At 74.5% G+C, this 922,746-nt stretch carries 734 protein-coding genes, 2 tRNA genes, 12 pseudogenes, 3 CRISPR repeat arrays and 5 riboswitches (2 of these 756 only partly in view); of the genes and pseudogenes, 378 read left to right on the forward strand and 370 right to left on the reverse strand.

Going from position 1 to position 922,746, the window contains the following annotated elements:
- From ACFCLZ_RS33890 to ACFCLZ_RS33945, 12 genes and pseudogenes are all read right to left on the reverse strand, one after another.
- On the reverse strand, positions 1-1,018 hold the 5' portion of the coding sequence (locus ACFCLZ_RS33890; RefSeq protein ID WP_380281716.1) for an amidohydrolase. The gene continues 605 nt to the left of window position 1, outside the view; only the first 1,018 of its 1,623 coding nucleotides appear in the window; the start codon lies at positions 1,016-1,018; its stop codon lies off the left edge, out of view.
- A complete protein-coding gene (locus tag ACFCLZ_RS33895) occupies positions 1,015-1,869 on the reverse strand; it encodes a PaaX family transcriptional regulator C-terminal domain-containing protein (protein WP_380281717.1) in 855 nt (284 codons plus the stop codon). The genes ACFCLZ_RS33890 and ACFCLZ_RS33895 overlap by 4 nt, the downstream gene beginning before the upstream one ends.
- An 87-nt stretch (positions 1,870-1,956) precedes the next feature.
- Positions 1,957-2,718, reverse strand: a complete 762-nt coding sequence (locus tag ACFCLZ_RS33900) for an Asp/Glu racemase (RefSeq protein WP_380281718.1) — start codon at positions 2,716-2,718, stop codon at positions 1,957-1,959.
- A gap of 109 nt (positions 2,719-2,827) precedes the next feature.
- On the reverse strand, positions 2,828-3,751 hold the full coding sequence (locus ACFCLZ_RS33905; protein ID WP_380281719.1) for a fumarylacetoacetate hydrolase family protein: 924 nt from the start codon (positions 3,749-3,751) through the stop codon (positions 2,828-2,830).
- A gap of 16 nt (positions 3,752-3,767) precedes the next feature.
- Positions 3,768-4,892, reverse strand: coding sequence for a cupin domain-containing protein (locus tag ACFCLZ_RS33910; protein WP_380281720.1), 1,125 nt, complete (start codon positions 4,890-4,892; stop codon positions 3,768-3,770).
- Positions 4,889-5,893, reverse strand: coding sequence for a carbon-nitrogen hydrolase family protein (locus ACFCLZ_RS33915; RefSeq protein ID WP_380281721.1), 1,005 nt, complete (start codon positions 5,891-5,893; stop codon positions 4,889-4,891). Before ACFCLZ_RS33915 ends, ACFCLZ_RS33910 begins: the two co-directional genes overlap by 4 nt.
- Positions 5,893-8,274: an FAD-dependent monooxygenase gene (locus ACFCLZ_RS33920; RefSeq protein ID WP_380281722.1), complete on the reverse strand. Its 2,382-nt coding sequence runs from the start codon at positions 8,272-8,274 to the stop codon at positions 5,893-5,895. Before ACFCLZ_RS33920 ends, ACFCLZ_RS33915 begins: the two co-directional genes overlap by 1 nt.
- Positions 8,271-8,672, reverse strand: a complete 402-nt coding sequence (locus tag ACFCLZ_RS33925) for an acyl-CoA thioesterase (protein ID WP_380286369.1) — start codon at positions 8,670-8,672, stop codon at positions 8,271-8,273. Before ACFCLZ_RS33925 ends, ACFCLZ_RS33920 begins: the two co-directional genes overlap by 4 nt.
- 33 nt (positions 8,673-8,705) lie before the next feature.
- Positions 8,706-10,301, reverse strand: a pseudogene (locus tag ACFCLZ_RS33930) (AMP-binding protein); the annotation flags it as partial.
- 113 nt (positions 10,302-10,414) lie between these two features.
- Positions 10,415-10,720: a hypothetical protein gene (locus tag ACFCLZ_RS33935; protein ID WP_380281723.1), complete on the reverse strand. Its 306-nt coding sequence runs from the start codon at positions 10,718-10,720 to the stop codon at positions 10,415-10,417.
- Positions 10,721-10,867: 147 nt separating this feature from the next.
- Entirely contained in the window at positions 10,868-12,298 is a 1,431-nt protein-coding gene (locus ACFCLZ_RS33940) for a phytoene desaturase family protein (RefSeq protein ID WP_380281724.1), read from the reverse strand.
- A 596-nt stretch (positions 12,299-12,894) separates the two neighbouring features.
- Entirely contained in the window at positions 12,895-13,392 is a 498-nt protein-coding gene (locus ACFCLZ_RS33945) for a hypothetical protein (protein ID WP_380281725.1), read from the reverse strand.
- A 206-nt stretch (positions 13,393-13,598) separates the two neighbouring features.
- Here ACFCLZ_RS33945 and ACFCLZ_RS33950 point away from each other — a divergent pair, with 206 nt between their 5' ends.
- Positions 13,599-14,270: a TNT domain-containing protein gene (locus ACFCLZ_RS33950; RefSeq protein ID WP_380281726.1), complete on the forward strand. Its 672-nt coding sequence runs from the start codon at positions 13,599-13,601 to the stop codon at positions 14,268-14,270.
- Between the two features lie 33 nt (positions 14,271-14,303).
- Here ACFCLZ_RS33950 and ACFCLZ_RS33955 read toward each other — a convergent pair whose 3' ends face one another.
- The 6 genes from ACFCLZ_RS33955 to ACFCLZ_RS33980 form a co-directional block, all read right to left on the reverse strand.
- On the reverse strand, positions 14,304-19,097 hold the full coding sequence (locus ACFCLZ_RS33955) for an SAV_2336 N-terminal domain-related protein (protein ID WP_380281727.1): 4,794 nt from the start codon (positions 19,095-19,097) through the stop codon (positions 14,304-14,306).
- 5 nt (positions 19,098-19,102) lie between these two features.
- Complete coding sequence (locus ACFCLZ_RS33960) at positions 19,103-20,245, reverse strand: AAA family ATPase (protein ID WP_380281728.1); 1,143 nt, start codon at positions 20,243-20,245, stop codon at positions 19,103-19,105.
- The gene (locus ACFCLZ_RS33965) at positions 20,242-21,774 is read right to left on the reverse strand and encodes a hypothetical protein (protein WP_380281729.1); all 1,533 of its coding nucleotides are present in this window, start codon (positions 21,772-21,774) and stop codon (positions 20,242-20,244) included. The genes ACFCLZ_RS33960 and ACFCLZ_RS33965 overlap by 4 nt, the downstream gene beginning before the upstream one ends.
- The gene (locus ACFCLZ_RS33970; RefSeq protein WP_380281730.1) at positions 21,771-22,724 is read right to left on the reverse strand and encodes a trypsin-like peptidase domain-containing protein; all 954 of its coding nucleotides are present in this window, start codon (positions 22,722-22,724) and stop codon (positions 21,771-21,773) included. The genes ACFCLZ_RS33965 and ACFCLZ_RS33970 overlap by 4 nt, the downstream gene beginning before the upstream one ends.
- On the reverse strand, positions 22,721-23,158 hold the full coding sequence (locus ACFCLZ_RS33975; RefSeq protein WP_380281731.1) for a CU044_2847 family protein: 438 nt from the start codon (positions 23,156-23,158) through the stop codon (positions 22,721-22,723). Before ACFCLZ_RS33975 ends, ACFCLZ_RS33970 begins: the two co-directional genes overlap by 4 nt.
- Positions 23,159-23,317: 159 nt before the next feature.
- Positions 23,318-24,091 carry a serine aminopeptidase domain-containing protein gene (locus ACFCLZ_RS33980; protein ID WP_380281732.1) on the reverse strand — a complete coding sequence of 258 codons (774 nt, stop codon included), beginning with the start codon at positions 24,089-24,091 and terminating at the stop codon, positions 23,318-23,320.
- Positions 24,092-24,296: 205 nt separating this feature from the next.
- Here ACFCLZ_RS33980 and ACFCLZ_RS33985 point away from each other — a divergent pair, with 205 nt between their 5' ends.
- Positions 24,297-25,109 (forward strand): hypothetical protein, encoded by an 813-nt coding sequence (locus tag ACFCLZ_RS33985; RefSeq protein WP_380281733.1) that lies wholly within the window; start codon positions 24,297-24,299, stop codon positions 25,107-25,109.
- Between the two features lie 23 nt (positions 25,110-25,132).
- Here the strand turns inward: ACFCLZ_RS33985 and ACFCLZ_RS33990 are convergent, their stop codons facing one another.
- Positions 25,133-25,510: a DUF6401 family natural product biosynthesis protein gene (locus tag ACFCLZ_RS33990; protein ID WP_380281734.1), complete on the reverse strand. Its 378-nt coding sequence runs from the start codon at positions 25,508-25,510 to the stop codon at positions 25,133-25,135.
- A gap of 154 nt (positions 25,511-25,664) precedes the next feature.
- On the opposite strand from ACFCLZ_RS33990, the gene ACFCLZ_RS33995 reads away from it, so the two are divergent.
- The 5 genes from ACFCLZ_RS33995 (at position 25,665) to ACFCLZ_RS34015 (ending at position 30,340) form a co-directional block, all read left to right on the forward strand.
- Positions 25,665-26,591 carry an LLM class F420-dependent oxidoreductase gene (locus ACFCLZ_RS33995; RefSeq protein WP_380281735.1) on the forward strand — a complete coding sequence of 309 codons (927 nt, stop codon included), beginning with the start codon at positions 25,665-25,667 and terminating at the stop codon, positions 26,589-26,591.
- A gap of 178 nt (positions 26,592-26,769) precedes the next feature.
- Positions 26,770-27,480, forward strand: coding sequence for an AAA family ATPase (locus tag ACFCLZ_RS34000; RefSeq protein WP_380281736.1), 711 nt, complete (start codon positions 26,770-26,772; stop codon positions 27,478-27,480).
- Between the two features lie 306 nt (positions 27,481-27,786).
- Positions 27,787-28,797, forward strand: coding sequence for a zinc metalloprotease (locus ACFCLZ_RS34005; protein ID WP_380281737.1), 1,011 nt, complete (start codon positions 27,787-27,789; stop codon positions 28,795-28,797).
- Positions 28,798-28,978: 181 nt separating this feature from the next.
- Complete coding sequence (locus ACFCLZ_RS34010; protein WP_380281738.1) at positions 28,979-29,455, forward strand: universal stress protein; 477 nt, start codon at positions 28,979-28,981, stop codon at positions 29,453-29,455.
- 45 nt (positions 29,456-29,500) lie between these two features.
- A complete protein-coding gene (locus ACFCLZ_RS34015; protein WP_380281739.1) occupies positions 29,501-30,340 on the forward strand; it encodes a DNA-formamidopyrimidine glycosylase family protein in 840 nt (279 codons plus the stop codon).
- A gap of 73 nt (positions 30,341-30,413) precedes the next feature.
- Here ACFCLZ_RS34015 and ACFCLZ_RS34020 read toward each other — a convergent pair whose 3' ends face one another.
- The 3 genes from ACFCLZ_RS34020 to ACFCLZ_RS34030 form a co-directional block, all read right to left on the reverse strand.
- Positions 30,414-31,049: a uridine kinase gene (locus ACFCLZ_RS34020; protein ID WP_380286370.1), complete on the reverse strand. Its 636-nt coding sequence runs from the start codon at positions 31,047-31,049 to the stop codon at positions 30,414-30,416.
- Between the two features lie 67 nt (positions 31,050-31,116).
- Positions 31,117-32,418, reverse strand: coding sequence for a PQQ-binding-like beta-propeller repeat protein (locus ACFCLZ_RS34025; protein WP_380281740.1), 1,302 nt, complete (start codon positions 32,416-32,418; stop codon positions 31,117-31,119).
- 128 nt (positions 32,419-32,546) lie between these two features.
- Complete coding sequence (locus tag ACFCLZ_RS34030; protein WP_380281741.1) at positions 32,547-32,885, reverse strand: DUF4326 domain-containing protein; 339 nt, start codon at positions 32,883-32,885, stop codon at positions 32,547-32,549.
- 93 nt (positions 32,886-32,978) lie between these two features.
- Between ACFCLZ_RS34030 and ACFCLZ_RS34035 the strand changes: the two genes are divergently transcribed.
- The 6 genes from ACFCLZ_RS34035 to ACFCLZ_RS34060 all read left to right on the forward strand — a co-directional run bounded on the left by ACFCLZ_RS34035 (position 32,979) and on the right by ACFCLZ_RS34060 (position 41,342).
- The gene (locus ACFCLZ_RS34035; protein WP_380281742.1) at positions 32,979-35,513 is read left to right on the forward strand and encodes a SpoIIE family protein phosphatase; all 2,535 of its coding nucleotides are present in this window, start codon (positions 32,979-32,981) and stop codon (positions 35,511-35,513) included.
- A 159-nt stretch (positions 35,514-35,672) separates the two neighbouring features.
- Positions 35,673-37,409 (forward strand): histidine kinase, encoded by a 1,737-nt coding sequence (locus ACFCLZ_RS34040; RefSeq protein WP_380281743.1) that lies wholly within the window; start codon positions 35,673-35,675, stop codon positions 37,407-37,409.
- Positions 37,410-37,494: 85 nt separating this feature from the next.
- Positions 37,495-38,163 (forward strand): response regulator, encoded by a 669-nt coding sequence (locus tag ACFCLZ_RS34045; protein WP_380281744.1) that lies wholly within the window; start codon positions 37,495-37,497, stop codon positions 38,161-38,163.
- Positions 38,164-38,780: 617 nt separating this feature from the next.
- Positions 38,781-39,563, forward strand: a complete 783-nt coding sequence (locus ACFCLZ_RS34050) for a transglycosylase family protein (RefSeq protein ID WP_380281745.1) — start codon at positions 38,781-38,783, stop codon at positions 39,561-39,563.
- 246 nt (positions 39,564-39,809) lie between these two features.
- Complete coding sequence (locus tag ACFCLZ_RS34055) at positions 39,810-40,565, forward strand: SDR family NAD(P)-dependent oxidoreductase (RefSeq protein WP_380281746.1); 756 nt, start codon at positions 39,810-39,812, stop codon at positions 40,563-40,565.
- 180 nt (positions 40,566-40,745) lie between these two features.
- A complete protein-coding gene (locus ACFCLZ_RS34060) occupies positions 40,746-41,342 on the forward strand; it encodes a TIGR03086 family metal-binding protein (RefSeq protein ID WP_380281747.1) in 597 nt (198 codons plus the stop codon).
- Between the two features lie 16 nt (positions 41,343-41,358).
- Here ACFCLZ_RS34060 and ACFCLZ_RS34065 read toward each other — a convergent pair whose 3' ends face one another.
- Both ACFCLZ_RS34065 and ACFCLZ_RS34070 read right to left on the reverse strand, forming a co-directional pair.
- A complete protein-coding gene (locus tag ACFCLZ_RS34065; RefSeq protein WP_380281748.1) occupies positions 41,359-42,564 on the reverse strand; it encodes an alpha/beta hydrolase in 1,206 nt (401 codons plus the stop codon).
- Between the two features lie 145 nt (positions 42,565-42,709).
- Complete coding sequence (locus ACFCLZ_RS34070) at positions 42,710-43,378, reverse strand: TetR family transcriptional regulator (RefSeq protein ID WP_380281749.1); 669 nt, start codon at positions 43,376-43,378, stop codon at positions 42,710-42,712.
- 93 nt (positions 43,379-43,471) lie between these two features.
- Between ACFCLZ_RS34070 and ACFCLZ_RS34075 the strand changes: the two genes are divergently transcribed.
- Together ACFCLZ_RS34075 and ACFCLZ_RS34080 are read left to right on the forward strand one after the other, a co-directional pair.
- Positions 43,472-44,485, forward strand: coding sequence for a zinc-binding dehydrogenase (locus ACFCLZ_RS34075; RefSeq protein WP_380281750.1), 1,014 nt, complete (start codon positions 43,472-43,474; stop codon positions 44,483-44,485).
- Between the two features lie 58 nt (positions 44,486-44,543).
- Positions 44,544-44,867 carry a hypothetical protein gene (locus ACFCLZ_RS34080; RefSeq protein WP_380281751.1) on the forward strand — a complete coding sequence of 108 codons (324 nt, stop codon included), beginning with the start codon at positions 44,544-44,546 and terminating at the stop codon, positions 44,865-44,867.
- A gap of 46 nt (positions 44,868-44,913) precedes the next feature.
- On the opposite strand, the gene ACFCLZ_RS34085 is transcribed toward ACFCLZ_RS34080, so the two are convergent.
- Positions 44,914-45,396, reverse strand: a complete 483-nt coding sequence (locus ACFCLZ_RS34085) for a (2Fe-2S)-binding protein (RefSeq protein ID WP_380281752.1) — start codon at positions 45,394-45,396, stop codon at positions 44,914-44,916.
- A 99-nt stretch (positions 45,397-45,495) separates the two neighbouring features.
- Positions 45,496-47,787 carry a molybdopterin cofactor-binding domain-containing protein gene (locus ACFCLZ_RS34090; RefSeq protein ID WP_380286371.1) on the reverse strand — a complete coding sequence of 764 codons (2,292 nt, stop codon included), beginning with the start codon at positions 47,785-47,787 and terminating at the stop codon, positions 45,496-45,498.
- 492 nt (positions 47,788-48,279) lie between these two features.
- Here ACFCLZ_RS34090 and ACFCLZ_RS34095 point away from each other — a divergent pair, with 492 nt between their 5' ends.
- Together ACFCLZ_RS34095 and ACFCLZ_RS34100 are read left to right on the forward strand one after the other, a co-directional pair.
- Positions 48,280-49,536: an MFS transporter gene (locus ACFCLZ_RS34095; RefSeq protein WP_380281753.1), complete on the forward strand. Its 1,257-nt coding sequence runs from the start codon at positions 48,280-48,282 to the stop codon at positions 49,534-49,536.
- A gap of 246 nt (positions 49,537-49,782) precedes the next feature.
- A complete protein-coding gene (locus ACFCLZ_RS34100; RefSeq protein ID WP_380281754.1) occupies positions 49,783-51,408 on the forward strand; it encodes an alpha/beta fold hydrolase in 1,626 nt (541 codons plus the stop codon).
- A gap of 141 nt (positions 51,409-51,549) precedes the next feature.
- Here ACFCLZ_RS34100 and ACFCLZ_RS34105 read toward each other — a convergent pair whose 3' ends face one another.
- The 4 genes from ACFCLZ_RS34105 to ACFCLZ_RS34120 all read right to left on the reverse strand — a co-directional run bounded on the left by ACFCLZ_RS34105 (position 51,550) and on the right by ACFCLZ_RS34120 (position 55,560).
- Positions 51,550-52,806: an NAD(P)/FAD-dependent oxidoreductase gene (locus ACFCLZ_RS34105; RefSeq protein ID WP_380281755.1), complete on the reverse strand. Its 1,257-nt coding sequence runs from the start codon at positions 52,804-52,806 to the stop codon at positions 51,550-51,552.
- Between the two features lie 130 nt (positions 52,807-52,936).
- Positions 52,937-53,368 carry a nuclear transport factor 2 family protein gene (locus ACFCLZ_RS34110; RefSeq protein ID WP_380281756.1) on the reverse strand — a complete coding sequence of 144 codons (432 nt, stop codon included), beginning with the start codon at positions 53,366-53,368 and terminating at the stop codon, positions 52,937-52,939.
- 5 nt (positions 53,369-53,373) lie between these two features.
- On the reverse strand, positions 53,374-54,177 hold the full coding sequence (locus tag ACFCLZ_RS34115; protein WP_380281757.1) for an MBL fold metallo-hydrolase: 804 nt from the start codon (positions 54,175-54,177) through the stop codon (positions 53,374-53,376).
- A gap of 120 nt (positions 54,178-54,297) precedes the next feature.
- Complete coding sequence (locus ACFCLZ_RS34120) at positions 54,298-55,560, reverse strand: MFS transporter (RefSeq protein ID WP_380281758.1); 1,263 nt, start codon at positions 55,558-55,560, stop codon at positions 54,298-54,300.
- A gap of 101 nt (positions 55,561-55,661) precedes the next feature.
- On the opposite strand from ACFCLZ_RS34120, the gene ACFCLZ_RS34125 reads away from it, so the two are divergent.
- Entirely contained in the window at positions 55,662-56,759 is a 1,098-nt protein-coding gene (locus ACFCLZ_RS34125) for a DUF5937 family protein (RefSeq protein WP_380281759.1), read from the forward strand.
- 38 nt (positions 56,760-56,797) lie between these two features.
- On the forward strand, positions 56,798-57,664 hold the full coding sequence (locus ACFCLZ_RS34130) for a PhzF family phenazine biosynthesis protein (RefSeq protein ID WP_380281760.1): 867 nt from the start codon (positions 56,798-56,800) through the stop codon (positions 57,662-57,664).
- A gap of 610 nt (positions 57,665-58,274) precedes the next feature.
- Here the strand turns inward: ACFCLZ_RS34130 and ACFCLZ_RS34135 are convergent.
- Positions 58,275-58,436 (reverse strand): hypothetical protein, encoded by a 162-nt coding sequence (locus ACFCLZ_RS34135; protein WP_380281761.1) that lies wholly within the window; start codon positions 58,434-58,436, stop codon positions 58,275-58,277.
- Positions 58,437-58,549: 113 nt separating this feature from the next.
- Between ACFCLZ_RS34135 and ACFCLZ_RS34140 the strand changes: the two genes are divergently transcribed.
- The gene (locus ACFCLZ_RS34140; protein WP_380281762.1) at positions 58,550-59,782 is read left to right on the forward strand and encodes a phosphotransferase; all 1,233 of its coding nucleotides are present in this window, start codon (positions 58,550-58,552) and stop codon (positions 59,780-59,782) included.
- Positions 59,783-59,833: 51 nt separating this feature from the next.
- Here ACFCLZ_RS34140 and ACFCLZ_RS34145 read toward each other — a convergent pair whose 3' ends face one another.
- Positions 59,834-60,106, reverse strand: a complete 273-nt coding sequence (locus ACFCLZ_RS34145; protein ID WP_380281763.1) for a ferredoxin — start codon at positions 60,104-60,106, stop codon at positions 59,834-59,836.
- On the reverse strand, positions 60,103-61,344 hold the full coding sequence (locus ACFCLZ_RS34150; protein ID WP_380281764.1) for a cytochrome P450: 1,242 nt from the start codon (positions 61,342-61,344) through the stop codon (positions 60,103-60,105). The genes ACFCLZ_RS34145 and ACFCLZ_RS34150 overlap by 4 nt, the downstream gene beginning before the upstream one ends.
- Before the next feature lie 441 nt (positions 61,345-61,785).
- Between ACFCLZ_RS34150 and ACFCLZ_RS34155 the strand changes: the two genes are divergently transcribed.
- The 4 genes from ACFCLZ_RS34155 to ACFCLZ_RS34170 all read left to right on the forward strand — a co-directional run bounded on the left by ACFCLZ_RS34155 (position 61,786) and on the right by ACFCLZ_RS34170 (position 64,246).
- Positions 61,786-62,871: an S-(hydroxymethyl)mycothiol dehydrogenase gene (locus tag ACFCLZ_RS34155; protein ID WP_380281765.1), complete on the forward strand. Its 1,086-nt coding sequence runs from the start codon at positions 61,786-61,788 to the stop codon at positions 62,869-62,871.
- Positions 62,868-63,506: an MBL fold metallo-hydrolase gene (locus ACFCLZ_RS34160; RefSeq protein ID WP_380281766.1), complete on the forward strand. Its 639-nt coding sequence runs from the start codon at positions 62,868-62,870 to the stop codon at positions 63,504-63,506. The genes ACFCLZ_RS34155 and ACFCLZ_RS34160 overlap by 4 nt, the downstream gene beginning before the upstream one ends.
- A 121-nt stretch (positions 63,507-63,627) precedes the next feature.
- Complete coding sequence (locus tag ACFCLZ_RS34165; RefSeq protein WP_380281767.1) at positions 63,628-64,029, forward strand: pyridoxamine 5'-phosphate oxidase family protein; 402 nt, start codon at positions 63,628-63,630, stop codon at positions 64,027-64,029.
- A 55-nt stretch (positions 64,030-64,084) separates the two neighbouring features.
- Entirely contained in the window at positions 64,085-64,246 is a 162-nt protein-coding gene (locus tag ACFCLZ_RS34170) for a hypothetical protein (protein WP_380281768.1), read from the forward strand.
- A gap of 91 nt (positions 64,247-64,337) precedes the next feature.
- Here ACFCLZ_RS34170 and ACFCLZ_RS34175 read toward each other — a convergent pair whose 3' ends face one another.
- Positions 64,338-65,525 (reverse strand): alpha/beta hydrolase family protein, encoded by a 1,188-nt coding sequence (locus ACFCLZ_RS34175; RefSeq protein WP_380281769.1) that lies wholly within the window; start codon positions 65,523-65,525, stop codon positions 64,338-64,340.
- Positions 65,526-65,669: 144 nt separating this feature from the next.
- The gene (locus tag ACFCLZ_RS34180; protein ID WP_380281770.1) at positions 65,670-66,935 is read right to left on the reverse strand and encodes a DUF5685 family protein; all 1,266 of its coding nucleotides are present in this window, start codon (positions 66,933-66,935) and stop codon (positions 65,670-65,672) included.
- Between the two features lie 270 nt (positions 66,936-67,205).
- Between ACFCLZ_RS34180 and ACFCLZ_RS34185 the strand changes: the two genes are divergently transcribed.
- The 3 genes from ACFCLZ_RS34185 to ACFCLZ_RS34195 are packed head-to-tail and all read left to right on the forward strand — an operon-like array spanning position 67,206 to position 70,835.
- The gene (locus tag ACFCLZ_RS34185) at positions 67,206-68,702 is read left to right on the forward strand and encodes a hypothetical protein (RefSeq protein ID WP_380281771.1); all 1,497 of its coding nucleotides are present in this window, start codon (positions 67,206-67,208) and stop codon (positions 68,700-68,702) included.
- A 52-nt stretch (positions 68,703-68,754) separates the two neighbouring features.
- A complete protein-coding gene (locus ACFCLZ_RS34190) occupies positions 68,755-69,318 on the forward strand; it encodes a helix-turn-helix domain-containing protein (RefSeq protein ID WP_380281772.1) in 564 nt (187 codons plus the stop codon).
- Complete coding sequence (locus ACFCLZ_RS34195; protein ID WP_380281773.1) at positions 69,315-70,835, forward strand: MFS transporter; 1,521 nt, start codon at positions 69,315-69,317, stop codon at positions 70,833-70,835. Before ACFCLZ_RS34190 ends, ACFCLZ_RS34195 begins: the two co-directional genes overlap by 4 nt.
- Before the next feature lie 49 nt (positions 70,836-70,884).
- Here the strand turns inward: ACFCLZ_RS34195 and ACFCLZ_RS34200 are convergent, their stop codons facing one another.
- Positions 70,885-72,339, reverse strand: a complete 1,455-nt coding sequence (locus ACFCLZ_RS34200; protein ID WP_380281774.1) for a DUF2252 domain-containing protein — start codon at positions 72,337-72,339, stop codon at positions 70,885-70,887.
- Between the two features lie 164 nt (positions 72,340-72,503).
- Here ACFCLZ_RS34200 and ACFCLZ_RS34205 point away from each other — a divergent pair, with 164 nt between their 5' ends.
- Entirely contained in the window at positions 72,504-72,890 is a 387-nt protein-coding gene (locus ACFCLZ_RS34205) for a DUF2809 domain-containing protein (protein ID WP_380281775.1), read from the forward strand.
- 24 nt (positions 72,891-72,914) lie between these two features.
- Here ACFCLZ_RS34205 and ACFCLZ_RS34210 read toward each other — a convergent pair whose 3' ends face one another.
- Positions 72,915-73,697, reverse strand: a complete 783-nt coding sequence (locus ACFCLZ_RS34210) for an SGNH/GDSL hydrolase family protein (protein ID WP_380281776.1) — start codon at positions 73,695-73,697, stop codon at positions 72,915-72,917.
- Positions 73,698-73,948: 251 nt separating this feature from the next.
- Here ACFCLZ_RS34210 and ddaH point away from each other — a divergent pair, with 251 nt between their 5' ends.
- Both ddaH and ACFCLZ_RS34220 read left to right on the forward strand, forming a co-directional pair.
- Positions 73,949-74,776 carry a dimethylargininase gene (gene ddaH, locus ACFCLZ_RS34215; protein ID WP_380281777.1) on the forward strand — a complete coding sequence of 276 codons (828 nt, stop codon included), beginning with the start codon at positions 73,949-73,951 and terminating at the stop codon, positions 74,774-74,776.
- Positions 74,777-74,844: 68 nt separating this feature from the next.
- A complete protein-coding gene (locus ACFCLZ_RS34220) occupies positions 74,845-75,225 on the forward strand; it encodes a hypothetical protein (RefSeq protein ID WP_380281778.1) in 381 nt (126 codons plus the stop codon).
- Positions 75,226-75,250: 25 nt separating this feature from the next.
- Here the strand turns inward: ACFCLZ_RS34220 and ACFCLZ_RS34225 are convergent, their stop codons facing one another.
- The 3 genes from ACFCLZ_RS34225 to ACFCLZ_RS34235 are packed head-to-tail and all read right to left on the reverse strand — an operon-like array spanning position 75,251 to position 78,134.
- Positions 75,251-75,934 (reverse strand): lactate utilization protein C, encoded by a 684-nt coding sequence (locus ACFCLZ_RS34225; RefSeq protein WP_380281779.1) that lies wholly within the window; start codon positions 75,932-75,934, stop codon positions 75,251-75,253.
- Positions 75,931-77,388, reverse strand: coding sequence for a lactate utilization protein B (locus tag ACFCLZ_RS34230; protein WP_380281780.1), 1,458 nt, complete (start codon positions 77,386-77,388; stop codon positions 75,931-75,933). Before ACFCLZ_RS34230 ends, ACFCLZ_RS34225 begins: the two co-directional genes overlap by 4 nt.
- Positions 77,385-78,134, reverse strand: coding sequence for a (Fe-S)-binding protein (locus ACFCLZ_RS34235; RefSeq protein ID WP_380281781.1), 750 nt, complete (start codon positions 78,132-78,134; stop codon positions 77,385-77,387). Before ACFCLZ_RS34235 ends, ACFCLZ_RS34230 begins: the two co-directional genes overlap by 4 nt.
- 173 nt (positions 78,135-78,307) lie before the next feature.
- Here ACFCLZ_RS34235 and ACFCLZ_RS34240 point away from each other — a divergent pair, with 173 nt between their 5' ends.
- On the forward strand, positions 78,308-79,153 hold the full coding sequence (locus ACFCLZ_RS34240) for a hypothetical protein (RefSeq protein ID WP_380281782.1): 846 nt from the start codon (positions 78,308-78,310) through the stop codon (positions 79,151-79,153).
- A gap of 52 nt (positions 79,154-79,205) precedes the next feature.
- Here ACFCLZ_RS34240 and ACFCLZ_RS34245 read toward each other — a convergent pair whose 3' ends face one another.
- Entirely contained in the window at positions 79,206-80,420 is a 1,215-nt protein-coding gene (locus ACFCLZ_RS34245; RefSeq protein WP_380281783.1) for a globin domain-containing protein, read from the reverse strand.
- Between the two features lie 143 nt (positions 80,421-80,563).
- Positions 80,564-81,043 (reverse strand): RrF2 family transcriptional regulator, encoded by a 480-nt coding sequence (locus ACFCLZ_RS34250; protein WP_380281784.1) that lies wholly within the window; start codon positions 81,041-81,043, stop codon positions 80,564-80,566.
- A gap of 399 nt (positions 81,044-81,442) precedes the next feature.
- On the opposite strand from ACFCLZ_RS34250, the gene ACFCLZ_RS34255 reads away from it, so the two are divergent.
- The 3 genes from ACFCLZ_RS34255 (at position 81,443) to ACFCLZ_RS34265 (ending at position 84,638) form a co-directional block, all read left to right on the forward strand.
- Positions 81,443-83,239: a hypothetical protein gene (locus tag ACFCLZ_RS34255; RefSeq protein ID WP_380281785.1), complete on the forward strand. Its 1,797-nt coding sequence runs from the start codon at positions 81,443-81,445 to the stop codon at positions 83,237-83,239.
- Positions 83,236-83,661 (forward strand): hypothetical protein, encoded by a 426-nt coding sequence (locus ACFCLZ_RS34260; protein ID WP_380281786.1) that lies wholly within the window; start codon positions 83,236-83,238, stop codon positions 83,659-83,661. The genes ACFCLZ_RS34255 and ACFCLZ_RS34260 overlap by 4 nt, the downstream gene beginning before the upstream one ends.
- 134 nt (positions 83,662-83,795) lie before the next feature.
- Positions 83,796-84,638 (forward strand): SAM-dependent methyltransferase, encoded by an 843-nt coding sequence (locus ACFCLZ_RS34265; protein WP_380281787.1) that lies wholly within the window; start codon positions 83,796-83,798, stop codon positions 84,636-84,638.
- Here the strand turns inward: ACFCLZ_RS34265 and ACFCLZ_RS34270 are convergent.
- Positions 84,628-85,359 (reverse strand): hypothetical protein, encoded by a 732-nt coding sequence (locus ACFCLZ_RS34270; RefSeq protein WP_380281788.1) that lies wholly within the window; start codon positions 85,357-85,359, stop codon positions 84,628-84,630. The genes ACFCLZ_RS34265 and ACFCLZ_RS34270 overlap by 11 nt on opposite strands.
- Before the next feature lie 130 nt (positions 85,360-85,489).
- The gene (locus ACFCLZ_RS34275) at positions 85,490-86,389 is read right to left on the reverse strand and encodes a PaaX family transcriptional regulator C-terminal domain-containing protein (RefSeq protein WP_380281789.1); all 900 of its coding nucleotides are present in this window, start codon (positions 86,387-86,389) and stop codon (positions 85,490-85,492) included.
- Positions 86,390-86,526: 137 nt separating this feature from the next.
- Here ACFCLZ_RS34275 and ACFCLZ_RS34280 point away from each other — a divergent pair, with 137 nt between their 5' ends.
- Positions 86,527-87,579: an alpha/beta hydrolase family protein gene (locus ACFCLZ_RS34280; protein WP_380281790.1), complete on the forward strand. Its 1,053-nt coding sequence runs from the start codon at positions 86,527-86,529 to the stop codon at positions 87,577-87,579.
- 161 nt (positions 87,580-87,740) lie between these two features.
- Positions 87,741-89,408 carry a cytochrome D1 domain-containing protein gene (locus ACFCLZ_RS34285; RefSeq protein WP_380281791.1) on the forward strand — a complete coding sequence of 556 codons (1,668 nt, stop codon included), beginning with the start codon at positions 87,741-87,743 and terminating at the stop codon, positions 89,406-89,408.
- Positions 89,409-89,570: 162 nt separating this feature from the next.
- On the opposite strand, the gene ACFCLZ_RS34290 is transcribed toward ACFCLZ_RS34285, so the two are convergent.
- The 3 genes from ACFCLZ_RS34290 to ACFCLZ_RS34300 form a co-directional block, all read right to left on the reverse strand.
- The gene (locus ACFCLZ_RS34290) at positions 89,571-90,728 is read right to left on the reverse strand and encodes a GNAT family N-acetyltransferase (RefSeq protein ID WP_380281792.1); all 1,158 of its coding nucleotides are present in this window, start codon (positions 90,726-90,728) and stop codon (positions 89,571-89,573) included.
- 244 nt (positions 90,729-90,972) lie between these two features.
- On the reverse strand, positions 90,973-92,055 hold the full coding sequence (locus tag ACFCLZ_RS34295) for a polysaccharide deacetylase family protein (protein WP_380281793.1): 1,083 nt from the start codon (positions 92,053-92,055) through the stop codon (positions 90,973-90,975).
- Positions 92,056-92,434: 379 nt separating this feature from the next.
- Positions 92,435-92,854 carry a hypothetical protein gene (locus ACFCLZ_RS34300; protein WP_380281794.1) on the reverse strand — a complete coding sequence of 140 codons (420 nt, stop codon included), beginning with the start codon at positions 92,852-92,854 and terminating at the stop codon, positions 92,435-92,437.
- Between the two features lie 314 nt (positions 92,855-93,168).
- Here ACFCLZ_RS34300 and ACFCLZ_RS34305 point away from each other — a divergent pair, with 314 nt between their 5' ends.
- The 7 genes from ACFCLZ_RS34305 to ACFCLZ_RS34335 all read left to right on the forward strand — a co-directional run bounded on the left by ACFCLZ_RS34305 (position 93,169) and on the right by ACFCLZ_RS34335 (position 102,984).
- The gene (locus ACFCLZ_RS34305; RefSeq protein ID WP_380281795.1) at positions 93,169-93,966 is read left to right on the forward strand and encodes a serine/threonine protein kinase; all 798 of its coding nucleotides are present in this window, start codon (positions 93,169-93,171) and stop codon (positions 93,964-93,966) included.
- A gap of 7 nt (positions 93,967-93,973) precedes the next feature.
- Positions 93,974-95,584, forward strand: a complete 1,611-nt coding sequence (locus ACFCLZ_RS34310) for a serine/threonine-protein kinase (RefSeq protein ID WP_380281796.1) — start codon at positions 93,974-93,976, stop codon at positions 95,582-95,584.
- A 73-nt stretch (positions 95,585-95,657) separates the two neighbouring features.
- A complete protein-coding gene (locus ACFCLZ_RS34315; protein WP_380281797.1) occupies positions 95,658-96,758 on the forward strand; it encodes a calcium:proton antiporter in 1,101 nt (366 codons plus the stop codon).
- A 188-nt stretch (positions 96,759-96,946) separates the two neighbouring features.
- Complete coding sequence (locus ACFCLZ_RS34320; RefSeq protein WP_380281798.1) at positions 96,947-98,326, forward strand: geranylgeranyl reductase family protein; 1,380 nt, start codon at positions 96,947-96,949, stop codon at positions 98,324-98,326.
- Positions 98,327-98,485: 159 nt separating this feature from the next.
- Positions 98,486-101,584 (forward strand): CHAT domain-containing protein, encoded by a 3,099-nt coding sequence (locus tag ACFCLZ_RS34325; protein ID WP_380281799.1) that lies wholly within the window; start codon positions 98,486-98,488, stop codon positions 101,582-101,584.
- 19 nt (positions 101,585-101,603) lie between these two features.
- On the forward strand, positions 101,604-101,978 hold the full coding sequence (locus tag ACFCLZ_RS34330; RefSeq protein WP_380281800.1) for a hypothetical protein: 375 nt from the start codon (positions 101,604-101,606) through the stop codon (positions 101,976-101,978).
- 4 nt (positions 101,979-101,982) lie between these two features.
- Positions 101,983-102,984 carry a hypothetical protein gene (locus tag ACFCLZ_RS34335; RefSeq protein WP_380281801.1) on the forward strand — a complete coding sequence of 334 codons (1,002 nt, stop codon included), beginning with the start codon at positions 101,983-101,985 and terminating at the stop codon, positions 102,982-102,984.
- 42 nt (positions 102,985-103,026) lie between these two features.
- On the opposite strand, the gene ACFCLZ_RS34340 is transcribed toward ACFCLZ_RS34335, so the two are convergent.
- Positions 103,027-103,416 (reverse strand): hypothetical protein, encoded by a 390-nt coding sequence (locus ACFCLZ_RS34340; protein WP_380281802.1) that lies wholly within the window; start codon positions 103,414-103,416, stop codon positions 103,027-103,029.
- Positions 103,417-103,830: 414 nt separating this feature from the next.
- On the opposite strand from ACFCLZ_RS34340, the gene ACFCLZ_RS34345 reads away from it, so the two are divergent.
- On the forward strand, positions 103,831-104,484 hold the full coding sequence (locus tag ACFCLZ_RS34345) for a TNT domain-containing protein (protein WP_380281803.1): 654 nt from the start codon (positions 103,831-103,833) through the stop codon (positions 104,482-104,484).
- A gap of 57 nt (positions 104,485-104,541) precedes the next feature.
- Here ACFCLZ_RS34345 and ACFCLZ_RS34350 read toward each other — a convergent pair whose 3' ends face one another.
- A complete protein-coding gene (locus ACFCLZ_RS34350) occupies positions 104,542-105,084 on the reverse strand; it encodes a GNAT family N-acetyltransferase (RefSeq protein ID WP_380281804.1) in 543 nt (180 codons plus the stop codon).
- A gap of 133 nt (positions 105,085-105,217) precedes the next feature.
- Here ACFCLZ_RS34350 and ACFCLZ_RS34355 point away from each other — a divergent pair, with 133 nt between their 5' ends.
- From ACFCLZ_RS34355 to ACFCLZ_RS34375, 5 genes and pseudogenes are all read left to right on the forward strand, one after another.
- Positions 105,218-105,928 carry a GNAT family N-acetyltransferase gene (locus tag ACFCLZ_RS34355; protein WP_380281805.1) on the forward strand — a complete coding sequence of 237 codons (711 nt, stop codon included), beginning with the start codon at positions 105,218-105,220 and terminating at the stop codon, positions 105,926-105,928.
- Positions 105,929-105,974: 46 nt separating this feature from the next.
- On the forward strand, positions 105,975-106,436 hold the full coding sequence (locus tag ACFCLZ_RS34360) for a hypothetical protein (protein ID WP_380281806.1): 462 nt from the start codon (positions 105,975-105,977) through the stop codon (positions 106,434-106,436).
- Between the two features lie 68 nt (positions 106,437-106,504).
- The gene (locus ACFCLZ_RS34365) at positions 106,505-106,987 is read left to right on the forward strand and encodes a hypothetical protein (protein ID WP_380281807.1); all 483 of its coding nucleotides are present in this window, start codon (positions 106,505-106,507) and stop codon (positions 106,985-106,987) included.
- The gene (locus ACFCLZ_RS34370; RefSeq protein WP_380281808.1) at positions 106,987-107,310 is read left to right on the forward strand and encodes a PRC-barrel domain containing protein; all 324 of its coding nucleotides are present in this window, start codon (positions 106,987-106,989) and stop codon (positions 107,308-107,310) included. The genes ACFCLZ_RS34365 and ACFCLZ_RS34370 overlap by 1 nt, the downstream gene beginning before the upstream one ends.
- A gap of 36 nt (positions 107,311-107,346) precedes the next feature.
- Positions 107,347-107,904: pseudogene (locus tag ACFCLZ_RS34375) on the forward strand (type 1 glutamine amidotransferase domain-containing protein); the annotation flags it as partial.
- Positions 107,905-108,031: 127 nt separating this feature from the next.
- On the opposite strand, the gene ACFCLZ_RS34380 reads toward ACFCLZ_RS34375, so the two are convergent.
- The 7 genes from ACFCLZ_RS34380 to ACFCLZ_RS34410 all read right to left on the reverse strand — a co-directional run bounded on the left by ACFCLZ_RS34380 (position 108,032) and on the right by ACFCLZ_RS34410 (position 114,761).
- Positions 108,032-109,060, reverse strand: a complete 1,029-nt coding sequence (locus ACFCLZ_RS34380) for a hypothetical protein (RefSeq protein ID WP_380281809.1) — start codon at positions 109,058-109,060, stop codon at positions 108,032-108,034.
- A 33-nt stretch (positions 109,061-109,093) separates the two neighbouring features.
- Complete coding sequence (gene ligD / locus ACFCLZ_RS34385) at positions 109,094-111,061, reverse strand: non-homologous end-joining DNA ligase (protein WP_380281810.1); 1,968 nt, start codon at positions 111,059-111,061, stop codon at positions 109,094-109,096.
- Complete coding sequence (locus tag ACFCLZ_RS34390) at positions 111,058-111,738, reverse strand: TetR/AcrR family transcriptional regulator (RefSeq protein WP_380281811.1); 681 nt, start codon at positions 111,736-111,738, stop codon at positions 111,058-111,060. Before ACFCLZ_RS34390 ends, ligD begins: the two co-directional genes overlap by 4 nt.
- Positions 111,735-112,874 (reverse strand): saccharopine dehydrogenase, encoded by a 1,140-nt coding sequence (locus ACFCLZ_RS34395; protein ID WP_380281812.1) that lies wholly within the window; start codon positions 112,872-112,874, stop codon positions 111,735-111,737. The genes ACFCLZ_RS34390 and ACFCLZ_RS34395 overlap by 4 nt, the downstream gene beginning before the upstream one ends.
- 35 nt (positions 112,875-112,909) lie before the next feature.
- Positions 112,910-113,248, reverse strand: coding sequence for an MmcQ/YjbR family DNA-binding protein (locus ACFCLZ_RS34400; RefSeq protein WP_380281813.1), 339 nt, complete (start codon positions 113,246-113,248; stop codon positions 112,910-112,912).
- A gap of 66 nt (positions 113,249-113,314) precedes the next feature.
- Complete coding sequence (locus ACFCLZ_RS34405; RefSeq protein ID WP_380281814.1) at positions 113,315-113,782, reverse strand: VOC family protein; 468 nt, start codon at positions 113,780-113,782, stop codon at positions 113,315-113,317.
- A 61-nt stretch (positions 113,783-113,843) separates the two neighbouring features.
- On the reverse strand, positions 113,844-114,761 hold the full coding sequence (locus ACFCLZ_RS34410; protein ID WP_380281815.1) for a helix-turn-helix domain-containing protein: 918 nt from the start codon (positions 114,759-114,761) through the stop codon (positions 113,844-113,846).
- Between the two features lie 191 nt (positions 114,762-114,952).
- Between ACFCLZ_RS34410 and ACFCLZ_RS34415 the strand changes: the two genes are divergently transcribed.
- Together ACFCLZ_RS34415 and ACFCLZ_RS34420 are read left to right on the forward strand one after the other, a co-directional pair.
- Positions 114,953-115,387 (forward strand): CBS domain-containing protein, encoded by a 435-nt coding sequence (locus ACFCLZ_RS34415; RefSeq protein WP_380281816.1) that lies wholly within the window; start codon positions 114,953-114,955, stop codon positions 115,385-115,387.
- A gap of 284 nt (positions 115,388-115,671) precedes the next feature.
- Positions 115,672-116,883 (forward strand): sensor histidine kinase, encoded by a 1,212-nt coding sequence (locus ACFCLZ_RS34420; protein ID WP_380281817.1) that lies wholly within the window; start codon positions 115,672-115,674, stop codon positions 116,881-116,883.
- A gap of 169 nt (positions 116,884-117,052) precedes the next feature.
- Here ACFCLZ_RS34420 and ACFCLZ_RS34425 read toward each other — a convergent pair whose 3' ends face one another.
- The gene (locus tag ACFCLZ_RS34425; protein WP_380286372.1) at positions 117,053-119,116 is read right to left on the reverse strand and encodes an NPCBM/NEW2 domain-containing protein; all 2,064 of its coding nucleotides are present in this window, start codon (positions 119,114-119,116) and stop codon (positions 117,053-117,055) included.
- 146 nt (positions 119,117-119,262) lie between these two features.
- Complete coding sequence (locus ACFCLZ_RS34430; protein ID WP_380281818.1) at positions 119,263-121,365, reverse strand: alpha-galactosidase; 2,103 nt, start codon at positions 121,363-121,365, stop codon at positions 119,263-119,265.
- A gap of 238 nt (positions 121,366-121,603) precedes the next feature.
- Here ACFCLZ_RS34430 and ACFCLZ_RS34435 point away from each other — a divergent pair, with 238 nt between their 5' ends.
- Genes ACFCLZ_RS34435 through ACFCLZ_RS34445 form a run of 3 tightly spaced genes read left to right on the forward strand, consistent with a single transcriptional unit; the run spans position 121,604 to position 125,365 of the window.
- Complete coding sequence (locus ACFCLZ_RS34435) at positions 121,604-122,644, forward strand: substrate-binding domain-containing protein (protein ID WP_380281819.1); 1,041 nt, start codon at positions 121,604-121,606, stop codon at positions 122,642-122,644.
- A complete protein-coding gene (locus tag ACFCLZ_RS34440; RefSeq protein ID WP_380281820.1) occupies positions 122,637-124,256 on the forward strand; it encodes a sugar ABC transporter ATP-binding protein in 1,620 nt (539 codons plus the stop codon). The genes ACFCLZ_RS34435 and ACFCLZ_RS34440 overlap by 8 nt, the downstream gene beginning before the upstream one ends.
- The gene (locus tag ACFCLZ_RS34445) at positions 124,253-125,365 is read left to right on the forward strand and encodes an ABC transporter permease (RefSeq protein ID WP_380281821.1); all 1,113 of its coding nucleotides are present in this window, start codon (positions 124,253-124,255) and stop codon (positions 125,363-125,365) included. Before ACFCLZ_RS34440 ends, ACFCLZ_RS34445 begins: the two co-directional genes overlap by 4 nt.
- Before the next feature lie 54 nt (positions 125,366-125,419).
- Here the strand turns inward: ACFCLZ_RS34445 and ACFCLZ_RS34450 are convergent, their stop codons facing one another.
- Positions 125,420-126,229, reverse strand: a complete 810-nt coding sequence (locus tag ACFCLZ_RS34450) for a DeoR/GlpR family DNA-binding transcription regulator (protein WP_380281822.1) — start codon at positions 126,227-126,229, stop codon at positions 125,420-125,422.
- A gap of 176 nt (positions 126,230-126,405) precedes the next feature.
- On the opposite strand from ACFCLZ_RS34450, the gene ACFCLZ_RS34455 reads away from it, so the two are divergent.
- The gene (locus ACFCLZ_RS34455; protein WP_380281823.1) at positions 126,406-126,999 is read left to right on the forward strand and encodes a pyridoxamine 5'-phosphate oxidase family protein; all 594 of its coding nucleotides are present in this window, start codon (positions 126,406-126,408) and stop codon (positions 126,997-126,999) included.
- Between the two features lie 111 nt (positions 127,000-127,110).
- Here ACFCLZ_RS34455 and ACFCLZ_RS34460 read toward each other — a convergent pair whose 3' ends face one another.
- Positions 127,111-127,506 carry a transglycosylase family protein gene (locus ACFCLZ_RS34460; protein ID WP_380281824.1) on the reverse strand — a complete coding sequence of 132 codons (396 nt, stop codon included), beginning with the start codon at positions 127,504-127,506 and terminating at the stop codon, positions 127,111-127,113.
- 591 nt (positions 127,507-128,097) lie between these two features.
- On the opposite strand from ACFCLZ_RS34460, the gene ACFCLZ_RS34465 reads away from it, so the two are divergent.
- The gene (locus tag ACFCLZ_RS34465) at positions 128,098-128,511 is read left to right on the forward strand and encodes a universal stress protein (protein ID WP_380286373.1); all 414 of its coding nucleotides are present in this window, start codon (positions 128,098-128,100) and stop codon (positions 128,509-128,511) included.
- Between the two features lie 138 nt (positions 128,512-128,649).
- Here the strand turns inward: ACFCLZ_RS34465 and ACFCLZ_RS34470 are convergent, their stop codons facing one another.
- A complete protein-coding gene (locus tag ACFCLZ_RS34470; RefSeq protein WP_380281825.1) occupies positions 128,650-129,072 on the reverse strand; it encodes a chaplin family protein in 423 nt (140 codons plus the stop codon).
- 198 nt (positions 129,073-129,270) lie between these two features.
- Between ACFCLZ_RS34470 and ACFCLZ_RS34475 the strand changes: the two genes are divergently transcribed.
- The 9 genes from ACFCLZ_RS34475 (at position 129,271) to yidD (ending at position 139,148) form a co-directional block, all read left to right on the forward strand.
- Positions 129,271-130,833 (forward strand): PLP-dependent aminotransferase family protein, encoded by a 1,563-nt coding sequence (locus tag ACFCLZ_RS34475; RefSeq protein ID WP_380281826.1) that lies wholly within the window; start codon positions 129,271-129,273, stop codon positions 130,831-130,833.
- 191 nt (positions 130,834-131,024) lie between these two features.
- Complete coding sequence (locus ACFCLZ_RS34480) at positions 131,025-131,534, forward strand: hypothetical protein (RefSeq protein WP_380281827.1); 510 nt, start codon at positions 131,025-131,027, stop codon at positions 131,532-131,534.
- A gap of 146 nt (positions 131,535-131,680) precedes the next feature.
- Positions 131,681-132,541 carry a DUF1963 domain-containing protein gene (locus ACFCLZ_RS34485; protein WP_380281828.1) on the forward strand — a complete coding sequence of 287 codons (861 nt, stop codon included), beginning with the start codon at positions 131,681-131,683 and terminating at the stop codon, positions 132,539-132,541.
- A 152-nt stretch (positions 132,542-132,693) separates the two neighbouring features.
- The gene (locus tag ACFCLZ_RS34490) at positions 132,694-133,773 is read left to right on the forward strand and encodes a hypothetical protein (protein WP_380281829.1); all 1,080 of its coding nucleotides are present in this window, start codon (positions 132,694-132,696) and stop codon (positions 133,771-133,773) included.
- 186 nt (positions 133,774-133,959) lie between these two features.
- A complete protein-coding gene (locus ACFCLZ_RS34495; RefSeq protein WP_380281830.1) occupies positions 133,960-134,475 on the forward strand; it encodes a hypothetical protein in 516 nt (171 codons plus the stop codon).
- 441 nt (positions 134,476-134,916) lie between these two features.
- Positions 134,917-136,329 (forward strand): family 2B encapsulin nanocompartment shell protein, encoded by a 1,413-nt coding sequence (locus tag ACFCLZ_RS34500; RefSeq protein ID WP_380281831.1) that lies wholly within the window; start codon positions 134,917-134,919, stop codon positions 136,327-136,329.
- A gap of 220 nt (positions 136,330-136,549) precedes the next feature.
- Positions 136,550-137,530, forward strand: coding sequence for a hypothetical protein (locus tag ACFCLZ_RS34505; RefSeq protein ID WP_380281832.1), 981 nt, complete (start codon positions 136,550-136,552; stop codon positions 137,528-137,530).
- 114 nt (positions 137,531-137,644) lie between these two features.
- Positions 137,645-138,418 carry a hypothetical protein gene (locus tag ACFCLZ_RS34510; RefSeq protein WP_380281833.1) on the forward strand — a complete coding sequence of 258 codons (774 nt, stop codon included), beginning with the start codon at positions 137,645-137,647 and terminating at the stop codon, positions 138,416-138,418.
- A 112-nt stretch (positions 138,419-138,530) separates the two neighbouring features.
- Entirely contained in the window at positions 138,531-139,148 is a 618-nt protein-coding gene (gene yidD / locus ACFCLZ_RS34515; RefSeq protein ID WP_380281834.1) for a membrane protein insertion efficiency factor YidD, read from the forward strand.
- A 159-nt stretch (positions 139,149-139,307) separates the two neighbouring features.
- On the opposite strand, the gene ACFCLZ_RS34520 is transcribed toward yidD, so the two are convergent.
- The gene (locus ACFCLZ_RS34520) at positions 139,308-141,653 is read right to left on the reverse strand and encodes a glycosyl hydrolase family 18 protein (protein WP_380281835.1); all 2,346 of its coding nucleotides are present in this window, start codon (positions 141,651-141,653) and stop codon (positions 139,308-139,310) included.
- 318 nt (positions 141,654-141,971) lie between these two features.
- Between ACFCLZ_RS34520 and ACFCLZ_RS34525 the strand changes: the two genes are divergently transcribed.
- The 4 genes from ACFCLZ_RS34525 to ACFCLZ_RS34540 all read left to right on the forward strand — a co-directional run bounded on the left by ACFCLZ_RS34525 (position 141,972) and on the right by ACFCLZ_RS34540 (position 145,373).
- Positions 141,972-142,580, forward strand: a complete 609-nt coding sequence (locus tag ACFCLZ_RS34525; protein ID WP_380281836.1) for a class I SAM-dependent methyltransferase — start codon at positions 141,972-141,974, stop codon at positions 142,578-142,580.
- A gap of 215 nt (positions 142,581-142,795) precedes the next feature.
- Positions 142,796-143,371 carry an RICIN domain-containing protein gene (locus ACFCLZ_RS34530; protein ID WP_380281837.1) on the forward strand — a complete coding sequence of 192 codons (576 nt, stop codon included), beginning with the start codon at positions 142,796-142,798 and terminating at the stop codon, positions 143,369-143,371.
- 173 nt (positions 143,372-143,544) lie between these two features.
- Positions 143,545-144,129: a TerD family protein gene (locus ACFCLZ_RS34535; RefSeq protein WP_380281838.1), complete on the forward strand. Its 585-nt coding sequence runs from the start codon at positions 143,545-143,547 to the stop codon at positions 144,127-144,129.
- Positions 144,130-144,308: 179 nt separating this feature from the next.
- Positions 144,309-145,373, forward strand: a complete 1,065-nt coding sequence (locus tag ACFCLZ_RS34540; RefSeq protein ID WP_380281839.1) for a DUF5954 family protein — start codon at positions 144,309-144,311, stop codon at positions 145,371-145,373.
- Positions 145,374-145,457: 84 nt separating this feature from the next.
- On the opposite strand, the gene ACFCLZ_RS34545 is transcribed toward ACFCLZ_RS34540, so the two are convergent.
- From ACFCLZ_RS34545 to ACFCLZ_RS34575, 7 genes are all read right to left on the reverse strand, one after another.
- Positions 145,458-147,005 carry a lytic transglycosylase domain-containing protein gene (locus ACFCLZ_RS34545; RefSeq protein ID WP_380281840.1) on the reverse strand — a complete coding sequence of 516 codons (1,548 nt, stop codon included), beginning with the start codon at positions 147,003-147,005 and terminating at the stop codon, positions 145,458-145,460.
- A gap of 223 nt (positions 147,006-147,228) precedes the next feature.
- Positions 147,229-148,149 (reverse strand): pyrroloquinoline quinone biosynthesis protein PqqB, encoded by a 921-nt coding sequence (gene pqqB, locus ACFCLZ_RS34550; protein ID WP_380286374.1) that lies wholly within the window; start codon positions 148,147-148,149, stop codon positions 147,229-147,231.
- A gap of 10 nt (positions 148,150-148,159) precedes the next feature.
- Positions 148,160-149,608 (reverse strand): pyrroloquinoline quinone biosynthesis protein PqqE, encoded by a 1,449-nt coding sequence (pqqE, locus tag ACFCLZ_RS34555; RefSeq protein WP_380281841.1) that lies wholly within the window; start codon positions 149,606-149,608, stop codon positions 148,160-148,162.
- Positions 149,605-150,357, reverse strand: a complete 753-nt coding sequence (gene pqqC, locus ACFCLZ_RS34560; protein ID WP_380281842.1) for a pyrroloquinoline-quinone synthase PqqC — start codon at positions 150,355-150,357, stop codon at positions 149,605-149,607. Before pqqC ends, pqqE begins: the two co-directional genes overlap by 4 nt.
- The gene (pqqA, locus tag ACFCLZ_RS34565; protein WP_380281843.1) at positions 150,354-150,512 is read right to left on the reverse strand and encodes a pyrroloquinoline quinone precursor peptide PqqA; all 159 of its coding nucleotides are present in this window, start codon (positions 150,510-150,512) and stop codon (positions 150,354-150,356) included. The genes pqqC and pqqA overlap by 4 nt, the downstream gene beginning before the upstream one ends.
- Positions 150,513-150,733: 221 nt before the next feature.
- Positions 150,734-152,404, reverse strand: coding sequence for a PQQ-binding-like beta-propeller repeat protein (locus ACFCLZ_RS34570; protein WP_380281844.1), 1,671 nt, complete (start codon positions 152,402-152,404; stop codon positions 150,734-150,736).
- Between the two features lie 167 nt (positions 152,405-152,571).
- Positions 152,572-153,261 carry a hypothetical protein gene (locus tag ACFCLZ_RS34575; protein ID WP_380281845.1) on the reverse strand — a complete coding sequence of 230 codons (690 nt, stop codon included), beginning with the start codon at positions 153,259-153,261 and terminating at the stop codon, positions 152,572-152,574.
- 446 nt (positions 153,262-153,707) lie between these two features.
- Here ACFCLZ_RS34575 and ACFCLZ_RS34580 point away from each other — a divergent pair, with 446 nt between their 5' ends.
- Together ACFCLZ_RS34580 and ACFCLZ_RS34585 are read left to right on the forward strand one after the other, a co-directional pair.
- Complete coding sequence (locus ACFCLZ_RS34580; RefSeq protein ID WP_380281846.1) at positions 153,708-154,091, forward strand: hypothetical protein; 384 nt, start codon at positions 153,708-153,710, stop codon at positions 154,089-154,091.
- 66 nt (positions 154,092-154,157) lie between these two features.
- Positions 154,158-154,424 (forward strand): hypothetical protein, encoded by a 267-nt coding sequence (locus ACFCLZ_RS34585; protein ID WP_380281847.1) that lies wholly within the window; start codon positions 154,158-154,160, stop codon positions 154,422-154,424.
- 14 nt (positions 154,425-154,438) lie between these two features.
- On the opposite strand, the gene ACFCLZ_RS34590 is transcribed toward ACFCLZ_RS34585, so the two are convergent.
- Positions 154,439-155,143, reverse strand: coding sequence for a ribonuclease H (locus ACFCLZ_RS34590; RefSeq protein WP_380281848.1), 705 nt, complete (start codon positions 155,141-155,143; stop codon positions 154,439-154,441).
- Positions 155,144-155,188: 45 nt separating this feature from the next.
- Entirely contained in the window at positions 155,189-156,127 is a 939-nt protein-coding gene (locus ACFCLZ_RS34595; RefSeq protein WP_380281849.1) for an NADP-dependent oxidoreductase, read from the reverse strand.
- Between the two features lie 137 nt (positions 156,128-156,264).
- Here ACFCLZ_RS34595 and ACFCLZ_RS34600 point away from each other — a divergent pair, with 137 nt between their 5' ends.
- Entirely contained in the window at positions 156,265-156,666 is a 402-nt protein-coding gene (locus ACFCLZ_RS34600; protein WP_380281850.1) for a winged helix-turn-helix transcriptional regulator, read from the forward strand.
- A 19-nt stretch (positions 156,667-156,685) separates the two neighbouring features.
- Positions 156,686-156,955: pseudogene (merB, locus tag ACFCLZ_RS34605) on the forward strand (organomercurial lyase); the annotation flags it as partial.
- Positions 156,956-157,150: 195 nt separating this feature from the next.
- Here merB and ACFCLZ_RS34610 read toward each other — a convergent pair.
- Positions 157,151-161,098 (reverse strand): phosphodiester glycosidase family protein, encoded by a 3,948-nt coding sequence (locus ACFCLZ_RS34610; protein ID WP_380281851.1) that lies wholly within the window; start codon positions 161,096-161,098, stop codon positions 157,151-157,153.
- Between the two features lie 366 nt (positions 161,099-161,464).
- On the opposite strand from ACFCLZ_RS34610, the gene ACFCLZ_RS34615 reads away from it, so the two are divergent.
- Positions 161,465-161,758 carry a hypothetical protein gene (locus ACFCLZ_RS34615; protein WP_380281852.1) on the forward strand — a complete coding sequence of 98 codons (294 nt, stop codon included), beginning with the start codon at positions 161,465-161,467 and terminating at the stop codon, positions 161,756-161,758.
- Here ACFCLZ_RS34615 and ACFCLZ_RS34620 read toward each other — a convergent pair.
- Both ACFCLZ_RS34620 and ACFCLZ_RS34625 read right to left on the reverse strand, forming a co-directional pair.
- Entirely contained in the window at positions 161,743-162,366 is a 624-nt protein-coding gene (locus ACFCLZ_RS34620) for an AAA family ATPase (RefSeq protein ID WP_380281853.1), read from the reverse strand. The two genes, ACFCLZ_RS34615 and ACFCLZ_RS34620, sit on opposite strands and share 16 nt — an antisense overlap.
- Positions 162,367-162,398: 32 nt before the next feature.
- On the reverse strand, positions 162,399-162,959 hold the full coding sequence (locus tag ACFCLZ_RS34625; RefSeq protein WP_380281854.1) for a MarR family winged helix-turn-helix transcriptional regulator: 561 nt from the start codon (positions 162,957-162,959) through the stop codon (positions 162,399-162,401).
- A 47-nt stretch (positions 162,960-163,006) separates the two neighbouring features.
- Here ACFCLZ_RS34625 and ACFCLZ_RS34630 point away from each other — a divergent pair, with 47 nt between their 5' ends.
- Entirely contained in the window at positions 163,007-163,987 is a 981-nt protein-coding gene (locus tag ACFCLZ_RS34630) for a DMT family transporter (protein ID WP_380281855.1), read from the forward strand.
- 16 nt (positions 163,988-164,003) lie between these two features.
- Here ACFCLZ_RS34630 and ACFCLZ_RS34635 read toward each other — a convergent pair whose 3' ends face one another.
- Positions 164,004-165,593 carry an alpha/beta hydrolase gene (locus tag ACFCLZ_RS34635; RefSeq protein ID WP_380281856.1) on the reverse strand — a complete coding sequence of 530 codons (1,590 nt, stop codon included), beginning with the start codon at positions 165,591-165,593 and terminating at the stop codon, positions 164,004-164,006.
- Between the two features lie 268 nt (positions 165,594-165,861).
- Here ACFCLZ_RS34635 and ACFCLZ_RS34640 point away from each other — a divergent pair, with 268 nt between their 5' ends.
- Together ACFCLZ_RS34640 and fusA are read left to right on the forward strand one after the other, a co-directional pair.
- Entirely contained in the window at positions 165,862-165,987 is a 126-nt protein-coding gene (locus tag ACFCLZ_RS34640; protein WP_380281857.1) for a hypothetical protein, read from the forward strand.
- A gap of 112 nt (positions 165,988-166,099) precedes the next feature.
- Positions 166,100-168,181 carry an elongation factor G gene (fusA, locus tag ACFCLZ_RS34645; RefSeq protein ID WP_380281858.1) on the forward strand — a complete coding sequence of 694 codons (2,082 nt, stop codon included), beginning with the start codon at positions 166,100-166,102 and terminating at the stop codon, positions 168,179-168,181.
- A gap of 108 nt (positions 168,182-168,289) precedes the next feature.
- Here fusA and ACFCLZ_RS34650 read toward each other — a convergent pair whose 3' ends face one another.
- Positions 168,290-168,868, reverse strand: a complete 579-nt coding sequence (locus ACFCLZ_RS34650; protein ID WP_380281859.1) for a putative glycolipid-binding domain-containing protein — start codon at positions 168,866-168,868, stop codon at positions 168,290-168,292.
- Between the two features lie 36 nt (positions 168,869-168,904).
- The gene (locus ACFCLZ_RS34655; RefSeq protein ID WP_380281860.1) at positions 168,905-169,783 is read right to left on the reverse strand and encodes an NAD-dependent epimerase/dehydratase family protein; all 879 of its coding nucleotides are present in this window, start codon (positions 169,781-169,783) and stop codon (positions 168,905-168,907) included.
- Between the two features lie 186 nt (positions 169,784-169,969).
- Between ACFCLZ_RS34655 and ACFCLZ_RS34660 the strand changes: the two genes are divergently transcribed.
- From ACFCLZ_RS34660 to ACFCLZ_RS34675, 4 genes are all read left to right on the forward strand, one after another.
- A complete protein-coding gene (locus ACFCLZ_RS34660; protein WP_380286375.1) occupies positions 169,970-170,836 on the forward strand; it encodes a helix-turn-helix transcriptional regulator in 867 nt (288 codons plus the stop codon).
- Between the two features lie 111 nt (positions 170,837-170,947).
- Positions 170,948-171,262, forward strand: a complete 315-nt coding sequence (locus tag ACFCLZ_RS34665; RefSeq protein ID WP_380286376.1) for a contact-dependent growth inhibition system immunity protein — start codon at positions 170,948-170,950, stop codon at positions 171,260-171,262.
- 111 nt (positions 171,263-171,373) lie between these two features.
- A complete protein-coding gene (locus ACFCLZ_RS34670) occupies positions 171,374-172,276 on the forward strand; it encodes a neutral zinc metallopeptidase (RefSeq protein ID WP_380281861.1) in 903 nt (300 codons plus the stop codon).
- A 165-nt stretch (positions 172,277-172,441) separates the two neighbouring features.
- A complete protein-coding gene (locus ACFCLZ_RS34675) occupies positions 172,442-172,813 on the forward strand; it encodes a hypothetical protein (RefSeq protein WP_380281862.1) in 372 nt (123 codons plus the stop codon).
- 176 nt (positions 172,814-172,989) lie between these two features.
- Here ACFCLZ_RS34675 and ACFCLZ_RS34680 read toward each other — a convergent pair whose 3' ends face one another.
- From ACFCLZ_RS34680 to ACFCLZ_RS34690, 3 genes are all read right to left on the reverse strand, one after another.
- Entirely contained in the window at positions 172,990-174,567 is a 1,578-nt protein-coding gene (locus tag ACFCLZ_RS34680; RefSeq protein WP_380281863.1) for an alpha/beta hydrolase, read from the reverse strand.
- Between the two features lie 426 nt (positions 174,568-174,993).
- Positions 174,994-175,632 carry an NAD(P)-dependent oxidoreductase gene (locus tag ACFCLZ_RS34685; protein WP_380281864.1) on the reverse strand — a complete coding sequence of 213 codons (639 nt, stop codon included), beginning with the start codon at positions 175,630-175,632 and terminating at the stop codon, positions 174,994-174,996.
- A gap of 55 nt (positions 175,633-175,687) precedes the next feature.
- Positions 175,688-176,638: an EamA family transporter gene (locus ACFCLZ_RS34690; protein WP_380281865.1), complete on the reverse strand. Its 951-nt coding sequence runs from the start codon at positions 176,636-176,638 to the stop codon at positions 175,688-175,690.
- Positions 176,639-176,737: 99 nt separating this feature from the next.
- Here ACFCLZ_RS34690 and ACFCLZ_RS34695 point away from each other — a divergent pair, with 99 nt between their 5' ends.
- A complete protein-coding gene (locus ACFCLZ_RS34695; protein WP_380281866.1) occupies positions 176,738-177,244 on the forward strand; it encodes a MarR family winged helix-turn-helix transcriptional regulator in 507 nt (168 codons plus the stop codon).
- Positions 177,245-177,297: 53 nt separating this feature from the next.
- On the opposite strand, the gene ACFCLZ_RS34700 is transcribed toward ACFCLZ_RS34695, so the two are convergent.
- A complete protein-coding gene (locus ACFCLZ_RS34700) occupies positions 177,298-178,161 on the reverse strand; it encodes a methyltransferase domain-containing protein (RefSeq protein WP_380281867.1) in 864 nt (287 codons plus the stop codon).
- A gap of 28 nt (positions 178,162-178,189) precedes the next feature.
- Between ACFCLZ_RS34700 and ACFCLZ_RS34705 the strand changes: the two genes are divergently transcribed.
- From ACFCLZ_RS34705 to ACFCLZ_RS34715, 3 genes are all read left to right on the forward strand, one after another.
- On the forward strand, positions 178,190-179,761 hold the full coding sequence (locus ACFCLZ_RS34705) for a PLP-dependent aminotransferase family protein (protein ID WP_380281868.1): 1,572 nt from the start codon (positions 178,190-178,192) through the stop codon (positions 179,759-179,761).
- A 151-nt stretch (positions 179,762-179,912) separates the two neighbouring features.
- Entirely contained in the window at positions 179,913-181,142 is a 1,230-nt protein-coding gene (locus ACFCLZ_RS34710; RefSeq protein ID WP_380281869.1) for a glycoside hydrolase family 3 N-terminal domain-containing protein, read from the forward strand.
- Between the two features lie 114 nt (positions 181,143-181,256).
- Entirely contained in the window at positions 181,257-181,502 is a 246-nt protein-coding gene (locus tag ACFCLZ_RS34715; RefSeq protein WP_380281870.1) for a hypothetical protein, read from the forward strand.
- A 38-nt stretch (positions 181,503-181,540) separates the two neighbouring features.
- On the opposite strand, the gene ACFCLZ_RS34720 is transcribed toward ACFCLZ_RS34715, so the two are convergent.
- Positions 181,541-181,918 carry a nuclear transport factor 2 family protein gene (locus ACFCLZ_RS34720; RefSeq protein WP_189922913.1) on the reverse strand — a complete coding sequence of 126 codons (378 nt, stop codon included), beginning with the start codon at positions 181,916-181,918 and terminating at the stop codon, positions 181,541-181,543.
- Between the two features lie 179 nt (positions 181,919-182,097).
- Here ACFCLZ_RS34720 and ACFCLZ_RS34725 point away from each other — a divergent pair, with 179 nt between their 5' ends.
- The 5 genes from ACFCLZ_RS34725 to ACFCLZ_RS34745 all read left to right on the forward strand — a co-directional run bounded on the left by ACFCLZ_RS34725 (position 182,098) and on the right by ACFCLZ_RS34745 (position 188,473).
- Positions 182,098-186,063, forward strand: coding sequence for an ATP-binding protein (locus ACFCLZ_RS34725; protein ID WP_380281871.1), 3,966 nt, complete (start codon positions 182,098-182,100; stop codon positions 186,061-186,063).
- Positions 186,064-186,219: 156 nt separating this feature from the next.
- Positions 186,220-187,047 carry a nucleotidyltransferase domain-containing protein gene (locus tag ACFCLZ_RS34730; RefSeq protein WP_380281872.1) on the forward strand — a complete coding sequence of 276 codons (828 nt, stop codon included), beginning with the start codon at positions 186,220-186,222 and terminating at the stop codon, positions 187,045-187,047.
- A 199-nt stretch (positions 187,048-187,246) separates the two neighbouring features.
- Positions 187,247-187,708, forward strand: coding sequence for a hypothetical protein (locus ACFCLZ_RS34735; RefSeq protein WP_380281873.1), 462 nt, complete (start codon positions 187,247-187,249; stop codon positions 187,706-187,708).
- Between the two features lie 213 nt (positions 187,709-187,921).
- Entirely contained in the window at positions 187,922-188,278 is a 357-nt protein-coding gene (locus ACFCLZ_RS34740) for an ArsR/SmtB family transcription factor (protein WP_380281874.1), read from the forward strand.
- Between the two features lie 33 nt (positions 188,279-188,311).
- Complete coding sequence (locus ACFCLZ_RS34745) at positions 188,312-188,473, forward strand: DUF6126 family protein (protein ID WP_380281875.1); 162 nt, start codon at positions 188,312-188,314, stop codon at positions 188,471-188,473.
- Positions 188,474-188,646: 173 nt separating this feature from the next.
- On the opposite strand, the gene ACFCLZ_RS34750 is transcribed toward ACFCLZ_RS34745, so the two are convergent.
- Positions 188,647-191,727: a cytochrome P450 gene (locus ACFCLZ_RS34750; protein WP_380281876.1), complete on the reverse strand. Its 3,081-nt coding sequence runs from the start codon at positions 191,725-191,727 to the stop codon at positions 188,647-188,649.
- A gap of 449 nt (positions 191,728-192,176) precedes the next feature.
- On the opposite strand from ACFCLZ_RS34750, the gene ACFCLZ_RS34755 reads away from it, so the two are divergent.
- The 3 genes from ACFCLZ_RS34755 (at position 192,177) to galE (ending at position 195,415) form a co-directional block, all read left to right on the forward strand.
- Positions 192,177-192,956 carry a sigma 54 modulation/S30EA ribosomal C-terminal domain-containing protein gene (locus tag ACFCLZ_RS34755; RefSeq protein WP_380281877.1) on the forward strand — a complete coding sequence of 260 codons (780 nt, stop codon included), beginning with the start codon at positions 192,177-192,179 and terminating at the stop codon, positions 192,954-192,956.
- A gap of 105 nt (positions 192,957-193,061) precedes the next feature.
- Positions 193,062-193,574, forward strand: a complete 513-nt coding sequence (locus ACFCLZ_RS34760) for a hypothetical protein (RefSeq protein WP_380281878.1) — start codon at positions 193,062-193,064, stop codon at positions 193,572-193,574.
- Positions 193,575-194,395: 821 nt separating this feature from the next.
- Complete coding sequence (galE, locus tag ACFCLZ_RS34765) at positions 194,396-195,415, forward strand: UDP-glucose 4-epimerase GalE (RefSeq protein WP_380281879.1); 1,020 nt, start codon at positions 194,396-194,398, stop codon at positions 195,413-195,415.
- A 64-nt stretch (positions 195,416-195,479) separates the two neighbouring features.
- Here the strand turns inward: galE and ACFCLZ_RS34770 are convergent, their stop codons facing one another.
- The gene (locus ACFCLZ_RS34770) at positions 195,480-195,674 is read right to left on the reverse strand and encodes an antitoxin (RefSeq protein WP_380281880.1); all 195 of its coding nucleotides are present in this window, start codon (positions 195,672-195,674) and stop codon (positions 195,480-195,482) included.
- A gap of 176 nt (positions 195,675-195,850) precedes the next feature.
- On the opposite strand from ACFCLZ_RS34770, the gene ACFCLZ_RS34775 reads away from it, so the two are divergent.
- From ACFCLZ_RS34775 to ACFCLZ_RS34785, 3 genes are all read left to right on the forward strand, one after another.
- Positions 195,851-196,603, forward strand: coding sequence for a DUF6542 domain-containing protein (locus ACFCLZ_RS34775; protein WP_380281881.1), 753 nt, complete (start codon positions 195,851-195,853; stop codon positions 196,601-196,603).
- Positions 196,596-198,140: an LCP family protein gene (locus tag ACFCLZ_RS34780; protein WP_380281882.1), complete on the forward strand. Its 1,545-nt coding sequence runs from the start codon at positions 196,596-196,598 to the stop codon at positions 198,138-198,140. The genes ACFCLZ_RS34775 and ACFCLZ_RS34780 overlap by 8 nt, the downstream gene beginning before the upstream one ends.
- Positions 198,141-198,273: 133 nt before the next feature.
- Positions 198,274-199,215: an endonuclease/exonuclease/phosphatase family protein gene (locus ACFCLZ_RS34785; protein ID WP_380281883.1), complete on the forward strand. Its 942-nt coding sequence runs from the start codon at positions 198,274-198,276 to the stop codon at positions 199,213-199,215.
- Here the strand turns inward: ACFCLZ_RS34785 and ACFCLZ_RS34790 are convergent.
- Positions 199,205-200,479 carry an MFS transporter gene (locus ACFCLZ_RS34790; protein ID WP_380281884.1) on the reverse strand — a complete coding sequence of 425 codons (1,275 nt, stop codon included), beginning with the start codon at positions 200,477-200,479 and terminating at the stop codon, positions 199,205-199,207. The genes ACFCLZ_RS34785 and ACFCLZ_RS34790 overlap by 11 nt on opposite strands.
- A gap of 170 nt (positions 200,480-200,649) precedes the next feature.
- On the opposite strand from ACFCLZ_RS34790, the gene ACFCLZ_RS34795 reads away from it, so the two are divergent.
- The gene (locus ACFCLZ_RS34795; RefSeq protein WP_380281885.1) at positions 200,650-201,093 is read left to right on the forward strand and encodes a winged helix-turn-helix transcriptional regulator; all 444 of its coding nucleotides are present in this window, start codon (positions 200,650-200,652) and stop codon (positions 201,091-201,093) included.
- 76 nt (positions 201,094-201,169) lie between these two features.
- Here ACFCLZ_RS34795 and ACFCLZ_RS34800 read toward each other — a convergent pair whose 3' ends face one another.
- Positions 201,170-201,661 carry a hypothetical protein gene (locus ACFCLZ_RS34800; RefSeq protein WP_380281886.1) on the reverse strand — a complete coding sequence of 164 codons (492 nt, stop codon included), beginning with the start codon at positions 201,659-201,661 and terminating at the stop codon, positions 201,170-201,172.
- A gap of 26 nt (positions 201,662-201,687) precedes the next feature.
- A complete protein-coding gene (locus ACFCLZ_RS34805; RefSeq protein ID WP_380281887.1) occupies positions 201,688-203,217 on the reverse strand; it encodes a DUF6777 domain-containing protein in 1,530 nt (509 codons plus the stop codon).
- A gap of 263 nt (positions 203,218-203,480) precedes the next feature.
- On the opposite strand from ACFCLZ_RS34805, the gene ACFCLZ_RS34810 reads away from it, so the two are divergent.
- Positions 203,481-204,851 carry a streptophobe family protein gene (locus tag ACFCLZ_RS34810; protein WP_380281888.1) on the forward strand — a complete coding sequence of 457 codons (1,371 nt, stop codon included), beginning with the start codon at positions 203,481-203,483 and terminating at the stop codon, positions 204,849-204,851.
- Between the two features lie 895 nt (positions 204,852-205,746).
- Here ACFCLZ_RS34810 and ACFCLZ_RS34815 read toward each other — a convergent pair.
- The 4 genes from ACFCLZ_RS34815 to ACFCLZ_RS34830 all read right to left on the reverse strand — a co-directional run bounded on the left by ACFCLZ_RS34815 (position 205,747) and on the right by ACFCLZ_RS34830 (position 210,284).
- Complete coding sequence (locus tag ACFCLZ_RS34815; RefSeq protein ID WP_380281889.1) at positions 205,747-206,124, reverse strand: DUF1304 domain-containing protein; 378 nt, start codon at positions 206,122-206,124, stop codon at positions 205,747-205,749.
- Entirely contained in the window at positions 206,121-207,185 is a 1,065-nt protein-coding gene (locus tag ACFCLZ_RS34820) for a serine/threonine-protein kinase (RefSeq protein ID WP_380281890.1), read from the reverse strand. The genes ACFCLZ_RS34815 and ACFCLZ_RS34820 overlap by 4 nt, the downstream gene beginning before the upstream one ends.
- Positions 207,186-207,265: 80 nt before the next feature.
- On the reverse strand, positions 207,266-207,808 hold the full coding sequence (locus tag ACFCLZ_RS34825) for a hypothetical protein (RefSeq protein ID WP_380281891.1): 543 nt from the start codon (positions 207,806-207,808) through the stop codon (positions 207,266-207,268).
- A 91-nt stretch (positions 207,809-207,899) separates the two neighbouring features.
- Positions 207,900-210,284 carry an FHA domain-containing protein gene (locus ACFCLZ_RS34830; protein WP_380281892.1) on the reverse strand — a complete coding sequence of 795 codons (2,385 nt, stop codon included), beginning with the start codon at positions 210,282-210,284 and terminating at the stop codon, positions 207,900-207,902.
- Positions 210,285-210,474: 190 nt separating this feature from the next.
- Here ACFCLZ_RS34830 and ACFCLZ_RS34835 point away from each other — a divergent pair, with 190 nt between their 5' ends.
- Positions 210,475-211,824 carry an acyltransferase gene (locus ACFCLZ_RS34835; RefSeq protein ID WP_380281893.1) on the forward strand — a complete coding sequence of 450 codons (1,350 nt, stop codon included), beginning with the start codon at positions 210,475-210,477 and terminating at the stop codon, positions 211,822-211,824.
- 66 nt (positions 211,825-211,890) lie between these two features.
- Here ACFCLZ_RS34835 and ACFCLZ_RS34840 read toward each other — a convergent pair whose 3' ends face one another.
- From ACFCLZ_RS34840 to ACFCLZ_RS34890, 11 genes are all read right to left on the reverse strand, one after another.
- On the reverse strand, positions 211,891-212,850 hold the full coding sequence (locus ACFCLZ_RS34840) for an alpha-ketoacid dehydrogenase subunit beta (protein ID WP_380281894.1): 960 nt from the start codon (positions 212,848-212,850) through the stop codon (positions 211,891-211,893).
- Positions 212,847-213,845, reverse strand: coding sequence for a thiamine pyrophosphate-dependent dehydrogenase E1 component subunit alpha (locus ACFCLZ_RS34845; RefSeq protein ID WP_380281895.1), 999 nt, complete (start codon positions 213,843-213,845; stop codon positions 212,847-212,849). The genes ACFCLZ_RS34840 and ACFCLZ_RS34845 overlap by 4 nt, the downstream gene beginning before the upstream one ends.
- Positions 213,842-214,765: a phytanoyl-CoA dioxygenase family protein gene (locus tag ACFCLZ_RS34850; protein ID WP_380281896.1), complete on the reverse strand. Its 924-nt coding sequence runs from the start codon at positions 214,763-214,765 to the stop codon at positions 213,842-213,844. The genes ACFCLZ_RS34845 and ACFCLZ_RS34850 overlap by 4 nt, the downstream gene beginning before the upstream one ends.
- Positions 214,766-214,821: 56 nt before the next feature.
- Positions 214,822-215,838, reverse strand: coding sequence for a 4-hydroxyphenylpyruvate dioxygenase (gene hppD, locus ACFCLZ_RS34855; RefSeq protein ID WP_380281897.1), 1,017 nt, complete (start codon positions 215,836-215,838; stop codon positions 214,822-214,824).
- Positions 215,839-215,898: 60 nt separating this feature from the next.
- Entirely contained in the window at positions 215,899-217,161 is a 1,263-nt protein-coding gene (locus ACFCLZ_RS34860; protein WP_380281898.1) for a beta-ketoacyl-[acyl-carrier-protein] synthase family protein, read from the reverse strand.
- Positions 217,158-218,783 carry a class I adenylate-forming enzyme family protein gene (locus tag ACFCLZ_RS34865; protein ID WP_380281899.1) on the reverse strand — a complete coding sequence of 542 codons (1,626 nt, stop codon included), beginning with the start codon at positions 218,781-218,783 and terminating at the stop codon, positions 217,158-217,160. The genes ACFCLZ_RS34860 and ACFCLZ_RS34865 overlap by 4 nt, the downstream gene beginning before the upstream one ends.
- 140 nt (positions 218,784-218,923) lie before the next feature.
- On the reverse strand, positions 218,924-219,463 hold the full coding sequence (locus ACFCLZ_RS34870; RefSeq protein ID WP_380281900.1) for a hypothetical protein: 540 nt from the start codon (positions 219,461-219,463) through the stop codon (positions 218,924-218,926).
- The gene (locus tag ACFCLZ_RS34875) at positions 219,460-220,353 is read right to left on the reverse strand and encodes a beta-ketoacyl synthase N-terminal-like domain-containing protein (RefSeq protein WP_380286377.1); all 894 of its coding nucleotides are present in this window, start codon (positions 220,351-220,353) and stop codon (positions 219,460-219,462) included. Before ACFCLZ_RS34875 ends, ACFCLZ_RS34870 begins: the two co-directional genes overlap by 4 nt.
- Positions 220,354-220,576: 223 nt before the next feature.
- Positions 220,577-220,882 (reverse strand): acyl carrier protein, encoded by a 306-nt coding sequence (locus ACFCLZ_RS34880; protein WP_380281901.1) that lies wholly within the window; start codon positions 220,880-220,882, stop codon positions 220,577-220,579.
- Entirely contained in the window at positions 220,879-221,160 is a 282-nt protein-coding gene (locus ACFCLZ_RS34885) for a phosphopantetheine-binding protein (protein ID WP_380281902.1), read from the reverse strand. Before ACFCLZ_RS34885 ends, ACFCLZ_RS34880 begins: the two co-directional genes overlap by 4 nt.
- A 254-nt stretch (positions 221,161-221,414) precedes the next feature.
- Positions 221,415-222,845 carry a class I adenylate-forming enzyme family protein gene (locus tag ACFCLZ_RS34890; RefSeq protein ID WP_380281903.1) on the reverse strand — a complete coding sequence of 477 codons (1,431 nt, stop codon included), beginning with the start codon at positions 222,843-222,845 and terminating at the stop codon, positions 221,415-221,417.
- Between the two features lie 191 nt (positions 222,846-223,036).
- Here ACFCLZ_RS34890 and ACFCLZ_RS34895 point away from each other — a divergent pair, with 191 nt between their 5' ends.
- The 4 genes from ACFCLZ_RS34895 to ACFCLZ_RS34910 are packed head-to-tail and all read left to right on the forward strand — an operon-like array spanning position 223,037 to position 227,285.
- On the forward strand, positions 223,037-224,128 hold the full coding sequence (locus ACFCLZ_RS34895; protein WP_380281904.1) for an alpha-hydroxy acid oxidase: 1,092 nt from the start codon (positions 223,037-223,039) through the stop codon (positions 224,126-224,128).
- 51 nt (positions 224,129-224,179) lie between these two features.
- Positions 224,180-224,953, forward strand: a complete 774-nt coding sequence (locus ACFCLZ_RS34900; protein ID WP_380281905.1) for a methyltransferase domain-containing protein — start codon at positions 224,180-224,182, stop codon at positions 224,951-224,953.
- Between the two features lie 26 nt (positions 224,954-224,979).
- Positions 224,980-225,921 (forward strand): alpha/beta hydrolase, encoded by a 942-nt coding sequence (locus ACFCLZ_RS34905; RefSeq protein ID WP_380281906.1) that lies wholly within the window; start codon positions 224,980-224,982, stop codon positions 225,919-225,921.
- Positions 225,918-227,285, forward strand: a complete 1,368-nt coding sequence (locus ACFCLZ_RS34910; protein WP_380281907.1) for a PLP-dependent aminotransferase family protein — start codon at positions 225,918-225,920, stop codon at positions 227,283-227,285. Before ACFCLZ_RS34905 ends, ACFCLZ_RS34910 begins: the two co-directional genes overlap by 4 nt.
- Before the next feature lie 69 nt (positions 227,286-227,354).
- Here ACFCLZ_RS34910 and ACFCLZ_RS34915 read toward each other — a convergent pair whose 3' ends face one another.
- The 5 genes from ACFCLZ_RS34915 to ACFCLZ_RS34935 all read right to left on the reverse strand — a co-directional run bounded on the left by ACFCLZ_RS34915 (position 227,355) and on the right by ACFCLZ_RS34935 (position 231,342).
- On the reverse strand, positions 227,355-227,738 hold the full coding sequence (locus ACFCLZ_RS34915; RefSeq protein WP_380281908.1) for a hypothetical protein: 384 nt from the start codon (positions 227,736-227,738) through the stop codon (positions 227,355-227,357).
- Between the two features lie 208 nt (positions 227,739-227,946).
- Positions 227,947-228,711 (reverse strand): ABC transporter permease, encoded by a 765-nt coding sequence (locus ACFCLZ_RS34920; RefSeq protein ID WP_380281909.1) that lies wholly within the window; start codon positions 228,709-228,711, stop codon positions 227,947-227,949.
- Positions 228,712-228,741: 30 nt separating this feature from the next.
- A complete protein-coding gene (locus ACFCLZ_RS34925; RefSeq protein WP_380281910.1) occupies positions 228,742-229,647 on the reverse strand; it encodes an ATP-binding cassette domain-containing protein in 906 nt (301 codons plus the stop codon).
- Between the two features lie 175 nt (positions 229,648-229,822).
- A complete protein-coding gene (locus ACFCLZ_RS34930) occupies positions 229,823-231,046 on the reverse strand; it encodes a glycosyltransferase (protein ID WP_380281911.1) in 1,224 nt (407 codons plus the stop codon).
- Positions 231,043-231,342, reverse strand: coding sequence for a hypothetical protein (locus ACFCLZ_RS34935; RefSeq protein WP_380281912.1), 300 nt, complete (start codon positions 231,340-231,342; stop codon positions 231,043-231,045). The genes ACFCLZ_RS34930 and ACFCLZ_RS34935 overlap by 4 nt, the downstream gene beginning before the upstream one ends.
- A 146-nt stretch (positions 231,343-231,488) precedes the next feature.
- Here ACFCLZ_RS34935 and ACFCLZ_RS34940 point away from each other — a divergent pair, with 146 nt between their 5' ends.
- The 9 genes from ACFCLZ_RS34940 (at position 231,489) to ACFCLZ_RS34980 (ending at position 239,258) form a co-directional block, all read left to right on the forward strand.
- Complete coding sequence (locus ACFCLZ_RS34940; RefSeq protein ID WP_380281913.1) at positions 231,489-232,421, forward strand: 3-oxoacyl-[acyl-carrier-protein] synthase III C-terminal domain-containing protein; 933 nt, start codon at positions 231,489-231,491, stop codon at positions 232,419-232,421.
- 84 nt (positions 232,422-232,505) lie between these two features.
- Positions 232,506-232,796, forward strand: coding sequence for an acyl carrier protein (locus ACFCLZ_RS34945; protein WP_380281914.1), 291 nt, complete (start codon positions 232,506-232,508; stop codon positions 232,794-232,796).
- Positions 232,797-232,799: 3 nt separating this feature from the next.
- Positions 232,800-233,612, forward strand: coding sequence for a hypothetical protein (locus ACFCLZ_RS34950; protein ID WP_380281915.1), 813 nt, complete (start codon positions 232,800-232,802; stop codon positions 233,610-233,612).
- Positions 233,591-234,346: a 4'-phosphopantetheinyl transferase family protein gene (locus tag ACFCLZ_RS34955; protein ID WP_380281916.1), complete on the forward strand. Its 756-nt coding sequence runs from the start codon at positions 233,591-233,593 to the stop codon at positions 234,344-234,346. Before ACFCLZ_RS34950 ends, ACFCLZ_RS34955 begins: the two co-directional genes overlap by 22 nt.
- A gap of 119 nt (positions 234,347-234,465) precedes the next feature.
- Positions 234,466-236,187, forward strand: coding sequence for a condensation domain-containing protein (locus ACFCLZ_RS34960; RefSeq protein ID WP_380281917.1), 1,722 nt, complete (start codon positions 234,466-234,468; stop codon positions 236,185-236,187).
- Between the two features lie 118 nt (positions 236,188-236,305).
- The gene (locus ACFCLZ_RS34965; RefSeq protein ID WP_380281918.1) at positions 236,306-236,668 is read left to right on the forward strand and encodes a hypothetical protein; all 363 of its coding nucleotides are present in this window, start codon (positions 236,306-236,308) and stop codon (positions 236,666-236,668) included.
- 87 nt (positions 236,669-236,755) lie between these two features.
- Entirely contained in the window at positions 236,756-237,724 is a 969-nt protein-coding gene (locus ACFCLZ_RS34970) for a DMT family transporter (RefSeq protein ID WP_380281919.1), read from the forward strand.
- Positions 237,721-238,521 carry an SDR family NAD(P)-dependent oxidoreductase gene (locus ACFCLZ_RS34975; protein ID WP_380281920.1) on the forward strand — a complete coding sequence of 267 codons (801 nt, stop codon included), beginning with the start codon at positions 237,721-237,723 and terminating at the stop codon, positions 238,519-238,521. Before ACFCLZ_RS34970 ends, ACFCLZ_RS34975 begins: the two co-directional genes overlap by 4 nt.
- A complete protein-coding gene (locus ACFCLZ_RS34980) occupies positions 238,518-239,258 on the forward strand; it encodes a polysaccharide deacetylase family protein (protein ID WP_380281921.1) in 741 nt (246 codons plus the stop codon). Before ACFCLZ_RS34975 ends, ACFCLZ_RS34980 begins: the two co-directional genes overlap by 4 nt.
- 357 nt (positions 239,259-239,615) lie before the next feature.
- Here ACFCLZ_RS34980 and ACFCLZ_RS34985 read toward each other — a convergent pair.
- Positions 239,616-239,900: pseudogene (locus tag ACFCLZ_RS34985) on the reverse strand (CTP synthase); the annotation flags it as partial.
- Between the two features lie 183 nt (positions 239,901-240,083).
- Here ACFCLZ_RS34985 and ACFCLZ_RS34990 point away from each other — a divergent pair.
- The 4 genes from ACFCLZ_RS34990 (at position 240,084) to ACFCLZ_RS35005 (ending at position 243,408) form a co-directional block, all read left to right on the forward strand.
- Positions 240,084-240,248, forward strand: coding sequence for a hypothetical protein (locus ACFCLZ_RS34990; protein WP_380281922.1), 165 nt, complete (start codon positions 240,084-240,086; stop codon positions 240,246-240,248).
- Positions 240,249-240,827: 579 nt separating this feature from the next.
- The gene (locus tag ACFCLZ_RS34995) at positions 240,828-241,310 is read left to right on the forward strand and encodes a hypothetical protein (RefSeq protein ID WP_380281923.1); all 483 of its coding nucleotides are present in this window, start codon (positions 240,828-240,830) and stop codon (positions 241,308-241,310) included.
- 518 nt (positions 241,311-241,828) lie between these two features.
- Positions 241,829-242,464 carry an SMI1/KNR4 family protein gene (locus ACFCLZ_RS35000; protein WP_380281924.1) on the forward strand — a complete coding sequence of 212 codons (636 nt, stop codon included), beginning with the start codon at positions 241,829-241,831 and terminating at the stop codon, positions 242,462-242,464.
- A 494-nt stretch (positions 242,465-242,958) separates the two neighbouring features.
- Complete coding sequence (locus ACFCLZ_RS35005) at positions 242,959-243,408, forward strand: hypothetical protein (RefSeq protein WP_380281925.1); 450 nt, start codon at positions 242,959-242,961, stop codon at positions 243,406-243,408.
- A gap of 294 nt (positions 243,409-243,702) precedes the next feature.
- Here ACFCLZ_RS35005 and secD read toward each other — a convergent pair whose 3' ends face one another.
- On the reverse strand, positions 243,703-246,036 hold the full coding sequence (secD, locus tag ACFCLZ_RS35010) for a protein translocase subunit SecD (protein ID WP_380281926.1): 2,334 nt from the start codon (positions 246,034-246,036) through the stop codon (positions 243,703-243,705).
- A gap of 177 nt (positions 246,037-246,213) precedes the next feature.
- A complete protein-coding gene (locus ACFCLZ_RS35015; RefSeq protein WP_380281927.1) occupies positions 246,214-246,636 on the reverse strand; it encodes a hypothetical protein in 423 nt (140 codons plus the stop codon).
- A 609-nt stretch (positions 246,637-247,245) separates the two neighbouring features.
- Here ACFCLZ_RS35015 and ACFCLZ_RS35020 point away from each other — a divergent pair.
- Both ACFCLZ_RS35020 and ACFCLZ_RS35025 read left to right on the forward strand, forming a co-directional pair.
- The gene (locus ACFCLZ_RS35020) at positions 247,246-247,911 is read left to right on the forward strand and encodes a helix-turn-helix domain-containing protein (RefSeq protein ID WP_380286378.1); all 666 of its coding nucleotides are present in this window, start codon (positions 247,246-247,248) and stop codon (positions 247,909-247,911) included.
- Positions 247,912-248,360: 449 nt separating this feature from the next.
- Complete coding sequence (locus tag ACFCLZ_RS35025; protein ID WP_380281928.1) at positions 248,361-249,161, forward strand: hypothetical protein; 801 nt, start codon at positions 248,361-248,363, stop codon at positions 249,159-249,161.
- A 68-nt stretch (positions 249,162-249,229) separates the two neighbouring features.
- Here the strand turns inward: ACFCLZ_RS35025 and ACFCLZ_RS35030 are convergent, their stop codons facing one another.
- Positions 249,230-249,892, reverse strand: coding sequence for a restriction endonuclease (locus ACFCLZ_RS35030; protein WP_380281929.1), 663 nt, complete (start codon positions 249,890-249,892; stop codon positions 249,230-249,232).
- A gap of 189 nt (positions 249,893-250,081) precedes the next feature.
- On the opposite strand from ACFCLZ_RS35030, the gene ACFCLZ_RS35035 reads away from it, so the two are divergent.
- From ACFCLZ_RS35035 to ACFCLZ_RS35050, 4 genes are all read left to right on the forward strand, one after another.
- Positions 250,082-250,282: a hypothetical protein gene (locus ACFCLZ_RS35035; protein ID WP_380281930.1), complete on the forward strand. Its 201-nt coding sequence runs from the start codon at positions 250,082-250,084 to the stop codon at positions 250,280-250,282.
- Positions 250,283-250,363: 81 nt separating this feature from the next.
- Positions 250,364-250,522, forward strand: coding sequence for a hypothetical protein (locus ACFCLZ_RS35040; protein ID WP_380281931.1), 159 nt, complete (start codon positions 250,364-250,366; stop codon positions 250,520-250,522).
- 36 nt (positions 250,523-250,558) lie between these two features.
- On the forward strand, positions 250,559-251,227 hold the full coding sequence (locus tag ACFCLZ_RS35045; RefSeq protein ID WP_380281932.1) for an ABC transporter ATP-binding protein: 669 nt from the start codon (positions 250,559-250,561) through the stop codon (positions 251,225-251,227).
- A complete protein-coding gene (locus tag ACFCLZ_RS35050) occupies positions 251,224-253,509 on the forward strand; it encodes a hypothetical protein (protein WP_380281933.1) in 2,286 nt (761 codons plus the stop codon). The genes ACFCLZ_RS35045 and ACFCLZ_RS35050 overlap by 4 nt, the downstream gene beginning before the upstream one ends.
- A gap of 187 nt (positions 253,510-253,696) precedes the next feature.
- On the opposite strand, the gene ACFCLZ_RS35055 is transcribed toward ACFCLZ_RS35050, so the two are convergent.
- From ACFCLZ_RS35055 to ACFCLZ_RS35070, 4 genes are all read right to left on the reverse strand, one after another.
- The gene (locus ACFCLZ_RS35055; RefSeq protein WP_380281934.1) at positions 253,697-255,028 is read right to left on the reverse strand and encodes a hypothetical protein; all 1,332 of its coding nucleotides are present in this window, start codon (positions 255,026-255,028) and stop codon (positions 253,697-253,699) included.
- A gap of 331 nt (positions 255,029-255,359) precedes the next feature.
- Positions 255,360-256,445 carry a hypothetical protein gene (locus ACFCLZ_RS35060; protein ID WP_380281935.1) on the reverse strand — a complete coding sequence of 362 codons (1,086 nt, stop codon included), beginning with the start codon at positions 256,443-256,445 and terminating at the stop codon, positions 255,360-255,362.
- Between the two features lie 20 nt (positions 256,446-256,465).
- A complete protein-coding gene (locus tag ACFCLZ_RS35065; protein ID WP_380281936.1) occupies positions 256,466-257,410 on the reverse strand; it encodes an NAD-dependent epimerase/dehydratase family protein in 945 nt (314 codons plus the stop codon).
- A gap of 73 nt (positions 257,411-257,483) precedes the next feature.
- Positions 257,484-258,608 carry a DegT/DnrJ/EryC1/StrS family aminotransferase gene (locus ACFCLZ_RS35070; protein ID WP_380281937.1) on the reverse strand — a complete coding sequence of 375 codons (1,125 nt, stop codon included), beginning with the start codon at positions 258,606-258,608 and terminating at the stop codon, positions 257,484-257,486.
- A gap of 468 nt (positions 258,609-259,076) precedes the next feature.
- On the opposite strand from ACFCLZ_RS35070, the gene ACFCLZ_RS35075 reads away from it, so the two are divergent.
- The 9 genes from ACFCLZ_RS35075 to ACFCLZ_RS35115 all read left to right on the forward strand — a co-directional run bounded on the left by ACFCLZ_RS35075 (position 259,077) and on the right by ACFCLZ_RS35115 (position 272,269).
- Positions 259,077-261,299, forward strand: coding sequence for an MMPL family transporter (locus ACFCLZ_RS35075; protein WP_380281938.1), 2,223 nt, complete (start codon positions 259,077-259,079; stop codon positions 261,297-261,299).
- Between the two features lie 258 nt (positions 261,300-261,557).
- Positions 261,558-262,751, forward strand: coding sequence for a sensor histidine kinase (locus ACFCLZ_RS35080; protein ID WP_380281939.1), 1,194 nt, complete (start codon positions 261,558-261,560; stop codon positions 262,749-262,751).
- On the forward strand, positions 262,748-263,431 hold the full coding sequence (locus ACFCLZ_RS35085; RefSeq protein WP_380281940.1) for a response regulator: 684 nt from the start codon (positions 262,748-262,750) through the stop codon (positions 263,429-263,431). Before ACFCLZ_RS35080 ends, ACFCLZ_RS35085 begins: the two co-directional genes overlap by 4 nt.
- A gap of 1,143 nt (positions 263,432-264,574) precedes the next feature.
- Positions 264,575-267,022 (forward strand): penicillin acylase family protein, encoded by a 2,448-nt coding sequence (locus tag ACFCLZ_RS35090; RefSeq protein ID WP_380281941.1) that lies wholly within the window; start codon positions 264,575-264,577, stop codon positions 267,020-267,022.
- A gap of 443 nt (positions 267,023-267,465) precedes the next feature.
- Complete coding sequence (locus ACFCLZ_RS35095; RefSeq protein WP_380281942.1) at positions 267,466-268,068, forward strand: carbonic anhydrase; 603 nt, start codon at positions 267,466-267,468, stop codon at positions 268,066-268,068.
- A 127-nt stretch (positions 268,069-268,195) separates the two neighbouring features.
- On the forward strand, positions 268,196-269,683 hold the full coding sequence (locus ACFCLZ_RS35100; RefSeq protein WP_380281943.1) for a SulP family inorganic anion transporter: 1,488 nt from the start codon (positions 268,196-268,198) through the stop codon (positions 269,681-269,683).
- Between the two features lie 217 nt (positions 269,684-269,900).
- Positions 269,901-270,464 carry a hypothetical protein gene (locus tag ACFCLZ_RS35105; RefSeq protein ID WP_380281944.1) on the forward strand — a complete coding sequence of 188 codons (564 nt, stop codon included), beginning with the start codon at positions 269,901-269,903 and terminating at the stop codon, positions 270,462-270,464.
- An 84-nt stretch (positions 270,465-270,548) separates the two neighbouring features.
- On the forward strand, positions 270,549-271,115 hold the full coding sequence (locus tag ACFCLZ_RS35110) for a hypothetical protein (protein WP_380281945.1): 567 nt from the start codon (positions 270,549-270,551) through the stop codon (positions 271,113-271,115).
- A gap of 143 nt (positions 271,116-271,258) precedes the next feature.
- Complete coding sequence (locus ACFCLZ_RS35115) at positions 271,259-272,269, forward strand: BadF/BadG/BcrA/BcrD ATPase family protein (protein WP_380281946.1); 1,011 nt, start codon at positions 271,259-271,261, stop codon at positions 272,267-272,269.
- A 3-nt stretch (positions 272,270-272,272) separates the two neighbouring features.
- Here ACFCLZ_RS35115 and ACFCLZ_RS35120 read toward each other — a convergent pair whose 3' ends face one another.
- Positions 272,273-273,172, reverse strand: coding sequence for a phosphotransferase (locus ACFCLZ_RS35120; protein WP_380281947.1), 900 nt, complete (start codon positions 273,170-273,172; stop codon positions 272,273-272,275).
- A gap of 160 nt (positions 273,173-273,332) precedes the next feature.
- On the opposite strand from ACFCLZ_RS35120, the gene ACFCLZ_RS35125 reads away from it, so the two are divergent.
- Complete coding sequence (locus ACFCLZ_RS35125) at positions 273,333-273,944, forward strand: hypothetical protein (protein ID WP_380281948.1); 612 nt, start codon at positions 273,333-273,335, stop codon at positions 273,942-273,944.
- 47 nt (positions 273,945-273,991) lie between these two features.
- Here ACFCLZ_RS35125 and ACFCLZ_RS35130 read toward each other — a convergent pair whose 3' ends face one another.
- The 3 genes from ACFCLZ_RS35130 to ACFCLZ_RS35140 all read right to left on the reverse strand — a co-directional run bounded on the left by ACFCLZ_RS35130 (position 273,992) and on the right by ACFCLZ_RS35140 (position 275,905).
- Positions 273,992-274,699, reverse strand: a complete 708-nt coding sequence (locus ACFCLZ_RS35130) for a hypothetical protein (protein WP_380281949.1) — start codon at positions 274,697-274,699, stop codon at positions 273,992-273,994.
- 237 nt (positions 274,700-274,936) lie between these two features.
- Positions 274,937-275,341 (reverse strand): hypothetical protein, encoded by a 405-nt coding sequence (locus ACFCLZ_RS35135; RefSeq protein ID WP_380281950.1) that lies wholly within the window; start codon positions 275,339-275,341, stop codon positions 274,937-274,939.
- A 168-nt stretch (positions 275,342-275,509) separates the two neighbouring features.
- Positions 275,510-275,905 (reverse strand): hypothetical protein, encoded by a 396-nt coding sequence (locus ACFCLZ_RS35140; protein WP_380281951.1) that lies wholly within the window; start codon positions 275,903-275,905, stop codon positions 275,510-275,512.
- A gap of 182 nt (positions 275,906-276,087) precedes the next feature.
- Here ACFCLZ_RS35140 and ACFCLZ_RS35145 point away from each other — a divergent pair, with 182 nt between their 5' ends.
- The gene (locus tag ACFCLZ_RS35145) at positions 276,088-276,906 is read left to right on the forward strand and encodes a class I SAM-dependent methyltransferase (RefSeq protein ID WP_380281952.1); all 819 of its coding nucleotides are present in this window, start codon (positions 276,088-276,090) and stop codon (positions 276,904-276,906) included.
- Between the two features lie 83 nt (positions 276,907-276,989).
- On the opposite strand, the gene ACFCLZ_RS35150 is transcribed toward ACFCLZ_RS35145, so the two are convergent.
- Positions 276,990-277,823 (reverse strand): SAM-dependent methyltransferase, encoded by an 834-nt coding sequence (locus tag ACFCLZ_RS35150; protein ID WP_380281953.1) that lies wholly within the window; start codon positions 277,821-277,823, stop codon positions 276,990-276,992.
- A 302-nt stretch (positions 277,824-278,125) separates the two neighbouring features.
- Between ACFCLZ_RS35150 and ACFCLZ_RS35155 the strand changes: the two genes are divergently transcribed.
- From ACFCLZ_RS35155 to ACFCLZ_RS35185, 7 genes are all read left to right on the forward strand, one after another.
- Positions 278,126-278,512 carry a PRC-barrel domain-containing protein gene (locus tag ACFCLZ_RS35155; protein ID WP_380281954.1) on the forward strand — a complete coding sequence of 129 codons (387 nt, stop codon included), beginning with the start codon at positions 278,126-278,128 and terminating at the stop codon, positions 278,510-278,512.
- A gap of 108 nt (positions 278,513-278,620) precedes the next feature.
- Entirely contained in the window at positions 278,621-278,887 is a 267-nt protein-coding gene (locus ACFCLZ_RS35160; RefSeq protein WP_355376282.1) for a metal-sensitive transcriptional regulator, read from the forward strand.
- Between the two features lie 125 nt (positions 278,888-279,012).
- Complete coding sequence (locus tag ACFCLZ_RS35165) at positions 279,013-280,344, forward strand: cryptochrome/photolyase family protein (RefSeq protein ID WP_380281955.1); 1,332 nt, start codon at positions 279,013-279,015, stop codon at positions 280,342-280,344.
- Between the two features lie 246 nt (positions 280,345-280,590).
- Positions 280,591-282,042 (forward strand): endonuclease/exonuclease/phosphatase family protein, encoded by a 1,452-nt coding sequence (locus ACFCLZ_RS35170; protein WP_380281956.1) that lies wholly within the window; start codon positions 280,591-280,593, stop codon positions 282,040-282,042.
- 14 nt (positions 282,043-282,056) lie between these two features.
- The gene (locus ACFCLZ_RS35175; RefSeq protein WP_380281957.1) at positions 282,057-284,051 is read left to right on the forward strand and encodes a phosphocholine-specific phospholipase C; all 1,995 of its coding nucleotides are present in this window, start codon (positions 282,057-282,059) and stop codon (positions 284,049-284,051) included.
- A gap of 86 nt (positions 284,052-284,137) precedes the next feature.
- Complete coding sequence (locus tag ACFCLZ_RS35180) at positions 284,138-284,611, forward strand: VOC family protein (protein ID WP_380281958.1); 474 nt, start codon at positions 284,138-284,140, stop codon at positions 284,609-284,611.
- A gap of 4 nt (positions 284,612-284,615) precedes the next feature.
- Positions 284,616-285,065: an SRPBCC domain-containing protein gene (locus ACFCLZ_RS35185; RefSeq protein ID WP_380281959.1), complete on the forward strand. Its 450-nt coding sequence runs from the start codon at positions 284,616-284,618 to the stop codon at positions 285,063-285,065.
- Between the two features lie 16 nt (positions 285,066-285,081).
- Here the strand turns inward: ACFCLZ_RS35185 and ACFCLZ_RS35190 are convergent, their stop codons facing one another.
- The 8 genes from ACFCLZ_RS35190 to ACFCLZ_RS35225 form a co-directional block, all read right to left on the reverse strand.
- A complete protein-coding gene (locus ACFCLZ_RS35190; RefSeq protein WP_380281960.1) occupies positions 285,082-286,338 on the reverse strand; it encodes an aromatic acid exporter family protein in 1,257 nt (418 codons plus the stop codon).
- A 17-nt stretch (positions 286,339-286,355) separates the two neighbouring features.
- Positions 286,356-287,099, reverse strand: a complete 744-nt coding sequence (locus tag ACFCLZ_RS35195) for a polyprenol monophosphomannose synthase (protein WP_380281961.1) — start codon at positions 287,097-287,099, stop codon at positions 286,356-286,358.
- Between the two features lie 199 nt (positions 287,100-287,298).
- Positions 287,299-287,565, reverse strand: coding sequence for a GlsB/YeaQ/YmgE family stress response membrane protein (locus ACFCLZ_RS35200; protein WP_380281962.1), 267 nt, complete (start codon positions 287,563-287,565; stop codon positions 287,299-287,301).
- Between the two features lie 112 nt (positions 287,566-287,677).
- Entirely contained in the window at positions 287,678-288,868 is a 1,191-nt protein-coding gene (locus tag ACFCLZ_RS35205; protein ID WP_380281963.1) for an ABC transporter ATP-binding protein, read from the reverse strand.
- A gap of 9 nt (positions 288,869-288,877) precedes the next feature.
- A complete protein-coding gene (locus ACFCLZ_RS35210) occupies positions 288,878-289,711 on the reverse strand; it encodes a carbohydrate ABC transporter permease (protein ID WP_380281964.1) in 834 nt (277 codons plus the stop codon).
- On the reverse strand, positions 289,708-290,634 hold the full coding sequence (locus tag ACFCLZ_RS35215) for a carbohydrate ABC transporter permease (protein WP_380281965.1): 927 nt from the start codon (positions 290,632-290,634) through the stop codon (positions 289,708-289,710). Before ACFCLZ_RS35215 ends, ACFCLZ_RS35210 begins: the two co-directional genes overlap by 4 nt.
- Positions 290,631-291,902, reverse strand: a complete 1,272-nt coding sequence (locus ACFCLZ_RS35220) for an ABC transporter substrate-binding protein (protein WP_380281966.1) — start codon at positions 291,900-291,902, stop codon at positions 290,631-290,633. The genes ACFCLZ_RS35215 and ACFCLZ_RS35220 overlap by 4 nt, the downstream gene beginning before the upstream one ends.
- 225 nt (positions 291,903-292,127) lie before the next feature.
- Positions 292,128-293,303, reverse strand: a complete 1,176-nt coding sequence (locus tag ACFCLZ_RS35225; RefSeq protein ID WP_380281967.1) for an alpha/beta hydrolase family protein — start codon at positions 293,301-293,303, stop codon at positions 292,128-292,130.
- A gap of 355 nt (positions 293,304-293,658) precedes the next feature.
- On the opposite strand from ACFCLZ_RS35225, the gene ACFCLZ_RS35230 reads away from it, so the two are divergent.
- Positions 293,659-296,697, forward strand: coding sequence for an AMP-binding protein (locus tag ACFCLZ_RS35230; RefSeq protein WP_380286379.1), 3,039 nt, complete (start codon positions 293,659-293,661; stop codon positions 296,695-296,697).
- Positions 296,698-296,780: 83 nt separating this feature from the next.
- Positions 296,781-297,206, forward strand: coding sequence for a DUF4259 domain-containing protein (locus ACFCLZ_RS35235; protein WP_380281968.1), 426 nt, complete (start codon positions 296,781-296,783; stop codon positions 297,204-297,206).
- 31 nt (positions 297,207-297,237) lie between these two features.
- Here the strand turns inward: ACFCLZ_RS35235 and ACFCLZ_RS35240 are convergent, their stop codons facing one another.
- On the reverse strand, positions 297,238-298,824 hold the full coding sequence (locus ACFCLZ_RS35240; protein ID WP_380281969.1) for an FG-GAP-like repeat-containing protein: 1,587 nt from the start codon (positions 298,822-298,824) through the stop codon (positions 297,238-297,240).
- Positions 298,825-298,917: 93 nt separating this feature from the next.
- Positions 298,918-300,915 (reverse strand): FG-GAP-like repeat-containing protein, encoded by a 1,998-nt coding sequence (locus ACFCLZ_RS35245; RefSeq protein WP_380281970.1) that lies wholly within the window; start codon positions 300,913-300,915, stop codon positions 298,918-298,920.
- A 385-nt stretch (positions 300,916-301,300) separates the two neighbouring features.
- Between ACFCLZ_RS35245 and ACFCLZ_RS35250 the strand changes: the two genes are divergently transcribed.
- From ACFCLZ_RS35250 to ACFCLZ_RS35265, 4 genes are all read left to right on the forward strand, one after another.
- Positions 301,301-301,495 (forward strand): hypothetical protein, encoded by a 195-nt coding sequence (locus tag ACFCLZ_RS35250; RefSeq protein ID WP_380281971.1) that lies wholly within the window; start codon positions 301,301-301,303, stop codon positions 301,493-301,495.
- Between the two features lie 459 nt (positions 301,496-301,954).
- Complete coding sequence (locus ACFCLZ_RS35255) at positions 301,955-305,269, forward strand: chemotaxis protein (protein ID WP_380281972.1); 3,315 nt, start codon at positions 301,955-301,957, stop codon at positions 305,267-305,269.
- Entirely contained in the window at positions 305,269-305,550 is a 282-nt protein-coding gene (locus ACFCLZ_RS35260) for a ferrous iron transport protein A (RefSeq protein ID WP_380281973.1), read from the forward strand. The genes ACFCLZ_RS35255 and ACFCLZ_RS35260 overlap by 1 nt, the downstream gene beginning before the upstream one ends.
- A 163-nt stretch (positions 305,551-305,713) precedes the next feature.
- Positions 305,714-306,484, forward strand: a complete 771-nt coding sequence (locus ACFCLZ_RS35265) for a hypothetical protein (RefSeq protein WP_380281974.1) — start codon at positions 305,714-305,716, stop codon at positions 306,482-306,484.
- A 10-nt stretch (positions 306,485-306,494) separates the two neighbouring features.
- On the opposite strand, the gene ACFCLZ_RS35270 is transcribed toward ACFCLZ_RS35265, so the two are convergent.
- The gene (locus ACFCLZ_RS35270; RefSeq protein ID WP_380281975.1) at positions 306,495-306,860 is read right to left on the reverse strand and encodes a hypothetical protein; all 366 of its coding nucleotides are present in this window, start codon (positions 306,858-306,860) and stop codon (positions 306,495-306,497) included.
- Positions 306,861-307,036: 176 nt separating this feature from the next.
- On the opposite strand from ACFCLZ_RS35270, the gene ACFCLZ_RS35275 reads away from it, so the two are divergent.
- A complete protein-coding gene (locus ACFCLZ_RS35275) occupies positions 307,037-308,008 on the forward strand; it encodes a zinc-binding dehydrogenase (protein ID WP_380281976.1) in 972 nt (323 codons plus the stop codon).
- Positions 308,009-308,094: 86 nt separating this feature from the next.
- Here ACFCLZ_RS35275 and ACFCLZ_RS35280 read toward each other — a convergent pair whose 3' ends face one another.
- From ACFCLZ_RS35280 to ACFCLZ_RS35290, 3 genes are all read right to left on the reverse strand, one after another.
- Positions 308,095-308,745, reverse strand: a complete 651-nt coding sequence (locus ACFCLZ_RS35280) for a response regulator (protein WP_380281977.1) — start codon at positions 308,743-308,745, stop codon at positions 308,095-308,097.
- Positions 308,733-309,980: a histidine kinase gene (locus tag ACFCLZ_RS35285; protein WP_380281978.1), complete on the reverse strand. Its 1,248-nt coding sequence runs from the start codon at positions 309,978-309,980 to the stop codon at positions 308,733-308,735. The genes ACFCLZ_RS35280 and ACFCLZ_RS35285 overlap by 13 nt, the downstream gene beginning before the upstream one ends.
- A 214-nt stretch (positions 309,981-310,194) precedes the next feature.
- On the reverse strand, positions 310,195-310,848 hold the full coding sequence (locus ACFCLZ_RS35290; RefSeq protein WP_380281979.1) for a TetR/AcrR family transcriptional regulator: 654 nt from the start codon (positions 310,846-310,848) through the stop codon (positions 310,195-310,197).
- A gap of 92 nt (positions 310,849-310,940) precedes the next feature.
- Here ACFCLZ_RS35290 and ACFCLZ_RS35295 point away from each other — a divergent pair, with 92 nt between their 5' ends.
- On the forward strand, positions 310,941-311,564 hold the full coding sequence (locus ACFCLZ_RS35295; protein WP_380281980.1) for an SRPBCC family protein: 624 nt from the start codon (positions 310,941-310,943) through the stop codon (positions 311,562-311,564).
- On the opposite strand, the gene ACFCLZ_RS35300 is transcribed toward ACFCLZ_RS35295, so the two are convergent.
- The 3 genes from ACFCLZ_RS35300 to ACFCLZ_RS35310 all read right to left on the reverse strand — a co-directional run bounded on the left by ACFCLZ_RS35300 (position 311,565) and on the right by ACFCLZ_RS35310 (position 323,651).
- Positions 311,565-314,738, reverse strand: a complete 3,174-nt coding sequence (locus ACFCLZ_RS35300) for an amino acid adenylation domain-containing protein (RefSeq protein WP_380281981.1) — start codon at positions 314,736-314,738, stop codon at positions 311,565-311,567.
- Complete coding sequence (locus tag ACFCLZ_RS35305) at positions 314,735-320,362, reverse strand: amino acid adenylation domain-containing protein (protein ID WP_380281982.1); 5,628 nt, start codon at positions 320,360-320,362, stop codon at positions 314,735-314,737. The genes ACFCLZ_RS35300 and ACFCLZ_RS35305 overlap by 4 nt, the downstream gene beginning before the upstream one ends.
- A 154-nt stretch (positions 320,363-320,516) precedes the next feature.
- Entirely contained in the window at positions 320,517-323,651 is a 3,135-nt protein-coding gene (locus ACFCLZ_RS35310; RefSeq protein WP_380281983.1) for an amino acid adenylation domain-containing protein, read from the reverse strand.
- Positions 323,652-324,204: 553 nt separating this feature from the next.
- On the opposite strand from ACFCLZ_RS35310, the gene ACFCLZ_RS35315 reads away from it, so the two are divergent.
- The 5 genes from ACFCLZ_RS35315 to ACFCLZ_RS35335 all read left to right on the forward strand — a co-directional run bounded on the left by ACFCLZ_RS35315 (position 324,205) and on the right by ACFCLZ_RS35335 (position 331,339).
- Positions 324,205-327,327, forward strand: coding sequence for a phosphocholine-specific phospholipase C (locus ACFCLZ_RS35315; protein WP_380281984.1), 3,123 nt, complete (start codon positions 324,205-324,207; stop codon positions 327,325-327,327).
- A gap of 300 nt (positions 327,328-327,627) precedes the next feature.
- On the forward strand, positions 327,628-327,993 hold the full coding sequence (locus ACFCLZ_RS35320) for a hypothetical protein (protein ID WP_380281985.1): 366 nt from the start codon (positions 327,628-327,630) through the stop codon (positions 327,991-327,993).
- Positions 327,994-328,114: 121 nt separating this feature from the next.
- Complete coding sequence (locus ACFCLZ_RS35325) at positions 328,115-328,507, forward strand: hypothetical protein (RefSeq protein ID WP_380281986.1); 393 nt, start codon at positions 328,115-328,117, stop codon at positions 328,505-328,507.
- A 60-nt stretch (positions 328,508-328,567) separates the two neighbouring features.
- The gene (locus ACFCLZ_RS35330; protein ID WP_380281987.1) at positions 328,568-330,736 is read left to right on the forward strand and encodes an MMPL family transporter; all 2,169 of its coding nucleotides are present in this window, start codon (positions 328,568-328,570) and stop codon (positions 330,734-330,736) included.
- A 78-nt stretch (positions 330,737-330,814) separates the two neighbouring features.
- The gene (locus tag ACFCLZ_RS35335) at positions 330,815-331,339 is read left to right on the forward strand and encodes a MarR family winged helix-turn-helix transcriptional regulator (protein WP_380281988.1); all 525 of its coding nucleotides are present in this window, start codon (positions 330,815-330,817) and stop codon (positions 331,337-331,339) included.
- On the opposite strand, the gene ACFCLZ_RS35340 is transcribed toward ACFCLZ_RS35335, so the two are convergent.
- Positions 331,331-332,872: an SDR family oxidoreductase gene (locus ACFCLZ_RS35340; RefSeq protein ID WP_380281989.1), complete on the reverse strand. Its 1,542-nt coding sequence runs from the start codon at positions 332,870-332,872 to the stop codon at positions 331,331-331,333. The genes ACFCLZ_RS35335 and ACFCLZ_RS35340 overlap by 9 nt on opposite strands.
- 386 nt (positions 332,873-333,258) lie before the next feature.
- On the opposite strand from ACFCLZ_RS35340, the gene ACFCLZ_RS35345 reads away from it, so the two are divergent.
- Both ACFCLZ_RS35345 and ACFCLZ_RS35350 read left to right on the forward strand, forming a co-directional pair.
- The gene (locus tag ACFCLZ_RS35345; RefSeq protein ID WP_380281990.1) at positions 333,259-334,020 is read left to right on the forward strand and encodes a CBS domain-containing protein; all 762 of its coding nucleotides are present in this window, start codon (positions 333,259-333,261) and stop codon (positions 334,018-334,020) included.
- A gap of 194 nt (positions 334,021-334,214) precedes the next feature.
- On the forward strand, positions 334,215-334,898 hold the full coding sequence (locus ACFCLZ_RS35350) for a beta-glucanase (RefSeq protein ID WP_380281991.1): 684 nt from the start codon (positions 334,215-334,217) through the stop codon (positions 334,896-334,898).
- On the opposite strand, the gene ACFCLZ_RS35355 is transcribed toward ACFCLZ_RS35350, so the two are convergent.
- A complete protein-coding gene (locus ACFCLZ_RS35355) occupies positions 334,899-335,270 on the reverse strand; it encodes a hypothetical protein (RefSeq protein WP_380281992.1) in 372 nt (123 codons plus the stop codon).
- Positions 335,271-335,541: 271 nt separating this feature from the next.
- On the opposite strand from ACFCLZ_RS35355, the gene ACFCLZ_RS35360 reads away from it, so the two are divergent.
- Complete coding sequence (locus ACFCLZ_RS35360; protein WP_380281993.1) at positions 335,542-335,952, forward strand: SHOCT domain-containing protein; 411 nt, start codon at positions 335,542-335,544, stop codon at positions 335,950-335,952.
- A gap of 78 nt (positions 335,953-336,030) precedes the next feature.
- Here ACFCLZ_RS35360 and ACFCLZ_RS35365 read toward each other — a convergent pair whose 3' ends face one another.
- Positions 336,031-336,441, reverse strand: coding sequence for an organic hydroperoxide resistance protein (locus tag ACFCLZ_RS35365; RefSeq protein WP_380281994.1), 411 nt, complete (start codon positions 336,439-336,441; stop codon positions 336,031-336,033).
- Positions 336,442-336,574: 133 nt separating this feature from the next.
- Between ACFCLZ_RS35365 and ACFCLZ_RS35370 the strand changes: the two genes are divergently transcribed.
- Positions 336,575-337,066 carry a MarR family winged helix-turn-helix transcriptional regulator gene (locus ACFCLZ_RS35370; protein ID WP_380281995.1) on the forward strand — a complete coding sequence of 164 codons (492 nt, stop codon included), beginning with the start codon at positions 336,575-336,577 and terminating at the stop codon, positions 337,064-337,066.
- Between the two features lie 59 nt (positions 337,067-337,125).
- Here the strand turns inward: ACFCLZ_RS35370 and ACFCLZ_RS35375 are convergent, their stop codons facing one another.
- From ACFCLZ_RS35375 to ACFCLZ_RS35415, 9 genes are all read right to left on the reverse strand, one after another.
- Positions 337,126-339,165: a PIG-L family deacetylase gene (locus ACFCLZ_RS35375; protein WP_380281996.1), complete on the reverse strand. Its 2,040-nt coding sequence runs from the start codon at positions 339,163-339,165 to the stop codon at positions 337,126-337,128.
- Positions 339,166-339,552: 387 nt separating this feature from the next.
- On the reverse strand, positions 339,553-339,936 hold the full coding sequence (locus tag ACFCLZ_RS35380) for a VOC family protein (protein WP_380281997.1): 384 nt from the start codon (positions 339,934-339,936) through the stop codon (positions 339,553-339,555).
- A gap of 122 nt (positions 339,937-340,058) precedes the next feature.
- Positions 340,059-341,300, reverse strand: a complete 1,242-nt coding sequence (locus ACFCLZ_RS35385; protein ID WP_380281998.1) for a methyltransferase — start codon at positions 341,298-341,300, stop codon at positions 340,059-340,061.
- 247 nt (positions 341,301-341,547) lie between these two features.
- Positions 341,548-342,480: an STM4011 family radical SAM protein gene (locus ACFCLZ_RS35390; RefSeq protein ID WP_380281999.1), complete on the reverse strand. Its 933-nt coding sequence runs from the start codon at positions 342,478-342,480 to the stop codon at positions 341,548-341,550.
- Entirely contained in the window at positions 342,477-343,865 is a 1,389-nt protein-coding gene (locus ACFCLZ_RS35395) for an STM4012 family radical SAM protein (protein WP_380282000.1), read from the reverse strand. The genes ACFCLZ_RS35390 and ACFCLZ_RS35395 overlap by 4 nt, the downstream gene beginning before the upstream one ends.
- Positions 343,862-344,704: an STM4013/SEN3800 family hydrolase gene (locus ACFCLZ_RS35400; protein ID WP_380286380.1), complete on the reverse strand. Its 843-nt coding sequence runs from the start codon at positions 344,702-344,704 to the stop codon at positions 343,862-343,864. The genes ACFCLZ_RS35395 and ACFCLZ_RS35400 overlap by 4 nt, the downstream gene beginning before the upstream one ends.
- A gap of 53 nt (positions 344,705-344,757) precedes the next feature.
- A complete protein-coding gene (locus tag ACFCLZ_RS35405) occupies positions 344,758-346,008 on the reverse strand; it encodes an STM4014 family protein (protein ID WP_380282001.1) in 1,251 nt (416 codons plus the stop codon).
- Positions 346,009-346,017: 9 nt separating this feature from the next.
- On the reverse strand, positions 346,018-346,995 hold the full coding sequence (locus ACFCLZ_RS35410) for an STM4015 family protein (protein ID WP_380282002.1): 978 nt from the start codon (positions 346,993-346,995) through the stop codon (positions 346,018-346,020).
- A 69-nt stretch (positions 346,996-347,064) separates the two neighbouring features.
- A complete protein-coding gene (locus tag ACFCLZ_RS35415) occupies positions 347,065-348,018 on the reverse strand; it encodes an STM4015 family protein (protein ID WP_380282003.1) in 954 nt (317 codons plus the stop codon).
- Between the two features lie 229 nt (positions 348,019-348,247).
- On the opposite strand from ACFCLZ_RS35415, the gene ACFCLZ_RS35420 reads away from it, so the two are divergent.
- Together ACFCLZ_RS35420 and ACFCLZ_RS35425 are read left to right on the forward strand one after the other, a co-directional pair.
- The gene (locus tag ACFCLZ_RS35420; RefSeq protein WP_380282004.1) at positions 348,248-348,574 is read left to right on the forward strand and encodes a hypothetical protein; all 327 of its coding nucleotides are present in this window, start codon (positions 348,248-348,250) and stop codon (positions 348,572-348,574) included.
- Positions 348,575-348,683: 109 nt separating this feature from the next.
- The gene (locus ACFCLZ_RS35425; protein ID WP_380282005.1) at positions 348,684-349,817 is read left to right on the forward strand and encodes a DUF6745 domain-containing protein; all 1,134 of its coding nucleotides are present in this window, start codon (positions 348,684-348,686) and stop codon (positions 349,815-349,817) included.
- A 67-nt stretch (positions 349,818-349,884) separates the two neighbouring features.
- Here ACFCLZ_RS35425 and ACFCLZ_RS35430 read toward each other — a convergent pair whose 3' ends face one another.
- Positions 349,885-350,760: an SDR family oxidoreductase gene (locus tag ACFCLZ_RS35430; RefSeq protein ID WP_380282006.1), complete on the reverse strand. Its 876-nt coding sequence runs from the start codon at positions 350,758-350,760 to the stop codon at positions 349,885-349,887.
- A 183-nt stretch (positions 350,761-350,943) separates the two neighbouring features.
- Between ACFCLZ_RS35430 and ACFCLZ_RS35435 the strand changes: the two genes are divergently transcribed.
- Both ACFCLZ_RS35435 and ACFCLZ_RS35440 read left to right on the forward strand, forming a co-directional pair.
- Complete coding sequence (locus tag ACFCLZ_RS35435; protein ID WP_380286381.1) at positions 350,944-351,339, forward strand: winged helix-turn-helix transcriptional regulator; 396 nt, start codon at positions 350,944-350,946, stop codon at positions 351,337-351,339.
- 175 nt (positions 351,340-351,514) lie between these two features.
- A complete protein-coding gene (locus ACFCLZ_RS35440; RefSeq protein WP_380282007.1) occupies positions 351,515-352,069 on the forward strand; it encodes a YciI family protein in 555 nt (184 codons plus the stop codon).
- Positions 352,070-352,179: 110 nt separating this feature from the next.
- Here the strand turns inward: ACFCLZ_RS35440 and ACFCLZ_RS35445 are convergent, their stop codons facing one another.
- Positions 352,180-352,386 (reverse strand): hypothetical protein, encoded by a 207-nt coding sequence (locus ACFCLZ_RS35445; RefSeq protein WP_350562979.1) that lies wholly within the window; start codon positions 352,384-352,386, stop codon positions 352,180-352,182.
- Positions 352,387-352,649: 263 nt separating this feature from the next.
- Between ACFCLZ_RS35445 and ACFCLZ_RS35450 the strand changes: the two genes are divergently transcribed.
- Positions 352,650-353,546 (forward strand): hypothetical protein, encoded by an 897-nt coding sequence (locus tag ACFCLZ_RS35450; protein WP_380282008.1) that lies wholly within the window; start codon positions 352,650-352,652, stop codon positions 353,544-353,546.
- A 193-nt stretch (positions 353,547-353,739) separates the two neighbouring features.
- Here the strand turns inward: ACFCLZ_RS35450 and ACFCLZ_RS35455 are convergent, their stop codons facing one another.
- Positions 353,740-354,612: a class I SAM-dependent methyltransferase gene (locus tag ACFCLZ_RS35455; protein ID WP_380282009.1), complete on the reverse strand. Its 873-nt coding sequence runs from the start codon at positions 354,610-354,612 to the stop codon at positions 353,740-353,742.
- A gap of 58 nt (positions 354,613-354,670) precedes the next feature.
- Positions 354,671-356,167 (reverse strand): bifunctional phosphatase PAP2/diacylglycerol kinase family protein, encoded by a 1,497-nt coding sequence (locus ACFCLZ_RS35460; protein ID WP_380282010.1) that lies wholly within the window; start codon positions 356,165-356,167, stop codon positions 354,671-354,673.
- A gap of 170 nt (positions 356,168-356,337) precedes the next feature.
- On the opposite strand from ACFCLZ_RS35460, the gene ACFCLZ_RS35465 reads away from it, so the two are divergent.
- The 3 genes from ACFCLZ_RS35465 (at position 356,338) to ACFCLZ_RS35475 (ending at position 358,885) form a co-directional block, all read left to right on the forward strand.
- Complete coding sequence (locus ACFCLZ_RS35465) at positions 356,338-357,012, forward strand: lysophospholipid acyltransferase family protein (RefSeq protein ID WP_380282011.1); 675 nt, start codon at positions 356,338-356,340, stop codon at positions 357,010-357,012.
- Between the two features lie 211 nt (positions 357,013-357,223).
- The gene (locus tag ACFCLZ_RS35470) at positions 357,224-357,943 is read left to right on the forward strand and encodes a hypothetical protein (protein ID WP_380282012.1); all 720 of its coding nucleotides are present in this window, start codon (positions 357,224-357,226) and stop codon (positions 357,941-357,943) included.
- Positions 357,944-358,063: 120 nt separating this feature from the next.
- Complete coding sequence (locus tag ACFCLZ_RS35475) at positions 358,064-358,885, forward strand: class I SAM-dependent methyltransferase (protein WP_380282013.1); 822 nt, start codon at positions 358,064-358,066, stop codon at positions 358,883-358,885.
- Here the strand turns inward: ACFCLZ_RS35475 and ACFCLZ_RS35480 are convergent.
- The gene (locus tag ACFCLZ_RS35480; RefSeq protein WP_380282014.1) at positions 358,858-360,459 is read right to left on the reverse strand and encodes an ABC-F family ATP-binding cassette domain-containing protein; all 1,602 of its coding nucleotides are present in this window, start codon (positions 360,457-360,459) and stop codon (positions 358,858-358,860) included. The genes ACFCLZ_RS35475 and ACFCLZ_RS35480 overlap by 28 nt on opposite strands.
- A gap of 192 nt (positions 360,460-360,651) precedes the next feature.
- Between ACFCLZ_RS35480 and ACFCLZ_RS35485 the strand changes: the two genes are divergently transcribed.
- Positions 360,652-361,602 (forward strand): RimK family alpha-L-glutamate ligase, encoded by a 951-nt coding sequence (locus ACFCLZ_RS35485; protein WP_380282015.1) that lies wholly within the window; start codon positions 360,652-360,654, stop codon positions 361,600-361,602.
- Positions 361,603-361,745: 143 nt separating this feature from the next.
- Positions 361,746-361,928: riboswitch (M-box (ykoK) riboswitch) on the forward strand.
- Positions 361,929-362,296: 368 nt separating this feature from the next.
- Complete coding sequence (locus ACFCLZ_RS35490; protein WP_380282016.1) at positions 362,297-363,463, forward strand: magnesium and cobalt transport protein CorA; 1,167 nt, start codon at positions 362,297-362,299, stop codon at positions 363,461-363,463.
- A 187-nt stretch (positions 363,464-363,650) separates the two neighbouring features.
- On the opposite strand, the gene ACFCLZ_RS35495 is transcribed toward ACFCLZ_RS35490, so the two are convergent.
- From ACFCLZ_RS35495 to ACFCLZ_RS35520, 6 genes are all read right to left on the reverse strand, one after another.
- Entirely contained in the window at positions 363,651-364,784 is a 1,134-nt protein-coding gene (locus tag ACFCLZ_RS35495) for a hypothetical protein (RefSeq protein WP_380282017.1), read from the reverse strand.
- Entirely contained in the window at positions 364,781-365,089 is a 309-nt protein-coding gene (locus tag ACFCLZ_RS35500; RefSeq protein WP_380282018.1) for a helix-turn-helix domain-containing protein, read from the reverse strand. The genes ACFCLZ_RS35495 and ACFCLZ_RS35500 overlap by 4 nt, the downstream gene beginning before the upstream one ends.
- Positions 365,086-365,841, reverse strand: coding sequence for a hypothetical protein (locus tag ACFCLZ_RS35505; protein WP_380282019.1), 756 nt, complete (start codon positions 365,839-365,841; stop codon positions 365,086-365,088). The genes ACFCLZ_RS35500 and ACFCLZ_RS35505 overlap by 4 nt, the downstream gene beginning before the upstream one ends.
- On the reverse strand, positions 365,828-366,070 hold the full coding sequence (locus ACFCLZ_RS35510) for a hypothetical protein (protein ID WP_380282020.1): 243 nt from the start codon (positions 366,068-366,070) through the stop codon (positions 365,828-365,830). The genes ACFCLZ_RS35505 and ACFCLZ_RS35510 overlap by 14 nt, the downstream gene beginning before the upstream one ends.
- Positions 366,071-366,105: 35 nt before the next feature.
- Positions 366,106-366,897 carry a hypothetical protein gene (locus ACFCLZ_RS35515; protein WP_380282021.1) on the reverse strand — a complete coding sequence of 264 codons (792 nt, stop codon included), beginning with the start codon at positions 366,895-366,897 and terminating at the stop codon, positions 366,106-366,108.
- Positions 366,898-367,004: 107 nt separating this feature from the next.
- Positions 367,005-367,706 carry a Crp/Fnr family transcriptional regulator gene (locus ACFCLZ_RS35520; RefSeq protein ID WP_380282022.1) on the reverse strand — a complete coding sequence of 234 codons (702 nt, stop codon included), beginning with the start codon at positions 367,704-367,706 and terminating at the stop codon, positions 367,005-367,007.
- Between the two features lie 271 nt (positions 367,707-367,977).
- Between ACFCLZ_RS35520 and ACFCLZ_RS35525 the strand changes: the two genes are divergently transcribed.
- The 4 genes from ACFCLZ_RS35525 to ACFCLZ_RS35540 all read left to right on the forward strand — a co-directional run bounded on the left by ACFCLZ_RS35525 (position 367,978) and on the right by ACFCLZ_RS35540 (position 373,148).
- A protein-coding gene (locus tag ACFCLZ_RS35525; RefSeq protein WP_380286382.1) for an IS5 family transposase occupies positions 367,978-368,783 on the forward strand; the annotation gives its coding sequence in 2 pieces (ribosomal slippage) (positions 367,978-368,314 and positions 368,314-368,783; 807 coding nt in all).
- 793 nt (positions 368,784-369,576) lie between these two features.
- Positions 369,577-370,659 carry a helix-turn-helix transcriptional regulator gene (locus tag ACFCLZ_RS35530; RefSeq protein WP_380282023.1) on the forward strand — a complete coding sequence of 361 codons (1,083 nt, stop codon included), beginning with the start codon at positions 369,577-369,579 and terminating at the stop codon, positions 370,657-370,659.
- A gap of 159 nt (positions 370,660-370,818) precedes the next feature.
- Positions 370,819-371,886: a signal peptidase I gene (gene lepB / locus ACFCLZ_RS35535; protein WP_380282024.1), complete on the forward strand. Its 1,068-nt coding sequence runs from the start codon at positions 370,819-370,821 to the stop codon at positions 371,884-371,886.
- A 68-nt stretch (positions 371,887-371,954) separates the two neighbouring features.
- Positions 371,955-373,148, forward strand: a complete 1,194-nt coding sequence (locus ACFCLZ_RS35540) for a trans-sulfuration enzyme family protein (protein ID WP_380282025.1) — start codon at positions 371,955-371,957, stop codon at positions 373,146-373,148.
- A 46-nt stretch (positions 373,149-373,194) separates the two neighbouring features.
- Here ACFCLZ_RS35540 and ACFCLZ_RS35545 read toward each other — a convergent pair whose 3' ends face one another.
- Positions 373,195-374,976, reverse strand: coding sequence for a SpoIIE family protein phosphatase (locus tag ACFCLZ_RS35545; RefSeq protein ID WP_380282026.1), 1,782 nt, complete (start codon positions 374,974-374,976; stop codon positions 373,195-373,197).
- Between the two features lie 97 nt (positions 374,977-375,073).
- On the reverse strand, positions 375,074-375,538 hold the full coding sequence (locus ACFCLZ_RS35550; protein ID WP_380282027.1) for a MarR family winged helix-turn-helix transcriptional regulator: 465 nt from the start codon (positions 375,536-375,538) through the stop codon (positions 375,074-375,076).
- 89 nt (positions 375,539-375,627) lie between these two features.
- On the opposite strand from ACFCLZ_RS35550, the gene ACFCLZ_RS35555 reads away from it, so the two are divergent.
- Together ACFCLZ_RS35555 and ACFCLZ_RS35560 are read left to right on the forward strand one after the other, a co-directional pair.
- Complete coding sequence (locus ACFCLZ_RS35555; RefSeq protein WP_380282028.1) at positions 375,628-376,473, forward strand: SDR family NAD(P)-dependent oxidoreductase; 846 nt, start codon at positions 375,628-375,630, stop codon at positions 376,471-376,473.
- A 191-nt stretch (positions 376,474-376,664) separates the two neighbouring features.
- Entirely contained in the window at positions 376,665-377,819 is a 1,155-nt protein-coding gene (locus tag ACFCLZ_RS35560) for a C40 family peptidase (protein ID WP_380282029.1), read from the forward strand.
- 58 nt (positions 377,820-377,877) lie between these two features.
- Here ACFCLZ_RS35560 and helR read toward each other — a convergent pair whose 3' ends face one another.
- The gene (helR, locus tag ACFCLZ_RS35565) at positions 377,878-380,061 is read right to left on the reverse strand and encodes an RNA polymerase recycling motor ATPase HelR (protein WP_380282030.1); all 2,184 of its coding nucleotides are present in this window, start codon (positions 380,059-380,061) and stop codon (positions 377,878-377,880) included.
- 334 nt (positions 380,062-380,395) lie between these two features.
- Here helR and ACFCLZ_RS35570 point away from each other — a divergent pair, with 334 nt between their 5' ends.
- Complete coding sequence (locus ACFCLZ_RS35570; protein WP_380282031.1) at positions 380,396-381,613, forward strand: ROK family transcriptional regulator; 1,218 nt, start codon at positions 380,396-380,398, stop codon at positions 381,611-381,613.
- Between the two features lie 21 nt (positions 381,614-381,634).
- On the opposite strand, the gene ACFCLZ_RS35575 is transcribed toward ACFCLZ_RS35570, so the two are convergent.
- The 3 genes from ACFCLZ_RS35575 to ACFCLZ_RS35585 all read right to left on the reverse strand — a co-directional run bounded on the left by ACFCLZ_RS35575 (position 381,635) and on the right by ACFCLZ_RS35585 (position 383,337).
- A complete protein-coding gene (locus tag ACFCLZ_RS35575; protein ID WP_380282032.1) occupies positions 381,635-382,102 on the reverse strand; it encodes a DUF6623 family protein in 468 nt (155 codons plus the stop codon).
- 174 nt (positions 382,103-382,276) lie between these two features.
- Positions 382,277-382,495: a DUF397 domain-containing protein gene (locus ACFCLZ_RS35580; RefSeq protein ID WP_380282033.1), complete on the reverse strand. Its 219-nt coding sequence runs from the start codon at positions 382,493-382,495 to the stop codon at positions 382,277-382,279.
- Complete coding sequence (locus tag ACFCLZ_RS35585; RefSeq protein WP_380282034.1) at positions 382,492-383,337, reverse strand: helix-turn-helix transcriptional regulator; 846 nt, start codon at positions 383,335-383,337, stop codon at positions 382,492-382,494. Before ACFCLZ_RS35585 ends, ACFCLZ_RS35580 begins: the two co-directional genes overlap by 4 nt.
- Positions 383,338-383,640: 303 nt before the next feature.
- On the opposite strand from ACFCLZ_RS35585, the gene ACFCLZ_RS35590 reads away from it, so the two are divergent.
- Complete coding sequence (locus ACFCLZ_RS35590) at positions 383,641-384,075, forward strand: ATP-binding protein (protein WP_380282035.1); 435 nt, start codon at positions 383,641-383,643, stop codon at positions 384,073-384,075.
- Between the two features lie 15 nt (positions 384,076-384,090).
- Here ACFCLZ_RS35590 and ACFCLZ_RS35595 read toward each other — a convergent pair whose 3' ends face one another.
- Both ACFCLZ_RS35595 and ACFCLZ_RS35600 read right to left on the reverse strand, forming a co-directional pair.
- On the reverse strand, positions 384,091-384,924 hold the full coding sequence (locus tag ACFCLZ_RS35595) for a class I SAM-dependent methyltransferase (protein WP_380282036.1): 834 nt from the start codon (positions 384,922-384,924) through the stop codon (positions 384,091-384,093).
- 192 nt (positions 384,925-385,116) lie between these two features.
- The gene (locus ACFCLZ_RS35600) at positions 385,117-385,659 is read right to left on the reverse strand and encodes a HEAT repeat domain-containing protein (protein ID WP_380282037.1); all 543 of its coding nucleotides are present in this window, start codon (positions 385,657-385,659) and stop codon (positions 385,117-385,119) included.
- A gap of 174 nt (positions 385,660-385,833) precedes the next feature.
- Here ACFCLZ_RS35600 and ACFCLZ_RS35605 point away from each other — a divergent pair, with 174 nt between their 5' ends.
- The 3 genes from ACFCLZ_RS35605 to ACFCLZ_RS35615 all read left to right on the forward strand — a co-directional run bounded on the left by ACFCLZ_RS35605 (position 385,834) and on the right by ACFCLZ_RS35615 (position 387,941).
- Positions 385,834-386,583, forward strand: coding sequence for a class I SAM-dependent methyltransferase (locus tag ACFCLZ_RS35605; RefSeq protein WP_380282038.1), 750 nt, complete (start codon positions 385,834-385,836; stop codon positions 386,581-386,583).
- Positions 386,580-387,173 carry a DedA family protein gene (locus ACFCLZ_RS35610; protein WP_380282039.1) on the forward strand — a complete coding sequence of 198 codons (594 nt, stop codon included), beginning with the start codon at positions 386,580-386,582 and terminating at the stop codon, positions 387,171-387,173. Before ACFCLZ_RS35605 ends, ACFCLZ_RS35610 begins: the two co-directional genes overlap by 4 nt.
- 174 nt (positions 387,174-387,347) lie before the next feature.
- Positions 387,348-387,941: a hypothetical protein gene (locus tag ACFCLZ_RS35615; RefSeq protein ID WP_380282040.1), complete on the forward strand. Its 594-nt coding sequence runs from the start codon at positions 387,348-387,350 to the stop codon at positions 387,939-387,941.
- A 32-nt stretch (positions 387,942-387,973) separates the two neighbouring features.
- Here ACFCLZ_RS35615 and ACFCLZ_RS35620 read toward each other — a convergent pair whose 3' ends face one another.
- The gene (locus tag ACFCLZ_RS35620) at positions 387,974-388,669 is read right to left on the reverse strand and encodes a transcriptional regulator (RefSeq protein ID WP_380282041.1); all 696 of its coding nucleotides are present in this window, start codon (positions 388,667-388,669) and stop codon (positions 387,974-387,976) included.
- A gap of 39 nt (positions 388,670-388,708) precedes the next feature.
- A pseudogene (locus ACFCLZ_RS35625) lies at positions 388,709-388,927 on the reverse strand (alpha/beta fold hydrolase); the annotation flags it as partial.
- A 203-nt stretch (positions 388,928-389,130) separates the two neighbouring features.
- Here ACFCLZ_RS35625 and ACFCLZ_RS35630 point away from each other — a divergent pair.
- Together ACFCLZ_RS35630 and ACFCLZ_RS35635 are read left to right on the forward strand one after the other, a co-directional pair.
- A complete protein-coding gene (locus tag ACFCLZ_RS35630) occupies positions 389,131-389,874 on the forward strand; it encodes a class I SAM-dependent methyltransferase (RefSeq protein ID WP_380282042.1) in 744 nt (247 codons plus the stop codon).
- A 200-nt stretch (positions 389,875-390,074) separates the two neighbouring features.
- On the forward strand, positions 390,075-390,614 hold the full coding sequence (locus ACFCLZ_RS35635; protein WP_380282043.1) for a hypothetical protein: 540 nt from the start codon (positions 390,075-390,077) through the stop codon (positions 390,612-390,614).
- A 90-nt stretch (positions 390,615-390,704) separates the two neighbouring features.
- On the opposite strand, the gene ACFCLZ_RS35640 is transcribed toward ACFCLZ_RS35635, so the two are convergent.
- The 4 genes from ACFCLZ_RS35640 to ACFCLZ_RS35655 form a co-directional block, all read right to left on the reverse strand.
- Positions 390,705-391,817, reverse strand: a complete 1,113-nt coding sequence (locus ACFCLZ_RS35640) for a helix-turn-helix transcriptional regulator (protein ID WP_380282044.1) — start codon at positions 391,815-391,817, stop codon at positions 390,705-390,707.
- 180 nt (positions 391,818-391,997) lie between these two features.
- Positions 391,998-393,368, reverse strand: a complete 1,371-nt coding sequence (locus ACFCLZ_RS35645; protein WP_380286383.1) for an MFS transporter — start codon at positions 393,366-393,368, stop codon at positions 391,998-392,000.
- Between the two features lie 148 nt (positions 393,369-393,516).
- Positions 393,517-394,686: an acyl-CoA dehydrogenase family protein gene (locus ACFCLZ_RS35650; RefSeq protein ID WP_380282045.1), complete on the reverse strand. Its 1,170-nt coding sequence runs from the start codon at positions 394,684-394,686 to the stop codon at positions 393,517-393,519.
- Between the two features lie 48 nt (positions 394,687-394,734).
- Entirely contained in the window at positions 394,735-396,291 is a 1,557-nt protein-coding gene (locus ACFCLZ_RS35655) for a long-chain fatty acid--CoA ligase (RefSeq protein WP_380282046.1), read from the reverse strand.
- Between the two features lie 111 nt (positions 396,292-396,402).
- On the opposite strand from ACFCLZ_RS35655, the gene ACFCLZ_RS35660 reads away from it, so the two are divergent.
- Both ACFCLZ_RS35660 and ACFCLZ_RS35665 read left to right on the forward strand, forming a co-directional pair.
- A complete protein-coding gene (locus ACFCLZ_RS35660; protein ID WP_380282047.1) occupies positions 396,403-397,035 on the forward strand; it encodes a TetR/AcrR family transcriptional regulator in 633 nt (210 codons plus the stop codon).
- A 125-nt stretch (positions 397,036-397,160) separates the two neighbouring features.
- Complete coding sequence (locus ACFCLZ_RS35665; protein ID WP_380282048.1) at positions 397,161-398,348, forward strand: serine hydrolase domain-containing protein; 1,188 nt, start codon at positions 397,161-397,163, stop codon at positions 398,346-398,348.
- Positions 398,349-398,578: 230 nt separating this feature from the next.
- On the opposite strand, the gene ACFCLZ_RS35670 is transcribed toward ACFCLZ_RS35665, so the two are convergent.
- Both ACFCLZ_RS35670 and ACFCLZ_RS35675 read right to left on the reverse strand, forming a co-directional pair.
- A complete protein-coding gene (locus ACFCLZ_RS35670) occupies positions 398,579-399,244 on the reverse strand; it encodes a response regulator (protein ID WP_380282049.1) in 666 nt (221 codons plus the stop codon).
- Positions 399,241-400,476 (reverse strand): sensor histidine kinase, encoded by a 1,236-nt coding sequence (locus ACFCLZ_RS35675; protein ID WP_380282050.1) that lies wholly within the window; start codon positions 400,474-400,476, stop codon positions 399,241-399,243. The genes ACFCLZ_RS35670 and ACFCLZ_RS35675 overlap by 4 nt, the downstream gene beginning before the upstream one ends.
- Before the next feature lie 135 nt (positions 400,477-400,611).
- Between ACFCLZ_RS35675 and ACFCLZ_RS35680 the strand changes: the two genes are divergently transcribed.
- Together ACFCLZ_RS35680 and ACFCLZ_RS35685 are read left to right on the forward strand one after the other, a co-directional pair.
- A complete protein-coding gene (locus ACFCLZ_RS35680; protein ID WP_380282051.1) occupies positions 400,612-401,541 on the forward strand; it encodes an ABC transporter ATP-binding protein in 930 nt (309 codons plus the stop codon).
- A complete protein-coding gene (locus ACFCLZ_RS35685) occupies positions 401,538-402,392 on the forward strand; it encodes an ABC transporter permease (RefSeq protein WP_380282052.1) in 855 nt (284 codons plus the stop codon). Before ACFCLZ_RS35680 ends, ACFCLZ_RS35685 begins: the two co-directional genes overlap by 4 nt.
- An 80-nt stretch (positions 402,393-402,472) precedes the next feature.
- On the opposite strand, the gene ACFCLZ_RS35690 is transcribed toward ACFCLZ_RS35685, so the two are convergent.
- Complete coding sequence (locus ACFCLZ_RS35690; RefSeq protein WP_380282053.1) at positions 402,473-403,468, reverse strand: tellurite resistance/C4-dicarboxylate transporter family protein; 996 nt, start codon at positions 403,466-403,468, stop codon at positions 402,473-402,475.
- Between the two features lie 244 nt (positions 403,469-403,712).
- Here ACFCLZ_RS35690 and ACFCLZ_RS35695 point away from each other — a divergent pair, with 244 nt between their 5' ends.
- The 10 genes from ACFCLZ_RS35695 to ACFCLZ_RS35740 all read left to right on the forward strand — a co-directional run bounded on the left by ACFCLZ_RS35695 (position 403,713) and on the right by ACFCLZ_RS35740 (position 417,826).
- Positions 403,713-407,369, forward strand: a complete 3,657-nt coding sequence (locus ACFCLZ_RS35695) for a nitrate reductase subunit alpha (protein WP_380286384.1) — start codon at positions 403,713-403,715, stop codon at positions 407,367-407,369.
- Positions 407,369-409,000, forward strand: coding sequence for a nitrate reductase subunit beta (gene narH, locus ACFCLZ_RS35700; RefSeq protein WP_380282054.1), 1,632 nt, complete (start codon positions 407,369-407,371; stop codon positions 408,998-409,000). Before ACFCLZ_RS35695 ends, narH begins: the two co-directional genes overlap by 1 nt.
- Positions 408,997-409,617, forward strand: a complete 621-nt coding sequence (gene narJ / locus ACFCLZ_RS35705) for a nitrate reductase molybdenum cofactor assembly chaperone (RefSeq protein WP_380282055.1) — start codon at positions 408,997-408,999, stop codon at positions 409,615-409,617. Before narH ends, narJ begins: the two co-directional genes overlap by 4 nt.
- 17 nt (positions 409,618-409,634) lie before the next feature.
- Positions 409,635-410,360 (forward strand): respiratory nitrate reductase subunit gamma, encoded by a 726-nt coding sequence (gene narI / locus ACFCLZ_RS35710; RefSeq protein WP_380282056.1) that lies wholly within the window; start codon positions 409,635-409,637, stop codon positions 410,358-410,360.
- Between the two features lie 71 nt (positions 410,361-410,431).
- On the forward strand, positions 410,432-410,947 hold the full coding sequence (locus ACFCLZ_RS35715) for a DUF4240 domain-containing protein (protein WP_380282057.1): 516 nt from the start codon (positions 410,432-410,434) through the stop codon (positions 410,945-410,947).
- Positions 410,948-411,009: 62 nt separating this feature from the next.
- Positions 411,010-412,176: an AAA family ATPase gene (locus ACFCLZ_RS35720; RefSeq protein ID WP_380282058.1), complete on the forward strand. Its 1,167-nt coding sequence runs from the start codon at positions 411,010-411,012 to the stop codon at positions 412,174-412,176.
- Positions 412,173-412,616 carry a hypothetical protein gene (locus ACFCLZ_RS35725; RefSeq protein ID WP_380282059.1) on the forward strand — a complete coding sequence of 148 codons (444 nt, stop codon included), beginning with the start codon at positions 412,173-412,175 and terminating at the stop codon, positions 412,614-412,616. The genes ACFCLZ_RS35720 and ACFCLZ_RS35725 overlap by 4 nt, the downstream gene beginning before the upstream one ends.
- On the forward strand, positions 412,613-414,313 hold the full coding sequence (locus tag ACFCLZ_RS35730) for a hypothetical protein (RefSeq protein ID WP_380282060.1): 1,701 nt from the start codon (positions 412,613-412,615) through the stop codon (positions 414,311-414,313). Before ACFCLZ_RS35725 ends, ACFCLZ_RS35730 begins: the two co-directional genes overlap by 4 nt.
- Complete coding sequence (locus ACFCLZ_RS35735) at positions 414,310-417,171, forward strand: bpX6 domain-containing protein (RefSeq protein WP_380282061.1); 2,862 nt, start codon at positions 414,310-414,312, stop codon at positions 417,169-417,171. Before ACFCLZ_RS35730 ends, ACFCLZ_RS35735 begins: the two co-directional genes overlap by 4 nt.
- Positions 417,172-417,286: 115 nt before the next feature.
- Positions 417,287-417,826, forward strand: coding sequence for a hypothetical protein (locus tag ACFCLZ_RS35740; RefSeq protein ID WP_380282062.1), 540 nt, complete (start codon positions 417,287-417,289; stop codon positions 417,824-417,826).
- A 149-nt stretch (positions 417,827-417,975) separates the two neighbouring features.
- On the opposite strand, the gene ACFCLZ_RS35745 is transcribed toward ACFCLZ_RS35740, so the two are convergent.
- Positions 417,976-419,769, reverse strand: coding sequence for a trypsin-like serine protease (locus ACFCLZ_RS35745; protein WP_380282063.1), 1,794 nt, complete (start codon positions 419,767-419,769; stop codon positions 417,976-417,978).
- A gap of 434 nt (positions 419,770-420,203) precedes the next feature.
- Between ACFCLZ_RS35745 and ACFCLZ_RS35750 the strand changes: the two genes are divergently transcribed.
- The 3 genes from ACFCLZ_RS35750 to ACFCLZ_RS35760 are packed head-to-tail and all read left to right on the forward strand — an operon-like array spanning position 420,204 to position 422,607.
- Positions 420,204-420,677, forward strand: coding sequence for an RrF2 family transcriptional regulator (locus ACFCLZ_RS35750; protein ID WP_380282064.1), 474 nt, complete (start codon positions 420,204-420,206; stop codon positions 420,675-420,677).
- Between the two features lie 59 nt (positions 420,678-420,736).
- Complete coding sequence (locus tag ACFCLZ_RS35755; RefSeq protein WP_380282065.1) at positions 420,737-421,957, forward strand: MFS transporter; 1,221 nt, start codon at positions 420,737-420,739, stop codon at positions 421,955-421,957.
- Positions 421,954-422,607: an HD domain-containing protein gene (locus tag ACFCLZ_RS35760; RefSeq protein WP_380282066.1), complete on the forward strand. Its 654-nt coding sequence runs from the start codon at positions 421,954-421,956 to the stop codon at positions 422,605-422,607. Before ACFCLZ_RS35755 ends, ACFCLZ_RS35760 begins: the two co-directional genes overlap by 4 nt.
- 8 nt (positions 422,608-422,615) lie before the next feature.
- On the opposite strand, the gene ACFCLZ_RS35765 is transcribed toward ACFCLZ_RS35760, so the two are convergent.
- A complete protein-coding gene (locus ACFCLZ_RS35765; protein ID WP_380282067.1) occupies positions 422,616-422,942 on the reverse strand; it encodes a hypothetical protein in 327 nt (108 codons plus the stop codon).
- A 188-nt stretch (positions 422,943-423,130) separates the two neighbouring features.
- On the opposite strand from ACFCLZ_RS35765, the gene ACFCLZ_RS35770 reads away from it, so the two are divergent.
- The 3 genes from ACFCLZ_RS35770 to ACFCLZ_RS35780 all read left to right on the forward strand — a co-directional run bounded on the left by ACFCLZ_RS35770 (position 423,131) and on the right by ACFCLZ_RS35780 (position 424,464).
- Positions 423,131-423,982 (forward strand): helix-turn-helix domain-containing protein, encoded by an 852-nt coding sequence (locus tag ACFCLZ_RS35770; protein WP_380282068.1) that lies wholly within the window; start codon positions 423,131-423,133, stop codon positions 423,980-423,982.
- Between the two features lie 13 nt (positions 423,983-423,995).
- Positions 423,996-424,193 carry a DUF397 domain-containing protein gene (locus ACFCLZ_RS35775; protein WP_380282069.1) on the forward strand — a complete coding sequence of 66 codons (198 nt, stop codon included), beginning with the start codon at positions 423,996-423,998 and terminating at the stop codon, positions 424,191-424,193.
- Positions 424,194-424,266: 73 nt separating this feature from the next.
- Positions 424,267-424,464, forward strand: a complete 198-nt coding sequence (locus ACFCLZ_RS35780) for a DUF397 domain-containing protein (protein WP_380282070.1) — start codon at positions 424,267-424,269, stop codon at positions 424,462-424,464.
- Between the two features lie 381 nt (positions 424,465-424,845).
- Here the strand turns inward: ACFCLZ_RS35780 and ACFCLZ_RS35785 are convergent, their stop codons facing one another.
- From ACFCLZ_RS35785 to ACFCLZ_RS35800, 4 genes are all read right to left on the reverse strand, one after another.
- Positions 424,846-425,859, reverse strand: coding sequence for an NAD(P)H-dependent glycerol-3-phosphate dehydrogenase (locus ACFCLZ_RS35785; protein WP_380282071.1), 1,014 nt, complete (start codon positions 425,857-425,859; stop codon positions 424,846-424,848).
- Positions 425,860-425,941: 82 nt separating this feature from the next.
- Complete coding sequence (locus tag ACFCLZ_RS35790) at positions 425,942-426,727, reverse strand: class I SAM-dependent methyltransferase (protein WP_380282072.1); 786 nt, start codon at positions 426,725-426,727, stop codon at positions 425,942-425,944.
- Between the two features lie 29 nt (positions 426,728-426,756).
- A complete protein-coding gene (locus ACFCLZ_RS35795) occupies positions 426,757-427,893 on the reverse strand; it encodes a YcaO-like family protein (protein WP_380282073.1) in 1,137 nt (378 codons plus the stop codon).
- Positions 427,883-429,109 (reverse strand): TfuA-like protein, encoded by a 1,227-nt coding sequence (locus ACFCLZ_RS35800; protein ID WP_380282074.1) that lies wholly within the window; start codon positions 429,107-429,109, stop codon positions 427,883-427,885. The genes ACFCLZ_RS35795 and ACFCLZ_RS35800 overlap by 11 nt, the downstream gene beginning before the upstream one ends.
- 560 nt (positions 429,110-429,669) lie before the next feature.
- Here ACFCLZ_RS35800 and ACFCLZ_RS35805 point away from each other — a divergent pair.
- A complete protein-coding gene (locus tag ACFCLZ_RS35805; protein ID WP_380282075.1) occupies positions 429,670-431,016 on the forward strand; it encodes a hypothetical protein in 1,347 nt (448 codons plus the stop codon).
- 295 nt (positions 431,017-431,311) lie between these two features.
- Positions 431,312-432,778, forward strand: a complete 1,467-nt coding sequence (locus tag ACFCLZ_RS35810) for an MFS transporter (RefSeq protein WP_380282076.1) — start codon at positions 431,312-431,314, stop codon at positions 432,776-432,778.
- Between the two features lie 85 nt (positions 432,779-432,863).
- Here the strand turns inward: ACFCLZ_RS35810 and ACFCLZ_RS35815 are convergent, their stop codons facing one another.
- Positions 432,864-433,748 carry a peptidase S1 gene (locus ACFCLZ_RS35815; protein WP_380282077.1) on the reverse strand — a complete coding sequence of 295 codons (885 nt, stop codon included), beginning with the start codon at positions 433,746-433,748 and terminating at the stop codon, positions 432,864-432,866.
- 386 nt (positions 433,749-434,134) lie between these two features.
- Here ACFCLZ_RS35815 and ACFCLZ_RS35820 point away from each other — a divergent pair, with 386 nt between their 5' ends.
- Complete coding sequence (locus ACFCLZ_RS35820) at positions 434,135-436,663, forward strand: collagenase (protein ID WP_380282078.1); 2,529 nt, start codon at positions 434,135-434,137, stop codon at positions 436,661-436,663.
- Positions 436,664-436,723: 60 nt separating this feature from the next.
- On the opposite strand, the gene ACFCLZ_RS35825 is transcribed toward ACFCLZ_RS35820, so the two are convergent.
- Positions 436,724-437,059, reverse strand: a complete 336-nt coding sequence (locus ACFCLZ_RS35825) for an ArsR/SmtB family transcription factor (protein ID WP_380282079.1) — start codon at positions 437,057-437,059, stop codon at positions 436,724-436,726.
- A gap of 322 nt (positions 437,060-437,381) precedes the next feature.
- Positions 437,382-438,893 (reverse strand): FAD-binding protein, encoded by a 1,512-nt coding sequence (locus ACFCLZ_RS35830; protein ID WP_380282080.1) that lies wholly within the window; start codon positions 438,891-438,893, stop codon positions 437,382-437,384.
- A gap of 249 nt (positions 438,894-439,142) precedes the next feature.
- On the opposite strand from ACFCLZ_RS35830, the gene ACFCLZ_RS35835 reads away from it, so the two are divergent.
- Together ACFCLZ_RS35835 and pgm are read left to right on the forward strand one after the other, a co-directional pair.
- A tRNA-Tyr gene (locus ACFCLZ_RS35835) sits at positions 439,143-439,222 on the forward strand.
- Between the two features lie 207 nt (positions 439,223-439,429).
- The gene (gene pgm / locus ACFCLZ_RS35840; protein WP_380282081.1) at positions 439,430-441,082 is read left to right on the forward strand and encodes a phosphoglucomutase (alpha-D-glucose-1,6-bisphosphate-dependent); all 1,653 of its coding nucleotides are present in this window, start codon (positions 439,430-439,432) and stop codon (positions 441,080-441,082) included.
- A 94-nt stretch (positions 441,083-441,176) separates the two neighbouring features.
- On the opposite strand, the gene ACFCLZ_RS35845 is transcribed toward pgm, so the two are convergent.
- The gene (locus tag ACFCLZ_RS35845; RefSeq protein WP_380282082.1) at positions 441,177-442,709 is read right to left on the reverse strand and encodes an oxidoreductase; all 1,533 of its coding nucleotides are present in this window, start codon (positions 442,707-442,709) and stop codon (positions 441,177-441,179) included.
- Between the two features lie 364 nt (positions 442,710-443,073).
- The gene (locus ACFCLZ_RS35850) at positions 443,074-443,811 is read right to left on the reverse strand and encodes a dienelactone hydrolase family protein (protein ID WP_380282083.1); all 738 of its coding nucleotides are present in this window, start codon (positions 443,809-443,811) and stop codon (positions 443,074-443,076) included.
- Positions 443,812-444,104: 293 nt separating this feature from the next.
- Here ACFCLZ_RS35850 and ACFCLZ_RS35855 point away from each other — a divergent pair, with 293 nt between their 5' ends.
- Positions 444,105-444,695 carry a hypothetical protein gene (locus ACFCLZ_RS35855; protein WP_380282084.1) on the forward strand — a complete coding sequence of 197 codons (591 nt, stop codon included), beginning with the start codon at positions 444,105-444,107 and terminating at the stop codon, positions 444,693-444,695.
- 68 nt (positions 444,696-444,763) lie between these two features.
- On the opposite strand, the gene ACFCLZ_RS35860 is transcribed toward ACFCLZ_RS35855, so the two are convergent.
- From ACFCLZ_RS35860 to ACFCLZ_RS35875, 4 genes are all read right to left on the reverse strand, one after another.
- Positions 444,764-447,505 carry a hypothetical protein gene (locus tag ACFCLZ_RS35860; RefSeq protein WP_380282085.1) on the reverse strand — a complete coding sequence of 914 codons (2,742 nt, stop codon included), beginning with the start codon at positions 447,503-447,505 and terminating at the stop codon, positions 444,764-444,766.
- Between the two features lie 65 nt (positions 447,506-447,570).
- Complete coding sequence (locus ACFCLZ_RS35865) at positions 447,571-448,395, reverse strand: hypothetical protein (protein WP_380282086.1); 825 nt, start codon at positions 448,393-448,395, stop codon at positions 447,571-447,573.
- Positions 448,396-448,539: 144 nt separating this feature from the next.
- Complete coding sequence (locus ACFCLZ_RS35870) at positions 448,540-449,391, reverse strand: hypothetical protein (protein ID WP_380282087.1); 852 nt, start codon at positions 449,389-449,391, stop codon at positions 448,540-448,542.
- Positions 449,392-449,478: 87 nt separating this feature from the next.
- A complete protein-coding gene (locus ACFCLZ_RS35875; RefSeq protein WP_380282088.1) occupies positions 449,479-449,808 on the reverse strand; it encodes a hypothetical protein in 330 nt (109 codons plus the stop codon).
- Between the two features lie 143 nt (positions 449,809-449,951).
- Here ACFCLZ_RS35875 and ACFCLZ_RS35880 point away from each other — a divergent pair, with 143 nt between their 5' ends.
- Positions 449,952-451,082 (forward strand): hypothetical protein, encoded by a 1,131-nt coding sequence (locus tag ACFCLZ_RS35880; RefSeq protein WP_380282089.1) that lies wholly within the window; start codon positions 449,952-449,954, stop codon positions 451,080-451,082.
- Positions 451,083-451,587: 505 nt separating this feature from the next.
- Here ACFCLZ_RS35880 and ACFCLZ_RS35885 read toward each other — a convergent pair.
- From ACFCLZ_RS35885 to ACFCLZ_RS35895, 3 genes are read right to left on the reverse strand one after another with little or no spacing between them, the layout of a single operon-like run.
- On the reverse strand, positions 451,588-452,145 hold the full coding sequence (locus ACFCLZ_RS35885; protein ID WP_380282090.1) for an NUDIX hydrolase: 558 nt from the start codon (positions 452,143-452,145) through the stop codon (positions 451,588-451,590).
- Positions 452,146-452,155: 10 nt separating this feature from the next.
- Positions 452,156-452,974, reverse strand: a complete 819-nt coding sequence (locus ACFCLZ_RS35890; RefSeq protein WP_380282091.1) for a hypothetical protein — start codon at positions 452,972-452,974, stop codon at positions 452,156-452,158.
- A gap of 18 nt (positions 452,975-452,992) precedes the next feature.
- The gene (locus ACFCLZ_RS35895; RefSeq protein ID WP_380282092.1) at positions 452,993-453,223 is read right to left on the reverse strand and encodes a hypothetical protein; all 231 of its coding nucleotides are present in this window, start codon (positions 453,221-453,223) and stop codon (positions 452,993-452,995) included.
- Positions 453,224-453,716: 493 nt separating this feature from the next.
- Between ACFCLZ_RS35895 and ACFCLZ_RS35900 the strand changes: the two genes are divergently transcribed.
- Positions 453,717-453,896, forward strand: a complete 180-nt coding sequence (locus ACFCLZ_RS35900) for a hypothetical protein (protein WP_380282093.1) — start codon at positions 453,717-453,719, stop codon at positions 453,894-453,896.
- 124 nt (positions 453,897-454,020) lie between these two features.
- Here ACFCLZ_RS35900 and ACFCLZ_RS35905 read toward each other — a convergent pair.
- Positions 454,021-454,441, reverse strand: a pseudogene (locus tag ACFCLZ_RS35905) (transposase); the annotation flags it as partial.
- A gap of 101 nt (positions 454,442-454,542) precedes the next feature.
- Positions 454,543-455,094 (reverse strand): hypothetical protein, encoded by a 552-nt coding sequence (locus ACFCLZ_RS35910; RefSeq protein WP_380282094.1) that lies wholly within the window; start codon positions 455,092-455,094, stop codon positions 454,543-454,545.
- Positions 455,095-455,255: 161 nt separating this feature from the next.
- Between ACFCLZ_RS35910 and ACFCLZ_RS35915 the strand changes: the two genes are divergently transcribed.
- Positions 455,256-455,663, forward strand: a complete 408-nt coding sequence (locus ACFCLZ_RS35915) for a hypothetical protein (protein ID WP_380282095.1) — start codon at positions 455,256-455,258, stop codon at positions 455,661-455,663.
- The gene (locus ACFCLZ_RS35920) at positions 455,663-455,965 is read left to right on the forward strand and encodes a hypothetical protein (protein ID WP_380286430.1); all 303 of its coding nucleotides are present in this window, start codon (positions 455,663-455,665) and stop codon (positions 455,963-455,965) included. Before ACFCLZ_RS35915 ends, ACFCLZ_RS35920 begins: the two co-directional genes overlap by 1 nt.
- Here ACFCLZ_RS35920 and ACFCLZ_RS35925 read toward each other — a convergent pair.
- The 12 genes and pseudogenes from ACFCLZ_RS35925 to ACFCLZ_RS35980 form a co-directional block, all read right to left on the reverse strand.
- A pseudogene (locus ACFCLZ_RS35925) lies at positions 455,860-456,663 on the reverse strand (transposase); the annotation flags it as partial. The gene ACFCLZ_RS35920 and the pseudogene ACFCLZ_RS35925 overlap by 106 nt on opposite strands.
- Positions 456,664-456,737: 74 nt before the next feature.
- On the reverse strand, positions 456,738-457,598 hold the full coding sequence (locus ACFCLZ_RS35930) for a transporter substrate-binding domain-containing protein (protein ID WP_380282096.1): 861 nt from the start codon (positions 457,596-457,598) through the stop codon (positions 456,738-456,740).
- Between the two features lie 9 nt (positions 457,599-457,607).
- A complete protein-coding gene (locus tag ACFCLZ_RS35935) occupies positions 457,608-458,300 on the reverse strand; it encodes a hypothetical protein (protein WP_380282097.1) in 693 nt (230 codons plus the stop codon).
- A 47-nt stretch (positions 458,301-458,347) separates the two neighbouring features.
- On the reverse strand, positions 458,348-458,809 hold the full coding sequence (locus ACFCLZ_RS35940) for a hypothetical protein (protein ID WP_380282098.1): 462 nt from the start codon (positions 458,807-458,809) through the stop codon (positions 458,348-458,350).
- A gap of 498 nt (positions 458,810-459,307) precedes the next feature.
- Positions 459,308-460,112, reverse strand: a protein-coding gene (locus ACFCLZ_RS35945) for an IS5 family transposase (protein ID WP_380282099.1) whose coding sequence is annotated in 2 segments (ribosomal slippage) — positions 459,308-459,824 and positions 459,823-460,112 — 807 coding nt in all. Because the reading frame shifts where the segments join, the coding sequence is not laid out codon by codon here.
- Between the two features lie 205 nt (positions 460,113-460,317).
- A CRISPR array of direct repeats spans positions 460,318-461,200; the repeat unit is 29 nt; unit sequence GGGACCATCCCCGCACGCGCGGGGAGCAG.
- 890 nt (positions 461,201-462,090) lie between these two features.
- Positions 462,091-462,354 carry a hypothetical protein gene (locus ACFCLZ_RS35950; protein ID WP_380282100.1) on the reverse strand — a complete coding sequence of 88 codons (264 nt, stop codon included), beginning with the start codon at positions 462,352-462,354 and terminating at the stop codon, positions 462,091-462,093.
- A gap of 423 nt (positions 462,355-462,777) precedes the next feature.
- Positions 462,778-463,860: a CRISPR direct-repeat array (repeat unit 29 nt; unit sequence CTGCTCCCCGCGCGTGCGGGGATGGTCCC).
- 4 nt (positions 463,861-463,864) lie between these two features.
- Positions 463,865-465,121 (reverse strand): MFS transporter, encoded by a 1,257-nt coding sequence (locus ACFCLZ_RS35955; protein ID WP_380282101.1) that lies wholly within the window; start codon positions 465,119-465,121, stop codon positions 463,865-463,867.
- Complete coding sequence (locus ACFCLZ_RS35960) at positions 465,114-466,313, reverse strand: cytochrome P450 (protein WP_380282102.1); 1,200 nt, start codon at positions 466,311-466,313, stop codon at positions 465,114-465,116. Before ACFCLZ_RS35960 ends, ACFCLZ_RS35955 begins: the two co-directional genes overlap by 8 nt.
- Positions 466,314-466,397: 84 nt before the next feature.
- The gene (locus tag ACFCLZ_RS35965) at positions 466,398-467,072 is read right to left on the reverse strand and encodes a DUF5825 family protein (protein ID WP_380282103.1); all 675 of its coding nucleotides are present in this window, start codon (positions 467,070-467,072) and stop codon (positions 466,398-466,400) included.
- A complete protein-coding gene (locus ACFCLZ_RS35970) occupies positions 467,053-469,035 on the reverse strand; it encodes a RiPP maturation radical SAM C-methyltransferase (RefSeq protein WP_380282104.1) in 1,983 nt (660 codons plus the stop codon). The genes ACFCLZ_RS35965 and ACFCLZ_RS35970 overlap by 20 nt, the downstream gene beginning before the upstream one ends.
- A gap of 78 nt (positions 469,036-469,113) precedes the next feature.
- Positions 469,114-469,275, reverse strand: coding sequence for a hypothetical protein (locus ACFCLZ_RS35975; protein WP_355361235.1), 162 nt, complete (start codon positions 469,273-469,275; stop codon positions 469,114-469,116).
- Positions 469,272-471,131 carry an alpha/beta hydrolase family protein gene (locus ACFCLZ_RS35980; RefSeq protein ID WP_380282105.1) on the reverse strand — a complete coding sequence of 620 codons (1,860 nt, stop codon included), beginning with the start codon at positions 471,129-471,131 and terminating at the stop codon, positions 469,272-469,274. Before ACFCLZ_RS35980 ends, ACFCLZ_RS35975 begins: the two co-directional genes overlap by 4 nt.
- 295 nt (positions 471,132-471,426) lie before the next feature.
- Between ACFCLZ_RS35980 and ACFCLZ_RS35985 the strand changes: the two genes are divergently transcribed.
- From ACFCLZ_RS35985 to ACFCLZ_RS36030, 10 genes are all read left to right on the forward strand, one after another.
- On the forward strand, positions 471,427-472,332 hold the full coding sequence (locus ACFCLZ_RS35985) for a trypsin-like serine peptidase (RefSeq protein ID WP_380282106.1): 906 nt from the start codon (positions 471,427-471,429) through the stop codon (positions 472,330-472,332).
- Positions 472,333-472,436: 104 nt separating this feature from the next.
- Positions 472,437-473,519, forward strand: coding sequence for a polyprenyl synthetase family protein (locus tag ACFCLZ_RS35990; protein WP_380282107.1), 1,083 nt, complete (start codon positions 472,437-472,439; stop codon positions 473,517-473,519).
- A 70-nt stretch (positions 473,520-473,589) separates the two neighbouring features.
- Positions 473,590-474,844: direct repeats of the CRISPR family, unit length 29 nt; unit sequence GGGACCATCCCCGCACGCGCGGGGAGCAG.
- Positions 474,845-475,639: 795 nt separating this feature from the next.
- A complete protein-coding gene (locus ACFCLZ_RS35995) occupies positions 475,640-476,821 on the forward strand; it encodes an Hsp70 family protein (RefSeq protein WP_380282108.1) in 1,182 nt (393 codons plus the stop codon).
- Positions 476,822-476,959: 138 nt separating this feature from the next.
- The gene (locus ACFCLZ_RS36000; protein WP_380282109.1) at positions 476,960-477,856 is read left to right on the forward strand and encodes a hypothetical protein; all 897 of its coding nucleotides are present in this window, start codon (positions 476,960-476,962) and stop codon (positions 477,854-477,856) included.
- 84 nt (positions 477,857-477,940) lie between these two features.
- A complete protein-coding gene (locus tag ACFCLZ_RS36005; RefSeq protein WP_380282110.1) occupies positions 477,941-478,996 on the forward strand; it encodes a hypothetical protein in 1,056 nt (351 codons plus the stop codon).
- Between the two features lie 65 nt (positions 478,997-479,061).
- The gene (locus ACFCLZ_RS36010; RefSeq protein ID WP_380282111.1) at positions 479,062-480,459 is read left to right on the forward strand and encodes a hypothetical protein; all 1,398 of its coding nucleotides are present in this window, start codon (positions 479,062-479,064) and stop codon (positions 480,457-480,459) included.
- Entirely contained in the window at positions 480,456-482,519 is a 2,064-nt protein-coding gene (locus ACFCLZ_RS36015) for a dynamin family protein (RefSeq protein WP_380282112.1), read from the forward strand. The genes ACFCLZ_RS36010 and ACFCLZ_RS36015 overlap by 4 nt, the downstream gene beginning before the upstream one ends.
- Before the next feature lie 4 nt (positions 482,520-482,523).
- Positions 482,524-483,126 carry a hypothetical protein gene (locus ACFCLZ_RS36020; protein ID WP_380282113.1) on the forward strand — a complete coding sequence of 201 codons (603 nt, stop codon included), beginning with the start codon at positions 482,524-482,526 and terminating at the stop codon, positions 483,124-483,126.
- The gene (locus ACFCLZ_RS36025) at positions 483,123-484,598 is read left to right on the forward strand and encodes a dynamin family protein (RefSeq protein ID WP_380282114.1); all 1,476 of its coding nucleotides are present in this window, start codon (positions 483,123-483,125) and stop codon (positions 484,596-484,598) included. Before ACFCLZ_RS36020 ends, ACFCLZ_RS36025 begins: the two co-directional genes overlap by 4 nt.
- Positions 484,599-484,853: 255 nt before the next feature.
- Complete coding sequence (locus ACFCLZ_RS36030) at positions 484,854-485,978, forward strand: hypothetical protein (RefSeq protein WP_380282115.1); 1,125 nt, start codon at positions 484,854-484,856, stop codon at positions 485,976-485,978.
- A 247-nt stretch (positions 485,979-486,225) separates the two neighbouring features.
- Here ACFCLZ_RS36030 and ACFCLZ_RS36035 read toward each other — a convergent pair whose 3' ends face one another.
- Positions 486,226-486,624, reverse strand: a complete 399-nt coding sequence (locus tag ACFCLZ_RS36035) for an FtsX-like permease family protein (RefSeq protein WP_380282116.1) — start codon at positions 486,622-486,624, stop codon at positions 486,226-486,228.
- 84 nt (positions 486,625-486,708) lie between these two features.
- On the opposite strand from ACFCLZ_RS36035, the gene ACFCLZ_RS36040 reads away from it, so the two are divergent.
- From ACFCLZ_RS36040 to ACFCLZ_RS36055, 4 genes are all read left to right on the forward strand, one after another.
- A complete protein-coding gene (locus tag ACFCLZ_RS36040; protein WP_380282117.1) occupies positions 486,709-487,062 on the forward strand; it encodes a sensor histidine kinase in 354 nt (117 codons plus the stop codon).
- Positions 487,044-487,697 (forward strand): response regulator transcription factor, encoded by a 654-nt coding sequence (locus ACFCLZ_RS36045; RefSeq protein ID WP_380282118.1) that lies wholly within the window; start codon positions 487,044-487,046, stop codon positions 487,695-487,697. Before ACFCLZ_RS36040 ends, ACFCLZ_RS36045 begins: the two co-directional genes overlap by 19 nt.
- A 200-nt stretch (positions 487,698-487,897) precedes the next feature.
- Positions 487,898-488,473: a hypothetical protein gene (locus ACFCLZ_RS36050; RefSeq protein ID WP_380282119.1), complete on the forward strand. Its 576-nt coding sequence runs from the start codon at positions 487,898-487,900 to the stop codon at positions 488,471-488,473.
- Positions 488,474-488,543: 70 nt separating this feature from the next.
- The gene (locus ACFCLZ_RS36055; protein ID WP_380282120.1) at positions 488,544-491,180 is read left to right on the forward strand and encodes an NACHT domain-containing protein; all 2,637 of its coding nucleotides are present in this window, start codon (positions 488,544-488,546) and stop codon (positions 491,178-491,180) included.
- Between the two features lie 69 nt (positions 491,181-491,249).
- On the opposite strand, the gene ACFCLZ_RS36060 is transcribed toward ACFCLZ_RS36055, so the two are convergent.
- The 9 genes from ACFCLZ_RS36060 to ACFCLZ_RS36100 form a co-directional block, all read right to left on the reverse strand.
- Positions 491,250-491,597, reverse strand: coding sequence for a hypothetical protein (locus ACFCLZ_RS36060; protein WP_380282121.1), 348 nt, complete (start codon positions 491,595-491,597; stop codon positions 491,250-491,252).
- Positions 491,598-492,041: 444 nt separating this feature from the next.
- On the reverse strand, positions 492,042-492,266 hold the full coding sequence (locus tag ACFCLZ_RS36065; protein ID WP_380282122.1) for a holin: 225 nt from the start codon (positions 492,264-492,266) through the stop codon (positions 492,042-492,044).
- 225 nt (positions 492,267-492,491) lie between these two features.
- A complete protein-coding gene (locus ACFCLZ_RS36070) occupies positions 492,492-494,996 on the reverse strand; it encodes a hypothetical protein (RefSeq protein WP_380282123.1) in 2,505 nt (834 codons plus the stop codon).
- Complete coding sequence (locus tag ACFCLZ_RS36075; RefSeq protein WP_380282124.1) at positions 494,993-496,045, reverse strand: hypothetical protein; 1,053 nt, start codon at positions 496,043-496,045, stop codon at positions 494,993-494,995. The genes ACFCLZ_RS36070 and ACFCLZ_RS36075 overlap by 4 nt, the downstream gene beginning before the upstream one ends.
- Positions 496,042-498,765, reverse strand: a complete 2,724-nt coding sequence (locus ACFCLZ_RS36080) for a hypothetical protein (RefSeq protein WP_380282125.1) — start codon at positions 498,763-498,765, stop codon at positions 496,042-496,044. The genes ACFCLZ_RS36075 and ACFCLZ_RS36080 overlap by 4 nt, the downstream gene beginning before the upstream one ends.
- Before the next feature lie 22 nt (positions 498,766-498,787).
- Positions 498,788-500,362: an Hsp70 family protein gene (locus ACFCLZ_RS36085; RefSeq protein WP_380282126.1), complete on the reverse strand. Its 1,575-nt coding sequence runs from the start codon at positions 500,360-500,362 to the stop codon at positions 498,788-498,790.
- A gap of 52 nt (positions 500,363-500,414) precedes the next feature.
- Positions 500,415-500,930: a nucleotide exchange factor GrpE gene (locus ACFCLZ_RS36090; RefSeq protein WP_380282127.1), complete on the reverse strand. Its 516-nt coding sequence runs from the start codon at positions 500,928-500,930 to the stop codon at positions 500,415-500,417.
- Between the two features lie 101 nt (positions 500,931-501,031).
- Positions 501,032-502,069 carry a hypothetical protein gene (locus ACFCLZ_RS36095; RefSeq protein WP_380282128.1) on the reverse strand — a complete coding sequence of 346 codons (1,038 nt, stop codon included), beginning with the start codon at positions 502,067-502,069 and terminating at the stop codon, positions 501,032-501,034.
- Positions 502,066-502,830 (reverse strand): Crp/Fnr family transcriptional regulator, encoded by a 765-nt coding sequence (locus ACFCLZ_RS36100; RefSeq protein ID WP_380282129.1) that lies wholly within the window; start codon positions 502,828-502,830, stop codon positions 502,066-502,068. The genes ACFCLZ_RS36095 and ACFCLZ_RS36100 overlap by 4 nt, the downstream gene beginning before the upstream one ends.
- A 257-nt stretch (positions 502,831-503,087) precedes the next feature.
- Between ACFCLZ_RS36100 and ACFCLZ_RS36105 the strand changes: the two genes are divergently transcribed.
- Entirely contained in the window at positions 503,088-504,626 is a 1,539-nt protein-coding gene (locus ACFCLZ_RS36105) for a S8 family serine peptidase (protein ID WP_380282130.1), read from the forward strand.
- Between the two features lie 61 nt (positions 504,627-504,687).
- On the opposite strand, the gene ACFCLZ_RS36110 is transcribed toward ACFCLZ_RS36105, so the two are convergent.
- On the reverse strand, positions 504,688-505,590 hold the full coding sequence (locus ACFCLZ_RS36110; protein WP_380282131.1) for a LysR substrate-binding domain-containing protein: 903 nt from the start codon (positions 505,588-505,590) through the stop codon (positions 504,688-504,690).
- A gap of 115 nt (positions 505,591-505,705) precedes the next feature.
- Between ACFCLZ_RS36110 and ACFCLZ_RS36115 the strand changes: the two genes are divergently transcribed.
- The 3 genes from ACFCLZ_RS36115 (at position 505,706) to ACFCLZ_RS36125 (ending at position 507,966) form a co-directional block, all read left to right on the forward strand.
- Entirely contained in the window at positions 505,706-506,632 is a 927-nt protein-coding gene (locus tag ACFCLZ_RS36115; RefSeq protein WP_380282132.1) for a pseudouridine-5'-phosphate glycosidase, read from the forward strand.
- A 3-nt stretch (positions 506,633-506,635) separates the two neighbouring features.
- Positions 506,636-507,541, forward strand: coding sequence for a carbohydrate kinase family protein (locus ACFCLZ_RS36120; RefSeq protein ID WP_380282133.1), 906 nt, complete (start codon positions 506,636-506,638; stop codon positions 507,539-507,541).
- Between the two features lie 191 nt (positions 507,542-507,732).
- Positions 507,733-507,966 carry a hypothetical protein gene (locus ACFCLZ_RS36125; RefSeq protein ID WP_380282134.1) on the forward strand — a complete coding sequence of 78 codons (234 nt, stop codon included), beginning with the start codon at positions 507,733-507,735 and terminating at the stop codon, positions 507,964-507,966.
- A gap of 50 nt (positions 507,967-508,016) precedes the next feature.
- On the opposite strand, the gene ACFCLZ_RS36130 is transcribed toward ACFCLZ_RS36125, so the two are convergent.
- Entirely contained in the window at positions 508,017-508,919 is a 903-nt protein-coding gene (locus tag ACFCLZ_RS36130) for an endonuclease/exonuclease/phosphatase family protein (protein ID WP_380282135.1), read from the reverse strand.
- A gap of 164 nt (positions 508,920-509,083) precedes the next feature.
- Positions 509,084-509,758 carry a M15 family metallopeptidase gene (locus ACFCLZ_RS36135; protein ID WP_380282136.1) on the reverse strand — a complete coding sequence of 225 codons (675 nt, stop codon included), beginning with the start codon at positions 509,756-509,758 and terminating at the stop codon, positions 509,084-509,086.
- A gap of 142 nt (positions 509,759-509,900) precedes the next feature.
- Here ACFCLZ_RS36135 and ACFCLZ_RS36140 point away from each other — a divergent pair, with 142 nt between their 5' ends.
- The 6 genes from ACFCLZ_RS36140 to ACFCLZ_RS36165 all read left to right on the forward strand — a co-directional run bounded on the left by ACFCLZ_RS36140 (position 509,901) and on the right by ACFCLZ_RS36165 (position 516,184).
- Complete coding sequence (locus tag ACFCLZ_RS36140) at positions 509,901-510,575, forward strand: response regulator transcription factor (RefSeq protein WP_380282137.1); 675 nt, start codon at positions 509,901-509,903, stop codon at positions 510,573-510,575.
- Positions 510,572-511,735: a sensor histidine kinase gene (locus ACFCLZ_RS36145; protein ID WP_380282138.1), complete on the forward strand. Its 1,164-nt coding sequence runs from the start codon at positions 510,572-510,574 to the stop codon at positions 511,733-511,735. Before ACFCLZ_RS36140 ends, ACFCLZ_RS36145 begins: the two co-directional genes overlap by 4 nt.
- A gap of 704 nt (positions 511,736-512,439) precedes the next feature.
- On the forward strand, positions 512,440-513,246 hold the full coding sequence (locus ACFCLZ_RS36150; protein WP_380282139.1) for a putative protein N(5)-glutamine methyltransferase: 807 nt from the start codon (positions 512,440-512,442) through the stop codon (positions 513,244-513,246).
- Positions 513,247-513,343: 97 nt separating this feature from the next.
- Positions 513,344-514,204, forward strand: coding sequence for an NmrA family transcriptional regulator (locus tag ACFCLZ_RS36155; RefSeq protein ID WP_380282140.1), 861 nt, complete (start codon positions 513,344-513,346; stop codon positions 514,202-514,204).
- 97 nt (positions 514,205-514,301) lie between these two features.
- Positions 514,302-514,886, forward strand: coding sequence for a DUF1772 domain-containing protein (locus ACFCLZ_RS36160; protein WP_380282141.1), 585 nt, complete (start codon positions 514,302-514,304; stop codon positions 514,884-514,886).
- A gap of 245 nt (positions 514,887-515,131) precedes the next feature.
- On the forward strand, positions 515,132-516,184 hold the full coding sequence (locus ACFCLZ_RS36165) for an AraC family transcriptional regulator (RefSeq protein WP_380282142.1): 1,053 nt from the start codon (positions 515,132-515,134) through the stop codon (positions 516,182-516,184).
- 103 nt (positions 516,185-516,287) lie between these two features.
- Here ACFCLZ_RS36165 and ACFCLZ_RS36170 read toward each other — a convergent pair whose 3' ends face one another.
- From ACFCLZ_RS36170 to ACFCLZ_RS36180, 3 genes are all read right to left on the reverse strand, one after another.
- Positions 516,288-516,794, reverse strand: coding sequence for a DUF1772 domain-containing protein (locus ACFCLZ_RS36170; protein WP_380282143.1), 507 nt, complete (start codon positions 516,792-516,794; stop codon positions 516,288-516,290).
- A 160-nt stretch (positions 516,795-516,954) separates the two neighbouring features.
- Positions 516,955-517,635, reverse strand: a complete 681-nt coding sequence (locus ACFCLZ_RS36175) for a histone deacetylase (protein ID WP_380282144.1) — start codon at positions 517,633-517,635, stop codon at positions 516,955-516,957.
- A gap of 40 nt (positions 517,636-517,675) precedes the next feature.
- Positions 517,676-518,581: an NUDIX hydrolase gene (locus ACFCLZ_RS36180; protein WP_380282145.1), complete on the reverse strand. Its 906-nt coding sequence runs from the start codon at positions 518,579-518,581 to the stop codon at positions 517,676-517,678.
- An 879-nt stretch (positions 518,582-519,460) separates the two neighbouring features.
- Between ACFCLZ_RS36180 and ACFCLZ_RS36185 the strand changes: the two genes are divergently transcribed.
- Positions 519,461-520,393, forward strand: a complete 933-nt coding sequence (locus tag ACFCLZ_RS36185) for an LLM class flavin-dependent oxidoreductase (protein ID WP_380286385.1) — start codon at positions 519,461-519,463, stop codon at positions 520,391-520,393.
- A 422-nt stretch (positions 520,394-520,815) separates the two neighbouring features.
- The gene (gene ligA, locus ACFCLZ_RS36190; RefSeq protein WP_380282146.1) at positions 520,816-522,885 is read left to right on the forward strand and encodes an NAD-dependent DNA ligase LigA; all 2,070 of its coding nucleotides are present in this window, start codon (positions 520,816-520,818) and stop codon (positions 522,883-522,885) included.
- Between the two features lie 144 nt (positions 522,886-523,029).
- Here ligA and ACFCLZ_RS36195 read toward each other — a convergent pair whose 3' ends face one another.
- Complete coding sequence (locus ACFCLZ_RS36195; RefSeq protein WP_380282147.1) at positions 523,030-523,683, reverse strand: ankyrin repeat domain-containing protein; 654 nt, start codon at positions 523,681-523,683, stop codon at positions 523,030-523,032.
- A 502-nt stretch (positions 523,684-524,185) separates the two neighbouring features.
- Here ACFCLZ_RS36195 and ACFCLZ_RS36200 point away from each other — a divergent pair.
- The 6 genes from ACFCLZ_RS36200 to pepN all read left to right on the forward strand — a co-directional run bounded on the left by ACFCLZ_RS36200 (position 524,186) and on the right by pepN (position 537,055).
- Positions 524,186-526,207, forward strand: coding sequence for a trypsin-like serine protease (locus tag ACFCLZ_RS36200; protein ID WP_380282148.1), 2,022 nt, complete (start codon positions 524,186-524,188; stop codon positions 526,205-526,207).
- A 179-nt stretch (positions 526,208-526,386) separates the two neighbouring features.
- The gene (locus tag ACFCLZ_RS36205; protein WP_380282149.1) at positions 526,387-530,949 is read left to right on the forward strand and encodes a polymorphic toxin-type HINT domain-containing protein; all 4,563 of its coding nucleotides are present in this window, start codon (positions 526,387-526,389) and stop codon (positions 530,947-530,949) included.
- Between the two features lie 14 nt (positions 530,950-530,963).
- A complete protein-coding gene (locus ACFCLZ_RS36210; RefSeq protein ID WP_380282150.1) occupies positions 530,964-531,632 on the forward strand; it encodes a contact-dependent growth inhibition system immunity protein in 669 nt (222 codons plus the stop codon).
- 347 nt (positions 531,633-531,979) lie between these two features.
- A complete protein-coding gene (locus ACFCLZ_RS36215) occupies positions 531,980-533,722 on the forward strand; it encodes a serine/threonine-protein kinase (RefSeq protein WP_380282151.1) in 1,743 nt (580 codons plus the stop codon).
- A gap of 174 nt (positions 533,723-533,896) precedes the next feature.
- Complete coding sequence (locus ACFCLZ_RS36220; protein WP_380282152.1) at positions 533,897-534,382, forward strand: histidine kinase; 486 nt, start codon at positions 533,897-533,899, stop codon at positions 534,380-534,382.
- 183 nt (positions 534,383-534,565) lie between these two features.
- Entirely contained in the window at positions 534,566-537,055 is a 2,490-nt protein-coding gene (pepN, locus tag ACFCLZ_RS36225) for an aminopeptidase N (RefSeq protein ID WP_380282153.1), read from the forward strand.
- Positions 537,056-537,145: 90 nt separating this feature from the next.
- Here the strand turns inward: pepN and ACFCLZ_RS36230 are convergent, their stop codons facing one another.
- Entirely contained in the window at positions 537,146-538,198 is a 1,053-nt protein-coding gene (locus ACFCLZ_RS36230; RefSeq protein WP_380282154.1) for an ArsR/SmtB family transcription factor, read from the reverse strand.
- 85 nt (positions 538,199-538,283) lie between these two features.
- On the opposite strand from ACFCLZ_RS36230, the gene ACFCLZ_RS36235 reads away from it, so the two are divergent.
- Entirely contained in the window at positions 538,284-539,477 is a 1,194-nt protein-coding gene (locus ACFCLZ_RS36235; protein WP_380282155.1) for an MFS transporter, read from the forward strand.
- A 51-nt stretch (positions 539,478-539,528) separates the two neighbouring features.
- On the opposite strand, the gene ACFCLZ_RS36240 is transcribed toward ACFCLZ_RS36235, so the two are convergent.
- Both ACFCLZ_RS36240 and ACFCLZ_RS36245 read right to left on the reverse strand, forming a co-directional pair.
- On the reverse strand, positions 539,529-539,996 hold the full coding sequence (locus ACFCLZ_RS36240; RefSeq protein ID WP_380282156.1) for a hypothetical protein: 468 nt from the start codon (positions 539,994-539,996) through the stop codon (positions 539,529-539,531).
- Positions 539,997-540,070: 74 nt separating this feature from the next.
- Positions 540,071-540,535: a hypothetical protein gene (locus ACFCLZ_RS36245; protein WP_380282157.1), complete on the reverse strand. Its 465-nt coding sequence runs from the start codon at positions 540,533-540,535 to the stop codon at positions 540,071-540,073.
- Between the two features lie 347 nt (positions 540,536-540,882).
- Between ACFCLZ_RS36245 and ACFCLZ_RS36250 the strand changes: the two genes are divergently transcribed.
- From ACFCLZ_RS36250 to ACFCLZ_RS36290, 9 genes are all read left to right on the forward strand, one after another.
- A complete protein-coding gene (locus ACFCLZ_RS36250) occupies positions 540,883-541,611 on the forward strand; it encodes a hypothetical protein (RefSeq protein WP_380282158.1) in 729 nt (242 codons plus the stop codon).
- A gap of 101 nt (positions 541,612-541,712) precedes the next feature.
- Positions 541,713-542,021 (forward strand): GNAT family N-acetyltransferase, encoded by a 309-nt coding sequence (locus ACFCLZ_RS36255; RefSeq protein WP_380282159.1) that lies wholly within the window; start codon positions 541,713-541,715, stop codon positions 542,019-542,021.
- Positions 542,018-542,524: an OsmC family protein gene (locus ACFCLZ_RS36260; RefSeq protein ID WP_380282160.1), complete on the forward strand. Its 507-nt coding sequence runs from the start codon at positions 542,018-542,020 to the stop codon at positions 542,522-542,524. Before ACFCLZ_RS36255 ends, ACFCLZ_RS36260 begins: the two co-directional genes overlap by 4 nt.
- On the forward strand, positions 542,517-543,485 hold the full coding sequence (locus ACFCLZ_RS36265) for a pirin family protein (RefSeq protein WP_380282161.1): 969 nt from the start codon (positions 542,517-542,519) through the stop codon (positions 543,483-543,485). The genes ACFCLZ_RS36260 and ACFCLZ_RS36265 overlap by 8 nt, the downstream gene beginning before the upstream one ends.
- Before the next feature lie 726 nt (positions 543,486-544,211).
- The gene (locus ACFCLZ_RS36270; protein WP_380282162.1) at positions 544,212-544,808 is read left to right on the forward strand and encodes a hypothetical protein; all 597 of its coding nucleotides are present in this window, start codon (positions 544,212-544,214) and stop codon (positions 544,806-544,808) included.
- Positions 544,805-545,671: a chorismate--pyruvate lyase family protein gene (locus tag ACFCLZ_RS36275; RefSeq protein WP_380282163.1), complete on the forward strand. Its 867-nt coding sequence runs from the start codon at positions 544,805-544,807 to the stop codon at positions 545,669-545,671. Before ACFCLZ_RS36270 ends, ACFCLZ_RS36275 begins: the two co-directional genes overlap by 4 nt.
- Positions 545,641-547,632 carry an ABC transporter ATP-binding protein gene (locus ACFCLZ_RS36280; RefSeq protein ID WP_380282164.1) on the forward strand — a complete coding sequence of 664 codons (1,992 nt, stop codon included), beginning with the start codon at positions 545,641-545,643 and terminating at the stop codon, positions 547,630-547,632. Before ACFCLZ_RS36275 ends, ACFCLZ_RS36280 begins: the two co-directional genes overlap by 31 nt.
- On the forward strand, positions 547,629-549,443 hold the full coding sequence (locus tag ACFCLZ_RS36285) for an ATP-binding cassette domain-containing protein (protein WP_380282165.1): 1,815 nt from the start codon (positions 547,629-547,631) through the stop codon (positions 549,441-549,443). The genes ACFCLZ_RS36280 and ACFCLZ_RS36285 overlap by 4 nt, the downstream gene beginning before the upstream one ends.
- A gap of 770 nt (positions 549,444-550,213) precedes the next feature.
- The gene (locus ACFCLZ_RS36290; protein ID WP_380282166.1) at positions 550,214-550,759 is read left to right on the forward strand and encodes a hypothetical protein; all 546 of its coding nucleotides are present in this window, start codon (positions 550,214-550,216) and stop codon (positions 550,757-550,759) included.
- A 482-nt stretch (positions 550,760-551,241) separates the two neighbouring features.
- Here the strand turns inward: ACFCLZ_RS36290 and ACFCLZ_RS36295 are convergent, their stop codons facing one another.
- Both ACFCLZ_RS36295 and ACFCLZ_RS36300 read right to left on the reverse strand, forming a co-directional pair.
- Positions 551,242-552,348 (reverse strand): sensor histidine kinase, encoded by a 1,107-nt coding sequence (locus tag ACFCLZ_RS36295; RefSeq protein WP_380282167.1) that lies wholly within the window; start codon positions 552,346-552,348, stop codon positions 551,242-551,244.
- Between the two features lie 80 nt (positions 552,349-552,428).
- Positions 552,429-553,079: a response regulator transcription factor gene (locus ACFCLZ_RS36300; protein WP_380282168.1), complete on the reverse strand. Its 651-nt coding sequence runs from the start codon at positions 553,077-553,079 to the stop codon at positions 552,429-552,431.
- Between the two features lie 86 nt (positions 553,080-553,165).
- Here ACFCLZ_RS36300 and ACFCLZ_RS36305 point away from each other — a divergent pair, with 86 nt between their 5' ends.
- Positions 553,166-554,644, forward strand: coding sequence for a S41 family peptidase (locus ACFCLZ_RS36305; protein WP_380282169.1), 1,479 nt, complete (start codon positions 553,166-553,168; stop codon positions 554,642-554,644).
- A gap of 425 nt (positions 554,645-555,069) precedes the next feature.
- On the opposite strand, the gene ACFCLZ_RS36310 is transcribed toward ACFCLZ_RS36305, so the two are convergent.
- Together ACFCLZ_RS36310 and ACFCLZ_RS36315 are read right to left on the reverse strand one after the other, a co-directional pair.
- Positions 555,070-559,974 carry an FG-GAP-like repeat-containing protein gene (locus ACFCLZ_RS36310; RefSeq protein WP_380282170.1) on the reverse strand — a complete coding sequence of 1,635 codons (4,905 nt, stop codon included), beginning with the start codon at positions 559,972-559,974 and terminating at the stop codon, positions 555,070-555,072.
- A 489-nt stretch (positions 559,975-560,463) separates the two neighbouring features.
- Complete coding sequence (locus ACFCLZ_RS36315) at positions 560,464-560,727, reverse strand: hypothetical protein (RefSeq protein WP_380282171.1); 264 nt, start codon at positions 560,725-560,727, stop codon at positions 560,464-560,466.
- Between ACFCLZ_RS36315 and ACFCLZ_RS36320 the strand changes: the two genes are divergently transcribed.
- Positions 560,717-566,767: an RHS repeat-associated core domain-containing protein gene (locus tag ACFCLZ_RS36320; RefSeq protein ID WP_380282172.1), complete on the forward strand. Its 6,051-nt coding sequence runs from the start codon at positions 560,717-560,719 to the stop codon at positions 566,765-566,767. The two genes, ACFCLZ_RS36315 and ACFCLZ_RS36320, sit on opposite strands and share 11 nt — an antisense overlap.
- 190 nt (positions 566,768-566,957) lie before the next feature.
- Here the strand turns inward: ACFCLZ_RS36320 and ACFCLZ_RS36325 are convergent, their stop codons facing one another.
- Positions 566,958-568,238: a zinc-binding dehydrogenase gene (locus ACFCLZ_RS36325; protein WP_380286386.1), complete on the reverse strand. Its 1,281-nt coding sequence runs from the start codon at positions 568,236-568,238 to the stop codon at positions 566,958-566,960.
- A gap of 622 nt (positions 568,239-568,860) precedes the next feature.
- Between ACFCLZ_RS36325 and ACFCLZ_RS36330 the strand changes: the two genes are divergently transcribed.
- A complete protein-coding gene (locus ACFCLZ_RS36330; RefSeq protein ID WP_380282173.1) occupies positions 568,861-569,190 on the forward strand; it encodes a hypothetical protein in 330 nt (109 codons plus the stop codon).
- 113 nt (positions 569,191-569,303) lie between these two features.
- Here ACFCLZ_RS36330 and ACFCLZ_RS36335 read toward each other — a convergent pair whose 3' ends face one another.
- On the reverse strand, positions 569,304-570,473 hold the full coding sequence (locus ACFCLZ_RS36335; RefSeq protein ID WP_380282174.1) for a cytochrome P450: 1,170 nt from the start codon (positions 570,471-570,473) through the stop codon (positions 569,304-569,306).
- Between the two features lie 714 nt (positions 570,474-571,187).
- Here ACFCLZ_RS36335 and ACFCLZ_RS36340 point away from each other — a divergent pair.
- From ACFCLZ_RS36340 to ACFCLZ_RS36360, 5 genes and pseudogenes are all read left to right on the forward strand, one after another.
- Positions 571,188-594,023 (forward strand): SDR family NAD(P)-dependent oxidoreductase, encoded by a 22,836-nt coding sequence (locus ACFCLZ_RS36340; protein WP_380282175.1) that lies wholly within the window; start codon positions 571,188-571,190, stop codon positions 594,021-594,023.
- 14 nt (positions 594,024-594,037) lie between these two features.
- Positions 594,038-601,315, forward strand: a pseudogene (locus ACFCLZ_RS36345) (SDR family NAD(P)-dependent oxidoreductase); the annotation flags it as partial.
- Positions 601,316-601,575: 260 nt separating this feature from the next.
- Entirely contained in the window at positions 601,576-611,394 is a 9,819-nt protein-coding gene (locus ACFCLZ_RS36350; protein WP_380286387.1) for an SDR family NAD(P)-dependent oxidoreductase, read from the forward strand.
- Positions 611,391-613,643: a cytochrome P450 gene (locus ACFCLZ_RS36355; protein ID WP_380282176.1), complete on the forward strand. Its 2,253-nt coding sequence runs from the start codon at positions 611,391-611,393 to the stop codon at positions 613,641-613,643. The genes ACFCLZ_RS36350 and ACFCLZ_RS36355 overlap by 4 nt, the downstream gene beginning before the upstream one ends.
- A complete protein-coding gene (locus ACFCLZ_RS36360) occupies positions 613,643-614,806 on the forward strand; it encodes a macrolide family glycosyltransferase (protein WP_380282177.1) in 1,164 nt (387 codons plus the stop codon). Before ACFCLZ_RS36355 ends, ACFCLZ_RS36360 begins: the two co-directional genes overlap by 1 nt.
- Before the next feature lie 92 nt (positions 614,807-614,898).
- Here the strand turns inward: ACFCLZ_RS36360 and ACFCLZ_RS36365 are convergent, their stop codons facing one another.
- The 5 genes from ACFCLZ_RS36365 to ACFCLZ_RS36385 form a co-directional block, all read right to left on the reverse strand.
- Positions 614,899-615,639 carry a ferredoxin gene (locus ACFCLZ_RS36365; protein WP_380282178.1) on the reverse strand — a complete coding sequence of 247 codons (741 nt, stop codon included), beginning with the start codon at positions 615,637-615,639 and terminating at the stop codon, positions 614,899-614,901.
- Positions 615,636-616,454 carry an ABC transporter ATP-binding protein gene (locus tag ACFCLZ_RS36370; RefSeq protein WP_380282179.1) on the reverse strand — a complete coding sequence of 273 codons (819 nt, stop codon included), beginning with the start codon at positions 616,452-616,454 and terminating at the stop codon, positions 615,636-615,638. Before ACFCLZ_RS36370 ends, ACFCLZ_RS36365 begins: the two co-directional genes overlap by 4 nt.
- Positions 616,451-617,530, reverse strand: a complete 1,080-nt coding sequence (locus ACFCLZ_RS36375; RefSeq protein WP_380282180.1) for a FecCD family ABC transporter permease — start codon at positions 617,528-617,530, stop codon at positions 616,451-616,453. The genes ACFCLZ_RS36370 and ACFCLZ_RS36375 overlap by 4 nt, the downstream gene beginning before the upstream one ends.
- Complete coding sequence (locus tag ACFCLZ_RS36380) at positions 617,527-618,471, reverse strand: ABC transporter substrate-binding protein (protein ID WP_380282181.1); 945 nt, start codon at positions 618,469-618,471, stop codon at positions 617,527-617,529. The genes ACFCLZ_RS36375 and ACFCLZ_RS36380 overlap by 4 nt, the downstream gene beginning before the upstream one ends.
- 121 nt (positions 618,472-618,592) lie before the next feature.
- Positions 618,593-618,798: riboswitch (cobalamin riboswitch) on the reverse strand.
- Positions 618,799-619,082: 284 nt separating this feature from the next.
- Positions 619,083-619,871, reverse strand: a complete 789-nt coding sequence (locus ACFCLZ_RS36385; RefSeq protein ID WP_380282182.1) for a trypsin-like peptidase domain-containing protein — start codon at positions 619,869-619,871, stop codon at positions 619,083-619,085.
- Between the two features lie 318 nt (positions 619,872-620,189).
- Here ACFCLZ_RS36385 and ACFCLZ_RS36390 point away from each other — a divergent pair, with 318 nt between their 5' ends.
- Together ACFCLZ_RS36390 and ACFCLZ_RS36395 are read left to right on the forward strand one after the other, a co-directional pair.
- Positions 620,190-620,627 (forward strand): hypothetical protein, encoded by a 438-nt coding sequence (locus ACFCLZ_RS36390; RefSeq protein WP_380282183.1) that lies wholly within the window; start codon positions 620,190-620,192, stop codon positions 620,625-620,627.
- 284 nt (positions 620,628-620,911) lie between these two features.
- Positions 620,912-622,096, forward strand: a complete 1,185-nt coding sequence (locus ACFCLZ_RS36395; RefSeq protein WP_380282184.1) for a cytochrome P450 — start codon at positions 620,912-620,914, stop codon at positions 622,094-622,096.
- A gap of 429 nt (positions 622,097-622,525) precedes the next feature.
- Here ACFCLZ_RS36395 and ACFCLZ_RS36400 read toward each other — a convergent pair whose 3' ends face one another.
- The 3 genes from ACFCLZ_RS36400 to ACFCLZ_RS36410 form a co-directional block, all read right to left on the reverse strand.
- Positions 622,526-622,753 carry a hypothetical protein gene (locus ACFCLZ_RS36400; RefSeq protein WP_380282185.1) on the reverse strand — a complete coding sequence of 76 codons (228 nt, stop codon included), beginning with the start codon at positions 622,751-622,753 and terminating at the stop codon, positions 622,526-622,528.
- Between the two features lie 36 nt (positions 622,754-622,789).
- Entirely contained in the window at positions 622,790-623,740 is a 951-nt protein-coding gene (locus ACFCLZ_RS36405) for a Gfo/Idh/MocA family protein (protein ID WP_380282186.1), read from the reverse strand.
- 86 nt (positions 623,741-623,826) lie between these two features.
- Positions 623,827-625,026, reverse strand: a complete 1,200-nt coding sequence (locus tag ACFCLZ_RS36410) for a zinc-binding dehydrogenase (protein ID WP_380282187.1) — start codon at positions 625,024-625,026, stop codon at positions 623,827-623,829.
- A gap of 518 nt (positions 625,027-625,544) precedes the next feature.
- On the opposite strand from ACFCLZ_RS36410, the gene deoC reads away from it, so the two are divergent.
- Together deoC and ACFCLZ_RS36420 are read left to right on the forward strand one after the other, a co-directional pair.
- Entirely contained in the window at positions 625,545-626,243 is a 699-nt protein-coding gene (deoC, locus tag ACFCLZ_RS36415) for a deoxyribose-phosphate aldolase (protein ID WP_380282188.1), read from the forward strand.
- A gap of 59 nt (positions 626,244-626,302) precedes the next feature.
- Positions 626,303-626,932 (forward strand): hypothetical protein, encoded by a 630-nt coding sequence (locus ACFCLZ_RS36420; protein WP_380282189.1) that lies wholly within the window; start codon positions 626,303-626,305, stop codon positions 626,930-626,932.
- A gap of 147 nt (positions 626,933-627,079) precedes the next feature.
- Here ACFCLZ_RS36420 and ACFCLZ_RS36425 read toward each other — a convergent pair whose 3' ends face one another.
- From ACFCLZ_RS36425 to ACFCLZ_RS36440, 4 genes are all read right to left on the reverse strand, one after another.
- A complete protein-coding gene (locus ACFCLZ_RS36425) occupies positions 627,080-628,300 on the reverse strand; it encodes a phosphatidylserine decarboxylase (RefSeq protein WP_380282190.1) in 1,221 nt (406 codons plus the stop codon).
- A 60-nt stretch (positions 628,301-628,360) separates the two neighbouring features.
- Positions 628,361-629,638, reverse strand: a complete 1,278-nt coding sequence (locus ACFCLZ_RS36430; RefSeq protein ID WP_380282191.1) for a phophatidylserine decarboxylase associated domain-containing protein — start codon at positions 629,636-629,638, stop codon at positions 628,361-628,363.
- Between the two features lie 270 nt (positions 629,639-629,908).
- Positions 629,909-630,187 carry a hypothetical protein gene (locus ACFCLZ_RS36435; protein ID WP_380282192.1) on the reverse strand — a complete coding sequence of 93 codons (279 nt, stop codon included), beginning with the start codon at positions 630,185-630,187 and terminating at the stop codon, positions 629,909-629,911.
- A gap of 217 nt (positions 630,188-630,404) precedes the next feature.
- The gene (locus ACFCLZ_RS36440; RefSeq protein WP_380282193.1) at positions 630,405-632,369 is read right to left on the reverse strand and encodes a ricin-type beta-trefoil lectin domain protein; all 1,965 of its coding nucleotides are present in this window, start codon (positions 632,367-632,369) and stop codon (positions 630,405-630,407) included.
- Positions 632,370-632,773: 404 nt separating this feature from the next.
- Here ACFCLZ_RS36440 and ACFCLZ_RS36445 point away from each other — a divergent pair, with 404 nt between their 5' ends.
- Both ACFCLZ_RS36445 and ACFCLZ_RS36450 read left to right on the forward strand, forming a co-directional pair.
- Positions 632,774-633,040 carry a hypothetical protein gene (locus tag ACFCLZ_RS36445; protein ID WP_380282194.1) on the forward strand — a complete coding sequence of 89 codons (267 nt, stop codon included), beginning with the start codon at positions 632,774-632,776 and terminating at the stop codon, positions 633,038-633,040.
- Between the two features lie 150 nt (positions 633,041-633,190).
- On the forward strand, positions 633,191-635,608 hold the full coding sequence (locus ACFCLZ_RS36450) for a DUF4118 domain-containing protein (protein ID WP_380282195.1): 2,418 nt from the start codon (positions 633,191-633,193) through the stop codon (positions 635,606-635,608).
- Here the strand turns inward: ACFCLZ_RS36450 and ACFCLZ_RS36455 are convergent, their stop codons facing one another.
- Positions 635,609-636,172, reverse strand: coding sequence for a universal stress protein (locus ACFCLZ_RS36455; protein ID WP_380282196.1), 564 nt, complete (start codon positions 636,170-636,172; stop codon positions 635,609-635,611).
- Positions 636,173-636,829: 657 nt separating this feature from the next.
- On the opposite strand from ACFCLZ_RS36455, the gene ACFCLZ_RS36460 reads away from it, so the two are divergent.
- The 7 genes from ACFCLZ_RS36460 to ACFCLZ_RS36490 all read left to right on the forward strand — a co-directional run bounded on the left by ACFCLZ_RS36460 (position 636,830) and on the right by ACFCLZ_RS36490 (position 643,591).
- Positions 636,830-637,678, forward strand: a complete 849-nt coding sequence (locus ACFCLZ_RS36460; protein ID WP_380282197.1) for an SDR family NAD(P)-dependent oxidoreductase — start codon at positions 636,830-636,832, stop codon at positions 637,676-637,678.
- Between the two features lie 476 nt (positions 637,679-638,154).
- Positions 638,155-638,244 (forward strand): K(+)-transporting ATPase subunit F, encoded by a 90-nt coding sequence (gene kdpF / locus ACFCLZ_RS36465; RefSeq protein ID WP_344342429.1) that lies wholly within the window; start codon positions 638,155-638,157, stop codon positions 638,242-638,244.
- Position 638,245: 1 nt separating this feature from the next.
- Positions 638,246-639,907: a potassium-transporting ATPase subunit KdpA gene (gene kdpA, locus ACFCLZ_RS36470; protein ID WP_380282198.1), complete on the forward strand. Its 1,662-nt coding sequence runs from the start codon at positions 638,246-638,248 to the stop codon at positions 639,905-639,907.
- A complete protein-coding gene (gene kdpB / locus ACFCLZ_RS36475) occupies positions 639,907-642,021 on the forward strand; it encodes a potassium-transporting ATPase subunit KdpB (protein ID WP_380282199.1) in 2,115 nt (704 codons plus the stop codon). The genes kdpA and kdpB overlap by 1 nt, the downstream gene beginning before the upstream one ends.
- A 19-nt stretch (positions 642,022-642,040) precedes the next feature.
- Entirely contained in the window at positions 642,041-642,664 is a 624-nt protein-coding gene (kdpC, locus tag ACFCLZ_RS36480) for a potassium-transporting ATPase subunit KdpC (protein WP_380282200.1), read from the forward strand.
- A 124-nt stretch (positions 642,665-642,788) separates the two neighbouring features.
- The gene (locus tag ACFCLZ_RS36485) at positions 642,789-642,920 is read left to right on the forward strand and encodes a hypothetical protein (protein ID WP_380282201.1); all 132 of its coding nucleotides are present in this window, start codon (positions 642,789-642,791) and stop codon (positions 642,918-642,920) included.
- Positions 642,917-643,591 carry a response regulator gene (locus ACFCLZ_RS36490; protein WP_380282202.1) on the forward strand — a complete coding sequence of 225 codons (675 nt, stop codon included), beginning with the start codon at positions 642,917-642,919 and terminating at the stop codon, positions 643,589-643,591. Before ACFCLZ_RS36485 ends, ACFCLZ_RS36490 begins: the two co-directional genes overlap by 4 nt.
- 407 nt (positions 643,592-643,998) lie before the next feature.
- On the opposite strand, the gene ACFCLZ_RS36495 is transcribed toward ACFCLZ_RS36490, so the two are convergent.
- The 5 genes from ACFCLZ_RS36495 to ACFCLZ_RS36515 form a co-directional block, all read right to left on the reverse strand.
- On the reverse strand, positions 643,999-644,859 hold the full coding sequence (locus tag ACFCLZ_RS36495) for a thermonuclease family protein (RefSeq protein ID WP_380282203.1): 861 nt from the start codon (positions 644,857-644,859) through the stop codon (positions 643,999-644,001).
- Between the two features lie 259 nt (positions 644,860-645,118).
- Positions 645,119-645,793, reverse strand: a complete 675-nt coding sequence (locus ACFCLZ_RS36500; RefSeq protein WP_380282204.1) for a phosphatase PAP2 family protein — start codon at positions 645,791-645,793, stop codon at positions 645,119-645,121.
- A 26-nt stretch (positions 645,794-645,819) separates the two neighbouring features.
- Entirely contained in the window at positions 645,820-646,467 is a 648-nt protein-coding gene (locus ACFCLZ_RS36505; RefSeq protein WP_380282205.1) for a DedA family protein, read from the reverse strand.
- A 183-nt stretch (positions 646,468-646,650) separates the two neighbouring features.
- Complete coding sequence (locus tag ACFCLZ_RS36510; protein WP_380282206.1) at positions 646,651-647,448, reverse strand: hypothetical protein; 798 nt, start codon at positions 647,446-647,448, stop codon at positions 646,651-646,653.
- 54 nt (positions 647,449-647,502) lie between these two features.
- Positions 647,503-648,033 carry a hypothetical protein gene (locus ACFCLZ_RS36515; RefSeq protein WP_380282207.1) on the reverse strand — a complete coding sequence of 177 codons (531 nt, stop codon included), beginning with the start codon at positions 648,031-648,033 and terminating at the stop codon, positions 647,503-647,505.
- Between the two features lie 140 nt (positions 648,034-648,173).
- Here ACFCLZ_RS36515 and ACFCLZ_RS36520 point away from each other — a divergent pair, with 140 nt between their 5' ends.
- Both ACFCLZ_RS36520 and ACFCLZ_RS36525 read left to right on the forward strand, forming a co-directional pair.
- On the forward strand, positions 648,174-648,851 hold the full coding sequence (locus ACFCLZ_RS36520) for a response regulator transcription factor (protein ID WP_380282208.1): 678 nt from the start codon (positions 648,174-648,176) through the stop codon (positions 648,849-648,851).
- Positions 648,844-650,337 carry an ATP-binding protein gene (locus ACFCLZ_RS36525; RefSeq protein WP_380282209.1) on the forward strand — a complete coding sequence of 498 codons (1,494 nt, stop codon included), beginning with the start codon at positions 648,844-648,846 and terminating at the stop codon, positions 650,335-650,337. The genes ACFCLZ_RS36520 and ACFCLZ_RS36525 overlap by 8 nt, the downstream gene beginning before the upstream one ends.
- A gap of 51 nt (positions 650,338-650,388) precedes the next feature.
- On the opposite strand, the gene ACFCLZ_RS36530 is transcribed toward ACFCLZ_RS36525, so the two are convergent.
- From ACFCLZ_RS36530 to ACFCLZ_RS36550, 5 genes are read right to left on the reverse strand one after another with little or no spacing between them, the layout of a single operon-like run.
- Positions 650,389-651,816 carry an MATE family efflux transporter gene (locus ACFCLZ_RS36530; protein WP_380282210.1) on the reverse strand — a complete coding sequence of 476 codons (1,428 nt, stop codon included), beginning with the start codon at positions 651,814-651,816 and terminating at the stop codon, positions 650,389-650,391.
- A 33-nt stretch (positions 651,817-651,849) separates the two neighbouring features.
- Positions 651,850-652,887, reverse strand: coding sequence for a cysteine synthase family protein (locus ACFCLZ_RS36535; protein ID WP_380282211.1), 1,038 nt, complete (start codon positions 652,885-652,887; stop codon positions 651,850-651,852).
- 51 nt (positions 652,888-652,938) lie between these two features.
- On the reverse strand, positions 652,939-654,270 hold the full coding sequence (locus ACFCLZ_RS36540; RefSeq protein ID WP_380282212.1) for a Y4yA family PLP-dependent enzyme: 1,332 nt from the start codon (positions 654,268-654,270) through the stop codon (positions 652,939-652,941).
- Positions 654,261-655,250: an ornithine cyclodeaminase family protein gene (locus ACFCLZ_RS36545; RefSeq protein ID WP_380282213.1), complete on the reverse strand. Its 990-nt coding sequence runs from the start codon at positions 655,248-655,250 to the stop codon at positions 654,261-654,263. Before ACFCLZ_RS36545 ends, ACFCLZ_RS36540 begins: the two co-directional genes overlap by 10 nt.
- Before the next feature lie 45 nt (positions 655,251-655,295).
- Entirely contained in the window at positions 655,296-656,285 is a 990-nt protein-coding gene (locus ACFCLZ_RS36550; protein WP_380282214.1) for a TauD/TfdA family dioxygenase, read from the reverse strand.
- A gap of 374 nt (positions 656,286-656,659) precedes the next feature.
- Between ACFCLZ_RS36550 and ACFCLZ_RS36555 the strand changes: the two genes are divergently transcribed.
- Genes ACFCLZ_RS36555 through ACFCLZ_RS36570 form a run of 4 tightly spaced genes read left to right on the forward strand, consistent with a single transcriptional unit; the run spans position 656,660 to position 661,546 of the window.
- Positions 656,660-658,219 (forward strand): ABC transporter substrate-binding protein, encoded by a 1,560-nt coding sequence (locus ACFCLZ_RS36555; RefSeq protein WP_380282215.1) that lies wholly within the window; start codon positions 656,660-656,662, stop codon positions 658,217-658,219.
- A gap of 14 nt (positions 658,220-658,233) precedes the next feature.
- Complete coding sequence (locus ACFCLZ_RS36560; RefSeq protein WP_380282216.1) at positions 658,234-659,214, forward strand: ABC transporter permease; 981 nt, start codon at positions 658,234-658,236, stop codon at positions 659,212-659,214.
- Positions 659,211-660,059: an ABC transporter permease gene (locus ACFCLZ_RS36565; protein ID WP_380282217.1), complete on the forward strand. Its 849-nt coding sequence runs from the start codon at positions 659,211-659,213 to the stop codon at positions 660,057-660,059. Before ACFCLZ_RS36560 ends, ACFCLZ_RS36565 begins: the two co-directional genes overlap by 4 nt.
- Complete coding sequence (locus tag ACFCLZ_RS36570) at positions 660,056-661,546, forward strand: ABC transporter ATP-binding protein (protein WP_380282218.1); 1,491 nt, start codon at positions 660,056-660,058, stop codon at positions 661,544-661,546. The genes ACFCLZ_RS36565 and ACFCLZ_RS36570 overlap by 4 nt, the downstream gene beginning before the upstream one ends.
- Before the next feature lie 20 nt (positions 661,547-661,566).
- On the opposite strand, the gene ACFCLZ_RS36575 is transcribed toward ACFCLZ_RS36570, so the two are convergent.
- The 11 genes from ACFCLZ_RS36575 to ACFCLZ_RS36625 form a co-directional block, all read right to left on the reverse strand.
- Positions 661,567-662,142, reverse strand: a complete 576-nt coding sequence (locus ACFCLZ_RS36575) for a MarR family winged helix-turn-helix transcriptional regulator (protein ID WP_380282219.1) — start codon at positions 662,140-662,142, stop codon at positions 661,567-661,569.
- A gap of 103 nt (positions 662,143-662,245) precedes the next feature.
- Entirely contained in the window at positions 662,246-663,196 is a 951-nt protein-coding gene (locus ACFCLZ_RS36580; protein ID WP_380282220.1) for a M48 family metalloprotease, read from the reverse strand.
- Positions 663,193-663,612, reverse strand: coding sequence for a BlaI/MecI/CopY family transcriptional regulator (locus ACFCLZ_RS36585; RefSeq protein ID WP_380282221.1), 420 nt, complete (start codon positions 663,610-663,612; stop codon positions 663,193-663,195). The genes ACFCLZ_RS36580 and ACFCLZ_RS36585 overlap by 4 nt, the downstream gene beginning before the upstream one ends.
- A gap of 211 nt (positions 663,613-663,823) precedes the next feature.
- Positions 663,824-665,425 (reverse strand): amino acid adenylation domain-containing protein, encoded by a 1,602-nt coding sequence (locus tag ACFCLZ_RS36590; protein WP_380282222.1) that lies wholly within the window; start codon positions 665,423-665,425, stop codon positions 663,824-663,826.
- On the reverse strand, positions 665,422-668,301 hold the full coding sequence (locus tag ACFCLZ_RS36595) for a type I polyketide synthase (RefSeq protein ID WP_380282223.1): 2,880 nt from the start codon (positions 668,299-668,301) through the stop codon (positions 665,422-665,424). The genes ACFCLZ_RS36590 and ACFCLZ_RS36595 overlap by 4 nt, the downstream gene beginning before the upstream one ends.
- Positions 668,298-671,693, reverse strand: coding sequence for an amino acid adenylation domain-containing protein (locus ACFCLZ_RS36600; protein ID WP_380282224.1), 3,396 nt, complete (start codon positions 671,691-671,693; stop codon positions 668,298-668,300). Before ACFCLZ_RS36600 ends, ACFCLZ_RS36595 begins: the two co-directional genes overlap by 4 nt.
- Positions 671,690-671,959 (reverse strand): phosphopantetheine-binding protein, encoded by a 270-nt coding sequence (locus ACFCLZ_RS36605; protein ID WP_380282225.1) that lies wholly within the window; start codon positions 671,957-671,959, stop codon positions 671,690-671,692. The genes ACFCLZ_RS36600 and ACFCLZ_RS36605 overlap by 4 nt, the downstream gene beginning before the upstream one ends.
- Complete coding sequence (locus tag ACFCLZ_RS36610) at positions 671,959-674,253, reverse strand: beta-ketoacyl synthase N-terminal-like domain-containing protein (RefSeq protein WP_380282226.1); 2,295 nt, start codon at positions 674,251-674,253, stop codon at positions 671,959-671,961. Before ACFCLZ_RS36610 ends, ACFCLZ_RS36605 begins: the two co-directional genes overlap by 1 nt.
- On the reverse strand, positions 674,246-677,431 hold the full coding sequence (locus ACFCLZ_RS36615) for an amino acid adenylation domain-containing protein (protein ID WP_380282227.1): 3,186 nt from the start codon (positions 677,429-677,431) through the stop codon (positions 674,246-674,248). Before ACFCLZ_RS36615 ends, ACFCLZ_RS36610 begins: the two co-directional genes overlap by 8 nt.
- Positions 677,428-678,702, reverse strand: a complete 1,275-nt coding sequence (locus ACFCLZ_RS36620; protein ID WP_380282228.1) for an MFS transporter — start codon at positions 678,700-678,702, stop codon at positions 677,428-677,430. Before ACFCLZ_RS36620 ends, ACFCLZ_RS36615 begins: the two co-directional genes overlap by 4 nt.
- A 1-nt stretch (position 678,703) precedes the next feature.
- Positions 678,704-679,567, reverse strand: coding sequence for an aminoglycoside phosphotransferase family protein (locus tag ACFCLZ_RS36625; protein WP_380282229.1), 864 nt, complete (start codon positions 679,565-679,567; stop codon positions 678,704-678,706).
- A gap of 266 nt (positions 679,568-679,833) precedes the next feature.
- Here ACFCLZ_RS36625 and ACFCLZ_RS36630 point away from each other — a divergent pair, with 266 nt between their 5' ends.
- Together ACFCLZ_RS36630 and ACFCLZ_RS36635 are read left to right on the forward strand one after the other, a co-directional pair.
- Positions 679,834-681,666: a BTAD domain-containing putative transcriptional regulator gene (locus ACFCLZ_RS36630; RefSeq protein WP_380282230.1), complete on the forward strand. Its 1,833-nt coding sequence runs from the start codon at positions 679,834-679,836 to the stop codon at positions 681,664-681,666.
- A gap of 197 nt (positions 681,667-681,863) precedes the next feature.
- Positions 681,864-684,593, forward strand: a complete 2,730-nt coding sequence (locus tag ACFCLZ_RS36635; RefSeq protein ID WP_380282231.1) for an SdrD B-like domain-containing protein — start codon at positions 681,864-681,866, stop codon at positions 684,591-684,593.
- Between the two features lie 179 nt (positions 684,594-684,772).
- On the opposite strand, the gene ACFCLZ_RS36640 is transcribed toward ACFCLZ_RS36635, so the two are convergent.
- The 3 genes from ACFCLZ_RS36640 to ACFCLZ_RS36650 all read right to left on the reverse strand — a co-directional run bounded on the left by ACFCLZ_RS36640 (position 684,773) and on the right by ACFCLZ_RS36650 (position 688,399).
- Positions 684,773-685,402 (reverse strand): hypothetical protein, encoded by a 630-nt coding sequence (locus ACFCLZ_RS36640; protein WP_380282232.1) that lies wholly within the window; start codon positions 685,400-685,402, stop codon positions 684,773-684,775.
- A 216-nt stretch (positions 685,403-685,618) separates the two neighbouring features.
- Positions 685,619-686,530: a glycoside hydrolase family 19 protein gene (locus tag ACFCLZ_RS36645; protein WP_380282233.1), complete on the reverse strand. Its 912-nt coding sequence runs from the start codon at positions 686,528-686,530 to the stop codon at positions 685,619-685,621.
- Between the two features lie 492 nt (positions 686,531-687,022).
- Entirely contained in the window at positions 687,023-688,399 is a 1,377-nt protein-coding gene (locus tag ACFCLZ_RS36650; protein ID WP_380282234.1) for an NAD(P)-binding domain-containing protein, read from the reverse strand.
- A 191-nt stretch (positions 688,400-688,590) separates the two neighbouring features.
- Between ACFCLZ_RS36650 and ACFCLZ_RS36655 the strand changes: the two genes are divergently transcribed.
- Positions 688,591-688,953, forward strand: a complete 363-nt coding sequence (locus ACFCLZ_RS36655) for an ArsR/SmtB family transcription factor (RefSeq protein WP_380282235.1) — start codon at positions 688,591-688,593, stop codon at positions 688,951-688,953.
- A gap of 76 nt (positions 688,954-689,029) precedes the next feature.
- Here ACFCLZ_RS36655 and arsB read toward each other — a convergent pair whose 3' ends face one another.
- The 3 genes from arsB to ACFCLZ_RS36670 form a co-directional block, all read right to left on the reverse strand.
- Positions 689,030-690,133, reverse strand: coding sequence for an ACR3 family arsenite efflux transporter (gene arsB, locus ACFCLZ_RS36660; RefSeq protein ID WP_380286388.1), 1,104 nt, complete (start codon positions 690,131-690,133; stop codon positions 689,030-689,032).
- 2 nt (positions 690,134-690,135) lie between these two features.
- On the reverse strand, positions 690,136-690,462 hold the full coding sequence (locus ACFCLZ_RS36665; RefSeq protein WP_380286389.1) for an ArsR/SmtB family transcription factor: 327 nt from the start codon (positions 690,460-690,462) through the stop codon (positions 690,136-690,138).
- A 73-nt stretch (positions 690,463-690,535) separates the two neighbouring features.
- Positions 690,536-691,135, reverse strand: a complete 600-nt coding sequence (locus ACFCLZ_RS36670) for a class I SAM-dependent methyltransferase (RefSeq protein ID WP_380282236.1) — start codon at positions 691,133-691,135, stop codon at positions 690,536-690,538.
- Between the two features lie 397 nt (positions 691,136-691,532).
- Here ACFCLZ_RS36670 and ACFCLZ_RS36675 point away from each other — a divergent pair, with 397 nt between their 5' ends.
- The 6 genes from ACFCLZ_RS36675 to ACFCLZ_RS36700 all read left to right on the forward strand — a co-directional run bounded on the left by ACFCLZ_RS36675 (position 691,533) and on the right by ACFCLZ_RS36700 (position 694,783).
- Positions 691,533-691,955, forward strand: coding sequence for an arsenate reductase ArsC (locus ACFCLZ_RS36675; protein ID WP_380282237.1), 423 nt, complete (start codon positions 691,533-691,535; stop codon positions 691,953-691,955).
- Between the two features lie 384 nt (positions 691,956-692,339).
- Positions 692,340-692,516, forward strand: a complete 177-nt coding sequence (locus ACFCLZ_RS36680) for a hypothetical protein (RefSeq protein ID WP_380282238.1) — start codon at positions 692,340-692,342, stop codon at positions 692,514-692,516.
- Complete coding sequence (locus tag ACFCLZ_RS36685; protein ID WP_380282239.1) at positions 692,513-693,121, forward strand: RNA polymerase sigma factor; 609 nt, start codon at positions 692,513-692,515, stop codon at positions 693,119-693,121. Before ACFCLZ_RS36680 ends, ACFCLZ_RS36685 begins: the two co-directional genes overlap by 4 nt.
- Positions 693,122-693,125: 4 nt before the next feature.
- The gene (locus ACFCLZ_RS36690) at positions 693,126-693,980 is read left to right on the forward strand and encodes a hypothetical protein (RefSeq protein ID WP_380282240.1); all 855 of its coding nucleotides are present in this window, start codon (positions 693,126-693,128) and stop codon (positions 693,978-693,980) included.
- A gap of 95 nt (positions 693,981-694,075) precedes the next feature.
- Positions 694,076-694,276, forward strand: a complete 201-nt coding sequence (locus tag ACFCLZ_RS36695) for a hypothetical protein (RefSeq protein ID WP_380282241.1) — start codon at positions 694,076-694,078, stop codon at positions 694,274-694,276.
- Positions 694,277-694,456: 180 nt separating this feature from the next.
- Positions 694,457-694,783, forward strand: a complete 327-nt coding sequence (locus ACFCLZ_RS36700) for a putative quinol monooxygenase (protein WP_380282242.1) — start codon at positions 694,457-694,459, stop codon at positions 694,781-694,783.
- A gap of 106 nt (positions 694,784-694,889) precedes the next feature.
- Here ACFCLZ_RS36700 and ACFCLZ_RS36705 read toward each other — a convergent pair whose 3' ends face one another.
- On the reverse strand, positions 694,890-695,738 hold the full coding sequence (locus tag ACFCLZ_RS36705) for an LLM class F420-dependent oxidoreductase (protein ID WP_380282243.1): 849 nt from the start codon (positions 695,736-695,738) through the stop codon (positions 694,890-694,892).
- A gap of 342 nt (positions 695,739-696,080) precedes the next feature.
- Here ACFCLZ_RS36705 and ACFCLZ_RS36710 point away from each other — a divergent pair, with 342 nt between their 5' ends.
- The 3 genes from ACFCLZ_RS36710 (at position 696,081) to ACFCLZ_RS36720 (ending at position 697,611) form a co-directional block, all read left to right on the forward strand.
- Positions 696,081-696,452 carry an Ada metal-binding domain-containing protein gene (locus ACFCLZ_RS36710; RefSeq protein WP_380282244.1) on the forward strand — a complete coding sequence of 124 codons (372 nt, stop codon included), beginning with the start codon at positions 696,081-696,083 and terminating at the stop codon, positions 696,450-696,452.
- A complete protein-coding gene (locus tag ACFCLZ_RS36715) occupies positions 696,449-697,015 on the forward strand; it encodes a hypothetical protein (RefSeq protein ID WP_380282245.1) in 567 nt (188 codons plus the stop codon). The genes ACFCLZ_RS36710 and ACFCLZ_RS36715 overlap by 4 nt, the downstream gene beginning before the upstream one ends.
- 452 nt (positions 697,016-697,467) lie before the next feature.
- Positions 697,468-697,611, forward strand: coding sequence for a hypothetical protein (locus ACFCLZ_RS36720; protein WP_380282246.1), 144 nt, complete (start codon positions 697,468-697,470; stop codon positions 697,609-697,611).
- A 410-nt stretch (positions 697,612-698,021) separates the two neighbouring features.
- On the opposite strand, the gene ACFCLZ_RS36725 is transcribed toward ACFCLZ_RS36720, so the two are convergent.
- From ACFCLZ_RS36725 to ACFCLZ_RS36745, 5 genes are all read right to left on the reverse strand, one after another.
- Positions 698,022-698,882, reverse strand: coding sequence for an alpha/beta fold hydrolase (locus ACFCLZ_RS36725; RefSeq protein WP_380282247.1), 861 nt, complete (start codon positions 698,880-698,882; stop codon positions 698,022-698,024).
- Positions 698,883-698,900: 18 nt separating this feature from the next.
- Positions 698,901-700,055 carry a glycosyltransferase family 4 protein gene (locus tag ACFCLZ_RS36730; RefSeq protein ID WP_380286390.1) on the reverse strand — a complete coding sequence of 385 codons (1,155 nt, stop codon included), beginning with the start codon at positions 700,053-700,055 and terminating at the stop codon, positions 698,901-698,903.
- Between the two features lie 62 nt (positions 700,056-700,117).
- Entirely contained in the window at positions 700,118-701,182 is a 1,065-nt protein-coding gene (locus ACFCLZ_RS36735) for a fatty acid desaturase family protein (RefSeq protein WP_380282248.1), read from the reverse strand.
- Positions 701,183-701,405: 223 nt separating this feature from the next.
- A complete protein-coding gene (locus tag ACFCLZ_RS36740; protein WP_380282249.1) occupies positions 701,406-702,152 on the reverse strand; it encodes an MBL fold metallo-hydrolase in 747 nt (248 codons plus the stop codon).
- Between the two features lie 118 nt (positions 702,153-702,270).
- Positions 702,271-703,245, reverse strand: coding sequence for a GlxA family transcriptional regulator (locus ACFCLZ_RS36745; protein WP_380282250.1), 975 nt, complete (start codon positions 703,243-703,245; stop codon positions 702,271-702,273).
- Positions 703,246-703,595: 350 nt separating this feature from the next.
- Between ACFCLZ_RS36745 and ACFCLZ_RS36750 the strand changes: the two genes are divergently transcribed.
- Positions 703,596-704,945, forward strand: coding sequence for a glutamate-cysteine ligase family protein (locus tag ACFCLZ_RS36750; RefSeq protein WP_380282251.1), 1,350 nt, complete (start codon positions 703,596-703,598; stop codon positions 704,943-704,945).
- 55 nt (positions 704,946-705,000) lie between these two features.
- On the opposite strand, the gene ACFCLZ_RS36755 is transcribed toward ACFCLZ_RS36750, so the two are convergent.
- Positions 705,001-705,088: transfer RNA gene (locus ACFCLZ_RS36755), tRNA-Trp, on the reverse strand.
- Positions 705,089-705,380: 292 nt separating this feature from the next.
- On the opposite strand from ACFCLZ_RS36755, the gene ACFCLZ_RS36760 reads away from it, so the two are divergent.
- Entirely contained in the window at positions 705,381-707,198 is a 1,818-nt protein-coding gene (locus ACFCLZ_RS36760) for a B12-binding domain-containing radical SAM protein (protein WP_380282252.1), read from the forward strand.
- Positions 707,199-707,303: 105 nt separating this feature from the next.
- Here ACFCLZ_RS36760 and ACFCLZ_RS36765 read toward each other — a convergent pair whose 3' ends face one another.
- Positions 707,304-707,558, reverse strand: a complete 255-nt coding sequence (locus ACFCLZ_RS36765; RefSeq protein WP_380282253.1) for a hypothetical protein — start codon at positions 707,556-707,558, stop codon at positions 707,304-707,306.
- A 160-nt stretch (positions 707,559-707,718) separates the two neighbouring features.
- Positions 707,719-709,395, reverse strand: a complete 1,677-nt coding sequence (locus tag ACFCLZ_RS36770; RefSeq protein WP_380282254.1) for a hypothetical protein — start codon at positions 709,393-709,395, stop codon at positions 707,719-707,721.
- Positions 709,396-709,673: 278 nt separating this feature from the next.
- On the opposite strand from ACFCLZ_RS36770, the gene ACFCLZ_RS36775 reads away from it, so the two are divergent.
- Genes ACFCLZ_RS36775 through ACFCLZ_RS36785 form a run of 3 tightly spaced genes read left to right on the forward strand, consistent with a single transcriptional unit; the run spans position 709,674 to position 712,305 of the window.
- Positions 709,674-710,756, forward strand: coding sequence for an NAD-dependent epimerase/dehydratase family protein (locus tag ACFCLZ_RS36775; protein WP_380282255.1), 1,083 nt, complete (start codon positions 709,674-709,676; stop codon positions 710,754-710,756).
- 59 nt (positions 710,757-710,815) lie between these two features.
- A complete protein-coding gene (locus tag ACFCLZ_RS36780) occupies positions 710,816-711,310 on the forward strand; it encodes an NUDIX domain-containing protein (protein WP_380282256.1) in 495 nt (164 codons plus the stop codon).
- Entirely contained in the window at positions 711,307-712,305 is a 999-nt protein-coding gene (locus ACFCLZ_RS36785) for a galactokinase (RefSeq protein WP_380282257.1), read from the forward strand. Before ACFCLZ_RS36780 ends, ACFCLZ_RS36785 begins: the two co-directional genes overlap by 4 nt.
- A gap of 3 nt (positions 712,306-712,308) precedes the next feature.
- On the opposite strand, the gene ACFCLZ_RS36790 is transcribed toward ACFCLZ_RS36785, so the two are convergent.
- The 4 genes from ACFCLZ_RS36790 to ACFCLZ_RS36805 all read right to left on the reverse strand — a co-directional run bounded on the left by ACFCLZ_RS36790 (position 712,309) and on the right by ACFCLZ_RS36805 (position 716,357).
- Positions 712,309-713,406, reverse strand: coding sequence for a radical SAM protein (locus ACFCLZ_RS36790; RefSeq protein ID WP_380282258.1), 1,098 nt, complete (start codon positions 713,404-713,406; stop codon positions 712,309-712,311).
- 62 nt (positions 713,407-713,468) lie between these two features.
- Complete coding sequence (locus tag ACFCLZ_RS36795) at positions 713,469-714,293, reverse strand: carbohydrate ABC transporter permease (protein ID WP_380282259.1); 825 nt, start codon at positions 714,291-714,293, stop codon at positions 713,469-713,471.
- Entirely contained in the window at positions 714,290-715,204 is a 915-nt protein-coding gene (locus ACFCLZ_RS36800) for a carbohydrate ABC transporter permease (protein ID WP_380282260.1), read from the reverse strand. Before ACFCLZ_RS36800 ends, ACFCLZ_RS36795 begins: the two co-directional genes overlap by 4 nt.
- Positions 715,194-716,357: an extracellular solute-binding protein gene (locus ACFCLZ_RS36805; RefSeq protein WP_380282261.1), complete on the reverse strand. Its 1,164-nt coding sequence runs from the start codon at positions 716,355-716,357 to the stop codon at positions 715,194-715,196. The genes ACFCLZ_RS36800 and ACFCLZ_RS36805 overlap by 11 nt, the downstream gene beginning before the upstream one ends.
- Before the next feature lie 318 nt (positions 716,358-716,675).
- Here ACFCLZ_RS36805 and ACFCLZ_RS36810 point away from each other — a divergent pair, with 318 nt between their 5' ends.
- Positions 716,676-717,851: a serine/threonine protein kinase gene (locus tag ACFCLZ_RS36810; RefSeq protein ID WP_380282262.1), complete on the forward strand. Its 1,176-nt coding sequence runs from the start codon at positions 716,676-716,678 to the stop codon at positions 717,849-717,851.
- A 10-nt stretch (positions 717,852-717,861) separates the two neighbouring features.
- Entirely contained in the window at positions 717,862-718,659 is a 798-nt protein-coding gene (locus ACFCLZ_RS36815; RefSeq protein WP_380282263.1) for an HAD family hydrolase, read from the forward strand.
- Here ACFCLZ_RS36815 and ACFCLZ_RS36820 read toward each other — a convergent pair.
- Positions 718,610-720,058 carry a N,N-dimethylformamidase beta subunit family domain-containing protein gene (locus ACFCLZ_RS36820; protein WP_380282264.1) on the reverse strand — a complete coding sequence of 483 codons (1,449 nt, stop codon included), beginning with the start codon at positions 720,056-720,058 and terminating at the stop codon, positions 718,610-718,612. The two genes, ACFCLZ_RS36815 and ACFCLZ_RS36820, sit on opposite strands and share 50 nt — an antisense overlap.
- Before the next feature lie 229 nt (positions 720,059-720,287).
- Between ACFCLZ_RS36820 and ACFCLZ_RS36825 the strand changes: the two genes are divergently transcribed.
- Positions 720,288-721,133: a class I SAM-dependent methyltransferase gene (locus tag ACFCLZ_RS36825; protein WP_380282265.1), complete on the forward strand. Its 846-nt coding sequence runs from the start codon at positions 720,288-720,290 to the stop codon at positions 721,131-721,133.
- Between the two features lie 27 nt (positions 721,134-721,160).
- Positions 721,161-721,931: an N-acetyltransferase gene (locus ACFCLZ_RS36830; protein WP_380282266.1), complete on the forward strand. Its 771-nt coding sequence runs from the start codon at positions 721,161-721,163 to the stop codon at positions 721,929-721,931.
- Here ACFCLZ_RS36830 and ACFCLZ_RS36835 read toward each other — a convergent pair.
- Complete coding sequence (locus ACFCLZ_RS36835) at positions 721,900-722,988, reverse strand: hypothetical protein (RefSeq protein WP_380282267.1); 1,089 nt, start codon at positions 722,986-722,988, stop codon at positions 721,900-721,902. The genes ACFCLZ_RS36830 and ACFCLZ_RS36835 overlap by 32 nt on opposite strands.
- A 645-nt stretch (positions 722,989-723,633) precedes the next feature.
- A complete protein-coding gene (locus tag ACFCLZ_RS36840) occupies positions 723,634-723,969 on the reverse strand; it encodes a hypothetical protein (protein WP_380282268.1) in 336 nt (111 codons plus the stop codon).
- Positions 723,970-724,344: 375 nt separating this feature from the next.
- Between ACFCLZ_RS36840 and ACFCLZ_RS36845 the strand changes: the two genes are divergently transcribed.
- The 3 genes from ACFCLZ_RS36845 to ACFCLZ_RS36855 all read left to right on the forward strand — a co-directional run bounded on the left by ACFCLZ_RS36845 (position 724,345) and on the right by ACFCLZ_RS36855 (position 728,335).
- Entirely contained in the window at positions 724,345-725,343 is a 999-nt protein-coding gene (locus ACFCLZ_RS36845) for a hypothetical protein (protein ID WP_380282269.1), read from the forward strand.
- A gap of 40 nt (positions 725,344-725,383) precedes the next feature.
- Positions 725,384-726,376, forward strand: a complete 993-nt coding sequence (locus tag ACFCLZ_RS36850; protein WP_380282270.1) for a TauD/TfdA family dioxygenase — start codon at positions 725,384-725,386, stop codon at positions 726,374-726,376.
- A 264-nt stretch (positions 726,377-726,640) separates the two neighbouring features.
- A complete protein-coding gene (locus ACFCLZ_RS36855; RefSeq protein ID WP_380282271.1) occupies positions 726,641-728,335 on the forward strand; it encodes a CocE/NonD family hydrolase in 1,695 nt (564 codons plus the stop codon).
- A gap of 198 nt (positions 728,336-728,533) precedes the next feature.
- Here the strand turns inward: ACFCLZ_RS36855 and ACFCLZ_RS36860 are convergent, their stop codons facing one another.
- The 3 genes from ACFCLZ_RS36860 to ACFCLZ_RS36870 form a co-directional block, all read right to left on the reverse strand.
- Positions 728,534-730,993 carry a glycoside hydrolase family 3 C-terminal domain-containing protein gene (locus ACFCLZ_RS36860; protein WP_380282272.1) on the reverse strand — a complete coding sequence of 820 codons (2,460 nt, stop codon included), beginning with the start codon at positions 730,991-730,993 and terminating at the stop codon, positions 728,534-728,536.
- 67 nt (positions 730,994-731,060) lie between these two features.
- Positions 731,061-732,386, reverse strand: coding sequence for an MFS transporter (locus ACFCLZ_RS36865; RefSeq protein ID WP_380282273.1), 1,326 nt, complete (start codon positions 732,384-732,386; stop codon positions 731,061-731,063).
- 25 nt (positions 732,387-732,411) lie between these two features.
- Entirely contained in the window at positions 732,412-733,653 is a 1,242-nt protein-coding gene (locus tag ACFCLZ_RS36870; protein WP_380282274.1) for a glycoside hydrolase family 1 protein, read from the reverse strand.
- 96 nt (positions 733,654-733,749) lie between these two features.
- Here ACFCLZ_RS36870 and ACFCLZ_RS36875 point away from each other — a divergent pair, with 96 nt between their 5' ends.
- The 3 genes from ACFCLZ_RS36875 (at position 733,750) to ACFCLZ_RS36885 (ending at position 737,436) form a co-directional block, all read left to right on the forward strand.
- Complete coding sequence (locus ACFCLZ_RS36875; RefSeq protein ID WP_380282275.1) at positions 733,750-734,946, forward strand: TetR/AcrR family transcriptional regulator; 1,197 nt, start codon at positions 733,750-733,752, stop codon at positions 734,944-734,946.
- Positions 734,947-735,112: 166 nt separating this feature from the next.
- On the forward strand, positions 735,113-736,396 hold the full coding sequence (locus ACFCLZ_RS36880; protein ID WP_380282276.1) for an esterase/lipase family protein: 1,284 nt from the start codon (positions 735,113-735,115) through the stop codon (positions 736,394-736,396).
- 11 nt (positions 736,397-736,407) lie between these two features.
- The gene (locus ACFCLZ_RS36885) at positions 736,408-737,436 is read left to right on the forward strand and encodes an alpha/beta fold hydrolase (RefSeq protein ID WP_380282277.1); all 1,029 of its coding nucleotides are present in this window, start codon (positions 736,408-736,410) and stop codon (positions 737,434-737,436) included.
- Between the two features lie 115 nt (positions 737,437-737,551).
- Here the strand turns inward: ACFCLZ_RS36885 and ACFCLZ_RS36890 are convergent, their stop codons facing one another.
- A complete protein-coding gene (locus ACFCLZ_RS36890; protein ID WP_380282278.1) occupies positions 737,552-738,133 on the reverse strand; it encodes a transglutaminase family protein in 582 nt (193 codons plus the stop codon).
- A gap of 207 nt (positions 738,134-738,340) precedes the next feature.
- Between ACFCLZ_RS36890 and ACFCLZ_RS36895 the strand changes: the two genes are divergently transcribed.
- Positions 738,341-740,152 carry a CocE/NonD family hydrolase C-terminal non-catalytic domain-containing protein gene (locus ACFCLZ_RS36895; RefSeq protein WP_380282279.1) on the forward strand — a complete coding sequence of 604 codons (1,812 nt, stop codon included), beginning with the start codon at positions 738,341-738,343 and terminating at the stop codon, positions 740,150-740,152.
- A 138-nt stretch (positions 740,153-740,290) separates the two neighbouring features.
- Here ACFCLZ_RS36895 and dnaE read toward each other — a convergent pair whose 3' ends face one another.
- The 6 genes from dnaE to ACFCLZ_RS36925 all read right to left on the reverse strand — a co-directional run bounded on the left by dnaE (position 740,291) and on the right by ACFCLZ_RS36925 (position 749,802).
- The gene (gene dnaE, locus ACFCLZ_RS36900; protein WP_380282280.1) at positions 740,291-743,857 is read right to left on the reverse strand and encodes a DNA polymerase III subunit alpha; all 3,567 of its coding nucleotides are present in this window, start codon (positions 743,855-743,857) and stop codon (positions 740,291-740,293) included.
- A 178-nt stretch (positions 743,858-744,035) separates the two neighbouring features.
- Entirely contained in the window at positions 744,036-745,763 is a 1,728-nt protein-coding gene (locus tag ACFCLZ_RS36905) for an ABC transporter ATP-binding protein (protein ID WP_380282281.1), read from the reverse strand.
- Positions 745,760-746,749, reverse strand: coding sequence for an ABC transporter permease (locus tag ACFCLZ_RS36910; protein ID WP_380282282.1), 990 nt, complete (start codon positions 746,747-746,749; stop codon positions 745,760-745,762). The genes ACFCLZ_RS36905 and ACFCLZ_RS36910 overlap by 4 nt, the downstream gene beginning before the upstream one ends.
- Complete coding sequence (locus ACFCLZ_RS36915) at positions 746,746-747,810, reverse strand: ABC transporter permease (protein WP_380282283.1); 1,065 nt, start codon at positions 747,808-747,810, stop codon at positions 746,746-746,748. The genes ACFCLZ_RS36910 and ACFCLZ_RS36915 overlap by 4 nt, the downstream gene beginning before the upstream one ends.
- A 32-nt stretch (positions 747,811-747,842) precedes the next feature.
- Positions 747,843-749,561, reverse strand: coding sequence for an ABC transporter substrate-binding protein (locus tag ACFCLZ_RS36920; protein ID WP_380282284.1), 1,719 nt, complete (start codon positions 749,559-749,561; stop codon positions 747,843-747,845).
- Between the two features lie 148 nt (positions 749,562-749,709).
- Positions 749,710-749,802, reverse strand: a complete 93-nt coding sequence (locus ACFCLZ_RS36925) for an Ms4533A family Cys-rich leader peptide (RefSeq protein ID WP_317620150.1) — start codon at positions 749,800-749,802, stop codon at positions 749,710-749,712.
- A gap of 377 nt (positions 749,803-750,179) precedes the next feature.
- Between ACFCLZ_RS36925 and ACFCLZ_RS36930 the strand changes: the two genes are divergently transcribed.
- From ACFCLZ_RS36930 to ACFCLZ_RS36945, 4 genes are all read left to right on the forward strand, one after another.
- Positions 750,180-751,409 (forward strand): FAD-dependent oxidoreductase, encoded by a 1,230-nt coding sequence (locus tag ACFCLZ_RS36930; RefSeq protein WP_380282285.1) that lies wholly within the window; start codon positions 750,180-750,182, stop codon positions 751,407-751,409.
- Between the two features lie 128 nt (positions 751,410-751,537).
- Positions 751,538-752,962 (forward strand): rhodanese-like domain-containing protein, encoded by a 1,425-nt coding sequence (locus tag ACFCLZ_RS36935; protein WP_380282286.1) that lies wholly within the window; start codon positions 751,538-751,540, stop codon positions 752,960-752,962.
- Entirely contained in the window at positions 752,959-753,756 is a 798-nt protein-coding gene (locus ACFCLZ_RS36940) for a sulfite exporter TauE/SafE family protein (protein WP_380282287.1), read from the forward strand. Before ACFCLZ_RS36935 ends, ACFCLZ_RS36940 begins: the two co-directional genes overlap by 4 nt.
- Positions 753,757-753,886: 130 nt before the next feature.
- Positions 753,887-754,666 (forward strand): GntR family transcriptional regulator, encoded by a 780-nt coding sequence (locus tag ACFCLZ_RS36945; protein WP_380282288.1) that lies wholly within the window; start codon positions 753,887-753,889, stop codon positions 754,664-754,666.
- 63 nt (positions 754,667-754,729) lie between these two features.
- Here ACFCLZ_RS36945 and ACFCLZ_RS36950 read toward each other — a convergent pair whose 3' ends face one another.
- Positions 754,730-755,263: a hypothetical protein gene (locus ACFCLZ_RS36950; protein ID WP_380282289.1), complete on the reverse strand. Its 534-nt coding sequence runs from the start codon at positions 755,261-755,263 to the stop codon at positions 754,730-754,732.
- A 527-nt stretch (positions 755,264-755,790) separates the two neighbouring features.
- Between ACFCLZ_RS36950 and ACFCLZ_RS36955 the strand changes: the two genes are divergently transcribed.
- Positions 755,791-756,171, forward strand: coding sequence for an alpha/beta hydrolase fold domain-containing protein (locus ACFCLZ_RS36955; RefSeq protein WP_380282290.1), 381 nt, complete (start codon positions 755,791-755,793; stop codon positions 756,169-756,171).
- Between the two features lie 433 nt (positions 756,172-756,604).
- Here the strand turns inward: ACFCLZ_RS36955 and ACFCLZ_RS36960 are convergent.
- The 3 genes and pseudogenes from ACFCLZ_RS36960 to ACFCLZ_RS36970 all read right to left on the reverse strand — a co-directional run.
- Positions 756,605-756,859: pseudogene (locus ACFCLZ_RS36960) on the reverse strand (NUDIX domain-containing protein); the annotation flags it as partial.
- Positions 756,860-756,932: 73 nt separating this feature from the next.
- Entirely contained in the window at positions 756,933-758,324 is a 1,392-nt protein-coding gene (locus tag ACFCLZ_RS36965; RefSeq protein WP_380282291.1) for an NUDIX domain-containing protein, read from the reverse strand.
- Entirely contained in the window at positions 758,321-760,306 is a 1,986-nt protein-coding gene (locus ACFCLZ_RS36970) for an ABC transporter ATP-binding protein (RefSeq protein WP_380282292.1), read from the reverse strand. Before ACFCLZ_RS36970 ends, ACFCLZ_RS36965 begins: the two co-directional genes overlap by 4 nt.
- 794 nt (positions 760,307-761,100) lie before the next feature.
- Here ACFCLZ_RS36970 and ACFCLZ_RS36975 point away from each other — a divergent pair.
- From ACFCLZ_RS36975 to ACFCLZ_RS36985, 3 genes are all read left to right on the forward strand, one after another.
- Entirely contained in the window at positions 761,101-761,529 is a 429-nt protein-coding gene (locus tag ACFCLZ_RS36975) for a hypothetical protein (protein ID WP_380282293.1), read from the forward strand.
- A gap of 59 nt (positions 761,530-761,588) precedes the next feature.
- Positions 761,589-761,729, forward strand: a riboswitch (cobalamin riboswitch).
- Positions 761,730-761,830: 101 nt separating this feature from the next.
- Complete coding sequence (locus ACFCLZ_RS36980) at positions 761,831-762,967, forward strand: prenyltransferase/squalene oxidase repeat-containing protein (protein WP_380282294.1); 1,137 nt, start codon at positions 761,831-761,833, stop codon at positions 762,965-762,967.
- 29 nt (positions 762,968-762,996) lie between these two features.
- Positions 762,997-763,461, forward strand: coding sequence for a flagellar hook-length control protein FliK (locus ACFCLZ_RS36985; RefSeq protein ID WP_380282295.1), 465 nt, complete (start codon positions 762,997-762,999; stop codon positions 763,459-763,461).
- A 94-nt stretch (positions 763,462-763,555) separates the two neighbouring features.
- Here ACFCLZ_RS36985 and ACFCLZ_RS36990 read toward each other — a convergent pair whose 3' ends face one another.
- Complete coding sequence (locus tag ACFCLZ_RS36990) at positions 763,556-764,983, reverse strand: hypothetical protein (protein WP_380282296.1); 1,428 nt, start codon at positions 764,981-764,983, stop codon at positions 763,556-763,558.
- Positions 764,984-765,111: 128 nt separating this feature from the next.
- Positions 765,112-765,189: riboswitch (cobalamin riboswitch) on the reverse strand.
- An 80-nt stretch (positions 765,190-765,269) separates the two neighbouring features.
- Positions 765,270-765,414, forward strand: a riboswitch (cobalamin riboswitch).
- A gap of 101 nt (positions 765,415-765,515) precedes the next feature.
- Between ACFCLZ_RS36990 and ACFCLZ_RS36995 the strand changes: the two genes are divergently transcribed.
- From ACFCLZ_RS36995 to ACFCLZ_RS37020, 6 genes are read left to right on the forward strand one after another with little or no spacing between them, the layout of a single operon-like run.
- Positions 765,516-768,368 carry a prenyltransferase/squalene oxidase repeat-containing protein gene (locus ACFCLZ_RS36995; RefSeq protein WP_380282297.1) on the forward strand — a complete coding sequence of 951 codons (2,853 nt, stop codon included), beginning with the start codon at positions 765,516-765,518 and terminating at the stop codon, positions 768,366-768,368.
- Complete coding sequence (locus ACFCLZ_RS37000) at positions 768,365-769,597, forward strand: hypothetical protein (RefSeq protein ID WP_380282298.1); 1,233 nt, start codon at positions 768,365-768,367, stop codon at positions 769,595-769,597. Before ACFCLZ_RS36995 ends, ACFCLZ_RS37000 begins: the two co-directional genes overlap by 4 nt.
- 4 nt (positions 769,598-769,601) lie before the next feature.
- A complete protein-coding gene (locus tag ACFCLZ_RS37005; RefSeq protein WP_380282299.1) occupies positions 769,602-770,837 on the forward strand; it encodes a CbiQ family ECF transporter T component in 1,236 nt (411 codons plus the stop codon).
- Positions 770,834-772,477 carry an ABC transporter ATP-binding protein gene (locus tag ACFCLZ_RS37010; RefSeq protein ID WP_380282300.1) on the forward strand — a complete coding sequence of 548 codons (1,644 nt, stop codon included), beginning with the start codon at positions 770,834-770,836 and terminating at the stop codon, positions 772,475-772,477. The genes ACFCLZ_RS37005 and ACFCLZ_RS37010 overlap by 4 nt, the downstream gene beginning before the upstream one ends.
- 35 nt (positions 772,478-772,512) lie before the next feature.
- Positions 772,513-773,334 carry an ECF transporter S component gene (locus tag ACFCLZ_RS37015; protein WP_380286391.1) on the forward strand — a complete coding sequence of 274 codons (822 nt, stop codon included), beginning with the start codon at positions 772,513-772,515 and terminating at the stop codon, positions 773,332-773,334.
- A gap of 35 nt (positions 773,335-773,369) precedes the next feature.
- Complete coding sequence (locus ACFCLZ_RS37020) at positions 773,370-774,173, forward strand: adenosylcobinamide amidohydrolase (RefSeq protein WP_380282301.1); 804 nt, start codon at positions 773,370-773,372, stop codon at positions 774,171-774,173.
- Positions 774,174-774,246: 73 nt separating this feature from the next.
- Here ACFCLZ_RS37020 and ACFCLZ_RS37025 read toward each other — a convergent pair whose 3' ends face one another.
- The 3 genes from ACFCLZ_RS37025 to ACFCLZ_RS37035 are packed head-to-tail and all read right to left on the reverse strand — an operon-like array spanning position 774,247 to position 776,731.
- The gene (locus ACFCLZ_RS37025; RefSeq protein ID WP_380282302.1) at positions 774,247-775,134 is read right to left on the reverse strand and encodes a glycosyltransferase family 2 protein; all 888 of its coding nucleotides are present in this window, start codon (positions 775,132-775,134) and stop codon (positions 774,247-774,249) included.
- Positions 775,131-775,844, reverse strand: a complete 714-nt coding sequence (locus tag ACFCLZ_RS37030) for an HAD family hydrolase (RefSeq protein WP_380282303.1) — start codon at positions 775,842-775,844, stop codon at positions 775,131-775,133. Before ACFCLZ_RS37030 ends, ACFCLZ_RS37025 begins: the two co-directional genes overlap by 4 nt.
- Positions 775,841-776,731, reverse strand: a complete 891-nt coding sequence (locus ACFCLZ_RS37035; RefSeq protein ID WP_380282304.1) for a PfkB family carbohydrate kinase — start codon at positions 776,729-776,731, stop codon at positions 775,841-775,843. Before ACFCLZ_RS37035 ends, ACFCLZ_RS37030 begins: the two co-directional genes overlap by 4 nt.
- 255 nt (positions 776,732-776,986) lie before the next feature.
- Here ACFCLZ_RS37035 and ACFCLZ_RS37040 point away from each other — a divergent pair, with 255 nt between their 5' ends.
- The 4 genes from ACFCLZ_RS37040 (at position 776,987) to ACFCLZ_RS37055 (ending at position 781,855) form a co-directional block, all read left to right on the forward strand.
- Positions 776,987-778,978, forward strand: a complete 1,992-nt coding sequence (locus ACFCLZ_RS37040; RefSeq protein ID WP_380282305.1) for an aminotransferase class III-fold pyridoxal phosphate-dependent enzyme — start codon at positions 776,987-776,989, stop codon at positions 778,976-778,978.
- Positions 778,975-779,883 (forward strand): inositol monophosphatase family protein, encoded by a 909-nt coding sequence (locus ACFCLZ_RS37045; protein WP_380282306.1) that lies wholly within the window; start codon positions 778,975-778,977, stop codon positions 779,881-779,883. Before ACFCLZ_RS37040 ends, ACFCLZ_RS37045 begins: the two co-directional genes overlap by 4 nt.
- A gap of 12 nt (positions 779,884-779,895) precedes the next feature.
- Entirely contained in the window at positions 779,896-781,134 is a 1,239-nt protein-coding gene (locus ACFCLZ_RS37050) for a hypothetical protein (RefSeq protein WP_380282307.1), read from the forward strand.
- A gap of 379 nt (positions 781,135-781,513) precedes the next feature.
- On the forward strand, positions 781,514-781,855 hold the full coding sequence (locus ACFCLZ_RS37055) for an Ig-like domain-containing protein (protein ID WP_380282308.1): 342 nt from the start codon (positions 781,514-781,516) through the stop codon (positions 781,853-781,855).
- 142 nt (positions 781,856-781,997) lie between these two features.
- On the opposite strand, the gene ACFCLZ_RS37060 is transcribed toward ACFCLZ_RS37055, so the two are convergent.
- On the reverse strand, positions 781,998-782,873 hold the full coding sequence (locus ACFCLZ_RS37060) for an SDR family oxidoreductase (RefSeq protein WP_380282309.1): 876 nt from the start codon (positions 782,871-782,873) through the stop codon (positions 781,998-782,000).
- A gap of 49 nt (positions 782,874-782,922) precedes the next feature.
- Between ACFCLZ_RS37060 and ACFCLZ_RS37065 the strand changes: the two genes are divergently transcribed.
- The 3 genes from ACFCLZ_RS37065 to ACFCLZ_RS37075 are packed head-to-tail and all read left to right on the forward strand — an operon-like array spanning position 782,923 to position 787,093.
- Positions 782,923-783,960 carry a zinc-binding dehydrogenase gene (locus tag ACFCLZ_RS37065; protein ID WP_380282310.1) on the forward strand — a complete coding sequence of 346 codons (1,038 nt, stop codon included), beginning with the start codon at positions 782,923-782,925 and terminating at the stop codon, positions 783,958-783,960.
- Positions 783,957-786,146, forward strand: a complete 2,190-nt coding sequence (locus ACFCLZ_RS37070) for a beta-galactosidase (protein ID WP_380282311.1) — start codon at positions 783,957-783,959, stop codon at positions 786,144-786,146. The genes ACFCLZ_RS37065 and ACFCLZ_RS37070 overlap by 4 nt, the downstream gene beginning before the upstream one ends.
- Complete coding sequence (locus ACFCLZ_RS37075) at positions 786,143-787,093, forward strand: ROK family protein (protein ID WP_380282312.1); 951 nt, start codon at positions 786,143-786,145, stop codon at positions 787,091-787,093. Before ACFCLZ_RS37070 ends, ACFCLZ_RS37075 begins: the two co-directional genes overlap by 4 nt.
- A 24-nt stretch (positions 787,094-787,117) precedes the next feature.
- On the opposite strand, the gene ACFCLZ_RS37080 is transcribed toward ACFCLZ_RS37075, so the two are convergent.
- Both ACFCLZ_RS37080 and ACFCLZ_RS37085 read right to left on the reverse strand, forming a co-directional pair.
- Positions 787,118-788,179 (reverse strand): polysaccharide pyruvyl transferase family protein, encoded by a 1,062-nt coding sequence (locus ACFCLZ_RS37080; RefSeq protein ID WP_380282313.1) that lies wholly within the window; start codon positions 788,177-788,179, stop codon positions 787,118-787,120.
- On the reverse strand, positions 788,176-789,288 hold the full coding sequence (locus ACFCLZ_RS37085) for a hypothetical protein (protein ID WP_380282314.1): 1,113 nt from the start codon (positions 789,286-789,288) through the stop codon (positions 788,176-788,178). The genes ACFCLZ_RS37080 and ACFCLZ_RS37085 overlap by 4 nt, the downstream gene beginning before the upstream one ends.
- A 260-nt stretch (positions 789,289-789,548) precedes the next feature.
- Between ACFCLZ_RS37085 and ACFCLZ_RS37090 the strand changes: the two genes are divergently transcribed.
- On the forward strand, positions 789,549-790,508 hold the full coding sequence (locus ACFCLZ_RS37090) for an ABC transporter ATP-binding protein (protein ID WP_380282315.1): 960 nt from the start codon (positions 789,549-789,551) through the stop codon (positions 790,506-790,508).
- Positions 790,505-791,338, forward strand: coding sequence for an ABC transporter permease subunit (locus ACFCLZ_RS37095; protein ID WP_380282316.1), 834 nt, complete (start codon positions 790,505-790,507; stop codon positions 791,336-791,338). The genes ACFCLZ_RS37090 and ACFCLZ_RS37095 overlap by 4 nt, the downstream gene beginning before the upstream one ends.
- 78 nt (positions 791,339-791,416) lie before the next feature.
- Here ACFCLZ_RS37095 and ACFCLZ_RS37100 read toward each other — a convergent pair whose 3' ends face one another.
- The 5 genes from ACFCLZ_RS37100 to ACFCLZ_RS37120 form a co-directional block, all read right to left on the reverse strand.
- On the reverse strand, positions 791,417-792,055 hold the full coding sequence (locus ACFCLZ_RS37100) for a hypothetical protein (protein WP_380282317.1): 639 nt from the start codon (positions 792,053-792,055) through the stop codon (positions 791,417-791,419).
- Entirely contained in the window at positions 792,052-796,551 is a 4,500-nt protein-coding gene (locus tag ACFCLZ_RS37105) for a polymorphic toxin-type HINT domain-containing protein (protein ID WP_380282318.1), read from the reverse strand. The genes ACFCLZ_RS37100 and ACFCLZ_RS37105 overlap by 4 nt, the downstream gene beginning before the upstream one ends.
- Positions 796,552-796,767: 216 nt before the next feature.
- A complete protein-coding gene (locus ACFCLZ_RS37110) occupies positions 796,768-798,519 on the reverse strand; it encodes a trypsin-like serine protease (RefSeq protein WP_380282319.1) in 1,752 nt (583 codons plus the stop codon).
- A gap of 273 nt (positions 798,520-798,792) precedes the next feature.
- A complete protein-coding gene (locus tag ACFCLZ_RS37115; RefSeq protein WP_380282320.1) occupies positions 798,793-801,843 on the reverse strand; it encodes an amino acid adenylation domain-containing protein in 3,051 nt (1,016 codons plus the stop codon).
- 189 nt (positions 801,844-802,032) lie between these two features.
- Positions 802,033-802,344, reverse strand: coding sequence for a hypothetical protein (locus tag ACFCLZ_RS37120; RefSeq protein WP_380282321.1), 312 nt, complete (start codon positions 802,342-802,344; stop codon positions 802,033-802,035).
- Between the two features lie 372 nt (positions 802,345-802,716).
- Between ACFCLZ_RS37120 and ACFCLZ_RS37125 the strand changes: the two genes are divergently transcribed.
- The 7 genes from ACFCLZ_RS37125 to ACFCLZ_RS37155 all read left to right on the forward strand — a co-directional run bounded on the left by ACFCLZ_RS37125 (position 802,717) and on the right by ACFCLZ_RS37155 (position 811,567).
- Positions 802,717-803,949, forward strand: a complete 1,233-nt coding sequence (locus ACFCLZ_RS37125; RefSeq protein ID WP_380282322.1) for a GNAT family N-acetyltransferase — start codon at positions 802,717-802,719, stop codon at positions 803,947-803,949.
- Between the two features lie 138 nt (positions 803,950-804,087).
- Positions 804,088-805,323 (forward strand): DegT/DnrJ/EryC1/StrS family aminotransferase, encoded by a 1,236-nt coding sequence (locus tag ACFCLZ_RS37130; RefSeq protein WP_380282323.1) that lies wholly within the window; start codon positions 804,088-804,090, stop codon positions 805,321-805,323.
- Positions 805,320-806,750: an NAD(P)/FAD-dependent oxidoreductase gene (locus ACFCLZ_RS37135; RefSeq protein WP_380282324.1), complete on the forward strand. Its 1,431-nt coding sequence runs from the start codon at positions 805,320-805,322 to the stop codon at positions 806,748-806,750. Before ACFCLZ_RS37130 ends, ACFCLZ_RS37135 begins: the two co-directional genes overlap by 4 nt.
- The gene (locus ACFCLZ_RS37140; RefSeq protein ID WP_380282325.1) at positions 806,747-808,177 is read left to right on the forward strand and encodes an aspartate aminotransferase family protein; all 1,431 of its coding nucleotides are present in this window, start codon (positions 806,747-806,749) and stop codon (positions 808,175-808,177) included. The genes ACFCLZ_RS37135 and ACFCLZ_RS37140 overlap by 4 nt, the downstream gene beginning before the upstream one ends.
- A complete protein-coding gene (locus tag ACFCLZ_RS37145) occupies positions 808,174-808,563 on the forward strand; it encodes a hypothetical protein (RefSeq protein WP_380282326.1) in 390 nt (129 codons plus the stop codon). The genes ACFCLZ_RS37140 and ACFCLZ_RS37145 overlap by 4 nt, the downstream gene beginning before the upstream one ends.
- Complete coding sequence (locus tag ACFCLZ_RS37150) at positions 808,560-810,023, forward strand: FAD-dependent oxidoreductase (protein ID WP_380282327.1); 1,464 nt, start codon at positions 808,560-808,562, stop codon at positions 810,021-810,023. Before ACFCLZ_RS37145 ends, ACFCLZ_RS37150 begins: the two co-directional genes overlap by 4 nt.
- Before the next feature lie 14 nt (positions 810,024-810,037).
- Positions 810,038-811,567: a GMC oxidoreductase gene (locus ACFCLZ_RS37155; RefSeq protein ID WP_380282328.1), complete on the forward strand. Its 1,530-nt coding sequence runs from the start codon at positions 810,038-810,040 to the stop codon at positions 811,565-811,567.
- A gap of 3 nt (positions 811,568-811,570) precedes the next feature.
- Here ACFCLZ_RS37155 and ACFCLZ_RS37160 read toward each other — a convergent pair whose 3' ends face one another.
- The 4 genes from ACFCLZ_RS37160 to ACFCLZ_RS37175 form a co-directional block, all read right to left on the reverse strand.
- Positions 811,571-812,533: an ROK family protein gene (locus ACFCLZ_RS37160; protein WP_380282329.1), complete on the reverse strand. Its 963-nt coding sequence runs from the start codon at positions 812,531-812,533 to the stop codon at positions 811,571-811,573.
- Positions 812,530-813,051, reverse strand: a complete 522-nt coding sequence (locus ACFCLZ_RS37165; protein WP_380282330.1) for a pyridoxamine 5'-phosphate oxidase family protein — start codon at positions 813,049-813,051, stop codon at positions 812,530-812,532. The genes ACFCLZ_RS37160 and ACFCLZ_RS37165 overlap by 4 nt, the downstream gene beginning before the upstream one ends.
- A 104-nt stretch (positions 813,052-813,155) precedes the next feature.
- A complete protein-coding gene (locus ACFCLZ_RS37170) occupies positions 813,156-814,475 on the reverse strand; it encodes a hypothetical protein (protein WP_380282331.1) in 1,320 nt (439 codons plus the stop codon).
- A gap of 10 nt (positions 814,476-814,485) precedes the next feature.
- The gene (locus tag ACFCLZ_RS37175; protein ID WP_380282332.1) at positions 814,486-815,790 is read right to left on the reverse strand and encodes a hypothetical protein; all 1,305 of its coding nucleotides are present in this window, start codon (positions 815,788-815,790) and stop codon (positions 814,486-814,488) included.
- Between the two features lie 274 nt (positions 815,791-816,064).
- On the opposite strand from ACFCLZ_RS37175, the gene ACFCLZ_RS37180 reads away from it, so the two are divergent.
- The 3 genes from ACFCLZ_RS37180 (at position 816,065) to ACFCLZ_RS37190 (ending at position 819,339) form a co-directional block, all read left to right on the forward strand.
- Positions 816,065-817,714 carry a carbohydrate binding domain-containing protein gene (locus tag ACFCLZ_RS37180; protein WP_380282333.1) on the forward strand — a complete coding sequence of 550 codons (1,650 nt, stop codon included), beginning with the start codon at positions 816,065-816,067 and terminating at the stop codon, positions 817,712-817,714.
- A gap of 122 nt (positions 817,715-817,836) precedes the next feature.
- Positions 817,837-818,664, forward strand: a complete 828-nt coding sequence (locus ACFCLZ_RS37185; protein WP_380282334.1) for a poly-gamma-glutamate hydrolase family protein — start codon at positions 817,837-817,839, stop codon at positions 818,662-818,664.
- 291 nt (positions 818,665-818,955) lie between these two features.
- On the forward strand, positions 818,956-819,339 hold the full coding sequence (locus ACFCLZ_RS37190; RefSeq protein WP_380282335.1) for a hypothetical protein: 384 nt from the start codon (positions 818,956-818,958) through the stop codon (positions 819,337-819,339).
- A gap of 86 nt (positions 819,340-819,425) precedes the next feature.
- Here ACFCLZ_RS37190 and ACFCLZ_RS37195 read toward each other — a convergent pair whose 3' ends face one another.
- From ACFCLZ_RS37195 to ACFCLZ_RS37205, 3 genes are all read right to left on the reverse strand, one after another.
- The gene (locus ACFCLZ_RS37195) at positions 819,426-819,815 is read right to left on the reverse strand and encodes a hypothetical protein (RefSeq protein ID WP_380282336.1); all 390 of its coding nucleotides are present in this window, start codon (positions 819,813-819,815) and stop codon (positions 819,426-819,428) included.
- Between the two features lie 192 nt (positions 819,816-820,007).
- Positions 820,008-820,583: a cysteine hydrolase gene (locus tag ACFCLZ_RS37200; protein ID WP_380282337.1), complete on the reverse strand. Its 576-nt coding sequence runs from the start codon at positions 820,581-820,583 to the stop codon at positions 820,008-820,010.
- A gap of 77 nt (positions 820,584-820,660) precedes the next feature.
- The gene (locus ACFCLZ_RS37205) at positions 820,661-821,905 is read right to left on the reverse strand and encodes an MFS transporter (protein ID WP_380282338.1); all 1,245 of its coding nucleotides are present in this window, start codon (positions 821,903-821,905) and stop codon (positions 820,661-820,663) included.
- A 127-nt stretch (positions 821,906-822,032) separates the two neighbouring features.
- Here ACFCLZ_RS37205 and ACFCLZ_RS37210 point away from each other — a divergent pair, with 127 nt between their 5' ends.
- Together ACFCLZ_RS37210 and ACFCLZ_RS37215 are read left to right on the forward strand one after the other, a co-directional pair.
- The gene (locus ACFCLZ_RS37210; protein ID WP_380282339.1) at positions 822,033-822,968 is read left to right on the forward strand and encodes a LysR family transcriptional regulator; all 936 of its coding nucleotides are present in this window, start codon (positions 822,033-822,035) and stop codon (positions 822,966-822,968) included.
- A 177-nt stretch (positions 822,969-823,145) separates the two neighbouring features.
- Positions 823,146-824,492, forward strand: a complete 1,347-nt coding sequence (locus ACFCLZ_RS37215; protein ID WP_380282340.1) for a hypothetical protein — start codon at positions 823,146-823,148, stop codon at positions 824,490-824,492.
- Positions 824,493-824,544: 52 nt separating this feature from the next.
- Here the strand turns inward: ACFCLZ_RS37215 and pflA are convergent, their stop codons facing one another.
- The 5 genes from pflA to ACFCLZ_RS37240 all read right to left on the reverse strand — a co-directional run bounded on the left by pflA (position 824,545) and on the right by ACFCLZ_RS37240 (position 831,805).
- Positions 824,545-825,300: a pyruvate formate-lyase-activating protein gene (gene pflA, locus ACFCLZ_RS37220; protein ID WP_380282341.1), complete on the reverse strand. Its 756-nt coding sequence runs from the start codon at positions 825,298-825,300 to the stop codon at positions 824,545-824,547.
- 89 nt (positions 825,301-825,389) lie between these two features.
- Positions 825,390-827,666 carry a formate C-acetyltransferase gene (pflB, locus tag ACFCLZ_RS37225; RefSeq protein WP_380282342.1) on the reverse strand — a complete coding sequence of 759 codons (2,277 nt, stop codon included), beginning with the start codon at positions 827,664-827,666 and terminating at the stop codon, positions 825,390-825,392.
- 25 nt (positions 827,667-827,691) lie between these two features.
- Complete coding sequence (gene adhE / locus ACFCLZ_RS37230) at positions 827,692-830,340, reverse strand: bifunctional acetaldehyde-CoA/alcohol dehydrogenase (protein ID WP_380282343.1); 2,649 nt, start codon at positions 830,338-830,340, stop codon at positions 827,692-827,694.
- A gap of 158 nt (positions 830,341-830,498) precedes the next feature.
- Positions 830,499-831,371 (reverse strand): universal stress protein, encoded by an 873-nt coding sequence (locus tag ACFCLZ_RS37235; RefSeq protein ID WP_380282344.1) that lies wholly within the window; start codon positions 831,369-831,371, stop codon positions 830,499-830,501.
- Positions 831,372-831,433: 62 nt separating this feature from the next.
- Entirely contained in the window at positions 831,434-831,805 is a 372-nt protein-coding gene (locus ACFCLZ_RS37240; protein ID WP_380282345.1) for a hypothetical protein, read from the reverse strand.
- 216 nt (positions 831,806-832,021) lie between these two features.
- Here ACFCLZ_RS37240 and ACFCLZ_RS37245 point away from each other — a divergent pair, with 216 nt between their 5' ends.
- Both ACFCLZ_RS37245 and ftsH read left to right on the forward strand, forming a co-directional pair.
- Entirely contained in the window at positions 832,022-832,786 is a 765-nt protein-coding gene (locus ACFCLZ_RS37245; protein WP_380282346.1) for an HPF/RaiA family ribosome-associated protein, read from the forward strand.
- Between the two features lie 132 nt (positions 832,787-832,918).
- Positions 832,919-834,850, forward strand: a complete 1,932-nt coding sequence (gene ftsH / locus ACFCLZ_RS37250; protein ID WP_380282347.1) for an ATP-dependent zinc metalloprotease FtsH — start codon at positions 832,919-832,921, stop codon at positions 834,848-834,850.
- Between the two features lie 330 nt (positions 834,851-835,180).
- Here ftsH and ACFCLZ_RS37255 read toward each other — a convergent pair whose 3' ends face one another.
- The 5 genes and pseudogenes from ACFCLZ_RS37255 to ACFCLZ_RS37275 form a co-directional block, all read right to left on the reverse strand.
- On the reverse strand, positions 835,181-835,714 hold the full coding sequence (locus ACFCLZ_RS37255; RefSeq protein WP_380282348.1) for a flavodoxin family protein: 534 nt from the start codon (positions 835,712-835,714) through the stop codon (positions 835,181-835,183).
- A gap of 33 nt (positions 835,715-835,747) precedes the next feature.
- Positions 835,748-836,074 carry a hypothetical protein gene (locus ACFCLZ_RS37260; RefSeq protein ID WP_380282349.1) on the reverse strand — a complete coding sequence of 109 codons (327 nt, stop codon included), beginning with the start codon at positions 836,072-836,074 and terminating at the stop codon, positions 835,748-835,750.
- Between the two features lie 93 nt (positions 836,075-836,167).
- Positions 836,168-837,055, reverse strand: coding sequence for a universal stress protein (locus ACFCLZ_RS37265; RefSeq protein ID WP_380282350.1), 888 nt, complete (start codon positions 837,053-837,055; stop codon positions 836,168-836,170).
- Positions 837,056-837,162: 107 nt separating this feature from the next.
- Positions 837,163-837,627, reverse strand: a pseudogene (locus ACFCLZ_RS37270) (nicotinate phosphoribosyltransferase); the annotation flags it as partial.
- A 62-nt stretch (positions 837,628-837,689) separates the two neighbouring features.
- Positions 837,690-837,941 (reverse strand): DUF1918 domain-containing protein, encoded by a 252-nt coding sequence (locus ACFCLZ_RS37275; RefSeq protein WP_380282351.1) that lies wholly within the window; start codon positions 837,939-837,941, stop codon positions 837,690-837,692.
- A gap of 126 nt (positions 837,942-838,067) precedes the next feature.
- Here ACFCLZ_RS37275 and ACFCLZ_RS37280 point away from each other — a divergent pair.
- The 3 genes and pseudogenes from ACFCLZ_RS37280 to ACFCLZ_RS37290 form a co-directional block, all read left to right on the forward strand.
- A pseudogene (locus tag ACFCLZ_RS37280) lies at positions 838,068-838,316 on the forward strand (phosphoketolase); the annotation flags it as partial.
- A gap of 413 nt (positions 838,317-838,729) precedes the next feature.
- Complete coding sequence (locus tag ACFCLZ_RS37285) at positions 838,730-840,721, forward strand: hypothetical protein (protein WP_380282352.1); 1,992 nt, start codon at positions 838,730-838,732, stop codon at positions 840,719-840,721.
- Positions 840,722-840,848: 127 nt separating this feature from the next.
- Complete coding sequence (locus tag ACFCLZ_RS37290) at positions 840,849-841,532, forward strand: pyridoxamine 5'-phosphate oxidase family protein (protein WP_380282353.1); 684 nt, start codon at positions 840,849-840,851, stop codon at positions 841,530-841,532.
- Positions 841,533-841,561: 29 nt separating this feature from the next.
- On the opposite strand, the gene ACFCLZ_RS37295 is transcribed toward ACFCLZ_RS37290, so the two are convergent.
- The 3 genes from ACFCLZ_RS37295 to ACFCLZ_RS37305 form a co-directional block, all read right to left on the reverse strand.
- Positions 841,562-842,599, reverse strand: coding sequence for a substrate-binding domain-containing protein (locus ACFCLZ_RS37295; protein WP_380282354.1), 1,038 nt, complete (start codon positions 842,597-842,599; stop codon positions 841,562-841,564).
- Positions 842,600-842,853: 254 nt separating this feature from the next.
- Positions 842,854-843,246, reverse strand: coding sequence for a hypothetical protein (locus tag ACFCLZ_RS37300; RefSeq protein ID WP_380282355.1), 393 nt, complete (start codon positions 843,244-843,246; stop codon positions 842,854-842,856).
- Between the two features lie 31 nt (positions 843,247-843,277).
- Positions 843,278-844,237, reverse strand: a complete 960-nt coding sequence (locus tag ACFCLZ_RS37305) for an FHA domain-containing protein (protein ID WP_380282356.1) — start codon at positions 844,235-844,237, stop codon at positions 843,278-843,280.
- A gap of 214 nt (positions 844,238-844,451) precedes the next feature.
- Here ACFCLZ_RS37305 and ACFCLZ_RS37310 point away from each other — a divergent pair, with 214 nt between their 5' ends.
- Both ACFCLZ_RS37310 and ACFCLZ_RS37315 read left to right on the forward strand, forming a co-directional pair.
- Positions 844,452-845,189 carry a class I SAM-dependent methyltransferase gene (locus ACFCLZ_RS37310; RefSeq protein WP_380282357.1) on the forward strand — a complete coding sequence of 246 codons (738 nt, stop codon included), beginning with the start codon at positions 844,452-844,454 and terminating at the stop codon, positions 845,187-845,189.
- 156 nt (positions 845,190-845,345) lie between these two features.
- The gene (locus ACFCLZ_RS37315) at positions 845,346-846,047 is read left to right on the forward strand and encodes a DUF3152 domain-containing protein (protein ID WP_380282358.1); all 702 of its coding nucleotides are present in this window, start codon (positions 845,346-845,348) and stop codon (positions 846,045-846,047) included.
- 135 nt (positions 846,048-846,182) lie between these two features.
- Here ACFCLZ_RS37315 and pntB read toward each other — a convergent pair whose 3' ends face one another.
- From pntB to ACFCLZ_RS37330, 3 genes are all read right to left on the reverse strand, one after another.
- Complete coding sequence (gene pntB / locus ACFCLZ_RS37320) at positions 846,183-847,643, reverse strand: Re/Si-specific NAD(P)(+) transhydrogenase subunit beta (RefSeq protein ID WP_380282359.1); 1,461 nt, start codon at positions 847,641-847,643, stop codon at positions 846,183-846,185.
- Positions 847,644-847,649: 6 nt separating this feature from the next.
- A complete protein-coding gene (locus ACFCLZ_RS37325) occupies positions 847,650-849,233 on the reverse strand; it encodes a Re/Si-specific NAD(P)(+) transhydrogenase subunit alpha (RefSeq protein ID WP_380282360.1) in 1,584 nt (527 codons plus the stop codon).
- A 216-nt stretch (positions 849,234-849,449) separates the two neighbouring features.
- Positions 849,450-850,085 carry a TetR family transcriptional regulator gene (locus ACFCLZ_RS37330; protein ID WP_380282361.1) on the reverse strand — a complete coding sequence of 212 codons (636 nt, stop codon included), beginning with the start codon at positions 850,083-850,085 and terminating at the stop codon, positions 849,450-849,452.
- A gap of 97 nt (positions 850,086-850,182) precedes the next feature.
- Here ACFCLZ_RS37330 and ACFCLZ_RS37335 point away from each other — a divergent pair, with 97 nt between their 5' ends.
- Positions 850,183-851,667, forward strand: coding sequence for an FAD-dependent monooxygenase (locus ACFCLZ_RS37335; RefSeq protein ID WP_380282362.1), 1,485 nt, complete (start codon positions 850,183-850,185; stop codon positions 851,665-851,667).
- 38 nt (positions 851,668-851,705) lie between these two features.
- Here the strand turns inward: ACFCLZ_RS37335 and ACFCLZ_RS37340 are convergent, their stop codons facing one another.
- Positions 851,706-852,074: a cupin domain-containing protein gene (locus tag ACFCLZ_RS37340; protein ID WP_380282363.1), complete on the reverse strand. Its 369-nt coding sequence runs from the start codon at positions 852,072-852,074 to the stop codon at positions 851,706-851,708.
- 378 nt (positions 852,075-852,452) lie between these two features.
- Here ACFCLZ_RS37340 and ACFCLZ_RS37345 point away from each other — a divergent pair, with 378 nt between their 5' ends.
- Both ACFCLZ_RS37345 and ACFCLZ_RS37350 read left to right on the forward strand, forming a co-directional pair.
- Positions 852,453-853,751, forward strand: coding sequence for a hypothetical protein (locus tag ACFCLZ_RS37345; RefSeq protein WP_380282364.1), 1,299 nt, complete (start codon positions 852,453-852,455; stop codon positions 853,749-853,751).
- Positions 853,752-853,850: 99 nt separating this feature from the next.
- Positions 853,851-855,131 carry a hypothetical protein gene (locus ACFCLZ_RS37350; RefSeq protein ID WP_380282365.1) on the forward strand — a complete coding sequence of 427 codons (1,281 nt, stop codon included), beginning with the start codon at positions 853,851-853,853 and terminating at the stop codon, positions 855,129-855,131.
- Positions 855,132-855,166: 35 nt separating this feature from the next.
- On the opposite strand, the gene ACFCLZ_RS37355 is transcribed toward ACFCLZ_RS37350, so the two are convergent.
- The 4 genes from ACFCLZ_RS37355 to ACFCLZ_RS37370 all read right to left on the reverse strand — a co-directional run bounded on the left by ACFCLZ_RS37355 (position 855,167) and on the right by ACFCLZ_RS37370 (position 858,254).
- The gene (locus ACFCLZ_RS37355) at positions 855,167-856,360 is read right to left on the reverse strand and encodes an MAB_1171c family putative transporter (RefSeq protein ID WP_380282366.1); all 1,194 of its coding nucleotides are present in this window, start codon (positions 856,358-856,360) and stop codon (positions 855,167-855,169) included.
- Positions 856,347-856,916 carry a hypothetical protein gene (locus ACFCLZ_RS37360; protein ID WP_380282367.1) on the reverse strand — a complete coding sequence of 190 codons (570 nt, stop codon included), beginning with the start codon at positions 856,914-856,916 and terminating at the stop codon, positions 856,347-856,349. Before ACFCLZ_RS37360 ends, ACFCLZ_RS37355 begins: the two co-directional genes overlap by 14 nt.
- Positions 856,917-856,995: 79 nt before the next feature.
- On the reverse strand, positions 856,996-857,526 hold the full coding sequence (locus ACFCLZ_RS37365) for a hypothetical protein (RefSeq protein ID WP_380282368.1): 531 nt from the start codon (positions 857,524-857,526) through the stop codon (positions 856,996-856,998).
- 80 nt (positions 857,527-857,606) lie between these two features.
- On the reverse strand, positions 857,607-858,254 hold the full coding sequence (locus ACFCLZ_RS37370; protein WP_380282369.1) for a hypothetical protein: 648 nt from the start codon (positions 858,252-858,254) through the stop codon (positions 857,607-857,609).
- 230 nt (positions 858,255-858,484) lie between these two features.
- On the opposite strand from ACFCLZ_RS37370, the gene ACFCLZ_RS37375 reads away from it, so the two are divergent.
- Positions 858,485-861,328: a hypothetical protein gene (locus ACFCLZ_RS37375; RefSeq protein ID WP_380282370.1), complete on the forward strand. Its 2,844-nt coding sequence runs from the start codon at positions 858,485-858,487 to the stop codon at positions 861,326-861,328.
- A 29-nt stretch (positions 861,329-861,357) separates the two neighbouring features.
- On the opposite strand, the gene ACFCLZ_RS37380 is transcribed toward ACFCLZ_RS37375, so the two are convergent.
- Positions 861,358-862,137 (reverse strand): VOC family protein, encoded by a 780-nt coding sequence (locus tag ACFCLZ_RS37380; RefSeq protein ID WP_380282371.1) that lies wholly within the window; start codon positions 862,135-862,137, stop codon positions 861,358-861,360.
- Between the two features lie 193 nt (positions 862,138-862,330).
- Between ACFCLZ_RS37380 and ACFCLZ_RS37385 the strand changes: the two genes are divergently transcribed.
- Positions 862,331-862,867, forward strand: coding sequence for an AAA family ATPase (locus ACFCLZ_RS37385; protein WP_380282372.1), 537 nt, complete (start codon positions 862,331-862,333; stop codon positions 862,865-862,867).
- A 98-nt stretch (positions 862,868-862,965) separates the two neighbouring features.
- Here the strand turns inward: ACFCLZ_RS37385 and ACFCLZ_RS37390 are convergent, their stop codons facing one another.
- Positions 862,966-863,274, reverse strand: a complete 309-nt coding sequence (locus ACFCLZ_RS37390) for a DUF1232 domain-containing protein (protein WP_380282373.1) — start codon at positions 863,272-863,274, stop codon at positions 862,966-862,968.
- A 150-nt stretch (positions 863,275-863,424) separates the two neighbouring features.
- Here ACFCLZ_RS37390 and ACFCLZ_RS37395 point away from each other — a divergent pair, with 150 nt between their 5' ends.
- From ACFCLZ_RS37395 to ACFCLZ_RS37405, 3 genes are all read left to right on the forward strand, one after another.
- Positions 863,425-863,904, forward strand: coding sequence for a flavin reductase family protein (locus ACFCLZ_RS37395; protein ID WP_380282374.1), 480 nt, complete (start codon positions 863,425-863,427; stop codon positions 863,902-863,904).
- A gap of 116 nt (positions 863,905-864,020) precedes the next feature.
- On the forward strand, positions 864,021-864,521 hold the full coding sequence (locus tag ACFCLZ_RS37400; protein WP_380282375.1) for a YfbM family protein: 501 nt from the start codon (positions 864,021-864,023) through the stop codon (positions 864,519-864,521).
- 148 nt (positions 864,522-864,669) lie between these two features.
- Positions 864,670-865,767, forward strand: a complete 1,098-nt coding sequence (locus tag ACFCLZ_RS37405; protein ID WP_380282376.1) for a chemotaxis protein — start codon at positions 864,670-864,672, stop codon at positions 865,765-865,767.
- 229 nt (positions 865,768-865,996) lie between these two features.
- Here ACFCLZ_RS37405 and ACFCLZ_RS37410 read toward each other — a convergent pair whose 3' ends face one another.
- Together ACFCLZ_RS37410 and ACFCLZ_RS37415 are read right to left on the reverse strand one after the other, a co-directional pair.
- Positions 865,997-868,462: a SpoIIE family protein phosphatase gene (locus tag ACFCLZ_RS37410; protein WP_380282377.1), complete on the reverse strand. Its 2,466-nt coding sequence runs from the start codon at positions 868,460-868,462 to the stop codon at positions 865,997-865,999.
- A 47-nt stretch (positions 868,463-868,509) separates the two neighbouring features.
- Entirely contained in the window at positions 868,510-871,965 is a 3,456-nt protein-coding gene (locus tag ACFCLZ_RS37415) for a HAMP domain-containing protein (protein WP_380282378.1), read from the reverse strand.
- A 260-nt stretch (positions 871,966-872,225) separates the two neighbouring features.
- On the opposite strand from ACFCLZ_RS37415, the gene ACFCLZ_RS37420 reads away from it, so the two are divergent.
- The 3 genes from ACFCLZ_RS37420 to ACFCLZ_RS37430 all read left to right on the forward strand — a co-directional run bounded on the left by ACFCLZ_RS37420 (position 872,226) and on the right by ACFCLZ_RS37430 (position 874,227).
- Entirely contained in the window at positions 872,226-873,098 is an 873-nt protein-coding gene (locus tag ACFCLZ_RS37420) for a SigB/SigF/SigG family RNA polymerase sigma factor (RefSeq protein ID WP_380282379.1), read from the forward strand.
- Between the two features lie 116 nt (positions 873,099-873,214).
- On the forward strand, positions 873,215-873,610 hold the full coding sequence (locus ACFCLZ_RS37425; protein WP_380282380.1) for an STAS domain-containing protein: 396 nt from the start codon (positions 873,215-873,217) through the stop codon (positions 873,608-873,610).
- 146 nt (positions 873,611-873,756) lie between these two features.
- Positions 873,757-874,227 carry an ATP-binding protein gene (locus ACFCLZ_RS37430; protein ID WP_380282381.1) on the forward strand — a complete coding sequence of 157 codons (471 nt, stop codon included), beginning with the start codon at positions 873,757-873,759 and terminating at the stop codon, positions 874,225-874,227.
- A gap of 48 nt (positions 874,228-874,275) precedes the next feature.
- On the opposite strand, the gene ACFCLZ_RS37435 is transcribed toward ACFCLZ_RS37430, so the two are convergent.
- Positions 874,276-875,058, reverse strand: coding sequence for a hypothetical protein (locus ACFCLZ_RS37435; protein WP_380282382.1), 783 nt, complete (start codon positions 875,056-875,058; stop codon positions 874,276-874,278).
- A gap of 190 nt (positions 875,059-875,248) precedes the next feature.
- Here ACFCLZ_RS37435 and ACFCLZ_RS37440 point away from each other — a divergent pair, with 190 nt between their 5' ends.
- Complete coding sequence (locus ACFCLZ_RS37440; RefSeq protein WP_380282383.1) at positions 875,249-875,647, forward strand: SsgA family sporulation/cell division regulator; 399 nt, start codon at positions 875,249-875,251, stop codon at positions 875,645-875,647.
- Between the two features lie 96 nt (positions 875,648-875,743).
- On the opposite strand, the gene ACFCLZ_RS37445 is transcribed toward ACFCLZ_RS37440, so the two are convergent.
- Positions 875,744-877,513 (reverse strand): oleate hydratase, encoded by a 1,770-nt coding sequence (locus ACFCLZ_RS37445; RefSeq protein ID WP_380282384.1) that lies wholly within the window; start codon positions 877,511-877,513, stop codon positions 875,744-875,746.
- Between the two features lie 340 nt (positions 877,514-877,853).
- Between ACFCLZ_RS37445 and ACFCLZ_RS37450 the strand changes: the two genes are divergently transcribed.
- From ACFCLZ_RS37450 to ACFCLZ_RS37460, 3 genes are all read left to right on the forward strand, one after another.
- The gene (locus tag ACFCLZ_RS37450; protein WP_380282385.1) at positions 877,854-878,117 is read left to right on the forward strand and encodes a hypothetical protein; all 264 of its coding nucleotides are present in this window, start codon (positions 877,854-877,856) and stop codon (positions 878,115-878,117) included.
- A 173-nt stretch (positions 878,118-878,290) separates the two neighbouring features.
- A complete protein-coding gene (locus tag ACFCLZ_RS37455) occupies positions 878,291-879,655 on the forward strand; it encodes an erythromycin esterase family protein (RefSeq protein WP_380282386.1) in 1,365 nt (454 codons plus the stop codon).
- A gap of 187 nt (positions 879,656-879,842) precedes the next feature.
- Positions 879,843-880,445 (forward strand): GNAT family N-acetyltransferase, encoded by a 603-nt coding sequence (locus ACFCLZ_RS37460; RefSeq protein ID WP_380282387.1) that lies wholly within the window; start codon positions 879,843-879,845, stop codon positions 880,443-880,445.
- Positions 880,446-880,624: 179 nt separating this feature from the next.
- Here ACFCLZ_RS37460 and ACFCLZ_RS37465 read toward each other — a convergent pair whose 3' ends face one another.
- From ACFCLZ_RS37465 to ACFCLZ_RS37500, 8 genes are all read right to left on the reverse strand, one after another.
- The gene (locus ACFCLZ_RS37465; RefSeq protein ID WP_380282388.1) at positions 880,625-881,788 is read right to left on the reverse strand and encodes a hypothetical protein; all 1,164 of its coding nucleotides are present in this window, start codon (positions 881,786-881,788) and stop codon (positions 880,625-880,627) included.
- On the reverse strand, positions 881,785-882,753 hold the full coding sequence (locus ACFCLZ_RS37470; protein ID WP_380282389.1) for a hypothetical protein: 969 nt from the start codon (positions 882,751-882,753) through the stop codon (positions 881,785-881,787). The genes ACFCLZ_RS37465 and ACFCLZ_RS37470 overlap by 4 nt, the downstream gene beginning before the upstream one ends.
- 1 nt (position 882,754) lies before the next feature.
- The gene (locus ACFCLZ_RS37475; RefSeq protein WP_380282390.1) at positions 882,755-884,326 is read right to left on the reverse strand and encodes a hypothetical protein; all 1,572 of its coding nucleotides are present in this window, start codon (positions 884,324-884,326) and stop codon (positions 882,755-882,757) included.
- 60 nt (positions 884,327-884,386) lie between these two features.
- Positions 884,387-887,788, reverse strand: a complete 3,402-nt coding sequence (locus ACFCLZ_RS37480) for a hypothetical protein (RefSeq protein ID WP_380282391.1) — start codon at positions 887,786-887,788, stop codon at positions 884,387-884,389.
- Positions 887,785-890,427, reverse strand: a complete 2,643-nt coding sequence (locus ACFCLZ_RS37485; protein WP_380282392.1) for a dynamin family protein — start codon at positions 890,425-890,427, stop codon at positions 887,785-887,787. Before ACFCLZ_RS37485 ends, ACFCLZ_RS37480 begins: the two co-directional genes overlap by 4 nt.
- Before the next feature lie 86 nt (positions 890,428-890,513).
- On the reverse strand, positions 890,514-891,092 hold the full coding sequence (locus tag ACFCLZ_RS37490; protein WP_380282393.1) for a hypothetical protein: 579 nt from the start codon (positions 891,090-891,092) through the stop codon (positions 890,514-890,516).
- The gene (locus ACFCLZ_RS37495) at positions 891,089-893,068 is read right to left on the reverse strand and encodes a hypothetical protein (protein WP_380282394.1); all 1,980 of its coding nucleotides are present in this window, start codon (positions 893,066-893,068) and stop codon (positions 891,089-891,091) included. The genes ACFCLZ_RS37490 and ACFCLZ_RS37495 overlap by 4 nt, the downstream gene beginning before the upstream one ends.
- Positions 893,069-893,245: 177 nt before the next feature.
- Positions 893,246-894,226: an NAD-dependent protein deacetylase gene (locus ACFCLZ_RS37500; RefSeq protein WP_380282395.1), complete on the reverse strand. Its 981-nt coding sequence runs from the start codon at positions 894,224-894,226 to the stop codon at positions 893,246-893,248.
- A gap of 338 nt (positions 894,227-894,564) precedes the next feature.
- Here ACFCLZ_RS37500 and ACFCLZ_RS37505 point away from each other — a divergent pair, with 338 nt between their 5' ends.
- The 4 genes from ACFCLZ_RS37505 to ACFCLZ_RS37520 all read left to right on the forward strand — a co-directional run bounded on the left by ACFCLZ_RS37505 (position 894,565) and on the right by ACFCLZ_RS37520 (position 898,920).
- Positions 894,565-895,062, forward strand: coding sequence for a phosphoribosyltransferase (locus ACFCLZ_RS37505; protein WP_350542252.1), 498 nt, complete (start codon positions 894,565-894,567; stop codon positions 895,060-895,062).
- Positions 895,063-895,641: 579 nt separating this feature from the next.
- The gene (locus ACFCLZ_RS37510; protein ID WP_380282396.1) at positions 895,642-896,652 is read left to right on the forward strand and encodes a hypothetical protein; all 1,011 of its coding nucleotides are present in this window, start codon (positions 895,642-895,644) and stop codon (positions 896,650-896,652) included.
- Positions 896,653-896,872: 220 nt separating this feature from the next.
- Positions 896,873-898,210, forward strand: a complete 1,338-nt coding sequence (locus ACFCLZ_RS37515; RefSeq protein ID WP_380282397.1) for a sensor domain-containing protein — start codon at positions 896,873-896,875, stop codon at positions 898,208-898,210.
- Between the two features lie 14 nt (positions 898,211-898,224).
- Positions 898,225-898,920 (forward strand): response regulator, encoded by a 696-nt coding sequence (locus ACFCLZ_RS37520; protein ID WP_380282398.1) that lies wholly within the window; start codon positions 898,225-898,227, stop codon positions 898,918-898,920.
- Positions 898,921-898,926: 6 nt separating this feature from the next.
- On the opposite strand, the gene ACFCLZ_RS37525 is transcribed toward ACFCLZ_RS37520, so the two are convergent.
- Positions 898,927-899,700, reverse strand: coding sequence for a hypothetical protein (locus ACFCLZ_RS37525; RefSeq protein ID WP_380282399.1), 774 nt, complete (start codon positions 899,698-899,700; stop codon positions 898,927-898,929).
- A gap of 341 nt (positions 899,701-900,041) precedes the next feature.
- Here ACFCLZ_RS37525 and ACFCLZ_RS37530 point away from each other — a divergent pair, with 341 nt between their 5' ends.
- The 6 genes and pseudogenes from ACFCLZ_RS37530 to ACFCLZ_RS37555 all read left to right on the forward strand — a co-directional run bounded on the left by ACFCLZ_RS37530 (position 900,042) and on the right by ACFCLZ_RS37555 (position 906,336).
- Positions 900,042-901,478, forward strand: coding sequence for an aminopeptidase P family protein (locus ACFCLZ_RS37530; protein ID WP_380282400.1), 1,437 nt, complete (start codon positions 900,042-900,044; stop codon positions 901,476-901,478).
- Between the two features lie 282 nt (positions 901,479-901,760).
- Positions 901,761-902,714, forward strand: coding sequence for a hypothetical protein (locus ACFCLZ_RS37535; RefSeq protein ID WP_380282401.1), 954 nt, complete (start codon positions 901,761-901,763; stop codon positions 902,712-902,714).
- A gap of 179 nt (positions 902,715-902,893) precedes the next feature.
- A complete protein-coding gene (locus tag ACFCLZ_RS37540) occupies positions 902,894-903,304 on the forward strand; it encodes a hypothetical protein (protein WP_380282402.1) in 411 nt (136 codons plus the stop codon).
- Between the two features lie 512 nt (positions 903,305-903,816).
- Positions 903,817-904,953: a hypothetical protein gene (locus ACFCLZ_RS37545; RefSeq protein ID WP_380282403.1), complete on the forward strand. Its 1,137-nt coding sequence runs from the start codon at positions 903,817-903,819 to the stop codon at positions 904,951-904,953.
- An 89-nt stretch (positions 904,954-905,042) separates the two neighbouring features.
- Positions 905,043-905,644, forward strand: a pseudogene (locus ACFCLZ_RS37550) (IS630 family transposase); the annotation flags it as partial.
- Positions 905,645-905,745: 101 nt separating this feature from the next.
- Entirely contained in the window at positions 905,746-906,336 is a 591-nt protein-coding gene (locus ACFCLZ_RS37555) for a hypothetical protein (RefSeq protein WP_380286431.1), read from the forward strand.
- A gap of 542 nt (positions 906,337-906,878) precedes the next feature.
- On the opposite strand, the gene ACFCLZ_RS37560 is transcribed toward ACFCLZ_RS37555, so the two are convergent.
- Both ACFCLZ_RS37560 and abc-f read right to left on the reverse strand, forming a co-directional pair.
- A complete protein-coding gene (locus ACFCLZ_RS37560) occupies positions 906,879-909,149 on the reverse strand; it encodes an MMPL family transporter (RefSeq protein ID WP_380282404.1) in 2,271 nt (756 codons plus the stop codon).
- A 186-nt stretch (positions 909,150-909,335) separates the two neighbouring features.
- Positions 909,336-910,970, reverse strand: coding sequence for a ribosomal protection-like ABC-F family protein (gene abc-f / locus ACFCLZ_RS37565; protein WP_380282405.1), 1,635 nt, complete (start codon positions 910,968-910,970; stop codon positions 909,336-909,338).
- Positions 910,971-911,512: 542 nt separating this feature from the next.
- Between abc-f and ACFCLZ_RS37570 the strand changes: the two genes are divergently transcribed.
- Positions 911,513-912,778 (forward strand): cytochrome P450, encoded by a 1,266-nt coding sequence (locus ACFCLZ_RS37570; protein ID WP_380282406.1) that lies wholly within the window; start codon positions 911,513-911,515, stop codon positions 912,776-912,778.
- Between the two features lie 61 nt (positions 912,779-912,839).
- Here ACFCLZ_RS37570 and ACFCLZ_RS37575 read toward each other — a convergent pair whose 3' ends face one another.
- The 3 genes from ACFCLZ_RS37575 to ACFCLZ_RS37585 form a co-directional block, all read right to left on the reverse strand.
- Positions 912,840-913,604, reverse strand: a complete 765-nt coding sequence (locus tag ACFCLZ_RS37575) for a glucose 1-dehydrogenase (RefSeq protein WP_380282407.1) — start codon at positions 913,602-913,604, stop codon at positions 912,840-912,842.
- Positions 913,601-914,242 carry a TetR family transcriptional regulator gene (locus ACFCLZ_RS37580; RefSeq protein WP_380282408.1) on the reverse strand — a complete coding sequence of 214 codons (642 nt, stop codon included), beginning with the start codon at positions 914,240-914,242 and terminating at the stop codon, positions 913,601-913,603. The genes ACFCLZ_RS37575 and ACFCLZ_RS37580 overlap by 4 nt, the downstream gene beginning before the upstream one ends.
- A 96-nt stretch (positions 914,243-914,338) precedes the next feature.
- The gene (locus ACFCLZ_RS37585) at positions 914,339-914,530 is read right to left on the reverse strand and encodes a hypothetical protein (protein WP_380282409.1); all 192 of its coding nucleotides are present in this window, start codon (positions 914,528-914,530) and stop codon (positions 914,339-914,341) included.
- A 282-nt stretch (positions 914,531-914,812) separates the two neighbouring features.
- On the opposite strand from ACFCLZ_RS37585, the gene ACFCLZ_RS37590 reads away from it, so the two are divergent.
- Positions 914,813-915,700, forward strand: coding sequence for a helix-turn-helix domain-containing protein (locus tag ACFCLZ_RS37590; RefSeq protein WP_380282410.1), 888 nt, complete (start codon positions 914,813-914,815; stop codon positions 915,698-915,700).
- A 73-nt stretch (positions 915,701-915,773) separates the two neighbouring features.
- On the opposite strand, the gene ACFCLZ_RS37595 is transcribed toward ACFCLZ_RS37590, so the two are convergent.
- The 5 genes from ACFCLZ_RS37595 to ACFCLZ_RS37615 form a co-directional block, all read right to left on the reverse strand.
- Positions 915,774-916,775, reverse strand: a complete 1,002-nt coding sequence (locus ACFCLZ_RS37595) for a hypothetical protein (RefSeq protein WP_380282411.1) — start codon at positions 916,773-916,775, stop codon at positions 915,774-915,776.
- 67 nt (positions 916,776-916,842) lie between these two features.
- Entirely contained in the window at positions 916,843-917,229 is a 387-nt protein-coding gene (locus tag ACFCLZ_RS37600) for a hypothetical protein (protein ID WP_380282412.1), read from the reverse strand.
- A 515-nt stretch (positions 917,230-917,744) separates the two neighbouring features.
- Positions 917,745-918,284, reverse strand: coding sequence for a hypothetical protein (locus ACFCLZ_RS37605; protein WP_380282413.1), 540 nt, complete (start codon positions 918,282-918,284; stop codon positions 917,745-917,747).
- 195 nt (positions 918,285-918,479) lie between these two features.
- Positions 918,480-919,625: a hypothetical protein gene (locus tag ACFCLZ_RS37610; RefSeq protein WP_380282414.1), complete on the reverse strand. Its 1,146-nt coding sequence runs from the start codon at positions 919,623-919,625 to the stop codon at positions 918,480-918,482.
- A 236-nt stretch (positions 919,626-919,861) separates the two neighbouring features.
- A complete protein-coding gene (locus tag ACFCLZ_RS37615) occupies positions 919,862-920,353 on the reverse strand; it encodes an HPP family protein (RefSeq protein ID WP_380282415.1) in 492 nt (163 codons plus the stop codon).
- A gap of 177 nt (positions 920,354-920,530) precedes the next feature.
- On the opposite strand from ACFCLZ_RS37615, the gene ACFCLZ_RS37620 reads away from it, so the two are divergent.
- Together ACFCLZ_RS37620 and ACFCLZ_RS37625 are read left to right on the forward strand one after the other, a co-directional pair.
- The gene (locus ACFCLZ_RS37620) at positions 920,531-921,736 is read left to right on the forward strand and encodes an amidohydrolase (protein ID WP_380282416.1); all 1,206 of its coding nucleotides are present in this window, start codon (positions 920,531-920,533) and stop codon (positions 921,734-921,736) included.
- A gap of 189 nt (positions 921,737-921,925) precedes the next feature.
- Positions 921,926-922,746: the 5' portion of a threonine/serine exporter ThrE family protein gene (locus ACFCLZ_RS37625; RefSeq protein ID WP_380282417.1), read on the forward strand. 754 nt of this gene lie beyond the right edge of the window; the window shows 821 of its 1,575 coding nt (coding positions 1-821); the start codon lies at positions 921,926-921,928; its stop codon lies beyond the right edge, outside the window.

A 922,746-nucleotide genomic window follows, 5' to 3' on the forward strand; every position in this document is an offset into this window, starting at 1 on the left:
CGCGCCCGACGACCCGGTCGACGGCGTCGGCCAGCTCCTTCGGCTCCCAGAGCAGCCGCCCGTGGTAGCAGGGCTGCCCCTGGTAGGGCTCCTCCAGCGCGCCCGCCTCGAAGCCGCCGTCGATGCCGAACTTGACGCCCCAGACGGAGAGCCGGTCGTCCTCGTGGCCGGCGGCGCGCCAGGCGTCGACGCGGTCCAGCAGCGCGTCCACCTCCTCCGGGGTGCGGACGGCGAAGCCGGAGACCAGGGCCCGCACCCGGACGGCGAGCGCGCCCCGGTCGCGGGCGGCGCGCAGCACGTCGAGGTCCTCGACCGGGACCAGGCAGTCGCGGACGGTGCCGATCCCGGTGGCCGCGTAGTCGGCCGAGGCGGCGCGCAGGCCCGCGATCCGCTCGTCGAGCCCGGGCCGCGGCAGGACGCGCTCGGCGAGTTCGGTCGCCTTGTTGATCAGCCGCCCGGTGAGCCGGCCGTCCGCGTCGCGCTCGATCACCCCGCCGGGCGGGTCGGGGGTGGCGGCGGTGATCCCGGCGAGCCGCAGGGCCGCCGAGTTGAGCACCATGTTGTAGGCGCCGCGGCGGACCAGCACCGGGTGGTCGGCGGTGGCGCCGTCCAACTCCCCGGTGGTGGGCATCCGCTGCTCGGCGAGGTTCACCTCCTGCCAGTTGACGGTGGTGCGGATCCATGCGCCGGCGGGGGTGCGGGCGGCGCGCTCGCGGATCAGGGCGAGGAATCCGGGCAGGTCGGCGGCCCGGTGGACGGGGACGCCGGCCACGCTGTGGCCGGCCAGGATCAGATGGGTGTGGGTGTCGTCGAAGGTGGGCAGCACGGTGGCGTGCGGCGCGTCGACGACCTCGGTGGCCGGTCGGAGGAGCGCGTCCAGGCCGTGCGGGTCGGGGGAGAGCGCGGTGATCCGGCCGCCGGTGACGGCGATCGCGCGCCGCGGCGGCTCGCCGGGGACGAGGGTGTGCACGGCGGCGGCGCGCACCAGCAGGTCGGCGGGCGGGCGGGGCGTCGTCAACACGGCTCCTGGTGAGGGTGGGCGGCGGCCGTCCCGGTGAGCTTCTCGACGTACCCCAGGCTCGGGCCGGCGAGCCGGGCGTGCAGCTCGGTGAAGACGGCCCGCGCCGCGACGGCGTTCCAGTCGGCGGGCAGCAGCGGCTCGGGCAGGCCCGGGTCCAGGTAGGGCAGCCGGCGCCACTGGTCGAGCATCGGGACGTAGGCGCGGAAGGCTCCCGCGGGGTCGGGTTCCGCGGGGGCGAGCGCGGTGGCGGCCGGTCGCCAGGCGTCGGTGAAGGCCGCGTACTGGGCCTCGATGGCGGGGAAGTCCCACCAGTCGGCGACGGCCGTGCGCAGGTCGGTGAAGCCCGCGTACTCGGTGGACAGGAAGAGGTGCACATAGCCGTCCAGGCCGAGCCGGGCGAGCAGCCGCCGGGCGTCGGGCAGCAGCCGGGCGGGGGCCAGCCAGACGCCCGGGGCGGCGTTGCCGAAGCCGAGCCAGCTGAGCCGGGAGCGCAGGGTGTGACGGTGGGCGCGTGCGGACTCGGGTACCGAGAAGACCGCCACCACCCAGCCGTCGGCGAGGGCGGCGGGCTCCAGGCTGTGGAAGATCCGGCGGTCGCCCTCCTCGAACACCGGGTCCATCGCGGGGGAGAGCCGGTAGCCGGTGGCGGCGCCCTCGCGGCGCTCCTGGAGGAGGGTGCCGGCCTTCTTGAGGCGCGAGATGGCCGAGCGGACGGCGGGGGCGTCGACGTCCAGCTCGGCCATCAGGGCGATCAGGTCGGCGATCGATATCCAGCCGCCGAGGCGGCGGACGAACTCGCCGTAGACGGTGTGGATCAGCGAGCTGGGCCGGGGCGTGCTCTCCGTCATGGTGGGCCTCCTCCCCGGCAGCTGGTGGTGATCATAGCGGCGGCGTCCGTCCGCGGCCTCCCTTTCGTGCGGGCGGTGTTCGCCGGGTCAGGCCTCGGCGAAGGCGCCGGAGAGCAGGTGGCCGGCGCCGGGGGCGTGGGCCGGCAGGCCGAGGGCACGCAGCAGCTGGTGGGTGGTGCAGATCGCGGCGGAGACCACCGGCTTGCCGAGCCGCTGCTCGGCCTCCTCGACCGCCGACAGCGAGGGCAGTTGCACGCACGCCGACAGCACCACCGCGTCGGCGCCCTCGTGGGCGAGCCCGGCGGCGATCGCCGGGAGCTTGGCCGGGTCGTGGGCGGCGACGTCGAGGTTGTCGGCGATCTCCAGCGCCGCGTGGTCGAGCACCTCGATGCCCTCGTGGCCCAGGTAGTCGACGACCGTGCGGGCCAGCGGCCGCAGGTAGGGCGTGACCATGGCGACCCGGCGCGCGCCGAGCGTGTGCAGCCCGGCGACCAGGGCACCGGCGCTGGTGACGACCGGCGCGGGCGCGCCGTTCTCCGCGGTGCGCCGGTGCAGCCGCTCCTCGGCCTCCCGGTGGTAGCCGGGGCCGGTGGCCATCACGGCGACCAGGCAGGCGTAGCCGAGCACGTCCACCCGGGCGTCGGCGAGTTCGGCGGCGCACCGGTCGGACTCGGCGTCCATGGCGCGCAGTTGCTCGGGGGTGACCCGGGTCATCCGCATCCGGCTGGAGTGGAAGGTGAACCGCTCCGGCGCGACCCGTTCGCGGGCCCGCAGCAGGGCCGGCACCTCGGTTTCCATGGTGACGTTGGAGCTCGGGACGATCTGGCCGATCCGGTAGGTGGTGGCCATGGCGGGGACGGTCCTTCCGTGGTCGGGTCAGCGGGTCGGTCGGTCAGCGGGTCGGTCGGTCAGCGGGGGTCGATCGGCGGGCGGGTCGGCCGGTCAGTGGGTCGGCCGGTCAGTGGGCGTCGGTCGGTCGGCGGGCGTCGACCACCGGGTTGGCGAGGGTGCCGATGCCCTCGATGGTCGCCTCGACGAGGTCGCCGGGCCGGAGGAACTGCGGGGGCACCATCCCGGCGCCGACGCCGGACGGCGAGCCGGTGGCGATGACGTCCCCGGGCTCCAGGGTGACGCCGGAGGAGATGTCGGCGATCAGCCGGGCGATGCCGAACAGCATGTGGCGGGTGTTGGACCGCTGCCGCAGTTCGCCGTTGACCCGCAGCGAGAGGTCGAGCCGCTGCGGGTCGGGGATCTCGTCGGCGGTCACCACGACCGGGCCGAACGGCGCGAAGGTGTCCTGGCCCTTGGAGAAGAACCACTGGCCGGAGCGGCGCTGGTCGCGGGCGCTGATGTCGTTGACGATGCTGTAGCCGAAGACGTGCCGCCAGGCGTCGGCCTCGGCCACCCGGTAGGCCGGTGCGCCGATGACGACGGCGAGTTCGCACTCCCAGTCGAGCTGCTCGGTGAGGTCGGCGTTGTGCCGGATCGGCTGTCCGGGACCGGTGACGGCGGTGGAGGGCTTGCTGAACAGCACGGGGCGGTCGGGCAGTTCGCGCGCGGTCTCCAGGGTGCGGTGCGACTCGGCGACGTGCTCGACGTAGTTGAGGCCGACGCCGACGATCTTGCCGGGGCGCAGCGGCGCGGCCGGCGTCACCTCGGCGAGCGTGGGGAGGGGCGCCGGGTCCCCGGCCGCTTTGGCGGCCAGCGCGCGGGCGGTCGCGAGGGCCCGGTCCCCGGCGCGGACGAGGCCCAGCAGGTCGCCGGGCAGCTCCACGCCGGCGGCCGCGGCGAGCGCGGACAGGTCGGCGACGCGGTCCCCGTCGAGCAGGGCGCCGAGGCGCGGGTCGTCGGTGCCGGGGGTGCGGTAGGTCAACAGGCGCATGGGTGCGGGCTCCTGGTCACGGGGTGGCGGTGGGCTGGTGCCCGTCGTGCTCCGGGTAGGCCTCCTCGCGGTACAGGCCGAGCGAGTGCATCACCGGGAAGTCGTTGAAGGAGAACAGGCAGGCGTCCTCGCCGGGGTCGAGGTTCGCGTGCTCGTGCCAGGCCCAGGAGGGCACCACGAAGATGTCGCCCTGCTCCCAGGCGAAGCGCCGTCCGGCGATCACCGAGACGCCGCGCCCCTTGGCCGCCGTGTAGACCACGGAGCCGGTGTGCCGGTGGGCGCGGGTGGCCTGACCGGGGCGCAGCAGCTGGAGGTGGGCGCCCATGGTGGGCATCACCGAACCGCCGGTGACCGGGTTGGTGTACTCCATGACCACCCCGTCGTAGGGCGATCCCTCGGCGGCGCGGGCGAGTCGGGTGAGCGCGTGGTAGCTGGGCTCCCAGGGCCAGCCGAGCAGCGGGGAGTAGGGGCGGGCCCACTTCTCGACGCCGTAGGGCAGCAGGTTGCCGCCGTAGGTCAGCAGCGAGGAGTTCACCACCTCGCCGGGCCGCTGGTACAGCTCCGGGTGCACCTCGTAGAAGTTGGCGTCGAGCATGTTCACCAGCGGGATGTCCAGGCCGTCCTGCCAGATCACCGGGGCCTCGTCGGACTCGTTGCCGTGCTCGTGCCAGGTGCTGTTGGGCGTGATGGCGAAGTCGCGCGGACCGACCTTCAGCTTCTGGCCGTCGACGATCGTCCAGGCGCCGGTGCCCTCGTGGACGAAGCGCAGCGCGGAGGCCTGGTGGCGGTGCGCGGTCATCGCCTCGCCAGGGCCCATGATCTGCAGGCCGGTGTACAGCAGGCCGACGGCGGCGCTGAGTTCGCGCCGGCCGGGGTTGACCAGCATGACCACGCGGCGCCCGGCGTCGTCCGCCCTGACCAGCGGGAGGGCCTTGCGGACCAGCGGGCGCAGGTCGGCGTAGCGCCAGAGCACCGGCACCGACTTCGGCTGGGGGAACCAGGGTTCGATCTCATTGGCCACGGTCCACAGCGCGCCCGCGTCGACCTTGGCCAACTCTTCGTAGTAGGCCGCGAGTTCCGGGTTGTCGCCGACCCGTGCCCGGCCGATCCGGTCGTCGTCGTAGTCGTTGCTGCCGGTCATTCCTCCTCCTTCGGGGGTTCGTCGGCGCGGGTGAGCGGCCGCAGCGGGCGGTCGTCCACGTGCAGCCGGAAGACGTCGAAGCGGTTGTAGTGGCCGACGATGTCGTGCATCTGCTTGGGCTGCACGCAGCGGCCGAGGTCGATCTCGGCGTAGACGATGCCCTCCTCGTCCACCAGCGGCTCGGTCACCGGGCGGCCGTCGGGGCCGAAGATCCCGGACAACGCGGCGCGCGGGCGGGCGAGTTGCTTGCGCAGGTGCCGGTCCTCACCGGCGATCTCCGCCACGATATCCGGCGAGACGGTGGAGCAGGAGACCACCGTGAACACCTTGCCCTCGAAGCAGTGCGCGGCGGCGCGCAGCGCGATCGCCTCCGCCATGTCGTAGTCCTCGGGGGCGACGGGCAGGGCGATGTAGCTGGCGGTATGGACGAGTTCGCCCTGCGCGAGGAGCGTGAAGCGGGCGAGCGGGTTGGTGTTCTCGCCGCAGGCGAGCGCGCCGAGCGGGCCGACGGCCGTGCGGTGGACGCGCAGGGTGCTGCCGTCGCCGGGCGTCCAGGTCAGCTTCTCGGCCCAGGTCGGCACCAGCTTGCGGTGCACGCCGAGCAGTTCGCCGTCGGCGTCGATGACCAGCACGGTGTTGTGGAGCACCCCGAGGCTGTGCGGGCCGCGCTCGTTGACGCCGATCACCAGCACCACGCCGGCCCGGCGGGCGGCGGCGCGCAGCGTGTCGACGTGCGGGCCGGGCACGTCCACCGAGGCGCGGTAGAGCCGCTCGTACCAGGGCGAGCCCTGCACCGGGTTCATCGTCCAGTTCCAGTAAGGGTAACCGGGGACGAACACCTCGGGGAAGACGACGAGGGAGGCGCCGTGGCCGGCCGCCTCGTGGATCAGCGCGACCGCCTTGTCGACGGTGGCGGCGGTGTCCAGGTAGACGGGCGCGGCCTGGACGGCGGCCGCGGTGAAGCGGGGCAGCCGCAGCGCGGCGGCCACGGGCTCGGTCATCACTGCTCCTCTTCGGGGCGTGCGGTGGGGACGCCCCAGGGGTGTGCGGTGGGGCCGGGCCGCCAGCGGCGGTGCACCGGCGGGGCCGGCTCGCGCACCAGCCGCAGCCGCGGCGCCACCCGGTCGGCCCCCGGGGACGGCGGCCGGCGGCTGCCCGGCGCCCACGGCTCGGGCCAGCGGGCACCGGGGCCCGCGTAGCCCTGCTCGGCGGCGGCGTGCAGCGTCCACAGCGGGTCGTACAGCTGGGCCCGGCCGACCGCCACCAGGTCCGCCCGGCCCGCCAGCAGGACCGAGTTGACGTCGTCGTGGTGGGAGATCGCGCCGACCGCGACGGTCGGCAGGCCGGTGGCCAGGCGCACCAGCTCGGCGAACGGCGTCTGGTAGCCGCGCCCGAACGGCGGCCGCTCGTCCGCCACCACCTCGCCGGTGGAGACGTCCACCGCGTCCGCGCCGCCGTCCGCGAGCGCGCGGCAGATGGCGACGGCCTCCGTCTCGCTGGTGCCGCCCGGCGCCCAGTCGCCCGCCGAGATCCGCACCAGCAGCGGCCGCCCGGCCGGCCACACCGCGCGGACCGCCGCCAGCACCTCCAGCGGCAGCCGCAGCCGGTGGGCGAGCGGGCCGCCGTAACGGTCGGTGCGCCGGTTGGTGAGCGGGGACAGGAAGCCGGAGAGCAGCTGGCCATGGCCGAACTGCAGCTCCAGCGCGTCGAACCCGGCCCGCGCCGCGCGCTCCGCCGAGGCCGCGAAGTCCGCTGTGACAGCGGCGAGTTGGATGGCGTTCGCCTCGTGCGGCAGCGGGCCGCCCGCCGTCCACGGCAGCGGTGAGGCGGCCAGCAGCGGCAGGCCGCTCTCGGCCGGCCCGGCGGTCGCGGCCCGGCGTCCGGCGTGGGTCAGCTGGATCCCGAGCGGGGTTTCGCTCACCGCCCGCACGGCGCCGACGAGTTCGCGCCACGCCGCCTCCTGCCGGTCGTTCCACAGGCCCGGGCAGTCGGCGGCCCGGCCCTCCGGGGTGACGGCCGTCATCCCGGCGAGCACCAGCCCGGCGCCGCCGAGCGCGTGCGCGGTCAGCTGCGCCCGGTCGAAGGCGCTCGGCAGCGCGTCGACGGCCGTGAAGGTGGCCAGTGGCGGCACCACCACCCGGTTGCGCAGCTCCAGCGCGCCCAGCTTCAGCGGCCGGAACATCGGCGGCGGGTGCGGCGTGCCGTCCGCCCCGGCGAAGGCGGCGTCGACCGCCGCGACGAACCCGGGGTCGCGGGCCCGCAGGTTCCCGTAGGTGACCCGGCGGCTGCGGGTGAGCAGGTTGAAGGCGAACTGGTCCGGGCCCTGTCCGGTGCGCCGGCCGATCGTCTCGAACCACTCCAGACTCGCCTGCGCGGCCCGCTGGGTGGACTCCACCACCGGCCGCCGCTCGGCCTCGTACGCCGCCAACGCGCCCTCCAGCGTGGGCTGTTCGTTGAGGCTCGCGGTGAGCGCCAGGGCGTCCTCCAGGGCCAGCTTGGTCCCCGAGCCGATCGAGAAGTGGGCGGAGTGCGCCGCGTCGCCGAGCAGGACCACGTTCCGGTGCCGCCAGGTGGCGTTGCGCACCGTGGTGAACCGGATCCAGCGGGAGGCGTTGGGGATCAGCCGGTGCCCGTCCAGGTGCCCGGCGAGCAGCTCCGCGCAGCGCCGCACGCTCGCCGTGTCGCTCTCGCCGCGCGCGAACTCCCGTGCGGCCAGGGCCTCGAAGCCCGCCCGCCGCCAGGGCTCCTCGGCCAGCTCCACGATGAACGTCGACCGCTCGGCGCTGTACGGGTAGGCGTGCACCTGCAGCACGCCGAAGTCGAAGCGCTCGACGACGAAGGTGAAGGCGCCGAAGACCTTGTCGGTGGCGAGCCACATGTAGCGGCTGCGCCGCTCGTCCAGCTCCGGCCGGAAGGCGTCCGGGTACGCCGCCCTGGTACCCGAGTTGACGCCGTCCGCCGCGACCACCAGGTCGTACTCCTCGGCGAGCCGGGCGACCGGCGGGGCGGGCGTGCGGTAGCGCACGTCCACCGCCAGCTCCGCGCAGCGGCGTTGCAGGATCGCGCGCAGCCGGTTGCGGTCCAGCGCCGCGAAGCCGTGCCCGCCGCAGGTGCGCACCTGGCCGGCGTAGCGGACGTCGATGTCGCTCCAGCGGGCGAACTCCGCGCTCAGCGCGGCGAACACCCGGGGGTCGGCCTGGGCGATGCCGTCCAGCGTCTCGTCGGAGAAGACCACCCCGAAGCCGAACTCGTCGTCCCGGCCGTCGCGTTCGAAGACGGTGATCTCCCGCTCGGGCGCCGACTGCCGGGCCAGCGCGGCGAAGTAGAGCCCGCCCGGTCCGGCGCCGACCACCGCGATGCGGCGGGCGCCGCCGCCCGTCACCGGATCACCTCCGGCTCCTGCCGTCCGGCCCCGGCCAGCGCGTGGCGCACCTGTTCGGGCCACGGCTCGGCGCCCTTGGCGTGCGGTGCGGCGTGCACCACCGACATCCGGCCGCTGGCGGCCAGGCCGTGCGGCCCGTGCACCTCGAAGGCGTAGTGCAGCGAGGAGCCGCCGACCCGCTCCACCCGCAGCTCGGTGCGGACCACGTCGCCGAACCAGAGCCGCTCGCGGTAGTCCGCCTCGAAGTGCACCCGGGGGATCCGCCCGAACAGCCCGTCCAGGCCGAGGCGGCGCAGCAGTGTGGCCTCGGCGGCCTCGGCCCAGCGCTGGACGGCCGAGAAGTGGTAGTGACCGGCCGCGTCGGTGTCCGACCACTCGACGCGCCGCTCGGTGGTCACGCTGGCCGGGGCCGGGGCCGGGGCCGGGACCGGTGCCGCGCGCCGCCGGAGCTCGGCGCGTGCCAGCTTCCCGGTCGCGGTGCGCGGCAGCGCGTCGACGAACTCGACCTCGCGCGGGTACTTGTACGGTGCGATGGTGCGCTTGACGTGCTCCTGGAGCGCCCGGACCGTCCCCGGCCCGGCGGCCGCACCCGCGCGCAGCACCACGTACGCCTTGACCACGGTGCCGCGCCGCTCGTCCGGCGCCCCGACCACCGCGCAGTCGGCGACGTCCGGGTGCTCGGCGAGCACCTGCTCGACCTCCGGTCCGGCGATGTTGTAGCCGGCCGAGACGATCATGTCGTCGTTGCGCGCCTGGTACCAGAAGTAGCCGTCGGCGTCGCGCACATAGGTGTCGCCGGTGAGGTTCCAGCCGCCCCGGACGTAGTCGTGCTGGCGGTCGTCGTGCAGGTAGCGGCAGCCGGTCGGGCCCTTGACGGCGAGCCGCCCGGGCTGCCCGTCGGGCACCGGCCGGCCCTGTTCGTCCAGTATCGCGGCCCGGTAGCCGGGGACGGGCCGCCCGGTCGCGCCGGGGCGGATGTCGTCGTCGGCGGCGGAGATGAACACGTGCAGCAGCTCGGTGGCCCCGATGCCGTCGATCAGCCGCTGCCCGGTGGCCGCCCGGAACGCCTCCCAGACGCTCGCCGGCAGGTGCTCGCCCGCCGACACGCACCGCCGCACGCCCGCCAGCCGGTCGGCCAGCCCGGCGGCGAGGACCGCCCGGTAGGCCGTCGGCGCGGTGAACAGCACGCTCACCCCGTGCCGGTGCACCTGCTCGGCGAGCTGCTCGGGGGTGGCCTGCTCCAGCAGCAGGGTGGCGGCGCCGGCTCGCAGCGGGAAGACCACCAGGCCGCCGAGCCCGAAGGTGAAGGCGAGCGGCGGGGTGCCGCCGAACAGGTCGTCGGGGGTGGGGCGCAGCAGGTGGCGGGAGAAGGTGTCGGCGTTGGCCAGCACGTCCCGGTGGAAGTGCATGGTCGCCTTGGGGCGGCCGGTGGTGCCGGAGGTGAAGGCGATCAGCGCGACGTCGTCCGCGGCGGTCGCCACGGCGGCGAAGGCGCCGCTCCCGCTCAGGCCCTCGGGCCCGGCCGGGCCGTAGGGCAGCACGGTCAGCCCGGGTGTGGCGGCCCGCTCCAGCTCGGTGAGGAACCGTTCGTCGCACAGCGCCACCACCGGCCGGGCGATCGCGTGCATCGCCGTCAGCTCGCCCGCCCGCAGCAGCGGCATGGTGGTCACGGCTACCCCGCCCGCCTTCAGCACCCCGAGCCAACAGGCCACCAGCCAGGGCGCGTTGGGCCCGCGTAACAGCACCCGGTTCCCGGGCGCCAGCCCGAGCCGCCCGACCAGCAGCCGGGCCACCGCGTCCGCGCGCTCACGCAGCTCGCCGTACGTCCACTGCCCGCCCGGCGTGACCAGGCACCGCCGGTCGGGCCCGTGGCGCTCGATCGTCGCGTCGAGCAGCTCGTGCGCGCAGTTCAGTCGATCCGGATACGCCAACTCCGGGAGGTCGAAGAGGAATTCGGGCCACTCGTCGAGCGGCGGAAGGTTGTCGCGACAGAACGTGTCCACGTGCGCAGAGGGAGAGAGCTCCATGGGCGGGCCACCTCATCGGGCGAGCGGGAGTGAGGCAAGTATCGCGCTTCGGTGACGCCAGTCAAGAGAGCGATACAAACATCCGAGTGGCCCCGGCCCCGGTCCCGGGGGTGCTACTGCTGCGTGAAGTAGGCGCTCCGGCCGAATTCGAAGACCTGGGTCTGCCCGGGCGGCACGACGCCGACCGCGCTCCCGGTGCAGTTGGGCTCGTCGAAGACCACGACCGGCGCCGCGGTGGCGTTGGTGACGACGAAGGGGGCCCGGTCGGCGTCGACGCAACCCTTCGTGAGGGCCGGCGCGGTCGCCGTGGGTGCCCGGTCGAGCTGCCGGAGGGTGTCGGCCGAGGCCGAGGCCGTGGTGCCCGCGGCCAGCACGGCCGCGCCGAGGGTCGTCGCGATCAGCAGGCTGATGCGTCGCATGGAGAACCGCCTTGGGAAGGGGGGATGGGCAGGCACCGTCCCCCCGCGCGGCCGAACGCATGCTCCAGACGTACCGATGTCATCCCCATGCCGCACGATCGGATCCGAACGGCCCCTGGAAACCGCCGGGTGCCGGGGGCCGTGCTGTCACGACCGCGTCCGGTTCCGCAGGGAAGCCAGCGCCGCCTCGGCGGCGTGGGCGCCGCACATGCCGTGGGCGCCGGGGCCCGGTGGGGTGGCGGCGGAGCAGAGGTAGTGGCCGGGGAGGCCGGTGGCGTAGGGGTGGAGGGTGGGGCGGGGGCCGAGGAGGAGCCGGGGGACGTCCTTGGCGCCGGTCATGATGTCGCCGCCGACGAAGTTGGGGTTGTCGGCGGCGAAGTCGGCGGGGCGGCGGACGGCCAGGCCGATGATCCGCTCGCGGAAACCGGGGGCGAAGCGTTCGATCCGGGCGGTGATCGCCTCGGTGGCGTCGCCCGGATAGCCGTTCGGCACGTGGGCGTAGGTCCAGAGCGGGTGGATGTCGCCGACGGAGCGCTGCGGGTCGGCGAGGTACTGCTGGCCGACCAGGACGAACGGGCGCCGCGGCATCCGTCCGGCGGCGACGGCGCGCTCGGCGGCGGCGAGTTCCGCGAAGGTGCCGCCGAGGTGGACGGTGCCGGCGCGGCGGGCCGGCTCGGCCGTCCACGGGACGCCGCCCTCGACGGCGAAGTCGACCTTGAAGGCGCCGGGCCCGTGGCGGAACCGGCGGTAGGCGCGGGCGGCGCGGGGCGGGAGGCGGTCCCCGAGGATGTCGGCGACGGCGCCGGGCGCGAGGTCGTACAGGACGAGGTCGGCGGCGGGGAGCTGGGCGGCGTCGCGGACCCGGACGCCGGTCTCGACAGTCCCGCCCAGCTCGGTGAGCAGCGCGACCAGCGCCCGGGTGATCGCCCCCGACCCGCCGGCGGCCACCGCCCAGCCGTACCGGTGCCCCGAGGTGAGCAGTCCCAGCCCGATCGCCGCGCTGAGCGGCCGGTGCAGCGGCCGGAACGCGTGCGCCGCCGCCCCGCCGAACAGCGCCCGCGCCCGCTCGCCGGAGAACGCCCGGGCCAGGACGGAAGCCGGGAGCAGGGCGGGCAGCCCGAACCGGGCGAGCCGCAGCGGGTGGCGGGGCAGGCGCAGCAGCGGGCCCATGATGTCGGCGGCGAGCCGGTCGTAACCGGCGACCGGCCCCTCGAACAGCTGCCGCCACCGCCGCCCGTCGGCGCCGCCCAGCGCGGTGGCGGTGGCGGCGACCGAGCGGTACAGGACGCCGGCCGTGCCGTCGTCCAGCGGGTGCGCGCAGTCGACCTCCGGCAGCCGGAACTCCAGCCCGAACCGCTCCAGCCCGAGGCCGCGCAGGAACGGCGAGCCGATGGTCATCGGGTGGACGGCGGAGCAGTGGTCGTGCAGCAGCCCGGGCACGATCGCCTCGCCGCTGCGCGCCCCGCCGCCCACCTCCTCGGCGGCCTCCAGCACGGTCACCCGCACCCCGGCCCGCGCCAGCCGGACGGCGGCGGCGAGCCCGTTGGGGCCGCCGCCCACCACCACCGCGGTACTCATGGGGTCAGCATCCCCCATCCGCGCACCCTCAGCGCTGCGGCCCCGCGCACCCGTCCGGGCCGCAGGCCTCCCCGCCGGCGGGCAGAGCCACGACGGTCCGGCCGCCGTCACCGATGCGCAGGCGGGAAGACCAGGACCGTGTGAGGATCCGGGTCCGCACCCAATACTGCTTTCAGCCGGTGCGCCACCGTTCGAGCAGCCGGGTGGTCCGGTCGACCGCCGGGCTGTCGAGTCCGAGGACGGCGATCTGGTCGGGCACCAAGGCCTGCAGATCGGTCACGGCTCCCGCGAGGTCCCCGGCCTCGGCCGGGCCGAGGAGCTTCAGCTCGTCGGCCAGGACGGTGGGGGCGGGAAGTGGATGGTCATGATGTTCCCGGTGCCGACCGCCATGGCCGTGGGTCCGTGGAAGGTGGTGTCCCGGACAGTGATGCCGTCGCCGACCGGGGGCGTCCGACTCGGCCGGTCGAACGGTCATCACATCAGCGAAGTCGACGACACCGAAGTGGGCCGCGGCCACGCCGGATCGTTGAGCTCGCGTGGCGACGCCGACAGGGCCGCTTCGCTCTCGCTCACGCGTCCGTCCTGACGCGGCGGCGCTAGAGGCAGGTCCAGCAGTAGAGGTCCTCGTCCGCCTCCCGTGCGCGGCGTGCCAGTGCGGCCAGGTCCTCGACCAGTGGCCGCAGCTCCTCGCCGTCGGCGGCGTCGAGTTCCTCCGCCTCCGCCGCCCACCGGGCGCTGACGGCCGGGACCTCGGCGTCGGCGAGGTCCGCCAAGGTGTCCCGTACGGCGCGGGCCAGCCGCATGACCCACGGTCCGGTGGCCCAGGGGTCGTCCTCGTCGACGGGGCCCTCCCGGCCGGGCGGGGGCGTGGTGGGCCACACCGGGGTCTCGCCGACCAGGTCGACCGCCCACTCCAGGCCTCGGACGACGGCTATCAGCTGCCCCAGGACGACGTCCGGGTCCACGCCCTTGGCCTCGAACCCGTCGAACACCGGCCGCGGGCCGCCGGTCAGCGGCCCGCCCTCGGCGTGCTCGATCGCGGCGAGGACGGCGCCGTCGTCGGCCGCGCGGAAGTAGTCGGTCAGCACGCCCATGGCCGGTGGTTCCTGTCTGCTCGGTGGTTCCGGTGCAGGGACAGTGGATCAGATGCCACTGACATCGCACCTCCCGCGCTGAACGGGTGAACGGTCGCCGAGCGGGCGTTTCGTCCGCGAAGCGGCGGTGCCGGGGCGTGTAACTTCCGGTTCCGATCGATCCGTTGTGTGCCCTGCTTCGCCCACCCCCGGAGGACACGCCCCCCATGCGCTCCCGCAACCTCGCCGCCCTCGCCCTGGCGGCCGCCCTGCTGTCGACCGGTACGGTCGCCGTCCAGAGCGCCGCCGCCGACGCCCTCGAATGTCCGCGCGAGCAGTACCGGCCGACCGCCGAGGACCTGCTGAAGTACTACTGCGGCTTCAAGGAGTTGGGCCCCAAGGAGCTGAAGACGCTGCCGGCGGCCAAGCTGCTCACCGACTACAACCGCACCGGCGGCCTGAGGCCGGGACAGTTCCTCTCCTGGTACCGCGACGGCCTCAACTGGAAGTACCCGGAGGAGAACGGCTTCCTCGACGACAACGGCACCATCGACAAGGCGCCCTTCGAACTGAAGGAGGGCACCTTGCTCGACCGCTTCGGCGACACCGACGGCCGCTACCTCTCCGACGCGGGCACCTCCTACCCCAAGCGCGCCATTCCGCCGGACAGCCTCAACCCCATCGTCAAGAACGGCGCGGAGGAGGACAGCTACCACTGCTACGTCGTGAAGACGTCGTTCAAGGTCCAGCAGGGCCGGATCGCCTCCGGCTTCGGCCAGCCCGGCGGCGGCATTCAGCAGATGCTGGACAAGACCCTGGAGCCGAAGGCGTCCAACGTGCAAAGCCTCCTGGACGCCCACCTCCTGGCTATTGAGCCTATCTCCAGCTGCCTCGTCTGACGCCTCCCGGTCATGCCTCGCCCACCCCGCCGGTCAGGATTCGATGATCCGCTGCCCGGTGGGGTCGGAGAGCATCACGCCCAGGAGTTGGGGGTCGCCGCTGTACAGGTAGGTCGGCTCGTCGTCGGGGCGGACCGTCCCGACGGGGATGATCAGATCGAAGTCGAGGGCCACGGCCGTGCCGAACCGGGCGGTGAGCATGCCGAACACCGCTTCCGAGACGGCGACGGCCGCGATGGGCGTTCCCGGACGGTCCGGCGCCCGCGTCAGCCGGTTCCTCAGCTGGGCCGCCCTGGGCTGGTGGGAGGGGGGCGGCCCGTAGTGGACGGCGAGGGTGATCCGCGAGGCCGACCGGTCGGGGAGAGCGGCCGAGTTGAGCCTGTCCCAGAGCTCCAGGACGACCTTCCCGGCGCTCACCAGCGGGTCGGCGGGGTCGGTGACGGTGATCAGGCGGTCGGTGCCGAACGAGGCCGGTGGCTCGATCACCGCGCCGTCGAGGCCCGTGGCGAACAGGACGGCGGTCAGGGCCGCCGCGGTGGCGATCCCCATCATCGCGGCACCGTCCGGCACTTGGACGGCGAGGTGCAGCTGGTGCGCCGTCAGCGTGCCGTCGACGAGCTGGAGCAGGCGCGCGCGGGCGAGCCGGCGGTCGGATTCGACGGGTGAGGAGTACGGGCCCGGCGGCACGGCGGTATCGGCACCGCGCAGCAGCGTCGTCGCGCCGTCGCGGTTCCCCCGTCGGCCGTCGACGGCGACCACGGTTCTCGCCACGGTGGTGACATCGTCGACGTGGCCCCCGTCGACGAGGAAGGGCATCAGCCGGGCGGCGAGGACGAGGGCGTCGTCGGCGAGGTCGTGCCGGGCCGCGAAGACGATCAGCGCGACCAGGATCGACCGCTCCGTCCGCAGCCAGTCGGCCGCCTCGGCGGGATCCTGGAAACGCCCGGCGGACGGGTCGGCGGAGTCGCGACGGGCGGCTTCGGTGGCGGCCTCCGTCAGGGTCCGGTAGTGCACCAGCAGCCGGGTGCGCTCGGCGGGGAAGCCGGAGCGGTGGACGATCTGGTTGGAGGCGTAGAGCCTGACCATGGGGTGGAGGCGCCAGTGGCCCCCGGACGGTGCGGGCTCGAGGAGCCGTGCGCGGGCCAGCCCCGCCATGAGCCGGTCCGCCTGCGGGAAGTCGAGGCGCGCGAGACCGGCGGCGATGTCCGTGGACAGTTCGGGGTGGGGGTACACGGTGAGCGACTGGAGGAGTTTGTTCTCCTCGAGGGACAGCTCCGCGTACGACTCGCGGAACGCCGCGTCCACGTGCCGCGAGCCGTGGTGGAGCTGGTCGATGTGGAAGTTGGGGGCGGTCACCTGCTCGACCAGCGAGCCCACCGGAAGGCTCGGGTCGTCGGCCAGCAGACCGGCGCAGACGGTCAGCGCGATCGGCAGGCCGCCGCACAGTTCGGCGAGGGCCAGTGCCTGGTTGGGCGCCCGGCCGACGCGGGTGTCGTCGGGCCGGAGCGCTTGCAGGGCGTTCTGGAGGAGCTGGACGGACCGCTCGGCGGGCAGCACGTCCACGTCCCATCGGGTGGCTTCGATCGGCAGGACCCGGCGGGAGGTGACGACCGTGGTGACGCGGCCGTCGTCCGGCAGGAGTGCGAGGACCTGCGCCTCGCTCGTCGCGTTGTCCAGCATCACCAGGACCGGCCCGTCCCGCCGGCCGATCGCGGCGAGCGTGCTGCGGTAGAGGGCGGCCCGGTCGTGCAGGGTCGCCGGGAGGTCGCCGGTGATGCCGAGGGCCTTGAGCATGGCGTTCAGGCTCTCCCCGGGCGTGAGCCGGAGCCCGGTGTCCCGGTGCGCCAGGTCGAGGTAGAAGGCTCCGCCGGGGTACCACCGCCGCTCGACCGCCCGGCCGACGGCCTGGACGACCAGTTCGGACTTCCCCACCCCGGGCAGGCCGGTGACCAGAGCAGTCCGGGGGACGGCGGACGCACGGGGCGCGAGGAACCGGAGCAGGTCGTCGAGTTCCTTCTCCCGGCCGGTGAATTGGCGGGACACCCGTACGGCGGGGTGCCAGGGCCGGGGGGTGGGTGACGGGCCGTTCGGGCCGCGCTCGCCCAGCGCCTCCCCGGCCCCCGCGGCCGTCGGCGGTTGCGGGCTGTCGGAGGCCGGTTGCCGGATGTCCGGGGAGCGCGGTGGCCGAAGGGCCGCCCATGTGAGCGGCGGCTCGCCGGTAGGCACCACCGGGACCGCGGGGCGCGCCCGGTCGTCGGCGGCGTCCGCCCCGGACGCCGGGGCGCCGGACCCCCGGCCCGTGGTGCGCCCGGGCGGGCGCCGGCGCGCCGCCTCCGCCCGGATCGGCGCGAGCTCGGAGTCGAGGAGGTACCCGGCCAGGAACTCCGGGGAGCGCGGCAGCCGACCGGCCACCTCCCGCAACCGCTCCTGCTGCGCGCGGTCCGCCGGGTCGTGGGCCTCGCCCAGGCGGGCCCGCAGCGCCTCCAGGATCTCCTCGTCGGTGAGCGGGCCGAGGGTGACGACCGTGGCGGTCACGGCGGACCAGCCGTCGGCGCGGTCGGTCGTGACGATGACACAGCCCTCGCCCTGATCGGGAGCGATGAGGGGGCGCAGGCTCCGGTCGAGGTCGTCGAGCGGGGCGACCCCGTCGACGACCAGGAGCCAGTCCCGGTACCGGGCGAGCCGCTGCCACAGCGCGGTGGGCAACGGCTCGTCGAGGGGCTCGCCCTCCGGGGTGAGCGCGCGGCGGAGCCAGCTGTGTCCGGTCGCGAGGGACGTGACGGTGCCGGCGTTGATCCAGTGACTGAACGTGTGGCGCCCGCCGTGGCGCCCGACGTACTCCTGGACGAGCCGGCGGCGGCCCGAGCCCGGTTCGCCGGCGATCACCACCAGCCGGGGGCGCCCGGGCGCGAGCGGCGGCCGGGCCGGGTCGAAGGCGTCCGCGAGCGCGGCCAGTTCGGCCCGCCGCCCGATCATGTCCGGCAACTCGGGCGGGCTCCGCACCGGCAGGACGGGGTCCAGCAGCTCCGGCCTGGGGACCGGAGCGCCGGTGCCGTCCGCGTGCCGTCGGACCGCCCGCGCCAGCCGGGTGGCGAGGGCGGCGTGCTGGCCGCCCGCGCCGGCCAGCACGGCCACCGCGACCTCGGCGAAGGGCAGGCTGCGGTCCGGGAGGAGGACGCCGTCGCCGTCGGCGCCGATCGTGGCCAGGGCGCGGAAGTCGAGGGTGCCGCCGAAGGTCGAGGCGACCCGGCCGGAGACCTTGGCGAGGACGTGCTGCAGGACGTGGACCGACTCGGTGCGGGTCAGTTCGGCGAGCAGTTCGTCCCGGACGCCCGTCCGGAAGTCGTAGACCTGCTCGTCCGGGTCGTCGGCCGTGCCCCGGGTCTCGATCAGGCCGGAGACGAACAGCTCGGCGAGGTCGGTCTGGCCGGACTCGGGCACCGTCGCCCGCTGGACCAGCCGCATCACCGGCAGGCTCAGCGGGGCCGCCGCCAGGTGGCAGGCGAGCCGGTAGGCGGTCGGCGAGCTGCCCGCCCGGAACCGGTCGACCCGGCCGCCCGGCGAGACGGTGTCCTCGGCGGTGACCGCCGGCCGCCGCGGGCGCGGCACGCCCCCGATCGGCGCGGCGAGCATCGGCGTCCACCCGGCGGCGCGCCCGGCGGTGAGCTCGGCCCACGGGGAGAGCCAGTCGGCGTCGACCTCCAGCACCGGCAGCCACCGGACGCCGGCCCGCTCGGCGGCTCCGCGGGCGCCGCGCGGCACGCCGGGCAGGGCCGCGTTCGAGCGGAACTCCGGGACCGCCCGGCCCGCCACGGCGGCCCGCGCCTCGACGGGGGCGGTGCGCAGGGCCGTCCGGTGCCACAGCCGCCGGGGCAGCACCTGGAGCGCGGCCGTGGGCCGGGCGACGGCGGCCTGCGCCAGGAAGCCCGGCAGCTCCGCGCCGTACCAGGCCGGGCCGACGCCGTCGGTGAGGACGAGCAGGATGCGCCGGCCGGTCGGGTCCGTGAGCGGCCGGGACCAGTGCGCCCGCTGCGCCGTCCCCTCGGCCGGCCGGGCCGGGCGGCGGCGGTGGAACGGTGCGAGCGTCGGCACCGGCCCGTCCGTCCCGAGCGCCCAGCAGCGTACGTCGGCGAACGCGCCGTGCCGCTCCAGCAGGGTGCTCAGCTCGCCGGCGAGCCGGTGCCAGACCGCCATGGTGGCGCCGGTGTCCACCAGCAGGTCGACGGCGAAGTGCGGCTGCTGGGCGGGGCGCCAGGCCGGGAGCAGGATGCCCGTCTCGGCGGTGGCCTCGACGGTCGCCTCCTCGTCGAGGGTCGCCCGCCCCGGTGCGTCGACCGGGCGGCGCAGCGGGCGCAGCACCCGGGCGAGGCCGAGGCCGCCGGCGAGTGCGGCGGGCTGGACGACCTGGACGACGTGGCCGCCGCGCGCCCCCGGGGTGTCCGGGGTGGCGGTGCCCTCGCGGGCGTGCAGCGCGGCCGTGGGCCCGGCGGCCGGTCGGGCGGCCGGTCGGGGGTCCGTCGCGGCGGCGCGCCGCGGGCCGGGACGGTGGCCGGGCGGGGGTGTCGGCGGCGGGAGCGATGGCGGGAGCGACGGCGGCAGGGAGGGGCGCGGCGGCGCCGTGGACGCCGCAGGCGAAGGCGCCGGAGACGGAGGCAGCGGCCGGTCCGCCGCGGGCGGCGGCTCCTCGGCCGTCGGCGCCGCGGGCGGCCCGGTCAGCCGGGCGATCCACAGCACGTCCGCGACGTCCTCGGCCGTCGGCCCGCCGCCGGCCGGGTCGAGCAGACCGGCGAGCGCGTCCCTCAGCCCCTCCTCCACCGGCCGCTGCACCGGTGTCAGCTCTCGTTGAGCGGGCGCAGCAGCACGTCGTGCAGGACGTCGTGCCCCCGTCCGCCGTCCCACAGTCCGCGCCCGGCCATCAGCAGGGCGTTGAGCAACTGGTCGTTGGCCAGTTCCGCGCCCTCCTCCCGCTGCCGGCGCAGGAACTCGCCTATCAGCGAGGACGTCGACGGGGAGGCCCCCGCCTCCTCGCCCAGGTGGGCGGCGACCATGGCGGCGAGCCGCTCCTCGTCCGGCGGCTGGATCTCCAAGCGGACGCAGCGCCGCAACAGGGCGCTCGGGAAGTCCCGTTCGCCGTTGCTGGTGAGCACGACCAGCGGGAACTCCGCGCAGCGCACCACGCCGCCGCGCACCACCGCCGTCCGGCCCTGGTCGGCGGTGCCGATCTCCTGCGCCCCGGGGCCCAGCCGTGACAGCTCGGGGATCTCGAACTCGCCCTCCTCGAAGACGTTCAGCAGGTCGTTGGGCAGGTCGATGTCGCTCTTGTCGAGCTCGTCGATCAGCAGCACCCGGGGGGTCCGCCAGGGCAGCAGCGCCGTGCCGAGCGGGCCGAGCCGCAGGAACCGGCCGACGGCGGGGGGTTCACGGTCGGCACGGTCGCGGTGGACACCGTAGCGCCGTCGCTCCTCGGGCCGCTCGGCGCGCCGGTCCTTCTCCCGCCAGAGTCCGGCCTCGTGCAGCCGCCCGATCGCGTCGTAGGCGTACTGCCCGTCGCGCAGGGCGGAGCGGCTGCTGATCGACCAGCGCAGGACCGGGCCGAGGCGCAGCTCGCGGGCGACCGCGTAGGGGAGGGTCGACTTGCCGACGCCGGGCTTGCCGGTGATGAGCAGCGGGCGGCGCAGGTGCAGGGCGAGGTTGACCGCCTGCACCTCCCGTTCGTCAGCCCGGTAGGCGGCGGCCTGGCGGGCCTTGCCGAGCCGGCGGGCGGTCAGCCCGGCCGCCGCGTCCTGCGGGGGCGGCGCGGGGAGCGTCGAGGGGTCGGTGCCCGGGGCGCCGAAGGCGCGCCAGGGGGGTGCCGGGGGGAGCCCGGCGATCCCGTCGTGGGGACCGCCGGTGCCCCGGTAGACCCACCAGTCCTCGGCCATGGCCGCTCCTTCCTCGCTGTGGGTGGTCTCGGGCGCGCGGAGGTGGCCGGTCATCCGGCCATCCCCGGGAAGAGGTAGTCCTGGTCCGGATCCACGCAGTCCGGGTCGTCCCAGAGCAGCGTGACGGTGTGCTCCGGGTCCGCGACCTGCCCCTGGATCTTCCTGCGGTACCGGTGGACGGTGTCGGGCAGTTCGGCGAGCCGGGTCGGGCGGTGCTCGCGCAGGGCCTCGACGAGGGGGCCCGCGTCACCGGCGACCCGCCGCCAGATCAGGACGGGCATTCCGCTGAAGTACATCGCGTTGTCCACCGCGTACTGCACCTCGGGGGCGAGCTGGTCGTACGGGATGTCCAGGCCCATGCAGGCGACGTTCCGGTCGGCGTCCAGCCACCGGGGCAGGTCGGCGACGTGCGCGGGGTCGAGGGAGGGCCAGCCGATCCGGCCGAGGACCTCGGCCGGATCGGTGCCGCGGACACCGATGTGCTCCCAGCGGTCCCGCCAGACCTGGAGGTCCGGGAACAGGTCGGTGTACCGCTCCAGTTGCCGCACCACCACCGGGTGGTGCTGGCCCAGCGGGCGGCCGGTGGGGCCGGCGGACCAGAGCTCGGCGGCGTACCCGAGGATGGAGCGCGGCAGCAGGAACTCGATCCGGACCGGGCCCGCCGAGCGGAAGATCGCCTGCTTCAGCTCCTTCCAGACGTACAGCCGCGCGCTGCCCGTGGTGAGCAGCTCGCTCTTGGTGAACGACCGGGTGTCGCTGTGGCTGCCGGCCCGCCGGAAGGGTCCGCCCGCCAGCGGCTGGCGGTAGTAGGAGACGTGCAGGCGGTAGCGGCTGTCACCGGTGTGCTCCGGGCTCTCCTCGTCCAGCCGGATCTGGACGATCAGCCGCTCCGGGGGCCCGTTGGCGGCGGTGACCGGCGCGGGGACGCCGAAGGTGTCGAGGAAGCGCCGCAGGACGGGGAGGGCGGCGTCCGGATCGGCGCCGAGCTCGGGGAGGGTGGCGCAGCGGATGACGTCCGGATCGGCGCCGAGCGCGTGGAGGAAGGCGGTGAGGGGCCCGAGGATGTCGGAGGAGCGCCGGTCGAGGAGGCGGCGCAGGATGGCGGGCAGGGTCTCCTCGGGCGCCGGGGTCCGGAGCGCACCGGTGTTCTCGGGGACGTGGCGGCCCAGCCCGGGCAGCATCGGAAGGGTGCGCAACTCGGCGATCAGGGGGATCAGTTCACCGGCGGGCGGGTCGTCGCCGCGCCCCACGGCCAGCCCGGTCAGCTCCAGCCAGGGCAGGGCCCCGTCGTTCGGGGCCAGGGTGCGCAGGGCCTCCTGGAGGGCGTCCAGCGCGCCCCAGGGGTCGGCGCACGCCACGACGGCGTCGACCAGCTCCCAGACGTGGGCGCGCGGTTGGCCGTTCTCGACGATGTCCGCCCCGATGCCCGGTGCCGCCGCCGACTGCCCGACGAGGGCCACCACCCGCTTCCGGAAGGGCTGTTCGGACATCTGCCGGAAGCCGAGGAGGACGTTGACCAGCAGCCGGTCCGCCTCCGGGGCCCACGGTCTCGGGGCCGGTGCGACGTCCCCCGCTCCGCTCATGCGCCCTCCGGGCCGTCGACCGCCCGCCCGACGAGCGTGCGCAGGCCGTCGAGCGCCCCGTCGTCCGGGGCGAGCTCCTCCAGTGCGGCGACCAGCGCCCGCAGCGCGACCCGCCCGTCGCGGAAGCTCCGGCAGCCGTCCACGATGCCGTGCAGGTGGAGCCGCTGGTCGGGGAGTTCGTCCGCCTCGAAGGCGTACGGCAGGCCGAGCCGGCGGCCCATGGCGTCCAGCAGCAGGAACCGCCCGTCGGAGCGCCGCAGCAGCCGGAAGGCCATCAGGGCGGCGACGAGTTCGCCGTCGCTCGGCGGCGCGGCGGGGGCGTCCGGCGGTCCGAGGGTGACTCCCGCCTCGGCGAGCAGCGCGGCCAGGGCGCCGACCGGGGTGAACCAGCCGCCCTCGTCGCGCTGGTAGGAACGGCTGCCCTTGAGGACGCCGCGCACCAGGCCGTCCGCCCCGACCAGCATGCTGCCGCTGTGGCCGTCGCGGATGCCGTCGCCGCGCACGCCGACGAAGTCCGCCGCGCGGCCGACGACCCGCAGCGCCAGGGTGTCGGGCTGGGCGCCGGGGCCGGGGGTGTAGGTGGAGTACCCGAGGGCGGTGAGGACGGTGTCCGGCTCGGCCTCCTCGGCGGCGAGCCGGGCCACGGGGTGGTCGGTCCAGCCGGGCACGGAGAGCAGGGCGAGGTCGGGGAACGGGTGGAACCTGCTGCGGTCGCCCTGCGCCGGTGCCAGCCGGATGCGGTCGGCCGCGACGTCGTGGTCGCCGCAGGCGTGCCGGATCCGCACCCGGTCCGTCGGCGCCGCCGCGACGAGGACGTGCGCGGCGGTGACGGCGAGGCCCGGGGCGACCAGGAAGCCGCTGCCGCGGAAGGAGCCCGCGAAGTCGATCGTGACGGTGCAGTGGCGCAGGGCCTCGGCCTCGGCGAGACCGAGCAGGGCTCTGCCGGTCACTCGGCGTCGGCCGGGGTGCTCTGCGCGGCGGCCTGCCGGCGGCGTTCCGCGAGGTCCCAGGAGAGCCGGACGGTCAGCCCGGCCTCGCTGCCGGCCTCGGCGATGACGCCGAGCAGCCGGCCCGACTTGACCGCCAGTTTGAGCCCGAACTCGACCTCGAAGGCGTCGGGTGCGCCGGCCGCGTCCTGCGCGATGCTGTTCGCCGCCCAACGGCCCAGGCCCTGAACGGTGTTGCGCACCTCGTCGAGGGTGAGCAGCACGGCCGAACCCAGCTGCGCGCCGGCTCGCGGGCCCGCGCGGAAGGCGGCGTCCCCCGACCCGTCCCCGTCCACCTCGCCCGAAGCCGCTTCCGGCTGCTGGAAGTTCACCTCGCCGACCACCTCGGCCCGGACGGTCGTGCCGTCCCCGAGATCGATCGTCACCGTTTCGGTCACCGGGCCCCGCCCCTTTGAAGATCCGTTCCGACGATCCCTCAGGATACCGGTCCCCGCAGGCCGTTGGGCCGGTACGCCCGAGTCGGCCGGGGTGCGGGGAGCCCGGGCAGGTCCGGGGCCGTACGGTGCCCCGGTTCCTGCACCGCCCGGGCCGTCCGCTCAGGCGTCGGTGGGCAGGGCGCGGGCGGGGTGGAGGGCCGGGGCGGTGCGGGGGTGGCCGGGGAGGGGGAGGGCGAGGGAGGCGTCGGAGGCGGCGGGCAGGGCGAGCGCGGCGGCGGCCTCCGGGGGGAGGTCGCGCAGGCCCAGCAGGCCGGCGGAGAGCCGGGCGGCGGCGCGGTGCCAGTCGCCGATCCGCCGCATCAGGGTGTGGCCGGTGCCCGCGACGGTGTAGCCGCAGACCCGGGCCCCCGCGGCGCGGCCGCGGGCGGCGAAGGCCCGGGTGGCGGCGGGGGAGGTGACCCGGTCGAGGTCGCCGTGCAGCATCAGGACGTCGCGGCCGGCCAACTGCTCGCACGGGTCCTCGGCCGGGCACCACGGGGCGAGCGCCACGACGCCGGTGACCGTGGGGTGGCCCGCCGCGTGCAGGGCGGCCCGGCCGCCCATCGAGTGGCCGACCAGGACGGTCGGCACCGGCCCCAGCGCCTCGGCGAGGTCGTCCAGCGCGGCGACGGCGTCCCGGGCGGCGTCGGCCCGCTCGCCGTTCCAGCCCCGGTGGCGGTAGCGGACGGTGCCGACCGCCACGCCCGCGCCCGCCGTCTCGCGGCGCAGCGCGTGCACGAAGCCGGCCATCCGCAGTCCGGCCAGGTTGAGCGGGCCGGGCCGGGAGAGGCTGTGCTCCTGGCCGCCGTGCAGGACCAGCACCGCGGCGCCCGGCCGCTCCGGCAGTCCGTGCCAGACCAGCGCCCGGTGGCCGCCCGTGCCGTTGTCGCCCAACGTCGCCCCGCTCCCGTCCGTTGCCGTGGACCGCCACTGTACGCGCCGGGCGCACGCGGCGAACCCCCCCGGCGGCCGGAGCGGGTTCACCCGGGGAGGCCAGCGCGGGCCGCCGGGGCATGCGGGCCCCCGGGGAGCCTGCTATCCACGAAGAGTGGGGGGCCCGCGCCGTTCCCGGCGCGGAGTCGCCGAGTGGAGGACTCCCGTGGCCCAGCAGCTCGCCCTGTCCGTCGACTTCGGCTCCGGCTTCACCGAGGCCTGGTCGAAGGTCGCCAAGTTCATTCCCCAGTTCATCGCCTTCCTGGCGATCCTGGTCATCGGCTGGTTCGTCGCCAAGGCCATCGCCCGGGTGCTCGACCGGGTGCTGCGCCGGGTCGGCTCCGAGCGGGTGGCCGAGCGGGCCGGGATCGCCCGGCACCTGGAGGGCTCGAAGTACGACCTGACCGGGATCGTCAGCAAGATCGTCTACTACGCGATCCTGCTGATGGCCCTGCAGCTGGCGTTCGGCGTCTTCGGCCCGAACCCGATCAGCGTGATGATCAACGGCATCGTCGCCTGGCTGCCGAAGGGCATCGTCGCGGTCGTCATCGTGGTCGTCGCCATGGCCATCGCCAACGCCGTGCGCGACATCGTGCAGGGCGCCTTGTCCGGCGCGGCGTACGGGCGGACGGTGGCCACCGTCGCCTGGGCGTTCATCGTCCTGCTGGGTGTGGTCGCGGCGCTCGGACAGGCCGGGATCGCCACCGCGATCACCGGACCGGTGCTGGTCGCGGTGCTCGCCTCGATCGCCGGTGTCCTGATCGTCGGCGTCGGCGGCGGTCTGATCATCCCGATGCGGCAGCGCTGGGAGCGCTGGCTCTCCAGTGCCGAGCAGGAGACCGCCAAGCTGCGCGGCAGCGCCTACCAGGCCGGCCGCTCGGACGCGCTGGCCAACCAGCCGGCCCGGCCGACCACCCAGGCCGCGCCGCCGCAGGCCCCGGGGATCGACCCCGGCCGGCCGGGCGAGCAGCCGGGCTGACCGGCGGGCGGAGGCCGCACCGCTCAGACACGCCCCAACAGGGGGTCCTGCCGGACCAGCCAGCAGATCGCGGTCAGCCGGTGCACCGCGTAGTCGTACCCGACCGGTTCGCGCCAGCCGATCTCGGCGAGCGCGTCGAGGAAGCCCAGCGCGTAGTCGGACAACTCCTCACGGTCCAGGGGCCGGGGCAGCAGCTCCGGCCCCTGCGCGTACAGCAGCTCGCGCAGCTCGGCGGCGTGCTGGTCGACCGCCGCGGTGAAGCCGGGTTCGAAGGCGAACTCGGCGAGCCGGGGCGTGAAGGCGGCGACGATCCCGGGCAGCGGACAGCCGGCCGGGCGGTTGCGCGGGTCGGGGGAGTCGTCGGGGGAGCCCCGGTGCGACTCGTCGGGCGTGGCGAACATCCGTCCACCGTAGGCGAGCCCGGGAGGGGCTTTCGCCGTGCGGGGAGGTTCCGGGCTGAGACCTTGGCCACGCGGGCGGTCCGCCGCCGAGCCGTGGGCACGGGTTCGGCGGATCCGTCCTGAGCGCGGTGCGGTCGGTACCACAATGGCCGGTATGGATCTGCGCATCTTCACCGAACCCCAGCAGGGCGCGAGCTACGACATGCTCCTCCGGGTGGCCCGCACCGCCGAGGAACTGGGGGCCTTCAGCGCCTTCTTCCGCTCCGACCACTACCTCAGGATGGGCGGGGTCAGCGGCCTGCCCGGCCCGACCGACGCCTGGATCACCCTGGCCGGCCTCGCCCGCGAGACCAGCACGATCCGCCTCGGCACCCTGATGACCGCCGCCACCTTCCGGCTGCCCGGCGTGCTCGCCATCCAGGTCGCCCAGGTCGACGCGATGAGCGGCGGCCGGGTGGAGTTCGGCCTCGGCGCGGGCTGGTACGAGGCGGAGCACACCGCCTACGGCATCCCCTTCCCGAAGGAGAAGTTCGGGCGGCTGGAGGAGCAGTTGGAGATCGTCACCGGTCTCTGGAGCACCGGGCTGGGCGAGACCTTCGACTTCGCCGGGAAGTACTACCGGCTGAGCGAGTCGCCGGCGCTGCCCAAGCCGGCCCAGGCGAAGATCCCGGTCCTGGTCGGCGGCAGCGGCCCGACCCGCACCCCGGCGCTGGCCGCCCGGTTCGCCGACGAGTTCAACCTGCCGTTCGCCTCCGCGCAGGACACCGCCGCCCAGTTCGGCCGGGTCCGCGAGGCGGCCGAGCGGACCGGCCGCAGGGCCGACGACCTGGTCTACTCCAACGCGCTGGTGGTCTGCGTCGGCCGGGACGACGCCGAGGTGGCCCGCCGGGCCGCCGTGATCGGGCGCGAGGTCGACGAGCTGAAGGCCAACGGCCTGGCGGGCACCCCGGACGAGGTGGTGGAGAAGATCGGCCGGTACGCCGCCGTCGGCTCCCAGCGGATCTACCTGCAGGTCCTGGACCTGGACGACCTCGACCACCTGGAGCTGATCGCCTCCCGGATCGCCCCGCAGCTCGGCTGAGCGGTCCGTTCACCGGCCGCCTGTAACGGTCCCGGTGCGCTTCTGTGACGCACCTGGGGCGGTAAAGGGCTCGGCCCGGACCCGCTCTGACCATTAGTCTTTACTCTCTCTTGAAGGGGAAGGCTCTTCGGGAGGCGGGTCCGGGAGAGCCCGGGCCGGCGGGGAGCAGGGGGTTTCGATGGCGGACGCACAGGTCTCCAGGACGGTTCTCGACCGGGTGGCCCCCGACCGGCCGGCGGTCCCGGCGCCCCGGGCCGGCTGCCCGGAGGTCGCGGCCGAGCCGGCCGCGGGGGTGCTGCGCCCGCGCGGTCTGCAGGACCTGCGGCACACCCGGCCCGGCCGGGGCCGGCCCACCGCGCTGCACTACCCGGCGGGCGACCTGCTGGTGGTCTCCGGGCTGCCGGGCAGCGGCAAGAGCACGCTGATGCGCCGCTGCGTGCGCGCCCCGCTGGTCGACTCGCAGCTGGTCCGCGAGGAGTACGCGGCCCGGCTGCCGTCCTGGCTGCCGTACGCGGTGTACCGCCCGCTGGTGCGGATCGCGCACTACCGGCGGCTGCGGCGCGCGGTGCGGGCGGGCGGTCCGCTCACCGTGCACGACTGCGGGGCGGTGCCGTACGTGCGGCAGTGGCTGGTCCGGGAGGCCGAGCGGCAGGGGCGGCGGGTGCACCTGGTCCTGCTGGACGCCACCGCCGAGGAGGCCCGCGACGGCCAGCGCGCCCGCGGGCAGTCCGTCTCCGTGTACGCCTTCGCCCGGCACCGGGAGGCCGCCCGGCGGCTGCGCTCCAGGCTGGCCGGGACGGGGCGTCCGCCCGCCGGTTGTGCGTCGGCCGTGGTACTCGACCGGGCCGGTGCGCGTGCCCTGCGGGAGATCGTCTTCGTGGCGTCGTAGTCTCGGCGAGGCGGTTCGGGTGCCCGGTTCATCCCGTTCGTCCTGTCCCGCCGGCCGCCGCACCGCTGCGCGGAGCAGACGGGGTGTCACGTTTCGGACAGGCCGGGGCCGGTACTGTGCGCATGCGCGCGACGGGAAATGCTCATGTGCGGTGACGTCGGGCCGCTCAAACTTCCGGATTATGTCTGATTTGTCGTCAGAAGTTCCAGGCCGGAACGGACCTGACGCGTACACGCGACTCTGCGTAGCCTGTGGCACGGCGGCCCCCCTCAACCGCCGTCCCCCACCACCTCCCCAGGAGCGCAGATGCGTCGTTCCGCCCGTGTCCCCTCGCGTGCCACCAGCCGCTTCCTCGGCGCGGCGGCCGTCGTCGCCGCCCTCGGCCTCACCCAGTTCGCGGCCCCCACCGCGCCCGCCGCCGCCGGCGCGGCCGCCCAGGGTCCGTCCGCCACCGCCTGCACCGGCGACGGCTCCCAGGACGCCGCGGCCCGCAAGCCCGCCGGCGGCCCCACCGGCCAGGAGCCCAACGCCGTCACCGAGACCCAGGCCAAGGCGATGGACGCGGACCTCCAGGCCCGGCTCGCCCAGCTGGCGCACTCCCCCCAGAGCGGGGCCCTGGTCGCCCCCGGCGCGCCGGCCGCCGCCACGACCATCCCGGTCTACGTGCACGTCGTGCACTCCGGCACCACCGGCAAGCTGTCGGCCGCCACCATCGCCAAGCAGATCGACGTCCTCAACGCCGCGTACGGCGGCCAGGGCAGCGGCAACACCGCGAGCCAGTTCCGCTTCCAGCTGGCCGCCACCGACTACACCGACAACGCCACCTGGTACAACGGCGTCGCCCCGGGCTCCAGCGCCGAGAAGGCGATGAAGACCGCGCTGCGCAAGGGCGGGGCGAGTGCCCTCAACCTCTACAGCGCCAAGCTCGGCCAGTCGCTGCTCGGCTGGGCGACCTTCCCCAGCTCCTACAAGTCCAACCCGACCGACGACGGCGTGGTCATCCTCGACTCCTCGTTCCCCGGCGGCTCGGCCGCCAACTACAACGAGGGCGACACCGCCACCCACGAGGTCGGCCACTGGCTCGGGCTCTACCACACCTTCCAGGGCGGCTGCAGCGGCCAGGGCGACTACGTCGCCGACACCCCGGCCGAGGCCAGCGCCGCCTACCAGTGCCCGGCCGGCCGGGACACCTGCACCTCCACGGGCGTCGACCCGATCCACAACTTCATGGACTACACCTACGACTCCTGCATGACGCAGTTCACCGCCGGCCAGGTCACCCGGATGTCCAACTCCTGGGCCGCCTACCGGGCCTGACGGCCCCCGGTCGTCATTCGGAGCCCTGGCGGGTGCGCGGCGACGGTGCCGCGCACCCGCCGGTACCGGTTTCGGAGGTGTACGAACCGATCGGCGCGGCAATTGGCGGGCAAATGTCCCTGTTGATCTATGTTTGGAGCGCAAGAGAGGCAAGACAGCACGTCGAGCAAGGAGCAGCGGCATGGCCAACAGCGCGAACCCCAGGATCGTCGTCGGTGTCGACGGCTCGCCCGCCTCGGAGCAGGCGCTGCGCTGGGCGGTCGACTACGCCCGGCTGACCGGCGGCACCGTCCACGCCATCGCCGCCTGGGAGTACCCGGCGTTCTACGGATGGGCCGGGGCGAGCGTGCCCGCCCCCGAGTTCAACCCCGAGGAACTGGCCGGCAAGACCCTCTCCGACACCGTCGCCAAGACCGTCGGCGCCCAGCCCGAGGTACGGATTGCCGAGTCGGTGGTCCCCGGCAACGCCGCCCAGGCGCTGCTGGAGGCGGCCCGCGGCGCCGCGCTGGTCGTGGTCGGCAGCCGCGGCCTCGGCGGATTCACCGGCGCCCTGCTCGGCTCGGTCGGCCGGCACCTCACGGAGCACGCCCCCTGCCCGGTGGTCGTGGTCCGCCACGGCGTGGGCGGCGAGGAGGCGGCCGGGGACGGCGCGGCGTAGGGCGAGCGGCTGCGGCGGGCCGCCGCGCGGAGGCAGGATGGAGACATGCCAGAAGGTGACTCCGTCTTCCGCGCGGCGGCCCGCCTGCACGCGGCCCTCGCCGGGCAGGTGCTGACCACCGGCGAGCTGCGGGTGCCCGCCCACGCCACCGCCGACCTCGCCGGACGCCGGGTGCTGGAGGTGGTCCCGCGCGGCAAGCACCTGCTCACCCGCATCGAGGGCGGCCTCACCTTGCACACACATTTGCGGATGGACGGCCGCTGGGTGGTCTTCCGCCCCGGCGAGCGCTGGACCGGCGCGCCCCTGCACCAGGTCCGCGCCGTCCTCGGCACCGAGCGGGGCACCGCCGTCGGCTACCGGCTGCCCGTCGTCGAACTGCTGCGCACCACCGACGAGCACCGCGCCGTCGGCCACCTCGGACCGGACCTGCTCGGGCCCGACTGGGACCAGGGCGAGGCCGTCCGCCGACTGCTCGCCCACCCCGGCCGGCCGGTCGCCGAGGCCCTCCTCGACCAGCGCAACCTGGCCGGCATCGGCAACGTGTACGCCAACGAGCTGTGCTACCTGGCCGCCGTCACCCCGTGGACGCCGGTCGGCGAACTCCCGAGCGCCGACCGCCTGGTGGCCCGCGCCCACCAGCTCCTGGACGCCAACCGGATGCGCTCCGGCCACGTCACCACCGGCGACACCCGGCGCGGCCACCAGCAGTGGGTCTACGACCGGGCCGGGCGGCCCTGCGCGCGCTGCGGCGCCACGGTGCTGACGGCGGAGCACGGCACGGCCCCGCAGCAGCGGCCCGCCTACTGGTGCCCGTCCTGCCAGCGCGGCCCGGCCCCGGCGGTCCGGTCCGGACGGTCGGGGCCGCCCGGACGGCGCGGGCGCTGAGGACCGTTCGGGCAGCTGCGGCGGGGGCCGGCGGTCGGGCAGCGGCGGTCGGACGGGCGGGCGGGGCCGGGGGTCAGGCGGGTTCCACCAGCGCCGGGTGACGCGGGTCGTCGAAGCGGACGGTGAGGTCGGCCGCCTCCGCCGGTACGGTCTCGGCCTCGTAGCGGGCGAACGCGGGCAGCGTCCACCGCTCCTCCGGCGCCGTCCGCCGGGCCAGCGCCGCCGGGGAGAGCGCCAGGTGGACCGTCAGCTCCAGCGGCAGCCACCGGCCCAGCAGCAGCGCGCCGTCCAGCAGCAGCACCCCGCCGGGCGCCAGCTCGGTGTAGGGCGCGCGGGTGGAGCGGTCCGTCACCGGATCCCGCAGCGAGGGCAGCACCCGGCCGCTGCCGCCCGGCTCCAGCGGGTCCAGCACCTCGCGCAGCAGCGCGCCGTCGTCGAGCCAGAGGTCGTGGAAGGCGTCCGCGTCCTGCCGGCCGTACTCCAACCGGACCGAGGCCGGGCGCAGGAACCCCGCCGCCGGGACCCGCAGCGTCGGGAGGCCGCGCAGCCGCAGCGGCTCGACCAGGGCGTCCGCGAGCACCCCCGGCGCGGCGGCCGGGGCACCGTCCACGGCCACCCGCAGCCGGCGCCCGCCGGCCCCGGGCAGCGCGGCGATCCGGTCGGCGAGCAGCTCGACGAGCCGCTCGGGCGAGATCGGGATCGGGCGAATCGGCACGGCATCATCCTGCGTCGGGGGAACGGGAGGGGCGGCGCTCGTCGTCGAAGGGCACGGACGTTCAGGGCACGGGCAGGACACCGAGACAGTAGAGGGTGTTGTCGTGGCCCGCGAACAGCCGGGTGCCGTCACTGGCCACCGACCAGACGTCGATCCCGGGGCCGGAGTCCGCGAAGGTCGTGAACACCCGGCCGGACTCCGTCGCGACGAAGTGGACGCCCCGGTCGGCCGGGCCCGGCACCGCCAGGATCGTGCTGGTCAGCAGCGGGCGGCAGCGCCGGTCGAGCCGGAACGGCAGCTGGAGCTGCCAGACCTGCGCGCCGTCGTCCGCCGCGTGCGCGGTGACCAGCCCGTTGTCGCGCAGCACGTACACCCGGAAGTCGTCGCTCACCGGCGGCAGGGCGCGCCACTGTTCGCCGGGCCGGGGGAGCACCGACCAGTGCGGCGTGCCGTCCTCCATCCGGAGCGCCTGGACGCCGCCCGACCCGGCCGGGAGGTAGACGTGCCGCTGGTCGACGGCGGACCAGGAGGTACCGGTGTTCGCCGTGGACCAGAGCCGGCGGCCGGTGGCGCCGTCCAGCAGCGCGAGGCCGGCGGTCGGGTCGGCGTCCCAGGCGAGCAGCCGGCCGGCGCCGGTGTCGAGCACGGAGACCACCAGCTCGCCGCGCTCGGCGGCCGGGCGCGACCAGAGCAGGTCCTTGCCGGTGGCGTCCATCGCGAACAGGTTGCCGCGCACCGCGGACCTGCCGGCGACGCGGCCGTACACCTGGCCGCCGTCGCAGCCGAGCAGGGTGATCCAGTCACCCAGCTCCGGGGGCAGCGGCAGGCTCCAGTTCGCGGCGGGGCCCACCAGCGTCCGGGCGTCGACGTGGCCGGTCGAGGTGGTGAACAGTCGGCCCGCCCCGACGATCAGCGGGCTGTCGTCCGGAACGCCCTTCGGTGCGGCGGCCTCGACGGTGTCGGTCACGGAGCCGGTCGCCTCGTCGAGCAGGCGGATACGGTCGCGGGTGATGTAGGAGGGCGCGAGCAGTCGGCCGTTCAGCCGGCCCGGCGCCATCGGCTCGGGGCCCTGGTAGACCCACGTCGGCTCCGGGCCGGCCACCCGGGTCGGCACCGGCCGCGGCTTCGGCGGCTCGGGCTTCGACCCGCCCACCGCCCGGGACACCCCCCAGAGCGCGGCACCCGCCGCCAGGACCCCGGCCCCGGTCAGCAGCCGGCGCCGGGTCGGCCACGAGCCGCCACCGTCGCCGTCCGCGCCCCCGCTCACCACATCACCGGGCGCACCGGTGGCGCGTCCCTCGTCGTCCCCGTCCCACTGCCAGGACGCCTCTCCCGCCGGACGATCGGACGGTGTGGACCCCATGCTTCGCTACTCGTCTCCCCCGGGGCAGCCGTTCTGCGCTGCGCTGTCCACGGAGAATACCCAAACCGCCTCCACCGCCGACCCCGCCGGACGGCACCCCGCCCGCCCGGTCACCCGGCCGCCGCCGGTCAGGAAGGGAGGCCGTGGTCGGCGAGGCCGGCGAGGACGTCGGCGTGGCAGGGGAGGGGGGCGCACCAGCAGCCGAGGCGGTGGCCGCGCAGGCCGGGGACGAGCGCGAGGAGGTCGGGGCGGGCCAGGAGGTGGGCGCGGTACTTCACCAGCATCTCCTCGCGCGAGAGGTCCGGGCCGGGGCGGTACGGGCAGTGCAGCGCGGACTCGGCGAGGTGCCAGCCGCCGCGGTGCATCGCCCGGCCGACGTAGACCACGTCGGCGAACGCGGGGTCGTCGCGGTGGCCCTTCAGGTTGACCACGGTGGTCGGACCGGGGCCGGGGGTGCGGAGCGTCATGGGGTCGATGGTGGCGCGGCCGGGGCGGCCGGGCACCTCGGGACGGGTGGGGCTCGCCTTGACAGCCCCCGGGGCCCGGCGTAGCAAGAGAGCATGCGCGAGGGTGAGCCGGCGGACCCGCCCGGTCCGCGACCGAGCGGCGGCGGTGCCCGGGTGGCGCGACCCGAGCCGCACCGCCTCCGCGAGCACATCGCGCTGCCCCCGGAGGAGTGGGCGGCCCGCGACCGGGACGCCCTGCTGACCTCCGCCGTGCGCACGGTGCTCGGCGGTACGGACGCGCACGGCGCGACCCTCTACCTGCGCTCCCGCGACCGCCGCTCGCTGGTGCTGTGCGCCGTCGCGGGCGTGCCGCTGTCCGTCCTCGGCCCGTTCCGGCGGATCGCCGCCGCCGGGCCGCTGCCGGTCGCGGTCGGCTACCGCACCGGTCGCACGGTGCTGCTCGCCGACACCGAGGACACCATGCGCCGCTTCCCGCAGCTGGCCCTCGGCCTGCCGTACGACTTCGCCTCCGCCTGGGTCCCGGTCCGGGTGGGCGAGGAGACCTACGGGGTGCTGGGCGTGCTGTGGCCGGCCTCGGGCGAGGGCGTGCCCGAGGGCGCACGCCGCCACCTGCGCGCGGTGGCCGACCGGCTGGCCGGCGGCCTGGCCGGACTGGAGGCCGACGGCCACGCGGTGGAGCCGAACGGCGAGACCACGGTCGTCGAACTCACCCCGCCGTCCGCGCCGACCACCCGGGTGGGCCTGTTCGACTGGGACGTGCTGGCCGGCGCGGTCACCGCCGACGACCAGTTCTGCGAGATCTTCGGTCTCGCCCCCGGCGACTTCGACGGCCGCGCCGACACCCTGTCCGCCCGGATCGCCCCCGGCGACCTGCCCGAGTTCCGGGCCGCCGTGCGCGGCGCCCTCGACGGGGACCGGGTGCTCGCCGCCCGGCTGCGGGTGCTGGACCGCGACGGCCACCCCTACCCCGTCGAACTCTGGGCCCGGGTGCCGCACAACGCCCCCGAGCAGTGGGGCCGGCTGGTCGGCGCCGTCCTCGACACCCGGACCGGCACCGCCGCGGCCGCCGCCGTCGAACGGCTGCGCGAGGGCGTGTTCTCGATGGACCCGGACGGCCGGATCACCTACGCCAACCACAGTGTCGAGCTGCTGCTGCAGGCCCGCCGCGAGGACCTGCTCGGCCACCACCCGTGGCAGGTGCTGCCCTGGCTCTCCGACCCGGTGTACGAGAACCGCTACCGGGCCGCGCTGCTCTCCCAGCAGCCGACCGCGTTCCTCGCCCTGCGCCCGCCGGACAGCTGGCTGGCCGTCTCGCTCTACCCCGACGCGCACGGCGTCACCGGCCGGGTGGTCGCCGCCGAGCCGCCGCCGGACGCCGCCGAGCCGCCCGCCGAACCCGCCCCGCCCGGCGCCTGGACCGGCCTCGGCGCCATGTACCACCTGCTCCAGCTGGCCAGCGCGCTGAGCGAGGCGGTCACCGCCAGCGAGGTGTTCCGGGCGGTGGCCGACGAGATCCTCCCGGCGCTCGGCGGACAGGAGCTCGCCGTCTACGCCGTGCGGGACAAGCGGCTGCACCTGGTCTCGCAGAGCGGCTACCCCGACGGCTTCCTCGACCGCTTCGAGGGCATCCCGGTCGACACCCGGGTACCCGGCGCGGAGACGCTCACCAGCGGCACCCCGATCTTCTTCGAGTCCGTCGACGAGCTGGCCGCCGCCTACCCCGACCTCACCCTGGACGACATGGGGGCGTGGGCGTTCCTGCCGCTGATCGCCTCCGGCCACCCGGTCGGCAGCTGCATCCTCGGCTTCGACCGGCCCCGCGTCTTCACCCTGGAGGAGCGCGCCCTGCTCACCGCGCTGGCCGGCTTCATCGCCCAGGCGCTGGAGCGCGCCCGGCTGTACGACGCCGAGTTCACCCTGGCCAGGGGCCTCCAGCAGGCCCTGCTGCCGCACCGGCTGCCGTACCTGGAGCAGGTCCGGATCGCGGCCCGCTACCTGCCCGGCACCCAGGGCATGGAGATCGGCGGCGACTGGTACGACGCCGTCGTCACCGGCCGGGACCTGTGCCTGGTCATCGGCGACGTCGAGGGCCACAGCGTCGGCGCGGCCGCCACCATGGGCCAGCTGCGCAGCGCCGTGCGCGCCTTCGCCACCAGCGGCCACCCGCCCGACGAGGTGCTGGCCCGCACCAACCAGCTGCTGCTCGACCTCGACCCGGGGCTGCTCGCCAGCTGCTGCCTGGTGCGGCTCACCCCCGGGGATGGCACCGCCCTGGTCGCGCGGGCCGGCCACGTGCCGCCGGTGCTGCGGTACCCGGACGGGCGGGCGGAGGCGCTGGACGTGCCGGGCGGGCCGCTGCTCGGTGTGGACCGGGCGGCCGCGTACCCGGTCAGCCCGCTGGTGCTGGAGCCCGGCTCGGTGCTCGCGCTGTACACGGACGGCCTGGTCGAGGACCCGGCGGTGGGGATCGACGAGGGCGTGGAGCGGCTGTGCGCCGCCCTGGCGGGTCCGGATGCCGGGTGGTCGGCGGCGGAGGGGCCGGACGGGCTGGCCGAGCGGGTGCTGCACGAGCTCGGCTCCACGCACCGGGTGGACGACATCGCGCTGCTGCTCATCGCGTACCGGTGAGGCGGCGCGGTGCCGGTGGGGCGGCGGGGTGCCGGTGGGGCGGCGGGGTGCCGGTGGGGCGGCGGGGTGCCGGTGGGGCGGCGCGGAGCGACTTTCGTCGGTCCCCGCAGCGACGAACGGCGGCGGTGACCGGCGCGGGCGCTTCGTTAGCCTCGACGGGTGGACGTCATAGCAAGAGCCTGGTCGAAGGCGGTACGGACGGCGCTGCCCGGCCCCTGGCGGTTCGGGACCGTGGTCCGTGAGGTGGTGGGCGCGATCCTGCTCGGCGGGGTCGCCACGCTGATCGAGGTGGCCAGCCGCTCCGGGCTGGCGCTGTCGATGGGGCCGGCGGTCGCCGTCCTCTTCCTGCTGCGCCGCGGCCTGCCCGCGACCGTGCTGGTGCTCACCGCGGCGGCGAGCGGCTTCGGCGGCGGGTCGCTGCCGCTGACGGTCTGCGCCGGCTGGTCGGCCGGTTCCCGGGTGCGCCGGGTCGGTGTGCTGGTCGGGTCCTTCGTCGTCGGCTGGGTGCTGATGACGGTCCTGGGCGTGGCGAAGGACGCCGGGGAGCTGCCGGTCAAGGTCATCGTCGGGTTCTCGCTGGGCGGCTACCTGCTGTTCGCGGTGCTGCCCGCGCTCTGGGGCCGCTACCGGGCGCAGCGCCGGGAGCTGATGGACGCGCTGCGCGAGCGCAACGAGCAGCTGCTGCGCGAGCGCGCGATGGTGGCGCACCAGGCGCGGTTGCGCGAGCGGCATCGGATCGCCCAGGACATGCACGACAGCCTGGGCCACCAGCTGGCCCTGATCTCGGTGCACACGGGGGCGCTGGAGGTCGACCGGACCCTCACCGACCGGCAGCGGGAGGCGGTCGGCGTGCTGCGGCTGGCGGCGGTCGCGGCGATGCGCGAGCTGCGCGAGGTGGTCGGGGTGCTGCACGACGAGTCGAGCGCGGCGCCGTCCGCGCCGGGTGCCGCGGTGGCCGGCGCCGAGTCTCCGGCCGTCGGGGCCGGGGCCGGGGGCGCCGGGACGGGCGGGGTGGACGGGATCGACGGGCTGGTCGTCTCCTCCCGGGCGGCCGGCACCGTGGTCGCCCTGGTCCGGGACGGCGAGCGCCGTCCGCTGACCGCGTCCGCCGGTCACGCGGCGTACCGGGTCGTTCAGGAAGCGCTCACCAACGCGCACAAGCACGCCCCCGGCGCGCCGATCACGGTCGCACTCCGGTACGAGCCGGACGCGCTGGTGGTGGAGGTGGTGAACCCGGCGGCGCCCGAGCCGGTGGGAGTGCGCTCCGGCGGCGCCCCGGCGGTCAGCGGTGGCCAGGGGCTCACCGGTCTGCGCGAGCGGGCCCGGCTGGTCGGCGGCATGGTGCACGCCGGGCCGACGGCCGAGGCGGGGTTCCGGCTGGCGGCCGTGCTGCCCTACGCGGGCGCGGAGCCGAACGCGGGCGCCGGGAGTGCGGCGACGGGCGCCGGCGCGGGCGGCGCGCCGGGCGTGGAGGAGGCGCCGGCCTGGGCGCTCGACGGCGTGCCGCCGGTCGCGGCCGCGCAGACGAAGCGGCGGAGCCCGGCGATCGGCTGTGCGGCCGGGGGCGTGGCGGTGCTGGTGGCCGTCCTCGGACTGCTGGTCTGGGGCATCGTCGAGTTCGTCCGGTCCGCCGAGGACTCCACGGTCGAGCGGTCGGTGTTCGAGGCGGTGCAGGTCGGCGACCCGGAGGAGGAGGTGAGGCGCCAACTGCCGCCCGGCAGCGATTTCTTCACCCAGAACCTGCGGGGCACCGGACCCACACCGCCGGTCGGGTCGGTCTGCCACTACTTCCTGTCCGACGAGTCGACGGGCGGCTGGGACGACCAGAACGCCGTTCGGTTCTGCTTCAAGGACGGCGTGCTGGTCGACAAGCAGCACTACCGGGTGAACCAGTGAACCGGGCGGGTGTGAGGATGGTCCCCGGCGCCCCCGGCCGGTCGGGCGGCGCACCGTCAGGACCAGTGCAAGGGGATGACCAGCCGTGATCCGAGTCCTCGTCGCCGACGACGAGCCGCTCATCCGGGCCGGGATCAGGATGATCCTGTCCTCCGCCGACGACATCGACGTGGTGGCGGAGGCAGCCGACGGCCGGCAGGCGCTGGACCTGGCCCGCGCGCACCGGGTGGACGTCGTCCTGCTGGACATCCAGATGCCGGTGATGGACGGTCTGACGGCGCTCGCCGAGCTGCCGAGGGCCGCCCCCGGCGCGCGGGCGCTGATCCTCACCACCTTCGGGGAGCGCGAGAACGTGTTGCGCGCCGTGAGCGACGGGGGCGCGGGCTTCCTCCTGAAGGACACCGCCCCGGGCGAGCTGATCCAGGCCGTGCGGGCCGCCGCCACCGGGGACGCCTTCCTGTCGCCGGCCGCGACCCGGCACATCCTCGACTCGCTGGCGGGCGGGCGCTCCGGACCGGCCGCGGCGCGCGGTGCGCGGGCCCGGCAGCGGCTGGAGGTGCTGACCGAGCGGGAGCTGGAGGTCCTGGCGCTGCTCGGGGAGGGTCTGTCCAACGCGGACGCCGGCGCCCGGATCCACATGAGCGAGGCGACGGTGAAGACGTACGTCAGCCGGATCCTGGCCAAGCTGGAGTGCGACAACCGGGTGCAGGCGGCGCTGCTGGCCCGGGACGCGGGGCTGGACGGCGCCGGCTGAGGCCCGCCGCCCGCCCGCTGACGGCCCGTTCGCTCTGTGCGCGGACGGATCGTGTGCCATGCGCTGAGCGATTTTTTGGTCACGCTCGGTAGTGGGAGTGGCGAAGGCCACATCGACGGCGGGGGGAATCGGGAACTCCGATTCGCATGGTGACGGCGCGTCAGGTGAACGTAGCGATTTGTCGATGATCCGGGTGGGGCGACGGTCGACCGGGTGTGAGTGACGGCACGGAAAACGACCGTTTGGGCCGGGAAATGCGGTCAAAGCCGGTCGTTTCCCGGTCGATTACATGATCAATACCGCCGGTAACAGTCAACTGAGCTGCGACGTACAAGAATTGCTTGATGCGGCCGGGTGGCCGCCCGTAGCTTCTTTGGCGGTGCAGCGAGCACCACCCGGGATCACCCCCGACGCACGGCCCGCCGACTGACCACCGGCGCGAGGGCGGTGCCCGTCGACGCGATCGGCTCGAACAGGCCGTCGGCGAGCGGAGGGTGGCTGGGGCGGTACGGCACGTCGGACACGTGCCCGTCCGCCCGTCGAGCGAGGGAGCGACAGCCGGCCCCGGCAGGGGTCTGGTTCCGCATGCCCGCCCGGGGCTTGTCGAGAGGAATTCCATGAATCCCCGTCGCGAGACCGCCGCTTCCACCACCACCGACAGCTCCACCACCGGCACCACCGGCACCGCCAGGCGCAACCGGGTTCGGATGGCTGTCGTGGCGGGCGCCGCCCTGGCGGCGCTGCCGGTGGCCGGCCTCGTCACGGCCACCTCGGCCGCCGCCGCCCCCGCCTCCTCCTGGGACGCCGTCGCCAAGTGCGAGAGCGGCGGCAACTGGGGCATCAGCACCGGCAACGGCTACTACGGCGGGCTCCAGTTCAACCCGTCCACCTGGAGGGCGTACGGCGGCACCGCGTACGCCCCGCAGGCCCACCAGGCCAGCCGGGAGCAGCAGATCTCGGTCGCCGAGAAGGTCCTCGCCAAGCAGGGCCCGGGCGCCTGGCCGGTCTGCTCGGGGAAGGCGGGCCTGCGCAAGGGCGGCGCGCCGGTCGACGTCGCCGACACCGCCGACGCGCCCGCCCCGGCGCCCAAGGCGCAGCAGCCGGCCAAGCAGGCCCCGGCCCAGGGCCAGAAGCCGGCCCCCCGCAAGGCTCCGGCGGCCCCCTCCCAGGCCCCGTCCCAGGGCGCCGTCAAGCCTGCCGCGCCCGCCGCGAAGCCTGCCGCGCCCGCCACGCCCGACCGGAGCGCCTCGGGCGGGGGCTACACCGTCAAGAGCGGTGACACGCTGAGCGGCATCGCGGCCAAGTTCGGCCTCGACACGGCCGGACTGCACGCCAGGAACCTCAAGGCGATCGGCACCAACCCGAACCTGATCTTCCCGGGCCAGACCCTGTCGGTCTGACACCGTCCGGTGAGCCGGTCCCGCTGACGCGCACGCCCCGGCACCCCCTGCCCGGGGTCCGTACGGCCACCCCTGTCCCCGGGGGTGGCCGTACGGCGTGTCGCAGGGGCGAGCGGGGGCGTGCGGAGGTGCGCCGATCGGCGGTAGTTGAACGTTGAACGCGACGTCCGAATACCGCCGGACCCAAGGGCCGCGCGGGCCGAGGATCGAGTCATGTCCGCGAACGACCCGAGGAGTTCTGACGATATGACGACGACCATGCTCGCGAAGCTCGACGGCAGGGTGGCCCTGGTGACCGGCGGCAGCCGGGGCATCGGGGAGGCCGTGGCGCTGCGGCTCGCCGAGGAGGGGGCGGACGTGGCGGTGACCTACCTGGGCAGCGCCGAACGGGCCGAGGCGGTCGCGGCCAAGATCACCGCGATGGGCCGGCGCGGCTGGGCGGTCCGGGCCGACAGCGCGGACCCGCAGGAGGTGCGCGCCGCCGTCGCGGCGGTGGCCGAGCGGTTCGGGCGGCTCGACATCCTGGTCAACAACGCCGGGGCGGGCTTCGTCGCACCGATCGAGGAGACCGGCCTGGCCGACGTCGACCGGGTGTTGGACGTCAACGTCCGGGCGCCGTACCTGTACGCCCAGGCCGCCGTCGCCCACCTGGCCGACGACGGCCGGATCGTGACCATCGGCAGCTGCATGGCCAAGCGGGCCGCCTTCCCCGGCGGCAGCCTCTACGCCACCAGCAAGGCCGCCGTGATCGGGCTCACCAAGTCGCTGGCCCGCGAGTTGGGCCCGCGCGGGATCACCGTCAACCTGGTCCACCCCGGCCCGATCGACACCGACATGAACCCGGCGGACGGCCCGTCGGCCGGCTTCCAGTCCGGCTTCACCGCGCTCGGCGGCTTCGGGCGGGCGGCCGACGTCGCCGCGACCGTCGCCCACCTGGTCGGCGCCGAGGGCCGCTACATCACCGGCGCCGAGATCGCCGTGGACGGCGGCTTCGCCGTCTGACCGCTCGCGCCGTCCGACCACCGGCGGCCGGCCCGGGGTGTTGCGCCGGGCCGGTTGTCGGTGCTCCCGCTTACGATCGGCCGGTCCGACCACGTGTGCCGGCGCGCGTCCGCGGCGCGCGCCGGGCGCGCGGGTCCCGAGTGAGGGGCCGGTGCGGCCCCGGCGACGGAGAGGTGCGTCATGACCGCAATGGAAGACCCGATCGAGCTGCTCGCCCGTGCCCTCGCGCAGACCGCCGGCCTGGTCGACGGCGTCGGCGCCGAGCAGGCCGGCCACCCGACCGCCTGCCGCTCCTGGGACGTCGGCCGGCTGATCAGCCATCTGCTGCACGACCTGCGGCAGTTCACCGTCCGGGCGGAGGGCGGCGCGCCCGACTGGTCGGAGCCCTTCGAGCGGGTCGAGGACGACTGGCTGCACCGCTTCGAGGCCGGCGCCGAACGGCTGGTGGCCGCCTGGCGCAAGGCCGGGGACCTCGACGGCGTCATCGCGGTCCCCGGCGTCGGCGAGCTGCCGGCCCGCTTCCCCGTGGACCAGCAGACCGCCGAGTTCGCCGTGCACGCCTGGGACCTCGCCCGTGCCACCGGCCAGTCCACCGCCGGCCTGGACCACGAGGTGGCCGAGGCCTCGCTCGCCTGGGGGCGCGGCGCGCTGCGGCCGGAATACCGGGGGAGCGAGGAGGAGCGGCACGCCTTCGGCCCGGAGGTCGCGGTCGCCGAGGGCGCGCCGGTGTACGACCGGCTCGCCGCCTTCTTCGGCCGCGACCCCGGAGCCGAGTAGTGCCGGGCGGCCCGGCTCAGCCGCGGCTCCAGACGAAGGAGATCTCCGGGTAGCGCGGCGAGGGCGCGTCCAGCAGTGGCGACGGGCGGCCGCGCAGGAAGCGGTCGAAGTGCGCGCGGACGTAGGCGCGGGTCAGCTCGGCGGCCCGCGCCGGGGCGGTGGTGCCGAGGAGTTGGGTGGCGATCTCCGGTGAGGTGTGGTCGGCGAGGCGGCCCGGGCCGGCGACGAAGGCCAGGTCGGTGCAGCTCAGGTGGCCGGCGTCGCGCTGCAGCAACTGCCGCCCCCAGCCGCGCTGGTGGGCGCGCCAGCGCTGCCAGGTCTCGTGGTCGGCCAGCGTGGTGAGCAGCAGGAACGGCCGGTCCAGCCCCTCGTCCGGCACCGGCGAGCCGAAGAAGCCGCCGTCCAGGTTGAGCCCGGCCGCGAACCGCCGGTCCTGCCGGACCGCCTCGGCGGCGGCCGAACCGCCCATCGAGTGGCCGAGCACGCCGATCCGCTCCGGGTCGGCGCACGGCAGCCCGGAGTGCCGGCGCAGTGTCCGGCCGGTGGTCAACTCCGTGGCGACGAAACGCAGATCGGCCGCCCGGGTGCTGATCTCCGTGCGCTCGGTGGCGCCCCAGTCGGCCGGATCGTCCTCCAGGACGCTGCGCACCAGCCGGCCGTCCGGGAACTCGACGACGGCGGCGTCGTAGGGGTGGTCGAGCGCCGCGACCAGATAGCCGTGCGCCGCCAACTCCTCGGCCAGTGCGGTGCAGTTGCTGCGCCCGCCCTTGCGGCCGTGGCCGAGCAGCAGCAGCGGCAGCGCGCCGGGGGCGGCCGGCGCGCCGAGCCGCGCCGTCGGCCGCAGGCGGGCGATGGTGCCCGGGTCCAGGAAGGCGATGCGGTCCAGCTCGGCCGCCACGCGCGCCGTGGCGTACGGCGCGCGCGGGCGTCCGGCGGCGCCGAGCGCGGGGTACCAGAGCTGCACCATCAGCTCGCGGGGCGCGGGCGCGGGGGCGAACGGGTCCTGCCGGTCCTCGTCGACGAGGTGCAGCGACACCGTGCCGACGATCCGCCGCGCGGTCGGCACCGGGAGGTCGATCGGCGTGGCGGGTCGTGCGGGGGCGGGCGGCGGGGCGGGCGGCGCCGGGGCGGGTGCGGCGTACGCCGTCGTGCCCGGCAGCGCGAGCGCCGCGCCGCCCAACCCCGCGAACGTCAGCAGTGAACGGCGCCCGATCATGGTCATCCACCCTCCGGATCAACGGCCTTGACGAGTCCTCACCCTAGGCGGGGCAGGCGCGCGGGGGATAGGGGGGTGCCCGATCGGGTCGTGCGGGGCGCGCGGGGTGGTGCGTGGGGGGTGCGTGGGGGGTGGAGCCGGGGCGGCCGGGTCAGCCGGTGGTGAGGGCGAGGCGGATCCAGCGCTGGGCCTCGGCGGTGGCGCGGTCGAGGGCGAGGGCTCCGGGCGCGGTGGCGGCCTGGATGATCAGGCCCTTGAGCAGGCCGACCACCGCCGCCGCGGCCGCGTCCGGGTCCACTTCCGGACGGACCTCGCCGACGGCCGCGCCCTGGCGGACCACCTCGGCCACCCAACCGCGCATCCGGGCGTCCAGACGGGCGACGGCGTCGGTGAGTTCGGAGGAGCCGGCGAGCGCCTCGGCGCCCAGCACGACGAACGCCCGGCCGAGGTCGGTCGGGTGCCGCACCCCGTCGAGGCAGGCGGCCCGGGTGAAGGCGCACAGTTCCTCGACGGCGCCCGCGCCGCTGCGCTCCGGTGCGGCGGCGGCCATCGCCTCGGCGAGCGCCTCCTCCTGGAGGCGGGCCAGCAGGGCGCCCTTGGAGCCGAAGTAGTGCGAGGCCAGGCCGCGGCTGAAGCCGGCCTCCTCGCCCACCCGGGCGAGCGTCACTCCGGCGCTGCCGTGCTCGGCGACCAGGCGCGCGGCGGCGGCGAGCAGCGCGTGCTCGGCCCTTGCGCGCCGTTCGGCCTGGGTGCGGCGCGCCGGCTCGGGCTGTCCGGCCGGTGCGGGGGAGGGGTCCGTCGGGGACACGTGCGTGGGCATACCACCATGCTAGGGTGGAACTTGCTTGTTGAACAACAAGTAAGTTTGGTGGTGCGGCCGCCGATCGCGCCACCGCTGTGGAAGGGAACCGGGATGACCGCCACGATGCTCGCCGGCCGGCTCGATGTCGCGAAGGGCGCCTTCGCCGTCGAGGAGGTGCCCGTGCCCACGCCGGGGCCGGGACAGGTCCTCGTCGAGGTGGGCGCCGCCGGCGTCTGCCTCTCGGACGTCCACCTGATCCAGGGCATGCTCAAGCCGCTGCACCTGCGGGGCGACAAGGTCACCCTCGGCCACGAGGTCGCGGGCACCGTGCACACCCTGGGCGAGGGCGTCACCACGGCCGCGGTCGGCGACCGCGTGCTGCTCCAGGCCGGCGAGACCCGTGGCGGCGTCGTCCTCACCCGGGGCGTCGACTACGACGGCGGCTGGGCCGAGTACGCGCTGGCCACCGTGGAGACCCTGGTGCCGATCCCCGACGAGCTGCCCTTCGAGCAGGCCTGCTTCATCCCGGACGCGGTCTCCACGCCCTGGGCCGCGATCACCGGCACCGGCGCCGTCCGTCCCGCCGAGGCCGTCGGCGTCTGGGGGGTGGGCGGTCTCGGGGCCCACGGCGTCCAGCTGCTGCGCGCCGTCGGGGCCCACCCGATCGTGGCGGTCGACCCGCTGCCCGCCGCCCGCGAGCGGGCGCTGGCCTTCGGCGCCGACGCCGCGCTGGACCCGGGCGACCCGGAGTTCGCCGAGCTGCTGCGCGCCGCGACCCGGGGCCGCCCGCTGGCCGCCGCGTTCGACTTCGCCGGGGTGGCCCCGGTCCGCGAGCAGGCGATGGCCACGCTCGGTGAGCACGGCCGCCTGGTGCTGGTCGGCCTGACCAACCAGCCGCTGACCGTCACCAACGGCACCCTGGTCAGCTACCTGCGCCAGCAGATCCGCGGCCACTACGGCTCGGAGGGCAAGGACGTCGTCGACCTGGTCGACCTGGTGCGCGGCGGCCGCCTGGAGTTCTCCCGCTCGGTGAGCGGAAGCTTCCCGCTGGCCCGGGCCGCCGAGGCGGTCGAGGCCCTCGAGCAGAAGAAGGGCAACCCGATCCGGCTGGTGCTCACCCCCTGACGGGCCGGGTGGCGTAGCCTCGCGGTGTCGCGTCGCGTACCGAGGGGGAGGGCGTCGGATGCTCGGATGGTGGTTCGTGGTCACGGCTCCGGCCGTGGGGGACGGCGAGGGCGAGCTCCTCGCCAAGTGGGAGACCGGCATCGGCGGCCTCGACTGGATCGCCGCCCTGGCCGCGGCCGGCCGGGCCGAACAGCTGCGGTTCGACGGCTACCCCCTGCGCTACACGGTCCGGGCGGGCGACGTCCTGCCGCTGCTCGCCGACGGCTCGGTGTTCGGCCCCGGGCCCGGCGACGACCACCGGCCGCGCGAGCTGCACCCCGGGCGGATGGCCGCCTGCCCGCCGGACGCGCTGCTGACCGTCGACGCCTGGGACCAGTCCTGACGCCTTCCGCTCAGCCGCCTGCTCAGCCGCCTGCCCGGCCGTCCGCTCAGCCGCCCGTGGTGGCGGTGCGGGCGGCCGAGCGGGCGGCGGCGCGCTTGATCGCCTCGCGGATCCGGGGGTAGCTGCCGCAGCGGCAGACGTTCTGGATCCGGTCGATGTCGGCGTCGGTGGGCGTCGGGGTGCTGCGCAGCAGGGCGACCGCCGTCATGATCTGGCCGGGCTGGCAGAAGCCGCACTGGGCGACGTCGCACTCCAGCCAGGCCTCCTGGACGGGGTGCAGGGTGTCGCCGTCGGCGAGGCCCTCGATCGTGGTGACCCGGCGGTCCGCGCAGTCCTTGACCGGCACGATGCAGGGCTGCATCTCCTCGCCGTCCAGGTGGCTGGTGCAGGCACGGCAGACGCCGACCCCGCAGCCGTACTTGGGACCGGTGACGCCGAGCTTGTCGCGCAGCACCCAGAGCAGCGGCATGTCGTCCGGTGCCTCGACGGTGACCGGCCGGCCGTTGAGGACGAAGGTGTGACTGGGCATGGAGGGCGCGTTTCCTCGGGGTCGTCGGACGGGTGCGTGGGGCTGGTACGTGGGGCAGGTTCGTGGAGCAGGGGCGTGGGGCAGGGGCGTGACGCGGGGTCAGAAGCTGATCGGGAAGGAGCGCGGGCTGGTGCCGGTCGCCCGGGCGTAGGCGTTGGCCACCGCGGCGGAGGCCGCCGGGACGCCCAGTTCGCCCGCGCCGCCCGGCGGTCCGCTCGGCGGCAGCAGGTGGATCTCGACCTCCGGCGGGCTGTGCTTCTGCCGTGCGTAGTGGAAGTCGCCGTAACTGCCCTCGCGGACCGCGCCGTGGTCGATGTGGTTGCCGGCCTGGAGGATCACCGAGAGGCCGTCGATCAGCGCGCCGGTCAGCTGGGCCTCCAGGCCGGTCGGGTTGATCACCGTGCCGAGGTCGGCGGCGATCACGGCCTTCGTCACCCGGGGCTGATTGGGCTCGGAGGCGTCGAGTTCGACCAGGTAGGCGGTGCGGCCGCCGTTCTCCGCGTGGTAGCCGATGCCCTGGGCCCGGCCGGGCGGCATGGCGCGGCCCCAGCGGCCGGCCCGGGCGACGGTGTCGAGGACGGCCCGCCCGGCCGTCTCGCGCAGCCGGGCGCGGCGGAAGGCCACCGGGTCCTGGCCGAGGCGCCGGGCCAGCTCGTCCGTCATGATCTCGTCGGCCACCCGCACGGTGCCGGAGTAGACGGAGCGCCAGCTGCCGGTCGGGATCTGCAGCGGCACCTCGGAGAGCACCTGGGTGGGGACGCCGACGTCGTACGGGTTGTTCTGGCTGAGCAGGAAGAACGCCTGGGCGACCGAGAGCCCGGCGACCTGGAGCTGGAAGCCGGCGGCGGTGAGCGCCTCGCCGAGGCCGTGGCCGAAGTCGGTCATCACGGTGGCGGCGCGGTGCTCGTAGCTGAGCACCTGGCCGAGCCCGTAGGTGGCGCGGATCCGGTGGTGGGTGGCGGGGCGCATCCGGCCGTGCCGCATGTCGTCGTTGCGGGTCCACATCAGCTTGACCGGGCGCCCGGCCGCGCGGGAGATCCGCGCGGCCTCCAGCGCGGCGTCGTAGAACAGCCGCCGGCCGAACGATCCGCCGCCGCGCACCACGTGGACGGTCACCGCGTCCTGCGGCAGGCCGAGGTCGGCGGCGATGGTCTGCTGCGCGACGATCGGGGTCTGCGCGGCGAACCACAGCTCGGCGCGGTTCGGGCGGACGTCGGCGATCGCCGTCAGGACCTCCATCGGCGCGTGGTTGACGAAGGCGAAGTCGAACTCGCCGTCCACGTACTGGGTGAGCAGCGGGGGCACCAGGAACGGCGCGTGCGCGGTGCGCAGCCGCTGCCGGATGTCGCTGTCGGAGAGCCCGGCGACCGGGCCGGGGTGCCAGCTGGTGCGCAGCGCGTCGCGGGCCCTGAGTGCCTGGTCGAACGTTTCGGCGAGGACGGCGACCCCGCTCGGGATCGTCACCACGGCGAGCACGCCGGGCATGGCCCGGGCGGCGGAGGCGTCCAGGGTGGCGAGGGTGCCGTTGATGGTGGTGGGGCGGGCGACGACGGTCGGCACCGCGCCGGGCACGGCGAGGTCGCCGGCGTACTTGGCGCGGCCGGTGACGATGTCGCGGGCGTCGATCCGGCCGGTGGGGCGGCCGATCACGCGGCGCTGCTCGGCCTGCTTGGGGGTGGCGGGCACGGCGGGCACCGCGATGCCGGCGGCCGCGGCGGCGAGTTCGCCGTAGCCGGCCCGGCGGCCGTCGGGGGCGAGCACGGCGGAGTCGGCGGTGCGCAGGGTGGCGGCCGGCAGTGACCAGCGCCGGGCGGCCGCGGTGACCAGCCGGGCGCGGGCGGCGGCGGCCACGGCGCGCACCGGGTCGTACAGCGTGCGGACCGAGTTGGAGGCGCCGGTGAGCTGGTTGAACAGCAGATCGGGGCGGCTGTCGGAGAGCGGGACGTCGACGTCGCCGAGCCGGGCGTCGAGTTCCTCGGCGACCATCATGGCGACCGTGGTGGTGAGGCCCTGGCCGACTTCCAGGCGGGGCAGGTGGAGGACGGCGCGCCCGGCGGCGGTGATCTCCAGGACGAGCAGGTGCGCGGTGGGCAGGCCGGCGATCTGGAGCGCCTGGCCGAGGTCGACGATGTCGGGGATGCCGGGCAGGCCGAGCAGTGGGCCGGGGGCGGCGGCCTGGCCCGCGGGGGCCGCGGCCCCGGCGGCCTCGGCGGCGCGGGCGGCGGCGGGCGCGGCGGCGTCCAGGCCGGCCCGGGCGGCGACGGTGAGGGTCGGCGCGGCGATCAGGTAGGTCAGGAAGCGGCGGCGGGCGGTGGCGGCGGTCCGCTGCTCGGTGGGCCGCTGCTCGGCGGCGGGTTCCGTGCCGCCCGGGGGCGCGGTGGAGGTGCTGATGGGGAGAGCCCTTCTCGCCGGGTGACGGCTCCCGCCGGGCGGGGGCCGCTAGGGTCCCGTCCCGGTGCCGGACGGCGCTCGCGCGGCGTGCACGTCTCTGGTCGTGTCCACGATCGCGAACGAGAACGCGAATGAGCATAGGAGGGCCCTACTGGCCGGTCAACACGGCTTTCCGGGTCGGGATCGGACAGCTGAGCGGATGTCGGACGGGACGGACACGGAGAGCGCGGGGGGCGCCGGGCGTCGCGCGAGGTACCGCCGTCCGGGTGACAGGGGGCCCGGGGGCGCGCGCCCGGACCAGGGGGCGGACGGGGGCACAGCCCGGCGCCGGGCGGGTTCCGGGCGCCCCGGCCGGCCGAAGTGGCCCAAGATCACGGGATGGTAGTGGCCCTGTCGAGCGGTCCGCCGATGATCCAGACTGGGGGTCGGTGATCACGGAACGCGCCGATCGCCGACCCGTCGTCCCGCGCCGCCCGCCCTCCAGGGAGTACCGTGCCGTTCCGCCGCCGCCCCGCCTCCTCGGCCCAACGCACCCTCGCCATAGCCCAGTTGGTGAGCGCGATCGGCGACGGCGCGTACTACACCAGCTCGGCGCTGTACTTCACCCGGATCGTCGGCCTCTCGCCCGCCCGGCTCGGCCTCGGCCTCGCGGTGGCCTGGGCGATCGGCTCGCTCGCCGGGGTGCCGCTCGGCCACCTCGCCGACCGGCGCGGAGCACGCGGCACCGCGGCGGCGCTCGCCCTCGGCACGGCGGTGGTGGTGGCCTCCTTCCTGGCGGTCCGCTCCTTCCTGCCGTTCCTGGCCGCCGCCTGCCTCTACGCGACCGCCCAGTCCGGGCTGGGCGCGGCCCGGCAGGCCCTGGTCGGCGGACTCGTCCCGGAGAGGGAGCGGACGGCGGCGCTCGCCCGGCTGCAGGCCACCCTCAACGCCGGGCTGGCGGTGGGCGCCGCGCTCGGCGGCGTCGCGCTCACGGTCGGGACCAGGGCGGCCTTCCTCGCCGCGTTCGCGCTGACCGCCGCCGGCTTCCTGGCGACCGGCCTGCTGCTGCTCCGGCTGCCGGTGGTGGCGGCCGGCGGCGGACCGGCGGGCCGTCCGGCCCGGGACGGCGGGTTCGCGGTGCTGACGGACCGCCGCTACGTGGTCGTGGCCCTGGTCAACACCGTCCTGCTGCTGCGGATGCCGCTGCTCAGCCTGGTGATCCCGCTGTGGATCGCCGACCGGACCCCGCAGCTCGGCTGGCTCGGCTCGGCGCTGTTCGTCCTCAACACCCTCGGTGTGACGCTCTTCCAGGTCCGGACCGCCCGCGCCGTCACCGGCCTGCGGTCGGCCGCCCGGACCGTCCGGCAGGCCGGGGCGGTGCTGCTCGCCTCCTGCGCGGTCTTCGCGCTCTCGGCCGCGGCCGTCCCGCTCTGGGCGACGGGCGCGCTGCTGGTCGGCGGCGCGGTGCTCCAGGTGATCGGCGAGATGAAGCAGTCCGCCGGATCCTGGCAGATCGCCTTCGACCTCGCCCCGGCCGACCGGCTCGGCCAGTACCAGGGCTTCTTCGGCACCGGCGTGGCGGTGGCCCGCACCGCCGGGCCGCTGCTGCTGACCACGCTGCTGCTGGACGGCGGCGGGCCGGGCTGGCTGCTGCTCGGCGGGCTCTTCCTGACCGCCGGCTGCGCGATGGGCCCGGCCGTGCGCCGGGCCGAGCGGGACCGCCCGTGGCGCACCCCGGTCACCACCGGGACGCTCACCGAGGCCTGCTAGCGGCGGACCTGACGCGGCGTCCACCGGCCCGGGGCCGGTGGACGGAGCCGCCGAGGGGCCTGCCAGACCATACGGTGAATGATGATCTTCAGCCACGGACCGCACTGTTTCCCGTCATTCCGGCCCTGTGGAGGGGGATTGACGCCCCTACAGGCGGTCCCCGCAAGAATCTCCTGTCGCACACGTCTTCCCCTGTTGATCGCGGCCTGACAGGCTGTCCGGGTTTGCACAACCGGAGGAGGTTTCGTGTCCCGTATCACCAGCGCGGCACTGGCGGTCACCAGTGCCCTCGCCCTCGTCGCCGGCTCGGCCGCGGCGGCCGTCGCCGCACCGGCCCCCGGCCCGGCCGCCGAGGCCAAGGTGGCACCGGTCGACTGGAAGCCGTGCAACCCCGATCCGACCCAGCCGGACCCGAAGATCTACGACTGCGCCGTCTACCAGGTGCCGCTCGACTACGACCACCCCAACGGTGAGACGGTCGGCATCGCGATGATGCGCCGCCGCGCGAGCGACCCGTCCAAGCGGATCGGCTCGCTGTTCCTCAACCCCGGCGGCCCGGGCGGCAGCGGCTACATGTGGGCGACCACCGCCCGCTTCGGCAAGGACGTCCAGGACCGCTTCGACCAGGTCGGCTTCGACCCGCGCGGCGTGGGCCTCAGCAACCCGCTCAAGTGCTTCACCACCGACGAGGAGGCCGCCGGCGTCAACGACCGGATGGTCGGCGTCCCGGTGACCAAGGCCGAGATAGCCCAGACCATCGACGCCACCGAGGACTACACCGACGCCTGCTCGCGCAACGCCGGCCCGCTCATCGAGCACATGTCGACCATCAACGTGGTCCGCGACCTCGACCGGATGCGCCGCGCCGTCGGCGACGCCAAGCTGAACTTCGCGGGCTTCTCCTACGGCACCCTCATCGGCGCCACCTACGCCGGGATGTACCCGGACAAGGTCCGCGCGCTGATCGTCGACGGCAACGTCGACCCCAACCTGCGGATGCACAACGGCGTCGAGTACGACCGCCAGCGCGCCACCGGCTTCGAGGTCGCGCTCGCCGAGTACCTCAAGCGCTGCCAGACCGCCGGCGCCCCGCGCTGCGCCTTCGGCGACGGCGACACCCGCGCCAAGTTCGACGCCCTCCGCGACCGCCTGCGCACCAGCCCGGTCACCCTGCCGGACGGCACCCAGGTCACCCTCTCCAGCTTCACCGGCCAGGTCGCCAACGCCCTGTACGCGCAGAGCCGCCAGGCGCCGCTCGCCAAGTCCCTCCAGGCGCTGCACTCGGTGGTCCAGGCCCCGGCCGCCGCCGCCCAGGGCCTGGCCCCCGCCGCCCCGGTCGACCCGGCCGCCGTCGAGGACGCCAAGGTGCTCGCCACCGAGGTGCCGAACGCGCTGCGCGAGGCCCTGCCGGAGACCCCGTACTCCGCCGACGACTCCTACTACGGCGTCAACTGCCAGGACAAGCCGTACCCGTCCAACCCGCGGACCTTCGTCAACCTGGCCAAGGCCTGGGAGAAGGAGTCGCCGACCTTCGGCCGCTACCAGGCCTTCGACGGCCCGACCTGCTCCACCTGGCCGGCCCCGGCCCGCGACGCCGAGCGCTTCACCGGCCCGTGGGGCAAGAAGACCGCCACCCCGGTGATGGTCATCGGCAACCTCTACGACCCGGCCACCAACTACACCTTCTCGCAGCGCATGCAGCGCCAGCTGGGCAACGCGGTGCTGGTCTCCGTCGACGTGGTCGAGCACTGCGCCGTCGGCCGCAGCAAGGAGCTGGGCAAGCTGGTCACCGACTACCTGGTGAACCAGAAGGCCCCCGCCGCCGGCCAGCTCCTGAAGCCGGACGCCGACGCCTTCCCGCCCGTCGCCTGACACCCCGGACCACCTGAAGAACCGAACGGCCCGCTCCCGGAAACAGCCTTCCGGGACCGGGCCGTTCGGCCTTCACCCCGCCGCTCGAAGCTCCGCCGAGCGGGACGACGGTGCCCAGTACCGCCTCACCCTTGGCCCGGATCAGAGGTCGGTGAGCGGGATGTCGGGGTCGGCGAGGGCTTTGAGGTCGACCGTGCGGCCGGAGCGGACCAGTTCGCGGATGGGGTCGGTGACGTCCCAGACGTTGACGTTCATGCCGGCCAGGACGCGGGCGTCGGCGAGCCAGAAGGCGATGAACTCGCGGGTGGCGGGGTCGCCGCGGAAGACCACGCGGTCGTAGCCGCCCGGCTCCACCCAGCCGACGTACTCCGCTCCGAGGTCGTACTGATCCGTGAAGAAGTAGGGGACGCGGTCGTACACCGCGTCCTCGCCGAGCATCGCCCGGGCCGCGGTCTGGGGCTGGTTGAGCGCGTTGGCCCAGTGCTCGACCCGCAGGTGGCGGCCGAACAGCGGGTGGTAGGCGTTGGCGACGTCGCCCGCCGCGTGGATGTCCGGGTCCGAGGTGCGCAGGTGCTCGTCGGTCTTGATGCCGTTGTCGATCTCCAGGCCGGCGGACTCGGCGAGCGCGGTGTCCGGGGCGATGCCGATGCCCACCACCACCGCGTCCGCGGGCACCGTCGTCCCGTCCGCCAGCCGTACGCCGGTCACCCGGCCGTCCTCGGCGGTCAACTCCGTGACCTGGACGCCGAACCGCAGGTCCACGCCGTGGTCGCGGTGCAGGTCGGCGAAGACCTGCGCCACCTCGCGGCCCAGCACCCGGAGCAGTGGCAGCTCGGCCGCCTCCAGCACCGTCACCGCCGCGCCCGCGGTCCGCGCCGCGGCCGCCGTCTCCAGCCCGATCCAGCCCGCGCCGATCACCACCACCCGGGCGTCCGGGCGGAACGCCTCGCGGATCCGCTCGCTGTCCTCCACCCGCCGCAGGTAGTGCACGCCCTGCTGGTCCGCCCCGGGCACCGGCAGCCGGCGCGGCACCGAGCCGGTGGTCAGCAGCAGCTTCGCGTACTCCACCTGCCCGTCGTCGGCCAGCGTCACCGTGTGCGCGGCCGGGTCGACCGCGACCACCGGCGTGCCCAGCCGCAGCGTCACGTCGTGGTCGGCGTACCACTGCGGCGGGTGGACGTAGATCTTCTCCCGGGCCGTCTTGCCGAGCAGGTAGCCCTTGGAGAGCGGCGGACGCTCGTACGGGCGCTCGTGCTCGTCGCCGATCAGCACGATGCCGCCGGTGTACCCGGCCTCGCGCAGCGCCTGCGCGGCCTTCGCGCCGCCGAGGGAGGCGCCGACGATCACGAAGGGGCGCTCCCGCCCGCCGCTGTCGCTGCCGCTGCTGTCCGTGCTCATGGTGAACTCCTCGCTCTCCGGCGGAAATCACGGACAGCCTGCCGCCGGGCGGGGGAGCTGTCGAGAGCGCGTCCGGCGCGCCGCGTGGGCTCCCCCGAACGGGTGACGCGCGCGTCAGGACGTCAGAGCGTCAGGGCGTCATCGCGTCCCGGACCAGCGCGGTGTCGGTGAACTGCTCGAACCGCACGATCCGCCCGCCGCGCACCGTGAAGTGGTGCACCACCCGCACCTCCAGCGGACGCCGGGTGGCCTTGTGCACCGCCGTGTACCGGCCCAGCACCACGACCTCCTCACCGGCCGCCACGTACCGGTCGTCGTGTGCCGTCCAGTCCTCCCACTCGGCGGCCAGCCGCTCCATCACCCCGCCGGTGACGCCCTTCGGCGTGCGGTAGGTGCCGGCCAGCGGGAAGCCCGCCATCTCCGTCCACTCCACGTCCTCGGCGAGCGTCGCCCGCAGCGCCCCCAGGTCGCCGCGCGCCGAGGCCAGGTACTGGCGGCGGACCACGTCGGCCGGGGCGTCGGACTCCGCGAACGCGGCCTCGGACCTCGGGATCTCGATCATCGCGCTCAGCCCCAGCTCTGCTCGCCCTTGGCGACCTTCGTCCCGAGGTCGACCGCCAGCTTCATGCCCAGCCCGGGGAATCGGTGCTCCAGGGCCTCGCGCGCCGCCGCCGCGTCCGGTGCCCGGCCGACCTCCGTCTCGAAGGCCCGCAGGTAGTCCCGGGTGTGGCCGATCGACGAGGTGTCGGTCGGCGCGTCCGCCGTCCGGTGACCGGCCACCACGAAGGCCGGCTCCAGCGCCGCCATGCCGTCCAGCAGGTCGATCCAGGCCGCCCGCTGCTCCGGCGCCGGTGTGTCCGCCGTCCACACGTGCAGCCCCTGGAACAGCAGGACCCCACCGAGCACCGTGCGGTGGTGGTGCTGCCACAGGTAGTGCCGGTCCGGCAGGTGGAAGTCCGCGCCGCGCAGCTCGAAGCGGTGCCCCTCGAAGACCAGCTCGTCGCCGGGCAGCACCTCCGGGCGCACCAGCCGGGTGGGCAGCTCCGGCCCCAGATGCGCCCAGGCCCGCTTCTTGGCCTCGTAGGTCTCCTGGATGTGCTCGACGGTCGACGCGGTGGCCAGGAACCGGGCCTGCGGGAAGACGTCCTGCACCTCCTGGGCGCCGAAGTAGAAGTCCGGGTCCCCGTGGCTGACGAACACCGTGGTCAGCCGCTTGCCGCTGGCCTTGACCCGCTCCGCCAGCCGCCGCCCGTCGGAGCGGGTGAACCCGGCGTCCACCAGCAGCGCGTCCTGCGGCCCGGTGACCAGGACGGAGGTCTTGTTGAGCGAGCTGTCCGGGCTGTCGATGACCTCGAAGTCGAGGGCGCTCATGAAGGTGTCCTTCCTCGGGCGAGGGAGCCGGGCGGCGTACGCGTGCCCCGTCGCCAGCATCGGCGACCCGGCGTCCCCCCGCACCCCGGGACCGGACCTGACCCGACCGGCCCGGCCCGGTCAGGGGGCCGGGCGGAGGCGGGTGACGGCGGCTGCGGCGAGGAGGGTGGCGCCGGCCAGCACCGGCCACAGGACCTCCGGGCCGACGGCGAGGAGCGCGGTCAGGGCGGCCGGGGCGAGCGCGCGGCCGACGCCCGTCGACAGCTCCCAGCGGGCCAGGGCGCGGCCGAGCAGCCGGGGCGGGGCGCTCGCGGCGACCAGCGCGGTGCCCGAGCCGGAGTAGAGGATCTCGCCGAGCGTGAAGAGGACCGACACCGCCGCCACGCCGGCCGCCCCGGCGGTGCCGCCGAGCGTGCCGGCCGCCCAGAAGCCCAGGTAGGAGAGGGCGAGCGCGGCGCCGCCGACGGCCAGTACGGTGTGCCGGGAGCGGTCGGCGAGACGGAGCACCACGGCCAGCTGGAGCGTGATCACCAGCACCGTGTTGCCCACGAACACCCCCGAGGACCAGGCCGCGGAGGCGTGCAGGTGCAGCACCAGCAGCGCGGGCAGGGCCACCTCCAGGACGTCGAAGGAGAAGGCGAAGGGCAGATTGGCCATGCTGAGCAGGGTGATCCGGCGCAGCGCCGGGCCCTCGGCACGCTCGGACCCGGCGGGGGCCGGCGGCGCCTCGGGGGCGGTCACCCGCAGCGAGTGCACCAGCGCCGCGGACAGCAGGCAGGCCACGCCGGTCACCCCGGCGAGCAGCCGCAGCGCCCCCGTGCCGCCCGCCACCGCGAGTGTCGCCAGCAGCGCGCCCGCGCCCAGCCCGGCGTTGCGCAGCGTCCGCCCGGCGGCCAGCGCGGCGTCCCGGGTGCGGCCCTCGGTCAGCGTCGAGACGACCGCCGCGTGGGTGGCGGGCCAGGACTGGCCGCCCACTCCGAGCAGCACGGCCGCCGCCGCGAACCCCGGCACGCCGTCGGCCAGCAGCAGCACCACCGACCCGGCCGCCCGCACCAGCAGGGTCGCCGCCGCCGGCAGGCTGCGCGCGCCCCGGTCGATCCACCGGCCGGTCAGCGGGAGGACGAGCAGGCCCGCGAGCATCCCGGCGGACATCGCGAGGCCCGCCGTGCCCGCGTCCAGCCCGAGCACGCCGATGCCGTAGAGCAGCAGGAACGGCCGCAGCAGGCCGGTGCCGAGGGCGTCCACCACCAGCGCGGCCGCGTAGCGCGGGCCGCCCGCGGCGGTGAGCAGTCCGAGCAGGGCGGCCGGGCCGCTGCGGGGTGCCGGGTCGCCGTGAGGTGCCGGATCGTCGGGGTGCGGGCGTGAACGCTGGATCAGACTCATGAGCGGTACCGTCCGCCCGGGCCCGCCCCGTGGGCACGCCGATTGACGACCAGCGTCAATCCGCGACGGGCCGGGTCGCCGCGGGTGACAGGATCGGGACCGTGAGCCTGACCATCGACATCACCGGCCTGCCCGACGAGCGCCTGCTGTTCACCCCCTCCCCGCTGGCCGAACTCAGCGCGATGCTGCACGTGCTCGCCGAACCGGCGCACCACCCCGAGCTGCACGGCTGGGCGGCGAGCACCACGGCCGTCGTCCCGCCCGCGCTCGCCGAACGGCTCTTTGAGGCCGACTTCCTCTGGCGCTCCTCGCGCGCCGACTTCCTCGTCCCCGGCCTGCCCGGCGCCACCCTCGCCGAGGAACTGGACGCCGTCGACCGGATCGGCGACGAGCAGTACGTCCGCGCCGCGCTCGTGACGACCTGCGGCGTCACCCGGCTCGCGCACCGCTTCGCCTCGCCGCTCACCGACCCGGTCGCGCAGGAGCGGGCCCGTGAACTGGCGCTGGCCCGCGGCCCGCGGCAGGCCGACTTCGCCGACCGGCTGCTCACCGACCCGTCCGCCGTCCGGGCGCTGGTCCGCCGGATGCTGGAGGACTGCGCGGACGCGTTCTTCGCCGACGCCTGGCGGCGGGTGCTGCCCGAACTGGCCGCCGACGCCCGCCGCAAGACCGACCTGCTGGTGCGGCACGGCGCGGCCGAGGCACTGGCCGCCGTCTCCTCCTCGGTGCTGCTGGAGGACACCGGCGAGGGGCGGCGCCGGATCGTCGTCGACAAGCTCCAGGACAACACCACCGGCGCGGGCGCCGCCGGCGGTGTCACCTTCGTCCCGACCGCGTTCGGCCGCCCGCACCTGCTGGTGGTCTCCGCGCCCGGCTGGCGCCCGGTGGTGCAGTACCCCGTCGCCGAGGAGGGCGTGCCCGAGCCGGTGTCGCTCGCGGTGGTCCAGCAGCGGCTGGAGGCGCTCGCCCACCCCGTCCGCCTCCGGCTCGCCCGCACCATCGCCCGGGGCCCGCACACCACCGGCGAGCTCGCCGCCGCCTGGCAGCTCAGCGCGCCCGAGGTCTCCCGGCACCTGGCGGTGCTCCGCAGGGCCGGACTGCTGACCACCCACCGGCGCGGGCGGTACATGCTCTACCAGCTGGACCTGGCCGGCAGCGCCCGGCTCGGCACCGACCTGCTGGAGGCGGTGCTGCGGTGAGGGGGAACACGGGCGTGGCCGGGCACGTTCGAGCGGTCATGACCAGTGACGACGCCGCTCCCGGCGCACCCGGGATCCTCCGCTACGCCGCCTTCGCCACCGACCCCGAGGGCGGGAACCCGGCGGGCGTGGTGCTCGACGCCGCCGGCCTGTCCGCCGAGCGGATGCTCGCGATCGCCGCCGAGGTCGGCTACTCGGAGACCGCCTTCCTGACCCCCGATCCGGCGGGCGGCTACGCGGTGCGCTACTTCAGCCCGCTGACCGAGGTGCCGTTCTGCGGCCACGCCACCGTCGCCTCCGCCGTGGCGCTCGCCGAGCGGACCGGCCCGGGGCGCTACCTCTACCGCACGGCGGCGGGCGAGGTGCCGGTCGAGGTCACCGAGGGCGCGGACGGCGCTCTGCGCGCCACCCTCACCAGCGTCGAGCCGCGGGTCACGGAGGCCGATGCGGCGGACGTCGCCGAGGCGCTCGCCCTGCTCGGCTGGGCACCCGGGGACCTCGACCCCGCGCTGCCGCCCCGCTACGCCTACGCGGGCGCCCGGCACCTCGTGCTGGCCGCCGCGACCCGCGAGCGGCTGGCCCGGCTCGCCTACGACTTCGACGGCCTCGCCGCCTTCATGACCGCCCGTGACCTGGTCACCGTCCAACTGGTCTGGCGCGCCGCCCCCGAGGTCTTCCACGTCCGCGACCCGTTCCCGGTCGGCGGCGTCGTCGAGGACCCGGCCACCGGCGCGGCCGCCGCCGCCTTCGGCGCCTACCTGCGCGCCCTCGACCCCGCCGGCGCCCCGGACACCCTCACCCTCCACCAGGGCGAGGACCTCGGCCGCCCCGGCCTGCTCCACGTCGACCTCCGCACGGCGGCCCCGCGCATCCGGGTCTCCGGGGCGGCGGTGGCCATCCCGTAGGCCCTGCGGGCGGGCGTCGACCGGCAGCCGGAGCCGCGGCTGCGCCCGGCATCCGGGCGGCGTCCGGCTCCCGGGGCCGGCGGTGGTCCCGGTCGGGCCGGACCGGCTGGAGCACCGGGCCGGGACGCGGCGGTAGCAGCCGACGGGGGCGCCGAGCAGCGGCCGGTGCCGGCTCGGATCGACGGGCTCGACGAGCAGTCGACGGGCTCGACCAGCAGGGCACAGCCGTCGATCACCCCGGTGAGCCGCCCGTCCGGCTCGGCCGTCGCGCCCTCGCGGAGCCGGGCCACGGCCTCGTCGAGCCAGTTCGTCCGGCTGTGGGCGTCCAGGGCCGAACAGGGCCGGCTCCGGGTGGCGGTCGGTGTGCCGCACGGTGAAGGCCCGGTCCGGGACGGACCCGCCGCCACACCACGTGGTGGCCGTGGGCCCGGACGTTGTCCGCCTCGCGCCGCCGGTGCGGGGAGAGGCGGGCCGTACCGCCCCGGTGGCCGGGCAGGCGGAGCGCCGACCGGATCCTGCGGGGGCGGGGCGGGGCGGGTCGTCGGCGGCGCAGATCACGCGGGGGTAGACGCGGTGGCCGCGGGGGCGGGGGGAGTGGACCTGCGGGCTGTCAGAACTCGCAGGTCAGGGTGGTGATCCGGTGGGCCCGGACGTTGTCCGCCTCGCGCCGCCGGTGCGGGGAGACGCGGGCCGTACCGCCCCGGTGGCCCGGCAGGCGGAGCGCCGACCGGATCCTGCGGGAGCGGGGCGGGTCGTCGGCGGCGCAGATCACGCGGGGGCAGACCGCGGTGGCCGCGGGGGCGGGGGCGCCGCCGTGGCCGCACCGCCCCGGGCCGCCCCGGAAAACGGGTCGCGCGGGTGGGGCCGGTGCGGGAACCTGCCACGGTGACTCAAGCGAACGATCGGACGGTCAGCGTCCATCTCACCCACGGCGGCGACTACCTGGGGCCGGTGGGCCCCTTCGACGTGGGGGAGCCGTGGTGGTCGTCGGCCGGGGCGGTGGTGGAGCGGGTCTCGGCGGAGGCCGGGGTGCCGGTGGCGGTGGTCCGGCTGGTCGGGGTGACGGGCGGGGAGGGCGGTCGCGGCGGGCACACGGTGTATCACGTCGAGGCGCTGGAGCGTCCGGACGGCTGGGCGCAGCGGCCGCTGGACGCCGGGACCGGGGCGCTGCTGGGCCCGGCCGAGCGGCGGGCCGGCTGGGCCACGCCGGAGGGGCTGCGGGCGGCGCTCGACTGGGCGGAGCGGGCGCTGGCGGCGGCCGGACGGCCGGTCACCGGGCGCGCCGAGCAGGTCCGCACCTGGAACCTGTCCGGGCTGTTCCGGCTGCCGACGGCCGCCGGTCCGGCCTGGCTGAAGGTGATCAACCCGGCGTTCAACGCCCGCGAGGCGGAGGCGATCGCGCTGTTCGGCGCCGCCGACCCGGCGTTGGTGCCGGTGGTGCTCGCCGCCGATCCGGCGCACGGTCGGGTGCTGCTCGACGAGGTGCCCGGGAAGGACTGCTGGGGCCCGTCACAGGCGCAGGTGGCGGACGTCGTGCCGCGGCTGGTCGCCGCCCAGGCAGCGCTCGCGGCCGACGGCCGGGCCGCCGCGGCCGGGCTGCGCGACCGCACCCCGCGCGCGCTGGCCGCCGCCGTCCCCGCGCTGCTCGACCGGCTCGCCGCCGGGTCGGAGCTGACGGCCGCCGAGCTCGCCGCCGCCCGGGCGCTGGCCGCGCGGCTGCCCGCCCTGGTCGAGGAGCTGGCCGCGTGCGGGCTGCCGGAGACCGCGGTGCACGGCGACTTCCACCCCGGCAACTGGCGCTCCGACGGCGGCCGACCGGTCGTCATCGACTTCGCGGACGCCTGCCTGGGCCACCCGGCGGCGGACGGGCTGCGGCCCCGCGCGTTCGTGGACGAGGAGCGGTGGGCCCAGGTCGCCGGGGCGTGGGCGCGGGCCTGGCGCGAGCGGGTGCCGGGCTGCGCGCCGGAGCGGGCGCTGGAGCTGGCCGGTCCGCTGTTCCACCTCGGCTACGCGCTGCGCTACCAGGAGTTCCTGGACCACATCGAGGACAGCGAGCGCCCGTACCACGAGGGCGACCCGGCGGCCGAGGTGCGGCGCGCCCTGGAAGCGGCCGGCTGACCCACCGCCGTGCGGCGCCGCGCCGGACGGGGCGCGGCGCCGCACGGCGGGTCAGCCGGCCGGGCTGATCCGGCGCCCGTCGCGGGTGCCGTACAGGGTGAGCGCCTCGACCGGGCAGTAGTCGACGGCGTCGGCCAGCTCCGGGGTGAGCGGTTCCCCGGCGGCGCCGGTCGGCTGTTCGCGCAGCGGACGGGCGAGCCCGTCGGCGCCGAGGGCCAGCGAGCCGGGTGCGGTCAGGGCGCACATGCCCGAGCCGATGCACCGGTCGCGGTCGACCTGGACGATCACCTCCGGCCCCGGCCCGGCCGTGCGGCGGCCCGTCACCAGGCGACCTGAAGGCGCTGCGGGCTGCGGGTCAGCAGGCCGCGCCGCCACTCCACGGCGTCCTGCGGCGCGGCGAGCCGCAGCGCGGGCAGGCGCCGGGCCAGCCGGTGCAGGGCGAGTTCCAGCTCCATCCGGGCCAGCCAGGCGCCCAGGCAGTGGTGCGGTCCGGCGCCGAAGGTGTACGACGGCGCGGCGAGCGGGGAGAACAGCTCGGTCAGCAGGTCCCCGGTGAACACCCCGGGGTCGGCGTTGGCGGCGGCGACGTCGGCGGCGACGACGCTTCCGGCGGGGATCCGCACCCCGCCGATCTCGACGTCCTCGATCGCCCGCCGCAGCAGGCCGGGCATCACATCGGCGTCACCCAGCGGGACGGCGCGCAGCAGCTGTTCGGTGGCGGCGGCCGCGCTCTGCTCGTCGGAGGCGAGCCGGTACCAGGCGTCCCGGCCGTCGCCGAGGAGGTAGACCAGGGCGTTGCCGAGCGAGGTCATGGTGGTCTCGTGCCCGGCCACCACCAGCCCGATGACGAGCGTGACGAGCTGCTTCTCGGTGATCCCGGGGGTGCCGGCGGCAGCCGCGAGCAGGCTGCTGACCAGGTCGTCGCCGGGGGCGGCGCGGCGCTCGGCGACGACCTCGGCGCCGAAGGCGGCGAACTCGTCGATCGCGGTGCGGATGGCCTGCGCCGAGTACGCCGTGGTGGCCAGGGCGTGGTCGCTCCAGTGCTCCAGGCGCTTGGTGTCGAGGTGGTCCAGGCCCATCAGCCGGCTGATCACGGCGACCGGCAGCGGGCGGGTGTAGCCGGCGACAATGTCGGCGGGCGAGCCCCGGTCGATCAGCTCGTCGAGCAGGCCCTCGACGACGGAGGCCACCCAGGGGCGCCAGCGGGCGATCGCGCGCGGCGTGAAGGCGCGCTGCACGGTGCGGCGCAGCCGCTGGTGCTCGACCCCGTCGATGTTGAGCAGCGCGGTCGGGTCGTCGAGCAGGTTGGGGACGTGGGTGACGGGCGGGGCGTCCGGCGCGTGGAGGGTGGCGCGGCCCAGGCGCGGATCGGTGAGCACCTGCCGGACGTCGGCGTGCCGGCTGACGAGCCAGACCGGGGTGCCGGTGGGCAGGGCGGCCGGCCGGGGCGGGCCGGGTTCGAGCAGGCGCAGGCAGTGCAGCGGCGGCAGCGCGGCCCGGGCGTCGCCGGGGCTCGGGGCGGTACCGGTGCCGGCACCGGTGGCACTGTTCTCGGCGGACATCCGTACTCCAGACTCCAGGGCGGTGGCCGCGCGGACGGCGGCCGGCGGGGGGTGGATCCGGGCGGTGCGCGGGGGACGGGCGGCGGTGGTCGACGGGTGTGCCGGGTGGGCCGGGTTTCGTTCCGACCGTACGTGGGCGACGGGTCGCCGTCAGCGAGGATTCCAGCCAACGCCCGGGCGTGGCGGGCGCGGTGAGGGCGCGCCGGCGGCCTGGGGCGCTCGGCGGTGACCGCACGCCCCTCGACGCGCCCCGTAGCGTGCCCCGCGGCTCGCCGCAGGGCGGGCGGCCCCGGTGAGCCGGATCACCCGGGACGCTCCCCGGCACCCCGCCGGGGCGGGCGCTACGCTTCGTGGGCGAGTCATCGGACTCGTGTCGACCGACCGCGTCGACGCAGGTCACGCCGGTGCAGAGCGGCACCGGCCGACGGAGGTGGAACCGGAATGGCCCAGCAGGTCAAGGCAGTGATCGCACGCGCCAAGGGCGCGCCCGTGGAGGTGACGACCATCGTCGTGCCCGACCCCGGGCCGGGCGAGGCGGTGGTGCGGATCCAGGCCTGCGGCGTGTGCCACACCGATCTGCACTACCGTGAGGGCGGGATCAACGACGAGTTCCCGTTCCTGCTCGGCCACGAGGCCGCGGGCATCGTGGAGACGGTCGGCGAGGGCGTCACCGAGGTCGCGCCCGGCGACTTCGTCGTCCTCAACTGGCGCGCCGTCTGCGGCCAGTGCCGCGCCTGCAAGCGGGGGCGCGCCCAGTACTGCTTCAACACCCACAACGCCAAGCAGAAGATGACGCTGCTGGACGGCACCGAGCTGTCCCCGGCCCTGGGCATCGGCGCGTTCGCCGAGAAGACCCTGGTCGCCGCCGGCCAGTGCACCAAGGTGGACCCGGCCGCCGACCCGGCCGTCGCCGGGCTGCTCGGCTGCGGCGTGATGGCGGGCATCGGCGCCGCGATCAACACCGGCAACGTCGGCCGCGGCGACACGGTCGCGGTGATCGGCTGCGGCGGCGTCGGCGGCGCGGCCGTGCTGGGCTCCCGGCTGGCCGGCGCGTCGAAGGTCATCGCGGTGGACATCGACGACCGCAAGCTGGCCACTGCCGAGAAGCTCGGCGCCACCCACACCGTCAACTCGAAGGCCACCGACGCCGTCGAGGCGATCCGCGAGCTGACCGGCGGCCACGGCGCGGACGTGGTCGTCGAGGCGGTCGGCCGCCCGGAGACGTACCAGCAGGCCTTCTACGCCCGCGACCTGGCCGGCACCGTCGTCCTGGTCGGCGTGCCGACGCCCGAGATGAAGCTGGAGCTCCCGCTGCTCGACGTGTTCGGGCGCGGCGGTGCGCTGAAGTCCTCCTGGTACGGCGACTGCCTGCCCTCGCGGGACTTCCCGATGCTGATCGACCTCTACCTCCAGGGCCGCCTGGACCTCGGCGCCTTCGTCAGCGAGACCATCGGGCTGGACGAGGTGGAGCAGGCGTTCGAGCGCATGCACCACGGCGACGTGCTCCGTTCGGTGGTGGTCCTGTGAGCGGCGGAACCGCCCGCGTCGACCGGCTCGTCACCGCCGGCACCTTCGACCTCGACGGCGGCAGCTGGGAGGTCGAGAACAACGTCTGGATCGTCGGCGACGACACCGAGGCCGTGGTGATCGACGCGGCCCACGACGCCGCCGCGATCGAGCAGGCGCTCGCCGGGCGCCGGCTGCTCGCCATCGTCTCCACCCACGCGCACAACGACCACATCGACGCCGCCCCGGAGCTCGCCGCGCGCACCGGTGCGCCGATCCTGCTCCACCCGGACGACCTGCCGCTGTGGAAGCTCACCCACCCGGACCGCCTCCCCGACGGCGAACTCGCCGACGGCCAGCGGATCGAGGTCGCCGGCACCGCGCTGACCGTGCTGCACACGCCCGGCCACGCCCCGGGCGCGGTCTGCCTGTACGGCCCGGACCTCGGCACGGTGTTCACCGGCGACACCCTCTTCCACGGCGGCCCGGGCGCCACCGGCCGCTCGTTCTCGCACTTCCCGACCATCATCGACTCGATCCGCGAGCGGCTGCTCACGCTGCCCGCCGACACGGTGGTCCGCACCGGCCACGGCGACCCGACCACCATCGGCGCCGAGGCCCCGGCCCTCCCGGAGTGGATCGCCCGCGGCCACTGAGCGCGCGGCCACCGAGCCCGTGGCGGCCGAGCCGGCGGCCACTGGGCGCGCGGGAGCGCCGACGCCGCACGACCCGGGCCCGGCGGCCGTCCGCCGGGCCCGGGCACGTACGATCGCGGGCATGGCCCATGATCCGCGCGCGCTCGACGACGCCTTCCTCGCCTTCTGGCGGGAGCGGCACATCTCCACCCTGACCACCCGGCGCCCGGACGGCTCGCCGCACGTGGTGCCGGTGGGGGTGACCTTCGAGCCGGAGACCGGCCTCGCGCGGGTGATCAGCAGCCGCACCAGCCGGAAGGTGCGGAACGTGCTGGCGGCCGGGGCCGAGGGCCAGCGGGTGGCCCTCTGCCAGGTGGACCGGGCGCGCTGGTCGACGCTGGAGGGCGTGGCCGTGGTCCGTGACGCGCCGGAGGCGGTGGCCGACGCGGAGCGGCGGTACGCCGAGCGCTACCGCGAGCCCCGGGTGAACCCGGACCGCGTGGTCATCGAGATCGCGGTGGACCGGGTCCTCGGCAGGCCTTGAGGGTGGGCGGCGTTCCGTTTATCCGGCGTTGATCGTCAGCCCGTACCGTCGGGGCATGAACGAGGGAACGACGGGGGACCGGGGCGTGCGGGCCCCGGCCGAGGTTGGCCGGATGACGGCCGAGGACGCGGATCGGTTCCGGGTGCTGCTGGCCCGGCTGGAGGACTCACTGGCGGCCGACCGCCGCACCGGGGCGGTGCCGGGCCGTGAGGGATGAGCACCGCCCGGCCGCGCGGGTCGCGGTGCTGCCGCTGTGGCAGCGCGGCGCGCGGCCGGACGACTCCGGCCGGACGGCCGTGCCCGGCGGGCTACTTGGCGAAGCGGACCTCGGGGAACCGCGGCGAGGGCCGGTCGAGCAGCGGGGCCGGACGGCCGAGCAGGTGCCGGTCGAAGAACGCGCCCAGGTACGCGCGGGTGGCGGCCAGCGCGCGGTTGCCGTCGACGGTGCCGAAGTTCTCCCGGTAGGCCTCCGGCGGCAGTTGGTCACGCAGACCGAGGTTGTCGACCAGCCAGTGATTGTCGGAGAACGACAGGTGCCCGGCGGTGGGCAGGTCCACCCAGTAGCGGGGGCCGGTGAACCGCTTCCAGTTGTCCTCCCAGTTCTGGGTGGCCTCCGGTGAGGCGCCGACTCCGGCGCTGAACAGCAGCGCCGGGCGCCCGGTGTCGTCCCCGGCCGGGATCCAGATGGTGCCGTCCAGGTTGGCCGCGGCCTTGATCCGCGGGTCCTCGCGCATCGCCTCCAGGGCGGCCGCCCCGCCGAGCGAGTGCCCGGCGGCGCCGACCCGCGAGGCGTCCACGCTCAGGCCGCGGACCGGGCCGCCGCGCTCGCGCCCGGGGGCGGTGAGCCGGTCGAGCACGAAGCGCAGGTCGGCGGCCCGGGCGCGGGAGGACTTCGCACCGAACTGCGGGTCCGTCGCCTCCTGTCCGCAGGCCAGGCAGGACTCGATGCGGCCGCCGGGGAACTCCACCGAGGTCTCGTAGGTGTGGTCGACGGCGGCCACCGCGTAGCCCCGGGAGGCGAACTCCTCGCCGAGGGCGGTGAGCGTGGTGCGGCTCATGCCGAAACCGGGGGAGAGCAGGATCAGCGGATGCCGTCCGGCGGCCGGCCGGGCGTCGGCCAGCGCGTTGGTCCGCACCGTGGCGGGCTGCTCCAGGCCGTACAGGGCCCGGGACAACTCCGGTGACACATAAGGCGGGTGGGTGCCCCGGGTGGAGTCCGCGGGGTACCAGAAGGTGACCATCAGCTCGCGGGTCGGGGTGTCGGCGCGCCAGGGGTCGGGGCGGCTGGGGTCGACCAGGCGGGCGGACGCCGTCCCGACCGGCCGGTGCGCGGTCGGCGCGGGGACGTGCGCTCCGGTGGAGTGGGCCGCGACGGCGGCCGGGGCCGTGGCCGGGGACGTACCGGCCAGGGCGGAGGCCGGGCCGGCCAGGGTCAGGACCAGGGCGGTGGACATGATCGTCAGGGCGGCGGAACGCCACCGTCGGTTCTTCGACATGACGCCACGTTAGGTTCGGGGCGGGCCCCGGCACGTCGCTCCGCCGGTGGAGCGGCGGTACGCCGCGAGGGGGAGAAGGCCCGGCCTCTGGCACGCCGTCGGGCCGGGCCCCGCTCCACCTGTGGGAGTGCCCCCGAGGGGCGCTCAGCAGCCGCAGTCGCAGCAGTCGCAGCCGTCGCAGCAGCCCGCGTCCTCCCCGCAGCACTGGCACCCGTCGCAGCCGCACTCGCAGCAGTCGCCGCAGTCGTGCCGGGCGCAGAAGCCCTCGCGGGGCTCGCCGGAGAACGGGTCGTCGTGGTTGCAGCAGAGCAACTGGCAGGTGCAGGCCATCAGTGCCCACATGGCGCAACCCGCCAGCAGGTTGCGGCGGTTGGGCGGCGGCGCGCCGGGCGGGGTGAAGCCGGGGCCCTGCGGCACCCAGGGCGGGACCGGTGCGCCGGGGTCCTGCGGCGGGGCCTGGTGGGGATCGTGCTGCGGCGGCGCCTGGTACGGGTTGGCGGCGAGCGGGCTGCCGGCGCCGTCCTCGGCCCTGGTCCGGCAGGCGGTGTGACCGGCCCGGCCGAAGACCCGCTCGACGGCGCGCTCGGTCTCGTGCGCGAGCAGCACGTGCACCAGGGCGCGGTCCGCCAGTTCGACGTCCCGCAGGGCGAGCCGGATGCCGTGCACGGCGTCCCGGCAGAGCCGCTCGGCCTCGGCGCGGTCGGTGCCGGTCGCGGTCAGCGGGTTCCAGGCACCGCTCGCGGCGTCGGCCTCCTGGTCCTCGGCGGCGTCCAGCAGGTGCGCGAGCCGCCCGAACAGCCGCCCGGCCTCGGCCAGCGGCGCGGCGTTCGCGGGCCGGCCGGTCAGCGCGGCGGTGTGCGCGAACGCGGCGGCGGTGGCGGTCTCGGTGGGCTCGGTGGCGAGCAGCACCGACCCGCCGGCCGGCAGCGCGCGTTCCACCTCGCCCTGCCGGGCGGCCGCGTCGAGCAGCACGGCGGTGTCGAAGCCGACCACCGAGGCGCTGCCCGCGCTCCTGCGGTCCCAGCGCCGGGTGACCGCCCGGGCGCCCGCGGCCACGGACCGCCGGGCGAAGACGCCGTCCCGGTCCTCGACGTGGTCGCGGATCTTCACCGAGGCGAGCGCCAGCGAGACGGCGGCGGCCAGCCGGGCGCCCTCGCCCTGCGCGACGGACGCGGTCCGCATGCCGCGCAGCGGGCACGGCCCGGCGGTCCGCCGCCCGGCGCCGTCCCCGGCGGCGGCCTGCGCCTCGACCAGGACCGAGATGATCAGCCCGTCGTAGTTGGTGGCGGTCCGCGCCAACTGCCCGTGGTCGTCCCGCAGGGCGAGGCAGAGTCCGCAGAGGTGGGCCATCCAGCTCGCCTGCAACTTCTCGGAGAGGCGGTGACGGCACGGTCTGATGATGCCGAACATATGGTTCCCCCGTGTCTCGCATGGGCCACCCGGGCCCGTGATCGCGCACATCATATGATCGCCGGCCTGCCCGCCCTGAACCCCCGACGGACGGTTCGCCCCTCCCGGCGGTGGCCGGTGGTCGGTGGCCGGTGGCCGGTGGCCGGCGGGAGCGGGAGGTCGCGCGTTTATTCGTTGTCCATCGCCGCCCGACAGCATTTCGCCCGGACAACCCCGCGCGAACCGCCCCCCTCGGGAAGGCCGGTTCGCGCACCGGACGCGGAGGAACACGTGAGCAGAGCCCTGAACGCCGCCGAGCAGGAGGTACTGGAAGCGCTGATCGGCCGGGTCGAGCGGATCGTCTCCCTCGGCACCGCCGTGGAGCTGGCCGGGACCACCGTGCTCGGCGGCCCCGGCCCGGCCCCCGACTACACGCTGTTCCACCAGCGCTTCGCCCTGCTGGGCCGCCGGATGCGCGAGGTGCGGTTCGTGGTGCGGGAGGACCTGCCCGACACGACGGGGGCGAGCACGGTCATCAGCGACGGGCCGTTCCCCTCGGTGCGGGAGATCCAGCTTTGCCCGAGCATGGTCGGCCCGGGCACCCGCACGCTCACCGCCCGGGCGCTCACCCTGGTGCACGAGCTCTCCCACGGCCTGAAGGAGGGGCTGACGCACCCGGTCAAGGACTACGCGTACCGCACCGGCTGGGCGTGGGGCCACCTGCCCGCCGTGCTCGCCCAGGACAACGCCGACACCTATGCCGAGGCCGCCGCGCTGCTCGCCGAGCGCGACGAGGGCGCGTGGGGCCAGTACCAGGTGCTGGGCCGGGTGGCGGCGCAGCGCGGGCGGCTGCTGCGGCGGGCGGGGAGCACCACCCTCGGTTCGGCGCTGGCCTGGCTGGACGTCGCGGTCAACCGGGCCTGGGTCCGCGCCGACGACTGCGCGGGGTTCGCCCGGGTCGGCTTCGGCGAGGCCGTGTGGGACACACCCGAGTGGTCCGTCCGGCAGCACCACGCCCCGCTGCTCGCGCTGGAGCAGTGGCTGGAGCTCTGGGGGTTCATCGGCGAGCGGCGCCCGCAGGCCGGGGTCGTCGGCCTGAGTGCCGAGGACCGCGGGGCGGTGGCAGAACTCTTCGGCTATCTGAGCGAGTTGAAGCATGCGGTGGACCGGATCGACCCGGTCCTGACCGAGCACGGTGACCGGGTCGACTACGACCTGGCCACCGGGGCCCTGCGGATCCCGCGCACCGTGGCGGACCACGGGCCGCTGGCGCTGGCCAACCTCCTGCTCGGCGCCCTGGTCGAGGCGACGGCCGCCCGGCCGGCGGCGCGGCGGTTCGGCGGGAGGGGGCGGGAGGTCGTCCACGCGCTGGTGAGCGAGGACCGGTGGGAGGAGCGGGAGGCCGTCGCCACGCTCCGGACCGCCTTCGCCGCCGTCCCGGCCGTCCGGCCGAGCGCCGACCAGTGGGCCACCCTGGCCATCGAGCTGCAGGCGGCCGTCCTGGAGGACGTGCGGACCCGGTGGGAGGGCCTGGCCACGTACATCCCCCTGGTGGCCGGGATGCCGGAGGAGGTGGACCGGAAGGTCCTGGGGGACCTCGCGGTGTCGTTCGGGGAGGACGTCGACCTGCTGCACACCTGCAACAGGCGCATCCCGGTCCCGCGGCCGCTGGTCGCCGCCCTGGCCGGCATCCTGGGCGCGGTGACGCCGTACCTCGTGAAGGCCGACGCACGTCAGCAGGCGGAGCTGGTGGGCCTGGACGCGCGGCTGGGGAAGCTGCTCCGGTAGGCCGGCCAATCCGGCGGAAGGATGATCCCATATTCGGGATAGCATCACGGATATGGGAATCGACACGGCCGCCGACGAGCGGCTGGCGGAGCGGCTCGCCGAGTTGCGGGTCGAACGCGGGTGGACGCTGGAGGAGTTGGCGCGGCGGGCCGAGGTCAGCCGGTCGACGCTGTCACGGGTCGAGCGGGCGGAGGTGAGCCCGACGGCGGCGCTGCTCGGGCGGCTCTGCACCGTGTACGGGCGGAGCATGTCCCGGCTGCTCGCCGAGGTGGAGGCGGCCGCCACGCCGCTGGTGCGAGCGGCCGACCAGCGGGTCTGGCGGGACGAGGCGACCGGGTTCGTCCGGCGCTCGGTCTCCCCGCCGCACGGCTCGCTGCGGGCCGAGGTGGTCGAGGGCCGGCTGCCGGCCGGCGGCGACATCGCCTACGACAAGCCCTGCGACAGCGGCCGGGAGCACCACCTCTGGCTGCTGGAGGGCCGGCTGGCGCTCACCGTCAACGGCGACGAGCAGCTGCTGGAGGCCGGTGACTGCCTGCGGTTCGTCCCCGGGACCTCCCGCTTCCACTGCCCCGGCCCGGCCCCGGCCCGGTACGCCCTGGTGGTGGTCGAGCCGTGAGCGGGACCGGCGCGATACCCGGGGCACCGGTCAAGGAGCGCTTCGACGCGGCCGGGCGGCGGGTGCTGCTGGTCTGCGTCGCGGGCGGGTTCACCACCCTCATCGACCAGTCGGTGCTCAACACCTCGATCCCCGCGCTGCGCGAGTCGCTGCACGCCCAGCCCGCGCACCTGCAGTGGATCGTGGCGGGCTACTCGCTCGCCTTCGGCCTCGCCCTGATCCCCGGCGGACGGCTCGGCGACGTCCGGGGCCGCAAGTGGTTCTTCGTCGGCGGCCTCGCCCTGTTCACCGTCGTCAGCCTGCTCTCCGCGACCGCCACCGAGCCCTGGGTGCTGATCGCCTCCCGGCTGCTCCAGGGCGCGGGCGCCGGACTGGTGAACTCCCAGATGATCGGCACCCTCCAGGACGTCTTCCGCGGCCAGCTGCGGGCCCGGGCGCTCGGGATGTACGCGGTCACCGGCGGCCTCGCCTTCACGCTCGGCCCACCGGTCGGCGGGGCGGTGCTCGCCGCCGTCGGGCCGGAGCACGGGTGGCGGCTGACCTTCCTGCTGAACGTCCCCTTCGGGCTCGCGACCCTGGTGCTGGCGGCCCGCCACCTGCCGCGCCCGCGCCCCAGCACCCGCGACGCCGACCTCGACCTGGTCGGGCTGCTGCTGGTCGGCGCGCTGACCCTGGCGCTGATGCTGCCGTTCGTCCAGCCGCCCGGCTGGGCGGGCGGGCTCGGCTTCGCGGCCGCCGCGGTCCTGCTGCTGGGCGCGCTGGCGTGGTGGCAGCGCCGCTACGCCCGGGCCGGCGGCCACCCGCTGATCCACCCGGCGCTGACCCGCTCGGCGCCGTACGCGCTGGGGACGGCGGTGGCGATGGCCCAGTTCGGCTCCTCGCTGGCCGCCGGGCTGGTGCTGACCATGTTCCTGCAGGACGGGCTCGGCCTGTCGCCGATCGGCGCGGCCCTGGTCGCGCTGCCCTCGGCGGTCGCGATGGGCTTCGCCTCGGCGGTCGCCTGGCGGGTGGTGCGGCGCTTCGGGCGGCGGACCGTCACCGCGGGCATGACCGGCTCGGCGCTGACGATGCTGACCGGCGGCCTGGTCGCCCTGTGGGCACCGGCCGGCTCACTGCCCTGGCTGCTCGCGCTGCTGCAACTGCTGGGCGGCGCCTCGATCGGGCTGATGGGGGCGTCCAACCAGGCCTTCGTGCTGCGGCACGCGCCGGCCGAGGCGGCCGGGGTGAGCGGGGCGATCCTGCAGATGGCGCAGCGGATCGCGGCGGCGGTCGGCGTCTCGGCGCTCTCCGGGGTCTACCTGCGGGCGACCGGCGGGGGCGGCGGGCACCGGTCGGCGTACGCGTGGGCGAGCGTCGTCTGTGCGGCGGTGGCCGCGCTCGCGGTGGTGGCCTCGGTCCTGGCGGGCCGGGCGACGGCGCGCGAGGAGGCGGCACCCGAGGCCGCGGCGGGGGCGGCCGGGCGGGCGGCGGAGCCCGCCCGGGAGGGGACGCGGGCGGCGGGCCGGGCGTCGGGCTGAGCGGCGGGCGACGGCCGGGCCCGGTGCGTCCGGGCCCGGCCGGTCCGGTTCAGATGCCGTGCTCGGCCGGGAGTCGGCCCGCGCGGATCGCCGTCACCAGGTCGGCGTGGTCGGCCTCGGTGCGGTCCGCGTACGCCACCGCGAACGCCGCCACCGCCTCGTCCAGCGCCTCGTTCTTGCCGCAGTAGCCGGTGATCACCCCCGGGTCGGCGGTGTGCGCGTGGGCGCGGGCGAGCAGCGCCCCGGTGATCCGGGCGTAGTCGTCCAGCTGGGCGGGCAGCAGCGCCGCCGGGTCCACACTGCCCTTGCGGTTGCGGAACTGCCGCACCTGGTAGGGGAGTCCGTCCACCGTCGTCCAGCCCAGCAGGGTGTCGCTGACCACCTGCATCCGCTTCTGGCCGAGCACCACCCGGCGGCCCTCGTGGCTGTCCGGCGCCGTCACCGGGTACCCCGCCCGGGCCAGGTGCGGCAGCAGCACCGACGGCCGGGCCTCCTTCACCTGGAGCACCAGCGGCTGCTCGCGGTGGTCGGTCAGCAGCACGACGTACGAGCGGGTGCCGACACTGCCGGTGCCCACCACGCGGAACGCCACGTCCTGCACCCGGTGGCGGGCCAGCAGCGGGTGCAGCTCGGCGGGCACCGTGCGCACGTACGGGCCGAGCGCGGTGGCGACCGCCGTGGCCGTGGCGTCCGCCACCTCGCTGAGCACCGGAGGCGCGGCGGTGAACCGCCAACCGCCCTCCTCGGAGCGGACGGTGGACTTGGCGGCGAAGCGCGCGCCGGTGTTGCCGAGCGCCTTGGCGCCCACCTTCTCCAGCACCTCGGCCAGGTCGTGCGCCTGGGCGAAGGACACCAGCTGGTCGTCCGCGACGGCGTTCCAGGCGTCCAGCGCCGGCAGCTTGGCCAGCGTGCGCATGGTGCGGCGGTACGCCCCGACCGCGTCGAAGGCGGCCTGGCGGGCGGTGGCCTCGTCCGCGCCGACCTCCCGGCCGGCCAGCACCAGGCTCGCGGCGAGGCGCTTGACGTCCCACTCCCACGGGCCGGGCACGGTCTCGTCGAAGTCGTTGATGTCCATCACCAGCCGGCCGCGGGCGTCGCCGTACAGGCCGAAGTTGGCGGCGTGCGCGTCACCGCACAGCTGGGCGACGGTGCCGCTGGTCGGCGTGGCGGCGAGGTCGGCGGCCATCAGGCCGGCCGAGCCGCGCAGGAAGGCGAACGGCGTCGCGGCCATCCGGCCCAGCCGGATCGGCACCAGCTCGGTGAGGCGGCCCGCGTTGGAGGCCTCGATCGCCTCGACGGCGGTCGGCCGGTCGGCGGCCGGGGCGAACTCGGCGTGCCGCTCGCGCGGGCTGCGGTCGCGCAGGGCCTTGCCGCGCGCGCGGGCGCCGCCGTCCCGGCCCGGCGCGAACCCCTCGACGGTGAACCGCCGCCCGGGCCCGGGCCCGGTCCACGCCACGTCCGCCGGTATCCCGGACCCGATCACCGTCTCGGTCAGCTGCGTCACTGCGCCCCGCCCTGTTCTGAAGTCGTTCCCGCCCGCGACCTGCGCGGACCAGGCCCCGTACGGGCCGGCCAGCAGGCTACCGGGCCGCCCGCGCGGCCCTTCGGCAGGGAGGGACGCGGGAGGGGCGGGGGGCGGTTCCGGGACGCGCCGGTTAGGGTGCGCGGATGGACGATCTTCGGGGGCGGTGGGCGGTCCGGGGCCTGGCCGCGGCGGCGGCCGCGCTGAGTGTGGCGGCGGGGCTCGGGGTGCGGGCGGTGCTCGGCGGCGAGGCCGCCAAGTACGCGGGCGACGCCCTCTACACGGTGCTGCTGTACACGCTGGTGGTGCTGCTCGCACCGCGCCTGCGGCCGTGGACGGCGGCGGCCTGGGCGGCCGGGCTGAGCTGGGCCGTCGAACTGTTCCAGCTCACCGGCGTCCCCGACGACCTGGCCCGGCACAGCACGCTCGCGCGGCTGGTGCTCGGCAGCACCTTCAACCCGCCGGACCTGCTCTGGTACCTCGCCGGCGCCGCGTCGGCCGCCCTCGCGCACCGGGGCGCGCGGGCGGCCTGACGCTTCGTCAGGGCAGTGCCGTCGTCACAGCGGCAGCAGCTCGGGCCGCTTGGCCTCGACGTGGTCGCCGGAGGACTCGCCGCGCAGCCGGCGGCCGACCCACGGCAGCAGGAACCCGCGCGCCCACTGGAGGTTCTCCCGGCGCTGCTCGGCGGGGGAGAGCTCCGGGACGGACGGCCACGGCGCCTCCGGGTCCTGCTCGGTGCGCAGGCCCAGCGACCGGGCGGCCAGCAGGGCGACCCGCTGGTGGCCCTCGGGGGAGAGGTGCAGCCGGTCCTCGCTCCAGGCGCGGCGGTCCTGGACGGCCCGCAGCGACCACAGGTCGGCCACCTGGCAGCCGTGCCGGTCGGCGATGGCCCGCAGGTGGCCGTTGTAGGTGGCGATCTTGCCGCGCAGGTGCTTGAGCAGCGGCACGCCGCGGGTGTCGAAGCCGGTGCAGATCAGCACCGTGCCCGCCGAGTCCGCGAGTTCGGCGACGGCGGCCTCGAACCGCCCGGCGACCTCGTCGGGGTCGCTGCCGGGCCGCAGGATGTCGTTGCCGCCGGCGCAGAAGGTCACCAGGTCCGGCCGGATGCGGCGCACCTGCGGCACCTGCTCGGCCACGATCTGGTCCAGCAGCCGCCCGCGCACCGCGAGGTTCGCGTACCGGAACCCGCCCGGCGGCCGGTCCGCGGCGAGCAGCACCGCCAGCCGGTCGGCCCAGCCGGCGAAGGCGCCGTCGGCCGCGGGGTCGTTCAGCCCTTCGGTGAAGCTGTCCCCGAGGGCGACGTACGCAGTGAGGTCAAGAGTCTCCTGGAGGTTCGGCATGAAAGAGATAGTTCACCTTCTGAAGTGACCTACGCCAGCGTAGGTGGCCGGTGGCGGTACGTGAGATCGGCCACGTGTCCTGATGCGCGCCCTCGTGCGCCCGCGACGCGCGGGTGGGCGCGCCGGGTGCGCGGGGGAACTGCGCCGCCCGCTCCGCCGGCCCGGGTGTGCGAACGGCCCCGCCGGGGCAGCGGCTCTCTGGGCCGCGAGACGCCCGTAGCGCAGCCCTTCCCGATGACGGAGGTCGCCGCATGCCCCACCGTTTCCCGGAGCGCACCGCGAGGCCGCGGCGCTACCTCATGTGCCGTCCGACGTACTTCACCGTGGAATACGCGATCAACCCGTGGATGGACCCCTCGCGGCCGACCGACACCACGCTCGCCGTCCGCCAGTGGGAGCGGCTGTGCGCGCTGTACGAGGAACTCGGCCACACCGTCGAGCTGATCGACCCGGTGCCCGGCCTGCCGGACATGGTCTACACGGCCAACGGTGCCACCGTGCTCGACGGCCGGGTGCTCGTCGCGACCTTCCGGCACGCCGAGCGGGCCGCCGAGTCCGAGGCCCACGAGTCCTGGTTCCGGTCCGGCGGCTACCGGGAGGTGCGGCGGGCCGCGCACGTCAACGAGGGCGAGGGGGACCACCTGCTGGTCGGCCGCCGGGTGCTGGCCGGCTCCGGCTTCCGCACCTCCCCGGCCGCGCACACCGAGACGCGGGACGTCTTCGGCCTCCAGGTGCTCGGCCTGGACCTGGTGGACCCGCGCTTCTACCACCTGGACACCGCGCTGGCCGTGCTCGCCGACGACCAGATCATGTACTACCCGGCGGCGTTCACCCCGGACAGCCAGGCGCTGCTGCGCAGCCTCTACCCGGACGCCATCCTCGCCGAGCGGGAGGACGCCGAGGTGTTCGGCCTGAACGCGGTCTCCGACGGCCGCCGGGTGCTGCTCCCGGAGGCCGCGAAGTCCCTGGCCGCCCGGCTGGCCGACGCGGGCTACGAGCCGATACCGGTCGACCTCTCCGAACTCTTCAAGGGCGGCGGCGGCCCGAAGTGCTGCACCCTGGAGCTCCGTCCGGCCTGACACCGCCCGCCCCGGGCGTCTATGGTGGCCGGTCGGGCACGAACGGCGTACGGGAACGGGGGCGGTTCATGGACGGGCGGCAGGGCGGCGGCGGGTCGCTGGAGGCGGCGTGGGACGAGCGGGAGCACTCGGCGGGGATCCGGGACCGTGGGCGACCGGGCTCCCGGCCGGCCGGGGAGCGGCCCGCCGTGCTGCCCCTCGTCCGAGCGGCGCGCAGCAGCACGCTGTACCGGTTCCATCCGTTCCAGAGCCACGGCATGCTGCGCTTCGCCACCGGTCCGGGGCCCCGGCCGGGGGAGGGGCGGATCGTGCCGGTCCGGATCGGCGTGGTCTCGCCGGGCCGTTACGAGGTGGCCCGGTTGACCGACCGCCACTACGAGGTCCTGCTGGAGACGACCGACCCCGTCGAGGCGGTCGCGGAGGCGGAACGGGTGCTGAGCGCGTACTGAGCGCGCACCGGGCGGGTTCTGACGCTCAGCCGCCGTCGGTCACCAGGACGACCTCCAGGGTGCGGGGGCCGTGCACGCCCTCGACGCGGTCGAGTTCGATGTCGCTGGTGGCCGAGGGCCCGGAGATCCAGGTCTGCGGGCGGGTGGGGTCCAGGCGGGGGAGGGCGAGCGGGACGGAGGCGACCACCTGCCCGGGGGCCAGGACCACGCAGACGTGGTGGTCGGGGACGAGCGTGAGCAGGCGGCGGCCCTGGGCCGGGCCGCCGTCCAGCACGAGGGTGCCGGTCTCGGCGATCGCCAGCGCGCAGCCGGTGAGCACGCTGTCGACGGTGTCCAGGCGGGCGGCGGTGAGCGGGCCGTCCGGGCCGTCGTCGGGGAGGACCCGGGCGTGGGTGACGCCGAGCCAGTCGGGCGGCAGGCCGGGCGGGACGGCCACCGTGCGGGCGTCGCGGGCCTCGAACAGGGCGGCGAGCAGCAGCGGCAGCCGGTCGGCGGTGCAGCGGTGGACCAGGGCGCGGTAGTCGGCGAGGTGGTGCTGCAGCAGGTCGAGCAGCGCGCCGGGATCGTCGGCCGGGACGTGGCTGCGCAGGTAGTCGCGCGGCACCGGCTCCTCCTCCTCCTCCGGCGGGCCGGTGTGCAGCGCGGCCCGGATCCGGGCGAGCACCAGGTCGCGCGAGCCGCCGGCGGCGGACCCCAGCGGGCTGCTCATGTGCGGTTCCTCCGCCACCAGTCGCGGAACGGTTCGGGCGGGACGGCCGGCAGCTCGCGGGTGTCGGTCCAGGCCCGGCCGGGGCCGGGGAGCCGGCGCGGGTGGAGCCGGCGGGTGCGGGCGGCGGCCCGTTCGGCGGCCCGCAGCAGGGCGGGGCGGTCGAGCACGTAGCCGGCGGCGGCCATCGCGGCACGCTCCAGCCGGTGGCCGCGCTGCCCGGCCACCCGCTCGCGCAGGTGGACCAGCACCTCGGGGATGTCGATGGCCACCGGGCAGACCTCGTAGCAGGCCCCGCAGAGTGACGAGGCGTACGGCAGTGAGGCGTCCAAGGGGGTGGTGGTGCCGCGCAGTTGGGGTGTGAGGACGGCGCCGATCGGCCCCGGGTAGACCGAGCCGTAGGCGTGTCCGCCGGCCCGCTCGTACACCGGGCAGACGTTCAGGCAGGCCGAGCAGCGGATGCAGCGCAGCGTCTGGCGGCCGACCCGGTCGGCGAGCGCGTCGGTGCGGCCGTTGTCGAGCAGGACGAGGTGGAACTCCTTGGGCCCGTCGCCGCCCGGCCCGTCGGCATGGGTGCCGGTCCAGAGGGAGGTGTAGGGGTTCATCCGCTCGGCGGTGGCGGAGCGGGGCAGCAGTTGCAGGAAGATCTCCAGATCCCGCCAGGTGGGCAGGACCTTCTCGATGCCGACCACCGAGATCAGGGTGCGCGGGAGGGTCAGGCACATCCGCCCGTTGCCCTCCGATTCGACGACCACCAGGGTGCCGGTCTCGGCGATCATGAAGTTGGCGCCGGAGACGGCGACCTCGGCCCGCAGGAACTTCTCCCGCAGGTGCAGCCGGGCCGCCTCGGCGAGTTCGGCGGGCGCGTCGGTGAGCCCCTCGGGGGCCGGGCGGCCCCAGTCGGCCATCCGCCGGGCGAAGATCTCCCGGATCTCGCCGCGGTTGCGGTGGATCGCCGGGACGAGCAGGTGCGAGGGCCGGTCGTCGCCCAACTGGACGATGAGCTCGGCGAGATCGGTCTCGTAGGCGCGGATGCCGGCCTCGGCCAGCGCCTCGTTGAGCCCGATCTCCTGGGTGGCCATGGACTTGACCTTGACCACCTCCCGCTCACCGGTGGCCCGGACCAGGGCGGTGACGATCCGGTTGGCCTCGGCGGCGTCGGCGGCCCAGTGCACGGTGCCGCCGGCGGCGGTCACCTTCTCCTCCAACCGGAGGAGGTGGCGGTCGAGTTCGCGCAGGGTGCGGTCCTTGACGGCCTTGGCGGCGGCGCGCAGCTCGGCCCAGTCGGCGAGTTCGGCGACGGCGCGGGCCCGCTTCTCCCGGATGGTGCGGGTGGCGTGCCGCAGGTTGGCGCGCAGCCGTTCGTCCCGCACGGCGTCGGCGGCGGCCTGCGGGAAGGGGATCTGCGGGGAGACGCCCGGCGGGAAGCCGGGCATGCCGAGGAAGGTTCCGCTCATGCCTGCGCCCGCCAGGGTTCGGCCTCGGTGCTGGCGAGGATCTCGGCGAGGTGCAGCGGCCGCAGCGCCGCGCCCTGCCGGCGCAGCGTGCCGCCGAGGTGCAGCAGGCAGGAGTTGTCGCCGCCGCACAGCACCTCGGCGCCGGTGGCCAGGGCGTTGGCGGTCTTGTCGGCGGCCATCGCGGCCGAGACCGCCGGGTTCTTCAGGGCGAAGGTGCCGCCGAAGCCGCAGCACTCCTCGGCCTCGGGCAGGTCGACCAGCTCCAGTCCGCGTACGGCGCGCAGCAGCCGCAGCGGGCGGTCGCCGAGGCCGAGCAGCCGCAGCCCGTGGCAGGAGGGGTGGTACGTCACCCGGTGCGGGAACCACGCGCCGACGTCCTCGACGCCCAGCACGTCCGTGAGGAACTCGCTCAACTCGTGCGTCCGGGGCGTCAACTCGGCGACGTCCGAGGCGAGTGCGCCGCCCGCGCGGGCGGCGATCCGGGGGTGGGCGTCGCGCACCATGGCCACGCAGGAGCCGGAGGGCGCCACCACGTGGTCGTACCCGGCGAAGGCCCGGACCGTGCGGCGGACCAGCGGTTCGCAGGCCTCGCCGTAGCCGCTGTTGTACTGCGGCTGGCCGCAACAGCTCTGCGCGTCCGGGAAGTCGACCTCGACGCCGAGCCGTTCCAGCAGCCGGACGGTGGCGATCGCGGTGGACGGCAGCAGCGCGTCGTTGACGCAGGTGGCGAACAACGCGACGCGCAACGGTCCTCCCGTGCCCTCGGTCCGGTTCCGAGCCGGATGCTACTGGAAATCACCGTGTGATGCGCGCACGCTGGGAACAGGGAATTTCACGTCGCCACGCGGTCCGGGCGGCGACGGAACGGAACAGGACCGTCACTCCCCGAACCGTGGGCGGGCATTTCAGAGGTGACACCATGACCAGGGCAATAGCCCGAGAGGTCGCCCGGCCGATCAGCCGGGTCACCCCGGACGACTTAAGCCAGGAATCCGCGGCCAAGGAATTCGAGCAGTACCTCACGGAATTCGGTGCGGCCCAGCTGACCGAGTTGCGCGGCCGCCGCCGGTACCCCGAGGACCTCGTGGCCCCGGCGCCGCAGGACGGCGGGGAACTGGTCGAGGATCTCAAGCGCGATCTGCTGGAGGGCTCCCTCAACCGGGTCCGACCGGAACTCGCCCGGCTCACGATCGACGTCCAACCCGGCAGCCAGGTGGTGGCCGCGCCCTACGACAACAGCTGGCAGACCGGCCTCGGGCTCCCGCTGTCCCGCCTCGACGGGCACATGACGCTGCTCGGGGGCGACACCTTCTCGGGCGCCGGCTTCAGCTTCTTCGTCCGCGCCAGCACGAACGCGGCGATCGTCGTCACCCCGCAGGGGACGTACGAGCACTCCTTCGTCGACCTCCAGGCCGATCCCAATCTGCAGACCCGGGGCGGCGCCGGGGCGATCGTCTACCGGAACACGGTGCAGGCCGCCAAGACCGAGATCACACTGTGGAACCGCTTCGGTATGACCCCCGCCTCGGGGGAATCGGTGAATCTGGCGATCGCCGACCTCACCGGAATCTCGGGTGGGCCCTTCCCCGGAAGCCGGCTCTTCCCGGTCGTCTTCGACATCAGCCAGGGGGACGTCTGCGAAGTGTGGATCTATCTGTGGAACGCCTGCTCCGGCACCCAGGGCAAGCCGTTCCTCTGCAGCCAGTCCGGCAAGGTGCCGCTGGTGACCGTCAACGCCGAGCCGCCGTTCGTCCCGCCGCACTGAGCGGCGCGCCGCGCGGGCGGGGGACGAACGGCGGCTCGGGGGCCTCCTCGGGTCAGGCGTCCTGGCCGAGCCAGAGGTCCGGGCCGAACACCTCGTAGTGGATGTCGGCGGCCGGGACGCCCGCGCTGAGGAGCTGGCCGCGGACGGCGCGCAGGAAGGGCAGCGGGCCGCAGAGGTAGGCGGTGGTGCCCGCCGGGACGTCGACCGTGGACAGGTCGACCAGGCCGGTGCGGTCGGCCGGCCAGTCGCCGAGCGGCCGCTCGTAGAAGACGTGGGCGGTGGCGTTCGCCAGCTTGCCGGTCAGCTGGGTGAGGTCGGCGCGGAAGGCGTGCGAGAGCTGGTCGCGGTCGCCGTGCACGGTGACGACCCGGCGGGTCGAGCCGGTGGCGGCGAGCTTCGCCAGCATCGCGGTCATCGGGGTGTTGCCGATGCCGGCCGAGGCGAGCAGCACCGGACCGTCGCCCTCGGCGAGCGCGACGTCGCCGAACGGCGGGGCGAGGTCGAGGACGTCGCCGGCGCGCACGGTCTCGTGCAGGTGGTTGGAGACCTCGCCCTCGGGGCCGCCCGCGACCTCGGCGGTGGCGCGCTTCACGCTGAACTGGAGCGCGCCGTCCGGGGCGCCGGAGAGGCTGTACTGGCGGATCTGGTGGGCGCCGTCCGGGAGTTCGGCGCGCACCGAGACGTACTGGCCGGGCTCGGCCGTCGGCAGCGGCCTGCCGTCGGCCGGGCGGACCAGGTAGGTGGTGACGTCGTCGGTCTCCTGGTGGCGGGCGACCACCGTGTAGGGGCGCCACAGGTCGGCCGGGTCGAGGCTCTGGGCGGCGGCGGCCTGCTCGCGCAGCCGGTCCTCGATGGCGATCAGCGCGTTGGCCATCAGCCAGTAGACCTCGTCCCAGGCGGCGGCGACCTCGGGGGTGACGGCCTCGCCGAGCACCTCGACGATGGCGGCGAACAGGTGCTCGTGGACGATCCGGTACTGGTCGTCGGTGATGCCGACCGAGACGTGCTTGTGGGCGATGCGGGCGAGCAGCGCGTCCGGACGGCTGTCCGGGGTGGCGAGCAGCGCGGTCGCGAAGGCGGCTATCGAGCCCGCGAGCGCCTGCCGCTGGCTGCCGTTGGCCTGGTTGCCGCGGTTGAACAGGTCGCGCAGCAGCTCCGGGTGGGCGGCGAACATCTTGTCGTAGAAGAGCGGCGTGATGTCGCCGATCGCACCGCCCACGACGGGCAGGGTGGCTTCGACGACCTCGGCGGACTTGGCGGACAGCATCGAATGCGCTCCAAACTGGAATCTGAGAGTCGTATTTTCGGCCGTGCGGATGCGCGGACCGGCGTGGGGAGGTGTGGTACTGCGGGCCGTGCGGTACTGCGGGTGGTGCGTCGGGGTGGTGCGTCGGGGTGTGCCGGAGCGGGTCAGCCGGTGGGGCCGGCGACGGGTTCGGGCCTCGGGGCGAGGCCCGGCCCGAGGGTGAGGTCGAGCAGGACGGGCCCGGTCGGCCCGGCCACCAGATCGCCGATCGAGAGCGGGTCGAGGGTGGCGAAGAACGCCTCCTGCGCGGTGCGCAGTGCCCCGCGCAGCCGACAGGCCGACCGCAGGGGGCACGGTGGTTCGTCCTCGCAGCCGACCACGTCACCCACCCCTTCCAGCTCGCGCAGCAGCGGTCCGAGCGAGCCGGTGCGGCCGGCCGTGGTGAGGGCCAGGCCCCCGCCGTGACCGCGCCGTGCCGTCACCACGCCCAGGTGCTGCAGCCGGCTGACCACCTTGGCGGCGTGGGTGTACGGCACGCCGACCGCCTCGGCCACCTCGCGGGTGGTCGGGTTGGCGCCCTCGTCGAGGACGGCCAGCCGCATGGCGATGCGGAGGGCGATGTCGGTGCTCTTGGTCAGCCTCACGTTCGAAAAGCTATCGAATACGACTCCAGAACTCCAATTTCGTGCACGCGCCACGCGGCGGAGTCGAACCGTTACCCGTGGGGGTGGCCGGAAGGCTGTCCGCTGGACAGGTCAACTGCTTTACTGGCCAAGCTCGTTCGCCGGAAGGCGACCCGGGACATTGGGGGAATCATGGACAGTGGCACCTCGCCGCCGCCTCCGCCACAGGGGCCACAGCCCTTTCCGCCGCCGCGACCCTCCACCCCGCCACCGGGGTATCCACCGCCGATCCCGCTCGGTCCGGTCCGGCCCCTGCCGCGGGACGTGTCGGTCCACCCGACCCCGCCGCCGACGTCGCCGCCCGGAGCGACCCCGCCGCCGACCCCGCCCGCCGTCGCGCCGCCGCCCGTCGGGTCCGCCGTGCCGGCGACGCCCGAGAACCTGCGCCACCAGGCCGGCCCCGTCCCCGGCGACGCCACCCGCTACCTGTGCGCCGCCGCCTGGCTGGACCGGCGCTTCCGCGCGCAGCTGATCGAGGAACTCGTCGAGCACAACTTCCGCATCCCCGCCCCCTCGCCCGGCACCGACCTGGTCCGGGTGCTGCACGAGGCCCTCACCGCCCGCCGCTGGGAGGCCTGGACCGGCGCGCTCTGCCTGCTCGTCCTCGTCCTCGGCTCCCCGTTCTTCGGGGTGCCCACCGTCGTGCTGGCCCTCGCGGCGGTCGCCCTGCTGGGAATCTTCCGCGGCGCCGGCACGGACCGGCTCGACCACCGCCTCGGCCTGGAGGTCGAGCGCCTGGAGGTCGAGCGCCTGGACGCCACCCGGCGCGTCCCCCGCGGCCGGCAGCGGAGCACGACCGGCGCCGGCCTGGTGCGGCGGCTCCTGGCGGCGGTCGCCGTGCTGGTGGCCGCGCGCCTCGTCCTCGTGGGCTACTACGAGTTCCGGTCCTGGCGCGAGTACGACTACGTCCCCGGGCTGTCGGAGCTCACCGAGGACTGGACCGGGTACCTCGACCCGCGCTACTCCTGGTACCTGCTGCGCGACCAGGGGATCTCCGCCGTCCTGGTGATCGTGCTGCCGTGGCTGGTCGCCGCCGCGCTGCGCTACCGGATCCGGCGGCGCCTGGCGGCCTTCACCGACCCGGACCCGGGCGGCGTCCCGCCGCCCGAGCCCAAGGGGCCCCGGGCGGCCTGGCTGTACGGGCGGCTGCGCGAGCAGCAGAGCGGACCGGAGCTGCTCTACCGCAAGGAGGCGCCGCTGGTCGGCCTCGGCGCGGCCGGGCGCAGCTGGCGGATGACCTTCGAGCTGCGCCCCTCCGCCGACCGGGCGGCCGGCGGCCGGGCCCCCGACCCGATCGACGCCGCCGCCCTCTACCGCGCCGTCGCCGCCCGGGTCCGCGCGCTCGCACACGACCCGGCCTACCCGGAGGACCCCCTGCGCGGGCTGACCGTCACCGACCGGGTGTTCCGGCCCAGCCTGCGCCACGACGACCCGGGCACCTGGCTCGGCGCGATGTCCGGCCGGGCCGGCGGTCAGGTCCTGCTCGAACCCGCCTGGGCGGACCTGCTGAGCCGCACCGGCCACGAGCGGCTGCGCCACTACCTGGCGATCCGGGTCGGCTCCTGGAACGAGGAGGTGGTGGTCACCGTGCTGGTCCGCGCCACGACCCGCGGCGGGCTGCTCTACCTGGAGTGGCTGCCGTACGCGCTGGGACCGGTGGCGCAGGCCTACCACGTGATCGACCTGCTCGGCCACCGCTCCGACCTCGAACACGCGCTGAACGCGCTGGGCTGGTCCGCGCGCTCCCTGGTCGGCGACGTCGGGATCGCGGTGGGCCAGCTCCGGCAGGTCCGGGCGTCGCGTCGGCGCACGGCCCGGCTCCGCGCCCGCTACCGGCACCTGGTCCGGTCCGGGTACGCGGTCGACTACGCGCCCCGGCTGAGCGTGCGCGAGCTCGGGGCGTCGGACGACTTCCAGAACATCTTCCAGGCGCACGACGTCCAGCGCTTCCTCAACACCGTCACCCAGCGGGTGTTCAGCGCGGTCGGCGACGAACTGCGGGCGCGCGGCTACGACAGCGGCGCCTTCGAGAAGCAGGCGCAGAGCATCACCAACGTGAACAACGGCGGTGTCCAGGTGGTCGGTTCCAACGTGCACGGACCGGTCGCCGGGGGCTCCGGATCCAACGTCAACCTCAACGAGGGGCCAGGGACATGACGCGACAGCCGGACGCTGAGCCGGGCGGCCACCACAACGACGGCGGTGTCCAGGTGGTCGGCTCCACCGTGCACGGCCACGTGGCCGGCGGCCGGGGCGCGACCGTCTCGATCGGCGCGGACGCCGCCGGGCCCGCGGCCCCGGGCGGCCCCGAGGGGCTGCGGACGGCGGCCGAGGCGCTGCGCACCGCGCTCGCCCGGCTGCGCGCCGAACAGCCGGGCGCCGTACCGGAGGCGGACGCCGAGGACGCCGACGCCGCGCTCGCCGGGATCCTCGACGAGGCGGGCCTCGACGAGCCCCGCGAGGGGCCGCTGCGCCGCCGGGTCCGCACGGTGGCCGACGCGTTGCGCGCGGTCGCGGTGCTGGCCGCGGCGGTGAGCGGCCTGGAGGCAGCCTTCGTGGCGCTGTTCGGGCAGAGCTGAGGCCCCGACCGGCCGCCGTCCCCCGGGTTACGGTTACCATGCGCACCAAGGCCTTCCGCCAGCGGAGTTGACGCGGGCGGATGGCCGACGGGGCAGGTACGGTACGTCAACGGGGAAGATCGGGAGGGGCGGCGATGACGCGCGCTGACGGGGTGTCGGGAGAGCGGGGCGGCGACAGCTGGACGGGGGTCGACCTCCGGATGGACGTCCCGCACTCGGCGCGGGTGTACGACTACCTGATCGGCGGCAAGACCAACTTCGAGCCGGACCGGGCCGCCGCGCACGCCGCCGTGAAGGCCTGGCCCGCCCTGCCGACCTCGATGCGGAGCACCCGCGGCTTCATGGAGCGGGTGGTCCGGCAGCTCGCCGAACAGCACGGCGTGCGGCAGTTCCTGGACATCGGCGCGGGTATTCCGGCCTCGCCGAACGTGCACGAGATCGCCCAGGAGGTGGCGCCGGAGTCGCGCGTGGTGTACGTCGACAACGATCCGATCGTGCTGACCCACGCCCGCGCGCTGATGTCCAGCCGGCCCGAGGGCCGCACCGCCTACCTGGACGCCGACCTGCGGGACGTCGACGCGATCCTGGACTCGCCGCGGCTGCGCGAGGTCCTGGACCTCTCGCGGCCGGTGGCGCTCTCGCTGATCGCGATCGTGCACTTCGTCCTCGACGAGGATGACCCGCAGGGCATCGTCCGCCGGCTGATGGACCGTCTGGCGCCGGGCAGCTTCCTGGCGCTGACCGTCTTCACCGGTGACACCGACCCGGTCGGCGTCGGCGGTGTGGGCCGCGAGTACAACGCCCGGGGCATCCCGCTGCAGATCCGGGACCGGGCCGAGACGCTCGCCTTCTTCGACGGCTACGACCTGCTGGACCCGGGCGTCACCCTGGTCCACCACTGGCACCCGGAGCCCGGCGCCGCACCGGTCCGCGACCGGAACATCGCGATGTACGGCGGTGTGGCCGTCAAGCGCTGACCGCGCCGGGCGCGGTGCCCGGCAGCGGGCCCGCCGGAGCGCCGGCCGACGGCGTTCGCCGTTTCTTCCAGCGGGCCCGGTGGAAGATCGGTTCGACGGCGACGACGCAGAGCGCGTGCATCGGGTGGTCCGTGTGCTCGGGGTCGAAGAAGCCGGCCAGGTCCTCGACGAGGCTCTCACCGTGCCGGTGGATGCGGGGGTCCCGGGCGACGGTGTCACCGGCGGCGGTGAGCGAGTCCCCCATCCAGAACAGGAGTTCGGCGCGGGCGGTGATGACGGTCGTCCCGCCGTGCTCGGCGAAGCGGGCGGGGCGGCGGTCGGCCCGGCGGCGGACGTCGTCGGGACGGTCGGCGGCGCGTGGCGCGGGGGCGGTCACCGTCAGGGGCGAGGAGGCGTGGCGCATCCCGCGCCGCAGCGCAGGCCAGTCGGACGGCCGCAGTCCGGTGTCCTCACGGGCCAGGAGCAGGGGTGTCGGCCAGGTGTCGACACAGCCGTAGGACATCGGCCGGGCCCCCGGCGGGACCGGGATGTGCACGGCACTGTGCGCGCTCGTCGCGGCGATGCGGAACAGGGCGCCGAGGCGCAGGAGGTCGGCGCGGCCCGCGTAGAGGTACCCGACCTGCTGCTCGGGCGGGTGGAGGAAGGTGTTGCGCAGCATCGGACCCGTGTGCAGGATCCGGCCGAGCCGTGATCCGGTGCCGGCCACCGGGTGGCTCGTCACCCGCAACCGCATCCGACCGCCGCCGTCCCCCATGCGCCCAGTACAGCACGCGCACCGCCGACGGCCCACAGCTTTTGCGGGCCCCGCCCGGGTGGGGGCGCCTCGGACCCGCCGGCGGGCGGCACGACGGTCAGGGCGTCCGCGCCTCGCCGGTGATCTCGGCCATGACCTCGTCGTAGCGCCGGAAGAACCGGGGGCCGGGCTCGGGGGCGTCCTGCTCGGCGCGGCGCAGCAGCCGCCAGCAGTCGGCGGTGAGCGCCCGGGCCTCGGCGCCGGGCCAGGGGCGGGGGAGGAGCTCGGGCGGCAGCAGCGGGTCCGGCGCGGTGGCGCGGGTGAACTCGGCGGCCAGTTCGACCGCGATCGCGAGGTGCTCGATCCGGGTGGGCGCGGCGCCCGGGGCGGTGGCGGTCAGCCGGGCGAGGCGGTCCGCGGCGAGGGCGGCCAGCCGGCGGTGGCCCTCGGCGAGGCCGTCGAGCGGCCAGAGGCGCCGGGCCACGGCGAGCGGGTCGTCGGCGCCGGCGATGCGCAGGTCGGTGCTGGTGAGCAGGGTGACGCAGTCCCGGACGCCGAGGCGGTCGACCTCGGCCTCGACGTAGGGCTCCCAGACGTTGGCGCTGACGTAGACCCCGCCCTGGAGGGCCGCGCCGCCGAGCCGGACCAGGGCCTCCCGCAGGGCGTCGCGGGCGGCGCGGGCGGATTCGGGCACCGCGAAGGCGACGAGATGCCAGCGGCCGTCCCACGGGGCGAGCCCGGCGTCCTGGGCGTACATGTGGCGGACGAACTCGACCTCGGGCTCCGCCGCCCGCCGGGCGTGGTCGGTCTCGCGCAGCACCGCGCGCCGGCCGCGGCCCTCCTGGACGAGCAGGCCGTCGGCGGCCATCCGCTTGACGCACAGGCGCACCTGCTGGTCGGTCATGCCGAGCTCGCCCGCGACCCCGTACAGCTCGCCGGCGTCGACGGTGCCGTCCGCCCGGACCATGCCCTCGACCAGTGTCCGGGTGGACACCTCGGCCCGTGCTTCCTCGGCCATCGCCGCCGCTCCTCTCGCCCCGTGCGTGCCACCCGCCGTGTCACGGATCTCCTTCCGATGAGTGTAGTACGCTCAAAACTATCGATAACTGAACGATCGTTTTGAGAGTGATAGAAATGTTGAAGTCGGATGATCGGGTGGCGCGCGCGCCACGCCGTTGGCTCCGCCGGCTGCTCGGCGCGGGGCTCGTCCTGGCGCTGCTGGCCGGCGGGGCGGGCGGCTGGGTGGCGTACCAGAACAGCTACGACCTGCGGGAGGAGCGGGTCGTCATCACCGGCGGCGCCCAGCCGCTGGAGGGGGTGCTGGCCCGGCCCGAGGGCGGGCGCGGGCCGTACGGGCTGGTGGTCTTCGTGCACGGCGACAGCGAGCAGGACGCCACCCATGACACCTTCTACCGGCCGATCTGGGAGTCCCTGGCCCGGGCCGGCTACGCCTCGCTCTCCTGGAACAAGCCGGGGGTCGGTGGCGCGCCGGGCAACTGGCTCGACCAGAGCATGGAGGACCGCGCCGCCGAGACGGCCGCCGCGATCGCCTGGGCGAAGGGGCGGCCCGGTGTCGACCCGGAGCGGATCGGCCTGTGGGGCGCCAGTCAGGCCGGCTGGGTGTTGCCCAAGGTGGCCAACCGGGTGCCCGGGGTCCGTTTCGTCATCGCCGTCGGCACCGCGGTCAACTGGCTCCAGCAGGGGCGCTACGACCTGCTGACCGACCTGGAGGACGAGCACGCGCCGCAGGACCGGGTGGACGCCGCGCTCGCCCGCCGCGAGCGGGTCGAGGTGCAGCTGCGGAAGGGGGCGACGTACCAGCAGGCGCGCGCCGCGCTGGGCGCCGACCTCGACGGGATCGGCGCCGACCGCTGGGGCTTCATCCAGCGGAACTTCACCTCCGACGCCACCGCGGACCTGTCCGCGCTCACGGTGCCGGTGCTGCTGGCGCTCGGCGAACGGGACCGCAACGTCGACATCGACGACACCGAGGCCGGGTACCGCCGACTGCTCGCCCGGCCCGGCCAGTTGACCGTTCACCGCTACCCGGGCGCCACTCACGGCATCGCGCACTCCTGGGCCGAGGACGGCTCGCTGCGCGGCCTGCTGGTCGCGGTGGCCGCACCGCGCTCGGTCTACGCGGACGGCTACCTCGGCGATCTACGGCGCTTCGCGGCGACTGTGGCGCCGGTGCCGGGGTGGCACTGAAGGTTCGAACAGGGACCAACTGACCGGAACTGAACGGTTGGCAACAATCCCGGTCATCTCCTGACGCTTCGTCAGTCCGGCTTCTACGCTTCGGGCGGTCCCCCCGGGTCGCCCGAAGCGACCGCGCACCGTTCGCCCCATCGACGAGTCTGGAGACCCCGTTGACCACACGCCCTTCCCCGCGCCGCTCCTGGACGGCGGTGGCCGCCGTCGGCGCGGCCACGGCCGCCCTGCTCGCGCAGCCCGCCACCGCGAGCGCCGACGCCGCGGGCGCGGCCCTCGCACCGCCGCCCGTGGTGGCGGCCACCGTCGCCGTCGCGCCGTACCCGGCGGGCGTCGCGCTCGCGCCGGACGGCGGGCGGGCCTATGTGACCAGCCAGCGCGACGGCACGGTGACGGTGCTGTCCGCCGCCACCGGCGCGGTCACCGGCACCTTCACCGCGGGCACCGGCTCGTACGCGGTCGCCCTCGCCCCGGACGGCGCCCACGCCTACCTCACCCACCACCTCACCGGCACGGTCAGCGTGGTGGACACCGCGAGCAACACCGTCACCGCCACCGTCCAGGTCGGCGCCGGCGCCTTCGGCGTGGCGGTCGCCCCCGACGGCGCCCACGCGTACGTGACCAACGCGGGCGCCGGCACGGTCAGCGTGCTCGACACCGCGACCAACGCCGTGACCGCCACCGTCCCGGTCGGCGCCGAGCCGCACGGGGTGGCCGTCGCCCCGGGCGGCGGGCAGGTGTACGTGGCCGCCTCCGGCAAGCAGCGGGTCGACGTGATCGACACCGCCACCGCCACCGTCAGCGCCTCGATACCGGTCGGCCACGGTGTCTTCGGCCTCGCCCTGGCCCCCGACGGCTCCCGGCTGTGGACCGGCAACGGCGGCGACTCCACCGTCAGCGTGGTGGACACCGCGACCCGGGCCGTGACCGCCACCGTCCAGGTCGGCGCCAACCCGTACGCGGTTGCCGCCGCCCCCGACGGCCGCTCCGTCTACGCGAGCAACTACGCGGACAACACGCTCAGCGTGCTCGACGTCGCGAGCGGCGCGGTCGCCGCCACCGTCCCGGTCGGGGCGAGCCCGTACACCCTGGCGCTCGCGCCCGACAGTCGGCGCGGCTACCTGGCCGACTTCGACGGCAGTGCGGTGAGCGTCCTCGACTTCCCGCTGCCGGTGCCGGCCGTCACCGGGATCAGCCCGGCGAGCGGCCCGCAGGCCGGCGGCACGGTCGTCACGATCACCGGTACCGACCTGGCCGGAGCGAGTGCCGTGAGCTTCGGCGCGGCCGGGAACGCCACGTCCTTCTCCTGCGCCGCGGCCTCGTGCACCGCGACCGCACCGGCCGCGGCCGCCGCCGGGACGGTCGACGTCCGGGTCACCACGCCCGGCGGCACCAGCGCCGTCTCGGCGGCCGACCGGTTCGACTACCGGGCGCCCGCCGCCGACCTCGCCGTCGCGCTCGCCGCCTCGCCGGTGTCCGGCCTGCTCGGCGGACGGGTCGACTACACGCTCACCGTCACCAACCAGGGCCCCGGCGTGGCCACCGCCGTCACCGTCGCGGCCGCCCTGCCGACCGGGCTCGCCGCGACCAGCACGGACTGCACCGTCGCCGCCGGGCAGCTGACCTGCGCGCTCACCGCCCCGCTGGCCGCCGGCGCGAGCGCGACCCGCCACCTCACCGTGCAGGTGAGCCAGCTCCTCAACCTCGGCCGGACCTTCACCGTCACCACCGCCCGTACGGCCGGAACCCCGGCCGACCCGGTGAGCGCCAACGACGCGGCGAGCCGCACCTGCCGGGTCGCGCTGCTGGCGATCACCTGCGACTGAGCCGCTACGGCGGGAACAGCGGGAACAGCGGTAACGGCCGGAACGCGTCGGAGCCGTAGGGCCCGTCCCCGGGGTGAGCGGTCCCCGGGGGCGGGCCCGCCCCCGCGAGCCGTCCTGAACGGGGCGGCCACTCCGCGGACCGGGTCGGCCGCGGCCGGTGGATCAGTCCCCGGCCGGGGCCCGGCGGGCCGCCTTGGCCCGGTACTTGAGCCCGAGCAGCGCCCCCGGCACACCGCGCGGCACCAGCCAGGAGACGTCCTCGCGGTCCACCGCGTCGAAGCGGTACTTGTACGGCTCCGTGCCGCGCAGGAAGTCGAAGGTGGTGAGCCCCCGCCCGGCGGCCGCCCGGATCGTCTCGGCGATCACCGCCGTGCCGAGCCGCAGCGGCGCCCAGGCCACGTCCCAGCCGATCTGGTAGTAGGCGAAGGTGTCGCGCCACTGGAACCCGTAGAGCACGCCGACCACCTCGCCCGCCCGCTCCGCGACCAGGAACGCCGGGCCCTCGCCGCGGCCGGTGTCGGCGGCCCGCTCGATCACCCGCAGGTGCAGCGGCGCGCGGGCCTCGTCGAAGGTGGTGGGCCTGCCGAGCGCGGCCCGGCGCAGCCGGTGCAGCCGGACGGCGGTGCGCAGCAGCTCGTAGCGCTCCGGGAGTTCGGACAGTGCCAGGGCGGGCGGCACCCAGCGGAAGGTGATCCCCTCGGCGGCCAGCTTGCGGCCGTAGCGGCGCAGGTCGGCCCGGAACTGCCGCGAGCCCAGCGCGTCCGGCCCGGCCGTCAGATCGGCGCGCGGGCAGGGGGTGCGGGCGATCTCCACCGCGCCGGGCGGCAGCAGGCCGGCCTGGTCCGGATCGAGGTCGGCGAGCAGCAGGGTGGCCCGCCGTCCGCGCCGGGCCAGCCAGTCGGCGACCTCGGCGCGGCGGTGCGGGGCGACGGCGAAGCCGCAGTGGTCGGCGGCGCCCGGACCGGAGCCCAGCACGGTCAGGCAGGGGACGGGCAGCGGCGCGCGCGGGTGGAGGCGCTGGACGGTGCGCAGCAGCGGGACGACGGCGTCGACCCGCCCGTCCCCGTCCCGCCACACCACGACCTCGCCGTCGGAGGCGGAGGCGTCCTCGGCGGCCCCCAGCGTCTCCCACCAGGCGAGCGCCCACTCGGGCGTGGTGAACCAGGAGCCGCCCGGCTCGCCCGCCGCCAGTTCGCGCCAGCCGTCGACCACGTCGGCCGGCAGGGCGGCCGTGCGGTAGCGGACCGGTAGCGCGCGGGCGCCGGCCGGTGCCGGAACGGCCGGCGTCGAACCCGCGGACTTCGGATGCGCCGTTCCCACGTCTGCTGCCCCCCAAGGCCTCTCCCGCCCCGGTGCGCCGCCGGTCGGCGGCCGGTCGCGGGCCGGTCCGTATTCTCCCGGACTCCGACCCGCCGGTGGCGGGGTTCGGGGCAACCGGTCCCGCTGCGGCAGCGGACGGCCGAGGTCGTCGACCCTGCGTGCGGGTGTGCGTGTGTGCGTGCGTGCATGTGTGCGGATGTGCGTGCGGGTGGCTCCGGCGCGGCCGCGCCGGAGCCACCCGCCGTCAGGCGCCGCCGCGCAGGCGGTGCACGGCCGGGTGGAGCCCGGAGAGGATGGTGTCGAACCGGTCCCGGCCGGTGGTCGAGTTGACCCGCAGCCGGCTGATCCGCAGCGGGTGCGGCGGCAGCAGTCGGTCGTGGCGGTGGTCGAAGAGGTAGCCGACCCGGTAGCCGAGGCGGCGCAGTTCGGCCTCGGCGCGCGGGTCGAGGTTGCCGTTGGGGTAGGCGAAGGCGGTGGGCGCCGCGCCGAGCCAGCCGGTGAGCGCCTCGTGCGCGCCGGCGATCTCGGCCCGGACGGTGTCGTCCTCGCACCGGTCGAGGCACGGGTGGCCGGCCGTGTGGTTGCCGATCGCGACGCCGCCGCGGGCGAGCGCCGGCAGGTCGTCCGGGGTGAGCTGCTCCTGGCGCGGTGCGTGGATCCCGGCGCTCTCCCGCAGTTCGGCCAGGGCGGTGCGGCGGTCCCGGTCGGCCAGCGTCTTCATCCGGCGGACCACGCCGCCCGGCGGGCAGTCGGCGAGGTCGCGGGCGGTGCCGCCGTGCGCGGCGAGGAAGGCCGCCTCGCGCCACCAGAACGGCTGGTCGCCGCCGATGAGGTCGGTGACCACGAAGGCGGCGGCCGGAATGCCGAGCCGGGTCAGCACGGGCAGGCCCTCGGTGAGCACCGTGCGGTCGCCGTCGTCGAAGGTGACCAGCACGCTGCGCGGCGGCAGCGGCCGGCCGCTGTGCACCGCCTGTTCGACGTCGGCCGGCGAGACCGGGTGGGCGTGGCGGACCAGGCGTTCCATCTGGAGCGCGAACACCCGGGGATCGTCCACCCCGTGGTAGGCGAGGACGGCCAGCCGCCGGTGGGCCGCGAGCCGGAAGAGCGGCTGGAGCGGCGAGTTGCGCAGTACGGCGTCGACGGTGGCCCGTCGTCCGGCGAGCCGCGCGCGCGGCGGGCGGCCGCCCGGTGCGTCGGTCGTGGTGGCGGTCGTGGTGACGGTGGTCTTGATCGCGGCGCTCGTGGCCGTGGCCGTGGTGGCTCCGGTGGCCGTGGCCGTGTTCGGGCCGTCGGCGGCCCCGGTCGAATGCGCGGTTCCTTCGGGCATGGACGCGCTCCCCCCTTCCTCCCCGTGCGATGGTGCGCTGGCGGGGGTGGAGCACGCTGCACCGGCAGGCCCGGCCGGTCGGCGCACGCCTGCTGGGTGGGCGGCCCGCCCCGCCCCACGAATTCCCAAGATAGTGCAAAAACCCATGCTCCGAACCGGGTTGGGAGCCTTGAACGGGTTTCGACGGGAGGTTGGCGCATTTGCCGACGGGCCGGTGACCTGAGCGACGGCTGTGAGCATCCTGAGTGATGGCTGGTGGGAGCGGTGACGGGTGCGGCGCGAGGGGGCGGCGCCGGCCACCGGTTGCGGACCCGGTGGCCGGCCCGGGCCGGGGCGCGCGAGGCTCCGGCCCGTCAATGTGCCACTGTCGGCCGGTGCGTCAGAAGGGGTTGGTACAGGTGGTCACCTGCTGCGCCACATCCAGTGCGGGGCCCGCGGTGGCGCAGACTATCTTCAGGTCCTCGGTGACCACGCGGGGCGTGACGGCCTTGGCGAAGCCCTGGGCGTAGGTGGTCGCCGAGGCGGCCGTCACCCACGGGCTGCCCCAGGCGCGCTGGGTGCGCACCTCGACCTTGACGATCGTCAACTGACCCGGGTCGGCGGTGACCTGGGCGACGCCGACGACGCCCGCACCGTCGGTCTCGTGCCAGACGCACGGCTGGTTCAGCACCGTCGTGCACACGGTGGTGCCGGTCTCGGCCGTGGTGCCGGCCCCGGTCGTCACGGCCGCGGCCGGAAGGGCCATGGTCGCCGTGATCCCTGCCGCCGCCACCATCAGAGCTGCGATCCGAGCGCGCATGATGTCAACCTCCTTGGAATGAAAGGCAATTTGCCTTTCGGGACGAGTCTTGCACAGAAATTTAAGGTTCCCCATGTGTGCCGCATCACACTAATGGTGACCGTTCAACTACGGACAGCAATCTCGCCAGTGACATCGCGGTTACGGTGAGGTGTCGACCCGCCGACGCCCCGGTGCGGGCGTCCGCGGCCCGAGTGACGACACGTCAGGCCGCAACTGGTCGGCACCGGCGCGTCGTTCACTCGTCCGGGTGGCCTGCGGCCGCCGGATGGTTCGGACGGCTACGATCGGGCCGACCCACGGAGGTGACCTGGATGACCACGGTCATCGTGCAGTTGCCCGACCCCCGCCCGCCGGCCCCGTCCGACCGCCGCTTCGCCCGCCTGTCGCGGCCGCCCCGCAGTGCCCCGCCCACCCGTCCGGCCCTGCTGCACCTCGGGCCGGGCGACACGGCCGCGTTCGGGCGCGGCGAGCCCGGCCGCCCGCCCGCCGTGCCGATCCCCGACCCGGGCGTGTCGCGCCGCGCCGGCGAGATCACCGCCGCCGAGGACTACTGGCGGCTCTCCAACTTCAGCGCCACCGCCACCTACGTCGTCGAGAACCTCGAAGGTGCCGGCGAGCACGTCAAGGTCGCGCCCGGGCGGCTCGGCGCGCCCGTCCCGTTCGAGATCTCCCGGGTGCTGCTGCCCGCCCACGGGGAGCCGGTGGCGTTCAAGGTCTTCGCGCCCCAACACGCCTATCTGACCGGGGAATCCGCCGCGGCGGACGGTGAGCACACGGTCAGCCCGTTCGCCCTGGACCCGACCGCCAAGTACTTCCTCGTGCTGCTCGCGCTCTGCGAGCCGCGGCTGCGTTCGCCCTCCGCGGCGGCCGTGCCCGGCGCCACCGAGGTGGTGGAACGGCTGCGCGACCTGCCGGCCTGCCGGGACCTCAGCCGCTCGGCGGTCAACTACCACATCGACTACCTGGTCGGCAGCAAGCTCCGGCTGCGCGACCCGGTGGAGCGGGCCGACCCGGGCGGCAAGCGGGAGGAACTCGTCGCGCTGGCCCTGCGGTTCGACCTCGTGCGGGAGGAGCACCTGGCGCTGCTCCCGCCCCGGCGCGGCGGGTGATCCGGCGGTGGCACCACGCGCGGCCCGGCCGCACCGGGCCGGACCGCCGGACGGCGAGCCGCGGTTCGAGGTGCCGCCCGGCCACCGCGTCGCGGGGTACCGGGTGGGCGAGCGGATCGGGGCGGGCGCCTGGGGCGCCGTCTACGCCGCCCGCCGCGACCCGCCCGGGTCCGGACCTCCCGGCGCCGGCCCGGTCGAGGTGGCCGTCAAGGTCCTCCACCCCGGCCGGCTCAGCCCCGGCCAGCGGGACACCATGCTCCAGCTCGCCCGCCGCGAGCTGCGGTTCAGCCGCCGCGCCGACCACCCCCACCTGATCCGCACCCTCGCCGTGGCCACCCTCGACGACCCGGCCCACCCCGGACTGGCCGGCGCGCTCGCCCTGGTGATGGAGCGCGCCGCGCGCAGCCTCCAGGACGTCCTGGCCGACGCCCGGGCGCCGCGCCCCGTCCCGGACGCCGGACGGATCCTCGCCGAGGTCGCCGCCGGGCTGCGCCACATGCACACCGCCGGCTGGGTGCACGGCGACCTCAAACCCGCCAACGTCCTGCTGATGCCCGACGGCACCGCCAAGCTCGCCGACTTCGGCCTGACCGCCGAACTCGACGGCACCCACGCCTACGCCCCGCCGCTCGGCTCGCCCGACCACGTGCCGCCCGAGTGGTGGTCCCAGCGGACCGGCACGCACGGCGTGGCGCTGCGCCCGAGCGCCGACCTGTGGGCCTTCGGCGTCCTCGCCCACCAACTGCTGACCGGCGGCCTGCACCCGTTCCTCGGCGCCACCGCCCGTGCCCGCTCGCTCGCCGCCCTGGCGTACGCGCGCGGCAGCGCCCCGCTGCGGCTGGACGCCGCGCTGCCCGAGCGGTGGCGGCCCCTGGTCACCGCCTGCCTGGCGGCCGACCGGCGGCAGCGCGCGGAGGTGGACCTCGCGGCGCTGCTCGCGGACGCGCTCGGGGCGGGCGCGGCGACGACCGTCCCCGCCCGCACCGCCGGACGGCGGCGGCGGGGCCGTCGCGCCGCCGTCGGCGCGGCGCTGCTCGCCGGGACGGCCGCTCTGCTCACGCTCACCGGCGCGCCGGAGCCGGCGGCGCCGACCGCGCCGGTCGGGGCGCCGCCGCCGGTGCGCGACGCGGTGCGGCCCGGCGCGATCCCGCGCGACGCCGACGTCCCCGCCGCACTGCGCGGGCCGATCGACGACGCGGCCCGCCGCTGCCCCGAGACCGAGGTCACCCCGGTGCTGCTGGCCGCGATGATCAAGGCGGAGTCCGGCTTCGACCCGGCTGCCGCCCGCCCCGCCACCGGGGAGTACGGCGTGGCGATGTGGACGCCCTCCGTCTTCAACGCCTGGGCGCAGGACGCCGACCACGACGGCGTCAAGAGCTACCTGGACCCGGACGACGCGATCGCCGCGATGGGCGGCTACGTCTGCTGGCTCGCCCAGCGCTTCAAGCAGCGCGGCTACTCCGCCGCCGAGCTGCCCGCCCTGGTGACGGCCGGCTACCGGACGAGCGACAAGACCGTCGCCGACGCCGGCGGTGTACCCGATCGGGTGAAACCGCACGTCACCATGGTCCTCGGCTACCTCGCGGAGTACGGCGGGAGTACGGCGGCCGGGTCATGAGGTCGGCCACATCCGCGGCCTCCCCGGTGGCGTCGCCGCGGAACCTGTGCTTCCGGATGGGATGCTCGGCGACATGTTCACCAAGCTCCGACCGGCCGTCACGCAGTGGACCATCGTCGTGCCCCTGCTGGCCTTCGCCGTCCTCGCCCTGACCTGGCACCGCGACCTCCCCGGGTGGGTGGTGGGCGTGGTGTCGCTGTTCCTGGCGGGCGCCGTGCTCGCCGCCGTGCACCACGCGGAGGTGATCGCCCACAAGGTGGGCGAGCCGTTCGGTTCCCTGGTGCTCGCGGTCGCGGTGACGGTGATCGAGGTCGCGCTGATCGTGACCCTGATGATCGACGGCGGCGACAAGTCGGCGACCCTCGCCCGGGACACCGTGTTCGCCGCGGTGATGATCACCTGCAACGGCATCCTCGGCCTGTCCATCGTGGTGGCGGCCAGCAAGTACCGGGTGGCGGTCTTCAACGCCGAGGGGACGGGGGCCGCGCTGGCCTGCATCGGCACCCTCGCCACGCTGAGCCTGGTCCTGCCGACCTTCACCACCAGCTCGCCCGGCCCGCAGTTCTCGCCCGCCCAGCTGGCCTTCGCGGCCGCCGCCTCGCTGGTGCTCTACGGCCTGTTCGTGGCCACCCTGGCCGTCCGCCACCGGGAGTACTTCCTGCCGGTCACCCCGGACGGCAAGGTGGTCGAGGAGGACGACCACGCCGAGCCGCCGACCTCCCGGGCCGCCGTCGTCAGCCTGGTCATGCTCGGTGTGGCGCTGGTCTCGGTGGTCGGTCTGGCCAAGGGCGTGTCGCCGACCATCGAGTCGGCGGTCCAGTCGGCCGGGCTGCCGAACTCGGTGGTCGGCGTCGTGATCGCCCTGCTCGTCCTGCTGCCGGAGACCATCGCCGCCCTGCGCGCGGCCAAGCGCAACCGGGTGCAGACCAGCCTCAACCTGGCGCTCGGCTCGGCGCTGGCGAGCATCGGCCTGACCATCCCGGCCGTGGCCGTCGCCTCCTACTGGCTCTCCGGGCCGCTGGTGCTCGGCCTGGACTCCTCCCATCTGGTGCTGCTCACCCTGACCATCGTGGTCGGCACGCTGACGGTCATCCCGCGTCGGGCGACCCCGCTCCAGGGCGCGGTGCACCTGGCGATCCTGGCCGCCTACGTGGAACTGGCGATCACCCCCTGAGCCACCGCCCTCCGACGGCGCAGGAGCGCGCGGGGCGGGCGAACGGGCCGGCGACCTCACGAGGTCGCCGGCCCGTTCGCGGCGCGATGCCCGCGTGTCGGGTTCGGTGCGGCGTTCGCGGTCCATATCGTCTGTGTCCGCCGAATCCGCTGAGTCCGCCGCAGGACCGACACCCGTGGGAGCGCCGCATGCCCGGCCCAGCAGAGCAGTCGTCCACCCGTCCCGACCAGCCGGACCCCGCCGACGAGCCCGGCGCCGCGGAGCCGTCCGCCGACGCCGACGAGCCCGGGAACGGCGTGGACACGGCCGATGTCATCGTGGTCGGCGCCGGTCCGGCCGGCTCCACCGCCGCCTACCACCTGGCCCGCACCGGCCTGGACGTGCTCCTGCTGGAGAAGTCCGCCTTCCCCCGCGAGAAGGTCTGCGGCGACGGCCTGACCCCCCGCGCCGTGAAGCAGCTGGTGGACCTCGGCATCGACGTCTCGGAATCCGCCGGCTGGCTGCACAACCGCGGCCTGCGGATCGTCGCGGGCGGACGCCGGGTGGAACTCGACTGGCCGGAACTGTCCGCCTTCCCGGGCTTCGGACTGGTCCGCCGCCGCGCCGACTTCGACGAACTGCTCGCCCGCCGGGCCGCCGCGGCCGGGGCCCGCCTGGTCGAACGGGCCAACGTGGCGGGCCCGGTGCTGGACGAGCGGACCGGCCGGATCACCGGGGTCACCGCCCGCCTCGGCGAGGAGCGCCGGCCCGTCACCTACCGCGCACCCCTGGTGGTCGCCGCCGACGGCAACTCCACCCGGCTCTCCCTGGCGATGCAGCGCTACCGCCGCACCGACCGCGCGATGGGGGTCGCCTACCGCACCTACTTCACCACCCCGCGCCACGAGGACCGCTACCTGGAGGCCTGGCTCGACCTGCGCGACCCCGCCGACCCGGCCCGCCGCCTGCTGCCCGGCTACGCCTGGGTGTTCGGCATGGGCGACGGCACGGCCAACGTCGGCCTCGGCGTCGTCGACACCGACGCGGTGCCCCGCGAGGTGGATTGGCGCCAGCTGCTCCGCCGCTGGTGCGACGACCTGCCCGCCGACTACGGCTACCACCCCGAGGCCGTCACCGAGCCCATCCGCGGCTCCGCCCTCCCGATGGGCCTCAACCGCCAACCCCACTACGCCGACGGCCTGTTGCTGGTCGGCGACGCCGGAGGCACGGTCAGCCCGGCCACCGGCGAGGGCATCGCCTACGCGATGGAGTCCGGCCGCTACGCCGCCGAGGCGATCGTCCAGGCCCTCGCCCGGCGCACCGACCGCGGCCGCGACCTGGCCCTGCGCGCCTATCCGCAGGCGCTGCGCGCCGCCTACGACGGCTATTTCGCGCTCGGCCGGCTCGCCGCCGCGGCGCTGAGCCGCCCGCGCCTGGTGGGCGCCGCCGGGGCGGCCGGGCTGGGCAGCCCGGCCCTGCTGCGGGCGGCGTTCCGGCTGATGGTCAACCTGACCGAGCCCAACTCCCGCGACGCCCTGGACCGCCTGCTCCACGTCCTCGGCCGGCTGGCCCCCAGCAGCCGGGGCTGAGCCCCGCCGCGCGCCGGTGACGGCCGGTACCACCCGGTGCCGGCCGTCGCTGTGTCCCGGCCGTCCGGGAGGGCTCCGTGATCCCACCCGAGGACGGCGTCCCGCGCGGTAGGGTCTGCGCCAGCCGGTTCGCGGCGGGAACAGTGGGGGGAACCGCTGATGCCTCAGTTGGACGAGAAGTTCCGTGCTCCGATCAGACGGATGATGGCGGCGCCGGACGAAGGGGTGCCCTACGCTTCGGACCCGCCGGAGGCGGTGCTGGGCGCCGATCATCACCGCACCATGGCCTCGCTGATCCTTGACGCGCAGGATCGGCTGACCCCTGATCAGGCCGGTGGGCCCGGAGGCGTCGACCTCGAACTGGTCTTCCTGGCCGGCTGCTACCACGCCGCCCGGATGCCGCACCTGCCCGCGGAGGAGCGGCGGTGGGCGTCCCACGCGTTCGAGTTCCTCCTGGCGGTGGTTCGCGAACTGCGCCCCGCAGCGGTGCCCACCCACTGGCAGCGGATGTTCGAGGAGGTGCCGCCGCGGCTGGTCCCGGCCCACGAGATCCTGCACACGGTCAGCACCGCGCTGTTCCTGCCCAGCCTGGAGGCCGGGGACCCGGACGGACTCCTGTGCGCCGCGGCACTCGCGGTCAGCGCCGCGGAGCGGTCGCACGGGACGGAGTCGGAGCCGTATCTCGTCTTCAACCAGGGGACGGTCCTGGCCGCGCTGGCAGACCTGGAGGACGACCCGGACAGTGCGGGGGAGGAGCGGGCCGCCGCCCTGCGGCTGATGCGAGGGGCGCTCGGCGCGGTCCCGTCGGACAAGGCGCCCGAGCGCGAGACGATGCTGGCCGAGATCGCCCGGGTCCAGGCGAAGGTACCGGCCGCGGTCGGACCGGACGACGGTCTGCACGCCGAGATGGGCCGCTACCACCGGGACGGCGACCCGGCGCGACTCGACCGGGTCATCGCCGGGCTGCGCGGCGCCGTCGCCGCCGCCGCGGACGAGCCGGACCGCAGTCGCCGCCGCTTCGAACTCGGCCAGATCCTGCGGGTGCGGTTCGAGGTCAAGGGCGACCTCGACGACCTGAACGAGTCGATCGACCAGCTCGGCACGGCCCTGACCGGCCCGCTCGACCGGGAGATGCGCGCGAGCGTCCGCTCCTTCCTCGCCCTGTCCCACCTCGACAGGTACGTCGAGAGCGAGGACCCGGCCGACCTGGACGAGGCCACCGGCCTCGCCCGCCGGGCGTGCACCGCCGCCACCGCCGCCTCGCCGCAGCACGGGCGACGGCTCACCAACCTGGCAGCGGTGCTGACCGCGCGGGCACGGGCGGGTGACGACCCGGCCGTGCTCGACGAGGCGATCGAGCACCTCAGGCAGGCGGTGGCCGTCACCCCGCCGACCCAGCACGACCACCCGGTCATGCTGATCAAGCTGGCGGTCGCCCTGCGCGAGCGGGCCGGCCGTCCCGGACGGGAGCCGGACCTCGCCACGGCGGAGGCGCTCCTGCGGCAGGTGGCGGGCCCGGCCGCCGACCCCGGGCCGCACGCGCAGGCCGCCCGGCTGGAACTGGGCGAGCTGCTCGCGGAGCGGGGACTGCGCCTGCGGGCCGCCCCCGACCTCTCGGAGGCGGCCGCGCACTGCCGGGCCCTGGCGCTCGCCCCGACCTGGGACATCCGCTCCCGTCTCTACGGCGCCGTGAGCTGGGCGGCGATGGCCGCCCTCCTGGGAGACCTGGACCAGTCCCGCACCGCCTACGGCGTGGCACTGGACGACCTGCTGCCCAAGCTCACCACCCGGGCGCTGGGCCGCGACTCCCAGGAGGCCCGGCTGCGCCTGGTCTACACCCTGGCCAACACCGCCGCGGCCGTGGAGATCCAGGCCGGCCGCCCCCGGCAGGCGCTGGTCCGGCTCGAACAGGGCCGGGGCGTGCTGCTCGCGCAGGCCCTCCAACTGCGCGGCCGCCAGGACGCGCTGCGCGCCGCCTCGCCCCGGCTCGCGGACACCTTCGAGGAGTTGTGCCGGGAGCTGGTCGCACCCCGGCTCGACCCCGAACGGCGCAGGACCGCGGCGGAGGCCTTCGACGCCGTGGTCGACGAGATCCGCGGCCTGCCCGGCATGAGCGGCTTCCACCGCCCGCCGAACTGGAGCAGCCTGAGCGAGGCCGCCGCGGAGGGGCCCGTCGCCGTCGTCAACATCTCGGCCCTGCGCTGCGACGTCCTCCTGCTGCGGCCCCAGCGGGGCCGCACCGTGGTCGAGGTCCTGCCCCTGCGGGACGTCACGGCCGAGGAGGTCGACCGCAGGGCGGAGGCCTTCCGGGCCGCCGTCGCCGGGATCACCGCCCCGGGCGCCACCGTCGCCGACAAGCTCCGGTGCGACCGCGACCTGAAGGACACCCTCCACTGGCTGGGCGCCGCCGTCGTGGGGCCGGTCCTCACGAAGCTGGGCACCGACCGCCCGCACGGGGGCCGGCCGCTGCCGCGGTTGTGGTGGTGCCCGACCGGCTCGCTCGCCCGGCTGCCGCTGCACGCGGCCGTCCTGCCCCGGACCGGGGACGCCGCCGGGGAGGGGCGCGGTCGTCCCGGCCGTCCGGTGTACGCGCAGGACCTGGTCGTCTCCTCCTACGTGCCGACGCTGGGTTCGCTGCTCCACGCCCGTTCCCGGCCGGTGCCGCCCGCCGGCCGCAGGTCGCTGGCCGCCGTCGCCGTGGACGCGGGCAGCGGTGACCGGCCGCTGGTCGGCCTCGACGACGAACTGGCCGCGACGGAGCAGCTGCCCGGGCGCCGCCGCGAACTGCGCGCGGCCGAGGCCACCCCCAGGAACGTCCTGGCGGCGCTGCGCACCCACACCCACGTCCACCTGGCCTGCCACGGAGCCTGGGACGGCGCCGACCCGTCGAACAGCAGACTCCTGCTGCACGGGGGCGACCTGGCGCTGAGCCGGCTCGCGGGGGAGCGGCTGACCGGCGCGGAGTTCGCCTACCTCTCCGCCTGCCACAGCGCGGCACCCGGGGCGCAGCTCGTCAACGAGGCCCTCTCGGTGGCCTCGGCCTTCCAGCTGTGCGGCTACCGGCAGGTGGTCGGGAGCCTGTGGACCGTGGACGACGCGGTGGCGCCCCTGCTCGCCCGCGAGGTGTACCGGCTCCTCGCCGAGCCCGGTGCCCCCGACCCCGCGACGGTCCTGCACCGGGCGGTGGACGCGCTGCGCGCGCACCGCGACTTCGGCGAGCCCCTGTACTGGGCCTCGATGATTCACAGCGGGCCCTGAGGGCCCGGAACGGAGAACGATGAACCGGGACCGGAACCGACGGGCGGCCTTCTGCGCGGCCCTGCCGTTCCTGACGGAGTACCTGACCGCCCAGGGGCGGGCGGAGGAGTTGCGGGCGGCCGTGACGGCGGTCCTGGCCGACACGCCCGTCGACGAGGCGGTGGCCGGACTGGACCTCCCCCGCTACGTGCTGGAGGACACCGGGACGGTGCGCGACGCGGACCCGGGGCCGGCCGACATGGTCATCGACGCGGTGCCCCGCGCCGAGGGGGAGCGGTACTCCTGCCCCGACGGCTGGTGCGGACTGCACGAGGTGCGCGAGCCGGGCGGGCCGATCCCCGCCCAAGGGCGCTGCTGGCTGCGCGACCGCGCCCTCGTGCCGACCAGGGCGTGAGCCGGTGTCCTCCGTGCTCGACGGCCTGGGCGAGAAGCTGGCCGACAAGTGGATCTCCGCCCTGGCCGTCCCGGGGCTCCTGCTGATGGCGGCCTCGGCCGCGGCTGCCGTGCTCGGCCAGACCGACGCGCTGGACCTCGCCGCGCTGCGCGCGCGGGCCGAGCAGGAGGCGGCGCGGGCCGGTGGGTGGTCGACCGTCGCGCAGCTCGCCGTGCTCGGGGCCGCCGTGCTGGGTTCGGTCGCCGTGGGCGCCTTCGTCCGGGCCTGCGCCACGGCGGCCGAACGGGTCTGGACGGGCACCTGGCCCGCTCCGGCCGACCGGGCGGCCACCTGGCTGACCGACCGGCGCAGGACACGGTGGACCGACCTCCAGGACCGGATCACCGCGTTGCGGGAGGAGATGCCGGTACCCGCACCGGGTCACCCGGCGTACGAGGCGAACCGGGCGGAGATCGACCGGCTCACCGCGCTCCGCGACCGGATCGCCCTCGCGCAGCCGCAGCGGCCGACCATGACCGGCGACCGCTTCGCCGGAGCCGGCACCCGGCTGCGCAACCAGTACGGCATCGACCTCGCCGCCGCCTGGACCCGCCTGTGGCTGGTCCTGCCGGACGCCGTCCAGGCGGAGCTGCGCACCTCACGGGCCGGGTTCGGCACGGCCGTCGACGGGACGACCTGGGCGGCCTGCTACCTCGCCCTGGGGCTGTTCTGGTGGCCCGCCGCGCTGATCGGGCTCGTGGTCGGCCTGCTCGCGTGGAGCCGGGGCCGCCGCGCCGCGGTGCTCCACGCCGAGCTCGTCGAATCGGCCGCCGACCTGCACCTGAAGACGCTGGCGGCGGAGTTCGGCCTCGGCGACCCGGCGTCCGCGCGGGACTCCGCGGTGGGCTCCACACCGGACCCGGTACCGGACCCGGCGTCCGCCCCGGTACCGGGCCCCGCGCCGGACTCCACGGTGGATCCCGAGGTCGGCCGGGCGCTCAACCGGATCTTCCGCAAGGGCGCCTGACCCCTTGTCCGGCGCCGGCGGGCGGTAATCGTCGGCCACGCCCTAGTCGCTGAACCAGGCGCGCCCGTCGGCGGAGAGGAACGCCCGCAGGACGAACGCGCCGAGGGCGATGCCGGTCAGGGCGGCGAACGAGCCGGTCGCCACCAGGAGCACGGCGACGGCGACGGACAGCGCCTCGATGACGGCCACCGTGGTCCTGGTCCAGCCCGCCCGGCGCGAGGCGAGGCCGGCGCAGGTGCCGAGCAGCAGGCCGACCAGGACGGAGGTCATCGCGACGAAGCGCACCAGCGCGACCTCGTCGCCCTGGTTGCGGCCGAGGGCCCCGAGCAGCAGCAGGCCCGAGCAGCCGCTGAGCGCGGCGTGGATCCACACGCACACGACCGCCCGCCGGACCGACGTCGGCATCCGCCGCGCGGCGCACTGGTCCGTCATCGCTGACCACCCCCGGTCGTCGAGCGGCCGAGGCAGGTGGCCGGGCCGTACCGGCGAGGATCGGGCCCTGTCCGACGGGCTGTCAATGGAACTGGTGCGTTCCCCGGCGGCTCCGCCGTGGTCCGCCGCTGGTTGCGGCCGCTGTTCCGGGCCCGGGGTTGGGGGCGCGACCCTCCAGTTTGCGCGCCCCCGGCGCCCGGCGTGCGCGGTTGGCCGAAACCGGGGGATCCGGCTCCGTTGTGGCCTCGAACAGTTGACGCGGGGTCAGCTGATCCGCTTGCCTGGTGCCGGCCCGGACACGGAGGGTGACCGATCGCGTTTCGGCCCTTCGCCTCGCCGTGCCGCCGCTCCTGTGCCACCACTGCCACCACCTCACCACTGCTACCACCACACCACTTTCACGACGGAGACAACGTGCGCCTTCGCCTGCTCGCCATACCGCTCGCCGCGGTCGTCGCCCTTCTCGCCCCGAGCGCCCCGGCCCTCGCCGCCGCCGGGGCGGCCGCCACCCCGTCCGACGAGTGCTCCGTGACGGACTACCGGAGCGATCCGCGCCTCGGCCCCGCCGACCTGCCGACCACCGGCCCGGTCGGCCGCGAGCTGATCGGCTACCGGCGCACCGGCGGCCTCCCGGAGGACAAGTTCCTCGCCACCTACTACAGCCCCACCGCCAACAACGGCGGCCCGGGCTGGATCTACCCGCCCGCCAACGGCTACGTCACCCTGCCCGACGGTACCCCGGTCGAGTTCGAGATCACCCTCTACCCGAACCAGCGGATCGACCGCTACGGCAGCGAGTACGGCGCGTTCCTCGCCCCCGAGGGCCTGCCCTATGCCAGCCGCTCGATCCCGCCGCAGAGCCTCGACAGCAACCCCGCCGCGGTCTGCAACTACCACGACTACAGGGTGGTGAAGCCGTTCAAGGTGCACGCCGGCCCGATCGCGCCCTGGTTCGGCCAGCCCGGCTACGGACTGCAGTACCAGCTCGACGCCGCGCTCGTCCCGAACGGCCCGACCCGGCTGAACGTGCTCTGGCTCGTCGACAACGGCTACCTCGCCCGGATCTGACGCCTCCGGCGCGACGGCGGTACGTCTGGGGCCGGGGCGGGCCACCCGGCCACCCGGCTACCAGAGGTCGCCGTCGCGCCAGTCGCACACCAGTGGCCCGTCCGGGTCCAGGGCCACCGTTCCCGGCGGCGGGCCCGGCAGCACGAACACCTCGCCCTCGTCGTCCGGTGTCGGCACCGGGCCGCGCGGTGTCAGCGCGGCGAGCGGCCCGCGCCACCGCTGCCAGCCGCGCGCCGCGTAGAACGCCGCCGCGTCGTCCGCCGCACACAGCGCCCCCAGCTCGTACCCGCCCCGGACCACCGCCTCCAAGGCCCCCATCAGCGCCGCACCGTGGCCGCGCCCGCGCCGGTCCGCGCGCACCACGACGTTCTCCACGTACCCCGTGCGCAGCGCCCGCCCGGCGTGCAGCAGCCGCCGCTGGACCACCGAGGCGTGGCCGACGATCACCCCGCCCTCGCGGACCATCGCGTGCACGCCGCCGAGGCCGTGCTCCCAGTCCTCCTCGGTCATGTCGTCGAACTCCTCGAACAGCAGGGCCCGGACCGCCTGACGGGTCCCGTGGTCCAGGGCGGAGGTGTGCGCGGTGAGGAGTTCGACCATGGCCGGATCGTGGCACGCCCGGGCGGTCGTGGCCACCGGTTTTCGCCGGGTCCGCGACAGTCCGCCGGGCCCGGCGAACGGCCGGGCCGGTAAATCCGTTGCACGGGAGGAGGGCAGGGGATAGGAAGGCCGGATGAGCACCGAAGCGTCCACCGCCCCCGCAGTCCCGCCCACGTTCCCGCAGGCCACGCCCGCCGGACCGGAGGCCGCCGACGGACGCGCGTTCGTCCCGGCCACGCTCGACCTGGGCGACGTCGTCCTGCGTCCGTGGAATCCGGGGCTCGCGGTCCGGGGCGGTGCGGCGGCGAGCCTGACGGCGGCCGCCGTCGACCCGGAGATCGCCCTCTGGAACCCGCTGCGCGCCGCCGACCTGGTGCAGGCCGAGGCCTGCCTCGGCCGCTGGGCCACCGGCTGGGAGAACGGGAGTCTCGCCTACTTCGCGATCCTGGACACCGCCGCCGGGGCGGCCGCTGACGCCGCCGAACTGCTCGGCACCATCGCCCTGCGCTGGACCGACCGGGCCGACGGGCTCGCCATGGTCGGCTACTGGCTGTTGCCGGCCGCCCGCGGCCGGGGCGTCGCCACCCGGGCCACCCGCGCGATCACCCGCTGGGGCTTCGACACCGCCGGCGCCCGGCGGATCGAACTCGCGCACGCGGTCGACAACCCCGCCTCCTGCCGGGTCGCCGAACGCTGCGACTTCCCGCTCGAAGGCACCCTGCGCGCGTCCTTCCGCTTCGGCGACGGCCGCTACCACGACGAGCACCTCCACGCCCGGCTGGCCACCGACGCCGGGCCCGACGGCGGCGGCGACGCTGATGCCGGGTGCGGGGTGCGGGCCTAACCTGGAAGGGCGCGCCATTGCTGGTGCGGAACGGGAACGGTGGGCCATGACGGTCGTCTCGGCGGCACTCTTCGGCGCCGATTGGCGTGGGACGCCACGCGGTGACGTCGAGCTGCCGCGCGAGTGCGCCGCCCGCGGCTGGACCGTGCTGCTGACCGCCCCCGGGCCGGCCGGCGCCCCCGCGCTCACCGTGACCGACCCCGGCCGCGACCCGGTCGGGACCGCGCTCGACCTGGTGGACGGCGAGCCCGCGCACGCGGTGTTCGTCGCCGGGAGCGTGCCCGAGGTACGGGCGGCGCGCCGGGCCGGGGTGACCTGCGTCGCCGTGCTCGGAGTCGGCGCCACCGCGCCCGAACTGCGGGCGGCGGGCGCCGTCGAGGTGCACCGCGACGCCGCGGCCCTGCTGCGCGTGCTGGACGACAGCCTGCTCGCCCGCCCCCGGGCGTTCGGCGACCGCCGTCCGACCGCTTCGACGGCTTCGACGGCTTCCGCCGGCCGGAGCGGTTAGCCCGCACCCCGCCGGGCATTCGCCCGGACGGGAGGACGCCGTCACCGGAAGTGCCGGAGGTGACCGAGATGGACGGACCCGCGTTGAGCGGACGGGAGCGGCGGCTCCTGGACGAGATCGAGGGTGAACTGCGCAGGGACACCCGCCTCGACCGGCGGTTGAGCACCATGGGTGCCAAACGGTCGAGCCGGTGCGGGAGCACGTTGCGCGGCCTCGGCCGCCGGGTGCCGGTCGGTGTGCTGATGACGGCCCTGGTGATGTCGGCGATCTGCCTCAGCGTCGCGGTGCGCAAGCCCACCGCGACCGTGGCGATCGCCTCGGCCGTGGTCTGGATCGGCAGCGTCGCGCTGGCGGCCGGCCTCTCGGCCCTGCTGCGCCACCATCGGCGCGGCCGCGCGGAGACGGCGGACGACCTGCTGGACGACGGGTTCCGCGAGCCGGGGCCCCGCATCCGGCCGGGGGAGCCCCCAAACGGCGGCGGTCGCCGGGAGGAGCGCCGCGACCGTCAGGACCGCCGTGATCGCCGGCCCTGGGACTATCCGGAGATGTGATGACCACCGAACTGTGGGAGTACCGCCCGGGCTCCCACCACGCCGCCGACCTGACGCTCGTCGGCTATGAGGTCGAGGCGACCGACGGCCCGCTGGGCCACGTCGACCAGGACGCCGGGGACCACCTGCTGGTGGACACCCGGCCGTGGGTGCCGGGCGCCCCGGTCCTGGTGCCGGTCGGACTGGTCACCCGGATCGACCACCTGGAGCTCGTCGTCCACCTCGGCTGCCCGCGCGCCCGGGTGTGCGCGGCGCCGCCGCCCGCCGCCGTCGACCGGGCGGCGCTGGACGCGCACGGCGCGGGCTCGACCGATGGGGGCTGAACCGGTGCGGGCCGGGCGCCGGACGGGGTGATCCGGATGCAGTTCGTCGTCCTCACCGGCCGCACGGTGGCCTTCCTGGTGGCGCCCGAGGGCGCCGAACAGAGGGAGCTGACGTCCTGCTGGCAGGCGGTCGCCGAGGCGGGCGGCACACCCCGGCTGGTGTCCACCCGGCCCGGCCGCGTGCAGGCGTTCCGGCACCTGGACCGGGCGGACACCTTTCCCGTCGACGACGTGGTCGGCGTGGTGGAGCCGGGCGACTACGACGCGCTGGTCCTGCCGGGCGGGGTCGCCAACCCCGACGCCCTGCGGCTGCACCGGGCCGCCGTGGCCTTCGTCCACGAGCTGGCCGCCGCCGGCCGGCCGGTCGCGGTGATCTGTCACGGCGCGTGGACGCTCATCGAGGCGGACGCGGTGCGCGGCCGCACCCTCACCTCGTGGCCGAGCATCCGCACCGACCTGGTCAACGCCGGCGCCTACTGGGTCGACGAGCCGGTCCACGTCTGCCGGGACGGGCCCGGCGTGCTGGTCTCCGGCCGGCGGCCGGCCGACCTGCCGGCCTTCAACGAGGCGTTGGTGACGGAGTTCGCGCACGCCCGCCCGGCCAAGGGTCCGCACCCGCCGTGGCCCGTCGCCCACGAGGCGGCCCCTTCCCGGCACACGGCGGCGGGACCGGCACCGGGACCGGCACCGGGACCGGGATCGGCGTCGGCAGCGGAGGGGGTCAGCCGAGGAAGCGGTGGACCGGTGCCAGGCTGACCGGCAGTTCGTCGCTCACGTCGATGGTGTGGACGTAGGTGACCTTGGTGCGCCGTTCGTCGGTCGGATCGAAGAACCGCACCATCACGTCCTGGCAGTCGGAGCCGCTCCGGCAGTACGGGCTCCTGGCCACGGTGATCGTGTCCAGCGCGTAGAGGTCGGCGGCGTCGGGGGCGGGTGCGCCGGGTACCCGTCCGGCGGAGAGCAGACCCTCGCCGAGCAGGCCGCCGGTCAGGACGGCCTCCGTCACGGCGTGGTTCAGCGCCCGCTCGGCGGCGCTCCGGCCGCGGTTGCGAAGGTGGCGGTACACCTGGTCGAGCAGTGCGCGGACGTGCTCGGCCACCCGGTCGCGGTCGCGGGCGGGCCGGGGCTGCCAGGCGTCCTCGGCGACGGCGTCCACGGCGCTCGCGATCAGCGGGGTCTCCGTCCAGCGGGCCAGTCCGACGGCGCTCACCCGGACGACCGGCACGACCTGTCCGGAGAACAGCCGCGCGGAGCGGTCGGTGAGCCGGCCGGGCACGGTGAGCCGGGCGATGCGGCCCGGGTCCCCGGCCGGGAGCGACTGGCCGAGCAGCGTGTCGCGCAGCGCCCGGTGGACGGGGTGCACCGGAGGCGCGGCGGTGATCCGGCGCAGCAGCGCGAGCCGTTCCTCGTCGCTCCCGTCCGGCTCGGTGCCGGGGAGCGGGCCGGACCAGTCCATCGCGACGGCGGGTTCGGCCTCCAGGGCGTAGACCGCGGTGCTGTCGACGGTGAGCGTCCAGGTCAGTCCGGCCGAGGCCCAGGGGCTGCGGACGAGGTGGTCGTGCAGCTGCCGGACGTCCCCGAGGTCCGGGAGCGGTCCGCCGGCGGTTCCGCCCAGCTGACGGCGGAAGCCGTCGCGGCGGGCCGGCGAGCGGAAGTCGACGCCGATCCGGCCGACCGCGTAGACGGTGTCGGTGTCGGTGGTGGTGTCGGTGTCGGTGTCGGTGTCGGCGGGGGTGGAGGTGCGGTCCATGGTGCGGGGCTCCCTTGGCGTGCGGATCCGGGCTCAGTCGCCGCGCAGCCGGACGAAGAGCGCCGTCGGGGGCCGTCCGGTCACGGCCACCTCGGCGCGCAGCGGGGCGGCGAGCGGCCGGACGGAGCCGTACTGGGGATCGTGGACAGGTGCACCGAGCCGCCCGGCCGCCGCCTCCGCCACCTGCCGGGACTGCGGTGGTGAGAGCGGCGGCGAGGAGAGCAGGACCCGGCCGTCGTCCAGTTCCAGGACCACCGCCCGCGGCCGGGCGGGCGGCCCGGTGACGGCGCGCACGGTCGCGTCCACGGTGTCGCCGCGCCGGTACTTCACCCAGACCCGCCCGGCGCCGCGGGCCCGGTACGGCGAGCCGGCCGCCTTGCAGACCAGCCCCTCCACCCCGGTGTCGGCGAGCCGTTCCATCCAGGTCAGCGCCTCGGCCCGGTCGGTGGTCGCCAGGACCGCCTGGACCGGCGGCGGGACGTCGGCCAGCGCGGCCAGCAGCAACCGCCGCCGGTCGGCCAGCGCCAGCCCCCGGACGTCCCGGCCGGGCAGGGCCAGCACGTCGAAGGCGACCAGCCCGAGCGCCACGTCCTCGGCGGCCCGGGCCCGGCGGGTCCGCAGCAGCTCCTCGAAGGCGAACCGGCCGCCGTGCCAGGCGACCAGCTCCGCGTCCAGCACCAGCCCGGCCGGCAGCCGGGCGACGGCGGCGGCGATCGGCGGGAACTCGGCGGAGAGGTCCCGCCCCGAGCGGGACTGCAGGAACGGCGGGCGCGCCGGCCCGCGGGCGAAGGCCACGCAGCGGAAGCCGTCCAGCTTCAGCTCGTACACCACCCCGGACCCGCCGAGGCCGTCCGCCGGTGGGACGGCGGGTACGGCGGCCGGGCGCATCACCTCCACCGGCGGTTCCAGGACCACCGGTCCGCGGGCGGCGGGGCGCGCTGCCGGAGGCGCCTTGCCCGCCTTGCCCACCTGGCCTGCCTTGCCCGAGGCAGCGGCCGGGGGTGCCGTGCGGGGCGGGCGAGTCGTGGTGGCGGCGGGCAGGGGGCGGGCGCGCGCCGGGTCGAGGAGGGGCGCGAGCAGGTCACCGTGCGCCGCCAGCCGATCGGGGACGTCGGCGATCGTGAACACCAGCTCCTCCGCCGACCCGGCCCCGTCCAGCTCCGCCCAGGACAGCGGCGCCGACACCGTCGGCCGCTGCTGCGCCCGCACGGTGTACGGCGCGGCCGTGGTCTTCTTCGCCGCGTTCTGCGACCAGTCGACCAGCACCCGGCCGGTGCGGCGGGCCTTCGCCATGGTGTGCACGACCAGCTCCGGGCGGGCCGTCTCCAGTTCGGCGGCCAGGTCCTTGGCGTAGGCGGAGACCCGGGCGCTCGGCGTCGGCTCCAGCGGCACCAGCAGATGCAGGCCCTTGCCGCCGGAGGTCTTCACCCAGGCCTCCAGGCCGTCCGCGGCGAGCCGTGCGCGCAGCAGGGCGGCCACCGTGCGGCAGGTGAGCACGGTCGCCCCCGCGCCCGGGTCGAGGTCCAGCACCAGGCGGTCCGCCAGCCCGGGCGCGGCGGTGTGCCACTGCGGCACGTGCAGCTCCAGACAGCCCAGGTTCACGAGCGCCAGCAGCGCGGCGCCGCTCTCCAGCACCACCTGCCGCAGCTCGCCGCTGCTGCTCGGGACTTCGGCCGTCCGCACCCAGCCGGGGGTCCCGGGGGGCGGGTTCTTGGCGATGAAGACCTCCGCCGCCACGCCGTCCGGAGTGCGCAGGAAGGACACCGGACGGTCGTGCAGGTGGGGCAGCAGCGCGGCGTGGACGGCGGCGTAGTAGCGCAGCACCTCGCCCTTGAGGGTGCCGGTCTGCGGGTAGTACACCTTGTCCAGATGCGAGAGCGCGAGCGTGCGCCCGTCGACCACCATCTGCGGCATCGCCGCCTCCGAGGCTGCGCGTCCCGTCGCGGCCAGTCTGCCCTCGGTGCGGGTGCGGCGCGAGCCGTCCCGGGCCGAGGGGGTCACGGCCCGAGCAGGTCCAGGGCGGTGCGGATCAGCGTGTCGTCGGTCTCCGGTGCACGCGTGCCCGCCAGTCCGGAGCGGAACAGCGAGGCGCCCTCGATCAGCATCACGAACACCCCGGCCCGGGCCCGTCGCTCGGCCTCCGACAGCTCGGGCCGGCGCAGGGCGAGGAACCCGGCCAGCTGCTCCCGGTAGTCGTCGTAGAACCCCCGGACGGCACCCGCCACGGCCGCGTCCCGGGCGGCGAGCGCCCACACCTCGGCGAACAGCCGCACCAGCCGGGCGTCCTCCTGCTCGGCCAGCAGCGCCGCCACCACGGCCGCCTCGGTGGTGCCGGTGGCGTCGAGGGCGGGGACGTCGGGGGCGAGCAGCGGGGCCAACCGCTCCGCCGACCGCCGCAGCACCCGCTCCAGCACGGCCGCCACCAGGTCGGCGTGCGTGGGGAAGTAGTACTGGAGGTGGCCGAGCCGGACCCCGGCCGTCGCCGCCACGGCCCGCATCGTCAACTCCGGCCCGCCCTCGGCGACCAGCACCCCCTCCGCCGCGTCCAACAGGGTCTCCCGCCGCTCCGCCCCCTTCCGCCCGCGCGCCCGCCCCGGTGGCGTCCGCGCGGGGTCGCCGGCCGGGTCGTTCGGGACGGCGGGGTTGTTCGTGGCGGGGCCCTCGGGTGCGGTGCTCATGCGGCAGCATTCAAGCCCGTGGCGGGGCGGATGTCGACCGTGACGCCGAGGGCGGCCAGGGCGGGCAGGACCTCGCAGGGGCGGGGCGACTGTTCCGGGAAGGAGACCCCGGCCGGGGCCGGGGCCGATCCGTCCGTGCCGAGGGCGCGGCGGAGGGCGAGCAGGCCGCCGACGGCGGTCAGGTGGGCCTGGCCGGCGCGGTCCTCGACGACGGCGGCGAGGCTGCGGCCGCCGTGCGTGACGTCGATCCGCAGGAGCGCGGTGCCACCGTCGCCGGGGGAGTACAGCAGGGCGCGACGGGCGGACTCCCAGCGCTCGCCCCGGCCCCAGCGGAAGAAGCCGGTGTGCTTGGCGGCCAGCAGGGCCCGGGTGCTGAGGCCGGAGCTGAAGCCGATCCGGGTGGTGGCGGTGCCGGTGCCGAGGGTGAGCGGCAGGGTGAACTGCTCGGGCGTGTCGATCCGGGCCACCCGGGTGGGGTGGCCGCCGATCCTGACGGTGCCCGCGTCGCTCAGCGGGGCGACCGTGCGGCGGCGGCCCTCGCGGACGACCTCGTAGTCCAGCCCCAGCCGGTCCATGAACTCGACGGAGTCCGCGCCGGCCCGGTCGGCGAGGTCCCAGCGGATCGCGGTCTCGACCCGGTCCGCCCCGCCGAGCCGCTCCGCCAGCGCGGCGGTGACCAGGCTGACGACACCGCCCATCCAGGCGGAGGAGAGCAGCACCGGGGCGGTGGGGCGCAGCAGGGCGGCCACGGTGGCGGCCCGCTGGAGCCGGGCGGTCCAGCGGGTGATGTCGGCGTACGGCACCCCGCCGGTGGCCGCCGCCCGCAGCACCCGGTCGTCCGGGTCGTTGACCACGCCCACGACGGCGCTCACCGCCGCCTCGAACGGTGCCGGGTCGGCGAGGTCCCAGCGGCGGACCGCCGCGTGCGGGGCTCCGCCGAGGTCGCGGACGAGTGCCGCTCCCCGTTCCGCGGAGCGGCCGGTGAGCAGGACGGGGTGGTCGGCCGCCACCAGGCGGGCGAGTTCGGTGCCGACCGTCCCGTAGCCGCCGACCAGCAGGACGGGGCCCTGCGGGTCGTGGGTGAGCGTGTCGACGGCGGAGAGGGCTGGGGCGGGGATGTTCGGTGAGGTGGTCATGCGTAGAAAATAGGTCACCTGACCTAAAAATCTTGTCAAGGTGCCGGGCCGGTCACCAGGGCGTGGGCGTCCGCGACCAGGTCCTCGATCCGCTCCCAGTCGAGCGGCGCCACGTCGAGGCGGACGCCGACCCAGCCCCGGTGGCCGACGTAGGGCGGGCGGAAGAACCGCTCCGGCTCCTCGGCGACCAGGAACTCCTGCGCACCGGCCGCCGCCGGGCACCAGAACGCGAGGTGGTCGTCGTGGTGGTGGTCGGCGAGCATCACGAAGACCCGCGCCCGGCGCCCGGCGCCGGCGAACCAGGTCGGCTCACCGTGGCTGACCCGCTCGTCCGCCCCGGGCAGTGCCAGGCAGATGCCCCGCAGCCGCTCCACGGTCGCCGGTCCGTCGCACGGTGCCTCGTCGGACGCGGAACCGTCCGTCCCGGCGGGCCGCACGGCTCAGTCCGTCGAGGGGCGCGGCGCGCCCGGGTAGGTGCCGAAGTACCAGTGGTTGCCCTCCGGATCGGCGGCGGCGAAGTCGCGCGAGCCGTAGTCCGTGTCGAACGGCGCGGTGGTGATCCGAGCCCCGGCGGCGAGCGCCCGCGCGTGCAGGGCGTCCGGGTCCGCCGTGACCACGTACGCGCTGAACGTCCCGGGCCCGCCCGGCCAGGGTTCGCCGCCCTCGGGCGTCGGCCGGTCGGAGCCCAGCATCACGCCGCCGCCCTCCGGCCAGGCCAGCTCCGCGTGGGCCACGAACTCGCCCTCGCCGTAGGCGACGACCTCCTCGAAGCCGAACGCCTCCGACAGGAAGCGGATCAGCGCGCGGGCGTCGCGGGCCCGCAGACTCGGCCAGACCTGCGGTGGGGGCGTCGTGCCTCCGGGCGCTCCGGTGCTCGTGCCGTCGGTGCCCGTGTCGTCGGTGTCCATGGCGGGTGCCTCCTTCTTCTCGTGGCGACCGACCCCGGAAGGGCGCCGGGTCGGACCGCCGTCATGCCTCCCACTCTGGCGCGGGCCCGGTGGCCCCGCCTTGGACGTTTCGGAACTTCGCCGCGTCCGGCCCCTCCTCGGCGAGCCAGGTGCTCGGCGCGCACCCGGCCAACGCGCGGAACTCACGGGCCAGGTGGGCCTGGTCGGCGTAGCCGCCGCGCGCCGCGAGCTCCGCCAGCCGGGGTGGCGGGCCGGGCGCGGCCAGCAGCCGGCGGGCCCGGTCGAAGCGGACCACCCGGGCGGCGGCCTTCGGGCTGAGGCCGGTCTCCCGGCGGAACCGGTTCAGCAGGTGCCGTTCGCTCCATCCGGTCTCCCGGGCGAGCGCGGCCACCGGCAGGGCCCCGCCGCTGCGCCGCAGCGCGGACCAGGCCTGGACGACCTCCGGCGGCACCTGGCCGGAGGGGCGCGCGAGCCGCAGCAGTGCGCCGTCCAGCACCGCGAACCGCTCCGGCCAGTCGCGGGCCTCCAGGACCGCCTCCCGCAGGTGGGCGACCGCCGCCCCGAGCACCGCCTCGGCCGGGACGTCCAGCCCGGACAGCTCCCCGGCGGGCAGTCCGAACAGTGCCCGCGCCGCGAGCGGGTGGACGGCGAGCTGGATGCCGGACTGCCGGCCGTCGTGGCTGATCAGGGCCGGCGCGGTGTGCAGGCCGCCGAGCAGCGTGGCGTACCGGCCGGGCGGCTGACCCGGGTCCGGGTGGGCGGCCATGGTGAGCGGTTCGTCCAGGGTCAGGATGAAGGTCAGGTACGGGGACGGCAGGCCGCGGTGCAGGGCGGGTGGCAGGCCGCGCAGGCGGTAGCCCGAGTACCAGGCCACATACGGACGCAGCGCCGTCACGGGCCGCACCCGGACCGCCTCGTCGACCAGGTCGTGGCCGGCCGTCGCCGTGCCGGGCGGTGCCCCGGCGAACTCGTCCGTCACGCCCCCAGTATCGGTCCGTCGCATCGCCCGCCGCAGCGGCCGGGCCCGTTCCCGGCCGTGTTCCCGTACGGCGCGGCGGTGACCGCGGGTAGCCCCGGGCCCGATGCGCTCGCGGACCGTCGGCGGCGTGCATAGCGTGGGAACACCGGACCCACCGGTGCTCGGGGGGACGACCCTGAGGAGGAGTTCCCGTGACCACTGCCCGAGACATCATGCACTCCGGCGCCCAGTGCGTCGGCGCCGAACAGAGCCTCGCCGACGCCGCCCGGATGATGCGCGACATGAACGTCGGCGCACTCCCGATCTGCGGTGACGACCAGAAGCTGAAGGGCATCATCACCGACCGCGACATCATCGTCCGCTGTATCGCGGAGGGGATGGACCCGGCCGCCACGAAGGCCATGGAACTGGCCGGCCACCTGCACTGCGTCCGTGCCGAGGACGGCATCGACACCGTGCTCGGGAAGATGGAGCAGCACCAGATCCGCCGCATCCCGGTGATCGACGGCGACCGGCTGGTCGGCATGATCAGCGAGGCCGACCTGGCGATGGGCCACCGTGAGGGCCAGCGCCTGACGGACCAGCAGATCGTCGACTTCATGGACAGCGTCTACATGAAGCGCTGACGCCTTTCCTCCCGGATCTCCCGGGCCTCCCGGACCTGCCGGACCTCCCGGGGCGGGGTGAGCAGGCCCCGCCCCGGGAGGCCGCCCGCCCGGGGTCGCGCCGGGTGCGGGCGACCCGGTCTGATGAACTGACTCAACGTCAAAACACTTTTCCGTACTGGTGTTCACTCCTCGGTGAACCGGACACCGATGAGTCTTTCGGTCGGGGAGGGGAGGCGGCCGGGAATCCGGGTACAGTCCCCGGCGGTGGTCGGGACCGGCCCGGTCGACACTGGGGAGGACGGATGGAACAGCGCGTCGTGCGGTGGATCCCGCCCGTGCTCTACACGGTGGTCCTGGCCGCCGGCTTCTACCACGCGGCCGTCGCCGCCGAGGAGTTCGGCGGTGCCCGGCTCGCCGTCTTCGCGGCGGGCCTGCTGGCGCTGTTCGCCCTGGAGGCGCCCGGGCCGGGCCGGGCGCCGGCCGCGCGGTTGCCCGCGGAACTGCTGCTGGCGGCGCGGGTGGTGCTGTTCACGGCGGTCGCGGTGGTGGACGGCTCCGGCGTGTCGCGGGCGCTGTTCGTGCTGCTGCCGTTCACCGCGTACCTGGCCTTCGGGCGGCGGGCCGCGCTGGCCTGGGCCGCCGGGTGCGTCGGGCTGCTGCTGACCGGCCTGAGCGTCCTGGTGCCGGGCTGGTGGGTGCGGCCGGCCTACGTGTCGGACGTGCTGATGTTCGGCCTCGCGCTGGCCCTGGCGCTGGCGATGGCCGGGGCGGCGGTCCGCGAGCGGCAGGCGCGGGCGTGGCTCGAGGAGTCGTACGAGCGGCTGGCCCGCTACGCGGAGCGGGTCGCCGAGTTGGCCACGGCGGAGGAGCGCGCCCGGGCCGCCGGGGAGATCCACGACAGCCTCGGCCGCCATCTGACGGCCGTCGGCGTGCACTTGGAGCAGGCCGAGGTGTTCCGCGGGCTGGAGCCGGAGGCCTCGGCGCGGGCCCTCGCGACCGCGCGCCGGTCGGTGGGCCGGGCGCTCGCGGAGGTCCGCGAGTCGGTGAGCGTGCTGCGCGAGGTCCGTCCGTTCCCGCTGGTGCGCTCGCTCACCGAGCTCGTCCGGTACCTCGGCGACGACCGGTTGGCGGTGGAGCTGACCGTCACCGGCGACGAGTCGGGACACGACGCCGGGACGCTCACCACCCTCTACCGTGCCGCCCAGGAGGCGCTCGCCGGCGCCCGTCGGCACGGCCGGGTGACGCGGGTGGAGGTCCGGCTCGCCCTGGACGGTCCGGCCGCCCGGTTGACCGTCACCGACAACGGGAGGGGGACCGCCCGGGGCGCCGAACCGGGCCGCGGCGTACGCGGGATGCGCGAGCGGGTGGCGCTGCTCGGCGGCCGGGTGGACATCCTGGGCGGGGCCGGAAGCTCCGGGGGCGTGGCCGTCACCGTGACGGTGCCCCGCCGTCCGCCCGCGGGAGTCTCGGGCGCGGCAGCCGCGACGGCCGTGACCGGGTGGGTGACCGGCTGAGCCCCGGCGCCCGCGTGCTCGACGGCAGTCCGCGCATCGGCCAGTCCGCGCATCGGCCAACCCGCGCAACGGCCAGTCCGCCCGACGGTGAGCGGGCGCGGTGCCGAGGGCCACTCGGCACCGCGCCCGCCCCGATCAGCATCCGATCAGTACCCGATCGGAACCCCGATCAGCAGGTGAGCACCGGCGCGGCCCAGTCGGCGTGGTCGCTGTTGGTGCCGTCGCCGCCGTCCGTGACCACGAGCCGCAGCTCGTTGGCCCCGGCCAGCGCCGCCGTGAGGTGCTTGACCCCGGAGGCGGCCGTCATCCGGCCGCTGTCGGCGACCTTGGTGCCGTCGGCGTAGATCTCGAAGGAGACCGAGCCGCGGCCCTGCGCCTCGGCGTCCACGCCCACATCGGTGCTGAGCGCGGAGCAGGAGCCGCCGAGGTAGTAGACGATCTCGCTGAACGCGTTGACGCCCAGGCCCTTCGGGTACGTGGCGTTCCCGATGGTGATCGTGGAGCCGTCATGCGCCTGGTTGTCGCCGTTGCTCATGTCCCGCTCCACCGGGCCCCAGCTGTTGCCGGCGGAGGACCAGGCGACGTCGGAGAGCTGGTGGGTGCCGGCGGCCGGGCCGTCGCCGCAGGCGATCCGGACGTTCGCCCAGTCGGCGTGGTCCCAACTGGTGCCGTCACCGCCGTCGGTGACCACCAGTCGCAGCTCCTGGGCCCCGGTGAGGTCGGCGGTGAGCCGCTTCGCCGCGTCCCGGCCGGTGACCGGACCGCTGTCCGCGGCCTTCACGCCGTCCTTGAAGACCTGGAACACCACCGAGCCGTTGCCGTACGCGTCGTCGTCGATCCCCACGTCGGTGACCAGGTTGCGGCAGGTGCCGCCCAGGTGGAAGCCGATGTCGCTGGGGGCGTGCACCCCCAGGCCGTAGCTGTACGGGACGCCGCGGACGGTGATGGTCTGCCCGTCACCGGCCAGGTGGTCGCCGTTGGTGCGGTCGCGCTCCACCGGGCCCCAGAAGTTGGACACGGAGGTGAACGGCAGATCGCTCAGCCGGGTCATCCCGGTCGGCGGGGAGACCGGCGAGCTCGGGGTGACCCGGAACATGGCCGTGCCGTGCCCCGGCACGACCGCGCTGATCGTCCCGCTGCTGGTGGAGGTCTGCTTGGACCACAGGTCCCTGACCGCGTACGACGCGGCACCGCCGATGCCGACGGCCTGCGCGCTGGTGCTGATGGTGGTGTCGTAGGAGCCCTCGTTGGTGAGGGTCACCGAACGGCTGCCGTCCGCCAGCGGCTTGCTCATCACCACGAGCCCGTTCTCCCGGGAGACCACGGTGCCCTGCCGGCCGAGCGGGTCCTGGTCCACCGCGATGACGTCCCGGTTGGTGAGGATCTCCAGGGTCTCCGGCTCGGCGGTGCGCAGGTCGGTGCCGATCATCAGCGGGGCGGCCATCTGCGCCCAGAGGCTGAAGTGGGTCCGGTACTCGGTGCCGGTCATGCCGCCGTTGCCGACCTCCAGCATGTCCGGGTCGTTGAAGGCGCCGGGCTTGGCGTAGTTGGCCAGGCCCTGGTTGGCCTGCGCGATGGAGATCATGCTCTGCCAGGTGTCGCTGATGTCACCGGTGGTGCGCCAGGAGTTGCCCACCGGCTGCGCCCAGTTCCACGGCCCGGTGCTGCCCCACTCGCAGATGCTGTAGAGGATCGGCCGGCCGGTCCGCTTGAGCGCCTCGCCCATGGTCCGGTACCGGGTCTGCGCGTCGGCGCCCTGGTTGTGGCAGTTGTCGTACTTGAGGTAGTCGACGCCCCAGGCGGCCCACTGGTCCGCGTCCTGCTGCTCGTGGCCGAGACCGCCGGGGAAGCCCTTGACGTCGCAGGTGTGGCTGCCGGCGCTGGAGTAGATGCCGAACTTCAGCCCCTTGCCGTGCACGTAGTCGGCCAGCGCCTTGATGCCGTGCGGGAAGCGGACCGGGTCGGGCACGAGGTTGCCGGCGCCGTCGCGCTCGGGCAGCGCCCAGCAGTCGTCGAGGTTGACGTACCGGTAGCCGGCCTCCTTGAGGCCCTTGCTGACGAAGATGTCGGCGATGCTCTTGATCATCGCCTCGTTGAACTGGTCCCCGCAGTAGGTGGAGTTCCAGTTGTTGAAGCCCATCTGCGGGGTCAGGTTGAGGCCGTTGTCGAGGGCCGCGGCCGGTGGCGCGGTGGCGAGCTGGAGCCCGACGGTGAGGGCGCCGCCGCCGGCCATCAGGGTGAGCGCGGTCAGCGCGGCCGCGAAGCGGCGGCGTGGTCGGGCATCGGGGGTGCGCACGTGTCCTCCAGATGAGAGAGCCGAAAGGGCGGGCGGGCCAGGGGAGTTGGCCGAAGTCATGGGGCGGGGAGGGATGCGGCCGCTCAGTTGAGCAGCGTCCAGGCCTGGCCGGGGGCGGCCGGGTTCGGTGCGCCGAGGACGACCGAGGAGGTCGGCGCCGCCTGCGGCGCGTCCAGGGCCAGCCCGGTGGCGACGTTGGTGATGGTCAGCGCGCCGGTGGCGCTGTTCTGCAGGACCCGCCACTTCTGGTGCGGGCTGTTGGGGTCCCAGCGGTTGAGCACCCAGGCGGCCGAGCCGGCCCCGTTGCCGCCGGTCAGCGTGCCGTGCACCTGGGTGGGCGTGTCGCAGTTGTCGGTGATGCGCACGGTGCCGTCGGGGTTCGGGGTGAACTTCCACTGCTCCGAGGTGTGCCAGTCCCACCAGGTGTTGATGTCGGTGGTCGAGCCGTCCGGCGCGGAGCACGTGCCCCGGACCTCCAGGGCCTGGCCGCCGGTCCCGCCCGCGCTGATGCCGTGGTAGCGGCCGTCGCCGACGACGGCGGCCGGCCCGGTGACGGGCAGCGGCTTGAGGCGGTACAGCGCGACGCCGTGCGGGGCCACCCAGGACCCGACGGTGTTGGTGAAGGTGCCGGTGGCGCCGCTCCAGAGGTCCTTGGCCGTGTAGCCGGGGCCGGTGAGCCCGAGGTCGGTGAGCGTGGTGGTGATGTTCTGCCGGCCGGACGGGTCCTGGTTGACCAGCAGCACGGCCGTGTCGCCGTCGGCCAGTTGGCGCTTGAGCACGATCGGCGCGGTGGGGCTGTTGGGCGGGGCGCCGACCAGGGTGGCCGGCTTGCCGAGGCGGTCCTGGTCCACCGCGATGACGTCGGTGTTCTTGTAGATCGCCAGGGCGGAGTCGCCGATGCCGGTGGTCCAGGTGACGCCCTGGTCGGTGTGGCGGGAGTCGGCCGCGGTGCGCAGGTCGGCCCCGCTGATCAGCGGGGCGGCCATCATCGCGAGGATCGACATCTCGCTGCGCGACTCGTCGTCGGTCATCGGCTTGTGGCAGAGGCAGCTGTCGGTGGTGCCGTAGACGCCGTAGGGGTACAGCCAGCCGGCGAACATCATGTCCATGTCATTCCAGCTGCCCGGCCGCACGTTGCCCGGGTAGTCCAGGGCGGTCCGCAGCTGACCGTTGTAGAGCACGCCGTCCAGGTCGGGCCCGCGGTCGCCGCCGATCCGGCACAGGTTGGCGACCTGGCCGCACCACTTCCCGGTCGGCGCGTAACCGGGCGCCTCGCGCGCCGGGGTGCCGGCCGCGACGACGACCGGGTCGGTGCGGGCCGGGTCGTCCGCGGCCAGCAGGTGCGGGATGCCGGTGTGCACGGGCTGGGCGGAGACGCTCAGGGTGACCCGGGGCCGGTTCTGCGCGGCCGAGGCGGTGTCCAGCGCCCGGCGGAAGTCCTGGGCGCGGGCGTAGAGCGAGCGGGTGAGCTCCCGGCCGATGCCCTGGGTGTAGTAGTTGTGGCCGTCCGGTCCGACGATCTGCGGACCGTAGGGGCAGTCGTCGTACTTCACGTAGTCGACGCCCCAGGCCACGAAGTCGGCGGCGTCGGTGCTCTCGTGGCCCAGGCTGCCGGGGTGGCCCTGGCAGGTGGTGTAGGTGGTGGTGGCGTAGACGCCGAACTTCATCCCCTTGCCGTGCGCGTACCAGGAGAGGTACTCGATGCCGTTGACGGTGCGGCCGGCGACGGTGCGGGAGGGGAAGCGCGCCGGGTCGGGCACCAGGTGCCCGCTGGTGACGTCGGTGCCGGTGCCGTCGGTGCCGCTGACGGGGTTGCGGTTGGCGTCGTAGAGCTGCATGGCGCCCTCGGGCGTCTTGGCGAAGTCGGCGCTCTGGCCGTCGCGGTGGCCCAGCGACCACCCGTCGTCGATCGTGACGGTGTTGTAGCCGGCCGCGACCAGGCCGCGGGCGACCATGAAGTCGATGGTCTGGACGACCTGTTCCTGGGTGACGGCGGTGCCGAGGGTGTTCCAGGAGTTCCAGCCCATCGGCGGGGTGAGGGCCTGTCCGTTCTCGACGGTCACGGCTGTGGGCGCGGCCGCGGCGGGGGGCGTCGCGGGGCCGAGGGCGAGCGTGCCGAGGCAGGCCGGGGCGAGGGCCAGCGCCAGCAGGGTGCGGGGGACGGGGCGGGGCGCGGTTCTGCGCATGGGCGCTCCAGGGGTGCGCGCGGGTGGGGGCGCATGAGGTTCGCTGGTGAAGGGGAGTCGCGCTGATGTTTTCTGTCTGTTTTTCAAACAGAAAGCAACGCAGCATAGGCATGACAGAAGTCGACACTCAAGAGTGCCTTTCCGCTGCAAGGGGCTTGACGGCCCGTCAGGGCGGGGTGTGATATTTCACATCGCGTTGAAATCTGTTTGGTTCTGCTGATGAGGAGCGGTCCCCTCCATGACCAGAAGCACCCGCCGCCGCGCTGCGGCCGGCTCCCTCCTGCTGGCCCTCGGCCTGACCGCCGCCTGCTCCGACGGGCAGGAGACGACCACCGGCAACGCCTCGGTGGCGCCGGTCAGCGGGAAGATCTCGATCACCTATCTGCAGAAGCAGGGCGACCAGGAGTACTTCATCGGCGAGGCCGCCGGAGCGAAGGCCAAGGCCGCCGAACTCGGCGTCGACCTCAAGGTGGTCAACCTCGGCAGCGACGCCAACAAGACGGTCAGCGAGGTCCAGGCGGCCGTCGCCCGGAAGACCAACGGCGTGATCGTCGTCGTCCCCGACCCGGCCGTCGGGCCGCAGGTCGTGCGGACCGTCCGGGACGCCGGGATCGCGCTGCTCACCTCCGACGACCAGGTCTGCGCCACCGGCCCCGACCCGGCGGCCTGCGCCAAGGCCGACCTGGTGCCGCGGATCGGCTTCAGCGGCGCCCAGATGGGCGCCGAGGTCGGCCGGCGCGCCGCCGAGGAGTACACCAAGGCCGGTTGGGCGGCGGCCGACACCCGGGTCGTCGCGGCCTGGAAGCAGGACGTCACCGTCTGCGGGGACCGGGTCAAGGCGGCCAAGGAGGCCTTCGACGCGGCCGCCCCCGGCGTCCGGACCATCGACGTCGCCACCGACAACACCCCCACCGGCGCGCAGGACAAGGTCGCCGCGACCGTCACCGCCAACACGGGCGTCAAGCACTGGGTGGTGTGGGGCTGCAACGACGAGAACGTGCACGGCGGCGTCACCGCGCTGCAGAACGCCGGCGTCGGCGCGGACGACGTGATCGGCGTCGGCCTCGGCGCCTACCTCGCCTGCAAGGACTGGGGCGCGGGCAAGCCGACCGGGATGAAGGCCGCGCTGTTCATCAACGGCAAGGAGGTCGGCGCGCTCGCCGTCCAGACGATGTACGACAAGCTCAAGAACGGAAAGGACCTGCCGGCCGAGCTGTTCGCGCGCACCACCATGGTCGACGCCGCCAGCTGGCAGGGCGCGGGAGTCACCTGTGGCTGAGCGGGCCACGGAGAAGTCGGCGCCTGCGGGTTCGGCCACCGTGGATCCGGCCGCCGTGGCCGCCGCAGGGCCGCCCGGCACCACCGGCGTGGTGGCCGTCAGCAAGGCCTTCGGACCGGTCCGGGCCCTGAGCGGCGTCACCCTCGACTTCCCCCGGGGCGCGGTCACCGCGCTGATGGGCGAGAACGGCGCCGGCAAGTCCACCCTGCTGAAGATCCTCACCGGTGACCACCGGCCCACCGAGGGCCGCGTCCTGCTCGACGGCCGCCCCGTCGACCTGCGCTCCCCGGCCCAGGCCCGCGCCCTCGGCATCCGCATCGTCCCGCAGGAACCCGAGATCGTCCCGCACGTCTCGGTCGCCGAGAACGTCTACGCCGGCGCCCTCCCCACCGGCCGCGGCCGCCGGCTGGACCGCGCCGCCCTGCGCCGCCGGATCACCGCCGACCTGGAGCGGCTCGGCTTCACCGGCGTCCTCGACCCCGACCTCCCCGGCTCCCGGCTCACCGCCGCCCAGCGCCAACTGGTCGAGATCATGCGCGCGCTGACCGGCGAGGCCAAGCTGATCGCCTTCGACGAGCCCACCTCCTCGCTCTCCGAGCAGGAGGCCGACACCCTCTTCGCCCTCATCGGCCGGCTGCGCGCCCAGGGCGTCGCGATCATCTACGTCTCGCACCGGATGCGCGAGATCTTCCGGCTCGCCGACCGGATCGCCGTCCTGCGCGACGGCGAACTGGCCGGCGTCCAGGACGCGCGCGACACCACCGAGGGCGACCTGGTGCGGCAGATGGTCGGCCGTGACCTGTCCGCCCTGTTCGTGCGCGGCGACGTCGCCACCGACCGCGTGGTGCTGCGGGCCCGCGGCCTGACCACCGACCACGTTCGCGACGTCGACCTCACCGTCCGGGCCGGGGAGGTGGTGGGCCTCGCCGGGCTGATCGGCGCCGGCCGCTCGGAACTCGCCCTCGCGCTCGCCGGGGACCTGCCGGTGCGCTCCGGCACCGTCACCCTGGACGGACAGCCGCTGCCCACCGGCAGCCCCGGCCGGGTGATCCGCGCCGGCCTCGGCCTCGCCCCCGAGGAGCGCAAGGCCCAGGCGCTCTTCCTGCACCGCTCGATCCGTGACAACACCTCGATCGCCGTCCTGGAACGGCTGCGCCGCTGGCGCTTCGTCAAACGCCCGGCCGAACGCGACCTGGCCCGCGCGTACACGGACCGGCTGCGGGTGCGCGCCCCGTCGATCGAGCACGAGGTGCGCAAGCTCTCCGGCGGCAATCAGCAGAAGGTCGTGCTCGCCCGCTGGCTGGCCCGCCGGCCCAAGCTGCTGATCCTCGACGAGCCGACCCGCGGCATCGACGTCGGCGCCAAGGCCGAGATCCACCGGATCGTCGCCGACCTGGCGGAGGAGGGCGTCGCCCTGCTGGTCATCTCCTCCGAACTGCCCGAGCTCCTGGGCCTGGCCGACCGGATCGTCGTCCTGCAGAACGGACGGGTCACCGGCGAACTCGACCGCGCCGACGCCACCGAGGAGGCCGTCCTGCAACTCGCCATGGCCGACGACATCACCGCGGCCGGTGCCACCGCCCGCCCGACCTCCCCGGGAGCACCCTCATGACCGGCGCCACCACCCCGTCCGCCGTCGACCGGCCCGGTCCCGGCGAACGCAGCCCCGGCGAGCCCGGCCCCGGCGAACCCGACCCCGGGTCCGGACCGGGATCCGGCCCCGGCCGGCCGCGGCGCCGGGGCGGACGCCCGCTCGCCCTCCTCGCCGGCATCGGCGGCCAGAACCTCAGCCTGCTCGGCGCCCTCGCCCTGGTCCTCACCGTCTTCGGCCTGCTCGACGACAACTACCTCGGCTGGACCAACCTCCAGGTGATCGCCGAGGCCGCGACCATCACCGGGCTGCTCGCCGTCGTCCAGACCGTCGTGATCATCTGCGGCGGCCTGGACATCTCGGTCGGCTCGCAGGCCGGCCTGGCCTCCGTGGTCAGCGCCATGGCGTTCACCTCGGCCGGGTCCAACGCCCTCGCCGGGACGGCCGCCGCGGTGGCGGTCGGTGTCCTGGTCGGCACCGTCAACGGCCTCGTCATCGTCCGCGGCCGGGTCAACGCGACCATCGCCACCCTGGCCGGCCTCGCCGCCTACAAGGGCATCGCCCAACTCGTCTCGGACGGGCGGGCGCAGGGCTATGTGCTCGGCGACCCGGTGTTCGTCTTCCTCGGCCGCGGCCGGATCGCCGGACTGCCGGTGATGGTCTGGATCCTGATCCTCGTCGCGCTCGCGGTGCACGTCCTGCTCACCTACACCGACCTCGGCCGCAACCTCTACGCGATCGGCGGCAACGACACCGCCGCCCGGCTGGCCGGCATCGCGATCAACAAGTACCTGATCGCCGTCTACGCCCTCATCGGCGCGGTCGCCGCGCTCGCCGGCATCCTGCTCACCGCCCGCACCGGCTCCGGCCAGCCGGTCTCCGGCAGCGAGGGCCTGGAACTCAAGGCGATCACCGCCGCCGCCCTCGGCGGCTGCGCGCTCAAGGGCGGCCGGGGCGGCATCGGCGGCACCCTGCTGGCCGTCGCCCTGCTCGGCGCCCTGGAGAACGGGCTCACCGTCGAAGGCATCAACTCCTTCTGGCAGAACGTCGCCCAGGGCTCCCTCCTGGTGGTGGCGGTGGTCGTCCAGCAGTCCCGCTCCGGCGACCGCGCGGTCGGCCTGCCCGGTTGAGGCGTGTTTGGCCATGCCGGCCGGACCGGCCGGCACCGTCGTGCCCGCCCGGCGTCAGTCCGAGGGGACCGGGGCGACGACCAGTTCCCCGACGCTCTCCGCCAGGGCGGTGCGGGCCTGGGCGTGGAGACCGGAGTCGGTGACGAACACGTCGATCTCGTCGAGCGCGGCGAACCCGCTGAGCGCGACGACGCCCCACTTGGTGTGGTCCGCCACCACGGCGACCCGCCGCGCGGAGGCGATCAGCGCGCGGTTGGTCTGCGCCTCGGCGAGGTTGGGCGTGGTCAGACCGGCCTTCTCGCAGACCCCGTGGGCCCCGAGGATCAGCAGGTCGACGTGGAGCGAGCGGACCGCCTGGTCGGCCAGCGGGCCGACCAGCGCCGCCGAAGGGGTGGGCGAGCCGCCGGTCAGCAGCAGCGAGGGCGTGCCCGCCGCCGGCTCCTCGTCCGTCGAGCGGATCAGCTCCGCGACCGGCAGCGAGTTGGTGACGACGGTGAGCCGCGGTACGTGCAGCAGCCGGGCGGCGACCGCGTACGCCGTGGTGCCCGCCGCGACGGCGACCACGCTGCCCGGCTCGACCAGGGTGGCCGCGGCCTCCGCCACGGCGGCCTTCGCGGCCGACTCCAGAGCCGACTTCGCCTCGAACCCCGGCTCGTCGATGGCGGTGCCGGAGGCCGCGACGGCCCCGCCGTGCACCTTCTTCACCACGCCCGAGCGCTCCAGGGCGTCGAGGTCGCGGCGCACCGTCATGTCGGAGACGCCCAGCTGCTCGACCAGATCGGCGACCCGCACGGCCCCGCTGCGGCGCACCAGCTCGGCGATCATCGCCTGCCGCTGGTGGGCCAGCAGTCCGTTGTCGGCCAAGGCCCGCTCCCCTCACACACCGGTACGCCCCGGGCCGGGACGGTCCGCGAGTCCGTCAAGAATACTGTCCGGCCGCCGACGGCCGTCCGCCGAGGCGCGGCCCGTGATCGGCCGGGGCGGCGTCCCGAATCCCGGAACCGATCTCCCGTGGGGCTTTCCGGCGGCAGAATCCTTCCATGGGAAAGACCTACGAGAAGATCGACGACCGCTTGCGCGCGTTCATCGAGGCCCAGCCCGTCTTCTTCGTGGCGACCGCGCCGCTCGCCGCCGACGGGCACGTCAACCTCTCGCCCAAGGGCCGCTCCGGGACGCTCGCCGTGCTGGACGAACGCACCCTCGCCTACCTGGACTTCGGCGGTTCGGGGGCGGAGACGGTGGCCCATGTGCGGGAGAACGGGCGGATCACCCTGATGTGGTGCGCCTTCGAGGGGCCGCCGAAGATCCTGCGGGTGCACGGCCGGGGCGAGGCGGTGTTCCGCGACGACCCGCGCTTCGCCGCGCTGCTCGCACGCTTCGACCCGGCCGCCGACGGGCCCTCGCTGCGCGCGATCGTCCTGGTGGCGGCGGAGCGGGTCGGCGACTCCTGCGGCTACGCCGTTCCGCTGATGGACTACCGGGAGGACCGGGACCTGCACGCGCAGTACTTCGGTCGCAAGACGGAGGAGGAGTTCAGCGACTACTGCGAACGGAAGCCGCACGTGGCGACCAGCCTCGACGGACTGCCGGCGATCCCGCTGCCGCTCCCCGTCCGCCCCGGACCGGCCGGGTGACGGGGGTCCGCGCACAGCACGACGCCGCTGGACGCCGACCGGCCCTTCGTGGGCCCGGCCGGGTGCAGCGGCGTTGTCGTGCGTGCTCCCCGGGGGAGGGGGAAGCGGGTCCTACTTGGTCAGACCGGCCTTGACGGAGCAGACCGGCCAGGCGCCGGGGCCCTGGGCGGCGAGGACCTTCTCGCCGATGGCGATCTGCTGCGCCTTGGTGGCCTGGTGCGCCTGCGGGGCGTACGCGGTGCCACCGAAGGCGGCCCAGGTGCTGGAGGTGAACTGCAGGCCGCCGTAGAAGCCGTTGCCGGAGTTGATGGCCCAGTTGCCGGTCGCCTCGCACGCGGCGACCTTGTCCCAGACGGAGGCCGGAGCGGCGGAAGCGCTGTTGGCCGCGACGAGGCCGGCCACCGGGAGGGCGGTGAGCGCCCCGGCCATCAGAGCCATCCGGACGCGGTTGCGGCGCTTGGTGGCGGTGGTGGTGGTGGCAGCGGTGGTCTCGTTACGGAAGGTCATGGGTTTCCTTTCGGAGAGGGTCTGCGAGCGCGCGGAACCAGGCCCTCGGAAGGCCGTCGGTTTCGGGGACACGTCGCTCGCGTGGTTCGGCACCGGGTGCGCTCCGGGGCGGTGAGGCCCTCGTGAGCGGCTTGCTCGGTGCAACGACTTCGAAGTTACGGGGGCTGGAGGGGCGTTTCAAGGAATCGCAGGTTTAGCCACGTCAGAGCAGGGTTACCACGCGTAAGGATCAAGAAAATGGGTGGATTTGAAGGCAAATGTCCCGATTTTCAAGATCAAATCCCTGGGGAAAGTGGTCCGGGCCACAGTGGGGGCCCTGTGAGGCCGCGCACACGGTCGACGGCGAGTGACGGGCCCTCGTCGCGCCGTGCCCGAATCCGGCCGTCCGGCGGTCCGGCGCCGGTGGTCCGGGTGGCCCGCACCACAGCCCTCACCCGTCGAGCCCCGTGCGGTCACCCGCCGTGTCCGGCATAGCCTCGGGCCATGACCAACGAGAGCGATGCGGAGCGGGACGAGGCGGCCTTCGAGGGCGGGGAACCGGGCGCGGCGGCCGCCCCGGCCGGGTTCGAGCTGGGTACCGACGGGCCCAGGATGATCCTGGCGGGCCTGGACGGCTCGGACTCCTCCTGGCGCGCCACCGCCTACGCGGCCGGCCTGGCCCGGCGGCAGAACGCCACCCTGGCGATCGCCTACATCCAGCCCGTCCTGGGCGCGGCCACCGCCCTGGCCGGCGCGGCCGTCGAGGAGACCACCCGGGAGATCGCCGAGGAACTGCTCACCGCGATCCGTGAGACCGAGCACCGGATGCGCGACGTCTGGCAGCTGGAGTGGCGGTTCCTGACCGTGCGCGGCGACCCGTACACGGGGCTGGCGCGGCTGGCGGACGAGCTGCGGGCCGACGGCGTGGTGGTCGGCGCGTCCGAGCAGGCCGGGCACCGGGTGATCGGGTCGGTGGCGGTGCGGCTGGTCAAGGCCGGCCGCTGGCCGGTCACGGTGGTCCCGTAGGTGCTGGTCCCGTAGGCGCTGGTTCGCGGGCGCTCGTCGCGGGGCGGAAGGAGAGCGGGCTGCGGCCCCGGGGTTCCGGGACCGCAGCCCTCGGCGTGCGGTGGGGGCGCCGGCACCGGGCCGGCGCGCGGGCTTCGGTCAGAGGACGGAGAGGCTGTTGCCGCAGACGTTGATCGGGATGCTGATCGGGATCTGGATCTGGTTGCCGGACAGCACGCCCGGCGACCCGGTCACCACACCGGTGGCCGAGGCCCCGCCCTCGTTGATACAGGTGGTGCCGCCGCCGCCTCCTCCGTGGAAGCCGGGGTGGGAGGGGGTGGTGGGGGCGTGGTGCTCGTGCTCCTGCCCCTTCCCGTGCTCCTTCCCGTGCTCCTTGCCGTGCTCCTTGCCGTGTTCCTTCCCGTGCTCCTTGCCGTGTTCCTTCCCGTGCTCGTGCTCCTGCCCGTGCGCCTGCCCGTGCTCGTGCTCGTCGCAGTCGCCCGCGAAGGCGGGGCCGGCGGACAGGACCGCCAGCGCGGCGCTGAGGCCGAAGGCGATCAGGTACTTCCTGGTGTTGGTCATGCCGAAGGAATAGCCAGCCGACACGCTGAGGACGACACAATCCGACCATCCGATCACCCGATCGCAGTCGGAAGCGCACACCGATGCAGGAACGCCGCCACCCGCCCGGCGCATCCTCCCCGGACCCCGCCTCCCGGCGTTCCGGGGCGGCGGGCCCGGCCCCGGGGGCGTACGGGCCCGGCGCTAGGGTGCATGGCCATGACGGACACCTCGGTCGATCCGCCCCGGACACCCCACCGCCCCGCCGGAACGGGCGAGGCCGCGCGCCCCGCCGTACGGCCGTCCCGCCGCCCCGGCCGCCGGACGGACGACGTGAACGCCACCGCCGCGACCCGCTCCGACGCCGGCCCGTCCGGCACCGATCTGCACCTCGACCTGCCCGCCGCCGGCAGCCGCCGGTCCGCCCTGATGGCCGCCCTGCGCGAGGGGATCCGCAGCGGCCGACTCGCCCCCGGCACCCGGCTGCCGCCCTACCGCACGCTCGCCGCCGACCTCGGCATCGCCCGCAACACCGCCGCCGACGCCTACGCCGAACTGGTCGCCGAGGGCTGGCTCACCGCCCGCCAGGGCTCGGGCACCGCCGTCGCCGAACGGGCCGAGCCCGCCGCCGCGAACCGCGCCCGCCGTTCCTCGCGCCCACCGCGCCCCGCCCACGACCTGCGGCAGGGCCAGCCCGACGCCGCCGCCTTCCCGCGCACCGCCTGGCTCGCCGCCGGGCGCCGGGCGCTCGGCGCCGCGCCCAACGAGGCCTTCGGCCCCGGTGACCCGCAGGGCAGGCGCGAACTGCGCGAGGTCCTCGCCGACTACCTCGCCCGGGCCCGCGGGGTGCGGACCGACCCGGACCGGATCGTGATCTGCTCCGGCTTCGCCCACGCCCTGCGCCTGCTGTTCGACGGCCCGCGCGCCGTGCTCCCCGCCCGGAGCGCCGGCCCGCTCGCCGTGGAGGGCTACGGCCTGGCCTTCCACCGCGCTCTGCTGGCCGCCGCCGGGGTCACCGCCGTTCCGCTCCCGCTCGACGAGCGCGGCGCGCGGGTCGGCGCCCTGGCACACCACCGCGAGGTCCGGACGGCGCTGCTCACCCCCGCCCACCAGTTCCCGACCGGGGGACCGCTGCACGCCGGCCGCCGGGCGGCCGTGGTCGACTGGGCGCGCGCCCGGGGCGGGCTGGTCCTGGAGGACGACTACGACGGCGAGTTCCGCTACGACCGGCAGCCGGTCGGCGCGGTGCAGGGCCTGGACCCGGAACGGGTGGTCTACCTCGGGACGGCCAGCAAGAGCCTCAGCCCGGCGCTGCGGCTGGGCTGGATGGTGCTGCCCGACCACCTGGTGGACCGGGTGCTCGCCGCGAAGGGGGAGCGGGAGGGCTGGGTCAGCACGCTGGACCAGCTGACCCTGGCCGAGTTCATCGACGCGGGCGGCTACGACCGGCACGTGCGGCGGATGCGCCGCCGCTACCGCGACCGCCGCGACCGGCTGGTCGACGCGCTGGCCGAGCGGGCCCCGCACATCGAGGTCACCGGGATCGCGGCCGGACTGCACGCGGTGCTCCGGCTCGCAACCGGTACCGAGCGCTCGGTGCTCAAGGCGGCCGCCTACCGGGGCCTGGCTCTGGACGGCCTGGCCGACTTCCGGCACCCGCTGCTCGCCCCCGAGGAGATGCCGGCGGTGGACGGCCTGGTGGTCGGCTACGCGACCCCGCCCGACCACGCCTACCCGGCGGCACTGGAGGCGCTCTGCGCGATCCTGCCGCCGCCGCTCTGACCGCCGCCGCTGTGACCGCCGGCCGCGCGGGCGGGCGGGCGCGGCGGGCGCGGAGGGTAGGGCTGCGGCCGCCCGGCTGCGAGGGGAACCGGAAGGTAATGGCCCAGGTGTCCGCTCGCCCGTCATATGCCGGTACGGACCGGTGCGGAGGCGGCCACCGGCGCCCGGGCGGCCGCTTACGCTCCTTGGTCATGCGCACTTCATTCCTGAGCCGCTTCGGCCTCCCCGCGATCCTCGCCTTCGTCGTCGCCCTGCTGCTGTCGGCGACCCCCGCCCACGCCGGCACCCCGGTACTGGCCGTCGCCGTCGACAAGACGACCGCCACCCCCGGCTCCGCCGTCACGGTGACGCTCACCCTGACCAACCCGCACGACACGGCCGCCCAGTTCGTCTACGAGTCCGTCCAGCCGACCTACGCCACCACCCTGAACACCGGCCTGAAGTACGCCTTCTCCGCCTGCGGCGGCAACGTCACCAGCTGTGACACCGGGGCCACCAGCGGCCTGGTCCACCACTCCGTCCCGGTCGCGGCCGGCGCCACCACCACGGTCACGCTGACCTACACCATCGGCGCCGACTCGGTCTGCGGCAACGGCGCGCGGATCGACTTCTACACCTACCTCTACTACGAGTACGCGAACGGCACCGCCAGCGACTCCGGCATCTTCCAGGTCCCCGGCAACGAGGTCGTCTGTTCCTGACGGTCGCGCCCTTTTCCCCGATGACTCCCCGTCAGGTGCCGGTCGCCCCCGTAGCGGCACCTGACGGGGCCTTCGCCGCTCCCGGCGCCGCCCCCCGCGGCCGCTGCCGCCCCGGCGTTGTCGGACCCCCGTGGCAGGCTTGGCGCATGGCCGAACCCGTGACCACCGACACCCGCGTGACCGTCCCCGGAGAGGGCGTGCCGCCGATACCCGGCGAGGTCGCGGAGCTGATCCGCGCCCGGGCCGGCGAGCGGCTGGCGCCCCTGGTCCACGGGCTGTTCCGCTCCTCCCTCGTCCTCGACCCCGTGGCGGACGCGGAGGACGGTGCAGGCTCCGAGGACGCCGAGGACGCCGAGGGCGCCGAGGGCGCGGTGTGCTCCGGCGTCGTCGGACGGCTCGGCGGGCTGCCCGCGCTGCCGGCGGGCACCGACTGGCCGGCGTTCGCCGACCGCCCGATGCAGCTGCTCGCCCAGCTCGACTGCGCGGCGCTCGCCGCGGCCTTCGGGGCCGGCGGGCCGGACGCCGGCGGCTGGCCGCTGCCCGCCGACGGGCTGCTGCTCTTCTTCCAGGACGAGTGGCTCTCCGACTTCACCGGTCGCGGCTGCCGCGTCCTGCACGTGCCCGCCGGTGCGCCGCCGCGACGCGCGCCGGTCGCCGAGCGGGGCACGCCCGCCGTCCCGGCGGTCCCGGTCCGGGCGGTCCGGGCCCTGTCCGCGCCGTCCTACCAGGACCGCGAGCTGGAGCGGCTGTTCCCCGACGACTTCCTGATCGCCCTCGACCTGGCCCAGGACCTCGCCGAGCAGCTGCCGCGCCCCGCGGTCCGGGTGCTCGGCTGGTGCGACACCGACACCGGCCGCCCCGAGGGCCACCGCCCGCTGCTCCAGATCGAGAGCGGTGTGCTGGCCGCCGACTGGGGCGAGTGCGTCAACGTCTCCTTCTGGATCACCCACGAGGACCTCGCGGCCGGGCGCTTCGACCGGGTCCGGCACGGCTTCGAGATCGCCTGACGGGCGGGAGCCGGGCCGCGGACCCGGGAGCGTGTCCGAGGATTCCCGCCGGGCGCGAATCCTCGGACACGCCCTAGGCTGGAGGAGGCCCGGGAGGATTCGGCCGCCGGCCCGGGCACGGCCGGAGCGCGCGGCGGAGCGGTGGGACGGACGTGGCCCCAACGACAGAACCGGACCCCGGGCACCCGGATCCCGGACACCCTGAGCAGCCCGGGCCCCCCGGGGCCGACGAGGGCGCCCCCGTCGTCGAGCTGATGCGCTCGATGCGCGCCCACCCGGCCCGGATGCCGGAGCTGCTCGCGGTCTTCGCCGTCCGCCACCGCGGGCCGCGCGCCGCCCGCCGGGTCGCGGAGCTCCGGGCGGCCCACCCGGACGCCTCGGAGCGCGACCTGGCCGAGCGGGCCGTCGACCGCGCCAGGCGGGTCAGCCAGAGCGAGGGCGCGTTCGTCGCCGGCCCGTTCCTCTGGATGGCCCCGTTCGCCTTCTGCACCGCGCTGCTGGCCCAGGGGCAGCTGCTGCTGGAACTCGCCGCCCTGGCCGGCAAGGACCCCACGGCCAGGGCCCGCGCCCCCGAGCTGCTCGTCCTCCAGGCGGCCCACCCGGACCTCGCCGCCGCCGAACGGGCCCTCGCGGCCGGCCCGCCGCCCGGGGCCGAGCGGAGCGGTCCCACCGGCCGCTTCCGGGGGTTCGGCTCACTGCTGTGGCGGATGGCCCGCCTGCTCGGGCTGACCAGCGAGGGCGTCGTCCCGCCGCCGTCCCGGTGGCGGACCGCGGGGGAGTGGGCGCTGCTCGCCCTGGTGCTCCTGGTGGGTGTCGTCGCCCCGCTGATCTGGCTCCCCTACATGGCGTTCTCCTACAACCGGGCCACCGACCGGCTGGCCGCCCGCGCGCTCGCCTTCCACTTCGGCGGGGGGCCGGCCGACCGGCCCGGGCCCCGTCCGGCCCGGACCGATCCCGGGGTGGTGGCGGCCGCCGGCCGGGCCGTGCTCGCGCTGTTCGTACCGATCGCCGCGGTGGGCGTCCTCCTGGTCGCCGACATCCGGCTCGCCGACAGCCGCTGGCCGGTTCTGGCCCTGGTGCTGATCGGCCTCTCGGTCCTGGTGAGCGGGCTCTGGTGGATGGCGCACTGGCGCTCCCTGCACCCGCCCCGGAGCCGGCCACCGCGCGCCCGGGCGAATCCAACGTCCGTAGCTCCCCGTCCCCCTGACGAGCGGTCACGGCGCGAAGGTTAGGCTGCCCGCGGGGCCGCGGGGAGCGGCCGGGAGAAGGGTGACACGGGTGCGAACCGTACGAGACCAGGGCGTGAACGACGACCCCGCGGGCGGCCCGGGCCGAAGCTGCGCGCGATCGCCGGCCACCGGCTGTCCGGGCTGCCCCAGCTCGCCGGGGCGGACGGGCGGCTGCGGCACGAGATCGCGGTGGTCGCGGCGGTCCTGCCGTTCAAGGTGAACAACCACGTCCTGGACGAGCTGATCGACTGGGACCGGGTGCCCGACGATCCGATGTACCGGCTGACCTTCCCGCACCGGGACATGCTCCCGCCGGAGCTCTTCGACCGGATCTCCGCGCTGCTCACCGAGGACGCCCCGCGCGAGCGGCTGGCGGAGGCGGTCGCCGCCGCCCGGCGGGCGCTCAACCCGCACCCGGGCGGGCAGCTGGAGGAGAACATCCCCCAGCTCCACGGCCGCCCGGTGCCGGGGCTCCAGCACAAGTACCGGGAGACGGTGCTGCTGTTCCCCGCGCAGGGGCAGAACTGCCACGCCTACTGCGGCTACTGCTTCCGCTGGGCGCGGTTCGTCGGCGAGCCGGACCTGCGGCAGAGCCTGCCGCGCCCGGCGACCGCGCTGGACCACCTGCGCGCCCACCGCGAGGTCTCCCGACGCCTCTGGTTCACCGCCGAGCCGCAGTTCGCGGAGGAGCCGGCGCTGGTGTGATCCGGGCCCCGGGGAGGCCCCGCCGCCGCCCGCGATCGCACTGTGTTCGAAGCTCGAACACGCGTTTGATGAGCCCGGGCCCCGCCGCTCGAGGTGCGGGCTCTCCCGCTCCCCCGTTCGGGTGGAGTGAATCGTTCCTACGTCTGGGTGATTCGCATGCGCAGCAACGATCGGCCCCGGCGGCGCGCGCTCCTCGGATTCAAACCTTCCGATCGGAGAGATTCACCCTATCGGGGGGCAGTCGGCTGCGGTGCGGGGTTGCCGAGCCCTTGGTGATCTAGGGTTCCGATGGATTGCCCGAGCGGGTGCAACCGCATCGCGAAGGCCGCCAACACTCCCACCGATACGCGTATCTGATGATCCGTCGCCATCGAGGCACCGGCTGTCGCCGGCCGCACGACGGGTCGGCGTGACCTGATCACACGAAGGAGATCCCTGCCGATGTCCGTGGAGACGACCAGCCCGGAGACACCGCAGGTGGCCCAGCAGTCCAGCCTGACGACGGCCGCTGCGCGCAATCTTGCGACGACCACCAAGTCCGCACCGCAGATGCAGGAGATCACCTCCCGCTGGCTGCTGAAGGTGCTGCCCTGGGTGCAGGCGGCCGGTGGCGCCTACCGGGTCAACCGCCGACTGACCTACACCGTCGGTGATGGCCGGATCGAGTTCATCAAGACCGGTTCCGAGGTCCGGGTGATCCCGCAGGAGCTCGGCGAACTCGCCCTGCTGCGCGGTTTCGAGGACGACGAGGCGCTCGCCGCGCTGGCCGACCGCTGCGAGCAGCGCGACTTCGGCCCGGGCGAGGTGCTCGCCGAGCGCGGTGCCCCGGCGGACCGGATCTACCTGATCGCGCACGGCAAGATCAACCAGATCGGCACCGGCAAGTACGGTGACGAGACGGTGGTCAGCGTGCTCGGCGACGGCGACCGCTTCGGTGAGCACGCGGTGCTCGACCCGGACGCGGTCTGGGAGTTCACCGCCAAGACGGTGACCGGCGGCACCGTGCTCTCGCTGCCCCGCCGGGACTTCGAGCGGATCCGTGACAACTCGCCCGCGCTGCAGCAGCACCTGGAGGCGTTCCTGGCCCTGCCGCTCCAGGCCCAGAACGAGCGCGGCGAGGCCGAGATCGCCATGTCGGCGGGCCACCACGGCGAGTACCAGCTCCCCGGTGCCTTCGTGGACTACGAGCTCAAGCCGCGCGAGTACGAGCTGAGCGTCGCCCAGACGATCCTCAAGGTGCACACCCGGGTCGCCGACCTCTACAACCAGCCGATGAACCAGGTCGAGCACCAGCTGCGGCTGACCATCGAGGCCCTGCGCGAGCGCCAGGAGCACGAGCTGGTCAACAACCCGGAGTTCGGCCTGCTCAACAACGCCGACTTCGACCAGCGCATCCAGACCCACTCCGGGCCGCCCACCCCGGACGACCTGGACGAGCTGCTCAACCGCCGCCGCGACCCCGACTACCTGCTCGCCCACCCGCGGACCATCGCCGCGATCGGCCGCGAGCTGAACGCGCGCGGGCTCTACCCGCACCACGTCGACCTCGGCGGGCAGCAGGTGCCGGCGTGGCGCGGCGTTCCGATCCTGCCGTGCAACAAGATCCCGATCAGCAAGGAGAACACCAGCTCGATCCTGGTGATCCGTACCGGAGAGGACAACCAGGGCGTCATCGGCCTGCACCAGACCGGCATTCCGGACGAGTACCAGCCGAGCCTGTCGGTCCGGTTCATGGGCATCGACGAGAAGGCGATCATCTCCTACCTTGTGAGTGCCTACTACTCCGCCGCGATCCTGGTGCCGGACGCGGTCGGTGTGCTGGAGAACGTCGAGATCGCGCACGGGCGCCGCTGAGGCGCAGTTCGGGCGGGCCGTCCCCGCAGGGCCCGCCCCGGGCCGGGCGTAACCGGTCCACCGCATGATCGTTTCACCGGATGCCGGACGGCCCGCCCCTGCGGCGGGCCGTCCGGTGTCGGCCCCCGCCCGGCGCGGCCGACCTCCTGACGACACGAGAGGTGCACGGAGCCATGCCGCAGCCCCAGCCGTCCCGTCGGATACCGATGGACGGGTCGTCGTGACCGCGGAACGGCGTCCGGCGCCCGTCGCCGCCGGGCGCGCTGCCTCCGGCGGCCCCCGTGCGCGGCGGATCAAAGTGGCCGGCGCGGCGGCCGGGATGGCCGCGCTCTGCGCGCTGGTGAGCGGCTCGGCCGCCGCCCGCTCCACGACGGTCCAGCACGGCGGGGGGTGGCCGCACGGGCCGGTGGAGACCTGCGTCACCACGAGGACGGATGTCGCGGTCGGCCTCGGCCGGGGCGGCGTGGACGTCGGCGTGGACGTGGACGTGGCGGTCGGCGTGGAGGTCGACCTGTCGGGGATCCTGCACCACCCGCATCCGCCGAAGCCGACGCACCACCACCACCCCTGTCCGTCGCCGTCGCCCAGCCCGTCGCCGACCCCGAGCCCGAGCCCGACCCGGACCCCGTCTCCGACGCCGACGCCCCGGCCCACCCCGACGCCGACCCCCACCGCGACACCGACGCCGACACCGGCACCGACGCCGGTCGTCACGCCCTCGCCCACCCCGGTGTCGACCCCGCCGACGCCGCCGCCGAGCCCGGCTCCGGTGCAGCCCGCCCCGCCGGCCCCGCCCGCTCCGACGCCGAGGCCCACCCCGCCACCCGCCTCGCCCCGGCCGCCGGCCCCCGCTCCCACCTCCGCACCGAGACCGGTGACCCCGCCGCCCGCGCCGGTGGTCCCGCCCCCGCCGCCCGCGCCCTCGCCCACCCCGGTGCCGACGCCGCCGCCCGGCCCGGCCCCGACGCCCCCGGCTCCCAGCCCGGTGCGGTCGGCCGTGACGCTGCGGCCCGTCCCGCCGGCCCTGCCCGTCGAGGCGCCCGAGCGGCACCACGGCGCCTCGCCGACCCGGACCATGCTGGTCGTCACCGTGCCGGCCGTGCTCGCGGCGGCGGCCCTGCGCCCCCGTGGGCGCGCCGGTCGCGGTGGCGGTGGCTCCCGCGGCTCCTCCGGTGGTGCCGGCGGTTCCAGCGGCTCCTGACGCGGCCTCGCCGTCCCCCTTCGCTTCCCGTTCGTCGGACCGTACCCGGCCGGACGAACGGTCCCGACTGTTTCCGATCGACCCTGTCGATCCCCGACCGAGAAAGGAGTTCCCATGTCCGAGTGGTTGGCGCTGGCCATCGCCATGCTGGCGGCCGGCGCCGTCGTGGTGGCGGTGGTGCTGCTGAGGCACCGCCGCGCCGGTGCGGACGAGGACACCGACGAGACGCCCGACGTCATCGAGTACATGACGATGATGATCGGCGTGGTCTACGCGATCGTGCTCGGCCTCGCCATCGCCGGCGTCTGGGAGGCGCGCGGCGTGGCGCAGGACGACGTCTTCCGCGAGGCGCAGTCGCTGCACGAGGTGAGCGAGCGGGCACAGATCTACCCGGTGGAGTTCCGCGACCAGGTCCGCGCCGACGTCGACGCCTACGTCTCCTACGTGGTGGACGTGGAGTGGACGTACATGCGCGAGAACGGCGAGATCTCCGACCGGGGCACCGAGTTGCTGGAGAAGCTGCGCACCGACGTCGCGACCCGCCCCCCGGCCTCCGACCTGGAGGCCCAGGCCTACCAGCCGATCATGGACCGGATCAGCATCGCCGACGACGCCCGCAACGCGCGAGGGCAGAACGCCGGCCCGACCATGCCCGGCGTGGTCTGGTTCGGCCTGATCGTGGGCGCGGTGGTGACCGTCGGCATGGTGTTCGCCCTGCAGATCCGGCGCTCCACCCGGGAGTTGCTGCTGGCCGGTGCGTTCAGCGCGCTGATCGCCTTCCTGCTGTTCCTCATCTGGGACTTCGACGACCCGTTCGGCCGCAGCGTCTCGGTCACCACCCAGACGTTCACCGACCTGTTCCCGCACCTGGGCGGCGGGAGCGGCTGAGCACCGCCCCCGGTCCTTCTGCCGGCCGACCCCCGCGCCGCGGCCTTCGATAGTCTGAGCGAGCCGTTGGGGGTCGGCCCCGGCGTGCGCGCGCCGAGAGGAACCGTCAGCGTTGTCCCACCAGCAGCCCGCGCAGGGCGACCCGTTCCCGACGACCCAACGCCCCGGACGCGCCTGGTGGTGGCTGCCGACCGAGGAACGCCGCCGGCGCAAGCGCCAACAGCAGGAGTGGAAGGCGTACCTGCGCAGGCACGGGGAGCGGAAGAAGGACAACGACCTGGACGACTGCCTCCCCTCCGGCTGCGGCGGCGGAGGCGGCACCGGCGGCGGTTGCGGCGGTGGCAACGGCGGCTGCGGGGGCGGTGGCGGCGGGTGCGACGGCCCCTGCCTGCTCGCCCTGTTCTCGGTGATGACGGCCGCCGGCGTCCGGTTCGTCCTCACCGGTGGCCGGAGGCGGCGGACGGCGCACCGCACGGATCCCGCCGCGCCCCCGCCGCGGGGCCTGGCCGCCGGGGTGCTGTACGGCGCGGTGCGCCACTACCGCGCCGAGATCAGCCCGAAGCGCCCGGCCTGCTGCCCGTACACCCCGACCTGCTCGACCTACGCCGTCCAGGCGCTGCACCGGCACGGCGCGCTGCGCGGTGCCCGGCTGACGGCGGGCCGGCTGCTGCGCTGCCGCCCGGGCGTGGCCCGGCGCGGCGGCGGTGTCGACCCGGTGCCGGAGCGCTGAGTCCGGCGCACCGGGGCCCGTACCGGGGCCGCCGTACCGGGGCCGGCGCACCGATACCGGCGCACCGGGTCCGGAGCGCCGAGCGGGCGCCGCGAAGCCCTGGGGGCCGGCCGGTGCACCACCACCGGCCGGCCCCGCAGGGACCGTTGACGCGGAGCGTCAGTTCAGGCTGCCGCTCATCGCGTTGAGCATGGTGGCGGAGGCGTCGTCGTTCTCCAGCGAGAAGGCGAACATCCCGGCCAGGCCCTTGCTCTTGGCGTACGCGCCGCGGGCCTGGACGGCCTGCGGGGTGTCACCGGTCCAGAAGTTGGTGCCGTCGTAGACCCAGGAGGACTCGGTCACCGGGTCCCAGTGGGTGTTGGCGGCGGTCGGGTTGAGCTCCTTCCAGGCGGCCAGGCCGGCCTCCGCGCTCAGCGGCTTGGCCGGGGTCGGGCCGGTCGCGCTCTGGTAGAGGCCGAAGTTGTTGCCGGCCGGCACGCCGGTCCAGCCGCGCCAGTAGAACGGCACGCCCAGCACGATCTTGTTCGCCGGGAAGCCGCCCGCGATGCCGTACTCCGACAGGCCGGTGGTGTACGCGGTCAGCGTGGTGTCGACGTTGTACTTGCGGGTGCCCGGGGTGATCGGCGTGGTCGGGTCGGCCGGGCTGTCGTGCAGCGGGTCCTGGTGGTTGGTCGGGCCCTTGGCGTCCCACGAGCCGTGCATGTCGTAGGTCATGATGTCGGCGTAGTCCAGGTACGCGCCGATCTTGTCGGTCTCCAGCTGCGCGATCTTGTCCTGACCGCTGGGCAGTGCCGCCGTCAGCAGGAACCGCTTGCCCTGGGCGTTGCCGAGGGTGTCCAGCTGGGTGCGGAACTCCTTGAGCAGCAGGGTGAAGTTCTGCTTGTCGGCGGGGGAGTAGTGGTTGCCGGTGTGGCCGCCGGCCGAGCCCGGGTACTCCCAGTCGATGTCGACGCCGTCGAAGAGGCCGGCCGCCGTGGCCGCGCCGCCCGCCGGGTCACCGGCGACGTTGGCCGGCAGGTTCCCCTTGAGGAACATGTCGAGGCAGGAGGAGACGAACTTCTTGCGCGAGGCGTCGCTGGCGGCCGCGTCGGAGAAGTACTTGGAGTACGTCCAGCCGCCGAGCGAGATGGTGAAGCGCAGGTTCGGGTACTTGGCCTTCAGCTGGCGCAGCTGGTTGAAGTTGCCCTTGAGCGGCTGCTCCCAGCTGTCGGCGCTGCCGTCCACGCTGGCGGCGCCGTTGTAGTCGGCCTGGTAGTCGGCGTAGGCGTCACCGGCGCCGTCACCGGCGTTCGGGTTGTTCTCGTTGGCCGAGTCCGAGGCCTTGACCGCCTGGAAGCAGGTCAGGTTGGTCGGGTGGATGTTGGCGAACGCGTAGTTGATGACGTCCAGCTTGCCGGCCGCGCCGCTGGTGTCGACGTTCTTCGCGTGGTACGCGTTCTCGTAGACGCCCCACTGGTCGAAGTAGGCCGCGCGGTACGGGCTGTTGGCGGGCGCCGCGGCGGTGGTGGTGCTCACCGGGGCGGACTGGGCGGAGGCGTGGCTGCCGGAGTAGCCCTGGACGGTGAAGGTGTAGCCGCGGGTCGGCAGCAGCGAGCTGACCGCCACCGAGGTGCCCATCGAGGTGGCCACCAACTGGTCGCCCGCGTACACCTTGTAGGCGACCGGGAGGTCGCCGGCGGTCGCGGTGGACGGCTGCCAGGTGAGGACCACGGCGTTGTGGGTGACCTTGGAGACGGTGACGCCGCTCGGGGTGGTGACCTTGCCGTCCCCGGTGGGGCCGGTGCCGGTCGAGGTGGCGGTGGGCGTCACGGTCGGGCTGTTGGTGGCCGTGGGGCTGTTGGTGGCGGTCGGACTGTTCGTCGCCGTGGGGCTGTTCGTCGCGGTCGGGCTGTTGGTCGCGGTCGGGCTGCTCGTGGCGGTGGGGCTGTTGGTCGCCGTCGGGCTGGCCGTGCCGGTCGGGCCCGCCGGGCCGGTCAGGCTGAGGTCGTCGGCCTGGTAGGCGCCGGTGCCGTACCAGCCGTGGGTGAAGACCGTCACCGAGGTGGTGGTCGCGCCCGTGGTGAAGGTGGAGCTCAGCTGCGTCCAGCCGCCGGCATTGGGCACCCAGCTCTGGGAGTTGACGCCGGTTCCGGTCGCACCCAGGTAGACGTAGCTGCCGCGCACCCAGCCGGCCAGCGTGTAGGTGGTGTTCGGCAGGACGGTGACGGTCTGCTGGCACTGCGCGGTGTCGGACGCCGAGGCGGCGCCGTTGAGGGCGTAACTGCCGCCGTGCACCGGGGTGGTGACCACCGATCCGTTGGCGCAGGTCCAGCCGGCCAGGGTGCCGGTCTCGAGGTCGGCGTTGGTGAGCAGGTTGACGGGGGCGGCCGAGGCGGTGTTCAGGGAGAGCGCGACGGCGGCGCCGCCGGTGCTGAGGGTGGCGGCCAGGGCGAGCGCGAGCGCCCGGCGACGCGGGGCGGCGGCCCGGCGCTCAGCGGGGCGCGCGGACATGACACGGTCATGCATGCGGTGGTCCTCCGGAGGAGTGGGGGTTCCGGCGGTGCGGCGGCCCGGGGTGGGCCGAGGGAGCCGAACCGGGCGCTGTGGGGGCGCGCGGTCGGGTGAACACGTGCGGCAGGGCAGGATGCGGCAGGGCGTGCGGGATCGTGGCGCGGACCGGCCCGGGGGCCGTCGCGGTCACGACATCACAGATTGGACTGGACCAATATTCGCCGTCAAGGGTGTCCGGTGGGCGGACCGTCGGCGGCCGTACGAACGGTGGGACGGGCGCGGGCCCGGTACGGTGGCCTCCCGAGAGGTCCCGCGTCGAACGGAGGACGGGTCATGGACAGCCGCGCCTGGGACGACCGCTACGCCGCGAGCGAGCTGGTCTGGGGTACCGAACCCAACCGCTGGGTGGTCCGCGAGCTGGCCGGGCTCGCCCCCGGACGGGCCCTGGACCTGGCGGCCGGGGAGGGCCGCAACAGCATGTGGCTGGCCGGCCTCGGCTGGGAGGTCACCGGCCTGGACTTCTCCACCGTCGCCCTCGGCCGGGCCGAACGGCTCACCGCCGCGCTGCCCGACGAGGTGGCCGACCGCCTCACCTGGCGGCACGGCGACGCCCGCACCGTCGAGGCCCCGCCCGAGGGTTATGACCTGGTCCTGGTCGCCTACCTCCAACTCCCCGCCGAGGACCGCCGGGCCGCGCTGCGCCGGGGCGCCGGGGCCCTCGCCCCCGGCGGCACCCTGCTGGTGGTCGGCCACGACGCCACCAACCTGACCGAGGGGGCCGGCGGCCCCCGGGACCCGGCAGTGCTCTTCACCCCCGAGGACGTTCTCGCCGATCTGGCCGGCACCGGGCTGCGCACCGTCCGCGCCGAGCGGGTCCGCCGTCCGGTGGGCGACGGAGCGGAGGCGGTCGACGCCCTGGTCCGCCTGGAGCGGGCCGCCTGAGCGGGCTGCGGGTTCCACAGGTCTGGACCAATACCCCCATTCGGGAAGATCCCCGAATACCGGTCCATTCGTAGGCGATGTTCCCTCGGCCGTCATTTCCGACACCCGTTGAAGGCGAATTCCCGAACGGTTAGTGTTCGATCCGGCGGGCGCGCCGAGTGTCCGTCATCGGTCGGAATTCCGACATCCGGAGGGGATTGCTCATGCAGGGAACCATGCGCAGGTCGGTTCGTTTCGTCGCCGGCTCCGTCGCCGCGGCCGCGCTGGCGGCCTCGGCCCTCGTCGGCGTCGCGGGGAACGCCGTGGCCGCCGGTGCCGCCCCAAAGGGCGCTCCTGTCGCGCAGGCCGACGCGCAGGCCTCGCCCGACGGGGTGCTCCTCGACCCCGGTCAGGGGTCGAGGCTCCAGAACGTGAACAGCGGAAAGTGTCTGGTGGTCCAGGGCTACAACAACAACAGCCAGGCCTTCCAGTTCGACTGTGCCGGATTCGACGACCAGTACTGGGTCTTCGACAAGGTCTACGGGAAGAACAACGCCTTCCGGATCAGGAATTTCCACAGCGGGAAGTGTCTGGTCGCGCGGGGCGTCGACGGCGAGTCGCCGGTGGTCACCACCGACTGCGCGGACTACGACGACCAGCTCTGGTGGGCGGTCTCGCTGCAGATGGGCGGGTACCAGCTGAAGAGCTTCTACAGCCTGCGCTGCATGATCGTCCGGGGCGGCCAGCCCGGGAACGGCGCGGTGGTGGGCGGTTGCGACAAGAACTTCGCCGACCAGCGCTGGACCTGGTAGCCGCTCGGGCGGCCGGTGGTGCCGGACCGTCCGCGGGCGTTCCGGCGCCACCGGCTTCCGCCGCGCGTCCGCGGGGTATGCAGCTGTCCCGGGACGAGGGCGTACGCGGGGCGCGGAAAAGATCTACAGTGTTGTAGATTCGAGGCGCGCAGGCGAGCAACGAGGAGGGCGCGATGAGCGTTTCGCTGGCGAAGGGTCAGAAGCTGAGCCTGGAGAAGCCGGGTGGAGGCCGACTGGGCGTGGTGCGGATGGGCCTCGGCTGGCGGGCCGCGCAGAAGAAGGGTTTCCTCGCGAAGCTGTTCGCCGCCCAGGAGATCGACCTGGACGCCTCGGCCGTGCTGTTCGCCGCGGGCAAGCCGGTCGACGTGGTCTTCTTCCAGCACCTCACCAGCAACGACGGCTCGGTGCGGCACAGCGGTGACAACCTGACGGGCGGCGCCGGGGACGCGACCGACGACGAGACCATCACCGTCGACCTCACCGCCGTGCCGGCCGAGGTGGACCAGATCCTCTTCACCGTCAACTCGTTCACCGGCCAGACCTTCCAGGAGGTCGAGAACGCCTTCTGTCGGCTGGTCGACACCCAGACCGGCACCGAGCTGGCCCGCTACACGCTCACCGGCGGCGGTGCCTACACCGCCCAGATCATGGCCAAGGTGCAGCGCGCCGCGGGCGGCTGGCAGATGACCGCGATCGGCCAGCCGGCCAGCGGACGCACCTTCCAGGACCTCATGCCGGAGCTGGTCAAGCACCTCTGACCGGCGGACCGGCCGGCCGACCGCCACACCGGCCGGCCGGTCCGCTCGGCCCGCCCCGGGGCTCCGGGACGGGCCCGCCGGTGCGCCCCGCGACCGCGCCGGGAGCCGGGCGTGCCCGGTCGGGTGGAGTTCGGTGATAACCCTGCGGCGCTCTCCGCGCGTCCGCTAACACTGGCCGCATGGACGATGACGCTGTGCAGCTACCCGAGCACCTCACGATCCGGGTCACCCACACCGACGACCCGGTCGCCGCGGTGGCCGGCCTGGAGGCCTGGGCATCCCGCGAGAAGTACCCGAACCTGATGATGATGCCGCCCGTCTTCGGCAGCCTGGAGCGCACCGGGACGGGCGCCTGGAGGATCCTCCACTTCCACGCCACCACCCCGCAGGGAGCCCGGGACGACCTGGGCCACTCCTTCCGGGCCTGGGCCCTGGCCGAACCCGGCACCAGGCTGGCCGCCCCCTGGAACCTCACCGACGAGGAGCGCGCCTCCTACACCGAGGCCTACGAGCGGATGGAGTGGGAGGCGCTCGACGAGATCTCGGTGGCCGGCCGGGACTACCGCGTCTTCCGCGCGGAGCAGGTGCTGCGCTCGGGCCCGGACGGCATCGAGCCGCCCCGGCCCACCGACCCGGACCCGGCGGCCGTCGGCGAGGGGTACCGGCTGCCCTCCCGGGTGGACGGCTTCCTGATCGACCCGGCGGCCGGCGTCACCCTGGTCGACGGGATCCTTCGGCTGGACATGATGGCGCTGGTGCCGACCGGCCGGTTCATCCCGGAGGACGTCCGGGCCGAGGCACGGCTCGCCTCGCACCTCTACCCCAATGTGATGGTCCTGCCGGCCCACTGCGCGGTCGCGGAGTACCGGGACGGCCGCTGGGGGCCGATGACCGGTGCCTGCGAGACCCCGCAGGGCGCCCGGGACAGCCTGGCCGCCTATCTGCGCGAGTTCGCCCCCCGGCTGGACCCGGGCCTCGGCGAGGAGGAGCTGGCCCGGTACGCGGAGGCCGCCGACCGGCTGGACGCCGAGCGGGCCGATGAGGTGCAGGCGGCGGGGCGCCGGTTCCGGCTGGTCCGGGTCGAACCGGTGGTCCGCCTCGGGCCGGACGGGCCGGAGCTGCCCCGCACCTCGGACTGGGACCCGGACGTGCCGCTGCGGGTGCAGGAGCAGCGCGACCGCGCGGCCGGGATCGTCTACGCCGAGGACGAGGACGAGGAGGACGAGGAGTCGGAGGGCGACTGACGGACGGTCGCCCGTGCGCGTCGGCCCGCCTCCCGGATGTCCGGGAGACGGGCCGATGTCGTCGTGCGGGCCGGCTGCCGCGGGTCAGTGCGCCGAGGGGGCGGCGGCCGAGGGGGAGAGCGCGGCGCTCGGACTGGCGCTGCCGGACGGGGTGGTCGACGGCGTGGTCGACGGGGCGGTCGGCGTGGGGCAGCCGGGGCCGGTCGGGGTGGCCGTCGCGCTCGGCGTGGCCGACGGGGTGGCGCTCGCGGAGGGGCTGGCGCCCGCCGTCGGGGTGCCGGTGGGGGTGCCCGTCGGTGTGGCGCAGCCGGTGGGCGTGTCCGTGGGCGTCGCCGTCGGAGTCGCGGACGGGGTGCCGGTGGGCGTCGTCGACGGGGTCCCCGACGGGGTTCCGGTCGGGGTGCCGGTCGGCGTGGTGCTCGGCGTCGTGCTGGGCGTGCCGGTCGGGGTGGCGGTCGCGGTGGGGCTCGTGCTGCCGGACGGCGTGCTGCCGGGCGTCGTCGGCGGGGTGGTGCTCGGCCCGTCCGAGGGAGAGGCGCTCGCGGACGGCGAGGGCGAGGACGAACCGGACGGCGCGGCGCTCGGCGACGCGGTGCCGGTGGGCGTCGTCGACGGGGTCCCGGTCGGCGTCGTGGTGGCCGGGCCCGGCGTCACCGGCGCGAGCGGGCTCGGCGGCGCGACGGGGAGCAGCGGGGCGAGCGGGCTCGGCGTACCCGGGCGGTTCGGGGTGGTGACCGGGCTGCCGCTGCCGAAGTGGGCCATCCAGTTCCGGACGGTGCGCAGGTACTCGTCGGAGTGGTTGTAGCTGAGGATCGCCCGGTCCAGCTGGGCCTGGTCGGACAGGTCGCGGCCGCCCGCGCAGAGGTACCGGCCGGTCGCCTCGGCGGCGTCGAAGATGTTGTTCGGGTCGGCCTTGCCGTCCCCGCTGGCGTCCACGCCCCAGGACGCCCAGGTGGAGGGGATGAACTGCATCGGCCCGACCGCGCGGTCCCAGCTCGCGTCGCCGTCGTAGCGGCCGCCGTCGGTGTCGGCGATCGCCGCGAAGCCGGCGCCGTTCAGCACCGGGCCGAGGATCGGGCGGAACGTCGTCCCGGCGGCGTCGACCGCGCCCCGGCCGGCCTGGCCGGACTCGACCTCGCCGATCGCCGCGAGCAGCTGCCAGGGGAGGTGGCAGCCGGGCGAGCGCAGCGCGAGCGCCGCCTCGGCCTTGCGGTAGGCGGCGAAGACCGTCTCCGGCAGGGCCGGTCCGGTGCGCAGCGGGTCGGCGAAGGGGGAGGTGAGCGGGGCGAGCGGCGGCTGGGCCAGCGGCAGGGTGCCGCCGCCGTCGGCCGGCGGGGTGCCGGGGACGCCGGTGGGGGCGAAGGGCGAGGCGGTGGCGCCGTAGGCCGGGCCGCCCGCGATCACGCCGGTCGCGTCGGACGGGTTCTCCACCGGGCCCGCCGCGGCGACCGGGGAGAAGCCGAGGCCGGAATGGGAACCGGTCAGCGCCGCCAGCGCGGTGAACACCGCCAGCATCCCGGTCACCCGCTTGCCGAGCCGCAGCCGCCGGCCGGCCGTGCGGCCCAGCCGCTGTCCCCCGGTGTCGGCGGGTTTCCCCTCGTTCCGCGTGGCCTCGCTGTTCCTGCTCACCATGCCGTGCCCCTCCCGTCACCGTCCGGTCCCCCGAGGAACGGACGGGCTGTCACCATCGTGCCTGCCGGTGCATGACAGTTTCTCGTTACCGGAATGATTAGTATCACGACGATCTGACAGGCCCTTGGTGGCCAGGGGCGATACCGGGCGCCATCGTTGGGTGAACGGACGGTGGAGCGGCTCGACCGGACACGGTCAGACGGTCGACCGGGCCGGGAGGGCGTCAGAGGTCGAGCAGGGTCCCGTCCTCGGCGACGGCCGCGCCCGCCGCCGCGAGGGCCGGTGCCAGGGCGGCGGCCTCCGGTGAACCCCGGTGGGCCAGCGGGTTGGTGTTGTTGAGATGGGTGTAGAGGTAGCGCGGTCCTGGCCGGTGGCGCAGGTGGGGGAGCGAGTCGGCGACCGCCAGGTGACCCATGCCGCGCGAGGTGCGGGCGCCGCCGGTGCGTTCGGCGAGTTCGTCGTCGGTGGCGAAGGTGCCGTCCAGGACGACCACGTCGGCGTCGGCCACCGCCCGGTCGAGGGCGGGCGTCCAGACGGCGAGGCCGGGCGCGTAGACGGCGCGGGCCCGGCCGCCCGCCTCGGTGAAGCGGTAGCCGACCACCCAGTCCGCCCGCTCGCCGGCCGGGTCGCCCGCAGGGAGGCCGGCCGGGTCGGCGGCGTACCGGGGGCGCTTGCCGCCGAGCGCCAGCGGCTCGGCGACCAGGCCCCCGGCCAGTTCGACCGGCTGCCCCGCGGTGACGGTGTGCCAGCGCGCCTTGGTGTAGGGGGCCAGCAGCGGGCCGACCGGGAACGCCTCGTGGAGCGCGGCGCGGACCGGCGCGGTGGCGTGCACCGACAGCTCGGCGGCCTCCCGCAGGGTCACCAGGCCCAGGGTGTGGTCGAGTTCGCCGCTGGTGAGCAGGACGCCGCGCAGCGGGGTGGCCCGGGTGCCCGGCGGGGGCGCCAGCTCGGGGGCGGCGAGCAGCTGGGAGCGCAGGTCGGGGGAGGCGTTGACCAGGTACCAGGCGGCGCCGTCGGCGCTGATCGCCAGGCAGTCCTGGCTGCGGACGGCGCCGGTGCGCCGGGCGGTGGCGCAGCCCTCGCAGCCGCAGTTCCACTGGGGCAGGCCGCCGCCGGCGGCGGTACCGAGGATCCTGATCTTCAGCTGGTGCTCCTCACGCCGGGTCGGGGGCGGGCGGCACGGCCGCGGTGAACCGGCGCGGCACCGGTGCCGGTGTCGGTGCCGGCGTCGTCTGCGCCCGCACCAGGTGGTGGTGCGGGGAGAACCGGCAGGCCGGGTCGGTGACGCCCGGGTCACCGGTGAACTGGAAGGCCTGGCAGCGGCAGCCGCCGTGGTCCTGCTCGCGCAGCTCGCAGCTGCGGCACGGCTCCGGCATCCAGTCGGTGCCGCGGTAGCGGTTGAAGGCGGGTGAGTCGTACCAGCTGGCCGCCAGGCCGTCGGTGACCGCGTTCGGCAGTGCCGGGCCCGGCAGTTGGGCGGCGGCCAGACAGGGCAGCACGGTGCCGTCCGGGGCGACGACGAGCTGTTCGCTGCCCCAGCCGTTCATGCACGGCTTCGCGGTGCCGCCGTGGTGGTCGGCGGCCACGTGGGTGATCTCGATCCGGTCGCCGTGCCGGGCCCGGGCCTCGGCGACGTCGCGCCCGGCCTGTCGGACCTGCTCCTCGCCGGGCGCGAGGTGGGCCCGGTTGACCCAGGCCCAGCCGTAGAACTGGGTGTGCGCGAGCTCGACCCGGTCGGCGCCCAGTTCGACGGCGAGGTCGGCGATGGCGCCGAGGCGGGCGAGGTTGCCGCGGTGCAGCACCGCGTTGACGGTGAGCGGCAGCCCGGCGCCGGTGAGCAGGGCGGCCGCGGCGAGCTTGCGCGCGTGGCCGGTGGGGCCGGTCAGCCGGGTCAGCCCGGCGACGGCGTCGGCCCGCAGCGGATCGGCGTCCTGGACGGAGAGCTGGACGTGGTCCAGGCCCGCCGCCGCGAGTTCGGCGGCGCGCGCGGCGTCCAGCGGCAGGCCGCTGGTGATCAGGTTGGTGTAGAGGCCGAGCCCGCGGGCGTGCGCGACGATGGCCGCCAGGTCGTGGCGGAGCAGCGGTTCACCCCCGGTGAGGTGGACCTGCAGCACGCCCAGCCCGCGCGCCCGGTCGAGGATGCGCTGCCACTGCTCGGTGTCCAACTCGTCCCGTTGCCGGGTGAGTTCGACCGGGTTCGCGCAGTAGGTGCACTGCAGCGGGCAGCGGTGGGTGAGTTCGGCGACCAGCCCGAGCGGGGCGGGTGCCCGCCGCCCGGCGGCGGCGCCGGGCAGCCCGGCCGCCGGGGACGGGCGGGCCGGCGCGCCGGTGCCGTCGAGGGTGAGCAGCCGGCGTTCGGCGAGGTCGGCCAGCAGCGCCAGCACCTGGCCGGCGTCCACGCCCTCGTACTCCTCGGCGAGCCGGGCGGTGATCCGGGCGGCGTCGCGCCGTCCGTCGCAGTGCCGCAGGACGGCGGCGGCGGTCGTGTTGAGCAGCAGCACGCCCTCCGGGTAGAGCAGGGCGGCCTGTTGGCGGACCGGGTCGTCGACCAGCCGCACCCCGCGCCGCAGCCCGGGGGCCGCGGCGGCGGGTGCGGCGTTCACCGGGCGGTCCCTGCGGCGCCTGCGGGCGCCGTGCGGCCCGCCGTGGCGGCGCTCTGCGGCCCGTAGTCGACGGCGTCGAGCATCGCGCGCAGCACCTCGCACTTGAAGGCGAGCGCCGCCACGGCGGCCTGCTGCTGCGCGGCCGTCACGCAGTGGTCCAGTACCAGGTCCAGGGTCTGCGCGCTGTCCCGGCGGGCGTCGGGGATCCGGTGCTCGAAGTAGGCGTAGCCGGACGGGTCGATCCAGTCGTAGTGCTTCTGCCAGGCGATCACCCGCTCGGCCATGTGGTCGGGCGAGAACATCTCGGTCAGCGCCGCCGCCACGCCCTCGGTCCACGGCCGGGTCTGGCAGAAGTGCAGGTAGGCGTCGACGGCGAAGCGCACGCCGCGCGCCACGTGCCGCTCGTCCAGCACCTCGGCCCGGTCCAGGCCGACGGCCTCGGCGAGCACCAGCCAGTCGGCCAGGCCGCCCTCGCCCTCGTGCGGGCCGTCCTGGTGGCCGAGCCGCCGGGTCCACTCCCGACGGACCTCCGGCAGCGGGCAGTTGGCGATGATCGCGGCGTTCTTCCGGGTCAGGACCAGCTGGTAGTACCAGCGGTTGGCGACCCAGCGCCGCAGCTCCGGCGGCGTGCAGCCGCCGGAGTGCAGGCGCAGATGGAACGGATGGGTGTCCCAGTACCGTCCCCGCAGGCCGTACAGCCTGGCCGCGAACTCCTCGCGGCTCGACGCGGTGGTGGGGGCGTGGGTCACCGAGTGGTCCGCGCGGCGTACGCGGTGACCTCGGCGCCGGTGCGGTGGCACTCCACCGCGGGGGCGGACCAGACGGGCTTGGCCGGGGCCGCCGGAGCGGTCGGCGCGGCGCCGGCGGTGGTGGCGGGGAGTCGGGGAGCGAGCTTGGACTTCATGGGAGTTGCCCTCCTCGGTGGAGCGGGGGTGCGGGAGTTCGGGGCCGGTGGCCCCTGGGGCAGGACGCTACGAGCCGCCGGGCCCGCCCGCCGGTCCAACCCGCGCGATCGCGCGACAATCGCGCTCGAAAGGGTGACGCGACGGGCTTCGCGGCCGGGCCGGTCCCCGGGCGGGAGACCGGTGTCAGGTGGGTCCCCGGGGAGCCGGGGGCCCCTCGGGGTCAGCCGGAGCGGCCGAACGCCAGCAGATGGCCGTCCTTGGTGCCGACGAACACCCGCCCGCCGTCCGTCGCGGGCACCGAGAACCTGGTGACCGTGCCGAGTGCGAAGCTGCGCCGCAGCTTGAGCGTGCCGTTGGCCGGAAGCGCGTCGTAGACCCGCAGTTCGCCGTTCTGGCCGCCCGGGCCGGTGCCCGAGTAGATCACCCAGACCAGGGCCGAGCCGGTCGCCGTCCCGTTGGAGGTGACGACGGGGGAGCCGGAGGCGTAGCCGAAGCCCTCGGTGCTCGTCGCGGCGCTCGTCAACTGCGGGTTCCCGGCACTGTTCACCGCGTACTTGAGGGCGCGCAGCGCGCCGTAGTTCTCGACCAGGTAGACGTAGCCGCCGTCGCCGCCCCAGACGCCCGGGTGGCCCCAGACCCCTTTGAACGGGCCGGTGGTGCCGACGACGCCGTCGGTGCCGTTCGGGCCCTGGCCCATGCCGCCCAGGCGGTCCCGGTCGAGCAGGAAGATCCGGCCGTCCTTGCCGACCTGCACCATGAGGTGGGGGTGCGCGGCGGTGCCGAAGCCGGACGGCAGGGCGGTCGGGGCGCCGGAGCCGAGGTCCACGTCGCCGTGGTCCATCTCCCGGTTGTTGGTGGGACTGAAGAAGTCCCGGGGGGCGAGGCTGCCGTCGGCGGCGACGCCCAGCCGGACGACGGACTCGGCGAAGTGGCCGCCGGGCCTGTCACCGGGGCCCTTCAGCGGGGAGGAGCCCTCGCCGGCGCCGTTCCCGGTCGCCACGAAGATCCGCCCGGAGCCGTCCGACACCAGGCCGCCGCCGCTCATCCAGACGCCCGCGTTCTGCGAGGCGGAGCCGGACTCGGTGGACCAGAGGGTGAGTTTGCGGGTGCCGGTGTTGACGCCCGCCACCGTGCCGACGTACGTGCCGATCCCGCAGTCCGAGGCGAATCCGAAGTAGACCGCGCCGTCCAGCAGCAGCAGTCCGGCCCGCTGGGCGGAGGTGGCCGGGTTGAACGGCACGCCCGGGCTGTTCACCGGCGCGCCCTGGACGGTGACCGGCCAGCCGCTGCGCTCGGCGCCCGAGCCGGCGTCGAGGGCGTGCACGGAGAAGTGCGCGCCCCCCTCGCTCTCCTTGGCCACCAGGTAGACCGTCCTGCTCGCCTTGTCGTAGACCGGGGTGGAGACGATGCCGGTGCCGGGGGAGAGGCAGGCCGAGGAGGAGGCCACCGGGGTGCCGAGCGCGCGCTGCCACAGGATCCGGCCGTCGGCCGCGTTGACGCCGTAGACGTGGTTGGTCGCGGTGGCGACGATCACGGTCGAACCGGCCACCAGTGGTTGGGCGTAGACCGCGCCGTCCACGGCGGTCGACCAGCGGCGGCCGAAATCGGCCGCGGACACCTTGGCCGGGGCGAGATCGGCCTCGGCGGCGTCCCAGGCGGTGCGCAGGCCGTTGAGGGAGACGGTCGGATTGTCGGCCCGGGCGGGGGCCGCGCCGCCGAGCGCGCCGGCGGCGAGCGCCGGGGCGAGCAGCGCCAGCCCGGAGAGCAGGGCCGCCGCGGACCGCGAGGTCCGGGCCCGCCGGGCGGAGCGGGGAGCGGCCGGGTGTCGTCGTGGGGAGGCCGGGGTCGGGGCCGGTCCGGTGGGGCGCGCGGGTGGGTGAGATCGGCTCATGCGATCCGCCTTGGCTGTCGGGGGAGTACGGGGAACGGCGCCGTGGCGTCATTGTGCGAACGACCGGGCCGCACCCGCATCCGCCCGGCACCACCGTGCCCCTCCCGTTCACGCCCCGGGGGGAACCGGCTGCGCCGGGCGGCGGCGCTCGCCGGCTCCCCCGGTTCCTAGACGGACTTGGAGAGCAGCAGGGCCAGCCCGGTGGCGGCGGCCGCCTCGGCGTCGGCGTTGACGTCGTCGCCCGGGCCGCGGTCCTTGACCACCTCGACCGAGTACGCGTGGCCGTCGGGGGCGAGGAAGTTCACCTCGGGCATGCGGCCGTCCTTGCGCCGCAGCAGGTAGGCGTCCTGGCCCGCACCGGGGACCGGGGTCGCCGTGAAGTCGGGGTTGGTCTTCAACGAGGCGAACAGCGCGGGGTCCATCTCCTGGATGTGGGCGAAGGACTGCCGGGAGCCCCAGGTGCAGCCCCAGACCGGCTTGCCGTCCTTCGGGTCGGGGTGGGTGCCCCTGAACGGGCCGCCGGTGCCGACGGCGGCGACGACCTGGGGGGAGGTCAGCAGGGTGCAGGCGTCGGCGGGGCGCTTGTCGGCGCCGGCGGGCGAACCGGCTGCCGTGGTGGCGGTCGGGGTCGGGGCGGCTGCCGTGGTGGCCGGTGCCGTGGTGGCGGGCGCCGGGGCGGGGCTGCTCGCGCCGCTCGTCGTCGTGCCCGTCGGCGTGGCGGCGGCCGTCGTGGAGCCGCCGCCCGAGGAGGAGCAGCCGGCCACCGCGACGGCCGCGACGGCCGCGACGGCCGCGAGGGCCAGCGCGGGCAGCCGGCCGTACCGGCGGACGGACGTGATCGGTGACCTGCGGTCCAAGGAAACCCCCTCCGATGGCGCCCACCGGTGCGGCGGACGGCGACGTGGCAGGAGCCTACGGCCTCGGGTGAGGCGTTAGTTCCCGTTTGCGCTACGGGAGTTGGACAGCTTGGTCACGGGTGGGAGCGGGTCGCGGGACGGGCGCGTCCGGGAGGCCGGGACGGCGGTCCGGGGCACGGGGGTGGTACGCGCACGTGCGGCCGGGCTCCCGGCGGCGCCGGGGCCGCGCCGGGCTGACCTGCTCGGATGCGAAGGAGCCCGCAATACCAGTGCGGTGGGGCCGGTGTCGAGCGCGGGGCGGCGTCTTCCCCGGATGGGTGACGTTCTGGTGAAAGTGGTCATGCCAGGAACGGCGGCCCGGCATCCTGGGCCCGTGATCATGCGGATCCCGGGACGGGGCGGGGCGCGCGACCAAGGGGATGCCCGAGGGACGGAGGCCCTGAGAGATGAGCACCAACCTGCCGGAGACCGTGGCGGAGGCCCCGGCCGTCCTGCCCGCGCCGCCCCGGGTGGTGGACGACCTCGCCCGCGACCTGAGCCGGGCGGCCGCCGCCGTCCGGTCCGCCTCCAGAGACGGCCGGAGCGGCGGTGACCTCGCGGTGGCCGCGTACACCGCCGTGGTCTGCACGGGGCGGTCGGCGGCCCGCGCGCTGGAGGAGGCCGCCGCCTGGTGCCGGCAGGCACCCGAGGCCGAAGTGCACTCCCTGGCCTGGGCGCGGGTCCCCGGCCACCGCGACGACGTCTTCGAGTACCGGGTCACCCTCGCCGTCAGCTTCCCCGACCACGAGACCGGCGAACACGTCGGCGACACCCACCACTCCCGGCGCTGAACCCGGGGACGGCAGCCGCCGATCGGCGGGGCGCGCTCCGGCCGGGGCCGGGCGTAGAGTCGCGCCATGGACACTCGGGGGACGAACGATCCGGCCGCGACGGAGCGCGAACTGCCCATCGGCGCGGCCGTGGTGGTCACGGTACTGGCCGGGCTCTGCGGCGGCGTGCTGCTGCTGGTGGTGCTCCACGGACTGGGCTGGACGGCCCCCGGCCTCGGCTGGCTGGTCGCCAAGGGCGCCGTGAAGCTCGGGGTCGGCGGCGCGGTCGGCCTGACGGCCGCCCTCGCCTGGCTCCGGGCCCGCCGCGCGGGCCGGGGACCGGAAGCGTCCTGAGGGGGCGGGCCGGCTCAGGAGTGCGCGGCCGCGCACTCCAGGTGGCCCCAGCTGCCGCCCACCTTGGTGATCTTGTCGCCCTTGGCGTACGGGCGCGAGCACGGGCAGGTACCGGGGAAGCGGGCGGAGAGCGTCGGCGCTCCGCCCGACCCGCCCGACCCGCCGGAGGTCCGGCGCTTGGCGGCGGACGCGGCCGGGGTGCGGCGGCTCCGAGCCGGGGCGCTCGCGGCCGGATCCGGGACGGGCAGGTCGGCGGCGGTCCCGCCGGCCGCCTCCTGGGTGCGGGCGGCGTCGCTGGCGGCCTTGTCGGCGATCGCGTTCAGCGGATCGCCGTCCACCTGGTGGGCGGGCACGTAGACGAAGTCGACGTCCCGTCCCTCCAGGAGCCCGTCGATCCGCTGGATCAGCTCCTGGTTGGCCACCGGCTTGCCCGCGGCGGTCTTCCAGCCGTTGCGCTTCCAGCCCTTCAGCCACTTGGTCACCGCGTCGCGGGTGTAGGTGCTGTCCAGCCGGACCTCCAGCGGCACGGCGGGATCCGTGGCGGCCAGCAGCCGCTCCAGGGCGGTGAGCTCGCCCACGTTGTTGGTGCTGTGCCCGAGCGGGCCGGCCTGCCAGCGCTGCGGCGCCCCCGCGCCGTCGGCCACCACGTAGGCCCAGGCCGCCGGGCCCGGGTTCCCCTTGGCCGCCCCGTCGCAGGCGGCGATGATTCGGTCGTTCATCCTGCGATCATGCCAGGACCGGCGGACGCCCCTCGAACCGCCGGTTCAGGGCACCAGCACGAGCCGCCCGCGCAGACCGCCCCGCGCCAGCCGGCGGTGCGCCTCCTCGGCCCGCTCCAGCGGCAGGGTGTCCGCCACCGGGAGGGCCAGCTCCCGGCGCGCGGCCAGCGCCGCGAGCCCGGCGAGCGCGGCGCCGTCCGCCGCCACCCAGACGTGGGCGACCCGGATCCCGCGCAGCCCGGGCGGCGCCGCGCCCGCCGACACCGCCACGAAGGAACCCCGGTTGCGTACGGCGCCGAGCGCCGTCACCCCGAGCAGCGCCGCGTCCAGTGCGCCGTCCACCCCGCCGGGCACCAGCGCGCGCACCTCGGCGGCCAGGTCGGCGGCGTCGCGCGGTACGTGCCACTCGGCGCCCAGCTCCCGCAGCCGTGCGGCGTCCCGCTCGCCCGCCTGCGCGACCACCCGCAGCCCGCGCCGCGCCGCCAGCTGCACCGCGAAGCCGCCGACCGCGCCCGCCGCGCCGGTGACCAGCAGCGTCGCCCCGGCCGGCAGGTCCAGCAGGTCCAGGGACTGGAGGGCGGTGAGGCCGTTCAGCGGCAGGGTCGCCGCCTCGACGGCCGGCACGCCCGGCGGTGCGGGGGCGAGCGCCGCGGCGTCCAGCACCAGGGCGTCGGCGTAGCCGCCGAGCGGGACGTCCAGCCGGTCGCGCAGCCCGATCACCGCGTCCCCGACCGCGAACCCGGCCACCCCGGGGCCGAGGCGCTCCACCGTGCCGGCCACGTCCCAGCCGATCCCGACGGTCTCCCGCGGCGCCATCAGCCCGGCCTCCGCGAGCACCCCGGCCCGGGTCACCGCGTCCACCGGGTTGACGCCGGCGGCCGCCACCCGCACCCGCGCCTGGCCCGGACCGGGCTCGGGGACGGGCACCTCGACCAGCTCCAGGACCTCCGGACCGCCGAACCGGCGGACGACCACGGCGCGCATCGCGCTCTCCTTCCGACAGGGGAACCGCCGCCGCGCTGGGAGCGGCGGGGCTTGCCAACGGTCCCCAACCTAGGGAGAGTTGCTCTCCGGAAGGAAGTACGCACCCGCGCGTGCGTACCGCACCGACAGGAGAGCCGATGGCGACCACGACCGCCGCCCAGCGCCGCTCGGCCGCCCGGGCCGACTACGACGCCTACCTCGCCGAGTGCCCCGCCCGGCAGCTGCTGGAGCGGATCGGCGACAAGTGGGTGAGCCTGATCGTCAACGCCCTGGCCGACGGCCCGCAGCGCTACAGCGACCTGCGCCGCCGCCTCGCCGGGGTCAGCGAGAAGATGCTCACCCAGACCCTGCGCGGCCTGGAGCGCGACGGCCTGCTGACCCGGACGGTCACCGCCTCCGTGCCGGCCCGGGTGGACTACGCGCTCACCCCGCTGGGCGCCGGACTGCTCCCGCTGCTGCGGGCGATCAAGGACTGGGCGGAGGAGAACATGCCCGAGGTGCTGGCCCACCGGGAGGCCCACGACGGGCGGGCGGGCTGACGCGGCGGAGACGGAACAGCTGGGACTCGCGCTCCACCGCGCCTTCGCCGCCACCGGCCGCGCCTGTGCGCGCCCGCACGCCCGGACGGTCACCCGGCAGGGCCCGCCGGAGGGCGGGCAGGTGGCGCACTTCCTGGTGCCCGCCGCCCGGATGTGGGACGACGTCGTCCACACCTGCGCCCACCGGCGGCTGTTCTGCTCCACCGACTGCGTCGAGGCCTGGCTCCCCGCCACCGGCAACCCGCGCGGCGCCGTGCTCGACCTGGCCACCCTGTGGCGGCTCGCCGCGCACTGGTACGAGGGCCGGCTCGACAGCCCGTACGCCGGGCGCGCGCCGGCCGGGGCCGCCGCGTACCTGCGGTCGGTGGGGCCGGGCGGCGGGTTCCGGGGGCTGTGGGACGCCGGGACGGCGAAGGCCCGTGCGGCCACCGCCGTTGACGCGGTGGCGGCCGCACGGGCCGGGGTCAGGGACGGGCCGGCAGCGTCACAGGGCGCCGCACTGGCCGCCCTTCGGGCCGTTCACGGTGTTGCCGTGGCCGCCGTTGCCGGGGGCCGGGGTGTTGCCCGCGCAGTCCAGCGGACCGCGCACGGTGCTGCCGGCGACGGCGGTGCCGCCGGTGTTGAGCGCCAGGTGGGCCGGGCCGTCGACGGTCGACCAGAGCAGGGCGACCTGCCCGGTGGAGCCGCTCACCGAGACCGGGCCGGACACCTGGGTGTCGGTCAGCACGAAGGCCGCCGCGCCGCGGGCCGAGACCGGGCCCTTGAAGACCGAGCCGTTGGCGACCAGCGCCGCGCCCGGCTGCACCAGCACCGGGCCGGTGACCGTCGCGCCGTCCAGGCAGGTGACGCCGGAGGTGACCGCGAGCTTCTTCTGGGCGCCGCGCAGCGTGGTGGTGCACGCCGGGACGGAGCCGACGGTGAGCTTGCGCTCCGCCGTCACGCCGCCGACGGTGACGGTCAGCGTCGCGCCGCCCGGCCGCAGGCCGGTGAGGGTGCGGGTGGCCGGGTCGTAGGCGGCGACGCTGCCGCGCGCGGCCCCGGCGGCGGGGCCGATGTGCACGCCCTGGCCGCCCCACTGGGCGGTGACCGGCCAGGCGACCGGCACCGTCCGCTCGCCGTCCTGGGTGAAGGTCGCGCTGACCGGCACGGAGTCCAGCAGGCCGAGCGACTCGGGGGCGCTCAGCTGCACCGCGTCGGCGCGGGCCCGCACCTCGGCGCGCAGCCAGGCCGAGGCGTCGTCCGGCACCGCGTACGGGTCGGTGACCTTGCCGGCGGCCGGGTTGATGCCGAGCATCGTCCAGCCGGTGAAGCCGCCGCGGTCGGGCTCGGCGGCCGGGCCCTTGCCCGAGTTGCCGTTGACCAGGTACGGGACGCCGTCGACGCTGCTCGCGTGGAAGGCGCCGACGTGGCCGCTGACCATCGCGGCGGACTTGCCGCCCGCGCGGAAGCCGGCCAGCCACTGCTCGACCAGGGCGGCCTCCTTGCGGTCGCCGAGCTGGCTGCCCTGGTCGGGCAGCGGGTCGCGGGTCGGGTGGTGGTCGAACAGCAGCAGACCGGTGACGGACGGGTCCGCGGCGGCCGCGTCCAGGGTGGTGCGCAGCTTGGCGATCTGGTCGAAGCCGCTCGCCCGGAAGGAGCCGAGCGCGCTGTTCAGGGTGATGAACCGGGTGCCCTTGACGTCGAACACCTCGCTGGTCTCGCCGAAGGCGGCCTTGAAGTTGTCGATGGTGCCGGGGCCCATCACCTCGTGGTTGCCGGGCACGTAGTGCCAGGGGATGCCGTGGCCGGTGAGCCGGTCGAACTCGTCCAGCACCTTGCGGGCGAGGGCGAAGTCGGCCGGGCTCGCCTCGTCGACCAGGTCGCCGGCGATGACCAGCAGGTCGGGCTTGGCGGCGGCGATGTCGCGCAGCGTGCGGCGGGCGGCCTGCACGATGTCGCTCTCCGGGGCGCGGGCGATGAACTGGGCGTCCGACATCACCGCGACCCGCAGCGGCTTGCCGTCCACGGTGCCGTTGGTGAGCACCACCGGGTCGGTGACGCGCGGGCGCACCGGCAGTTCGACGTCCGGTGCCACCTCGACCCGCAGGTCGGCCAGGGTGAGCGCGCCGGTGTAGGAGCGGGCGGCGCCGGTCTCCATCAGCCGGAACCGCTGGAAGGTCAGCGGGTACTGCACGCCGGCCGGGATCGGGAACTCCACCTTCCGCCAGCCGGTCCAGGTGACCATCGGCGCGTCCAGGTTGGCGGTGACGCCGGCGGCGGTCCGGTACTGGATGCGCGGCCAGGCGCCGTTGCCGTCGCCCTCGATCCACAGGGTGATCGAGCGCGGCTGGCCGGGCAGCACGATGCCCTCGGGGGCGATGGCGTACTGGCCGCGGGTGCCGGTCGACTGGGTGAAGTCGTACGTCAGGCGCAGGCCCTTGCCGCCGTCGTGGCCCGCGGCCGGGGCGACGCCGCCGCCGGGCGCGCGGTCGTTGCCGGACTTCCAGGCGGCCGCGTCGGAGAAGTCGGCGAACGGCTTCTCGGTCATGCCGACGGTGACGGCGACGGCGGCCTCCAGGCCGCCCACGGTCAGCTTGAGGGTGGCGGAGGTGCCGTCCGTGAGCGCCTTGAGGGCGATCGAGCCGTCCTCGGCGGCGGAGGTCTCGACCACGCCGGCGCCGCCGGTGACGGTGAGGTCGGCGGCCTCGACCGGGGCGCCGTGGCCCTGGGCGTCGTAGCCGGTCACGGCGATCTTCGCGGTGGCGCCGGCGGCCTCCAGGCCGATCGGGTCGGTGCCGGCGGTGATCCGCACCGGCGCGCCGAGCACGGTCAGCGGCAGGGTGCCGGTCTCGGCGCCGTCGGCCGCGGCGGTGACGGCGGCCGGCCCGGAGGTGCGGCCGGTGACGACGGCCTCGGTGCCCTTGCCGGACACCTCGACGGCGCCGGGCTTGGCGTCCTTGCTGTCCTTGGCGTCCTTGACGTTCTTGACGTCCTTGGCCACCGACCAGCGGACCGGCGGGGTGGTGCCGGTCACCGGGCCGAAGGTCTCGTCGTGCGGCAGCGCGCGGACGGTGCGGTGCAGGCCGGGGAAGACCCGGGTGGCGGTGTCCACGGCCTCCGCCGGGCGGACCCGGAAGCCCTTGACCAGGCCGGAACCCGGCGCGGAGAACAGGCCGAGCCCGTTGGCGACGGCCCGCTCCCCGCCGTTGTCGGACGGGCTGCTGACGGTGCCGGCCCGAGCGGTGCCGGGCAGCCGGGCGGCCATCGCGGCCGAGCCGCCGCCGTCCATGTTGAGCGCGTTGCGCGCCCCCAGGTCCCGCATCAGCACCGCGAGGTCGGGCAGGCTGATGCCGGGGCTGTCGGCCTGCCGGCCGTCGATCGTGACCAGGTACATCCGCTTGTTGTCGGCGGAGAAGCCCACGGCGGTACGGGCGTTGAGCTCGTTGCCGTCGTTCTCGCCGGGCTGCCCCGCGACGCCGTCGCGGACCAGCACCTGGTAGCCGCCGACCGCCACCGCGACCTCGCCGAAGGAGGCGCGCGGCCGGTAGCCGGTGGTGACCTGGTCGCCGGGCTTGAGCTCGCGCAGCGCGCGGGCGCCGGCCTCCCGGCCGACCAGCACGGTGGCGCCCTCGGGCACCGCACCGCCCAGCTGGTCGCGGACGGCGGTGACCCGGCCCTCGCGCAGTTCCACCTCGACGACCTCCGAGGAGCCGTCGGCGACCTTGGCGCGGGAGGCCTTGCCCCAGGCAGGGGTGAACAGGCCGACGCCGTCGGCGGGCAGGCCGTAGGTGTTGACGCCGTTGAGGGTCAGCTCGCGGCCGCCGGGCAGGGCGGCGTGGCCCTCCAGGAACACCTCGGCCATCCGGGCCAGGCCGTCGGCGCCGACGGTCACGGCCTGGTTCCAGCCCTCGACCGGGGCGTGGACGAGGCCGCCCTCGCGGGAGACGCCGACGCCGAGCGGCGCCTCGGAGGCGTTCATGTCGAAGTAGTCGCCGTTGATGGCGGCGACCGCGCCGGCGCCCCGGGCCATGTCGGTGACGGTCTGGCGGGTCGTCACCTGGCCGGACGACAGGTAGTCGACGCTCAGGCCCTCGGTGGCGAGGTCGGCGACCAGGACCTTGCCGCGGATCCAGCCGGTCCTGCCGAGCCGGTCGAAGGCGGTCATGGTCAGCCCCGGGGCGATCGGGGTGACCTCGCGCCGGGTGACCACCGACTCGCCGGGGCGGTCGAGCACCAGGCCGGGGTCGGCGGTGGTGCCGTTCGCGCCGGGGGCGGCCGGCCCGCCGGGCGCGGCCCAGGCGGAGGCGGGGGCGAGGGCGGGCAGGCCGGCGGCGACGAGCGCGCAGAGCGCGAGCGCCGCGGCCGGGCGTCGGCGACGGCGGGCCGCGGGTGCGGTGACGGCGGTGGTAACGGCCGCGGGGGCGGTCGTGGTGGGGGTGACGGGCGGTGACATCGGTGGTTCAGCTCCTCGTACTGCGACGGGACGTGCGTGCCGCCGGTGCGAGCGCAGGACGCGGTCGGCGGCGTGGAGCGCCGCGAACGGCGCGGCCCGGGCACAAGATCACCAGGCCGACGGCAGCCAATCGTCCACGAAAGACCGTCACGCCACGCGATGGTGAACCGGTCTGTTCGGCCGTGCGAACAAAAGCCCCATTCATCGCGGGAACATGACACAACAGGCCGTCCGGGTCCGGGGTGAGAATCCCGGGACGAGGGCCCGGATTCCCGTCCTGCTGCGGATTTCGGAGCGCGCCGGGGGCGCACAGTGGAGCCCGCACGACCTCGTCCTCGTCAACGAGCTCCACCGGAGGGGAACACCATGAGCATCCGCACCGCGGCCGCGGCCGTCGCCGCCACCGCCGCCCTCGCCGTCCCGGTCCTCGCCGCCGCCCCGGCCTCGGCCGCGCCCGCCCGGGTGGCGACCTGTTCGACGTACAGCAACTACGTCAGCTACGGCGTGGCCTGCGACGGCGCCCGCAGCTACTACGCGTGGGCCGTCTGCGCCAACAACAAGGTGGTCTACGGGACCACCCGGTCGGGCGGCGCCTGGTCCTACGCCTACTGCAGCAACGTCGGTTCGACCTTCCGCAGTGGCGGTTACACGCTGATCTGACCGCCGCCGCCCGCGTCCAGGGCGCCGTCCACGCGGTCGGCGAGCGTCGACCACGGGCGGCAGTCGAGCACCGGGAGCGCGTGCCGGCGGGCCTCGGCGGCGAGCCAGTGCGAGTACCGGGCACTGACCTCGGCGCGCTCCGCCTGCACGCCGCTCCCGGGCTCGCGGGCCGCGTAGTTGGCGGTGATCCGGTCCGCGTCGCCCTCGTGCAGGAAGACCGCCCGCACCTCCCGCCCGTTCGCCCGCCCCAGCGCGACCGCGCGGGCGCAGCCGGCCGGGGTGAGGTAGTCGCCCTCGACGACGGCGGGGACCGGGACGGTCAGCCGGTTGCGCACCACGCCGAGCAGGGCGGGCTCCAACGCCTCGGCGGTGGCGATCTGGAGCTCCAGCACGCGCCCGGGCGGCAGCTCCTGCGCCGCCGTGCCGTCGCCGAAGTGGTGCAGGCCCGGGTGCTGGGCGGGGGTGGTGAGCTCCTGGACGGCGGCGACCACGTCGTCGAACTCGACGACGAAGGCGCCCGCCGTGGCCGCGATCCGGGCGGCCGCCAGGCTCTTGCCGACCCCGGAGGCGCCGCCGAGCAGAATGAGGTCCCAGGTCTGTTTCGTCACCCGGCGACGCTATCGCGCGGGATCCGGCCGGATCATCCGGTTTTCCCCGCCTCGCTTCCGCCGGGCTCGATGTGGTCGAGGCGCTGCTGCCACGTCGTCAGCAGGCCCTCCAGCGCGGCGGCCTCCTCGGCCGAGAGCAGGCCCAGCAGCCGGTGCTCGTTGCGCATGTGGGCGGTGAACGCCTCGTCGATCAGCCGGCGGCCCGCCTCGGTGAGCGCGACCACCCGGCCGCGCCCGTCCGCCTCGCTGCGGCGGCGGGTGACCAGGCCCGCCCGCTCCAGCCGGTCGATCCGCTTGGTCATGGCGCCGGTGGTGACCATGGTGCGGGCGGCCAGTTCCCCGGGTGCCCGCTCGAACGGCGCGCCCGCCCGGCGCAGCGCGGCCAGTACGTCGAACTCGCCCTCGGCCAGCCCGTAGCGGCCGTAGACCAGGCAGAGCTCCTCGGTGAGCCGGCCGGCCAGCCGGTGCAGCCGGCCGATCACCGCCTGCGGGGAGACGTCGAGGTCGGGCCGCTCGCGGCGCCAGTCGGCCTGGATGAGGGCGACGTGGTCCGGGGTCGGATCCGTCGCACGGCTGTCTCGGCTGCGCTCCATGCCCCCATCGTAGCCGGATGGCTTCCCTGGAAGTTATATTGTCTTCCATGGAAGCCAGTTTCCGGTGGGTCCTGCTGACCGCCGTCGCACCGGTGGCCTGGGGCGCCAACTACTACGTCACCCGCGAGTTCCTCCCGCCCGACCGTCCGCTGTGGGGCGCCGCCCTGCGGGCCCTGCCGGCCGGACTGCTCCTGCTGGCGCTGCGCCCGCGCCGGCCGCGCGGAGCCTGGTGGTGGCGCTCGGCGCTGCTCGGGCTGCTCAACACCGCGGGGTTCTTCGTCCTGCTCTACATCGCCTCGCAGTCGCTGGCCACCAGCGTCGCCGCCACGGTGATGGCGGCCTCGCCGCTCGCGATGCTGCTGCTCGCCTGGGCGCTGACCGCCGCCCGCCCCGCCCGGGCCCACCTGCTCGGCGCGCTGGTGGGCCTGGGCGGGGTCGGGCTGATGCTGCTGACCCGGGCCGAACCGGTCGGCCTGCCCGGCCTGGCCGCCTCGGCGGCGGCGATGCTCGCCTCCTCGCTCGGCTATGTGCTCGCCGGCCGCTGGCGGGACGGCGCGGACGTGCTCGCCACCACCGCCTGGCAACTGGTGGCCGGCGGGCTGGTCCTGCTGCCCCTGGCCGCGGCGTTCGAGGGTGCGCCCGCGGTGCCCACCGGGCGGGAGCTGCTCGCCTTCGGCTACGTCACGGTGGTGGCGACCGCGCTGGCCTTCACGGCCTGGTTCACCGGCCTGCGCCGCCTCCCGGCCGGGACGGTCGGCCTGGTGGGCCTGCTCAACCCGCTGACCGGCGTGCTGCTCGGCACGGCGGTGGCGGGCGAGGGCCTCGGCCCGCTCCAGATCGCCGGCCTGGTCCTGGTCCTGGCCGGGGTCGCCCTCGGCCGCCCGCGCCGGGAGCGCGCCGAGCGGACGGAGGCGGCGGCGTCCGCCCCGAGCCCGGCTCCCGGGCTTTCGGGCGGTGGATCCCCCCGTGCCGCCCAGCCTCCGCCGGGCGACGCACGCGCCCCGGCGCCGCTCACCGATCCCGGGTGAACCGTTCAGGCACGGCCTACCGGAGGGTGCAGAGCGGGTCGGTGCGCGGCAGGCGTCCGCCGGCCAGGTAGGCGTTGACCGCGTCGTCCACGCACGCGTTGCCGTACGTCCCGTACAGTCCGTGCCGGTTGGCGCCCCGCAGGGTCAGCAGCCGCGAGCCGGGCAGCAGCCCGTGCAGCGCGACGCCGTCCCGGTAGGGGGTGCGCGGGTCCCCGGTGGCGGCGAGGATCAGCACCTCGGCGTCGCGGCGCACCTCGGTGGGCGCCTCCCGTGGGTCGTCCCAGAAGGCGCAGGGGGTGATGTTGTCGAGCAACGGGCCGAACAGCGGGCTCGTCGCGCGGCTGCGCTCGATCTCGCGCCAGTAGTGCTCGGGGTCGCGCGGTGCGGCGCCGTCCGCGCACACGACGGCCTGCAGGGCGCTGCCGGCCCACGACCCCTGCGCGCCGAACAGGAAGTGCAGCAGGGCGGAGGTCTGCGGGGGAAGGATGACCTGCCGGCCCGCCGCGGCCTCGGCGAGCAGCACCGCCAGCTCGGCGAGGGCGGTCCGGTCGCGGTCGGAGTCGCTCGACAGCTTCATGAAGAGCAGCGACGGCACCCGGGAGTCGTCGAGTTCGACGGCGGCGGCGCCGGTGCCGACGACGAGCGGGCGCGCCGCGGCCGTCTCGACGGTCCGCAGAATCCCGGCGGTCACCTCCTCGCGGGTACGGCCGAGGCCGTAGGTGTCGTGGCGGGCCGCGGCCCAGTCCGCCCAGTCGGCGAAGGCCCGGTCGTTCTCCGCCACCGCGACCGACATGACCGCGGGTCCGGTGTGGCGCGGATCCAGCGCGCTGTCGAGGACCACCCGGTCGTAGCGGCCGGGGAACATCTGGGTGTACACCGTGCCGAGGTAGGTGCCGTAGGACAGGCCGAGGTAGGAGATCCTCCGTTCGCCGAGCGCGCCGCGGACCACGTCCAGGTCCCGCGCCGCGTTGCGGGTGCTCGCGTACGGCAGCAGGTCGCCGGCCGCCGAGCGGCACCGGGCCGCGAGGTCGCGTTGGAAGGAGACCTGGCGCTCGAAGCCCGCGCGGCCGGGCCCGGACGACAGGAGGCTGAAGCCGACCGGCCAGCCGCAGTCGATCGGCGCGCTCCGGCCGACGAAGCGCGGGTCCATCCCGACGATGTCGTAGCGTCCGGCGGTGTCCTTGAGCGCGGCGTGCACCCGGGGCGGCGCGCCGATCGTCGGGCCGCCGGGGCCGCCGTCGTTGAGCAGGAGCGCGCCGATCCGGTGGCGGGTGTCGGTGGCCTTGATCCGGGAGACCGCCAGTGTGACGGTGCGTCCGCCGGGATCGTCGTAGTCGAGCGGCACGGTGACGTCCGCGCAGCGGGCGCCGGCCCGCTCCAGGTCGGCGCCCTCCTGGTCGGCCGGGCCCAGGACGCAGCCGTGCCAGTCGAGGCGCTGCCGGTAGTAGCGGTCGAGCCCCTGGGGGGTGCCGGCGGTGGCGGTGGTGGCGGTGGCGGTGGTGACGGCCAGGCAGGCCGCGACGGCGAGGCCGGTCGCGAGGGTGCGCCGGAGGACGCCTAGCCGCCGGGTGGCGGGCGCGGTGCGGCTGTGGTGGGGGTCGGTCATGGTGCCTCCTCGGCGCGGTGCGGGTTCCTCCGGTGTCAACGTCCAACTCCCGGGGGATGGTGCCGAGTTCGTCGAAGCCCGCCGATGCGCGGCCGATCGAGGGGAGCCCGGGCCGGCCGACCTCCGGGCCCGCCAACGCTGCTGACGGGTGGTGGGAAAAACCGGATGACCCAGGGGCGGGACGGTTCCTACACTCGGCATCCAGAGGCGCGCCGCCCGGGGTTTCCGGCGGCGGCGCGCGCCGTGACGAGTCGAGGGAGGACCGGTCGTGCGCCACCGCACCGCTGCCGTCGTCCCCTCGTCCCGGTTCGAGGTGATCCTGGTGTCCTCGTCCCTCCGGTGCCCGCTGCGCGGCCGGCACCGGGTGCGTGCGACGACCGTCCGGCACAGCTGACACAGCCGGTACAGGAGCAAGGACACCGTTCCCGGCGGGCTCCCGCCGGTCTCCGTCGTCGCCGCGATCGCGCTGCCCTCTTCTTCCCGAGAGCTTCGAAAGGCACCGGGCCATGCGCACCGACGTCCGAACCACCATCGCCGCCGTCCGCAATCTGGGCATCCTCGCCCACGTGGACGCGGGCAAGACCACGGTCACCGAGCGGATCCTCTACCTGACCGGCGAGACCCACAGGCGCGGCGAGGTCCACGACGGCACCACCGTCACCGACTGCCACCCGCAGGAACGCGAGCGGGGCATCACCATCTTCGCGGCGGCGGTCAGCTGCGTCTGGGACGGCCACCGGATCAACCTCATCGACACCCCCGGCCACGTCGACTTCGCCGACGAGGTCGAGCGCTCGCTGCGGGTGCTGGACGGCGCGGTCGCGGTGTTCGATGCCGTCGCGGGCGTGGAGCCGCAGAGCGAGAGCGTCTGGCGCCAGGCCGACCGGCACGGCGTGCCGCGGATCGCCTTCGTCAACAAACTGGACCGCGCCGGCGCCGACCTGGACGCGGCCGTCGCCTCCATCCGGGAGCGGCTGCACCCGGCCCCGCTCGCCGTTCAGCTGCCGATCGGACGGGAGGCCGGCTTCACCGGCGTGGTCGACCTGCTGACGCTGCGTGCCCTGACCTGGGACGACGGCCCCGACGGGGACGGCTTCCGGGAGGGGCCGGTGCCCGACGGGCTCCGGGCCGAGGCCGAGCGGCGGCGCGGGCTGCTGGACGAGGCGGTGGCCGGGCTCCACCCGGCCGCCCTGGAGGAGTACGTCGAGCACGCGGCGCTCTCCACCGCGACCCTGGCCGCCGCCCTGCGGGACCTCACCCGCAGCGGCGAGGCCGTGGTGGTGCTGTGCGGCTCGGCCTACCGCAACCGTGGGATCGAACCGCTGCTGGACGCCGTCACCGCCTACCTGCCCTCACCGCTGGACGTCCCGGCGGTGCGCGGCGCGGCGGACACCGGGGAGGTGGAGCGGGCCGCCGATCCCGACGGGCCGCTCACCGCGCTGGTGTTCAAGGTGAACGTCACCGCCTCCGGCCGGCTCACTTATCTGCGCCTGTACGCGGGCACGCTGCGCAAGGGGGACACCGTGCTGGACGCCGGCGGCGGCCGTACCGAACGGATCGCCCGGATCCTGCGGGTGCAGGCCGACCAGCACATCGAGACGGAGACGGCCGTCGCGGGCGACATCGTCGCGGTGGTCGGCGTCAAGGCCGCGCGCACCGGCGCGACGCTCTGCGCGCCCGGCGCTCCGCTGGTCCTGGAGCCCGCCGCGGTCGCGGTGCCGGTGGTGACGGTGGCCGTCGAGGCGCGGCGCACGGTCGACGCCGACCGGCTGGCCGTCGCGCTCGCCCGGCTCGCCGAGGAGGACCCGTCGCTGGTGGTCCGCACCGACCCGGACACCGGACAGCGGGTGCTGTCCGGACAGGGCGAACTGCACCTGGAGGTCGCGGTGGAGAAGATCCGCCGCGGGCACGGACTGGAGGTGGCCGTCGGCCGTCCGCAGGTCGCCCACCGGGAGACCGTGGAGCGCGGGGTCACCGGCCATGTCCACCGGCACGTCAAACAGGACGGCGGCGCCGGCCAGTTCGCCCAGGTGGTGCTCGACGTGGCGCCGCTGGACGGCCCGGCCGGGGAGGAGGAAGGAGGATTCGCGTTCGCGTCCACCGTCACCGGCGGGCGGGTGCCGAAGGAGTACGTCCAGGCGGTCGAGGCGGGCTGCCGGGACGCGCTCGCCGAGGGCCCGCTGGGCGGCCACCCGGTCACCGGCCTGCGGGTCGTGCTGACCGACGGGGCCACCCACCCGAAGGACTCCTCGGAGCTCGCGTTCCGCACCGCGGGGCGGCTGGCGCTGCGCGAGGCGCTGCGGGCCTGCCGGATGGTGCTCCTGGAGCCGGTCGCCGAGGTGACGGTGACCGTGCCGCAGGAGGCGGTGGGCGGCGTCCTCGGCGACCTCGCCGCCCGCCGGGGCCGCGTCCAGGGTTCGGCCCCGCGCGGCGGGACGGCGGTGGTGACGGCGGTGGTGACGGCGGTCGTGCCGCTCGCCGAGCTGTTCGGCTACGCGACCGCCCTGCGCAGCCGCACCCAGGGCCGGGGCACGTTCACCACCCGCCCCGCCGGGTACGCCCCGGCACCGGCCGCCGCCGCCCGCTAGGCGACGGCGGGGCCGTCGGCCGGCGGGTCCACCACGGGGTGGCCCGCCGGGCGGCGGCTCAGCGGTGGTGGCTCAGTGGCGGGTCGGCGGCGGCGGTGGGTCGGTGGCTCAGTGGTGGCGGCGGGCCAGGCCCGGGTAGTCGAGGACCAGGCCGTGCCCGTCGAGGAGCAGATCGCTGCGGAAGTCCCCGGACTCGTAGCGGACGGTCGCCGCCGCACCGGTCCCGTCGTCGTCCGCGGCCGGCCCCAGGTGGGTGTACGTCTGGCGCGACGGGTGCACGGTCAGGTCGGGCACCCGGACCCAGGCCATCAGGAAGTCGTGCCGCCCCGGCTCCCGGTGGAGCCGGTGGCGGAGCACCGGCATGGCGTTGGTCAGCGGGGAGAGACCGAGGTCGTAGTCGAGCGCCCCGTCCAGCTCCGGCCGGCGGTGGCCGTCGACGGTCCACCGCCCGTCGTCGTTCAGCAGCTCCAGCACCCGGGTGCCCTCCGCCGACGCGGCGCGGACCGCGAGCCGCCGGGTGGTCCAGCCGGGCCCGGTGTCGAGCTCGTAGTCGAGCCAGTAGGGCGCGGGCACCAGGCCGGCTACGCGACCGTGGGCGCGCAGGGTGCCGTCGCCGAGCTCGACCCAGGCGGTCTCGACGCCCCCGCTCTCCGAGACCTCCCAGGTGGGGACCAGATGAGTGATCATGCGCGCCACCGTAGCCGGGGGCCCGCCCGTGCCCCCTCACAGCGCGCCCGCGTCACGGGCCGTCCACACCGACGGGTACAGCGGGCGCCAGCCCAGTTCGCGGCGGATCGCGGCGGTCGAGACCTGGCCCTCCCACGGGTCGGCGGAGTCGGCCGGCCCCGCTGCGCCGCCGTCCGCGCCGGTCCAGGACGCCGGGCGGGGCGCGCCGTTGATGTCGTGCAGGTCCCAGGCGGTCACCGGGGCGTCGTCCGCCACGTTGTAGCTGCGCCCCTCCACCCCCGGGGTCACCGCCGCGCTCCACAGCGCCCGCGCCACATCGGCGTGGTGGACCACGGGCAGGCGCTGGTGCGAGGGCCAGCGGCCGGCCCAGTGCAGCGCGTCCGCGAGGTGCGGGTCGCCCTCGCCGTACACGAAGGCGGGCCGGACCACGACCAGCGGCAGCCGGTCGCCGAGCGCGCGCAGCCCCTCCTCCGCCGCGGCCTTGGAGGCGGCGTACGCGCCCCAGGCCGGATCCGGGTCCAGGGGGTCGCTCTCCACGGCCGGCCGGGCCGGCCGCCGCCCGTAGACCAGATTGGTGCTGGTGTGCACGAACCGCCGGACCCCGGCCTCGGCGGCGTCCCGCCCGAGGGCGACGGCCGCGTCCCGGTTCACCGCGAAGGCCTCCTCGTCCGGCACCCCGCGCAGCGCGGCGGCCACGTGCACCACCACGTCCACGCCCTCCAGCGCCCGCCTTCGGTCGGCCGGATCCCGCAGGTCGCCGACGGCCGCTCGGAGCCCCGCGGCGGTGGCCGCCTCCGCCTGCGCCGCCCGGCGCACCAGCACCCGGACCGCGCCCGGGCCGGCCCACTGGGCCAGCCGCGGCACGAACCGGCGGCCGACCTGACCGGTGGCACCCGTCACCAGAAACGTCGTCATCGCTGCCTCACTCCCTGAAAGGTGGTCGCTCGTGGACGGGGGCGGCGGCCGTCCGCCGACGCGCCCGGCGCCGCCCTCCCGGCCACCACGATGGCGGCGCACCGGCGGCCGTGGCAGAGACCTCCTCAACCAGGGACCGGCGATCCCTGGTTGAGCGGCCCGCGCGGGGCGGAGGATGGGAGGGTGATCGACCGACCGGCCCTCGCCGACTTCCTGACCCGCCGCCGCGCCGGGCTCGCCCCCGCCGACGTCGGCCTGCCGCCCGGCGCCCGCCGCCGCACGCCGGGCCTGCGCCGCGAGGAGGTGGCGCAGCTCGCCGGGCTCTCGGTGGACTACTACGCGCGCCTGGAGCAGCGCCGCGGGCCGCAGCCCTCGCCGCAGTTGGTCGCGGCCCTCGCCCGGGCCCTGCGGCTGACCGAGGACGAGCGGGACCACCTGTTCCACCTCGCCGGCCACCTGCCGCCGCGCCGGCACACCCCGCTCACCCACGTCCGGCCCGGCCTGCTGCTGATCCTGGACCGGCTGCACGACACCCCGGCCCAGGTGGTCTCGGACGTGGGGGACGTCCTGGCCCAGAACCCGATGGCCGCCGCCCTGTTCGGCGAGGCCGCGCAGGGACAGCCGGAGCAGCGCAACGTGGTCCTGCGCTGGTTCGCCGAACCGGCCGTGCGCGCGCTGTTCCCCGCCGAGCAGCACGAGGAGATGGCCCGCGCGCACGTCGCCCACCTGCGCGCCGCCCACGCGGCCCGCCCCGGGGACGCGCACCTGGGCCGACTGGTGGCGCGCCTGCTCGCCACCGGCGAGGAGTTCGCCGCCCACTGGGCGCGGCACGACGTCGCCGTGCGGCGCAGCGGGCGCAAGACGGTCCTGCACCCGGTGGTCGGCCGGCTCGACCTCGACTGCGAGGTGCTGGCCGCGGCGGGCCAGGACCAGCTGCTCCTCGTCCACACCGCGCCGCCCGGCACCGTGAGCGCCGAACGCCTGGAACTGCTCCGGGTGGTCGGGCGGCAGCAGTTGGACGCCGGGCCGGTCGAGGGCGCGGCGCTCCGGTGAGCCGCACCCGCTCCTCCGGATCCGGGGGCCGGGGTCGGGGCCGGGGCTTCGGGGCTCCGGGCCGGTCGGCCGGAGCCGGGCGCGACCCGGCCGGTCGCGACCGCCCACGCGCTGCGCCGCCGTCCGGTCGCCGGCCAGGGCGCCGGACGGCCGCACCTGCTCCCGCGCGCGGTCGACCTGCTCCGCCGCGACCCGTCGGCGGAGGGCGACCTCCACCCGGGCGACCTGCTGTCCGCGGTGCTCCACTGCGCGCCGCACGTCCGCGCGGCCCGGCGCGGCCCGGCCACGCCGCCCGGCCCGCCGCCGGGCCGAAGCGTTCCCGACAACCGGGCACGCGGCTGCGCGCACCCCGGCGCCCGGCACGGAGTGACGACCCCGCCACGACGCGTCACCGACCCTGTCGTGCCCTCGGGGGACCGCCTCTGACCTGCGCGCCCTTGTTCGGCGGCGGCGCGCGGAGCGGCTACCGTGGCCGGGCGGCCGAGTCTGGCCGCCCGGCGCCGCGGGCGCCGCCAGCACCACAAGGGACGGACCGGCATGCAGTTCGACGACCAGGGCGACCTCGACGCCTCGCAGGTGGAGGACCGACGCGGCATCCCCGGCGGGAAGGTCGCGATCGGGGGTGGTGCGGCCGGTCTGATCGCCGTGCTGATCGCGGTGCTCTTCGGCGTCGACCCGAGCATCCTCGGGCTCTCCGACGGCGGGGACGGGTCGAGCGGCGGGTCCGGCCGGACCACCACGGCGGGGGAGGTCCAGCAGGCCTGCAAGACCGGTGCGGACGCCAACCGCCGCCAGGACTGCCGCATCGTCGCCGTCACCAACAGCCTGCAGGAGTTCTGGAGCGGCCGGCTGCCGCAGACGGGTGTCGCCTACCGGCCCGCCGAGACGGTCCTGTTCACCGGCCGGGTCCCCACCGCCTGCGGCGCGGCGAGCTCCGCCGTCGGCCCGTTCTACTGCTCGGGCGACCGGCGCGCCTACTTCGACCTCGGCTTCTTCGACGAGCTGTCGAGCCGCTTCGGCGCGCGCGGCGGCCCGTTCGCCGAGGCCTACGTCGTCGCCCACGAGTACGGCCACCACATCCAGAACCTGACCGGCGCCATGCAGAAGGTCGGGAAGGACCGGCAGGGCCAGGACAGCGCCTCGGTGAAGCTGGAGCTCCAGGCCGACTGCTACGCCGGCGTCTGGGCCCACCACGCCACCACCACCCCGCAGGCCTCCACCGGGCGGCCGCTGATCAGCACCCTCACCGACCAGGACATCGCCCAGGGGCTGGACGCCGCGGCGGCCGTCGGCGACGACCGGATCCAGAAGCAGGCCACCGGCCGGGTCGATCCGGACACCTGGACCCACGGCTCCTCCGACCAGCGCAAGGCCTGGTTCACCACCGGCTACCGCAGCGGCGACCCGGCCCGCTGCGACACCTTCGCCGCGCAGCGCTGACCCGCGGCCGAGCCCTCCCCGGTACCGCGCTGCCCGGCGCGGAGCTACCGGCGCCACGGCCCCCGGCACCCTGTCATCCGTCAGGGACCGCCGGGGGCGACCGCTTCCTACGCTGCTGAGCACCGGCCGGACACGGACCGGACCAGCACCTGAGGGAGAACCACCATGCGCAAGATCCCGAACGCCGCCGCCGCGCTCGCCCTCGCGGCCGCGGCCGTGGCCGCCACCACGATGGGGACCACCGGTGCCCAGGCCGCCGACGGCCCCTGGGACGGGTGCCCGTACGGGGCGGTCTGCCTCTACCCCCGGGACTCCGACACCAGCAAGCCGCCGACCGACGTCTTCTGGAGCTACGGCGCCCACAACCTGCGCAACCAGGTCGGCTGGCACTGGGTGCTCAACAACCAGTCCGGCGGCGCGCACGCCCACCTGTGCACCGGCTCCAACGGCACCGGCTGCGGCGAGGACCTCGCCGCCCAGACGGGCGTCTACGCCGACCTGACGCCGATCAACTCCATCACGCTCGACCGCCCCTGACCGGCCGAGGGCCGGCCGGCCCTCGGCCGACGCCGTCTGCGGCGGGTCCTTCGGGGGGAGGATCCCGCCGCGGACGGCCGCGTCCGGGGACGGGGCGCGGCCGACGGCGTCGACGCAACCCGGCCGGACCGGCCGGCGGCGAGAGGTGTGAGCCGCTCCGCGGCCCGGCGTACGGGTCATGCGACCTCCGGTGACGGGCAGGTGAGGTCGCCGGGCGGTACCGCCGCGGCGAGCAGGTAGGACTCCACGGTGGAGCGCACGCACGGGTTCGGCCCGGGGTACTGGCCGTGGTCGCCGTTCCCGGTGACCGTCACCAGGCGCGAGCCGCGCAGCGCCCGGTGCGCGGCGAGCGCGGCCTCGATCGGCGTCGCGGGGTCGTGCACCGAGTTGAGCATCAGCGTGGGCGGCAGGCCCGCACCCGTGACCCGCACCGGGGGCGCCGTGGGCGCCGGCCAGGAGGCGCAGACCGCGGAGAAGGCGAGCGTGCGGGCCCCGGCCAGCGGAAGGCGCGCGGTGTTCTCGGCGCCGCGGTCCGCCCAGACGGACAGGTCGCGGGTCCACGGGGTGTCGTTGCAGATGACCGCGAAGTACTCGGCGAGGAACTCCGGATCGAGGTACTCGCCGAAGATCCGCCGGGCGGTGGCGCGGGCGGCCGGCCCGGCGTTGGGCCAGTCGTCGAGCGCGGCCAGTGCGGTGGCCAGCCGGGGGAAGTTGTCGGCGCGGTAGAGGACCTGGATCGCGCCGCTGTCCAACTGGTTGGGCCCGATGGTGAGCGGCCCGTCGACGACCGGGTGCTCGCGCAGCGCCGCCCGGCGCGCCTCCCAGCGGGCCTTCGCCCCGGCGGCGGTCGTGCCGTAGTGGTAGGTGGTGTCCCGGGCGGCCAGCCAGGGCAGGAAGTCCTCCTCGAACCGGCGCTGGAAGCTCATCGGCAGCCGCTGCTGGAACCGCTCCCAGGTGCCGTCGAAGCCGGTGACGCTGTCCAGCACCATCCGCTCGACCCGCTGCGGGAAGAGCGTCGCGTAGTACGCGCCGATCCTGGTGGCGTAGGACGGCCCGTAGTAGCTCACCCGGCGCTCGCCGAGCAGGGCGCGCAGCAGGTCGAGGTCCCGGGCGGTCTGTTCGGTCGTCAGATGGGGCAGCAGGCCGTCGCTGCGCCGCTCGCAGTCGGCGGCGAACCCGCGCGAGGCGGCGATCACCCGGGCCCGGTCGGCCGGCGTGTCGTCGCGGAAGTCCCCGGCGAAGAACGCCCGGAACTCCTCGGGCGTCTGGCAGACGGCCCGGGTGCTCCGGCCGACACCGCGCTGGTCGAAGCCCACGACGTCGTAGGCGGCACCGAGCGCGGGCGCGTCCCGGACGAGGCTCGCCGGGCGCTCCAGGCCCTTGCCGCCCGGGCCGCCGACGGCCGTCAGCAGGGTGCCGATCCGCCGGCCCGGGTCGCTCGCGCGGTGCCGCGAGACCGCGATGGCGAGGTCCGGCCCCCGCCCGGGGCGGTGCCAGTCCCGGGGCACGGTCATGGTGGCGCACTCCAGCACGGCCGCCTCCGTGCAGGGCCGCCAGTCGAGGCGCTGCTGGGCGTAACGGGCGGGCACGGCGGGGGCGGCCGGTCCGGCGGGCGCCGCGACGGCGCCCGCCGCGCCCGTGGCCTGGGCCAGGGCGACGAGGGCGAGCAGGGCCGCGGTGCGCCGGCGGAAGGCGCCGAGCCGGGGGCGTCGCCCGGTGCGGTGGGTGGTCCCTGTGCTGGTCCTTGTGGTCATGGCGTCGATCCTGGCCGGTGGACCGGTCGTGGTCGATCCAGTAGGCCACCGTCTTTCCCCGGGTCCCTGAACCACCTCTGACGTGGTGCCAGATGGAGGCGTTCCCCCGCCGGGGTGAGATCGGGGACGGCTGGTTGACGATGGCCCACCTTTCGCCGGGTGGGATCCGTCGATGGGGGTGAGTGGCTGTCGCGGTGGTGCGGCGGCGGGGCCGAGGGCGGCCGCCCGGACCTGATGGACCACGAGGAGGGAGTGCGGAGATGCGCAACGACAGGGCGAGGACGGGGACCTGGACGAGGGCGGGAGCGGGCGGCGGGTGGAGGGCCGGCGCCGGCGGTCGGACGCCGCGGACGCCCGGGGCGGTGGGGGTGCCCAGGGCGTCGGAGGGCCGGAGGCCGCGGGTGCCGTGCCGACCGGGGAGGGGGGTCAGTAGGCGACGGTGAAGCGGACGCGGCGGTGGGCGGGGTGCTCGGCCTCGTCGAGGAGGGCGACGGCGAAGTCCTCCATGGAGATGGCCGAGGCGCCGTCCGGGTCGACGACGAGTTCGTCGCGGCCCAGCCGGTAGCGGCCGGTCCGCTCACCCGGTTCGAGCAGGGCGGCCGGGCTGAGGTAGGTCCAGTCGACCTCGGCGTCGGCGCGGCAGAGGTCGAGCTGCTCGCCGCAGGCGTCGGCGATCGGGCGCAGGGCGGCGGGGAAGTCCGGGGCGTCCACGAGGGTGACGCCGTTCCCGCCGGGCAGGGTGAGGCTGCCGGCGCCGCCGACGACCAGCAGCCGCACGCCGGTTCCGGCCAGGCCGGCCAGCAGGCCCTTGGTCGCGGTGGCCAGTTCGCCCTCGTGGCCGGGGGCCGGGCGGGTGGCCGTGACCAGCAGGTCCTGTCCGGCGGCGAGGCGGCGGACGTCGGCGGGGTCACGGGCGTCACCGGTGGCGACCGCGACCGTCGGCGGGAGCCGGTGCGGGCGGGAGGGGTCGCGCAGGACGGCGGTGACCTGGTGGCCGCGGGCGGTCGCCTCGGCGACGACCCGGCTGCCGACGCTGCCGTTCGCGCCGAACACGGTGATGCGCATGGGGAGTTCTCCTGGGGCTGGATCGGGAAGGGAGGAGGTGTCCGGGGCCGGACGGTCAGGCGGACTGGTGGGCGCGGGGGTCGGCGCGGTCGGCGGCGGCACCGCCGGAGGCAGTGGCCGGGGGTGCCCCGGCGACGACCTTCGACGGGGTGCGCGGGCGCTGGGTCTGCGCGGCGACGAGCGAGCCGAGCACGATCAGCGCACCGACCGCCTGGACGGGCGCGAGGTCCTGGCCGAGGACGAGCCAGCCGAGGGCGGTGGCGACCACGGGGCTGAGCAGGCCGAGGAAGGTGACGGAGGTGGGCGGCAGGGCGCGGATGCCGCGGAACCAGAGCGCGTAGGCGACGGCCGCGCCGATCAGGCTCAGATAGCCGTAGCCGAGCAGGTTGGCGCCGGTGAGGTGGGACGGCGGAGGCCCTTCGACCAGCAGGGCGACCGGGAGGAGCAGCAGACCGCCCGCGGTGAGCTGCCAGCCGGTGGTGGCGAGCAGCGGGGCCGGCGAGGTCCAGCGCTTGGAGAGGACGACGCCGGTGGCCATCACGACGGCGCCGCCGAGCGCGGCCACGATGCCGAGGACGTCCAGCTGGGCGTTGGCGCGCAGGACCAGCAGGCTGACCCCGGCCACGCCGGCGATGCCGGAGAGGAGGGTGCGCAGGGAGACGCGGTCGCCCAGGAGAGCGGCCGAGAGGCCGGCGGCGATCAGCGGCTGGACGGCGCCGACGGTGGCGGCGACCCCGCCGGGCAGGCGGTAGGCGGCGACGAAGAGGAGGGCGAAGAAGGCGCCGATGTTCAGCGCGCCGAGGACGAGTGAGCGCCACCACCAACTGCCCTTCGGCAGGCGGCGGGTGAGGGCGACGAGCAGCAGTCCGGCGGGCAGGGCGCGGAGCACCCCGGCGAGCAGCGGGCGCCCGGGCGGCAGCAGCTCGGTGGTGACGAGGTAGGTGGAGCCCCAGATGGCGGGGGCGAGGGCGGTGATCAGCACGATGGCGAGTCGATTCCTTAGCACTAAGCCAATGTATCTCAGCGCTAAGGAATCTGGACAGGGGGTGGAGGGGCGGCTGCTGTGAGGTACCTCACCGCTAAGGCATCGTTTAGGGTGGAGGTCATGGCAGAGCACACAGATCATGTGGACCGGGTGGTGCGGCAGTGGGGCGCGGAGCGTCCCGACCTCGATGTCTCTCCGATGGAGGTGATCGGCCGCCTCAAGCGGCTGAGCCGCCTGGTCGACGCCGAGCTGAAGGAGACCTTCGCCCGGCACGACCTCGACTTCGCCTCCTTCGACGTGCTCGCCACCCTGCGGCGCAGCGGCCCGCCCTACCGGCTCACCCCGACCGGCCTGATGCGCTCGGCGATGGTCACCTCCGGGGCGATCAGTCAGCGCCTCGACCGGCTGGAGGCCCGCGGCCTGGTCACCCGCACCCCCAGCGGCTCCGACGGCCGCAGCCGCGACGTCGAGCTCACCGAGGAGGGGTACGCCCTGATGGACCGCGCCCTGCCCGACCACCTCGCCACCGAGCGCCGCATCCTGGCCGACCTGGGCGAGACGCAGACCGCCGCGTTCATCGACGCCCTGCGCGTCGTGCTCGCCACCCTCGGCGACAACCCCGAGTGACCACGCGTCACATCTCGCCTCACCTCACCTCGCCTCGCCTCACCGCCGATCCGTCAGGGGTTGACCGCCACCGCCTTGGAGAAGCTGTAGTGGAGCGTTCCGCCCGGTTCCGCCGTGCGGCGCAACTCGGCGACGCCCCGGTCGAACGCCTCGGCCGTGGTGAGACCGGCGGCGATCGCCTCGGTCCGCACCGCCTCGACCATCGCGACGAAGGTGCGCCGGGTGAACCCCTCGGCCAGCGCGGGCCGGGCGCCGTCGGCGGACACCGTGCGCAGGTCCACCGCGATGTCCCGGAAGCCGGCCTCGGTGAGCAGCGGGCGCAGCCGCCGCCCGATCAGGGCGTCCCCGCCGCCGTCCGCCTGGAGCCGGACCAGGTGGTCGACGACCCGCTGAGCGGCGTCACCGTGCGGGTGGAAGCGCGCGGTGCCGTGGTCGCCCTCGATCACGGTGATGCTGCCGCCGGGGCGCAGCACCCGGCGCAGCGCGGCCAGCGCCGCCGGCGGGTCGGCGAGGTGCTCCAGGACGAAGCAGACGAAGAGGTGGTCGAAGGAGTCGTCGGGGAAGGGCAGCCGGTGCAGATCGCCGTGGTGCCAGCGGACCCGTGCGTCGGGCACCTGCGCGGCGACCCGGGCCCGGGCCTGCGCGAGCGAGTCGGCCGAGAGGTCGGCGGCGGTCAGCAGCACACCGGGGCTGGCGGCCAGCAGGTGCACCGTCTGCGCGCCGACGCCGCACCCGGCCTCCAGGACCCGGCTGCCCGGCGGGTAGGCGGTGCCGGAGTGGAGGAGATCGGCCAGGGTGTCGGCCTGGTCACCGAGGCGGCGGGCCTCGGTGGCGGAGTAGCCGTGGACGTACCCGGGGCCCGTTGCGGCGGCGGGCTCGGAGTGGTGGACGGCGGACTGCGGGGTGCTCGTGGTCATGCCCCCACCCTCTCGGCACAATGGACCGGTGCACAGGTCCAATGACGGCCCGGGCGACAGGTCCACAAGTGCCGGCGCCGACTTCCTCCAGCTCGATCCCCGCGAGGCGCCCGCCGGCGGACTCGCGGACTGGCTGGCCCGGCGGCTCCGGCAGGCCATCGCCGACGGGCGGCTGCCGGTCGGCAGCCGCCTGCCCGCCACCCGCCTGCTCGCCGCCGACCTGCGGGTCTCCCGCGGCGTGGTCACCGACGCCTACCGCCGGCTCGCCGAGGAGGGCCGGATCGCGGGCCGGGGCAGGGGCGGAACCGTCGTGGTCGACCCGTTCGCCCAGCCCCCGGCACACCCGGCACACCACCATTCGGCGCCCCACCACCCGGCCCGCCCGGCCCCCGCCCGGCCGCGGACGCCCCCACCGGCCCCCGCCCCACCGCGCCCGCCCGTCTCGCCGTTCGGCGAGGCGCCCGTCCCCGCCAGCTTCGACGCCCTGCGCACCGCCGCCGCCCGGATCGACCTCTCACCCGGGGTCCCCGACCTCGCCGCCTTCCCCCGCACCGCCTGGCTGCGCGCCGAACGCGCCGTCCTCCGCGACCTCTCCGCCCAGGACTTCGGCTACGGAGACCCGCGCGGCACCCCCGCGCTGCGCCGCGCCGTCGCCGACTGGCTCGGCCGCAACCGGGGCATCCGCGCCGACCCCGAGGACGTCCTCGTCGTGGCCGGGGCGGCCCAGGCACTCGCCCTGGTCGGCGAGGTGCTCCGCGCGACCGGCCTCGACGTGGTCGCCGTCGAGGACCCGGGCTCGCTCGGCACCCGCCAGCACCTCGGCCACCGGATCACCGCCACCCCGCCCGTCCCCGTCGACGCCGAGGGCATCCGGGTCGACGCGCTGCGCGCCACCGGCGCCCGCGCCGTCCTGCTCACGCCCGCCCACCAGTTCCCGACCGGCGTGGTGCTCGGCGGCGCCCGGCGGCGCGAACTGCTCCGGTGGGCGGCCGACGGCGGGCTCGTCATCGAGGACGACTACGACGCCGAACACCGTTACGACCGCCCGCCGGTGCCCGCCCTGCGCGGCGTCCTCCCCGAGCAGGTCCTCCACCTCGGCAGTGTCTCCAAGCTCCTCGCCCCGGCCCTGCGCACCGGCTGGATCCTCGCCCCCGCCCGCTACCGGGACCTCCTGGTCGACGCCAAACGGCTCAACGACCTCGGCAACGCCGCGCTGCCGCAACTGGTCCTCGCCCGGCTGATGGACTCCGGCGCGCTCGAACGCCACCTGCGGCTGCTGCGCCCGCGCCACCGGCGCCGACGCGACGCGATGACCGCGGCCATCGGCACCCACCTGCCCGGCGCCGTCGTGCACGGCGCGGCGGCCGGGCTGCACCTCATGGTCACCTTCCCCGGCGGCCTGACCTGCACGGACACCGAGCTCGCCGCGGCGGCGCTCGCCCACGGCGTCAAGGTGCAACCGCTGTCCTGGCACGCCCGGCTGCCGCACCCGCCCGGGCTGGTCCTCGGCTACGCGGCCGGCGCGCCCGGCGAGATCGAGGAGGGCGTCGCCGTCCTCGGACGGCTGCTCCGGGAGGCGGGAGTGCCGCTCCCGGGGTGAGGCTGCTGGTGTCACCCCGCGCACCGCGCGGGGCACCCGTCGACCCCACCGCGCCCGCCCCGCCGTCCAGGCCCGGGCGCCGCGGGCGAACCCGGGCGCGGGCCCTCCCCGGACCGCCCGGACCCGACCGACCTACGGAGGCCGGATGCCGATGCCCCGCCGAACGATCCGCGTCGCGCTCCTCGCCCTGCTGCTGTCCGCGCTCGCCCCGTCCGCCCTGTCCGTCCCCTCCGCCCCGTCCGCCCTGCCCGGGCTGCCCGGCCCGGGCGGCGCCGCCTCGCCCCCGCAGCCCGCCGACCGGCGGACCGAACCCGCGGCGACGGCCCCGACCCACCCCACTCCCACGGAGAGGACGACCCCCGTGCCCGTCACCGATTCGCTCCAGCTCGCCGGCCGCCGGGTCGTCTACTCCTACCCCGGGCCCACCCCGCCGCCCGAACTGCTCGCCACCATCCGCGCGGGCCGCGCCGCCGGCGTCATCTTCTTCAAGGAGAACGTCCCCTCCGTACCCCAGCTCCAGGCGGCCGTGGCCCAGTTGCAGCAGGCCGCGGCCGAGGCCCCGCCGGGTGCGCCGCTCCTGCTGATGACCGACCAGGAGGGCGGCAGGATCCGTCGGCTGCCCGGCGCCCCGGAGCTCTCCGCCCGGCAGATCGGCCTGGCCCCCGACCCGGCCGGTGAGGCCGCCCGCGCCGGCGTGGGCGCGGCCGGCACCCTGAGCGGGGCGGGTCTGAACGTCAACCTCGCGCCGGTGCTCGACGTCTACGACACGCCCGACAACTTCATCGACCACTTCGAGCGCTCGTTCAGCCAGAAGCCCGAGGTGGTCGCCGAGTTGGGCTCCGCCTTCCTCGCCGCGCAGCAGAAGCTCGGCGTGGCCGCGACGGCCAAGCACTTCCCCGGCCTCGGCGCCGCCGCCCACGGGCAGAACACCGACGAGGGCGTCGTCGTCCTCCCGGTCCCGCTCGCCGACCTCCGGGCCCGCGGCGAGGAGCCGTACCGCGCCGCCATCGCCGCCGGGGTCCGGCTGGTGATGGCCTCCTGGGCCGTCTACCCGGCCCTCGACGCCTACCACCCGGCCGGCCTCTCGCGCGCCGTCGTCCACGGCGAGCTGCGCGAGCGCCTCGGCTTCCGCGGCGTGACCATCACCGATGCCCTCGAAGCCACCGCCCTGGCCGCCTTCGGCGACGCCGGCGACCGGGCCGTGGCCGCCGCCGAGGCCGGGATGGACCTCGTGCTCTGCTCCGCCCGCGACATCCACCAGGGTGATGCCGCCGTCGCGGCCCTCGCGAGCGCCCTCGACAGCGGCCGCCTCGACACCGCCGGGTTCACCGAGGCCGTCCACCGCGTCGACGCCCTCCGCACCTCCCTGGCGACCCCCTGACGATCTCCGGACAACCCCCGCCCAACCGGGGTGCGGCCCCCGGCGCGCGCCGGCCCCGCGAGGACGATCATCTTTCTCGACCCCGCAGAACCGCCGAGTCGAGGAGCGACCGCCGTGCCGTCCACCGCCCTTCCCGCCACCGTTCCCACCACCCGGCGCAGCACCCCGCCCGCCATTCGCCGGACCTCGCGCACCTGGCGCCTGGGCCGCCCCGCCCGCCCCGGCCGGGACCGCCGCTCCGCCTCCCTCCTCGCCCACCTCCGCCGGGCCGGCGTCCTGCGCACCCTGAGCGCCTACCGCCAGTGCTGTGACGACGTAGGTTCGCCGGGTTGGTGGTCGTGGCGGTCGGATGTGCGGTGACGTCCCTTCGGCCGCTGGAGGCGCGGTGGTCGAGCGGCTCAGGAGGCGGACGGCTCGATCTCCCCCGCGAAGACGATGACCTGGTCGATGAGGTTCCGCCGCAGATGGACGACGTCCGTTCCCGCCAGGCGGGGGCCTCCATCCGGCGTGGTGAAGACCCACCGGTACCGGGCCCATTCGTCAGGCATGTCCACCGCTGAGCAGCGCGCCATCGTGCCGGTCCCCGCCGGGTGGCGCCGGATGTCCAGCACGAACCGCTCGACCGCAGCGATTCCTTCGCTGCGACCCAACGGGCCCCAGAAGACCACGTCCGAGGTCAGGGCCTGCGAGAGCAGGGCAGTCACATAACTGTCGTCCGAGGCGTTGAACGCCGAGATGAATGTGTCGATCGCGGAGCGTGCCGTCTCTTCCTGCATGCTCCAGTCATACCAGCCGTCGCGCGCGCGCTCGTCCCGCGAGCCGCATTCCGATCACGGTGGATCATCCCGGTCACGGCACTGGCCCCGCGCCAGGGACGGCGCACCGCGCCAGGGTCACGGGCGGGGCCGGGTCAGTAGGCTGGCGCCCTTGGTGACGGCGAGGATCAGGGCGGGGCATGGGGACGGACACCGGCGCGGACGCGGCCGGCAGCACCTGGAACAGCGTGGCAGGGGACGCCAGGGTCGGCCTGGTGATCCAGGGAGGCCAGGTCACCGTCCACAGCTACGGAGACCGAAGGGACTCCGGTGCCGTCCCCACCCCGCCCGCCGATCCGTGGGTGCGGGCGGTGCGGGAGTCGAGGGTGTGGGACCACGTCCCCGACGACCGCGCCCCGCACCGGAGCCGGCCCGAGGTCGCCGAGGTGGCCGAGGCCGCGCGGCGGCTGGCGGTCCTGCGGGACGAGGCGGCGGCGGCCCTGGCCGATGATCCCTGGTACGACCCGGGATTCGCGGAGCGCTTCCTGGAACGCGTCGAATGGCTCCTCGGCGACGAGCCGCTGGACCTCCACCCGGCGGAGGCGGGCCTCTTCCTCCTCCTGCCGTTGATCGACCAGGTCCACCGCCTGCGCCTGTCCGCCCGGCTGGCCGCCGTCGGCCCCGACCGCTTCGCGCCCCGGCACGGCGGGGGCGGCCCCGAACGCGCCGACTACGAGCGGCACCTGGCCGAGCAGGACATCCTGGCCGGCCGGGCCCGCCGTCGCCCCGAGGCCGAACGCCCCATCGGCTGGTGGCTGTTCCACCGCTGGACCGCCGGCCGCAGCGAGCTCGTCGAGCCCGCCCTGGTCACGCACCTCGCCGAGAGCGGCGAGGCACTCGCCGACGCGCTGCGCCACGAGCGCGTCGCCCGGCTGGTGCACGGACTGCGGCGCGGCCCCGGCGTCTGCAACCGCGAGTACCTCGACACCCTCGCCGTCGACGACGCGCTGCGCGGCCCGGGCCGCCAACGCGTCCGGGAGCAGCGGCTGGCCCTGCTGCTCGCCCTCGCCCACGGGCTCGCGATCGACCCCGCGGGCCTGCCCGACATCGTCGTCGACCACGTCGGCATCCCGGACCCGGTCGACCCCGCCGAGCTGCGCGCCACCGTCGCCGGGGCGGTCTGGGGCGACCTGCGCCACCTGCCCGTCCTGCGCGCCGACTGCCGGCACGAGGCGGTGGTCGAGGCCCTGCGCGAGTACACGGACCGGGTCGACGACCTCCTGCACGCCGTCCGCCGCACCACCGCCCGCAGCATCACCGTCCCCATGCCGGGCCTGCCCGAACGGCTCTCCGCCGACGGCCTGCGGCTGGCCGACACGGCCGTGGTCGGCTCCGCCCGCTTCCGGCTGGGGGAGCGCAGGGTGCGCGAGCTGCTGATGGGCGACCAGCTGTACAAGGACCGCGACCTGGCCGTCCGCGAGCTGTACCAGAACGCCCTCGACGCCTGCCGCTACCGCCGCGCCCGCACCGAGTACCTGGAGCGGACGGGCGTCCCCGTGCATCCCTTCGAGGGCGCGATCGTCCTCGACCAGGGCGTCGACGAGGACGGCCGGGCCTACCTGGAGTGCCGCGACGACGGCATCGGCATGGGCGAGGCCGAACTGGCCGGCGTCTTCTCGCACGCCGGGGAGCGCTTCGCCGAACAGCCCGAGTTCCTGCTGGAGCGCACCGCGTGGGAGCAGCTCGACCCGCCGGTGAAGCTGTACCCCAACAGCCGTTTCGGGATCGGCGTGTTCAGCTACTTCATGCTGGCCGACGAGATCCGCGTCACCAGCTGCCGGATGGACCGCGGCGGCCTGCCGGGCCCCGTCGTCGAGGCGGCGATCTGCGGCCCAGGCCACCTCTTCCGGATCGTGGAGACGGCGAAGCGGGGGACGGCGCCGGGAACGACCGTCCGGCTGTACCTGCGCGAGGGCCTGGGGGAGGGCCGCGTCTGGTCGAGCGTCGACGTGCTGCAACGCCTGCTCGGCATCGCGGAGTTCGAGACGACGGCCGTGCACGGGGAGCGGAGCATCGTCTGGGAGCCCGGGGTGCTGCGGGCGAGGGTGCACACGGACGGGGCGCGCGCGGGCCTTCACGCCGCCGGGTGGTTCCGGGACTGGCCGGGCGCTCCGGAGGGCGCCAGGGTGATCTGGTGCGGGAGCGGTGGCGGCGTCCTGGTGGACGGCCTCGTCGTACGACCGGGCGTACGGCGCGGTGTGCTGAGCAGCGAGGGCAGCGGTCTGCTCGGCGCGGTCGTGAACCTCAGCGGACCCTACGCGCCGGCGCAGCTCTCCATCGACCGGTCGGAGATCCTCAGCGACGTCTCCGCGGACGTGGAGCGGCTCCTGACGGCGGCGGTGGCGAGCCTCGGATGGGATCGTGAGGAGCCCGCATGGAAGCACGGGGGAAGGGACGGCTGGGACTGGGTGCGCGACGTGGCCGAGGACGCCCCGTGTGTGGCGGACGTCGTCGTGGCGCGGGCCGCCGCTCTCGGCTGGTCCTTCGAGATCCTGGGCTTCCCGTACGACGTGGCGCGGACCGGATTCTTCCCCGCGGACGACTACGTGGTGGGCCGTCACTTCGGCGTCAGGATTCTGCACGGAGACTACCGGGACTGGTGGGACCGCCGCTTCGGTGAACCGAGCGAAGTCCCCGACCACATCCTGATCTGGCGTGTCCTGGCGCTCGGCCCGAGCCGGCTCAGGGAGCAGTTGACGTCCCTGGTGCCGGAGTTGGCCGCCGCCGCCCCGGGAGCACCGGCGCTGCCCACGGACTACCTTCTGCTGTCCCGCAAGCACCGGGACAACTACTTCTGGCGCAGCCCCCGCGAGTGGCCGGCCTTCCTCGTCGAGGTGGCCGATCTGACCGGCCGGCCGCCTCGTGAGATCGCGGATCGGGCGGTGCGGCTGGGGTGCGTCTCGGTGGATCCCCGGGGTCTGGAGGAGTCCGACCACGGCTCCGGTGCCATCAGGGCTCTGCTGACGGACCGGGCCGTGTGGCGGCGGCATCATCCCGTCGTTCGGCTCGACGACCTGCTGGTCCTGCGTGACCGGACGGGTATTGATCCCCGGCAAGCCGTGGACAGCCTCCGAGGCCTGGGCCTGGAGGTCGCGGTCCCCGAACTGCCGCCGGGCTTCCCCACCCCGGACGACCTCGAGCTGCTGTGGACGTTCGACGACGACTACCTCGACGCCACGGAGGCCGTCAGGCTCGGTCATCTGCTCGCGGCGGCGGAGGCCTCGGGGCTGCCGCCGGCGGAGGTGCGGGATCGCCTGGAGGCCTGGGGGCTGACGGTCGAGAGCCGGGAGGTCCCCGCCTCCGTCGAAGCCGGGAGCAGCGATCTTCTCCGCGACCGGAGCACGGTCCTCCAGGTCTCGCTCAGCATGCGTACGCCGGTCCCGTTCCTCCACCTCGTCGCCGTGTGCGAGGAACGCGGCTGGACCTACGGGCAGGCCGCCGACTGGTACGGCGGCCTGGGATTCACCGTGGCGCCGATCCCTTCCCGGATGACGCTGGAGGAACTGTCCGTCCTGGCGGGGGAGCCCGCTGCCGATGTGCTCACCGCGGGAACCTCCCCGAGCTTCGATCTGCTGCTCGACCGGGAGTTCACGGAGGACGACTTCCTCTCGGTACTCGTGGAGAGGCTGGAGGAGCTGGGGATTCCGATCGGCCTGCGGTTCCCGCGGCGCTTCGACGCGCTGGACCGGGCGCTGCTCGTGTCGGGGTGGGAGGCGGAATCCGAGACGAGCTGGTGGCGGGGCCGGACCGTGGGCGAGGTCGTGCCGTTCACCGCGGTCGTGCTGGTGGCGCGGGACCTGGGACGCGAGCCGAAGGAGGTCGCGGAGCGGCTGGCCTCGTACGGGGTCCGGTTGAGCGCGCCCGATCTGCCCGAGGGGCTCGGCTTCCCCGACGCGGTGCGCCTGCTGGTGGCGGACGGCCTCGAGGAGAACCTGCCGACGGCCCCGGGTGAGTCGATGGGCCTCTACCAGCTCATCCGCATCGCCCGCCGCACCGGCTTCCCGCTCGCGCAGGTCGCCGACTGGCTCCGTGCGATGGGTGCCGGCGCGCCCGATCCGGCCACCGCGATCAGGGCCGCGCTGGCGCGGGTGCCCAGGGACGGATGAGGCCGGTGGGGTGGCGGAGGGCGGCGAGGGTGGCGCGGGGGTGGCGCACGGGGGAGTGAGGGTGGCGCGAAGAGGGTGCACGGGGCGCCAACACGCGCCGATCCTTAGCGGAAACGAGCGGACACGGAGGGTCATCCGGATGGCAGGCTTTCCGCCGTGACTGTGCACCCTCTCGTACACGAGATCGCCGACGCCTACCTGGCCCTGGTCGACGCCGCCGCGCCCGGGCTGGTCGAGGGCCTGTACGTGGTCGGCTCGACGGCCCTGGACGACTTCCACCCGGCGCGGAGCGACATCGACTTCGTGGCCGTGACCGCGGACCCGGTGACGGCGGAGCAGCTCGTCGCGCTGGAACGCGCGCACGCCCGGCTCGCGGTCCGCCATCCGCGCCCCGCGTTCGACGGCCCCTACCTCACCTGGCACGAACTGGCGGGCTCGCCGGCGCAGGCGCCGCCGGGGCCGCACGTGTTCGGGGGGACGGTCCGGCACCGGGTGAGGTCCGACCGTACGCCGGCGCTCTGGCACACCTTGGCGCGGCACGGCGTCACGCTCTGCGGGCCCCGGGCCCAGGAACTGATGATCGACACCGATCCGGAGGAGTTGGCCGGCTGGACGGTCGGCAATCTGGAGGAGTACTGGCGCCCGTGGTGGCGGCGCTCCTCGCGGTTGGCGTCGCGGCCGGGGCTGGCCTGTCTGAACGGTTCGGGGCCGGTCTGGGGCGTGCTCGGGGTGAGCCGGCTGCACTACACGCTGGCCACCGGGCGGATCGCCTCCAAGCGCGGGGCCGGCGAGTACGCCCGGGCGGTGTTCGACGAGCGGTGGCACCGGATCGTGGACGAGTGCCTGCGGATCCGGGACGGCGGGCGGCGGCGCTCGTTCTACCCGAACCCGTTCGTCCGGCGGGCGGACGCGCTCGCGTTCATGGACATGGCGATCGACAGTGCGCGGTTGCTGGGGGCGGAGCGGCTGTCCCTCGGCGAATAGCGGGGGGCGGAGACGCTGATCGCGGTCGCGATCGCGCTATCCAAGGCCAGTTTCCAATCCGATCATCAACTGTTCGGATTCTCGTCCTTCTCGGCATTCGATTCGACTGTCAGGGTTACGTCATGCCACATGTGACATGTCACATGTGGTGCTGAAGATGCCCGTGGGAACGAAGAGAAGAAAGAGGAGGATCGGAATCATGCGGATGAACCGACTCACCCTGACCGCTGCCGGGATCGCCGGAGCGGCGGCTCTCCTGGCCGTGCCGGCCCAGGCGAACGCGGCGCAGACCACCACCACCGGCACCACCGTGACCTGCGGCGCCTCCGGCCTGCAGGCCGGCCTGTCCCCCAAGGTGTGCGCCGAGGTGACCGGCGACAGCGTCCAGCTGTACGGCCGGATCAGCCTGGCCGGTCCGCCGAGCCCGGGCACCCCGTGGCCGCAGACCGTCGAGCTGCTCACCGGCCTGTCCGGCAACGTCGTCGGCGGCGCGTCGCTCGGCTCGGTCAGCGGCCGGACCCTGTTCACCGCCAGCACCGTGCAGGTGCCCGGCGTCGGCGGGACCGTGCCGTGCGGCTCCACCGTGCACGGCAGCTTCAGCGTCGCCACCTACCCGTGGTCCCCGGCTCCGGTGACCGTCGACGTCGTGGTGCCGTGTTGATGACGGCGCGGTCCCGGTAGACCGACGGGGGAGGGCGGGCCCGGGGCGCGAGTCGCCCCGGGCCCGTCCCGTTCCCCCGTCCGGCGGTGGCCCCGCGCAGGCCGGGCCGGCCGTGACGACTTGAAGAAATCTTCATCTGCAAGGGATGATGCTTCCCGCCGACGAACAGGCCGATCCACAGCCCATCCAGCGACGCGCAGGGAGAGACGGACGATGCCGGTCCCGCTGTACCAGGCGAAGGCGGAGTTCTTCCGCACGCTCGGGCACCCGGTGCGCATCCGCGTACTGGAGCTGCTCCAGGACGGGCCGCGGCCGGTGCGCGAGCTGCTGGCCGCGATCGAGATCGAACCCTCGAACCTCTCCCAGCAGCTCGCGGTGCTGCGCCGCACCCAGCTGGTCACGGCGACCCGCGAGGGCAACACCGTCGTCTACGCCCTGAGCACGCCGGACGTCGCCGAGTTGCTGCGGGCCGCGCGGCGGATCCTGACCGAGCTGATCGCCGACCAGGGCGCGCTGCTCACCGAGCTGCGGGCACCGGAGGCCGGTGCCGCGCCCACGGGCAACCGATGACCGGCCCGTCGACCGAAGGAGCAGGACCCGGCCATGAGTGAGAACGGCGGCGAGCGCGCGCGGGAGGCCGATGCCACGCGGGAGGAGACGGCGCGGCGCAAGGCCATGCTGATCCGGGCGGGCATCTACATCTTCGCCACGCACCTGTTCGCGGGGTTCGTCCTGCTGCTGTTCGCCCTCGGCGACCGCAAGTGATCCGAGTGCTCTGAGTGCTCCGAGTGATCCGAGTGGCCCAGGTGGTCGGAGCGGGAGAAGAGGCCGGGACCGGGTCCCGGTGACCTCCTCGCGAGCGGTCCCGGCCGGGGAACGGCCGGGACCGGTTCGCTGCGGCGCGCAGGGCGCGGCCGCAGCACGGGATCAGCACGGGATCAGTGCGGGGCGTCCTCCCCGGTGTAGCGGCGGCTGGTGCTGGTCCAGGCGTAGACGCCCTCGACCAGTTCCCGGGTGCCGTCGAGGTACCAGCGGCCCGCCGGGTGCCGGAGCAGCAGGCTGTGGCGCAGCGTCTCGCTCTCCGCCGTCAGCCGGGCGATCCGGGCCCCGACCGAGCGGGCGGCCCGGCTGCGGGTGCAGCCGCGGATCCGTTGCAGGGTGAGCACGGTGTTGAACGCCGCGACGTTCTGGCGCTCCTCGCGGTCCGCCGAGTAGAGGTCGTTGATCAGCGTCGCCGCGTCGGCGGTGTTCGCGCGCAGGCGGTGCAGGGCGGGGTCGGCGTGCAGGCCGGCCGGTGCCTCGCCGCCGTGGACGTGCTCCAGTATGTCCATGAACGGGTAGAGGCAGCTGGCATGGCGCCGCAGCCGCACGGTCTCGGCGAGGTCGGGCTGGGTGCGGGCGGCCCGGTGGGCGGTCTCCGCGAGGAAGGTCTCCAGACAGGAGTGCCACTCGGCGGCGGCGCGCCGGCGCCAGCCCGGCGGCATCGGGGCGGTCTGGCGGTGCCACAGTTCCCGCCAGGCGTCCAGCAGGTGGGGTTGGGAGGTGCCCGCGGGGACGGGCCGGCCGGCCAGGACGGCGAGCAGCGGTCCGACGATGGCGCGGGCCTCGGCGGGGTCGCGGCCGGGCGGGCCGTCGAAGCGGTCGTCGAGAATGGTGAACCAGCCGAGGATGTCGATCAGCAGGTCCAGCTCGGTGCCGCGGGCGCGCGGGTACGAGTGGCCGATCAGCTCGGGCAGTGCGTAGGTGTGGTAGCGGGCGAGGTCGTCCGGGGCGAGCAGGCCGTGGGCGAGCGCCCAGTCGCCGTGCCGGGCCGCGGCGGTGAGCAGCTCGCCGGGCGCGCGCGGTTCGTTCTGCGGGCGCAGGACGCCGGGCGCGCGCCGGGGGGCCGGGGGAGCGGCCGCGGAGGGCAGTGCTTCGGGTCGGGCCGGCGGCGCGGGGCGGGGGAGAACCGTGACCAGCCGCACGGTGGTGAGCGGTTCGAGGGTGGTGACCGGAACGACCGTGGTGAGCGGCCCCAGCCAGGTGGCCGGGCGGACGGCGCGGTCCGGGTCGAGGGTGATGCCCCGGGTGGTGGTGCCGGTCCGGGGAGCGCCGGTGGGTGAGGCGGTGCGCGTGGCCGTGCGGGTGGCGGTGCGCAGCGCGGTCGGGTGCGGGTGTTCGGTGGTGGCGGACCGCCGGTTGGTGAGGGAGGCCTGGGCGGGGAGCACGGCCGACCGGCGTGGTCCAGCCGGGCCGCCGGGGGCGGTTGCTGCGGCGGGACCGGCGGGGTGGGGGGAGCCGGTGGCACCTGCGGGCCCGGCGGCGCCCGCCGGACACACCTCGCCCGGCTGCGGGCCGTGGGGGCCGCGCGGAGCGCGTTGATCGCGTGGATCGGCGTCGGGCGACCGGCGCGGGCCGATGACCGGAAGGCGCTGGGCGGGCGTGTCGTCGTGTCCCGCCGACGGCGCGCGGCGCGGGCCGGCGGCGTGCGGGGCGCGGCCGCCGCGCGGTGTGAGCCGCACGCGCAGCCCGTGCGCCTGGACGGTCGTCCACACCACCTCGCGGGCCCGGGCGCCGGGGACGGCCGTCGGGCGCCAGCGGCGCAGGATGGCGGCGGCGGCCACGGTCAGCTCGGCCCAGGCGAAGGCCTCGCCGATGCACTTGTGCTTGCCCGCGCCGAACGGCAGGAACGCCTGCCGGGCGACGCCCCCGCCCGCCGGGCCCCGCGCCCGGTCGGCGCCCAGCCAGCGGCCGGGGTGGAAGCGGAGCGGCTCGGGGTACAGCGCGGGGTCGCGGTGGAGCGCGGTGAGGCTGTAGAGCAGCTCGGTGCCGGCCGGGATGCGGTACGGGCCCAGTTCGACCGGGACCTGTGCGGTGCGCATCAGGAAGGCGTTCGGCGCGTGCAGCCGGACGACCTCCTGGGTGACCGCGCGGGTGTAGCCGAGGCGGGCGAGGACCTCCGGGGTGGGGACGCTGCCGGCCGGGAGGTGCTCGTCCAGCTCGGCCAGGACGCGCGCCTCGACCCCGGGGTTCCGGACCAGTTCGTCGATCAGCCAGGTGAGCGTGGTGGAGACGGTCTCGGTGCCGGCGCCGAACATGGTGATCGCCTCGGAGCGGACGTCCGCCTCGGTGAGCGGCCGTCCGGTGGCGGGGTCCACGGCGCCGCGCAGCAGCGCGGGCAGGGTGGTGCCGCGCCGGCCGCCGGCGCCGGTCATCGGGCATCCGCCGCCCGGCGCGGTGCCGGACGGACCGGCGAGGGTGGCGCCGAAGCCGTCCTCGAACGCACCGGCGAACACACTGTCGAACGGGTCGTCGAACGCGCTGCCGGGCGCGGTGCCGTTGACCGCCTGGTCGACGACCTGGTTGAGCACCCGGACCGCCGCGTCGAAGCGGCGGTTGACCGGCAGCGGCAGCCGGGCGAAGGCCCGGTGCGGGTAGAGCGACTGGACGATCTGGCCCTTCACCATGTCGGGCAGGGCCCGGTGGAAGGCGAGCGTGGCGTCCTCGCTCAGCCGGGCGTCGAACAGGGCGCGGGTGACGATCTCCAGGGCGAGGTGGTTCATCTCCTTGGCCACGTCGAGGACCTGGCCGGGGCGCCAGCGCCGGGTCCGTTCCTCGGTGACCCGGTGCATGACGGCGATGTACTCGGCCATCCGGTCCGCGCCGAAGGCGGGCTGGATGATCCGGCGGCGGTCGCGGTGGGCACGGCCCTCGGACATCAGCAGACCGTCCCCGAACGCGGTCTTGAGGGTGTCCTGGACGGCGCCGCGCGGGCAGTCGTGGGCGAGGGCCACCAGCAGGGTGTGGACCAGTCCGGCGTCGGTGACCACGCAGACCGTGCGCGGTCCGAGCCGGATCCGGACCACCGCGCCGTGCTGGGCGAGCGAGCCGAGGAAGCCGAGCGGGTCGCGCAGCAGGGCGGGGGCGTGGCCGAGGCCGGGGACGGCGCCGGGGGCGAGCGGGGGGACGGCCGGGCGGCTCTCCGCCGAGGGGGTTCTGGGCGGCGCGGACGGTCTGTGGGTCTCGTTCGTCAGGATCATGACATCACCTCTCACCAGATGGACCGGGGGGACGGACCGGTGGGACGGTCCGGGGTGACCGGCCGGGTGTCGGACCGGTCGACCGGCCCGGCGCTGCGGTACCACCGGAGCCGCCGCCGCGACAGCCGGGATCCGGAGGTCTGTCGACGCAGACCCCCGCGCGCGCCACGGACAGAGGGCGCACGCCATGGGAAACGCGCCGGTCCCGCGAGCGTTGCGCCGTACCCGGATGGATCACTCCATCGGTGGAGTGTCCTCAAGGTCTGCACGGCGTGTCCCGATGAGGGCGCTCCGGCGGACGCGCTCCGCGGAGCCGGTCGAGCCGCCGCGCGGGAGTGCCGGCGCGGGTGTCCGGCGGGGCCGTCCTGCCTGGCAGGCAGGGCCTTTCGGCCCTCGGCGGGACGGTGCGCGCAGGTCCAGCATGGTGCAGAACCAAGGAGGACCCTCTGATGACCAGTCTGCGCCACCGGCCCGCTCTCGACGTCCGCGTGGAGATCCGGGGCGAACTGCCCCGGGAGGACGCCGAGTACGCCCGGACCCGGTCGCTGGCGCTGATCACGGACCTCGGGTCGGACGCCCACGCGGCCCGGCTGCGGCTCACCCGGCCGCGCGACCGGTCGCTCACCAGGTCCGCCGTCGCCCAGGCCTCGGTGGACCTGGAGGGTGCCGGCCGGGTGCGGGTGGAGGTGGCCGGCGTGACGGTGCGCGAGGCGGTCGACCTGGCGCTCGGCACGCTCGGCGGGCGCGCCGCGCGACTGCGCGAGCTGGGCGACATAGGGCTCGCCTCGGCGTTCGAGAGCTCCTACCGGCCCCAGTACGCGGCGCGCCCGCTCGCCGAACGGCGGATCGTCCGCCGCAAGTGCGTTCGGCCGGCCCACCGCACGCCCGAGCAGGCGGTCCGCGAGATGCTGGCGCTGGACTACCGGTTCCACTTCTTCTCCGACGTGCTGACCGGCCAGGACAGCCTGGTCCACCGCAGGCCCGGCAACGGCGGGTTCCGGCTGGTCCGGGCGCACTGCGCGGTCCGGCTCGGCGGCGCGGGGCTGCCGCTCGCCGAGAGCCCGCACCCGGCGCCCCGGCTGGAGTTGACCGAGGCGGCCCGACAACTCTGGCTCACCTGCTGGCCGTTCGTCTTCCACACCGATCCCGGCGACGGGCGCGGCCGGGTGCTCTACCGCCGCTACGACGGTCACTATGGCTTGATCACGCCGATAGCGGGGGCCCACTGACGGGCAGGTAGTGATCGGCACGGGCTGACCGGTACACGACCGACAACGGACGAGCACACTCTCACGCTCTGGACGGGAACTGGGACCATGGACTGCGAAGAAGTCATGCTGACCGTCAGAATCGCGGCTGCCGAGCGGGCCCTGCTGCGCGAACTCGCGCGCGGCCACGGCACCGACGTGTCGGACGTGGTCGTGGACGGTCTCCTCGACGTCATCCCCGGCCTGCACGTCCTGCCCGCACGGCACGCCCTGCCCGCCGTGCCCGCACTGCCCGTCGGGGCGGTGCTGCCCGCCGGCCGGGTGCTGCCGGTGGAGACCGTGCCGGCCGCCGTCCCCGGGGACCCGGGGGTGTCGCGGCTGCTGCGCGTGCTGGCCCGGCCCGCCCCGTGCGCGGTGACCCTCTGGCTGCCCGCGCCGGTCGCCGACCTGCTGCCGCTGGTCGGCGAGCGGATCGCCGCCGTCAGCGGGCTGCGGATCGGTCCGGCGAGCGCGGCCCTGGCCGCCGCCCTGCGGTTCTGGCTGACCGGGGACCCGCAGCGGCTCGCCGCGGGCCTCGCCGGCCTGCACCAGCACGGCGCCTCCCGCCTCGCCGTCCAGCGGCTCGACGTCGCGGCCTGAGCGCACCCGCGAGTGAGCGGGGGACGGTCGCGCCGCGGACGGCGCTTGCGCGGGCCGCCCGGATCCGGCCGCCCGGCGTGCGCCGGGCCCGGGAGGCGGTTGGGTGCGCGAGGGCGCTCGGGGAGGCGTGCCGAGGGTGGTCGGGCGCCCGTGACGCTTCGTCGGTCCGCCGTCCGGCGCGGGCCGGACGGACACCCGCCCGGTGGTCGACGGACCGTCGGGCCGGGCGGGGCCGGAGCGGTTCCTGGGGGTCAAGTGGCATGTCCTGGACGGGAAATTAGCTGGTCAGAGCTCTGGTCACGACCTGCGCGCAGGTCTAGCATTCCGGTCACGGCCATCGGTGTCCGGCCCCCCGGACGACCGATGCGGTGGCCGCCACCACCCCCTGCCGGGGAGCGTACACCCCCCGAGTACGCTCCCCGGCGCCGCTTTGTGCGCGGTGCCCGCCTTCCCGCGCCCGTTCCCGGCGCTGCCGCGGTTCGTCCGCCCCGCGCTCGGTAGCTGCATCGCCCGGCGCGCGCCCCCGCCACTGTGAACGCGCGCCCCCACCAAGGCCCGCGCGCCCGCTGCGCGCCACCGGTTCCGCCGTCGAGCTGCCGCGCGAACGTCGAAAGAAGGTTTCTGCGGCCCCTCCGTCCGGTCCGGTCTCCGGGCCCTCGGAAGGCCGGGACACCACCCCGACCGGCACTTTTACCGTCGGGCGAGGGAGCGGGGCTCGGGCGGCGGGTTCGCCCGCCGGGGAACCGCCGGGTGCGAACCGGCCGTCCCCCACCCCGACGGGCGCCACCGGGCGCCCGCCCGAGGGAAAGGAGCGTCCGACCGTGCGAAAGGTATTGATCACCGGCGGAGCGGGCTACATCGGAAGCACCGTGGCGTCGGCCCTGCTGGATGCGGGCATCACTCCGGTCGTCCTCGACGACCTGTCCAAGGGCCGGCCCGAGTTCGTCGAGGGCCGGGTGTTCTACCGGGGCGACATCGCGGACCCGGAGCTGGTCGACCGGATCTTCGCCGAGCATCCCGACATCGACGCGACCCTGCACTGCGCCGCCCGGATCGTCGTCCCCGAGTCGGTGTCCCGGCCGCTGTTCTACTACCGCGAGAACGTCGGCAAGACGGTCGACCTGCTGGAGTCGCTCCAGCGCAACGGCTGCACCCGGGTGGTCTTCAGCAGCTCCGCCTCGATCTACCTGCCCACCCCGACCGGCCGTGTCGACGAGTCCTGCCCGGTCGAGGCGAACAGCCCGTACGCGCGCACCAAGCAGATGATGGAGCAGGTGCTCCAGGACTGGACCTCCGGCGAGGGGGCGGACGGGACGCGGGTCATCACGCTGCGGTACTTCAATCCGATCGGCGCCGACCCGCAGCTGCGCACCGGGCTGCAGGACCTCGAACCGACCCACGCGCTGGGCAAGTTGATCGAGGCGCATGCGAACGGCACGCCGTTCACCATCACCGGGGTCGACTGGGGGACCCGGGACGGCTCGGGCATCCGCGACTACATCCACGTCCAGGACGTGGCCGAGGCCCATGTCGCCGCGCTGGTCCGGTTCGACGAGGTGATCGGCTCCGAGGCCGCGCAGCGCTACCGCGTCGTCAACATCGGTACGGGTGACGGCACCACCGTCCGCGAGCTGGTCACCGCCTTCGAGCGGGTGGTCGGCGTGCCGCTGGACGTCCGGGAGGCCGCGCCGCGCCCCGGCGACGTCCTCGGCTGCTACAGCGATGTGACGGCCGCGCGCGAGCTGCTCGGCTGGACCCCGCGCCGGACCCTCGCCGAGGGGGTCGGGGACGCGCTCGCCTGGCGGTCGCGCTGGGCGGCCCGGCTGGCCGCCACCGTCTGACCTCGGCGGAGCGCGGGTGCCCCGGCCCGGCGTCCGGCCGGGCCGGGGCACCGCCGCGCCGGTGCTACTTGGACTCGTCGAGGCCGTTGATGAAGTCCTTGGCCTTGTCGGCGGCGGTGTCGATCTGGCCGCTGTACTTGCCGTCCGTCTTGTCGTCGACGACGTCGGCGACCTTGTCCAGGCCCTGGGTGATGGCGCCGCTGTGCTCGCGGGCGAGGTCGGTGGCCTTGTCGGCGAGGTTCTTGAGGTTCTCGAACATGATGGTCCTTCTGTTCGTCCGGCGCGGTTCGCGGCCATCCTAGCCGCCGCTGACCTGGCGCTTTTTGCGAGCGGGGGTTCGGCGGGATGACTTTGCGGGGGTGGGTTTGTATGCTCCTGGCTTGTTCTACAGCATTGTAGAAGTTAGCTGGCGGGTACCCGGAAGGGGTGTGGGGCATGGCCGGGCGACGAGCGAGAACCTCGGACCGGGAGGCGGGGCCGCGTTCCGGCGCGGCGCCCGTGCCGTCCCCGCGCCGTGCCGCGGACCGCGGTCCCGTCGACCGTCGTGCCGCCGGGCACCGCGGGACCGAGCGCCGGGGTACCGAGCGCCGCTCGGCCGATCGCCGCGCCGGGGCCCGGCGGCCCGGTGGCCCGCTGCCGGCGCTGCTGGCCGCGGTGGGACTGCCGCCGGCCGGAGCGGTGGCCGGTGAACTGGCCGGGCACGGCGGCGGACCGCTGTTCGCGGTCGGCGCCGTCCTCGGCACCGGCGCCGCGGCGGCGCTCTGCGGCCGCGCCGGGCGCTGGTGGGTCGCCATCGCCGCGCCGCCCGTCGTCCTGGCCGCCCGGGCCGGCACCGCCTACCTCGCCGACCGCGAGGGTCTCCAGGGCAAGGCGCTTGCCTCGGCGGCGGTGCGCTGGGTGGTCGGCGCGTTCCCGGTGATGGCGGCGGCGGTGGCGGCCGCGCTGCTGGTCGTCCTCGTGCGGGTGCTGCTCGACCGGCGCGCCCGCCCCGCCCGGCGGGCGGCCGACCGGCGCCGGATGGCCCGCGCCGAGACCCAGGGGGCGCCGACCTCGCCGACCCGCGAGACGCCGACCCCGCCGACCAGCGGGACCTCGCCGACCCGCGGGACCCCGACGCGTGGGACCCCGACGCCCGGCGCCCCGGCGCTTCGCACCCCGACCCCCGACCGGAGGAGCCACCGTGGCTGAGCCCCGCACCAGGCCGCTGACCGTCGCCGGCCGCGCCCTCGCCGGCACCGTCTCGGTGGCCGTCCTCGGCGCCAGCGGCTTCACCTGGTACGAGTACCGGCAGCTCGACAGCGGCATGGTCAAGTCGGCCGCGCTCACCGAGGCCCGGAAGAACGCGCCGCCGCACCTCGACAAGTCCGTCAACCTGCTGCTCATCGGCCTCGACAGCCGCAAGGACATGGACGGCAACGACCTCCCCAAGGAGTTCGTCGAGGACGAGCTGCACGCCGGCTCCAGCGAGATCGGCGGCTACAACACCAACGCGCTGATCGTCCTGCACATACCGGCCAACGGCGGCAAGGTGACGGCGCTGTCGGTCCCGCGCGACGACTACGTGCAGACCGTCGGCGCGGACGGGAAGATGCACAAGATCAAGGAGGCGTACGGGATCGCCAAGGAGGCCGCCGAGCAGAAGCTGGGCGGCAAGGGGCTGTCCAAGGCCGAGCTGGAACGGCAGAGCCGCGAGGCCGGCCGGGCCGCGACCCTGCAGACCGTGCAGGCGTTCCTCGACATCCCCATCGACCACTTCGCCGAGGTGAACCTGATCGGCTTCTACGACATCGCCAAGGCCGTCGAGCCGATCCAGGTCTGCCTCAACAACCCGGTCGACGACCCGATCGTGGCCCGGACGGCGACCCACGAGGGCGGTGGCACCGGGCTGAAGCTCCCGGCGGGGGTCAGTTCGCTCGACGCCCGGCAGGCGCTGTCGTTCGTCCGCCAGCGCCACCACCTGAAGAACGGCGACCTGGACCGGACCCACCGGCAGCAGGCCTTCATCTCCTCGGTGGTGTACAAGCTCAAGCAGCAGGGCGTGGTCAACGACCTGGGCCGGCTCCAGCGGCTGTTCGACGTGGTGAAGAAGGACGTGGTCATCGACGACCGCTGGAACGTACTGGACTTCGCCCAGCAGGCACCCAACCTGACCGGCGGCAACGTCGAGTTCAACACGCTGCCGATCACCGGGTTCAAGACGATCGGCGGCCAGGAGGTCAACACGGTCGACCCGGAGCAGATCAAGCGCATCGTCAAGCAGCTGTTCGGGCACGAGCCCCCGCCCCCGGCGGCGTCCGACGCACCCGCGCCGACCGAGACCCCCTCCGCCGTGCCGGCCGCCACCCCGGCCAAGGCGCGCTCCGTCGTGGACGTCCGCGGCGCGAGCGCGGAGGCCGCGGCCGCGGAGTCGAAGGCGCTCGCCGAACTCGGTTTCCCGGCGGGCAAGGTGACCGAGGCGGCGGCCGCCGGGCGGGCCAAGGCGGCGACGGTCGTCTACGGTACGGGCGCGAAGGCCGACGCGGAGCAGCTCGCGGCCCGCTACGGCGTCACGGCCACCGCCGCCACCGCGGCCCCGTCCGGCCACGTCGTGGTCACCCTCGCCGCCGTTCCCACGTCCACCGCGTCCGCCCCCGCCACCACGGCCCCGCCGACCGCCGACCCGACCCCCGAGCTGCCCATGCAGGGCCCGGCGGTCAAGGCCGGTGGCATCCCCTGCGTGGACTGAGGCCACCCCACGCGCCGCCCGTGCGGGCAGAACCGTTTCTGCCCGCACGGCGTCTCTGGGGGGAAGTGCGGGGCCGGAGCGACGGAGGGGAGAGCGGGTGCGCCGGGCGGGCTTGCGGGTGTGGGGGCGACGGGTGAGCGTCGGGGCCTGCTGGGCGGTGCTGGCCGGGGCGGCGGGGCTCGTGGCCGTCCGCCTCGGCGGGTGGGACGACGGGACGTGGCTGGCCCTCGCCGTGGTCGGGCTGCCGTACACGGCGGTGGCCGGCGTGGTCGTGCTCGGTGTGCTGCTGGCGCTGCGGTCGTGGTGGCCGGCGGCGCTGGCCGGCGTCCTGGTGGCGGTCCAACTCGTCTGGCTGGTACCGAGGCTGGTGCCGGAGGGCGGCGGTGCTCCGACGGCCGACGCGCCGCGGCTGCGGCTCGCGACGAGCAACGCCTTCAAGGGCCGGGCCGACGCGGCCGAACTCGTCCGGCTGGTGCGCGAGCAGCGGGTCGACGTGCTGGCGATGGAGGAGTTCGGTCCGGGGGCCGCCGAACGGCTGGAGCGGGCGGGGATCGCCGAGGTGCTGCCCCACCGGGAGCTGCGGCCGGGCCGGGACACCGCGCTCTACTCCCGGCTGCCGCTGACCCCGCTGGACGGCGCGGCCCCGGAGGCGGCCCGGAACCAGGTGGCCGCCGAGGTGACGGTCGGCGGACGTACGGTCCGGGTGACGGCCGTGCACACCTACTATCCGATGGGCGACGCCGACCGCTGGTCGAAGGACTTCGCGGGGTTGCGGGCGGCGGTCTCCGGAGCCACCCGCAACGCCGTCCTGCTGGGGGACTTCAACGCGACGCTCGACCACACCCCGATGCGTGCGCTGCTGGACACCGGGCTGACGGACACCCATGCCGAGCTCGGGCGGGGCGTCGCGCCGACCTGGCCGGAGGCCGACACCTACTACGCCGGCCTGTGGCCGGTGATCCAGATCGACCACGTGCTGCACGGGGAGGCGCTGCGCGCGGTGTCGGTGGCGGAGCACACGGTGCGCGGCACCGACCACCGCGCGGTGGTCGCGGAGCTGGCGGTCACCGACTGACGCCGCGTCCGGCGCCGTCCCCTCCGGTGCCGTCCCCTTCGGCGGGCCGGCGATCGGTGGCCCACCAGAAGGCGAGCGCGAGCAGGCTGACGCCGCCGCCCAGCGCGCAGACCGCCGTCCAGCCGCCGTGCTCGTACGCCAGGGTGGAGAGGATCGCGCCGAGCGCGCTGCCGACCGAGTAGAACAGCATGTACCCGGCGGTCAGCCGGCTGCGTGCCTCGGGCCGGACCAGGTACAGCAGGTGCTGGTTGACCACGTGCACGGACTGCAGGCCGTAGTCGATCACCACCATCGCGAGCACCAGCCACCACACCGAGTGCGGCAGCAGCGCGGCGAGCGGCCAGGAGACGAGCATCGCGGTCAGCCCGACCGCCAGGGTGCGCCGCGCCCGCCCCCGGTCGGCCTGCCGGCCGGCGTGTCCGGCGCCGAGCGCGCCGGCGGCGCCCGCCAGGCCGAAGAGCCCGATCTCGGTGTGGCTGAGGTTGAACGGCGGGGCGGCGAGCGGCAGCACCATCGGGGTGAGCAGCACGGTGACGGCGGTGAAGACGAGCAGCGCGAGGCCGGCGCGGATCCGCAGCACGGGCTCCTCGGCGAACAGGGTGAACACCGAGCCGACGAGGCGCGGGTAGCGGAGGCGTTGCGGTCGGCGGCGGGCCTCGGCCGGGACGACGGCGGCGAGGAGGACGGCCAGGGCGCCGGTGGCGACGGCGGAGACCACGTAGACGGCGCGCCAGCCGGCGAGGTCGCCGATGGTGCCGGCGACGGTGCGGGCGAGCAGGATGCCGATCACGATGCCGCTGGTGACGGTGCCGACGACGCGGCCCCGGTCGGCGGGCTCGGCGAGCGAGGCCGCGTGGGCCACCATCACCTGGGCCACCACGGCGAGCACCCCGACCGCCGCCATGGCGAGCAGCATCAGCAACGCCGAGGGGGCGACGGCCACGGCGGCGAGCGCCGCGACGGAGAGCCCGAGCTGGGCGGTGATCAGCATCCGGCGGTCGAGGTGGTCGCCGAGCGGGACCAGCAGCACGAGGCCGACGCCGTACCCGACCTGGGTGAGGGTGCCGACCAGGCCGACCGTGGCGCGGCCGATGCCGAGGTCGTCGGCGATGAGGTCGAGCAGGGGCTGGGCGTAGTAGACGTTGGCGACGGCCAGACCGCTCGCGACGGAGAACAGCCAGGCGACGGCGGGGGAGAGCCGACGGACGGTGGCGGTGGCGGCGGTGGGGGCGAGCGGATCGGACGGGACCACGGGGGAGGGCACGGCGAAGGGCTCCTTCGGGGCAGCGTGGTTGCAAAGTGATACCGCGCTACCCTCCCACGGCGAGGTTTCATTAAGCAACCACAGATCGGTCCCGGCCCGGCGCGATAGGGTTGCAAGGTGAAACCCGCTCCCGTCGGAGCGCGGGACCGCAGGTGAGAGGAGAGGGGCGCGTGCCGAAACGCACCTCGCACGAGGAATCGGCCTGCCCGGTCGCCCGCCCGCTGGACGTCCTCGGCGACGGCTGGACGCTGCTGATCGTCCGTGACGCCTTCGACGGGCTGCGCCGCTTCGGGCAGTTCCAGAAGAACCTCGGCCTGGCGAAGAACATCCTCTCCGCCCGCCTCGCCAACCTGGTCGCCAACGGCGTCTTCGAACTGGCCCCGGCCGCCGACGGCAGCCCGTACCAGGAGTACGTACTCACCGAGAAGGGGCGGGCGCTCTTCCCCGTCGTCACCGCGCTGCGCCAGTGGGGCGAGCGGTACTCCTTCGCGGACGACGAGCCGCGGGCCCGCCTGGTGGACCGCGCCGACGGTGCGCCGGTCGCCCGGATGGAGGTCCGGGCGGCCGACGGCCGGGTGCTCGGGCCGGACGACGCCGAGGTGCTGCTGCCCTGACGGCGCGCCGGCGCCCCGCCGCACCGGAGCGGTGGACGGGGCGCGTCGGGGGTGCGCGGTCGGGGGAGGTGCCGGGTCAGCAGTTCCGGATGGACCAGACGGGCGTCCAGTCCTGGGTGTGGTTGGCGCCCCCGTCGGGTGTGAAGGACTTCAGCACGCCGCCGTTCGCGTCGTAGAAGTACGACCTCGTGCCGCCGGTCTGGTTGTCGGCGTAGAACCCCTGGCCGTTCCAGCCGCCGAGGCTGTACCGGGCGCAGGAGTAGAGGTAGAAGATCTTGTAGTCGCCGGCCGAGGGGTCCCAGACCAGGGCGCAGAGGTTGCCGGGGGCGCACTGGTAGTCGCTGTTGGCCGGCACGTGCCCGAAGGGGGCCGCCGGTGAGACGGTCGGCGAGCCGGCGGCGGGCGCGGCGGGCGGGGCCTGGAGCGCCGGCGCCGGCGGGGCGACCAGGAGCTGTCCGGCCGGGGCGGGGGCCGCGGCCTGGACCGGACCGGTACCGGCGAACGCCGTCAGGGCGGTGAGCGCGCCGGCCGCGGCCAGGGCCGAGCGCTGGGGACGGAAGCGGAGCATGGGTCCTCCCAGGGTTGCGGTACGGCTCAGCCGGGGTTTCCGGTGGCCGTCGCGGGCTGTTGGACGGAGGTGGTGGTCGCGGTGGTTCCGGTGGCCGAGCCGGCGGTGGTCGTGCCGGGGGCCGTCCGGGCGGTCGTCGTGGTGACGGCCGGGGTGCTCGTCACGGTCGCCGTCGGCGCGGCCGTGGTGGGGGGCGCGGTGGTCGGCGTCGTGGTGGTGGGAGGCGCGGTGGTGGGAGGCGCGGTCGTCGTGGGAGGCGCCGTGGTGGTGGGCCCGGTGGTGGTCGGCCCGGTGGGGGCGCCGGTCGTGGCTCCCGGTGAGGTCGTCCCCGGTGAGGTCGTCGTCGGCCCGCCGGACGTACTCGTGGTGCCGGAGGTCGGGCCGGACGGCGACCCCGAGGTCGACGTGCCGCCCGAGGTGGGGGCCGAGGACGAGGCCGAGCCGGACACCGACGCCGGCGCCGAGGACACCTGCCAGACGGCGGCGGGCGGGACGCCGGGCGCCAGCGGGCCGCTGGGCGCGGGGGCCGGCTGGTCGACGACCTGGATCTGCCCCGCCGACCGGGTGAACCAGCCGCCGCTCGTGACGTCCACGAGCACGATCTCGGTCACCGGCTGCGGCGCGGCGACCAGGACGACCAGCGTGCTCGGCTGGAAGCCCGTCCACGCCTTGCCGGTGTACTTGGCGTCGCTGATCAGCGCCGGCGGCTTCAGCGGATTGCCGCAGCTGCACCGCACCCGTGGCACGCCCTGCGCGTCCACCAGCACGGCGGTGCCCGCCGCCAGCACGGCCTGGTAGGCGATGGCCGTGCCGCCCTTGTAGGCGTGGCTGGTGACCCGGGTGTCCACCCGCAGGTACGCCGAGGTCAGCGTGCGCAGGTAGCCCGGGAGGGCGGACTGCTGGATGCCCTGCGCCGATGCCCAGGCCCGGCCGGTGTCACCGGTGGAGGCCATCGAGACCAGCCGCTCGACGTCGCAGCTCGGCTTGTGCATCGTCCCGCCGTACACGCCCGCCGACGTTCCCTCGACGGTGTGGATGCCGGCGCCCGCCCCGGTGCCCGTGCCCGCGGTTCCGGTGCCCGTACCCGCGGTGCCCGTGCCCGTGCCCGCGGTCCCGGTGGCCGTGGCACCACCCGTCCGGGTGGCGGTGGGCCCGGCGGGGGCCGGCGCCTTCACCGTCTGAGTCTCCACCGACGGGGTGAACGGGGCCGGGCCCGGGTCCTGCGGACTCTGCAGCGCGACCTCGTTGGCGGTGGGCACGGTCTCCTCGTGCCCGCCGCCGGTGCTGTTGGTGACGATCAGCACCGTGGCCAGCACCGCCAGTCCGGTCGCGAAGATCACCAGCGCGGCCTTCCGGCGCGAGCGCCACCACGGCGTCCGCTGCTCCCCGGAGGGCCCGCCCGGACCCGTCGGCCCGCCGCCGCCCGGGGGCGGGCCGAACGGCGGTCCGGGCGGGCCGGGGTGGCCGCCGCCCGAAGGCGGACCCGTGAGCGGTCCGGACGGCGGCCCGGAGGGCGGGCCGAGCGGCGGTCCGGAGGAAGGCGGTTGGGAACTCATCGAGGGCTCCGATCGAGGGCTCCGCTTCGCGGACGGCCGGTCCGTCCGGCCGGCGCAGGAGGCGGCTCCTGCCCCTGGCCTCCATTTCTGCCCCCGCTCCCCGTCCCCCGCAACAGCAGCGCGCATCCGTCGCACCAGCGGAGCGCGTGACGGAGCACGCTGCCCGGGCGGGCCGGCCCGTCCTGGGCCACCCTGGTGCCAGGCGCGGGGCGGGGGCCGGACCGGACGCGCGGGGGACACCGACCCCGATGCAGGAGGCCCGCATGCAGCAGCAGGCCCGTCCGAGCCGCCCGGCCGGCACCCCGGCGGCCGGACCGCCCGGCGCCCTGCGCGGCTGGCTGGACGCGGTGGCGGTGGTCCTGGCCGGCCTCGCCGCGATGGCGGCCGTGGCCGCGCTCGGCCTGTGGGCGGCCGGCACCGACGACCTGCCCGGCGGCGGCTTCCCGTCCGTGCTCGCCGCCACGCTCGCCCTCGCCGTCGGCGGATCGGTCGAGCTCGACGGCGGCGCGGGCTTCTTCGCCTCGGTCGACGCCGGGATCACCGCGATGCCGCTCTCCGTCGGCCTGGTCGGCGCGCTGACGGTGGCCGAGGTGTTCCTGCGCCAACTGCGGTACCGCGCGGTGGCCGGCGGCCGCGAACTGCTCGGCCGCGCCACCCGGACGGCGGTGGTCTGGCTGGCCGCGCTCGCCCTGCTCTGCGCCGCCGCCCGGCACACCTTCACGGTGACGCTCGGCGAGGGCCTCGCCGAACAGCTCGGCGGCGCCCTCGGACTCCAGCCCGAGGTGGGGTTCCGCGCGGATCCCGCCACCACCCTCGGACTCGGGCTGCTCTGGCTGCTGGTCGTGCTGGCCGCAACCTTCGCGGTCTCCCGCCGGGCGCCGCTGCCGCGCTCCCTGGTGCCCTTCCAACAGGCGGTCCGCCCGGCCGCGTTCGCGATGCTGCTGGTGCTGCTCGGCTACGTCGTGCTGGGGGTGGCGGCCGCGATCGGCACGGCCGCCGCGCACGGCGAGGCCCGGCAGGTCGCCGCCGTCGCCCTGCTCGCGCTGCCCAACCTGGTCTGGCTCGCCTTCGGCGTCGGCCTCGGCGGCGAGTGGCACGGCCACCTGGTCGGGGCGATCGGCCTGCCGGTGCCCGAGTCGCTGGCCGCCGTGCTGCGCACCGGCCCGGGGCAGGACGGCACGGTGAGCCTCGGCACGCTCGCCGACCAGGACGCCCGGGCCTGGTGGCTGCTCCCGCTCGCCGCCGTCCTGATGCTCGCGGCCGGGGTGCTGGCCGCCCACCGCTCGCCGCGCGGGGTCCGCCCCTGGCAGCACGCCGTACGGCTGGCGGCGGCCGCCGCCGTCACCGTGCTGCTGGTCGGCGTCTGGACCAGGGTCTCCGCCGACTACGGCCTCTCCGTGCTCGGCGTCGGCCTCGGCCAGGGCGGCCTGGGCGACCTGCTGGCCTCCGTCCTCGGCCCGGCCGCCGGCCCGGCCGGCCCCGCCGCCGCCCTCGCCGGCGGCACCCTCACCCTCGACCCGCAGCTGTGGACCCTGGTCCCCCTCGCCGCCGGCTGGGGCCTGCTGGCAGGCGTCCTCGGCGCCCTCGCCGCAGCCCGGCTGCCTCGCCGCGGCGAGACGCGGCCGGTGTCCTGACCACGGAGGTCGCCGGCAGGGCTTTGCCCGCCCCGCGCGCCTCGTCCGCGCTGCACCGGGCGGGCTCGTTCACGTCGACATCAGGAGGCTCGGCGACCTCTCCGACGACGGCGGCCGCCATGCCCTGAGCCGCGAGGTCGGCCGCCGGAACCGCGCGGAGCCGGGTGCGGCCATCTGGACGGTGCCGTCGGCCGGCACTCCCGCCCGGGCAGGGATCTGCGTCCAGCGCGTGCCGGCCGCAGATCACGCCTGGCGCGATGCCCTCGCCGCAGCCCGCCTGCCCCGCCGCGGCGAGACGCGGCCGGTGCCCTGACCACGGAGGTCGCCGGCAGGGCTCCGCCCGCCCTGCGCGCCTCGTCCGCGCTGCACCGGGCGGCTGCTTCCCGTCGATATCAGGCGGCTCGGCGACCTCCCCGACGACGGCGGCCGCCACGCCCTGAGCCGCGAGGCCAGCCGCCAGTACCGCGCGGAGCCGGGCACGGCCATCTGGGCGGTGCGGTCGGCCGGCACTCCCGCCCGGGGAGGGATCTGCGTTCAACGCCTGCCGGTCGACAACGGAGTCTGCCGCAGATCACGCCGGGCGCGATGCCCTCGCCGCCGAGGGCATCGCGCACGGGCACACCCGGCTCCACCGGCCGCAGGCCGACGGCAAGTCGAGTGCTCCAACCGCACCCGGCCCGACGGAGCGCCGCCGCAGGTCGGCGCATGGCCTTCGTCGGCGGAGGCGGATCGTTTCGGTCGGCCCGGGGAGGGTCGGGTGGGGCCCGCACGCGTCACCGGCCGACCTCCGGAGGGCTGTGCGGCGGGCCGGGCCGGCCGGGCGGGGCCGCCCCGCCGACCCGCCGGACCGCCGGACCGGCGGGCAGGGCGGCGACCACTCCGGCCATCGCGGCGGTCAGCTCGCGGCCTCGGCCAGGAGGACGACGGCCGGGGGGAGGGCCTGGCCGAGGGCGCCGCGCCAGAGGCGGGGGTCGGAGGCGAAGAGGGTGGCGCCGGCGGCGATCATGAAGGCGCTGAGGTAGATGATCAGGGTGCGGCCGACGACGGGCTGGTGGATGTGCAGCGCGACCAGGCCGGCCACCAGGCCGAGGGCGAGGAAGAGGTTGTAGAAGCCGACGTTGACCCGCCACAGGCGCACCTGCGGCGCGTCGGCGGTGGAGGCGGTGAGCAGCCGGCGGACCCGGGGGTGGCCGTAGAGGAAGCTCTCCAGCGGCCACGCCACGAGGTGGGTCGCGGCGGCGATCAGCGCGAAGACCTGGCTGACGGCGTTCATCCGGAACTCCTCCGCGCGGGCGGGCGGACGGCGGGGAGGGCCCAGTCGGGCGGTTCGGGGACACCGGGGGCACCGGACAGCGGGCCACCGGGCACGGGGACCACCTCGGTGGGCGGGCCGGCGCTCGCCCACGGGCCGCCGTCCGGGGGAGTGGCGCCGGGCCGGGCGGTGGCGGCGGCGCGCAGTTCGGCGACGAAGCGCAGGCAGCTCTCGTAGCGTTCCTCGGGCGCCTTGGCGAGGGCGCGGGCGACCACCGCGTCGACGGCGGGCGACAGGTCGGGCCGGTGCTCGCGCAGGGTGGGCGGGGGCTCGTTGAGGTGGGCCCAGAGCAGGGCGAGGTCGCTCTCGCGGCGGAACGGGGGCGCGCCGGCGAGCATCTCGAAGACCACGCACCCGAGGCCGTACTGGTCGCAGCGGCCGTCGAGCGGGCGCCCGGAGATCTGCTCGGGCGCCGCGTAGTCGAGGGTGCCGACGATCTGGCCGACACCGCTCAGGCCGCTGAGCGACAGGGACTTCTTGGTGAGGCCGAAGTCGGCGAGGTAGAGGTGTTCGGGGTGCTCGCTGTCGGTGCCGGCGGCGACCAGCACATTGCCGGGCTTGACGTCCCGGTGGACCAGGTCGTGGTCGTGCGCGGCGTCCAGTGCGGAGGCGATCTGCAGGGCGAGCCCGGCGGCCCGGCCGAGCGGGAGGGCGCCGCTGCGGGTGATCAGCTCGCGCAGGTCGCCGCCCTCGACGAAGCGCATCGCGATGAACAGGATGCCGTCGGCCTCGCCGGCCTCGAAGACCGGGATGATGTGCGGGTGGTCGATCGCGGCGGCGACCTGCGACTCGTGGATGAAGCGTTGGCGGAAGACCTCGTTGCGGGACAGCTCGGGGGCGAGCAGCTTCACGGCGACGGTGCGGCCGAGCCGGAGGTCCTTGGCCCGGTAGACGACGGCCATGCCGCCGCGGCCGATCTCCGCCTCCAGGCGGTAGCCCGCGACCCGGCGCCCGACCAGCCCCGCGGGCAGGCTGGGCGGCTCCACGACGTCGGCGGGTTCCCCGGCACCGGCGGGGCTCACCGCATCGGCGGGTTCCCCGGCCGCGGGTTCGGTGGGGGGCCGGTGCGGGGGCGGGTCGCCGCCGGCGGCGGGAGGCGGGATCACGGCTCCGCCACCCGGGTCGGCTCGTCGGCGCCCGGCACCCGGCCGGCCGGCGGGCTCGGGCGGCCGCCGACGGCGTAGGTGCGCAGTTGCAGGCCGTCGCAGTAGCACCAGCGGTCGTGCACCGGGTCGAACACCCAGAGCCGCTCGCCGTCGACCACCAGGCCGATCCGCAGGCCGTGCGCCCGCTCCCGGAAGGTCTCCAGGTCGGCGCCACCCGCCGCGAGGTCCTCCAGCAGCGAGCGGTAGCGGGCCAGCGCGCCCTCCGCCTCGGCCAGCGCGGGGCGGGGGTCGGCGGTGCGGGCCGGCGGGGCGGTCGCCGAGGGCGGCACGCCGGGCAGCGAGACCAGCAGGCGGCCGTCCACCCACGTCGTCCAGCCGTTGGAGCAGAGCACCTGCGCCCAGTCACCGGTCCGGCCGACCAGTTGGAGCGGCAGCAGCGCGTCCAGCGGGGCGGCGGGCTGTGCCGGGTCCGGGGCGGCCCAGCTGGCCAGGCCGTCCGGCGGGGCGACGTGGGTGGGGCGGAACGCGGAGTCGTCCATCGGCCCGGTCACTTCCCCACCACTTCGCCAGCCATGTCCGCCGTCACTTCCCCGGTCGCTTCCCCGGTCAGGTGCCCGGTCACTCGCCCGGTCACTTCCGCATGATCGCCGGCTCCTGCCGGCGCAGCAGGGCCAGCACGAGGACGGCCAGCGCCACCGACAGCCCGACCAGCACGGCCAGCGCGAGCAGCCACCCGGCCCGCTCCTGCCGGAACAGCGGGTCGTCGGTGATGTCGTTCGGCAGCACGGTGTGCAGGTCGACGGTGCGGGCCATCGCGGACAGGCCCCAGCGCGAGGGCACCAACCAGGCGAACTGCTCCAGGCCGGGGACCTTGTGCAGCTTCAGCATGGCGCCGCTGAACACGATCTGCACCACGGAGAGCAGCACCAGCAGCGGCATGGTGGCCTCCTCCTTGCGGACCAGCGCGGAGACCAGCAGGCCGAGCATCATGGCGGAGAAGGAGAGCAGCGCGACCGCGACGATCAGCTCGGCCAGCGGCGGCATCAGCACCCCGCTGTGCACCGTGACGCCGCCCGGCAGGGTGGGGTCGAGGTCGACGCCGGCCAGCCCCACCAGGGTGAGCACGGCGGCCTGGGCCACCGTGATGGTGCCGAGCACCACCACCTTGGAGACCAGATAGGCCGAGCGGGACAGGCCGACCACGCGTTCCCGCTGGTAGATCGGCCGTTCCTTGACGATCTCGCGCACCGCGTTGGCGGAGCCGGTGAGCAGGCCGCCGATGCAGAGCGTGAGCAGGATGTTGAGCGCGTTCTCCGAGGAGAGCCGGCTGCCCGCCATCGCCCGGCACATCACGCCGATCAGGAACGGCAGGGCGATCATCACGGTCAGGAACAGCCGGTCGGCGGCGAGCACCGCCGTGTAGCGGCGGATCAGGGTGCCGAGCTGGGAGAACCAGCCCTGCGGCTGCTCGGGGCCGATCGTGTCCGCCGCCGCCCCGGGCCATGCCGCCGGGACGGGCCGGGCGGGCGGCTGCGCCTCGGCGGCGACGTACCGCTCGTACTGCGGGGACTCCCGGAACCGGCGCTGCCAGGCCTGGTGGTCCTCGTTCGCGAAGGCCTCGAAGGCCTGCGGCCATTCGGTGAAGCCGAAGAACGGCAGCGCCTCGGCGGGCGGCCCGTAGTAGGCGGTGCGGCCGCCGGGGGCGAGCACCAGCAGCCGGTCGCAGACGTCCAGGCTGAGCACGCTGTGGGTGACCACGACGACGGTGCGCCCGTCGTCGGCCAGGCCGCGCAGCATCTGCATCACCGAGCGCTCCATGCCGGGGTCGAGGCCGGAGGTGGGCTCGTCGAGGAAGAGCAGCGAGGGTTTGGTGAGCAGTTCGAGGGCGACGCTGACGCGCTTGCGCTGGCCGCCGGAGAGGCTGGAGATGACCAGGTCGGCCCGGCTGTCCAGGCCCAGTTCGTGGATCACCTCGCAGACCCGGGCCTCCCGCTCCTCCGCGGCGGTGTCACCGGGGAAGCGTAATTCGGCGGCGTACGACAGGGCGCGGCGGACGGTCAGCTGGGTGTGCAGGATGTCGTCCTGCGGGACGAGGCCGATCCGGCGGCGCAGCTCGGCGTAGTCGCGGTAGAGGTCGCGCCCGTCGTAGAGGACGGTGCCCTCGTCGGCGGGGCGCAGTCCGGTGAGCGCGTTGAGCAGGGTGGACTTGCCGGCGCCGCTGGGGCCGGCGACGGCGAGCAGGGCCTTCTCGGCGAGTGGGAAGGAGACGTCGTCGAGCAGCACCCGCCGGTCGGCGCCGACCCGTACCACCAGGCCCTGCACATTGAGCGAGATCTCGCCGGTGTCGGTGTACTCGACGAGTTCGTCCCCGGCGAGGCAGAGCGCGAAGTGGCCGATGCCCACGATGTCGGCCGGGCCCACCGGCGCCCGCTCGACGGGGCTGCCGTTGAGGTAGGTGCCGTTGTGGCTGCCGAGGTCGGCGATCTCGTGGCCGCCGTCCGGCAGGGTGCGCAGCTCGGCGTGGTGGCGGGAGACCACGAGGTCGTCGAGGACGAGGTCGTTGTCGGGGGCGCGGCCGATCCGCACCGTCCGGCCGGGCAGCCGCAGGACGGCGCTGGGGCGGCGGAAGGTGCCGGAGAGGAGCGGGGCGACCAGCGAGGGGCGCTCGACGGGCGCCGGGGCCGGCGCGGGGTCGGGCAGTGCGGTGAAGGTGGCGGCCGGGCCGTCGGCCGGGTTGCCGAACCGCAGCCGGGTGCCGGGGCCGATGTCCTCGGAGCGGATCCGGCGGCCGTCGGCGAAGGTGCCGTTGGTGCTGCCCACGTCGTCCAGGTGCCAGTGGCCGTCGGTGGTGCGCAGCACGGCGTGGTGCCAGGAGACCCGGGGGTCGTCGAGGACGATCTCGCTGGTCGGGTCGCGGCCGAGCCGGTACGCCCGGCGCGGGTCGATCAGCTGCGAATCCGTGTCGGTGACGAGGACCAGGGGCGGCGCGGTGGGCGCGCCCGGGCGCTCTCCCATGGTTCGGATTCTAGTCCGGCGGCGCTCCGGGGGCGTGCGGGAGCCGTTCCGTACCGTCCGTCCGGTCCGCGGGCGTGAAATTGGACTGGACCACTGGATCGTCGCCGGGAGCCTGCCCTATCGTTCGGAGAGATCTGCACGGTCGTCCGGGGCACTCCGCACGACTCACTCGAGCCCCCGGGACGAATCGATGAGCGTCTGGCCGCAGTTGCGCGACACCCGCACGGTCAGAGCGGGCACCGCCACCGCAACGGTGGTCCGCTGCGGCCTGGCCGACACCATGCTCGCTGACCTCGCCGTCTCGGTCGTCCTCTTCTTCGAGCGCGCGCTGGACGAGGACCGCCTCGCCGCCGGCCTGGCCCGGGCACTGGAGCGCGTCCCGGTCTTCGCCGGCCGACTGCGCACCGTGGACGGGGTGTTGGAGGCGGTCTGCGACGACTCCGGTGTCCCGATGGCGAGTTACCACGTCGACGGCACGCTCGCCGAGTCCATGGGGCGGGTCACCGCGCCCGGCGCCCTGCACACCGACCCGCTGGACGCCGCGGCCGCCCGCACCGGCGGCGGACCGCTGCTCGCCGTCCGGGTGACCCGCACCGGCGACGGCGGCACCGTGCTCGGCTGCTCCTGGCACCACGCGGTCGGCGACCTGCACAGCTTCGCGCTGCTGCTGCGCGCCTGGTCGGCGGCGGTCGAGGGGGAGGAGCTTCCGGAGGCCGAACTCGTCGAGGACCAGGATGCGTTGCTCGACCGGGTGCTGCCCGCCGAGGACTGCGGCCGGCCCGGCTTCCGGGTGCCGGGGCCGGGCGAGCGCGCCCTGCTGGACCGCGAGGTGGCGGCCGGACCGCGCGCCAACCGGACCGTCCAGCTGTACTTCGGTGACGCCGAGATCGCCCGGATGCGCGAGGAGTTCGGCGCGGCGGCCGGCCGGTGGGTCTCCTCCGGCGACGCGGTCTGCGCCCATGTCGCCCACACCCTTTGGGAGTTGGACGGCGACCGGGAGAACCGCTGGCTCACCGTCCCGGTCAACGCCCGCCGCCCGCTCGGCCTGCCGGACGCCCTGGTCGGCAACCTGCTCGGCGACATCCACCTGCCGTACTCGCCCGAGGACGGCCCGGGCGCCCTCGCCGGGGCGCTGCGCACCGCCGTGCTGGGCTACGCCGAGGACCACCTCAACCTGCGCGCCAACCTGCGCTTCCTGGCCGAGCTCGGCCGCCCCGGGCTGGGCGCCTGCGTGCCGATCGGCTTCGACCCGCAGCACCGCCGGATCAGCTTCTCCAACTGGAGCCGCTTCGGCCTCTACGACGCGACCTTCCAGGGGCAGCGGCCGGTGTTCTTCAGCCCGACGGCCAACTACCCACTGCCGTGGGTCTGCTGGGCCGTCGAGGGCTTCGGCGGCACCGGGCTGCTCACCACGGCGGTGGTCCCGGCCCGGCTGGCCGCGCGGCTGCGCGGGACGGAGGGGCGGGCCGCGCTGCACCGCTACCGGGACCCGTCGGACGAGCTGCCGGCCCTGCTCGCGGCCGTGCCCAAGGTGCTCTGACGGCGCCCCGAAGCGAAACCGGGGGCGGCCTCAAGGGCCGCCCCCGGATCGGGTATTGACTGGTCGTCACTTCATGACGGCGCGCAGCGCGTGCCGCAGCTGCTCCCGGTCCGGCTGCAGGGCCCGGTCCAGAGCGGGGGCGAACGGCAGCACCGTGCCGTCCGGCCGGGTGACCCGGCGCGGCGGGGCGGTGAGCCGGAACTCCTCGGCGGCGGTGGCCAGCACCTCCGCGCCGATCCCGCAGCTGCGGTTGGAGTCGTCGATCACCACGAGCCGCCCGGTGCGCTCCAGCGAGGCGCCGAGCGCGGCCCAGTCGAACGGGTACAGCGTGCGCGGGTCGAACACCTCGACCGAGATCTCCCCGGCGAGTTCCTCGGCCACCGCCAGCGCGTCGTGCACCAGGTGTCCGACGGCGACCAGGGTGACGTCCGTGCCGCCGCGGTGCACCCGGGCGGTGCCGAGCGGGATCGGGGCCAGCTCCCAGGTGACGGTCTCGCGGACCGGCAGTGCGGCGGCCGGGGCGAAGACGATCACCGGGTCCGGGTCCTGGATCGCCGAGCGGAGCAGCCCGTAGGCGTCGGTCGGCGTGGCCGGCACGACGGTCTTCATCCCGGCGTGCGCGAACAGGCTGTACGGGTGGTCGGAGTGCTGGCCCGCCCAGCCGTCCCGGGAGCCCGAGCCGGGGACCAGGCAGGTGAGCGGGACGCCCGCCTGGCCGCCGGTCATCAGCGAGAACTTGTGGGCCTGGTTGACGAGTTGCTCGAAGACCAGGAACAGCAGCGAGGGGATCTGGAACTCCAGCACCGGCCGCCGCCCGGCCAGTGCCGCGCCGAGCGCCATCGCGGTGAACGCCTGCTCGGAGAGCGGGGTGTCGACGATCCGCTCCGGCCCGAACCGGTCCAGCAGGTTGAGGGTGGGCCCGGCCATCCCGGCGCCGATGTCCTCGCCGAACACGCAGACGGCGGGATCGTCGGCCAACTCGTCGGCCAGCGCCCGGTTGAGCGCCTTGGTGTAGGACAGCCTCATGACACCGCCCCCGCCCGGGGCCGCAGTCCGGAGGCGTACAGGTGGTCGGCGGCGCCGGCCGGGTCCGGGTGCGGCGAGGCGAGCGCGAACTCCTCGGCCGCCGCGAGTTCGGCGGCCACCTCGGCGTCCAGGGCGGCGGCGCGGTCGGCGCCGATCGCGGCGGCGGCCCGGGGGAGCGGGTCGCGCTCGCGCCAGGAGGCCACCTCCTCGGGGGTGCGGTAGTTCAGCTTCATCCGCCGCTCCATGGTGTGGTGGCCCTCGAACCGGTAGGTGCGGCACTCCAGGAAGCCGGGGCCGCCGCCGGACCTCGCCCGGGCGACGGCCTGCTCGGCGGCGGCCCGGACCGCCTCGGTGTCCATGCCGTCGACCTCCTCGGCCGGGATGCCGAAGGCGGCCGCCCGGCCGGTCGCGCTGCCCGCGACCGCCGTGCCGGCCGGCAGGGTGGTGGCGTAGCCGTTGTTCTCGCAGACGAAGAGCACCGGCAGCCGCCACATCGCGGCCAGGTTGAGCGACTCCAGCAGCACGCCCTGGTTGAGCGCGCCGTCGCCGAAGAAGGCGACCGCGACGGCGTCCGAGCCCGCCTGCCGGTCGGCCCAGGCGGCGCCGACCGCGATGGGCGCGCCGGCGCCGACGATGCCGTTGGCGCCGAGGATGCCGAGGCGCAGGTCGGCGGCGTGCATCGAGCCGCCCCGGCCGCGGTTGGACCCGCCGACCCGCCCGGCCAGTTCGGCCAGCAGCCGGGCCGGCTCCAGGCCGCGGGCCAGCACATGGCCGTGCCCGCGGTGGGTGGAGGCGAGCCGGTCGCCCGCTCCCAGCGCGGCGCACACGCCGACCGCGACGGCCTCCTGCCCGATGTACGGGTGGATGCCGCCGGTGATCACCCCGGACTTCACCAGGTCGAGCGCCCGCTCCTCGAAGGAGCGGATCAGCCGCAGCATCCGGTACCGCCGCTCGGGCGTGTCGAGCGCGGCGACGGCGGGTGCCGTGGTCGTCACCGGGCGCCCCGCCAGACGGTCGGGCAGAACTCCGGGTCGGCGTAGTCGGGGCGGCCGTCGGCGGTGCGGCGCACCAGCACGTCGTGGTTGTACACGACGGTGTCGCCGTCCGGGCGGGCGGCGCGCCGGTAGGTGTTGGCGCCGTCCTGGAGGTGCAGCGAGACCGCCCGGCGCGGGTAGGTGGCCAGGTTGGGGCCGCTGCCGTGGTAGGTGCGGCAGTGGTGGAAGCTGACGTGGCCGCGCGGGATGATCACCGGGACCTTGCGGACCTCGGTCCCGTTGTACGCCGCGTTGGCGTCCAGGATCGCGTCCAGCTCGGAGTTGTCGCGGTCGGCGAAGTGCCGGGTGGAGTCCTCCCGGGAGGGCAGCTCCTTCCAGCGGTGGCTGCCGTCCACCATGGTGATGGTGCCGTTCTCCTCGCCGCAGTCGTGGAACGGCAGGAAGGCGGTGAGCATCCGCTCCGAGGACGAGGTCTGCCAGTAGTGCTTGTCGAAGTGCCACGGCACCTGGTTGCTGGGCTCGCCCGGCACCGGGGGCTTGTAGATGAGGGTGGCCTGGAAGACCCGGACCTCCTCGGCCTCGGCGAGCAGCGCGGCGACGGCGCCCAGCAGCGGCTTGCGCAGGATCGCGGCGATCGCGTCGCTCTCGTAGTGCACGTAGTCGTTGTGGCGCTGCACCGGTCCGTGCGCGGGCTCCCAGGAGGCCAGCCGCGGCGGGCGGACCGGCAGGGTGCGGTCGCGGTGGCCCGCGTAGTAGCGCTCGGTGGCGGCCTGCAGGGTGTCCAGCTCCTCGTCGCTGAACAGCTTGCGGGACAGGTACCAGCCGTGCTCCAGGTAGCCGGCCACCTCCTCGGGGGTGGGCAGCAGGGCGCGTTCGGCCTCGGTGAGGTGGAACGCGGGTGCGGCGGGTGCGGTGGTCATGGGGGACGGGCCTCCTGTGGTGGTGAGGGCTCGGGCGGACGTCGGAGGGCGGCGGCTCACACCGAGGCGGCGGCGCGCTGGCGCTCGACGGCCTCGTAGAGGGCCTTGATGTTGGCCGTGCCGAAGGTGCCGGCGCCCTGGCGCTCGATCAGCTCCACGAAGTACGTCCGCCGGGGGTGGGTGGAGCGGGCGAAGATCTGGAACAGCTGCCCGCCGTGGTCCTGGTCGACCAGCACGTCCAGCTCGCGCAGCGTCTCCACCGGGATGGCGGTGCCACCGAGCCGCTCGGTGAGCGCGTCGTAGTAGGTGCCGGGGGTGGTCAGGAAGGCCACGCCGCGGTCGCGGATGGTGCGCACGGCGGTGGCGATGTCGCCGGTGCGGAACGCCAGGTGCTGGACGCCGGCGCCCTCGTGGTCGGCGAGGAAGGTGTCGATCTGGCCGGGGCGGCGGGTGGTGTCGGGCTCGATGAGGGTGAAGGTGACCTCGCCGGAGGCGCTCTGCACCACGCTGGAGTCCATCGCCTGCTCGCCGACCTCGATGTACTCGCCGAAGATGCGGTGCATGCCGAGCGCGGCCTCGCAGAACCTCACCGCGTCCGCCAGTTCGCCGGCCGGCAGGCAGATCGCGGCGTGGTCGAGGGCGTCCAGCAGCCGCGGCGAGTCGCCGTCGGCGGGTTCGGGCGCGGCCGGCGCCTCCGGGACGAACCGCAGGGCGGTGTCGCCGAAGCCGGCCACCAGCCCGCCGGCCCGGTCCAGCACCCGGGCCCCGTGCCGCTCGGCACGGTCCAGGGCGGCCTGCGGGTCGGGGCAGGAGAGGGCGAGGGCCGCGACGCCCTCGCCGTGCCGGGCGGCGTAGCGGGCCACCGGGTGCGCCGGGTCGGTGGCGGAGCGCAGCAGGAACCGGATGGTGCCCTGCTGCACCAGGGCGGTGCGCGCGTGCGCGGACTCGGCCGCGGCGAGCTGGTCCGGCTCGGGGGGCACGGCGGTGAAGCCGTAGTCGGCGCAGAGCTCCGCCGCGGTGGCGTCGGCGTCGGCGCAGTGGTACTCGACGTGGGCGATGGACTGGATGGACAACGGGATCTCCCCGGGGGATCGCGAGTTGACGAGTGGCCTGGCACGGGTGTCCGCGCCGCGTCAGCGGACGGACGGGGTGGAGGCGGGCTCGAAGATGAGGCTGAGGTTGTGCCCGCCGAAGGCGAAGGCGTTGCTCAGGGCGGCGGTGAGCGGGACGGTGCGGGCCGCGCCCCGGACGTGGTCCAGGTCGCAGGCCGGGTCCGGCTCGACCAGGTTGACGGTCGGCGGCAGCGTCCCCCGGGCCACCGCGAGTGCGGTGACCGCGGCCTCCAACGCGCCCGCCGCGCCCAGGAGATGGCCGGTGGCGCCCTTGGTGGAGCTGACCGCCGGGCGGTGCTCGCCGAAGACGGCGGTCAGCGCGGCGCTCTCGGCGACGTCGCCGAGCTTGGTGCCGGTGCCGTGGGCGTTGACGTAGCCGATGTCGCAGGGGGCGAGGCCCGCGTTGGCGAGCGCGGCGCGCATCGCGTCGGCGGCGCCCGCGCCGTCGGGCCGCGGCATGGTCGGGTGGTGGGCGTCGGTGGAGGCGCCCCAGCCGGTGAGGTCGGCGTACCCGGCGGCGCCGCGGGCGGCGGCGTGCTCGGGGCTCTCCAGCACCAGGACGGCGCTGCCCTCGCCCAGCACGAAGCCGTTGCGCCGGCGGTCGAAGGGCCGGCTGGCCTGCGCCGGGTCGTCCCAACCGGAGGACAGCGCACGGGCGTTGGTGAAGGCGGCGGCGATCGTCGGGTGCAGTGAGGACTCGGTGCCGCCGCACACCACCACGTCCGCGTCGCCGGAGCGGATCAGCCGCAGCCCTTCGGCGACGGCCTGGGCGCCGGCCGCGCAGGCCGTCACGATGGCCGTGCTGAAGCCGCGGATGCCGTGCTTGATGGCGATCCGGGCGGTGGCCATGTTGGAGAGCATGCCGGGCAGCAGGTAGGGGCTGACGCCGGGGCGGCCGCGTTCGAGGCGCCGGTGGGACTGCTGCTCGAAGGTCTCCAGGCCGCCGCCGCCGGTGGCGAGCACCACGGCGGTGCGGTGCGGGTCGGCGTCCTGGCCGACGACCAGGCCGGCGTCGGCGAGCGCGTCGTCGGCGGCGGCCAGGGCGAGCAGCACGAAGCGGTCCACGCAGCGGGTCTCGGTGGGCGGCAGCACCTCGCGGCCGTCCACCGCCGGGGCGAGGCCGGCTGCGGTCAGCCAGCCGTGGGCGGCGTGGCCCTCGGGCAGGGCGCGGATGCCGGAGCGGCCGGCGGTGAGCGCCTCGAAGACCTCGGCGGGCTTGCGGCCGAGCGGGGTGACCAGGCCGATGCCGGTGACCACGGCGCCCGGGCGGCGGGCGGCGCTCATGCGCCCGCCCCGGCGACCGAGTCCAGGTAGCGCTGGCGCAGCAGGACCTTGCGCACCTTGCCGGTGGGGCCGAGCGGGATGTCGTCCCCGGCCACCACGACGACCTGGCGGACGGTGGCCGCGGCGGCCTCGTCCAGGGCGGCGGTGACGGCCTTGGTGCGGTCGGCGGTCGGGTCGGCCCCGGCGGCCAGGATCAGCAGCACATCGGTGACCACCCGCTCGCCGTCGCGCACCGCGACCACCGTGCAGTCCAGCACGTCGGGGCAGGCGGCCAGCACCCGCTCCTCCGACATCGCGGTGAACAGCCGCTTGCCGTCGCCGAGTTCGACCGAGTCGACGGCCCGGTCGACGTGGTAGTAGTAGCCCTCCTCGTCCCGGTACATCAGATCGCCGGTGAGGAACCGCCCGCGGATCCGGGTGCGGTAGGTGGTGGCGGAGTCGTTCCAGTAGCCGAGGGCCAGGGTCGGGGAGGCGGTGGCGAGTTCGCCGACCTCGCCCGGGCCGAGCGGCTCGCCGTCGTGGCCGACCAGTTCGCAGTCGACGAAGGCGTGCGGGCGCCCGACGCAGCGGCCGTAGCGGTCGGTGTCCGGGCCGTGGGTGATGAAGAAGTGCGAGTGGCCCATCTCGGTGGAGCCCAGGCCGTCCACGAACAGTGAGCCGGGCACCCGGACCCGGCCCTCGCGGGTCACCGACTCGCGGCTGCCGGCGGCGACCAGGCGGCGGATGTGCACCTCGTGCGCGCAGTCGCCGGTGTTCCACCAGAGGGCGACCGATGCCAGGTCCCGCGCGGGCAGGTCGTGGTGGGCGAGGTCGGCCCAGGTGGCGGCGAAGCCGACCACACCGCTGGGGCGCCACTGCTCGATCGCGTCCAGCACGCCGGCGCCGGACTGGCTGGAGAGCACGGCGAGTTGTGTGTGCGAGGCGAGGGCGAGGTTGACCGCGATCAGGGTGGCGGCGTGCGGGGCGGGCAGCGCGCTGAGCATCCGCTCCTGGCCCTGCGGGCGGGGCAGCCGGGCGCGGTGGCGGATCGCCGCGTACAGGCTCGTGTGCGAGTGCACCACGGCCTTGGGCATGCCGGTGGTGCCGGAGGAGTGGGTGATCGCCACCGGGTCGCCGGCCCAGTGCCGGTAGGGCTCGGGGGCGGCCTCGGGGTCGCCGGAGCCGAGGGTGGCGATCTCGGGCAGCGCGGGGGCGCCGGGCTCGTGGCCGGCCAGCGCGGCCAGGTGCGGCGGGTCGGCGAGGATGCCGACCGGGCCGAGCTTGGCGATGTAGCGGGCGGCCCGCTCGCCGTCCAGGTGGGGGTTGAGCAGCGCGGGGATCGCACCGAGCCGGGTCAGGGCGAGGAAGGCCAGCACGTGGTCGGCGGCGTCGCTCGCGTACACCACCACCGGGTCGCGCCGGCCGACGCCGAGGGCGTGCAGGGCGGCGGCCCGGGCGCGGACGGCGCGGTCCAGCTCGGCGAGCGTGAAGGGCTGCCAGGCGGCGTGGTCGTCGACCGGGGTGTCGAAGGTCAGCAGCGGCTCGTCGAGGCCGAGGCCGAGCGCGAGGCGGCTGGTGAGGACGTTTCCGGCGCCGACGGCCGGATCGTCCGCCAGTCGGGTGCGGATACTGCGGATGCTCACGGGGTGGATCCCTCCCGAGGTACGGGCGTGCGGGGCGTGCTGCGGCGGGACGCGGCGGGTGGGGGACCGCTCGCGCCGGTGGTGCGCAGGGGGACGGGTGCGGGTGTTCGGCGGGTCGGGGTCGGTCGGGTGGGCGGGGGTCAGACGGTGGTGACCAGCAGGGCCACGGCCCGGTCGGTGCCGTCCGGGCCCTCGGCGTCGTCGGCGTCGTCGGCCTGCTCGGCGGCGATGACGAGGACCTGGTCGGCGTCGCCGTCGGCGAGCAGCAGCTCCGCCAGGTCGAGCGCGTCCTGCGGGACCCGCCCGGGTGGCGGGGGCTGCGCCGGGGTGATCGCCACCACGGGGCCGGTCAGCCCCCAGCGGGCGGCGATGTGGCCGAGGACGGCGTTCGGGTTGGACTGGAAGAACAGCAGCGGGGGCATCCGCCGGGCGGTGTCGGCGGCGGCCTCGTCGATGGCGCGGGCGGTGGCGCGGTCGCCGCCCGCGCTGGCCAGCAGCAGCGCGGTCCGGCCGGGGGCCGGGGCCGCGCCGTGGCGGGCGCGCAGGCAGCGTTCGGCGGTCTCGGCCACCAGGGGGTTGAAGGAGGAGGCGGCGAAGCCGGGCAGCGGGGGGAGCGGCTCGGGCTCGCGGGCGTCGGGGTCGGGCCAGGCGGCCTCGGCGAGGATGCGCAGCGCGGTCATCGGGCGGCCACCAGGAGTGCGGTGTTGGCGCCGCCGAAGGCGGAGTTGAGGGTGAGCGCGTAGCGCGGCCGGGCGGCGCGAGGGCCGTCCAGCACGAGGTCCAGGCCGATGTCCGGGTCCGGGCCCAGCCAGCCGGCGTTGACCGGCAGCAGGCCGTCGGTCAACGCGCCGATGGTGACGACGAGTTCGAGCAGCGCCGAGGCCTCCAGGGCGTGGCCGTGGACGGCCTTGCTGGAGCTGACGGGCAGCCGCGCGGTGTGCGCGCCGAAGACCCGGTGCAGCGCCTTGGCCTCGGCGTGGTCCGACAGGGTCGAGCCGGTGCCGTTGGCGTTGACGTAGCCGACCTCCTCCGGGGCGATCCCGGCCCGCTCCAGCGCGGCCCCGACGGCCCGCGCCACGCCGTCGCCCTCGGGTTCGGGGCGGCAGACGTGGTGGGCGTCCCCGGCCCGGCCCCAGCCGGCCAGCCGGGCCAGCACGGGCGCGCCGCGCCGCTCGGCCTCCGGTTCGGCCTCCACCAGGACGGCGGCGGCCGCGTCGCCGAGCAGGGTGCCGCTGCGGCCGGTGCTGAACGGGCGCAGCTCGCCGTCGCGGGCCAGCGCCCGGCCGGCGTCGAAGGCGGCGAAGACGCCCGGCTCGACCAGGTGCCCGGCGGCGACCAGCACCCGGGGGTGGCGGCCGGCGGCGACCAGCGCGGCGGCGTCGGCGACGGCGCTCGCCGCCGCGACGCAGGCGCCGGTGTAGGCGCGGGTGACCCCGGGGTGCCCCAGGCGGCGGCGGTTGCGGCGGCGACCGCGGCGACGGTCGCCCGGGTGCGCAGGTCGCTGTGCAGCGCGAGCAGCACGGGCGGGCCGGTGTCGGGCGCGCCCGGGGCCAGGCCGGCCCGGCGGCAGGCCTGGCCGACCGCGGCGAGCACGGCGTCGGCGAGCGGGCGCGGCTCGGGCAGCAGCGCGGCGCGCACGGTGCGGCGCGCCGAGACGTCGAACCGGGTGACCGCGGCGAACGCGGCCTTTCCGTGGACGACGGCCTCGGCGAGCGCGGCGGGCCCGTCGCCGGCCGCGCTGAGCACGCCGACGCCGGTCACCACGGGCCGGACGGCGGGCGGGGCGTGGCGGTTCATGGCCGCGCGGCCCCCGCGCCGGTGTCGGTGACGGCGCCGGTGTCGGTGACGGCGTCGGCGGGGCCGCCGGCCGCGAGCACGGCGGCGCGGAACACGGCGACGGCGTCGTCGACCGTCCGCACGGCCTCGAAGGCGTCGTCGTCGAGGTCCGGTTCGATGCCGTAGCGCTGCTCGAACTCGGCTATCAGCCAGGTGAGTTCGAGCGAGCCGAGTTCCTCGGGGACATCCTCGGCGGCGCGCTGCCCGAACGCCGCGAGCATGGCCAGCACCTCGGCCCGGTCGGGGCGGGCGAGGTCGGTCACGCCGGGCTGCCCGAGGCGGCGGTGGCGGCGCCGGCGGCGATCCGCGCGGCGACGTCGGCGGTGAACTGGTCGAGCGTCATCAGCGCGGTGGTCTCCATCTCGTCGAGGTCGAACTTGACCCCGTACTCGTCCTCGACCTGGACCGAGAGGTCGGCGAGCGCGAGCGACTCCAGGTCCAGGCCGGCCGGACCGAGGTCGGTGTCGCCGGTGACCTCGGAGACGTCGTACTGCATCTCGGCCAGTGCGGCGAGGACGAACGCGCGGATGCGGTCCTGCATGGTGGGCTCCTTGTGTCCGGGTGCGCGCGGCGCCCGGGGTCGTCGGGGAAGGGAACGCGGTCCACCGGGGCGCCCGGTGGCGGTCCCGACGGGCAGGCGGAACCTGCCTGTTGGGGAAGACTCCGGTGTCCCGGTCGGGACGGGCGGGACGGGCGGGACGGTCCGGTGGTCCGGCGGTCCTCGGGCCGAGGGTGGCCGAGGGCGCCGGAGGCGGGTGGTGCGCAGCCGGGCGCGCCGGGTCGCGGCGCGCCGGGTCAGCCGGCGGCGGCGCGCAGGGCGGCCGGGTCGCGCAGCAGCTTCCCGGTGGCGGTGCGGGGGAGCTGTGGCAGGAAGGCCAGCCGGCGCGGCCGCTTGTAGGCGGCGAGCTGCTGGGCGAGGCCGTCCTGGACGAGGGTCCGGTCGGCGCCGTCCTCGGCCGAGAGGTAGGCCTCGATGGCGCCGTCGTCGAAGACCACGACGGCCTCCCGGACCTGCGGGAGCGCGGCGAGGGTCTGCTCGACCTCGGTGAGGTCGACCTTGAGCCCGCCGATCGAGACCTGCGAGTCCCGGCGGCCCAGGACGGTGACCCGGCCGGTGTCCGGGTCGAGGACGGCGGCGTCGCGGGTGTGCAGCCAGCCGTCCGCCCAGCGGGTCGGGTCGTCGAGTCCGGGGTAGGGCGAGGCGGGGGTGCCCAGTTGGAGTTCGCCGTCCACGAGCCGCAGCTCCATGCCGTGCACGGGCTGCTTGGCCGGGTACAGGGTGCCGTCCAGGTCGGTGGCGATCACCCCGGTCTCGGTCATCCCGTACATGGTGCCGAGCGGGACGCCGTACCGCGCGGTGAACGCGGCGGGCAGGCCCGGGCGGACGAGCTCGCCGGCCACCACCATCCGCCGCAGCTGCGGCAGTTCGGGCGGATCCGTCGCGCCGGCCAGCAGCTCGGCGTGGAACGGCACCCCGATCACGGTGGTCGGGCGGCCGTCGGCGGCGACCGCGCCGAGGATGCCCGCCGCCGTCATCCGGTCCGGGACGGTGAGCGGCGCGCGTGCGTGCAGGCTGTTGAGCAGCCCGCCGACCAGGCCGAGCACGTGCACCACCGAGGAGAGCAGGACGACCCGCTCGCCCTCGCCGGGGAACGCCGCCAGTCTGCGGTAGCAGTCGAGTTCGCGGATCAGGTCGCCCGCGGTGCGGGCGATCACCTTGGCCGGCCCGGTCGAGCCCGAGCTGAGCTGGACCAGCGCGTGGCCGGTTCCGGCGGGCCGGCCGGCGGGCAGCCGGACGGCGACCGGGTCGACCAGCGAGTAGCCGCGCAGCGCCGCGGCCGCGGGCCGCGAGGCCGAGCCGACGAGCACCTGCGGGGCCAGCCGGTCGACCGCCAGCTCGACCTCGTGGTCGGTCAGTCGGTGGTCCAACAGGGCCACCTGGGCCCGTAGTTGCCACGCCGCCAGGAGCACCGCGACGAAGCCCAGCGAGGGCGGCAGCCGCAGGGCGGCGGTGCCGCCCGGGCCGAGGCCGGCCGCGGCCAGCCGCTCGGCCTGCTCGGCGACCAGCGCGCGCAGGGCGCCGCGGTCGACGGGCGTGCCGAAGCGGAGGCACTCCTCACCCCCGGGACCGGCCAGCAGCACCCGGTCGACCCAGTCGGCGGGAGCGTCGGCGTGCGGGGGTGAGGCGGGCGGCGGTGAAGAAGGGGAAAAGCCGGTCAACGCCACTCCACGGAGTGAGGAGATTTGTCATGGACACTTGGACGATGTTCACATGCCATCACAAGCAATACGTCCAATTCCGTTGCCAGACCTTCGCACAGACGATTGGTCAAATCAAGGTCTATACCAATGAGGTGCAGACCTCCTACGCTGCCGATCCGTGGACCGGTCCGAGCGCGGCCGGTCCGGGAACGAGGATGCCCGTGGCACCACTCACGCTGGCCGGGATCGAACGCGCCGCGCGCGAGCAACTCCCCCCGGAAATATGGGACTTCGTCGAAGGTGGCAGCGGCGCGGAACGCACCCTGGCGGCCAACCGGGAAATGTTCGGACGCTATGCGTTCCGCCCGCGCACGCTTGTTGACGTCTCCGTCTGCACGCCCGCCGTCGACCTGCTCGGCACCACCCTGCAACTGCCGGTCGGAATTGCCCCGATGGCCTACCACCGACTGGTCCATCCGGACGGCGAAACGGCGACCGCCCGGGCGTCCGGAAAGGCAGGCGCCCTCCTGGTCGCCGGAATCTTCGCCAGCCGCACCCTGGAGGAGATCGCCGCCGCGGCCACCGGCCCGCTCTGGCTCCAGCTCTACTGGCTGCGCCGCCGCGACGCCCTCGCCGCCCTGGTGGAGCGCGCCGAGGCGGCCGGCTTCGGCGCCCTGCTGCTCACCGTCGACGCCCCCCGGATCGGCCGCCGGCTGCGCGACCTGCGCAACGGCTTCGCCGTCCCCCCGGAGATCCGCGCGGTCAACCTCGACCCCGCCCTGATGGCCGCCAGCCACCGCGCCGGCCACGGCAGTTCGGGCATCGCCGAGCACGCCCGCGAACAGTTCGACCCCACCCTGACCTGGACCGACCTCGCCTGGCTGCGCGAACGCACCCGGCTGCCGCTGGTCCTCAAGGGCGTGCTGACCGCCGAGGACGCCCGGCGCGCCGCCGAGCACGGCGTCGACGCGGTCGTCGTCTCCAACCACGGCGGCCGCCAGCTCGACGGCGCGCTGCCCGCCCTGGCCGCCCTCCCCGAGGTCGTCGACGCCCTGCCGCCGCACCTGCCGGCGCTGCTCGACGGCGGCGTGCGCGGCGGCGCGGACATCGCCGTCGCCCTCGCCCTCGGCGCCCGCGCCGTCCTGGTCGGCCGCCCGGCGTTCTGGGGCCTGGCCACCGGCGGCGAGGCGGGCGTGACCCGCGTCCTCGACCTGCTGCGCGACGAACTGGAGCACACCATGGCCCTGTTGGGCCGCCCCACCGCCGCCGACCTGGACCGCACCGCCCTCGCGCCCTGGCCCGCCTGAGCGCTTCGCGCGCGGACCATCCCCCCGACCGAACGACCGAAAGACGACATCATGAGCAGACAAGACGCCTTCCCGGGCTGGGACTGGGACGACCCCGACGGCCTCGCCGAGCAGCTCGACCGGTTCAGCGCCGACGTCGCCACCTGCCAGAAGCTGGAGCCCGCCGCCGGCGGACTCCCGTACGACCACGCCGACTTCACCGGGCTCGGCATCACCGGCCTGGAGTTCGCCGCCTTCCGCACCGCCCACCCGGACGGCCTCGGCACCGACCTCACCGCCCTGCGCGGCCCCGACACCACCACCGAACCCGGCACCCTCTACCGGGTCGACGGCGACCGCTGGTTCACCCAGCTCGACATCTCCGAGCCGCTGCCCTTCGCCGACGCCAGCGTCGACTGGGTCTACGCCGAGCACCTCATCGAGCACGTCACCATGCCCGTCGCGGTCGGCTGGCTGCGCGAGGCCCGGCGGGTGCTGCGCCCCGGCGGCGTCCTGCGCCTCACCACCCCCGACCTGGCCCGCTACCTGGCCGGCTACGCCACCGGGGACGGCTTCCTCACCAAGCACCGCCGGCGCCTGACCACCATGGGCTTCGGCCCGCCGATGCCGCAGCGCCCCGCCTTCCTGGTCAACCAGATCTTCCGCTACTACGGTCACCAGTGGATCTACGACCTCGACGAGCTGCGGCACGTCCTGACCCGGGCCGGCTTCGAGGACGGCCGGATCCGGCACTGCGCCTACCGCGAGGGCGCCCGCGCCGACGTCGCCGACCTGGACACCGCCTTCCGTACCGACGAGACCATCTACGTCGAGGCCGACCGCTGACCCGGTCCCGTCCCGAGGAAACCCCGATGCCCCTGCACCCCCAGGCCCAGGCGCTGCGCGACCGCCGCGCGAGCGCCGGCACGGCCCCGCTCTACCGCCTCACCGTGGCCGAGGCCCGCGCCGCCGACCTCGCCGACATCCGCGCCGCCGCGGGCACCCCCGAGCCGGTCGCCGCCGTCGAGGAGCACCGCCTCCCCGGCCCCGGCGGCGAGCTGGCGCTGCGCCTCTACCGGCCCGAGCCGCCCGCCGACGGCCGCCCGCTGCCCGTCCTGCTCTACCTGTTCGGCGGCGGCTGGACCCTCGGCTCGCCCGACACCAGCGACGCGATCTGCCGCGCGCTGACCAACGCCGTCGGCTGCGCCACCGCCTCCGTCGGCTACCGTCTCGCCCCCGAGCACCCGTTCCCGGCCGCCGTCCGGGACTGCGCCGCCGCCGCCCGCTGGCTCGCCGCGCACGCGGACGGGCTCGGCCTGGACGCCGGGCGCCTCGCCGTCGCCGGCGACAGCGCCGGCGGCAACCTGGCCGCCGTGCTCGCCCTGCTCGCCCGCGACGAGGGCGGCCCGGCGATCCGGCACCAACTGCTCGTCTACCCCAACACCGACGCCCGCGCCGACACCGCCTCGCTGCGCGAGCACGACGACCCGGCGCTGTTCAACCGCCGCTCGGTCGCCTGGTACTGGGGCCACTACCTGGCCGACCCGGCCGACGGCGCCCACCCGCACGCCTCCCCGCTGCGCGCCCCGAGCCTGGCCGGGCTGCCGCCCGCCACCGTCGTCACCGCCGAGTACGACCCGCTGCGCGACGAGGGCGAGCAGTACGCCGAGGCGCTGCGCGCGGCGGGCGTCCCCGTGGAGCTGCGGCGCTGGGCGGGCATGCCGCACGGGTTCTTCGCGATGACCGGCACCCTGGACGGCGCGGCCGAGGCCCAGGCGTACGCGGCCGCGCGGCTGCGCGAGGCCCTCGCGTGAGCGCCCCCGCCGCCGCCCCGCCGCCCGCGGACACGGTCGAGGCCGCCGCGCCCGTCACGCTCCCGCTCGCCGAGCTGCACGGCTCCCTCGCGGACCCGCTGCTGGACGCGATGACCTTCCTCAACGAGGTGACCACCCGCTACCCGCAGGCGGTCTCCTTCGCCCCCGGCCGCCCCTACGAGGGCTTCTTCGAGCCCGAGGACGTCCCCGCCTACCTGGACGCCTACCTCGACCACCTGGCCGCCGCCGGCCTGGACCGCGACGCGATCCGCACCACCCTGTTCCAGTACGGGCCGACCAAGGGCGTCATCAACGACCTGGTGGCCCGCACCCTGGCCCACGACGAGAACCTCGCCGTGGCCCCCGAGGCGCTGGTCCTGACCGTCGGCGCCCAGGAGGGCATGCTGCTGACGCTGCGCGCGCTCTGCGCCGGCCCGGACGACGTGCTGCTGGTCAGCTCGCCCTGCTACGTCGGCGTCACCGGCGCCGCCCGGCTGCTCGACCTGACCACCGTTCCCGTCCCCGAGGGCCCGGACGGCGGGCCCGACCCGGCGGCCGTGCGCGCCGCCGCCCGCGAGGTCCGCGCCGCCGGCCGGCGCCCGCGCGCCCTGTACGTGGTGCCGGACTTCGCCAACCCCTCCGGCACCTCGATGCCCGTCCCGGCCCGGGCCCGGCTGCTGGCGACGGCCGCCGAGGAGGACCTGCTGGTCATCGAGGACAACCCGTACGGGTTCTTCGCCCGGGACGCGGGCGAGCGGCCCACCCTCAAAGCGCTGGACCGCCACCGCCGGGTCGTCTACCTGGGCTCCTTCGCCAAGACCTGCTTCCCCGGCGCCCGGCTCGGCTACGTGGTCGCCGACCAGGAGGTGACCGGGCCCGGCGGACGGCGCACCCTGCTGGCCGACGAGCTGGCCAAGCTGAAGAGCATGACGACGGTCAACACGCCGGCCCTCAGCCAGGCGGTGATCGGCGGAATGCTGCTCACCCACGACTGCCGGCTGCGGGCCGCCAACGCCCCCGCCACGGCCCACTACGCGGCCGGCATGGACGTCCTGCTGACCGAGCTGGAGCGGTGCTTCCCGGCGGCCGAGCGGGAGCGCCTGGGCCTGTCCTGGAACGTGCCGCAGGGCGGCTTCTTCGCGGTGCTCACGGTGGCCTTCGCGGCCGACGACGCGGCGATGGAGCGCTGCGCGCGCGAGTTCGGCGTGCTCTGGACGCCGATGACGTCGTTCTACCCGGCCGGCGGCGGGGAGCACCGGCTGCGGCTGTCCATCAGCTCCCTGACGCCCGGGCGGATCGTGGCCGGTGTCGCCCGGCTCGCGGACTTCGTACGGGCCGAGAGCGCCCGGGCGGCCGCGCCCTGACCCCGCCCACCCCGTGACGCACGACGGCGGCGCCTCCCGGGAACGGGGGGCGCCGCCGTCGTCGGACGGTCAGCGGGTGCCGGCCGCCTTCGGGCCGGCCTCGGCGGCCTTGATGGGCGGCTTGGCCGCGATGGCCTTGACGGGCGGCTTCGCCGCGACCGCCTTGGCCGGCGGCTTGGCGGCGGCGGCCTTGACGGGGGGCTTCGCCGCGACCGCCTTGGCCGGAGGCTTGGCCGCGACCGCCTTGACGGGCGGCTTGGCGGCGACGGCGGCCGCCGGCCGGGCCTCGGCGGCCTTGACCGGGGGCTTGGCGGCGGCCGGGGTGGCGGCGAGCAGGCCCACCACGGGCAGTGCGGCGATCGCGCCGCCCGCGAGGGCCAGACGGGCGCCCCGGCGCCGCGAGGGCAGGCCGGCGCGGTCGGCGGCCGGGGTGTTCTCGGACCGGAGGCTCATGGGGTTCCTCTCGACGAGCTGACGAAGTGGCGAACTGACGGAGTGGCGAACTGACGGTCGACCGACTCGACGATAGGGCCGCGGAAGCCGCCCGGACAACCAACCCGCCCGGGCCCCACCTTCGGTGACGGAACGCCAGTGGACCGGGCCTCCCGCCGGCCCGGTCCGCCACCGCGCGAAGGCGCAGCCGCGCCACCCGCGCCCGGGTTCAGCGCACCCGGGTCGAGAACAGCCGCGCCGACCAGTACACCGCCGCCACCGTCATCACCGCGACCACCAGCAGGCCCTGCCAGACCACGCTGTCCCCGAGGTGGCCCGAGAACAGCGCGCGCATGCCCTCCACCGCCCAGTAGAAGGGGTTCCACTTGGCCATCGACTGGAGCCACATCGGCGCCAGCGCCAGCGGCAGCAGCACCCCGGAGAGCAGCGCGATCGGCTGCGCGATGGTGTTCACCACCGGCGCCATCGCCTCGTCGGCGGGCAGCACCAGGGCGATCCCGTAGGAGATCGCCGAGGTCATCAGCGCGAGCAGGCCCATCAGCAGGAAGGCCAGCACCAGGTCCAGCGGACCGACCCGCAGGCCGAACGGCAGCGCGATCAGCGTGATGATCACCGCCTGGACGAGCAGCGCCACCGTCTCGCGCAGCGCCCGGCCGAGCAGCAGGGCGAGCCGGCTGACCGGGGTGACCCGGGCCCGCTCGATGATCCCGGCCCGCAGTTCGCCGAGCAGGCTGAAGCCGGTGTACAGGCCGCCGAAGATGCACAGTACCGCCAACAGGCCGGGCACGTAGATCTGGTAGGCCTCGGCGTAGCTGTGCGCGCCCATCGGCTCCAGCACCTTCTTGAGCAGCGGCGCGAAGAGCAGCAGGTAGAAGATCGGCTGGATCACCCCGACGGCGATCCAGATCGGGGTTCGCCACATCAGCAGCAACTGGCGCTGGAAGACCAGCCAGGTGTCGCGGGCGAGCTTCATGGGCCCCTCCTCGGGGATCCGGAGGTGCGGTCAGGACTGCGCGATGGAGCGGCCGGTGCGGGCCAGGAAGACGTCGTCCAGGCTGGGCCGTTGCAGCTGCACGGTGCCGGTGACGACGCCGGCCGCGTCCAGGGCGCGCAGCAGGCGCGGGACGGCGGCGGCGCCGTCGTCCAGGTAGAGCCGCACGCCGTCCTCGCCGTTGAGCTCCAGGCGGTGCAGGACCGGCAGGCCGGGCTGCTCGCGCAGGGCCTTGGCGGCCCGCTCGGCCTCGCCGGCGCCGAGGCCGATGAGCACGACGTCGCCGGATATCTCGCGTTTGAGCGTCTCGGGCGTGCCCTCGGCGACGATGCCGCCGTGGTCGACGATGGAGACGCGGTCGCAGAGCGCGTCGGCCTCGTCGAGGTAGTGGGTGGTGACGACGACGGTCATGCCCTCGTCGCGCAGCCGCCGGATCTCGGACCAGACGTGGCCGCGGCTGGCCGGGTCGAGGCCGACCGTGGGCTCGTCGAGGAACAGCACCTTCGGCGCGTGGATGACGCCGAGCGCGATGTCGAGCCGGCGGCGCTGGCCGCCGGAGTAGGTGCGGCACGGCCGGTCGCCGAACTCGGTGAGCTCGAAGGCCTTGAGCGCGTCCTCGGCGCGGCTGAGCGCCTCGGCCTTGCCCTTGCCGTGCAGCCGCGCCTGCATCACGAGTTCCTCGCGCGCGGTGACGGCGTCGGTGGTGCCGCCGCCCTGGGCGACGTAGCCGATGCGGCGGCGCACCTCGGCGGGGTCGGCGAACAGGTCGGCGCCGGCGATCCGGGCCTCGCCGCCGTCGGGGCGGATCAGTGTGGCGAGCATCCGCAGGGTGGTCGTCTTGCCTGCGCCGTTGGGGCCGAGGAAGCCGAAGATCTCACCGGGCTCGACGTCCAGATCGATGCCTCGGACGGCGTCCACGGGGGGCTGGCCGCGTTTCTTGGAAGGGTAGGACTTACTCAGCCCCTTGGTCTCGATCAACCAGAACTCCCGTGCGGGGATGGGTTGCCGGGGCGCCGGGAAGGCGGCGCGCGGGGCACCTGGGAAGCGGTGCTGCGGGCCACCCTAGAGTCTGCGGCGCCCCGGAAACAATGGCCTAGACCAATGGATTGACCAATGGTTTGGCCCGAAGGGCACCCGTCGCGACCAGTGCCTCCACCCGGTCGGCGGCCGTCACGGCCCCGCCGCCGGCGAGCAGTGCGGACCCGACCCTGGCCGCCGCCGCCCGGTACCCGGGCTCCTCCAGCACGCTGCGCAGCGCCGCGCCGAGCCGATCCGGCGTCACCCGGGCGAACGGCACCCGCACCCCGGCCCCGGCGGCCGCCACCTGCGCGGCCACGAACGGCTGGTCGTGCCGGATCGGCGCGGTCACCAGCGGCAGCCCGTGCACCAGCGCCTCGCCGACGGTGTTCATCCCGCCGTGGCACAGCACCGCGTCCAGCGCGCCGCGCCGCATCAGCTCCAGCACCGGCGCCCGGTCCACCGCCACCGCCTCGGCGGGCAGTTCGGGCAGCAGCTCGCCCGGCGCCGCGAACACCGGCTGCACGTCGGGCCCGGCCAGCTCCACCGCCCGCGCCGCGCGGGCCAGGAAGTCCGCGCCCAGCTCTCCGGCGAGGGTGCCCATGGTGACCAGCACCCGCCTGCGGTCCGGCAGCAGCCGCTCCCAGGGGAACGCCGGGTCGGCCGGCCGGTCCGCCAGCACCGGCCCCACCAGGGCGTACCGGTCGGGCAGCGCCTCGGCGCCGGTCGGCTCCGCCCCGGCCGGCAGCGGGCCGGTGAGCGCCGGGCCGGTGAAGGCGAGCACCAGGTCGGGGGAGAACCGCGGGTCGGTGTACTCCTCCTCGGGCAGCCCGGCCCGCCGCCACAGGCCCCGGAGCAGGTCCGTCATCCACTGCTCCACCAGCGGCAGCGCCCGGAACGGCCGCCCCAGCTCCATCGCGCCCGGCGCCAGGGTGCCCCAGGGCAGCCGGTGCCGGTGCGCCACCAGCGCCCCGGCCGGCGTGTGCTGGTCCACCAGCAGCGCGTCCGGCCGGTACTCGCGCACCGCCGCGTCCAGCGCCTTCACGGTGAACCGCGCGTACGGGACGATGAAGCCCTCCCACAGCGAGCGGACGGCGGCCAGCCCGTGCCCGCCCTGCGCCCGGAAGGCCCGGGTGCCGGTGCCGAACACCGGCGCGTCGGGCCCCAGCAGCGGCCGCAGCACCGCCTCGGTGCCCGTCCAGGCCACCTCGTGGCCGCGCGCGACCAGCTCCCGGGCCAGGCCCGTGGTCGGGTTGACGTGCCCGGTCAGCGGCGGGACCACCAGCAGGAAGCGGCTCATCGGGCGTCCTTCGCGGGCAGCAGCCGCTCCACGTCGGCGACGGTCAGCGCCTCCAGCCCGGCCAGGTCGAGCCCGGCCCGCAGCGCGGCGAGGTCCACGGAGGGGCCGAAGCTCCGGCGCAGGCCCTCGTGCAGCGCCGCGAGGTCGGTCTCGTCGAGCAGCAGGTCCCCGTCCAGCCGGGCCTGCGGGATCACCCGCGCGGCCCAGTCGGGCGGCGCCTGCGCGACGTCGGCCAGCAGGGACACCAGCGCCGGACGGACCGGCGGTACGGCGACAGGAGGTTCACGATCGGTCATCCGGGGACTCCACCGGCTCGTCGAAGCGGGGGCGGGGACGGCGGGCGCGACATGCGCGCGCTGCCTGGGTGAGGTGTGCGGGCTGTGTGCCGCAACCGCCCGAGATCACTTGTGCGGACCCGTCGGGCGTGGGAATACTAGCCCGCGTGACCGCACTGGAGGCAGTGGCCGTTCACCTCCCCCACCACACCGTGCCCATCGAGGCAGTGGGCGAGCTCATCGGCCTGACCCCACGTCAACTTCGACTCTTCCGCCGCTTCCACGGCCTGGACCAGCTGCGACTGGACCCGGACGGGAAGCTGCCCGACCTGCTCGGCGCCGCCGTCGACGCCCTGCCGGAGCTGCGCGGACGCGAACGGCACGTCCGTTTCGTGATCCACGCGCGCAGCATGCCGGTGGCGGTGCCCTACCCGCTCAACCCGCTGCACGACCTGCTCCACCGCTACGGCCTCGGCCACGCCCAGGCCTTCACCGTCACCCACCATGCCTGCGCCGTCGGCCTGCTGGCCGTCGACCTGGCCGGGCGCCTGCTCGCCGGAGAACCCGACCGGGAGGCGCTGGCCCTGGTGCTCACCGGGGAGAAGACCTTCACCAAGGACGCCCAGGTGGTGCCCGAGACCGGCATCTTCGCCGAGGGCGCGGCCGCCTGCCTGGTCAGCGCCGGCGGTGAACGGGACCGCGTGCTGTCCTACGCGGTGCGCCAGCGCCCCGAGTTCGACGGCCGGCTGGCCGAGGACCCGGAGCTGCTCGCCCGCTACCAGCGCGAGTACCCGGCCGTGATGGTCGAGGCGATCGAGGCCGCCCTCGACCAGGCCGGTCTGGACCTCTCCGACCTCGCGCTGATCCTTCCGCACAACGTCAACCAGGCCTCCTGGCGGATGATCGCGCGCCGGATCGGCTTCCCGATCGGGAAGGTGGTGCTGGACAACGTGCCCGCCGTGGGGCACAGTTTCGCTGCGGACGGCCTCATCAACCTGCACACCGCCACCACGCGGGGGCTGCTCGGCCGCGGCGAGCGCTACCTCATCGCCGCCGCAGGCATCGGAGCGACCTTCTCCGCCATGGTCGTCGAGCACTGACGCATCGTCAGCCGCTCGCCCCCGGGCGCCGGTTCCCCGGCGGCCCCGCCCCAACCCACCACGTACGACGGGACGGTCCCACCCATGTCCGACCAAGTGGTCCAGACCATCGACACCGAGCTGCGCGACCGGATCCTGCACGGCCTCGGCGAACTGCTGCCGCGCGTCCTCAAGCGCGACCTGCCCGAGATCCCCGAGAACGCCTGCCTGTTCGACGACCTCGGCCTCACCTCGGCCGGCACCATCGAGCTGATCCTGGAGGTCGAGGAGGCGCTCGACCTCCAGGTCGACGTCGAGCAGATCACCGAGGACGACCTGCGCTCGGTCACCAGCCTGGCCGACTACATCGCCTCGCACCTCATCGCCGAGGACTGACCGGTGCCCGCCGCCCCGGGCCTCACCCGGGTGCTGACGCGGTACGCCGACGGCCGCTCCGAACTCTCCCTCGACCCCGACCTGCGGGTCTTCGTCTCCGACCTGGTCCGCCCCTACGGCCTGCCGCTGCGCGAGGACCTGCTGGCCGAGGGCGTCGGGCACGCCTACGAGGAGCTGGCCGCCGGGCTGCTCACCGAGGCGCTCGGCCCGAACGAGCCGGCGGACGTGCTCGTCCAGGCCTTCGACTCACCCGACGTCCGGCCCGGTGCGCCCACCTCGCTCGCGCTCAGCCGCTCCTGCGCGGGCACCCCGCTCGCCCTCGCGCTCTGCGACCAGGGCACCGCCGGGGCGTTCGGCGCGCTGCGCGCCGCCACCGCGTACCAGCGGACCGGCGTCGCCGACCGCGCGGTCGTCGTCCTCGCCGAGCAGACCGCCCTGCACCACGAGCCGGCCGCGCCGGTGAACCTGCCCGAACGGCACTGCGCGGTCGTGCTGGTCTGCGAGACGGCGCCGGGTGAGGAACTGGACGTCCGCCAGGACGCCGGGGCCGACGCCGGATCCGCCGCCGAGGAGGTGCGCCGCCAGGCGAAGGCGCTGGGGGAGGGGGCCGCCGTCCTGCTCTCCGCCGCATTGGAGGTGCCCGGCCTGGACGCCGTCCGCACCCCCGGCGGCCAGCCGTTCACCGGGCTCTGGACCGAGCTCGCCGAGCGGTTGCCGGCCTGGCGGGCCGAGCGGCGGCCGGTGCTGCTCGCCGACCTCGACCCGCGGCTCGGCGTGCTCTCCACCCTGACCCTGTGCGCCGGCCCGCAGCCGTGACCCCCGGTCCCGGGGCCGGGACCGGCGAGGGGGTCGGAGCCGGTGCGGAGGCCGACCGCATCGACGTCTGGCTGATCCCCACCGACCAGCCCGAGCCGGTGGTCCGCGCCCTGCGTGCACTGCTCGACCCGGCCGAACGGGCCCGCGCCGACGGGCCGGACCCGCGCTTCGGGCGGCGGTTCACCGTCGCCCACGGCGCCGTCCGCCTGCTCGCCGGCGCCCGGCTCGGCCGCGACCCCGCCCGGCTCGCCTGGCGGCGCGGGCCGCACGGCAAACCCGGGATCGACGGGCTCGCCGTCAACCAGTCCGCCTCCGGCGCCCTCGCGGCGGTCGCCCTCACCGAGGAGCGCGCCGTCGGCGTCGACGTGGAGGAGGTCCGCGACGCCCGGAGCGCCCTGCGCCTGGCCCGGCGCTACTTCCCCGCGGCCGAGGCGGCCCTGGTCGCGGCCGACCCGGCGCCCGCCGAGCGCTTCACCGAGCTGTGGTGCCGCCGCGAGGCCTGCGTCAAGGCCTACGGCGGCCGGCTCGTCCAGGGCTTCGGCCTGCCGCTGGCCGGCCCGGCCCCGGTGCTGCTCGCCGACCCCGGCGCGCTCGGAGCGGGCCCGTGCCGGGTCGACGACCTGCCCGCCCCCGGAGCGTTCCGCGCCGCCCTCGCGGCCGTCGGCGCCCGCCCGTTCGAGGTTCGCGTCCGCACCTGGACCATGCCCGGTGGCGCTGTCATGTCAGATAGCTGACGAAGAGTCAAATCTCTTGCAGGATCCCAGAGTTCTGGTGTGGAACAGTCGATCGGCGGGATGATAGCGTCCCGACCGCATCCCCGCCGGGACCAGCCGAACCGAAGGGCGCGGACGACGTGACGTACGACGTGGCAGAGCAGAGCGGGCGGATCCTGGTCCGGTACGGCGGTGCGAGCAGCGGCTCCGGCCCGCTCACCCTCGGCCAGGACAACATGATCCGCTGCATCCGGCGCGACCGGCCCGAGCAGATCAACCAGACGGGGGCCTGGCCGGTCCCCGACGGCACCACCGTGACCGCCGCCCTCGACGCGCTGCGCACCCTGGTCGAGCGCCACGAGTCGCTGCGCACCGCCTTCCCGCCCGGCCCCGCCGACGACGCCTTCCCCGAACGCCAGGAGGTGTGCCCCGAGGGCGAGTTCACCGTCGCCACGCTCCCCGCCGACGGCCGGACGGACGCCGAGCTCGACGCGCTGGCCGAGGAGACCGCGCGCGCCGACGCCGCCCTCCCGGTCGACCTGCACCGCGCCCCGCGCATGCGCTTCACCCTCCTCGCCGACGGCGCGCTGGTGCGCCGGCTGGTCGTGACGGCCTGCCACGCGGGCGTCGACGGCGCCGCCGTCACGCTGCTCATCCAGGACTGGCTCGCCCTCGCCACCGGCAAGGAGCTGCCGCCCGCCACCTCCCGCACCCCGCTCCAGGTGGCCGCCCAGGAACAGAGCACCCAGGGCCGGCGCAAGACCGCGGCCGCGCTCAAGCACTGGGAGGCGATCCTCACCACCGGCCCGTCGACCGTCTTCGCCGCCGACGGCATCACCGGCCCGCCGGACGGACTCGCCGCCGTGCTGGTGCGCTCCCGCACCGGCGCCGCCGACCTCGAAGCGGTCTGCCGCCGCACCGCCGCCAGCCCCTCGGTCGTCCTGCTCGCCGTCTTCGCCGCCCTCACCGCCCACCGCGCCGACCGCGCCGACCTGGTGCTCTCCGCCCTGTCCGCCAACCGCCAGCGCGCCGCGCTCGCCGACCACATCGGCACCCTCGCCCAGGACGCGCTGATCGCCCTGGACACCGCGGCCGGCGACCTCGACGAACTCATCGGCCGGACCAAGTCCGCCTCCTTCGCCGGCTACTGGCACAGCACCCTCAACGCCGACAAGGTCTGGCGGCTCATCGAGGACGTCGCCGAGCGGCGCGGCGCCCGCTTCGCCCGCCAGGTGGTCGTCAACGACCTCAGCCTCGCCATCCCCGAGGCGATGTCCGACGCCCGCCCCGCGCCCGCCGCCGACCCCGAGCTGCAGTGGCTGCCCGACCAGCCGATGCCGGTCCGGCTCATGCTCAACCTCCTGCGCACCACCGGCACCCTGGAGTTCGCGCTGCTCGCCTGCCCCCAGGTGCTCGACCGGGCCGACACCGAGCGCTTCGCCCGCGCCGTGCCCGCCGTCCTCGCGGCCGCCGCCGACCGGCCCCTGCCGCTCGCCGAGCTGGCCGCCCTCAGCGGCCTGCGCCCCGTCACCCGGACGGGCGACTGGCACCGCGTCGGCGCCGACTGGATCGACCTGGACGCCGTCCGCACCCTGCTCTCCGACGCCCTCGGCCCCGCCGCCACGGCCGTCGAGCTGAGCCTTGCCGAGCACGGCCTCGCCGCCCGCGTCACCACCCCCGACCCGGCCCTCACCCCCGCCGCCGTCCACCGGGCGGTGATCGCCGCCCTGCGCGGCCGCGAGACCGTGATGGCCCCGCACCACTACAGCGTCCACCTCGGCCCGCCGACCGGCGCCCCGTCCGCTCCGTCCGCCCGGTCCGTCCTCCCCGTCCTCGCCGAGGGCTCCGGCCGCACGGGCTGACCGGCGCGCGGCGCCCCGCCGGCCGGCGAACGGGGCTCGTGCCCGCCCGCGGCCGGCGCCCGGGGTATACGCTCCTTGCGGGGAGAGCCGAGGGGGGCTGGAGATGCACGTCCGGGGCATGGTGAAGGCGACGATCGTGGCCGAGATCGGCACAGCGGTGCTCATGGGCCTGGTCGCCCTGGTGGCGTGGCTGGTGCTGGGGGACGAATGGGTCCGGGACATCCCCTGGGGGGCCTGTGCCTTCGGCGCCAGCGGCGTTGCCGCCGACTACTTCCGCAAGGGCCCGCCGAACCGCCGCCGCGGGGTGCAGGCAGGCCTGGCCGTGGTCGTCGTGCTGACCGCCGCCGTCGGGGTGGCGGTGGAACAGTGGCTACCGGGCGAATTCGGGGACAGCATGGACGTCGCGCTCGCGCTGACGATCGCGCTCCCCGTGGCCAACGGCGTCTTCGCCGCCGTCGCCGGCCCCCCGCCCGCACGCTGACGCCGCCCCGCTGCGGTACGGCCCCGCCCGGCCGACACTGGGAGTGACCCCCGGCCCCCGGGGGGCGCCCCCGATGCCGGGAGGGCCATGCTGCTCGGACTCACCACCGCCCTGGTCGCCACCGTCTGCTTCGGCTTCGGCTCGGTGTTCCAGGCGGGCGGCGCGCGCGAGGCCCCGCACGCCGACCGGGTGCGGGTCGGCCTGCTGGCGGCGCTGCTCCGCTCCTGGCGGTTCCTGCTCGGCACCGGCCTGGACATCGTCGGCTTCGCGCTGAGCATCGTCGCCCTGCGGACCCTGCCCCTCTTCCTGGTCCAGGCCGTCACCAACGCCAGCCTCGCCGTCACCGCGCTCGCCGCCGCCCGCCTGCTCGGCGCCCGGCTGCACCGCGCCGACCTGCTCGGCATCGCCGCCGTGGTGGTCGGGCTCACCCTGCTGGCGCTCGGCTCCGGCGAGGCGGGCCGCGACCGGGCACCGCCCTCGTTCCACTGGGCGCTGCTGGCCACGACCGTGCTGATGCTGCTGCTCACCCTCCTGCTCGCCCGCCGCAACGGCACCGCGGCGGCCGTCGGCCTCGGCCTGCTGGCGGGCGTCGGCTTCGGCGTCACCAGCCTCGCCGTCCGGGTCTTCGACTTCTCCGGCCCGCTCGACGTGTTCACCGATCCGGCGGCGTACGGGCTGGCCCTCGGCGGGCTCGGCGGGTACCTCGCGTACGCGCTCGCCCTGCAGCGCGGCACGGTGACGGCCGCGACCGCCGCCGGCACCGTCTCGGAGACCTTCGGCCCGGCGCTGGTCGGGGTGGTCGTGCTCGGCGACGCGGCCCGCCCCGGTTACGCCTGGTGCGCGCTGGCCGGCTTCGCGGTGGCGGTCGGCGGCACGTTCGTGCTCTCCCGCTTCGGCGAGGTGGAGGCCGAGCTGGGCCCCGCGCCCGGCGCCGCCGGGAAGCACCCGCGGCCCCGGTCGGGCCCCACCCCGCTCGCTCGGCCAGCTCCGCCGTGCGAAGGTGACTTGCCGGACAAATCGGACGGCGAGGCGCATACAGAGCGGCAGGTGCCATGACCACGGACGACGACCATCCGCCCTCCCGCCGGGCCCGGCGGCGCTCCGCCGAGGACCCGCCGATCGCCCTGGTGACCGGCGCCTCGTCCGGCATCGGCGCGGCCACCGCGGACCGGCTCGCCGGCGCCGGCTGGCGGCTGCTGCTCTCCGGCACCGACCAGCCCAGGCTCGACGCGGTCGCCGCCCGCACCGGCGGCCGACCGCTGCCCGCCGACCTCGCCAAGCCCGACGGCGCCCAGCGGCTCGCCGAAGCCGCCCTCGCGGCGGCCGGCCGGGTGGACGCGCTGATCGCCAGCGCGGGCCTCGGCTGGCGCGGCCCCTTCGTCCAGACCCCCGGCGACACCCTGGACCGGATGCTGGAGGTCAACCTCGCCGCCCCGCTGCGGCTCACCCGCCTGCTCCTGCCGGCCATGCTGGAGCGCGGCCGGGGCCGGATCGTCCTGCTCGGCTCGATGGCCGGCCAGGTCGGCGTCCGCGACGAGGCCGCCTACGCGGCGACCAAGGCCGGACTGACGATGTTCGCCGAGAGCCTCTGGTACGAGCTGCGCGGCACCGGGGTCGGCGTCCGGCTGATCCTGCCGGGCGCGGTCGAGACCCCGTTCTTCGCCACCCGCGGCACCGGCTACCAGCGCGAACGCCCCCGCCCCGTCCCCGCGGCGCAGGTCGCCGCCATCGTCCACGGCGCGCTCACCACCGACCGCGACCGGGTCTTCGTCCCGCACTGGCTGGACTACCCGGCCCGTCTCCACGGCGCCGCCCCCGGCCTGTTCCGGCGGATGGCGTCCCGCTTCGGGTGAGGACCGGCGCGCTGCTCGGCACCGCCGCCGCCGTGGAACTGCTCCACCTCGCCCCGGCCGTCGTCCGCCTGCCGCCCGTGCGCCGCCACCTCGCCCGCCGCACCGCCGGCCACGGCGACCCGGGCCACATCGCGCTCACCTTCGACGACGGCCCCGACCCGCGCGGCACCCCGCCCATCCTGGACGCCCTCGACGCGCTCGGCGTCCACGCGACCTTCTTCCTGCTCGGCGCGATGCTCGAACGCGCCCCGGACCTCGGCCGCGAGCTGGTCGCCCGCGGCCACGAGGTCGCCGTCCACGGCTGGCACCACCGCCGCCAGTACCGCCCGGCCCCCACCCGCGACGTGCGCGAACTCCGCCGCACCACCGAAGCCGTCACCACCCTCACCGGCACCCGCCCACTTTGGTACCGCCCCCCGTACGGCGTCCTCACCACCGGCCTCGCCCTGGCCGCCCACCGCCTCGGCCTGCGCCCCGTCCTGTGGACCGCCTGGGGCCGCGACTGGGAACCCGGCGCCACCGGCCCCTCCGTCTACACCACCGCCCGCCCCACCCTCACCGGCGGCGCCACCCTCCTCCTCCACGACTCCGACTGCACCTCCACCCCCCACTCCTGGCGCGCCACCCTCGCCGCCCTCCCCCTGATAGCCACCCACTGCCGAGCCCACAACCTCACCCTCGGCCCCCTGCGCGACCACGGCCTCCCCGCACCCGCGGGGCCGAACCGCCGAGAATGACCAGCCACTCCCTCTTCTGAGAACCATCCCCGCCACCGCAGGGCCGAGCGCCGGACCGCCCTCTCCAGAACCATCCGCCCGGGACCATCCGACGAGATCGACGGCCGCCGCCCACACCCGCGTCGATCCGCTCACCCTTGTGAACGCCGCGCCGGGGGCCATCCCCGCGCGTGCGGGACCGGTAATGATCTTGGCGCCTTTCCCCATCCCGAAGCTCTGCGGGTGGATGGTCAATCGCCGTGCCGATGGGTCGCAAGTCCGTCACCACCGTCCAACGCCAGCAGGGCCCAGGCACCGAAGACGACGGACGGTCGGCGGTCGGAAGCGGAGGGGCTTGAGCCTCCCGCAGGGGGAGACGCGTTTGATGGCCTGCGGGACCTCGCGGTCGGCGCGCAGCACGATGGCGTCGGGCTGGATGCCGATGTTGCGCAGCGCGGCGACGGAGTGCTGGGTGGGCTTGGTCTTCAGCTCGCCCGAGGGGCCGATGCAGGGGAGCAGGGAGACGTGCACGAAGAACACGTTGTCCCGGCCGACCTCGGTGAGCACCACGTCGACGTCCTCGGTCGCCATCCGGCGGATCCGGGACTTGATCTCGTTGGTGATCTGCGGGGTGACCTGGACGGTGTCGCCCAGGTACTCGCCGCCTTGCCGGAACAGGACTGTGGCCGGTTTGTGGCGTTCGCTCCCACCGTCCGATCCCCATCTGCTGCTGCCCATCGGCTAGGGCCGGCTGACAGGCCATAAGCTAGCCGCGAGCACTGCTCCTCTCGGGCGACCTACGGGCCGTCAACCCGACGGCCAACCGTCGAGAAGGAGGAGGGCGCAATGCCGACAGAGGACACGGAAGGCCCGGAAGCCACCGAGCAGCCGGCCGACCTGGTGCCGACGAAGGCGGAGCGCCGTCTGGACAGGAGGATCGCCGTCACCATGCTGTTCCTGGAGACGGCGGTGCTCGTCACTGAGCTGTTGCGGGCTCTGGGTGCGTCCTAGCCCTTGACCGTACAGCAGAACGGCCCGGCTGCCACCGGGCCGCTGTCCTGCGGTGTCGGGGTCGTCCGTCGTGGCTCGCAACCATCCGGGCGACCCCTCTTCTTCCGTCGCCCGTATATTGGCCGACAGCCAACGTACGCGCAGACAGGACTACCGTAACGGCTTCCGGGCCCCAGTTCCCAGAGCCGTCGTGCAAACCAGAGATGTCGAGCTGTCTCGACACCGGACTCCGGGCTGTTTCGCCGGGGTCACCTGGGGGCCGCCGCCCGCCGGCATCATGGCCCTGCGCACCGGGTCCGCTGCGGCGAAGGCGGTCAATTCCGGTGTCACCAAGAGCACCGAACCGGCGCTGCTCGGCCGAGAGCCCGGTCCTGCCCGGCCCTGGAGGTCACCGCCGCAGGGCAGTGACCTCCGCGCGGGTGATCGTGAGGTGCACCCCGTGAAGCTTTTCGACGCGCTGAGGGTACGACCCCTTCGCCCGGGCCGGTTCCGTAGGCCCGGCGCCGGACTTCCCGCCCTTCCGTCGAGGTGCGGCAGGGGATGGGGGTCGAGTTGGAGGCACACCGTTCCCACCGGGAGATGCAGATGAAGCCACGCACCGCAGCCACCGTCGTCGCCCTGGCCGTGGTCGGCCTCGCCGTCTCGGCGCCCACGGCGGGCGCCGGCGGTACCAAGCTGTCGCAGTCGGCGGCCGCCAGTCAGTTCAGCGGCGCCGGCATCACGTGGAGCTCCGGTGGGGGCTGCGCCACCAGGTCCAACTCCACCTGCACCTCGTTCGAGCAGATCAACTCGGGCACCGTGAGCGCGATCATCACCCTCAAGCGCGCCAGCGGCTGTGCCATCAACATCACGGGCGGGACCGAGGTGGGCCACGCCTCCGGCACCTACAGCCACTACAACGGCTACAAGGTCGACATCTCCCGCAACTCCTGCATCGACGGCTACATCCAGAACAGCTTCACCTACATCGGCTACCGGGGCGACGGCTACCCGCAGTGGAAGGCCGCCTCGGGCAACCCGTACTGCAACGAGGGCAGCCACTGGGACATCCTCATCTACTGAGGCCGCCTCGGGCGCCGGCTCCCCAAGGGGAGGAGGCGCCCTGGGCGCGTGCCCCAGCGTCGCGCACCCTGCAAAGATCCACCACGAAGCCCTCGCCGGCACCGCCGCCCCACGCCGTCCTCCCGCCCTCGACGCTTCGTCAACTGGTTCCCGACGTCCACCCCGAGATCGACGCGTGTGGCTCGGTGGCGAGCGCCATGACGTCCTCCTGCCCTGAAGGCCGCAGCGGCCCCGGGCGCCGGGGCCGGGAAGTCACGCCGGCAGTCGGCGATCCGGGCTGGCCTGTCGACGTGTCAAGGAGCGGCGCCCATCGTGGCAGACGCCGCCGACGCCGTGCTCAGGCCGACCATGCCTGTGGAGCCGGGCTCGGCCGCAGGCTGGTCACGGGCCCCCTGACCTCGCAAGTGCGGGAAGGACTCGGCCTGCTCCAGGCGCTCGCGGGGGCGGGTGGCTGATCACGCCGGTGACACCCGTGCCAGTGAGCGGGTAGCTTACGGAGGACAGAGAGAAGAGTTCGCATGGACTCCCGGATCGCCCGCATCCGACGCAAGCTGGCCAACGTGCCCTACGCCGCACTACGCAGCTACTCCTTCGGTGAGGAGAAGCACGGGTTCAGCCTCGAACCCCCGTTGCCGGCCAGGAACGTCGCCGAGTTCGAGGCCGAGCAACACATCGAACTGCCCGCTCCCTACCACAGCTTCCTGACCACACTGGGCGGGTCCGGAGCAGCGCCCTTCTACGGCCTGCTGCCGCTGCCGTCATGTCGGCTGTTCACGATGAACCCCCGAGAGGAACCCGGCCGCCCTCGGGGGTTCACGTTCACCGACAGCCGGTCTCACCGGGGCGACCTGTTCCTGCACATCATCGAGGCAGGGTGCACCGACTTGGTGCTTCTTGGTGTCACCGGTCCCCTGGCGGGCCGCGTCGTCACCGGAAACGGTGACGGTTTCTGGGGCCCCAACGTCTCGTCCGCCACCGATTTCCTGGCCTGGTACGAACGCTGGCTCAACCACATGCTCGACGGCCGCGACAACCGTGGCCTGGGACTGACCTCGCCCGCCCTGCATGCACCTGTCGACCGTTTGTGGAGGATGCACCGCTGCCAACAGGATCTGTCACGTGACCGTCAATCCGAAGTCATGTCATCCAGCTGAGAACGAGCCGAAGGCGCTGCTCCTTGCAGTCAGTCTCATACCGCATTGAAGCCGAGAGCCCACACACTGCCCGGCAGGCATGGGAAGTAGCGATGGAAGTCTCTCTGACACCCTGAGTCAGTCCGGCGGGTGGCTGGTCGCCGGGAGCCAACTGTGGTCGGAGGACATCCCGGTGGCCATGCCGTGGTCGACCATCGCCGTCACCGCACTCGGCGTGGCCATGGCGTCGTCAGCCCTCGCGGCCGCGTTGCGCCCCCGGACCGACTCTCGGCTGCGCGAACGCTGACGGTCGTCGACGAGAACTCCCTCACGGCCCGCCACCAGCACCCGGTGGCGGGCCGTTCTCGTCCCCGGACGGGCGTCGGGGGGGTGTGCGGTCGGGACGGTCATCGCCGCCCCTTGGTGGCGCGGCCGCGGGTCATATGCTGTGCACGGGTGGTGGCGGCGTCCTGGACCCCGGACGGTGCCGCGGGCTGCAGGAAGGGGGCACGGACATGCGGAAGCGGAAGAGGCGCACGGCCTGGTCGCTCACCTACTTCCTGCTGGGCGGTGTGTGCCTGCTGATCGCCGTGGTGATGGCGACGGGCCTGGCGACGACGACGCTCGCGCGCGGGGTGGAAGTCCTGATCCCGGTCCTGATCCTGGGCGTCCCGGGTGCGGTGCTGACGTTCCGTGCGCCGGTGTTCGGGGTCTCCTACGGGCCGGCCGGGGTGAGGTACTCCGGGCTGCTCAGGGCGCGCTCCTACGTGTGGGCGGACATCCGGGAGGTGCGGGTGGCCGTCCTGGAGGGCACGGTCTACTCGTCAGACGTCCCGGAGCTGGTGCTGGCCTCCGGCGGGACGGACCAGCTGTTGATGCTGGCGGGCCACGGCTCGGGTCTGACCAACAGGCGGGTCAAGCGGCTGGTGGCCGAGTTGGAGGCGGCGCGCGCGGCCGCGTCCTGACGCCGGTCCCGCCGACCGGGTCCGCGTGGTGATGGGCCGGACCGCATGACGGCCGCCCGGCTCCCCGCATCCGACCGGCCCGAGCACGGTCCGGGACGGCCCCCAGCCGCCACCGACCCGAGCAGGACCAGCACCTCCAGGAGGCCTCGTTGACCACGCAACCCCGCGCCGGGCACCCACCCCGCCGGGTGGGTCACGCAGGCTGTCCCCATCCCGCCAAGAGCGGCCCTCGCCCACCGCGGAGGCCTCCCCCGCAGGGTGGAGGAGGCCGTCCGGGAGCGGATCGGGCGCCGCTCAGACCACCGCCCCGTTGTGGTCGCGCGCCCGCGCCGCGCCCGCCGCGTGCGGCGTCCGCGCCTCCCGGGCCTCCCGCGGCCGGTCCGGGAACCGCCGCTGGAGCAGCACGACCACCGGCATCGCGGTGAACACCGTCGACGCCGTGCCCACCAGGACCCCGGCCAGCAGCGCCACCGAGAAGTCGGCGAGCGAGTCGCCGCCGAGGACCGCCAGGGCCACCAGGACGAACAGCGCCCCCATGCCGGTGTTCACCGTCCGGGGGAGGGTCTGCGCCACGGCGCGGTCCGCGAGGTCCGCCCAGCTCGCCTTCGTCCCGGTCCGGCGCAGCTCGCGCAGCCGGTCCAGGACCACCACCGTGTCGTTGACCGAGTACCCGACGATGGTGAGCAGCGCGGCGAGGAAGACGCTGTCCACCGGCTTGCCCAGCCAGGCGAAGAGGCCGAGGACGAGCAGCAGGTCCTGCGCCATCGCGATCACCGCGGCGGTCGCGAAGGTCCACCGGAAGCGGATCGTGAGGTAGAGCAGCTGGGCGGCGACCGCGAGCCCGAGCGCGGCCAGCGCGTAGCCGCGCAGCTCGCTGCCGAGGCTCGGCCCGATCAGCTCGTCGCGCTCCACGGACAGCTCGCCGGTGACGCCGGTGAGCGCCTCCCGGATGCGCTGCTGCTGGTCGTCGCCGGTCTCCTTGGTGCGGACGGACACGCCGGTGTCGCCGGTGGTCTGCACCACGGCCTGCGGGAACCCGGCGTCGACCACCGCCGCGCGCGCGGCGTCCGCGTCGACCCGCTGCGCGGCGGTGTACTGCGCCACCCGGCCGCCGGTGAACTCGACGCCGAAGTCCAGGCCGCGCCCGCCGATCCCGGCCAGGGCGAGCAGCAGCAGGCCGGCGCAGGCGCCCAGCCAGCGCCGCCGGTGGCGCATCAGCCGGGGCGGCCGCCGGGTCAGCCGGGTCCGGAGCCGGCCGACGGTGGCCATGCCGGTCAGGGTGGGCCGCCGGGCGACCGCGGGCCGTCGCACCGCCCACTCGGCGAGCAGCCGGGTGATCAGCATGGCCGAGAACATCGAGACCAGCACGCCGATCGAGAGCGTCACCCCGAAGCCCTTGACCGGGCCGGTGGCGAACACGAAGAGCAGCCCGGCGGCGAGCAGCGTCGTCACGTTGGAGTCGGCCACCGCGCTCCACGCCTTCGCGAACCCGACGCGGAGCGGGCGCCGCAGGTCGCGCTCCTTGCCGGGGCCGCCCGCCCGGGGCGCGGTGTACTCCTCCCTGGCCCGTTCGAAGACCAGCACGTTGGCGTCCACCGCCATGCCGATGGCGAGCACGAAGCCGGCCAGCCCGGGCAGGGTGAGCGTCGCGCCGAGCGCGACCACGGCGGCGTACGAGATCAGTCCGTAGAGGGCGAGCGCGACGGTGGCCAGCACCCCGAGCAGGCGGTACACCGCGATGATGAAGGCCCCGGTGCAGAGCAGGCCGACGACCGCGGCCAGGGCGCTGGCCCGGATCGCCTCGGCGCCGAGGGTGGGGCCGACGGTGCTCTGCTCGATCACCGTCACCGGGACGGGCAGGGCGCCGCCCTTCACCAGGGCCGCGAGGTCGCGGGCCTCGTCGGCCGAGAAGCCGCCGGTGATCTGCGTCGAACCGCCGGTGATCCCCTGCCCGCAGGGCACGCTGTCCTGGACGCCGGGGGCGGACAGGACGCGGTCGTCGAGCACGATGGCGACCCGCCGGGCGGGGTCGGCCGGAGCGGCGCACGCCGCCTGCCCGGTGAGCCGGGCCCAGGCGTCGCCGGCCGATCCGCGGAAGGAGAGGTCGATGCTCCAGCCGAGGCCCGTCCGGGTGTCGAGGACGGCCGAGGCGTCCTTGACGCCGTCGCCGGTCAGCATCGGCGGGCCCAGCCGCAGGTGGCCGCCGGGGAGGCCGGGGTCGGCGAGGACCCGGGAGCCGTCCGCCGCGGGGGGCCCGGCCGGGCCGTCGGCGGTCGCGGTGACGGGGTGGAAGGTGAGCTGGGCGGTGCGGCCGATGACCCCGGCGGCCTCGCGGGGGTCCTGGACGCCGGGGAGTTCGACGACGATGCGCCGCTCCCCGGCGCGGGCGAGCGAGGGTTCGGCGACGCCGAGGCCGTCGACCCGGCGGCGCAGCACCTCCAGCGCCCGGTCGGTGGCGTCCGCGTCGGCGCGGACGGTGGGCGAGTCCTGGGTCTCCAGGACGATCCGGGTGCCGCCGCGCAGGTCGAGGCCGAGGCGGGGCGGGGTGGTCAGGGCGACGTAGAGCGAGACACCGACGACGGCGAGCGCGACGAGCGCGCGCCAGAACGTGGCACGGCGAGTAGGCATGGGTACTCCACGGGCGGTCCGCGGGAGCCGGGCGTCCGCAGGGGGACGCCGCACCCGGGACGGGCGGACGCGAGGGGACGGCGCGCCGCCGGGAACGCTCCGGGCACGATGGCCGGAGTCCTCCCGTCCGGGCCGCGGGCAGGCCGCGGCACCCGGGTCGGCGGGCGCGGTGGAACGTCAGCTGGACCGGGTGGAGGGGGGACCGCGGGTGTGGCGGGGGTCGTAGCGGTCGGACGGCGGCGCCCGCTCCTGGCGCGGCCCCGGGGCGTACACCCCGGGCCGGGGCCTGGGGGCGTCCGTCCGGGCGCCCGGGAGCACGGCCGGCGGGAGCGCGGGCAGCCGGACGCCGGGCTCGGCGGCGGCCGTCCGCCGCTGGACGACGTCGGAGCCGGGGCGGTCCGCGGTGCGCCGGACCTCCGCGCCCGCCGGGCCGAGCCGCACGGCGGCGGGGGCGGCCGGGGCGGCGACGGCGGGCGGCGCGCCGGGGGCCGGCTGCGCCGCGCCCGTCGCCGTGCCGAGGAGGACCTGGCAGACGGCCCAGGCCGCGAGGAACGCACAGGACAGCGCGGCCGCCGCGGTCCGACGTACGCGTCGCTCCACTCCGGCCACCTCCCCGCTCGTGCCGTCACCCGGTCCCGTCCGCAAGAAGCTCTCACTGTAGGCGACGGCGCCGCCGCGCGGGGACGTTCGGGCGGCGGAGCCGACCGGCCTGAGCCGGGGTCACGGTCCGGCGGGGACCGGCGCAGGTCGCACGGCGGGCCGGACGGTGCTCAGCGGGCCGTCCCCTCGAACGCCCGTAGCTTTGCCTCGCCGGGAAGACGAAACGGTCCGCCGGTCGAACCGGCGGACCGTCAGGAATGCCTGGGTCAGTACCCGACGTAAAGATCCCAGTCCCAGAGGGACGGCTGGCAGCTGTAGATCTTCCACATCCTCCTTGGACAAAGGCGCACCCACTTCCCGAACATGACCGCACGGGCATGGATCGTGGACGGAGGCTGAGGATCCGTGGAGGCGAAGCACGGGGGAGGGCTCGTGGAGCGCCGCGCTCCCGAGCGGTTACGGGCTCAGGTGGTGATGTACAGAGGTCACCGCACCGCGGGGCCGGGGCAGCTCGGACTGACCCTTCCCGCGGCCACGGTGACCTTGATCATCGGATGGGGCGACCGCCTCCGTCTGTTCCACGGGGCACGGAGCGCTTCGGACGTGCAGATGACCTCGTGGCACGCGATGGTCGCCGGCCTCCAGACTTCATCGGTGAAGGGGGGCTTCGAGGGCGCGGCCGAGGCGGTCGAGATCGAGTTCACGCCGCTGGGCGCGTACATGTGTCTCGGGCTGCCGCTGCACCACCTGGCCAACTGCCACGTGCACCCGGACGATGTCCTGGGTGCCGGCTGGTCGGCCAGGCTCAGCGAGCAACTCGCGGCGGTTCGGGAGTGGGACGGGCGCTGGGCTGTCATCGATGACTTCCTGGCGCGGCGGATGGTGGACGCTCCGCTTCCGTCGCCCGTCGTCGCCGAGGCATGGCGTCGACTGCGTGCGCGTGACGGGCGATTGTCCGCCAAGGAACTGGCTGACGCCACGGGGCGAGGCAGGCGGCGGCTGCAGGCGCTGTTCCGCGAGCAGATCGGGCTGCCTCCGCAATCGGTAGGCCGGGTCCTGAGATTTCAACGGGCCCTGACCCTGTCGCCCGGTGCCTGCCGATCGCTTGCTGAACGGGCGACGCTGTGCGGGTACTACGACCAGGCACACATGAACCGGGACTTCCGGGAGCTGGCCGGGCTCACGCCGGCCCAACTCCGTCCGCTCGCCGATCGGGCTGCGATGCGAGCCGATGCTCCGGTTGAAGGATGGCTCTCCAACGTCTTCGAGCGCTGAGAGGGGGCGGCGTCGTGTGTCGGTGATGGCCGTCCGAGCTGTTCAAGAGGCCTCGCCTGACGGAGTGCCGGGGGCGAGCCGCGGGGAGAGCTCGATCCATGTGTATGGGGCCGGCCACACCGCCAGCCGGCCAGACGGCCTTGTCCGCGCCTTGGTCTTGCACGCGGTCTCGTTGTACGGCTGCGGTTCTGCGCCCTGCTCGGCGTCGTGGTTGACGGGCGTGGCGAGCAGGAGAGGCGGTTCTAGGACGACCTCCACGCCCAGGGCGCCGCAGCCCTCGCCCTCACCCGGGTCACCGCCGGCTCCGCTCTCGGGGGAGACAAGCCGACCTTCTCCTGACCAACCCAGCAGGGCCGGGCGCCGGCCGCCCGGCCCTCCCCTCTATTACGGGCGCACGGTAGCGTCTGCGTCACACCACGCGACGGAGCTGGTGCGGGGAGGGGAACGGCATGAACGAGACCGACCGGACCGACGACCAGGCCGTCGCCATCGATGTCGAGGGGGATGTCCCGGAGCCGCCGTTCACCTGGCATGCCGCCCGCGTCGCCGCCTTCACCATTCAGAGAGATCTGGCCGACGCGGCGAAGGCCGACCCGGGCAGCGACGAGTGGAACGACGGCCTGCTCAACGCCTCGATGTACTGCCGGGTCCCCGCCCGTACCGCCGAGGAGCTGCGCCGGCTTGCCGACCTCGCCGACGGCCTCGCCAAGCGCTTGGAAGAGCTGGCCGCGGCCTCGGATGACTACGAGGCCTGGGACGGCTTCGATCCGGCGACCGTCGACCTGCCGGCCATGACCGACGCGGTCATACAGTTCGGCATCTTCACCGACGCCGTGCTCGTCGGCGCGGCCGACCAGGAACGCGAACGGATTTCAGATCTGGCCAACGCGGCGTTCGACAGCGCTTTCCGCGCCTGGAACGCAGACAAGCACGACCTCGCCGAAACCCTCCTGGGCCACCTGCTGGTACTGCTCGGCAAGGACCTGGGCACCGGCCGGGACTACCTGCACCGCTGGTTGCTGCTGACCGAGTTCACCGCCCGGACCATCGCCGGGGACCTTGCTGCGAAGGGCGTCCTCAACGCAGTCGGCCTCGGTGCGGACCTCGTGAACCGTGCCAAGGCGCTCGGGCTGACCGACCCGACCGACACCACCCGGCGACAGGCCATCGCGCAGGCCGAGCACGATCAAGCCACCCGTCGCTCCGAGTTCGTCACGTGGGCCGGCGGAATCCTCGCCGGCACGAGCTGAACCGGCGGACAGAACAGACCGGGACCGGCTGGAGTACTGCCCAAAGTCGGCCCGCCGCCGTCGGTGTTTCAGTGCCAGGGGGGTCGGCCGGTGCCTTCGGCCCACAGGGCCAGTGCGCGGTGGTCGGTCATGCGGAGGCCGACCCGGGTGCAGAACGCGGCGGCGGCCTTGGTGAACGTGCTGGTGGTGACGACGGCGGCGAGGTCGCAGCCGTGGATGTCGCGGTAGGTGCCGTTGACCTTCTGGACGTCCTGCGAGCCGACGAGGGTCCCGGGGCTGTAGCGCTTGGCCTGGATGAGGATGCGCTGTCCGCTGGGGGTGGTGGCCAGCACGTCGGCGGCCAGGTCGCCGGCCCCGCCGACGACGGTCACCCGCGTGCAGCCGTCGCGCCGGCAGAGGTCCGCGAGCGCGTGCTCGAAGGCCTTCGGGCTCATCTTCATGAAAGCGCCGATGTGGCGCAGCTGCGCGGTGCGTACCTGGTGGGCGCGGCGGTCTGCGGCGCCGCGGGCGCGTACCACTATGACTGCCGCGGTGAGGGCGACGGCGAGGACGGCGACGAGGACGAGCAGGTGGTGGGCCAGCCACTGGACGGCGACGGTGGCCAGGGAGAAGGCGACGAGGGCCCCCACGCCGAGCAGGACGGCCTGGTCTCGCGCCTGGCGGGCGCGGCGGGCGGTGGTGGTGCGTCGGCGTGCGGGCCTGCGGGCCACGGCGTTCCCCTTCTCGTCCACGGTGTGGCGGGCAGCCTAGGGGCGGACGGCGTCGTACCGCCGGGGATCTGCGGGGACTTGACCGGATCCGGATGGTGGGAGGCCGAACAGCCTGTACCGGTCCGGCCGGTTTCCCCGATCCGGGCCCACCGCCGGTGGACTTCTGGCATCCTCACCCAGAGTTTCCGATGTGTGACACAGGGTGGGCTGTTGCCGTACACGATCAGCGCGAGCGCGTTCCTCGCGATCATCATCATCGTCCGCCTGCGCCGGCGGACCCAGTCCCGTTCCCGGAATGACGAACTGGTGACCGTGCTGAGCGCTGTCACCCTCGGGGTCCTGATCGCCGCCACCCCGCTGGGCCGGAGCATCCACCAGCTCGTCGAAGCGGTCGTCAGGGCGCTTCAATGACGCCGCTGGGCTGGCGGCACCCGCTCCCCGGCCCGCAACCCGCTCGCGGGCCACATCGCCTACCAGGAACTGCGCCGCCAGATGCGCGAAGCCGCCCTTGCCCGCCAGACCGCGCTCGACGAAACCGGCGCCCAACGCGAGGCCATCCTGACTGCGCCCACCGTCGGCCAGTTAAGGGCGAGCTCGTCGCGCCAGAACGGCCCGGACATCTGCTCCGGGTGGGTCACCGCCACCACCTGATCCACCGGTTCATCGACCGTCGCGAGGAGTGAACGCGTGCCACCAGTCCTGCAAGCCCGGGCCCTGCATCTGAGTTACGGCCCGGCGGCCGCGGTGGCGGGCGTCGATCTGAGCGTCGATCCCGGGGAGGTGGTGGGAGTGGTGGGGTCCTCCGGCTCGGGGAAGACCACCCTGCTGCACTGCCTCTCCGGGCTCCTGCTCGCCGACACCGGCAGCGTCCTCTTCCGTGATCGGCCGGTCGAGGAGATGACGGCACGCCAGCGTGACGATCTGCGCCGCTCGCACTTCGGCTTCGTCTTCCAGTTCGGCGATCTGGTACCGGAGTTGAGCCTGCTGGAGAACGTCTCCCTGCCGCTGCGCCTGCAGGGTCTGCGGGGCAAGGAGGCCCGGCGGCGGGCCGGGGAGCAGTTGGAGGCACTGGGGATCGGGGGACTGGGGCGCCGGACGGTCGGGGAGGTGTCCGGAGGCGAGCTGCAGCGGGCGGCGATCGCGCGGGCGCTGGTGCACCGTCCGGACGTGGTGTTCGCGGACGAGCCGACGGGAGCCCTGGACGACCGCAACTCCGAGGTGGTGTTCGGCCTGCTGCTGGAACAGGCGCGGGAGCACGGGGCGGCGGTGGTGCTGGTCACCCACGACCGGCACCTGGCAGCGCGCACCGACCGCACCGTGGTGCTGGCCGCAGGACGGGTGGTGGAGGCGGCGTGAGCCCGACAGCCACAGTTCCGGCGGCGTTGGCGGTCGCGTGGCGGGCGGTGCTGGCACGCCAGGCGCGGCGCCGGGTCGTCCTGCTCGCCCTGGTCGGGACGATCGCGGCCCTCGGGATCCTCGCCGCCGTCGGTGCGGCGGCGGTGAAGGAGCGCGAGAGTGCCCGCTCCGCCGCGACGGTGCCGGTGTTCGGCCCGCAGGCCGGCTTCGGCGGGGTGCCGGTGTTCGGCCGGCCCGGCGTGGCCGAGACCGGTTGGAGCGAGTTGGAGCACGACTACCGCGGCCACACCGTCAAGATCGTGCGGGTCGCCGACCCGCACGCCCGAGGCCCCTTTCCGCCGGGTGTCGCCGCCTGGCCGGGCCCCGGTCGAGCCCTGGTCAGCCCCGCGCTCGACCGGCTGATCCGCAGTGCCCCCGCCTCCGTCGGGCAGTGGTTCGCCGGGACGGACACCGAGGTCCTTCCGGCCCGTGCCGTCGGCAGCGCGGGCCAACTGCTCGCCTACGTCGGCGTCGCGCCCGAGGAACTGGGAACCCAGCAGGGCCCGCTGACGGGCTTCGGCGGTGAAGGCGGCGGCGGATTCGGCTGGTACCCGACGCTCGGTTCCATGCTCTTCCTGGTCATGCCCGCCTTCGCGCTCGTCCTGACCGCGAGCCGCTTCGGCCGCCAGGTCCGCACCACCCGCTACCAGGCACTGCGGCTGCTCGGCCTGCCCGCCGCCCACGCCCGGCCGGCCGGTGCGCTGGAGACGGCGGCGCCGGTCGCGGCGGGCGCGCTGGCCGCCGCGCTCGCCTGGCCGTTCCTGCTGCCGGACATGTTCGCCCTCCCGGTCACCGGCCGTTGGCTGTTCGGTGCCGATCTGCGGGTACCGGTCGGGCAGTCGGCTCTCGTCGTCCTGGGCGTCGCCGTCCTCGCCGGAGTGCTGGGCGCGGCCACTGTCTCCGGTGCTGACCGCGCCGCGCGCGAGGTGCGGTTCCTGCGGCCGGTGCGGCTCACCAGCCCCTGGGTGGCGCTGCTGTTCGGCGTCGGCCTGCTGTTGCTGGCGGTGGCCTACTCCCGGCACAAGCCGCGTGACCCGCTACTGTGGGCGGCGATCGTGCTGCTCGGCGTGGGCCTGCCCAGCGCCGCCGCGTGGGCGGGCCAGCGACTGGCCCGGCTCCTCGGGCGGGTCGAGGCGGGCGTGGTGTGGCTGCTGGCGATGCGACGGCTGGCAGCGGACCCGCAGTCCCGCTTCCGGGTCGCCGGGATGGTCGGGATCGCCGTCTTCGCCGTCGGTGCCGCCCAACCGGTCTCCCAGGTCATGGCCCAGCCCAACCTGCCCTGGGTCGCGCAGGCACGCGCCGCCGGCCACACCGACCTGCTCGCAAAGGCCGAGACCCTGGAGGCCGTCCCCCTGCGGTTGGCGGAGCCCCCGGCGGCCGTGCACGGCCTGGTTCCCGCCGTCGCCCTGTGGTCTCCCGGCCAGGACCCGGCCACCCGGCCCGCGCACACCGCGCTCGTCGCCGGCTGCGGCCAGCTGCAGGAACTCTTCGCCCGGCCGCTTCCCGACTGTGCCGGCGGCCGGATGACGCTACGGGCCGGCGGCCTGCCGGGAGCGGACGGGGGACCGGCGCAGCAAGGGCCGGCGGGTGTGGGTGGGGGCCTGCTCCTGCGCTCCACCGACCGGATGCGGCAGGTGAGCGTTCCGCCCGCCGCGACGACGCTCGACCTGCCGGCCGGCCTGGACACGCCGGTCGGCGCCGTCATGGTGCTGCCGCCCGACGACCCGGCCCTCGCCGAACTCGGCGACCCGTTCCGGATCGCCGCCTACCTGCGGGTCGCCGTGGACGTGCCGGCCTGGGAGGAGGCCAGGACCTGGGTGGTGTCCTCCTCGCCCGCCTACCGGCTGGAGAACTCCTACGAGTTGTCCGAGGTCGCCGACAGCACCGGCAGCTGGGTCCTGCTGGGGCTGACCGTCGCTGCCGGGGTGACCGTCCTCGGTGCCCTGCTGGCTGTCGCCGAGGACGGCGGGCGCCGCCGGGAGTGGTTCGCCCTGCGGGCGCTCGGCATGGCCCGTGGCCGGCTGACCGCCGTCCAACTCACCGAAGCCCTCGTCACCGGCGTTCTCACCGCGGCCCTGGCCACCCTCGCCTCCACGACCGTCGGCGTCACCTATCTGCGGATCAACGAGGACCACCTCGACACCAGCCTTCCCTACCTCCTCGCGGCGGGGGCCTGCATCACCGTCGTCGTCCTCGCCGCCGCTGCTGGCAGCTGGGTCACCCTGCGCACCCCTCGTCGTTAGGTGTCGGTTCATCACCGGCGGCTGGGGCCGGGAAGTCCCGGCCGCTCTGTCCGGGACGCGGAGTCGCCCGGGGCGGCGTGCTCCCGGGGGCGGCGGGGCGCGATTGGACCCGCGCGGAGCGTTTCCTCCGGCGCGGGGGCGGTCCCGCCGTCGGCCGGGTGCACCGGCCGGGGCCCGTCGGGCAGGTCTAGCCGAGCACGTGCACGATCCCGCCCAGCAGGTGTTCGAGGGCCGACCGTAGGGGCAGGACGAGTGGTCCCGCAACGACGGCCACGGTCAGGGCGAGGGCCAGCCGCGGGGTCTCCCGCCGGTGCGGGAGGACGCCGAGGAGGAGCACCAGCGAGGCGATCACCAGTGGCGGCCCCAGCGCCACCACCCAGGCCGGCAGCGGACCGAGGGTCACCGGGGAGCTCCAGACACCGGACAGGCCCAACCAGCCGACCGAGAGCAGCAGGCTGAGGTCGATCAGCCGGGGGACCGCCGGGGACACCCGGATCCGACCGTCGAGGTTGCGCCGGAACGAGAACACCATCAGCAGCACCATGACGGACAGGACGGCCAGTTCGACGCGCAGGACGCCCGGGAGGTCGGGCGGGGGGAAGCGTCCGGTGCTGAAGATCCAGGTGACGGCCGCGGCGGGCACACCGAGCAGCACGGCCCAGAGCAGGCACAGCCGCAGGACCAGGGTCGGAGCGGGTCGCCAGATGCTGCCCGCCGACGGCGCGGGCGGGTTCTGCCCCCGGGTGAGCAGCGCGGCGATCAACGCGTCCTCGGGCCGGTTCTCCCCGCCGTGCCGCGGCGCCTCGCCGCGCCTGCGGAAGCTGTGCTCCAGGGCCTCGCGGCGCCGTCGCACGACGTGCGGCCGCAGCTCGTGTCCGCGACTGACGGCGCTGAGGTAGCCGAACACGGCGAGGACGGCGCCGACCGCGACCGCCGCGGGCAGTCGGCCGGTGGGTCCCTCGCCGCTGGGCGGCGCCATCCATGCGGCGGTGAACGCCACGACGAAGACCGCGATCAGGGCCATGCCGCGGACGGCGTCGAACGGGGCGGTCAGATCCGAGCGGCCGACTCCGGCGGACGCGCCCACCACCAGCCAGAGCGCGGAGAGCAGCAACCACTGGGTCGCGACGGCCATCGGCAGCAGGTCCGGCAGTTGCCCGGAGAGGATGTCCCCGACGGCGGCGCCGAACGAGCGGGACTGCCCTCCCGCCCCGAACGCGTAGGCCAGCACGAGCAGCAGCAACTGCGCCACGCCGAGCAGGCGGCCGGTGTCGTCCCAGAAGTCCCGGGAGGTGACGGCGCGCGCGATGGCTCCGGCCTGGACGCCCAGGAGGACGAGCGCCAGCAGGACCGGCATGGCGATCACACCGAAGGCGGTGTCCGGGTCCATGGTGGTCAGCTGGGCGGGGATGCCGAGCGCGTCGGCGACGTGCTGCCCGCCCCGGATCACCGCCCCCATCCACGCGGGTCGGGCTTCGTCCGGCACCGTGGCGGCGCCGATGACCGTGGCCGATCTCACCTGTTCCCCCTACGCTCGCGCCTGGACGGCTCCGTCCCACGGGCCCGGGGCCGGTGTTCCGCCTTCGTCCGGACGGGTCGTGACGCCCGGGCGCCAGCCCAAGAATGGCGCTGCGAACCGTAGTTGGGAACGGCGATCGGGTTCCGTTCACCGAGCGGGGACCGTCCTGTGACAGTGCGGCCGCGCCGGGGCGCGCTCCGGTGCCGACGGTGCGGGTGGAGTGGGTGGTGCGGGTGGAGCGGGTGGAGCGGTTGTCAGAAGCCGAGGTGGTCAGGCTTCTCGTCAGCGGTGAGGTCTCCGACGGACGCTCCGAGGCCCGCCCTCTCCCGGGTCAGGCCAGGCCGACCCGCTCCAGCGCCGCCGCGAAGCCCGTGCGCCAGCCCTCCGGGGTGGCTCCGGGCGACGGGGGCGGGGCGGGGCGGGTGAGGGCGGCGAGGGTGGAGCGGACGACGTCCGGCGGGCGGGCGGAGACGACGTCGGCGTGGCCGAGTTCCAGCTCGTGCTGGAGGTTGTCGCGGCCGTGGCCCTGGACGATGTCGAGCAGGAGGAGGCGGCGGCCGAGGGCGCGGGCCTCGCTGCAGGTGTCGCCGGAACTGGTCACCACCAGGTCGGCGGCGGCCATCAGGGCGGGCACCCGGTCGGTCCAGCCGAAGGGGTGCAGCCGCGGTTGGTGCGCGGCGGCGCGGCGCAGGCGGCGTTCCAGTTCGCTGTTGCTCCCGGCGACGGCGAGGACGTGCGGACCGGCGTCGGCGAGGGCGGTGGCCGTCCGGGCCAGCGGGCCGAGGCCCCACGCGCCGGACATCATCAGCACGCACCGCGCCTCCGCCGGCACGCCCAGCTCCGCCCGCGCCTCGGCGCGCGAGGGCGGGCGGTAGAAGGGCGCGCGCAGTGGTGCGGGCAGCACGGCCACCGGCGCGTCGGGGCGGTAGCGCCGCACGCCGCAGGCGGCGACCTCGGAGGTGACCAGGAAGAGGTCGCTCTCCTCCTGCACCCAGAGCCGGTGCGGCGTGACGTCCGTGCACAGCACCAGGTGCCGGAAGGGCCGGGGCCCGCCGCGCAGCCGGTTGACCGCCGAGGTGGCGGTGGCGAACACCGACACCACCAACTCCGGCCGCTGCTCCCCGAGCAGCGCCCGCAGCGTCGGCACCAGCCGCCGCCGCGCCGCCGCGTCCGCGAGCAGGGCGATCCGGGCGCCGGGGCGCAGCGCCGAGAAGTGGAACGCGTCGTAGACGCCGGGCAGGCCGAGCAGCCGCCGGAACACCGCCTCCCCGGCGGTGCCGGCGCGCTGTCCGAGCAGGGCCATCGCGTCGACCGTGCCGGTCGTCCAGCCGCGGGCCTCCAGCGAGTCCGCGCAGGCCCGGGCCATCACGTCGTGGCCCTGGCCGAGCGAGCCGGAGACCAGCAGCGCGTGCGGCACGGCTTTGCCCCCTCCCCGCCTCAGGCGCCCGGCCGCGGGGCGGTCTCCGCCCGGTACCAGTCCGCGTACCGCCGCACGCCGTCGGCGAAGTTGGTCCGGGGCGACCAGCCCAGCAGCCGCTTGGCCTGGGCGGCGGAGATCCGGCGTCCGGCGTAGTCGGCGGTCCGCGCCTCGATGTGCTCGATGGTGACCGGTCCGAGCAGTTCGTCGACGGTGTCGGCGATGTCCCGGACGGAGACGGCGGTGGAGCCCTCCAGGGCGAAGGTCTGGTCCTCGGCGGCGGGGGAGAGGGCGCGCACGTGGGCGTCGGCGAGGTCCTCGACGTAGACGAAGTTGCGGCTCTGCCGGCCGTCGCCCGCGATGGTGATCGGGCGTCCGGCGAGCGCGGCCTGCACGAACCGGGCGACCACCAGCTCGTCGCGCATCCGCGGCCCGTACGGGATGCCGTACCGCAGGATGGTGAAGTGCCGCCCGTACAGCTGGCGGTAGCTGTGTACGAGCATCTCCGCGGCCAGCTTGGTGGCGACGTACAGGTGCCCGCTGCGCTCCAGCTCGATCGCCACGTGCTCGTCCAGCTCCTGCTCCTCGCCGTCCAGCGCGGCCTCGGTGAGCGCGGCGCCGTACACCCAGACCGTGCTGGCCAGGACGGTGCGGCTGAGGTCGTTGCGGCGGGCCGCCTCCAGGACGGCCTCGGTGCCGTCGATGTTCGCCCGCACGGCGCCGACCGGGTCGGCGGCGACCCGCTCGACGTCGGCCTGCGCGGCCAGGTGGAAGACCACCTCGCAGCCGTCCAGGGCGGCGGTGAGCGCGGGCAGGTCGAGGACGTCGATCCGGGCGTGGTCGGCGCCGGGGTTGAGGTACTTGTCGGTGGTGTCCACCGCGAGCACCTCGTGCCCGGCGGCGAGCAGCCGGTCGACGACGTGTGAGCCGATGAATCCGCATCCCCCGGTGACCGCTGTCCGCACGGCTTCCTCTCCTTCGTCTACGTGCCTCGTCTACGTCGGGTCCTGCCGGTCGGCAGGGCCCGCCGGTACCGCGTCATCCCGCGAAGCGGCGGTGGACGGCGCTCACCGCCTCGATCACCCGGTCGGTCTCGTCCTCCGTCATGTCGGAGTGGACCGGCAGGCAGATCTGCCGCGCGCAGACGTCCTCGGCGACCGGGAGGTCCGTGCGCCGGTAGGGGGCGAGCACCGGCTGGAGGTGCAGCGGCAGGTCGTAGACCTCGCCGGAGAGCCGCACGTCGTACTCCTCGGAGACCGCCCGCTTGAAGGCGGCCCGGTCCGCCCCGCGCGGCAGCAGCGCGACGTACTTGTAGTAGTTGCTGCGGCAGCCGGTCGGCTCGGTGACCGGCTCCAGGCCGTCGAGCGCGCCGAGCGCGGCGTCGTAGCGCTGGGCGACCCGGCGCCTGGTCTCCACGAACTCCTTGAGCCGGCGCAGGTGGACGGTGCCGATCGCGGCGTTCGGCTCGCTCATCCGCCAGGAGGCGCCGAGCCGGACGTGGTGGTTGGTGGTGAACGAGCCCTTGCCCTGGTCGCGGTGGATGCGGGCGTCGTCGCGCAGCTCGGCGGACTCGGTGAGGATCATGCCGCCCTCGCCGCTGGTGGTGACCTTGGTCGGGTAGAAGGAGAACGCGCCGGCCACGCCGAAGCCGCCGGCCGCCCGCCCCCGGTAGCTGCTGCCGTGGGCGTGCGCGGCGTCCTCGACCAGCGGGATGCCCCGGGCGTCGCAGATCGCGCGCAGGGCGTCCACCTCGGGGGTGACCAGCCCGCCGATGTGGACCAGCACGACGGCGGCGGTTTCGGGGGTGAGCGCGGCCTCCAGGGTCTGCGGGCCGAGCGCGAGGGTGGTCGGGTCGACGTCGGCGATCACCGGCCGGGCGCCGGCGTGCAGCACGGCTCCGGCGGTCGCGTAGAAGGTGACGGCGGGGACGACCACGTCGCGACCGCGGACGTCGAGGCCGCGCAGGATGATCTCCAGCGCGGCGGTGCCGCTGGCGACGGCGACCGCGTGCGAGGCGCCGTGCTCGGCGGCGAAGGCCTGCTCGAACCGCTCGGTCCAGGGGCCGAGGGTGAGTGCACCGGTGGCGAGCATCTCGCTCACCGCCTCCGCGACGGCCGCGCGGTCGTTCTCGTCGAACACGATGCGGGCGGCGGGAACGCCCATGGGCCACCTCCGGCTGGGGGACGCGCTGTGGACGGGCTGCGCCCCTCGGTCCCGTCGGGAACCGTGGGGACGCATCGGTACGGACCGGGACGAATCGCCCGGGCCAGGCACATCACGCTACTTCGCCCGCCGGGACGCGGCCCGTCCGCGCCACCGCCCGGGTGACGCCGGGGCACCCGGTCACCCGCGCCCGTCACCGCGCCCGCCACCGGGCCGGCCCCGGGCCCGCCACCGGGATCGCCCCTCGGCCGCAGGTCGGAGCCCGGCGCCCGGCCTCCGCCTCGGGGACTACTCCGTCCGGTGCCGCGCTGCTGCGTCCGCATTACCCCGGAATGCCTGCACAGAGCCGACGCCGAGGAGACCCCCGCCGACGCAGGATGGCCATGCTCGGACGCCCCCGGCCCACCGGCCGGACGCGCCGCCCGACCGCACCCTTCTGCCCGCCATCCCTAAGGAGTCCGCTCTCCCGTGGCCACTTTCCTCTACCGCCTGGGCCGATGGTCCTTCCTCAGGCGCCGGCTGGTGACCCTGCTCTGGGTCGCCCTGCTGGCCGCCGTCGGGGTGCTGGCCGCCAAGGCGCCGGCCGCTCCCGACGACGGCTTCGCCATGCCCGGCACCGAGGCGCAGAAGGCCTTCGACCTCATGGACGAGCGCTTCCCCGGCGCCACGTCCGACGGTGCGTCGGCCCGGCTGGTCTTCGTCGCGCCGTCCGGCCAGAAGATCACCGCCACCGAGAACCAGCAGACGGTCGAGAAGACGGTCGCCGAGCTCGCGCACGGCGAGCAGGTCGTCAGCGCCGCCAGCCCCTTCAAGGCCGGCGCGGTCTCCCAGGACGGCACCACCGCCTACGCGACGGTCAGCTACAGCGCCAAGGCCGGCAAGGTCAGCGAGGGCGCGACCGACGCCCTGAAGCAGTCCGCCCAGCACGCCCGCGACGCCGGCCTCACCGTGGACATCGGCGGCACCGCGCTGATGGAGACCGGTGAGGCGGGCGGCTCCGCCGAGGCGATCGGCATGGCGATCTCGGCGGTCGTGCTGGTGATCACCTTCGGCTCGCTGCTGGCCGCCGGACTCCCGCTGCTCACCGCGGTGATCGGCGTCGGCCTCGGCATCGCCCTGATCACCGCGCTCGGCAGCACCCTCGGCCTGTCCACCACCACCAGCACGCTGGCGATGATGCTCGGCCTCGCCGTCGGCATCGACTACGCGGTCTTCATCGTCTCCCGCTACCGCGCCGAGCTCCTCGACGGCCACGAGCCCAAGGAGGCCGCCGGGCGGGCCGTCGGCACCGCCGGCTCGGCCGTGGTGTTCGCCGGCCTCACCGTGATCATCGCGCTGGCGGGCCTCTCCGTGGTGGGCATCCCGATCCTCGCCAAGATGGGCATGGCCGCGGCCGGCACCGTGGTGATCGCCGTCCTGGTCGCGCTCACCCTCGTCCCCGCCCTGCTCGGCTTCCTCGGCCGCCGCGTCCTGCCCCGCAAGGCCCGCAAGGGCGGGCACGCCGCGACCGGGGGCGAGCGCCCCAACGGCGGGACCCGCTGGGCCCGGTTCGTGCTGCGCCGCCCGGTCGCGGTGCTGGTCCTCGGCGTGGTCGGCCTCGGCGTCCTCGCCCTGCCGGCCCTGGACCTGCGGCTCGGCCTGCCCGGCGACGAGGCCAAGCCCACCTCCACCACCCAGCGCCGCGCCTACGACCACCTCTCCGAGGGCTTCGGTCCCGGCTTCAACGGTCCGCTGACCGTGCTGGTCGACGCCAAGGGCACGGCCGACCCCAAGGCCGCGGCCAAGCAGGTCGGCGACGCCGTCAAGGGCCTGCCCGGTGTGGTCACCGTCATGCCCGCGGTCTTCAACCAGGCCGGTGACACCGCCCTGGTGACCGCCGTCCCGGCCACCGGCCCGAGCGACGCCGCGACCACCGACCTGGTCCACGCCATCCGCGACAAGGCCCCCGGCCTGAAGTCCGCCACCGGGGCGACCGTCCTGGTCAGCGGCCCGACGGCGATGAACATCGACGTCTCGCAGAAGCTCAACGACGCCCTGGTGCCCTACCTCGCGGTCGTCGTCGGCCTCGCGGTGCTGCTGCTCCTGGTGGTCTTCCGCTCGATCCTCGTCCCGCTCAAGGCCGCCCTCGGCTTCCTGCTCTCGGTGGTGGCCGCGCTCGGCGTCGTCGTCGCGGTCTTCCAGTGGGGCTGGCTCGCCAATCTGATCGGTGTCGAGCAGACCGGCCCGGTGATGAGCATGATGCCGATCTTCATGATCGGCGTGGTGTTCGGCCTGGCCATGGACTACGAGGTGTTCCTGGTCACCCGGATCCGGGAGGCGTACGTGCACGGCGAGGAGCCCGGCGAGGCCGTGGTCACCGGCTTCCGGCACAACGCCCGGGTGGTCACCGCCGCCGCGCTCATCATGATCAGCGTCTTCGCCGGCTTCATCGGCATGGCCGAGCCGATGATCAAGATGATGGGCCTCGGCCTGGCCGCCGCCGTCGCCCTCGACGCCTTCGTGGTCCGGATGGCGATCGTCCCGGCCGTCCTCGCCCTTCTCGGCCGCCGCGCCTGGTGGCTGCCGGCCAAGCTGGAGCGGGTCCTGCCCGACGTCGACGTCGAGGGCGCCCGCCTGCAGACCGCGGCGCCGCTCCCGGCCCCGGCCGACGGCCCCGACGCCGACCCGGCGCGCCACTCCGTGGGCGTCTGACCCACCCGGCCCTGCCGCGGCTCCCACCCCCACGGGGAGCCGCGGCAGGGCCGTCCGTGCCCGGTCGGTCCGCCGACCGGTCAAAATGGTATGAACCGCATCCATCCGACGACCCCACCGACCGCGCGTACTGCATCTGCAGTACGTCCACATCCGCAGTACGTCCACCAGACCCACCCGCACCCCCACCCCCTCGCCGGATCGTCCGGGCCCGGCCGAGGGACCCGCCAGGGCAGCCCCGGACGGGGAGAAGCGAGCATGACCGACACCTGGCTGCGCCGCGTACGCCGCCGCCACCCCCGCCTGCTCGACGGGCTGCTCGTGCTCGCCGTGTTCGTCGTCACCGCCGGGACGACCACCATCGACCGCCTCGGCAACCGCATCGACCCGAACCCGGCCGCGCTGGCCCTGGCCGTCGTCTCCAGCACGGTGCTCCTGGCCCACCGCAGCCGGCCCTACGTCGTCTTCGGGGTCACCCTCGCCTGCAGCCTGGCACTGTGCTTCGTCGCGACCCAGCTCAACGTGGGGCTGGTCGCGCCGCTCCTCGCCGCCCTCTACTTCCTCGCGGTGCGCACCGACCGCACCACCGCGCGCGTCGCCACCGCCGTCGCGGCCGTGCTGGTGACCGTCGCCACGATCATCAACGAGCCCCACACCTCCATCAGCGTCAAGATCGGCGTCGTCGCCTGGGTCCTGCTGCCCGGCGCCATCGGCGACTCCGTCCGCAGCCGCCGCGCCCACCTCGCCGCCATCGAGGAACGCGCCGAACGGGCGGAGCGGACCCGCGAGGAGGAGGCCCGCCGCCGGGTCGCCGACGAACGCATCCGGATCGCCCGCGACCTGCACGACGTCGTCGCCCACCACATCGCCCTCGCCAACGCCCAGGCCGGCATCGCCGTCCACCTCCTCGACCGCCACCCCGCCCAGGCCCGCGAGATGCTCAGCCACCTCACCGACGCCACCGGCTCCGCGCTGCGCGAGCTCAAGGCCACCGTCGGCCTGCTGCGCCGCGCCGACGACCCGCACGCCCCGCTCGAACCGGCCCCCGGCCTGGACCGGCTGCCCGACCTCATCGGCGCCTTCGAACGGGCCGGCCTGCCCGTCCGGCTCGCCGTCGAGGGGGAGCCGCAGCAGCTCTCCCCGGGCGTGGACCTCACGGCGTACCGGATCCTCCAGGAATCCCTCACCAACGTCGCCAAGCACGCCGCCGGAACCGCTGCCGACGTCACGCTCACCTACTCCGGCAGCCGCGTGCTGCTCACCGTCGCCAACGACCGCCCGGCGTCCGCCCGCCCCACCGCCCCCGCCCCCGGAGGCTTCGGCCTGATCGGCATGCGCGAGCGCGCCTCCGCCGTCGGCGGGCGGCTCACCGCCGACCGCCGGCCCGGCGGCGGCTTCCTGGTCTCCGCCGAACTGCCCCTGCGCACCGCCGCCCGAGAGGAACACCCGTGACCATCCGAGTACTGCTCGCCGACGACCAGGCGCTGCTGCGCGGGGCCTTCCGCGTCCTGATCGACGCCGAGGACGACATGGAGGTGGTCGGCGAGGCCGCCGACGGCCGCGAGGCTGTCGAGCTGGCGAAGGCCACCCGGCCCGACGTGGTGCTCATGGACATCCGGATGCCCGGCGTCGACGGGCTCTCCGCCACCGCCGCCATCTGCGGCGACCCCGACCTCGCGGGCACCCGGGTGCTCATCCTCACCACCTTCGAGATCGACGAGTACGTCGCCCAGGCCCTGCGCGCCGGCGCCGGCGGCTTCCTCGGCAAGGACGCCGAACCGACCGAACTGCTCGCCGCCCTGCGCCGCGTCGCCGCCGGCGACCCCCTGCTGTCGGCCGCCGCCACCCGCGCCGTCATCGAGCAGCTCCTCGCCCACCCCGAACCGGACCGCGGCCCCGCCGCCGCCCCCGAACGCCTCGCCGCCCTGACCGCCCGCGAGCGCGAGGTGATGGCCATGGCCGCCACCGGCCTCAGCAACGAGGAGATCGCCGCCCGGATGTTCGTCAGCCCCTTCACCATCCGCACCCACGTCCACCGCGCCATGGCCAAACTCGACGCCCGCGACCGCGCCCAACTCGTCGCCCTCGCCTACCAGACCGGCCTCGTCCCGACACCGCGCCCCACGAAGTAGCCGGGCGCGCCCGGGGAACGCCCCCGCCAACCGATGCGCTGCACTGCTTCCGCCCGATAACATCGCAGCTCAGCAAGCCTCGGCCCCGCACGCGCGGGGATGGTCCCGGCCGGCCCCAGCCGCCCGGCGAGCGCACCGTCTCGGCCCCGCACGCGCGGGGATGGCCCCGGTGCCCTGTGAGCACCCTCGGCCCGGTCGCCTCTCGGCCCCGCATACGCGGGGATGGTCCGGCGGGGTGGTAGGGCAGCCCGGTGACGCGGCTCTCGGCCCCCGCCTGCGCGGGGATGGTCCCCTCGGCCGCTCCGACCTCGACGGCATCGAGAACTCGGCCCGCACGCGCGGGGATGGTCCCCGCGAGCCCGGCGCGTAACCCTCCAGGCAGATCCCGGCCCCGCACGCGCGGAGATGGTCCCCGAGCCGACGCCCGAGATGCTCTCCGCGATCCCTCGGCCCCGCCTGCGCGGGGATGGTCCCCACCTGAGGCGCGTGGTGGGTGTGGAGTGGTGCTCGGCCCCGCACGCGCGGGGCTTCTTCGGCCCCCGGCTGTCGGACGGGGAAGCGGCCGACCGGCTGTCAAGGGTGGAGGCGCGATGACCGGTGAACGGACCTGGACGCTGACGGCGGAACGGCTCCCCGGCGGGCAGGTGGCGGTGGCCATCCATGCGCGCGGCGCCCGGGGCCGGGTGGGTGGGAGCTTCCGGGTCGGCGGTGGGCCGTCGGCGCTCATCGGACGCGGGAAGCGCGAGCCGGTGGTCGTGGCGTGCGCGGGCGGCCCGATGGGGCGGTGGGTGGTCACCGACCGCTCAGGCCGGGCCCATTCCCTGGAGACGGTGGGCGTCGCCGTACTACCCGCCCGCGCCCGCCGGGTGGCCGTCCGCCGGCTGACGGCCGCCGCCACACCCGACTTCGAACTGCGCGAGAGCCCCTCCCCTGGTCGGCGGGCCGGGCGCTCCGGTGCGGCGCCGGAGCCGGATGATCCACAAGGGCCCACCCTCCGTCGGAAGGGGTGGTTCGGACAAGGAACACCCCCTCCCCGAGGTGTACGCGCGTAGGTCCGGAGGGCGATGGGCGGGTCGTTCCACGGGGCGATGACCGGTGGGCGCCTGCGACGGCAGCGTGGGGGACGTGACGGAGACAAGAAAAATGAATGATCGTCAACAGCGTTCACCCATCCGCCGATTGGCGTCCGGCGTGCTCGCCCTCGGGCTGGCCGCGGGCCTGCTCACGGCGCTGGCGCCCGCCTCGGCGCAGGCTGCCGACACCGACCTCGCGGCCGGCCCGGGGGCCGACCGCGGCGGCTGGACCACCAAGATCCGCAGGACCGAGTTCGGCGTCCCGCACATCCTCGCCCGGGACTTCGGCGGCCTGGGCTACGGCTACGGGTACGCCTTCGCCCAGGACAACCTCTGCCAGCTCGCCGACCAGGTGGTCACCGTGCGCGGCGAGCGCTCGCGCTGGTTCGGGCCGGACGGCCGGTCCGTGGGCCGGCCCGTCAACCTGGCGAGCGACACCTATCAGCAGAGCGTGCGGCGCTCCGGGACGGTGCAGCGGCTGCTGGCCCAGCCGGCGCCGCTCGGCCCGACCGGCGAGGTGCGGCAGCTGGTCGACGGGTACGTCGCGGGGTACAACCGCTATCTGCGCGACACCGGCGCCGACCACCTCCCGGACCCGTCCTGCCGGGGGAAGGGCTGGGTCGGACCGATCACCGCCGATGACATCTGGAACATCCTGTACGGCGCCAACACCGAGGCGGGCACCGGCAAGAAGTCCGCCGCCACCGCCGTTCCGGGAGCAGGTGCCGCGCCCGTCTCCGAAGCCGCCACCTCCGACACATCGGCCGCCTCCGACACGTCCGCCGACGCGCCGGCCCGGCCCTCCTGGGTGCGCCGGGCGGCCGACGGCCCCGACACCGGCAGCAACGCCTGGGCGATCGGACGGGACGCCGGCCGTGACGGCAACGGCCTGCTGCTGGCCAACCCGCACCTCCAGTGGGTCGGCTGGCAGCGGTTCTACCAGGCCCAGTTGACCATCCCGGGCGTCCTGGACGTCGCCGGCGCCGGCCTCTACGGCATCCCGTTCCTGCAGATCGGCCACACCAAGGGCCTCGCCTGGACCCACACCACCAGCTACGCCGACCACGTGACCGCCTACCGCCTCGCGCTGGTGCCGGGCGACCCGACCGCGTACCTGGTGGACGGCAAGGTCGAGCGGATGACCACGGAGACCGTCCCGGTCACCGTCCGGGCCGCCGACGGCGCGCTCTCCACCGTCGACCGGAAGCTCTACCACTCCCGCCACGGCTACGTCATGGCCGACGGCTGGACCGGCGAGTACGCCTACACCCTGCGCGACGCCAACGCCGAGAACCTCCGCTCCCTCAACGAGTGGGTGGCGATGGGCCGGTCGCAGAACCTCGACCAGCTGCGACAGGCCCAGCGCACCTACCAGGGCGACCCGTGGATGTACACGACGGCCGTCGACTCCAGCGGGACCACCTACTTCGCCGACTCCTCCGCCGTCCCGCACATCACCGACGCGCTGCGGGCGCGCTGCCTGGTGCCGGATCCGATCGTGGACGGCGTGCTGGACGGGTCGACCACCGCCTGCGACCCGGGCCGCGACCCCGACGCGCTGCTCCCCGGTGTGTTCGGCCCCGCCAACCACCCGGAGCTGACCCGCACCGACTACGTGGCCAACGCCAACAACGGTCCCTACCTGACGAACGCGGACGCGCCGATCGCCGGCCTGCCCGCCGTCTACAACGGCGGCCCGGAGCTCGCGGCGCGGCCGCAGCTGAGCCTGCGGATGATCGCCGACCGTCGGGCCGGTACCGACGGCCTCGGCGCGCCCGGCTTCACCCTGGACTCCCTCCAGGCGACCATGTTCGGCAATCGCGTGCAGAGCGCCGAACTGGACCGCGACGACGCCGTCGCGCTCTGCCGCACCCACCCGGTGATCGCGGCCACCGACGGCACCCGGGTCGACGTGCGCGCGGCCTGCGACGTGCTCGCGGCCTGGAACACCCGGGCCGACGCCGACAGCCGGGGCACCGTGCTCTGGCAGGAGTACCGCAACGCGCTGGCGCGCACCCGTACGACGGCCTGGCAGACGGTCCCGTACGACCCGGCCCGGCCGCTCACCACCCCGCGCGGCATCGCCGCCGACAACCCGGACGCCCAGCGCGCGCTCGCCGACGCGGTGCGCGCCCTGACCGCCGCCGGGTTGCCGGTGGACGCCCCGATCGGCGGCGTCCAGCGCTGGGCGGGCATCCCGCTGCACGGCTGCTCGGGTGAGACCGGCTGCTTCAACGTGCTCACGGCCGGGCCGGATTCGGGCGCGGGCGGCGGTACCTACCCGGCCGACGGCACGAGGGTCCCGCACGGCTCCAGTTTCCTGATGGCCACCGAACTGACCGACGGCGGCCCGCGCACCCGGACCCTGCTCGCCTACGGCCAGTCGGCCGACCCGACCTCGGCCCACTTCACCGACCAGACCCGCCGCTACGCCCGCAAGCAGTGGGTGACCGAGCGCTTCACCGAGGCCGAGATCCGCTCCGCCCCCGGCCTCACCGTCACCACCCTGCGCCGCTGACCCACCGTCAACCCGTCCGCCCGGGCCGCCGCCGTTCCCCCGAACGGCGGCGGCTCGCAGGCGTGTAAGGGGGCGCGCCGCCCTCGCGAGGGGCGTGCGGAAAGCGCGATGCATCAACGCCTCGCTGTCCCGCCGGGCCCCCGGGGAGCGGACGCCGAGGCGGAAGGCCCTGTGCCGTTCACGGCAACAGGATGTTAACCAGATCGGCACACTCTGCGCCCTGGACGAGCTTTTGCCGACCCCATACCCGTGTTTTACTTCCCCTTGACGCGTCATCAGGTCACCGGGGGGACACCGAGGGTCACCGACGCGGCCCTGCGGCATGCCGTCCGCCCGCCGCGGCCGCACCCGCCCGCCCGGGATGTCAGGTTCCGACGCGCCTGCCCGTCCACCGCCCCTCCCGGCCGGCGCCGCGAGGGTCACCGAAGGAGGCATCCACCCTCATGGAACCGCTCATCGACCGGGCCCGGGCCTTCCCGCAGCGCGCGGGTGACACCGGCCGGGAACTCACCGGCCTCGCCGCCGGCCAGGCCCCGCAGGCCCTGTTCATCACCTGCTCCGACTCCCGGGTGGTGCCCGCCCTGATCACCGGCGCCGACCCCGGCGACCTCTTCGAACTCCGCACCGCGGGCAACATCGTCCCCGCCTACCGGGCCGACGCCGCCTCCGGCGAGACCGCCACCATCGAGTACGCGGTCGAGGTGCTCGGCGTCCGCGACCTGGTGGTGTGCGGACACTCGCACTGCGGTGCCGTCGGCGCCGTCGTCCGCGGCGAGGACCTCAGCGCCGCGCCCGCCGTCCGCTCCTGGCTGCGCCACGCCGACCGGGCCGCGCTCCGTGCGGACGGCGCCGATGTCTTCGACCCGACGGTGGCCGGCCCGGTGCAGCGCCACGTGCTCGCCCAGCTCGACCGGCTGCGCGGCTACCCGGCCGTCGCCCGCCGGCTGAGCGAGGGGCGGATCCGGCTGCACGGCTGGTTCTACGAGATCCACACCGGACTGGTGCTCTCCCACCGGGCCGACACCGGCCTCTTCCTCCCGCTGTGACCTCGCCGCACCGCGCTCCGTCGCACCGCCTTTCGTCGCACCGCCTCCCGTCGCACCGGCACTCCGCCGTTCCGCCGCACCGCCGTTCCGCCGTCCACCGCACCGTCCGCACTCTCCCGAGGACCCGATGACTCGTCGTCCCGCCCTTCGGCTGAGCACTCTGCGCTCCGACCTCCCCGCCTCCCTCGTCGTCTTCCTGGTCGCCCTCCCGCTCTGCGTGGGCGTCGCCGTCGCCTCCGGCGTCCCGGCCGAACTCGGCCTGGTCACCGGCATCGTCGGCGGCCTGGTGACCGGGCTGCTGCCCGGCAGCAGCCTCCAGGTGTCCGGCCCCGCCGCCGGCCTGACCGTCCTGGTCCTCGCCGCCGTCCAGGAACACGGCCTCGCCACCCTCGGCGTCATCACCGCCGCCGCCGGCCTGCTCCAGCTCGCCCTGGGCGCCGCCCGGCTCGGCCGGCTGTTCCGGGCGATCTCCGTCTCGGTGGTCCAGGGCATGCTGGCCGGGATCGGCCTGGTGCTGATCGCCGGTCAGCTCTACGCGCTCGCCGACGCCAGGGGCCCGGCCGGCGGCCCCGCCAAGCTCGCCGGACTCCCCGGCCTGGCCGCCGACACCGCCGGGGATCCGCACGCGCTCGCCGCGGCGGCCGTCGGGGCCGGGACGGTGGCGGTCCTGCTGCTCTGGCCGCGCCTGCCCGCACGGCTCCGGGCAGTTCCCGCACCGCTCGCCGCCGTCGCGGGCGCGACGGCCGTCACCGCCCTGTTCGACCTGCCCGTCGCCCGGGTCGAGGTGGCCGGACTCACCGGTGTCCTCCACCTGCCCGGAGCCTCCGACCTCGCGGCGCTCGGCAGCCTCGGCGTGCTCGGCACGGCCGTCGCCTTCGCGCTGATCGCCTCGGCCGAGAGCCTGTTCAGCGCGGCCGCCGTCGACCGCCTGCACGACGGTCCGCGCACCGACTACGACCGCGAACTGCTCGCCCAGGGCGTCGGCAACACCCTCTGCGGTCTGCTCGGCGCCCTGCCGATGACCGCCGTCATCGTCCGCAGCGCCGCCAACGTCCAGGCCGGCGCCCGCACCAAGGCCTCCCGCGTCCTGCACGGCCTCTGGCTGCTGCTCTTCGCGGCCCTGCTCCCCGGCTTCCTCTCCGCCATCCCGCTCGCCGCCCTGGCCGGCGTCCTGGTCCACGCCGGGGCCAAGCTGGTCCCGGTCCGCACCCTGCGGCCGCTCTGGCGCGCCGACCGCGGCGAGGCGGCGATCCTGGCCGCCACGGCGATCGCCATCGTGGTGACCAACCTCCTCGAAGGGGTGCTGCTCGGCCTGCTCCTCGCGGTGCTCAAGAGCGCCTGGGACACCTCCCACCTCCAGGTCGCGGTCGCCGAACTCCCGGGCGGCGCCGTCCGGGTGACCCTGCACGGCAACGCCACCTTCCTCCGCCTGCCCCGCCTCCTCGAAACCCTCGAATCCCTGGAGCAACTGCCGGCCGACCGCCCCGTGCGCCTCGACCTCGCCGGCGTGCGCCACCTCGACCACGCCTGCCGCAGCGCCCTCGAACTCTGGCAGGAACGCCACAACCGCAACGGCTGCGCCGAACTCCTCGGCCTGCCCGCCGCCTCCGCCTGACCCGGGCGGGCCGTGGCCGCCGGAAAACCGCCGGCCACGGCCCGCCCGGGACGGTGATACCCGCGTACCCGCCGTCCTGGCCCCGGCCGCACCGACGGCTCCTGCTGCGGGCTCGACGGCCGCGACGGGCCCGACCTCGCCTGCACGGGGTGCGGACGGCTGGTCGCCACCCGCGTCGACGACTGCTCCCTCCGGCAGGTCGTCCGGCTGGATCCGGGTGCCGTCCACCGGGGCCCCGACCGGCGAGGCCCGTCCGGTCACACCCCGGCGGTCCCTGATCGACGAAGCCCGCCGTACGGCGCGGGCCGAGCCGGAAGGCAACGGGGACCCGCACTGGACGATGGCGGTCACCGTGGCCCTGGCCCACCTGGTCGCGGCCTCGGACGGTGCGGCCGTCGCCCTCCCCGACGGCCCGTTGGCGGACACCTTCCGCCGCCTCCTCGACGACGGGCCCGCCCGGCACGCGGCCCTCGCCGTCGTCCCGCAGCACCCGCAGAGCGGCGAACCCTGGCCGGCGCCTCCCGGTGTCACCGCCGTACCGCTCGCCGTGGAGGTGCGGGCCCACCTCGCGTTCCGCCCCGGACGCCCGCTCGTCCCCGCCACCGGCCGCCTCCCCGACGGCGTGGAGCGCGACGACGTCCTCCCGCCCCGTCTCCGGCACCGGCACCTGCGGCCCGCCCACACCCTCCTCCACGGCACCCCGGCCACCCTGCCCGCGATCCGCCATCCCTGGCTGCGGGCCATCCACGATCGCGGGACGGGCCGGACCCCGGCAGGCTGAGGACGGCCCCCTCCGCCGTTCTCGGGCGGCCGGCGACCAGGAACAAGACTGCCGTTTCCGCGCCGCGCCCCGACCATGGAGGCCATGACGTCCACACCCCCGGACCGCCTCACCGACCCCTCCCTCGCCGAACGGCTGGCCCACGTGCGCTGGATCGCCGGCGGAACGGCGGCCGGCAACAGCACGCTGGCCCGCCTGCTCGCCGAGCGCCACGGCATCGCCGTCCTCGACGGCGACCGCGCCGAGCACCGCCGGCTCGACCGGTGCAGCGCCGAGCGTCACCCCCACCTCGCCGCCCTGCGGGACCGGCCGCCGGGCGCCCCGTGGCACGGCCGGAGCGCGCGGCAGGTGTTCCGGGCCATGCCGAGCCTGCACGGCGAGATGACCGGGTTCCTGGTCGAGGACCTCCTCGCCCTCCCCGCCGACCGCCCCGTCCTGGTCGACTACTTCGGGATCCTCCCGCGCGACCTCGCGCCCCTGCTCCGGCACCCCGGGCAGGCCGTCTTCCTGCTGCCTGCGCCCGCCTTCCGGAAGGCCGCCCTCGCCGCCCGGTACGCGGACCCCGCCCGGGCCCGGGCCACCTGGGGGCGACGCGGACCCGCGGAGCGCACTCGCCGAGCGCCTCGCCCGCGACGACCTCTGGGACGATGAGGTCCGCCGTCAGGCCCCGCTCCACGGCGCCGCCGTCGTCACGGCCGACGGTGCGGTGCCCGCCGCCGACCTGGCGGATCGCCTCGCCGCGCGGTTCGGCCTGCTCGGGCCGTAGCCGGGCCGACACACCCTGGAGGGACACCGTGGAGCCGACCGCGGGGGAGTGCTGGGTCGCCGGGGCCGACGTCGGCGGGTCCGGGATCCGGGTCGCACTGGCGCCCGGCAGGTGGCCGGAGGCACTCGCGGGGGCGCGGACGGCCGAGCTGGCCGCGCCCGCGCGGGTGTCGGCCCCGGCCGGCGGGCTGGACGCCCGGGCGCTGCTCGACCGGCTGCTCCCCGCCCTCCGGGGCCTGGCCGCCGGACTGCCGGACGGCGCGCGGATCGGGGCCGTCGCGGTCGGCGCCACCGGGATGGCCCTGCTCGGCCGTGACCTCGCCGCCCGCCTGCCCGGCCCGCTCGCCCGCGCCACCGGGGCCCGGCACCTGGTGCTCGCCGGGGACGCGATCACCGCCCATGTGGGCGCGCTCGGCACGGACGCCGGGGTGACCGTGGCCGGCGGGACGGGGCTGGTCGCGATCGGCTACCGACCGGGCGCCGGCTGGCGGCGGGCCGACGGCTGGGGCCAACTGCTGGGCGACTGCGGCAGCGGCGGCTGGCTCGGCCGGTCCGGACTGGAGGCCGCCCTGCGGGCGTACGACGGTCGCCCCGGCGGCTCGCCCCTGCTGCTGGCCGCCGCCGAACGCCGCTACGGACCGGTGACCGGCCTCCCGGCGGCCCTCCAACCGCGCCCCGACCGGGCCGCCCTGCTCGCCGCCTTCGCCCCCGACGTCGCCGCGGCGGCCGAGGAGGGCTGCCCGGTCGCCGCCGGACTGCTCCACCGCGCGGGCGAGGAGATCGCCGCCACCGCGACCGCCGCCGCCGGCTCGGCCGGCCTCCCCGCCCCCGACCTCGCCCTGGCCGGCGGCCTCTTCCGCCTCACCCCCCTGCGCCGCGCCACCCTCGCCGCCCTGGCCACCCACCTCCCCGCCGCCCGCCTCCGCACCCCCGACGGCCCGCCCCTCCTCGGCGCCCTCCGCCTCGCCGCCACCGCCCCGGACCTCCCCTGGCCCCCGCACCCGCCCCTCCTCACCGTCCTCACCGCTACGCGCCCCTGACGCTCAGAGCCCGGCGAGCGCGGACAGCCTGATCGCCTCGTCCTCAGTCAGCGACCGGATCGGCTCGCCGGTGACCACCTGCCGCTTGGACTTCCACCCCCGCAGCCAGAGGCCGGTCGCCCAGCTCGCTTCCAGCTCGTCGCGCCCGAACCGCCGGCCGGCCAGCTCCTGGTACGCCGCGAGGAACGCCGCCGACTCCTCCACGGACGGGGCCACATAGGCGGCGGCGATCCCCACGACCACCGCCTCCGTCCCGGTGATCGCGCTGTCCCAGTCGTGCGCGACGTGGAGTTCCTCGCCGCGCCAGCGGAAGTTGTTCCGGTGCCAGTCGCCGTGGCCGACGACCGCCGGGGCCCGCCAGTCGGCGATCCGCTCACGGGCGCCCCGGCCGGCCCGTTCGAGCCAGTCCGGCCCCGCCACCGAGTGGAACGGCCGCTCGACGTCCTCGGCGGTCGCCCACACCCCGGGCCCGGGGTGGTCCCACCGGTTCCACGACGGCTTCGGTTCGAGGTCCACCCCGGCGGCCAACGGACGGGCGGTGCGCACCAGCGCTTCGAGCGCCGACGCGAACGGACGCGGATCCCGCCCCGAGGACGGGAGTTCGTCCCCGCCCTCGACCATCGCCTCGACGCCGGCCGTCCACCGCCCGAACGCCGTCGGCCCGAGGATCGGCTCGGGAGCCGGATACCCGGACGCGTGCAGCAGCCGCTGCACGGCGAAGCACCCTTCGAGCCGCGCGGCCGGCTCCCGGACCTTGACGACGACCTCCCGGCCGTCGGCGAGCACAGCACCGATCACGGCCGAAAGCCGTCCGCTCCGAAAGCGCTCCGCCACGATCCCCGACCCGAGGTGGCGCGCACACCACCGGTCGAGCGGACCGGCGTCGACACGAGGGAAGTCCATACGACGAACCCTACTGATCGACTCCGAACGGGCTGATCCCGGTGCCTGGCCGGTCGTCAGACGGGCCGCGTGCGACCAGAGTTCAGCCGGTTTCCGTCAGCCTCCCTCCGCCCGGAGGGGCGCCTGGCCGTCGCGTCGGCCGGTAGGGCAGGGTGGGGCCATGGCAAGTGTGGCGAATCCCGCGGCGTGGTGCTCGGTGCGCAAGGCGGCGTTGCCGCAGGTGTCCCCGGAGAGCGAAGGCGTCGTGCTCTCGGTCCTGGGGACCCGTGCCCTTCTGCTGTACCGGCTCGACGGGGCCGAGCACCGCAGGCGGCAGGCGGCCGGTGCCGGGCGGTTGGACAGCATCCCCGCCCTGGAGTGCCTGCTCGGCCTTCCGGTCGGCTGTCGCGTCCCGGTGGGTTCCCTTCCGGAGCAGGCGCAGGTCCGTTGCCTTCCGCGCGGGGCGGTCGAGTGGGACGCGGATCTGGTGACGCGGCGGGCGGTCCGGCCGCTCGCCGTCGACCTCGCGGTCGTGCGGGCCGCGGAGCGGCGCACGGGCCTGGAGCGTGCGGGCCGGTTCGCGCCGTTCTGCCGCCGCGCCGTCCTGCTCGACGAGGTCCCGCGGGCAGGGCTGGACGAGACCGTGGTGGAGGCCGCCTTCTACGGCATCGGCGTGCTCGTCCACGGGCCGGACGGAATCCGGGTCGCCCTGGAACCCGAGGCGTACCGGCCGCAGCGGCACACCGCCGCGGCCTGGGAGTTCGTCGAGGAGGTGTACGGACGGCTGTGCTGAGCCGCCCGCTCGCCCCTGCGCCCCGTCGTCAGTCGGCTCCCGCGTCGTCAGTCGGCTCCCGCGCCGGCCGGCGCCGAGGGCGCCGCATCGAGCAGGGACCAGCGCAGCAGCTGAGGCTGGACCTTGAAGCCGTTCGGCTGCCGAATGGCGGCGTTGACCAGCGGGTACCGGTCCACCGCAGTACGGCAGCGCTCCTGCCACCACCGTCGGCGGTCGGGCCCGGCGGCCAGGTTCTGCAGCGTCCGCTGCCAGGACATCAGCACGGCCGTGTTGTGCTGCGCCGCCGGCCGACCGTCACGGTTGCTCGGGAAGCTGTCCAGCGGGCGCTGTCCGCACGCCGCGCACTCGCACACGGGTGCGTGTGTCGCGGCGAAGCGGCGCGCGAGGGTCTTGCCGAGGAACAGGGCCATCAACTCGGGGAAGAGGACGGCGGGGGAGGTGGCGAATCCGGAGCTCCTCGCGGGCTCGCCGGGCGGGACGGTGTGGCGCAGACGCCCCGACAGGCCGAAGCCGGCGAACGCCGCCCCCCGTGCGAGCGCGCCGAACGCCGCGAGATCGGCGCGCAGCAGCGCGGTACCCGGTACCTGGGCCAGGACCCGCGCCAGTCCGGTGAGCGCCTCGGGGAAGCTCGCCAGCGGGTCCAGTTGGCCGCCGAGCATCACGGCCTTCGGACCCGGCGCCCCGCCCAGTTCCTCGATCAGGTGGCCGACCGAGTCGCCGCGCAGCCACCCGACGTCGATCGGGAGGGCGAGCACGATCCGGGGATCCTCGCGCGCCGCCGCTTGACGTACCGCGGCCCGCAGCGCGGCCGTGTCCCCCGCCCGGAGGTATCCGGTTGGGGTCGGGGCGTGTCTGACAATTCCCGCCGGGCGTGTGGCGTCAGGGCACGCACCTCGCCGCGTTGTCGTCGGTCGCCGATGCGACGCATGGACTCCCTCCTCCGCCTTGCGATGCACGCACCCTGACGCCACACGCTGATCCGACGCGAATTGTCAGACACGCCCCAGCGCCGCCGTCGCGCCGGCCGCGAACTGCTCCTGAACCGCCTGGCCGAGCGGATCGCTGGCGGGCAGTTCGCCGGTCCGTTGCAGGTAGGGGGCCTCCGCCGTCGCGATGCCGTCCTCGTAGAACGCCGGGTCGGCGAGGAGCACGTGCTCGAAGCCCTCGCCGCGCAGCTCGAACGCCTTCCCGAGGGCCTTCGGTCCACTGATCACGAGCCCGCCGCGGAGGGGATCGAGGTGGTCGCGTACGAACCCCACCCGGGAGGTGTCGACGTGGACAAGCAGCCGGTCGGTGAGCAACTCCGGCCGGGTGAAGCGGCCTTGGTCGACGACCCGGGCCCTCGGGCGGCGCGAGGACCTGCGGGGACGGGGGAGCGGGACGGAGGAGTCGGACATGGCCTCGCCTTCGAATCGGCGGAAACACCTGACGACGTACTCGTGTCTCCAGTGTACGGAGCGGACCGACACTCCAGGGCGGGACCAAGCCCGTTCGAGGCGGCGAGAGTTGGCCGGTCGTCAGGTGATCGCGGGCCGGGGGCGCGCGGCTGTTCGGCGGGTCGGTGCTCAGCGCCAGTGGTCGATGGCGGTGTTGAGGTGTTTGACGCCCGCGTAGTGCAGGCCGCTGGCGAGGAAGAACACGGCGCCCAGGAGCCAGGTGCGCCGGTCGTCACCGAGCACGCTCTCGCTACGGGCGATGGACATGACGACGCCGACGACGAGCAGGCCCTGCGCCGCGATGTTCCACGCCAGGGAGAGCAGCAGGTTGAGGAAGACGGCGAGGCTGCCGAGCGGGGTGCCGGGGCCGGTGGCGAAGGCGGCCGTCACCAGGAGGGCGAGGCCCGCGGAGACTCCGGTCAGGACACTGATCAGCGTGGTGTGCGGGCCGCCGTTCTGCAGGGTCCAGAAGGTGGTGGCACCGAGAAGGGCCGTCAGCAGGCCGTACGAGACGAGGGCACCCACGTGACCCGGGACCATCACACCACCCCCGATGCTGCGTACCGCGATGTCCGTTCAACGTAGCGAACCGCCGGGGAGTGCGGCAGACGGGCGGCACGAAGCCGTGGACGTAGATTCACTACGCTTGACGGCGCCCGCCGAAAACGGTTTGAGCGGGGCGACGGGGCGTGCCTAACGTGGTGGGTATGACGAAGAATCCGATGCCCGCCGACTGGCTCGCGGCCAACCGCGCCAACTGGGACGGGCGCGTTCCGGTGCATGTGGCCAGCGACTTCTACGACGTGGCCGGGTTCGTCGCGGGCAAGGAGTCCCTGCGGGACTTCGAGCTCGCCGAGGTCGGCGAGGTGGGCGGGAAGTCCCTGCTCCACCTCCAGTGCCACTTCGGGCAGGACACGCTGTCCTGGGCCCGGCACGGGGCGACCGTCACCGGGCTGGACTTCTCCCGGCCGGCGGTGGAGGCCGCCACCGCGCTGGCCGAGCGGATCGGCGCGGACACCGCCCGGTTCGTCGTCTCCGACGTGTACGGCGCCGTGGACGCGCTCGACGGGCGGACCTTCGACGTCGTCTACACCGGGCTGGGCGCGCTGTGCTGGCTCCCGGACATCGCGCGCTGGGCGCGGACGGTGGCGGCGTTGGTCGCCCCGGGGGGCTTCCTCTACCTGGCGGAGTTCCATCCCTTCGCCGACACCCTGGCCGAGGACGGCCGGACGGTCGAGTACGACTACTTCCACCGCGAGGCCACGGTCTGGGACGAGGCCGGCACCTACACCGACGGCGAGCTGTCGCCCACGGCCGCCACCGTGACCGTCGAGTGGCAGCACGGGATCGGCGAGGTCGTCAGCGCCCTGGCGGCCGAGGGCCTGCGGATCGATTTCCTCCACGAGCACGACTTCACCGTGTTCGCCCGCTTCCCGGTCCTGAAGCACGACCGGGTCTTCCGCTACCCGGAGGGACAGCCGGGTGTCCCGCTGATGTACTCGATCCGTGCGGGCAAGCCGGCGTAGCCCCGGCCGGACCGTCCGGTCCCGCCCCGGTCCGCCCCGGTCCGCCCCGGCCCGCACCGCCCGGGCCGGGGTCAGGGCCGGGGTCAGGGCTTGCGGGCCACCGCGCCGTACATGCTGACGCGGTCGGCGCCCGCGGGCAGGGCGCCGTCGGGTCGCCAGAGGGGGACGGTGACGACCCCGGGGTCGAGGACCTCCAAGCCGTCGAGGAGGGCGCGCACCTGGTCCCGGGTGCGGCCGACCAGGGGAGCGGTGGCCTTGCTGTAGACGCCCGTCACCCGGTCGCGGACCTCGGCGGGGAGGAAGTCCGCGGTGCCGTGCGACAGGATCAGGTGGCTGCCGGGGGCGAGAACGTCCAGCAGCGTGCGCACCAACTCGTAGGGGTCCTCCTCGTCCCGCACGAAGTGCAGGACGGCGGCGAGCACGAGGGCCGTCGGGCGGTCGAAGTCGAGCAGCTTCTCGGCCCGGGCGTCGGCGAGGAGCTCGGCGGGCCGGCGCAGGTCGGCCTGGATGACGGTGGTGCGGCCGACGGCGGTGCCGCCCATCAGGGCGCGGGCATGGGCGAGCACGATCGGGTCGTTGTCCACGTAGAGGACCCGGGCGCCGGGGTCGACCGCCTGGGCGATCTCATGGGTATTGCCGGCCGTGGGGATGCCGGTTCCGATGTCAAGGAACTGGTCGATGCCGAGGTCCGCCACGCACCGCACCGCCCGGGTGAGGAAGCCCCGGTTGGCGCGCGCGGTGGACCGGAATTCGGGGTTGGCCGCCAGGGCCCGCTCGGCGGCCTCGCGGTCGGCCGGGAAGTTGTCCTTTCCTCCCAGGTAGTAGTCGTACATCCGGGCGGGGTGCGGGATCTCCGGGCGGAGGTCGGCGGGGATGCCCGGCTCGCCCTGCTCCCACATGTCTTCGTAACTCACCATCGCTGCCGCGCCTCCGCCCAGGTGATCTGATGATCCGTCGGCGGACAGCGTAGGTGTTCGAGTGGGCTCCTGTGCGCTGTTGGTCGGTTCACCCCCGGTTGTGCGAAATGGGCCCCTTGCCACCTGTCACTGTGACGACGGAGCCCGGCCCCGTCCCGGCCGACCGCGCGCCCGCATGTTCACCCGATCGGGGGAGGGGCGGGCCCAGCGGGCGGTCTTCGCGCTCCCGGCGCAGGATGGGAGGGTCCGGGGCACTGCCCAACCGGGGCGCCGCCGCCGTGGGGCGGTTACGGGAGGTTGCCATGGCCGTCGCCGAGATCGTTCCGGCCGACATCAGGGAGTGGCGGGGTCAGGCCGTCGTGGACCAGAAGGGGCACAAGATCGGCAAGCTGGAGTCCGTCTACGTCGAGACCGCCAGCGACGAGCCGTACTTCGCGACCGTCACGATCGGGCCGGCCGTCTCGGTCGGGCTGAAGGTCAACAGCAAGCTGGTCTTCGTCCCGCTCGACGGAGCCGTGCTGGGCCCGGGGTACCTCAAGGTGGCGTTCGCGAGGGCGCTGGTCAAGCAGGCGCCGTCGATCGGCGTCGACGACGTGCTGCCCGCCGAGGCCGAGCCGGAGGTGTTCGCGCACTACGGCCTGGAGTACGCCACCGGCGCGGGCGGCGAACGCAGGCTCGCCCGGCGCTGACCGCGCCCCCGTCCGCCCGGCCGCGCCCCCGCCGTCGACCACCGGGCCAGTGATACCCCACGGGGTACACTGGACAGCCGGTAGTCGACAGCGGAAGGCGGTCCTGAGATGCAGGTGGACGAGGAGGCCGTCGGCGCGGTCCTGAACCGGCTCCGGCGTGCCCAGGGGCAGCTGGCGGGCGTGATCGCCATGATCGAGGCCGGCCGGGACTGCAAGGACGTGGTGACCCAGCTGGCCGCCGTCTCCCGGGCGCTCGACCGGGCCGGATTCAAGATCGTGGCGAGCGGCATGCGCCAGTGCATGGCCGGCGCCGACGCCGACGCGCCGCCGATGAGCGAGGCGGAGCTGGAGAAGCTCTTCCTGGCCCTGGCCTGAGTCCGACTCCCCGGGCCGGGACGCCTACGGACCCCCGGCGGGGGCGCGCGCCACTACGGCGCGCGCCCCCGCCGTCCGCGTGCCGCATCCCGCGCCACCCCCGGCCGTGCAAGGCTCGTCCCCCCATGAGTCTTGCCATCGCCCTGCTCACCCAGGACCTCCGCGTCCACGACAACCCCGTGCTGCACGCCGCCCACGCCGCCGCCGACCAGGTCGTCCCGCTCTTCGTCCTGGACCCCGACATCGCCGCCGCCGGCTTCGCCGCGCCCAACCGCGCCGCCTTCCTCGCCGACTGCCTCACCGACCTGGACGCCTCCCTGCGCCCGCTCGGCGGCCGCCTCGTGCTGCGCCGCGGCCCCGCCGCCCCCGCCACCGCCCGGCTGGCCGCCGAACTGGACGCCGCCTCGGTGCACGTCGCCGCCGGTGTGAGCGCCTTCGCCCACCGCCGCGAACAGGCGCTGCGCGCCGCGCTCGGCGAGCGCCTGCACGTCCACGACGGCTCGCTGACCGTCGTCGTCCCCGGCGCGGTGACCCCGGCGGGCAAGGACCACTACGCCGTCTTCACCCCGTACCACCGGGCCTGGTCGCAGGCGCCCCGCCGGACCGTCCACCGCCCGCCGAAGGCCCTGCGCACCCCGGAGGGCATCGCGAGCGAGCCCGTCCCCACCGCGCGACCGGAGTCGCCCGCACTCCCGCCGGGTGGCGAGCGGGCCGGCCGGCGGCGCTGGCGGCGCTACGACCTGGACCGCTACGCCGGGCTGCACGACGACCTCGCGGCCGACGGCACCTCGCGCCTCTCGCCGTACCTGCACTTCGGCTGCCTGTCCGCCGCCGAACTGGCGGCCGACGCGCACCGGCACGGCGGCGACGGCGCCGAGGCGTTCGTCCGCCAGCTGGCCTGGCGCGACTTCCACCACCAGGTGCTCGCCGCCCGCCCGCGGGCCGCCCACCACGCCTACCGCGACCGGGGCGACCACTGGCTGCCGGAGGACGACGAGGAGTGCGCGGCCTGGCGCGCCGGGCGCACCGGCTTCCCGCTGGTCGACGCGGGCATGCGCCAGCTCGCCCACGAGGGCTGGATGCACAACCGGGCCCGGCTGGTCACCGCCTCCTTCCTCGCCAAGACCCTCTATCGGGACTGGCGGATCGGCGCGCGCCACTTCCTGCGGCTCCTGGTCGACGGCGACCTCGCGAACAACCAGCTCAACTGGCAGTGGGTGGCGGGCACCGGGACGGACACCCGGCCGAACCGGGTGCTCAATCCGTTGGCGCAGGCCGACCGGCTCGACCCGGACGGGGCCTACGTCCGCCGCTGGGTCCCGGAGCTGGCCCACATCCCCGGCCGGGCGGTGCACCGCCCGTGGCTGCTGGCCGAGCGCCCGGCCGGCTACCCGGACCCGCTCGTCGACCCGGCGGCGCTCTCCGACCGCCTGCGCGGCGCCCGCGGCCTGGACTGATCCGCGAGCCCCGCCCCCGCCCGCACCGCCCCGCCCCCGCCCGCCCCACAGTTCCCGAACCGCCCGACGTTGCGTCACGCCTCGTTCACGCCCTGGTCGCTGACCTTCGGATGAATGGGCCCGGCCCCACAGTTGTACAGCCAACTGTCGACGGGGCCGCCCCTCCCAGCCTCCGTCAGCAGCCGCGGACGGCCCCGGTCCGGTACCCCCCGACGGCCCGGTGCCCGAGCGGCGGACAGGACCTCCGTGGCCACCGGCAGCACCCTGACCCTCACCTCGTCGACCAGCCCCTTCGAGGGCGACCGCCTCACCTTCCACTGGACCACCGACGCCCCCGACCCGAAGAACTGGGTCGGCATCTACGACGGCGACCGCCGACCGGGCACCGGCAGCTCGCTGCTCTGGAAGTACACGCCGGGCACCGCGGGCGACGTCCAGCTCGACACCTCCGCGCTCACCGGCGGCCCGTACACGGCGTACCTGCTCGCCAAGGACGGCTACGGCATCCTCGCCAGGACCGAGCCCTTCACCTTCCGCCCCAAGCCCGCCGTGGTCCGCCCGCACGCCGTGGTGGACGCCTTCACCGCTACCCCAGCGGCCCCCGGCGCGCCCGTCACCGTCAAGCTCGGCGGCCTCTGGGCCCGCCCCGCCGGGAACCCGGCCGGCAGCGCGGCCTTCCGCAAGGTCTCCGGCCCGGACTGGCTCGCGGTCGCCGCCGACGGCACCGTCACCGGCACCGCGCCGGCCGGCAAGGCGCCGCGCAACCCGGAGGTGCTGGTCGTCGGGGTCAAGGACAGCGCCGGCGCCGCCGACACCGTCACCGTGCTGCTCCCGGTCGCCGACCCGGCCGCCGCCCCGCGCCTGAAGGTGGCGAGCTGGAACCTCGCCGACGCGGGCGCCGCCTTCACCGACGCGGTCGAGAAGCAGCTGCGCGTCGTCCTGGCCCAGGGCCTGGACGTGCTGGCGCTCCAGGAGACGGCCGGCACGGCCGCCCGGACCCTCGCCGATGCCCTCGGCTGGTACGCCCACCAGAGCGCCGGCAGCGTCGGCGTCCTCAGCCGGTACCCGCTGACCGCCGTCACCGCGCCGACGGCCGAGCTGCCCGCCGCCGGGGCGACCGTCCAGCTGCCGGGCGGCCGCGCCGTCCGGGTCTGGAGCGCGCACCTCGACGAGGCGGACTACGGTCCGTACGCCGCCCAGGACGGGCGCAGCGCGGCGCAGATCACCGCGGCCGAGAACGCCTCGGTCCGCGTCCGGCAGGCCAGGGCGCTGGCCGCCGCCGTCCGGGCCGACGCCGCCGCGGGCGTCCCGGTGGTGCTGGCCGGCGGGCTGTCCTCGCCGTCCCACCTCGACTGGACGGCCGCCACCGCCGCCGCGCACAGCGGCGTCGGCGCGCTCGACTGGCCGGTCACCGCGGTGCTCCAGGCCGCCGGGCTCACCGACACCTTCCGCGAGGAGAACCGGGACCCGGTGAAGGCGCCGGGCACCACCTGGTCGCCGGTCCGCAAGCAGCGCGCCGACGGCAGGGCAGAGCCGCAGGACCGGGTCGACTACGTGCTCTACCGCGGCCGGCTGAAGCTGGTCGAGGCGCACACCCTGGTCGCCGACTGGCCGGCCACCGGCGCCGACCCGGCCGCCCTCGCCGCCAACCAGTGGCCGTCCGACACCGCCGCCGCGGTCGCCACCTTCCAGCTCTGAAAGGCCAGTTCGCGATGTCCGACCTTTCCCGCCGTACCTTCGTCGGCGCCACCGCGGCCGCCGGCGCCGCCGCCCTGACCGGCCTCCCCGGCACCCCGGCGCAGGCCGCCCCCGCACCGGGCCGGCTCACCGGCACCATCAAGGACGTCAAGCACGTCGTGGTGCTGATGCAGGAGAACCGCAGCTTCGACCACTACTTCGGCGCCCTGGGCGGCGTGCGCGGCTTCGGCGACAAGCAGGCGCTGCGCTTCCCCGACGGCACCGACGTGTTCCGCCAGCCCGACCCGCGCCGCAGCGACGGCAACGTGATGCTGCCGTACCGGATGGACACCTCCAAGTACAACGCGCAGAACGCCGGCGGCCTGCCGCACGACTGGGCCACCGGCCACCAGGCGATCAACAACGGCGCGATGAACAAGTGGATCGCCGCCAAGGGCGAGCGCACCATGGGCTACTTCACCCGCGAGGACATCCCCTACCAGTACGCGCTGGCCGACGCCTTCACCCTCTGCGACGCCTACTTCACCTCGCTCGCCGGCCCGACCGACCCCAACCGGCTCTACCTGTGGACCGGAACCGCCGGCCCCGGCCGCGACGGCACCACCGGCCCGTGGATCGACAACACGCCGGTCACCGACAACCCCGTCGCCGACTGGACCACCTACGCGGAGCGCCTCCAGCAGGCCGGCGTGAGCTGGCGGGTCTACCACAACCCCAGCAAGGACGACCGCACCGGCGACTACGACGACAACGCGCTGTCCTACTTCCAGCAGTTCCACGACTTCCCGAAGGACGACCCGCGGTACGTCAACGCGATGACCGCGTTCGACCCGGCGGCCTTCGACGCGCACTGCAAGGACGGCACCCTGCCGACCATCTCCTGGCTGGTCGCCCCCTACCTGTTCTCCGAGCATCCGGAGGCCGGCCCGGCGTACGGCGCGCACTGGGTGAACCAGGCCCTGCAGTCGCTGATGTCCAACCCGGACGTCTGGCGGCACACCGTCTTCCTGGTGATGTACGACGAGAACGACGGCTACTTCGACCACATGGTGCCGCCGACCCCCGAGCCGGGCACGCCCGAGGAGTTCACCCAGGGCCGGGCCATCGGCCTCGGCAACCGCGTCCCGCTCTGGGTTGTCTCGCCCTGGTCGCGCGGTGGCTGGGTCGACTCCCAGGTCTTCGACCACACCTCGGTGCTGCGCTTCATGGAGCGGGTGACCGGCGTCGCCGAGCCCAACATCTCCGCCTGGCGCCGCGCCGTCTGCGGCGACCTCACCAGCTGCTTCGACTTCGCGGCGCCCGACTACTCGATCCCGCACCTCCCGGACACCAACGCCCTGATGGCCGCGGCGGACGCGGGAACACAGCTGCCGGGCGTCCAACTCCCGGCCGTCGGCACCCAGTCGATGCCCGTCCAGGAGCGCGGCGACCGCCCGCACCGCCGGCTGCCCTACCAGCCCTGGGCCGAGGCCGAGGTGGACCGGCGCACCGGCCGGGTCACCTGCACGATGAGCAACGACGGAAGCGTCGCCTTCCCGTACACGGTCTACCCGAACATCGTGCAGCCCTTCGCCGGCACGCCGTTCACGGTGGCGCCCGGCGCCTCGGCGACGTACGTCTGGGAGGCCGCGGCGACCAACGGCCGCTACGACTTCACCGTGCACGGGCCCGACGGCTTCGTCCGCCGCTTCGCCGGCACCGTGATCCGTGACGGCGCCGCGAGCGCGGACCTCCCCGAGGGCCAGAACGACATCGGCATCCCGATCGTCACCGCCGACCTCTCCAACTCCGGCCGGCTCACCCTCCAACTGGTCAACGACGGCATGACCGACGTCTGCTTCTCGGTCGCGCCGAACGACTTCGCGGGCACCGCGCAGACCGTCTGGGTGAAGCCCGGCAAGCAGACCAACCTCGCCTGGCCGCTGGACAAGCAGGGCCGCTACGACGTGGTGGTCACCACCGCCACCGGCCAGCGCTTCACCCGCCGCTACGCGGGCTGGGTGCACTGAGCCGGGCCGCGGCCGGGGGCGCCGAACCGGTGACCCCCGGCCGTGGCGCGGCCGTCCGGCCGGGGCCCGCCGCTACCGTCGGCTCCATGCAGCAGATCACCCCATGCCTCTGGTACGACGACCAGGCCGAGGAGGCCGCCCGCCACTACACCTCGGTCGTCCCGAACTCGCGGATCACCGGCGTCACCCACTACACCGAGGCCGGCCCCGGCACCCCCGGCGCCGTGCTGACCGTCGCCTTCGAGCTCGACGGCCGCCCCTTCGTCGCCCTCAACGGCGGCCCGATCTTCCCGTTCACCGAGGCCGTCTCGCTCCAGGTGCAGTGCGACGACCAGGCGGAGGTGGACCGGCTCTGGGCGGCGCTGCTGGAGGGCGGCGGCCAGGAGAGCCAGTGCGGCTGGCTCAAGGACCGCTGGGGCCTGTCCTGGCAGATCACCCCGCGCATCCTGATCGACCTGGTCTCCGACCCGGACCGCGACAAGGCCGCCCGGGTGACCAGGGCCATGCTGTCCATGCGCAGGATCGACATCCGGCAGCTGCTCGACGCGGCCGAGGGGTGAGCGCATGGCCGTCCCCGCCTACCGCCACATCTCCTATCTGCACGCCACCCCGCAGCGGGTCTGGCACGCGCTCACCAACCCGGACGAGTCCGGCCTCTACTGGGGCCACCGCAACGTCTCCACCTGGCAGCCGGGCGCCCGCTGGGAGCACCAGCGCGCGGACGGCTCCGGCGTGGCGGACGCGTTCGGCACGGTGGAGGCGGCCGACCGGCCGAACCGCCTGGTCACCACCTGGTCCGGCCCCGGGCAGGAGCGGTCCGCGGGCCCGTCCGTGGTGACCTTCGAGCTGCGCGCCCACCGGGACCTCACCCGGCTGACCGTCACCCACGACAACCTGGCCGACGAGGCGGAGCGCGCGGACGCCGAGGCGGGTTGGTCGGCGGTGCTGTCCAATCTGAAGACCTACCTGGAGACCGGCCACCCGCTCCCGCAGGACCCCTGGTCGATGCCCTGAGGCCCGGGCGCCGGGCTCAGGGCTGCCGGGCCCGCTTGCGCCGGCGCCGCGCCCGGCCGAACCCCGGCCGGTCGCCGCGCACCCACCGGCGCAGGCGGCCGAGCCGGGAGAACCGCTCCCGGCTCGCCACCGACGCCCGGTCCAGCTCCTCCATCAGCCGCCGGGAGCGGTGTTCCAGGTCCAGCTCGTCGAGGATCCGGTCGACCTCGGTCAGCAGCGAGCCGAGCAGGTGCCAGGCGTCCGGGTCCGCCCGCACCTGCTCCAGCAGCAGCCGGGCGACGTTCTCCCGGCTCGCCCAGGCGGCGGCCAGCTCGGCGGTGAGCCGCTCCTCGGCCTCCTCGGCGTTCAGGCTGACCTGGGTGGTCACCAGCACGGCGAAGCTCACCAGCGCGCCGCCGACGTGCGCGAGCAGTTCCTCCATCGCCACCGCCAGCGCCGGGGCGACCAGCGGCTCGCCGGGCGCGCGCCGCTTGGCGAGGTCGGTCAGCGAGCGCGAGATCACCCGGATCACCACCACGCAGATCTCCAGGGTGTCCAGCCCGGTGCGCAGCACCAGCCGGGAGAGCAGCCCCTCGCTGATCCGCGGGTTGAACCGGAGGCTGTCCTCGGCCTGGCGCAGCGCCGCGTCGACGTCGGCGATCGCCTGGTCGAGCCGGCGGGCCTCGTGCAGGCGCTCGGCGGCGTCCGCGACCGGGGTCGGGCGGCCCAGCTGGTCGGAGAGGTCGAGGAGCAGGTGCCGGGCCCGGCGGGAGAGGTCCCCGATCGACTCGCCCGCGGTGTCCACCCAGACGGGTGGTGCGAAGAGCAGGTTGAACAGCAGGCCGACGGTCGCGCCGATCAGGGTCTCCAGCACCCGGTCCCAGGCCCGGGAGGTCACCTGGGTGACGCCGAGGATCAGCATCGCGCTGATCGCGACCTCCTGGACGAACTCGTCCACCCGGACGAACCGGCCGATCACCAGCGAGGCCAGGATGATCAGTGCGAGGCTCCACCAGGAGAGCCCGACGACCGTGCTGAAGCCGATCGCGATCAGCACGCCGACCACCACCGAGTTGACCCGGCGGATGCTGGTGGTGAGCGTCGAGTAGACGGTGACCTGGACGACCAGCAGCGCGGTGAGCGGCGCGGTCAGCGGGGCGGGCTCGCTGCTGAGCCAGGTCGCCACCACGTAGGAGAGCGTGGCGGCGACGGTCGCCCGGGCGGTCTGCACGGCGAAGGGTTCACGGGCGGCGCGCCGCACCAGTGCGACGGCCCGGTCGGGCGCCAGGGCCACGCAGACCTCCTTCCTCGCTACGGCTTGCCGCGGCGCCCCTCGCGCAGCAGCTTCCACGGCGCGAGCGCCGACTCCACCTGCACCCCGAGGCTCATCTTCGACGCGCCCTCGACCCGCTCCTCGAAGCGGATCGGCACCTCCTTGATGGTGAGTCCGCGCCGCACCACCCGGTGGTTCAGCTCGACCTGGAAGGAGTACCCGTTGCTGTGCACCGACGGCAGGTCGATGGCCCGCAGGGTCTCCGCGCGCCAGGCCTTGTAGCCGGCGGTGGCGTCCCGCACGCCCAGGCCGAGGATGGTGTTCACATAGAGGTTGGCCCAGGCGGAGAGCGCCTTGCGGTGCCACGGCCACTTTGCGGCGGTCGACCCGCCCGGCACGTACCGGGAGCCGAGCACCACGGCCGTGTCGTCGGCCAGCAGGGTCGTCACCATGAGCGGCAGGACGGCGGCCGGGTGGGAGAGATCGGCGTCCATCTGCACGACCACGTCCGCACCGTCCTCCAGGGCCCGGGTCATGCCGGCGACGTAGGCCCGGCCGAGGCCGTCCTTCTCGGTGCGGTGCAGCACCCGCGTGCGGCCCCCGGACTCGGCGGCCAGCTTGTCGGCGACCTCCCCGGTGCCGTCGGGCGAGTTGTCGTCGACCACCAGCAGGTGCAGGTTCGGCAGGTCGAGGCCGGCCAGCAGTTCGGCGAGGACCGGCAGGTTCTCCCGTTCGTTGTAGGTGGGTACGACCACAACGACCTTCGGGGAGGCCTCGACCATCTTCTGTTCCCTCGCGAGTTCGGCGCCCGTTGGCCGACGCGGTCATCGGCGGCCGCGCCGGGTCGGACGGTCGTCCGGTGCTCCGGCCGTCGTCGGTACCACGGCCGGTCCGCACCGGGGCCGGTGCGTGGTGGGACCGGTCCGTAGTACGGCCGTGCGAGTCTAGCCGCGCCGTCGCGGACGCCGTCGCGCCGGACCGTCATCTGGTCCTGCGGTTGCTCCAGGCGGGGGCGACGACGGCGATCAGGGCCACGGCGAAGCCGAGTTGGAGCAGATGGCGGATCCAGTCGATCCCGGAGGTGTTCCGGACGCCGATCCAGCCGGAGACCGCGTTCCCCAGCCAGGCCCCGGCGGCGCCGAGCAGCATGGTCAGCCACCAGGGGATCGCCTGCGGGCCGCGCAGGATCAGTTTGGCGATCACGCCGAGCACGAAGCCGATGAGCAGAATCCACAGGAGCTGGAACATCGCATTCCACCTTTCGAGGCGCGTTCCCCCATGATCGCCCGAACCGTCCGGCACGGCACGTCCAGCGGGGGCGAAGGGGCGTCCGGGCCCCGCCTGCCCCGTCCGGCGCGTCCTAACCGTCCGTTCTTCCCGCCTCGCCGCTCAGCGCCGCCCCGGTGTCCGGGTCGAAGACGTGCAACCGCTCGGTGTCGATCCACAGCTCCAGCGGCGCGCCCTCGGCCGCCCGGGTGGCGGTGCCGATCCGGGCCACCACCTCCCGGCCGGGCGCCCCGGCGCCCGCCTCCGTCTGCCGGGCGCCGAGCTCCTCCAGGCCGCCGCCGGAGACCGCGTCGCCCTCCACGGTGAAGTGCGCGAACACGTCCGAGCCCACCGACTCGAGCACCTCGACCCCGACCGTGACCCTCGCCCCGCCCGTCGGGTGCTCCAGCAGCGCGGCGTCCTCGAAGTGCTCCGGGCGGATGCCGACCACCACCTCGCGCGGCGCGTTTGCCGCCGTGAGCCGCCGGCGCAGCCGGTCGCCCAGCGGCAGGTCGCCGAGCGCGGTGCGCAGCGCGCCGTCCTCCAGCCGGCCGTGCAGCAGGTTCATGCCGGGCGAGCCGATGAACCCGGCGACGAACAGGTTGGCCGGCTGGTCGTACAGCCGCTGCGGCGGGCCGACCTGCTGGACCAGGCCCGCGCGCAGCACCACCACCCGGTCGCCCAGCGTCATCGCCTCGACCTGGTCGTGGGTGACGTAGACGGTGGTGGTGCCCAGGCGCCGCTGCAGCCGGGAGATCTGGGTGCGCATCTGGACCCGCAGTTTGGCGTCCAGGTTGGACAGCGGCTCGTCCATCAGGAACGCCTTCGGGTCGCGGACGATCGCCCGGCCCATCGCCACGCGCTGGCGCTGCCCGCCGGAGAGGTTGGCGGGCCGGCGGTCCAGGTGCTCGGTGAGGTCGAGGATCCGGGCGGCCTCCTCCACCTTGGCGGCGATCACCGCCTTGTCGGTCCTGGCCAGGCGCAGCGCGAAGCCCATGTTCTGGCGGACCGTCATGTGCGGGTAGAGCGCGTAGCTCTGGAACACCATGGCGATGTCGCGGTCCTTGGGCGCCCGGTCGTTGACCACCTGCCCGCCGATCCGCAGGGTGCCGCCGGTGATGTCCTCCAGGCCCGCGATCATGTTCAGGGTGGTGGACTTCCCGCAGCCCGAGGGGCCGACCAGGATGACGAACTCGCCGTCGGCGACCGTCAGATCGAGGTCGTGGACGGCCACCGAGCCGTCGGGGTAGCGCTTGGTGATGCCGTCGAGCACGATCTCCGCCATCGGTCCGCGTCATCCCTTCACTGCGCCGGCGGTCAGGCCGGCCACGATGCGGCGTTGGAAGAACAGCACGAACAGCACGATCGGCACCGTGATCACCACGGCCGCGGCGGCGATCGAGCCGGTCGGCTGCTGGAACTGGGAGCTGCCGGTGAAGAAGGCGATCGCGGCGGGCACGGTGCGCGCGGCGTCCGTGGAGGTCAGCGAGATCGCGAAGAGGAAGTCGTTCCAGCAGAAGATGAAGACCAGGATGGCGGTGGTGAACACGCCCGGCGCCGCCAGTGGGGCGATCACCAGCCGGAACGCCTGGGCGGGGGTGGCGCCGTCCACCTTGGCGGCCTTCTCCAGCTCCCACGGGATCTCCCGGAAGAACGCCGAGAGGGTGTAGATCGCCAGCGGCAGCGAGAAGGTCATGTAGGGGATGATCAGCCCCGCCCAGGTGTCGAAGATCCCCAGCACCCGCTCGATCTCGAACAGCGGCGAGACCAGCGAGATCGGCGGGAACATCGCGATCAGCAGCGACATCCCGATCAGCAGCCGCTTGCCGGGGAAGCGCAGCCGGGCCACCGCGTACGCCGCCATGGTGGCGAGCAGCACCGCGATCGTGGTGGCGATCACCGCGATGCCGATCGAGTTGACCAGGGCCCGGGTGAACTCCGAGGTGTGGAAGATGCCGCGGTAGTTCTCCAGCGTCCAGCTGCGCGGCACGAAGTTGCCGTCGGTCAGGGTGGCCGGGTCCTTGAAGGACAGCGCGGCGATCCACCAGACCGGGAACAGCGCGTACAGCACCACCACCAGGTTGACCACGCCCCAGCCCGCCCCGGCGCGGGCCTGCCGGGCGGTCACCGGTGCTCGGCCGAAGCGCCGGGCGCGGCCGCGCCGAAGAGCTTGACGAAGACCAGGGCGATCGCCGCCACGCAGAGGAACACCAGCACCGAGATCGCCGAGCCGATGCCCAGGTTGAGCGCGGTGAAGAGGTTGTCGTAGCCGAGGATCGACACCGAGCCGGTGTCGTTGGCACCGCCGGTCAGCACGTAGATGTTGTCGAAGATCCGGAACGCGTCCAGGGTCCGGAACAGCAGCGCCACCAGGATGGCCGGCTTCATCAGCGGCAGGATCACCAGCCGCAGCCGTTGCCCGAAGCCGGCGCCGTCGACCATCGCGGCCCGCACCGTCTCGGCCGGCACCAGCGCCAGGCCCGCCAGCAGCAGCAGGGCCATGAACGGCGTGGTCTTCCAGACCTCGGCCAGCACGATCAGGCCGATCGCCGGCCAGTGCTCGGTGAGCGGCGCGCTGCCCTCCGGCAGCAGCGCCGCCAGGTAGCCGGTGCCGGGCGTCCAGGCGTACTGCCAGGAGTAGGCGGCCACCACGGTGACGATGCCGTACGGCACGAGCACCGCCGTGCGCACCAGGCCCCGCCCGACGACCGCCCGGTGCATCACCAGCGCCAGCGCCAGTCCCAGCACCAGCTCGACCGCCACCGAGACGACGGTGATCAGCACCGTCACCCAGAGCGCCTGCCACCAGTACGGGGAGGACAGCACGGCGCCGTAGTTGGCGAAGCCGACGAACGCGGAACGGTCCGGGAAGCGCAGGTCGTAGCGCTGGAAGGAGAGGTAGACGGCGTAGCCGACCGGATAGGCCGTCACCAGGAGCATCACCAGCACGGCGGGGGCGCACAGCAGCCAGCCGAGCCGGCGCTCCTGCCGGGAGCCCGCGGAGAGGCGGCCGGTCGGCGACGCCGGGGTCCTCGTCCCGGTCGCGGTCATGGAATCAGCCCCTTCGAGCCGAGCGCGTCCCTGATCTGCCCGGCCAGGTCGGCCACCGTGCGCTCCGGGTCCACCGAGGACGGCGGGGAGAGGGCGTGCGCGACGGCGATCGAGACGTTCTGGTAGGCGGGCGTCTGCGGCCGCACCGAGGCCGAGTCGAGGGCCCGCAGCACGTCCGCCGCGAACGGGTAGCTCGTGGTGAGTTCGGCGGCGGTGTACAGGCTGCGCAGCGACGGCGGCAGGCCGCCCTTGAGCGCGTTGGTCAGCTGGTTGTCGCGGTTGCGCAGGCACAGGACGGCCTCCTGGGCGGCGTCCGGGTGGCGGGAGTAGGCGCCGACGGCGAGGTCGATGCCGCCGATGGTCACCGTCGCGGGGCGTCCGGGGACGACCGAGGGGTAGGGCGCCCAGCGGAAGTGCGGGAACAGCTCGGGCTTGTTCTCCTTCATCGACGGATAGACGAAGGGGTAGTTGAGCTCGAAGGCGGCGGTGCCGGACTCCATCGCCAGCCGGTTCTCGTCCTCCGTCTGGTTGGACAGCGAGGGGTCGGCGGCGGGGGAGGTGGCGAGGTCCCGGATCGCCCGGGCGGCGGTGACGGCCGGCTCGCCCAGCGAGGGCGCCGTCGCGTCGGGGGTGAGGATCGAGCCGCCCGCGCTGGTGACCAGGGTGTTGAACCAGACCGTCAGGCCCTCGTACTGGGCGCCCTGCACCTCGATGAAGTGCGGCTTGTGCTGCTCGGCGAGCCGCCGCGCCGCCTGCAGCATCTCGTCCCAGGTGGCGGGCGCGGTGGGCACCAGGTCGTCGCGGTACCAGAGCAGCTGGGTGTTGGAGTTGTACGGGACGGCGTACAGCCGGTCCTTCCAGGTGGCGGTCCGCAGCGCGGCGGCCAGGGTGTCCTCGCTCGCCTTCTCGCGCAGCGGACCGGTCCACTCGCGCACCCAGCCGGCCTCGGCGAACTCGGGCGTCCAGGTGACGTCCAGGCCCATGATGTCGACGCCGGTGTCGTGCGCGGCCAGCCGGCGCACCAGCTGCTGGCGCTGGCCGTCGGAGGTGCGGGGCAGCTTGTTGTAGCGGATGGAGAAGCGCTCGCCGGAGTCGCGGCCGCAGTTGTCCGCGGCCTGCTGGAGCGCGCCCGAGTCGTCGGGGAAGTTGTACCAGTCGAGGACGACCGGCCCGCCGCCCCCGGAGCCCCCGCCGCTCCCGCACCCGGCCGGCGTCCACGCGAGCAGGAGCGCCAGGGCGACGGCGACCCGGTGGTTCGGTCTGGGCATCGCTACTCCCTCCGGTGGACCGGCCCGTGGCGGGCCCACGGTAGGCCGGGCGGCCGCCGTCCGCGGCGACCCGCCGGTGTGACACCCCCGGGACCGCCCGGGCGGGCTACGCGACCCACCGGCGCACCGGTGGGTCGGCGGGCGCGGGCCGGCGACCGTCCGACGGGCCCCGCCCGGCCGTAAGCCGGGCGGGGCCGCCGGTTGCCCCGGGTGGTGCGGGGCCGGTCAGCGCAGTTCGCCGAACCAGCGGGCGACGGCCGCCGTGGCGGCGACGTTGGAGCCGAGGTGCCGCGAGCCGGCGAAGTCCGGGGTGCCGAGGCCGACGACCGTCGGCTCCGCGCCGTGCGATCGCAGCCCGGCGGCGCAGTGGTCGGTGTTGGCGTCGGCCGCCTGCTCGTCGGCGTCGGCCGCGTACAGGCGGACCGGGACGGCCGGCGCCCAGTCGCAGGTGCTGTCGGCCACCCGCAGCGCCCGGGCCAGCGGGCCGGTCGGGTGGCGCAGCATCGCGAGGGCGTGCGGGGTGAGCAGGGCGTCGACGGTCGCGGGTGTGCCGGCGAAGAGCTGCGGGCCGGTGTGCGCGCCGTCGAAGAGGGCCTCGACCGTGCGGTCGTACGGTGCCCGGAAGACCTCGGCCGGGGAGTCGTACAGCCGGTGCAGCCGGTTCCACGCGACGAGGAGGTACGCCGAGTACAGCACGCTCGACTTGGGTTCGAGGGCGCCGTCGAGCAGGGCCGGCAGCTCGGCGTGCTCGAAGTCGTAGGCGCCGCCGACCGGGGCCACGGCCCGCAGCCGGAACCACCGGTCGTCGCCGGCCTGGAGGGACCGCGCGAGCCCCATCGCCGCCGAGGCGCCCTGGGAGAACCCGGTGACCAGGACGTCGTGGCCCAGCGCCCGGCCCGTGCGCGGGACGAAGGCGCGGGCCGCCCGCAGCATGTCCAGGGCGGCCGTCGTCTCCGACGGCACGTCCATCCAGGGGTGGGGTCCCGGGCCGGCGCCCAGACCGAGGTAGTCCGGGGCGACGGCCGCGAATCCGGCGGACGCGTAGGTGAGCGCGGGCGAGGACACGAACCCCGCCCCGACCATGGCGGACGGGGCGTCGGACCGGTGGCTGACCGTGCCGTGGGTGAAGGACACCGTCCGCAGCGCGGGCGCGCCGCCGCGCGGCAGCACCAGCAGCCCGCTGGCGGTGACCGGCCGGCCGCCGGGGTCCACGGTGCGGTACACCAGCCGGTAGGCGTCCACGCCGAACCGGGCCGCGGCCGCGTCGAACCCGGCGGCGGTCAGCGCCGCGGCGACGTCCTGCTTCGTGGTCAGGGTGGTCGTCCGCTCGGCGGAGACGAGGCGTCCGCGATCGCCCGGACGCACCGGGTCCGCCGACGCGGCCCCGGTCGTGAGGGTCACGGCGGCCAGGGCGGCGAGCGCCGCACCGGCGCCCAGTCGACGGAGTGCGGACCGTAACCCGCCTGCGGGGTATGTGGAGTTCATGGCTCCGACGCTACGGACCGCCGCCCTCGCACCGCAGTCCGGCCAGCGGGCCTGTCCGGCCTGGGGCTGGCCCCACCACGGCGCCGGGCGGCGGGGGGACCGGTTCCGGTTCGCAGCGGGCGGCTCTGGCGGGGGAGCGCGCTGAGCCGCTACGGTCTGGACCAGCCATCCGTCCTGGCCTCTTCCGGGAGTCGTCATCAGCACCCGAACCACCGTCAGCACCGTTCCCGCCCCCGCCGGTTCGACGCCCGACGCGCTCACCCTGACCGATCTGCTCGACGACCGCGCCCAGCGGCACCCCGACCGGCCCGCGCTGCTCGTGCCCGGCCGCCCCGCGCTCGACTACCGGGCGTGGCGCGAACGGGCCGTGCGCGCCGCCCACGGGCTCGCCCGGGCCGGCCTACGGCCGGGGGAGCGGGTACTGCTGCTCTTCCCCAACCGGGCCTGGGACGACTACGCGGTGGCCTTCCTGGCCGCGCACTACGCGGGCGCCGCGGGCGTCGTCGCGCGCGAGGACCTCGGCGCCGAGGACACCGCGCGGCTGGCGGGCGACAGCGGAGCCGCCCTCGCCGTCGCCCTCGCGGCCGAGGACGAGCGCGCGTCCGCCGCCGGCCTGCGCACCCTGCGGCTCGCCGACCTGGAGGCGGACGGCGCCGGCGACGGGCCACCGCCGCCCCGCCCCGCCCCCGGCGACCTCGCCCAGGTCATCGGCACCTCCGGGACCACCGGCGCGCCCAAGGGCGTGCACGCCGCCCACGCCAGCCTGACCGCCGGCCAGCGGCTCGACCCGCGCCCGCGCCCCTACGCGCACTCCGCGCACGCGGTGCACGCCTTCCCGATCGGCACCAATGCCGCCCAGGTGGTCCTGGTCAATGCGCTGGTCGCCGCGCCCGCCACGATCTGCCTGCCCCGCTTCGACGCCGAGGAGTTCGGCCGGACCGTCGCCGAGCACCGCGTGGGCACCGTCTTCCTGGTGCCGTCGATGGCCGTCGAACTGCTCAACTCGGGCGTCGCCGCCCGGTACGACCTCGGCAGCGTCCTGCTGATCAGCTCCTCCGCCGCCGCGCTTCCGGCCCCCGTCGCCACCGCCCTGCGCGCGGCCCTGCCGACCGCGACCCTCGTCAACACCTACACCTCCGCCGAGGCGTCCCCCGCCCAGATATCCGCCGTCGTCGACGCGAGCCGCCCCGGCTCGGTCGGCCGCCCCGCCAACCCGGGCGACCTGCGGCTGCTCGGCGAGGACGGCCGCCCCGTCGAGCCGGGCACCGTCGGCGAGGTCTGGCTGCGCCAGCCCGGCCCGCCGCGCGGCTACACCGCCGGCGCCGACGCCTCGGCGGCCGTGTTCCGGGACGGCTGGGTGCGGATGGGCGACCTCGGCCGGCTCGACGCCGAGGGCTACCTGTACCTCGTCGACCGGGAGAGCGACGTCATCAAGTCCGGCGCCCTCAAGGTCTCCACCCTGCGCATCGAGGACGTCCTGCACGCCCACCCGCAGGTCGCCGACGCCGCCGCGCTCGGCCTGCCGCACCCCGTCATGGGCGCCGTGCCGGTGGCCGCCGTCGTGCCCGCCGCGGACGGCCTGGACCTCGACGAACTGCGGCTCTTCCTCGCCGAACGGCTGGGCCGCGCCGAACTGCCGGTCCGCATCCTGGTCACCGACCGGCTGCCCCGCAACCCCAGCGGCAAGGTCGTCAAGCACCACCTGCGCGCCCGCTTCGAGGAACCGGCCCCGGCGGCCGGCGGCACCCCGCCCGCCACCGCGCACGAACGCGCCCTCGCCGCCGTCTGGCGCAGGATCCTCGGCCGGCCCGTCGAGGCCGTGGAGGAGGAGTTCTTCGCCCTCGGCGGCGACTCCTTCCGCGCCGTCCAGCTCGCCGCCGCCGTCTCCGCCGAGTTCGGCGTCACCGCCACCACCGCCCTCGTCTTCGAACGCCCCTCGCTGCGCGCCCAGGCCGCCTGGCTCGCCGCCGCCCCGAAGAACGCCGGCGCCCCGCTGCCGCTCGACGGCGCCGACCTCTCCCCGTTCCTGCGCGAACTGCGCGCCCAGCCGCACGACATCCCGCTCACCTCCCAGCAGGAGAACTTCCTGCGCTGGATGGCCGAGGCCGAGGGCCGCAACGTCGGCTCGGTCGCCGTCATGTTCCGCGTCACCGAGGCGCTGCGCCCCGACCTGCTGACCGAGGCGCTGTACGAGGCGGTGCGCCGCCACCCGGCGCTGCGCACCCGCTTCGTGCCGGTGCCCGGCGCCGTACCGGGCGTGCGGCGCGCCGTGGTCGACGCGGAGCCGCAGGTCGAGGCCATCCTGGTCGACGCCCCGGGCGAGAGCGACGACGAGGTGTCGGCCCGGCTGATCGCCGTCCGGGACCGGCTCACCGACGTCGGCGAGGGCCCGATGACCGGCCTGGCGGTGGTCAGCCGCGCCCCCGACGACCACGCCGTCCTGCTCGCCGTCCACCACATCGTCGGCGACGGCTGGTCGGTCGGCGTGCTGCTGCGCGACCTCGGCGTCATCTACTCGGCGCTGCGCCGCGGACGCCCCGCGCCCCCGCCGCGCCCCATGCCGACGCTCGGCGAACTGGTCACCCGCGCCAACGCCCACTGGCCGGTCTCCCGCGCCCACTTCGCCCGCACCCTCGCCGGCGCACCCGAGGCCGTGCACCCGTTCCCCGGCCGCGCCGACACCGAGACGGTGCTCAGCGCCGCCCACCGCCTCACCGTCCCCGCCGCCCGGGCCACCGCCCTGCGCGAACGGGCCGCCGAGGCCGGGGCCACCCCCTTCCAGGCGCTCGCCACGGTCTGGCTCGGCCTGCTGGCGGAGCGCAGCGGCCAGGACGACCTCGTCCTGATGACCCCCGTCCCCGGCCGCACCTCGCCCGAGGCCGAACAGGCCGTCGGCTGCTTCGTCCAGTCCCTGCTGCTGCGGGTCGACGCCTCGGGCGCCCCCGGCTTCGCCGAGCTCCTCGCCCGCGTCCGCGACACCGCCACCGCGGCCCTGGACCACCAGCTGTACCCCTTCGCGGAGTTCAGCCCGCTGGTGCCGTTCGCCGCCTGGCTCCGCTACGAGAGCTGGAACGCCCCTGCCCAACTCCCCGGCCTCGCCTGCACGGCCTGGGAGGTCCCGCGCAGCGCCACCGTCCCCTACCCCCTGCCCGGCGGCGACCGCCACGTCCCCGAACTCGCCGCCACCGAACAGCCCGACGGCTCCTTGGTCTGCTGGCTCCGCTACAACGAGCACGCCTTCGGCCCGGCGGCCGTCGAGTCCCTGGCCGCCGCGCTGGAGGCCCGCATCACCGAGGCCGCCGGCGGCTGACGGCTGGCAGCTGGCGGCGGCCGGTGGCCGATTGTCAGTGGCCGATGCGAGGCTTCCCATGAACTGATCCGAAGGAGAGCACCATGGGTACCTGGGACATCGGCCACTTCGACAACGACACCGCCGCGGACTTCTCCGGCACGTTGGACGACGCGGCCCCGGTCGAGCGCGAGGCCGTGGTCCGCCGCGTCCTGACCTTCGTGGCCGCAACCGCGGCCGAGGACTACCTCGATTCCCACGAGGCGGCCCAGGCCGTGGCTGCGGCCGCCCTCATCGCCGCCCAGTGCCCCGGGGGCGAGCCGGTCACCACCAGCTACGGCCCCAAGCAGCCCCTCCCCGCCTTCCCCGCCGACCTCCGGCCGCTCGCCGCCGACGCCCTCGACCGGGTCCTCGCCGACGAGTCCGAACTCGCCGAGCTCTGGGACGAATCGGGGGAGGCCGCCGACTGGCGCCGCACCGTCACGGACCTGCGCGCCGTCCTCGTCCCGGACCCGGCGGCGGCGCCGTAGCGGGGCTCGGCCGGGCCGGCCTCGGACCCTTCTAGGCGCCGCCGGCGATCTGTCCGAGGTTGGCCCAGCCGCCGCCGCTGTCGCCCCCGCGGTAGGCGTAGCCGCTGACGGCTCCGCCGGTGTCCGTCCGGAGGTAGTCGGCATGGGCGTCGCCGTCGAAGTCCGCGAAGGCGACCTGCTCCTGCCGGTCGGTGACGCCGGTGGCGACCTGTCCGAGGGGGAGCCAGCCGCCGTGGCGGTCGCCGCCGCGGTTGAGCCAGACGTGCACGGAGCCGTCGGCGTTGATCAGGAGGTAGTCGGCGCGGCCGTCACCGTCGAGGTCGGCGAGGCGGACGCGGCTGCGGTCGGTGGTGACGCCGGTGGCGACCTGGCCGATGCCGTACCAGCCGGCGCTGCCTGCGGGGTCGCCGCCGCGGTTCAGCCAGACCTTGACGGCGCCGTTGTCCTCGATGACCAGGTAGTCGGCGCGGCCGTCGCCGTCGAAGTCGGCGAAGCGGACCTGGTCCTGGCGGTTGGTGACGCCGGTGGCGATACGCCCGACGGATTCCCAGGGCGCGACCTGGTCGCCGCCGTGGTTGAGCCAGGCGTTCACGGAGCCGTCGGGGTTGACGACGATGTAGTCGGCCTTGCCGTCGCCGTTGAAGTCGGCGAGGCGCACGCGGCTGCGGTCGGTGGTGACGCCGGTGGCGACCTGGCCGAGGCCCTGCCAGCCGTTCGCGCCTGCGGGGTCGCCGCCGCGGTTCAGCCAGACCTTGACGGCGCCGTTGTCCTCGACCGTCAGGTAGTCGGGCCTGCCGTCACCGTCGAAGTCCGCCCACCGCACGCGCCCGCTGCCGCCGACCTCGTTCCCGGCCCGGGGAGTCGCGGGGCGGGAGACCCAGCCGTCGGCGACGGCCCGGTCCAGGGCCTGGTGGAAGACCTCGGCCATCTTGCGGTAGCCGCCGTCGTTGGGGTGCAGCTGGTCCGGGAGGTCGGCCGCGGGGTCGAGGTTCGCGGGATCCACGTACCGGAAGTGCCGGCCCGCGGTCCCGTCGGCCGGGTTCTGGTTCCGGTCCTGGAGCGCGGTGAACTCGCGGTTGAACACCGTGGTCTTCTGCTCCAGGCCGGGGGTGGCGGTCAGCAGGCCCTGCACGACGACGGTCACGCCCGGCTTGTCGGCGAAGATGCGGTCGACCAGCTCGGACAGCCGCTGGGCGGCCTGCACCGGGTCGGCGTTCGGGTCCCACTTCAGGTCGTTGATCCCGAGGTGCAGGAGGACGACGTCGGGGTCGGCGGCGGAGAGCCAGCGGTCGATGTCCGCGCGGACCTGGGCGATCCGGTAGCCGCTGTGCCCCTCGTGGTCCGGGTCTCCGGCGGCGCCGGAGGAGGAGGTGCCGACCAGGTCGACGGTGTAGGGGGACTGCTGGGCGGTCAGGTCCCACAGGGGTGCGCGGTAGCCCGCCCCGGTGGAGCTTCCCGCACCGTCGGTGATCGAGTCGCCGAGCGGCATGACCTTGATCGGGCGCGGCGCCGGCGCCGGCACCGAGGTGGGGAGCGGGGCCGACGCCGCCGCGGGAACGGCGCCGGAGGCCAGGACGGCGGCGAGGGAGGCCAGGGCGATCAGGGAGCTGCGCTTCATGGGGTGTCCAGTCCGGAGGAGGGAGGGGAGGGGAGTGCGGGCCGGGCCCGGGCGGCCGCCGTGAGCAGCGGCCGCCCGGGCCCGGGGCCGGGGTCAGGCGCCGGAGGCGATCCGGCCGAGGAAGTCCCAGCCGCCGTGGCCGTCGCCGCCCTTGTTGGCGTACGCGCTGGTGCTGCCGTCGCCGGGGTTCCAGAGGTAGTCGGCACGGCCGTCACCGGTGAAGTCCGTCAGGAAGACGCCGTTGTTGTCCGTCGTCAGACCGGCGGCGACGCGACCGACGGACTCCCAGGGGGTGACCTGGTCGCCGCCGTGGTTCAGCCAGACGTTCACCGAGCCGTCGTAGGCGACGACGATGTAGTCGGCCTTGCCGTCGCCGTTGAAGTCGGCGAGGCGCACGCGGCTGCGGTCGGTGGTGACGCCGGTGGCGACCTGGCCGAGGCCCTGCCAGCCGGCGCCGCCGGCGGGGTCGCCGCCGCGGTTCAGCCAGACCTTGACGGCGCCGTTGTCCTCGATGACGAGGTAGTCGGCGCGGCCGTCGCCGTCGAAGTCGGCGAAGCGGACCTGGTCCTGGCGGTTGGTGACGCCGGTGGCGATACGCCCGACGGGCTCCCAGGGGGTGACCTGGTCGCCGCCGTGGTTGAGCCAGGCGTCCACGGAGCCGTCGGGGTTGACGACGATGTAGTCGGCCTTGCCGTCGCCGTTGAAGTCGGCGAGCCGGACGCGGCTGCGGTCGGTGGTGACGCCGGTGGCGACCTGGCCGAGGCCCTGCCAGCCGGCGCCGCCGGCGGGGTCGCCGCCGCGGTTCAGCCAGACCTTGACGGCGCCGTTGTCCTCGACCGTCAGGTAGTCGGGCTTGCCGTCGGCGTCGAAGTCCGTGAAGCGCAGTCGGCCGGTGCCGGCCTCGTTGACGGCGGCGGAGCGCCGGTCCCGCAGCGCCGTGATCCACGGACCGAGGTCGTCCACCCGCGTCTCGTGGGCGCCGGTGCGGGTCTCGGTGGCGGGGGTGCCGAGGCAGCCGCCCTGCCAGGAGCGGGAGATGACGCCGGTGAGGACGGGCTTGGCGTTCTCGGTGCGCCAGACGGGCCCGCCCGCGTCGCCCTTGCAGATCAGGCCGGGCGTGGTGGGGGTGACGTCCAGACCGGTGGCGGTGACGGTGCCCGCGGTGACGGCGGAGGTGTGGAGCGTGCCGGGGGTCCAGGCGGTGGCGGTGCGCCCGAAGCCGGCCGTGGTCAGCGCGCCGCCCTCGGCGGGCGCCGTGCCGGAGAGCGCGACGGGCGCGATGTCGAAGACCGGGGTGTCCAGCCGGGCCATGACCAGGTCGCGGTCCTGATGGGGGACCAGCTCGGCGATCCTGACCTGCTGTCCGCCGGTGGCGGCGAGGTCGCTACGGCCGATGGTGGCGGTGGCGGCCTGCTTGGGCGCGCCCGCGGTGACGGTGCCGGGGTTCGCGGGGTCGTCGGCGAAGCAGGACTTCGCGGTGAGGACCCAGCGCGGGTCGACCAGCGCACCGGTGCAGGTGCGGCCCTGGTCGCCGACGGCGAGGTGGGCGGTGAACGCGGTGGCGGGGTCGGCGGGCTGTCCCGTCGCGGGGGCCGCGCTGGAGCCGGTGACCCGGAGTTCGAGGAGCGTGGACAGCCCGGAGGTCGGGGACGCCTCGCCGAACCCCTTGGCGGTGTTGCGGGGGACGTCGATGCTCTGGGCCTGGCCGTTGGTGGACAGGCTGGCCTTCACATCGCGCTCCACGGTCTGGACGCGATAGGCCTCGGGGATGTTCACGGCGAGGTAGCCCGTGGGGCCGGTCGCGGCGAAGCAGAGCCAGTTGTCGTGCAGGGTGACAGTACGGGCCCACACCTTGATCTGGTAGGGGTTCGCGCAGTCCGTGACCGTGATGCGTCCGTCGCCGCGGACCACGGTGGCGCCGGTCTCCGCCAGGATCCGGTCGGCACCGGGATAGGCGCCGTCCTCGGCGGCGCTCGGCGCCCCGGTGTTCGCGGCGGTCGCCGCCGCGGCGGCGGTGGTGACGCCCTGCATGACGGCGACGGTCGCGCCGACCGCCGCCACCAGGCCGATGAGTTGTCGTCGGTGGAACATGTGCGAGAAATCCCCTGTCTCCGTCGGTGGATGTAATCGAGGTCGTGGCGCCGGCCGCGCATGCCCGAACGGACTGCCGCCCTTTCGAGCCGGGACGCGGAAACGGCTGAAGGCGCGCCGAGGAGCGAATTGTGCCCGGCACTCCGCGCGCGGACGCATGCCGTTCGGGCGTGGCGGACTCGCCGTTGTACGCCCGGATGTGCCCCCCCTGATACCGGGCGGGAAAAAATGCGGCCCGAAAGCTCAGGCCGAAGGCTGCGGAGATCCTGATGCGCGCGCGCCCCGGCCGGTGCGACGGCCCTGCGCTGCGGCGCCGACGATGTCGTCGGCCGTACGACCTGCTGCGGCCCTGCTGATCACAGCAGACCTCTCGAACACCTTCAGCATGCTGCTCCCCCTGCGGCTGTGCTGTGTGCGGGCCGCCACCAGTGCTGGTTCGGGCGTGCCCCGGCTGATCATTTCAGTGTCATGGATCCGGCACAAGAAGCTAAATGGATCGTTTGCTCGACAATTGGCTGAATTGTCCGATGAATTCCGGATCGGCCGGCTGTGCCACAAAATGGCCGGGGTGGGTCGCTAGGCGCAAATCCTCATACTTGCTCCAAGAATTCAGAGCATTGGGCGGGTGGTTGGGGAACCATCCATTTCGAGCCGGATTTCTCCCGCCGGAACCGGCCGCCGGGCATGCCGGATGCGCCAATCCGTCATCCGGTTGTCCGAAATCCGTGGAGTATTGGGATCGGAAATTCCGGCATTGGCGGACTATGCTCTGACGGCCCGCGTGCGAGTGGCGGATCGACCCGGAACCCCGAGAAGGATCCGTCCGACGAGAAGTGATTTCCGCCGGACGGCTGTCGGCGGATGTCCGCGGGCTCGAAGCGAATGAATCGATGTGATGGGGGGACCAGTGGGTTCGGAACGGAGACATCCACAACGTCGGGACCGACGTTTCCTGTACCGGGGACTGCTGCCGCTGGTGATGCTCGGTCCACTGGTCACGGCCGTGCCCAGCACGGCGGACGAGGCACCGGCTCCGCCGTTGTCGGATCGCGGGAAGGTCGTGGCGGCCTGGTCGGCGGGCGGCCCCGCCGTGCAGGCCGCGGCCGAGGGGGCCCTGACCGGTGACGACAGCCGGATCCAGGCCTTCCTGACCGCCGATCGCGCGGCCGCCGCGGGCAAGGACGCGCAGCAGACGGCGCTGCAGCTCGTCGCGGTCGGCGGCCGGGGTCTGCGCCAGGCGGCGGAGCGCGCGCTCGCGGGCACGCCGCAGGAGCTGGACGCCTTCCTGGCGACCGGCTGGAAGGCACCCCTGGAGCAGGACCTCCGGGTGCTGGCGGCGAAGTCCGTGGAGGCCGGCGGGCGGGGAGTCCAGGGCGCCGGCAACGCCGCCCTGAACGGGACCATCGACGACGTGCGCCGGTTCCTGACGAAGGACCAGTTCGTCCAGCGGGACGCGGACGACCGCGTACGCGTCGCACAGCTGGAGGCGGTCGGGGGTCCGGCCACCCAGCGGGCCGCGTCGCTCGCGCTCAACGGCTCCATCGAGGACATCCGGGAGTTCCTGTCCGTCGGCCAGTTCATCGCCCGGGCCCGGGACGAGGAACACGCCGGCATCGAGCAGCTCGCGAAGCAGGCCAAGGAGGCCGGCGCGCAGGCGTCCCGCGAGACCGAAGCCGCCAAGGACGCCTCCGAACGGGCCGTTTCGGCCGCCCGGCTGGCGAAGGAAGCGGCCGAGACCGCCGCCGCCGAGACCGCCGCGGCCCAGGGCGACTCGGCCAGGGCCGCTGCCGCGGCGGCCCGCGCGGCCGACGCGAGCCGCCGGGCGGCAGACGCCGCGAAGGCCGCGATCTCCGCCTCCCGAGCGGCGAACAACGCCGCCCGGCTCGCGGCGAACGCCGCCTCCCAGGCCGCGAACGCCGCCTCCGGTGCCGCGCGGGCGGCGACCAACGCCCGCAACGCGGCCGCGCTCGCCGCCACCGATGCCCAGCAGGGCGCGGCCGCCCGCAAGGCGGCCGAGGACGCCCGGCTCGCGGCGAAGCTGGCCTGTGACGTCGCGGACGCCGCCGCCCAGGCCGGCACGGCCGCCGCGGCCGCCGGTCAGGCCGCCAAGGCCGCCCAGAGCGCGAGCAGCAACATGGAGGCGGCGGCCACCGCCGCCGAGCAGGCGGGCTCGCTCGCCGGCCAGTCGTCCGCCTCGTCGGCGGAGGCCAAGCAGGCCGCCGACACCGCCCGCCGCAACGCCCGCGAGGCGACCCGCTCCGCGAACGCCGCCTCGGCGCTCGCCAACGAGTCGGCCACCGCCGCTACCCAGGCCCACGACGCGGCCTACGCGGCGGCCGGCCACGCGAACAACGCCGCGACCGCCGCCGACAACGCGGCCGCCCACGCCGGCGAGGCCGGCCAGGCCGCCCAGCAGTCCACGGCCCACGCCGCCGCCGCCCAGCAGGCCGCCGACGCCGCCTCGGCCGCGGTCGCCCAGGCGAAGACGGTGGAAGCCCTGGCCCGCCGCAGCGAGCAGGAGGAGGTCACCGCCCGCACCGCCGCGGCCATCGAACAGGCCCGGGACCTGCGCGCCACCGACGACCTCGTCAAGGCCGGCACCGCCCGGGCCGCCGACGAGGCCAAGAAGCTGGAGACGGAGGCCACCCGCCTCGCCGCCGAAGCGTCCCGGCCCGGCACCGACCCCGCCGTGGTGGTCGCCGACGGCCGCCGGATGGCCATCACCGCGATGAAGATCCGGGGCCCCTGGAGCCGCAACGCCGCACAGGCGGCACTCGCCGGCGCCCCGCAGGACGTGATCGACTACGTCCGCACCGGCTGGCAGGCCTCCGCCGCCCGGGACGAACGGTCCCACCTGGTCCACCTCGCCTACGACACGCGGGTCACCGCGCTGCGGACGGCCGCGCTGACCGCCCTGAACGGCGACAGCGCCGGGATCCACGCGTTCCTGGAGACCGGGAAGGACCAGGCGGCCGCGGCCGACTACCGGGTCCAGATCGCGAGGATCGCCGAAACCGGCGGCCGCGGCGTCAAGGACGCGGCGAACGCCGCCCTCAACGCGGGCACGGTCAGCGCCCTGGTCACCTTCCTGACCACCACCCAGTACACCGCGCAGGAGGCCGACGACCGCGTCCGCGCCGCCCAGCTCGCGGAGGCCGGCGGCCCCGAGATGAAGCTCGCCTCCGAGGTGGCCCTGGCCGGACCGGCCGCCGACCTGCGCGCCTTCGTCCGGATCGGCCAGTACCGGGCCCAGCGCCGCGACGACCTGACCACCGCCCACGTCGCCCAGATCCAGAACCTGATCGCCGGGGCCGAACGGGTCGCCGCCCTCGCCCAGCAGAACGCCAAACTCGCGGGCCAGACCGCGGCGCTCGCCCGGCAGGCCGCCGCGGAGGCGGCCAACTACGCCGACCAGGCCCGGAAGTCCGCCGACGCCGCCGAGGTGTTCGCGAAGCAGGCGGCCGGCTCCGCCAAGGCGGCCGACGACTCGGCCGCCCGCGCGGCGCAGTCGGCCCTCGCCGCCCGCCAGGCGAGCGCCGACGCCAACCGCGCCGCCACCCGGGCGGTCGTCTCCGCCACGCGCGCGCAGCTCTCCGCGAACGCCGCCCAGGGCTCGGCCTCCCAGGCCCGGACGGCCTCGGACCAGGCGAAGGCCTCCGCCCTCGCCGCCGGGCAGGACTCGGCCGCCGCGGATGTCGCGGCCAAGGACGCCTTCGCCGCGGCCGTGGCCAAGCAGCAGGCGAAGGAAGCCCAGTGGCAGAAGATCGTCGAGCAGTGGCGCAAGGACAACGCCAACCAGGACCAGGGCTCCGACGACTCCTGGCTGCCCGACTGGCTCGCGGACCCGCTGCGGACCGCGGCCACCTACACCGTGTCCGTCGTGACCAATCCCGACGTCTGGATCGGAGCCGGTGAGACCGCGCTCGGCTTCGTCATGGTGCAGGCCGGCGCCGCAGGTGACTTCGCCGGAGGCGCGGTGTGCCTCACCGGCGTGGGCTGCCTCGCGGGGGCGCCCGCCATCGCGGTGAGCACCGCCGCGATCGTGGGCGGCGCCTACACGGCGACCGACGGCATGCGGCGCTTCGGCGAGGGCATGGAGACCGCCCTCAGCGACGCCAGCGCGTCCACCGGCCGGACCTCGGCCGGCGGGAGCAACGAGCAGCGGGCGATGGACCTGGTGAAGGAGTACCCCCAGTACGGGAACCAGCTCCCGACCGTCATGAAGGACCCGCGCTGGCCCGCCGAGGACGGCTGGGTGAAGATGGAGCAGACCGTCGACGGCGTGGAGGTCCACTACGTGTACAACAAGCGGACCTTCGAGGCCCAGGACTACAAGTTCAAGGACCGTTCCTGATGAGCCAGGCGATTCTTCCCGAAGGCACCCGGGTCAGGGTGGTCCAGGACCCGGAGTGGGACGGCCCGTGGCAGGGGGAGTTCGACGGGACGGTCCGGTACGTCCCGAGCCCCCCGGAACCGGTGCGCCATGCGTCGGCCCGCCCCGGGGAGATGGCCTACTGGGTCCGGTTCGACGAGCCGCAGCGTGACGCGGACGGCGACGGCCCGTACGACAGGGCGCACATCTGGGACCGCTACCTGAGGCCTGCCGCCGAGTCGGGCCAGGGCCCGTCCGTCTAGGGTCCGACCGCGTTCGCACCGGACCGCCACCGCATCCATCGGTGGCGGTCCGTACGCGTTGCACCGCAGGAACCGCTCGCCCCGCCCGCCCGTCATCTCCACGGGGCTCGCCGCAGGCTCGGCGCCCTGTTCAGCCCTTCACCACCGAGGTCCGAGGAGATCCATGGCCGACACCGTCAACTCACTGGCCGCCCGCCTTCACGAGGTGCTGGTGGAGTTCCTGACCAAGGGCGCCCCCGCGGTCGGTACCAGGGGCTTCCACGACCTCGTCGCGCGCGCCACGGCGCTCGGCCCCGACGGCATGTGGCTCGCCGCCGCGGGCCGGGCGAGCCTCGGCGGGCTGGCGTGCGCGCAGGGGGACGCGGAACTGACCCTGCTCCACCTGGAGGCCGCGGTGTCGGGCGGCTACAACGACTGCGTGGCGCTCCACATGCCGCTCATGCGCCCGCTGCACCAGGACCCCAGGTTCCAGGCCCTGTACCGGCGGATCCGCGTCACCCAGGCCGACCTAGACGAGTTCTTCTGGCTGCACCGGGAGATCCACATCGCGATGCGGGACGCCCAGCAGGCGAGCGTCGACAACATAGGCCGCTACGACACCGGGGTCTCCCTGCTCCCGCAGGCCCCCATGCCGACCCGTGAACCGAACACCCTCGGCGTCCTGATCACCCGCATCGAACTCGCCGCGACCCAGACCGCGCTCCAGCAGGCGGCCGTCAAGGCGGAGTTCCAGCGCAGCGCCGGCAACACCAGCCTCAGCCTGATCGACGACAGCTGGGACTACACCCACGCCAGGCGCGACGCCTGGCACGCCGACGTGCTGGACACCCAGCGCCTGCGGGCCGCCGAGGCCCGGGCCTTCGTCGAACGGCCCGGCGCCGACACCACGCTCGCCCCCTGCCCGCCGCTGGGCTCGATCGCCTACCCGGGCTGAGGGCCGGCCCTCAGATCGCGGTCAGACAGTCCTCGTCGAGGCCGTCGAGGACGAACCCGTTCTCGAAGCGCACCCTGTACCGGGGCCGAGCGCCGGCTTTGGTGTCGTACGCCCCCTGCCGGATGATCTGCTGACGGAGGCCGTCGACCAGGTGGGCCGTGAAGCCCGTGAAGTGGTTGCCGCGGACCTGCTGATCGAAGTCCGCGAGTGCGGCCTGGGCCGCACCGGGGGCTTCGATCGCGACGCCCGTGACGATGCCGAGCAGGCCCTCGGCCAGGAACAGCGCACCCGGGGAGCCGGCGCCGGCCGCCGCGCCGCCCGCGGTGACCTGCACTTCCCTGGTCAACCTCACGTTCGCGCCGGCGCTGTACGGCATGGCGGCCCCCTCTTCGCTCGATCTTGGCGGTGACGAGCGTAACCGAGATGCACGGCGAGGTCATGGGGTCCGGGCGGCGGCCGCGCTGTTCGAGATGCGGGGCGCTTGACCTCAAGCGGGGTTGATCCCGCACGCTCGGAGTGTTCGAACTGACGCACCGACAGGGGGCAGGCACCATGCGCGCCGTACAGGTACACCGCTTCGGAGGGCCGGAGGAGCTCGTGCTGGGGGAGGTCCCGGATCCGGCGGCCGGGCCGGGGGAGGTCGTGGTGGCCGTGGAGGTGGCCGGGCTGACCTTCGTCGAGACCCAGATCAGGCGCGGCACCGATCCCTGGCACGAGCCGCCGGCGCTGCCGTACGTGCCGGGCGGCCGGGTCGCCGGCCGGGTGGACGCGGTCGGTGCCGGGGTGGACCCGGCCTGGCTGGGGCGGCGGGTCCTCGCGAGCACCGGGGAGACCGGCGGCTTCGCCGAACGGGCGGTCGCGTCGGCCGGGGCGCTCGTCCCGGCACCGGAGGGCCTCGGCCTGCCGGAGGCCGTGGCGCTGCACAGCGACGGCAGCACGGCGAGGGGGCTGGTCGAGCACGCCCGGATCCGCCCCGGGGAGTGGGTCCTGGTGGAGGCCGCGGCCGGCGGGGTGGGCAGCCTGCTCGTCCAACTCGCCCGCGCCGCAGGGGCCAGGGTGATCGGCGCCGCCGGGGGCGCACGGAAGCTCGACGCCGTGCGCGAGCTGGGCGCGGAGGCCGCCGTCGACTACCGCGAGCCCGGCTGGACGGAGGAGGTGCGCGCGCTCACCGGCGGCGCCGGCGCGGACGTGGTGTTCGACGGGGTCGGCGGCGACATCGGCCGGGCGGCGTTCGGGGCGACGGCCCGCGGCGGCCGCTTCTCCGTCCACGGCGCCGCGAGCGGAGCGGCCACCTCCGTCGACCCCGCGGACGCGCGCCGCGCGGACGTGGAGGTCATCGGCATCGACCAGCTCTTCGGCTTCGGCCCCCACCTCGCCCGTTGGGCCCGCGAGATCACGGCCGAGGCGGCGGCCGGCCGGGTGCGGCCGCTCATCGGCCAGACCTTCCCGCTGAGTCGCGCCGCCGACGCCCACGCCGCCGTCGAGAACCGCACCGCCCTCGGCAAGACCCTGCTGCTGGTGTGAGCCACCACCGGCATGATGCCTGGCCGGAGGGGAGGGTCGGCGCGTGGTCCGGCCAGTCGTCGGCCTGGTGGCGGGTGAGGTGCCGGTCACGTTCCTGACGCCGCCAGGAACCTCAGCACCGCGAGGACGCGGCGGTGGTCCGCGTCGGCGGTGGGGAGGTCGAGTTTGGCGAAGATGTTGTTGATGTGCTTGGCCACCGCGCTCTCGCCGACCACCAGTGCCTGCGCGATGCCGGCGTTGGAGCGGCCCTCGGCCATGACGCCGAGGACGTCGCGTTCACGCGGGGTGAGCCGTTTCAGTGGGTCGAGGTCGCGGCGCAGCAGGAGCTGTGAGACGACCTGCGGATCCAGTGCCGTGCCGCCTTCCGCCACCCGCCGCACCGCCGCCACGAACTCCGCTACATCGGCGACGCGCTGCTTGAGCAGGTAGCCGACGCCGCCGGTGTTGGTGGAGAGCAGCTCGGCCGCGTACCGCTCCTCCACGTACTGCGACAGCAGCACCACCGCCGTCCCCGGCCAGCGCCGACGGATCTCCACCGCGGCGCGCACCCCCTCGTCGGTGAAGCCCGGCGGCATCCGGACGTCGACCAGCGCGAGTTCGGGCCGGTGCTCCGCCACCGCCGCCAACAGCGCCTCGCCGTCCCCGACTTCGGTGGCGACCTGGAACCCGCCCATCTCCAGCACCTTGACCAGGCCGACCCGCAACAGCACCGAGTCCTCGGCGATCACCGCTCGCACGGCAACTCCGCCGTCACTGTGGTCGGTCCGCCGATGGGACTGCTGACCTGCAGGGTGCCGTCGATGGAGCCGACCCGCTTGGCCAGCCCGCTCAGTCCCGTGCCGGCGCGGGCGTCGGCCCCGCCCAGCCCGTCGTCGGTGATGTTCACCCGCAGCACCTTACCGACCCGCCGGACGGTCACTTCGGTACGCGTCGCGCGGGCGTGCTTGGTCACGTTGGTCAGCGCCTCCGAGACCACGAAGTACGCGACCGACTCCACGGCGGGCGCCGCCCGCTCCGCCAGATCGACCCGCAGGCGCACCGGCAGGGGCGCTCGGGCGGCCAGTCCGGACAGCGCCGCGTCCAGGCCCCGGTCTTCGAGCACGGCCGGATGCAAGCCCCGTACCAGGTCGTTGAGTTCCTCGATCGCCTGCTTGGCCTCCAGGTGTGCCCCGGCGAGCGCTTCGCGGGCTCCGGCCGGCAGGTCGGGCTGGGTGGCCATCGCCAGGCCCAGGTTGACCGCGAGCGAGACCAACCGCTGCTGGGTGCCGTCGTGCAGATCGCGCTCGATGCGGCGACGCTCGGCGTCGACGGCTTCGATCAGGCCGGTGCGGCTCTGGTCCAACTCGTCTACCCGCTCGCGGAGTTGCTGGGCCGGGCTGGGCCCGAGCAGAGCCATCGCCGCACGCGACTCGCCGCGGGCCGCCGCCCCCGCCGCCCACGGTACGGCGCAGAGCAGGACGAGTCCGCCCAGCGTGTAGCACGGCAGTTGCGTCGTGGCGTCGAACCACTCCTTGCGCACCTCCACCGGCAGCTCCCACACCCAGGCGGAGCAGGTGGCGCCCGCCAGGCCCACGGGCAGCGCCGTGAGCACCAGCAGTTCCGACACCGCCAGGACCGGGCCCAGCAGGAGGTGGTAGCCGAGCTGCCCCCAGATGCGCGGCGCGCGGAGCCAACGGGCGGCCGCCGCCCACGACCACTGCTGCTCCCGCGCGGGCGTCGGCCGGGGGAGGAACACGCCGAGCAGCGCCCGGTGCCGGGCCCGCTGAACAGCCGTCAGAACCGGTACACCGAGCAGGATCACGGCGACCGAGATGGGCAGCGCGAGCGGCCAGTTCCCGGCCTCGGCAGTGTTCGCCACGCCCCAGCTCCACACCGGCACCAGCCCCAGGTGCGGCAGGACACCGGCAGCCAGGAAACCGGCGTCCCGCCGCGTCCGAAGGACCGAGCGCCACAGCCCGGGAGGAATCATCACAGCTCGAACCTAGAGCACCACGACCAGTGCGTGCCATGCGCCCAGGACCCGGTCCGATGGTGAAACCAGTACCACCAAGGAGCTGACTCACCGCCACTTCAGGTCATGTGACGGCTGCGGCCGTTCCTGCCGGTCGGTAACAGGCGTTGTGGCAGGTGGCGGGACCATCGGCAGGTGATCGACGGGATTCTGCTGCCAGGGCGGGCGGGTTGAATCAGCCGAGCAGGGCGGTGAGTTCGGCGTCGAAGAGGACCTCGGGGTCGAACCGCATGCCGGTGAAGTGGCCGGCGAGTTCGAGGGAGAGGACGCCGTGGAGGCGGGTCCAGAAGGTGAGGAAGAGGGCGAGGGCCTCGGGTGGGGCGGGGTGGTCGGCGGCCCAGGTGCGGTGGTCGGCGAGGTGGGTGCCGAGGGGGGTGGGGGCGGTCGGGGCGGCCGGGTGGAGGGTGGCGGTGCAGGCGTTCAGCAGGGTGGTGGCGATCTCCCGGGAGATGGCGGTGGTGTCCTCGGGGGCCTGGTAGCCGGGGATCGGGGTGCCGTAGAGCAGCAGGTAGCGCTGGGGGTCGGCGAGGGCCCAGGTGCGCAGGGCGTGGGCGAGGCCGGTCAGGTCGGCGCCGGTGGAGGCGGCCGCGGCGAGGGTGTCGGCGAGGCTGCGGTAGGCCTCGCGGACGAGTTCGGTGATCAGCTCGTCGCGGTTGGCGAAGTAGCGGTAGAGGGCGGGTCCGCTCAGGCCCATCTGCTTGGCGATCGCGTTGAGGGAGAGTGCGGAGGAACCGGCGGTGGCGATCTGCTCCCAGGCGCGTTCCATGACCTCGGCGCGGACCTGGGTGCGGTAGCGCTCGCGGGGGGTGGTGGACTCCGTCTTCGCCATGGTTAGAAGGTATCACGGAAGCTATTGACTGTCGGAGTCGCGAGGAGTTAGAACTTCTAACGGGAGAGATGGTCTCTAGGGAAGGAAACGCCATGTCTGGAATCCGGGCCGCCGTGATCACCGTTCCGCTGGTCGTCGGGCTGTTGGGCGGTGCCGCCGCGCCCGCCGGGGCACACCCGGCGAAGGGGCTCACCTGCCGGGGTGCGGGCGTCGACCCCGCCGCGCAGGTGCGGTACCGCACGGAGGCGGTGATCGACGCGCCACTGAAGGTGATCTGGAAGCTGCAGACGGACGTGTACCGCTGGCCGTCCTGGCAGCGGCCCGTCACCAGCGCGGAGCGGATGGACCACGGCCGTTTCCGGGCCGGGTCGGCCTTCCACTGGACGACCCCCGTGCCGCCCGGGACCGGGATTCCGGCGACCGGCCTGGACATCACCTCGACCGTGCGGCAGGTCGAGGAGGGCTCCTGCATCCGCTGGACCGGTCCGGCGGTCGGGGAGGGGGTGCACATCGACGGGGTGCACGTCTGGAGCTTCACCAAGGTGAAGGGCGGCGTGAAGGTGAGCACCGAGGAGACCCACACCGGGCCGCAGGTCGATGCCAACGTGCCGATGGCGACCGCGATCCTCCGGGCCGGCCTGGAGGGGTGGCTGGCCGACCTCAAGGCCGCCGCCGGGGCGCAGGCGTCCGGGTGGACGCCTGCGCCCCGGTCCTGATCAGTCGGACAGGCGCTCCGCCGCCTCGTCGTCGCTCAGGGCCTCGATCTCCGCGATCAGCAGCTCCTCGACGCGCGCGGCGAGCGCGGCGGCCGTGGACAGCTCGAAGGCGTCGCGGATCGGGACGTCCAGGCCGACGCCCGCGCGGATCCGGGCGACCACCCGGGTGACCAGCAGCGAGTCCCCGCCGAGTTCGAAGAAGTCGTCGAGGGCGCCGACCCGGGGCACGCCCAGCACCTCCTGCCACAGCTGGGTGACCAACTGCTCGGCGTCGGTGCGCGGTGCCACGTAGCGGCTGGTGGCGGCCGGGGCCGGTTCGGGGAGGGCGGCGGTGTCGAGCTTGCCGTTGAGGGTCAGCGGGAGGGCGTCGAGGAGGACGACCGTGTCCGGGACCAGGTAGGCGGGCAGGCGCACGGCGAGGTGTTCGCGCAGGGCGCCGGGGTCGGGCTCGGTACCGGGCGCGGGGACGGCGTAGGCGACCAGCCGGCGCCCGCCGAGCACGACGGCGGCGGCGCGCAGGACGTCCGGACGGCCGGTCAGGGCGGACTCGATCTCGGCCGGTTCGATCCGGTAGCCGCGCAGCTTGATCTGCTCGTCGCTGCGGCCGAGGTAGTCGAGGGTCCCGTCGGTGCGCCAGCGGGCGCGGTCGCCGGTGCGGTACATCCGGGCGGACGGCCCTTCGGCGAACGGGTCGTCGACGAAGGCCGCGGCGGTGAGGTCCGGGCGGCCCAGGTAGCCGCGGGCCAGGCCGGTGCCGCCGATGTACAGCTCGCCCTCGGAGCCGCGCGGCAGCAGGGCGCCGCGCTCGTCGAGCACGTACAGCCGCACGCCGGGCAGCGGGCGGCCGAGCGGCGGGCGGCGCCCGGCGTCCGGGGCGCCGAGGTCGGCGGCGGTGACGATGACGGTGGCCTCGGTCGGGCCGTAGGTGTTGACCAGCCGCACCGTGTCGCCGTGCCGCTCCCGCCAGCGGGCGACGGCGTCGGCGCGGGCCTCGGAGCCGCCGAGCACCACCAGCCGCAGGGCGGCCGGCCACGGGGTGCGCCCGCCGTGCGAGACCAGCTCCTCCCAGTAGGCGGTCGGCAGGTCGAGCACGGTGACCGACGGGCCGTGCGGGTCGCGCAGCAGCTCGGGCAGGGTCCGGCCGCCGCCCGGGAGCAGGACGACGCACGCACCGGAGGCGAGGGCGGGCCACAGCTCCTCGGCGTGGGTGTCGAAGCCGATCGAGGCGAACTGGACGATCCGGTCCTCGGGCGTGAGGCGGTAGCCGTCCGGCCCGGCCATCCAGTCGACGCGGGCGGCCAGGGCGGCGTGGTCGACGGCCACGGCCTTGGGGGTGCCGGTGGAGCCGGAGGTGTAGAGGACGTAGGCGAGGCCGGCCCGGTCGTCGGACGCCACCGGGTCGGGGCCGGGCAGGACGCGCAGGCCCTCGCCGTCCTCGTCCGTCAGCAGCAGGACGGCGCCGGACTCGCGGACCATCAGCCGCCGCCGCTCCTCCGGGTGGGCCGGGTCGAGCGGCAGGTAGCCCGCGCCGGCCTTCCAGATCGCCAGCAGCGCCGTCACCAGGTCGAAGGACGGGGCCAGCCGGACGGCGACCAGCTGTCCGGCGACCTGGCCGAGCCGTTCGGCCAGTTCGGTCGAGCGGCGGTCGAGTTCGGCGTAGGAGAGGGTGCGGCCGTCGCACTCCAGCGCCGGGGCGTGCGGGGTGGCGGCGGCCCGTTCGGCGAAGCGGGCGAGGACGGGGCGGACCGCGGCGGGAGCGGCGGGACCGGCGCCCAGGGCGAGCAGCTCGGCGCGCTCCTTGGCCCCGATCAGCCAGTCGCCGTGCAGCGGCACCGTCGCGTCCTCGACGGCGGCGGTCAGCAGCGCGCGGCAGCGGGTGCCGAGCGCGGCCACCGTCGCCGGGTCGAGGACCTCCCGGTCGAAGGAGAAGGAGAGCGTCAGTCCGCCGTCCGGGGTGCGCCAGCTGTCCAGCAGCAGATCGGTCTTGGCGCGCTCGAAGCCGGAGTCCATCGAGGCGGTGCGCACCCCGGGGGGCAGCGGGGCGCCGCCCTCCTCCCCGGTCAGGTCGTACTGGCTCTGGTGGACGAACACCGCCTGGTAGAGCGGCGCCGCACCGGCCTCGGCGGGCAGGTCCAGGTGGGCGGCGAGCCGCTCCAGCGGGACGTCCTGGTGGCTGAGCGCGCCCAGGGTGGCGGTGCGGACGCGGTGCAGCACGGTGCGGAAGCCGGGCTCGCCGGTCAGGTCGGCGCGGAGCACGCCGGTGCGGGCGAAGTAGCCGACCAGCTCCTCCTGCGCGGCCTCGGTGCGGCCGGCGAGCGGGGTGCCGACCACGAAGTCGGTGCTGCCGGTCCACCGGGCCAGCACGCACTGGTAGGCGGCCAACAGCACCATGAACGGGGTGCAGCGCTCGCGCCGGGCCAGCGCGTCCAGGGCCGCCGTCAGCTCCGGGTCCAGCGCCACCGCGGCGAAGCCCGCCGGGTGCTGCGGCTCGGCCGGGCGGGGGTGGTCCAGCGGCAGCCGCAGCCGGCCGGTGCCGGCCAGCTTCTCCGCCCAGTAGCGGAACGCCGCCTCGTCGCCGCCCCCCGCCGCGCGCTCCTGCTCGGCGCGCGCGACGTCGCCGTACCGCAGCGCGAGCGGCGCGAGCTCGGCCGGCGCCTCGCCGAGCGCCTCCCGGTACAGCGCGAGCAGCTCGCGCCAGACGATCTTGAACGACCAGCCGTCCGCGACGATGTGGTGGACGACCAGCATGAGCGCGTGCTCGTCCGGGCCGGCGGAGACCAGCACGGCGCGCAGCGGCGGTCGTCCGGCGAGGTCGAAGGGCGCGTTGACGCAGGGGCGGCAGGCCTCGGTGAAGGCCTGCTCGCCGGCGCCGGGGGCGAGCGCGACCAGGTCGAGCGGGACGGGCGCCGGCGCTTCGACCAGCTGGACGGGCGCCTCGCCGTCCAGGGCGAAGCGGGTGCGCAGCGGCTCGTGCCGGGCCGTCAGCCCGTTCAGCGCGGTGCGCAGCGCGGCGACGTCCAGCGGTCCGCTCCACCGGCGGGACAGGTACATGTTGAAGCCGGCGTCGGCGGGGTGGAGCTGCTGCAGGAACCAGAGCCGGCGCTGTTCCTCGGTGAGCGGGTGGACGGCCTCGGCGGGGCGGGCGGCGCCGGTGGTCCGGTCGGTGGTGGTCATCGGGCGGCGACCTCGGTTCCGGTACGGCGCGCGGACGCGGCGGGTTCAGCAGACGTGGCGGGTTCAGCAGGCACGGAAGGCGCGGCAGACGCGGCGGGGCGGGCCTCGGACGGGGCCACGGCCCCGGTGCGGGCCGAGAGGGTGGCCAGGCCCACCAGGTCGTCGGGCTCGGCGTCGGGAACGTCACGGTCGAAGTGGCGCAGCGCCGGGACGGCCAGGCAGACGGCCACGAGCAGCGCCATGGCGAGGCCGAACAGCAGGTAGAGCAGGCCGATGCCGCGGCCCTCGCCGGTGCCGATCAGCCGGCCGACGGTGTCGGCCAGCGCGCCGTTCTCGTCGACCCACGGCTGGACCAGGCGCGGCCCGAGCGGTGCGACGACGGCGAAACCCACCGGAAGGGTGGACCAGGCCACCATGGTGTTGACCGCGATCACCCGGCCGTGGAAGCGCAGCGGCACCTTGGTCTGCACGATCGTCGCGTACACGCCGTTGACCAGCCCGAGCCCGTACGCCATGCCGAACGCGCCGAGCGCCACCGGCCAGATGCTGGGGCGCAGGCCGGTCACCAGGCAGGCGGCGGCCAGGCCGAGGGTGGCGAACAGGACGCCGCGCAGCCGCAGCCGGCGCGGCCCGCCCCAGACCAGCAGGGTCAGACCGCCGAGCACGGCGCCGAGCCCGGCCGCGACCGAGACCCAGCCCGCGGCCGCGAGCGGGGCGAAGGAGAGCACCAGCGGGGTGGTGAGCAGGAACAGCGGCGACAGGAAGATGTTGAGCACCGCGAAGAACAGCAGCATCGCCCGGAAGTGCCGGCTGCCGAGCGCCCGCCGGAACCCGGCCCGGATCTCGGCGGTGACGCTCTCGCGCCGACGCGAGGCCATCACGTCGGGGAAGCGCACGGCCAGCGTGACACCGGTGGCGACCACGTAGCTGGCGACGTCCATCACGAGGATGCCGCCGAGGCCGAGCGCCGAGAGCAGACCGACCGCGAACAGCGGGACCAGGAACTGGGCGAGGCCGAAGGCCATCTGGACGACGCCGTTGGCGCGGCCGAGGAAACGCTTCGGGACGAGCTGGGGCACGGCCGAGTTCCAGGCCAGCCGTTGGAAGGTGAGCGCCGTCGACAGCATCGCGATCAGCACGTACGCGTGCCAGACCTGCAACGAGTCGGCGAGGTAGAGCAGCAGCATCACCGCCTGGGTGAGGCCCGCCGCGACGTCGCCGTACAGCATGATCCGGCGCCGGTCGCCGCGGTCCACCAGGGCGCCCGCGAGCGGCGCGGTGAGGATGCCGGGGACCAGGCCGCAGGCGGCCAGCAGGCCGAACTGGGCGAGCGAGCCGGTGGTCAGGTAGATCCACACCGGCAGGGCGAACTCGGTGAGCGCCGAGCCGATCATCGAGATCTGCTGGCCGGCGGCGACGCCGAGGAAGCGGCGCATGGTCGGGCGCACGGCGGTGGACGCGGCGGCGGGGGCCTGCGCGGCGTCGCGGGACACCCCGGCCAGCCACCAGGTGGCGCCCTCGGTGCGCCGGTGCCGCTCCTCCGCGCCGTCCGCCACCGAGCGGTGCACGGTGGTGAGGATCTCGGCCAGCTCGGCGGCCCGGTACTTGAGGTAGAAGTGGCCCGCCTCGTCGAGCACCACCACGCCGGTGGTGCCGCTGAGCCGGTGCCACTCGCGGTACCGCTCCTCGTAGAACTCGGTGGCCGGGTCCCGGTCGCCGCAGACCGCGTACACCGGGGCGGCGATCCGGCCGTCCTCGCTCTCGAACAGCCGGGTGAAGTACTGCTCGGCCTCCCGGGTGCCGATCCGCCGGTTGGCGACCATCAGGCGCAGCTGCTCGGTGCCGACCTCGTCGGTGTCCAGGCCCGCCGCCGCCAGGGCGTTGATCATGCCCTGGTCGCTGCGCATCCGGTCGGCGGTGCGGGACCACCACTCGCCGACGGCGGCGCCGCGTCCGCGCGGCCGGGCGAACGGGAAGATGCCGCCGAGGTGGACGGCCTCGACCTCGCGTCCGGCGGCCTCCACCCGCCGGGCGATCTCGACGGCCAGCCGGACGCCGACGCCGCAGTGGCCGTACAGCACGATGCGGCCCTCGACGGTGTCGAGGATCTCCTGGGCGCAGCCCGCCGCGACCTCGTCGATGTCCATCGCCTCCTCGCCCAGCTCGTGGCCGGGGACGGCGAGCGAGTGCAGGGCCCAGTCGGCGGGCAGGACGTCGGCGAGCGGCTTGTAGATGAGCGCGCTGCCGCCGCCGTACGGTGTGCAGACCAGGCTCGCGGTGACCTTGCGGCCGGCCGGGGTGAGCAGGTGCAGCAGGCTGCGCGGGCCGCGGTCGGCGTGCGGGTCGCTGACCAGGGCGGCCAGCCGGCGCACGGTGGGGTACTTGAAGAGGTCCATCACCCCGACGGGGGTGGGGAGTTCGGGGTAGGCGCGGCGCAGCTTGGCGACCACCTGGGTGGCCAGCAGGGAGTGCCCGCCGAGTTCGAAGAAGTCGTCCAGGGCGCCGACCCGGGGAACACCCAGCAGCTCCGACCAGAGGGCGGCGAGGAACTCCTCGGCCTCGCCCTCGGGTTCGACGAACTCGCCGCTGGCGGCGGGCTCCTCGGGCTCGGGCAGGTTGCGCCGGTCGACCTTGCCGTGGGCCAGCAGCGGCAGCCGCTCCAGCACCACGAAGCGGGCCGGAACCATGTAGTCCGGCAGCACCTCGGAGAGGGTGTCGCGCAGGTCGGCCGCGGCCGGGGCCGGGCCCTCGCCCGGGTGCTCCAGGTAGGCGACCAGGGTCTGCCGCAGCCCCTCGCCGCGGGCCAGCACGACGGCCTGGGTGATGCCGGGCAGGGCGGTGAGGGCGGCCTCGACCTCGCCGGGCTCGACCCGGTAGCCGCGCACCTTGATCTGGTCGTCGGCCCGGCCCAGGTAGTCGAGCGTGCCGTCGGCGTGCCAGCGGGCCAGGTCGCCGGTGCGGTAGAGCCGGTCGCCGGGGGCGCCGAAGGGGTCGTCGACGAAGCGCTCGGCGGTCAGGTCGGGCCGGCCCAGGTAGCCGCGGGCCAGCCGGTCGCCGCCCAGGTACAGCTCGCCCGTGACGCCCGGCGGCACCGGCTGCATCGCCTCGTCGAGGACGTGGCAGCGGGCGCCGGCGAGCGGGGTGCCGATCGGGGTGCTGCCGGGGCCGGCGGCCTCGGCGGTGACCTCGTGGACGGTCACGCCGACGGTGGCCTCGGTCGGGCCGTAGTGGTTGAAGACCGCGCACCGGCCGAGGGCGGCGAGTTCGGCCGCCCAGGGCCAGGCCGAGGCCTCGCCGCCGAGCACCAGCGCCCGCTGTGGCAGCAGCCGCTCCATCGGGGCGTCGGCGCCGAGCGCGGCCAGGTGGGAGGGCGTCATCTTGAGGTAGTCGAGCTCCAGGCGCTCGATCTGCTCGGCGAGTTCGGCGCCCGCGATGCGGCGCGGCAGCAGGTGGACCCGGCCGCCGGTGCTCAGCGCGAGGTAGAGCATGGTGATGCTGAAGTCGAAGGAGAGCGACTGCAGCAGCCCGTAGCCGGCGCCCGGTTCGATCCGCAGCCGCTCCCGCACCCCGGCCAGGTAGTTGAGGATCTGGCGGTGCTGGACGGCGACGCCCTTGGGGGTGCCGGTGGAGCCGGAGGTGTAGATCACATAGGCCAGCCGGTCCGGCCCGGAGATCTCCTCCAGCGGCTGCGGGTCGCGCTGCGCGGGGTCGGTGTCCAGCAGCAGCACGGCGCCTTCGTGGCCGGGGAAGCGCTCGCGCAGCGCCGAGTCGGTGACCAGCACCCGCACGTCGGCGTCGGCGACCAGGTGGGCGAGGCGGGCGGGCGGCTGCTCCGGGTCCAGCGGCAGGTAGGCGCCGCCGGCCTTCAGCACGGCGACCAGGGCGACGGCCAGTTCGGGCGACTGCTCCAGGCAGACCGCGACCCGGTCGTCCGGTCCGACGCCGAGCGCCCGCAGCCGGCGGGCGAGGCCGGTGGCGCGCTCGTCCAGCTCCCGGTAGTCGACGGTGCGGCCCTCGAACTCCAGGGCCGGGCGGTCCGGGTGGGCGCGCGCGGTGTCGGCGAGCAGGGCGGTGAGGGTGCGCGGGCCGTCGGCCGGGTCGGGCAGTGCCGGGCCGGCGGCCCACCGCTCCAGGACGTCCTGCCGCTCGCCGGGGGTGAGCAGCGGCAGCCGGGAGATCGGCCGCTGCGGGTCGGCCACCGCGGCCGCGACCAGCAGCTCGAAGCGCTCGACCAGCTGTCGCACGGTGGCGGCGTCGAACAGGTCGGTGCGGTAGGTGAGCAGCCCGTACAGGCCGCCGTCGGACTTCTCCCGCAGGTAGAAGGCGAGGTCGGTGCGGGTGGTGGCGGCCTCGTGGCCGAAGCCCTCGGAGGCCGGGGCGCCGGGGGAGTCGGCGGCGGCGGCGCTGCGGTCGCCGTAGTTCTGGAAGGCGAAGCTGACCTGGAAGACGGCGGAGCGGCTGACGTCGCGCTCGATGTCGAGGTCGGCCACCATCTGCTCGAACGGCACCTCCTGGTGGGTGTACGCGTCGAGGGTCGTCCCGCGCACCCGGCCGAGCAGTTCGGTGAAGGCGGGATCGCCCTCCAGTCGGGCCCGGATCGGCAGCATGTTGACGAACAGGCCGACCACGCCTTCGAGTTCGCGGTGGAGGCGGCCGGCGACCGCCGATCCGATCGCGAAGTCCCGCTGTCCGGCGTGCCGGCCGAGCAGGGTCTGCAGCGCGGCCATCAGCACCATGTACCCGGAGGCGTTCGAGGCGCGCGCCAGGGCGGCGACGCCCCGGCCGAGTTCGGGGCTCCAGTGGAACTCGGTGGCGGCGCCCTCGAAGGTCAGCACCGGCGGCCGGGGCCGGTCGGTGGGCAGCTCCAGGGCGGGGACGTCGCGCAGTTCCTCGCGCCAGTACGCGCGGGAGCCGGCCACCGCCTCGCCGGCCAGCCGCTCCCGCTGCCAGCGGGCGTAGTCGCCGAACTGCACGGTCAGCTCCGGCAGTCGGTCCGGGGTGCCGTGCGCGTGCCGGGCGTAGAGCGCGTCGAGCTCGCGGTGCAGCAGGTCGAGCGACCAGCCGTCGCTGACGATGTGGTGCATCACCAGGGCGAGCACGTGCTCGTCCGGGGCGGTGCGCACCAGCAGGGCGCGCAGCAGCGGGCCGGCGGCGAGGTCGAACGGCTGCGCGACCCGCGCCTCGAGCTCCCGGGCGGCGCGGGCGGCCGGGTCCGGGTCGTCGGTGACGTCGACGAACTCGGCCTCGTACGGGGCGGGTTCGGCGATCCGGACCTGTGCGGTGCCCTCGGGGGTGGCGGGGAAGGCCATCCGCAGCGCCTCGTGCCGGGCGAGCAGCCCGGTGAGGGCGGCGTCCAGCGCGGCGCGGTCGAGCGGGCCGCGCAGCCGGCGGGCCGGGGCGAGGGTCCAGGCGGTGGAGCCGGGGGCGAACTGGTCCATGAACCAGAGCCGTTCCTGGCCGCTGGAGAGCGGCACCTCGGCGCCCGGGGGCCGGGCGGGGACGGTGCTCGCGGGGGTGGGTCCGGTGGCGTCCGCGGAGCCGGCCGCGGCGGCGCGCAGCCGCTGGGCCAGCAGGGCGCGCTTGGTCGCGGACAACCCGGCAGCGGGGTCCTGGAGGTCGGTCATCGGGTGTTCCATTCGGCGCACGTCGGAGCGGTGGGCGTCGTGCCGTCGGGCGGGGTCGCCGCGAGGCCGGGCCGCCGCAGGGGAGGAGAGGCGAGGGCGCAGGGAGGGAGACGCGGGAGCGGGGTGTGGGAGGCCCGGCCGGGCCTCCCACGGGTCAGCGCAGCTCGCGGACGGCCGCGGCGATGCCGAGCGGGGTCGGGGTGGCGAAGAAGACGTCGAAGTCCAGCTCGACGCCGAGCAGGTCGCGGATCCTGGCGGTGATCTGGATGATCGTCAGGGAGTGCCCGCCGAGTTCGAAGAGGTCCTCCTCGGGGCCGAGGTCGGGCAGCCGCAGCACCTCGGACCAGATCCCGAGGACGGCGGTGAGCACCTCGTCCCGGTCCTGCGCGTCGTCGGGCGCGGCGGCGGCCGTGTCGACCGGCACCGGCGGGACGGGCAGCGCGCGCCGGTCCAGCTTGCCGTTGGGCGTCAGCGGCAGCCGGTCGAGGACCAGGAAGCGCTGCGGGACGGCGGCGCCGGGCAGCGTCCGCTGGAGGAAGGCGCGCAGTTCGGCGGGGGAGGGCGCGGTGCCCCCGGCGGCCGGGACGAGGTACCCGGCGACGAACGGCTCCTCGCCGTCCTCCTCGCGGTGCACCGCGGCGGCGGCCTCGGCGAGGCCCGGGTGGGCGAGCAGCGCGGACTCGATCTCGCCCAGCTCGATCCGGTGGCCGCGGATCTTGACCTGGTCGTCGAGCCGGCCGAGGAACTCCAGTTCGCCCTCGGGGCTCCAGGCGACCAGGTCGCCGGTGCGGTAGAGCCGGTCGCCGGGGGCGCCGAAGGGGTCGTCGACGAAGCGCTCGGCGGTCAGCTCGGGCCGCCCCAGGTAGCCCTCGGCGAGGCCGTCGCCGCCCAGGTACAGCTCGCCCGGCACCCCGATCGGCAGCGGCCGGCGCCGGGCGTCCAGCACATAGGCGCGGGTGTTGGCGATCGGCCGGCCGATCCGGACCGCCTCGGGGGCGGCCGGGAGTTCGGCGCAGGTGGACCAGATGGTGGTCTCGGTCGGCCCGTAGACATTGAGCAGCCGGTCGGTGCCGGCCCGCAGCTGCCGGGCCAGCGGCAGGGGCAGGGCCTCGCCGCCGACCAGGCCGGTCAGCCCGGACGGCAGCGGCCCGGCGCCGAGCAGGACCCGCCAGCCGGAGGGGGTGGCCTGGACGTGGGTGACGCCCTCGCGCTCGACCAGGTCGCGCAGCCCGGGCCCGTCGACGGCCAGGCCGTCCGGGGCCAGTACCAGCCGCCCGCCGGTGGTCAGCGGCAGCAGCAGTTCGAGGGCGGAGATGTCGAAGGACAGCGAGGTGAGGCCGAGCCAGACGTCCCGGGGGCCGGAGCCGAGCCGGTCGGCGAAGGCGGTGAGCAGGTTGACCAGCGCCCGGTGGCCGATCTCCACGCCCTTGGGGCGGCCGGTGGAGCCGGAGGTGTAGAGCACGTAGGCGAGCCGGCCGGGGGCGGCCCCGGTCGGCGCGGGCGCGTCCCCCGCCGCCGGGAGGCGGAGCACCGCCGGGGCGGCGGCGGCCACCTCGGGCGCCGGCTCGCGGTCGGCCAGCAGCAGGGCGGCGCCGGAGTCGGCGAGCACGAAGGCCAGCCGCTCGGCCGGGTAGCCCGGGTCCAGCGGCAGGTAGCCCGCGCCGACGGTGTGCACGGCGAGCAGCGCGGCCGGCAGGTCGGCGGTGCGGGCGAGGTGCAGGCCGACCAGGTCGTCCCGGCCGATGCCGGCCGCGGTCAGCGCGCCGGCCAGCCGCTCGGCGCGCCGCAGCAGCTCGCGGTAGGTCAGCCGCTGCTCGCCGGCCACCACGGCGAGCGCGTCCGGGGCGGCGGCGGCCTGCTCCCGGACCAGGTCGAGCACGGTCCGCTCGCCCGGGTAGGCGTGGGCGGTGGCGTTCCAGGCGGTGGTGACCAGGCGCTGCTCGGCGGCGTCCAGCAGCGGCAGCTCGCCCAGCGCCGTGCCGGGGTCGGCCGCGGCGGCGGCGAGCAGGGTGGCGAGGTGGCCGGCGATCCGCCGGGCGGCGGGCGCGGCGAGCACGGCCGGGTCGTACTGGAGGGAGAAGTCGATCGCCTCGGCGTCCTCGACGGCCTGGAGGTGCAGGGTGTTGCGGGCCGCGTGGTGGAAGACCGTCCAGTCGACCCGGGTCGCGCTGCCCGGGAAGAGCGGCTCGGCGGTGGTGCGGCGGCGGTAGCCGAAGGAGACCGGCGCGAGCCCGGCCCGGGGGGTGAGCCCGGGCACGGCGGCGCCGAACGGGACGGCGCGGTGGGCCGAGGTCAGCCGGACCTCGGCGCGCACGGCTTGGGCGTAGCGCGCGAAGGTGCTCCGCTCGTCGGCGTCGGCCGGGGCGTACACGGGCAGCTCGTTGACGAACAGGCCGATCGCCTCGTGCTGCCCGGGGCGCCGGGTGCCGAACGGGACGGCGACCGGCACGGCCTCGCCGCCGTAGCGGCGCAGCAGGCCGTGCAGGGCGGCGAGCAGGAACTCGAAGACGGTGACCCCGGCCTCCCGGGCGGCCTGCGCGAGGGCCTCCCGGCCGGCGCCGTCGAGGCGCCAGGTGACGGCCTCGCCGGGGCCGGCGTCGGTGGTGGCCCGGGCGCCGCCGGGCAGCACCGGGTCGGTGGCGGCGGCCCAGCGGGGGCCGTGGAACGCGGCGGCCCGCTCGACGTCGGCGGGGGCGGGGGCGGGGGCGGGGGCGGCGGGGGCGGCCTCGGCGGCCGACGGGGCCGCGGCGGGCGCCTCGCCCGCGAGGGCGGCGGCGTACCCGGCGGCCAGGTCGGCGGCGAGCACGTCCTTGGAGTTCCCGTCGAACACCGCGTGGTGGGCGACCACCAGCAGCTCGGCGCTGCCGTCCGGCCGCCGGTGCAGGGCGAACCGGGCGAGCGGTCCGGTGGCCAGGTCGAAGGGGAGGGCGAGCTCCTCGGCGAGCCGCTTGGCGATCGCCTCGCCGTTGTCGGCGGCGGTGTCGAGGACGGTGAGCGCGGGTGCCCGGCCGGCGGGTATCCGGTGGACCACGCCGTCCCGCTCCACCAGGGCCGCCCCGAGCGCGGGGTGCCGGGCGGCGGTCGCGGCGACGGCGCGGGCCAGGGCCCCGGTGTCGATCCGGTCGAAGGTGAGGCGCAGCGCGAGGTGGAAGACCTCGGGCACGTGGGTGAGTCTGCTGGTCAGCCAGATCCCGTGCTGGGCGGGGGAGGCGGGCCCGGTTGCGTCCGTCGCTCTCGCGGGTTCCCCCGCGGCGGGGGCGGGGTCGGGCCGGTTGGGGGAGTCGGACATGCTGTGCTCGATTCGGGAGTCGGAGACGGAGCTGCGGGGCACCCGTCCGAGCGGTGTCCGTAACGGCACGGCGCGGTCGGACGACGCGACTGCCGAAGGGCGGCCGGCCCGCCCCGCGGACCGGTCGGCAGGACGCCGAGGAACGGCCGGGCCCGACTCCCAGGATTCCCCCCTGAAGCGTCAGACGATCCGATCCTCTCCCCCGTTCGAAGATCATTGGCCTGGACCTGCCGAGAGATTTCCACAGACCACATGCCTCGTCAAGGGTTGTCCACGACCTGGCCGGTGCCTGCCGACGGTTCGTCAACTACCTTCCTTTTCCCGGATTCCGGGGAATTTGAAGGGCTGCCGTCAAAATTGCCGCGGCGACCGGGGTGGCCGGCGCCGTCGAGGGCGGCCGACGCGGGCCAAGTTGTCTGTACAGCTCGGGGTTCACTGTCCGTCACCGACGCGCCATCGAACCCCCCGTTCCCGTCCATCTGGGGCCCGTACACATAACGGGTCTGGACCAAAGCGTCCGACCGCCCCCGCTTTGTACAAGGAGCCACCCCCGATGAGTCCGAAGCCCGAACTGTCGCGCCGCACCCTGCTCGGCGGCGCGGCGGCGGCCGCCGCGCTGTCCGCCCTTCCGCTCAGCGTGCGCGAGGCGCTCGCCGCGCCGGCCCGCCCCGGCCGGCTGGCGGACATCCAGCACGTCGTGGTGTTCATGCAGGAGAACCGCGCCTTCGACCACTACTTCGGCACCCAGGCCGGCGTCCGCGGCTTCGGCGACCGCACGGCGGTGCGCGGCGTCAACGGCCGCTCGGTCTTCCACCAGCCCGACCCCAGCCGCAAGGAGGGCTACCTGCTGCCCTTCGCGATGAACGCCGCCCACACCAACGCCTACCAGCAGGGCGCCCCCGCGTTCGGCTTCGTCGACTCGATGAAGGCCTGGAACGACGGCCTCGCTGACGGCTCGGTCACCCGCCGCTCGAGCGGCTGGCTCGGCCAGGGCTACTACGAGAGCGCCGACATGCCCTTCTACCACGCGCTCTCCTCGGTGTTCACCACCTGTGACGCCTACTACGCGTCGGTGCAGTGCAACACCAACACCAACCGCGACCACGTCATGACGGGTACCAGCGGCGGCACCGTCCGGGACACCCCGGTCACCGACAACACCGAGATCCCCGGCGGCTACGAGTGGACCACCTACGCCGAGCGCCTGGAGAAGGCCGGCGTCAGCTGGAAGACCTACCAGGCGCTGGACAACTTCGACGACAACGCGCTCGCCTGGTTCACCCCCTTCGTCAAGGCCAAGCCCGGTGAGCCGCTCTACGAGCGCGGCATGCGCGCCGTCGGCGACCCGGCCAAGAAGGGCGACCCCTTCGCGATGGGCGACGCCCTGGTCGAGGCCTTCGCCGCCGACGTCCAGGCCGACGCCCTCCCGCAGGTCTCCTGGATCGTCGCCCCCGCCGCGCTCTCCGAGCACGCCAACTACGCGCCGCCGAACGGCGAGCACCTCACCGCCCGGCTGCTGGCGGCCCTCGCGGCCACGCCCGAGGTGTGGCAGAAGACCGTCTTCATCCTCAACTACGACGAGCACGGCGGATTCATGGACCACCACCTGCCGCCCGTCCCGCCGCTGGCCGCCGGCCGCGGCAAGTCCACCGTGCCGGTCGACGGCGAGGTCGTCGTCCGGGTGGGCAAGGGCGGCTCCACCTACCACCGGGTGGTCGGCCAGGACGGCAGGTACCGGGTCAAGGCCGCCGACGGCTCGCTCGCCTGGTCCGACACCCTGCCCGCCGGCGAGAGCCTGGTCTCCGGCCCCTACCCGATGGGCCTGGGCGTGCGGGTGCCGATGATCGTCGTCTCGCCGTGGACCCGCGGCGGCGTCGTCGACTCCACCGTCTACGACCACACCTCGGTGCTGCGCTTCCTGGAGCAGCGGTTCGGCATCCAGGAGCCCAACATCAGCCCCTGGCGGCGCTCGGTCTGCGGCGACCTCACCAACGTCTTCGACTTCTCCGGCCGTGACCCGCGCCGGCCCGAGCTGCCGGACACCAGCGGCAACCGCCAGAAGGTCACCGACACCGGCAGGCTGCCCGCGCCCACCGTGCCCGACCCGCAGGTCTTCCCGCAGCAGGAGCGCGGCACCCGGCCCGCCCGCCCGGCCCCGTACGACCTGATCGTCAAGCCGCGCCTCAAGGGCGACCAGCTGACCGTCGACTTCATCAACCAGGGCAAGCAGGGCGCCGTCCTCGCGGTCTACCCGGAGCCCGGCACCCCGCCGCGCCACTACACCGTCGGCGCCAAGTCCCGGCTCTCCGACGTCTGGACGGTCGGCCGGGACGGCTACGACCTGCGCGTGCACGGCCCCAACGGTGCGCTGTGGCACCTGCGCGGCACCGTCGAGGCGCCCTACGAGATCTCGCTCTCCGAGGAGAAGGACGGCAAGGTGCTGGAGGTGGACGTGATCAACCGCTCGCGCACCGCCCAGACCTTCCTGGTCGGCGACCTCGCCTACGGTGACGGTCTGCGCGAGGTCCGGGTCGCCGCCGGGGACGACCGGACCGTCAACGTCAAGGTCGGCCCCGAGGGCTGGTACGACGTCGCCGTCGGCGTCCGCGGCGAGCTGGGCTTCCGCCGCCGGATCGCCGGCCGCTTCCCCTGGGACGGCGAGCACCTGCTCACCGACCCGGCGATGGGCCTGGCCGACCCGCTGGCCGTGGACGTCGCGCTCAAGGCCGCCTCGACCACCATCGACGAGGCGATCCTGCTGCCCGGCCGCCCGGCCCGGGTCACCGCCCGCTTCACCGCCACCACCGCGCTGACCGCGCTGGAGGCCCAGCCGGTCGTCCCGGCCGGCTGGACGGTCGCCGCCGTCACCGCCGCGCCCGCCTCGCTCGCCGCGGGGGCCACCGCCACCGCCGAGTGGGACGTCACCCCGCCCGCCCAGCTGCCGGACGGTGCCGCCCACCGCGTCCTGGTCACCGCCCGGGCGCAGGCCGGCGACCGCTTCGCCGTCGCCGACGGCGAGCTCGCCGCCCGCACCGCGCCGGTGATGGCCGGCCATCTGCTCGGCGAGGACTTCGAGTCGCTGGCCGGCGCGCTCCAGCCGGTCGGCGGAGTCCTCGGCTGGACGCCGCAGGCGCCGCAGGGCTGGTCGGTGGTCAACGCACCGGGCATGCCGCAGGGCACCACCCGCCTCCAGGGCTGGACCTTCCACACCAAGCGCGAGTGGTCCAACCCGGCCGGCCAGGACCGCGGCAACTTCACCCGCGGCCTGGGCATCCTGGCCGTCGCCGACCCGGACGACTGGGACGACACCGGCTCGCCGTCCAAGAAGGGCGTCTTCGACTCGACCCTGGTCTCGCCCGCGGTGCCCGTCCCCGCCGGCGCCACCACCCTGTACCTGGGCTTCGACTCGCACTACCGGCAGGAGGCCCCGCAGAAGGCCGCGGTCACCGCGGTGTTCGACAACGGCACCGAGACCCGCCTGGTGTTCTACAGCTCCGACGCCACCGGCAACGACAACGCCGGCAAGGACGTCCAGAACACCTTCGTCGCCAAGCAGTTCGCCGTCCCGGCGGGCGCCCGCGGCGTGACGCTGAAGTTCCGGATGTACGACGCCGGGAACAACTGGTTCTGGGCCGTCGACCACATCCGCCTGGACGTCAAGCCGATCACGGGCTGACGCCCCCCGCCCCGCCCGGCCCGTCCGCGCCCCGCCCGGCCCGTCCGCGCCCCGCCCGGCCCGTCCGCGCCCCGCCCGGCCCGTCCGCGCCCCGCCCGGCCCGTCCGCGCCCCGCCCGGCCCGTCCGCGCCCCGCCCACCGGGGGAGCGGACGGGCCCTCGGCGGCGGGCTGTCAACAGGCGCGAACGCGTCGCGCACCTCCGCGCACCGGACCGGAAAGCCTCTGGCCGTGTACATGATCGCACCGGTAGGAATGGGTGGCCGGTGCGGACCGCCCGCACCGTCGAGAGGAGCCGCACCGTGTCCCGTCTTCGTGCCGCCGCCCTGGCCCTCGGCTGTACCGCCGCCGCGCTCACCCTGACCGCGACCACCGCGCACGCCGCCCCCGGCGACACCCAGAACGTCTGCGCCAGCCAGCTCACCCCCGCCGGCTGGGTCGACGTCCAGTGGTGGAACGACATCAGCTGCTCCTCGACCTTCAGCCCCAACAAGAAGCAGATCAAGCAGATCGCCGGTCTGCCGATCGGCACCACGCTCACCGTGTGCGCCTCGACCTACCAGCCGGCCGGCTGGGTGCAGCTCTCCTCGTTCTACAACAGCAGCTGCAACTACTCGGCCGTGCCGAGCTTCAACAACAACGCCTGGCAGATCAAGCGCGTCTCCTGACGCCCCACGGGCAGCGTGCCGACGGCCCACCGGTCCCGCGCCGGTGGGCCGTCGGCGTGCCCGGGCCCGACGGCGCCAGACTGGGCGCACCCGTCCGCCACCCACCCGGGAGACCACCGCCATGCACCAGCGCCTGCTGCGCCTCACCGGCGCCGCCACCGCCGTCTACGGACTCGCCGTCGCCCGCCGACCGGCGCTGCTCGCCCGCCCCTCCGGCCTCACCGCGCCCGACGGCTCGGTGCCCGCCCCGGTCGCCGCCTGCCTGCGCCCGCTCGCGCTCCGCGACGCCGCCTGCGGCCTCGCCATGGCCCTCGCCCCGAACGACGCCGCGCTGCGCACCGCCACCGCCGTCCGGATCGCCTCCGACCTCGGCGACGCCGCCCTGCTCGCCACCGCCCTCCCGGCCCGGCGGCACCGGGTGATGGCGGTCGCCGTCTCGGTCGGCTGGGGCGCGCTCTCGGTGGCCGGACTCCTGGCGCGGCCGCGAGGTCTCTCCACCCGTCAAGTCTCTTGACCATCGAGAGATATGATCCGGGCTGTCCGCACCCCGCCCCAGTCCGGAGGGCGCCCCGCCATGCCCGCTGACCGTCCCGCCCCCGCCGCCGCACCGCCGGCCCCGTCCGCCCGGCGGCGCCGCGCCCGGTTGCTCGTCCCGCTCGCCCTGCTGGTCGTCTGGCTCGGCCTCGGCGGCGCCTTCGGCTCCTACGCGGGCCGGCTCGGCGAGGTCGCCACCAACGACCGGGCCGCCTTCCTGCCCCGCAGCGCCGAGTCCACCGAGGCCGCCCGGCTCGGCGCCGGCTTCCGGGCCGGCGACTCCCTGCCGGTCATCGTCGTCTGGGAGAGCCGCACCGGCCCCCTCGACGACACCCGCCGCTCCGCCGCCGAGCAGGCCCTGCACGCCGCCGCCGCGCTGCCCGGCGCCACCGGACGCGTCTCGCCCGCCGTCCCCGCCGCCGACGGCCGCGCCCTCCAGGGCGTCGTCCAGCTGCGCGCCGACCTCGGCCGCGAGACCGGCGACACCGTGCGCGCCGTCCGCGCACTCGCCGAAGGCGTCCCCGACACCACCGTCGGCCTGGCCGGACCCGCCGCCATCCTCGCCGACCTCGGCGGCGCCTTCGCCGGCATCGACGGCCTGCTGCTCGGCGTCGCGCTCGGCGTCGTCCTGCTGATCCTGCTCGCCGTCTACCGCGCCGTGCTGCTGCCGCTGCTGGTCATCCTCGGTGCCGTCTTCGCCCTCGGCATCGCCTGCGCCCTGGTCTACCTGCTCGCCGACCACGGCCTGGTCACCGTCGACGGCCAGATCCAGGGCCTGCTGTCGATCCTCGTCATCGGCGCCGCCACCGACTACGGCCTGCTGCTCTCCGCCCGCTTCCGCGAGGAACTGCACCTGCACGGCGACCGGTTCGCCGCGCTGCGCACCGCCTGGCGGCAGTCCGTCGAGCCGATCACCGCCTCCGGTGCCACCGTCGCGCTCGGCCTGCTGGTGCTGCTGCTCTCCGACCTGACCAACAACCGGGCGCTCGGCCCGGTCGGCGCCATCGGCATCGGCTGCGCCGTGCTCTCCGCGCTCACCTTTCTGCCGGCCGCCCTGGTGCTGGCCGGGCGCGCCGCCTACTGGCCGTCCCGGCCCGCCGCCGACGGCCGGGCCCCGGTGCACGCCGTCTGGGCCCGGGTCGCGGCCCTGGTCGCCCGCCGCCCGCGCGCCCTGTGGGCGGCGAGCCTGGCCGTGCTCGCGGCACTGGCCGCCCTCGCCCCCACCCTGGACGCCGGCGGCGTGCCGCAGAGCGAACTGTTCGTCAAGGCCCAGCCCTCGGCGGCCGGCCAGCGGCTGCTCTCCGCGCACTTCCCGGGCGGCAGCGGCAACCCCGCCGTGGTGATCGCCGCCGCCGACCGCTCGGAGGCCGTCACCGCGGCGGCCGCCGCCGTCCCCGGCGTGGCCGCCGTGCGCGCCACCACCGCCGGGGCGCCGGGCGGCGCGCCGCTGGTCGTCGACGGCCGGGTCCGGCTGGAGGCGACGCTCACCGACCCGGCCGACAGCGACGCGGCGATCGCCACCGTCCACCGGCTGCGGCAGGCCGTGCACGCCGTCCCGGGCGCGGACACGCTGGTCGGCGGCTACACCGCCCAGCAGGACGACACCCGGACCACCGCCGCCCGCGACCGCACCCTCATCACCCCGGTGGTGCTGCTGTGCGTGCTCGCCGTCCTCGTCCTGCTGCTGCGTTCGCTGGTCGCCCCGGTACTGCTGGCCGCCACCGTCGGGCTCTCCTACCTGGCGACGCTCGGCGTGAGCGCGGTGGTCTTCCCGCACGTGTTCGGGTTCTCCGCCGTGGACCCCTCGGTCCCGCTCTACGGGTACGTGTTCCTGGTCGCGCTCGGGGTCGACTACAACATCTTCCTGATGACCCGGGTGCGCGAGGAGGCGCTGCGCTCCGGCACCCGGGAGGGGGTGCTGCGCGGGCTCACCGCCACCGGCGGGGTGATCACCTCGGCGGGGGTGGTGCTGGCCGCGACCTTCGCCGCGCTCGGCGTGATCCCGCTGGCCTTCCTGGCCCAGATCGCCTTCATCGTGGCGTTCGGCGTGCTGCTGGACACCCTGCTGGTGCGCTCGCTGCTGGTGCCCGCCCTGGTCCGGGACCTCGGCGACCGGGTCTGGTGGCCGGCCCGCACCGGGCGCGCGGTGCCGGGAGCGGCCCCGGCGGTGCCGGAGCCGGCGGGTGAGCGCGTGGGCCCGGGGATCTGAGCGCGGGCGGCGGGCGGCGGGCGGCACCGTTAGGCTGAACGGGTTAGCCCGACCTCGCACGCAACCGGAGAACACGCCTTGGCGGAACAGGGGGAGCCGCAGGGCTCCGGTACGCCGGAGCTCGGCCGTCTGCTGCAGGACCTCGCCTCCGAGATGAACCTGCTCGGCCACGGCTTCGCCGCCGCGAGCGGCCTGCACACCACCGACGTCCAGGCCCTGCTCGCGATCATGCGCGCCGGCCCGACGCCCCACGGCGCCCAGGCCCGGGGCGGCCGCGTCGCCGAGGAGCCCGCCGCGTCCCCGGGCATCACCCCCGGGCGGCTCGGCGAGGAACTCGGCCTCTCCTCGGGCGCGGTCACCGCCGTACTGGACCGCCTGGAGCGGGCCGGGCACATCCGCCGCACCCGGGACGCGGCGGACCGGCGGCTGGTCCTGGTGCACTACCTCCCGGGCGCCGGCCGGATGGCGGCCGAGTGGTTCGCGCCGGTCGCCCGCCGCACCGAGACGGTGCGCGCCGAGTTCACCCCCGGCGAACTCGCCGCCGTGGCCCGCTTCCTCGATCGGATGACCGGCGAGCTGGAGGACCTGCGCCACTCACGCTGAGCCGCCCGCCGGTCCGCCCCGGCGGCCCAGGGGTCCACGCGCCGCCTGCTCGGTGATCCGCCGGGCCATCCCGCCGAAGACCACGGCGTGGAACGGCGCCACCGCCCACCAGTACGCGTGCCCGGCCAGCCCGCGCGGGTGGAACAGCGCCCGCTGCCGGTACCGGCTCCCGCCCGCGCCGTCCGGCGCGACCGTGAGCTCCAGCCAGGCCGGCCCGGGCAGCCGCATCTCCGCGCGCAGCCGCAGCAGCCGCCCCGGTTCGATCTCCTCCACCCGCCAGAAGTCGAGCGACTCGCCGACCCGCAGCCGCGCCGGGTCCCGCCGCCCCCGGCGCAGCCCCACACCGCCGACCAGTCGGTCGACCCAGCCGCGCACGGCCCAGCCGAGCGGGAAGGAGTACCAGCCGTTCTCCCCGCCGATCCCCTCCACGACCCGCCACAGCGCCGCCGGGTCGGCGTCCACCCGCAGCTCCCGGACGTCCTGGTAGAGGCTTCCGCCGGCCCAGTCCGGGTCGGTCGGCAGCGGGTCGCTCGGGGCGCCGGGCAGCGAGGCGGAGGACCACCGGGTGGCGACGTCCGCGTCCCGGATCCTCCGCAGCGCGAGCCCGACCGCCGCGTCGAAGCCGATGGCGCCGCCCGGGGGCTCCGGCAGGTACCGGTCGAGGTCGTGCTCGCCGCGGACCACCTCGTACCGCAGCGACTCCACCAGCGGCCGGGCGATCGACCCCGGCACCGGCGTCACCAGGCCGACCCAGAGACTGGAGAGCCGCGGGGTGAGGACGGGGACGGCGAGGATCAGCCGGCGGGGCAGCCCGGCCACCGCCGCGTAGCGCTCCATCATGCGCCGGTACGTCAGCACCTCCGGCCCGCCGATGTCGAAGGCGCGGTTCACCCCGGGCGGCAGGCCGGCGGCCCCGACCAGCAGCCGCAGCACGTCCCGTACGGCGATCGGCTGGATCCGGGTCTCCACCCAGCGCGGGGTCACCATCACCGGCAGGCGCTCGGTGAGGTACCGGAGCATCTCGAAGGAGGCCGACCCCGAGCCGATGATCACCGCGGCCCGCAGTTCGGCGGTCGGCACGCCGCTGTCGCGCAGCACCCGTCCGACCTCGACCCGCGAGCGCAGGTGCGGGGAGAGCCGCCCGGCCGCAACCCCGGCGGGCGCGAGCCCGCCCAGGTAGACGATCCGGCGCACCCCGGCCAGGGCCGCCGCCCGCCCGAAGGCCGCGGCGGCGGCCCGGTCGGTGGCCTCGAACCCGGGGCCGGTGCCGAGCGCGTGCACCAGGTAGTAGGCGACGTCGATCCCGGTGAAGGCGCCGTCCAGGCTCTCCGGCCGGGTGACGTCCCCGGCGACGGCCTCGACCCGTTCGCGCCAGGGGTGGTCGCGCAGCCGGTCCGGATCCCGGACCAGACACCGGACGGCGTGCCCGGCGTCCAGCAGCTCCGGCACCAGCCGGCCGCCGATGTACCCGGTGGCCCCGGTGACCAGGCAGCGCGGCGGGCCGGGAGGAACGCGGTCGGCGGCATCGGTCACGGTGGCTCCCGGGGGGCGGTCGGCGGCATCGGTCACGGTGGCTCCCGGGGGGCGGTCGGCGGTCGCCACGATGATCTCCGCAGCGGACCGCACCCGCACGGGGGGCGGCCGGGCTGCCGCCCGTCCGGCGCAACGCGGCGGCCCCGGCCGGCGGGCCGGGCCTCGTGGCGCCCGGTGCCGTGCGGTGCCGTCCGGTGCCGTCCGTGTCGGAGCGGCGTCGGGCCGGACGGGCCCTTGGTCCCGCCGATTCAGCCCCTTGGCCCCTGGCGGATCGCCCGGTCGGGGGAGATGCTCCTGGTACAGCCGATCGGACGAGCAGAGGTCCGGTCGGACCGCGCCTTCGGACGAGGTGAACCGGCGTGCGGCATGCCACCGTCGAATCAGTGATGACCAGTCCCGTGGTCCGGGTCGCTCCCGAGACCGGCTTCCGGGAGATCGTCGCGCTGTTGGCCGAGTACGACATCACCGGTGTGCCGGTGGTGGACGGCGAGGGCCGGCCGCTCGGCATCGTCTCGGAGGCCGACCTGCTGCTCACCCTGGCCGCCCAGGAGGACGCGGGCAGTCACATGCCGCCGCCGGACCTCCCCCGGACCGGCCCGGACGGCGCGGTCACGGCCGCCGACCTGATGACCGGACCGGCGGTCTGCGTCACCCCGAACGCCAGTGTGGTCGTGGCGGCCCGGCTGATGAGCCGGCACGGTGTGAAGCGGCTGCCGGTGCTGGACGAGGAGGGCCGGGTGTTCGCCATGGTCAGCCGGGGCGACCTGCTGCGGGTCTTCCTGCGCGAGGACCGGGTGATCCGCCGCGAGATCGTGGAGGAGGTGCTCGGCCGGATCGAGGGCGTGAGCCCCGCCGAGGTGGGCGTCGAGGTGGACCAGGGGCGGGTGGTGCTGAGCGGTACCGTGCCCGAGCCGCACCTCGTCCCGATCGTGCTGAAGCTCTGCCGCTCGGTCGACGGCGTCGTGTCGGTGACCGACCGGCTGAGCGCCGACACCTTCGGCGGCATGGGGCCCGCGGGCCCCGCAGGCCCCGCTGGTTCCGCTGGTCCCGCGGGCCCCGAGGACGGCTCCGGTGGTCTCCCGGCCGGGCCGGGGGGCGCGCACGACGGCGGCACACAGGGGAGCGACACGCCCGCGCCCATCGGCTGACCCCGCACGCCCGCGCACCGGGCCTGCTCGCGCGCCGATCACGCGCCGATCGCGCGCGGCGCCCGCGCTGTGCACGCGGACTCCCCGCTGGACCCGGAGCGTCCGGTTCGAATATCGCGTTGCGTACCGGGTATCTCACCCAGCGTGTGCGGCGGTAGCGGGCCGCCGCGACGCCGGGTACCGGGGAGGCAGCCGTGGCCGTCGTGTTCGACGCGGACTTCACATCGACCAGCCAGTGGGTCGCGGGGCGCAGCAGCTCCTATCCCCGGATGGGGCCGACCAACCGGGGCGACCACAAACTCGACTTCCTCAGCCGCGACTACTGCCCCGACGGCCTGTTCGCCGCGACCCGGCGGCCCGGCGGGGAGCTGTGGACGTGCAATCTTCTCACCACCGAGGGCAGCCCGGAGAGCTTCCAGGTGCGCACCGGCGACACCCTGAGCGCCCGGGTCACGCTGCCCGTCGAACTGGGCGCCTGGCCGGCGATCTGGACGTGGCGGGACGGCGGCAACGAGATCGACGTGTTCGAGTACCACCCCGACAACCCGGACCTGCTGGAGGTCTCCAACCACGTCCGGGGCGGCTACCGGTACTGGCACGGGGCCGGGGCCGGCATAGCCCCCGGCGCCACCTTCGGCCTGCGGACCGTCTTCGGTGCGTACTCGGTGGACTGGTTCGTCGACGACACCCTCATCCACGCCGACCGCCGGGGCGTGGGCGCCGACTGGCACGCCTACCTGATCGTCAACCTCTCGGTCGCGGACGGCACCTACCACGCCCGTCCGCCGGCCTACGGGCCGGACCGGCTCGGCTGGACCTGCCACGGCCTGCGGGTCGAACGCGGTGCCCCGGACGGCGGATCGCCGCGGCGCAGCTGATCAGCGCTCGGGGGCGAACATCGCCGTGATCAGGCCGCGTGGCCCGGAGCGCTGGAACCAGACCACCCGGCGGTACGGGCCGATGTGCGCGGGGTGCGTCACGTAGAGGTCGTCGCGCGGCGCGGACTCGTTGCCGGGTGCGAGCGCGGCGTCCACCGCGTTGGCGGCGATGGACCGCAGCAGCGCGTGCGCGGTCGCCGCTGCGGCGTTGGGGGAGATGGCCAGCGCGGAGAGCTCGAACCAGAGCGCCGTTGAGACGTAGCCGATAGGGGAGAGGCCGAGGGCGGGGTGGGGGCGGTGGTCCTGGTAGCGGAGCAGCACCCCGGCCGCGACGAGGCGCTCGCGGTCGTCGGCCGGCGGGTGGTGGTTCATGGGGCGAACGCTACCCGGCCGTCCACGGGCGGCCCCGGGCCCGGGGGTTTCCGGGGCGGGAGGGCGCGTGCCGGCCGGTGCCCCGGCCCCTCGCGCCTGCTTTCCGCACGCCTGGTCCCTCACCTGATCCCTCCCGCCTGCTTCCTCCCATCTGCTTCCTCACGCCGCTCCGACAGGCGCGGGCGCACGATGGTGGTGAGGCGCCGATCGCCCCGGTACGGGTCGGCCGTCACGGCCGCCGCCCGTGCACCGGGGTGGTGAGGAGGTCGTGATGACGCACTGGAACGGCCATGGCTACGGCCATGGGTTCGGGGGCTGGGGCCTGGGGCTGATGGCGTTGGGGCTGCTGCTGGTCCTGCTGGCGCTGGCGGCCGTCGTGGTGGTCCTGGTCCGGCAGTCGAGGGCGGCCGGGCCGCCGCCCAAGGGGGCGTGGGCCGCGCATCCGCCGGGTCCGGTGGGCGGGGCGCCGCCGGTGCCGTTGCCCGAGCAGGTGCTCGCGGAGCGGTTCGCGCGCGGTGAGATCGACGCCGAGGAGTACCGGCACCGCCTGGACGTCCTGCGCTCCACGGGCGGCGGACCGGCGGCCGGTGCGCCGCCGCCCTCACCCCCGACTCCGCCTTCGCCCGAGCCGCCGCCTTCGCCGAAGCCGCCGCCGTATCCGCCCGAGGGGCCCGGCGGGTGACGGTCGGCGGGTGACGGGTGACGCGCCGGGGCCCGCCGCGCGATCTGCGCGACGGGCCCCGGCGATGACCGGCCTGCGTCACTCGACGACGAGCTCGACCGGGATGTTGCCGCGGGTGGCGCGGGAGTAGGGGCACACCTCGTGCGCCTTCTTGACCAGCAGCTCGCCGGTCTCGCCCGCCAGCGCCTCGGGCAGCTCCACCCGCAGCACCACCGAGAGGCCGAAGGCCTCGCCGTCGCGGCCGATGGACACCTCGGCGGTCACCGAGATGTCGCCGGTGTCCACCTTCGACTGCCGGCCGACCAGGCTCAGCGCGCTGGCGAAACAGGCGGAGTAGCCGGCCGCGAACAGCTGCTCCGGGTTGGTGCCCCGGCCGCTGCCGCCGAGGCCGGGCGGCATCGCCAGGGCGAGGTCGAGCTGCCCGTCGGAGCTGACCGCGCGGCCCTCCCGGCCGTTGGCGGTGGCGACCGCGGTGTAGAGCGCGTCCATGTCCGTTCCCTTCCGTCCTGCGTACGAAGTGCCGGTCGGACGGCCCGGGCGGGCCGCCTGCCGGAAACAAGTAGAGCACGCAATTCAATTGTGCACAACTGAATCGCGTGTGCGGCGTCGCTACCATGGATCCATGACCGAGCCGACCGAGCTGCCAGACCTGCCCGACGACGCCGATCCGCTCCTCCTGGACCGGCAGATCTGCTTCTCGCTGAACGCCGCCTCCCGCGCTTTCGGGGGCGTCTACCGGGTGCTGCTCAAGGACCTCGGCCTGACCTACCCGCAGTACCTGGTGATGCTCGTCCTCTGGGAGCACGGCGAGCTGCCGGTCAAGCGGATCGGCGCGTACCTGCGGCTCGACTCCGGCACCCTCTCCCCGCTGCTCAAGCGGCTGGAGGCGGCCGGTCTGGTGCGCCGCGAGCGCAGCGCCGAGGACGAGCGCTCGGTCACCGTCGGTCTCACCGACGAGGGCTCGGCCCTGCGCGAGCGGGCCGGCCGGGTGCCGCGCCGCCTGCTCGCCGCCACCGGCCTGCCCGTCGAGGAGCTCACCGCCCTGCGCGCGCTGCTCGACCAGCTCACCCTTGCGCTCGACTCCGCCGTCCCGGGGCTCGCCGCGGAGGAGTGAGGCGGCTCGCCGGTGCGGGCGTCGGTCCCGGGGAGTCGGCCCCGGGGCCGGGGCCGGGGTCAGCCCCCGGCCGGCTGCCAGCCGCCGAAGGGGCTGTCGGGTCCCGGGTCGGTCTGCCGCGCCGTGCGCAGGACGGCGTCCGGCCCGAGCGCCAGGACGACGCGGCGGCCGGCGGCGTCGAGCGCCACGGTCGGCGCGCCGACGATCAGTCGGCCGAGGTCGGACCACTGCGCGGTGAAGCCCCGTCCGGACGCCGACAGCGACGCCACGCTGATCCCGCCGGCGCCGTTGCGGATGGCCACGGTCGTCCGGCCGTCGCTCCCGGTCACCGCGGCGACGCCCTCCAGGCCGCTCGGGCCGCCCAGCGGCTCGGGCGTGGTGGTCCAGGAACCGTTCGGCCGCACGTAGCGGGTGACGACCTGGCCGGTGCCGGCCTGGTGGAAGAAGAGCTCCAGCCGGCCGTCGGCGGCGCGGCCCGCGGTGACCGGTCCGGCCGGGGCCGGGCCGAGGAAGGCGGTGTCCCGGGCGAAGGGGCCGCCGGGCGCCGACTGGCGCCAGTGCCCGATGCCCTCCCTGGTCGGTGCGAACAGCTCGATCCGGCCGTCGGTGGTGAGGGCGGCGGCCAGGCCGTCCCGCACCCGGGTGCCGCCGAGGTCGGCCCAGGTGGTCGGCCAGCCGCCGCCCGGCGACTGGCCCAGCGCGCTGACACCGCCGCCGGCGTTGCGGACGAAGACGGTCAGCCGCCCGTCGCCGCCGAGGACCGGGACGGGGCTGCCGATGAACCCCGGGGTGGCGGGGTCGGGGTTGCCGAGCACCGTCCACTCGCCCCAGCTGTCCGGCGAGCTCTGGGCGGCGGTGACGACCTGGTCGTCGCTCAGCCGGATGCCGAACAGGTGGATCAGCCCGGCGGCGTCCCGCACCACGCCGAGCGCGGCGGCGAGGCCCTCGCCGCCGGGGACGGGCACCGGGCCGCCCCAGTCGCCGCCCGGCTCGGACTCGCGCCAGGTCTGCACCCGGTTGTCGAGCACCGCGAAGGCGTTCAGTGCGCCGGTGGCGTCCTGGGCCGCCCAGGCGGTGCCGTTCGACCAGCGCGGATACTGCCGGGACGGGAAGTCCGCGTAGAAATTCGCCTCGTCCGGATTCGGCTGGGGGTCGTACTTGCCGGAATATCCGCCGCCGGCCGTCGGCCGCTTCGGCCCGAGATAGGCGAGAAAGGTCTTCTTCTTCTCCTTCGCGGTACTGGCGGGCAGATTCGGCGGGTCCATGCGGACGTTGTAGTCGCGGTAGTTCCGGAGTATCACCCGACCGCTGCCGTCCGGTCCGTGATAACCGAGCGCGGCCTTTCCGGCGAATCGCGCGGCGGCGATGTGGTCGGTGTGATCGGCGGGATTGAGCGGATTGCGGTCGTAGCCCCTCGGTACCCGCGGGTCCTGGGTGAGCAGCACGGTCGGGCGGAACCGCTCCATCAGTTCGGCCAGCGTGGCCACGAGCTCGTCGTGGGTGTAGGTCTGGTGCGCGTACGCGAGGTCGCACACCCCGTCCGCGGGCAGGCTGCCGAGGGTCGCCTGGTGGGACCGCCCGCCCGGGCCCTCGGCGAACAGGGTGTCCAGGGTGGCCCGGCCGCCGCCGGCGGGGTAGTTGGTGTCGCCGCCGTCGTGCAGTCTGAGGAACACCAGCTGGATCTGCGGGGCCTGGTCCAAGGTGTCCACCTGGACGCTCTTTCCGCTGGTCAGCCGTAGTGCGGCGGTGTTCCAGGTGGGTTCGGCCACCCCGGCCAGGCGGGCGTGCGCGGCCCGGGCGCCGGCGTCCCGGCTCTCCGAATAGGCGCACGGGCTGGGGAACCGGGGGTCCGTCGTCTCGCCGCCGGTCAGGTAGACGGTCACGGACGGCGCCGCGTACTGCCGGTTCAGGTCCGGGTTCATGAAAAGGATGTCGTCGTCCTGGTGCGCGACGATCTGGAGGAACGATTCGTCCCCCGCCATGGCGCGTGCGACGGCCGCAGCCGGCTCCACGAGTTCCGTCGGGGTGGCGCCGACCGGTGCCTGGGGTGTGCTCAGAGCGGCCGCCAGCACGGTCCCGATGGCCTTCGGAAATTGCATGGCGCCCCCGGTCTCCTCGCCCCCGAGCAGGAGATCGGTGGTATCGCCCGGTCGGCCCGGAATGGACTATCCCCGGGGTGATCGGCCGACGTCAAATCCCGGTCGGCGAACCCCGCCGATCGTCGGGGGTACGGGTCGGGCGTCGGCTCATGAATCACCCTTTGCCGATGAAGTGATGAATAGCGGGCATCGAGGGTTATATACGGGCAAGTCGGACGACTGGCGGGTGGATCGTGCGGTCGGGAAATCCGCATGCGGACCATTTCGGTCGCGAATCCGTGATGTCCGGCGGCCGGATCCGGCGCGCCCCGCCGGACGGCGACGGGCACGCCGACGCCCGGCCGGATCGGTCCCGGCCGGGCGCCCAGGTGTCGGAGCCGGCGGCCGTCAGCCGGTGCTCCGCTCGTTCAGGCAGAGGATGTTGCCCTCGCTGTCCTTGAACCAGGCGGCGCGCATGCCCTCCGCCTCCACCACGCCGTCGACGGTCTTCAGCCCGGGCAGGTCGTACTCCTCGAACACGACGCCCTTCCCGCGCAGTGCGGCCATCTCCGTGTCCAGGTCGGGGACCTTGAAACTGGCCAGGGTGTGGGCGGCCTGGCCGCCGCTGGGTGTCTCGTAGATGCCGAACTCGGTGCCTCCGCACTCGAAGGTCAGGTCGCCCTCCGGACCGGCGTCGGTGAGTTTGAGGCCCAGGGTGTCGGTGTAGAAGGTCCTCGCCCGGGCCAGGTCGGCGGCAGGGATGATCGCCACCAGGGGTGCGTCTCCAAGCATGCTGATCGCCTCCTCGTCCTTCCAGCGTAGGTACGCCGGACCGCCGTCGGCCACGGCAGACGCCTGCCGGACGCTCGCGGGGCGGCCGGTATCGCCCGGTGTGTCCGGCGGGCGACGGGGCGTCACACCGGGGCGAGCCGCCAGAGCGATGTCACCTCGGCGGCCCGGGCGGCGCCGAGCGGATCGCCGCCCCGGACACCGGTGCGCCGGGTCGCCCCGGTCGCGCGGGGGTGCCGGGGGCGGGCGTCGAGGCGGCCGACGACGCGCAGGCCGGCGGCGGCGAAGGCGCTGTGCAGATCGGCGCGCGAGCGCAGACCCAGGTGCTCGGCGAGGTCGGAGAGGACCAGCCAGCCCTCGCCGCCGGGTGCGAGCCGCTCCGCCAGCCCGTCGAGGAAGCCGTGCAGCATCCGGCCGCCGGAGTCGTACACGCCCTGTTCGAGCGCGGAGGTGGGTTCGGCCGGCAGCCACGGCGGATTGCAGACCACCAGGCCGGCCCGCCTGCCGCCCGGCGGGTAGAGGCCGGTGCCGGCCGGTCGGATGCGGTCGGCCAGGCCCAGGCGGCGGGCGTTGTCACGGGCGCAGACCAGGGCACCCGGGTTGACGTCGGTGACCAGCACCCGTCCGACCCCGCGTCGGGCCAGTACGGCGGCCAGCACTCCGGTGCCGGTGCCGAGGTCGAACGCCGTGCCGGGGCCGGGCGCGGTGCCGGGGCCGAGCGCGGCGGGCAGCGGCGCCCGGGCCACCAGGTCGACGTACTCGCCGCGGACCGGGGAGAACACGCCGTAGTGCGGGTGGACGCGTGCGCCGAGCGCGGGCACGTGCACGCCGCGTTCGCGCCACTGCCGCGCGCCGAGGACGCCGAGCAGTTCCCGCAGCGCGACCACCCGGGGGCCATCGGGCGGGCCGTACGCCTCCCGGCAGGCCTGCCGGACGTCGGGTGCGCGGCGCAGCAGGAGGGCGTGGTCGGCCTCCAGCCGCACCACGAGGCGGCCGAGCAGGCCCGCGGCCCGGGCCTGATGGCGCCGCTGCTCCCGGAAGGCCTCGCCCGGGGTGGCCGGGCGGGCGGTTCGCCTTCCGCTTCCGCGCGCCTCGCGGTCCGCCCGGCGGGCGAGGGCGGAGAGCAGTTGACGGGCGCCGTGGTAGTCGCCCTGCCAGAGCAGGGCGGTGTCCTCGGAGACCAGGTGGTGGGCGGTGTCGGCCCGCAGCCGGTCGTCGGCGAGGACGACGCGGCCGGGCGGCGGTGTGCCGTTCTCACTGTGCCAGCGGGCGGTGAGGGCAGCGGCAGGGGTGAGCGTGGTGACGGTGGTGAACGTGGTGACGGCGGTGACGGTCGTGCTGGCGTCGGTGCGGATGGTCGCGGACACCGGGACTCCTCGTGGTCGAACGTGCGGATGGGCACGAAGAACACGCCGACGAGGAGGGGAACAACGGTGGGTCAGACGAGACGTGGCTCCCCGGTCGACGTGCGGACCGACAAGTCGCCGAGCACCAGGCCCGGTTCGGCGCAGCCTGCCATGAGCAGCCCTTTCCCTGGGATCGTGGATCGCCTTCGCGATCACCGTGTCACGCGGTGTGGCCGCCCCGCAACCGGTTTTCCCGTGTGGCGGGGCGTCACCGGGTGTGCGGTATGCGCTCCAGGACGCCGCCCGCGAAGACGTCGTACAGCGGCAGGGTCTCCAGGTGCACGTAGCCGATGTGGCAGTCGCAGACCGGCAGCGGGCAGGCGCGCGGGGCGAGTCGGGCGCGGTAGGAGCCGTCGTAGAGGTTGCCGAGCTCCTCGCGGACGAAGTGGCAGCGGCGGACGGTGCCGTCGCCGTCGACCGACACCACCGACTCGCCGGTCCGGCAGGGGCGGCCGGCGCTGGGGTGGGCGTGCCGGCTGAAGCCGAAGTGCGGGTCGAGGGCGGTCCAGTCGGCCGCCTCCTCGTCGGTGTAGGTGTACCCCTCGGCGGCGTTGATCCAGAGGTAGACCGCCGGGGGCAGCTCGGCGCGCAGTCGCCGGGCGGCCGCCAGGTGCTCGGGCTGCCCCACCACCCCGATGCTGTAGCGCGCGCCCAGGGCGTCGAGTTCGCGGCACTTGGCGAGGAAGCGGTCGTGGTCGACCTGGCCGGGGTGGTAGGTGACCCAGAACGCGAGGGTGTCGAGGTCCGCCTCGGCCAGCCAGCCGGTGCGGCAGCTCAGGTTGGTCTGGATGGCGACCCGCCGGACGTGCGGCAGCCGGCTCAGCTCGACCAGGGCCCGGCGGTACCAGGACCGCACCAGCCCCTCGCCCCAGGGGGTGAACAGCACCGACACGGTGTCGCCGGTGCCGGCGCGCTCGGCCACCCAGCCGGTGAACCGCTCCAGCGCGGCACGGTCGGCGCGCAGCTGCCCCGGCGTGTCGCGCCGCTTGGCGAACGGGCAGTACGGGCAGTCGTAGTCGCAGGAGGCCAGCGGGCCCCGGTAGAGGATGCTGAGGTCGAGGGGCTGTCCGGCCGGGCCGTCGGCGGAGGCCGGGAGAGCGGTGACGGCCGGGCCGGTGGCGGGCATGCCGAGGAAGGTCATTTCGCCTCGTACTCGGCCATCAGCGCGCGCACCTCGGGCGAGAACAGCATCGGGCCGACCGCGTCCGAGTGCGCGAGGCCTTCCGGGGACAGCCGAAGGGCGGCGTCCGTGCCGTCCACGAGCCAGCCGCGGGCCGCGAACGCCGCCAGCTCGGCCGGGAAGTCCTCGGCCGGCGTGCTGCCGAAACGCGCCCGGTAGTCGGAGAGCGCCAGTCCCTCGGCCTGGAGCAGCGACTGCACGAGGTGCCGCCGCCGCGCCTCGGCCGGCGTCATCGCCCGGCCGACCACCGCGCGGTCGAACGTCTCGGTGGCCACGTAGTCGTCGATGATCCGGCGCACCTCGGTGGCGTCCACCGCGTAGTCGAAGGAGTAGTGCAGCCGGGACGTGTAGGAGCGGGCGCCGCAGCCGAGGCCGACCATGCCGTCGGTCTGGCAGGCGTACTCGCTCATCCCGGCCTGCGGGGCGGCCGCCCGGCGGAACATCCGCATCGACACCTGCTGGTAGCCGTGGGCGAGCAGGTGGTCGCAGCCGGCCCGGTAGAGCGCGAGCCGGCGGGCGTCCCACTGGAGCGGGCTCTCCGCCTCCCCGCGCCGGGCGAGGCCGGTCAGCGGGCGCACGTAGAGCGGGTAGAGGTACAGCTCCTCGGGCTGCCAGGCCAGCGCGGCGTCCAGCGAGTGGAGCCAACTGGCCTCGGTCTGGCCGTCGATGCCGTAGATGAGGTCGATGTTGAGGACCGGGAACCCGGCGTCGCGGATCCGGCCCAGCGCGGCCTCGACCTCGGCGCGCTTCTGCGGGCGGACCGCCGAGCGGGCCTCCGCGTCCACGAAGGACTGCACGCCCAGGCTCAGCCGGGTGGTGCCCCGCTCGGCCAGCACCGCGAGGCGGTCGGCCGTGGCCGTGGCGGGGGAGGCCTCGACCGACAGCGGGACCGCCCGCAGGTCGGCGCCCATCCGGTGCTCGGCGATGTCGCAGAGCCGCTCCAGCTCGGCGGCGCTCAGATAGGTGGGGGTGCCGCCGCCGAACGCGGCGAGCGCGAACCGGGCACCCTCGTCCAGCGCCGCGCGCACGGCGCCCGCCTGCCGGTCGAGGGCGTCCAGGTAGGCGGTGGTCAGGCCGTCCGGACCGCCGATCCGGGTGAACAGGTTGCAGAAGCCGCAGCGCACCTCGCAGAACGGGATGTGCAGGTAGAGGGAGAGCGCGTGCTGCGCCTCGCCCTCCCACAGCTCGCGCAGCGGCGGGCGGTCGGGCAGCTCGCGGTAGGCGGTCTTGTGGGGGTAGGCGTAGACGTACGACCGGTACGGGGGCGTGTACGGCGGCCCGGCCGCCGGTGCGGGCCCGGGGGCGGGGGTCGTGTCGTGCGCCGGCCGGGCGGGGGCGGTGGTCATGCGGTCTCCTCGGCGGGCGTGGCGGACGGCGGGGTGCTCGCGGGGAGCGTGAAGTGGGCGTACGGCACCGTCCAGACCACCTCGTGGCCGATCCGGTGGCCGGTGTAGCCGTCCTCGCCGTAGGCGGTGCCGTGGTCCGAGCAGACGATCGCGAAGCACGGCCGGCGGGCGCTCATCGCCGCGAACAGCCGGCCGATGTGGGCGTCCACGTACTCCAGGGCGGCGGCGTGGCTCGCCCGGCTGTCGCCGTGCTCGCGCGTCGCGCCGGGCAGGTGGAACCAGTTCGGCTGGTGCAGCGCCGGGACGTTGACGAAGAGGAAGAGCGGCTGTCCGGCGGGCTGTTCGGCGGTGACCCGCTCGGCGCGGGCGACCTGCTCCTCGAAGGAGGTCGGCGAGGGCACGCCCATCTCCGGTGACCAGTGGCTCTCCTGGAAGAGCCCGGGCAGCACCGAGCCCAGCGGGCCCTGCTTGTTGAAGAAGCCGACGCCGCCGATGCAGACCGTCCGGTAGCCGGCGGCGGCGAGCGCGCCCGGCAGGTCCGGGGCGTCGAACACCCAGGTGCGCGGCGCGGTGCTCTCCGAACCGGCGAACCGGGCGGCGAACAGGCGGGGGTGCGGCCCGCCGGGCGAGGCCGGGGTCGGCAGGAAGCCGGCCAGGATCGCCTGGTGGGCGGCGTAGGTGAAGCTGCCGGGGGAGTGCCGCCGCTCCCAGCGCCCGCCGGGCAGGTGCGCCGCCAGGTGGGGGATCCGTCCGGCGGCGGCCAGCTCCTCGGCGACGTCGAAGCGCAGGGTGTCGAGCGTGACGAGCAGCAGGTCGTGGCTGCCCACCACGGCGTTCATGTCGGGGGACTCGGCCGGGTGGGCCGCGGCGGTGTGGGCGCTGGGGTGGTGGTTCATCGGGGCTGTTCCGTACGTGGGTGGATCGGCGGGTTCGGCTGTGTCTGTGTCTGTGTCTGTGTCTGTGTCTGTGGTGGCGGAGGGGGCGGGGGTGCCGGCGCGCCGAGCGCGGCGAGTTGGGCGGCATAGGTGTCGAGGCCCTCGGCGGGGCCGCCGGGCAGGCCGGTGAGGCCGGGCAGCAGGTCGCCGAAGGCGTTGACCTCGCCGACCACCGCCCGCCGCCACGCCGCGGTCGGCAGCACGTCGACGCCGACCATCGGGGAGTGCGGGAAGCAGGCGGCCGCCCGCTCCGCCGTCTCCAGCACGTCCGGCCAGGCCGGTCCGGCGGCCTCCCGGGCCAGCTCCAGGCTGCCCCGGGCACCGCCGAGGTGGAGGTTGGTCATCGGCTGGGCGCTGGTGCGGACCACCGCGTGGGTGGCTCGCCCGGCGACCACGACGACCCGCAGATCGGCCGACCGGCCCGCCTGGGAGGCCTTCGGCACCCACTGCTCGACGTGCAGGCCGTCCGGGGCGAGCCGGTCGACCAGCTCCGCGACCAGCCGCTCCTCCTGGTAGCGGCGGACCCGCAGCGAATTGTGCAGCCGTCCGTCGGCGAGCTCCACCGAGGTGGTGGCCCGCAGCTGGCCGCGCGGACCGAACTCCAGCGCCACCACGCCCGACGCGGAGGAGCCGTGGGACGGTTTGACGAAGACCCGGCGCAGCCCGGCGGCGTCCAGTCGGGTGCGGAGGTCCTCCCAGCCCGTGACGGCCGCCCCGTCGAGGGCGCGCGGCACCGGCACGCCGGCGCGCGACAGCAGCGCGTGCGCCCGCCGCTTGTCGAACATCACGGCGATCTCCTCCGGGTCCCCGAGCAGCCGCACCCCGGGGGCGCCGGCCAGCGCGCGCAGCGCGGCCGTCATCCCGGCGTACCAGGCGGCGCCGCCCTCGACCCGGGTCGGCGCGTACTGCGCGCCGAGCGCCGGTCCGCGCAGCAGCGCGTCCACGGCCTCCTCCTCGCCCGGCGACTCGATCCGCAGCACGGTGCCCTCGGGCAGCCAGTGCGCACCGCCGCGCAGCAGGTCGAGCCAGGGCAGGACGGCGGGCTCGGGCAGCCCGGCGGCCCGGGCGGCGGCCGCGAACAGCGTCACCCGGCGATGGCCGGGGTTGCCGAGCACGGTCAGCCGCCCGTCCGGCGGGAGCCGGTGCTCCGGCCGGGCCGGGTGCGGTGCCCGGGCCCGGCCGGCGCTCTGGGGGTTCGTCGTCAGCATCGGCGCCGCCTACTCGGCCACCGCGACGTAGCGCCACTCGTCCTCGTCGTCCTCCTCGGCCTCCGAGAGGTCGACGTCCACGCCCGGCAGGGCCTGGTGCACCCGCTCCTGCATGGCGTCGGTGACGTAGTGGTGGTGCAGGTCGAGGGCCTTGAGGTGGGTGAGCGGCTGGCCGTCGAGCAGCGCGGCCGCGCCCTCGTCGCTCAGCACGCCCATCGCCAGGCTCAGCGACTCCAGCTGCGGCACCACCGGGGCGTGCGCGACGGCGGCGGCGATCTCGTCCTGGAACTCGCTGTTCTCCAGGCCGAGGTGGCGCAGTGACGGCAGCCGGGTGCCGGCCAGGATCGGCGCGATGTCGTCGATCGTCGCGTCGCCGCCGTACTCGTCGACGCCGAACCACAGCTCCAGACGCTCCAGCGCGGGCAGTTCGCTCGCCGCGACCGCCCGCACCACGTCGTCGGGCAGCCCGCCGCTCTCGAACCGCAGGGCGGTCAGCCGGTCGTGCCGCACCGGGTCGAGCCGCAGGCCGTTGCCGCCGCGCACCACCAGTTCGGTGAGCTGCGGGAACGCCTTCAGGACCGGGGTGACGTCCGACATCTCCAGCCAGGAGATCTCGCAGTCCTCGGAGGTCACATCGGCGATGTAGAGCGCCTCCAGGGCGGGGAACCGCTCGGCGTCGGCGACGATCCGGTCGAGCGTCTCGCGCACCGGCAGATAGTCCCGCACCCACCAGGGGCCGATGAGCAGGGCGCGGACGGCGGCCGGGTCGACCGCGGCGAGGAAGGCCGACCAGAGCTCGTCGAAGCCCTGCTTCGAACCGTAGCCGACGGACAGCCGCCAGGCGGCGGCGTCCGCCGCCGGCAGCTCGTCGGTCAGCGCGCGCCGTTGGTGCCGGCCGGGCTCGTTGAGCGAGAGGTTGACGACCGGCAGGTGGAGGAAGCGGTCGGCGAGGTCGGTGATGAACACGGGTGCCCCCCTGGGCGGCATGGCTGGTGCTGGTACTGGAGCGGGTACGGGAAGCGGACGGACGGCGTGGCGACCGGCCGGGCGCGCGGGCTACTCGGCGACGGCGACGTAGCGCCACTGGTCGTCGGGCTTGCCGGCCCCGGAGAGGTCGATCGCCACCCCGGGCAGGGACTCGCGCAGCCGCTGCTGCATGGCGTCGGTGAGGTAGTGGTGGTGCAGGTCGAGGGCCTTGAGGTGGGTGAGCGGCTGGCCCTCCAGCAGCGCCGTCGCGCCCTGGTCGGTGAACACGCCCATCGACAGGTTCAGCGACTCCAGCCGGGGCACCACCGGGGCGTGCGCGAGAGCGGCGGCGATCTCGTCCTGGAACTCGCTGTTCTGCAGGCCGAGGTGGCGCAGCGCGGGGAAGCGCGCGCCGTCCAGGAAGGGCTCCAGGTCGGCCGGCCGGGTGGAGCCGCCGTAGCCCGGCACCCCGAGCCAGAACTCCAGGCGCTCCAGCGCGGGCAGCTCGCTCGCCGCGACCGCCCGCGGCACCTTGCCGGGCAGGCCGCCGGACTCGAACCGCAGCGCCCGCAGGTGCTCGTGCCGCACCGGTTGGAGCGCCATGCCGTCGCCCTCGACCGATTCGTCGGCGGCGCCGCGCACCACCAGTTCGGTGAGCAGCGGGAAGGTCGTCAGCACCGGCGTCACGTCGACCATGTCGATCCAGGAGATCTCGCTCTCCTCGTACGTGATGTCGCCGATGAACAGGCCGCGCAGGGCGGGCAGCCGCCCGGCGGCGCCGAGGATCGCGGCCAGCGGACCGGCGAAGCTCTCCGGGCCGTCCTGCGACCACTCGCCGACCACCACGGCGGTCACCCGGGCGGTGTCCACCCGGTCCAGGAACTGCTGCCAGCGCGCGGACCAGTCCTGGTCCGCCTCGAACTCGACGGCGATCTTCCAGGCCACGGCGGCGGGCTCGGGAAGGGCTGCGCCCTCGTCGACGGCCGCGACGAAGTCGAAGACGGGAAGGTCGTGGAACTCCTCGATGTGGTTGTTGACCGTCATGCGCTGCTCCTCGGGGGGTCGGTGCGGGCCGAACAAGTGTCTACCAGCCCGGACCGACAATTCGGTGCCCGGGGCGTCGCCCCGGCGCGTTGCACGCCTCTCCCCGCACACCTCGCCGGCCCCGTCCGGCACGGCCGCCACCCGGGCACCGGGCGCCGTTGTCAGACCCCTGCCCTATGGTCCGGGACGTGGGATTGGGATGCGTCGTCGAGTCGGCGAGGGAGAGCTGATGTTTCGCCAGGGAGATGTGCTGATGGTGCCGGTGGAGGAGCCGGCGGTGCCGGTCCGGGTGGGGGCGCTGGCCGCGCAGCCCCGGGACGCGCGGGGCCGGCTGGTGCTGGCGCTGGGCGAGGTCACAGGGCACGCGCACGCCGTGGTCGGCCCGGGGGAGCTGCGGCGCGAGGCGGGGCCGTTCGGCGCGGCGTGGCTGCACCTGCCGGAGGGCGGCCGGGTGGTGCACGAGGAGCACGCGGCGATCCCGCTGCCCAAGGGCTGGTACCGGGTGGTCCGCCAGCGCGAGTACGTGCCGGGCGCGGTGCGCGTGGTCGCGGACTGACGGACGGCGGCGCGCGCCGGGGCGCGCGGACGAGGGAAACGGACGAGGGCGGGCGCGCGGCGCCCGCGGCGCGGCCGGGCGGGGTGCCCGGGCGGGAACGGAGAGTGTGATGGTGACTGGACAGACGGCACCGGCCCCCGTGGCGGGCGGGCCCGCCGAGGTGACGGCCCGCTGGCGGGCGGCGGCCGCCGCCACCGGCCCGGCCGACCGGGCCGACGTCGAGCGGGCGGTGCGGGCCGCCTACCGGGCCGTGGGCCTGGCCGAGCCCGCCGCCGTCCGGTGGTTCGGCTCGCCGCTGGTGGCTGCCGAGGCGGCACTGGAGCTGCGCGCGGCGGGCGCGGTGACGGTGCGCGAGGCGGTCCGGACCCTGCCCTGGGACGCGGTGCGCGGACAGGCCGTCGAGCGGACCGGCGCGCTCGGCTGGGCGCCGCTGTGGGCGCTGACCGGCGGCGAACTCGGCCCGGTGACCAACGTGCTCGCCGACCGGATCCGCGGCGCCGTCCTCGACCGGCTCGCGCCCGAGCCGGACACCGAGAACGACGAGGACGACGTGGTCGAGGCCGCCCGCGAGCGCCGGATCGCCGCCCGCATCGCGCTGCTCGACGCCGTCCGCGGCCAGCACGACGCCCCCTGGTTCGCCGCCTTCGAGGCGGCCGGGGTGCTCGGGCCGTCGCCGGACGCGCCGGGCGGCCCCGCGGGCGAGGCGATCACCGCGCTGGCGGAGGTCGCGCGCGGCGTCGGCTGGTGGTGGCCGTACGCGGACGTGGTGCTGGTCAGCGAGCGTCCGGTGGCGCTGCACCGCGACGAGGCGGGCCGGCTCGACCGCGCCGACGGCCCGGCCCTGGCGTACTCCGACGGCTTCGCCCTGCACGCCTGGCGGGGCATGCCGGTGCCCGCCGAGTTCCTCGCCGGGCTCGGTGCCGTCACCGTCGAGCGGATCCGCACCGAGGAGAACGCCGAGCTGCGCCGCGTCCTGCTGGAGCACTACGGCTACGAGCGGTACCTGGCCGACTCCGGCGCCGTCCCGGTGCACCAGGACGAGACCGGTGTGCTCTGGCGGATCGAGCTGCCCGACGACGAGCCGGTGGTGATGGTCGAGGTGGTCAACTCGACCGCCGAGCCGGACGGCACCTTCCGCACCTACTGGCTGCGGGTGCCGCCCGGCACGCGCACCGCCCGCGCCGCGGTGGCCTGGACGTTCGGCATAACCGAGGCGGAGTACCACCCGCAGCGCGAGACCTGAGCGGGTGGTGCTCCGCCGGACAGCCGGCCCGGGGCGGCGGCGCGGTCCGGGCGGCCGTAGGGCCCGGTCACCGGAAGGCGGCGGCGTTCCGGCGGGCCCACGCGGCGAAGGGGGTGGCCGGGCGGCCGAGCAGCCGTTCGACGTCGGGGCTGACCTGCCGTTCGGCGGCGGTCGGTTCGCCCAGGATGTCGAGCGTGCCGTCCGCGACGCCCTCCGGCATGACCGCCAGCAGGTGGCCGCGGGCCGCCTCACGGCTCAGCTCGACGAACGCCACCGGTTCGCCGAGCGCGTCCCCGAGCGCGGCGGCCTGCTCGCGCGGCGACACCGGCGCCGGCCCGGTCAGCACGTACGTCCGGCCGGCGTGGGCGGAGGCCTCCGGCAAGGTGGCGGCGTCGCCGCGCAGGACGGCCGCGGCCACCTCGGCGAGGTCCTGCGGGTCCACCGTCGGCAGGGCGACGTCGCCGAACGGCGCGGCCACCGTGCGCCGCGCCCGGACCGGCTCCGCCCAGGCGAAGGCGTTCGAGTGGAAGCCGCTGGGCCGCAGGATCGTCCAGTCGAGCCCGGACCGGCGGACGGCCTCCTCGAACGCGCGCAGCCGGGCGTGCGAGGCGGCCTGCGGCCGGGTGCCGGTCGCCTGGGAGGAGAGCAGGACCACCCGGCGCACCCCGCCGGCCACGGCGGCGCCGAGCAGCGCGTCCGGCGCGGCGCCGGCGTCGTCCAGCAGCAGTTCACCGGAGAGGAGGAGGAAGAGCGCGTCGGCCCCGTCCAGTGCGGGCGCGAGGCCGCCGGCCTCGGCGAGGTCGGCCCGGTGATGTCGCACGCCCGCCGGGAGCGTGCCGTCCCCGGGACGGCGGGACACCGCCGTCACCCGCTCGCCCGCCGCCGCCAGCGCACCCACCAACGGCCGCCCGATGGTGCCCGTCGCACCCGTCACCACGATCACGATGTCTTCCTCGTTCCTTGACAACAGCATGAGAGAGAACGGCCGGACGGCCGCTCGGAGAAGGGGAGTTGACGTCGCCCGGGACGCTGTCCCCGGGCTCGCGGAACGACGCTAACAGGGTGCGTACAGTAGGTACCTAGAGGAAAGTGACCCGGTGTCGAAGGGGCGGGACGGGTGAGCGGCATGGAATGGCAGGCCGGCGGGTCGGCGGACGGGCGCCCGGCGGACCCGGCGCTGGCGTGCCCGATCGGCCCGGTCGTCGACCTGGTCTTCAGCCGCTGGACCACCCCGATCCTCTGGACGCTCAACGAGTACGGCCGCCAGCGGTACGTCGAACTGCAGCGCAGGGTCGCCGCCATCACTCCCAAGGTGCTGACCCAGCGGCTGCGGCAGCTGGAGCGCGACGGCCTGGTCCGGCGCACCTACCACGCGGAGGTGCCGCCGCGGGTCGAGTACGAGATCACCGATCTCGGGCGCAGCCTCGCCCCGCTGTTCGCCGGCCTGGCGGAGTGGTCCGCCGCCAACCTGGACCGCGTCGAACGGGCCCGCCGGGCGTACGACGGCGTGACCGCCCCTTGACCCTCACCCCACGTCAGGCCCCTCGCCGACCTCACCGCCGACGCCTGGCCGCAGCGATCCGCGGGGCGCTGCGCGAACCGTCCTGCCGGGCCCGCGCCCGCGCCGCGGGCCGGGTCGTCGAGGCCGTCGCGGAAATCGGGTCGACGCGCTGACCCCGAGGCGGCACCCTGCCCGCATGGAGTTCTTCGTCCACCACCGGGACCGGCCGCACTCGTCGGCGCTGCGCCACGACCTGCGCGAGGAGCACTGGTCCTACATGGACGGGTTCGCCGCGGAGATGATCGCCCGCGGCCCCACCCTCGCCGACGGCGAGGCCGAGGGCGCCCCCACCGGCAGCGTCCACATCCTCGACCTGCCGGACCCCGCCGCCGCCCGCGCCTTCGCCTTCGACGAGCCCTGCTACCAGGCGGGCGTCTACCGGGACGTCCTGCTGCGGCGGTGGCGCAACCTCCTGGGGCGCACCATGGCGGACTTTCCCGGCGGACGCACCGGCGGCAACCGCTACCTGGTGCTCGGCCTCGGCACCGGTGCGGCCGCCGACCTCACCCCGCCGCCCGAACGCGACGAGCTGATCGCCTACGGTCCGCTCCTCTCCGACGACGGCAGCGCCTGGCTGGGTACCGCCGCCCTCCTGCGCGCCCCCGACCCGCACGCCGCCCGCACCGTCCTCACCGCGCACCGCTACGCCGCCGTCGAGGTCCACCGCTGGCAGTTCGGCGGCCGGGCCTGACGCGGGGCGACGCCGGCCGCCCGCGCCCGACCACGCCGACCGGCCGGGCGCGCGGCACCGCCCGCGCCTGGGACGGGCGCGGGCGGTGCGGGTTCGATGGAACGGTGGGATCAGTGGACGTCGATGCCGTCGAACGAGCCGATGATGGCGTCGCCGCCCACGTTGGTGATCTCGCCGCCGGCGAGCTGGTTGCCGGTGCCGATGACGGTGATGGTCGTGGTGTTGACCGTCACCTCGTCGGCGAAGGCCTGGGTGGGCAGGGAAACGGCGCCGACGGCGGCGATGAGGACGGCGAAGGTACGGACGGTGCGGTACATGATGCATATCCCTTCGTGGACCAACGGTGCTTCGAACCCTAGATAGTGGGGTGGCGTCAGGGATAGGAATGTCACCCGAACGGGTTGGGGTGCGTGTTGCCGGTCTGGCTCCGTCGTTAGGCATTTCGGGGATTTCGCCCCGGCGGACAAATGATCATCCGACTGGTTCGCGGAGCCGGTAAACCGGATTGCGCGGCCACGGGTGCGCTGCCACAGTGCTCCTACGGTCAGGCTCCGGCCGGACCGGGGGAGGGGAAGGGCCTGTGACGGTGTCGCCATCGCCCGCCGAACTGGCGGCGGCCTACGACCGGCCGCCCTACCGCACGCCACCGCCGCCGCCGCGGGAGCGGCACGAACTGGTCCTGGACGTGCTGCTGCCCTGGCGGCTGGCCAGGCTGGTCTACGGGCCGTACCGGATGATGCGGCTGACCGCCTCCGGGGTCACCGCCGCCGTCGGCGCCGAGTACCTCGGCCCCGCCGTCCAGCCGGTCGTGACCAGGATCGCCGCGGAGGCGCTCGACCCGGTCGTCGAACGCCTGTTGACGCTGCGGGCCCTCCTCGGCCTCGGCATCGTCCTGTACCTCGTCCGCACGGTCACCGGCACCTGGACCTCCGGTGACCTGCTCACCGAAGTGCTCGGCGTGGACAGCGTCGTCATGCTGCTCACCGGCCCGATCGCGTTGCTGCTGGGCTGCGTGCCGCTGGTCGTGCTGGCCTATCCGGGCACCCGGCGGCAGGTGGGGCGGCTGATCGTACGGCCGTTGCTGGTGGGGGTGTTCACCGCCGTCGTGTTCGTCGTCATGATGCGATCGGCCTTCCTCCCCCTGGCCGGCCTGCTGCTGCTGTGGCTGGCACCGTTCAACGTGTGCGTGCTCTACCTCGTGCACCGCAACTCCTTCGCCGTGCGCGCGCACCCCCTGGTCAGGCCCCTGGTCGCGGTGCCGCTGGTCTGGCTCACCGCGCTCGGGCACGTCCTGCTCGTCGACACGAAGGGCACCTCCACCCACGGCCCGGCGCTGGTCGCGCTGTTGGCGGGCCCGGTCGGGGTCACCGCGACCGCGGTGATCGAGATCGTGCTGCTGCGGCGCCGGCAAGGGGTGGGATTCCGCGGACCGCTCGGGGCGGCCGGAACCCCACCCGACGCCGGAGGTGATCATTGAGGACGGCCGCCGGTTCCCCGATCCGCGGGCTCAGCCGATCGGTCCCGCCATCGGGTGCGGCCCTACCGCCGGTTCGAGCAGTGACAGCGCCCGCAGGCCGTTGGGCTCCCCGGCGATCTCCGCCGGGGTGGTCGCGATCCACCAATGGCGGCGTCCTGCTGCGGGCAGCGGGGTCGGCTGGTCCCGGCGGCGATCAGTCCGCCGACCTGCCCGTGCCGCCGGGCCCGGCGGCACGGGCGAGCAGGACCGGCTGGAAGAAGCCGGTCGCGGCGGGCGGCTGCCACTCCACCGCGGTGAACCCCGCCTCGGCGGCGAACCCGCTGAGCTGATCGTGGGTGAGCGCCCAGTACGAGGTGCGGTGCACGCTCACCGCTCCCCAGTCCTCGCGGTCCTCGCCTCCCGCACCCTCCCCGCCGTCCCGGTGCGCGAGCCGGAAGTGCTCCAGGTCGTACCGTTCGCCGTCCTCGTGCCAGTGCCACAGCTGGAAGGTGACGGTCCGCCGGCCGGCGTCCGTCGACACCTGGGGCGCCGTGGACGTCGGCCGGCCGCGCCGCAGTTCGTCGTACGGGCGGGTGGAGAGCAGCAGCAGGCCGCCGGGGCGCAGCACCCGGTGCAGTTCGGCGAAAGCGGCGCGCACGTCCGCCGCGGCGAGCAGGTGCGGCAGTGCGTTGTCCGCGCAGACGACGGCGTCGAACCGACCGTCGCCGCACGGGAGTCGGCGCATGTCGGCGGCCGCGGTCGGCAGCCGCAGCCCGCGTGCCGCAGCCTCGCGCGCGGCCCGGGCGGCGGCCGCCGCACTGAGGTCGGTGCCGGTCACCCGGTGGCCGCGCGCGGCGAGCCCGATCGCCTGGGTGCCGATGCCGCACGCGCAGTCGAGGACGTCCGCCGGGGCGTCGCCGAGCCGGGCGCGCAGGAGTGCGTCGAGGCTCGCGCCCTGCCGGGTCACGCTCGCCTCCCAGTCGGCGTACACCAGGTGGTAGTCGGCGGCCAGGCGGTCGTAGAAGCGGGCGACGGACCGGTCCGGCCCGGCGGTCGGTGCGGCGCTCGGGCCGGTCGGCTCGTCCATGCGGCCACGCTACCGAAGCCCCGGCCGGCCCGTCCCGGGAGTTTCCGAAGGGGTGTGCTCAGCGCGCCTCGGGCCGGTAGACGGTCAGCGCCCGGGGGGCCTTGGCCAGCCGGAGCGCGCCGGCCGCGGGCACGGACTCGCCGTCGACGGCGATCCGCTCGGCGTCGCCCAGGGCGTCCAGGTCGAGGGCCCGGATCCGGGCGGCGTGGTAGACCCGGGAGCGGGCGAGCGTGCCGGACAGGAAGGCGGCGGCGAGCCGGGTCCGGGCGAACGGCCGTCCGCCGTCGACCACCCGGACGTCCAGCAGGCCGTCGGCGAGCCCGCTGCGGTGGGTCGGCGCGAAGCCCGGCGGGTCGTAGACGCCGTTGCCCGCGAACAGCAGCCAGAGCCGGCGCTCGCGCCCGCCCGCCCGGACGGTGACCGGCTCGGCGGTGGTCAGCACCCGTGCGGTCGCCAGCGCGAGGGCCGGCCACTTGCCCAGCCGGTCCTCGAACTCCTCGCGCAGCCGGACCAGTTCGGGGTAGACGCCCAGGCTGAAGGTGTTCAGGAAGTGCCGGCGCTCGGTGTCGTCGGCGGCCAGGCCGAGGTCCACCCCGCACGCGTGGCCGGCGGTCACGGCGGCCGCCGTCGCCTCGATGCCGTGGATGCCGAGGTCCAGCGCGAAGTGGTTGAGGGTGCCACCGGGGAAGACCGCGAGCGGCAGGTTGCGTTCGACGGCCAGTCCGGCGGCCAGGTTGACGCTGCCGTCCCCGCCGCAGACCCCGAGCGCCCCGCCCGCCGCCGCGGCCCGGTCGGCGGCCTCGGTGAGCAGGGCGGGCAGGTCGTCGTCGGGCCCGCAGAGCCCGACCTCGGCCCGGGGCAGCAGGGCGCGCAGCGCGGCGGCCGTCTCCTCGGGGTCGTCGGCGGACAACGCGCCGCTTCCGGAACCGGAGTTGACCACCACGCACAGGCCCGCCCCGCCGGGGAGCGCCGGGGCCGGGCGGCGCGGCGGCCCGGCGGCCGGCCGCAGATGGGAGGCCCGGGGCCACCATCGGAGCGTGAGCACCGCGAGGGCGGAGCCCAGGGCGAACCCCGCCAGCACATCGCCCGGATGGTGCGCGCCGGTGTACACCCGGGAGGCGCCGACGGCCAGTGCGGCCGGTGCGACCAGGGCGGCGGCCGCCGGGGACTCGATCGCGACGGCCGTGGCGAAGGCGGCGGCCGAGGCGGAGTGGCCGGAGGGAAAGGAGGTGGTGACCGGCTGACGCAGCAGCCGCCGGGGCACCGGAACCGGGCCCAGCGGGGGGCGCGGGCGGCGGGTCAGTTGTTTGGCCGCGATGTTGGCGGCGGTGGAGGCGAGGACCAGCGAACTCACCCCGCGCAGCGCCGCCCGCCGTCCGGCCCGCCCGCCGACGGCCCCGAGCACGGCGGCCGTGCCGAACCAGAGCATCCCGTGGTCGGCGGCCCGGCTCAGCCGGCGCAGCCAGACACCGGCCGGCGACCCGGTTCCGAACGGACGGTGGGCCGCGGCGACCCGGTGGAACAGGGCCCGGTCGATGACGTCCAGTCGCCTCATTCGTTCGAGCCTAGGCCCGGTCGGCCGTCCGCGCGCGGCGAGCGGCTGCGCGCGGCCCGGAGCGGTACCCGGACCCTGCTGAGTACGGGTACTCAGGCGTTGCCCGGCGGTCCCGCGCAGACTGGCCCGCAGGACCCGTACCGCCGTCACCGAGGACCCACGCCACCGCCATGCTGAGCCGCGCCTCCGCCCTCCTGCTGCCCGCCTTCGGCCGCCTGCACATCACCGCCGACACCGCCGGTGCCTGCCGCCCCGCGCCGGGCAGCATCGTGGCGGCCAACCACACCTCGCTCGCCGACCCCGCCGTCGTCCTCGCCGCCCTGCACCGGCTGGGCGCGCGGCCGGTCGTCCTGGCCACCGCCGGGCTCTGGCGGGTCCCGCTGCTCGGGCCGGCGCTGCGCCGGGAGGGGCACATCGCCGTCCACCGGGGCACCGCGCGGGCGGCGGAGTCGCTCGACGCGGCGGCCGAGGCCCTGGCGGCCGGGCGGGTCGTGCTGATCTACGGCGAGGGCGGGCTGCCGCGCCGCCGCGACTCCGGTGAGCTGCCGCCCGGCCCGTTCCGCAGCGGCCTGGCCCGCCTGGCGCGGGCCACCGGCGCGCCGGTCGTCCCGCTCGGCCAGGCCGGGTCCCGCCGGCTGACCTCCGGCGGCCCGCTCAAACAGCTCGCCGGCGTGGCCACCGCCCCGCTCCGCCGACCCGCCCTGCACGTCCACCTCGGCGCCCCGCTGCACCTGCCGGCCGACACCGCGGAAGCCACCGCCGAGGCCCACCGCGCCGTCACCGCCGCCTGGACGGTCGCCGCCCGCCGGGCGGGGCGGGGGGAGCCGTCTTCTCCGCACGGGTGAATGAGCGGGTGCATCCGGGCGATCACCGCCCTCCCCGGTCATACGGCGGGGAACGCCTGCCCTCCGACCGGATCACGAGGAGGTCGCAATGATGGGAACGCGACGTTTCCGAACCACCGCACTGGCGACCAGTGTGTGTCTTGCCGCAGTGCTTCCCGTCTTGGCCCCGTCCGCCTGGGCCGACGGGACCGAGAGATCGACGACCCGCGGTGTGACCCAGGAGCCGGGCCACCCGATCATCCTCTACCCCGGGAGGGAGGGGACGGCGGCGGCGTACTGCCCGCAGGGAACGACGCCCACAGGGGGAGGCGCGACGGTCGAGAGCGACCCCCTGGCCCCGGTCTTCTTCAGGCAATCGGCTCCCGACCCGGCGCGGAACAGATGGGTGGTGCAGGCCTACAACGGCAGCGACCAGGTGCAGACGGTGCACCCCCGGGTGATCTGCACGACGGACAACACCATCACGTACGACGTCGGACCGGACAGTTCCATCCAGCCGGGGGACTTCAACTCGGCGCCCGGGGCCGGCTGCGGCAACTCCCGGTACGTGGTGGGCGGTGGGGTCCAGGCCGGCCCCAGAACGTACGTCATGTGGTCGGACTGGGCGAATATCAGGGCATGGTCGGTGGGGGCGAAGTACACGGACTACGACCCGGACGCCCCTCTGTCGTACGTCCGGGGGCTTGCCGTCTGCTCCGACACACAGCCCACCCTCGAGGTGGGCAGCACCACGGTGGAGGCCGGAGCGGTGGGAACGGCCCATGCGGAATGCCCCGCCGGGCAGGTGCCGACCGGCGGCGGCGGATCCATCGGCCTCGACGCCTTGTTGAACGGATCGGCCCCGACGGCGACGGGCTGGACGGTCCAGGGGACGAACGGGTCGGACGGACCTCGCACCCTCTCGGCCTCGGTGTTCTGCACGACACCCTGACCGGCGGGCACAACCGGCCCGGGCAAGGAGGCCGCTGCACTTCCGGGACCTCTGCGGCAACGAGCTGATCGCCGCCCAGCTGTAGGGCGCGTCGGAGGCGGACGGGGCAGGATGGGCGGCATGGAGCGTTCGTTCGAGGAGCTGGTGGACGAGGCGGCCGGGGCCCCGGTCGACGGATGGGACTTCTCCTGGCTGGACGGCCGGGCCACCGAGGAGCGCCCGTCCTGGGGCTACCAGCGGCTGCTGGGGGAGCGGCTGGCGCTCGCCTCGGCGGCACTGGACGTGCAGACCGGCGGCGGGGAGGTGCTCGCCGGGGTGGCGGACCGCTTCCCGCGGACGATGGCCGCCACCGAGGGGTGGCCGCCGAACGCCGCCCGGGCGACCGCGGTGCTCCACCCGCTCGGCGCGGTCGTGGTGGCGGACCCGGACGAGCCGCCGCTGCCCTTCGCCGACGACGCCTTCGACCTGGTGACCAGCCGTCACCCGGTGACGGTGTGGTGGGCGGAGATCGCCCGCGTGCTGCGCCCCGGCGGCAGCTACCTGGCCCAGCACGTGGGGCCGGCCTCGGTGTTCGAGCTGGTCGAGTTCTTCCTCGGGCCGCAGCCGGAGGCACGCCGGGCCCGGCGGCCGGAGGACGCCGCGGACGCCGCGCGGGCCGCCGGGCTGGAGGTGGTCGACCTGCGCTCCGCGCGGCTGCGGGTGGAGTTCCTGGACATCGGCGCGGTGGTCTGGTTCCTGCGCAAGGTGATCTGGATGGTGCCGGGCTTCACCGTCGAGGCGCACTGGGCGCGGCTGCGCGAGCTGGACGCCCTGATCCGGGCGGAGGGGCCGTTCGTCGCCCACTCCGCCCGGTTCCTCATCGAGGCCCGCAAGCCGTGGCCCGCAAGCCGCGACGCCTCCCGGGGGCGGGGACGTCAGCCCACGGTGACCAGGTCGAGGTAGTCCTCGCTCCACAGGTCCTCGTCCCCGCCGGGCAGCAGCAGGACCCGGTCCGGCCGCAGCGCCCCGACCGCCCCCGGGTCGTGGGTGACCAGCACGATCGCGCCCGGGTAGCCGCCCACCGCCGCCAGCACCTCGGCCCGCGAGGCCGGGTCGAGGTTGTTGGTCGGCTCGTCGAGCAGCAGCACATTGGCTCCCGAGTGGACCAGCCCGGCCAGGGCGAGCCTGGTTTTCTCGCCGCCGGACAGCACCCCGGCGGGCTTGTCGGCGTCGTCGCCCCGGAACAGGAACGCGCCGAGCACCTGCCGCACCTCACCGTCGGTGAGCCCCGGCGCGGCTGCGGCGAGGTTCTCCCGGACGGTGCGCTGCGGATCGAGGGTGTCGTGCTCCTGGGCGAAGTAGCCCAGCCGCAGTCCGGGCCCGGGGACGACGCGCCCGCCGTCCGCGGCCTCCCGGCCGGCCAGGATCCGCAGCAGCGTGGTCTTGCCCGCCCCGTTGGGACCGAGCACGACGAGCCGGCTGCCCCGGTCGACGGCGAGGTCGAGCCCGTCGAGCACGGCGCGCCCGCCGTACGACTTGGCGAGGCCGACCGCGCCGAGCGGCATCCGGCCGCAGGGCGCCGGCTCGGGCAGCCGGATGCGGGCGGTGCGCTCGGCCTGGCGGACGGGTTCGAGGGCGGCGATCATCCGGTCGGCCCGGCGGGCCATCGAGCGGGCGGAGACGGCGGTCGCCACGTTGGCCCGCATCCGGTCGGCCTGGGCGTGCAGGGCGGCGGCCTTGCGCTCGGCGTTGGCCCGCTCGCGGGCGCGGCGGCGTTCGTCGGCCGCGCGCTGCGCCAGGTAGGCGGCCCAGCCGGTGTTGTGGACGTCGACCGTGGCGCGTTGCGGGTCCAGGTGGAACACCCGGTTGACGGTGCCGGCGAGCAGCGGCACGTCGTGGCTGATCAGCACCAGTCCGCCCGGGTACCCGGCCAGGTAGCCGCGCAGCCAGCCGACGGCGTCCGCGTCGAGGTGGTTGGTGGGCTCGTCGAGCAGCAGGGTGCCGTGGTCGGCGAAGAGGATCCGGGCCAGCTCGACCCGGCGCCGCCGGCCTCCGGAGAGGGTGCCGAGCGGGCTGTCCAGCACCCGCTCGGGCAGGCCGAGGCCGGCCGCGACCCGGGCGGCCTGGGCCTGCGCCGGGTAGCCCCCACGGGCCTGGAACTCGGCCTCGGCCCGGGTGTAGGCGGCCATGGCGCGGCGCTGCGCGCGCTCGTCGCCGGCGGCGGCCATGGCGCTCTCGGCGGCGCGCAGGTCCTGGACGGCGGTGTCCAGGCCGCGCGCGGACAGGATCCGCCCGGTGACGGTCATGGTCGGGTCGGCGGCGCGGGAGTCCTGCGCGAGGAAGCCGACCGGGCCGGTGCGGGTGACGGTGCCGGCGGCCGGGCGCAGCCGCCCGGCGAGCGTGGCGAGCAGGGTGGTCTTGCCGGCGCCGTTGCGGCCCACGAGGCCGATGCGGTCGCCGGGGGCGATGTGGAGGGTGACGTCGGACAGCAGCAGGCGGGCGGCGACGCGCACGTCGACACCACGGGTGGTGATCAAGGGGATGACGCTCCGTAACAGCGAACGGACACACGGGTGGCGTGGAGGCGGGTCCGTCAGCTAGGAGATGCGGGGCGTCGACATGGCGCCGAGGTTAACCCGCGGTGCCCGGCGGGCGCATTCGTATTTCCCGGGGGACGGAATTCCCGGAAGGCCTTGCCCGGGCATGTCCGCGACATGTTCCATGGCTCCATGGGGCGCAGCGAGCTCGTTCTGATGACCGATCACAGCTCGAACGAAGGCAGCCGGGAGGCGCTGGCCGCCGCCGTGCGCCGGCTCACCGGACGGGCGCCGGTGCTGCTCGACGCGCGGCACTTCATGAGCGGCGGTCCGGCCGGACCGGCCGGCGGCGGCCGGGTGCGCGGCGCCGATGGCGGGGTCACCCTGGAGGTCCCCGCCGAGGGCCTCGCACCGACCGCCGGGGCGGTGATCCTCTACGAGATACCGCCGCACCGGCGCCTGGAGCTCGCCGACCTCCAACGGGGCTTGCGCGAGCACGGCGTCCGCTCGCTCGGCACCGCCGTCGACGGCTGGCGCACGGCCAGCGACAAGCGGCTCACCGTCGAGCGCTTCGCCCGCGACGGCGTCCGCCAGATGCCCACCGTCACGCTCTCCCGGCCCACCGCCGCCGAGGCCGCCGAGGTGTTCGACCGGCTCGGCGGCGACGTCTGGGCCCGCCCGGCCGTCGGGATGAGCGGGCAGGACGTCTTCCACCTCACCACCTACGCCCAGCTCGCCGAGGCGGCCGACCGCTACGCGCGGACCGGCACCGACTGGCTGCTCGCCCGGGATGCCCGCAACTTCACCGCGGACGGCCGCCGCCACCAGTACCGGGTGACCGTGCTCGACGGGCGGGCGCTGCGCGCCGTCGAGCACGTGCAGGACGACCCGGACGAGCCCTGCAACCTCGCCCGGGGCGCCGTCTCCACCCCGCTGCCGCTCGCGGAGCTGCCCGCCGGGCTGGCGGAACTGGCGGTGGCGGCCACCGGGGCCGTCGGCCTGCCGTTCGCCGCCGTCGACCTCGCGGCGGAGAGCGGCGGTGTGGTCTTCGAGGTCAACGTCCACCCCGCGTTCGGCTCGCCCGGCGCGCTGGAGGCGGTCGCCGTGCCGTACGTGGCGGCCCACCTGGCACCCGCCGACTGACTGCCTTCCGCGCCGCGGAGTTGACGTGGCGTCAGCCACGTGCGCGCCGGGCGCCCGTCACCGGCGCGCGCCCCCGGGCGGCTCACTGCCGGACCCCCGGTCGAAGGAACCCTCCGGCGGGTACTAGACTCGTGGAGGTTGTGAAGGCACCTCGTTCGGTGAGGCGTCGCCATGGACACAGGCCACTGACCCCACGACGTCGAGAGACGCCCAGGGTCAGGACAGGTCTCCCCGGCCTAAGGGGTGACCCCAAGTGGCTGCACCCCGGAATCCCGGGGCGCTACGCCGTGGCGTGCCAAAGCTCTGACGAGATTCAGGGGTGCCCACCCGTCGTCGCGGCGCCCGTGCGTGCCCGCTCGACGGTGTGGAGCCTCCTGGCTGCCCGGTCACGGCGACCCCGCGCGGGCGCCCCGACGGCGAGGAGGTGGGAGCAATGGAGTGCAGTGGTAGTCCGGGTCGAAGTCGGCCCCGCCCCAGGACGTCGTCCCCCACCCTTCCCGGCACCCGGCACCCCTCCTCCCGTACGGCTCCCGACCCCCGCCGCCGCACCGCCCGCCGCTGACCCGGCGCGGCCGTGCGCGGCCCGGGCGCCGTGCGCGGTGGAGGACGGCCGGGCGCCTCCCGCCCGCCCCGCACCCCGCGACCTGCCCTGTTCCCGGGTGCGGCGGCCACCGAACCGCGGAGGTACCCCGTCATGTCCGACTGGCGTGTGCGCGCTGTGCGCGCGAGCAAGCGTCCCTTCACCCGTCCCGTCCCCCCGGCCGGCACGGCCGTCCAGCCAGCCCCCGAGCACTCGATGGACCCGCGCCCGGACCAGCCGGTCGAGCCGGTGAGCCTGGAGCGCTCCGTCGTCGACGCGGCCGTCTACCGCGACGGCCACCGCGTGCAGTCGGCCACCAACCTGGCCGACGTCTACCGCGAGCTGCCGGGCAAGCCCGGCACCATGGCCTGGATCGGCCTCTACCGCCCCGCCGAGTCCCAGCTGCTGGAGGCCGCCGAGCGGTTCAACCTGCACGAACTGGCCGTCGAGGACGCCATCGTCGCCCACCAGCGCCCCAAGCTGGAGCGCTACGGCGACACCCTGTTCGTGGTGCTGCGCGCCGCCCGCTACCTGGACGACGTGGAGGAGGTCGACTTCGGCGAGATCCACCTCTTCGTGGGCCCCGACTTCGTCCTCACCGTGCGCCACTCCCAGGCCCCCGACCTCTCCGCCGTCCGCCGCCGCCTGGAGGCCGACCCGGAGCTGCTGGCGCTCGGCCCCGAGGCCGTGCTCTACGCGGTGCTCGACGCCGTCGTCGACGGCTACGCCCCGGTCATCGCGGGCCTCCAGCACGACATCGACGAGATCGAGACCGAGGTGTTCGGCGGCGACCCGCAGGTGTCCCGGCGCATCTACGAACTCTCCCGCGAGGTCATCGAGTTCCAGCGCGCCACCCGGCCGCTGCTGGAGATCATGCGCAGCCTGGAGGCCGGCTTCGGCAAGTACGGCACCGACGAGGAGCTCCAGCGCTACCTGCGCGACGTCGCCGACCACGCCACCTACGCCGCCGAGCGGGTCGACGGCTTCCGCCAGATGCTGCAGAACATCCTCACCGTCAACGCCACCCTGGTCTCGCAGCGGCAGAACGAGGAGATGAAGCAGCTCGCCGAGGCCGGCCACGCCCAGAACGACGAGATCAAGAAGATCTCCTCCTGGGCGGCCATCCTCTTCGCCCCGACCCTGATCGGCACCGTCTACGGCATGAACTTCGACACGATGCCCGAGCTGCACTGGGCCTTCGGCTACCCCTTCGCCATCGCCCTGATGGCGCTGGTCTGCACCAGCCTCTACCTGATCTTCAAGCGCCGCGACTGGCTGTAGCCGATGAGTCCGTCTCGCCGATCAACAGCGCAACGGCAAACGACGTGCGCGGTCGAGTCCAGATCGTGGGGAGAGCGAGCGGCGGTGATTGGGCACCCGACCGGGGCACCTGCAGTGTCGGCCACTGCTTGAGCAGCCATGGCGTAGGGACCCGGACCGCAGAGGCCCGGGTCCCGGTCGGGCAGTTTCACTCAGTGGTGCCGTGCAGATCCCGGGCCTTGCCCGCCCATTCCCCCATACAGACGACGGCAGAGGTCATCTGCTTCACCGCGGCGGAAATGTCCCTCACTGGCTTGCGGAGGTGCCGGCTCAAACGAACCAGGTCCTCCGCAGACGTGCCGAGAGAACCGATCTGTGACAGTCCTGTCTGAGCGGACTCGTCCAGTGCGATGAGCTGATCCAAGAATTCGTTCGTTCCGGCGTCCCGTTCGCTGGGCGGCGTCACCTCGATGAGGCCCAGCGCAGCTCTCATACCGCTGTCCATGGTGGCCATCTGCTCCGCGAAGGCCGCCGCGATGGTGTTCATTTCCCCGGCCGGTGCGCTGAGCAACTCCGCGTAGCGGATCACAGCGGCAAGCCGTGCGCTCGCCGGGGCGTTCGCCTGGGTGAGATCGGTGATCTCGACGTTGCTCTGTTCGGTCAGCGTCCCGATGGTCTCGATCGTCTTTGTAATCGCACCCAGCTGAGCGGCCATCGCCTCCAGCCCGTCTTCGATTGCGACGAAGTCGTCAAGCAGGCCCGGCAGGTTCTCGTCGTCTTCGTCCTCCGGGCCCGGGTTCTGCTGGGATGGCAACTGCCCATCGGAGGTCTCGAGTGCTCGCACTACCCGTGCCGGGGTGAGGAGTTCGAAGCCGTCCCGAATCCCTACTTCGAGGGCGCTCTCGATCTCGCGCCGCGCACCGGCCAAGTGGCTGCGCGCCCGTTGATACCGGATCGTCCTGATCGAGGCGATGTCGAAGGGCAACTGCCCTGCCTCGCCGATGTGGATCGTCGGCTTGCCGATGATGTGACGTAGGCCCAGCTCGTACATCACGTTGGGATTGCCGCCGCTGACGTCGGCGATGACAAGGTCGGAATCGATGACATGCCGACAGATCTGCTCGTTGATGTCACCCGCATGTGCGATGCCATCCGCACGCACAGCGGTGATGTCGTACTTCTCGCAGGCAGGGGCGATTACCTGTTCGAATACTCCGAGATGGTGCTCGTATGCCTCACGCTCGGGGGTGCCATGCGGGGCGTAGCGATCACCGATGGGCCCGACGACGAAGCACATACGGGGCCGGTCGGACTCGCGCCGGGGAGCTTGCGACGTGTTCATGTGAGGTCCTCCGTTGTCTGAGGGTGGGTGCCATCGAGCAGGGCGGCGTGTCCTGCGCCGGCTTCAAGATCGACGGCGTACACCGGCCGCTCCTCGATGCCGAGGGAGCGCAGCAGGTGCGCGGTCGGGATGCGATAGTGCCTGCCGACACGCAATACGGGGCAAGGGAAGCCACCGATGCGGATCAGTTTGTACGCCGTACCGGGACAGATTCCGAAGGCCCGGGCAGCGGTACGCAGGTCCACGCTCAGGGGTAGGTCGAAGGCCTCTGCGAAGCCCAGGGGCGGGCCGGACCGGGCGCTCATCGTCGGGCTCCTGCGGGGTGCAGTACCAGGGTGCCGATGAGTTCCGCTTCCTCGTGACGGCGGGCCCGGAAAACGATGTCGGGCAAGCCCGCGCAGTACGCGAGTGCTCCGACCCGCTCCCCTTCGCGTCGAGTGGGTGATTCCGTGAAGCGCAGGGTCGCGGCCAACCCGTCATGCCGTGGCAGGGGAGTGAGATGCAGTTGCCACTCTTCGGCCGGATGCCGTGGTTCATCCTGGAACGCCGTGGCGTTGCGGGATTCGGCAAAGCGGGCGACGTCGATGACGGGTACCTCCCTCCTAGTGCGGTTGGCGTAGGCCCACATCTGATTGACCGCCTCCTTGATCATGTGACCGCCCGTGTCCGGGCCGTCCGGCTCCCCGGTGTCAATGGCTGTGAGCAGGGCAAGTACGGCCTCGGCCTCGAGGTCGGCGCGTTCGACTCTTGACTGGCGTAGGATTCGGTAGAGATTGCGGTACAGGCCGGGGACCGCCAGCCAGACGACGAGCAGGCGTCCGGTGCCGGCCCCGTTGCGAGGCTCTCGCCGGGCCTCCGAGACTGCCTGGCGCCAGATTGCCGTCCGAAGACTTTCGTTGCGTCCCGGCCCGTACAGGGCGTTCCGGCACTCGTCCAGGGACAGCCGTACCGGTCGGTTGTCCACACGGATAGTGAGTGGCCGCCGTAGACCTTCAGGTGCCTCGACGAGGGCTTGCCCGATCTGGGCGAACGCACCGCCCGGGTCAGTCCAGGTCATCGCTTCTCCTCTCCGACCCCAAGAGGTCGACGTACGACAACACTGCGGCGGCTCGCTGGCAGGCGACCCAAAGGGCAGTCATCGCCGACCGCACGGCCGCGTGGCTCTTCATCGAGATCGGGCTCACCGCCTTGGACCGGAACTGGGGTGGTCCGGCTGCAGCGGCAGGGGAGTGAAGGTGGATGTCGCCGTACATGTTGTGGCCGACGTTCACCCCGATGTCGGCCAACTGAGTGCTGTCCGCTTCGGGGCGGAGCGGGGCGGTCACCTGGGTTGCCAGGGGCTGGCCGACGAGGGCATCGTGGGCAGACTGACACTCAGACCACCGCTGACGTCCCGGCCAACGGCGACGCCGTGGTGAACGTACTGGGAGAGCTTCCTTCGATACGTGGCGGGGGCGGCCGCTGACGGCAGTGGCGTAGCCATTCCTTCCAGGACCGGGCGCACGCGGTCCGGCCCGTGGCCCGGCACATGGATCCAGCCGTAGCCCTCGAATTCCTTGACCTGTACGTGTACGCGAACGTACTGTGCCGGGTCGAGACCGGGATGCCCATACCGCACGACGTCCTGGTACAGCCGATCCGACACGATGAGGGCGAGATCAGCCGAGGTGAGGGCTGCCAGTACGGCCTTCACCTGTGGAGCGTTCACGTAGCGTGCCACGGCCACCGGCGCGGGTCCGGCGTAGCCGAGGGCGGCGTCTGCCGCGATCCCGGTGTCGACGGCCAACCGGAGCCTGATGCGTGGGACGGTCGGACAGGTGTTGAGTTCGCTGAGGCCGGCCGTCAGGTGGTTCACAAAGGGACCGAGTACCTCGGCTTCCGATGTGGAATCGGGGAGGACGGCGAGCTCCATGTCGCCTTGCGGCTGGCGGGCCCAAGCCGCGCGGTCCAGGCCGGTCAGCAGCGCCGCCTCGTCCAACAACCGGGCCAGGTCGGCCTGAGCGGCCGACTGTGCCCGAGTGTCGAGACGGCTGTACTGGGCCATGTCCGCCGCCAGGCACAGCCGACGGTGCGGGATGTTGTGCAGGGCATGAGGGGAGGAGATGTCGTTCATGACAGTTGCTACCTTCCAGCGTTTGTTGGTGCGGTGCACGCCAACTGTGCGGGAGGGCCCAGCGTCGTTGAAGAAATCCGTATTAATGCGGAGTTGTAGCCGTGCCTTCAGAAAGCCGGCATGCTCAGCCGGGCCACCTGGCACAGTCGGGGCAGGTCCCGCACGTAGGTCTGCCTCTCGCCGGTGTTGATGAGCCCGTCCCTGCGCAGTTGGGCCAGCATCTTGTGCACAGTGTGGGTCGTGGACCCAGTGAGGGCGGCGAACTCGGACTGGGAGAGGTTCACGTCGATGCGCACCGCGTTCCATTCCCGTCGGCCGTACGACATCGCCAGTTCGACGAGCACGCGGGCCAGCCGCACCAGGACCGGGTACCCGGCGAACTCCAGACGCCAGCGGTCAGACCGGCGCAGCCGGCTGCAGAACACCTTCATGAGGAGGGCCAGCGCCTCAGGGTCGGAGTGGAGGAACGGCCACAGTTCGTGTCTCGGCACGACGGTGGCGACTACGTCACCACAGGCAGTGACCGTTGCCGATCTCGGTCCGTGGTCAATCGTCGCAATCTCGCCTACCACATCTCCGGCGATTTTGATGTCCAAGAGAGACGCCCGGTCGCCGTCGAGTCGGGCGGTTACCTTCACCATTCCCTCATGGATCACCAGGAGCTCGTGGGCGTGGTCGCCCTCGTTGATCAGTACGTCCCCCGCCGCAAAGGTGCGCCGAGTTCCGAGCCGAGCGAAGGCTGCGCGAGCCCCAGGCGTCAGGGTGCCGAGGGGCGGTACGTGTCCATTCGTGTTCGAAGCGTGGATCATATGTACAGCACATCAGGCCTTCGGTGTGGCGGTCCGCATTGCCGCTCGGACCGCAGGTGCACGGAACGCACCCTGGGGCGCACGGCGGCGCACAGCCGGAATCCCGCCACGCTCCATTTGGTAGGGGACGCCGCGGTCCGATCTGCCGATCGCTTCGGCTACACCGTGGGCTCCTCTGAGCAGCAGTTCAGCCAGTAAAAGGTCCTAACAGAAACCGCTGCGAGCGTGACTGCTGGTCGTGCTGCTCGTTAGTCGGTGCGTGGGGAAGAGGATCTCTCGTCCGTGGATCGTGTCGGACGAACTGTGGGGACTGATCGAGCCGTTGCTTCCATCGGAGCCGCCGAAGCTCAAGCCGGGGCGCCCTCGGGTGCCGGACCGGCAGGCCTTGTGCGGGATCCTGTTCGTGCTGCACACGGGCATCCAGTGGGAGTACCTGCCGCAGGAGCTCGGCTTCGGCTCTGGCATGACCTGCTGGCGGCGACTCGCGGCCTGGAACGAGGCTGGCGTGTGGGACCGGCTCCACCTGGTCCTGCTGCGAAAGCTGAGGGCGGCCGGACAGCTCGACTGGTCCAGGGCGGTGATCGACTCCAGCCACGTCCGGGCCGCCCGACGGCGCCCAAAAGTGGACCGAGCCCGGTCGACCGCGCGCGACCGGGCAGCAAGCACCACGTCCTCGTCGACGGGCAGGGCATCCCGCTCGCGGTGTCGCTGACCGGCGGCAACCGCAACGACGTCACCCAGCTGCTTCCTCTGCTCGCGAAGGTCCCCGCCGTGGCCGGCCTCGTCGGCCGGCCACGGCGCAGACCGGACCTCCTGCTCGCCGACCGGGGCTACGACCACGACAAGTACCGGCGCCTGGTGTGGAAGCAGGGCATCAAGCCGGTGATCGCCCGACGCGGAGTGCCCCACGGATCAGGACTTGGCGTCCACCGCTGGGTCGTCGAGCGCACTATCGCCTGGCTCCACGGCTTCCGTCGCCTGCGGATCCGCTGGGAACGGCGCGACGACATCCACGAAGGCTTCCTCGGCCTCGCCACCTGCCTGATCACTCACAGGCATGTCCAACGCCTTTGTTAGGACCTTTAAGTCGAGAATCGCGGACCGGCACACCGATGAGGCGGCCTGGGTGTGGGCGCGGACCAGTAGGTCCCCGATGTGGTGAGCATGCGCCGCCGCACTGGTGGTCCTATCGGCTGAGGTGGCACCGAACGGTGTTCACGAGGCGATGAGCACTCGCGTCGGCGGCACCATGCCGTCGCTCTCCATCGCCGCCAGCGCAACGACCTGTCCACCGACCCGGCGCACTGCTAGCACCAGAGATTTGGAGCGTCCGTTGCATCACCGGTCTGCCCGCTTCCGGGTCCCCATGGCGCGGGGGACGAACAGGCGAGGCGCGGGCGGCGAAGCCGGAGGTCGGTCGGGGGCCTGGATGAGTGCAGTTAAGGCAGCAGCCACTGCAGGACGCCAGCCTCTATCTGATCTTCAAGCGCCGCGACTGGCTTTGAGGGCCGGTCGGGGCGGTGCGTGCGGGGCGGCCCGTCCAGAGCAGGGCCGCCGCGGCGAGGGCGGTGGCGCCGAGGACCCAGCGGGGCGGGCCGGGTGGCAGGAGGGCGAGGGCCAGGCCGGCCAGGGCGCCGGTGAGTTGGAGGGCGAGCGACTCCGATCCGGAGCCGACTTGAGGTGGGACGGCGGACGCCGGTGTCAAGGCCCGCGGCGGCGCTGTCGCGGGTGGGTCGGACCTTCATGAGGATGAGGCGGTGTGGACGGGACCCGTCTGGAGACGGAGGACGGATCCGCCTGTCGGCGCATGGGCCGGTGGTCGGTGTGCCTGCTAATTTCCCGAACCATGGGATCACGTGGAGCACGTGGGGTGGCGGCGCAACAGGCGATCGAGGGGCTCCGGGAACTGGCCGGAGCGGGGCTGACGGCCGAGAAGGTGTTCCGCAGAGCCGACGAACTGCTGCGCACGGTCCTGGAGTACGACGCGGTCTGCTGGCACTCGGCGGACCCGGCGACCGGGTTGGTGACCTCGGTGCTGAGCGACGACCTCAGCCTCGCGGGCTTCGAGGCGGCCGTGCACCTGGAGGTGTGGGCGGACGACCTGACGACCTTCCCCGCGATCCGGCGCAGCGGCGTCCGCGCGGAGACGCTCAGCCGGGCGACCGGTGGCCGGCCGGCGGACAGCGTGCGGTTCCGGGAGCTGATCGGCCCGGCCGGGTTCGGCGACGAACTGCGGGCGGTGTTCGACGCGCACGGCGGGATGTGGGGCTGCGCGGCGTTCATGCGGGCGGCCGACCGGGGGCCGTTCCTGGCCCAGCAGCGGGAGTTCGCGGACCTGGCCGCGCGCCACCTGGGCAACGCGCTGCGGGCCTGCCACGTGCCGCCGGTCGCCGGGGACGGCCGTTGGGAGGCGGAGCCGGGCGGTGGGCCGGGGGACGAGGGCCCGGCCGTGGTGGTGCTCGGCCCGGGGAACCGGCCGCTCGCGCTCTCCGGCCCGGCGGAGGAACTGCTGGGCCGGCTGGCCGACCCGAGCCGGACCTCGCTGGGCGTGCCGACGGCGTTCGCGGTGGCCGCCGAACAGGCCCGCCGGGCGGCGCGCTGCCTGGCCGTGCCGCAGTCGAAGATCCGGGTGCAGGACGGCGACGGCCGCTGGTACGTGCTGCACGGCTCGGCGCTGAAGGGCGGCAGCGAGGGCGAGGTGACGGTCGTGGCGGCCCCGGCCACGCCCGCCGACGCGATGCCGCTCTACCTTTGCGCGTACGGGCTGACGGCGCGTGAGCAGGAGGTGGCGCTGCTGCTGGTGCGCGGGTGCGACACCCGGGACGTGTCGCGGCTGCTGGCGATGAAGCCCTACACGGTGCAGGACCACCTGAAGTCGGTGTTCGCCAAGGCGGGGGTGGCCAGCCGCCGTGAGCTGGTCGCGCGGATCATGCTCGGCGGCGGGACGGCGTAGGCGCGTCGGCGTGGGGCGGGACGGACGGCGGGAGGGACGCCGTAGGACAGGAGGGGCCGCGGGTGTACGTTCTGACGGGTCGGCGGGAACCACCGTTCGTTAGCTGACAACGGGGGGCCCCGCCGCGGGGCCCGCCGGGCCGTCCGGAGGGGGCCAGGGATGAGCATCGAGGAGAGCGCGGGTTCGACGGGCAGCGGTGAGGCCGGTGCGGGCACCGGCCCGGCGGGCGGTCCAGGAGCGCCGGGCGGTGCGGTGGGCCCGGTCGGCCTCGCGGCGCCGGACGCGCTCGGGAAGGCCGACGAGGCCGGCGCGGGTGGCGCGGGCGGCACGGACGGTGAGGACACCGCCGGTGCGGCGGACGGCACCGGTGAGGGTGACGGCGGGAGCCGGAAGGCGGCGAAGAAGAAGCGGCCGCTCTGGCAGGAGCTGCCGATCCTGATCGGCATCGCCCTGGTGCTCTCACTGGGCATCAAGACCTTCTTCGTCCAGGCGTTCTCCATCCCCTCCGGCTCGATGCAGCACACGCTGGAGAAGAACGACCGCGTCCTGGTCGACAAGCTCACCCCGTGGTTCGGCGCCGAGCCGGAGCGCGGCGAGGTGGTCGTCTTCAAGGACCCCGGCGGCTGGCTGGACGTGCTGCCGCGGCAGAAGGGCAACGGCCTCGTCGAGGGCGTCCGCACGGTGCTCGGCGCCGTGGGCCTGCTGCCGTCCGACAACGAGAAGGACCTGATCAAGCGGGTGATCGCGGTCGGCGGAGACACGGTCGAGTGCCGGCAGGGCAGTCCGGTCAAGGTCAACGGGGTGGCGCTGGACGAGCCGTACCTGTTCCCGGGTGCGACGCCGTGCGACGACGCGCCGGTCGGGGTGGTGACCGTCCCCGAGGACCACCTGTGGGTGATGGGCGACCACCGCAACGACTCGCGCGACTCGCGCTTCCACGTCAACGAGCCGGGCGGCGGGTTCGTCCCGGTGAAGAACGTGATCGGCCGGGCCTTCGTGATCGCCTGGCCGCTGTCGCGCTGGGACACCCTGCCGGTGCCGGACACCTTCGACCAGAAGGGCCTGGCGTCCGGCGCAGCGCTCCCGGGCGGGGACCGGCCGGTCGAGCCCGCCGGGCCGGCCGCGCCGGAGGCCGCCGCGCTGGCCGCGGCCGTGCCGTTCGTGCTCTGGCGGCGGCGCCGGGCCGAGCGGGCCGGGGACGACCGGGCCGGGGACGACCGCAGCTGACGGACACCAGGGCCACCCGAGTGGGATTGGCCCTGTTCCGGCCTCGGCGGCCGGGCCACCATGGCGGTATGAGCGACCACCGCCGCGAGCTGCGCCCCGAGAGCCGGATCGTCCACCCGCCCGTCGAGGAGGTGACCGGCAGCCGCCCGCTGGGCACGCCGCTGCACCAGGGCCACGTCTTCGCCTTCCCCGACAGCGACACGCTCGCGGAGGCCTTCGGCAGCCCCGACCGGGCGTTCCTCTACAGCCGGCACGGCAATCCGACGGTCCGCTCGCTGGAGCGCGCGGTGGCCGACCTGGAGGGCGGCAGCGGTGCGCTGGCCGCCTCCTCCGGCATGGGCGCGATCACCACCGTGCTGCTCGCGCTGCTCCGCTCCGGCGACCACGTGATCGCCCAGCGGCGCCTGTACGGCGGCACGTTCGCGGCGCTCGCCGATCTGGCGGCGCGCTGGGGCGTGACGGTCACCCAGGTGAGCGGCGACGACCCGAAGGAGGTGCGGGCCGCCCTGCGGCCGACCACCAGGCTGCTGCACCTGGAGACCGTCTCCAACCCCACCGCCCGCGTCACCGACCTGCCGGCGCTGATCGGCGTGGCCCGCGAGGCCGGTGTCCTGAGCGTGGTGGACAACACCTTCACCACGCCGCTGCTCTGCCGCCCGATCGAGCACGGCGCCGACATCGTGATCCACTCGGCCACCAAGTACCTCGGCGGCCACTCCGACGTGCTGGCCGGGCTCGCGGTCTTCGCCGACCCGGAACTGCACCGCCGGGTCTGGCACCACGCGGTGGAACAGGGCGCGGCGCTCGACCCGTTCGCCGCCTGGCTGACCCTGCGCGGGATGCAGACGCTGGGCCTGCGGATGCGCCGGCACAACGAGGTCGCGCTCGACCTGGCCGGGCGGCTCGCCGCCCACCCGGCGGTCGCGGTCGTGCACCACCCGGGGCTGCCCGGCCACCCCGACCACGATCTGGCCCGCCGGCTGCTTCCGGACGGCCAGGGCGGGGTGTTCGCCTTCGACCTGACCGGCGGGCGGGAGGCCGCCCGGGCCTTCGTGGGCGCGGTCCGCCTCGCCTCGCTCGCCCCCTCGCTGGGCGGCGTGCACACCCTGGTGCTGCACCCGGCCAGCACCTCCCACCGCCAGCTGTCCGACGCCGAGCTGACCGCCGCCGGCATCGGCCCGGGCACGGTACGGCTCTCCGTCGGCATCGAGCACCCCGAGGACCTCTGGGCCGATCTGGAGCAGGCCCTGGCCGTGCTCTGACCCGCCGCGGGCCCGGCCCGGACACGCGTGATCGAGGTGACCGGCCCTACGCCTGGGGTCGGGGCCGGGGCCGGGCCGCCAGGACGGCGATGTCGTCCTCGGCCGGGCGTCCGGGCGCCGGGCCGACGCCGCGCAGCGCCGCGTCCAGCAGCTCGTCCAGCGGCCCGGCGGTCGGCAGCCGCAGGGCGGCGAGGCGGGCGAGCGAGGCGTCGATGTCCTCGCCGCGCCGTTCCACCAGGCCGTCCGTGTACAGCAGCAGGGTCTCGCCCGGCAGCAGGTCGCGGACGGCCTGCTGGTAGCCGCCGAGCCCGGTGCCGAGCGGCGGCCCGGTGGGGATCCGCAGCAGTTCGGTGGGCCGGCCGGGCGCGATCAGGGCCGGCGGGAGGTGGCCCGCGCTGGAGAACGTCCACCGGCCCCGGCCCGGGTCGGCGAGGGCGAGCAGGCAGGTGGCCGGGCGGGCGGACTCGTTGGCGGCGATGACGGCGTCCAGTTGGCGCAGGATCCGGTGCGGCGGCAGGTCCGTCCCGGCGACGTCGCGCAGGGTGGCGCGGTAGCTGCTCATGTCGACGGCCGCCTCGACGCCGTGGCCCATCACGTCGCCCATGACCAGCAGCGTCCGCCCGAACGGCAGCCGGACGGTCTCGTACCAGTCGCCGCCGACCACCGAGCTGCTGCCGGAGGGCCGGTAGCGGGAGGCGAGTTCGAGGTTCTGGTGCGGATGGCCCGGTTCGCTGAGCAGGGCGCGCTGGAGGTCGAGCGCGATGCCCTGCGAGCGGCTGTAGCGGCGCGCGTTGTCGATGCCGGTGGCGGCCCGTGCGGCGAGGTCGCCGACCAGCACGGCGTCGTCGGGCCCGTAGCCGGGGGAGCCGGCGGTGCGGGCCAGGGTCAGCAGTCCGACCAGCCTGCCGCGTGCGGTCAGCGGCACCACGAGCAGGGAGACCACCCCGGCGGCCCGGTACACGGCCGCCGAGGCCTGGTCGGGCGCCGCCTCGGCCAGCTCCTCGGCGGTGCGCGGCGCGACCAGCACGGCGACCCCGGCGGCCAGGGCGCGGGCGGCCACCGAACCCTCCCGGTGGCGCACCGACTCGCCGGGGCGGGGCAGCCGGTCCACGGCCGTCCGCAGTGCGTCCGCGCAGTCGAGCGCGGCCCGGTGGAAGCGCCGCCCCGGTGTGCGGCCGCTGCGGGCGTCGGCGTCCGGCGGCAGGACGTCGACGGTGGCCAGCTCGGCCAGCCGGGGAACGGCGAACGCGGCCAGCTCGGCGCAGGTGGTGTCGACGTCCAGGGTGGTGCCGATCCGCTCGGCGGCGGCCTCCAGGAGGGCCAGGCGGGTCCGGGCGCGGGCGAGTTCGCGCCGCAGCTCCTGGGCCGGGTCGGGGTCGTCCAGCACCACGACCACCACCCCGGTGACGCGTCCGTCGGCGGTCAGCGGCCGGTAGCGCACCCGCAGGCCGGGCGGCACGGGCGCGCCCGGACCGTCCGGTCCGCCGGTGGTGTGCTCGCGGTCCCGCCCGTCGGCCAGGACGCGGCGCAGCGTGCCGAGGGCGCCCGCGAACGCCGTCGCCTCCGCCGGCCGGCCGAGCAGGTCGGCCCGGCGCAGGCCGGTGACCGTGGTGAACGCCGCGTTCAGGTACAGCCAGCGCAGCTCGGCGTCCAGCAGCGCCACTCCGGTCGGCAGGACGGCGAGCAGCTCACCCGGCAGGTCCGGGCCATCACTGTCCGTAGTTCCGGTGCCCCTCCCGGCGAGCGCCGCGGCCGCCGCCGCGAGCGCGGAATCGTCCGCGCCCGCCGGGGTGCCGCCCTCTCCTGTGCCGCCGTGCCGGAACTGCATAGGTCCATGATCACGCCCTGGGGCGCGGCGCGCCCACGGAGTGGTCGATGCTTGACCATCCGAGAGCTTTCCGATAATGCGACCGTACGCCCGGCGCTCAGGCCTCGGAGGGGCGCTTGAGCTTGGCCCAGACGGCCTCCAGCGCGGCGATGTCCGCGTCGTCGAGGCGGTCGTCGAAGACCTCGGCGAGCGCCGCGCGGCGGGTCGCGTCGGCGGCCGCGAACAGCTGCCGGCCCTCCGGCGTCAGCGCGATCCGCACCGAGCGGGCGTCGGTGGGGGAGGGGGCGCGCTCGACCAGGCCGCGTGACTGGAGGGAGTCTGCGACCCGGGAGACCTGGCTGCGGCTGAGCAGCGTCTTGGCGCCCAGGTCGGAGGCGGCCACCGGCCGGTCCTGGGCGTGCAGCCAGAGCATCACCTCGAACCAGGAGAGCGGCAGGTCATGGGCCCGGGTGAGGGCCTGGTCGACCCGGGTGCTCAGGGTGGTGCCGGCCCAGACCAGGCCGTAGAAGGCGTGGTCGCGGGCGGTGAGGTCTCCCAGGGTGAGGTCGGTGCGCTGCGCCATGCCGATCAGCCTACCTTTGTGCGTGTGCGCGCACGCATCTTGCTATGGTGTGTGCGCACGCACACAAAAAACGGCTTGAAGGAGCCCTCATGGCCAGCGACCGGATCGTCCTCATCACCGGCACCTCCAGCGGCATCGGCCTGGCCGCCGCGGTGGCCGCCGCCCGCGCCGGGTTCCGTGTCGTCGCCACCATGCGCGACACCGGGCGCTCCGGCGCGCTGCTCAAGGCCGCCGAGGCGGCCGGCGTCGCCGGCCGGGTCGAAGTCGCCCGGCTCGACGTCACCGACGCCCCCTCCGTCGCCGACTGCCTGGCGGGCCTGCTCGACCGGCACGGCCGGCTCGACGCCGTGGTCAACAACGCGGGCGCCGGACGGGTCGGCACCGTCGAGCAGGACGGGCTCGGCCCCGTGCGCGAGGCGATGGAGGTCAACTACTTCGGGGTGGTCGAGGTGACCCGCGCCGCCCTGCCGCACCTGCGGGCCACCGGCGGCCGGGTGGTCACCGTGACCAGCGTCGGCGGTGTGGTCGGCCAGCCCTTCAACGAGGCCTACTGCGCCGCCAAGTTCGCCGTCGAGGGGTTCATGGAGTCGCTCGCCCCGGTCGCCGCCACCGTCGGCGTCGCCGTCTCGGTCGTCGAACCCGGCGCCGTGGCCAGCGAGTTCGTCGCCAGCCAGGGCATCGACCTGCCCGCCCTGCTGGCCGCCGCCGGCCCGTACGCCCCCGCCCTGGACGCCTACGCGGCCCGCACCCGGGCCGCCTTCGGCCAGGCGCAGACCCCGGAGCAGGCCGCCGAGGCCGTGATCACCGCGCTCAGCGCCGACCGGCCGCCGTTCCGGCTCCAGACCTCCGACCGGGCCCGCGCCTTCGTCGCCACCAAGCTCGCCGACCTCGACGGCTCGGCCGTCCAGCACCTCACGGCCGGCTGGGTGGCCTGAGCCCGCGCCGGTCGGGTCGCGGCCAACGGCTCGGGTGGGAGGTGTGAAGCAGGTGTCGTCATGTTCACCTAATGATCATTGACCTGCCGTCGGCGCCGCTGGAACGATGCGGGGCTATGACTACGCGCGTAAACCTCCTGTCCCCTCGGCTGACCGCCCCGTTACGGTGGGCAGCCCTGCTGTCTTTGCTGGTGTCGGTCGGGGTGTTCTTCGCCGGCGCCGGAGCGGCCCAGGCGGCGCCCGCCTGCGGTGCGCTCTCCACCGGAGCCGCGCCGCAGGCCACCGCCGCCGTCCGCGCCGCCTGCGGGCTGATCGGCACCCCGTACTCGTGGGGCGGCGGCCACGGCAGCAAGCCCGGCCCGACCTACGGGCTCTGCGACCCCGCCAACGGCGCGCCCGACGACTGCAACGTCCGCGGCCTGGACTGCTCCGGCATGGTCCGCTACGCCTACGACCTCGCGGTCGGCGAGGACGTCATCAACGGCACCACCCGCACCCAGTGGCCGACCTCCAGAGCCGTCGCCCGCTACTACCGGGCGGACGGGACCGGGCCGCTGCTCCCCGGCGACCTGGTGTACTTCGGCAACACCGCCTCCACCATCCACCACGTCGCGATGTACCTCGGGCAGGGCTGGATCGTCGAGGCCCCCTACTCCGGCGGCTACGTCCAGGTGGCGGCGCTCTCCTCGCACGGCGACTACTACGGCGCCATCCGGCTCTACGGGTCCGGCGGCTCCTCCACCACGCCGCCGACCACGCCGCCGCCCGCCACCGGCAAGTACTGGGTGGACACCTTCGCCAACGCGCCGGTGTTCGGTTCCCCGACGTCGACGGCCACCACGGGGACGCTGTACCAGGGGACGAGCTACGTGTACTGCAAGGCGTGGGGCCGTGAGGTGTCGAGCGGCGGCAGCGTCAACCACTGGTGGCTGAAGACCGACCCGGACGTCGGCTCCAGCGGCCAGTGGGTGTCGGCCTTCTACCTCTCGCGGTGGGGCAACGACACCGCCAAGGACAACAACGGCGCGACCGTTCCCGACTGCCCGGGCGGCGGTGGCGGCGCGCCCGCCACTGGCAAGTACTGGGTGGACACCTTCGCGAACGCGCCGGTGTTCGGTTCCCCGACGTCGACGGCCGGCACGGGGACGCTGTACCAGGGGACGAGCTACGTGTACTGCAAGGCGTGGGGCCGTGAGGTGTCCAGTGGCGGCAGCGTCAACCACTGGTGGTTGAAGACCGATCCGGACGTCGGCTCCAGCGGCCAGTGGGTGTCGGCCTTCTACCTCTCGCGGTGGGGCAACGACACCGCCAAGGACAACAACGGCACGACCGTTCCCGACTGCTAGGACGTGCTCCGACGGTGCTGGTCGCAGCCCCCGCGGACGGGCTGCGACCAGCACACGGTCACCGGTCGGGGCCGGTGAGGACGACGAGCTGCCGGGTCGCCCGGGTCATCGCGACATAGCGGTCGACCGCGCCCGCGACGCCCTCGCCGAAGGACGCCGGATCGACGAGCACGACCAGGTCGAACTCCAGCCCCTTGGCCAGCTGCGGCGTGAGCGAGCGGATCCGGTCCGTCCCGCGGAGCCTCTCCGCGAACCTCGCGGTGGACGCCGCGTCGCCGATCACGCACGCCGTGCCCTCGGCGTGCGCCGCCAGCCAGCCGCCGAGCACATCGTCCAGCTCCGCGACGCTCCCGTGGACGACCGGCACCCCGCTGCGGCGCACCGAGACGGGCACGTTGGCGTCCGGCAGGGCGGCGCGGACGACCGGCTCGGCCTCCGCCATGACCTCCTCGGGGGTGCGGTAGTTGACGCTCAGCGAGGCGACCTCGGTGCGGTCCAGGCCGATCCGCGCCAGGCGCTCCTGCCAGGACTCCGCGAAGCCCGCCCGGGCCTGGGCGCGGTCCCCGACGATGGTGAAGCTCCGCGACGGGCAGCGCAGCAGCAGCATCTGCCACTCGGCGTCGGTCAGCTCCTGGGCCTCGTCCACCACGATGTGGGCGAACGGGCCGGCCAGCCGGTCCGGGGCGGCGGCGGGCAGCGAGCTCCCGTCGACCAGGGTGTCCCTCAGATCCTGGCCGCGCAGCATGGCGACCGCCCCCTCGCCGTCGTCGTCGGCCGCCAGGATGTCCGTGATGACCTCGGCCATCCGGTCCCGCTCGGCGGCGAGCGCGGCCTCCTGGCGGCGCCTGCGCCGGGCCGCCTCCGGATCGCCGAGCCGCCGGCGCGCCGCGTCCAGGACCGGCAGGTCGGACACCGTCCAGGCCTGCGCCTCGGCGCGCTGCAGCCGGCGCACCTCCTCGGGGGCGAGCCACGGGGCGCACAGCCGCAGGTAGGCGGGCACCGTCCACAGGTCGCCGACCACGTCGGCGGCCTCCAGCAGTGGCCAGGCGCGGTGCAGGGCGGCGACCAACTCCTCGTCCCGCCGCAGCGAGCGCAGGAACGTCTCGACCGGGATCTCGTCGCCGCCGTCCAGCTTGGCCAGCAGCAGCTCGGCCAGCTCCGCCCAGATCTGCTCGCGCGCCTCGTTGTGCGGGGTGCCCGGATCGGGCGCCGCGAAGGCCTCGGCCCAGTCCTCGGCGCTGAGCCAGAGGTCCGCCCAGTCCGTCGAGACGGCCATCCCCTCGGTGGGCGGCTCCTCGTAGATCCGCACCGCCTGCTCCACCGCCCGCACCAGGTCCGCCGAGGATTTCAGCCGCGCCACCTCCGGATCGCGCTCGACCGCCGCGCCCGCGCCCTCGGCGACCAGGTCCCGTACGGTGCAAGTCCGCACGCCCTCCTCGCCCAGGCTGGGCAGCACGTCGCCGACGTAGTCCAGGTAGGGCTGGTGCGGGCCGACGAACAGCAGGCCGCCGCGCCGGTGGCCGAGCCGGGGGTCGGAGTAGAGCAGGTAGGCCGCGCGGTGCAGCGCGACCACCGTCTTCCCGGTGCCCGGGCCGCCGTCGACGACCAGCGCGCCGCGCGAGCCGGCCCGCACGATGGCGTCCTGGTCCGCCTGGATGGTGGCCAGCACGTCCCGCATCCGGGCCGAACGGCTGCCGCCCAGGGTGGCGATGAACGCCGACTGGTCGTCCAGCGCGGCATGTCCCTCCAGCCCCTCGGCGGCGAACACCTCGTCCCAGAAGTCGGTGATCCGCCCGCCCGTCCAGCGGTAGCGGCGGCGGCTGGCCAGGCCCGTCGGGTCGGCGTGGGTGGCGGCGAAGAACGGCGCGGCGGCGGGCGAGCGCCAGTCCAGCAGCAGCCGGCGGCCCTCGCTGTCGGTGAGACCGAGGCGGCCGATGTACACCGGCGCGCCGCCGTCCGCCGGGACGATCCGGCCCAGGCACAGGTCCAGGCCGAAGCGGCGCAGCGCGCGCAGGCGGCCGGTCAGGCGGTGGACCTCCAGGTCCCGGTCCATCGCGGCCCGGCCGGCGCCGCCGGGGGCCCGCCGGGCGGCGTCGAGCCGGTCGCAGACCTCGGTGACCGCCTGCTCCAGGCTCGCCGCGACGGCCGCGAAGTGCCGCTCGTCCTGGGCGACCAGCGCCGGGTCGGCCTTGGCGCAGAGGCGGTCGGGGAGGTCGAACACGCTGGTGGCGAGGGGGGTCATGGCGGCGGCTCCGATCCGCGATTCCGACAGAGGGGAAGGCACTCGTGAAACTCCCAAGGGGTCCGGTTCCGGCTTCGGTCGACGATTGTGCGCCAGGACCGGGGCCTTGCGGCAAGGCCCCCCGTGCGCTATACGTTGAGAGTGGCAAGAGGAGCGTGACGTCTACCGCCCCCGCCGCCCCCACTCCCTTCCCCCCTCCGGGTTCGTCCGCGCGCGCGAAATCCCGCCGATGAGCGGCGTGACAACCGGTCATACTGGCTGGTGCCCAGGCCCGGGCGCCGACCTGCGCGCCCCGGGACCGCGCCCGAGACCGCGCCCGACACCGGAGGACCCGATGAGCCGCGACCTGCCGACCACCGTTCCGCCGGGCCCCGCGCCGGCGCAGCCGTGGAACCGGCAGCGGCTGCGCAGCAACAACGAGTGGCTGCTGCTCGAACGGCTGCGCCTCGGCGGCCCGTCCTCGCGCGCCCAGCTCGCCCGGGACACCGGCCTGTCCAAGCCCACCGTCTCCACCGCCCTGGCCGCCCTCGAACACGCGGGGCTGGCCCGCGAGGCGGGGCGGTTCATCCCCGAGCGCGGACGTACGGCCGTCCTGTACGAGCCCGACCCGCTCGCCGGGCACGTCCTCGGCGTCGACATCGGCCGGGCCCGGCTGCGGGTCGCCGTCGCCGACCTGGCCGGGCACATCGTGGCCCGCCGGGACGTCCCCAACAAGGGGCGGACGGCGAACGCGGTGGCCGACGCGGTCGTGGCCGCGGCCCGCGAGGCCACCACCGAGGCCGGCCTGGCGGCGGCGGACATCGTGCACGCGGTGATCGGCACGCCCGGCGTCTGGGACGAGCAACGGCGCGGCGTGCGGTACGCCACCAGCCTGCCGGGTTGGGGCAGACCCGGGCTGTTCGACCGGATAGCGGACGGACTGGCGACCGCGATCACCGTCGGCAACGACGCCAATCTCGCCGCGCTCGGCGAGTACACGCTCGGCGCGGGCCGGGGGAGCGGCAGCCGGATGTTCGCCTACGTGCTCGTCGGCACCGGCCTCGGCGTCGGCGTGGTCAAGGACGGCGAACCGCTGGTCGGCGCGCACGGCGCGCTGGGCGAGGTGGGCCTGGTGCCGCTCCCGCCGCACACCGACGGGACGCCGGGCGGCACCGTCGAGCAGGCCGCGGCGGCCGACGCAGTCGTCCGCACGGCCCTCGACCTCGGCTTGGCCGGTCCGCTGACGGCCAAGGACGTCTTCGACGCGGCCCGCACCGGCGACCCGCTGGCCGCCACCGCCGTGCACCGCGCGGCCGGCCAACTCGCCTACGCCGTCGCGGTGCTGTCGGCGGTGCTCGACCCGGACCTGATCGTCCTCGGCGGCGGCATCGGCGCGAGCGCCGACCTGCTGCTCGACCCCCTCGGGCAGGCCCTGGACCGCCTCAGCCCGATGCGGCCCACCCTCGCCCCGAGCCGCCTCGGCGAGGAGGCCGTCCTGCTGGGCGCGGTCGCCACGGCCCTCGACCGCGCGCGCCCGGAGGTCTTCGAGCGTCGCTCGGCGCTGGTTTACTGAGCGGCCGGGATTGACTGCTGGTCAGGTCGTGAAATCACCGCCCGCCGTTCCGAGGATCAGACGCGAGGGGCCGATCGGGCTGTCGAACCCGATCGCCGCGACGACGAAGAAGGAGATTCCGATCCCGAAGGCCACCGAGTGGGGCTGGTCGAGGGTGAACGTGTTCTGACCGTCCAGCCCGGTGCGGTGTTCGCCCTCGAAGGCGAGGTTCTCGAACTGCTGGAGAGGTCCTCCGGAGCCGTCCCAGACGTGGAGCCGGGTGACCCGGCCGAATCCGACGTCGGTCCTGAACAGGATGAAGACCCTGACCAGGTTCGTCCGGACGTCGTTGACGATCACCGGCGTCGGCACGGCGATGTGGAACCAGCTGGTCTTCCCGGGAGTGATGTCCACATCGGCACCCCACCCGAAGTGCCCGTTGCGGCTGAGGTTCTCGGGATTCTCCACCACCATGGCGTTCCCGTGGACCCAACTCGCTTGCAGCGCCACAATGCCCACCTCCTCGGCAGGTTATTTCTTTCTTGCAGTCTCACACTCCGGAGATACGGCTTCAAGAGTCGGGCCCTGCATACTTTCTGCTATCGCGGGCCTATTACCGATTCGTACGGTAACGGTGAATGAAAAGGCCCCGCACCGGCTCGGTGCGGGGCCGCGGAGTGTGGGTCAGCGGTGGGCGGCGAAGTCGCCGGCACGGATGCCGGCCATGAAGGCGAGCCACGCATCGCCGGAGAAGGCGAGTGCGGGGCCGTGGGGATCCTTGCTGTCACGGACCATGGTGGCGTCGTTCAGTTCCCCGCACTCGACACAATTGTCGTTCGGGTCGCTGGCGCGCGCCTTCTTCCACTGCACAGGGAGGGCGGATGCGACGGGGAAATGGGTCACTTGAGCTTGTCTCTCTTCTCTGCGATGAGGCTGAGCGATTGGTCGAGGTCAAGCGCGGTCGCCATGATCTCGTCGAAGGCGGTCCGGTAAATGTCCACGTGGCCAGGGTCCTCGACCCAGTTGCCGCCGAACAGGCCGCTCAGGAGAACGAGGTCGAGGTCGCGCTGCCGAAACTCAAGTAGCGAGTACGGGCCGGTCATCCCGGGGTGCGGGGGTGCCATGGCCGACATGACCTGGACGGTGACGTTCGGGAGCCTGCTGAACTGAACCAGCTTGTCGAGCTGATCGGCCATCACGCCCGCCGGAGCGCCCATGGTCAGGGCGGACTCGTGGATCACCGCCCAGAGTTTGAGCGGATTCTCGGCTCTCGTCAGGACGGACTGCCGATTGATCCTTACGTCGACCCGCTCTTCGACGCTGGGGCTCTCGATGACACCACTTGAGATGATGGCGTGGGCATACTGACGGGTCTGCAACAGTCCAGGGATGTAAGCGGACTCGTAGGATTTGACGCCCGCTGCCGTCTCTTCGAGGCGGATCAGATCCGTGTAGAGCGGGTTCAGTTGCTCGAAGCCTGCCACCCAGCCAGGTCGACGCTTGTCCCGAAGGATCTCGACAAGAACTTCCTTGAGATCGGGATCGCACTCGTAGAAGTCGAGGAGTGCACGGACGACGTCGGGCTTCAGCTGGACCCGGGCGTTCTCGTATCTGCTCAGCTTCACCAGGTTGACGCCGTCGACCTGATCGGCGACTTCCTCCGCCGACAGGTTCCTCAGCTCGCGAAGCCTCCGCAGTTCTGCCGCGATGCGCCGGTAGCGCACGGCCGGCACGGCAATTGCCATGTCTGTAGCCCCTCCTGAGTGGTGCGTAGACCAGTGTGCACGGTCGCGGCGGTGCTTCGCCACCGCCAACTCGACTCCAGAGAAGGCACCTTGCACTAAAGAGTGAAAGTTTTCAGATGTGCCCGAAATGACTTGCGGTGAGGCCCTCGCCTGCCTCATGCTCACCGTGACGAGTGTATGACTCATTGTGACCGACTCGTCCGATGTCCTGCCTTGCTTGCGCTTCACGGCTGACCGACGGACGCCTTCGGGCCCCGTCTCGGTCGCCACGGTTGGAACTCCTGTGCGGAAGGTGGCTCCTCCATGTCCGGATTTCCCGAAAATGCCCGAAGCGTCAGCTGCTGGCTGCCGCGCAGTCGGAGGTCGCCGGCGGAGGCGCGCCGATGCCTCGAACGGCTGCTCGGTGGCGTCGTCGGCGGCGAACGCTTCATCGACGCCGGCCTGTTGCTCGTCAGCGAGCTGGTGACCAACGCGGTGGTGCACGGGTCCCCGTATGACAATCGTGTGCTGCTGGAGCTCTCCGCCGATCCGGTCCGGTTGCGCATCGAGGTGCACGACGCGCGCGGTGACCGTGCGCCGCTCCTCCGGGGCGCCGATCGGGACGACGAGTCCGGGCGCGGCCTGCTCCTCGTCAAGTCACTGTCGGAGAAGTGGGGTTGCTGTCCTCGGGACGGCATCGGGAAGATCGTCTGGTGCGAGATCGGCCCGGCCTTCGACCCTTCGGAGGGCGTGGCGTGAGGGTGGACCGGCTGGTCACCGCTGCCAGATGAAGGCCTCGGTGCTCGGTTGGCGCTCCGCGAACAGGCCGGTGGGTGAGGTGTCGTGCAGCAGCCGGCGGAGGTCGGCCTCGAAGGCCGGGAGATGCGGGCCGAACAGGTGGGGCGCGGAGGAGGACAGCGAGAGGACTCCGGCGACGACCTGGTCGGTCGTCCGGGTGAGGGCCTGGCCGCCGGGGACGACGAGGCGTCGGGGGTCGCCGAAGCCTGCGGCGGTGAGGACCGCCGCCTCGCCGGCCGGGGTGCCGTGGGGGAGGAAGCCCTGGCCGGCGCGGCGTACCGGGCCGAGGTGGCTGCGCACCAGCTCGGCGATGGCGGCGTGCGGGACCGGCGGGTGGGGGAGCCCTTCGGTGGGGCGCGACTCGGACTTGAGGTCGGAGAGGTGGACGAGTGCTCCGCCGGGGCGCAGCAGCGTGTGCACGCGGGCCGCCACGCGTGCGCGGTCCATCCAGTGGAAGGACTGGCCGAACGTGGCGACGGTGAACTCGCCGAGGCCGTCGGGCAGTTGTTCGGCGCGTGCCTGGATCCAGTGCGAATTCCCCTTCAACTCCAGCTCGACAGCGGTTCGTTCGGCCTCGGCGATCATCCCGCCGTCCGGGTCGACGCCGACCACCTCCGCGAAGTGGCCGGCGAGGTCCAGGGCGAGCGTGCCGGGCCCGCAGCCGACGTCGAGGAGGCGGCCCCGGCCGTCCAGCCGCAGGGCCTCGGCGAGTGCGGCCACCAGGCCCGGGGCGTACGGCAGTCGGCCCTGCCGGTAGTACGTGGCGGTGCCCGCGAACAGGGTGTCGTCCCACTGCCAATCGGCGGTCATGGGTGGCCACCACCTTTCGTCATCGGTGTCAGGATCATGGTGCCGGACGCGTCGAGGGCGCGACCGTGACCGTGTGTCGGTGTATGGACGTTCCAAGCGCCATCGGGACGGCGCCGAACCGCGCTTGGTGCACACCGAGGACAAGCGCGGCCCGTCGGATCCGGCGAGCCTCCTGCCGGAAGGGCTGTCCCGCTACCTGGGTGCGCGTGGGACGGTCCGTTCGTAGATGGTGCCGCCTGGGACGAACCAGCCTGCCTTCTTCCGGACGGCCGGGCTCGGGTCCTGTGCACAGGACGTCTGCAAGGCGGCGACGGCTCGGGCATGGGTGTGGGCGAACTTGCCGACGAGCTCGGCGGCCATGGCCCGGACCCGGGGGTCGGGGTCGGTGGCCAGGTGCTGCAGCGCGGGTTCGAGGACCTGGTCCGCGCCGGGTGCGCACGTGTCGCCCTTGCACCGGTCGCAGGCCAGAGCGTGGAACGCGGCGGTCCTGACCTGGGCATCGGGGTCGTCGGCCATGGCGATGAGTCGGCCCATCGAGTCGGTGTCGACCAGGTGGTCCAGGAGTCGGCAGCAGCCCTCTCGTACGGCTGCGGCTTCGTGGGACAGTCCGGCGCGGATGGCGCCGAGCGCGTCCTCCTTGCGCCGCAGCAGCTCGCGGTAGGCCGCTACGGCGCGTTGCGGGTCGCCCAGGCACGAGACGAGGGCTTCGTTGTCGGTCCTGATGAATCCGAGCACGGCCTCAGTGTCGAACCACGTGGGACGGCCGGGCAAAGGGATTTCGCTTCGCCGCCGCCTCGGCGGTGCTGTCGTTGACGCCGCGACGATGGGCGTTCCCCCCTACTTTCGTCGGGGGAACGCGTCGCACAACGGCCGTACCGGGGCGATCCGCCGGTTCCTACCGTCGAATCCATGAACCACACCGACCGGACCGACCGGGCCGACCGGCAGGCCGCGGACCGAGGCCCCTTCACGACACTCAGCCGTACGGACGGTTGGGCGTTCCTGCGGGAGGCCGTGCGCGATCTGCGGACCACCGGCGCCGTCGCCCCCAGCGGCAAGGCCCTGGCCCGTACCGTGACCGACCCGATCCGCGTCCGGGCCCCGCGCCCGCTGTCCGTCCTGGAGGCCGGCGCCGGCACCGGTGCGGTCACCCGTGCCGTGCTGCCCCAGCTGCCGCACGGCAGCCGCCTCGACCTCGTCGAGGCCAACCCCCGCTTCGCCGCCCGGCTCCACGACCTCGTCGACGCCCGTCCGGCCACGGCCGCCCGGCACGCCCTGGTCACCGTGCGCCAGGCCTGCCTGGAGGACCTGGACACCGACCGGCGCTACGACGTCATCATCTCCGGCCTGCCGCTGACCAACTTCACCCCCGACCGGGTCGAACGGATCATGGCCCGCTACCTGGAGCTGCTCCACCCCGGCGGCACCCTCTCCTACTTCGCCTACCTCGGTACCCGCCGGGCCCGCGCCCTGTTCGCCTCCCGTGCCGAAGCCCGCCGGCACGCCGCCGTCGACGAGATCACGACCGCCTACCGGCGCCGCTACGCCACCGGCCGCTGGACGATCCTCGCCAATGTGCCTCCGGCGCACGTCTGGGAACTGCGGCGCCCCGAGGCCACCGGTGAGCAGGCCGGTGAGCAGACCGGTGCCCGGCGGTGAACTTCCTGACCGACACCCTCGGCCGCCTGCCACCGATCGCCGTGTACACGGTGCTGGCCCTGGCCGTCTGCGCCGAGTCGGTCCTGCTGCTGGGCGCGTTCACCCCCACCCTCGCCCTGCTGCTGACCTCCGGCGCCCTGGCCCGCGCGGGCACCATCAGCCTGCCCGTCGTGATCGCGGCCGCCGCCACGGCGGCGTTCGCGGGCGACTACCTCGCCCACCGCACCGGCGGCATCCTGGGCGAACGCCTGCGCGCGGGCCGCCTCGGCCGCCGCATCCCCGCCACCGCCTGGCAGCATGCCGAGAGCCTCATGACCCGCCACGGCGGCCGGGCGGTCTTCCTCGGCCGCTTCCTGCCGATGGTCCGCACCCTCACCCCCCACCTCGCCGGCGCCACCGGCCTTCCCTACCGGAGCATCGCCTCCTACAGTGCCTGCGCCGCCGGGCTGTGGGCCGCCGCCGAAGCCGGCACCGGATACGCCGCGGCGACCTCCCTCCAGCGGCTCGTCACCGTCGGCGGCCCCGTCCTCGCCGCTGTCGCCGCCTCGGTGGTCGCGGTCGTGGTCCTGTGGCTGAGGAAGCGGCGCTGAGGGGGCCAGAGCTGTCGGCCTTCCCGGTGGCATGTGATCACAAAAGTCCGTTGATCGACGTTCCGTGATCATCAGATCTCGATCTGCTTACAAGTGTTTGAAGTATGGACGGATCGTATGGCAGGCCTGGTTGAATCACGAACCTCTTCCAATCGGAACGGAGTGTTCACGTCCATGCCTTCACGGATGCGCGGCGGTCGTCGCGGCCTGGCCGCCGTCGCCGGACTCGTCTTCACCGTCGGCCTCGCGCTGACCGGCTGTGACCCCACCACGGGCGACACCGCCACCGCCGCGGTCTCCTCGCCCGCCGTCACGACCGAGGCCACCACCCCGGCCGCGCCCGCACCGGCGCCGCCGGCGCCGGTGGCCACCACGCCGCCCGCCGAGCCCGTCCAGACGCCGCCGCCGGCGCCCCCGGCACCGGAGCCGACCGCCGCCGCGCCCGCGCCGACCGCCCCGGCGGCGGCCTCGCCGAAGACGCAGCCGACCAAGGCCGCCACCACCCCTAAGCCGCAGCCGACGCCCACCAAGGCCGAGCCGCAGCCCAAGGTGACCACCGCCCAGCCGCCGACCGACCCCGACCCGGCACCCGCCGAGACCAAGGCCGCGGCGGCCACCGGTGACTGCGAGATCAAGTCGAACGCCGGCAACTGCTACAAGGCCGGCCAGTTCTGCCGCGACGACGACCTCGGCAAGAGCACCCACGAGGCCGGCGGCCGGGTGATCACCTGCCGGATGGTCAGCGGCAAGCCGCACTGGCAGGCGTGAGCCCGGCTCCCGTTCCCGCGCCCGGACGCGGCTCAGGGCAACTCGGCGAGCGTGCTCCAGAACAGCCGCTCGTACGCCTGTAGCAGCCGGCCGTACTCGCGGGCGGCGTCGAGCTCCGGACCGGCGGTCAGCCCCGCCGGTCCGAGGGCCTCGGCCGCCGCCCGCTCCAGCGCGGTCGCGGGCCGCGCGAAGAAGTCGAAGAACGCGCACGCCTCCTCGCCGAACCCGTGGAACCGCCGCAGCGCCCCGGCCAGCGTCGCGCAGTACCCGCCCCAGGCCGCGAAGTTGGCCACCAGCGCCGCCGCGACGGCGGCCGGCCGCCCGTTCAGCGCCAGCCAGGCCAGGTACGCCGGATAGGCCTGGCACCCCGGCAGCGGCGCACCGGCGGGGGCCGGCCCGGTGTAGGTCGGTCCGGCGGGGGCCGGACCGCAGGCGGCCGCCAGCGCGGGCAGCGTGCGCAGCGCGGCGCTCTCGCCCTCGGCCAGCCCGGCGAACCACGCGCCCAGCGGCCCGTCGGCGCACCGGGTGGCGAGCAGCAGCAGACTGCGCCGGTCGGAGGCGATGACCCGCTCCTGCTGCGCCGCCAGCTCGGCGAGCACCGCGAGCCGCCCCCGCCCCGCCGCGAACCCGGTCACGACGGCGGGATCCGCCTCGTCCGCCGGGGTCAACTCGGCGCGCAGGTCACGGAGCCGCCGCTCGGCCGCGAACTCCGGTTGGTCGATCGGCATGGCCGCCCTCCGTTAGACCGTGAACGTCGAGTCCTTGACGATCGGCTCGGCCGGGTCGTCCGCGTAGGTGTCGAGGTCGTTGCCATGCCACGGCTGCGAGGAGCGGCCGTGCCCGCGCCGGTCGTGGGCGACGGCCCGGAAGCCGTGGTCGGCCACCAACGCGGCCTGCGGATCCCCGGCGCCACCGTTCGGCGGCCGGCCGCTGCCCCGGTCCTTGTGGAAGATCGACGGGCCGTCCTCGGTGGTCACGAAAGCCATCTGCGGAGGATCCTCTCGCTGCACGGGTCCGGCCGCGGCGGGCGCGGGAATCCGGCCGCCGAGTCGGCTGCGTCCTCACGCTAACCGCGCGGGCGGAGGCGGGCACTTCGTGGCATCCGCCTTCGGCCGTACGTCGCGCAGCGCCCCGGGGCGGAGCGGATAATGCGTGGCGGCCCGGACGACGGTCCGTCTACGATCCGGTCATGCTCCACGCCGAGTTCCGTGATCCCTTGCTGGTGGCCGTGTACGACGCCGAGTTTCCCTGGTCGTACCGGGACGACTTCTTCCTCTCGATCGTCGAGGAACCGGCCGGGGCCGCGCGATTGCGTGTCCTTGACCTGGGTTGCGGCACGGGCCGCCTCGCCCTCGGCATCGCGGCCGCCGGGCACACGGTGACGGGAGTGGACCCCGCCGCGGCGTCGCTCGACGCCGCCCGCGCCAAACCCGGCGCCGAGAAGGTGACCTGGACGGAGGGCACGTCGCGCGACCTTCCCGCCGAGGCCTTCGACGTGGCCGTCATGAGCAGCCATGTCGCACAGTTCTTCGTGACGGACGAAGCGTGGGCGGAGGTGCTCGCCGACCTGCGGCGAAGCCTCGTACCGGGCGGCCGGATCGTCTTCGACGCCCGCGACCCACGGCCCCGGGAATGGGAGGAGTGGACCCCGGCCGAGTCGCTGCGCCACGTCACCCTGCCGGACGGCCGCGAGGTCGCGCTGTGGAACGACGTGACCGAGGACCGGCCCGGCGTGGTGAGCTTCTCCCAGTACTACCGCTTCGCCGACGGCGGGGAACTGCTGAGCACGGGCACGCTCGCCTTCCGCGGCGAGCACGACCTCCGGGCCTCGCTGCGGGACGCGGGCTTCACCGTCGAGCGGATCTACGGTGGATGGCACCGCGAACCCGTCGGCTCCGGCGACGGAGAGTTCCTGGTGGTCGCGCACACCTGAGTTCCACGGTCCTTCCTCGAACCGGCCCGCCGCGTGGTCGCCCACCGACGTGTCCGAGCCTCGTGTCAGCCCCTCCGCGCTCCGGAGGCTTCCCACCAGACTTCTGGGATGTTCGCCGCCGCGGCGCGCGACCAGTGTGGGGTGCACCGGCCCGGGGCTCTCCCGGGCCCGGTGTCCACAACACGAGGAAGGATCAACTCATGTTCCTCAGGAAGCACTTCGGTTCTCTGGCGCGCGCCTCGGCCGTCTCGGCCCTGCTGGTGGGGGCTGTCGTCGCACCGTCCGTCTCCGCGGTCGCGGCGCCCGCGTCCGCCGACGGGCAGACCTCCGTCGCCGGGCTCCAGCGCAAGGCCGTCATCAGTGGGACGTTCACGATCCGCGACGACGAGGGGTGGTCGGCGGGCACGTACTGCCGCGGTGACATCGAGGCCGTGAACTGGACGGAGACCTCGACGGGCCCCTACGAGTGGTGGCGCACGTACTGCGGCGGCGAGATCCGCGTCGAGCTGCACGCCTTCGCGACCGTGATCGACGCTGCGGGCACCCTGGAGTTCGGTCTCGACGCCCTGTTCTTCGAGGGCACCAACGACCGGACCACCGACCTGGACGACGAGGTCACCGGCCTGCGCTTCCAGGTCCCGGCCGGCCAGTCGCTGCCCTACACCGTGTACCTGAAGAACGGGGAGAACGGTGGCAAGGACTGGGCCACCCTCAACCTGAACTTCACGAACACCGTCTGATCCCGGTTCCGGTGCGGGCGCCCGCCTTCGGGGACGCCCGCACCGGTGGCCGCCCTGCCCGTGCGACGGGCGCCGACGGCCCGGGGCGGGTCACCGAGGTCCGTCGGTGAGGGAGAGCTCCGGGAGGTAGTGCCGGAAGAAGATCTGACCCGCGAGCTCCTTGCGCGAGCGCACCCCGGTCTTGTCGAAGACCGCTTTGAGGTGGTCCTGCACGGTGTAGGGGGACAACGCGAGGTGGTGGGCGATCTCGGCGGTCGGGCTGCCCCGCAGTACGTGGGCGAGGATGTCGCACTCGCGCGGGGTCAGTCCGTAGGCCTGGATCAAGGAGGAGATCCGGTCCGACGGCATGGCCGGGCCGATGTTCAGGGCCACCCGGGTGCCGTCGGCGGTGTCGAGCCGCCAGCCCTCGATGGCGGCCAGGCCGCCGCCGCGGGTCGGCACGCACACCCGGCTGCCCCCGGTTTCGCTCCGCAGGGTGGCGGCGGCCACGCCGTAGGCCGAGGCCGGCAGGCCCGTCCCGTGCGCGCCGGCCTCGGTGAGCTCGCCGTACCGGGCTTCGGCGCCCGGGCTCTGGGACACGACCGAGTACTCCTCCGACAGCAGGGTCAGTGTGTTCGGCCCGGTGGCGGCCGGGTTGACGGTGGGCCCGCCGGCCGGGGCCGCGAGCGAGCGTCGCAGTGCGCGCCCCAGGGGATCGGTCAGGGCGCCGCCGAGATCCAGCTCGGCCTGGGAGAAGGGCGGACGGTCCGCGGCGCGGACCAGGACCAGCGCGCCCCACACCCGGCCCGCGTCCCGCAGCAGGACCCGCATCTCGTCCGCCAGCCCCAGCGGGCGGTAGATGTCCCGGTAGCGCACGCTGCGGTCGAGGCGCCCGTCCAGTGCGGACATCAGACTGCCCACGGGAGTGCTCATCCGTGACAGGTGCGGCATCTGGTTGGCGTCGCCCACCCGGTACTCGATGTCCAGCATCCGGGGCATCCACTCGGCGCTGACGCCGTGCCGGAAGCTGCCGCCGATGTTGAGCAGGGTGACCGGATCCAGCAGCACGCCGGCCCACAGGTCGAACGGCAGGGCCCGGGCCAGTGCGGGGACGGCATCCTCGAAAACCGCCACCGAGTCGGCGGCCCGGCGGGCGGCGTACACCGCCCGCCGCAGGGCTGCCGGCAGGCTCCGGCGCGCTACCGAGGGGGAAGTGCGGTCCATGCGATCCTCTCTCCGCCGTGGCCGCCGATGGTGCACCCGGCCGCTGGACATCGGATAAACGGCCAGCTGGCATACCGGGGACCTGCCGCCGGCGGGGAATCCGGGCGCCGGTCCGTTCGAGGACCCACCGCACGGCTCCGAGGCCCGAGTCGCGCGGCCCACCCCGGCGGGCCGCGGCCGTCAGGGGCGTCCGGGGCGTCCGGGTGTGCTCGGGCCCGGTGCCTGTTCCGGTCCCAGGCCCAGGCGTCGGGCGTCGTGCTCGGGGCGGATGGTGACGAGCGCGATCGCTCCCGCCACCGTCATCACGAGAGCGGCGATGAGGAAGGCGGTGCGGTAGCCCGTGCCGGGATCGCCCGCGGTGTCGAGGAGGCGGCCGGTGAGGAAGGGGGCGAGGAGCCCGGGAAGGGTCCCGGTGGCGGCGACGATGCCGAAGAGGGCGCCTCGCTGGGCGGTCGGGACGACCTCGGCGGCGGTCATGTAGTGCAGGGGGATGGCGACGGCGACGGTGCCGAAGGCGAGCGCGATCAGGAGCAGGCGGGGTACGGCGGCGTCGGCGAAGGGGAAGGCGGCCATCGCACAGCCGGCCACGCAGACCGCCGTTCCCTGGGCGGCTCCGGTTGACCAACGGCTGGAGACACGACGGGACTTGAGCGCGTCCATGAGCGGGGAGACGGTCAGCAGCAGGACGAGGCTGAAGGCGGAGACGGCGCTGATGGTGGTGGCGGCGGCGCTCGGGCTCATGCCGAGTTCGGTGCGCAGGTAGGAGGGGAGCCAGGCCTGGCTGAGGGAGAGCGCCCAGGCGGCGCCGAAGGCGCTGGAGATGCTGCCGAGCACGGTGCCGGTGGTGAGCAGCCGGCGGTAGGGCAGGTGGTGCGGGCCGGTTGCCGGTGTGCCGTCGGCGGCGGGGGCGGCCCGGGCGTGGTCGAAGGGGCCGTCGTGGCCGACGCGCCACCAGAGCAGGCCCCAGAGCGCGCTGACGACGGCGAGGGCGGCGAAGGCCGAGCGCCAGCCGTACCCGGTGATGAGCCAGGTGAGGACGGGTGCCGCGATGAGGGTGCCGAGGGCCGCGCCGCCGATCTGCAGGGCCGACGGGAGGCCGCGGCGGTGCGGGGGGAACCACTTGTACAGCGCGTGCATGGACATCGAGGCGGCGGGCCCCTCGGCGGCGCCGAGGAGGGCGCGCCCGGCGATCAGCGCGGGCACCGTGGCGGCGAGCAGGACGGGCAGCTGGGCGACGGCCCACAGCAGGGTCATGCCGAACAGGAGCGTCCGGCTGGACATCCGGGTGGAGAGGAAGCCGACGAGCAGGCCGGAGAGGCTGAAGAGCAGGGAGAAGGCGCTGGAGACCAGACCGTAGGTGCTGTTGTCGATGTCCAGCTCGTCCATGATCGGGACGGCGGCGAGGCCCAGGACGGACTTGTCGGCGAAGTTGATGACCATGAAGGCGACGATCATGGCGGTGATCAGCCAGGCACGGCGGCGGTCGTACGGGGGGTCGGTGGCCGGGGCGCCGGTGCGGTCGAGCGGGGGCGCGAGGGGGCGAGGTGCCATGGGGCGGGGTGCCATGGGTGACTCCTGCGGGTGGGGGTGGAGCAGGGGGTCGTGACGTCGGCGGGCGCGGTCGCACCGGTGGGGAGCGCGGGGGCGCGGGGAGTGCGGGGCGCGTGGTCGGCGGCCCCGCACTCCGTGAGGGCGTCGGTCAGACGAGCGCCTTGACGATGGCGTTCTTGTGGATCTCGGTGGTCCCGGTGACGATCCGGAACATCCGCAGGGTTCGGAAGATCTGCTCGACCTCGTGACCTCGGGTCAGGCCGGCCTTGCCGTGGATCTGGACGGCCTGGTCCGCCACGCGGAAGCACGCCTCGGAGGTGAACAGCTTGCACATGTTGGCCTCCACCGCGATGTTCGCACCGCTGTCGGCGCGGCCGGCGGTGGCCATGACCATGGAGCGGGCCGCGTAGATGTCGGTGGCCATCTCGGCGAGCTTGTGCTGGATGGCCTGGAGCGCCAGCAGCGGCCGGCCGAACGCGATCCGGTCCTTGGAGTGGGCCACGGAGAGGTCCCAGGCGCGCCGGGCGGCGCCGATCAGCGAGGGGCAGTGCAGCAGCCGGTTGAGGGTGACGCGGCCGATGCCGATGCGCAGGCCCTCGCCGATCGCGCCGAGCAGGTTGGCCGCCGGGACGCGGCAGTCCTCCAGGAGCAGGTCTCCCTCCATCTGCTGGCCGGACATCGGGACCTCGCCGTCGAGGACTCGGCAGCCGGGGGTGTCGAGGTCGACCAGGAAGGCGCTGTAGGCCTCGTCCGTGCCGGCCATCCGGGCGACGACGATCGCGAAGTCGGCGAAGGGCGCGGCGGAGCTGAAGACCTTGTGCCCGTTGAGGACGTAGCCGTCGCCGTCGGGGGTGGCGGTGGTGGTCATGCGCCGGACGTCGGAGCCGGCGTCCTGCTCGGTGAGGGAGAAGCAGCAGGCGCGTTCGCCGCGGATCACCGGCAGGAGGTAGCGCTCCAGCTGGTACTCGGTGGCGTACTTGACGATGGCGCCCACCCGCAGCGGCCCGCCCATGTCGCCGAGGACGGAATGCGAGAGGGCGGCCCCCGAGGCGGTCAGCTCCTCCTTCAGGGCGCACAGTTCGGTGAGGGTCAGGCCCTGTCCGCCGAGTTCCGGCGGCAGGCTGATGCCGTAGAAGCCGAGTTCGGTGCTGCGCTTCCAGACGCGTTCGAGGGTGGCGCGGTCGAGCTTGCTCTCGGGGGTGATGCCGTGCTCGCGTTCGTAGGGGATCAGCTCGTCCGCGAGGTAGCCGCGCAGCCGGACGACCAGGTCCTGGAGGCGGGGGTTGTCGTCGTAGGAGGGGGTGAGGGTGTAGGGCACGGGGCGGTTCCTGTTCCTGGTGGTGTTGCTGCTGCTGCGGCAGGCGGGTCAGTGGACGCGGCGCTCGGCGTTCGCCCAGTACGGCTCGCGGATCGCGCGGCGGTCGATCTTGCCGTTGGGGTTGTGGGGCAGGGCGGTGACGAAGTCGACGGAGCGGGGCTTCTTCATGCGGGCGAGGCGCTCGGAGCAGAACTCGGCGAGCTGCGCCTCGGTGAGCTCGGCCCCGTTCCGAAGGACGACCACGGCCTTGACGGCCTCGCCCCACTGCTCGTCGGGGACGCCGACGACGGCGGCCTCGTAGACGTCCGGGTGCTGGTGGAGGACGGATTCCACCTCGACGGCGTAGATGTTGAACCCACCGGAGATGATCATGTCCTTCCTGCGGTCGACGATGAAGACGTAACCGTCGGAGCGGCGGCGGGCGAGGTCTCCGGTGAGGAACCAGCCGTCGCGGAAGGACTCGGCGGTCAGCGCGGGCTCGTTGTGGTAGCCGGGGACGACGTCGGGGCCGCGGACGGTGATCTCGCCGATCGCGCCGTCGGGCACCCGGGCGCCGGTGTCGTCGACGATCCGGACGTCGGCCTCGGCGACCGGGCGCCCGCAGGACAGGAGCAGTTCCTCGTCCTCGCCGTCGATCGCCCGACGGTGGTCCTCGGTGGAGAGGAACAGGACGCCGGAGGTGGTCTCCCCGCACCCGTACCCCTGGGAGAGCACGGGCCCGAACAGGTCCCAGGCGGCGCGGATGCGGGCCGGGGACATGGGCGCGGCGCCGTAGACCAGCCGGCGCAGGCTGGAGAGGTCGTAGTCGCGGGCGTTCGGGAGCGCGAGCACCGTGTTGACCATGGTGGGTACGACGAAGGCGTGGGTGGCGCGCTCGCGCTGGACGGTGGCGAGGAACTCCTCGGCGTCCCAGCGCGGCAGCACGATCGCGCAGCCGCCGGCGAAGAACACGCCCATCAGGGGCATGCCGGAGGCGTGGGTCACGGGGCCGGCGAGGATCTGGCGCTCTCCCGGGCCGACCCGGGTGTCCGCGTTCATCACCGACTTGCGCATCAGGGCCAGCCGGTTGCCGTAGGTCTGGACCGCCGCCTTGAGCCGGCCCGTGGAGCCGGAGGTGAAGTGGAGGACGGCGGTGTCCCGCTCGTCGCACTCGACGTCGACCGCGTCGGGGGCGGTGTCGGCCAGCGTCCGCGCGTAGCCCGGGCCCAGCTCCCCGGGGCCGTCGTAGCAGAGCACCGTCTCCACGCTCGACCCGGGGACCGCCGCGCGGGCCGATTCCAGATGGCCGGCGTCGGTGAGCAGGACGCGGGCCCCGGACTCGCGGAGCAGGTGCGCCACCTCGCCGTCGCCCAGGCGGGCGTTGACGGGGGCGCGGGCCAGTCCGGCCTTGTACAGCGCCACCTCGGTGACGACCAGTTCGGCGCGGTTGGCCGAGAGCGTCGCGACGCGGTCGCCCTTGTCCAGCCCCATCCCGCGCAGCGCGGTCGCCAGACGGTCGCTCTGGTCGTCGAGTTCCGCGTAGGTCAGCCGGACCGAGCCGCAGACCACGGCCTCGGCGTCCGGGTGATGGCCGGCCGTCCGGCGTACGTACCGCCCGAGATTCATGGGCACCTCCACAGGGATTCCGAACTCTTTGTTCGGAAAGTAGTTTGGTGTCCGGCAACCTAAGGGCAGCGTTAGGGTCAGGTCAACGGTCCGGAGCAGAAGGAAGACAACGTGGACACGAAGCCCGCAGGAGACCGCCGCGTCCGCCGCACGCGCGCCGCGCTGCGCCGCGCCCTGGTCGAACTCACCCTGGAGAAGGGGTTCCAGGCGATCACGGTCGAGGACATCACCGAGCGGGCGGACGTCGGCCGCGCCACCTTCTACGCGCACTGCCGCGACAAGGAGGACCTGCTCGTCGGCATCGTCCGCGACCTCGCCGAGGACCGCGAGCGCCTCCTGCCGGCGGTGCGGCAGGCGCACGCCCAGGGGTTCACGGGGCTGCCGGTGAAGTACATCTTCGAGCACGCCGAGCAGGAGCGCCCGGTCTACCAGGTGATCCTGCGGGGGGAGGGCGACGGGCGGGCGCTGCGGGAGTTCACCGAGCTCATCCGCAGGCGCGCCGAGGCCGCGTTCCGCGACCGGGCCGCGCAGCTCGGGGCGACGCCGCGGATCCCGCTCGACCTCGTCGCGCGGGCGTGGACCGGCGAACTCGTCGGCCTGCTGTCCTGGTGGGTGGAGGGCGGTACCGGCTACAGCGCCGCCGAGATCACCGCCCACCTGCGCGACCTGTCCGTCTACGGGCGGGTGTGGGCCACCGGACTGGCCCCCTCGGACGCCCCGGGGGCCCTGGACCTGGTGCCGTAGGCCTCGTCCGCGCACCGGCGGGCCCGCCTCCGCCTCCGCGCCCCGGGGCGGCCCTGGTCGATTTACTGAACACGATGTACGGTAACGACCCTTGGAAGGCACGCCTGAGAGAGCGGAGCTGCCGTATGACTGCCATGCCGCCCCTGTCCGACCTGGCCTGGGCCCGCGGATTCACGGATCCGACCTGGGCCCGCCGCCACACGACCTCGGGGCGGGAGACCGTTCCGAGCCGCGCCGTCTGGCGGGGCCGCGGCGGCCCCCGGGACCTTCCCACCGCACCGCCCGGGGCCCTCGACGGCCTCGCCTTCACCGGACCGGGAGGCCGCACGCTCGGACTCGGGCAACTGCTCGCCGCCGCCGAGACCGACGCCCTGCTCGTCCTGCACCGGGGCAGGATCGTCCACGAGCAGTACCTGCACGGCTACGAACCCCACGTGCCCCACTTCAACGCCTCGGCCGCGAAGTCCTACCTCGGTCTGCTCGCGGCCGTCCTCATCCACCAGGGGCGGCTCGACCGCGGCACCGAGGTGGTGAAGTACGTCCCCGAACTCGCGGGCACCGCCTTCGGCGAGGCCACCGTCGACCACCTCCTGCACATGGGCACCCGGGTGAGCTACGCCGGCCGCCGCTACGACAAGGCACTGGAGGCCCAGCGCTACTTCGCCGTCCTGGCACCCCAGTTGCGGCCCTACGGCTACAGCGGGCCGGCCAGTATCCGCGAGCACCTCGCGACGGCCCGGGCGACCGGTGCGCCCGGCGCCGAGTTCCGCTACGAGAACGGCAACGTCGAGGCGCTCGCCGAAGTCCTGCGCCGCGTCACCGGCACCACCACCTCGGCGCACCTGTCCGACACGATCTGGACCCGGCTCGGCGCGGAGGAGGACGCCTACTACATCGTCGACGCCGAGGGAACCGAGGCGGCCTGCGGCGGGTTCAGCGCCACCGCGCGCGACGTGGCCAGGCTCGGCGAGATGATCCGCTGCGGCGGCGCCGTCGGCGACCGGCAGGTCATCCCCGAGGCCGTCGCCTCGACCATCGTCTCGGGCGTCCCGGACGGCTATCCCCGGCGCGTCCGCTTCCCCGCCGCGCCCGCCGACGCGCCGGCCACCCTCTCGTACCACGACCTGTGGTGGATCCCCAACGACCCGTACGGCTCGTTCATGGCGAGCGGCATCCACGGCCAGCGGCTCTTCATCTGCCCCGCGCTGGACCTGGTCGTCGTCCACTACGCCTCCCAGATCGTCTCCCCGGCCGTCCCCCAGGTCCCCCTCGTCCAGGCCTTCCTGGCGATCGGGAGCCACCTGAACAGCTAGCAGGAGCTTCGGGGCGGCTCCGGGCCGGGGGCACGAGGCGGTGGGCGGCGGTGGTGTGGCGGTGCCGGCCGGTCCCCGGAGCGGCCTTCGAGGTGGGTCCGGGCCCAGGACGGTCTTCGGCTCGCGCCGGCCGTGCTCGGGCCGCCGGCCGACGGGGAACGGGCGGCCGATGGCGGCCGGTCATGCGGCGGGCGTGATCCTCTCGGCCGGCGGGCCGAGGGATCCGGCCCTCACCGGGGGGCGCCGACCAGGCCGGATTCGTAGGCGAGGATCACCAGGTGGACGCGGTCGCGGGCGGCGAGCTTGGTGAGGAGGCGGGTCATGTAGGTCTTGACGGTGGCGGTGCTGAGGACGAGTTCGGTGGCGATCTCGGTGTTGGACAGGCCGCGGCCGACGAGGGTGAGGATCTCGCGTTCGCGGTCGGTGATGCCGGTGAGGCGGCGGTCGGCCGGGGGCGCGGCGGCGGGGCGGGCGGCGAACTCGGCGATCAGGCGGCGGGTGACGCTCGGGGCGATGAGGGCGTCGCCGGCGGCCACCACCCGGATCGCGGCGAGGATGTCGTCCAGGGCCATGTCCTTGACGAGGAATCCGGAGGCCCCGGCGCGCAGGGCGGCATGGACGTTCTCGTCCTCGTCGAAGGTGGTGAGCACGACGACCCGGGTCGCGTCCGGTCCGGCGGCCACCCGGCGGGTGGCCTCGATGCCGTCGAGGACGGGCATCCGCAGGTCCATCACCACCACGTCGGGCCGCAGTTCCGCGGCGAGCCGGACGGCCTCGGCGCCGGTGGCGGCCTCGCCGACCACCTCCAGATCGGGCGCCTCGGTGATCACCATCTCCAGGGCGGCGCGGACAAGCGGCTGGTCGTCGGCGAGCAGGACGCGGACGGGGGGAGTCATCGGGCCTCCTGCGCGATCGGCAGCCGGGCGGCGACGCGGAAGCCGCCGCCGGGGCGCGGCGCGGCGTCGAACTCTCCGTGCAGCAGGGCGACCCGCTCGCGCAGGCCCGCCAGGCCGTAGCCGGCGCCGGGGGCGGTGCCGTGGCCGCGGCCGCGGTCGGTGACCTCGATGGCGATTTCCGCCGGGTGCCGGTGGTCGACGGTGACCCGGCAGGACGGGGCGGCGGCGTGGCGGACCACGTTGGCGACCGACTCCTGGACGATCCGGAACGCCGCCAGGTCGATCTCCGGCGGCAGCGGCCGCCGTTCGCCGTGCCACCGGAGGTCGACCCGCACGCCGGCGGCGGTGGTGGCGGCCGTCAGCCCGTCGAGGTCGGCCAGGCCGGGCGGGCGCAGGAGGGCGGCCGCGGGCTCGGCGGAGTCGTCGGCCCGGCGCAGCGCGCCGAGCATCCGGCGCAGGCCGGCCAGTGTCTCCCGGCCGGCGGTCTCGATCTCGCCGAGGGCCTCGCGCGCCCGGTCCGGCCGGGTGTCGATGACCCGCCGGGCCGCGCCCGCCTGGAGGGCGACGATGCCGATGCTGTGCGCCACGGTGTCGTGCATCTCGCGGGCGATCCGCAGGCGTTCGGCGGTGACCGCCTCCGTCGCCGCCCGGGCGCTCAACGCCTCGGCGTGCTCCCGGGACTGGTGCACCGAGCGGCCCACCAGCCAGGCGATGACGGCGACCAGCACGCCGGCGTCGTTGGCGCCGATCCGGGTGCCGGTGAGCAGCAGGCCGCCGCCGAGGGCGGGGGAGAGGATCAGATGCAGGGTCAGTACGCCGAGCACCATGGTCAGCGCGGCGCGCGAGGTCCGGCGCGGTTCGGCGGCCGTGACCAGGCAGAGGGCGGTGGCGACCGCGAACAGTGCGGTCGGCGGCAGTTCGAGCTCCCAGCGCCAGGCCTTGCTCTGCGCCACGGTGGCGGCGAGCAGGAGGGCGACGGCCGTGCGTGGCCGGCGGCGCAGCAGGGCGGCGGCGAGGAACGCGACGGGGGTGGTGACCGCGGCGACCGCCCAGTCCTGGTGGACGGTCGGGGTGTGGTCGCCGCCCGGAGCGGTCCCGTGGGCGGGGCGGTCGCCGGGGACCAGGGACGGGTAGAGCAGCGAGACGCACCACGCGAGCGCCGTCCAGGCGGCGGGCGGGACCCGCCGGAGTCTGGGCGGGAGGAGTGGTGGGGACAGCGGTGTCGCGGACATGCGGTGATCGTAACGAGGCGGCGTGCGGCGCGGCATCGGACCACGGGTGTACGACCGGGGGTGACAGCGGGGGCCTCCAGGATGTCGGCCCAGGTCCGATGTGCCGCCCGGCCGGGTGGCGGCACTGTGGTGGGCATGATCGAAGTGCACCGACTGACGAAGCGTTACGGCCGCACCACCGCCGTCGACGACCTCACCTTCACCGTCCACCCGGGCCAGGTCACCGGGTTCCTGGGGCCGAACGGCGCCGGGAAGAGCACCGCGCTGCGGATGATCCTGGGCCTGAGCGCGCCCACCGGCGGGACCGCGACCGTCGGCGGCCGCCCGTTCCGGGAGCGGCCGCGCGGCCTGCGGCACGTCGGCGCGCTGCTGGACGCGGGCGACGTGCACGGCGGTCGCAGCGGGCGCGCCCATCTGCGGGCGCTGGCCCGGGGCAACGCCGTGCCGCGGGCCCGGGTGGACGCGGTGCTGGAGGAGGTCGGGCTCGCCGGGGCGGCCGGGCGGCGGATCGCCGGGTACTCGCTCGGCATGAAGCAGCGGCTCGGGATCGCGGCGGCGCTGCTCGGCGATCCGCCGGTGCTGCTGTTCGACGAGCCGTTGAACGGGCTGGACCCGGAGGGGGTGCGCTGGGTGCGCGGCCTGTTCCGGAATCTGGCGGCGGAGGGGCGGACGGTGTTCGTCTCCAGCCACTTGATGAGCGAGATGGAGCACACGGCGGACCGTTTGGTGGTCATCGGGCGCGGCCGGCTGATCGCCGCCGAGACCGTGGCCGAGTTCGCCGCCCGCGGCACGGGGCCGGACGGCGCCCGTTCGAGGGTGATCGTCCGGACGGCCGAACCCGAGGGGCTGGCGGGCGTCCTGACGGCGGCCGGCGGCGCGGTGTCGCGCGACGAGGGTGACGGTGCCCTCGCCGTGACCGGCCTGGACGCGGCCCGGGTCGGCGTGCTCGCCCTCGACCACCGCATCCCGCTGCTCGAACTGACCACCCGCACGGCCTCCCTGGAGGAGGCGTTCATGGCGCTCACCGCCGACCGCGTCGACCACTCCGCCGGAGGATCACGATGACCAGCACGACGACCGGCGCGACGTCGGCCACGACGGCCGGCACCGAACCCCGGCCGCGCTTCGCGGACCTCCTCGCCGCCGAGTGGATCAGGTTCTGGTCCCTGCGCTCGATGCCCTGGGTGCTGGGCGTCGGAGCGCTCGTCCTGGTCGGCGTCAACCTCAACGCCGCGCGCTACGCCTACATGTACACCGAGCCCGGCGGCCCGGCGCCCGGCTCCGGGCACGTCGCCGCGGCGGTGTACGCCTCGTTCACCGGGATGTCCGCCAACCTGCTGATGCTCCTGGCGGGCGGCGTCGGCACCGCGGTGATCGTCGGCGAGTACGCGACCGGCATGATCCGCACCACCTTCGCCGCCGTCCCGGACCGCCGGGCGGTGCTGCTGGCCAAGGCGGGCGTGCTGGCGGCGGTGATGCTCGGCTTCGGCGCGCTCGTCTCCGGGGTCTCCTTCGCCCTCGCCCAGGCGCTGCTGGGCCGGCGGCACGCCGGGGTGTCGCTCGCCGAGCCCGGTGTGCTGCACGCGGTCGCCGGGGCCGCCGCCCTCGCCCCGGTCTGCGCGCTGATCGGGCTGGGGTTCGGGACGCTGGTCCGGCACGCCGCGGCGAGCGTGGTCACCACGGTGCTGGTGCTGTTCCTGCTGCCCGCCTCGTTCAACCAGGACCACCGCTGGTCGGCGGCGATCGCGCACGCCATGCCGTTCACCGCGTGGCGGCGGCTGGCCACGCCCGACCTGACGCACGTCCTGCTGCCGCCGTACCCGGCGACGGTGACCGGGTCGTGGCTGGCCTTCGCGGGCTGGGTGGTGGGCTCCGTACTGGTCGCGGCGGCCGTCGTCCACCGCCGGGACGTCTGAGCGCCGGACCGTACGGACGGCGGCCGGTCGGGCGGCGTGCCGCGGCGGCGCCGCCACCGCCACCGCCGGCGTACGGGACGTCAGTCGTCCGGTACGGAGACGGCCCTCTCGGCTCCGCCGCCGGCGGCCGTGGCGCCCGCCGCGCCCGGCCCGCGCCGCAGCCGGCGCAGCGCGCCGACGGCGACGACCAGCCAGACCGCCGCCGCCACCCACAGCAGCGCCCGGCCGAGCGGGTCCAGCCGGTCCACCCGGGCGGCCGCCGAGGTGGACAGCGAGGCCACCGCCGTCATGCCCAGCGGGAAGACCGTCGACCAGCGGCGCAGGTCGTAGCGGAGCCGGGGCCGCAGCAGCTCGGCGACGGCCAGCACCGCGTACCAGGCCAGCGCCACGCCGAGCAGCACCAGCGTCACCACCCGCAGCGCGGTGTGCGCGCCGCCGTTCCACACCCCGCAGGCGAGCAGCTTGGAGGCGGCCAGCGCGGAGATCGCCATCGCGCCGCCGGCCACCCAGTGGTCGCCCGCACCCGCCGTCAGCTGGCCCGGGTCGAAGCGGCGCAGCGCGTCCCCGTACAGCACCAGGCCGAGGGCGAACACCGGCAGCGCCGCCCAGGCGAGCCAGTCGGCGGTGTGCGGGGCGAGGGTGGCGGCGAGCACGGCCAGGCCCTGGGTGGCGACGCAGATCAGGAACGCCGAGCCCGGCAGCCGCCGGCCGAGGTGGCGCAGCACGGAGGTCAGCAGCACCGGCCAGGCGACGGCGGCGACGGCGAGCAGGGCCTCGGCGGCGGTCGTCCAGCCGAGTTGGTCGAGCCGGACCCCGAGCACCGTGGTGGCGGCCACCGCGGTGAGCGCGGGCGGGGTCTGCGCCCGGGCCGTCCAGCCGCGCCGGTCGCCGACCAGCAGGGCGGTGAAGGCGAGGGCCAGCAGCAGCCAGAGCAGCCCGGCGATCCAGAGGTCCGCGACCGACAGGGCGTCGAAGCCGGCGAGGTGGAAGCCGACCGAGATGATGCCGGTCGCCATCACCGCCGCGCCGGTCGCCGGCGGGACCGCGTCCCACCGCAGGCGGCTCCGTACGTTCATGGGTCCATGGCAGCGCCCGGACGGCGACCCGGCCACCGGGCGCCGCCGGACCGGGGCGCCGCGGACACCCGGGTCACCCGGCGGCACCCCTTCCGGGTGCGGCGGCGCACCGGTGCGGTTTCGATGGGCACACGGTCCGGCCCGAAGCGGAGGGTGCCACGTGCGCGAGGCGACGAGCGAGCCCGGCGGCGCGTCCACGAGCGAGCCCGGCGGCGCCTCCACGAGCGAGCCCGGTGCCGCGTTCCTGAAGGCGGGCCGGTTCTTCCGCCCCGGGACGCCCGCGCCCGACCTGCACAGCGTGCGGCTCACCGGCGGCCGGGCGGCCGACGCCTTCTACCGGGACCGCTGGAGCCACGACAAGGTGGTGTACTCCACCCACGGCGTCAACTGCACCGGCTCCTGCCGCTGGAAGGTCTTCGTCAAGGACGGCGTCATCACCTGGGAGACCCAGGCCACCGACTACCCCTCCGTCGGCCCCGACCGCCCCGAGTACGAGCCGCGCGGCTGCCCGCGCGGCGCCGCGTTCTCCTGGTACACCTACTCGCCCACCCGGGTGCGTTACCCGTACGTGCGCGGCGTGCTGCTGGAGCTGTACCGGGAGGCGCGGGCCCGGCTGGGCGACCCGGTGGCGGCCTGGGCGGAGCTGACCGGCGATCCGGAGCGCCGCCGCGCCTACCAGCAGGCCCGCGGCAAGGGCGGCCTGGTGCGGACGAGTTGGGACGAGGCGGTGGAGATCGTCGCCGCCGCGCACGTGCACACCGTCCAGCGGTACGGGCCGGACCGGATCGCCGGGTTCTCGCCGATCCCGGCGATGTCGATGGTCTCGCACGCGGCCGGCGCCCGCTTCCACTCGCTCATCGGCGCCACCATGCTCTCCTTCTACGACTGGTACGCGGACCTGCCGGTGGCCTCCCCGCAGGTGTTCGGCGACCAGACCGACGTGCCCGAGTCGGGGGACTGGTGGGACGCCGCCTACCTGGTGATGTGGGGCTCCAACGTGCCCGTCACCCGCACCCCCGACGCGCACTGGATGGCCGAGGCCCGCTACCGGGGCCAGAAGGTGGTGGCGGTCTCCCCGGACTACGCGGACAGCACCAAGTTCGCCGACGAGTGGATGCACCCGCACCCGGGCACCGACGGCGCCCTCGCCCTCGCCATGGGCCACGTGATCCTGCGGGAGTTCTTCGTCGACCGCACCACCGCGTTCTTCGACGACTACGTCCGCCGCTTCACCGACCTGCCGTTCCTGGTCACCCTGACCGAACGGGACGGCGCCTTCACCCCCGCCAAGTTCCTGCGCGCGAGCGACCTCGGGGACACGGGCGAGGGCGCCGCCTGGAAGCTCGCCGTCCTGGACGAGGCGACCGGGCGCCCCGCCGTGCCCAACGGCTCGCTGGGCTTTCGCTGGACCGCCTCCGGCGAGGGCCGCTGGAACCTCGACCTGGCGGGACTGCGCCCGCGCCTGACCCTGCACGGCGAGGCGGCCGCCACCCCCGTCGAGGTGCTGCTGCCGCGCTTCGACACCGACGGCGGCGCCCACGGCCAGGGCCGCGGCGACACCGTCCGCCGGGGCGTGCCCGCGCTGCGCCTGGACGGCGGCGCGCTGGTCACCACCGTCTACGACCTGCTGCTCGCCCAGTACGGCGTCGGCCGCGAAGGGCTGCCCGGCCACTGGCCCGCCTCGTACGAGGACCCGGACACCCCCGGCACCCCCGCCTGGCAGGAGCGGCACACCTCGGTGCCCGCCGCCCAGGCCGTCCGGGTGGCACGGGAGTTCGCGCGCACCGCCGAGGAGTCCCGGGGCCGCTGCATGATCCTGATGGGCGCCGGGACCAACCACTGGTTCCACTCCGAGACCATCTACCGGACCTTCCTCGCCCTGCTCACCCTGACCGGCTGCCAGGGGCGCAACGGCGGCGGCTGGGCGCACTACGTCGGCCAGGAGAAGTGCCGGCCGATCACCGGCTGGGCCACCCTCGCCGGCGCCTCCGACTGGTCCCGCCCGCCCCGCCAGGCGATCGGCACCGGCTGGTTCTTCCTGCACACCGACCAGTGGCGCTACGACACTTACCCCGCCGACGTACTGGCCTCGCCGCTCGGCACCGGCCGCTTCCGGGGCCTGGCCACCGTCGACCTGCTGGCCCGCTCCGCCCGCCTCGGCTGGATGCCCTCCTACCCGACCTTCGACCGCAACCCGCTCGACCTCGCGGACGAGGCCCGCGCCGCCGGCCGCGACCCCGGGGAGCACGTCGTCGCCGAACTGCGGGCCGGGCGCCTGAAGTTCGCCTGCGAGGACCCGGACGACCCGGCCAACTGGCCCCGGGTGCTCACCCTGTGGCGGGCCAACCTGCTCGGCTCCTCCGCCAAGGGCGCCGAGTACTTCACCAGGCACCTGCTCGGCACCCACTCCTCGCTGCGCGCCCGGGAGGCCGGCGAGGAGGTGCGCCCGCGCGACGTCCGCTGGCACGCCGAGGCCCCCGAGGGCAAGCTCGACCTGCTGCTCTCGCTGGACTTCCGGATGACCTCCTCCACCCTGCTGTCCGACGTCGTGCTGCCCGCCGCCACCTGGTACGAGAAGCACGACCTCTCCTCCACCGACATGCACCCCTACGTGCACTCCTTCGCGCCAGCCGTCGACCCGCCCTGGCAGGCCCGCACCGACTTCGACGCCTTCCACGCGATCGCCGCCCGGTTCAGCGAACTCGCCCGCGACCACCTGGGTACCCGGCGCGACCTGGTCGCCACCGCGCTGCAGCACGACACCCCCGGTGAGACCGCCCAGCCCGGCGGCACCGACCTGGACTGGCGCGACGGCGCCTGCGAGCCCGTCCCCGGCGCCACCATGCCCAACCTCGCCGTCGTCGAACGCGACTACACCGCGGTGGCGGCCAAGATGGCCTCGCTCGGCCCGCTCGTCGAGCAACTCGGCCTGCCCGCCAAGGGCGTGGTGCTGCACCCGGGGGAGGAGGTCGAGCAGCTCAGGGCCCGCAACGGCGTGGTCCGCGGCGGCCCCGCCGACGGCCGCCCGGCCCTGGACACCGCCGTCAAGGCCTGCGACACCGTCCTCGCCCTCTCCGGCACCACCAACGGCCGGCTCGCCACCCAGGGCTTCCGCACCCTGGAACGCCGCACCGGACGGGAGTTGGCCCACCTGGCCGCCGAGCACGAGGGCCGCCGGATCACCTACGCCGACACCCAGGCCGCCCCCGCCCCGGTCATCACCTCGCCCGAGTGGTCCGGCAGCGAGTCCGGCGGCCGCCGCTACAGCCCGTTCACCCTCAACACCGAGCACCTCAAGCCCTGGCACACGCTCAGCGGCCGCCAGCACTTCTTCGTCGACCACGACTGGATGCACGAACTCGGCGAGGCCCTGCCGGTCTACCGGCCGCCGCTGGACATCAGCCGGCTGTTCGGCGAACCCGCCCTCGGGCCCGATGGGCAACGGGAGGTGACGGTCCGTTACCTCACCCCGCACAACAAGTGGTCGATCCACTCCGAGTACCAGGACAACCTGTTCATGCTCGCGCTCTCCCGGGGCGGGCAGGTGATCTGGATGTCGGTCGAGGACGCCGCCGCCATCGGCGTCGCCGACAACGACTGGATCGAGGCGGTCAACCGCAACGGCGTCGTCGTCGCCCGCGCCGTCGTCTCGCACCGCATGCCGCCCGGCACCGTCTACATGCACCACGCCCAGGAGCGCACCGTCAACGTGCCCCGCGCCGAGACCGGCGGCCGGCGCGGCGGCATCCACAACTCGCTGACCAGGGTGCTGCTCAAGCCCACCCACCTGATCGGCGGCTACGCCCAGCTCTCCTGGGCGTTCAACTACCTCGGCCCGACCGGCAACCAGCGCGACGAGGTGACGGTCGTCCGCCGGCGCCGCCAGGAGGTGCGGTACTGATGCGCGTGATGGCCCAGCTCGCCATGGTGATGAACCTCGACAAGTGCATCGGCTGCCACACCTGCTCGGTCACCTGCAAACAGACCTGGACCAACCGCCGGGGCACCGAGTACGTCTGGTTCAACAACGTCGAGACCCGCCCCGGCCTCGGCTACCCGCGCCGCTACGAGGACCAGGACAAGTGGCGCGGCGGCTGGCGGCTCGACCGGCGCGGACGGCTCAAGCTGCGCCAGGGCGGGCGGATCCACAAGCTCGCCTCGATCTTCGCCAACCCCGTCCTGCCCACCCTCCAGGACTACTACGAGCCCTGGACGTACGACTACCGCGCCCTCACCGACGCCCCGCTCGGCGAGGACTACCCCGTCGCCCGGCCGCACTCGCTGATCACCGGCCGCCCGATGGCCGTCGAGTGGTCGCCCAACTGGGACGACGACCTCGGCGGCGCCCCCGAGCACGCCGCCGCCGACCCCAACGTCGAGCGGATGCGCCGGGAGGTCGGCGAGCGGATCCGCTTCCAGTACGAGCAGAGCTTCATGTTCTACCTGCCCCGGATCTGCGAGCACTGCCTCAACCCGGCCTGCGCCGCCGCCTGCCCCTCCGGCGCGATCTACAAGCGGGCCGAGGACGGCATCGTCCTCGTCGACCAGGACGGCTGCCGGGGCTGGCGCCAGTGCGTCACCGGCTGCCCGTACAAGAAGATCTACTTCAACCACCGCACCGGCAAGGCCGAGAAGTGCACCTTCTGCTACCCGCGCACCGAGGTCGGCCTGCCCACCGTCTGCTCCGAGACCTGCGTCGGGCGGCTGCGCTATCTCGGCGTGCTGCTCTACGACGCCGACCGGGTCACCGCCGCCGCCTCCGTCGAGGACGAACACGAACTCTACGAGGCGCAGTTGGGCGTCTTCCTGGACCCCGAGGACCCCGAGGTGCGGCGCGCCGCCGAGCACGACGGCGTCCCGCACGACTGGATCGAGGCCGCCCGGCGCTCGCCCGTGCGCGCGCTGATCAGCACCTACCGGGTCGCCCTGCCGCTGCACCCCGAGTACCGCACCCTGCCGATGGTCTGGTACATCCCGCCGCTCTCCCCGGTCGTCGAGGAGGTCGCGGCCGCCGGCCACGACGGCGAGGACGCCGGGAACCTCTTCGGCGCGATCGACGCCCTGCGCATCCCCGTCGAGTACCTCGCCGGACTCTTCACCGCCGGCGACCCCGGCCCGGTGCGCGCCGCCCTCGACCGGCTCGCCGCGATGCGCGCCCACATGCGCTCCGTCAACCTCGGCCGCGACCCCGACCACGCCGCCGCCGAGGCCGTCGGACTCGACGCCACCTCGATCGAGGACCTCTTCCGGCTGCTCGCGATCGCCAAGTACGAGGACCGCTACGTCATCCCGACCGCCGCCCGCGCCGACGCCGAACGGCTGGAGGAGTCCGCGCTGCCCGCCGGCTGCGGCCTCGACCACACGGACGGCGCACCCGACGGCGCCGACGGCCCGTTCGGCGCCGGCTCGGGACGGCGCTCGCTGCCGCTGGTCACCGTCGAGAGCTTCCACGGGCTGCGCCGGCGCCAGAGCGCCGACCGCCCGGCGCCGCCCGAGGACGCGGGCTCCTCGCGCGAGGAGCCCGCGCCGTGACGGCCGACCCGCGGGCGCTGGTGCGCCGGGCCGCCGCCGAGTGCCTCTGCTACCCGCACGCCCCGCCGGGGCCGCTCGCCGAGCTGCTCCGGCCGGTCCGCCACCCCGCCGCCGCACCGCTGCGCGCCTTCCTGCGCTGGGCCGGGGCCCGCCCCGCCGGAGAACTCGCCCGCCACTACGTCGAGGTCTTCGACTTCACCCAGCGGCACAGCCTGCACCTCAGCTGGTGGACCGACGGCGACACCCGCCGGCGCGGCGAGGCCCTGCTGCGCTTCAAGGCCGCCTACCGCGCGCACGGCCTGGAGTTCACCGGCGAGGACCTGCCCGACTTCCTGCCCGCCGTCCTGGAGTTCACCGCCGCCACCGGCGAGGAGACGCTGCTGCGGGAGCACCGGCCCGCCCTGGAACTCCTGCGGCTCGCCCTCGCCGAGCACGGCACGCCGTACGCGGACGTGCTCGCCGCCGTCTGCGCCACCCTGCCCGGGCCGTCCCCCAGGGACCGCGCCGCCGCGCTGGCGCTCGCGAGGAGCGGGCCGCCGCGCGAACAGGTCGGCCTGGACACCCCGCCGTACGGGCACCTCGGCCTGCTGCCCGTCCTGCCCGTCCTGCCGACCTGACCGGAGAGCCTGCTGCCATGGACACCTTCCTCTGGGGCGCGCTGCCGTACATCGCCGTGGCGCTGCTGGTCTCCGGCCTCGTCTGGCGCTACCGCTACGACAAGTTCGGCTGGACCACCCGCTCCTCCGAGATCTACGAGTCCCGCCTGCTGAACATCGCCTCCCCGGTGTTCCACTACGGCATCCTCTTCGTGCTGGCCGGCCACCTCATGGGCCTGTTCGTGCCCGCCTCCTGGACGGACGCCGTCGGCCTGGACGAGCACGCCTACCACCTGCTCTCGCTGTTCGCCGGCTGCGCGGCGGGCTTCCTGGCGGTCGTCGGCATCCTCGTGCTGCTCTACCGCCGGCGCCGCAACCCCGCCGTGCTGCGCGCCACCACCCGCAACGACAAGCTGATGTACGTCGTGCTGCTCGCGGCGATCGTGCTCGGCCTGGTCGCCAAGCTCCTGCACTCCTCGCTCGACTCCGGCTACGACTACCGCTCCACCATCGCCCCGTGGGCCCGCAGCCTGTTCACCCTGAGCCCGGACGTGAGCCGGATGGCGGACGTGCCGGTCGCGTTCAAGGTGCACGCCGTGGTCGGCCTGCTGCTGTTCGCGCTGCTGCCCTTCACCCGCCTGGTGCACATGTTCAGCGCGCCCGTGCAGTACCTCTTCCGCCCGTACATCGTCTACCGCAGTCGCGACCCCCGGCAGCCCGCCGGCAGCCCGCCCCCGCGCGGCTGGGAGCGGATCGACGACTGAGCGCGGCCGGTCTGTCGGTGGCGTGTGCCAGGATCCGATCCGACACACCTCCGGAGCGGAACGGAACCACCATGAGCACCATCGACCGGGCACCGGGAACCGAGCTGTCCTGGGAGCGGTTCTGGCAGCTGATCGACCTGATCGGCGGCGAGTCCGCGGTCGCCGTCTGCGCCACCTTCGACGCCGGCTGCGAACGGCTCACCGAGGAACTCGCCGCCGGAGCGGTGGAGGAGATCACCGGTTTCGGCGAACGCCTCGCCGAGGCGCTGTACCGCCTCGACCGCGAGGAGTACGGCACCCAGCGGGCGGCGGACCCGGACGACCCCGCCGCCCGGCCCCTGCCGCTGAGCGACGACGGATTCCTCTACGCCCGCGCCGCCGTGGTCGCCGCCGGCCGCACCGCGTACGAGCGGGTGCTCGCCGACCCCGCGCTGTTCGCCCGCCACTCGTTCCGCAGCGGAGAGTCCCTGCTCCACGCCCACGTGGACGCCTACGAGACGGCGCGGGGCGAGGAGTGGGACCACGACACCCGCTACGACCCCGAGTCCTGCGCCAACCACGACGGCTGGCCGAACCTCCGGGGCTGAGCGGGCGGCCGGCGGAAACCCGCTGGTGGCGGCGGATCCGGCGCCCGTAGACTCCGGTGCTCGTGACCGACATCCGCACCTCGTCCGAGACCCCGCCCGCCGCGCTCCGCCAGGACGCCGAACTGATCGGCGCCGCCGTCGCCGCCGCCGGGCGCGGGACGGTCGACCGCGAGACGGTCGCCGAGGTGGTCGCGCTCTGCGCCGTCGCCGGTGAGCACCTGCTGGTCGTCGGCCCGCCCGGCACCGCCAAGTCGCAGGCCGTGCGCCGGGTGGCCGGTCAGCTCGGCGGCCGGTACTTCGAGTACCTGCTCGGCCGGTTCACCGAACCCAACGAGCTGTTCGGCCCCGTCGACCTGCGCGGCCTGCGCGAGGGCCGGGTCGAGTTCGAGACGGCGGGCATGCTGCCCGAGGCCGAGATCGCCTTCCTCGACGAGGTCTTCCTCGGCTCCACCGCCGTCCTCAACACCCTGCTCGGCCTGCTCAACGAGCGGGTCTTCCGGCGCGGCGGCACCGTCCTCGCCAGCCCGCTGCGGGTCTGCGTCGGTGCGGCCAACCACCTGCCCGAGGATCCGGCACTGGCCGCCTTCGCCGACCGCTTCCTCGCCCGGGTCTTCGTCGAGCCGGTCGCCGACGCCCGGCTGGAGGAGCTCCTGGAGGCCGGACGGCAGCCCGCCGCCCCCGTTCCCACCGGCGGCGCGGACCTGCTCGGCGCGCTCGACCGGCTCGCCGCCGCCGCCCGCGCCTGCGACCTCGACGCCGTCACCCCGCTGCTCGCCACCGCGCTGCGCCGACTGCGCGCCGCCGGCGTCCCCGTCGGCGACCGGCGGGCCGTCCGCTCCCAACGGCTGGTCGCGGCCGCCGCCGTCCTGGACGGGCGGGGCGCCGCCACCGCCCGGGACCTGTGGGTGCTGCCGCTGATCGCCCCCACCGCCGACACCCAGGCACTGGCCCGCGACACCCTCGGCGACCTCATCGAGAAGGCCGCCAACGAATCCCTCGCGCACGCCGCCGAGGAGCTCTCCCGCAGCACGGCCGCCCGCGCCGAACGGCTCGCCCGCACCGGCGCCGCCCTGCTCGCCGAGCACCGCGACCTCCCCGAGGGGCGTGACTCCCGGCTCCGCCTGGAGGCCGCGCTGCGCGAGATCGACGCCGGGTTCGCCCCCGCCGACCTGCCCGCCGCGCTCGCCGGCATACGGGCCGAGCTCGTCGCGGCGGTCACCCCCTCGTGACCACCGGCCCCGTCCCGCCCGCGCCGCCCGCGCCGCCCGCCGTGGCCCTGCGCTGGGAGCGCCGCGAGCCGCCGCTCACCGCCGCCGCCGTCCTCGCCGTCGGTGACGCCGTCCCGGCCCTGGCCGCCGCCACCCGCGCCCGGCTCGCCGACGGCGCCCGGCTCGGCGTCCTCGCCGACGACACCGCGCTGCTCGTCCTCGGCGCGGAGGCCGACCTCCCGTGGTCGGACGGCGCCCGCTACCTGGGCCGGGACGGCGACCTGCTCGTCCCGACCACCGCCCGCCCCTGGCCCGCCGCCGCGCTGTGGCGCACCGCGCTCGGCGCCGAACCCGGCGAGCTCTGCGTGCTCACCCCCGGCCACGCCCTCGTCGCCGCCCCGCCCGCCCCCGCCGGCGACCCGGACGCGCTCACGCCCCACACCCGGCAGGCCGGGCGATGAGCGCCGCCCGGCTGCCGGCCGCACTGGCGCCCTGGGCGGGCGCGCTGTCCGCGATCAGCCCCGAACTGGCCACCGCCCTCGGACCGTTGCTGCGCCGCCTCGACACGCTCGCCGCCGAGCGCGAGCCGGTGACCGACGGGCCGGGGGAGCCGGACGGCGTGGGCGGGCTCGGCCGCAGCGGACGGCCCGACCAACTGCTGCCCGCCGAGTGGCTGCTCGCCGAGGACCACCCCGAGGAGTTCCTGCGGCGCTACGTCGACCGCGAACTCCTCTACCTCGCCCCCGAGTTCCGCACCACCGCGCCCCGGGGCCGAACGGTCGCGATGGTGGACGCCGGGCCCGCGCAGGCCGGGGCCGGGCGCCTCGTCCAGCTGGCCGCGCTGCTCGTCCTGCACCGCCGGGCTACCGCCCGGGGCGGCGAACTGCTGGTGGGCGTCCTCGGCGACGAGCCCGTGCAGTGGTTCGGGGGCGAGCCCGCCGACCTGCTGCCCGCCTGGCTCGCGGCCCGCCGAAGCGCCGAACCGACGCCCGAGGACGTCGAGTTCGCAGCCGCCACCCTGGACGCCGCCGACCGGGCCTGGCTGCTCACCTCGCCCCGGCTCGCCGACCGGATCCCCGGCCGGGTCGCGGGCCTGCCCCGGATCCTCGCGAGCGAGCCGACCCGCTGGGGCCCGGCGGGCACCACCCACGTCACCGTCCGCCTCGACCGCACGGCGTTCGAACTGCCGCTGCCCGCCGCCGACCTCGCCGTCCGGGCGCTGCGCGGCGCGGAGTTCCGGCGCGCCGCCCCGACGGCCGTGGCCCCGCCGCCCGCCGCCGCCCCGCACGGGCAGGGGCTGCCCGCGTTCACCACCGAGGCCCCGTTCCTGCTCGTCCGGGGCCGGGACGCGGGAACGCTCCTCGCCGTGGACGTGCGCGACGTCGAACGGCGGCACACCGTCGTCGTGCGGCCCAAGGCGCACCGCCTGAACGGCCGGGTGATCGCCGCCGGACGGGACGGCCGCCGGCTGATCGTCCTGCACCTCGTCCGGGGCCGGGTGCAGCGGTACGTCAGCGGCCGCCCCCTCGCCGGCCCGGCGGAACTCTCCGTCGACCCGGCCGAACTCGGCCTGACGGAAGGCGTGGTGGAGCGCCTCGCGGGGCGTCCCGTGCTGCCGCTGCTGCGCACCGGGGACGACCTGCTCGTCCCGGTCGCCGGACGCTGGCGGCGGATCGCCCCCGACGGCACGGTCACCGACGACGGGCCGGTCGGCCGCGGCACGGAACGCGAACGCGGCTTCGACCGGTTCCGCGAGCCGCGCCTGTTCGCCCGCGCCCTGCCGCCGGGCGCGACGCGGGCGCCGCACCTGCTGCACGCGGACGGCACGGCCGCCTGGTCGGAGGACGGCAAGCACTGGACGGCACGGACCAGGACCGGTGACGAACGGCGGCTCTCCTTCCGGGAGAACGCCGAGGTGCTCGGCCTGGTCCACGACGGCCGCGAGCCCGCCCTGATCACCTGGTCGCCCGGCGGCCGCCTGGTCCGGGCGGTCCGCGCCGACGGCGTCCGCACCCTGAGCCGGTTCTCCGGCGGCGCCGTCGCGCCGGCCGTGCACCCCACCCTGCCGCTGATCGCGGCCGAGGCCCCGTCCGGGCGGATCGTCGTCGGCGACGCCACGACCGGCCGGATCCACCACCTGTTCGGGAGCGACGAGTGAACGCCGCGGGCTTCGTCTTCGACGTGCCGCTGATCGGAGCGGCGGAGGCCGCCGACCGGGTCCTCGGGCTGTGGTGCGACGGCGCACGGCTGCGGGAACTTCCGGACGGCCGCTGGCTGTTGACGCTTCCCGAACCGGTCCGGATGCGCGCCGACCGGGCCCCCGGCCTGCCGCTGGAGCGCACCGGGCACGGCGCGCTGGCGGCTTGCGGGGCTTCGGGCGGTGCCGCCGGTCCGGGACAACTCCTGCTTGTGGACGCAGATCTGACGATCACTCATGTCATGGACGAGCTGCCGGAGGTGGACCCGTCCGACTGGCTCCAGCTCACCGGCCTCACCCTGCACCGGCCGAGCCCGCTCGGTGTCGCCCCCGCGCCCGAGGCGGTGCCCGTCGAGGAGTCCGTGCCCACCGCCCCCCGGCCCGACCTGAGAGCGGCGGCCGGCATCCGGCCGACGTCCGACCGAGCCCGTCGGCTGACCGCCGAGGAACCGCCCGCCCCCGGCGACACCGCCACCGGCGCCCGGTCCCGGCGGCGCGGCGGCCCGCAGATCGCCGTCGACCCCCGCACCGCAAAGGTCATCATCGCCCTGATGATCGTGCTGCCGCTGGTGCTCGTGGTCCTCTACGGCCTCGGACTGATCGCGGACCGCGGCTTCGACCCGGGCGGCGTGGTGGTCGCGGCGGCCGTCGCGGGCGCCGTCTACGGGCTGCTCTTCGGCAGGCGCGCCGGCGAGGACGGGAGCGGCGGTACCGCGGGCACCTCCGCCGGTGGCGCGGTCACCCCGCGCGGGAGGGCCGGTCGTTCCTGGCTCGGCGACCGGCTGGCCCGGCTCACGCTGCGCACCCCCGCCGCCCACCTGCTCCACCAGCGGCACGTCCGCTACCTGCGCGAACTCACCCGCGCCTTCGAACAGCACCGCTGGGACGACGCCCTGCGCGACGCCCTCCCGCTCGCCTCCCGGCAGTCCGGCGCCGCCCCCGCCCGCGCCTGGCTCACCCTCTCCCTGCCCAAGCGCTTCACCGGCCCGCTCCGCGCCACCCCGGCCACCGGCGGCCCGACGGTGACGACACCCTTCCACGGCCCCACCGCCCACGCCCACCTCACCGAGCTCTACCGGGGCGCCGCCGAGCGGCTGGAGCGGCAGGGGCGGATCGACGAGGCCGCCTTCGTCCTCGCCGACCTGCTGGACGCGCCCGCCGAAGCCGTCGCCCTGCTGGAGCGGCACGACCGCCTCGCCCCGGCCGCCGAACTCGCTGAGGGCCGCGAGCTGCCCGCCGACCAGGTGGTCCGCCTCTGGTGGCGGGCCGGCGAGCACGAGCGCGCCGTCCGCACCGCCCACCGCCGAGGCGCGTTCGCCGCGGCCGTCGACCGCCTGGCCGCCACCGATCCCCGGGCCGCCCGCGCCCTGCGCGCGGCCTGGGCCGAGCACTGCCGCGCGGCCGGTGACCGGCTCGGCGCCGTCGAGGCGGCCTGGCCGGACGCGGAGCTGCGTCCGTCGATCGCCGCCGACCTGCGGGACGCCGTCGCCCTCGGCGGCCCCGTCCGAGGCCGGGCCCTGCCGTACCTGCTGGCCCTGGGCGCCGGTGAGGCCACCCGCGCGCTCGCCCGCGCCGTCCTCGACGGCGACGGCGATCCGCACACCACCGGGCGCTCCGCCCTGGCGGCCGCGCTCGCCGACCTGCCGGCCGCCGACGAGGCCACCGACCGCGAACTCACCACCGCCGCCGCCCGGGCCGCCGTCCGCGACGGCGGCTTCGGCGGCGCCCACGGCGGCGGCCCGGGCGACGCGGCCGAGAAGGCGCTGTTCGACCGACTGCTGCGCCGCGCCGACCCGTTGACGGCCGCCGACCTGGCCCGCCCGCGTCCGCTGCCCCGCCTCCGCACGACCGCCCCCGCGTACACCGCCGCCGACCGGCCGGGCACGCTCCCGGTGCTGGACGCCGCCTTGCTCGCCTCCGGCTCCCTGCTGGTCGCCTGCGGCCAGGCGGGCGTCCGGCTGCTCGCGCCCGACGGCCGCACCCGCGCCCGCTGGGACACCCCCGCCGACCGGCTCGTCCTCGCCGACCACGGCGGCAGCGCGCTGCTGGTCGCCGACCACGGCCCGGAGCTGCGCGGGTTCGCCCACCTCGACCTGGCCACCCGCGCCGTCCGCCCGTGGACCACCCTGCGGGCCCGGACGGTGGCGGCGTCCTTCGACGGCCGGCACCTGCTCGCCGAGGACGGGGGAGGCATCGTCGTCCTCGACACCCTGACCCCGCGCCCGACCGTGGTGTGGCGCGAACTCGGCGGCGACGAGCGGCTGTTGTTCGGCATCACCCGGACCCCGGACGGCTGCGCGGCCGTCGTCCGCTCGCAACTGCCGGACCGTTCGTTCTTCCTGGAGGTGTGGCGCTGGGACCTCCCGGGCTGGGAGCTGCGCGGGCGCCTGCGGATGGACGAGCTGCTCGCCGACCTGATGTCCCGGGCGCTTCCGGAGGAACTGCTCGACTTCGCCGCCCTCGCCGACGGCAGCCTGCTCAGCGCCGAACCGGAGACCGACCGGACCGTTCTGCGCTGGTCCTGCGACCGCCCGACCGCCGAACTGCGCGTCGACGGCCACGCCCTGTCCGCGCCCGCCACCGACGGCGACCACTGGGCGCTCACCGTCCCCGAGGGCACCGGCCTGCGCGTCCACGCCGGCACCGGCCGGCCCTCCGCCCCCGCGCTCTCCCTGCTCTTCCCCGACGCCTCCGGCCCCCGGATCGGCGTGCGCCGTCACGCCGACGCCGTCACCTACTGGCACCGCTCCGGCCGCGTCCTCGCCACCTCCGCCGACGGCACCGCCCTCCTCGCCAACCTCCGGGTGACCACCGGCTGATCGGCCACCGCCCACCCCGCCGGCGAGCAGAGGGATTCGGCGGATTCGCGCCCCGGAGGGGACTACCCTACGAACATGCGCCGCTACCCAGTGCGGCCGGTTGAGGAGGACTCCTGTGTCGTCGCCCTGTGACCCCGCCTACGCGCGCGCCGGCGATGTGGCCACCGCCGTCATGGTGATGGACTCGCGGCTGAAGGCCATCTACGACGGCAAGGCCGGCACCGACCCCGAGCAGCAGCGGCTGGCCGAGGAGTTCGTCGCCTCGATGGGCCCGGCGGACGCGGACGCGCTGCTGGACGGCGTCTGCACGCTGATCTACATGTACATGGACTGGCTGCGGACGGTCTGCGAGCGGCACGACAAGGACGTCCTCGAACACGTGGTGCCTACCCTGGTGGCCACGATGCGCATGATGCCCAACACCTTCCGCCCCGAGGTCATCCCCACCATGGCCGGCCTGCTGATCGCCTCCGGCACCGGCCTGAGCCCCAACCTGTGGCGCGCCCAGTACGGCGACTGGACCCGTGCCGAGATGAACCCCCTGGAGGCCACCGCCGTCCTCCTCGCGGAGCAGATCAACCGCATGGTCGGCGACGACCAGGAGTTCGCCACCCGCCTGATCACCGACGCCCTGGCCGTCACGGACGACAACTGACCCCCGCGCCCGCGCTCGCGCCCGGCGCTCCACGGTCGGAAGTCACCACCCCGCCCTCATGGGCGGGGGCCCGTCCTCCTCCGCAGGAAGACGGGCCCTCGTCGCGGTGTGCCGGGGTGACGGCCCGGTAGTCGCGTGTCAGTCGCGTGTCAGGGGGTGGAGGGGCCGCCTTCGTACGGGGTCCAGCCCTCGGCCGCCGGGTCGACGGCCCACAGCATGCTGTTGGTGTCGCGGATGAACGTGACCGGGTGGTTGTCGACCAGGTCGACGGCCGTGTACGGGACGGCGTCGGGGGCCATCCTGGTGCCCGTGCCGGTGTGGTCGAACCTGGTCCAGCCGTTGTGCTGGCCGCCGCCCTGCGGGTCGAAGGAGTAGAGCTCGTTCTCGGGCCCGTTCACGTACACGTTGACGTGGTTGGTGAGCGGGTTGACGACCGCGACGGGGTCGGTGGCGGCCATCGCGTCGTCGGCGTTCCAGCCCAGGTGGGTCCAGCCGGGGCCGAGCGGGTCGACCGACCAGAGGTGGTGGGCGGTGTCGCGCACGAAGGTGACGAAGTGCTGGCTGACGGGGTCGACGACCGTGCTGGGCACGGCGTCGGGGGCCAGCGCGGTGCCGGCGGGGGTCAGCTGGAACACGGTGCGGGTGCCGTCGGGCAGGGAGAGCGAGTTCAGCCGGTTGTTCGGCCCGTTGAAGTAGAGCGTGATGTGCTGGTCGTTGGGGTTGACGATCGCCACGGGGTCGGTGGCGGCGATCGGCTCGGCGGGGAAGACCTCGCTCCAGCCCGCGCTGCTCCGCGACCAGAGGCGGTTGTCGGTGTCGCGCACGAAGGTGACCAGGTGGTTGTCGGCCGGGTCGACGATCGTGTGCGGCACGGCGTCGGGCGCCAGGGCGGTGCCGCGCGGAGTCGGGCCGAGGTCGGTCCAGGTCTTGCCCGCGCGCTCGTCGAAGGACCAGAGCTTGTGGTCGGGGCCGTTGACGTAGACCACCACATGGTTGGTGACGGGGTCGACAGCGGCGGTCGGCGGGGCGGCGGCGTAGGCGCCGTGGTCGACCCAGCGCTCGCCCTGCGGGTCGTTGGACCACAGGTGGTTGGCACTGTCCTGGAGGTAGGTCACCAGGTGGTTGTCGACCGGGTCGGTGATCGTGAACGGCGTGCCGGTGAAGCGGGTGCCGGACGAGGTGGTGTGCCGGGTCTGGTTGATCCAGCCGAAGACGTCGTCGGTGCGGGTGCCGGTGGCACCGGTGCGGGTCTCGGTCACGCCGAAGCAGCCGCCCTGCCAGGAGCGGGAGGCGACGGCGACCAACTCGGCGCCCGTGCCGGTCTCACGGATCACGGGCGCTCCGGTGTCGCCCTTGCAGATCGCCGCGCCGCCGGTGCCGGTGAGGTCGACGGCGGCCGGGCGCACCGCGCCGAGGGTGAAGGCGCCGGAGTGCAGCCTGGTGGGCGCCCATTCGGTCTTGGTGCGGCCGTAGCCGGGCACCCGGAGCGTCTCGGCCGTGGTGGGCGCCGACTCCGCGACCCGGAGCGGGGTGATGCCGTCCACCGGGGTGGCCAGCTTGGCCATCACCAGGTCACGGCCCGCGCCGGCCACCAGCTTCTCGACGGTCCGGACCGTGCCCGTGCCGGTCGCGGTGAGGTCGGTGCGGCCCACGGTGACGGTGGTGTTCCAGCTCGGAGTCTCGCCGATGACGGTGGGCTGGGCGGGGTCGGCGGCGAAGCAGGACGCCGCCGTGATCACCCAGTACCGGTCCACCAGCGCACCGGTGCAGGCACGGACGTTGTCACCGATCGCGATGCGCGCGGTGTAGGCGTACGAGCCGTCGGCCGCAGGGGCGCCCGTCACGGCGCCGGCGGTGGGGGCGGAGAGCGCGGTCAGGGCGCCGGCGGCAAGAGTCGTCGCGAGTAAGCCGGCTTTGATGGTCCGTATGGACGTGCTGGACAAGGGTTGGATCTCCGATGGTTCGGGCCCGGATCGGGCCGTATGAGTGCGATGACGGAAGGCCGAAGTTCGTGGCCTTCCCCCTGTTCGGTGTCTCGGTCGGTGACGCGCGGCTCGACGAGGACGGAGCGCTTTCCGCCGGACAGACCCTCACCGACGCTTTCGTGGTGCGAGTAAAGCATGCGTAAGAGGTCAGCATCCGTCATCCCCGGGAAATTCCCAGATCGCACAAGGAACGCCTGGCCGACGGTGAGTGACGCATCGTCGTATCCCATTGCTGACCGGTCGGTACAGCTCCTGTATTTCGCATTTCGGCATCCTTGCGTGAATGCCGGTCAATTTGTTCACGTACTCACACATGTCCCATTTGAAAGGATTAATCGTGAACCACCCCTTTGCGGCCGGGTATCGGGACATGTAGTATCCCGATTGTGCTGATGGGTGAAGGTGTGGAGTGGGGACTGCACTGCTGTCTGGCGTTGGCGTGGCTCGACGAGCAGGCGCCGATCCCCGCCGGGCGGTTGGCGGAGATCTTCGAGCTCCCCCCGGTGTATCTCAAGAAGCGGCTGCAGCCGCTGGTGCGGGCCGGCGTGCTCGTGTCGGTGGCGGGCGCGCGCGGCGGGTACCGGCTGGGCCGGGCGCCCGAGCGGATCACCCTGATGGACGTCGTCGCGGCCGTCGAGGGGACGACCGAGGCGTTCCGCTGCACCGAGATCCGGCAGCGCGGCGCGGGGGTGGAGGCGCGGGAGGGCGAGTTCGCGAAGCCCTGCGGCGTCGCGGGGGCGATGCGGCGCGCCGAACTCGCCTGGCGGCGGGAGCTGTCCGCGCAGACGATCGCCGACCTGCTCGCCGCTAGCCCGCCCGGCGCCCCGGACCGGATCCGCCGCTACCACGAGCGCCTCGGATCCTGATAGCGCGTCGATGACCGGCCCGGCCGACCGGCCGGGCCTTCTCACGGAGGGGAATCGGGATGTCCAATGTCTCGTTAAGCACATCGGGGGAGGCCGCGGCGACGGGGGAGGTGCCCGGGCGGGACGTGCTCGGCGCCGTCCCGGCGCTGGCGCTCGGCACCTTCGCGGTCGGCACCGACGCCTTCGTGGTGGCCGGCTTCCTGCCCGAACTCGCCGCCGACCTCGGCGTCTCCACGGCCACCGCCGGGCAGGCCGTCACCGTCTTCGCGGCCGCGTACGCGCTGCTCTCGCCGGTGCTGGCCACGCTGACCGCCCGACTGCCGCGCCGCCGCCTGCTGGTCGGCGCGCTCCTCGGGCTGGGGGCGGCCAACCTCGCCTCCGCGCTGGCGCCCACCTTCGGTGTGCTGCTCGTGTCGCGGGTGGCGGCCGCGGCCGCCGCGGCGGCGTTCACGCCCAACGCGGGCGCCGTCGCGGCCTTCCTGGTCCGCCCGGAACGGCGGGCCCGGGCGCTGGCCGTGGTGGTGGGCGGGCTGACCGTGGCCACCGCTCTGGGCGTGCCGCTGGGCGGGTTGGCCGGGCAGTGGACGGGGTGGCGCTGGGCGCTCGGCGCGGTCGCGGGGCTGGCGCTGCTGGTTGCGGGGGCGGTCTCGGTGCTGCTGCCCCACCTGTCGGGGAACCCCCGGGTCCCACTGCGCGAACGCCTCGCCGTGCTGCGCCGCCCGGCGGTGCGGGCGATCCTGCCGCTGACGGTGCTCGGGATGGCGGCGGCGTACACCGTGTACGCGTACAGCGTGCCGGCCCTCGCGGCGGTCGGCCTGACGGCCGGCGACACGGCGTGGGCGCTCGGCCTCTACGGCGTCGGCGCGGTGCTGGGGAACCTCGCGGCCGGGCTCGTCACCGATCGGCTGGGCGGCGTGCGGGTGCTGGCGGTCGGGTACGTGGTGATGGCCGCCGGCCTGGCCGGCCTCGGCGCCCTGGCCGCGAGCGGAGCGCGGGTACCTGTGCTGGTCGGAGTGCTCATGGTGGCCTGGGGAGCGGGCAGTTGGTGCCAGACGCCCCCGCAGCAGCACCGGTTGATCGCCGCCGCACCGGGGGAGGCGCCGCTGGTGGTGGCGCTGAACTCCTCCGCGATCTACACCGGTATCGGCGCGGGGACTTTGGTCGGAGGCCTGACCGCCCGCCCGGGAGCGACCATGATGTACGCGACGGCGGCCGGTCTGGCCGTCGCCGCTCTTGTCTACCTGCTGGTGACAGCCGGAGAACGGACTGCGTCTTCATGAACGACGAACTGCGCCTGCCCGCCACCGAACTCGCGCGGCGCACCCTGGTCCATGCGCAGAGTCTGCTGCCGGCCGCGCTCTTCCACCACAGCGTGCGGACGTACCTCTACGGGCGTCTCCTCGGCGAGCAGCGCGGTCTGCGGCCGGACCACGACTATGACGACGAACTCCTGTTCCTGGGCTGCGTTCTGCATGACTGTGGGCTCAGTGCGGAGGGAAATGGGGACCAGCGGTTCGAGCTGGACGGTGCCGACCTGGCCGTCCGCTTCCTGGAGGAGGAGGGGGTGGCGTCGGACCGCGCGGAGGTGGTGTGGGACGCGATCGCGCTGCACATGGACCGCGAGATCGCCGCGCGCAAGCGCCCGGAGATCGCCCTTGTCGCCCTCGGCGCGGGCTTCGACCTGGGCGGCGGTCCGGAGAAGCTCCCGCCCGGCTACGCGGACCGCGTCCACCGGGACCATCCCCGGCTTCATACGGCGGCGGTGCTGCACGACAGCATCGTGAACCAGGCGCTGGCGAACCCCCGGAAGGCCCCGCTGTTCACCATGCAGGGCGAACTCCTCCGTCAGGTCGGCGGGGAGAGCTGGCCGACCTGGGAGCAACTCGCCCGGTCTGCGGGATGGAACGACTACGAGGGCTATCGGCCCTGAGGCGAGTTTCAGGCGGCTTCGAGCCGGTCCAGCGCGGCGGCGCCGGGCTGCGCGAGCCAGACGAGTCTGGCGGAGAGGCCTGGCCGCCCCGCGAACAGGCGAAGAGCCCGCTCGGGCGACGCGAGCGTCATCCGCGTCTGCCCGTCGACGACGAGGAGATGAGCCGCCCCGTCGCCATGGGCGAGCCCCCAAGCCACCACCCACCCGTCGGCGGGCAGTTCGCCGGTGTCGTACACCTGGACCACGGCGAACTGCCTGGGAGCGGTGTCGAGCACGAGCCCGCACAGCTCCTGGTCGAAGGAGGGGAGGGAGTTTTGCGAGGGCGCAGCGGACATGGAAGTCTCCTGCCAGGGGGGAGTTGGACGCCGCGCTGCCACCGCAAGCGGCAGTTCGCGGCCCTGATGCACCATCAAAAATAGCCAGTCGGTAGTATGTAGTCCACCGCCTTTGGGGAATTCATGGCACTGCCACTCCAAAGGATGAACGGCGCTCGGCCATGGCGAGCGAAGGAAGGGAGCAGCGGATGCCGCCCAGCAAGGTTCCGCCGAGCATCCGGCAGCGGCGACTCGGTGCGGAGCTACGTCGGTTGCGTGAGCAGGCGGGCCTGTCGGTCACGCGCGCCGGGGAGCTGCACGGCACCCAGCAATCCCGCATCAGCAACATCGAATCCGGGGGATACCCGGTGAGCGCGGACCGGGTCCGGGCGCTGGCCCGGCTCTACGGCTGCGCGGACGACGCCCTGATCGAGGCGCTCACCGGCATGACCGGCGGCCGCACGCGGGGATGGTGGGAGGAGTACCGCGAGATCCTCCCGGCCGGGGCGCTCGACCTGGCGGAACTCGAACACCACGCGAACTCGATGCGGATCGCGTCCGCCATCCACATTCCAGGCCTGTTGCAGACCCCCGAACATGCCCGGGCGCTGTTTCGGGATGTCGTCCCACCCTTGTCGCCGCCCGAAGTTGAGCATCTGGTCTCGCATCGCATCAAGCGACAGGCAGTGCTCTACCGCGAGCAGCCGATCCCGCTCCAGGCTGTCGTTCACGAGGCGGCCCTGCGGATCGGCTTCGGCGGACCCGAGGTCGCTCGCGGTCAGCTGGAACACCTGTTGACCGCGAGCGAGTACCCTCACGTCGAGCTGAGGGTGATCCCGTTCGGAACCGGTAGCTACCCCAGTTCGGGCGCTGGGATCGTGTACTTCGTCGCGGAGGTCGCGCGATTGGACTGTGTTCAGGTCGACGGGGATCGATCCGAGTTCATCGACACCGAGCCGCAGCTCGTCAAGTACCGAGCTGTGATGGATCGGTTGGAGGCGAGCGCGCTCAAGCCGGACCCGTCCCGCGACCTCATTCGCCGTATCGCCCAGAGCATCTGAGACAGGAAGAACCATGGCCGCTCACACCTGGCAGAAGTCTTCGTTCAGTGGCGACGCTGCCAACTGCATCTACCTCGCGGCGGCGCCCGACGGTGCGATCAAGATCCGTGAGAGCGACGAGCCTGACGTCGTCGTCACTACGACACCGGACAGCCTCCGTGCCTTCATAGGCGGCGTCAAGGCGGGGGACTTCGACCACCTCGCGCAGTAGAGTCGGCGGGAGGTGGCGTTGTCGCGTAGGCGGTCATGACTCAAAGCGGACAAGACACCTGAGAGGAAAGCCGATGTCAGACCTCAAGTGGCAGAAGTCCAGTTACAGCACGCAGGCCGCAAATTGCATCTACCTCGCGGCGGCGCCCGACGGTGCGATCAAGCTCCGTGAGAGCGACGAGCCCGACACCGTCCTCACCACCACGTCGGGGCGGCTGCGGGCCCTCCTGGCCGGCGTCAAGGCGGGGGAGTTCGACGACATTGCGAAGTAGAGTCGGCCGGAGGGGCCGTCATCGCGGAGGCGGTGAGGGCGGAGGTCCTCGAAGGTGCCGGCGCTGGAGAGGAATTCGAGGATCAGCGCGAGCTGGGCGGGCGGGACGAAGAAGCTGCCCGGGGGGATGACGTCCTGCGTCCGTCCGGCCCGGGTGCCGCGCAGGGAGACGATCGTGAACGTCGCGTAGCAGAAGATCGTCCAGCTCAGCAGTTGGCCGGCGGGCCGGCGCCAGAATCCGGCGACGGCCATCCAGGCGATCAGGCCGGTGGTGACGGCGGTCTCGGCGGCGGGGATCAGCGCTCCGAAGTGCATGAGTGCCCCTTTGGAGTGTCAGTGTTCGCCCCGGCACCCGCGCCGCCTGCCCGCTAGGGGCGCGGGGTCAGCGCGTGCAGGAGTGACGTTCCGGCTTGGTGGGCCGCTCCATCAGCAGGGCGGTCGCCTTGTCCAGGTCGACTTCGCCGCGCAGGAACTGGACGACGGCCTCGGTGATGGGCATCTCCACGCCGTGGCGGTGGGCGAGGCCGAGGATCGCCTCTGAGGTCTTCACGCCTTCGGAGGTCTGGCTGATCGCGGCGGCCGCCTCGGTGACGGACTGTCCGCGGCCGAGGTGTTCGCCGAAGGAGCGGTTGCGCGAGAGCGGGGAGGAGCAGGTGGCGACCAGGTCGCCCATGCCGGCCAGGCCGGAGAAGGTGTGCGGGTCGGCGCCGAGGGCGTCACCGAGCCGGGAGGTCTCCGCCAGGCCCCGGGTGATGAGCAGGGACTGCGCGTTGTCGCCCAGCCCCATGCCGACGCCGATGCCCACCGCGAGGGCGATGACGTTCTTCGCCGCGCCGCCGAGCTCGCAGCCAACGACGTCGCGGTTGGTGTAGGGGCGGAAGTACGGGGTGTGGCAGGCCGCCTGCAGGCGCTGGGCGACCTGCTCGTCGGTGCAGGCGACCACGCTCGCGGCGGGCTGCCGGCCTGCGATCTCTCGGGCCAGGTTGGGTCCGCTGACCACCGCGACGCGTTCCGGGCCGACGCCGGCGACATCGGCGATGACCTCGCTCATTCGCAGCCCGGAGTCGAGTTCGATGCCCTTCATGAGGCTGACCAGCACCGTTTGCGGGCCGAGAAGCGGCGCCCAGGCGGTGAGGCTGGCGCGCATGGCCTGCGCCGGGACCGACACCACCACAAAGTCCGTGCCGGGCAGGGCCTGCTCGACGTCGAGGGTAGCCTTCAGTTGCTTGGGCAGGTCGATGCCCGGCAGGTAGACGGGGTTCTGGTGGCGCTCGTTGATCGCGTCGGCGATCTCGGCGCGCCGGGCGTGGAGGGTGACGTCGGTCCCGGCGTCGGCGAGCACGGACGCGAACACGGTGCCCCAGGAGCCCGCCGAGAGCACCGCCGCCGTCGTCATCCTCGGTCCCCTCGCAGGTGGTTGGTTCTTCTCCCGGCTGAGCGGGTGGGGGCAGCCTACCGGCTGTGGGCCGCCCGCCGGGTCAGGTCGGCGGCCGTCTCAGGGTGAGGGCGACGGCCCGGCGGCCGTCCAGCGTGGGCAGGGTCCTGGCCGCCTCGGCGAGCATGTTCTCGGCCTGGGCGTCGCCGAGCGCCCGGCGGATCTCGTCCTCGTGGTCCTGCCACAGCCGGTAGAGGCACGCCCACATCCGCGGTTCGTGGCGCCGCTCCTCGACGTGGTCGACGAGGAGTCCGGCGCGCTGGACCTGCTCGGTCCAGCCGGGTTCGGCCTCACGTCGCAGCGCGCGCGTGAGGACGGCGCGCCCGCCCGAGTGCAGGATGCGGTGGAGCTCGGAGAGCGCGCCAGCGCGGTCGGTGGCGCGGCTGAAGGCGTCGATGCAGATCACCGCGTGGGCGTGGGCGTCGGGCAGACCGGTGGCTTCCAGGGTGGCGACGGTGAAGCGGGCGCGGTCGGGCAGGGCGAAGGCCTCGCGGCGGGCGGTGGCGAGGGCGATCGCCGTGTCGGAGATGTCGACGCCGACCAGGCGGAGGGTCAGCGCGCGGGCCAGCCACAGGCCGGCGCCGCCGGTTCCGCACGCGAGATCGACCAGGTGCTGCCCCGGTTGCAGACGCAACCGGTTGACCATGGTCGCCACCAGCGGCCAGTCGCAGGAACTGGCCGGGGCGATCTCGGCGGGGTAGGCGTCGCCCATCGCGAGCGCGTAGAGCCGCGCCACCAGGTCGGTGCCCGTCCGGGCGGCGTACAGGGCGTTGTAGCCGCGTTGGAGCGCAGCCTCGTCGGGCGAGAGGACGGGCGGGGGTGCGGGCACAGCGGTGGCTCCTCGGGGTCTGGTGGATGTCAGCGGGGGACGGAGCGGCGGATGCGCGAGCGGGTGCCCGGGGCGAGGACCTTGACCGCAGCGAACGGCTCGCCGGGCGCCGAGAGGTCGACGCGCACCGGATGGTGGCCGGTGACGCGGGTGATGCGCTCGGCGAGCAGGTCGACCTGGTCGGCGAAGGTGCCGGCCACTGGCTCGTAGGAGGCGGTCAGGGCGGTCCAGTCGGACAGCTCACCCGTGAGGGCGGGGCGGGGAGGTTCGGTGTCGAAGGCCGGTTGGTGGCCGGGCAGGTCGTCGCGGGTGCCGGCGATGCAGGTCAACCTGGACTGGGCGGCCTCGGTCAGGGCCCGCGAGAGCGCGATGCGCGGATCGGTGTGGCAGCCGGCTCCGGCGAACGTGAGCGGGTAGTCCTCCGTCCACAGGTAGGCCAGGCACACCGGAACGTCGTAGGCGTTGGCGACGAGCACCAGTTCCAGGACCGCGTGCGCCGCGCACATCCGGTTGATCAGCGCCCGGCAGTACGAGTCCTCGACGGAGGCCGGGTCGACGAGCGTGCGCCGCCCGCAGGCCTCGATCTCGTCGGTGAACAGGGCGTCGCGCTCCACCACCTCGAACAGCGCGTGCAGTGTGGCCTCGTGGCGGGTGTTGCCGCAGGCGAGCCCGTTGCTGGTCGCCCGGAACAGATCGGGCTCCCAGTCCGGCCGGCGCGCTCTCCTGCGGATCAGGTCGAGCGGCACCGGCACGGCGCTTCCCGGGCCCAGGGCGGTTCCCGTCGTCCAGTCCAGCGGCACCCGGTCCAGCCCCGGGTGCCGCAGTCGGGGTGCCAGCTGCGCCAGGTCGTACGGCGGGTCGACCTCACGGGCCGTGCCGTGCAGTACGACGGGCATCGGCTGCTCGACGTGCCACAGCTCGATCGCCTCCATCACGGCGGAGATCCGGGCCAGCGTGTCGGTGGCGCCCTTGCCCTGCGACGCGGACAACGTCTGCGCGGCCGGCCGGATCGCCGTCCACACGGGCAGTTGCAGGTAGTCCAGGCCGGTCAGCCGCGCCACCCGGGTGATCCCGAACCGGGGCAGCCGCTCGGCCAGCAGGGCCCACGTCTCCTGCGGCGCCCGGGCCCGCACGGTGCCTTCCAGCTCGATCCGGTCAGCGGGCATCGGCCACCTCCACCAGGCGGGCCGCTCGCGCGTCGACGAGGAACCCCATCAGGAACGTCTTCAGCGCCTCGACGGCGTGCTGGCCGCTGCCAAGGCCCCGGGACAACGCCTCGCCGTCCAGGCTCTCGGGCCCGGTCTGCCACAGCTGAAGCAGCACCCCGCGTGCCGCGGCGTCCACCACGGCCTCCGGGCGGAAGCCCGGGTGGGCGCGGGCCGCCTCGGCGTTGCGGGCCGCGTAGCGGGCGATTGTCGCCCGGTCGGCGGCCGTTTCACCGGCCAGCAGCAGCCCCACCGTCTGTCGGTCGGTCAGGTCGAGCACCGGGCGGAACACCGCGTACACCGGCGGTACCCCGTCGTCGTCGCCCGCCAGGCGGGCCAGCCGCTCGGCCAGCGGCCTCCCCGGCCCCTCGGCGCCGCCGGGGTGGCGCGAGCGGTGCTCCAGGAAGGCCGTCCACCTTCCGGGGAAGCCGGGGTCGAACAGCTGCTGGTAGGCGAGACGGTCCGCGGCGGCCAGGGTGAGAGCGTCGATGTCCTCGGTCACGGTCTCGTTCACCCACCGGCGGTGGTAGCCCGTGTCCCACACCCCCGCCGGCACCCGACCGAGAGCCGGCGGGAAAGCGCCGGAGACGGCCGCGCTGATCGCCTGCAGCGCGTCCAGCCGCTTCAGGTCACCGAAGTACGGGTCACCCACCCGCCGCTCGCGCAGCCACTCGCCGAGGTGCGCGGCGCCCTCGCGCCGCAGCACCGCCAGTACCGCCGCCGTCGACCGCTGCGGGTAGTACACCGCCCGCAGCGACTCCAGCAGCCCTGTGCAGGTCCGCGCGTCGGCAACACCCTCGGCCCGGGCGATCCGCAGGACGTGACGCAGGTTCACCAGCGGCCAGGTCAGCGCCCGCTGCCGGCCGCCCGGCTCCTGGCCGACGGCGACCTCGTCGTCCCCGTCGATCTCGCCGTCCATGTAGGCGCGGAAGACCGCTCCGACTCCGGCCATCCCGAACGGCTGCAACTCCGCCGCCCGCAGGGCGCCGATGCTGGCAGCGCCCACCACCGACACACCGCGGCCCATCGCGGCCAGGATCTCCTTGTGTCGCAGGGCCGGCGTCTGGTGGTACAGCCCGTCGATGATCACCACCGTGTCCCCGTCCCCGATGGCCAGATCGCGCAGATCCCCGTGCCGGACGGGGGGATGAACGCAGACCGATGGCGCTTCCGTCATGAGGTCGGCCTGATCAAGAGTCGGCCCGACAAATGCGTGAATCAATTTCCGAAACCTTCCATTCCGGAAAGGGCGGAAGTGCTCTTTCGCCGGTGATTTCAGGGGGTGAGTTCCCTCAACCGCGAGCACGGCGAACTCCCGCCCGATCGGCCCCGGGGGCAACGGACGCCCCAGCGCCCGTTGCCTCCGGGCCGCGCCGAAGCGCGGACGCGGACGCGAGGACTACTCCTCGTTCTCGACGTCCTCGATGCGCACGACGCCCGACGCGTCGATGACCTGCTCGTCCTCCACGCCGGACACCGCTGCGGCGGCGATCTGGGACTTCGACTGACCCATGATCAGCTCCCTCTCAGGTGAGACTCCGGCGGCCGTCTGGCCGCCAACGGGAAAACTACGCGCCGCCCGATCGGCCCGGGAAGTGCACGCCGCTATGCAACCGGCTATGCACGCACAAAGGCGCTGGCCGGCCTTAGCGCGACCAGGGGAAAACTCTTCAAATCACCGGCGCGGGTGGCACGGTCTGTGCAAGGGTCATTCCCACGCACGGGGAAGGGAGATCCGTGGTCACAGCCGACGCATTCGAATTCGGTCAGATCATCTGGAACCGCCGCCTGGAACTCGGCTGGAGCAGACCGAAGCTCGCCTCGAAGCTGAACACCCGAGCTGGCCTGACCACCTGCGACGGCGCGCTGATCTACAAGTGGGAGACCGGCCGGCACGCGCCCAGGGCGTGGCTCCCGCACATCCTGCACGTCCTGGACATCCCCACCGACGCGGCAGCGCTCCTCCACCCGGCCACCGCCAGGACCGTCCCGGCACACACTTGCGAGAACCCGCTGATCGGCCTGCCGGCGGCTGTCTTCGATCGGCCCCAGGCGGATACGCTGCTGGCCATGCTGGACGCCTCAGGCCCGGTGGAACCCGACACCGTCAGGCAGCTCGCGCACGCCTGGCTGATCAGCGAACCCCCGCAGATCCTGCACCAGCGCGCCGGAAGCCGCGTCGGCGACTCCCTCATCACCGAAGTCCGCACCCGCACCAACACCCTGCGCAGAATGGACGACTTCCTCGGCGGTCTCGACCTGATCGCCCAGGTCACCAAGGAGCTCCGCGCGACCATCAACGTGCTCCGCGAGGCCTCCTACACCGAGGAGACCGGACGCCGGCTCCTCGAACTCGCCGCCGAGCAAGCCCAGCTGGTCGGCTGGGTCGCCGGCGACGCCGGACTGAACCAGCAGGCCCAGCGCGCCTACGTGGCCGGTGTTTACGCCGCCGAGGCCGCCGGCCACCACGGCCTCGGCGGCCTGAACCTCGGCGGACTCGGCTACCTGCTGGCCGCCACCGGCAACCCCGAGCACGGCGTGATCCTCACCCGCTCGGCGGCCGTCGGCGCCGCGCCGTACGCGAGCGCCCGCGAACGCGCGATGATCTGGGACCGGGCCGCCTGGGCGGCCTCCCTGGCCGGCCGCGAACGCGAGGCCGCCGCCGCCCTCGGCCGCGTCGAGGACGCCCACGACGCCCACCATCCGCACGCGCGGGAGGAAGAGGAACCGGACTGGCTGTACTGGGTGTCCAGGGCGGAATCCCTGGTGATGCAGGGCCAGGTCTGGACCGAACTCCACCGCCCCCTGCGCGCGGTCCCGATCCTTCGGGCGGTCATTGGTACCTACGACCATGAACACGCCCGGGAGACCGCGCTCTACCGCTCCTGGCTTGCCGCCGCGCTCCTCGATGCCGGCGAGGTCGAGGAAGCCTCCGCCGAGACCACTCGGGTGATCGACCTGTCCGCAGGGCTGACCTCCGACCGGGTCGCCAAGCGGATCACCATGCTCGCCGGACGCCTGACCCCGTACGCGCACGTACCCGCAGCCCGGGAGGTTCTGGACAGGGTGCGAGAACAACGGTGACAGGGCCGGTCACCGCGACCCGCTTGATGCCCATGGTTGGTGCCCAGGGCGAACAGCACCAGCAGCAGCTGGCGCGGCAGCACCTCCTTGGACGTGGTCTCACGGCTTCTCCGTAGCCATGCGAGCGCAGGGCCGACGCAGCGGCGTCAGCTCGTCCGGTCTTGATCCGGAGTCACGCACCCCCCTCCCGGGCATCCGCCCAGATGGGCGGACCGGTGTTGCCTGATTGTTTGATTGTACGTGAATATACGTACCATCAGATCGGGACCTCACCGACACCGAGGAGCACCTCCGCATGCCCGTGACACCCCTCAGTCCCGCCCGCCTGGGCTGGACGCTGGTTCTGCTGGCCCTGGGGCAGGCCGTGTTCGCCCTGGACCTCAACATCGTCTTCGTCGCCTTACCCGAGATCGGCACCGACCTCGGCTTCCCCGGCCAGACCCAGCAACTCGTGGTCAGTGCCTACGTCGTGTTCGCCGGGGGCTTCCTGCTGCTCGGCGGCCGGGCCTGCGACCTGCTCGGGCGGCGGCGGGTGTTCGTCGGCGCGCTCGTGCTCTACGCGCTGTCCTCGCTGGCCGGCGGGCTGGCCCGCTCGCCCGAGGTCATCGTGGGCGCCCGGATCGTGCAGGGTGTCGGCGGGGCGCTGCTGCTCCCGGCGATCCTCTCGCTCGTCAACACCCTGTTCGAGGAGGGGCCGCGGCGCAACCGCGCCCTCGCCGTCTGGGGCGGCGCGGGCGCGAGCGGGCTGACCCTGGGCGCGCTGCTCGGCGGGGTGCTCACCGAGAGCTTCGGCTGGCCCGCCGTCTTCTTCGTCAACGTGCCGCTGGCCGGCGCGATCGCGGTTGCCGCGGTATTCGTCGTCCCGCCCGACCCGGCCCGGACGGAGCGCCGCCGCTTCGACCTGCCGGGCGCGCTGACCGTCACCGCCGGCGCGACCCTGCTGGTCTTCGCGCTGGTGGAGGCCCCCGAGCGCGGCTGGGCCGACCCGTGGATCCTCGGCGCCCTCGCGGCCGCGCTCGTCCTGCTCGCCGCCTTCGCCCTCGTCGAGACCCGCAGTGCCGACCCGTTGATGCCGTTCCGGCTGTTCCGCAACCGCAGCCTGAGCGCCGGCGCGGCGATCACCTTCCTCTACATGGCCACCTTCGGCGTCCTGCCGTACTTCCTCACCGTCCTGCTCCAGAGCGTGCACGGCTACAGCGCCCTGCAGACCGGCCTCGCCTTCCTCGTCCCCTCGCTGGCGATCGCCGCCGGCACCCAGTTCGGCGAGCGGCTCACCACCCGGGCCGGCCTGCGACCCACCCTGCTCGGCGGGTTCGCGGTCGGCGCGGTCGGCACCGCCGCGCTGGCGGTGGGCTTCGACGCCGACGCCGGCTACCTCGCGCTGCTGCCCGGGCTGGTGGTCTCCGGCGTCGGCCAGGGCGTGGTCTGGACGGCCATGTGGATCGCCGCCGCCACGGGCACCGCCGCCGAGGAGCAGGGCATCGCGAGCGGCGCCGCCTCGACCACCATGAACCTCGGCAATGCCATCGGTCTCGCGCTGTTCACCGCCGTCGCCGACGCGGGCACCGACGGGCTGGGCGGTGGGGAACTGGCCCGCGCCACGGCGGACGGCGGGTTCCTGGTGGTCCTGCTCACGGCGGCGGGGATGCTGCTGGGCCTGCTGCTCGCCCTCACCCTGCGACCGGCGCGCGCGGACGCCCGTTCCGCCCCGGCGGCGGACGCCGCCGTCGTCCCCGACTGCCCCACCGCCGTGTCGGGTTGAGCTGCCCCTGGTGGACGGGCCGGGGCCGGGCGGTGCTTCCACCGCCCGGCCCCGGCCCTCGGCCGCCCCCGGGCCGGAGGCCGGGTCAGGAGAGGGCGAGCTCCGTGACGTTGTCGGCCTCGACGGTCCACGGGGCGTAGAGGGGGCCTTCCTTGACGTAGGCGGCGCCGGTGTCCTTGACGATGCCGATGCGGTTGCCGGACAGTGCGATCTGGATGATGCTGTCGCCCTCGACGGTCCACTGCGCGCCCAGCGCGCCCTCCTTGACCAGGGCGGTGCCGTCGTCCTTCAGGACGCCGATGCGGTCGCGGGAGAGCTCCAGCTGGATGGCGTCTTCGGCCTCGACGGTCCACTGCGCGCCCAGCGCGCCCTCCTTGACCAGGGCGGTGCCGTTGCCCCTGAGTACGCCGATGCGGTTGCCGGACAGTGCGAGGTGGGTGGTGCGGTCGGCCTCGACGGTCCACGCGGAGTAGAGGGGGCCTTCCTTGACCAGGGCGGTGCCGTTGCCCTTGAGGATGCCGATGCGGTCGCCGGAGAGCTGGAGTTCCTTGACGCTCTCGCCCTCGAGGGTCCACGCGGAGTAGAGGGGGCCTTCCTTGACCAGGGCGGTGCCGTCGCCCTTGACGATGCCGACGCGGTCGCCGGACAGCGCGATCTGCTTGACGTTGTCGGCCGCGACGGTCCACGGGGCGGAGAGGTCGCCCTCCTTCACGAGCACCGACCCGTTGTCCTTGAGGAGGCCGATGCGGTTGCCCGCGACCACTATCTGCTTCACGCCGTCGCCCTCGACGGCCCACGCGGAGTAGAGGGGGCCTTCCTTGACCAGGGCGGTGCCGTCGCCCTTGACGACGGCGATGCGGTCGCCGCCGTCGCCGGAGACGGTTCCGGGAACGGCCGCGGCGGTCGCGGCGGTCGCGAGGGCCGTCGCGGTGACCGCGACGAGCGCGGCAGCGGTCAACGACTTCTTCATGGGGGCCTCCGTACGGAAAAAAGGGATGACCCGGGCATGTCATGCCGCGGGCTGCTCGGTGTCGAGGAACAGGAGATCACCGGAATCCGGGGCGCGGGGCGGCGCACCACAAGCGCACAGGAGCACTTCTTCACAAGGAGAAACATCCGTCGACGTGTACGGAATCAGCCCGGGGAGCGCTCGTGATCACCTGTCAGGATCGGGCGCCGTCGCCGGACGGTTCGGCTGCATAACAATGCACATGTGACATGTCACAGACTATTGATATGCAGTCGGTCTTGTGGGACTGTTCGTCACGCGCTTCGACGGCCTCCCTCCCCCCACGCCCGAGGTGCATCCATACGCCCTTCCCCCACGAAGGAATGACGATGCGTCCGCTCTCACGCATGCCCCGACTGCTGACCGCAGTCGCCGCGGCAGGCGCCGCTCTGCTCGGCATAGCCGCCGGACCGAGCCAAGCCGCCACTCCCACCCCCGCCACCCCCGCACCGGCCACCGCGAGTCCGCACCAGACGTCCGGCGGCGCGTCGGGGGTGAGCGGCAGTCCGTTCAGCGATCCCGAGCGCCCCGGCGCGCCGCAGGCCCGCCGGCTGACGGCCGGACAGTTGCCGCTGCTCACCGCGCCGAGCATGGCCGGGGCCGACGCGCCGCTGTCCTCGGCGCGGACCCTGGCGGCTCCGGCCGCCGCCGCGTCGTGCACCCCGGCCGACTTCGCCGCCCGGACCGGGCCCGCCCTGGTCTCCTACGTCAAGGCCTCGACGCCCGAGTGCATCGGCTCGCTGTTCCTGCTCGGCGGCAGCCCGTACGCCTCGGGCGTGTTCCGCCAGAGCCAGATGACGACGATGGCCGACGCCTTCCAGAGCGCCGCCGCCTCCTACGCGGGCGACAACTCCACCGGTACCTGGCAGCTCGTCCTGTTCCTGCGCGCGGGCTACTACGTGCACGAGAAGGACGCCGCCCACGTCGGTACCTACGACGCCTCGCTCACCGCCGCCGTGACGCGCGGCCTCGACACGTTCGTCGCCGGCCCGCACTTCGCGGACGCCACCGACGCGAACGGCCAGGTCGCGAACGATGTCATCATCCTCACCGACAGCGCCGAGCTGCAGGGCCGCTACCTGAACACCTACCGGCAGGTGCTGAGCGCCTACAACCGTTCGTACGACGCCTCCCGGAACCTGCTCACCTTCGTCAACAGCGTCCTGGGCGCGCTGGACCGGGGCCACCAGAACAAGGCCTACGCCGACGCCGTCACCGCGGACCCGGGGATCATCGACACCCTCGACGCGTTCACCCGCGACCACCGCGACCTGGTCGGCACCGACTCCTACTTCCTGGAGTCCAACGCCGGCATCGAGCTCGCCCGCTACCTCAAGTACCCGGCCTTCCAGGCCAAGGTCCGGCCGCTGGTCAAGGGCCTGCTCGACAGCTCGTCGATGACCGGCCCCACCGCCCCGCTGTGGGTCGGCACCGCCAGTACGGCCGCCTTCTTCGACGAGGGCCGGTGCGCCTCCTACGGTGCCTGCGACCTCGCCAAGCGTCTGACCGAGGCCGTCCTGCCGGTCAAGCAGACCTGCAACGCCACCCTCACCGTCCTGGCCCAGGACCTCACCGCGGCCGAACTCGCCGCCGTCTGCGCCGACCTCAAGGGCGAGGACGCGTTCTTCCACAACCTGGTCCGTGACAACGGTCCCGTCCCCGGCCAGTACGAGTCGTCCGTGCAGGTCGTGGTCTTCGCGAGCCAGTCCGACTACCGGACGTACGCCGGCCCGATCTACGGCGCGAACACCGCCAACGGCGGCATCACCCTCACCGGCATCCCGAGCGACCCCGCCAACCAGCCCGTCTCGCTCATGTACCGGCACCCGAAGGAGAACGGCTTCACCGCCCGGATCTGGAACCTCAACCACGAGTACGCCCACGCCCTGGACGCCCGCTACGACTTCAAGGGCGACTTCTACGACCAGACCAGCGTGCCCGACCTCTGGTGGCTGGAGGGCATGGCCGAGTACGTCTCCTACACCTACCGGGGCGTCACCGACATCAACGCGGTGACCCAGGCCCCCAAGCACGCCTACGCGCTCAGCACCCTGTTCCAGAGCACCTACCTCAACAGCGACGCCGTCCGCACCTACCACTGGGGCTACCTCGCCGCCCGCTTCATGATCGATCGCTACCCGAGCGTCGTCCAGACCATGCTCTACCACTTCCGCAACGGCAACTACGCGCAGGGCTACGCCTACTACAACTCCATCGGCACCCGCTACGACGCCGGTTTCACCAGCTGGCTCGACTCCTGCGCCGCCGACCTCTGCCTGACCGCGGGCACCCCGAAGGCCGCCTTCGACGCCACGGTGCGCGACCTCGGCGTCCAGCTGACCGACCGCTCCGCCGTGACCGACGGCAAGGGCGCCATCACCACCCGCTCCTGGAACTTCGGCGACGGCACCACCTCCACGACGGCCTCCCCGTCCAAGTCGTACCGCGCGCCCGGCACCTACACGGTCACGCTCACCGTCACCGACAGCAACGGCAAGACCGCCACCGCGAGCAGGTCCGTCACCGTCACCGCACCCGCCGCCCCCGGCCCGTGCACCGGCTCGGACGCCCGGCGGATGGACTACAACTGCTACCGCACCGGCCGCTCCGCCGCCGCCGGCAGCCTCGACCAGCTCTACATCTACCTCCCGGCGGGCACCACCACCCTCACCGTCTCCACCACCGGCGGGACCGGCACGGCGTACCTCTACTACAACGCCGACAGCTGGGCCTCCAACACCTCCTACACCGCCGCCTCGACCAACAGCGGGACCACCCAGACGCTGACCGTCACCAGCGCCACCGAGGGCTACCGCTACATCACCCTCTACGGCAGGACCGCCTTCAGCGGCGTCACCGTCACCACCCAGTACTGACACGTGTGAAACGGGTCCGGGTGGACGGTGGCAGCACCGTCCGCCCGGGCCCGTTCGCGCTCACTCCGCCGGGGCGTGCCGCTCGTCCTCGCGGGCGCCCGACAGGACGGCGTCGAGCAGGCCGGGGTAGCGGGCGTCGAGGTCCTCGCGGCGCAGGTGGAGGAGGTTCTCCCGGCCGGAGGGCTGCTGGTGGATGACGCCGCTGTCGCGCAGTACCCGCCAGTGGTGGGTCATCGTCGACTTGGCGGTGACGCCGATCGCGGTGAGCACGGTTCCGCAGTTGTGCGTCCCGCCGCCGTCCAGGACGCGGACGGCGGAGAGGCGGACGGGATTGCCGAGGGCGGTCAGGACGTGCTCGATCCGGATCTGCTCGCGGGCGGGGTGGCGGTAGCTCATGGCCCCACCGTAACGCGACGGTTGACGGGAGCCGTCCGCCCCGGGCGCCCGAGCGGACGGCCGACATTCTGTCATTCATGAAAAGCGATAATGACCCTTACGGGATGCGGGTGGGCGTGCCCGGCGTCGCGACCTTCCGGCAGCTGAGGAGCGCGCCCCCGAGGGCGCCTACGTCCCGCTGATCGCCGACGGCGAGGCGCACCGCCGCTACGCCGGGTACGGCCTCGTCGGGACCGCGCCGGCGTCGGTCGGCATGCACCGGCCGGTGTGACGCCCGCCCGTCGCGCCCCCCGGTCGGGGAGCGCGACGGGCGGTGGCGGCGTCAGGAGTGGATGCCCTGGCCCGGGGTCAGGATCCCGGCCGGGTCGAAGCGGTGCTTGGCGGCGACCGCGCGCCCCCACTGGGCGCCGTAGTGGCGCCGCCACTCGGACGGCGTCACGTCCGGGATCGCGCCGATCAGGTACCGCTTGCCGCCGAGCCGCACCGCCAGGTCGTGCAGCCGCCGGTTGCGCCGCAGCGCGGCGGCGTGGTCGGCGCCCGGGAACGGGAAGGAGAGCAGGTCGAAGTGGAAGCCGACCGGCTCCTTCGGCATCACGGTCATCGGGCGGGTGAACACACTGGTGCGGAACGGGTAGAACAGCAGCAGGCCGGCGCCCAGGTCCTCCGGCGTCAGCAGCGCGGTGGCCTCGCGCATGAACGTTTCGGTGGTCGAGGCGGGCAGGAACAGGCTCAGCCACGGCTTGGGCTGCGACCAGAGCCCGGCCCCCTTCAGGTACCCGGCGAAGCCGTCCACCCGGAACGCGTACTCGCGCGCCGTCTGGTCCGCGAACGTCGTGTCGGCCGCCACGCAGCGCAGGCCGCGCACCAGCTTCGCCCGGTCCGGCGCGGCGGCGCCGTCGTAGTGGACGACGCCCTCCACCTTGTAGCGCCAGCCGGTGCCCGCGGCGTTCCGCGAGACGTCGCCGACGTGCAGGTCGAAGCGCCGCTCGCGCATCAGCTTCTCCTGGTCCGCCAGGTACGCGGCCAGGTCGTCGTAGAACAGGTTGAGCACCAGTGCCCGCTCGCGGGCCCGCACCAGGCGCAGGGTGGCCCGCACGATGATGCCGTACTGGCCGCCGCCGCCCAGCACGGCCTCGAACAGTTCGCGGTTGGCGCTCGCCGAGGCGGTCACCAGCTCGCCGGTGCCGGTGACCACGTCCACCGACTCGACGGTGTCCACCTGGAAGCCGTGGCGCTGCACACCGCCGCCGATGCCGCCGACGCTCAGCGTGCCGCCGACCGACAGGTGCAGGTAGTCCGTCAGGCTCGGCGGCATCCAGCCCTGGGCGAGCGCCGCGTCGGTCAGCTGCGCCCAGGTGACGCCCGCCTCGACCACGGCGCGGCCGGGGGAGATCCGCACGATCCGGTCCAGGCCGCGGGCGTCGATCGCGACGCCGCCCCGCGCGGCGGCCTGGCCGTAGCTGGAGTGCGACTCCAGCTCGGCCGCGCTGCCGGTGCCGCTCTGGCCGTTCATCGCGACCGGGATGCGGTGCCGGTGGGCGAAGCCGACCAGGGTGGCGACGTCGCGCACCGAACCCGGGCGCAGGACGGCGCGCGGCGCTGCCGTCACCAGGTGGCCGAAGTCCCCGCCGAAGCGGGCCAGCGTCCCGGCGTCGGCGACCAGGGTCCCCTCCAGCCGGGGCAGCGCGGCGAGGGCGGCGTCGGCGGGGGCCGCGCCGGGTGCGGCCTCGGTGGGAGCCTCCACGGCCCAGGAGCGGCCGACGGTGTTCCACCCGATGACGGTGGCCGCGGCGCCGACGATCACACTGCGGCGGGGCAGGGCTGACTTGCTCATTACAGATATCTCCGATCAATCGTCATATGAGCAGTGTTGTATCGCAGTCGACACGTACATGCGCAATAGCCCCGACCTGAACAGTTCGGTGACGGTCGGCAGGGGGGTCGGGCCGGGGTCGGCCCGGGGTCGGCCCGCCCTGCCCGCCCCTTGGCGAGGAGTGGTCTACACCAATGGCCGGAAACCCTGTTGTCGGGGCGTGGTGACCGGGAGAGAGTGGAGCTGTCGGGATCAAGGAACGAAAACCGAGGGCGAGCTGGGCCTGGGAGAGCCCAAGGGCCTGTAAAGCCCCCGCTTCGGCTGTGGTGGTTCGAATCCATCCTCGCCCACCTCGGACCGCCCCGGGCCGCACCACGGCCCGGGGCGGCTTGCGTTCGGCTCCCGGCCTGACCACCCGACGGATTCGCCCCCCGGCGCCCGGCCGGGGCGCCCCGGTTCGGTGACGGGTCGCGCACTGGCTACGATCGGTGAGCACGGGGCAAGGACGCGCCGGCCCGCGGGCCGGCGCACGGCGAGAAATCCAGTGGGAGAAGACGATGGCACACGCACGGGCCGGACAGCCGGCGCAGCCGGGCGACCTGGTGGACGTGGCGCGGCTGGTGACGGCGTACTACACGCTGCACCCGGATCCGGAGGAGCCGGCCCAGCGGGTCGCGTTCGGCACCTCGGGCCACCGCGGCTCCTCGCTGGACGCGGCGTTCAACGAGGACCACATCGCCGCCACCACCCAGGCGATCTGCGAGTACCGGGCGGCCCAGGGCATCACCGGCCCGCTGTTCCTGGGGGCCGACACCCACGCGCTGTCCGAGCCCGCCCGGGCCACCGCCGTCGAGGTGCTGGCGGCGAACGGCGTGACCGTCCTGCTGGACAGCGCCGACGGCTACACCCCGACCCCCGCCGTCTCGCACGCGATCCTGACCCACAACCGGCGCAGCCCGCAGTCGCTCGCGGACGGCATCGTCGTCACCCCGTCGCACAACCCGCCCCGCGACGGCGGCTTCAAGTACAACCCGCCGAGCGGCGGCCCGGCCGGCTCGGAGGCCACCGGCTGGATCCAGGACCGCGCCAACGCCCTGATCCGCGAGGGCCTGCGCGGCGTCAGGAGGGTCCCGTACGCGCGCGCCCTGGCCGCGGCCACCACCGGCCGCCACGACTACCTCACCGCCTACACCGAGGACCTGGTCTCCGTCCTCGACCTGGACGCCGTGCGCGCGGCCGGCCTGCGGATCGGCGCCGACCCGCTGGGCGGCGCGTCCGTCGCCTACTGGGGCCGGATCGCCGAGACCCACCGCCTGGACCTGACCGTGGTCAACCCGGTCACCGACCCGACCTGGCGCTTCATGACGCTGGACTGGGACGGCAAGATCCGGATGGACTGCTCCTCGCCCGCCGCGATGGCCTCGCTGATCGCCCGCCGCGACGAGTACGCCATCGCCACCGGCAACGACGCCGACGCCGACCGGCACGGCATCGTCACCCCGGACGGCGGCCTGATGAACCCCAACCACTACCTCGCGGTGGCCGTCGACTACCTCTACCGCCACCGCTCCGAGTGGCCGGTCGACGCGGCCGTCGGCAAGACGCTGGTCTCCTCCTCGATGCTGGACCGGGTCGCCGCCGACCTCAAGCGCCGGCTGGTCGAGGTGCCGGTCGGCTTCAAGTGGTTCGTCGACGGCCTGCTGGAGGGCTCGATCGCGTTCGGTGGCGAGGAGTCGGCCGGTGCGTCGTTCCTGCGCCGCGACGGCGGGGTGTGGACCACGGACAAGGACGGCATCCTGCTCGCCCTGCTGGCCGCCGAGATCACCGCCGTGACCGGCCGCACCCCCAGCGAGTACTACGGCGACCTCACCGCCCGCTTCGGCGCTCCCGCCTACGCCCGCGTCGACGCCCCGGCGGACCGCGAGCAGAAGGCGCTGCTGTCCCGCCTGTCGGCCGAGCAGGTCACGGCCGGCGACCTGGCCGGCGAGCCGGTCACCGCCGTGCTCACCGAGGCCCCCGGCAACGGCGCGGCCATCGGCGGCATCAAGGTGTGCACCGAGAACGCCTGGTTCGCGGCCCGCCCGTCCGGCACCGAGGACGTCTACAAGATCTACGCCGAGTCCTTCCACGGCCCCGAGCACCTCGCCCGGGTCCAGGAGGAGGCGCGCGGCCTGGTCAACGGGGTGCTCGCCGGCCCGGCGAACGCCTGACCCGTGCACCGCGGCGGCGGCCGCGGACCGGTGGAAGAGTGGATCACCCACCGGTCCGCGGCCGTCGGCGGTCGAGGCCCCGTTCCGCGCCGGGTCAGGCCCGGTTCAGGGTCCGGCTGATGCCCGCCAGGACGGCCGTCGTGAGCAGCCAGCCGAGGGCGGTCAGGGAGTAGCCGAACCACTGCTGGGCGCCGGTCCAGTACCAGGCGGTGCGCTGGCCGAGCCCGCCGATCGGGATGAGCAGGTCCAGGGTGTAGACGAGCGGGCTGAACGGGACGCTCTCGCCGGGCTTGACCTCGTGGGGCGCGCCGTGGCGGAAGACCAGGGTGCCGAGCAGCGCGAGGCCGCCCAGCCACAGGACGGCCTGCCAGGGGCGGTAGCCGTAGCCGACGGCGGCGTCCAGGAGCCGGCCCCAGAGCCGGCCGGGCGCGCCCAGGGTGCGCCGGCGCCGGCGCTGCTTCGCCAGGAGCACCCGCCGGGCGTCGTCGTCATGGCCGATCTTCCGGTACCAGGCCGCGAGTTGCTCGTAGGGCTGGGGGGAGTAGCCGGGGAGCGCGGCCAGCCAGGCCAGGCGGTGGGCGACGGGTTCGGGGGCGGCGGTGGAGGCCTGGAGGGAGGTGTAGGTGAAGCCGTCGAGGCGGGTGTCGGCCGGCCAGCTGCGGGCGTTGTCGTGCAGGACGACGGTCTGCGCGTCCTGGAGGTCGACCGCGCCGTTCGGGACGGCGGCCGGGGTGAGCCGGAGGTCGCCGGCGGTCAGCCGGTTGCCGTCCAGGGCCACCGCGCCGCAGCCGTCCAGCACGGCGGCGTCGAGCGAGAGCCTGCTGCGGATCGCCGCCCCGGGGAGGCGGATCGAGCCGGTGGCCGTGAAGCCGTCGGCGAGGACGAGGGTGGAGGCGGTGAGGTCGTCGCCGGTGAACGCGTCGCCGCCGGGGTTGTCGATGCGGGCCCGCTCCATGAACAGCCCGCCGTTGAACCGGGCGCCGACCAGCCGCAGGCCGCCGCGGGCGTGGAACCCCTTGCGGGCGAAGCAGCCGCCCTCCATCACCAGGCCGCCGGCCCACAGCGCCCAGACGTGCGGGGCGCGCGCCGGGTCCGGGACCGGGTCCGGACCGTCGGCGCCGAGCAGCTCGGTGGCGGTGAGCCGGGCCCCGCTGAGCCGCAGTTCGCCGGTGATGTGCGCGCGGGTGAGGGTGAGGCGCCCGTCGAAGACCGAGTTCTCGAAGAAGAGGTTGCCGTCGACCTTCAGCAGCCACCCGTCGAGCCCGGGTATCCGGCAGCCGCTCAGGCTGGTGGACCGCAGGGTCGCGTCCCGCAGCACCACCTTCTCCTCGAAGTGGCAGCCTTCGAGGCGCAGTTCACCGGCCGCGGTCAGCCCGCGCAGGTCGAGGGGGCCGGTGATGCGGGCGCCGATCAGGTACAGCACGCGGACCGGGCCGCCCGGTCCGTCGCCGCCGAGCAGCGCGGTGGCGATCGCCTCGGCGCGCACCGCGCGTGCCTCGCCCCAGTCCGCCCCGCCGGCCGGATCGTCCGCGGCCGGGTCGCCGCTGCGCAGGTCCACCGCCGCGCCCGTGGCGCAGGCGTCCCACACCCGCTGTTCCGGCCCGGTCAGGTCCTGGTACGTCAGCATCCCGCCCCCTCGGTGGTGATCACCTGCGGACGGCAGCCTAGTGCGTGTCTGACAATTCCCGCCGGGCGTGCGACGCCAGGGCACGCACGCCCCCAGCCTTCGGCCGGGAGGTACCCCCACGCCGCGTTGTCGTCGGTCGCCGATGGCCCCCAGCCTGGCGGCCGGGAGGTGCCCCCACCGCATGGACTCCCTCCTCCGCCTTGCGATGCACGCACCCATGGGGGCACCTCCCGGCCGGAGGCTGGGGGAGCCGCCCGCTGATCCGACGCGAATCGTCAGACACGCACTACTGCCGCGACCGGCGGTTGCCGTAGGCCGGGGAGAGCCGGGATCCTGTCCTCGGCGGACAGGATCCCGGCCGGGATCACCTTCCGTCCGCCGGCCTCAGGTGCCGGTCGTAGAACCGGCCCCCGTCCTCCACCTCGAACCACGGGGTGCCGACGTGCCCGCCCAGGTTGGCGTGCAGCGTCTTCTCCTCGCTGCCGAAGGCGTCGAACAGGTCCAGGGCCCGCTGCCGGGGGTTCCCCTCGTCGTCCCACTGGAGCAGGAACAGCAGCGGGACGGTGAGCTGCCGGGCCTCCTCGCGCTGGGCGCGGGGCACGTAGCCCCCGGCGAAGAATCCGGCGGCCGCGATGCGCGGTTCGACCGCGGCCAGCCGGATGCCGACGGCGGTCCACCCCGAGTACCCGACCGGCCCGCCGATCCCGGGCAGCGCGAGGAGGGCGTCCAGGGCGGTCCGCCACTCCGGGACCGCCGCTTCGACCAGGGGGCCGACGAGGGACTCGAAGATCTCGTCGACCGGCTCGCCGGCCCGCATCGCCCGGCGGAGGTCGGCGCGGGCCTGCTCGGCGGCGGCGGAACGGGGCCGGTCACCGCACCCGGCGGCGTCGATGGTGGCCACCGCGTAGCCGTACGCCGCGCAGTACCGGGCCCGGGCCACCAGCCGGGGCTCGGCCTTGGGCAGGCCGTTGTTGTGGGCCATCAGGATCAGCGGAGCCGGTGCGGATCCGGGCGGCGTCCACAGGGTGCCGGGGATCTCGCCGAGGATGAACTCGCGCTCGAGGACGCCGTCGTCGAGGCGCTGTTGGGAAGTGAATCGCATGGTCGTGCCTTTCGGGAGGGCTCTTGAACGGCGCTCCCGGACGACCTATCGCCCGACCGTGACCCCGGAGGAGAGCACCCATGTCGTTGTGTTCACGGGTACCACCTCCTCGTTCTCTCGCACGGTCACGGGAAACCTAGCAGTGGTCGCCGTGGTCCGCCAACCGGATTGTTCGTCGGGGCCGTCGGGGCGGCCGTCAGGGTCGTCGGGGCCGGGGGCTGACCTGCCGTCACCGCCGTTGATAGGTTGGCTCGCCGACCCGATCCCGGACGTCCTCACCAGGGGGGAACCCGTTGAGCCAGCCGCAGCCGTACCCGTACGGGCAGTACCACCCGCACCAGCAGCAGCCGCCGGCCCACGGCGCTCCGCCGCCGTTCCCGGGGCAGCCGTACGGGGCCCAGGCGGCGCCGTACGGGCCGCCGCCGGGCACCGGGAGTCCGGTGGGCGCCTTCGTCCTCGGGTTCCTCGCCTCGGTGGTCATCGCGGCGATCTACAGTGCGATCATCGTGTTCACGTACAAGGACCACTACCGGTCCACGAACGCCGTGCACGCGCTCTATCTGGGGCACGCCCTCGTCAACGGGGTGGTGGTCGGCCTCCTGGTGGGCCTGGTCGGCCGCCGCAGCCAGGGTGCGTGGATCGCGGGCGCGGTGGTGGCCGCGCTGGGTGCGTTCTTCGGCTACGCCGACGCCGTCCCGTTCGTCGTGCTCCGGGAGGCCGGGATCGACGGTCTTCGGCAGATGCTGGAGACCAAGCCCTACGGCCCGGTCGAGGTGTGGTGGGGCAGCTGGGCCGGGACCGAGGTGATCTCCGTGCTGGGCCTGGTGGTCGCCGCGGCGGCGGCCTGGACCGCGGCCTCCCTGACGGGCCGCAACCGCCGCTGACCCGGGCGGGTCGGTGCCGCCCGCGCCCCGGGTGCGGCCGTACCCGGGACGCGGACGGTCGGTTGCCGCTACGGCGCCCCGGCCGGTTCGGTGTCGGGCGTGGCGCCGGGCGCGGTCTCGGGTTCGGTGTCGGCGAGGGCGCGCAGCTCGTCGGCGTCGCACGGCAGACCGTTGACGGCCAGCACCTCGTGCAGGTTGACGTTGAACTGCCAGGCCCTGGTGCTGTCGGCGATCGCGCGGAGCACGGTGCGCCGGGCGTCCGTGAGCGGCTCGCCGTCGTCGTACGCCTCGGTCGGGAAGACGATGTCGAGCAGGGCCCTGGCGACGGCGACGGCGTCGATGGCGTCGACCTCGTCCAGGACGGCGCACAGCTCCGCCAGCAGGGGTTCGGCCTGCTCGGACGGCAGGAGCGCCAGGGCGGTGGCCGCGTCGGTGGTCGGGTCGCCGGCGCCGAGGTACAGGCCCGCGAAGCCGGGGGCGTCCAGGTCGCCGCGGAGGACCTCGATCAGAGGCCGGGCGCCCCGGTGGGCGGGGGAGTGCCGGGCGCGCACCCAGGTCAGGGCGGCACAGCAGCGGAGCAGCGGATCGTCGTCGGCGAGGTGCCGCTCCAGCGTGCGGAGGGTGTCGGGGCCGGCCTCGTGCAGGCCCAGGCCGAGCAGGATCTCCGCACGGATCCGGGGTTCGGGTTCGAGGGCGAGGCGGTCGTGCAGGGCCCTGGCCGCCGCCTCTCCGGGCGCCGCGGCGAGCAGGACGACGGCCCGGCGCCGGATCCGGGCGTCCTGGTGGGCGGCCTGCCCCGTCCAGGTCGGTACCGCGTCGGCGAGGACCGTGTAGACCTCGTGGTAGGCGGGCTCGACGCCGCTGTCGCCGAAGTGCTCGTCCGGTTCGGTGCCGTCGGCGGGAAGGCCGGCCAGGATGCTCTTGAGGTCGTGGGCGGCTTCGAGGCTGCCGTCGCGCGTCGCGATGTCGGCCAGGAACTCCAGCAGCGCGGCCCGGGCGTCGGCGTCCTCGACGCGCTCGACCAGCGCGGCCATGTACCGGAACGCCGGCCCGGTGGCCTCCTCGATGGTGTGCTGGTGCAGCAGCAGGTCCGACAGCTGTCCCAGGGCCAGGTCGAACGCCTCCGGGTCGCCGACCGCCAGTCCCTTGAGCAGGAACGGCACGTCCTGCGGATCGCCGAAGAACGTTTCGAGCTCGTCCCACGGCACCGCGTCGGCACCGTGCAGCTCGCTCGGCACGGGCGCCGCACGCCAGGTGTACAGGGTGCGGGCGGCTCCGCCGAGATCCTCGTCGCGGGCGAGGTCGAGACCCTCGAACGTCACGGTCCCCGGCTCGGCGCCGCCGGTGCCGAACACACGCCAGTCCCCGACCGGGCCGCCGCGGATGCCGGGCTCGACGTACCCCTCGGCGAGGACCGTCCCGCCGGCGTCCACGGCGCGCCACCGTTCGACCGCCGCCCCGTCGACCGTGACCTCGGTGGGCGTGACCTCCGCGGTGCGGGTGCCGTCGGCGCCGTACCAGTGCTCGGCGACGAGGACGCCGTCCCGCTCGGTGCGCTCGGCACGCAGGGCGCCGTCACCGTGGAACCGCCGCTGGACGGTGCTGCCGTCGGCGGGCCACTCGCGCTCCTGCCGGGGCACTCCGTCCTCGTACTTGCGCTCCAGCAGCGGTGTGCCGTCCGGCCGGAACCGCTCCAGCCGGTAGGGGGTGCGGGACCGCAGGTACGTCCTGCGCTCCACCCGCCTGCCGTCGGCGAAGTCGGCCTCCTCGTACCCGTGGTAGACGCTGTCGGGGTTGTAGTACCTCGGCCCCTTCGTGTCGGAGGTGCTCTCCCAGGCCTGCTTCCACAGCCGCCACGTCCCGACCGCCGCCCCGGTCGTCCCGTCGACGGCGCCGACGACGAACGCGAGCAGGCCCGCCACCCACACCGCGCCCTCGGGTACGCCGGTGGACGGCACCGCGGGCGCGGTCCGCAGCTCGGCCAGTCCCACCGCCTCGCCCGGCTCCGACCGGAGCAGCCGCGACGCCAGCTCCGGCAGGCCTTCGAAGGCGGCGTGCCAGGCCGCGCCCGGGGAGGCGCCGAGGCCGGCCGCCAGGCACAGTTCGACCGAGGCGGCGTCACCGTCGCGGGCCGCCTCGATCAGCGGGGAGGCCTTGGCCTCGCCCTGCGGGAAGCGGGCGATCTCCCGGCCGGCGCGGTTGTAGGCGAGCCGGTCGGCGGTGCCGTCCGCCGTCCAGTGCCGGGCGACGCCCTGGAGGACGCCGTCCTGCCGCCAGCGGGGAGCCGACCACTCGCCGTCCGGCCAGTAGGTGGCGGGCTCCGGCACACCGGCCGGACGCTCCGGCACGGGCCCGCCCTCGGCGGTCACCTCGGTGCCGTCGGCGGCGTAGCAGGCCTGACGGATCCGGGTGCCCTGCTCGTCGTAGTCGTGGACCACGGTACGGAGGGCCGGGGGCAGGCCGTCGAAGGAGAACGGGTCGCGGCTCGGGTGGTCGCAGCGGTGGCCGGTGACCGTGACCGGTGTGCCGTCGCGGTGCTCGGCACGGATCGCCAGGGTGCCGTCGTCGTGGTAGCGCAGCAGCGTCCCGTGGCGCCTGCCGTCCCGCCACTCGCCCTCCTCCAGCGGCGTCCCGTCGGGGTGCCACAGCCGCCACCGGCCGGTCGGCGCCCCGCCGTTCCGCTCGCCGACCGCCCACGCCGGCCACTTCGGGCCGCCCTCGAAGAGCTCCCACTCCTCGAGGTACTCCGCTTCCGCGGGTATGCGGGCGGGCCGGTCGCCCGCGGATTCCGAATGCAGATCGTCAGACATGACCCGTATGCAAGCACCTCCCGCCGACACGCCGCATACGGGGGTCGGTCGGAGCTGACGTCGCGTCAAGGTGCCGGCGGGAGCGGATGCCCGTCGGCTGTCCAGGGCCCCCGGACGGGTGCGGTGGGCCACGGGTCGGCCGGGGCGCCGGCCGGAGGGGGCGACGCCGCGCCCGGGCCCGCTCCGAGGAGTGCGAGGACGGCGACGAGTACCGCGACGACGGCCGCCAGTACGGCCAGCGCCAGGGGCCCGCAGCCGCCACCGGTCCGCCCGTTCGGCCGCTGCGGCCGCTGCGGGCGGGTCGGGCGGGTCGGCGGCGTGGGCCGCTCGTCGCCGGGACGGTCGCCGGCCGGGCCGGTGCCGGCCGGGGCGACGCCGGTTCGCTCGCGCACGTCCACCGCGAACGCCGCGCAGGCCGCGCCCCGGCGGGCCGGGACCGCGGCCACCCGCAGGGCCACCCCGACCCGCGTGTGCGGCGCGCCCTGCACCTGCCCCGCCGCGCCGGCCCCGGGGACGCCGAACCGGGAGGCGATGTCCGGGCCCAGCCCGACGAGGTCGAGCGGCACCGTGTACCGCAGCTCGATCCGGCGGGTCGCGCCGCAGGGCAGCTCCGCCTCGACGGCCCGCCGGTCGAAGTCCAGCCGCCCCTGGACGGGTTCGACGGGGTCGATCCGGAAGCCGGTCGGCTGCGGCCCGGCGTTGTGGACGAGCAGGTCCAGGGTGACCGTGCCGCCGGCGGTCCCGAACCGGCGCGGCGGTTCGCACCAGGCCCGCACGCCCGCGTCCGGCCCGGCCCGCAGATCGGTGCCGCAGTACTCGCCCGGGCAGTAGCGGCCGAGCCGTTCGGCGCCGTCCGTGCGGCTGCCGCACAGTTCGCAGTGGAGCGCCATCGTCGTCCCCTTTGTCCCGGCGGGCCCCGCCCCGCCCCGGAGTTACCCGGCCGCCCGCCGGAACAACCGCCGCCGCCGGAACAACCGCCGCCGCCTGGACCGGGGCCGCCCCGAGACCGGCGCGGCCCGTCCGCCGGGGCACGGTCAGGGCGCCGCCCCGGCGGTGGCGGGCTGTTCGGCGTCCCCGAAGCGGGCCAGGGTGAGCGCCCCGAACACCGCCGCCGCGAAGCCCACGACGGCGAGCGGTTCGAGGTTGTGGCGGGTGTGGTCGCCGAGCAGCAGCACGCCGACGACGGCCGGGCCCAGCGTCTCGCCGAGCACCATGGCCGCCGTCGCCGCCGTGACCGACCCGCTCTGCATGGCCCAGGTCAGCGCGGCGAAGCCGCCCAGCCCGGCGAACGCGACGGCGTAGGCGGCCGGTTCGCTCAGCAGGTCCGGAAACCGCGGGTCCGGCAGCACCCGCACGGCGACGCCGACCACGCCGAACTGCAGGCCGGCGACCAACCCCAGCAGCGGCGCCCGCCGGCTCCCGCCGAGCCGCACCGCCGCCCAGCCCGCGCCGATCAGCAGCACCGCGGCGAGCAGCACGCCGAGCCGCAGCGCCGGGCCGCCGTGCCCGGGCCCGTCGCGCCCGGCACTGACCGCGAGCACGCAGAGCCCCACGCACACCGCCGCCACCCCGGCCCACTCACGGCGCCGCAGCCGCACGTTCAGCACCCGGGACGCGCCGACGGCGGTCACGGCGAGCGCCGAGGCGAGCACCGCCTCCACCTCGTACAGCGGCAGCCGCTCCAGCGCGAGGAGTTCGGCGCCGAACCCGAGCATGTCCATCCCGACCCCCGCGAGGAACGGCCACTGCAGGAACGCCCCCGCCAGCGCGGCCGCCCCGCCCGGCCGCTGCCCGGCGGCGGCACGACGGGCCCCGAGCGCCTGCAGCACGGTGGCGGACCCGGTGAGCAGGGCGGCGGCCAGCGCCGCGAGCAGGCCGAAGGACATGCGCCGACCGTACGGTCCCGTGCCGCTCCCACCCCGCTCCGGCACGCCGGGCGCCCGGGGCGGGCGCTGTGGGCCCTCGATCGCCGGTCAGGGGCGCCGGCGCGGCGCCTCGTCATCGGGGGAGTCCGGGGCGGCGAAGTGGAAGGGCACCGAGAGGTGGACGGCGAGGGCGCGACCGGCCCGCTCGGCGGCCACCGCCGCCGGGTGGCGCGGGTGGTGGCCCTCGTCCGTACCGAGATACCGCGCGGCCGTGGACCGGTAGACGGTGGCCATCCGCACGAACCAGTCGCGGACGGTGTCACCGTCCCAGACCGCCTCGATCGCCACGATGCGGCCGGCACACCCGGCCGCCCGGCAGGCCGGCGAACTCCAGGTCGAGCGGGCTCTCCGGCTCGCGGGCGACCCGGTCTCCGTCATGGAGGTAACGGTCGTTGGCGATCAGTTGGGCGGTGCCGACTCCGGTCACCGGACCGGCGCTGTCGGTGGTGGCGTCTAGGGTGCGGTTGACGCACGGTGCGTCCGGCCCTTCCCGGCGTCGCGAGCAAGAACTGGAGCACGGTGTGCAGTTGTTCGATGTGACGGACGTTCCGGAGACCGGGGAGACGGCCGACTGGCTCGCGTACGCGGAGCGACTGACGGCGGTGGGGGACCCGCGGGGCGAGGCGATCCGACTGGAGTGCGGCGGCGGTGCGGATCGCGGCCGGGTGGCCGAGGCGTACCAGGAGGTGGAGCGGCAGCTGGGGCTGGACGCGCTGCGGGCGGACGGCTCGTGGCGGTTCGGCTGGTCGCGCGGCTTCCTCGACGAGGCGTCCTTCCGACCGGCGCCGGCCGAACAGGCGGGGCGTCGGGAGCTGGTGGAACGGCTCCTGACGCGGCATCCGGTGGAGGTCGAGGTGGACGTGGCGGTGGACGACCCCGAGCAGTGGGAGGGCGTGCTGATCGCCGCCCTGCTCGCCCACCCAGCGAGCGCCCGGCTGCGCACCCTCGACCTGCGGCTCACCGACTACCACCACTCCGCCGAGCGGGCCGCGGCCGCGCTCGCCGGGCAGCCGCGGCCCCGACTGGAGCGGCTCTCCTTCGGCTACGGCTTCGCGTACCTCTTCGAGGACGGCCAGGGGTCGGCGGGCAGCCGGATCGACCCGATGGAATACCACGGCGAAGGGCTGGTGCGGACGGACATCTGGGCCGCGCTGCCCGCGCTGCGCACCCTGGAGCTGGAAGGCGCCTTCCTGTTCGCCTCCGTCGACCACGACGGCCTGACCCGGCTGCGGACCCGGGGAGCCGTGATCGCCGACGGCTCGGTCTTCCTCCCGGGCCGGCTCCCCGCGCTGGTGTCCCTGGAAGCGGAGCTGGAGAGCGACGTCTTCGGGGTCGCCTGCTCGGCGGACCAACTGGACGAACTCGCGGTCGCGGCGCAGTGGTACCCGAACCTCAGGAGGCTCGACCTCGGGAAGGTGGAGTTCGACGCCGCGCCGTCCGACGCCCTCGCGGCCCTCGCGGACTCCCCGCTGCTGCCGCAGCTCGAAGCGCTGACGGTCCGGGGCCCGGGGACACCCGAGGAGGGCGCCGCCGAACTGCCGGCCGCCCTCGCGCCGAGGTTCGCCCACCTGACGCTGAGGGTGGCGGGCCCGGCGGCCGTCGCGGGCGCCGAGAAGGCGGAGCCGCGCCGGGTGCCGCCGACGCCCGTCTGACCGGCCGCTCGCTGCGGATCCGAACCTCTACCCCGCTTGGCTCCAGGACTACGGCCACACGGTTGAGGACCCCACCATCACCGGCCGCCTGACCCGCGACCTGCTGACCCCCGAGTGGCAGTACTCGCGCGCCACGGCCACCGTCGACTGGTCGACGGGGGTTTGCCAGGCCTGACCCGCGCCCACCCCTGGCCGGCACCGAACGGCGCGCTGCTGTGCTCAGCGGGCTACCCGGCAGCCTCCGAGGGCGGGGAGCGGCCTGCTGGCTGATAGGCGTGACGAAGGCCCGCAGCATCAACCCCGCACGCGCGGGGAGCAGGAGACGCAGGTCAGCACCATGGCCACCACCTCGGGACCATCCCCGCAGGCGCGGGGAGCAGCCGTTGCACGGCGCGCGCGGCCCGATCGTCCCGGGACCATCCCCGCACGCGCGGGGAGCAGCGGACCTGCTCGCGGTGACCGCCGCGTGTAGGCGGGCCCTACGCGGCGGCACCGACAGAGCAGGTCAGCGGCCGCTGGCGGCGAGGCGGTGCGGTCCGAGGTAGAAGGAGAGGGCGGCGTGTGAGGGGCCATCGGACACCTCTCCGCCGACCAGGAGCTTCACCACCTCGGCCTCGGGTACCCACTCCACCCGCGCGGCCTCAGCAATGTCCTGCGGCTCGCCGATCCGGGTGCATCCGGTGGCGTGGTAGGCGCGGAAGTGCGCGTCGCTGATACCGGCCATGGCGTCGTACTCGGTCATCAGCTCTACGCGTCCGGGCCGCCAGCCAGTCTCCTCCTCGACCTCGCGGGCGATGGCGTCGGCCGGCTCCTCGCCCGGGTCGGCCCAGCCGGCCGGGACCTCCCAGCCCCACCGGCCGGTGATGAAGCGGTGCCGGTAGATGAGGAGGACGAGGCCCTGCTCGTCGGTGACGACGGCGGTGGTGGAGGCCCGGGGCATGCGGATGACGTGGTGCTCGATCCTGCCGGTGCCGGGGATGCTGACGTCGTCCAGCCAGAGCTCGACCCACGGCGATCCGTAGACCTTCCGCCTGCCGTAGACCTGCCACTCTGCTGACGTCACCAGGTACTCCTCACACGCGCACGAGCTGCCGGCTCGACTCTCTCATGCGCTCGGCGAGCTCCAGCACGGCCCTCTCAGTGGCCCAGGGAGAGAGGGCCCGCTGAAGGGCCCGGGCCCGGAGGACCATCGGCTGGACTACGGTGGCGGCGGCGATGTCGAGGGCGGCGTGCGCGGTGGCGCAGGCTGCTTCGAGGTCGCCCTGGCCCAGCCGCACCTCGGCGATGTCCAGTGTGAGTACCGCGCGCCCTTTGACGTCGTCGTTGGCGCGGTGCCTGATGGCGGTCTCCAGGAGGAGCCCTGCTTCCTCGTGCTCGCCGAGGTGGACGTAGGTCTCGCCGGCCAGGCCGTCGAGGCGGCCGGCGGTGAAGAAGTCCAGGCCGCCGCCGGGGTCGTCGGCGAGGTCGAGGTGGTGGGCGGCCTGGTCGAGGGCCACCAGCGCGGTGGCGCGGTCGCCTCGCGCGGCGGCGACGGCGCGGGCGCGGTTGGCAGCGACCCATGCGCGCCGCCGCGGTGCTGCGACGGCGGCGACAGCGTCGGCCTGGTCCAGGAGCACGGCGGCTGTGTCGCGCCGCCCGGCCGTGTACTGGACGATCGACTGCATGGTGAGGAGCCACGCGGTGAGGTCTCCGGCCTCGCCCTCGCTGGCGGCTGCCGCTCCGAGGTGGAAGTGCGCCTCGGAGCGGGTGCGGTCGCCCAGATCGTGGTGCGCGAGGCCGAGCAGACCGGCGACGACGGCCAGTATCCGCACGCCGCGGCGCCGGGCGGCCAGGGCCTGCGGCCGGGCGAGCATCTCGTGTACGCCGGCGAGCTGGCGCATCGGGACGGACACGGTGGGCGGCGTGACCGGTCAGCGGGCGGCTACGTCGGCGACGGCTGCCTCCAGGTGTGTGAGGGCGGCGTCAGATGCGGTGGAGCGGGACAGCATGTCGAGGACTTCCCAGGTCTCAGGTACAGCGACGGGCCGGTAGGAGGCCGGTCCGGGGGCCTGCTCCCATGGCCGGTCGGCGAGGCCGAGCATGCGCCCGGGGATGCGGAGGCCGTCGGCGATCCGCTCGATGACGTCCATGCTGGAGACCACCCGACCACCGGACATGATCTCGGTGACCGACTCGTGGCGAGGCCAGTACGGCGGGCGAGCTGAGCGGGCCCGATCCCAGCACGGCGAGCGAGCTGGAAGACGGTGCCGATCTCTCGCTGTGCGCATGCGCTGACGAACGCGGGGTCTGCGAGCACGCGTTCGGGGAGTGGTTCCGGCGTGGGCACGGTGGGGCCTCCCGGGGGTGATGGTGGCACGAGCGTATCCGCGCGCGACGCTCCACCGTGGGTACTCACCATGGCTCTGGCGGCCGCCTGCGGAGATTTCGATGCTGGGCCTGTGACGACCAGCCACCGTCCAGCGCCGGCGCCGTTCACCCGGGCCCAGAAGGACGGTCATGCGTGCATGCACTGCGGAAGTGGCGAGGGCGAGCTCGTCGCCGCCGGGCCACGTCTGCGTCCCCGACTCGCCCAGCCTGGGCTGGGCCGTCGTCGCACACCCTACCCGCTGCCCTGACGCCTCCCAAGGAGCATCTGTGACCACCTCCACCCCGCCGCCGGAGACATCCGAGAAAGCGGAGGAGACCGGCGGCTACTGCCGGGACTGCGGCGACTACGGCCTCGGCACCTACCCCGGCATGCGGACCGCCATCACCGACTGGATCACCGGCCACAGGGGCTGCACCTCACCCCGCCAGGGCGTCGTGCAGGAGTGACCCCCGACCGTGATCCGCCGCGCCCAGCTGCGGCCTACGCGGTGTCGATCGCCGCCCTAAGGGCTGTCCCGTAATTGATCGTTGAGGGCGGTGGACGGTGGGCCGTCGCCCGGCCGCTTCCGCTCTACGCGGCTTGGATGAGGTTGTGCAAGCGTGCGATGCCGAGCATCGCGTGGTGGACGCCATCGCCCTTGAGCCGGCAGTCGCGCAGGATCTTCCAGCTCTTCATCCGGGCGAAAACGTGCTCGACACGAGCCCGGACCTGCTTGTGCTCGCGGTTGTGCTCGACCTGCCAATCGGTGAGCTCGCCACCCCTGGGGCGGCGGTGCGGGATGACCAAGCCGGTGCCAGGGTAACCGCCGTCGGCGATCGTGGTCGTCCTCCCGACGGCGGCCGCCGCGCCGGACTCGGCCCATGCCATGCAGTCGTTGCGGTTGCCCGGGAGCGGCCTGCCGACCACGACGACCATGCGGGTGTGGGCGTCGATGACGACCTGATGGCTGGTGGAGTACCTGTAGTTTCTTCGACTTCTCGGCGATCGCGTGGGCTCAGGCCGGTGAACGGGGCTATCCAGGACGGCTCCGATGCCGTGATCACACCAGCCACCGCGAGATCATCTCACCCTCCTTTGCAAAGAGCCGGGCGATCACGGCCACTGTGCTGCGGCTCGGGCAGGTCGGCGCCGCCGGTAGTAGGCCCAGGCCAGGGCCAGCACGATCGGCCCCCACAGCATCGCCGGGCTGATGCACACCCGGGCCAGGGCCATCCACCATCCGTTGCTGTAACCCGCCTCGGGCAGGACGCCTGCCCATGCGAGTGGGTAGAGGTCGAACATCGCCACCAGGGCGAGGCCGCCCAGGACCGCCGGGATCACGGCGGCGAGCGGGGGCACCCGACGGCCGCCGATGAACGGGATCCAGCGCGGGAACACCTCGCCCCAGCCGGCCACCAGCCCAGTGGTCAGCAGACACAGCGCCTCGGTGAGCACACTGAGCCCGACGACGTAGACCGGCGTCCACCAGGGCATGGGCGGACGGTTCGGATCGATCATGCCCATCGTGAAGCCGACGGCGAACGGCAGTCGCCACAGGCAGTGCGGCAGCACGATGAACGGGAGGGCGTTGGCGAGCCGGAGGGCCCAGACCGGGACGGGGCGCTCGGTGTCGCCGAGCGGAAGGGCGAGACGTGTGATCGGCATGACCCCACCATCGCTGCACCTCAACGACCAGCGCGTCGGCCGTACAAACGATCAGGATCCCCCGCTGGAGCGACCCCTCGCTCGTCCTGACGGCTGACGGCCGGCAAAACCCTGGTGGCCATCTCGGAGGTCAGTTACGGGACAGCCCTTAGGCTCAGATCATGACCCCCACCACCTCTTCCGAGCTGCGGCATGTCCGCATCCAGGCGGCCGGCCCGACCACCCGCCTGGAGATCGACGGCCACGACATCGCCGAGCATGTTGCCCCCTACCAACTCCAGCACACCGCCGGGTTCGCCCCGGAACTGCAGCTGGTGCTTCGCCCGGCCGCCGACCCCGCGTTCGAAGGCGAGGCCTGCGTTGTCGTCGGATCGGCGCCCGACTCGGGGCCGGCTGCCGCCGCGTTTCTCGCCGCCCTCGATCCCGCCGAGACGGAGCGGGCGGTCCTTGCCCGGCACGACCTCTTCGACGGCGAGCCGCACGAGCTGACGCGCGCCCTGCTCCTCCAGCTCACCGAGTGGGCTCTTGGGAAGCGGCAGCCCGGCGAGCACGAGCCGGTGGCCGGCTGATGGCCACCGTGACGAGCAACGCCGGGGCGCTCGCCGCGCAGTTGGAAGCGTGCGCTGCCGCCGCTGGCCCGGCCGCGGCGGCGGTGGTGCGCCACCACGCGATGATCCTGGAGACCGCGATCAAGCTGGAGACCGCGATCAAGGCCGCCGCGTCCGGCCGCCCCGGACCGGGCGTGCAGACCGGCGACTACCGCAGGTCGTGGACCACCGACCGGCCACCCCTGCAGCCCTTGCGCTTCCGGCTCGCGGCCCGGTCCCTCTTCTCCGGGATGACAGCCTTGATGCCGCGTTTGCGCAAGTAGGCGCGGTTGGCCCGGGAAGAGTAGGCCCAATGGGAGGCGAAGGTCGGCGGGCCGGGTGCGGGGCCGGCTGACGGGCAGTCGCACGCGCACCTTGGTGAGGATGGGGACGAACTGCGGGCTGTCACCGGCCTGCCCTGCGGTCAGGACGAGCGCCAGAGGGCGGCACCGGCGGTCGGCAGCGAGATGGACCTTGCTGGTCAGCCCGCCCCGGGACCGGCCGAGCAGGGCCTGTGTCAGGCGGAGCTTGCGTCGAAGCCGCACCCGTCTGTGCTCGTCCTGTCCGTTCTGTTCCTGCGCACCACTCCTCTTGCCGGGCTTCCTCCTGCTCGCGCGCGGCCTCCCTCCAAGGCCTGCATGAGCTCCTCGTTCACGAGCATCTCGGCGGCGTCGTGGTGGGCGCGGACGGTCGTGGAGTCCACGCTGACCAGCGACAGGTCCGTCCTTCCCTCGCCGGCGGCCTCGGCGATCAGGCCTTCGAGCAGGCGCTGAACACGCTGGCGTCCCGCCAGGCCCGAAACCGGCCGAAGACCGTCGACCAGGGGCCGAACTCGTCAGGCATCTCCCGCCACTTGGCGCTGAGCGGAACCGCCAGATCACCCCTTCGAACTGGTCTCGAAGCCGTTCGGGACAGGGTCTGTAATGATCGGAACGTACTCGATTAAACCCCGCTGCTCGTCGGTGAGTTGCTTGCGCGTCACAGCCAACATTCCTACCGGGTTCTGCCCCAGGATGGGGGTAGAACCTGAAGATTGATTACGACATCCCACAGGCCCTATTTCGACGGCTTGTCGTGGCACTTGATCTGCTGTGGCATCGGCTGGAACTGCTTCCACTGGTCCCCCTTTTGCAACTCGGGGAACGCCGCGATGAGATCGTTCTGCCAGTCGCTGCTGGTGACGTATTCGGCGATCTTGGCCGCGATCTCCTTGCAGTCTCCGGGGTAGTCCTTGGAGATTCCGACGCCGTAATTGTTGGGCGACCCGATCGTGACCGTGGACACCGTGACCTCCTCATCCAGCTGGGCGAATCCGTAGAGGATGATCTGATCGGTGGAGACTGCGACGACTTTACCCGATTTGAGCTTGTTGATGCAGTCCTGGGCGTCGTTCCCGGAGACGTTGATGATATCGGAGTACTGGCTCCTCAGAACCACCTCCGAGGTGGTGCCGGGCCAGGTGCAGACCGGCCGCCCGTTGAATTCCTCGGGGGTCTTGAATGAGGGCCCGTCCTTGCGGAGCAGGAACCCCTGCTTGGTGACGAGGTACGAACCGGCGAAGTTGATGTCGGACAGGCGTTCGTCGTTGATGGAGAAGGTGGCGATCATCAGGTCAACGCGATTATCCTTAACTGCTAAAACGCGGTCCTCGGAGGGCGTGTCGTTGAAGGCGAGCTGCTTGGGGACGAAACCCTCCGCCCTGGTGAGGTGATAGGCGACCTGCACCTCGAATCCGCTGCGCTTGTAGTGATCCACAACGCTGGTGCCGGGCTGGTCGTTCTTCATCCCGAGGATCAACCGGTTCTGCTTGAAGAGCGAAGGCTTCGACCGTTCGTGATCACTGGTGCAGGCGCTCGCCAGCAGAACCGATGCGACGGAGAGCGCCGCGATCTTGTGGCTTCGGTGGAGAATGGACATCGGACCTCATCAACTGTTTCGTAGGACGGCATTGCTGACGTCGACGTCGATCTTGCAGCCGTCGTCGGCGCTGATCGTGAGTGTCAGACCGAGCGATTTCACACCGGGGTTCAGTCGGATCCTCGCCGTCCGCGCCTTCAGCTCTTCGACCGTCCCGCCGGCGGCAATGACCCCGAGCTTCGCCCCGGGCACACACAACTGGCTTGAGTAGTGCTCCCTGAAGTGGAAATCGATCACCAGGGACGGCCGTTGGGCGGGGATGAGGACGGTGACTTCCTTCCGGTCCTCCTTGCCGATCGGCTGGGAGGCGACCTGGCGGAACTGCTCGGTGACGGAGAGGTCGCCGTGGTGCCGCACCCAGGAGAACCCCCACCAGCTCACGGCGACCAACAGAGCGGTCACGCCCGCGAAGATCGCGGGAGCCTTCTTGACGGTGCTGCCGATGCTCTCATCGGGCGCACCGGGCGACGCGGCCAGGCCGACGGCCAGGCCGGTGGCGAGCGCCACGACGGCAGGGGCCAGGTAGTAGGCCCGCTGCCAGTCGCTGCCATCCGGATGGCTGACGATCGCTGCTAACAGGCTCGCGAGGGCGATGAGGATCCACAACCAGCGGCCGTGGCCCGTGAGGCTGACGCGGATCATCCGGTAGTCGCCGCCAACGGCGGTCCCGCCGTCACGGGCCGACACGTTCAGCGATGTCACGGCACCGCGTCTCCCGGGGGATCTCCTGCGCCACATCCACGGTCGGGTCACGGTGTGCGCCCCGTGGGGTCGACGCCGTCGATCCTGCCCCCGCTGCTCACGGAGCCCTCTCCCCTGGCGGTCACCTCGATCGCCTCGTGCCGAGGCCGCTCACGACCGGCTCGGCCGCGACCGCGCCGCCGACCGGTTCCGCCAGCACCGGCATCGATGCCCTCCGCGGCCGCCATGCCGCCGTCCTCCGCGAGGACTCGCACCTCCCGGCTGCTGCCCCCGCTGATGGAGGGGGCTGGCGAGGCCTGTCCTCTTCCATGGCTCGGCGCTACGTTGCCCTGGCCCCGTAGCAGCCCGCGGGCCATGACCGCGAAGCCGAACAGCGCGATCAGCCCACCGCCGATGCTCGCGAACTTCTCCGCCGTGTCGAGGTCCACCAGAACCGCCACCGCGACTAGCCCGATCCCGGCTGCCGCGCACAGCGCGGCCGCTACCCACCAAGCCCAGCGATTCGCCATCGGCTGCACCCCGCTTGTCGTTTCGTCAACTAGTCTATTTTTCAACGTGATTGATGCCCTCGTCGATGGGACTCCGATAGTAGGTCACTCGGATCCGTCCGGGATGCCAAATCCTTCCGCGTCTAGCTGTTGCCCAGTTCGTCGACCGGCCCGGCGGCGGAGGAGGCGCTGGCGGTCCGGTGGAGCAGTACCAGCCAGGGCTGCCGCGAGTGCGATCGCGCCCGATCCGCGATCACCCGATCGCCAAGGGGGTCCGCAGCTCCCACAGGGGCTGCGTCCGCCGGAGCCGACCCGGAGCGCCGCCCCGGGGCTCCGGGTCGGCTCCGGGTGGAGTCCCTGTGGTGGGTGGTGGCGTGGCGCCCGGTAGAAAGGGCGAGTTGACCTTCAGGTCGGATGAACCCCGACAATTGAATCCGCTGGCCGATTCGATGCCGGACGGCGGGTGGACGGAGATCGTCGAGGCCAGCTTCCACGTCCCGCTAAGGCCTGTCTCTTTGGCTATCTGCGGGACCAGATGAGGATGGCGGCAAGGTGGAGTGCGGCCTGGTAGGCGATGGCGAGTTTGTCGGTGCGCATGGCCAGGCCGCGCCACTGTTTCAAGCGGCCGATGCACCGCTCAACGGCGTTCCGTTCCTTGTAGGCCTCGGTGTCGAAGCCGGGCGGACGGCCTCCGCGTGAGCCACGTCGTAACCGGTTGCGGATCTGGTCCACCGGTTGCGGGATGACCGCGCGGATGTGGCGTTCGCGCAGGTGGGAGCGGATCGCGCGGGCGGAGTACGCGCGATCCGCGATCACCGTGTCCGGCCGGGTCCGCGGTCGCCCGGGGCCCGTGCGGGGAACGCGGATCGCGGCCATGGCGGTTGTGAAGGCGGGTGCGTCGCCGGCCTGCCCGGCGGTCACGACGAGGGCGAGCGGGCGGGCCCGGGCGTCACTGGCCAGGTGGATCTTGGTGCTCAGGCCCCTGTGTGAGCGCCCGATGGCGTGGTCGGCGGGTTCGCCCCGGCCGCCGTCACCCTCTGCGGGCGCCGGCGGCGTGCTGGTGGGCCCGGCACACGGTGGAGTCCACCGAGGCGGTCCAGCCGATGTCGTCCTCGGCGTCCGCCGCGGTGAGCAGGGCGGCGAAGATCCGCTGCCATGTGCCGTCGACGGCCCACCGCAGCAGCCGCTTGTGTGCGGTCTGGAACGGCCCGAGCTCGTCCGGCAGGTCACGCCAGGGCGAGCACGTTCGGTACTTCCACGCGATCGCCTCAAGCATGCGGCGGTGGTCCGCCCACCGCCGCCCACGGACCGGATCGGCCGGCATCAACGGCTCGATCCGGTCCTACATCGCATCACTGATCACCAACCGGACAGACGCATCCGATCAACTGCTCAGCGCATCAAAGAAACACGCCTTAGGTCGTCCTCCCCAGTCGGCCACGTACGCGAAGGGGGCGTATCCGGCTGTGCGCGTACCCGGCCGCCCCTACAGGTACGGCTGTACGCGACGGGTCTTACGGCTCCGCAAGGGGACCATCCCCGCACGCGCGGGGAGCAGGAGGACCTGGTCACCAAGGCCGACGACGTCCGGGGACCATCCCCGCACGCGCGGGGAGCAGCCGGAAAGAAATAGGAGAAAGCCGTGTCCACCGGGACCATCCCCGCACGCGCGGGGAGCAGAAGTGCAACCGCGGTGCCTTGCCCGCAAGGTAGGGACCATCCCCGCACGCGCGGGGAGCAGTCGATCATCGGCTGATCCCGATGGAGAAGCTGAGGACCATCCCCGCACGCGCGGGGAGCAGTTGCGCAGGATCAGGTCGGCCACGATGGACGGGGGACCATCCCCGCACGCGCGGGGAGCAGACCCCTTCGACGTGGAAGTTATTCGCGCTGGCGGGACCATCCCCGCACGCGCGGGGAGCAGATCAGGACGGGGATGCGCCCGGCCCGGATGGCGGGACCATCCCCGCACGCGCGGGGAGCAGGGGTGTAGTCCATGGGGGTCTCCTGTCGTGGTGGGACCATCCCCGCACGCGCGGGGAGCAGGAGACGGCCGGCGGCGTCATCATCGTCGGCTCGGGACCATCCCCGCACGCGCGGGGAGCAGACCGGGACCAGGCTGTCCAAGTCGCCGTGGGTGGGACCATCCCCGCACGCGCGGGGAGCAGCGGAGGATGCGGTGAGGGGGGTTTCAGTCACCGGGACCATCCCCGCACGCGCGGGGAGCAGACCGTTCTCGCCCCGATCACCGGCTACGACATGGGACCATCCCCGCACGCGCGGGGAGCAGCGGCCGACGATGACGGCGTCCTCCCCGTCGATGGGACCATCCCCGCACGCGCGGGGAGCAGACCACCTCGTCGCCGTCGCGGTGGATGTCGTTGGGACCATCCCCGCACGCGCGGGGAGCAGAGTTCGTGAGCTGCGGGTCTATCGGGCGGCGAGGCTCGATTCTGCAACTTGTTGAGAATCGGTCATATTGGGCATGTCGGGCTTTCGGGGTGCGTGGTGGTGGATGTGAGAGAACTCTATCCACGGATGGGCTATCGCGACCGAAGGTTGAACGGGGCTTACGTGGTGATGCAACCCCACAGAGCGCGGCGAAAGCTAACCGGGTTGTTCCCGGCGCTGACTGGCAACTGTCCGGTGACGTCCGCGCCGGTGCCGTTCAGGGCGAGCAGGACGGGGCGGTCGCGGCGGCGCCGCCGCGACCGCCTGTTCGGGGTCCGGGTACGCGGTGGCGCAAGCGGTGATCAGCTGCCGGTCGCACAGGTCCCGCAGCAGCGTGCGGGGCTCTCCGGTGCGGTGACCGCCAGCGTCGTCATCTGCCGTATTGCGCGTGGCCGTGTTGGCGCACCGGGCCAAGGGTCGGCGGACAGGGCGGTCCTGGCGGCGTCGGCGTCGACCCGGGTCGGACTTGCCCCTGTCGGCGGAAGGCCTTGCGGGGTCGGGCGGTCGATCTTCACCACTGTCGCGTCCCGCTCACGCAGATGCCGGTGCATTCCACACAGGTCGGCGCCTGGGTGCCGAAAGGGCGAAGCCGGGTCCAGTGGGGCAGCGTAGTCCTTGGCGGTGGCCGCCAATTGCTCCGACCCGAACAGGTGCCCGGCAGCGGCAGTGCGGGGTGCCCTTGTGGGTGTCGATGCCACCGGTGATCTAGCGGGATGGTCGGCATCGCCGTCCTCGCCATTGATCCGGGTAGGGCGGAAGCGTCCGGTCCTGGAGGCGGGCAGGACGGTGAAGGGGCAGTCAGATGTTGGGTCGGACCTGACCGGGGGACCGCTCAAGAATCGTCCTCACTGTCAGTCGTCGAGCGGCGAGGGGCTGGTGGCCGCCGATTGGTCCCGGGTGCGTTCGCGGGCGGTGCGGCAGGGGAGGTGACGGGTGAGGGCGTCGCTGCAGTTGGCGGCGGCCATCCGTTGCAGCAGGGCGGCCAGGCGGGTGGCGAGCGGGCGCAGTCGGGACCGCAGGGCGGTGTCGACGCGGGCGTCGAGGCGTTCGACGGCGGAGCAGATACGGGTGACGAGGAGCGCGGTACCGCGAACGGTGCGGCGGAGGTGGTTCACGCGAGTGCAACCGGTCGGTCACCCGCCCGGTTTCGGCCCCCGGCCGGGTGGCCGATGGCAGACGCCCCGCCGCGCGCCCGGCGCGCCCGGTCCGCGCCCGCGCGGGCCCTCCCGGCGGGCGCGCATGGGGGCTTCATGGCGGCGGAGCCGACCGCCTCTGTCGCGAAAACTCCCACCCGGTCGAGCGGATCGCCGATCGGTCGCCGCCTCCGCCGACCACCGCATCCTCACACCCGCTCGGGGCGCCCTCGGTGCCCGGGGGTATGGCGTTGGCCTGGTTCGGCAATCGGCCGGGTCCGTCGATTCGAACCCGGATAGAGTTCTCTCGGCCTTACAGGAGGCGCCCCGAAAGCCCGATATGCCCGACTCTCAACAAGTTGCAGGATCCGGTCCCACCGCCGCATAAACCCGCAGCTCACGAACCTGCTCCCCGCGCGTGCGGGGATGGTCCCGAGCGCACCGGCCGCTGGAACAAGACCTACGTCTGCTCCCCGCGCGTGCGGGGATGGTCCCTACCGCGTCGAGGTGACCGGCACCATCGACCTCTGCTCCCCGCGCGTGCGGGGATGGTCCCGACCCGGCCGCTGGCCGCCAGGTACAGCCGGGCTGCTCCCCGCGCGTGCGGGGATGGTCCCTGCGACCTACCGCTTAGAAGGTAGTGGCGCTTGCTGCTCCCCGCGCGTGCGGGGATGGTCCCTTCTGCGTCCCCCCCGTCATGACCTTGGTGACCTGCTCCCCGCGCGTGCGGGGATGGTCCCCCGGACCACCTCTGGATCGGGGAGGCCACCGACTGCTCCCCGCGCGTGCGGGGATGGTCCCCTGGTCCTGTCCGCCGTGGGCGTGAGCCTGTTCTGCTCCCCGCGCGTGCGGGGATGGTCCCAGACCGCCACGGCGCAGCGCACGGCTCCACCGCTGCTCCCCGCGCGTGCGGGGATGGTCCCCGGCTCGGCGGGGACGAGTTCGCCGCCGTCGTCTGCTCCCCGCGCGTGCGGGGATGGTCCCCACTTCGCGGACGTGTCCTTCGCGGTCACCACCTGCTCCCCGCGCGTGCGGGGATGGTCCCCACGCCTGCCAGGACGTCATGATCCCGTCCTCGCCGCGCCACTGGCCGCTGCTCCCCGCGCGTGCGGGGATGGTCCCATCCTCAAGGCCATCGCCCACGGTGCCATCGCCTGCTCCCCGCGCGTGCGGGGATGGTCCCCACGCCCGCGGAGAGATCGCGGGAACGCGGAGCTGCTCCCCGCGCGTGCGGGGATGGTCCCATCTCCACCGCGGCCTGACCCTCCATTCGGTGCTGCTCCCCGCGCGTGCGGGGATGGTCCCCGGCCCCGTCTCGGCCGACGGGCGCCCGATGCCTGCTCCCCGCGCGTGCGGGGATGGTCCCCGGGCGCGCTTCAGTTCCTCGACCTCAACGTGCTGCTCCCCGCGCGTGCGGGGATGGTCCCAGGTGGTCCATGTCGATGACGCGCACGCCGAACTGCTCCCCGCGCGTGCGGGGATGGCGGCGGCCTCACAGGTCGCGGATCTCGCGTCTGGTCAGTGCGTAGCCGAACGCCGCCAGCAGGCAGAGGCCGGTTGTTGCGAAGACGGCCCGGCTGCCGAAGGCGTCCACTGCCGCTCCGGCGGCGATCACCGAGAGGGGGAAGACGCCCAGGCCGCAGAAGGTGATGGCGGCCATGACTCTGGCCAGCAGGGCGGGTGGGGTGCTCTTCTGGATGCCGGTGACGACCAGGACGTTCGTGACCGTGCTGGCGCCGCCGGCCAGGCAGAGGAGCAGCACGGCGCCGATGATGCCGGTGAACGGGACCAGGCCGATGGCCGCTCCCATCGCCAGGCCGGAGAGCATCGCCGTGCGGCCCCGGGAGCGCAGGTCGGTGAGGCCGGCCGCGAAGAGGCCGCCGACCAGGGCGCCGCCGGTGAACGCGGCGAGCAGTAGGCCCAGGCCGACGGCGCCGGCGGCGAAGCCGTCGGTGGCGAGGGTCGGCAGGGCGACCCGGGTGGCGCCGCCTACGGTGAGGTTGGCGATCACTGTCACCGTCAACACCGCACGCAGCAGTGGTGATTCCCGTAGCAGGGTGCGGAAGTTCCGTGGCATGGAGGCCCGTTCGGAGATCGGGCGGGGCGGTGCGACGAGGCTGCCGCGACCGATCAGCAGCAGTGTGGCCGCCGACACGGCGAAGGTCGCCGCGTCGATTCCCAGCGCGGCGGCCGGGTCCAGCCAGGCGACCAGTGGGCCGGCCGCCGCCGGGCCGACCAGGCCGGCGCCGAAGGTGACCGTGCTGTTCAGGGCGTTGCCCGCGTGCAGGTCCTCGGCGGGCAGCAGGGTGGGGGTGATCGCCCAGGCGGCCGGCAGGAAGACCCCTGCTCCGAGTCCGACCAGCAGCGCGAGCGTGCTGATCAGCCAGAAGTGGGCCGTCCCGCCGGCGGCGACCGCGCACAGCCCGGCGGTGGCGAGCAGGCGGCCGAGGTCGGCGGTGAGCATCACCCGCCAGGCGCCGAAACGGTCGGCGAGGATCCCGCCGAGCGGGGTGGCGGCCAGCCGTCCCGCGCCGTAGGCGGCGACCACCAGGCTCAACTGGCGGGCGCCTCCGCCCAGGGAGTAGACCAGCAGCGGCAGGGCGACCACCTGGAACGCGTTGCCGAACTCCGAGGTGGCCTGTCCGATCACCAGCAGCCGGTAGCCGCGTGAGCGCAGCGGTGCGACGCCGATCCGGGGGCGGAACCGCAGCAGCCCCGTCGCGCCGCCGGTCCCCGTGCTGCTAGCCATCGAGTGAGACCGGCAGCGACTCCAGGCCGCGCAGCATGATGGTGTTGCGCCAGGGCAGGGTCTCCTCCGCGGCGGCCAGCTCGATCCGTGTGAAGCGCTCCAGCAGGCCGGTCAGGGCGACCTCGCTCTCCAGTTTTCCGAGGAAGGAGCCGAGGCACCGGTGCAGGCCCTGCCCGAAGGCCAGGTGGCCCGGGTCGCCCCGGTCCAGGATCAGCCGGTCGGGATCGGTGAAGCGGGCCGGGTCCCGGTTGGCCGCGCCGAGCGAGAGCAGCACCAGTTCGTCCGCCGGGATCTCCACGTCGTCGACCATCACGTCGGCGTTCGTGAACCGCAGGGTGGCCATGCTCACCGGAGACTCGTAGCGCAGGAACTCGTCGATCGCGACCGGCATCGCCGCCGGGTTCTCCCGCAGCCAGGCGAGCTGGTCGGGGTGGTGGAGCAGGGCGAGGGTGGCGGTGCCGAGCAGGTTGACGGTGGTCTCGTGGCCGCCGATCAGCAGCAGGAAGACCATCGAGAACACCTCCTGCTCGGTGAGTTCGCCGGCGTCACTGGCCCGGACCAGGTCGGTCAGGATGTCCTCGCGCGGCGCGGCCCGCCGGGCCTTCATCAACTCCCGCAGGTAGGCGTTCAGTTCGGTGGTGGCCTGCTGGAACGTCATGTCGCCGCCCTGGGTGAGGATCGCCGTCGACCAGGTGCGGAAGGCCTGCATGTCCTCCGGGGGGAAGCCCAGCAGCTCGCAGATGATCATGATCGGCAGCGGGAAGGCGAAGTCCGTCACCAGGTCGGCGGTCTCCCGCCCGCGCAGTCCGTCCAGCAGGCCGCCGGCGATGCGCTCGACCAGCGGTCGCATCCGATCGACCCGCCGGCGGGTGAAGACACCCTGGATCTGGCGGCGCAGCCGGGTGTGGTCCGGCGGGTCGCTGTTGAGCATGTGGACGACCTCCGAGCCGAGCGTCAGACCGGAGCCCCGCCCGCTCGCGATGGCCTGGCTGCGGCGGACGTCCTGCCCGAACCGCGGGTCCATCAACGCGGCCCGGACATCCTGGTAGCGCGTCACCAGGTAGACCGGCAGGCCCTCGCCGAACTCCACGACGGAGACCGCGCCCGCCTCGCGGATCCGGGCGAGCGTGGGGTAGGGGTCGCGGATGAAGGCGGACATCCGGGCGGCGGCGTCGTCGACCGCGGTGGTCATGGATCTCTCCTGGGACTCGGACTCGGGCACGGACTCGGACTCGGGCACGGACTCGGGTTTGCAGTCGGACGCGGACTCGCGCACCTACACGGTCAGCGACGGGAAGGGCCAGCGGCGCACCCGCATCGGCAGGAACCAGGCGCGGCCGGCCTGTTCGGCGATCAGGCCGGCCTCGGCGAAGTCCCGGTGGACGGCCTCCGGCAGCAGGCCGGTCTCGACGCCCTCGGCCAGTGCGTCCAGCTGCGCGAGGTGGCCGGGCTCGTCGATGGTGAACAGCTCCAGCGTCCCGAACCGGCGGTCGCGCACCTCGACGAAGCCGGGGCCGCGCCGGAATACGCACTTGCTCGGGAAGTACGTGGCGCGCCAGTCGGCGACGACGTCCGGGGGGAGGCCGGTCGACTCCTCGGGCGGGTACAGGTGGTGGAACCGGCGCTGCGCCGCGCAGCCGTCCGTGCAGACCGCCTGCCAGAGGACGGCGAGCCCCTGCCCGGTCGCCTCGCGCAGCAGCATCAGCGCCCGTGCGGAGGCCGCCGGTGCGTCCGCGCAGAGCCGCACCGGCTCGGTCAGCCGCAGGCAGCGGACCCCGGCGCGGTGCAGCCCGGTGACCTCCTCCTGCGCCGGGCCGGGCAGGGTGCGGCGACCGAGCGCGAAGCCCGGCAACTCCCGTGCGGCGGGGTCGTAGTCGAGCCAGAGCTCGACCTGCGGGCCGGCCGCGCGCCAGGCGTCGGCGTCGGTCTGCTCAGCCGATCGTGACGGCATCGAGCACCTCCTCGGCTTCCTCGGCTTCCTCGGTACGAGGGCGGACGGCGCCCTCGTCGGCGCCGGGGCGGGCGGAAACGGGACGGGTGGCGCCGGGACCGTGCCGGTGCTGCATCCGCATGAGCACCTGGTTGTCGGACTCGACGGCGACCTGGAGGAAGCTGTCCCCGTCGTGGAACAGCAGACCCAGCGCGGTGAAACGCTCCAGTACCGGCTCGACCGCCGCCGCGCCGCCGGGGAGCTTGGCGGCCAGTGCGGCGGCCGACCGGGGCTGGGCCAGCAGCCGGAAGGCCGCGACCTCCACCGGATCGGTCAGCTCGACCACCCGCCAGTCGTACCCGGGCCGGGTGTTGACGAGTACGATCCGCCCGCCCGCGTCCCGGTAGCTGAGCCGGCTGTCGGGGAACCGCGCGAGCCAGGTGTCCACCGCCGCGCCCAGCCGCTCCGCGACCGCGCCGCCGATTCCGCGCGGCGGAGCGGTGAACACATAGGCCATGTCGTTCAGTTCGCTCTCCGGCAGGCGGTAGGTCGCGCGGTACTGGAAGGCCGGCCGGGTGATGGCGAAGCCCAGTTCGGGACGGTCGAAGTAGGGGCTGAACCGCTCGATCGCGATCCGTCCCGCTCCGGTCGGCGGGTCCAGGTGGTGCAGCACGGGCAGTTGGTCGATCACCGACTCGTAGTCGGCCGGCTGCTCGCCCGGAAAGCCGTAGAGGTAGTTCCAGGTCACCGAGACCCCGGCGCTCTGCGCGTCCCGCAGCGCGCGGACGTTCTGGCAGCCCGTCACGCCCTTGTCCATGATCCGCAGGACCCGGGTGCTCAGGTTCTCGATGCCGGGCTGCACCTGGGCCGCGCCCGAGTCGCCGAGCAGCTGGAACTGGTGGCGGCGCAGGTTCGCCTTGATCTCGAAGTGCAGCCGCAGATCGACCGGGAGTTCGGCCAGCGACTTCAGGACGGTGTCGAAGTAGCCCATGTCCAGGATGTTGTCGACCACGTAGACGTCCAACAGCTGGTGGCGTTCGGCGAGGGTGAGCACCTCGGCGAGGAAGTCGGCCGGCGGTTTGGAGCGGAACTCCATCGAGGAGCCGTTGAGCCCGCAGAAGGTGCAGTGGTGCTTCTCCCCCCACCAGCAGCCCCGGGAGCCTTCGAGGACCAGCTTGGGGTCCACCCAGGTGGCCGCGACGGAGGCGTCCAGCCGTTCGAAGAAGCCGTCGTAGCGGGGCGCCAGGATCGCCGCGGGCGGCAGCGGGCGGTTGGTCATCGCGTTGGCCGTCGGCTTCCCGGAGCCGTCGCGCCAGCACAGCCCGGGGACGGTGGAGAGGTCGCCGCCCTCCGGGAGGCCTTCCAGGAGCGCCGGGAAGGCGGCCTCGCCCTCGCCGCGCACCACGTAGTCCAGGAAGGGGAAGTTGCGGTGCAGCGCGGCGCCCTGCGGGCCGTCGCAGTTCGCGCCGCCGAACACCGTGCGCACCTGCGGGCACCGCTGCTTGAGCAGCCGCGCGGCGGCCAGGCTCGCCGTGTTCTGCTGGAAGGTGGTGGTGAAGCCGACCAGGTCCGGCGGGTCGGCGGCGAGCTCGTCGACCAGCCGGGCGATGAAGGCGGGGGCGATCGCGCGGGTGGCCCGGGTGAGGGCGATCTCCTGCTCGCTCGCGCCGTTGGCGGCCAGGTACTCGAAGTAGCCCGCGACGTCGGCGTCGGCATCGGCGTCATCGATGTCGCCGTCGTCGCCGTACAGCGCACCGGCGAAGGCCCAGTCTCCCGCGCCCTGGAAGTAGGACTTCTCGGAGAAGTACTGGTAGTCGTCCACGCCGAAGCCCGCGGTCTCGGCCGCCCAGTCCACGAAGTCGAGGTTGGCGTAGCGCACGTCGACCTGGTGGCCGGCGCGCGCGGCGGCGGTGTGCAGGATCCCCAGCGCCAGCGACGGCACGTCGATCGCACCCCAGGGCATGTGCAGCAGGACGATACGCATGATGGCCACTTCTGTCGTTCGCCGGCGGTCGGTGAGGTGTCGCTCCGGGGCGGACCAGTGCCCCGGAGCGACGGAGGGTCACTTGCCCTCGGGTGCCTTCTTCGGCTTCGGCTGCCCCTTGAGGGCAGGCGCGACCGCTGCGGCCTTGGTGATGTCGAGCGCGAAGTTCTGGACCACCACGGCGCCCCGGTCACGCTCCGGGGTGCTGATCGGGTCGTTCTGAATGCTGCGTCGCTTCATGGCTGTTCACCTCCTTCCACCAGCTCGGTGGGTACCCCCGGGCGATCGCCCCGGGGTGTCCGGGGGAGCGGTGCGGGCCAGGCGTGCCCGGCGAACCGGACCATCGCGGCCAGCACCGATCGGTGGTCGGCGGTGCGGCGGCTGTAGTGGCCGCCGTCCACCCAGAGCAGTTCGTGCGGCACCGCCAGCCGGCGCAGGTCCGCGGCGTACCGGGCCACCTGGTCGGGCGGGCACCGTTCGTCGGTCCGCGAGGCGACCAGCAGGACGGGCGAGCGGACCTGGTGCACGTACGAGCGCGGGTCGGCCGCGCGGTAGCGCTCGGGGACCTCGTCCGGGGTCCCGCCGAACAGCTGCCGGTCGAGCTCGCGCAGCGCGGGGGTGGTGGTGCGGTAGGCGGCGGGGTAGTCCGCGATCGGCTGCGCGGCCAGGCCGAGTGACCACAAGTCCGGTTGCGCGCCCATCGCCAGCAGGGCCAGGTAGCCGCCCCAGGAGAACCCGCACAGGCCGGTGCGCTCCGTGAGCGCCGTGCCGTCGGCGACCAGTTCCGCGCGGACGGCGGCCAGGTCCTCGATCTGCGCCAGCCCGACCCGGTGGCCGTACTCGTGCTGCCAGCGGGCGCCGTAGCCGGTGGAGCCGCGGTAGTTGGTGCGCACCACCGCGTAGCCGTGGTCCACCAGGGCGTTCACCCGCGGGTCGTAGGAGTCCCGGTCGTGGGTGGCGGGGCCGCCGTGCACCAGGAAGAGGGTCGGCCACGGGCCGGGGCCGACCGGGGTGCTGACGAAGCTGTGGATCCGCCCGTACGGCCGGGGCGTCCAGCGCCGGCTGCGGGAGGTGTGGCCGTTTTCCGGATCGGGGTCGTCCGCCGCACCCTCCGCGCCGGGGCGCAGGACCAGGGGGCGGGGCGGGGTCGACTCGCGGCTCCAGACGCAGTGCAGGGTGCCGTCCGGGGCGCAGGACAGGTCGTGGATCGTGCCGCCGGGTGTGTTGATCTCCCGGGCGGGCGGGGCTTGTCCTGCTGGGTCCGGGGTCGGGCCCGCTGCTGTGGGCGGGGCGAGGTCGGCGAGGAGCAGCCGACTCCGCCCGGCCCGTTCGTGCTGGATCAGTACACCGCGCGGCCCCCGGTACCAGCCGGCCGATATCTGCGAGTCGAACGACAGGCTCGGGTGCCTGCGCAGTCCCGTGCTCGCCCGCCAGGTCGCGACGGTGTACCGCTCGTCCTCCTCGACCACCAGCAGCAGTTCCGGTTCCAGTGCCGCGAGCGGGTTGAACTCGATCGGCCAGAGCCGTGATCGGCGGTCCCCGGCGAGCCGCAGCGGACTGTCCGGCCGGGGGTCCGTCGACCACAGCACCACGGCGTCGTCCCCGTCGGGCTGTCCGCCGAGGGCGAGCAGCCGACCGTCCGGCGACAGGTCGGCCAGGTTCAGGTACCCCGGCGCCGAACCGATCAGCCGCGCCTCGCCCGAGGGCGGTCCGAGGTAGCAGTGCGAGGCGCCGTCGACGCCGACGGCCACCGCCGCGAGCGCACCCGTCCGGTCGAAGGCGACGCCGTACGCCCGCCCGCGCGGCACGCCGTGCAGCGCCTCGCCGTGCAGTGCCTCGCCGTCCGTGCCGCCGGCGAACGGCTCGCGCCGCCACCGCCCCTCCCCGGCGCTGTCGGCGTCGAACCACCAGATGGCGTCGCCGTCCGGCTCGATCTCGCTCAGGTGGACGCCCCCCGGCCGGTCGGTGACCACCCGGCGCAGGCCCGTTGCGAGGTCCCAGGCCACCGCCTGCCAGCGCTCCTCGACGAGCCGCGTCTCGACCGCGCGGTCGGCCGCCAGCGCGGCGAAGCCGGGGGACTGGAACGCCTGCGACAAGGACCCGGCCCTTCTGGCTCGACGGTGGGAACAGGCTGCGCTGAACGTCCCGGGGCCAGCGGGCTGGCGTGAAGGAAAGGTCATTTGTGGAGGAGTCGCGGACACTCTAGGGGGGTGCCGTGGCCGCGTACAGACATCTCGCACGGTTGGCCGAAAGGTGGCCGGAGTGACGGGCGACTGACGGACGTGCGGAAGCGCTGGGGGCGTGCTCGTTGGCACGTCGTCGACACGTTGTCGACATGCCGCTTCGAAGCTGGTGGGACAGCACACCCGACAACGAAGGGTAAGGACACCCATGCGTATACGCAGTCTCCTCGCGGTGGTCGTGGCCTCGGTGGCGGCCCTCGGCCTCGCCGTACCGGCCTCGTCCGCCGCACCGGCCCGGGGCGCCGAGCCGATCGAGAGGGTCAGCGGCGGGACCCACGTCCTGATCAACCCGGCGAACGCCGCCGACACGGGCTGGGCGCCCGAGAAGCAGAGCTCCCTCGACGGGCAGCCGCTGACGATCCCCGCGATCTCACCGACCGGCGGCCCGAAGGCCGCCGCCGGCGCGACGGTCAGCGCCGGTGCGACGGCCGGCGCCAGCGTCTGGGGCACCACCGGGCGGCTGCTCACCGGGAGCGGCGTCTGCACGGCCAACGTCGTCTCCAGCGCCAACCGCGATGTCATCGCCACCGCCCGGCACTGCGTGGAGGGCGGGCACGACTTCAAGTTCGCCCCCAACTACGACGCCGGGAACACCCCCTACGGCTGGTGGACCTGGCGGTCGGCCGGCTGGGTCGATGCTCCCGCTCCGCAGGGCGACATCGCGTTCATCGTGCTGAACACGCAGAACGGCCGGCACATCGCCGACGTCGTCGGGGCCACCGGCATCGGGTTCAACCAGCCCATCAACAACTACGCGCACATCATCGGCATCCCCGGGAAGAAGGACGCCAAGGACGAGCACATGCTCTGGTGCGGCGGCCAGCCGGTGGCCGGACCCGAGCAGCCGTCCACCGCGCTGATCGACAACTGCATCGGACTCGACGGAGGCGCCAGCGGCGGACCGTACTTCGTGAACTACAACCAGAACGACGGCTCGGCCGTGCAGACCGGTGACTTCGTCACGGGCTACAGCTGGCAGGGCAAGTGGTGGGCGGTGAGCGCCTACTACCGTGACGACGCCTACAACGTCTTCAACGGGGCGCAGCACGCCTGATCGCGCGCACGGCACCGAGCCCCCTCGGGCTCGAAGCCCCCGCCGGCCGAGGCCGGCGGGGGCCGGGGCGTCGGCGTGCTCGTGCGGATGCGAGGGTAGGCCTCGTGAACGAGACGATCACGGCAGCCGCCCGCCAACGAGTCGCCGAACACCGGCGCCGGTTCGACCGCCGCTTCGAGGCCTACTTCGCCGCCCTGCCCGAGCGCCTCGACACACCGCCGCTCAGCCGCTTCACCCCGCGCTGCCTGGAACTGCTGCGGGACCTCTCGCTGCGCGGCGGCAAGCGGCTGCGGGTCGCCCTGCTGTACGAGGCCGCCCGACTGGTGACCACCGACCCGGTGCCCGGCCTGGCGGAGGCCGCGCTGAGCATCGAACTGCTCCAGACGCACGGGCTCGTCCACGACGACATCATCGACGACGCGCCCGTACGCCGCGGCGGCCCCTCCACCTACTACGCCTACCGCCGGGAGTTCCCGGAGGCCGACCGCACCGCACTCGGCCTGGCCGTCCTGGCCGGAGACCTCGCCGCCTTCCTCTCGATGCGGGTCCTGCTGGAGGCGGACGTCCCCGCGGAGCTGCGGCAGGCGATGCTGGAGGTGCAGCTGAACGCCGGAGCCGAGACGGTCGCCGGGCAGATCGTCGACCTCGAACGGGATTTCCGGGCACTCCCGGACGAGGAGTTCCTGCACACCGTCTGCGAGTACAAGTCCACCCGGTACTCCGTGCTCGCCCCGCTGCGGCTGGGGCTGCTGGCCGCCGGCGAGGACGTGGCCCGCCACGATGCGCCGCTGCGCCGGTACGCGACGCTGGTCGGCATCGGCGGGCAACTGCGCGACGACTACCTCAACCTGTTCGGCGAGGAGGGCGCCACCGGCAAGTCCGTCGGCGCCGACCTCCGCGCGGGGCGCCGCAGTTACGCCGTGAGCGCGCTGCTGGCCGGCGCCGACGAGGCGCAGCGGGCCGTGGTGGAGGCGGCGCTGGGCGACCCGCAGTGCACGGTTGAAACGGTCGAGCGCATCCGCGAGTTGGCCCGGGGGCTGGGTGTGGACGCGAAGCTCCGCGCCGACATGCGCCGCTACGCCGACGCGGCCCGCGCCGAGGCGGCGGGCTGGCGCCCGCACTGGCGCGGGGAGGCGGTGGCGTTCTTCGAGGGCCTGCCACTGTCGAACGTGATCCCAGGAGCGTGAGCGGGTACCTCGGCCTCCGGTGGGCACTTGGTCGCCGGGGGCGAGTACTACGACGGAGCCAGAGCTGCCCGGGGCCATCCCCGCATGCGCGGGGAGCAGGCGGTCAGCACAGTGGAAATGCCGCAAGCGATGGACCATCCTCGCGTGCGCGGGGAGCAGGCATTCCAGCTCGGGCTGACCCCCCTGCAGACGGGACCATCCCCGCGTGCGCGGGGAGCAGAGCGACGGCTCCAGGATGTCCGTCGTGCCGAGGGGACCATCCCCGCACGCGCGGGGAGCAGCGCAGACGTCGCCGTACGCGCCGCACTGGCCAGGGGACCATCCCCGCACGCGCGGGGAGCAGAACCGCTCGCACTCGACCGCGTACGCCTTCCAGGGACCATCCCCGCACGCGCGGGGAGCAGTCTGCGGCCGTACCGGCCGGATCGTCGGCCGCGCCGAGGGACCATCCCCGCACGCGCGGGGAGCAGTTCTTCAAATTCATCCTGCACATCCCGATTCAGGGACCATCCCCGCACGCGCGGGGAGCAGGGCGGCGCCTTCGAGCACGTCCTCCTCGAGGCGGGACCATCCCCGCACGCGCGGGGAGCAGGCCGAGCTGGAACGCCGACTGAAGGCCGGCGAGGGACCATCCCCGCACGCGCGGGGAGCAGCGAGCGTGAAGCGGTCGAACTCGGGCATGCTGGGGACCATCCCCGCACGCGCGGGGAGCAGGATCCGCTGATGGCGGCCACGATGGCAGGCGGAGGACCATCCCCGCACGCGCGGGGAGCAGCGACGCCGACGTCTACAGCCACGCCGACAACGGGGGACCATCCCCGCACGCGCGGGGAGCAGAAGCTGCGGGACGAACAGATCAGGGAGCACCCGGGACCATCCCCGCACGCGCGGGGAGCAGACCACGAAGGTCACCGGCGACACCCAGGCCCGGGGACCATCCCCGCACGCGCGGGGAGCAGGGTCCGGGGGTGGTGCCGGTGGGCGCGGGACGGGGACCATCCCCGCACGCGCGGGGAGCAGCCAGCCGGGGCTGACACGGCCTCACCGGCCTTGGGACCATCCCCGCACGCGCGGGGAGCAGCGACGCTGACGCTTCCCAGCTCGGCAACCACAGGGACCATCCTCGCGTGCGCGGGGAGCAGGCATTCCAGCTCGGGCTGACCCCCCTGCAGACGGGACCATCCCCGCACGCGCGGGGAGCAGTCCACCGCTCGAAGCCGTACCTCCCGGCCTGGGGGACCATCCCCGCACGCGCGGGGAGCAGGAGCGCGCCGCCCTCAAGCGCTCCGCCCTGACGGGACCATCCCCGCACGCGCGGGGAGCAGAGTTCGTGAGCTGCGGGTTTATGCGTGGGTGGGGCGGGATTCTGCAACTTGTTGGGAATCGGGCATATCGGGCCTTGGGTGCTTTGCTGCTGCGGTGAGGGAAGTTTAGCCGGGTGGGGCGTGCTATGGGGTGGCCGCTGTCGTGCCTTGGGTGGGCGCCAATTCGACCCGGCGGTCCTCGATGTCCCGGAGGGCGTTCTGCAGTGCGCGGGCGAGGGTCCAGGCTGAGGGTGTCAGTGAGCGGGTCGAAGCGGCGAGGTCGGGGGTCCACCGTTGGTCGAGCGCGGGAAGTTCATCGATCTAGCGGCGCTCGGCGGGGCCGTTCGCGCCGAACGGGGTGGCGAGCGCCTCGGGGATGTCGATCGAGCCGGGCGTGCTCATCGGAACCTCCCTCGGCGGGGTTGAGGGGGCGCCCCGGCGCTGTCCGGTTCCGACTCCTGCGCGGGCCGTCCGGCAGGGCGAATCCGTAGAAAGGCCAGCGGATTCAGTCACCTGACGGTGTCTCGGTCGAACGCCGAGCCGAGACTGGTCGTGGCACCCCGGCCCGGGGGAGCGGGGTGCCGTCCGGGGCAGTTCCCGGGCCGGGGCTCATCCCGCAATGGCCATGCCATTGTTACAAGATGTGCTGAATTTCTCCACAGTTGCCCCCGGGGCCCTAGCATCCTGCGCGGGGGTGCCGGAGGTCCTTCCTCCGGCTCCGCCCGTGCGCCCTGAGTCACCGCAACTCACCTGCGAGGACACGTGTCTGACTGGTCGTTGGCAATCGACTTCGGTACCTGCTTCACCACCGCGGCCGTGCGCGTCGAACCGGCCGGAGCGGTGGCGGCGGTCGAGATCGAGAACAGCCGGTACCTGCCGTCCCTGGTCTGCCTGGACGACGACGGCCGGCTGCTCACCGGCCGGGCCGCCGTCCAGCTCGCCGCCCAGCGGCCGGAGCGCGCCGAGCAGCACCCCAAGCGGGCGCTGCTCCGGCAGTCGGCGGTGCTGCTGGACGATCGCGAGGTGGCCACCGCCGACCTGGCCGCCGCCGTGCTGGCCCGTGCGGCGGAGGAGGCGCGGGCGCGGTGCGGCGGGACGGATCCGGGACGCGTCGTGCTCACGCACCCGGCCGACTGGTCGCCGGGCGATCTGGACCGGCTGGTCGAGGTCGCCGGACGGGCCGGGCTGGACGCGCCGGAGCTGCTGCCCGAGCCGGTGGCCGCCGCCCGCTTCCACGCGGCGAACATCTCGGCGAACGCTTCGGCGAACATCTCGGCAGACGCTTCGGCGAACGCCCCGGCGGACGGCGACGGGCCGATCGCCGTCTACGACCTCGGCGGCGGGACCGTGGACACCGCCGTGCTCCGCCGGGAGGGCGGCGGCTACCGGGCCGTCGCGGTCGCCGGGGATCCGGACTTCGGCGGCCGAGACCTCGACCAGGCCCTGTTCGAACTGCTCCGAGACCGGGCGCTGGACCTCGACCCCGGGCCCTGGCAGCAGCTCTGGGCCGACCCCGCTCCCGCCGCCGCCCACCAACGGGCGCAGCTCGCCCGCGAGTTGACCCTGGCCAAGGAATCGCTGTCGAGCACCGGCACGGTGTACCTCGCCGTGCCGGGCTACCCGGAGCCGTTCGTCGTCCAGGGCGGCGAGTACCGGGCGGCCGTCACCCCCGCGCTCACCGCCTCGGTGGGGCTGCTGGAGCGGACCGTCGCCCGGGCCGGGCTGACGCCGGCCGAGCTGGGGGCCGTCGTGCTCTGCGGGGCGGCCAGCCGGACGCCGCCGGTGGCCGACCTGGTCGCCGCCCGGCTGGGCCGGATCCCCGACCTGGCCGCCGACCCGAAGGCCGCCGTCGCCCTCGGGGCGCTCACCGACCCGCCCGCCCCGGCCGACGCCGGGACCGCCACCGGCATCCACGCGGAGGGCGCACCGGAGGCCGGTTCCGGCCGCTGGACCGTCGCCCACTACCCGGACGAGGTCGATCCCGAGCTCTGGCTCTGAGCCCGGCGGCCACCGGGCCACCCCACACCGCGGGACCGCAGCGCCCGCCGCTTCGTGCCCCACCCTGCCCGAAAACGGATCGCCCTGCCAGAAGACGGACCGCCCGCCCGAGGACCCGCGAGAACCGCGAGGAACCGCATGGACATCGTGATGCTCGGCCACAGCGCGGCCGGGAAGACCAGCTACCTCTCCCTCATGTACGCCGCCATGTGCGACGGCGTCGAAGGCATGACCCTGAGCACCGCCGACCGCGGCGCCCACCACGCGCTGCTCGCCGACGCCCGTGCCATCCGGCGCGGCCGCTACCCCCGGGCCAGCGACCGGCCGCGCCGCTACGAGTTCGTGCTCTGCCACGACGGCGACGGAATCTTCCCGTTCCGCTGGACCGACCACCGCGGCGGCGCGCTCACCGAGCACCGCGGCTCCAGCCCACAGGCCGCCCGCCTGCACGACGACCTGGTCGCGGCGGACGGCATCGTGCTCTTCGTCGACGCCCTCCGCCTGGACACCGACCCCGACGCCGCCGAGGACATCCGCCGGCTCGTCGTCCGCGTCCACCAGGCCGTCGCCGACCGGGAGGAGAGCGTGACCCCGCTGGTGATCGCCCTCACCAAGACCGACCTGGTCGACCTCGACGCCCCCGACGCGCAGGAGCGCTTCGTCGGCCCGTTCCTGCCGCTGATCGAGGCCGTCCAGGAGACCCGGCACATCCAGGGGGCGTTCATCCCGCTGGTCTGCGGGCCGGAGCCGGAGGGCGTGGCGCTGCCGGTGCTGTGGACGCTCCGCTTCGGCATCATCGGCCGGGCCATGGAGCTGTCCGCCTCGATCGACAGCCTGATGGCCGCCGCCCGCCTCGCCGACCAGCGCGACACCCTGTGGGACCGGATCAGCAGCTGGTGGGAGGACGAACCGTCCTGGGCCTCCATCCGCGACCGGGACCGCGCCCGGGCCGCCGCCGAACTGGCGCGCCTGGAACCGCTGGTGGCGCCCGCCGACCGGCTCGGCGAACTGCTGGAGGACGTCCTCTCGTTCTGACGCCGACCCGCCCGCACAGCGCCCCCCGAGAACCACCGGCGAGAACCGACACCCACGACCCCGCGAGACGAAGGACACCGCATCATGACGGTCCCCACCCTCACCCTCACCCTGCTCGGAGCCAGCGGCTCCGGCAAGACCGCCTACCTGCACGGCATGTACAACCGGCTCTCCTCGGGCGTGCAGGGCTACTACCTCTACACCACCGACCCCGACCTCGATCTCGACCTCGCCGAGGACTGGGCCCGGCTGCGCCGCACCGGCACGATGCCCAAGGCCACCTCGGACCAGCCGATCTCCTACGAGTTCGTGTTCCGCCGGGGCATGCGCGACCTCATGACGATCGACTGCGTCGACTTCCGCGGCAACGCCGCCCTGGACCGGCGCGGCGCCGCCGAGGACGTCGCCCAGCTGGAGGAGCGGCTGATGCGCTCCGACAGCATCGTCCTGGCGCTCGACTCCGAGCACGTGGCCGAGTGGATCAAGCACGGCGCGCCCGGCAACCTCGACCGGGACGACGACCCGATGGAGATCTCCCGGTTCAGCCGCGCGATCTCCCGGGTCTTCAGCAGCCGCCTGGCGAAGGGCGAGCCGGTGCCCGGTGTGACCGTCCTGCTCACCAAGGCGGACCTGCTGGCCGAGCGCACCGGCCTGCGGGCGGCCGAGGCGCTGCAGCTGGCGGGACGCAACTTCCCCAACCTCGTGCCGGTGCTGGCCGGTGACGACGCCGAGGGCGTCACGGTGGCGCTGTGCGCCGTCCAGCTCGGCAACTTCGGCGCGGCGGCCCAGGCCACCGTGGACGCCAGCCGGATCGCCCCGAAGAACCTCCACCTGCCGATCATCTTCAGCCTCCGCCACTACCTCAGCGAGGGCATCGTGCGGAACCGGCGGGAGATGGACCGGCTCGCCGACGGCCTGGACGCCTCGCGCGGCGAACTGGCCGCGCTCAGCCAGGGGTTGTTCGGCGGGGTGTTCAGGGGGGCGCAGAAGAACAGCGCCCGGCAGGAGATCGACCGGTTGGTCGCCAGCAGCTCGGCGACCTCGGCCGACCTGGAGCGGGCCCAGGAGCGCTGCCAGGAGCTGGACGCGGAGCTGCGGGGAGTCGCCATCTACCGCGACGGCCGGCTGCTGACGGACTGACGGACTGACGGACTGACTGACGGGCGCTGGGCCGGGTCTGAGGGACTGACGGACGGACGAATGCCATGACGAGTACGACGAACCACGGGCCGGAGCCCGAGAACACGGCCGACGGGGCGGACGGTGCCGCCCCCGGCGGCTGGTCGGCGGTCGTCTACGGCCGGACCCTGCGGGTCGACCAGTGGTGGCGCGCGCTGCCCGCCGGGGTCGAGCGGCAGGGGCCGGTGGGGGAGGCCGTGCGCGCCGCCGTCGCCGGCGGGAGCCGGCTGGAGTACGGCCCGCGCTTCCTGCTGCACCGCGACGGCGGGGGCGTCCTGGTCGGAGCCGCGTGCGAGCTGGGCCTGATCGGCCAGGAGATGGTGCAGGACCGGTTCGGCCGCCCGCTGTACGGCTTCGTGGGCTGGTACCGGCCGGTGCCGGCGGGCGACGGCGGGCGGCTCCCCGGGCTCGTCGAGCTGGCCGACCACCTGGCCGACTGGGCCGGACCGGTCTACGCCGAGTGGACCGCGCCGACCTGGGAGGCCATCGGGCGGGAGGACGCCGAGCCGTGGACCACCCGGCCGGTGCCCGCCCCGTGGCCGGACGCGGCGCCGGGTCCGGCGCCGACGCGGCCGGTCTGGCGGCCCGCCCTTCCGGCGGGCAGCCACCTGCTGCCCGAGGCGGACGCGCCCGGCCTCTGGGCGGCGGCCGCGGCAGGAACGGGCCGGTGCGTGCTGGTCACCGGCTGGCGGCGGCGCTCGGACGCCGAAGCGGGTCGGCTCACCCATCTGACCAGCGCGGACTGCCACGGGTACGCGTTGCTGCCCCCGCCCCCTCCGCCGCCCCCGCAGCAGCGGCCCAGGCCCGTGCCCGAGCCGTCGCCCGGCCGGGAGACCGGCGCACCGGGCGGCGCGACGGGCGGCCCGAAGACGGAACCGGAACCGGTACCGGAGTCGGAGCCCGGCCCGAGCCGCGGCCCGTCCGGGTGGAAGAGGACCGTGCGGGGCCTGGGGAAGCTCAGGAACGTGGTGGTCGACGCCGTCTGGCCGGACGACCCCGAGGAGCGGACGTCCGGGCAGCGCCCCGGCGGCGAGCCCCAGTACGGCCAGTACCGGGCCGCCGGGCGCGACCCCTACGCCGCCGCCCGTGACCATGACGGCGCCCGGGACCCGTACGACGGCCTGGGCGCTCCGCTGCCCGCCTCGGACGCGTTCCGCTCCGCCGCGCCCGGCGGCACCGCGCCCGGCGTCGGCGTTCCGCGTCCCGCCACCGGCGAGCCGCCGCGTCGGCGGACCCGGGCGGTCGACCCGCAGGAGGCCAACCTGACCGGCATGTTCGGCGAGTTCGACGAAGCCCCCGAACCGCTGCCGCCGTCGCCGCCCGCAGCGCCGCCCGCCGCACCACCGGCCCCCACGCACCCGCCGAAGGGCCCCACCACCGACCCCGGTGACCGCACCGACCCCGCCAAGGGAGCACCCTCATGACCCGGCCCCGCCCCGAAACCCCCTCCCACGCCCGCGTCCTGGACTTCGCGACCCGCACCGCCGACCTCCTCGAACGCGCCGCCCGCACCGCCGCCGCGGAAGCCCCGACGACCCCCGACAACGACCGGGACCCCGGCGTCGCCGACGGCGCCCGGCGGCTGCGCGCGGAGGCCGCCCGGGCCGCCGGGGGCGCCGCCTCGCTGGTCGTCGTCGGCGAGAAGAAGCGCGGCAAGAGCTCCACCATCAACAGCCTGGTGGGCGTCTGGGACCTCCTCCCGGTCGACGCCGATGTCGCCACCGGCGTGCACGTCGTCGTCCGGTACGGCGATCGCCCGCGCGCCGAGGCCTTCCTGCTGCCCGCCGCCACCGACGCGGACGTTCCCGCCGCCACCGACGCGGACGTCTCCGCCGCCACCGGCACCGTGCCACGCCCGGAGCCGATCCCGTTGGAGCGGATCGCCGAGTACGCGGCCGTCGACCCGGCCACCGGGCGCCCGCACCGCCTCGACGTGCACCACGTCGAGGTCGAACTGCCCGTCCCGCTGCTGGCGGCCGGCCTGGAACTCGTCGACACCCCCGGCGTCGGCGGCCTGGTCAGCGGCCACGCCCAACTCGCCCTGGCCGCCCTGGAGAACGCCGACGCGCTGGTCTTCGTCGTCGACGGCTCCAGTGAACTCACCCGCTCCGAACTGGACTTCCTCTCCCGCGCGACCGAGCGCACCGCCGAGACGGTGTTCGTGCTCACCAAGACCGACAGCCACGACGCCTGGCCCATCGTGCTGGAACGCAACCGCGAACTGCTCGCCCGGCACGCCCCCCGGCACGCCGCGGCCCCCTGGTTCCCGGTCAGCAACCGGGCCCGCCGGGACGCCGCCGACGCCGCCGACGCGGGCGAACTCGGCGAGGCGGCCGAGCTCCTGGAGGAGAGCGGCTTCGAACCGCTGGACGCGCTGCTGCGCCGCCGGATCGCCGCCCGCGCCGCCGAGCTGCGGCTGGCCAACGTGGTGCAGGTCGCCCTCACCGCGCTCGCCGCCCCGCTCGCCGAGCAGGAGCTGCGGCTGCGCTCGCTCCGGCAGGACCCGACCCTGGCCGCCGAGGTCGAGGGCACCGAGGAGGCGCTGCGCCTGCTCCAGTCGGAGAGCGCCCAGTGGCGGCGCGCCCTGACCACCGGTGCGCGCGACCTCAAGAACACCCTCCAGCTCGGCTTCCGGCGCAGTCTCAACGACGTCCGCCAGGCCGCCGAGGCGAAGATCGCCACCTCCGAACCGGCCGCCCTGTCCGAGGAGTTCCCGGCCGAGCTGGAGGCCCAGGTGGAGGCGGTCTGGCTGCAGCTGGACAACGCCGCCCGGCGCGGGCTGGCCGTCCTGGAGGAGCGGGTGCGGCGGGAGTGCGCCGCCGTGCTGGACGCCGGGCGCCCCGGCACGGCGCTCGCCGTGGCCGGTGACGGCGCCGCCGGCGGTGACGGCGGTGACGGCGAGGGCGGCGAGGGCGGCGAGGGCGCCGTCATCCGCGCCGAACGCGACGCCCCGCTGCCGGCGATGGTGCTCTCCACGCACCGGGACGGCGGCACCCTGGGCATGATCGAGAGCGTCATCCCGTCGATCAGCACGGCGGCCACCTTCGGCACCGTGGTCGCCCTGGTCACCAGCAGCGTGCTGCTGCCGGCCGTCGCCAGCTACGCGATGCTCGCCGTGCTCACCCGCCGCCGCCGTCGGCGCGCCCAGCTCGGCCGGGTGCGCGGCGACGCCACCCGCCACCTCAACCGGGTGCTGACCGAGCTGAGCACCGAGATCCCCGCCCAGATCACCGGCCACGTCGACGAACTGACCGACCGGCTCGCCCTCGCGCTCGACCGGGCGATCGCCGACGAGCGGCTCCGGCTGGAGCGGCAACTCGCCGACCACCGGCGCAACCTGGCCGCCTCCGCCGCCGACCTCACCGCCGCCCGGGACCGCGCCAAGCGCCGGATCGGCTCGCTCACCGCGCTGCGCGACGAGGGCCGCGCCCTCGCCCACGCCCTCGGCGCCACCCCCGGCGCACCGGGCCCGGAGCGGAGCTGACCGGGTGGACCCGATGAACCCGCGGGTGGTCGCCCTCGGCCACAGCAGCGCCGGCAGGAGCAGCTACCTCGCCGCGATGTACACCCACCTCGCGGCCGACCGCAGGGGCTTCCGGCTGGTCACCGCCGACCGCCGGACCGCCGACGAACTGACCAGCACCGGACGCCGGTTGCGCAAGGGCCTCCACCCGCCGCCGTCCTCGCGGCGCACCGAGCCGGCGGCCGTGCTGCGGTACGGGCGCGGCGAGGTGCTCGGCTTCCACCGGACCGACGACCGGGGCGGGGCGCTCACCGGCTCGGCCGCCGACGCCCATCGCCTCGCCGCCGACCCCGACTCCCACGAAGAGGTGCGCCGCACCGTGGCGCTGCCGCACCGCGCCGTCACCGAGCAGCGGACGCCGCTGCCGGTCGTCCTCGCCCACACCAAGGCCGACCTGGTGACCGGCCCGGCCGACTGGAGGCGCGCCCGGGCGGCGATGGCCCCGCTGGGGGAACCGGCCGCCGGTGGCGGGCGGGTGCGGGGGAGGACGGTCGCGGTCTCCTGCGGGCCCGGGCCGCGCGGCACCGCCCCGCCGGCCGGTGCGCCCGCTCGGGCGGTCGCGCGGTGACCGTCCCGGCGCACGGCGCCGAACTCGCGCCGGTGGTGGCCGCGTTCTGCGCCGAGCTGGCCGGCCGGCTGCCGCCCGGCCCGGCCGCCGACGCGGTGCGGGCCGTCCACGAGCGGCTGGCCGAGCGGACCCTGCGGATCGCCGTCGGGGGCCGGATGAACGCGGGCAAGTCCACCCTGGTGAACGCCCTGCTCGGCCGCAGGCTCGCCGCCTCGGCGGCCACCGAGTGCACCACGGTGGTCGCCTGGTTCCGGCCCGGCCGGCTCAACCGGCTCCAGGTCCGGCGCCGCGACGGCACCTCCCACTGGCAGGCGGGCGGCCTGCCCCGCGACCCCCAGGACCTCGGCGTGAGCGCCGACGAGATCGCCGAGGTCGTCGTCGAGGCCGCCGGACTGCGGCCCGCCGGTGACTGCGTGCTCGTCGACACCCCCGGCCTGGACTCGCTCAGCGGCCTCGACGGGCCCGCGCTGGACGCCCTCGCCCGCGCCGACGCGATGATCTACGTCATGCCGCACCCCGGCGCGGGCGACGCCGAGGCGCTGGGCGCCCTGCGCGCCCAGGCCGACGGCCGGATGACCGCGCTCAACGCCGTCGGCGTGCTCAGCCGGATCGACCTGCTCGGCGAGGGCCACGGCGACCCCTGGCCGCGCGCCCGGCAGGTCGCGGCGACCAACGCGGGCCGGCTCGCCGGTCTGGTGGACGAGGTGCTCCCGGTGGTCGGCCTGCTCGCCCAGACCGCCCTCGGCGACGACTTCACCGAACCGGACGCCGCCCTGGTGCGCCGGCTCGCCGACGCCCCGGCCGCCGAACTGCGCCGCGCCCTCTACTCCGGGCGGCGCTTCCTCGACTGGGACGGCGCACCCCTCACCCGCCCCGAACGGCAGCGGCTGTTCGGCCTGCTCGGCGTCTACGGCGTCGACACCGCCCTGACGGCCGTCCGCCGGGCCCGCACCGAGGGCCGCACCATCGGGGCCGCCGCCCTGCTCGCCGAGTTCCGGGCCGCCTCCGGCATCGCCGCCGTGGTCGAGCACCTGCGGCTGCGCTTCGTCGACGCCGCCGATGCGCTGCGCTCCGCCGCCGCCCTCGGCGCCGTCGAGGCGGCCCTCGGCACCGGCGACGGCCTGCCCGCCGACGTCCTGCGGCAGGCCCGCACCCGGATCGGCGACCTGCGCCGGCATCCGGAGCTGCGCCGCCACGAACTCGCCCGGGCCCTGGCCGCGGTGGCCGGGCAGCGGCTCGAACTCGACGAGGACGCCGCCGCCGCCCTGATCGCCCTCGCCACCGGCCGCACCCCCGCCGCCCGCCTGCGCCTGCCCCCCGACACCACCCCCGCCGACCTGCGCCGCGCGGCGGCCCGCGCCGCCCGCGACTGGCGCCGCCTGGAGGACGGCCCCCTGCGCGACGTCGGCCGCTACGCACGGATCGCCCGCGAACTGTGCGAGGGCCTCTACTTCGCCACCCCGCCCGCCTGACTGCCCCTCACACGGGTGCGGTGGCCTGTTCCGGGCCACCGCATACCGGGCAATCGATGAGAAACGCGGCGGCCGTCGCGAAGGGATCGTCAATGTCGCGAGGAATTCCGGGAATGCGTCGTGGGATTCAGGACAACCGTCCGGAGGTTCTCGGAATTCGGAGGCATTCGGGGACGTGCGCGCGTTGGCATCACAGCTGCGGTCCCTTTTGCGCCCGAGCCTACCTCCGGTGGGCGAGGGCAGAGAAGAGATGCCATGGACGATTTCGACGGCGAGGCCTCGCCGCGCAACCCCGTCTTCTGCACGCTCGTCAACGCCACCCTCGACCTCGACCGCGACGACCTCGGGCACCCCGGCCACCCCGGTCTGTGGTCGCGCCTGCTCGCCGACCGGCGCCCGGTCCACCGGCGCGGCCTCTACTGCCCCGACTGCCTCGCCACCCGCGGAGTCTCCGCGTGGATGTACGTCTTCGAGCGCCGGGGCGTGCGCATCGCCGCCCACCACAACCCGCGCCACCGCCGGTACCACGGCGAGAGCGACGAGCAGAAGGCCTACAAGGAGCGCTACCTCCGGGTGGCCGAGAGCGCCGGCCACCCGGCCGAGGCGGAGGCGGTCGGGGCCGACGGGCGACGGCGCACCGACGTGCTGGTCACCGGTGCCGACGGCAGGCGGTACGGCTTCGAGCCGCAGCTGGCCTACATCACGGCGGCGACGGCGCGGCACCGTGACGCCGCCGCTCGCGCCGACGGCATCACGTCGGTCTGGCACACGGTCGACCCGAAGGCCCCGCTGATCGACGCCGTCCACTGGACCCGCACGGACGACCTGCCCGCGGCCGCCATCCGCGACGACCGCCACCTCCTCGTCCGCGGCGGCGTCAGGACCCTGGCGCTGGAGCAGTGCGAGCGGATGCCGACGCCCTGCCCCTCGCGCCGGCGGGGCAGCTGTGGCGGACGCCATCCGCGCTGGGACCCCAGGCCCCGGCAGTTCGACGACCTCGTGCGCGACATCGTCGCCGGCTCCTGTCTGCCGCTCACCCTGCGATCGGGCCGCGGCCTGCGCCGCTTCTGGGCCCGCGCCGACGACCTCGACGCCTTCCTGGAGAACGGCGGCACCCTGGCCGCCGGCCACCGCACCGCGGACCGCGGCACACCCCCGCGCCGGGGCACTACCGTCCCGCGCCCGCGCCGCGACGTCCACCGCCACCGACCCGGGCCACCGGCCGTCGAGGTCCCGCGCCCGTTCACCAGGCCGCCCATCGCACCGCTCGTGCGCGACCTCTGCACCGCGGGCCGCGGCGCCCGCTGCGGAGCAGCCGCCCGCCTCTACCCGGGCGGCTGGTTCTGCGACGACCACCGGCCCGGCGCCCGTCCTCAGTAGCGCGCCGGCCGAACGAGCGGCTCGGGGCGGCGGTCGGTCGAGGCAGTGCGGAACCGCTCATGGCGATCGGTGTCGCCGGGACGGGCAGAGGCGCGCGACTTTCGCCCGCCGTGCGGTCCGCGAGCGGACCGGTGCGAGCCCGTCCGCGCCGGGGCCCGGGAACGGTCCTGGGACCCGGCGCGGACGAGGTGCTGCGCCAGGTCCCAGGGTCGAATTCGTCACTCCGGTGGTCCACCACCGCACTCCGCTATCCGGACAGCGGCCTTCCGCCGGGGCGGCGGAGGGCGGCCCGGGCCGGCAGCACGCCGGCGAGCACGGCGAGGAGCAGGCAGACCCCGACGGTGAGTGCCATGGTCCCCCAGGGGAGGGCGAGTTCGACCCGGGTGCCGAGCTGGGCGGAGAGGCCGGAGCGGACGCCGAGCAGGGTGGTCACGGCGACGGCCAGGCCGAGGGCGGTGCCGAGGCCGACCGCCAGGACCGCTTCGGCGGCGGCGATCCGCAGCACCTGGCGCCGGGTCGCGCCGGACAGGCGCAGCACCCGGAAGTCGGCGGCCCGCTCGGCGGTGGCCATCAGCAGGGTGTTGGCGACGGCGAGACAGGTGTAGCCGAGCGACATGCCGATGAGGATCAGCAGGAAGATCCCCACCAGGCGGTCGTCCTCGGAGTCGGTGCGCGAGGCGTACTCGGCGCTGCCGAGGACCTGTCCGCCGAGCGGGGCCTGGAGCCGGCGGTGCGCGATGTCGCGGGCCGCTCCGCCGTGCCGGTGGACGTCGACATCGACCTCCCCGGACGCCCGCCGGCCCAGGTCGAGGCCGCCGCCTACTTCGTGGTCTGCGAGGCGCTGGCCAACGTGGTCAGGCACAGCGGTGCCGGGCGGGCCGCCGTCCACGGGCGTGCGGTGCCCGGCGGGCTGGTGCTGGAGATCCGGGACGACGGGGCCGGCGGCGCCGACCCGGCCGCCGGGACCGGCCTGCTGGGCATCACCGACCGCCTCGCCGTGATCGACGGCACCCTGTCCCTGCGGTCCCCGGCCGGTGGGCCGACCGTCCTGCGAGTGGAGATCCCGTGCCCGCACTTCGCGTAGTCGTCGCCGAGGACTCGGTGCTCCTGCGGGAGGGTCTGGTCTCGCTGCTGGAACGGTTCGGCCACACCGTGGCGGCCGCCGTCGGCGACGCGCCGTCCCTGGTCGCGGCCGTCCGCGAGCACCGGCCGGACGTGGTGGTCGTCGACGTCCGGATGCCGCCGGACAACACCGACGACGGTCTGCGCGCCGCCCGCCGGCTGCGCGCCGAGGACCCGCGGCTGCCCGTCCTGGTGCTCAGCCAGTACGTCTCGCAGGGCTACACCGCCGAGCTGATGGCGGCCGGGGAGGCTGGCGCGGGCACCGGCTACCTGCTGAAGGACCGGATCGGCGAGGTCCGGGAGTTCGCCTCCGCCGTCACGGACGTGGCCCGGGGCGCAACCGTGGTCGACCCGGAGGTGGTCCGCCAGTTGCTGACCCGCCGTCACGACCCGCTGCTGCGGCTCAGCCCCAAGGAGCGCGAGGTGCTGGCGCTGATCGCCGAGGGCCGCTCGAACGCGGCGATCGCCCGCCGCTTGGTGGTCACCGAGGCCACGGTGTCCAAGCGGATCGCGAGCATCTTCACCAAGCTCGACCTGCCGCAGGCCCCCGACGACCACCGCCGGGTGCTGGCCGTGCTCACCTACCTGGGCTCCTGACCGGCCACGTCGGCGGTGCGGATCGTGACCGGGGGCTCCCGCCGACGGCCCGACGAGGGCGTCCGGCATGATGGGCGCCGTACGAAGCGCCCTTGCGGGGTGCGGGTCGGACCGGGGAGGGCGGGCTGATGAGGCGTCTGGCGGTGGTGGCGGCAGCGGGAGTGCTGGCGGGGGCGGTGGCGGTGACTGGGTGCGGAAGCGTGCGCAGCACCGGTGCCGGCGGCGGCGGGACGGCGGTGTCCACCGCGCCCACGGCGTCCACGGTGTCCACGGCGTCCACCGCGCCCGCCTCCGCCCCGCCCGACTACGCCGAGGTGGTCCGGAAGGGCGTCGCCGAGCACGACCGGCTCTTCCCCCAGGTGGCGGCGCTGGGCTGCGCGTCCGCCCGGCCGAGCCCCACCACCGGCGCCACGGCCACCGAGTCGCCCGACTGGTGGGCGGCCAAGCACGCCGAGAACTCGATGTACAAGCAGATGGCGGTCCTCAGCGCGGTGGACCGCTGCCGGGGCGAGGCGCACAGCAAGCGCATCGCGGACGCGGTCAGGGCCCGCGCCGGGGCACCGCTCACCGAGGAGGACGTGCGCGGCCTCCTGGCGTCCCTCGGCTACCCGGCCGGCAGCGTACAGCTCCAAGTCGCGGGCGGCGAGGTGTCGTTCGAGGTCAGCGTCCCGGGCGCCGGCCCGTGCGTCGCCGGCCGCCTCGGCAAGCCCGTCACGGTGGAGGCCCACGGGTACTACCTGGACGGCGGCTGCACCGAGCCGAAGGGCGGCCACTGACCCCGCGGACCGGGCCGGTGCTGGTACAAAGGACGGGCGCGGCAGGGGTCGACAGAGGCGGGACGGGGGAGTGACAGAATCCGAACGCGGCCAGGGGCCCACGGACATCCGCAACATCGTCACCGACAGCACGGTGCACTACCTGGTCCAGATCGGCGTGCTCAACGGCGAGCTGCACCTCACCGTGCCGCCCCCGCCCGTACCGCCGGCGACGCCCCTCGGCCTCGCCGAGGAGCGGCTGGCCCGCAGCCTGCTGTACCAGTGGCGGGCCGAGGCCGACGCCTGGGACATGGCCGACCCCGAACCGCTGGCCGTCCGCTGGGTGCACAGCCGCACCGCCCTCGGGCCGGGGACCGAACTCGGCGGGCGCGGCGACCGGGTCGGCACGATGGCCGAGGCCCTGCTCGGGCTCGACCACCGCCGTCTGCTGATCCTCGGCGGGGCCGGCGCGGGCAAGACGACCCTCGCTGTGCTGCTCACCCTGGAACTGCTCGCCCGCCGGCTCACCCGCGGCGAGGACGTCCCGGTGCCCGTCGTGCTGTCGCTGGAGTCCTGGGACGCGGAGCGGGTCAACTTCCACGACTGGCTGATCGGCCGGATCGAGGAGGAGCACCCCGGTCTGCCGCGGGTGGACGGACTCCACCCCGCCGGCCGGCTGGTGAGCGAGCGGCGCCTGCTGCCCGTCCTGGACAGCCTCGACGAGCTGCCGGAGCACCGGCGGATCGCCGTGCTCGCCGCCCTCGGGCGCCAACTGGGCCAGGAGGGCGGGGTAGTGCTGATCTGCCGGAGCGAGGCCTACCGCGCGCTGGTGGCGGCGCAGCGGGACGTGCTCCGGGTGGACTCGGCGATCGAGGCGCTGCCGCTCGACCCCGCCGACGTGGCGGCCTACCTGCGCCAGGCCCGGCAGCCGTCGCGCGCCGGGCAGTGGGCGCCGCTGCTGGCCGAGCTCCGCTCGGAGCCCAACAGCCCGGTGAGCCGGGCGCTGTCGACGCCGCTGATGGTGTGGCTGGTGCGACGGGGGTACGAGCGGGCGCCGACGGACCCGGGCGAGCTGGTGGACCGCACGCGCTTCGCGACCGCCGCGCAGGTCGAACGGCACCTGCTCGACCGGATCGTGCCCGCGTCGTTCCCGCAGCTGCCGCCGGGCCCCGACCGCCTGCATCCGCCCCGGCAGTGGGAGGCGGAGCGGGCGCGGGTCTGGCTGTCCCACCTCGCCCGGCTGATGAGCCGCCAGGGGACCGCCGAACTGGCCTGGTGGCGCCTGTTCGGCGCGCCCCTGCCGCGGGCGCTGGCGGTCCCGGTGCTGATCGCGGTGGGGATCGCCCTGTCGGTGCTGATCGACCTGGCGCTGGGGCTCGTCCAGGACTCCACCGACCGGATCTTCGGCTTCGGCAGCACGCTGGGCCTGAGCGTCACCATGGCGGGGGCGGTCCGGATGGCCGGGCGGGCCTGGTTCGGGGACGACAGCACGACGCCCCGGCGGCGCGCCGATCCGCTGCGGTTCGCCGGCGCCCTCCGCTCGGCCGGCCGCAACGGGAGGCTGGGCCGGGCCTGGCGGCTCACGGTGGTGATCGGCGGGCCGCCGGTGATCCTCGCCCTGGGCGTGTTCCAGTTCCTGGCGCCCTCGGCGGCGGGGCTGATGCTGGTGGTGGGCCTGCTGCTGCCCGGTTACCTGATGATCGTGCTGGCGGCGCCCTCGGACACCGTGGACGCCGCGACCCCCGACGCGCTGCTGCGGTCGGAGCGGACCGCGGTCCTGCTGACGATGGTCGTCCTCGCGCCGCTGATCGCCGCCGGGATCGAACTGCTGGGCTGGTCGCGGCCCCATCCGCAGGGGAGCTGGGCCGGCGCCCTGGCGGCCTGGTGCGGGGCGAGCGCGATGTTCCTGCTGCTCAGCCCGTGGAGCCGGTGGCTGCTGGCCCGCTGCTCGCTGGCGCTGGCGGACCGGGTGCCCTGGGCGCTGATGACGTTCCTGCGGGACGCCCACCGGGCCGGCCTGCTCCAGCGGACCGCCGGGACGTACCGCTTCCGCAACCTGCGCCTCCAGCAGCACCTGGCCGCCACGGCGGGCCCGGGACACCCCGGAGCCTCCGGCGGTCCGGGGACGGCGGGGATCCCCGCACCCCGCCGGACGACCGGTGTGACCGGCCCCCGCACGGGAACGTCCCCGCCCCCGGCCTCGACCTGGCGCGGCCTCACCGTACGGCGCGAGCCGACCTCGTACCTGCTCACCGGCCGGACGCGGGAGGTGATGCTCGCGCACTGGGGCCCGCTCGGCGCCCTGATGGCCCTCCACCTGGTGCGGACCACGGTGAGCGGCACCTGGGACCGGCTGGAGTCCTGGGCGCCGCTGGTGGGGCTGCCGGCGATCGGCCTGCTGCTGATGCTGATCCGCTTCCTGCCCCGGCGGCGGTTCGAACTGCACATCACCGACACCTTCATCGCCGCCCGATGGGGCCGGCACGCCTGCCACTACGAGTGGCGCGACGTGGACGAGGTGGCGGTCCGCCGGGTCCACAGCCGCGGCCGTGACGCCCGCGTCCACGGCATCCACGTCCGGCCGGGCCCGGGCGCGCCCGTCCCCCCGGCGCGCTTCCGGGGCCGGGACGGGTGGTACCTGGTCCAGCCGATGGGCGTCGGCCCGTCCGTTCCCCCGGACATCGAGGAGGCGCTGGCCGACCTCTCCGGCGGCCGCTGGCGGCCGTGAGTCGTGCGTGATCTCCCGGACCGGTACGGGCCGTGGCAGACCGTCCACGAGCGGTTCGCCCGCTGGGTGTCACTCCTCGGCGACGGCGCCCTGGCGCTCCGTCCCGCTGTCGAAGTAGTGGTCCAGATAGTCCTCCCGGCCGAGTTGGCTCTCGCGCAGCAGTGAGAAGACCTCGTCCCCGTCACCGGGGCGTCCGTCCGTGGCCAGGGTGTAGCACTGGGCCAGTTCCAGGTACCGGAGGCCGTTGTCGTCGGCGTATGTGCCGGCCTCGTCCTCCGCCCTCTCGATGGCCTCGTCCGCCGAGCCGGCCTGCCAGAGGGTCAGCCGCTCCTCGTAGAGGGGAGCGCCGGGGGTGTCCCACTGGAATACGCACCGGACCGCGTACCAGGACTCCGTTCCCGCCGTGTCCGCTGTCATGGTGATCTCCTCGTCAGTGGAAGCGGCCCGCCGGATGACCGGCGGGCCGCCATGGATTTCTAGGGAAGCCCCGATATCAGAAGGGGTTGGCCGCCAGCGCGAAGCGCCAGGATCACCTGGAGAGGAATCGGCCGGTGGCCGGATTGTAGAGGCGTGTGCCCATGAGGACGATGCCGTCCTGGGCCTCGGCGGAGCGTTGCTTGCCGCCGAGCCGGCCGTAGCGAGTGGTGGCCCGGCTGCCGACCGGCAGCCGGGGTCGGTGATCCGGTCGGCGCTGTCGTACGTCGACGTGGTGGTGGTGGCCGCACTGCCGGCAGCGCTGACGCCTCGTCGGGAGCCTCCGTGGTGGCGGTGGCGGTGGCGGTGGCGGTGGCCGTGATCGCGTCCACCGCGACGCCCGCGGACGCCAGCGCGTGGTTCGCGGGCCGGGCCGGGCCGGGTCGGTCAGTCGCGGCCGCGGGCCAGCAGGGCGGCCGAGTGCGGGTCGCCGATACGGCTCGCCGCCGCGCCCTTGAGGACGCTCAGCGCGGCCGGCAGCGCGGCCACCGCCGCCGCCTTGAGCGCGCCGATCGAGGTCAGGTCGAAGGTGTCGGCCAGCAGGAGGCCGAGGAAGGCCGTGGCGTAGGTGGCGACGGTGCGCTCGGTCAGGTCGATGATGAACTTCCACATGGTCAGGACTCCCTGCACGATGGAGGTGACCGGGTGCGTGGTCGCGGAGCACCCGGGTGGGCCGGTTCGTCGGGGACGGGGACGGGGACGGGGACGGGTCGGTGGCCGGAGGACCTGCGGGGACGGGGAGTTGCCGCCCCTGGTGTACACGTTCGGACCCCCGCGTTCCGAGGACGGCCCCGGTACGCACCCGAAGAAATCCGAAGGCCCCGGGCGGACCGGAGGTCAGGCCGGGTCGCAGGTGAGGGGCTCGGCGCGGGGCCCCGCCGGTGTCGGCCGGAGCAGGGCGAAGCAGATGGCGGTCGCGGTGCGGCCGTCCTCGGTGACGCGGACCGCGTAGGCGATCGGGCCGGGCCGGGCGCCGGGGTCGGCGGTCAGGTGCCGGCCGACGGTGGCGGTGGCGCCGGCCGCCAGCCGCCGTGGGGGCGCGGCGCCGGGCTCGGCCCGCCAGCCCGGCGGCAGCGCCGGTGGGAGCACCTCGATCGACACGTCCCGGTGCGCGGTGTTGGTCAGCCGCAGGTCGGTTCCGGCGAGGCGGGGCCGGACCAGCGTGGTCGAGGGCGACCAGATCCGCAGCCGGGTGACCCGCGCCCCCTCCTGCCCGGGCAGGACGAGCGGGACGATCCTGATCGCCGACGTGGTGCGGCCGATCGCGAACCGCCGGTTCCGTCCCGTCAGGATGTTGTCGCTGGACACCTGCTCCTTTCCCCCGTCCACCCAGGTGCCCTCGGCGGTCAGCGCCCGGACCGTGGCCATCGCGAGGCCGCCGGGCTCCATGTCCAGCTCGATCCGGGAGACCGGGACCGGGTTCCCGAAGTCGATCTGCAACCACTCCTCCCGCTGCAGCCAGTTCGCCATCTCCTCGGTGCTCGCCGCGCCGGGCATGGCCGCGTTCGGGCTGCCGTACGTCGACCAGTGGCCGCCCTGCCCGTCGCGCGGACCGTCCGGGCTGCTCCCGGCGGCCGAGTAGCTGGCCGAGAAGGCCGGCCAGGAACCGTCCGCCCGGTAGGCGGCCAGGTCGACCTCGTGGGCGAAGTCCGGCAGCGGACGGAGCCACCGGTCGACGGCAGCGGGCAGCCCGAACGCCGCCGTGGGCGGCAGCGAGCCGGTGAACAGCAGGGCGAGCGCCACCGGGACTACCGCGAGGCCCGCGAGATGGGAGAGCAGCAGCGCCCGCCGTGCGCGGCCCGCCCGGCCGGAGCGTCGGACGCGGGGGCCGCCGTCGGGGCGCAGGCGGCGCGGGGCCGGGAGGCGCCGGGGCGCGGCGGGGACCCCGGCGGTCCAGAGCAGCAGCTCGCCCAGGGCCGGGCCCGCCGCCGCCCCCGGGCCGTCGGCGCGGAACCGCGCCCGCCCGCCGGCCCGGTCGAGCAGCCGGACCAGGTTCCCCGCCCCCGCCTCCTCCAGCCACCGCCGCACGGCCCGGTCGCCGTCGTCCCCGGGCCCCGGACCGGCCGGGGTGCCGCCCAGCGCGGCGGCACGCGTGAGGACCACGGCGATCCGCCGCGGTCGGCGGCGCCGGGGCAGGGCGCCGACGGCACGGAGCACCCGCTCGGCGGCCGGGACGGACCCGGGCGCGGACGGCGGCGTGGGGCCGGCACCGGCCAGCGCCCGCCGCACCGACGGGAGCGTCAGCGCGTCGAGGACCAGCACCAGGCCGTGTGCGCGGCGCAGGCCGTCCAGGGCGTCGAGGCCGCCCTGCTCCTCGAACACCGGGCCCGGCGGATCGAGCAGTACGAGCGTGCGCCGCCCGCCGCGCAGCCCGGACAGCTCCGCCGCGGCCGTCCCCGGCAGCGCGCTGCCGACCCGCCCCCCGAGCGGCCCGACGACCCCGGCCAGGTGCGCGAACCCACCCCGGACGACGGTGCTGCGCCCCGAGCGGCGCGCCCCCGCGACCAGCACCACCCGCGCCGGCGAGCCGCCCGGCGGCACCGGTCGGGAGCAGTGCGGGCAGCGGGCCTCCAGCCGCCAGGCGCCGAACAGCGTGCCGGCGGGCAGCCGGACCCCGCAGCGGCAGGTGCGGCGCAGGCCGCCGTGCCGGTCGGGGGCGATCCCCGGGTGCCGCGTGCCGCACCCGGGGCAGAGCCGGTCCGGCAGCTCGATCGCGCGGCCGCAGGCCGGATGCGGGCAGACCGCGGCGGCGCCGGTCCGCCGGCGGCCGAGGCGGTCGACCGCCCGGCAGGCCGTCCACCAGAGCCGGAAGGCGGCCAGCAGTACGGTCCGGACGAGCAGTTGGCCGGCCAGGGCGGGCAGCGCGAGGAGCGCCGACACCAGGACGGCCGTGCCCGCGCTGAAGCCCCGGAGGAGGCACAGCAGCCCGCCGAGGCAGCGGCTCGCGAGCCGTTCGGTGCGCCCCCAGGACCGGCCCTCGGGCGGCAGCAGCCCGGGACCGAACCTGAGCACGGCCCGGAACTCCTCCGCGTAGGCCTCCCGCAGGCCGCGCCACACCGCCCGCAGCGCCTGCCGGCCGGCCCGGTGCAGATACGGCTCCCGGGCGGGGCCGCTGCTCGTAGGCGCGGGCGCGCCCGCGCCGAACGCCCCCCGGAGGGCCCGGAGATGGCACCGGAGCAGACGCGGCAGGACGATCACGAGGCAGTGCAGCGCGACGCCGGCGGCTGCGAACAGGAGCCCGAACCAGAGCAGCACCGGGAGCAGCAGCAGGCCGAGGACGAGGTTGCCCCACTCCTGCGCCGTCGGGCGCCGACGGCCGGTCTCGCCGCGCCCCGGGGTCACGCCCGCCCCGTCCTTCCGAGGAAGCCGGAGCGGTGCAGCAACCAGAGCAGGGGGTCCTCGACCCGGTGCGGACGCGGGCCGCCGGGCGGCGTCGCGCCGGACCGGGGCGCGGCGCCGAGCGCGGAGAACGCGAAGAGCCGGTGGTCGGCCCGGGCCTCGCGCAGCCGGTGCGCGCTCCCGCCGCCCTGCCAGAGCTCCAGCAGCGCCCGCAGCTCGGCGTCCACGGCCGAGCCGTCCACCGGGTCGTACCCGGCACCGGGGGAGCGGCGGCGGTGCAGCGGCGAGTGGGGCGCCAGTACCGGGGCCAGCAGGTCGAGCTTGGTCAGCCCGACCGCGACCGGGGTCCGGATCCGGCCGTCGGCGGCCCGGGGCAGCCCGTCGAGTTCCCGGTCCAGGACCTCCGCCGACCGGGTGCCCCCGCCCGGGCGCAGCCCGGTGCCGGGCAGCTCCCGCGGGTCGAGCAGCAGCACCACCGCGTCCGCCGCCGCCAGGTCCGGCCCGGCGGCGCCGGCCGGGGTGTCCAGCAGGACCAGCGTCAGCGAGCGTTCGCGCCGGCCGTGTCGGCGGCTCAGCCGGTGGACGAGCGGTCGGGAGCCCGAGTGGGGCTCGCGGGCGGGCAGCTCACGCCCCTCCTCGTAGAGCGGGCGCTCGTAGTGCTGCCGGACCTCGGTCTCCGTCCGGTCGTCGCCGGGCAGCAGGGCCACGCCCAGCTCCGCGCCGAGGCCGTGCCGCAGTTCGTGCAGCAGCACGGCGAGGAAGGTGCTCTTGCCGCTGCCGGCCGCTCCCGCGACCGCGACGATCAGAGCGGGCTCCCCGAGGCGTCCCTCGGGCAGCCGCTCGCCGCACCGGCGGCAGTGGCGGCGCGAGGTCGTCCGCCCGCAGCCGCCGCAGACGGCGGACGGCGCGCGCGGATCGGCGAGGGCGAGCCGGCCGTCGCCGGTGCACGGGTGCGGCCGGGAGGCGCACCGGAAGACGATGTCCGCGCGGCCGACCCGCCGGAGGCAGGACGGGCAGATCCGGACGGCGCCGCGACGGCCGGGGCGGATCACGACCGGTCCTCCGCCCGTCGGGCGCCGGTCCGCAGCCGGCGCACCGGCGGATCGACCAGCACGACCTCCTCGCCGAGGGTGAAGCAGCGCACCCACGAGAAACGGCCCCGGGGCAGCCGGGCGGTGAGCACGGCGGGGCGGCCGGGGCCGATCCGCACGGCGCCGAGCTCGGCGAGGGTCGCGCCGTCACCGGCGGCGAGCGGCCAGGTCGGCCCGGTCGAGCCGACCAGCACCAGCCCCGGCACCAGGACCTCGGTGGCGCACCGGAAGACCGCCCGCACCGAACGCCGGCCCGGCAGCCCCCGGCGGGTGAGCGTGTACGGGACCTCGATCCGGGCCGGCAGGACCAGCCGGACCGGCGGGCCGGACGCCCGCAGGCCGTCCGCCCGGCCGACCGGGCACACGTCGACCTCGGCGGCCGCGCCGTGCGGCACGGGGAGCCGGACCCCGTCGCGGTGCAGGTAGCCGAGGCGGGTGACGGTACGCCGCTGGAGCGGGCCGTCGGCGACGCGCCAGCGCACCTCGGCCTCGCCGGGCCCGTCCGGCGGCCAGTCGAAGGTGACCACGGCCTCGCCCGCGCTCCGGGTCACCGCCGCGTTCCGCAGCTCCGGGACGGCCACCACCGGCGCGCTCGCCCCGATCGCGGCGCGCTCGCCGGCGACCGTGACCGCGACGACCACGGCGCCGCGCCGCGGGGGCCGGAACCGCAGGCCGCCGGCGACCGGCCGGGCCGTCAGCCGGGTGCCCCGGGCGGTGAGCGCGGCCGGGCGCAGGAGCTGCCCGACCGGCCACGGGGGCCGGGCGTCGAAGGCGTAGAGACGGACCTCGCCCCGCGCGGGCTCCGGGCCGGCCTCTTCGAAGCGGGCCTCGAACAGACCGGGGTCGTCCGCGGCGGGCGCCACGACCAGGGCGGTGACCGGCTGCGGGGGCGCGAGCGGGACGGCGCTGAGCACCAGGCCCCCGGTGGCCGTCACGCTGCCGTCGTCCTCCCGGTAGAGCGCCTGGACGCGGTAGCCGTGGGGGCGGCCGTTGGGCAGGCCCCGGTCGGTGAACCCGTCCGCCCGGGCGGCGACCGGCACGCCCTGCGGGTCCGGGGTGCCCGGACGGTCCGCGTCCTCCGAACGGTCCGGGTCGTCCGGGCCGGCGAGGCGGGTGACCCGCACGGCCTCCGCGCCCGCCGGGAGCCGCCAACTGCCGCTCACCACACCGTCGTCCGCCTCCAGCCGGGCCGACCCGACCTCCGGCCGGTGGCACACCGGTCCGCAGACGGCGAGCGGCGAGTAGAGCCCGTGCGGCTCGGCGGAGCGCCGGACCGCGACCCCGTAGTGGACCGCCGCGTTCACCGGCGCCCCGGTGTCCAGCAGCGAGGTCGCGCCGGGAGCGGGCGGTTCCAGGACCGTCCCGTCGGCCACCGAGCGCGGCGCCCGGTCGACGCGGCGCACCACCACGTACTCCGGCCATCCGGCCGTCGAGGGGGTCGGCTCCCACTGCACCAGCACGCCCGTCCGGTCCGCCGCCGCGCTCACCCGGGGGACCGGACGGACCGGCAGCGAGCGGCGCACCTCGTCGATCCGGGGCAGGTCCCGGACCAGCGCCTCGGCCCGGTCGAGCAGCGCCCAGGCTTCGTCGGGGTCGGTGACCCGGCGCCCGGAGGCGAGGTCGCCGAGCCGCCGCGCCTCGGCCAGCGTCGCGCGGACGTGCGCGGCCGGCGCCGCGGCCTGCGGCGGGAGCGCCTGCTCCGGGAGCCGGTCGAGCACCGCCGCCGCCTCGGCCAGCAGCCCGTCGGCGACCAGCGCGCGGAGCCGGGCGGTGACCGGGTCCGGCTCCGGCTCGTCCAGGACGGCCAGGACCAGCCGCCGGGCATCGGGCGCGGCGAGCGACAGGCCCTGCTCGGCGTGGACGAGCAGGGTCCCCGCCCCGGCGTGGGCGGCCCGCCGGGCCCGGAGCGGCTCGGCCAGCTCGTGCAGCAGGACGGCCCGCAGCCCCTCCGGGCCCCGGTCGCCGAGGACCTTGCGCGCGGCGGCGGCCACCGCCTGCGCCGCCGTGTGGGCGGCGCCGTGCGGCTGCCGGCCCCAGCGCAGCGCGGCCGCCTCCAGGGCGCGCTCGGTCGGTGCGGGGCCCGTGAACGGCCGCACCGGGGCGTCGGCGCGCTCGCCGGGGGCGCCGGCCGTCAGGAAGTCGGCGAGGTGACGCAGGCGCAGGACCGCCAGCTGTCGCGCGCAGCGGGCGTAGGCCGGGTGCGGCAGGTCGCGGGGGAGCGGGTCCGCGGCGGCGACGGTGACGGACAGGGCGGTCAGGGCCTCGTCGAGCAGGGCGGGCGCCACCCGGTGGACGGCGCCGGCCCGTGCCAGCGTGGCGGGGGTGATCAGGCCGAGGCCGCCGGCGGCCTCGCGCAGGGTGGCGAGCAGTTCGTCCCGCGCGGCCGCGGCGCGGCGGCCCTGCTCGGCGACGGCCGCGCGCAGCGGGGCGAGGTCGCCGCCCCGCGCCGCCTCGAAGACGGCCTGGTGCGGCAGGTGGCCGGCCTCCAGTTCCTCGATCACCGCGAGGTACTTGAGCCGGGTGCGGTGGCGCCGCCAGCAGGCCCGGGCGGCCCGTACCGCCTCGTCGACCCCGGCCGCCGTGAGCTCGGCCGGGAGCTGGTAGCGGTGCCGCAGGTCCTCGTCCACCGGCAGGCCCGGGTCGAGCACCTCGCGCAGGTAGCGTGCCTCGTCGAACGCCATCTCGGCCGGTGTCCCGCCGCCGTCAGGTGATCTGCTCGCGGCCGAGCGCGACCCTGGCCTCGTCCACGGCCGCCGCGGTCATGCCGCCGATCTGCACGGACAGTTCGAGGCGCCGGCCCGTCTCGCGCTCGGTGGCGACGACCTCCAGCAGCCCCGAGGCGCCGAGCGAGAACTCGCAGGCGAACGGCCAGCGCGCGGGCTTCCCCGGGGGGATGTCCAGATCGCCCTCGGCGACCACGGTGTTGTGGTCGAGCTGTTCGGACTCGACGGCGCCGGCCTGTTCCATCACCTGGATCCGCACCCGGCGCTGGCCCTCGCGGACGGTGTAGAAGTCCTGGGTCACCGCGGCGGGGAGGGCGTCGTTCGCGTGGACGAGATGGGTGACGTACTCGCGGTCGGTCCCGACGTCCAGCACGCGGATGCCGTAGCCGCGCGCGGCCACCGTCGCGACCTGGTAGGCCTGCCGGGTGATCCGGCCGGTGTCGGGGACGTCGGGGGCCTCGGCGGCGGGCAGTTCACCGCTCCTGACGATGGTCAGGGCCCGGTCGAGGGCGTAGAGCGCGGCGCCGCGCGCGACCGTCAGATCCGGGTTGTGCAGCCGGGGTTCGAAGCCGAACTCCTCGCGCAGCCGCTGCGCCACGGCGGGCATCTTGGTGGAGCCGCCGACCAGCAGGACCTCGTCGAAGTGCCCGACCCCGCGCTCGCGGGCCAGGGCCAGGGTGCGCCGGGTGATCTCGACCGTGCGGTCGAGCAGGTCACGGGTGAGCTCCTCCACCAGCTCGCGGGTCAGTTCGACCTCGGCGACCCGGCCCTGGTGCATCACGCGGACGGTGTAGCGCTCGCGGAAGGAGAGCGCCCGCTTGGCGTCCTCCGCGTCCCGCCGCAGCTGGGTCTCCGAGTGCTGGTCCGCCAACGGGTCGTCGACCTCGGGGAACCGGGCGCGGAACGCGTCGACCAGGTGCATCACGATGCGGTCGTCGAAGTCGGTCCCGCCGAGCTCCTTGGCCCCGTCGGTGCACAGCACCTTCAGGTCGGTGCCGCGCAGCGTCAGCACGGTGGTGTCGAAGGTGCCGCCGCCCAGGTCGTAGACGAGCACGGAGCGGTCGCGCCCGGCGTCGGTGTCGAGCACCCCGTAGTCGAGCGCGGCGGCGACCGGCTCGGCGACGACGTCCAGCACCCGCAGGCCGGCGATCTCCCCGGCCTTGCGGGTCGCGTCGCGCTCCGCGAGCCCGAAGTACGCGGGCACGGTGATCACCACGTCCCGCACCTCCGCCCCGCCGCTGACGCGCGCGTCGTCCGCGAGCTTGCGCAGGATGCGGGCCGAGACCTCCTCGGGCGTGAACTCGCGCCCGTGGAACGCGCGGAGCACCGACTCGCCCATGTCCCGCTTGATCAGCCGGACCACCCGCTCCGGGTCCAGCACGGCCGCGTCCTTGGCGCTCTGGCCGACGACGGTGCTGTCCGCGCTCTCGAAGTACACCACCGAGGGGGTGGTGTCGGAGCCCTCCAGGTTCCGCAGCACCGTGGGTCTGCCGACGTCGTCGACGCAGGCGACGCAGGAGTAGGTGGTGCCGAGGTCGATGCCGTAGACGGCCATGCGGTCCCTTCCCAGGGGGTTCGCCGAACAGGAACGAAGGAGCGCGGGGCCGTCAGGGCTCCCAACGGGCCACGAACACCTCGGACTTGCGCACCACCCGGTCGCTGGCCGCGAAACCGGCGGAGACGACGCGGCTGACCGTGCGGTCCTCCTCCGGCGCCGAAGCGGTGTCCCGCCCGACCGGGCGGTGCCGGGCCGGGTCGTAGGGCTCGCCCGCGCGGGCCGTGTAGCGCTCGACGCCGGTGCCCGCCAGGGCGTCCGCCGTCTCGTCCGCGAGCGCGCGCAGGAGCACACCCAGCTCGTCCACGGTCAGCGGGGAGTCGAGCAGTTCCGCCTGCCGCAGGATCTGGTCGTGCAGGCGGATCAAGGGGTGGCGGACCACATCCAGTGCCCGCTCCACCTCGCCGCGCCGCAGCTGCTCCAGCTCCGTGTGCAACCGGGCGATCAGTGCTTCCCGCCGCTCCGCGAGCTCCTGCTCGCGGGCGATCGCCCTGGTGAACTCCCGTGCCAGCGCGGCGAGATCGTCGACCGGCTCGGCTTCCTCCGCTTCGGACTGCGCCTCGGGCACCCGAGACCCCCGTTCCCCGTTCCCCGTGACAGTGCCGACCACCTTAGCGCGCCGGTGCGGGCCGGCGCGGTGCTTCGTTCGTCATCGACCCGGGGAGCACCTCAGTGGTGCGGCCCGTGCCACCAGTGGTCCGACGAGCCGTCGTGCGGGTCGTGGCCGTGGTGGCCGCCGTGGCCGTCGTCGGTGTGCTGGTCGTCGTCGTAGGTGTCGGTGTCCTCGTGGCGCGGGTCGTCGGTGGTCCAGGCGTCGGTGTCCCAGCCGTCGTGGTGCTGCCCGTGGTGGTGGTCGTCGTCGTGGTGGTCCGGCCGGTGGTCCGCCTGCTGCCCGGCGTCGCGCCCGTGGTGGCGGTCGTGGACGTGGTGCCCGTCGTGCCAGGCGTCCCCGCCGCCGTCCTCGTGGTGCTGCGGCGGGTCGTCGTGGGGGACGTGCGGCGGGGTGGCGCCCAGGGCGGCGCCGAGCAGGCCGTCGCCGAGGCCGTGCAGGAGCGCCGAGCCCGCCGCCCGGCGGCGGGAGCCCGGCGGGGCGGGCGAGGGCAGGGCCACCAGGGCGCCCGAGCGGGGCGTGCCCACCCAGGCGCCCGCCTTGAAGCGTTTGTCCGGGATCGCCACGGTGATCTCGGTGAACTCCTCGACGGGCACTCCGCCCGCACCCGTCGCGAAGGCGTCGGTGAACAGGTCGTCGGCGACCACCAGCACCAGGTCGGTGTCCGGTGTGTCCTTGAGCGCGGCCCGGGCCTGCGCGCAGTCCAGCAGCCGGCAGGCCGTCTCCACCGAACGGGCCACGTAGCCCAGCGGCGCCCGCTGCACCCCGCCCTGGGCGAGGGCCGCCCGGATCCGCAGCCGACCGGACGCCCCGGGCGCCCGGTTGAGCGTGTGCAGCGCGTCGCGCAGGCCGAGGACCAGGCCCGGCAGCGCCTTCGCCTCGTCGACGTCGGGCGGCAGCAGGAGCAGTTGGCCGTCGCCCCGGTCCTGGGACTCGCAGCGCGACCGGTGGACGCCGGCCCGGTCGCAGGCGTGGTCCAGCGCGCGGTCCAGCCGCTCCTGGACCTTCTGCTGGACCCGGTACGGCCGGCCGCCGTAGGCCTCGATGTCGACGACCAGGCAGATCCGCCGCAGCCGGGGGGCCGTCGCGCCGCTCATGACCGGCCACCGCCGTCCGGCGGGAGCGGCACGCCGGCCGCCCGGGCGAGCAGGTCCCGGTCGAGGACGACGAGTTCGCGGTAGCTGGTGCGCACGGCGCCCTGGTCGCGCAGGGTGCGCAGCGAGCGTTCGACGCTGGCGGGGGAGAGCCGGGCGAGCGTGGCCAGGTCGGCGTGGCTGAGCGGGACGTCGATCCGCAGGCCGTCCTCGACGGGGGTGCCGTAGGAGCCGAGCAGGGTGTGCAGGGTGCGGGCGAGCCGGGCCAGGCCGGTGCCGTGGCCGGCGTCGACCCGGTGGCGGGTGGCCGAGCGCAGCTTGCGGGTGACCGAGCGCTGGACGGCGAGGGCGGCGGCGGGCCGGTCGGCGAGGAAGTCCAGGAAGGCCGGGCCGCCGATCTCCCGGGTGGTGCTGGTGCGCACCGCGAGGACGCTGGCCGAGCGCGGCTCGCCGTCCAGCACGGCCAGTTCGCCGAGGAGTTCGCCGGGGAGCCGGACGGCGAGCAGGGCCTCGCCGCCGTCCTCGGTGGCGGCGACCACCTTGACGCACCCGGTCAGCAACAGGGCGGCCCGGTCGCCCGGTTCGCCCTCGATCATCAGGGCCTCGCCCGGCGCGTAGACCCGCCGGGTGCCGAGCCGCCCGAGTTCCCGCAGGTCGACGGCGTCGAGGCCGGTGAACGGCCCGCGCACGAAGGGGGTGGTCCGGGCGGCGCCGGGTCTGCCCGGTTCCCCGTCCGGTCCCGTCACGTCGCGTGCGCTGTGCATGGTGCCTGCCCCCACCCGGTCGGCAACCCCGCCCCAACAGGGCGATTCCGTACGGAAGATAGCGCACCGCCCGGTGCGGTGTCAGTCTCGGCGCACCGCGCACCGCCCGTCCCGCGCGGATCCCCGACCGGTCGTCGGCGAAGCACAACGGCCGCCGGTTGCCAGGAATCTGACGGTCAGTCAGTCTTTGCGGACAGGTCGATACCGGAGGGGGTCGGATGATGGGTCCAGGGCGACGTCTGCGCAGGGTCTGCGCGGTGCTCGGCACGGCCGCGGTCCTGACGATCGGCGCCGGCGGGGTGTTCCCCGCCTCGGCGGCGGTCCCGGAGGGGGTGGTGCAGGGCGAGGGCTCGCCGGCCGCCGTCCCCGGAAGCTATCTGGTCGTACTCGAACCCACCGCTTCGGCGGCGGGTTCGGTCGCGGACGGTGCGGCGGCGCTGGCCCGCTCCTACGGCGGCACGGTGCGCCGCAGCTACGACGCCGCACTGCGCGGCTTCTCCGCCGACCTCACCGCGAAACAGGCCCGCCGGCTGGCCGCCGACCCGTCGGTGGCGCTCGTCTCGCAGAACCGCCGGGTGCGGGCCGACGGCGTGCAGACGGCGCCGGACTCCTGGGGCCTGGACCGGATCGACCAGCGCCGCATCCCGTACGACGACCGCTACACCTACCCGGACACGGCGGGCGCCGGGGTGACGGCGTACATCGTGGACACCGGGGTGCGGATCACCGCGGAGGAGTTCGGCGGGCGGGCCTCGTACGGCTACGACGCGATCGACAACGACAACGTCGCGGAGGACGGCCACGGCCACGGCACGCACGTCGCGGGGACGGTGGCCAGCGCGTCCTTCGGGGTCGCCAAGGCCGCGAGGATCGTCGCCGTGCGGGTGATGAACGACGACGGCGAGGGCACCACGGAGCAGGTGGTCGCCGGCATCGACTGGGTCACCAAGCACGCCGTCCGCCCGGCCGTGGTCAACATGAGCCTGGGCAGCGACCCGGACCCGGCGATGGACGCGGCGGTCGCGGGGTCCATCGCGACGGGCCTGACCTACACGGTGGCCGCGGGCAACCAGAGCGTGGACGCGAGCGAGCACTCCCCGGCCCGGGTGCCGAGCGCCATCACCGTCGGCGCGACCGACCGGGACGACGTCCAGGCCTCGTTCTCCAACTACGGCCCCCTGGTGGACCTCTACGCGCCCGGGGTGGACATCACCTCGGTGTGGCACGTGGTCGACATGGGCGGTCTGGGCATCGGCATGTCGGGCACCTCGATGGCCGCCCCGCACGCGGCGGGCGCCGTCGCGCTGTACCTGGCGTCGCACCCGAGCGCCACCCCCGCCCAGGTGTCCGCGGCGCTGACCTCGGCGGCGACCGTCGGCGCGCTGCACGGCCTCGGCACGGGCTCCCCGGACCGCCTGCTGTACACCGGAACGGTGCCCAACCGGACGCGCGGCCCGCGGTTCGCCGCCCCGGGCCCGGTGCCGTTCGAGGGGGTCGGCACGGTCGAGTCGCCCGTCACCGTCACCGGGGTCCCCGGCAAGGCGCCCCGTGACCTCGATGTCTCCGTGGACATCGACTACTGGTGGCGCGGCGACCTCAAGGTCGAGCTGGTGGCCCCGGACGGCGCGGTGTTCCTTCTGCACGACACCAACATTGGGGAGGCCTACTCGAACCTGGTCGGCGTGTACGGGGTGGACGCCTCCGCGCACACCGCGGCCGGGGTCTGGCGGCTGCGGGTGACCGACGTCGGCGGCTACTTCCCCGGCACCGTCAACAGCTGGTCGCTGCTGTTCTGACGGCGCTGCGGCGGCCGCCCGGCAGGCGTCGGCCGCCCGGCACGCGTCGGCCGTCCGGTGCTCAGCACGCCTCCAGGGCGGCCGCCTCCTCGCGGATCAGCTCGCGCAGCGCCGCGAGGGCGGGGCGGCGGTCGTCCAGGCGCCACTGGAGCTCCAGCGGCAGGGTGGCCCGGCCGGCCGCCCGCAGGGTCACCACGTCCCCGGTGAGGTGGCCGGTCATCGAGGCGGGGACGAGCGAGAACGCCCGGCTCTGCGCCAGCAGGTAGAGCCGGGAGCCGACGATCCGGGCCGGGCCGACCAGCACCGGCGGCTCCACCCCGTGCTCGGCGCACAGCGCCAGCACATGGTCGTAGTAGCGCGGGCTCTGCTCGCGCGGCCACAGCAGCAGCGGCAGGTCGCCCAGCTCGTCCAGCCGGACGGCCTCCCGCCCGGCCAGCGGATGGTCCCGGCTGAGCGCGACCCGCACCGGCTCGTCGGCGATCCGCTCCCGCCGGTAGCCGGGCACGTCGTCGAGGAAGCGGCCGAGGCCGATGTCGGCGAGCTCGGCGGCCAGCGTCGGCGAGACCCGGCCGGTGTCCACCGACAGCTCGGCCAGTACCAGCTCCGGCAGCTCGCGCTCGGCGCGGCTGACCACGGCCGGCAGCAGCCGGTTGACCACGGTGGGGGAGGCGACGATCCGCGCCGTGCCCAGCCGCGCCTCCTCGTGCAGCCGCACCCGCGCCAGCAGCGCGTCGGCCCGGTCGAGCAGAGCGGCGGACTCGGCGGCCATCACCTCCCCGGCCGAGGTCAGCCGCACCGCCCGGCGGCTGCGGTCGAACAGCTCCACCCCGACGGCCCGCTCCAGCCGGGCGACCTCCTGGCTGACCGTCGGCTGGGAGATGTGCAGCCGCTCGGCGGCCCGGCCGAAGTGCAGGGTGTCGGCCACCGCGAGGAAGACCTCCAGCTGGCGCAGGGTGAGACTCATAGCCGAAAGCCTATGAGAAGGGCCGGTATTCATTCTGGATCCCGATCTGATCGCTCCCTACGCTGAAGCCACCCCTGCCACACCGTGGTGGCAGCCTCACAGGGAGCACACCGCCATGACCGGACTGCCCATCCGCATCTCCGAGGAAGTCGCCGGGGCCGTCGCCGCCGGCGCCCCCGTCGTCGCCCTGGAGTCGACGATCTTCACGCACGGGCTGCCCCGGCCGCGCAATCTGGAGGTCGCGCTGGAGGCGGAGGAGCGGCTGCGGTCCGCCGGCGTCGTCCCGGCGACCATCGGCGTCTTCGCGGGCGTGCCCACGGTGGGCCTGTCCACCGAGCAGATCAAGGAGCTGTCCGAGTCCGACGACCTGGACAAGTCCAGCCTGCGCGACCTCCCGGTGGTCTCCGCGCTCGGCCGCCACGGCGGCACCACCGTCGCCGCCACCGCCTTCCTCGCGCACCGCGCCGGGATCCGGGTCTTCTCCACCGGCGGTCTCGGCGGCGTCCACCTCGGCGCCTCCGAGAGCTTCGACGAGTCCGCCGACCTGGTCACCCTGGCCACCACCCCGGTCACCGTGATCAGCGCCGGCGTGAAGTCGATCCTCGACATCCGGGCCACCCTGGAGCGCTTCGAGACCCTCAACATCCCGGTCATCGGCTACCGCACCCGCCGCTACCCCGGCTTCTACGTCACCGATTCCGGCCACGCGATCGCCTACCGGGTCGACACCCCCGAGGAGGCCGCCCGGGTGATCGAGGCCCGCGACGGCCTGCGGCTGCCGCAGGCCGTCCTCATCGCCAACCCGGTCGACCCCGACAAGCAGCTCCCGCCGCAGGAACTGGAGGCGCTGCTCACCCGCGCCTGGGCCGAGGCCGAGCGCCGGGGCATCACCGGCAACGCCTCCACTCCGTTCCTGCTCGACTTCATCCAGCGCGACACCCAGGGCCGCAGCCTGGAGGTGAACGTCGAGGTCTACCGGGGCAACGTCCGGCTGGGCGGGGAGATCGCCACCGCGCTGGCCGCCGCCCGAAGCGAGGGCTGACCGGTGCTCGGCGTGCTCGGCGACCTCGTCGAGGACATCGTCGTCTGGGTGGCCGGCCCGCTGCGGCACGGCACCGACTCCGCCGCCCGGGTCTTCCGGCAGCGCGGCGGCAGCGCCGCCAACGTCGCCGCCTTCGCCGCCGACCAGTGCCCCACGAGGTTCCTCGGCTGCGTCGGCGACGACCCGGCCGGGCACGGCCTGACCGACGAACTGGCGGCCCACGGCGTGGAGGTGCGGGTCGCGCGGCGCGGGAGGACCGGCAGCGTCGTCGTCCTCATCGACGACGCCGGCGAGCGCACCATGCTCCCCGACCGGGGCGCGGCCACCCTGCTGGAGACCGTCCCGGACACCTGGCTGGACGGACTCACCCACCTGCACGTGCCCGCCTACTCCTTCGACGGGGAACCGGTCGGCACGGCCGCCGTCGACGCGCTGCGCCGGGTCCGGGCGGCCGGCGGCACCACCTCGCTGGACGCCTCGTCGACCGGCATGCTGGAGGGCTTCGGCCGCGAGCGCTTCCTGGCCCTCGCCGCCGGACTCGCGCCCGCCCTGCTGTTCGCCAACCGCGAGGAGTCCGCGTACCTGGGGCTGCTCGTCGACGGCCGCCCGGGGCCGCAGCGGGCCCGGCTGGCGGCCACCACGGTGGTCACCAAGGCGGGCGCGGAGGCGACCACGATCGACGTGCCGGGGCGGCGGCCGTTCACCGTGCCGGTGCCGCCGGTCGGCGAGGTCCGCGACCTGACCGGCGCGGGCGACGCCTTCGCGGCGGGCTTCCTCGCCGCCTTCCTGGACGTGCGGCCGGCGGGCACCGGGCCCGGCGAGGCCGGGCTGCGGGAGGCCGCCGCACGCGGGCACCGCTGCGCCGCGCGGGTGCTGGCCTCGCCCGGCGCGTCCTGTCCGCGGGACTGAGCCGGGCCGGGCGGGGCCCGGTCGGGTGGGGCCGGGTGGGGCTGGGGCCGGGTCGGCCGGGTGGGTCCGGGGTCGGGTCGGCCGGTTGTCCGGGACACGCTCACCAACGGCGCAGCGTCCGGGCGGCGGGGAGGCGCGTGCGGTAGGAGATGGCTCGTCCCATCGCCCACCCGACAAGGGGTTCCCTCGCCATGACACTCGCCAGATCCGCCGCCCGCGCGATCGGGTCCGCTCTGCTGCTCGCCGCCGCGCTGCTGGCCGTGCCGCTCAGCGCCGCCCAGCCGGCCGCCGCCCAGGGGCCGCGCAACGAGAAGGAGGCGGCGGTGTGCCGCCACGTCCTCGGCAGTCTCTTCGCCTTCGCCGGCCACCACGTGACCGAGGCCTGCGCCGTCCGGCCGCAGGACGCCGCGCCCGCGACCGGTTGAGGCCCTCCGCCCGTCCCGTCCCTCCGGGGGCGGGACGGGCGCTGCCGCCGTCACGCCGTGAGCCTCGCCGCCACCGGGCGGTGGTCACTGGGCGTCGCGGGCAGGGTCCAGGTGTCGGTGGCGGTGAGCTCCCGGGTGAGGATGTGGTCGATGCGGACCAGCGGGAGGGCCGCGGGCCAGCTGAAGCCGAAGCCGGTGGCGGCGGGGGTGAGGCGGTCGGTGAGCGGGGCGAGGGCGCGGTCGTGGGAGGCCGTGTTGAGATCACCCAGCAACAGGACCCGGCGCAGCGGTTCGCCGTCCAGGGCCGCGGCGAGGGCGGCGATGTCGCGGTCGCGGTGGGCGGTGGCGAACCCGCTGACGGTCGTCCGCACCGAGGCGAGGTGGGCCACGTAGACGGCCACCGGCCCACCGGGAGCGCGGACCTCGGCCCGCAGGGAGCGGTTCCAGCCGGGGTCGATGACCAGCCGCCGCGACTCCGTCACCGGGTAGCGGCTCCACAGGGCCACCGTGCCGGTGCGGGCGAGGTGGGGCAGCGCCCCGTCGAGCACGCTCCGGTAGGCGGGCAGCGCGGCGTCGGTGACCTCCTCCAGGGCGACCAGGTCCGGGCCTGCGGCGAGCAGCGCGCGGGCCGTGGCGGCCGGGTCGCGGTTGGCGGCGTTGACGTTGTGGGTGACCACCGTCAGGCCCGGCCCGCCCGCCGCCGCGCCCGGCGGCGCCCCGCCGGACAGCAGCCCCGGCCCGAACACCACCGCCCACACCAGGGCCGGCACCACGGCCGCGCAGGCCGCCGCCGGTGCCCGGCGCAGCGCCGCGCACAGCAGCACCGCCGGCGCCACCAGACCGCTCCAGGGCAGGGCGCTCTCCCACAGGCGGCCGAGGCCGAGGCCCAGGTCCGGCACCAGCCGGTGGCCGCCGAGGGCGAGGGCGGTGAGCAGTCCGGCCACGGCGGGCACGAGCCCGCGCCGCCACCGGGGGACGAGCCGCCACCGGGCGGCGGGCCTCCGCCCGGGCGCGGCCCGTCGCCGCCGGGGCGGCCGGCCGGGGTCCGCGGGCGGCCGGTCGGGGTCCGCGGGAGGCCCGGGAAGGACCGCGGTCGTCGTGCGCCCCCTCATCCTGCTCATCCTGCGGCGTCCTGGAGCAGCGCCGGGCAGGTCCCGCCGGGCCGGGTGAGCAGTTCGAAGTGCCAGATCTCGTTGGCGTACACCTGGCACAGCCCGTACCGGGCGCCGTGCTGGATGAGCCAGTAGTCGGCGTCGGTCGGGCCGACGTCGACCGCCTTGCCGGTGACGTGCGCGGACTTGTCCGGCGTGTTGACGAACTGCCGGGCCTGCTCCAGGCTCCCGTACCTGGTCACCGCCCGGTCCAGCAGCCGCTGCTGGTAGGCCTTGCTGCGCCAGCCGGAGGTGACGGTCATCTCGATGCGCTGGGCCCGGGCGTCGGTGGCCGCCCGCTGAAGAGCCTCGCGCAGCGGGCCGTCCAGGTTGCCCACCGCCGGGGTGGCGGTGTCGAAGGGGCTCGGTGCGCGGCCGTCGGGTATCTCCCCGTCCGCCTCCGGCCCGGTCGCCGTCGGGGTCGGCGTCGGGGTCGCCGTGGCCGTGCCCGTCGCTGCTCCCGCTGTGACGGACAGAGCGGCCCGGGCGGCCCGGGTTTGCGGCGGGTCGGCGGCGCACGCCCCGACCAGGGCCAGCAGGGCCACCGCCGAGGTCCCCGCAGCCAGCCGTCGCCCGGCCCGTGCCGAGGTCGCCGCGGGCGTGCCCGCCTCCGTGCCCGTCCTCGTCCGGCGTGTGTCCATCGTTGCCTCCCGATGTGTTCGTGCGTTCCCGGACCATTGGAGGAGGCGCCGTGTTGCGAGGACGTCTGCGCGGGCCGATACGTTTTCGATAGGCCCCATCGGGTCCAATGGGATGTGAACGGCGAAGACGGGAGAACGGCACGTGCGGGTCCTGGTGGTGGAGGACGAGATCTACCTCGCGGAGGCGGTCCAGGCCGGACTGCGGCTGGAGGCGATCGCCTGCGACATCGTCACCGACGGTGACGCGGCGCTGGAGCGCCTCGCCGTCCACGCCTACGACGTCGTCGTCCTCGACCGCGACATTCCCGGCACCCACGGTGACGACGTCTGCCGCAGCATCGTGGCGAGCGGCCTGGGCTGCCGGGTCCTGATGCTCACCGCCGCCGCCCGCCTCAACGAGAAGGTCGCCGGCTTCGAACTCGGCGCCGACGACTACCTCACCAAGCCCTTCGACCTCGCCGAACTCGTCGTACGACTGCGCTCGCTGGCCCGCCGCCCGGCCCAGGCGGCCCCGCCCGTCCTGGAGTACGCCGGACTGCGCCTGGACCCCTTCCGCCGCGAGGTCTACCGCGACGGCCGCTACGTGGGCCTGTCCCGCAAGCAGTTCGCCGTCCTGGAGGTCCTGATGACGGCACGCGGCGGCGTCATCAGCGCCGAGGAACTGCTGGAACGCGCCTGGGACGAGAACGCCGACCCCTTCACCAACGCGGTCCGCATCACCATCTCCGGCCTGCGCAAACGCCTCGGCGACCCGTGGGTGATCCAGACCGTGCCGGGCGTCGGCTACCGCCTCGGCGAGGAGGACCCCCGACGGTGAACAAGCCCCCTCGGGCCGGGCGCCCGCCCGGCCGCAGCCCGCACGGCACGCGCCCGCGCCGGCTGACCGCGCGGATGCGGCTGACCCTCAGCTACACCCTCTTCGCCGTCACCGCGGGCACCCTCTCGCTCGCCGTGGTCTACGTCGGCATGCGCTACATCCCCAACTACCCCCTGACCTCCTCCAACCCGCGCTACCGCTCCGACGCCCCCTCGCGCCAGGAGATCCTGCGCTCGCTGCTCACCACCAGCGGCTACGCCCTCGCCCTGCTGACCGCCGTCGGCCTGGCCGGCGGCTGGCTGATCGCCGGCCGGGTGCTGCGCCCGCTCAAGGACATCACCGGCGCCGCGCACCGCGCCGCGAGCGGGGCACTGGAGCACCGCATCGCCCTCACCGGGCCGCGCGACGAGTTCACCGAGCTCTCCGACGCCTTCGACGAGATGCTGGCACGCCTCCAGCGCTCCTTCGAGGCCCAGCAGCGCTTCGCCGCCAACGCCTCCCACGAACTGCGCACCCCGCTGGCGATCACCCGCACCATGCTCCAGGTCGCCGCCGCCGACCCGGCCGGCCAGGACTGGGGCAAGCTGGTCACCCGCCTCCAGGACACCAACCAGCGCGGCATCGAGATCAGCGAGGCCCTGCTCCAGCTCGCCGACCTCGGCCACACCGCGCCCGACCTCGCCCCCACCGACCTCGCCGCCGCCGTCGAGGAGGCGCTGGCCGCCGTCCGCGACGAGGCCGCGGCCCTCGGCGTCCGGCTCACCGCCGACCTGCGCCCCGCCCCGACCACCGGCAACCCCGTCCTGCTGCGCCAGGCGGCCGTCAACCTGCTCCACAACGCGCTGCGGCACAACCTGCCCGAGGGCGGCCGGGTCACCGTGGTCACCGGGGCCGACCCGCGGCGGCCCGGACGGGTGCGCCTCGGCGTCTCCAACACCGGCCCGCAGCTGACGGCCGAGGCCGTGGCCACCTTCACCGAGCCCTTCCTGCGCGGGCGCGGGCGCACCGCCGGGAGCGATCCGGCCCGCCGCGGCCACGGCCTGGGCCTGGCGATCGTGGCGGCCGTCGCCGAGGCCCACCACGGGGAGCTCCAGCTGGCCCCCGAACCGGCCGGCGGCCTGCGGGTGACCCTCGACCTGCCCGGCCCGCCCGAGGACTGACGACGCACGGTCCCGGCGCGGGGCGTCGGCCCAGCAGCGGGGCGGGCGCCCCCGCCAGGTCCGCCGGCACCCGGACGCGCACGGCCGCCTGCCCGGCCGGCACCTCGGCGCCCGGGCCGCCCGCGACCTCCGCCGTCCACGGCGCCCGGGTCGGCCCGCCGAGCACCGGCCGCCGTCCGGGTCACACCGTCGAGGTCGCACAGCACCGCCCCCGTGCCGGGGGGTCGTCATCGCTCCCTGTCCGCCGGCGGCCGTCCGGGACGGATACGCCGCCGAACGGGCCGGTGGACGTCGGCGGCGACGGGCGCTCTCCGCCGCGCACGCGCCACCCTTCCGGTGCCCGGACCGGCGCGGGCGCCGCCGTACCACGGCCACCCGAGCGCGCGCCGCCCGGGCGATCCACGGCGGATGACGCGCTCACTCGTGTTCCGCCCCGAAAAAGGGGCTCTCGGGCGCGCGGCGGGTGCGGTATGGTGACGGGCGCCGCAGTAGTACGCGTAGAGACGGGGAGGTGAGAACCCATGACCGCTGTGCCGGAACGGGTGCTCCCCGGCCGCGACCGCGACACCCTCGCGCAGGACCACGCCAGGCCGTAGCGCCGGCCGCCGTCCGGAGCGCGCGGGACCGTCCGCCGTCCGGCGACGCATCGTGCGGGGAGCCCCGGGTCGGACGACGTCCTCCCACCTGTGCTCCGAGGGGTTCCCTTGCCTGTCCACCCGTCCGCCAACCTCCGCTCCGCCGTCACCGCCCGGCTGCGCGCCGCCGGCTGCGTCTTCGCCGAGGACGAGGCGCGCATCCTGCTCGCCGCCGCCGCGACGCCCGCCGAACTCGCCGCCATGGTCCGCGGCCGCGCCGCCGGCCGACCGCTCGAACACGTCGCCGGCTGGGCCGAGTTCGCCGGCCTGCGGATCGCCGTCGACCCCGGCGTCTTCGTGCCCCGCCGGCGCAGCGAGTTCCTGGCCCGCTCCGCCGCCGCGCTCGCCCGCGAGGACGCGCTGGTGGTCGACCTGTGCTGCGGCACCGGCGCCCTCGGCGCGGCGCTCGCCGCCACCGTCGGCCACCCCGTCCGGCTGTACGCCGCCGACCTCGACCCCGCCGCCGTCCGCTGCGCCCGGCGCAACCTCGCCGCGACCGGCGCCGAGGTGTTCGAGGGCGACCTCTTCGAGGCCCTGCCGCCCGGACTGCGCGGCCGGGTGGACGTGCTGCTCGCCAACGTCCCGTACGTGCCCACCGCCGACATCGCGCTGCTGCCGGCCGAGGCCCGGCTGCACGAGGCCCGGCCGGCGCTGGACGGCGGCGCCGACGGCCTCGACGTGCTGCGCCGGGTGGCCGCCGACGCCCCGCGGTGGCTCGCCCCGGGCGGCGCCCTGCTCTTCGAGACCAGCGACCAGCAGGCCGCCGCCGCCCTCGGCGTGGTCACCGCCGCCGGCCTCGCCGCCGCCCTCGGCTACGACGAGGACCTCGACGCCACCGTGGTCACCGCCACCCGGCCGCCGGCCGCCGCGTCGTAGCCCGCGTGGCCGTGGCCGCGCGGCCGTAGACGCGCAGACATGCGGCTGAGCGCGACGGCCATGTCCGGGCGGCGGCGCGCGGAGTTGACTGATGCCCATGAACGAGAAGACGAACAGCACCCAGCAGCCCACCACCTCCGCCACCGCCGCCGCCCGGACCGTCCTGGTCACCGGAGGCACCGGCAAGACCGGCCGGCGCGTCGCCGAGCGCCTCACCGCGCTCGGCCACACCGCCCGGATCGGCTCGCGCACCGCGCCGGTCCCGTTCGATTGGAACGACGACACGACCTGGGACGCCGCCCTCGACGGCGTCAGCGCCGCCTACCTCGCCTACTACCCCGACCTCGCCTTCCCCGGCGCCGTGGAGAGCGTCGGCGCCTTCGCCCGGCACGCCGCCAAGGCCGGGATCGAGCGCCTGGTGCTGCTCTCCGGGCGCGGCGAGGAGGCCGCGCAGGCCGCCGAGGCGGCGGTCGCCGAGGCCGGCACCGGCTGGACGGTGGTCCGCTGCGCGTGGTTCTCCCAGAACTTCTCCGAGAGCTTCTTCCGGGACGCGGTGCTCGCGGGCGAGCTGGCGCTGCCGACCGGCACCGCCGTCGAGCCGTTCATCGACGCGGACGACATCGCCGACGTCGCCGTGGCGGCGCTCACCGAGGACGGCCACGACGGCGAGGTCTACGAGTTGACCGGCCCGCGCCTGCTCTCCTTCGCGGACGCCGCGGCCGAGCTGTCCGCGGCGACCGGGCGGGACATCCGCTTCACGCCGATCGCCGTCGAGGAGTGCCGCGAGATGCTGGCGGCCATCGGCCTGCCCGGCGACTTCGCCGACCTGTTCACGCTGATCCTGGACGGCCGCAACGCCTGCCTGGCGGACGGTGTGCGGCGGGCGCTCGGCCGCGAGCCGCGCGACTTCGCCGACTTCGCCCGGGACGCTGCCGCGTCGGGCCTCTGGAACGTCTGAACACCCCCGCCGAACCCTCGCTGTTCCGCCCCCGGCCCGGGGATCCGCGCGTGATCCCCGGGCCGGCGCCCGCCCCGACACCTCCTGGAGCCCGCTCATGTCCGCCCCTGCCGCCACCGTCCCCGCCACCGCTGTCACCGCTGTCACGGCTGTCACCGCCGCCGCCTCGGCCGCCGCCTCCTCCCGCGCCACCGGCCCGGTGCTCGCCACCGCCGCCACCGCGATGGGCCTGATGTCCGGCCTCTTCTTCGCCTTCGACGTCTCCGTCATGCCCGGCCTCGCCGCCGGCGACGACCGCACCTACGTGACCGCCATGCAGCACATCAACACCGCCATCACCAACCCGGTCTTCGGCGCGGTCTTCGTCGGCGCCCTCGCGGTGCCCGCCGTCGGCACCTGGCTGCTGCACCGCTCCGGCCAGCGCGCCGCCACCCTGTGGACGGCGGTGGCGACCCTGCTCTACCTGGCCGCGCTCGTCCTCACCGGCGCCGTCAACGTCCCGCTCAACGACCGGCTCGCCGCGGCCGGCGACCCCGCCGCCATCACCGACTTCGCCGCCGTCCGGGCCGCCTTCGCGCCGACCTGGACGACCGCCAACATCGCCCGCACCGTGCTCTGCACCGCCGCGCTGGCGGCCCTCACCCGCGCCCTCCTGGTCCACCGCCGCCCCGCTGCCCGCTGATGGTCCACCCGGCGGGCAGCCCACCCGCTGATGGTTCACCCGCTGATCACCCGCCCGATCCCCGGCCGCGTCGACCGGGGCCGGGGAGCAGGGAGCGGTCCTTGGAGGTTCTCGGTCGATGTGCCGCCACCGGTCGCGCGGGGCACCCGGTGCGCGCGACGACCGGGGGAGGCCGAAGTACGCGGGGTCGTCGGCGTCTGCCACGATGGACGCCGATACTTGACGCCTCGCCAGGAAGACCCGCCATGGACACCCTGACCGGGCTGCTCGACGGCCCCAAGGCCCGCGGCGCGTTCGTGCTGCGCTCGATCCTCAGCACGCCGTGGGCGCTGCGGATCGAGGACCGCGCGCCGCTGTCGCTGGCCACCATGCTGGACGGCGAGGCGTGGATCCTGCCCGATGGCGGGCAGCCGGTGCTGGTGCGGCCGGGGGATCTGGCACTGCTGCGCGGGCCGAACGCGTACACCGTCGCGGACGACCCGCGGACCGAGGCGGAGATCACCATCGGCCCCGGCCAGATCTGCTCGAAGGACGGCGTCAGCGTCGCCACCTCGATGGCCCTCGGGGTGCGGACCTGGGGCGAGACCCGGCCGGGGGACGAGCGGCCGTCGGTGATGCTGTCCGGCAGCTACCTGGCCGAGCACGAGATCGGCCGCCGGCTGCTGGCCCACCTGCCGACCCTGCTGGTGCGGCCCGCCGGGGTGAACACCACCGAGGACACCCTGGTCCGGCTGCTCGCCACCGAGGTGGGCCGGGCCGAGCCCGGCCAGGAGGTGGTGCTGGACCGGCTGTTGGACCTGCTGGTGGTCGGGGTGCTGCGCGGCTGGCTGGCCGCCCCGGACACCGATGCCCCGGGCTGGCTGCGGGCCCAGGCCGACGACGCGGTCGGCCCGGCGCTGCGGCTGTTGCACGACGATCCGGCCCGGCCGTGGACGGTGGCGGCGCTCGCCGCCGAGGTCGGGCTCTCCCGGGCCGGGCTGGCCCGGCGGTTCACCGCCCTGGTCGGCGAGCCGCCGATGTCCTACCTGGCGAACTGGCGGCTGGCGGTGGCGGCGGACCTGCTGCGCGACCCGGAGCTCACCATCGCGGCGGTGGCCCGGCGGGTGGGCTACGGCGACGCGTTCGCGCTCAGCACCGCGTTCAAGCGGGTGCGCGGGCTCACCCCGCAGGAACACCGCCGCCTGGCCGCCTCGGCCGGCGGCCCGGAGGCGGGCGAAGCGGTGGCGGGTGGACCGGCGGGCGCGACGGCACAGCCCTCCTCTCCCGGGCCGACCACGGTGGTGCTGGCGGCCGGCTGAACGCGACGGGACGGCCCCGGGGCCGCTCCCAACCGTCCACGCGCGGGCCGCAGTTCAGGCCTCTCGGGCCTCGGTTCGAGCCTCGGAGCGGGCCTTTCGGGCCTCAGCTCGGGCCGATGTCGCAGTGCATCACCAGCGCCCAGCAGAGGAAGCCGAGCGCCGCCGTGGACAGCAGCGCCCGCGCCGCGCTCCACCGCACCCGCCGCGCTCCGTGCGGGTCCCGCGGGTCGCACGGCTCCGCGTACCCCGCCCGGTCCGGCTCGCCGGCCTCCGCCAACGCCTGGCTCAGCGGGAGGTTGACCACCCTGGTCGCCACCAGCGAGCCGGTGTAGCAGACCAGTGCGCCGACCGTCGCGGGCAGCGCCCGGTGCCCGTCGCTCGGCAGGTGCAGCACGACGGCCGCGGCCGTGGACACCAGCGCCCCGGCGAAGCCCAACAGGTACCACCCGTTGAGGACCGCCACGTTGAGCCGCTGCATCACCTGGACGACGGCGAGGTTGTCGGCGGTGCGCAGCCCCGGTGTGACCGAGGCGTAGGTGTAGAAGAGTCCGGACGTCACTCCGGTGGTGACGGTCGCCGCCACCAGCGCGAAGACCCGCATCGCCTCCATGTCGCCCTGCCCCCGTCCTGTCGGCCGGCACCGCTCGATCGAAGCGGCCCGCCTGCCGATCATCCGTCATCGAACGGCCGTCTGCCCACCGAATTGACCGATAGGGCAATGATGATGACGGATGGTCATGGATCGGCGGCCGGAACCCGACCGTGGAGGATCAGCCTCCGGTGCGCCCGGCGAGCGCGGCCAGCAGGGCGTCCGCGGTCCAGTGCCCGGCGGCGCCCGGGCGGGTGCTCAGGTAGGCGGCGGTGCGGCGCGGCGACCAGCCGTGCGCGTCGGCCAGTCCGGCGGCGAGGTTGCGCAGGTAGCGGGCGCGCGGGGCGTTCAGCTCGGCCTCGGCCAGCGTCCACGGGGCGGTGAAGCTCAGCACGGGGACGCCGTCCAGTGTGCCGGGGCAGACCAGGGTCTGGTACCGGCCCGGCCCCTGCGGGTCGCGTCCGGTCCGCAGCACGGTGGCCAGGTCGAGGTCGGTGCCCGCCACGCCGCCCATCTCCTGGGCCGCGATGTCGCTGAACTGCCCGGCGGTCAGCAGGTACGCGCGGGCGGGCGCGGTGCCGCGCCGGCGGGGGTCGTAGAAGGCCATGCCGCCGCCCCAGGTCCGCGACTCCAGGGCGAAGTAGAGCAGCCCGGGCAGGCGCACCGGCACCGAACGCTCCGGCGGCCGGGTGTCGCGGCAGCCGGGGTAGTCCCGTTCGCCCTCGGGGGGCCGCCCGCCGCGCAGGTAGCAGGCGAGCCGGTCGGCGTGCATGTTCGAGCCGTAGGCCGCGTACCAGACCAGGGGCGGCGCGGCCGGCCCGCGGTCCGGCGGTGGGCTGACCAGCGGTCGGATCTCCTCCACGGCCGGTGACGCTACCCGACCGGCCCGTCCGTCGCCGCCCCTACGGCCCCGGCGGGTAGGCGCCGGTCGCGGTCCGGCCGGACGCGCGGGCCGCGAGCGCCTGCCGCGCCGCGTACCCCCGGGCCGGACCGGCCGCGGCGTCCAGCTCCTCGCCCGGCCGGAGCCAGGCCCAGTCGGTGATCTCCCCGTCCGGGCAGCCGAGCCGGACCACGGCCGGGTCGGCGGTGCCGAAGTCGTGGAAGAACTGCACGATCGGGTGGTCCGCGCCGGGCGCCGGATGCTGCCAGACCACCGCGAGCAGCGGCCCTGGCGGCCGGTCGAGCCCGGTCTCCTCCCGCAGCTCGCGGGCCGCCCCGGTCGGCGAGTCCTCGTGGGTGTCGAGCACACCGCCCGGGAAGTTCCACCGCCCGGCGTCCGGCCGCCGGTCCGGCTCCCGGACCCGCGACTTCACCATCAGCAGCCGCCCGTCCGGCGCGGTCACCACGGCGGCCGTGCACAGCCACGCGCGCGGTGTGGTGGCCAGCCACTGGGGGCGCGGCAGGTGCGGGCGGGCCGGGGCGTGCGTCCGCAGGAAGCGGACGGTGGCGGGGGAGACGCCGGGCAGGTTGTCCGTGAAGAACCAGGCGTGTGTGGTGTGCCGGGGGAGGACAAGCCGGTCCAGCGCGCCGGGGGCGTGCGCCGACAGCGCGAACACGTGCCACCGCGCCGGCTCCGCTCCGTCCTCCGCTCCTTCCTCGAACACCCCGGCCGGTCGCATCGTGTCGGCGGCCACCCCGCACACCTCGGCCAGCGCGCGGACGGCCGCCGCCTCCGGGACCTCGGCCGGGCGGACGGCGGCGGACGGCAGCTCCCAGCGGCCGTCCGGACGGCGCAGCAGCAGCACCCGGCCGAGCACATCGGTGACGAGCACGGCGGCGAGCGGCGAGGGGCGGGACGAACGGTCCACCTGGGGGCCTCCTTCGACGAGGGGAACGACGGGGCACAGGCACGGGCACGGGCACGTGCGGATCGCGGCCGAGCCGGGCCCGCATGTCGTCGCGGAAGGTGGCGCGCCACTCCTCGTCCAGCGGTCCGCCGTCCAGCACCGCGACCCGCAGCCGCACCAGCTCGTCCGCGTCCCCCGGCCCGGCCGACCGCACCCCGCCACCCGCCGCGTCCTCACCCACCCAGCGCCACCTCCGCCCGTCCCGCACCGCCTCGCCGCGCTGCGGGCCCCTACCCGCCCCCACCCCCTCCGCAACCCCCACCCCCGCTCCGCGCTCCCCGCCGACCACCCCGAACCAAGGCCGCCGCCACCGCAAGGAGGGATCCGGCTTCGTCGCCGACCTGCTGGCCACCGGACCTGACCATCAGCTACCGGGCTGACCCACCCGCACTCAAGCCTGAAGGCAGCCCCAGCCTCAGCGTTCGACCCTGGAGGAATCCCGGTCGGACCCCACAACCTCTTCGCCAAACCGCACCACCGATTCACCAAGATCATCCCACTGCCCCTTGTGGGCTCACTCTGGCTGGACCCCATCAGCGAACGGGGAGAGCAGCGCAGGGTCGGCTTCGGGCCGATTCTCCGTGAACACCCGATGCCGTCCCACCCGCGCCCCTAGGCTGCCGGGCAACTGCTCCCGAAACTCCACCACCGCGTGACCCCTCCGGCGACGGGCCCGAGGAGGACGCCGTCCGCGGCCGTTTCCAGCGGCTCACCGAGGCTCTGCTCACCGATGTCCGGGAAGGCCGGCTGCGGCCCGGCGGCGACACCGGGCAGCCCCGGCCGTTGCCCGCTCACACCCAGGAGGACACTGTGCACGGAGCCGACCTCGCACTGGGCGTCATGCTCACCCGCGACCTCCCCACCCACCAGGTCCTGCCGTTCGCCCGACAGGCAGAAGACCTCGGCTTCGACGAACTGTGGGTCGTGGAAGACCTCGCCTTCCGCGGCGGCGTCGCCCAGGCAGCGGCCGTTCTCGCCGCGACCTCCCGCATCCGCGTCGGCATCGGCATCCTTCCCGCGGGGGCCCGCAACCCGGTCTTCGCGGCGATGGAGATCGCCACCCTCGCTCAGCTCTTCCCCGGCCGCATCGACGTCGGAATCGGACACGGCATGCCCCCATGGATGCGCGCCGCAGGCGCGTGGCCATCCAGCCCCCTGACCCTGCTCGGGGAGTACATCGCCGCCCTGCGCGCCCTGCTCCGCGGCGAGCGACTCGAAACCGAGGGCCGCTATATATCTCTGAGCGGCGTGCAACTCGATCCCAGCGCCCTGCCAGAGGTGGTTCCCGACATCCTCGCCGGTGTACGGGGCCCCCGCTCCCTGGCCGTGTCCGGGGCTGTCGCGGACGGAACCATCCTCGCCGAACCCGCCACCCCGCCCTACATCCGCACAGCCCTCGACCACATCGCCGCCACCCGGCCCCACCGTGTCGTCGCCTACAACCCCGCCTCAATCCACGCCGACCCCGCCACAGCCCTGGATGCAGTCCGCCCCCGACTGGAGTGGGTCGGCGAACCCGACGCCCACGCTCACACTGCGCCCCTGCCCTTCGCCGCCGACCTCGCCGCCCTGCGCGCCCGGTGCACCGACCGTCAGGAGTTCACCCGCCGGATCCCTGACACCTGGGTGTCCCAACTCGCCATCGCCGGCACCCCCGAACAAGCACGCGCCCGCCTCGGTGAACTCCACACCGCAGGCGCCACCAGCGCCATCCTGGTCCCCGACCCCGGCAACCCGCCCACGGCCCTGGCCCACCTCGCCCAGCTGATCTGACACGACCCGCAACTGGTCGCCCCGGCCGTCCAGCCGACGCCATGCCACACAGACCAGCGGCCCGGAACTGCCGGCTGACCGTCCGTTCCCCGTGAACAGCAGACCGCCGCCCCGCTGCAGTGCCGCAGTCGGTGGTTTCCGGGGGTCGTTGCAACACGTGGTTGGTTGTTCGGGCCGCGATGAGTCCATGCAGGCGCTCGGCTGGGGTTTCCCGGCCGAGCGTTTTGCGTGGGCGGCCGTTGGGTTCGGTGGCGACGGCGGCGAGGTGCTCCGGGCCCTGGACGGACAGGTCGGTGCCGCCCCTGGCAGCGCGGCTCCAACGAGAACACCAACGGCCTGCTGCGGCAGTACTTCCCCGAGGATCCGGGCGGACCAGTCCCTTTGAGGACGGCGCTGTCGGTGCCGCCCGGCATGATGCCCGCATGATCGACGACACCGCCGCCGCCCTGTCCTCCCCGGCCGACTACGCCGACGCCGTCGAACGGGCGGTGCGGGCCGCTGCCGCCTACTACGGCGACGGATCGACCCCGTTGGGGGACGACGAGTACGACGCCCTGCTGCGGGCCATCACCGCCTACGAGGACGCCCACCCCGACCAGGTGCGGAGCGACTCCCCGTCCGGCAAGGTCGCCGGCGGCGCGGTCCGGGGGGACGTTCCCCACAGCGTGCCGATGCTGTCGCTGGACAACGTCTTCTCCGCCGAGGAACTCGCGAAGTGGTTCGGCGGGCTGGAGCGGAACCTGGGCCGCGAGGTGAGCGCCTGGTGCGTGGAGCCCAAGCTCGACGGCATGGCGGTGGCCGCCCGCTACCGCGCCGGACGCCTGCACCAGGTCCTCACCCGCGGCGACGGCCTGGCCGGCGAGGACATCAGCCACGCCGCCGACGCCGTCCGGGGCCTGCCCGCCGCGCTCACCGAACCCGTCGACGTCGAACTGCGCGGCGAGGTCCTGCTCACCCACGACCAGTTCGAGCAGGCCAACCGCCTGCGCGCCGAGCACGGCGCGACACCGTTCGCCCACCCCCGCAGCGGCGCGGCGGGCACCCTGCGCGCCAAGGACCGCCCCTACCGCGTCGAACTGACGTTCTTCGCCTACGGCGCCCTCGGCCTGGACGACGACCTCGACCACAGCGCCCTGCTGGAACGGCTCGCCGCCCTCGGGGCGAACACCGCCGCCACCACCCCCGCCCACCCGCGGCGCTGCGCCACCCCGGACGAGGTCCAGCGGCGCGTCGAGGAGATCGCCGCGCTGCGCGCCGTCCTGCCGTTCGGGATCGACGGCGTGGTCGTCAAGGCCGACTCCGCCGCCGACCGGCGGGACGCCGGGTCCGGGTCGCGTGCCCCGCGGTGGGCCGTCGCCCGCAAGCTCGCCGCCGAACACAAGGTCACCCGGCTGGTCGACGTCGAGTGGAACGTCGGCCGCACCGGCATCATCGCCCCGCGCGCCGTCCTCGAGCCCGTCGAGATCGACGGCGTCACCATCACCTACGCCACCCTCCACAACCCCGCCGACATCACCCGGCGCGACCTGCGGATCGGCGACCAGGTCTTCGTCTACCGGGCCGGCGACGTCATCCCCCGGGTCGAGGCGCCGCTCGCCGACCGGCGCACCGGCGACGAGCGGCCCATCGCCTTCCCCGAGGTCTGCCCCCGCTGCGGCGACGCCATCGACACCGGCGAGCAGCGCTGGCGCTGCACCCGTGGCCGCAACTGCCAGGCCGTCGCCTCCGTCGTCTACGCGGCCGGCCGCGACCAGCTCGACATCGAGGGGCTGGGCCGCACCCGCGCCGTCCAGCTCGTCGAATCGGGACTGGTCGCCGACATCGCCGACCTGTTCACCCTCACCCGCGACCAGCTCCTCGCCCTGGAGCGGATGGGCGCCACCAGCAGCGACAACCTCCTCGCCGCGATCGGGGCCGCCCGCAGCCGGCCCCTGGGCCGGGTGTTCTGCGCGCTCGGCGTGCGCGGCACCGGGCGCACCATGTCCCGCCGCATCGCCGCGCACTTCGGCTCCATGGCCGCCGTGCGCGCCGCCGACGCCGAGACGCTGGCCGCCGTGGACGGCATCGGCACGGAGAAGGCCCGCGTCATCGTCGCCGAACTCGCCGGACTCGCGTCCCTCCTCGACAAGCTCGCCGCCCAGGACGTCGGCACCGCCGTCACCGAACCCCTGGCGCCGGCCGCCGCGGAGAACGCCGTCGCCGACGCGGACGCCCAGGACACGCAGCAGCCGACCGCGGGCGCGCCGCTCGCGGGCGAGGCCGTCGTCGTCACCGGCGCCATGACCGGCCCGCTCGCCGCCCTCTCCCGCAACGAGATGAACGAGCTCATCGAGCGGGCGGGCGGCAAGGCCTCCTCCTCGGTGTCCACCCGCACCACCCTGCTGGTGGCCGGGGAGAAGGCCGGCTCGAAGCGGGCGAAGGCCGAGACGCTCGGAATCCCGATCCTCACTCCGGACCAGTTCGCCGACCGCGTCGCCGCCCACCTGCCGTAGCGCCACGGTGTGCTTCCCGGGTCGCGGCCGGGCGGGACGGCCGGCCGCAACCCGGGACGACGACGACCGGCTGACCACCTCGCACGAGCCGCGCACTGTGCTGTTCCGCTACGAGCACGCGGCCCGCGGCCCTGCCCGGTGCCACTACCAGCCGGACTCGACCAGCGCGCAGCCGTCCGGGGTGATGTGGTGGGTGCGGCCGGAGTAACCGACGATCCGGCAGTGGCTCTGGACCGCCAGATGCCACCCGCTCTGCCCCTCCTCCAACCGGATGGTGAAGCCTCCGTACATGCCGGGCACCGTGAACCCAAGGGCGGGGTCGGACAGTTCGGTCAGGACGCTGACCTGCGGAAGCACCAGGGCCGCCGTGACGCCGAAGCTCTCGGTCCGGACCCGGATCAGGGCGTGCAGGAAGTGCTGCATCGCCCGCAGGTCCACCTCCCGCACCGGGTGCAGCGGTGCCGGCTCCAGCAGCGGCAGCAGCGTCTCGCGTCCGAGGCGGGTGGCGAGGTCGACGGGGCGCTCACCGTCCGCGGAGCGCAGAGTGCGCCAGGCGCCGGCTTCCAGCAGTCGTTCGACCACCTCGATCGGGGCGTCGTGCCAGGCGGCCTGGTGCAGCGGCGCCCAGCCGCTGCGGCCTCCCACGCGCCGGGCGTTGACCAGGCTCGCCCACTTCTCCACGGCGGCCAGCACACCGGTCCAGTCGCCCCGGTGCGCGGCATCGGACAGCCGGTCACGCTCCGCCTGGTGTTCTTCGTGGTAGAGGCCGCGTTCCCCCGCACCGTCCCACTCGGCCATGCCTTTCCCCCTTCGTTGCGCTGCCGCGCATCGTAGTCGCCGCGCCTCCGGCGGGCGCGGGCGAGGGGGCCTGGGTCCGGCCGGGGCGGCTCCACCGTGCGGGGCGCGAGGCCGCGGGGGCCGCCGCCATCGGTCTCGGGGGCCGCGAGAACACGTCGATGTTCGCGCAGGTGTTCAGCCGGATGGGGCCGGTGGCGGCCGTCGTCGTCTTCGGGGGCGGGTGGGGCGGGAGGGGTGTGTGGTGCTCCGTCGCCGACGGCGTTCGGCGCGCCGTCGTCCCGTATTCATGGGTGGTTTCCGTAGGCGTCGGGATCTCCTTCCGATACGCGCGTCGTTCTCCCCTTCCCGGGGTCGAATTCCCCTCGAAACTATGACCGCATGACAGTCATCCTGTTTGACGGCGAAACATCGCGGCTCCTACCGTCCGCCCAGGTTCCTCTTCATCAGTCGGCGGCTCGGGGGCGGCTCGACGTCTCCCGGGAGGCCCCTTTCGGGAGTTCTGATGCATACCGTCCGAAGACTCTCGCCGCTCATCGGCGCGGCCCTCGCGATACCCCTACTGGCCACCGGCCTCGTCACCGCGGCGGCACCGGCCTCCGCCGCGGGCACCGGTGCCCCGGCCCTCGTGGAGAACTACGTCCACCCGGGCGCCGCGAGCATCCTCGCGGACCGGCACATCACCGTCAGATCGGGTGACGGGCACATCCAGCTCGTCGACTGCGCGTCCGGTTCGAACCTGCTGCGCCTGTACAGCCGGGCCGCGGAGCCGAGTGAGACGTGTTTCAGGATCACCGGACCGACCGGAAACCTCCAACTCGAGATCCCCAAGGTCTACTCCATCAAGGGCGACGCCGACCACTCGGTCTCCGCCACCTTCACCACCGATGGCAACCCGGTGTACGTCGGGGTGCCCAAGAACACCTGGACGCCGGTCGGCGAGGGGAACCCCGGCGGCAGCAGCACCACCCTGCTGGAGCTCAACGCCTGGGCCGGACCGGCCGCCCCCGCCGAACCGGAGTGGGCCGCCGCCGCCAGGATCACGGTCGGTCAGCCCGGCTTCGGCGCGCGGTCGTGCAGCGGCAGCCTCGTCGACCCGTCCTGGGTCCTCACCTCCGCCAGCTGCTTCGCCGGGGCGACCGCACCGGTGAGCCGGACCCGCGTCAGCACGTACCGGTACAACGTCGCCGTGGACCAGCTCGTCCCGCACGGCGAGCGCGACCTCATGATGGTCCGGCTCGCAACCCCGATCACGGGCGCCGGCCTCCTCCAGGTGGGGACGGCCGCGCCGACGGCCGGCCAGCTCGTGGACTACGTCGGGATGGGGCGCACCGCGACCGAGTGGGTCCCGTTCAAGTCCCACGAGAGCGTGCACAGGATCGGCACCATCGGCGGTACCACCGTCGACACCGTCCCCGCGGTCGGCGCCGCCCCCGTCTGCCTGGGCGACACGGGCGCCCCGGTCGTGCGCGACAACGACGACTCCTACGAGCTCTTCGCCGTCGCGACCGGCTCGTGGCAGGCCGGCTGCGTCGGCGTCCCCGCGAGCGAGACCCGCACCGGTGCGACCGCCACCCGCGTCGACGACGTGGCCGGCTGGGTGCAGCAGGTCCGGGCGACCACACCGGGCTGGAAGCTCCATACCCTGCTCAGGGCCGGCAACGGCCTGTTCCACGCCACCCGGCTGAGCAACGAATCCTGGACACCGTACGAGGACGTCCAGGCCCAGGCCGGCGACATCGGCGGCATCCGGACCATGGGCACTGCCGAGGTCCACGGCGACACCCACATCGTCGCTCTCGGCGGGGACGGCCGCCTCCACCACGCCATCCACCGCCTCGACGGCAGCTGGAGCGCCTTCAGCGACGTCAACCGGGACGCCGGGAACCTCACCGGAGTCACCCAGATCGCCGTCGCCGCCCTCGGTGACGACCTCCAGGTCGTCGTCCTGGCCGGGGGAGTCCTGCATCAGAGTCTCCGCTACACCGAGGGGGGCGGATGGTGGGCCGGCTTCGACGCCGTCTTCCCCCGTACGGGTGCCCTCAGCGGCGTCACCGCCGTCGCTGTCGCCGTCGCCGGAACCACCACCTACGTCGCCGTCAGCGCCGGTGGCCACGTCTACCAGACCAGCCTCGCCCAGAACGGCACCTGGGGAACGTGGATCCCGGTCGAGGCCCAGGCCGGGAGCCCCGGCCGTGTCACCGCCCTCGCCGTGGCGCCGCAGGACGACGGCCTGAACCTCGCCGTCGTCACCGACACGGGCGCCCCGTTCACCACCATCCGTTCCCCCAACGGCACCTGGCAGCCGTTCCGGCCCCTGGACGGCGGGTTCGGCCAGGCCCGCGCCACCTCGATCAGCGCCGCCACCGTCAAAGGCCAGACCTACGTGGCCATCACCACCACCGACAACCGGGTCCTGTTCACCGTCCGCTATGCCGGCGGCACCTGGCGGAGCTACGCCGAGCCCGTGGACCTGACCGGCCTTCCCGGTGACCACACGGGCACCGCCATCGCGGGCAGCCTGTAGCACCTGGCCCGGCCGGACTCCCCGGATCACCGCAGTTTCGCACCACACCTGTCCACACCCGCACACACCAGTGCACACCCGCACCACATCAGTGCACACCCGCGCCCACCGCCACCGGCCCGCCGGTGGCGGTGGGGCGGCACCTCGGTGCCCGACAACAGAACAGGACGGCGAATGCGATGAGGGTGTCATCGATCCCCCGGGCCCGGAGGCCGCGCTCGGCGGCCGGCCTGGTCATCGGCGGCCTGCTGACCGGGCTGCTCGCGGTCCCGGCCGCGGCGGCGGACGCCACGCCCGCGACCGGGCCGGACCCGGACCGGGTGCGGACGGTCGCCGCCTGGCTGTCCGGCGGACCGGCCGTACGGCAGGCGGCCGAGAGCGCGCTGACCGGCGCCGCCGCCGACCCGGCGAGATTCCTGGCCACCGGTCAGGCCGCCGCCTCCGAGCAGGACCTGCGGGCGAAGATCGAGGAACTCGTCGCGACCGCCGGCCCGGGCGTGCGCGAAGCGGGCACGGTCGCGCTGAAGGGCTCTGCGGCCGACCTGCAGAAGTTCCTCACCACGGCTGCCCAGAAGGCCTTCGAGGACGACCAGCGGGTGGAGCTGGTGAACCTCCTGGCGGACGGCGGGCCCGCCGTCCGGGAAGCCGCCGGCAAGGCGCTCGACGGCACGATCGAGGACGTCAACACCTTCCTGTCCGAGGGGCAGTTCAAGGCGCGGGACGACGACGACCGGATCCGTCTCGCGCAGCTGATGGCCACCGGCGGCCCCGAGGTGAAGCGGGCCGCGGGAGCCGCGCTCGACGGCGGCATGGAGGACGTCCAGCAGTTCCTCCAGTACGGCTACCAGACGGCCGCCGCCCACGACCAGGAGACCCTGACGGTCGCCCAGCTCGCGGACCTCACCAGGAACGCCTCCGCCCAGGCGGGACAGCGGGCCCGCACCGCCAGGGAAGCCGCAGGACGCGCCCTCGACGCCACCGCCCTCGCCAAGGCCGCCGCCGAACGGGCCGCGGCCGAGACCAGGCAGGCCCAGGGCCAGGCCGGTGCCGCCTCCAACGCGGCCGCGCGCGCCGCCGACGCCGCCGGCCGGGCCGCCACCGCCGCCCGGACCGCGGCCTCCGCCGCCAAGGCCGCCAACGAGGCCGCCCGCCAGGCCGTGGCCGCCGCGGCCGCCGCCGCCTCGGCCGCGACGAAGGCCGGCGACGCCGCCTCCCGCGCCCGGGCCGCGGCCGCCGCGGCGGCGGGGGACGCGGACAAGGCCGACCTCGCCCGCGCCGCGGCCGCCACCGCCCGCGACGCCGCCGTCAACGCCCGCACCGCCGCCGAGGCGAGCCAGTGGGCCGGCCTCGCCGCCTCGCAGGCCGGAGCCGCCGCCCAGTCCGCCGCTTCGGCGGGCACCAACGCGGCCGTCGCCGCCTCGGCGGCCGCCGAGGCGGCCGGCTACTCGGGCGTGGCGGACGCCGCTGCCTACCGGGCTCGGCAGGCCGCGGCCCGCGCCAGGAGCGCCGCCGCGGAGGCCCAGCGCGCCGCCAACGCGGCCGTCAGGATCGCCGGAGAGGCCGCCTCGGCCGCCGCCGAGGCGCAGCGCGCCGCCAACGCCGCCGCCGCCCACGCCGAAGCGGCGGCAGCGGCGGCCGAGGAAGCGGCGGCGCACGCGGGCGACGCGTCCAGGTGGGCGACCACCGCCCAGACCGCGGCCACGGCGGCGGGGGCCGCCGCCGACTCCGCGGCGAACTCCGCCGCGCAGGCCCACAGGATCGCCGACATCGCCCGCGCCGCCGACCAGGAGCGCCTCGACGCCCAGCAGGCCACCGAGACGGCCGCCGCCGAGGAGGCCGCCCGCGCGGCCGACCTCACGGCCAGGACCGCCGCGTGGGAGGCGGGCAAGGCCACCCGGCTCGCCGCCGACACCGAACAGCTCGTCAAGGACGCCACCGCGCCCGGCGTCGACCCCGAGGTCGCCGTCCGCAAGGGCCGCCAGGCCGCCCTGCGCCTCCTCGACGCCGGCGGCCCGTGGACCAGGGCCGCCGCCCAGGGCGCCCTGGAAGGCGACGCCGCCGCCGTCCGCGGCTTCCTCGGCACCGGTCTGACGGTCGCCCGTGACCGCGACGACCGCACCAGCGTGATGGCCATCGCCCAGAGCCCCGGCAAGCCGGAGAAGCGTCTCGCGGCGCAGACCGCCTCCGTCGGCACGCCGGAGGAGGTGCGTTCCTTCCTCGCCACCGGCCAGTACCCCGGCAAGGACGACGACGACCGGGTGCTGCTGTCGCAGATCATGGCGACGGGCGGCCCGGGTGTGAAGGAGGCCGCCGGGAAGGCCCTGGACGGCACCGTCGCCGACGTCCGGGCGTTCCTGGCGGTCGGTCAGTACCGGGCGCGGGAGGACGACAACCGCGTCCTGGTCACCCAGGCCCTGACCACCGGCGGGCCCGAGGTCAGGGCAGCCGCCCAGGCCGTGCTGTCCGGTCCGGCCGACCGGCTCGAACCCTTCCTGCAGAGCGGCCGGCTCAAGGCGCAGGAGCGCGACGCGGCGACCGCCACCCATGTGGCCACCGTCCAGTCGTACCTCGCCACCATCGACGGCCAGGTCGCCGTCGCCCGCCGGTACGCGCTGGAGGCGTCCCAGTCCTACGCCACCGCACGCGGCGCCGCCGACGAGGCGGCGAACTACGCCAGCCAGGCGCGCACCAGCGCCGACCAGGCCGCCGACTGGGCCGCGAAGGCCGCCCAGTCCGCCCAGGCGGCCCAGACCTCCGCCGCCCAGGCCGCCGCCTACGCCCGGCAGGCCCAGGCCTCGGCGGCCGCCGCCACCGAGGCGGCCGGCCGCGCCGGCGCCTCCGCGGCCATCGCCACCGACCACGCCGCCCAGGCCCACCAGTACGCGGCGGACGCCAAGGGCGCCGCCGACCGGGCGCACGCCTCGGCCGTCGCCGCGCAGAAGAGTGCGGACGAGGCGCAGCAGGCCGCGGCCGAGGCCCAGGTGGCCGTCTGGCGCAAACAACAGGAGGAGGCCACCGCTGCCCAGGTCGCGGCCGAGACGACCGGGAACGAGGGCAGCGACGGCACCGGCGCCGACGGCGACGGCCGGGCGTACTACGTCGAGCGGGTGCCGCGGGACGACCTGAGACCGAGCAATGTCAAACAGGACATGGGCAAGTGCATCACCGACGACCCGGCGGAGCTGTACGGCGCACTCAAGTCCCTCTTCGGCGGCAACCACACCTGGTACGAGAACGCCGCCGGAAAGACGGTCTGCAAGGTCAAGGTGACCGCCAAGGTCTCCGGGACGGTCGACTACTTCCTGCGCACCTGCCCCGAACCCGGCCTCACCACCGAGGCCTGCAAGGGCACGTACCCGGTCTGGGAATCCGTGCTGCTCGGCACCGAGCAGCTGAACGGGGTCCCGTACGAGACCTCGGTCGAGATGACGTACACGGACTACAAGCGCGACCACGACCCCCGGGTGCTCGCGGGCCGGCTCCTGTGGAACATGCTCACCGGCGACTTCGTCAAGTGCTTCAACAACCCCGGCTTCAACAGGGCCTGCGGCTTCGCGCTGGCGACCGTCCTGCCCGTCGGCACCCTCGCCAAGGCCGCCAAGGGCGCCGTCGCCTACCGGTTCGCCATGATCTCGGGCATCGGTGTCGACGAGGCCAAACTCGCCCTCCGGGCGACCCTCGACGGCTACAGCCAGACGATCCTCAACGGTCTCAACGCCGTGGCCGACAACGTCGCCAGGTTCCGGCTCACCCTGTCGAGCGGCGTGGGCACCGAGGAAGCACTGATCGTTCTCCGCAACAGCCCCGGCGTCGACCGCGCCCTGGTGGCCGAGCTCGAGACCGAAGCGCTGGTGACCCAGCGTGCCCGCACGTCCTGCCGGAACAACAGTTTCCCTGCCACGGCCCAGGTGCTCCTCGCCGACGGATCGCACCGGGCGATCAGCGAAGTCCGGGTCGGAGACCGGGTCCTCGCGACCGACCCCGCGACCGGGAACGCGCAGTCGCAGGCCGTCACCGCCACCTTCGCCCATGACACCGAACAGCTCGTGGACGTCCGCCTCACCGACGGCAGCACCATCTCCACCACGCCCGGGCACAACCTCTACGTCGACGGAGTCGGCTGGACCCTCGCCGCACGGATCACGGCCGGGGACCGCCTGCGTTCGGCCGACGGATCCCCGCAGACCGTCACCGGCGTCGAGAACCGCGGCGGCCTCGCCCCCCGGCCCGTCCACGACCTCACCGTCGACGGGATCCACACCTTCTACGTCCGCACCGACGGCGGCGCGGGCCGGGACGTCCTCGTCCACAACTGCCTCGACATCATCGCCGACGAAGGCACCGACGGAGCCCACACCCTCAAGGACCACGTGGGTCTGTCCCCCCAGGACATCGAGGCGAAGATTGGGAGGGACGGGATCGCCACCGTGTGGAAGGACGAAGCGACGGCCGCGACGTCCGTGGCGGCCGCGTACAAGGGATGGATCGAACGGAGTCCGCAGAATGGAAGGACCCTGTCGAACTGGATCGCGAAGCAGTCGAAGAAGACCAGCTTCGACCCGAGGTTCGACCTCTTCACCATCAAGTGGGAGCTCAGGGACCAGGGATCCCTCGGAACCGCCTACACCAGAGTCGGCGAAACGATCCAAGGTGTCCCCCTCGGCAATACGGTGACGATTCAGCTGAGGTTCTCTCGCAGGCATCCGGAGAAGTTCGTCGTCTACACGTCCCACCCGCTCTAGGAACGGCCGTCACCGTGATTCCACGCCAGGACTTCGACGAGGACTTCGGGCTCACCGGCCTGACCAAGTACCTCGCGATGCACCTCGACCTCCGTGACGAGCCCGGATGCCTGGAGCTGGCCACGGCACTCCTCGAACACCAGGGCAACCCCGCGTACGCGGAAGAGGTTCTCGACGACGTCGAGCGTCTCACCCGGTCCCCGTTGACGGATGACGCGCTCTCCGCGCTCTGGCTGGCCGCCTGCAACGCACGCTTCGACCCGGCACGCTCAGGACTCCGCATGCGCGTCTGGCTGGACCGGCTCGCGGAGACCTGCACCGCCCACCTCCGCCGGAACGACCCGTCGTTCGAACCCGCCCGCTCCCGGCCGGCCGACCACCCGGACCTCCGGGAAGCGGTACTGGCGGAACTGCGGGGCGTGGCACCCGCGCTGGCCGAGAAGGCCGTCGGCAGCCTCTGCGTACCGCCCCTGCCGCAGCTGGTGCCGTCGCTGGAGGCCGCGGTGACCGCGCTGGGACCCGACCTCGGGTTCCGGCTCGTCCTGCGCGCCATGAAGGTCTACTTCGTCCGGATCGGACCGGCCCGGCTGGCCCGGCTCGAGGGGATCGGCCGTCTCCTCGGCTACCACGACCGGGTGGTCGAGGACGGCAACCTCAACATCCGGTCGGACCTCGAGGACTGACCGGCACGCGCCATCAGCGGGGCCGGTGTGCACGCACCGGCCCCGCTGATGTCGCCCGGACAAGGGACGGCACGGCCTTCACTCCCCGAGCCGCCCCGCCACGAGCACGGGCCGTTCCGCGAGGGCGGCGTCGAGGGCGACGGCGAGGTTCGGGACCGGGCTGCTCGCCGAGCCCGGGAGGGTGGCACCCGCCCCCGCATGTCGCAGGGCGTGTCTGACGATTCCCGCCGCGACCCCAACTCCCGTGCGGACGGGGCGCCGATGGGTCGTCGACGGGGAGCCCGCGGAGCACCCGGCGGCCCGGGCGGCCGCCGCGGTTGTCCATGGCGGCCCCTACGATGTGCGGCATGAACACTGGGGGGCCGGAGACACGGCTCATCGACAACCGCTTCGAACTGCTGGAACGCCTCGGCGGCGGAGGCATGGGCCTGGTCTGGCGTGCCCGCGACACCATGCTGCACCGCGAGGTCGCCCTCAAGGAGGTCCGCCCACCGGACCCGGCGATGGCCGCGGCCGACCCCACCGCCGCCGACGAGCTGCGCGAGCGCGTGCTGCGCGAGGCCCGCGCGCTCGCCCGTCTCCAGCACCCGAACGTCGCGGTGATCCACCACATCGTCGACACCCCCGACCACCCCCACCCGTGGCTGGTCATGGAGCTGGTCACCGGCGGCAGCCTCGCGGACCGGATCGCCCGCGGCCCGCTCACCGTCCCCGAGGCCGCCCGGATCGGCCGCGGCGTGCTCGCCGCGCTGCTCGCGGCGCACGCGGCCGGCATCCAGCACCGCGACGTCAAGCCCGGCAACGTGCTGCTGCGCGCCGACGGCACCCCCGTCCTCACCGACTTCGGCATCGCCGCGATGCAGGACGCCACCGCGCTCACCGCCACCGGCGCGCTGATCGGCTCGCCCGAGTACATCGCGCCGGAGCGGATCCGCGGCGAGGAGGGCAACCCGTCCTCCGACCTGTGGTCGCTCGGCATGCTGCTGTACGTCGCCGTCGAGGGCCACCACCCGCTGCGCCGCGCCACCTCGCTGGCCACGCTCGCGGCCGTGCTCGACGAGCCCCTGCCGCCGCCGACCCGCTGCGGGCCGCTGGGGCCGGTGCTGACCGCGCTGCTGGCCCGTGACCCGGCTGTGCGGCCGCCCGCCGCGCAGCTCGACCAGGCGCTCGCGGCGGCCGAGGCGGGCGGTGCGGCAGGGGGCGCGGGGTACCCGCCCGCCGGGCCGTACCCGGGCGCGTACGCCGAGGCCTCCTCGGGCTCCTTCGCCGGCGCGTCGGGCACGACGGACCTCCCCGGGCCCGGGGGCGGGCCCGTCGACGACACCGGGACCCGGTACCTCGGTCCGACCGGTCCCGCCGCGACGGCCCCGCCGCCTCCGGCCCGCCGCCGCACCGGCGCCACGGTCACCCTCGCCGTCGCCGGGGTCGCCCTGGCGAGCGTGCTCGCCTGGACGCTGCGCCCGGACGGGACCGGCGAAGCGGCCGAGCCGGGCGCCGCCCCGAGCGGATCGTCGGCCTCCGCCGGCTCGACCGGCTCCCCGGCGACCCCGGGCACGGCCGCGTCCACCGGCCCGCCCGCCGCGCCGACCACCGCACCGCCCGCCGCCGGCACCGCCTCCGCCACGCCGACCGCCAAGCCGCCGGTGAGCACCTCCAAGGACCTGCTGACCCCGGACGGCGTGCGCACCGTCGTCGCGGCGATCACCGCGCAGAGCGGCGGCACGAAGGTCAAGGAGCTCAACGTCTACCCGACCCACGCGAGCGCCCAGGTGCCCACCGCCGACGGCCGCAACTACGACTGGTACGACTACCGGGACGGCAAGGTCGTCAAGCGCACCGGCTCGTCCATGGGCAAGGCCAAGCCGGTGGACCTCGCGCAGTACGACTGGGACGCCATCCCCGCCCTGCTGAAGAAGGCCGACGACACCCTCAACGTGAAGGACCCGACCAGCCGGTACCTCATCATCGACACCTTCCCGGGCGGCGACGTGGCGACCATCCGGGTCTACCTCTCCGACGACTACCACAACGGCGGCTACCTGGTGGCGGACACCAAGGGGAACCTGCGCAAGACCAACCCCGCCGACTGAGCCGGTCGGCGGCGGGCCCGGCCACGGACGGGGCACCAGCGCAGGGCGGGCGGCCCGTTCCGGGCCCAAGCTGGACTGGTCCCGTGGCGCGCCGCCGCGCCACGGGGCCGACCGAACGAACGCCGACCGGCCGAACACCGACCGAGCGAACGCCGAGTGAGGAGCCGTCGCGAGATGAGCGAGAACCACCACGTCCTGCTGCTCGACTTCACCGACCGCGCCGCCTGCCGGGCCGCCTTCGACGAGGCCGTGCACCTGCCCGGCCTGCACCAGTCCGCGATCGTCGAGCGCCTGACCGACGGCACCCTGGACTTCCCGGCCAGCCAGGTGCGCGGAGCGGGCGCGCCGACCGTGGGCGGGGGCGTGGTCGGCGGCCTCGCCGGGCTGCTCGGCGGCCCGATCGGCGCCCTGCTGGGCTGGGCGGCCGGGACGGTGATCGGCAACGCCGCCGAGTCCTGGCGCGACCACGAGGGCGGCGCCGCGCTGATCGTGCTGAGCGAGGAGGTGGACGAGGGCCACTGCGTGCTGGTGCTCGACCTCGCCGAGGCCTCGCCGGAACCCGCCGACGACCTGGCCGCCCGCCACGGCGTCACCCTCCGCCGCCTCCCGGCCGCCGAGCTGGCCGAGCGCGTCAAGGCGGCCCGCCGCGCGGCCGAGTAGCGGAGGTCCGACCCGGGCCGCAGGCCCCTGCGGCCCAGCGGCGCGGTCGCGGAGGCCGGGAACATCGGCAGCGCCGCCGGTCCGGTCAGGACGCCGTGCGCGCCCTGGTCGCCGCTACCCGCCGGCGCGCCCGGAGCCGAAAAGCGGGTGCCGCCCGCCGTCGGATGGAGCAGCATGACCCGCATGGCCGACACCTCCGTACTCACCCGCGCCGAGGCCGTCGAGCGCCACCGGCTGCTCGACGTCCGCACCGTCCACCTCGACCTCGACCTGACCCGCGGCGGGGAGGTGTTCGGCTCCACCACGGTGATCCGCTTCGGCTGCACCGCCCCGGGCGCCGGGACGTACGTGGACGTCAAACCGTCCGGGCTCCACCGGGTGGTGCTGAACGGCCGCGAACTGGACGTCGCCGCGCTGCGGGCCGGACGCTTCCCGCTGACCGGCCTGGCGGCCGACAACGAACTCACCGTCGAGGCCGAGATGGCCTACTCGCACACCGGTGAGGGCATGCACCGCTTCACCGACCCCGCCGACGGCGAGGACTACGTCTACACCCAGTCCTTCCTCGACGACGGCCCGCGGGTGTTCGCCTCCTTCGACCAGCCCGACCTCAAGGCGCGCTACACGGTGTCCGTCACCGCGCCGCAGCGGTGGACCGTGGTCGGCAACGGCGTGGGCCGCCAGGTCTCGCCCGGCCGCTGGGAGTTCGCGCCCACCCCGGCGATCAGCAGCTACCTGGTCGCGGTGGTGGCCGGTCCGCTGCACTCGGTGCGCGCCGAGCACGACGGCATCCCGCTCGGCCTGCACTGCCGCCGCTCGCTCGCCGCCCACCTGGACGCCGACGCCGCCGAACTGCTGGAGATCACCCGGCAGGCCTTCGACCACTACCACCGGATCTTCCGGCACCGCTACGCCTTCGACAGCTACGACCAGTGCTTCGTGCCGGAGTTCAACGCCGGCGCGATGGAGAACCCGGGCTGCGTCACACTGCGCGACGACTTCGTCTTCCGTTCCGCCGTGACCGACACCGAACGCGAGGAGCGCGCGATGGTGGTGGTGCACGAGATGGCGCACATGTGGTTCGGCGACCTGGTCACCATGAAGTGGTGGGACGACCTGTGGCTCAACGAGTCCTTCGCCGAGTACATGGCCTACAGCGTCACTGCCGCCTCCACCCGGTTCACCGGCGCCTGGACCGGCTTCGCCGCCGACCGCAAGACCTGGGGCTACGACGCCGACCAACGCCCCTCCACCCACCCGGTGGCACCCGCCACGGTGGAGGACACCGCCCAGGCGCTGCAGAACTTCGACGGCATCTCCTACGCCAAGGGCGCCGCCGCGCTGCGCCAGCTGGTCGCCTGGCTCGGTGAGGAGGCCTTCCTGGCCGGAGTCAACGACCACTTCGACGCGTACGCCTTCGGCAACGCCACCCTCGACGACCTGCTCCGGGCGCTGGCGGCGGCCGGCGGCCGCGACGTGCACGGCTGGGCCGACCGCTGGCTGCGCACCACCGGCGTGGACACCCTGCGGGTGACCGACGGCCGGATCGAGCACACCTCGGCCGACGGCGTCCTGCGCCCGCACCGGCTGACCGCGGGCCACTACCGGCGCACCGCCGGGGGTGGCCTGGAGCTGGCCGAGCGGGTGCCGCTCGACCTGCCGGCCGACCGCACCGCGGCGCGGCCGGCCGGTGCCGAGCTGACGCTGCCCAACGACACCGACCTCGGCTTCGTCAAGATCCGGCTCGACCCCGGCTCCTGGCGGACCGTGCGGTCCTCGCTCGGCGCCGTGCCCGAGGAACTGGCCCGGGCGGTGCTCTGGACCGCCGCCCGGGACCAGGTGCTGGACGGGGAGCTGGCGCCGGGCGAGTACCTGGAGCTGGTCGCCGCCCATCTGCCCGGCGAGAGCTCGGTGCACCTGGTGGACGCGGTGCTCTCCTTCGCCCGCGGGTTCGTGGTGGACCGCGCCGTGCCGCCGGCCGGGCGTCCGGCGGCGCTGGCCGTACTGGCGCGGGTCTGCCGGACCCTGCTGCGGCGCACCGAGGGCGGGCCGGACCGCACCGGCCTGCGCCTGGTGGCCGTGCGCGGCGTGATCGGCGCCGCCGCCGACGCGTCCCAGACCGCCGAGCTGCGCGAGTGGCTGGCGGCCGGTACGGTGCCCGGCGGGCCGGTGCTCGACCCGGCCCTGCGCTGGCAGTCGCTGCTGCGGCTGTGCGTGCTCGGCGCGGCGGGTGAGCCGGAGATCGCCGCCGAGCTCGCCGCCGACCCCAGCGACACCAGCGAGGAGGGCGCCGCCCGCTGCCGCGCCGCGCTGCCCGACCCGGCGGCCAAGGAGGCCGCCTGGCAGGCGCTGTTCCACGGCGACCTCTCCAACTACCTGGCCGCCGCCACCGCCGACGGCCTGTGGCAGCCCGAGCAGGCCGAGCTGCTCGACGGGCTGACCGTGCGCTACTTCGAGGAGCTGGGCCCGGCCGCCGGCCGCCGCGGCCCCGCACTGGCCCGGGTGCTCACCAGGGCGGGCTTCCCCGCCTTCGCCGCCACCGAACGGACGGTGCGGGCGGCCGAGGCCGCTCTGGGCGACCCGGACCTCACCGCGGCGACCCGGCGCGGACTGGTGGACCAGCTGGACACGCTGCGCCGGGCGGTCCGGGCGCGGGCGCTGGCCGAGCGGTAGCGCCCTGCGGGCGATGGGCGATGGGCGATGGGCGATGGGCGGCGGGTGGCGGGTGGCGGGCAGCGGGCGATGGGCGGCGGGGCGACCGGTTCAGTGTCGCCCGGCCGCCTCCGTCCCCGCGTCCAGCAGGACCTGGCCCGCCGGGGTGCGGTGGTACAGCACCGAGCGGCCCGCCCGGCGGCGCAGCGCGAGCCCGGACTCGCGCAGGATCCGCAGATGGCGGCCCACCGAGCCGAGCGGCAGCCCGGTCAGGGCCACCAGCTGACTGGTGGTCTTCGGCGAGTCCAGCAGGGAGAGCAGCGCGGCCCGGCCCGGCCCCAGCAGAGCGGCCAGCGCCTGCGGCACCGGACGCCGCCCCTCCTCGGCGAGCACGCCCGAGCAGGGGTAGACCACCGCGTAGCGGCGGCCCGGCGCCGCGCGCCGCCGCCCGTCGACCGGCGGAACGTCCCAGCACAGCCAGCTCTGCTGCGGGGTCACCGGCACGAACAGCAGCTGCACACCGGTGAGGTCCATCGGCTCCGGCCCGCCGTCCCGGTGCCCGGTCCCCAGACGGTCGCCGCCCAGCCAGCGCATCCCGGGGCGTAGGTCGCTCAGCGCGTCCGCCCAGCCGCCCGCGCCGAGCCGCGCGGTGCGCGCCAGCACGTCCGCCTCGATGATCCGCCGGCGCCGCGGCCAGTCCGGCTCGACGGTCTCCGTCCACACCCGGGCCAGCAGGTCGGCGGCGCGCTCCGCCAGGTCGTCGCGGTCCAGCGGTGGCGGCAGCGCGGTGCCCAGGGTCTCGGCCAGATCGGCCCGGGCGACGGCGGGCGGCGTCGCCCGGACCTCCGCCAGCTCCCGGGCGAACAGCTCCCCGTCCGCCACCCGCCGGCCGTCCGCGCGGTGCTCCTCGGCGCCCGGCGTCGGGGTGAGGAAGGTCGCGTTCCACCGCGGGCCCAGCGCGGCGCGGACCAGCGCGGCGGTGAGCGGGTCGGCGGCCAGCCGCGCCCGGTAGCGGGGGAGTGCGGCCTCCAGCCACCGCCGCTCGCCCGGGTGGGCGCCGCCGCCCCGGTGCAGGGTCTTCAGCGCGGCGACCGTCTCGGCCAGCGGGGAGAGCGCGAACCGGCTCCCCGCGAGGGTGTCCGCGTCCAGCCGCCACCAGCCCATCGTCCTCGGCCCTCGCTCCCGTTCAGGTTTCGCCGCCCGGCGAAAACCTAACGCCGTGCCGATCGCGCCGGAAAGACTCCGCCGCATGCGCACCCACCGCACCTACCGGGAGCTGTTCCGCGACCGCGAGTTCACCGCCCTGTTCCTGTACTCCGCCACGCAGACGGCCGCCCAGACGGTGGCCGGGTTGGCGCTGGGCGTGCTGGTGTTCCGGCGGACCGACTCGCCGCTGCTCGCCTCGCTCGCCATGTTCGGCCCGGCGCTCGCCCAGCTGGTCGGGGCGGTCACCGTGCTCTCGGCCGCCGACCGGCTCCCGCCGCGCGCCGCCCTGACCGGGCTCGGCCTGCTGCTCGCCCTCGGCACCGGCGTCCAGGCGCTGCCCGGACTCCCGGTGGTGACGCTGATCCCGGTCCTGCTCGTGCTCGGGGTGGCCGGCGCGGCGGGCGGCGGCGCGCGCTACGGGCTGCTCCACGACCTGCTCCGCCGGGACGGCTACCTGCTGGGGCGCTCCGCCCTCAACCTGGCGGCGGGCCCGGTCCAGATCGGCGGGTTCGCCGTCGGCGGCGCGCTGGTCGCCGCCCTCGCGCCGTCCGGTGCGCTGCTCACGGCCGCCGCCCTGCACCTGCTGTCCGCCGGCACGGCCCGCGCCGGGCTGCGACGCCGCCCGGCCAGGTCCGGCGGACGGCCCTCCGTCACCGGCACCTGGCGGGCCGACGCGCGCCTCTGGTCGTCCGCGCCGCGCCGGTACGTGTACCTGGCGCTGTGGGTGCCCAACGGCCTGATCGTGGGCGTCGAGGCGCTCTACGTCCCCTACCGCCCGGACGCCGCCGGCCTGTTGTTCGCCGTCGGGGCGCTCGGCATGCTGGTCGGGGACGTGCTCGCCGGGCGGCTGCTGCCGGCCCGGTGGCGGGAACGGCTGGCCGTCCCGCTCTGCGCGCTGCTCGCCGCGCCGTACCTGGGCTTCGCGCTGGAGCCCGCGCTGCCCCTCGCGGCGGCGCTGGTGGCGCCGGCCACCGTCGGGTACGGGGCGGGCCTGCTGCTGCAGGAACGGTTGGTGGCGCTGACCCCGCCCGAGCTGAGCGGGCAGGCGCTCGGCCTGCACGGCTCCGGCATGCTCGCCTGCCAGGGCGTCGGCGCGGCGGCGGCGGGCGCGCTCGCCGAGGCCACCTCGGCCGCCACCGCCATGGCGGGGACCGCCGCCGCCTCGCTGGCCGTCACCGCGCTGCTCACGCCGGGCCTGCTGCGCGGCGACGGGCGGGCACCGCGCGCGGGGGAGTGACGGTGCCTGCTGCCGGGGCGGGTCCGGCGGTCTCCCGCGAGCGACACCCGGTCAGGGGCGGAACCAATCGCCCCAATGACCGTCCTCGTAGCGGGTCCGGTACCAGGTCGCGCCGTCCGTCCCCCGCGCCTTCAACTGGAGGAAGCCGCCGTGGTGGTCGGCGATCTCGACATCGCCCGTGACCACGCCGCCGAGCGAGACCCGGCCGCCGAACTGCCCGTTCGGCTTGGTCCAGCGCGTCCACACGTCGCGGTACCGCCCGACGTGGAAGATCTGCCGGGTGCCGTCGTCGAAGGTGTAGACGGCGATCTGCTTCCCGAACCCTCCGCCGCAGAGGATCTCGTCGTCCTGGTGGAACGGGTCCTCGACCGTGGCCGTCGCCTTCAGGCACTGCTGCAACGTGATCGAGTCCGACCAGGCCGCCTCGGCGGTGCCCGCGGTTGCGACGACCACGCCCGCCAGCGTGGCCGCGACCACGGCCGTCGACCCGGCGGCCTTTCCGAGCCTGTTGATTCCCACCGCTGGTCTCCGGTTCACAAGAAGGGCCCGTCGGCCGGGTGGCCGACGGTGGAAAGGGGGTGCCGTGCTGTCGGCTACCGGAACCAGCCGCTCCAGCGGCCGCTCACGTCACGGTTGTTGAACCAGTGGAGGTAGTCCGTGCCGGTCACGTCCAGCTGCACGAAGCCGCCGTTGTGGGCGTTGATCCGGACGTCGCTCGTGGCGCGGCCGCCGAGCGAGACCAGCGGGCTCCGGGTCTCGTTGGGGTTGGTCCAGTACGTCCACACCGCGTAGTCCGTGCCGATGAAGAAGGTCTGCACCGTGCCGTCGTCGAAGGTGTAGATCGGCATCTGCTTCCCGAACCCGCCCCCGCAGAGGAACTGGCCGTTGCGGCCGGTGAGGTTCTCGACCGAGACCGTCGGCTTGTCGCAGTACCACAGCTTGATCACCTCCACCGAGGCCGCGTCGGCGGTGCCCGCCGTTCCGAGCGCGGTCCCCGCCAGGGCGGCGGTGACGGCGAGCGCCGAGGCGGCGGTCCTGCCGAAGTTCTTCATCCTCATCACTGACCTACCTCCGGATCGCCGGCCGGCCCTCCTCCCGGGCGGGCGGCAGGCGGCGTACGGGGTCCGGCTGCCGGACCCTCACCGCAAGCGTCACAGCGATCTTGACGGTCCGTCATCTCCTACCCGCAGGTAACGGCCGGGCGTCCCGGTCCCGCTGCCCCGGCGGGCGGCCAGGTCTGCCCGAGTCTGCGCCAACCCGCGGGCCGGTCCGAAGTGTCCCGGTGCCGCCCGCGCCGCAGGCACGGCGCCCGACCGGCGGGCTTCGCGGCCGGGCGGCGCGAGCTGTCGGAGGGGCCCTGTAGCGTCCGCGCAGTCCGAACGAAGATCGAACAGGGTGGGACGCGGTGCAGGAAGACCGGCTGCGGAAGCAGGAACGGCCGAACGGGCAGGGGTCGGACGGGAGAGCCGCCGCGGAGGGCGGTGCGGGGACGGGCGGCGCGGGGACGGGCGGCGCGGCCCGGCGCCGCCGCATCGCCATCGGCGTCGCGGCGGGCGTGTGCACCCTGGCGCTGGTGGGCGCGGGCGGCTGGGCGATGAGCGGGCCGGACGCCGCGGCGCCGGCGCCGACGGGTACGCCGTCCGCCTCGCCGAGTGACTCGCCGTCCGCCTCGCCGTCCACCTCGCCGTCCCCGACGGTTCCCGTTGCGGAGACACCGGCGCCGAGCGCGCCGGAGAACCCGCCGACCGACGTCCCCGCCGCTCCGGCGGACCCGGCGGCCGTCGAGCCGACGCCCGTCCGCCCCGCCTCGCGCCCGCCGGCCCCGTCCGCCCCGCGCCCGACCACACCTCCGAAGCTGGCCCAGCCCACCCCGCCCCCGGCCCCTCCGGCTCAGCCGGCGCCCCCGCCCGCCGCCCCCATGCCCCCTGCGCCCGAGCCCCCGGCCCCCAAGCCGCCTGCTCCCAAGCCGACCGTCGACCCGCCCGAGGGTCCCGGCCCGGACCAGTGGACCGTCCCGCCGCGCCCGGTTCCCACCCTGCCGCCGCCGCGCCCCACCTCCGCCCCCTGCCCGCCGGGCCAGATCGGGGCCTGGGACGGCTGCCACCCGCTGCCCCCGCCGATCACGCTCTCCTGAGGTCCCCGGACCGCCCGGCTCACGCGCCGGGCGGTCTTGATCCGCCATTAGTTGAATGCTAAATTACTTCCGACGCCAGGGCCGACCCCCAGGAGGACGAGATGACCATGACGACCGTCGCCGACAACCCCGAGAAGTCCCGCTACGAGATCACCTCCGAGGGCGAACTCGCCGGCTTCGCCGAGTATCACCGGTACGAGAACGAGATCGCGTTCATCCACACCGAGATCGACCCGCACTTCGGCGGCCGGGGCCTCGGCGGCGTCCTCGCCCGCGCCGCGCTCGACGACGCCCGCGCCAACGAACTGGCCGTGCTCCCGTACTGCCCGTTCATCCGTGGCTGGCTGACCAAGCACCCCGAGTACCACGACCTCGTCCCGGCCGCCAAGCGCGAGCGGTTCGGCCTGTGACCGCCGCCGGAGCCGCCATCGGAGCCACCGCCGAAACCACCGGGGGAGTCCCGGTCGCCGAGACCGGGTTCGTCCGCGCCGCGGCCGCCGTCGCCACCAGCACCGCCGACGACTACCACGTCGACATCCGGTCCGGCCGCCACAAGCTGGCCGCCGACGAGCCCGAGTCGGCCGGCGGCGCCGACACCGCCACCACCCCGGTCGGCCTGCTGCTCTCCGCGCTCGGCTCCTGCACCGCGATCACGCTGCGGATGTACGCCCAGCGCAAGCAGTGGCCGCTGACCACCGTGCGCGTCCACCTCGGCTACGAGAAGGGCCCGGAGAAGGCCGTCCGCATCACCCGGCGGATCGACCTCGTCGGCGACCTCGACGACGCCCAGCGCGCCCGCCTCCTCGACATCGCCGACCGGACCCCGGTCACCCGCGCCGTCTCCGCCGGCACCCCCATCGTCCCGGCCGCCCCGCGCGCCTCGACCTCCGGAAACGGGGCCCACCATGGCTGAACCCGACCTCGTCACCGCCGCTCCGACCGTGCGCGGCGGCCGCGCCGACACCCCGGGCGGCGCGGTCCACGAACTCCTCGCCCCACGCGAGACCGCCCTCGGCGGCAGCACCGTCGTCCGCCGCCTCCTCCCGAACATGGGCCGGCGGATGGTGGGGGCGTGGTGCTTCGTCGACCACTACGGTCCGGACGACATCGCGGACGAGCCGGGCATGCAGGTCCCCCCGCACCCGCACATGGGCCTGCAGACGGTCAGCTGGCTGCACGCCGGCGAGGTGCTGCACCGCGACAGCCTCGGCAGCCTGCGGACCGTGCGCCCGCGCGAGCTGGGCCTGATGACCTCCGGCCGGGCGATCTCCCACAGCGAGGAGTCCCCCCGCCCGCACGCCCCCCTCCTGCACGGCGCCCAGCTCTGGGTCGCCCTGCCCGACGCCCACCGCCACCGCGAACCCGCCTTCGAACACCACCCCGACCTGCCCACCGTCACCGCCCCGGGCCTGACCGCCACCGTCATCCTCGGCACCCTCGTCGGCGCCACCTCCCCGGGCACCACCCACACCCCCCTCGTCGGCGCCGACCTCACCCTCACCGCCGGCGCGAACCTCCGCCTCCCCCTCGACCCCGACTTCGAGTACGCCGTCCTCACCATGTCCGGCACCCTCACCGTCGACACCGTCCCCCTCGACCCCGGCGCCATGCTCTACCTCGGCACCGGCCGCCACCACCTCCCCCTCCACGCCGACACCGACGCCACCTTCCTCCTCCTCGGCGGCGAACCCTTCGCCGAGAAACTCGTCATGTGGTGGAACTTCATCGGCCGCACCGGCGAGGAGATCGCCCAGGCACGAAACGACTGGGAGACCGGCACCCGCTTCGGCGAGGTCCACGGCTACGACGGCGCCCGCCTCGACGCACCGGCCCTCCCCGCCACACCGCTGAAGGCGCGCGGAAGGGTGCGCTGACCTGCGACAATCACTCGCTGGCGGTCCCTGTCTCCGCCGCTACCGACAGGGCTGTGTAGACAGCTGGAGGTTCCTGGCGAGCGAGTTCCGCTCCCCGTTCCTGTCTCCTCAGAAAGGCGAGTTGCAAGGCCGGCCGATTCGCAGGTGTGGGCACCTGCCGCAAGGTCTGCCCGTATCGATGCTGACCCATGCTGACTTTCCTGACTTTACATCAGCTTGGGTTCGACGGCTTCGGGGAGGCGGTGCCAGCTGGGGCGAACACTGGCCCGGTGTGCGCGACATGAGGCGAAGACATCGCGAGTTCGAACTGGCTCAGCGCGCAGCAGGCGCTGGAGGTGCAGGAAGCGGCAGCCACCGTCCTCGTCGGTTTGCTGCACGGGGTTGTCGCTCTCGGCCGTCACTGAGGCCGACCGTCGTCGATCGGGCCGACTCGGTGCCATCGGGGACGTCGGGTTGGTCACCCCAGCCGGCTGAAGACCTCCAACGTGATGCCGGGGCTGATGCCGGCCTCGACATCGCGCCGCGCCGACGTTCCACGCCTACGGCTTCAACTATGGCCTCCTCGGACCGCTCGTGTCGGGTGCCCCCGTGCGCCTGCTGCCGAGCAGGTGCCTGCCCTCGACCTGCGCCGCAGCGGTGCGGGCGGTCGACGCCCGGACCCTGATCGCACTGCCGGCCCACTACCGCCTGCTGGCCCAGGGGGCCGTTCGGCAACGCGAAGGCGGCATGGCAGAGTTGCCCCTCTACAACTGCTACGGATCCTCCGAATCCGGCGCGATGACCCTCACCCGGGTCGAGCCCGGTCAGGAAGCCGGTGACCTCGGGGAGCCGCTGCCCGGCGTGCGGGTCCGGCTCACGGAAGGGGAGCTCCAGGTGCAGAGCTCCTCACTCGCGCTCGGGCGGTTCGGACCCGGGACCGGTGGCCGGCTGGTGCCCGTCGCCGGACCCGACGGGTGGTACCGCACCGGCGACCTGGCCCGCCGGTCGGTCACCTCACCGGACCGGCTGCTGCTGTACGGCCGAGCGGCCGTCGTCATCAACGTCGCCGGGGAGAAGGTCTCGCCGGCCGAGGTGGAACAGGTGATCGCCCGGCACCCCGGCGTCCTCGACGTCTCCGTCGCCGCCGCAGCCGACGAGGTGCGCGGCGAGGTCCCGGTCGCCCGGGTCGTGTTGCGCCTCGGTGCGGTACTGAGCGGTCTCGTCGACTGGTGCCGCGCCGAACTGGCCCCCCAGCAGATGCCGCGCGCCTTCGAACCCGTCGACCGGATCCCGCGGTCGGCCACCGGGAAGGCGCTGCGCAAGCCGCCGCAGGACGACCGGTGAGCCCCGCCGGGCCTGCGGCGGGACAGCTCCCGGTCGACCGGTTGAGCGCGTTCGGCCGGCTGCTCGTGACCACCGACGGAACCGTCACCATGCTGCTGGAGGAGCTGCTCGGCGGGCCGATCCGGCTCGCCGAGCTGCGGCACGGCGGTCCGGCGCCCGCCGGGGCGCCGGCCGCCCTGGCGGACGGCCCCGGCCCCGGCACCGGCCCCATGCTGACCCGCTCCACGCAGCTGGTCGCCGCCGGCTCCGGCACCACCCTGGTCCGCGCCCGGTCCGTGCTGTCGACCGACGCGCTGCCCGGACCGGTGCACCGCGACCTCACCACGACCAGCGAGCCGATCGGCCGGGTGCTGCGCCGTCGGCGGGTCGAGACCTTCCGTGAACTCCTCTGCATCCGCGTGCTGTTCGGTGGTGAGGGCGCCGACCCGCTGGACCAGGCGCATGCGTGGGCGCGGGCCTCGGGGTCGGACCGCGGGCCGGACTGTGGGCCGAACCGTGGACCGGACCGGACGGTGACCGGTGCTCAGCGCGTCTACCGGGTGTTCATCGGCGGGCGCCCCGCGATGGTCGTGGGCGAGTCTTCACCGCCGCCTGCCTGCGACTGGGCGACGCCCCGGCGCCGGATCGGCACCAGCCCGCCGCAAAGGAAGCCGTCTGACGTGCCGCCACCTGACGTGCCGCCACCTGACGTGTCACCACATGACGTGTCACCACTTGACGTGCCGCCGGCCGACGTGCCGACCGGCGCACGCGCTGCCACCCGGGCGGCCCCCGGCGCCGTCCGGGAACCGTACCGACCGCCTCCTCCCCAGACAGGACGGACGAACCGCATGTGCACCCCCTTCAGCGCGAGGCAGCGGTGATCGCCGCGATCCGGCGTCGGCAGGAGCCCGTCCTCTTCGCCTTCCTCACCCGGACCCACCTACGCCTGGGCATTGCCTGGTGGTGCCTGATCGCGAGCCGCGGCGCACTGCCGGCGGTCCTCGCCGTCCTGACCGGCCGACTGGTCGGGGCGCTCGACGTCGGCCGGTCCTACCTCGGCCCATTGGCGGCCGTCGGCGTCGCGTTCGTGCTCGTCCAACTGCTCGCGCCGGTGCACGCCCAAGTCAGCAGCAGCCTGGGCGAGCGGATGTCCGACCGGCTGCAGGACGTGCTGGCCGGCGCCTCGACCGAACCGCCCGCGCTCGCCCACCTGGAGTCCCGGGAGCTCACCGAACGCCTCACCCTCGCCAAGGACTTCGACCAGGGCATGTCCGGCCCGCCGATGGTCATCGCGATCGGGCTGATCGCCGGCGGCCTGGTCGAGGCGGCCGCCGGGCTGGCCCAGGCGGTGGTCCTGCTCGACTACAGCTGGTGGGCCGCCCTGCTGCTCACCGGCGCCTGGCTGTCCACGCACTGGCTGCTGCGCGAGAGCGGCTCCTGGGACCGGACCGATGAGGAGGTGCTCGCGGCCCAACGCGAGGCCGACTACTCCTACCGCCTGGCGGTGGCCGCGCCGGCGGCCAAGGAGCTGCGGATCTTCGGGCTGAGCGAGTGGACCGTCGCCCGGTTCACCGCGCACCGCCGCAAGCTGGGCGACCTGCGCGGGCAGGCGACCCGGCTGCGGCGCAGGCCGGTGCGCTGGGCGGTGCTCGTCCTGCTGGCCGCCAACGGCCTGCTGTTCTGGTCGCTGGCCCAGCGTGCGACCGCCGGCGATCTGTCGGTCGGCCGGGCGGCGATGTTCGCCCAGGCCGCCCTCGGGGTCTCGGCCGTGGCCTTCGGCGGGATCAACTGGGCACTGCCGCCGACCGCCGAATCGGTCGCGACCGCGCTGGCCCTGCGGGAGTCCATGGCCGAGGTCGGCCGGCTGCCGTCGGGCACGAAGGCGGCGGCCGGCCTGCCCGCCGCCCGGATCCGGCTGCGCGGGGTCGAGTTCCGCTACCCCGGAAGCACCGGACCGGTCCTCGACGGGGTCGACCTGACGATCGAGGCGGGCACCTCGCTCGCCGTCGTCGGCGTCAACGGGGCAGGCAAGACCACGCTGGCGAAGCTGCTCTGCCGGCTGCACGACCCGACCGGCGGGGCCATCGAGGTGGACGGCACCGACCTGCGCGAGTTCGACCTGGAGGCCTGGCGCGGGCAGGTCGCGGCGGTGTTCCAGGACTTCCTCCGCTACCACCTGCCGCTGCGCGACAACGTCGCCCCGCTCGGAGCGGACGACGACGTGGTCGAGGACGTGCTGCGGGAGGCCGGCGGGCTCGGGCTCGCGCCGCTCGACACCGTCCTCGCCCGCGAGTACGAGGGCGGCACCGAGCTGTCCGGCGGCCAGTGGCAGCGGGTGGCCATCGCCCGAGCGCTGGCCGCGGTGCGCTCCGGGGCGGGCCTGGTGATCCTGGACGAGCCCACCGCGCAGCTCGACGTGCGCGGTGAGGCCGAGATCTTCGGACGCCTGCTGCGCGCCACCCGTGGCGTCACCACCCTGCTGATCTCGCACCGGTTCTCCACCGTGCGCCAGGCCGACCGGATCTGCGTGCTCGAACAGGGCCGGATCGTCGAACTCGGCAGCCACGCCGAGCTGATGGCCGCCCACGGCCGCTACCACGACCTCTACACCCTGCAAGCCTCCCGCTTCGACGAGCCGGCCGCCGACGGCATCGACTCGGTGGACGGCATCGAATCGGCGGACGGCACGGAGCCGGTGGACAGGACCGAGCTGGTGGACGCCTCTGAGCCGGCGGACAGGACAGAGTCGTCGGACGGCACCGAGCCGGCAGACGGCCTGGTGCCGGCCACGCGCTCGGCCGGGAGCACCCAGGACGGCCACGGACAGGAGGTCTGGCCGTGACCGCCGACGAACTCGACCCGCTGCCCGGAGCCTGGCGCTCCCTGGGCCGCTCGCTGCGCATGGGCTGGCGCTCCAGCCCCGCGATGATCGCCACGGCCTTCTGCACCGAGGTGCTCAGCGCCGTGCCGGACGCGATGTTCGCCTGGGGGCTCACCGCCTTCGCCACCGCGGTGATCGCCCACAGCGGTACTCAGATCGCCGCCGGCTGCGGGCTCCTCGCCGCCATGGCGGCGGGCAACTGGCTGCTTGAGACGGTCAGTTCGCGGGTGAACCAGCGCTTCGCCGACCGGGCCGCCGTCGTCGTCGAGTCGCACATCGCCGAGCTGCAGGCCGGCGTGGCCACCATCGAGCACCACGAGCGGCCCGCCCAGCTCGACCGCATTTCGGTACTGCGCGACCACGCCTCGGCGCTCAGCGACCTGTACCGGCACCTGTTCACCCTCATCGGAGTGCTGCTCCGGGCGGCGATCACCCTGGGCCTGCTGGCCTCGGTGAACCCGCTCCTGGTGCTGCTCGGGCTCCTCCCGCTGCCCACGCTCCTCGTCTCGGGCCGGCGGGCCGCCGCAGAGAAGCGGGTGGAGGAGGCCGGCGCCCGGCACAACCGGCTCGCCCGCCACCTGTTCCTGCTGGCCACCTCCGCGCCGGCGGGCAAGGAACTGCGCGTCGCCCGCACCGGCCCGCTGGTCCGGCGCCTGCGGCACCGGGCCTGGGAGCAGGGCCACCGCCCGCTCGCCCGCGCCCGCTGGGTCAGCACCGCCTGGCAGGCCGGCGCGCAGGCCCTGTTCGCGGCGGCCTTCATCGCGGCCTTGGCCTACACGGCAGCGCACGCCGCGAACCGCACGGCCGCCGTGCTGCTCGTCCTCGCGGCGGGCAGCCGGCTCTCCGGGTACATCGGTCAGACCATGACCCAGCTGCACTTCTTCCGGACCATCTGGCTCGACTGCTCCCGTAGGCTGGCCTGGCTGGAGGACTACGCCGCGAAGCACCGGGCGGAAGCCGAGTGGTCCGCACCGGAGCGCCTAGCCGAGGGCATCCGGCTCGACGCGGTCACCTTCGCCTACCCCGGGACGGACCGCCCGGTCCTCGACGGGATCGACCTGCTGCTGCCGGCCGGAGCCGTGGTCGCGGTCGTGGGCGAGAACGGCGCCGGCAAGTCGAGCCTGGTGAAATTGCTGTGCGGTCTGTATCCGCCGACCTCCGGGCGGATCACCCTGGACGGCCAGGACCTCGCGCGCACCGACCCGGTCTCCTGGCGCCGCCGGGTGACCGGCACCTTCCAGGACTTCTTCGCCTTCGAGTTCCGGCTGCGGACCTCGGTCGGCATCGGCGACCTGCCGCGCGCGGACGACCCGGAGGCCGTCGGCACGGCGCTGGAGCGGGCCGGGGCGGACGACATCGCGCGGGCCCTGCCTGACGGAGCGGAGACCCGGCTGGGCGCCGGCTGGCCGCAGGGAGTGGACCTCTCGCACGGCCAGTGGCAGCGGGTCGCCCTCGCCCGGGGCTTCATGCGGGAACAACCGCTGCTCACCGTCCTGGACGAGCCGACCTCCGCGGTCGACGCCGAGACCGAGCACGCGCTCTTCGACCGCTACGCCGTGCTCGCCCGCAGCGGCACCCGGTCCGGCACGGGCGGGGTGACCCTGCTGGTGTCGCACCGCTTCTCCACCGTCCGGGCGGCCGATCTCATCCTGGTGCTGAACGGCGCCCGCGTCACCGAGTTCGGCACCCACGACCAATTGATCGCACTCGGAGGGCACTACGCACAGCTGTACGGGATCCAGGCGGAGGCCTACCGAACCGGTCTGCGTTAGGGCGAGTCCGGCGACCCCGCCGGACTCGCCCCGGCGCCGGACCGGAACCAACGAGAACGGGAATCCCTGATGACCGCCACACCCGGGCAGGCGACGAGGGCGGACGGCCGCCCACCGGTCCTGCTGCTGTGCGGAGGCCTCGGCCTGCGCCGGCGCACCCATGACGACCGAAGGCGCTCCGGTGCCGGTAGCCGGCGTGGTAGGTGGGGAGGTAGGGCGCTGTCCCGGTGCCGAGCGGCCGATGCTCGTCGGCGTTCACCGGGCCGGTCCACCCGGCGGGGTGCACATGGGTCCGGGCCGTGCGTACCGCCCAGTCGAACATCGCGACCAGCCGCGCACAGTCCGACGTGATCCGCAGGGTCCCGGTCATGAGGCGGTTGAGGGCCGGTGGATCCGCCCGGACCCGACGGTGATGACCCGGTCGGCGCTCAGGGGGTGGGCCATCACCACAGGGGTGCGGCCGGAGCCCGTGAGGCCGGCGAGCACCTCCGGCGAGCCGGCGATCCGGCGACCCGCGCGGCCGTCCGAGGCCCAACGCCTGGCCTCGATCGTTCGCGACACGGTGTGCTGCCCTGTGGTACTTAAGAGTCCGTCGATCATGGCCCCGTGCGGGCCGCAGAACGAGGGGGAACTCTGTGACCGCGCCGACCACGCCCAGCCGTCCGTCCACACCCCCGCCCGCCCCCGGGATTCCCCCGCAGCCGTCCGCGCCGCCGCGAACCACGGCGGCGCCGGGACGCCGTCGGGTCGACCTTCAGGGCTGGAGCGCGGTGGTCACCGCCGTCGTGGCCGTCGTCACTCTCGGGGCCGGGTTCGCGGGCGGCTTCCTCACCCAGGCCCGGGTCGGCAACGACCCCGGGCCGCAGCCGGCCGTCACGGTCACCGTGCCGGGCCCGACCGTCACGGTCGCGGGCCCTACGGTCATCGCGGCCCCGGCCGGCGGCGCCGACGCAAGGCCGTCCGTCAACCCGCTGCCCAGCGCGGCGGCCGGCAGCAGTGCGACCCCGACCGCCGTTCGCGTCCTCACCGCCGTCCCCGACAGCGGGCGGGGCGGCACCAAGACGGTGCTCACGGGCGAGAACTACCCTCCCGACGTGATCGTCCGGGTCGCCTTCGTCGTCAAGGACCCCTTCGGTTCGGACCACAAGGTGCGCGACCTGCGGGACACGAAGACGGACGCCCGGGGCTCGTTCTCCGTGGAGGTCCTCATCCCGTCCGACCTGGGCACCTATGAGGCGAACTCCATGAACTCCTACCTCCGCGCCGGTGTCAGCCCCGCCCTGAAGAGCGAGACGGTCTTCGACCTCATCGCCTGACCTGCCGGCGGAGAACGCTCCGCGCGGGCTGCCCGCCGACGGACACTGCCGCCGGAGCGGCGGCCAGGACCTGGTCTCACAACCTGGTGAGCACGATGGCCGGCCCAAGCAGTGCCGTTACGTGGAGCGTCGGTACGGCGGGGACCCACCTTTGCGCGCAGTCCGGCCCCTGCGGGCGGGTCGCCCACCGGCCCGCGCCTGCGTGGCCCGGGCCTGCGCGGGTGGGCGATCGGGTTGTCCGCCCCCCGTGGATCGGTCCCCCTGGTACGCGCACCGACAGGGGCCAGGCGACGGTTGCCGCGCGGCTCTCGGGCGCGGCTGGCGGCCGACGACGCGAATGGACGGCGGAGGGCCAGGCCGGACGCGTGGATGCCGCCGGGACCGGGATGAGCGGCCGGTCCCGCCGGCGCCGCGCGCGCTGGCGCGGCAGCGTCGCACAGTGGCAGACCCGACGGCGGACAGCTTCCCCGAGTGCCCCGACCTCAACTGCTCCCAGGGCCGTGAGCGATCGTCCGACGCGGCAGCGTGACGCTGACGGTCAGTCCACCCTCGGCGTTCGGTGTGGCATGGACCTCCGCACCATGGCTCTGCGCGATGGCGGCGACGATGGACAGGCCCAGCCCTGCACCCTGGGCGGAGCCCGTGCGGGGCGAGTGCAGGCGCCGGAACGGTTCGAAGAGCTCGGGAACCCGGTCGGCAGGGACGTGGGGCCCCGTGTTGGTCACGGTCAGCACCGAGTCGGGCGACGTGCGGATCAGGACGCTCCCCTCGGGGTGGTTGTGGCGGATCGCATTGTCGATCAGGTTGGCGGCGAGCCGGGTCAGCAGGACCGGATCGCCGGTGCTGGGAGCGGGGTGCAGATCGAGGGCGAGGGTGACGCCGGCGTCCGTGGCGCCACGATGATGCTGGTCCGCCGCGTCGCGGGCGATGTCGGCGAGGTCGACCGGATCCGACTGCTCCGGACCGCGCTCGCCCTGGGCCAGGATCATCAGGCCGTCGATGAGCCGTTCGGTGCGCGCCGTGGCCTGGAGGAGTTCGACGCGCATCCGGGCCACCTGTTCGGGCGAGGGATCCTGCAGGCCGATCTCGATCGCGGCCCGCTGGATGGCCAGCGGGGTCCGCAGCTCGTGGGAGGCGTTCGCGGCGAAGCGGCGCTGGCCGTCCGCCGCGCGTTCGAGGCGCCCCAGCATCTCGTCGAACGTGTCCGCCAGCTCCCTGAGTTCATCCTGGGGCCCGTCCAGGGCGATCCGTTCGTGAAGGTTCGACAGCGACAGGCGCCGTGCTGTGGCGGTGATGCGGTGCACCGGGCGCAGGACACGGCCGGACAGCCACCAGCCGACCGCCGAGCCGGTGACCGCGAGCAGTGCTATCGCGATCCACGTGACGGTCCACTGGTGCCGCAGGACACTGTCCCCGAGGTCCTTGGCGAGCTTCAGGTCGGTGCCGCCGCGAAGGTCCGGCAGCGGGGTGCGGGGGGCCTGAACTCCACCGGGAGGGCTCGGCGACGGTGTGGCGACGATGACGACCTGCTCGCCCATGGCGGCGACGTTCTCCCGCAGAACACGCTGGAGCAGCACGTTGACGGTCACGATGAGCGCGGTCGACGTGGCGAAGAACAGACCCGCGTAGAGCAGGGTGAGGCGCGCCCTGACGGTCGAGAACCGTCGTCTCACAGCCGGTACCCGCCGGCGACCGTGACGATGACCTGCGGCTCGCCCAGCTTGGCCCGCACCTTGCTCACCGTCGCCTTCACGACGGTCGTGAAGGGATCGGTCCGCTCGTCCCAGGCCCGCTCCAGCAACTCCTCCGTCGTGACGACCGCGCCCTGGGCTCGCATGAGCACCTCCAGCACGCTGTACTCCTTGCGCGACAGCGGCAGATAGCGGCCGTCGCGGAAGGCCTGCCGACGAGGCGCGTCCAGCGTGATGCCGGCACGGTGCAGGACCGGCTGCAGCGGCGGAACCCGACGTCGTGCCAGGGCTTGGATTCTCGCGACCAGTTCGGCGTACGCGAACGGCTTGGGCAGGTAGTCGTCGGCGCCGAGCCCGAGGCCCGCGACGCGGTCTCCGACGGTGACGGCCGCGGTCAGCATCAGGATGCGCACCGGAGCGCCCTGGGCGACGAGTTCCCGACAGACGTCGTCACCGTGGACCTCGGGGAGGTCGCGGTCGAGCACCAGCACGTCGTAGTCGTTGACGGCCAGGCGTTCCAGCGCCGCCGCCCCGTCATGGACGACATCGACCGCCATGGCATGCCTGCGCAGGCCGTCGGCCACGAGTTCCGCGAGCATGTGTTCGTCTTCGGCCACGAGTATCCGCACAGCTCGTTCTAACACGCCCGTGGTCACCGCGCGGTCAACGTTTCCGGTCACCGTCGCGTGACCGGGTGGCTGTCAACGTGGGCGGCATGAACCAACTCCCTTACCTCCGGCGGGCCGTCCGGCGATCGCGTGTGCTGACCGCAGGGCTCGCGCTCCTGGCCACCAGCGGCTTGGCCGTGCCCGGGACGACGGCTTCGGCCGGCCCGCTCTCCGGCGCCGCGGTCGCCGCGAGGGCGACCTCAGGCACCGGTCAGGCGTGCACGCCGGCCGTCGACGGGCCGCCCAGGCCGCAGAAGCCCACCACGGTCGCGACCCTGCGGCAGGCCTACCGCTGCATCCTCGACCACACCTACAGAGGGCCCGTCATCGACGACCGGGTGCTGCTCCAGGCGGCGTTCAAGAAGATCACCCAGGAACTGCAGAGCCGGCACCAGGACCTTCCGATCGCGACACTGCCGAAGCTCACCGGGCGCCGGGACGCCGACTGGAACGCGTTCGCGGGGAAGTACCAGGCCGTGCTCGACGCGCTGCCGAACGATCCCGCGCTGCGCCAGGCTCTCGCCTCGGCCGCGATCGAGGGCATGGTCTCGGCCGTCGGCGACAACCACAATTCCTGGACCGGAGCGTTCCACGGCAGTCCGGGCGGCTACACCCTGGGGATTCTCCCCGGCTCCTCGGGCCGGGCGACTCCGGACATCCGCGACGCGCAGCCGCCGTTCTACGTGCGGACGGCCGTCCCCGGATCGCCGGCCGACGAGGCGGGGCTCAAGCCCGGTGACATCATCGAGGCCGTTGACGGCTTGCCGCTGACGGTCAACGGCATGCTCAGCCCGGGCGTGCTGTCCCGGCTCCGTCCCTCGACGGCCGATCCGGTCCACATCACGCTGCACCGGCCCGCGACGGACCGGACCTGGACGGCCGATCTGCAGCCCGTGGCCATGACCGCCTCGGGTCCGCCGGCCCCGCCGACGGTCAGCGTCACCCTGGTCGACGGTGACACAGCCGACGTCGTACTGCCCGACTTCCAGCCGGGCCGGGCGGACGAGGCCCTCCAGAAGCTCGACGCCCTGCGTAAGGCCGGCCCTGTGCGCGGCGTCATCCTCGACCTGCGCGGCAACGGCGGCGGCCGTGGCGAGGAGGTGGCCAAGCTGCTCGGAGCCTTCGCCCACGGCCGGATCACGGGATGGAACTGCCCCCTGCACGGCGCCTGCACCCCGGACCGCACGGACGACACGACCCCGTTGGTGAACCTGCCACTCGTGGAACTCACCGACAGCTACTGCGCCTCCGCCTGCGACGCCTTCAGCAGCGCGGTGAAGGACCTGAACCTCGGCAAGCTGGTGGGCGAGCGGACGGCCGGCATCGTCGCCGGCAAGCCCCAGGCCTTCGCCCTCGACGACGACTCGATGTTGGTCCTGGTCGGCGAGCACCAGACCGCCGCGAACGGCGAGATCATCGACGGCATCGGCGTCGCGGTGGACTACGAGGTGCCGCTCACCGCGGCGGATCTGTCGAAGGGCCTGGATCCCGCTGTGAACCGGGCGGTGACCCTGCTGAGGTCGTAGCAGGTCAGACGCTGTCCGATGACGGGTACCGAATGCGGGAGATGTTCCCGGCTGATCCCGGTGTGCAGGACGAACAGGATGCCCTGGAACACCGGTCGGTCCGGATGCCGCTTCCGTCCTGGATGCCGCACCCGCCGCTCGACCCCTGGGCCCCGGCGCGGGCCGCAGGCAACGCGCCTGTGACGACGCCGGTGTCCGCTCGTCGGACCGGTACCTGTCGGCGCAAGACGGCGGTGCGTGGACCGGTCCCCCCGGCCCGCGCACCGACCGGGGGCCGGCGACGGCCCGCCAGGCGCCGCCGAGCGGTGGCGCCCTCGGTTGCGGCTGGCAGCCGGCGGCACGGAGGGGACCCGGACGTTCGGCCCGCCGGAACGGGCGGTGCCCCACCGCCGGAAGGCGACGGGGCACCGCGGTTCCGGGAGGTATCAGACCGCGGGAAGGATCTGCCCCCAGTCGATCCAGCCCGGGGTGGCGAAGTCGTCGCCGCCGTTGGAGAGCCGGGCCGTGGTGGGACCGTTGGTGACCAGGTAGTCCACCCGGTTGTCGCCGTTGACGTCGGCGAAGTTCACCAGGTTCTGGTCGGTGGTCGTACCGGTGATGATCCTCGGGCGGAGGTACCAGCCGCCGTGGCCGTCGCCGCCCTTGTTGATGTAGGTGGTGACAGCACCGTCCAGGTTGATGATGTTGTAGTCGGCCTTCCCGTCGCCGTCCACGTCGGCCCAGCGGATCCGGCTGCGGTCATCGGTCACGCCGCCGGCGACCTGACCGAGGTCGGACCAGCCACCGTGGCCGTCACCGCCGTTGTTCTGGAAGACGCCCACGTTGCCGCCGGCCTGGGTGATGATGTAGTCGGCCTTCCCGTCGCCGGTGAAGTCGGCGAAGCGGACCTGGTCGGGGTCGCTGGTGGCGCCGGTGGTGACCTGGCCGTAGTGGATCCAGCCGCCATGGCCGTCGCCGCCGTTGTTCAGCCAGACGTTGACCGCTCCGCCGTTGAAGACGATGTAGTCGGCCCGGCCGTCGCCGTCGAAGTCCGCGAAGCGGACCTTCGTCCGGTCGGTGGTGACACCGCCGGTGACCTGCCCGAGCGAGATCCAGCCGCCGTGGCCGTCGCCGCCGTTGTTCAGCTTGACGCTGATCGCACCGTTGTCGGCGATGGTGATCGCGTCCGCCCGGTGGTCACCGTCGAAGTCGGCGTAGCGGAGTTTGCCGGTGCCGCCGGACTCGTCGGCGGCGTTGTTGTGCAGGCCCCTGGACCAGGAGCCGGACTCCCAGATCGCGAGTCCGTCGGCCCGGTAGATGACCAGGTTGCCGTCGGGCTGGAAGAACATGACGTCACCGGGCTGGGAGTAGGTGCCGCTGGACCAGAGGGCGGTGCCCGCGGAGTGGGCCGGCTGCGGATAGGCGACCAGGTTGCCGTCGCTCTGCAGGGTGAGGACGGCGTTGGGCTGGTCGGCGCTGCCCATGCTCCAGGTCCCGTAGCCCGGGTTGGTGATGGCGAGCTGGCCGGCGTCGAACCGCATCCGGGCGTTGCCGGCGGCCCAGGTGCTGCCGCTGGGGTGGTCGGTGCCGTCGCTCGGGAAGAGGACGTAGCCGGGCGTGCCGGACAGCAGCGCCACCTGGGTGGGGTTCAGCGCGGTGCCGGCCCAGGCCTGCACGTTGGAGACGGCGCCCTTGTAGGGGTTGAAGAAGGACTGGGAGATGCCGTTCGCCAGGTAGTCACCGATGCGCAGGCTCTTGGTGAAGCCGGTGACCGCGGTGTGGCTGTTGGCATTGGCGACGATGCCGTTGACGTACAGCGCGAGGGTCTTGGTGCCCTGGTTGTAGGTCGCGGTCAGGTGCGTCCAGACGCCGAGCTGGACGGCGCCGCCGGCGGTCGCGCAGTCCCACCCCGGCGTGGCGTTGTCGGCCGTGGCCAGGCAGAACGACCACTGCCCCGTGGTGGCGTCGGGGAACAGCTTGAACCCGGAACTGACGGTGCCGTCCTGCGAGAGCACCACGCCGCCGAGCTTGTCGGGCTTGGTCCACACCGACACCGTGAAGCTGTTCGCCACGTCGACCGCCGGTCCGGCGCTGCTCAGCACGCCACCCTTCGAGCTGCCGCCGAGGTGCACGTCGGGCTTGAACAGGTCCTTGTTGCTCCAGGTCGCGCCGGGCCCCGAACCGGTGAGGTTCAGTCCGCCGACCCGGTCCGCGGCGGTGGCGACCACCGCCCCCTCGGTGGCGTTGTCGTCGAGCGGCCAGGTGTGGGTGGAGGTCACCAGCAACTGGGCGCCCTGGGAGGAGAGCGCCGTGCCGTTGAAGAGGTGGGCCGTCACGGCGCCGTTGGTGTCGACGGACCACAGGTCCGCGGTGCCGTCGCGGTTGATGTCGGCGGCCTGCAGAGCGGGCAGCGCGCTGCCGCTCCAGCCGCTGCCGGCGACCTTGACCGGCGCGGTGGGGCCCTTGTCGATGCCGAGGAGCGCGGCGACGGCGAGGTTGGTGAGCGCCGTCGGGCTGTAGTACCAGAGCTGGCCGGTCACCGTGTCGCGGGCGTACAGCGCCGGCAGGTTGCCGACCAGCGCGCTGTGGATCGTCCAGCCCGCCCAGTTGCCGGTGCCGGTGGGGTTGGTGGCGCTCAGCGGCACGCTGCTGTTGGCGGGCTCGAACGCGCCGGGGATCCCGGCCGGGCCGGAGAGCGTGAGCCGGTTGTCGAGCAGGAGCAGCAGGCCGGGCCGGACACCCGGCAGCTGGTTCGCGGCCTGGTACAGGGCCCCCGCGTTGGCGACCTGCGCGGCCTTCGCGCCGGTGGTGCTGTCGGTGAAGATCCGCGTGCTGACGTTGACCTGGCTGCCGGAGTTCGGCGAGAGGGCGGAGCCGTCGCCGCTGCCGAACAGGATGCTGCCGGCACCGGTCGAGGGGTTGTAGGAGAGGACGTCGTTGAAGCCGCCACCGGTCGCGTAGCGGCCGGTCACCGCCTGGGTGCCGGTCCAGTCGGCGGCGGAGCCGGGCGCGTTGGCGCCGGTCCCGCGCGCACCGATGTTGTCGGCCGCGGTGTTGATGGACTTGTCGGACGCCCCGGACGCCAGCCAGTAGCCGGCCGGCAGCCCGGCCTGGCCGCCGACCACGGCGAGGTCGGCGCGGCCGTTGCCGGTCAGGTCGTTCTCGGCCGCGGTCGCGGGTGCGGCGGCATTGAAGATCAGGATCGCGGTGTCGCCGATGTTGCCGCCGGGCGAGACCGAAGTGACGGTCAGGGTGTTGACCGCCCGGGTCGGCTTGATCGCGGCGGTCGCGGTCGCGGCGCCGGTGACCTTGACCGACACCGGACTCGCGCCGTTGAGCTGGTAGAGGAAGCCGGAGGGCGCCGCGCCGGTGCCGTTGGGGCTGAAGGTGAAGGCGGCCGCAGTGCCGACCTGGTAGGCGGGGTTGGCGGGCGGGGTGATGACCGGCGCACCGGGGACGGTGGGGTCGAAGGCGAACCGGCAGGTGGTGCTGGTGGGGCTGGTGGCGCTGCCGTCGGTGGCCTGGACGTTCCAGGCGAACGTGGTGGCCGCGCCGCCGGCCGCGTTCACCAGGGTGCTGCGCGGAACGAGGAAGCCGCTGGTGGTTCCGGCCGTCGCCCCGGGGTTGCCGGAGGCGACGACGGTCCCAGTGCCCTCCTTGACCACGGTGAAGTTCGCGTTCAGGCCGCCGCCGTCCGCGTCGTTGACGTTCGCGTACAGGGTGACGTCACCGTTGCCCACCACGCTGGGCGGGTTGGCCGTGCACGAGGTGGCGGGCGAGGTGCTCAGACCGTCCGGCGTGGACGGGGCGTGGTTGTAGGTGGTGGTCATGCCCATGGACGAGGGCTGGAACTTCTTCCAGCCCTTCATGTCCGACTCGTTGGACGCGCGCAGGCCGAGCGTGACGTCCGAGGCGCCGTTGGCGACGGCGCTCTGCACGGCGCCGAGGGCGTTGAAGCCCACGCCGGCGGCCGGGCAGCTGCTGCTGTAGCCGTGGGCCTCGTTCTTGGTGTCGAGCTTGCCGAGCCAGCCCGGCTGGTTGTTCCAGGTGGTGCCGGACCCGATGCCGCCGGTCCACCACAGTTCGACGTCACGGCTGTCGCACGACGGAGCGTAGGTCTCGACGAGGGTGAACACGGAGCCGGTGATCTGTGCGCCGGAGAGCTGCGGCGGAACGCTGAGCTGGGCGAACGCGCGGCCGACGTAGTTTGGGGACTCCCAGCCGTTGTAGCCCACCCGCAGACCGTTGGCGTCGCTGGTGCGCCAGTAGCTCTGGTTGGGGAACGCGGAACTGACGTAGGTCCAGTTCTGGATCGTCCCGCCCGCCGAGTAGGAGGGGTCGATGTAGAGCGGCCAGACGGTGTCCCTGCCGTTCAGGATGGACTGATCGGGCGTCAGGACGATCGCGCCGTCGTGGTACTCGCTCGCGAGTCGGGCGGTGTGGGCGTGCGCGCCGGGGTCGGTGTGGGAGGACTCGGCGGGCGAGCCGCTCTTCGCGTCCAGCGCGATGCCCGTGCGGGCGTCGGGGACGGTGGCCGCGTTCGGGTCGGCGGCGGAGTCCCAGATGCCCTGGGCGGGTGCGGGGGCGGAGAAGAGCGTCCTGCCGCTCCCGTCCTTGGCGGTGATGTTGCCGGCCTGGTCGGTGGCGAGGTCGACGCCCTTGGTGCGGGTCTTGAACGCGAGCTTCCTGAGCGCGGGATTGGCGGCGGCCTTGGCGTCCTTGACGACGAAGACCTCGCTGAAGCCGCCGAGCGTGTCGACGGTGACCTTGAGGTCGATGCCGGGCTGGATGGCGTAGGTCGCGGTCGCGCCGTCCAGGGTCGGGGCGGGGAGCTTCGCGGCGAGGTCGCCCGGGAGCTCCAGCGACATGGAGGCGGGGCCGGACCGCATCGTGGCGAGCGGGCCCGGGCCGCCGCCGGAGAGCGAGAGGTCGGTGGCGGCGAGGGCCGGGCCGACGGTGCCGTCCTCGTGCCTGACCAGGGTGGCGTCGAGGCTGCGCCACGCCCCCTCCCGGTAGCGGCGGACCGGCGCCACGTTCTGGGTCAGCGTGAACGAGCCGTCGGCGTTGGCCACCAGTTCGTCGGTGGCGGTGGTCGCGGCGTCGGCCTTCACCGCCTTGCCGGTCTTCCGGGCCGACGCAGAGGCCTGATCGGCCGTCAGCGGCTCCGCCTTCCCCGCCGTGGCCGGGGCCGGCCGCGCGGGATCGGCCTGGGCGTCGGCGGCCCGGTCGGGCTTCGCGGGCTCGGCCTGGGCGGTGGCGGTGAGCGCGGTGAGCGTCGCGGCCGTCAGGGCGACGGCGACCGCCCCCGCCAGTAGCCGTCTCGGTGGCGCGGCCGACTTCGGTCGACTCATGGCAAGTACCCCCATCTTCTGCAGAATTGCCTGAGCAGATGCCCGTTCGAGTTCGGGCGGGGAGCAGCCTGCCACGACAGTCGGACGGCTGCGTATCTTTTCGAAGGAAAGTCTGACGGGTTGTCCGATTGTCGGCCATTTGCCTGACCGGCCGCGCACGCGCTCCGCAGAGGTTCAGACAACTCGACGCGCAAATTGCGTGCCGTCACTGGCTTGTTCGGGTGTGCACTGTCATAGTCTCTGCGAGCCGGTTCGGTCCGGGGGGTTGAGGGCTGCCCTTAAGGCGGCCCGAGCAAAGGGGGGGTCCATTCGCATGCCCGTTTTCAGGCGAAGAGAAACAAGAAGGGGTCACTCGGCGGAGTTGTTCGGGCTGCCGGGGTTCAAATCGCTGGGGGCGGTCTGCACGGCGGCGTTGATCGCCTCGCTGGCCACCGCGCCGGCGTTCGCGGCACCGGTGGAGCCGAGTCGTCCCGAGGCCTCGGGTGCGGCTCAGGTGAGGGAGGTGAAGTCCCTCGACGTGAAGAGGACCGAGGTCTCGGGGGACGCCCAGCGGGTGTTCTCGCCGAAGGCGACGGCGTGGCCGGGTGCGGCGTCGGGTCGGGCCGAGCTGCCCGGGCCGGGTGCGAGGGCGAGTGCCGCGGGCACCCCGGTGTGGGTGGAGTCGGGCACGGGCTCGTCGGCGTCCGGTGTGGACGTGAAGGTGCTGGACCACGCGGGGAGCACCCGGCTGGGAGTGTCCGGCGTGGTGTTCACGGTGGAAGGCGGCGGCGCGCTCGGGAAGGCCCGGGTCGGTGTCGACTACTCGGCGTTCGCGGAGGCGCTGGGCGGCAACTACGCCTCGCGGTTGCGCCTCGTGTCGCTGCCGGCCTGTGCGTCGACGACGCCCGAGGTGGCGGCCTGCCAGGTGCAGACTCCACTGGTCACCGACCGTGACGCGGCAGGGAAGGCCGTCTCCGCCGAGGTGGACCTGGGCGCCGCGATCGCGGCCTCCGCTCCGCTGGTGCTCGCCGCCACCGGCACGGACGGCGGGGACGGCGGGGACGCCGGTTCGTACTCCGCGAGCACGCTGAGTCCGAGCGGCAGTTGGACCGCCGGCGGCTCGTCCGGCTCGTTCACCTACGCCTATCCCCTGGCGGCGCCGGGCGCCACGACGACCGTGGTCCCGCAGCTGAACCTGGTCTACAACTCGGCCGTGGTGGACGGGAAGACCGCGAGCACGCAGGCGCAGGCCTCGTGGGTGGGCGACGGCTGGTCGACCCCGGACTCGTTCGTCGAACAGACCTTCGTCAGCTGCTCGGACGACCCGGAGGGCTCGGCCTCGCCGAAGTCCACCGGCGACCAGTGCTACGCGGGTCCGGTCCTCACCCTGTCCCTGGGCGGATCCTCGACGTCCCTGGTGTGGGACGCGGACAAGAAGACGTTCACTCCGGGGAACGACGACGGCTCGAAGGTCGAGTACGTCACCGGTTCCAACAACGGGACAGGGACGTACAACACGGACTACTGGACGGTGACGGACCGTTCGGGCACCGTGTACTACTTCGGGCGCAACCAGCTGCCGGGATGGTCGGCGGGCAAGCCGGTCACGAACTCGGTGGACTCGATGCCGGTGTACTCCGCGCATCCGGGCGACCCGTGCCACAACGCCTCGGGCTTCGACGCCTCGGTGTGCACGATGGCGTACAAGTGGCACCTGGACTACGTGAAGGACGTCCGCGGTGACGCGATGTCCTATTACTACACCCAGGACACGAATTACTACGGGCAGAACAAGGGGGGGTCGAACACCAAGTACGTGCGCGACTCCTACCTGTCACGGATCGACTACGGCTTCAAGGACGGCGGGGCGTTCGGCACCGTTCCCGACCAGGTGTCGTTCACGACGGGCTCGCGCTGCGTGGCGGCGACGTGCGACCCGATCTCGGCGGCGAACAACGCGACGATGTACCCGGACGTGCCGTTCGACCTGATCTGCGACCAGGGCGCGACCTGTACGCCGAAGTCGCCGTCGATGTTCTCCACCGTGCGGCTGAAGCAGATCACCACCAAGCAGTACGACACGGCGTCCTCGCAGTACCGGACGATCGACACCTACGACCTCGCGCAGACCGAGCCGCCCACGGGTGACGGTACCTCGCCGACGCTCTGGCTGTCGTCCATCACGCGGACGGCGAGCGACACTTCGGCCGGCGGTTCGGGGACGGTCCCGATGCCGCCGGTGAAGTTCGCGGGCACCACGATGAAGAACCGCGTCGACACCGCCGACTACCCGGGCATGTACCGCTACCGGCTGACGTCGATCACCACCGAGTTGGGCGCGGTCACGGGTATCACCTACGGCCTGCCCAACCCCTGCACTGCGGCCTACGTGGCCTCGGCCGACCCCTCCTCGAACACCAACTCGTGCTACCCGGTGCGGTGGACGCCGAAGTTCTACACGGCGCCGATCACCGACTGGTTCCAGAAGTACGCGGTGACCCAGGTGCTGGAGGCGGACGCGACGGGTGGTGCGCTGCAGAAGGCGACGACGTACGAGTACGGCGGCGGTGCGGCGTGGCACTACGACGACAACGAGGTGGTGAAGGCCAAGGACCGGACCTGGGGCCAGTTCCGCGGTTACGCGACCGCCACGGTGCGCACCGGTGACGGGGCGAACAACCCGAGGACGAAGAGGACCACCGCCTACTACCGGGGCATGGACGGGGACTACCTGACCGCGACCAGCACCCGCAGCGTCACGGTGACGGACTCGCAGGGCGGCCTCCACACCGACAGCGACCGGCTGTCCGGCAGCGAGCTGGAGGCCACCTCGTTCAAGGGCGACGGCGGCAACGTCGACGGCTCGGCCATCACCTCCTACTGGGTCTCGCCCGCGACCGCGACGCGCTCGCGCACCGGCCTTCCGGCGCTGACCGCGAACCTGGTCCGGCCGGTGGAGGTCCTCGCCCGGCAGGCCGTCGGTTCCGGCTGGCGCTACACCGAGACCGACAGCAGCTACAACGCGACCGTCGGCGACCCGGACTTCGGTCTCGCGACGGCCACGTACACGCACACCGTGCCGGTCGACCCGGCCTATGACTCCTGCGCCACCACGACCTACGCGCCGGCGAACACGGCGAAGAACCTGGTCGGCCTGGTGGCCTCGCGGGAGACGGACTCGGTCGCCTGCTCCGGCTACATCGCGGGTGCGCCGGCGTCCGTCCCGGGCTCGGTCAACACGCTGGGGGCGCCGTCCTCGGTGAACCGTCCGGCGCAGGTGGTCTCCGCCACCCGCACCTTCTACGACGACAGCACCTACGCGACCACGTTCCCGCAGACCACCGCGCCCACCACCGGCAACGCGACCATGGGGCAGCAGGCGAGCGACCACACCGGCGGCTCGTTCACCTGGCAGACCGTTGAGCGGCAGACCTACGACGGCTACGGCCGCCCCCTGGTCGCCTATGACGCCAACGGCAACGCCACGACGACGGCCTACACGACGAACTCGGTCGGTCTGACGACCGGCCGGTCCGTCACCAACGCCAAGAACCAGAAGAGCAGCAGCACCCTGGCGCCGGCGCGCGGGCTCAAGCTCACCGCGACCGACGCCAACGGTGTCCTCACCACCGCACGCTACGACGCGCTGGGGCGGCCGGTGGCGCTGTGGAGGAACTCAAGGCCCACCAGCGGGCCGGCCGACACGCTCTACGCGTACACGCTCTCGCAGAGCGGGGTGTCCGGGACGACCGCGCAGTCGCTGAACGACTCGCTCGGGTACGTGACCTCGTACACGATGTACGACTCGCTCGGCCGCCAGCGGCAGACCCAGGCGCCGACGCCCAGGGACGGACGCCTGATCACCGAGTCGTTCTACGACTCGCACGGCTGGGTGTGGAAGACCAACAACACCTACTGGGACCCGGACCACGCCCCGTCGCTGTCGGTCGCCTCGGTGCCGCAGGACTCGAAGATCCCCGACCAGGTCGTGACCACCTTCGACGGGCTGGGCCGGACCTTGATCACCACGTCGTACCAGTACGCACAGGCCAAGGAGGTCACCACCACGGTCCACGGCGGTGACCGCACCACGGTCGTCCCACCGGCCGGAGGCACCGTCAAGACCACGGTGGTCGACCCGCTGGGCCGCACCGTGGAGGTGGACGACTACAGCGTCCGGCCGACCGTGAACGCCCCCGCGAACACCTTCACCGGCGACTTCACGATCAGCGGTGGCACCAGCCAGGCCATCACCTACGGCTTCGACGGCCACCGCAGGCAGAACACCGTCACCGCCGACGGCTCGACCTGGACCACCACGTACAACCTGCTCGGCCAGGTGACGTCGAGGAACGACCCGGACGCCGGCACGACCACCAACCAGTACGACGCGGTCGGCAACCTGGTCCAGACGACGGACGCGCGCGGAAAGAGCGTCAGCACCACCTACGACGCGCTGAACCGCAGGACCGGTACGTACGCGGCGACGCTCGCGGCCAAGAGCACCGCGAACCGGCTTGCCTCCTGGGTCTACGACAACGACAACAACGTCGCGGGCGTCACCAACGCGATCGGGCACCCCACCACCATCACCTCGTACGACGGCGGTCAGCCCTACGTCACCCAGGCGTCCGGATTCACCGTCATGGGCAAGTCCCTGGGCGAGACCATCACCATCCCCTCGGCCACGGAGGGCACTCAGCTCGGCAAGTCGTACATATTCACGCACGACTACACGGCGGTCAAGGGCCTTCCGTACAGTGACACTTCACCGGCCGGTGGCGGTCTGCCGCTGGAGAAGGTGACGCGCACCTATGCCACCGCGTTCGACCTGCCCAACGGTCTCGGCGCGGTGGGTGACATCGGGTACGCGCAGGGCACCAGCTACGACGCGTACGGGCGGGTCGAGCAGAGCACGCTCGGCGCGGGCGGCAACCTCGCCTACATCACCAACACCTACGACCCGCACACCGGCAGGCTGACCGACCAGTTGGTCTCGCGGTCGAACACGGGGACGCCGAGCGACGTCGACAAGCAGCACTACGACTACGACCCGGCCGGGAACATCACCCGCCAGACGTCCACCCGGATGGGGACCACGACCGAGACGCAGTGCTACCGCTACGACCAGCTCGACCGCCTCACCCAGGCGTGGACGGCGACCGACTCCTGCGCCGCCGCCCCGACCCCGCTCAGCCGCTCCCAGGTCGGCGACGCGATAGCCGGCGGCGCCTACTGGACGGAGTGGAGCTTCGACCTGCTGGGCAACCGCACGAGTCAGACCGAGCACTCCACCACCGGCGGCGCCGACACCACCACCGCCTACACCTACAACGGCAACGGGTCGAACCAGGCCCACACCCTGACGTCCGCCGGCAACGGATCGACCTTCGCCTACGACACCACGGGCAACACCGTCCAGCGCACCACCCCGGCCACCGGCGCACAGACCCTCACCTGGGACGACGCCCGCCGCCTCACGAAGGTCGCGGGCCCGACAGGCGAGACGAAGTACGTCTACGACGCCGACGGCCAGGTCCTGCTCCAGAAGAACCCCGGCTCGACCACGCTGTACCTGCCGGGCGAGCAGATCACCCTGACCGGATCGACCACCAGCGGCGTCCGCTACCTCCCGCTGCCGGGAGGCGGCACCGCGGTGCGCACCGGGGCCGGCGTCGACTACAAGTTCGAGATCACCGACCCGCACGGGACGGCCACCCTCGGACTCGACAGCACGGCGCAGACCCCGACCTGGCGGCAGTTCACCCCCTACGGCGCCGCCCGGGGTACCGCGGCCACCTGGTTCGACAACCGCGGCTTCCTCAACAAGCCCCACGACACCAGCACCGGACTCACCACGCTGGGCGTCCGCCAGTACGACCCGCTGACCGGGCGCTTCATCAGCCTGGACCCGCTCTTCGAAGGCGCCGAGTCCCAGCAGATCGGCGGGTACAGCTACGCGGCGAGCAACCCGCTCAGCCGTTCCGACCCCAGCGGGCTCTACGGATCGTGGTGCACGACCCTGAGCTGCGTGGAGCAGACCGGTGGTACGAACACCCCGGCCACCTCGACGCCGACGCCGGCCCCGTCGGGCAACGGGACGCAGGCGCCCACGTCCTCGACGAGCCGGTCCCAGTCCGGATCGGGCTCGGGCTCCGGCTCGACCACGAAGCAGGCCTCGTATCCGCACGGGAAGACCGACACCTCGCGCCCGGACACCGCTCACTGCGTCACATACGAGTGCGTCGGCCTGGAGGAGGGCACCACGCAGCCGACCACGTTCTACGACCTGTCGCCCGCGCAGATCAAGGAGCTCTGCAAGAAGATCCAGGCGTTCTGCGGTGAAGGTGTCCCGATCATGAGCACGACGAAGGTCGGCGACGCCACTGCGGACATGAGCCAGGGGTCCTTGGTCGGCCAGAGCATCGCCGGTGAGACGTTCAGCATCGAGGTCACCTTCGACAAGGAGAACTCGTTCGAGCACAACTACGAGATCGGGACATCGTTCGGCGCGGACATCAGGATGATCCAAGCCGAGATCTCGGGGACCGGCAGCTTCGGCTGGGGAAGCAGCAACTCGAGGGGACAGACCAGGACCCTCGCCGTGAAGGCGGGTGAGGACCAGAACGACCAGCAGGTCGTCATGGTGCAGATGAAGCAGACAACGACCAGGACCGAGTCGATCACGTACGGCGCTTACACGGTCGTGAACACCTACAGGACTACCGAGGTGGTCGGCGAGAAGCTCGCCATCCTGCCCTCGACCGCCGGAATGAAGTTGGAGCCGGCACCGAGCTACAAGCTCCTTCGATAACCGAGTGCACCCACCGCAGGCCCGGCCCCGCCCTTTTGCGGGGTCGGGCCTGCGCCGGTCGTCCTGCACCTGCTACGACAGCACGCGGCACGGCGGCCTCCACGACGGCTACGACGACCACATCCGGACCGGCCTCGCCGGAGGTCGGCGACGAGTGGACCGGTCTACTTATGTCCGACTTTTACGCCAATCATGAAGTGAGTCCCTTGTGCGGTAGATCAGTGCGGCGGACTGTCCCTCGGCTCGTAGCGAGTGGCACCCGGTCACGACACCGAGAAAGGACGGCATATGAGATCACGTCGGCCCGGTCGCCCGCGTCGGGCGAAGCCCGGCGGTCACCACGGCGGGCGGGACGAGCGCCGGGCCAGGGCTCGGGCACGGTGACGTTCTTTGCCGTCCGCGCGGTCGGGCGACCCGGGCAGTTCGGCTCGACGGCGGTCACGGCGGGCTCCAGCGGCGCGCTCACCGTACGTCGCCGGACCGCGCCGTACCGGCAAGAAGTGATCCGGCCGGCGAGGTGCGCCGGCCGGATCACCCGGGTGGGAAGCCGATCAGAGGACGAGCTTCCAGCCGTCGATGCGGCCCGAGTCGCCGCGGTACATGTCCTGCACCCGGAGCCGGTGCCGTCGGCGAGCTGGGCGGAGGCGTCCACCGTGTAGGTCTCGATGACGTTGTCGGCCGAGTCGCCGAGGTTGCTCTTCTTCAGCGGGTGCACGTTCAGCATGCGGGGCAAGGAGTACCTGACCGCGCTCAGCTCCGTCGCCGGGATGCTGCAGCTGCACACCATGCACTGGAGCGACGAAGGCCGCGACCCACACACGGAGAGCCCCGAACTCCCCGACAGCAAGACAGCGTTCAAGGGCCAGGAGCCGACCACGGCCGAGCAGCTGATCGACATGCTGGCCATCGACTGGAAGCCCGAGGAGTACCGGGACACCTTCGAGCAGCAGGTCCGCCCGTCGGGCGCGGGTGCGCGAGAGGTGTGGGTGAGTGGCCGGTCAGCGGGTGGCGTCAAGGACGACCTTGTCGGCGGCGAGACGGGCCGCGAGGTCGTGGTGGGCCTGACGGGCCCGGCCGAGCTTGTAGACCGGGCCGTTGAGCGGTTTGAGCCAGCCCTCGGCGACCGCCGCGAACAGCGCGGCCATCGAGTCCTTGAGGTGTGTGCGGGTGAGGTAGAGGCGCTGGGGAGCCAGAAGCCGCTGACGGCCTTCGAGGCGGCGAGCAGGCTGGTGATGGGCACCAGGCCCTCCGACCCGGTGACGGCCCCGAAGACGGACATCCGGCCGCGCGGGCTGAGCGCGGCGAGCGTGGCGTGGAAGACATCGCCGCCGGTCATCTCCAGGGCGGCGCTGACCGGGCCGCCCGCAGCGTCGAGGATCCGCTCGGTGAGGGCGTCGGTGGTGGAGGAGTCGACGGTGGCGTCCGCGCCCAGCCCGACGGCGGTGCGGCGCTTCTCCTCGCTGGAGGCCATGGCGACGACCTTCGCGCCGGCGTGCTTTGCGAGCTGGACGGCGAGCGAGCCGACACCGCCGGCCGCGGCCGGGACCAGGAGCTTGTCCTCGGCCGTCACGCGCAGGTCGGTGAAGAGTAGGTGCCAGGCGGTGTTGCCCTGGAGGGTCAGGGTGACGGCATCGTGGTCGGCGACGTCGTCCGGTACGTCGAAGGCGAGTCTGCGGTGGACGACGGTCGTCTCGGCGTAGCCGCCGCCGCGGCCGAGGGCGACGTAGCGCCGTCCGTCCTCGGCCACGCCGGAGCAGATCCACGAACAGCAGGACTCGCAACTGGCACTGGGCCCGGAGTATCAGCAGGGTGCTCAGCAGCACACCTGTTAGGCCTCGCTGAAGCTCTTGATCGCCCTTCGGCCGATCCCGCGGTGTCGCCCGCTGCGCTGCGTCTGCCGGACGGAGGTGTAATGGCCCTTCCACTCGGCACGTGGGGCTTCCAGCCGCGCGGGAGCCCTGGTGGGAGCTCCGGAGCCCCACCGGATTCGGGCTGGTCGGCTAGCGCGGGCCTCACCGAGTCGTACTCCAGACAATCCAGGTCAAGTCCGGCGACCCCGGCGGGGCGTCGGCCAGTGTCTCGCAGGATCACATGTGCCCGGCACCACCCCGGAAGCCGCACGCCGTCAGGCCCGGGCCGCCCTGTGGCTGCTGCGCAACGGCATCCCCACCGCCAGGGCCCTGGGCTTCCCGGTGTTCGACAAGTTCACCTCCCTCTCCCGCAGGATCGCCGCCCTGCCACCCACCGTGCTCACCCGCCAGCAGCAGCTTCGCCTGCGTGAGCTGCTCGACACCGCGCGCACCCGAGGGAACACGGTGCCGTGGCCGACCCGGCCCTGCGTCATCCACGGCTACGACGGCGACCGACCGCTCGCTCCGGCGTTGCCCACCACGCCCCTGAAGGCGCGAGGGCGGGTGCGCTGAAATGCGGAAACGTGTGATGGGGTGGCGGCGCCCGTTGGTCCGCATCGGTCGTGTCGTGCCCCGGCCGGTCGATGCCGTCCGGTTCCCGTGGCTGCGGTAGGAGAGACGACGGCTCACCAGGTGACCGGCAGCGCCTGCAGGCCGCGGAAGACCAGTTCCGGCACGTAGGTGAGCTCGGACTCGTCAACGGCGAGGCGCAGTCCCGGATACCGTTTCACCACGGAACCGATCGCCACCCGCATCTCCCGGCGGGCCAGTATCGCGCCGAGGCAGAAATGCGGCCCGTGTCCGAAGGCGAGGTGGGCTGCCGGTCCTTCGCGTGTGATGTCGAAGCGGCCGGGGTCCGGGTACACGGCGGGGTCGCGGTTGGCCGCGACGATGACCGGTAGCACCGGTTCGCCCGCCCCCAGTTCGACGCCCTCCAGATCGACGGGCTCGGTCGTGACCCGGACCTCGGCCGAGGTGAAGAGCCTGCTGTAGCGCAGTAGTTCGTCGACCGCCGGTCCGATCAGGTCCGGTGACGACCGCAGCAGTGCGAGTTGGTCCGGGTGGCGCAGCAGGGTCAGCAGCGAGTTGCCCAGCTGGTTGACAGTCGTCTCGTGGCCGGCGATCAGCAGGCCTTCGAGGTTGGCCAGCAGCTCGGGTTCGGTGAGGTGGTCGCCCTCGTCGTTGGCGGCGACCATCGCCGAGATCAACCCGTCGTCCGGCTGCGCCCGCTTCTGACGCACCAGATCGGCGAGCCAGTCCTGCATCTCGCCCTGTGCGGCCCGCAGTTCGTCCGGAGTGATGTTGGTGACGAACAGCCGCCTGGTCCACCTGCGGATGGCCTCCGCCTCGGAGTAGGGCACGCCGAGCAGCTCGCAGATGACCATCAACGGCAGTGGAGCGCAGAGGCCTGCCACAAGATCCGCGGTTGGATCGAGGGAGTCGAGCAGGGAGTCCGCAATGGACTGCACGCGTGGCTCGAGCTGATCGACCATGCGTGGGCTGAACGCCTGCGACATCAGCTTGCGCAGCCGGGCGTGGCGCTCGCCGTCCAGGCTGGAGATCAGCAACGGGTCGGCGGCGACGGACAGTTTCAGCTGGCCGCCCGGAAGTGTGGCAGCCTCCCGGCTGAAGCGGCTGTCGCTCAGAACCTGGCGCACCGCCTTGTAGGAGAGGGCGAGCCAGACGTCGGCCGTACCCATCGTCGCGAGGACGACCGGAGCCTGCGCGAGCAGAGCCTCGGCTTCGGGCTCGTTGTCGAGGTGGTGCGGTGTGGTGAGGGGGAACGTGGCTCGCATCGCTGCCTCCTGACTGGATGTCATCAAACTCGGGCGCCGGGTGCCGGGCGCGAACGGCCGGGACCGGTGCACGGATCGGTGACAGCTGGGGTGTGTGCCCGCCGGGGGCGGTGGCGCTTCGCGATCGTCTCGAAGTCGGTGGGGGCAAACGGTTCGGCCGGAGCTGTCGGCGGCGCCGGTGGTCGGTTCGCTCGATCCGGGTGGTGATCGCCGTACGGAGGTCTTCCCGGGTGGCTGGATGACGGTCGAGGACGTTCTTCTGCGCGAGTGCGAATGGGATTCTAGGACGTTGTCACCGGCGGCGTCGACGGTGCCCATGAACCCGGCCCGGTCGTGGCGGTGCAGGGCGTGGGACGCGGGCATATGACGTTGTGATGTGCTTCGTTTGAGACAGCCTTCGCCTGGCCTATGGCGATGGCGTGATGTTGCTGCCATGCTCGTTTGCGCGGCGGGACGATCATCGCCTCGGCCCCTAAGCTCAGCTCACCAGTGCATCTTCCTCGAAGAGCGTCGCCAACGCTGTCGCTTTCGAGGACCGCTCCACTGATCCAGGCGCCCGGAGCGCGGTCGAGTCCGGGTTCGGATACCACCGGGTCGCCGGGCTGCCCGCGCGCTCGACGATCCGGCCGCTTGCGCGGCCGGAGCCGCACCATCGGGACTGCTACGGAAACACCCCGCCTTCCTTCACTCCCCGGCTCACGAGGTGTCGATGTGATGCGCTTCCCCTTGGATTCGGACGCTGATCGTGTCGCCGTCATCGGAATGGCGGGCAGGTTGCCGAAAGCCCCGGATCCGGCGGCGTTCTGGCGGCTGCTGTGCGACGGGGCCGACGCGATCACCGCGCCGCCCGTGGGCCGGCAGGGCGTACGGCACGGCGGCTACCTGGACCGGGTGGACGGCTTCGACGCGGCGTTCTTCGGTGTGTCCCCCCGTGAGGCCGCCGGCATGGACCCGCAGCAGCGGCTCATGCTCGAACTCGCCTGGGAGGCCCTGGAGGACGCCCGGATCGTGCCGAGCACGCTGACGGACGGCCCGACGGGGGTGTTCGTCGGCTCGATGTGGGAGGACTACACGTCCCTGGCCTACCCCGGTCACATCACGCCGCACACGCTGACCGGCACCAACCGGGGCGTCATCGCCAACCGCGTCTCGCACTTCCTCGGTGTGCGCGGACCGAGCATGACGGTCGACACGGCCCAGTCGTCGGCGCTGGTCGCGGTGCACCTGGCGGTCGAGAGCCTGCGCCGCGGCGAGTCGGCGCTCGCCCTGGCCGGCGGGGTGAACCTCAACCTGACCGCCGCCCGCGAGGAGGGAGCGGCGGAGTTCGGCGGCCTGTCCCCGGACGACCGCTGCTTCACCTTCGACGCCCGGGCCAACGGCTTCGTCCGCGGCGAGGGCGGCGCCTTCCTCGTCCTGAAACCGCTGGACCGGGCCCTGGCCGACGGGGACCGCGTCTACGGTGTCATCCGGGGCAGCGCGGTCAACAACGACGGCGCCACACGGAGCCTGACCGTGCCCAGCGCGCAGGCCCAGGAACAGGTCATCCGCGAAGCACTGGCCCGCGCCGGCGTGCGTCCCGCGGATGTGCAGTACGTGGAGCTGCACGGCACCGGCACCGCTGTCGGCGACCCCGTCGAGGCCGCCGCCCTCGCGGCGGCCTACCGCGACCCGGTCGAGTCCGGCGACGCCGACAGCGCCCTGCGGGTCGGATCCGCCAAGACGAACGTCGGCCACCTGGAAGGCGCCGCGGGCATCGTCGGTCTGCTCAAGGCCGTCCTCAGCGTGTACCACCGCGCACTGCCGCCGAGCCTGAATTATGCAACCCCCAACCCCGGCATCCCTCTCGACGCACTGGCGCTGCGGGTCCAGACCGCTCTGACCCCCTGGCCGCGGCCGGACGCGCCCCTGCTCGCCGGCGTGTCGTCGTTCGGCATGGGCGGCACCAACGCGCACGTGATCGTCGAGCAGGCGCCCGGTGCGGCCGCGCCGCCGGCCCGGCGGCCCGCCCCCGAGGCCCGGCCGGCGCCGTGGATCGTCACGGCGCGGACCAAGCAGGCGCTACGAGCGCAGATCGAGCGCCTGCGCGAACACGTGCGCAGCCACCCGGACCTGACCGGCGCCGAGGTCGCGCACGCGCTGGCCACCACCAGAACCCGCTTCGCGCACCGCGCCGTCCTGCTCGACTCCGCCCAGGTCGCCGCCGACCGGGCCGGCACCCCGGGCCGTACCGTCTTCGTGTTCCCCGGCCAGGGCGCGCAGTGGGTCGGCATGGGCCGGGAGCTGTACGCCACCTACCCCGTCTTCCGGGCCGCCATGGACGAGTGCGCCCAGGCCCTGGCCCCGTACACCGACTGGTCCCTCGCCGATGTCCTGGACGGCGCCCCGCTCGACCGCGTGGACGTCGTGCAGCCCGCCCTGTTCGCGGTGATGGTGTCCCTGGCGGCACTGTGGCGCTCCTTCGGTGTCGAGCCCGACGCGGTGGTCGGGCACTCGCAGGGCGAGATCGCCGCAGCGTACGTCGCGGGCGCGCTGTCGCTGTCCGACGCGGCCCGGATCGTGGCCCTGCGCAGCCGCGCGCTGGTGGCGCTGACCGGCCGGGGCGGCATGGTGTCCGTGGCGCTGTCCGCCGAGCGGGCCGAGGACTACGTGTCGCGCCGGGGCGGCGCGCTGACGGTCGCCGTGGTCAACGCCACCGGCTCGGTCGTGGTGTCCGGCGACACGCAGGCCCTGTCCGAACTGGTCGAGTCCTGCGCGGCGGACGGTGTCCGGGCACGCGTCGTCCCGGTGGACTACGCCTCCCATTCCGCGCACGTCGAGGTGATCCGCGAGCGGCTGCACACCGAACTGGACGGTGTGCGGCCGCGGCAGGGCACCATCCCGTACTACTCCGCGGTCACCGGCGGCCTCCTCGACGACACCACGGAGCTCGACGCCGGCTACTGGTACCGCAACGTGCGCGAGCCGGTCCGCTTCGACCTGGCCGCCGCCGCACTGCTGGCGGACGGGCACGGCGTCGTGGTCGAGGTCAGCCCGCACCCGGTGCTGCTGCCCGCCCTCGAACAGACCCTGGAACAGGCCCGCGAGCGGACCGGCGTGTCCGGCGTCGCCACCGGCACGCTGGGCCGTGACCGGGGCGGGCCGGACGTCTTCCTGACCGCGCTGTCCCGGCTGTTCGTGGCCGGCGTGCCGGTCGACTGGTCCCCGGCCGTCGCCGAGGCCGCGCCGGTCGACCTGCCCACGTACGCCTTCCAACGTCGTTCGTACTGGCTGCCCGAAGCGACAGCCGGGCAGAGCGGACGGACCCCGGCCGGCCCGGGGACGCACGCGGCGCAGACCGCCGCGCCCGGCCGGCCGGACGGCGGCCCGCAGACCTGCGACACCGGGGCGGGCGGCACGGACACGGGCGAGCCCGAGTCGGGCGAGACGGTCGACGCGGCCGCCGTGGTCATCGCGCAGATCGCGCTCGTGCTGGGCCACGAGAACCCCGCGGACATCGATCCCGCGCTCACCTTCAAGGACCTCGGCTTCGACTCGGTCACCGGGCTCGAACTGCGCAACCGCCTGGCCGGCGCCCTGGATCGGCAACTCCCCTCCGGTCTCGTCTTCGACCACCCGACGCCCGCGGAGCTGATCGACTGGCTGCGCACCGGCCCCGGCGACCGGTCGGCCCCCGCCGCCCAGGCCGCCCACGACGACCCGGTCGTCATCGTGGGGATGGGCTGCCGCTTCCCCGGCGGCGTGGCCTCGCCGGACGACCTGTGGCGGCTCGTCGCGCAGGGCGTGGACGCGATCGGCGACTTCCCGGACGACCGCGGCTGGGACCTGGGCGGCCTGTACGACCCGGAACTGCGCGGCGCGGGTACCACGTACATCGCCCGGGGCGGGTTCCTGGAGGCGGTGGCCGGCTTCGACGCTCCGTTCTTCGGCATCTCGCCCCGTGAGGCGCTCGCCATGGACCCGCAGCAGCGGCTCGTGCTGGAGACGGCCTGGGAGACCTTCGAGCACGCCGGGATCGACCCGGCCTCGCTGCGCGGCAGCCACACCGGCGTGTTCACCGGCGTCTGGTCGTCCGGCTACGCGACCGGGCCGGGCCTGCCGGAGGACCTGGAGGGCTACCTGTTCACCGGCGTCGCGACCAGCGTCACGTCCGGCCGGGTCTCCTACCACCTCGGGCTGCGCGGTCCGGCGCTGTCCGTGGACACCGCCTGCTCGTCGTCCCTGGTCGCCGTCCACCTGGCCGCCCAGGCCCTGCGCGCGGGCGAGTGCTCGCTGGCGCTCGCCGGCGGTGTCACGATCATGGCCACACCGCTGGGCTTCACCGAGTTCTCCCGCCAGCACGGCCTCGCGGCGGACGGCCGCAGCAAGCCCTTCGCCGCCGCGGCCGACGGCACCAGCTGGGCCGAGGGCGCCGGCCTGCTGCTGCTGGAACGTCTGTCGGACGCCCGCCGCAACGGTCACCGGGTGCTGGCGGTCGTCGCGGGAAGCGCGGTCAACCAGGACGGCGCGTCCAACGGCCTGACCGCGCCCAACGGCCCCTCCCAGGAGCGGGTGATCCGTCAGGCCCTCGCCATTGCCGGGTTGGAGCCGTCCGAGGTGGACGCGGTGGAGGCCCACGGCACCGGCACCACCCTCGGCGACCCCATCGAGGCCCACGCCCTGCTGGCCGCCTACGGTCAGGACCGGGTGGAGCCGTTGTGGCTGGGGTCGGTGAAGTCCAACATCGGCCACACCCAGGCCGCCGCCGGCGTCGCGGGCCTGATCAAGATGGTCATGGCGATGCGGCACGGCGAACTGCCGCGAACCCTGCACATAGACGCCCCCTCCCCGCACGTCGACTGGGCCTGCGGCGGCGTCCGGCTGCTGACCGAGGCCCGGCCGTGGCCCGAGCACGAGCACCCGCGCCGCGCCGGCATCTCGGCCTTCGGCATCAGCGGCACCAACGCCCACCTGATCATCGAGCAGTCCTTTGACCCGGACCCCGGCCACCTCCCCGAACCCGCCGGCCCGGCTGCCCCCACCGCCTGGCTGCTGTCCGCGAAGACCGACGCCGCGCTGCGCGCCCAGGCCGAGCGGCTGCACGCGTACGCGACCGCCCACCCCGACGTCCCGGCCGCCGCGATCAGCCGCGCACTGGCCGCCCGCACCCGGTTCGAGCACCGGGCCGCGGTGGTCGGCGCCGACCGGGACGACCTGCTGTCCGGCCTGGCCGCGCTCCCGCCGGGCCTGCGGGGACTGCCGGGACTGCCGGCCCGGACCGGCGGGACCGTGTTCGTCTTCCCCGGACAGGGGGCGCAGTGGGCGGGCATGGGCCATGACCTGTACGAGCAGTCCGAGGTCTTCCGCGCCGGCATCGACGCCTGCGCCGCCGCCCTGGCCCCGTACACCGACTGGTCGTTGGTCGACGAACTGCGCCACGGCTCGCTGGACCGCGTCGACGTGGTGCAGCCGGCCCTGTTCGCCGTCATGGTGGCGCTGGCCGACCTGTGGCGGTCCTACGGCGTGCAGCCGGATGCCGTGGTCGGCCACTCCCAGGCGGAGATCGCCGCCGCGTACGTCGCCGGGGGGCTGTCGCTGCGGGACGCCGCCAAGGTCGTGGCGCTACGGTCCAGGGCACTGACCGTCATCGCCGACCGGGGCGGCATGGTGTCCCTCGCGCTGTCCGTCGAACAGGCTGCCGGCTACCTGGCCCGCTGGGGCGAGCGGCTGACCACCGCCGTGGTGAACGGACCCGCGGCGGTCGTGGTGTCCGGCGGCCTCGACGTGCTGGACGAACTGCTGGCCGCCTGCGAGGCCGACGGCATCCGCGCCCGCCGCCTGCCCGTCGACTACGCCGCCCACTCCGCGCAGGTCGAGGCGATCCGCGAGCAACTGCTCACCGAACTGGCCGACATCACGCCCCACTCGGCGGCGATCCCGTTCTACTCCACGGTCACCGGCGAGCCGGTCGACACCTCCGCCCTCGACGCCGACTACTGGTACCGCAACCTCCGCGAACCCGTACGGTTCGACCTGGCCACCGCCCGGCTCACCGCCGACGGCCATGACCTGTTCCTGGAGGTCAGCCCGCACCCGGTGCTGGTGCCCGCGCTGGATGTCGCCGCCACCGGAACACTGCGCCGCGATCACGGCGGCCTCACCGAGTTCCTCGCCGCGGCGGGACGCCTCTACGCCGCCGGAGCCGACGTCGACTGGATGCCGGTCCTGCCCCGCACCGCACCCGGGGCGGACCTGCCCACGTACGCCTTCCAGCGCGAGCCCTACTGGGTGACCGCGACCCCGCCGGTGCCCCGTGACGACCGGCGGTACGAGGTGGCCTGGGCGCCGACGAGCGGTACCGCGGCCCCGGTGGACCCGGCTCGCTGGCTCGTCCTGGCCACGACCGGGCACCCGTGGGCCGAGGCCCTGCGCGAACGGGGCTTCACGGTGGCCGACACCTGGGACGCGGCCGACACCGGGGACGCCCGGCCCGGGCCGGACGGTGTGCTGTCGCTGCTGGCGCTGGACGAGGAGCCGCACCCCGACCACCCGGTGCTCCCGGCGGGCCTGGTCCGCACCCTGGATCTGGTCCGCACCCTGGACCCGGTGCGCACCTTGAACCCGGTGAGGACGGCGGCCGTCCCGCTGTGGTGCGCGACCAGCGGCGCCGTGAGCACCTCGGCCACCGACCCGGTCACCAGCCCGGCCCAGGCCCTGGCGTGGGGCACCGGCGCGTCCGCGGCGCTGGAGTTCCCGCACGGCTGGGGCGGCCTGGTCGACCTTCCCGCCGTGCCCGACGAGGAGAGCGTGAACGCGCTGCTCGTCGCGCTCGCCGGCACGGGCGAGGACCAGGTGGCGATCCGCGGCACCCGGCGCTTCGCCAAGCGGCTGCGCCGCAAGGCCTCATCGGGCCCGGCCGCGCAGGCCTGGCGGCCGCGGGGCACGGTGCTGGTCACCGGCGGCACCGGCGCGCTCGGCGGACATGTGGCCCGCCGCCTCGCGCGGCAGGGTGCGGAGCACATCGTGCTGGCCGCCCGCCGCGGCCCGGACGCACCCGGCGCGGCCGGCCTGCGCGACGAACTGGAGGCAGCCGGGGCGCGGGTGACCGTGGCGGCGTGCGACGTGGCCGACCGGGACGCCCTGCGGGACCTCGTCGAGCGCGTCGGCGACATCCGCGCGATCTTCCACACCGCCGGTGTGATCAGGGAGACCAGGCTGGCCGACACGACACCGGCGGAGTTCGCCGAGGTCGTCATGGCCAAGGTCGCCGGGGCGGCGAACCTGGCGGAACTCCTGCCGGACCTCGACGCCTTCGTCCTGTTCTCCTCCACCGCGGGCGTGTGGGGCGACGGCCACGGCGCGGCCTACGCCGCCGGCAACGCCTTCCTCGACGCCCTGGCCGCACAGCACCGCGCCCAGGGCCGCGCCACGACCTCCGTCGCGTGGGGCATCTGGGCCGGAGGCGGCATGGCGGCCCTGGAGCCCGTGCAGCGCCGGCGCACCCTGCTCGGCCTCGGCGAACTGGACCCGGGCCGGGCACTCGACGCGCTGCAGGACGTCCTCGACCACGACGAGGCCCTCGCGGTCGTCACCGAGGCCGACTGGGCACAGTTCGCCCGCGCCTACACCCACGCGCGCCCGAGCCGGCTGCTGCGGGACCTGCCCGAGGCGCACAGCCGGCCGCCGGCCCCCCGACCCGCGCCCCCCGCCGGCGGCACCGACCTGCTGGAGCTGATCACCACCCACGTCGCCGGGGTGCTGGGACACGCCACCCCCGAGCGGCTCGACCCCCGGCAGGCGTTCAAGGACCTGGGCTTCGACTCACTGACCGCGGTGGAACTGCGCAACCGCCTGACCGCCGCGCTCGGGGTGGAACTGCCCGCCACCCTCGTCTTCGACCACCCCACCCCGGCCCGGCTGGCCGCCCACCTGTCCGGCGGGTCCGGCGAGCAGGACGCGCCGCAGGCCCCGGCCGCGGCCGCGACGGACGAGCCGATCGCGGTCATCGGCATGGGCTGCCGCTTCCCCGGAGGCATCGGCACCCCCGAGGACCTGTGGCGGCTGGTCGCGGACGGCGTGGACGCGGTCGGCGACTTCCCGGCCGACCGGGGATGGGACATCGACCGCCTGTACGACCCGACGGGAAGCCGCCCCCGTACGTCGAGCACGTCCCGGGGCGGGTTCCTCGACGCCGCCGGCGACTTCGACGCGGCGTTCTTCGGGATATCGCCCCGCGAGGCGCTCGCCATGGACCCGCAGCAGCGCATCCTGCTGGAGACCGCGTGGGAGACCATCGAGTACGCCGGTATCGACCCGACCACGCTGGAGGGCACACCCACCGGCGTGTTCACCGGCATCTGGTCCACCGGCTACGCCGCCGGTCCGGTCCCCGACGACCTGGAGGGCTACCAGGTCACCGGCACCGCGTCGAGCGTGGGGTCCGGCCGGCTGGCGTACCAGCTGGGCCTGCTCGGCCCGGCACTGTCCCTGGACACCGGCTGCTCGTCGTCCCTGGTGGCCCTGCACCTGGCCGCTCAGGCGCTGCGCTCGGGAGAATGCTCCTTCGCCCTGGTCGGCGGCGTCACCGTCAACGCGGCACCCACGCTGTTCACCGAGATGTCCCGGCAGGGGGCGAGCGCGCCAGACGGCCGCAGCAAGTCCTTCGCCGCCGCGGCCGACGGGGCGGGCTGGGCCGAGGGCGCCGGCCTGCTGCTGCTGGAACGCCTGTCCGACGCCCGCCGCAACGGCCACGAGGTGCTGGCGGTCGTCCGAGGCTCTGCCACCAACCAGGACGGCGCGTCCAACGGCCTGACCGCGCCCAACGGCCCCTCCCAGGAGCGGGTGATCCGTCAGGCCCTCGCCAATGCCGGGTTGGAGCCGTCCGAGGTGGACGCGGTGGAGGCCCACGGCACCGGCACCACTCTCGGCGATCCCATCGAGGCCCAGGCACTCCTGGCGACCTACGGCCGGGACCGGGCGGAGCCGTTGTGGCTGGGGTCGGTGAAGTCCAACATCGGCCACACCCAGGCGGCGGCCGGCGCGGCCGGCCTGATCAAGATGGTCATGGCGATGCGGCACGGCGAACTGCCGCGAACCCTCCACGTGGACGCGCCCACCCCGCACGTCGACTGGGCCTCCGGCGCGGTCCGGCTGCTCACCGAACCGGTCGCCTGGCCCCGGACCGGGCGGCCACGGCGGGCCGCCGTCTCCGCCTTCGGCATCAGCGGCACCAACGCCCACGTCATTATCGAGCAGAGCATCCTCGAACAGCCCGCCGAGGCCGACTCCGCCGCACCCTCTTCCCGGGGCCGCGCGGACGAGCAGGTCCTCTGGCCGCTGTCGGCCAGGTCCGAGGCGGCGTTGCGGGAGCAGGCGCGTCGGTTGGGCGCCTTCACCGCCGTCCATCCCGAGGTGGGCCCGGCGGCGGTCGGGGGCGCTCTGGCTGCCCGCACCGTGTTCGAGCACCGGGCCGTGGTGGTGGGCACCGCCGCGGCCCTGGATGCCCTGGCGGAGGGCCGGTCGGCGCCGGGTCTGGTCACCGGGACCGCCCGCCCGTTGGGTCGGTCGGTGTTCGTGTTTCCGGGGCAGGGTGCGCAGTGGGTGGGTATGGGTGGGGGGTTGTACGGCTCGGAGCGGGTGTTCCGGGAGGCGGTCGATGCGTGTGAGGCGGCGTTGGCGCCGTACACGGACTGGTCGTTGGTGGAGGTGCTGGTCGGCGGTGGCTCGCTGGAGCGGGTGGATGTGGTGCAGCCCGCGCTGTTCGGGGTGATGGTGGCGCTGGCGGAGTTGTGGCGGGCCCATGGTGTAGGACCTGATGCCGTCGTCGGGCATTCGCAGGGGGAGATCGCGGCGGCGGTTGTGGCGGGGGCGTTGTCGTTGGAGGACGCCGCCAAGGTGGTGGCCCTGCGCAGCAAGGCCCTGGTCGCCCTGGCCGGACACGGCGGCATGGTCTCGGTCGCGCTGTCCGCGGACGCCGCCGCCGGCTACCTGAGCCCCTGGGGCGACCGGGTCACCGTCGCGGTGGTCAACTCCGCCTCGACCGTCGTCGTCTCCGGCGAACCCGGGGCCCTGGACGAACTGCTGGCAGCCTGCGCCAGGGACGGCATCCGCGCCCGCGCCATCCCCGTCGACTACGCGGCGCACTCGGCGCAGGTCGAGGCGATCCGCGAGCAACTGCTCACCGAACTGGCCGACATCACGCCGCACCCGGCGGCGATCCCGTTCTACTCCACGGTGACCGGCGAGCCGGTCGACACCTCCGCCCTCGACGCCGGCTACTGGTACCGCAACCTCCGCGAACCCGTACGCTTCGACCTCGCCACCGCCCGGCTCACCGCCGACGGCCACGAGGTGTTCGTGGAAGTCAGCCCGCACCCGGTGCTGGTGCAGGACCTGGACGGCGTGGCGACCGGCACGCTGCGCCGCGACCACGGCGCCATCGGGGAGTTCCACACCGCCCTGGCCCGCCTCCACGTCCAGGGCGTCGCGGTGACCTGGCCGCACGACCGCCCGCACGGCGTCAGGCTGCCGCGCTACGCCTTCCAGCGCAGCACCTACTGGCTCACCCCCGCGGCCGGCGACCACGGCACCGGGCACCCGCTGGCGGGCACCACGGTCGAACTGCCCGACGGGAGCACCGTGCACAGTGGTCGCGTCTCCACCCGCACCCACCCCTGGCTGGCCGACCACGCCGTCGACGGCACGGTCCTGCTGCCGGGCACCGCCTTCCTCGAACTCGCCACCCTGGCCGGCGGGACCCTCGACGACCTCGTCCTGCACCTGCCCCTCGCGCTCTCGGACACACCCACGGACATCCAGGTCTCGGTCGGCGCCCCGGACGACGCCGGCCGCAGCCCGGTCACCGTGCACTCCAGGGGCGGCGACGGCTGGGTCCGCCACGCGTCCGGAACCCTCGGCGGCCAGGTGACGGCCGGACGCCTCGACTGGCCTGCGAGGAACGCCGAACCCGTGGACCCCGAAGGGTTCTACGCCTTCCTCGCCGGACTCGGATACCAGTACGGACCCGCGTTCCGGGGCGTGCGGGAGCTGTGGCAGGGCGAGGACGAACTGTACGCCGAGGTGACCGTCCCCGACGGAGCCCGCTTCGGCATCCACCCCGCGCTCCTGGACGCCGCACTCCAGCCGCTGATCCTGCTCAGCCCCGACACCCGGGTCCGGCTGCCGTTCTCCTTCTCCGGCGTCGCCGTGCACACCACCGGTGTGTCGTCCGCCCGGGTCCACCTGGCCCGCACGGGCACCGACACCTACCGCGCGACACTGACCGACCTGTCCGGCAACCCGGTCGCGGACATCACCGCGCTGACCGTCCGTCCGGCCGCCGAGGCCCGGGCCGCGGTGCTGCACACCCGGTGGGTGCCCCTCACCGCGAGCACACCGACCGAGGTGGTGCCGAGCCCGGTACTCGCCGCGGGAGCCGACGCAGACTCCGTGCACGCCCTCGTCCAGCGGGCCCGCGCGCTCGTCCAGGACTTCCTGGCCGAGCAGCCGGAGCGGGCGGCCGCACGCCTGGCCGTCCTGACCCGCGGCGTGGCCGGCGCGGCTGTAAGCGGCCTGGTCCGCAGCGCCGCCGCCGAGCACCCCGGCCGGTTCGTCCTGGTCGACATGGGCGACGCGTCCGAGGAGGACGCGGTCCGGGCCGCCATGACGGCCGGCGACGAACCCGAACTGGCCCTGCGCCGGGAGGGCGTCCTCGTGCCGCGGCAGGCCAGGTACGCGCCGGAACTGACCGCCCCCGACGGCGCGTACCGGCTGAGCGAGTCCGGCACCGGGCAACTGGACGACCTGGCCCTGCTGCCCTGGCAGGAGGCCGCGCTGGAACCCGGACAGGTACGGGTCGCCGTACGCGCGGCCGGCCTGAACTTCCGCGACGTGCTCATCGCCCTCGGCATGTACCCGGACCGGCCCCCGTTGGGCGGCGAAGGGGCCGGCACCGTCGTCGAGGTCGGCCCCGGCGTCACGGCCTGGCGGCCCGGCGACCGGGTCATGGGAATGATGCCCGGCGCCTTCGGGCCGCGCGCGGTCGCCGACCACCGGCTCCTGACGGCGATCCCCGACGGCTGGAGCTTCACCGAGGCGGCGGCGGTGCCCATCGCGTTCACCACCGCCTGGTACGGGCTGTTCGACCTCGGCGAACTGCGCCCCGGCGAGCGGGTCCTGGTCCACTCCGGTGCGGGCGGTGTGGGCATGGCCGCCGTCCGGTTGGCCCTGAACAGCGGCGCGGAGGTCTTCGCCACCGCGAGCCCCGCCAAGTGGGACACCCTGCGGCGCCTCGGACTGGCGGACGACCACATCGGGTCGTCCCGCGACACCCGGTTCGCCGACCGGTTCCCGGCCATGGACGTCGTCCTCAACTCGCTCGCGGGAGAACTCACCGACGCCTCCCTGCGGCTGCTCGCCGACGGCGGACGGTTCGTCGAGCTGGGCAGGACGGACGTCCGCTCACCCGAGGGCCTGATCTACCGGGCCTTCGACCTCAACGACGTCGACCCCGCGCGGCAGGGCGACATCCTCTCCAGGGTCGTGGCGATGGCCGCCGACGGGACGGTGGAGCCGCTGCCGGTCACCGCCGCGGACCTCCGCCAGGCCGTCGCCTCCTTCCGGCTGATGAGCCAGGCCCGCCACACCGGCAAGATCGTCCTCACCGTCCCCCGGCCGATCGACCCCGACGGCACCGTGCTGATCACCGGCGGCACCGGCACCCTCGGCCAGGCCGTCGCCCGGCACCTGGTGTCCCGCTACGGCGTACGGCACCTGCTGCTCGTCAGCCGCGGCGGCGGCGCGGTGCCGCAGCTGGAGCCGCAAGGGGACGTCGACGTGCGGGTCGTGGCCTGTGACGTCGCGGACCGGGAGGCGCTGGCGGCCGTACTGGACTCGATCCCGGCCGAGCATCCGCTCACCGCCGTCGTCCACGCGGCCGGCGTGCTCGACGACACCGTTGTGGAACGGCTGACCGCGGAGCAGCTCGACCGGGTGCTGCGTCCCAAGGTCGACGGCGTCTGGCACCTGCACGAGCTGACCCGCGAGCACCACCTCGCCGCCTTCGTGCTGTTCTCCGCGGCCGCGGGCGTACTCGGCAACGCCGGCCAGGCCGGCTACGCAGCCGCGAACTCCTACCTCGACGCGTTCGCCGCACACCGGCAGACCCTCGGCCTGCCCGCCGTGTCGATGGCCTGGGGCCACTGGGAGCAGGAGAGCGGCATGACCGCCCACCTCACCGCGGCCGACCGCCAACGCCTCGCCCGCCAGGGCATCCGCCCCATCGGCACCGAACGCGCCCTGGCCATGTTCGACACCGCGCTGGCTGCCGGACGTCCCGCGCTGACCACGGCCGACCTCTCGATGCCGCAGACCCTGCCGACGCCGAAGGCCCCCGCGTCGGACCTGCTGTCCCTGGTCGCCGCCCACACCGCCACCGTCCTCGGCCACTGCGACGCCGCCGCGATCACCCCCGGACTCGCCTTCCGCGACCTCGGCTTCGATTCGCTGACCTCCGTCGAGCTGCGCAACCGCCTCGCCGGCGCCACCGGCCTGCGGCTGCCCGCGACCCTCGTCTTCGACCACCCCACCCCCGCCGACCTCGCCGACCACCTCACCGCCGAACTCTCCGGTGCGGGTGCGGGTGGGGGTGTGGTGCCGGTGGTTTCGGTGGGTGGGGTGGGTGGTGGGGCTGATCCGGTGGTGATCGTGGGTATGGGGTGCCGGTTGCCGGGTGGGGTGGGGTCGCCGGAGGAGTTGTGGCGCCTGGTGTCGGGTGGGGTGGATGCGATCGGGGGGTTTCCGGGTGATCGGGGGTGGGACGTGGAGGGGTTGTTCCATCCGGATGCGGATCATCCGGGGACGTCGTACACGCGGGCGGGTGGTTTTCTCGTGGACGCGGCGGGGTTCGATGCCGACTTCTTCGGGATCTCGCCGCGTGAGGCGTTGGCGATGGATCCGCAGCAGCGGGTGTTGCTGGAGACCGCGTGGGAGACGTTGGAGGATGCGGGGATCGATCCGACGTCGTTGCGGGGCAGTCGGACGGGCGTGTTCACCGGCTGCTGGTCCTCCGGCTACGTCGGCAGCCCCGACCAGGCACCGCCCGACACCGAGGGCTACCTGGCCACCGGCATCTCGCCGAGCATCACCTCCGGCCGGGTCTCCTACCTGCTGGGCCTCCAGGGCCAGGCCGTGTCCGTCGACTCCGCCTGCTCGTCGTCACTGATGGCGATCCACCTCGCCGCGCAGGCAGTGCGCTCGGGGGAGTGCACACTCGCCCTGGCCGGCGGGGTGACCGTGAGCGTGACCCCCCTGCAGTTCACGGAGTTCTCCCGCCAGCGTGCCCTGGCCCCCGACGGCCGGTGCAAGCCCTTCTCGTCGACGGCCGATGGTACGGCGTGGGGTGAGGGCGCGGGGTTGGTGCTGCTGGAGCGGTTGTCGGATGCCCGTCGCAACGGTCACCGGGTGCTGGCGGTGGTGCGGGGTTCGGCGGTCAATCAGGACGGGGCGTCCAATGGGTTGACCGCGCCCAACGGCCCCTCCCAGGAACGCGTCATCCGCCAGGCATTGGCGAACGCCGGGTTGGAGCCGTCCGAGGTGGACGCGGTGGAAGCGCACGGCACGGGGACGACGCTCGGCGATCCCATCGAGGCGCAGGCGCTGTTGGCGACGTACGGCCGGGACCGGGTGGAGCCGTTGTGGCTGGGGTCGGTGAAGTCGAACATCGGCCACACCCAGGCGGCGGCGGGTGTGGCCGGTGTGATCAAGATGGTCATGGCGATGCGGCACGCCGAACTGCCGCCGACGCTGCACGTCCAGGAGCCCACGCCGCATGTCGAGTGGGACACCGGTGACATCCGGCTGCTGACCGAGGCCCGGCCGTGGCCGGAGACGGGGCGTCCCCGCCGCGCGGGCATCTCCGCCTTCGGGGCCAGCGGCACCAACGCCCACGTCGTCATCGAACAGTTCCCGGAGGAAACCCCCGAGCAGCCCGCCGCGGACGACTCCGCGGAGCCCACCGTGTGGCTGCTGTCCGGCAAGACGGACGACGCCCTCCGCGCCCAGGCCCGACGGCTCGCGGACCACATCACCGCCCGCCCCGGACTCCGGTCGGCCGCGATCGGCCGGGCCCTCGCCACCACCCGCACCATGCTCGCCCACCGGGCGGCCCTGGTGGGCAGCACCCGGACCGACCTCATGGCGGAACTGGCCGCCCTCGCCGACGGAGACCCCCGCGTCATCACGGGTGTGGCCGGTTCGCCGGGTCGGTCGGTGTTCGTGTTTCCGGGGCAGGGTGCGCAGTGGGTGGGTATGGGTGGGGAGTTGTACGGCTCGGAGCGGGTGTTCCGGGAGGCGATCGATGCGTGTGGGGCGGCATTGGCGCCGTACACGGACTGGTCGTTGGTGGAGGTGCTGGTCGGCGGGGGTTCGTTGGAGCGGGTGGATGTGGTGCAGCCCGCGCTGTTCGGGGTGATGGTGGCGCTGGCGGAGTTGTGGCGGGCCCATGGTGTGGAGCCTGATGCTGTCGTCGGGCATTCGCAGGGGGAGATCGCGGCGGCGGTTGTGGCGGGGGCGTTGTCGTTGGAGGACGCCGCCAAGGTGGTGGCCCTGCGCAGCAAGGCCCTGGTCGCCCTGGCGGGTCAGGGCGGGATGGTGTCGGTCGGTCTCGGGTATGAGCAGGCCGCCGAGTTCGTGGCGCGCTGGGGCGGCCGGTTGACGGTGGCGGTGGTCAATGCCCCCGGTTCGGTCGTCGTGTCGGGGGACCTGGACGCGTTGGAGGAACTGCTGGCGGCCTGTGAGGCCGACGGCATCCGGGCCCGCCGCCTGCCCGTCGACTACGCCGCCCACTCCGTCCAGGTCGAGGCGATCCGCGAGCAACTGCTCACCGACCTCGCCGACGTCACACCGCGCCCGGCGACGATCCCGTTCTGCTCAACGGTGACCGGCGAGGAGATCGACACCTCCGCCCTCGACGCCGATTACTGGTACCGCAACCTCCGCGAACCCGTACGCTTCGACCTCGCCGTCGAGGCCCTCACGCAGGATGGGCACGGCGTGTTCGTGGAGGTCAGCCCGCACCCCGTACTGGTGCCGGTGATGGACGGCGTCGTGACCGGCACGCTGCGCCGCGGCAGCGGCAGGCAGGAATTCCGCCTCGCCCTGGCGCGCCTGCACACGCAAGGCGTGGCCGTCGACTGGACGCCGGTCTTCCCCGGCGAGCCCCACCATGTCCCGCTGCCGACGTACGCCTTCCAGCACCGGCCGTACTGGTTGAACCCCGCCGCCGCGAAGGGCGACGTGTCGGCGGCGGGACTGGAGTCGGCCGGGCACCCGCTGCTCGGGGCCGTCGTCGAACTGGCCGGGGAGCAGGGCGTCCTGCTCACGGGGCGGCTCTCGACGGCTACCCGGCCATGGCTGGCCGACCACGTCGTCCTGGGCTCCGTGCTGCTGCCCGGCACCGTGTTCGTCGAACTCGCCATGCACGCCGGACGGCAGGCCGGCTGCGACGTCCTGGACGAACTGGTGCTGGAAGCTCCCATGATCCTGCCGGACGACGGTTCCGTGCCGGTCCAGGTCGTCGTAGGCGCACCGGACGGGACGGGCCGACGCCCCGTCACCGTGCACTCCCGGACGGGCGGCACCTGGCTGCGGCACGCCACCGGCATGCTGGCGACCGGCGGCCGCCCCGACCCGTACGACACCGGCGAGCCCTGGCAGCCGGCCGGTGAGCCCGTCGACCTGACCGACTTCTACGACACCCTCGCCGCCCAGGGCTACGAGTACGGGCCGGTGTTCGCGGGCGTGCGCGAGATCCGGCGGCAGGGCGACGAGCTCTATGCCGAGGTGGCGCTGCCCGCCGACACCCGCGACCGCTTCGGTCTCCACCCCGCGCTGCTCGACGCCGCACTCCAGCCGCTGACCCTGCTGGCGGCCGGCCGCCTGCCGTTCTCCTTCGCCGGGGTGTCGATGCGGAAAGCCGGCTCCACGGCCCGGGTCCGCCTCACCCCCACCGGCCCCGACACCTTCCGGGTCGCGCTCGCCGACGAATCCGGGCCGCTGGCGGTGATCGACGCGCTGACCGTGCGCCACCGGCCGCCGGGCCTGCCGGTCGCCGGGACCAACCAGCTCTTCCGCCTCGACTGGGTGCCCGTCGAGAGCACCGGCGAACCCCCGGCCGTCCACCACGTCACGCCCCCGGCGGGAGACCCCGTGGCGGCCGCGCACACCGTCGCCGCCGAGACGCTGGGCGTGCTCCAGGACTTCCTGCGCGACGGGGACGGCCGGCTGGCCGTCGTGACCCGCGGGGCGGTCGGGCCGGACCCCGTCGACCTGCCGTCCAGCGTCGTCTGGGGCCTGGTCCGCGCGGCCCAGGCGGAACACCCCGACCGGTTCGTGCTCGTCGACACCGACGACCGCGTCCTCGTCGCGGGGGACGAACCGCAGCTTGTCGTCCGCGACGGCGCCGCCCACGCCGCCCGCCTGGTACGGGCCGAAACGGCCCTGGCACCCGGCCCGCTCGACCCGAACGGTACCGTGCTGATCACCGGAGGCACCGGAACACTGGGCCGCCTCGTCGCCCGGCACCTGCGCGACCGGCACGGCATCCGGCACCTGCTCCTGCTCAGCAGGACCGCGGCGGAGGTGGACTTCGACGCCGAGGTGATGGCCTGCGACGTGGCCGACCGGGACGCGCTGGCGGCCGTACTGGACTCGATCCCGGCCGCGCACCCGCTGACCGCGGTCGTCCACGCGGCCGGCGTGCTCGACGACGGCGTCGTCGAATCCCTCACGCCCGGCCGGATCGACCAGGTGCTGCGGCCCAAGGCCGACGCCGCCTGGCACCTGCACGAGCTGACGAAGGACCTCGGCCTGAGCGCGTTCGTGCTCTTCTCGTCCGCCGCCGGTGTGCTGGGCGGCCCGGGCCAGGCGAACTATGCCGCCGCGAACGCCTTCCTGGACGCCCTCGCCGTGCACCGGCGCGCCCTGGGTCTGCCGGGCGTGTCGCTGGCCTGGGGACAATGGGCCGAGGCCAGCGGGCTGACCGAACACCTCACCGACACCGACCGCAAGCGCCTCGCCCGCGCCGGTGTGCTGCCGATGCCCACGAACCAGGCGCTGGCACTGTTCGACCTGGCCCTGGGCGCCGCCGATCCCGCGTTGGTCCCCGCACACCTCGACCTGTCGGCGGCGTCCACCCGCCCCCTGCTCAGCCGCCTCATCCGTACCAGGCCGGCCCGGCGCACGGACCGGCCGGGCCTGGGCAGGGAACTGGCGGCCCTGCCCGAGACCGAGCAGCACAGCCGCGTCCTGCAACTGGTCACCGGCCAGACGGCCGCGGTCCTCGGCCACACCGACACCGCGGCCGTCAGCGCCGAGCGGGCCTTCAAGGACCTGGGCTTCGATTCGCTCACCGCAGTGGAGCTGCGCAACCGCCTGTCCGCGGTCGCCGGGGTACGGCTGCCCGCGACGCTGACCTTCGACTACCCGACCCCCGACGCGCTGGCCGGCCACCTGCGGGACCTCCTGGTCGGCGTCCGGCGCCAGGCCCCTGCCTCAGCCGTGCCGGTGGGGGTTGCGGTGTCGGGTGATCCGGTGGTGGTGGTGGGGTTGGGGGCCCGGTATCCGGGTGGGGTGGGGTCGGCGCGGGAGTTGTGGGGTCTGGTGGCGGGTGGGGTGGATGCGGTGGGGGAGTTCCCGTCGGATCGTGGGTGGGATGTGGGTCGTCTTTATGATCCGGCGGGTGGTCCGGGGAGGTCGTATACGCGGTCGGGTGGTTTTCTGGGGGATGCGGGTGGCTTCGACGCGGCGTTTTTCGGGATCTCGCCGCGTGAGGCGTTGGCGATGGATCCGCAGCAGCGGGTGTTGCTGGAGACGGTGTGGGAGACGTTCGAGGATGCGGGGATCGATCCGACGTCGTTGCGGGGCAGCCGGACGGGCGTCTTCACCGGCATCTGGTCCTCGGGCTACGGCGCCGGGGCACAGCCGCCCGACCTTGAGGGCTACCTCTCGACGGGCACGGCGACGAGTGTGACCTCCGGGCGGGTGTCGTATCTGCTGGGGCTGGAGGGTCCGGCGGTGTCGGTGGACACGGCGTGCTCGTCGTCGCTGGTGGCGATCCATCTGGCGGCGCAGGCCTTGCGGGCGGGGGAGTGCTCGCTGGCGTTGGCCGGTGGTGTGACGGTGATGGCGACGCCGGCTGGGTTTGTCGAGTTCTCGCGGCAGCGGGGGCTTGCGGCCGATGGGCGGGTGAAGGCGTTTGCCGAGGCTGCTGATGGTACGGCGTGGGGTGAGGGTGCGGGGTTGGTGCTGCTGGAGCGGTTGTCGGACGCCCGCCGTAACGGTCACCGGGTGCTGGCGGTGGTGCGGGGTTCGGCGGTGAACCAGGACGGGGCGTCCAATGGGTTGACCGCGCCGAACGGTCCGTCGCAGGAACGCGTCATCCGCCAGGCGTTGGCGAACGCCGGGTTGGAGCCGTCCGAGGTGGACGCGGTGGAGGCGCACGGTACGGGGACGACGCTCGGCGATCCCATCGAGGCGCAGGCGCTGCTGGCGACGTACGGCCGGGACCGGGTGGAGCCGTTGTGGCTGGGGTCGGTGAAGTCGAACATCGGCCACACGCAGGCGGCGGCCGGTGTGGCGGGTGTGATCAAGATGGTCATGGCGATGCGGCACGGGCAACTGCCGCGGACCCTCCACGTGGACGCACCGACCTCGCACGTCGACTGGGAGTCCGGGAGCGTCAGGCTGCTCACCGAGGCCCGGCCCTGGCCCGACAACGGCCACCTGCGTCGCGCGGGCATCTCGGCGTTCGGCATCAGCGGTACCAACGCGCACGTGATCCTGGAGGCACCGGCCGCGGATCCGGCCCCGGACCCGGCCGAGGAGACGTCGCCCGAGTCCCCTGCCGTCGTGCCGGTGCCGTGGCTGCTGTCGGCGAAGTCGGACGCGGCCCTGCGCGACCAGGCCCGCAGGCTGCGCGGGTTCCTCGCCGAGCACCCCGAGGTCACACCGGCCGAGGTGGCCGCGGACCTGGCCGCGCGGGCTCGGTTTCCGCACCGTGCTGTGCTGACGGACCCGGTCGGCCTGGACGCGCTGATCGGCGGAAAGCCCGGAATTGTCACGGGCACTGCCTCCCCGGGCAGGTCGGCGTTCGTGTTCTCCGGTCAGGGTGGTCAGTGGGTGGGGATGGGGCGGGGTTTGTACCGGGTGTTTCCGGTGTTCGCGCGGGTGTTGGACGAGGTGTGCGGGTTGTTGGGGTTGCCGGTGGAGGTGTTGTTCGAGGACGGGGAGGGGGTGCTGGGGGAGACGAAGTTCACGCAGGGTGGCGTGTTCGCGTTGGAGGTGGCGCTGTTCCGGCTGGTGGAGTGGCTGGGTGTGCGGCCGGACTTCGTGGTGGGGCATTCGGTCGGTGAGGTGGCGGCGGCCCATGTGGCGGGGGTGCTGGGGCTGGAGGACGCGTGTGTGCTGGTGGGGGCGCGGGGCCGGTTGATGCAGGAGTTGCCCGGTGGTGGGGCGATGGTGTCGCTCCAGGCGTCGGTGGAGGAGGTGGCGGGGTCGCTGGTGCCGGGTGTCGAGGTGGCGGCGGTGAACGGGGTGGATGCGGTGGTGGTGTCGGGGGACGAGGCGGCGGTGGCGGCGGTCGCCGAGGTGTGGCGGGGCCGTGGGCGCCGGGTGAAACGGCTGGAGGTCAGCCACGCGTTTCATTCGGCGCGGATGGATCCGGTGCTGGAGGAACTGGGCGAGGTGGCGGCGGGTTTGTCGTTCGGTGAGCCGGTGATCCCGGTGGTTTCCACGGTGGCCGGGCATCCGGTGGACATGGGGGAGCCCGGGTACTGGGTGCGGCAGGTGCGGGAGCCGGTCCGGTTCGCCGATGCCGTGGACTGGTTGTCGGGTCAGGGTGTGACGGGGTTCGTGGAGGTGGGTCCGCATCCGTTGCTGGTGGGGAACGGGTTGATGCGGCGCGGTAAGGACTCTCCGGAGCGGTTGTTCGCAGGGCTCGGGCGGCTCTGGGCTGACGGCGCCGTGCGCTGGACGCCACCCGCGACCGCAACAGCGGGGACGTCGGGCGCGCGCGTGCCTTCGTACGCCTTCCAGCACCAGCACTACTGGCTCCGGCCCACCACCCCGGCACCGACCGGTGACGGCCGGATCGACCACCCGCTGCTGCGGGACGCCATGGAACTCCCCGACGACAACGGCGTGGTGCTGACGGGACAACTCGCCACCGCCGCGCAGCCGTGGCTCACCGAACACGTCATCTCGGGCTCGCCCCTGCTGCCCGCCGCGGCGTTCGTGGACCTGGCGCTCCGGGCCGGCGAACACGTCGGCTGCCCGGCGGTCGAGGACCTGACGCTGGAGACACCGCTGGTGGTCGCGGACGGCGTGCAGGTGTCCGTGACCGTCGGCCCCGACCGGGCGGGCCGGCGAGGCGTCTCGATCCACTCGCGCGCGGAGGGCGAGTGGGTACGGCACGCCACCGGGACCCTGGGCGCCGTACCCGTCGCACCACGGGAGCCCTGGGCACGGCAGTGGCCGCCGCACGCCGAAGCCGTCGACCTCGACGCCTTCTACGACAACCTGGCCGACGCCGGATTTGCCTACGGCACGGCCTTCCGAGGTCTGCGAGCGGCCTGGCGCGACGGCGACACCCTCTACGCGGAGGTGGCCGTACCCCCCGGCGACACCCGGTTCGCCCTGCACCCCGCCCTGCTCGACGCCGCGATCCAGCTCGTGACCGTCGCCGACGACCGGGCGAAGATGCCGTTCTCCTTCGCCGGGATCTCCTGGTGGCGCGGCGCCGAGCACGCCAGGGTCCGGCTGACCGTGACCGGCCAGGACACCTGCGCGATCGGCCTCGCCGACCAGTCGGGCGCGCCGGTCGCCGAGATCGCCTCGTTGACCCTGCGCCGGCCGACCGGGGCCACCACGCAGGACGTGCCGTACCAGGTGGCGTGGCCGGTCCTGGAAGCGGCGACCACCGAACCGGACATCCCGGTCCACCACGCCATATCGCCCGTCGAGACCCTGCGGGTGATCCAGGACTTCCTCACCACGGACACCCCGCGCATGGTGGTCGCCACGCGCAACGCCGTGCCGGTTCGGCCGGGCGAGGACGTCGACCCGCAGGCCGCCGCCGTCTGGGGTCTGGTCCGGTCGGCTACCACCGAGCACCCCGGCCGGTTCGTGCTGGTCGACGGTGACGACGGCGACGAGGTCCGGCTGGCCGGCGACGAACCCCAGCTCGCGATCCGCGTCGGCGCCGTTCACGTCCCCCGCCTCGAACGGGTGCGGACCGAACCGCTGCCCTCGCCGCTCGGCCCCGAGGGCACGGTGCTCGTCACCGGCGGCACCGGCACCCTGGGCGGCACGATCGCCCGCCACCTCGCCGTGCGGCACGGCGTGCGGCACCTGCTGCTGGTCAGCCGGAGCGGCCCGGACGCCCCCGGCGCGGCCGCGCTGACCGCCGACCTGGCCGCGCTGGGCGCGACCGCCGCCATCGTGGCGTGCGACGTGTCCGACCGCGAGGCGGTGGCGCGGCTGCTCGCCGAACACCCGGTCACCTCGGTGATCCACGCCGCGGGCACGCTGGCCGACACCGTCGTGGAATCCCTCACCCCGCAGCAGTTCGCGCGCGTGTGGGAGCCGAAGGCCCTCGCGGCGCGGCACCTCCACGAACTGACCTCGGACCTGGAGGCGTTCGTGCTGTTCTCGTCGGCGGCCGGTGTGCTGGGCGGCGCGGGCCAGGCGAACTACGCGGCGGCGAACGCGTACCTCGACGGCCTCGCCGCACACCGGCACGCCCAGGGACAGCCGGCCGTGTCGCTCGCCTGGGGCTACTGGGCGCAGGCGAGCGGCATGACCGGAGGTCTGACCGCCACCGACCGGCACCGCCTGGCCAGGGCCGGCGTACGGCCGCTGCCGACGACGGACGCGCTGGCCCTGTTCGACGCCGCGCTGACCGCGGGCACCCCCACCCTCGCCCCCGTCAGGTTCGACCTGCCGGCGCTGCGCCGCGCCGGCGACCCGCCCGCCCTGCTGCGGGAGCTGGTACGGCCCCGGCGCAGGCAGGCCGCCGACCGCGTGTGGACGCAGGCCGACGTGCTGCAACTCGTCGTGGGCCAGGTCGCCCTCGTCCTGGGGCACGCGTCACCGGAGGCGGTCAACCCCGACCGGGCGTTCACCGACATCGGGTTCGACTCGCTCACCGCCGTGGAACTGCGCAACCAGCTCGACGCGGACACCGGCCTGCGCCTGCCCGCCACGCTCGTCTTCGACCACCCGACACCGGCCCGCCTCGCCGCCTTCGTGCACACACGGCTGCACGGCACCGAACCCGACCCCCTGCTCGCCGAACTCGACCAGCTCAAGTCCACCCTGGACGCGGCGGCCGCCGACGCCGACTACGAGACCGTCGCGGCCCGCCTCGAAGCACTTCTCGCGGCCTGGACCGCCAAACGTACCGGCTCCGCGGCCGGTGTCGACGAGGCCAGCGACGACGAACTGTTCAGCCTTTTGGACGATGCGCACCGCAGGACCGAGGTCATCCGCTCGGGCGAGTCCCGCAACGCTGAGGAGTAGCGATGTCCGACGAAGAGAAGCTCCGCACTTACCTCAAGCGCGCCACGGCCGACCTGGGAGTGCTCAGTAAGCGCCTCGCCGACATGGAGGAGGCCGCGCGCGAGCCGATCGCGATCATCGGCATGGGCTGCCGCTACCCGGGCGGAGTGGAGTCCCCGGACGGCCTGTGGCGGCTTGTCTCGGACGGTGCCGACGCGATCACCGAGTTCCCGCCGGACCGTGGATGGGACGTCGTCTACGACCCTGACCCGGACCGGCCGGGCACGACCTACAGCCGATCGGGCGGCTTCCTCGCCGACGGCGCCGGCTTCGACGCCGGGTTCTTCGGTATCTCGCCGCGCGAGGCACTGGCGATGGACCCGCAGCAGCGGGTGTTGCTGGAAACCGCCTGGGAGACCTTCGAGTACGCCGGCATCGACCCGACCACACTCGGCGGCAGCCGCACAGCCGTGTTCACCGGCCTGTGGTCCTCCGGCTACGGCAACCAGCCGCCGCCGGACCTCGAAGGCTTCCTCGCCACCGGAACAGCCACCAGCGCCACGTCCGGGCGGGTGTCGTATCTGCTGGGGCTGGAGGGTCCGGCGGTGTCGGTGGACACGGCGTGCTCGTCGTCGCTGGTGGCGATCCATCTGGCGGCGCAGGCCTTGCGGGCGGGGGAGTGCTCGCTGGCGTTGGCCGGTGGTGTGACGGTGATGGCGACGCCGGCGGGGTTTGTCGAGTTCTCGCGGCAGCGGGGGCTTGCCGTCGATGGCCGGGTGAAGGCGTTTGCCGAGGCTGCTGATGGTACGGCCTGGGGTGAGGGCGCCGGTTTGGTGCTGCTGGAACGCCTGTCCGACGCCCGCCGTAACGGCCACCGGGTGCTGGCGGTCGTCCGGGGCTCGGCGGTGAACCAGGACGGCGCGTCGAACGGGCTTGCGGCGCCGAACGGTCCGTCCCAGGAACGCGTCATCCGGCAGGCGTTGGCGAATGCCGGACTGTCGACGGCGGACGTGGACGCGGCGGAGGCCCACGGCACCGGGACCACTCTCGGCGATCCCATCGAGGCTCAGGCACTCCTGGCGACCTACGGTCAGGGGCGGGTGGAGCCGTTGTGGCTGGGGTCGGTGAAGTCGAACATCGGGCACACGCAAGCCGCCGCCGGCGTGGCGGGTGTGATCAAGATGGTCATGGCGATGCGGCACGGTGAACTGCCGCGGACCCTCCACGTGGACGCGCCGACCTCCCACGTCGACTGGTCGGCGGGCCAGGTCTCACTGCTCACCGAGGCCCGGCCGTGGCCGGAGACGGGGCGTCCCCGCCGTGCCGGCGTGTCGGCGTTCGGTATCAGCGGCACCAACGCGCATGTGGTGATCGAGGCGGCTGCCGAGGAGCCGGTCCGGGTTTCGACGGGGTCCGCGGGCGGGGTGGTGCCGTGGGTGTTGTCGGGGAAGTCGGAGGTGGCGTTGCGGGAGCAGGCGCGTCGGCTGGGGGCGTTCCTGGCCGGGCATCCGGGGGTTGGCGCGGTTGCGGTGGGTCGGGCGTTGGCGGGGCGGTCGCGTTTCGACCACCGTGCGGTGCTGAGCGGTGTGGAGGCGTTGGAGGCCCTGGCGGAGGGCCGGTCGGCGCCGGGTCTGGTCACCGGGACCGTTCATCCGGTGGGTCGGTCGGTGTTCGTGTTTCCGGGGCAGGGTGCGCAGTGGGTGGGTATGGGTGGGGAGTTGTACGGCTCGGAGCGGGTGTTCCGGGAGGCGATCGATGCGTGTGGCGCGGCGTTGGCGCCGTACACGGACTGGTCGTTGGTGGAGGTGCTGGTCGGCGGTGGCTCGCTGGAGCGGGTGGATGTGGTGCAGCCCGCCCTGTTCGCGGTGATGGTGGCGCTTGCCGAACTGTGGCGGGCCCATGGTGTGGAGCCTGATGCCGTCGTCGGGCATTCGCAGGGGGAGATCGCGGCGGCGTACGTGGCCGGCGCGTTGTCCCTGGACGACGCCGCCAAGGTGGTGGCGTTACGGAGCAGGGCGCTGGCGGTGTTGGCGAATCAGGGCGGGATGGTGTCGGTCGGCCTCGGGCATGAGCAGGCCGCCGAGTTCGTGGCCCACTGGGACGGCCGGCTGACGGTGGCGGTGGTCAACTCGGCGGACAGCGCGGTGGTATCGGGTGATCCGGACGCGCTGGACGAGCTGCTGGCGGCCTGTGAGGCCGACGGCATCCGCGCCCGCCGTCTGCCCGTCGACTACGCCGCCCACTCCGTCCAGGTCGAGGCGATCCGCGACCAACTGCTCACCGACCTGGCCGACGTCACACCGCGCCCGGCGACGATCCCGTTCTACTCCACCGTCACCGCGGAACCCGTCGACACCTCCGTCCTCGACGCCGGCTACTGGTACCGCAACCTCCGCGAACCCGTGCTGTTCGACCGGACCACCCGTGCGCTGCTCGACCACGGCCACACCGTCTTCGTCGAGGTCAGCCCGCACCCGGTCCTGGTCTCCGCCGTCGAGGAGACCGGTCACCACCACGGCTTTGACCTCCTCGTCACCGGCACGCTCCGGCGTGACCAGGACGACTTCCTCACCTCGCTCGGCCGCCTGCACGTCCGTGGTGTCCCGGTCGACTGGCGGTTCCCGGACGACACCGAGCCCGTCAGCCTGCCGACGTACGCCTTCCAGCGCCGGCCGTACTGGCTGCGGCCCGTCCCGACGGCGTCGGGCGACCACCCCCTGCTCAGCACGTTCGTGGAACTGCCCGACGGCGCGGTGCTCAGCGGGCGGATCTCGCTCGCCACCCACCCGTGGCTGGCCGACCACGCCGTGCGGGGCTCCGTCCTCCTGCCCGGCACCGCGTTCGCGGAAATGGCGGCCTACGCGGCCGGCCGGCTCGGCCAAGCGGTCGAGGAGCTGGTGCTCGAAACGCCGCTCGTCCTCGACGACACCCCGGTGCACCTCCAGGTCGTCGTGGGCCCCGAGGACGACGGCCGCAACCCGCTCACGGTGTACTCGCATGACGGCGACGAGTGGGTGCGGCACGCCACCGGGACCCTGGGCGAGGAGCCGGTGCTGAGCGCCTGGGACTGGCCGCCGGCCGGTGAGCCCCTCGACGTCGACGGGCTCTACGACTCGCTGTCCGCGCTCGGCTACGAGTACGGGCCGGCGTTCCAGGGCGTCACGGCGGCCCGGCGGGTCGGCGACACCGTCTACGCCGAGGTGGAGCTTCCCGCCGAGGAACCGTTTGCCCTGCACCCCGCGCTGCTCGACGCCGCACTGCACCCCATGGCGTTCCTCACCGACCGCACCGGCCTGCCGTTCGCGTTCACCGGAGTGGCGATACGGGCCGCGGGCCGCCGGACGCTGCGCGTACGCCTGTCCGCCACCGGGCCGGACACGTACACCGTGGCCGTGGCCGATCCGGACGGCACCCCGGTCGCGGTCATCACGTCGCTGACCGTCCGGGACGCCACCGCCGTCCCGGACAGCCTGTACGCACTCGACTGGGTCCCCTTCGAACCGGCATCGACGGGCGGCGACCTGGCGGACCTGGTCGTCCACGAGGTGCCCGGGCCGGAGCCCGAGGCGGACACCGTCGAGGCGGCGTACGAGAGCGCGCGGAGCGTACTCGCCGTGATCCGGGACCACTTGGCGGGCGAGCGGCGGCGGCTGGCGGTCGTCACCCGCAACGCCGTCGCCGCCGCGCCCGGTGACGTGGTCGGCCTCCACCACTCGATGGTCTGGGGCCTGGTCCGCGGCGCGCGGGCCGAGCACCCCGGCCGGTTCGTCCTGGTCGACGCCGACCCGACCTGGGACCCCGCGCTGATCGCCGGCACGGACGAGCCGGAACTGGCGGTACGCCGAGGGGCGCTGCGCGTCCCCCGGCTGGTCCGCGTCGGCGCGGGCCTCACCCCGCCGGACGGGACCTGGCGGCTGGAGGACACGGGCACCGGCAGCATCGACGACCTGGCGCTGGTGCCCCGCCCGGAGCTCATGGAGCCGCTGGGGCCCGGGCAGGTCCGGATCGCCATGCGGGCGGCCGGACTCAACTTCCGGGACGTGCTGATCGCCCTCGGCGTCTACCCCGGCGAGGCCCTGATGGGCGGCGAGGGCGCGGGCGTCGTCCTCGAAACCGGCCCGGACACCCGGTTCCGGCCCGGCGACCGCGTCATGGGCCTGGTCCCCGGCGCCTTCGGCCCGGCCACCGTCGCCGACCAGCGGCTGCTGGTCCGGATGCCCGACGACTGGTCTTTCGCCCGGGCCGCGTCAGTGCCCGTGGCGTTCCTGACCGCCTGGTACGGCCTGCGCGACCTGGGCGGGCTGAAGGCCGGTGACCGGGTCCTGATCCACGCCGGCACCGGCGGCGTCGGCATGGCGGCGATCCAACTGGCCCGGCGGCTCGGGGCGGAGGTGTTCGCCACCGCCGGCCCGGCCAAATGGCACACCCTGCGCGCCCTGGGACTGGACGAGGACCACATCGCCTCGTCGCGCACCCTGGAGTTCGAGCAGAAGTTCCCGCCCATGGACGTGGTGCTGGACTCGCTGTCCGGCGAGTTCGTCGACGCCTCCCTGCGGCTGCTCGGGCCCGGCGGCCGGTTCGTGGAGATGGGCAAGACCGACATCCGCGACGCAGCCGACCATCCCGACATCGTCTACCGGGCGTTCGACATCGCCGACGCGGGGCCGGAACGGCTCGGCGAGATCCTGGACGCCGTCGTACGGGCCTTCACGGACGGCGGGTTCGCACCGCTGCCGTTGGACGTACGCGAGGTCCGGGACGCGGTCGACGTGTTCCGGTTCATGAGCCGGGCCGCTCATATCGGGAAGATCGTGCTCACTGTTCCGGCGGGTCTCGATGTGGCCGGTACGGTGCTGATCACCGGTGGTACGGGGACGCTGGGGGGCCTTGTGGCCCGGCATCTGGTGGCCGAGCGGGGTGTGCGGCATGTGGTGCTGGTCAGCCGCGGTGGTGGTGGGGCGGCGTTGTGCGAGGAGCTGGCCGGGCTCGGCGCGGAGGTGACGGTGGCCGCGTGCGATGTGGCCGACCGGGAGGCGTTGGCGGCCGTACTGGACTCGATTCCGGCCGCGCACCCGCTGACCGCGGTCGTCCACGCGGCCGGCGTGCTCGACGACGCGGTGGTCGAGTCACTGACTCCCGAACGTCTCGCCGCGGTCTGGGAGCCCAAGGCCCGGGCGGCGTGGCACCTGCACGAACTCACCCGGGGGCGGGACCTGACGGCGTTCGTCCTCTTCTCCTCGGCCGCCGGGACGCTCGGCAGCCCCGGGCAGGCCAACTACGCCGCGGCCAACACCTTCCTCGACGCCCTCGCCGTGCACCGGCGCGCCCTCGGACTGCCGGCGACCTCGCTGGCCTGGGGCTACTGGGCCGAGCCGAGCGGCATGACCGGGCACCTGACCGGTACCGACCAGGACCGGCTGATGCGGGCCGGGGTCGTGCCGCTGGCCACCGACCACGCCCTGTCGCTGTTCGACGCGGCCCTGGCCACGGGCCGGGCCGCGCTGGTGCCGGTACGCCTCGACCTGTCCGTGCTGGCGGGCGCCCCGGCGGCCCCGGCGGCCCTCAAGGGTCTCGTCTCCCGCAAGGCGACCCGGCGCCCGGCGCGGCCCGGCGCGATCGTCGACCGCCTGCGGTCACTGCCGGAGGCCGAACGGCTGCGAGCCGCACTCGACCTGGTCACCGCCAACACCGCCGCCGTGCTCGGTCACCGCGAACCGGGGGCCGGATGGGACCGGCAGCCGTTCAAGGACCTCGGCTTCGATTCCCTGACCTCCGTCGAACTGCGCAACCGGCTCAACACTGCCACCGGCCTGCGCCTGCCCGCCACCGTCACCTTCGACCACCCCACCCCGCGGCAACTCGCCGAGCACCTGCTGAGCGGGATCCTCGGTGCGGGTGGGGGTGTGGTGCCGGTGGTGCCGGTGGTTTCAGTGGGTGGGGTGGGTGGTGGGGCTGATCCGGTGGTGATCGTGGGTATGGGGTGCCGGTTGCCGGGTGGGGTGGGGTCGCCGGAGGAGTTGTGGCGCCTGGTGTCGGGTGGGGTGGACGCGATCGGGGGGTTTCCGGGTGATCGGGGGTGGGACGTCGAGGGGTTGTTCCATCCGGATGCGGATCATCCGGGGACGTCGTACACGCGGGCGGGTGGTTTTCTCGCGGACGCGGCGGGGTTCGATGCCGGTTTCTTCGGCATCTCGCCGCGTGAGGCACTGGCGATGGATCCGCAGCAGCGGGTGCTGCTGGAGACCACGTGGGAGACGTTCGAGGATGCGGGGATCGATCCGACGTCGTTGCGGGGCAGTCGGACGGGTGTGTTCACCGGCATCTGGTCCTCCGGCTACGGCGGCCAGGCACCCGCCGACGCCGAGGGCTATCTCGGTACGGGCGCCGCGACCAGCGTGACCTCCGGCCGGATCGCCTACCTGCTGGGGCTGGAGGGCGCGGCGGTCTCGCTGGACACCGCCTGCTCGTCCTCGCTGGTGGCGATCCACCTGGCGGCGCAGGCGCTCCGCTCGGGGGAGTGCACACTCGCCCTGGCCGGCGGGGTGACCGTGATGGCGACCCCGCTGGGGTTCACGGAGTTCTCCCGCCAGCGCGGCCTGGCTCCCGACGGCAGGGTGAAGGCGTTTGCCGAGGCTGCTGACGGTACGGCCTGGGGTGAGGGTGCGGGGCTGGTGCTGCTGGAGCGGTTGTCGGACGCCCGTCGCAACGGTCACCGGGTGCTGGCGGTGGTGCGGGGTTCGGCGGTGAACCAGGACGGCACCTCCAACGGCCTCGGGGCGCCGAACGGTCCGTCGCAGGAGCGGGTGATCCGGCAGGCGTTGGCGAATGCGGGACTCTCGACGGCGGACGTGGATGCGGTGGAGGCGCACGGTACGGGGACGACGCTCGGCGATCCCATCGAGGCCCAGGCACTCCTGGCGACGTACGGCCGGGACCGGGTGGAGCCGTTGTGGCTGGGGTCGGTGAAGTCGAACATCGGCCACACCCAGGCGGCGGCCGGTGTGGCGGGTGTGATCAAGATGGTGATGGCGATGCGGCACGGGCAACTGCCGCCGACGCTGCATGTCGACGCGCCGACCTCGCACGTCGACTGGGAGTCCGGAAACATCCGCCTGCTCACCGAGGCCCGGCCCTGGCCCGACAACGGCCACCTGCGTCGCGCGGGCATCTCGGCGTTCGGCATCAGCGGAACGAACGCGCATGTGGTGATCGAGGCGGCTGCCGAGGAGCCGGTCGGGGCTCCGGCGGGGTCCGTGGGCGGGGTGGTGCCGTGGGTGTTGTCGGCGAAGTCGGAGGCGGCGTTGCGGGAGCAGGCGCGCCGGCTGGGCGCCTTCATCGCTGTCCATCCCGAGGTGGGCCCGGCGGCGGTCGGGGGCGCTCTGGCTGCCCGCACCGTGTTCGAGCACCGTGCGGTGCTGAGCGGTGTGGAGGCGTTGGAGGCACTGGCGGAGGGCCGGTCGGCGCCGGGTCTGGTGACCGGGACCGCCCGCCCGCTGGGTCGGTCGGTGTTCGTGTTTCCGGGGCAGGGTGCGCAGTGGGTGGGTATGGGTGGGGGTTGTACGGCTCGGAGCGGGTGTTCCGGGAGGCGATCGATGCGTGTGGGGCGGCGTTGGCGCCGTACACGGACTGGTCGTTGGTGGAGGTGCTGGTCGGCGGTGGTTCGCTGGAGCGGGTGGATGTGGTGCAGCCGGCGCTGTTCGGGGTGATGGTGGCGCTGGCGGAGTTGTGGCGGGCCCATGGTGTGGAGCCTGATGCCGTCGTCGGGCATTCGCAGGGGGAGATCGCGGCGGCGGTTGTGGCGGGGGCGTTGTCGTTGGAGGACGCGGCCAAGGTGGTGGCCCTGCGCAGCAAGGCCCTGGTGGCTCTGGCGGGTCAGGGCGGGATGGTGTCGGTCGGTCTCGGGGATGACCAGGCCGCCGAGTTCGTGGCGTGCTGGGACGGCCGGTTGACGGTGGCGGTGGTCAATGCCCCCGGTTCGGTCGTCGTGTCGGGCGACCTGGACGCGCTGGACGAACTGCTGGCGGCCTGTGAGGCCGACGGCATCCGGGCCCGCCGCCTGCCCGTCGACTACGCCGCCCACTCCGTCCAGGTCGAGGCGATCCGCGAGCAACTGCTCACCGACCTCGCCGGCATCACGCCGCACCCGGCGACGATCCCGTTCTATTCAACGGTGACCGGCGAGGAGATCGACACCTCCGCCCTCGACGCCGATTACTGGTACCGCAACCTCCGCGAACCCGTGCTGTTCGACCGGATCACCCGGCTGCTGCTCGCCTCGGGCAGCGACCCCGTCTTCGTAGAGATCAGCCCGCACCCGGTGCTCACGCCTGCGCTGGAGGAGCACGAGGCGGGTGTGGTGACCGGGACACTGCGCCGCGACCACGGCACCCCGGCCGAGTTCCTGGCCGCCGCGGCGCGGCTGTTCGTCGCGGGTGTGCCGGTGCGGTGGCCGTTCCCCGAAGGGGAGCCGGTGGCGCTGCCCACCTACCCCTTCCAGCGGACGCGGTTCTGGCTCGCCGGAGGCGCGGGAGACGTGTCCGCGGCCGGGCTCGACGCGGTGGACCACCCGCTGCTCGGCGCCGCTGTCGAGGTGGGCGAGCAGCGGGTCCTGACGGGTCGGCTCTCCCTGGCCACCCACCCCTGGCTCGCGGACCACTCCGTCCTGGGGACGGTGCTGCTGCCCGCGACGGCCTTCGTGGAACTGGTGGTGCACGCGGCGGGGGCGGCAGTCGAGGAACTGGTCCTGGAGGCGCCGCTGACGGTGCCCGCGGACGGCGCGGTGGACGTGCAGGTCGTCGTGGGCGAGCCGGACGAGACCGGCCGCCGCACGGTCGACGTCCGGTCCCGTACGGACGGTTGGGTGCGGCACGCCACCGGCACGGTGAGCGGGAAACCCGTGGTCGGGCAGGAGCTGACGCAATGGCCGCCGGCCGGCGCGGAACCGGTCACCGGGCTCTACGACACGCTCGCCGCGGCGGGCTACGAGTACGGGCCGGCCTTCCAGGCCGTGCAGGCGGTGTGGCGCCGCGGCAATGAGGTGTTCGCCGAGGTCACCGTGCCGGACGCGGCCCGGTTCTCCGTCCATCCGGCCCTGCTGGACGCCGCCCTGCAACCGCTGGCGCTGCTGTCCGGCACGGAAGGAGACGTGCGGCTGCCGTTCTCGCTGGGCGGGATCGCGGTCCACCGCACCGGCGTGACCTCCGCGCGCGTGCGGCTGAGGGTGGTGCGCCCCGGCACGTACGCCGTCCACCTGGCGGACCGGTCCGGCGAGCCCGTGGCGACCATCGAGGCGCTGACCACCCGTCCGATGGCCGAACGCGGTCCGCTGTACGCCCTCGAGTGGATTCCGCTGACCCCCGGCGAAGGCGCGCTCGGCGACGCCGTCGTCTCGCCCGGCTCGGTCGCCGAGGCGCTGACGGCCGTCCAGGACTTCCTGGCCGGGCCCGGCGAACGGCTCGTGGTGCGCACGCGGGGCGCGGTCGCCGTCGTCCCCGGTGACGGGGTGAGCGACCCGGAAGCCTCGGCCGTATGGGGCCTGGTCCGGTCCGCGCAGTCCGAGCACCCCGGCCGATTCGTGCTCGTGGACGCCGACGAGCTGCCCGACGGCCTGTCGGTCGGCGACGAGGACCAGCTGGCGGTGCGCCGGGGGGCCGTCTACGTGCCCCGGCTCGTGCGCTCCGCACCGGAGGCGTTCGACGGACGGCTGACGCAGGCGGGCACGGGCAGCCTGGACGACCTCGCCTTCCTGCCGTACGAGCAGGCCCCGCCCGGGCCCCGGGAGGTGCGCGTCGCCGTGCGGGCGGCCGGCCTGAACCTCCGGGACGTGCTGATCGCCCTCGGCGTCTACCCGGACCCGGCGCTGCTCGGCAGCGAGGGCGCGGGCGTCGTCACCGAGGTCGGCGCCGAGGTCACCGGGCTGCGGCCGGGTGACCGGGTCGCCGGGCTGCTGCCCGGCGCGTTCGGCCGGGTGGCCGTCGCCGACCACAGGGTGCTGGTGCGCATCCCCGACGAGTGGACGTTCACCCAGGCCGCCACTGTGCCGATCGCCTTCATGACCGCGTGGTACGGCCTGCGCGACCTGGGCGGGCTGAAGGCCGGTGACCGGGTCCTGATCCACGCCGGGGCCGGCGGCGTCGGCATGGCGGCGGTCCAGCTCGCGCGGCTCTGGGGCGCGGACGTCCACGCGACCGCCGGCCCGGGCAAGTGGGACGCGCTGCGCGCCCTGGGGCTGGACGAGGACCACATCGCCTCGTCCCGGACCCTGGAGTTCGCCGACCGGTTCGGACCCTTCGACGTGGTGCTGAACTCGCTGTCCGGTGAGTTCCTGGACGCCTCCCTGCGGCTGCTCGCGCCCGGCGGGCGGTTCGTGGAGATGGGCAAGGCCGACATCCGGCCCGGCGTGCTGGCCTTCGACCTGGCCGACGCGGGACCTGAGCGGCTGGGGGAGATCCTGGCCGAGGCGGTCCGGCTGCTCGGCGCAGGCGAGCTGCGTCTGCCACCACTCACCACCTGGGACGTCCGCCGCGCGCGGGACGCCTTCCGGTTCATGAGCCGGGCCGCTCACATCGGGAAGATCGTGCTCACTGTTCCGGCGGGTCTCGATGTGGCCGGTACGGTGCTGATCACCGGTGGTACGGGGACGCTGGGGGGCCTTGTGGCCCGGCATCTGGTGGTCGAGCGGGGTGTGCGGCATGTGGTGTTGGTCAGCCGCAGTGGTGGCGGGGCGGCATTGCGCGAGGAGCTGGCCGGGCTCGGCGCGGAGGTAACCGTGGCCGCGTGCGACGTGGCCGACCGGGAGGCGTTGGCGGCCGTACTGGACTCGATCCCGGCCGCGCACCCGCTGACCGCGGTCGTCCACGCCGCCGGTGTGCTCGACGACGCCGTGGTCGAGTCCCTGACCCCCGAACGTCTCGCCGCGGTCTGGGAGCCCAAGGCACAGGCGGCGTGGCACCTGCACGAACTCACCCGGGGGCGGGACCTGACGGCGTTCGTCCTCTTCTCCTCGGCGGCCGGGACGCTCGGCAGCCCCGGGCAGGCCAACTACGCCGCGGCGAACGCCTACCTCGACGGCCTGGCCGCGTACCGGCGTGCCCAGGGCCTGCCGGGGGTGTCGCTGGCCTGGGGCCGGTGGGCCGAGGCGAGCGGGCTGACCGGGCAGATGTCCGAGGCCGACGGTGAACGCCTCGCCCGCGCGGGGCTGCTGCCGATGGCGACCGACCACGGACTCGGGCTGTTCGACGGGGGCTTGGACACCGCGGAACCGGCAGTGGTCGCGGCCCGACTCAAGGTGTCCGCACTGGGCGACCGGCCGGTGCTGCGCGCGCTGGCACGCGCCCGCAAACCGGTGCGGACCACCGGGCTGGCGGGCGAGCTGGGATCGCTCCCCGAGGCCCGGCAACGCGAGATTCTGCTCGACCTGGTCCGCACCCACGCCTCGGCCGTGCTGGGCCGCAGCGACGAGATCCGTGGCGACCTGGCCTTCAAGGACCTGGGCTTCGACTCGCTGACCGGCGTGGAACTGCGCAACCGGCTGTCCACGGCGGTCGGGACCCGGCTGCCGGCGACGATGGTCTTCGACCACCCGACCCCGGCCCGGCTGGCCGAATACCTGCGTGAGGTGGTCCTGGGCAAGGAGCGCGGGACGGTCGCACCCGTGCCGGTGGGGGTTGCGGTGTCGGGTGATCCGGTGGTGGTGGTGGGGTTGGGGGCCCGGTATCCGGGTGGGGTGGGGTCGGCGCGGGAGTTGTGGGGTCTGGTGGCGGGTGGGGTGGATGCGGTGGGGGAGTTCCCGTCGGATCGTGGGTGGGATGTGGGTCGTCTTTATGATCCGGCGGGTGGTCCGGGGACGTCGTATACGCGGTGGGGTGGTTTTCTCGCGGACGCGGCGGGGTTCGATGCCGGTTTCTTCGGGATTTCGCCGCGTGAGGCGTTGGCGATGGATCCGCAGCAGCGGGTGTTGTTGGAGACGGTGTGGGAGACGTTCGAGGACGCGGGGATCGATCCGACGTCGTTGCGAGGCAGCCAGACGGGCGTCTTCACCGGCATCTGGGCGTCCGGTTACGCGGGCGGAGTGGACCAGATCTCGCGCGACGCGGACGGCTATGTGGCCACCGGCACGGCGACGAGTGTGACCTCCGGGCGGGTGTCGTATCTGCTGGGGCTGGAGGGTCCGGCGGTGTCGGTGGACACGGCGTGCTCGTCGTCGCTGGTGGCGATTCACCTGGCGGCGCAGGCGCTGCGCTCGGGGGAGTGCTCACTGGCCCTGGCCGGCGGCGTGACGGTCATGGCGACACCCGCCGCCTTCATCGACTTCTCCCGCCAGCGGGGGCTTGCGGTCGATGGGCGGGTGAAGGCGTTTGCCGAGGCTGCCGATGGTACGGCGTGGGGTGAGGGCGCCGGTTTGGTGCTGCTGGAACGCCTGTCGGACGCCCGCCGTAACGGTCACCGGGTGTTGGCGGTGGTGCGGGGTTCGGCGGTGAACCAGGACGGGGCGTCCAATGGGTTGACCGCGCCCAACGGTCCGTCCCAGGAACGCGTCATCCGCCAGGCGTTGGCGAACGCCGGGTTGGAGCCGTCCGAGGTGGACGCGGTGGAAGCGCACGGCACCGGCACCACTCTCGGTGACCCTATTGAGGCCCAGGCGCTGCTGGCGACATACGGCCGGGACCGGGTGGAGCCGTTGTGGCTGGGGTCGGTGAAGTCGAACATCGGGCACACGCAGGCGGCGGCGGGTGTGGCCGGTGTGATCAAGATGGTGATGGCGATGGGGCACGGGCAACTGCCGCCGACGCTGCATGTCGACGCGCCGACCTCCCACGTCGACTGGTCGGCGGGCCAGGTCTCACTGCTCACCGAGGCCCGGCCGTGGCCGGAGACGGGGCGTCCCCGCCGTGCCGGCGTGTCGGCGTTCGGTATCAGCGGTACCAACGCGCACGTGATCCTGGAGGCACCGGCCGCGGATCCGGCCCCGGACCCGGCCGAGGAGACGTCGCCCGAGCCCCCCGCCGTCGTGCCGGTGCCGTGGCTGCTGTCGGCGAAGTCGGACGCGGCGCTGCGCGACCAGGCCCGCAGGCTGCAGGCGTACGCGGCCAAGGCCCCCGACGCGGACGGAATCGGCGCCGCGCTCGCCACGCGGACCCGGTTCGCCCACCGGGCCGTGGTGACCGGACCGGAGGCACTGGCGGCCCTGGTGCGCGGGGAGGCGCATCCCGGGTTGGTGACCGGCGAGGCCCGCGACTCGGGTGGGTCGGCGTTTGTGTTCTCCGGTCAGGGTGGTCAGTGGGTGGGGATGGGGCGGGGTCTGTATCGGGTGTTTCCGGTGTTCGCGCGGGTGTTGGACGAGGTGTGCGGGTTGTTGGGGTTGCCGGTGGAGGTGTTGTTCGAGGACGGGGAGGGGGTGCTGGGGGAGACGAGGTTTACGCAGGGCGGGGTGTTCGCGCTGGAGGTGGCGTTGTTCCGGTTGGTGGAGTGGTTGGGTGTGCGGCCGGACTTCGTGGTGGGGCATTCGGTGGGTGAGGTGGCGGCGGCTCATGTGGCGGGGGTTCTGGGTTTGGAGGACGCGTGTGTGCTGGTGGGGGCGCGGGGCCGGTTGATGCAGGGGTTGCCCGGTGGTGGGGCGATGGTGTCGGTTCAGGCGTCGGTGGAGGAGGTGGAGGGGTCGTTGCTGCCGGGTGTCGAGGTGGCGGCGGTGAACGGGGTGGATGCGGTGGTGGTGTCGGGGGACGAGGCGGCGGTGGCGGCGGTCGCCGAGGTGTGGCGGGGCCGTGGGCGCCGGGTGAAACGGCTGGAGGTCGGTCACGCGTTTCATTCGGCGCGGATGGATCCGGTGCTGGAGGAACTGGGCGAGGTGGCGGCGGGTTTGTCGTTCGGTGAGCCGGTGATCCCGGTGGTTTCCACGGTGGCCGGGCATCCGGTGGACATGGGGGAGTCCGGGTACTGGGTGCGGCAGGTGCGGGAGCCGGTTCGGTTCGCCGATGCGCTGGAGTGGCTGTCGGGTCAGGGCGTCACTGGGTTCGTGGAGGTGGGTCCGCATCCGTTGCTGATGGGGAACGGGTTGATGCGGCGCGGTAAGGATTCTCCGGAGCGGTTGTTCGCGGGGCTCGGGCGGCTCTGGGCGGACGGCGCGGTGGGCTGGACGCCGCCCGCGACCACGACGGCGGGGGCGTCGGGTGGGCGCGTGCCGTCGTACGCCTTCCAGCACCAGCACTACTGGCTCCGGCCCACCACCCCGTCGGAGGGCCTCGACACGCCCGACCACCCGCTGCTGCGGTCCCTGGTGAAGCTCCCCGACGGGCAGGGCGTGGTGCTGACCGGGAAGCTCTCCGCGTCCGTCCACCCGTGGCTGGCCGAGCACACCGTGCTCGGTTCGACGCTGCTGCCCGCGATGGCGTTCGTGGACATGGCCGTCCACGCCGGCGAGCACACGGCCAGCCCCGTACTGTCCGAGCTGGTCCTGGAGGCGCCCCTGGTGCTGTCCGAGCGCGACGGTGTGCACGTGCAGGTCACCGTCGGCGCGCCCGACGACACCGGACGCCGGCCCGTCACCGTCCACTCCCGCACCTCCGCCGAGCCCGACGAGTGGACCCGCCACGCGACCGGCGTGCTCGGTCCGTCGGCGGACCGGGCGACACGGGCCGAGTGGACGGCCGTGCCCGGGGCGGACGACAGTGAGGCCGTGCCGATCGACATCGGCTCGCTCTACGACCGGCTCGCCGAAGCCGGCTACGACTACGGGCCGACCTTCCAGGGGCTCATCGGCATCCGGCGGCACGGCGAGGACCTGCACGCCGAGGTGAGCTTCCCGGCGGACCCCGCGCAGCTCACCGGCTACCGCGTCCACCCCGCGCTCCTGGACGCCGCCGTACAGCCGCTGACCCTGCTCGCCGGCCTCGCGGCCGAGGACGGCGGCGCCGGTGGCAGCCCGGCGCGGCTGCCCTTCTCGTTCTCCGGTGTGTCGGTCACCGCGTCGGCCGCGACGGTCCGCGTGGTGCTGCACCCGACCGGGCCGGACACCTTCGCGGTGCGGATCACCGACACCGCCGGGATGCCGGTCATGAGCATCGACGAGATCGTCCTGCGGCCCGTCGAAGCGGCGGGTCACGGGGCCGGGCGCCGGTCGAACACGCTGTTCGCCGTCGACTGGACCCCGATGGCGGCACCGGACGGCCCGGACACCGAGACGGTCCTCCACGAGGTCGTCGGCGAGGGCGAACCGGTCGCGGCCGCCCACGCGGTGACCCGGGAACTGCTCGGCAGGGTCCGGGAGTTCCTGGCCACCGACACGCCGGCCCGGCTCGTGGTCCTCACCGGCGACGACCTGGCCTCGGCCGCCGCCCGCGGCTTCCTGCGCAGCGCGCACAGCGAGAACCCCGGGCGGATCCTGACCGTCCGGCACGACGGCACGGCCGCCTCACGACGGGCGATCCCCGCCGCGGTGCGCGCCGCCGTGAGCGACGGCGAGCCCGAGATCCGGTTGCGCGACGGAACCGCCCTCGTGCCGAGGCTGGTGAGGGCCGCCCCGGCCGGGCCCCTGGACGGCGCGCCCCTGGACGGCACCGTGCTGATCACCGGCGGCACCGGCACCCTCGGCGTCCTGGTCGCCCGGCACCTGGTCGCGCGGCACGGCGCCCCGCACGTGGTGCTCGCCGGCCGCCGCGGCGTCGAGCCGCCCGGGCTGCGGCAGGAGCTGGGCGCCGCCCTCACCGTGGTCGCCTGCGACGCCGGTGACCGCGGGGCACTGAGGGATCTCGTCGCCTCGATCCCCGACCTGCGGGTCGTCGTGCACGCCGCCGGGGTCGTCGACGACGCCGTGGTGGGATCGATGACACCGGAGCAGATCGACACGGTGCTGCGCTCGAAGGCCGATGCCGCGTGGCACCTGCACGAGGCCACCGAGCACCTGGACCTGCGGGCGTTCGTGCTGTTCTCCTCGGCGTCCGGGGTGTTCGGCGCCCCCGGGCAGGCCAACTACGCCGCCGCGAACGCGTTCCTCGACGCGCTCGCCGAGCACCGGCACGCGCGCGGTCTGCCGGCCACCTCCCTGGCCTGGGGCCAGTGGGCCGAGTCCAGCGGCATCACCGGGAACCTGACCGGGGCCGACCACCGCCGGCTGGCGAGGGCCGGGATGCTGCCGCTGGCCACCGAGCAGGCCCTCGACCTGTTCGACACCGCCCTGTTCGACACCGCCCTGGCCGGCGAACGCCCGGCGCTGGTGCCGGTCCGCCTCGACCTCGCGGCGATCGACACCCCGCCCGCGCTGCTGCGCGGACTCGCCCGGCCGCGGCGCGCGCCGGCCCCGGCGGCCGGCCCCGGCGACCTGCGGGCCGGGCTCGAAGCCCTGCCCGAGCCCGAGCAGCGCGCCCTGCTGCTCGACCTGGTCGTCACGCACAGCGCGAGCATCCTCGGGATGGCCCCCGGCGGGATCGACGACCCGCGTCAGCTGTTCCGCGACCACGGCGTCGACTCGCTGACCGCCATCGAGCTGCGCAACCGGCTCAACGCGGCCACCGGGCTCAAGCTCCCGGCGACCCTCGTCTTCGACTTCCCGACGCCCGAACAGCTCGTCAACCACCTCTACGGGCAGCTGTGCTCGCCGGAGAACCGGGTCGCCGGGCCGATGGAGCGCCTGCTGCGCAAGGCCGTCGACGTCGGCCGCGCGCAGGACGGCCTCGACCTGCTGGCCACGGCGTCCCGGCTGAGCCCGGCCACCGACGCGCCCAAGGCCGAGGCGGTCGCCCTCGCGGCCGGCTTCCTCCAGCCGTCGCTGGTCTGCCTGCCGTCCGCGCTGGCGTCCAGCGGCATCGAGGAGTACGGGCGGTTCGCCGCGGCGCTGGAGGCCGCCCGCGACGTCACGGCGCTCACCCTGCCGGGCTTCGCCGGCGACCCGCTGCCCGCGGACGCCGACGTCCTGGTCCAGGCACTCGCCGAGGCCGCGTCGGCCGTCACCGCGCCGGTGCTGGTCGGCCGTTCGGTGGGCGCGTGGCTGGCGCTGGCGACCGCCGGGGAACTGGAACGGCGGGGGGCCCGGCCCAGCGCCGTGGTGCTCATCGACGGCTACCCCGACGACCTGCCGGGTGTGCTCACCGGCATGCTCGACGCCGGCCACCAGGTCCAGCCGGTCGACGACGACCGGCTGATGGCCATGGGCCGCTACCTCGATCTGGCCGGCGCCCCGGAGCCCGTCACCGCGCCGGTGCTGCTGGTGGGCACCGGGAAGCGCTCGTGGCCCCGGCTGTCCACCACCGCCCAGGAGGTGCTCACCGTCTCGGGCGACCACTTCACCGTACTGGAGGAGCACTCCGCGGCCACGGCGCTGGCCATCAGCACATGGCTCCTCGACTTCAGCGGATACGGGGCCGGGTTGTCCGCACTCAGGGGAAAGGACTACGCATGATCTGGGACAACGTCTACATCGGCGGAACGGGGCGCTATCTGCCGCCCCGCACGCCCGCGACACAGGCCGTGCCGGACACCGACACCATGCGGCGGCTGCTCGCGCTGTCGGACTTCGTGTCGTTCACCCGCTCCGACGACGTCACCGAGCACGCGATGGCCGTGCACGCGGCGATCGGAGCCCTGCGCGAGTCCGGCCTCAGTGGCGCCGACATCTCCATGGCCGCCTACGCCCAGATGGACCACCAGGACCACATGGCGTCCTCCTGCCACCTGCAGCGCGTCCTCGGCCTCGGCCACGCCCTCGTCTACGAGGTCGAGGCGACCAGCAACGGCGGCTCGGCCGCGCTGCAGTCCGCCGCCGCGCACCTGGTGGCCGACCCGGCCGCGACCGCGACCCTGGTCACGGCCACCGCCCGGTTCCTGCCGCCGCGGTGGGAACGCTGGCAGCCCACCATCGGGATCTTCCTGGCCGACGGTGCGGTCGCGGCCGTGCTCAACCGTGAGGGCGGCCGGGCGCGGCTGGTCGCCACCGCCAACAGCTCCGCGACCCAGATGGAGGTCCTCGCCACCCCGACGATCCCGGACCCCGAGGGCCACCGCAACCGTACGCCGATCGAGGTCACCGGCCTGGCCCCGTATCTGACGCTGATGAGCGGGGCACTGGTCACCGCGGTCGAGCAGGCCGCCAAGGAGGCCGGCGTCAGCATCGCCGACATCACCAGGTTCGTCGTCACCGGTCTGGGCCTGGCCCAACTGGAGGTCGTCGTGCTGGAGCCGCTCGGCATCGACCTGGGCCGCACCACCTGGCCGATGCTGCGCGAGCTCGGCCACGTCGGGCCGTGCGACCAACTGCTCGGCATGGACCACCTGCTGCACGACGAGACCCTCAAGCCCGGCGACACCATCATGTCGATCGGCCTCGGCATGGGCTCGCGGTTCACCGCGTCCCTGCTGGAGGTCACCGAGCAGCCCAAGCCCCGTACGACCACCACCTTCACCGAGCCGGTGCGCGCGCAGGCCCCGCCCGCCGACGCGTACGTCATCGACCCCTCGGGCGGCGACATCTTCGGCGAGGCCGCTGCCCTGCGCGAGCGCGGCCCGGCCACGCCCGTCGAACTGCCCGGTGGCGTGTCGGCCTGGGCCGTCACCGGGCACGACCTGACGAAGAAGCTGCTGCTCGACCCGAAGGTCTCCAAGGACGCGAACAAGCACTGGCCCATGTGGCGCGACGGCGACATCCCGCCGGACTGGCCGCTGATCATGTGGGTCGCGATGCAGAACATGTTCACCGCCTACGGGGCCGACCACACCAGGCTGCGCAGCCTGGTGGCCAAGGCGTTCACCCCGCGCCGTATCGAAGCGACTCGGCCGCGCGTCGAGGAGATCACGGCCGGCCTGATCGCCGACCTGGCCGCGGTGCCGCCGGGGCAGACGGTCGACCTGCGCGCACGGTTCGCGTTCCCGCTGCCGATCCAGGTCATCACCGGATTGTTCGGGGTGAGCGCGCAGACGGGCGCGGACCTGCGGCGGCTGGTGGACGCGGTGTTCAGCCTCGACGCGGACCCGGCGGGCGTGCAGGCCGCCTCCGGCGAGCTGTACATGCTGCTCAAGGAACTCGTGGCCGCCAAACGGCGCGACCCCGGCGACGACATGACCAGCGACCTGATCGCCGCGCAGGAGGCGGACGGCACACGACTGTCCGAGCGGGAACTGCTGGACACCCTGCTGCTGACCATCTCCGCCGGCTTCGAGACGACGGTCAACCTGCTCGACCACGCCGTCCACGCGCTGGCCACGCACCCGTCCCAGCTCGCCCTGGTCCGGTCCGGGACCAGCACGTGGGAGGACGTGGTGGACGAGACCCTGCGCTGGCAGGCGCCGGTGCCCAACCTGCCGCTGCGGTACGCCGTGGAGGACATCTCCGCGGACGGCGTGCGGATCCGCAAGGGCGAGGCGATCCTGCTGTCCTACGGCGCGGCCGGCCGCGACCCGGCGCGGCACGGGGCCGACGCGGAGGACTTCTCCGTCACCCGACCGTCGCGGGCCGACCACCTCACCTTCGGGCACGGCGTGCACTACTGCCTCGGCACCCCCCTGGCGAAGCTGGAGGCGACGACGGCGCTGTCCGCGCTGTTCTCCCGGTTCCCCCGGCTGCGGCTGGCCGTCCCGTCGTCCGAACTCGAGCCGCTGGGTTCCTTCTTCACCAACGGACACAAGACTCTCCCGGTCATCCTGGAGGAGGGCTGATGGCCCATTTCGCCTTCGTGAGCGCGCCCGCGTCCGGGCATGTGAACCCGACCCTGCCGCTGGTCGAAGAGCTGGTCCGGCGCGGTCACCGGGTCAGCTACGCCACGGGACCGGCCACCATGGGCGCCGCCTTCGCCGCCGGGGCGTCGCCGGTGACCCTGCCCTCGCAGCTGCCGCCCGACATGGCGGCGCGGGGCGAGTTCACGGCGGAACAGCTCGCCGTGACGATGGAGTACTACCTCGACGACGCGCGTTCCTCCTTCCCCGTCCTGGCCGAGCACTTCTCGGCCGACCCGCCGGACGCGGTGTGCTACGACTCGGTGACCTTCACCGGGAGGATGCTGGCGAACCTGCTCGAGGTGCGGGAGGTCTCCCTGGTGCCGACCTTCGCGGAGAACGAGTCCTTCTCGGCGGCGCAGGTGTACCTACCGGCCGACTTCGACCACACCGACCCCCGGCTGGTGGCCGCGGTTCAGGACATGGGGAAGTTCGCGCAGGGCCACGCCTTCCTCGAGGACCCGAACCTGATGTTCGGCTACGTGGCCCCGACGAGCCTGGTGTTCATCCCCCGCGAGTTCCAGCTGTCGGGGGACACCTTCGACGAGCGCTTCCACTTCGTCGGGCCGTCGCTGAGCAGCCGGCAGACCGCTGGGGAGTGGAGCCCCCGGTCGCAGGCCCCGGTGCTGCTGATATCGCTGGGAACCGTCTTCAACGACCGGCCCGAGTTCTACCGGACCTGCATCGAGGCGTTCGGGGACAGCGACTGGCAGGTCGTCATGGCGGTGGGCGGGCTGGACCGGGAGTCGCTGGGCCCGATCCCGGCGAACGTCGAAGTGCACGCGCACGTACCGCAGGTGGCGGTGCTGCGACACACCGAGGTGTTCCTGAGCCACGCCGGGATGAACTCGGCGATGGAGTCCCTCTACCACGGGGTGCCCTTCGTGGCGGTGCCGCAGATCCCGGAACAGCGGGCGATCGCCCGGCGGGCGGAGGAGCTGCAGGTCGGCAGGACGCTCGCCGAGCCGACCGTGCAGGGCCTCCGCGACGCCGTCCAGGACGTCCGGTCCTGCCGCCCCCGGGCGGCGGCCCTGAGCCGGACCGTGCGCGGGGCGGGCGGCGCGTCAAAGGGGGCGGACGTCCTGGAGGAGCTGCTGACGCGGTAGCGGCCGGACTCCACCGGGCAGTCCGCACCCGCACCCCGCCGAGTCGTTCGTCCAACTCGAAACATTGGTGAACGAGTACCGGTCCCGAGGGATCAGCCGTGGTGGTCCGCGGGCTCCTTCCTGTGGCGGGGGAGCCGGTGGGACTCCACCGGTCGTCCGCCGGCGAGGTGCTCGGCGACGATGCGGTCTGCGGCAGCCGGGTCGACGTTCCCGTACCAGACGTCGTCCGGTTGCACGCTGACGACGGGGGCCTGATTGCAGGGGAACTGGCATCCGGTCTGGGTCACGAGCACGTCGTCGTCGCCGAGGCCGTGCTCGGTCAGCTTCTGCACCAGGGCGCGCAGTGCCTCCTCGGCACCCTTGGCCGCGCAACGCGGGCCGCGGCACACCAGGACCTGGTGCCGATGGCCGGGGACGTCCTCCCAGGCCGCGGAGGTGAGGCCGGGCTCATTGCCGGTGACGGCCTTCGTCACCGCGGCCACTGCGGCGACCGCGTCCGGCGAGTCGGCGAGGCGGGTCGCGACGAGGAGTTCGGGGCGGTGGCCCGCGCGTTCGCGCCACCAGTACGCGGCGATCCGCCGCAGCCAGGAGTGGGCCGGGCCGGAAGCCGCGAGTCGGACGCCGATCACGACCACGGTCTCGGTGCCCGCGTCGGCCAGCCTGGTCAGCTCGGCCGACAGCGAGGGATCCGACTGTTGCAGGAAGGCGATCGAGGCCCCGTGCGAGGCGGCCGTCCGGAGGAGTTCGTCACGGCGGACGGCCTCCCCGGCCGACATGCCGACCAGAAGCACGGCACTGCGGCGGGCGGGGGCGCCCGGGACCGGGGAGGTCATGGTGTTGTCCTTTCGCGGAGCAGTCCGTTCCACCGGATGTGCGGTCGGTCGTGCCGGGGGTGCCGTTCCACGGTGGCGTCGACGCCGTAGACGTGCGCGATCATGGGCGAGGTGAGCACGTCGGAGCTGGGCCCGTGGGCGACCAGTCGGCCGTTGAGCAGGACGGCGACCTCGTCGCAGTAGGCGGCGGCGAGTTCGAGGTCGTGCAGCGCGGCCACCGTGGTGATGCCCAGCCCGCGGACGGTACCGAGGAAGCCGAGTTGGTGGCGCAGGTCGAGGTGGTTGGTGGGCTCGTCGAGCAGCAGCACGCCGGGCTCCTGCACCAGCGCCCGCGCGAGCTGGACCCGCTGCCGCTCGCCGCCCGACAGCGTCGGCCAGGACCGGTCGAGCAGGTGGCCGACGTCGGCCGCCGCGACGGCACCGGCGAACACCGCCCGCTCGTGGGCGTCGGCGGCGGCGGTGTTCGCCGGCACGGGCCAGCGGCCGCGGTGCGGGGTGCGTCCGAGGTCGACGACCTGACGGGCCGACAGCGACAGCCGGGTGTCCGCCTGCTGCTCCATGAAGGCCACCTGGCGTGCTCGCCGGCGGGCCGTGAGCGCGTGGAGATCCTCGCCGTCCAGGAGGACCCGCCCAGCGCTCGGCCGGGTCAGTCCGGCGACCGCGCGCAGCAGGGTGGTCTTCCCGGCGCCGTTGGGTCCGAGCAGGCCGGTGACCCGGCCGGGGGCGAACGCGAGCGAGACCTCGTCCAGCAGCGTGGCTGGGCCGATGCGCACACGAAGGCCCTCCGCGCGCAGCCCGGCGGGCGTCGCCGTCACAGCCCGCTCCCGTCGGCCCGCCCCTGGCGCCACAGCAGCCAGGCGAAGAAGGGCGCTCCGAGCCCGGCGGTGATGACGCCGACGGGGATCTCCCGGTCGGGGAGGAGCGAGCGCGCCACGATGTCGCTGCCCACCAGGAGGGACGCGCCCACCAGGGCCGACACGGGCAGCAGGAGGGCGTGGCGCGGGCCGCAGAGGAGCCGGACCACATGCGGTACGACCAGGCCGAGGAAGCCGATGACGCCGGTGTGGGCGACCAGGCACGCGGTCACCAGCGCAGCGGTGGCGACGAGGACCCAGCGGGTGCGCTCGACGTGGACGCCCAGGGAGCGGGCGGCGGTCTCGCCGAAGGCGAAGGCGTCCAGGTCGCGGGCCGAGGAGGCCAGGACCGTGACCCCGGCCAGCGCGACCGCGGTCAGGAAGACGGCGGTGGGCCACCGCACGCCGGCGACCGAGCCCAGCGTCCACTCCATGACGCCGCGCGCCGCGTCGCGGTCCCCGAGGACCAGCACGACGAACGAGGTGTAGGCCCCGCACATCTGTCCCACCGCGATGCCGGCGAGCACGGTCCGGGTGGTCGGCAGCGACCGGGTGCGCGCGCCGGCCAGCGCCAGCACGACGACGGCCGCGAGCAGGGCACCGGCGAAGGCCGCCGTCGCCACCGCACCGGTGCCCACGGCGCCGGACACGCCGACCCCGAGGACGATCACGGTGACGGCGCCGGCGGCGGCTCCGTCCGAGATCCCGAGCAGGAAGGGATCGGCCAGGTCGTTCCCGGTCAGTGTCTGCAACACGGCACCGCAGACCGCGAGACCGGCGCCGGTGGCAGCCGCTCCCAGAACCCGGGGCAGCCGCAACTGCCAGACGATCTGGTCGTCCAGCAACGTCACGTGCGGGTCGCCCAGCCCGAGACGGCGCGCCACGACATCGATCACCGTCCGGACCGGCTCGTGGTGCGAGCCCACGGCCAGGCCGAGGAGCACGGTGGTCAGGAGCAGGGCCGCAGCGACAGCCAGGACCGCCGCCGTGCGACCCGGACCGGAGGGTCGCACGGCGGGGTGGGGTGCGGTGGTCATGAACCCTGGCGCAGCTTGCCCAGGCCCTCGGACACCCGGGCGGCGCCGTCGGCGAGCAGCACACCGGGAGTCGACTCGGAGAACGGCACCACCACGAAGGCCTTGCGCTGCACGGCGGTGAGCCTGCTCAGCACCGGGTCGCCCTGCAGGTAGTCGATCTTGGACTGGGCGGTGTCCCAGTCGGCGTCCGCGAGCACGATGGCGTCCGGGTCCGCGGCGACGACCTTCTCCCAGCTCACGTTCTGCCAGGCACCGGGCAGGTCTGCGAAGACGTTGCGGGCGCCGACGGCGTCGAGCACGAGCTGAGGTCCGCCGTGGCCGGAACCGACGTACGGCGTCTTGGTGTCCGAGTCGAACCACAGGACCTTCAGGTCCTTGCCCGCGGCCGCCGCCGTGAACCGGGCCAGCTGCTGCTCCTGCTGCCGCTGGATCGCGGCGGCCCGCTCGGGGACGCCGAAGACCTTGGCGACGTCGTTCAGTTCGCCCCACATCGACTGCCAGGTCGGCGGCGGCACCTGGCTCTTGTCCGAGCAGCCGAAGGGGGACAGGTACGACGGGATGCCCTGGCCGCGCAGCTCCTCCCGGCTGCCCGCGACCTTGTCGGTGAACGCGCTGGAGTAGGAGGCGTACAGGAAGTCGGGACGGGCCGCGAGGAGCTTCTCCTTGGTCGGGTACTCCTTGGAGAGCACCGGAACGGAGTCGTAGGCCGCCTTCCACTTCTCCGGGACGGAATCGTCGAGGTAGGCGGTACCGGCCATGCGGGACTGCAGGCCGAGGGCCAGGGCCACCTCGGTGGCACCCTGGTTGAGCGTCACCAGCCGGTCGGGCGGCGCGCCGACCGTCACGGTGGTCCCGCAGTTGTCCACACTGACCGGCTCGGCACTTCCGGTCGTCCCGCCGGACGCGACGGGCGCGGGGGCGCCCGCGCAGGCGCCGAGCACGCCGATGAACAGGAAGGCCGCGACCGCCCGGCCGACACGCGTCGGACCTGTGGGACGTGCGGAACGTATGGATGGGAACGGGTACGGCAGACCGCTGGGCACGTGTTCTCCAAAACCCTCGTGGAACATGTCGCGCCGTGGCCGGTCTCCTGGCTTCCGCATCGACACACCGAGGCCGACCTTCCCGGGCGGCTCTTCCAGCCCGCCCAGTGGCCCTGACCGCTGGGAAAGCCGGTCAGCGAGGGCCGCGGTACTCCGCGGCAACAGTGGCGAGGGCCGCACCGGACTCAGACCGGTTTCCCGAACACCACGGCGATTGCAAGGTATCAGGCGTGGTCAGGTCGGTGCTGGCCGGCACCTGGGGTGATCGCTTGGATCGTTCGGGATCCGATAGCCCCTACAGCCCCTAACGCGCGCGGTGCGCCGGCGGCGAGCCTCGGATCGGTCCTCGGAATGCGCCGGAGGGACGACCGCTGCTGATCCATCTCGCCGGGTTCGGGTGTGCCGGGAAGCTGCTCGTGCGAGGGCCTCGTGCAGTGCGAGGCGAAGAAATGCCGCAGCGGTCGGCACCGGCACGAAGTCGCGGGCCGGCCGGTGGGCCCCGGAGTGGTTCAGGTCGCGAGGTGGAAGCCGGCGCCGACTCCGCCGATGGCGTTCATCTCGTCGATGATGCTCAGGATCGGCGAACTGTGCTGGGCGCCGAACGCGTTGCCGACCAGCGTCTGCCCGTCCACGACAGGGGAACCGGAGTCACCGGAGTTGGTGAAGACGAGGTGGGTGAACCAGATTCCGTTGGTGCCCAGCTTGATGCCGCAGGTGAGGCCGGTCCGGTGGCCCTGCTTGCACATCCGGGTCCCGTTGGCCGGCGGCGCCCCGATCGATGTGATGGTCACCGAACCCACGGTGTCGGTGGGGGCGACCCGGCTCTCGTCGAGCTTGATCACCGCGTAGTCCAGGCCCTTGGGCCCGGTGCTGAGCAGGTTGTTGGGCGTGCTGACGTACGTCACCGTGCCGATGGCCCCCGTCTCCAGGTCGGGGCGGCTGGCGTTGACGTCGGCCGGGGCGAGGGCCGTCCCCGCCGGCGAGGTGTCCCGGTAGATCTGCTCGCCGACCAGCTTGTTGCCCTGCGCGTCGATGAGGCAGTGAGCGTTGGTCAGGCCCACCAGGTTGCCCGCCGCGTCGCGGCCGACCGCGGTGAGGGTGCAGAGGTACCAGCTCGTGGCGGCCTCGGGCGTCGGCTTCAGCCGGAAGATGATCCCCGTGCCGCCCCCGATGGGCGTGAGCGACCGCGTGCCCGCGGCGGGGGCCTGAGCGGGGACAGCGCCTGCGGATGGAGCCGCGGTGAGGGACATGACCGTGAGGAGGACGGCCAGGCCGAGGGCGCGTAACGGACGTATCATGTGATCGCTTCCTTTGCGGGGATGGGCAGTTGAGCGGAGTACGGCTACGGCTCCAGTCGACCGCCACGGCGATGAGAACTGTTTGAGTTTCTATCACTCGGGTGCCAGGAAGCACCGGCGAAAACAGGTCGGTCCATGTCGTTCGAACGGTCCTGTCCCAAGGCCGCGGAGCGGGGACCAGGTGCCGCCGCTTCCAGGGATTGAGCGAGAGCGACGAGCATGCTGAGCGTGAGGTCTACCGATGGCCGCGACGTACACTCGCAGTGAAGGCGAAGCGCCAGGCCGAGACTCCGGCACCGGTGCGAGGGAGGGGACAGGATGTTCGGTTCGCGGAAGAAGCTCAACGATCTGATGGCGCAGCTCAGGCCCGACCTGAGTCGGGAATCGCTCGGCGTCGGGCCCGACTTCCCGGGCGTCGCCCCGAACCCGCTCCTGAGCAGTGACGCACGGAAGCGCAATGCGGAACTGCGTACGGGGGCGCTTGCGCTCGGCGTTCTCGTCGACTGGCGGGAGGTCAACGGCAATCCACGCGTGGTCCTGATGCTCGACGTGGAGACCGCCGACGGCATCTCGTTCCGCGGTATCGCAGACGAAAACCTCACGATCACCGAGCTCACCCGACTCGCCCCAGGACAGACGTTGCCCGTGCGCTACCGGCCGGCCGTCATGGACCACTACGTCGCCCTTGCCCGGGACGCGGACCCCGCCCACGTGCAGCAGCTCGCTGACGAGATCGCCAGCCGCAAGCGGACCTGACCCGAAGCCATCGGCCGGATCCCTGGGGCGTGTCCGGCAAAGAGACACCGCCACCGTGCAGGCCCCAGGTGAGCCCGTGCTTGTGGGTTCCTGGGATTCCATGGCTCGGACCTGCTCTCCAAGGAGTACCGCCGGCGGGGCAGGGGGCGGCTCCGGCTCGGTGAAGGGGCGTGCGGTCGGGGCTTCCGCGCCCCTGCGCGCCGCACGGGACCGGCGCCGGAGCGCGCAGCGGCGCGATCACCTGGGTATCAGGAAGTCGATACCGGGTGGTCATGGGAGGGCCGATGAGTGCGCAGGAAGTACCGCCGATCTCGATCTTCTACCGTCGCGACGGGCTCGACCCGGGCGCGGCGCTGGGGGAGGCCCAGCGGGGGGATCCGGTGCGGCGGGTGCGGGACTTCTGGCTGCACCAGGTCGGCGAGTACTGGCTCGTCACCCGGCACGCCGATGTGCGGAGGGTGCTGGCCGACCAGGAGACGTTCGCGATGTACGACCCGGAACGTGCTCCGGTCCTGCCGAACGAGCTCCTCAACATGGATCCGCCGGAGCACACGCGGCTGCGCCACGTCCTGACGCCCGAGTTCACCGGGAAGCGGATCCGCTCACTCGACCCGATGATCCGCACCAGGGTCGGCGAGCTGATCGACGCCATGGAGGCGCGGGGTTCGGCGGCGGACCTGATGGACGCCTTCGCCCTTCCGCTGCCGCTCGGGGTGATCTGCGCGCTGCTCGGTGTGCCCGACCCCGACCAGGCGGAGTTCCACCGCTGGTCCCGCACCACGCTGGATCTCGGACTCCCGATGGAGGAGCGGCTCGCGGCCGGCCAGGAGTCGCGTGCGTACACGGCCTCGCTGGTGGCGGAGAAGCGGCGCAGCCCGGACGACGGGATGATCGGCATGCTCGTCCGGGAGCACGGCGGCGCGGTGTCGGACGCCGAACTGGTCGGTGTCTGCGAGTTGTTGCTGCTCGCCGGCCACGTCACGGTGTCCAACACGATCGGCCTGGGCGTGCTCGCCCTGCTGTCGCACCCGGAACAGGCCGACCGTTTGCGCGACGCCGCCGAGGGCGATCCGGTGATCGACACCGCGGTCGAGGAGCTGCTGCGGTACCTGTCCGTGTCCAGCACCGCGCTGGCCCGGACCGCGCGGTGCGACACCGAGGTGGGCGGCGTGCCGATCAAGGCCGGTGACCAGGTCGTCTGCCAACTGCCGGTGGCCAACCGCGACCCGGTGCTCGGCGCCGGGATGGACCGCCTCGACATCGGACGCAAACCCGTGTCGCACGTGGCCTTCGGACACGGCCCGCACCACTGCCTGGGCGCACCCCTGGCCCGCGCCGAACTGCGGATCGCGTTGCCCGCGCTCCTGCGACGGCTGCCCGGTCTCGCGCTCGCGTGTCCCGCCGAAGAGGTGCCCTACCGCGCCAACAACGAGGTCTACGGTCTCCACGCACTGCCCGTCACCTGGTGACCGGCGACGTCGCCCCGACCGCTCCTGCCAGGCCGGCCCGGGGCCGTCGCGCCTTGCCCCCGGATCGGGCAGCCCGGAGAACGACCTCACTGACCGCAACGCCGCCCGCTGTTCTGCATCCACCCCGGCGGCGGCATCAGCTGGTCGTACAGCGGGCTCATCGCCCACGCGGTCGCCTGCGAGCCGCAGTCGCGCGGCGAGCGGACCGCGCTGCCGGCGATTCCAAGACCGCGCCTGCGCCCGCCGAGGCCGCCCGCCGGGCTCTGCCCCCTCGGGCGGCAGGGCCGACGACGGCAGGGCCGGTTGTCGGGGAGTGCAGCCCCGCCCTCGGCAGCCGACGGCCCCTGGGAACCACCTTTCGACGGGTGCCTGGTGCGGTGGGGGCGGTCCCGGCGTCGGAGTGCCGGGGCCGCCCCCACCGGAGGGGTGTCAGGTGAACATCTGCTGGTAGGCCCAGATGCCGTTGTCGGAGCCGCGGTGGGGAACCAGGAGGCGGTTGTCGTGGTACCTGGCGGGGACGGGCAGTCCCGCCAGGTGTCCGCCCAGCGGAGCGGCGTCGGAGAAGACGCCGGCGAGGGCCGCGGCCGGGGCGAGCACGTTGTTCGCCAGCGTGTCGCCGCCCAGGCTCTCGGCCGGGTCCCACGAGGCGTAGTCCACCGCGGTCTGGTGGACGGCTGCCGGCCGTTCGGCTGTCTACCCTGCGAGGCAGCTGCTCCTGACCGCGTCGATGGTGGAGGCGATGAGCCGGGACTGGGCGAGGGGGACGAGGTAGCAGGGGCGCCCCGCGACGGCCTCCTCGACGGCGCGGACCATCACCCGGTACGGATCGATGGCCGGGTAGGTGCGGGGTGTCCGGTCGGTACCCGTCAGGTGAGCGGGGGCGGTGGCGGCGCAGAAGGCCGGTGCCGACAACCGGAGGGTGCCGTCGGTGCCGGTGGCCGTGAACTCCTCGGCGCGGGATCCGTTGAGCGAGCAGCGGATCTCGGCGACGCCGTATCCGGGGAACTCCAGCAGGAACGCCGACTCGCAGTCGGCCGAGTCGGTGTCCCACCGGGCCTGCTTCGCCCACACCACCCGGGGGGCGCGCCAGCCGAAGGCGGCCAGGGTGGCCGACACGGCGTAGTAGCCGACGTCGAGGAGGGCGCCGCCGCCGAGGGCCGGGTCCCGGCGGTAGTTCCCGGGAGGGGGCGCCAGGCCGTCGAACCGCGCGGTGACGCTGGTGACGGTGCCGATCGCCCCGTTCGCGATCATGGCTTCCAGGTCGCGGGTCCGGGGGTGCCAGCGGTTCCAGGCCGCTTCGACGAGCAGGCGGCCCGTGTCGGCGGCCGCGCGGACCATGGTGTCGACCTCGGTGCGGGACAGCCCCAGGGGCTTCTCGCAGACGACGTGCTTGCCCGCGCGCAGGGCGGCCTCGGTCCAGCGGCAGTGGGCGCTGTTGTGGAGCGCGATGTAGACCACGTCCAGGTCGGAGTCCTGGAGCAGCGCGTCGTAGGAGGAGTACGTCCGGAGCGGGGCGAGCGCGCGGGCCCGTTCGGGATCGCTGGACGCCACGGAGTGCAGGGTGGCGCTGTGGTCCGCGTGCACCGCCGGCGCGAGGCTCGACCTGGCGATCGAACCCGCCCCGAGGAAACCCCAGTTCGTCATGTCGGATCCATCCTTCTCGGCCGGGCGACAGCTCGGCGGGACAAGAGGCTGCGTCGGATCGGTGCGGGGCCGGCCGCGCACGCACGTCATCCGCGGCCGTTGACGGAGGCTCGCAAGCCGGCCTCCTTGTCGGGCCGGCCGTTCCCGACCGTCACGGGGGCAGGGGCCGTCGTGGGCAGGTTCGTCGCTTCGAGGAGCCGCTTCTGGCACTGCCGCAGGATCTCGGGGGCGAGCATGGACGTCTTCATCGACGGCCCGGATCCGTAGTCCAGGAACACCCGCTGCACATTGCCGGCGTCGCTCAGGGCGACCCGGTCGGTGACCAGCGGCCGGGCGTCCACGAGACCGCTCCTGATCAGGCGCAACGCCACGTTCATGACGTTGGCGGACCGGGACATCGGGAACAGGCGCACGTCGAACGGGGTGGAACGCAGTTGCAGACCCTTGGCGAGGATCAGCCAGGTGTTGATGCGCTGCGGTACGGAGGTCGCGCCGTAGATGACGTACGTGCCGCCCGGCCGCAGCAGTCCCATGGCCAGCTCGCGGATGTCCTTGCCGGTCGTTGTCTCGGGGGCGTCGATGTGGGGCAGGGCGTCGAACACGAAGTCCGCGTACTGGTCGTGGTGCTCGTGGACGAATGCCCCGAGCTCGGCCGCCTGGGTGTCGGTGTTGAAGGCGGCCGACGCGCCGTGGCCGAGGGCGGTGGCCAGCCGGGGGTCACTGCGGTCCAGCACCGTCACCGAACCGGCCCCCATGTGCGCGTTCAGGACCTGGACCGCGAGCAGGGCGCTCGGGCCGCAACCGAGGACCACGCAGACGTCACCGGGCCGGCACGGATTGAGCAGCAGGGACCGGAGCACCGAGGTGAGCGGCTCGACCATCGAGGCGAGGTCCGGGGGAACGTCGGCTGGCAGGACGACGGCGGCCGCCTGGTCGGAGTCGTAGAAGTTGCGCCGGGTGTACCAGCTGGTCTCGACGTTCAGCCGCCCCGCGAAGAGCGGCCGCAGCAGGCGGTACTCGGCCATGCCGTCGAAGTCCGTCTGCCCCCAGTAGGCGATCCGGTCGCCGGTCGCCACGTCGCCCGCGAGCCGCTGCCCCACCTCGACGACCCGGCCGACGTACTCGTGGCCCGGAACGATGGGCCACGCCTCAGGGGTCAGGTGGCCGCGGAAGTACGAGACGTCCGTGGAGCAGATCGAGACGGCCTCGGTACGCAGCACGATCTCGTCCGGCCCGCACACCGGGTCGGGTACGGCGGTGTGGGTGAGTTCGCCGGGTGCGGTCATCAGATAGGCGTACACGGGAGCCCTCCAAGCATTCTCGAGGCCGGACTGCCGACGGTTTCGAACCGCGCCGACGTCGACCGGGGGCCGAGGCCCGTTGTCACTCGCGGGCTGGTGTTCGGTGCGGGTGGATTCGTGAACCGTGACTCCGAAGGGCGGGATGTGTCCCGGCAGGAACCGGCATCCCGGCTGCCCGGCCTCAATACCCTCCGATGCTGTCAAGGGGACCTGCGATCAGCGCGCCAGATCGTCCGACCGGGTGAATTCCACGCGAGAAGGATTCGGTCGGCGGCGGGCGTCATCGCAGGTGAGCGATGCCCGGGCGGCGGCGCGCCCGGGGCGGGACCGCTCTCGCTGGTACAAGGTGTGGGCGCTTGTTACCTTGGAGAAAAGGCGTCCTCGAGGCACGCGGGCCCTTCGCCGAAGGCCGTTCGCCCCCTCGGAGCGCTCCACGGCGTGACTCGCCCGAGCTGCGCCGATGTCCGACGAACATCCGCTGCGCACACCTCCGGGACCATCCCGTGGACCACACCGATATCGATGTACCCGACGTCGCGAAGATGATCGATCACTCGCTGTTGCGGCCCGAACTGACCACACGGGACGTTCTCGAAGGCTGCGCACTCGCCGCCCGCTACAACGTGGCCTCGGTCTGCGCGAGGCCGGTCGACGTGGCCAGGGCCGCGAAGGAGCTCTCCGGCACCGGAGTGCTCGTCGGCACGGTCGTCGGCTTTCCGCACGGCTCCTCGCTCACCGCCGTCAAGGTGGCCGAGGCCCGCGCGGCGCTGGCGGACGGTGCCCACGAACTGGACATGGTGCTCAGCATCGGACGCCTGCGCGACGGAGACGACCGCGCGGTGGCCGACGACATCCACGGCGTCGTCCGGGCCGCCCGGGAGGGCGGGGCCCTCGTGAAGGTGATCTTCGAGAACGCCTATCTCACGACGGACGAGAAGATCCGGGCATGCCGACTGAGCGACGAGGCGGGGGCCGACTACGTGAAGACCTCCACCGGCTTCGCACCGTCCGGCGCCACGGTGGAGGACATCCGGCTCATGCGGGCCAACGTGCCGCCCCGGATGAAGGTCAAGGCCGCCGGCGGCGTGCGCACCCTCGACCTCCTGCTGGAGATGGTCGAGGCCGGAGCCGCGCGCTTCGGTGCCACCGCCACCGCCAAGATCCTGGACGATCTGGCCGCCCGCCGCGCCACCGCGTCCTGACCGGCCATGGTGGCCGTCGCGGGCACCGCTGTCGGAGCGGTCGCCTAGGCTTCACGGCCATGGGACTTTCGATATCGGTGGGAATGCTCCACGACCAGGCGCGCAACGACCCGGAGGGGTACGAGTACCACCGGCGCGCCTTCGACCGGCTCGGCGCGGCACTCGGGACGGAGGGGATCGACTGGCAGGAGCCGCCGCTCGACGGGCCTGCGCAGGACCCCGCCTTCTCCGGCGGCTTCCCCTACCACCACCTGACCCGGCTGCGCCGCGTGCTGGCGCTCATCAGTCGCGGCGAGCAGGTCACGCCGACCGAGGAGGACGGGGCCGGCTGGGCGCGTGACTGCGAGCTGATCCAGGACGAGGCGTCGAGGTTCGCCTCGCACCTGATCTGCCATGCCGACAGCGCCGGTTACTACGTGCCGGTGGACTTCGAGGACCCGCTGTTCCTGCCCGCCGACGCGGGCGTCGCGGGCGCCGGCATGGTCGGCTCCACCCAGCGCCTGTTGGACGAACTCGCCACCGTCGCAACGGCCCTGGGCATCACCCCGGCCGAGCCCGGCGCCGCTTCCGCCCCCGCCGAAGGCCCTGTCGCCGACGGGCCGTTCGAGCCCGAGCAGTACGCCTGGCACCAGCTCCACCGCGCCTGCCTGGCCAGCCTCGCCGGCGGCCACGCGATCGTCTTCCACTGACCTCGGACCGCGCGCGCTGTCGGCGGGGCGCGCGGGACCGGCAGGTCGTCGAGGTCGTCCCGCCCCGGCCGAAAGGGCTGTGCGGGCACACGACGACGCGTGACGAACGCCCCGACCCGGCAACCGGGCCGAGACGTTCGGTCGCGGTCAGAAATCTGTCGAGGGCGGGGAGGCGGCGATCGAGGTGCCGTAGAGGCGGTACCCGTCCTTGTCGTCGATGGCCGGTGCGTGGCCCTGCTGGAACAGGAGGATGATGTCGGAGCCGCCGAAGAGGAAGTAGCCGAACTCCTCACCCTTCGGCGCCTGGGCACCGACGGTCATCGTCATCTTGACCGAATCGATCTGCGCCATGCCCACCGGGACGATCGCGACCAGCCCGATGTCGCCGTAGGGGGACTTGGCGGTGTCGATCACGATGACGCCGCGTCCCTGGGTGAACTCGTAGCCGTCGGTGCTGTTGTCCGGGGCGTCGAACTGTCCGTTGCCGTCGATCGTGACGTCCAGGTAGACGTCTTCGTGGACGGGGAAGCACTCCTTGACCTGCCCGGCCACCGGGGTGTGGAAGCGGTGGTACGAGTACGGGGCGAGGAAGTAGTGCACGAACGTGCCGTTGGCGAACCTTTTGCCGTAGTCGCTTTTCTCGCTGAGGAGTTGCGGGATCGTGATGACTTCGTGGGTGAGCTTGAGCCGTAGCGGATCGCCGTCCGGGTGGATCCCGGAGTTGGCGTCGATGTCGTACGTGTTCTTGTAGATGCAGTCGGCGGGCATGGTCACCGTGGTGTTGTGCTCCGGGTCGGTGATCGGCCGCAGGCCGGGGTTGAGCTCGCGGGCGAAGAACTGGTTGAAGGTGCGCCAGCCGCTCGGCTCGTTGGGCTTGCCGTCGACCAACGAGTCCTGGACGCGGTAGCGCGGCGAGTTGTCTTCGAACGACTTCAGTTGCTCGTCACTGAACGACTCCGGCGTGTCGAGGAAGGACCCCCACGCGTTGGTGAATTCGACCAGCCAGTCCTTGAACCACGGATCGTTCTGCACGATCCGGTTGCCGTCGTCGGTGACCTTCTGGTCGATGAGGTAGTAGAAGTGGCACAGTCGGTCGTAGACCTCCTGCTGCCCGCCCTTGTCGTCGGACCAGGCTTCGCCGGGGTCCTGCCTCGGTGCCCACTTGGAGAACGTGGTCAGGTAGTCGAGGTAGTCGGAGATGGCCGTGGGCCAGTACAACGCGTCGAACAGCGCTTTTCTGAGCTTCTTCTCCGCGGTCGTACGTGCCTGCTGGAGCGAGTCCTCCAGCAGTTTGGCCAAATCCTTGTCGTCGTCCAGATGCTTCCTGAGTTTCTCGATCACCTCTGACGAGGTGAAGGTGATGGGCATCGTCAATCCCCTGTCGTCGGTGGCGTTCCCGCCCTGCCGGCCCCGGTGGACGGGCTTGCGTCAGTGGGTGTGGGCGATCTGTGAGTCGACCGCGCACCACTGGCCGTTCTCCATGTTCCCGGTCGTGTTGTCCGGTACGTCGAAGGCGGCTACGGCACCCGGCTGGAAGACCAGGACCATGCTGGAGCCGCCGTAGCTGAAATATCCCAGCTCGTCGCCCTTGCCGACCTGCTGCCCCGGCGTGACCCCGATGGTGAGCGAGGAGATCTCGGTGATGCCGATGGGCATCACGCAGACGACGCCGATGGGGTCGGAACTCCTGACGAAGATCAGGGCGCGGGCGTTGACCGAGGCCTCGTAGATCTGCGACTGAACTCCGGCATCCTCGTCGTGGCCCGCCGATTCGAGCTCGGTGAACGTCAGTCCCTCGACCACCCGGGCGCTGATGACCGTGCCGCTGACCGGGGTGTGCCAGCGGTGGTAGTCACTGCCGGCGAGGAACGACTGGTAGACATCCCCTCCGACGAAGCCGGCCGTCAGATCGCTGCCGTCCAGCATGTCGTAGAGGGAGTAGCGCTGGCCCTTGACCCAGAACTCGTCGGTACGCTGCACGTTCCGCTGGATCTTGACCACCCTGCCGTCGTTGGGGGCGACGATGATCTCGGGATCCGTGCCGCCCGCGATCGGGCGCCGGTCGGGCCTGACCTCCCGGTGGAAGAAGTCGTTGAACGAGGCCAGCCCACCGTAGGGCTGCGCGAAATCGACCTCGAAGTCGTCGAGCTTCAGCTGCTGCCGGGCATCCGGTGACAGCCACTGGTCGGCGGTCAACACGTCACGGCTGGCGGGGCTGTCCAGGTACGCGCACCACTCCCGCAGGATCCCCACGAGCGCCCTGTTGAGGTCCCTGTTGCGGAAGGCCGCCTCCCCGGCGGGCGTGTACATCATGTCGACGAACAGGGCGGACATCGGGAAGTGGACCTTGTCGGTGTAGCGCGGGGCCCAGGTGACGACGGTGTCGAGATGATCGAGCAGGTCGGGGATGCTGCGCACCCCCTCCTTCCGGTACTCCAGGGCCTGTTCGATCATCAGACTCACGTACATCCGCACCACGGGGTCCCGGTCGATCAGCCTCGCCAGGCCGGCCACCGAGTCGTGCCGGACGACGGCGTTCCGCGCCTGCTGCCGCTCGACGTACGTGCCGACTTCGTCCAGCCAGGCGTGGACGGCGGCGCGGTCCGCCGGCAGGTACCCGGCGGCCCGCCCGAACGAGTTCTGGTAGCGGGCCTCGACGGCCTGCTCGGTGTACTGGCTACCCTGGTTTCCGTTGATGTGCGTCACGGAGTTCCCTCCGGCCCTGGCTGGTGAACTGAACGCATGGGGGAGGGCCTGACCTCGCGTGCACATTCGGCAGCACGGCCTCGATCTGTGGCACGCGGTACTGCACTTTCGGAACGACCTCGAATCCGCCACTCCCCGATAACATTATCTGCACACGATCTATCTGATGTCCATCTGGACCGTTACGCAAAGTCACATCGGGCAGGCTCCATGGCGGGGTGTTACGCCCCGGCCCGGCGCGGGCTTCCGCGCAGGGCCGGGGCGTTCGCGCTACTTCGTCGCCTTGCGGCAGGAGTCCGCCGCGACGACGGCGGGGACGTAGTCGTCCCTCAGGAGGTGGTAACAGGACTTGAACGCTTCCTCGCCGCCGTCCGCGCCGATCTTGCAGGCATCCTCCACGAGCTCGGTGGTGGCGTTCGGCGCCTTCTCCAGGACGTGGTGGGAACACCCCTGCACGGTGGCGCTCGCGGTCGGGGCGGCGGCGACGAGACCGCCCAGGGCGAGGGAAAGGGTGCCGCCGGTGGCAGCGATGCGTCGTGCCAGCCTCATAATGATCAAATCTTTCCGGGAGAAGGTGACTTGACGGGCCGAAGAGAGCGTGATCCGCCCACGGGCGCCGACCCGGGACATGTCTACCGAACCGCGTGTCACACCCGTCCGGATGCCGCGCCGACACCCGACGAAGATCACTCGAAGTCGTGGGCCGAGCGGTAGCGGGGTTGACGGCGCGCCCTGGGGCCGGCCGGTCCGGGGCGGGTGCCGCCCGTCAGCGGAGCTGGAGGGACCACTCCTGCTTCCAGCCGCCCTCGCAGGTCCACACGCCGAGCTGCTTGTGGTCCGAGTCGAGGGTGAGGCAGTCGTCGTCGGAGATCTGGATCCGGTACTTGCCGTTGCCGACGCCGACGAACTGCCACTTCTGGTTGGAGGTGTTGCCCCACGCCTGCTGCTCGGCGACGTAGGTCTCGGGGTTCTCGGTGAGGTTGTACCCGAGGTCGTTGACGATGCGGTAGCGGTCCCCGCCCAGGGGTTTGATCGTCCAGGTGGACCCCTTGTAGCCCAGGATGCCGCCCAGGACCGGTGCGCCCCAGCTCGCGGTCTCGTTGGGGGCCGTCGCGCCCAAGCCGTTGTCGAGCTTCAGGAACAGCGGCCGCTCGGTCGGGACGGCGCTGCCGCCGCCGCCCGTCGGGGGCTTGGTGGGGTTGGTCGGGGTGCCCGGTTCGCCGGGGACGACGACGCCGCCGGAGGCGGATTCGAGCACCCACTCCTGCTGCCAGCCCCGCTTGCACGTCCACACGCCGAGCTGCTTGAAGTCGGAGTCGTGGGCGAGGCAGTCGTCGTCGGAGATCCGGATCTGGTACCTGCCGTTGCCGACCCCGAAGAGCTCCCACTTCTGCTTGGAGGAGTTGCTCCACGGCTGGAGTTCGGCCATGTAACCGCCGCTCTCGGTGAGGTCCAGCCCGTAGGAACTGGTGATCCGGTAGCGGCCGCCGCCGACCGGGGTGAGCTTCCACTTGGACTCGTTGCCGCCCCGGAGCCCGGGGACGACGGACGCGCCGGCCGAGCCGCTGACCGGGACGGCGCCCAGGCCGTTGTCGAGCTTCAGGGTCACGTCGGCGCCGTTGCCGGGCGTGGTCGGGTTGGTGGTCGGCGGGGTGCCGCCCCAGGCCCAGTTCTGGTTGGGCGCGTCCCGGTTGTCCTCCGAGCCGCAGGCCCAGGCCGCCACCGTGCTGCCGTTGGCGGTCCGGCCGTACAGGGCGTCGACGCAGACGTCCTGGGAGCGGTCGTCCAGGTTCGTCAGGTGCCGCAGGCCGCCGCTGGGCGACATGTGCCAGCGCTGGCCGGGGATGTCCAGGCAGTCCCAGATCTGGAGCTTGTTCCCGTTCGCGGCCTTGTTGTCCGCCAGGTCGAGGCACTTGCCGTTGGCCGCGCGGAGCTTGTAGCCGTTGTACGTCCACTTCTGGGCGTCGCCGCCGTTGCACTCCCACATCTGCACGGGGGTGCCGTTCGCGGTGCCGTTCCCGCTGACGTCCAGGCAGGCGTGGTAGCCGGGGGCACTGGAGTCGGGGGTCAGGCTGCCGGTCCTGGCGCCGTAGCCGGACCGGGCGGGGAAGTGGATGGTGCGCACGTCGCCGTCGCACTTGTAGGGCCGCGCGGTGCCCGCCCGGCAGGTCCACGGCTCCTTCTTGACGCTGTCGCCGTCGTTGCCGACGAACGCCCAGTTCATGTAGCCGCCGTCGCCCCGGTTGCGGAACGTCGAATCGCCCTGGAACACCCAGATGCGGAACTTGTCGTAACCGGAGGGCTCCTTCTTCTCCTTGTCCAGGAAATGGTTGAGCTTGTAGGTGGTGTCGATCAGCACCCCCTTCATGTCGGCCTTGTGCTCGTTCGTGAACCATTCGGTGTCGTACAGGTCGGTGCCGACCGTCTTGAACACCATGACGTTGAATCCCGGGAACTTCTCGCTCAGCTTCGACGCGGTGTTCTGGGTGAACTGCGCGTTGTCCAGCTTGTTCTGGTTGGCGGCGTTGCGCATGAGCTTGATCGTGTCGAAGACGGAGGTGATCAACGAGGTCATGCAGTTGCCGCCGCCCGGCACGGCCGGGGTTCCGCAGGTCTTGTCCACGGGCGCGGCCGGCGCGGCCTGGGCGGCCTGCACGGTCGGGCCGGACAGCACGGCGACCGCGGCGAGCCCGCAGGCGAATGCGCGTTTCAGGCGGGAGAGGGATTTCATGTCGGAATCGTTTTCCTTCTCGAATCGGAGACCGGTTTCGTCTCGACGAAGAGGGACTTTAGGTCCGGGAATCCGCCGTCCCGTGACTCCTGACGGCATCCATACGGCGGGGCCGGGGGTTCTGCCCTTTCGCGCACCGGCCCGGCTCGGACGGCTTCGCGGGCCGGCCTCGAACGACGGTGCCTCGGCGACGGCGTCAGCGTGCCGTCAGCAACGGCCCCGGCGGAATCAAGGAAGTGTCAGGGACAGGTCGGATGCCGCCCGGCCCGGACTAGCCTCGGCGTGTTCGAGCTGTCGAGACCCGCAGCGGTCCGGACCGGGGCGGTAGCTCCGGGAAGCCGGGAGCCGTCGCGGGTCGGTCGTCCTGCCGCATCGAAGGATGCCCTACCGGAGGTGAGGTCCGCGTGACCGTTCTCAGTGCGTTCCAGCGCCGGCCGTTCCCCTCCGGTACCCATGCCGGGGAGTGCGCGGGGTCGGCCCTGGCGGCGATCGTCCGCAGGCTCGCCGCCAGCCCGCTCGACAGCAGCGTCCTCCAGGCCGTGGGCGGGGCGACGGCCTCGGGCGCGGTCGCCGCCGCTCGTCGTGGCGGCGGGCTGAGTGCCACCTGGCGGCCCGTCGTGGGTCCGGACGGCACCCGGCGGCTCGAAGCCCGGTGGGACGCCGAGCACTGAGCGCGCCGCGCCCGGCCGGGACGATCCCGCCGGAGTGATGACCTCGGCGTCGGTCCCGGCGGCGCGGGGCCGGCCCCGCGCGGGCCGGCGTTGCGCGACAGCACACCCGAGCAGGGGCAGCATGGTCCTGACGGAGGTGGTGAGCGGGACGTGACGGGCAGGCTGCGGGTGTTCCTGGGGGCGGCGCCGGGGGTCGGGAAGACGTACGCCATGCTCGCCGAGGGGCGGCGGCTGCGGGGCGAGGGACTGGACGTCGTGGTGGGCCTCGCCGAGACGTACGGCCGGCGCGGCACCGAGGAGCAGTTGGGGGACCTGCCGGTGCAGCCGCGCCGGCCGGTCCGCTACCGGGACGTCGAGCTGGCCGAGCTGGACCTGGACGGTCTGCTGGAGCGCCGGCCCGAGCTCGCCCTGGTGGACGAGCTGGCGCACACCAACGTGCCCGGCAGCCGGAACACCAAGCGCTGGCAGGACGTGCGGGAGCTGCTGGCGGCCGGGATCGACGTGGCGACGACGCTCAACATCCAGCATCTGGAGAGCCTCAACGACGTCGTCGAGCAGATCACCGGTGTCGCCCAGCGGGAGACCGTCCCGGACGAGGTGGTCCGCGCCGCCGACCGGATCGAGCTGGTGGACCTGAGCCCGCAGGCGCTGCGCACCCGGATGGCCCAGGGCCGGATCTACGCGCCGGACCGGATCGACGTCGCGCTCGACCACTACTTCCGGGCCGGCAACCTGGGCGCGTTGCGGGAGCTGGCCCTCCTCTGGCTGGCCGACCGGGTGGAGGAGGAACTGGCCGACTACCGGGCCCGGCACGGCATCCGGGCGCCGTGGGAGACCAAGGAACGGATCGTGGTCGCGCTGGACGGCGCCCCGCAGGGCGAGCACCTGATCCGGCGGGGCGCCCGCATCGCGACGCGGGTGCACGGGGACCTGATCGGCGTGCACGTCCGGCCGGACGACGGCACCGCACGGGCGGCGCCACCGGGCCTGGCGGCCCAGCGCGAGCTGCTGCGCGAGCTGCGCGGGACCTATGTCGAGGTCGGCGGCGCGGACGTGGCCCGGGCGCTGGTGGACTTCGCGCGGACGGAGAGCGCGACCCAGCTCCTGCTCGGGCCGACGAGCCGCTCACGGCTGCGCGAGCTGGTGTCGGGGTCCGTGATCAACCGGGTGATCCGGCTGGCCGGCCCGATCGACGTGCACGTCCTGCCACCGCCCGAACCGGGGCTGCTGGCCGTGCCGTCGGGGCCCCGGCGCCGTCGGCCGGCGGCGGTGCCCGCGCGCCGGCGCCGGACGGCGTGGCTGCTGGGGCCGGCCGGGACGGTCGCGCTGGCCTGGGCGCTCTCGCCGCTGCGGGACTCGCTCGGCCTGTCGGGGGCGCTGCTCTGCCTGTTGCTGGCCGTGGCCGGGACGGCCCGACTGGGCGGTCTGCTGCCCGCGGCCGGCAGCACCGCGGCGGGGGCGCTCGCCGCCGACTTCTTCTTCACCACGCCCTGGCACAGCCTGGCGGTGGAGCGAGGGGCGGACCTCGCCGCGCTGGTGGTGTTCCTGGCCGTGGCCGGGATCATCGCCCATCTGATCGACGGACTGGCCCGGCGCTCCCAGCAGGCCGACCGGGCGCGGGCGGAGGCGGCGGTGCTGGCCCGGCTGGCGGGCGAGACGGTGGACTCCGGGGCCTGGACGCTGCCCGAGCTGGTGTCGGAGCTGCGGCAGGTGTTCGGGCAGGACGGCGTGGCGGTGCTGCGGGACGGGGAGGTCCGGCAGCCGCTCGCCTCGTCCGGGGCGGCCGTCCCGGGGCCCGACGAGGCGTCGTACTCCGTGGAGCTGGGCGGGGGCGCGGTGCTGGTCCTGCGCGGTCGACCGCTGAGCGGGGAGGACACCCGGCTGCTGGGCCCCTACGTCACCCAGCTGCGGCTGGCCCGGGAGCGGGAGCAACTGGTGGCCCACGCGTCGGCGACCGATGTGCTGGCGGATGCCGACGCCCTGCACACCGCGCTCCTGGAGGCCGTCGGCCACGACCTGCGGGCGCCGCTGGCGGCCGTCCGCCGTTCGGCCGCCGAGCTGTCGGCGGGGGACGGTCCGGCCGGTGCGGCCGCCGACCGGATCGGGGCCGAGGCGGCGCGGATGGAGCGACTGGTGGCGAACCTGCTGGACCTGGGCCGGCTGCGGGCCGGGGCGGCGCCGGTGGTCCTGCGGCCGACCCCGGTCGGTGACGTGGTCCGGGCGGCCGTCGCCGGGCTGCCCGAGGAGCCGGCCGTGCCGCCGGTCCGGGTCGGAGCGGTGGACGGGCTGCCGCGGGCGCTGGCCGATCCCGGGCTGCTCGAACGCGCGCTCGCCGACGTCCTGGCCGCGGCCCGGGCGGCGGAGGGCCCGGGCCCGGTGACGGTCGACGCCGGAGAGGTGGCCGGGCGGATCGACGTCAGGGTGGTCGGACGCGTCGCCGCCGGAGGACCGGGACTGGCGGTCGCGGAGGGCTTCGTGGAGGCGATGAACGGCGAGCTGACCGTGGAGGAGTCCTCCGGGGGCGGGACCTCCTTCGTGATCAGCCTCAGCCGTGCGCTCGGCCGGTGATCAGCGCACGCCGACGGCCCGGGCGTCGCGGTTCTGGGCGTCGCGGTTCCCGGCGCGGTGGTGTCCGGCGGCAAGGGGGAGCGGCGCGCCGCTGCGGGCGCTGAGCTCCAGCCGGTCCAGCAGTTCGGACGGGGGGACGGCGACGACCGGGCAGGGCGCGTGCGCCCGGCAGTACCGCAGGACGGAGCCGTGCAGCAGGCGGTCGAGCCGGCCGCGCGGGCCGGTGCCGATCACCAGCCGGTCGGCCGGGCCGGTGACGGCGGAGACCAGGGCGGCGCCGGCGCCGCCCCGGACCGTCAGCGGGTGGATGACCAGGTCGGCGGGATAGCCGCCGAAGGCCTGCTCGAAGGCGGTGTCGATGCGGCGGCGGGCGGCGTGTTCCAGCTCGGACAGCGGGCGCGGGCCGCGCTGGTCGCCGTCCGAGGGCGACCAGGCGGCCACCGGGACGAGGACGGCCTCGCGCCGGGCCGCCTCGGCCACCGCGCGGTACAGCGCCGCGAGGCTGCCCAGGGATCCGCTGAGCCCGACGATCACTCTGGTGGTGCCGGTCATGGTGCCGGTCATGGCTGTTCGCCTCCGCCTCGGTCAGGTGACACCCGGTGGTTCACTGCCTCCATGGAACGCCCCGCCGGGGGTGGCCTGACCGGCTGCTGACGGCACCATGACGGCGGCAGCCGTGTTCTTGACGGTTCCATGACGGGGCCGCGCCGGCTTCGGTCCGGGGCCTCGGCCGAGGCGCCGCGCAGGGCGGGCGGGATCAGCGCGACGACGATCAGGGCGTTGAAGATGCTCGCCGAGGTCCGCGGCCGGCAGGGCCTCCCGGAGCCGGCGGGCGCTGATCAGCCGGCGGCGCCCGGTCCGCGGCGGACGGGGGCGGTGGCCGACGTCAAAGGCCCGTCAGGGATCCGTCAGGGGGGCGTCAGGGGGTCGTCAGGGCCGGCGGGCACTCCTTGCCGGGCTCCGACGAGTGGGCTTGGATGAGGGAAGTGAACCGTTCGACACGCCACCACGACCGCCCGCCGCATACGCGGCCGCAGGTCGTCGCTGTCGCGGTCGCCACCGTCCGGTAGGTCCTCGCCTCCCCGCTCGGCCACCGGCGTGTGCCGCTCAATGCCGTCCGCCTCCCCGCCGCAGAGTGCGGGGAGGCGGACGCGTTTCCACCGTTCCACCTTCTCCGCACCGCCAGTACCCCGGCGGTGCCCGCCACCCTTTGGATGGGTCATGTCCGACGCTGTTCTGTCCGCCCGCCCCCAGCCCTCGGCCGGGGGCGCCCCCGTCGCCCTGGTCACCGGAGCCTCCTCGGGCATCGGTTGGGAGACCGCCCGGCTGCTGGCCGGTCACGGAGCCACCGTGCTGGTGCACGCCCGCACCACCGCCGAGGCCGAGGACGCCGTCGAGCGCCTGGTCGCGGCCGGCGCGCGTCGGGACCGACTGATCGAGCTGGCAGCCGACTTCACCCGCCTCTCGGAGGTCGCCGTGCTGGCCGGCACGGTGGCCGAGCACTACCCGGCGCTGGACCTGCTGGTCAACAACGCCGCCGTGATGGCCCCCGAGCGCTGCACCCTCACCGGCGACGGCAACGAGGTCTCGCTCCAGGTCAACTTCCTCGCCGCCCACCTGCTCGCCAAGCTGCTGCGCGCCCCGCTCTCCGCGGCCGGCGGCGCCCGGATCGTCAACGTCTCCTCCTCGCTGCACCGCACCGCCTCGATGAACTGGACCGATCCGCACCGGGTGAAGAAGTACTCGCGGGTCGCGGCCTACGCGCAGTCGCAGCTGGCCCTGACCATGGCGACCGCCGACATGGCCCCCGAGGGATCCGGCATCACCGCCGTCAGCCTCAACCCGGGCCTGTGCGACACCGCGCTGCTCCCGCTCTACGGAAGGGTCGGCGCACCGGCGGCCGAGGGCGCGGCGGCCGTGGTCCGGCTCTGCCTGCCGGAGACGCCGCTGACCAACGGCGAGTACTACGAGGGCGGCGAGCTCGCCCCGACCGCCGCGGCCGTCCAGGAGGCGCGCTCGCAGAAGCGCCTCGTCAAGCTCGCCGACCAGCTGGTCGGCCGGGCGGTCTGAAGCCTCCACCCGACGTTCTCAGAAGAGCGTCATGTCCAAGCGCGCCCCGCAGAACCGCTTCTGCGGCGCCGTCATCGACCGGGCGCTGCGCCGGCACACCGACGCGGTGGTCCGCCGGCTCGGGACGCGGATGTATGCAGGACGAAGGGGCACCGGGCCCCGGACGGCGCCACCGCTGTCCGGGGCCCGAAACGTTCAGGACAACCTGTGGTCTCGGGTGAATGACGCGGGCATCAAGGCTGCGTCAACGATTTCGAACCACCCGTATGGACGGCATCAGGAAGCCGTCGTGCGCCCCCGATCGCTGGTTTGCTGCTCCCGCCGGTCTTCCCCCGGTGTCGCGGCAAGTCCCTTCGGGTCAGGCCCCGGCATCCTCGTAGCCGCTCTGGTGGAGCCATGTCCGATCTCATCTACGTCGCCGTCACGCTTGCCGTGTTCGGCGTCATCGCCCTGATCGCGCGGGGGGTGGAGAAGCTGTGAGCGCGGAGAACGTCGTGGGTCTCATCGTGGCCGTCGCGCTCGTCGGCTACCTCGTCGTGGCGCTGATCTACCCGGAGAAGTTCTGACATGGGCTCGACTCTCGCGGGCTGGTTGCAGGTCCTCGCCCTGGTGGGCGCACTGGCCCTGTGCTACCGGCCCCTGGGCGACTACATCGCCCGCATCCTCACCACCTCCAGGCACCTGAGAGCGGAGAAGGCGCTCTACAAGGTGATCGGCGTGGACGCGGACGCCGACCAGCGCTGGTCGGTGTACCTGCGTTCGGTGCTGGCGTTCTCGGCGGTCTCCGTCCTCTTCCTCTACGGTCTGATCCGTCTCCAGCAGTGGCTGCCGCTGGGCCTGGGCGTGGAGCAGATGCCGGGCCACCAGGCCTGGAACACCGCGATCTCCTTCGTGGCGAACACCAACTGGCAGTCCTACAGCGGCGAGGCCGCGATGGGGCACCTGGCCCAGATGGCGGGCCTGGCGGTGCAGAACTTCGTGTCCGCGGCCGTCGGCATCGCCGTCGTCGCGACGCTGATCCGCGGTTTCACGCGCAACCGGACCGACCGGGTCGGCAACTTCTGGGTCGACCTGACGCGGGTCAGTGTGCGGCTGCTGCTGCCGGTGGCGGTCGTGTTCGCGCTGGTCCTGGTGGCGAGCGGCGTGGTGCAGAACTTCCACGGCTTCCACGAGGTCACCACCCTGGTGGGCGAGCCGCAGGCGGTCCCGGGCGGGCCGGTGGCCTCGCAGGAGGTCATCAAGCTGCTGGGCACCAACGGCGGCGGCTTCTACAACGCCAACTCGGCGCACCCGTTCGAGAACCCGAGCGGCTTCTCGAACCTGGTCGAGGTCTTCCTGATCCTGCTGATCCCGTTCGCGCTGCCGCGCGCCTTCGGCCGGATGGTCGGCGACCACCGCCAGGGCTACGCGATCGTCTCGGTGATGGCGCTGTTCTGGATCGCCTCGACGGCGCTGGTCACCTTCTTCGAGTCGCAGCACGCGGGCAGTGCCCTGCAGGCGGCCGGCGGGGCGATGGAGGGCAAGGAGCAGCGGTTCGGTATCGCGGCGTCCAGCATGTTCGCGGCGTCGACGACGCTGACGTCGACGGGGGCGGTGAACTCGTTCCACGACTCGTACACGCCGTTCGGCGGGGGTCTGACGATGTTCGACATGATGCTGGGCGAGATCGCGCCCGGCGGTGTGGGCTCGGGCCTGTACGGGATGCTGGTGCTGGCGGTGGTCGCGGTGTTCGTGGCCGGTCTGATGGTCGGGCGCACTCCGGAGTACCTGGGCAAGAAGCTGGGCGGGCGGGAGATGAAGTTCGCCTCCCTGTACATCCTGACGACGCCGACGATCGTGCTGGTCGGTACGGGTGTGGCGATGTCGCTGCCGGGTGAGCGGGCCGGGATGCTGAACTCCGGTGCCCACGGCTTCTCCGAGGTGCTGTACGCGTTCACCTCGGGCGCGAACAACAACGGTTCGGCGTTCGGCGGTATCACCGTGAACACGGACTGGTACGACACGGCGATCGGTCTGGCGATGGTGTTCGGCCGGTTCGTGCCGATGGTCTTCGTCCTGGCGCTGGCGGGCGCGCTCGCGCGGCAGCAGCCGGTCCCCGCCACCCCGGGCACCCTGCCCACCCACAAGCCGCTGTTCGTGGGCCTGCTGTCGGGCGTCGTCCTGATCGTCGTCGGCCTCACCTACTTCCCGGCCCTGGCTCTCGGGCCGATCGCGGAAGGTCTCTCCTGATGTCCAGCCCCACGTCCACTCCCGCACCGGTCGGCAAGACCGGGGATGCGACCTCTCATAGGGTTTCCGGCGGTCTGCTGGATCCGAAGCTGATCGCTGCCTCGTTGCCGGATGCGGTGAGGAAGCTCGACCCCCGGGTGATGGTCAAGAACCCGGTGATGTTCGTGGTCGAGGTCGGCTCGGTCGTCACCACCGTCTCCGCGATAGCCGACCCGTCGGTGTTCGCCTGGTCGATCACGGTGTGGCTGTGGCTGACCGTGGTGTTCGCCAATCTGGCCGAGGCCGTCGCCGAGGGCCGGGGCAAGGCGCAGGCGGACACCCTGCGCCGTAGCAGGACGGACACCACGGCCCGCCGCCTGACGGATTGGCCGGCGTCGCGGGCCGAGCAGGAGGTGCCCGGGACCGCGCTGCGGCTCGGCGACCACGTGGTGGTCGAGGCCGGGCAGATCATCCCGGGCGACGGTGACGTCGTCGAGGGTGTCGCCTCCGTCGACGAGTCGGCGATCACGGGCGAGTCCGCGCCGGTGATCCGCGAGTCGGGCGGTGACCGCTCCGCGGTGACCGGCGGCACCAAGGTGCTGTCCGACCGGATCGTCGTGAAGATCTCCTCCGAGCCGGGCAAGACCTTCATCGACCGGATGATCGCCCTGGTCGAGGGCGCCGCCCGGCAGAAGACGCCCAACGAGATCGCGCTCAACATCCTGCTGGCCTCGCTGACCATCGTGTTCCTGGTGGCGGTGGTCACCCTGCAGCCGATGGCGACGTACGCGGGCGCCCCGCAGTCGATGATCGTGCTGGTCGCGCTGATCGTGGCGCTGATCCCGACCACCATCGGCGCGCTGCTCTCGGCGATCGGCATCGCGGGCATGGACCGGCTGGTCCAGCGCAACGTGCTGGCGATGTCGGGGCGCGCCGTCGAGGCCGCCGGCGACGTCAACACCCTGCTGCTCGACAAGACCGGCACCATCACCCTCGGCAACCGCCAGGCCGCCGAGTTCCAGCCGGCCGAGGGCGTGACGGTCGACGAGCTCGCGGACGCCGCGCAGTTGTCGTCCCTGGCGGACGAGACGCCGGAGGGCCGCTCGATCGTGGTCCTGGCGAAGACGGCGTACGGCCTGCGGGCCCGCGCCCAGGGCGAGTTGGCCCACGCCACCTGGGTGCCGTTCACCGCGCAGACCCGGATGTCCGGCGTCGACCTCGACGAGCCGGACGGGGTCCACCAGGTCCGCAAGGGCGCGGCGGGATCGGTCAGCAGCTGGGTCACCGAGAACGGTGGCACGGTCGGCCGGGACGTCGCGGAGCTGGTCGACGGCATCTCGGCCGCGGGCGGCACCCCGCTGGTCGTCGCGTTCCGCATCGGCACCGCAGCCCCGAAGGCGCTCGGCGTGATCCACCTCAAGGACGTGGTGAAGGAGGGCATGCGGGAGCGGTTCGACGAACTGCGCCGGATGGGCATCCGCACCGTCATGATCACCGGCGACAACCCGCTGACCGCCCGGGCCATCGCGCAGGAGGCGGGCGTGGACGACTTCCTCGCCGAGGCCACCCCCGAGGACAAGATGGCCCTGATCAAGAAGGAACAGGCCGGCGGCAAGCTGGTCGCGATGACCGGCGACGGCACCAACGACGCCCCCGCCCTCGCCCAGGCCGACGTCGGCGTCGCCATGAACACCGGCACCATGGCGGCCAAGGAGGCCGGCAACATGGTCGACCTGGACTCCAACCCCACCAAGCTGATCGAGATCGTCGAGATCGGCAAGCAACTCCTCATCACCCGCGGCGCCCTGACCACCTTCTCCATCGCCAACGACGTCGCGAAGTACTTCGCGATCATCCCGGCCATGTTCGCGGCCGTCTACCCGGGCCTGGACAAGCTCAATGTCATGCACCTGCACAGCCCGCAGTCCGCGATCACCTCGGCCATCGTCTTCAACGCCCTGGTCATCATCGGCCTCATCCCCCTCGCCCTGCGCGGCGTGAAATACCGCCCCACCGACGCCGGCTCCCTGCTGCGCCGCAACATCGGCCTCTACGGCTTCGGCGGCCTGGTCGTCCCGTTCATCGGCATCAAACTGATCGACCTGGTCGTCCAGTTCATCCCCGGCCTCAACTAGCAAGAGAGGAGAACGCATCATGTCCAAGCCCCTGCCCACCGCCGTACGCACCCACCTCACCGCGCTGCGCGCCCTGCTGGTCCTGACGGTGCTCCTCGGCATCGCCTACCCGCTGCTGGTCACCGGCGTCGCCCAGGCCGTCTTCACCGACAAGGCCAACGGCTCGATCGTCGAGGCCGACGGCAAGGAGGCCGGCTCCAGCCTGCTCGGCCAGAACTTCAACCTGCCCAAGCAGAACCCGGACGACCCGGACGAGGCCCCCCGCCCCGACCCGCGGTGGTTCCAGCCGCGGCCCGGCGCCTACGACCCGAAGGCCTCCGGCGCTTCCAACCTGGGCCCCAACAGCGAGGACCTCACCACGGCGGTCGAGGAACGCCGCCAGGCCGTCGCCGCGTTCGACGGCGTCGACCCGGCGAGCGTCCCGCCGGACGCGGTCACCGCCTCCGGCTCCGGCCTCGACCCGCACATCTCCACCGCCTACGCCGAGCAGCAGGTCCAACGGGTCGCCAAGGCCCGCGACCTGCCCGCCGACACCGTCCGCAAGCTGGTCGACACCCACACCGACGGCCGCCCCCTCGGCTTCCTCGGACAGCCGGGCGTCAACATCGTCCTGCTCAACAAGGCTCTCAGTGAGCACAAATGACATCGCATCAGCTCCATAGGTGACCGGACCGGCCCGGGCGTGGGAGATGCCTCTCCCGCGCCCGGGCCGGTCGCCCGTGTACGTGTACCTCCGATCGGCTCCTCGGACGAAAAGAGCAGCGCCCATGGCCCGCGACCTCACCCCCGGCGGCGGCACCACCATGCTGCTCACCCTGTCCGCCGCGAAGCCGCCGTCCGACCGTCCGGGGCGGGTCGCAAAGGCCGCCGGCCGGCCGGAGAGGAGCACCGGCCGATGAGTCACATCCTGATCGTGGACGACGAGCCGGCCCTGCTGCGCACCCTGCGGATCAACCTCCAGGCGAGGCACTACGCGGTCCTCACCGCGGCCACCGGCCAGGAGGCGCTGGACTCGGTGGGCCGGACCCCGCCCGGGGCGATCCTGCTCGACCTCGGCCTGCCCGACCTGGACGGGGTCGACGTCATCAAGGGCGTCCGCTCCACGCTGAGTACGCCGATCGTGGTGCTCTCCGGACGGGCCGACACCGAGGAGAAGATCCGGGCACTGGACGCCGGCGCGGACGACTACGTCACCAAACCGTTCAACCTGGACGAACTGATGGCCCGGTTACGGGCGGTTCTGCGTCGGCCGGCCGCCGCGGCCCGTGAGCCGCTCGTGCGTCTCGGCGCGTTCGAGGTCGACCTCGAGGCCACCCTCGTCACCGGACCCGACGGCCCGGTCCGGCTGACCCCCATCGAGTGGAGGATCCTCGCCCTGCTGCTGGCCAACCCCGGCCGGCTGGTCCACGGACAGCGGATCCTGACCGAGGTCTGGGGACCCGATTCCGTGGAGCGCCGCAACTACCTGCGGGTCTACCTCGCCACGTTGCGCCGCAAGCTCGAAGCGGACCCGGCCCGGCCGCGCCATCTGATCACCGAGCCGGGGATCGGCTACCGCTACCAGCCGTAGCGGCCTGCCCGCTCGCCGCCAAGAGAGCGTCAAGACCGGTGCCCGGCGCGTCAAGGAAGCATCAGAGCCGCCGGGGCACCGCCCTTCCCCGCCGTAGCGTCTGTCGTGCAGGAACGGTTCGCCTCTCGGTCGTGGGGGCCAAAGGGACGGACCGCGCCGAATCCGGGCCCCGGAGGGTTCCTCCGGGGCCACGTTCGGCGGCCAGTGAAAACAGGGGAGGGGAGCGCGCGGCGTGCCAACGGGTGCGTCGGGGGGCGTGTCCGCCTCGACGGCCGGTCCGGCACCCGGCCCGCGCGCTCCCCGAAATCGGTGCGGACTGGAGTTGGCCGTCGCCTTGCCGGTGGTCACGTGCACGGGGCGCACGGGGGAGCAAGGGCGCACAACGTCCTCCACACCCGGGGTCCTGCTCAGTTCTCGGCGAAGATGGAGTCCTCGGGCTGAGCGGTCATCCGCACGGCGGCGCCGTCGATGATCTGGACCAGGGGTGCGAGGGTCAGCTGCCTGGTCCTCGTCGACAGGACCTCGACGTTGTCCTCCTTGCCCGCGAGGTACGCGGGGAAGCCGGTCAGGGACTGCTCGACCAGGTTGAAGTGGTCGACCAGCCGCCGGAACAGCTTCGGGAGGATGACCACCTCGGTGAGGGAGGGCATCCCGGTGATCGGCGCTCCGCCCGGGGTCGTGGTGGCGTCGAGCGGCCACAGTCCCAGGCCGGCCTCGCGGGCCTGGCGGGTGACGGTGGCCAGCTCGTCCCGGAGGTCGTGGGGCAGCTTGCTGTAGAAGCTGGGGTAGACCAGGCCGGTCGTGAGCAGGTGGTGGTTGGCGGTGGTCCGCAGCAGCGGGACGTCGACCTGGAGGTCGGTGCCGTCGGCGCCGGGCGGGGTGCCGGTGCCGAGCAGGGCGACGCAGCGTTTGAACGGGTCCCCGCCCTGGGTGAGGAGCCACCCGGGGGACAGCGGCGGGTTGGCGGAGACGACCTTCTGCCCGATGCGCTGGACGTGGCTGAACCCGAGGAAGGTCAGGAGTTCCTGCGCGGCCCTGTCGCCGAACTCGGCGGGCTGGCGGATCCGCGGCCCGGTCCGGTCGTAGTGGGTCTCCAGGGCGTCGATGCCGTCGAGTCTGACCCTGGCGGCGCCGTTCTTGACCTCGACCGGCGGGGCGTCCTTGAGCCTGTCGAAGGCCAGCGGGTCGGTGGGGACGAAGTGGATGGTGTCGCCGTCCGGTTCGGTACCGATGATCCGGTACTCGCCGAGGACCAGCAGCATGGTCATGGCAGCCCCTTGGTGTGGGAGGGCGGCGCCATGGGTCCGATCGGCGTCCGCCGGTTCGTACCCGGTGGGAGTTCACCGTGAGTCGTCACTTCGCCGGGAGAGGGGAAGGCGCCGTCACTGTATGTTCGCGTTCGACCGGATTCAATCACTGGCGCGTCAGCGTGCCGCCCGCGTGTCGACGCCGGTTCGGGTGGACTGTGCGGCGGGCGAGGGGGCGGCGCCTGCCCGCGTGCGGGTGCCACGCTTCCGCGGTGCGGCTTCACGTACCCGCGGCGGATGCCGTTCGATCCGGGGTGCGGAGGAGGGCGGAGCCGAGGAGCAGCCAGGCGGCGGCGAGGAGCCAGCCGCCGAGGACGTCCAGCGGCCAGTGCACGCCGAGGTAGACACGGGTGGCGCCGATCACGGCCGCGAAGGCCAGGGCGAGCGTCGCGGCGGCGCGGCGCGCCCGGGGGTGGGTGCGGGCGACGGCGAGGGCGAGCAGTCCGGCGCAGACGGCGGAGGTGAAGGCGTGGCCGGAGGGGAAGGCGAAGCCGTGGGGGGTGAACGCCCAGTCGGGGGCGGGTGGGCGGGGCCGGCCGAAGCCGTGCATCAGGCCTTGGCGCAGCAGTTGGCCCGCGGCCAGCCACAGCAGGGGGGCGAGCAGCAGTCCGGCCGCGGCGGATCGGGAGCGGTGCGGACGGCCGGCCCGGACGAGGAGGGCGCCGGCGGCGAGGGCCAGGAGGTAGGGGAAGACGTCGGTGCCGAGCGAGGTGACGGCCTTGGCGGTGGTGACGGCGGCGGACGGCCGGTGGGCGACGGCCCAGTCGACGGCCGCCCGCTCGAAGCCCAGGGGCGCCCAGTCGTTGGCGCGGAGCACCAGGGCGATGGCGCCGAACGCCGCGACGCAGACGGCGATCCGGATCGCCGTCGGGCGCGCGGTCGTGGAGTCGGTCATCTGCGCGGCCTCCCTCGTGGGCCCGCTCATCGGGCCTTGGCCTGACGCCGGGAGCGCAGCACCTCCAGGACCAGCGGCAGCAGCGAGACCACCACCACGACGGCGACGATCGGCAGCAGGTAGCGGTCGACGCTCGGGATCGAGGAGCCGAGCGCGTACCCGGCGAGCACCAGGCCGACCGTCCACACCAGGCCTCCGGCGATCTGCCAGAGGGTGAAGGTGCGGGCGTTGACGCCGAGCGCGCCGGCCAGCGGGTTGAGGACGGTGCGTACGACGGGGACGAAGCGGGCGAGGACGACGGCCTTGCCGTGGCCGTAGCGGTCGAGGATCTCCTCGGCCCGCAGCGCGCCTTCGTGGAGGCGCTTGTTGCGGGAGCGGGCGAGCAGGGCGCGTCCGCCGCGGCGTCCGATCAGGTAGCCGGTCTGCGCACCTGCGAGGGCGCCGACGGCCGCGGCGGCGAGGACCTGCCCGAGGTTCAGGTGCGGGCCGCTGTGGGCGCCGGTGGTGCACAGCAGGCCGGCGGTGAACAGCAGCGAGTCGCCGGGGAGGAAGAAGCCGACGAGCAGGCCGGTCTCCGCGAACATGATCACGGCGATGCCCAGTGCGCCGAACGCGGCCAGCAGTGAGCCCGCGTCCAGCGGGTTGACGGCCAGGAGGGCCGAGGAGGTGAGCATCGGTCGGTGCCTTTCCGGGGTGGGGCTGCGGGTCGGTGGTGCCCCACCCTCGTTCGCGGGGCGGTCTTCCGTGCGGTGGGCGGTTCCTTCGCCGCGCCGCGGCGATGTTCAGCATGCCCGAACAGCGCTGAAAGGTTCCTGAAGACCTGAAGAGGTCTTCAGGAACCCGACCGGGGCGGGCCGTCAGACGGTTGTCCGGTCGAGGCGTCGAGCCTCGACGGTGAGCCGTACGACGGCCGCCGCGATCACGGCGGCGAGGACCAGGCTGACCGGTCCGGTGCCGAGGTCGAGGCCGCCGCGCTGCCGGCTCACGCCGGCCCAGTCGGCGAAGCAGGCGCCGAGCGGCCGGGTGAGGACGTAGGCCCACCAGAACGCCAGGACCGGCGGCAGGCCCAGCACCCGGTGGCCGAGCGCCGGTACCGCGATCAGGGCGGCGAACAGCAGGCCGGACGGCAGGTAGCCCCAGCCGAGGGTGGCGGCGGTGAGGTCGCCCAGCGCGGTGCCGAGAGCGAAGGTCGCCAGGACCGCCGCCCAGTAGAAGACCTCGCGGCGCCCGCCGCGGACGGTGTCCACGGCGAGGGTTCCCTCCAGCCGGCGCCACAGCCCGAAGACCGCGGCGAGCGCGAGGGCGAACACGGCGGCGGAGGCCGCGTACGGGACGCCGAGCGCGACGTGCGCGACATCGGCGGCCATGGTGCCGAACACGCTGACCATGACCACCGCCGCCCAGTACACGGCGGGCCGGTAGCGGTCGGCCCTGGCCTGGGCGTACAGCGCCGCCGCGAGCAGCACGGCCGCGCCGGCGACGGCCGGCACCGGGCCGAGCGTGCGGGCGAGGTAGTCGGAGGTGGTCTCGCCCATGCCGGTGGTGAGGATCTTGACCGCCCAGAAGCCCGCGGTCACCGCGGGCACCTTGCTCCACCGCCCGCCGGTCGGACGACCGTGCAGCCGGGGCGCCCCGGCCGTCGTCGTGGCACTCACAGCGGCGCACTCCTTTCACGGCGCGGCCTCACCGCGCCGTCGCGTGACGGGGCGTCAGCCGCCGAGGACGGTGTTGGAGGTGATCGCGGAGGTGGCGCCGTCGACGGTGACCGCGTGCCGGACGCCGTCCGGAGCGAGCACCACCGCCTGCCAGGCCCGGCCGCCGCCGGTGACGGACACCGGGTGCAGCGACTCGACCTTGCCGCCGGGTACGGCGGAGGAGGCCTTGACCACCGCGTCCGCGGCGTCCGACGACGGGAGCGGCGCCGGCGCCCGGGCCGGTCCCGCGCCGTCGTCGCTCCGCTCGTCGCTCTCCGCGCCGTGGCGCCCGTCCGCGCGGTCCGCCCGGGTGTGGCCGTGGCCTCGGCCGCCGGAGTGGGCCGGGCCGTCGCCCTCCTCGAAGCCGTGATGCACGGCGACCGCGCCCGCGCCGCCGGCCACCAGTACCGCCGCCGCGACCGCGCCGGCCCACCGCGCCCTCCGCCCGGGCAGCCACCGCCGCACCGCGCGCTCCGGCGCCGGCTTCTCCTGTGCCGGCTCCTCCTGCGCTTCCCGGAACTCCTGCCCGCCCGCGGACCCGTCCACCAAGCTCACCCCGGCTCTCCCACGCCTCCGGGCGCCTTGCCCGGACGGTGGGCCCAGCATGACGAGAGCGCGCTGAAGGGTTGCTGAAGACCTGAAGAGGCCTTCAGCTACCGGGCCCGGCGACCTGCGACCCTGGGGGTATGCGCGTACTGGTGGTGGAGGACGAACAGCGGCTGGCGTTGGCGATCAAGCTCGGGCTGGAGGTCGAGGGCTTCACCGTCGACATCGTCCACGACGGCGTGTCCGGCCTGGCCCGCGCCATCGATCACTCCTACGACGTGATCATCCTCGACATCATGCTGCCCGGCCTGAACGGCTACCGGGTCTGCTCGCGGCTGCGGGCCGCCGGCAGCGACGCGGGCATCCTGATGCTCACCGCCAAGGACGGCGAATGGGACGAGGCCGAGGCCCTGGACACCGGCGCGGACGACTACCTCTCCAAGCCGTTCTCCTTCGTCGTCCTGGTCGCCCGCCTCAAGGCCCTCGCCCGCCGGATCGGCTCCCGCGCCCCGCGGCGCACCGTCCTCGGCGACCTGGTGGTCGACTCCGCGGCCCGCACCTGCACCCGCGCCGGTGCGCCGATCGCGCTCACACCCCGCGAGTTCGCGCTCCTCGACCACCTCGCGCGCCGGGCCGGCGAAGCCGTCTCCAAACGCGACCTGCTCGAAGAGGTCTGGGACAGCGGCCCCGACAGCGACCCCAACACCGTCGAGGTCCACATCAGCTCCCTCCGGCGCAAGATCGACGCGCCGTTCGGGCGTAGCGCCGTCCAGACCGTACGCGGCTCCGGCTACCGGCTGGCGGCCGACGGTGGCTGACCGGCACGCCGGGCCGATCGGGTCCGCCCGCCGCCGCGCGGCCGCATCGCTGGGGCGCCTCGCCGCCAGGCCCCGCATCGCGGCACTGATCACCCGTATCGCCCCCGGGTCGGTCCGCACCCGCACCACGCTCGCGGCGTGCGTCAGCGTGGCGGTGGTCCTGCTCGTCGCCTCGGCCGCCGTGCTGCTGCTCCTGCGCGTCGACCTGGAGCGCAGCGTCGAGGCCGGGGCCCGCGAGCAGGCCCAGGTGGTGGGGCGCCTCGCCGCCGACGGCCGCCTGCCGAACCCGATCCCCCTCGACCACGGCAGTGACTTCATCCAGGTCACCGACGCCACCGGCGCCGTCGTGGCGGCCAGCCAGAACCTGTCCGGCCGGCCCGCGCTCGCCCCCGCCGGTACCGCCGACGGACACGACACCTTCGACCTCGCCGCGCTCGGTGACGAACACCACCAGCGCGTCACCACCCTCACCGCCGACACCCCGCGCGGAGCGGTCACCATCCGGGTCGGCGCCTCCCTGCACACCGCCGACACCGCCGAGGACCTCACCACCGCGGCGCTCGCCGCCCTCAGCGGCCTGCTGGTGGCCACCGTCGGCGTCGTCACCTGGCGGGCCACCGGCCGCGCCCTGCGCCCCGTCGAGGCGATCCGCTCCGAGGTCGCCGCCATCGGCGACCGCGACCTCGACCGCCGGGTCCCCGAACCCGGCAGCGACGACGAGATCGCCAGCCTCGCCCACACCATGAACGCCATGCTCGACCGGCTGGAGGCCGCCGGGGTCCGGCAGCGGCGCTTCATCGCCGACGCCTCCCACGAGCTGCGCAGCCCGCTCGCCGTCCTGCGCACCCAACTGGAGGTCGCGCACACCCATCCCGACCCCGCCGTCCGCGCCGACATGGTCGCCGGCGCCCTCCAGGACACCGACCGGCTCCAGTCCCTCGCCACCGACCTCCTGCTGCTGGCCCGCCTCGACTCCACCGGCCACGACCGCCCGCAGGAGGAGGTCGACCTCGCCGAACTGGTCCGGACCACCGTCGAAGCCCGCTCCAGGCAGCGGCCCGCCGTCACCCTGGACCTCGGCGGCCACGCCGCGACCTCTGGCCACCCGATGTGGCTCGGGCGGCTGCTCACCAACCTCCTGGACAACGCCCAGCGCCACGCCCGCACCGCCGTCGCCGTACGCCTCGCCTTCGACCCCGCCGCCGGGCAGGCGGTCATCGACGTCACCAACGACGGGCCCGCCATCGCCCCCGCCGACCGCGAGAAGGTCTTCGAGCGCTTCACCCGCCTCGACGACGCCCGCAGCCGCAACGACGGCGGCACCGGCCTCGGCCTGCCCATCGCCCGCGACATCGCCACCGTCCACGGCGGCACCCTCACCGTCGCGGACACCGCCGACGGCTGCACCTTCCGGGTCCGCCTGCCCGCCCGTCGAAGCCCCGGCTCCGACGCCGGAGGGCCGGGGCCCGGCAGCAGGGCCTCCTGACCTCGAACCGGCCGCCGCCCCCACCGGTGACGCGCCCGACGTCATCGCCGCCTACGAGACCGCGCTGGTCCGCCCCGGCTGCGCCGGCGCCGCCGTGGTGGAGGCCTTGGCGGCGAGGGCGACGGTGTAGCGGCGCAGCAGCAGGACCGCCGTGGTGGCGAGGCCGATGAGCAGGCCGAGCCAGAGGCCCCGGGTCTCACCGCCGAGGGGGTAGGCGAGGAGCCAGGCGGCGGGCAGGCCCACGAGCCAGTAGCCGATCAGGGTGATGCGAAAGCCGCTCCTGGTGTCGTCGAGGCCGCGCAGCAGGCCGACGCCGATGTTCTGGGCGCAGTCGAAGAACTGGAGGACGGCGACGACGACCAGGAGCCCGCTCGCGATCCGCAGTCCCTGCTGGTCGGCGGCCGTGTCGGGGTCGAAGAAGGGCCGCAGGACCAGCTCGGGCACGGCGAGGTAGGCGAGGCCGACGAGGGCGCTGACGGCGGCGCCGCAGGCGAGGGCGGTGTTCTTGATCCGGCGGGCCGCGGCGTACTCGCCCAGGGCGAGCTCCCGGCTGACGTTGATGGAGGCCGCGTGGGAGAGGCCGACGGCGACCTGGAAGACGATGTAGATCAGCTGGTTGACGGCGGTGTGGGCGGCGAGCGCGGCGGCGCCGAAGCTGCCGGCGAGCAGGGCGGTGACGGAGAAGAAGCCGGCCTCGGAGCCGTAGGTGGCGGCGATCGGGGTGCCGAGGCCGAGCAGGCGGCGCACCGTGGGGGCGTCGGCGCGCCAGAAGTCCAGGCTCAGCAGCGGTGCGAGCTCGGGGTCGCGGCGGGCGGAGGCGTACAGGGCGAGGAAGGAGAGCAGGTGGACGCTGCTGGTGGCGACGCCGATGCCGGTGAGGCCGAGCTCGGGCAGACCCCAACTGCCGTGGATGAATATCCAGTTGAGTCCGGCGTTGACGGCGACGGAGGCGATGGTGATCTGCAGCAGGGCCTGGGGGCGGCGCATGCCGACGGTGAACTGGCGGATCGCCTGGAACCACAGGCAGGGCACCAGCCCGGGGGCGAGGGCGGCGAGCATGCCCTGGGCGCGGTGGGCGACTTCCGCGTCCTGGCCGAGCCAGGTGGCGGCCTGACCGATGAGCACCATCAGGACGGCGCCCGCGAGGCCGGCCAGGGTGGCGACGGCCATCGCCGCCCGGACCAGGCCGCGCACCTCCCGACCGTCGTCGTCGGCCGCGTCCTCGTCCCGTTCGGCGCGCGCGGCGGCGGCCGCGACCTGGTTTCCGACGGAGGTGACGAGGCCGACGCCCATGGTGCGCAGCTGGTTGAAGACGACCAGGGCGAGGCCGCCGGCCGCCAGGGCCTCGGTGCCGAGCACGCCCATCATGATGGTGTCGGTGGTGGTGAGGGCGACCTGGGCGAGCTGGGTGAGGGCGAGCGGGACGGCGAGGGCCGCGAGTGCGCGGCTGTCGCGGGCGAGGGTGGTTGGCTGCTGCATCGTGGGTGTCACGTTTCTCGGAAGTCTCGGAAGTCAGGGCCTGCGGAGTTTGGTGAGCGTCTCGTCGACGTCGGCCTCCACGGCCTCGTCGAGCAGTGCGCGGGCGTTCATCCAGTCGTCGTTGAAGACGGTGTCCAGGTACTTCTCGCCACCGTCGTTGATGAAGGCGACCATAACGGCATCCGGTGCCAGGGCCGGCAGGCGGTCCAGGGCCTCGTGGACGACGCCTCCCGCGGAGCCGCCGATGAGCAGGCCGGTGCGGCGGGCGACGACGCGGGCGGTGGCGAAGGCCTCGATGTCGCCGACCTTCACTCCCTCGTCGATGAGGTCGTAGTCCACCAGCAGGCCGATGGTGGCGCCCTCGGGGGTGCCGGTGCCGGACTGGTAGTAGTCGTGGGCGGGCGGCCCGAAGGCGATCGAGCCCTTCGGCTCGACGCCCACGACGGCGACGCCGGGCACGGAGCGCTTGAGCTCGCGGGCGGTGCCGCACAGGCCGCCGCCGGTGCCGACGGCGCCGATCAGCACGTCGACCCGGTTGTCGAGGGCCTGGGCGATCTCGCGGCCGACGGCGTGGTAGCCGACCGCGTTGCTGGGGTTGTTGTGCTGCTCGGTGAAGACGGTGTTGTCCTTGCCGCGGGCCATCTCCTCGGCGAGCTCCTCGCGGGCCGCGGTGTGGAGCTCCCCGCCGTCGGCGTCGGCGTCGGCGTCGACGTGGACGAGTTCGGTGCCCATGGCCTTCATGGCGCGCAGCTTGTCGGCGGCGGCGTGGTTGTCGACGACGGCGGTGAAGCGGTAGCCGCGTTCGGCGGCGACGACGGCCAGGCCCAGGCCGGTGTTGCCGGAGGTGGACTCGATGATGTGGCCGCCTTCGCGCAGGTCGCCGCGTTCCTCGGCGTCGAGGACCATCTGGCGGGCCATGCGGATCTTGGCGCTGCCGGTGGGGTTGAACATCTCCAGCTTCAGGAGCAGCCGGGCGCCGTTGTCGGCGCGGGCGAGTTCGAACAGCGGGGTGCAGCCGATGAGGTCGGACATCCGGCCGACCACCGGGGGGCGGTTCAGGGCGTCGGTCATTGCGGGGCTCCGTGGGGACGTCGGGGCGGGGTCGGCGGTCTCGGGGCGGGGTCAGCGGTCGAGGCGCCAGCGCGGGCGGTCGCCGTGGTGGTCGATGACGACCTTCGGCGGCAGCGGGAGCTCGTGGAAGGGGGACTCGTTGGAGTCCATCTGGTAGCCCGCGGTGTTCGGGTAGACGAGCAGGTCGCCCACCCGGGGCCGGGCGGGGAAGGCGATCTTGCGCCAGGTGAGCAGGTCGGAGTCCAGGCAGCTGGCCCCGCCCACGCACGCCCGGTACGGCTGCCCCGCGCGCCCGGTGCGCTCGCCGAGCAGGACGGGGTCGGGCAGGTACTCGCTGTTGAACCACTGCTCGGACAGGCTGAGGCTGGTGCCGTCGACGGTGACGATGCCGTAGCCGGCGCGGTCCTTGACGCCCTGGACGGGGAACACCGACGAGCCGGCGCGGTCCAGCAGGGCGCGGCCGGGCTCCAGCAGGAGCGTCACGCCGGCCTGCCGCAGCCGCTCGGCGAGGCTCGGGCCGGTACCGCCGGGGCGGGCGGCGAGGATCGCGCGCAGGGCCTCCGCGCCGGCGACGGGGGAGTGGTACGGGTAGAAGTCGCCGGCGGCGAAGGCCTTCCCGCCGTGGTAGTGCCCGGGGCCCTGTGCGGTGAGGAAGGTGTCCCAGGCGTCGGCGGCGACGTAGTCGACGGGGAAGCCGCCGCCGATGCTGATCCGGTCCGCCGAAAGGCCCGACGACCGGGCCTCGAGGCAGAGTTCGACGAGCTCTCCGGCGAGGTCGGCGCGCGGCTGGACGGCGTAGCCGGAGAGGTGGAAGGCGAAGCCCTCCATCCGTACGGCGTCCCCGGCGGCGGCGCAGCGCCGCAGGGCCTCGTGCAGGTGCGCGTCGTCCAGGCCGAACCGGCTGCGCGGCTGGGCCGGCGGGTAGCGGCGCAACAGGACGCGGGCGGGACGGCCGGCGTCGAGGTCGAGTAGGCGCTGCAGTTCGTCGAGGGCGTCGACGGCGATCAGCGCGCCCTGCCGGGCGGCCACGCGCAGCAGTTGCTCGTGCTTGGCGGGGCCGGTGACGACGAGGTCCTCGCCGCGCACGCCGTGGCCGAGGGCGTCGCGCAGTTCGCCGAGGGAGGCGACGTCGACTCCGGCGCCGGCGGCGGCGCAGCGCTCCACGAACGCGGAGGCCTTGTTGGCCTTCTTCGCGTAGTAGACCCGGCCTTCCACCTCGGCGTCGGCCAGGGCGGCGCGGAACGCGGCGAGGTTGCCGTCGAAGCGTTCGGGCAGCAGGTAGTGGAAGGGGCCGCCGAGGCCGTGGGCGAGCTCGTGGAGCAGCCCGCTGTCGTGGATCCGGTCGGCGAGCGGGTCGGGGTGGGCGGGCAGGGTCAGCGCCACAGGGCCACCTCGGTGCCGAGGCCCTGGGCGGCGGCGAGTTGGGCGAAGCGGTGGCCCAGCGCGATGTCGGTGACGACGAGTCCGCTGTTGTAGGCGAAGATCCGCTGCTCGGGGGCGGTGCGGGCGCTGGAGGCGCCGGAGATGACGACGGGCAGCTCCAGGTCGACGGCCGGGAGGTTGCCGTCGGCGTCGGCCATGTCGGTGCCGGTGACGCGCATCTGGGCCTCGCTGGTGGCGATCACCCGGTCCGCCCGGTGGAGGGTGGAGGGCGCGAGGCCGTGGCCGACCAGGATCGAGACCGCACCGGGCTTGAGCCAGTCGGCCTCGACGGCGGCGGGGGTGTGTCCGCCGGCGGTCGCGACGATGACGTCGGCGTCGCGGGCGGCGGCCTCGAGGTCGGTGACCAGGTCGATCCCGCGCTCGGGGAAGTGCCGGGCGAGTTCGGCGCGGACGGCGGCGATGCCGTCGGGGTGGGTGCCGGACAGCAGGAGGCGTTCCAGCTTCGGCAGGGCGGTGAGCAGGAACGGCAGCGCGAGGCGCCCCTGGGTGCCGGTGCCGATCACCAGCGCGGTCGCGGCGCCCGGGGCGGCGCACTCGCGGGCCAGCAGGGCGGAGACCGCCGGGGTGCGCAGGGAGCCGATGCGGGAGCAGTCCATCATGGCGACGGGCAGGCCGGTGACGTCGTCGTAGATGGTCAGCGTCGTGTAGTAGTGCTGGTTCTCGCGGCTCTCCCGCAGGCCGTGCTTGTACGAGGTCTTGACGGCGACGACGTTGCGCACACCGTCGCGGCCGAGCATGGCGTAGGAGACGGAGTGGCCGTCGGCGGGCTTGACGGTGAGTTTGCGCGGGTTGTCGGACTGGCCGGCGGCCAGGGTGCGGTAGGCCTGTTCGACGGTGTCGAGGACGTCGGCGAGGGAGATGTCCAGACCGGCGAGGTCGCTGGTGGACAGTACGCGCAGGGTGGTGTCGTCCCGGTCCATGGGGTGTGCCCTTTCGAGTGGTGGGGCGGCGTCGGTTCCGAGGTGTCAGTCGACCCAGGCGGTGAGGGCGGCCTGTCCGTAGCCGTGTTCGTCGTGCTCGGCGAGCGGGCGGGTGGGACGGCCCTCGACCCGGGCGGAGGCGCGCTTGAGCCAGCGGTCGGTGCCGTCGTAGCGGGCCCGGAACGGGACGCGGCCGTGGACGACGAGGTCGTTGTCGACGACCAGGACGTCGCCGGGCTCCAGGGCGACCGCGACGCAGACGCGGGCCAGCTCCTCGCCGAGGCGTCGGTACGCCTCGCGCCAGTCCTGGTCGGCGCCGTCCAGCGGGGTGTAGGCGGGGTCGTAGCGCATGGTCAGGCCCTCGGGCGTCTCGAAGAGGGTCGGCACCGGTGCGGGCCGCCCGGCGAACTTCCGGGCCTGCTCGTAGGCGTCGTCGGGCAGGATCGGTGCGACCGGCCGCTTCAGCTGGTCCACGTCGGCGGCGGACAGGTCGGCCAGCCGCACGCCGGCCGCGGTGGTGGCGACGGCGTCGTGGTTGCGCATGCAGCACAGCAGCAGCAGGTGCGCGCGGCCGGGGTGGAAGGCGTCCTCGGTGTGCGGGGTGAGCAGGACGGAGCTGGAGGCCCCGGTCTGCTCGCTCTCGTGGCCGGGCGAGGGCACGATGTTGTGCACGAACCGCCCGTCCTGCTGGCCGTCCCAGGCGATCGGGGTGCCCATCGCCGTGGAGACGAGCAGCAGCACCACGTCCCAGAGCGCGCCGGCGTCACCGACGGTCGACCAGTGGTCCGGTGTGGGGCCGAGGTCGGTGTCGTCGACCTCCAGTCCGCGCAGCACGAACAGGCCGTCGGCGGTGTCGACCGGGCGCAGTTGGTGACGCAGCGGTTCGGCGAGCCGGGCGCAGGCCGTCGGCAGGTCGGTCAGCAGGGCGGGGCTGGTGGCGGAGCCGTGGAAGGCCAGCAGCTCGGCGGCGGTGGTGGTGAGTTCCGCGACGGCGTCGGCGTCGAGATGGCGTACCGGGGCAGGGCAGGTGGGCACGGTCGACTCTCCGGGGGCGGGAGGGGAAGGGTGCGGGCACGCGGCATCACCGTGCCGCTGCGGGACGGCGACGGGAGCTGCGCGTGGGGCATCGGTCCGGGGCGGCTCGAACGGCCGGACGACAGGAAACGTAACAACGACTCCCAGGTAAGGCAAGCCTTACCCGGCTGGATGTCTACATTTACGTAGTCTCGGTTCCGGGGGGCGGCGCACGTGCGGCGCGGCGTCAACATGCCTGCTCCCGGGCCTGGTTGGAGCATGGGGGCGCATGGCCGGAAGTCGGGTGCGCCCCGCCGGTCGGCTTGCGACTTGTCTTGAACTTAGGGTAGGTAACCCTAAGCACATCAAGCACGGACCTGAGACGAGGATCGAACGTGGGCGTCACCAGACGACAGCTGCTGTGGGCCGGAGCCGGAGCCGGGGCGATCGGCGTGCTCGCCGCCTGCGGTGGCGGCAAGGGTGACGCCGAGCAGGCCGCGGCCTCCGGCGGGACCGGACAGCAGCCCCGCCCCGGAGGGACGCTGAAGGTCGGTGCGCTCGGCAAGGCCTCGGCGGTCACCCGGGACCCGCACGGCACCCAGGCCAACGAGAGCGACTACCTCATCATCAGCCTGATCCATGACACGCTCGCGATACCCGGGGACAGGACCAACACCGCTCCCCGCCTGGCCGCCTCCTGGAAGCCGTCGGACGACCTGAAGACCTGGCGCTTCACCCTGGCCGACGGCGCCACCTTCCACGACGGCACCCCGGTCACCGCCGACGACGTCGTCTGGTCGCTGAAGCGGCTGCGCAACACCCCGGCGGGCAAGAGCCGCCTGCCCGGCATCCAGCCCGAGGGCATCACGGCCGAGGATCCGAAGACCGTCGTCCTGGTCTCCGACTACGCCAACGCCGACCTGCCGCTGCTGACCCGCCTGACCACCTTCGTCCTCAAGAAGGACACCGCGGACGACGCGGTCGCCGGCGCCCCGGGCACCGGCCCCTTCAAGCTCGACTGGTACCGCGACGGCAACGCCCGCCTGGTGCGCAACGACAACTGGTACGGCGGCAAGGTCCTCCTCGACGCCATCGAGGTCCGCCTGTTCGAGAGCCCCCAGGCCATGGCCAACGCCCTGCTCGCCGGGCAGATCGACGTCGCCTCCAACGTCGGTGCCGTCGCCGCCCGCACCGCCGAGGCCCGCAAGGACGTCCAGACCGTCCGCCGGCCCAACGACATGGCGATGCCCATCGTCATGCGCACCGCGGACGGCCCGTTCGCCGACGTCCGGGTGCGCGAGGCCCTCAAGCTCGCCGTCGACCGCGACGCCATGGTCAAGCAGGTGCTCTCCGGCTACGGCAGCGTCGCCAACGACATCCTCGGCACCGGCGACCCCGCCTTCGCCAAGGACATCCCGCAGCGCGCCCGCGACCTCGCCAAGGCCAAGCAACTGCTCGCCGACGCGGGCTTCGACACCTCCAAGGCCTACGACCTGGTCACCACCGAGGACATCGCCGGACTCGCCGAGTCCGCGACCCTCTTCGCCACCCAGGTCCGCGAGGCCGGCGTGAAGATCAACGTGGTGAAGCAGGACTCCAAGGCGTTCTGGGACGACACCTGGCTCAAGGGCACGCTCTACACCAGCTACTGGGGCACCAACGACTCGGTCGTCTTCTTCGCCTCCAAGACGATGCTCTCGGACGCCGGGCAGAACGAGTCCGGCTGGAACGAGCCGGGCTTCGACGAGACCTACCGCAAGGCCATGGGCACCGCCGACCCCGCCGAGCGCGACAAGCTGCTCCACCAGCTCCAGGAGATCGAGTTCGCGAAGTCCGGCTACCTGCTGTGGGGCATGGCCGACGGCATCGACCTCGCCGGCGCGGCCGTGCGCGACCTGCCCAAGCTCCCCGGCTACGGCCGCGTCCAGCTCGAGAAGACCTGGCTGGCGCGTTGACCACCCTTCACCCGGTGGACACGAGAGCGTCCCGAAGCCTCCCGGCCCGCATCCTCCCCGGTGCGGGCCGGGTCGCCCGGCAGGCCGTGCGGCGCCTGGTCATGCTCGTCGTCCTGCTCGCCGGCGTCTTCGCGGCCGTCGAGCTCCTCCCGGGCGACGCCGCCGGAGCGACCTCCGACCGGGGCGTCACCGCCGCCGACCTGGCCGACCGCCGCGCCGCCCTGGGACTCGACCGCCCGGTCGCCGAGCGCTTCTGGGACTGGATGACCGGCCTGCCCGTCGGCGACCTCGGCACCACCGCACGCGGCCAGCACGTCACCGACGTCCTGGCCGGCCCCTTCCCCAACACCCTCCTGCTCGGCACCCTCGCCCTCGCCCTCAGCACCGCCGGAGCCCTCGCGCTCGGCGGCTGGGCCACGCTGCGCCCGGGCGGGCGCGTCGACCGCGCCGTCGACGCCCTGTCCACCGCCGCGTTCGCCCTCCCGGAGTTCGTCGTCTCGGTCGGCCTGCTCCTGCTGCTGTCCCAGTGGACCGGCTGGCTGCCCGCCGTCACCCTCACCGGCCCGGACGGCAGACCCGAATCGTGGACCATGATCGTCCTGCCGCTGCTCTCCCTGGCGGTCCCCCAGATCGGCTGGAACACCCGCATCGTGCGCGGAGCACTCGCCGACCAGGCCGCCCTCCCGCACGTCCAGGCCGCCGTCCTCGACGGCCTGGCCCGCCGACGCATCCTCAGCCACCACATGCTCCCCGGCGCCCTGCCCGCCATCGCCGTCGGCATCGCCACCTCCGCCGGCATGCTCCTCGGCGGCACCGTCGTCGTCGAGACGCTCTTCAACTACCCCGGCATCGGCGCCATCCTGGCCGGAGCCATCACCGACCGCGACACCCCGCTCGTCGCCGGAGTCGTGGCCGCGGCCGGCGCCGCCATCAGCCTGCTCCTGCTGCTCGCCGACCTCGTCCGCACCACCACCCTCCGAGAAGAGCGCCGATGACCGCCGACGCCCCGACAGCGGCCCCCGCGCCCGTCACCCGACGCAAGCGCCGGGTGCTCGTCCGCGCGGTTCCCGCCCTCGCCCTCGTCGCCGTCGCGCTCGCCGGGCCGCTCCTCGCCCCGCACCCGATCGACGCCCCGGTCACCTTCCCCTACGCCGAAGCGGGCGGCGACGCGCCGCTCGGCGGCGACCAGCTCGGCCGCGACGTCCTCAGCCGCCTGCTGACCGGGGGCGCGCCCCTGATCGCCACCGCCCTGGCCATCGCCCTCGTCGTCACCGCGGCGGCCACCGCCATCGGCATCCTCGCCGCGCTGCGTCCGGCACTCGGCCGATGGATCGAACGCGCCGCCGACCTGACGATCCTGCTTCCGTCCGTCCTCGCCATCATGCTGGTCGCCCTGGCCTGGCCCGGCGGCGGACGCCTCGCCGTCGCAGCCGCGGCCACCCTCCTCGGCATTCCCTACGCGGTCCGGATCGCCGCCGCCGCGGCGGCCCCCGTCGCCACCGCCGGCTTCGTCGAAGCCGCGGCCGCGGGCGGCGAGAACCTCTGGCACCTCACCGTCCACGAGGTCCTCCCCAACCTGCGCTCCACCGTCCTCGCGCTGTTCGGCCTGCGCTTCGTCGAGGGCATCTACATCGTCTCCGTCGCCGCCTTCCTCCAACTCGGCCCCCAACCCCCGGAAGCCGACTGGGCGCTGATGATCCGCGAGAACGCCGCCGGCATCACCCTCAACCCGTGGGCCGTCGGCGCGCCCTGCCTCGCCATCGGCCTGCTCGCCATCAGCGTCAACCTCGCCGCCGAAGCCCTCGCCCCCGCCCGGCCCACCCCGGAGACCCCGCTGTGAGCACCACCGACCCCGCCGCCCGCGCCGCCGCCCTGTCCGTCGCCCTCGGGGACACCCCGCTGCTCACCGACGCCACGCTCACCCTCACCCCGGGCCGCGTCACCGCCGTCACCGGGCCCTCCGGCGCCGGCAAGACCACCCTGCTGCGCGCCCTCGCCGGCGCCCTCCCACCCGGCGCGCGCGTCACCGGCGGCAGCCTCACCGTCCTCGGCCACGACATCCTCACCCTCCCGCCGGAGGAGCTGCGCCGGCTGCGCCGCCACAAGCTCGCCTTCGTCGGCCAGGACCCCGGCTCCGGACTCAACCCCCGGATGCGGGTCGAGCGGCTCATCGCCGAGACCTCCCCGCAGCGCCGCCGAACCCCGGTCGCGGACCTGCTGCGCGCCGTGCGCCTGCCGGCCGGCGAAGGCCTCGAACACCGCCGGACCGAGCACCTCTCCGGCGGCCAGCAACGGCGCGTCGCCCTCGCCCGCGCCCTCGCCCGCCGCCCCGTGATCCTCCTCCTCGACGAACCCACCGCCGGCCTGGACGCCGACCTGCGCGACGACATCGCCGACCTGCTGCGCGACCTCGCCGACCGCGACGCCATCGCCATCGCCCTCACCAGCCACGACTCCGACTTCGTCGCCCGCTGCGCCGACGGCGTCCTCGCCCTGCGGCCCGGGCACCCGGTCACCACCCCGAGCGGGCCCGCAACGCCCCCGGCGCCCGCGCAGGCTCGCGTTTCCGCCGCGGTGCCCGTCGGCGCAGTGCCCGCCGCCGCGGTGCCCGTCGTCGAGGTGGAGGCCCTCGACGCCCGGGTCGGCACCGGCCGGAGCCGCCGGCAGGTCTTCGCCGGCCTCGACCTCGCCCTGCGGCCCGGCACGCTGACCGGGATCACCGGCCCGTCGGGGTGCGGCAAGACCACGCTGCTGCGCGCCCTCGCGGGCCTCCACCGCCCCGAGGCGGGCCGGATCACCCTCGGCGGCGAACTCCTGGCCCCCTCCTACCGGCGGCGCACCCGCGACCAGCGCCGCCGCATCCAACTCGTCCCGCAGAACCCGCTCGGCGCCCTCAACCCCGCCCACACCGTCGGCGCCACCCTCGCGCGCCCGCTGAAGCTGCACTTCGCACGCCCCGCCGACCGATGCGAGGCCCGCGTCGCCGAACTGCTCACCGCGGTCGGCCTCACCCCCGGCCACGCCGACCGCCACCCCCGGGAACTCTCCGGCGGGCAGCGCCAGCGCGTCTCCATCGCCCGCGCCCTGGCGGCCGAACCCGACGTCCTGCTCTGCGACGAGGTCACCTCCGCCCTCGACGCCGACACCGCCGAGGGCATCATGGAACTCCTGCGCGGCCTACGGACCGACCATGGCCTCGCCGTCGTCCTCGTCAGCCACGACCTGCCGCTGCTCTCCGTCCACGCGGACCTCCTCCTCACCCTCGACGGAGCCGAAGGGGTGCCGCTCACGAAGCACCGGGCGGCCCCGAGTCCGGTGCCGAACTGAGCTCTCCGCGCGAAGGGGGGTCAGCCCGCCGCCCCGACGTCCGACCCCTCGGCCGGGCCGGCGCCCTCCCGCGCCCGTGCCCAGGCCCGCCGGGATCCGCGGGTCAGCGTCCAGCCGTTCCTCTCGCGGGGCCGCGGTCCCTGCCCGGCACCGCGGGCGGCGGCCGCGCACACGCGCCGGAGAAGGGAGTTGAGCTCGGTGCGCTGGCCCTTCGTCAAGGACGCCAGCAGGTCGTCCTGCGTCGCCGACGCATCGGTGTGGAGCACGTCCAGGGCGGACTCGCCCGAGGCGGTGATGGTCAGGATCTCCTGCCGCCCGCCGACGTGGACGACCATCGCCTGCAGCAGGCGTGCCGACAGGAGATCGTCGAGCGCCTGGTCCACCTCGGTCGCGGGCGCCACGACACGGGCGGTGAGGTCGTGCCGACCGTGCGGTCCCAGCTGCGCCAGCGCGGACAGCAGCGCGTGGTGGACCGGGGTCAGCCCCCGGTGTTCCAGCCGCTCCGCGAGCAGCCGGTCGACGGCCCGCCCGGCTTCCGACAGGAGGTAGACGGACTGCTCGAACGGACTCGACGATCCCTGCCGTCCGTCGTACAAACCATGTCCCCATCATCGGAAGAGCGCGACGCCCGCGGCGTCGAAGAAGCAAACCGAGGCTCACCATACCCAGGCTTCCGATCAATGGTCTACATCGATGTCGTCAGATCCGTCCGTGGCCGACGATCCTCCTGGCCGCATACTCCACGTACTCGTGCAGGCCGTAGGCGAGGCCGAACGCCAGCAGGGCCGACACCACCACCGCGGCGACGAGAGCGGACACGGCCGCACGCGGCCCGCGCCCCTCGGGCCCGGCGGGCGCCGGCTCCAGCAGGGCCCGGACCCGCTGGGGGACCGGTCCCGTGCTCACGGACAGGAACCGGCCGCTGCGCACACCCGTCCCGGCCGAGCCGGCCAGTGCGGCGCGGGCGATGGCGGTCGCGGCGACCCTCCGGTCTCCCACCGCCGCCGCGGCGGCTTCGTCCGCCCACCGCTCCAGGTGGAACTCCAGCGCGGGCCCCAGCCGTGCGAGCGCCGGATGCACGGCGCAGGCCAGGTCGACCACGGCCGAGAGCACATGGTGGCGCCCGCGGAGATGGGCCCGTTCATGGGCGAACAGCACCGCACGCTCCGACGGTCCGAGCAGGCCGAGCATGCCCTCCGACACGACGACCCGGGCGGCGCGCCCGCGGTAGCGCGGCAGAGCGAAGGCCTCCGCCTCCTCTCCCGGTACGACGAGCACGTCGCCCTCGGCCGTCCCCGCTCCGGTCAGCCGCCACGCACGGGCCAGCAGCGCACGCTGCCGGCGCGCGGCCAGCCCCAGCCGGACCGCCTGCACGACGAGCAGGGCCCCGGCGGCGCAGGACACCGGCACCACCGCCGGCCAGTCCGCCGTCACCTGGGCGAACCGCAGGTGCTCCAGCCCCGCCAGGAACGGCACGTGGAAGAGCCCGGCCAGCGCCGCGATCGTGCCACCCGCGAGCAGCGCGGCCGCTCCCGCGAGGGTCAGGGAGGCCGCACGGGGCGGGAGCAGCCCGGCCAGCCGGCGGGCCGCGGGCGCCGCTCCCCACGGAAGGGCGACGGCGAGGGCGACGATCACCAGGAACAGGGTCACGCTTCGCCCTCCGGCACGGCCTCGCCCCCGACCGGAGCCGGTTCGGCCTGCGCCTCGATCAGCAGGCGCCGAAGGACGTCTCCGTCGTCCGTGGACAGCGAGGACACGAACCGCTTCAGGACGAGGTCCCGCCGCGGCTCCTTCTCCAGTTCCCGGCGCATCCGCCCGGCCGCGAGGCCGGCGGCGTCCGAGACCGGCGCGTAGGCGAAGGAACGCCCCGGCCGGGTGCGCTCCAGGGTCCCCTTCTCGTGCAGGCGGGCGAGGATCGTCGCCACGGTCGTCCGGGCGAGGTCCTGGTGCAGCGCTCCCTTGACCTGCTGGGCGGTCATCGGCTCACCTGCCGCCCACAGCACCGCCATCACGTCCGCGACCAGCTCCCCGTGCGGACGCCTGGCCTCGTGGCCGTCCCTCGCCATCTCTCTCCCTGTCCCGATGCGTTCGCCCGGCACACCCCGACGCCGACACCGGTCGGAGACGGGGGCCGCCCGCGCCGGTGCGGCGAGAAGGGGTACGGCCCGTGTGACTGAGGTGTGCCTCGCCTAACTTTACGGCGAGTGACCGGTGGGCCGGTGCGCGCCCCGGACACCGGACGGCCGGGCCCCCGGCCGCGCCGGGGGCCTGCCGCGCCTACCGGGCGGGGCGCGGACGGCGGCGGGGCGGTGGCGGGAGGGCGGACCGGTCGGCCTTGCCGTGGGCGGTGGTGGGGATCTCGGCGAGCGGGACGATGCGGGCGGGCACCATGTGCTCGGGCAGGTGGTCGGCGAGGTGGCCGCGGAGGGTGGTCTCGTCGAGCTCGTCCGGGGTGCCGACGGCGGGGACGGCGTAGGCGACCAGGGTCCGGCCGTCGCGGAGGACCGCGACCGCGTTGCGGACCCGGGGGTGGCGGCGCAGGGTGGCCTCGATCTCGCCGAGCTCGACGCGCTGGCCGCGGATCTTCACCTGGGTGTCGATCCGGCCGAGGTAGTCGAGGTGGCCGTCGGGCGACCAGCGGGCCAGGTCCCCGGTGCGGTAGACCCGCTCGGTGCGGCCGGCGATCGGCCGTTCGACGAAGCGTTCGGCGGTGAGGTCCGGGCGGCCCGCGTAGCCGCGGGCCAGGGAGGGTCCGGCGAGCAGGAGTTCACCGGGGACGCCGACGGGGGCGAGGTCGCCGGACTCGTCGACGACGTAGGCGCGGACGTTGGAGAGCGGGCGGCCGATCGGGACCAGGTCCCCGTCCTCGTGCGGGCGGCAGTGCCAGCCGGTGACGTCGATGGTGGCCTCGGCGGGTCCGTACATGTTGTGCACGGCGGCCTGCGGCAGGGTGGCGGTCAGGGTGTTGGCGAGTGGGGGCGGAAGGGCTTCGCCGCCGCACAGCACCGTGCGCAGGGTGGTGCAGCGCCCGACCGCGGGCTCGGTGACGAACAGCGCGAGCATCGACGGCACGAAGTGGACCATGGTGACCCCGTGCCGCTGGATCAGCTCGACCAGGGCCTGCGGGTCGCGGTGGGCGTCCGGCGGTGCGACGGCCAGGGTGCCGCCCGCCAGGAAGGCGAGCAGGAGTTCCCAGAGGGAGACGTCGAAGGTGTACGGGGTCTTCTGCAGGAGGACGTCGGCGGGGCCGAGCCGGTGCCGGTCGAGCATCCCGGCGAGCCGGTTGGCGAGGGCGGCGTGGGTCAGTTCGACGCCCTTGGGCTCGCCGGTGGATCCGGAGGTGAAGATGACGCAGCAGAGGCCGTCGACGACGGCGGGCTCCGCGCGGTAGTGCGGCCAGTCGAGCGGGGCCGGGGCGGTGGCAGGCGGTGCGCCGGTGAGCGGGAGGACCGGGACGCGGTGCCCGTCCGGCAGGGGTGGCGCGGTGGCGTCGGTGAGCAGCAGGGCCGCCCGGGTGGAGTCCAGCATGGTGCGGAGCCGGACCGGCGGGTGCTGCGGGTCCAGCGGGACGTACGCGGCGCCGGCGAGCAGGATGCCGAGGACGGCGGTGACCAGTTCGGGACCGCGGCGGGCGGACAGGCCGACCACCGCGCCGGGGCCGATGCCCAGGGCGGTGAGCCGGCCGGCCAGGGCGGCGGCGGCGTCGAGGAGTCGGCGGTAGGTGACGATGCCGTCCCCGTGCCGCAGGGCGATCGCGTCGGGCGTGCGTGCGGCCTGCCGGCAGATCGCCTCGTGGACGGGGACGCGCGGGGCGGGCGTCGGGTCGGGGTTGAAGCCGAGCAGGGTCGGCAGGTCGGTGCGACCGGTGCGATCGCTCATTCGGCCACCGCCTGGGCGGCGATCGCGCGCGGGGTCGGGGACGCGGCGAGGGCGGCGATGTCGATCGGGGTGCCGAGTGCGCGCTGGACCTGGGAGATCATCCGGATGAAGAGCAGGGACTCCCCGCCGAGGGCGAAGAAGTCGGAGTCGGGGCCGATGTCGGGGACGCCCAGCAGGGTTCGCCAGATGTCGAGGACCCGGCCGAGCGGCGCGTCCACGGCGCCCTCCGCGCCCTCGGCGGCGGGAGCGGAGGGGACGGCGGGGGCGGCGGGTGCCGGGGCCGTCGGAGCCGGGGCGTCGAGCCAGTGCCGGGTGGCGGCGAAGGGATGGGTGGGCAGGGCGGCCCGGGCGGCGGGGGCGCCGGCCCGGACCGCGGGCCAGTCCACGTCGACGCCGTGCGCCCAGAGCTGCCCGAGGCCGCCGAGCAGGTCGGTGCGCCGGGCCTGCAGGGCGACCAGGGCGGCGTGCCGCACCGCGGGGATCTGCCGGGCGCTGCCGATCAGTCCGCTGCCGGGGCCGACCTCGACCAGGACCAGCCGGGAGCGGTCCGCGACGGCCTCCACCGCCTGCTGGTAGCGGACCGGACTGCGCAGTTGCCCGGCCCAGTAGCCGGCCGGACGGATGCCGCCCACGGGCAGCAGGCCGCCGTCGACCGTGCTGACCACCGGGACGGTGGCGGGGCGGGCCGGGATGCCCGCGGCCGCGGCGCCGAGGGCGGTGGCGGCGTCGGCCATCATCCGGGAGTGGAAGGCGCGTTGGGCGGGCAGTGGCCGGTGCGGCACGCCGTGGGCCAGGAGCCGTTCGCGCAGCCGGTCGACCGGGGCGATCGGGCCGGAGACCACCACGACCTCGGGGGCGTTGAGCGAGGCGAGGTCCAGGTCGTCGAGGTCCGCGAGGTGGCGGCGGACCTCCGGTTCGGCGGCGAGGACGGCGACCATCCGCCCCTCGGGGGCGCGCTGCATCAGCGCCCCGCGTTCGACCACCAGCCGCAGCATCTCGTCGAGGGCGAGTTCCCCGGCGAGCGCGGCGGCGGCGAACTCGCCGACCGAGTGGCCGATCAGCGCGGCGGGCTTCACCCCGAGGGAGAGCAGCAGCCGGCCGAGCGCGTACTCGTGCAGGACCAGGGCGGGCTGGGTGAGGTCGGTGCGGTGGACCAGCCCGTGCGGGTCGCCGCCGAGCAGCAGGTCGCGCAGGTCGACGCCGAGCAGGCCGTGGACGTGGTCGGCGCCCCGGTCGAGGTCGGCGGCGAATCCCGGGAAGCGGTGGTACGGCCAGGCGGCCATGCCGGGGGCCTCGGCGCCCTGGCCGGGGAAGAGCAGCACCACCTCGGGTCGGCGCAGCGCGGTGCTGCGGGGAGCGCGGGTCAGTGCCCGGGCGGCGGCGGCCGGTTCCCCGGCGACCACGGCGAGGCGGTGCGGGAAGTGCCGGCGGTGTTCGCGGGTGGTGGTGGCGGCGTCGCGCAGCGGCAGGTCGGGCCGCTCGCCCAGGTGGGCGGCGAGCCGTTCGGCGGCGGTTCGCAGGGCGTCGTCGCTGCGGGCGGAGAGCACCAGCAGTTCGGGGCCCTCGGCCGGGGGCGCCGGTTCGGCGGCCGGGGCCTCGGTGAGGACGAGGTGGACGTTGGTGCCGCCGAGGCCGAAGGAGCTGACGGCGGCGCGGCGGGGCTGCCCGGGTGCGGCGGTCCACTCGCGGGCGACCGTGTCCACGGTGAACGGACTTGCCGGGTCGAGCAGTTCGGCGCGCGGCCGGCTCACTCCGGCGAGTGGCGGGAGCTTTCGGGTGCGCAGCGCGAGGACGGCCTTGATCAGCCCGGCCACCCCGGCGGCGGCGGACAGGTGACCGATGTTCGCCTTGACCGAGCCGAGCGAGCAGCGGGCTCCGCCGGGTTTGAACACCTCGTGCAGCGCCGCGAGTTCGATCGCGTCGCCGACCTCGGTGGCGGTGCCGTGCGCCTCCAGGTAGCCGACGGTCGCCGGGTCGACACCGGCCGCGTCGTAGGCGCGGGCCAGCACGTCGACCTGGCCGGCCACGCCGGGCGCGGTGTAGCCGACCTTGGCGGCGCCGTCGTTGTTGATCGCGGAGCCGGAGATCAGGGCGTGGATCAGATCGCCGTCACGGCGGGCGTCCTCGGCGCGTTTGAGCGCGACCATGCCGACGCCGCTGCCGGGCACGGTCCCGTTGGCGGTGGCGTCGAACGGCCGGCAGCTGCCGTCCGGCGACATGATGCCCTTGGGCTCGTACTGGTAGCCGGACTGCTGGGGCAGCGCGAGGTAGGCGCCGCCGGCCAGGGCCACGTCACAGTCGCCGGTGCGCAGGCTCTGGCAGGCCAGGTGGACGGCGGTCAGCGAGGTGGAACAGGCGCTCTGGACGGTGATCGCCGGGCCGCCGAGGCCCAGCCGGTACGCGATCCTGGTCGCCAGGTGGTCCTTCTCGTTGGCGAGCACCACGGAGAGCAGCCCGTCCGTCTCCAGTACGGCCGGGTCGGCCAGCACGTGCTGCTGGAGGTAGTAGTTGAAGCCCACGCCGGCGAACACGCCGACCCGGCCCGGCGGGCCGTCGGTGATCAGGCCACCGGACTCCAGGGCCTCCCAGGCGGTCTGCAGCAGCAGCCGCTGCTGCGGGTCCATCAGGTCCGCCTCGCGCGGCGGGATGCCGAAGAAGGCGGAGTCGAACAGCTCGGGGTCGGCGACGGTACCGCGCACCGGGACGTAGCCGGGTTCGTCCAGCCGCGCGGCGGGGACGCCGGCCGCGAGCAGCTCGGCGCGGCCGAGCCGGCTGACGGTGATCCGGCCGGCCACCAGGTTCGACCAGTACGCGTCCAGGTCGGCGGCGCCGGGGAACCGGCCGGCCATGCCGACGACGGCGATCTCCTGGCTCATCTGGGTACTCCCGTGGTCGTCGTGCGCAGGTGGGCGGCCATGGACTGCACGGTGGGGAAGCGGTACAGGTCGGTCAGCGGGATCGGGCGGCCGCCCAGCTGCTCCTGGAGCCGGCGGCGGACCAGGGCGATGCCCAGCGAGTCGCCGCCGACGTCGAAGAAGCCCTCGTCGGGGTCGAAGTCGTCGGTGCCGAGCACCCCGGCCCAGACCTTGGAGATCAGCTCCTCCAGGTCGGCGGCGGGGACCGGGGGGAGAGCGGCGCCGACGGCCGGGGCGGAGGGGGCGGAGGGGGCGGGGGCGGACAGTGCGCCGAGGGCGCGCAGGTCGACCTTGCCGTTGCGGTCCAGCGGGAAGGCGTCCACGGCGAGCCAGCGCTGCGGGCGCTCGTACGGGGCGAGCCCGGGTTCGACGCAGGCGCGGATCCCGGCGAGCAGGTCGGCGGGCGCCTTGACGGCCGCGCACAGCCGCTCGGCGGCGACGAACACCACCGCGTCCAGGACGCCGGGCTGCTCGCGGATCCGGCGTTCCACGTCGACCGGTTCGACCCGGTGGCCGGCGATCTTCACCTGGCGGTCGGCGCGGCCGAGGAAGCGCAGCCGCCCGTCGGCGCCCCAGCGGACCAGGTCACCGGTGCGGTACTCGCGCTCGCCGTCGCGTTCGGTGAACGCCGCGGCGGTGCGGTCCGGGTCGCCGAGGTAGCCGTCGGCGAGGCCGGCGCCGGTGGTGCGCAGTTCGCCGACGGCGCCGGGTGGCACGGGACGGCCGGCGTCGTCCGTGATCCGCACGCCGGTGCCGTGCACCGGCGTGCCGATCGGGAACGGGTCGGGCACCTCGTGGGCGCCGTCGGCGTGGCAGACGGTGGTGAAGGTGGTGTTCTCGGTCGGCCCGTAGCCGTTGGTGACGCGCAGCAGGCCGCACTGCCGCAGCACCCGGCGGACGTGGTCGGGTGAGACCACGCCGCCACCGGTGAACAGCTGGCGCAGGCCCGCGAACGCCTCCGGCCGGTGGTCGGCGACCAGGTGGAACAGGCCGGAGGTGAGCCAGGCGTGGGTGGTGCGGGAGGCGGGGAGGAAGGCGGCCAGGCCGCCGGGGGTGGGCTCCACGGGCGGGTGGACGACCACCGTGCCGCCGGCGGCCAGTGGCACCAGCAGCTCCAGGGTGGAGGCGTCGAACGCCAGCGGGGAGAGCCGCAGCATCCGCGCCCCGGCCGGGTCGGCGAACAGCCGCCCGTCGTCGGCCAGCCGCAGCACCGCCCGGTGCGGGACCACGATGCCCTTGGGTTCACCGGTGGTGCCGGAGGTGAAGGAGATGTACGCGGCCGCGCCCGGCCCGGCCGGCTCTCCGCTGCGGTGCGCGGAGGGCGCGGTGTCCGCCGAAAGGTCGGCCGGTGGGCACCGGGGGACGGCGGCGAGGGCCGGGTCGTCCGCGGTGCCCCCGATGCGGGCGGCCGGGGCGACGGCCCCGGCGATGCGGGCGCGGCGGTCGGCGGGCACGCCGGGGTCGACGGCGACGTAGGTGGCGGGCAGGCTCAGGACGCCGAGCACGGCGACGGCCTCGGCGGCCGAGCGGGGCACCTCCAGCACCACCCGGTCGCCGGGGCGGACGCCGAGCGCGCGCAGCCGCTCGGCCTGGGCGAGGGCGTGGGCCCGGAGCCGGCGGTACGTCAGCACGGTGCCGGTGTGCGGGTCGTCGACGGCGACCGCGTCGGGCTGCCGCTCGGCCTGCCGCTCGAACCTGGTCCACAGGTCCTCGCCGCCGGTGAACTCGCCGCCCCCGCCGAGCTGCCCGAGCCTGAGCCGCTGTCCGGCGGAGAGTCCGGTGACCTCGCCGAGCGGGGCGTCCGGCCGGGCGGTGAGTTCGGCGAGGACGGTCCGGAAGGACTCGGCGAGCTCGCCGATGTCGGCCGCGTCCTGCGCCGAACTCGCGTACTCCACGGCCAGCCTGGGCCGCCGCGACCAGTCCTGGACGAACAGCAGGGCGTCGAAGACCGAGCCGTGGCAGTGGCCCTCGTGCACCCGCCACTGCCCGGCCGCGGTGCTGAAGCGGTCCGGGACCAGGTCGTGGTGGGCGGCGAAGCCGAGCTGGGCGACCGGGTTCCGGGTGGCGTCGACCTCGCCGGCGAGCGCGTCGACCACCCGGGCGAAGGGCAGGTCGGCGTCGCTGACGGCGTCGGCGAGCGCGGCCGCGGTGGCGCGTACGTAGGCGGTACCCGTCTGCCGGTCGTCGCTCCGGCAGCGGACCGGGACGATCCGGGTGCACAGGCCGACGAGGTCGGCCATGCCGGCCTCGAACCGGCCGGAGGCGGCCACGCCGAGCAGCAGGTCCGAGGTCCGGGCGCGGCGGGCGGCGGCCAGGGCCCAGGCCGCGAGCAGGACGGAGGTGACGGTGGTCCGGGCGTGCCGGGCGAGCCCGTCCACGCCTTCGGCGACGGCGGGCTCCAGTTCGAAGACCAGCCGATCGCCGCGTCCGTCGGCCTCCTCCGCGCGGGGGCGGTCGGTGGGCAGGGTGGCGACCAGCGGGGCGCCGGCCAGCCGGGCGGCCACTCGGTCGGTGGCGGCGGCGAGTGCGCCGGCGGCGTCCTTGGCGGCGAGCCGGGTGGCGGTCCACTCGGGGGACGGTGCGGTGGCGGGCAGCGCGGCGGGTCCGTCCTGGTAGAGGCGGGCGAACTCGCGCCACAGCACGCCGATGCTCCAGCCGTCGGCCAGCGCGTGGTGCACCAGCACGGTGAGCAGGGTCCGTTCCCCCGCGTCGGTGCGGACGAACACCACCGGCGGCTCCTGGAAGGGGCGCAGCAGTTCGGCGGCGCGCCGCCCGTAGAGCTCGTGGACGGCCCGGACCGGGTCCGTTCCGGCGGGCAGGCGCTGGTGCAGCAGCCGGGGGGCGCCGCCGGGCGGCAGGACGGTCCGGCGGGCGCCCTGGCCGTGCTCGCGGAACAGGGTGCGCAGCGACTCGTGCCGGGCGGTGAGCGCGCGCAGGGCGGCCTCGGTGCGGGCGGGATCCAGCCCGCCCGGCGGCTGGAGCGTGAACATCAGGTGGTACGACTGGTCGTGGCCCGCCAGGTGGGCGGCCAGCATGGCCTTCTGACCGGGCAGCAGCTCCCGGTCGAGCGCCTCGGCGGCCGCCTCGCGCGGCGCGGGCTCGGTGCGGACGTAGTCCCGCGCCCCGGCCAGGGCCTCGGCCAGTGGGAGCGCGCCGAGCAGCCGGGCGACCTCGACGTCCTTGGCCAGGTCGCGCTGGCCGCCCGCGGTGAGCGCGATCGCCTGTAGTGAGGTGCCGCCCAGGGCGGTGAAGGACTCCCGCGAGGAGCGGTCGCCGACCTCCCCGGCCGGAAGGCCGAGGAGGTTGGCGACCAGCGGGGTCCACTCGGCGAGCGGGCCGGCCGGCAGGGTCATGCCCGGCCGCCTTCGGCGACCCGCTCCGGCCCGGCCTTCGCGGCGACGGCCAGCAGGTCGCCGAAGCGCGGGTTCTCCAGGACGTGGTTGAGCTCGACGGCGAGGCCGAGCTCCTGGCGGGCCAGCATGGACAGCCGCAGGGCGCTGAGCGAGTGCCCGCCGAGGTCGAAGAAGTCGTCGTCCTGGTCGACGGCGTCCACGCCGAGGACCTCCATCCAGACCTGTTCGAACTCGGCGGCCCATGCCATGTCCCGGTGCTCACTCATCACAGGTGCCTCTCCTTGGCCGTGGGGGGGATGTCGAGGTAGTGCCGGGTCGGGGCGAAGGGGTAGCCGGGGGCGGGGACGCGGCGCAGACCCTGGTCGAGCGCGGGGTCCCAGGGGCCGCCGATGCCCATCTCCCAGAGCAGGCCGACCGACGCGAGCAGCTGGTCGTAGCCGTTGGACAGCGCCGGCGGCTCGACGCCGACGTGCGGCAGCACCTGGGTGGCGATCTCCAGCCAGGCGGCCGGGTCCGGTCCGGCGGCGGGCGGCGCGAAGCTCCGGTCGTGCTCCTCGTGCAGCCGGGCCGCCCAGTAGCCGGGGTCGCCGGCCTGCCCGGCCCCGATCGGGGTGCCGTCCGGGGCGTACAGCGGGACGGCCGGCTCGGCGCAGCGCAGGCCGTCGGCGGGTCGGCCGAGGGCCAGGCCGACCGCGTCGGTGAAGCCCAGCACGCCTGCGGCGCAGGCCGCGGCGAGGGCGCCGACACCCTGGCCGACCAGGGCGGACGGGCGTACGCCGCGCCGCCGCAGCGCGTCGATCCAGGCCTGGGCGAGGGCGAAGCGGCCGACCAGCTCCCGGGTCTCCAGGTCCGGTTCGCCGCCCGAGGTGCGCAGCTCGGCGTAGCCCTGGTCGACGATCTGCCGGAAGTGCGCGTCCAGATTGTAGGTGTGCGTGCTTCCGGGCAGGCGTCCGCCGCCGGTGAGGAAGTAGCCGACGCCGCGCTCGGCCTGCGACGCGGTGGCCCGGCGCACCGGGCGCAGCGGCTTGAAGTCCTCGTCGGGCGTGCGGATCAGGCAGCCGCGCCAGGGCAGCTCGGCCCGGCCGGTGCGCAGGGTGTACCCGAGGTCGGGCAGGTCCGCGGCCGGCACACCGGCCAGGTGCTCGTTGATCCGGGCGAGGCTCAGCGTGGCGGCCTCCTCGGTCTTGGCGGAGACCAGCAGCAGCTCGCTGCCCTCCCGGCGCCTGGGCCCGTTGGTGCGGGCGGGCGGAGCCTCCTCCAGCACGACGTGGGTGTTGGTGCCGCCGATGCCGAAGGAGCTGACGCCGGCCCGGCGCACCCCGTCGATGGCCGGCCACTCGTGCGCCTCGGTGGGCACGTACAGCACCGACTTGTCGAGCCCCAGCGCGGGGTTGGCCTCGGTGAACCGGGCGACCGGCGGGATGGTGCGGTTCTTCAGGGCGAGGACGGTCTTCACCACGCCGACCACTCCGGCCGCGGTGTCCAGGTGGCCCATGATCGACTTGAGCGCGCCGAGTGCGACGGGCTGCCGGTCCGGGCGGTCGGTGTCGAAGACGGTGCGCAGCGCGGAGACCTCGATGGGGTCGCCCAGGACGGTGCCGGTGCCGTGGGCCTCGACCAGGCCGATGGCGTCCGGTTCGAGTCCGGCGACGGCCAGCGCGGAGCGGACCGCGGTGGCCTGGCCCTCCGGTCCGGGGGCGGTGAAGCCCGCCTTGCGGGCGCCGTCGTTGACGGCCGCGGTGCCGGCGATCACCGCGTGCACGGTGTCGTTGTCCCGGATCGCGTCCTCCAGCCGCTTGAGCACCAGGATGGCGCCGCCGTCGGCGTCCACCGTGCCCTGGGCCTGGCTGTCGAAGGTCCGGCAGCGGCCGTCCGGGGAGAAGATCCCGCCGGGCTCGTGGAAGTGGCCGCGCCGGGTGGGCGGCCCCACCGAGGCGGCGCCGGCCAGCGCGATGTCCGCCTCGTGGGTGAGCAGGCTCTGCACCGCCAGGTGGACCGCGACCAGCGAGGTGGAGCAGGCGGTCTGCACGGAGAACGCGGTGCCCTGGAGGTTGAGCTTGTAGGCGATCCGGGTGGCGGCGAAGTCCTTGTCGCTGGAGACCAGGATCTGCAGGCCGCCGGCGGACTTCACCGCGCGGGCGTTGGGCCACAGGATGTCCAGCAGGTAGACGTTCAGGCCGGTGCCGACGTGCACGGCGATCCGGTTGCCGTCCGGGGCGATCGGCGGGTGGCCGGCGTGCTCCAGGGCGCTCCAGGCGCACTCCAGCAGGACCCGCTGCTGCGGGTCCATCAGGACGCAGTCCTGCGGCGAGTAGCCGAACAGCCGGCCGTCGAAGCAGTCGTAGTCGTCCAGCACCGAGCGGGCCGGGACGAAGTCCGGGTGGTCGATCACCTCGTCCGGGTAGCCCCAGCTGCGCAGCTGCTCGCGGTCGAAGAAGCTCATCGCCTCCACGCCGTGCTCGATGTTGTGCCAGAAGCGGTCCAGGTCCCGTCCGGCGCCCGGCAGCCGGATCCCCATTCCGATGATGGCGATCCGGTCCTGTCCCAGGTCGTCAGGCATGCTCGTCCCCTCTGCTCAGTCGCCGCCGGCGGGCGAGCTGTTGGCGGCCCTGCCGGCGTTGTGCGAGCCGTTGGTCGTCGGCGGGCGCGGTCGGCGCCGGCCGGAAGTGGGCGGCGCAGGCCGCCGCCGTGCCGAAGCGGAAGAGGTCGGTCACCGAGATCTCCAGGCCGATCTCCGCCATCCGCTGCTGCACCGTGATCAGGGCGAAGCTGTGCCCGCCCACGTCGAAGAAGTTGTCGTTCGGCTCCAGGTCGGGCCGTCGCAGGACCTCGGCCCAGAGCGCCCGGATCCGCCCGGTCAGCGAGTCGTCGCCGGGCCGTACCGGGGCGGGTGCGGGCGACGGCGCGGTGCGCTCGGCGAGCAGCCGGCGGGTGTCGACCTTGCCGTTGGCGTTCAGCGGGATCCGCTCCACCGGGACGATCCGGGAGGGCACCATGTACCCGGGCAGTTCGTCCCGGACCAGGGCGCGCAGCTCGCGCTCGCCGCCGAGGCCGGGGTCGGCGACCACGAAGGCGAGCAGTTCGTCGGCCTCGGCGGCGGCCACGCAGGACCGCACGCCGGGTTGGCGCAGGAACGCGGCCTCCACATCGGCCAGTTCCACCCGGTAGCCGCGGACCTTGACCTGGCCGTCCTCCCGGCCGAGGTAGACCAGCCGGCCGTCGGGTGCCCACTTGGCGAGGTCGCCGGTCCGGTACAGGGTGCCGGGGGCGTACGGGTCGGCGCCGAAGCGGTCCGCGGTCAGCTCGGGCATGCCGAGGTACCCGGCGGCGACCAGGTCGCCGCCGACGTACAGCTCACCGGGCACGTTGACCCCGGTCGGCCGCCTGCGGGCGTCCAGGACGTAGCAGCGGGCGGAGGGCAGCGGCACGCCGATGTCGCCCTCCCGCACCCCGCCGAGGTCGGCGGCCGGGACCTGGGCGATGGTGACGTGGATGGTGCCCTCGGTGATCCCGTACATGTTGACGAAGATGGCGGCCAGCCGCTCCGGGTCGACCAGCGAGGCCAGCCGGGACCAGCTGAGCGCCTCGCCCGCCAGCACCACGTACCGCACCGGGGACTTGCCCGGGCCGAGCGTGTCGAAGAACGGCGGCAGCACCCGGTACAGGGCGCCGGGGGTGAGGCTGAGCACCGTCACCCGCTCGGTGTGCACCAGCCGGGCCAGCCGCGGCGGGTCGACCAGGTCGGCCTGGTCGGCGATCACCAGCCGGGCGCCGGAGGAGAGCGCGCCCCACATCTCCCAGACCGAGACGTCGAAGGAGAAGGAGTGGGCGCCCAGCCAGTGGTCGTCGGGGCCGGTCTCCAGGCCGGCCGGGGTCGGGTCGCAGAGCGCGTTCAGGCCGCGGTGGCGGACCATCACGCCCTTGGGGACGCCGGTCGAGCCGGAGGTGTGGATGAGGTAGGCGAGGTCGTCCGGGGCGGGCCGTGCCGCGGGCGCGGGCCGCGGGCCGTCCAGCGTGCGGGCGTCGAGGAGGGCCCGCTCCCCGGCCAGCCTGCGGGCCAGGTCGAGGGTGTCCGGCTCGACCAGCAGGGCGGCGGGTGCGGCGCCGGCCAGGATCAGTTCCAGCCGCGGCCCCGGGTACTCGGGGTCGAGCGGCACGTACACCCCGCCGGCCTTCCACACGCCGAGGATCGCGGCGACCACGGCCGGCGAGCGGCCGAGCAGCAGGCCCACCCGCTCGCCCCGGGCGAGCCCGGTGGCGGCCAGCCCGGCGGCGATCCGGTCGGACCAGCCGTCCAGCTCGCCGTACGTCACCTGGGCACCCCGGTGCACCAGCGCCACGGCGTCCGGGGTGCGGGCGGCGTGGCCGCGGAACGCGTCCAGCACGGAGGGGTGTTCGGCGGGCCGCTCGGGAACGGGCGGGTTCCACCCGACGGTGAGCCGGTGGTGCTCCTGCGGCGAGACCGGGCCGGGCTCGCCGTCGGCGACCACCGCGGCGAGCAGGGTGTGGTACTGCTCCAACAACCGCTCGGCGGTGGCCCGTTCGAACAGTTCGGTGGAGTACTCGGCACGCAGGAACGGCGCCCGGGTCGAGACGTCCAGGGTCAGCGCGAGGTCGAACTTGGCGGCCTCGATCTCCACGTCCACCTCGGTGGTCCGCAACCCGGCGAACTCCGGCACGGTGAAGGTGAAGTTCTGCACCGTCAGCATGGTCTGGAACAGCGGGGCGTGGCTGAGCTGCCGCTCCTCCCCGACGGCCTGCACGATCTGCTCGAACGGCACGTCCTGCTGGCCGAGCGCGGTCAGCGCGGTGCGCCAGGTGCGGGCGGTCAGCTCGGCGAAGTCCGGGTCGCCGGACAGGTCGACCCTGATCGGCAGGGTGTTGACCAGGCAGCCGACCAGCCGCTCCTCGGCCTCGTCCAGCCGGTTGGCCACCGGGACGCCGATCACCACCTCCTGCTGGCGGGCGTAGCCGGCCAGCACCTTGGCGTACGCGGTGAGCGCCACCCCGAACAGGGTGGTGCCGTGCTCCTTGGCCCAGGCGGTGAGCCGGGCGACCAGCTCCGGGTCGAGGGGCCGGCGCAGCACCGCGCCGGCGAAGCTCAGCACGCTCGGCCGGGGGTGATCGGTGTGCAGGGTCAACTGGGGGGCGTCGGAGAGCAGTCGGCGCCAGTTCTCGAGTCGGCGGGTGTTCTTCGACCAGAGCGCGCGCTGCGCCTCGGCGTAGTCCAGGTAGCTGGGGCCGGCCGGTGCGCCCGCGCCGGTGCCGTACTCCTCGGCCAGGTCGTCCAGCAGCAGGCCGACCGCCCAGCCGTCGCAGGCGATGTGGTGCACCAGCACCACCAGGGCGTGCTGCTCCTGCTCCCAGGAGACGAGGTGGGCGCGCACCACCCGGCCGCCGGCCAGGTCGAACGGGCGGGCGGCCTCGGCGGCCACCAGCTCGCGCAGCTGGGCGTCCTGCCCGGCGCGGTCGGCGGGGCCGCCGTCCCGCAGGGTGATCTCCGGCTCCGCGTCCTCGACCACCCGCTGGACCAACTCGCCGTCCCGCACCGCGAATCCGGTCCGCAGGACCTCGTGCTTGGCGGTCACCCGGCGCAGCGCGCCGCTCAGCGCCGCGCGGTCGAGGGCGCCCTCCATGCGTAGCGCGAACGCCACCACGTAGGCGGGGTTGCCCGGCTGGAGCTCGTTGAGGAAGTAGAAGCGCTCCTGGGCGAAGGAGGCGCGTGCGGTGCGGGTCATACCGGTTCCTCCGTCTCCACAGCGGTGTCCTGTACGGCGGCGAGGCCCGCCATCGCCTCGGCGCTGCGCCGGGCGGCCGGTCCGATCAGCAGCGCCGCGGCGGCCACCAGCGCGGCGATCGCCGCCCAGCCCCAGAAGCCCTGGGCGATGACCAGGCCGGAGAACAGCACCGGGCCGGCCACGTTCTGGGTCGCCACGTGCAGGTCGAAGGCGCCCAGGTACTCGCCCTCGGCGTGCTTGGGGGCGAGGCCCAGGGCCAGGCCCCAGGCGGAGGCGGCCTGCATCACCTCGGCCACCGACAGGGCCAGCACGGTGGCGACGATCGCGGCCACGGCGAGGGCGGTGTGGTGCCAGACGGCGGTCAGCGACACGGCGAGGCAGCCGGCCGCGATCCACAGGCCGGCCTTGCGGCCGATGGCGGCGGCGCCGGCCAGCGTCTCGGCGCCCTTGCTGGCCCGGACCTGGAAGAGGATCACGAACCCGGTGTTGATCACCAGCAGCAGCGGGACCAGGAAGGGCCGCACCTCGGTCCGGTCGATCGTCCACAGCGGCAGCACCACCATCAGCAGGCTGATGTGCGAGGCGAGCAGCGCGGACAGTCCGACGACGCTCAGGTAGCGCAGGTCGCGGATCGCGCCGAACGGGCGGGGGCGGCGGGCGGCGGGGCTGGGCGCGCCGGCCGGCAGCCGGGTCGCCAGGGCGGCCGCGGCGCCGAGCAGCACCGCCGAGCCGACCGGGATCAGCATCAGCAGCCGCGAGCTGAGCGCGGCGAGCGCGGCGATCCCGATGCCGACGCTGAAGCCGATGTTGAACATCGAGCGCATCATGGCGTTCAGCCGCACCCGCTGCCCGTCCGGGACGAGGGTGGCGACCATGGCGCTCTCGGTGGGGCCGGTGCCGTAGTCGAGGAAGGCGATCAGGACCACCAGGACGTAGAACCCCGCCGCGTCGGAGACCACCGAGTACAGGCCGAATCCGACCGCGACCGCCGCGAACAGCGCGCACAGCAGGGTCCGCTTGGGCATCCGGTCGGCGATCATGCCGAACAGCACCGAGGAGACGAGCCCCGCGAAGCCCGCGGCGGACAGGCCGATGCCGACCTGGCCGGCGGAGAGCCCGACGTGCAGGGTGAAGTAGACGACGCTGCCGCTGATGAAGACGCCCTTGCCGGTGGCTCCGGCGAAGCGGATGGCCAGCAGGCGGCGGCGCAGCGGGTCGGGGGGGACCAGCCGGGCGAGCCGGCCGGCGGGCACCGTGTCGTTCCCGCTCACGTCAGTACTCACCGCGCGCGAACGCGAACAGTTCGGAGATCCGCTCGGGGATGTTGGAGCGGGACGCGCCGAGCGGGGCCAGCGCCCGGCACCAGGCGTCCAGCCGGTCGACGTCCAGCCCCGCCTCGTGGGCGAGTTCGTCGCGCCGCCGCACCATGACGGTCCGGTCCCAGCCCTCCAGGACGTAGTCGGCGGCGTCGAAGCAGCGCTCGCCGGCGCAGGCGATCGGGCTGCGGGCGATCAGGCCCCGGGTGTCGGAGGCCAGGACGTTGCCCAGGTGCAGGTCGCCGTGGAGCAGCACCCGGTCGGCCGGGTCGGCGAGCAGTTCGGCGGAGATCCGGCGGGAGGCGGCGCAGTCCTGGCCGCCGCGCTCGGTCCAGCCGTACAGCACCTCCAGCCAGTCGGCGATCCGGCGCGGCGCCGCGTCCGGGTCACCGACCGCGTGCAGGTCGTCGAGGAAGCGGGCGTACGCGGCGGGGGTGGGCTGCTCGGGCAGCGGCTCCACCGGGGTGCCGGGGACCACGGCCTCCAGCAGGGCGGCGCCGCGGGCGGTGGCGAGCACCCCGGGTACCCGCCCGCTGGGCGCGAACTGACGGAGCATCGCGACCTCTTCGGCCAGTGCGTAGGAGTCGGCGGCGAGCTTCAGGCTCGCCGCGCCGAGCGGTCCGGTGCAGGACAGCACCACGGAGGAGACCCGTGCGGTGAAGTCGGTCTCGAGGTCGGCGCCGAGCTCCAGCTCCCACTCCCGGGCCAGGGCCGCCACCTGGCCGGGCAGGGCGCCCAGCCAGCGGTGGTTGAGCTTGCGAGTGCTGGCGTAGTCGGCGGTCGCCCGGAATCTCGCGGTTATCTCTTCCAGATCAAGCAACGGGATCATCACCAATCGGCAAGCGGCGGACGATCTTTGACGCGATCAACGCCGACAGCCTGGCGGACCCGCGTTCAAACCGGATGGAAGCTGCGTGCAAGTTCCGTTCAAGGGATGCTCCTGATGCGTCACTTCTTGACGGGAAGTGTTCAAGATGGATTCAATCGCAGTCATAACCGTGCAGTTTCTGGGGAGATACGGTGGGTGGAACGATCTGGTTCGGCCTCCTGGGGCCCCTGGAACTCCGGGTCGGAGGAGCGTCGGTCATGCTGCCGGCCCGCGTCCGGATCCTGCTGGCGAGCCTGCTGTGCCGCCCCAACCAGACGGTCGGCGTGGAGGAACTGGCCGACGCGGTCTGGAGCAACCAGCCGCCGCGCGCCGCCACCACCACCCTGCGCAGCCACGTGCTACGGCTGCGCCGACTGCTGGGGGAGGCGGCCCAGCGGGTCGAGACCACCGGATCCGGCTACCGGATCGGCCTGGACCCGCACACCGAACTGGACGCCACCATCTTCACCGCGCAGGGCGAGTGCGCCCGCGGCGCCGCCCGGCGCGACGACTGGCCGGCCGTCTCCCGATCGGCCACCGCCGCCCTGGAGTTGTGGCGCGGAGCGCCGCTGTCCGACGTGCCGTCGGATCCGCTGCACCGGGACGAGGTGCCGGGCTGGCTGGAGGCCCGAACCGAACTCACCGAACTCGTCGCCCGCGCCGACCTGCGGCTCGGCCGCACGGCCGAGGCGATCCGGGTACTGCGGCGGCTGGCCGCGGAGGAGCCGCACCGGGAGGGCGTGCACGCGCTGCTGATCGAGGCCCTGGCGGCCGCCGGACGGCGCGCGGAGGCACTCGCGGTCTACCGCCGGATGCGCGCGGCACTCGCCGCCGATCTCGGCATCGAACCCGGTCCGCAGATCGCCGCCGTGCACCAACGGGTGCTCGGGCCGGGCGGCGCCGCGCCCCCGCGGGGCACCCGCCGTGCGCCCGCCCCCGCCGGGTCGGCCGACCCGGCCCGCCGCTCCCCGCCCTGCCCGGTCACCGTGCTGCGCCAACTCCCGGCCGACCTGGCCGCCTTCACCGGACGGAGCGCCGAGCTCGGGGCGCTGCTGGACGCGGCCACCGGACCGGCCGGCTCCCCGGCCACCGTCCAGGTCACCGCGATCGAGGGGATGGCCGGCGTCGGCAAGACCCGGCTCGCCGTCCGCGCGGCCCACGAACTCGCCCGGGCCGGCCGGTTCAGCCAACTCCAGCTCTACGTCAACCTGCGCGGCTTCGACCCGGACCACCGCCCCCTCGACCCGTCCGACGTGCTGGACGGGCTGCTGCACGCCCTCGGCGTGGACGAGTCCCGGGTCCCGGCCGGGCTGGACGCCCGCGCCGCGCTGTTCCGCGACCGCCTGCACGGCCGGGAGGCGCTGCTGCTGCTCGACAACGCCGCCGGCGAACCGCAGGTCCGCCCGCTCGTGCCGGCCGGGCCGGGCTGCCTGGTCCTGGTCACCAGCCGCCGCCGGCTGGCCGGCCTGGACGGCGCGAGCGCCCTGCCGCTCGAACCGCTCGGCCCGCCGGAGGCCGTCTCCCTGCTGGCCGCCGCCGCCGGGCCCGACCGGGTCGCCGCCGCCCGGGAGGCCGCGGAGCGCATCGCCGGGCTGTGCGGCCGCCTCCCGCTCGCCCTCTCCCTCGCCGCCTCCCGGCTGCGCGCCCGCCCCGCCTGGGGTCTGCCCGACCTGGCCGAACACCTCGAACACGGCGGCATCCGGGCGATCGCGGCGGGCGACCGCTCGCTCTGCGCGGCCTTCGAGCTCTCCTACCAGGGCCTGCCGGAACCCGCCCGGCGGTTGTTCCGCCTGCTCGCCGTCCACCCGGGCCGCGACTACACCGCGCGCTCCACCGCAGAACTCGCCGCCCTCGACCCGGCCTCCGCGCGCGAGGCGCTGGAGTCGCTGGTCGACGAGAACCTGCTGATCCAGGACCGGCCCGAGCACTACCGGCTGCACGACCTGCTGCACGCCTTCGCCGTCGAGGCCGCCGCCGGGCACCCAGTCCGCGAAGCCGCAGGTCGGACCGTCGACGCACGACCCGGGCCGGGTGGGAAAAAGTTGACATAGCGTCAATTTGACTACTCGATTATGTGCTTGTTGAACCTCCTTTAAGCTTCCGTTCACAAAGGCGGATCACTGCCTGAACGATGAGAGCGGGAATGACACTTACAAGTCAACAGGCGAACGGCGCCACGCGGGGGCCGGGTCGTCGGCGGTCGGGCCTGCCCGGCCGCCGCTCGGTGGGCCGCGTCGCAGTGCTCGCCGTGGGGATCGGCAGTTGCTCGATGCTGACGGCTCCGGCGGCGTTTCCACAGGCGGACGACGGGTCGGTGACGGTCCGGGTGGTCCGGGCGGTCGACACCACCGGCGTGTGGAGCCCGGTCCTGGAACCGGGCATCGGCGGTGTCACGGTGACGCTGACCAATGACGACGGCGCCGGGATCACCGGCGTGACGGCCGGCGACGGCACGGTCACCCTGGCGCCGGGCGCGGCCCGGTCCTCCAGCGGCAGGTACCGGGTCCAGGTCGTGAACCCGAAGCCGGGCGTGCTGTTCCCGGCGTTCGCGTCGCGGCAGGGCCTGGACGGCGCGCCGAACCAGCTGAGCAGCAACGAGGAGTTCGTCGACCTCGGTGACGGCAAGAACGTGGCGTACACCACGGGTCTGTGGAATCCCGGCGACTACTGCCAGAAGAACGCGCCGCTGGTCACGGCCTGCCAGTCCCCGACGAACGAGCCGCGGGACCGGCGCACGCTGGTGACGTTCCCCTACGGCGCGCGCGGCGAGAACACGGACACGACCGATCTGGCCACGAACACCGAGACCGGCGCCGTCTACGGCATCGCCTGGAGCAGGTCCGGCAAACGGCTGTTCAGCTCGGCGCTGGCCAAGCGGGACACGACGTACGGCCCCGGCGGCGCCGGCGCGATCTACGTCACCGACGTGGCGAACAAGGCGACGTCGCTGTTCACCACCGTCCCGGACGCCGGAGCGTCGGTGCACGGTGTCGGCGCCGCCGACGACGCCTTCCGCTCCGCGGCGGGCAAGGAGAGCCTGGGCGCCCTGAAGCTCTCCGAGGACGGCCGCTACCTGTTCGTCGTCAACCTCGACAACCGCAAGCTGTACCGCTACGACGCCACCAAGGCGACCGCGTCGGCGCCGGAGGCCTCCTACGCCGTTCCGGACCCGGGCTGCCCCTCGTCGGTGGACTGGCGTCCGTTCGGCCTGGGCATGCAGGACGGCGTCGGCTATCTCGGCGGTGTCTGCTCGGGCGAGTCGACCGGGAAGGCCTCGGACCTGCGCGCGGTCGTCCTGCCCTTCGACCCGGTGACGGGAGCCTTCGGCAAGGCGGTGCTGGACCAGCCCCTGGACTACCCGCGCGAGGTCACGGCCAAGGGCCTCTGCCCCGGGGCGGGCTGGTTCCCGTGGACGGACACGATCCCCGCCCAGCAGAACGGCAAGGCGTGCACCGGCACCGGTTTCTACGCCAACCCCGAGCCGGAGCTGGCCGAGATCGCCTTCGAGACCGACGGCTCCATGCTGCTGGCGTTCCGCGACCGGCTCACCGACAAGGCGACGGCCTTCCAGCGGGCCGGCGACCCCACGACGTACCACAACTTCGCGTCCGGCGGTGACCTGAACAAGGCGTGCCTGTCCGGCGGCGTGTACGTGATGGACACGAACACCGGCTGCGGGACGGCCTCGCGGGGGACCAGGTTCTTCAGCGTGGGCACCTTCCGGGGCAACCACCCGAACGCGGCCTACGCCGGCATGGCGTTGTCGAAGGTGGAGGACTCCATCGCGGTCTCGGCCGTGGACCCCACCGACGTCATGTGGACCATCGGCACGATGTTCACCAACCGTGACGGGACCCGGGCCGCCGGCTCCGGCCTGGGCCTGAACTCCTCGAACACCAGGCCCGGCTTCGGGAAGGGTGCCTCGATGGGCGACCTGGAGGTGCTCTGCGACCAGGCGCCGCTGCAGATCGGCAACCGGGTCTGGTACGACCCCGAGCGCAAGGGCATCCAGAGCCCGAGCCAGCGCCCGGTCCCCGGCGCCACCGTCAACCTCTACGACGAGTCCGGCCGGCAGGTCGCGTCGACGAAGACGTCACCGCGCGGCGAGTACTACTTCGACGACTCGAACGTGCCCGGCGGTCTGAAGCCGGCGACCAAGTACACGATCAGGATCGACAACCCGGCGGACTACGCGCCGGGCGGGCCGCTGTACCAGTGGGTGCCGACCGAGGAAGGCGTCGGCGACAACCGCTTCGTGGACTCCAAGGGCACCGTCCCGGAGGGCGCTTGCTACCCGGAACGGACGCTGACCACCGGCGGACCGGGCCAGAACGACCACACCTTCGACCTCGGCTTCCGCCCGCAGGAAGGCGCGGTACGCCTGGTCAAGCACGACCAGGACGGAAAGCCGCTGGCCGGGGCGAAGTTCGCGCTGTGGAAGGAGACGAACGGCGCCGACGGGCCGCAGACCTCCGGGACGAAGCCCGACACCCGGGTCGGCGAACCCTGCACCACCGGGGCCGACGGTGTCTGCGCGTCCACGACCGCACCGGGAACCTACTACTGGCAGGAGGTCAGCCCGCCCCAGGGCTACGCGGCTCCGGACAACCCGGTGTCCGGCCCGCTGGTGCTGAACTCCGAGAACCTCGACGCCGGAGTGTCCGCGACCGTGGTCAACCGGCTGCTGCCCACTCCCACGCCGACCGCGTCGGGGACGCCGACCACGCCGCCGACGACCACGCCGCCGACGACAGCGGCACCGGTGGCACCGGTGGCGCAGACGACGCCGGAAACACCGGCCGCGACGGCGCCGCCCGGGCCGTCGGCCACACCGGGTGCGCCGACCGCCGTGCCCGGCTCACAGCTGGCCGGCACCGGCCTGGGCCAGGTCGCACCGACGGCCGCCGCGGCCGCCGCGCTCACGGCCCTCGGCTGGGCACTCGTGGAACTGCGCAGGCGCAGGACCCGGCGCCCGTAGCAGCCGGGCACGGCAGCCGACCTCCGCTCCCGGAGCGTCGAGCCTGTGCGGTGCCCCGGCGGCCATGAGCGAAGCCGGGCGACGAGCGCGGCCGCGGTGACGGTACCGAGGTACCCGCAGCCGCGCTCGTCGGTTCCGGTCGCAAACCGCGACCCGGTCCCACATCGAAGAGGCACGCCTCAGCGTGCGGCGGCGGCCCGCAGGACGGGGAGCGCGTCGAGGACGGTGTCCAGGAGGGATTCCAGGTGCTCGCCGCGCGGCGCGGGATGCCACAGGAAGCACACCTCGTGGTCGTGGAAGGACACCGCGGGAGCTCCGACGGCGGCCAGGCGCCGGGGGACGTCGGTGTTCAGCAGGAGGTCCGCCAGCGGCTCGGGGCCTTCTCCGCGGGGTCCGTAGAAGAGGCCGGCGGGCCAGCGGACGCCCTGGGGCACGGCGCTCCAGGGCCGCTCCAGCCGGACCGTTCGCACGGGTTGCGGGAGGCGGAGGCACACCGTCAGCCAGACGTCCACGTCGCGGGGCCGCTGTCGCATCAACAGGGCGACGGTGGCCGGGTGGCCGCCGAGCGGTCCGGAGACGGTGTACACGGCGCGGGTCTCGTCCGTCAGCCAGCGGTGGTGTGCCAGGTGCCCGTCCCAGCGGGGCTCCTTGCGATGGTGCACCCGCCAGCCCGGCTGCGTCCCACGCGCCTGTATCGCCTTGCGCAGGCGCCCGGAGTTCGTTGCCTTCCGCACCGCGCGGGCAAGCATCGCGAGGGCGAGGAGGGCCGGCAGGCCCAGGGCGAGCAGGTACACCGTTGCTCCGACCATCGAACCTCCAACTCCTGGGCATAACAGGCTGGTTCACGGTAGCGGAGGTGCATCCGGCGCAACAGGGGCGGAACCAGGGGCAGGGGGGAGTGGCCTGTACGCCGGACTGCCAGAACCTCCACCCGCCGCTGTGCTGCTTCGCGCTCGACGACGCCGTCCCCGGCTGCGGGCCGGGCAGAGCGCCCTGCCCGGCCCGCAGCCGCATTCCGTGGACGGTCAGCAGGGAACGCCGGAGCCCGTCGGCACGCCGAGGATCCCCGTGAACGCCTCGTACCGGTCGACCCGGCTCTTGACCTGGCGCGGGTTCTTGCCGTCGCACTCCAGCGCGCCGTTGATCGAGCGGATCGACTGCCCGAACCCGGCACCGCTGATCATGGCGTCGTGCCCGGTGATCGGACCCGGCCCGTGCTGGGTGTTCCAGTACCACAGGGCCGTCATCATGGCGACGGCCGGATCCGTCTCCACCAGCCAGGGGTTGTTCAGCAGGTCGATGCCGAGGAAGTCACCGACCTTCTTGTAGTTGTAGTTCCAGCTCAGCTGGATCGGGCCGCGCCCGTAGTACGCCGACTGGCCGGCCGGACAGCCGTAGGGCTGGTCGCTGTCGCAGTAGTGCGGATAGTTCGCCTCGTTGACCTCCTTGATGTAGTACAGCCCGGCGGTCTCGTGGCTGATGTTCGCGAGGAAGGCCGCGGCCTCCTGCTTGCGCATCGTGGTGTCACCGGTGTGCGCGAACGCCGGGAAGGCGTCCATGGCGTCCACCAGCCCCTGGTAGGTGTAGGCGGGATTCCGGTTCGGGAACATCCGGTCGAACTGCGCCTCGCTCACCACGAAGCTGTTGGGGTACGGATTGCCGCCGGTGCCGCAGGTGTACGGCGCCCAGTAGTACGTGCTCACCGTGGGGTTGTAACCGGGGTTGTCGCGCTGGGCGATGTAGATCGTGCCGTCGGTGTACGTGACGATGTCACGGGCCTGGTAGTTGGCGCCCTGCGACCAGCTGGGTGCAATCGCGCATTCGTCCGCCGGGGTGGGGGTGGCGGCGGACGCCGTGGCGGGTATGAGGGCTGTGGCGGCCAGGGAGCCGGCTGCCATCAGGCCGGCCAGCAGCGCCTTCATACGAGTTCTGAGCACGAGCTTCCCTTTCGTGCACCACGGGCATGCCGAACAGACCCGGTGGGGGCCGGGTCGGCCGACAGGCGCCGTGAGGAAGGATGTTGGCGCACACTGAACCGTTCCCGCGTTATCGCGGTCAAGGTCCGGCCGAGCACGTTTTGCAGGCTGCAACGACCGCCGAATCCAATTGAGTCGACGTCATCTCATCGGTAGCCTCGCAGGCCTGACGATTCACCAGATCGTTGCGCTCGGCCGGCCTTCGGCATGGAAACCTGACCGCTTCCGGGGCGGGCCGCCCACCGGATCCACCCGGCGGCCGGCCGCCGCGGCCTGCCACGGTCGATCGGGCCGACGCCCGCGACCGTGCCGCACGCGAGGCCCGTGAGAAGACCACGCTGCGGATCGTCGCCGGCTCCTGCTTCGCGCTCGCCGCCTGTGCCGCCGTCGACTCCGTCCGGTCCCCGACCCGGCCGCGACCCCGCCGGATTGAAGGGCTGTCCTGGGCGCCGGTCAGCAACCGCCGCGCGGGGTGGCCACGGGGACACCGATGCCGATGCTCAGCACCTGGGGCGCGGCCGGTGCGGAGCAGCAACCCGCGCCGCCCTGGGCGGCGTCGGGCTCGTCGAACAGGCCGGCGCCGCCGCAGACGCCGGTCTCGGGAAGGGTGAGTTCGACGCGGGCGGCGGCCTCGTGGTCGCCGGCGAGGGCGGCGGCGAGGGAGCGGACCTGCTCGTAGCCGGTCATGGCGAGGAACGTCGGAGCGCGGCCGTAGGACTTCATGCCGACCAGGTAGACGTCCTTCTCCGGGTGGGCGAGTTCCTTGGCTCCGTGCGGGTACACGGTGCCACAGGAGTGCTGGTTGGGGTCGATCAGCGGGGCGAGTTCGACGGGCGCCTGGAGCCGTTCGTCGAGGCCGAGCCGGACCTCGGAGAGGAAGGAGAGGTCCGGGCGCAGGCCGGTCAGCACGACGACCTGGTCGACGGGATCGCTGCGGCGGCCGTCCTCGGCGACCAGGACCAACCGCTCGCCCCGCGGTTCGACGGCGGCGGTGCGGAAGCCGGTGAGCGCGGTGGCGTGGCCGTCCTCGACGGCGGCCCTGGCGCGCAGGCCGAGCGCGCCGCGGGCGGGAAGCTCGTCGGCCTCGCCGCCGCCGTAGGTGTTGCCGGTGATGCCGCGCCGCAGCACCCAGACGGCGTGCGTGCCCTCCGCCCGCTTCGCGAGGTCGGCCAGGTGGGCGAGGGCGGTGAAGGCGGAGGCGCCGGTGCCGACGACCGCGGTGCGCCTGCCCGCGAACCGGGCGCGGACGGCCGGGTCCTGGAGGTCGGGGATGCGGTAGGAGATCCGGCCGCCGGCCGTACGTTCGCCGAGGGCGGGCAGGCCGTCGGCGCCCAGCGGGTTGGGGGTGGACCAGGTGCCGGAGGCGTCGACGACGGCGCGGGCGAGGAAGCGCTCCTCCCGGCCGTCCGCGAACTCGACGTGGACGGTGAACGGCTGCTCCTCGCGGCCGGAGTCCACGATGCGGTCCCGTCCGGTGCGGGCCACCCCGGTGACCGTCGCGTCGTAGTGGACGCGCTCGCCGAGGGCGTCGGCGAGCGGCTGGAGGTACTGCTCGGCCCAGTCGCCGCCGGACGGGTAGGCGGTGCCGTCGGGGCGGACCCAGCCGGTCGGGCCGAGCAGCTTCTCGGCGGCCGGGTCGACGACCTCGGCCCACGGCGAGAACAGCCGGACGTGTGCCCATCCGCGAACCGCCGTGCCGGCCGAGGGCCCGGCCTCCAGTACCAGTGGCTCGATGCCGCGCTCCAGCAGATGGGCGGCGGCGGCCAGGCCGACCGGCCCGGCGCCGATCACGGCGACCGGCAGGGGCTGCTCGGCGGCGGAGGCGTTCACGAGGGTTCTCCTTTGCTTCGACACTCGTCGATGAGGTCTTCGGCTCCAGCATGGCAGCTGATTCGATGAATATCAACATAGACATTCATCGAACCAAGACTGGTGGTACGGCTCGGGGTGCCCGCCGTCTCGCCGGCCGGCTCGGGTGCGAGTGGCGCCTCCTGTGATTTGACGTATGTCAACATAGATGTATGTCGAACGCGAAGGTGCTGCCCGTGCTGCAGCCCGAGGCCGTCGTGCCGTGCTGCCCACCGCTGACCGCCGCGTCGCTGTCGGAGGAGGACTCGGTGCGGATGGCGGCGATGTTCAAGGCGCTGGGTGATCCGGTGCGGCTGCGGCTGTTCTCCCGGGTCGCCTCGCACGAGGGCGGGGAGGCGTGCGTGTGCGACATCCAGGACGTCGGCGTCTCCCAGCCCACCGTGTCCCACCACCTGAAGAAGCTGCGCGAGGCCGGCCTGCTCACCTCCGAGCGGCGCGGCACCTGGGTCTACTACCGCGTCGAGCCCTCGGTGCTGGCCGCCATGGCCGGCATGCTCGCAGGCGCCGGCCGCTGATCCGGCCGGCCGTCCCGATTCCCTGGAGTACGCCTCGACGGAGCCGGCCCGGCCTCGGATTGGTCGAGGAGCTTCCTCAGGACGGCGTGACCGCGTGGGCGGTGTCCCGGGCGGTGAACTTCTCGCGCCAGGCGAGGGAGACGTAGACCAGGGCGATGAGGACGGGCACCTCGATGAGGGGGCCGACGACGCCGGACAGGGCCTGGCCGGAGGTGACGCCGAAGGTGGCGATGGCGACGGCGATGGCGAGTTCGAAGTTGTTGCCGGCGGCGGTGAAGGCGAGGGTGGCGGTGCGGTCGTAGGCGAGGCCGATGGCCTTGCCGAGGGCGAAGGTCCCGAACCACATCAGGGCGAAGTAGACCAGCAGCGGCAGGGCGATACGGGCGACGTCCCCGGGCTTGTTCGTGATGGTCTTTCCCTGGAGGGCGAAGAGGATCACGATCGTGAACAGCAGCCCGTACAGCGCCCAGGGGCCGATCCTCGGCAGGAACTTCCGCTCGTAGGTCTCGCGGCCGAGCTTCTTCTCGCCGAGGCGGCGGGTGAGGAAGCCGGCGAGGAGCGGGATGCCGAGGAAGATCAGCACGTTGACGACGATCTTGGCGACGGAGAAGTGCAGGTCGTCCTGGGCGAGGCCGAGCCAGCCGGGCAGGATGTCGAGGTAGAACCAGCCGAGCAGGCCGAACGCGACGACCTGGAAGACGGAGTTGAGGGCGACCAGGACGGCGGCGGCCTCGCGGTCGCCGCAGGCGAGGTCGTTCCAGATGATGACCATGGCGATGCAGCGGGCCAGGCCGACGATGATCAGGCCGGTGCGGTACTCGGGCAGGTCGGGCAGGAAGAGCCAGGCCAGCGCGAACATCACCGCCGGACCGACCAGCCAGTTGATCACCAGGGAGGAGGCCATCAGCTTCCGGTCGCCGGTGACGGTGTGCAGGCGGTCGTAGCGGACCTTCGCGAGCACCGGGTACATCATGATCAGCAGGCCGACGGCGATCGGCAGGGACACGCCCCCGATCTCCACCTTCGCCAGGACGTCGTTCAGGCCGGGGACCAGGCGGCCGAGGCCGATGCCCAGGCCCATGGCGATCAGGATCCACACCGCGAGGAACCGGTCCAGGAAGGAGAGCCTGCCGACGGGACGCGCCTCGGGGGAGTGCGAGGGAGCGTCGGTCCTGGTCACGGTCACGGGCAGGCCCTTTTCGTGTCGGCGCACGCGGTGGCGCGGGCGGTGGAGGCGAGGTCGCCGAGGAAGCCCGCGAGGCTATCCAGGGCGTCGGGGCGGAGCTTGTAGTAGGTGAAGCGGCCGCAGGGCTCGGTGTCGACCAGTCCGGCCTCGCGGAGGATCTTGAGGTGGTTGGACAGGTTGGTCTGCCGGGCGCCGGTCTCCTCGACCAGGTGGCTGGTGCACAGGGCCTCGCGGGCGAGCAGGGTGAGGATCCGCATCCTCAGCGGGTCGGCCACGGCCTTCAGCACGTCCACCGGGCTATTCGTATCACTCTCTGCTGACATCACCATGTGGTGATACGTTAGTCGATGCCGGGGGCGGTTCCAAGCCTGCGGAGCACCGGCCCTGGGGCCGGGGTCAGTCCTGGGCGCGGCTCAGGATCCAGACGCCGTAGGCGTCGTTCGCGGGGTGCAGCTGGTAGGTGCCCGCCCGCAGGTCGACGCGCAGCCCTGCGGCGGCCAGGTCCGCCTCGAACTCCGCCGCCGGGTAGGTCCGGGCGTGCGGGGGCGGGTCCTGGAGCTGGAAGCCGACCAGGATCCGGCCGTTCTCGCCGAGTACGTCGCGCAGCGCGCCCAGTGCCCTGCGTTCCGTGCCCTCGGCCAGGTAGACGATGACGTTGCCCACGCACACGACCAGATCGAACGGGCCGTCGTCGGGGTCGAGGTCGAGGATGTCGCGTTCCTCGATCGGCAGCCCGGGGTAGGTCTCCCGAGCCTGCCGGACCAGGGCCTCGTCGGGCTCGATCGCGACCACGTCGTGCCCGCGCTGCCCGAGTGCCGCGGCCACCCGGCCCATGCCGGCGCCGGCGTCGAGCACCCGGGCGCCGCGCGGCAGGAGCGTGTCGGCGAGCCGGGCCTCACCGTCGACGTCCTCGCCGGCGGAGATGAGTTCGGCGAACCGCCTGCCGAAGTTCCCGCTCCGCCCCGCCTCCTGCCAGCGGGTTCGCCGCGTCGTCATCGGTATGAGTTCTCCGGGCGGCGGCGTGGTCCTGTTCATGCCCCGCATCCTAAGGCGATGCCGCTGATGCCGGTCGTGACCACTGGTGCGCCCTGCCACGGCCTTCCGCCGCCGGCGTGCCGAGGTCGACGTGCGGGCCCCGTCGGCAGGCTTTCCCGACACGGCCGATTCCGAGCGGCCGGTGCTCTGCGGGCCGAGCCATCGCTCTTTACATCACTGTCGACTGACATCACTGTATGGTGATACGTTCGTCGACGGCGGCGGCCGGCCCGGGCCGGCCGCCGAGTCCGGCAGCGCACACGGTCTGCGGACACCGCAACCGCCGCAAGGCCGCGCCGCGGGCGTGACCGCCCCGCCCGCTCCTGCCCTGCGGCACCCGTCTCCGAGGAAGAACGAGATGACCACCTCCCCCGAAACCTCCGTGCTGTTCGTCTGCATCCACAACGCCGGCCGCTCCCAGATGGCCGCCGGCTTCCTCGCCCACCTCGCGGGCGACCGCGTCGAGGTCCGCTCCGCCGGCTCCGTGCCCGGAGACCGGGTCAACCCGGCCGCCGTCGCCGCCATGGCCGAGGTCGGCATCGACATCTCGGACCAGAGGCCGAAGATCCTCACCGCCGAGGCCGTCCAGGCGTCCGACTACGTGATCACCATGGGCTGCGGCGACGCCTGCCCGTACTTCCCCGGCAAGAAGTACCTCGACTGGGAGCTGGAGGACCCGGCGGGCCAGGGCGTCGAAGCCGTCCGCCCGATCCGCGACGCGATCAAGGCCCTCATCGAGAACCTGATCGCGGAGATCGACGCCGGGCGGCCGGCGGGCTGACGGCGTGGGCGACGGCCGTAACGGGATCATCATGGGTCCCGGCGCCGGCCGGCCCGGCGCGGGGGAGCGGGGCGGCAGTTGTCCGTGGGGCTGCGGTGACGTGCGAGTCATCGGGAGGTGAAGGATTCCCCTGCCAGGCTCGGAAGATATGGATGAGAGTTGAACGATTGACCGAGCCATGCGGGACCCGCGGCGATGGCGCCGAATGGGCGTCAACTTTCACTTCTTCGTCCAACACGACCGCTCGGGTCCGAAAATTTTTACCGATCTGTCGTGAACGATTCCGGCGTTCGACCGACATGCTGGCCTTCAGACGCGCTCCGGGCTCCCACCTGATCCACCGTCACGGAGCGGACTTGCTATCGAGAAGTGAAGGAACGGCACGTGACGACCCCCCGCCCTGCCCGGCCGCTGACCGGCATCATCCGCCGGCAGCCCGAGAACCACCCGCACGCCGCCCGCACCACGTCCCGCGGGCTCCCCGCCCAGGCCAGGGCCCTCCGCCATCGCCGCACCGCCTCGCGCGGCGCCGTCCCGGACTCGAACCGGGGGGAGCGGTGAACGACTTCCCGCCCGCAGACGCGGCCCCCCACGCCGCCCCCACGCCGGCACGGCTGCCCATAGCCTTCACGGCCTTCCACGACCTGCACGCCCAGCGCTACACCGACTACGCCTTCGCCCACCTCGGCGAAGCCGGCATGGTGCGCGATCTGGTCGACGACGTCTTCGTCGCCCTCGCCGACCACTGGGACCGCGTCCTCGCCCAGCCCCGCCCCGCGGCCTACGCCTGGGCCCTGCTGCGCCGGGTCGTCGAGGCCGAGTGCGCCCGGCGCGAGGAGCACCTCGCGCTGATCGAGGAGGCCGCGTTCGCCTACGCGCTGATCGAGCGCGCCAAGCGACTGCTCGCGCTGGTCGACGGCAGTACGGTCGACGACCTCGGCGTCGGCATCAGCGTCGCCCGCGCGATCCAGAAGCTCCCCGGCCGTCAGCACGACGTCGTGGTCCTGCGTTTCCTCGCCGGCTACCCGCCGACCCACATCGCGGAGGTCATGGGCATCGAGGAGGCCACCGTCCGTTCCCTGATCTCCCAGGCCAGAACCCGCCTGCAGACCCGCCTCGCGCCGCGCCGCACCCTCACATCCGGCCGTCCGCACGACGAGGAGTGATCCGATGGACCCGCTCGACACCCTGTTGGCCGGCGGCGGCATCCGTGCCGCCGGCCCCACCCCCGTGTACGACCCCGCGGCCGGGAGCCGGCGCATCGCCGAGAAGCTCGCCGCCCGCCGCGCCGCCCGCCACGGCGTCACCCGCGTGGAACTCCCCGCCCGTGAGCCGGCCGGGTACGAGGAGTGCCGCTCCCTGGCCGCGCTGGAGCTGCCGTTGGCCGCCTGGCTCGGCGGGGCCGACCGGCCGGTTCCCGCGGCTCTCGCCGGGCGGCCCGGCGCCGGTGCGCATCCGCCGGTCGACGCCCAGGGCCTGACCTTCCACGACCACGCCGACCGCGACCTGCGGGCGCTCGCCGGCGTGGTCATCGGCGAGGACGGTGCCGCCGACGCCCTCCAACGGCTGCACGACGGCACCGTGGAACCGCGCGGAGCCCTGGTCTTCGCCTGTCTGCTCCACCTCGTCGGCCGTTACCAGGAGGCGCAGTTCTGGTGGCAGTTCGCCGGCGGCGCCGAGGACGCGGCCGCGTGCTTCTGCCTCTACCTCCACCATGTGCGGATGGGTGACGTGAGAGCCGCCGAGCACTGGTTCGCCGAGGCCGCCCGTCTGGAGACGCTGCCGCCCGGCCGGCACCCCGGCACGCCCCCGGCCCTGCCGCCGTTCGCCGACTACCACCTCGCCTGCCTGCCCGTGGTCGGCGACTACCTGAGGGCGATGGACGCACCGCAGCCCCCGGACCCCGTCGCGTTGCGCGAGGTGCTCGACGAGCTGGACATCGTCCGCGACGCCGAGTACGGGCCGGTCAGCCTGCCCAGTGACGACCTCGCCGACCAGCTCCACGATCTCGCCACCGCCGGCTGACCCCTTCGCCGTCCGGTGCGGTGTCCACGCCGGACGGCGAAGGCCGCCGGACAACCTCGGGCCCGCACGGTCCCCGGGAGAACGGAGAGGCATCCATGGCGATTCCGGACCGCGCCGACGGCGGGCGCCCATCGGGAGGGGAGGCGGACGAGCGGCCCCGCGGGCCGGTGGCCGCCGGCGGGGCGGAGGGCAGGAAGCCGATCGACAGGGCGGTGACGGCCACCGGTGTCGCCGTCGGGCTGATCAATCTCGGATTCACGCTCTGGGACAGGCTCGGCGGCATCTTCCGGGCATGAAGGGCGCGACGGGGCCGACCGGCCGACCTCCCGGCCGGCCGGGAGGCCCCGGGGAGGCGCGCGGCACCTCCTGTGTCGCGGGCCGGCCGTCTGACCTGCGACGATTACCTTCGTTCCCGCTGAGTGATCAGCTACCGACCCGCACCGCCACGTGTGAACGTGGAACGGAAGGAAGCCCCCATGATCTTCATCACGGTCAAGTTCGCCGTCCGCCCCGAGCGCGCCGACGACTGGCTCACCCTCGTCGACGACTTCACCCGGGCCACCCGAAACGAGCCCGGCAACCTCTTCTTCGAATGGTCCCGCAGCGTCGAGGACCCCAACGAGTTCGTCCTGGTCGAGGCCTTCCGGGACGGCGACGCGGGCAAGGAGCACGTGGAGTCCGCACACTTCGTCAAGGCCATGGACGACCTGTCGTACGCGGTGGCCGCCAAGCCGCGGATCGTCTCGATCGACATCCCCGGCATGAACGGCTGGGGGGAGATGGGCGAGATCACCCCCCGGTGACCGCCGGGCCATGGGGAGCGGCCGGCCGGTCCACGGACCTGCCGACCGCTCCGGCCCCCAAGACGGCCCTCCCTCGCGCGCCTGACGACGCCGAAGCCGTGGGCCGTCAGTGAGGGAGACCGGCGTGCCGCTCCAGGAACGCGCCCACCTCGACCGGGTCCTCCAGCGGCAGCGGGTAGAGCAGCAGCCGGTCCACGCCGAGTTCCGCGTACCGCAGCGCACGCTCCGCGTCCACCTCGACCGGATCGAGCTGCATGAAGTTGATCTGCAACCGGCCCAGCCGCGCCGGCCGGGAGACCTCGGCCGCGGCCTCGCGCAGCCCTTCGAGGTGGACGATCAGGTCCTCCGGCGAGCTGCCGTTGCCGATCCAGCCGTGCCCCTTGCGGACCGCCCGCCGGTACGCGGCCGGGCTGTGGCCGCCGATCACGATCCGCGGGCCGTCCGGCCGCACCGGGCGCGGATGCGCGTCCACGTGTTCGAAGTCCGCGTACCGGCCGTGGAACGCGGGTTCCGGCTCGGTCCACAGCTGCCGCATCGCGTCCAGGTACTCGTCGGTGCGGGCGCCGCGCTCGGAGAGCCGCACGCCCACCGCGGCCATCTCCGGCTCCAGGTAGCCGGGCGCGACGCCGAGGAGCAGCCGGCCCCCGGACAGCACGTCCAGGCTGGCCACCTGCTTGGCCAGCACCACCGGATTGCGCTGCGGCAGGATGAGGATCCCGGTGCCCAGCTCGATCCGCTCCGTCAGCGCGGCCACATAGGACAGGTGCACCAGGGGATCGAGGATCGGGTCGGTCGGCGCCATCGGCGAGTCGGGCAACCGTGGGCTGGGCAGCACCACATGGTCCCCCGCCCACCAGGAGCGGTAGCCCAACTCCTCCGCCAGGCGGGCCAGCCGGGCCGTCTCGACGGGCCCCAGCGTCGCCTTCGCACTCAGGCCGTACACACCCAGTTCCACGAAATCCCCCTCGGTCGTTGCTCGCGGCGCCGTGTCCCGAACCACCGCCGGGTCCCCGTCGCCGGCCCGCTGCCGGCGGTTACAGGTGATCGCCGCGTTGTCCACCAGCCGTGGCAACCGGCCGGGCCGGTCGCCCATTCCCGGCGCCGACGCGAAGGGCGGCCGGAGCGCCGCGCTCCGGCCGCCCTTCGCCGCCCGAGCGGCCCCGGTCGCGCCCGCTGTCCGACGCGGCGTCCGAATGCCGCCAGCACACGGGCCCGTCCGCGAGCGACGATCGGACCAGCCCGACCGTCCGCCACCACGGCGCCTGCCTCCCGCGCCCCCTGACCATCGGTAGGCACCGTGAACACCCCCGCCCCCGACGACAGCTCCGGCGACCTCGTCCTCCCGCACCAGGCCGCCACCGACCCACCCGCGCCCACCGCCGACGCCGCCCCGGTCCCGCCGCGCCGCTACACCCTGACCGGACCCGACGACCGCTCCTGTTCCAGTACCACGCCCGGCACCCTCGGCGGCCACCGGCGGGGCCGCCTCTACGGCCGCCTCGACTGCCCCTCCGCCCTGCGCGCCCTCGCCGCCGGCGGCTACGTGCGCCACCGCGTCTTCTTCGCCGACGAAGCCACCGCGATCGCCGCCGGCTACCGGCCCTGCGCGGTGTGCCTGCCCGGGAAGTACCGGCAGTGGAAGACCCGCCGAAAGGACCGCACCCCGTGAACCCCCGCCCCACGCCCGACCGCTCCCCGCTCCTTCCCGTAACCGGGACCACCGCCTACGGCGACCTCCCCGCCCCCGCCCCCCACACCGCCCCCGAACTCGCGGCCCTGCTGCGCCTGCTCGCCGGCCACCGCCGCCCGGCCCTGCACAGCGTCGCGATCGGCCACAGCCGCGACGACGCCTCCCGCGCGGCCGCCGCCGCGTTCGCCGACGCCTGGCGCGCCGCGGGCAACGCCGTCCTGGCCGTCGTCGACTGGCCCGAACAGGCCGCCTCCTGGCTGCGGCCCGCCCACCGCCTCACCGACCGGGAACCCGACGCCCTCGTCATCGCCGCCGCCCCGCTCGGCTGGGCGCAGCTCGCCCGGCGCCTGCGGCACAGCACCCCCTGGCGCCCGGACCGCACGTTCGGCTTCGCGTCCCTCGCCGAGCCGGCCGCCGCGGCGCTCGCCGGGCCCGGCGTCCTGGACGGCGTGCGCGGCGCGAGCGCGGACGGCGGCACCTGGCGCATCGAATCCGGCTGGACCGACTCCTTCCCGTCCCCCGCCCCGGGCACCGCCGCGTGACCACCACCCCGCCCCGTTCGGCCCGCCGCCCGCCCCGCCCGCCACCGGCGGCACCCGGATGCCGCAGGCCGAACGCGTCACGGACACGGGTCTGTGCCGGGGCCCTCCACCGCCGTGACGCTGCTGCGGTAGGGCGCCAGGAAGGCGGTCGGGCCGACAGCACGGCCTCCGGTGCCTCCTCGGCGGGGTAGTGGCCGCATTCGGCGAGGACCAGACTCTCCACGTCGTCGGCCCCGAGCCCCATGGTCGCGCCGACCGAGGCGCCCAGGTTCTGCGTTCCGCCGATCGCCAGGACGGGGAGGGACAGCCGCCGGGTCACGAGGTACGAGCGGGCGCTCGCGGCGCACGCCGGTGATCCGGTGCGCGCCGTCGACCCGTCGGTTCCCACGGGACGCCTCATCGCCCAGTTTGCCGCGCGGTCGCCGACGCTGACGGAGGAGAGCAGCACATGGGTGCGCGGTCTCCTCGACCAGCAGCGCCGACGGATCCGCGACGCGCCGGCGGACTCCTCGGCCGACGCCGGGACGCTCGACGAACTCGCCTCGTTCGTCGCCGCCGTCAACCAGTCACCGTCAACCAGTCACCGGCCGTCCTGAGCCGGACCGGCGCCGCGGACGCCGAACTGCGATCCGTGCCCCGGCCGGCCTGCGCGACGGTGGCGGCGTCCCTCAGCAGGGCGGCGGCCGTGGGTGCCACGCCTCCCCGGACCCTCAGGGCTTGCAGGGGCGGGTCTCGGTCCAGTCGACCAGCAGGCGGCGCTCGGCGAAGAGCCGGGGATCGTGATCGTGCGCTCCTCGTCGAGGGTGACGGTGCTCCGGCCGTTGAAGTGGGTGGTGGCGCGCTACCGGCCGAGGTCGGCGAAGGCTGGGGCGAGGGCGGCGCGTCCGCGCAGTGGGCGTAGGCGTCGACCAGCCGGCGGGTCGGCGGCCTCCTGGGGGAGACGGCAACGGGGGAGGGCACACCGGCTCCGAGTGCCCCGCGACCGGACGGCTGGGCGGTGCGGGGGTCACCGCTGTGCGGCGGGGGCCTGCGCGATCAGGGCGCGGAAGGCCGCCGCCACGGCGTCGGGGCGTTCCTGCATGGCGACGTGGCCGACGCCGGGCAGGGTGAGCAGCCGGGCGTCGGGGAACACGGCGTAGGCCCGGGCCGCCGTGCGGAACGGGACGAGGCGGTCGTCGCGGCCGTAGACGAGCAGGGTGGGGGCGGTGACCCGGGAGGCCTGGCGCCAGGGCGACGCCCGGCCGGGCCGCAGGTGGGCGCGGGCGACCGCGCGCACGCCCTCGGCCAGCATGTCCTGGGCGTAGGGGAGCGCGGCCCGGCGCAGCCGTTCGCGCGCCTCGGTGGCCCGTTGCGCGGCGTCGACGCGGGAGGGGTCGGCGTAGATCAGGCCGTAGAGGTCGTCGAGGTCGCGCTCGGGGCTGCGGGCGGACAGCAGCCAGGCGTGCAGGCGGGAGGCGCCCGGCAGGCCGAGCAGGGCGATCCGCAGGGCCTGGGGCGGCGGGAGGGAGGGCAGGACCGGGGAGACGAGGGTCAGTGTGGCGACCAGCTCCGGGTGGCGGTCGGCGAGGTGGAGGGCGGTCAGGCCGCCGAGGGAGTTGCCGACCAGGTGGACGCGGCGGTGCCCGGCGCGCGCGAGGTGGCCGGCGACGGCCTCGGCCTGGCGCTCGACGGTGACCAGGCCGTCGGGCGGGGGAGCGGAGCGGCCGAAACCCGGGAGGTCGAGGGCCAGGCCGTGCACGGCCGGCCGCAGGCGCTCGATCAGGGCGGCCCAGTTGTGCGTCCAGCCGCCCAGTCCGTGCAGGAACACGGCGGTGTCGGCGTCGGTGCGGGTGCTGGGCGCGTACTCGGCGGCGAGCGGCTGGTGCACGAGGGTCCGTTCCTGGTGTCATGTCGGCACCGCTCCGCAGGACTCCGCGGCCGCGAGGCGGTAGTGGTCGATCAGCCGGTCGCCGACGGTCTCCCAGGTCCGCTCCGCCACGGCGGCCCGGCCGGCCCGGCCGAACGCCCTGCGGAGGTCCGCGTCGCGGGCGAGCCGGTCCACCGCCTCCCGGAAGCCGGATCCCCGGCCGGGCGGGACGAGGAAGCCGGTACGTCCGGGGCGGACGAGGTCGAGCGGTCCGCCGGTCGCCGGGGCGACGACGGGCAGGCCGCTGGCCATCGCCTCCTGGAGGGTCTGGCCGAAGGTCTCGAACGGGCCGGGGTGCGCGAAGACGTCGAACGAGGCGTAGAGCCGGGCGAGTTCGGGCCCGGTGCGGCGGCCCAGGAACAGCGCGTCCGGCAGGGCGGCGGCCAGTCGGGCACGGCAGGGGCCGTCGCCGACCACCACCAGCCGGACCCCCGGGAGGCGGGAGACCTCCGCCAGCAGGTGGACCTGCTTCTCCGGTGCCAGCCGTCCGACGTAGCCGACCAGGACCTCGCCGGGCCGTCCGAGCCGGCGGCGCAGCGCCTCGTCGCGGTGGCCGGGGTGGAACCGCGCGCAGTCGACGCCGCGCGGCCACAGGTGGACCCTGGGCACCCCGTGGGCGGTCAGGGCGGCGAGCGAGGCCCGGGACGGCGCGAGGGTCCGCGCGGACGCCGTGTGGATGCGCCGCAGCAGGTGCCACGCCAGCCGGGCCCCGGCCGCTCCGGCGACGGGCAGGTACGTTCGGGCGTAGGCGGCGAGGTCGGTCTGGTAGACCGCCACCGCGGGAACCCCCGCGCGCCCCGCCGCGGCCGAGCCGGCGGCCCCGAGCGCGAACGGGCCCGCCAGGTGCACCACATGGGGGCGGTGTCGTGCGACGGCGTCGGCCACCCGGCGCCCGGGGACGGCGATCCGCACCTCCGGGTAGCCGGGCAGCGGGAGCGACGGGACGCGGACCACCGGGTAGCCGTACGCCCGGTCGTCGGGATCGGTGGAGTCCCGGTGCGTGCCACGGCCCGCCGGTGCCACCACGAGCGGGGAATGGCCCCGGGCCAGCAGGTGCTCGGCGGTCCGCAGCACGCTGTGGGCCACGCCGTTGAGCTGCGGGGCGAAGGACTCGGCGACGATGAGCACCCGCAGCCGCCCGTCCCCCGGGGCCGGACCGGTGGCGGCGGGTGCCACCGGCCGGGGCAGCAGCCCGCTCACCGGGCGGTCCCGACCGCGGCCGCGGTCCCTGGGCGGGCCGGGGCGGAGCGGCCGACCGTGCGCAGGTCCCGCAGGACCTCCCGGAAGCAGGCGGCCAGGCCCGCCTCGGCGTACGGCACGCCGATCTCCGCGCAGTAGGCGCGCACCAGGTGCGAGGCCGGGCGCAGCGCCGCCACCGGCATGGTGGGGAAGAGGTGGTGCTCGATCTGGTACCCGAGGCCGCCGAAGAGGGCGTGGACGAGCCGGCCGGCCCGCAGGTTGCGGGAGGGCAGCACCTGTCGGCGGAGGAAGTCGGCGCGTCCGGCGTCGGGGCCGGTCAGTGGCATGCCCTTGTGGTTGGGGGCGAAGACGCAGCCCAGGTAGGCGCCGAGCAGGGCCCCGAACAGCACGGTGAAGGCGAGCGCCTGGAGCGGCGCGAGCACGGCGGTCGTGAGGGCGGCGGCGAGGGCGTAGTGCAGGGCGGCGAGGGTGCGCTCCAGGACCGGGTGGCGCACGGTGCCGCGGACGAGGGTCACGCCGGTGGCGACCAGCAGGCCGAGCGCCTGCAGGGACAGCAGCGGGAAGAACAGCTCGGCCTGATGGCGCGCCACCAGCCGCCGCAACCCCCTGGTCCGCCGGGCCTGTTCGGTGCTGCGGACGAAGAGCAGGGAGTCGGCGGCGGGGTCGTGGCCCACCCGGTTCGGGTGGGCGTGGTGCCGGTTGTGGTCGTCGACCCACCAGCCGTAGCTCATGCCGACCACCAGGTTGCCCAGCACGATGCCCACCAGGTCGGTGGTCCGCCTGTCGGCGAACACCGCGCGGTGCGCGACATCGTGGCCGAGCAGCGCCAACTGGCCGAACAGCAGGGCGAAGAGCGGCGCCAGGCCGAGTTGCCACCAGCTCGCGCCGAGCGTGACGAAGCAGACCAGCAGCCCCGCCAGCGCGGCGGACAGCACCGCACCGCGGCAGGCGTAGTACAGCGGGCGCCGACGCAGCAAGCCGGCCCGTACCACCCGCCGGTACAGCTCGGCGAAATCGTCGCGCCGGGCGGTCCCGTCATCCGGGGGGTCCTGAACGGTCATGCCACCACTCCGGTCTCGACGCTCCCCGGCCGGCCGTCGCCACACAGCGCGCCCCGAGCGGGGGAGGCCCGAGTCTTCCGCACCCGAATCCTCGCCGTCCCGCGTGGCCGGTGAAAGGGACCCGATCGGGTGAGCGGCCGCTGCCGGTCGCCGACCTGCCGTTCGGGGGTCGATGACGCCTACGACCTGTACCGGCCCCTGGCCCTGGCCCTGGAGCGGTTCGTCACTCGCTGCGCGCGGTGAGGCGTCCGGCGGCTTCGCGTCGGGCGAGGCGGTCGTGCTCCCGGTCGGCCCACCGCCGGACCCGGGCGGGATCCAGCGGGGTGCCGTGGCCGACGTGGAGGGTGGTGGGGTCGAGGGCGAGCATCGCGCGGAGGCTGGTGAGGTTCCGCCGGGGGTCGTCGTGGAAGGGCGGGTTGGCGGGCCTGCCGGGGATGACGCCCATGAAGGAGTTGGCGATCAGGTCGCCGGCGACGAGGTCGCCGTCGTCGGTGAGGACGGAGACCGAGCCGGCGGTGTGGCCGGGGGTGGGCATGATGCGCCCCGCGAGGCCGAAGTCCTCCAGGCTGGTCTCGCCGCGGATGAGCAGCGCGGGTTCGAAGGGTTCGACCCGCGCGTGGAGCTTCCGGTTGCGGGCCATGGCGCGGCCCATCGGGCCGGTGGGCAGATAGGGTTCGCGGACCCGGCCGGAGCGGTACGGCCCGAGGTCGGCGATGTGGCCGGCGATGGGCGCGCCGGTGAGCCGGTGCAGTTCGGCGGCGGAGCCGAAGTGGTCGATGTGGCCGTGGGTGATGACGATCAGCGCCACGTCGGTGGGGTCGACGCCGAGAGCGGTGATCCGGTCGTGGATCGCCCGGCCGCTGCCGGGGGTTCCGGCGTCGACGACGACCGGCCGGCGGCCGAGCAGCAGGTAGGCGTTGACGTGGTGGCGGCCCATGACCGGGATCGGGACGACCTTCGTGCGGGGCATGGCTCTCCTCCGAGGCGTGCGGGTCGATGCCGCGTGTGCGGGCATGGCGGGGCTCGACCGGTGCGCGGGTGCGCCCGGTCGGCGGGGTGGGGGTGCGGATCGGAAGCGGCGGTGCGGGTCAGAAGCGGCGGCGGTACTCGGCCGGTGTGGTGCCGAGCCGCCGCCGGAAGACGCGGTGCAGCGTTTCCACGGAGCCGAGGCCGCTGGCGGCGGCGACCTCCGGAAGGCTCCGGTCGCTCTCCTCCAGCAGCCGCCGGGCCGCCTCCAGCCGGGCCGCCTCCACGTAGGCGGCCGGGGTCGTGGAGGTCCGCCGGTGGAACAGCCGGGTGAAGTGGCGCGTGCTCAGGTGCGTCCGGGCGGCGAGGGCTTCGAGGGAGAGGTCCTCGGTGAGGTGGTCGGCGATCCACCTCCGCAGGTCGTCGATCCGGTGGTCCGAGGAGCTCCGGACGGAGAGCGGCACACTGAACTGGCTCTGCCCGCCGGAGCGTTTGACGTACATCACCATCATCCGGGCGGTCGCGAGCGCGAGGTCCTGGCCGTGGTCCTCGGCGACCATGGCGAGCGCCATGTCCATCCCCGAGGTGACGCCGGCGCAGGTCCACACCCGCCCGTCCCGGATGAAGATCGGATCGGGATCGACCCGGACGCCGGGGTGTTCGGCGGCCAGCCGCCCCGCGGTGAGCCAGTGGGTCGTGGCGGGGCGGCCGTCGAGCAGTCCGGCGGCGGCCAGCAGGTGCGCTCCCGCGCAGACCGAGCCGATCCGCCGGGCGAGGGGTGCCGCGCGGCGCAGCCAGCCGGTGACCTCGTGGTCGATCACCGGCTCCACGTCGCCGCCGATGAGCTCGATCGCCCCGCACACCAGCAGGGTGTCGACCGGACCGGTCACGTCGTCGAGGGTCAGGTCGGCCATCAGCCGGACGCCGCTGGAGGTGGTCACCGGGCCGCCGTCGGCCGTCGCGATCCGCACCAGGTAGCCGGGCTGCTCGGCTCCGGCCACCCGGGACGCGACGGAGAACACCTCGGCCGGTCCGGTGGCGTCCAGCAGCTCGATCCCGGGGAAGGCGACGATCACGACGCGGTGCGGTTGGGGCATGCCCTGATCATTCCGCCCGGTCGGACAGGGCCGCAACGACCAGGATCTGTCACATCGGGCCGTCGACCGGTGGGGGCGACCGGCGGGATCCCGGCCCGTCGGACGCCGGGACCGGGCCGGCACCGGCAGACGGGAAGTCAGGTCGATGCGTCCGCGCCGCTCGGCTCCGGCGCCCGTCATGCTCGCCGGATGCCCCGCGGACACGTCCGGCCGGGCGTACCCGTCCGGCGTCGGAGCGGTGCCTGCCGGCCGCGCTCCCGGGGCCGGGGTTCACTGGTCGCTGACGTTGCCGTGTGCGCGTGTGCGCGTCCGCGGGTGTGCGGCTTGTTCGGATGCGAGGAGGCTTGCGGATGGGTACGGCCGGGCTGGGTCGGGACGATCTCAGATCGCTGTTGGAGGCGCCGCCGACGGCGTCCGAGCGGATCGGGCTGGAGATCGAGAGCGGCGTGGTGGACCCGCGGACCGGGCTGGCCGCCCCCTACCGGGGAACGAACGGGTTGCGGGCCGTCCTCGAGGCCGTGCTCGCGGAGTGGGACGGCAAGGCGCTGTTCGACGCGGGGGAACTGACGGGGGTCGAGCTGGCCGACGGGGGCCTGATCGGGCTCGAACACGGTGGCCAGCTAGAGTACTCGGGCCCGCCGGCGGCCGATGTGGCCACGGCGGTGGACGAGGTGCGGCTCGCCCTCGTCCGGCTGGCGGAGCTCCTCCGGCGCTTCGGGCTCGCGCTCCTGCCGGGTGCGTACCTGCCGTTCGACCGGGTCGAGACCATCCCCTGGGTGCCGCTGAGCCGCGGCCCGCTCATGCGCGACCACTTCGACGGCCTCGGTGAGGCGGGCAGCGGCGGAGCGAGGATCCTGTCGATGTCGACCTGCACGCAGGTGCATCTCGACCACCTCTCCGAGGACGACCTCGCGCAGAAGGTGCGGATGCAGGCGGCCGCCTCACCGGTGATCGCCGCACTGCTCGTCAACTCGCCGCTGTACGGGGGCCGGCTCGACGGGCTGCTCTCGCACAGGTCGCAGGACTGGCTGCTGACGGACCCGCGGCGCTGCGGCCTCGTACGGCCGGCCCTGCGCGAGGACGTGCGCATCGACGACATCGTCGACTGGGCGCTGAGCATCCCCATGATCTACCACGAGGACGGCGCGGGAGCGCTTCGGCCCGCGCCCGACAGGTCGTTCGCCGCGCTCCTCCGGGACGGGTTCGCCGACGGTGCCCGGCCGTTGCCCCACCACTGGGCCGCCCATCTGACGCAGATCTGGACGCATGTCAGGATCCGCCGCACCCTCGAACTGCGCGCGGCCGACGGCCCCGCGTACCGGAACTTCCAGGTCGTGCCCGCGCTGTGGACGGGCCTCAGCTACCACGCCCCGTCCCGGGCCGCGGCCTGGGAGCTGCTGAGGGGCTACACCGTGGCGCAGCTGCACGCGGCGACGACCAGGTTCCCGGCCGAGGGGCTGCGCACCGTGCTCGGCGGCGACCGCGTGCACGAGGTCGCGGGCGAGCTCGTCCGGCTGGCCCGGGAAGGGCTGCGGGCCCGGGTCGCCGCCGGTCTGGAGCGTCCCGAGGTGCCGGCCTACCTCGACCCGTTGGACGAGGTGCTGCACACCGGGAAGACCTTCGCCGAGCAGTGCGCCGACCGCTGGGAGACGGACCTGCGGCGCGATCCGCGCCGCTACGTCGCGCTGTTCCGCGTCTGATCGCGCGGCCCGGTCCGTTCGCGCCGGACCGCGCGGTCCGGCGCGAACGACGCGGTGCCGGGGGAAGGCCTCGAACCTTCACGCCCCCTGGGGGGCACCCGACCACGTGGGTCGGGCGCGTCTGCCACTTCCGCCACCCCGGCCTTGTCGAACTCTGCCGGGAATAACGCTAACAGCCGTCCGGCGGTGGGTGAAGAAGGTATTCGAGATCATATTGTGGATGGCTGGAAACCGCCGCCCGGGAGATCAATTCAAGAGCGCAAGATCTCTTTTGTGAATTTCGATCACCAAGGTGCGAAAACCCTTGTCGGGGACGGAATCCCGTCGTACTCTCGGCCCAGTTGGTTCCATTGCCGACAGGGGGAAGATCCAGTGCCTGACCAGCGCTCGGTTTTCTTGAGCTATCCACCGGCCTCCAGCATCTGGCACCTGCCGATGGGAATCGCCTTCCTCACCGCGATCCTCGAAGAGCGCGGTCATCACGTCGTGCAGCACTACGGCTACGTCGAGGCCGTCGAGCACGTCCTGCGGCGGCACGGCGGCGATCCGGTCGACGAGGCGCTGCGCACCGTGCGCGACCCCGCTGCCTCGATCCTGCGGCGCCACGACGCCCGCCGGCTGTTCGAGGAGGTCTCGGCGAGCGTGTCCTCGACGTTCGAGGACTTCGGCGTCGAGCGCAACAACGTGAAGTGCGACTCGCGGCACTTCAAGGGTGATGTCGGTGAACTGCGGTGGGTGCTGGACCACCGCGAGGAGCACGTGTTCCACGAGTACTTCGCCGGGACCGAGCTGGAGCGCATCCGCGCCGCGGGCGCGGACGTGGTCGGCATCAGCGTCGCCGACGAGCGGCAGCTGGTGAGCGCCTGCGTGCTCGCGAGCCTGGTCCGCGAGCGGCTGCCGCACGTTCGGCTGTTCATGGGCGGGAACTACTGGGCCCGCACCATGGACGCCTACCACGACCCCCGGTTCGCCGGCCTGTTCGACCACTGGGACGCGATCGTCTACGCCGAGGGCTTCCGGCCGGTGATCGAGCTGGTCGAAGGGGCCGAGCCGGCCACCGTACCGGGCGTGGTGTGGCGCGACGGCGACACCGTGCGGGTCAATCCGCGCGGCCCCGCCCCCGTCGACTACGAGTCGCTGCCCACCCCGGTGTTCGACCGCGGCATCCGGCAGTGGAGCCCGGACTTCGTGCCGCCGCTGTACACGATGTCCAACTGCCCCATGCGCTGCGGGTTCTGCTCGATAGCGGCCGGCAGTGACAGCTTCCTGCACAAACCCCGGGTGATGTCCGAGCGCCGTGTCGCCGAGCACATCGCCGCACTCGGCGTCGAACGCGTCGACTTCGTCGACGAATACCTCACCGTCACCCGGCAGCTCAGGATCGGACGGGAACTCGCGCGCATCGGACACCGCGCCACCTGGCAGTGCTATCTGACCGCGAGCGATCAATTGCTGAAGCCGGAGAACTGCCGGGCGCTGGCCGAGGCCGGCTGCCGCGCCGTACAACTCGGACTGGAATCCCTCGATCCGGACACCCTGCGCCAGGAGGCGAAACCCTGGAACCACCCGGCGAATTACGGGCGCATTCTCCGGAACCTGCACGACGCCGGAATTCAGGTCCACGTCTTCATCATCGTCGGCGTGCCCGGTGAGCCGATCAACCGCTCGCTGCGCTGGCTGCCGTTCCTGGAGGAGCACGGCGAGCACATCCTGACCATCAAGTCCGGCCGCTACCGGCTCACCCGGCGGGCCCCGGACGAGCGCGCGGCCTCGCTCCACCAGCTCTCCGGGCTCCAGGTGACCGGCGAGGACCAGAAGTTGCTCAACCTCAACCGGGACCAGTTCCGCTACACCACGGGCGGGCTCAGCCGCAAGCGCGTCGAAGCCGTCCGCGACCTCCTCGAGGAGGCCTGCCGCCGGCACTGGGCCTACCAGGTCACCTCCGACACGCCCTGGTGGACCAATCGGGGCCGGTTCACCCTTGAGCAACTGCGCGCCGACGCGGAGATCCTCCGGGCGCACCGTCCTGCGGAACCCTCCATTCCGGCCGGCCATTTGAAGCGCGGACTCTCCAAGGTCGCCAGCGCGCTCCACGACGAGCTCGGCCTTCGCGCCGCGCCTGCCACGTTCGAGGACGCCCGCGACATCGCCGCCCGGCTGGACGCCGCGGACGTCGCCGGGGCCGGCGCGAACGGGGTCGGGCGGGGAGCGCCCTCACCGGCCGGACAGCGGGCAGGATCGAGGGGGCGGTGACGGCCACCCGGTAGGCGGAGGACTGCCGCGCGGTCCATGCGGACGAGACGCACCCGGCGGCCTGCGGTCGAGCCGCAGGCCGCCGGGTGCGTGGTGTCTGTCCGGTCAGCTCACACAGGTGACGATGACCTGCCAGTAGCCGGGGGAGATGACCTCGTTCTCCTGGCTGCACTGGGCGTCGGTGTACCCGGCGGCGTGGGCGGCGGCCCAGGCCCGGGGAGCGGCGATGCCCGGGTTGGGGCCGTAGGCCTTGAAGTACCGGATCGAGGTGGCCGACGCGTTGGCGGCGGTACCCGCGACGCCGAGCAGGGCCGCCGTGGTGAGGGTGACGGCGGCGATGCGGCGAGGAAGCGAACCCATGGCTGTTCTCCACTTCTCCTGATGGATGGTGCGGGAGTCGGCGCGCGCGATGTTCACTGCAAACAGGGACTGTAGCAACGGAGTTGAATGACCGACAGATGTGTGGACAACGGAAAGAAAGCTTCGGGAATTGTCGTGCGAGGCGGAGCGGTTCGTGCGGTCAGACGACGCCGAGCAGGGTTCCCTCGTACGCCAGCCACTGGGAGAAAGCGTGCAGTCCCTTCGCGTGTCCGGTCGCCGGCGACCACCCGGGTGGGCGGATGCCTTCCGTGAATTCCCTGACAGGATTCGGGAGTTCGGAATCGGAGGCAGCAGAGGCATCAGGGGCATCGGAGGAATCGGTCCGGATCGGGACGGGGCGGACCGCCGCATGGACGGTGTTCGCCAAATCGACCAGTGTGACGGGTTTTTCGTCGGCGACGGTCAGGGAACGCGCCGTCGGCCGGGTGCGGAGCACGGCGAGCACGGCGTCGGCCAGGTCGTCCACGTAGACGGGGTGCACCTCGGCGTCGGGACTTCCCTGGACGCTTACCGGTTGGCTGCGCAGGGCGTCCCACACCATGCGCCCGATGAGGGTGTCCCGGGAGCAGCCGGGGCCGTACACCTCGCCCACGGCCAGGGTGTACGGCCTCGGGTCGTCGGCCACGTGGATCCTCAGCTCGCGGGCCGGGGCTCCCTCGCGCAGGCCGGTCAGGTCGAGGACGGCGTCGGGCGCCCCGTCGTCGGTCAGGTCGGCCAGCCGCCGCGCGAGGTGCTCGCCGAGCGGTGAGGCGCCGCCGCGTACGGTGAGCCCGGCGGGCCGCCGGGGCCGACGGGGGGCCGCTCGCTCGGCGAACTCGCGCCCGGCGGCCAGCGCCCGGTGGGCCACGGCCGCCAGGGCCTCGCGGCGTTCGGCGATCCGTTCCTCGGTGCTGTTGTTGCTGATTCCGCCCGCCCCGATGGTGGCCACGCTCTCGGCGTACACCTCGGTTCGTCCCGCCGCCTCGGGGGCGTCGGGGTCCAGCCCGAGACGGGCCGCCTCGTGGCCCATGGCGAGGGCGGTGAGCCAGGTTCCCCGGACGTCCGGGGCGTCCGGCTCCGGACCGGCCGGCGTGAACAGCGAACGGGGCAGCTCCAGGCCGCGCAGGTACTGCTCGCTGTCCATGTGCAGCCAGCGCTCGGGGCCCGGGCCGGCGACCCGCACCGCGCAGCGCGCGATGCCGTACTTGAAGAACGGCAGGACCGTCAGGCCGGTCAGCCGGCGCCCCTCGTCGCCGGGCCGGTCCTCGGGCAGGAAGCAGACCGAGCGGCGCGGCCCCCGGAAGGCGTTGCCCGAGATCGAGCCGTGGTCCTGGTGCTCGGTGAGGTTGGGGACGGAGACGTACCGGGGGACGCCACCGTCCCGAAGGTAACGGTTCATCAAGATGTCATCGGGCCAGGCGCCGAGGCGCTCGCGTCCGTAGCGCACGAACCCTTCGGCGACGGCCCGGGGCAGTACGATCGCGACGCACGGGAAGTACTCGTTGACCGCGCCGATCCAGCGGGCGCCGGCCATGGCGCCGAAGCGGATCGCGGCCCCGTTGCGGGAGTCCCACAGGGCGAACAGCGCGAGTGCGGCGTCCGGCATCGCGTCAATGGCGAGGTGGACCCGTTCGAAGAACGATTCGGACAACAGCATGTCGTCCTGGATCACGAGTTGATGGGTGGCCCCGTCCTCGATGGCGTCCCAGGCCGCGAGGGCCGTGCGCAGCACCGAGGGGGTGCCGGTCGGGTCCGGGTCCATGACGACCCGCAGCGCGCCCGGTGGCGCGGCCAGGGCCATCTGCTCGGCGGCGTGCCGGCGTTTGGGATGGGTCATGACCACCCCACTGAGCTGATGGCGTGTCACGTGATTTCTCTCTTTCCGATGGGGTGTGGGGGACTTGATGGCACTCGTGTCGTAATCGGCTACTGCGGGGGCCATCGATTCCGGACAGTACGGATCACGCCGGGGGCTGGCAAGAGTGCCGAATTAGCACTGGCGTCACGGTTGGTGTCCCAAGGATGCTGGATGGGCACGCCACCTTCCGTGTGAAGCATGTGGCTGTGTGTGAGTGCATATTTCGAGAGTTCGCCGTCTTCACGGAGGGAACCCCTATGTCCACTGAATCGCACGTGCCGTCGAACGCGGCCGGAACGGACCACGGCGAGAGCGTCGAGGCCCGGTTGGAGAGGCTCCGCGACGCCCGCATCGTGGTGACGGGAGGCGGGGGCCTGGTGGGCAGCCGGCTCACCGCCCTGCTGTGCCGGGTCGGCGCCGAGGTGGTCGTCCTGGACCGGATGGACGCCTACCCCGAGAACGGTCACGCGATCTTCGGGGTCGAGAAGACCGGGGCCAAGATCGTCGTCGGCGACGTCTGCGACCGCGATCTGGTCGCCGGGCTGCTCCGGGATGCCGACTACGTGGTCCACGCCGCCGCCTACGCGGACGTGGCGGCCTGCACCCGGGACCCCGACATCGCCTTCCGGGCCAATGTGCAGGGTACCCAGGTGGTCCTGGAGGAACTGGCCCGCACGGGTGTGCGCCGCCTGGTGCTGGTCTCCTCCGCGTCCGTGTACGGCGACGGCCCCACCGGCTCGCCCGGTCCGCACATGTTCCACGAGGACCAGGCGCTGTTCCCGCTGTCGGTGTACGCGAACGGCAAGTTGTGGGCCGAGCACCAGACCCGGCTGATGCTCGGGGCGGCGTCCGGTGCCGAGTACGCGATCGTCCGGTACTTCTCCGTCTACGGGGATCCGCAGATCCCGAAGCCGGGCAGCCACTCCTGGATGGTTCCGTGGCTGTCCCTGCAGGCCAAGCTCGGCCGTCCGATGCGCCTGAACGGGGGCGGCGTCCAGGTGCGCGACATGGTCCACGTCCAGGACGTCGCCGAGGCGACGGCGCTCGCGCTCGTCGAGGAGGGGATGGCGGGCCGGACGGTGAACGTGGGGACCGGGCATCCGACGGCGGTCCGGGAGGTCGCGGACCTGCTGACCCCCTACTTCCCGCAGGCGCACCGGATCGTCACCCCGCGCCCCGAGGGCGATCCGCTCGGGGGGTACGCCTCCACGGAGCGGGCCCGGGAACTGCTGCGCTGGCAGGCCCGGATCGGCGTCGCGGAGGGCGTGGACCGCTACGTGCGGTGGTTGGAGAAGACGCCCGAGGCGGTCCCGCGTTGGCTCGCCGAGGACGGCGCGTGACAGTCTGTGGCGTCGTGGACGTCCGCCGTGGGGGCGGACGTCCGAGGAGGGGAACGCGCATGGGCTATGTCGGGTCGTACATCTGGTCGCTGCGTCAGAAGGTCGGCGACATGCGGCTGTTGGTCCCGGGGGCCCAGGTCCTGCTGATCGACGAGGCCGGCCGGGGGCTGTTCCAGCAGCGGGTCGACAACGGTCTGTGGGAGCTGCCGGCGGGTGCCTGCGAGGAGGACGGGGGGTTCGCCGACGCGGCCGTCCGGGAGGTGGCGGAGGAGACCGGGCTGCGGGTCGCCGAGGAGGACCTGGTGGCCTTCGGGTCGCTGTCCGATCCGGCCCTGCACACCGTGACCTACCCGAACGGGGACGTCAACCACTGCTTCGCGCTGCTGTTCGTGGCCCGGCGCTGGTCCGGGGAGCTCTCCCCGGGGGCGGACGAGGTGCGCCGGGCGGAGTTCCGGCCCCTCGACGACGCGCCGGAACCGCTGCACCCGCCCACGCGGGTCGTGCTGGAGATGTACCGCGCATTCGTCACGGACGGGAGGTTCCAGGCAAGGTGAGCGAAGAGCAACCGATTCGCGTGGCGGTGCCGTGCCGGGCGTGCCTGTCGGGGGAGGACCTGGACTGGCTGGGCGACGGCCGCTCGGTCAGCCTCGCCCTCGACCTGCCGACCACGGTCGAGGTCGTGCCCGGCGGACCGTCCGGGGCGGCGGAGCAGGCGGACACCGGCTGGCCGGCGGAGGTGTGGGCGTTCCTGCGCGACCGCTTCCCCGGCCTGCCGGCCGGGGAGGCGCCGGCCGTGAGCGTCAGCAGCGAGGCGCCCGCCGCGAGCGGGCTGTCCTCGTCCACGGCGCTGATCGTGGCGCTGTTCCGGGCGTTCGCCGAAGCGGCCGGTGCGCCGGCCGGCGTGCGGGTGCCGGACGCCACGCTCGTCCAGTGGGCGTACGAGTTCGAGTTCGCCCGGTTCAACGGCGGGGGCATGGACCACCTCGCCGTCGCCGAGGGCGGTGCGCTGCTGATCGACGGCCGGGAGCGCGGCCTGCCGGTCGTCCGCGAGCGGCTGGAGTTCCCGGACGACTGGCGGGTGGTCGTGGTGGATTCGGGCACCCGGAAGAACACCGCCGACCACATCCGCACGGTGCGCGCGCAGCTCGCGGCCGGTGATCGGGCCCTCGCGGCGTACCGGGCCGAGGCCGACCTGGCGTCGGGCGCCGCGTGGGAGGCACTGCGCGGGCGCGAGCACGAGGCGCTGGGGGAGGCGATGACCCGGGCGCACCGGGCGATGCGCGACTTCCAGGGCATGTCGACACCCGTCCTGGAGGAGCTGCGGACGCTGGCGCTGCGTGCCGCCGGCCTGCCGCTGAAGCTCAGCGGGGCCGGCGGCGGCGGTTCGCTGGTCGGGGTCTGCCCCGCGGCGGAGGCGCCCGGGGTGGTCGCGCGGCTGGCCGACGCGCTGCGTGACCCGTTCCCCGGGGCACGCGTGATCCCCGCCCGGGCGGCTCCGGCGAGCCGGAGTGCCCGGGCGGGGGACAGGGTCGGCGTCAGCGCCGGGTGACGGTCACAGGAACGGGTCGTAGTCCTCTCCCGGGGGGACTGCGCCCGTTCCTTCCGCTATCTGCTCCAGCTCCAGGTTGGAGCGGTGCCGCGCGCAGTGGAAGCGGCAGTCCCGGCTCGGGTCGACGATGCCGCGGTCCGACGTCTTCCAGATGTCGGCCAGGCTGTCGGTGACGGCGTCGCCGATCCGGGCCAGCGGGTTGCCCCGGTGGTAGGAGCAGATGTACACCCCGGACGGGGTGACCAGGGTGCGCAGCTCGGCGACCCCGCAGCGGTGGTAGTCCTTGGGCTGGACCGGCCCGGTGTGGCCTCGCAGCGAGGTGAGCGTCGAGGAGTTGATGAGCTGGAAGGTGTCGCTCTCCAGCCGGGCCGCCTCGGCGAGCTGGCCGTCGACCGAGTCGAGGATGTCCTGGGAGACCTGGATGACGTGATGCTCCTCGTCGAACATCGCCTTGGTCTCGAAGTAGTCGCAGCCGATGTCGTGGGCGAGTTCGGCGGCCTGCAGCACCTCCGTGTGGTTGCTGACGATCCGGCCGTCCCGCTCCTGGCGGGTCATGACCAGGAACGAGTAGCCGAGGGCGCCGGTCTTCGCCTCGGCGAGCAGCCGCATGTTCGCGACCACCTTGTCGAAGACGCTGCGGCCCTTGCGGTCGGGGCGGAATACGCCGTACGTCTCGGCGCTGCCGGCGTCCATGGAGACGCGGACCCAGGCGGCGTACCGGGCGAGTTCGTCGAGATTCTTGTCGATCATGGTGCCGTTGGTGACGACCCCGATGGCGAGGCCGGCCTCACCGAGGATGCGCAGGACCTGGCGGGTCCCGCGGTGGGCGAGCGGTTCGCCGCCCCCGATGAGCACCACGGCCTTGACGGACATGGAGACCAGTTCCTCCGCGAGCGCGGCCAGCCGCTCGGGGGTGAAGCGGCCCTGGTTGAGCAGCTTTCCGCTGATGCACTCGGGGCAGGCCAGATCGCAGAAGGTCGTCGGGTCGAGGTCCACGACGAGCGGGGCGTCCGAGGCGATTCCCGAGGCCACTTGCAGGATGCGGGGCCAGCCCGCGGGTTGGTACAGCTTGGAGACCAGATCAAGGCGGTCGTGCGTCACGGAGTCCTCCTGTGGGCGTGAACGGGGTGCGACCGGGGGAGCCGGGTGTGCGGTGCGCGGGATCAGCCCTTGACCGCGCCGGCGGCGAGGCCGGAGGCGATCCTGCGCTGGACGATGAGGAAGAAGACCACGACGGGCAGGGCGGTGAGTGTGGCGCCCGCCATCAGCCCGCCGTAGTCGGTGCCGAAGCTGGTCTGGAAGGAGACCAGCCAGATGCTGACGGTCTGTTTCTCAGGTGTGGACAACAGGATGTAGACAAGGACGTACTCGTTCCACGCCTGGACGAGCGCGAAGACCGAGGTGGCGACGATTCCGGGGGCGAGCAGTGGGAGCACCACCCGGCGGAACGCGCCGAGGCGACCACAGCCGTCGACCATGGCCGCCTCCTCCAGCTCCACGGGCACCCCGGCGATGAAGCCGCGCAGCATCCAGACCGTGAACGGCAGGGTGAACACCAGGTAGGTGAGGATCACCCCGGTCAGGCTGTCGGTCAGCCCGGCGTCGTTCAGCAGCAGGTACAGCGGGATGACCAGCGCCGTCAGCGGCACCATCTGGACGATGAGGATCACTACGACGAAGGCCTTGCGGCCCGTGAAGCGGAAGCGGGCGAGGGCGAAGGCCGCCAGCGTGCCGATGACCAGCGACACCACGACGGTGCCGAGGCCGATGACGACGCTGGAGCGGACGTTGGCCCAGAAGGTGTCCGAGCCGAGGGCCCGGGCGAAGTTGTCGAACGTGGGCCGGCCCGGCCAGAACTTCGGCGGCAGGCTCAGGATCTCGTTGGCCGGTCGGAACGCGGTGAGCACCATCCAGTAGACGGGGAAGCCGATCACCGCGGCGACGAGCAGCCCGAGGAGGTCACGGCGCAGCGAGTGCTTTCTCCTCATTCGAGCTCTCCCGTTCTGAGCATCTGACGCAGGTAGACGACCGATCCGGCGAGCAGCAGCACCACGGTCACGACCGCGATCGCGGCGCCGGCGCTGTACCGGTTCACGGCGAAGGACTCGATGAAGGAGTAGACGCCCAGCAGGTAGTACTCCCGCTCGGGCTGGCCTCCGCGCATCAGCCAGATCTGGTTGAAGACGCCGAAGTCCCAGATGGCGGTCAGTGTGGTGACCATGAGCAGGACCGGCTTGATCACCGGGAGGGTGACGTGCCGGAACACCTGGAACGGCCGGGCGCCGTCGAGGAACGCGGACTCCTCCAGCTCGGGCGGGACCTGCGCGAGCGCGGCCCGCAGGGTGATGGCGGCGAACGGCAGCGAGCCCCACACCACCACGGCGACGATGACGCTGAACCCCTGCCAGGGGTCGATGAACCAGTTGTGACGGGCCAGATCGACCCCCGGCAGCTTCGAGAGCACCCAGTTCACCACACCGTAGTCGGCGTCGAAGAGCCAGCGGAAGATCGACGCGGCCACCATGGCGGGCATCGCCCACACGGTGACCAGCACGCCGGCGATGACGGCGCGCACCCAGGGGGAGACCCGGTGCATCAGCTGCGCGGTGAACAGCCCGCAGAGCACGGTGAGGACGACGCACACCGCGGTGAAGAGTACCGTGCGGCCCAGCACCGTCCAGAAGAACCCGTCCCCGAAGATCCTGCGGAACTGGTCGAGCCCGGCCCACGGCGGTGCGGCCCCGCTGAAGAGCTGTTCGCGGGTCATGTCCTGGAAGGCCAGCACGACCATGTCCACGAGCGGGTAGCCGAGCACCAGGACCATCGCGAGGACGGTCGGGCCGATCAGCAGGTACGGCAGCAGCGTCGGGCGCCGCCGCCGGCCCCGGTCAGCGCTCATTGATCACTTCGTTGATCCGCTGGTCCGCCTCACGCGTGGCGTCCTGCACGGACTGCTTGCCGTTGGCGATGCGCTCGAGCATCTCGGGCAGGATGTTGGACTTCTCCACCGACGTCCAGCCGGGCGCGAACGGGGTCATCCAGCCTCCGGTCGCCGCGGCCTGGGCGGCCGGGCCGTTGATGCCGCCGCCCGCGACCTCGGCGAGCTGGGTGGTGTTGTTGGGCAGGGTGTTCACGGCGATCAGGGCCTTCTGCGACTCCCGGTCGGTGAACATCTTGATCCAGTCGGCGGCCAGGTCCTTGCGCGTCGACTTGGCCGGGACGGCCAGGGTGGAGCCGCCGAGGAACGGCGGCAGGAGCTTCCCGGACGGGCCGGGGAAGGGGAAGGTGTCGAACTTGTCCTTCAGCTTCGGGTCGCCGCCGGAGCGTTCGTCGGCGGCCGCGGTGGCCTCCCAGGTGTTGCCGTAGAAGACACCCACGCGGCCCTGGCCGACGACCTGCGGCTGGTCGCCGTTGTCCTTGGCCCGGTCACCGACGTAGTACGTGTCGATCAGCCGCTTCCACTCGGTGAGGCCGGCCACGGACTGCGGCGAGGACAGCGAGCTCTTCCACTTGTCGCCGTCCTTCACGGCGATCTCGCCGCCCGCGTCCTTCACGAAGGCCATGGCCGCGTACCAGTAGCGGCCGGGCATGTAGAGCGCCGAGTAGTTGGGGTCCTCGGCGCCGTAGGTGCCCTTCAGCTTGTCCAGCGCGGAGAGCAGTTCGGGGTAGGCCTTCGGGGCGCCGGTGACACCGGCGCGGGCGAACTGGTCGGTGCGGTACACCGCGACCCGGGCCCCGACGTAGTACGGCACGCAGTACGTCTTGCCGTCCGCGCGACAGGCGTCGGCGAGCGCCGGCAGCCAGGCGTCCGACTGGTCGAAGCGGGCCGGGTCCACGGCGGAGAAGGCGCCGTTGACGATGTAGTTGGTGGTCTCACTGTTGCCCATCTCGACCACGTCGGGCACGTTCTTCCCGGCGAGGACGGCGTCCAGCTTCTGGTTCTTGGTCGTCCACTGCTGGTACTGGACGTCGACCTGGACCCCGGGGTGGGCCTTGGTGAACCGGTCGTTGGTGGACTGGACCAATTGCGGCCAACTCTCCTGGGCGTCCACGGCCAGCCACACCGTCAGTTTGCCGCCCGCCTCGGACCCGCCACCGGAGCCGGAACTGCATCCGGCGACCGCGATAGGCAGGAGAAACGTGAGGATGAGGGGGCGAATGGGCATGCGAATGGCCATGGGGTCTCCAATTGCACTTTGGGGGCAGACTTCTGACTACCCATCTGATCCATTGGATGCGCGGAGGCGCGGACATTCGGCCGGAAGATGACGTTCAAGGTCCCGCGGAGGGTCCAACGCTTGACTCCTCAGGGGCGGTACCCGCAGGTTAGGCCTCTGCGCCAACCATGATCCCGATCGAAGGACTGTCACGTGACCGAGCACACGACTACCTCGACCGATGCGACTCCCGACACCTCCGCCCGGCCGCTGCGGGTCAACGCCTGGAACGGCTGGGACCCGCTGCGCCACGTGATCGTCGGCCGGGCCGAGGGCACCGTGGTCCAGGCTCCCGAGCCCGCGGTGCGCCGGGACTACCCCGAGGACGGCTTCCCCCTGGGCACCTACGGCCCGATGCCCGAGGACATGGTCGCCGAGGCCGGGGAGCAGCTCGACAACTTCGCCGAGATGCTGCGCCGACGCGGCATCCGGGTGGACCGACCCACCCCGATCGACTTCAACCAGCAGGTCACCACGCCCGAGTGGTCCCAGGACTCCATGTTCGGCTGCATGCCGCCCCGGGACATCCTGCTGACCGTCGGCAACGAGGTCCTGGAAGCGACCATGTCCTACCGCAGCCGCTGGCACGAGTACCTCGCCTACCGGCCCGTGCTGCAGAACCTGTTCGACGGCGACGAGAACATGCGCTGGGAGGCCGCCCCGAAGCCGCGCCTGACCGACGCCTCTTACAACACCAAGTTCTGGGACACCTACAACGACCTGCCGACCGAGGAGCAGCTGGCCCGGGTCCGCGACTACGACCTGGTGCTGACCGAGGCCGAGCCGCTGTTCGACGCCGCCGACGTGGCCCGCTTCGGCAAGGACCTCTTCGTCCAGCTCTCCTTCGTCACCAACCGCAGCGGCTACCAGTGGCTCAAGCGCCACTTCCCCGACCACCGGGTGCACGCGGTCACCTCCACCAACACCCACCCGCTGCACATCGACGCGACCTGGGTGCCGCTGCGCCCCGGCCTCGTGCTGCACTGCGGCGAGCGGCTCGCGGACGCCGAGCTGATGGAGTTCTTCCGGCTCAACGACTGGGAGATCATCGAGGCGGTGCAGCCGGCGAGCTGGGACCACCCGCCGAAGCTGTCGTTCTGCAGCCCCTGGCTCGCCGGGAACATGCTGAACATCGACGAGAACACCCTGTGCATCGAGGAGAAGGAGGTCCGGCTGTCGGAGCAGCTGTCCTCCTACGGCTTCGAGATCGTCCCGGTGCCGTTCCGGGCGGTCGGTCCGTTCGGCGGCGGGCTGCACTGCGCGACCGTCGACATCGAGCGGGACGGCGGGCTGCAGGACTACTTCCCGCGCCGGCACGGCCGGTACTGAGGCCGGTCCCGTGTCGTCCGCGCCGTCCGCGCCGTCCGTCTCGTCCGCGCCGTCCGTGCTGCCGTCGCCGGAGATCCGTGCCGTCGTCCTCGACTTCTACGGGACGCTGGTGCGGATGGTCGAGCCGCTGCCGCCCGATCACCGCGCGATCTTCGAACGCCGGGGCCTGGCCGCCCAGGGCGCCCGCTGGGGCGACCAGTGGGCGGTGGGCCCCGCCGAGGGCGAGGAGCACGCCGCGCACTCGATCGCCGAAACCGCCTACCACCATTGGGAGTTGGACCGGCTTCGGCGCAGGGCGCGGGACTGCGGGGTGCCCGGGCACGAGCTCGACGGCCTGGTCGAGGAGATCGACCGGGCGATGAAGGCCATCCGGCTGGAGCTCTTCGAGGACACCCGCGCGGTCCTCGGGGAGCTCCGCGACCGGGGGCTTCGGATCGGCATCTGCTCCAACTGGTTCTGGAACCTGGAGGACTGCCTCGAAGAGGTCGGCCTCGCGCCGATGGTCGACTTCGTGGTCGGCTCCGCCCGGGCGGGCGCGCGCAAGCCGCACCCGCTGATCTACCGGGCGCTGCTGGAGCGGTGCGAACTGCCGCCCCGGCAGGTGCTGTTCGTCGGGGACATGTGGGCGCCGGACGTGCTCGGCCCGCTCACGGCCGGGATGCGCTCGGTCCACCTGTGCCGGCCGGACCCGGCGGTCCGCGGATCCGAGCCGCCCCTGGTGGACGGGGCGGTCCGGATCCGCGGGCTGGCGGAACTGCTCACGCTCGTGGCGAGCGGTGCCGCAGCCGGTCCAGGAGGTTTCGGGTGACCTGGACGACTCCGGCGTCCTGGTCCTTCCCGCAGACCACCGGCCAGTCGGTGGTGCCCGCGCTGAACACGGTGCCACCGGCGGTGTAGACGCCCATGGTCGCGGCCCGGGGGCTGGTGAGGCCCGGCTCCCGGGCCGGGCCGTTCCAGTGACCCCATTTGAAGTTGTGGAAGTCCTCGTGGACGGGTTCGAGGACATGGATGCCGAGGATGAGGAAGGAGGTGGGCGTGCCGTCCTCGCCGCTCGCCCGGGCGACGCCGCGGGCGTCGCGGGTGTAGGCGGCGCCGTCGCACTCGTAGCCGATGAGCGGGGTGCCCGCACCGAGCCGGTCGGGCTCACCGCCGTCGGATCCGTCGCGCAGCCCGGTGCCGGCGAAGATCCAGTGGTCGGCGTGCTGCACGGTGTACCCGTCGCGCGGACGGTCCCCGGGCCATTCGGCGCTCGCCCACATGCCGCCGTTGCGGAAACTCACCCCGGTGAGCGAGTTCTCGGGGCGGCCCACACCGTCGGGCGGCGCCGGCCACCACTGGTCGGACGCGGGAAGGTGCGGATATTCGTCCCCCACGTGGTGGTCGGTGTCGGAGACGAAAGCGGTGTTGCCGTCGGTCGGGTGAATGCGCCACCAGCACGTGTTGGCGCTGAGGAAGGCGATGTTCCCGCCGTCCCGGACGAATCGCTCGGCGTGGGCGCGCATCGCCTCGCTCCAGTATTCGTCATGGCCGACGCTGAGCAGCAGATCATAGGAGGAGAGCAGATCCGGATCCTCGTGCAGGTCGAGATCCGTGCAGAATTCGACCGGGTAGTCGTTGCGCTCCAGCCAGGCGATGAACGGGGCGTCCCAATAGGCGAGGTCGATGATTCCGCCGGGCCGGTGCAGGCTCACCTTGTGCCCGCGGGGAATGCCGTCCGGCAGGTACACGGGGTGGTCGTAGAGACTGGCGGCGCGTTCCTCGCCCGGGCGGTCGGAGCGGTTGTAGGCGTGCCGGGTGAAGGTCGATTTCTTGTAGAGGATGCGGGAGCGGCCGCCGGCCCGCCGGGGCCGTACGACGAAGAACTCGCGCGCCGGTCCCTCGACGTCCGCGGCGTCGAGCAGCGGCGGGTCGTCGCCGTCCTCGACGAACTGGACGAGGTGCATCCCGGGAGTCCAGCCCTCGGGCACGGGCAGGGTGAGCGGCGGCCAGTCCCAGCCCTGGGCGGGCGAGGCCCGGCCGGGGACGCCGTCGGGGTGCGGGGGCGGCAGGTGGAGCGAGCCGGGGTGCCAGCCGGTCTCGGCCACCAGCTCCAGGCCCTCGCCCAGCCGGTAGAACCTCAGCCGGAACCGGGCGGCGTCGGTGGAGACATGGACGGTCAGTTCCTCCCCGGAGATGACGCTCTCCCGGCCGAGATATCCCTCTATCATTCCGCCTCCTCAGCAGAGCGATCGGCCGGCGAATAGGTGTCCGGCCGCTTCGGCCCGCCATCGTAGGGGGTTCCGGGAATTCCCGGCAAACGGTGCCGGGAAACCGGTCATTCAGGGCCGCCTTTCGGACAGCGAACCGGATGGGGAGAATCCTCTACCGCCGGGCCGGGTAGGGCGGAATTCAGCCGGGCCGACCGGCTGCCGTAAATCTGTCGAGAACGAGGGTTGCATGAGTACTGAATTTCGCGTGAGAGAACTCGTCCTGGGAATCGAGGGCCTGGCGCTGCTGCGCAACGCCCTGGACGGCGACGAGAAGTTCCTCAAGGAGCGCGTCGAGGACATCCGGCGCTTCGTGGCGGCCGACGGGGAGCTGCCGGACGGCGGCGCCGGCGTCAGCGAACTCGACCTGGCCGAGGGCTACGCCTCCTGGTCGGCGGTGTACGACTCGCTGCCCAACTCCTACATCGAGGTGGAGGAGCCCGTGCTGCACGGGATCCTCGACACCCTTCCGACGGGCACCGCCCTCGACGCCGCCTGCGGCACCGGGCGCCAGACCGGCGCCCTGGTGGCCCGCGGGCACCGCGCCATCGGCGTGGACCAGTCGCCCGAGATGCTGGCCAAGGCCGGCGAGCGCGCCCCGCAGGCGGAGTTCCGGGTCGGGCGCCTGGAGAACCTGCCGCTCGAGGACAACTCGGTGGACCTCGCGGTCTGCTCGCTGGCCATGACCCACCTGCCGGACCTCGCGGCGGGCGTGGCCGAGCTGGCCCGGGTGGTCCGTCCCGGCGGGCGGATCGTCGTCTCGGACCTGCACCCGTTCGTCATCGCCCTCCAGGGGCAGTGCGTCTTCGTGCACGGCTCCGAGCAGCTCGCGTTCGTCCGCAACCACGTCCACCTGCCCGGGCGGTACCTGGAGGCGTTCACGGCCGCCGGGCTGCGGGTGCGGGCCTGTCACGAGCCGCTCTTCAACGGCCGCCTCGCGCCCGGCGGTTACGAGGAGTTCATCGCCGACGCGGCCCGGGCGGCCTGGGACGGGCTGCCGATCGTCATCGTCTGGGACGTCGAAGTCCCGGCCTAGACCCACCAAGAGAGGAGAGGAATCCCGATGGCCCTGGTCGTGGTGACCCACGCGGAGAAGCCCGAACTGTGGGACCGCATGCCGGAACGGTTCGCCGGCATCGTGCCCGAGTACAACCTGCACGGAGATGTGAACGACTCCTACTGGGACCGCCTGTTCGAGGACTTCCCGGACTACCAGTTCGTCCTGTACGACGACGAGCGCGAGGTGGTGGCGGGCGCCGGTCGCTCGCTGCCGCGCAGCTGGGACGGCACGGCCGCCGACCTCGGCCCCGGCCTGGACGACTCCATCGCCCGGGCCTTCGCGGACCGCGCGGCCGACCGGACCGCCGGCGCCGTGGTCGCGCTGGGCATCGAGGTCGCGGAGGACTACCAGCGCAGGGGCTTCTCCGGCGTGCTCCTCGGCGGGATGCGCCAGGTGGCGCGGCGGGCCGGCCTGGACACGGTGCTGGTGCCGGTGCGGCCCACCTGGAAGGACCGGTACCCGCTGGTGCCGATCGAGCGGTACGCGGCCTGGCGGCGCGAGGACGGGGCGCCGCTCGACCCGTGGATCCGTACCCAGGTGGGCGCCGGCGGCACGATCGCCGGGGCCTCGGAGCGCTCGTCGCGGATCACCGGCACGGTGGCCGAATGGGAGCGCTGGACCGGCCTCGCCTTCCCGGAGGACGGCGACTACGTCTTCCCCGACGGCCTCGCCACCCTGCGGATCGAGCGGGAACGGGACCTCGGCTCGTACTGGGAGCCGGCGGTGTGGATCACGCACCCGGTCACTCCGGACGAAGCCGCTCCCCGGCCCTGACGGCGGTCCACGCGAAGGCGGACATCAGCCGCACCTCGTCCGGCCCGGCCTCCGGGCGACGCTCGGGAGGCAGGCCGGCGGGACCGGCCGTGGACACCGCGGCCTCCCGCAGCCGGGCGAGGGCGGCGGGCGGGACATCGTCGGGGTCGCCCCCCAGCCGGCGGGCGGCCTCGGCCGCCTGCCGGCCGAGCAGCAGGCAGTGGATCCACAGCTCCTCGGCGAAGCTCCGGCCGAACCGCTCGGCCACCTGCGCCGCGAGGTCCTCCGGCAGGCCGTCCGCCACCGCCCGGCGCACGGCCTCCTCGGTGAGACCGGTCGCCGGCAGGGCGTCGCGCCAGCGGTGGTGGCCGCGTCCGCCGTCCGGGCCGTGCTCCTGGCCGACGAGCCGGATGTAGCCCTCGCCGTAGCGCATGTAGGGGATCCACCCCGGCTCCTCCAGGACGCGCCCACGCTCCAGGATCGGCTCGGCGTCGGCCGCGTCCGTGGGGCAGACGGCGAGCCTGATCCCTTGGGTGGCATGGCCGTTGATGCTGCTGGTGCCGATGTGCTCCACCACGGTGGGCACGGCGATCAGGCTCATCCGGCCGCGGGCGCGGAAGAAGACGGAGAAGAGTTCGTCGTCGTGCCGCTCGGCGCTGCCGGTGGCGAACTTGCGGAAGTCCTCCGCGGTGTCGAGCGGCAGGCAGACGGCCAGGGACGGCGTGAACTCGTCGGGCACGGCCCGTACCCAGGCGGCGCCGGCGAGCGCGGCGAGCCGGGCGGCGCCGCCGTTGCGCGCGTGCCAGTTCGTGTAGAACACCAGGGCCTCGTCCGGGAACCGGGTGGCCGCCCGGCCGACGAGCGCCACCAGGTTCTCCGGGGCGGACACGTCGTCCTGGACGACGAGATGGTGACTGCCCTCGGCGTCCGCCGCCGCCCAGGCGACCATGGCCGTCCGCATGGCCGACGGCGGACCGTCCGGCTCCGGGTCGAGCGCCAGGCCGTCCAGCCCGAGCCTCCCGGCCAGGTCACGGGCCTGGACCAGGCGTACCGGATGGGTCATGACAGCCGAACTCACGCGCACCGTCGGCACCTTGGTTCTCCCTCGTTCTCGGGTCTCGCGCCATCGTGGCAGGCGCGGCCCGTCGCGGAAAAGGCCGCGAAGTGATCTCGGCCGGTTTCCGTAGGCCCGGGATCACGGCCAGTGGCGGGCTCTCCAGTGCGAGACGGTCCGCGGCTCGCCGTCCGCCCGGAGGAGGAGATCGGCCTGGTAGGACGGCCCGCAGCCCTCGTCCACCGACGGGCCCGCGGGCCGTCGCCGCGGTACGGCCAGGGCGGTGAGCGACAGCCAACCGACCCCGACGAACCCGTCCACGCACAAGGCGGGCAGGAGTGGCACCCGGTCATCGGTGTGCACGGCCGTCACCACACCTGCGCCCAGCACGGCAGCGACCCCAACGACCAGACAGCGTACGGCGCTCAGCATCCCGCTTCCCACATCCCTCGATCGCGCGGCAGCGAATCCGGCCGCTCGGAAGAGAACAGTGAACGGCACACCGGCGCCCGCTGTGACGACGTATTCAGGACAGATTGGATTAGACCAATGGTTCTCACACGCGAGGTTCGCGTCCGTCCGGTATGGGCTCGGCGGGATGCACGGCCCCGGGGGCCGGTCGTCCCGCCGAGCCCCGGGCCGTCGGGCCGGCCGCGCGCGCGGGGCGGTTCAGCGCTGGCAGAACACCGTGGAGACCGAGGTCCACCAGCCGCCGGACTGCCGCACGTCGGAGCCGAGCCGGTAGCACTGGCTGCGCTGCCAGCCGGCCGCCTGGGCGAACGAGTAGGCCACGTTGGTCGCGCTCTCGATGGCCGAGCCCATCGTGCCGCCGGTCCCGCTCCCGGTGAAGGTCGCCGTCTCGGTCGCGCGGACCGTCCGGCCCGGGCCGCCGGCGAGGGTGTCGGCCGAGGCGGCCTGGGCGGAGGCGACACCGCCGAGGAGGCCGGCCGAGACGGCGAGGGCCGCGGCGGCGACGCGCAGGCGGCGGTTGGAGCTGTGGATCATGTGAACTCCTCGATGCTGGTTGTGAGTTGGAAGATCGCCGACCCGAGCCGGCCGAGCCGACGAGACCTCCGTCGCCGGTGTGCCGGGTCGGCGCATCCAGTCTCGTCACGCCCGCCCCGGCCGACCAACACCCTTCGGCCTCCGTCGAATTCGGACCGGCACCGGCGGGCTCCGGGCCCCACGGCCGCCCCGGAGCCGGAATCGCGTGACCGATCAGGGTTTCGTGTGGCGTGTTCCTGGCGAACTATTCCAACCATGGGCTTGTCGCCGTCTGCCGGTCATCCTCCCGTCGCCGTCTTCCGAGAGCCCCGGGGCGGGCGGCCCGCCCCGGGGCTGGGCTCGCGGGTCGATGCCGGGGCGAGGAGGGCGGCGCGGGTGCTGGCCGGGGTGGCGACCCATGCCGGACCCTTCGAGCGGACCGCCGCGCTGCGGCAGGCCGCCTCCGTGGCCGGTGAGTTGGTGGCCGCGCTGGCGGCGTTGGCGCCGGCCGTGGCCGGTGAGGACATCCCGGCGGAGTCGACCAGCCAGTCGTACTTCCGAGTTCGTGAGGTGGAACTGTCGGATCAACAGGCCGCCCTGCACGGCGCCCTGGTCGTCCAGCGAGGTCTGGAGGACCTGTGCGACGCTCCGCTGGCGGGGGCCGACCTGGCATTGGAAGTGGCAGCGATGCGGCAGTCGGTGCTCGACCTCACCGGCGCGGCCCCGGGAACCGAACCCGGACCCATGCCGGAGCCCGCCGTACCCGAGCCCGGTGCGAGGGCGCCGTTGGAGAGTGTCTGGAGCGCCCGCTGGCTCATCGGGCACCAGGTCCACGTCCTCTTCAACGTCTGCGCGGCGGTCGCCGTGGCCGACGCCGCCCGCCACCTGCGCGACGACGACACCGATGCCGCGCTGCTGCGGCTGGCGGAGGCGACGGTGTACGTGCGCGGCTTTCCCGCGGCCATGAACCACGCCGGCACGATCCCGGCCGACTACTACCTGGCGGCGATCCGCCGGACCATGGCACCGCCGTCGACGGACATCCCGCTCAGCGGGCGCCAGCACCGCGGATACAAGCTCTTCAGAGCGGCGATGAAGGACCTGCTGACGGTACTGCCCCAATCCTACGAGCAATTGGTGGCCCGCAACCCGGAGCTGGCCGAGGCGAGGGGCGCCCTCCTGGAGGCCGACATCGTGGACGCCGAACGGCACGTCACCCTGGCGTACTCGATGGTGCATCTGCGGCGTTCCATCGCCCAGCGGCCCGAAGGCCCCGACAACGCCGTCGCCGAACTACGGCTCATGCGCCACCGCCGCGCGGCCCAGTACGCCCCCCTGATCCGATTCGGGGACCACTACATCGCCGACGCCGTGGCCGGTCTGCGCCACTCGTGAGTCCGGCCGCCCACCGTTCGCACTCCCGGCAGGAGACCCGATGTCCGGCACCACGCACAACACCGCCGCCGCCGACTGGACCCTCGATCCGGCCGATGCCGCCGCGTGCGAGCGCCTGGCCCGCACCCTGTCCGCCGGCGGGCACGACCAGGTCGACAGCCCCGCGTGGGTGGCCCGGGCCCGGGACGCCTGGGACGAGCTTCCGCTGCCGCTGCGCCGTGCGGTGCGCCGGTTCCGACGGCACTCCGGCCCGCACGGCACTCTGGTGATCGGCGGCCTGCCCGTCGACCGGGCGGCCCTGCCGGCCACACCGTCCGTCCTCGGATCGGTCCAGCGCCGGGCCGCCGTCCCGGCCGCGGTGCTCACCATGGTGGCCTGCGGGCTCGGCGAGCCGCTCGCCTACCTGGCCGAGAAGACGGGCGCGCTGGTGCAGGACGTCGTCCCCGTGCCCGGGCAGGAGAGCTTCCACAGCAACGCCGGGTCGGTGCCGCTGTCCTTCCACACCGAGAACGGCTTCCACCCCCACCCACCCGACTACGTGGTCTTCCTGTGCCTGCGCGCCGACCACGACCGGACCGCCGGCATGCGGGTCGCCGGCATCCGGCAGGCCGTGCCCCTGCTCACCCGGGCCGGCCGGGAGGCCCTGTTCGCACCGGAGTTCATCACCACACCACCGCCCTCCTTCGGCCCCGACGCCGGGAGCGGAGCCGGGGCCGAGCCCCGGCCGGTGCTGTTCGGCGCGGCCGAGGACCCCGACATCCGCATGGCCCAGCTCGTCACCTCCCCGCTCACCCCCCGGGCCACCGCCGCGCTGGCCGAGTTCGGCCGCGCCTGCGAGGCGACCGCCCGCACCCTGCGCCTGGTGCCGGGCGATCTGGTCGTCATCGACAACCGCGTCACCGTCCACGGCCGTACCGCCTTCCGGCCCCGCTACGACGGAGCGGACCGCTGGCTGCAACGCACCTACGTCACCACCGACCTGCGCCGCTCCCGCGACCACCGCCCCGCCGACGGCCACGTCCTCGCCCGCTGACCGCCCCCGGAGGATCGTCGCGCCGCTCCGCCGTTCCGGCCCGGGCTGCTGACGGCACCTCCCGCGCCGCTGCCGCCCCGGGTCGTAGTCCTCGGGCGTGCATACGCCTGATATCCACCCGCCTGACCTGTCTGGGGGCTTACCCGGCGAGATTCATCCATTCGAGTGATCATCGGCGGAGACGTTTCCCCGTGGAGATCTCGGCCGGGTGAACATGTGCTCGACACATCGTCACCATCCCTTTCACAGAAGGCGGGTACAGCCATGTCCGTTGCCGGAACCCCGGAGACCCCGTTCGCGCTCGGCGCCGAAGACCTCGCCAAGCTGGACGCGATCCGCGAGGCGCTGCTGGACCCGTCGCCGCGCCGGATCGGCCGCCTGGACCAGTGGGGCCTGGCCGACGACTACGAGGTGTACGCGCAGATCGCCCGGTACTCGGAGACCGTGATCACCATGGCGGACGGGACGGAGCTCGACGCGTCGCTCAGCGTCCCGCGCGACCTCGCCCCCGGACAGACCTGCCCCGCGGTCGTCCTGCCCGCCCCGCTGATCAACATCGGGCACCGCGCCTACCTCGGCATGATCTCCCGCTGGACGCAGGGCGGCTACGTCGTCCTGGCCTACAGCCAGCGCGGTCTCGCCAAGTCCACGGGCGAGATCCACGTCGCCGGACCGCAGGACGTCGCCGACGCCACCGAGGTCATCGACTGGCTGGTCGGCATCGACGGCGTCGACCCCGACCGGATCGGCTTCTTCGGCTCCTCCTACGGCGCCGGGACGAGCCTGCTCGCGGCCGCGAAGGACCGGCGGATCAAGGCCGTCGCGGGCACCAGCGCCTGGGCCGACCTCTTCGCCTCGCTGTACGAGAACGGCACGCGTCACCTCAAGGCGTTCGAGGCGCTCGTACAGCTCTTCGGCGAGGACCGGTGCTCGCCGGAGTTCCGCGAGATCATCCGGAAGATCCGCGCCAACACCATCGACGACGAGGTCCGGGCGTTCGCCGAGGCCCGGTCGCCCAAGACCTACCTGGAGGCGTACAACGACGCCGCGACGCCCGTCCTGCTGACCACCAGCTGGCACGAGACCATCTTCTCCGTGCCCGCCGTCATCGACTTCCACAGCAGCCTGACCGGCCCCAAGACGCTTCTCGTCCAGGTCGGTGACCACGGCAACGCCGAACTCCCGGGGCTTTCGGGCCTCCGCGCCAAGCCCACCGACATGGCCTACCGGTGGATGGACCACCACCTCGGCGGCACCGCCGGAGACGGAGAGCCGCCGCGCTTCGACGTCCGCTCGGAGTACATGTTCAACCCGCTCTCCGACCTCCGCCACCTCTCCTGGGCCGACTACGCCCTGCCCGGGAAGCGGTTCCACCTCGCCGACGCGGCCGCCGGGCAGAGCGACGGGCAGTTGGTCGAGGGCAGCGCGGCGGCGGGCTGGACCCGCTCGGTGAAGGCCACCGGCCAGGGCACCGACATCGTCGTCGCCCCCAAGCTCGTCCAGACCGGCCTGGTCGAACGCCTGGGCCTGCCCCACGTCTACCGGACCGCCGAGATCGACCGCGGCCTCGCCGCCGTCTTCACGACCGCGCCGCTGGAGCGGACCGCGCGCGTCCGGGGCGGCGCGGAACTGCGGGTGACGGTCAAGCCGCAGCAGCCGGGCGCCACGATCGTCGCCTACCTGCTCGACCACAACCCCGTCACCGGCACGGCGCACATCGTCACCCACGCCCCGTACACCTTCACCGCCGAACAGGCGGGCCGGGCCACCACCGTGACCTTCCCCCTCCAGCCCGCCGACTACGTCGTGGCCAAGGGCCGCCGGCTCCAGCTGGTCATCGACACCCACGACCCCTTCTTCGCCCACGCCAACGCCGTCACCGCGGTGTTCACCATCGACCTCACCTCCCCGAAGGGCGCCGAGTCCTACCTCGACCTCCCGCTCCACCCCGTCGACTGACCCCACTCCGGACGCGTGACCGGGACGGGTTCGTAGCCGATGGCGGCGTCGCCGACGACGTCGAGCTGCGCCCGTCGGACACCACCGCGCGACCGGGTGGACACCGGCGCAGGCACCCGCGCCGTGGGCGGCCAGCCGCCCGGTGGCCGAAGGGGCCGCAGGACCGGCGGCGGAGGCCGGTCCTGCGGCGGGGTGCGGCTACGCCCGGCCGCTCGCGGGGGTGACCGTGACGGTGTGGCCGGGGTCGGCGGCGGAGGTCGCGAGCCGCAGGGTGAAGGTGCCCGGCTCGGTGGTCCAGCCGTGCGCGTCGGTGTCCCAGTGCTGGAACGCCCGCGGGGCGATCTCGATGCGGGCGAGCACGCGCTCGCCGGCCCCGGCACGCACGGCGGTGAAGCCGGCGAGCCAGGCGACCGGCCGCTCGACGGCCGACCCCGGGCGCGAGAGATAGGCCTGGAGGACCTGCTTGCCCGGCCGGGCACCGGTGTTGGTGACGTCCGCCAGCACGACGACGTGGTCCCCGGCGGTGCTGACGGTGGGCTCGTCGATCCGCCAGCTGGTGTAGCCGAGGCCGGAGCCGAACGGCAGCGCCGGTCCCCGGCCGCCGGCCCGCTCGCGCTTCAGCCAGGCGCGGTAGCCGAGGTGGAGGCCCTCGGTGTAGGCGAGCCGGCCCTCCTGCGGTTCGATCTGCCAGACCGGCACGTCCTCCTCGCGGGCGGGCCAGGTGGTGGGCAGCCGGCCGCCGGGCTCGCGGGCGCCGCTGAGGACGTCGGCGAGGGCCGCGCCGAACTCCTGGCCGGGGAACCAGGACAGGACGACGGCGGCCACCTCGTCGAGCCAGGGCATCAGCACGGGGGCACCGGAGTTGACGACCACGACCGTCCGGGGGTTGGCCTCGGCGACGCGGCGCACCAGCTCGTCCTGGCCCTCGGGCAGGCCGAGGCCCGGACGGTCGAAGCCCTCCGACTCCAGGGTCTCGGTGGTGCCGACGACCACGACGGCGATGTCGCCGGCGGCGGCCACCTCGACCGCCCGCCGCAACTCCTCGGCCGGATCGCCGAAGAGGTCCTTGTAGCCGAGTTGGACCAGGGCGACGGGGAAGCCGCTGGGGAGTTCGGGGGCGTAGGTCAGGCGCAGCTCGACCGTCTGGCCGCGGTCCAGGTCGCGGGAGACCGTCCGCGACGGGGGGTTGAGGATCGCGGTGACGGGGTCGCCGCCGGGGGCGGTGAGCGGGTCGGTGCTGACGGCCTCGCCGTCGATCTCGAGGACGAATCCGCCGACTCCCGCGAAGCCGAGCTCGTGCCGGCCGTCGCGGTCCGTGGTGAAGAGGGTGGTCAGCTCGACGCGGTGGGCCGCGGCCAGTCGCGGGTCGCCGAGCCAGACGAGGCGGCCGGAGGGGATGGTCTCCTCCTCGAGCGCGGCACCGTCCGGGTCGAGGTAGCGGACGTGGACCCCGTCGGCGCCCGAGAACGGGTCGGTGACCGTGCCCCGGGTGAAGGGGTGCAGCTCGTCGGCCGGCGGCAGGCCGGGCGCGAAGGTGACGGCGTGCTCCCCGTAGGCGTCCCGCAGGCCTTCGAGCGGCGTGACGACGTGGTACGGGAACACCGACGCCGAGCCGCCGCCCTGGGCGCGGGCGCGCAGGGCGTGCTGCCCGATCACGCCGACCGTGAGCCCGTCCCGGGGCTCGACCGGGAGGGTGCCGTCGTTGCGGGCCAGCACCATGCCGTCGGCGGCGGTCTCGCGCAGCAGGTCCGTGACGGCGGAGCGGTCCCAGGACTCGACCGGGGCGGCGGCGGGGCCGCTGTCGAGGGCGCCGACGCGCGAGGCGAGCAGGAGCAGCCGGGCGACCTTCTCGTCGATCGCGCTCTGCGGGACCCGCCCGGCCTTCACGGCCTCGACGAGCGCCGCGCCCCAGGGCCCGTCCGGGCCGGGCATGACGAGGTCCTGTCCCGAGTCGGCCGACGGCTCGGTGTCGTGCACCGCCCCCCAGTCGGAGACGACGACGCCGTCGAAGCCCCACTCGTCCTTCAGCGGTTCGCGCAGCAGCGGGTTGGCGCACATCGTGACGCCGTTGACGGTGTTGTAGGCGGACATCACCAGCCAGGCGCCCTCGTCGACCATCCGCTCGAAGGGGGCGAGGTAGACCTCCCGCAGCGTCCGCTCGTCGGCGTGGACGTCGACGGTGAAGCGGTCGGTCTCGGAGTCGTTGGCGACGTAGTGCTTCGCGGTGGTCGCGACGCCGTGCGCCTGGACGGAGCCGACGTAGGCGGCGCCGAACTCGCCGGTGAGGTACGGGTCCTCGCTGAACGCCTCGAAGTGGCGTCCGCCGCGCGGCGAGCGGTGCAGGTTGACCGTCGGGCCGAGCACGACGTCGACGCCCTTGGCCCGGGCCTCGGCGGCGATCAGGGAGCCGAGCCGGCGGACCTGTTCGAGGTCCCAGGTGGCGCTGACGCAGCTCGCCGACGGCAGGCTCGCCGAGGGGTCGCGGTCGTCCATCGCGGTGCCGCGCACGCCGCTCGGACCGTCGGAGACGACGATGGAGCGCAGGCCGACGGTGGGTTCGTCGTGCAGCGACCACATGGAGGCGCCGGTCAGCAGACGGACCTTCTGCTCCAGGGTGAGGCGCTCGACCAGCGCAGTGATCGGCGGGGTGGTGAACATCGCCGTGTCCTTTCACAACAGGGGAGGGTGGGTGGTTCGGGGCGTTCGGTGGGGGAGGGCGACCCGGTCAGCGGACGCTGCGGATCGGGAGGACGGAGAGCGCGCCCAGCAGTGCGATCACGCCGACCACCGGGTAGAGCGCGGCGTAGCTGCCGAAGAGGTGGACGACGCCCGCGGCCACGACCGGCGCGAGGGTGTTGGGCAGGGTCGCGGCGAGGTTGAGCACGCCGAGGTCCTTGCCGAAGTCGTCCGGGTTCGGCAGCACGCTGCTCATCAGCGCCTGGTCGACCGCGATGAACGCGCCGAAGCCGGAGGCGACCACGAGAGTGGACAGCGCGAGTCCGGCCACCGACGGCAGGAGGAGCGGGATCACGGCGCCGGACGTGATGAGCAGTCCGGCGGCGAGCACCACGGGCTTGCGCCGGCCGATGCGGTCGGAGAGGGGACCGGCGACCGCCGTCGCGACGATGATGCCGGGGAGCGCGGCGAGCCCGAGCAGCGGTACGGTGCGCGTCGCCTCGTCCAGGGTCAGGCCGAGGTAGTCCTGCGCCAGGTAGAGCTGGTAGGTGCTCAGCATCGCGTACCCGCCGAACAGCAGCAGGCGTCCGGCGAAGCCCCAGAAGAAGTCGGGATGGCGGACCGGGTTGACCCAGAAGGCGGCGAGGAAGGCGCGCAGCGAGAACGGCTGTCGTGGCTCACCGCGGTTGTCCCGGTCGGGCACGAGGACGACGAACAGCACGATGGCGAGGAGGACGACGCCGGCCAGGACCGCGTAGCCGAGCGGGAGGTCGTCGGTGAACAGCGAACCGACGGCCGGGCCGGCGACGGAGCCGAGGAGCACGCCGAGTCCCACGCCGGTCGAGTACCGCCCGCGCAGCCGCTCCGGGACCCGGTCGGGCAGCAGCGCGGAGAACGGTCCCTGGGAGGCGTTGAACCCGAACTGCACCAGCATGACGCACACGGTCAGGGCGGCCACGCCCGGTGCGAGCCCGGCGGTGAGCAGCGCGGCGGAGCCGATGAGGGCGCCGCCGAGCATCCACGGTCTTCGCGCGCCGTACCGGGTGCGGGTCCGGTCGGACAGCACGCCGACGATCGGCTGGGCCAGCATCGCGGCCACGGCGCCGAGGGCGTTGATCACCGCGAGGTTGGAGGCCTTGGCGTCCGGGGCCAGGTGCTCGACCTGGATGGCGGCGTAGTACGTCGAGACGGCGTAGGCGACCGGGGCCGCCGCGGCGACGAACGGGGCGGTCCGGAACAGGCGCCGCAGCTCCGGTGGCACCTTGCCGCCGGGTTCTACCGCCCGGTCGGCGGCCGGAGTCGGGTCGGCGGCCGGAGTCGGGCCGGTGGCCGGCGGGGGGTCGTACGCGGGCCCGGGGTCGGCGTGCACGGACATCCTGGTCTCCGAATCTCTGGCCTGGTCACTGCGGACCGTTGCGGTGGGCGCGGGCGCGGGCGCCGAGCTGGGCGAGGCTCGGCTTGGGGGTGCGGACGAAGGTCTCCCGGTCCACGGCTATCAGGCCGAACGTGGGCGCGTAGCGGCCCCATTCGTAGTTGTCGAGCGCCGACCAGTGCAGGTAGCCGCGCACGTCGACGCCGTCCGCGACGGCGGCCTCCAGGTGGCCGAGCGCCTCGGTGGTGTAGGCGATCCGCCGGCTGTCGTCGTCGGTGGCGATGCCGTTCTCGGTGACCAGCAGGGGGACGCCGCCGGCCTCGTCCCAAGCGCGGCGCAGCGAGATACCGAGGGCGTCCGGCCGGTACGCCCAGCCGGTCAGGCTGTTGTCGGGGTGCTCCGGGTGCGGCACCGGGCCGTTCGCGCCGACCGGCTGGCTGGTGTACGCCTGCACGCCGACGAAGTCGTCCTCGCGGGCGGCGTCGAGGTAGAAGCCCTCCCAGCTGCGGTGGACGCGCTCGAAGACCTCCTCGTTGCCCGGGGTGGGGGTGAACGACTGCTGTGCGACCGTCCAGCCGGCCTTCGCGTTCGTCGTCCCGCGCACCACCTCGACGGCGCGGCGGTGCACCTGGGCGAGCGCGTCGCCGAGCGCCTGGTCGGGGCGGACGCCGGCCAGCGCCGTCGCCAGCTCGGTGGCCGCCTGGCCGCCCGCCTGCCCGCTGTCCGGCGCGCCGCCCTGCCCGCCGTCCATGGCATTCAGGTAGACCTCCTGGATGCTCGCGAACACGGCGAGCATGTTGGGCTCGTTGATCGTGCAGACCCAGTCCACGTCCCGCAGCGCGGTGGAGACGAACTCGATGTAGCGGGCGAACCGGTCGGCTGCGTCGGGGCGCCGCCAGCCGCCGGACTCGGCGAACCACCGGGGCAGGGTGAAGTGCTGGAGCGTCACGACCGGTGCCAGGCCCAGCTCGTGGGCCGTGTCGACCATCCGGCGGTAGTGGTCCCGCTCGGCCCGCGAGAACTGCCCGTCGGCCGGTTCGATCCGCGCCCACTCGAAGCCGAAGCGGTAGGCGTTCAGCCCGGCCGCCGCCAGCAGCCCCATGTCCTCGGCGTAGCGGTGGTAGCTGTCGACGGCGTCGCCGCTGCGGTCGGGGAACGGGGAGCCGGGGGCGGTCTCCATCGCCCACCAGTCCGCGTTCACGTTGTTGCCCTCGATCTGGTGCGGTGAGGTGGCGGCTCCCCAGAGGAAGTCCTCGCGCAATTGGGCCATACCGGTCTCCTTCGGTCACAGGTCCGTCCGTGGAGCGAAAAGTTACCACGCTGGTGGTAAGAATTGGAGGGGTGACACAGGCGCGATACTGGAGCGATGGCGATGAAACGGGGCAGCTACCGGACCGGGCGCGAGCGCGTCGAGCGGATCCTGGACGCCTCCCACGAGCTGTTCATCAGCACCGGCTACCGGGCCACCTCGCTGCGCGACATCGCGGCGGCCTCGGGGATCTCCCATCCGGCGCTGCTGCGTCACTTCGGCTCCAAGGAGGAGATCCTCACCGCGCTCGTCGACCGGCTCGACCGCAAGCCCGGGAACTGGCGCGCGGATGGCGCGTCCGGCGTCGAACGAGCCCTCTCGGCGGCCGAGGTGGCCCGGCGCAACGAGGCCGAGACCGGGTGGATCCCGCTGTTCACCGCCCTGCTCGGCGAGGCGACCAGCCCCGAGCACCCGGGCCACGAGCTCATGCGGACCCGCCGCCGGATCGCGGGCCGGCTGGGCGTGCGGCTGCTCGGCGGCCTCGGCGGCGACGAGCGCTCGGTGAAGCTCGCCGTCCAGCGGCTCAGCGCCGGGTGGGACGGCCTGCAGATCCTCTCGCTGTACTTCCCCGGCCGGATCGACATTCCCGGCCTGCTCGGCGCCTACGAGGACGACCTGAGGGCGTACGGGATTCCCCCCGCGCCCCCGGCGCCGCCGCGCCTGCCCGACGCCCCGCCGGGCGCGGAGGCAGCCGGGGAAGCGGCCGCGCGGCCGGAGCCGACGCCGCGCGCCCGGGCGTTCGAGAGCGCGGCCTGCCTCTACGCGGCCCACGGGTACTACGGCACCTCCATGCAGGCCGTGGCCGACGGGGCCGGCCTGACCAAGGCCGCGCTGGTGCACCTCGCCCCGACCAAGCGCGCGCTCCTCGACCTGGTCGTCGCCGAGCTCACGGCCCGCGCGCCGGACGAGAGCGACCCCGGCAGCCGGCTGGAGGCGTTCCTCGGGCGCCCCCGCTGGCAGGCCGCCGCGGAGATCGTGCTCATGTGCGAGGCGACCGTGCCGTCCCACCCCGCCCACGCCCTGATGGCCGGACGGCTCGAGTACAGCCTCGCCAGCACCGAGCGCGACCTCGCGGCAGCCGGATCGCCGGCGGAGGAGGTGCGCACGGCGGCGCAGTGGTTGGTCGCGCTCGCGCTCGGGGGGCTGGTCGCGTGGCTCTACGAGCCCGGGGACGTGGAGCTGGGCACCCTCGTCGCGGAAGCGGTCCCGCCCCGCCCGCGCGGCCGCGCCGCGCCGGAGGCGCTCGCACGCTGACACCGCGGCGCCCCGGGGGCGCCCCGCGTGGGACGTGCCCGCCCTGGCCAGGTGGCCGGCCGCCATATCGGGGCGCCCGAGGTGTGGGCCGCCGCCATGGGGAGGGCGCGGCGGCATCCGTAGCGTGTCGCCCTACTGGAGCCTCGGCGTGGAGGAGCGGGTGCGTATGTGGAGAATCAGTGGACGCGGTGGGCGCAGAGGCGTGGGCTGGCTGCTCGCGGGCGTGCTGGCGCTGATCGGCGCGGTCGTCCCGACGGGGCAGGCCTCGGCGGCGGTGCCGGCGCACCTGACCCTGGAGGCGACCTACAGCAGCGTCGCCAACGGCTGGGACCGGGTCGAGCGCTACCTCGACACCACGACCGGTTTCAAGCAGGAGCAGTATCCGCCGGACGGCCGGGGCAACCAGGACGGCCAGCGGCTCACCTTCTTCGGCGGCGTCAAGCAGCCGTACTCCGGCCGCTTCCTGCTCTACTCGGCCCCGGGCTGGAACACCGGCGCGCACCAGGTCCCGGTGCTGCTCGTGCACGGCGCCAACGACAACCCGGACCGGGCCTGGGCCAATCCCGGCGAGTCCGGCGGCTACGGCTGCGGCAGCCTCTCCTGCCCGAGCACCGGCCTGATGCAGAACCTGTCCGGGCGCGGCTACCGGGTCTTCGCGATCGGCTTCGCGCACAAGCAGGGCGACAACCTGATGCAGGCCCAGGAGGTCGGCGACGCCGTCGCGCTGATCCGCGCCAAGCTCGGCGTCCCCCAGGTGGACGTGGTGGGCTGGAGCAAGGGCGAGATGTCCGCGCGGTCCTACGTCTCCTCGGTCAAGCCGTCCTGGGGCCGCCCGTACGCGGGCGACGTGCGCAAGCTGATCACCCTCGGCGGCCCGAACGGCGGCTACGACTACCCCTTCGCCCACGGCTGGGCGCACGACTTCTCGATCTGGCCGCAGTGCGGCGGCCAGGTCAACGCCCCCGCGCCGCACCTGCGGATGACCTGCTACGGCACCTACACCGCCCACCCGGAGTTCTCCTTCGCCCCCTCGGGCGGCTACGACGTCTATCCCGGGCAGCGGCAGATGCTGGCCCGCTGGGACTCCACCTTCGGCATCGACCAGACCCAGCAGGACTGGTACACCACCTACTACGGCGGGCAGGGCTTCTACACCGAGGGCGGCGGCATCCAGGCCGCGATCGACGCCGGCTCGCTGATCGCCCCGCTGCACCAGGCCGGGGTGCCCGCCTCGGTGACGACCTACCTCCTGGCGGGCGGCGCACCCAGCGTCGTCGGCATCTTCAACGAGAACCGCGCGCCCAGCGACGGCGTGGTCTTCGTGGCCAGCGCCCTGGACACCACCGGCATCGCCACCGTCGGCGGCACCGCGCTGATCACCCTCGCCAACCACCTGCAACTCGGCTGGGACGGCGCGGCGAGCGCGCAGGTCGCCGGCTGGCTGAACTGAGGACCCGCCGGATGATCGTCGACCGACTGACCGCCACCGACCGCCTGACGGTGAACCACGCCGAGATCGAGGGCCGCACCGGGGAGCCCGTGGTCCTGGTGCACGGCAACGTCTCCTCCGGCGTGTTCTGGCACCCGACCATGGCCGACCTCCCCGACCGCTACCGCCCACTGGCGCCCGACCTGCGCGGCTTCGGAGGCACCGAGCCGCTGCCGGTGGACGCCACCCGGGGCCTGCGCGACCACAGCGAGGACCTGCTCTCCTACGTCGAGGCGCTGGCCCTCGGCCCGGTGCACCTGGTCGGCTGGAGCATGGGCGGCGGCGTGGCGCTGCAACTGCTGCGCGACCGGCCCGAGCTGGTCCGCTCGCTCACCCTGGTCAACCCGGTCTCGCCGTACGGCTTCGGCGGCACCCACGGGGTGGACGGGCGGCTCAACTCGCCCGACGGCGCGGGCTCGGGCGCCGGCGGCGCGGCCCCCGAGTTCGTCCGGCTGATCCGGGAAGGGGAGCGGGGCGCCGAGTCGCCGTTCGCGCCGCGCTCGGTGCTGGACACCACCTACGTCAGCGAGCCGCTGGCCGAGCCGGACCGGTACGTGGCCGCCATGCTGGCCACCCGGACCGGGGAGGACCACTACCCGGGCGACAGCCGTCCGAGCGACGCCTGGCCGGGCTTTGCGCCGGGCGGGCGGGGGGTGCTCAACTCGATGGCGCCGACCCACTTCCGGATCGACGACCTGGAGCTGGTCGAGCCGAAGCCGCCGATCCTGTGGATCCGGGGCGCGGCCGACGTGATCGTCTCCGACGCCTCGCTCTTCGACCTGGCCCACCTCGGGGCCATCGGCGCGGTACCGGGCTGGCCCGGCGCGGACGCCTGCCCGGCGCAGCCGATGGTGGCGCAGACCCGCGCCGTCCTCGACCGCTACGCCGCCGCGGGCGGACGGGTGCGCGAGGTGGTGGTCGAGGGGGCCGGGCACAGCGTGCACCTGGAGCGGCCGAAGGAGTTCCTGACCGCGCTGGTGGAGACGCTGGCGGGGGCGTAGCGGACCACGGCGCACCGTCGGCGGCCCCGGACGAGGAGTTCGACCCTCGTCCGGGGCCGCGTGCTGTGCGGGCGCCGGCCCGGCTCAGGTGCGGGCGGCGTGCTGACGGCGCCGCTCAGTATCCGGTGGGCGGCAGCTCGCTCGGGAGGTAGCCGTAGCCGGCGCGGCCCGGCACCGCCCGGGCGAGGGCCTGGACGAGCGGTGCGGGCGGTGTGCGGTGGATGCCGGGGTAGTCGCGTTCGCCCAGCTCCGGGCGGACCGGCCAGGCCAGCCGCTCGCGCTCCAGGTCGTACCGCGCGTCGACGCCCTCGCGGTTGCCCCGGGCGTCCAGGCGGGCCCAGCGGCCGTCCAGGTGGACGGCGTTGAGGGCGTGCAGCACGAAGCCGCCCGCGTCGTCCTCCAGCCGCTGGTAGCACAGGCCGGCCGGCACGCCCTGGGCCCGCAGCAGGGCGGCGAGCAGGTGGGACTTGCCGTGGCAGATCGCGTTGCGTGCGGCCAGCACCTCGGAGGCGCGGTAGGCCGCGCTGTACGTGCCCGCGTCGGCGGAGTGCCGCACCCGGTCGCGGACGAAGTGGAAGGCCGCCTCGGGGCCGGCCAGCTCGGCGGCCAGCGCCCGGATCCCCGGGTGCCGATGGTCGACCACCTCGTCCGCCGCGAGGTAGCCGGTGAGGTCGTCGGTCTCCGGTTGCAGCATCATGCCGACCACCGTGCCCCGGGCGGCGGGCCCGGCGGGCGGGATTCCACCATCCGGACGTGACGGCATCGTCAACGCCGGTCCGTGTCGTTCGCTCGTCCGGGCGAAGCCGCAGGCGTGCCGGTTTGTCCCGACCGCTAGGGAACATGATCGGGCTTGACGGCGCCCCCGTGGCGGGGCGCCCTGGCTGCCTCGGAAGGGCGGTACCTTATGACCACTGCCGGTGGAGACCCGATCCCGTCGGTCACCGAAGCGACGCTCGACGACATCGCGACCAACGGCATCTGGCGCGGTGCGGGTCTCGACATCAGTCCCGCCGTCCTCGCCGTTGCCAGGGCCCTGCTCGCCGCCGTCCAGGGCACGGCGACGGAGGGCGCGCTTCCCGAGGAGCTGCGGGAGCTGGTGGCCGGCGTCAGGCGGCGTGCCGAGGTCACCCTCCCGCGCATCGCCGTGGAGGGCGGCGTCGGCCTGTCGGCGTTCGTGATCAAGCAGAGCGGCTCGGAGCCGCGCCCGGTGGTGGTCGTGCCCGCCGGCTGGAACCCGTACGGCTGGCTGCCGTTCATGTTCGGGTACCTCTCGCTCGCGGCGCGCGGCTACCACGTGCTGGCGTACACCCCGCGCGGGATCGGCACCCCTGGCCTGCTGTCCACCTCCGAGGGGTTCATCGACGTCGCCGGACCGGTCGACTGGTCGGACGGCTCGTCCGTGATCGACTTCGCGCAGGCGGAGCTCGGCCGGGGCCCGGTCGGATTCCTGGGCCTGTCCTACGGTTCGGGGATCAGCCAGCTGGTCGCCGCGCACGACCGGGAGAACCGGGTCGCCGTCGTGGCGGCGCTGAGCACCTGGGGGAACCTCGCCACCAGCCTGTACGACAACGGCACCCGGCACACGGAGGCCGTGAAGAAGCTGATCGAGTTCACCGGGGGCGAGGAGGAGGACAAGTTCGACGAGGCGACGCGACAGATCCTCCAGGACTTCCGGGAGGGCCGGAACCTGGACAGGGTGGTGGAGTGGGGCACCGAGCGCGCCCCGGAGACGTACGCGCACCTCACCAACGGGCGTGGCATCCCGACCTACTACTCGAACACCTGGCACGAGAGCCTGTTCCCGGTCGGCGAGGTGATCGAGACCTTCGAGAAGCTCACCACCCCGAAGCACCTGAACCTGTGGATCGGCGACCACGGCGCCCCGGAGGGCGCCGGCATCACCGGTGTGCTGAGCGGCGTGCCCTTCCCCGGCCTGCTGACGCCGATGGCGGAGGCCTACGCCTGGCTGGACCACCACCTGCTCGGGGCGGACAACGAGGTGCCGCGATGGCCGGTGGTGAACAGCCAGGTCATGTTCACCTACCGGACCGCTCCGGTCGTCGGCGGCGGCCGGCGGATCACCGTCCCGGCCCGGCGCGAACCGCTCGGGTCCTGGGCCGAGGCCACCACCGGCAGCGAGGCCTGGTACCTGAACGGCAACGGCAACGGCGGCAACGGCGACGGCACCCTGTCCGACAAGCCGTCGGCGGGCTGGAGCCGCGGCTTCACCGCCGGGCACGAGACCGCCGCCACCGCGATGGACGACATCATGGCGACCGGTCAGAAGGAGTGGTTCGGCAGTCCCAAGGAGTACGATCCGGCCGGTTTCGAGCGGGCCAGGCTGCTGTTCTGGTCCACCGAGGCCCTGACCGGCGGCCGACGGGTCCGCGGCGCCGCCACGGTCCGGCTCGCGGTCCGGGCCGAGGAGTCCGACGCCGCGACCCTCGTCGCCTACCTCTTCGACGTGGCCCCGGACGGCACCGCCCGGATCATCACCCACGAGCCCTTCACCGCGGAAGGCCTGACCGCGGGCACGGACCGGACCGTCAGCTGGCGGCTCCAGCCCGCCGCCTACGACCTGCCCGACGGCCACCGCCTCGCCCTGGTCGTCAACAGCTACGACAAGCTCTACGCCTTCACCGGCAAGAAGGACAGCACCACCACCGTCACGTCCGTCGCCGGGGAGGAGGCCGTCCTGGAGCTGCCGCTCGGCTGAGCGACGCCCCGGGGGCGCGAACCCGCGGCACGCGCTGACGCCACCGCGGGTTCGCCGCTGTGCAGGGCTGCGTTCGGGGGCGACGGGCCGGCGGCCGGGTGGGACTCACCCGGCCGCCGCGCCCGCGGTGGGCCCGGCTCAGCTGCGGACGACGGTGCCCGCCCAGGCGCGGTTGCCGAGCAGGGTCTTCACGTCCGAGGCGAATCCGTTGTCGGGGTTCACCAGGAAGCCCAGCTCGTAGAGGGTGTCCTTGTCCCAGCCGGTGGTCAGCAGGCGGACGGGGACGTCGCCCGGGTGGGCCTGGAGGGCGAGCTTGAGCTCGGACACCACCTCGGGGGTGATCCGGGCGGCCGGCACGGTGATCTGGACCGGTGGCTTGGTGCCCAGCTCGGCGGAGGAGACGTCGAGCGTGGTGATCTCCTGGCCGAAGATGCTCAGCGACCCGTCGCGCTCGTTGAGCCGGCCGCGGGCCGAGATGACGTTGTCCTCCACCATCTGCTCGGCCATCAGGTTGTAGGTGGCGGGGAAGAAGAGCACCTCGACCGAGCCGTCGCGGTCGGCCAGGGTGATGATCGCCCAGGCGTTGCCGGCCTTGTTGATCCGGCGGTCCACGGCGGTGATGAGTCCGGAGAGGCGGACCTCGCCCTCGGTGCGGCCGGAGCCGAGAAGGTCGGCGATCGAGGTGTCGCGGTTCTGGGAGAGGATGTGCTCGGCGCCGTCGAGCGGGTGGCTGGAGACGTAGAGGCCGAGCATCTCCCGCTCCAGGGAGAGGAGTTGGCGGCGCGGCCATTCGCGGTCGGTGAGCTGGAAGTCCAGGCCGATGCCGGGCCCGCCGCCGTCGCCGGAGTCCAGGGCGCCGAAGAGGTCGTCCTGGCCGATCGCCTGCTGCTTCTTGAGCCCGGTGACGGCGTCGATCGCGCTCTCGTGCACCGTGCTGAGCGAGAGCCGGGTGTGCCCGAGGGAGTCGAAGGCGCCCGCCTTGACCAGGGAGTCGACGGTGCGCTTGTTGCACACCACCAGCTCCACCTTGTCCAGGAAGTCGGGGAAGGAGGTGTACTTGCCCTTCTCCTCCCGGGTGCGCACCAGCGACTCGATGACCGGGACGCCGACGTTGCGCACGGCCTTGAGGCCGAAGCGCACGTCGCTGCCGACGGCGGTGAAGTCGACCACCGACTCGTTGACGTCGGGGGAGAGGATCCGGATGCCCATCTGCCGGCACTCGGCCAGGTAGACCGCCATCTTGTCCTTGTCGTCGGCGACCGAGGTGAGCAGGGCGGCCATGTACTCGGCGGGGTAGTTGGCCTTGAGGTAGGCGGTCTGGTACGAGACCAGGCCGTAGGCGGCGGAGTGCGATTTGTTGAACGCGTAGCCGGCGAACGGGACCAGGACGTCCCACACCGCCTGGATGGCCTCGTCGGAGTAGCCGCGCTCCTTGCAGCCGGCGTGGAAGGGGACGAACTCCTTCTCCAGCACCTCCTTCTTCTTCTTGCCCATCGCCCGGCGGAGCAGGTCGGCCTGTCCGAGCGAGTACCCGGCGAGCACCTGGGCCGCTCGCTGGACCTGCTCCTGGTAGACGATGAGGCCGTAGGTGGGGCCGAGGACGTCGGCGAGCGGCGCCTCCAGCTCCGGGTGGATCGGGATGATCTCCTGCTGGGCGTTCTTGCGCAGGGCGTAGTTGGTGTGCGAGTTCATGCCCATCGGGCCGGGCCGGTAGAGCGCGGAGACGGCGGAGATGTCGGCGAACTCGGTGGGCTTCATCAGCTTGAGCAGGGCGCGCATGGGGCCGCCGTCGAGCTGGAACACGCCGAGGGTGTCGCCCCGGGCCAGCAGCTGGTAGGTGGTGGGGTCGTCGATCGGGATCTTCTCGATGTCGACGTCCACGCCGCGGTTGGCCTTGACGATCTTGATGCAGTGATCGATGATGCCCAGGTTCCGCAGCCCCAGGAAGTCCATCTTGATCAGGCCCATGGCTTCGCACGACGGGTAGTCGAAGCCGGTGATGATCACGCCGTCCTTGTCCCGCATGTGCAGCGGGATGAGGTCGAGCAGCGGCGTCGAGGAGAGGATGACGGCCGCGGCGTGCACACCGGTGCCGCGGATCAGGCCCTCGATGCCCAGGCCGGTGTCGATGATCTTCTTGACGTCGGGCTCGTTCTCGTACAGCGAGCGGATCTCGGTGCCCTCGTTGTACCGCGGGTGCTTGTCGTTGAAGAGGTCCGCCAGCGGGACGCCCTTGCCCATGACGTCCGGCGGCATCGCCTTGGTGATCCGGTCGCCCATGGCGAACGGGTAGCCGAGGATGCGGTTGGCGTCCTTGACGGCGGCCTTGGCCTTGATCGTGCCGAAGGTGTTGACCTGGGCGGTGTAGGCGGAGCCGTACTTGTCGGTGACGTAGCGCACCATCTGGTCGCGCTGGCGGTCGTCGAAGTCGATGTCGACGTCCGGGGGGTTGATGCGCTCGGGGTTGAGGAACCGCTCGAACAGCAGGTCGTGCTCCAGCGGGTCCAGCTCGGTGATCCGGGTCAGGTAGGAGACCATCGAGCCGGCCGCCGAGCCACGGCCCGGGCCGACCGGGATGCCGTTGTCCCGGGCGTACTGGCAGATGTCGGCGACCACGAGGAAGTAGGCGTCGAACCCCATCGGGGAGATGACGCCCATCTCCAGCTCGACCCGGTCCAGCACCTCCTGGCTCGGGTTGTCGCCGTAGCGGTGCTGGAGGCCGGCGGCGATCTTCTGGCGCAGGAACGAGGCCTGGGTCTCGCCCTCGGGGACGTCGAACTGCGGCATCCGGTCGACGTAGGTGAAGACCTCCCCGTACGACTCGACCCGCTCGGCGATCGCCAGCGTGTTGTCGCAGGCCTCCGGCAGCTCGCGGAAGAGCTCGCGCATCTCCTCGGCGGTCTTGACGTAGTAGCCGGAGCCGTTGAACTTGAAGCGGTTCGGGTCGTCCTTGTTCTTGCCCACGCCGACGCAGAGCAGGCTGTCGTGGGCGTCCGCCTGGTCGGCGGTGACGTAGTGCGAGTCGTTGGTGGCCAGCAGCGGGATGTTCAGCTGCTTGGCCAGGCGCAGCAGGTCCTCGCGCACGTCCTGCTCGATGGACAGGCCGTGGTCCATCAGCTCCAGGAAGTAGTTCTCCTTGCCGAAGATGTCCTGGTAGGCCCCGGCGGCCTTGACCGCCTCCTCGTACTGGCCGAGCCGCAGCCGGGTCTGCACCTCGCCGGAGGGGCAGCCGGTGGTGGCGATGATGCCGGTCGCGTTGGCGGCGATCAGCTCGCGGTCCATCCGGGGCTTCATGTAGTAGCCCTCCATCGACGCGAGCGAGGAGAGCTTGAAGAGGTTCCGCAGGCCGGTGGCGTTCTGCGCCCACATGGTCATGTGGGTGTAGCGGCCGCCGCCGGAGACGTCCTTGCCGCCCTCGCCGTCGGCGCTGGCCGGCCGCTGGCCGCCGGGCGACCAGAACACCTGCTTCTTGTGGAAGCGCGAGGACGGGGCGACGTACGCCTCGATGCCGATGATCGGCTTGACGCCGGTCTTCATGGCGGCGTGGAAGAACTCGTAGGCGCCGAACATGTTGCCGTGGTCGCTCATCGCGATGGCGGGCATGCCCTGTCTCTCCGCCTCGGCGAACAGCTTGCCGTTCTTCGCGGCCCCGTCCAGCATCGAGTACTCGGTGTGGACGTGCAGGTGGGCGAAGCTGTCGGACACGGCGCTGGGCTCCTCGGGTGGTGCTCGGGCGGGCAGCGGCCCAGGCTAGTCGGTCGGCGGGCACGACACGCCGTCGTCGGTGCTTCCTGCCCACGACCTTGACGTGGCTCTCGCGACTCCTTGACGGGCCGGTGGGCCCGGTCGCACCCCGCGAGGTGCGACCGGGCCCACCGGCGGGTCAGGCTCCGGCGCAGGCCAGCCGGGCGTGACGCCGGGCGGTCGCCTCGGCCGGGTCCAGCACCGGTACGGCGGCCAGCAGGCCCCTGGTGTAGGCGTGCTCGGGGGAGTCGTACACCGCGTCGGCGTCGCCCTGCTCCACGATCCGCCCGGCCCGCATCACCGCGACCCGGTCACTGACCTGCCGGACCACGGCGAGGTCGTGGGCGATGAAGACCAGGGCGAGACCGAGATCACGCTGGAGCTCGCCCAGCAGCTCGACCACCTGGGCCTGCGTGGTGACGTCCAGCGCGGAGACCGGCTCGTCGCAGACGATCAGCCGCGGCTCGGGGGCGAGCGCCCGGGCGATGCCGACCCGCTGGCGCTGCCCGCCGGAGAACTCGTGCGGATAGCGGTGGTACCAGTCGGGGTCGAGCCCCACGCGCTCCAGGAGCTCGCCGACCCGGGTGCGGATGCGGCGCTCGTCGCTCTCGCCGGCGATGCGCAGCGGGTCGGCGACGGACTCGCCGATGGTGCGGCGCGGGTTGAGCGAGGACACCGGGTCCTGGAAGACCATCTGCAGCTCGCGGCGGAGCGGGCGCAGCTCCTTCTCCCCGAGTGCCGAGATGTCCCGGCCGCGGTAGTGGAGCCGGCCGCCGGTCGGTTCCAGCAGCCGAACGAGCATCCGCCCGAGCGTGGTCTTCCCGGAGCCGGACTCGCCGACGACGCCCAGCGTCTCGCCGGCGCGCACGGTGAGCGAGACGCCGTCCACGGCGGTCACCGGGGCGGTGCGCCGGGTGAGGCCGCGGGTGGTGAACTCCCGGCGCAGGGCGTCGGCCTCGAGCAGGACCTCGCCCTCGCCGGCCCCAGCCTTCCGAACCTTCCCGGCGGGCCCGGCCGGCCCGGCCGGCTTGTCCGGAGTGCCCGGAACCCGCGGTGCGTCGAGCCGGGGCACCGCCGACAGCAGTGCGCGGGTGTACGGCTCGCGCGGCGCACCGAGCACCTCGGTGACCGGGCCGTGCTCGACGGCCCGGCCGTCCTTCATCACCAGCACCCGGTCGACGCTCCCGGCGACCACGCCAAGGTCGTGGGTGACCAGGACCAGCCCGGCCCCGGTCTCGGCGCGCAGCTCGTGCAGCAGGTCGAGGATCTGGGCCTGGACGGTGACGTCCAGCGCGGTCGTCGGCTCGTCGGCGACCAGCAGCCGGGGCTCGCAGGCCAGCGCCATCGCGATCAGCACCCGCTGGCGCATGCCGCCGCTGAACTCGTGCGGATGCGAGCGCGAGCGCCGCGCGGCGTCGGTGATGCCGACGCGGTCGAGCACCTCGACGGCCCGGGCCCGGGCGGCCCGGCGGGAGACCGGCCGGTGGACCCGCACGACCTCGGCGATCTGCTCCCCCACCGGGTAGTAGGGGTCGAGGGCGGAGAGCGGGTCCTGGAACACCATGGCCGCCAACCCGCCGCGCAGGCGCCGGAGTTCGTCGCCCTCGGCGGTGACGGCGTCGACCCCGGCGACCCGCACCGAGCCGCTGATCCGGGCGCCGGTGCCGCGGTGCAGGCCGAGCAGCCCGAAGGCGACGGTGCTCTTGCCGGAGCCGGACTCGCCGACGATGCCGAGCGCCTGTCCGGCGTCCAGGGTGAAGCCGACGCCGTCGACGGCGCGCAGATGGCCGTCGCCGACGGGGAAGTCGACGACCAGGTCCCGGACGTCGACCAGGCCCCCGACGTCGACCGGGGATGCGGCGCTCATGAAAGGACCACCCTTCGGTCGGCCACCGCGTAGAGCACATCCGCGATGACGTTGGCGAGGACGACGGCGAACCCGGTGACGAGGGTGAGGCCGACGACGGTCGGCAGGTCGATCAGGCCGACCGAGGTGACCAGCAGCTTGCCGAGCCCCGGGAGGCCGAACAGCGACTCGGTCAGCACGGCGGAGCCGAACATCGTCCCCAGGTCGATCGCGGTCAGCGCGATCACCGGGGTGAGCGCGCCGCGCAGCGCGTGCCTGGTCACCAGGCGCCGCTCGCTGACGCCGTACGCCCGGAAGGTCCGGATGTGGTCGTCGGCGAGGGTCTCCAGCATGGAGGAGCGGGTCAGTCGGGCGTACTTGGCGCACTCGATGAGCGCGAGCGAGACCCAGGGCAGCAGCAGGCCCCAGAACCACTGCTGCGGGTCCTCGGTGAGCGGCACGTAGCTCGGGAACGGCAGCCACTGGAGCTGGGCGCACAGGACGATCAGCAGCACCAGGCCGATGACGAACACCGGGACGGAGCTGCCGGCCAGCGTCAGCGCGGTCAGCAGGCGCTCGCCGAGCCGGCCCCGGCGCAGTGCGGAGAGCAGGCCGGTGCCGACCCCGAGGATCAGCCAGAGCACCATCGCGCCGAGCGCCAGCGAGGCGGTCACCGGGAGCCGGGCGGTGATCATGTCGGTGACCTGCTCGCCGCTGCGGTAGGAGACGCCCAGGCAGGGCGCCGGGCAGTGCAGCAGGCCCGTTCCGGAGCTGAAGTCGCGGCCGGCGACGACGCCCTGGAGGAAATGGGCGTACTGCAGGTGGACCGGCGCGTCGAGGCCGAGCCGTTCGCGCACCTGGAGGACCTGGGCGGGGCTGCACTTCTCGCCGCAGGCCAGCTGGGCGGGGTCGCCGGGGGCGATGTAGAAGACCGCGTAGACGATCAGGGAGAGGGCGAACAGGACGCCGACCATGCCGACGGCCTTGCGGAGCAGGAAGCGGGTCATGCGGTGGCCTCCTCGGCGGTGCCCGACGGGCCGGGGCGGGCGGAGTCCGGTGCGCCGGTGCCCGGGGCGGGGCCGTCCGCCGCCGGACCGGCGGCGCCGCGCGCCGTGCCGACCCGCAGCCGCGAGGCGGCGCGCGGGTCGAGCTCGGTGCGGACGGCGTCGCCGAACACGGTGAAGGCGAGCACGGTGACGAACAGCAGCGCGGACGGGAGCAGCACGTACATCGGGTCCGCGCGGAACCAGGTGGTCGCGCCGGAGAGCATCTGGCCCCAGGACGCGGTCGGCGGCTTGACGCCCACGCCGAGGAAGGAGAGCCCGGCCTCGGCGATCACGTTGGAGGGCAGCAGCACCGCGGCGTAGGTGATGACCGGCGCGGCCAGGGACGGCAGCAGCTCCCGGCGGGCGATCCGCCACCGGGTGGCACCGGCGAGCCGGGCCGCGGCCACGTAGTCGAGCTGCTTGAGGCTGAGCGTCTGGGCCCGGACGATCCGCGCGGTGCCGGCCCAGCCCAGCAGCCCGATGACCAGGGTCAGCAGGAGCGGGCGGGGGAAGCCGGAGGGCACGACCGCCATCAGCGAGATCGCGAAGACCAGGGAGGGCAGCGCGAGCATCACCTCGGTGGTGTTGCCGATCAGCTGGTCGATCAGCCGGCTGCCGAGGCCCGCGAGGAGGCCGAGCAGCACGCCGAGGGTGACCTGGACGAGGGTGGCGCCGACGGCGACGAGCAGCGAGATCCGGGCGCCGTGGACCAGGCGGGCGAACACGTCGCGCCCGGTGCCCGGTTCGACGCCGAGCCAGTGCTCGGCGCCGACGCCGCCGAAGGAGCCGATGGGCACGCCGCCGGCCGCCGAGTCGAGCAGGTCGTTGTGGTAGCTGGTGGGGTCCTGGCCTTCGAGCGCGGAGAGCAGCGGCGCCGCCGCCGCGATCAGCGCGAGCAGGACGATGACGAGGGCGGCGGCGAGGACGGCGCGCCGCGCGAGCAGCCGCCGCCACACCTGTCGCCCCCCGGCGGCCGGGGAGGCCGCGAGGGCCTCCCCGGCACTGGGTTCCTGTGGAGCCATGGTTGTCCGATCGATCCGTCCGGTCCCGTCCGCTACTTGACCGCGACCTGGGAGATGTCCAGCACACCGGTCCAGTCGCTGATCACGATGTTGCGCACGTCCTTGCCGGACAGCCGCTTGTAGACGGGGTGGAACAGCGGGACGGTGAGGGCCTGCTCGCCGATCCGCTTGTCCAGGGCGCCCCAGCGCTTGGCGGCCTCGGCGTGGTCGGTGATCTTGTTGATCTGGTCGATCTCGTCGTTCACCGACGGGTCGTCCAGCTGCGCGGAGTTGAAGTTGTAGCCGTCGGTGACGATCTGCCGGCCGTCGAAGATCGGCGCGAGGAACGGGCCGCCGGACGGCCAGTCGGCGCCCCAGCCGGAGAGGAAGAGACCGGGCTCGGTGGCGACGGTGTGGATCGTCTTGGAGTACCTGGTGGAGTCCAGGGCCTCCAGCTGGACGGTGATCCCGGCCGCCTTGAGGCCGTCCTGGACGGCGGTGGCCAGGTCCGGGCCGTAGCCCTTGCCGGTGGCGCTGGAGTGGGTGAGCGTGATGGTCAGGCCGTCCGGGTAGCCGGCCTCCTTCAGCGCCTCCCTGGCCTTCTCCGGGTTGCCGGTGGCGCCGGCCGGGAACGGGTCGTACGGGGTGTGCCCGAAGGTCTCCTGGGCGGGCAGGTACGTGGTGGCGGCCTCGGCGAGCGAGGAGCCGCCGGCGGCGTTGACGACCGAGGTGCGGTTGATCGCGTAGGCGACCGCCTGTCGGACCTTGGGGTTGTCGAAGGGCTTCACCTTGGGGTTGAACGCCAGGTAGTTGACGAAGCCGAAGTGGCCGGTGCCGACGCGCGCGGCGAGGGCCTTGTCGTCCTTCACCTGGGCGAGTTCGGAGGGGCCGAGGTTGGTGTCGGTGGTGACGGCGGCCGCGTCGGCGCCGGTGCCGGCGGAGAGCCGCTGGTTGATCACCGCCGGGTCGAGGCCGGACTGCACGTCGACGGTGTCCGGGTAGGCCTTGCGCTGGTCGTCCGTGGCCGAGGACCAGTGGGGGTTGCGCTCCAGGACGAGGTGCGCGCCGTCGTTCTCGTTCTTGACGACCCGGTAGGGGCCGGAGGAGACGGGGTGCTCCTGGTACTTCGTCCCGGTGTCCTTGGCCTTCGGGACGGGTGCGAACTGGGTCTGGGTCGCGAGGTACGGGAAGTCGCCCTCGGGCTTGTTGAGGCGGAAGACGATGGTCTTCTCGTCCGGGGTCTCGATGGCGGCCAGGCCGCTGCCGTCCTTGTACGGGCCCTGGTAGTCGGCGGCGCCGACCAGCCAGTCCCTCAGGAACGGTGCCCCGCCGGAGAGTTCGGGGGCGAATGACCTTTCGATGCCGTACTTGATATCGGCGGTGGTGATCGGCGAGCCGTCCTCGTAGGTGAGGCCGTCCTTGAGGCGGTACGTCCACACCGTCGCGCCCTCCGAGGGGGTGCCGGTGTCGGTGGCGAGGTCCGGGACCACCTTGGTGCCGGCCGCGCCGTCCACCCGGTTGCGGGTGGTGAGGGTGCGGAAGACCAGGGAGGGGACGTTTCCGCCGCCGGAGGTGTAGAGGCGCGCGGGGTCGAACTGCTCCTGCGGGTTCTGGTTGAGGACGGTGAGGGTGCCGCCCTGCTGCGGCGCGGCGTTCTTGTCGGTGCTTCCACCGCCGTCGGCCTTCGGTCCGCACGCCGCCACTCCGACGACGAGCGCGACGGTGACGGTCGCCGCGGCGAGGCGGCGGGGGGTGAAGGTGGTTCGAGACATCGGAAAGGGAGCCTTTCGCTACCGATGGTGTACGGAGGAAGGCGGGCGACAGCGAGGCTTCGAGGGGAAGGGTGAGCAGCACTGCGCCCGCGGAAAAAGGGCGACGCCCCGAAGCGGCGATCACCGCAACGCGTCGGGACAGGCGGATTCAGCGACAGAGATTGTCGGAAACGCAGTGCGCGGCCACGCCGATCAGCGCCAGCTCGATGGCGGCGCACTCGATCGGGTGACGGTCAGACATGCCGAGAACAATGTAGGACGGTAAGCGGAATGTCAAAATTCCCGACCGCGGTCCGCTGTCACGGGAGTACCGGGAGCGGAGGGATTCCCGGGGTGGGGGAGATTCCCGGGAATCGCGGGGCGGGATGGGCGGCATTCGCGAACGGCCGCCGCTCACGGGTCGGTTCCGCCGATCGCCGCGGCCCGCGGGTGTGATGCGTCGTGGGTGGGCGGGTGCCGACGGACCGTCGGCACGGTGTGCGGGGTCGTGGCGGTCGATCGCGGGGGTCGTGGCGGGCGATCCGCGTGGGGCGCTGTGCCTCTTAGGCAAATGTACGGACATTTTGGGGGGAGATTGCCCCGCCGCCTTGCGGTCGGTGGCGAGGCGGGCCTACTTTAATGTCCGTACATTTGATCAGGGAGGGCCCCTTGGCCAGCAAGCACCATCGGATCGTGATCATCGGCGGCGGGACCGCGGGGATCTCGGTCGCGGCCCGGCTCCGCCGAGCCGGCGAGCGGGACGTCGCCGTGCTCGATCCGAGCGACCGCCACTACTACCAGCCGCTGTGGACACTGGTCGGCGGCGGGCGGGCGCCACTGGCGGAGAGCATCCGGCCGCAGGCGTCCGTCATGCCGAAGGGCGTGGCGTGGATACGCCGCGCCGCGGTCGCGGTCGATCCCGAGGCCCGGGAGGTGGCGCTGGACGACGGCGGCACGGTCACCTACGACCACCTCGTCGTCTGCCCCGGGATCCAGCTGGACTGGAACCGGGTGCCGGGCCTGGCAGCCGGGCTCGGCAGGGACGGGCTGTCCAGCAACTACCTGCCGCAGTACGCCCCCGCGACCTGGCGCTTCATCCGCGAGACCCGCTCCGGCAGCGCGGTCTTCAGCATGCCCACGGGGGCCGTCAAGTGCGGCGGCGCCCCGCAGAAGATCGCCTACCTGGCCGCCGACCACTGGCGCAGGGAGGGGGTGCTCGGTCGGATGGACGTCCACCTGGTCATCCCCGGCGCCGCCATCTTCGGCGTCCCGGAGTTCGCCCGCGTGCTCGACGACGTGGTGCGCCGGTACGGCATCAAGGTCCACTACGGGAGCGAGGTCACCGAGGTGCGGCCCGACGCCCGCGAGGTGGTCGTGACCGACCTGGGGACCGGGGGCAGGACGACCCTGCCGTACGACGTCGCCCACGTGGTGCCGCCGCAGAGCGCGCCGGACTGGATCAAGCGCGGCCCGCTCGCCGGTGCCGACGACCCGGCCGGCTACGTCGAGATCGACAAGCACACGATGCGGCACGTCCGCTACCCCAATGTGTGGGCGCTCGGTGACGCCGGATCGTCCCCGAACTCCAAGACCGGCGCCGCCGTGCGCAAGCAGGCGCCCGTGCTCGTCGAGAACCTCCTCGCCACCCTCAACGGCCGGGAGCCGAAGGCCGCCTACGACGGCTACGCCTCCTGCCCGCTGACCACCGCGCGCAACAAGATGCTGCTCGCCGAGTTCGACTACAGCGGCCGGCCCACCCCGTCGATCCCGGTGATCAACACCATCCGCGAGCGCACCGACATGTGGTACCTCAAGCGGCGCGGCCTGCCGTTCCTCTACTGGAACCTCATGCTCCGCGGACTCGCCTGACGCCCACGGGGCGCCACCCGCCGGATTCCCCGCACCGCCCACCACCCGGGCCTTTCACCGTCGCCGCCCCGCGCCCGGAACGCGCGGCCGCGCGACCTCCCACCCACGTCCATCCTCAGGAGCCTTTGATGACGACGCCCGCCGGACCGCTGGTCTTCGTGCAGTTCTACCTCGACTGCCTCTCCCACGCCTCCTACCTCGTCGGCGACCGCACCACCGGCCGGGCCGTCGTGGTCGACCCCCAGCGCGACGTCCACGACTACCTCGCCACCGCCGAGGACCACGGCCTGACCATCGAGCGGGTCATCGAGACCCACATCCACGCGGACTTCCTCTCCGGTCACCTGGAGCTGGCCGAGCGCACCGGCGCGCGCATCTCCTACGGCTCCGCCGCCGCGCTCGACTTCGACACCGACCCCCTGGGCGACGGGGAGCGCCTCAGCCTCGGCGGGGTCGAGCTGGAGATCCTGCACACCCCGGGCCACACCCCGGAGTCGATCTGCGTCGTCGTGCGCGAACACGCCGGTGACGACGTCCCGTTCGGCGTGCTCACCGGCGACACCCTGTTCATCGGCGACGTCGGCCGCCCCGACCTGCTCGGCTCGCGCGGCCTCTCGGCCGAGGAGATGGCCCGCTCCCTCTACCGCTCCACCCGCGCCCTGCTCACCCTCCCGGACGACACGCGCGTCTACCCGGCGCACGGAGCCGGCTCCGCCTGCGGCAAGAACCTCTCCACCGAACTGAGTTGCACGATCGGCAACCAGCGCCGCGGCAACTACGCGCTCGCCGACATGACCGAGGACGAGTTCGTCGCGGTGGTGACCGCCGGTCAACCCGCCGCGCCCGCCTACTTCGCGTTCACCTCGGTGCGCAACCGCCAGGCCCGTCCGGTCCTGGACGAGGACACCCCGGTGCCCCCGCTCGCTCCGGAGGCCTTCCTCGGCGCCCGGGCCGGCGGCGCCACCGTCCTGGACACCCGGGATCCGGAGGAGTTCGCCGCCGCCCACCTGCACGGCGCGGTCAACATCCCCCTCGGCGGCCGGTTCGCCGAACTCGCCGGGCAGGTGCTCGACGCCCAGGACGCGATCATCCTGTGCGGCGACCCGGACACCGTGGTCGAGGCCCGGAACCGCCTGGCCCGGATCGGCTTCGACCGCGTCCTCGGCGCTCTGGCCGCCCCGGTGGACGCGGTCGGCGCCGCGCACCTGACCGCCGCCGGGCGGGTGGAGGCCGACGCCCTGGCCGACCGACTGGCGCGGGCCACGGGCGAGTTCGAGCTGCTGGACGTGCGGGGCCCGGGCGAGGTGCGGGAGCACGGCACCATCCCCGGCGCCCGGCTCGTCCCGCTGCCCGAACTGCTCGCCCGGCTGGCCGAACTGCCGACCGAGCAGCCGCTGACCGTGATCTGCGCGGGCGGCAACCGCTCCTCGGTGGCCGCGTCCGTGCTGCGGGCGCGCGGCTTCGAGGCCGTCGATCTGCGCGGCGGCTTCGCCGCCTGGCACGGTGAGGTCGTCCACCTCGCGGACCGGACCCCGGACGGCGTCACGGCGTGAGCGTCCTGATCACCGCTCTGCTCTGCGGAGCCGTGGTCGGTGTGGCCCTCGGCGCGCTCGGCGGCGGCGGGGGAGTGCTCGCGGTCCCGGCCCTGGTGTACCTGTTGGGCGTCTCGCCCGCCGAGGCCGGGACCACCAGCCTGATCATCGTCACCGCCACCTCCGTCACCGCGCTCGCCCGCCACACCGGCACCGGCACCATCAGCTGGCGCACCGGCTCACTGTTCGCCGCCGCCGGCGTGCTCCCCGCCATCGCGGCGGCCGGGCTCGCCCACCGCATCCCGCAGGCGGTGCTGACCTCCGCGTTCGCCGTCCTCGCCGCACTGGCCGCCGCGGCGATGCTGCGCGGCACCCGGACCGCGCGGCGCGCACCGGCCGGCGGGGAGCCCCCGGGCACCGGGCGCCCGGGCAACCGGCACCTGGGCAACCGGTACCTGCGCACGCTCGCGGCCGGCGCCGGGCTGGGGGCGGTGACCGGGCTGCTGGGCGTCGGCGGCGGCTTCCTCGCGGTACCCGCGCTGGTGTCCGTGCTCCGGCTGCCGATGCGCAAGGCCGTCGGGACCAGCCTGGTGGTCGTCCTCATCAACTCGGTCGTCGCCCTCACCACCCGCCTGACGGTCACGGGCATCTCCCTCGATCCGGCGGTCTTCGGGCCGTTCGTGGGCGCCGCCGTGCTCGGCGCGTGGGACGGCAAGCGACTGGCGGCCAAGCTCTCCGGCGCCGCGCTGCAGCGGGCCTTCGCGGCCGTCCTGCTCGCGGTGGCCGCCGCCATGCTGATCGGCGTCCTCCGCTGACCCGCCCCGGCACCCCATCGGCGCCCGCCGTGACCGGCGGGCGCCGATTTTGTGCTCTCGCCCCAAAGGTACGAACATTCCATGCGTGTCCCGCACCACCCATCCGATCCCTGACCCCCAGGACGGCGCCGTGACCTCCGAGCCGGGCCCCAGGCCCCTCACCCGATCCCCGGGCAATCCGCTCTGGGCGCAGCTGCGCGCCGACCTGCTGCGCCGGCTCGACCAGGGCGAGTTCCGCGACGTCTTCCCGGGCGAGCACGACCTCGTCGCCGAGTACCAGGTCAGCCGGCACACGGTCCGCGAGGCCCTTCGCACGCTCCGCGAGGAGGGCGTCGTCAGCGCTCAGCGCGGCAAGGCCTCCCGGTTCACCGCGAGCCGCCCGCTGGAGCAGGACGTCGGTGAGGCGTACAGCCTGTTCCGCGCCGTCGAGGAGGTCGGCGCCGTCCAGCGCAGCGTCGTGCGCGCACTCGACCGGCGCGCCGACGGCGTCATCGCCGCCCGCCTGGGACTCGAGGAGTCCACGCCGCTCGTCTACCTCGAACGCGTCCGCCTGGCCGACGAGGAGCCGCTCGCCGTCGACCGGGTCTGGCTCCCCGCGGACGTCGCCCACCCGCTGCTGGACGTCGACTTCACCCACACCGCGCTCTACGACGAACTCGAACGCCACTGCGGCAGCCGCATCTGCGGCGGCTGGGAACGCATCCGCGCCGTCGTCCCCGGCCGGGGGGAGCGCATCCTGCTCGACTGCCCCCCGACCACGGCGCTGCTCGCGATCGACCGGCTCGGCCGCGACACCGGCGGGCGTCTGATCGAATGGCGCCAGACGCTCGTCCGCGCGGACCGCTTCGCCGTCGCAGCCGCGTTCTCCGCCCACGACTACCGGCTCGGCGCCCCGGTCCGGACGCCCTGACGTCCCGACGGGCGGCTCTCCTGGCCGCCGCCGACCGGGCCGGGGCCCACGGCGGCGGGCGGGTCAGCCGGTCGACGGAACGGTCAGGAGGACCGCCGTGGTGTTCCGGATCGCGTGGCCGTCCAACTCGACCGAGACGGTGTAGGCGACACCGGTCGAGGTCGGTCCCTGCGGGATCGCGACCGCCGGTGCCCGGCCCGTGTTCCCGCAGGTGCCCGGGGCTTCGAACACGTCGCCGACCATGAACGGGCCGTCGTCGAGGCGGGTGAGCCGGCCGGCGTCCAGGCCGTTCGCGGTCAGGTGGGTGCCCATCGCCTGCCGGGTGCTCCGGAACGCCACGATCAGCTTCGGCTCCCCGTCCGGCGGACGGGCGCGGGCGGTGTAGTGCACGTCCGCCGCGTCCGGGGGCAGTGTGATGCCCCGGGCCTCCAGGGCCCGTTCCAACGGCACGTCGGTTCCGGCGCAGGCGCGTTCGTCGCCGAACGGATGCCCGTTGGCCTCGGAGAGCCACCGGAAGCCGGTCACCCCCGCGACCGCCAGGGCGGCGACCAGCGCGGTGGTCACCACCGCCCCCGCCCACCGTGCGAGTTTCCCCATGCGCATCGCTGCCCCCCTCGACCGGGGACGCTAGCACGAGGCATCCCCATGCCCGCACAGCCCCGAAGACTGCTGCTCGACCGGGAGCTCCAGGAGTTTCCGGACGCCCGGGCCGGAGCGGCGGCGACGGAACCGCCGGACCTCTCCTTCCTCGCCCTCGACAGCCTTCCGCGCCTCGGGCCGGACGCGGACCAGGAGCAGGACGACCCGTACGGCACCGAGACGGAGTGGTTCACCCTCCCCCGCGGGCCGACCGGGCGGGTGCGCGTCCCGGTGACCAGGCCCGCCGGCACCGCCGAGCCGTCCCCCCGTGCTGCACTTCCTGCCCGGCCCGGGCCGGCCGCTCGGCGACGTCGCCTGCAACGCGCGGCTGGTGCGGTCGTGTACGGGGACTGCGCCCGGTCGCCCGCGGCGCGCTACCCGGTGGCCGTCGAGCAGTGCCACGCGCCCGGACTGACGGGGGACCGGATCGCCGCCGTCGGCGACTCCGCGGGGGCCAACCCGGCGGCGGCCCTGACGCTGACCACATGCGCCGGTTCTGGGACGACTACCTGCCCGAGGCGTCCCGCTGGACGGAGGCCACCGCTGCGCCCCTGCGGGCCCTCTGGGCGCAGCTCGCCGGGCTTCCTCCGGCGCTCGTGGTCACGGCGGAGGCCGACGTGCTGCGGGACGAGGGCGAGGCCTACGCCGCCAGGCTCCGCGCGGCCGGCGTCCCGGTGGTGTCGACGCGCTACCAGGGGGTGATGCACGGCTTCCCGCTCGTCGGCGCGCTCCACCCCGCCGGCACCACCCGCGCCGCCCTGATCCAGGCCGTCGACACCGTCCGCGGGGCGTTGCACCGCCGGCCGCACCGCGCTCACGGCCCGACCAGCCCGCGCGCGTCGAACGGCTCGCCGTCCCAGCCGTAGGTGGAGAACCCGCGGCCGCCGGACAGGTAGCGGGTGAGGGCGGCATGGGCGGTCGGGAACATCGGCAGTGGCAGCACGCCGACCGGGGACCAGGCGACGGCCAGATGTCAGGGCCCGTCATCAAACCCCCGCCTGCCGGGCGGCGTCTGGGCACGCACGCCCCCAGCCTTCGGCCGGGAGGTACCCCCACGCCACGTTGTCGTCGGTCGCCAATGGCCCCCAGCCTTCGGCCGGGAGGTGCCCCCACCGCAGTGGCTCCGCCCCCAGCCTTGCGATGCACGTACCCGTGGGGGTACCCCCCGGCCGAAGGCTGGGGGAGCCGCCCGGCCCGCCCACTGAGCGGACGACGGGGGTTTGAAGACGGGCCCTTGCCCGGTTCGGTGTTCGTCAGCTCGCCCCGCCAGGTGGTGGCGAGGAACGCGCTGAGCAGGAACGGCCCCTGGCCGTCCCAGCCCTGGCGGACCTGGACGGCGTGGACGAGCCTCAGCTCCCCGGGCTCGACGATCAGCCCGGTCTCCTCCCGCAGCTCGCGGGCGGCGGCCTCGTCGAGGCGCTCGCCGGCCTCGACCTTGCCGCCGGGGATCGTCCACGCCGGCGTGGTGCTCCAGCCGTTCGCCGCGTAGTGGATCGTCGCGACCAGGCCCCGGTCCCGATCGTGGGCGATGACGGCCACGGCCTGGCGAAGCATCTCCACGGTGCTGCCTCCAAGACGGTCGAGCGGACTTCGGGCGGTGGGTGCGGTGCGGTGCGGTCGAGCCGGATCACGAGGTGGCGCCGGTGGGCGGGTCGGCCTCGGCCGGCCGGCCGGCTGTCGCGGCGAGTAGGGGCAGGTAGTGGTGCAGATAGGGCGGGACCTCCAGGTCGAGGACTTCGTCGAGGCGGACCAGGCGGACCGCGAGGCCCTCGTCGCCGAGGCGCAGGTCGGTCTCGGCGCCGTTCCACCGGGTGTGCAGGACGCGGGTGAGGGGGGAGACGAGTTCGTGGTGCGGGCCGGGGACCGGCCGCAGCCCGGTGACCTCGATGCCGGCCTCCTCCAGGACCTCGCGCGCCGCAGTCTGCTCGGCGGTCTCCTCGCCCTCGCGCCAGCCGCCGATCGGCGTCCAGTGGCCGGGCCAGGCGATGCCCGGGTTCCGGTCGCGGTGGTGCATCAGCAGTCGGCCGTGCCCGTCGGTGACGAACACCATGATTCCCTCGAAGTCGTCCGGAGGCCCCGGCCGTTCCAGGTAGAGCGGGACACCGCCGCGGCGGGCTCGCAGGATCTGCAGGAGCCGCCGGTAGCGGTCGGTGGGCATCAGCGCGTGCCAGTCGTGGGCGCTCTCGAAGCGCCATTCGGTGTGCTCGGCCGGGTCGAGGCGGATGCGGGCCTGCTGCTCCGCGGTGAGGACGCCGCCGTCGAAGACGTAGCCGCAGACCGGGACGGGGTGCGCGGCGTCGGCCTGCTCGTGGATGCCGGCGATCAGGCGCCGGCGGGCGATGATCTCGGGGTTCTCCGCGGCGAGGTCGAGGCCCAACTCCTCCTCGGCCTCGCGCAGGGCGGCGGTGAACGGGGTCTCGCCGTGCTCGACGTCGCCGCCGGGGAGGTTCCACCCGCCCGGGTCGACGGTGGAGCGCAGCCCCAGGACCCGGCCCTGCGGGTCGGTGAGCAGGAAGCAGCCGTGGGCGGTGGGTCGGGCGACGGTGGTGAGGCGGCCGCCGACCGGCCGCCAGCCGGGTACGGCCAGGCGCTGGGTGAGCCACTCGACCACCGTGCGCTGCGCGTCGTCGGTCGGCGGCAACCGGTCCGGCCGCGCCCATCGGTGGTGGTCGTGGTCGGGGGAGAGCGTCACCGGGGTGTCGTCCGGGACCAGGGCGGTGAAGACGAACTGGCGCACGCGCCGGCCGTGTCGGTCGGTGAAGTCCAGGCTCCGCGCGTACTCCAGGGGCAGGCCGGTCAGCCCGGTCGCCGCGGCCAGCTCGCGGGCCGCGGCGGCCTCCACGGCCTCGCCGTCCTCCCGCCCGCCGCCCGGGTACTCCCACCGCCCCGGCAGGACGGCGTGCCCGGCCCGGCGGACCAGCAGGACCCGGCCGTTGGCGTCGTGGACCACCGTGCCGACGGTGGTTCGCTCGACTCCCTCGCGGAAGGCCGCGGCGGTCAGCACGTCGAAGTCGATCACGGGCGGGTCTCCTCGGTCGTCCCGGTCGTCCCGGTCGTCCCGGTCGTTCCGGTGGTGTCCGGCGGCCGGTTCCGCTGGGCGGGGACGCCGGTGCGCTCGTTCTGCAGGTCCCACAGCTCGCGGAACCGGCCGCTCTCGTCGGCCACCAGGTCGGCGAAGGTGCCCTCCTGGAGGACCTTCCCGTCTTCGAGGACGACGATCCGGTCGGCGACGGCCACATTGGTGAGCCGGTGGGTGACCAGGACGACCGCGCGCTCCCGTGCGACGGCCCGCAGGTTCTGGAAGATGCGGTGTTCGGCCCGCGGGTCGAGCGCGGCGGTGGGCTCGTCCAGGACGAGGAGTCCGGCCTCGCGGTGGAAGGCGCGGGCGATGGCCAGGCGCTGCCACTGCCCACCGGACAGTTCCTCGCCGCCCATCCACTCCACCGCCAGCAGGGTGGACAGGCCCCGGCGCAGCTTGGCGACGACCTCGGCCGCGCCGGAGGCCTCGGCGGCGCGCATCACCGCCGCGTCGCCGTCGGGGGCGGGCTGGCCGAGGGTGATGTTCTCGCGGCAGGTCAGCGGCCAGCGCGCGTAGTCCTGGGGTACGACCGCGACCTGTTGCCACAGGGCGTGCGGGTCGAGGTCGCGGGTCTCCCGGCCGTCCCACCGCGCCGAACCGCCCGCGGGCAGGTACAGGCCCGCGAGGAGTTTGGCGAGGGTGGTCTTCCCGGAGCCGTTCTCGCCGACCAGGGCGAGGATCTCGCCGCGCTCGACGTGCAGGCTCACCCCGTCCAGGGCGGTGCGCTCGGAGGACGGGTAGGCGTAGCGGAGGTTCTCCACCTCGATCCGGCGCGGCGCCTGCGGGACGGCGGTGCCGCGCCGGAGACGGTGGCCGCCGGCGGTGTCGAGGAAGGTGGACCAGTCGTCCAGGTACATGCCGGTGCGGAAGAGGTCGGCGCCGTAGCCGACGATGCCGCGCAGGCTGGTGCCGACGGCGGCGAGCGCGAACACCGCGGCGCCGCCGTGCGGCAGGCTCATCCGGCCGCTGGTGACGAGCCAGAGCATCGCCGTCCACACCAGGGCGGTGCCCAGGCCGGTCGCGGCGGCGCCGACCACCGAGACGCGGGCGCTCTGCATCGCGGCCTTCCGCGAACTCGCGTCCAGCCGCCGGCCGACCTGCTCGTACTTGTCGAGGAGGAAGCCGCCCATGGTGTCGGAGCGGACCTGGTCGGCGTTGCGTTTGAGGTGGATGTACCAGCGCAGGTTCGCCAGGACCCTGCGGTCGCCGATCGCGGCCCGGTTGGCGAGGAACTGCACCCGGGCGGCGTGCACCGACGCGATGCCCTGGGGCAGCGCGGCCAGCACCAGCAGGGGCAGCAGGGCGGGGTGAAGCACGGTCAGGACGCCGGCGGCGCCGAGCAGGGAGGCGACGGCGGCGATCAGGTTCTGCGCTTCGCCGACGATGTCCACGCAGACCTCGGCGCCCCGGTCGGCGGCGTCCAGCTCGTCGTTGTAGCCGGCGTGGTCGTAGGCGGTGAGCTCGGCGGCGACGGTGGCCCGCAGCACCGCGGCCTCGGCCTCCCGGGAGATGCGCGGGGACAGGTGGACGGTGATGGTCTGGATCATGATGCCGAGCAGGGCGCGGGCGCCGGCCGCCGCGGCGATCACGAGGATCGACGGCGCGGCCCGGGTGAGCTTGTCGCCGACCGCCTCCGGGCCGAACAGTGCCGCGATCGTGCCGGTGGTCGCGAACAGCCCGGTGGCGCCGAGGACGGCCGACACGACCTGGCAGACCAGCAGGAGGACGACGGAGGAGCGGTCGACGCGCCAGCCGAGCCGGAAGGCGCGGACCACGAGCATGGGCAGGCGGCGGGCCATCGCGCTGATGCCGATCGCCTCGATCGCCTCGATGCGGCGGCCGTCGGCCAGCCACCGCAGCTCCTCCTCGTCCTCGGCCGGGGCCTGCGCCTCGGGGTGGGTCTGCGGGGTGGCGGCGTTCAAGCGGTCACCTCCGGGCGCGGGCCGCGGCTCGGGACGGCGGCTCGGGCGGCTCGGGTGGGGCCGGCGGGTACCGCCGGGGCGGGGGGACGGGCCACGGATCCTCCAGGCTCAGGGACGGTGCTCGCACGCGCAAGTGCCGCGTCGGCCTGATCGGATGACTCAAGTCGGTCATCCGATAACCGAGTTGGTGATGCTCGTGCGGTCGGGGAGGGTCCGATGATGGAGCTGTTCGAAGGCGGTGTTCAAGCGGATTTCCCTCCGGGCGAGCCCGGGTCGAACGGGGACTTTTCGAGCACCCCGAGGCGTGGGCGCGGGCGCTCCGCGAGAGGTCGCCAAGGTGCCCGGCGAGGGGGCGGAGCCCAGTGCGCAGGCGGCGAGCGCACGTTCGAGCGCGGCGTGCCGCCCGGCTCGGAGACGCTCGCGGACGCCTGGGCGGGGACGGGGACCGAGTGGGGTGCGGGTGGCGGCTGATTCACTCGATCGGTGGTTCGGCCGCTCCGGAGGTTTCGGGCGGGTCCGGCCGGATGCCGCGTGCGAGGAGCGGTGCCGGGCGTCAGGGCGCCGGGGCGGGGCGGTGGCCGTCAAGAGCCCGTTGGGATCGCCGCCGCCGACGTCAGGATCCCGTCAGGGCGGCGCGGGCGGGCTCCGGTCGGCGGGTTGGCTGGAGTCCGGCGACCAGAACAGCGGCGAGCGGAGGACCGGTCATGTGCGGCAACGCGTACGAGCGGCGTGCGGCCGGGCACCCGCCCGCGGGCCGGGCCCCCGGGCCGGTCGGGTGAAGGGATAGCGCCGTCGTGCGGATGTACTCGGCCCGCCCCGGCGGGCGCCGCTACCACCCCGTGCTCGACCGGGCCCGGTCCTCGACCTCCGGCGCGCTGGCCCTGCTCGCCGGAGGTGTGCTCGCGCTCGCCCTCGGCGGGCTGGGCGAGCTGCACGCCGGCTGGTTCCGCTACGCCGCCTTCGCGGGCCTGGCCGCGCTGCTGGGCGCCTCCTCCCGACCGACGGCCGCCCCGGTGATCGGTCTGGCCGCCTGGCTGTGCTGCAACGCCTTCGCCGAGCACCGCCACGGCGAACTCGGGTGGGCCGGGGCCGCGCCCGAGTTCGGCCACTACCTCCTGTTCACGGCAGCCGCCCTGGCACCGGCGCTGGTGGCGGCCCTGCCGCGCCGGGTGGTGCGCGTCGAGGCCCTGGCGGCGCCGGTGCGTCGGACCTTCGCCCGCTGACGCGGGAACCGTTGGGGCCATTGGAATGTGACGCATCATCACTTGACCCGGTCTTTTCCGTTTCGCCATGATGAGCCGTCACGTTGTGACTCCGTCAACGGGGGAAGTCCGGTCCGAATCCGGCGCTGACCCGCAACGGTAGGCCGCCGACGCCACGTCGGCGGCGAGCCCGAGTACCCGTCGGCGGAGGTGTGTCGTTCCCTCCTCCCGTCGTGGTCTGCGGGCCGGAGCTCCGAGGGCTGCCCCGGCCTTGCGCCGACGCCCCTCCGGGCCCCTGCGTCCAGGCCCGGAAAGGCTATTCATGCCCGCGCTGCGCCGCACCCTCGGACTCCTCGCGATACCGGCCCTCGCCCTCGCCACCGTGCTCCCGGCCACTACCGCCGCGCACGCCACCGCCGCGCACGCCACCGCCACGCACGACGCCGCCACGCACGACGCCGCCACGCACGACGCCGCACCGGCCGCGGTGTCCTCGCCCACGATCCGTCCGGACGCCGCCGCGGCCGGCTGGCTGGCCCGCCAGCTCGTCGACGGCGACCACTTCGAGTCCGTCTTCGACGGCACCGCCTACCCCGACCAGGGCCTGACCATCGACGCCGTGCTGGCCTTCGCCGCCTCCCGCAGCTCGGACACCGCCGCCGCGAAGGCCACCGCCTGGCTGGCGCAGCCCGCGATCCTCGGCGGCTACCTCGGCGACGGCACGACCGAGGCCTACGCGGGCGCCACCGCCAAGCTGCTGCTCGCCGCCGAGGTGCGCGGCGCGGACCCGACCTCCTTCGGCGGCGTCGACCTGCCCGCCCGGCTGCGCTCGCTCCAGGCCCCGAGCGGCCGCTTCTCCGACCGCTCCCAGTGGGGCGACTACAGCAACGCCTTCGGCCAGTCGCTCGCCCTGATCGCCCTGCACCGCACCCCCGGTGGCGCCCCGGCCGCCGCCGTCGACTTCCTGGCCGACAGCCAGTGCGCGGACGGCGGCTTCCCGGTGGCCTTCGGCCAGACCACCTGCACCGCCGACACGGACGCCACCGCCCTCGCCGTCCAGGCGCTCGCCGCCACCGGCCGCGCGGCCAAGGCGGCCGCCGGGCTCGGCTGGCTGACCGCCCACCAGAATACCGACGGCGGCTTCGCGGCCAGCGGCGCCACCACCTCCAACGCCAACTCCACCGGCCTCGCGACGCAGGCGCTGCTCTCCAACGCCCGCTTCGGCGCCGGACTCAAGGGCTGGAGCCGGCTGGTGACGCTCCAGCAGGGCTGCGCCGCCGACCCGGCCGTGCGCGGCGCGGTCGCCTACGACGCCTCCGGCTTCAACCCCGGCAACGCCGCCCGGGCCACCGCGCAGGCCGTCCTCGGCCTGGCCGGCACCCCGCTGGCCACCCTCTCCGCCGCCGGTGCGCGCCCGGACGCGCCCACCCTGGCCTGCCCCGCGCCCGCCGCCCACTGACCATCCGCGACCGAACGAGGAGAGACCCGATGACCGAGCACCTGACCCGCCGCGCCCTCGGCCCGCTCGCCGCCGTCGCGGCGCTGACCGCGAGCCTTCTCGGCGCCTCCGCCGTCCAGGCCCCCCAGGCCCGGGCCGCCGCCTGCACCGGCACCACCGGCGTCACCGTCGTGGTCGACTTCACCGCCGTCGGCGGCGGCATCCAGACCGGCTGCGCCCCCGGCGACCCGGCCAGCGGCCTCGCCGCGCTCACCGGCGCCGGCTTCTCGTACACCTTCCACCCGCGCTACCCCGGCTTCGTCTGCACCGTCAACGCCCTGCCGACGACCTGCACCAACCCCACCGGCAGTGCCTACTGGTCGTACTGGCACGCCCAGCACGGCGGCCCCTGGTCGTACAGCAGCCTCGGCGCCGCCGGCTACAACCCGGCCCCCGGCGACGTCGAAGGCTGGGCCTTCGGCTCCGGCGGCCAGCCCGGCATCACCGCCCCCTGACGATGGCGCACGGGTGCCCCGGTCCTCCGCGACGGAGACCGGGGCACCGGCGGTTCCAGGGGTGTTCAGGCCGACCGGCGCGGCCGCTCCCGGATCAGCTGCCGTAGCGCAGCGAGACGGTGTCGCCCACGTGGACGGTGGTGGCCCGGGTGGCGGCGGTGGCGGTGGCGCCGTCCAGGCTGACCTTCCAGGTGGAGGAGCCGCTGTTGGCGGTGCCGTTGAGCGCGGTGACGGTGCCGCCGCCGGTGGCGGGGGTGACGGAGGTGACGCAGCCGCCGGGCGTGGCGGTGGCGGCCGCGTCCAGGACGTCGCCGAGGGTCGTGGTGGTGCCGGTCGGGGTGACGGTGACGGCGCAGACCTTGAGCGCGCCGGTGCCGTCGTCGACGACCAGGGCGAGCCTGGCGGCGGTGCCGGAGGTGAACGCGGTGGTGGCGGACCAGGTCGGCTCGCCCGCGCTGGTCGGGGCGGGAGGGGCGGCGGTGAAGCCCGCGCCGGCGACGGCGCGCAGGCCGTCGACGGAGGCGTAGGGGGACGGGGTGGTGTCGCTGGGCTGGTACTTGAAGCCGCCGCCGGGCTTGAACTGCTGGGAGATCAGGAAGTCGATCGGGGTCTTTCCGGTGCCGCTGGTGAAGTCGGCGCCCTGGGGGTTGATGCCGCAGGCGTTGAGACCGGAGACGGCCCAGCCGTTGGAGTCGGTGTTGACGCCCCACATGGCGTTGAACGCCCCGGAAGCCAGCAGCTTGCCCTTGAGGAAGTTCTTGGCGGCGACGACCGCCGGGTCGGTGTTGGGGACGCCGCCGACACACAGCGAGGCCATCGCGGCCCCGGTCATGTCGATGTCGCTGCCCGTACCGAGCTCGGTGGGGTCGCCGGCGGCCTTGGTGTAGTTCCAGCCGCCGTCGGTGTGCTGGTTGGCGCGCACCGCCGTGACGGAGGAGTCCAGCAGGGCCTGCGGGACGCGCTGTCCGCCGGCCTGGGTCCTGGCGCCGCCGAGGGCGAGGAGACCGAAGACGGTGCCGTTGAAGTTGGCGGACGGGCCCCAGTAGCCGGGTTCGGCGGTCTGCCAGTACGAGACCGCGTCGGCGATCAGGTTGCGGCCCGGGCCGACGCGGGCCGGGTCGATGCCGGCGGCGTAGGCGTTCAGGATGCCCCGCTGGTAGTCGGTGGCGACCGGTGAGGTGCCCGGCCAGCCGGCGGCGGCGAGCTGGTTGCGGTAGACGAGGCGGGCGTTCTTGGTGACGTCGCCGCCGGGGGTCACGTCCGCCGCGGCGGTGCCGGCCGCCGCCAGGGCGCTGAACGCCCACTCGTTGGAGAGGCCGCCACCGGTGACGTAGCTGCCGTCGGCGGCCTGGAGGGACTTCAGGTAGGTGACGCCGGTGCTCTTCGAGGTGGCTATCTGGGCCGGGGTGGCGGTCGCGTGGGCGGGGACGGCCGACAGCAGCAGCGCCCCGGCCGCCAGCGACACGGTCACGGCGGAGGAGAGGCGGGAGGAGGTGGCGCGGGGCGTCGTGAGGAAGTTCACGGAACGGCTCCTTGGGGTGGCGGGCGCCGACCCGGCCCCGGCCCCGGCGCTCCTGCGGGAGCGCGACGGCCGGAGCGGCCGCCGCCCGGATCGCGTGGGCAGGCTTTCGCCGTGGTGCTCGGCCGGGCGGGCATTCGGGCTCGGAGTGCCGTACGACGCCACCCCACACCGCTGCGCGTCAGCCCCGGATTCGCACCGGGTTCCCCCGCTCGGCCACTGCGGACGCTACCGCACGCGGCGGTGGCCGACGAGGTGATGTGACCGATGTGACGCACCGTTGACTACCGAATCGGCGCCGTGGTCTGATTGATCGGTTTTTCATCCTCGGAAACCAGGGGAAGCCGGTCCAACTCCGGCGCTGACCCGCAACCGTAGATCCGCCCGCAGCGGCGGATGAGCCGGAATGCCTGGTCCGAGGGTCAGTTCTTGAAGCACATGCGTCGTCGCGGACTACGACGTGGTCAGGGCGGTCCCGGGATCCGGGCCGTCGGCTGCGCCGTTGCTCCCGCGCCGACCGACCAGGGAGCCGCCGGTGAGGGTCAGCAGCAGTCGCACGCGTCACAGAGGCAGGGGCATCGCCTCCCTCCTGGCCGCCGGGACCGTCGCGGTCGCGGCGGGCGGCGCGGTCCTGCTCGGGCACCCCGGCGCCGCGGCGGCGGACCCGATCGAGGACTGCACCGCGACGACCGGCGCGATCGTCGCCGTCGACTTCGGCCACTGGGGCGGCGGTGTCGTCCGCGGCTGCGACGCCGACCCCAGCACGGGCATGAACCTGCTGCACAAGGCGGGCTTCACCACCACCGGCACCGAGCACGACGGCCCGGCCTTCATCTGCCGGCTGGGCGCGGGAGGCTTCAACGGCGGCACCCAGTACCCGACGCCGGCCGAGGAGCCCTGCGTCAACACCCCGCAGGCGACGGCGTACTGGTCGTACTGGATCGCGGGACCGGGCCAACAGACGTGGTCCTACAGTCAGTTCGGCGCCGCGACGCAGAAGCCCAAGCCGGGGGAGGTGGAGGCCTGGGTCTACGGGGGCACCGACATCGGGGGTACCAGCGGGGCGCCGTCCTTCACCCCGGACTCGGTCCGCGCCAAGAACCCCGGCCCCTCGCCGTCCGCCTCGCCCACGGCGACGTCGACCCCGACCGGCCCGGCAGCCGACGGCGACCCCGCCGCCGCCGCGGCCTGGCTGGCCGCCCGGCTCGTCGACGGCGACCACATGGAGAACTGGGCCTTCGAGGGGCCGGACTACCCCCGGACGTCCCTGACCGCGATCGCCCTCGCCGCCGCGGGCACCCAGGACGCGGCCCTGCGCAAGGTGGTCGCCTTCCTCGCCGCCCACACCGACGACTTCCTCCACCCGGACGGACCGTCCGGCAAGCCCGACTCCAGGGCCGCCGCCCTGCTGGCCCTCGTCGCCGAGAGCACCGCGGGCGACCCCCGGGCCTTCGGCGGGCGGGACCTGGTGGCCGCGCTCACCGACCACGTGTGCGCCGCGGCCGGGGAGAACGGCAAGTGCACCGCCGCCGGGGACTTCCACGGCGCGGCCTCGCCCTGGGTGCAGGCGTGGGGCGTCATCGCCCTGCAACGGGCCGGTGTCACGCCGACGGACGCGACGCTCGGCCGCTTCACGGTGCTCCAGTGCGCCGACGGCGGGATCGCCGGATCGATGATCGTGGCGGGCGACCACTGCGAGTCCGACCCGGCCGCCACCGCACTGGCCGTCCTCGCCCTGCGCAAGGCCGCCGGCCACGAGTCGACGGCGCGGAAGGCCGCGGACCGGCTCGCCGCGAGCCAGCTGGCCGACGGCTCCTACGCCCCCTACGCCGGCGCCCCCGGCGAGACCGGCGGCACGGCCGCTGCGGCCCAGGCGCTCCGGGCCGTCGGTCAGGACGCCCGCCGGGCCGCCGCCAAGGCCTGGGTCGCCGCGCGCCAGGGCGCGGACGGCGGCCTCGCACCCGACGAGGCGACCACCGACGCCGACCCGGCCGCCACCGAGCAGGCGATCCTGGCCCTGACCGGGACCGACCCCACCACCGTCCGGCACAACCCGAACGGCGCCACCACGCCGACCACCCCGACCACCACGGCCACGCCGACCACGCCGGCCACCACGGCGCCGACGACGCCCGCGGGCAGGACGCCCGACCTGGCCAAGGGCAGCGCCTACCTGACCGACCCGGCCCGCCTGATCGACGGCCGCTACTACGAGGCCTTCCCGGCCTTCGCCGACTTCGGCCTCACCATCGACGGGGCGTTCGCCCTCGCCGGCACCGGCACGGACGACACCGCGCTGCGCGGGATCGTCGACTTCCTGGACCGGCAGGGCAAGGACGCGAGCGAGCGCACCGTCAACGACTGGACCGGCATCGGCACCGAGTACGCGGGCGGCGGCTCGATCGGCAAGGAGGCGCTGCTCGCCCAGAGCGTCGGCCGCGACCCGCGCGCCTTCGGCGGCCACGACCTGATCGCCGCCCTCGCCGCTCTCGTCTGCGCCAGGGCCGACCGGAACACCGGCTGCGCGGCCGGCGGCAACTACGCCTACGCCACCTCGGTCTTCTCCCAGGCGCTCGGCGTCATGGCCCAGCTGCGGGCCGGTGACGCGGCGAACGCCGCCGCTCCGATCGCCTACCTGGAGGGCCTCCAGCACACCGACGGCTCCTGGCCTAGCCTGATCCCCGCCACCGGCGACTCCGACGTGGACAGCACCGCGATGGCCGTCATGGCACTCGCACTCGCCCCGGGCGACGAGGCCGCCCGGGCGGTCGACAAGGGCGTCGCCTGGATCGCCGCGCGGCAGCTTCCCGACGGCGGGTTCCCCGGCGCGGCCGGCGACTCCACCAACTCGGCCGCCCTCGCCGTCCAGGGCATGACCCTCCGGCAGGCCGGCTACGGCGGGCAGATCGCCGAGGCGCTCGACTTCCTCGCCGGTCAGCAGAACGGCGACGGCGGCTTCAACGTCGCCTCCGCCGGGCAGCCGGGCTCGGACGTCCGGGCCTCCACCCAGGTCCTCGGGGGCTCCACCGGAACCTCCTTCGGCACGCTGTTCCGGAACCTCGGCGGCACGCCGACGGGGACACCGACGCCGAGCGCGACGCCCACGCCCACCGGTACGGGAACACCGACGCCCACGCCCACCGCGACCGGCACGAACGACCGCCCGTCCGACGCCCCCGTGGCCGGTGGCGTCGGCGAGCCCGTGCGCGGCGGCGGCGCATCACCCGCCGGTGGTGCGCCGGTCGGGGCCGGAAGCGGTGGCCTCGCCGGCACCGGCACCGAGACGCTGGTGCTGGCCGGAGCCGCCGGGCTGCTGGCCGCACTCGGCGCGGTGGCCGTCCTCGCCGCCCGCCGCCGTCCGGGAGCCGTCCCGGGGCGTCACCGGTGAGCCGGCGGCCGGGCGGCCGGATCGCGGCCGCTGCCCTCGCCTCCGCTCTCGTCCTCGGCGGCGCCTGCTGGGGCGCGGCCCCGGCCGCCGCGGCGCCGCTGCCGATCGACCAGTGCACCACCACCTCGGGCGTGGTGCTGGCGGTCGACTTCGGCACGTGGGGCGGTCCGCTGCTGCGCTCCTGCGGCACGACGCCCACCACCGGGTACGCGCTGCTCAACCAGGGCGGCTGGAAGACCACCGGCACGGGGCACGACGGCCCGGCGTTCATCTGCCGGATCGGCTACAGCGGCTTCCAGGGCGGCAGGCAGTACCCCACGCCGGACCAGGAGAAGTGCGTCCTGACACCCCCGGCCTCGGCCTACTGGTCGTACTGGCACGCGGATCCGGGCCAGAACGACTGGTCGTACAGTCAGCTCGGCGCGATGAGCTATCAGCCGAAGCCCGGCAGTGTCGACCTGTGGATCTTCGGCGGGACCAACATCGAGGGCAGCGAGGGGCGGCCCTCCTTCTCGCCCGACACCGTGCGGGCGCACAACACCGCACCGGGCGGCGGCACGGCCGTGACCCCGGACCCGCCCCAGCCGCCCGCGGGCGGGGGAGCGGCCGCCGGCGGCTCCGGGAACGGCGGCTCCGGGAACGGAGGGTCGAGCGGCTCCGGCGGCGCGAGTGGCGGTGCGTCCGGTACAGGTTCGTCGGGCGGCGGCACCGGCGGCGGCTCCGGCGGGACGAGCGGCGGATCGTCGGGTACGGGTTCCCCGGGCGGCGGCACCGGCAGCCCGGGCGGCGGTTCCGGCGGCGGCACCGGCGGTGCGGCCGGTGGCACCGAGCGCCGGCCCTCGCCCGTCGGCAAGGGCGGGACCACCAAGCCCGCGAGCCCGTCGGCCGGGGCACCCGCGCCGGTCACGCCCGAACCCGAGGCTCCCGCGACGCCCACCGCCCCCGCCGAAACACCGTCCGCCCAGCCGACCGACACCCCGCCCGACACCCCGTCCGACCTGCCGTCCGCCACCGACACCGCCGGCGCCACCGCCGGGCCCACCTCCGACGCGAGCCCGTCGCTGCCGGTGAACGCCGGCGGCCCGGTGGTGATGGACGCGGCCCCGGCCGCGGACGCTCCGCACGACGCCGGATCGATGGTCCCGGTGATCGTCGGCGCCGTCCTCGTCACGGCGCTCGGCGCGGGCACCGCGGTCGCCGCGCGCCGGCGCCGTCGAGAGGCCGAGTGATCGGGTGACCACGCTCGACAAGCGCTCCGCCGACTCCGCGCGCCCCGCCCCCGGGCGGGCGGCGGGGAGTTGGCGGAGCCCGCGGAACCTGCACCCGCTGGCCTGGTGGACCTGGGCGCTCGCCCTGGCGACCGCGGCCAGCCGCACCACCAACCCGCTGCTGCTCCTGCTCGTCCTCGCGGTGCTCGGCTACGTGGTCACCGCCCGCCGCACCGACGCCCCGTGGGCCCGGGGGTTCATGTACTACCTGGGGCTGGCGCTGACCGTGGTGGCGATCCGGGTGGCCTTCCGCTGCGTCTTCGCCACCGGCATCACCCCGCACGACCACCTGCTCTTCTCGCTGCCCCACATCCCGACCCCGGCCTGGTACGCCGGCATCCGGATCGGCGGACCGGTCTCCCTGGAGGCCACCCTCTCCGCGGCCTTCGACGGACTGCGACTGGCCTGTCTGATCTGCTGCATCGGCGCCGCCAACACCCTCGCCAACCCCAAACGGGCCCTGCGCGTCCTCCCGGGCGCGCTCTACGAGCTCGGCGTCGCCGTGACGGTCTCGCTCAGCGTCGCCCCGCAGCTGGTGCAGAGCGTCCAGCGGGTCGCCCGCGCCAGACGGCTGCGCGCCGGCCGGAGCAAGGGGGTGCGCGCGCTGCGCAGCGTCGTCGTCCCGGTCCTGGAGGACGCCCTGGAACGGTCGCTGCACCTGGCGGCCGCGATGGACTCGCGCGGCTACGGACGGTCGGGAACCGCCACCCGCCGCTCCCGGCGGACCACCGGCGCCCTGATGCTGCTCGGCATGTGCGGGCTCTGCGCCGGGGTGTACGGGCTGCTGGACGGAACCGCGCCCGCCGCGCTCGGACTGCCCGCCTTCCTCGCGGGTGCCGCGCTGTGCGTGGCCGGTCTGCTGCTCGGGGGCCGCCGGGTGCGGCGCACCACCTACCGGCCGGACCGCTGGCGCGCCGCCGAGTTCGGCGTCGCCGGCTGCGGTGTGGCCGCCGCCGTCCTGCTGTTCGCCACGGTCGGCTACGACGCCACCGACCTCAACCCCTCCCTGTACCCGCTGAGTTGGCCGAGCCTGCCGGTCGTCCCGGTGCTCGCCCTGCTGCTGGCGGGGGCCGCCGGGGCCGTCGCACCGCCGCCCGGCCGATCGCCCGGGGCCGCCCCTTCGCCGGGGCCGCGCCCGGCCGGCAGCAAGGGCGCCGCCGGCGCCGGTACCGACCGCACGACCACCGAGGTGCGCACATGATCCGATTCGACCAGGTCGGCGTGGTGTACGACGGCCGGAGCACCCCCGTCCTGCGCGAGGTCGACCTGCACGTCCCGGAGGGTGAACTCTGCCTGGTGGTCGGCCGGACCGGCGTCGGCAAGTCGACCCTGCTCGGCGCCGTCAACGGTCTCGTGCCGCACTTCACCGGCGGCACCCTGCGCGGCCGGGTCACCGTCGACGGCCGGGACACCGCGCACCACCCCCCGCGCGAACTGGCCGACGTGGTCGGCGTGGTGGGCCAGGATCCGCTGGCCGGCTTCGTCACCGACACGGTGGAGGAGGAGCTCGCCTACGCGATGGAGCAGCTGGCCGTTCCGCCGGAGGTGATGCGCAAGCGCGTCGAGGAGACCCTGGACCTGCTCGGCCTCGCGGACCTGCGCCACCGCGCCCTGTACGAGCTCTCCGGCGGCCAGCAGCAGCGCGTCGCCATCGGCTCCGTCCTCACCGCCCACCCCCGGGTCCTGGTCCTGGACGAACCGACCTCCGCCCTCGACCCGACCGCCGCCGAGGAGGTGCTCGCCGCCATCACCCGCCTGGTCCACGACCTCGGCGTCACCGTCCTGCTCGCCGAACACCGCCTGGAGCGCGTCGTCCAGTACGCCGACCGCGTCGCCTACCTGCCCGGCGACGGCACCGTCGTGCACGGCCCGCCCGCCGAGGTGTTCCGGGACACGGCGGTCGCGCCGCCCGTGGTCGACCTCGGCCGGCTGGCCGACTGGCGCCCGCTGCCGCTCTCCGTGCGCGACGCCCGCCGGGCCGCCGCCCCGCTGCGGGAGGCCCTCGCCGCCCGCCCGGCACCGGCGCCGCGCCGCGCGGCCACGACGGGGGAGCGTGTGCTGAGCGCCGAGCGGATCGTGGTGCGCCACGGCCCGGTGGCCGCCGTCCGGGAGGTCGGCCTGGAGCTGCGCGCGGGCCAGGTCACCGCCCTGATGGGGCGCAACGGCTCGGGCAAGTCGTCGCTCCTGTGGGCGCTGCAGGGCTCCGGGCCCCGCCAGGGCGGCAGCGTACGGGTCGTCCGGGGCGACGGAGGGCCGGCCAAGGACCCCAAGCGCGTCCCGGCGGCGGAGGCCCGGAGTCTGGTGGGGCTCGTCCCGCAGACCCCCACAGATTTGCTCTACCTGGAGTCGGTGGCCCAGGAACTCGCCCAGAGCGAGCTGGAGTCCGGCCGGGACGCCGGGCCGACCGCGCGGCGGATCCTCGACCGGCTCGCCCCCGGGATCCCCGACGCGACCCACCCCCGCGACCTGTCCGAGGGGCAGCGGCTGGCGCTGGTCCTGGCGATCCAACTCGCCGCCGCACCACGGGTGGTGCTGCTGGACGAACCCACCCGAGGGCTCGACTACCACGCCAAGGCGGCGCTCACCGGCATCGTCGACGCCCTCGCCGCCGAAGGGCGCACGGTCGTGGTCTCCACCCATGACGTCGAGTTCGTCGCCTCCGCCGCCGACCGGGTGGTGGTGATGGCCGAGGGCGAGATCGTCGCGGACGGCCCCACCGCGGAGGTCATCGTCGCCTCGCCCACCTTCGCCCCCCAGACCGCCAAGATCCTGGCCCCGCTGCCCTATTTGACGACACATCAGGTCGCTGTGGCCCTCGCCCCGGCGCAGGGCGCCCGGTGACCGCCGTCCGGATCCCCGGCCGGGCCCGGATCGTGATGGCGCTGGCCGCCTTCATCGGCCTGGTCGCCTTCACCTGGCCGTTCGTCGTCGCCCCGGGGACGTTCGGCTCCCACTACGCCCCGCCGCTGATCTTCGGCGCCCTGCTGGTCCTGGTGCTCGCCGTGGTGATCGCGGAGATCTCCTCCGGCGGCATCGACGCCAAGGCCCTCGCCATGCTCGGCGTCCTGTCGGCCGTCAACGCGGGGCTGCGCCCGCTCGGCGCCGGGACGGCCGGGGTGGAGACGGTCTTCTTCGTCCTCGTCCTCGCCGGCCGGGTCTTCGGCCCCGGCTTCGGCTTCACCCTGGGCTGCACCTCGCTGTTCGCCTCCGCCCTGCTGACCGGCGGGGTCGGCCCGTGGATGCCCTACCAGATGTTCGGCTGCGCCTTCGTCGGCCTGCTCGCCGGGCTGCTGCCGACGCTCCGGCGCCGCTGGGAGGTGCCGGTGCTGGCCGCCTACGGAGCCTTTTCCGGCTACCTCTTCGGCTTCCTGCTGAACCTCTCGTTCTGGCCGTTCGCGACCGACCCGAACAGCTCGATCGCCTACCTGCCCGGCCTCCCCTTCACCGAGCAGTGGCACCGCTACCTGCTCTTCGACCTGGCCACCTCGCTCGGCTGGGACACCGGCCGCGCGGTCACCACGTTCACCGCCGTCCTCGTCGTGGGGCCTGCCGTCCTCACCGTCTTCCGCCGCGCCGCCCGGCGTGCCAACTTCGAGCCGACCGTGCGCTTCGAGAGCGCGGGCGCGTCCGGTGCGCCGGCGGGGGCGGGAAGCGCGGCACGGACCCCGGGGCCGTCGCGCCGAACCGCGAGGTCATAGGATCCCTCGAACGGTCGGCCCCCGGAGTCCATGAGGTGATCAACGCGAACGGCTTCCTGCCCGAGGACCGACGGCCCGTGGTGCGGCGCGGCGCGCGGTCGGAGGAGGGCTCCTGCCGTCACCTGCTGGTGTGGGAGGCCGGGCCGGGGTGGCGGATGGTCAGCAGCGCGGTGCTGGGGGGCGGCATCGGCGAACGCGGCTGGGTGGTGAACGCCCAGGTCCGGCCCGGCTACGACCGGCTGGATCCCGACCGGCACCTGGCGGAGCTGGCGTGGGCCGAGGGCCTGCGTGGCCCGGGCGTGGGCCTGATGACCGCCGCGGAGGTCGACGACTGCACCTGGGGCGAGGACGGCGGGGCCGTCGCCGTGGTGACGACCGGCATCGGCGTGCCGACCTGGGCCGCCGCACCGCCCGCCGAACCCGCCCTGCCCGCCCTGCCCGCCGTACCGGCACCCGCCCGGTACGTCCCCGGCACGATCAACATCCTCGCCGTCGTCCCGGCGCCGGTGACCGACGCCGGGCTCGTCAACCTGCTCGCGACCGCCACCGAGGCCAAGGTGCAGGCCCTCCTGGACGCCGGCTACGACTGCTCCGGGACGCCGTCCGACGCGGTGTGCGTGGCCGTCCGCACGCCCGACGGGCCCCGGGCGGCCGATCCCTTCGGCGGCCCGCGCTCACTGTGGGGCGCCCGGCTGGCCCGGGCGGTCCACCGAGCGGTCGTCGAGGGGGCGCACCGCGACCGCGAGCGGCGCGCCCAGCGGCCCGGCGCGCCGCACCCCCGGCCGGTGGCGGACTGCCTCCGCGAGAACGTCCTGGCGACCGGACGCCGGACCGGCTGAGTCCGGGTGCGGTGCCGGCCGGTGGCGCCGGGGGCGCAGAATGCGGCGAGCTGCCGAAGGAGCCGGCCGGCGGTCACAGGTAGCAGCGCCGGTGGCGGGCGCTGCCGACGACGCGGCCCGCGCGCAGCGCGACCTGGGCCAGCAGGGCGGCGCGCCGGTCGGCGGCGCCGAGCAGGTCGGGCGCGTGGAGCAGGAGTCTCCACCAGGCGCCGGCGGCGTCGGCCAGCGGTGAGGACGGCATGCCGGCGCCGGCGAAGTCACGGTAGAGCTTGGGGTGCGAACGCCCGTAGCCGTAGGACTGGCGGACGATGGCCGGCGCGTCGCCGCGGTGCCGGTAGTGCACGACGGCGTGCGGGGCGAAGGCCAGCCGGAACCCGGCCAGTTGGGCGCGCCAGAAGAACTCGGTGTCGTCGCCGCCGCCGCGGTAGCTCTCGTCGAAGCCGCCCAGGCGGCTCCACACCTCCTTGTGGAAGCCGCAGTTGGCGCCCGCCGGGTAGGGCAGGAAGCCGAAGGTGTCGAGCAGGGCGGCGGACTTCTTCGGCGGGCGTGCGGCGAGGGCGACCGGCCCGTTGAGCAGGCGGCGTTCGAGAGCGCCGCCGGCGGCCGGGCAGGTGCGCAGGACGTCGACCAGGCCCGCCACCCATCCGGGGGCCACCACGTCGTCCGCGTCGCACAGGAGCACGTACTCGCCGAGGGCGTGCCGACAGCCGATGTTGCGCGCGCGGTTGACGCCGGGGGCCTCGGTCACGGTGACCACCCGCAGCCGCGGCATGCGCTCCTGCCAGCGCCGCAGCAGCGCACCGGTGCCGTCGCTCGATCCGTTCTCGACGACGACGACCTCCCACGGATCCGGATAGCTCTGCCGCCCCAGGGCCGCCAGCTGCGTGGCGATCGTCGTCTCGGCGTTCCGCGCGGGGACGACCACGGAGACCAGGCCCACCGGGCGGAGGCCCCGGTTCATCCGGGGCCCCGCGCGGCCGGCCGCGGCGAGCGGACGGCGCGGATCACCGCGGCGGTGTCGCGGAGGTCCGCGAGCACCGTGTCCGCCCCCGCCTCGCGCAGCTCGGCGGCGCTGCTCGCGCCCGAGGCGACGGCGACCACCCGCGCCCCGCCGACGCGTCCCGCCTGCACGTCCCGCGGGGTGTCGCCGATCAGGACGGTGGCGGCGGCGTCGAAGTCGTGCCCGTACGCGGCCGCCGCGCGCCGCCGGGCCACCGGGACCAGCGCGGCCCGCTCGTCCGCGTCGTCGCCGTACGCGCCGACCGAGAGGTCCAGGAACTCCGTCAGCCCGAAGAGCCCGAGCTTCAGGGCGGCGTTGGCCCGCACGTTGCCGGTGAGCACCGACTGGGCCACCTCGCGCTGCGCCCCCAGCGCCCGCAGGGTCTCGACGACGCCGGGCAGGACCCGTCCGGCGGCCCGGAACTCGGCGGCCAGCCGGCCCAGCTGGACGGTCAACTCCTCCGTGACCAGGGCGGGTTCGACCCCGCTGACGCCGTTGCGGGCGAACAGTTCGGCCATGATGTCCGGCTCGGTGCGGCCGGCGACGGCGACGCGGTGGAGGGCCGGCCGGCCGGTGAGCCGTTCGAAGGCGAGCGGGTAGAGCGCCGCGCAGACGTGGCCGCCGTCGATCAGCGTGCCGTCGATGTCCCACAGGAGGAGGAGCCGCTTCACACCCGGACCGCCTGCCGCCGGGGGGCGGGCCCGGCCGCGAACGGGCCGCGCTGCGCGGTGCAGGCCGCGCCGTGCCGGGCGGCGAGGTCCAGCGCGTCGGTCGTGGCCGAGCCGGCGGCGAGCGCGTACGTGAGGACGGCCGCGAAGTTGTCCCCGACCCCGTAGGTGTCCACCAGGGGACCCGGCGCGTGGGCGGGCCGGTAGCGGCGAGGGGGCCGGCCGCAGCGGGTGAAGACGCCGCCGTGCCGGCCCTCGGTGCTGACCACCAGGTCCGGCAGTCTCCGCAGCAGCGCCGGGTCGCAGCGCTCGGCCGGGTCGCAGCCGCTGCCCACCAGCGCGTCGACCCTGACGCCGGACTCCAGCACGGTGGTGAACTCGCGCGCCGTCACCACCAGTACGCCCGCCCGCCGGGCCCGGCGCAGCAGTGCGGCGTCCCCGGCGGTGAAGAACACCGCGTCGAAGGAGGCCAGTTCCCCCCACGGGAGGGGATCCGCCGCGGCCGGTTGCAGCCGCTCGCCGAGGGTGACGGTGGTGCGTTCGCCGGAACGGTCGACCAGGCTCACCGCCGTGCGGGTCGGGCCGGACCGGGGCGCGGCCACCACCCGTACGGCGCGGCGTTCGAGTTCGGCCCGTGAGCGGCGCCCGGCGTGGTCGTCGCCGAGGGCGGTGAAGAAGGTGCAGCCGCCGGCCAGTTCGGCCAGCCGGACGGCCGCGACCGCGCCGCCGCCGGCCGGGCCCTGCCAGAGCCGGTCGGCGTGGGTCACCTCGCCGGTGGCGGGTACTCGCTCCAGACCCGCGATCGTCGTCCATTCGACGTGCCCCACCACGGCGACCCGCGGCCCGCCCGGGGGAGCCGGCGCCCCGGCGGGGCGGGTGTCCTCGTCCATCGTTCCTCGACTCTCGCACCGGCGGTCCTCGGCCGGCCTCGCTCCCAGCCGAGCACCGCCTGCCCGTGCACGCACTGTTTTGTACGCCTGTTGTGGGTACGTCGACGAACCAGCAGGCGAACCAGCGGGCGAACCAGCGGGCCAACCATGAATGGCGGGCCGGCCGGGGCTACGCCATGATGGACCCCTGGTGCCCTGGATCCGTGCACCGAACCCCCTGGCCGCGCGGCCGTCCGCCGCTCGACGGAGGTGGACGTGAAGGACGTAGATGCGATTCTCTTCGATTTCGACGGGACGCTGTGGGATCCGGAGGCCGAGATATTCCGCGCCCACGCGGAGATTTTCCGGGAATTCGGTCATCAGCTCCCGGTCGAGGTGTGGTCGTCGCTCGTCGGCACGATCGGTTCCGAGCTGTGGACGCAGCTCGAACGGGCCACCGGTTGCACGGTGGACCGCCGCGAGCTGCAGGAACGGGTCCGCCGCCGCCAGCGGGAACTGCTCGGCGGGCTGTGCGGCAGGCCCGGCGTGCACCGGGTCCTGGGCGCGGTCGACGCGTTGGGGATCTCGCGCGGGATCGTCAGCAACTCCACCCGGGAATGGGTCGCCCGATACTCGCGGCAGTGCGGCCTCGCCGAGGGGTGGAGCACCGTGCAGTGCGCCGACGGGGACCGGGCCAGCGCGAAACCGGAGCCGAACCTCTACGTCGCGGCGCTGGAATCGCTGGGAATTCCCGCCGACCGGGCGGTCGCGTTCGAGGATTCGCCCAACGGTGTGCGGGCCGCGAAAAGGGCCGGAATCCGCTGCGTCGCGGTACCGAACGCGATGACCGCCGCCCTCGATCTCCAGGAGGCGGATCTGCGGTTCGAATCGTTCGAGCAGGTCGATCTGCCAGGAATTGTCGGAGGAAAACCGATGCGACAGGCCAGCCCCGCGGCAGGCGCCGCTGCACCGAAGGCCCCGTCCGGCTCGGACGCGTCCGGCAGGGACGCCGGAGCCGCCCTCCAGCACTACTACTACCTGCCGGACGAACTCCGGGTGGTCCGGGGCGAGGGCGTGTACCTCTACGCCGACGACGGCCGGCGCTATCTCGACTGCTCCTCGGGGACGTTCAACCTGAGCCTGGGCTACGCCCACCCCGAGATCGTGGAGACGGTCCGCGAACAGGCGGGCCAACTCATCCACGTCACCTCCAAGTTCCAGACCGAGCCGCTGAACGCGCTGGTGGCGAAGCTGGCCGAGGTCTCCCCGGCGAACCTCACCCGGGTGCACCTGAAGTCGGCGAGCGGCTCCGACGCCAACGAGGGCGCCGTCAAGATCGCCCAGGTGCACACCGGCAAGTCCGACGTCGTCACGCTCTTCCGCGGCCACCTCGGCCAGACCCTCGGCATGATCGGGGCCTCCGGCGCCGCCTTCCGGCGCGCGCCCTTCCCCTCGCACCTGCCCGGCGTCGTGCACGTCCCCGACCCGCACTGCCTGCGCTGCTTCTACAAGCAGGAGCGGGCCACCTGCGGGCTGCTCTGCGTCGAGCGGATCAACGACTTCATCGACTACGCCAGCACCGGCCGGGTCGCCTGCGTGGTGCTGGAGCCGATCAGCGGCAACGGCGGCAACGTCGTCCCGCCGGACGGCTATCTGCGGGCGCTCAAGGACCTCTGCGAGGAGCGCGGCATCCTGCTGGTGTTCGACGAGATCCAGACCGGGTTCGGGCGCACCGGGCAGATGTTCGCCGCCGACCACTTCGGCGTCTCCCCGCACCTGATGACCTTCGGCAAGGGCCTCGGCGGCGCCGGGATGCCCATCGCCGGCATCCTCACCGAGGAGCGGCTGACCGGGGTGGAGGGCCACCACATCAACTCGACCTTCGGCGGCAACGTGCTGGCCGCCGCGGCCGCCCTGAAGACCCTGGAGGTCATCGGCCGCCCCGGCTTCCTGGAGAACGTGCGGGACGTCGGCGGGTACGTGCTGGAACGGCTGCGCGACCTGGCCGGCCAGGTGCCCTTCGTCCGCGAGGTCCGCGGCGTCGGCCTGATGATCGGCATCGACATCGTGGACGGCGAGGGCCGCCCCGACCCCGGGCTGACCAACCTCCTCGCCGAACGCGGCATGGACCACGGACTGCTGCTGCGGACCTCGCTGTACGGGCACGGCAACGTGCTGAAGGTCCGTCCGGCGCTGATCATGACCCGTCAGGAGGCGGACGAGATGTGCGACCTGCTGGAACGGCTCTTCCTGTCGGTGCTCTCATGAGGGGCCTGATCCAGGAGCTGTCCGGGCGGATCCGGACGGCCGTGCGCGACGGACTGCACGAGGTCGGCAGCCGCTACGTGGCGGGAACGGCGAAGGGCGGCGACGCGGAGTTCCCCGTCGACGTGCTCGCCGAACGGGCCGCCTGGGACTTCCTGCGGGAGCGCGGCGAGCCGGTGGCCGTCTACACCGAGAGCGAGGGGCTGCGCACCATCGGCCGCGCGCCCGGGCACGTGCTGATCGTCGACCCCATCGACGGCACGCGCGGCGCCGCCGCCGACCTGGAGATGGCCTGCGTCTCCATCGCCGCGGCCCCCTTCACCGAGGCGCCCACCATCGGCGACATCCGGTACGCGATGCTCCAGGAGATCAAGACCGGCCACTGGCTGTACGCCGACGCCCACGGCACCGGGATCGAGTCCGCCGGCTTCCCCGCGCCGCTGCCCCGGCTGTCCGCCGCCACCGAGCCCGAGCGGATGTTCTGGTCGCTGGAGTTCAACGGCCACCCGGCGGAGCTGATGACCGGGGCCTACGGCCACCTGATCGACGCCTCGGCCAACACCGGCGGCGTGTACGTGTTCAACAGCGCCTCCTTCTCCATCTCCCGCGTCATCACCGGCCAGATGGACGCCTATGTCGACATCGGCAACCGGCTGCTGCGCGACCGCCCCGGCACCGAGGCAGACTTCCGCCGGGTCGGCCACGGGAGCATCCTGCACCTGTTCCCGTACGACATCGCCGCCTCGGTGTACCTGGCGGAACGCGCCGGGGTCACCATCACCGACGCCTACGGCAAGCCGCTGCACGACACCCTGCTGCTGGACATCGGGCCGCTGAACCAGCGCTCGTGCATCGCCGCCTGCACCCCGCAGCTGCACGCGGCGCTGATCGACTCGATCCGCTGGTAGCAGGCGGCCGCGGTGACCGAGCACCGGCACGTCACCCGCGCCCGCCCGCCCGGCGGGTGGACCGACGGGGCGGCCCTGGCGGCCGTCGCCGACACCCTCGGCCTCACGGTCGGGGCCGAGATCCTGGACGGCGGCTCCCCGGCCCGGGTCCACCGGGCCACCGGTCCGGCCGGGGAGGAGCTGGTGGTCAAGGTCCTGGTGCCCGCGCCGGGCGCCGTGGACGGCCACGACCTGGTGTCCTTCCGCGACAAGCTGCGCCAGATCGAGCTGCTGCGCACCGTGGCCCCGCGGCTGGCGGCGCACTACCTGCCGGTCCGGCACGTCCTCGACGGCGACGGCTGGGCGGCCTGCACGACGCCGTTCTACGACTCGGCGGACCTGGCGGCCCCGCTGCGGGAGTCGCCGCAGGGCACCCGGGAGTTCTTCCGCCGGTACCCGGCAGTGCTCCAGGCCCTGGTCCTGGACGGGTACGCCGCGCGCTCCCACCCCGCCCCGGCCGCCCACCTGGCGGACGTCGTCGTGGGCCGGTTCCTGCGGCGGCTGCCCCTGCTGTCCCGGGCCCTGCCCCGGGAGCTGATGGCCGCCGAGCGCCTCACCGTCAACGGCGTGCCGTGCGAGGCCCCGCACCTGGTCCTGGAACGGCTGACCGGCCGGCTGGCGCGACTGGCTCCGGCCCGCCTGATGGCCCCCGCCCACGGCGACGCCAACACCCGCAACGTGCTGCTGTCCACCCGCCCGGGCGCGGCGGCCGCGGACTTCCGGCTGATCGACCCGCGCGGCTCCGTCGAGCCCTGGGACCCGGTCTACGACCTGGCGAAGACGCTCTTCAGCCTCAGCGTGTGGGATCCCGCGCTGCGCACGGGCTTCTCGGTGCGCCGCAGCCCGAAGCACGGCTACCGGGTGGGCTTCCGGGAACCCGTGTTCCCCGGCTACCGCGCGGCGATCCACGCCTTCCTGCCCCAGCTGGCCGCCCACGAAGGCCTGTCGGCCCTGTTCCACGACGATCCGGGCTGGTGGGAGCGGCTGCTGCTCACCCACGACCTGCACGTCCTGGCGGAGGCGCCGTGCCGCCTCTCCGACCGCAAGCCCAAGCCCGACCTGCGGGGCGGGAACTCCACCCCGGCCGAACTCGCCCTCGGCCACTACCTGCTCGGCACCCTGCTGATCAACGACCTCGCCGCCCGACTCGCCCGCCCCGGCGGCGTGGACCCCTCGGACCACCTCGCCCTGGTGACCGACGGCCTGGCCTGAGACGTGTCTCCACACCCGGCAGAAGTCGCCCAGGGCCGTCCACCAGCGGCCCGCGGCACCCGGCCTGGGCGGAGATGACGAGCAGCTGGAGCGCTTCGTTGCCGGCACCCGTCGCGCCCGCGTGCACGTTGTCGTGCGGTGGTCCGGCACGACGAACCGGGCCGGGAATCGGTCCGCGGCCTCGGTGCGGCCGGAGGAGCCCGAGCGGCGGACCGGGGCGCCGCCCACCGCCGACGCGATTCAGCGGCGGCACACGGCCGGCGGGCTCCCGGCGCGGCGCGGCATTCGCCCCACGACGGGTGGCCCGCATCCGGGTGCGCCGGCCTGTGGACGTGCCTACAGTGGAAGTGATAGCCGAAAGTATCCGGGAGGCTACGCCATGACTTCAGAGAAGAAGCCTGCCCAGCTCAAGGCACGCACGGTGGGCGGTCACGTGGTCGCCCACGCGCCGATCAGCGGCGACTTCGAAGCGACGCTCACCGACGCGGACGGCAAGCCGATCGCGGGGCGGCAGATCACCTTCTACAGCACCGCGAGCGGCCAGCGGGTCGGCTCCGCGACCACCGACCAGAGCGGGAACGCCACGCTGAACTCCGGGTCCAAGATCCTCGACCCGGTCATCGTCGCCAGCACCCTGGCCACCGGCGCCGAAGCCCGGTTCGAGGGCGACGACGAGTACCAGGCGGCCTCGGCACACGCCGGCACCGCCGTCGGCGTCTGAGGCTTGTTGCAGAAGCCCTGGGCGCGGGCAGGTCGGTGTGTGGTCCGACCTGCTGGTTTCATCCGGTTCGGCCGAGGTTGTGCATGTGGGCGACGGCCTGCACCGCATGGTGCAGGCCGTCGCCCTTCTGCCGGTACAAGCTTCAGAGGCCCCCGCCCGCCAGATGGGCGAGCGCGGCGTCCAGACCGGGGCCCAGCAGGCGGTGCCGGGTGCTGCGGAGGACGAGGTGCGGCGGGCGGGGGCAGTCGGCGCGGGGCTGCGGGCCCCGGGTGGGGAGTACCCGGGTGGGCAGGCGGAGGGCCTGCTGGATGCGGGACATCAGCTCGAAGCGGGTCACCACGTCGGCGCCGCCGTAGTGCACGACCCCCGTGTGGTGCCACAAGCGGGTCAGGGCCGGGCCGATGCTGGGGAGGTAGACGGGGGCGCAGACCAGATCCGTACGGGCGGGGGTGGTCGGTGCGGCCAGGCGGGCCAGGAAGGTGTTGGCCCAGGGGCCGCGCCCGAAGACGAGGGGGAGCCGCAGGACCAGGTGTCCGCCCTCGGCGAGCAGCAGGTCCTCGGCCGCCACCTTGGTGCGCCCGTAGACGTTGACCGGGGAGCGCGGGTCGGCCTCGGTGTAGTGGGGGCGGGTGCCGTCGAAGACGTTGTCGCTGGAGAGCAGGACCAGTTTCGCCGCCGAGCCGCGCAGGGCGTCCAGCAGCACCTCGACGGGGCGGACGTTGAGCCGGTGGGCCAGGGCCGGGTCCGCCTCGGCTGCCTCCAGCGGGACCAGGCCGGCCGCGTGGACGACGAGGTCGAAGCCGTCGGCCGCGAGCGCCGCCAGCCGGCGTTCGTCGCGCAGGTCCAGCCGGACGAGGCCCGGGACCGGCCGGGTGGCGTACGTGCCGACCACCGTGTGACGGGGGGCCAGGTGGCTCCAGAGGCCGCCGCCCACGAACCCCGACGCGCCGAGCAGCAGGATCCTCCGCGGGGAGTCCGGTGGTGCCTCCCACCCGCTCGGCCGCCAGGACGGGTTCATGCCGGACACCCTATGGCACTGTGGGGGGACGAACCGCTGGGAGGCAGCGATGAAGGCCGTCGTGTTCGAGGACGTGGGCCTGCCCGGCATCCACGATCGCGCGGTCCCCTCCTTCGGCGCGGGCGAGGTCCTGGTCAGGGTGGCCGCCACCGGCATCTGCGGAACGGACCGGGCGATCCTGCTGGGCGAGTTCCCCGCCCGGCGGGGCGTGGTGCTGGGGCACGAGGCGGTCGGCGCGGTGGCCGCGGTCGGGGCCGGCGTCGGCTCGCTGGCGCCGGGCGACCGGGTGGTGATCAACCCGACGTACCACTGCGACCGCTGCCGCCCCTGCCGTCGAGGGATGCCGGCCCACTGCGGGGCGAAGGCGGGCCGGGAGGTCGGCGTCGACCGGGACGGGACGATGGCCGACTTCGCCGTGGTGCCCGAGCGCTTCGTCCACCGGCTGCCCGCCTCGGTGTCCTACCGGCGCGGAGCCCTGGTGGAGCCGCTCGCCTGCGTGCTGAACAACCTGGCGGCGGCCCGGCCGCGGTGGGACGACCGGGTGCTCGTGGTGGGCGCCGGCCCGATCGGCGCGCTGTGCGCGCTGGTCCTGGCCCGGCGCGGCGCCCGGGTCACGCTGGCCGAGCGCGATCCGGGCCGGGTGGCCCTCGCCCGCCTGCTGCTGCCGCGCACCGTGCGGGTGCTGGCCGCCGAGGAGGCGGCCGGGGCGGGCGCGCCCGACGTGGCCGTCGACACCACCGGGTCGCTGCCGGGCGACGTCCTCGGCGCGCTGGCGCCCGGGGGCACCGTGGTGGTGATGGGCGAGAAGGAGGCCGGTGTCGCCACCGTGCCGCTGCGGGCGCTGGTGACCAGGGGGATCCGCCTGGTGGGGGCGGGACCCTACCGCCCGGCGGACTTCGAGCTGGCGGTGGACCTCGCGACGGAACTGCCGCTCGAGGACCTGGTGACCCATGTGCTGCCGCTCGAACGCTACGCCGAGGCCCTCGCGATGCTGGCCGTCGCACCGGCCGGGCAGGGCCGGCCGGAGGCGGATGGGTACCGTGCGATGAAGGTCCTGCTCGCCACGGACGAGGGCCTCGCCCGATGAGCCCGCCGAGGCCACTGAGGCCACTGAGCCCACTGAGCCCGCCGAGCCCGCCGAGCCCGCCGAGGCCGCGCTTCCTGGACGGCACGCTGTGGCTGGACGGGCGGCCCCGGTTCCTGATCACCGGCGAGTACCCCTACTACCGCGACCACCACGGGCGCTGGGCGGCCAAGCTGGCGGCCATGCGCGAGGCCGGGATCGAGGTGGTGACCTGCTACGTCCCCTGGCGGCACCACGAGATCGCCGAGGACGACGGCCCGCGGTGGTGCTTCGACGGGGACGGCAACCGCGATCTGGGCGGCTTCCTGGAGCAGGTCGCGGCGGCCGGCCTGCTCGCCGTGGTGAAGCCGGGCCCCTTCGTCCACGCCGAACTGCCCTACGGCGGGCTGCCCGACCGGGTCAGCCCCGCACTCGACCCGGCCAGGCCCGCCGCACGCTCCGCCGACGGCCGGCCGCTGCCCTGCCGGCCGTACACCCTGCCCTCGGCCCTGGACCCGCGCTTCCGCGCGGACGCGACGGGCTGGCTGCACGCCGTCGGCCGGTTCCTGCGGCCGTTCGCGCATCCGCACGGGCCGGTCGTCGCCGCCCAGATCGGCAACGAGGGGCACTACGGGGAGAGCGCCCTGCCGATCGACGCGCTCGACTACTCGCAGCCGGGCGCCGACGCGTTCGCCCGCTTCGCACCCGGCCTGGACGCGCCCACCCGGGCGGAGGAGCGGCTGTCCGCCGACGGGCTGCGCTCCCTGGTCGGCTGGGGGCGGTGGTCGGCCGAGGCGCTCGCCACGGGGATGGCGGCACTGGCCGAGGCGCTCGGGCCGGACGTCCCCGCGTTCACCACCCACGCGCCGCCCGCCAGGGCCGACCGCGTCCCCGGACGGGAGGCCGGCCGCCATGACGCCTGGCTGGCCAGGAACAGGGTCGGCGCCGCCACCGCGCTGCCCCGCGCCTACACCAGCTGGACGGGCGACGTGCTGTCCGACGAGGAGGCCCTGGTCAACTACGTCCTGGCCGCCAAGGCCGGACCGGGCCCCAACATCGAGGAGAACTGGGGGCTCCGCTGGGCGGAGCCGGGCTGCGCCTTCCCGGTGGTGCCGATCCATCACACCCTGCTCGGCGTGGCGTGCGGGGCGACCGGCATCAGCGTCTACCCGGCCTGCGCCACCGAGGGCTGGGGCCCGCACCTCGCGGTGGACGGCTCCCGGCCGTCGGGGGCTGCCGGTGATCCCGGACCGTTCGATCCGCCGTACGGGGACGCCGCCCCGGTCCGGCTCGACGCGGGCCCCGGCCCGGCCTTCGCCGCGCTGCGGGTGCTGACCCACTTCCTGGCCGGCCGGCAGGACGCGCTGGCCCTCTCCCGCCCGGAGCCCGGCGTCTGCTGGGGCGTCCACCCGCCCTACGCGGCCGTCGGCGCGTGGGACCGGACGGGCAACGGGGACCGGCCCGTGCCGTCGGCCGCGCGGACCCTGGTGCCCTTCGTCGCCCACTGCCTGCGGCGCAGCCTGCCCTTCCGGCTGGCCGAACTCACCGGCCGGACGGCACTCGACCCCTCCGCCGGGCCCCTGGTCACCGTGTCGGGCCGCTTCATGGAGCGGGCCCTGCAACAGCGGCTCGCTGCGTTCGCCGAGGACGGCGGAGCGCTGCTGCTGGTGGGCGAACCACCCACGCTGGACGAGGACTTGGGGACCTGCACCGAGCTGGCCGAGGCGGTGCGGCGATCCCGGAGCGGCCGGGTCCGCACGGCGGCCCTCGACGGGCGGCCCCTCGGGACGGCCGTGGCGCACTGGCTCGGTGGGATCCCCGGCGCACCCGTGCGGGCCAGGCCCGGGCCGTGGCTCGAACTGCGCCGGACCACTGCGGACCCCGAGGAGGTGCTCGTCTTCCTGCTCAACCGCTCGCACGCCCCGCTGCGGGCCCGCACCAGGTGCGGCGGACACCTCGTGACGGCGGACCTGGTCGGGGGCGGCTGCGCCGTCGTCCAGGTGTCGCGCGGACGGCTCGGGGCCTGTTACGTGAAGGGGCTGAACGAGCGGACCGGCGCCCGGCTGCCGGTCCGGGTCCGGGTGGGAGGCGAGCTGCTGAGCTCCGACCGGCCGTGCGACCTGTCCGTGCTCCGCGGGCCGGGCGGCTTCGAGGTGCGGACCTCCGCGGCGCCGGGCGAGGCCCGCGTCCTGCTGCCGGAGGCGTCATGACCCCGGCCCCGGCCGAGGCGGTCGGCATCGACGTCGGCGGCACCAAGATCGCGGCGGTGCGGGTGACGGCCGACGGCACGGTGGCGGCGCGCGCCCGCTGCGCCACCCCGCGCCGTACGGCGGACGAGCTGGTCGCCGCCGTCGCCGCTCTGGTGGCGCGGGTGCGCGGCGGGCGGGTCGCCGCGGTCGGGGTCGGGCTGCCGGGCATGGTCGACGCCCGGACCGGGGCGCTGGCCTTCGCCCCCGGTCTGGAGTTCGCGCGCGCCCCCCTGCGGGAGCTGATCGCGGACGCGGTGGGGCTCCCGGTGGTGACGGACAACGACGCCAACGCCGCCGTCTGGGCCGAGTACCGGCTCGGGGCGGGGCGGGGGCACGACCACCTGGTGCTGGTGACGCTGGGCACGGGCCTGGGGTGCGGGGTGGTCGTCGGCGGGCGGCTGCTGCACGGTGCGCACGGCTTCGCCGCCGAGGCCAGCCATCTGACCGTCGAACCCGGGGGCCCGCTGTGCGAGTGCGGCCGGCGCGGGTGCTGGGGCGCCGCGGCGCACGGCGTCGCCATCGCGAGACTCGGACGGCAGGCCGCCGCGGCCCGCCCGGCATCGCTGCTGGCCCGCCTGATCGGCGAGGGCCGGTCGGACGCCGGAGAGGCCGTCACCGAGGCCGCGCACGGCGGCGACGACGGGGCGCTGGAGATCCTGGACCGGGTGGGCACGCTGACCGGCGTCGGCCTGGCCGCCCTGGCCAACCTGTTCGACCCCGCCGTGCTGGTCGTCGGAGGCGGTCCGGTCTCCGCGGGGGAGCTGCTGCTCGCACCGGCGCGCGCCGAGTTCGCCCGCCGGCTGTACGCGCCCGGCGACCGCCCGCCGGTGCCCGTGCTGGCGGCCCGCTTCGCCAACGACGCCGGGGCGGTCGGCGCGGCGCTGCTGGCGATCGACCGATCGCGGTGACGCCGGGCGCCGGCCGACGGGCGCTCAGCGGCCACGCGTCGGCCGGGGCGTGGCGGGGTCGGCGAGCAGGGCGTCGGCCGCCCGCAGCGCCCGGTCGGCGTCGGGCGCCCGCCGGGCGACGGCCCGGTGCCGGTCGTGGCCCCAGGTCCGCCAGTAGCCGCTGATCTTGCCGTGCCGGTCGTCGACGACGACGTGCGGCAGGCCGAGCAGCAGACTCAGCAGGTGGCCGTGCAGCCGGTCGGTGACCACCGCCGAGGCGCTGCCGAGCAGCCCGCAGCCGCGCTGGAGCTGGAGGCGGGCATGGCGGTCCTGGGCGTCGGCGAGTTCGGCGACCGCCCGGGCGCTCGCCGTACCGCGGACCTCGGCCGAGGCCGCCGCGATCCGCTGCCTTACGGCCTGCGCCGCGGCGACCCAGCGCGCGTCGGCGCCCTCCTGCCCGGTCCAGTCCGTCCGGTGCACCCCGGCCGGCGCTTCGGCGCCGTTCGGCTCGTCCGGGCCGGCCGACTCGTGGTCGCCGCGCCGCAGCCACAGGATCCGCCGCTCGGGCCGCGCGAGGCGGGGCAGGCCGGTCAGCGCGAAGGCGCAGTCCGGGGCGAGCGCGGAGGGCGCGCGGAAGGCTCGGCGGGCCGCGCGCAGGCTCGGCTCGTCGCGCAGCAGCAGGATCAGGTCGGGGTGCGCGTCGAACACGGCCCGGGCCCGCTCCAGGCCGGCCGGGTCGCCGAAGTGGACGGACTGCGGCAACTGGATGATCCGGTGCCCCGGGAAGGCGCCGATCACCTGTTCGCGGGTCCGCTGGTGGCTCGGCCACAGGTCGCCCAGGTTGCCGCCGCCGGTGAGCAGGATGGTGCCGCTCGGCAGCCGCTCGGCGAGGGCCGCCGCGCTGAAGTCGTGGTGATCGGCGGTGTAGACGACCTCGGCGCCCAGCCCGTCCAGCAGCGAGCGCGCGCCCAGCCAGATGGCGCTGTCGCCGACATTGCCGTAGGACGGGAAGCCCAGCAGCGCACAGCGGTCAGACGGCTCGATCAACGCGCCGAGCAGGTCGCCGAGGCGACGCCCGGCACCGGCCCACCGGCCGGGCCCGGTCACCGCGCCACCGCCGTCGGGGGGAGCGGACCGTGACGGTCCGCCGCCAGCCCGGCCGCCTCCGCGAGATCCGGGCGGCCGAGGGCGCCGGCGTCGCGACCCGCCTCGCGCATGGCGTCCCGGGCGTCCGCCGAGCCCATCGGGACGTGGCGGAGCCGATCGAGGTCGAGCACGCGGGGCAGCGTCCCGCACCGCCCGAGCACACCGGCCAGCTCCAGGGCGACCATGGTCCGCAGGCACTTCTCGCAGGCTCCGCAGTTGCGCCCGGGCCGGTCCCGCCAGCACACCGCGAGGTTCCGCAGCGCGAGGTCGGAGCGCGCCAGGCGGCGCGCCACCTTCTGCGTCCTGGTGGCGTCGGCGCCGTCGTGGACGATCTCCAGCGCCTCGGTGGACCACAGGTGGTCCAGCACCGGATGCGACCCGTACGGCGGCAGATGGCGGTACTCGAAGCTGGCCGCGATCAGGCAGCGGCCCAGCAGGCCCTGCAGCGCCAGCGCGGTGGCGGCGAGCGCGGCGCCGTGGAAGTCCTCCCAGCGGACCAGCGGCGCCGTGAAGGCGCGCAGGTTGGTCTCCACCCGCACCGCCCGGGCGCCGCTGCGGTCGGCCACCAGCCGGACCCGGTCGAGCAGCCGGTCGTGGTCCGGCCCGGCGTGCTGCTCGAAGTTCACGAACAGCAGGTCGCCGACCGGCCGGTGGCCGGGCTCCGTGCGGCGCTCGGCGTCCCCGAGCAGGCTGTAGAAGGAGTCCACGCCCAGGGTGAAGAACAACCCCACGGCAGCGGGCCCGCGCCGCGCCTCGACGGGCTCGCCCGCCGTCACCCGGACCGCGCGCAGCCGCTCCCACCAGGCCGTGTAGATCTCCACCACGGTCCGCGCCGAGCGCAGCAGCCGGGCGGAGACCGGGGCGTCGACCACCAGGTCCTCGCCGAGGCGCATGGCCGGCATCAGCAGCCCGGCGAGGAAGGCGTCCCCGCGTTCGGGCAGCCAGTTGTGCTCGCCCCCCGGCACCGTGAAGTGGAGCCGCGCCGAAGGGAGTTCCGTCCCGGCCCGGACCGCCGCCGACAACCGCCACCCGGCCGCGGCGGGTTCGCACCTGACATCCTCGACGATCATTCCTCCGCCCTTCCGGGCGCCGTCCGTCCGGCGCCCCCGCACGATCGGCAGCTCCCGGTCCGCTTGTACCAGGCCGGCCCCGGCCCGCCCGGGCGCCGCCGCACCGCGCGCCCGCCGTCCACCCGCCCGGGCCCGGCGGGCAGGGCCGTTCGGCCCCGTGCGCGCGGGGCGCGGGCGCGGCAGGGTGGGGGAGCGGCGGCCCGGTTCGCGGCGGCCCGGCGCGGGAACCATGGATCCGCGCGCACCACGGGAGGTGGAGCATGTCCGCTGAGGGCACGGCGGTGATCGAGCTCAGATCGCTGACCAAGCGGTACGGCCGGAGCGTCGGCGTCGACGGCCTGGACCTCGACATCGGCGCGGGCGAGGTGTTCGGCCTGCTCGGGCCGAACGGCGCGGGCAAGACGACGACGCTGCGCTGCCTGGTCGGGCTGCTGAAGCCGAGCGCCGGAGCGGTCCGGATCCTGGGCCTGGACCCGGTGGCCGACCACCGCCGGGTGTCGCCGTCCATCGGCTACCTCCCGGGCGAGCTGCGGCTCTACCCCGAACTCACCGGGCGCCAGACGCTCGACCTGCTGGCGAACCTCCAGGGCGCCCCCGCGCCCCGGCAGGCCGAACTCTGCACCCGGCTGGGCCTGTCCCGGGCCGACCTGGACAAGACGGTGGGGGCGTACTCGCGGGGCATGAAGCAGAAGCTCGGGCTCGTCCAGGCCCTGCAGCACCGGCCGGCCCTCACCGTGCTCGACGAACCCACCGAGGGGCTGGACCCGCTGGTCCAGGAGGTCTTCTTCGAACTGCTCGCCGAGGAGACGGCGGCGGGCCGCACGGTACTGCTCTCCAGCCACGTCCTGCCGGAGGTGCAGCGGGCCTGCGGCCGGGTGGCGATCATCCGCGGCGGGCGGCTGGTGGCCGTCCAGTCGGTGGCCGCGCTGCGCCGCGCCCGGGCCCGGCGGATCCGGCTGGTACTGGCCGACGGGCCGGGTGCGCGGCCGCTCGGCGCGGCCGAGCGCTGGTCCCCGCGTTGGGACGGCTCCCGGGTGGAGCTCCTGGTGCCGCCGGACGACGTGGTGGCGGCGGTCCGCGAACTGCTCGCGGCCCTGCCGGTCGACGACCTCACCGTCGAGGAGGCCGGTCTGGACGAGGCCTTCCTCGACCTCTACCGAACCGGCGAGGAGCCGCCCGCCGGACCGGGGAGCGGCGTGGGACCGGAGGTGCGGTCATGAGCCGGGCCACCGTCAGCCGGCGGCTTCCCCTGGTCTGGCTGGCCCTGCACCGGCGCCGCCGGATGCTGCTGTCGCTGGTGCTCGGCATGGTCGTCTTCGAGGCCCTGATCGTCGTGATCACCGCGGCCGTACCGCCCACCGACCTGTTCGGCGGCACGGCGAACCCGCCGGACGCCTTCAAGGCGTTCAGCGGCTCCAACGGGGACGTCTCCATCGCCAGCTACCCCGGCCTGCTCGGCGCCGGGCTCACCCACCCGTTCTGGATCGCGCTCCAGCTGACCGCCATCGGCGCGCTGGGCGCGGCCGCCGTCGCCGCCGACGTCGAGTCCGGCACCATCGAGCTGCTGATGACCCGCCCGGTCTCCCGCCGCCGCCTGCTGGCCGAGCGGACCGCCGCCCTCGCCGCCGCCTCCGTCCTGCTGAACGCCGCGGCCACCGCCACGGTGGCGCTCGGCGTCGCGCTCTCACCCGACCTGCGGGCCGCCGTCCCGGTCGGCGGGGTGTTCGCCGCCGGCGTCCTGGGCTGTGGCTTCGCCCTCTGCCTGACCGGGCCCGTGCTCGCCGTCTCCGCCGTCAGCCGCCGCCGGGCGCACGTCATCGGGGCCGCGGTCACCCTCGGCGCGGTCGGCTTCGCGCTCAACTTCGTCGCCCTCGCCTGGACCCCCGCCGCCCCCCTGCGCTACCTCAGCCCCTTCCACTACTACACCCCCGCCGACGCCCTGGCCCACGGCACCGTCCCCTGGTCCTCCCTCGCCGTCCTGTGCACCGCCGGCCTCACCGGCCTGGCCGCCGCCTTCGCCCTCCTGGACCGCCGCGACCTGGCGATCTGACGGCCCGTCCGTGGGGACGACGAAGGCGCGCAGCCGGTGCGGTGGCACCGGCTGCGCGCCTGGTAGGGCTGCGCGCTGTCAGACGGTCAAGTGCTCGTAGCCGTCCACGAGCAGTTCGCCGTACTCGAACTGCTGCCCGAGGACCACGTACCGGTCGTACTGGTCCCGGGGGATCCGTAGGCCGACCTTGTCGACCGCGCAGAGGAGGAGGCGGAACGCCAGGTCGGGACAGACCCGGGTCGCGACCTCGTTGAGGGCGGGCACGATGCCGGGGACGTAGCCACCGGGCGCGCCCAGTGCCCGCTCGGTGACCCTGACGGAGACCAGCAGGATCTCGTCCAGGACGGCTCCGGTCAGGTGCCCGTAGGGACTGGGTGGCGCGCTCTCCACGATGCCGCCGCCCTCGGTGTGTAGCCGCTCCCGGCTGAGGAGGATGATCCGGTGGAGCCAGTCACGGCCGTCGTGGCCCTCCCGGCGGAGGTCGTGGTAGGGATGGGTGCCCATCGACCAGAGCGCCTCGAGCTGCCAGGCGGGCAGGTCGGCGGCTTCCAGCCGAAGGGCGTCCAGGAGGATCGGCTCGACCAGCAGGGGAGGGTTGCGAGCGATGTGGTCCGCGAGGACCTCGATGTCGCTGCCTTCGCTCCGCCAGTGCGGGTGAAAGGCCTGGACCAGGCGGGAGAAGCCGAACTCGGTCGCACGTTGGTGGCGCCGCGTCATACGCCACCTCGGGGAAGGGGGAAGATGGATGTCACGTACCAGCCCTTCGGGTGCCTGTCCTTCCCCACGATCCTGACCATCACCTCGACCGTGGTGCTGGAGGGGGCCGACACGCCGCCTCCGCCCTGACGGTACACCTCGCCGAGGGAGGTCCGCTTCACCCCTGCACTGTCGAGGAGGGTCACCTCCGCGCGGAACCTGAACTCGTGGGACTTGCGCCTCGTCTCTATTGCGTACCTCGCTGCTCCCTTCGACGCCCATGCCTGCTGGAGTGCTTCCTCGGCGGTGGCCAGGTCGCTGAACACCCCGGCGATTCCGTCGACCTCGGCCTTGGCCTGGGCGAGTGCGGGGGTGGTACCCATCATGGCGCCGTTGGCCCCGTACGGACCCTGGGCCACGTGGGCATCGATGGTGTGGACGTCGGGCATCCGCTCGTCGTTGAGCAGGTAGAAGCAGTTGTGGACGAGCAGGTCGCGTTCCTGGCCGCCGCCCGCGCGCACGAAGAACGTGTGCGGTCCGTCCACCGTCAGGTCGAAGACGGCTTCCGAGGGCAGGTCGGTCCGGTCGGTGACGCCGGTGACGACCTGCGAGGTGCCGTCCGAGCCCCGCAGACGGTCTCCCGGCCGCAGGGCCGAGGCGAGGGTCCAGTCGGCCTGCTCGGTGTAGAGGCGGTGGCCGGCCGTGGTGGAGAGGGTACTGCCGTCCGCCAGGGAGATGTCCACCAGACGCTTCGTGGGGTGGACGTAGGTGGCGTTCACCGGTTGCGGGCCGGTCTTCCCGGTCGCGGGGTCGGTCGCGAGCACCAGGTCACCCGTCCGGATCTCACTGATGGCCCGGTAGGAGCCGTCGGAGAGCAGGACCTGGGTGCCGGCCGGGAAGCTGTTCCGCTCGCAGCTCTCGGTGACGTACTTCACCGAATCCACCTCGGCGTCCAGCTGCCGGGCGAGAGCCGGGTCGACCTCGGGGAACTTGCGGGCCGCCGCGAGAGCCGCGTCGGTGCCGACGCCGTCCTTGTAGGTGAGGCGAAGGGCGGCGATGGCGTCCGCGGTGGCGAGGAACTTCAGCTTGGCCGCTTCGCTGAAGCCTTCGAGGGTGGCCTGGAGCGCGAGCTTGGCGTGTTCGAGTTCGACGCCGGTCTCCAGGGCGAAGCGGAAGGCGACGATGCCCTTGGCGGCCTTCGCGAGGGTGCCGAACGGGATGAAGTTGGAGGCGGCCCAGGCACAGGACGACGCGTTGTGGCCGGGGTCGTCGAAGCAGCGGATGAAGTCGCCGAAGAACAGGTTGGCCAGGATCTGGCGGGACTGGGCCTGCGGGGAGTACTTCGTGACCCAGTCGGTCAAGGACATCTCGAGGACGGTGTCGTACTGGTACTCCTGGTGCTCGCTCTTGAGGAGGAGCGTGTCCCAGGTGCTGTACTTGCCCTGGCAGGCGGCGATGGTGAGGTTCGCTTCGGGGCAGGTGCGCAGGATGTAGTCGACGGTGCCCGTGACCTTGAGGGTGGCCTTGACCGAGCACACCGACTTTCCGGCGGCGTTGTCGTGCCAGGCGGAGTCCTGGAACCAGGAGGCCATGCCCTGCGACGGGTCGCCGTTCATGCAGTGGACGGAGTCGTCCTTGAGGACCTGCGGCTTCATGTCCCCCTTGGGGACGGCCTCGATGTAGGTGACGCGCCCCGCCTCGTCGATGGAGGCCGTCTCGTGCTGCATCTTGCCGTCGGCCGATTCGGCCTGCTGCTTGCTCATGATGAACAGCGCGGCCTCGCGGGCGGCCGCGTAGGCCTCGTCGCGGCTCTTGGCCGCGGCGACGGCGGAGTTCCGCGCGTCGTCGGCGGCCTTCTTGGCGTCGGCCGCGTAGCCGGCCGCCTGCTGCGCGTAGCCGGCGGCCGCGTTCGCGGAGACGTCGGCGCTGCGGGCCGCCGCCTGGGCGGCGGAGGCGGAGGCGCGGGCCTGCTTGGCGTAGGCGGCGGCCTGGTCGGCCGAGGCCTTGGCCTGCTGGGCGGACTGTGCGGCCTTGGCGGCCCAGTCGGCGGCCTGGGCGGCGGAGGTCTGGGCCTGCTGGGCGTAGCCGTTCGCCTCGTCGGAGGCGTGCCTGGCGTCGGCGTAGGACTGGGAGGCCTCGGCCGCGTACTGGCGGGCGAGGGCCACTGAGCCGTCGGTGGCGGCGAGGTAGGACTGGATGGTGGCGATGTGGGCGGCGGTGACGGCGTCGCGCTCGCGGGCCTTGGTCAGGCCGGCGTCCAGGAACGGCGCGAGGCGGTCGGCGGGGCCGGTCATGACGGCCTGGGCGGCGGCCTTGACCTCCGGCCCGCCCGTCGCGATGGCCTGGCTCACCAGGACGCGCTCGTCGTTCTCGCGGGCCGTGTACTGGCCGGTCGTCAGGAAGGCGCGGACGTCGTCCATGGTGCCGGAGAGTGCCTTGCCGGCGGCTTCCTTCACCCCGGGCCCGCCGGCGGCCATGATCTGCGACAGCAGCACCCGGTCGTCGTCGTCCTTGCCCGGGTACTGCCCGGTGGCCAGGAACGCGCGCACCTGTTCCGGCGTGCCGACCGCGGCGGTCTCGGCGGCCAGGCGCTGCTCCAGCTTGCTGGAGGCCTGGGCGATCGCGGTGGCGTTGGTGCGGTCGTCGCGGTCGCGGGCGACCGCCAGGTCGGTGGACAGGAAGGCACGGACCTCCTCGTCGTCGCCCTCCAGAGCCGTCTGGGCACTGGCCCTGGTCCACGGCCCGCCGGCGTCCAGCAGTCGCAGCGCGGCCTGGCGGCCCTTCAGCACCGCGGTCCCGGCGTCGACCCCGGTGGCGGTGGCGTCCTTGATCAGCTGCTCGGTCTCGGCGGCGAGCGCGGTGGCCTTGCCGGCCTCCCAGGCCGCCTTCCGGTCCTTCTGCGCCTGGATGCGGGAGGCCTCGTCGGCGGCGGCCATCTCGGCGGCCTGCTGCGCGTCCAGCCGCTCCTGGTCGGAGGCGCGGGCGATGTCGGCGACGTTGTGGGCCTGCTTCGCCGAGTTCGCCGCCGACTCGGCAGCCGTGGCCGCCGCTTCGGAGGCCGTCTTCGCGGTGCCGGCCCAGGTGGCGGCCTCCCCGGCGTGCTTGGCCGCTTCCTCGGCGGCGGCGGCCGCCGCTTCGGCGTGGGCGGCCGCGGCGTTGGCGGCGCGTTGGGCGTCGGCGGCCGCGGCGGCGGCGTCGTTCGCGATCTTCACGGTGGCGTTGGCGGCACGGGTGGCCTCGGCCGCGGCCTTCCTCGCCCGGGCGGCGGCCTGCCGGGCCCGGTCGGCCTCTGCGCCCGCCACGCCGGAGTAGCCGGCCGCGTCGGCGGCGGCCTGTGCGGCGGCCTCGGCGTTGACACCCGCGGAGGCGGCGGCCAGCGCGGCCAGACCGGCCCGGGCGGCGGCGGCGCCGGCCCAGGCGCTGGCCTCGCCCGCGGTGTGGGCGTCGCGGGCGGCGTCGCGGGCGGTGACCGCGGCGGCGCGCGCCTGATCGGCCTTCCCGGCGTCGCCGGCCGCGCCCGCGGCGGCGGCCAGGGCACGGGAGGCGGCGTTTCCGGCCTTGGTGGCGGCGGCCGCGGCGTTGGCGGCGGCGTTCGCGGCCTCGCGGGCGGCCTCGTTGGCGGACTTCGCGGCGTTCGACGCGGTCTGGGCTGCGGCCGCCGCGCGTCCGGCGGCGTCCGCGGCGCGTCCGGCGGCGTTCGAGGCCTGGCCGGCCTGGCCCTGGGCCTCCTTGGTCTCCTTCGCCGCCCGCTCGGCGGCCTCCTTGGCCAGCCGGCCGGCGTCCTGGGCCTTGCCGGCCGCGTCCTTGGCGGTCTGGGCCTGCTGGCCGGCCTGCGCGGAGGCGGTCTTCGTCAGGTCCGCCAGCTGGGAGACCGTCAGGGTCTCCTGGTCGTGCGCGGCGGCGGTCTGGTAGCCGTACTTCAGGAAGTCCTGGACGTCGTCCATGGTGCCGTCCAGCGCGGTGCCGGCGGCCTTCTTCACCTCCGGCCCGCCGGAGGCCATCAGCTGGGAGAGGTGGACCCGGTCGTCGTCGTTCCGGGCCTTGAACTGGCCCTCGTTCAGGAAGGCCAGGACGTCGTTCAGGGTGCCGCTCATGGCCTTGCTCGCGGCTTCCCGTACGCCGGGGCTACCGGTGGCCATGATCTGCGACAGCTGCACCCGCTGGTCGTCCTCGAAGGCCTTCTTGCCGTCCTGGTCGAGGAACTTCTGCAGATCGGCGGCCGAACCCTTGAGCGCGGCCGTCCCGGCCTCGCGGACCCCGGGGCCGGAGGACGCGATCAGCTCCTCGATCCTCGCCCGCAGGTCCTGCTCCGCCGCGGCCGCCTGGCCGGTCGCCAGGAACGCCTTCCGGTCGGCGGCGGAGCCCGTCAGGACGGTCTCGGCGGCCCGGCGTACGACCGGCCCTCCGGACTGCCACGCCGCCACCACCCGCACCCGGTCCGGGTCCGCTGCCGTCGCCGGCGGTGAGTCCGCGGCCGCCGCCGGGATCGCGAGCAGCCCGGTCAGCAGGCTCCCCACCGCGATCCCGGCGGCGACGACCCGTGGCCGTATCCCCCCTGATCTCACTGACACCCTCATCGAAATTCACGTCCCGTCGTCCGGGGCACCTGAGTGCCGAAGAACCGAAAGGCCGCCGGCCGGTGGACCGGCGGCCTGGAAGCGTTCGAAGAAAACCGTGCGGCGGGGTGCCGGGCACCCCGCCGCACCCCTACGTCCGGCTGCCGCGCGGCAGGGTCAGCGGGGCTCGCCCCACGGGACGGTGGCGAGGTCGCCGTTGTCCGTGCGGAGCTGGAACTGGCCGATGGAGGGGCGCCAGATGCCGATGTTGTCGGGTCCGGTGCCGTCCCAGTTGCCCGCGACCGGGACGTCCCCGTTCTCGCCCCACGAGGTGGTCCGGAGGCTGCCGTCGTCCATGCGGAGGTGGAACTGGCCGACGGAGGGGCGCCAGATGCCGATGTTGTCGGGTCCGGTGCCGTCCCAGTTGCCGGCGACCGGGATGTCCCCGGCCTCGCCCCAGCCGATCCTGACGAGGTCGCCGTTGTCCATGCGGAGGTGGAACTCGCCGGTGGAGGGGCGCCAGATGCCGATGTTGTCGGGTCCGGTGCCGTCCCAGTTGCCCGCGACCGGGATGTCCCCGGCCTCGCCCCAGCCGATCCTGACGAGGTCGCCGTTGTCCATGCGGAGCTGGAACTCGCCGGTGGAGGGGCGCCAGATGCCGATGTTGTCGGGCCCGGTGCCGTCCCAGTTGCCCGCGACCGGGACGTCCCCGTTCTCGCCCCACGGGACGGTGGTGAGGTCGCCGTTGTCCGTGCGGAGGTGGAAGTCGCCGGTGGTGGCCCGCCAGATGCCGACGTTGTCGGGTCCGGTGCCGTCCCAGTTGCCCGAGACCGGGATGTCAGCGTGGACCGGGCTGATGGAGAGCTGCTTGACCCAGCCGCCGAGGTCGTCGGTGCGCGAACTCCGGGTTCCGGTGGCGGTCGCGGTGCTGTCGAGGCAGCCGCTCTGGCCCACGGCGGTGACGACCGCGGCGAGTTCGGTCCGGCCGTTCACCGTCCGGAGGAACGGCGCGCCGGCGTCGCCCTTGCAGAGCGGCGCGGCGTCGGCGGCCGGAAGGGTGTCGAAGCCGGTGGTGGTGGTGGCGCCGACGCCATGGGTGGCGGTGTGGGGCGCGCCGGGGTTCCAGTCGGTGGCGGTGCGGCCGTAGCCGACCGCCTGGAGGTTCTCGCTCCCGGTGGGCGCGGTGGTCGCCAGGGCGATCGGGGCCACGCCGATGACGGACTTGGCCAGCCGGGCCATCACCAGGTCGCGGTCGGCGCGCGGCGCCAGCTCGATGATCCCGGCGCTCTGACCGGCGATCGTGACCGTGCTCTTGACCGGGGGCTTGCCGGCGGCCACGGACGCCGGGTTGTCGGCGAAGCAGTCGGCGGCGGTCACGACCCACTGCGGGTCGACGAGCGTGGCGGTGCAGCCGCGGGAGTCGGCGCGGCCGGCCTGGCCGACGGTGAGCGTGCCGACCGCCGGGCGGTCGGTGGTGCCGGCCGGGCCCGCCGGCCCGTCGGTGGCGGTGAGTTCGAGCAGGGTGGTGGCGTCGCCGGTGCTCTCGCCGACGGGCGTCCAGTCGTTCTTGTTGACGTCGAGGGCGGTGACGGAACCCGCGGTGTTCAGCGTCGCCTTGAGCGTGTGGCTGTCGCCGCGGATGTTGTAGACCTTGGGGATCTCCAGCGCCAGATAGCCGGTCGGCCCGGTGATCCTGAAGCAGACGTGGCTGGGCGTCGCCGACCGGCTGTACAGCTCCACCAGGCCCGGCCCCGACGCGCAGTCGGCGAGCCGGATGTGCCCGTCGCCCGTCTTCACGACGATGTTCCGGTCCGCGAGGACCTGGGCGGCTCCGGGGTAGGCGAAGTCCTCCACCGCCGCCGACACCGCCGTCCCGCCCGTGGCGGACGCCGGTACCGATCCGATCACCACGGGTATCGCCAGAACCACGCCGAAAGGCAGGGCCAGTCTTCGAACCGTACGCACAAGGACTCCCGAAGCGGACATGGCAAGGGAGGGCGGCAGGGCCCCCCGAGCCTGTGAGCGAATTTGATCGTGCCGAAACTATCGGCCGCCATCCGCCCACGTCAAAGGCTTCGGGGCTACAGGGAAGAGAACTTGATCGATCGTCAGCGAGGAACTTCCGAACAGATCTGTCCAGATCGAGTCATCTGAGCACCAATGCGTACGGGAGGGGTGAAGAACGGACATCGGTCATCCCGGTCAGCCCCGGTGGGTGGCGTGGTGGGCGACGTAGCGGTGCAGGCCGTCGCGGTTGGACGGGAGGGTCCGGGCGTCGGCGAGGGCGGCGAGCCGGGTGGCCCGGGTGGTGCTGAAGCGGGCGGCGGCGTCCTCGAAGGCCATCGGCGCGCGGTCGGGGCGGGTCGTCGGCACCGGGAGCAGGGCCAGTGCCCCGGCGAGCCGCCGGTCGTCGGACTCGGCGGCCGCGGCTTGCTGGACGGCCTGCCAGAAGTCCCGGTACTCGACCTTGCGCAGGCCGAAGGCGGATCCGAAGGCGCCGAGCAGGTCGTCGAGCGGCAGCGGGCCGGGGCGCAGCAGGTGGAAGTAGCCGGGCCGGCGGTGGTTCACGGCGGCGACCAGCAGCCGCCCGACGTGGTCGACGGGGGTGTAGTCGGTGCTCAGGTCGCTGGTGAAGTAGGCGCCGACCCGCAGGCAGGCCTGGATGAGCAGCTCGACCCGGGAGCCGGGGTTGGGGATTCCGGTGCCGGTGGCCGGCATGACCTCGCCGAGCCGGTGCACCGCGACCGTCATCCCGCGGTCGGCGGCGAGCTGGACCAGCTGTTCGGCGACCCACTTGGACTGCCCGTAGCCGCTGTCGGGCGTGCGGCCGGCGGGGACCGCGCGCTCGGGGACCGGGACGTCGCCCGCCGGCCCCGCCGGGCAGGCGGCGAGGGTGGAGACGAAGTGCACCATCGCCGGCCGGCCGGTGGCGGCGAGCCGGAGCAGTTCGACGGTGCCGGTCACGTTGGCGCGGCGGTGGGCGCGGTAGCCGCGCACCAGGTTGACCATGGCCCCGGCGTGCACCACGGTGTCGACCTGCTCGGCCAGCCGGCGGTGGTCGGCCGGGGCGAGTCCGAGCCCGGGGCCGCCCAGATCGCCGGGGACGGCGTGGATCCGGTGGGCGGTCCGGTCGGACCACAGCCGGTACCGGTGCAGGGCGTCCGCCACGCGCCGGCGGGCCTGGTCCGGGTTGTCGGCCCGGACCAGGCAGTGGACGGTGGCGTCGGTCCGCTCCAGCAGGTCGTGCAGCAGTTGGGCGCCGACGAAGCCGGTCGCGCCGGTGAGCAGCAGGTGCCGCGGCGGTCCGGACGGCGGGGTGCCGGTCGGCCGGATGTCGGCGGGCAGGGTCAGGTCGGTGGCGGACGCCGCGGCGGCGGCCGGGGCGGCGGGCAGGGCGCGGCCGCCGTCGAGCGCGGCGGCCTGGAGCGCGATGGTCGGCGCGTGGAGGATGTCCCGGATCGAGAGCGGGGTGTCGAAGCGGGCCGACACCGCGAGGGCGAGCCGCTGGGCGCGCAGCGAGTCGCCGCCGCTGTCGAAGAAGTCGGCGTCGGGACTGGTGACGGGTTCCGGCAGCAGGGCGTTCCACAGCTCGGCGAGGATGCGCTCGGTGCTGCTCCCGGCGGTGGTCCAGCCGTTCGCCTCCCTCGGCGCGGGCGCCTTCAGGAGTTCCGCGAGGGCTCTGCGGTCGGTCTTGCCGTTGGCGTTCACCGGGACGGCGTCGAGCCTGATGAACCGCTTCGGGATCAGCTCCGCCGGCAGCAGCGCCCGGATGTGCGACCTGAGCAGGTCCTTCGTCAGCCCGCCCCGCAGGGTGACGAAGGCGGCCAGGTGCTGCCCGCCGCCGTGGTCGCTGACCAGGACCTTGGCCTCGCGCACCGAGGGGTGCGAGGCGATCGCGTGCTCGATCTCGGAGAGCTCCACCCGTACGCCGCCGATCTTCACCTGCTGGTCGCGCCGGCCGTCGAAGAAGAGCAGCCCGTCCGGGCCGTGGTGGCCGAGGTCGCCGGTGCGGTACATCCGCTTCCCGGGCAGCTCGGGGAAGGGGTTCTCGACGAAGGCCAGCGCGGTGCGGTCGGGATCGCCGAGGTAGCCGGTGCCCAGGCACGCGCCGCCGATGCAGATCTCGCCGATCTCCCCGGCGGGGGCCGGTTCGCCGTGCTCGTCGAGCACGATCGCCCAGGTGTTGTCGATCGGCCGGCCGATCGGCACGGGGGAGCGGTCCTGCGGCGCCACCTCGTGGAAGACGGAGCCGATCGAGGCCTCGGTGGGGCCGTAGGTGTTGGTCACCCGCAGGTGCGGGAGGAACCGGCGCAGGGCGCGCACGCTCTTTGGGGCGATCTCCTCGCCGCCGACCAGCAGCATCCGCAGGCTTGCCAGGTCGTCCGCCAACTCGGGCCGGGATTCCAGGAGTTCGACGAGCGCGGTGAGAATGGTGGGCACGAAGTCGGTCATCGTGACGCGGTGGCGCCCGATGACCTCGACGGTGGCGGTGAGGTCGAGGATGTCGTGCGCGCGGGGGATGACGACCCGGCTGCCGCAGGTGAGCGGCCAGAGCAGCTGCCACAGGGAGGAGTCGAAGGTGTGCCGGCTGTTCTGCAGCACCACGTTCCGCGGGGACGCGTCGAACCGGCGGCCCATGGCGAGCAGCCGGTTCGCCAGGCCGCTGTGCAGGTTGAGGGCGCACTTGGGGGTTCCGGTGGAGCCCGAGGTGTAGAAGCCGTAGGCGAGTTCCTCCGGCCGGGGCGGTGAGGGCGGCGAGGGCGGTGAGGGAGGTGAGGGCGGCGGTCCGGCGGCCGGCTCCGCGTCGTCCTCGCCGGACACCGGCCCGACGGCGAGTGCCGGGGCGGACCAGCCGTCCGGGTCGGCGCCGGGGGAGAGCAGGACGGCGGCGGGGCCGCACGCGTCGACCATGGCGCGCAGGCGCGGGCCGGGCCACTGCGCGTCCAGCGGGACGAACACCGCGGCGGAGCGCATCACGGCCAGCATGGCGACCAGCAGTTCGGGCCCGCCGGCCATCACCAGCGGGACGAAGTCCCCCCGGCGCACCCCGGCACGGGCCAGCCGGGCGGCCAGGGCCTCGGCCCGGCGCAGGAGTCCGCGGTACGTCAGGGTGCCGCCGGAGTGCTCGACCGCGACGGCGTCGGGGGTGCGGGCGGCCGCGGCCTCGATGAGGCTCCAGGCGGTGACGTCCGGGTGGTGGGGGACGGTGTCGCCGCAGAACTGGCCCAGTTTCCGCTCGGTCGGGGCTCGCATGGATCTCCCTTGGTTGCTGAACGAGGACGGGGCGGAGACGGGGACGGAGACGGAGACGGGGACAGGGACGGGGACAGGGACGGGACAGCGGCCGGAACGGACGCGACCGGGCCGGCCCGCGGCCGCAGCAGGTGCGGCCACCGGCCGGCCCGGGAGCGGATCGGAACCTCAGGGGGACTGCGGCGGCCCTCAGACCTCGGTCGCCACCCAGCTGATGTACCAGTCGTGGCTCACGGCGTACTCGACCGGCAGCGGACGGCCGTCCTGCCAGCGGACGTAGATCCGGAAGCCCTTCGACGTCGGGGTGTAGATGGTGTTTCCGCCGGTCGTCGTCCACATCGAGTCGCGGCCGCAGAGGTTGGCGGTGTAGACCGGCGTCTCGCTGAAGTTGCCGGCGGAGGTGTCGACGTCGATGTAGATGCCGGTGCCGTTGTCCTCCTCGACGTGCTGCTGCCAGGCGTCGACGGGGGTGTTGCCGGCGATGAACCGGGGGTTGGACATACCTGTCTCCTCGCTGTGGGTCAGAGAAACGGGCAGGGGGGTGGATCAGAATGGATCGCTGGCGTACCAGGGATCATCCACCGCAGCCGAGTCTGAGTGAATCTTTCATTGATCACAAGGGCACTGAATGCGAATCATCAAATTCCGGTTGAGAATATTGATCGCCTTCTCAGCTGGTGGACACGCGGGTTTTGCGCGGTTCTTGACGTCGCGCAGTTCGATCGTGCTATACCTGTGGCTTCTGACGTGGTCCGGTCATCGGACACTCGTGTGCGCTGGTCCACCTGTCTCTGGAAACGCGCCGTCTCATATGCCGGACCGTCATGATCGGAATTCCGGAAATCTTTAGAACGTGAGGAGAGTGTGATCAGCATGCCCGAATTCTCTGCCGTTCCGGAGCTGTCCGCCGCAGATTCCTGGGAGGATATTGCTCCGGTCGCGGAGCTGGCGTACGGGGGTTACGGGCACACTGCGGACTACCACGCTTCGGCGGCCTCGATCTTCGAACCCAAGCGTTCGCTGGTCGCCCGGATCGGCGGCCGCACCTGCGGGACCTGCGCCGTCTACTCCTTGCAGATGACCCTGCCGGGCGGCCCCCGGGCGGTCGCCGGCCTCGGCTACGTGACCGTGGCGCCCGAGTACCGGCGGCGTGGCGTGATGCGCGCCATGGTGCTCCGCGTCCTGCACACCCTGCACGAGACCGGGGCCGAGCCGGTGGCGGCCCTCAACACCACCGAGGCCGGCATCTACGGCCGCCTCGGGTTCGGCCTCGCCAGCCAGGCCGCCAAGGTGCGGATCCCCCGGCACGCCCGGGACCTGCGCGAAACGGCCGGCGGTGACCGGACGATCCGGATCGGCGTACCGGAGGAGTACACCGCCGCGCTCGCCGCCGTCTACGCGCAGTGCGTCGGCGAGCGCCCCGGGATGCTGCGCCGGGACGCGGCCTGGGCCGCCCGGGCCGTGCTGGACCTGCCCGACCACCGGGGCGGGGCCGGCCGGCTGCTCTGCATGGTGGCCGAGGACGACGGGGAGCCGTCCGGCTACGCCCTCTACCGACTGACCGCGGCCTGGGAGGACTCGGTGCCGCGTTACGAGGTGTCGGTGCGCGAGCTGTTCGCCCGTGACCCCGCCTCCGGCGCGGCGCTGTGGCGCGCCCTGCTGGACGTCGACCTCGCCGGCAGCGTGGTCGCCGACCGGCCGGTGGACGACCCGGTGCTGGCCCTGCTCACCGACCCCCGCAGCGCGGCGCCCGTCCTGCGCGACCAGCTCCACGTGCGTATCGTGGACGTGGACCGGGCGCTGGAGCAGCGCGGCTACGCAGCCGAGACCGACCTCGTCCTCGACGTCACCGATCCGCTCTGTCCCTGGAACGAGCGGCGGTTGCGGCTGCGCACCGGTCCCGAGGGCGGAGAGTGCCGGCCCACCACCGCCCCGGCGGACCTGGAGCTGACGGCCCGGGAGCTGGGCGCCCTGCACCTCGGTGGAACCTCCCTGGTGCAGCTCGCCCGGGCGGGCCTGGTGCGCGAGCTGCGCCCGGGAGCGGTCCGGGCCGCCGCCACGGCGTTCCGCCACGACCCGGCGCCGTTCTGTCCCATCGTCTTCTGACGCCGGAGCGCCACCGTCTTCCGACACCGGAGCGCCGCGCACGACCGGCACCGACCGCCGCGCCCGACGGTCCCCCGACGTTCCCCGACGTTTCCCGACGGTCCCCGACATCCGACCGACCACCGACCTAGGAGCATCATGCCCGGTCCCGGCTACGCGCACTTCGGCGCCGAGGAGCGCCGCAACCTCCTCGAAGTCGTCGACTCCTGGCTCGCCACCTCCGACGCGCACTCCCGCCCACCCGGCGTGGACGCCCAGGTCCGCGGCCTGGAGCGGGAGTTGTCCGCACGCTTCGACAGCCCGTACTGCCTGGCCGTCAACAGCGGCACCTCCGCGCTGCTGGCCGCGCTCGCCGCGCTCGGCATCGGCCCGGGCGACGAGGTCATCGTGCCCGGCTACCTCTACACCGCCTCCGTCTCGGCCGTCGTCTTCGCGGGCGCCACCCCGGTGTTCGCCGAGATCGACGAGTCGCTGACCCTCGACCCGGCCGACGTCCTTTCCCGGATCACCCCGCGCACCAGGGCCGTCATGCCCATCCACATGCTCGGCGCGCCCTGTGACCTGGCGGCGCTCGGACAGATCGCCGACGACCACGGGCTGTTCCTGCTGGAGGACGCCGCCCAGGCCTGCGGCGCCACCTACCGGGGCCGTCCGGTCGGCACCTTCGGGCAGGCCGGGGCGTTCTCCACCAACATCTTCAAGGTGATCACCGGCGGCGACGGCGGTTTCCTGCTCACCCCGGACGAGCACCTCTTCCAGCGGGCGTACTCCTTCCACCACCACGGCTGGTTCCCCTACGGGCAGGAGACCGGGGACGGGGACCTGCTCTTCGGCCTCAACCTGCGGATGAACGAGTTCACCGCGGCCGTCGCCCGCGCCCAACTCGCCCGCCTGAACGCCATCCTGGACCACAACCGGACACTCGCCCGGGCACTGTCCGCCGCGATCCCGGCCCGCGACGGCCTGCGCCCGCGCCTGCTGCACGACGCCGACGGCGACTGCGCGACCCTGCTGGTGTACCTCTTCGACGACGCCGCGAGCGCCGACGCGGTGGCCAAGGAGCTCGGCACCCGCACACTGCTCCACTCGCCCAAGCACTACTACGGCGGCCTGCCCGAACTCACCGCCCTGATGGCCGGCGACGCCCGCCCGAGCCCCTTCCGCCGCCCGCCCGACCGCACCCGGCACGACTACCGGGCCGGCGCGCTGCCGCGGACCGACGACGTGCTCGCCCGCTCGCTCGCCCTGACCATCGGGCTCACCGACACCTACCTCGGCGCCGACTTCGGCCTGACCGCGCGCAGCGGCCCGGCCGACGTCGACGCCGTCGCCGCGCGGTTCCGCGCCGCCGTGACCGGAGTGCTGGGCCGGTGAGCACCGCCGACCCCACCGGCCGCGCCGGTCCTCCGGACGAGGCCGGTCCCGAGCCCGACGCCGACGTGATCGTGGTCGGCGCCGGCTTCACCGGGCTGGCCGCCGCGCACGAACTCGCCCTGGCCGGCCTGCGCTGCCGGGTCGTCGAGGCGGCCGACCGGATCGGCGGCCTGGCCGCCACCTTCCCGGTCGGGGACCGGCAGCTGGAGCGGTTCTACCACCACTGGTTCGACTCCGACCGCGAGATCTTCCGGCTCTGCGGGGAACTCGGCTGCGAGGACCTGATCGAACGCCATCCCACCAGCACCGGCGTCTACCACGCCAACGCGGTGTACCGCCTCTCCAGCCCGCTCGACGTGCTCCGCTTCGCCCCGCTCCCCCCGGCCGACCGGATGCGGCTCGGACTGTCGGCCGTACGGGCCGGCCGGGTGCGGCACTGGCGGGAGCTGGAGTCGCTGACCGCCGAGCAGTGGCTCGTCCAGCTGGGCGGGCGGCGGGCCTTCGAGGTCGTCTGGCGCCCGCTGCTGGAAGGCAAGTTCGGCACCTACGCGCCCGAGGTCGGCGCGACCTGGATGTGGACCAAACTGCACCTGCGGGGCGGCAGCCGCTCCCGTGCGGGACGCGAGGTGCTGCACTACCTGCGCGGCGGCTCCGGCATCCTGCTGGAGGCCTGGCGCGAACGGCTCCAGCACCTGGGCGTGGAATTGCACACCGACAGCCCGGTCCGCTCCGTCCTGGTCGGCGAGCGGGGTGTGACCGGAGTCCGGACGCGGGAGGGCACCCTGCGCGCCCGCCGGGTCCTGGTGACCACCGCCCCCGGACTGCTCGCCGACATGCTCGACGCAGCCGTCGGCGCCCACCCCGCGCTCCCGGGGCTGGTGCGCAGGCTGCGTTCCGTGCCCTACCTGGCCAACCTGTGCCTGGTCCTGGAGAACCGCCGGGCCCTGTCCGACACCTACTGGCTCAACGTCACCGATCCGGCGTTCCCCTACGTCGGCGTCATCGAGCACACCAACCTCGACACGCCGGAGCACTACGGCGGGCGGCACCTCGTCTACCTGTCGAAGTACCTCCCGGTCGACGCCGAGCTGTACCGGATGAGCGACGAGGAGGTCTATCGGCACAGCCTGCCCCACCTGCGCCGGATGTTCCCGGGGTTCCAGGAGGACTGGGTGCACCGCTACCACGTCTGGCGGGCGGAGCACGCCCAGCCGGTGATCACCCCCGACTACTCCCGGCGCGTCCCCGAGGTCGAATGCGCCGTGCCCGGCCTCTACATGTCGAGCATGGCGCAGGTCTTCCCCGAGGACCGTGGCACCAACTACGCCGTGCGGCACGGCCGGAGTGCCGGACGGCTCATCGCGGACCGGATCCGCACCCGCGCGCACGCGGGGCTCCGCGCGGCAGCGACCGAGGAGGCGCAATGAACGACCTGCTGGACATCGAGGCCGCCGAAGAACTGACGAGTCATCAAATACAGGATCTCTACCGGAATTTCGTCAGCCGCAGCCAGGTCTCCCTGGTCGGGGCCTTCGGCTTCGGACGCGACCTGGTCGAGAGCGCCGAGGGCTGCTGGATCACCCTGCGCGACGGCCGGCGCATCCTCGACTTCACGGGCGGGATCGGCGTCCTCAACCACGGCCACAACCACCCGAGGATCCTCGCCGCCCGCCGGCGCTTCGCCGAGCGGGGCCGGATGGAGGTCCACAAGAACTACCTCTCGCCCTACGTCGCGGCCCTCAGCCACAACCTCGCCCGGCTGCTCCCCGGCGACCTCGACATCAGCTACTTCCCCAACTCCGGTGCGGAGGCCGTCGAAGGCGCCGTCAAACTCGCCTACAAGTACCACGCCGGCCGCCGCGGCACCGTCCTGCACACCGACATCTCCTTCCACGGCAAACTGCTCGGCGCGGGCAGCCTCACCGCCTCGCCCGAACTCCACTTCGACTACCCGAGGATCCCCGGCACCGACTACTTCGGCTACGACGACCTCGACTCCTTCGCCCTCGCGCTGGACCGGCACCAGGGGATCGACGGCGCCAGCGACGTCTACGCCGTCGTCCTGGAACCGCTCAGCGCCTCCAGCCTGCGCGAGTGCTCGGGGCACTTCCTGCGCGAGGTCCGCCGGCTGTGCACCGAACGGGACATCGTGCTGATCTTCGACGAGGTCTACACCGGCTGGGGCCGCACCGGCGCGCTGTTCCACTTCATGCACCACCCCGGGCTGCTCCCCGACGTCGTGACGATGTCCAAGTCCTTCGGCGGCGGCAAGGCCTCCATCGCCGGATACGTGGCCCGCGAACCCGTCTTCCGCCGCGCCTACGACACCCTCCAGGACGCCACCCTGCACAGCACCACCTACTACGGCTTCGGCGAGGAGACCGCCACCGCGCTGGAGGCCGTCGCCGTCGCCGTCGAGGACGACTACCCGGGGCGCGCCCGCAAACTCGGCGCCGTCCTGGAGACGGGCCTGCGGGACATCGCCGTCCGGCACCCCGCCCTGGTCGCCTCGACCGCCGGGTGCGGCGCCCTGCACGGCGTCTTCCTCAAGGCCGGACCGGCCTCGCTCGACCGCGTGCTGCCGCTGCTCCCGGCAGCACTCGGACGTGACCCCCGGCTCCGGACCAAACTGATCACCGGCGCGGTGATCGCCGCCCTCTACCGCGACCACGGCGTACTCACCTTCTTCGGCTCCAACCACGGCCTGCCGCTGATCGTGGCCCCGCCGCTGGTCGCCGAGGAACCCGAGGCGCAGACCTTCCTGCGGGCGCTCGACGAGGTGCTCGGACAGGGCGCGGTGCGCCTGCTCGGGAGGCTGGCCAAGGAACTGGCCACCGGGCGGTTCCGCTCATGACCGTCGACCTCCTGCTGCGGATCTGGTCGCTGCGCTACCCCGCCCTCGGCGGGGCGAACGCCCACGCGGCGGCCCGCGCCCACGTCCTGGACAGCCTCGCCCGGACCGCCCCGCACTACCGCGCCGGCCTGCTCGTGGCACTGCGGCTGGTGCCGCCCGCGCTCCTGCTGCTGACGGGCCGCCGCCCGGCCACCGCCCCGCCGTCCGCCCTGCTCGGCGGGCTCCGGCGGGTGGAGCGGCTGCCCCTGCTCGGCCGGGCGGTGCGCACGGCGGAGACGCTCGCGCTGTACAGCGGACTCGACGCCGCCGGGGCCGACGCCGCGGACGACCGGGCCCGGCGCAACGCCCCGGCGTCGTGGACCACCGGCCGGGCGGTCCCCCGATGAGCCGCGCACCGCACCCGATCGACTGCGACGCCCTGGTGATCGGCTCCGGCGCCGGCGGCAGCGTCGCCGCCCTCGGCCTCGCCCGGGCCGGCCGCGAGACCGTCGTCCTCGAAGAGGGCCCCAGGGTGACCACGGCCGAGCTCGCGGCCTCCTCGCCCGCGCAGAACCTCCGGCGCCTCTACCGCCACGCCGCCCTGGCCCCCATCCACGGCCGGCCCGTCATCGCCTTCGGGGAGGGCAGCTGCGTCGGCGGCACCACCGTCGTCAACGGCGGCCTGCTCTGGGAACCGCCCGCCGCACTGCTCGACCGCTGGGCCGACCGGGCCGGCACCGACGGCTACCGCCGCACCGACCTCGACGGCCACCTGCGCGAGATCACCCGCCGCCTCGGCGTGGCCGCCCAGCAACCCGGCGACGGCAACCGCGATTCCCGCCTGCTCGCCGAAGGCGCCGAACGGCTCGGCTGGCACTGGGCCCCGGCCCGCCGCGCCGCGCCCGGCTGCTCGCACGCCAACCGCTGCCCGACCGGCTGTCCCTCCGGCGCCAAACAGAGCATGCTGCTCAGCTACCTGCCCGCCGCCGAACGCCACGGCGCACGCATCCTGCCCCGGACCCGGGTGCTGAAGCTGAGCCACCGAGGGCCGAACGTCACCGAGGTCCACGCCGTGGGCCCCGACGGCGAACCGGTCACCTACCGCCCGCGCACCGTGGTGCTCGCCGCCGGGCCGGTCGGCAGCCCGGCCCTGCTCCAGCGCAGCGGCATCCACCGCCGCGAGGCCGGCCGGCGCACCGCCTTCCACGTCAACCTGAAGGTCGTCGCCCGCTTCCGCGAACCCGTGCAGGCCACCCGCGGCACCATCTTCACCGCCCAGCTCCAGCACTTCCAGGACGAGGGCCTGCTGGTGATGCCCGCCAACCTGAGCCCCGGCGCCCTCGCGGCCGCCCTGGCCGGCCACGACCCGGACACCGTCAACACCCTGCTGGCGGAGCTGGACCGGGTCGCCCTGTTCACCGCCCAGGTCCGGGTGGAGGGAGGGTTCGCCGTCACCGCCCTGCCCGGAGGCCTGACACTGCTGCGCCACCGGATCACCGCCGCCGACGGCCGGCTGCTGCGCTCCGCGCTCCACCGCACCGCCCGCCTGCTCCTGGCCGCCGGCGCCACCGAGGTCCACCCGCCCTTCCCGGGCCCGCCGGTTCGCTCGGAGGCCGAGGCCCGCCGGTGCGCCGAAGGCGGCAGCCTCGCGCACTGGCCGCTGGTCTCCGTGCACGCCATGGCCTCCTGTCCGATGGGCGCACCGGCCCGCGGCGGACTCTGCGACCCCGTCGGACGGCCGTACGGATTCGACAACCTCCACCTCTGCGACGCCTCGGTCCTCCCGGGCGCGACCGGCATCAGCCCGCAGGGCACCGTGATGGCCTTCGCCCACGAGATCACCGAACGGCTGCTGCAGACCACCTGACGGGAGAGCACCGTATGACGTTCGACCTGGCACCGCACCGGCTCCCTGGCGTGATCGAGCCGGACGGACCCGAGGTGAGCTGCGATCTCGCGATCCTCGGGTCCGGCATGGGCGGAGCCACCCTCGCCTACGCGCTGCGCTCCTCCGGCGCGCGGATCCTCGTCGTCGAACGCGGCGACTTCCTCCCGCGCGAGCACCAGAACTGGTCCCCGGAAGCCGTCTTCGTCCAGGGCCGCTACCGCAACGGCGACCAGTGGCACGACGCGCAGGGACAGCCCTTCCACCCCGGCGTGCACTACTACGTCGGCGGCAACACCAAGGTCTACGGCGCCACCCTCCCGCGCTTTCGCGAGACCGACTTCGGCCCGGTCGCCCACGCCGAGGGCGACTCGCCCGCCTGGCCGATCGGCTACGCCGACCTGGAGCCCCACTACGGCCGGGCCGAGGACCTCTACCGGGTGCACGGCATCCGCGGCGAGGACCCCACCGACCCCTGGCGCTCCACCGACTTCCCCCACCCGGCCGTCGAGCACGAGGGCGCCGTCGCCGACCTCGCCGACCGCCTGCGCGGCCAGGGCCTGAGCCCCTTCCACCTGCCGACCGGCATCGACCTGCGCGAGGGCGGCGACTGCGTGCGCTGCGGCACCTGCGACAGCTTCCCCTGCCTGCTCGGCGCCAAGAGCGACGCCGACGTCCGCGCGCTGCGCCCCGCCCTGGCCGCCGGCACCGTCCGGCTGCTGACCCGCACCCTGGTCGGCCGGCTGCACACCGACGCCACCGGGCGCCGGGTGACGCACGCCGTGGCGACCCGGGACGGGAAGGCGCTGACGATCCGGGCCGAGCGCTTCGTCGTCGCCTGCGGGGCCGTCAACACCGCGGCGCTGCTGCTGCGTTCGGGCCTCGCCAACGGGTCCGGCCGGGTCGGCCGCAACTACATGGTGCACAACAGCACCTTCCTGGTGGCCGCCGACCCCGCCCGCCGCAACCAGGCGGTCTTCCAGAAGACCCTCGGCCTCAACGACTGGTACCTCGCCAAGGGGCGCCGCGCACCGCTGGGCAACGTCCAGATGCTGGGCAAGCTCCAGGAGCCGATGGTGCGCGCGGCCCGCCCGAACGTGCCCGCCTCGGTCCGGCGGTTCGTCACCCGCCGCAGCCTCGACCTCTACCTGACCAGCGAGGACCTGCCGACCCAGGACAACCGCGTCGCCCTGGACGCGGCCGGGCGGATCACCGTGCACTGGAAGCCCAACAACCTCGGCGCCCACGCCGAGCTGGTCCGGCGCACCACCCGCTCGCTGCGCGCGGCCGGGTACCCGCTGGTGATGACCCGGCGGATGGGCATCGAGACCAACTCCCACCAGTGCGGCACGGCCGTGATGGGCACCGACCCGGCCACCAGCGTGGTCGACCCGGCCGGACGCACCCACGAGCACGACAACCTCTGGGTCGCGGACGCCTCGGTCTTCTGCTCCTCGGCGGCGGTCAACCCGGCGCTGACCGTCGCCGCCAACGCCTTCCGGATCGCCGGGGGAGTGCTGGTCTGATCCCTAACCCTGTTGGCCCGCGGCCGAGTTCAGCAGGTCGCGGGCCAGCAGCCCGGCGCCCAGGCAGCCGGCCTCGTACGCCAGCTCGGCCGGCCGGACCTCCGGCATCACCTGGAAGGCCAGCCGGGCGGCCAACTGCTCCCGCAGCGGGGCGAACAGCAGCTCGCCCGCGCCCGCCAGCCCGCCGCCCAGCACGATCGCGGACGGGTCGAACAGGGTGACGGCGGCGGCCAGCGACTCGGCCAGCACCTCGACCACCTCGGACCACACCCGCACCGCGTCCGGATCGCCCTTGCGCGCCAGCGCGGCCACCCCGGCGGCGTCGGCCGGACCGCCGGCCCCGGTCAGCGCGCGGTAGTGCCGCAGCACCGCCGGTCCGCCCACGATCGTGGAGACGCAGCCGCGTTGCCCGCACCCGCACGGCTCGCCGCCCGGCCGCACCACCAGGTGCCCGAGTTCGCCGGCCTGCCAGTGCGCGCCGCCGAACGGCCGTCCGCCGATCATCACGGCGGCGCCGACGCCGGTGCCGATCGGCACGAAGAGGAACACCTCGTGCCCGCGCCCGGCACCGAGCCGGGCCTCGGCGATCCCGCCGGCCCGCACGTCGTGCCCGAGCGCGACCGGCACCCCCGCGCGCTCGGCCACCAGCCGGCGCAGCGGCACGTCCCGCCAGCCGAAGGCGGCCGAGAACACGGCGAGGCCCGCCCGCTCGTCGACGATCCCGCAGCTGGCCACGCCGACCGCCCGGACCGGCGTGCCGCGCGCCGAGGCCGCGGCCTGCGACTCGGAGACGACGTCCAGCAGGCTCGCCACCACGGCCTCGGGCCCACGCCGGCCACCGGTGGGCCGGTGGGTGACGGTCAGGGTCGTGCCGTCCGGACCGAACAGGGCGGCCTTGACGACGGTGCCGCCCAGGTCCACGCCGAGGACGACACCGCCGTCCGCCGGAGTCGTTCGAGGACTCACTCGGCGAGCTGCTTGGTGCTGAACGGGATGACGACGCGGTGGTTGACCTCGTCGCCGTGGACCGGGTGGCCGTCGGGGGAGAGCATCGAGTAGGCGGTGACCCGCGCGCGGTAGATCCGGATCGGGGAGTCCCCGGCGAAGTCCTGCGACGGGCGCGAGCGCCGGGCCCGCGTCGCCTCGTCCGGGTAGCGCCGCCGGTAATAGAGCTCGCAGCCCTCGGCCAGCGCCTCGCCCTCCAGCACCTCGGCCCGCGCCAGCGCGTAGAGGGCGTCGCCGCCCCCGCCGGCCGGGTTGGAGTCGTAGAACACGAGCGAGACCACCGGGTTGGCGGCGATGTTCCGCGAGTGGAGGGTGTCCAGCCCCGACTGCCAGTAGAACCGGTCGTCGTCGTCCCAGGCGTGGGCCACGGGGGCCACCCACGGGACGGCCTGCGGGGACGCGGTGCCGAGGGTCAGGTAGCGGGTGGAGCGGAGGAGCTCGCGGGCGGAGGTGCAGAGTTCGTCGTCCGAGCTGGGCATGAGTGCCTCCGGTTCGGTGTCGGTTTCTCCCACCGGGCGTCCTGCGGCCGGGCGCCGGGACGCCGGTTCTTCGCGTCCTCCACTGTACCGACCTCGGGCGACGGTCAGTAGAGGGCCGCGCCGCCGGGTGCGGGAAGCGCGCTGAGGACGGTCTGCAGGGCGCCGCCGCGGGCGACGTTGACGACGGCGCTCCGGTTGACTCGGCTGAAGTAGCCGAGGACGGTGCGGTCGAGGACGGCGACGCACAGGTCCCGGGTGAGGCCGCCGACGGTGGCGGGGGAGACGCGTTCCTGGACCAGCCAGCCCCGGTGGCGCGGGGAGGCCACCAGTGCGGCCCATTGCCCCGGGCTGTGCTCGCAGCCGATGCGCACGGTGTTGCCGAAGTACCCGTAGGGGGCCTTGAGGACCAGTCGGCTCCGCTCGGCGACCGCCTGCTCGACGCTGATGCCGTCGCCGAGCTTGCGGCTCAGGGGCACGATGGTCCGCAGGACCGCGCGCTGCTCGGGCGGGAACAGGTGCGCGAAGCGGGGATCGGACAGGACCGCCAGGCAGAGCTTGTTCTCCGCCACCCAGCGCTGGGCGAGGACGTTGGGGATGACCAGTTCGCCGTCGGTCACCGCCGCGCAGAACCGGTCCCAGCTCTGAACGGGGCGCGGGTCGGCCGGGATGTGCTTGAGGTAGCCCAGCCGGGCGCCGTCCCCGGGCGTGTAGCCGGACGGCAGGCGCATGACCGTCGTGCGGCCGCCGCGCCGGAGCCGCTCGGCGATCAGGTGCCGGTCGTGGTTCCGGCCCATGGTGTGGAAGAGCCCGACATGCCGGGTCTGCTCCTCGGCCAGGCCACGGGCCCGGCCGTGGTCGACCAGCCAGTCGGGGAACCAGTTCTCGTCCTCGAAGCGGCCGGCCGGCACCTGCCACTCGTCGAGGAGCGCGCCGATCCCGGACGTCCGGCGCCAGAGCCGGGCGACGGTGCCGGCCCCGATCACGCCCCCGGGGCTGCTGGCGTTGAACTCCAGGACCCGTACGGTGCCCAACCGGTCGCCGAAGAGGTCCAGTCGGCAGAAGTCCACGGTCAGGGACTCCGGGTGCGGATGGCGCACGATCCAGCGGTGCATGACCGGCGGCACGTCCAGGAAGTCCTGCAGCAGGGGGCTTGCGGGATAGGCGCGTACGATCCGCTGGAGGCAGTCCACGGCGGTGAGGACGCGGTGGTGCAGGACCGGCTCGGCCGCCGGGTTCAGCACGCCGATGGCCGGCAGCACCGGGAAGGGCACGGACGGCGGGGCGGCCGGCCGGACGATCTCCTCCTCCACGCCCCGGCGGACCTCGGCGTGGGCTCTCAGCAGGGCCCCGTGCAGGCGGTGCGGGGCCGCGCCCGCGACGGCGGCCAGATCGCGGTCCGGGTCGATGAGCGGCAGGTCGTCCACGGGTCCGTCCTCAGAGGTAGAGCGGGTGGAGGCGGCCGGAGCGGGCGACGTTGAGCCGCGCCTCGTGGCCGGTGCGGACGAAGGCGGAGGCCAGCCGGCCGTTGACGGCGCCCACGGCGAGGTCGTGCTGGACGGGGGGTCCGTCGGGCCCGCCGCGCAGCCGGGGGCCGGAAAGGTACTCCTGGACCAGCCAGCCCCCGGCGGCGGCGAGGCCGACCGCCTCCGCCCAGGCGGTGTCACCGGTCTCCGGGCCGACCACCACGCCGCGGCCGTTGGCGTCCAACGGGCTCTTGAGGACGTACCGTTCGCGCTCGCGGGTGATCCGGCGCACGGTCGGGCCGTCGCACAGGGCGAGGTTGCGCGACCACGGGACGGCGGGCTGGACGCGCCGGTGGTCGTCGGGGTCGAAGAGGTCGGCGAAGCGGGGGTCGGAGAGGACGGCGAGGCAGAGCTTGTTGTCGCCGATGACGCGGGCGCGCAGGCCGTTCTGCACGAACAGCGCGCGTTCGCGCACGGCCCGCAGGTACGGGCCCAGGTCGCCGGCCAGCAGCTGGAGGTCCCGCATGCCGATCTTGGCGTAGGCGTGCCGGACGGGCTCGCCGTCCAGGGTGGCGGCGCCGTCCGCCGCGGTGCGCAGCTCGCGCGGGTCGGCGTGCAGGACGCGGACGCCGAGTGCGCCGAGGCCGTCCTGGTAGGACCGGACGGCGTTGCGGTCGGCGCGGTGCGGGTACAGGAGCGCCACGCTGACCGGCCGTCGGCCGGTGTGCCGCTCGGCGAGGTCGAGCAGCCACCGGCCGGTCCACGTGGCGTCGTCGGCGGGCAGCGGCCGGGGCAGGTCGATCCCGTGCCGGGTGAGCAGCGGCCGCCAGGCGGCCCGGGCCCGGCCGACCACGGCCAGTCCGCCCGGGCCGTTGGCGTTGGTCTCCAACACCCCCCAGCGGCCGTCGGGTTGGGGCAGCAGGTCGAGCCGCAGCAGGTGCACCCGGGTGTCGTGGGCGGCCGCGGCCTGGGCGCGCAGCGGCTCCGGGAGGGTGAGCACCCGGCGCAGCCGCGGGTCGTGCTCCCAGGCGGCCACGACGGCCTCGATCATGCGGTGGTAGGCGGCGACGAACGCCTCCAACTCCTCGCGCAGGCCGGGCCGCAGGCGCAGCGGGAGCCCCAGTGGCCGTGCCTTGCGCACGGCCGGGTCGCCCACCGTGTGCGCGTCGGCCAGCGCCCGTCCCTCCGTCGTCCCGGCGACGGCCGCGACCTGACGGGTGAACGTCTCGTCCAGTCCTGACCAGCCTTCACCGTCGGCGTCGTTGTCATCGGTCATGAGCACGAACCCGCCCCTCAACTGGTGGAACGCCCGGACGGCGGACCGAGAGTAGTGATACCGCTACTGCGCCCAGGCTAGGCATTGGTCCAGACCTATTGACGGGCCTTGCCGTCGCTCCTACGATCCGGACCGGCACATCCCCACATGTCCCCACCTCACGCAGAGCCGGGCGTCACCCCCACAGTGACGGTCATGTCCATGACGCCCGGCGGGAAGCGAGCACAGCATGTTCCGTCGGAGGTCGCGTACCCCACAGCCGCAGCGGGCGGTCGTGGAACGCGCAACGCAGGTGCCCCGGATCAGCGGCGCCCAGCCCGGATCGACCGCCTTGAAGCGCTCCCTCGCCGTGGTGAGCGCCGCCGCGGTCATCGGCGCCGGCCTCGCCGTGGCGAGCACCGTCACCGCCGGCGCCGCCACCCCCAACCTGGTGTCCAACCCCGGTTTCGAGAGCGGACTCTCCGACTGGACCTGTTCCGGGGGCTCCGGCGCGGCCGTCGGCAGCCCGGTCCACTCCGGCACCTCGGCGCTCCAGGCCACGCCGACCGGCCTGGACAACGCCCAGTGCACCCAGACCATCAGCGTGCAGCCCAACTCCCAGTACACGCTGAGCGCCTACGTCCAGGGCAGCTACATCTACCTGGGCGCCACCGGCACCGGCCTCAGCGGTACGACGTCCACCTGGACGGCGAGCAGCGCGTCGTACAACCAACTGAGCGTCAACTTCTCCACCGGGGCGACCACCACCTCGGTGACCGTCTTCCTGCACGGCTGGTACGGGCAGCCCGCGTTCTACGCGGACGACGTGACGCTGGCCGGCCCCGGCGGCACCACCACGCCTCCCACCACGCCGCCCACCACCCCGCCGACGACGCCTCCCACGACGCCGCCGACCACCCCGCCGACCACCCCGCCGACCACGCCGCCCACCACCCCGCCCACGACGCCGCCGACCACCCCGCCGGGCTCCACCTGCCCGACGAAGCCCAAGCCCGCAGGCAAGGTGATCCAGGGCTACTGGGAGAACTGGGACGGCGCCTCCAACGGCGTGCACCCCGGCATGGGCTGGACCCCCATCACGGACAGCCGGATGGCCGCGCACGGCTACAACGTCATCAACGCCGCCTTCCCGGTGATCCTCTCGGACGGCACCGTCCTCTGGGAGGACGGCATGGACGCCAACGTCAAGGTCTCCACCCCCGCCGAGATGTGCCAGGCCAAGGCGGCCGGCGCGACGATCCTGATGTCGATCGGCGGCGCCGCCGCGGGCATCGACCTGAGCTCCAGCACCGTCGCCGACAAGTTCGTGGCGACCGTCGTCCCGATCCTGAAGAAGTACAACTTCGACGGCATCGACATCGACATCGAGACCGGCCTGTCCGGCAGCGGCAACATCAACACGCTGTCCGCCTCCCAGGCCAACCTGATCCGCATCATCGACGGCGTGCTCGCCCAGATGCCGGCCGGCTTCGGCCTGACCATGGCCCCCGAGACCGCGTACGTCACCGGCGGCAGCGTCAACTACGGCTCGATCTGGGGCTCCTACCTGCCGATCATCAAGAAGTACGTCGACAACGGCCGGCTGTGGTGGCTGAACATGCAGTACTACAACGGCAGCATGTACGGCTGCTCCGGCGACTCCTACCAGGCCGGCACCGTGCAGGGCTTCACCGCGCAGACCACCTGCCTGAACAACGGCCTGACCATCCAGGGCACCACCATCAAGGTGCCCTACGACAAGCAGGTGCCCGGCCTGCCGGCCCAGCCCGGTGCCGGTGGCGGCTACATGGCGCCGAGCCTGGTCAGCCAGTCGTGGAACGCCTTCAGCGGCCAGCTGAAGGGGTTCATGACCTGGTCGATCAACTGGGACGGCTCGAAGGGCTGGTCCTTCGGCGACAACGTCAAGGCCCTCCAGGGCCGTTGATGCCTCATTGAGGTGACCGACGCGTGCAGCAGGGCCCCGGGAACGCCGACCGCGTTCCCGGGGCCCTGTCGTTCGGTCGTCCTTGTGGGAACCCGACCCCTCTGTCATGATCATGGCCCGTGATGAACCGTCGCTCGCTGATCGCCGCGCTCGCCGCCGCTCCGGCCCTCGCCGCCCTGGACGCCGCCCTGTTCGGCTCCCCGGCCCTGGCCGCCGACCTCTACGCGTCGAACGCGGCGCTCTACTTCGACCCGGCGCTGGTCGAGGGCGTGGACTACGGACGCCGCTCCCGCCGCCACCTGGTCGACGACCAGAACCCGGCCGCCCGGGCGGGACTGGTCCGCACCACCGTCATCGCGCCGCACGGCGGCGGGATCGAGGGCGGCACCTCCGAGCTGTGCCTGGCCGTCGCCGGCTACCACCCGGCCGACCTCGCCCCGGTCCCGGCCGCCGGGCCGGTGCACGACTTCTGGATGTTCGAGGGCCTGCGCCCGTCCAACAACAGCGCCCTGCACGTCACCTCGACGCACTGCGACGACACCGTCGCCCGCGCGATGTGCGCCGGAAGCCTCAACGTGCTCTCGCTGCACGGCTGTACCGCCGCCCAGGCCGGTCTGGAGGCCGGCGCCCGGGCGGTACTGGTCGGCGGGCTCGACCCCGCCTTCCGCCAGTACCTGATGGAGGAGTTCGCGACGGCCGGCATCCGCGCGGTGACGGCCTCCGGCGAGGAGGAGATCGCCGGGATCTCGCCGGACAACATCTGCAACCGCAGCCTGCTCGGCAAGGGCGCCCAGTTGGAGATGACCACCGAGCTGCGCGCCGCGATGTTCGCCGACGGCAAGAACACCCGCGCCGACCGGGCCGCCAACACCCTGCCGCTCTTCTGGAGCTTCGTGGGCGCCGCCCGCACCGCGATCCAGCGCCTGGAGGCGACGCAGCCGGTGCTCTGACGCCGCGGGCGCGCGGTGGGGGTGCGGTGGAGGAAAGGCGTTCCCGGTGCTGGTCGACGAGTAGGCGCCGGCGGGTCCGCTCCGCCCGGAGCCGTGGACCCCTGACGGGGAGGCAGATTCGCGGCCGGTTCCCTGAATCTCTACAGTCCTGTAGATTTCGACTGGTGGCGGGGGGTGGTGCGGGCCCGACCGAGCCGCCTTCGGGTGCTCGGCCGGTGGCCGTCCCGCAGGTGGATCCGGTGGACCGGATCCCGGCCGCCGGCCGTACCGTCAGAGTCGACAGGAGTAGCAGTGAGCCCGCGTGTGATCGCGAAGGTCGCCCCCGTCCTCGTACTGGTCGGGCTGGTGCTGGGCGCGCCCGGCGTCGCCCAGGCCGTGCCCGCCGCCACCCGGGCCGCCGTGGCGGTCGAGGCGGCGGCCCGAGCCGTACCGGCCGCCCCGGCCGCAGGGCCCGTGGACGCCGTACGGCCGGCGGCCGACCGCGCCGCCCACCCCGGTTCCCCCGCGGGCTCGCTGGCGTCCGGCGAGAAGAAGGAGAAGAAGGGCGGCTTCTTCAAGAAGCTCGGCATCGCCGCCCTGGTCATCGTCCTGCTGATCGTGCTGTTCTTCATCGGGCTCGTGGTGGCGATCGTGTTCGCCGTCCGCCGGATATTCCGCCGCCGCCGCGAGGCGTGATCCGAGGCGTGATCCGGCCTCCGGGCAGGGCGGGGTCCGGCCCCGCCCTGCCCGGTCGGCGTCAGGTCCGCGCGTCCGGTCCGCGGTCAGGCGCCCTCGATGTCCGAGATGAGCTTGGTGCTCAGGTCGCTCTGGACCGCCAGCCGGGTGTGGCCGGCGTTCGGGCCGGTGCCCCAGGTGAGGGTGACCGTGGTGAACAGGTGGCCGGCGCCGGAGTCGTGGTAGCGCACCGACCAGGCCGTGGGGACGTCCTGGGCGCGCAGCACGCCGTCGGCGTGGTTGGCCTCCTCCCAGGCGGCGAGGCGCCGGCGGAAGTCCTCGGTGAGGTAGTGGGCGCGGAGGTGCTCGCCCAGGTCGTCGGTGCCGTCGGAGACGGCGTCGATGTAGGCGCCGTAGAAGTCGGCCACCCGGTCGACGGCGGAGTCGGGGCTCCCGCCGCGGACCGGGTCGGACACTGCGCTCTGGCTGTCGGTCATGGATCCTTCTCCGCATCGGCGTGGTCCGATCCCCGCCCTGGATCGTGCGCGGACGGGACGTCCCCGACCTGCCCCGCCCGCCGATGGACGACACACCGCCCCGCCACCGCTCACCCGATCGAGCGAGCGCTGCCCCCGGCGGTCACGCCGGTCCGACGGGGCGCCAGCCGGACCGTCCGCCTACGGGGCGGGTCAGGGGCGGCGGAGGAGGAGGTCGGGCAGGGCGGCGGTGGCGGTGAGGTGGGCGCGGGTGGGGAGGACGCGGCGCAGGAGGAGGTCGTGGGCCTCGGTGTCCGGGTCGGCGACGGCGTCGGAGAGGACGTGGAGCCGGTAGTCGCGGTCGGCCGCGTCGACGACGGTGGACAGGACCGCGCCACTGGTGCTGATGCCGGCGACGACCAGCGTGGTGACGCCGCGCTCGCGCAGCCGCCGGTCGAGGTCGGTGGTGGACAGGGCGCCGAAGCGGGTCTTGCGCGCGAGGAGGTCGCCGGCCCGGGGAGCGAGGCGCTCGTGGACGGCGGTGGCGGGGTCCTCGTGGTGCAGGACGCGATGGCGGGCCAGCGGGGCGAAGGCCGTGTTCCCGGCCGGGACGGCGTCCCAGTCCGCCTCGGTGAAGCCGGTGCGGACGTGGGCGACGGTGCCGTCGGCGGCGCGGACGTCGGCGACCGCCCGCTCCAGCCGGCCGAGCAGGGCGTCGCGCTCCCCGGCGTCGGGCAGCGCGGCCAGGATCGCGGGCTGGAGGTCCAGGAGGAGCAGGGCGAGGCTCATGTGCGTGTTCTCCTTGCTGCGGGGTGGCAGGTGCGGGGTGGCAGGTGCGGGGCGGCAGGTGCGGGCGGCGCGGTGCGTCACGCGCGGCCGGGGGACGGTTGCGGCTCGGGCAGCGGCGTCCGGTCGTGGCGCGGAAGCAGGAGCGGGCTGGCCAGGATGAGCAGTCCCGCGACCGCGATGGCGGCGCGTGGGCCGGTGACGCCGGCGAGCAGCCCGCCGAGCGCGGTGAGGACGGCGATGGACGCCTGCTGGGCGACCGACCAGGCCGACAGGGTGCGGGCGACGAGCTGCTTGGGCGTGTGTTCGAGCCGGTAGGCGGCGAGCACCGGGTTGTACAGGCTCATGTTGACGATGATCGCCAGCTCGACGGCGATCACGGTGACCAGGCCGACCACGCCGGGGCGGACGAGGACCAGGCCGATCAGCCACACCGCGCGCAGGGTGCCGACGGTCCGGAACACCCGGTGGCGGCCGTGGCGGGCCACCACCCGGGCGGCCAGCCGGGAGCCGACCAGCCCGCCGAGGCAGGGGACGGCGAAGGCGAGGCCGTACTGCCAGGGCGCGAACCCGAGCCGGCCGAGCAGGAGTACCGCCAGCAGCGGTTCGGTGGCCATGATCAGCCCGGAGACGAGCATGTTGTTGAGGCACAGCGCCCGCAGGACGGGTTCGCCCATGAGATGCCGCCAGCCCTCCAGCACGGCGCCCGCCCGGACCCGGTTCCCGCCGGCCGGTCGCGGCGCCTCCTCCCGGCCCCGGATCGCGCTGATCCCGAGCGCGGAGAGCAGGTAGCTGCACGCGTCGGCCACCACCGTGGTGACCGGACCGAACAGGCCGATCGCCGCCCCGCCCAGCGGCGGTCCGATCGCGATGGCGCTCCAGTTCGTCGACTCGAACCGCGCGTTGGCCACCAGCAGGTCCTCCGGCCGGACGAGGGCCTTGAGCTGGGCGCCGCTGGCCGCGTTGAACGCGATCCTGGCGGCGGCGACCACGGCGGAGACCGCCAGCAGCTGCGCGAAGCCGAGCCGGCCGAGGGCGTAGGCGACCGGGATCGACGCCATGGCGGCGCACCGGACCAGGTCCGTCGCGATCATGACCGGGCGCTTGCGCCGGAACTCCACCCACGGCGCGAGCGGCACCGCGATCAGCGCGCCGACCGCGGGCCCCACCGCGGACAGCGCGGACACCTCGGCGGGACCGGCGTGCACCACCAGGACGGCGATCAGCGGTAACGCCCCGAACCCCAGCCCGGACCCGTAGGCGCTCGCCGCGTAGGCCGCCCACAGCCAGCCGAACTCCCGGCCCAGCGCTCTTCTGCCCGTCATGCCCCGCACCCTCCCCTGGACAAACACCTGTTGACCGGTGAGAGCTAACCGGCCCGGAGAAGGAGAGGTCAAACAACCGGATCACCCGATCCGCACAACCTCTGGTTGTTCACTAGAGTGGGCCGGCATGGACCTCGAAGCCGTACGCACCTTCGCCGCCGTCGCGGAGGCGGGCCAGTTCCAGAAGGCCGCCGCCGACCTGTCGATCACCCAGCAGGCCGTCTCCAAGCGCATCGCCGCGCTGGAGCGCGACCTCGGCGTACGGCTGTTCGACCGCACCCCCCGCGGCGCCGAGCCCACCATCGACGGGCAGGCGTTCCTGCCGCACGCGCGCGAGCTGCTGCGCGTCGCCGAGCGTGCGGTGGCCTCCGTGCACGCCGGCCGCCGGCCGCTGCGCATCGACGTGATCAGCTCGCGCGGCGCCGGCTCGGGCCTGCTGCGCGACTTCCACCGCGCCCACCCCGGGACCGAGCTGGACGTGTTGATGCTGCTGGAGATCGAGGCCGCCGTCGACGCCATCCGGTCCGGGGCGATCGACGCCTCCTTCCGGGCCGTCGCCATGCCCGGCCGGCGCCTTCCCGAGGACATCGCGTCCGTCCGGGTGGTCGACGAGCCGCTCCAGCTCCTCACCGGCCCCGGCCACGCGCTGGCGGGCGCCCGGTCGGTGACCCTCGCCCGGCTCGCGGGGCACCGGATCTGGATGCCGGGCCTGCTGCCCGGCAGCGAGTGGGCCGCCTACTACGACGACCTGGTCGCCGAGTTCGGGCTCACCATCGAGGCGACCGGGCCCAACTTCGGCTCCGACGCGCTGCTCGACACCGTCGCCGACACCCCGGCCCTGGCCACCTTCATGGGCGGGCTCACCCGCCTCGTCTGGCCCGCCGGCCACGGGCTGCGCCTCGTCCCGGTCACCGACCCCGTGCCCGTCTACCCGCACGCGCTGCTCTGGCACCGCGACAACCCCCACCCGGCCCTGACCGCCCTGCGCGCCCACCTCGCCACGGCGGCGCCCGCCCCCGACGCCCCCGGCACCTGGCGCCCGGCCTGGGTGCTCCCGCACTGAGCGGTCCGTCGCTCCGCCGGTCCGCCGACCGCCGGGATTCACCGGCGGCGTATTCTCCGGCCGCTTTTCACCCGCACGGTTGACCGCCGGCGGCATCCGGCGCTTGGCTCTCCCCGGGCCCGCCGACACGGGGAGCAGCGGCGGGCCGGACCGACCATCCGGGGAGGACGCATCACCATGGAACCGACGAACCGCACGGCCCGTACCCGCCGGGCAGCCCGCGCCGCCTGCGTGCTCGCGGTGGCCGCGGCCGTCGCCGCCACCGCCGCGCCCGCGCAGGCCGCTCCCGCGTGGGGCCCCACCGTCCAGGTCGACCTCGGCACGGACGGCGCCCGGGCGGACCACCAGTCCCTGAGCGTGGGCATCAGCGGCAACGGCCGCTACGCGCTGTTCGGCTCCTCCGCGACGAACCTGCTGGCGGGCACCGAAGCCCCCGCCTACGGCCTGTACGTGCGCGACCTGCGCACCGGCCGGACCGAGCTCGTCAGCCGCGCCGAGGACGGCACCCCGGTGGCCAACGCCGGCGAGACGGCGGGGATCAGCGGCGACGGCCGCTACATCGCGTTCTCCGGCGAGGCGAACGGGGTGTTCAACGTCTACGTCCGCGACCGCGTCAAGGGCCGCACCCAGCTCCTCACCACCGGTACCGCCTCCGGCCCGGGGGAGGGCGACCACGGCGCCTACCAGCCGGCCATCAGCGCCGACGGCCGGCGCGTCGCCTTCATGTCGGCCCGCGCCGACGTCGTGTCCGGCGCCCCCGTCATCCCGGAGACGCGGAACGTCTACGTCACGGACCGGGTCACCGGTGCCACCCGCCTGGTCAGCGTCGGAGCCGACGGACAGGCCGCCGACGGCCCGTCCGAGAACCCGACGATCAGCGCGGACGGCCGGACGGTCGGCTACAGCTCCAAGGCGACGAACCTCCTCCCGGCCGCGCCCGGGGACACCGCCGGTGTGCTCCGGCAGCGCTACACCACCCTGTACGCCACCGACCTGCACCGCGGCACCACCGTCGTGGCCGGCCTCGACCCCGCCGGAACGCCGGGGTCGGCCGACCGGGTGCTCACCCTCAGCCCCGACGGCCGCTACGCCGCCTACGCGCTCGCCGCGGCCCCGCTGCCGGGCGGCAAGTCCCGCACCGAGCTCTTCGTCAGCGACCTGCGGACCGGGCGGGTGAAGAGCATCCGGACGTCCGCCAATCCGGACGCGATCTGCTGGGGGAGCTCCGGGGCGGCCATCACCGCCGACGACCGCTGGATCTACTTCTCCGGCGGCTGCTCCGACACGATCATCCGCGCCGGCCAGGCACGGTTCGACCTCTACCGCCAGGACCTGACGACCGGTCGCACCGAGCTCCTCAGCACGGCCGCCGACGGCACGCAGCAGGACGGCGCCGCGATCGATCCGTTCGTCACCGACAACGGCCGCACGGTGCTGTTCTCCGACAGCAGCGGCAACCTCGTGCCCGGCGGCCCCGGCTCCAACGACTGGCACGTCTACGCCCGCTCGCTGGGCGGCAGGTGACCGGACGCCGGTGGGCCCGACACGGTGCCGGGCCCACCGGTCCGCCGGGTGGTCAGACGGCGTACAGGCCGTGGGCGGTGAACACGGCGCGGGCGGCGGCGATCTGCTCGGCGGTGGGGACCGGGGTGTCGGCGAGCGGGAAGTCCAGGCCGAGGGCGCGCCACTTGGCGGCGCCGAGCGTGTGGAAGGGCAGCACGTCGACGCGGCTGACGTTGCCGAGGGAGGCGGTGAAGGCGGCGACGCCCTCGATGTTCGCGGCGGGGTCGGTGAGGCCGGGGACGAGCACGAAGCGCACCCAGACCTCGGTGCCGAGGCCGGCCAGCCGGTGGGCGAAGTCCAGGGTGGGGGAGAGCCGGCGGCCGGTCACCTGCCGGTAGAGGGCGCGGTCCCAGGACTTGACGTCCAGCAGCACGAGATCGGTGTCGGCGAGCAGCGCGTCGTCGGCGCGGGCGCCGAGGTAGCCGGAGGTGTCCAGCGCGGTGTGCAGGCCCAGCTCGTGCTTGAACCGGTGCAGGAGTTCGCCGGTGAGGGCGGGCTGGAGGAGCGGCTCGCCGCCGCTGACGGTCGCGCCGCCGCCGGCGGCGTGGATGAAGGCGGTGTACTGGGCGGCCTCCCGGACGAGTTCGTCGGCGGTGACGGGGCGGCCGTCGCTCAGGTAGCGGGTGTCGGGGTTGTGGCAGTACTGGCAGCGCAGCGGGCAGCCGGCCAGGAAGGCGACGAAGCGGGTGCCCGGGCCGTCGACGCCGGTGGACACGTCCCAGGAGTGCAGCATGCCGGTCGCGGGGGCGGTGGGGGCGCCGTCGGTCATCGCGGTGGTTCCTCTCCAGCGGTACGGGACGCCGCCGGTGCCCGGAAGGCGGGGGCACCGGCGGCGCGCGGGGGCGGGGCGGGGGCGGGCTACAGCGCGTCGTGGAAGGTGCGGCCGATCACGTCGAGCTGCTGCTCCCGGGTCAGCCGGACGAAGTTGACCGCGTAGCCGCTGACCCGGATGGTCAGCTGCGGGTAGTTCTCCGGGTGGGCCATGGCGTCCAGCAGGGTCTCCCGGTTCAGGACGTTGACGTTCATGTGGAAGCCGCCGACGGCGGTGTAGCCGTCCAGCACGCCGACCAGGTTGGTGATCCGCTCCCCGGCGGTGCGGCCGAGCGCGTCCGGGGCGACGGTGTGGGTGAGCGAGATGCCGTCCTCGGCCTGCGCGTACGGGAGCTTGGCGACCGACAGGGCGCTGGCGACGTAGCCGTGGCGGTCGCGGCCGTTCATCGGGTTGGCGCCGGGCGAGAACGGCTCACCGGCCCGCCGCCCGTCCGGGGTGTTGCCGGTCTTCTTGCCGTACACCACGTTGGAGGTGATGGTGAGCACCGACTGCGTGTGCTCGGCGCCCCGGTAGGTCGGGTGCTTGCGCACCTTGCGCATGAACTCCTCGACCAGGTGCACCGCGATGGCGTCCACGCGGTCGTCGTTGTTGCCGAACGCGGGGTACTCGCCCTCGATCCGGTAGTCGGTGACCAGCCCGGTCGCGTCCCGCACCGGGGTGACCTTCGCGTACGTGATCGCCGACAGCGAGTCCGCCGCCACCGCGAGGCCCGCGATGCCGCAGGCCATGGTGCGCCGCACGTCCCGGTCGTGCAGCGCCATCTCCAGCCGCTCGTAGGCGTACTTGTCGTGCATGTAGTGGATGACGTTGAGCGCGTGCACGTACGTCTCGGCGAGCCACTCCAACTGCTCGTCGAAGCGCGCCATCACCTCGTCGCGGTCGAGCACCTCCGAGGTGATCGCCCCGGTGGCGGGGCCCACCTGCTCGCCCGACTTCTCGTCCCGGCCGCCGTTGATCGCGTAGAGCAGCGTCTTGGCGAGGTTGACCCGGGCGCCGAAGAACTGCATCTGCTTGCCGACCGCCATCGCGGAGACGCAGCAGGCGATCGCCGTGTCGTCGCCGAACCGCGGGCGCATCAGCTCGTCCGACTCGTACTGCACCGAGGAGGTGTCGATCGACACCCGGGCGCAGAACTCCTTGAAGCCCAGGGGCAGTCGGGGCGACCAGAAGACGGTCAGGTTGGGCTCGGGCGCCGGACCGAGGTTGTACAGGGTCTGCAGGTAGCGGAAGGAGGTCCGGGTGACCAGGGTGCGGCCGTCCGCGCCCATGCCGCCGATCGACTCGGTGACCCAGGTCGGGTCGCCGGAGAACAGCTCGTCGTACTCGGGGGTGCGCAGGAAGCGGACGATCCGCAGCTTGATGACGAAGTCGTCCACCAGCTCCTGGGCCTGCTCCTCGGTCAGCAGCCCGGCGGCGAGGTCGCGCTGCAGGTAGACGTCGAGGAAGGTCGAGGTGCGGCCGAGCGACATGGCCGCGCCGTTCTGCTCCTTCACCGCCGCCAGGTAGGCGAAGTACAGCCACTGGACGGCCTCCCGGCCGGTCGTGGCCGGGCCGGAGAGGTCGTACCCGTAGGCCGAGGCCATCTCCTTGAGCTCGCCCAGCGCCCGGACCTGCTCGGCGAGTTCCTCGCGTCCGCGGATCACCTCCTCCAGCCGCGCCGGATCGGCGGGGGCGGCGTCCAGCTCCGCCTTCTCGGCGAGCTTCACCGCGACCAGCCGGTCCACGCCGTAGAGGGCGACCCGGCGGTAGTCGCCGATGATCCGGCCGCGCCCGTAGGCGTCCGGCAGGCCGGTGACGACGCCGGCCTTGCGGGCGGCCCGGATCTCGGGGGTGTAGGCGTCGAACACCCCGGCGTTGTGCGTCTTGCGGTACTCGGTGAAGACCTTCTCCAGCCCGGGGTCGACCGGGTAGCCGTAGGTCTTCAGCGCGCCCGCGACCATCCGCCAGCCGCCGTTGGGCATGATCGCCCGCTTGAGCGGGGCGTCGGTCTGCAGGCCGACGATCAGCTCCCGCTCCCGGTCGATCCAGCCGGGCGCGTGCGCGGTGATGGTGGACGGGACGTCGTAGGAGACGTCGTGGACGCCCTTGGCGCGCTCCTCGGGGAAGCGCTCGGTGATCCGCCGCCAGACCGCGAGGGTCCGCTCGGTGGGGCCGGCCAGGAAACCGGCGTCGCCCTCGTACGGGGTGTAGTTGCGCTGGACGAAGTCGCGCACGTCGACGGCGTCCTGCCAGGGGCCGGCGGCGAAGCCGTCCCAGGCACCGGCCTCGGCCGGGGCGGTCCGGGTCTGCTGCGAGGTGGTCATCTCGGTGTCTCCCTTTCCCAGGCCCTCAGGCCTGGTCGCCGTAGTAGGCCTGGCGCATCAGCCGCTGCATGTCGGCGAGCAGCGGCATCCGGGGGTTGGCGGGGGCGCACTGGTCCTCGTAGGCGTTCATCGCCTGCCGGGGCAGGGCCGCCAGGAAGGCCTCCTCGTCGACGCCCGCGTCCTTGAAGGAGCGCGGGATGCCGACCTGGTCGCGCAGCTCCTCGACCGCCGCCGCGAGCGACTCCACGCCCTGCTCCGGGGTGGCGGCCGGCAGACCGAGCATCCGGGCGATCGTCTGGTAGCGCTCCGGGGCCACGTAGCTGCGGTACTTGGGCCAGCCGGTGACCTTCGCCGGGGCCGAGCCGTTCCAGCGGATCACGTGCGGCAGCAGCAGCGCGTTGGTCCGCCCGTGGGCGACGTGGAAGGTGGCGCCCAGGGTGTGGGCCATGGCGTGCACGGCGCCCAGGAAGGCGGAGCCGAAGGCCATCCCGGCGATCGTCCCGGCGTTGTGCATCCGCTCCCGGGCCTCCGGGTCCTGCGGGCCGGCGGTCACGGCCCGTTCCAGGTTCTCGAAGATCAGCCGGACGCCCTGCAGCGCCAGGCCGTCGGTGAAGTCGTTGGCGTAGACCGAGACGTAGGTCTCGATGCAGTGGGTCAGGGCGTCGAACCCGGTGTCGGCGGTGACGTCCGCGGGCAGCCGGGTGGTGAGCGCCGGGTCGACGATCGCCACGCTCGGGGTGAGCGCGTAGTCGGCGAGCGGGTACTTCTGGCCGGTCGCGGTGTCGGTGATCACCGCGAACGGGGTGACCTCGCTGCCGGTGCCCGAGGTGGTCGGGATGCACACCAGCCTCGCCTTCTCCCCGAGGTCCGGGAAGGTGAAGGCGCGCTTGCGGATGTCGAAGAACTTCTCCTTGAGGTCGGCGAACTCCACCTCCGGGTGCTCGTACATCAGCCACATCACCTTGGCCGCGTCCATCGGCGAGCCGCCGCCGAGCGCGATGATGGTGTCCGGCTCGAACTCCCGCATCAGCTCCGCGCCCCGGCGCACCGTGTCGATGCTCGGATTGGGCTCGACGTAGTCGACGACCCGCACCTCGACCGGCTCCCGGCGCCGGTCCAGCACGCCCCGGATCCGCTCCAGGTGGCCGATCGCCACCATGGTGTGGTCGGTGACCACCACGACCCGGTGCGCGTTCGGCATGCTCGCCAGGTACTTGACGGAGTTGCGCTCGAAGAAGATCTTCGGCGGGACCTTGAACCACTGCATGTTGGTGTTGCGCCGCCCGATCCGTTTGATGTTCACCAGGTTCAGGGCCGAGACGTTGCCCGCCACCGAGTTGTGCCCGTAGCTGCCGCAGCCCAGGGTCAGCGAGGGCGTGAACGCGTTGTAGACGTCGCCGATGCCGCCCTGCGAGCTGGGCGCGTTCCAGATGATCCGGCAGGCCTTGACCGCGTGCCCGAACTCCTCGGTGAACGCCGCGTCCTCGGTGTGCACCGCCGCCGAGTGCCCGAGCCCGTCGAACTCCACCATGGCGGCGGCCAGTTCGACGCCCTCCCGGCGGGAGCCGGCGGTCAGCACGGCGAGCACCGGGCAGAGCTTCTCCCGGGTCAGCGGCTCGGCCGGCCCGACCCGCTCGCAGTCGGCCAGGATCACCGAGGTGTCGGCCGGCACCTCGAAGCCGGCCGCCGCCGCGATCTCGGCGGCGGTGCGGCCGACCGCCTCGGCGTTCAGCTTCGCGCCCGCGCAGGAGACCCCGTCCCCCACACCGAACAGGTACCGCTCCAGCAGCGCCTTCTCCTCGGCGCTCGCGTGGTGCGCCTTCAGCCGGCGGAACTCCGCGAGCGCGGCGTCGCGGATCTCCGCGTCCAGGATCACCGCCTGCTCGGAGGCGCAGATCATGCCGTTGTCGAAGGTCTTCGACAGCACGATGTCGTTCACCGCCCGCCGCAGGTCCGCGCTGCGCTCGACGTACGCCGGCACGTTGCCCGCGCCGACGCCCAGCGCGGGCTTGCCGCAGCTGTAGGCGGCCCGCACCATCCCGTTGCCGCCGGTGGCGAGGATCGTCGCCACCCCCGGGTGGCGCATCAGCGCGTCGGTGGCCGCCATCGACGGCTCCTCGATCCACTGGACGCAGTGCTCCGGCGCCCCGGCCGCCACCGCCGCGTCGCGCACGATCCGGGCCGCCTCGGCCGAGCAGCGCTGCGCCGCCGGGTGGAAGGCGAAGACGATCGGGTTGCGGGTCTTGAGCGCGAGGAGCGCCTTGAAGATCGTGGTGGAGGTCGGGTTGGTGACCGGGGTGATGCCCGCGACCACGCCGACCGGTTCGGCGATCTCCACGATGCCGTCGATCTCGTCCCGGCGCACCACCCCGACGGTCTTCGTCCGGGCCATCACATGGGTGACGTTCTCGCAGGCGAAGACGTTCTTGACGGCCTTGTCCTCGAACAGGCCCCGCCCGGTCTCCTCCACCGCCAGCGCGGCGAGCCCGGTGTGCTGGGCCAGCGCGGCCAGCGAGGCCTTCCTGACGATGTGGTCGATCTGCTCCTGGGTGAAGGAGGCGTACTCCTCCAGGGCGGTGAGGGCGGCGGCGACCAGCCCGTCGACGCTGACGGGTGGGGTGGGAAGAACGCTCGTGGGCGACGGCTGCGCGTCGCGCTGCGGGCGGGTCGTCATGCTGGACTGCCTTTCCGGTCATCGTCCGACATCGGGCGCCGTGGGCGCCTTCGGTTCCAGGTTCCTTGCCCGGGCGCCGGCGGGGATCCGCCCATCGGGACCTGTCCGCGGTCCGAAGGTCCCTTCCGCGGAGGGTGGTTGGTCCCGGTGCGGCCGGCTCAGTGGTGCGGCACGACCGCGACCGGGGCGTGCGCGTGGTGGAGCACCGACTGGACCACCGGCCCGAGGTGGGGCCCGGTCAGCGGGACCCTGGCGGTGCGCCGGCCGAGGACCACCAGCGAGGCGCTGCGGGAGGCCTCCACCAGCACCCGGCCCGCGCTCCAGGGGCACACCTCGACCTCCACCCGGACCTGCGGGAACTTGTCCTGCCAGCGGGCCAGCGCGTCGCGCAGCCGCACCTGCTCGGCGGCGGCCAGCGACTCCCTGATCTCCGCCTGCTCGACCGGCGCCCGCGTGGTGTAGCCGTCGTGCGAGGTGGTCCGGCTCTCCACCGCCCGCAGCCGGGCACCGAGGTCGGCAGCCCGCTGGAAGGCGAACTCCAGCACGGCGTCGCACGGCCGGTCGCCCTCCACGCCCACCACGACGTCGGCCGGCGCGGCGCCGGCCGACGCGTCCTGCCGGTCGGCCTCGGCGCGGACCAGGACGACGGGGGCGAGGGAACGGGCGGCGGTCCGCAGTCCGACCGAGCCGACCAGCAGGCCGGTGAACCCGCCGAGGCCGCGCGAGCCCAGCACCAGCAGCTCCGCCCGTCCGCTCGCGGCGGCCAGGGTGTAGGCCGGGTGCCCGGGCTGGACCTCGCAGGTGACGTCCAGCCCGGGCCAGGCCGCGGCGGTCCCGTCGCAGATCTCGGCCACCCGCCCGGGCAGCGCCGGGCCGCCGCCGAGGTCGCGCTCCAGGGCGTCGGCCTCCGTCCCGGCCACATGGATCATCCGCAGGGCGAGCCCGCGCCGGTGCGCCTCGCGGGCGGCCCACTCGGCCGCCGCCGCGCTCTGCACCGAACCGTCGATCCCCACCGTCACGTTGTGCGTCATGTCCGCGACCTCCCCGGTCCCCGGCGGCCCGCGCCACCGGTGTGCGCGATCCCGTCCGGCCTTCAGCCTCCCGCCCGGACGGCGGCCCGCCCCAGGGTCCGAGCAGCCCCATCCGGCCGCCGAAGGTCCCGGGCCGGGTGCGCCTTCCGGGCCGTCCCCGGAGCGCCTCGGACGGTGGCGGCCGGGGCGTCCGGCAGCAGCCGGCCGGTGACGAGTTCGGGCCGGATCCGGATCGCGACCCGGTCCGACGGGCGGGCGTCCGGTGCGGTCGGCCCGTCCCGGCCGACGGCGTCCGCCGAGACGTCCGCCCGGCCCAGCACGGTCACGCTCCACCCGGACCCGTCCGCCCCGTCGACCTCGCCCGCCTCGAACGCCACCAGCGCGCCGGGGACCGCCGGCGCCGGCTCGGAGCGGGCGGCGGCGCTGAGCAGCACGCTGCCGCCCCGTCCGAGCCGGTAGCGGACCGGCAGGACGGCCGGCAGCGCCCGGTGCCCGGGACCCTCGGTGCCCGGGCACCGGGACCGGTGGCGGCCGCGAGGGGGTCCTCCGGCCCTGCCCCCCGGTGCCCGGCCCCCGGAGGATCGGTGCCACGAACACGGCGACCCGGTCGGCGTGTTCGTCTCCCGGCGCCTTCTGGAAAGGACGTTCCGATGAACCCGCTGCAGAGCCCCCCGGCCGTCGAGATCAGGGTGACGACCCGCGGCGCGGTCTCCCTGGCCGCGCCCGACTACGCCCGCGCCAAGCTGGAGGCCGTGCTCCGCCGGATCCACGAACCCGTCCTCGCGGTGCGGGTGAAGCTCACCCAGGAGCCGCACCACTCGGTGGTCCGCCCGTCCGTCGCCCAGGCCGTGGTGGACCTGAACGGCCGCCCGGTCCGCGCCCAGGTCGCGGCCGCCACCATGCAGGAGGCCGTCGACCGGCTCCAGGACCGCCTGGCCGCCAAGGTCGGGAAGGTGGGCAGGCGCCACCACACGAGCGCCTGGGTGGACCGACGCGGTGAGGAGCACAGCCCCCAGCACGTCGAGCGGGCCACCTCCGAGCGGCGGATCGTGCGGCACAAGACCTACGGCCTCGCCCGGCAGGGCACCTGGGCGGCGGTGCTCGACCTGGAGGCGATGGACTACGCGTTCCACCTGTTCACGGACGCCCGGAGCGCCGCCGACAGCGTGGTCTACCGCGACGACCGCACCGGCACCCACCGGATCGCCTCGGCCGGCACCCCCGCCGACCCGGCCCCCGGCCTGACCGTCAGCACCGCCGCCGTACCGGAACTCACGGTGGCCGGGGCGGTGGAACGCCTGGACCTCTCGGGCCTGCCGTTCGTCTTCTTCACGGACGCGGCCACCGGACGCGGCAACGTCCTCTACCACCGCTACGACGGCCACTACGGTCTGATCACCCCCGCCCAGGACTGAGCGGGCCCCTACCCGGGCGACGACGGCCCGGTGTCACGGAGCGTGGCACCGGGCCGTCGTCGTGCCCCGGGCGGGCCGGACGGCCCTGCCCGCGGCCCGCGAGGTGGCGGACCATGGAGGCGGAGGCACGAGATGACCACACGCGATCGCTTCCCCGCCCGGCACCCGACCGGCAGGGCGAAGCCGGGACTGCCGCCCGACCCCCCGAAGCCCGCCGGGCGGCCACCGGGACTGCCGCCCTCGGGCCTGCGGCGCTGGCTGCTGCCGGTCCTCGTCGCGGTGACGCTGCTCCTCGTCCTGGTGACCCGGGTCCCGTCCGGCACGGCCGACCGGTACTCGTACACCGACTTCACCGGCAGGGTCGGCGCGGGCCAGGTCAAGACGGTCGAGATCACCGACAAGGGCGCCGTCAGCGGCACGCTGAAGGACGGCACCAAGTTCACCACCCAGATCCCGACCGCGCTGGACAACAGCGGGCTCACCCGGCAGTTGCAGACCCAGCAGGTGGAGATCACGGCGAAGTCCACCGGCGGCGGCTCGGTGCTCACCACCCTGTTCGTCTTCCTGCCGCTGATCGTCCTGGTGGGGCTGTTCCTCTGGTCGGGGCGGGCGGCGAGCAAGGCGATGACCGGCGGTCTCAGTGCGATCGGGCGGTCCCGGGCGAAGATCATCGAGGCGGAGCGGCCGAACACCCGGTTCGCCGACGTCGCGGGCTACGAGGGGGTGAAGCAGGAGGTCAGCGAGGTCGTGGAGTACCTGCGCAGCCCCGAGCGGTACGCCGCCGCCGGGGCGAAGGGCCCGCGGGGGGTGATCATGGTCGGTCCGCCGGGTACGGGCAAGACGCTGCTGGCGCGCGCGGTCGCCGGGGAGGCCGAGGTGGCGTTCCTGTCGGTGACCGGGTCCGCGTTCGTGGAGATGTTCGTGGGCGTCGGCGCCTCCCGGGTCCGCGACCTGTTCGAGGAGGCGCGCAAGCGGGCGCCGTCGATCGTCTTCATCGACGAGATCGACGCCGTCGGTGCCCGCCGCGGTGGGGGAGCGCGGCTCGGAGGGAACGACGAGCGGGAGCAGACCCTCAACCAGCTCCTCGCCGAGATGGACGGCTTCGACCAGAGCGCCGGCATCGTGGTGCTCGCCGCGACCAACCGCCCCGACGCCCTCGACCCGGCCCTGCTGCGGCCCGGCCGCTTCGACCGGCAGGTCACGGTCCCGCTGCCGAACCAGGCCGAGCGGGCGGCCGTCCTCGCGGTGCACGCCCATGGCAAGACGCTGGCCGAGGACGTCGACCTGGGCCGCACCGCCAGGGCCACACCCGGGTTCTCCGGGGCGGACCTCGCCAACCTGGTGAACGAGGCCGCCATCAACGCCGTGCACGCCGGCCGCACCGTCATCACGGCGCTGGACCTGGACACCGCACGGGACCGGGTCCTGCTCGGTCGCCGGGAGCCCTCCAACGCCCTGCTCCCGGAGGAACGCCGCGCGGTCGCCGTCCACGAGTCCGGCCACGCCCTGATGGCCGCGCTCTGCGAGCACGCCGACCCGGTCGCCAAGGTCACCATCCTGCCCGCCGGCATGGCCCTCGGCGCGACCGAGCAACTTCCCGAAGCCGAACGGCACCTCTACAGCGAGGGGTACCTGGAGGACCTGCTGGCCGTCCAGCTCGGCGGCCGGGCGGCGGAACTGGTTGTCTTCGGCGAGGGTTCCAGCGGCGCCGCCAACGACCTCGCCAACGCGACCGTCGTCGCCACCCGCATGGTCCGCGAGTTCGGCCTCTCCGCCGCCCTGGGACCCGTCGGGTACGCGTCCGGCACGCCCCAGTACCTCGGCGAGTCCCTCGAGGACCGGCTGCGCCGTCCGTACTCCGAGCAGACCCAGCACGTGGTCGACGAGGAAGTGGCCCGGCTGCTGCGGCAGGCCGAGCAGCGGGCGGTGGACCTCCTGCGCGGCCACCGCCGGCACCTGGACGAGCTCGCCGGGCGGCTGATGGCGGAGGAGACGGTCGACGGGAAGGTCGTGCTCGCCGTCCTCGGTGCCGGGCAGCCGCCCACCTCGCTCCGCAAGCCGTAGAGCCCCTCCCCGGTCCCCCCGCGGGCCGGGACGGCGGCGTCCGCCGAACGCACCGGGGACACCGGTCCGGGGACGGGAGACTGAGCGGCAGGGCCCGGCCGCCCGCGCCGCCCGGCCCGCCCGCGAACTCCTGGTCTCCGGGGAGGCCGGTGCCGGTGGTCGGCTGCCCTGTGTCAGCCTGCGCCCGCAAGGCGGAGCCCGGAGGGGAAGGGACTTCCGTGCGGGGTGCGCATCGGCGTCGTGGCGGCGTCGGTGCTCATCACCGTTCCGTCCGTTCGACCACGGGGTTCCGGCGGGAGGGGGTCCCGCCCCGGCCTCCCGGGGCAGGTGTCAGACGAGGCCGGCGCCCCAGTCACGGGCGCGGTCCAGTTCGCCCGCGCGCAGCGGGCCGTCGACGCCCTCGACGACGAAGCCCTCGGGCTCGACGACGACGTCGTAGTGGTGGTGCGCGAGACGGTGGGCGATGCCCGGCGCCGCGCCGCCGCTGCCGGCGCCGGCGCCCCGGGTGTCGAAGGCGGCGGCGTGGGTGCCGGGTTCGATGTCGGGCAGGTGGCGGAACCAGGTGCGCAGGCCCTCGCCCTCGGCGGTCTCGTGGGCCTCCCGGGCGGCCTCCTCGTGGCCTTCCTTCTTGGCCTCCGCGCCGGCGGCCATCCGGCGGCTGAGACCGGAGGACATGCCGCGCATGTGGGTCGGGCCGCCGACCACCAGCAGGTCCGCGGACCGGGTGAGTTCGGCGGAGGCCTCGGCCACCGGCAGGCAGTCGACGGCCGCACCGGGGGCGGCCTCGTGGACGCCCTCGGCGATGGCCTCGGCGATCTCGCGGGTGTTGCCGTACATGCTCTCGTACACGATCACGGTGTGCATGGCTGTCACCTCTCGTCGGTGTTTCACCGGTCCTCACCTCCAGGCTGCCCCGGTGACCGGGGCCGGCGGGTGGGCCGTTCGGTCCCGCGCGCTCGCCGAACGGTCCCGGAGCAGCGGCCACCGCCGCACGCGCCGCCCCAGCACGACCGGGCCAGCCGTCGCCGAGGCGGCGGGCAGGGCGTCGGCGGGCGTGGCGTGCAGCAGCTCGGCCGTCGCGTCCACCTGCGGAAAGCGGTCCCGCCAGGTGGCCGGCAGGGCGTCCAGGAGGTCCCGGCCGACCGCCGGCAGGTCCCCCTCGGTGCCCTCGACCGCCGTGGCGGCCAGGTGCTCGCTGCCGATCGGCGGTTCCCGGCCGTGCACGATCCGCAGCCGGGCCGGGCGAAGGCCGGCGTGCCGTCGAATCCGACGACGACGGGTCCGTTCACGGCGGTCTCCCAGGGGGTTCGGCGGGGGTCAGCCGCCCTCCTCGGGCGGCATCGGGACGATGACGACCGGGCAGTGCGCGCGGCGGAGCAGCCCGTGCGGCACGGAGCCGAGCCGCATGCCGGTGAACCCGCCGCGGCCCCGCCGCCCGACCACGACGGCGAGCGCGTGCTCGGAGGCCCGGGCGATTTCCTCGACGGGGTGCCCGTGCAGCACCTCGTGGGTGAGGTGCACGCCGGGGTCCAGCGCGGGCAGGCCGGCCGTGGCCTCGAACAGCAGCCGCCGCAGTTCGGCCTCGGCCTCGTCCCGGTCGGGCCGCCCGCCGAGCGGGAGACGGCGCCGGACCAGCACGGCGCGCAGGTCGGCGTTCCGCCGGGAGGCGAGGTCGTGGGCGAACCGGACGGCGGCGGTCGAGGAGGGGCTGCCGTCCACGCCGGCCACGACGTACGGAGGCTCCTGGGTGACGTGCTCCGGGCCGGGGACCACGACCACCGGGCAGTGGGCCTGGGCGCTCACCGGGACGGTCACCGAGGCGAGGCTCAGCACCTCCTCGACCCGGCTCAGCCGCCGGGTGCCGAGGACGACCAGCGCGGCGTGCGCCGACTCCCGGCACAGCGCCGGCGCCGGCACGTCCTCCGCGACCACGGTGGTGACCGCCAGGCCCGGCTGCCGGGCGCGGGCCTCGGCGGCGGCCCGGTTGAGGGCCTCGTCGGCGCGTTCGCGCAGCGCCTTGCGGTACCGGCCCTCGTCGAACGGCCGGGACTCGCGGGCCACCGAGGGGACGGCGTGGACCAGCCGCAGCGGCAGCCCGCGGCGGGCCGCCTCGTCCGCGGCCCAGGCGGTGGCCATCGGGCCGGGGTCGGCGTCCACCCCGAGGACGACCGGGGTGCTTCCGTGGCCGGGGGTCGTGGCTGTCATGGCTCCTCCACACTCGTCGGCCCACCACCGGACGGTGGCGCCGTCGGGCCCCGTTCCCGTGCCGCGCGGGGCGCCGTGCGGCCGGGAGGGTCCACCGGCCCCGGGCGGGCGCGGGGCGCCGCCACGTTGCCCGTCCGGGCGAACCCGACCACGGCGCCCAGCCGGGCGGCCCGGTCGGCGGCCGGCACACCGTGCCTGCGCCGCAGGTACGACTCCACCAGCCGGGCCTCCGGCAGCGGGGCGGTGACCTCCGGGAGCGGCTCACCGGCGAGGAGGATCCGGCCCTCCGGGACCGCCCGGACCTCGCCCGTGAACCGCAGCCCCAGAAGCGGTTCCAGGTCCCGGTACGGGCGGCCCGGGGCGTCCGCGAACGCGGCGGCGTCCTCCTCGTCGACCCGGACGGCGGCCAGGTGGTCCGGCACGGCCTCGGGCCCGGCCGCCACCGGGAACCCGCGCTCGGGCGGCGGCGTGCGGACGAACAGGCCGAAGGTGGCCGGCGCGGTCATCCGCTCCCGCAGGCAGAAGAGCGCCATCGTCGCCTCGTAGAGATCCGTGACCTGGGCGTTCGACACGATCGGCTCCCTCGCTCAGTGGCCCGCGTCCGGGGCGGCCGGCAGGCGGTGCCCACGGGCGCTCAGTCGGCGAAGAGGTGGGGGCTGACCACGGCGGAGCCGTCGTCCTCCTCGTGCCGGTAGTGGTGGACCTGGGCGTCCGGGCCGGGCAGGTACTCCGTCACCCGGCCGGTGTCCGACCAGCGGACGTCGTAGGGCGGGGTCCCGTCCGGGTGGTGGAGGCCGACGATCTCGCCGTCCCGACGCACCGTGCCCGGCCGGGTGCTGCGGACGATGATGCGGTCCCCGACCGCGGCTCTCAGCTCGCCGTTCATCTCGTCCTCCTCGGGTGGTCCTCGCGGACGCGCGGATTTCGTCCCGCACCTCCATAGCACCACCATCGGCCCCGTCCGGCAGCGGCCGGCCGGCCCCGGCGGCGGGCCCGGCGAACCGCGACCCCCGACCAGCGCATCAAGTGGCCGCGCACCACCCGGGGGATCGCCTGGCGCGCCCCCATCGCCTCGCTCAACCACCTGCTCACCTCGCACGTCCGGCGCCAGGACCACAACGGCTTCTCCCACCAGGACCCGGCTTCGTCGACCGCGTCCTGAACAAGAGCCCCGAGGCCGTACGGGTCTGCTTCCCGCCGGACGCAGCCCTGCTTCGACTGGCTCACCCTGGACGAGGACCGCGTCCACTGCGCCCGCGGCGTGCCCTGCCCCGGCGGCCCCACCCGGCGCCCGGGCCGCCGTCCGACGGGGGCGGCCGCTGCAGGAGGTGTGGCACGTCCTCGCCGGGCGCCACCCCGCCGTGCGGCTGCACACCGAGGAGGTCCAGGACATCGCCACGTCGGCGCTCGGCCTCGGCGCTCGGCGCCGCCGCCGAGGACGCCGAACCGCTGGTGGTCGGCGCGCGCGGGTCGTCGGGACGGCGGCTTCGCCGGGCTGCGGGTCGGTTCCACCGCCCCGGACCTCGTGGCCCGGGCCGGCTGCCTTCGGCCGTACCGGGCAATTTCCGCCGCGTCCTGCGGCCGGTCGCGCGCGGGCGGCCCGGGGATGTGGCAGGCAGGAGGGCGGCGGCCGGAGCGGCCGCCCCGCTGCCTGCGACCGAACGGAGCCCCGCCATGCGCCGACGCCGCGGCGTCCTGCTGACCGCCGCCCTCCTGGCCCAGCTCGCCGCCGGGCCGTCCCACGCGGTGACCTCCGTTCCCACCGCGTGGGAGCCGGTCGACCAGTGCGGGGTGGTGCGCAGCGGTGACACGCCGCTCGCGGGCGCCGAGGTGACGCTCTACCGGGCGGGGGACGGCGCGGACGGCGCGCCGCAGGTGCTGGCCCGCGCCCGCAGCGGGGAGGACGGGCGGTTCAGCCTCGACTACCGCCGTCCCGACGACCCGCGCGCCGTGCTCTACGTGCTCGCCGACCTGCCCCGGGCCGGGGAGCGGGGCGCCCAGGACGGGCCGGTGGTGCTCGCGGCCGTGCTCAGCGGGGCCGAGGCCCCGCCCGAACTCGTCGTCAACGAGCGGACGACCGTCGCCGTCGCCTACGCGCTGGCCCGCTTCACCGGCCCGTCCGGCATCTCCGGCACCGGGCCCGGACCGCGCAACGCGGCCGGCGTCGCGCACAACCTGGCCGACACCGGCACCGGTGGCATCGCCGCGACGCTCGCCGCCCCGCCCAACGGTGACCTCACCTCCACCCTGGCCGAGTTCAACACCCTCGCCAACCTGCTCGCCGCCTGCGTCACCGGCGACGCCTGCGACCGGCTGTTCGACCTGGCCCGCCGACCCGGCCGCGCACGGCCCCGCGACACCCTGCGGGCCGCCGTGGACATCGCCCACGACCCCGGCCACAACGCCGCCGCCCTCTACGACCTGGCCGCCACCACCCCGAGCTACCTCCCCGCGCTGCCCGCCGCCCCGGCCGCCTGGACCGTCGCCCTGCGCTACGACGGCAACGGCCGGGAACTCGACGGCCCCGGCAACATCGCCTTCGACCGGGACGGCAACGCCTGGGTCACCAACAACTACGCCTACGACGCCGACCCCGCCGTCCCGGTCTGCGGCGGCCGCACGGTGCTGAAGTTCACGCCCACCGGCCGTGACGCCCCCGGTGCGCCCTTCCAAGGCGGCGGCCTCTACGGCGCCGGCTTCGGCGTCACCGTCGACGCGCGGGGCAGCGCCTGGGTCGCCAACTTCGGTTTCCAGGGCTCCGGCTGCCCGGTCGACCCGACGCCGCTGGAGCGCAGCGTCTCGCAGTTCGCCCCGGACGGCACCGCGCTGTCCCCGTCCGACGGCTGGCGCCGGGGCGGCATCGCCCAGCCCCAGGGCATGGCCGCCGACCGGGCCGGCACCGTCTGGGTCGCCAACTGCGGCGGGGACAGCCTGACCAGGATTCCGGACGGCGACGCGACCCGTGCCCGGGAGGTTCCGACCCCCGGTCTGTACAAGCCCTTCGGCGCCGCCGTGGACCCGGCCGGCCGGCTCTGGGCCACCGGCAACGGCAGCGACAGCGTCCAGGTCCTGGCCCCCGACGGCGCCGCGGAGCGGACCGTCACCGGCGGCGGCCTGCGCCGTCCGCTGGCCGTCGCCACCGACAGCCGGGGCAACGCCTGGGTCAGCAACAGCGGCATCCTGCCGGTCCCGTGCGGGGACACCACGGCGGAGGAGCTGGCGGACGCCGCCGTCGGCGGCGACAGCGGCCCGCGCCCGGGCGCCTCGGTCACCCTGATCGGGCCCGACGGCACCCCGGCCCCCGCACCCTTCACCAACGGCGGCCTGTTCCTGCCCTGGGGCATCGCCGTCGACGGCGAGGACACGGTCTGGGTCGCGAACTTCGGCGGCCACCGCGTCGCCCGGCTGTGCGGGACCGACCTCACCGCCTGCCCGCCCGGCTTCCGTACCGGACAGCCGATCTCCCCGCCCGACACCGGCTACCCGAGCGACGGCCTGGAGCGGAACACCGGCCTGCAGATCGACCCCTCGGGCAACGTCTGGCTGGTCAACAACTGGCGCACCGTCCCCGTGCAGACCAACCCCGGCGGCCATGAGCTCGTCGTCCTGGTCGGCGCCGCCGCGCCGGTTCCGGCCCCGAGGCTCGGCGGGCCCGGCAGGCCCTGACCGGCGGACCGCCCGAACAGCCCACGCCCCTCGCCGACCGGGCCCGGGCCGGGGATCCTGCGAGGGGAGCGTTCGAAGGGCGGGCGTGACGAGGAGACCGTGAGCCGAGGAGCCGAGGAGTCGACCCATGAACCGCACCCCCGACCTCGAAGCCGTCCGGCGGGCGGACCCCGCCGCGGTGGCCCGCCGGATCGTCGAACGCCGTGACGAGCTGTGCCTCGACGACCGGACCCTGGCCCATCAGGCGGCCATGTCGCCCGCGTACCTGCGGTACCTGCTGGGGGCGGGCCCGGCCTTCGACCCGGCCGGGTTCGTCCGGATCGCGGCCGCGCTCGGGATGACCTGGGCGGAGCTGCTGGAGGACCGTGGCGATGTGCCGCCGGGGCAGTCGCAGCCCCCGCCGGGGACGCCCCGGCCCGTCCTGCTGCACCTCTCCGAGCCGGAGTGCTGGGTGCTGGTGGGCACCCACGGGGTCGGCCGGGTGGGCCTGCCCGGCACACCGGCGCCGACCGTCTACCCGGTGAACTACGCCGTCGACGGCCGGACGATCGTGTACCACACCGCGCCCCGGAGCTCCACCGCGGCGCCGGACGGTTCGCCGCTCTCCTTCCAGGTCGACCACATCGACGACCGGCTGAGCGAGGGTTGGAGCGTGCTGATGCTCGGCTCGGCGCACCACGTCGACGACCCCGAGGAGGAGCACCGGCTGGCCCACCTGCCCGGCGCGACGCCCTGGGCGGGCGGCGACCGGCCGCTGTGGGTGCGGATCACCCCGGACGAGGTGACCGGCCGCCGCCTCGGCGACGGCTGAGCGGCCCGCCGGGGCCTCCAGCGGCGCGGTCAGCTGTGGGTGGGCGTGCCGCAGACGGCGGCCGGGAAGCGCAGGAAGCCGTAGCTCTGGAGGTCGGCCGCGCCCGAGCCCTGGCAGATCCAGCCGGTCCGGCCGAAGACGGCGCGCAGGGCGACGCCGTGGGTGTCGGTGCCGACCCAGTCCGACTCCCGGACGGCGACCCCGACCGGGTGGCCGAAGGCGGAGCCGGCGAACCAGGAGCCGATGGTGTGGGTGGCCGGGTCCACCGCCGGGTTGCCGTTGATCGCGCGCGGGACGAGCGGGCCGGGGTCGTCGGTGAGGCTGGTGTGCCCGCCGTAGACCTGGCCGAGGTAGTGCCCGATGGAGTACGGGACGACAGCTCCCGGGTCCACCAGGAGGGGGTCCAAGCCCTGGTTCTCCGCCCCGACGGTCGTCACGCAGCCGCCGAGGACGCCGACGCCGATCGCGTCGAGGAACTGGGTCCGGGTCTCCGAGCCGAGGTCCGGGAGCGCCGGACGGATCGGCGTGGCCGGCAGGGCGGGGTCGAGCCGGTCCCAGGTGGTGCTCCGGCAGGTGTAGATGGCGCGCAGTTGGGCCGGGGTGAGGTCGGCGGGGGCGTCTGCGCCGGCGGGGGCGGCCCAGGTGACGGCGTCCCTGGCCAGCGGGACGAAGTAGGTGGTGGGCGGGTCGCCGGCCCGCGGTCCGCGGGTGGTGCGGACGAAGTCGACGGTGTCGCTGTGGTAGCCGTTCAGCGCCAGGAGGCCCATGGCGGTGCCGTTGGGGCGGGTGATCGCGTAGGCGCCCAGCTTGGGGGTGACGGGGCTGCTCCCGGTGGCGTCCCAGCTGTAGAGGCGCGGGGAGTTCGGGTCCCCGGCGGCGGTCAGGGCCGCCTCGTAGTCGGTGGAGAGCCGGTTGAACAGCTGGTCGGTCACCTGCGCCCCCACGCCGACGAGGTCGCGGGAGAGCGGGGTCCGGCCGCCGAACGGGTCGGCGGGCGCGGGGGAGCCGGCGGCGAGGACGAGGGCGGCGGCGAGCGCCGGGGCGAGCCGGGCGAGTGGGCGGAGCATGAGGCGAACGTCCTTCCGGGCGTTGGTCGTCGGAGGTCCGCCGCCATCCTCCGAGGCCCGCCGCGCGGCCGGAAGCCCCGCCCGGCCGGGGTGCTGCCGCGCCCCGCCGCAAGCCCGCAGGTCACCCCGTCCCGCCCGCCCGCCGGGCCCTCGCCTGTTCTTCCACCGGCCTTCCAGGAGCCATGCGCCGGCCGCCGGGGCTCCACCGCGCCGTCGTGACCGGCACCGTGACGCTGTGACGCTGTGACGCCGTGCTAGACGCCCAGGGCCTGGAGGATCGGGCCGCCCAGGGTGCCGAGCCAGCCGGCCAGGGCCGAGAGCGGTCCGATCAGGCCGGTGCCGGCGGCCACCAGGGCGCCCGCCGAGCTGAGCAGGTGGGTGACGCGGGTGAGCCGGCCCGCCACCGCCTCGCGGTCCGGCTCCGGGCGGGCGACCTCGGTGTCCAGCGCGTCGAGCTCGGAGCGGACCTCGGGTGCCACCGCCGGGGGCAGCGGGGCCCGGTCCACGGCCGCGCGCAGCTCGCCGACCAGCTCCCGCACGTCCCGGCCGTCCGCCGTGAGGCGGCCGCGCTGGCCGCCGTGGACGGTCTGGTCACCCGCGACGTTGTTGATGACGCCGCCCTGCTGGCTGCCGATGTGGAAGACCATGACGGTCCTTTCGTCAGGGATCCGGGCCGCCTCAGCCGGAGGACGGCGACGGGTGCGGGTTCAGCCGGCGTTCCTCGTCCTTCTCGTAGCGACGTTGGCGGATCACCGTCCGGATCAGCACCACGCCGCCGGCGACCAGCAGCACCGCGCCGACCACCCCGAACACCACGCCGGCATTGTGCGCGATGCCCTGGATCCGGTTGCCGAGCACGTCCGGGTTCGACCCCTCCCACCCCAGGTAGGCGCTGCCGACCAGGGCGAGCGCCAGGCCCGCGACCAGCACGTGCCGGGCCCAGGTCCGGGTGGCGGCGATCTTGCGGAAGAAGGTCTCGCGGCGGGCCACCTGCAGGTGGTCCTCCTGCCAGATGTAGTTGACCTGGTCCCTGCCGATGTTGTTGAGGTTCTCCCCGGCCCGCTGCTGGTCCACCGCGAACCGCGGCGCGTCCGGCGGTGGGACGTCCAGCGGGGGCGCGGGCGGCTTCGGCGGGGTGGCGGGCCCCGGCGGGGGCTCCTGGTGCCGGGCCCGCTCCGGCGGGGCGGACTCCTTCCGCGCCGTCGCGTGCTGCGGCTCCGGTACGGCCCGACCGCCGTGCCCGGGAGCCGGCGGCCCCTCGCCCGTGGCGAGGGTCGACGCCTCCGGGCCCTTCTCGGACACTGCGGTCGCCGCGTCCGCCGGCTCCTCGTAGTGCACCTCCAGCGGGCCGAAGTTCAGGACGTCCCCGCTGCGCAGGATCTGCTGGCCGAGCACCCGGTGGCCGTTCAGCCGGGTGCCGTTGGTGGAGCTCAGGTCCTCCACGGTGGTGTGCCCACCGGCCCACCACAGCACGGCGTGGCGCCGGCTGAGCAGCGGGTCCACGAGCTGGAGCCCGCAGGTGGAGTCCCGGCCGACCACCAGCGGGTCGTGGTCGAGGACGTACGCCCGGCCGCGGATCCGGTCCGGGTTGTCGACGATCAGGCGCGGTAAGACCTGATCCTGTGAGGGCGGGCTCATGGCGCGGCCTCCTGCCGGGTGTCACCGGTCGAACCGGTGGGCCGCCGGGGGCGGTGGAACGCCTCCCGGCACGCCGGCTCGAATGCGTTCACTTCCAGTAAAGGCCACTTCGGGCCCGCCGCACAGCCCCGTCCGGACATCCCCGGTCAGACCGCCGGGCGGCGGGACGGAGCGATACGCTGTGGATACCCTGTGTGACATTCGGGAGGCCCTGATGAGCGTGACGAAGCGGTACCGGGACTCCTGGGAGGGTTTTTGGCGTGAAGCGCCCGACGGCCCGGGGGCGGTGATCTGGGACGCGGAACCGGCCCTCACCGCCGAACGCCACCTCGCGCTGTTCGAGCCGCACCTGGCCGACCCCGGACTGCCGGTCGTCGACCTCGGCTGCGGCAACGGCACCCAGACCCGCTTCCTGGCCGGACGCTTCGCCCGCGTCCTCGGCGCCGACCTGTCCGCCGCCGCCGTCGAGCTGGCCCGGCGCTCGGACCCGGAGGGGCGGGCCGCCTACGTCCAGCTGGACGCCACCGACCCGGCCGCCGTCCGGGCCCTGCACGAGCAGCTCGGCGACGCCAATGTGTACCTGCGCGGTGTGATCCACCAGAGTGAGCCGGCCGACCGCTCTCCGGTCGCCGAGGCCGTCGCCACGCTGCTCGGCGCACACGGCCGGGCCTTCCTCGTCGAGCTCTCCGAGGCGGCCAAGCGCGTCCTGGGCGAGCTCGCCGGCGGCCCGGCCGGCCCGCCGCCGAAGCTGCGCCCGGTGTTCTCCCACGGGCTGGCCCCCGCCGAGGTCGCCGACGCGGCCTTCGGCGACCTCCTCCGCGCGGCCGGTCTCGCCGTTCTCGCCTCCGGTGAACTCCCGCTGGCCACGACGGAGTTCACCCCCGGCGGCGAGCGGATCGAGCTGCCGGCGCACTGGGTGGCGGTGGCCCCGGACGGCGCGCGGCCGTCCTGAGCCGCCCGCGGCCGGTAGCCCGCGGTCCCGTTGAACCGGACGGGGGTTGCGGCGCGTCCATCCTGATGTGACCGTTCTGCTGCCCGTTCCGCCGATCTGTGCCCCCGCGCCGCCCGCCGGCGCCGCGATACCCGCCGCCCGCGCCCGGTGGTGCGGGTGAGGGCGCCGGGCCTCGGCGCCCTCGGCGGGCGGGCGGGGTACGCGGCGGTCGCGCTCGCGGTGGTGGCCGCCGTGACGGCGGGGCTGCTGTGGTGGAAGCCGTGGGCCGACGACGCGCCGAAGCCGCTGGCGTTCACCACGGCGACCGGCGGCTCCGCCCGGTTCGGGACCGCCGAGAAGCTCTACCACTACAAGGTGCGGGCGGAGAACGGGCTGAAGGTGAGCCCGGAGGAGTTCGCCGCCGAGGTGGACAAGGTCCTCGGGGACACCCGGCGAGGCTGGGCCGCGGGCGGCGGCTGGGCGTTCCAGCGGGTGGCCGCCGACCCGGTGGACTTCACGGTCTACCTGGCCACCCCGGAGTCCACCGACCGGATCTGCGGCCAGTACGGGCTGGACACCGGCGGTTGGGTCAACTGCGCCGCGAACCGCCAGGTCGTCATCAACCTCAAGCGCTGGACCGAGCTGTCGGAGTTCTACGTCGGGCAGTCCGAGGAGTACCACGCCCTCGCCGTCAACCACGAGGTCGGCCACATCCTCGGGCAGGGCCATGTCGAGTGCCCCGGCCCGGGGGCGCCGGCGCCGGTGATGATGCAGCAGATCAAGGGCCTGCACGGCTGCGTGCCGAACGGTCGGCCGTACGGCCAGGACGGCGCCCTGCTCACCGGCCCGCTGCTCCCGCCGGCCGCGACCGCGCCGTGAGTGCGGCCGTGAGCGCGCCGTGAGTCTGGCCGTGCGCGCGCCGCGAGCGCGCCAGGACCGCGCCGTGACCGCCCGGGGGTCCGCCGGGCCGATGCCCCGCCCGGCGGACCGTCCGTCCTGTGCTGGGGACGGGCCCTACACCACGGCCCGGTCGGCGGCCTGGGCCGCCGCGCCCGACGGGAGTCCGGCGTCCAGGGCGCGCAGGATGTCCTCGACGCTCTGCTTGGCGTCGCCGAACAGCATGGCGCTGTTCTCCCGGAAGAACAGCGGGTTCTGCACCCCCGCGTAGCCGGAGGCCATCGACCGCTTGAACACGATCACCTGTTCCGCCTCCCAGACCCGCAGCACCGGCATGCCCGCGATCGGGCTGGCGGGGTCGTCCATGGCCGCCGGGTTGACGGTGTCGTTGGCGCCGATCACCAGGACGACGGCGGTGGCGGCGAGGTCGTCGTTGATCTCGTCCATCTCCAGGACGATGTCGTAGGGCACCTTCGCCTCGGCCAGCAGCACGTTCATGTGGCCGGGCAGCCGCCCGGCGACCGGGTGGACGCCGAAGCGCACCTCCACCCCGCGCTCGCGCAGCCGCCGGGTGAGCTCCGCGACCGGGTGCTGCGCCTGTGCCACCGCCATGCCGTAACCGGGGGTGATGACGACCGACTTGGCCGCCGCCAGCTGCCGGGCCGCCTCCTCGGCCCGGATCTCCCGGTGCTCGCCCTGCTCCTCGCCGCCGCCCGACGGGGCCTCGATGCCGAAGCCGCCGGCGATGACGGACAGGAAGGAGCGGTTCATCGCCCGGCACATGATGTACGACAGATAGGCACCGGAGGAGCCGACCAGCGCGCCGGTGACGATGAGCAGGTTGTTGTCGAGCAGGAACCCGGCGGCCGCCGCGGCCCAGCCGGAGTAGCTGTTGAGCATGGAGACGACCACGGGCATGTCGCCGCCGCCGATCGAGGCGACCAGGTGCCAGCCCAGCGCGAGGGCGAGCACCGTCACCGCGATCATCAGGCCGAGGCCGGGGCTGACCGTGAACCAGACCGTCAGCGCCACGAACGCGCCCAGCGCGCCGAGGTTCAGCGCGTTCTTGCCGGGCAGTGTCAGCGGGCGCGAGGCGATCCGCGCGGACAGCTTGAGGAAGGCGACGATCGAGCCGGTGAAGGTGACCGCGCCGATGAAGATGCCGATGAACACCTCGGCGTGGTGGATGCCCAGCAGGTCCCCGGAGACGGCGCTCTGGGCCGCGCCGTGCGCCTCCACCTCCAGGTAGCTGTTCCAGCCGACCAGCACCGCGGCCAGGCCGACGAAGCTGTGCAGCACGGCGATCAGCTCCGGCATCCGGGTCATCTCGACCTGCCGCGCCCGGAGCAGGCCGATCGCGCCGCCCACCGCCATCGCGACGACGATCAGGGCGACGGCGCCGGCGGTGATGCTCTGCGCCGCCACCACGACGGTGGCGACCAGGGCGAGGGCCATGCCGGCGATGCCGTACACGACACCGGCCCGGGAGGTGCGGTGCTGGGAGAGCCCGGCCAGGCTGAGGATGAACAGCAGGGCGGCGACCAGGTCCGCGGCGTGGGCTGCCGTTGTGGAGGTCATCGGGCCTCAGCGCCTTTCGGGGGAGGTCGAGAACATGCTCAGCATGCGGCGGGTGACGGCGAAGCCGCCGAAGATGTTGACGCTGGTCAGCAGGATCGCCACGAAGGACAGCACGGTCACGAGTGTGCGCTCGTGCCCGATCTGCAGCAGCGCGCCGATCACCACGATCCCGGAGATCGCGTTGGTGACCGACATCAGCGGGGTGTGCAGCGCGTGGTGCACCTTGCCGATCACGTAGTAGCCGATCACCACAGCGAGCGCGAACACCGTGAAGTTCCGCGCGAGTTGGGCCGGGGCGAAGCCGACCAGCAGGAACATCGCCAGCATGCCGGCGCCGATCAGGCCGAACCGGGCCGCCTGGGTGAGTCGGGGCCGCTTCGGCTCGGCGGCCGCCCCGGCCGTCGCGGCGGGCGCCGCCGCGGGGGCGGGGGCGGGAGCGGCGGAGACGGCGACGGGCGGCGGCGGCCAGGTGACCTCGCCCGCGCGGACCACCGTCACCGCCCGCTGCACCACGTCCTCGAAGTCCAGTACCAGCCGCCCGTCATGGCCCGGCGTCAGCAGCTTCAGCAGGTTCACCAGGTTGGTGCCGAACAGCTGCGAGGCCTGGGCCGGCAGCCGGGAGGCGAGGTCGGTGTAGCCGATGAGGGTGACGCCGTTGCCGGTGACCACCGTGCGGCCCGCGACCGTGCCCTCGACGTTGCCGCCCTGTGCGGCGGCCATGTCGACGACGACGCTGCCCGGTTTCATCGCCGCCACGTCCGCCGCCGTGAGCAGGCGCGGAGCCGGCCGGCCGGGGATCAGCGCCGTGGTGACCACGATGTCCACGTCCCGCGCCTGCGCGTGGTAGAGCTCGGCCGCCGCGCGGTCGTAGTCGGCCGAGGTCGCCTTGGCGTAGCCGTCGGTGCTCGCCTCCTGGGCGACGTCCACCGCCAGGTACTCGCCGCCCAGCGACCTGACCTGGTCGGCCACCTCGGGCCGCGGGTCGGTGGCGCGGACGACGGCCCCCAGACTGGAGGCGGCGCCGATCGCGGCGAGCCCGGCCACGCCGACCCCCGCCACCAGCACCTTCGCCGGGGGCACCTTGCCGGCGGCCGTCACCTGGCCGGTGAAGAACCGCCCGAACACATGGGCCGCCTCGATCACCGCCCGGTACCCGGCGATGTTCGCCATCGAGCTGAGCACGTCCATCGACTGGGCGCGCGAGATCCGGGGCACCGCGTCCAGCGCGAGCGCGGTGACCGGGCGCTCCGCGAGCGCCGCCAGTAACTCGGGCCGCTGCGCCGGGGCGAGCAGGCCGATCAGGACGGCGCCGTCGCGCAGCCGGGCGAGCTCGGCGGCGGAGGGGGCGTTGACCTTGAGGACGACGTCGGCCGCCCAGGCGTCGCCGGTCTCCGCGCCGGCCTCGGTGTAGGCCTCGTCGGTGAAGCCGGAGGCCGTGCCCGCCCCGGAGTCGACCACGACCCGGTAGCCGAGGGCCAGGATGCCGCGGACCGTCGACGGTGTCGCGGCGACCCGGGTCTCGCCGGCGGTCGACTCGGCGACCACACCGATGCGCTGCGGTGGGTGGTGCGTGGAGCCCTGTGCAGTCATCACTCGTGCCTCTCTGATCGGAGGAACCGTTGACGGCGGGATCCGCCTTTTCCAAGGAGTCTCGCCCCCTTGGAGGCAGGAACCTACCCGCCACGGCCCCGCGAGGCGACGGGGCGTGGCCGTGACGTGCTTCACCGGCTCGGGTCCGGCTCGGGTCCGGCCCGGTCCGGAGCTTCGGACCCGGAGCTTCGGACCCGGAACCTCCGGACCCGGTACTCAGAATCCGTGGGCGGCGGCCCCGTCGCGCAGCAGGGCGAAGGCGGTGGCGGTCTCGGCGGTGGCGATCCGGCCGACCTCCTCGGCGCCCTGCCCGGCGGCGAGCCGGGTCCAGACGGCGCGGGAGAGCACCTGGCGGACGGCCACGTACTGGGCGGCGACCAGGCGGGCGGCCATGCCGCCGTCCGGGTCCAGGGCCTCGGTGAGCGCGCGGGTGTCGGCGGCGAGGTAGTCCACCAGGTGGGCGGAGAGGCTGGGGGTCTCGTAGACCAGCCGAAGGAAGGCGACTACCCCGGGATCGGCGGTCATCCCGGTGCTGGGGTCGTGGGCCGCCAGCCCCTCCAGTCGGTGGCGCTCCAGCGCGTCCAGCGGGGTGACCCCGGCGGGGCGGTCCCGGACCACCCGTCCGGCCTCGCCGAGGTGGTCGGCGAAGCGGTGCAGGACCAGCTCCTCCTTGCTGGCGAAGTACCGGAACAGGGTGGGCTTGGAGACCTCGGCCGCGGCGGCGATCTCGGCCACCGAGACCTGGTCGAAGCCCCGGGCGAGGAAGAGGGCGATGGCGGTGTCGGCGATGGCCCGGCGGGTGCGCTGCTTCTTCAGGGTCCGCAGGCCCGTGTCCGGCTCGTTGGGGGTCATGGCGGAATCATAACCCGGGCATGTTCGTTACTCGGTTGTGTTTGTTACCGAGTTGCTGTTTCATGGAGCGCATCGACAACCGGAAGGGGCGAGACACATGACGACCGTGGTGATCGCGGGGGCGGGACCGACCGGACTGACCCTGGCGTGCGGGCTGGCCCGCCAGGGCGTGGCGGTGCGGGTGATCGACCGCGCGCCGGAGTTCCCCACCGGCTCGCGCGGCAAGACGCTCAACCCGCGCAGCCTGGAGGTCCTCGCCGACCTCGGCCTCGGCGAGCGGCTGGCGGCCGCGGGCCGCACCCACCTGCCGTTCCGCAAGTACTTCGACGGCGAGTTCGTCAACGAGACCGAGCCGTTCGCCGGCGTCCGGCCGACCGCCACCACCCCGTACGCGGCGAGCCTGTGGCTGCCGCAGACCCGGGTGGAGCGGCTGCTGCGCGAGCGGCTGGCCGAGCACGGGGTGCGGGTCGAACGCGCCACCGAGCTGGTGGACCTGCGGCAGGACGGCGCCGGGGTGGAGGTCCGGCTCGCCGACGGCGGGCGGATCGCCGCCGAGTACCTGGTCGCCTGCGACGGCGGGCGCTCGACGGTGCGCAAGCTGCTCGGCATCCCGTTCGTCGGCGACGGCGACCCGGAGCCGGTGATGGTCTGCGGCGACGTGGAGGTGGAGGGGCTGGACCCGGCCGCCTGGCACCAGTGGTTCGGACCGCGGGGCGCGTTCATGCTCTGCCCGTTCCCCGGCACCCGCCGCTGGCAGCTCCAGGCGAGCCCGGAGACGGACGCCGACGGCCGGCCGGTCGCCCCGTCGCTGGAGAGCTTCCGGCGGCTGGCCGCCCTGCACACCGGGCGCGCGGACCTCGGGCTGGACAACGCGACCTGGCTCTCCACCTGGCGGGTCAACGTCCGGATGGCCGAGCGCTACCGCGAGGGGCGGGTCTTCCTGGCCGGCGACTGCGCGCACGTCCACCCGACGGCGGGCGGGCTCGGGATGAACACCGGGATCCAGGACGCCTGGAACCTCGCCTGGAAGCTCGGCCACGTGCTGCGCGGCCTCGCCGGGCCGGCGCTGTTGGACACCTACCAGGAGGAGCGGCTGCCGATCGCCGCCTGGACGCTCGACGTCACCAGTGCCGGGATGGCGGCCGTCACCGCGGGGATCAGCACCCCCGGGATCGGGGTCGAGGTCGGGCGGGTGGGCGACCTCACCGGCCTCGCGCTGGCCTACCGGTGGAGCAGCCTGGCCGACGACCGCCTCGCCGGCCCCGTCCGGGCCGGGGACCGGGCGCCCGACAGCCCCTGCCCCGGGCCCGACGGCGGGCCCGCCCGCCTCTTCGAGCACTTCGCCGGCGACCACTTCACTCTGCTCGGCCTCGGGCCGGGCGCGCTTCCGGCCCTGGCCGGACTGCCCGTCCGGGTGCGCACGGTGCCGCTGGAGGACCCCGACGGCGCGGTCCGCCGGGCGTACGGGGTCATCGGCGACGCCCTGGTGCTCGTCCGGCCGGACAACCACATCGCCCTCACCGCCCCGCCGGGCGCCCGTGACGCGGTGCTCGGCTACCTGGTGGGGCTGGGGGCCCGGTAGCGCCCGACCGGGCCCGATCGGGTGTCCGCCGTCGGGCGTCAGGGGCGGGGCCGGATCGCCATGCCCGGCCGCCGCCGGTGGACCGTCAGATAGACGACGCCCTCCGGCCCCGCCGACACGCCGCGCGCGGCGCCGCGCGGCAGCAGCCGCAGCACGCCGGGCTCCAGTGCGTGCGCGACGCCGCCGCAGCGCAGCGTGCCCTGCCCGGCGATCCCCAGCACCAGCACGTCCAGGTCCGGTTCGACGTGCTCGGCGACGGACGCCCCGGGCCGCAGCCGCACCACGTTCGCGTCCAGCTGACGCTCCGCCCCGGTCAGCCGCCACAGCGCTCCGGCCTCGTCGGCCGCCGCCGCTCGCAGCAGCTCGTCCAGGACCACGCCCTCGCCGAGGGCCTCCGAATCCGTCATGCCGGACATCATCCCACTCGCCCCGTCCCGGTATCCGTCGCACGGACGGGAAGAGCCCGGGGCATATGACCTCAGAGTGAAAATTTGAGCCAGAAGAGATCCCGGGGGAGTCGACCTGCGGCCTGCGGATCTCTTCGCTTTTTCCTGATAGTTCGGCATATCTCAGTGGTGTGGCGTGCATTGATCAAGCCAGGCATCCGACTCTGCGTTTTCACTAAACGTTGACTCTGTTCGCATGCGGCCTGAATGATGCTCGTCGTGACCGGCCGTCGCACCGGCACCAGGGGTGAGCGCGGCGACGGGAGCGGGTCACGGGCCCGGCCACAGCCGGCCGGGCGTCGTGCTCAGCCACCATCCACTGCCAAGGGGGAGAACCAGATGTCCATCAAGCGTGCCCTGACCCGTGGTCAGGCCATAGCCGTCGCGGCGGCGGTCATCGGCGGCATCGTCGCCACCACGCCGGCCGTCGCGGCCGATTCCGCGCCGTCGGCTCCCTCGGCCGCCGCGCTCGAACGCATCGACAAGGGAGGCGCCGGCCAGGGCGAGTCCGGCGCGGCCGCCGTCGCCCGGCTGACGGCCGGCCCGCAGATCACCCGCAGCCAGGCGATCCAGCGCGCCGATTCCTGGGTCGGCAAGGGGCTCGAATACAACTGGTACAAGACCTACCAGGGCTACCGGACCGACTGCTCGGGCTATGTGTCGATGGCCTGGAACCTCGGCACTCCCGGACTGACCACGCCCGACTTCGTCCCGAGCGGTGTCGCCTCCTGGATCAACAAGAGCCAGCTCAAGCCGGGCGACGCCCTGCTCAACGACGCGGCCGGCGCGTCCGGTCACATCGTCCTCTTCGGGGGCTGGACGGACTCCTCGCAGACCGCCTACAGCGGCTACGAGTTCACGGGCAGCGGCGTGCACCACCGCACGATCCCGTACCCGTACTTCTCGGGCTACGGAACGTTCAAGCCCGTCCGCAACAACAGCATCGTCGACGACGCGACCAACCCCGGCCCGGGTCCGGAGAACGTCGGGATCTTCCGTCCGTCGGCGGGTGAGTTCCACCTGCGCAACGACGACGGCTCGCTCGCCAAGGTGAGCTGGGGCGAGGCCGGTGACCTTCCGGTGTCGGGGAACTTCGACGGTGCGGGTCCGGACAACGTGGGTGTGTTCCGTCCCTCGACGGGTGAGTTCCACCTGCGGTACGACGACGGCTCGCTGACCAAGGTGAGCTGGGGTCAGGCCGGTGACCTTCCGGTGTCGGCGAACTTCGACGGTGCCGGTCCGGACAACATCGGGATCTTCCGTCCGTCGGCGGGCGAGTTCCATCTGCGGATGGATGACGGTTCGCTGGTGAAGATCCCGTGGGGTGAGGCCGGTGACCTGCCGGTGGCGGGGAACTGGGACGGCGGTGCGGCCGGGAACGTCGGGATCTTCCGTCCGTCGACGGGGGAGTTCCATCTGCGGATGGACGACGGCTCGCTGACGAAGATCTCCTGGGGTCAGGCCGGTGACCTGCCGGTGTCGGCGAACTGGGACGGCGCGGGCCCCGACAACATCGGGATCTTCCGTCCGTCGACCGGTGAGTTCCACCTGCGGATGGACGACGGCTCGCTGACGAAGATCTCCTGGGGCGCCAGCGGTGACCTGCCCGTCTCCGCCAACTGGGACGCCCGCCGCTGATTCCGCGCCGCCCCGGAGGCGCGACGAGCGGTCGCGCCTCCGGGACGGCGTTCCTGACTCCCCCTCACCGACCTCCGAACCGAGGCAGGACACCACCACGTGAACAGCACCGTGCGCCACCACCTCGCCGCCGTCGCCACCGCGGCCGCTCTGACCGCCGGCCTGCTCGCCGCCGCGCCCGCCGCCCTGGCGGACGACGCCAGTGACCTCTACGGGCCGTCCGCGCTCGCGGCGATCCCCGACTACTCCTGCGGACCGATCATCGGCTCCGACCAGACCGTGGCCAACCAGCTCAACGGCGTCCTGACCGGAAAGCTGCGCGGCGCCATGACCGCCTACCGGGTCTCCTGCGCCCGTGCGATCGTCAACACGGTCAAGGCCCGCAACCTGCCCGAGCGGGCCGCGGCGATCGCCCTGACCACGGCCATCGTCGAATCCGAGATCCGCAACAACCCCAATGTCGTCGACCACGACAGCGTCGGCCTGTTCCAGCAGCGGGCCTCCTGGGGCAGCTTCAACCAGCGGATGGACCCGACCTGGACCACCAACGCCTTCCTCAACGAGCTGCTCCAGCGGCCCAATTGGCAGACTCGGGACATCGGCGTCCTCTGCCAGGAGGTCCAGCGCTCCGGCTTCCCCGAGCGGTACCCGGTCCAGGCCCCCGACGGCGTGCGCATCGCCGCCGCCCTGTTCGGCGGCAACGCCGGTGCGGGTCCCGACAACATCGGCATCTTCCGCCCGTCCACCGGTGAGTTCCACCTGCGCAACGACGACGGCTCGCTCGCCAGGGTGAGCTGGGGCGAGGCCGGTGATCTGCCGGTGTCGGGGAACTTCGACGGTGCGGGTCCGGACAACGTGGGTGTGTTCCGTCCCTCGACGGGTGAGTTCCACCTGCGGTACGACGACGGCTCGCTGACCAAGGTGAGCTGGGGTGAGAACGGCGACTTGCCGGTGTCGGCGAACTTCGACGGTGCCGGTCCGGACAACATCGGCGTCTTCCGTCCGTCGGTGGGGGAGTTCCATCTGCGGATGGATGACGGTTCGCTGGTGAAGATCCCGTGGGGTGAGGCCGGTGACCTTCCGGTGGCGGGGAACTGGGACGGCGGTGCGGCCGGGAACATCGGGATCTTCCGTCCGTCGACGGGGGAGTTCCATCTGCGGATGGACGACGGCTCGCTGACGAAGATCTCCTGGGGTCAGGCCGGTGACCTGCCGGTGTCGGCGAACTGGGACGGCGCGGGCCCGGACAACATCGGGATCTTCCGTCCGTCGACCGGGGAGTTCCACCTGCGGATGGACGACGGCTCGCTGACCAAGCTCGGCTGGGGCGCCAACGGTGACCTGCCCGTCTCCGCGAACTGGGACGGCCGGGCCAACTGACGCCCACCGGGCGGCGGTGGCGGTGGCGGCGGCGGTCACCCCGCTCCGCCGCCCCCGCCCGGCACGCCGCTGACCGCCGCGAGGCGCCGGGCGGCCGCGACCACCGCGGGCAGCTCGACGGCCGCCGCGACCTGCTCGAACCAGGCGATCTCGGCCTCCAGGTCCAGCGCCTCCCGCACCTCGGGCCGGCCCTCGGAGCCGGCCGGGACGCCCGCGAGTTCGGCCGCCGCGGCGTAGCGAAGCAGGGCCGCCTCGACCGCCGGGGCGAGCCGGCCGCCGCCGAGACCGGCGGCGGTCAGCTCCGCCTCGGCGGCGCCCTGCCGGGCCGCGTCGAGGTGCCGCTCCAGCGTCAGCGCGCTGTCCCGGATCTCGATCACGTACCGGTACAGCCGCAGCCGGGGGTTGTGGCGCCGAAGCTCCTGCGGCAGTGGCAGCGCCACCCCGGGCGTCGCCGACTGCAGCAGCCGCCAGAGCGGGGCGATCCGGTCGGCCTGCCGGACGGCCAGCCGCTTCTGCCGGTGGTCGGCCAGCGAGGGCCAGGCCACCGAGAGCGCGAACAGCACCAGGCCGAGCGCGAGCAGGACCTGGCTGGTGCCCGCGACGGCCGCCGGCGCCAGGTCCTCCCGGCCGCACTGGCGGACCGTCAGATACCAGAGCCGGTGGGCCAGATAGGCCGAGGCCAGCACGGTCGACACCCGCATCAGCTGGAGCGAGGTCCGCATCGGCCCGGGCGCGGCGTGCCTCCCGTGCACCCACCAGAGCCGGGCGGCGGCCAGCACGCCGATCGCGATGTCGGCGGTCAGCACCACCCAGTAGAGGTAGACGGTGAAGGAGCCCTGCGCGTACGTCAGCAGGTCGACCTCGCCGTCCGGGCGCGGCATCGCGGCGAACAGCGCGGTGAGCGCGGCGGCCGCGGCCGCCAGACCGGCCAGGTTCAGCCGCGACACCCGCCCGTGGGCCCGTCCGGTGATCTCCCGGACGAACTCCAGCGCGGTCGCCGTCGCCGCCAGGCCGGCCAGGTGGACCAGCAGGTTGGTGACGCTGGCGACGCCCAGGGCCGCGTCCACCATCCGGCGGACCACCGGCGCCCCCAGCGTCATCGACACCGCCCAGCACGCCCACATCGCCCGCAGCACCCGGGCGCGCCGGGGAGCGTCGAGCAGCCCGCGCAGGCTCCACAGGGTCAGGATCCACACCGGCGGCAGCACCGCCAGGTCAAACGGCCGCATCCGGCCCCCTCCACTCGTAGGTGTCGGCGAAGGTGCAGCGCACCAGGGCGAGCGTCTCGGCGGACTCCCGGGTGGCGCCCGGCAGCGCGGCCGGGAGGGTGTCGAAGTGCTGCCACAGCAGGGAGGCCAGCAGTTCGGCCTCCTCCTCCTGGTCGGTGGTCGCCCGGGTGCGGTCCCGGGCCAGCAGCCGGGCGGCCATCGCCGGGTCGAGGTCGGGGAAGAGCTGCCGCAAGCCCGCGTGGTCCGGCGGGCCCTCCTGCCGGTGGTCCAGCAGCATGTGCGCCAACTCGTGCAGCACGATGTGGGTCTGGTGGACGGGGCTGGTCACCGCCGCGTAGTAGACGTGGTCGGCGCCGCCGAGGGCCATCCACACCCCGCAGATCCCCGACCCGCCGCCGGAGTCGGCCCGGGGCAGCGGGATCAGCCGCATCGGCCGGCCGCGCCGCCCGGCCACCGCGTCGGCCAGCCGCTCGACGGTGAAGGGTCCGGGGACGTCCAACTCGCCGATCAGCCCGTCGCACCGAGCCTTGAACGGCCGCCACTCCACTTCCCGCATGCGCACCCCCGGTACGCACGACTCCTCGTCCGCGCGGTCCCCGCACCACGCGCGCCCGCCCGTGCGCCCTTGACGGAGTCTAGACGAACGGTCCGGCGGCGGGCGGCAGATCCGTGGACGAACCACCCGCCCCCACCTCGGACTCCAGCAGTCCGCTGCGCTCCACCAGCGAGCGCACGGCGTCCACCCCGTGCGCCGACATGGTCGCCACCGCGGCGGCCCGCAGCGCGACCGAGCGGACGTCGTTGGCGCGCATCGCGGCGATCAGCGAGAGCTGCGCCGTGACGCGCTCCGCCACCTCGTCGTCGATGAAGTAGGCCTGCGGGACGCCGAAGAAGTCGCCGAGCGCGCGCAGGGTGCCGACGGTGGGGTTGGCGGCCCTGCCCTTGACCAGCATCCAGAGCCGCCCGACGGAGAGCTTGGGCTCGCCCGGCCGGGCGGCGTCGCGGATCCCGTCCACGACCTCCTGGAGGGTGTACCGCCGGCCGAGCGGCTGCACGTGGGCGAACAGGAACTCGATCCGGCGCCCGAGCCGTTCCGCCTCGGGATCGGTCGGCCGGTCGTCCTCGGCCCGCGCGGCGTCCCCGCCGTCCTGCCCGCTCACACCCATGACCCCTCCACCCACCGGATCCGCCCAGTATTCCAGGTCCGCCGGGGCGGCCCCGTCCCCGCGCCGACGGGGCCGGCTGCCTACCGTCCGGCCAGGGTGACGGGCAGTCCGGCCTCGATGCGCTGCAACAGGCGGCCCCCGTGGACGCCGGGGGCGTCGAAGCCGCGCAGCTCGTCGGGGTCGTTCTCGTCCTCGGCGCGCAGGACCTCGGGAACCAGCACGTTCTCGGGGGCGACCGGCGTCTGCGGGTCGGGCGCGAGGTACGGGGGCGCGAGCACCGGGCCGTGCAGGGTGCCGCCGATGAGGTCCGGGCTGAACTCGGAGGACAGGACGGTGACCTGGGCGCGCAGGTCGCCGTTTATCATCACCAGCTTGTCGGTCATGTGGCCGACGAAGGCGCCGACCCGGACGTTCCCGCGGACCAGGAGCTTGGCGTCGCCCTCCAGGTAGACGGCAGCGGCCCGCAGGTCGCCGAGGACGATCAGCGCGGGGCAGCCGTCGTCGGTGTTGAGGATCGCGCCGTCGACGGTGAGGTCGCCGTCGACGATGTAGCCGGTGCCGTCCGGCTCGGCGGCGTCGAGGTCGAGGTTTCCCTCGACCGACAGGTCGCCGGCGTGGACGTCGTACTCCTCCTCGTAGAGGTTCTCGTAGGAGTCCTCGGGCAGGCCGCGGCGCTCGAAGAGGGCCACGGAGTCGTCCCAACTGTGCAGTGCGGTCGTGATGTTCATGGACGGAACTGTCCCACGCGCCACTGTCAGCCGCCCCCCGCCGGCCCGCTCCGGCGCGGGCGGCTGGGCGAAAGGGCGGGCGGGCGAAAGGGCGGGCGGACCTTGCCCGAACGGCCGGGCCCTGCCCGGAAGGCCCTTCCGTTCCTCCGGGTCCATCTGACAGCATCGTCCGCTATTCGGCGCTCGGGGGCCGGTGATCGGTGCGCCCGGCGCGCGGGGGAGGAAGCGGGATGCTGGACCACGGCGTGCACGGTCGCCACGGCGACGCCCATCGGCCGGCGTCCTGGGTACGGACGCGGCTGCGGTCGGCGCGGGCGGCCGCCCTGCTCACGGCCGTGCTCACGCTGGCCACCGTCTTCACCGCGGCGGCACTGCCCAGGGCCGCCGACCGGGGCGCGGACAGCGCGGTGGCCGGGTTCGTCCTCGACCGCGGCGTCAAGGCCACCAGCCTCCACCTCACCGCCCGCCCGCGCCCCGGCGCCCGGGCCGCCGACCTCGACACACTGCGCGAGCGGCTGGTGGCGCGGATCGGCTCCGACCTCCCGCTCACCCGGGACGGCGAACACCACGGCACCCGCGCCCTGACCGACCGGCCGATGCTCGGCGACGGGTACGACCGGCCCGGCGGGATCGCCCCGCAGCTGCACCTGACGTACCTGCGGGGCCTCGCCGAGCACGCGACCCTGACCGAGGGCAGCTGGCCCGGCCCCGCCCTGCCCGGGGAGCCGCTGCCGATCGTCGTCAGCGCGCGGGCCGCCGAGAGCATCCGGCTCGAGCTCGGCGACCTCGTCGACGGCGGCTCCGACAGCGGCGCCGACGACGGAGCCCCGGTGCGCGCCCGGATCGTCGGCCTCTACCGCGCCGACGACCCCCGCGAACGCTTCTGGCAGGAACTGCCCTGCCCCGACCGCGCCTGCCTGAAGACCCTCGACGGCGGCGGCGTGCGCTGGGAGACCGGCGGCTTCGTCGGCGCGGACGGCCTCGCCGGGCTGCTCGCCTGGGGCGGGGGCGGCGAGGACTTCTGGCGCCTGCCCCTCGACCCGCACGCCCTGCGCGCCGACCGGCTCGCCGAACTCCGCTCCGGCGTCGGCTCGTACCTCGCCGGTCCCGGCGCTGTCGGGGCCGCCGAGGAGACCGGCCGGCCCGACCTGAGCGTCTCCACCCTGCTGCCCGGGGTGCTCGCCGACGCCACCGCCCGCCACCGGGCCACCGCCCCGCTGGCGGCGATCGGCCCGGCCGGGGTCGCGGGCGTCATCGCCGTGGTGCTCTGCCTGGCCGCCGCCCTCGCCGCCGACCGGCGCGCCGCCGAACTCCGGCTGCTCCGGGCCCGCGGCGGCTCGCGCACCGGCGTCCTGCTGCGCCTGCTCGGCGAGAACGCGGTCACCGTCCTGCCGGCCGCCGCCGCCGGCACCGCGCTCGCCGTCCTCCTGCTGCCCGCCCCGCGCTGGACGGCGTCCGCCCTCGCGGCCGGCGCCACCGCCCTGGTCGCCCTGCTGGCCTTCCCGCTGCGCGCCGCCCTGCGGCCGGCCCGGCCCCGGACCGCGCGGACGGGGACGACCGCGCGGACGGGGACGACCGTACGGACCCGGCGCCGGCTCGTCGGCGAACTCCTCGCCCTCACCCTCACGGCCGCCGCCGTGGCCGAGGTCCGCCGCCGGGGCGCGGCCCCGCCCGGCGCCGGACCGGACCCACTGCTGGTCGCCGCACCGCTGCTGGTCGCGCTCACCGGCGGCCTGCTGCTGGCCCGCGTCCAGCCGTGGCTGGTCGGCCGGCTCGCCGCCACCGCCCGGCGCGGACGCGGCCTGATCGGCTTCCTCGGCCTCGCCCGGACCGCCCGCGACGCCACCGGCCACCGCCGGCCCGCCGTGCTGCCGACGCTCGCGCTGCTGATTGCCGTCACCACCGCCGGCTTCGGGGCCACCGTGCTCGACACCGTCGACGGCGCCCGGCTGCGCGCGGCCCGCACGGCGATCGGCGGCGACGCCGCGGTCTCGGTCCCGCTCGACGCACCCCTGCCCGAAGCGTTCCTCACGGCCGCCGCCGCACTGCCCGGCGTCCGCGCCGCCGGCCCCGTCCGGATCGAGCGGCAGACCTACGTCCTCGGCACCGGCCGGCTCGCCGTCCAGGCCACCACGGTGGTGGTCGAGCCACGGGCGTACGCCGAGATCGCCCGCACCGTCGGCGCCGGCCCGTTCGACCCCGCCGCCCTGACCGCGCCGCCCGGCGGCCCCGACACCCCGCTGCCCGCCCTGGTCAGCCCCGGCCTCGCCGAGCGGCTCCCGGCCGGCCCGCAGCGGCTGCGCACCCCCGGCGGCGAACTGCTCGTCGCCGTCGCCGGCACCGTGGCCGCCACCCCCGCGCTGCCCGAGGCGATCCGCGAGTTCATCGTGCTGCCGGTCGGCCCCGCCTCGGCGCGGCTGCCGGAACTCGCCCGCGCCGACAACTGGTTCGCCGTCGGCGACATCGACGGGGACCGGCTGCGCTCGCTCTTCGCGCACAGCGGCCTCGCCGACGCGACGGGCCTGGCCGAGCTCCTGCGCGCGGAGGCCCGGGAGGTCAGCCGGGAACCGGACGGCATCCCCGACGGCTACCAGGTGCGCACCAGCCGCGAGGTGGACGCCCGACTGGCCGCCGACCCCCTCCAGCACTCCACCGTGCGGCAGTTCCGGTCCGCGGCCGCCGCCGGGACCGGATTCGCCCTGCTCGCCGTCCTGCTGACCGTGCTGCGGGCCTCGCCCGACCGCGCGGCGCTGCTCGCCCGGCTGCGCACCATGGGACTGCGCCCCCGCCAGGGCCTGGCGCTGATCATCGCCGAGACCGTCCCGCAGACCCTGGCCGCGGTGGCCGGCGGCGCCGCGGTCGCGACGGTGGCCGTCCTCCTGCTCGGGCCGGCGTTCGACCTGTCACTGCTGGTCGGCGCGACGGTGGACGACGCACCGGCCCCGCGCGTCCTGCCGGTGCTGGCACCCACCGCGGCGCTGGCGCTGCTCGTCTGCGCCGCGGTGGTGCTGGAGGCGCTGGTCTCCGGTCGGCGCCAGATCGCCGCCGAGCTGCGGGCGGGCGACCGCCGCTGAGCCGGCGGCGGGCACCACCGCGGCTCCGGTTACGGCGAGGCCGGGGTGACCAGGGCGAACGGCGCGCCCTGCGGGTCGGCGACCACCGCCATCCGCCCGGCGATCATGTCGAACGGCGGGGCCAGGACGGTGCCGTTGCGCTTGACCAGGGCGTCCACCGACGAGTCCACGTCGTCGACCGCGAAGTAGGTCAGCCAGTGCGCCGGGGTGCCGGGCGGGTCGTTGGCGAGCAGCGTCGCGCCGCCGACCGGCCGGCCGCCGACCCGCAGCTCCCAGTACGCGTCCGCGCCCTCCAGCGGCTCGATCTCGATGCCGAACGCCTCGCCGTAGAAGGCGGTGGCGCCCGGCAGGTCGCTGGTGTGCAGCTCGTTCCAGGTCAGCGCGCCGGGCTCGTTGACCACCTGGGCGCCGAAGAACGCGCCCGGCTGCCAGACGCCGAACACCGCGCCCTGCGGGTCGGCCGCCACCAGCATCCGGCCCAGGTCGCCGACGTCCATCACCGGGGCCAGCAGGGTGCCGCCGGCGGCGACGATCGCGTCCTGGGTGGCCTGGGCGTCGGTGCTCGCCAGGTAGCCGGTCCAGACGGTGGGCGGTTCCGGCACGCCCTCGGGGGCCATCACCGGGCCGATGCCCGCGGCGGCCTTGCCGTTGAGCTCGCAGACCGCGTAACCGCCGAACTCGGCCGGGCCGGGCGTGCCCTGCCAGCCGAGCAGGTCGCGGTAGAAGTCCAGCGCGGCCTGCTGGTCCCTCGCCATGAGATCGACCCAGCACGGGGTCCCGGTCGCGTACGGAGTGGTGACTTCGGGCATCCTCGCTCCTTCTGGTGAGTTCCCCCGCCGGCCACCCTCCCCCCGCCCGGCCGCGATCCGGCCCCGACACGCCGCCCCGGCACGCCGGACGGGTCATTCCTGCGGTCCTGGAGAAGGCCGGCCAGCGAGGGAGCGCCTGGCGGGCCGGCGCCGGGGCGGTGTGGAACGAAGGCCTTCCGGGGACGGTCCCGGCATGACGGGCAGCCGGGAGACGGTGTTGATCGTGGTGCGCGGACCGAGCGGCGCGGGGAAGTCGAGCGTCGCCGCGCGGCTGCGCGCCGCGTACGGGCGGGGCGTCGCCCTCGTCGGCCAGGACGTGCTGCGCCGGACGGTGCTGCGTGAGCGGGACATCGCCGCAGGGGCGAACATCGGCCTGATCGACCTGGTCGCACGGTACGCCCTCGACCACGGCTTCCACGTCGTGGTCGAGGGCATCCTCACCGCCGACCACTACGGGCCGATGCTGGCCCGGCTCGTGGCCGAGCACGAGGGGCGCAGCCATCTGTACTACCTGGCGGTCGACTTCGACGAGACGGTGCGCCGGCACGCCACCCGCCCGCAGGCCACCGAGTTCTCCCCCGAGGACATGGCCTGCTGGTACCGGGCCGACGACCTCCTGCCCGGCGGCCTCGAACACGTCGTCCCGCAGCGCAGCACCCTCGACGGGACGGTCCGCAGGATCCTCGCCGACACCGCCCTCACCCCGCCCGGCCGGACACCGCGGCCCTGACGGTCCTCGGCCGAGCTCCTCGGCCGGTCCGCCGATGAGCACTGTGCGCGGCCTGGGGAGGCCGCCCGTGAGGGGCGGGTGTCCCGGGGGCGGTCGCGTCAGGCCGACCGGTGGCGGTCGGCCGCGGCGGATCCGCGCGAGGCGTTCCCGACCGCCTTGTGCAGGGTGCGCAGGGCCACCAGGAGCAGCCCGATGTCGTCCAGCAGGATGGGGTCGGGAAGCAGGTCGACGGGGCTGACCAGGTAGGCGATGGACGCCCAGAACAGGACCTTGGCCGACATCGGGATGCCGGTCGAGGCGAGGAGCTTGCGGGCCCGGACCAGTTTCACCGCCAGGACGACCGCGACCGCCAGGGTGGCGGCCACCACCGCGCCGGTGACCCACCAGAGGACGCCGCTTCCGTCCATCGGTCCGCCTCCCACTCGATCCGGCCACTCGCCGCACGGCCCTGCCCAGCCTACGGGAGACGGGGCCGGACGGTCAGGACCGGGATGTCGATCCTCCCGAGGTCCTCGGTGGAGTCGGTCTCGGCGAACGCGGGCTCCTAGGCTGGGGGCATGGGCGACTTCGACACGTTCGCGGCCCTGCTGGACTACCCGGTGTACGTGGTCACCGCGCCCGGGCCGCCGCCGGCGGGGTGCCTGGTCGGCTTCGCGGGCCAGTGCTCGATCGACCCCGTGCGGTTCGTGGTGTGGATCTCCAAGGCCAACCACACCCATGGCGCCGCCCTCGCGGCCGCCGCGCTGGGCGTCCACCTGCTGCCGTACGGGCACGGGCTGGCCGCGCTGTTCGGCGGCCGCAGCGGGGACGACACCGACAAGTTCGCGGGCGTCGAGTGGTACCACGGGCCGTTCGGGGTGCCGGTGCTCGCGCAGGCGCCGGCGTGGTTCGTCGGCCGGGTGCTGGACTGCGCCGACTGGGGCGACCACACCGGCCTGCTGCTGGCCCCGGTGGCCGTCGAGGCCCCGCCCGCCGGCGCCGCCGCGGTGCTGTCCTACCGCGACGTCGACGACCTCGAGGCCGGCCACCCCGCCTGAGCCGGGCCCGGCGCGACACGGACCTTCGTCCGTTCCCCGGTGGGACGGCACCGCGGTGCGGAGCGCGGCCGTACGGGCCGGGCCGGCCTGTCGGTGGCCCGGCCTAGGCTGCGGCCATGAGCATGATCGGGCGGTATCTCCGGCTCAGCGCCGGGGAGTTGGGGCGGGCGGCGCGGGAGCCGGAGTGGGCCCTGGAGTTCGTCGAGGAGCTGGACGAGGCGGACGGCGGTGAGCGTGCGTGCGGGTGGGCGCGGCTGCACGAGACGGGGAAGGCGTGGCAGGCGCTCGACTTCCTGCTGCGCCGTCACGGGTTCCCGGTCGACCTCGTGCACGGGGAGGAGGAGCTGCCGGGTGCGGAGGACTGGGGGTACGGGCCGCCGTCCCTGATCGCCCCGGACCGGGTCCGGCTGGCCGCCGAGGCGCTCGCCGCGCTCGACCCGGGACGGCTGACCGAGGGGGTCGCGGCGGTGGACCTCGCCGAGGCGCGGGTCTATCCGCAGGGCCTGTGGACGGACGAGGACTCGTTGCACCTGGTGACGGCCGAGTACCGCGCCCTGGCGGACTTCCTGCGGGCGGCCGCGACCCGCCGGCACGGGGTGCTGGTCTGGATCGAGTGACGACGGACGACCGGCGGCGAGCGGCAGGCGGCAGGCGGCGGGCCGAGTGGCATCTCGGTACATTGAGGGCATTACGGACATGCGGGAGCGGTTCCGGGCTCCGCGTGTCCAGGCAGAGAAGGCCGAGCCGCCTTCGGAAAGGGTCTCCATGCAGCGCGCCCTCAGCCCCGCCGTCCTCGCCGAGCTGCGCCGGCCGAGGCGGTATCCGGCGGTGTCCATCCTGATGCCCACGCACCGCCGGGAGCCGGACAACGCGCAGGACCCGGTCCGGCTGCGCAACCTGCTGGCCGAGGCCAAGGAGAGGGTCCAGGCCGACCCCGAGGTCTCCCGCGCGGACCGGATCGACGTGCTGGAGCAGCTCGACCGGGCCCTCACCGAGGTCGACCTGGTGCACGCCGAGGACGGCCTGGCGATCCTCGCCGCCCCCGGGGAGCACCAGGTGTGGTCGCTCGGGCGCACCGCGCCCGCCCGGGTGGTGCTGTCGGACACCTTCCTCACCCGCAACCTGGTCGCCGCCCAGGCCGCCGAGCGCCCCTACTGGGTGCTCGCGGTCGCCGCCGACCGGGTGGTGCTGTGGGGCGGTGACGAGGAGCGGGTCACCGAGGACCGCGCCCACGGCTTCCCGCTGGTGCGGGTCTTCGACAACCCCGACCCCGAGCGGCAGGAGCGCATCGGCGACACGCCCAGCACCTTCCGCGACGAGGAGACCAAGACCTTCCTGCGGCAGGCGGACACCGAGGTCGGCAAGCTGCTGGCCGCCGTCCGCCGCCCGCTCTACGTGACCGGCGAGGCCGCCGCGCTCGCCCTGCTGGACGCCGTCGGCCCGATCGCCAAGGAGGCCACCGAGCAGATCCCGCACGGCGGCCTCGCCCAGGCGGACGCCGAGACGGTCCGCAAGGTGGTCGAGCCCGCCGTCCGGGCCCAGGCCGAGCGCGAGACCACCGAGGCCCTCACCCAGCTCGACGCGGCGCGCGGCCGCCAGACCTTCGCCGCCGGCCTGGACGAGGTCTGGCGGGCCGCCGGCGACGGCCGGCTCGGCCGGCTGGTGGTCGAGGAGAACTTCCGCACCACCGTCCGCGACGACGGCGAGCACCTGGTGCCGGCCGCGGCCGAGGAGTCCGGCGCGCGCGAGGACATCGTCGACGAGGTCGTCGAGCGCACCCTCGACACCGGCGGCCGGGTCAGCTTCGTGCCCGACGGCACCCTGTCCGACGCCGGGCGGATCGCCGCCGTCCTGCGCTACTGAGCTTCGCCCGGGCCGCCTGTGACGCCGTGTCGCAGGTGGCCCGGGCGCGCCGTGGAACCCGACCGCCCGAGGGCCCGACGGTGACCGGAGCAGGACCGCCGGCAGTTCGGCGACGGCGCGGCCGGCACCCCGCACGAACGGGCGCTCGGCCTCCGGCAGGGCCTGGAACGCATCGCGGACGCCTGGTCCGACACCGCCGCCGCCGAGCCCGTCCGCCCCGCGCCGCGCGCTACCGCACGGCGATCCCGACCAGGCAGGTGTCGTCGTCCGTGTCGGCGTTGCTGTAGCGCAGCAGGTGGTCCAGGTGCTCCTCCAGCCCGTCCGCGCCGCCGGCCGCCGCGGTGCGGGCCTGTTCGGCGAGCGCCATCAGACCGGCCAGCGACGCCTGGAAGGACTCGTCGCGGCGCTCGATCAGCCCGTCGGTGTACATCACGAGCTCGTCGCCCGGCTCCAGGACCAGCTCGCCCTCCTCGTACTCGGCCTGATCGACCGCGCCGAGCAGGATGCCGCCCAGCTGCGGGAGCACGGCCGCCCGCCCACCGCGCAGCAGCACCGGCGGCGGATGGCCCGCCCGAGCCCAGCGCAGCCGGCGCGAGCCGGGCCGGTAGAGGCCGCAGACGGCGGTGGCGGTCACGTTGTCGGTCAGGTGGTGGGTGACGCTGTTCAGCCAGCCCAGCAGCTGGCCCGGCCCGGCCCCGGTGGCGGCCAGGCCGCGCAGCGCGTTGCGCAGGGCGACCATCCCGGTCGCGGCCTCGATACCGTGGCCGGCGACGTCGCCCACGCACAGCAGCACGTCCCCCGAGGGCAGCGGCAGGGCGTCGTACCAGTCGCCGCCGACCAGGTGGCCCTTCTCGGCCGGCCGGTAGCGCACTCCGACCCGCAGGTCCGGCAGGTCCAGCGGGCCGCGCGCGGGCGGCATGATGGCGTGCTGCAGCTGGAGGGCGAGGCGGCTGCGCTCGGCGGCCTGCTGCTCGCTCTGGGCGAGCTGGTCACGGGTGGCGGCGAGCGCGACCTCCGTCCAGTGCTGGGCGGAGATGTCCTGGTAGGCGCCGCGCACGGTGCGCAGCCCGCTGCCGGGCTCGTGCACCGGCTCCGCGACGACCCGGATGTGCCGGGTGACGCCGTCGGGGCGCTGCAGCCGGAAGGCGGTGGACGCCGGGCGGTGGTGGTGCAGCAGGGTGCGCAGGAAGCGGCCGAGGGCGTGCCGGTCGTCCGGGTGGGCGTGGTCGGGGAGCTGGTCGAGGGCGATCGGCGATGCGGTGGGCGGCAGCCCGTGCAGCTCGAACAGGGTGTCGTTCCAGGCGATCCGGCGGGTGCGCAGGTCCTCCTCGAAGCCGCCGATCCGGCCCAGCCGCTGGGCGTGCTGGAGGAGCCGGGCCACCCGCGGGGTGCCGTCGTCCAGGCGCCAGACCACCGCCAGGTGGCTGCCGTGGCGGCTGATGCTCACCTGCGCCCGGGTGACCAGCGGCACCCCGTCGACCAGGGCGGCGAGCCGCAGGTCGGGGGCGCGGAACGGCTCCCCGGTGGCGAAGACGTGCTCGACCTTCTCGGCCAGTCCGCCCGGCTCGGCCGCCAGCGGGTAGGCCTCCAGCAGCCGGGCGCCGGCGATCGCGCCGGTGGGCCGGCCGGCGAAGTCGACGAAGGCGGGGTTGACGTGCCGGATCACGAACGGCGGCGGCAGGTCGTCGCCGTCGGGCGCCACCCGCAGGACCATGCACGGGTCGAGCAGGCCGTCGGTGAGCTGCCGCAGCTCCTCGAACTGCGTGTCCGCGGCCTCCGGCGCGTGCGGCCCCCGCCCGGCCCCGGACTCCAGGGTGGCGGCGGCCACCTCGGCGAGCGCCTCGAACTGCCGCTGGAGCGGCTGGGGCAGCTCCGGCAGCTCCTCGTGCCAGCAGAGTTCCAGCACCCCGATCAGCCGCCCGCCCCTGCCGGCCGGGACGGCCAGCCGGCCGCCGCGGATCTCGTGCTGGCCGACCGAGGGCAGCGAGGCCTCGTCGAGGGTCGGACAGCCGACCGCCGCCCGCTCGTCCAGGGCGCGCCGGGCCGGGGTCGGCACGCCCGGCGGCACGTGGCGCCAGCGGCGGGCCTCCTCCTCGTGGAAGCCGGCGCTCCCAGCCAGTGACAGCGAGAGGTCAGGGTGGGCCGCCCAGAGCGCGACGGCCGCCACGCCGAGCGGGCGCAGCGCGTGGTCGAGCATGGCCCGGGCGGCCGCCGCGGCGTCCCCGCCCGCGAGGGCGTCCGCCTCGGTGCTCCGCAGCCGGACCGCCACCGGTTCGTCCGGTCCGTCCGGTCCGTCCGGGGGCACGGCGGCCCCTTCGACGAACGCGCGGGCGAGCGCCGAGATCTGGTCCGCGGCGGCCTGGTTGACGAGGTCGGCGGCCAGCGCCAGGGTCGACACGCCCGACTGCTCGGCGAGGCTCTCCAGCTGCCCGGCCGCCTCGGTGGGGCCGCAGCGCAGCCGTTCGACGAGTACGCCGACGCCCATCTCCACCACGGCGCGGCCCGCGGAGTGGGCCTGGGCCCGCTCCAGTTCCAGCCGCAGCCGCTCCACGGTGCCGGCCAGCCGCCCGACCGCCGTCGCCTCCCCGGCCGGCGTGCCGCCGACCGCAGCGGGGCCGCGCTGCGGGCGGACCCGCGGTGCGCCCTCGGACGGCGCGGGAAGGCCCGTGGGCGGGGGGTCCTGCGGTTGCTGCACGGTGGTGACTCCTGGGGCTTCGGGCCGGTGGCCGCGGCGGGCGGACGCTACCGGGTCAGGTGGTGCCTGATGCGGCCGATCACCTCGGCCGCCTCGACCGGCTTGGTGATGTAGTCGCTGGCGCCCGAGGCCAGGCTCTTCTCCCGGTCGCCGATCATCGCCTTCGCGGTCACGGCGATGATCGGCAGCCCCTCGTGCTCGGGCATCGCGCGGATCGCCGCGGTGGCCGTGTACCCGTCCATCTCCGGCATCATCACGTCCATCAGGATGACGTCGATCCCGGGATGGGCGGCCAGCGCCTCCAGCGCCGCGCGGCCGTTCTCCGCCTGGAGCACCCGCAGGCCGTGCAGCTCCAGGATGCTGGTGAGCGCGTAGAGGTTGCGGTCGTCGTCGTCGACCACCAGCGCGGTGCGGCCGGCCAGCGTCGGATCGGCCTGCGGGCTCCAGGCGGTGCCGCGCTCGGCGCCGCGCACCAGCGGCAGCACCGCCCCGGGGCGGTCGGCGCTCATGTGCAGCGCGACGCGCTCGCGCAGCTCGTCCAGGCTGGACAGGAACTCCAGCGGCCGGCTGCCGTCCCGGCGCACGGCGTGCTCGTCCTCCGCGCCGACGCCCCGGTTGTGGTGCGCCAGCACCGGGACGGTGTGCAGCGCCGGGTCGCGCTCCATCTCCGCCAGGAGCGTCGCCGCGCTGCCGTCCGGCAGGTCGAGCTCCAGGACGACGCAGTGGCACGCGGAAGTGGCCAGCGCGGTGGCGGCCTCGTGGGCGCCGACCGCGGTGACGATCTCCACCTGGCGCCGCGCACCGGCGTAGCGGGCCAGGTCGGCCACGGCGTTCTCCGCCACCAGCGACAGCAGGCCGTTCGGGCGGCCCTCCACCACGAGCAGGCGGCGCGGACCGTCGGCGCCCGGCCGTCCGTCGGGGCCGTCCTCCTCGTCCCCGGACGGCTCCGGGGCGCGGCTCGGTGCCCGGCGCGTCGCCCCGTCCGTGCCGACGGCCGTGTCGGGCCGGGCGGCGGGGAGGTACAGGGTGAAGGTGCTGCCCCGGCCGAGGGTGCTCTCGACGGTGATCGCGCCGCCGAGCAGGTAGGCGATCTCGCGGCTGATCGACAGGCCGAGACCGGTGCCGCCGTACTTGCGGCTGGTGGTGCCGTCGGCCTGCTGGAAGGCGCCGAAGACGGTCTCCAGGTGCTGGGGCGCGATGCCGATGCCGGTGTCGCCCACCCGGAAGGCGAGCACCGGGCCGCCGTCGCGCCGTACGCCGTCGGGGAGTTCGGCCGCGGCGGCCGGCTCGATGCGCAGTTCGATCCGGCCCTGCTCGGTGAACTTGACCGCGTTGGACAGCAGGTTGCGCAGCACCTGGCGCAGCCGGTAGTCGTCGGTGGCGAGTTCGGCGGGCACGCCGTCGACCGTGTGGACGGCGAAGGCGAGGTTCTTCTGACCGGTCATCGGGCGGAAGGTGGCCTCGACGTAGTCGAGCAGCGCGCCCAGCGGCACGGCCTCGACGTTGACGTCCATCTTGCCCGCCTCGACCTTGGAGAGGTCGAGGATGTCGTTGATCAGCTGGAGCAGGTCGGAGCCGGCCGAGTGGATGATGCCGGCGTACTCGACCTGCTTGGCGGTCAGGTTCCGGGTCGGGTTCTGGGCGAGCAGCTGGGCCAGGATGAGCAGGCTGTTGAGCGGGGTGCGCAGCTCGTGGCTCATGTTGGCCAGGAACTCCGACTTGTACGTCGAGGCGAGCGAGACCTGGTGGGCGCGGTCCTCCAGCTCCTGGCGGGCCTGCTCGATCTGCAGGTTCTTGGCCTCGATGTCGCGGTTCTGCGCGGCGAGCAGCTCGGCCTTCTCCTCCAGCTCCGCGTTGGAGGCCTGGAGCTCCTCCTGGCGCGCCTGCAACTCCTCGGAGCGGGCCTGGAGTTCGGCGGTGAGCCGCTGGGACTCGCCGAGCAGTTCGTCGGTCCTGGCGTTGGCGATGATGGTGTTGACGTTGACGCCGATGGTTTCCATCAGCTGGTCGAGGAAGTCCCGGTGGACCTGGGTGAACGGCTGGACGGAGGCCAGTTCGATCACGCCGAGGACCTGCTCCTCGACCACGATCGGCAGCACCACCAGGGACAGCGAGCCGGTGCGGCCGAGTCCGGAGGAGGCGGCCAGGTAGTCGGGCGGCAGCGAGTCGACGGTGATGGTCCGCCGGCTGCGCGCCGCCTGGCCGACGAACGACTCGCCCAGCCGGAAGCGGGTGGGGCGCTCGCCGTCGGGGAACGCGTAGGAGCCGACGAGCTGCAGCACCGTCCCCTCGGGGCCCTCCTCGGCGAGGTAGAAGGCGCCGCACTGCGCGGAGACCAGCGGGGCGAGTTCGTCCATCACGGACTCGGCGACGACCACGAGGTCGCGCCGGCCCTGCATCAGCGCCGAGAAGCGGGCCAGGTTGGTCTTCAGCCAGTCCTGCTCCTCGTTGGCGCGGGTCGTCTCGCGCAGCGACTGCACCATGAAGTTGACGTTGTCCTTGAGGTCGGCGACCTCGCCGGAGGCGTCCACGGTGATCGAGCGGGTCAGGTCGCCGGCGGCGACGGCGCTGGTCACCTCGGCGATCGAGCGCACCTGCCGGGTGAGGTTGCCGGCGAGGCGGTTGACGTTCTCGGTCAGCCGCTTCCAGGTGCCGGAGACGCCGTCCACCTGGGCCTGGCCGCCGAGCCGCCCCTCGGAGCCGACCTCGCGGGCGACCCGGGTCACCTCGTCGGCGAAGGAGCTGAGCTGGTCGACCATCGTGTTGATGGTCTCCTTCAGCTCCAGGATCTCGCCGCGCGCGTTGACGGTGATCTTCTGCGACAGGTCGCCGCCGGCCACCGCGGTGGCCACCTGGGCGATCGCCCGGACCTGGCCGGTGAGGTTGCCGGCCATGAAGTTCACCGAGTCGGTCAAATCGCGCCACGTCCCCGAGACGCCCTTCACGTCGGCCTGGCCGCCGAGGATGCCCTCGGTGCCGACCTCGCGGGCCACCCGGGTCACCTCGCCGGCGAACGAGGACAGCTGGTCGACCATCGTGTTGACGGTGTTCTTCAGCTCCAGGATCTCGCCCCGGGCGTCGACGGTGATCTTCTGCGACAGGTCGCCCTTGGCGACCGCGGTGGCCACCTGGGCGATGTCGCGCACCTGGGTGGTGAGGTTGCCCGCCATCGCGTTGACCGAGTCGGTGAGGTCGGCCCAGGAACCCGACACGCCCGGTACCTGGGCCTGGCCGCCGAGCCGTCCCTCGGTGCCGACCTCACGGGCGACCCGGGTCACCTCGGAGGTGAAGCGGGACAACTGGTCGACCATGCCGTTGAACACGGTGGCGATCTCGCCCAGCAGCCCGTCCGCGTCGGCCGGCAGCTCGGTCCCGAAGTCGCCGTCCCGCACCGCCGTCAGCCCGGCGAGCAGCAGCCGCAGCTCGGGCTCGCCCATGTGCGCGGTGTCGGGTCCTCCGTCCTGGTCGTGCTGCGGGCCGTGGAAGGTCGTGGGGCCGGCCATCGAACGCTCGCCTCCGATCCTGGCGCCGCGGGAACGGGTCGGCGGACCGGTTCCCGGGCGCGGTGTGTACCGCCTCGGAGGCTACCCCACCCCTTACCGCGGTTGAAAAAAGTTCGGTGCCTGAGGCAACCTTCCAAGGGTCCCGCCGCTCCGACGCCCGTCCGGCCGCCTCTGCGAAACCTTCACAGACGGCGACTGCATCCTTCCGCGCATCCGGGGTAGCGGGCGCAGGACCGTGCCGACACGACGGAAGGACTCCCATGGTGGCCCCCACCGGTGACTTGCTCGTTCCCGCCGTTGCGTCGTCCCCGAGCGGACTGCGCGACCTTCTGCCTCCCGAACTCGCGGCCGTCGAGGACCCGCGCGAGGTCGCGCCCGCGGACGCCCGCGAACTCACCAAGGTGCTGCTGCGCCGCCTGGCGACCCTGGAGGAGGGGACCCGGGAGTACTCGTACGTCCGCTCCACGCTGGTGGAGATGAACCTCTCCCTGGTACGGTTCGCGATCCGCCGCTTCGACTCGCACCGCGAACCGAAGGAGGACCTCCTCCAGGTCGGCGCACTCGGCCTGATCAAGGCCATCGACCGCTTCGACCCCGAACTCGGCGTGGAGTTCACCACCTTCGCCCTGCCGACCGTGCTCGGCGAGATCCGGCGGCACTTCCGCGACACCACCTGGGCCGTCCACGTCCCGCGCCGCCTCCAGGAGCTGCGCATCACGCTGGCCAGGGCCCAGGAACGCCTCGCGCAGCGCCTGGACCGCGCCCCGACCGTGGCCGAGCTGGCCGAGCACGTCGGGATCAGCGCCGAGGAGGTGGTCGAGGGCCTGACCGCGGCCAACGGCCACACCGCCGGTTCCCTCGACGGCGGCGGCGAGGACGGCGACGGTCCCGGACCGCTGGGCGACCACCTCGGCCGGGACGACCGGGAACTCGACCTCGTCGAGGACCTGGTCGCGCTCAAGCCCCTGGTGGCCGCCCTGCCGGAGCGCGAGCGCCTGATCCTCTCCCTGCGCTTCTGCGAGGACATGACGCAGTCCCAGATCGGTGCCCGCCTCGGCCTGTCGCAGATGCACGTCTCCCGGCTCCTGAGCCGCACGCTGCGACATCTGCGCCAGGGGATGGGGGCCGCCTGACCGCACCGCGCGGTGCGGCTCCCGGGAGCGCGAGGGCCCCGATCCGCCACCCCTCACTTGGCCGACGGGTGTGATCTCCGTATGGTCGGATCGTACGGACATGGAGGGGGACGACGATGATGCCATCCGACGACGACCGGGGAGAGAGCGTGCCGGCGGCCTCCCGACCGCGTCCGGAGCTGGAGGTGGAAACCCGCCCCGGACCCGACGGCGCCGTGGTCTGCGTCCTGGCCGGCGACCTCGACGTCGAGACGCTGGCACCGGCCGCCGAGGCCCTCGCCGACCTGGTCGCCCAACGGCCCGCGGCCGTGGTGATCGACCTGCGCGCAGTGGGCTTCTGCGACTCCTCGGGCCTGAACGTCCTGCTCCGCACCCGCCTCGCGGCGGAGCGGGCGGGACTGGAGCTGCGCCTCGCCGCCGTTCCGGCCACGGTCATGCGGGTCCTCGACCTGACCGGGGCGCGGACGGTGTTCGCCATCCACGAGTCGGTCGGCGCGGCCCTGGCGGGGTGAGCCGGGGCGCGCGCCGGCCCGCCCGGCGCGCCGGATCCGGACCGGTTCCCGTCGGGCGCTGTCCGGCGCGGCGGCAGGCATAATTCCGGAACCGCCGGGAAACCGACCAAGCGGAAGACGCCGTCGATCCGAAAGGGTGCCCTCCTATGACGCTGAGCCGGGGAACCCTGGACGGAGAACCCCAGCCGGCCGGACCCGCGGCGCCGCCGGGCGGTCAGCGAAGGCGGCTGACCCTGGCCGGGCTCCCCAAGCCGGTCGCCCACGCCAGGACCTTCACCGCCCAGGCGCTCGCGGACTGGTACCCGTCCGGGGTCGGCGACGGGATGGCCGAGGACGTCGTGCTGCTGGCGGCGGAGCTGGTCGCCAACGCGATGCTGCACGGGGACGGCCCGCTGGAGATGGTCCTGGACGTCACCGGGGCCCGTCTGCGGGTCGAGGTCAGCGACCGCAGCCCCCTCATGCCCACCCCGCGCCGGCCGCACAATCCGGCGCTGCCCGGCGGTCACGGCCTGTTCATCGTGGAGCGCACGGCCGACCGCTGGGGCGCCGAGCCGCACAGCCAGGGCAAGGCGATCTGGGCCGAGGTCGACTCCGCGCGCCTGCTGCGCGGCCACTGAGCAGCCACTGGGCGGCCCCGGCCCCCGACGCCTACGGGCCCCCGACGCCTACAGGCCCTCGACGGCGCGCGCGTCACCGGTCAGCGCGTAGCGGCGGCAGGCCAGCAGCTCGTCACAGGTGCTGCCGACCTCCTCGCCGAGCAGGTGCAGGACCGCCTCGGCGTCGTGGTCCGAGATGTAACCCGGTGCGACGCGCAGCGCGAGCAGGCCCAGCTCGCGGAAGCCGCCCCGCAGCCGCCGCTGCACGTCCAGCCCCTCGGTGACGGTGGTGCGCCACGCCTCGACGTCCATGCCGTCGGGCCCGCGGACGGTCCGCAGATCGGCGGGCGGGACGTCCGGGCGCTCGCGGAGCTCGGTGACGGCGTCGGCCACGACGGCGGCGACCCGGGCGGGCTCCTGCGGCTCGTCGCCGGCCTCCGCGCGCAGCCGGCCCACGCGCTCGGCGAGCAGATCGGCCAGCTCCGACAGCCGGCCGCGCAGGTCCACCACCGCCCCCACGTCCAGCACCGCCCAGGCGTCCCAGGCATGGGCGAACGAGGGGCCGGCCTCGCGGGCCACGGTCTCCTCGATCACCCCGGCGGTGGCCGCGAGGTCCAGCAGCCGGTAGGCCGTGGACCGCGGGACCCCGAGTTCGGCCATGGCGTAGGCGTCCCACGAGGGATGGCCCAGCACAGCCCACGCCCGGCCCTGGTGCGCGGCGCGCACCCGCCGGGTCAGTACCAGCGCGGCGGTGCGGGGCTCCGCCACCGCCGCGCGCAGCTCGTCCGTCAGACGCCGCGCGTCGGCCCCGCCGACCGCGGTGTCCACCTGGGGGTTGCGGGTGTCCTCCATACGCCTTGCTTGCCCGCTGCGCGCCGGACGAACCACCCGATAGCGGGGCGAACCGTCCGTGACCGACCGCTTCCGCGCCCGCTCCGCCCGCCGGGTGGCGCGTCCGCCGATTGCGTGGCATGACCGGGCGCCGCCGGGGCAGACGGTGCCCACAGCGTTCGACAGCACGAGTCGAGGGAGGGCGGGGCCGATGTCCGAAACGGTGGCGGCACAACTGAGGATGCGTCTGATCACCGGCGAGGCGCGGGGGCGGGACCTGGACGTCGAGTGCCGCTACGAGACCGGCGACCCGTTCGCCGTCCACCTGGACTTCGGCGCCGACGAGGGGGCCGTCTGGGTCCTGGCCCGCGACCTGCTGGCGGCCGGCCTGCGCGGGCCGGTGGGCGACGGCGACGTCCACATCGAACCCGGCGGCACCGGCGAGCACGTCTTCATCGCGCTGGGCGGCGAGGCCGGGGTGGCGCTCCTGAACGCCCCGACGCGCCCGCTCGCCCGCTTCCTGCGCGCCACCGGTCGGGCGGTCCCGGTCGGCTCCGAGTCCGACCGCATCGACTGGGACCGCTGCATCAGCGACCTGCTCTCCGCCTGACCGCTGCGCCCCGGCGACCGCCGGCCCACGGCCACGGGCCCGGCGGGCCCGCGGACCGGTCCAGGTCCGCGGGCCCACCGGGCCCGTGGCGTGCCGCTACCGCCCCTCGTCGATCAGCCCGAACTCCTCCAGCAGCGCGCCGACCTCGGTCGCGTCCAGCCGGTGCAGCAGCCGCTTGCGCAGGAACTCCGGGCCGGGCAGGCTCAGTTCGGCCCCGTCGCGCAGCCGGCTGGTCGCCGCGAGCAGCTTGCGCACGTCATAGGTCGAGTTGAACACCTCAGGGACCCCGCGTTCGACGTCCAGCAGCCGGTAGGCCGCCTCCATGCCGGTGCGCACCGAGTACTCGGTGGTGAAGATGCAGTCCCGCCCGGTCTCCGCGAACTGGCCGATGAACGCGAAGTTCACCGCCCCGTCCGGCACCACCTGCGGCCGGTCGCCGGCCTTGCGCGGCAGGAAGAACGAGGTCACGTAGGGCATCATCACCGGCACGCAACGCGCGGCCCCGGCGGCCAGCTCGGGGATCTCCGCCTCGGGCACGCCCAGGTGGTACAGCCACTCCTGGGTGATCTCCTCGCCGGTGCACTCCGCCATCGGCTTGCGGACGAAGTCGCCCGGCCGGTCGACGAAGAGCGAGTACAGCCAGACCACGATCTGGTCGGCCGGCTGCTGCTTGAAGTGCGGCTGGCGGTTGACCGTCCAGCTCAGCAGCCAGGAGGAGTCACGGGCGGTGACGATGCCGCCGGTGACCACGCCGCCGCCGAACGGGTCGCGCTTGGCGACCTGCTGGATGTACCGGGGGATGCGCGGGTCCAGGGTGGTGACGGTGGCCGACTCCCACTTGCTCTGCGCGATGTCGCCGCAGAACACCTCGGGGCGGCCGAACTCCGGGTCCTTGGCGGCGATCCGCCGCCACAGGTCCCAGGCCGGCGCCGGACCGTCGTCCAGCCGGGCCGGGGTGTGCTGGTCACCGTTGTCGGAGTTCTCGGTGAGCGAGCCGATGGTGGTGAACACCAGGTCGTCCTCGCCGAGTTCGACGCCGCCGGGCTTCCCGGCCTCGGTCCAGTGGATCCGGGTCGCCCGCTTGCGCCCCGGCGTGAGGTCGAAGTCGATGTCGGTGACCTCGGTCTCGAAGCGGAAGGTCACGCCCTGGTCCATCAGCCAGCGGGTCAGCGGCAGCACCATCGACTCGTACTGGTTGTACTTGGTGAACTTCAGCGCGGAGAGGTCCGGCAGCCCGCCGACGTGGTGCACGAAACGGTGCAGGTAGAGCTTCATCTCCAGCGCGCCGTGCCACTCCTCGAAGGCGAACATGGTCCGCCAGTACAGCCAGAAGTTGCTGTCCAGGAAGTCGCGGGAGAAGACCTCGTCGATCCGCTTGCCCTCCAGCTCCTCGCGGGTGGCGAGGAAGATCCGCACCAGGTCCTTCTGCGCCCGGTCGTTCAGCGCGAACAGGCCGTCCGTGCGGGCGTCCCGGCCCCGCTGCTCGGTGACCCGCTGGAGGGAGAAGTTCGGGTCGTCCTTGTTCAGCCAGTAGAACTCGTCGAGCACCGAGGCGCCCTCGACCTCCAGCGAGGGCACCGAGCGGAAGAGGTCCCACAGGCACTCCATGTGGTCCTCCAGCTCGCGGCCGCCGCGCACCACGAAGCCCTTCTCCGGCTCCTTGATGCCGTCCAGCGCGCCGCCGGGCAGCCGCAGCCGCTCCAGAACGGTGATCCGCTCGCCGGGCACCTGCGCGTCGCGCACCAGGAACGCCGCCCCCGCGAGCGACGCCAGCCCCGAACCGACGAACCAGGCGCTCGCCCGGTCGGCCCGCTCGGGCTTGCGCGGCCTGGCGAACGCCTCGTAGTTCCCGCTGCTCCAGTACACGTGCACTCCCTCGATCGGTGGATCGGCCGTCCGCGCGCCGGCATACCTCGCCCACGCTTGCCAACGGCGCCTGCGGCGGCAACGCGGCTGGTCCGAACGGGTGACACCCCGCCGGCCCGGCCCGCTGCGCCGTGATCACCAGACTGCGCCCGTGCGGGCCGGCCGCGAATCGGTCCACCGGGACCCGATCGCGGCCCGGAGGCCCCGGGCCGATGGTGCGTTTGGTCCCGGTTTGCCCGCCGGTGTCGCGGGGCAGGGCCGCAGGCGCCCCGACACGCCGGACGGCCACGAACAGCCCACCCAGGGTGTCCCGGCGGCGCGGGCGGCCGATCCTCGAGCCATGGCCTCGATCGTCGTTCTCTACGAGCTGGAACCCGGCGGGCTGCTCGGCCCGGACGGGGTCGAGCCCGCCGTGGCGGCCGTACACGCCGCCGGGTCGGACCCGGACGTGCCGGAGGACCCGCTGCCGCGCACCCTGTGCGGGCGGGACACCGGCGACCTGGAGCACGCGCACTTCCGCCCGGGCCTGGGTGAACCCTGGTACCCGCCGACGCTTGCCGACCAGCGGTGCCGGGAGTGCGAACGGGCGCTGCGCGCCCTCTGACGGACGGCGGGCCGCCGCCGGCCGGGGGGTGAGCCGCCGAATTTCGTCGGGGGTTTCCCCCCGGGGAAGTCGGAGGCCGTCCCCAGGGCGCCGAGGGGGCCGCCGCCGCGAAGATCAACTCATCGAACGCCGAGGTCAACGGTGTTCCATCGAGTTGAGGAGTGGTCGGAACGATGACGGCTGACAAGCGGATCGGGCGGCGCGGACTGCTGCTGGCGGCGGCGATTGCGGCGGCCGTGTTGGCCCCGACGGCGGCGAGCGCCGCCCCGGCGGACCCGGCGGGGGTGCACACGGCGGACTCCCGGCAGGCCGCGGTCGTACGGGCGCTGGAGAGCGTGGCCCAGCCGCTGCGGACGACGGAGCCCGGCGGCCGCAGCGCCGACCTCCGGGCCCTGGGCGCGATGATCGGCGACGCCACGGTGGTCGGGCTCGGCGAGGCCACCCACGGCTCGCACGAGTTCTTCGCGATGAAGCACCGGCTCTTCCGCTACCTGGTCGAGGAGAAGGGCTTCACCACCTTCGCCCTGGAGACGAGCTGGACCAGCGGCCTGCAGATCGACGAGTACCTCCAGGGCGGCGGCCCGGGCGACGCGCGGCAGGTCGTCAAGGACGCCCTGGGCGGCAGCCCGTGGGAGCGCGAGGAGTTCGCCGACCTGATCGCCTGGATGCGGTCCTACAACCGGAGCCACCCCCGGAACCCGGTCCACTTCCTGGGCGACGACCTCGGCCTCCCGAAGCTCGGCGACCCGGCCTTCGACCGGGTCGCCTCCTACCTGCGGCAGGCACGGCCGGCCGCCCTGCCGCAGCTCGAAGGGCTCTACGCCGGTCTGCGGCCCCTGGACGACCTCTTCGGCTACATCGGCAAGCCGGTCGCCGAGCGCCGGGAGAACGCGGTCAAGGCCCAGCAGGCGCTCGATCTGGTCACCGTGAACGGCACCCCCGGCGACGACGCCTACGAGTGGGCCGTGCAGCACGCCCGGAACATCGCCCAGACCTTCGCCTTCGCCACCTTCGACCTCGCCGATCCGGCCTCCGTGTCCGCCGCGGAGCAGCTGCGTGACCGGGCGATGGCCGAGAACACCGCCTGGTGGCAGCGCCGCACCAGCGGCAAGGTGCTGATGTCGGCGCACAACGGGCACGCCGGCTACCTGTCCACGGACACCTTCCTGTACCCCAAGCCGCAGGGCTCGTACCTGAGGGACGCCTACGGCCGCGACTACGTGGCCATCGGCTTCACCTTCGACAGCGGCTCCTTCCTCACCACCGACGCGGTCCTGACCGGAGGCTGGAAGTCCGTCACCGTCCCGGCGGCCACGCCGGACATGAACGAGCACACCCTCGACCGGGTCCGCCACCGGGACTACTACGTCGACCTGCGCACCGCGCCCCGGGCGGCCCGCGACTGGCTGGACGTCTCCCGGCCCACCTACGACGCCGGTTCGATCTTCGTCAACGACCCCCTGCCGCGGCTCGCGATCGGCCGGGCCTACGACGTCCTCATCCATCTGAACCAGGTCACCGAGGCACGCACGTTCTGACCGGACGCCCGGCGGGCCCCTGGTCCGGCCCCGCTCACGAGCTGAGGCCGGGCCAGGGGACGTCGGTGCCGCCGGCGGCCGCGTAGTCGACGCCCGGCACGGAGAAGCCGTACAGGCGCGGGACGGCACCCAGCGTTCCGTCGAAAACCCGTGGCCCCGGTGCCGGAGGCGCCCGTAGCATCCGCCCATGATCGAAGACGGCGGAACCACGGACACGGAACTCGACGGCGAGGACGCGAGGGTGGTCAGCTGGCGCAACGGGGAGGTCGGCCTCGCGGTGCTCGACGTCGACGACGCCGAGCTGCTGCAGGGGTGGCGCTCCGACCCGGTGGCGGTCCACGAGGTCGGCTTCTGGCCGCGGTCGCTCTCCGCGCTGCGCGAGCGCGTCGAACGCGACCGGGACAACGAGGACCGCGACGACTTCCTGGTCCTGCTCCCGAGCGGCCTCCCGATCGGCCACATCGCGCTGACCGCTCAGGACATGGTCAACGGCACTGCCCGCGTGGAGCTGGTGCTGGCACCCGAACACCGCGGCCGGGGCTACGGCGGCGCGGCGCTGGACGCCCTCGTGGACCTGGCCTTCGGCGAGCTCCCGTTGCAGCGCCTCGCGGTGGAGACCCACACCGGCAACAGCGCCGCACTGGCCGTGCTCACGGGATCCGGCTTCGTGCCCGAGGGCGTCAGCCGCTCCGCCTGCCTGCACCGGGGCCGCCGCTACGACCTCGCCGTGCTCTCACTGCTCCGCCCCGAATGGGAGGTCCTGGACCGCCCCCGCGCCTGGGACGCCTGACCCGCCGTCGAACCCGACTGCCGACCGCCGGCAGCCTGGCGCGCAGCGTGCCACTCTCCACATCGACGGAGCGGGCCCTTGAGTCACGGCGGCCCGGAGCCGAAAGGGCTCCGGGCGCGGCCGGGTGCCGGACGTCGATGAGCGCCGCACGGCCCGGAGTCATCGATGTCCGGCGGGGCTCAGCCGCGTTCCCAGAGGCAGACCAGGGTGCGGTCGGTGTCCGCGCCGTGGGCCTGGACGCCCAGGTCGTGCAGGAAGGCCGTCAGGTCGGGTGCGCCGACCCGCCAGGTCTCGGCGAAGTAGGCGCCGACGTCGGGGCGTGCGAGCAGCTCGGCCGTGGCGCCGGTGCACAGCGCCAGCAGGTCGCCCGGGCGGGTGTCCACCGGCTGCCAGCGCAGCTCCAGCCCGCCGGGCAGGGCCCGTTCGGCGCTCCAGGCGGTCCGGCTGCCGAGGGCCAGCTGCTCGCTCCAGACGCCGTCGCGCAGCAGCAGGGCCGCCCCGCTGCCGGTGCCGAACACCAGCTGGCGGCGGGTCTGCGAGTGGCTCTGGCCGAGCGGGGACAGGGCGGCCAGCAGGTCGGCCGACACGTCGGCGGGCGCGGCCTGCCGCAGGTGGCCGAGCCGTTCCAGCCCGCCCGTGGTGCCGCGCAGCGCCGAGCGCAGCAACTCGCTGACGGTGTCGGGGGAGTGGGCCTCCCACATGGCGTGCGCCAGCGGCTCGGCGAACGCGCCGACCTGGGCGGCCAGCGAGTTCACCAGTACGTCGGCGGCGCTGTGGGACCAGGCGCCGAGCGGGTTGCCCGCCGCCACCGCCGACAGCAGCACCTGCCGGGGGAACTCGGGCACGATCCGGGTCAGGAAGGCGTCGCGGCGGTAGCGCTGGTCGAGCCGGTTGCGGCCGCCCCGCTGGGAGCCGGCCCGCACGTGCAGGTGGCCCAGGTCGACGCCGTCCACGACGGTGTCCGGAGCGGCGTCCCGGCCGATCGGGAAGGCGCTCGGCACGGCCACCGGGAACGGGCCGGCGCCGAACCGCGGACCCGACCGGGCGGGCAGCTCCACCGCCCGGGTGACCTCGACCTCGACGATGCGCTCCGGCCCGGGGACCGGGATCTCGCGGACGACCTCGGGGCCCGGCACCTCCACGTACTGGACGGGCCCGGGTATTTCGCGCACCACCTCCGGCCCCGGCACCTCCACGTACTCGACGGGCCCGGGCACCGGGACCTGGACGTAGTGGGGCGGCCCGGGCACCTGGACGGTCGGCCGGCGGGCCAGCAGGAACCAGGTGAGGACGGCGTTGCCGACCAGGGACAGGATCAGCAGGATGACGGTCAGAGCGTTCACGGGGCACCTTCCTGGGCGTCGCGCAGGGCGTCGGCCACCAGCGGGCCGCACGCGGTGGCGATCAGCTTCTCGTGCAGTTCCCGCGCGTACGCGGGGTCGGACAGCCGGTCCCCGTCCAGGCCCGGCCAGTCGGGCTCGGCGGTTCGGGCGAAACCCTGCGCGGAGGCCCGCAGCGCCGCGCCGTAGCGGCGGCGGGCCAGCGCGGCGACCGCCGCGGGAGCGGTGGCGGTCCACGGCTCCAGCACCTGCGCCGCGAGGTCGGCCAGCCCGGCGTCGGCGGCCTCGCGCCCGGTGCGCGCCGCGAGGGCGCGGCCGGTGAGCACCGGGACGACCGTGAGCGCGTGCAGCGACTCGCCGAAGACCCGCCGGACCGCCGCCGCCGACCAGACCGCGAGGTGCGGCCGGGCGCTCACCCCGAGCGTGTCCGTGCCGAGCACCACGACGGCGGTCCGCTCCGCGCCGACCGCCGCCACCGCGGCCGGCAGCGCCCGCCGCAGTGCGCCGGTCGCGGCCCGCGGGCGGGCGGCCTCCCCGGGCGGCGGGCCCGCGGCGGCCCGCTCCAGCGCGGGGTAGTCCACCAGGGCCAGCACCGCGTGCGCCTGGGGGACCGGCCGCGCCGTCTCGCGGTCCGGCCGGCCGGCCGCGGCCGGGCCCACCGGCGCGTCGAGCAGGTCGTGCCGGACGGCACCGGTCGAGGCCGCGTCCAGCAGCCGGACCAGCAGCTCCCGCCAGCCGGCGGGCGGCGGCGCGGCGTGCAGCAGTGCGATCCGGTGCCGGACCGGCGGGCCGGCGGTGGGCGCCGGGGAGGCGGCCTTCGCCCCGGGCCCGGCTGCCGCGAGGTCCTCGGCCAGCGAGCGGCGCATCCCGGCGCGCTCGCCGACGGCGGTGCCGCCCAGCAGCCGGGCCACCTCGGCGTGCCAACCCGGGCCGCCCGTCGGGACGGGCTCCTCGTGGTGTCCGGCCACGTCAGTGCCCGAGCGCGCGGGCGGTGGTGGACTGGCGGTCGGAGCAGATGGCCTGGCCCCGCACCGGCTCCTGACCACCCGGCGGCTCGTACGGGAGCTTGAGCCACCACAGCACCGTGTTGGGTGCCCGGCCGGGCAGGGCGCGGGTGTCCGCCACCGTGCTGATGTCCTTCGTCGGGTAGCTGTCGAAGAGGCCCAGCGCCTTGCCGCCCTCGGTGGTGATCAGCTGGTTGACCTCCTTGCGGAGCTGCCGGCGGCCGTCGTACCACCAACTGCCGCCCTCCGGCAGCGGGTCGGTGACGATCTGGGCGAGGGTCAGGTCGAGCGCCGTCAGCTTCGCCAGGAACGCCGTGCGGCTCGCCGTGTTCGTGGGCCGGCCGATCCGGCTCAGCTCCACGAGCCAGGCCAGGAGCGCGGACTCCCAGTTCCTGGCGGTCGGTTCGTCGAGGGCGCTGATGTGGTGGAGTCCGTTCGCCCGGACCACACCGCTGTGCGGCACCAGCAGGCTCTCCCGCACCACGGCGATCAGGTCCAGGGCGTGCTGGAGGATCAGGCACAGCGCTCGCTGCTGGTTGGGCAGGACGTGTGGCGGCCGGTCCGCCACGGCGCCGTCCTCCGGGTCGACCAGCCGGATCAACCGGGCCCAGAGCAAGGGCAACTGCTCCCTCGGCGAGGCATCGGTCGACTGCTGGCCGAGCGGCACCGGCTCCAGGACGTCGCCGAAGCCGGGAAGCCTGGTCCCGTCCGGCGGGCCGTCCGTCCCGAGGATCTCGGCGAGCGTCCGGTGCAGGGGGGCGCTGTCGCGCACCGGCAGCCGCAGCGCGTCCAGCCGCAGTCCGCGGGCCAGTTCCCGGTGGTCGGTGGAGGCTTCGCGGCCCCGGGCGATCTGCGGGTCCGGTGTCAGGAGCTGGGGGCGGAACCCGGGCCGGCCGGGGCCGGCCGGCCACCGGGTGCGGATCTCGTTCTTGAGGAGTTGGCGGATGGTGCGGAGATCGTCCGCCTCGGCGTCGGCCACCTCGCCGGCCGTCGGGGCCCCGGTCGGGGAGTCCTCGGTGTCGGGGTTGCTGTTGGTGTCGGTGTCCCCGTCAGTGTCCGGGGCGTCCGGGTCCGCCGCGCCCGGCTGCTCCTCGGCCGGGGGCTCGTCCGCCGCCGCGGCGGCCGGGGCCGGCGTCCCGTCGTGGGCCGGCACCTCGTCGCCGCCGTCCCCGTCGCCGGGTTCGGCGCCCGCCCCGGGCGGTGCCCCGCCCTCCTCCTGGTCCTCGTCCTTGTCCCCTTCCTCGCCCTCTTCCGCGTTCGCGCCCGCGTCGTCGTCCGCCGCCACCGGGAGGTCGCGGCAGACGACCTGGACGAGTTCCTCCAGGTGCCGGTGCGCCAGGAACAGCGCCTCGTCCCGGACCTGCTCCTCCCACACGTCGCGGAGCGTGCCCGCGACGCCGGCGAGCCGCCGGTGCAACTGCTCGTCGACCGGTGCCAGTGCCAGCAGCGCGTCGGCGAAGGCCACCGCCACCCGGTGCGCCTCGGCGGTGCGGCGGTCGGTGGTGGTGCCATCGTGAACGGAGTGAACGGAGTCCATGTCCGTGCTGATCCCTTTCCCTGGTGGTCCGTCGGGCGGCGTGCGTGGTCCGACGGCGGGTCAGTGCCTGCCGCTGAAGGGGTTCCAGTCGGGGAAGAGGCTGTCCAGGTCCTGCGTCATGAGCGCGGAGTAGACCGCGCCGGGGTGCTCCTGCACCGTCCGCAGGTCCTTCGCCCTCAGGAACGGCGGCACGGTGGCGTGCACCCGCAGCCGGCCGAGGCTGTCCAGACTGAGGCAGCGCGAGGTGCGGCGGTGACCGGCGGGGGCCGTCAGTCGGCCGAGCGGCTTCTCGGTGCCGTCCTCGGCCACGTAGGCGAAGACGTAGTCGGTGGCCGAGGGGACCGGTGCGAACGGGATCAGCAGGCCGGGGAGCGGTTCGTCCGGGCCGGCCAGGTCGTGGCTGTGGTGGAAGGTGTCCGGCAGGCGGTCGGTGAGCTTCGCCGTGTCGGTCCAGTGCGGCAGGACCTCCACCGGCTCACTGAGGACGCGCTCCCGGTTGACGCCGACCATGGTGACGCGGCCGGCCAGCCCGGTGAGGTGGCCGTCCTCGCCGAGCCGGGCGCAGCCGAGCGCGGCCAGGTCCAGAGGGGGGCCGTCGACGACGTGGTGCGCGTGGTCGCCCTGCCGGAAGTAGATCCGCGGCTCCAGCCGTTCGTCCATCTCCATCATCATCCGCACCGCGGGTTCGACGCCGTCCGACAGCCGGCCCGCCCACAGCTCCTCGTCCAGGGTGACGCCCTGGTCGAGGGCCTTGCGGCGGACGTCGTAGGTGGCCCAGCCCATGCTGACCGAACCGTTGAGCGGCCGGTGCAGGTTGATCGACCAGTCCGGCCTGGTCCACGGCGAGCGCACCGCCAGCCGTCCGCCGGGCACCGCGTCGTACGGGGTGCCGACGGCGAACACCAGGGCGCGCTCGTTGTTGCTGTCGATGAGGCTGAAGTCGCAGGGCAGGGTGGCCGACAGGTCGCCGACCTCGATGTCCACCGTGCTGGTGCGCAGGTTGTCGACGTCGTCGCCGGCCCGGAGCCCCGAGCGGGTACGGGCGAGGCTGCGGGCGTGCGCCCAGGCCGCGCCGATCGAGGTGGCCTGCTTGGCGAACGGCGCCTCCACGTCGATGGCGGCCGGGTTGCGGAACACCGGCCGGCCGTTCGGCAGGCTGCGCGGCGCGATCTCCCCGGCGACCGAGTCCAGCACGATCTGCATCGAGGTGCTGCGCCCGCACAGGATGATCCGGTCGAGGGTCAGTGACGGGTCCTGCCCGAACCGGCTCTGCACCAGGTCCACCGCGATCGCCGCGGCCTCCTGGAAGACCGGGACGGCGAGGCGGGCGAAGTCCTCCCGGCGGATGTCGAACAGCTGCTCGCTCTCCCGGCGGTCCAGCAGGGTGCGCAGCCCGGTGGCCCGCTCCTGGTCGGGCAGGTCGTTGAGCCATTCGATCACCCGGGTGCGGGTCACCGTCCACACCGGCTCCGCGCCCTCGGCCGGTGCGCCGCCGAGCAGGATCTTGGCCCTCTCGGCGTCCGCCCACACCTTGCGGAATAGCGGGTTCTCCAGGTTGGCGCCGGGCTCCCAGCCGGTCGGCAGGATCGCCGCCAGCACCGCCGCGACGCCCTCCGGGGCGAGCGTCTTGGGCAGGACCCGGTTGTCGAGGTGGCTGAGCACCTCGGCGGCCAGCTTGCGCGGCGGCTCGGTGGCGGTGGCGGCCAGTGCGTCGGGGAGCAGGGTGAGCAGCTCGTCCGCGATGCCGGGGGAGCCCGCGCCCCACTCGCCGCCGTGCGCCGCGCTCTGCTCCTCGTGGGCCAGTTCCAGGACGTAGTCCGCGAACGCGGCCTTGAGCAGGTAGTAGACCCGCAGGGTGAGGTAGTCGCCGCCGAGGTCGGGGTGGCCGGAGGAGCCGAGCACCTCGGGACGCAGCTGGTAGCGGCGGCCGCGGACCCGGGCCTGCTCCTCGGTCATCGGCTCGCTGTAGTCGGTGAGGGTGAGCCCGAGCAGGGCGACGTCGGTGGTGCCGCCGCCGACGTCGACGACCAGCATGGTCTGGCGCCAGGTGTCGCGTTCCTGGTCGGGGAGCTTGCGGGAGGCGGCGCGCAGCGCCTCGACCCCGGACCCGGTCCGGCCGGAGAAGTCCCGCATGACGAAGAACAGCCCGGCGGCCACGCCCTCGTCGTAGCGCCGCACGACCTGCCGCAGGCCGCACTTGTCGAGCAGCAGCTGCTGCAGCCGGTTCAGTGCGTCGGGCGGGGTGGTCGTCGGGTGGGTGACCACGAGCTCGGTGAGGTGGCGCAGCTCGCCGGTCTGCGGGTGGCGGATGTTCTCCTGGGTGCTCTCGATCAGCCGGACGAACGCCAGCGCGATCAGGTCGTCGGAGCTGTGCTCCACGCCCGCTCCGAGGCCCGGCACCGGGACCGGGCCCGGTCGGCGCAGCCGGCGCTTGAGCCCGCGCACCGGGGAGTTGGACTCGTCCACGCTCAGGGTGAGCCGCCCGCCGGTGACCGCGAGCACGCTCGGCACCTCGTAGGTGGTGGAGGCGCCGCCGAGGAAGTCCACCCGGCGCAGGCCCAGTTGGGCCAGCGGGGGGACGCGGAAGGCCCGGTCGTAGGCCGTGTGCAGCTGCGGGACCAGCCACTCGCTGAGCCCGGCGGTGCGGGCGAGCTTCTCCACCTCGTGGGCGGTGACCTCGACCAGGGCGGCCGCGGGGCCGTCGCCGAGGGTGAGCAGCTCGGCCAGCCGCCGCGCGGTGCGCTCGCCCTGCGGCCGGCCGGCCAGCACCCGTGCGGCCAGCAGTTCGGCGGCCGCCGCCCAGGACGGCGGTGCGGCGGGCGCGGCACCGGGCGCGCGGTGGACGACCCCGGCGAGCGAGGCGCCGAGCGAGCGGCTCTGCTCGGGGTCGATCCGCCAGATGACGTTCTCCTCGCCGTTGTAGACGGTGACGGTCGAACCGGTGTTGCCGAAGTCCACCGCGGCGAAGTTGTTGAACTCCAGCCCGGGGCCGATGTGGCGGGGTATGCCGTCCAGCAGCGGAGCGGCCTGCTGCGGGCCCGCCTCGGAGCTGAAGGTCAGCTCCACCGCACCGAAGTCCTCGGCCTGGACGCCCTTCTCGTTGCGGTAGATCAGCTTCCAGGTGACGCCGACCCGCACGTCCCCGGCCGGGGCCTGCGGGGACCGCACCACCTCCGCGGGCACCACCAGGCCGGGGATCACCACCAGCCGGCCGTAGACCGGCAGGTGGTCGGGGAAGGGCAGCGCGGTCCAGTTGTTCTGCAGCCACTGCCGCAGCGGTGCCGAGCCGTCCACGGTCTCGATGATCCGCAGCTCCTGCGGGTAGCCGAGGAGGTTGTCGTACGACTCCAGCACCACCTGGGGCAGGACGTGGCCGCCGTCCTCGCGCTCGGCGCTGGTGAACGCCTGGTCGGCGCCGGTGAGACCGGGGACGGCCTCGAACATGATCTGAAGAGTGCTCACTTCTCCTGCTCCCAACGACGCAGCACGGCCCGCAGCGAGCCGTTCTCCTCGGACTGGCCGGCTGTTCCACTGCCGTCGCCCGCTTCGCCGCCGTCCGCCGCCGCGGCGCCGGCGCTGATCATCTCGGCGACCTGGAGCGAGTCCGGTACCGCGCGCGCGTTCTGCTGCACCAGCTGGATCAGGCCGGTGAGGGCGGCCGCGAGCATGTCGGTGAACGCGGCCGCGGCCTGCTCGTACACCGCCGCGACCAGCCGGCTGCGGAACAGCGCGACCACGTACTGGCTGCTCTCGGCCTCCCGCCGCTTGGGCGAGGGGTCGTCCGGATAGTCGTGGCTCCACGGCAGCACGTGGTCCGCGAGCTGCGGGAACCCGGTGATGTCGGCGGGCGCCAGCGCCGCGGCCGAGGTGGTGGCGGCGGCCGTCGCGGTCGGCGGGAAGTACGCGGTCGTGGTGAGCACCCGCAACTGGCTGACCCGGAAGGACGGGGGCACCCGCGACTCCGGGAGCTGCGCGAAGAGGCCCTCCAGCCGGACCCCGGTCTCCTCGTCGGCGAGCCACGCGTGCACCTCGCCGAACACCTCCTCCTGCTCGGCCGCCCACGACTCGGCCCACGCGGTCAGCTGCTTCAGCGCGTCCTCGCGCAGCGCGGTCACCGTCCGCAGGTAGTGGCGGTGGAAGGCGGTCGTGGTGTCGGCGTCCCGGTCCTGCGACTGCCCGGCCAGGTTCTTCCGGAACTCGTCCTGCAGGTGCGGCGGGAGCACCCGTACGTAGTCGGGGACCTCCACGCTCGACACCGGGGCCTTGGTCACCACGCCGTCCTCCACGGCGGCGAACAGCTCGCCCCAGAGCGGCCACGAGAACACCGCGGTGACCGCCTGCCGCTCCAGCCGGGCCAGCACCGACCCGCCGCTGCCCTGGCGCGCCTTCGCGGGGTTGCGCAGCTCGTTCAGCGCCGTCATCAGCCGGCCCGCGTCGGCCCCCAGCCGCTCGAACCGCTCGATCAGCTCGGCGTGCTCCGGACTGCCCTCGGCGACCGTGTGCGCCCTGGTCCGCGCGTCCACCGTGCGCCACGCCCGGTGGGTGCGCCGGAACTGCTCGCCGACGGTACGGCGCTTGAGCCGTACGCCGTGCTCCTCGATGTGCTCGGCGATCATCGCCCGCAGGGCGAGCAGCCCGCCGTCGCGCGCGTACTCGCCGAGCTGGCGCACCCAGGGGTGGCCCGGGTCGGCGACCGCGATCCGGTTGGCCAGCTCGCCCCACTCCCGGCGCCGCCGGGCCATCACCTTGACCTCGTCGGGGGTCATGGGCGAGAGGTCCGCGAGCGTGCAGTCCAGCCCGGAGCCCTCGGTCGCGACCGCCGCGAGCACCGACACCGGCAGCGCCCGCTCGATCCGCTCGAACAGCAGCTTGGCGGCGTCCACCCGGAGCATGTGCAGCGCCTCGGACGCGGCCGTCGCCGTGGCACCGAGCGCCACCACCTCGGCGGGCAGCTCCGGGGCGCTGGTGGTGTCCCACTTGTTGAAGGCCATCAGGATGCTGTCGGCGAGCGTGTCCTGGCCGTGGCCCTGCGACTCCATCTTCCCGTAGAACGTGCCGACCAGCCGCGAGCCCATCAGGTTGCCCCGGGACACCACGAGGATGGTCTCGACGTTCTTCAGCTGCGACAGGCACAGGTAGTCGTCGCGGCGCCCGGCCGCCCCGAGGCCCGGGAAGTCCAGCAGCAGCGCGCCGCCGTCCTGCGAGTCGACCGTCTCCCAGGTGCCGGGCCGGACGTCGACGTCCACGTCGATCCGCCGGATCAGCGGCGACAGCACGGCCCGGTACTCCTCACCGAGCGCCGTCCCGGTGCGGGAGGCGTGCTCCAGCGCGGCCTCCAGGCTCTGCCGGTCGAGCTTCTTGCGCAGCGGCGACCGGGCCGGGTACGGCGCGCCGGGGTCGTCGGCCTTGCCCATGTCCGCCAGTGCCCGGGCGACCGCGGTGGACAGCCCCACCGTGCTGCCGAACAGGTCCGGGTCGACGGTCAGCAGCGCCTCGCTGAGCCGGTGCATCTCGCGGACGCTCTCGCGCAGGGTCTCGTTGTCCTGCGGGTGCGTCCAGAGGGCCTCGCGCGCCCAGGTGTCGAAGCGCTGCCAGGTCCGCGGATCGCGCCACAGCGGGGTGGCGTCGGTCGCCGGGGTGGCGATGGCCGTCAGGAACTCCTGGAGCGGCTTGCGGTCCAGCCCCTCCTTCTCCCGCTTGAAATCGGCCGACAGCTCGTTCGCCATGTAGACGAGGCAGCCCAGGACGTCGGCCGGGCTGAGGAGTTCGGCCACCGCCCGGTCGCCGAGCGCGGTCGGCCGGTCCGGTGGTCCGCCGCGCAGCCGCAGGGCGGTCACCTGCGCGGTGGTCGCGCGGTTCGCGGTCGGCAGCAGGTCGGGCTTGCCCAGCAGGGCGCCGATCAGGCTGGACTTGCCGGCGGTGAACTCGCCGACCACGCCGATCGCCACCGGGGTGGTCGCGACCCTGATCAGCTCCTCCGTGTGGTGCAGGGCGTCGCGGAAGTCGTCGGCGGCCTCCTCCGGGACGTCCAGCGGATCCGGCGCGACCTCTTTGACCTCCTGGGCGAACCGCAGTGCCTGTACCGGGTCGTCCCATTTCACGGGCGTGCTCCTTCACGGGTGGTGCCGGGTGCGTGGGCTTCGGGGGGTGCGGACGTCGGTGGACGCGGACAACGGTGGGGCGGGAGTCACGAGTTGTAGAGGAACAGCTCCATCCGCAGGGTGCCGGAGGCGGGGCCGAGGTCGAGGTAGCCCCGGTAGAACCCGGCATCGGTCGGCAGCTGGCGGTGCCCGCCCTGCCGGATGGCCTCCGCCGCGGCCTTCGCGAAGGCGCTGCTGGCGTTGGAGGTGGGGGCGCAGCCGCCGCAGCCCCCGTCCGTACCCCAGACGAAGACCAGGGCGCCGCGCTGCTGGTGCCCGTTCAGCGCGGTGTCGACGGCCTCGTTGACCCGGCGGGCGGCGGCGGCCTTGCGGGCCGGGCTGCCGTTCACCAGGTCGTCGGCGACCGACTGGTCGGCGAGCAGGGGCAGGTCGAGGCTCTGCGGGATCATGCCGACCGGCGCCGGCGGGGTGGGGGTCGGGGTCGGCGTGGGTGTCGGCGTGGACCGGGTCGGCGACGGGGTGAGGGTCGCGGTGGCGGTCGGCGTCGGGTCCGCGACGACGTCGGGCGTCCGGTTGGTCTGGCCGCCGAGCACCACCAGCACCAGGATCAGCAGCAGGTCGGCGAAGAGCCAGCCCGCCAGGTGCGTGACGCCCGTACCCCTCACGACGGTCTCCCCGGCTCCGCGGGACGCGGGCCCGTCGGGGGTGCGTCCTGCGGGGGGCGGTCGTGCGGCGCGGCGTCCCGGGGCGGGGTGTCCTGCGGCGCGGCGTCGCGCGGCGGCGGTACCGCCCGCGGGTCCCGGTCCTGCGGGGGGACGTCGTCCGGGGGCCGGTCGTCCGGCTTGCCCAGGCGGACGACCGTACGGTCCAGGCCCCCGACGCTCGCGTCGAGGGCGTCCACGCTGCCGTGCAGCGTGCCGACCGTCACCCCGAGGCGCTCGGCCGTGCCGTCCAGGTTGCCGACCGCCGTGCCCAGGTTCTCCACCCCGGCGTCGAACACGCCGACGGTCGAGCCGAGGACGCCCGCGGTGCCGTCGAGCACCGTCACGGTGCCGTTCAGCGAACCCACCGTGCCGTCCAGGCTGCCCACCGCGCCGCCGAGTTCGCCGACGGTTCCGTCGAGGCTGCCGACGGTCCCGCCGAGCGTGTCGACCGCCGTGTCCAGGGTGCCCACGGCGCGGGTGAAGTCGGTGAGCGCGGCCTCCACGGCGCCGCCGGCCTGCTGGAACTGCCGGCTGAGCTCGACCGCCGCGGTGGCGATGGCGAGGTGGTAGGTGCGGGCGATGTGGTCGGCGCCCGTGCCGAGGGTGTGCTCCAGCCAGCCGGTGAGCCCCTCGCCGGCCAGGCCCAGCCGGTCGCCCGAGCGGTCGAGCGCGGCCGAGACGGTCCGCAGCTCGTCCAGCAGCGCGGCGAGCGAGGCGTCGGCCCGTTCGGAGGCGCCGCCGACCAGCCGTTCGCCCTGGGCGGCGGCCCGGGTGACCAGCTTCTCGACGTTCTCGCCGATCTCGCCCATCCGCAGGCTCGCGGTGTCCGACAGCACCGTGACCGTCCGCGCCATCTCCTCGGACATCTCCCGCACCGTCCGGACCGCCTGGTCGCCGAGCGCGCCGACGGTGCGGGCCGAGGCGTCGGTGGCCTCGCGGATCTCCTGCACGCTCTCGGCGGCGGCCTGCGACAGGTCCGCCCGGGTGCGGGCGATCTCCTCCCGGACCAGCTGCGCCATGGCGTCGGCGGCGGCCGTGCTCCGCTCGGTCGCGGTGACCAGCCGGTCGCCGCTGTCGGTGAGCCGGCCGGCGGTGCCGTCGAGCACCGCGGACGCCTCGCTCAGCTGCTTGGTGCTGCGCCTGGCGGTGCGCAGCAGTTCGACGGTGCTGTCGGCGAGCGAGCTGGTGGCGGCGTGGGTGTCGGCGGCCCGGTCGAGCAGCGGGGTCAGCTGCGCGGCGGCCCGGCTGAGTTCCGCGACGAACCGGGCCGGCGCCTCCAACCTGGCTGCGGCCAGCAGCAGCTGGGCCTCCGTCAGCAGCGGCGGGAGCTGGGCGACGGCGGCGCCCAGCGAGGCCTTCCCGGCGCTGTCGGCGCTCCGGCGGACGAGTTCGGCGGCCAGTGTGGTGCCGAGCAGCAGGACGAGGGCGCCGATCGTCCACCACACCATGGCGCCGAAGGTGAACAGCCCGCTGAGGTGGCCGCCGAAACCGTCCTGCCACAGGTCGAGGAAGGTCCGGCCGTCGGCGAGCTCCCGCCCCGCCCGGGTCGAGCGCAACTCCTCGTACGCGCCGGTCGCGCGGTTGAGCCCGAACCAGGTGATGCCGAGCGGCACGAACACCAGCAGCGGCGGCGCGTGGGTGACCGCCTCCCGCAGCCGGGAGGCCCGGTCCGGCGGTTGGTCCGGGATTCGGTACAGCTCGGGGCGGCCGAACAGTGCCATCAGGTCCAGCTGCGCCCAGGTGTCGACGTCGGCGGCCAGCGCGTCCTGCGCGTTCGCCGCGGCCGTCCTCGGGTCGGCCGGCGCATGGCCGGCCCGTTCGTCCACCGCCAGGGCCAGGCCCCGCAGACCCCGGCGCTGTGCGGCGAGTACGGGCAGATCGGCGACGGTTCTCAGCCGCGCGCCGAGCGTGTCCCCCGAAGCGGAATTCTGGCCCAAAACTGCCCCCCAGACAGCAGGGCGTGACCGCTTGGTGCGGCGTTGGCCCCGGAAGTCCAAGTGTGCACAGTTCCTTCGTCGGTCGTGACCGATTCCGGTAAAGCAGGGGGCGTCAATTTCCGCGTGTACGACCGTTGTTGCGCTGCTCGTAGGGCTGCGGCCACCTTGCCGCGGTTGTCATGTCCGGCCGGGCGGACGGGCGCCCGCGCGGGTGTCTTGGTGGTCGTCGGACGGTTCCCCGGGCGCGGCCGGGTGATGGTCCGGCAGGGGCGCGGAAGTAGAAGTTGAGCCACTCGCGGCGCCCAGCAGCCGGGCGGCCTCGGTCATGGCCGGCCCCAGCGGCAGGTCGAGGCGGAGCGCGGCGAGGTCGTCGCCGCGGGTGGGGCCCTGGTTGACGATGGCGACGGGCAGCCGCGCTCGGGCGGCGCGGCGTACGAAGCGCAGGCCCGACAGGACCGTGAGCGAGGAACCGAGGACCACCAGCGAGCTCGCGGTGTCGACCAGTTCGTAGCAGTCCGCGACCCTGGCGGCGGGCACGTTCTCGCCGAAGAACACCACGTCCGGCTTGAGGACGCCGCCGCAGTCCGAGCAGGGCGCGACGCGGAAGCCGTCCACCAGCTCCTGCCGCAGCTGCGCGTCGCCGTCGGGTCGCAGCACGGCGCCGGGTCGGCGAAAGCCCCGGTTCAACTCGTCCAGGCGCATGTCGAGTTCGGCCCGGGAGCTGGTGCGCCGGCAGTCCAGGCAGACCACCCGGTCGAGCCCGCCGTGCAGTTCCACGGCCTCCCGGGTGCCGGCCGCCTGGTGCAGTCCGTCGACGTTCTGGGTGATCACCGCCCCGACGTGCCCCGAGCGGCGCAGGAGCTCCACCGCCCGGTGGCCGGCGTTCGGCCTGGCCCGGGCGAAGAGCGGCCAGCCGGTGTGGCTGCGGGCCCAGTAGCGGCGGCGGGCGGCCTCGCTGCCGGTGAACTCCTGGTAGGTCATCGGCGTCCCGGTGCGGCGCCGGCCGGTGGCACCGCGGTAGTCGGGGATGCCGGACTCGGTGGACAGCCCCGCCCCGCTGAGCACCACCGCCCCGCGCCGGTCCAGCAGCCGCACCAGCTCCGCGAGGTCCGCGGAGCTCGCGGGGCACTCCGGGACGGTGGTTTCCGAGGCGTTCATACCGCCGAGGGTAGCTCCGCCGACCGGCCCCTGCGCAGGGGCCGGTCGCATCACGCGGCGGCCGTGGGCGGCGGAGAACCGCAGCCGCCTGCGGAATCGCCGCTTGGTCCGGCAGGCCCCCGCGGCGAAAGAATCTTCGGCTCCGTACGGTGGGGCGACCTCACTTGAGGCGGTCACCGCCGAAGAATTTCCTGTTCCGGTGGTGGCGTCGGCCGATCCTGGCCGGTCCGGTCGGGGTGGGGGAGCGTACCTGGCGGTGCCCGGGCCGAGAGCCGCCGTCCTGCTGTCTCCAGGGGCCGGTGTTCGTCGTCGGGTCGACGACGGTGGAGAATGTGCGAGTGAGCGATGTACGGGAAGTCCTGGATTATTCGACGTTCGGTCGGGCGGTGCGCGAGCTGGCGCAGGCGGTGGCGGATGACGGGTTCGAGCCCGATCTCATCCTGAGCATCGCCCGTGGCGGTGTGTTCGTGGCAGGAGGTCTGGCCTACGCGCTGGACTGCAAGAACATTCATCTCGTGAATGTGGAGTTCTACACGGGGGTGGGCACGACCCTCGACATGCCCGTGATGCTGGCGCCCGTTCCCGAGGCGATCGATTTCACCGACAAGAAGGTCCTGATCGCCGACGATGTCGCCGACACGGGAAAGACGCTGAAGCTGGTGCGCGACTTCTGCCTCGGCCACGTCGCCGAAGTGCGCTCGGCCGTCATCTACGAGAAGTCGCACAGCCTCGTGCAGTGCGAGTACGTGTGGAAGCGGACCGACGACTGGATCAACTTCCCGTGGTCGACGGAGGCGCCGGTCGTCAGGCGCGCGGGCGGAGTCCTCGACGCCTGACCGGGGCCGCAGGGTGGGTCGGCGCGTCCCCGGCCGGGCCGCTCCGCCCGCCGGCGGCCGCACACGTGCCGGGCATTCACTCTTCCGGCCTATTGGGCAAGGTGGTTCGAGCCCGTACATTTCGTGTATCGGGATAATCCCCCGCTCACCCGCAGCGCAGTGCGGGGAATCGCCTTCGGCACCGTCACCGTGCCATCGGGGCGGGCGTGTTGGCCGTCCCGATACGACAGGACCGACTCACCGACCCACCGACACCTCCGGCGACCTCGCACGGGGCCGCCGATGAGGACGGCCGCCTCTGCGGCGGCGGTCCGAAGGGTGCCATCTCCGGGGAACCGCACCACCCCGACGGCGACGGGACTGCCCGTCCGCCGGTGCAAAAGGCCAATAGCCGAGGGCCAACTCATGACCCCTGTCGGGACGTTCTGCGCCCGACGGATCACTGCCGAGGAAAGACCTGCCTCCGTGTCCGAGCGCCTTTGCGGACACCGGAGGACCTGGCGGCTCGCGAAGACCGCACACGACGCGCCCGGGCGGCCCGTTCGCCGTATGGCGCACACCATCCACTCGGGAGGAACCATGAACGCCGCCGCCAACTGGAACGACATCCTGGTCCGCGACAACTTCCAGGACACGGGACAGACCCCCACGGCCGACCCCGTCTGGGAGTCCCCGGACATCATCCCCTTCGGCAGCGACATCCTCGACTTCGGTCTGCTGGAGTCCAGTTACGACGGCCCCGACCTCGGACTGAGCCACCCCATCGTGTACGGGCAGCTCAACCGCATCTACGTCCGGGGGAAGAACCTGAGGACCGGCTGCCCCGCCTCCGGCAACGTCAGGCTCTACTACGCCCCCGGAGGGCTCCTCCTCGACCCCCGGGCATGGACCCCGCTCACCGCCGAGGCCGGCGGCACCGCCGTGCCGTTCACCGTCCGCGGCGGCGCCAGGGAGGTCCCTCCCGGACAGATCTGTGTCAGCAGGTCCGCCTTCCTCTGGCCGAGCCAGAACCCGCCGGGCCACTACTGCACGATCGCCACCGTCGACACGCCCGCGCACCCCATGTCCGCCACCCTGCCCACGTTCAGCTCGCTCGTCGACTACCTGAACTGGGTCAGGTACAACCCCAACGTCGGCTGGCGCAACATCGACGTCATTCCGTGCCGGCAGACCAGGTACGTCCTCTCCAGCCTGGCCATCTCCAACCTGAACAACACCCCGACGCGCTTCGTCTTCGGGATCTCCGGCACCGACCTGCCCTCCGGCACCGCGACCTTCTCCAACACCGACCAGCAGGCCCCGTTCAGCCTGACGGCGCAGATCTACGCGCCCGGCAGCGACGAGGGGTACACGCGCTCGGTCGTCCTGCCCGCCAACTACTCCGGCACCGTCACGGTCGTGGTCCAGCTCGACCAGCCCCTCCCGTGCGACGCCCGGATCGTGCTGCGCGCCTACACCCCGGTGACCGCCAGGGCCGGAGAACGCGAACGGCGCCTCGCCGTCCCCCTCACCGGCGTGCCCGGGCTCCAGGACGCCCTGTTCCTCGAACTCGGCGCGTACACCTTCGTCGCCACCTCGAGCAGTTCGTGACCGACTGGGAGGCACCCCCCTTCGGGCTCCGGGCCGACCACGGTCGGGGCGTTAGAGGGCGACAGGGCCTGGCGCGTATACGCGGACCACGGACGGTTCCGACGGGCCTCGCCGCCCGGCGGGTCCGGGCGCCGCACGACGCGGCGCACCGTGATCGTCGGGATCGCGAACAGCGGTGCGAGCCGCGGAGCTTGGGCCGGAGCGGCACTATGCTGGGGGAATGGTCGAGTCGTTGCCCTTCGCGATCGCGAGCCGGTGGCGGCCGGGCGTCGGGTTCATCGTGCGTGCCGGGCGCCGTACGCTCGTGGAATCGCTGTATCTCCTCACCGCTCCGCTGAGCGCCGTCGTCGGCCTGCTTCTGGTGGTCGGCAGTCTGTGCGTCGCCACGGCCGGTTCGTTGCTGCCGAGCGGATCGCCCGTCGCGGCCCGGGCGCTGGCGCTGGCCCGGTGGCCCGGCGACGTGGAGTGGTGGCGGATCGGCAAGGTGCCCTCCCGAGCCGGCGGGGCACCGGGCGCCGGCTGGCGGCCGAGGTCGAAGGAGACGGCCGATGCGGCCGATCCCGGGCTGTGGCTCGACCTGGCGCACGCGGTGATGGTGCTCCCCGTCGTCCTGGTCACCTCGGCGGTGACGGCGCTGTGGTGGTTCACGGGGGTCGCCACCGCCACGTACCCCCTGCGCAACCAGGCCACGCCCGGGTCGCTGCGGCCCATGACCCTGTACGCGGGCAGCGACCAGTCCCACATCGCCGTGAGCCTGGGGCTGACGGCGCCGACCGAGCGGCTCGTCTTCGCGGTCACGCTCGCCGTGCTGCTGCTGTCCACCCTGCCGCTGGTGACCCGGGTCTGTGTCGCGGCCCAGGCCGGTCTCGGCAAGGCGCTGCTGTCCAACATGTCCGCGTTGCACCGCAGGATCAGCGGACTGGAGCAGGAGCGCGACACCGCCCGCGCGCAGGCCGTCGCAGCGGTGACGGCCGAGGCCGCCGCGCTGCGCCGGCTCGAACGCGACATCCACGACGGCCCCCAGCAGCAGTTGGTCCGTCTCGCGATGGAGCTGGGCCGCGCGCAGTACCACTTCGACCGCGATCCGGAACTCGTCCGGACCGCACTCGCCGACGCGGTCGTCCAGACCCAGCAGGCGCTGGACGAGCTGCGGGCCCTGTCGCGAGGCATCGCGCCGCCGATCCTCACCGACCGGGGGCTCCGGGAGGCGCTCGCCGCCCTGGGCGCGCGCTGCATCGTCCCCGTCGAGCTGGACGCCGGTCCCGTCGGCGGCAGGCTGGAGGCCGCCGTCGAGACGGCCGCGTACTTCGTGGTCGCCGAGGCGCTGACGAACGTGGCCAAGCACAGCCACGCCCGCCGGTGCACGGTCGGAGTGCGCCACGCCGACCGAGTCCTGCGGGTCTGGGTCACGGACGACGGGGTGGGCGGCGCCGCCCTGGCCAAGGGACACGGACTGCAGGGGCTGGCCGACCGGGTTCAGGCGGTCGGCGGCCGCCTGCGGGTCAGCAGTCCCGAGGACGGTCCGACCACGATCACCGCGGAGCTGCCATGTCAGTGAGGTCGGACGGGACGATGTCCGAAGCACCGTCGGGAGCACCGGCGGCTCCCGCGGCCCGCGGGCCGCTGCGGATCGTCGTCGCCGACGACGCCGTGCTGCTGCGCGAGGGCCTGGTCCGCCTGCTCGCCGAGGACGGTCACGAGGTGGTGGCGGCGGTGGGCGACGGCCCTGCCCTGGTCGAGGCGGTGCGCGAGCACCGCCCGGACGTGTCGGTCGTCGATGTGCGGATGCCGCCGACGCATACGGACGAGGGGCTGCGGGCGGCGGTCACCGCCCGCGGACAGGTGCCCGGCTCCCCGATGCTGGTGCTCAGCCAGTACGTGGAGGTGTCGTACGCGGCCGACCTGCTCGCGGACGGTTCCGGCGCCGTGGGCTATCTGCTGAAGGACCGGGTCGCCCGGGTCGAGGAGTTCCTGGACGCCCTCGACCGGGTCGCCCGTGGCGCGACGGTGCTCGATCCGCAGGTCGTCGCCCAGTTGCTGGCCGTTCAACGACGGGGCGACCCGCTGGGCAGGCTGACCGCGCGTGAACGGCAACTGCTGGGGCTGATGGCCGAGGGCCACTCCAACTCGGCCATCGCCCGGCGGCTGGTGCTCTCCAACAGCGGGGTGGAGAAGCACATCGGCAATGTCTTCGTGAAGCTCGGCCTCCCACCCGACGACGCCCAGCACCGCCGGGTGCTCGCGGTTCTCGCCTACCTCAATTCCTGAGCCCCGTCACCATCCGCCACCGAAGAAGCCGAGCAGCGCCGGCGCCGGGTCGGCCGCGGTGGAGGCGTTCGCCGCGGCGAGAACGAGGAAGGCCGACGACAGCAAGGCCCACAGGAGACCGAGTGACCTGAACACGCGCCTGGCCCGGCGGTCGGACGCCGCCGTCCTGGCGCTCCGCGTCCAGGACACCGTGCTCAGGCCGATGAGGACGACCGCCACCATCGGGGCGGCCACGGCTATCACCAGGTGGTACAGGGAGAAGTCACCGACCATCACCTCGAGGGCAGGCGGAGTGCGGTCACCGGCGTTCGGATAGTCGGCCAGCTGCCGCCTGACCTGATCGAGCGTGTCGGCGAGCGCTCCGTGCGGCGCGTGCGTCGGCAGCATCGACAGCAGTGAGGAGAGCGGTGCCGTCGCCCCCTGGACGTTGGCCATGACCGCCGCCACCGAGGCCAGCCCGAGCGCCGTGACGACGATCCCGGCTGCCGCGAGCGCCGCCCCGCGTCCGGCCCCGCGTCCGGCCCCGAGTCCGGCCCCGCGTCCGTGGGCCAGTCCGTCGGCCCGCACAAAGGCCCTCCACAGCAGAACGCCGAGCGTGATCAGCACGCCCAGCAGGGCCGCGGCGATCGAGGCCTTGACCACGTGGTAGCTGAGCCAGTAGTCGACGACCCGCTCCAGGTCCGGGGAGAGGTTCCGGTCACCGGACCTCCAGTAGCCGACGAACGACGCGGAGAAGCTGTCGATGAGGTGGCGCTGGTCGCCGAAACCGCCACCGGACATGCGCGCCGCCAACGGGCCGGGGGCGAAGACGAAAGCCGGGACGAGGCCCGCGGCGAGAGCGGTGAGCGCGGCGGGTACGCGCCCTGGGGTACCCGCGGAGCGGGATCGCCCGTGCGTTCCGGTGGTTCGTGAGGTTGTTCTCATGTGGACGACTTTGTCGCGCCGGCGCCCACCCGGTCACTGCGGTCCGCCCTGCACGTGGGGTGTGGCCTGCCACACCCCACGTGCAGGGCCCTTCTCTTCGGACCCTGTTCGATATACGGTACAAAACGTTTGTTACGTACCCGGCAGATCGGCGCGACGACGCCCCGTATCTCCCCACCCTCCCTGGAGAGTCCGCAGTGACCGAGCCCACCGAGCCCATCAAGTACCGGAAGAACGGCCTCACCCGCGGGGTGACCGAGGAACTCGCCGAGAACATGAGGCAGGGCTGGGCCGACACCGAGCGCCACGGCCTGGAGCCGATAGCCCAGGCCCCGTACACCGTGCGCCGCCGCGCCGCGCTGTCCGCCGCCTTCCCGGGCGAGCTGCTGGTGGTCCCGTCCGGCAATCCGAAGGTGCGGTCCAACGACGCCGACTACCCGTTCCGCCCGTCCTCCGACTACGCCTACCTGACCGGTGACCACAGCCAGGACGGCGTGCTGGTGCTGGAGCCCACGGGGGAGAGCGGCCACCGGGCCGTGCTCTACCTGCGCGGCCGTTCCCGGACCGACAACGGCGAGTTCTGGCTGGACGGCCACGGCGAGCTGTGGGACGGCCGCCGCGACAGCCTGACCGAGAGCGAGCAGCTGCTCGGCCTGACCTGCCAGGACGTGCGCACCGTCCACGCCGACCTGGGCGCGGCCGCCGGTCCGGTCCGGGTGCTGCGCGGCCACGACGCCGGCGTGGAGAAGGCCCTGCGGGACAAGGGAACGGCCGAGCGGGACGCGGAGTTCGAGGAATTCCTGTCCGGGCTGCGCCTGGTCAAGGACGAGTGGGAGATCGCCGAGATGCGCTTCGCCTGCGCGGCGACCGCCCGGGGCTTCGAGGACGTGGTGCGCGTCCTCGCCGACGACGCCGAGACCTCCGAGCGGCTGATCGAGGGCACCTTCTTCGTCCGGGCCCGGATCGAGGGCAACGACGTCGGCTACAGCACCATCGCCGCGGCCGGCCCGCACGCCACCATCATGCACTGGGTCCGCAACACCGGCCGGGCCCGCCCGGGCGAACTGCTGCTGCTGGACGCGGGTGTGGAGACCAACCAGCTGTACACCGCCGACGTGACCCGCACCCTCCCGGTCTCCGGCCGCTTCACCGACCTCCAGCGGAAGATCTACGACGCCGTGTACGCGGCGCAGGAGGCGGGCATCGCGGCGGTGCGGCCCGGCGCGGACTTCCGCGACTTCCACCACGCCGCCCAGCGCGAGCTCGCCGAACACCTCACCTCCTGGGGCCTGTTCGGCGACCTCACCGCCGACAAGGTCTACGAGCTGGGCCTGCACCGCCGCTTCACCCTGGCCGGCACCGGCCACATGCTGGGCCTCGACGTCCACGACTGCGCCCACTCCCGCGTCGAGGAGCACGTCGACGGCCCGCTGAAGCCGGGCATGGTCCTCACGGTGGAGCCGGGCATCTACTTCCAGGAGAACGACCTGACGGTGCCGCAGGAGTACCGCGGCATCGGCGTCCGGATCGAGGACGACCTCCTGGTCACCGAGGACGGCAGCGAGAACCTCTCCGCCGACCTCCCCCGTCGCTCCGACGAGGTCGAGGCCTGGCTGGCGGGCCTGCGCCGCTGACCCCGGACGGTGGATCGTGCCCCTGCTCGGGGGCACGATCCACGGCGGCCGGGGCCGTCACCTCACGCGGAGGCACCGGAGAACGAGTCACGCCGTGGTTGCCCCGGTCGACATGGCCTTCGACGACGCGTCGGGCCGGGACACATTCATGAGGGGTGTCCTCACTACTGGGATGGAATGACGGGGTTGTCCTGCGCGGCCCGTCGGCCTACCCGGCCGCCGGGGGCAGGGCAGGGTGGTTTCCGCGCCGTGCGCTGGAGCGGTCGCGCGGAAGGGATCGGTATGACACGGGTACGCGGGTCCGGAGAGCCGGTGCGGCGGATGTGGGCGGTGAACCGGCCGCTGGTCTTCACCGGGGCCCTGATGGTTCTGGTGCTGGCGGCCGCTCTGGTGGGTTTGGCCGTGGACCGGCAGTCGATCACCGGACAGCCGGCCTGGGCGAAGCCGGCCCGGTTCGCGCTGTCGATCTGTCTCTACTCCCTCACCCTGATGTGGCTGCTGACCTTCGTCCGGGGCCGCGAACGCCTCGTGCGCACGGTCTCCCGGGTGACCGCCGTGGGGCTGAGCGTGGAGATGGCCCTGATCGTCGGCGTGGCCGCGGCCGGGACCACCAGCCACTTCAACTTCACCACCGCGACCACGACGGGCGTGTGGATCACGATGGCCGTGTTCATCGTGGCCGCCTGGGTGATGAACCTGGCGACCGTCGTCCTGCTGCTGTCCCAGCGGGTGGAACCGCCCGCGTTCGCCTGGGGGCTGCGCCTCGGGACGGGGGTGGCCTGCCTGGGCATGGCCGTCGCGTTCCTGATGACCCTGCCCACCCACCTGCAGCGCGAGGCCGCCGCCGAGGGCCACGGCATGCCGATCATCGGTGCGCACACCGTCGGGCTCGCGGACGGCGGCCCGGGACTGCCGGTCACGGACTGGAGCACGGTCGGGGGTGATCTGCGGATTCCGCACTTCGTCGGTCTGCACGCACTCCAGGTGCTGCCGCTGATCGGCCTCCTCCTCGCCTGGCGGCCGCGCCGGGCGACTCCCGGCCACCGTGCGGCGCTGATGTGGATCGCCGCGCTGTCCTATCTGGGCCTGGTGCTCATCCTGACCTGGCAGGCGCGCCGCGCCCAGCCGGTCACCGCTCCCGACGCGCTGACCGGCGTCGCGCTCCTCGCCGTGGCCGCCACCGCCGTCACGGCCGCGCTCCTGGTCCTGCGTCACGCCCGCCTCGCGGACGGCTGACCCGGCAGGCCGGCCGGACAAGCAGCTTTTAGCCCGGACAGGCAGCGGTGTTCCTCCGCCCGAGTAGCCGGGCGGTCGGCCGGGGGAGGGGGGACGGTGCTTCGGGTACGGATCGGGCTGGCGCGGGGGAACAGCCCCCCGTCGAGGAACACCCGACCCCTGAACCCCAGGAGGCCGACATGGCCCGCACGAAGCCCCTTGCCCTGACCGCCCTCGCCGTCTTCGGTGTCCTGGCCGCGAGCACCGCGTCCGCCGCCGCTGCCGACAGGCCCGCCGACAAGCCCACCAGCGTCAAGCCGACCGTCACCGCCCCCGCCCCCCACGACCAGGCCGCCGCCGACCCCTCGCTGCTGGCCGCGCACGACCAGGTCACCGGCGACTGGGTCGACGTGGCCCCGGGCGACAACGGGTTCGCCATCGTGAGCTGTCCGTCCGGCGAGGTGCCCACCGGCGGTGGCGGCCAGACCAGCGCCTTCCGGATCTTCTTCACCGACTCCTACCCGAGCGGCGGCTCCTGGGTCGTACGCGGCACCAACACCGGCACCGCGACCGAGTCCATCCGGGCGACCGCCGTCTGCACCACCCCCTGACCCCCCTGACCCGGCGCTGAACGACCCGGGCCCGCCTCCCGGGCCCGGGTCGTTCCACGCCCTGCGCGCCGGTGTCGCCTGGCGCGACGCGCCGACCGCCACCAGGGCCGGCTCGAACTCGTCTGCAGCATCATCTGCCTACGACGGCGCCGGACGCATGTCGGTGGGGACGGTGTCCAGGCCTGCGGAGCCGACGATGGCCGCCAAGCGGTGAGATCGGGCGGCAGGCCCCCGGCTGCTGCCGAGCGACATCACTGACGAGGGCCCGAAGAGGCCGGTGTACCACTCTGCGACGTAAAGATTGGAATCAGAACTGTCCTCCCAAGGAATCGATTGACTTATCGTCAAGGCGTCCTGGGTTTCCAATCCTTGGTGGCCTTGTTTCATGGCGACACGACGCCCGGATCCGGAGAATTCCAGCTCGACTGTGCTTCAGTAAGTGCGCACACGCTCCACTATGCGCCATGGGCGGGGTGCGGAATTCCTGCCCTGGCGAACAGAAAGGATGGCCCATGCCCTCCAACGGCGAGATCGAAGACGCGCAGCAGGAAAAGAAGGCCGGCCTGTACAATGCTCTGATCCAAGGGCTTCAGCTGGACCCCGACCGATTCCAGCTGATCTCACCGGCGACCCCGGTCGGAGATACGTCGGACAAGATCTGGGAGTTCTTCGACAACATCCCGCCCCGGACCCTGGCCTACCACTTCGACGAGGCGGGTGGGAACCGCTTCTACGACAACTATGCCGAAGTCATCAACAGGCTCCAGCCGCCGAGCGACGACGCGTTCGAGGAAGCTCTCGGAGACTACATCGATGAGTGGAAGAAATACCTCAAGAAGCAGAAGCCGGCGCCGACCCTGGAACAGCTCCCGGGGGTGTTCCGGGATTGGGCCGCGGCGAACCATCCGGACATCGCCGAAGCCGGCGCGCAAGCCCTGGAGCAGTTGGTCAACGATCCGCTGCTCAAGGCACAGGAGCAGGTGCGTGACAAGAGCCACTTCATCAAGAACACGCCCGATTTCAGCTCCACGATCGAAAATCTGAAGGACGGTATTCGTAGGGCGCAAGGCGCGGCCGTCAGCTTCGACAGCGCCACGGCCGACATCGACGTTCGGAAGACGTGGGCCAGCGGGGAATTCGGCGTCTTCTACTTTGTCTTCGGCGGAGGGGGAGGAAGCTGGTCCAAGATCAGTGAGACCTTCGCCAGCTCACGGGTCACTGTCGAATGCACGTTTGACCACGTGATGACGCTTCAAGGGTCCCCGGGGAATTGGTACAACTCTGCGGCGCTGTCCCGTGCCTACTCCACGGAGGACAACACCGTATGGAAGCCCGGAAAGCCGAGTTGGAACAGTACCTTCGGCCCCAAGGGTGACATGCAGCGATTCTGCACCGCGCTAATCGTGGCTGATGGCATCAAGTGCACGGTGACTTCCGACGCCAGCTACTCCCAGAAGGATCAGGAGAGGTTCAAATCGGACGGCGACATCGGTATCTGGCCGTTCTTCTTCGGCAATGTGGAAGGTGGCAGTTCAACGGAAACCACCTTCACCAGCGAAGGGCACTTGAAGGCCGTCAGCACCAGCCCTGGGGGCAATCCGCTGATCATCGGCTGCAATGTCACTCAGGTCAAGGATTTCCTCGGCTAGTGCTGTGACCGCATAGGTTCACCGGGTTGGCGTCGGAGGGCCCTCGGCCGGTTGGATGTCGCGAGACGTTCAGCTCGGAAGGGGGCCTGATGGCGGAGCCGGTCAGGGTTCGCAGACTCACGGACCAGGAAGGCCAGCAGTTACAGCGGATCGTGCGTCGGGCAGCATGAACACGGTGCGCTACCGGCGGGCGATGCTGCTGCCGGCCTCGGCCGGCGGCAACCGGGTCTGCCTGGACCCTTGGTGGGCGGGAGGCCGTCCCCGCCATCTCAGCGCTGACGACGAGGACTTCGTCGTCCAGACGGCCACCACCCGCCCGACGAAGCTCGGGCAGCCCTTCACCTGCTGGTCGATCCGCAAACTGCTCGCCTATCTGCGCGGGGCCCACGGCCGCGTGATCCGGATCGGCCGCGAGGCCCTGCGCTGCCTGCTCGCCCGGCGCGGTGTCACCTTCCAGCGCACCAGGACCTGGAAGGAGTCCACCGACCCCGACTTCGACACCAAGGTCGAGCGGATCGAGCACGTCCTGGAGCGCTTCCCCGACCGGACGTTCGCGTTCGACGAGTTCGGCCCGCTCGGCATCCGGCCCACCGCCGGCGGCGGGTGGGCCGAACAGGGCCGGCCCGACCGGCTCCCGGCGACCTGCCACCGCACCCACGGCGTCACCTACTTCCACGGCTGCTACTCGGTCACCTTCGCCACTGCGCCACCCCCTCTGAGGCTTCCAGCACGCCAGAACTCGCCTTTAGCAAATCTCTTGTACTCATTCAAAATTCTGTGCATGATTCAGGCATGGTTTCACAGGAACAGCTGGACGACATCTTCGCCATTCGCTGGCCGCTGCCGCACTTCCCCGAGGACGACCAGACCCCTCGGCACGTACGCGGCGCTGCGGTGGACGACGCATGGAAGCCCCGCTTGGCCTTCATCCGGCAACTGGGAGCTGCGACGGCGGACCACGGTCCGGACCATGATCCGCTCCTCGTCGCCCTTGAGGACCTCGTCGCAATCAAGAAGGCCGCCGATGAGCAGATTCGGCTGCTCCTGGCCTACGGCCGGGCCTACGTCACCCCGCGCCCACACACGCTGGAAACCCTTGGCCAGGCTGCCGGCCTCACCCCCTCCGGCGTCAGCCGCGCCTTCGGCGCCAAGGAGATCCTCGCCGTCGGGAACCTGACCGGCCGGCGCCCCGCCGCAGTCGAGATCGACGACCACCACCCCGATCTCTTCCCCGACGATGACAGCCGACGGCGGTGCACCTGGGGAGGCAGCAAGAACAACCCCTGCACCGACGAGCCCAAGTACGCCGTCACCGACAAGTCCGGCACCAACTGGGCCTGCTGCGACAGCCACCTGCCCGGCTACCTCCGCTCCCGCACCTGAGCCGACCGGACACTCCACAGTCGTTGGCGGCAAGCCGCGGCCGTCGAGCACGCGGCAGTTGGAGAACGCGGCCAGGGCCTCCGCCGCCAAGCTGAGAGTCCTGATCCGATCTACTGCGAAGGCCCGACCCCAGGTCGGGCCTTCGGTCTGTCTTGCGCCTTCAACATCATCCCGTGGCGGCTTTTGGGCTCACGTTGGCTGGACCCCTCCTCGTGTCCCTCACGACACCCGAGATCGAGACCGACCTGGCCGCGCGAGTCGAGACGGCCTTCGGGATCCCCGGGCAACCGCCCCTGGCCTGGTGGATGGCGGCGCCGTCCCGGTGGCGGACCGCCGCCGGGAGGTCGTCGCACACCGGGGTGGCCGACTCCACCTGGACCGGGAGCAGTTCGTGCTGCGCCTCGTTCGGCCGCAGCGTCGGGGCCGGGTCGGCGGCGGCCGGCACCTCGGCCGCCCGGGGGAGCGGGGTGCCGTCCCGAGGATCGCGCCCTTCGCCACCCGGAACCGTCCGGTCCGTGCCCCGCCGTCACGCCCGGGGCCTGCTAGGCATTCTCGCCCTCGGTGTCGATGTGGGGCAGGATTCGGTCGAGGAAGTGCGGGGTCCACCAGGCGGAGGCGCCGAGCAGGGTCATCACGGCGGGCACCAGCAGCAGGCGGACGATCGTGGCGTCCACCAGGACGCTGACGGCCAGGCCGAGGCCCATCATCTTGATCACGATGTTGTCGCTGACGATGAACGCGGCGAACACGCTGACCATGATCAGCGCGGCGCAGGAGATCACCCGGGCGGTGATCTCCAGGGCGTGCGCGACGGCGTCGTGCGGGCGGCCGGTGCGGATCCACGCCTCGTGGACGCGGGAGAGCAGGAAGATCTCGTAGTCCATGCTCAGCCCGAAGACGATGGCGAACATCATCATCGGCACATAGCTCTCGATCGGGACCTTCCCGGCCACGCCGAGCGCCGGTCCGCCCCAGCCCCACTGGAAGACGGCCACCACGACCCCGTACGAGGCCGCGATCGACAGCAGGTTGAGCACGGCGGCCTTGACGGCGACCAGCAGGCCGCGGAAGACGGCCAGGATGATCAGGAAGGCGAGCCCGACCACCACCGCGATGATCAGCACCAGCCGGCTGGAGACGATGTCCAGGAAGTCCACCTGGGCCGCGGTGTTGCCGGTGACGTACGTCTTCGCGCCGGTGCCGGCCACCGCGTCCGGCAGCACGGTGTCCGACAGCCGGTTCACCAGGTCGGTGGTGGCGCGGTCCTGGGGTGCGGTGGTCGGGACGACGGTGTTGAACAGCACCACGCCGTCCGGGCTGGTCTGCAGCGGGCTGACGCTCGCCGCGCCGGGCAGGCCGGTGAGGGCCTGTTGCAGCGAGGCCTGGACGGCGGGGCGGTCGGCGGCCGCCACCGCGCTCTGGTCGACGACCAGGGTGAGCGGCCCGTTGGAGCCGGGGCCGAAGGCCGCGGACATCAGGTCGAAGGCGCGCCGGTCGGTGAAGTCGGTGGAGTCGGCGCCGTCGTCGATGTGGCCGAGCTGGATGGAGAACAGCGGGATCGACAGCACCCCGAGCGCGACCACCCCGGCGACCAGGTAGCGCCAGGGATGCGCCTCGACCCGCCGGGCGTAGCGGTGCCAGGCGCCGGTGGTCTCCTCGCCCCGGGCGCCGCCGGCCTCGGTGCCGCCGCTCTCGGTGCCGCCGCTCTCGGCGACGGGGCGGCGCACGGAGAAGCGGTCCATGTGGCGGCCGATGAACCCCATCAGCGCGGGCAGCAGGGTGAGCGCGCCGAGCACCGCCGTCACCACGGTGACCCCGGCGGCGGCCCCGAGCTTGGCGATGAAGGAGATGCCGGACACCGACAGCCCGGACAGCGCGATGATCACCGTGCAGCCGGAGACCAGCACGGCGCGCCCGCTGGTGGCCACCGCCTGCCCGGCGGAGGCGACCGGGTCCACGCCGTCCATGAGGTTCTGCCGGTGCCGGGTGAGCAGGAACAGCGCGTAGTCGATGCCGACGCCGATGCCGATCATGGTGGCCAGGGTGGGCGCCACCGTCGCGAAGGTGGACAGCGCCGCGATCAGCCCCAGCACGCCGAGGCCGACCACCGCCGCGAACAGCGCCGTCAGCAGCGGCAGCCCGGCCGCGATGAGGCTGCCGAAGCCGACCAGCAGCACCACGATCGCCACGGCGAAGCCGATCGCCTCGCTGGACCGGTCGTCCGGCGCCGGCCGGGCGAGCTCGCCCAGCGGTCCGCCGTACTCCACCTGCACCCCGGCGTCCCGCAGCGGTGCGACGGCGGCGTCCACCCCGGTCAGGTAGTCGTCGCCGAGCAGTGTGGGGTTGGTGTCGAACCGGACGGTGATGTAGCCGGTCAGCCCGTCGGTGGACAGCGGCCCGCCGGGCGGCGCGGGCTGCCCGGGCGGCGGCAGCGGGCTCTGCGCGCCGAGCACGTGCGGCAGCGCCTGGAGCGAGGAGACGGCCTGCGCGATCTGCGGCTGGAAGCCGGACAGCTGCTGGGCGTCGTGCAGTACCACCTGGGAGCTGGTGCCGGCGGCGGCCGGCTCGTGCGCCTGGAGGACCTCCTTGCCCTGCGCCGCCTGGGTGCCGGGCAGTGAGAAGTCGTCGGAGTAGGTGCCGCCGACCGTCTTGTTGGCGGCCTGGACGCCGGCCAGCGCCACGATCCACAGCACCATGACCATCAGCCAGTGGCGCGCGCACCACTCTCCCAGGCGGCGCAGGCCGGCGCGCTTGGCGGCGGGCGCGGGGGCGGGCTCGGGGGCCGAGGAGGAGCGGCGGGTGGACGGCGGCATGGAAGGCTCCCGGGGTCTCCTGCGCGGCGGTGCGCCGATCCGGCGCAGCGTTCCCCGGCGGGCGCCGTCGCGTACCGCTACCGCCGGGTAGTCGCCCCGCCGGCGGTGCGCTGCGTGCGCTGCGGTGCGCGCCGGTTGCCCGGGGAGGGGCGGCCGGGCCCCTCCCCGGGCAACCGGGCCGGGCCGTCAGCGCACCGGGGCCGCCGTCTCCCGCAGCTCGCCCTCGGCCAGGTGCAGCCAGCGGGTGATGCCGATCCCGCTCAGGAAGCGCTCGTCGTGGCTGACCACCACGAAGGCGCCCCGGTAGGCGTTCAGGGCGTTCTCCAGCTGCCCCGCGCTGACCAGGTCCAGGTTGTTCGTCGGCTCGTCCAGCAGCAGCAGGTGCGGGGCCGGCTCCGCGCACAGTACGCAGGCCAGCGTGGCGCGCAGCCGCTCGCCGCCGGACAGCACCCCGACCGGCAGGTGGGCCCGGGCGCCGCGGAACAGGAAGCGGGCGAGCAGGTTCAGCCGCTCCGCCTCTGGACGCTCCGGGGCGTACGCGGCGAAGTTCTCCGCGACGGTGCGGTCCGGGTCGAGCAGGTCCAGGCGCTGCGAGAGGTAGGCGACGCGCCCGTCGGCCTGCCGCAGCTCGCCGGCCTCGGGGACGAGGTCACCGGTGAGCAGGCGCAGCAGCGTGCTCTTGCCCGCGCCGTTGGGGCCGGTCAGCGCGATCCGCTCGGGGCCGCGGACGGTCAGGTCGACGCCGGGGCCGGTGAACACCTCGTGCTCGCCGAGCCGCACCCGCAGTCCCTCGCCGAGGAACAGGGTGCGCCCGGCGGGTACCTGGGTGTCCGGCAGGTCGACCACGATCCGCTGCTCCTCGCGCAGCGCGCGCCCCGCCTCGTCCAGGCGCGCCTTCGCCTCGCCGACCCGGCCGGCGTGCACCTGGCCGGCCCGGCCCGCGGACTCCTGCGCGCCGCGCTTCATGTTCCCCGCGAAGATCTTCGGCAGGCCCGCGTTCTTCAGGTTGCGGGCGGCGTTGCTCTGCCGGCGGTCGGCCCGCTCACGGGCCAGCTGCATCTCCCGCTTCTCCCGCTTGAGGTCCTGCTCGGCGTTGCGGACGTTCTTCTCCGCGACCTCCTGCTCGGCCCGCACGGCCTCCTCGTAGGCGGTGAAGTTGCCGCCGAACAGCCGCAGTTCGCCCCGGTCGAGTTCGGCGATGCGCTCCATCCGGTCGAGCAGCGCGCGGTCGTGGCTGACCAGCAGCAGACAGCCGTGGAAGTCCTCCAGGGTGTCGTACAGCCGGTGCCGGGCGTCCAGGTCGAGGTTGTTGGTGGGCTCGTCGAGCAGCAGCACGTCGGGCCGCCGGAGCAACTGGCCCGCCAGGCCCAGCGAGACGACCTGGCCGCCGCTGAGCGTGCGCAGTGTGCGGTCCAGGGTGAGCGCGCCCAGGCCGAGACGGTCCAGCTGGGCGCGGGTGCGCTCCTCGATGTCCCAGTCGTCGCCGATGGTGGTGAAGTGCCGTTCGTCGACGTCCCCGGACTCCACCGCGTCGATGGCCCGGATCACCTCGGCGACGCCCAGCACCTCGGCGACGGTCAGCCCGGCGGTCAGCGGGAGGGTCTGCGGCAGGTACCCGAGGGTGCCGTCCACGGTGATCGACCCGGCGGTGGGCCGCAGGTCGCCGGCGATCAGCCGCAGCAGCGTGCTCTTGCCGCTGCCGTTGGGGGCGACCAGGCCGGTGCGGCCGGAACCGACGGCGAAGGAGAGGTCCTGGAAGACGGGGGTGTCGTCGGGCCAGGAGAAGGACAGGGTGGAGCAGACGACGGAAGCGCCGGACATGGAGGTGACCTCATGAGGTAGGGGCTCCAGGGGCAGGGAAGGACACACCTGTCCCCTGAATGGACAAGGGGGAGGAGGGGACGACAGCCGGGCCGCGGCAGCGGTGCTTCAGCGCACCGGCGAGCGGCCTGTCGGTCCGGGTATCACCCGGAGATGTCGTCGTCCACCACCATGTCCGGTCTCCTCGACGAAGGATCAACGTTCTCGACACTCTAGCAGCACGGCCTGCGGGCGTCAGGTCGTGCTGCCCGTGCTGCCCGTGCTCGGAGCCGGTCGGCGTCCGGGACCGGCCCGCGCGAGGGCGGCGGGCGCTCCTCCGGGGTGCGGCCGCGTCGGGCCGTTGCGGGCCACTGTCGGGGGTGAAGCGGCCGGGCGCATCGGTCAGTTGACGCTGAGACGGCCGTTCGGGTGGTGCCCCGCAACGGTGCCATCCGCACCCGGAAGGCCCTCTCGACGCGGCGGACGCGCGGCGGCATGCTCATCCCCGTGCGCGGCCCGTGCCGTGTGCCGCACGTCTGCGCCGTCCGAACGAAGGAGCCCCCGTGGACCGTCTCGTGCTGGACCCGACCGGCCGTGACCGCGACGCCGAGACCGCCGAGCTGCACGCCCGCGGACCGGCGACGCCCGTCGACATCCTGGGGGTGCAGGCCTGGGCGGTGGCCGACCCGGACCTGCTGGAGGAACTGCTCAAGGACCCCCGGGTCTCCAAGGACCCCCACCGGCACTGGCCGGAGTACCCCGAGGTCGTCGCCGCCTGGCCGCTGGCCCTGTGGGTGAACGTGCGCAGCATGTTCACCGCCCACGGCGCGGACCACCGCCGGCTGCGCCGGCTGGTCGGCACCGCGTTCACCGCCCGCCGGATCAACGCGCTCGCCGGGCGCGTCGAGGAGATCACGGAGGCCCTGCTGGACGAGCTCGCCGCCACGCCGCCCGGCACGCCGGTGGACCTCCGCGAGCGCCTGGCCTACCCGTTGCCGATCCGGGTCATCGCCCAGCTCCTGGGCCTGCCCGACGAGTTGGTGGACCGCTTCCGGGCCCATGTGGACGGCGCGTTCGACACCACGCTCACCCCCGAGGAGGCGCAGGCCAACGCGGTGGCCTTCTACGGGATGCTGGACGAGCTGATCGCCGCCAAGCGCCGCGAGCCCGGCGACGACATGACCTCCCAGCTGATCGCCGCCCACGACACCGAGGACACCGAGGACACCGAGGACACCGAGGGCGGCGGGGACGCTGCGGGCGGTGCGGGCGCCGGACTGAGCGAGCAGGAACTGCTCGACACCCTGCTGCTGGTCGTCTCGGCCGGCTACGAGACCACCGTGAACCTGATCGACAACGGCATCGCCAACCTGCTCACCCACCCCGAGCAGCTCGCCCTGGTGCGCGCGGGCAAGGTCCCCTGGGAGGACGTGGTCGAGGAGACGCTGCGCCACGACGCGCCCGTCGCCCACCTGCCGCTGCGCTACGCGGTGGAGGACATCGAGCTGCCGGGCGGGGTGACCGTCCGCCGCGGCGAGGCGATCCTCGCCTCCTACGCCGCCGCCGGCCGCCACCCCTCCCGGTACCGGGACGGCGCCGCCTTCGACGTGACCCGGGCCGACAAGGACCACCTCGCCTTCGGCCACGGCGTGCACTTCTGCCTCGGCGCCCCGCTCGGCCGCCTGGAGGGCCGCACCGCCCTGAGCAGGCTCTTCGACCGCTTCCCGGACCTCGCCCTCGCCCCGGGCGCCGACCTGCGGCCCGTCGAGTCGCTGATCTCCAACGGCCACCGCACGCTCCCCGTCCTGCTGCACGGGCCGCGGGCCTGACGGCGGGAACGCGGCCGCGCCGCCCCGGACACCCTCCGGGACGGCGCGGCCGCGCGCGGGCTCACTGGCCCATGACGTACTTGACGGTCGGCCCGGTGGTCCAGCCGCCGTCCACCGCCAGTTCGGCGCCGGTGACGTAGGAGGCGTCGTCGGAGAGCAGGAAGACCACGGCGGTGGCGATCTCGGGGGCCTCGCCGACGCGGCCCATCGGGGTGTTGGGGTAGTTGCCCTCCCCGCGCCGGATGCCGACCGAGGCCGTCATCGGCGTGTACGTCATGCCCGGGTGCACCGAGTTGACCCGGATCCGCTCGGTGCCCAGCTCGACCGCGCCGATCTTGCTGAGGCCGCGCACGCCCCACTTGGACGCGCCGTAGCCGGCCGTCAGCGCCAGGCCCATCAGGCCGGCCGCCGAGGAGATGTTGACGATCGAGCCGCCGCCGGCCGCGCGCAGCGCCGGGACGACGGTCTTGATGCCGATGAACACCCCGGTCAGGTTGACGTCCAGGACCCTGCGGAAGTGCTCGACGCTCTCCTCCACCAGCGGGGTGCCGGTGGAGATGCCGGCGTTGTTGACCAGGCCGTGCACCGCGCCGAACTCCGCCACCGCGAAGTCCACCACGCGCTGCCAGTCCTCCTCGGAGGTCACGTCGTGCCGGACGAACCGGGCCCGCTCGCCGAGTTCGGCGGCGGTGGCCTTGCCGTCGTCCTCCAGGACGTCGGTGATCACGACGTTGCCGCCGGCTGCGACGGCCAGGCGGGCGGCCTCGGCGCCCAGGCCGCGGGCGCCTCCGGTGATGATGACGGTCTTGCCGGTCAGGTCGTTCATGACGTGCTCCTTCGAGGGGCGGGGGCGGGGGCCGAGAGCATGGCGGCGGACACCGCCACCAGGTCGGCGAGGAAGGTCTCCTCGTCCGTCAGGGGTCGGGCCCCGGTGAGGTACTGCTGCGCGCGGTCGGCGAGCGCCGCGCCGATCAGGGTGAGGACCAGGTCGAGCCGCTCCAGGCGGATCGGCTCCGGCAGCGCGGAGATCCGTGCCTCGGCCAGTTCGATCAGCCGCCAGTAGCCGCCGCCGGCCAGGGTGGGGTGCGGGGTCCGGGTGCGGACGCCGCTGTTGTGGCTGATCTGCGCGGAGATCCGCAGGCAGCGCCGGCCCTGGTCGGTGCGCAGCTCGGTGGCCTCGGCGGCGACCAGGGCGCCCAGCAGCCCGGGCAGGTCCGCCTCCGCGAGCGAGGCCAGGCGCGGCGCGAGGGCGCGCTCGGTGCGCTCCTGGCGGGCGGCCATGATCGCGTCGAGCAGGCCCTCGCGGGAGCCGAAGTGGTACTGCACGGCGGACGGGTTGCCCTGCCCGGCAAGCCGGACGATGTCCTTGGTCAGCGAGGCCTCCACGCCCCGGGTCGCGAAGAGTTCCTCCGCCGCCCGCAGCAGCCTCTCGCGGGTCTCGTGGCCCGCCGACGTCCTTGCCATGCGGCCAAGATTAATACTGGCCATTATTAACGTCAATGCACCACGACGGCGCGGCCCCGCCGTCGAGGGACGGCGGGGCCGCGGGGTCGGGAGGGCTCAGCAGCTGGTCGTGACGGTGACCCAGTGGCCCTCGTACCAGACCTGGATCTTGCACTTCTTGGGCGGCGCGGCTGTCGCCGAGGCGGTGGCGGCCGTACCGGCGGTCATGCCGACGACGGCGACGAGCGCGGCGAGTACGGTGGCCGCGCGCCGCCTTCCGGTGCGGGCGGTGGTGGTCCTGGTGGCCATGGCTGGTCCTCCTCCTGTGGGTGGGGTGGGGCAGGGGTGCGCCCGATCGTGGTCGGCCGCCCCCCGCCGCCCCGCCGTCCCCGTCCGGCGGGCATGCACACGAGGATGCGACGTGGCCCGGCCCCGAGGGAGGGCAGAGCGTGCCCTGGCGGAACGGCCGTCCCTGTGCGCGACGACGGCCTCGTGGGCGACGACGGCCTCCTGCGCGACGACGGCCTCCGCCGACCGCAGTCGCTCCCGGGGCGGTTGGGCGGAGCGCCGGGCAGCGCGACAATCACCGGTGTGGACATCGCTGAAGCTCTCCGTGACTTCCTGGTCTCCCGGCGGGCGCGGCTGCGCCCCGACGAGGTCGGGCTGCTCGCCCACGGCATCCGCCGGGTGACCGGCCTGCGCCGTGAGGAGGTCGCCGCACTGGCCGCCACGAGCGTGGAGCACTACACCCGGCTGGAACGGGGACAGGCGTCGCGGGTCTCGGACGCCGTCCTCGACGCGGTGGCCGACGCCCTGCGGCTCAGCCCCGGGGAGCGCCGCTACCTGCGCGGCCTCGCGCGCCCGGACGAGCCGGAGGTGGCCGGCCTGCCCCCGGACCGGCGGTCGAGCATGCAGCGCGTGCTGGACTCGATGGTCCTCACGCCCGCCTACCTGGTCGGCCGGGGCGGCACGATCCTGGCCTGGAACGGGCTGGCGGCGGCCGTGTTCCTCGACTTCGCCCGCGTCCACCCGGACCGCCGCACCGTCGGGCGGCTGGTCTTCACCGACCCGCGCGCCCGGCGGCTGTTCGTCCACTGGGAGGAGAAGGCCCGCGAGACCGTGGCCTATCTGCGCACCGAGGCCGGCAAGTGGCCGCACGACCCCGGCCTCGCCCGGGAGATCGGCGAACTGCTGGCGCGCAGCGCGGAGTTCCGCCGGCTCTGGGCCGAGCAGGTGGTGCAGGAGAACGGTCACATGAAGGTCCTGCTCGCCTGCCCGCCGGTGGGCCTGCTCAGCCTCTCCGCCGAGGCCCTCTACGTCGCGGGGAACCCGGACAAGGCGATCGCCGTGTACACCGCCGCTCCGGGTTCCGGCTCCGAGCGGGCCCTGCGCCGCCTGGCCCGCGCTGTCGGCCCCGCGTCGGCGTCCGTGCCCGCGTCCGTTCCGCCGCCGCCCACCGCCGGTCCGGCCGCGACCTGACCGGAACGTCCGGGCGCGCCCGGTACCGCAGTCCGGTACCGCGGCCCGGCACAGCCCGGCCGGGCGGCGCGGGTCAGCTCCGGAAACCCGCGTGCACGTGGTCGTGGTGGGTGTCGTCCGAGAAGAACTGAGCGGCCGTCGCACCCCCGGACAGCAGCCGCGGCCCGCCGACGTTGTACGAGCCCGCCGCGGCGGCGGCCCGCATGAAGCCGTCGACCAGGTCGTGCGGTGTGGCCGGGTCGACCACGGCGTGGCCGTCGATCTGCCAGGTGTCGAAGGCCCGGCCGGCCGGGTGGTCGCTGGGCCGGTCGGTCCCGAACACGTCCAGCGGGTGGCCGGAGCGCACCACGCTCACCTGGAAGGAGTACGGACCGGCCAGGGTGAGCATGGCCTGCAGCACGCTGTCGCGGACCGAGCCGCTGCGCAGGTCCGCGACGGCCGCCGGGGGCAGCACGATCCGGGGCTGCGCGAGCACCCGGGCGGCGAGCGTGGGGAGTTGGGGTGCGGCGGGTCCCGGGTCGGCGGGGTGGAGGGCGGTGACCGTCCAGCGGGGGCTCGCCGCGCTCAGCCGGACGTCCACCGTCGTCCCGCCGGCCGTGACGGTGGAACCGGTGGCGGACCACTGGCGGCACACCACCAGGACGCTCGCCGAGTCCGCGAGGATGCCCCCGTACTGGGCGTCGATCACCTCCACCACCGCCTCCGGGGCGGCGGGCAGCAGCGGACCCGCCTGGTCGGCGAGCTGCGGCGGCAGCCCGAGGGCCGCCACCCGCCCCCGGGCAGCCTCCAGTCCCTGCCCGCCCTGACCCCAGGTGCCCAGCGCCTCGACCACCTGGACGGCGCGCAGCTTGACGTCCGGCTGCACCTCACCCGGCCCCGGCAGCCAGGGTGTGGCCGCCGGCAACGTGGCGGAGGACTGTGGCACCGGTGTGGCCGTGGTCGTGGTGACAGGGCTCGGGGGAGCCGGCGAGGTGGGCGTCATGGCGCCTCCCCGGGCGCCGCCGCCGTTCGAGCAGCCGCAGGCGGCGCCGAGCGCCACGCCGAGCCCCCCGATCAGGACCGCCCGCCGTCGCATCAGTGGAGCATGATCGCGCACGCGGTCCACTGTGCCCGCCGCCGCGTCCCTTCGCGGCCCGACGCGCCTACGGCTTGATCAGGAAGTAGGCCGTCATCATCACCGCGGCGAACAGGAGGGTCTGCGCCAGCATGGCCGGCGGCCAGGTCTCGTCCTCGGACTCACCCGCCTCCTTGGCCTGCATCAACCGCTGCGCCAGCTTCTTTCGGTGCCCGACGGCCCCCAGCGGGAGGACCAGGACCGCCGAGGTGTACATCGCCAGCGCGGTGGTCGGCTCCCAGTGCTTCAACGCGTAACTCGCCACCCCGAGGAGCACCATGGGGGCGGGCGACAGCGCCGTCCGCAGGCGGTACTCGGGCGTCGGCATGTGCGGCACCAGGACGCACAGGTACACCGCCGTCGCCAGAAGGGCGATCCACCACCAGCTGGCCACGCTGAGTTCGAGCTGAATCATCCTCAACCCCCCGTGCCACGGACGTTCGTTGATGTACGTCCCATCGCCGTCACTGTAGTACTACGGTCCGCGGAGCCCGATCCTGGGGGGCCGGGCGGCCCGCTTCTCCAGGCGGGGCGGAACCGCCGGTACGGTCCGGGCTCCGGCTGCTCGGTGACCGTGAACGCGTCCTCGTACTCCCGCACGACCGTCATCTCCTGGACGGCCCGGCACTCGACCCCGGCGCTCCGGTGGAAGTCCGAGGAGTCGAAGCCGATGTTCTCGGGGCGCGCGACGAACCGCGGTCCGACCGCCTCCGCCAGGGCCGCGTCCGGGACGGTGCCGCCGAGTCCGAGTCCGAGCCCGCTCCAGCAGGCGGCCCGCCTGGACCGCGCCGTCGTGCAGCGCGGCGTACTCGCGCAGCTCCAGGACGTCGGCGCGTTCCCTCCGGGAGTCCTCCTCGCGGATCTCGTCGAGCGTCGGCCTGCGCCTGGGTCTGCGCGCGGGGCGGTCCGGGGCGTTCCCGTCCTGCTGCGTCATGCCGCGGCCTCCTCGGGGTCGAGCCGGTACACCTGGACGGAGTGGCAGACCACGAAGTCGCGGACGTCCCCGCCCGCGAGCAGCAGCCGCTGGTCCTCGGGCTCACGAGCGTGTCCACCGCCTCGGCGTCCGGCCCCTTCGAGATGCGCCCGGGGGCGTGGCCGATGACGAGGCCCGGTAGACCGGCCGGACACCTGCTTGAACTCGACGTCCAGGAGGGCGCCGTAGCCGCGCGGGCCCTCGGGACGGCCGCGCAGGACCAGCAGGTGGGCTCCCCCGTACTGCACGAGACGGGACTCGCCCGGCAGGTGCGCGGGGAGGTCGTCGTGGGTGGCCGTCAGCACCATGCGCCGGGGCAGGCGGCGGGCGTACCGCTCCCGGTCGACGAGGCCGACGCCGAGCTCGTCGGTGCGCGGCAGCAGCCGCCCGACCTCCCGTTCCAGGGCGTCCTCGTCGAGCCGCGCGTCCGGTCCCGGGCCGGACAGGGCCACGACGGTGCGCGCCTGGCCGATGGTGATCCGGAACGCCTGCCACACGACGGACCTCAGGGCCCCACGCCGCTCGCCGAGGTCCTCCCCGGCGGCCCCCGGAAGTCCCAGCTCCGCCCCCGGTCATCGTGCGGTCCCCAGCACCGACCCCCCGTTCGCGGCCGGTCTGCCACCGGCCTGCGACCGTCCCCGTCGGCGACATCCTCGCCCATGATCGTGACAGGCGGCCGGCGGCCGGCGGCCTCAGCCGACGGGACCGGAGGGGAGGACGGCGACGGCCAGCGGGAGGTGGCCGACGGGCAGGCGGGTGGTGCGGCCGGTGGCGGTGTCGACGAGGGTGAGGCCGTCCCAGCCGCCCTCGCGGGTGTAGCCGCCGGAGACGTAGGCGGTGCCGCCGTCGGGGGAGAGGGTGACGGTCTCGTGCGGGCCGTCGAGGGGGACGAGGCGCTCGGTGCCGTCGGGGGAGCGGATGGTGAGCGACGGGCCGGCGTCGACGGCCGGGTCGATCGGGCCGGTGCCGACCGCGTAGAGGGTGCCGTCGGGGGCGACGGTGACGCCGTGCTGGTGCGTGTCGGCGGTCATCGGCTCGACGGCGACGCGGCCGGTGGCCGGGTCGACGACGGCGAGGCGCTCGCCCTCGAAGGGCAGCAGCAGCGCGCCGTCCGAGGGGCGGACGGCGGTGTAGTGGGGCTTGAGCCAGGAGCTGAGGCCGCCCTCGGTGCCGTAGGGGGCGACCTCGATGCGGCGGGGCTGCCAGGTGGCGGTGGGGACGGCGGTGACCTCGAAGGAGTCGTGGTCGGTGACGTAGACCGAGCGGCCGTCGGCGGAGACGTCCACGTCGAAGGGGCGGCGGCCGACCGGGACGACCTCGGTGACCGTACGGGTGGCGGTGTCGACGACCTCCAGGGTGCCGTTGCCCTCCGGCACGTTGACGCCGACGTAGACCCGGCTGCCGTCCGGGGAGAGGGCGAGGCCCATGCCGCCGCCCCGGTACTCGCCGGTGGCCGCCGGGCCGGTGCGGGTGCGGTAGGGGATCAGCGCGGTGCGGGTGCGGGTCCGGGTGTCGACGGCGGCGACGCCCTCGGCGGTGGCCACCCACGCGGTGCCGTCGGGGCCGACGGCGAGTCCGTACGGGGCGGTGCCGACGCGGACGGAGCCGAGGTCGGCGGCGCGGCCGGAGCGGGTGGGGTCGACGAAGGTGACGGTGTCCGCGCCGAAGTCGGTCACCAGGAGGGTGGGGGAGGGCGGACCCGGCTCGGCGGCGGGCTCGGGAGTGGCGGCCGTGGTGGCGGCCGGCGGCGTCGGTGCGGTCTCCGCGCAGGCGGCCAGCAGCACCAGGGCCGTCGTCGCGCCGGCGGCGGCCCGACCGAGGGCGGTCCGGGCGCTCACCGCTGCTCCCGCGAGGCGCGGGCGGCGGCCGGCAGGGCCCGGTCGGCCGGTGACAGGGCGCGATCGGTCATCGGGGGCTCCTCCACGGGCGGGACGGCGGCCGGGGCGGGCGCGCCGCGGCCGGCTCCCAGCCTGCGCCACCGGGCCCCGGCGCGGAATCGGCGGCTCGGCCCGGCCGGTCGAGCCGCTCGGTGGACGCCGGGGTCATCCGATCGGATGATCCTGGAACCCCGTCGTCACCAGGAGAGCGGGTAGCGCACGGGATGCCCGCCGATCCGGCCCGGCAGCAGGCCGATCGCCACCAGCAGGACGGTGGAGAGCACGAGCAGCGGCAGGAACGGCCAGGCGTGGGGCGCCTGGAGGACCACGACCACGGCGCTGGCCACGGCCGGGGAGTGCGAGAGGTGGCAGAGCATCATCGCCCCCAGCGCAAGTCCGGCGGCGATCGCCGCGCCCCAGGCGGTGCTGCCGGTGACCGCGAGGGTGGCGTAGCCGATGAGCGCGGAGAGCAGCTGACCGCCGATCACGTTGCGCGGCTGGGAGATCGGCAGCCCGGGCGCGCCGTGGACCAGTGCCGCGCTGGCGGCGACCGGCGGTATCAGCAGCGGCTGGTGGACCACCACGCCGATGCCGGCCAGCAGGAGCAGCGCCCCGATGGCGAAGGCGGACGCCCGCAGGGCGTGCAGCGGATGCGGCCGGGGGGCCTTGGCGGTGGGCGGCGTGGACATGCGAGGGCGGCTCCGGGTGGGGTGCGGGGGACTCCGAGATGATAAACAGACTGTTGCAAGAAAAGGTGGGATGTTTCGCCAGTTGGACGATCGTCGGACACTCCGTGGACGGACCGATGTCCTCGACGGCGGCGGAACCGCCCCAGCGACCAGGCACGCAGAGAGGGTTGACCCCCCATGGCCGGAACCGCCGCCACCGTCTTCCGCAACGTCCGCCCGTACGGCGCCGAGCGGCCCGTCGACCTGTTCGCCGTCGAGGGTGTGCTGGCCGAGCGCCTCCCGGACGGCGCCGAGCCGGTCGTCGTGGAGGGCGGGGGCCGGATCGCGCTGCCCACCCTGGTGGACGCGCACATCCACCCGGACAAGACCGCCTGGGGCGAGCCCTGGTACAGCCGGCGCCCGGCGGGCTCGCTGCCCGAGTACGTCCGGGGCGACGTCGACCTCCACCGCCACCAGCGCACCCCGCTCGCCGAGCGCGCCCACCGGCTGCTGGCCCACGCGGTCGCCTCCGGCACCCGCGCCGTGCGGGCGCACGTCGACGTCGCCCCCGCCTACGGGCTGGCCGGGGTGACCGGGCTGGCCGAGGCGCGTGAGCGGCTGGCCGGGGCGCTGGACGTGCAGCTGGTCGCCTTCCCCCAGCACGGGGTCCGCCGGACGCCCGGCACGGGGGAGCTGCTGGCCGAGGCGGCGGCGAGCGGGCTGATCGACGCGGTCGGCGGCATCGACCCGGCCGGCTTCGACGGCGGCGCCGACGGCGGGGGCCCCGCCCAGCTGGACCTCGTCTTCGACCTGGCCGAACGCCACGGCCTGCGCCTGGACGTCCACCTGCACGACCAGGGCGCGCGCGGCCTCGACCCGCTGCGCGACATCGCCGCCCGGACCAAGGCGGCGGGCCTGGCCGGCCGGGTCGTGGTCAGCCACGCCTTCTGCGTCCCCGAGCTGGCCGGCGACCGGCTCGCCGAACTCGCCGACCACCTGGCCGAGGCCGGCGTCGGCCTCACCACCGTCGCCCCCTCGGCACACCAGGTGCTGCCGTTCCGCGAGCTGCAGGCGCGCGGCGTGCGCGTCGGGCTCGGCTCGGACGGCGTGCGCGACTCCTGGAGCCCCTACGGCAACGCCGACATGCTGCACCGCGCCCACCTGCTCGGCTGGACCACCGACGCCCGCACCGACCAGGAGCTGACCGACTGCTTCGCGCTCGCCGCCGACGGCGGCGCCGACCTGCTCGACCTTCCGCGCGTCACCCTGCGGCCCGGGTCCCCCGCCGACTTCATGCTGCTGGCCGGCGAATGCCTCCCGCAGGTCGTCGTCGACCTCCCGCCGCGCGACCTGGTCGTCCGGGCCGGCCGCGTGGTCGCCCGGGACGGCCGCCACCTCGGCTGACGGCCCGTCGCTCCCGGGGGGTGAGGGCGGCGGCTGCGGCGCGTCCGGACGGGACCGGCGCGAACGGTCCGCCCTCACTCCACCCGGGCGCGCCTGCGTGCGCGTGGCGCGTTCACCGGACGGTCGCAGCGGGTAGTCGTTCGCATACACTGGGCGACCCGAAAGGGGGGTGCTGGCCAGGGAGCGGCGATGCCGGAACACGAAAAGCTGGGCCCGCGTGCCGAGCCCGGCGGACCTGTCGGACCGGCCCGAGCCGCCGAAGCCTCCGAGGCCGCCAGGCCGACCAGGTCGACCAGGTCCGCCCGGCCGTCGGCGCGGCCGGAGAAGGTGCCGCTCCAGGCCCGCACGCCCCCGGCCGGCCCGGTCGTCACCGGCGCGGGGGCGACCTCCTGGCCCGACCGCATGCTGCCGCTGCTCCGCACGCCCACCGGCGCCCGCCCGCTGCTCCACGAGCCCCCCGGCCCGGACCGGCCGGGCCCGGCCGAGGTGGCGTCGGTGCTGGACCTCGCCCTCGTGGTGGGGGAACTGCTGCTGGCCAGCGGCGAGGCGGCGGAGGACGTCGAGGCGGCGATGCTCGCCGTCGCGCGTGCCTACGGCGTGCACCCGTGCGACCCGCAGGTCACCTTCACCCGGGTCGCCGTCTCCTACCGGCCCGGCCCGGCGGAGCCGCCGCTGACGGCGGAGCGGTCCGTGCGCCGCCCGTCCGGCGACTACGCCCGGCTGGCCGTGCTCTTCCGGCTGGTCACGGTGATCTCGGCGGGCGGGATCGACGTCGACGAGGCCCACCGCCGGCTGACGGCCGGGCTCCGCGGCGGCCACCGCTACCCGGGGTGGCTGGTCGCGCTGGCCTGCGGGCTGCTCGCCGGGGCCGCGACGGTGCTGGTCGGCGGCCGCACCGACGCCCGGGCCGGCCTGGTGTTCGCCAGCGCCTTCGTCGCGGCCACGGTCGGCGACCGGCTGGCCGCGCTGGTGGCACGCCACGACCTCCCGGAGTTCTACCAGTTCGTGCT

This window comes from Kitasatospora purpeofusca, assembly GCF_042691725.1.
Taxonomy (GTDB): domain Bacteria; phylum Actinomycetota; class Actinomycetes; order Streptomycetales; family Streptomycetaceae; genus Kitasatospora; species Kitasatospora purpeofusca_B.

Bases quoted from the DNA above. Each gene is read 5' to 3' on its own strand.
- ACFCLZ_RS33895 (WP_380281717.1), bottom strand. From the start codon at position 1,869: ATGACGGAGAGCACGCCCCGGCCCAGCTCGCTGATCCACACCGTCTAC.
- ACFCLZ_RS33900 (WP_380281718.1), bottom strand. From the start codon at position 2,718: ATGGCCACCACCTACCGGATCGGCCAGATCGTCCCGAGCTCCAACGTC.
- ACFCLZ_RS33905 (WP_380281719.1), bottom strand. From the start codon at position 3,751: ATGCGCCTGTTGACCTACCGCACCCCCGGCACCGACGACCCGCGCCTC.
- ACFCLZ_RS33910 (WP_380281720.1), bottom strand. From the start codon at position 4,892: ATGACCGGCAGCAACGACTACGACGACGACCGGATCGGCCGGGCACGG.
- ACFCLZ_RS33915 (WP_380281721.1), bottom strand. From the start codon at position 5,893: ATGACCGAGCCCGTGGCCGCCGCGCTGCGGCTGCCCCGCTTCACCGCG.
- ACFCLZ_RS33935 (WP_380281723.1), bottom strand. From the start codon at position 10,720: ATGCGACGCATCAGCCTGCTGATCGCGACGACCCTCGGCGCGGCCGTG.
- ACFCLZ_RS33940 (WP_380281724.1), bottom strand. From the start codon at position 12,298: ATGAGTACCGCGGTGGTGGTGGGCGGCGGCCCCAACGGGCTCGCCGCC.
- ACFCLZ_RS33945 (WP_380281725.1), bottom strand. From the start codon at position 13,392: ATGGGCGTGCTGACCGACTACTTCCGCGCGGCCGACGACGGCGCCGTC.
- ACFCLZ_RS33950 (WP_380281726.1), top strand. From the start codon at position 13,599: ATGCGCTCCCGCAACCTCGCCGCCCTCGCCCTGGCGGCCGCCCTGCTG.
- ACFCLZ_RS33960 (WP_380281728.1), bottom strand. From the start codon at position 20,245: ATGACCGGCCACCTCCGCGCGCCCGAGACCACCCACAGCGAGGAAGGA.
- ACFCLZ_RS33965 (WP_380281729.1), bottom strand. From the start codon at position 21,774: ATGAGCGGAGCGGGGGACGTCGCACCGGCCCCGAGACCGTGGGCCCCG.
- ACFCLZ_RS33990 (WP_380281734.1), bottom strand. From the start codon at position 25,510: ATGTTCGCCACGCCCGACGAGTCGCACCGGGGCTCCCCCGACGACTCC.
- ACFCLZ_RS33995 (WP_380281735.1), top strand. From the start codon at position 25,665: ATGGATCTGCGCATCTTCACCGAACCCCAGCAGGGCGCGAGCTACGAC.
- ACFCLZ_RS34000 (WP_380281736.1), top strand. From the start codon at position 26,770: ATGGCGGACGCACAGGTCTCCAGGACGGTTCTCGACCGGGTGGCCCCC.
- ACFCLZ_RS34005 (WP_380281737.1), top strand. From the start codon at position 27,787: ATGCGTCGTTCCGCCCGTGTCCCCTCGCGTGCCACCAGCCGCTTCCTC.
- ACFCLZ_RS34010 (WP_380281738.1), top strand. From the start codon at position 28,979: ATGGCCAACAGCGCGAACCCCAGGATCGTCGTCGGTGTCGACGGCTCG.
- ACFCLZ_RS34015 (WP_380281739.1), top strand. From the start codon at position 29,501: ATGCCAGAAGGTGACTCCGTCTTCCGCGCGGCGGCCCGCCTGCACGCG.
- ACFCLZ_RS34025 (WP_380281740.1), bottom strand. From the start codon at position 32,418: ATGGGGTCCACACCGTCCGATCGTCCGGCGGGAGAGGCGTCCTGGCAG.
- ACFCLZ_RS34030 (WP_380281741.1), bottom strand. From the start codon at position 32,885: ATGACGCTCCGCACCCCCGGCCCCGGTCCGACCACCGTGGTCAACCTG.
- ACFCLZ_RS34035 (WP_380281742.1), top strand. From the start codon at position 32,979: ATGCGCGAGGGTGAGCCGGCGGACCCGCCCGGTCCGCGACCGAGCGGC.
- ACFCLZ_RS34050 (WP_380281745.1), top strand. From the start codon at position 38,781: ATGAATCCCCGTCGCGAGACCGCCGCTTCCACCACCACCGACAGCTCC.
- ACFCLZ_RS34055 (WP_380281746.1), top strand. From the start codon at position 39,810: ATGACGACGACCATGCTCGCGAAGCTCGACGGCAGGGTGGCCCTGGTG.
- ACFCLZ_RS34060 (WP_380281747.1), top strand. From the start codon at position 40,746: ATGACCGCAATGGAAGACCCGATCGAGCTGCTCGCCCGTGCCCTCGCG.
- ACFCLZ_RS34065 (WP_380281748.1), bottom strand. From the start codon at position 42,564: ATGACCATGATCGGGCGCCGTTCACTGCTGACGTTCGCGGGGTTGGGC.
- ACFCLZ_RS34070 (WP_380281749.1), bottom strand. From the start codon at position 43,378: ATGCCCACGCACGTGTCCCCGACGGACCCCTCCCCCGCACCGGCCGGA.
- ACFCLZ_RS34075 (WP_380281750.1), top strand. From the start codon at position 43,472: ATGACCGCCACGATGCTCGCCGGCCGGCTCGATGTCGCGAAGGGCGCC.
- ACFCLZ_RS34080 (WP_380281751.1), top strand. From the start codon at position 44,544: ATGCTCGGATGGTGGTTCGTGGTCACGGCTCCGGCCGTGGGGGACGGC.
- ACFCLZ_RS34085 (WP_380281752.1), bottom strand. From the start codon at position 45,396: ATGCCCAGTCACACCTTCGTCCTCAACGGCCGGCCGGTCACCGTCGAG.
- ACFCLZ_RS34105 (WP_380281755.1), bottom strand. From the start codon at position 52,806: ATGAGCACGGACAGCAGCGGCAGCGACAGCGGCGGGCGGGAGCGCCCC.
- ACFCLZ_RS34110 (WP_380281756.1), bottom strand. From the start codon at position 53,368: ATGATCGAGATCCCGAGGTCCGAGGCCGCGTTCGCGGAGTCCGACGCC.
- ACFCLZ_RS34115 (WP_380281757.1), bottom strand. From the start codon at position 54,177: ATGAGCGCCCTCGACTTCGAGGTCATCGACAGCCCGGACAGCTCGCTC.
- ACFCLZ_RS34120 (WP_380281758.1), bottom strand. From the start codon at position 55,560: ATGAGTCTGATCCAGCGTTCACGCCCGCACCCCGACGATCCGGCACCT.
- ACFCLZ_RS34130 (WP_380281760.1), top strand. From the start codon at position 56,798: ATGACCAGTGACGACGCCGCTCCCGGCGCACCCGGGATCCTCCGCTAC.
- ACFCLZ_RS34150 (WP_380281764.1), bottom strand. From the start codon at position 61,344: ATGTCCGCCGAGAACAGTGCCACCGGTGCCGGCACCGGTACCGCCCCG.
- ACFCLZ_RS34155 (WP_380281765.1), top strand. From the start codon at position 61,786: ATGGCCCAGCAGGTCAAGGCAGTGATCGCACGCGCCAAGGGCGCGCCC.
- ACFCLZ_RS34165 (WP_380281767.1), top strand. From the start codon at position 63,628: ATGGCCCATGATCCGCGCGCGCTCGACGACGCCTTCCTCGCCTTCTGG.
- ACFCLZ_RS34170 (WP_380281768.1), top strand. From the start codon at position 64,085: ATGAACGAGGGAACGACGGGGGACCGGGGCGTGCGGGCCCCGGCCGAG.
- ACFCLZ_RS34175 (WP_380281769.1), bottom strand. From the start codon at position 65,525: ATGTCGAAGAACCGACGGTGGCGTTCCGCCGCCCTGACGATCATGTCC.
- ACFCLZ_RS34180 (WP_380281770.1), bottom strand. From the start codon at position 66,935: ATGTTCGGCATCATCAGACCGTGCCGTCACCGCCTCTCCGAGAAGTTG.
- ACFCLZ_RS34190 (WP_380281772.1), top strand. From the start codon at position 68,755: ATGGGAATCGACACGGCCGCCGACGAGCGGCTGGCGGAGCGGCTCGCC.
- ACFCLZ_RS34205 (WP_380281775.1), top strand. From the start codon at position 72,504: ATGGACGATCTTCGGGGGCGGTGGGCGGTCCGGGGCCTGGCCGCGGCG.
- ACFCLZ_RS34210 (WP_380281776.1), bottom strand. From the start codon at position 73,697: ATGCCGAACCTCCAGGAGACTCTTGACCTCACTGCGTACGTCGCCCTC.
- ddaH (WP_380281777.1), top strand. From the start codon at position 73,949: ATGCCCCACCGTTTCCCGGAGCGCACCGCGAGGCCGCGGCGCTACCTC.
- ACFCLZ_RS34220 (WP_380281778.1), top strand. From the start codon at position 74,845: ATGGACGGGCGGCAGGGCGGCGGCGGGTCGCTGGAGGCGGCGTGGGAC.
- ACFCLZ_RS34225 (WP_380281779.1), bottom strand. From the start codon at position 75,934: ATGAGCAGCCCGCTGGGGTCCGCCGCCGGCGGCTCGCGCGACCTGGTG.
- ACFCLZ_RS34230 (WP_380281780.1), bottom strand. From the start codon at position 77,388: ATGAGCGGAACCTTCCTCGGCATGCCCGGCTTCCCGCCGGGCGTCTCC.
- ACFCLZ_RS34240 (WP_380281782.1), top strand. From the start codon at position 78,308: ATGACCAGGGCAATAGCCCGAGAGGTCGCCCGGCCGATCAGCCGGGTC.
- ACFCLZ_RS34245 (WP_380281783.1), bottom strand. From the start codon at position 80,420: ATGCTGTCCGCCAAGTCCGCCGAGGTCGTCGAAGCCACCCTGCCCGTC.
- ACFCLZ_RS34260 (WP_380281786.1), top strand. From the start codon at position 83,236: ATGACGCGACAGCCGGACGCTGAGCCGGGCGGCCACCACAACGACGGC.
- ACFCLZ_RS34265 (WP_380281787.1), top strand. From the start codon at position 83,796: ATGACGCGCGCTGACGGGGTGTCGGGAGAGCGGGGCGGCGACAGCTGG.
- ACFCLZ_RS34275 (WP_380281789.1), bottom strand. From the start codon at position 86,389: ATGGCCGAGGAAGCACGGGCCGAGGTGTCCACCCGGACACTGGTCGAG.
- ACFCLZ_RS34295 (WP_380281793.1), bottom strand. From the start codon at position 92,055: ATGCCCGAAGGAACCGCGCATTCGACCGGGGCCGCCGACGGCCCGAAC.
- ACFCLZ_RS34300 (WP_380281794.1), bottom strand. From the start codon at position 92,854: ATGCGCGCTCGGATCGCAGCTCTGATGGTGGCGGCGGCAGGGATCACG.
- ACFCLZ_RS34305 (WP_380281795.1), top strand. From the start codon at position 93,169: ATGACCACGGTCATCGTGCAGTTGCCCGACCCCCGCCCGCCGGCCCCG.
- ACFCLZ_RS34315 (WP_380281797.1), top strand. From the start codon at position 95,658: ATGTTCACCAAGCTCCGACCGGCCGTCACGCAGTGGACCATCGTCGTG.
- ACFCLZ_RS34320 (WP_380281798.1), top strand. From the start codon at position 96,947: ATGCCCGGCCCAGCAGAGCAGTCGTCCACCCGTCCCGACCAGCCGGAC.
- ACFCLZ_RS34325 (WP_380281799.1), top strand. From the start codon at position 98,486: ATGCCTCAGTTGGACGAGAAGTTCCGTGCTCCGATCAGACGGATGATG.
- ACFCLZ_RS34330 (WP_380281800.1), top strand. From the start codon at position 101,604: ATGAACCGGGACCGGAACCGACGGGCGGCCTTCTGCGCGGCCCTGCCG.
- ACFCLZ_RS34340 (WP_380281802.1), bottom strand. From the start codon at position 103,416: ATGACGGACCAGTGCGCCGCGCGGCGGATGCCGACGTCGGTCCGGCGG.
- ACFCLZ_RS34350 (WP_380281804.1), bottom strand. From the start codon at position 105,084: ATGGTCGAACTCCTCACCGCGCACACCTCCGCCCTGGACCACGGGACC.
- ACFCLZ_RS34355 (WP_380281805.1), top strand. From the start codon at position 105,218: ATGAGCACCGAAGCGTCCACCGCCCCCGCAGTCCCGCCCACGTTCCCG.
- ACFCLZ_RS34360 (WP_380281806.1), top strand. From the start codon at position 105,975: ATGACGGTCGTCTCGGCGGCACTCTTCGGCGCCGATTGGCGTGGGACG.
- ACFCLZ_RS34365 (WP_380281807.1), top strand. From the start codon at position 106,505: ATGGACGGACCCGCGTTGAGCGGACGGGAGCGGCGGCTCCTGGACGAG.
- ACFCLZ_RS34370 (WP_380281808.1), top strand. From the start codon at position 106,987: ATGACCACCGAACTGTGGGAGTACCGCCCGGGCTCCCACCACGCCGCC.
- ACFCLZ_RS34380 (WP_380281809.1), bottom strand. From the start codon at position 109,060: ATGGACCGCACCTCCACCCCCGCCGACACCGACACCGACACCGACACC.
- ACFCLZ_RS34390 (WP_380281811.1), bottom strand. From the start codon at position 111,738: ATGAGCACCGCACCCGAGGGCCCCGCCACGAACAACCCCGCCGTCCCG.
- ACFCLZ_RS34395 (WP_380281812.1), bottom strand. From the start codon at position 112,874: ATGACCACCTCACCGAACATCCCCGCCCCAGCCCTCTCCGCCGTCGAC.
- ACFCLZ_RS34405 (WP_380281814.1), bottom strand. From the start codon at position 113,782: ATGGACACCGACGACACGGGCACCGACGGCACGAGCACCGGAGCGCCC.
- ACFCLZ_RS34420 (WP_380281817.1), top strand. From the start codon at position 115,672: ATGGAACAGCGCGTCGTGCGGTGGATCCCGCCCGTGCTCTACACGGTG.
- ACFCLZ_RS34425 (WP_380286372.1), bottom strand. From the start codon at position 119,116: ATGGCCGGCGGCGGCGCCCTCACCGTCGGGCTCCAGCTCGCCACCGCG.
- ACFCLZ_RS34430 (WP_380281818.1), bottom strand. From the start codon at position 121,365: ATGCGCAGAACCGCGCCCCGCCCCGTCCCCCGCACCCTGCTGGCGCTG.
- ACFCLZ_RS34435 (WP_380281819.1), top strand. From the start codon at position 121,604: ATGACCAGAAGCACCCGCCGCCGCGCTGCGGCCGGCTCCCTCCTGCTG.
- ACFCLZ_RS34445 (WP_380281821.1), top strand. From the start codon at position 124,253: ATGACCGGCGCCACCACCCCGTCCGCCGTCGACCGGCCCGGTCCCGGC.
- ACFCLZ_RS34455 (WP_380281823.1), top strand. From the start codon at position 126,406: ATGGGAAAGACCTACGAGAAGATCGACGACCGCTTGCGCGCGTTCATC.
- ACFCLZ_RS34460 (WP_380281824.1), bottom strand. From the start codon at position 127,506: ATGACCTTCCGTAACGAGACCACCGCTGCCACCACCACCACCGCCACC.
- ACFCLZ_RS34465 (WP_380286373.1), top strand. From the start codon at position 128,098: ATGATCCTGGCGGGCCTGGACGGCTCGGACTCCTCCTGGCGCGCCACC.
- ACFCLZ_RS34470 (WP_380281825.1), bottom strand. From the start codon at position 129,072: ATGACCAACACCAGGAAGTACCTGATCGCCTTCGGCCTCAGCGCCGCG.
- ACFCLZ_RS34475 (WP_380281826.1), top strand. From the start codon at position 129,271: ATGACGGACACCTCGGTCGATCCGCCCCGGACACCCCACCGCCCCGCC.
- ACFCLZ_RS34480 (WP_380281827.1), top strand. From the start codon at position 131,025: ATGCGCACTTCATTCCTGAGCCGCTTCGGCCTCCCCGCGATCCTCGCC.
- ACFCLZ_RS34485 (WP_380281828.1), top strand. From the start codon at position 131,681: ATGGCCGAACCCGTGACCACCGACACCCGCGTGACCGTCCCCGGAGAG.
- ACFCLZ_RS34500 (WP_380281831.1), top strand. From the start codon at position 134,917: ATGTCCGTGGAGACGACCAGCCCGGAGACACCGCAGGTGGCCCAGCAG.
- ACFCLZ_RS34510 (WP_380281833.1), top strand. From the start codon at position 137,645: ATGTCCGAGTGGTTGGCGCTGGCCATCGCCATGCTGGCGGCCGGCGCC.
- ACFCLZ_RS34520 (WP_380281835.1), bottom strand. From the start codon at position 141,653: ATGCATGACCGTGTCATGTCCGCGCGCCCCGCTGAGCGCCGGGCCGCC.
- ACFCLZ_RS34525 (WP_380281836.1), top strand. From the start codon at position 141,972: ATGGACAGCCGCGCCTGGGACGACCGCTACGCCGCGAGCGAGCTGGTC.
- ACFCLZ_RS34530 (WP_380281837.1), top strand. From the start codon at position 142,796: ATGCGCAGGTCGGTTCGTTTCGTCGCCGGCTCCGTCGCCGCGGCCGCG.
- ACFCLZ_RS34535 (WP_380281838.1), top strand. From the start codon at position 143,545: ATGAGCGTTTCGCTGGCGAAGGGTCAGAAGCTGAGCCTGGAGAAGCCG.
- ACFCLZ_RS34540 (WP_380281839.1), top strand. From the start codon at position 144,309: ATGGACGATGACGCTGTGCAGCTACCCGAGCACCTCACGATCCGGGTC.
- ACFCLZ_RS34545 (WP_380281840.1), bottom strand. From the start codon at position 147,005: ATGGTGAGCAGGAACAGCGAGGCCACGCGGAACGAGGGGAAACCCGCC.
- pqqA (WP_380281843.1), bottom strand. From the start codon at position 150,512: ATGAAGTCCAAGCTCGCTCCCCGACTCCCCGCCACCACCGCCGGCGCC.
- ACFCLZ_RS34570 (WP_380281844.1), bottom strand. From the start codon at position 152,404: ATGAGCCGATCTCACCCACCCGCGCGCCCCACCGGACCGGCCCCGACC.
- ACFCLZ_RS34580 (WP_380281846.1), top strand. From the start codon at position 153,708: ATGAGCACCAACCTGCCGGAGACCGTGGCGGAGGCCCCGGCCGTCCTG.
- ACFCLZ_RS34585 (WP_380281847.1), top strand. From the start codon at position 154,158: ATGGACACTCGGGGGACGAACGATCCGGCCGCGACGGAGCGCGAACTG.
- ACFCLZ_RS34590 (WP_380281848.1), bottom strand. From the start codon at position 155,143: ATGAACGACCGAATCATCGCCGCCTGCGACGGGGCGGCCAAGGGGAAC.
- ACFCLZ_RS34595 (WP_380281849.1), bottom strand. From the start codon at position 156,127: ATGCGCGCCGTGGTCGTCCGCCGGTTCGGCGGTCCGGAGGTCCTGGAG.
- ACFCLZ_RS34600 (WP_380281850.1), top strand. From the start codon at position 156,265: ATGGCGACCACGACCGCCGCCCAGCGCCGCTCGGCCGCCCGGGCCGAC.
- ACFCLZ_RS34610 (WP_380281851.1), bottom strand. From the start codon at position 161,098: ATGTCACCGCCCGTCACCCCCACCACGACCGCCCCCGCGGCCGTTACC.
- ACFCLZ_RS34615 (WP_380281852.1), top strand. From the start codon at position 161,465: ATGAGCATCCGCACCGCGGCCGCGGCCGTCGCCGCCACCGCCGCCCTC.
- ACFCLZ_RS34625 (WP_380281854.1), bottom strand. From the start codon at position 162,959: ATGGAGCGCAGCCGAGACAGCCGTGCGACGGATCCGACCCCGGACCAC.
- ACFCLZ_RS34630 (WP_380281855.1), top strand. From the start codon at position 163,007: ATGGAAGCCAGTTTCCGGTGGGTCCTGCTGACCGCCGTCGCACCGGTG.
- ACFCLZ_RS34635 (WP_380281856.1), bottom strand. From the start codon at position 165,593: ATGACCGACCCCCACCACAGCCGCACCGCGCCCGCCACCCGGCGGCTA.
- fusA (WP_380281858.1), top strand. From the start codon at position 166,100: ATGCGCACCGACGTCCGAACCACCATCGCCGCCGTCCGCAATCTGGGC.
- ACFCLZ_RS34650 (WP_380281859.1), bottom strand. From the start codon at position 168,868: ATGATCACTCATCTGGTCCCCACCTGGGAGGTCTCGGAGAGCGGGGGC.
- ACFCLZ_RS34655 (WP_380281860.1), bottom strand. From the start codon at position 169,783: ATGACGACGTTTCTGGTGACGGGTGCCACCGGTCAGGTCGGCCGCCGG.
- ACFCLZ_RS34670 (WP_380281861.1), top strand. From the start codon at position 171,374: ATGCAGTTCGACGACCAGGGCGACCTCGACGCCTCGCAGGTGGAGGAC.
- ACFCLZ_RS34675 (WP_380281862.1), top strand. From the start codon at position 172,442: ATGCGCAAGATCCCGAACGCCGCCGCCGCGCTCGCCCTCGCGGCCGCG.
- ACFCLZ_RS34680 (WP_380281863.1), bottom strand. From the start codon at position 174,567: ATGACCACAAGGACCAGCACAGGGACCACCCACCGCACCGGGCGACGC.
- ACFCLZ_RS34685 (WP_380281864.1), bottom strand. From the start codon at position 175,632: ATGCGCATCACCGTGTTCGGCGCGAACGGCAGCGTCGGCAGCCGGGTC.
- ACFCLZ_RS34695 (WP_380281866.1), top strand. From the start codon at position 176,738: ATGGCAGAGCACACAGATCATGTGGACCGGGTGGTGCGGCAGTGGGGC.
- ACFCLZ_RS34700 (WP_380281867.1), bottom strand. From the start codon at position 178,161: ATGACCACGAGCACCCCGCAGTCCGCCGTCCACCACTCCGAGCCCGCC.
- ACFCLZ_RS34710 (WP_380281869.1), top strand. From the start codon at position 179,913: ATGCCCCGCCGAACGATCCGCGTCGCGCTCCTCGCCCTGCTGCTGTCC.
- ACFCLZ_RS34720 (WP_189922913.1), bottom strand. From the start codon at position 181,918: ATGCAGGAAGAGACGGCACGCTCCGCGATCGACACATTCATCTCGGCG.
- ACFCLZ_RS34725 (WP_380281871.1), top strand. From the start codon at position 182,098: ATGGGGACGGACACCGGCGCGGACGCGGCCGGCAGCACCTGGAACAGC.
- ACFCLZ_RS34735 (WP_380281873.1), top strand. From the start codon at position 187,247: ATGCGGATGAACCGACTCACCCTGACCGCTGCCGGGATCGCCGGAGCG.
- ACFCLZ_RS34740 (WP_380281874.1), top strand. From the start codon at position 187,922: ATGCCGGTCCCGCTGTACCAGGCGAAGGCGGAGTTCTTCCGCACGCTC.
- ACFCLZ_RS34745 (WP_380281875.1), top strand. From the start codon at position 188,312: ATGAGTGAGAACGGCGGCGAGCGCGCGCGGGAGGCCGATGCCACGCGG.
- ACFCLZ_RS34750 (WP_380281876.1), bottom strand. From the start codon at position 191,727: ATGATCCTGACGAACGAGACCCACAGACCGTCCGCGCCGCCCAGAACC.
- ACFCLZ_RS34755 (WP_380281877.1), top strand. From the start codon at position 192,177: ATGACCAGTCTGCGCCACCGGCCCGCTCTCGACGTCCGCGTGGAGATC.
- ACFCLZ_RS34760 (WP_380281878.1), top strand. From the start codon at position 193,062: ATGCTGACCGTCAGAATCGCGGCTGCCGAGCGGGCCCTGCTGCGCGAA.
- ACFCLZ_RS34770 (WP_380281880.1), bottom strand. From the start codon at position 195,674: ATGTTCGAGAACCTCAAGAACCTCGCCGACAAGGCCACCGACCTCGCC.
- ACFCLZ_RS34775 (WP_380281881.1), top strand. From the start codon at position 195,851: ATGGCCGGGCGACGAGCGAGAACCTCGGACCGGGAGGCGGGGCCGCGT.
- ACFCLZ_RS34800 (WP_380281886.1), bottom strand. From the start codon at position 201,661: ATGCTCCGCTTCCGTCCCCAGCGCTCGGCCCTGGCCGCGGCCGGCGCG.
- ACFCLZ_RS34805 (WP_380281887.1), bottom strand. From the start codon at position 203,217: ATGAGTTCCCAACCGCCTTCCTCCGGACCGCCGCTCGGCCCGCCCTCC.
- ACFCLZ_RS34810 (WP_380281888.1), top strand. From the start codon at position 203,481: ATGCAGCAGCAGGCCCGTCCGAGCCGCCCGGCCGGCACCCCGGCGGCC.
- ACFCLZ_RS34815 (WP_380281889.1), bottom strand. From the start codon at position 206,124: ATGAACGCCGTCAGCCAGGTCTTCGCGCTGATCGCCGCCGCGACCCAC.
- ACFCLZ_RS34825 (WP_380281891.1), bottom strand. From the start codon at position 207,808: ATGGACGACTCCGCGTTCCGCCCCACCCACGTCGCCCCGCCGGACGGC.
- ACFCLZ_RS34830 (WP_380281892.1), bottom strand. From the start codon at position 210,284: ATGGGAGAGCGCCCGGGCGCGCCCACCGCGCCGCCCCTGGTCCTCGTC.
- ACFCLZ_RS34835 (WP_380281893.1), top strand. From the start codon at position 210,475: ATGAGCGTCTGGCCGCAGTTGCGCGACACCCGCACGGTCAGAGCGGGC.
- ACFCLZ_RS34840 (WP_380281894.1), bottom strand. From the start codon at position 212,850: ATGAGGCTGTCCTACACCAAGGCGCTCAACCGGGCGCTGGCCGACGAG.
- ACFCLZ_RS34850 (WP_380281896.1), bottom strand. From the start codon at position 214,765: ATGACCACCGCACCCGCCGCACCCGCGTTCCACCTCACCGAGGCCGAA.
- ACFCLZ_RS34860 (WP_380281898.1), bottom strand. From the start codon at position 217,161: ATGAGCGCCGCCCGCCGCCCGGGCGCCGTGGTCACCGGCATCGGCCTG.
- ACFCLZ_RS34870 (WP_380281900.1), bottom strand. From the start codon at position 219,463: ATGACCGCGCTGCGCATCCTCGCCGAGGCCGCCTGGCCCGACCCCGAC.
- ACFCLZ_RS34885 (WP_380281902.1), bottom strand. From the start codon at position 221,160: ATGCAGGACCGCATCCGCGCGTTCGTCCTCGCCGCACTGGCCGAGATG.
- ACFCLZ_RS34895 (WP_380281904.1), top strand. From the start codon at position 223,037: ATGCCCGTGGCACCACTCACGCTGGCCGGGATCGAACGCGCCGCGCGC.
- ACFCLZ_RS34900 (WP_380281905.1), top strand. From the start codon at position 224,180: ATGAGCAGACAAGACGCCTTCCCGGGCTGGGACTGGGACGACCCCGAC.
- ACFCLZ_RS34905 (WP_380281906.1), top strand. From the start codon at position 224,980: ATGCCCCTGCACCCCCAGGCCCAGGCGCTGCGCGACCGCCGCGCGAGC.
- ACFCLZ_RS34915 (WP_380281908.1), bottom strand. From the start codon at position 227,738: ATGAGCCTCCGGTCCGAGAACACCCCGGCCGCCGACCGCGCCGGCCTG.
- ACFCLZ_RS34920 (WP_380281909.1), bottom strand. From the start codon at position 228,711: ATGAAGCTCGCCCGCGACACCTGGCTGGTCTTCCAGCGCCAGTTGCTG.
- ACFCLZ_RS34930 (WP_380281911.1), bottom strand. From the start codon at position 231,046: ATGAGCCGCTTCCTGCTGGTGGTCCCGCCGCTGACCGGGCACGTCAAC.
- ACFCLZ_RS34935 (WP_380281912.1), bottom strand. From the start codon at position 231,342: ATGACCGATCGTGAACCTCCTGTCGCCGTACCGCCGGTCCGTCCGGCG.
- ACFCLZ_RS34945 (WP_380281914.1), top strand. From the start codon at position 232,506: ATGTCCGACCAAGTGGTCCAGACCATCGACACCGAGCTGCGCGACCGG.
- ACFCLZ_RS34965 (WP_380281918.1), top strand. From the start codon at position 236,306: ATGGTGAAGGCGACGATCGTGGCCGAGATCGGCACAGCGGTGCTCATG.
- ACFCLZ_RS34970 (WP_380281919.1), top strand. From the start codon at position 236,756: ATGCTGCTCGGACTCACCACCGCCCTGGTCGCCACCGTCTGCTTCGGC.
- ACFCLZ_RS34975 (WP_380281920.1), top strand. From the start codon at position 237,721: ATGACCACGGACGACGACCATCCGCCCTCCCGCCGGGCCCGGCGGCGC.
- ACFCLZ_RS34990 (WP_380281922.1), top strand. From the start codon at position 240,084: ATGCCGACAGAGGACACGGAAGGCCCGGAAGCCACCGAGCAGCCGGCC.
- ACFCLZ_RS34995 (WP_380281923.1), top strand. From the start codon at position 240,828: ATGCAGATGAAGCCACGCACCGCAGCCACCGTCGTCGCCCTGGCCGTG.
- ACFCLZ_RS35000 (WP_380281924.1), top strand. From the start codon at position 241,829: ATGGACTCCCGGATCGCCCGCATCCGACGCAAGCTGGCCAACGTGCCC.
- ACFCLZ_RS35005 (WP_380281925.1), top strand. From the start codon at position 242,959: ATGCGGAAGCGGAAGAGGCGCACGGCCTGGTCGCTCACCTACTTCCTG.
- secD (WP_380281926.1), bottom strand. From the start codon at position 246,036: ATGCCTACTCGCCGTGCCACGTTCTGGCGCGCGCTCGTCGCGCTCGCC.
- ACFCLZ_RS35020 (WP_380286378.1), top strand. From the start codon at position 247,246: ATGACCTCGTGGCACGCGATGGTCGCCGGCCTCCAGACTTCATCGGTG.
- ACFCLZ_RS35025 (WP_380281928.1), top strand. From the start codon at position 248,361: ATGAACGAGACCGACCGGACCGACGACCAGGCCGTCGCCATCGATGTC.
- ACFCLZ_RS35040 (WP_380281931.1), top strand. From the start codon at position 250,364: ATGCGCGAAGCCGCCCTTGCCCGCCAGACCGCGCTCGACGAAACCGGC.
- ACFCLZ_RS35070 (WP_380281937.1), bottom strand. From the start codon at position 258,608: ATGGGCGTTCCCGCCGCCCGCATCGTGTTCGACGAGAACGACCGCGCG.
- ACFCLZ_RS35080 (WP_380281939.1), top strand. From the start codon at position 261,558: ATGACCGACACCTGGCTGCGCCGCGTACGCCGCCGCCACCCCCGCCTG.
- ACFCLZ_RS35090 (WP_380281941.1), top strand. From the start codon at position 264,575: ATGAATGATCGTCAACAGCGTTCACCCATCCGCCGATTGGCGTCCGGC.
- ACFCLZ_RS35095 (WP_380281942.1), top strand. From the start codon at position 267,466: ATGGAACCGCTCATCGACCGGGCCCGGGCCTTCCCGCAGCGCGCGGGT.
- ACFCLZ_RS35100 (WP_380281943.1), top strand. From the start codon at position 268,196: ATGACTCGTCGTCCCGCCCTTCGGCTGAGCACTCTGCGCTCCGACCTC.
- ACFCLZ_RS35110 (WP_380281945.1), top strand. From the start codon at position 270,549: ATGACGTCCACACCCCCGGACCGCCTCACCGACCCCTCCCTCGCCGAA.
- ACFCLZ_RS35120 (WP_380281947.1), bottom strand. From the start codon at position 273,172: ATGGACTTCCCTCGTGTCGACGCCGGTCCGCTCGACCGGTGGTGTGCG.
- ACFCLZ_RS35125 (WP_380281948.1), top strand. From the start codon at position 273,333: ATGGCAAGTGTGGCGAATCCCGCGGCGTGGTGCTCGGTGCGCAAGGCG.
- ACFCLZ_RS35135 (WP_380281950.1), bottom strand. From the start codon at position 275,341: ATGTCCGACTCCTCCGTCCCGCTCCCCCGTCCCCGCAGGTCCTCGCGC.
- ACFCLZ_RS35145 (WP_380281952.1), top strand. From the start codon at position 276,088: ATGACGAAGAATCCGATGCCCGCCGACTGGCTCGCGGCCAACCGCGCC.
- ACFCLZ_RS35150 (WP_380281953.1), bottom strand. From the start codon at position 277,823: ATGGTGAGTTACGAAGACATGTGGGAGCAGGGCGAGCCGGGCATCCCC.
- ACFCLZ_RS35155 (WP_380281954.1), top strand. From the start codon at position 278,126: ATGGCCGTCGCCGAGATCGTTCCGGCCGACATCAGGGAGTGGCGGGGT.
- ACFCLZ_RS35160 (WP_355376282.1), top strand. From the start codon at position 278,621: ATGCAGGTGGACGAGGAGGCCGTCGGCGCGGTCCTGAACCGGCTCCGG.
- ACFCLZ_RS35165 (WP_380281955.1), top strand. From the start codon at position 279,013: ATGAGTCTTGCCATCGCCCTGCTCACCCAGGACCTCCGCGTCCACGAC.
- ACFCLZ_RS35175 (WP_380281957.1), top strand. From the start codon at position 282,057: ATGTCCGACCTTTCCCGCCGTACCTTCGTCGGCGCCACCGCGGCCGCC.
- ACFCLZ_RS35180 (WP_380281958.1), top strand. From the start codon at position 284,138: ATGCAGCAGATCACCCCATGCCTCTGGTACGACGACCAGGCCGAGGAG.
- ACFCLZ_RS35185 (WP_380281959.1), top strand. From the start codon at position 284,616: ATGGCCGTCCCCGCCTACCGCCACATCTCCTATCTGCACGCCACCCCG.
- ACFCLZ_RS35195 (WP_380281961.1), bottom strand. From the start codon at position 287,099: ATGGTCGAGGCCTCCCCGAAGGTCGTTGTGGTCGTACCCACCTACAAC.
- ACFCLZ_RS35200 (WP_380281962.1), bottom strand. From the start codon at position 287,565: ATGTTCCAGCTCCTGTGGATTCTGCTCATCGGCTTCGTGCTCGGCGTG.
- ACFCLZ_RS35205 (WP_380281963.1), bottom strand. From the start codon at position 288,868: ATGGCGGAGATCGTGCTCGACGGCATCACCAAGCGCTACCCCGACGGC.
- ACFCLZ_RS35215 (WP_380281965.1), bottom strand. From the start codon at position 290,634: ATGACCGCGACCGGGACGAGGACCCCGGCGTCGCCGACCGGCCGCCTC.
- ACFCLZ_RS35220 (WP_380281966.1), bottom strand. From the start codon at position 291,902: ATGCCCAGACCGAACCACCGGGTCGCCGTCGCCCTGGCGCTCCTGCTC.
- ACFCLZ_RS35235 (WP_380281968.1), top strand. From the start codon at position 296,781: ATGGGTACCTGGGACATCGGCCACTTCGACAACGACACCGCCGCGGAC.
- ACFCLZ_RS35240 (WP_380281969.1), bottom strand. From the start codon at position 298,824: ATGAAGCGCAGCTCCCTGATCGCCCTGGCCTCCCTCGCCGCCGTCCTG.
- ACFCLZ_RS35245 (WP_380281970.1), bottom strand. From the start codon at position 300,915: ATGTTCCACCGACGACAACTCATCGGCCTGGTGGCGGCGGTCGGCGCG.
- ACFCLZ_RS35250 (WP_380281971.1), top strand. From the start codon at position 301,301: ATGCTGCTCCCCCTGCGGCTGTGCTGTGTGCGGGCCGCCACCAGTGCT.
- ACFCLZ_RS35260 (WP_380281973.1), top strand. From the start codon at position 305,269: ATGAGCCAGGCGATTCTTCCCGAAGGCACCCGGGTCAGGGTGGTCCAG.
- ACFCLZ_RS35265 (WP_380281974.1), top strand. From the start codon at position 305,714: ATGGCCGACACCGTCAACTCACTGGCCGCCCGCCTTCACGAGGTGCTG.
- ACFCLZ_RS35270 (WP_380281975.1), bottom strand. From the start codon at position 306,860: ATGCCGTACAGCGCCGGCGCGAACGTGAGGTTGACCAGGGAAGTGCAG.
- ACFCLZ_RS35275 (WP_380281976.1), top strand. From the start codon at position 307,037: ATGCGCGCCGTACAGGTACACCGCTTCGGAGGGCCGGAGGAGCTCGTG.
- ACFCLZ_RS35290 (WP_380281979.1), bottom strand. From the start codon at position 310,848: ATGGCGAAGACGGAGTCCACCACCCCCCGCGAGCGCTACCGCACCCAG.
- ACFCLZ_RS35295 (WP_380281980.1), top strand. From the start codon at position 310,941: ATGTCTGGAATCCGGGCCGCCGTGATCACCGTTCCGCTGGTCGTCGGG.
- ACFCLZ_RS35300 (WP_380281981.1), bottom strand. From the start codon at position 314,738: ATGACCACCACCGACCGGACCACCGGCGCCGCCCGCCCCGCCGAGGCC.
- ACFCLZ_RS35305 (WP_380281982.1), bottom strand. From the start codon at position 320,362: ATGACCGACCTCCAGGACCCCGCTGCCGGGTTGTCCGCGACCAAGCGC.
- ACFCLZ_RS35310 (WP_380281983.1), bottom strand. From the start codon at position 323,651: ATGTCCGACTCCCCCAACCGGCCCGACCCCGCCCCCGCCGCGGGGGAA.
- ACFCLZ_RS35315 (WP_380281984.1), top strand. From the start codon at position 324,205: ATGAGTCCGAAGCCCGAACTGTCGCGCCGCACCCTGCTCGGCGGCGCG.
- ACFCLZ_RS35325 (WP_380281986.1), top strand. From the start codon at position 328,115: ATGCACCAGCGCCTGCTGCGCCTCACCGGCGCCGCCACCGCCGTCTAC.
- ACFCLZ_RS35330 (WP_380281987.1), top strand. From the start codon at position 328,568: ATGCCCGCTGACCGTCCCGCCCCCGCCGCCGCACCGCCGGCCCCGTCC.
- ACFCLZ_RS35345 (WP_380281990.1), top strand. From the start codon at position 333,259: ATGACCAGTCCCGTGGTCCGGGTCGCTCCCGAGACCGGCTTCCGGGAG.
- ACFCLZ_RS35355 (WP_380281992.1), bottom strand. From the start codon at position 335,270: ATGAACCACCACCCGCCGGCCGACGACCGCGAGCGCCTCGTCGCGGCC.
- ACFCLZ_RS35360 (WP_380281993.1), top strand. From the start codon at position 335,542: ATGACGCACTGGAACGGCCATGGCTACGGCCATGGGTTCGGGGGCTGG.
- ACFCLZ_RS35365 (WP_380281994.1), bottom strand. From the start codon at position 336,441: ATGGACGCGCTCTACACCGCGGTCGCCACCGCCAACGGCCGGGAGGGC.
- ACFCLZ_RS35370 (WP_380281995.1), top strand. From the start codon at position 336,575: ATGACCGAGCCGACCGAGCTGCCAGACCTGCCCGACGACGCCGATCCG.
- ACFCLZ_RS35375 (WP_380281996.1), bottom strand. From the start codon at position 339,165: ATGCAATTTCCGAAGGCCATCGGGACCGTGCTGGCGGCCGCTCTGAGC.
- ACFCLZ_RS35380 (WP_380281997.1), bottom strand. From the start codon at position 339,936: ATGCTTGGAGACGCACCCCTGGTGGCGATCATCCCTGCCGCCGACCTG.
- ACFCLZ_RS35390 (WP_380281999.1), bottom strand. From the start codon at position 342,480: ATGACCTTCCTCGGCATGCCCGCCACCGGCCCGGCCGTCACCGCTCTC.
- ACFCLZ_RS35395 (WP_380282000.1), bottom strand. From the start codon at position 343,865: ATGACCACCGCCCCCGCCCGGCCGGCGCACGACACGACCCCCGCCCCC.
- ACFCLZ_RS35400 (WP_380286380.1), bottom strand. From the start codon at position 344,704: ATGAACGCCGTGGTGGGCAGCCACGACCTGCTGCTCGTCACGCTCGAC.
- ACFCLZ_RS35405 (WP_380282001.1), bottom strand. From the start codon at position 346,008: ATGCTGACGACGAACCCCCAGAGCGCCGGCCGGGCCCGGGCACCGCAC.
- ACFCLZ_RS35410 (WP_380282002.1), bottom strand. From the start codon at position 346,995: ATGCCGCCCAGGGGGGCACCCGTGTTCATCACCGACCTCGCCGACCGC.
- ACFCLZ_RS35415 (WP_380282003.1), bottom strand. From the start codon at position 348,018: ATGACGGTCAACAACCACATCGAGGAGTTCCACGACCTTCCCGTCTTC.
- ACFCLZ_RS35420 (WP_380282004.1), top strand. From the start codon at position 348,248: ATGTTTCGCCAGGGAGATGTGCTGATGGTGCCGGTGGAGGAGCCGGCG.
- ACFCLZ_RS35425 (WP_380282005.1), top strand. From the start codon at position 348,684: ATGGTGACTGGACAGACGGCACCGGCCCCCGTGGCGGGCGGGCCCGCC.
- ACFCLZ_RS35435 (WP_380286381.1), top strand. From the start codon at position 350,944: ATGGAATGGCAGGCCGGCGGGTCGGCGGACGGGCGCCCGGCGGACCCG.
- ACFCLZ_RS35440 (WP_380282007.1), top strand. From the start codon at position 351,515: ATGGAGTTCTTCGTCCACCACCGGGACCGGCCGCACTCGTCGGCGCTG.
- ACFCLZ_RS35445 (WP_350562979.1), bottom strand. From the start codon at position 352,386: ATGTACCGCACCGTCCGTACCTTCGCCGTCCTCATCGCCGCCGTCGGC.
- ACFCLZ_RS35455 (WP_380282009.1), bottom strand. From the start codon at position 354,612: ATGGACGAGCCGACCGGCCCGAGCGCCGCACCGACCGCCGGGCCGGAC.
- ACFCLZ_RS35460 (WP_380282010.1), bottom strand. From the start codon at position 356,167: ATGAGGCGACTGGACGTCATCGACCGGGCCCTGTTCCACCGGGTCGCC.
- ACFCLZ_RS35465 (WP_380282011.1), top strand. From the start codon at position 356,338: ATGCTGAGCCGCGCCTCCGCCCTCCTGCTGCCCGCCTTCGGCCGCCTG.
- ACFCLZ_RS35475 (WP_380282013.1), top strand. From the start codon at position 358,064: ATGGAGCGTTCGTTCGAGGAGCTGGTGGACGAGGCGGCCGGGGCCCCG.
- ACFCLZ_RS35485 (WP_380282015.1), top strand. From the start codon at position 360,652: ATGGGGCGCAGCGAGCTCGTTCTGATGACCGATCACAGCTCGAACGAA.
- ACFCLZ_RS35490 (WP_380282016.1), top strand. From the start codon at position 362,297: ATGTCCGACTGGCGTGTGCGCGCTGTGCGCGCGAGCAAGCGTCCCTTC.
- ACFCLZ_RS35495 (WP_380282017.1), bottom strand. From the start codon at position 364,784: ATGAACACGTCGCAAGCTCCCCGGCGCGAGTCCGACCGGCCCCGTATG.
- ACFCLZ_RS35500 (WP_380282018.1), bottom strand. From the start codon at position 365,089: ATGAGCGCCCGGTCCGGCCCGCCCCTGGGCTTCGCAGAGGCCTTCGAC.
- ACFCLZ_RS35505 (WP_380282019.1), bottom strand. From the start codon at position 365,841: ATGACCTGGACTGACCCGGGCGGTGCGTTCGCCCAGATCGGGCAAGCC.
- ACFCLZ_RS35515 (WP_380282021.1), bottom strand. From the start codon at position 366,897: ATGAACGACATCTCCTCCCCTCATGCCCTGCACAACATCCCGCACCGT.
- ACFCLZ_RS35520 (WP_380282022.1), bottom strand. From the start codon at position 367,706: ATGATCCACGCTTCGAACACGAATGGACACGTACCGCCCCTCGGCACC.
- lepB (WP_380282024.1), top strand. From the start codon at position 370,819: ATGAGCATCGAGGAGAGCGCGGGTTCGACGGGCAGCGGTGAGGCCGGT.
- ACFCLZ_RS35540 (WP_380282025.1), top strand. From the start codon at position 371,955: ATGAGCGACCACCGCCGCGAGCTGCGCCCCGAGAGCCGGATCGTCCAC.
- ACFCLZ_RS35545 (WP_380282026.1), bottom strand. From the start codon at position 374,976: ATGCAGTTCCGGCACGGCGGCACAGGAGAGGGCGGCACCCCGGCGGGC.
- ACFCLZ_RS35550 (WP_380282027.1), bottom strand. From the start codon at position 375,538: ATGGCGCAGCGCACCGACCTCACCCTGGGAGACCTCACCGCCCGCGAC.
- ACFCLZ_RS35555 (WP_380282028.1), top strand. From the start codon at position 375,628: ATGGCCAGCGACCGGATCGTCCTCATCACCGGCACCTCCAGCGGCATC.
- helR (WP_380282030.1), bottom strand. From the start codon at position 380,061: ATGACCCCCCTCGCCACCAGCGTGTTCGACCTCCCCGACCGCCTCTGC.
- ACFCLZ_RS35570 (WP_380282031.1), top strand. From the start codon at position 380,396: ATGAGCCGCGACCTGCCGACCACCGTTCCGCCGGGCCCCGCGCCGGCG.
- ACFCLZ_RS35585 (WP_380282034.1), bottom strand. From the start codon at position 383,337: ATGGCAATTGCCGTGCCGGCCGTGCGCTACCGGCGCATCGCGGCAGAA.
- ACFCLZ_RS35590 (WP_380282035.1), top strand. From the start codon at position 383,641: ATGTCCGGATTTCCCGAAAATGCCCGAAGCGTCAGCTGCTGGCTGCCG.
- ACFCLZ_RS35595 (WP_380282036.1), bottom strand. From the start codon at position 384,924: ATGACCGCCGATTGGCAGTGGGACGACACCCTGTTCGCGGGCACCGCC.
- ACFCLZ_RS35605 (WP_380282038.1), top strand. From the start codon at position 385,834: ATGAACCACACCGACCGGACCGACCGGGCCGACCGGCAGGCCGCGGAC.
- ACFCLZ_RS35615 (WP_380282040.1), top strand. From the start codon at position 387,348: ATGCCTTCACGGATGCGCGGCGGTCGTCGCGGCCTGGCCGCCGTCGCC.
- ACFCLZ_RS35620 (WP_380282041.1), bottom strand. From the start codon at position 388,669: ATGCCGATCGACCAACCGGAGTTCGCGGCCGAGCGGCGGCTCCGTGAC.
- ACFCLZ_RS35630 (WP_380282042.1), top strand. From the start codon at position 389,131: ATGCTCCACGCCGAGTTCCGTGATCCCTTGCTGGTGGCCGTGTACGAC.
- ACFCLZ_RS35635 (WP_380282043.1), top strand. From the start codon at position 390,075: ATGTTCCTCAGGAAGCACTTCGGTTCTCTGGCGCGCGCCTCGGCCGTC.
- ACFCLZ_RS35640 (WP_380282044.1), bottom strand. From the start codon at position 391,817: ATGGACCGCACTTCCCCCTCGGTAGCGCGCCGGAGCCTGCCGGCAGCC.
- ACFCLZ_RS35645 (WP_380286383.1), bottom strand. From the start codon at position 393,368: ATGGCACCTCGCCCCCTCGCGCCCCCGCTCGACCGCACCGGCGCCCCG.
- ACFCLZ_RS35655 (WP_380282046.1), bottom strand. From the start codon at position 396,291: ATGAATCTCGGGCGGTACGTACGCCGGACGGCCGGCCATCACCCGGAC.
- ACFCLZ_RS35665 (WP_380282048.1), top strand. From the start codon at position 397,161: ATGACTGCCATGCCGCCCCTGTCCGACCTGGCCTGGGCCCGCGGATTC.
- ACFCLZ_RS35670 (WP_380282049.1), bottom strand. From the start codon at position 399,244: ATGACTCCCCCCGTCCGCGTCCTGCTCGCCGACGACCAGCCGCTTGTC.
- ACFCLZ_RS35675 (WP_380282050.1), bottom strand. From the start codon at position 400,476: ATGTCCGCGACACCGCTGTCCCCACCACTCCTCCCGCCCAGACTCCGG.
- ACFCLZ_RS35680 (WP_380282051.1), top strand. From the start codon at position 400,612: ATGATCGAAGTGCACCGACTGACGAAGCGTTACGGCCGCACCACCGCC.
- ACFCLZ_RS35685 (WP_380282052.1), top strand. From the start codon at position 401,538: ATGACCAGCACGACGACCGGCGCGACGTCGGCCACGACGGCCGGCACC.
- ACFCLZ_RS35690 (WP_380282053.1), bottom strand. From the start codon at position 403,468: ATGAACGTACGGAGCCGCCTGCGGTGGGACGCGGTCCCGCCGGCGACC.
- narH (WP_380282054.1), top strand. From the start codon at position 407,369: ATGCGCGTGATGGCCCAGCTCGCCATGGTGATGAACCTCGACAAGTGC.
- narI (WP_380282056.1), top strand. From the start codon at position 409,635: ATGGACACCTTCCTCTGGGGCGCGCTGCCGTACATCGCCGTGGCGCTG.
- ACFCLZ_RS35715 (WP_380282057.1), top strand. From the start codon at position 410,432: ATGAGCACCATCGACCGGGCACCGGGAACCGAGCTGTCCTGGGAGCGG.
- ACFCLZ_RS35730 (WP_380282060.1), top strand. From the start codon at position 412,613: ATGAGCGCCGCCCGGCTGCCGGCCGCACTGGCGCCCTGGGCGGGCGCG.
- ACFCLZ_RS35750 (WP_380282064.1), top strand. From the start codon at position 420,204: ATGGGTGAAGGTGTGGAGTGGGGACTGCACTGCTGTCTGGCGTTGGCG.
- ACFCLZ_RS35755 (WP_380282065.1), top strand. From the start codon at position 420,737: ATGTCCAATGTCTCGTTAAGCACATCGGGGGAGGCCGCGGCGACGGGG.
- ACFCLZ_RS35760 (WP_380282066.1), top strand. From the start codon at position 421,954: ATGAACGACGAACTGCGCCTGCCCGCCACCGAACTCGCGCGGCGCACC.
- ACFCLZ_RS35765 (WP_380282067.1), bottom strand. From the start codon at position 422,942: ATGTCCGCTGCGCCCTCGCAAAACTCCCTCCCCTCCTTCGACCAGGAG.
- ACFCLZ_RS35770 (WP_380282068.1), top strand. From the start codon at position 423,131: ATGCCGCCCAGCAAGGTTCCGCCGAGCATCCGGCAGCGGCGACTCGGT.
- ACFCLZ_RS35775 (WP_380282069.1), top strand. From the start codon at position 423,996: ATGGCCGCTCACACCTGGCAGAAGTCTTCGTTCAGTGGCGACGCTGCC.
- ACFCLZ_RS35780 (WP_380282070.1), top strand. From the start codon at position 424,267: ATGTCAGACCTCAAGTGGCAGAAGTCCAGTTACAGCACGCAGGCCGCA.
- ACFCLZ_RS35785 (WP_380282071.1), bottom strand. From the start codon at position 425,859: ATGACGACGGCGGCGGTGCTCTCGGCGGGCTCCTGGGGCACCGTGTTC.
- ACFCLZ_RS35795 (WP_380282073.1), bottom strand. From the start codon at position 427,893: ATGCCCGCTGACCGGATCGAGCTGGAAGGCACCGTGCGGGCCCGGGCG.
- ACFCLZ_RS35800 (WP_380282074.1), bottom strand. From the start codon at position 429,109: ATGACGGAAGCGCCATCGGTCTGCGTTCATCCCCCCGTCCGGCACGGG.
- ACFCLZ_RS35810 (WP_380282076.1), top strand. From the start codon at position 431,312: ATGCCCGTGACACCCCTCAGTCCCGCCCGCCTGGGCTGGACGCTGGTT.
- ACFCLZ_RS35815 (WP_380282077.1), bottom strand. From the start codon at position 433,748: ATGAAGAAGTCGTTGACCGCTGCCGCGCTCGTCGCGGTCACCGCGACG.
- ACFCLZ_RS35820 (WP_380282078.1), top strand. From the start codon at position 434,135: ATGCCCCGACTGCTGACCGCAGTCGCCGCGGCAGGCGCCGCTCTGCTC.
- ACFCLZ_RS35825 (WP_380282079.1), bottom strand. From the start codon at position 437,059: ATGAGCTACCGCCACCCCGCCCGCGAGCAGATCCGGATCGAGCACGTC.
- ACFCLZ_RS35830 (WP_380282080.1), bottom strand. From the start codon at position 438,893: ATGAGCAAGTCAGCCCTGCCCCGCCGCAGTGTGATCGTCGGCGCCGCG.
- pgm (WP_380282081.1), top strand. From the start codon at position 439,430: ATGGCACACGCACGGGCCGGACAGCCGGCGCAGCCGGGCGACCTGGTG.
- ACFCLZ_RS35845 (WP_380282082.1), bottom strand. From the start codon at position 442,709: ATGCTGACGTACCAGGACCTGACCGGGCCGGAACAGCGGGTGTGGGAC.
- ACFCLZ_RS35850 (WP_380282083.1), bottom strand. From the start codon at position 443,811: ATGCGATTCACTTCCCAACAGCGCCTCGACGACGGCGTCCTCGAGCGC.
- ACFCLZ_RS35860 (WP_380282085.1), bottom strand. From the start codon at position 447,505: ATGTCTGACGATCTGCATTCGGAATCCGCGGGCGACCGGCCCGCCCGC.
- ACFCLZ_RS35865 (WP_380282086.1), bottom strand. From the start codon at position 448,395: ATGGCGCTCCACTGCGAACTGTGCGGCAGCCGCACGGACGGCGCCGAA.
- ACFCLZ_RS35870 (WP_380282087.1), bottom strand. From the start codon at position 449,391: ATGTCCTTCGGCCTGCTCGCGGCGCTGGCCGCCGCCCTGCTCACCGGG.
- ACFCLZ_RS35875 (WP_380282088.1), bottom strand. From the start codon at position 449,808: ATGACGGAGACCGGGTCGCCCGCGAGCCGGAGAGCCCGCTCGACCTGG.
- ACFCLZ_RS35910 (WP_380282094.1), bottom strand. From the start codon at position 455,094: ATGCCGATCACACGTCTCGCCCTTCCGCTCGGCGACACCGAGCGCCCC.
- ACFCLZ_RS35915 (WP_380282095.1), top strand. From the start codon at position 455,256: ATGACCCCCACCACCTCTTCCGAGCTGCGGCATGTCCGCATCCAGGCG.
- ACFCLZ_RS35920 (WP_380286430.1), top strand. From the start codon at position 455,663: ATGGCCACCGTGACGAGCAACGCCGGGGCGCTCGCCGCGCAGTTGGAA.
- ACFCLZ_RS35930 (WP_380282096.1), bottom strand. From the start codon at position 457,598: ATGTCCATTCTCCACCGAAGCCACAAGATCGCGGCGCTCTCCGTCGCA.
- ACFCLZ_RS35940 (WP_380282098.1), bottom strand. From the start codon at position 458,809: ATGGCGAATCGCTGGGCTTGGTGGGTAGCGGCCGCGCTGTGCGCGGCA.
- ACFCLZ_RS35955 (WP_380282101.1), bottom strand. From the start codon at position 465,121: ATGGCTAGCAGCACGGGGACCGGCGGCGCGACGGGGCTGCTGCGGTTC.
- ACFCLZ_RS35960 (WP_380282102.1), bottom strand. From the start codon at position 466,313: ATGACCACCGCGGTCGACGACGCCGCCGCCCGGATGTCCGCCTTCATC.
- ACFCLZ_RS35965 (WP_380282103.1), bottom strand. From the start codon at position 467,072: ATGCCGTCACGATCGGCTGAGCAGACCGACGCCGACGCCTGGCGCGCG.
- ACFCLZ_RS35970 (WP_380282104.1), bottom strand. From the start codon at position 469,035: ATGCGTATCGTCCTGCTGCACATGCCCTGGGGTGCGATCGACGTGCCG.
- ACFCLZ_RS35975 (WP_355361235.1), bottom strand. From the start codon at position 469,275: ATGAAGCGACGCAGCATTCAGAACGACCCGATCAGCACCCCGGAGCGT.
- ACFCLZ_RS35985 (WP_380282106.1), top strand. From the start codon at position 471,427: ATGCGTATACGCAGTCTCCTCGCGGTGGTCGTGGCCTCGGTGGCGGCC.
- ACFCLZ_RS36000 (WP_380282109.1), top strand. From the start codon at position 476,960: ATGGACATCGTGATGCTCGGCCACAGCGCGGCCGGGAAGACCAGCTAC.
- ACFCLZ_RS36005 (WP_380282110.1), top strand. From the start codon at position 477,941: ATGACGGTCCCCACCCTCACCCTCACCCTGCTCGGAGCCAGCGGCTCC.
- ACFCLZ_RS36010 (WP_380282111.1), top strand. From the start codon at position 479,062: ATGACGAGTACGACGAACCACGGGCCGGAGCCCGAGAACACGGCCGAC.
- ACFCLZ_RS36015 (WP_380282112.1), top strand. From the start codon at position 480,456: ATGACCCGGCCCCGCCCCGAAACCCCCTCCCACGCCCGCGTCCTGGAC.
- ACFCLZ_RS36030 (WP_380282115.1), top strand. From the start codon at position 484,854: ATGGACGATTTCGACGGCGAGGCCTCGCCGCGCAACCCCGTCTTCTGC.
- ACFCLZ_RS36060 (WP_380282121.1), bottom strand. From the start codon at position 491,597: ATGACAGCGGACACGGCGGGAACGGAGTCCTGGTACGCGGTCCGGTGC.
- ACFCLZ_RS36065 (WP_380282122.1), bottom strand. From the start codon at position 492,266: ATGTGGAAGTTCATCATCGACCTGACCGAGCGCACCGTCGCCACCTAC.
- ACFCLZ_RS36080 (WP_380282125.1), bottom strand. From the start codon at position 498,765: ATGGCGTTCGACGAGGCACGCTACCTGCGCGAGGTGCTCGACCCGGGC.
- ACFCLZ_RS36085 (WP_380282126.1), bottom strand. From the start codon at position 500,362: ATGGCCGTCTACGGCATCGACCTCGGCACCACCTACTCCTGCGTCGCC.
- ACFCLZ_RS36095 (WP_380282128.1), bottom strand. From the start codon at position 502,069: ATGAGCGGCGCGACGGCCCCCCGGCTGCGGCGGATCTGCCTGGTCGTC.
- ACFCLZ_RS36100 (WP_380282129.1), bottom strand. From the start codon at position 502,830: ATGCACAGCGCACGCGACGTGACGGGACCGGACGGGGAACCGGGCAGA.
- ACFCLZ_RS36110 (WP_380282131.1), bottom strand. From the start codon at position 505,590: ATGAGTCTCACCCTGCGCCAGCTGGAGGTCTTCCTCGCGGTGGCCGAC.
- ACFCLZ_RS36115 (WP_380282132.1), top strand. From the start codon at position 505,706: ATGACCGGACTGCCCATCCGCATCTCCGAGGAAGTCGCCGGGGCCGTC.
- ACFCLZ_RS36125 (WP_380282134.1), top strand. From the start codon at position 507,733: ATGACACTCGCCAGATCCGCCGCCCGCGCGATCGGGTCCGCTCTGCTG.
- ACFCLZ_RS36135 (WP_380282136.1), bottom strand. From the start codon at position 509,758: ATGGACACACGCCGGACGAGGACGGGCACGGAGGCGGGCACGCCCGCG.
- ACFCLZ_RS36155 (WP_380282140.1), top strand. From the start codon at position 513,344: ATGAACGAGAAGACGAACAGCACCCAGCAGCCCACCACCTCCGCCACC.
- ACFCLZ_RS36160 (WP_380282141.1), top strand. From the start codon at position 514,302: ATGTCCGCCCCTGCCGCCACCGTCCCCGCCACCGCTGTCACCGCTGTC.
- ACFCLZ_RS36165 (WP_380282142.1), top strand. From the start codon at position 515,132: ATGGACACCCTGACCGGGCTGCTCGACGGCCCCAAGGCCCGCGGCGCG.
- ACFCLZ_RS36170 (WP_380282143.1), bottom strand. From the start codon at position 516,794: ATGGAGGCGATGCGGGTCTTCGCGCTGGTGGCGGCGACCGTCACCACC.
- ACFCLZ_RS36185 (WP_380286385.1), top strand. From the start codon at position 519,461: ATGCTCACCCGCGACCTCCCCACCCACCAGGTCCTGCCGTTCGCCCGA.
- ligA (WP_380282146.1), top strand. From the start codon at position 520,816: ATGATCGACGACACCGCCGCCGCCCTGTCCTCCCCGGCCGACTACGCC.
- ACFCLZ_RS36195 (WP_380282147.1), bottom strand. From the start codon at position 523,683: ATGGCCGAGTGGGACGGTGCGGGGGAACGCGGCCTCTACCACGAAGAA.
- ACFCLZ_RS36200 (WP_380282148.1), top strand. From the start codon at position 524,186: ATGCATACCGTCCGAAGACTCTCGCCGCTCATCGGCGCGGCCCTCGCG.
- ACFCLZ_RS36205 (WP_380282149.1), top strand. From the start codon at position 526,387: ATGAGGGTGTCATCGATCCCCCGGGCCCGGAGGCCGCGCTCGGCGGCC.
- ACFCLZ_RS36215 (WP_380282151.1), top strand. From the start codon at position 531,980: ATGAACACTGGGGGGCCGGAGACACGGCTCATCGACAACCGCTTCGAA.
- ACFCLZ_RS36220 (WP_380282152.1), top strand. From the start codon at position 533,897: ATGAGCGAGAACCACCACGTCCTGCTGCTCGACTTCACCGACCGCGCC.
- pepN (WP_380282153.1), top strand. From the start codon at position 534,566: ATGGCCGACACCTCCGTACTCACCCGCGCCGAGGCCGTCGAGCGCCAC.
- ACFCLZ_RS36230 (WP_380282154.1), bottom strand. From the start codon at position 538,198: ATGGGCTGGTGGCGGCTGGACGCGGACACCCTCGCGGGGAGCCGGTTC.
- ACFCLZ_RS36235 (WP_380282155.1), top strand. From the start codon at position 538,284: ATGCGCACCCACCGCACCTACCGGGAGCTGTTCCGCGACCGCGAGTTC.
- ACFCLZ_RS36245 (WP_380282157.1), bottom strand. From the start codon at position 540,535: ATGAGGATGAAGAACTTCGGCAGGACCGCCGCCTCGGCGCTCGCCGTC.
- ACFCLZ_RS36255 (WP_380282159.1), top strand. From the start codon at position 541,713: ATGACCATGACGACCGTCGCCGACAACCCCGAGAAGTCCCGCTACGAG.
- ACFCLZ_RS36265 (WP_380282161.1), top strand. From the start codon at position 542,517: ATGGCTGAACCCGACCTCGTCACCGCCGCTCCGACCGTGCGCGGCGGC.
- ACFCLZ_RS36270 (WP_380282162.1), top strand. From the start codon at position 544,212: ATGGCAGAGTTGCCCCTCTACAACTGCTACGGATCCTCCGAATCCGGC.
- ACFCLZ_RS36305 (WP_380282169.1), top strand. From the start codon at position 553,166: ATGAACCAACTCCCTTACCTCCGGCGGGCCGTCCGGCGATCGCGTGTG.
- ACFCLZ_RS36310 (WP_380282170.1), bottom strand. From the start codon at position 559,974: ATGAGTCGACCGAAGTCGGCCGCGCCACCGAGACGGCTACTGGCGGGG.
- ACFCLZ_RS36325 (WP_380286386.1), bottom strand. From the start codon at position 568,238: ATGGCCTCCAGCGAGGAGAAGCGCCGCACCGCCGTCGGGCTGGGCGCG.
- ACFCLZ_RS36335 (WP_380282174.1), bottom strand. From the start codon at position 570,473: ATGCGAGCCACGTTCCCCCTCACCACACCGCACCACCTCGACAACGAG.
- ACFCLZ_RS36340 (WP_380282175.1), top strand. From the start codon at position 571,188: ATGCGCTTCCCCTTGGATTCGGACGCTGATCGTGTCGCCGTCATCGGA.
- ACFCLZ_RS36355 (WP_380282176.1), top strand. From the start codon at position 611,391: ATGATCTGGGACAACGTCTACATCGGCGGAACGGGGCGCTATCTGCCG.
- ACFCLZ_RS36360 (WP_380282177.1), top strand. From the start codon at position 613,643: ATGGCCCATTTCGCCTTCGTGAGCGCGCCCGCGTCCGGGCATGTGAAC.
- ACFCLZ_RS36365 (WP_380282178.1), bottom strand. From the start codon at position 615,639: ATGACCTCCCCGGTCCCGGGCGCCCCCGCCCGCCGCAGTGCCGTGCTT.
- ACFCLZ_RS36375 (WP_380282180.1), bottom strand. From the start codon at position 617,530: ATGACCACCGCACCCCACCCCGCCGTGCGACCCTCCGGTCCGGGTCGC.
- ACFCLZ_RS36385 (WP_380282182.1), bottom strand. From the start codon at position 619,871: ATGATACGTCCGTTACGCGCCCTCGGCCTGGCCGTCCTCCTCACGGTC.
- ACFCLZ_RS36390 (WP_380282183.1), top strand. From the start codon at position 620,190: ATGTTCGGTTCGCGGAAGAAGCTCAACGATCTGATGGCGCAGCTCAGG.
- ACFCLZ_RS36395 (WP_380282184.1), top strand. From the start codon at position 620,912: ATGAGTGCGCAGGAAGTACCGCCGATCTCGATCTTCTACCGTCGCGAC.
- ACFCLZ_RS36405 (WP_380282186.1), bottom strand. From the start codon at position 623,740: ATGACGAACTGGGGTTTCCTCGGGGCGGGTTCGATCGCCAGGTCGAGC.
- ACFCLZ_RS36410 (WP_380282187.1), bottom strand. From the start codon at position 625,026: ATGACCGCACCCGGCGAACTCACCCACACCGCCGTACCCGACCCGGTG.
- ACFCLZ_RS36420 (WP_380282189.1), top strand. From the start codon at position 626,303: ATGGGACTTTCGATATCGGTGGGAATGCTCCACGACCAGGCGCGCAAC.
- ACFCLZ_RS36425 (WP_380282190.1), bottom strand. From the start codon at position 628,300: ATGCCCATCACCTTCACCTCGTCAGAGGTGATCGAGAAACTCAGGAAG.
- ACFCLZ_RS36435 (WP_380282192.1), bottom strand. From the start codon at position 630,187: ATGAGGCTGGCACGACGCATCGCTGCCACCGGCGGCACCCTTTCCCTC.
- ACFCLZ_RS36440 (WP_380282193.1), bottom strand. From the start codon at position 632,369: ATGAAATCCCTCTCCCGCCTGAAACGCGCATTCGCCTGCGGGCTCGCC.
- ACFCLZ_RS36455 (WP_380282196.1), bottom strand. From the start codon at position 636,172: ATGACCGGCACCATGACCGGCACCACCAGAGTGATCGTCGGGCTCAGC.
- ACFCLZ_RS36460 (WP_380282197.1), top strand. From the start codon at position 636,830: ATGTCCGACGCTGTTCTGTCCGCCCGCCCCCAGCCCTCGGCCGGGGGC.
- kdpA (WP_380282198.1), top strand. From the start codon at position 638,246: ATGGGCTCGACTCTCGCGGGCTGGTTGCAGGTCCTCGCCCTGGTGGGC.
- kdpB (WP_380282199.1), top strand. From the start codon at position 639,907: ATGTCCAGCCCCACGTCCACTCCCGCACCGGTCGGCAAGACCGGGGAT.
- kdpC (WP_380282200.1), top strand. From the start codon at position 642,041: ATGTCCAAGCCCCTGCCCACCGCCGTACGCACCCACCTCACCGCGCTG.
- ACFCLZ_RS36485 (WP_380282201.1), top strand. From the start codon at position 642,789: ATGGCCCGCGACCTCACCCCCGGCGGCGGCACCACCATGCTGCTCACC.
- ACFCLZ_RS36490 (WP_380282202.1), top strand. From the start codon at position 642,917: ATGAGTCACATCCTGATCGTGGACGACGAGCCGGCCCTGCTGCGCACC.
- ACFCLZ_RS36495 (WP_380282203.1), bottom strand. From the start codon at position 644,859: ATGACCATGCTGCTGGTCCTCGGCGAGTACCGGATCATCGGTACCGAA.
- ACFCLZ_RS36500 (WP_380282204.1), bottom strand. From the start codon at position 645,793: ATGACCGACTCCACGACCGCGCGCCCGACGGCGATCCGGATCGCCGTC.
- ACFCLZ_RS36505 (WP_380282205.1), bottom strand. From the start codon at position 646,467: ATGCTCACCTCCTCGGCCCTCCTGGCCGTCAACCCGCTGGACGCGGGC.
- ACFCLZ_RS36520 (WP_380282208.1), top strand. From the start codon at position 648,174: ATGCGCGTACTGGTGGTGGAGGACGAACAGCGGCTGGCGTTGGCGATC.
- ACFCLZ_RS36530 (WP_380282210.1), bottom strand. From the start codon at position 651,816: ATGCAGCAGCCAACCACCCTCGCCCGCGACAGCCGCGCACTCGCGGCC.
- ACFCLZ_RS36535 (WP_380282211.1), bottom strand. From the start codon at position 652,887: ATGACCGACGCCCTGAACCGCCCCCCGGTGGTCGGCCGGATGTCCGAC.
- ACFCLZ_RS36545 (WP_380282213.1), bottom strand. From the start codon at position 655,250: ATGGACCGGGACGACACCACCCTGCGCGTACTGTCCACCAGCGACCTC.
- ACFCLZ_RS36565 (WP_380282217.1), top strand. From the start codon at position 659,211: ATGACCGCCGACGCCCCGACAGCGGCCCCCGCGCCCGTCACCCGACGC.
- ACFCLZ_RS36585 (WP_380282221.1), bottom strand. From the start codon at position 663,612: ATGGCGAGGGACGGCCACGAGGCCAGGCGTCCGCACGGGGAGCTGGTC.
- ACFCLZ_RS36590 (WP_380282222.1), bottom strand. From the start codon at position 665,425: ATGAGCGATCGCACCGGTCGCACCGACCTGCCGACCCTGCTCGGCTTC.
- ACFCLZ_RS36595 (WP_380282223.1), bottom strand. From the start codon at position 668,301: ATGAGCCAGGAGATCGCCGTCGTCGGCATGGCCGGCCGGTTCCCCGGC.
- ACFCLZ_RS36600 (WP_380282224.1), bottom strand. From the start codon at position 671,693: ATGACCCTGCCGGCCGGCCCGCTCGCCGAGTGGACCCCGCTGGTCGCC.
- ACFCLZ_RS36605 (WP_380282225.1), bottom strand. From the start codon at position 671,959: ATGAGTGAGCACCGGGACATGGCATGGGCCGCCGAGTTCGAACAGGTC.
- ACFCLZ_RS36610 (WP_380282226.1), bottom strand. From the start codon at position 674,253: ATGCCTGACGACCTGGGACAGGACCGGATCGCCATCATCGGAATGGGG.
- ACFCLZ_RS36615 (WP_380282227.1), bottom strand. From the start codon at position 677,431: ATGACCCGCACCGCACGCGCCTCCTTCGCCCAGGAGCGCTTCTACTTC.
- ACFCLZ_RS36630 (WP_380282230.1), top strand. From the start codon at position 679,834: ATGCTGCCGGCCCGCGTCCGGATCCTGCTGGCGAGCCTGCTGTGCCGC.
- ACFCLZ_RS36640 (WP_380282232.1), bottom strand. From the start codon at position 685,402: ATGGTCGGAGCAACGGTGTACCTGCTCGCCCTGGGCCTGCCGGCCCTC.
- ACFCLZ_RS36655 (WP_380282235.1), top strand. From the start codon at position 688,591: ATGTCGAACGCGAAGGTGCTGCCCGTGCTGCAGCCCGAGGCCGTCGTG.
- ACFCLZ_RS36665 (WP_380286389.1), bottom strand. From the start codon at position 690,462: ATGTCAGCAGAGAGTGATACGAATAGCCCGGTGGACGTGCTGAAGGCC.
- ACFCLZ_RS36670 (WP_380282236.1), bottom strand. From the start codon at position 691,135: ATGACGACGCGGCGAACCCGCTGGCAGGAGGCGGGGCGGAGCGGGAAC.
- ACFCLZ_RS36675 (WP_380282237.1), top strand. From the start codon at position 691,533: ATGACCACCTCCCCCGAAACCTCCGTGCTGTTCGTCTGCATCCACAAC.
- ACFCLZ_RS36690 (WP_380282240.1), top strand. From the start codon at position 693,126: ATGGACCCGCTCGACACCCTGTTGGCCGGCGGCGGCATCCGTGCCGCC.
- ACFCLZ_RS36695 (WP_380282241.1), top strand. From the start codon at position 694,076: ATGGCGATTCCGGACCGCGCCGACGGCGGGCGCCCATCGGGAGGGGAG.
- ACFCLZ_RS36700 (WP_380282242.1), top strand. From the start codon at position 694,457: ATGATCTTCATCACGGTCAAGTTCGCCGTCCGCCCCGAGCGCGCCGAC.
- ACFCLZ_RS36735 (WP_380282248.1), bottom strand. From the start codon at position 701,182: ATGACCGTTCAGGACCCCCCGGATGACGGGACCGCCCGGCGCGACGAT.
- ACFCLZ_RS36740 (WP_380282249.1), bottom strand. From the start codon at position 702,152: ATGCCCCGCACGAAGGTCGTCCCGATCCCGGTCATGGGCCGCCACCAC.
- ACFCLZ_RS36745 (WP_380282250.1), bottom strand. From the start codon at position 703,245: ATGCCCCAACCGCACCGCGTCGTGATCGTCGCCTTCCCCGGGATCGAG.
- ACFCLZ_RS36750 (WP_380282251.1), top strand. From the start codon at position 703,596: ATGGGTACGGCCGGGCTGGGTCGGGACGATCTCAGATCGCTGTTGGAG.
- ACFCLZ_RS36760 (WP_380282252.1), top strand. From the start codon at position 705,381: ATGGGAATCGCCTTCCTCACCGCGATCCTCGAAGAGCGCGGTCATCAC.
- ACFCLZ_RS36765 (WP_380282253.1), bottom strand. From the start codon at position 707,558: ATGGGTTCGCTTCCTCGCCGCATCGCCGCCGTCACCCTCACCACGGCG.
- ACFCLZ_RS36770 (WP_380282254.1), bottom strand. From the start codon at position 709,395: ATGACCCATCCCAAACGCCGGCACGCCGCCGAGCAGATGGCCCTGGCC.
- ACFCLZ_RS36775 (WP_380282255.1), top strand. From the start codon at position 709,674: ATGTCCACTGAATCGCACGTGCCGTCGAACGCGGCCGGAACGGACCAC.
- ACFCLZ_RS36780 (WP_380282256.1), top strand. From the start codon at position 710,816: ATGGGCTATGTCGGGTCGTACATCTGGTCGCTGCGTCAGAAGGTCGGC.
- ACFCLZ_RS36795 (WP_380282259.1), bottom strand. From the start codon at position 714,293: ATGAGGAGAAAGCACTCGCTGCGCCGTGACCTCCTCGGGCTGCTCGTC.
- ACFCLZ_RS36800 (WP_380282260.1), bottom strand. From the start codon at position 715,204: ATGAGCGCTGACCGGGGCCGGCGGCGGCGCCCGACGCTGCTGCCGTAC.
- ACFCLZ_RS36820 (WP_380282264.1), bottom strand. From the start codon at position 720,058: ATGATAGAGGGATATCTCGGCCGGGAGAGCGTCATCTCCGGGGAGGAA.
- ACFCLZ_RS36825 (WP_380282265.1), top strand. From the start codon at position 720,288: ATGAGTACTGAATTTCGCGTGAGAGAACTCGTCCTGGGAATCGAGGGC.
- ACFCLZ_RS36830 (WP_380282266.1), top strand. From the start codon at position 721,161: ATGGCCCTGGTCGTGGTGACCCACGCGGAGAAGCCCGAACTGTGGGAC.
- ACFCLZ_RS36840 (WP_380282268.1), bottom strand. From the start codon at position 723,969: ATGATCCACAGCTCCAACCGCCGCCTGCGCGTCGCCGCCGCGGCCCTC.
- ACFCLZ_RS36850 (WP_380282270.1), top strand. From the start codon at position 725,384: ATGTCCGGCACCACGCACAACACCGCCGCCGCCGACTGGACCCTCGAT.
- ACFCLZ_RS36855 (WP_380282271.1), top strand. From the start codon at position 726,641: ATGTCCGTTGCCGGAACCCCGGAGACCCCGTTCGCGCTCGGCGCCGAA.
- ACFCLZ_RS36860 (WP_380282272.1), bottom strand. From the start codon at position 730,993: ATGTTCACCACCCCGCCGATCACTGCGCTGGTCGAGCGCCTCACCCTG.
- ACFCLZ_RS36865 (WP_380282273.1), bottom strand. From the start codon at position 732,386: ATGTCCGTGCACGCCGACCCCGGGCCCGCGTACGACCCCCCGCCGGCC.
- ACFCLZ_RS36870 (WP_380282274.1), bottom strand. From the start codon at position 733,653: ATGGCCCAATTGCGCGAGGACTTCCTCTGGGGAGCCGCCACCTCACCG.
- ACFCLZ_RS36875 (WP_380282275.1), top strand. From the start codon at position 733,750: ATGGCGATGAAACGGGGCAGCTACCGGACCGGGCGCGAGCGCGTCGAG.
- ACFCLZ_RS36880 (WP_380282276.1), top strand. From the start codon at position 735,113: ATGTGGAGAATCAGTGGACGCGGTGGGCGCAGAGGCGTGGGCTGGCTG.
- ACFCLZ_RS36885 (WP_380282277.1), top strand. From the start codon at position 736,408: ATGATCGTCGACCGACTGACCGCCACCGACCGCCTGACGGTGAACCAC.
- ACFCLZ_RS36890 (WP_380282278.1), bottom strand. From the start codon at position 738,133: ATGATGCTGCAACCGGAGACCGACGACCTCACCGGCTACCTCGCGGCG.
- ACFCLZ_RS36895 (WP_380282279.1), top strand. From the start codon at position 738,341: ATGACCACTGCCGGTGGAGACCCGATCCCGTCGGTCACCGAAGCGACG.
- ACFCLZ_RS36905 (WP_380282281.1), bottom strand. From the start codon at position 745,763: ATGAGCGCCGCATCCCCGGTCGACGTCGGGGGCCTGGTCGACGTCCGG.
- ACFCLZ_RS36910 (WP_380282282.1), bottom strand. From the start codon at position 746,749: ATGACCCGCTTCCTGCTCCGCAAGGCCGTCGGCATGGTCGGCGTCCTG.
- ACFCLZ_RS36915 (WP_380282283.1), bottom strand. From the start codon at position 747,810: ATGGCTCCACAGGAACCCAGTGCCGGGGAGGCCCTCGCGGCCTCCCCG.
- ACFCLZ_RS36920 (WP_380282284.1), bottom strand. From the start codon at position 749,561: ATGTCTCGAACCACCTTCACCCCCCGCCGCCTCGCCGCGGCGACCGTC.
- ACFCLZ_RS36925 (WP_317620150.1), bottom strand. From the start codon at position 749,802: ATGTCTGACCGTCACCCGATCGAGTGCGCCGCCATCGAGCTGGCGCTG.
- ACFCLZ_RS36930 (WP_380282285.1), top strand. From the start codon at position 750,180: ATGTCCGTACATTTGATCAGGGAGGGCCCCTTGGCCAGCAAGCACCAT.
- ACFCLZ_RS36935 (WP_380282286.1), top strand. From the start codon at position 751,538: ATGACGACGCCCGCCGGACCGCTGGTCTTCGTGCAGTTCTACCTCGAC.
- ACFCLZ_RS36950 (WP_380282289.1), bottom strand. From the start codon at position 755,263: ATGGGGAAACTCGCACGGTGGGCGGGGGCGGTGGTGACCACCGCGCTG.
- ACFCLZ_RS36955 (WP_380282290.1), top strand. From the start codon at position 755,791: ATGCGCCGGTTCTGGGACGACTACCTGCCCGAGGCGTCCCGCTGGACG.
- ACFCLZ_RS36980 (WP_380282294.1), top strand. From the start codon at position 761,831: ATGCCCGCGCTGCGCCGCACCCTCGGACTCCTCGCGATACCGGCCCTC.
- ACFCLZ_RS36985 (WP_380282295.1), top strand. From the start codon at position 762,997: ATGACCGAGCACCTGACCCGCCGCGCCCTCGGCCCGCTCGCCGCCGTC.
- ACFCLZ_RS37010 (WP_380282300.1), top strand. From the start codon at position 770,834: ATGATCCGATTCGACCAGGTCGGCGTGGTGTACGACGGCCGGAGCACC.
- ACFCLZ_RS37015 (WP_380286391.1), top strand. From the start codon at position 772,513: ATGGCGCTGGCCGCCTTCATCGGCCTGGTCGCCTTCACCTGGCCGTTC.
- ACFCLZ_RS37025 (WP_380282302.1), bottom strand. From the start codon at position 775,134: ATGAACCGGGGCCTCCGCCCGGTGGGCCTGGTCTCCGTGGTCGTCCCC.
- ACFCLZ_RS37035 (WP_380282304.1), bottom strand. From the start codon at position 776,731: ATGGACGAGGACACCCGCCCCGCCGGGGCGCCGGCTCCCCCGGGCGGG.
- ACFCLZ_RS37045 (WP_380282306.1), top strand. From the start codon at position 778,975: ATGAGGGGCCTGATCCAGGAGCTGTCCGGGCGGATCCGGACGGCCGTG.
- ACFCLZ_RS37055 (WP_380282308.1), top strand. From the start codon at position 781,514: ATGACTTCAGAGAAGAAGCCTGCCCAGCTCAAGGCACGCACGGTGGGC.
- ACFCLZ_RS37060 (WP_380282309.1), bottom strand. From the start codon at position 782,873: ATGAACCCGTCCTGGCGGCCGAGCGGGTGGGAGGCACCACCGGACTCC.
- ACFCLZ_RS37065 (WP_380282310.1), top strand. From the start codon at position 782,923: ATGAAGGCCGTCGTGTTCGAGGACGTGGGCCTGCCCGGCATCCACGAT.
- ACFCLZ_RS37070 (WP_380282311.1), top strand. From the start codon at position 783,957: ATGAGCCCGCCGAGGCCACTGAGGCCACTGAGCCCACTGAGCCCGCCG.
- ACFCLZ_RS37075 (WP_380282312.1), top strand. From the start codon at position 786,143: ATGACCCCGGCCCCGGCCGAGGCGGTCGGCATCGACGTCGGCGGCACC.
- ACFCLZ_RS37085 (WP_380282314.1), bottom strand. From the start codon at position 789,288: ATGATCGTCGAGGATGTCAGGTGCGAACCCGCCGCGGCCGGGTGGCGG.
- ACFCLZ_RS37090 (WP_380282315.1), top strand. From the start codon at position 789,549: ATGTCCGCTGAGGGCACGGCGGTGATCGAGCTCAGATCGCTGACCAAG.
- ACFCLZ_RS37095 (WP_380282316.1), top strand. From the start codon at position 790,505: ATGAGCCGGGCCACCGTCAGCCGGCGGCTTCCCCTGGTCTGGCTGGCC.
- ACFCLZ_RS37100 (WP_380282317.1), bottom strand. From the start codon at position 792,055: ATGACGCGGCGCCACCAACGTGCGACCGAGTTCGGCTTCTCCCGCCTG.
- ACFCLZ_RS37115 (WP_380282320.1), bottom strand. From the start codon at position 801,843: ATGCGAGCCCCGACCGAGCGGAAACTGGGCCAGTTCTGCGGCGACACC.
- ACFCLZ_RS37120 (WP_380282321.1), bottom strand. From the start codon at position 802,344: ATGTCCAACCCCCGGTTCATCGCCGGCAACACCCCCGTCGACGCCTGG.
- ACFCLZ_RS37125 (WP_380282322.1), top strand. From the start codon at position 802,717: ATGCCCGAATTCTCTGCCGTTCCGGAGCTGTCCGCCGCAGATTCCTGG.
- ACFCLZ_RS37130 (WP_380282323.1), top strand. From the start codon at position 804,088: ATGCCCGGTCCCGGCTACGCGCACTTCGGCGCCGAGGAGCGCCGCAAC.
- ACFCLZ_RS37140 (WP_380282325.1), top strand. From the start codon at position 806,747: ATGAACGACCTGCTGGACATCGAGGCCGCCGAAGAACTGACGAGTCAT.
- ACFCLZ_RS37145 (WP_380282326.1), top strand. From the start codon at position 808,174: ATGACCGTCGACCTCCTGCTGCGGATCTGGTCGCTGCGCTACCCCGCC.
- ACFCLZ_RS37150 (WP_380282327.1), top strand. From the start codon at position 808,560: ATGAGCCGCGCACCGCACCCGATCGACTGCGACGCCCTGGTGATCGGC.
- ACFCLZ_RS37155 (WP_380282328.1), top strand. From the start codon at position 810,038: ATGACGTTCGACCTGGCACCGCACCGGCTCCCTGGCGTGATCGAGCCG.
- ACFCLZ_RS37165 (WP_380282330.1), bottom strand. From the start codon at position 813,051: ATGCCCAGCTCGGACGACGAACTCTGCACCTCCGCCCGCGAGCTCCTC.
- ACFCLZ_RS37175 (WP_380282332.1), bottom strand. From the start codon at position 815,790: ATGACCGATGACAACGACGCCGACGGTGAAGGCTGGTCAGGACTGGAC.
- ACFCLZ_RS37185 (WP_380282334.1), top strand. From the start codon at position 817,837: ATGAACCGTCGCTCGCTGATCGCCGCGCTCGCCGCCGCTCCGGCCCTC.
- ACFCLZ_RS37195 (WP_380282336.1), bottom strand. From the start codon at position 819,815: ATGACCGACAGCCAGAGCGCAGTGTCCGACCCGGTCCGCGGCGGGAGC.
- ACFCLZ_RS37200 (WP_380282337.1), bottom strand. From the start codon at position 820,583: ATGAGCCTCGCCCTGCTCCTCCTGGACCTCCAGCCCGCGATCCTGGCC.
- ACFCLZ_RS37205 (WP_380282338.1), bottom strand. From the start codon at position 821,905: ATGACGGGCAGAAGAGCGCTGGGCCGGGAGTTCGGCTGGCTGTGGGCG.
- ACFCLZ_RS37210 (WP_380282339.1), top strand. From the start codon at position 822,033: ATGGACCTCGAAGCCGTACGCACCTTCGCCGCCGTCGCGGAGGCGGGC.
- ACFCLZ_RS37215 (WP_380282340.1), top strand. From the start codon at position 823,146: ATGGAACCGACGAACCGCACGGCCCGTACCCGCCGGGCAGCCCGCGCC.
- pflA (WP_380282341.1), bottom strand. From the start codon at position 825,300: ATGACCGACGGCGCCCCCACCGCCCCCGCGACCGGCATGCTGCACTCC.
- pflB (WP_380282342.1), bottom strand. From the start codon at position 827,666: ATGACCACCTCGCAGCAGACCCGGACCGCCCCGGCCGAGGCCGGTGCC.
- adhE (WP_380282343.1), bottom strand. From the start codon at position 830,340: ATGACGACCCGCCCGCAGCGCGACGCGCAGCCGTCGCCCACGAGCGTT.
- ACFCLZ_RS37235 (WP_380282344.1), bottom strand. From the start codon at position 831,371: ATGACGCACAACGTGACGGTGGGGATCGACGGTTCGGTGCAGAGCGCG.
- ACFCLZ_RS37245 (WP_380282346.1), top strand. From the start codon at position 832,022: ATGAACCCGCTGCAGAGCCCCCCGGCCGTCGAGATCAGGGTGACGACC.
- ftsH (WP_380282347.1), top strand. From the start codon at position 832,919: ATGACCACACGCGATCGCTTCCCCGCCCGGCACCCGACCGGCAGGGCG.
- ACFCLZ_RS37255 (WP_380282348.1), bottom strand. From the start codon at position 835,714: ATGCACACCGTGATCGTGTACGAGAGCATGTACGGCAACACCCGCGAG.
- ACFCLZ_RS37265 (WP_380282350.1), bottom strand. From the start codon at position 837,055: ATGACAGCCACGACCCCCGGCCACGGAAGCACCCCGGTCGTCCTCGGG.
- ACFCLZ_RS37275 (WP_380282351.1), bottom strand. From the start codon at position 837,941: ATGAACGGCGAGCTGAGAGCCGCGGTCGGGGACCGCATCATCGTCCGC.
- ACFCLZ_RS37285 (WP_380282352.1), top strand. From the start codon at position 838,730: ATGCGCCGACGCCGCGGCGTCCTGCTGACCGCCGCCCTCCTGGCCCAG.
- ACFCLZ_RS37290 (WP_380282353.1), top strand. From the start codon at position 840,849: ATGAACCGCACCCCCGACCTCGAAGCCGTCCGGCGGGCGGACCCCGCC.
- ACFCLZ_RS37295 (WP_380282354.1), bottom strand. From the start codon at position 842,599: ATGCTCCGCCCACTCGCCCGGCTCGCCCCGGCGCTCGCCGCCGCCCTC.
- ACFCLZ_RS37300 (WP_380282355.1), bottom strand. From the start codon at position 843,246: ATGGTCTTCCACATCGGCAGCCAGCAGGGCGGCGTCATCAACAACGTC.
- ACFCLZ_RS37305 (WP_380282356.1), bottom strand. From the start codon at position 844,237: ATGAGCCCGCCCTCACAGGATCAGGTCTTACCGCGCCTGATCGTCGAC.
- ACFCLZ_RS37310 (WP_380282357.1), top strand. From the start codon at position 844,452: ATGAGCGTGACGAAGCGGTACCGGGACTCCTGGGAGGGTTTTTGGCGT.
- pntB (WP_380282359.1), bottom strand. From the start codon at position 847,643: ATGACCTCCACAACGGCAGCCCACGCCGCGGACCTGGTCGCCGCCCTG.
- ACFCLZ_RS37325 (WP_380282360.1), bottom strand. From the start codon at position 849,233: ATGACTGCACAGGGCTCCACGCACCACCCACCGCAGCGCATCGGTGTG.
- ACFCLZ_RS37330 (WP_380282361.1), bottom strand. From the start codon at position 850,085: ATGACCCCCAACGAGCCGGACACGGGCCTGCGGACCCTGAAGAAGCAG.
- ACFCLZ_RS37335 (WP_380282362.1), top strand. From the start codon at position 850,183: ATGACGACCGTGGTGATCGCGGGGGCGGGACCGACCGGACTGACCCTG.
- ACFCLZ_RS37340 (WP_380282363.1), bottom strand. From the start codon at position 852,074: ATGACGGATTCGGAGGCCCTCGGCGAGGGCGTGGTCCTGGACGAGCTG.
- ACFCLZ_RS37345 (WP_380282364.1), top strand. From the start codon at position 852,453: ATGTCCATCAAGCGTGCCCTGACCCGTGGTCAGGCCATAGCCGTCGCG.
- ACFCLZ_RS37355 (WP_380282366.1), bottom strand. From the start codon at position 856,360: ATGCGGCCGTTTGACCTGGCGGTGCTGCCGCCGGTGTGGATCCTGACC.
- ACFCLZ_RS37360 (WP_380282367.1), bottom strand. From the start codon at position 856,916: ATGCGGGAAGTGGAGTGGCGGCCGTTCAAGGCTCGGTGCGACGGGCTG.
- ACFCLZ_RS37365 (WP_380282368.1), bottom strand. From the start codon at position 857,526: ATGGGTGTGAGCGGGCAGGACGGCGGGGACGCCGCGCGGGCCGAGGAC.
- ACFCLZ_RS37370 (WP_380282369.1), bottom strand. From the start codon at position 858,254: ATGAACATCACGACCGCACTGCACAGTTGGGACGACTCCGTGGCCCTC.
- ACFCLZ_RS37375 (WP_380282370.1), top strand. From the start codon at position 858,485: ATGCTGGACCACGGCGTGCACGGTCGCCACGGCGACGCCCATCGGCCG.
- ACFCLZ_RS37380 (WP_380282371.1), bottom strand. From the start codon at position 862,137: ATGCCCGAAGTCACCACTCCGTACGCGACCGGGACCCCGTGCTGGGTC.
- ACFCLZ_RS37385 (WP_380282372.1), top strand. From the start codon at position 862,331: ATGACGGGCAGCCGGGAGACGGTGTTGATCGTGGTGCGCGGACCGAGC.
- ACFCLZ_RS37390 (WP_380282373.1), bottom strand. From the start codon at position 863,274: ATGGACGGAAGCGGCGTCCTCTGGTGGGTCACCGGCGCGGTGGTGGCC.
- ACFCLZ_RS37395 (WP_380282374.1), top strand. From the start codon at position 863,425: ATGGGCGACTTCGACACGTTCGCGGCCCTGCTGGACTACCCGGTGTAC.
- ACFCLZ_RS37400 (WP_380282375.1), top strand. From the start codon at position 864,021: ATGAGCATGATCGGGCGGTATCTCCGGCTCAGCGCCGGGGAGTTGGGG.
- ACFCLZ_RS37405 (WP_380282376.1), top strand. From the start codon at position 864,670: ATGCAGCGCGCCCTCAGCCCCGCCGTCCTCGCCGAGCTGCGCCGGCCG.
- ACFCLZ_RS37415 (WP_380282378.1), bottom strand. From the start codon at position 871,965: ATGGCCGGCCCCACGACCTTCCACGGCCCGCAGCACGACCAGGACGGA.
- ACFCLZ_RS37420 (WP_380282379.1), top strand. From the start codon at position 872,226: ATGGTGGCCCCCACCGGTGACTTGCTCGTTCCCGCCGTTGCGTCGTCC.
- ACFCLZ_RS37425 (WP_380282380.1), top strand. From the start codon at position 873,215: ATGATGCCATCCGACGACGACCGGGGAGAGAGCGTGCCGGCGGCCTCC.
- ACFCLZ_RS37430 (WP_380282381.1), top strand. From the start codon at position 873,757: ATGACGCTGAGCCGGGGAACCCTGGACGGAGAACCCCAGCCGGCCGGA.
- ACFCLZ_RS37435 (WP_380282382.1), bottom strand. From the start codon at position 875,058: ATGGAGGACACCCGCAACCCCCAGGTGGACACCGCGGTCGGCGGGGCC.
- ACFCLZ_RS37440 (WP_380282383.1), top strand. From the start codon at position 875,249: ATGTCCGAAACGGTGGCGGCACAACTGAGGATGCGTCTGATCACCGGC.
- ACFCLZ_RS37450 (WP_380282385.1), top strand. From the start codon at position 877,854: ATGGCCTCGATCGTCGTTCTCTACGAGCTGGAACCCGGCGGGCTGCTC.
- ACFCLZ_RS37455 (WP_380282386.1), top strand. From the start codon at position 878,291: ATGACGGCTGACAAGCGGATCGGGCGGCGCGGACTGCTGCTGGCGGCG.
- ACFCLZ_RS37460 (WP_380282387.1), top strand. From the start codon at position 879,843: ATGATCGAAGACGGCGGAACCACGGACACGGAACTCGACGGCGAGGAC.
- ACFCLZ_RS37475 (WP_380282390.1), bottom strand. From the start codon at position 884,326: ATGGACTCCGTTCACTCCGTTCACGATGGCACCACCACCGACCGCCGC.
- ACFCLZ_RS37500 (WP_380282395.1), bottom strand. From the start codon at position 894,226: ATGAACGCCTCGGAAACCACCGTCCCGGAGTGCCCCGCGAGCTCCGCG.
- ACFCLZ_RS37510 (WP_380282396.1), top strand. From the start codon at position 895,642: ATGAACGCCGCCGCCAACTGGAACGACATCCTGGTCCGCGACAACTTC.
- ACFCLZ_RS37515 (WP_380282397.1), top strand. From the start codon at position 896,873: ATGGTCGAGTCGTTGCCCTTCGCGATCGCGAGCCGGTGGCGGCCGGGC.
- ACFCLZ_RS37520 (WP_380282398.1), top strand. From the start codon at position 898,225: ATGTCCGAAGCACCGTCGGGAGCACCGGCGGCTCCCGCGGCCCGCGGG.
- ACFCLZ_RS37525 (WP_380282399.1), bottom strand. From the start codon at position 899,700: ATGTCCGGTGGCGGTTTCGGCGACCAGCGCCACCTCATCGACAGCTTC.
- ACFCLZ_RS37535 (WP_380282401.1), top strand. From the start codon at position 901,761: ATGACACGGGTACGCGGGTCCGGAGAGCCGGTGCGGCGGATGTGGGCG.
- ACFCLZ_RS37540 (WP_380282402.1), top strand. From the start codon at position 902,894: ATGGCCCGCACGAAGCCCCTTGCCCTGACCGCCCTCGCCGTCTTCGGT.
- ACFCLZ_RS37545 (WP_380282403.1), top strand. From the start codon at position 903,817: ATGCCCTCCAACGGCGAGATCGAAGACGCGCAGCAGGAAAAGAAGGCC.
- ACFCLZ_RS37555 (WP_380286431.1), top strand. From the start codon at position 905,746: ATGGTTTCACAGGAACAGCTGGACGACATCTTCGCCATTCGCTGGCCG.
- ACFCLZ_RS37560 (WP_380282404.1), bottom strand. From the start codon at position 909,149: ATGCCGCCGTCCACCCGCCGCTCCTCCTCGGCCCCCGAGCCCGCCCCC.
- abc-f (WP_380282405.1), bottom strand. From the start codon at position 910,970: ATGTCCGGCGCTTCCGTCGTCTGCTCCACCCTGTCCTTCTCCTGGCCC.
- ACFCLZ_RS37575 (WP_380282407.1), bottom strand. From the start codon at position 913,604: ATGAACGACCTGACCGGCAAGACCGTCATCATCACCGGAGGCGCCCGC.
- ACFCLZ_RS37580 (WP_380282408.1), bottom strand. From the start codon at position 914,242: ATGGCAAGGACGTCGGCGGGCCACGAGACCCGCGAGAGGCTGCTGCGG.
- ACFCLZ_RS37585 (WP_380282409.1), bottom strand. From the start codon at position 914,530: ATGGCCACCAGGACCACCACCGCCCGCACCGGAAGGCGGCGCGCGGCC.
- ACFCLZ_RS37595 (WP_380282411.1), bottom strand. From the start codon at position 916,775: ATGCGACGGCGGGCGGTCCTGATCGGGGGGCTCGGCGTGGCGCTCGGC.
- ACFCLZ_RS37600 (WP_380282412.1), bottom strand. From the start codon at position 917,229: ATGATTCAGCTCGAACTCAGCGTGGCCAGCTGGTGGTGGATCGCCCTT.
- ACFCLZ_RS37615 (WP_380282415.1), bottom strand. From the start codon at position 920,353: ATGTCCACGCCGCCCACCGCCAAGGCCCCCCGGCCGCATCCGCTGCAC.
- ACFCLZ_RS37620 (WP_380282416.1), top strand. From the start codon at position 920,531: ATGGCCGGAACCGCCGCCACCGTCTTCCGCAACGTCCGCCCGTACGGC.